The sequence below is a fragment of the Pseudomonas umsongensis genome, from assembly GCF_012647205.1.
Taxonomy (GTDB): Bacteria; Pseudomonadota; Gammaproteobacteria; order Pseudomonadales; family Pseudomonadaceae; genus Aquipseudomonas; species Aquipseudomonas umsongensis.
Genome location: NZ_CP051487.1, coordinates 1361543 through 2284288, shown reverse-complemented (window position 1 = coordinate 2284288; position 922746 = coordinate 1361543). Strand labels below are relative to the sequence as shown.

General features: G+C 59.4%; 831 protein-coding genes, 4 tRNA genes, 1 other RNA gene, 10 pseudogenes and 2 riboswitches (2 of these 848 only partly in view). Of the genes and pseudogenes, 359 read left to right on the top strand and 487 right to left on the bottom strand.

Annotation, left to right across the window (positions count from 1 at the left end; all coding sequences use genetic code 11):
- The 7 genes from arsH to HGP31_RS10185 form a co-directional block, all read right to left on the bottom strand.
- Positions 1 to 561, bottom strand: partial view of an arsenical resistance protein ArsH gene (gene arsH, locus HGP31_RS10215; RefSeq protein WP_020799268.1) — the 5' portion only. 156 nt of this gene lie to the left of the window's left edge; the window shows 561 of its 717 coding nt (coding positions 1-561); its start codon is at positions 559 to 561; its stop codon lies off the left edge, out of view.
- Entirely contained in the window at positions 554 to 1627 is a 1074-nt protein-coding gene (arsB, locus tag HGP31_RS10210; RefSeq protein WP_168757617.1) for an ACR3 family arsenite efflux transporter, read from the bottom strand. The genes arsH and arsB overlap by 8 nt, the downstream gene beginning before the upstream one ends.
- Positions 1628 to 1799: 172 nt before the next feature.
- Positions 1800 to 2171 carry a metalloregulator ArsR/SmtB family transcription factor gene (locus tag HGP31_RS10205; RefSeq protein ID WP_010455862.1) on the bottom strand — a complete coding sequence of 124 codons (372 nt, stop codon included), beginning with the start codon at positions 2169 to 2171 and terminating at the stop codon, positions 1800 to 1802.
- Positions 2172 to 2179: 8 nt separating this feature from the next.
- Positions 2180 to 2593 carry an arsenate reductase ArsC gene (locus HGP31_RS10200; RefSeq protein ID WP_168757616.1) on the bottom strand — a complete coding sequence of 138 codons (414 nt, stop codon included), beginning with the start codon at positions 2591 to 2593 and terminating at the stop codon, positions 2180 to 2182.
- A gap of 321 nt (positions 2594 to 2914) precedes the next feature.
- Entirely contained in the window at positions 2915 to 4270 is a 1356-nt protein-coding gene (locus HGP31_RS10195) for an NAD(P)-binding domain-containing protein (RefSeq protein ID WP_168757615.1), read from the bottom strand.
- A gap of 14 nt (positions 4271 to 4284) precedes the next feature.
- The gene (locus HGP31_RS10190; protein WP_168757614.1) at positions 4285 to 4788 is read right to left on the bottom strand and encodes an arsinothricin resistance N-acetyltransferase ArsN1 family A; all 504 of its coding nucleotides are present in this window, start codon (positions 4786 to 4788) and stop codon (positions 4285 to 4287) included.
- 64 nt (positions 4789 to 4852) lie between these two features.
- Positions 4853 to 5350 carry a MarR family winged helix-turn-helix transcriptional regulator gene (locus HGP31_RS10185; protein ID WP_168757613.1) on the bottom strand — a complete coding sequence of 166 codons (498 nt, stop codon included), beginning with the start codon at positions 5348 to 5350 and terminating at the stop codon, positions 4853 to 4855.
- Positions 5351 to 5473: 123 nt separating this feature from the next.
- Between HGP31_RS10185 and HGP31_RS10180 the strand changes: the two genes are divergently transcribed.
- Positions 5474 to 6691: an MFS transporter gene (locus HGP31_RS10180; protein ID WP_168757612.1), complete on the top strand. Its 1218-nt coding sequence runs from the start codon at positions 5474 to 5476 to the stop codon at positions 6689 to 6691.
- Positions 6692 to 6743: 52 nt separating this feature from the next.
- Here the strand turns inward: HGP31_RS10180 and HGP31_RS10175 are convergent, their stop codons facing one another.
- The 8 genes from HGP31_RS10175 to HGP31_RS10140 all read right to left on the bottom strand — a co-directional run bounded on the left by HGP31_RS10175 (position 6744) and on the right by HGP31_RS10140 (position 27242).
- Positions 6744 to 7814: a flavin-containing monooxygenase gene (locus HGP31_RS10175; protein ID WP_168757611.1), complete on the bottom strand. Its 1071-nt coding sequence runs from the start codon at positions 7812 to 7814 to the stop codon at positions 6744 to 6746.
- Between the two features lie 38 nt (positions 7815 to 7852).
- Positions 7853 to 8203: an ArsR/SmtB family transcription factor gene (locus HGP31_RS10170; protein WP_168757610.1), complete on the bottom strand. Its 351-nt coding sequence runs from the start codon at positions 8201 to 8203 to the stop codon at positions 7853 to 7855.
- Positions 8204 to 8435: 232 nt separating this feature from the next.
- Positions 8436 to 8984 carry a cytochrome b gene (locus HGP31_RS10165; RefSeq protein WP_168757609.1) on the bottom strand — a complete coding sequence of 183 codons (549 nt, stop codon included), beginning with the start codon at positions 8982 to 8984 and terminating at the stop codon, positions 8436 to 8438.
- A gap of 532 nt (positions 8985 to 9516) precedes the next feature.
- A complete protein-coding gene (locus HGP31_RS10160) occupies positions 9517 to 11013 on the bottom strand; it encodes a DUF1254 domain-containing protein (RefSeq protein WP_168757608.1) in 1497 nt (498 codons plus the stop codon).
- Between the two features lie 334 nt (positions 11014 to 11347).
- Entirely contained in the window at positions 11348 to 12556 is a 1209-nt protein-coding gene (locus tag HGP31_RS10155; RefSeq protein WP_168757607.1) for an MFS transporter, read from the bottom strand.
- An 88-nt stretch (positions 12557 to 12644) separates the two neighbouring features.
- Positions 12645 to 12767, bottom strand: a complete 123-nt coding sequence (locus HGP31_RS30710; protein WP_277352212.1) for a hypothetical protein — start codon at positions 12765 to 12767, stop codon at positions 12645 to 12647.
- A 24-nt stretch (positions 12768 to 12791) separates the two neighbouring features.
- Complete coding sequence (locus tag HGP31_RS10145; protein ID WP_168757606.1) at positions 12792 to 15599, bottom strand: multicopper oxidase domain-containing protein; 2808 nt, start codon at positions 15597 to 15599, stop codon at positions 12792 to 12794.
- 747 nt (positions 15600 to 16346) lie between these two features.
- Entirely contained in the window at positions 16347 to 27242 is a 10896-nt protein-coding gene (locus tag HGP31_RS10140) for a peroxidase family protein (protein WP_168757605.1), read from the bottom strand.
- Between the two features lie 682 nt (positions 27243 to 27924).
- Here HGP31_RS10140 and HGP31_RS10135 point away from each other — a divergent pair.
- Genes HGP31_RS10135 through HGP31_RS10125 form a run of 3 tightly spaced genes read left to right on the top strand, consistent with a single transcriptional unit; the run spans position 27925 to position 32338 of the window.
- Positions 27925 to 29661: a type I secretion system permease/ATPase gene (locus HGP31_RS10135; RefSeq protein ID WP_151141366.1), complete on the top strand. Its 1737-nt coding sequence runs from the start codon at positions 27925 to 27927 to the stop codon at positions 29659 to 29661.
- A gap of 6 nt (positions 29662 to 29667) precedes the next feature.
- Positions 29668 to 31008 carry an HlyD family type I secretion periplasmic adaptor subunit gene (locus tag HGP31_RS10130; protein ID WP_168757604.1) on the top strand — a complete coding sequence of 447 codons (1341 nt, stop codon included), beginning with the start codon at positions 29668 to 29670 and terminating at the stop codon, positions 31006 to 31008.
- A gap of 1 nt (position 31009) precedes the next feature.
- Positions 31010 to 32338: a TolC family outer membrane protein gene (locus HGP31_RS10125; protein WP_033042802.1), complete on the top strand. Its 1329-nt coding sequence runs from the start codon at positions 31010 to 31012 to the stop codon at positions 32336 to 32338.
- Positions 32339 to 32570: 232 nt separating this feature from the next.
- Here HGP31_RS10125 and HGP31_RS10120 read toward each other — a convergent pair whose 3' ends face one another.
- Positions 32571 to 33470, bottom strand: a complete 900-nt coding sequence (locus HGP31_RS10120) for a LysR substrate-binding domain-containing protein (RefSeq protein ID WP_168759151.1) — start codon at positions 33468 to 33470, stop codon at positions 32571 to 32573.
- Between the two features lie 125 nt (positions 33471 to 33595).
- Here HGP31_RS10120 and HGP31_RS10115 point away from each other — a divergent pair, with 125 nt between their 5' ends.
- Complete coding sequence (locus HGP31_RS10115) at positions 33596 to 34540, top strand: DMT family transporter (protein WP_168757603.1); 945 nt, start codon at positions 33596 to 33598, stop codon at positions 34538 to 34540.
- Positions 34541 to 34611: 71 nt separating this feature from the next.
- Here the strand turns inward: HGP31_RS10115 and phnX (HGP31_RS10110) are convergent, their stop codons facing one another.
- The 4 genes from phnX (HGP31_RS10110) to psrA form a co-directional block, all read right to left on the bottom strand.
- Positions 34612 to 35439, bottom strand: a complete 828-nt coding sequence (gene phnX / locus HGP31_RS10110) for a phosphonoacetaldehyde hydrolase (RefSeq protein WP_168757602.1) — start codon at positions 35437 to 35439, stop codon at positions 34612 to 34614.
- Positions 35440 to 35525: 86 nt separating this feature from the next.
- The gene (locus HGP31_RS10105; protein ID WP_020800152.1) at positions 35526 to 36398 is read right to left on the bottom strand and encodes a LysR substrate-binding domain-containing protein; all 873 of its coding nucleotides are present in this window, start codon (positions 36396 to 36398) and stop codon (positions 35526 to 35528) included.
- Positions 36399 to 36452: 54 nt separating this feature from the next.
- Positions 36453 to 37748 (bottom strand): MFS transporter, encoded by a 1296-nt coding sequence (locus tag HGP31_RS10100; protein ID WP_033044693.1) that lies wholly within the window; start codon positions 37746 to 37748, stop codon positions 36453 to 36455.
- Between the two features lie 184 nt (positions 37749 to 37932).
- Complete coding sequence (gene psrA, locus HGP31_RS10095; protein WP_168757601.1) at positions 37933 to 39024, bottom strand: iron-containing alcohol dehydrogenase PsrA; 1092 nt, start codon at positions 39022 to 39024, stop codon at positions 37933 to 37935.
- Between the two features lie 299 nt (positions 39025 to 39323).
- On the opposite strand from psrA, the gene HGP31_RS10090 reads away from it, so the two are divergent.
- Genes HGP31_RS10090 through HGP31_RS10065 form a run of 6 tightly spaced genes read left to right on the top strand, consistent with a single transcriptional unit; the run spans position 39324 to position 44288 of the window.
- Entirely contained in the window at positions 39324 to 39746 is a 423-nt protein-coding gene (locus HGP31_RS10090; RefSeq protein WP_168757600.1) for a nuclear transport factor 2 family protein, read from the top strand.
- Positions 39743 to 40504, top strand: a complete 762-nt coding sequence (locus HGP31_RS10085; protein ID WP_168757599.1) for an SDR family NAD(P)-dependent oxidoreductase — start codon at positions 39743 to 39745, stop codon at positions 40502 to 40504. Before HGP31_RS10090 ends, HGP31_RS10085 begins: the two co-directional genes overlap by 4 nt.
- The gene (locus HGP31_RS10080) at positions 40501 to 41748 is read left to right on the top strand and encodes an NAD(P)/FAD-dependent oxidoreductase (RefSeq protein ID WP_033042016.1); all 1248 of its coding nucleotides are present in this window, start codon (positions 40501 to 40503) and stop codon (positions 41746 to 41748) included. The genes HGP31_RS10085 and HGP31_RS10080 overlap by 4 nt, the downstream gene beginning before the upstream one ends.
- Positions 41745 to 42536, top strand: coding sequence for a DUF1365 domain-containing protein (locus HGP31_RS10075; RefSeq protein WP_168757598.1), 792 nt, complete (start codon positions 41745 to 41747; stop codon positions 42534 to 42536). Before HGP31_RS10080 ends, HGP31_RS10075 begins: the two co-directional genes overlap by 4 nt.
- Entirely contained in the window at positions 42523 to 43788 is a 1266-nt protein-coding gene (locus HGP31_RS10070) for an SAM-dependent methyltransferase (RefSeq protein WP_151141352.1), read from the top strand. Before HGP31_RS10075 ends, HGP31_RS10070 begins: the two co-directional genes overlap by 14 nt.
- A gap of 2 nt (positions 43789 to 43790) precedes the next feature.
- The gene (locus HGP31_RS10065) at positions 43791 to 44288 is read left to right on the top strand and encodes a DUF2878 domain-containing protein (RefSeq protein ID WP_151141350.1); all 498 of its coding nucleotides are present in this window, start codon (positions 43791 to 43793) and stop codon (positions 44286 to 44288) included.
- A gap of 1 nt (position 44289) precedes the next feature.
- Here HGP31_RS10065 and HGP31_RS10060 read toward each other — a convergent pair whose 3' ends face one another.
- The 3 genes from HGP31_RS10060 to HGP31_RS10050 form a co-directional block, all read right to left on the bottom strand.
- Complete coding sequence (locus HGP31_RS10060; RefSeq protein WP_168757597.1) at positions 44290 to 44814, bottom strand: DUF3833 domain-containing protein; 525 nt, start codon at positions 44812 to 44814, stop codon at positions 44290 to 44292.
- Positions 44815 to 44833: 19 nt separating this feature from the next.
- A complete protein-coding gene (locus HGP31_RS10055; protein ID WP_168757596.1) occupies positions 44834 to 45379 on the bottom strand; it encodes a chalcone isomerase family protein in 546 nt (181 codons plus the stop codon).
- Between the two features lie 132 nt (positions 45380 to 45511).
- Positions 45512 to 46387: a LysR substrate-binding domain-containing protein gene (locus HGP31_RS10050; protein WP_020800141.1), complete on the bottom strand. Its 876-nt coding sequence runs from the start codon at positions 46385 to 46387 to the stop codon at positions 45512 to 45514.
- 133 nt (positions 46388 to 46520) lie between these two features.
- On the opposite strand from HGP31_RS10050, the gene HGP31_RS10045 reads away from it, so the two are divergent.
- The 13 genes and pseudogenes from HGP31_RS10045 to HGP31_RS09990 all read left to right on the top strand — a co-directional run bounded on the left by HGP31_RS10045 (position 46521) and on the right by HGP31_RS09990 (position 59805).
- Positions 46521 to 46871 carry a RidA family protein gene (locus tag HGP31_RS10045; RefSeq protein ID WP_020800140.1) on the top strand — a complete coding sequence of 117 codons (351 nt, stop codon included), beginning with the start codon at positions 46521 to 46523 and terminating at the stop codon, positions 46869 to 46871.
- A gap of 46 nt (positions 46872 to 46917) precedes the next feature.
- A complete protein-coding gene (locus HGP31_RS10040; RefSeq protein ID WP_168757595.1) occupies positions 46918 to 48309 on the top strand; it encodes an FAD-dependent oxidoreductase in 1392 nt (463 codons plus the stop codon).
- A gap of 261 nt (positions 48310 to 48570) precedes the next feature.
- Positions 48571 to 49737, top strand: coding sequence for a 2-aminoethylphosphonate--pyruvate transaminase (locus HGP31_RS10035; RefSeq protein WP_168757594.1), 1167 nt, complete (start codon positions 48571 to 48573; stop codon positions 49735 to 49737).
- 270 nt (positions 49738 to 50007) lie between these two features.
- Complete coding sequence (locus tag HGP31_RS10030; protein ID WP_168757593.1) at positions 50008 to 51351, top strand: MFS transporter; 1344 nt, start codon at positions 50008 to 50010, stop codon at positions 51349 to 51351.
- A gap of 39 nt (positions 51352 to 51390) precedes the next feature.
- Entirely contained in the window at positions 51391 to 52218 is an 828-nt protein-coding gene (gene phnX, locus HGP31_RS10025) for a phosphonoacetaldehyde hydrolase (RefSeq protein ID WP_151141343.1), read from the top strand.
- Between the two features lie 74 nt (positions 52219 to 52292).
- Entirely contained in the window at positions 52293 to 53813 is a 1521-nt protein-coding gene (gene exaC / locus HGP31_RS10020) for an acetaldehyde dehydrogenase ExaC (RefSeq protein ID WP_083348609.1), read from the top strand.
- Positions 53814 to 53984: 171 nt separating this feature from the next.
- Positions 53985 to 55010 (top strand): annotated as a pseudogene (locus HGP31_RS30945) (HAMP domain-containing protein); the annotation flags it as partial.
- 144 nt (positions 55011 to 55154) lie between these two features.
- On the top strand, positions 55155 to 55868 hold the full coding sequence (locus tag HGP31_RS30940) for a methyl-accepting chemotaxis protein (protein ID WP_420850695.1): 714 nt from the start codon (positions 55155 to 55157) through the stop codon (positions 55866 to 55868).
- 58 nt (positions 55869 to 55926) lie between these two features.
- Complete coding sequence (gene acs / locus HGP31_RS10010; protein ID WP_168757591.1) at positions 55927 to 57882, top strand: acetate--CoA ligase; 1956 nt, start codon at positions 55927 to 55929, stop codon at positions 57880 to 57882.
- Positions 57883 to 57992: 110 nt separating this feature from the next.
- Positions 57993 to 58268 (top strand): metal/formaldehyde-sensitive transcriptional repressor, encoded by a 276-nt coding sequence (locus tag HGP31_RS10005; RefSeq protein WP_168757590.1) that lies wholly within the window; start codon positions 57993 to 57995, stop codon positions 58266 to 58268.
- Positions 58269 to 58287: 19 nt separating this feature from the next.
- Positions 58288 to 59217, top strand: a complete 930-nt coding sequence (gene dmeF, locus HGP31_RS10000; RefSeq protein WP_168759150.1) for a CDF family Co(II)/Ni(II) efflux transporter DmeF — start codon at positions 58288 to 58290, stop codon at positions 59215 to 59217.
- Positions 59218 to 59263: 46 nt separating this feature from the next.
- A complete protein-coding gene (locus HGP31_RS09995; protein WP_168757589.1) occupies positions 59264 to 59623 on the top strand; it encodes a hypothetical protein in 360 nt (119 codons plus the stop codon).
- A 2-nt stretch (positions 59624 to 59625) separates the two neighbouring features.
- A complete protein-coding gene (locus HGP31_RS09990) occupies positions 59626 to 59805 on the top strand; it encodes a DUF1289 domain-containing protein (protein ID WP_168757588.1) in 180 nt (59 codons plus the stop codon).
- Positions 59806 to 59868: 63 nt separating this feature from the next.
- Here HGP31_RS09990 and HGP31_RS09985 read toward each other — a convergent pair whose 3' ends face one another.
- Positions 59869 to 61995 carry a TonB-dependent siderophore receptor gene (locus HGP31_RS09985; RefSeq protein WP_168757587.1) on the bottom strand — a complete coding sequence of 709 codons (2127 nt, stop codon included), beginning with the start codon at positions 61993 to 61995 and terminating at the stop codon, positions 59869 to 59871.
- A gap of 393 nt (positions 61996 to 62388) precedes the next feature.
- Between HGP31_RS09985 and HGP31_RS09980 the strand changes: the two genes are divergently transcribed.
- The 5 genes from HGP31_RS09980 (at position 62389) to HGP31_RS09960 (ending at position 67071) form a co-directional block, all read left to right on the top strand.
- The gene (locus HGP31_RS09980) at positions 62389 to 62844 is read left to right on the top strand and encodes an eCIS core domain-containing protein (RefSeq protein WP_168757586.1); all 456 of its coding nucleotides are present in this window, start codon (positions 62389 to 62391) and stop codon (positions 62842 to 62844) included.
- 124 nt (positions 62845 to 62968) lie between these two features.
- The gene (locus HGP31_RS09975) at positions 62969 to 63250 is read left to right on the top strand and encodes a hypothetical protein (RefSeq protein WP_020795360.1); all 282 of its coding nucleotides are present in this window, start codon (positions 62969 to 62971) and stop codon (positions 63248 to 63250) included.
- Positions 63251 to 63618: 368 nt separating this feature from the next.
- The gene (locus HGP31_RS09970) at positions 63619 to 64953 is read left to right on the top strand and encodes an MFS transporter (RefSeq protein ID WP_168757585.1); all 1335 of its coding nucleotides are present in this window, start codon (positions 63619 to 63621) and stop codon (positions 64951 to 64953) included.
- A gap of 69 nt (positions 64954 to 65022) precedes the next feature.
- Positions 65023 to 66273 carry an OprD family porin gene (locus HGP31_RS09965; RefSeq protein WP_093935840.1) on the top strand — a complete coding sequence of 417 codons (1251 nt, stop codon included), beginning with the start codon at positions 65023 to 65025 and terminating at the stop codon, positions 66271 to 66273.
- Between the two features lie 84 nt (positions 66274 to 66357).
- A complete protein-coding gene (locus tag HGP31_RS09960; protein WP_008063900.1) occupies positions 66358 to 67071 on the top strand; it encodes a GntR family transcriptional regulator in 714 nt (237 codons plus the stop codon).
- Positions 67072 to 67080: 9 nt separating this feature from the next.
- Here HGP31_RS09960 and HGP31_RS09955 read toward each other — a convergent pair whose 3' ends face one another.
- Positions 67081 to 68031, bottom strand: coding sequence for a PDR/VanB family oxidoreductase (locus tag HGP31_RS09955; RefSeq protein ID WP_020795363.1), 951 nt, complete (start codon positions 68029 to 68031; stop codon positions 67081 to 67083).
- An 88-nt stretch (positions 68032 to 68119) separates the two neighbouring features.
- Complete coding sequence (locus HGP31_RS09950) at positions 68120 to 69178, bottom strand: aromatic ring-hydroxylating dioxygenase subunit alpha (protein WP_083348605.1); 1059 nt, start codon at positions 69176 to 69178, stop codon at positions 68120 to 68122.
- A gap of 245 nt (positions 69179 to 69423) precedes the next feature.
- Between HGP31_RS09950 and HGP31_RS09945 the strand changes: the two genes are divergently transcribed.
- The 5 genes from HGP31_RS09945 (at position 69424) to HGP31_RS09925 (ending at position 75750) form a co-directional block, all read left to right on the top strand.
- Positions 69424 to 70761, top strand: a complete 1338-nt coding sequence (locus HGP31_RS09945; RefSeq protein ID WP_110754627.1) for an MFS transporter — start codon at positions 69424 to 69426, stop codon at positions 70759 to 70761.
- Positions 70762 to 71313: 552 nt separating this feature from the next.
- Positions 71314 to 72243, top strand: coding sequence for a pca operon transcription factor PcaQ (gene pcaQ / locus HGP31_RS09940; RefSeq protein ID WP_020801258.1), 930 nt, complete (start codon positions 71314 to 71316; stop codon positions 72241 to 72243).
- 122 nt (positions 72244 to 72365) lie between these two features.
- Entirely contained in the window at positions 72366 to 73085 is a 720-nt protein-coding gene (gene pcaH, locus HGP31_RS09935; protein ID WP_168757584.1) for a protocatechuate 3,4-dioxygenase subunit beta, read from the top strand.
- Between the two features lie 12 nt (positions 73086 to 73097).
- Positions 73098 to 73700 carry a protocatechuate 3,4-dioxygenase subunit alpha gene (gene pcaG / locus HGP31_RS09930; protein ID WP_033043919.1) on the top strand — a complete coding sequence of 201 codons (603 nt, stop codon included), beginning with the start codon at positions 73098 to 73100 and terminating at the stop codon, positions 73698 to 73700.
- Between the two features lie 256 nt (positions 73701 to 73956).
- Positions 73957 to 75750, top strand: a complete 1794-nt coding sequence (locus HGP31_RS09925) for an alpha/beta fold hydrolase (protein WP_168757583.1) — start codon at positions 73957 to 73959, stop codon at positions 75748 to 75750.
- Positions 75751 to 77610: 1860 nt separating this feature from the next.
- On the opposite strand, the gene HGP31_RS09920 is transcribed toward HGP31_RS09925, so the two are convergent.
- On the bottom strand, positions 77611 to 78309 hold the full coding sequence (locus tag HGP31_RS09920) for a two pore domain potassium channel family protein (protein ID WP_168757582.1): 699 nt from the start codon (positions 78307 to 78309) through the stop codon (positions 77611 to 77613).
- A gap of 247 nt (positions 78310 to 78556) precedes the next feature.
- On the opposite strand from HGP31_RS09920, the gene HGP31_RS09915 reads away from it, so the two are divergent.
- The 5 genes from HGP31_RS09915 to HGP31_RS09895 all read left to right on the top strand — a co-directional run bounded on the left by HGP31_RS09915 (position 78557) and on the right by HGP31_RS09895 (position 84929).
- On the top strand, positions 78557 to 79690 hold the full coding sequence (locus tag HGP31_RS09915; RefSeq protein ID WP_168757581.1) for an aminotransferase class V-fold PLP-dependent enzyme: 1134 nt from the start codon (positions 78557 to 78559) through the stop codon (positions 79688 to 79690).
- A gap of 409 nt (positions 79691 to 80099) precedes the next feature.
- Entirely contained in the window at positions 80100 to 81008 is a 909-nt protein-coding gene (locus HGP31_RS09910; protein WP_168757580.1) for a peptidyl-prolyl cis-trans isomerase, read from the top strand.
- A complete protein-coding gene (locus HGP31_RS09905) occupies positions 81008 to 82006 on the top strand; it encodes a HupE/UreJ family protein (protein WP_168757579.1) in 999 nt (332 codons plus the stop codon). Before HGP31_RS09910 ends, HGP31_RS09905 begins: the two co-directional genes overlap by 1 nt.
- Before the next feature lie 39 nt (positions 82007 to 82045).
- A complete protein-coding gene (locus tag HGP31_RS09900) occupies positions 82046 to 84262 on the top strand; it encodes a DUF3604 domain-containing protein (RefSeq protein WP_020800301.1) in 2217 nt (738 codons plus the stop codon).
- Positions 84263 to 84383: 121 nt separating this feature from the next.
- Positions 84384 to 84929: a cytochrome b gene (locus tag HGP31_RS09895; protein ID WP_020800302.1), complete on the top strand. Its 546-nt coding sequence runs from the start codon at positions 84384 to 84386 to the stop codon at positions 84927 to 84929.
- 1 nt (position 84930) lies between these two features.
- Here the strand turns inward: HGP31_RS09895 and HGP31_RS09890 are convergent, their stop codons facing one another.
- A complete protein-coding gene (locus HGP31_RS09890) occupies positions 84931 to 87213 on the bottom strand; it encodes a heavy metal translocating P-type ATPase (RefSeq protein WP_033040251.1) in 2283 nt (760 codons plus the stop codon).
- 350 nt (positions 87214 to 87563) lie between these two features.
- On the opposite strand from HGP31_RS09890, the gene HGP31_RS09885 reads away from it, so the two are divergent.
- Both HGP31_RS09885 and HGP31_RS09880 read left to right on the top strand, forming a co-directional pair.
- On the top strand, positions 87564 to 88106 hold the full coding sequence (locus HGP31_RS09885) for an Hsp20/alpha crystallin family protein (protein ID WP_020800305.1): 543 nt from the start codon (positions 87564 to 87566) through the stop codon (positions 88104 to 88106).
- Positions 88107 to 88320: 214 nt separating this feature from the next.
- Positions 88321 to 89286, top strand: coding sequence for a ribose-phosphate diphosphokinase (locus tag HGP31_RS09880; RefSeq protein WP_110754568.1), 966 nt, complete (start codon positions 88321 to 88323; stop codon positions 89284 to 89286).
- 43 nt (positions 89287 to 89329) lie between these two features.
- Here the strand turns inward: HGP31_RS09880 and HGP31_RS09875 are convergent, their stop codons facing one another.
- The 3 genes from HGP31_RS09875 to HGP31_RS09865 all read right to left on the bottom strand — a co-directional run bounded on the left by HGP31_RS09875 (position 89330) and on the right by HGP31_RS09865 (position 92603).
- Positions 89330 to 90217, bottom strand: coding sequence for a universal stress protein (locus tag HGP31_RS09875; RefSeq protein WP_168757578.1), 888 nt, complete (start codon positions 90215 to 90217; stop codon positions 89330 to 89332).
- Positions 90214 to 91587, bottom strand: a complete 1374-nt coding sequence (locus HGP31_RS09870) for an MBL fold metallo-hydrolase RNA specificity domain-containing protein (RefSeq protein WP_168757577.1) — start codon at positions 91585 to 91587, stop codon at positions 90214 to 90216. Before HGP31_RS09870 ends, HGP31_RS09875 begins: the two co-directional genes overlap by 4 nt.
- Before the next feature lie 95 nt (positions 91588 to 91682).
- Entirely contained in the window at positions 91683 to 92603 is a 921-nt protein-coding gene (locus tag HGP31_RS09865; RefSeq protein ID WP_168757576.1) for a universal stress protein, read from the bottom strand.
- Between the two features lie 230 nt (positions 92604 to 92833).
- Between HGP31_RS09865 and ftsH the strand changes: the two genes are divergently transcribed.
- Both ftsH and HGP31_RS09855 read left to right on the top strand, forming a co-directional pair.
- Complete coding sequence (gene ftsH, locus HGP31_RS09860; protein WP_168757575.1) at positions 92834 to 94654, top strand: ATP-dependent zinc metalloprotease FtsH; 1821 nt, start codon at positions 92834 to 92836, stop codon at positions 94652 to 94654.
- A 26-nt stretch (positions 94655 to 94680) separates the two neighbouring features.
- Positions 94681 to 95106, top strand: a complete 426-nt coding sequence (locus HGP31_RS09855) for a potassium channel family protein (protein WP_020800311.1) — start codon at positions 94681 to 94683, stop codon at positions 95104 to 95106.
- 22 nt (positions 95107 to 95128) lie between these two features.
- Here the strand turns inward: HGP31_RS09855 and HGP31_RS09850 are convergent, their stop codons facing one another.
- Positions 95129 to 97504: a phosphoketolase family protein gene (locus tag HGP31_RS09850; protein WP_168757574.1), complete on the bottom strand. Its 2376-nt coding sequence runs from the start codon at positions 97502 to 97504 to the stop codon at positions 95129 to 95131.
- A 224-nt stretch (positions 97505 to 97728) separates the two neighbouring features.
- Here HGP31_RS09850 and fnr (HGP31_RS09845) point away from each other — a divergent pair, with 224 nt between their 5' ends.
- Together fnr (HGP31_RS09845) and HGP31_RS09840 are read left to right on the top strand one after the other, a co-directional pair.
- Positions 97729 to 98472 carry a fumarate/nitrate reduction transcriptional regulator Fnr gene (gene fnr / locus HGP31_RS09845; protein ID WP_168757573.1) on the top strand — a complete coding sequence of 248 codons (744 nt, stop codon included), beginning with the start codon at positions 97729 to 97731 and terminating at the stop codon, positions 98470 to 98472.
- Between the two features lie 23 nt (positions 98473 to 98495).
- Complete coding sequence (locus HGP31_RS09840) at positions 98496 to 99479, top strand: zinc-dependent alcohol dehydrogenase family protein (RefSeq protein WP_033044944.1); 984 nt, start codon at positions 98496 to 98498, stop codon at positions 99477 to 99479.
- Here the strand turns inward: HGP31_RS09840 and HGP31_RS09835 are convergent.
- Positions 99469 to 100380 carry a universal stress protein gene (locus HGP31_RS09835; protein ID WP_020800315.1) on the bottom strand — a complete coding sequence of 304 codons (912 nt, stop codon included), beginning with the start codon at positions 100378 to 100380 and terminating at the stop codon, positions 99469 to 99471. The two genes, HGP31_RS09840 and HGP31_RS09835, sit on opposite strands and share 11 nt — an antisense overlap.
- 223 nt (positions 100381 to 100603) lie before the next feature.
- Between HGP31_RS09835 and HGP31_RS09830 the strand changes: the two genes are divergently transcribed.
- Positions 100604 to 101167 (top strand): GNAT family N-acetyltransferase, encoded by a 564-nt coding sequence (locus HGP31_RS09830; RefSeq protein WP_151141291.1) that lies wholly within the window; start codon positions 100604 to 100606, stop codon positions 101165 to 101167.
- 54 nt (positions 101168 to 101221) lie between these two features.
- On the opposite strand, the gene HGP31_RS09825 is transcribed toward HGP31_RS09830, so the two are convergent.
- From HGP31_RS09825 to HGP31_RS09815, 3 genes are all read right to left on the bottom strand, one after another.
- Positions 101222 to 102145, bottom strand: coding sequence for a universal stress protein (locus HGP31_RS09825; RefSeq protein WP_083348580.1), 924 nt, complete (start codon positions 102143 to 102145; stop codon positions 101222 to 101224).
- A 104-nt stretch (positions 102146 to 102249) separates the two neighbouring features.
- On the bottom strand, positions 102250 to 103488 hold the full coding sequence (locus tag HGP31_RS09820) for an MgtC/SapB family protein (RefSeq protein WP_168757572.1): 1239 nt from the start codon (positions 103486 to 103488) through the stop codon (positions 102250 to 102252).
- A gap of 51 nt (positions 103489 to 103539) precedes the next feature.
- Positions 103540 to 103749 carry a hypothetical protein gene (locus HGP31_RS09815; protein ID WP_083348578.1) on the bottom strand — a complete coding sequence of 70 codons (210 nt, stop codon included), beginning with the start codon at positions 103747 to 103749 and terminating at the stop codon, positions 103540 to 103542.
- 312 nt (positions 103750 to 104061) lie between these two features.
- On the opposite strand from HGP31_RS09815, the gene HGP31_RS09810 reads away from it, so the two are divergent.
- Both HGP31_RS09810 and HGP31_RS09805 read left to right on the top strand, forming a co-directional pair.
- Positions 104062 to 104982: a universal stress protein gene (locus HGP31_RS09810; protein ID WP_083348577.1), complete on the top strand. Its 921-nt coding sequence runs from the start codon at positions 104062 to 104064 to the stop codon at positions 104980 to 104982.
- A 49-nt stretch (positions 104983 to 105031) separates the two neighbouring features.
- A complete protein-coding gene (locus HGP31_RS09805) occupies positions 105032 to 105937 on the top strand; it encodes an amino acid ABC transporter substrate-binding protein (RefSeq protein WP_168757571.1) in 906 nt (301 codons plus the stop codon).
- Positions 105938 to 106054: 117 nt separating this feature from the next.
- On the opposite strand, the gene HGP31_RS09800 is transcribed toward HGP31_RS09805, so the two are convergent.
- On the bottom strand, positions 106055 to 108088 hold the full coding sequence (locus HGP31_RS09800; protein ID WP_168757570.1) for an alkyl/aryl-sulfatase: 2034 nt from the start codon (positions 108086 to 108088) through the stop codon (positions 106055 to 106057).
- A 144-nt stretch (positions 108089 to 108232) separates the two neighbouring features.
- Between HGP31_RS09800 and HGP31_RS09795 the strand changes: the two genes are divergently transcribed.
- The 5 genes from HGP31_RS09795 to copD all read left to right on the top strand — a co-directional run bounded on the left by HGP31_RS09795 (position 108233) and on the right by copD (position 113567).
- A complete protein-coding gene (locus HGP31_RS09795) occupies positions 108233 to 109189 on the top strand; it encodes a LysR family transcriptional regulator (protein WP_168757569.1) in 957 nt (318 codons plus the stop codon).
- Positions 109190 to 109498: 309 nt separating this feature from the next.
- On the top strand, positions 109499 to 111268 hold the full coding sequence (locus HGP31_RS09790) for a copper resistance system multicopper oxidase (RefSeq protein WP_033044952.1): 1770 nt from the start codon (positions 109499 to 109501) through the stop codon (positions 111266 to 111268).
- A 10-nt stretch (positions 111269 to 111278) separates the two neighbouring features.
- Positions 111279 to 112190 carry a copper resistance protein B gene (locus tag HGP31_RS09785; RefSeq protein ID WP_020800325.1) on the top strand — a complete coding sequence of 304 codons (912 nt, stop codon included), beginning with the start codon at positions 111279 to 111281 and terminating at the stop codon, positions 112188 to 112190.
- Between the two features lie 54 nt (positions 112191 to 112244).
- Positions 112245 to 112628: a copper homeostasis periplasmic binding protein CopC gene (gene copC / locus HGP31_RS09780; RefSeq protein ID WP_033044954.1), complete on the top strand. Its 384-nt coding sequence runs from the start codon at positions 112245 to 112247 to the stop codon at positions 112626 to 112628.
- Between the two features lie 3 nt (positions 112629 to 112631).
- Entirely contained in the window at positions 112632 to 113567 is a 936-nt protein-coding gene (gene copD / locus HGP31_RS09775) for a copper homeostasis membrane protein CopD (RefSeq protein ID WP_168757568.1), read from the top strand.
- Positions 113568 to 113875: 308 nt separating this feature from the next.
- On the opposite strand, the gene HGP31_RS09770 is transcribed toward copD, so the two are convergent.
- Together HGP31_RS09770 and HGP31_RS09765 are read right to left on the bottom strand one after the other, a co-directional pair.
- Entirely contained in the window at positions 113876 to 114457 is a 582-nt protein-coding gene (locus tag HGP31_RS09770) for a hypothetical protein (RefSeq protein WP_168757567.1), read from the bottom strand.
- Between the two features lie 76 nt (positions 114458 to 114533).
- Entirely contained in the window at positions 114534 to 115274 is a 741-nt protein-coding gene (locus HGP31_RS09765) for a Mut7-C RNAse domain-containing protein (RefSeq protein ID WP_020798134.1), read from the bottom strand.
- Positions 115275 to 115914: 640 nt separating this feature from the next.
- Here HGP31_RS09765 and HGP31_RS09760 point away from each other — a divergent pair.
- A complete protein-coding gene (locus HGP31_RS09760) occupies positions 115915 to 116847 on the top strand; it encodes a universal stress protein (protein WP_020798135.1) in 933 nt (310 codons plus the stop codon).
- A gap of 24 nt (positions 116848 to 116871) precedes the next feature.
- Here the strand turns inward: HGP31_RS09760 and HGP31_RS09755 are convergent, their stop codons facing one another.
- Complete coding sequence (locus tag HGP31_RS09755) at positions 116872 to 118272, bottom strand: amino acid permease (RefSeq protein ID WP_033043536.1); 1401 nt, start codon at positions 118270 to 118272, stop codon at positions 116872 to 116874.
- A gap of 394 nt (positions 118273 to 118666) precedes the next feature.
- On the opposite strand from HGP31_RS09755, the gene HGP31_RS09750 reads away from it, so the two are divergent.
- The 3 genes from HGP31_RS09750 (at position 118667) to ampC (ending at position 129354) form a co-directional block, all read left to right on the top strand.
- On the top strand, positions 118667 to 127339 hold the full coding sequence (locus tag HGP31_RS09750; RefSeq protein WP_168757566.1) for a glycoside hydrolase family 94 protein: 8673 nt from the start codon (positions 118667 to 118669) through the stop codon (positions 127337 to 127339).
- 114 nt (positions 127340 to 127453) lie between these two features.
- Positions 127454 to 128191 carry a Crp/Fnr family transcriptional regulator gene (locus HGP31_RS09745; RefSeq protein ID WP_168757565.1) on the top strand — a complete coding sequence of 246 codons (738 nt, stop codon included), beginning with the start codon at positions 127454 to 127456 and terminating at the stop codon, positions 128189 to 128191.
- Between the two features lie 38 nt (positions 128192 to 128229).
- Positions 128230 to 129354: a class C beta-lactamase gene (gene ampC, locus HGP31_RS09740; RefSeq protein WP_168759149.1), complete on the top strand. Its 1125-nt coding sequence runs from the start codon at positions 128230 to 128232 to the stop codon at positions 129352 to 129354.
- A 224-nt stretch (positions 129355 to 129578) separates the two neighbouring features.
- Here ampC and HGP31_RS09735 read toward each other — a convergent pair whose 3' ends face one another.
- Positions 129579 to 130142, bottom strand: a complete 564-nt coding sequence (locus tag HGP31_RS09735; RefSeq protein WP_020798141.1) for a DUF4174 domain-containing protein — start codon at positions 130140 to 130142, stop codon at positions 129579 to 129581.
- Positions 130143 to 130311: 169 nt separating this feature from the next.
- Between HGP31_RS09735 and HGP31_RS09730 the strand changes: the two genes are divergently transcribed.
- Positions 130312 to 130680 (top strand): VOC family protein, encoded by a 369-nt coding sequence (locus tag HGP31_RS09730; RefSeq protein WP_168757564.1) that lies wholly within the window; start codon positions 130312 to 130314, stop codon positions 130678 to 130680.
- A 21-nt stretch (positions 130681 to 130701) separates the two neighbouring features.
- Here HGP31_RS09730 and HGP31_RS09725 read toward each other — a convergent pair whose 3' ends face one another.
- Positions 130702 to 131451: a tetratricopeptide repeat protein gene (locus HGP31_RS09725; protein ID WP_168757563.1), complete on the bottom strand. Its 750-nt coding sequence runs from the start codon at positions 131449 to 131451 to the stop codon at positions 130702 to 130704.
- Positions 131452 to 131729: 278 nt separating this feature from the next.
- On the opposite strand from HGP31_RS09725, the gene speF reads away from it, so the two are divergent.
- From speF to HGP31_RS09710, 3 genes are read left to right on the top strand one after another with little or no spacing between them, the layout of a single operon-like run.
- Positions 131730 to 133916: an ornithine decarboxylase SpeF gene (gene speF / locus HGP31_RS09720; RefSeq protein ID WP_168757562.1), complete on the top strand. Its 2187-nt coding sequence runs from the start codon at positions 131730 to 131732 to the stop codon at positions 133914 to 133916.
- Positions 133917 to 133949: 33 nt separating this feature from the next.
- Positions 133950 to 135290: a putrescine-ornithine antiporter gene (gene potE / locus HGP31_RS09715; RefSeq protein ID WP_168757561.1), complete on the top strand. Its 1341-nt coding sequence runs from the start codon at positions 133950 to 133952 to the stop codon at positions 135288 to 135290.
- Positions 135291 to 135338: 48 nt separating this feature from the next.
- Complete coding sequence (locus tag HGP31_RS09710; protein WP_168757560.1) at positions 135339 to 136244, top strand: amino acid ABC transporter substrate-binding protein; 906 nt, start codon at positions 135339 to 135341, stop codon at positions 136242 to 136244.
- Positions 136245 to 136370: 126 nt separating this feature from the next.
- Here the strand turns inward: HGP31_RS09710 and HGP31_RS09705 are convergent, their stop codons facing one another.
- Together HGP31_RS09705 and HGP31_RS09700 are read right to left on the bottom strand one after the other, a co-directional pair.
- Positions 136371 to 137156, bottom strand: a complete 786-nt coding sequence (locus HGP31_RS09705) for a sulfite exporter TauE/SafE family protein (protein ID WP_033041934.1) — start codon at positions 137154 to 137156, stop codon at positions 136371 to 136373.
- Between the two features lie 241 nt (positions 137157 to 137397).
- Positions 137398 to 138138, bottom strand: coding sequence for a hypothetical protein (locus HGP31_RS09700; protein ID WP_168757559.1), 741 nt, complete (start codon positions 138136 to 138138; stop codon positions 137398 to 137400).
- 310 nt (positions 138139 to 138448) lie between these two features.
- On the opposite strand from HGP31_RS09700, the gene HGP31_RS09695 reads away from it, so the two are divergent.
- Together HGP31_RS09695 and HGP31_RS09690 are read left to right on the top strand one after the other, a co-directional pair.
- Entirely contained in the window at positions 138449 to 139270 is an 822-nt protein-coding gene (locus tag HGP31_RS09695) for an aldo/keto reductase (protein ID WP_168757558.1), read from the top strand.
- 27 nt (positions 139271 to 139297) lie between these two features.
- A complete protein-coding gene (locus tag HGP31_RS09690) occupies positions 139298 to 139768 on the top strand; it encodes a DUF1810 domain-containing protein (RefSeq protein WP_151141253.1) in 471 nt (156 codons plus the stop codon).
- On the opposite strand, the gene HGP31_RS09685 is transcribed toward HGP31_RS09690, so the two are convergent.
- Entirely contained in the window at positions 139733 to 142093 is a 2361-nt protein-coding gene (locus HGP31_RS09685; protein ID WP_168757557.1) for a DNA polymerase II, read from the bottom strand. The genes HGP31_RS09690 and HGP31_RS09685 overlap by 36 nt on opposite strands.
- A 275-nt stretch (positions 142094 to 142368) precedes the next feature.
- Here HGP31_RS09685 and HGP31_RS09680 point away from each other — a divergent pair, with 275 nt between their 5' ends.
- Positions 142369 to 142809, top strand: a complete 441-nt coding sequence (locus tag HGP31_RS09680) for a CBS domain-containing protein (protein WP_007944798.1) — start codon at positions 142369 to 142371, stop codon at positions 142807 to 142809.
- A gap of 44 nt (positions 142810 to 142853) precedes the next feature.
- On the opposite strand, the gene HGP31_RS09675 is transcribed toward HGP31_RS09680, so the two are convergent.
- Positions 142854 to 143477 carry a glutathione S-transferase N-terminal domain-containing protein gene (locus tag HGP31_RS09675; RefSeq protein ID WP_033042476.1) on the bottom strand — a complete coding sequence of 208 codons (624 nt, stop codon included), beginning with the start codon at positions 143475 to 143477 and terminating at the stop codon, positions 142854 to 142856.
- 225 nt (positions 143478 to 143702) lie between these two features.
- On the opposite strand from HGP31_RS09675, the gene HGP31_RS09670 reads away from it, so the two are divergent.
- Positions 143703 to 144143, top strand: a complete 441-nt coding sequence (locus HGP31_RS09670; protein ID WP_168757556.1) for a hypothetical protein — start codon at positions 143703 to 143705, stop codon at positions 144141 to 144143.
- 107 nt (positions 144144 to 144250) lie between these two features.
- Here the strand turns inward: HGP31_RS09670 and HGP31_RS09665 are convergent, their stop codons facing one another.
- Positions 144251 to 145342: a DUF1615 domain-containing protein gene (locus HGP31_RS09665; RefSeq protein WP_020799598.1), complete on the bottom strand. Its 1092-nt coding sequence runs from the start codon at positions 145340 to 145342 to the stop codon at positions 144251 to 144253.
- A 43-nt stretch (positions 145343 to 145385) separates the two neighbouring features.
- Between HGP31_RS09665 and HGP31_RS09660 the strand changes: the two genes are divergently transcribed.
- Complete coding sequence (locus HGP31_RS09660; protein ID WP_338106381.1) at positions 145386 to 147041, top strand: FAD-dependent oxidoreductase; 1656 nt, start codon at positions 145386 to 145388, stop codon at positions 147039 to 147041.
- Positions 147042 to 147820: 779 nt separating this feature from the next.
- On the opposite strand, the gene hemB is transcribed toward HGP31_RS09660, so the two are convergent.
- From hemB to HGP31_RS09645, 3 genes are all read right to left on the bottom strand, one after another.
- A complete protein-coding gene (gene hemB, locus HGP31_RS09655) occupies positions 147821 to 148795 on the bottom strand; it encodes a porphobilinogen synthase (RefSeq protein WP_020799433.1) in 975 nt (324 codons plus the stop codon).
- 143 nt (positions 148796 to 148938) lie between these two features.
- Positions 148939 to 149781 carry a PhzF family phenazine biosynthesis protein gene (locus tag HGP31_RS09650; protein WP_168757554.1) on the bottom strand — a complete coding sequence of 281 codons (843 nt, stop codon included), beginning with the start codon at positions 149779 to 149781 and terminating at the stop codon, positions 148939 to 148941.
- Between the two features lie 18 nt (positions 149782 to 149799).
- Positions 149800 to 150513: a glutathione binding-like protein gene (locus HGP31_RS09645; protein ID WP_020799435.1), complete on the bottom strand. Its 714-nt coding sequence runs from the start codon at positions 150511 to 150513 to the stop codon at positions 149800 to 149802.
- Between the two features lie 364 nt (positions 150514 to 150877).
- On the opposite strand from HGP31_RS09645, the gene HGP31_RS09640 reads away from it, so the two are divergent.
- Positions 150878 to 151552 (top strand): histidine phosphatase family protein, encoded by a 675-nt coding sequence (locus HGP31_RS09640; RefSeq protein ID WP_168757553.1) that lies wholly within the window; start codon positions 150878 to 150880, stop codon positions 151550 to 151552.
- 136 nt (positions 151553 to 151688) lie between these two features.
- Here HGP31_RS09640 and mnmH read toward each other — a convergent pair whose 3' ends face one another.
- Positions 151689 to 152792 (bottom strand): tRNA 2-selenouridine(34) synthase MnmH, encoded by a 1104-nt coding sequence (gene mnmH, locus HGP31_RS09635; protein ID WP_033045188.1) that lies wholly within the window; start codon positions 152790 to 152792, stop codon positions 151689 to 151691.
- Positions 152792 to 153826, bottom strand: coding sequence for a selenide, water dikinase SelD (gene selD, locus HGP31_RS09630; protein ID WP_083348558.1), 1035 nt, complete (start codon positions 153824 to 153826; stop codon positions 152792 to 152794). Before selD ends, mnmH begins: the two co-directional genes overlap by 1 nt.
- A gap of 167 nt (positions 153827 to 153993) precedes the next feature.
- Between selD and HGP31_RS09625 the strand changes: the two genes are divergently transcribed.
- On the top strand, positions 153994 to 154221 hold the full coding sequence (locus tag HGP31_RS09625) for a DUF6555 family protein (protein WP_168757552.1): 228 nt from the start codon (positions 153994 to 153996) through the stop codon (positions 154219 to 154221).
- 32 nt (positions 154222 to 154253) lie between these two features.
- The gene (locus HGP31_RS09620) at positions 154254 to 154532 is read left to right on the top strand and encodes a hypothetical protein (protein WP_020799441.1); all 279 of its coding nucleotides are present in this window, start codon (positions 154254 to 154256) and stop codon (positions 154530 to 154532) included.
- A 24-nt stretch (positions 154533 to 154556) separates the two neighbouring features.
- Here HGP31_RS09620 and HGP31_RS09615 read toward each other — a convergent pair whose 3' ends face one another.
- The 3 genes from HGP31_RS09615 to HGP31_RS09605 all read right to left on the bottom strand — a co-directional run bounded on the left by HGP31_RS09615 (position 154557) and on the right by HGP31_RS09605 (position 155767).
- On the bottom strand, positions 154557 to 154718 hold the full coding sequence (locus HGP31_RS09615) for a Prokaryotic metallothionein (RefSeq protein ID WP_020799442.1): 162 nt from the start codon (positions 154716 to 154718) through the stop codon (positions 154557 to 154559).
- A gap of 96 nt (positions 154719 to 154814) precedes the next feature.
- Positions 154815 to 155273, bottom strand: coding sequence for a DMT family transporter (locus HGP31_RS09610; protein ID WP_020799443.1), 459 nt, complete (start codon positions 155271 to 155273; stop codon positions 154815 to 154817).
- Entirely contained in the window at positions 155273 to 155767 is a 495-nt protein-coding gene (locus HGP31_RS09605) for a DMT family transporter (protein WP_020799444.1), read from the bottom strand. The genes HGP31_RS09610 and HGP31_RS09605 overlap by 1 nt, the downstream gene beginning before the upstream one ends.
- A 111-nt stretch (positions 155768 to 155878) precedes the next feature.
- Between HGP31_RS09605 and HGP31_RS09600 the strand changes: the two genes are divergently transcribed.
- Entirely contained in the window at positions 155879 to 156811 is a 933-nt protein-coding gene (locus HGP31_RS09600; RefSeq protein WP_020799445.1) for a LysR family transcriptional regulator, read from the top strand.
- Positions 156812 to 156843: 32 nt separating this feature from the next.
- On the opposite strand, the gene HGP31_RS09595 is transcribed toward HGP31_RS09600, so the two are convergent.
- Positions 156844 to 158160, bottom strand: coding sequence for a Na+/H+ antiporter family protein (locus HGP31_RS09595; protein ID WP_168757551.1), 1317 nt, complete (start codon positions 158158 to 158160; stop codon positions 156844 to 156846).
- A gap of 324 nt (positions 158161 to 158484) precedes the next feature.
- Between HGP31_RS09595 and HGP31_RS30935 the strand changes: the two are divergent.
- The 3 genes and pseudogenes from HGP31_RS30935 to tal all read left to right on the top strand — a co-directional run.
- Positions 158485 to 159774, top strand: a pseudogene (locus tag HGP31_RS30935) (methyl-accepting chemotaxis protein); the annotation flags it as partial.
- Positions 159775 to 159876: 102 nt separating this feature from the next.
- A complete protein-coding gene (locus tag HGP31_RS30930; RefSeq protein WP_404821803.1) occupies positions 159877 to 160632 on the top strand; it encodes a methyl-accepting chemotaxis protein in 756 nt (251 codons plus the stop codon).
- 306 nt (positions 160633 to 160938) lie between these two features.
- Entirely contained in the window at positions 160939 to 161865 is a 927-nt protein-coding gene (tal, locus tag HGP31_RS09585) for a transaldolase (RefSeq protein WP_020798472.1), read from the top strand.
- 188 nt (positions 161866 to 162053) lie between these two features.
- Here tal and rssC read toward each other — a convergent pair whose 3' ends face one another.
- The 3 genes from rssC to HGP31_RS09570 form a co-directional block, all read right to left on the bottom strand.
- The gene (gene rssC, locus HGP31_RS09580) at positions 162054 to 162536 is read right to left on the bottom strand and encodes an anti-sigma factor antagonist RssC (RefSeq protein WP_020798473.1); all 483 of its coding nucleotides are present in this window, start codon (positions 162534 to 162536) and stop codon (positions 162054 to 162056) included.
- Positions 162536 to 163717: a two-component system response regulator RssB gene (gene rssB / locus HGP31_RS09575; RefSeq protein WP_020798474.1), complete on the bottom strand. Its 1182-nt coding sequence runs from the start codon at positions 163715 to 163717 to the stop codon at positions 162536 to 162538. Before rssB ends, rssC begins: the two co-directional genes overlap by 1 nt.
- A gap of 329 nt (positions 163718 to 164046) precedes the next feature.
- Positions 164047 to 164736 (bottom strand): MlaA family lipoprotein, encoded by a 690-nt coding sequence (locus tag HGP31_RS09570; RefSeq protein WP_168757550.1) that lies wholly within the window; start codon positions 164734 to 164736, stop codon positions 164047 to 164049.
- Positions 164737 to 164934: 198 nt separating this feature from the next.
- Here HGP31_RS09570 and HGP31_RS09565 point away from each other — a divergent pair, with 198 nt between their 5' ends.
- Positions 164935 to 165555: an HAD superfamily inactivated hydrolase PcrP gene (locus HGP31_RS09565; protein WP_020798476.1), complete on the top strand. Its 621-nt coding sequence runs from the start codon at positions 164935 to 164937 to the stop codon at positions 165553 to 165555.
- A gap of 109 nt (positions 165556 to 165664) precedes the next feature.
- Positions 165665 to 165928, top strand: coding sequence for a DUF4404 family protein (locus HGP31_RS09560; RefSeq protein ID WP_020798477.1), 264 nt, complete (start codon positions 165665 to 165667; stop codon positions 165926 to 165928).
- Positions 165929 to 166057: 129 nt separating this feature from the next.
- Here the strand turns inward: HGP31_RS09560 and queF are convergent, their stop codons facing one another.
- Together queF and copI are read right to left on the bottom strand one after the other, a co-directional pair.
- Complete coding sequence (queF, locus tag HGP31_RS09555) at positions 166058 to 166888, bottom strand: NADPH-dependent 7-cyano-7-deazaguanine reductase QueF (protein ID WP_020798478.1); 831 nt, start codon at positions 166886 to 166888, stop codon at positions 166058 to 166060.
- A gap of 61 nt (positions 166889 to 166949) precedes the next feature.
- Positions 166950 to 167495, bottom strand: a complete 546-nt coding sequence (copI, locus tag HGP31_RS09550) for a copper-resistant cuproprotein CopI (protein WP_168757549.1) — start codon at positions 167493 to 167495, stop codon at positions 166950 to 166952.
- 156 nt (positions 167496 to 167651) lie between these two features.
- Between copI and HGP31_RS09545 the strand changes: the two genes are divergently transcribed.
- Both HGP31_RS09545 and HGP31_RS09540 read left to right on the top strand, forming a co-directional pair.
- Positions 167652 to 168332, top strand: coding sequence for a heavy metal response regulator transcription factor (locus tag HGP31_RS09545; protein WP_168757548.1), 681 nt, complete (start codon positions 167652 to 167654; stop codon positions 168330 to 168332).
- Entirely contained in the window at positions 168332 to 169681 is a 1350-nt protein-coding gene (locus HGP31_RS09540) for a heavy metal sensor histidine kinase (RefSeq protein WP_151141224.1), read from the top strand. The genes HGP31_RS09545 and HGP31_RS09540 overlap by 1 nt, the downstream gene beginning before the upstream one ends.
- Positions 169682 to 169767: 86 nt before the next feature.
- Here the strand turns inward: HGP31_RS09540 and HGP31_RS09535 are convergent, their stop codons facing one another.
- From HGP31_RS09535 to HGP31_RS09525, 3 genes are all read right to left on the bottom strand, one after another.
- Positions 169768 to 171012, bottom strand: coding sequence for a lipoprotein-releasing ABC transporter permease subunit (locus HGP31_RS09535; RefSeq protein ID WP_033039795.1), 1245 nt, complete (start codon positions 171010 to 171012; stop codon positions 169768 to 169770).
- A 66-nt stretch (positions 171013 to 171078) separates the two neighbouring features.
- On the bottom strand, positions 171079 to 171762 hold the full coding sequence (gene lolD, locus HGP31_RS09530) for a lipoprotein-releasing ABC transporter ATP-binding protein LolD (RefSeq protein ID WP_168757547.1): 684 nt from the start codon (positions 171760 to 171762) through the stop codon (positions 171079 to 171081).
- 7 nt (positions 171763 to 171769) lie between these two features.
- Positions 171770 to 173020, bottom strand: coding sequence for a lipoprotein-releasing ABC transporter permease subunit (locus tag HGP31_RS09525; RefSeq protein ID WP_168757546.1), 1251 nt, complete (start codon positions 173018 to 173020; stop codon positions 171770 to 171772).
- A 94-nt stretch (positions 173021 to 173114) separates the two neighbouring features.
- Between HGP31_RS09525 and HGP31_RS09520 the strand changes: the two genes are divergently transcribed.
- Together HGP31_RS09520 and HGP31_RS09515 are read left to right on the top strand one after the other, a co-directional pair.
- Positions 173115 to 173696 (top strand): PilZ domain-containing protein, encoded by a 582-nt coding sequence (locus HGP31_RS09520; protein ID WP_168757545.1) that lies wholly within the window; start codon positions 173115 to 173117, stop codon positions 173694 to 173696.
- A 14-nt stretch (positions 173697 to 173710) separates the two neighbouring features.
- Positions 173711 to 174433 (top strand): glycerophosphodiester phosphodiesterase, encoded by a 723-nt coding sequence (locus tag HGP31_RS09515; protein ID WP_020798486.1) that lies wholly within the window; start codon positions 173711 to 173713, stop codon positions 174431 to 174433.
- 42 nt (positions 174434 to 174475) lie between these two features.
- Here HGP31_RS09515 and sthA read toward each other — a convergent pair whose 3' ends face one another.
- The 11 genes from sthA to HGP31_RS09465 form a co-directional block, all read right to left on the bottom strand.
- On the bottom strand, positions 174476 to 175870 hold the full coding sequence (sthA, locus tag HGP31_RS09510) for a Si-specific NAD(P)(+) transhydrogenase (RefSeq protein ID WP_020798487.1): 1395 nt from the start codon (positions 175868 to 175870) through the stop codon (positions 174476 to 174478).
- 207 nt (positions 175871 to 176077) lie between these two features.
- Complete coding sequence (locus tag HGP31_RS09505) at positions 176078 to 177094, bottom strand: FAD:protein FMN transferase (RefSeq protein WP_168757544.1); 1017 nt, start codon at positions 177092 to 177094, stop codon at positions 176078 to 176080.
- A 178-nt stretch (positions 177095 to 177272) separates the two neighbouring features.
- A complete protein-coding gene (locus HGP31_RS09500) occupies positions 177273 to 178712 on the bottom strand; it encodes an efflux transporter outer membrane subunit (RefSeq protein WP_020798489.1) in 1440 nt (479 codons plus the stop codon).
- Between the two features lie 9 nt (positions 178713 to 178721).
- Positions 178722 to 180872, bottom strand: a complete 2151-nt coding sequence (locus HGP31_RS09495) for a glycosyltransferase family 2 protein (protein ID WP_168757543.1) — start codon at positions 180870 to 180872, stop codon at positions 178722 to 178724.
- A 1-nt stretch (position 180873) separates the two neighbouring features.
- Positions 180874 to 182118 carry a hypothetical protein gene (locus HGP31_RS09490; RefSeq protein WP_168757542.1) on the bottom strand — a complete coding sequence of 415 codons (1245 nt, stop codon included), beginning with the start codon at positions 182116 to 182118 and terminating at the stop codon, positions 180874 to 180876.
- Positions 182115 to 183320, bottom strand: coding sequence for an HlyD family secretion protein (locus tag HGP31_RS09485; RefSeq protein WP_033040050.1), 1206 nt, complete (start codon positions 183318 to 183320; stop codon positions 182115 to 182117). Before HGP31_RS09485 ends, HGP31_RS09490 begins: the two co-directional genes overlap by 4 nt.
- 1201 nt (positions 183321 to 184521) lie before the next feature.
- Positions 184522 to 184899, bottom strand: coding sequence for a hypothetical protein (locus HGP31_RS09480; RefSeq protein ID WP_033040761.1), 378 nt, complete (start codon positions 184897 to 184899; stop codon positions 184522 to 184524).
- Entirely contained in the window at positions 184896 to 186308 is a 1413-nt protein-coding gene (locus tag HGP31_RS09475) for a PAAR domain-containing protein (protein ID WP_168757541.1), read from the bottom strand. Before HGP31_RS09475 ends, HGP31_RS09480 begins: the two co-directional genes overlap by 4 nt.
- Before the next feature lie 128 nt (positions 186309 to 186436).
- The gene (locus tag HGP31_RS30460) at positions 186437 to 186655 is read right to left on the bottom strand and encodes a hypothetical protein (RefSeq protein ID WP_240963528.1); all 219 of its coding nucleotides are present in this window, start codon (positions 186653 to 186655) and stop codon (positions 186437 to 186439) included.
- A 24-nt stretch (positions 186656 to 186679) separates the two neighbouring features.
- Complete coding sequence (locus HGP31_RS30455) at positions 186680 to 186922, bottom strand: hypothetical protein (RefSeq protein WP_240963510.1); 243 nt, start codon at positions 186920 to 186922, stop codon at positions 186680 to 186682.
- A 232-nt stretch (positions 186923 to 187154) separates the two neighbouring features.
- Positions 187155 to 188618, bottom strand: a complete 1464-nt coding sequence (locus HGP31_RS09465; RefSeq protein WP_168757540.1) for a glyceraldehyde-3-phosphate dehydrogenase — start codon at positions 188616 to 188618, stop codon at positions 187155 to 187157.
- 362 nt (positions 188619 to 188980) lie between these two features.
- Between HGP31_RS09465 and mfd the strand changes: the two genes are divergently transcribed.
- Genes mfd through HGP31_RS09450 form a run of 3 tightly spaced genes read left to right on the top strand, consistent with a single transcriptional unit; the run spans position 188981 to position 195712 of the window.
- A complete protein-coding gene (gene mfd / locus HGP31_RS09460; RefSeq protein WP_083348552.1) occupies positions 188981 to 192430 on the top strand; it encodes a transcription-repair coupling factor in 3450 nt (1149 codons plus the stop codon).
- 10 nt (positions 192431 to 192440) lie between these two features.
- A complete protein-coding gene (locus HGP31_RS09455) occupies positions 192441 to 193007 on the top strand; it encodes a CsiV family protein (protein WP_083348551.1) in 567 nt (188 codons plus the stop codon).
- Positions 193008 to 193018: 11 nt separating this feature from the next.
- The gene (locus HGP31_RS09450) at positions 193019 to 195712 is read left to right on the top strand and encodes a DEAD/DEAH box helicase (protein ID WP_168757539.1); all 2694 of its coding nucleotides are present in this window, start codon (positions 193019 to 193021) and stop codon (positions 195710 to 195712) included.
- Between the two features lie 110 nt (positions 195713 to 195822).
- Here the strand turns inward: HGP31_RS09450 and HGP31_RS09445 are convergent, their stop codons facing one another.
- The 3 genes from HGP31_RS09445 to HGP31_RS09435 form a co-directional block, all read right to left on the bottom strand.
- Positions 195823 to 196563 (bottom strand): S-methyl-5'-thioinosine phosphorylase, encoded by a 741-nt coding sequence (locus HGP31_RS09445; protein WP_168757538.1) that lies wholly within the window; start codon positions 196561 to 196563, stop codon positions 195823 to 195825.
- A 12-nt stretch (positions 196564 to 196575) separates the two neighbouring features.
- Positions 196576 to 197586: a beta-N-acetylhexosaminidase gene (gene nagZ / locus HGP31_RS09440; RefSeq protein ID WP_020798500.1), complete on the bottom strand. Its 1011-nt coding sequence runs from the start codon at positions 197584 to 197586 to the stop codon at positions 196576 to 196578.
- A 158-nt stretch (positions 197587 to 197744) separates the two neighbouring features.
- Positions 197745 to 198452, bottom strand: a complete 708-nt coding sequence (locus HGP31_RS09435) for a TetR/AcrR family transcriptional regulator (RefSeq protein ID WP_020798502.1) — start codon at positions 198450 to 198452, stop codon at positions 197745 to 197747.
- Between the two features lie 229 nt (positions 198453 to 198681).
- Here HGP31_RS09435 and lexA point away from each other — a divergent pair, with 229 nt between their 5' ends.
- Together lexA and sulA are read left to right on the top strand one after the other, a co-directional pair.
- Positions 198682 to 199290, top strand: coding sequence for a transcriptional repressor LexA (lexA, locus tag HGP31_RS09430; RefSeq protein ID WP_008064450.1), 609 nt, complete (start codon positions 198682 to 198684; stop codon positions 199288 to 199290).
- A 10-nt stretch (positions 199291 to 199300) separates the two neighbouring features.
- Entirely contained in the window at positions 199301 to 199774 is a 474-nt protein-coding gene (sulA, locus tag HGP31_RS09425) for an SOS-induced cell division inhibitor SulA (RefSeq protein ID WP_020798503.1), read from the top strand.
- Between the two features lie 82 nt (positions 199775 to 199856).
- Here the strand turns inward: sulA and HGP31_RS09420 are convergent, their stop codons facing one another.
- The 7 genes from HGP31_RS09420 to HGP31_RS09390 form a co-directional block, all read right to left on the bottom strand.
- On the bottom strand, positions 199857 to 200090 hold the full coding sequence (locus tag HGP31_RS09420; protein ID WP_008064452.1) for a hypothetical protein: 234 nt from the start codon (positions 200088 to 200090) through the stop codon (positions 199857 to 199859).
- A gap of 142 nt (positions 200091 to 200232) precedes the next feature.
- The gene (locus HGP31_RS09415; RefSeq protein WP_020798505.1) at positions 200233 to 200757 is read right to left on the bottom strand and encodes a DUF6586 family protein; all 525 of its coding nucleotides are present in this window, start codon (positions 200755 to 200757) and stop codon (positions 200233 to 200235) included.
- A gap of 1186 nt (positions 200758 to 201943) precedes the next feature.
- The gene (topA, locus tag HGP31_RS09410; protein ID WP_020800560.1) at positions 201944 to 204571 is read right to left on the bottom strand and encodes a type I DNA topoisomerase; all 2628 of its coding nucleotides are present in this window, start codon (positions 204569 to 204571) and stop codon (positions 201944 to 201946) included.
- 114 nt (positions 204572 to 204685) lie between these two features.
- On the bottom strand, positions 204686 to 204922 hold the full coding sequence (locus tag HGP31_RS09405; RefSeq protein WP_020800559.1) for a DUF1653 domain-containing protein: 237 nt from the start codon (positions 204920 to 204922) through the stop codon (positions 204686 to 204688).
- Between the two features lie 98 nt (positions 204923 to 205020).
- The gene (gene fadA, locus HGP31_RS09400; protein ID WP_033045454.1) at positions 205021 to 206196 is read right to left on the bottom strand and encodes an acetyl-CoA C-acyltransferase FadA; all 1176 of its coding nucleotides are present in this window, start codon (positions 206194 to 206196) and stop codon (positions 205021 to 205023) included.
- 32 nt (positions 206197 to 206228) lie between these two features.
- On the bottom strand, positions 206229 to 208376 hold the full coding sequence (gene fadB, locus HGP31_RS09395) for a fatty acid oxidation complex subunit alpha FadB (RefSeq protein ID WP_033045453.1): 2148 nt from the start codon (positions 208374 to 208376) through the stop codon (positions 206229 to 206231).
- Between the two features lie 613 nt (positions 208377 to 208989).
- Complete coding sequence (locus HGP31_RS09390) at positions 208990 to 209427, bottom strand: hypothetical protein (protein ID WP_168757537.1); 438 nt, start codon at positions 209425 to 209427, stop codon at positions 208990 to 208992.
- A gap of 104 nt (positions 209428 to 209531) precedes the next feature.
- Here HGP31_RS09390 and HGP31_RS09385 point away from each other — a divergent pair, with 104 nt between their 5' ends.
- Positions 209532 to 209972: a universal stress protein gene (locus tag HGP31_RS09385; RefSeq protein ID WP_020800555.1), complete on the top strand. Its 441-nt coding sequence runs from the start codon at positions 209532 to 209534 to the stop codon at positions 209970 to 209972.
- 217 nt (positions 209973 to 210189) lie between these two features.
- Here HGP31_RS09385 and HGP31_RS09380 read toward each other — a convergent pair whose 3' ends face one another.
- Positions 210190 to 212109: an ATP-binding cassette domain-containing protein gene (locus HGP31_RS09380; protein WP_033039847.1), complete on the bottom strand. Its 1920-nt coding sequence runs from the start codon at positions 212107 to 212109 to the stop codon at positions 210190 to 210192.
- Between the two features lie 212 nt (positions 212110 to 212321).
- On the opposite strand from HGP31_RS09380, the gene HGP31_RS09375 reads away from it, so the two are divergent.
- Positions 212322 to 214250, top strand: coding sequence for a transglycosylase SLT domain-containing protein (locus tag HGP31_RS09375; RefSeq protein ID WP_083348546.1), 1929 nt, complete (start codon positions 212322 to 212324; stop codon positions 214248 to 214250).
- 108 nt (positions 214251 to 214358) lie between these two features.
- On the opposite strand, the gene HGP31_RS09370 is transcribed toward HGP31_RS09375, so the two are convergent.
- The gene (locus HGP31_RS09370) at positions 214359 to 214817 is read right to left on the bottom strand and encodes an REP-associated tyrosine transposase (RefSeq protein WP_168757536.1); all 459 of its coding nucleotides are present in this window, start codon (positions 214815 to 214817) and stop codon (positions 214359 to 214361) included.
- Positions 214818 to 214961: 144 nt separating this feature from the next.
- The gene (locus tag HGP31_RS09365; protein WP_420850690.1) at positions 214962 to 216728 is read right to left on the bottom strand and encodes an ABC transporter transmembrane domain-containing protein; all 1767 of its coding nucleotides are present in this window, start codon (positions 216726 to 216728) and stop codon (positions 214962 to 214964) included.
- A 259-nt stretch (positions 216729 to 216987) separates the two neighbouring features.
- Between HGP31_RS09365 and HGP31_RS09360 the strand changes: the two genes are divergently transcribed.
- Entirely contained in the window at positions 216988 to 217167 is a 180-nt protein-coding gene (locus tag HGP31_RS09360; RefSeq protein ID WP_083348543.1) for a PA1571 family protein, read from the top strand.
- A 178-nt stretch (positions 217168 to 217345) separates the two neighbouring features.
- Here the strand turns inward: HGP31_RS09360 and pdxB are convergent, their stop codons facing one another.
- Positions 217346 to 218488 carry a 4-phosphoerythronate dehydrogenase PdxB gene (gene pdxB / locus HGP31_RS09355; RefSeq protein WP_168757535.1) on the bottom strand — a complete coding sequence of 381 codons (1143 nt, stop codon included), beginning with the start codon at positions 218486 to 218488 and terminating at the stop codon, positions 217346 to 217348.
- 332 nt (positions 218489 to 218820) lie between these two features.
- On the opposite strand from pdxB, the gene HGP31_RS09350 reads away from it, so the two are divergent.
- Positions 218821 to 220215, top strand: a complete 1395-nt coding sequence (locus HGP31_RS09350; protein ID WP_168757534.1) for an MATE family efflux transporter — start codon at positions 218821 to 218823, stop codon at positions 220213 to 220215.
- A 122-nt stretch (positions 220216 to 220337) separates the two neighbouring features.
- Here the strand turns inward: HGP31_RS09350 and tusA are convergent, their stop codons facing one another.
- Entirely contained in the window at positions 220338 to 220589 is a 252-nt protein-coding gene (gene tusA / locus HGP31_RS09345; RefSeq protein WP_168757533.1) for a sulfurtransferase TusA, read from the bottom strand.
- A gap of 137 nt (positions 220590 to 220726) precedes the next feature.
- Complete coding sequence (rlmM, locus tag HGP31_RS09340) at positions 220727 to 221800, bottom strand: 23S rRNA (cytidine(2498)-2'-O)-methyltransferase RlmM (RefSeq protein ID WP_020801362.1); 1074 nt, start codon at positions 221798 to 221800, stop codon at positions 220727 to 220729.
- 222 nt (positions 221801 to 222022) lie between these two features.
- Between rlmM and acnA the strand changes: the two genes are divergently transcribed.
- The 3 genes from acnA (at position 222023) to HGP31_RS09325 (ending at position 228086) form a co-directional block, all read left to right on the top strand.
- Positions 222023 to 224764 carry an aconitate hydratase AcnA gene (gene acnA / locus HGP31_RS09335; RefSeq protein ID WP_168757532.1) on the top strand — a complete coding sequence of 914 codons (2742 nt, stop codon included), beginning with the start codon at positions 222023 to 222025 and terminating at the stop codon, positions 224762 to 224764.
- Between the two features lie 1602 nt (positions 224765 to 226366).
- A complete protein-coding gene (locus tag HGP31_RS09330) occupies positions 226367 to 226630 on the top strand; it encodes a hypothetical protein (protein ID WP_020801156.1) in 264 nt (87 codons plus the stop codon).
- A gap of 664 nt (positions 226631 to 227294) precedes the next feature.
- A complete protein-coding gene (locus tag HGP31_RS09325; protein ID WP_168757531.1) occupies positions 227295 to 228086 on the top strand; it encodes a CPBP family intramembrane glutamic endopeptidase in 792 nt (263 codons plus the stop codon).
- A gap of 43 nt (positions 228087 to 228129) precedes the next feature.
- Here the strand turns inward: HGP31_RS09325 and HGP31_RS09320 are convergent, their stop codons facing one another.
- On the bottom strand, positions 228130 to 229065 hold the full coding sequence (locus HGP31_RS09320) for a KpsF/GutQ family sugar-phosphate isomerase (protein WP_151141177.1): 936 nt from the start codon (positions 229063 to 229065) through the stop codon (positions 228130 to 228132).
- A 652-nt stretch (positions 229066 to 229717) separates the two neighbouring features.
- On the opposite strand from HGP31_RS09320, the gene HGP31_RS09315 reads away from it, so the two are divergent.
- Entirely contained in the window at positions 229718 to 231283 is a 1566-nt protein-coding gene (locus HGP31_RS09315) for a methyl-accepting chemotaxis protein (RefSeq protein WP_020798776.1), read from the top strand.
- A 432-nt stretch (positions 231284 to 231715) separates the two neighbouring features.
- On the opposite strand, the gene HGP31_RS09310 is transcribed toward HGP31_RS09315, so the two are convergent.
- A complete protein-coding gene (locus HGP31_RS09310; RefSeq protein WP_020800676.1) occupies positions 231716 to 232249 on the bottom strand; it encodes an REP-associated tyrosine transposase in 534 nt (177 codons plus the stop codon).
- A 385-nt stretch (positions 232250 to 232634) separates the two neighbouring features.
- Here HGP31_RS09310 and HGP31_RS09305 point away from each other — a divergent pair, with 385 nt between their 5' ends.
- On the top strand, positions 232635 to 233093 hold the full coding sequence (locus HGP31_RS09305; RefSeq protein WP_168757530.1) for a hypothetical protein: 459 nt from the start codon (positions 232635 to 232637) through the stop codon (positions 233091 to 233093).
- 66 nt (positions 233094 to 233159) lie between these two features.
- Here HGP31_RS09305 and HGP31_RS09300 read toward each other — a convergent pair whose 3' ends face one another.
- A complete protein-coding gene (locus HGP31_RS09300; RefSeq protein ID WP_020800674.1) occupies positions 233160 to 233846 on the bottom strand; it encodes an alpha/beta family hydrolase in 687 nt (228 codons plus the stop codon).
- 86 nt (positions 233847 to 233932) lie between these two features.
- Here HGP31_RS09300 and ccoN (HGP31_RS09295) point away from each other — a divergent pair, with 86 nt between their 5' ends.
- The 17 genes from ccoN (HGP31_RS09295) (at position 233933) to HGP31_RS09215 (ending at position 250021) form a co-directional block, all read left to right on the top strand.
- Positions 233933 to 235357 (top strand): cytochrome-c oxidase, cbb3-type subunit I, encoded by a 1425-nt coding sequence (gene ccoN / locus HGP31_RS09295; RefSeq protein ID WP_020800673.1) that lies wholly within the window; start codon positions 233933 to 233935, stop codon positions 235355 to 235357.
- Between the two features lie 10 nt (positions 235358 to 235367).
- On the top strand, positions 235368 to 235976 hold the full coding sequence (ccoO, locus tag HGP31_RS09290; RefSeq protein WP_033042279.1) for a cytochrome-c oxidase, cbb3-type subunit II: 609 nt from the start codon (positions 235368 to 235370) through the stop codon (positions 235974 to 235976).
- 3 nt (positions 235977 to 235979) lie between these two features.
- Entirely contained in the window at positions 235980 to 236177 is a 198-nt protein-coding gene (locus HGP31_RS09285; RefSeq protein WP_083348514.1) for a cbb3-type cytochrome oxidase subunit 3, read from the top strand.
- Positions 236174 to 237130 (top strand): cytochrome-c oxidase, cbb3-type subunit III, encoded by a 957-nt coding sequence (gene ccoP / locus HGP31_RS09280; protein ID WP_020800670.1) that lies wholly within the window; start codon positions 236174 to 236176, stop codon positions 237128 to 237130. The genes HGP31_RS09285 and ccoP (HGP31_RS09280) overlap by 4 nt, the downstream gene beginning before the upstream one ends.
- A gap of 487 nt (positions 237131 to 237617) precedes the next feature.
- Entirely contained in the window at positions 237618 to 239060 is a 1443-nt protein-coding gene (gene ccoN / locus HGP31_RS09275; protein WP_020800668.1) for a cytochrome-c oxidase, cbb3-type subunit I, read from the top strand.
- Entirely contained in the window at positions 239060 to 239668 is a 609-nt protein-coding gene (ccoO, locus tag HGP31_RS09270) for a cytochrome-c oxidase, cbb3-type subunit II (RefSeq protein ID WP_008057891.1), read from the top strand. The genes ccoN (HGP31_RS09275) and ccoO (HGP31_RS09270) overlap by 1 nt, the downstream gene beginning before the upstream one ends.
- A gap of 5 nt (positions 239669 to 239673) precedes the next feature.
- Positions 239674 to 239859, top strand: a complete 186-nt coding sequence (locus HGP31_RS09265; RefSeq protein ID WP_003175465.1) for a CcoQ/FixQ family Cbb3-type cytochrome c oxidase assembly chaperone — start codon at positions 239674 to 239676, stop codon at positions 239857 to 239859.
- Positions 239856 to 240839 (top strand): cytochrome-c oxidase, cbb3-type subunit III, encoded by a 984-nt coding sequence (ccoP, locus tag HGP31_RS09260; protein WP_083348513.1) that lies wholly within the window; start codon positions 239856 to 239858, stop codon positions 240837 to 240839. Before HGP31_RS09265 ends, ccoP (HGP31_RS09260) begins: the two co-directional genes overlap by 4 nt.
- A gap of 206 nt (positions 240840 to 241045) precedes the next feature.
- Positions 241046 to 241249, top strand: a complete 204-nt coding sequence (locus HGP31_RS09255; protein WP_020800666.1) for a hypothetical protein — start codon at positions 241046 to 241048, stop codon at positions 241247 to 241249.
- A gap of 272 nt (positions 241250 to 241521) precedes the next feature.
- Entirely contained in the window at positions 241522 to 242937 is a 1416-nt protein-coding gene (ccoG, locus tag HGP31_RS09250; RefSeq protein ID WP_033041223.1) for a cytochrome c oxidase accessory protein CcoG, read from the top strand.
- 11 nt (positions 242938 to 242948) lie between these two features.
- The gene (locus HGP31_RS09245; protein WP_033041221.1) at positions 242949 to 243488 is read left to right on the top strand and encodes a FixH family protein; all 540 of its coding nucleotides are present in this window, start codon (positions 242949 to 242951) and stop codon (positions 243486 to 243488) included.
- Positions 243489 to 243622: 134 nt separating this feature from the next.
- Entirely contained in the window at positions 243623 to 246076 is a 2454-nt protein-coding gene (locus tag HGP31_RS09240) for a heavy metal translocating P-type ATPase (protein ID WP_168757529.1), read from the top strand.
- Positions 246077 to 246098: 22 nt separating this feature from the next.
- A complete protein-coding gene (ccoS, locus tag HGP31_RS09235; protein WP_008057874.1) occupies positions 246099 to 246317 on the top strand; it encodes a cbb3-type cytochrome oxidase assembly protein CcoS in 219 nt (72 codons plus the stop codon).
- Positions 246310 to 246993, top strand: a complete 684-nt coding sequence (locus HGP31_RS09230; protein ID WP_020800662.1) for a sulfite exporter TauE/SafE family protein — start codon at positions 246310 to 246312, stop codon at positions 246991 to 246993. Before ccoS ends, HGP31_RS09230 begins: the two co-directional genes overlap by 8 nt.
- A gap of 192 nt (positions 246994 to 247185) precedes the next feature.
- Entirely contained in the window at positions 247186 to 248568 is a 1383-nt protein-coding gene (gene hemN / locus HGP31_RS09225) for an oxygen-independent coproporphyrinogen III oxidase (RefSeq protein WP_042955847.1), read from the top strand.
- A gap of 92 nt (positions 248569 to 248660) precedes the next feature.
- Entirely contained in the window at positions 248661 to 249395 is a 735-nt protein-coding gene (fnr, locus tag HGP31_RS09220; RefSeq protein ID WP_020800660.1) for a fumarate/nitrate reduction transcriptional regulator Fnr, read from the top strand.
- 77 nt (positions 249396 to 249472) lie between these two features.
- Entirely contained in the window at positions 249473 to 250021 is a 549-nt protein-coding gene (locus HGP31_RS09215; protein ID WP_008057870.1) for an adenine phosphoribosyltransferase, read from the top strand.
- A gap of 128 nt (positions 250022 to 250149) precedes the next feature.
- Here HGP31_RS09215 and HGP31_RS09210 read toward each other — a convergent pair whose 3' ends face one another.
- The 5 genes from HGP31_RS09210 to dnaX all read right to left on the bottom strand — a co-directional run bounded on the left by HGP31_RS09210 (position 250150) and on the right by dnaX (position 255958).
- Positions 250150 to 251298: an acyl-CoA dehydrogenase family protein gene (locus HGP31_RS09210; protein WP_168757528.1), complete on the bottom strand. Its 1149-nt coding sequence runs from the start codon at positions 251296 to 251298 to the stop codon at positions 250150 to 250152.
- Positions 251299 to 251478: 180 nt separating this feature from the next.
- Complete coding sequence (gene recR / locus HGP31_RS09205) at positions 251479 to 252081, bottom strand: recombination mediator RecR (RefSeq protein ID WP_020800658.1); 603 nt, start codon at positions 252079 to 252081, stop codon at positions 251479 to 251481.
- 75 nt (positions 252082 to 252156) lie between these two features.
- Entirely contained in the window at positions 252157 to 253194 is a 1038-nt protein-coding gene (locus HGP31_RS09200) for an NADP-dependent oxidoreductase (RefSeq protein ID WP_168757527.1), read from the bottom strand.
- 274 nt (positions 253195 to 253468) lie between these two features.
- Positions 253469 to 253807: a YbaB/EbfC family nucleoid-associated protein gene (locus HGP31_RS09195; protein ID WP_007933349.1), complete on the bottom strand. Its 339-nt coding sequence runs from the start codon at positions 253805 to 253807 to the stop codon at positions 253469 to 253471.
- A gap of 66 nt (positions 253808 to 253873) precedes the next feature.
- Positions 253874 to 255958, bottom strand: a complete 2085-nt coding sequence (gene dnaX / locus HGP31_RS09190) for a DNA polymerase III subunit gamma/tau (protein ID WP_168757526.1) — start codon at positions 255956 to 255958, stop codon at positions 253874 to 253876.
- A 135-nt stretch (positions 255959 to 256093) separates the two neighbouring features.
- Between dnaX and HGP31_RS09185 the strand changes: the two genes are divergently transcribed.
- On the top strand, positions 256094 to 256846 hold the full coding sequence (locus tag HGP31_RS09185) for a substrate-binding periplasmic protein (RefSeq protein WP_033043482.1): 753 nt from the start codon (positions 256094 to 256096) through the stop codon (positions 256844 to 256846).
- Here HGP31_RS09185 and HGP31_RS09180 read toward each other — a convergent pair.
- Complete coding sequence (locus tag HGP31_RS09180; RefSeq protein ID WP_168757525.1) at positions 256813 to 258549, bottom strand: putative bifunctional diguanylate cyclase/phosphodiesterase; 1737 nt, start codon at positions 258547 to 258549, stop codon at positions 256813 to 256815. The genes HGP31_RS09185 and HGP31_RS09180 overlap by 34 nt on opposite strands.
- Before the next feature lie 281 nt (positions 258550 to 258830).
- Between HGP31_RS09180 and HGP31_RS09175 the strand changes: the two genes are divergently transcribed.
- Positions 258831 to 259145, top strand: a complete 315-nt coding sequence (locus tag HGP31_RS09175; RefSeq protein ID WP_020800653.1) for a helix-turn-helix domain-containing protein — start codon at positions 258831 to 258833, stop codon at positions 259143 to 259145.
- A gap of 172 nt (positions 259146 to 259317) precedes the next feature.
- On the opposite strand, the gene ffs is transcribed toward HGP31_RS09175, so the two are convergent.
- The 7 genes and pseudogenes from ffs to HGP31_RS09155 form a co-directional block, all read right to left on the bottom strand.
- Positions 259318 to 259414: signal recognition particle sRNA small type (gene ffs, locus HGP31_RS09170), an RNA gene on the bottom strand.
- Between the two features lie 205 nt (positions 259415 to 259619).
- Positions 259620 to 259706, bottom strand: a pseudogene (locus HGP31_RS30765) (outer membrane lipoprotein carrier protein LolA); the annotation flags it as partial.
- Positions 259707 to 259874: 168 nt separating this feature from the next.
- Entirely contained in the window at positions 259875 to 260444 is a 570-nt protein-coding gene (locus tag HGP31_RS30450) for an IS3 family transposase (RefSeq protein WP_240963527.1), read from the bottom strand.
- A 37-nt stretch (positions 260445 to 260481) separates the two neighbouring features.
- Positions 260482 to 260535: pseudogene (locus HGP31_RS30445) on the bottom strand (hypothetical protein); the annotation flags it as partial.
- A 163-nt stretch (positions 260536 to 260698) separates the two neighbouring features.
- Positions 260699 to 261004 carry a transposase gene (locus HGP31_RS30440; RefSeq protein WP_225441856.1) on the bottom strand — a complete coding sequence of 102 codons (306 nt, stop codon included), beginning with the start codon at positions 261002 to 261004 and terminating at the stop codon, positions 260699 to 260701.
- A gap of 126 nt (positions 261005 to 261130) precedes the next feature.
- A complete protein-coding gene (locus tag HGP31_RS09160; protein ID WP_168757524.1) occupies positions 261131 to 261982 on the bottom strand; it encodes an urea carboxylase-associated family protein in 852 nt (283 codons plus the stop codon).
- A gap of 15 nt (positions 261983 to 261997) precedes the next feature.
- The gene (locus HGP31_RS09155; RefSeq protein WP_083348494.1) at positions 261998 to 262651 is read right to left on the bottom strand and encodes a GntR family transcriptional regulator; all 654 of its coding nucleotides are present in this window, start codon (positions 262649 to 262651) and stop codon (positions 261998 to 262000) included.
- A 173-nt stretch (positions 262652 to 262824) separates the two neighbouring features.
- On the opposite strand from HGP31_RS09155, the gene HGP31_RS09150 reads away from it, so the two are divergent.
- The gene (locus HGP31_RS09150) at positions 262825 to 263382 is read left to right on the top strand and encodes a TetR/AcrR family transcriptional regulator (RefSeq protein ID WP_033045097.1); all 558 of its coding nucleotides are present in this window, start codon (positions 262825 to 262827) and stop codon (positions 263380 to 263382) included.
- On the opposite strand, the gene fabF is transcribed toward HGP31_RS09150, so the two are convergent.
- The 19 genes from fabF to HGP31_RS09055 all read right to left on the bottom strand — a co-directional run bounded on the left by fabF (position 263379) and on the right by HGP31_RS09055 (position 288466).
- A complete protein-coding gene (gene fabF / locus HGP31_RS09145; protein ID WP_020800648.1) occupies positions 263379 to 264653 on the bottom strand; it encodes a beta-ketoacyl-ACP synthase II in 1275 nt (424 codons plus the stop codon). The two genes, HGP31_RS09150 and fabF, sit on opposite strands and share 4 nt — an antisense overlap.
- Before the next feature lie 31 nt (positions 264654 to 264684).
- Positions 264685 to 265479 carry an SDR family NAD(P)-dependent oxidoreductase gene (locus HGP31_RS09140; protein WP_168757523.1) on the bottom strand — a complete coding sequence of 265 codons (795 nt, stop codon included), beginning with the start codon at positions 265477 to 265479 and terminating at the stop codon, positions 264685 to 264687.
- 210 nt (positions 265480 to 265689) lie between these two features.
- A complete protein-coding gene (locus HGP31_RS09135) occupies positions 265690 to 266025 on the bottom strand; it encodes a ComEA family DNA-binding protein (RefSeq protein WP_168757522.1) in 336 nt (111 codons plus the stop codon).
- Between the two features lie 121 nt (positions 266026 to 266146).
- Positions 266147 to 267274, bottom strand: coding sequence for a glycosyltransferase family 4 protein (locus HGP31_RS09130; RefSeq protein ID WP_168757521.1), 1128 nt, complete (start codon positions 267272 to 267274; stop codon positions 266147 to 266149).
- Positions 267274 to 268416 carry a glycosyltransferase family 4 protein gene (locus HGP31_RS09125; RefSeq protein ID WP_168757520.1) on the bottom strand — a complete coding sequence of 381 codons (1143 nt, stop codon included), beginning with the start codon at positions 268414 to 268416 and terminating at the stop codon, positions 267274 to 267276. The genes HGP31_RS09130 and HGP31_RS09125 overlap by 1 nt, the downstream gene beginning before the upstream one ends.
- Before the next feature lie 50 nt (positions 268417 to 268466).
- Complete coding sequence (gene gmd / locus HGP31_RS09120) at positions 268467 to 269501, bottom strand: GDP-mannose 4,6-dehydratase (RefSeq protein WP_168757519.1); 1035 nt, start codon at positions 269499 to 269501, stop codon at positions 268467 to 268469.
- Between the two features lie 31 nt (positions 269502 to 269532).
- Positions 269533 to 270699, bottom strand: a complete 1167-nt coding sequence (locus tag HGP31_RS09115; protein WP_168757518.1) for an acyltransferase family protein — start codon at positions 270697 to 270699, stop codon at positions 269533 to 269535.
- A 10-nt stretch (positions 270700 to 270709) separates the two neighbouring features.
- Positions 270710 to 271606: an NAD-dependent epimerase/dehydratase family protein gene (locus HGP31_RS09110; RefSeq protein WP_168757517.1), complete on the bottom strand. Its 897-nt coding sequence runs from the start codon at positions 271604 to 271606 to the stop codon at positions 270710 to 270712.
- A 2-nt stretch (positions 271607 to 271608) separates the two neighbouring features.
- Positions 271609 to 274605, bottom strand: a complete 2997-nt coding sequence (locus HGP31_RS09105) for a glycosyltransferase (protein WP_168757516.1) — start codon at positions 274603 to 274605, stop codon at positions 271609 to 271611.
- Positions 274606 to 274727: 122 nt separating this feature from the next.
- Entirely contained in the window at positions 274728 to 276440 is a 1713-nt protein-coding gene (locus HGP31_RS09100) for a hypothetical protein (protein ID WP_168757515.1), read from the bottom strand.
- Complete coding sequence (locus HGP31_RS09095) at positions 276433 to 277683, bottom strand: ABC transporter ATP-binding protein (protein WP_168757514.1); 1251 nt, start codon at positions 277681 to 277683, stop codon at positions 276433 to 276435. Before HGP31_RS09095 ends, HGP31_RS09100 begins: the two co-directional genes overlap by 8 nt.
- Positions 277680 to 278477 (bottom strand): ABC transporter permease, encoded by a 798-nt coding sequence (locus tag HGP31_RS09090; protein WP_168757513.1) that lies wholly within the window; start codon positions 278475 to 278477, stop codon positions 277680 to 277682. Before HGP31_RS09090 ends, HGP31_RS09095 begins: the two co-directional genes overlap by 4 nt.
- A 93-nt stretch (positions 278478 to 278570) precedes the next feature.
- Complete coding sequence (locus tag HGP31_RS09085; protein WP_168757512.1) at positions 278571 to 279935, bottom strand: FAD/NAD(P)-binding protein; 1365 nt, start codon at positions 279933 to 279935, stop codon at positions 278571 to 278573.
- Entirely contained in the window at positions 279932 to 280525 is a 594-nt protein-coding gene (gene cysC, locus HGP31_RS09080; protein WP_168757511.1) for an adenylyl-sulfate kinase, read from the bottom strand. The genes HGP31_RS09085 and cysC overlap by 4 nt, the downstream gene beginning before the upstream one ends.
- 182 nt (positions 280526 to 280707) lie before the next feature.
- A complete protein-coding gene (locus HGP31_RS09075; RefSeq protein WP_168757510.1) occupies positions 280708 to 282069 on the bottom strand; it encodes a phosphohexomutase domain-containing protein in 1362 nt (453 codons plus the stop codon).
- Positions 282070 to 282194: 125 nt separating this feature from the next.
- Positions 282195 to 283637 carry a mannose-1-phosphate guanylyltransferase/mannose-6-phosphate isomerase gene (locus tag HGP31_RS09070; protein ID WP_168757509.1) on the bottom strand — a complete coding sequence of 481 codons (1443 nt, stop codon included), beginning with the start codon at positions 283635 to 283637 and terminating at the stop codon, positions 282195 to 282197.
- A gap of 350 nt (positions 283638 to 283987) precedes the next feature.
- Positions 283988 to 285385: a TolC family outer membrane protein gene (locus tag HGP31_RS09065; protein WP_168757508.1), complete on the bottom strand. Its 1398-nt coding sequence runs from the start codon at positions 285383 to 285385 to the stop codon at positions 283988 to 283990.
- The gene (locus tag HGP31_RS09060) at positions 285382 to 286710 is read right to left on the bottom strand and encodes an HlyD family type I secretion periplasmic adaptor subunit (protein ID WP_168757507.1); all 1329 of its coding nucleotides are present in this window, start codon (positions 286708 to 286710) and stop codon (positions 285382 to 285384) included. Before HGP31_RS09060 ends, HGP31_RS09065 begins: the two co-directional genes overlap by 4 nt.
- A gap of 13 nt (positions 286711 to 286723) precedes the next feature.
- Positions 286724 to 288466 (bottom strand): type I secretion system permease/ATPase, encoded by a 1743-nt coding sequence (locus tag HGP31_RS09055; protein ID WP_168757506.1) that lies wholly within the window; start codon positions 288464 to 288466, stop codon positions 286724 to 286726.
- Positions 288467 to 289354: 888 nt separating this feature from the next.
- Between HGP31_RS09055 and HGP31_RS09050 the strand changes: the two genes are divergently transcribed.
- The 7 genes from HGP31_RS09050 (at position 289355) to HGP31_RS09020 (ending at position 302630) form a co-directional block, all read left to right on the top strand.
- Complete coding sequence (locus HGP31_RS09050; protein WP_168759147.1) at positions 289355 to 290176, top strand: hypothetical protein; 822 nt, start codon at positions 289355 to 289357, stop codon at positions 290174 to 290176.
- A 17-nt stretch (positions 290177 to 290193) separates the two neighbouring features.
- On the top strand, positions 290194 to 291597 hold the full coding sequence (locus tag HGP31_RS09045; protein WP_168757505.1) for a DUF4214 domain-containing protein: 1404 nt from the start codon (positions 290194 to 290196) through the stop codon (positions 291595 to 291597).
- Positions 291598 to 291746: 149 nt separating this feature from the next.
- The gene (locus HGP31_RS09040) at positions 291747 to 294236 is read left to right on the top strand and encodes a glycosyltransferase (protein ID WP_168757504.1); all 2490 of its coding nucleotides are present in this window, start codon (positions 291747 to 291749) and stop codon (positions 294234 to 294236) included.
- Positions 294233 to 296668, top strand: coding sequence for a glycosyltransferase family 2 protein (locus tag HGP31_RS09035; RefSeq protein ID WP_240963526.1), 2436 nt, complete (start codon positions 294233 to 294235; stop codon positions 296666 to 296668). Before HGP31_RS09040 ends, HGP31_RS09035 begins: the two co-directional genes overlap by 4 nt.
- The gene (locus tag HGP31_RS09030; protein WP_168757503.1) at positions 296668 to 298092 is read left to right on the top strand and encodes a hypothetical protein; all 1425 of its coding nucleotides are present in this window, start codon (positions 296668 to 296670) and stop codon (positions 298090 to 298092) included. The genes HGP31_RS09035 and HGP31_RS09030 overlap by 1 nt, the downstream gene beginning before the upstream one ends.
- A 42-nt stretch (positions 298093 to 298134) precedes the next feature.
- Entirely contained in the window at positions 298135 to 301107 is a 2973-nt protein-coding gene (locus HGP31_RS09025; protein WP_168757502.1) for a glycosyltransferase, read from the top strand.
- A gap of 323 nt (positions 301108 to 301430) precedes the next feature.
- A complete protein-coding gene (locus tag HGP31_RS09020) occupies positions 301431 to 302630 on the top strand; it encodes an alginate O-acetyltransferase AlgX-related protein (protein WP_168757501.1) in 1200 nt (399 codons plus the stop codon).
- 484 nt (positions 302631 to 303114) lie between these two features.
- On the opposite strand, the gene HGP31_RS09015 is transcribed toward HGP31_RS09020, so the two are convergent.
- Complete coding sequence (locus tag HGP31_RS09015) at positions 303115 to 303714, bottom strand: acyltransferase (RefSeq protein ID WP_168757500.1); 600 nt, start codon at positions 303712 to 303714, stop codon at positions 303115 to 303117.
- A gap of 902 nt (positions 303715 to 304616) precedes the next feature.
- On the opposite strand from HGP31_RS09015, the gene rfbB (HGP31_RS09010) reads away from it, so the two are divergent.
- The 4 genes from rfbB (HGP31_RS09010) to rfbC are packed head-to-tail and all read left to right on the top strand — an operon-like array spanning position 304617 to position 308051.
- Entirely contained in the window at positions 304617 to 305717 is a 1101-nt protein-coding gene (gene rfbB / locus HGP31_RS09010; RefSeq protein ID WP_168757499.1) for a dTDP-glucose 4,6-dehydratase, read from the top strand.
- A complete protein-coding gene (gene rfbD / locus HGP31_RS09005; protein WP_168757498.1) occupies positions 305714 to 306616 on the top strand; it encodes a dTDP-4-dehydrorhamnose reductase in 903 nt (300 codons plus the stop codon). Before rfbB (HGP31_RS09010) ends, rfbD (HGP31_RS09005) begins: the two co-directional genes overlap by 4 nt.
- Before the next feature lie 8 nt (positions 306617 to 306624).
- A complete protein-coding gene (rfbA, locus tag HGP31_RS09000; protein ID WP_168757497.1) occupies positions 306625 to 307506 on the top strand; it encodes a glucose-1-phosphate thymidylyltransferase RfbA in 882 nt (293 codons plus the stop codon).
- Positions 307506 to 308051, top strand: a complete 546-nt coding sequence (rfbC, locus tag HGP31_RS08995; protein ID WP_168757496.1) for a dTDP-4-dehydrorhamnose 3,5-epimerase — start codon at positions 307506 to 307508, stop codon at positions 308049 to 308051. Before rfbA (HGP31_RS09000) ends, rfbC begins: the two co-directional genes overlap by 1 nt.
- A gap of 656 nt (positions 308052 to 308707) precedes the next feature.
- Here the strand turns inward: rfbC and HGP31_RS08990 are convergent.
- The 23 genes from HGP31_RS08990 to mtnA form a co-directional block, all read right to left on the bottom strand.
- Positions 308708 to 308917, bottom strand: coding sequence for a hypothetical protein (locus HGP31_RS08990; protein ID WP_168757495.1), 210 nt, complete (start codon positions 308915 to 308917; stop codon positions 308708 to 308710).
- A 628-nt stretch (positions 308918 to 309545) separates the two neighbouring features.
- Positions 309546 to 309893, bottom strand: a complete 348-nt coding sequence (locus HGP31_RS08985) for a YceK/YidQ family lipoprotein (RefSeq protein WP_240963525.1) — start codon at positions 309891 to 309893, stop codon at positions 309546 to 309548.
- 215 nt (positions 309894 to 310108) lie between these two features.
- The gene (locus HGP31_RS08980; protein ID WP_168759145.1) at positions 310109 to 312103 is read right to left on the bottom strand and encodes a polysaccharide biosynthesis protein; all 1995 of its coding nucleotides are present in this window, start codon (positions 312101 to 312103) and stop codon (positions 310109 to 310111) included.
- Between the two features lie 106 nt (positions 312104 to 312209).
- Positions 312210 to 313226, bottom strand: a complete 1017-nt coding sequence (locus HGP31_RS08975; protein WP_168757494.1) for an MraY family glycosyltransferase — start codon at positions 313224 to 313226, stop codon at positions 312210 to 312212.
- Positions 313226 to 314188, bottom strand: coding sequence for a UDP-glucose 4-epimerase family protein (locus tag HGP31_RS08970; RefSeq protein WP_168757493.1), 963 nt, complete (start codon positions 314186 to 314188; stop codon positions 313226 to 313228). Before HGP31_RS08970 ends, HGP31_RS08975 begins: the two co-directional genes overlap by 1 nt.
- A complete protein-coding gene (locus HGP31_RS08965) occupies positions 314188 to 315438 on the bottom strand; it encodes a glycosyltransferase family 4 protein (RefSeq protein WP_168757492.1) in 1251 nt (416 codons plus the stop codon). Before HGP31_RS08965 ends, HGP31_RS08970 begins: the two co-directional genes overlap by 1 nt.
- 13 nt (positions 315439 to 315451) lie before the next feature.
- Positions 315452 to 316582: a non-hydrolyzing UDP-N-acetylglucosamine 2-epimerase gene (wecB, locus tag HGP31_RS08960; protein ID WP_168757491.1), complete on the bottom strand. Its 1131-nt coding sequence runs from the start codon at positions 316580 to 316582 to the stop codon at positions 315452 to 315454.
- A gap of 97 nt (positions 316583 to 316679) precedes the next feature.
- Entirely contained in the window at positions 316680 to 317798 is a 1119-nt protein-coding gene (gene wbjC / locus HGP31_RS08955) for a UDP-2-acetamido-2,6-beta-L-arabino-hexul-4-ose reductase (protein WP_168757490.1), read from the bottom strand.
- Positions 317799 to 317801: 3 nt separating this feature from the next.
- Positions 317802 to 318836, bottom strand: a complete 1035-nt coding sequence (locus HGP31_RS08950; protein ID WP_168759144.1) for a polysaccharide biosynthesis protein — start codon at positions 318834 to 318836, stop codon at positions 317802 to 317804.
- 2 nt (positions 318837 to 318838) lie between these two features.
- Positions 318839 to 320053: a glycosyltransferase gene (locus HGP31_RS08945; RefSeq protein WP_168757489.1), complete on the bottom strand. Its 1215-nt coding sequence runs from the start codon at positions 320051 to 320053 to the stop codon at positions 318839 to 318841.
- Positions 320054 to 320147: 94 nt separating this feature from the next.
- A complete protein-coding gene (locus HGP31_RS08940) occupies positions 320148 to 321515 on the bottom strand; it encodes a hypothetical protein (protein ID WP_168757488.1) in 1368 nt (455 codons plus the stop codon).
- 108 nt (positions 321516 to 321623) lie between these two features.
- Complete coding sequence (locus HGP31_RS08935) at positions 321624 to 323054, bottom strand: polysaccharide biosynthesis protein (protein ID WP_168757487.1); 1431 nt, start codon at positions 323052 to 323054, stop codon at positions 321624 to 321626.
- 245 nt (positions 323055 to 323299) lie between these two features.
- Complete coding sequence (locus HGP31_RS08930) at positions 323300 to 323539, bottom strand: lipopolysaccharide assembly protein LapA domain-containing protein (protein WP_168757486.1); 240 nt, start codon at positions 323537 to 323539, stop codon at positions 323300 to 323302.
- Positions 323540 to 323566: 27 nt separating this feature from the next.
- Positions 323567 to 323863 (bottom strand): integration host factor subunit beta, encoded by a 297-nt coding sequence (ihfB, locus tag HGP31_RS08925; RefSeq protein WP_003218804.1) that lies wholly within the window; start codon positions 323861 to 323863, stop codon positions 323567 to 323569.
- A gap of 129 nt (positions 323864 to 323992) precedes the next feature.
- Positions 323993 to 324274: a hypothetical protein gene (locus tag HGP31_RS08920; protein ID WP_033041181.1), complete on the bottom strand. Its 282-nt coding sequence runs from the start codon at positions 324272 to 324274 to the stop codon at positions 323993 to 323995.
- A gap of 215 nt (positions 324275 to 324489) precedes the next feature.
- Positions 324490 to 326184: a 30S ribosomal protein S1 gene (gene rpsA, locus HGP31_RS08915; RefSeq protein WP_020800122.1), complete on the bottom strand. Its 1695-nt coding sequence runs from the start codon at positions 326182 to 326184 to the stop codon at positions 324490 to 324492.
- Between the two features lie 119 nt (positions 326185 to 326303).
- On the bottom strand, positions 326304 to 326993 hold the full coding sequence (gene cmk, locus HGP31_RS08910) for a (d)CMP kinase (protein WP_033041268.1): 690 nt from the start codon (positions 326991 to 326993) through the stop codon (positions 326304 to 326306).
- Entirely contained in the window at positions 326990 to 329197 is a 2208-nt protein-coding gene (locus HGP31_RS08905) for a bifunctional prephenate dehydrogenase/3-phosphoshikimate 1-carboxyvinyltransferase (protein WP_033041276.1), read from the bottom strand. Before HGP31_RS08905 ends, cmk begins: the two co-directional genes overlap by 4 nt.
- 28 nt (positions 329198 to 329225) lie before the next feature.
- Entirely contained in the window at positions 329226 to 330338 is a 1113-nt protein-coding gene (gene hisC / locus HGP31_RS08900) for a histidinol-phosphate transaminase (protein ID WP_168757485.1), read from the bottom strand.
- Between the two features lie 13 nt (positions 330339 to 330351).
- Complete coding sequence (gene pheA / locus HGP31_RS08895) at positions 330352 to 331446, bottom strand: prephenate dehydratase (protein ID WP_020800126.1); 1095 nt, start codon at positions 331444 to 331446, stop codon at positions 330352 to 330354.
- Positions 331446 to 332531 (bottom strand): 3-phosphoserine/phosphohydroxythreonine transaminase, encoded by a 1086-nt coding sequence (gene serC / locus HGP31_RS08890; RefSeq protein ID WP_033041273.1) that lies wholly within the window; start codon positions 332529 to 332531, stop codon positions 331446 to 331448. The genes pheA and serC overlap by 1 nt, the downstream gene beginning before the upstream one ends.
- A 250-nt stretch (positions 332532 to 332781) precedes the next feature.
- On the bottom strand, positions 332782 to 335436 hold the full coding sequence (gene gyrA / locus HGP31_RS08885) for a DNA gyrase subunit A (RefSeq protein ID WP_020800128.1): 2655 nt from the start codon (positions 335434 to 335436) through the stop codon (positions 332782 to 332784).
- A 445-nt stretch (positions 335437 to 335881) separates the two neighbouring features.
- Positions 335882 to 336958 carry an S-methyl-5-thioribose-1-phosphate isomerase gene (gene mtnA / locus HGP31_RS08880; RefSeq protein ID WP_033043842.1) on the bottom strand — a complete coding sequence of 359 codons (1077 nt, stop codon included), beginning with the start codon at positions 336956 to 336958 and terminating at the stop codon, positions 335882 to 335884.
- A 108-nt stretch (positions 336959 to 337066) separates the two neighbouring features.
- On the opposite strand from mtnA, the gene HGP31_RS08875 reads away from it, so the two are divergent.
- The 5 genes from HGP31_RS08875 to HGP31_RS08855 all read left to right on the top strand — a co-directional run bounded on the left by HGP31_RS08875 (position 337067) and on the right by HGP31_RS08855 (position 341985).
- Complete coding sequence (locus HGP31_RS08875) at positions 337067 to 338401, top strand: TRZ/ATZ family hydrolase (RefSeq protein WP_168757484.1); 1335 nt, start codon at positions 337067 to 337069, stop codon at positions 338399 to 338401.
- Positions 338402 to 338460: 59 nt separating this feature from the next.
- Positions 338461 to 339159 (top strand): bifunctional 2-polyprenyl-6-hydroxyphenol methylase/3-demethylubiquinol 3-O-methyltransferase UbiG, encoded by a 699-nt coding sequence (ubiG, locus tag HGP31_RS08870; RefSeq protein WP_008065228.1) that lies wholly within the window; start codon positions 338461 to 338463, stop codon positions 339157 to 339159.
- A 4-nt stretch (positions 339160 to 339163) separates the two neighbouring features.
- Positions 339164 to 339835, top strand: a complete 672-nt coding sequence (gene mupP / locus HGP31_RS08865) for an N-acetylmuramic acid 6-phosphate phosphatase MupP (protein WP_020800131.1) — start codon at positions 339164 to 339166, stop codon at positions 339833 to 339835.
- A 121-nt stretch (positions 339836 to 339956) separates the two neighbouring features.
- Positions 339957 to 340697 (top strand): YciK family oxidoreductase, encoded by a 741-nt coding sequence (locus HGP31_RS08860; protein ID WP_020800132.1) that lies wholly within the window; start codon positions 339957 to 339959, stop codon positions 340695 to 340697.
- Between the two features lie 361 nt (positions 340698 to 341058).
- Positions 341059 to 341985, top strand: a complete 927-nt coding sequence (locus tag HGP31_RS08855; protein ID WP_020800133.1) for a GGDEF domain-containing protein — start codon at positions 341059 to 341061, stop codon at positions 341983 to 341985.
- Between the two features lie 1082 nt (positions 341986 to 343067).
- Here the strand turns inward: HGP31_RS08855 and HGP31_RS08850 are convergent.
- The 3 genes from HGP31_RS08850 to HGP31_RS08840 all read right to left on the bottom strand — a co-directional run bounded on the left by HGP31_RS08850 (position 343068) and on the right by HGP31_RS08840 (position 347495).
- On the bottom strand, positions 343068 to 344942 hold the full coding sequence (locus tag HGP31_RS08850) for an MFS transporter (RefSeq protein ID WP_168757483.1): 1875 nt from the start codon (positions 344940 to 344942) through the stop codon (positions 343068 to 343070).
- Positions 344943 to 345047: 105 nt separating this feature from the next.
- The gene (locus HGP31_RS08845; protein WP_020800333.1) at positions 345048 to 346199 is read right to left on the bottom strand and encodes a TDT family transporter; all 1152 of its coding nucleotides are present in this window, start codon (positions 346197 to 346199) and stop codon (positions 345048 to 345050) included.
- A gap of 105 nt (positions 346200 to 346304) precedes the next feature.
- The gene (locus HGP31_RS08840; protein ID WP_168757482.1) at positions 346305 to 347495 is read right to left on the bottom strand and encodes an MFS transporter; all 1191 of its coding nucleotides are present in this window, start codon (positions 347493 to 347495) and stop codon (positions 346305 to 346307) included.
- Between the two features lie 126 nt (positions 347496 to 347621).
- On the opposite strand from HGP31_RS08840, the gene HGP31_RS08835 reads away from it, so the two are divergent.
- Both HGP31_RS08835 and HGP31_RS08830 read left to right on the top strand, forming a co-directional pair.
- Positions 347622 to 348158 carry a TetR/AcrR family transcriptional regulator gene (locus HGP31_RS08835; RefSeq protein WP_110746374.1) on the top strand — a complete coding sequence of 179 codons (537 nt, stop codon included), beginning with the start codon at positions 347622 to 347624 and terminating at the stop codon, positions 348156 to 348158.
- A 236-nt stretch (positions 348159 to 348394) separates the two neighbouring features.
- A complete protein-coding gene (locus HGP31_RS08830) occupies positions 348395 to 351865 on the top strand; it encodes a hybrid sensor histidine kinase/response regulator (protein ID WP_168757481.1) in 3471 nt (1156 codons plus the stop codon).
- Positions 351866 to 352683: 818 nt separating this feature from the next.
- On the opposite strand, the gene HGP31_RS08815 is transcribed toward HGP31_RS08830, so the two are convergent.
- Both HGP31_RS08815 and HGP31_RS08810 read right to left on the bottom strand, forming a co-directional pair.
- Positions 352684 to 354048, bottom strand: a complete 1365-nt coding sequence (locus tag HGP31_RS08815; protein ID WP_168759142.1) for a DNA recombination protein RmuC — start codon at positions 354046 to 354048, stop codon at positions 352684 to 352686.
- A 175-nt stretch (positions 354049 to 354223) separates the two neighbouring features.
- A complete protein-coding gene (locus tag HGP31_RS08810) occupies positions 354224 to 354547 on the bottom strand; it encodes an SEL1-like repeat protein (RefSeq protein WP_080725343.1) in 324 nt (107 codons plus the stop codon).
- A 977-nt stretch (positions 354548 to 355524) separates the two neighbouring features.
- Between HGP31_RS08810 and HGP31_RS08805 the strand changes: the two genes are divergently transcribed.
- The 3 genes from HGP31_RS08805 (at position 355525) to HGP31_RS08795 (ending at position 357908) form a co-directional block, all read left to right on the top strand.
- On the top strand, positions 355525 to 355749 hold the full coding sequence (locus tag HGP31_RS08805; protein WP_007898912.1) for a hypothetical protein: 225 nt from the start codon (positions 355525 to 355527) through the stop codon (positions 355747 to 355749).
- A gap of 261 nt (positions 355750 to 356010) precedes the next feature.
- Positions 356011 to 356493 carry a hypothetical protein gene (locus HGP31_RS08800; protein WP_020800340.1) on the top strand — a complete coding sequence of 161 codons (483 nt, stop codon included), beginning with the start codon at positions 356011 to 356013 and terminating at the stop codon, positions 356491 to 356493.
- A gap of 146 nt (positions 356494 to 356639) precedes the next feature.
- Entirely contained in the window at positions 356640 to 357908 is a 1269-nt protein-coding gene (locus tag HGP31_RS08795; RefSeq protein ID WP_033038448.1) for an OmpP1/FadL family transporter, read from the top strand.
- 108 nt (positions 357909 to 358016) lie between these two features.
- Here HGP31_RS08795 and HGP31_RS08790 read toward each other — a convergent pair whose 3' ends face one another.
- From HGP31_RS08790 to cobO, 14 genes are all read right to left on the bottom strand, one after another.
- Entirely contained in the window at positions 358017 to 358583 is a 567-nt protein-coding gene (locus HGP31_RS08790; protein WP_020800342.1) for a glutathione peroxidase, read from the bottom strand.
- A gap of 86 nt (positions 358584 to 358669) precedes the next feature.
- Positions 358670 to 358792, bottom strand: coding sequence for a hypothetical protein (locus HGP31_RS30705; protein ID WP_020800343.1), 123 nt, complete (start codon positions 358790 to 358792; stop codon positions 358670 to 358672).
- Entirely contained in the window at positions 358789 to 359997 is a 1209-nt protein-coding gene (locus tag HGP31_RS08785) for an MFS transporter (RefSeq protein WP_020800344.1), read from the bottom strand. The genes HGP31_RS30705 and HGP31_RS08785 overlap by 4 nt, the downstream gene beginning before the upstream one ends.
- A 52-nt stretch (positions 359998 to 360049) precedes the next feature.
- Complete coding sequence (locus HGP31_RS08780; protein WP_020800345.1) at positions 360050 to 360454, bottom strand: MarR family winged helix-turn-helix transcriptional regulator; 405 nt, start codon at positions 360452 to 360454, stop codon at positions 360050 to 360052.
- A 157-nt stretch (positions 360455 to 360611) separates the two neighbouring features.
- Positions 360612 to 361346 (bottom strand): adenosylcobinamide-GDP ribazoletransferase, encoded by a 735-nt coding sequence (locus HGP31_RS08775; protein WP_168757479.1) that lies wholly within the window; start codon positions 361344 to 361346, stop codon positions 360612 to 360614.
- A gap of 2 nt (positions 361347 to 361348) precedes the next feature.
- Complete coding sequence (gene cobC, locus HGP31_RS08770) at positions 361349 to 361924, bottom strand: alpha-ribazole phosphatase family protein (protein WP_168757478.1); 576 nt, start codon at positions 361922 to 361924, stop codon at positions 361349 to 361351.
- The gene (gene cobT / locus HGP31_RS08765) at positions 361921 to 362976 is read right to left on the bottom strand and encodes a nicotinate-nucleotide--dimethylbenzimidazole phosphoribosyltransferase (protein ID WP_168757477.1); all 1056 of its coding nucleotides are present in this window, start codon (positions 362974 to 362976) and stop codon (positions 361921 to 361923) included. The genes cobC and cobT overlap by 4 nt, the downstream gene beginning before the upstream one ends.
- Positions 362973 to 363494, bottom strand: a complete 522-nt coding sequence (gene cobU / locus HGP31_RS08760; RefSeq protein WP_168757476.1) for a bifunctional adenosylcobinamide kinase/adenosylcobinamide-phosphate guanylyltransferase — start codon at positions 363492 to 363494, stop codon at positions 362973 to 362975. Before cobU ends, cobT begins: the two co-directional genes overlap by 4 nt.
- Positions 363495 to 363642: 148 nt before the next feature.
- Positions 363643 to 365094, bottom strand: a complete 1452-nt coding sequence (locus tag HGP31_RS08755) for a cobyric acid synthase (RefSeq protein ID WP_168757475.1) — start codon at positions 365092 to 365094, stop codon at positions 363643 to 363645.
- Entirely contained in the window at positions 365091 to 366083 is a 993-nt protein-coding gene (gene cobD, locus HGP31_RS08750) for a threonine-phosphate decarboxylase CobD (RefSeq protein ID WP_020800351.1), read from the bottom strand. Before cobD ends, HGP31_RS08755 begins: the two co-directional genes overlap by 4 nt.
- Complete coding sequence (gene cbiB, locus HGP31_RS08745; RefSeq protein WP_033043975.1) at positions 366076 to 366984, bottom strand: adenosylcobinamide-phosphate synthase CbiB; 909 nt, start codon at positions 366982 to 366984, stop codon at positions 366076 to 366078. The genes cobD and cbiB overlap by 8 nt, the downstream gene beginning before the upstream one ends.
- Positions 366981 to 367631, bottom strand: coding sequence for a 5,6-dimethylbenzimidazole synthase (gene bluB / locus HGP31_RS08740; protein ID WP_033043976.1), 651 nt, complete (start codon positions 367629 to 367631; stop codon positions 366981 to 366983). Before bluB ends, cbiB begins: the two co-directional genes overlap by 4 nt.
- Positions 367624 to 369009 (bottom strand): cobyrinic acid a,c-diamide synthase CobB, encoded by a 1386-nt coding sequence (locus tag HGP31_RS08735; RefSeq protein ID WP_168757474.1) that lies wholly within the window; start codon positions 369007 to 369009, stop codon positions 367624 to 367626. The genes bluB and HGP31_RS08735 overlap by 8 nt, the downstream gene beginning before the upstream one ends.
- Complete coding sequence (gene cobO, locus HGP31_RS08730) at positions 369006 to 369617, bottom strand: cob(I)yrinic acid a,c-diamide adenosyltransferase (RefSeq protein ID WP_168757473.1); 612 nt, start codon at positions 369615 to 369617, stop codon at positions 369006 to 369008. Before cobO ends, HGP31_RS08735 begins: the two co-directional genes overlap by 4 nt.
- Before the next feature lie 83 nt (positions 369618 to 369700).
- Positions 369701 to 369935: riboswitch (cobalamin riboswitch) on the bottom strand.
- A gap of 151 nt (positions 369936 to 370086) precedes the next feature.
- On the opposite strand from cobO, the gene HGP31_RS08725 reads away from it, so the two are divergent.
- Together HGP31_RS08725 and HGP31_RS08720 are read left to right on the top strand one after the other, a co-directional pair.
- Entirely contained in the window at positions 370087 to 370671 is a 585-nt protein-coding gene (locus HGP31_RS08725; RefSeq protein WP_020800356.1) for a hypothetical protein, read from the top strand.
- A 68-nt stretch (positions 370672 to 370739) separates the two neighbouring features.
- On the top strand, positions 370740 to 372053 hold the full coding sequence (locus HGP31_RS08720) for a PQQ-dependent sugar dehydrogenase (protein WP_083348464.1): 1314 nt from the start codon (positions 370740 to 370742) through the stop codon (positions 372051 to 372053).
- Between the two features lie 1060 nt (positions 372054 to 373113).
- Here the strand turns inward: HGP31_RS08720 and HGP31_RS08715 are convergent.
- From HGP31_RS08715 to HGP31_RS08690, 6 genes are all read right to left on the bottom strand, one after another.
- Positions 373114 to 373767: an O-methyltransferase gene (locus tag HGP31_RS08715; protein WP_020799784.1), complete on the bottom strand. Its 654-nt coding sequence runs from the start codon at positions 373765 to 373767 to the stop codon at positions 373114 to 373116.
- Between the two features lie 18 nt (positions 373768 to 373785).
- Positions 373786 to 374322, bottom strand: a complete 537-nt coding sequence (locus tag HGP31_RS08710) for a C40 family peptidase (protein ID WP_168757472.1) — start codon at positions 374320 to 374322, stop codon at positions 373786 to 373788.
- Positions 374323 to 374487: 165 nt separating this feature from the next.
- Complete coding sequence (locus HGP31_RS08705) at positions 374488 to 375135, bottom strand: C40 family peptidase (RefSeq protein WP_042955704.1); 648 nt, start codon at positions 375133 to 375135, stop codon at positions 374488 to 374490.
- A 226-nt stretch (positions 375136 to 375361) separates the two neighbouring features.
- On the bottom strand, positions 375362 to 376066 hold the full coding sequence (gene hda, locus HGP31_RS08700) for a DnaA regulatory inactivator Hda (RefSeq protein WP_008063324.1): 705 nt from the start codon (positions 376064 to 376066) through the stop codon (positions 375362 to 375364).
- A 197-nt stretch (positions 376067 to 376263) separates the two neighbouring features.
- The gene (locus tag HGP31_RS08695) at positions 376264 to 377337 is read right to left on the bottom strand and encodes an AI-2E family transporter (RefSeq protein ID WP_168757471.1); all 1074 of its coding nucleotides are present in this window, start codon (positions 377335 to 377337) and stop codon (positions 376264 to 376266) included.
- Positions 377338 to 377374: 37 nt separating this feature from the next.
- Positions 377375 to 378442, bottom strand: a complete 1068-nt coding sequence (locus HGP31_RS08690; RefSeq protein WP_168757470.1) for a DUF2066 domain-containing protein — start codon at positions 378440 to 378442, stop codon at positions 377375 to 377377.
- A 385-nt stretch (positions 378443 to 378827) separates the two neighbouring features.
- On the opposite strand from HGP31_RS08690, the gene purM reads away from it, so the two are divergent.
- The 5 genes from purM to HGP31_RS08665 all read left to right on the top strand — a co-directional run bounded on the left by purM (position 378828) and on the right by HGP31_RS08665 (position 382724).
- Complete coding sequence (gene purM / locus HGP31_RS08685; protein ID WP_033044269.1) at positions 378828 to 379886, top strand: phosphoribosylformylglycinamidine cyclo-ligase; 1059 nt, start codon at positions 378828 to 378830, stop codon at positions 379884 to 379886.
- Positions 379886 to 380536, top strand: coding sequence for a phosphoribosylglycinamide formyltransferase (purN, locus tag HGP31_RS08680; RefSeq protein WP_033044271.1), 651 nt, complete (start codon positions 379886 to 379888; stop codon positions 380534 to 380536). Before purM ends, purN begins: the two co-directional genes overlap by 1 nt.
- 8 nt (positions 380537 to 380544) lie before the next feature.
- Complete coding sequence (locus HGP31_RS08675; protein ID WP_020799791.1) at positions 380545 to 381258, top strand: DUF3108 domain-containing protein; 714 nt, start codon at positions 380545 to 380547, stop codon at positions 381256 to 381258.
- 126 nt (positions 381259 to 381384) lie between these two features.
- On the top strand, positions 381385 to 381801 hold the full coding sequence (locus HGP31_RS08670; RefSeq protein ID WP_033044272.1) for an OsmC family protein: 417 nt from the start codon (positions 381385 to 381387) through the stop codon (positions 381799 to 381801).
- Between the two features lie 62 nt (positions 381802 to 381863).
- Complete coding sequence (locus tag HGP31_RS08665; protein ID WP_151141012.1) at positions 381864 to 382724, top strand: pirin family protein; 861 nt, start codon at positions 381864 to 381866, stop codon at positions 382722 to 382724.
- A gap of 134 nt (positions 382725 to 382858) precedes the next feature.
- On the opposite strand, the gene HGP31_RS08660 is transcribed toward HGP31_RS08665, so the two are convergent.
- The 4 genes from HGP31_RS08660 to HGP31_RS08645 form a co-directional block, all read right to left on the bottom strand.
- Positions 382859 to 383587 (bottom strand): dienelactone hydrolase family protein, encoded by a 729-nt coding sequence (locus HGP31_RS08660; RefSeq protein ID WP_020799794.1) that lies wholly within the window; start codon positions 383585 to 383587, stop codon positions 382859 to 382861.
- A gap of 68 nt (positions 383588 to 383655) precedes the next feature.
- A complete protein-coding gene (gene htpG / locus HGP31_RS08655; protein ID WP_033044612.1) occupies positions 383656 to 385560 on the bottom strand; it encodes a molecular chaperone HtpG in 1905 nt (634 codons plus the stop codon).
- Positions 385561 to 385641: 81 nt separating this feature from the next.
- A complete protein-coding gene (locus HGP31_RS08650; protein WP_168757469.1) occupies positions 385642 to 386094 on the bottom strand; it encodes a PaaI family thioesterase in 453 nt (150 codons plus the stop codon).
- Positions 386091 to 386567 carry a PaaI family thioesterase gene (locus HGP31_RS08645; protein ID WP_020799797.1) on the bottom strand — a complete coding sequence of 159 codons (477 nt, stop codon included), beginning with the start codon at positions 386565 to 386567 and terminating at the stop codon, positions 386091 to 386093. The genes HGP31_RS08650 and HGP31_RS08645 overlap by 4 nt, the downstream gene beginning before the upstream one ends.
- Positions 386568 to 386725: 158 nt before the next feature.
- Here HGP31_RS08645 and HGP31_RS08640 point away from each other — a divergent pair, with 158 nt between their 5' ends.
- The gene (locus HGP31_RS08640) at positions 386726 to 386962 is read left to right on the top strand and encodes a hypothetical protein (RefSeq protein ID WP_020799798.1); all 237 of its coding nucleotides are present in this window, start codon (positions 386726 to 386728) and stop codon (positions 386960 to 386962) included.
- A gap of 67 nt (positions 386963 to 387029) precedes the next feature.
- On the opposite strand, the gene HGP31_RS08635 is transcribed toward HGP31_RS08640, so the two are convergent.
- The 12 genes from HGP31_RS08635 to sdhC all read right to left on the bottom strand — a co-directional run bounded on the left by HGP31_RS08635 (position 387030) and on the right by sdhC (position 401456).
- Entirely contained in the window at positions 387030 to 387431 is a 402-nt protein-coding gene (locus tag HGP31_RS08635; RefSeq protein ID WP_151141006.1) for an MAPEG family protein, read from the bottom strand.
- A complete protein-coding gene (locus HGP31_RS08630; RefSeq protein WP_020799800.1) occupies positions 387431 to 388168 on the bottom strand; it encodes a DUF599 domain-containing protein in 738 nt (245 codons plus the stop codon). The genes HGP31_RS08635 and HGP31_RS08630 overlap by 1 nt, the downstream gene beginning before the upstream one ends.
- Before the next feature lie 273 nt (positions 388169 to 388441).
- Positions 388442 to 389755: a branched-chain amino acid transport system II carrier protein gene (brnQ, locus tag HGP31_RS08625; RefSeq protein WP_168757468.1), complete on the bottom strand. Its 1314-nt coding sequence runs from the start codon at positions 389753 to 389755 to the stop codon at positions 388442 to 388444.
- A 323-nt stretch (positions 389756 to 390078) separates the two neighbouring features.
- A complete protein-coding gene (gene sucD, locus HGP31_RS08620) occupies positions 390079 to 390960 on the bottom strand; it encodes a succinate--CoA ligase subunit alpha (RefSeq protein ID WP_007919877.1) in 882 nt (293 codons plus the stop codon).
- A complete protein-coding gene (gene sucC / locus HGP31_RS08615) occupies positions 390960 to 392126 on the bottom strand; it encodes an ADP-forming succinate--CoA ligase subunit beta (protein WP_007919879.1) in 1167 nt (388 codons plus the stop codon). Before sucC ends, sucD begins: the two co-directional genes overlap by 1 nt.
- 196 nt (positions 392127 to 392322) lie before the next feature.
- Entirely contained in the window at positions 392323 to 393759 is a 1437-nt protein-coding gene (lpdA, locus tag HGP31_RS08610) for a dihydrolipoyl dehydrogenase (RefSeq protein WP_020799802.1), read from the bottom strand.
- A gap of 98 nt (positions 393760 to 393857) precedes the next feature.
- Positions 393858 to 395078, bottom strand: a complete 1221-nt coding sequence (gene odhB / locus HGP31_RS08605; protein ID WP_020799803.1) for a 2-oxoglutarate dehydrogenase complex dihydrolipoyllysine-residue succinyltransferase — start codon at positions 395076 to 395078, stop codon at positions 393858 to 393860.
- Positions 395079 to 395120: 42 nt separating this feature from the next.
- On the bottom strand, positions 395121 to 397952 hold the full coding sequence (locus HGP31_RS08600; RefSeq protein WP_020799804.1) for a 2-oxoglutarate dehydrogenase E1 component: 2832 nt from the start codon (positions 397950 to 397952) through the stop codon (positions 395121 to 395123).
- A 275-nt stretch (positions 397953 to 398227) separates the two neighbouring features.
- Complete coding sequence (locus HGP31_RS08595) at positions 398228 to 398932, bottom strand: succinate dehydrogenase iron-sulfur subunit (protein WP_083348460.1); 705 nt, start codon at positions 398930 to 398932, stop codon at positions 398228 to 398230.
- A gap of 11 nt (positions 398933 to 398943) precedes the next feature.
- On the bottom strand, positions 398944 to 400716 hold the full coding sequence (gene sdhA / locus HGP31_RS08590; RefSeq protein ID WP_168757467.1) for a succinate dehydrogenase flavoprotein subunit: 1773 nt from the start codon (positions 400714 to 400716) through the stop codon (positions 398944 to 398946).
- A gap of 3 nt (positions 400717 to 400719) precedes the next feature.
- Positions 400720 to 401088, bottom strand: a complete 369-nt coding sequence (gene sdhD, locus HGP31_RS08585; protein WP_083348458.1) for a succinate dehydrogenase, hydrophobic membrane anchor protein — start codon at positions 401086 to 401088, stop codon at positions 400720 to 400722.
- On the bottom strand, positions 401082 to 401456 hold the full coding sequence (sdhC, locus tag HGP31_RS08580; protein ID WP_083348457.1) for a succinate dehydrogenase, cytochrome b556 subunit: 375 nt from the start codon (positions 401454 to 401456) through the stop codon (positions 401082 to 401084). Before sdhC ends, sdhD begins: the two co-directional genes overlap by 7 nt.
- Before the next feature lie 363 nt (positions 401457 to 401819).
- Between sdhC and gltA the strand changes: the two genes are divergently transcribed.
- Positions 401820 to 403109 (top strand): citrate synthase, encoded by a 1290-nt coding sequence (gene gltA / locus HGP31_RS08575; protein WP_007959044.1) that lies wholly within the window; start codon positions 401820 to 401822, stop codon positions 403107 to 403109.
- A 1122-nt stretch (positions 403110 to 404231) separates the two neighbouring features.
- Here gltA and HGP31_RS08570 read toward each other — a convergent pair.
- The 3 genes from HGP31_RS08570 to HGP31_RS08560 all read right to left on the bottom strand — a co-directional run bounded on the left by HGP31_RS08570 (position 404232) and on the right by HGP31_RS08560 (position 407288).
- Positions 404232 to 405890, bottom strand: a complete 1659-nt coding sequence (locus tag HGP31_RS08570) for a cation acetate symporter (protein ID WP_033044527.1) — start codon at positions 405888 to 405890, stop codon at positions 404232 to 404234.
- The gene (locus HGP31_RS08565) at positions 405887 to 406198 is read right to left on the bottom strand and encodes a DUF485 domain-containing protein (RefSeq protein WP_008052644.1); all 312 of its coding nucleotides are present in this window, start codon (positions 406196 to 406198) and stop codon (positions 405887 to 405889) included. Before HGP31_RS08565 ends, HGP31_RS08570 begins: the two co-directional genes overlap by 4 nt.
- 238 nt (positions 406199 to 406436) lie before the next feature.
- Positions 406437 to 407288, bottom strand: a complete 852-nt coding sequence (locus HGP31_RS08560; RefSeq protein ID WP_008061176.1) for a glycine betaine ABC transporter substrate-binding protein — start codon at positions 407286 to 407288, stop codon at positions 406437 to 406439.
- A 288-nt stretch (positions 407289 to 407576) separates the two neighbouring features.
- Between HGP31_RS08560 and HGP31_RS08555 the strand changes: the two genes are divergently transcribed.
- Positions 407577 to 409172 (top strand): glycoside hydrolase family 17 protein, encoded by a 1596-nt coding sequence (locus HGP31_RS08555; RefSeq protein ID WP_168757466.1) that lies wholly within the window; start codon positions 407577 to 407579, stop codon positions 409170 to 409172.
- 121 nt (positions 409173 to 409293) lie between these two features.
- Here the strand turns inward: HGP31_RS08555 and HGP31_RS08550 are convergent, their stop codons facing one another.
- Positions 409294 to 409665 (bottom strand): hypothetical protein, encoded by a 372-nt coding sequence (locus HGP31_RS08550; RefSeq protein WP_020797018.1) that lies wholly within the window; start codon positions 409663 to 409665, stop codon positions 409294 to 409296.
- A 223-nt stretch (positions 409666 to 409888) separates the two neighbouring features.
- Between HGP31_RS08550 and HGP31_RS08545 the strand changes: the two genes are divergently transcribed.
- On the top strand, positions 409889 to 411187 hold the full coding sequence (locus HGP31_RS08545; protein ID WP_020797017.1) for a hypothetical protein: 1299 nt from the start codon (positions 409889 to 409891) through the stop codon (positions 411185 to 411187).
- Positions 411180 to 411968 carry an MlaA family lipoprotein gene (locus HGP31_RS08540; RefSeq protein ID WP_020797016.1) on the top strand — a complete coding sequence of 263 codons (789 nt, stop codon included), beginning with the start codon at positions 411180 to 411182 and terminating at the stop codon, positions 411966 to 411968. Before HGP31_RS08545 ends, HGP31_RS08540 begins: the two co-directional genes overlap by 8 nt.
- A gap of 107 nt (positions 411969 to 412075) precedes the next feature.
- Here HGP31_RS08540 and HGP31_RS08535 read toward each other — a convergent pair whose 3' ends face one another.
- Positions 412076 to 412990, bottom strand: a complete 915-nt coding sequence (locus tag HGP31_RS08535) for a DUF808 domain-containing protein (RefSeq protein ID WP_020797015.1) — start codon at positions 412988 to 412990, stop codon at positions 412076 to 412078.
- Positions 412991 to 413124: 134 nt separating this feature from the next.
- Between HGP31_RS08535 and HGP31_RS08530 the strand changes: the two genes are divergently transcribed.
- The gene (locus HGP31_RS08530) at positions 413125 to 413730 is read left to right on the top strand and encodes a TetR/AcrR family transcriptional regulator (protein ID WP_033043606.1); all 606 of its coding nucleotides are present in this window, start codon (positions 413125 to 413127) and stop codon (positions 413728 to 413730) included.
- Positions 413731 to 413834: 104 nt separating this feature from the next.
- On the opposite strand, the gene HGP31_RS08525 is transcribed toward HGP31_RS08530, so the two are convergent.
- A complete protein-coding gene (locus HGP31_RS08525; RefSeq protein WP_168757465.1) occupies positions 413835 to 414293 on the bottom strand; it encodes an REP-associated tyrosine transposase in 459 nt (152 codons plus the stop codon).
- Between the two features lie 181 nt (positions 414294 to 414474).
- Positions 414475 to 414915 carry a GlcG/HbpS family heme-binding protein gene (locus HGP31_RS08520; RefSeq protein WP_020797011.1) on the bottom strand — a complete coding sequence of 147 codons (441 nt, stop codon included), beginning with the start codon at positions 414913 to 414915 and terminating at the stop codon, positions 414475 to 414477.
- Between the two features lie 268 nt (positions 414916 to 415183).
- Between HGP31_RS08520 and gcl the strand changes: the two genes are divergently transcribed.
- The 8 genes from gcl (at position 415184) to HGP31_RS08480 (ending at position 424816) form a co-directional block, all read left to right on the top strand.
- Positions 415184 to 416959 (top strand): glyoxylate carboligase, encoded by a 1776-nt coding sequence (gcl, locus tag HGP31_RS08515; RefSeq protein WP_020797010.1) that lies wholly within the window; start codon positions 415184 to 415186, stop codon positions 416957 to 416959.
- Between the two features lie 133 nt (positions 416960 to 417092).
- Positions 417093 to 417875, top strand: coding sequence for a hydroxypyruvate isomerase (gene hyi / locus HGP31_RS08510; RefSeq protein WP_020797009.1), 783 nt, complete (start codon positions 417093 to 417095; stop codon positions 417873 to 417875).
- 131 nt (positions 417876 to 418006) lie between these two features.
- Positions 418007 to 418900 carry a 2-hydroxy-3-oxopropionate reductase gene (locus tag HGP31_RS08505; RefSeq protein ID WP_020797007.1) on the top strand — a complete coding sequence of 298 codons (894 nt, stop codon included), beginning with the start codon at positions 418007 to 418009 and terminating at the stop codon, positions 418898 to 418900.
- Between the two features lie 148 nt (positions 418901 to 419048).
- On the top strand, positions 419049 to 420329 hold the full coding sequence (locus HGP31_RS08500) for a glycerate kinase type-2 family protein (RefSeq protein WP_168757464.1): 1281 nt from the start codon (positions 419049 to 419051) through the stop codon (positions 420327 to 420329).
- Positions 420319 to 421734: a pyruvate kinase gene (pyk, locus tag HGP31_RS08495; protein WP_168757463.1), complete on the top strand. Its 1416-nt coding sequence runs from the start codon at positions 420319 to 420321 to the stop codon at positions 421732 to 421734. Before HGP31_RS08500 ends, pyk begins: the two co-directional genes overlap by 11 nt.
- Before the next feature lie 137 nt (positions 421735 to 421871).
- The gene (locus HGP31_RS08490) at positions 421872 to 422786 is read left to right on the top strand and encodes an urea transporter (RefSeq protein WP_168757462.1); all 915 of its coding nucleotides are present in this window, start codon (positions 421872 to 421874) and stop codon (positions 422784 to 422786) included.
- A 21-nt stretch (positions 422787 to 422807) separates the two neighbouring features.
- The gene (locus HGP31_RS08485) at positions 422808 to 423632 is read left to right on the top strand and encodes an ion transporter (RefSeq protein WP_020797002.1); all 825 of its coding nucleotides are present in this window, start codon (positions 422808 to 422810) and stop codon (positions 423630 to 423632) included.
- 188 nt (positions 423633 to 423820) lie between these two features.
- Positions 423821 to 424816, top strand: coding sequence for a sulfate ABC transporter substrate-binding protein (locus HGP31_RS08480; RefSeq protein ID WP_168757461.1), 996 nt, complete (start codon positions 423821 to 423823; stop codon positions 424814 to 424816).
- Positions 424817 to 424935: 119 nt separating this feature from the next.
- Here the strand turns inward: HGP31_RS08480 and HGP31_RS08475 are convergent, their stop codons facing one another.
- The gene (locus HGP31_RS08475) at positions 424936 to 425379 is read right to left on the bottom strand and encodes a hypothetical protein (protein ID WP_020797000.1); all 444 of its coding nucleotides are present in this window, start codon (positions 425377 to 425379) and stop codon (positions 424936 to 424938) included.
- A 224-nt stretch (positions 425380 to 425603) separates the two neighbouring features.
- On the opposite strand from HGP31_RS08475, the gene HGP31_RS08470 reads away from it, so the two are divergent.
- Positions 425604 to 426809, top strand: a complete 1206-nt coding sequence (locus HGP31_RS08470; RefSeq protein ID WP_033044076.1) for an MFS transporter — start codon at positions 425604 to 425606, stop codon at positions 426807 to 426809.
- A gap of 58 nt (positions 426810 to 426867) precedes the next feature.
- Here the strand turns inward: HGP31_RS08470 and HGP31_RS08465 are convergent, their stop codons facing one another.
- The 13 genes from HGP31_RS08465 to ccmA form a co-directional block, all read right to left on the bottom strand.
- Entirely contained in the window at positions 426868 to 427272 is a 405-nt protein-coding gene (locus tag HGP31_RS08465; protein WP_020796998.1) for a type II toxin-antitoxin system HicB family antitoxin, read from the bottom strand.
- The gene (locus HGP31_RS08460) at positions 427272 to 427484 is read right to left on the bottom strand and encodes a type II toxin-antitoxin system HicA family toxin (protein ID WP_033044075.1); all 213 of its coding nucleotides are present in this window, start codon (positions 427482 to 427484) and stop codon (positions 427272 to 427274) included. Before HGP31_RS08460 ends, HGP31_RS08465 begins: the two co-directional genes overlap by 1 nt.
- A 144-nt stretch (positions 427485 to 427628) precedes the next feature.
- Positions 427629 to 428195: a phosphonate metabolism protein/1,5-bisphosphokinase (PRPP-forming) PhnN gene (gene phnN / locus HGP31_RS08455; protein WP_168757460.1), complete on the bottom strand. Its 567-nt coding sequence runs from the start codon at positions 428193 to 428195 to the stop codon at positions 427629 to 427631.
- A gap of 27 nt (positions 428196 to 428222) precedes the next feature.
- Positions 428223 to 428630: a hypothetical protein gene (locus HGP31_RS08450; RefSeq protein WP_168757459.1), complete on the bottom strand. Its 408-nt coding sequence runs from the start codon at positions 428628 to 428630 to the stop codon at positions 428223 to 428225.
- 12 nt (positions 428631 to 428642) lie between these two features.
- Positions 428643 to 429845, bottom strand: a complete 1203-nt coding sequence (ccmI, locus tag HGP31_RS08445) for a c-type cytochrome biogenesis protein CcmI (protein ID WP_083348448.1) — start codon at positions 429843 to 429845, stop codon at positions 428643 to 428645.
- Entirely contained in the window at positions 429842 to 430312 is a 471-nt protein-coding gene (locus HGP31_RS08440; protein ID WP_020796993.1) for a cytochrome c-type biogenesis protein, read from the bottom strand. The genes ccmI and HGP31_RS08440 overlap by 4 nt, the downstream gene beginning before the upstream one ends.
- Positions 430309 to 430845 (bottom strand): DsbE family thiol:disulfide interchange protein, encoded by a 537-nt coding sequence (locus HGP31_RS08435; RefSeq protein WP_020796992.1) that lies wholly within the window; start codon positions 430843 to 430845, stop codon positions 430309 to 430311. The genes HGP31_RS08440 and HGP31_RS08435 overlap by 4 nt, the downstream gene beginning before the upstream one ends.
- Complete coding sequence (locus HGP31_RS08430) at positions 430842 to 432830, bottom strand: heme lyase CcmF/NrfE family subunit (RefSeq protein WP_020796991.1); 1989 nt, start codon at positions 432828 to 432830, stop codon at positions 430842 to 430844. Before HGP31_RS08430 ends, HGP31_RS08435 begins: the two co-directional genes overlap by 4 nt.
- Before the next feature lie 3 nt (positions 432831 to 432833).
- The gene (gene ccmE, locus HGP31_RS08425) at positions 432834 to 433289 is read right to left on the bottom strand and encodes a cytochrome c maturation protein CcmE (protein ID WP_020796990.1); all 456 of its coding nucleotides are present in this window, start codon (positions 433287 to 433289) and stop codon (positions 432834 to 432836) included.
- Positions 433286 to 433462 (bottom strand): heme exporter protein CcmD, encoded by a 177-nt coding sequence (gene ccmD / locus HGP31_RS08420; protein ID WP_008055370.1) that lies wholly within the window; start codon positions 433460 to 433462, stop codon positions 433286 to 433288. Before ccmD ends, ccmE begins: the two co-directional genes overlap by 4 nt.
- A complete protein-coding gene (locus HGP31_RS08415) occupies positions 433459 to 434214 on the bottom strand; it encodes a heme ABC transporter permease (RefSeq protein WP_020796989.1) in 756 nt (251 codons plus the stop codon). Before HGP31_RS08415 ends, ccmD begins: the two co-directional genes overlap by 4 nt.
- An 80-nt stretch (positions 434215 to 434294) precedes the next feature.
- Entirely contained in the window at positions 434295 to 434963 is a 669-nt protein-coding gene (gene ccmB, locus HGP31_RS08410) for a heme exporter protein CcmB (RefSeq protein ID WP_007980754.1), read from the bottom strand.
- Positions 434960 to 435595, bottom strand: a complete 636-nt coding sequence (ccmA, locus tag HGP31_RS08405; protein WP_110746188.1) for a cytochrome c biogenesis heme-transporting ATPase CcmA — start codon at positions 435593 to 435595, stop codon at positions 434960 to 434962. The genes ccmB and ccmA overlap by 4 nt, the downstream gene beginning before the upstream one ends.
- Before the next feature lie 198 nt (positions 435596 to 435793).
- Between ccmA and fliK the strand changes: the two genes are divergently transcribed.
- Positions 435794 to 437362 (top strand): flagellar hook-length control protein FliK, encoded by a 1569-nt coding sequence (gene fliK, locus HGP31_RS08400; protein WP_168757458.1) that lies wholly within the window; start codon positions 435794 to 435796, stop codon positions 437360 to 437362.
- On the top strand, positions 437359 to 437697 hold the full coding sequence (locus HGP31_RS08395; RefSeq protein WP_168757457.1) for an EscU/YscU/HrcU family type III secretion system export apparatus switch protein: 339 nt from the start codon (positions 437359 to 437361) through the stop codon (positions 437695 to 437697). Before fliK ends, HGP31_RS08395 begins: the two co-directional genes overlap by 4 nt.
- 64 nt (positions 437698 to 437761) lie before the next feature.
- Here HGP31_RS08395 and solA read toward each other — a convergent pair whose 3' ends face one another.
- The 4 genes from solA to HGP31_RS08375 are packed head-to-tail and all read right to left on the bottom strand — an operon-like array spanning position 437762 to position 441496.
- A complete protein-coding gene (gene solA, locus HGP31_RS08390; protein WP_168757456.1) occupies positions 437762 to 438922 on the bottom strand; it encodes an N-methyl-L-tryptophan oxidase in 1161 nt (386 codons plus the stop codon).
- Complete coding sequence (locus HGP31_RS08385; protein WP_168757455.1) at positions 438912 to 439829, bottom strand: EamA family transporter; 918 nt, start codon at positions 439827 to 439829, stop codon at positions 438912 to 438914. Before HGP31_RS08385 ends, solA begins: the two co-directional genes overlap by 11 nt.
- Positions 439830 to 439833: 4 nt before the next feature.
- Positions 439834 to 440685 (bottom strand): methyltransferase, encoded by an 852-nt coding sequence (locus tag HGP31_RS08380; protein WP_168757454.1) that lies wholly within the window; start codon positions 440683 to 440685, stop codon positions 439834 to 439836.
- On the bottom strand, positions 440663 to 441496 hold the full coding sequence (locus HGP31_RS08375) for a pyrroline-5-carboxylate reductase family protein (RefSeq protein WP_168757453.1): 834 nt from the start codon (positions 441494 to 441496) through the stop codon (positions 440663 to 440665). The genes HGP31_RS08380 and HGP31_RS08375 overlap by 23 nt, the downstream gene beginning before the upstream one ends.
- Positions 441497 to 441891: 395 nt before the next feature.
- Between HGP31_RS08375 and HGP31_RS08370 the strand changes: the two genes are divergently transcribed.
- Positions 441892 to 442206 (top strand): EscU/YscU/HrcU family type III secretion system export apparatus switch protein, encoded by a 315-nt coding sequence (locus tag HGP31_RS08370; protein WP_168757452.1) that lies wholly within the window; start codon positions 441892 to 441894, stop codon positions 442204 to 442206.
- A 69-nt stretch (positions 442207 to 442275) separates the two neighbouring features.
- On the opposite strand, the gene HGP31_RS08365 is transcribed toward HGP31_RS08370, so the two are convergent.
- From HGP31_RS08365 to HGP31_RS08120, 50 genes are all read right to left on the bottom strand, one after another.
- Entirely contained in the window at positions 442276 to 442539 is a 264-nt protein-coding gene (locus HGP31_RS08365; RefSeq protein WP_168757451.1) for a hypothetical protein, read from the bottom strand.
- Between the two features lie 649 nt (positions 442540 to 443188).
- Entirely contained in the window at positions 443189 to 443581 is a 393-nt protein-coding gene (locus HGP31_RS08360) for a DUF2802 domain-containing protein (RefSeq protein ID WP_020796980.1), read from the bottom strand.
- Positions 443582 to 444067 (bottom strand): chemotaxis protein CheW, encoded by a 486-nt coding sequence (locus tag HGP31_RS08355; RefSeq protein ID WP_007980742.1) that lies wholly within the window; start codon positions 444065 to 444067, stop codon positions 443582 to 443584. It abuts the gene before it with no gap.
- A 42-nt stretch (positions 444068 to 444109) separates the two neighbouring features.
- Complete coding sequence (locus HGP31_RS08350; protein WP_168757450.1) at positions 444110 to 445033, bottom strand: CheW domain-containing protein; 924 nt, start codon at positions 445031 to 445033, stop codon at positions 444110 to 444112.
- A 117-nt stretch (positions 445034 to 445150) separates the two neighbouring features.
- Positions 445151 to 445939, bottom strand: coding sequence for a ParA family protein (locus tag HGP31_RS08345; protein ID WP_168757449.1), 789 nt, complete (start codon positions 445937 to 445939; stop codon positions 445151 to 445153).
- A 42-nt stretch (positions 445940 to 445981) separates the two neighbouring features.
- On the bottom strand, positions 445982 to 446872 hold the full coding sequence (gene motD, locus HGP31_RS08340; protein WP_020796977.1) for a flagellar motor protein MotD: 891 nt from the start codon (positions 446870 to 446872) through the stop codon (positions 445982 to 445984).
- 15 nt (positions 446873 to 446887) lie between these two features.
- Positions 446888 to 447628: a flagellar motor protein gene (locus tag HGP31_RS08335; protein ID WP_020796976.1), complete on the bottom strand. Its 741-nt coding sequence runs from the start codon at positions 447626 to 447628 to the stop codon at positions 446888 to 446890.
- On the bottom strand, positions 447628 to 448770 hold the full coding sequence (locus tag HGP31_RS08330) for a protein-glutamate methylesterase/protein-glutamine glutaminase (RefSeq protein ID WP_020797022.1): 1143 nt from the start codon (positions 448768 to 448770) through the stop codon (positions 447628 to 447630). The genes HGP31_RS08335 and HGP31_RS08330 overlap by 1 nt, the downstream gene beginning before the upstream one ends.
- Before the next feature lie 51 nt (positions 448771 to 448821).
- A complete protein-coding gene (locus HGP31_RS08325) occupies positions 448822 to 451086 on the bottom strand; it encodes a chemotaxis protein CheA (RefSeq protein ID WP_168757448.1) in 2265 nt (754 codons plus the stop codon).
- Positions 451087 to 451131: 45 nt separating this feature from the next.
- A complete protein-coding gene (locus tag HGP31_RS08320) occupies positions 451132 to 451920 on the bottom strand; it encodes a protein phosphatase CheZ (protein WP_020796974.1) in 789 nt (262 codons plus the stop codon).
- A 19-nt stretch (positions 451921 to 451939) separates the two neighbouring features.
- Positions 451940 to 452311, bottom strand: a complete 372-nt coding sequence (locus tag HGP31_RS08315) for a chemotaxis response regulator CheY (protein WP_003183998.1) — start codon at positions 452309 to 452311, stop codon at positions 451940 to 451942.
- Positions 452312 to 452477: 166 nt separating this feature from the next.
- A complete protein-coding gene (gene fliA / locus HGP31_RS08310) occupies positions 452478 to 453218 on the bottom strand; it encodes an RNA polymerase sigma factor FliA (protein ID WP_008001745.1) in 741 nt (246 codons plus the stop codon).
- A complete protein-coding gene (gene fleN, locus HGP31_RS08305) occupies positions 453215 to 454045 on the bottom strand; it encodes a flagellar synthesis regulator FleN (protein WP_007975361.1) in 831 nt (276 codons plus the stop codon). The genes fliA and fleN overlap by 4 nt, the downstream gene beginning before the upstream one ends.
- A 116-nt stretch (positions 454046 to 454161) precedes the next feature.
- Entirely contained in the window at positions 454162 to 455493 is a 1332-nt protein-coding gene (gene flhF / locus HGP31_RS08300; RefSeq protein ID WP_083348439.1) for a flagellar biosynthesis GTPase FlhF, read from the bottom strand.
- Positions 455494 to 455504: 11 nt separating this feature from the next.
- Positions 455505 to 457634, bottom strand: a complete 2130-nt coding sequence (flhA, locus tag HGP31_RS08295; protein ID WP_020796972.1) for a flagellar biosynthesis protein FlhA — start codon at positions 457632 to 457634, stop codon at positions 455505 to 455507.
- Between the two features lie 215 nt (positions 457635 to 457849).
- Entirely contained in the window at positions 457850 to 458989 is a 1140-nt protein-coding gene (gene flhB, locus HGP31_RS08290) for a flagellar biosynthesis protein FlhB (RefSeq protein WP_020796971.1), read from the bottom strand.
- A gap of 3 nt (positions 458990 to 458992) precedes the next feature.
- Complete coding sequence (fliR, locus tag HGP31_RS08285) at positions 458993 to 459778, bottom strand: flagellar biosynthetic protein FliR (protein WP_008058628.1); 786 nt, start codon at positions 459776 to 459778, stop codon at positions 458993 to 458995.
- Between the two features lie 3 nt (positions 459779 to 459781).
- Positions 459782 to 460051, bottom strand: coding sequence for a flagellar biosynthesis protein FliQ (gene fliQ / locus HGP31_RS08280; protein WP_020796969.1), 270 nt, complete (start codon positions 460049 to 460051; stop codon positions 459782 to 459784).
- A complete protein-coding gene (fliP, locus tag HGP31_RS08275) occupies positions 460048 to 460806 on the bottom strand; it encodes a flagellar type III secretion system pore protein FliP (protein WP_020796968.1) in 759 nt (252 codons plus the stop codon). The genes fliQ and fliP overlap by 4 nt, the downstream gene beginning before the upstream one ends.
- Positions 460806 to 461258 (bottom strand): flagellar biosynthetic protein FliO, encoded by a 453-nt coding sequence (fliO, locus tag HGP31_RS08270; protein WP_042955323.1) that lies wholly within the window; start codon positions 461256 to 461258, stop codon positions 460806 to 460808. Before fliO ends, fliP begins: the two co-directional genes overlap by 1 nt.
- Positions 461259 to 461717: a flagellar motor switch protein FliN gene (fliN, locus tag HGP31_RS08265; protein WP_020796966.1), complete on the bottom strand. Its 459-nt coding sequence runs from the start codon at positions 461715 to 461717 to the stop codon at positions 461259 to 461261.
- Between the two features lie 64 nt (positions 461718 to 461781).
- Positions 461782 to 462750 (bottom strand): flagellar motor switch protein FliM, encoded by a 969-nt coding sequence (fliM, locus tag HGP31_RS08260; RefSeq protein WP_020796965.1) that lies wholly within the window; start codon positions 462748 to 462750, stop codon positions 461782 to 461784.
- Between the two features lie 9 nt (positions 462751 to 462759).
- Positions 462760 to 463260 (bottom strand): flagellar basal body-associated protein FliL, encoded by a 501-nt coding sequence (gene fliL, locus HGP31_RS08255; RefSeq protein ID WP_020796964.1) that lies wholly within the window; start codon positions 463258 to 463260, stop codon positions 462760 to 462762.
- 165 nt (positions 463261 to 463425) lie between these two features.
- Entirely contained in the window at positions 463426 to 464706 is a 1281-nt protein-coding gene (locus HGP31_RS08250) for a flagellar hook-length control protein FliK (protein ID WP_168757447.1), read from the bottom strand.
- Between the two features lie 101 nt (positions 464707 to 464807).
- Positions 464808 to 465158, bottom strand: a complete 351-nt coding sequence (locus tag HGP31_RS08245) for an Hpt domain-containing protein (protein WP_020796961.1) — start codon at positions 465156 to 465158, stop codon at positions 464808 to 464810.
- 30 nt (positions 465159 to 465188) lie between these two features.
- A complete protein-coding gene (locus HGP31_RS08240) occupies positions 465189 to 466895 on the bottom strand; it encodes an ATP-binding SpoIIE family protein phosphatase (RefSeq protein ID WP_168759141.1) in 1707 nt (568 codons plus the stop codon).
- Between the two features lie 5 nt (positions 466896 to 466900).
- Positions 466901 to 467200: an STAS domain-containing protein gene (locus tag HGP31_RS08235; RefSeq protein ID WP_083348433.1), complete on the bottom strand. Its 300-nt coding sequence runs from the start codon at positions 467198 to 467200 to the stop codon at positions 466901 to 466903.
- A gap of 168 nt (positions 467201 to 467368) precedes the next feature.
- Positions 467369 to 467818, bottom strand: coding sequence for a flagellar export protein FliJ (gene fliJ / locus HGP31_RS08230; RefSeq protein ID WP_042955322.1), 450 nt, complete (start codon positions 467816 to 467818; stop codon positions 467369 to 467371).
- 6 nt (positions 467819 to 467824) lie between these two features.
- Complete coding sequence (gene fliI / locus HGP31_RS08225) at positions 467825 to 469183, bottom strand: flagellar protein export ATPase FliI (protein ID WP_020796957.1); 1359 nt, start codon at positions 469181 to 469183, stop codon at positions 467825 to 467827.
- Positions 469173 to 469955 carry a flagellar assembly protein FliH gene (gene fliH, locus HGP31_RS08220; RefSeq protein WP_020796956.1) on the bottom strand — a complete coding sequence of 261 codons (783 nt, stop codon included), beginning with the start codon at positions 469953 to 469955 and terminating at the stop codon, positions 469173 to 469175. Before fliH ends, fliI begins: the two co-directional genes overlap by 11 nt.
- Before the next feature lie 4 nt (positions 469956 to 469959).
- Positions 469960 to 470979: a flagellar motor switch protein FliG gene (fliG, locus tag HGP31_RS08215; protein ID WP_020796955.1), complete on the bottom strand. Its 1020-nt coding sequence runs from the start codon at positions 470977 to 470979 to the stop codon at positions 469960 to 469962.
- Positions 470972 to 472759, bottom strand: coding sequence for a flagellar basal-body MS-ring/collar protein FliF (gene fliF / locus HGP31_RS08210; RefSeq protein WP_033044920.1), 1788 nt, complete (start codon positions 472757 to 472759; stop codon positions 470972 to 470974). Before fliF ends, fliG begins: the two co-directional genes overlap by 8 nt.
- A gap of 15 nt (positions 472760 to 472774) precedes the next feature.
- Positions 472775 to 473104: a flagellar hook-basal body complex protein FliE gene (gene fliE / locus HGP31_RS08205; RefSeq protein ID WP_033044919.1), complete on the bottom strand. Its 330-nt coding sequence runs from the start codon at positions 473102 to 473104 to the stop codon at positions 472775 to 472777.
- 303 nt (positions 473105 to 473407) lie between these two features.
- Positions 473408 to 474793, bottom strand: coding sequence for a sigma-54-dependent transcriptional regulator (locus HGP31_RS08200; protein ID WP_168757446.1), 1386 nt, complete (start codon positions 474791 to 474793; stop codon positions 473408 to 473410).
- 5 nt (positions 474794 to 474798) lie between these two features.
- Entirely contained in the window at positions 474799 to 476004 is a 1206-nt protein-coding gene (locus HGP31_RS08195) for a sensor histidine kinase (protein WP_420850694.1), read from the bottom strand.
- Positions 476005 to 476134: 130 nt separating this feature from the next.
- Positions 476135 to 477610, bottom strand: a complete 1476-nt coding sequence (locus HGP31_RS08190; protein ID WP_020796949.1) for a sigma-54 dependent transcriptional regulator — start codon at positions 477608 to 477610, stop codon at positions 476135 to 476137.
- A 173-nt stretch (positions 477611 to 477783) separates the two neighbouring features.
- Positions 477784 to 478080 (bottom strand): flagellar protein FliT, encoded by a 297-nt coding sequence (gene fliT, locus HGP31_RS08185; RefSeq protein ID WP_168757445.1) that lies wholly within the window; start codon positions 478078 to 478080, stop codon positions 477784 to 477786.
- 17 nt (positions 478081 to 478097) lie between these two features.
- Positions 478098 to 478493 carry a flagellar export chaperone FliS gene (gene fliS, locus HGP31_RS08180; RefSeq protein ID WP_168757444.1) on the bottom strand — a complete coding sequence of 132 codons (396 nt, stop codon included), beginning with the start codon at positions 478491 to 478493 and terminating at the stop codon, positions 478098 to 478100.
- A gap of 155 nt (positions 478494 to 478648) precedes the next feature.
- The gene (fliD, locus tag HGP31_RS08175) at positions 478649 to 480031 is read right to left on the bottom strand and encodes a flagellar filament capping protein FliD (RefSeq protein ID WP_168757443.1); all 1383 of its coding nucleotides are present in this window, start codon (positions 480029 to 480031) and stop codon (positions 478649 to 478651) included.
- A gap of 81 nt (positions 480032 to 480112) precedes the next feature.
- Positions 480113 to 480463 carry a flagellar protein FlaG gene (locus HGP31_RS08170; RefSeq protein ID WP_168757442.1) on the bottom strand — a complete coding sequence of 117 codons (351 nt, stop codon included), beginning with the start codon at positions 480461 to 480463 and terminating at the stop codon, positions 480113 to 480115.
- A 73-nt stretch (positions 480464 to 480536) separates the two neighbouring features.
- The gene (locus tag HGP31_RS08165; RefSeq protein WP_168757441.1) at positions 480537 to 482003 is read right to left on the bottom strand and encodes a flagellin N-terminal helical domain-containing protein; all 1467 of its coding nucleotides are present in this window, start codon (positions 482001 to 482003) and stop codon (positions 480537 to 480539) included.
- Between the two features lie 251 nt (positions 482004 to 482254).
- The gene (locus HGP31_RS08160; protein ID WP_168757440.1) at positions 482255 to 483184 is read right to left on the bottom strand and encodes a ketoacyl-ACP synthase III; all 930 of its coding nucleotides are present in this window, start codon (positions 483182 to 483184) and stop codon (positions 482255 to 482257) included.
- Between the two features lie 315 nt (positions 483185 to 483499).
- Positions 483500 to 485092 carry a flagellar hook-associated protein 3 gene (locus HGP31_RS08155; protein WP_168757439.1) on the bottom strand — a complete coding sequence of 531 codons (1593 nt, stop codon included), beginning with the start codon at positions 485090 to 485092 and terminating at the stop codon, positions 483500 to 483502.
- Positions 485093 to 485105: 13 nt separating this feature from the next.
- On the bottom strand, positions 485106 to 487115 hold the full coding sequence (gene flgK, locus HGP31_RS08150; RefSeq protein WP_168757438.1) for a flagellar hook-associated protein FlgK: 2010 nt from the start codon (positions 487113 to 487115) through the stop codon (positions 485106 to 485108).
- A 16-nt stretch (positions 487116 to 487131) separates the two neighbouring features.
- Positions 487132 to 488415: a flagellar assembly peptidoglycan hydrolase FlgJ gene (gene flgJ, locus HGP31_RS08145; RefSeq protein ID WP_168757437.1), complete on the bottom strand. Its 1284-nt coding sequence runs from the start codon at positions 488413 to 488415 to the stop codon at positions 487132 to 487134.
- An 11-nt stretch (positions 488416 to 488426) separates the two neighbouring features.
- The gene (locus tag HGP31_RS08140; protein ID WP_042955327.1) at positions 488427 to 489515 is read right to left on the bottom strand and encodes a flagellar basal body P-ring protein FlgI; all 1089 of its coding nucleotides are present in this window, start codon (positions 489513 to 489515) and stop codon (positions 488427 to 488429) included.
- Between the two features lie 27 nt (positions 489516 to 489542).
- Positions 489543 to 490238 carry a flagellar basal body L-ring protein FlgH gene (gene flgH / locus HGP31_RS08135; RefSeq protein ID WP_020796937.1) on the bottom strand — a complete coding sequence of 232 codons (696 nt, stop codon included), beginning with the start codon at positions 490236 to 490238 and terminating at the stop codon, positions 489543 to 489545.
- 52 nt (positions 490239 to 490290) lie between these two features.
- On the bottom strand, positions 490291 to 491076 hold the full coding sequence (gene flgG, locus HGP31_RS08130) for a flagellar basal-body rod protein FlgG (protein WP_008055493.1): 786 nt from the start codon (positions 491074 to 491076) through the stop codon (positions 490291 to 490293).
- 45 nt (positions 491077 to 491121) lie between these two features.
- Complete coding sequence (locus tag HGP31_RS08125) at positions 491122 to 491862, bottom strand: flagellar basal body rod protein FlgF (protein ID WP_020796936.1); 741 nt, start codon at positions 491860 to 491862, stop codon at positions 491122 to 491124.
- 322 nt (positions 491863 to 492184) lie between these two features.
- On the bottom strand, positions 492185 to 493744 hold the full coding sequence (locus HGP31_RS08120; RefSeq protein ID WP_020796934.1) for a sigma-54-dependent phenylalanine hydroxylase transcriptional regulator PhhR: 1560 nt from the start codon (positions 493742 to 493744) through the stop codon (positions 492185 to 492187).
- Between the two features lie 277 nt (positions 493745 to 494021).
- Between HGP31_RS08120 and phhA the strand changes: the two genes are divergently transcribed.
- The 6 genes from phhA (at position 494022) to HGP31_RS08095 (ending at position 498493) form a co-directional block, all read left to right on the top strand.
- Positions 494022 to 494813 carry a phenylalanine 4-monooxygenase gene (gene phhA, locus HGP31_RS08115; RefSeq protein ID WP_020796932.1) on the top strand — a complete coding sequence of 264 codons (792 nt, stop codon included), beginning with the start codon at positions 494022 to 494024 and terminating at the stop codon, positions 494811 to 494813.
- A gap of 104 nt (positions 494814 to 494917) precedes the next feature.
- A complete protein-coding gene (locus tag HGP31_RS08110; RefSeq protein ID WP_008055502.1) occupies positions 494918 to 495274 on the top strand; it encodes a 4a-hydroxytetrahydrobiopterin dehydratase in 357 nt (118 codons plus the stop codon).
- A complete protein-coding gene (locus HGP31_RS08105; protein ID WP_033043361.1) occupies positions 495274 to 496467 on the top strand; it encodes an amino acid aminotransferase in 1194 nt (397 codons plus the stop codon). Before HGP31_RS08110 ends, HGP31_RS08105 begins: the two co-directional genes overlap by 1 nt.
- 331 nt (positions 496468 to 496798) lie before the next feature.
- Positions 496799 to 496930 carry a hypothetical protein gene (locus HGP31_RS30700; RefSeq protein WP_020796930.1) on the top strand — a complete coding sequence of 44 codons (132 nt, stop codon included), beginning with the start codon at positions 496799 to 496801 and terminating at the stop codon, positions 496928 to 496930.
- A 74-nt stretch (positions 496931 to 497004) separates the two neighbouring features.
- Positions 497005 to 497187 carry a hypothetical protein gene (locus HGP31_RS08100; protein ID WP_020796929.1) on the top strand — a complete coding sequence of 61 codons (183 nt, stop codon included), beginning with the start codon at positions 497005 to 497007 and terminating at the stop codon, positions 497185 to 497187.
- A 106-nt stretch (positions 497188 to 497293) separates the two neighbouring features.
- The gene (locus HGP31_RS08095; RefSeq protein WP_020796928.1) at positions 497294 to 498493 is read left to right on the top strand and encodes an MFS transporter; all 1200 of its coding nucleotides are present in this window, start codon (positions 497294 to 497296) and stop codon (positions 498491 to 498493) included.
- Here the strand turns inward: HGP31_RS08095 and arfB are convergent.
- From arfB to HGP31_RS08060, 7 genes are all read right to left on the bottom strand, one after another.
- Positions 498490 to 498903 (bottom strand): alternative ribosome rescue aminoacyl-tRNA hydrolase ArfB, encoded by a 414-nt coding sequence (arfB, locus tag HGP31_RS08090; protein ID WP_008055510.1) that lies wholly within the window; start codon positions 498901 to 498903, stop codon positions 498490 to 498492. The genes HGP31_RS08095 and arfB overlap by 4 nt on opposite strands.
- Positions 498904 to 499122: 219 nt before the next feature.
- Entirely contained in the window at positions 499123 to 500535 is a 1413-nt protein-coding gene (locus HGP31_RS08085; RefSeq protein ID WP_020796927.1) for an amino acid permease, read from the bottom strand.
- Between the two features lie 851 nt (positions 500536 to 501386).
- Positions 501387 to 502604: a 23S rRNA pseudouridine(2605) synthase RluB gene (rluB, locus tag HGP31_RS08080; RefSeq protein ID WP_151140957.1), complete on the bottom strand. Its 1218-nt coding sequence runs from the start codon at positions 502602 to 502604 to the stop codon at positions 501387 to 501389.
- A gap of 242 nt (positions 502605 to 502846) precedes the next feature.
- A complete protein-coding gene (gene scpB / locus HGP31_RS08075) occupies positions 502847 to 503800 on the bottom strand; it encodes an SMC-Scp complex subunit ScpB (protein ID WP_168757436.1) in 954 nt (317 codons plus the stop codon).
- An 11-nt stretch (positions 503801 to 503811) separates the two neighbouring features.
- Positions 503812 to 504510 (bottom strand): segregation and condensation protein A, encoded by a 699-nt coding sequence (locus HGP31_RS08070; RefSeq protein ID WP_172901685.1) that lies wholly within the window; start codon positions 504508 to 504510, stop codon positions 503812 to 503814.
- Between the two features lie 120 nt (positions 504511 to 504630).
- Positions 504631 to 505260 (bottom strand): L-threonylcarbamoyladenylate synthase, encoded by a 630-nt coding sequence (locus HGP31_RS08065; RefSeq protein ID WP_033041944.1) that lies wholly within the window; start codon positions 505258 to 505260, stop codon positions 504631 to 504633.
- 13 nt (positions 505261 to 505273) lie between these two features.
- Positions 505274 to 506137 carry a PHP domain-containing protein gene (locus HGP31_RS08060; protein ID WP_020795371.1) on the bottom strand — a complete coding sequence of 288 codons (864 nt, stop codon included), beginning with the start codon at positions 506135 to 506137 and terminating at the stop codon, positions 505274 to 505276.
- Positions 506138 to 506224: 87 nt separating this feature from the next.
- Between HGP31_RS08060 and HGP31_RS08055 the strand changes: the two genes are divergently transcribed.
- The 6 genes from HGP31_RS08055 (at position 506225) to HGP31_RS08030 (ending at position 510514) form a co-directional block, all read left to right on the top strand.
- On the top strand, positions 506225 to 506821 hold the full coding sequence (locus tag HGP31_RS08055) for a septation protein A (RefSeq protein ID WP_020795372.1): 597 nt from the start codon (positions 506225 to 506227) through the stop codon (positions 506819 to 506821).
- A gap of 1 nt (position 506822) precedes the next feature.
- On the top strand, positions 506823 to 507122 hold the full coding sequence (locus tag HGP31_RS08050; RefSeq protein WP_008021382.1) for a YciI family protein: 300 nt from the start codon (positions 506823 to 506825) through the stop codon (positions 507120 to 507122).
- 110 nt (positions 507123 to 507232) lie between these two features.
- Positions 507233 to 507646, top strand: a complete 414-nt coding sequence (locus tag HGP31_RS08045; protein WP_020795373.1) for an SH3 domain-containing protein — start codon at positions 507233 to 507235, stop codon at positions 507644 to 507646.
- Positions 507647 to 507653: 7 nt separating this feature from the next.
- Complete coding sequence (locus HGP31_RS08040) at positions 507654 to 508331, top strand: response regulator transcription factor (protein ID WP_008055526.1); 678 nt, start codon at positions 507654 to 507656, stop codon at positions 508329 to 508331.
- Positions 508332 to 508557: 226 nt separating this feature from the next.
- The gene (locus HGP31_RS08035) at positions 508558 to 509016 is read left to right on the top strand and encodes a pilus assembly protein (RefSeq protein WP_020795374.1); all 459 of its coding nucleotides are present in this window, start codon (positions 508558 to 508560) and stop codon (positions 509014 to 509016) included.
- 160 nt (positions 509017 to 509176) lie between these two features.
- Positions 509177 to 510514 carry a sensor histidine kinase gene (locus HGP31_RS08030; RefSeq protein ID WP_020795375.1) on the top strand — a complete coding sequence of 446 codons (1338 nt, stop codon included), beginning with the start codon at positions 509177 to 509179 and terminating at the stop codon, positions 510512 to 510514.
- Between the two features lie 34 nt (positions 510515 to 510548).
- Here HGP31_RS08030 and HGP31_RS08025 read toward each other — a convergent pair whose 3' ends face one another.
- Positions 510549 to 511112: an NAD(P)H nitroreductase gene (locus tag HGP31_RS08025; RefSeq protein ID WP_020795376.1), complete on the bottom strand. Its 564-nt coding sequence runs from the start codon at positions 511110 to 511112 to the stop codon at positions 510549 to 510551.
- Between the two features lie 119 nt (positions 511113 to 511231).
- Between HGP31_RS08025 and HGP31_RS08020 the strand changes: the two genes are divergently transcribed.
- Positions 511232 to 512686, top strand: coding sequence for a TrkH family potassium uptake protein (locus tag HGP31_RS08020; protein WP_020795377.1), 1455 nt, complete (start codon positions 511232 to 511234; stop codon positions 512684 to 512686).
- On the opposite strand, the gene HGP31_RS08015 is transcribed toward HGP31_RS08020, so the two are convergent.
- The gene (locus HGP31_RS08015) at positions 512643 to 513704 is read right to left on the bottom strand and encodes an AraC family transcriptional regulator (protein WP_020795378.1); all 1062 of its coding nucleotides are present in this window, start codon (positions 513702 to 513704) and stop codon (positions 512643 to 512645) included. The two genes, HGP31_RS08020 and HGP31_RS08015, sit on opposite strands and share 44 nt — an antisense overlap.
- Positions 513705 to 513865: 161 nt before the next feature.
- Here HGP31_RS08015 and HGP31_RS08010 point away from each other — a divergent pair, with 161 nt between their 5' ends.
- From HGP31_RS08010 to HGP31_RS08000, 3 genes are all read left to right on the top strand, one after another.
- Positions 513866 to 514177 carry an Mpo1-like protein gene (locus tag HGP31_RS08010; RefSeq protein ID WP_033043007.1) on the top strand — a complete coding sequence of 104 codons (312 nt, stop codon included), beginning with the start codon at positions 513866 to 513868 and terminating at the stop codon, positions 514175 to 514177.
- 18 nt (positions 514178 to 514195) lie between these two features.
- On the top strand, positions 514196 to 514786 hold the full coding sequence (locus tag HGP31_RS08005) for an HD domain-containing protein (protein ID WP_020795380.1): 591 nt from the start codon (positions 514196 to 514198) through the stop codon (positions 514784 to 514786).
- Positions 514787 to 515035: 249 nt separating this feature from the next.
- Positions 515036 to 515983 (top strand): IS110 family RNA-guided transposase, encoded by a 948-nt coding sequence (locus HGP31_RS08000; RefSeq protein WP_168757435.1) that lies wholly within the window; start codon positions 515036 to 515038, stop codon positions 515981 to 515983.
- 117 nt (positions 515984 to 516100) lie between these two features.
- Here the strand turns inward: HGP31_RS08000 and HGP31_RS07995 are convergent, their stop codons facing one another.
- The gene (locus tag HGP31_RS07995) at positions 516101 to 516916 is read right to left on the bottom strand and encodes a UDP-2,3-diacylglucosamine diphosphatase (RefSeq protein WP_020795381.1); all 816 of its coding nucleotides are present in this window, start codon (positions 516914 to 516916) and stop codon (positions 516101 to 516103) included.
- 172 nt (positions 516917 to 517088) lie between these two features.
- Between HGP31_RS07995 and HGP31_RS07990 the strand changes: the two genes are divergently transcribed.
- Positions 517089 to 517847, top strand: coding sequence for a helix-turn-helix transcriptional regulator (locus HGP31_RS07990; RefSeq protein WP_020795382.1), 759 nt, complete (start codon positions 517089 to 517091; stop codon positions 517845 to 517847).
- Between the two features lie 189 nt (positions 517848 to 518036).
- Positions 518037 to 518930: a DMT family transporter gene (locus tag HGP31_RS07985; protein ID WP_168757434.1), complete on the top strand. Its 894-nt coding sequence runs from the start codon at positions 518037 to 518039 to the stop codon at positions 518928 to 518930.
- Here HGP31_RS07985 and HGP31_RS07980 read toward each other — a convergent pair.
- The 4 genes from HGP31_RS07980 to recQ form a co-directional block, all read right to left on the bottom strand.
- Positions 518924 to 519211 carry an Rdx family protein gene (locus tag HGP31_RS07980; RefSeq protein ID WP_110752661.1) on the bottom strand — a complete coding sequence of 96 codons (288 nt, stop codon included), beginning with the start codon at positions 519209 to 519211 and terminating at the stop codon, positions 518924 to 518926. The genes HGP31_RS07985 and HGP31_RS07980 overlap by 7 nt on opposite strands.
- A 128-nt stretch (positions 519212 to 519339) precedes the next feature.
- Positions 519340 to 520512 carry a type IV pilus assembly protein FimV gene (locus tag HGP31_RS07975; protein ID WP_168759139.1) on the bottom strand — a complete coding sequence of 391 codons (1173 nt, stop codon included), beginning with the start codon at positions 520510 to 520512 and terminating at the stop codon, positions 519340 to 519342.
- A 128-nt stretch (positions 520513 to 520640) separates the two neighbouring features.
- Positions 520641 to 521075 carry a MarR family transcriptional regulator gene (locus HGP31_RS07970; RefSeq protein ID WP_020795386.1) on the bottom strand — a complete coding sequence of 145 codons (435 nt, stop codon included), beginning with the start codon at positions 521073 to 521075 and terminating at the stop codon, positions 520641 to 520643.
- Between the two features lie 120 nt (positions 521076 to 521195).
- Positions 521196 to 523322 (bottom strand): DNA helicase RecQ, encoded by a 2127-nt coding sequence (gene recQ / locus HGP31_RS07965; RefSeq protein ID WP_020795387.1) that lies wholly within the window; start codon positions 523320 to 523322, stop codon positions 521196 to 521198.
- A gap of 390 nt (positions 523323 to 523712) precedes the next feature.
- Between recQ and HGP31_RS07960 the strand changes: the two genes are divergently transcribed.
- The 4 genes from HGP31_RS07960 (at position 523713) to lapD (ending at position 527456) form a co-directional block, all read left to right on the top strand.
- On the top strand, positions 523713 to 524300 hold the full coding sequence (locus tag HGP31_RS07960) for a UPF0149 family protein (protein WP_020795388.1): 588 nt from the start codon (positions 523713 to 523715) through the stop codon (positions 524298 to 524300).
- A 10-nt stretch (positions 524301 to 524310) separates the two neighbouring features.
- Positions 524311 to 524706, top strand: coding sequence for a YbaN family protein (locus tag HGP31_RS07955; protein WP_020795389.1), 396 nt, complete (start codon positions 524311 to 524313; stop codon positions 524704 to 524706).
- A 79-nt stretch (positions 524707 to 524785) separates the two neighbouring features.
- Positions 524786 to 525493 (top strand): cysteine protease LapG, encoded by a 708-nt coding sequence (gene lapG / locus HGP31_RS07950; RefSeq protein ID WP_033045175.1) that lies wholly within the window; start codon positions 524786 to 524788, stop codon positions 525491 to 525493.
- A 22-nt stretch (positions 525494 to 525515) separates the two neighbouring features.
- Positions 525516 to 527456 carry a cyclic di-GMP receptor LapD gene (gene lapD, locus HGP31_RS07945; RefSeq protein WP_168757433.1) on the top strand — a complete coding sequence of 647 codons (1941 nt, stop codon included), beginning with the start codon at positions 525516 to 525518 and terminating at the stop codon, positions 527454 to 527456.
- A 213-nt stretch (positions 527457 to 527669) separates the two neighbouring features.
- On the opposite strand, the gene HGP31_RS07940 is transcribed toward lapD, so the two are convergent.
- Complete coding sequence (locus HGP31_RS07940) at positions 527670 to 533324, bottom strand: retention module-containing protein (RefSeq protein WP_168757432.1); 5655 nt, start codon at positions 533322 to 533324, stop codon at positions 527670 to 527672.
- Positions 533325 to 533848: 524 nt separating this feature from the next.
- Here HGP31_RS07940 and HGP31_RS07935 point away from each other — a divergent pair.
- From HGP31_RS07935 to HGP31_RS07925, 3 genes are all read left to right on the top strand, one after another.
- Positions 533849 to 535207 (top strand): TolC family outer membrane protein, encoded by a 1359-nt coding sequence (locus tag HGP31_RS07935; protein WP_083348418.1) that lies wholly within the window; start codon positions 533849 to 533851, stop codon positions 535205 to 535207.
- Between the two features lie 134 nt (positions 535208 to 535341).
- Complete coding sequence (locus HGP31_RS07930; RefSeq protein WP_168757431.1) at positions 535342 to 537501, top strand: type I secretion system permease/ATPase; 2160 nt, start codon at positions 535342 to 535344, stop codon at positions 537499 to 537501.
- Between the two features lie 9 nt (positions 537502 to 537510).
- Entirely contained in the window at positions 537511 to 538875 is a 1365-nt protein-coding gene (locus HGP31_RS07925; RefSeq protein WP_168757430.1) for an HlyD family type I secretion periplasmic adaptor subunit, read from the top strand.
- 34 nt (positions 538876 to 538909) lie between these two features.
- Here HGP31_RS07925 and HGP31_RS07920 read toward each other — a convergent pair whose 3' ends face one another.
- A complete protein-coding gene (locus HGP31_RS07920; protein WP_020795396.1) occupies positions 538910 to 539503 on the bottom strand; it encodes a tRNA-uridine aminocarboxypropyltransferase in 594 nt (197 codons plus the stop codon).
- Between the two features lie 5 nt (positions 539504 to 539508).
- Positions 539509 to 540402 carry a LysR family transcriptional regulator gene (locus HGP31_RS07915; RefSeq protein ID WP_007984914.1) on the bottom strand — a complete coding sequence of 298 codons (894 nt, stop codon included), beginning with the start codon at positions 540400 to 540402 and terminating at the stop codon, positions 539509 to 539511.
- A gap of 335 nt (positions 540403 to 540737) precedes the next feature.
- Here HGP31_RS07915 and speB point away from each other — a divergent pair, with 335 nt between their 5' ends.
- The 6 genes from speB (at position 540738) to HGP31_RS07885 (ending at position 546360) form a co-directional block, all read left to right on the top strand.
- Entirely contained in the window at positions 540738 to 541688 is a 951-nt protein-coding gene (gene speB / locus HGP31_RS07910) for an agmatinase (RefSeq protein ID WP_008060136.1), read from the top strand.
- Between the two features lie 9 nt (positions 541689 to 541697).
- Complete coding sequence (locus HGP31_RS07905) at positions 541698 to 542120, top strand: YybH family protein (protein WP_168757429.1); 423 nt, start codon at positions 541698 to 541700, stop codon at positions 542118 to 542120.
- A gap of 55 nt (positions 542121 to 542175) precedes the next feature.
- Positions 542176 to 543687: a purine-cytosine permease family protein gene (locus tag HGP31_RS07900; RefSeq protein WP_083348416.1), complete on the top strand. Its 1512-nt coding sequence runs from the start codon at positions 542176 to 542178 to the stop codon at positions 543685 to 543687.
- 163 nt (positions 543688 to 543850) lie between these two features.
- Positions 543851 to 545230 (top strand): sodium:solute symporter family protein, encoded by a 1380-nt coding sequence (locus HGP31_RS07895; RefSeq protein ID WP_083348415.1) that lies wholly within the window; start codon positions 543851 to 543853, stop codon positions 545228 to 545230.
- Positions 545231 to 545316: 86 nt separating this feature from the next.
- On the top strand, positions 545317 to 546042 hold the full coding sequence (locus HGP31_RS07890) for an MBL fold metallo-hydrolase (protein ID WP_020795401.1): 726 nt from the start codon (positions 545317 to 545319) through the stop codon (positions 546040 to 546042).
- Between the two features lie 66 nt (positions 546043 to 546108).
- On the top strand, positions 546109 to 546360 hold the full coding sequence (locus tag HGP31_RS07885) for a phosphopantetheine-containing protein (protein WP_033040242.1): 252 nt from the start codon (positions 546109 to 546111) through the stop codon (positions 546358 to 546360).
- Between the two features lie 84 nt (positions 546361 to 546444).
- Here the strand turns inward: HGP31_RS07885 and HGP31_RS30695 are convergent, their stop codons facing one another.
- The 3 genes from HGP31_RS30695 to HGP31_RS07875 form a co-directional block, all read right to left on the bottom strand.
- A complete protein-coding gene (locus HGP31_RS30695; RefSeq protein WP_007914492.1) occupies positions 546445 to 546573 on the bottom strand; it encodes a PA1414 family protein in 129 nt (42 codons plus the stop codon).
- 185 nt (positions 546574 to 546758) lie between these two features.
- Complete coding sequence (locus HGP31_RS07880) at positions 546759 to 547691, bottom strand: DMT family transporter (protein WP_020795404.1); 933 nt, start codon at positions 547689 to 547691, stop codon at positions 546759 to 546761.
- 33 nt (positions 547692 to 547724) lie between these two features.
- The gene (locus tag HGP31_RS07875; protein ID WP_020795405.1) at positions 547725 to 548561 is read right to left on the bottom strand and encodes a CvfB family protein; all 837 of its coding nucleotides are present in this window, start codon (positions 548559 to 548561) and stop codon (positions 547725 to 547727) included.
- A 348-nt stretch (positions 548562 to 548909) separates the two neighbouring features.
- Between HGP31_RS07875 and HGP31_RS07870 the strand changes: the two genes are divergently transcribed.
- The 3 genes from HGP31_RS07870 (at position 548910) to HGP31_RS07860 (ending at position 550960) form a co-directional block, all read left to right on the top strand.
- On the top strand, positions 548910 to 549098 hold the full coding sequence (locus HGP31_RS07870) for a hypothetical protein (protein ID WP_020795406.1): 189 nt from the start codon (positions 548910 to 548912) through the stop codon (positions 549096 to 549098).
- Between the two features lie 202 nt (positions 549099 to 549300).
- A complete protein-coding gene (locus HGP31_RS07865; RefSeq protein WP_020795407.1) occupies positions 549301 to 550023 on the top strand; it encodes a TorF family putative porin in 723 nt (240 codons plus the stop codon).
- Positions 550024 to 550099: 76 nt separating this feature from the next.
- Positions 550100 to 550960: a DUF6279 family lipoprotein gene (locus tag HGP31_RS07860; RefSeq protein ID WP_020795408.1), complete on the top strand. Its 861-nt coding sequence runs from the start codon at positions 550100 to 550102 to the stop codon at positions 550958 to 550960.
- Positions 550961 to 551019: 59 nt separating this feature from the next.
- Here HGP31_RS07860 and HGP31_RS07855 read toward each other — a convergent pair whose 3' ends face one another.
- Positions 551020 to 551409 (bottom strand): transcriptional regulator, encoded by a 390-nt coding sequence (locus HGP31_RS07855; protein WP_168757428.1) that lies wholly within the window; start codon positions 551407 to 551409, stop codon positions 551020 to 551022.
- 179 nt (positions 551410 to 551588) lie between these two features.
- Here HGP31_RS07855 and HGP31_RS07850 point away from each other — a divergent pair, with 179 nt between their 5' ends.
- The 8 genes from HGP31_RS07850 to HGP31_RS07815 all read left to right on the top strand — a co-directional run bounded on the left by HGP31_RS07850 (position 551589) and on the right by HGP31_RS07815 (position 557388).
- Entirely contained in the window at positions 551589 to 552323 is a 735-nt protein-coding gene (locus HGP31_RS07850; protein WP_168757427.1) for a DUF899 domain-containing protein, read from the top strand.
- Positions 552324 to 552392: 69 nt separating this feature from the next.
- Positions 552393 to 552665: a hypothetical protein gene (locus HGP31_RS07845; protein WP_168757426.1), complete on the top strand. Its 273-nt coding sequence runs from the start codon at positions 552393 to 552395 to the stop codon at positions 552663 to 552665.
- A 119-nt stretch (positions 552666 to 552784) separates the two neighbouring features.
- Positions 552785 to 554038, top strand: coding sequence for a tyrosine-type recombinase/integrase (locus HGP31_RS07840; protein ID WP_168757425.1), 1254 nt, complete (start codon positions 552785 to 552787; stop codon positions 554036 to 554038).
- A gap of 218 nt (positions 554039 to 554256) precedes the next feature.
- Entirely contained in the window at positions 554257 to 554580 is a 324-nt protein-coding gene (locus HGP31_RS07835) for a helix-turn-helix transcriptional regulator (RefSeq protein WP_205896195.1), read from the top strand.
- A 339-nt stretch (positions 554581 to 554919) separates the two neighbouring features.
- Positions 554920 to 556230 (top strand): primase-helicase family protein, encoded by a 1311-nt coding sequence (locus tag HGP31_RS07830; RefSeq protein ID WP_168757424.1) that lies wholly within the window; start codon positions 554920 to 554922, stop codon positions 556228 to 556230.
- On the top strand, positions 556223 to 556573 hold the full coding sequence (locus HGP31_RS07825) for a hypothetical protein (protein ID WP_168757423.1): 351 nt from the start codon (positions 556223 to 556225) through the stop codon (positions 556571 to 556573). The genes HGP31_RS07830 and HGP31_RS07825 overlap by 8 nt, the downstream gene beginning before the upstream one ends.
- Positions 556566 to 557063: a hypothetical protein gene (locus HGP31_RS07820; protein ID WP_168757422.1), complete on the top strand. Its 498-nt coding sequence runs from the start codon at positions 556566 to 556568 to the stop codon at positions 557061 to 557063. Before HGP31_RS07825 ends, HGP31_RS07820 begins: the two co-directional genes overlap by 8 nt.
- Positions 557050 to 557388, top strand: a complete 339-nt coding sequence (locus HGP31_RS07815; RefSeq protein WP_168757421.1) for a hypothetical protein — start codon at positions 557050 to 557052, stop codon at positions 557386 to 557388. The genes HGP31_RS07820 and HGP31_RS07815 overlap by 14 nt, the downstream gene beginning before the upstream one ends.
- 52 nt (positions 557389 to 557440) lie before the next feature.
- On the opposite strand, the gene HGP31_RS07810 is transcribed toward HGP31_RS07815, so the two are convergent.
- From HGP31_RS07810 to HGP31_RS07780, 7 genes are all read right to left on the bottom strand, one after another.
- A complete protein-coding gene (locus tag HGP31_RS07810) occupies positions 557441 to 558361 on the bottom strand; it encodes an STM4504/CBY_0614 family protein (RefSeq protein WP_168757420.1) in 921 nt (306 codons plus the stop codon).
- A gap of 273 nt (positions 558362 to 558634) precedes the next feature.
- Entirely contained in the window at positions 558635 to 558886 is a 252-nt protein-coding gene (locus tag HGP31_RS07805; RefSeq protein WP_168757419.1) for a hypothetical protein, read from the bottom strand.
- Between the two features lie 14 nt (positions 558887 to 558900).
- Complete coding sequence (locus HGP31_RS07800) at positions 558901 to 559878, bottom strand: hypothetical protein (RefSeq protein ID WP_168757418.1); 978 nt, start codon at positions 559876 to 559878, stop codon at positions 558901 to 558903.
- Positions 559875 to 560420: a hypothetical protein gene (locus HGP31_RS07795; protein ID WP_168757417.1), complete on the bottom strand. Its 546-nt coding sequence runs from the start codon at positions 560418 to 560420 to the stop codon at positions 559875 to 559877. Before HGP31_RS07795 ends, HGP31_RS07800 begins: the two co-directional genes overlap by 4 nt.
- A complete protein-coding gene (locus tag HGP31_RS07790; RefSeq protein ID WP_168757416.1) occupies positions 560410 to 560652 on the bottom strand; it encodes a hypothetical protein in 243 nt (80 codons plus the stop codon). Before HGP31_RS07790 ends, HGP31_RS07795 begins: the two co-directional genes overlap by 11 nt.
- Positions 560652 to 564155, bottom strand: coding sequence for a hypothetical protein (locus HGP31_RS07785; RefSeq protein WP_168757415.1), 3504 nt, complete (start codon positions 564153 to 564155; stop codon positions 560652 to 560654). Before HGP31_RS07785 ends, HGP31_RS07790 begins: the two co-directional genes overlap by 1 nt.
- Positions 564155 to 564601 (bottom strand): hypothetical protein, encoded by a 447-nt coding sequence (locus HGP31_RS07780; protein WP_168757414.1) that lies wholly within the window; start codon positions 564599 to 564601, stop codon positions 564155 to 564157. The genes HGP31_RS07785 and HGP31_RS07780 overlap by 1 nt, the downstream gene beginning before the upstream one ends.
- An 84-nt stretch (positions 564602 to 564685) precedes the next feature.
- Between HGP31_RS07780 and HGP31_RS07775 the strand changes: the two genes are divergently transcribed.
- Complete coding sequence (locus tag HGP31_RS07775) at positions 564686 to 565147, top strand: hypothetical protein (RefSeq protein ID WP_168757413.1); 462 nt, start codon at positions 564686 to 564688, stop codon at positions 565145 to 565147.
- On the opposite strand, the gene HGP31_RS07770 is transcribed toward HGP31_RS07775, so the two are convergent.
- Together HGP31_RS07770 and HGP31_RS07765 are read right to left on the bottom strand one after the other, a co-directional pair.
- A complete protein-coding gene (locus tag HGP31_RS07770; protein ID WP_168757412.1) occupies positions 565133 to 565369 on the bottom strand; it encodes a hypothetical protein in 237 nt (78 codons plus the stop codon). The two genes, HGP31_RS07775 and HGP31_RS07770, sit on opposite strands and share 15 nt — an antisense overlap.
- A 3-nt stretch (positions 565370 to 565372) precedes the next feature.
- Positions 565373 to 565810 carry a hypothetical protein gene (locus HGP31_RS07765; protein ID WP_168757411.1) on the bottom strand — a complete coding sequence of 146 codons (438 nt, stop codon included), beginning with the start codon at positions 565808 to 565810 and terminating at the stop codon, positions 565373 to 565375.
- Positions 565811 to 566509: 699 nt separating this feature from the next.
- Here HGP31_RS07765 and HGP31_RS07760 point away from each other — a divergent pair.
- A complete protein-coding gene (locus HGP31_RS07760; RefSeq protein ID WP_168757410.1) occupies positions 566510 to 567058 on the top strand; it encodes a tyrosine-type recombinase/integrase in 549 nt (182 codons plus the stop codon).
- Positions 567059 to 567772: 714 nt separating this feature from the next.
- Here the strand turns inward: HGP31_RS07760 and HGP31_RS07755 are convergent.
- Positions 567773 to 569113, bottom strand: a complete 1341-nt coding sequence (locus HGP31_RS07755) for a DEAD/DEAH box helicase (protein ID WP_033043023.1) — start codon at positions 569111 to 569113, stop codon at positions 567773 to 567775.
- A 192-nt stretch (positions 569114 to 569305) separates the two neighbouring features.
- On the opposite strand from HGP31_RS07755, the gene HGP31_RS07750 reads away from it, so the two are divergent.
- Positions 569306 to 570604, top strand: coding sequence for a mechanosensitive ion channel family protein (locus HGP31_RS07750; protein ID WP_033043017.1), 1299 nt, complete (start codon positions 569306 to 569308; stop codon positions 570602 to 570604).
- A gap of 137 nt (positions 570605 to 570741) precedes the next feature.
- Entirely contained in the window at positions 570742 to 571374 is a 633-nt protein-coding gene (ycaC, locus tag HGP31_RS07745; RefSeq protein ID WP_033043018.1) for an isochorismate family cysteine hydrolase YcaC, read from the top strand.
- 150 nt (positions 571375 to 571524) lie between these two features.
- Here the strand turns inward: ycaC and HGP31_RS07740 are convergent, their stop codons facing one another.
- The 4 genes from HGP31_RS07740 to HGP31_RS07725 all read right to left on the bottom strand — a co-directional run bounded on the left by HGP31_RS07740 (position 571525) and on the right by HGP31_RS07725 (position 576591).
- Entirely contained in the window at positions 571525 to 573168 is a 1644-nt protein-coding gene (locus HGP31_RS07740) for an acetolactate synthase large subunit (RefSeq protein ID WP_020795415.1), read from the bottom strand.
- Positions 573169 to 573347: 179 nt separating this feature from the next.
- On the bottom strand, positions 573348 to 574214 hold the full coding sequence (locus HGP31_RS07735) for a carboxylate/amino acid/amine transporter (RefSeq protein ID WP_020795416.1): 867 nt from the start codon (positions 574212 to 574214) through the stop codon (positions 573348 to 573350).
- Between the two features lie 1312 nt (positions 574215 to 575526).
- Positions 575527 to 576126, bottom strand: a complete 600-nt coding sequence (locus HGP31_RS07730; RefSeq protein ID WP_033044030.1) for an FMN-dependent NADH-azoreductase — start codon at positions 576124 to 576126, stop codon at positions 575527 to 575529.
- A gap of 150 nt (positions 576127 to 576276) precedes the next feature.
- The gene (locus HGP31_RS07725) at positions 576277 to 576591 is read right to left on the bottom strand and encodes a 3-phosphoglycerate kinase (RefSeq protein WP_168757409.1); all 315 of its coding nucleotides are present in this window, start codon (positions 576589 to 576591) and stop codon (positions 576277 to 576279) included.
- Between the two features lie 50 nt (positions 576592 to 576641).
- Between HGP31_RS07725 and HGP31_RS07720 the strand changes: the two genes are divergently transcribed.
- The 4 genes and pseudogenes from HGP31_RS07720 to HGP31_RS07705 all read left to right on the top strand — a co-directional run bounded on the left by HGP31_RS07720 (position 576642) and on the right by HGP31_RS07705 (position 580871).
- A complete protein-coding gene (locus HGP31_RS07720) occupies positions 576642 to 577565 on the top strand; it encodes a PA3225 family LysR-type transcriptional regulator (RefSeq protein WP_020801289.1) in 924 nt (307 codons plus the stop codon).
- Positions 577566 to 577579: 14 nt separating this feature from the next.
- Positions 577580 to 578385, top strand: a pseudogene (locus HGP31_RS07715) (alpha/beta fold hydrolase).
- Between the two features lie 3 nt (positions 578386 to 578388).
- Positions 578389 to 578946: a peptidylprolyl isomerase A gene (locus HGP31_RS07710; RefSeq protein WP_020801287.1), complete on the top strand. Its 558-nt coding sequence runs from the start codon at positions 578389 to 578391 to the stop codon at positions 578944 to 578946.
- Positions 578947 to 579038: 92 nt separating this feature from the next.
- Positions 579039 to 580871 carry an ABC transporter ATP-binding protein gene (locus HGP31_RS07705; RefSeq protein WP_020801286.1) on the top strand — a complete coding sequence of 611 codons (1833 nt, stop codon included), beginning with the start codon at positions 579039 to 579041 and terminating at the stop codon, positions 580869 to 580871.
- A gap of 122 nt (positions 580872 to 580993) precedes the next feature.
- Here HGP31_RS07705 and HGP31_RS07700 read toward each other — a convergent pair whose 3' ends face one another.
- Positions 580994 to 582118 (bottom strand): GNAT family N-acetyltransferase, encoded by a 1125-nt coding sequence (locus HGP31_RS07700; protein ID WP_168757408.1) that lies wholly within the window; start codon positions 582116 to 582118, stop codon positions 580994 to 580996.
- Between the two features lie 282 nt (positions 582119 to 582400).
- Between HGP31_RS07700 and HGP31_RS07695 the strand changes: the two genes are divergently transcribed.
- Positions 582401 to 583720, top strand: coding sequence for a putative porin (locus HGP31_RS07695; protein WP_151140929.1), 1320 nt, complete (start codon positions 582401 to 582403; stop codon positions 583718 to 583720).
- Between the two features lie 235 nt (positions 583721 to 583955).
- Here the strand turns inward: HGP31_RS07695 and HGP31_RS07690 are convergent, their stop codons facing one another.
- From HGP31_RS07690 to aceK, 3 genes are all read right to left on the bottom strand, one after another.
- Positions 583956 to 585077, bottom strand: a complete 1122-nt coding sequence (locus HGP31_RS07690) for a beta-ketoacyl-ACP synthase III (RefSeq protein WP_168757407.1) — start codon at positions 585075 to 585077, stop codon at positions 583956 to 583958.
- Between the two features lie 359 nt (positions 585078 to 585436).
- Entirely contained in the window at positions 585437 to 589348 is a 3912-nt protein-coding gene (gene hrpA / locus HGP31_RS07685; RefSeq protein WP_168757406.1) for an ATP-dependent RNA helicase HrpA, read from the bottom strand.
- Positions 589349 to 589542: 194 nt separating this feature from the next.
- Positions 589543 to 591261: a bifunctional isocitrate dehydrogenase kinase/phosphatase gene (aceK, locus tag HGP31_RS07680; protein ID WP_020797856.1), complete on the bottom strand. Its 1719-nt coding sequence runs from the start codon at positions 591259 to 591261 to the stop codon at positions 589543 to 589545.
- A gap of 157 nt (positions 591262 to 591418) precedes the next feature.
- Between aceK and HGP31_RS07675 the strand changes: the two genes are divergently transcribed.
- Complete coding sequence (locus tag HGP31_RS07675; protein ID WP_033044653.1) at positions 591419 to 592306, top strand: DMT family transporter; 888 nt, start codon at positions 591419 to 591421, stop codon at positions 592304 to 592306.
- A 109-nt stretch (positions 592307 to 592415) separates the two neighbouring features.
- Here HGP31_RS07675 and HGP31_RS07670 read toward each other — a convergent pair whose 3' ends face one another.
- From HGP31_RS07670 to HGP31_RS07645, 6 genes are all read right to left on the bottom strand, one after another.
- Complete coding sequence (locus HGP31_RS07670; protein ID WP_168757405.1) at positions 592416 to 593996, bottom strand: aldehyde dehydrogenase (NADP(+)); 1581 nt, start codon at positions 593994 to 593996, stop codon at positions 592416 to 592418.
- A 59-nt stretch (positions 593997 to 594055) separates the two neighbouring features.
- Positions 594056 to 595051, bottom strand: coding sequence for an AraD1 family protein (araD1, locus tag HGP31_RS07665; RefSeq protein ID WP_020797853.1), 996 nt, complete (start codon positions 595049 to 595051; stop codon positions 594056 to 594058).
- A gap of 24 nt (positions 595052 to 595075) precedes the next feature.
- Positions 595076 to 596251, bottom strand: coding sequence for an L-rhamnonate dehydratase (locus HGP31_RS07660; protein WP_168757404.1), 1176 nt, complete (start codon positions 596249 to 596251; stop codon positions 595076 to 595078).
- 292 nt (positions 596252 to 596543) lie between these two features.
- Positions 596544 to 597548 carry a 4-hydroxythreonine-4-phosphate dehydrogenase PdxA gene (locus HGP31_RS07655; RefSeq protein ID WP_020797851.1) on the bottom strand — a complete coding sequence of 335 codons (1005 nt, stop codon included), beginning with the start codon at positions 597546 to 597548 and terminating at the stop codon, positions 596544 to 596546.
- Positions 597545 to 598501 (bottom strand): amidohydrolase family protein, encoded by a 957-nt coding sequence (locus tag HGP31_RS07650; RefSeq protein ID WP_020797850.1) that lies wholly within the window; start codon positions 598499 to 598501, stop codon positions 597545 to 597547. The genes HGP31_RS07655 and HGP31_RS07650 overlap by 4 nt, the downstream gene beginning before the upstream one ends.
- Positions 598494 to 599816 carry an MFS transporter gene (locus tag HGP31_RS07645; protein ID WP_168757403.1) on the bottom strand — a complete coding sequence of 441 codons (1323 nt, stop codon included), beginning with the start codon at positions 599814 to 599816 and terminating at the stop codon, positions 598494 to 598496. The genes HGP31_RS07650 and HGP31_RS07645 overlap by 8 nt, the downstream gene beginning before the upstream one ends.
- A 437-nt stretch (positions 599817 to 600253) precedes the next feature.
- Here HGP31_RS07645 and HGP31_RS07640 point away from each other — a divergent pair, with 437 nt between their 5' ends.
- The 4 genes from HGP31_RS07640 to HGP31_RS07625 all read left to right on the top strand — a co-directional run bounded on the left by HGP31_RS07640 (position 600254) and on the right by HGP31_RS07625 (position 604391).
- Positions 600254 to 601267: a Bug family tripartite tricarboxylate transporter substrate binding protein gene (locus tag HGP31_RS07640; RefSeq protein ID WP_168757402.1), complete on the top strand. Its 1014-nt coding sequence runs from the start codon at positions 600254 to 600256 to the stop codon at positions 601265 to 601267.
- Between the two features lie 53 nt (positions 601268 to 601320).
- Entirely contained in the window at positions 601321 to 601854 is a 534-nt protein-coding gene (locus tag HGP31_RS07635; RefSeq protein WP_020797846.1) for a tripartite tricarboxylate transporter TctB family protein, read from the top strand.
- Positions 601851 to 603380, top strand: a complete 1530-nt coding sequence (locus HGP31_RS07630) for a tripartite tricarboxylate transporter permease (protein ID WP_020797845.1) — start codon at positions 601851 to 601853, stop codon at positions 603378 to 603380. The genes HGP31_RS07635 and HGP31_RS07630 overlap by 4 nt, the downstream gene beginning before the upstream one ends.
- A gap of 69 nt (positions 603381 to 603449) precedes the next feature.
- Positions 603450 to 604391: a LysR family transcriptional regulator gene (locus HGP31_RS07625; RefSeq protein WP_168757401.1), complete on the top strand. Its 942-nt coding sequence runs from the start codon at positions 603450 to 603452 to the stop codon at positions 604389 to 604391.
- A gap of 23 nt (positions 604392 to 604414) precedes the next feature.
- Here the strand turns inward: HGP31_RS07625 and HGP31_RS07620 are convergent, their stop codons facing one another.
- The 6 genes from HGP31_RS07620 to cysK form a co-directional block, all read right to left on the bottom strand.
- Positions 604415 to 605278, bottom strand: coding sequence for a DMT family transporter (locus HGP31_RS07620; RefSeq protein WP_168757400.1), 864 nt, complete (start codon positions 605276 to 605278; stop codon positions 604415 to 604417).
- 383 nt (positions 605279 to 605661) lie between these two features.
- A complete protein-coding gene (rfbA, locus tag HGP31_RS07615; protein WP_020797842.1) occupies positions 605662 to 606540 on the bottom strand; it encodes a glucose-1-phosphate thymidylyltransferase RfbA in 879 nt (292 codons plus the stop codon).
- Between the two features lie 2 nt (positions 606541 to 606542).
- On the bottom strand, positions 606543 to 607439 hold the full coding sequence (gene rfbD, locus HGP31_RS07610; RefSeq protein WP_033043478.1) for a dTDP-4-dehydrorhamnose reductase: 897 nt from the start codon (positions 607437 to 607439) through the stop codon (positions 606543 to 606545).
- Positions 607436 to 608506 (bottom strand): dTDP-glucose 4,6-dehydratase, encoded by a 1071-nt coding sequence (rfbB, locus tag HGP31_RS07605; protein ID WP_168757399.1) that lies wholly within the window; start codon positions 608504 to 608506, stop codon positions 607436 to 607438. Before rfbB (HGP31_RS07605) ends, rfbD (HGP31_RS07610) begins: the two co-directional genes overlap by 4 nt.
- A gap of 323 nt (positions 608507 to 608829) precedes the next feature.
- Complete coding sequence (locus HGP31_RS07600; RefSeq protein WP_033043477.1) at positions 608830 to 609768, bottom strand: aspartyl/asparaginyl beta-hydroxylase domain-containing protein; 939 nt, start codon at positions 609766 to 609768, stop codon at positions 608830 to 608832.
- A gap of 232 nt (positions 609769 to 610000) precedes the next feature.
- On the bottom strand, positions 610001 to 610975 hold the full coding sequence (gene cysK, locus HGP31_RS07595) for a cysteine synthase A (RefSeq protein ID WP_020797838.1): 975 nt from the start codon (positions 610973 to 610975) through the stop codon (positions 610001 to 610003).
- Positions 610976 to 611103: 128 nt separating this feature from the next.
- On the opposite strand from cysK, the gene HGP31_RS07590 reads away from it, so the two are divergent.
- The 3 genes from HGP31_RS07590 to HGP31_RS07580 all read left to right on the top strand — a co-directional run bounded on the left by HGP31_RS07590 (position 611104) and on the right by HGP31_RS07580 (position 614383).
- Complete coding sequence (locus HGP31_RS07590; protein ID WP_033043475.1) at positions 611104 to 612180, top strand: DUF748 domain-containing protein; 1077 nt, start codon at positions 611104 to 611106, stop codon at positions 612178 to 612180.
- A 160-nt stretch (positions 612181 to 612340) separates the two neighbouring features.
- Complete coding sequence (locus HGP31_RS07585) at positions 612341 to 613186, top strand: AAA family ATPase (protein ID WP_008055443.1); 846 nt, start codon at positions 612341 to 612343, stop codon at positions 613184 to 613186.
- An 18-nt stretch (positions 613187 to 613204) separates the two neighbouring features.
- Positions 613205 to 614383, top strand: a complete 1179-nt coding sequence (locus HGP31_RS07580; RefSeq protein WP_008055445.1) for a vWA domain-containing protein — start codon at positions 613205 to 613207, stop codon at positions 614381 to 614383.
- Between the two features lie 117 nt (positions 614384 to 614500).
- On the opposite strand, the gene HGP31_RS07575 is transcribed toward HGP31_RS07580, so the two are convergent.
- The 4 genes from HGP31_RS07575 to HGP31_RS07560 form a co-directional block, all read right to left on the bottom strand.
- Positions 614501 to 615427 (bottom strand): 5-oxoprolinase subunit C family protein, encoded by a 927-nt coding sequence (locus HGP31_RS07575; RefSeq protein ID WP_168757398.1) that lies wholly within the window; start codon positions 615425 to 615427, stop codon positions 614501 to 614503.
- Positions 615424 to 616128 carry a 5-oxoprolinase subunit PxpB gene (pxpB, locus tag HGP31_RS07570; protein WP_168757397.1) on the bottom strand — a complete coding sequence of 235 codons (705 nt, stop codon included), beginning with the start codon at positions 616126 to 616128 and terminating at the stop codon, positions 615424 to 615426. The genes HGP31_RS07575 and pxpB overlap by 4 nt, the downstream gene beginning before the upstream one ends.
- On the bottom strand, positions 616125 to 616877 hold the full coding sequence (locus tag HGP31_RS07565; protein ID WP_168757396.1) for a 5-oxoprolinase subunit PxpA: 753 nt from the start codon (positions 616875 to 616877) through the stop codon (positions 616125 to 616127). The genes pxpB and HGP31_RS07565 overlap by 4 nt, the downstream gene beginning before the upstream one ends.
- Positions 616878 to 616950: 73 nt before the next feature.
- Positions 616951 to 618237: an MFS transporter gene (locus HGP31_RS07560; protein ID WP_020797833.1), complete on the bottom strand. Its 1287-nt coding sequence runs from the start codon at positions 618235 to 618237 to the stop codon at positions 616951 to 616953.
- A gap of 147 nt (positions 618238 to 618384) precedes the next feature.
- Between HGP31_RS07560 and HGP31_RS07555 the strand changes: the two genes are divergently transcribed.
- Entirely contained in the window at positions 618385 to 619299 is a 915-nt protein-coding gene (locus HGP31_RS07555) for a LysR family transcriptional regulator (protein ID WP_020797832.1), read from the top strand.
- 117 nt (positions 619300 to 619416) lie between these two features.
- On the opposite strand, the gene HGP31_RS07550 is transcribed toward HGP31_RS07555, so the two are convergent.
- The 3 genes from HGP31_RS07550 to HGP31_RS07540 are packed head-to-tail and all read right to left on the bottom strand — an operon-like array spanning position 619417 to position 621278.
- Complete coding sequence (locus tag HGP31_RS07550) at positions 619417 to 619959, bottom strand: DUF2937 family protein (RefSeq protein ID WP_083348394.1); 543 nt, start codon at positions 619957 to 619959, stop codon at positions 619417 to 619419.
- A gap of 12 nt (positions 619960 to 619971) precedes the next feature.
- Positions 619972 to 620748 carry a class II glutamine amidotransferase gene (locus HGP31_RS07545; RefSeq protein ID WP_008056134.1) on the bottom strand — a complete coding sequence of 259 codons (777 nt, stop codon included), beginning with the start codon at positions 620746 to 620748 and terminating at the stop codon, positions 619972 to 619974.
- Between the two features lie 32 nt (positions 620749 to 620780).
- On the bottom strand, positions 620781 to 621278 hold the full coding sequence (locus tag HGP31_RS07540; RefSeq protein ID WP_020797830.1) for a hypothetical protein: 498 nt from the start codon (positions 621276 to 621278) through the stop codon (positions 620781 to 620783).
- A gap of 214 nt (positions 621279 to 621492) precedes the next feature.
- Between HGP31_RS07540 and HGP31_RS07535 the strand changes: the two genes are divergently transcribed.
- The gene (locus HGP31_RS07535; protein ID WP_168757395.1) at positions 621493 to 623547 is read left to right on the top strand and encodes a S9 family peptidase; all 2055 of its coding nucleotides are present in this window, start codon (positions 621493 to 621495) and stop codon (positions 623545 to 623547) included.
- Between the two features lie 190 nt (positions 623548 to 623737).
- On the top strand, positions 623738 to 624211 hold the full coding sequence (locus HGP31_RS07530; protein WP_020797828.1) for a cyclic nucleotide-binding domain-containing protein: 474 nt from the start codon (positions 623738 to 623740) through the stop codon (positions 624209 to 624211).
- On the opposite strand, the gene HGP31_RS07525 is transcribed toward HGP31_RS07530, so the two are convergent.
- On the bottom strand, positions 624208 to 624498 hold the full coding sequence (locus tag HGP31_RS07525) for a hypothetical protein (protein ID WP_020797827.1): 291 nt from the start codon (positions 624496 to 624498) through the stop codon (positions 624208 to 624210). The genes HGP31_RS07530 and HGP31_RS07525 overlap by 4 nt on opposite strands.
- 94 nt (positions 624499 to 624592) lie before the next feature.
- On the opposite strand from HGP31_RS07525, the gene HGP31_RS07520 reads away from it, so the two are divergent.
- From HGP31_RS07520 to HGP31_RS07505, 4 genes are all read left to right on the top strand, one after another.
- Positions 624593 to 625279, top strand: coding sequence for a spermidine synthase (locus HGP31_RS07520; protein ID WP_033044494.1), 687 nt, complete (start codon positions 624593 to 624595; stop codon positions 625277 to 625279).
- Between the two features lie 48 nt (positions 625280 to 625327).
- Entirely contained in the window at positions 625328 to 625699 is a 372-nt protein-coding gene (locus tag HGP31_RS07515; RefSeq protein WP_007944009.1) for a YajD family HNH nuclease, read from the top strand.
- Positions 625700 to 625881: 182 nt separating this feature from the next.
- Positions 625882 to 626352 (top strand): RNA methyltransferase, encoded by a 471-nt coding sequence (locus HGP31_RS07510; protein WP_007911337.1) that lies wholly within the window; start codon positions 625882 to 625884, stop codon positions 626350 to 626352.
- 80 nt (positions 626353 to 626432) lie between these two features.
- Positions 626433 to 626804 (top strand): YgaP family membrane protein, encoded by a 372-nt coding sequence (locus HGP31_RS07505; protein WP_020797825.1) that lies wholly within the window; start codon positions 626433 to 626435, stop codon positions 626802 to 626804.
- A gap of 86 nt (positions 626805 to 626890) precedes the next feature.
- Here HGP31_RS07505 and HGP31_RS07500 read toward each other — a convergent pair whose 3' ends face one another.
- A complete protein-coding gene (locus tag HGP31_RS07500) occupies positions 626891 to 628123 on the bottom strand; it encodes a hypothetical protein (RefSeq protein ID WP_168757394.1) in 1233 nt (410 codons plus the stop codon).
- A gap of 20 nt (positions 628124 to 628143) precedes the next feature.
- On the bottom strand, positions 628144 to 628593 hold the full coding sequence (locus HGP31_RS07495; protein ID WP_020797823.1) for a YcgN family cysteine cluster protein: 450 nt from the start codon (positions 628591 to 628593) through the stop codon (positions 628144 to 628146).
- 164 nt (positions 628594 to 628757) lie between these two features.
- On the opposite strand from HGP31_RS07495, the gene HGP31_RS07490 reads away from it, so the two are divergent.
- Positions 628758 to 629351: a nitroreductase family protein gene (locus tag HGP31_RS07490; protein ID WP_168757393.1), complete on the top strand. Its 594-nt coding sequence runs from the start codon at positions 628758 to 628760 to the stop codon at positions 629349 to 629351.
- Positions 629352 to 629474: 123 nt separating this feature from the next.
- Here HGP31_RS07490 and HGP31_RS07485 read toward each other — a convergent pair whose 3' ends face one another.
- The 6 genes from HGP31_RS07485 to HGP31_RS07460 all read right to left on the bottom strand — a co-directional run bounded on the left by HGP31_RS07485 (position 629475) and on the right by HGP31_RS07460 (position 634738).
- Positions 629475 to 630407: a D-2-hydroxyacid dehydrogenase gene (locus HGP31_RS07485; RefSeq protein ID WP_033041872.1), complete on the bottom strand. Its 933-nt coding sequence runs from the start codon at positions 630405 to 630407 to the stop codon at positions 629475 to 629477.
- Between the two features lie 90 nt (positions 630408 to 630497).
- On the bottom strand, positions 630498 to 630791 hold the full coding sequence (locus HGP31_RS07480) for a YcgL domain-containing protein (RefSeq protein ID WP_033041871.1): 294 nt from the start codon (positions 630789 to 630791) through the stop codon (positions 630498 to 630500).
- Positions 630788 to 631921 carry a ribonuclease D gene (gene rnd, locus HGP31_RS07475; protein ID WP_020797819.1) on the bottom strand — a complete coding sequence of 378 codons (1134 nt, stop codon included), beginning with the start codon at positions 631919 to 631921 and terminating at the stop codon, positions 630788 to 630790. The genes HGP31_RS07480 and rnd overlap by 4 nt, the downstream gene beginning before the upstream one ends.
- 123 nt (positions 631922 to 632044) lie before the next feature.
- Complete coding sequence (locus HGP31_RS07470) at positions 632045 to 632707, bottom strand: class I SAM-dependent methyltransferase (RefSeq protein ID WP_168757392.1); 663 nt, start codon at positions 632705 to 632707, stop codon at positions 632045 to 632047.
- Positions 632708 to 632772: 65 nt separating this feature from the next.
- Complete coding sequence (locus tag HGP31_RS07465; protein WP_151140901.1) at positions 632773 to 634422, bottom strand: phosphoethanolamine transferase; 1650 nt, start codon at positions 634420 to 634422, stop codon at positions 632773 to 632775.
- Positions 634423 to 634510: 88 nt separating this feature from the next.
- Complete coding sequence (locus tag HGP31_RS07460) at positions 634511 to 634738, bottom strand: hypothetical protein (RefSeq protein ID WP_020797816.1); 228 nt, start codon at positions 634736 to 634738, stop codon at positions 634511 to 634513.
- A 12-nt stretch (positions 634739 to 634750) separates the two neighbouring features.
- Between HGP31_RS07460 and HGP31_RS07455 the strand changes: the two genes are divergently transcribed.
- Both HGP31_RS07455 and HGP31_RS07450 read left to right on the top strand, forming a co-directional pair.
- Complete coding sequence (locus tag HGP31_RS07455; RefSeq protein WP_151140899.1) at positions 634751 to 635929, top strand: cyanate transporter; 1179 nt, start codon at positions 634751 to 634753, stop codon at positions 635927 to 635929.
- Positions 635930 to 636022: 93 nt separating this feature from the next.
- The gene (locus tag HGP31_RS07450) at positions 636023 to 636949 is read left to right on the top strand and encodes a LysR family transcriptional regulator (RefSeq protein WP_033041867.1); all 927 of its coding nucleotides are present in this window, start codon (positions 636023 to 636025) and stop codon (positions 636947 to 636949) included.
- Positions 636950 to 636992: 43 nt separating this feature from the next.
- Here the strand turns inward: HGP31_RS07450 and HGP31_RS07445 are convergent, their stop codons facing one another.
- From HGP31_RS07445 to HGP31_RS07435, 3 genes are all read right to left on the bottom strand, one after another.
- The gene (locus HGP31_RS07445; protein ID WP_033041866.1) at positions 636993 to 637760 is read right to left on the bottom strand and encodes a class I SAM-dependent methyltransferase; all 768 of its coding nucleotides are present in this window, start codon (positions 637758 to 637760) and stop codon (positions 636993 to 636995) included.
- A gap of 62 nt (positions 637761 to 637822) precedes the next feature.
- Positions 637823 to 638188: a 5-carboxymethyl-2-hydroxymuconate Delta-isomerase gene (locus tag HGP31_RS07440; RefSeq protein WP_020797812.1), complete on the bottom strand. Its 366-nt coding sequence runs from the start codon at positions 638186 to 638188 to the stop codon at positions 637823 to 637825.
- 56 nt (positions 638189 to 638244) lie between these two features.
- Complete coding sequence (locus HGP31_RS07435) at positions 638245 to 639171, bottom strand: LysR family transcriptional regulator (protein ID WP_020797811.1); 927 nt, start codon at positions 639169 to 639171, stop codon at positions 638245 to 638247.
- A gap of 240 nt (positions 639172 to 639411) precedes the next feature.
- On the opposite strand from HGP31_RS07435, the gene HGP31_RS07430 reads away from it, so the two are divergent.
- Positions 639412 to 639618 carry a hypothetical protein gene (locus HGP31_RS07430; RefSeq protein WP_020797810.1) on the top strand — a complete coding sequence of 69 codons (207 nt, stop codon included), beginning with the start codon at positions 639412 to 639414 and terminating at the stop codon, positions 639616 to 639618.
- Positions 639619 to 639754: 136 nt separating this feature from the next.
- Here the strand turns inward: HGP31_RS07430 and HGP31_RS07425 are convergent.
- The 5 genes from HGP31_RS07425 to dapA all read right to left on the bottom strand — a co-directional run bounded on the left by HGP31_RS07425 (position 639755) and on the right by dapA (position 643444).
- A tRNA-Ser gene (locus HGP31_RS07425) sits at positions 639755 to 639844 on the bottom strand.
- A gap of 83 nt (positions 639845 to 639927) precedes the next feature.
- Positions 639928 to 640641, bottom strand: a complete 714-nt coding sequence (gene purC, locus HGP31_RS07420; protein ID WP_020797809.1) for a phosphoribosylaminoimidazolesuccinocarboxamide synthase — start codon at positions 640639 to 640641, stop codon at positions 639928 to 639930.
- Between the two features lie 28 nt (positions 640642 to 640669).
- Entirely contained in the window at positions 640670 to 641428 is a 759-nt protein-coding gene (locus tag HGP31_RS07415) for an MBL fold metallo-hydrolase (protein ID WP_168757391.1), read from the bottom strand.
- Between the two features lie 4 nt (positions 641429 to 641432).
- On the bottom strand, positions 641433 to 642548 hold the full coding sequence (gene bamC, locus HGP31_RS07410) for an outer membrane protein assembly factor BamC (RefSeq protein ID WP_020797807.1): 1116 nt from the start codon (positions 642546 to 642548) through the stop codon (positions 641433 to 641435).
- Positions 642549 to 642565: 17 nt separating this feature from the next.
- Entirely contained in the window at positions 642566 to 643444 is an 879-nt protein-coding gene (gene dapA, locus HGP31_RS07405; RefSeq protein WP_020797806.1) for a 4-hydroxy-tetrahydrodipicolinate synthase, read from the bottom strand.
- Between the two features lie 330 nt (positions 643445 to 643774).
- Here dapA and HGP31_RS07400 point away from each other — a divergent pair, with 330 nt between their 5' ends.
- Positions 643775 to 644335, top strand: coding sequence for a glycine cleavage system transcriptional repressor (locus tag HGP31_RS07400; protein WP_020797805.1), 561 nt, complete (start codon positions 643775 to 643777; stop codon positions 644333 to 644335).
- Positions 644336 to 644344: 9 nt separating this feature from the next.
- Positions 644345 to 644818 (top strand): peroxiredoxin, encoded by a 474-nt coding sequence (locus tag HGP31_RS07395; protein WP_008055978.1) that lies wholly within the window; start codon positions 644345 to 644347, stop codon positions 644816 to 644818.
- 125 nt (positions 644819 to 644943) lie between these two features.
- Here HGP31_RS07395 and HGP31_RS07390 read toward each other — a convergent pair whose 3' ends face one another.
- Positions 644944 to 646014 (bottom strand): AI-2E family transporter, encoded by a 1071-nt coding sequence (locus HGP31_RS07390; RefSeq protein ID WP_020797804.1) that lies wholly within the window; start codon positions 646012 to 646014, stop codon positions 644944 to 644946.
- A 31-nt stretch (positions 646015 to 646045) separates the two neighbouring features.
- The gene (locus tag HGP31_RS07385; protein ID WP_020797803.1) at positions 646046 to 646285 is read right to left on the bottom strand and encodes a sulfurtransferase TusA family protein; all 240 of its coding nucleotides are present in this window, start codon (positions 646283 to 646285) and stop codon (positions 646046 to 646048) included.
- A 98-nt stretch (positions 646286 to 646383) separates the two neighbouring features.
- Here HGP31_RS07385 and HGP31_RS07380 point away from each other — a divergent pair, with 98 nt between their 5' ends.
- Positions 646384 to 647817, top strand: coding sequence for a M48 family metalloprotease (locus HGP31_RS07380; protein WP_020797802.1), 1434 nt, complete (start codon positions 646384 to 646386; stop codon positions 647815 to 647817).
- Positions 647818 to 648012: 195 nt separating this feature from the next.
- On the opposite strand, the gene HGP31_RS07375 is transcribed toward HGP31_RS07380, so the two are convergent.
- The 4 genes from HGP31_RS07375 to rpoE all read right to left on the bottom strand — a co-directional run bounded on the left by HGP31_RS07375 (position 648013) and on the right by rpoE (position 651787).
- Positions 648013 to 649440 carry a DegQ family serine endoprotease gene (locus tag HGP31_RS07375; protein WP_020797801.1) on the bottom strand — a complete coding sequence of 476 codons (1428 nt, stop codon included), beginning with the start codon at positions 649438 to 649440 and terminating at the stop codon, positions 648013 to 648015.
- Between the two features lie 178 nt (positions 649441 to 649618).
- Positions 649619 to 650578 (bottom strand): MucB/RseB C-terminal domain-containing protein, encoded by a 960-nt coding sequence (locus tag HGP31_RS07370; RefSeq protein ID WP_020797800.1) that lies wholly within the window; start codon positions 650576 to 650578, stop codon positions 649619 to 649621.
- A gap of 8 nt (positions 650579 to 650586) precedes the next feature.
- Positions 650587 to 651174: a sigma-E factor negative regulatory protein gene (locus HGP31_RS07365; RefSeq protein ID WP_033044142.1), complete on the bottom strand. Its 588-nt coding sequence runs from the start codon at positions 651172 to 651174 to the stop codon at positions 650587 to 650589.
- A 31-nt stretch (positions 651175 to 651205) separates the two neighbouring features.
- Positions 651206 to 651787 (bottom strand): RNA polymerase sigma factor RpoE/AlgU, encoded by a 582-nt coding sequence (gene rpoE, locus HGP31_RS07360; protein WP_003172477.1) that lies wholly within the window; start codon positions 651785 to 651787, stop codon positions 651206 to 651208.
- Between the two features lie 556 nt (positions 651788 to 652343).
- On the opposite strand from rpoE, the gene nadB reads away from it, so the two are divergent.
- A complete protein-coding gene (gene nadB, locus HGP31_RS07355) occupies positions 652344 to 653951 on the top strand; it encodes an L-aspartate oxidase (RefSeq protein ID WP_168757390.1) in 1608 nt (535 codons plus the stop codon).
- Positions 653952 to 654289: 338 nt separating this feature from the next.
- Here nadB and HGP31_RS07350 read toward each other — a convergent pair whose 3' ends face one another.
- Entirely contained in the window at positions 654290 to 655039 is a 750-nt protein-coding gene (locus HGP31_RS07350; protein WP_168757389.1) for a hypothetical protein, read from the bottom strand.
- Between the two features lie 646 nt (positions 655040 to 655685).
- Here HGP31_RS07350 and HGP31_RS07345 point away from each other — a divergent pair.
- Positions 655686 to 656195 (top strand): hypothetical protein, encoded by a 510-nt coding sequence (locus HGP31_RS07345; RefSeq protein WP_168757388.1) that lies wholly within the window; start codon positions 655686 to 655688, stop codon positions 656193 to 656195.
- 786 nt (positions 656196 to 656981) lie between these two features.
- Here HGP31_RS07345 and HGP31_RS07340 read toward each other — a convergent pair.
- Together HGP31_RS07340 and HGP31_RS07335 are read right to left on the bottom strand one after the other, a co-directional pair.
- Complete coding sequence (locus tag HGP31_RS07340) at positions 656982 to 658070, bottom strand: hypothetical protein (protein ID WP_168757387.1); 1089 nt, start codon at positions 658068 to 658070, stop codon at positions 656982 to 656984.
- 691 nt (positions 658071 to 658761) lie between these two features.
- The gene (locus HGP31_RS07335; protein ID WP_168757386.1) at positions 658762 to 660195 is read right to left on the bottom strand and encodes a tyrosine-type recombinase/integrase; all 1434 of its coding nucleotides are present in this window, start codon (positions 660193 to 660195) and stop codon (positions 658762 to 658764) included.
- A gap of 43 nt (positions 660196 to 660238) precedes the next feature.
- On the opposite strand from HGP31_RS07335, the pseudogene HGP31_RS07330 reads away from it, so the two are divergent.
- Positions 660239 to 660430: pseudogene (locus tag HGP31_RS07330) on the top strand (L-aspartate oxidase); the annotation flags it as partial.
- On the opposite strand, the gene HGP31_RS07325 reads toward HGP31_RS07330, so the two are convergent.
- Positions 660399 to 660851, bottom strand: coding sequence for a protein YgfX (locus HGP31_RS07325; RefSeq protein WP_042955419.1), 453 nt, complete (start codon positions 660849 to 660851; stop codon positions 660399 to 660401). The pseudogene HGP31_RS07330 and the gene HGP31_RS07325 sit on opposite strands and share 32 nt — an antisense overlap.
- On the bottom strand, positions 660835 to 661089 hold the full coding sequence (locus tag HGP31_RS07320; protein ID WP_020797795.1) for an FAD assembly factor SdhE: 255 nt from the start codon (positions 661087 to 661089) through the stop codon (positions 660835 to 660837). The genes HGP31_RS07325 and HGP31_RS07320 overlap by 17 nt, the downstream gene beginning before the upstream one ends.
- Before the next feature lie 149 nt (positions 661090 to 661238).
- On the opposite strand from HGP31_RS07320, the gene ygfZ reads away from it, so the two are divergent.
- Both ygfZ and HGP31_RS07310 read left to right on the top strand, forming a co-directional pair.
- Positions 661239 to 662180 (top strand): CAF17-like 4Fe-4S cluster assembly/insertion protein YgfZ, encoded by a 942-nt coding sequence (gene ygfZ / locus HGP31_RS07315; protein ID WP_168757385.1) that lies wholly within the window; start codon positions 661239 to 661241, stop codon positions 662178 to 662180.
- A gap of 35 nt (positions 662181 to 662215) precedes the next feature.
- Positions 662216 to 663037 (top strand): HDOD domain-containing protein, encoded by an 822-nt coding sequence (locus tag HGP31_RS07310; protein WP_168757384.1) that lies wholly within the window; start codon positions 662216 to 662218, stop codon positions 663035 to 663037.
- A gap of 146 nt (positions 663038 to 663183) precedes the next feature.
- On the opposite strand, the gene HGP31_RS07305 is transcribed toward HGP31_RS07310, so the two are convergent.
- From HGP31_RS07305 to HGP31_RS07275, 8 genes are all read right to left on the bottom strand, one after another.
- A complete protein-coding gene (locus HGP31_RS07305) occupies positions 663184 to 666528 on the bottom strand; it encodes an ImcF-related family protein (RefSeq protein ID WP_168757383.1) in 3345 nt (1114 codons plus the stop codon).
- Positions 666529 to 667653: a hypothetical protein gene (locus tag HGP31_RS07300; RefSeq protein ID WP_050511536.1), complete on the bottom strand. Its 1125-nt coding sequence runs from the start codon at positions 667651 to 667653 to the stop codon at positions 666529 to 666531.
- A gap of 360 nt (positions 667654 to 668013) precedes the next feature.
- Entirely contained in the window at positions 668014 to 668532 is a 519-nt protein-coding gene (locus HGP31_RS07295) for a hypothetical protein (protein WP_168757381.1), read from the bottom strand.
- Positions 668529 to 670616, bottom strand: coding sequence for a pesticin C-terminus-like muramidase (locus tag HGP31_RS07290; protein WP_205896194.1), 2088 nt, complete (start codon positions 670614 to 670616; stop codon positions 668529 to 668531). The genes HGP31_RS07295 and HGP31_RS07290 overlap by 4 nt, the downstream gene beginning before the upstream one ends.
- Positions 670588 to 671121 (bottom strand): hypothetical protein, encoded by a 534-nt coding sequence (locus HGP31_RS30375; RefSeq protein ID WP_205896193.1) that lies wholly within the window; start codon positions 671119 to 671121, stop codon positions 670588 to 670590. The genes HGP31_RS07290 and HGP31_RS30375 overlap by 29 nt, the downstream gene beginning before the upstream one ends.
- A gap of 28 nt (positions 671122 to 671149) precedes the next feature.
- The gene (locus HGP31_RS30370; RefSeq protein WP_205896192.1) at positions 671150 to 671407 is read right to left on the bottom strand and encodes a hypothetical protein; all 258 of its coding nucleotides are present in this window, start codon (positions 671405 to 671407) and stop codon (positions 671150 to 671152) included.
- A 225-nt stretch (positions 671408 to 671632) separates the two neighbouring features.
- Positions 671633 to 673021: a sensor histidine kinase gene (locus HGP31_RS07280; RefSeq protein ID WP_020798421.1), complete on the bottom strand. Its 1389-nt coding sequence runs from the start codon at positions 673019 to 673021 to the stop codon at positions 671633 to 671635.
- Positions 673014 to 673685 (bottom strand): response regulator, encoded by a 672-nt coding sequence (locus HGP31_RS07275; protein WP_008055965.1) that lies wholly within the window; start codon positions 673683 to 673685, stop codon positions 673014 to 673016. Before HGP31_RS07275 ends, HGP31_RS07280 begins: the two co-directional genes overlap by 8 nt.
- A 390-nt stretch (positions 673686 to 674075) precedes the next feature.
- Between HGP31_RS07275 and HGP31_RS07270 the strand changes: the two genes are divergently transcribed.
- Genes HGP31_RS07270 through HGP31_RS07255 form a run of 4 tightly spaced genes read left to right on the top strand, consistent with a single transcriptional unit; the run spans position 674076 to position 678111 of the window.
- Complete coding sequence (locus HGP31_RS07270) at positions 674076 to 675053, top strand: Bug family tripartite tricarboxylate transporter substrate binding protein (RefSeq protein ID WP_110749044.1); 978 nt, start codon at positions 674076 to 674078, stop codon at positions 675051 to 675053.
- Between the two features lie 56 nt (positions 675054 to 675109).
- Positions 675110 to 675568 (top strand): tripartite tricarboxylate transporter TctB family protein, encoded by a 459-nt coding sequence (locus tag HGP31_RS07265; RefSeq protein WP_168757380.1) that lies wholly within the window; start codon positions 675110 to 675112, stop codon positions 675566 to 675568.
- A gap of 1 nt (position 675569) precedes the next feature.
- A complete protein-coding gene (locus HGP31_RS07260; RefSeq protein WP_168757379.1) occupies positions 675570 to 677084 on the top strand; it encodes a tripartite tricarboxylate transporter permease in 1515 nt (504 codons plus the stop codon).
- The gene (locus HGP31_RS07255; RefSeq protein ID WP_168757378.1) at positions 677077 to 678111 is read left to right on the top strand and encodes an AbrB family transcriptional regulator; all 1035 of its coding nucleotides are present in this window, start codon (positions 677077 to 677079) and stop codon (positions 678109 to 678111) included. Before HGP31_RS07260 ends, HGP31_RS07255 begins: the two co-directional genes overlap by 8 nt.
- A 111-nt stretch (positions 678112 to 678222) precedes the next feature.
- On the opposite strand, the gene ung is transcribed toward HGP31_RS07255, so the two are convergent.
- The gene (ung, locus tag HGP31_RS07250; protein ID WP_168757377.1) at positions 678223 to 678921 is read right to left on the bottom strand and encodes a uracil-DNA glycosylase; all 699 of its coding nucleotides are present in this window, start codon (positions 678919 to 678921) and stop codon (positions 678223 to 678225) included.
- Between the two features lie 132 nt (positions 678922 to 679053).
- Here ung and HGP31_RS07245 point away from each other — a divergent pair, with 132 nt between their 5' ends.
- On the top strand, positions 679054 to 680166 hold the full coding sequence (locus HGP31_RS07245) for an enoyl-CoA hydratase/isomerase family protein (RefSeq protein ID WP_168757376.1): 1113 nt from the start codon (positions 679054 to 679056) through the stop codon (positions 680164 to 680166).
- 77 nt (positions 680167 to 680243) lie between these two features.
- Here the strand turns inward: HGP31_RS07245 and HGP31_RS30435 are convergent.
- Positions 680244 to 680485 (bottom strand): annotated as a pseudogene (locus HGP31_RS30435) (group II intron reverse transcriptase/maturase); the annotation flags it as partial.
- A 17-nt stretch (positions 680486 to 680502) separates the two neighbouring features.
- Between HGP31_RS30435 and HGP31_RS07235 the strand changes: the two are divergent.
- Positions 680503 to 681051 (top strand): P-loop NTPase family protein, encoded by a 549-nt coding sequence (locus HGP31_RS07235; RefSeq protein WP_168757375.1) that lies wholly within the window; start codon positions 680503 to 680505, stop codon positions 681049 to 681051.
- 366 nt (positions 681052 to 681417) lie between these two features.
- Here HGP31_RS07235 and HGP31_RS07230 read toward each other — a convergent pair whose 3' ends face one another.
- Both HGP31_RS07230 and HGP31_RS07225 read right to left on the bottom strand, forming a co-directional pair.
- Entirely contained in the window at positions 681418 to 681864 is a 447-nt protein-coding gene (locus tag HGP31_RS07230) for a hypothetical protein (protein WP_168757374.1), read from the bottom strand.
- Positions 681865 to 682032: 168 nt separating this feature from the next.
- Entirely contained in the window at positions 682033 to 682260 is a 228-nt protein-coding gene (locus tag HGP31_RS07225; protein WP_168757373.1) for a hypothetical protein, read from the bottom strand.
- A gap of 277 nt (positions 682261 to 682537) precedes the next feature.
- A riboswitch (guanidine-I (ykkC/yxkD leader) is annotated at positions 682538 to 682638 on the top strand.
- Positions 682639 to 682698: 60 nt separating this feature from the next.
- On the opposite strand from HGP31_RS07225, the gene HGP31_RS07220 reads away from it, so the two are divergent.
- From HGP31_RS07220 to HGP31_RS07155, 14 genes are all read left to right on the top strand, one after another.
- Positions 682699 to 683766, top strand: a complete 1068-nt coding sequence (locus tag HGP31_RS07220; RefSeq protein ID WP_020798411.1) for a putative urea ABC transporter substrate-binding protein — start codon at positions 682699 to 682701, stop codon at positions 683764 to 683766.
- A 15-nt stretch (positions 683767 to 683781) separates the two neighbouring features.
- Complete coding sequence (locus HGP31_RS07215; RefSeq protein ID WP_020798410.1) at positions 683782 to 684597, top strand: ABC transporter permease; 816 nt, start codon at positions 683782 to 683784, stop codon at positions 684595 to 684597.
- Positions 684594 to 685382 (top strand): ABC transporter ATP-binding protein, encoded by a 789-nt coding sequence (locus tag HGP31_RS07210; protein ID WP_168757372.1) that lies wholly within the window; start codon positions 684594 to 684596, stop codon positions 685380 to 685382. Before HGP31_RS07215 ends, HGP31_RS07210 begins: the two co-directional genes overlap by 4 nt.
- Before the next feature lie 13 nt (positions 685383 to 685395).
- Positions 685396 to 686121 (top strand): urea amidolyase associated protein UAAP1, encoded by a 726-nt coding sequence (locus HGP31_RS07205; protein ID WP_020798408.1) that lies wholly within the window; start codon positions 685396 to 685398, stop codon positions 686119 to 686121.
- An 11-nt stretch (positions 686122 to 686132) separates the two neighbouring features.
- On the top strand, positions 686133 to 686786 hold the full coding sequence (locus HGP31_RS07200; RefSeq protein ID WP_020798407.1) for an urea amidolyase associated protein UAAP2: 654 nt from the start codon (positions 686133 to 686135) through the stop codon (positions 686784 to 686786).
- A gap of 278 nt (positions 686787 to 687064) precedes the next feature.
- Positions 687065 to 690700 (top strand): urea carboxylase, encoded by a 3636-nt coding sequence (gene uca, locus HGP31_RS07195; RefSeq protein ID WP_168757371.1) that lies wholly within the window; start codon positions 687065 to 687067, stop codon positions 690698 to 690700.
- A 24-nt stretch (positions 690701 to 690724) separates the two neighbouring features.
- Positions 690725 to 692503 (top strand): allophanate hydrolase, encoded by a 1779-nt coding sequence (gene atzF / locus HGP31_RS07190; protein WP_020798405.1) that lies wholly within the window; start codon positions 690725 to 690727, stop codon positions 692501 to 692503.
- A 215-nt stretch (positions 692504 to 692718) separates the two neighbouring features.
- Positions 692719 to 694212 carry a sensor domain-containing diguanylate cyclase gene (locus HGP31_RS07185; protein WP_020798404.1) on the top strand — a complete coding sequence of 498 codons (1494 nt, stop codon included), beginning with the start codon at positions 692719 to 692721 and terminating at the stop codon, positions 694210 to 694212.
- Positions 694199 to 694417: a cysteine-rich CWC family protein gene (locus HGP31_RS07180; RefSeq protein ID WP_020798403.1), complete on the top strand. Its 219-nt coding sequence runs from the start codon at positions 694199 to 694201 to the stop codon at positions 694415 to 694417. Before HGP31_RS07185 ends, HGP31_RS07180 begins: the two co-directional genes overlap by 14 nt.
- A 34-nt stretch (positions 694418 to 694451) precedes the next feature.
- The gene (locus HGP31_RS07175) at positions 694452 to 695144 is read left to right on the top strand and encodes a pseudouridine synthase (RefSeq protein WP_033045509.1); all 693 of its coding nucleotides are present in this window, start codon (positions 694452 to 694454) and stop codon (positions 695142 to 695144) included.
- Between the two features lie 310 nt (positions 695145 to 695454).
- A complete protein-coding gene (locus HGP31_RS07170) occupies positions 695455 to 696339 on the top strand; it encodes an alpha/beta fold hydrolase (RefSeq protein WP_020798401.1) in 885 nt (294 codons plus the stop codon).
- Positions 696340 to 696504: 165 nt separating this feature from the next.
- Positions 696505 to 696578: transfer RNA gene (locus HGP31_RS07165), tRNA-Gly, on the top strand.
- 453 nt (positions 696579 to 697031) lie between these two features.
- A complete protein-coding gene (locus tag HGP31_RS07160; RefSeq protein ID WP_168757370.1) occupies positions 697032 to 697211 on the top strand; it encodes a type II toxin-antitoxin system HicA family toxin in 180 nt (59 codons plus the stop codon).
- A 35-nt stretch (positions 697212 to 697246) separates the two neighbouring features.
- Positions 697247 to 697654, top strand: coding sequence for a type II toxin-antitoxin system HicB family antitoxin (locus HGP31_RS07155; RefSeq protein ID WP_020798399.1), 408 nt, complete (start codon positions 697247 to 697249; stop codon positions 697652 to 697654).
- A 156-nt stretch (positions 697655 to 697810) separates the two neighbouring features.
- On the opposite strand, the gene tam is transcribed toward HGP31_RS07155, so the two are convergent.
- Entirely contained in the window at positions 697811 to 698581 is a 771-nt protein-coding gene (gene tam, locus HGP31_RS07150) for a trans-aconitate 2-methyltransferase (RefSeq protein ID WP_020798398.1), read from the bottom strand.
- A 258-nt stretch (positions 698582 to 698839) separates the two neighbouring features.
- Between tam and HGP31_RS07145 the strand changes: the two genes are divergently transcribed.
- The gene (locus HGP31_RS07145; protein ID WP_020798397.1) at positions 698840 to 699250 is read left to right on the top strand and encodes a low affinity iron permease family protein; all 411 of its coding nucleotides are present in this window, start codon (positions 698840 to 698842) and stop codon (positions 699248 to 699250) included.
- A 45-nt stretch (positions 699251 to 699295) separates the two neighbouring features.
- On the opposite strand, the gene HGP31_RS07140 is transcribed toward HGP31_RS07145, so the two are convergent.
- The 5 genes from HGP31_RS07140 to HGP31_RS07120 all read right to left on the bottom strand — a co-directional run bounded on the left by HGP31_RS07140 (position 699296) and on the right by HGP31_RS07120 (position 703181).
- Positions 699296 to 699799 carry a DUF4142 domain-containing protein gene (locus tag HGP31_RS07140; RefSeq protein WP_020798396.1) on the bottom strand — a complete coding sequence of 168 codons (504 nt, stop codon included), beginning with the start codon at positions 699797 to 699799 and terminating at the stop codon, positions 699296 to 699298.
- Between the two features lie 74 nt (positions 699800 to 699873).
- On the bottom strand, positions 699874 to 700029 hold the full coding sequence (locus tag HGP31_RS30430) for a stress protein (protein ID WP_080725380.1): 156 nt from the start codon (positions 700027 to 700029) through the stop codon (positions 699874 to 699876).
- A 117-nt stretch (positions 700030 to 700146) separates the two neighbouring features.
- Positions 700147 to 701493, bottom strand: a complete 1347-nt coding sequence (locus HGP31_RS07130) for a sensor domain-containing protein (RefSeq protein ID WP_168759137.1) — start codon at positions 701491 to 701493, stop codon at positions 700147 to 700149.
- A gap of 99 nt (positions 701494 to 701592) precedes the next feature.
- On the bottom strand, positions 701593 to 702231 hold the full coding sequence (locus HGP31_RS07125; protein ID WP_033044291.1) for a LysE family translocator: 639 nt from the start codon (positions 702229 to 702231) through the stop codon (positions 701593 to 701595).
- A complete protein-coding gene (locus tag HGP31_RS07120; RefSeq protein WP_168757369.1) occupies positions 702228 to 703181 on the bottom strand; it encodes a LysR family transcriptional regulator in 954 nt (317 codons plus the stop codon). Before HGP31_RS07120 ends, HGP31_RS07125 begins: the two co-directional genes overlap by 4 nt.
- A gap of 77 nt (positions 703182 to 703258) precedes the next feature.
- Between HGP31_RS07120 and HGP31_RS07115 the strand changes: the two genes are divergently transcribed.
- Both HGP31_RS07115 and HGP31_RS07110 read left to right on the top strand, forming a co-directional pair.
- Positions 703259 to 703747: a DMT family transporter gene (locus HGP31_RS07115; RefSeq protein WP_168757368.1), complete on the top strand. Its 489-nt coding sequence runs from the start codon at positions 703259 to 703261 to the stop codon at positions 703745 to 703747.
- Positions 703748 to 704060: 313 nt separating this feature from the next.
- A complete protein-coding gene (locus HGP31_RS07110) occupies positions 704061 to 705080 on the top strand; it encodes a DUF4917 family protein (protein ID WP_168757367.1) in 1020 nt (339 codons plus the stop codon).
- Between the two features lie 96 nt (positions 705081 to 705176).
- Here the strand turns inward: HGP31_RS07110 and HGP31_RS07105 are convergent, their stop codons facing one another.
- The gene (locus HGP31_RS07105; RefSeq protein ID WP_020798388.1) at positions 705177 to 705719 is read right to left on the bottom strand and encodes a helix-turn-helix domain-containing protein; all 543 of its coding nucleotides are present in this window, start codon (positions 705717 to 705719) and stop codon (positions 705177 to 705179) included.
- A 112-nt stretch (positions 705720 to 705831) separates the two neighbouring features.
- On the opposite strand from HGP31_RS07105, the gene HGP31_RS07100 reads away from it, so the two are divergent.
- Positions 705832 to 706614 carry an aldolase gene (locus HGP31_RS07100; protein WP_020798387.1) on the top strand — a complete coding sequence of 261 codons (783 nt, stop codon included), beginning with the start codon at positions 705832 to 705834 and terminating at the stop codon, positions 706612 to 706614.
- A 31-nt stretch (positions 706615 to 706645) separates the two neighbouring features.
- Positions 706646 to 707533 carry a dihydrodipicolinate synthase family protein gene (locus HGP31_RS07095; RefSeq protein ID WP_020798386.1) on the top strand — a complete coding sequence of 296 codons (888 nt, stop codon included), beginning with the start codon at positions 706646 to 706648 and terminating at the stop codon, positions 707531 to 707533.
- Positions 707534 to 707665: 132 nt separating this feature from the next.
- Here HGP31_RS07095 and HGP31_RS07090 read toward each other — a convergent pair whose 3' ends face one another.
- The 3 genes from HGP31_RS07090 to HGP31_RS07080 form a co-directional block, all read right to left on the bottom strand.
- A complete protein-coding gene (locus tag HGP31_RS07090; protein WP_020798385.1) occupies positions 707666 to 708010 on the bottom strand; it encodes a YegP family protein in 345 nt (114 codons plus the stop codon).
- Positions 708011 to 708150: 140 nt separating this feature from the next.
- On the bottom strand, positions 708151 to 708450 hold the full coding sequence (locus HGP31_RS07085; RefSeq protein ID WP_020798384.1) for a ribbon-helix-helix domain-containing protein: 300 nt from the start codon (positions 708448 to 708450) through the stop codon (positions 708151 to 708153).
- 14 nt (positions 708451 to 708464) lie between these two features.
- Positions 708465 to 709046: a DJ-1/PfpI family protein gene (locus HGP31_RS07080; protein ID WP_020798383.1), complete on the bottom strand. Its 582-nt coding sequence runs from the start codon at positions 709044 to 709046 to the stop codon at positions 708465 to 708467.
- A gap of 291 nt (positions 709047 to 709337) precedes the next feature.
- On the opposite strand from HGP31_RS07080, the gene HGP31_RS07075 reads away from it, so the two are divergent.
- Positions 709338 to 710228, top strand: a complete 891-nt coding sequence (locus HGP31_RS07075; RefSeq protein WP_083348375.1) for a DMT family transporter — start codon at positions 709338 to 709340, stop codon at positions 710226 to 710228.
- Between the two features lie 12 nt (positions 710229 to 710240).
- Here HGP31_RS07075 and HGP31_RS07070 read toward each other — a convergent pair whose 3' ends face one another.
- The 4 genes from HGP31_RS07070 to HGP31_RS07055 form a co-directional block, all read right to left on the bottom strand.
- The gene (locus HGP31_RS07070; protein ID WP_033044469.1) at positions 710241 to 711455 is read right to left on the bottom strand and encodes a class I SAM-dependent methyltransferase; all 1215 of its coding nucleotides are present in this window, start codon (positions 711453 to 711455) and stop codon (positions 710241 to 710243) included.
- A 132-nt stretch (positions 711456 to 711587) separates the two neighbouring features.
- Positions 711588 to 711950 (bottom strand): hypothetical protein, encoded by a 363-nt coding sequence (locus HGP31_RS07065; protein ID WP_020798380.1) that lies wholly within the window; start codon positions 711948 to 711950, stop codon positions 711588 to 711590.
- A 2-nt stretch (positions 711951 to 711952) separates the two neighbouring features.
- Positions 711953 to 712231, bottom strand: a complete 279-nt coding sequence (locus HGP31_RS07060; RefSeq protein WP_080725384.1) for an Ogr/Delta-like zinc finger protein — start codon at positions 712229 to 712231, stop codon at positions 711953 to 711955.
- Positions 712228 to 712461 carry a hypothetical protein gene (locus HGP31_RS07055; RefSeq protein WP_020798379.1) on the bottom strand — a complete coding sequence of 78 codons (234 nt, stop codon included), beginning with the start codon at positions 712459 to 712461 and terminating at the stop codon, positions 712228 to 712230. Before HGP31_RS07055 ends, HGP31_RS07060 begins: the two co-directional genes overlap by 4 nt.
- A 66-nt stretch (positions 712462 to 712527) precedes the next feature.
- On the opposite strand from HGP31_RS07055, the gene HGP31_RS07050 reads away from it, so the two are divergent.
- Positions 712528 to 712956: a helix-turn-helix domain-containing protein gene (locus tag HGP31_RS07050; RefSeq protein WP_168757366.1), complete on the top strand. Its 429-nt coding sequence runs from the start codon at positions 712528 to 712530 to the stop codon at positions 712954 to 712956.
- 78 nt (positions 712957 to 713034) lie between these two features.
- Here the strand turns inward: HGP31_RS07050 and HGP31_RS07045 are convergent, their stop codons facing one another.
- From HGP31_RS07045 to HGP31_RS07025, 5 genes are all read right to left on the bottom strand, one after another.
- The gene (locus HGP31_RS07045) at positions 713035 to 713391 is read right to left on the bottom strand and encodes a putative holin (RefSeq protein WP_020798376.1); all 357 of its coding nucleotides are present in this window, start codon (positions 713389 to 713391) and stop codon (positions 713035 to 713037) included.
- The gene (locus HGP31_RS07040; RefSeq protein ID WP_033044472.1) at positions 713378 to 713680 is read right to left on the bottom strand and encodes a helix-turn-helix domain-containing protein; all 303 of its coding nucleotides are present in this window, start codon (positions 713678 to 713680) and stop codon (positions 713378 to 713380) included. Before HGP31_RS07040 ends, HGP31_RS07045 begins: the two co-directional genes overlap by 14 nt.
- Before the next feature lie 135 nt (positions 713681 to 713815).
- Positions 713816 to 714433, bottom strand: coding sequence for a TPM domain-containing protein (locus HGP31_RS07035; protein ID WP_033044474.1), 618 nt, complete (start codon positions 714431 to 714433; stop codon positions 713816 to 713818).
- 43 nt (positions 714434 to 714476) lie between these two features.
- Positions 714477 to 715229 carry a TPM domain-containing protein gene (locus HGP31_RS07030; protein WP_083348372.1) on the bottom strand — a complete coding sequence of 251 codons (753 nt, stop codon included), beginning with the start codon at positions 715227 to 715229 and terminating at the stop codon, positions 714477 to 714479.
- Between the two features lie 122 nt (positions 715230 to 715351).
- A complete protein-coding gene (locus HGP31_RS07025) occupies positions 715352 to 715957 on the bottom strand; it encodes a LemA family protein (protein WP_020798373.1) in 606 nt (201 codons plus the stop codon).
- A gap of 247 nt (positions 715958 to 716204) precedes the next feature.
- Here HGP31_RS07025 and bglX point away from each other — a divergent pair, with 247 nt between their 5' ends.
- Positions 716205 to 718496 carry a beta-glucosidase BglX gene (gene bglX, locus HGP31_RS07020; protein ID WP_020798372.1) on the top strand — a complete coding sequence of 764 codons (2292 nt, stop codon included), beginning with the start codon at positions 716205 to 716207 and terminating at the stop codon, positions 718494 to 718496.
- Positions 718497 to 718615: 119 nt separating this feature from the next.
- Here the strand turns inward: bglX and HGP31_RS07015 are convergent, their stop codons facing one another.
- The 9 genes from HGP31_RS07015 to HGP31_RS06975 all read right to left on the bottom strand — a co-directional run bounded on the left by HGP31_RS07015 (position 718616) and on the right by HGP31_RS06975 (position 728172).
- Positions 718616 to 719773: a phospholipase D-like domain-containing protein gene (locus tag HGP31_RS07015; protein ID WP_020798371.1), complete on the bottom strand. Its 1158-nt coding sequence runs from the start codon at positions 719771 to 719773 to the stop codon at positions 718616 to 718618.
- Position 719774: 1 nt separating this feature from the next.
- Complete coding sequence (locus tag HGP31_RS07010; RefSeq protein WP_020798370.1) at positions 719775 to 720365, bottom strand: YceI family protein; 591 nt, start codon at positions 720363 to 720365, stop codon at positions 719775 to 719777.
- 177 nt (positions 720366 to 720542) lie between these two features.
- Entirely contained in the window at positions 720543 to 721313 is a 771-nt protein-coding gene (locus HGP31_RS07005) for an IclR family transcriptional regulator (protein ID WP_020798369.1), read from the bottom strand.
- An 87-nt stretch (positions 721314 to 721400) separates the two neighbouring features.
- Positions 721401 to 722843, bottom strand: a complete 1443-nt coding sequence (locus HGP31_RS07000) for an amidase (protein WP_168757365.1) — start codon at positions 722841 to 722843, stop codon at positions 721401 to 721403.
- Between the two features lie 2 nt (positions 722844 to 722845).
- On the bottom strand, positions 722846 to 724156 hold the full coding sequence (locus HGP31_RS06995) for a citrate-proton symporter (protein ID WP_168757364.1): 1311 nt from the start codon (positions 724154 to 724156) through the stop codon (positions 722846 to 722848).
- An 81-nt stretch (positions 724157 to 724237) separates the two neighbouring features.
- On the bottom strand, positions 724238 to 725413 hold the full coding sequence (locus HGP31_RS06990) for a M20 aminoacylase family protein (RefSeq protein ID WP_020798366.1): 1176 nt from the start codon (positions 725411 to 725413) through the stop codon (positions 724238 to 724240).
- Positions 725414 to 725697: 284 nt separating this feature from the next.
- Positions 725698 to 726021, bottom strand: coding sequence for a hypothetical protein (locus HGP31_RS06985; protein WP_020798365.1), 324 nt, complete (start codon positions 726019 to 726021; stop codon positions 725698 to 725700).
- Positions 726018 to 727112: a serine hydrolase domain-containing protein gene (locus tag HGP31_RS06980; RefSeq protein WP_033042957.1), complete on the bottom strand. Its 1095-nt coding sequence runs from the start codon at positions 727110 to 727112 to the stop codon at positions 726018 to 726020. The genes HGP31_RS06985 and HGP31_RS06980 overlap by 4 nt, the downstream gene beginning before the upstream one ends.
- A 172-nt stretch (positions 727113 to 727284) precedes the next feature.
- Positions 727285 to 728172 (bottom strand): acyl-CoA dehydrogenase middle domain-containing protein, encoded by an 888-nt coding sequence (locus HGP31_RS06975; protein WP_168757363.1) that lies wholly within the window; start codon positions 728170 to 728172, stop codon positions 727285 to 727287.
- Positions 728173 to 728327: 155 nt separating this feature from the next.
- Here HGP31_RS06975 and olsB point away from each other — a divergent pair, with 155 nt between their 5' ends.
- Together olsB and HGP31_RS06965 are read left to right on the top strand one after the other, a co-directional pair.
- Positions 728328 to 729083 (top strand): L-ornithine N(alpha)-acyltransferase, encoded by a 756-nt coding sequence (gene olsB, locus HGP31_RS06970; protein WP_020798362.1) that lies wholly within the window; start codon positions 728328 to 728330, stop codon positions 729081 to 729083.
- A complete protein-coding gene (locus HGP31_RS06965; RefSeq protein ID WP_020798361.1) occupies positions 729083 to 729874 on the top strand; it encodes a lysophospholipid acyltransferase family protein in 792 nt (263 codons plus the stop codon). The genes olsB and HGP31_RS06965 overlap by 1 nt, the downstream gene beginning before the upstream one ends.
- Positions 729875 to 729920: 46 nt before the next feature.
- Here HGP31_RS06965 and HGP31_RS06960 read toward each other — a convergent pair whose 3' ends face one another.
- Positions 729921 to 730499 carry an acyl carrier protein phosphodiesterase gene (locus tag HGP31_RS06960; protein WP_020798360.1) on the bottom strand — a complete coding sequence of 193 codons (579 nt, stop codon included), beginning with the start codon at positions 730497 to 730499 and terminating at the stop codon, positions 729921 to 729923.
- 171 nt (positions 730500 to 730670) lie between these two features.
- On the opposite strand from HGP31_RS06960, the gene HGP31_RS06955 reads away from it, so the two are divergent.
- The 4 genes from HGP31_RS06955 to HGP31_RS06940 all read left to right on the top strand — a co-directional run bounded on the left by HGP31_RS06955 (position 730671) and on the right by HGP31_RS06940 (position 734118).
- Positions 730671 to 730973: an ArsR/SmtB family transcription factor gene (locus HGP31_RS06955; protein ID WP_008056907.1), complete on the top strand. Its 303-nt coding sequence runs from the start codon at positions 730671 to 730673 to the stop codon at positions 730971 to 730973.
- A 35-nt stretch (positions 730974 to 731008) separates the two neighbouring features.
- Complete coding sequence (locus HGP31_RS06950; RefSeq protein ID WP_020798359.1) at positions 731009 to 732175, top strand: MFS transporter; 1167 nt, start codon at positions 731009 to 731011, stop codon at positions 732173 to 732175.
- Positions 732176 to 732196: 21 nt separating this feature from the next.
- Positions 732197 to 733246, top strand: coding sequence for an alkene reductase (locus HGP31_RS06945; protein ID WP_168757362.1), 1050 nt, complete (start codon positions 732197 to 732199; stop codon positions 733244 to 733246).
- Between the two features lie 212 nt (positions 733247 to 733458).
- Positions 733459 to 734118, top strand: coding sequence for a hypothetical protein (locus HGP31_RS06940; RefSeq protein WP_020798356.1), 660 nt, complete (start codon positions 733459 to 733461; stop codon positions 734116 to 734118).
- A 224-nt stretch (positions 734119 to 734342) separates the two neighbouring features.
- On the opposite strand, the gene emhR is transcribed toward HGP31_RS06940, so the two are convergent.
- Complete coding sequence (emhR, locus tag HGP31_RS06935) at positions 734343 to 734975, bottom strand: efflux system transcriptional repressor EmhR (RefSeq protein ID WP_020798355.1); 633 nt, start codon at positions 734973 to 734975, stop codon at positions 734343 to 734345.
- Positions 734976 to 735242: 267 nt separating this feature from the next.
- Between emhR and HGP31_RS06930 the strand changes: the two genes are divergently transcribed.
- From HGP31_RS06930 to emhC, 3 genes are read left to right on the top strand one after another with little or no spacing between them, the layout of a single operon-like run.
- Complete coding sequence (locus HGP31_RS06930; protein WP_020798354.1) at positions 735243 to 736400, top strand: efflux RND transporter periplasmic adaptor subunit; 1158 nt, start codon at positions 735243 to 735245, stop codon at positions 736398 to 736400.
- A 3-nt stretch (positions 736401 to 736403) separates the two neighbouring features.
- Positions 736404 to 739565, top strand: coding sequence for an efflux RND transporter permease subunit EmhB (gene emhB, locus HGP31_RS06925; RefSeq protein WP_033040535.1), 3162 nt, complete (start codon positions 736404 to 736406; stop codon positions 739563 to 739565).
- The gene (gene emhC, locus HGP31_RS06920; RefSeq protein ID WP_168757361.1) at positions 739565 to 741025 is read left to right on the top strand and encodes an efflux RND transporter outer membrane subunit EmhC; all 1461 of its coding nucleotides are present in this window, start codon (positions 739565 to 739567) and stop codon (positions 741023 to 741025) included. Before emhB ends, emhC begins: the two co-directional genes overlap by 1 nt.
- A 218-nt stretch (positions 741026 to 741243) precedes the next feature.
- On the opposite strand, the gene HGP31_RS06915 is transcribed toward emhC, so the two are convergent.
- The gene (locus HGP31_RS06915) at positions 741244 to 741717 is read right to left on the bottom strand and encodes a hypothetical protein (RefSeq protein WP_168757360.1); all 474 of its coding nucleotides are present in this window, start codon (positions 741715 to 741717) and stop codon (positions 741244 to 741246) included.
- A 423-nt stretch (positions 741718 to 742140) separates the two neighbouring features.
- Here HGP31_RS06915 and HGP31_RS06910 point away from each other — a divergent pair, with 423 nt between their 5' ends.
- Positions 742141 to 743400: an OprD family porin gene (locus HGP31_RS06910; protein ID WP_020798349.1), complete on the top strand. Its 1260-nt coding sequence runs from the start codon at positions 742141 to 742143 to the stop codon at positions 743398 to 743400.
- A 57-nt stretch (positions 743401 to 743457) separates the two neighbouring features.
- On the opposite strand, the gene HGP31_RS06905 is transcribed toward HGP31_RS06910, so the two are convergent.
- The 12 genes from HGP31_RS06905 to pcaR form a co-directional block, all read right to left on the bottom strand.
- Positions 743458 to 744627: an IS4 family transposase gene (locus tag HGP31_RS06905; RefSeq protein WP_168757130.1), complete on the bottom strand. Its 1170-nt coding sequence runs from the start codon at positions 744625 to 744627 to the stop codon at positions 743458 to 743460.
- Between the two features lie 214 nt (positions 744628 to 744841).
- Positions 744842 to 745234 carry a 4-carboxymuconolactone decarboxylase gene (gene pcaC / locus HGP31_RS06900; protein WP_020798348.1) on the bottom strand — a complete coding sequence of 131 codons (393 nt, stop codon included), beginning with the start codon at positions 745232 to 745234 and terminating at the stop codon, positions 744842 to 744844.
- A 10-nt stretch (positions 745235 to 745244) separates the two neighbouring features.
- Entirely contained in the window at positions 745245 to 746051 is an 807-nt protein-coding gene (gene pcaD / locus HGP31_RS06895) for a 3-oxoadipate enol-lactonase (protein ID WP_168757359.1), read from the bottom strand.
- An 11-nt stretch (positions 746052 to 746062) separates the two neighbouring features.
- Entirely contained in the window at positions 746063 to 747427 is a 1365-nt protein-coding gene (locus HGP31_RS06890) for a 3-carboxy-cis,cis-muconate cycloisomerase (RefSeq protein ID WP_020798346.1), read from the bottom strand.
- A 45-nt stretch (positions 747428 to 747472) separates the two neighbouring features.
- The gene (locus HGP31_RS06885) at positions 747473 to 748780 is read right to left on the bottom strand and encodes an MFS family transporter (RefSeq protein WP_020798345.1); all 1308 of its coding nucleotides are present in this window, start codon (positions 748778 to 748780) and stop codon (positions 747473 to 747475) included.
- Positions 748781 to 748986: 206 nt separating this feature from the next.
- A complete protein-coding gene (gene pcaG / locus HGP31_RS06880; protein ID WP_020798344.1) occupies positions 748987 to 749553 on the bottom strand; it encodes a protocatechuate 3,4-dioxygenase subunit alpha in 567 nt (188 codons plus the stop codon).
- Between the two features lies 1 nt (position 749554).
- Entirely contained in the window at positions 749555 to 750259 is a 705-nt protein-coding gene (gene pcaH, locus HGP31_RS06875) for a protocatechuate 3,4-dioxygenase subunit beta (RefSeq protein WP_033043621.1), read from the bottom strand.
- 38 nt (positions 750260 to 750297) lie between these two features.
- Positions 750298 to 751503, bottom strand: coding sequence for a 3-oxoadipyl-CoA thiolase (gene pcaF, locus HGP31_RS06870; protein ID WP_020798342.1), 1206 nt, complete (start codon positions 751501 to 751503; stop codon positions 750298 to 750300).
- On the bottom strand, positions 751500 to 752279 hold the full coding sequence (locus HGP31_RS06865; protein ID WP_020798341.1) for a CoA-transferase subunit beta: 780 nt from the start codon (positions 752277 to 752279) through the stop codon (positions 751500 to 751502). Before HGP31_RS06865 ends, pcaF begins: the two co-directional genes overlap by 4 nt.
- A complete protein-coding gene (locus tag HGP31_RS06860; protein ID WP_168757358.1) occupies positions 752279 to 753136 on the bottom strand; it encodes a CoA transferase subunit A in 858 nt (285 codons plus the stop codon). The genes HGP31_RS06865 and HGP31_RS06860 overlap by 1 nt, the downstream gene beginning before the upstream one ends.
- Positions 753137 to 753397: 261 nt before the next feature.
- Positions 753398 to 754744, bottom strand: coding sequence for a 4-hydroxybenzoate transporter PcaK (gene pcaK, locus HGP31_RS06855; protein WP_020798339.1), 1347 nt, complete (start codon positions 754742 to 754744; stop codon positions 753398 to 753400).
- 286 nt (positions 754745 to 755030) lie between these two features.
- On the bottom strand, positions 755031 to 755873 hold the full coding sequence (gene pcaR / locus HGP31_RS06850) for a pca regulon transcriptional regulator PcaR (RefSeq protein WP_020798338.1): 843 nt from the start codon (positions 755871 to 755873) through the stop codon (positions 755031 to 755033).
- Between the two features lie 421 nt (positions 755874 to 756294).
- Here pcaR and HGP31_RS06845 point away from each other — a divergent pair, with 421 nt between their 5' ends.
- The 3 genes from HGP31_RS06845 (at position 756295) to HGP31_RS06835 (ending at position 758598) form a co-directional block, all read left to right on the top strand.
- Entirely contained in the window at positions 756295 to 756450 is a 156-nt protein-coding gene (locus HGP31_RS06845; RefSeq protein ID WP_020798337.1) for a hypothetical protein, read from the top strand.
- Between the two features lie 95 nt (positions 756451 to 756545).
- Positions 756546 to 756746 (top strand): hypothetical protein, encoded by a 201-nt coding sequence (locus HGP31_RS06840; RefSeq protein WP_008056863.1) that lies wholly within the window; start codon positions 756546 to 756548, stop codon positions 756744 to 756746.
- A gap of 376 nt (positions 756747 to 757122) precedes the next feature.
- Positions 757123 to 758598 (top strand): inorganic phosphate transporter, encoded by a 1476-nt coding sequence (locus tag HGP31_RS06835; RefSeq protein ID WP_020798335.1) that lies wholly within the window; start codon positions 757123 to 757125, stop codon positions 758596 to 758598.
- A gap of 260 nt (positions 758599 to 758858) precedes the next feature.
- On the opposite strand, the gene ccoM is transcribed toward HGP31_RS06835, so the two are convergent.
- From ccoM to HGP31_RS06825, 3 genes are all read right to left on the bottom strand, one after another.
- Positions 758859 to 758975 carry a cytochrome c oxidase subunit CcoM gene (gene ccoM, locus HGP31_RS30690; protein WP_008056860.1) on the bottom strand — a complete coding sequence of 39 codons (117 nt, stop codon included), beginning with the start codon at positions 758973 to 758975 and terminating at the stop codon, positions 758859 to 758861.
- A gap of 143 nt (positions 758976 to 759118) precedes the next feature.
- Positions 759119 to 759280 carry a hypothetical protein gene (locus tag HGP31_RS06830; protein ID WP_008016476.1) on the bottom strand — a complete coding sequence of 54 codons (162 nt, stop codon included), beginning with the start codon at positions 759278 to 759280 and terminating at the stop codon, positions 759119 to 759121.
- Between the two features lie 99 nt (positions 759281 to 759379).
- Entirely contained in the window at positions 759380 to 759721 is a 342-nt protein-coding gene (locus tag HGP31_RS06825) for an aspartate-semialdehyde dehydrogenase (protein WP_168757357.1), read from the bottom strand.
- Positions 759722 to 759953: 232 nt separating this feature from the next.
- Here HGP31_RS06825 and rapA point away from each other — a divergent pair, with 232 nt between their 5' ends.
- Positions 759954 to 762800 carry an RNA polymerase-associated protein RapA gene (gene rapA / locus HGP31_RS06820; protein ID WP_020798332.1) on the top strand — a complete coding sequence of 949 codons (2847 nt, stop codon included), beginning with the start codon at positions 759954 to 759956 and terminating at the stop codon, positions 762798 to 762800.
- Between the two features lie 175 nt (positions 762801 to 762975).
- Here rapA and HGP31_RS06815 read toward each other — a convergent pair whose 3' ends face one another.
- Positions 762976 to 764325, bottom strand: coding sequence for a spinster family MFS transporter (locus HGP31_RS06815; protein WP_020798331.1), 1350 nt, complete (start codon positions 764323 to 764325; stop codon positions 762976 to 762978).
- 293 nt (positions 764326 to 764618) lie between these two features.
- Here HGP31_RS06815 and HGP31_RS06810 point away from each other — a divergent pair, with 293 nt between their 5' ends.
- Positions 764619 to 766835, top strand: coding sequence for a putative bifunctional diguanylate cyclase/phosphodiesterase (locus HGP31_RS06810; protein WP_168757356.1), 2217 nt, complete (start codon positions 764619 to 764621; stop codon positions 766833 to 766835).
- Here the strand turns inward: HGP31_RS06810 and HGP31_RS06805 are convergent.
- Positions 766792 to 767685 carry an NAD(P)-dependent oxidoreductase gene (locus HGP31_RS06805; RefSeq protein ID WP_168757355.1) on the bottom strand — a complete coding sequence of 298 codons (894 nt, stop codon included), beginning with the start codon at positions 767683 to 767685 and terminating at the stop codon, positions 766792 to 766794. The genes HGP31_RS06810 and HGP31_RS06805 overlap by 44 nt on opposite strands.
- Before the next feature lie 195 nt (positions 767686 to 767880).
- On the opposite strand from HGP31_RS06805, the gene HGP31_RS06800 reads away from it, so the two are divergent.
- Entirely contained in the window at positions 767881 to 770076 is a 2196-nt protein-coding gene (locus HGP31_RS06800) for a hypothetical protein (protein WP_168757354.1), read from the top strand.
- Positions 770077 to 770338: 262 nt separating this feature from the next.
- Here HGP31_RS06800 and HGP31_RS06795 read toward each other — a convergent pair whose 3' ends face one another.
- Positions 770339 to 770644: a DUF2288 domain-containing protein gene (locus HGP31_RS06795; RefSeq protein ID WP_168757353.1), complete on the bottom strand. Its 306-nt coding sequence runs from the start codon at positions 770642 to 770644 to the stop codon at positions 770339 to 770341.
- Between the two features lie 349 nt (positions 770645 to 770993).
- Here HGP31_RS06795 and HGP31_RS06790 point away from each other — a divergent pair, with 349 nt between their 5' ends.
- From HGP31_RS06790 to HGP31_RS06770, 5 genes are all read left to right on the top strand, one after another.
- Positions 770994 to 772121: a branched-chain amino acid ABC transporter substrate-binding protein gene (locus HGP31_RS06790; RefSeq protein WP_020798126.1), complete on the top strand. Its 1128-nt coding sequence runs from the start codon at positions 770994 to 770996 to the stop codon at positions 772119 to 772121.
- A 233-nt stretch (positions 772122 to 772354) separates the two neighbouring features.
- Positions 772355 to 773278: a high-affinity branched-chain amino acid ABC transporter permease LivH gene (gene livH / locus HGP31_RS06785; RefSeq protein ID WP_007947264.1), complete on the top strand. Its 924-nt coding sequence runs from the start codon at positions 772355 to 772357 to the stop codon at positions 773276 to 773278.
- A complete protein-coding gene (locus HGP31_RS06780) occupies positions 773275 to 774531 on the top strand; it encodes a high-affinity branched-chain amino acid ABC transporter permease LivM (protein WP_020798124.1) in 1257 nt (418 codons plus the stop codon). Before livH ends, HGP31_RS06780 begins: the two co-directional genes overlap by 4 nt.
- The gene (livG, locus tag HGP31_RS06775) at positions 774528 to 775295 is read left to right on the top strand and encodes a high-affinity branched-chain amino acid ABC transporter ATP-binding protein LivG (protein WP_020798123.1); all 768 of its coding nucleotides are present in this window, start codon (positions 774528 to 774530) and stop codon (positions 775293 to 775295) included. The genes HGP31_RS06780 and livG overlap by 4 nt, the downstream gene beginning before the upstream one ends.
- The gene (locus HGP31_RS06770; RefSeq protein WP_020798122.1) at positions 775296 to 775997 is read left to right on the top strand and encodes an ABC transporter ATP-binding protein; all 702 of its coding nucleotides are present in this window, start codon (positions 775296 to 775298) and stop codon (positions 775995 to 775997) included.
- A 210-nt stretch (positions 775998 to 776207) separates the two neighbouring features.
- Here HGP31_RS06770 and HGP31_RS06765 read toward each other — a convergent pair whose 3' ends face one another.
- A complete protein-coding gene (locus HGP31_RS06765) occupies positions 776208 to 777116 on the bottom strand; it encodes a LysR family transcriptional regulator (protein ID WP_020798121.1) in 909 nt (302 codons plus the stop codon).
- A 105-nt stretch (positions 777117 to 777221) separates the two neighbouring features.
- On the opposite strand from HGP31_RS06765, the gene HGP31_RS06760 reads away from it, so the two are divergent.
- The 3 genes from HGP31_RS06760 to HGP31_RS06750 all read left to right on the top strand — a co-directional run bounded on the left by HGP31_RS06760 (position 777222) and on the right by HGP31_RS06750 (position 780255).
- Positions 777222 to 777821 (top strand): short chain dehydrogenase, encoded by a 600-nt coding sequence (locus HGP31_RS06760; RefSeq protein WP_020798120.1) that lies wholly within the window; start codon positions 777222 to 777224, stop codon positions 777819 to 777821.
- A 59-nt stretch (positions 777822 to 777880) separates the two neighbouring features.
- Positions 777881 to 778546 (top strand): COG3650 family protein, encoded by a 666-nt coding sequence (locus tag HGP31_RS06755; RefSeq protein WP_020798119.1) that lies wholly within the window; start codon positions 777881 to 777883, stop codon positions 778544 to 778546.
- Between the two features lie 95 nt (positions 778547 to 778641).
- Positions 778642 to 780255 carry an NAD(P)/FAD-dependent oxidoreductase gene (locus HGP31_RS06750; protein ID WP_020798118.1) on the top strand — a complete coding sequence of 538 codons (1614 nt, stop codon included), beginning with the start codon at positions 778642 to 778644 and terminating at the stop codon, positions 780253 to 780255.
- Between the two features lie 123 nt (positions 780256 to 780378).
- On the opposite strand, the gene HGP31_RS06745 is transcribed toward HGP31_RS06750, so the two are convergent.
- A complete protein-coding gene (locus HGP31_RS06745; RefSeq protein ID WP_020798117.1) occupies positions 780379 to 781473 on the bottom strand; it encodes a PLP-dependent cysteine synthase family protein in 1095 nt (364 codons plus the stop codon).
- A 249-nt stretch (positions 781474 to 781722) separates the two neighbouring features.
- On the opposite strand from HGP31_RS06745, the gene nhaA reads away from it, so the two are divergent.
- Both nhaA and HGP31_RS06735 read left to right on the top strand, forming a co-directional pair.
- Complete coding sequence (gene nhaA / locus HGP31_RS06740; RefSeq protein WP_020798116.1) at positions 781723 to 782916, top strand: Na+/H+ antiporter NhaA; 1194 nt, start codon at positions 781723 to 781725, stop codon at positions 782914 to 782916.
- Positions 782917 to 782944: 28 nt separating this feature from the next.
- Positions 782945 to 783640, top strand: a complete 696-nt coding sequence (locus HGP31_RS06735) for a hypothetical protein (protein ID WP_240963522.1) — start codon at positions 782945 to 782947, stop codon at positions 783638 to 783640.
- Between the two features lie 76 nt (positions 783641 to 783716).
- On the opposite strand, the gene HGP31_RS06730 is transcribed toward HGP31_RS06735, so the two are convergent.
- The gene (locus HGP31_RS06730) at positions 783717 to 784181 is read right to left on the bottom strand and encodes an outer membrane lipoprotein (protein ID WP_020798113.1); all 465 of its coding nucleotides are present in this window, start codon (positions 784179 to 784181) and stop codon (positions 783717 to 783719) included.
- Positions 784182 to 784347: 166 nt separating this feature from the next.
- Here HGP31_RS06730 and HGP31_RS06725 point away from each other — a divergent pair, with 166 nt between their 5' ends.
- Positions 784348 to 784584, top strand: a complete 237-nt coding sequence (locus HGP31_RS06725) for a hypothetical protein (protein WP_033043204.1) — start codon at positions 784348 to 784350, stop codon at positions 784582 to 784584.
- Between the two features lie 5 nt (positions 784585 to 784589).
- On the opposite strand, the gene pdxH is transcribed toward HGP31_RS06725, so the two are convergent.
- The 5 genes from pdxH to dinG form a co-directional block, all read right to left on the bottom strand.
- Positions 784590 to 785237: a pyridoxamine 5'-phosphate oxidase gene (pdxH, locus tag HGP31_RS06720; protein ID WP_020798111.1), complete on the bottom strand. Its 648-nt coding sequence runs from the start codon at positions 785235 to 785237 to the stop codon at positions 784590 to 784592.
- Positions 785238 to 785261: 24 nt separating this feature from the next.
- The gene (locus HGP31_RS06715; protein ID WP_033043205.1) at positions 785262 to 786362 is read right to left on the bottom strand and encodes an OmpA family protein; all 1101 of its coding nucleotides are present in this window, start codon (positions 786360 to 786362) and stop codon (positions 785262 to 785264) included.
- A 113-nt stretch (positions 786363 to 786475) separates the two neighbouring features.
- Positions 786476 to 787621 carry a serine hydrolase domain-containing protein gene (locus HGP31_RS06710; RefSeq protein ID WP_020798109.1) on the bottom strand — a complete coding sequence of 382 codons (1146 nt, stop codon included), beginning with the start codon at positions 787619 to 787621 and terminating at the stop codon, positions 786476 to 786478.
- 170 nt (positions 787622 to 787791) lie between these two features.
- On the bottom strand, positions 787792 to 790302 hold the full coding sequence (locus HGP31_RS06705; RefSeq protein WP_168757352.1) for a beta-galactosidase: 2511 nt from the start codon (positions 790300 to 790302) through the stop codon (positions 787792 to 787794).
- Between the two features lie 95 nt (positions 790303 to 790397).
- Entirely contained in the window at positions 790398 to 792542 is a 2145-nt protein-coding gene (dinG, locus tag HGP31_RS06700; protein ID WP_008056816.1) for an ATP-dependent DNA helicase DinG, read from the bottom strand.
- 99 nt (positions 792543 to 792641) lie between these two features.
- On the opposite strand from dinG, the gene HGP31_RS06695 reads away from it, so the two are divergent.
- The gene (locus tag HGP31_RS06695; protein ID WP_033043209.1) at positions 792642 to 793106 is read left to right on the top strand and encodes a CopD family protein; all 465 of its coding nucleotides are present in this window, start codon (positions 792642 to 792644) and stop codon (positions 793104 to 793106) included.
- Between the two features lie 46 nt (positions 793107 to 793152).
- Here HGP31_RS06695 and HGP31_RS06690 read toward each other — a convergent pair whose 3' ends face one another.
- The 4 genes from HGP31_RS06690 to HGP31_RS06675 form a co-directional block, all read right to left on the bottom strand.
- On the bottom strand, positions 793153 to 793911 hold the full coding sequence (locus HGP31_RS06690; protein ID WP_020798104.1) for a collagen-like triple helix repeat-containing protein: 759 nt from the start codon (positions 793909 to 793911) through the stop codon (positions 793153 to 793155).
- Positions 793904 to 794182: a DUF1145 domain-containing protein gene (locus HGP31_RS06685; RefSeq protein WP_020798103.1), complete on the bottom strand. Its 279-nt coding sequence runs from the start codon at positions 794180 to 794182 to the stop codon at positions 793904 to 793906. Before HGP31_RS06685 ends, HGP31_RS06690 begins: the two co-directional genes overlap by 8 nt.
- Positions 794183 to 794329: 147 nt before the next feature.
- Positions 794330 to 795046, bottom strand: coding sequence for a PA1041 family peptidoglycan-binding anchor lipoprotein (locus HGP31_RS06680; protein ID WP_168757351.1), 717 nt, complete (start codon positions 795044 to 795046; stop codon positions 794330 to 794332).
- A gap of 90 nt (positions 795047 to 795136) precedes the next feature.
- A complete protein-coding gene (locus HGP31_RS06675) occupies positions 795137 to 795832 on the bottom strand; it encodes a PA1041 family peptidoglycan-binding anchor lipoprotein (RefSeq protein WP_020798101.1) in 696 nt (231 codons plus the stop codon).
- A gap of 190 nt (positions 795833 to 796022) precedes the next feature.
- On the opposite strand from HGP31_RS06675, the gene HGP31_RS06670 reads away from it, so the two are divergent.
- The 4 genes from HGP31_RS06670 to HGP31_RS06655 all read left to right on the top strand — a co-directional run bounded on the left by HGP31_RS06670 (position 796023) and on the right by HGP31_RS06655 (position 797824).
- Positions 796023 to 796520 (top strand): DUF6231 family protein, encoded by a 498-nt coding sequence (locus tag HGP31_RS06670; RefSeq protein ID WP_020798100.1) that lies wholly within the window; start codon positions 796023 to 796025, stop codon positions 796518 to 796520.
- Between the two features lie 4 nt (positions 796521 to 796524).
- On the top strand, positions 796525 to 797001 hold the full coding sequence (locus HGP31_RS06665) for a YchJ family protein (RefSeq protein ID WP_008056808.1): 477 nt from the start codon (positions 796525 to 796527) through the stop codon (positions 796999 to 797001).
- 125 nt (positions 797002 to 797126) lie between these two features.
- A complete protein-coding gene (locus tag HGP31_RS06660) occupies positions 797127 to 797621 on the top strand; it encodes an LEA/WHy family protein (RefSeq protein WP_168757350.1) in 495 nt (164 codons plus the stop codon).
- On the top strand, positions 797618 to 797824 hold the full coding sequence (locus tag HGP31_RS06655; RefSeq protein ID WP_008056806.1) for an SEC-C metal-binding domain-containing protein: 207 nt from the start codon (positions 797618 to 797620) through the stop codon (positions 797822 to 797824). The genes HGP31_RS06660 and HGP31_RS06655 overlap by 4 nt, the downstream gene beginning before the upstream one ends.
- Positions 797825 to 797930: 106 nt before the next feature.
- On the opposite strand, the gene HGP31_RS06650 is transcribed toward HGP31_RS06655, so the two are convergent.
- Entirely contained in the window at positions 797931 to 798488 is a 558-nt protein-coding gene (locus HGP31_RS06650) for a cysteine hydrolase family protein (RefSeq protein ID WP_168757349.1), read from the bottom strand.
- Positions 798489 to 798797: 309 nt separating this feature from the next.
- Here HGP31_RS06650 and HGP31_RS06645 point away from each other — a divergent pair, with 309 nt between their 5' ends.
- Complete coding sequence (locus tag HGP31_RS06645) at positions 798798 to 799208, top strand: GNAT family N-acetyltransferase (RefSeq protein ID WP_020798096.1); 411 nt, start codon at positions 798798 to 798800, stop codon at positions 799206 to 799208.
- A gap of 3 nt (positions 799209 to 799211) precedes the next feature.
- Here HGP31_RS06645 and def read toward each other — a convergent pair whose 3' ends face one another.
- The 3 genes from def to HGP31_RS06630 form a co-directional block, all read right to left on the bottom strand.
- Entirely contained in the window at positions 799212 to 799751 is a 540-nt protein-coding gene (gene def / locus HGP31_RS06640) for a peptide deformylase (protein WP_168757348.1), read from the bottom strand.
- Positions 799752 to 799753: 2 nt separating this feature from the next.
- Positions 799754 to 800713 (bottom strand): YihY/virulence factor BrkB family protein, encoded by a 960-nt coding sequence (locus tag HGP31_RS06635; protein ID WP_020798094.1) that lies wholly within the window; start codon positions 800711 to 800713, stop codon positions 799754 to 799756.
- Positions 800714 to 800887: 174 nt separating this feature from the next.
- Positions 800888 to 801079 (bottom strand): CsbD family protein, encoded by a 192-nt coding sequence (locus HGP31_RS06630; protein WP_020798093.1) that lies wholly within the window; start codon positions 801077 to 801079, stop codon positions 800888 to 800890.
- A gap of 197 nt (positions 801080 to 801276) precedes the next feature.
- On the opposite strand from HGP31_RS06630, the gene HGP31_RS06625 reads away from it, so the two are divergent.
- Positions 801277 to 801654 (top strand): hypothetical protein, encoded by a 378-nt coding sequence (locus HGP31_RS06625; protein ID WP_008019269.1) that lies wholly within the window; start codon positions 801277 to 801279, stop codon positions 801652 to 801654.
- Positions 801655 to 801744: 90 nt separating this feature from the next.
- Here the strand turns inward: HGP31_RS06625 and fadD1 are convergent, their stop codons facing one another.
- Both fadD1 and fadD2 read right to left on the bottom strand, forming a co-directional pair.
- On the bottom strand, positions 801745 to 803445 hold the full coding sequence (gene fadD1, locus HGP31_RS06620) for a long-chain-fatty-acid--CoA ligase FadD1 (protein WP_020798092.1): 1701 nt from the start codon (positions 803443 to 803445) through the stop codon (positions 801745 to 801747).
- A 355-nt stretch (positions 803446 to 803800) separates the two neighbouring features.
- A complete protein-coding gene (gene fadD2, locus HGP31_RS06615; RefSeq protein ID WP_168757347.1) occupies positions 803801 to 805489 on the bottom strand; it encodes a long-chain-fatty-acid--CoA ligase FadD2 in 1689 nt (562 codons plus the stop codon).
- A 227-nt stretch (positions 805490 to 805716) separates the two neighbouring features.
- On the opposite strand from fadD2, the gene HGP31_RS06610 reads away from it, so the two are divergent.
- Positions 805717 to 806661 (top strand): alpha/beta hydrolase, encoded by a 945-nt coding sequence (locus HGP31_RS06610; protein WP_020797024.1) that lies wholly within the window; start codon positions 805717 to 805719, stop codon positions 806659 to 806661.
- Between the two features lie 41 nt (positions 806662 to 806702).
- Positions 806703 to 807173 (top strand): MaoC family dehydratase, encoded by a 471-nt coding sequence (locus HGP31_RS06605; protein ID WP_008056792.1) that lies wholly within the window; start codon positions 806703 to 806705, stop codon positions 807171 to 807173.
- 119 nt (positions 807174 to 807292) lie between these two features.
- On the opposite strand, the gene HGP31_RS06600 is transcribed toward HGP31_RS06605, so the two are convergent.
- From HGP31_RS06600 to HGP31_RS06585, 4 genes are all read right to left on the bottom strand, one after another.
- Positions 807293 to 808156, bottom strand: a complete 864-nt coding sequence (locus HGP31_RS06600; RefSeq protein WP_168757346.1) for an efflux RND transporter periplasmic adaptor subunit — start codon at positions 808154 to 808156, stop codon at positions 807293 to 807295.
- Between the two features lie 10 nt (positions 808157 to 808166).
- Entirely contained in the window at positions 808167 to 808373 is a 207-nt protein-coding gene (locus HGP31_RS06595) for a DUF1656 domain-containing protein (protein ID WP_020797026.1), read from the bottom strand.
- A complete protein-coding gene (locus HGP31_RS06590; RefSeq protein WP_168757345.1) occupies positions 808360 to 810348 on the bottom strand; it encodes an FUSC family protein in 1989 nt (662 codons plus the stop codon). The genes HGP31_RS06595 and HGP31_RS06590 overlap by 14 nt, the downstream gene beginning before the upstream one ends.
- 160 nt (positions 810349 to 810508) lie before the next feature.
- Positions 810509 to 810976, bottom strand: a complete 468-nt coding sequence (locus HGP31_RS06585) for a ferritin-like domain-containing protein (protein WP_020797028.1) — start codon at positions 810974 to 810976, stop codon at positions 810509 to 810511.
- Positions 810977 to 811180: 204 nt separating this feature from the next.
- Between HGP31_RS06585 and HGP31_RS06580 the strand changes: the two genes are divergently transcribed.
- Both HGP31_RS06580 and HGP31_RS06575 read left to right on the top strand, forming a co-directional pair.
- Positions 811181 to 811417, top strand: a complete 237-nt coding sequence (locus HGP31_RS06580; RefSeq protein ID WP_008056784.1) for a DUF3820 family protein — start codon at positions 811181 to 811183, stop codon at positions 811415 to 811417.
- Positions 811418 to 811441: 24 nt separating this feature from the next.
- Entirely contained in the window at positions 811442 to 812623 is a 1182-nt protein-coding gene (locus HGP31_RS06575; RefSeq protein ID WP_168757344.1) for an aminotransferase class V-fold PLP-dependent enzyme, read from the top strand.
- 209 nt (positions 812624 to 812832) lie between these two features.
- Here HGP31_RS06575 and HGP31_RS06570 read toward each other — a convergent pair whose 3' ends face one another.
- The 3 genes from HGP31_RS06570 to zwf are packed head-to-tail and all read right to left on the bottom strand — an operon-like array spanning position 812833 to position 815685.
- A complete protein-coding gene (locus HGP31_RS06570; RefSeq protein WP_020797030.1) occupies positions 812833 to 813498 on the bottom strand; it encodes a bifunctional 4-hydroxy-2-oxoglutarate aldolase/2-dehydro-3-deoxy-phosphogluconate aldolase in 666 nt (221 codons plus the stop codon).
- Positions 813499 to 813515: 17 nt separating this feature from the next.
- A complete protein-coding gene (pgl, locus tag HGP31_RS06565) occupies positions 813516 to 814229 on the bottom strand; it encodes a 6-phosphogluconolactonase (protein WP_020797031.1) in 714 nt (237 codons plus the stop codon).
- On the bottom strand, positions 814216 to 815685 hold the full coding sequence (zwf, locus tag HGP31_RS06560; RefSeq protein WP_020797032.1) for a glucose-6-phosphate dehydrogenase: 1470 nt from the start codon (positions 815683 to 815685) through the stop codon (positions 814216 to 814218). Before zwf ends, pgl begins: the two co-directional genes overlap by 14 nt.
- 228 nt (positions 815686 to 815913) lie before the next feature.
- On the opposite strand from zwf, the gene HGP31_RS06555 reads away from it, so the two are divergent.
- The gene (locus HGP31_RS06555) at positions 815914 to 816774 is read left to right on the top strand and encodes a MurR/RpiR family transcriptional regulator (protein ID WP_173667176.1); all 861 of its coding nucleotides are present in this window, start codon (positions 815914 to 815916) and stop codon (positions 816772 to 816774) included.
- Positions 816775 to 816919: 145 nt separating this feature from the next.
- Here HGP31_RS06555 and HGP31_RS06550 read toward each other — a convergent pair whose 3' ends face one another.
- The 11 genes from HGP31_RS06550 to edd form a co-directional block, all read right to left on the bottom strand.
- Positions 816920 to 817774: a D-hexose-6-phosphate mutarotase gene (locus tag HGP31_RS06550; RefSeq protein ID WP_168757343.1), complete on the bottom strand. Its 855-nt coding sequence runs from the start codon at positions 817772 to 817774 to the stop codon at positions 816920 to 816922.
- Positions 817775 to 817887: 113 nt separating this feature from the next.
- A complete protein-coding gene (locus tag HGP31_RS06545) occupies positions 817888 to 819234 on the bottom strand; it encodes a carbohydrate porin (RefSeq protein WP_020797035.1) in 1347 nt (448 codons plus the stop codon).
- Between the two features lie 196 nt (positions 819235 to 819430).
- On the bottom strand, positions 819431 to 820591 hold the full coding sequence (locus HGP31_RS06540) for an ABC transporter ATP-binding protein (RefSeq protein ID WP_020797036.1): 1161 nt from the start codon (positions 820589 to 820591) through the stop codon (positions 819431 to 819433).
- Positions 820592 to 820594: 3 nt separating this feature from the next.
- Positions 820595 to 821440, bottom strand: coding sequence for a carbohydrate ABC transporter permease (locus tag HGP31_RS06535; protein ID WP_020797037.1), 846 nt, complete (start codon positions 821438 to 821440; stop codon positions 820595 to 820597).
- On the bottom strand, positions 821433 to 822341 hold the full coding sequence (locus tag HGP31_RS06530; protein WP_033041184.1) for a carbohydrate ABC transporter permease: 909 nt from the start codon (positions 822339 to 822341) through the stop codon (positions 821433 to 821435). Before HGP31_RS06530 ends, HGP31_RS06535 begins: the two co-directional genes overlap by 8 nt.
- A 155-nt stretch (positions 822342 to 822496) precedes the next feature.
- Positions 822497 to 823795 carry an ABC transporter substrate-binding protein gene (locus tag HGP31_RS06525; RefSeq protein ID WP_033043396.1) on the bottom strand — a complete coding sequence of 433 codons (1299 nt, stop codon included), beginning with the start codon at positions 823793 to 823795 and terminating at the stop codon, positions 822497 to 822499.
- 117 nt (positions 823796 to 823912) lie between these two features.
- Positions 823913 to 825172 carry a D-mannose isomerase gene (locus HGP31_RS06520; RefSeq protein ID WP_168757342.1) on the bottom strand — a complete coding sequence of 420 codons (1260 nt, stop codon included), beginning with the start codon at positions 825170 to 825172 and terminating at the stop codon, positions 823913 to 823915.
- A gap of 218 nt (positions 825173 to 825390) precedes the next feature.
- Positions 825391 to 826860, bottom strand: a complete 1470-nt coding sequence (locus HGP31_RS06515; RefSeq protein ID WP_168757341.1) for an ATP-binding protein — start codon at positions 826858 to 826860, stop codon at positions 825391 to 825393.
- Complete coding sequence (locus tag HGP31_RS06510; RefSeq protein WP_020797042.1) at positions 826850 to 827581, bottom strand: response regulator; 732 nt, start codon at positions 827579 to 827581, stop codon at positions 826850 to 826852. Before HGP31_RS06510 ends, HGP31_RS06515 begins: the two co-directional genes overlap by 11 nt.
- A 156-nt stretch (positions 827582 to 827737) precedes the next feature.
- Entirely contained in the window at positions 827738 to 828688 is a 951-nt protein-coding gene (locus HGP31_RS06505) for a glucokinase (RefSeq protein WP_033043399.1), read from the bottom strand.
- Positions 828685 to 830511, bottom strand: a complete 1827-nt coding sequence (gene edd / locus HGP31_RS06500; protein WP_020797044.1) for a phosphogluconate dehydratase — start codon at positions 830509 to 830511, stop codon at positions 828685 to 828687. Before edd ends, HGP31_RS06505 begins: the two co-directional genes overlap by 4 nt.
- Before the next feature lie 220 nt (positions 830512 to 830731).
- Between edd and gap the strand changes: the two genes are divergently transcribed.
- The 11 genes and pseudogenes from gap (at position 830732) to HGP31_RS06450 (ending at position 842136) form a co-directional block, all read left to right on the top strand.
- A complete protein-coding gene (gap, locus tag HGP31_RS06495; protein WP_020797045.1) occupies positions 830732 to 831733 on the top strand; it encodes a type I glyceraldehyde-3-phosphate dehydrogenase in 1002 nt (333 codons plus the stop codon).
- A 155-nt stretch (positions 831734 to 831888) separates the two neighbouring features.
- Positions 831889 to 832353: a methylglyoxal synthase gene (locus HGP31_RS06490; protein ID WP_168757340.1), complete on the top strand. Its 465-nt coding sequence runs from the start codon at positions 831889 to 831891 to the stop codon at positions 832351 to 832353.
- Between the two features lie 77 nt (positions 832354 to 832430).
- Positions 832431 to 832949 carry an RNA polymerase sigma factor gene (locus HGP31_RS06485; RefSeq protein WP_020797048.1) on the top strand — a complete coding sequence of 173 codons (519 nt, stop codon included), beginning with the start codon at positions 832431 to 832433 and terminating at the stop codon, positions 832947 to 832949.
- A 101-nt stretch (positions 832950 to 833050) separates the two neighbouring features.
- Complete coding sequence (locus HGP31_RS06480; RefSeq protein ID WP_033043401.1) at positions 833051 to 834019, top strand: FecR family protein; 969 nt, start codon at positions 833051 to 833053, stop codon at positions 834017 to 834019.
- A 122-nt stretch (positions 834020 to 834141) separates the two neighbouring features.
- Positions 834142 to 836706, top strand: coding sequence for a TonB-dependent receptor (locus HGP31_RS06475; RefSeq protein WP_168757339.1), 2565 nt, complete (start codon positions 834142 to 834144; stop codon positions 836704 to 836706).
- 112 nt (positions 836707 to 836818) lie between these two features.
- Positions 836819 to 837421: a biliverdin-producing heme oxygenase gene (locus HGP31_RS06470; RefSeq protein WP_020797051.1), complete on the top strand. Its 603-nt coding sequence runs from the start codon at positions 836819 to 836821 to the stop codon at positions 837419 to 837421.
- 144 nt (positions 837422 to 837565) lie between these two features.
- Positions 837566 to 837955: a YbaN family protein gene (locus HGP31_RS06465; RefSeq protein ID WP_083348347.1), complete on the top strand. Its 390-nt coding sequence runs from the start codon at positions 837566 to 837568 to the stop codon at positions 837953 to 837955.
- A gap of 135 nt (positions 837956 to 838090) precedes the next feature.
- A pseudogene (locus tag HGP31_RS30925) lies at positions 838091 to 839437 on the top strand (methyl-accepting chemotaxis protein); the annotation flags it as partial.
- Between the two features lie 102 nt (positions 839438 to 839539).
- Positions 839540 to 840295, top strand: coding sequence for a methyl-accepting chemotaxis protein (locus tag HGP31_RS30920; RefSeq protein ID WP_371259762.1), 756 nt, complete (start codon positions 839540 to 839542; stop codon positions 840293 to 840295).
- 46 nt (positions 840296 to 840341) lie between these two features.
- The gene (locus tag HGP31_RS06455; RefSeq protein ID WP_168757338.1) at positions 840342 to 841688 is read left to right on the top strand and encodes a CoA transferase; all 1347 of its coding nucleotides are present in this window, start codon (positions 840342 to 840344) and stop codon (positions 841686 to 841688) included.
- Positions 841689 to 841818: 130 nt separating this feature from the next.
- On the top strand, positions 841819 to 842136 hold the full coding sequence (locus HGP31_RS06450; RefSeq protein ID WP_020797056.1) for a helix-turn-helix domain-containing protein: 318 nt from the start codon (positions 841819 to 841821) through the stop codon (positions 842134 to 842136).
- A 69-nt stretch (positions 842137 to 842205) separates the two neighbouring features.
- Here the strand turns inward: HGP31_RS06450 and HGP31_RS06445 are convergent, their stop codons facing one another.
- A complete protein-coding gene (locus HGP31_RS06445; protein ID WP_042955331.1) occupies positions 842206 to 843264 on the bottom strand; it encodes an MBL fold metallo-hydrolase in 1059 nt (352 codons plus the stop codon).
- 215 nt (positions 843265 to 843479) lie between these two features.
- On the opposite strand from HGP31_RS06445, the gene HGP31_RS06440 reads away from it, so the two are divergent.
- The 6 genes from HGP31_RS06440 (at position 843480) to HGP31_RS06415 (ending at position 849403) form a co-directional block, all read left to right on the top strand.
- Positions 843480 to 844091: a TetR/AcrR family transcriptional regulator gene (locus HGP31_RS06440; RefSeq protein ID WP_168757337.1), complete on the top strand. Its 612-nt coding sequence runs from the start codon at positions 843480 to 843482 to the stop codon at positions 844089 to 844091.
- 124 nt (positions 844092 to 844215) lie between these two features.
- Positions 844216 to 844749, top strand: coding sequence for a DUF1003 domain-containing protein (locus HGP31_RS06435; protein ID WP_020797059.1), 534 nt, complete (start codon positions 844216 to 844218; stop codon positions 844747 to 844749).
- Between the two features lie 209 nt (positions 844750 to 844958).
- On the top strand, positions 844959 to 846086 hold the full coding sequence (locus HGP31_RS06430; RefSeq protein WP_033043407.1) for a glycerophosphodiester phosphodiesterase: 1128 nt from the start codon (positions 844959 to 844961) through the stop codon (positions 846084 to 846086).
- Positions 846087 to 846174: 88 nt separating this feature from the next.
- Positions 846175 to 846483: a PepSY domain-containing protein gene (locus HGP31_RS06425; protein ID WP_168757336.1), complete on the top strand. Its 309-nt coding sequence runs from the start codon at positions 846175 to 846177 to the stop codon at positions 846481 to 846483.
- 160 nt (positions 846484 to 846643) lie between these two features.
- Positions 846644 to 847666, top strand: coding sequence for a transporter (locus tag HGP31_RS06420; RefSeq protein WP_033043412.1), 1023 nt, complete (start codon positions 846644 to 846646; stop codon positions 847664 to 847666).
- 123 nt (positions 847667 to 847789) lie between these two features.
- Positions 847790 to 849403: an inorganic phosphate transporter gene (locus HGP31_RS06415; protein WP_168757335.1), complete on the top strand. Its 1614-nt coding sequence runs from the start codon at positions 847790 to 847792 to the stop codon at positions 849401 to 849403.
- 114 nt (positions 849404 to 849517) lie between these two features.
- On the opposite strand, the gene HGP31_RS06410 is transcribed toward HGP31_RS06415, so the two are convergent.
- On the bottom strand, positions 849518 to 849955 hold the full coding sequence (locus HGP31_RS06410; protein WP_020797064.1) for a multidrug/biocide efflux PACE transporter: 438 nt from the start codon (positions 849953 to 849955) through the stop codon (positions 849518 to 849520).
- An 89-nt stretch (positions 849956 to 850044) separates the two neighbouring features.
- On the opposite strand from HGP31_RS06410, the gene HGP31_RS06405 reads away from it, so the two are divergent.
- Positions 850045 to 850899 (top strand): LysR family transcriptional regulator, encoded by an 855-nt coding sequence (locus tag HGP31_RS06405; protein WP_168757334.1) that lies wholly within the window; start codon positions 850045 to 850047, stop codon positions 850897 to 850899.
- A gap of 112 nt (positions 850900 to 851011) precedes the next feature.
- On the opposite strand, the gene HGP31_RS06400 is transcribed toward HGP31_RS06405, so the two are convergent.
- The 3 genes from HGP31_RS06400 to HGP31_RS06390 all read right to left on the bottom strand — a co-directional run bounded on the left by HGP31_RS06400 (position 851012) and on the right by HGP31_RS06390 (position 853085).
- On the bottom strand, positions 851012 to 852247 hold the full coding sequence (locus HGP31_RS06400; protein WP_168757333.1) for an RNA polymerase sigma factor: 1236 nt from the start codon (positions 852245 to 852247) through the stop codon (positions 851012 to 851014).
- Position 852248: 1 nt separating this feature from the next.
- Positions 852249 to 852593 carry a YciI family protein gene (locus HGP31_RS06395; RefSeq protein WP_151140662.1) on the bottom strand — a complete coding sequence of 115 codons (345 nt, stop codon included), beginning with the start codon at positions 852591 to 852593 and terminating at the stop codon, positions 852249 to 852251.
- 66 nt (positions 852594 to 852659) lie between these two features.
- Positions 852660 to 853085 (bottom strand): YybH family protein, encoded by a 426-nt coding sequence (locus HGP31_RS06390; RefSeq protein ID WP_083348341.1) that lies wholly within the window; start codon positions 853083 to 853085, stop codon positions 852660 to 852662.
- Between the two features lie 141 nt (positions 853086 to 853226).
- On the opposite strand from HGP31_RS06390, the gene HGP31_RS06385 reads away from it, so the two are divergent.
- A complete protein-coding gene (locus HGP31_RS06385) occupies positions 853227 to 853712 on the top strand; it encodes a GNAT family N-acetyltransferase (protein ID WP_083348340.1) in 486 nt (161 codons plus the stop codon).
- Between the two features lie 135 nt (positions 853713 to 853847).
- On the opposite strand, the gene HGP31_RS06380 is transcribed toward HGP31_RS06385, so the two are convergent.
- The 3 genes from HGP31_RS06380 to HGP31_RS06370 all read right to left on the bottom strand — a co-directional run bounded on the left by HGP31_RS06380 (position 853848) and on the right by HGP31_RS06370 (position 855650).
- Positions 853848 to 854336: a GNAT family N-acetyltransferase gene (locus HGP31_RS06380; RefSeq protein ID WP_020797070.1), complete on the bottom strand. Its 489-nt coding sequence runs from the start codon at positions 854334 to 854336 to the stop codon at positions 853848 to 853850.
- A gap of 97 nt (positions 854337 to 854433) precedes the next feature.
- Entirely contained in the window at positions 854434 to 854919 is a 486-nt protein-coding gene (locus HGP31_RS06375; protein WP_168757332.1) for a GyrI-like domain-containing protein, read from the bottom strand.
- Between the two features lie 68 nt (positions 854920 to 854987).
- Positions 854988 to 855650 carry a LysE family translocator gene (locus HGP31_RS06370; RefSeq protein WP_168757331.1) on the bottom strand — a complete coding sequence of 221 codons (663 nt, stop codon included), beginning with the start codon at positions 855648 to 855650 and terminating at the stop codon, positions 854988 to 854990.
- 139 nt (positions 855651 to 855789) lie between these two features.
- Between HGP31_RS06370 and alaC the strand changes: the two genes are divergently transcribed.
- Positions 855790 to 857007, top strand: a complete 1218-nt coding sequence (alaC, locus tag HGP31_RS06365) for an alanine transaminase (protein ID WP_020797073.1) — start codon at positions 855790 to 855792, stop codon at positions 857005 to 857007.
- A gap of 114 nt (positions 857008 to 857121) precedes the next feature.
- Here alaC and HGP31_RS06360 read toward each other — a convergent pair whose 3' ends face one another.
- Positions 857122 to 858474 (bottom strand): GntP family permease, encoded by a 1353-nt coding sequence (locus HGP31_RS06360; protein WP_020797074.1) that lies wholly within the window; start codon positions 858472 to 858474, stop codon positions 857122 to 857124.
- Between the two features lie 83 nt (positions 858475 to 858557).
- Entirely contained in the window at positions 858558 to 859091 is a 534-nt protein-coding gene (locus HGP31_RS06355; protein WP_020797075.1) for a gluconokinase, read from the bottom strand.
- A gap of 214 nt (positions 859092 to 859305) precedes the next feature.
- Between HGP31_RS06355 and gntR the strand changes: the two genes are divergently transcribed.
- The 4 genes from gntR (at position 859306) to HGP31_RS06335 (ending at position 862536) form a co-directional block, all read left to right on the top strand.
- Entirely contained in the window at positions 859306 to 860337 is a 1032-nt protein-coding gene (gntR, locus tag HGP31_RS06350) for an HTH-type transcriptional regulator GntR (RefSeq protein ID WP_020797076.1), read from the top strand.
- Positions 860338 to 860508: 171 nt separating this feature from the next.
- Positions 860509 to 861000, top strand: coding sequence for a hypothetical protein (locus HGP31_RS06345; protein ID WP_168757330.1), 492 nt, complete (start codon positions 860509 to 860511; stop codon positions 860998 to 861000).
- 165 nt (positions 861001 to 861165) lie between these two features.
- The gene (locus HGP31_RS06340; protein WP_020797078.1) at positions 861166 to 861804 is read left to right on the top strand and encodes a glutathione S-transferase family protein; all 639 of its coding nucleotides are present in this window, start codon (positions 861166 to 861168) and stop codon (positions 861802 to 861804) included.
- 171 nt (positions 861805 to 861975) lie between these two features.
- The gene (locus HGP31_RS06335; protein ID WP_020797079.1) at positions 861976 to 862536 is read left to right on the top strand and encodes a hypothetical protein; all 561 of its coding nucleotides are present in this window, start codon (positions 861976 to 861978) and stop codon (positions 862534 to 862536) included.
- 137 nt (positions 862537 to 862673) lie between these two features.
- On the opposite strand, the pseudogene HGP31_RS30915 reads toward HGP31_RS06335, so the two are convergent.
- From HGP31_RS30915 to HGP31_RS06325, 3 genes and pseudogenes are all read right to left on the bottom strand, one after another.
- Positions 862674 to 863090 (bottom strand): annotated as a pseudogene (locus HGP31_RS30915) (methyl-accepting chemotaxis protein); the annotation flags it as partial.
- A 129-nt stretch (positions 863091 to 863219) separates the two neighbouring features.
- Positions 863220 to 863888 (bottom strand): annotated as a pseudogene (locus tag HGP31_RS30910) (PAS domain-containing protein); the annotation flags it as partial.
- A 539-nt stretch (positions 863889 to 864427) separates the two neighbouring features.
- Entirely contained in the window at positions 864428 to 865315 is an 888-nt protein-coding gene (locus HGP31_RS06325) for a peptidase inhibitor family I36 protein (RefSeq protein WP_205896191.1), read from the bottom strand.
- Here HGP31_RS06325 and HGP31_RS06320 point away from each other — a divergent pair.
- From HGP31_RS06320 to HGP31_RS06285, 8 genes are all read left to right on the top strand, one after another.
- Complete coding sequence (locus HGP31_RS06320) at positions 865314 to 867764, top strand: penicillin acylase family protein (RefSeq protein WP_083348335.1); 2451 nt, start codon at positions 865314 to 865316, stop codon at positions 867762 to 867764. The two genes, HGP31_RS06325 and HGP31_RS06320, sit on opposite strands and share 2 nt — an antisense overlap.
- A gap of 187 nt (positions 867765 to 867951) precedes the next feature.
- Positions 867952 to 868983: a ligase-associated DNA damage response exonuclease gene (locus tag HGP31_RS06315; protein ID WP_151140655.1), complete on the top strand. Its 1032-nt coding sequence runs from the start codon at positions 867952 to 867954 to the stop codon at positions 868981 to 868983.
- The gene (locus HGP31_RS06310; protein WP_168757329.1) at positions 868980 to 870665 is read left to right on the top strand and encodes an ATP-dependent DNA ligase; all 1686 of its coding nucleotides are present in this window, start codon (positions 868980 to 868982) and stop codon (positions 870663 to 870665) included. The genes HGP31_RS06315 and HGP31_RS06310 overlap by 4 nt, the downstream gene beginning before the upstream one ends.
- A gap of 216 nt (positions 870666 to 870881) precedes the next feature.
- The gene (locus HGP31_RS06305) at positions 870882 to 871664 is read left to right on the top strand and encodes a transporter substrate-binding domain-containing protein (RefSeq protein ID WP_020797085.1); all 783 of its coding nucleotides are present in this window, start codon (positions 870882 to 870884) and stop codon (positions 871662 to 871664) included.
- Between the two features lie 56 nt (positions 871665 to 871720).
- The gene (locus HGP31_RS06300; RefSeq protein WP_020797086.1) at positions 871721 to 872449 is read left to right on the top strand and encodes an ABC transporter permease; all 729 of its coding nucleotides are present in this window, start codon (positions 871721 to 871723) and stop codon (positions 872447 to 872449) included.
- Positions 872446 to 873156 (top strand): ABC transporter permease, encoded by a 711-nt coding sequence (locus HGP31_RS06295; RefSeq protein WP_020797087.1) that lies wholly within the window; start codon positions 872446 to 872448, stop codon positions 873154 to 873156. The genes HGP31_RS06300 and HGP31_RS06295 overlap by 4 nt, the downstream gene beginning before the upstream one ends.
- Positions 873157 to 873181: 25 nt before the next feature.
- Positions 873182 to 874300, top strand: coding sequence for a succinylglutamate desuccinylase/aspartoacylase family protein (locus HGP31_RS06290; protein WP_033045305.1), 1119 nt, complete (start codon positions 873182 to 873184; stop codon positions 874298 to 874300).
- Between the two features lie 13 nt (positions 874301 to 874313).
- A complete protein-coding gene (locus HGP31_RS06285; RefSeq protein ID WP_020797089.1) occupies positions 874314 to 875078 on the top strand; it encodes an ABC transporter ATP-binding protein in 765 nt (254 codons plus the stop codon).
- Positions 875079 to 875124: 46 nt separating this feature from the next.
- Here HGP31_RS06285 and HGP31_RS06280 read toward each other — a convergent pair whose 3' ends face one another.
- Positions 875125 to 875673, bottom strand: a complete 549-nt coding sequence (locus tag HGP31_RS06280) for a hypothetical protein (RefSeq protein ID WP_168757328.1) — start codon at positions 875671 to 875673, stop codon at positions 875125 to 875127.
- Positions 875674 to 875741: 68 nt separating this feature from the next.
- Between HGP31_RS06280 and HGP31_RS06275 the strand changes: the two genes are divergently transcribed.
- Positions 875742 to 878228, top strand: coding sequence for a ligase-associated DNA damage response DEXH box helicase (locus HGP31_RS06275; protein ID WP_168757327.1), 2487 nt, complete (start codon positions 875742 to 875744; stop codon positions 878226 to 878228).
- A complete protein-coding gene (gene pdeM, locus HGP31_RS06270; RefSeq protein ID WP_020797092.1) occupies positions 878228 to 878887 on the top strand; it encodes a ligase-associated DNA damage response endonuclease PdeM in 660 nt (219 codons plus the stop codon). The genes HGP31_RS06275 and pdeM overlap by 1 nt, the downstream gene beginning before the upstream one ends.
- Positions 878888 to 878998: 111 nt before the next feature.
- Here pdeM and HGP31_RS06265 read toward each other — a convergent pair whose 3' ends face one another.
- Positions 878999 to 879208, bottom strand: coding sequence for a hypothetical protein (locus HGP31_RS06265; protein ID WP_020797093.1), 210 nt, complete (start codon positions 879206 to 879208; stop codon positions 878999 to 879001).
- A 107-nt stretch (positions 879209 to 879315) separates the two neighbouring features.
- On the bottom strand, positions 879316 to 879882 hold the full coding sequence (dcd, locus tag HGP31_RS06260) for a dCTP deaminase (protein ID WP_007940589.1): 567 nt from the start codon (positions 879880 to 879882) through the stop codon (positions 879316 to 879318).
- A gap of 353 nt (positions 879883 to 880235) precedes the next feature.
- Between dcd and HGP31_RS06255 the strand changes: the two genes are divergently transcribed.
- Positions 880236 to 880445, top strand: a complete 210-nt coding sequence (locus HGP31_RS06255; protein WP_002554837.1) for a cold-shock protein — start codon at positions 880236 to 880238, stop codon at positions 880443 to 880445.
- A gap of 156 nt (positions 880446 to 880601) precedes the next feature.
- Here the strand turns inward: HGP31_RS06255 and HGP31_RS06250 are convergent, their stop codons facing one another.
- Positions 880602 to 881609: a DUF481 domain-containing protein gene (locus tag HGP31_RS06250; RefSeq protein ID WP_033045526.1), complete on the bottom strand. Its 1008-nt coding sequence runs from the start codon at positions 881607 to 881609 to the stop codon at positions 880602 to 880604.
- 136 nt (positions 881610 to 881745) lie between these two features.
- On the opposite strand from HGP31_RS06250, the gene HGP31_RS06245 reads away from it, so the two are divergent.
- From HGP31_RS06245 to HGP31_RS06230, 4 genes are all read left to right on the top strand, one after another.
- Positions 881746 to 882126, top strand: a complete 381-nt coding sequence (locus tag HGP31_RS06245) for an MGMT family protein (protein ID WP_218646588.1) — start codon at positions 881746 to 881748, stop codon at positions 882124 to 882126.
- 44 nt (positions 882127 to 882170) lie between these two features.
- Positions 882171 to 883730 (top strand): AmpG family muropeptide MFS transporter, encoded by a 1560-nt coding sequence (locus HGP31_RS06240; protein WP_168757326.1) that lies wholly within the window; start codon positions 882171 to 882173, stop codon positions 883728 to 883730.
- Positions 883731 to 883872: 142 nt separating this feature from the next.
- Positions 883873 to 885588, top strand: coding sequence for a proline--tRNA ligase (locus HGP31_RS06235; protein WP_020797098.1), 1716 nt, complete (start codon positions 883873 to 883875; stop codon positions 885586 to 885588).
- Positions 885589 to 885605: 17 nt separating this feature from the next.
- Positions 885606 to 886559, top strand: a complete 954-nt coding sequence (locus HGP31_RS06230) for a hypothetical protein (protein WP_168757325.1) — start codon at positions 885606 to 885608, stop codon at positions 886557 to 886559.
- Between the two features lie 97 nt (positions 886560 to 886656).
- Here the strand turns inward: HGP31_RS06230 and dinB are convergent, their stop codons facing one another.
- Positions 886657 to 887718, bottom strand: coding sequence for a DNA polymerase IV (gene dinB / locus HGP31_RS06225; RefSeq protein ID WP_168757324.1), 1062 nt, complete (start codon positions 887716 to 887718; stop codon positions 886657 to 886659).
- A gap of 298 nt (positions 887719 to 888016) precedes the next feature.
- Between dinB and HGP31_RS06220 the strand changes: the two genes are divergently transcribed.
- From HGP31_RS06220 to HGP31_RS06205, 4 genes are all read left to right on the top strand, one after another.
- A tRNA-Met gene (locus tag HGP31_RS06220) sits at positions 888017 to 888093 on the top strand.
- 233 nt (positions 888094 to 888326) lie between these two features.
- Positions 888327 to 888403 (top strand) — tRNA-Met (locus HGP31_RS06215).
- Positions 888404 to 888680: 277 nt separating this feature from the next.
- Entirely contained in the window at positions 888681 to 891323 is a 2643-nt protein-coding gene (gene mprF / locus HGP31_RS06210; protein ID WP_168757323.1) for a bifunctional lysylphosphatidylglycerol flippase/synthetase MprF, read from the top strand.
- Positions 891323 to 892618 (top strand): virulence factor family protein, encoded by a 1296-nt coding sequence (locus tag HGP31_RS06205; RefSeq protein WP_020796016.1) that lies wholly within the window; start codon positions 891323 to 891325, stop codon positions 892616 to 892618. The genes mprF and HGP31_RS06205 overlap by 1 nt, the downstream gene beginning before the upstream one ends.
- 176 nt (positions 892619 to 892794) lie before the next feature.
- On the opposite strand, the gene HGP31_RS06200 is transcribed toward HGP31_RS06205, so the two are convergent.
- Positions 892795 to 894696, bottom strand: a complete 1902-nt coding sequence (locus tag HGP31_RS06200) for a potassium transporter Kup (RefSeq protein WP_020796015.1) — start codon at positions 894694 to 894696, stop codon at positions 892795 to 892797.
- 292 nt (positions 894697 to 894988) lie between these two features.
- Here HGP31_RS06200 and rimO point away from each other — a divergent pair, with 292 nt between their 5' ends.
- The 6 genes from rimO (at position 894989) to tsaA (ending at position 900249) form a co-directional block, all read left to right on the top strand.
- Positions 894989 to 896326, top strand: coding sequence for a 30S ribosomal protein S12 methylthiotransferase RimO (gene rimO, locus HGP31_RS06195; protein ID WP_020796014.1), 1338 nt, complete (start codon positions 894989 to 894991; stop codon positions 896324 to 896326).
- A gap of 111 nt (positions 896327 to 896437) precedes the next feature.
- Positions 896438 to 896911, top strand: a complete 474-nt coding sequence (locus HGP31_RS06190; protein ID WP_020796013.1) for a GNAT family N-acetyltransferase — start codon at positions 896438 to 896440, stop codon at positions 896909 to 896911.
- A gap of 193 nt (positions 896912 to 897104) precedes the next feature.
- A complete protein-coding gene (locus HGP31_RS06185; protein ID WP_020796012.1) occupies positions 897105 to 897815 on the top strand; it encodes an rRNA pseudouridine synthase in 711 nt (236 codons plus the stop codon).
- Positions 897816 to 897890: 75 nt separating this feature from the next.
- The gene (locus HGP31_RS06180; protein WP_020796011.1) at positions 897891 to 898361 is read left to right on the top strand and encodes a YehS family protein; all 471 of its coding nucleotides are present in this window, start codon (positions 897891 to 897893) and stop codon (positions 898359 to 898361) included.
- A 229-nt stretch (positions 898362 to 898590) separates the two neighbouring features.
- Positions 898591 to 899361 carry an SDR family oxidoreductase gene (locus HGP31_RS06175; protein WP_020796010.1) on the top strand — a complete coding sequence of 257 codons (771 nt, stop codon included), beginning with the start codon at positions 898591 to 898593 and terminating at the stop codon, positions 899359 to 899361.
- Between the two features lie 186 nt (positions 899362 to 899547).
- The gene (gene tsaA, locus HGP31_RS06170) at positions 899548 to 900249 is read left to right on the top strand and encodes a tRNA (N6-threonylcarbamoyladenosine(37)-N6)-methyltransferase TrmO (RefSeq protein WP_033044229.1); all 702 of its coding nucleotides are present in this window, start codon (positions 899548 to 899550) and stop codon (positions 900247 to 900249) included.
- Between the two features lie 156 nt (positions 900250 to 900405).
- Here tsaA and fpr read toward each other — a convergent pair whose 3' ends face one another.
- Positions 900406 to 901185, bottom strand: coding sequence for a ferredoxin-NADP reductase (fpr, locus tag HGP31_RS06165; protein ID WP_008054100.1), 780 nt, complete (start codon positions 901183 to 901185; stop codon positions 900406 to 900408).
- A 139-nt stretch (positions 901186 to 901324) separates the two neighbouring features.
- On the opposite strand from fpr, the gene HGP31_RS06160 reads away from it, so the two are divergent.
- Complete coding sequence (locus HGP31_RS06160) at positions 901325 to 902251, top strand: LysR family transcriptional regulator (RefSeq protein WP_033045309.1); 927 nt, start codon at positions 901325 to 901327, stop codon at positions 902249 to 902251.
- Here the strand turns inward: HGP31_RS06160 and HGP31_RS06155 are convergent.
- The 3 genes from HGP31_RS06155 to HGP31_RS06145 all read right to left on the bottom strand — a co-directional run bounded on the left by HGP31_RS06155 (position 902248) and on the right by HGP31_RS06145 (position 904298).
- Complete coding sequence (locus tag HGP31_RS06155) at positions 902248 to 902610, bottom strand: diacylglycerol kinase (protein WP_020796007.1); 363 nt, start codon at positions 902608 to 902610, stop codon at positions 902248 to 902250. The two genes, HGP31_RS06160 and HGP31_RS06155, sit on opposite strands and share 4 nt — an antisense overlap.
- A 75-nt stretch (positions 902611 to 902685) precedes the next feature.
- Positions 902686 to 903336, bottom strand: coding sequence for a response regulator transcription factor ErdR (gene erdR, locus HGP31_RS06150; RefSeq protein WP_020796006.1), 651 nt, complete (start codon positions 903334 to 903336; stop codon positions 902686 to 902688).
- Between the two features lie 218 nt (positions 903337 to 903554).
- On the bottom strand, positions 903555 to 904298 hold the full coding sequence (locus HGP31_RS06145) for a tRNA-uridine aminocarboxypropyltransferase (protein WP_020796005.1): 744 nt from the start codon (positions 904296 to 904298) through the stop codon (positions 903555 to 903557).
- A gap of 187 nt (positions 904299 to 904485) precedes the next feature.
- Here HGP31_RS06145 and HGP31_RS06140 point away from each other — a divergent pair, with 187 nt between their 5' ends.
- Positions 904486 to 904908, top strand: a complete 423-nt coding sequence (locus HGP31_RS06140; RefSeq protein ID WP_020796004.1) for a PA3611 family quorum-sensing-regulated virulence factor — start codon at positions 904486 to 904488, stop codon at positions 904906 to 904908.
- A 1-nt stretch (position 904909) separates the two neighbouring features.
- Here the strand turns inward: HGP31_RS06140 and HGP31_RS06135 are convergent, their stop codons facing one another.
- Complete coding sequence (locus HGP31_RS06135) at positions 904910 to 905104, bottom strand: hypothetical protein (protein ID WP_020796003.1); 195 nt, start codon at positions 905102 to 905104, stop codon at positions 904910 to 904912.
- 475 nt (positions 905105 to 905579) lie between these two features.
- Here HGP31_RS06135 and HGP31_RS06130 point away from each other — a divergent pair, with 475 nt between their 5' ends.
- Positions 905580 to 906698 (top strand): LOG family protein, encoded by a 1119-nt coding sequence (locus HGP31_RS06130; RefSeq protein WP_020796002.1) that lies wholly within the window; start codon positions 905580 to 905582, stop codon positions 906696 to 906698.
- A 42-nt stretch (positions 906699 to 906740) separates the two neighbouring features.
- On the opposite strand, the gene recX is transcribed toward HGP31_RS06130, so the two are convergent.
- From recX to HGP31_RS06100, 6 genes are all read right to left on the bottom strand, one after another.
- The gene (gene recX, locus HGP31_RS06125; RefSeq protein WP_020796001.1) at positions 906741 to 907208 is read right to left on the bottom strand and encodes a recombination regulator RecX; all 468 of its coding nucleotides are present in this window, start codon (positions 907206 to 907208) and stop codon (positions 906741 to 906743) included.
- Between the two features lie 8 nt (positions 907209 to 907216).
- The gene (gene recA, locus HGP31_RS06120; protein WP_008060630.1) at positions 907217 to 908275 is read right to left on the bottom strand and encodes a recombinase RecA; all 1059 of its coding nucleotides are present in this window, start codon (positions 908273 to 908275) and stop codon (positions 907217 to 907219) included.
- Positions 908276 to 908358: 83 nt separating this feature from the next.
- Positions 908359 to 908859 carry a CinA family protein gene (locus tag HGP31_RS06115; RefSeq protein WP_020796000.1) on the bottom strand — a complete coding sequence of 167 codons (501 nt, stop codon included), beginning with the start codon at positions 908857 to 908859 and terminating at the stop codon, positions 908359 to 908361.
- A 90-nt stretch (positions 908860 to 908949) separates the two neighbouring features.
- The gene (locus HGP31_RS06110; RefSeq protein WP_020795999.1) at positions 908950 to 909516 is read right to left on the bottom strand and encodes a glycoside hydrolase family 19 protein; all 567 of its coding nucleotides are present in this window, start codon (positions 909514 to 909516) and stop codon (positions 908950 to 908952) included.
- 179 nt (positions 909517 to 909695) lie between these two features.
- Positions 909696 to 910043: a phage holin family protein gene (locus HGP31_RS06105; protein WP_020795998.1), complete on the bottom strand. Its 348-nt coding sequence runs from the start codon at positions 910041 to 910043 to the stop codon at positions 909696 to 909698.
- Between the two features lie 210 nt (positions 910044 to 910253).
- Entirely contained in the window at positions 910254 to 910988 is a 735-nt protein-coding gene (locus HGP31_RS06100; RefSeq protein WP_168759134.1) for a LexA family transcriptional regulator, read from the bottom strand.
- A 202-nt stretch (positions 910989 to 911190) separates the two neighbouring features.
- Between HGP31_RS06100 and mutS the strand changes: the two genes are divergently transcribed.
- The gene (gene mutS, locus HGP31_RS06095) at positions 911191 to 913770 is read left to right on the top strand and encodes a DNA mismatch repair protein MutS (RefSeq protein WP_033045311.1); all 2580 of its coding nucleotides are present in this window, start codon (positions 911191 to 911193) and stop codon (positions 913768 to 913770) included.
- A 142-nt stretch (positions 913771 to 913912) separates the two neighbouring features.
- Positions 913913 to 914236 (top strand): ferredoxin FdxA, encoded by a 324-nt coding sequence (gene fdxA, locus HGP31_RS06090; protein ID WP_083348328.1) that lies wholly within the window; start codon positions 913913 to 913915, stop codon positions 914234 to 914236.
- A gap of 520 nt (positions 914237 to 914756) precedes the next feature.
- Here the strand turns inward: fdxA and rpoS are convergent.
- From rpoS to HGP31_RS06050, 8 genes are all read right to left on the bottom strand, one after another.
- Entirely contained in the window at positions 914757 to 915764 is a 1008-nt protein-coding gene (gene rpoS, locus HGP31_RS06085; protein ID WP_020795994.1) for an RNA polymerase sigma factor RpoS, read from the bottom strand.
- Positions 915765 to 915869: 105 nt separating this feature from the next.
- A complete protein-coding gene (locus tag HGP31_RS06080; protein WP_033040739.1) occupies positions 915870 to 916727 on the bottom strand; it encodes a peptidoglycan DD-metalloendopeptidase family protein in 858 nt (285 codons plus the stop codon).
- Between the two features lie 211 nt (positions 916728 to 916938).
- Positions 916939 to 917574, bottom strand: a complete 636-nt coding sequence (locus HGP31_RS06075) for a protein-L-isoaspartate(D-aspartate) O-methyltransferase (protein WP_173667175.1) — start codon at positions 917572 to 917574, stop codon at positions 916939 to 916941.
- A gap of 38 nt (positions 917575 to 917612) precedes the next feature.
- Positions 917613 to 918365, bottom strand: coding sequence for a 5'/3'-nucleotidase SurE (gene surE, locus HGP31_RS06070; RefSeq protein ID WP_168757322.1), 753 nt, complete (start codon positions 918363 to 918365; stop codon positions 917613 to 917615).
- Complete coding sequence (gene truD / locus HGP31_RS06065; RefSeq protein WP_033040735.1) at positions 918353 to 919411, bottom strand: tRNA pseudouridine(13) synthase TruD; 1059 nt, start codon at positions 919409 to 919411, stop codon at positions 918353 to 918355. The genes surE and truD overlap by 13 nt, the downstream gene beginning before the upstream one ends.
- Positions 919408 to 919881 carry a 2-C-methyl-D-erythritol 2,4-cyclodiphosphate synthase gene (ispF, locus tag HGP31_RS06060; protein WP_020795989.1) on the bottom strand — a complete coding sequence of 158 codons (474 nt, stop codon included), beginning with the start codon at positions 919879 to 919881 and terminating at the stop codon, positions 919408 to 919410. The genes truD and ispF overlap by 4 nt, the downstream gene beginning before the upstream one ends.
- Positions 919882 to 919924: 43 nt before the next feature.
- The gene (fghA, locus tag HGP31_RS06055) at positions 919925 to 920770 is read right to left on the bottom strand and encodes an S-formylglutathione hydrolase (RefSeq protein ID WP_033040732.1); all 846 of its coding nucleotides are present in this window, start codon (positions 920768 to 920770) and stop codon (positions 919925 to 919927) included.
- Positions 920771 to 920778: 8 nt separating this feature from the next.
- A complete protein-coding gene (locus HGP31_RS06050; RefSeq protein ID WP_033040729.1) occupies positions 920779 to 921891 on the bottom strand; it encodes an S-(hydroxymethyl)glutathione dehydrogenase/class III alcohol dehydrogenase in 1113 nt (370 codons plus the stop codon).
- Positions 921892 to 921998: 107 nt separating this feature from the next.
- On the opposite strand from HGP31_RS06050, the gene HGP31_RS06045 reads away from it, so the two are divergent.
- Positions 921999 to 922746 carry the 5' portion of a LysR family transcriptional regulator gene (locus tag HGP31_RS06045; protein WP_020795986.1) on the top strand. Its footprint extends 149 nt past the window's final position, so the window shows 748 of its 897 coding nt (coding positions 1-748); its start codon is at positions 921999 to 922001; its stop codon lies beyond the right edge, outside the window.

Here is a 922746-nt window from a genome sequence, read left to right as displayed (position 1 = left end):
AGGTTTCATCCGGCCGTGATCATCGAACTCCATATAGGCCTTCGGCACAGAGGATTGGTTGGGGATGGTGAACATGCGCATCCAACGTCCCAGCACTCTTAGCTGATTGACCACGTTGAACGACTGCGAGCCACCGCAAACCTGCATGACCGCGAGGGTTTTGCCCTGGGTCGGGCGTACCGCGCCCATGGCCAGTGGCACCCAGTCGATCTGTGCCTTGAACACTGCGCTCATGGAGCCGTGACGTTCAGGAGAGCACCAGACCTGCCCCTCGGACCACAGCATCAGCTCGCGCAGTTCTTTCACACGGGGGTGATCGTCAGGGGCGTCATCTGGCAGCGGCAAACCTGACGGATTGAAGATTCGCGTCTCCGCGCCGAAGTGCTCCAGCAGTCGAGCGGCTTCCTCCACCAACAGACGGCTGAAGGAGCGCTCACGGGTCGACCCGTACAGCAGCAAAATGCGCGGCTTATGGATGGAGGTCTTTTCGATGCCGAGCTTGTCTGTCGAGGGGAGATCAACCAGTTCGGTTTCGAGTTGGGGGATAGGGTCATCAAACATAGTCTTTGTCCTGCGCAATGGCGCTCTTGGAGTCATCGAACCAGCGGCGTTTCAACCAGAGGGCCACACCGACCAGGGAAATCAGCACTGGCACTTCCACCAACGGGCCAATCACCGTGGCGAAGGCGACCGGGGAAGCCAAGCCGAAGGTGGCAATAGCCACGGCAATCGCCAGTTCGAAGTTGTTGCTCGCGGCTGTAAACGCCAGTGCGGTGGTACGTGGGTAATCAGCCTTGAGCAGCCTGCCCATCCAGAAGCTGACGAAAAACATCACCACGAAGTAAATCGTCAGAGGGACCGCGATACGCAATACATCCAGCGGCAATTGCAGCACCACATCACCCTTGAGGCTGAACATGGCCACGATGGTCAACAACAGTGCCACCAGTGTCAGCGGGCTGATCTTTGGAATGAAGCGCTCCTGAAACCAAGCTTCACCTCTACGGGCAATGAGGATCCTGCGGGTCAGGAAGCCTGCCAGGAACGGCACACCCAGGTAGATCAGGACCGACTCGGCAATGCTGACAAAGCTGGTCTCAATCACACTGCCTTCCAACCCAAAAAGCGGCGGCAGCAGACCAAGGAAGACCCAGGCATACACACTGAAAAACAGGATCTGGAAGATGCTGTTGAACGCTACCAGCCCGGCGACGTACTGATTGTTGCCTCCCGCGATCTGATTCCAGACCAGCACCATCGCGATGCAACGAGCCAACCCGATCAGGATCAGGCCCGTCATATATTCCGGTTGGTCTCGAAGGAAGATGATCGCCAGCGCGAACATCAACACCGGGCCGATGACCCAGTTCTGGACCAAAGACAAAACGAGGATGCGCTTGTCCTTGAAGACTTCCGGCAGTTCCTCATAACGAACCTTTGCCAGAGGCGGATACATCATCACCATCAAGCCGATAGCGATGGGGATGTTGGTTGTGCCCACAGAAAGACTGTTAAGCCATTGCGGCCAGCCTTCGAACAGGCTCCCCAAACCGATACCCAAGGCCATGGCGAGAAAAATCCACAGGGTCAGGTATCGGTCCAGGAAGGAAAGGCGGCTTTTACTCATGATCATTGCTCCTGTGGTTACAACGTGCCAATCAGGGCCAGCTCTGCCTTGAGCTGTTCGGCACTCAGTTGGGAAAGCGGTAATGCCAGGAAGGCTTCAATACGGGTTTTAGGCTATTGGCAGTGCAGAGGAACAGGATTTTCATCGAGTGATCTCGTGGTCGAAGGCGGAATCAGGCGATTTTGCTTTCACAGCACACGGCTGCCCGTTCAGGACGGTCACCCATTTCATCAAGGCGTTTGGCATCAGGGCTCAACCAGTGCTTGTTGCTTTCCAGCACGGTGGTCAGTACTTGATGAACCCAATCAGGGAGATTCGGGTGCAGTCGGTAATACACCCATTGGCCTTGCCGACGGTCCGACAACAGGCCGCAAGTACGCAGCTGCGCCAGGTGCCTGGAGATTTTTGGCTGACTCTCGTTCAACGCGCAGGTCAGCTCGCAAACACATAGCTCTCCTTCACGGGTGATGAGCATCATCGTGCGGACCCGAGTGTCGTCGGCCAGGCATTTGAAAACAGTGGTCGGTGTCAGATGGTCAGCCATATCGTTTCTCAGTGTTTGTTTTTGACCAAGACGAACATCTTGATGCGCTCATGAATTTCGTGAAGGGTGTGACGGAAGGCATCGGGCTTGGTGCTGGTGACCGGGTCTTCAAAACTCCAGGCCAATGACTCCCCCGCTCCAGGTAAAGACAGGCATTGCGCTGCGGCTTTATCACACAAGGTGATGACGTAATCGAAACGCTCACCACCGAACTCGTCTATCGACTTGCTACGTAATCCTTCGGTGCTCACACCGATGTGTGAAAGCGCCTCGAAGGTGCGCGGATCTACCTGAGTTGGAGTTGTGCCGGCGCTGAACGCCTCGAAATGCTCCGAATCGGTATGCCTCAGCAACGCTTGGGCCAACTGGGAGCGTGCAGCGTTGGCAGTACAGACGAACAGGACACGGGCTTTACGGGTCATTGTGAAGTCTCAGCTCATATGCGGCTTAACGAATATATGTTTTTCCGCATGCAAGGTAAAGAGCCAATGCCCCATTAATCCATCAAAACGATTAGACTCCGCTAAGCACCTTCAATGAAAGCTGCGTATTACGGCGCTAGCCCGCCATCCGTGCCTCTTCAAATATCTGCGGTAGTGTATATACGGTTTCTGTAATGAATCAGTCACTCACGCAGAAACAGGTCGCTCCTTGGTTCAAGGACTACCCGGACGTGCAAAAGAAAATAAGAAGGTCGCCCTTAACCCGCCCCGGTCATCGAGGGCGGGTTCTGTTGCTGCGCACTAGGCTTTGCAACACCCCGGCGAGGTACGAGGCGCGGCCTCAAGGATTGTCTCTCCGGTGCCACAACAAGACGTCTGATTTGCCGAGGCCTTCAAGCGATCATCGACTTCATCGAAATCCGAGTTGCAAATGCCCGTTTCCGGAAGGATCAGCTCAACCCTTTTGGCCGCATCCCAATCACCCGCCAGCGCCGCGACGACAGAGCGAACTTGCTCATACCCGGTCATCAACAAGAACGTAGGTGCCCGACCATAGCTCTTCATCCCAACGATGAACAAACCTTCCTCAGGATGGGCAAGTTCTATCGCGCCATGAGGCCTGACCGTACCGCAGCTGTGCGCGTTGGGATCGATCATTGGAGCGAGCAACACTGCGCTTTGAGTTGCGGGATCAAGTGCGATACGCAACTCGGCGAGCAGGCTCATGTCAGGTCGGAATCCAGTCGCCACAATGATTTGGTCCACAGGTGGAAGTATCTGGTCTCCGGCCCTCACAACCAACCCTTGACCATTGCCTACAACCTGATCGATAGCGACGTTCTTGAACAGCTCGATCACGCCGTCATTCAGCAATTGGCGAATCTTCAGGCCGAGCTTTCCGCGCTCTTCCAATTGATCATTCGCACCACCACCCAGAATGCGCTCAAGAGAATTACCCCGGATCGCCCAGAGCACTCTGGTTTGCGGTGCCTCCTGAATCAGACGCACCAGATCCTGTAGGGCGTTAAACGCGGAGTGACCACCACCCACCACCAGCACACTTTTGTTGGCATAGCGATTCCGCGCACGACCCAGCACCTCCGGAATGCCGTACGCAATGTGCGCTGCATGCTCGATCTCGCCCAAGGCAGGGATGCCATGGGCGCCCATCCAGTTTGGTGTCAGGTAGGTGCCCGAGGCATCAATGACAGCACTGGTCAGCACATCCTGTTCACCCGTTGGCCCTGCGACACGCAGTAAAAAAGGAGCTGCCGATCTGCCCTGGGTCGTCATCACATCCTGACCAACGCGAGTGGCTGCCAGAACACGGGTATTGAGCTGCAAATGACGCTTGATCTGCTCGAGGCCAGCGAGAGGTCGAACAAACCGGTCCAGCAGTTCGCGCCCCGTTGGATACTCGTTCTGCGGTGGTGGAGTCCAACCATCGGCCAGCAGAAGTTTGGCCGCCTCCTTGTCCACATTGAACTGCCAGGGCGAAAACATCTTCACATGCGCCCATTCTTCGATGCTGGACCCAGCTTCCGGACCAGCTTCCAGAATCAGTGGAGTGATACCTCTGGCCAGGAGGTGAGCGGCTGCGGCGAGGCCCACTGGCCCTGCTCCAATGATGCCGACGGGAAGGTGATTGTTGTCCATGATCGATTCCTTCTTCAGACTGGCTGATTGACCGGAAACAGGCGCTCGACAATCGCGCAGTCGAGCCAGCGTCCTTCCAGGCAGGCGTGTTTTTCATACACCCCCACTTGGCGGAAACCGCAGGCTTTGCACAATGCGAGGCTGGCGTGATTGAAAGTAAAAATGCGTGAAAGGACTTTCCAGAATCCGCGGGCTTTGGCTTCTTCCAACAGTGACTGTAGTAACTGCTTGCCGAGCCCTTGGCCGCGAACACTGCGGTCCAGGTAAATGGAAAAATCCGCAATGCCGTCGTAACAGGTACGAGCGCGATAACGACTGAGTCCTGCCCAGCCAACAACCTGATCTGCCTCGTCGACCATGACCAACACTGGATAGCGCTCCATTGAGTTGATGCGATCAAGCATGTCTGCCGAGCTTCGAGGAGTCGTTTCAAACGTAGAGCTACGTTCCTCGATCCCCTGGTTGTAGATGGCCGCTATTGAAACAGTGTCTTTGGGTTCAGCTAAACGAACTCGCATTGTTGGAGCCCCATTACGTTGTTAGTAACAACATTACTGGCAAAAAAAGGGAAGTTAGCCCCTTTCAATCCTTGCTCTTCACGGCTGGGCAGCACTCACTCACGAGTCCGCAACGGATCTCCGTAGCCCGCGTAATCTGTCTGAGCAAACTGAGCGCTCCCTGCCTGGCTTCAGCCGACAGGTGCTCGATCATTGCTCGCTCCTCAGCAATCAGGTCAGCTTTGATTTTTTCGTATAGCTCACGCCCAGCTTCCGTTGCCTGGATTCGTACTGCACGCCGATCTTCATCATCCTCAACGCGGGACACATACCCTTTACGTTCCAGGGCATCGATCACGCGACTCGCTGTGCTCTTGTCCAAGAACATTTCTTCAGCCAAGACTTGAAGGCGCAACGCGCCCTTCTTGACCAGCGTCTCGACCGCATAGCATTGGGTTACAGATACGTCGTAACAGCAAATCCGATCACGATCACGGAACTGATGGACGCGAACAAGCTGGTTCAACGCCTCATACAAGTCCTCGGAGTCCTGAGTCAGTTGATCGTTTTTACGCTTCGTCATGACCGTCACAAAATAGTTGGTAGTCGCAACAGTAATCCCGATATCCCGAAAGCGTCAACACCGATCTCTCGGTTGACGATAGCTAAAGGAAGGCGCTAGCTTGTTGTCACTGACAACAAAAAGATGAGCACGCCCGTCGTGACACTTCCAGAGCAGATCCATCTCCCGATCGATCGCTCCAGGCTCGTATGGGCCCTGGGGCTCACTCAGATTCTCGCCTGGGGTTCGAGCTACTACTTGCCCGCAGTGCTTGCGTCTCCGATAGCCAAAGAGACGGGGTGGTCCATTACCAGTGTGGTGGGCGGCCTGTCTTGGGGGTTGCTGATAGCGGGAGCCTCCTCGCCGGCCGTTGGTCGTCAGATTGATCGCCATGGTGGACGCTCCATCCTAGCCGCCAGTTCGCTGCTGCTGGCTCTCGGCATGCTACTGATGGGACTCGCGGGCAACATTGCCACCTACTATGCCGCCTGGACCCTGATCGGCGTTGCCATGGCGGCAGGCTTATACGACGCAGCCTTCTCAACCCTGGGACGACTTTTCGGAGAGGAGGCTCGAACGTCAATTACCGGGCTGACCCTGTTGGGTGGCTTCGCCAGCACTGTAGGTTGGCCGGTGATAGCGGGACTGGAGAGCTGGATCGGCTGGAGAAACGCCTGCTTTACCATCGCCGCAGCTCATCTGCTGATCGGATTGCCCATTCATGCGCTGTTGATTCCTGGAAGCACAAAGCAACCGCCCCATCCCGTAATAGTAGAATCACCCAATGTATCCGAGCTTCGCCCTAGGGCCACCAACCAGCTGTTCCTGTTGATTGCCGCCATGCTGACGGTTCTGGCATTGGTCGTATCAGGTATCTCAGTACACCTGCTCAATGTCCTCAAGCAGTTGGGAATCGCGACTGCCGTGGCCTTGGCCATCGGCATGGTGATTGGTCCTTCGCAAGTCCTGGCACGGGTGGCTGAGTTTTCCATAGGCAGGAACCTCCATCCAACGTGGTCCGCACGAGCCGGTGTGTTGCTTTGTTTGGTCGGACTTGGACTGCTGATCTCAGGCCTGCCCTGGCTGGCCTTCGTGGCAATTGCACTTTACGGTGCAGGTAATGGCATCCTCACGATCGCTCGCGGCACGCTTCCATTGGCGCTGTTTGGACCTCAAGGATATGGCGCACGCATGGGACTGCTCGCAAGGCCTGTCCTTGTCGCTCAAGCCTGCGGCCCCATCGCCGCCGCTTACGTTCTGGACAGTTTCGGAGCATCGGTACTGCTTAGCGTGATGTGCGGGTTTCTGTTGCTGTGCTTCATCGCCACTTGGCGTTTGCCAATTACGCAAAAAGGCAGGTAATTACGATGTTCCAGTAATGCAGTGTTGAACAGAAGAAAGTCGATACCTGGCATCAAGCCAACACTGGGTACGATGCATTGTGAATGAAGCGCATCAAGCCAGGGATGATGTGAGAAGCATCTGGCCCAACGCCTCTAAGGGTTGCCGAAGCAAAGTTGCGCTGCTTCGGTAACCCCACAAAATACAAACCCGGTACGTGCTCCGCCTTCCCGTTGCGTTGGGTCAGGCTTTCATTGCCTGCCACGTGCAGACCTGCCAAAAAACCAAGGTTCGGTCGAAACCCGGTCGCGAAAACCAAACTGTCCACGTCAGTGTACTGCCCATCAGCCCAGATCACGCCCGTTGACGTTACCTCCGTGAACATCGGCTTGCGCTCAAAAAGTCCCTGCTTGATGGCTCGACGATAGGTACCATCATCCAGTACGGGGGTACTTTGGTCATTCAGCCAACGAGTCTTCTCCATCCCTGTCCACTTGAGCCAAGCATGAAAATCCACACCGAGGATCTTCTGCGGAAAAAACCGAATCGATTTCCTTGTCGCCAATACGACGCTGCTGACTTGAGCCAACTCATGGGCAATTTGTACAGCTGAGTTGGCAGCACCTATGACCACTACTCGTTGATCGCTGAAGCCGTCGACATTTCGGTAATCAGCACTGTGTAAACGTTGCCCGCGAAAACTCTCCAGCCCCTGAATGTCAGGAATGAACGGCTGATTGAATCCGCCAGTGCAAACGATCAATGCTTTTGAGTAGAAACGCTGACCATCAGATGCCTGAAGCAAAAAGAGGCCATCTTCCCTACTCACGCTCTGGACTCGTATGTTCTGCCGGATGGGTAGCTGGAAAGCGTCCGCGTACTGCTCCAAATAGCGTACGACTTCATCGCGTAGCGGATAGTGCTTAGCTTCAGCTGGAAAAGGCATCCCAGGTAAAGACGAGTAAGCAGCAGGAGAAAATAATCTCAGGTTGTCGTAGTAATTGCGCCAGTTTCCACCTGGCTGGCTCTCAGCATCCAGTATGAGAAAACTGAGATTCTGCTGCCGCAGATGCCAACCGCACGCGAGCCCAGCTTGGCCCGCACCAATAACGATGACATCCTTGGGCTCATTAGTTATGTTCATGCGTGCGCACTCATGCATATATCGAGATAATAAAAAAACTACTCTGGCGCACCAGGGCAGCAAAACGGGGCCAGGCTCTTCATGTGCTGGAGAATGGCTTCGAGCCGTGTCACCACTGCCGGTCCATCCACCTCGTAAAACATCTGCCTGCTGACTTTGGTAGCGCGGACAATGCCAGCCTCTAATAGCACTTGCAGATGACGGGAGACCACTGAACGCTCTTGAGGCAGCCCTTCGGCAATCTCACCGATATCTGCTCGTCCCAGTTGCATGACTCGCTTGAGCACAGCTACCCGCGACGGCTCGCACAGAGCCTTGAAGAAGGCTCCATCGAGAGAGTCGATGGCAGCATCAATTGCACGGGAACGTGTAGAGGTTCGGTTTGTCATGCGGATGACTATATGTGCATGTCCATGCACGCGTCAATTGTCCGAATGAGCGTCAACAACAGTTATCAATAGCGCCTGATCAATGCCTGCAAGCTCCAGAATGATGAATTCGACCGTCAGCTTTGGGTCGTTTTCAGCCGGTCGCGACGGGCAAAAAACGGCCAGAACCAGTCGCTTGAGAGGAGATAAAAATCTGGCCTCTATTCGCTGTGACTCTATTCCCTGGACTCGCTTACGAGTTAGGACCAGGCAGCATGCTTTTCAACACCTCATCTTTTTCAACGAAGTGATGCGTGAGCGCCACGAGGGCGTGTCCTCCCACCAAGGCTCCGCATAGCCAAGCAACATAGGTATGAATCGATTTTGCCAAGTCATAAAGCGATTGGTCAGGACCCACCATAGGCGGTAACTGAAAAAGCCCGGCCACGAGGATGGGTTTATCTGCCACAGAGCTCCAATACCAGCCAGAGAGTGGTAGGCCGATTAGCGCAATTGCGTAAAGCATCAAGTGACCAAAGAAAGCCCCCCGCTTCATTAACGGGCTCATCGCCGCGGGCAATGCCGGCGCGGGGTGAGTAAGCCTCCATGCGATACGCACGACAATCAAAAACAGCAGCGTACTCGCCATCGCTTTGTGCAGGAATGTCAGCTCATGATGCGCATTGAACTCATCACGCCAGTGAGTGGCCAGAATGCCAATGAACCAGGCACCGATCCAGAGCAACGCCATCCCCCAATGCAGCCACTTTGCAGTACTGGTGTAACTCTCTACTTTTGCCATCCCGCTAGCCTTTTCAGTTCAATCGTGGATGGATTATTGCCTCGATAACCTATCGAAAAAAAATAATAATTACTGCTTATAAACATCGAATAGCTCGATACACCCCACACAGAATCCCCCGGCTGCCAAGCTTTCCCACCTTCAAAAGAGAGGGTAAGCAATGGGTCGTTTCTGCCCATGGCGACAGGCAGCAATCGGCCGATTCTGTTGAAAAAGTCGGTCTGCCCAAACTGCCTGATCATTGACTGGTGAAAGCGCCTTTTTTGCACGCGGCTATGTGAAATCCGAGTCCAAAAGCCTCTGCCAAAAGTAAAGATTTCAATCTCGAACGCGTACTATTCTGATGCGCAAACCATGACCGACTTTTTCAACAGAATCGGCCAGGAGCAGACATCCAGACAGCACCAACCATACGCTGTCAGCCACTAACGACCAGCCCGCAAGTCGACGACATCGAAAACCATGATGGCAGCCCCTTGCGATGAAAAAAAAGCCTCTGCGAACGGGATTTCTCCCGCTCGCTGGCGATCTGTCAGCTGGAGGTATCGACTGCACGCTTTTCGATTGCCGGGGGTGTCCAGAGGCCCTTCGTAATTGCATCATCCGGCCAATAAGCTCGCAGGAAGAGGGAGAAGTCCGCCCCTTTCGGTGCCGGTAGCCAATTACTTTCCTTGTCCGCGCCTGGCGACTCGGCCTGTACATAGAATGTCAGCGAGCCGTCAGCATTGGTCTTCAGATCCTGGTTTTTCGTGCCGAGCGAGTAACGGTTGAGCGGGTTGGGCACAAAAAAGTGCGCAGAGTCATACGCAGTGAGCGACCAGAAGCCCTTCACTGGCGGCAGTTGTCCTTTCGCGAAGGTGACCGTGTAAGCACTCGCACCGTTGAGACGCATGCCGGCTGCATCGAGGTCTTGATAGAAGTACCGTGTCTCGTTGGGTGCATTCACCAGGATGTTCGATTTCGCCACGGCGGTGCGTGTGAAATAGTCGGTGCCAAAGTGTGCCCCATTGGTGATGGTGGACCAGTGATGGGGTAGCTCAATGCCCCAGTTGCGGAACTGTAGCAATGGGTCGATCAGTTCCCGATCGGCTTTTTCCGCCTCGTCGATCATCGCCTGCTTCAGTTCCGGATTTTTCTGCGCAGCGGCGATCACGGCCAATACTTGCGCATAACGCGCCGCCTCTCCAGCCACCGCCGGTACCAGGTCCAATACGGCCGGCAACTGATCGAAAAAGACGTCGGGACGCACCCAGCGGGTTTCGCCCCTGGCGTCATCGCGCTTCGGGAAAACAGGCAGCTTTCGCCAGTCCTGGCGTTTCAGGGTGCCGTCGTATTCGGCGACTGGATAGACGTTGATGCCTTGGATGACCTCTTGCACCGCTTGCCTGTCCTGCGGCGTGTCATCTTGAAAAACGCGTGGGCCGACGAAGGCGGCATTGGATTGAGTCCGGATCACTCGGGTAATGCCCTTGGGCACCGTACCCTGCCAGTTCGGCCCCACGACCAGATAAAAACCGGGTTTGGTTCCGTACATTACGCCCAGGCCATTGATGCTTTCAGTGCGTAGATCGGAGAGTTGAATGACCCAGAATCGTTTGCCGAAGTCAGGTATCTGGATGACCACCGGGCTGTCATTGAGCGCCAGGTAACCAGCGCCGTAAACGACGTCCTGGTTGGGACAGGCGATGGAGCGCTGATCCGGCTTGATGTAATCGCTGAGCATGGTCAGGCGATTGTGAGGTGCGATTGGCAGCGTGCCGCCAATGAGCCCTTGCTCGGGGGCTTTGGCGTAAGCCAGGCGCCGATTGTACATGTTGACCATCGGCCAGGCCCAGAACCAGGCATCACGCGCCACCAGGCGAGCGTATGCTTCGGTAATACGGGTATTTTCGGCTGGTCCTGAAGGCAGTACCAGCGCTTGCGAGGGCACGGCTTCTGCCTGGGCGAGCACAACGGGTGCGGCGGTGCCGAGCAGCGCAGCCATTGCGATTGGCAGCATCTGTCCCAGTGCCCTGGAGGTTCCTGACATCTCTCTCTCCTTCGATTATCCAAGCGATCATCGATCGTCTTGTTGCGAATCAGGCTGCGCAATGCACCGACCTCACTCGATTACAACCGCTCAACGAAACGCAAGCCGGGTCGGTCTGTTGCATCACGGGTGCCTTTACCCGCTGTCGATGAGCAAACACTGTGTTCCCTACTCCCTGGTTTCTCCCCCCCCAATTGGAGAGGGTCGTCGATTTCGAAACAAAGGAAACCCGCTGCGGCCTCGGCTCTTTCGAAGTCATCCGACAAGAAAGACAAGGCAGACAAGCCGGCGAAAAAGAAACAGTGACATCCGCTATCCGCCAGGGCGTTACGCCCTAGCTTGCTCGGCCCCTGCTGCGTTCAACAGCAATCAGCAAGAACAGGGCTGTCGCGGCCAACAATGCCCCCGCGAGGAACGTATTGACTGAGCCCATGCCTTGCCATATCGCACCCGCCAGAACGCTGGCGATCAGCATGCATACACCACTGACCAGATTGAAAATACCGAAGGCGGTTCCCTTCAGGTCCAAGGGCGCGGTATCCGCTACCAGCGAGGCAAGAATGCCCTGGCTGAATCCCATATGAAGCCCCCACAACGCGACACCCAGCATCATCGTGATGATCGAACCGGATCCAGCGATCACCAGATCCGCCAGGATGAGTAATCCCATGCCCATGCACAGCAGCTTCGTACGGCTGATGCGATCAGACAGCCAGCCGGCGGGATAAGCGGACAACGCATAAAAAATGGCCATGACTACCATCACCAGCGGAACCCAGGCGACCGATAGGCCTGTCTGCTGCGCCCGTAAAACCAGGAACGCCTCGCTGAAACGGGCGAGTGTAAAGACGCCGCCAATAACGACGACCCACCAATAGCCACGGGAGAAGCCGGGAAGGACTCGCCAATGAATGGGAGATCGGAACGTTCGCTCCCTGGAGACAGGCGTGGGCTCCTTGACCCCCACGAAGATGAGCGCCACCGCCACTATTGCCGGGATCACTGCAAACCACAGCACAAGCTGGATATCGGCAAGCCATAACATCAGCACGATGGCCATGGCAGGGCCAAGAACAGCGCCTACGGTGTCCATCGACTGGCGCAGCCCAAAACAGGCACCACGGATTGGCGGCGGCGACATATCTGCGACCAGGGCATCTCGCGGTGCACCCCGGATGCCTTTGCCGATTCGATCCAGAAAGCGTGCGGTGAAGACCACTTCCACCGAGTGTGCCAGGGGAAACAGGGGCTTGCTCAGAGCCGCTACGCCATACCCAAGCAGTAACAATCCTTTGCGCCGCCCAATGAAGTCGCTGATAGCCCCAGAGAACACCTTGATGAGCATCGCGGTCGACTCGGCAACCCCCTCGATTACCCCGACGGTCAATGCACTGGCCCCCAATGTAGTGACCATGAACACGGGCAGCAGACTGTGTACCATCTCGGACGAAAGATCCATGAACAGGCTGACAAAGCCTAACGCCCAGATCGTGCGGGGAATGCCAGAACGATCATTGCCGGTGCGCGGACTTTCGCTACTCATTTTTTCATCCTGTACTCATGGGTACGAAGGAAAGACTGAGAACGACAGTGTGCCACCGTTAGCCATGACCACCGAACTGACGATTACGCTAACGCAATCCCCAGGGCGTCGCCGACTCTTTCGGCGACAATGCTCCCTCATGGGCCAGCAGGCAGGTGACCAGCAGCAAAATCATGTGGATGCCCAGGGCGCGGGAGCACGGCGCATACATTGTAAGGCCGGGCTCCCTCGCGGTTCATGGCTTGGCCACCGCTTGCGGGCCGTTGCCGTCGCCAGTGCGGAAGGTTGGCAGCGCGGCGGAGTTCACGTAGCGCACACCGTCCCAACTTGGCAGCGGTGTCGGCATCAGCTGGAATTGCCCGGGTTTCTCAACGTCCCAGCGCAACAGCATGGAGTTGTCCTCGTGCTGGGTGTTGTGACAGTGCTCCATGTAGGTCCCGGCGAACTCGCGAAAGCTGATCGCTATTTCTACGTTGTCCAGGCCGTCCTTTTCCGGGCCGATACGGTACACGTCCTTGCGTGCCCATTTTTCCCATTCCGGTGGCGCCTTGCCGCCTCGATTGAGGATGATCCCCTCCTCGAAGTGCACATGCACCGGGTGGCTCCAGCCTTCGCCGCCGAGCTTGATGTTCCAGACTTCCAGGGTGCCGAAACCGGTCGCACCGGCATCGGTGGGGCCACTGGCCAACTGAGCCGAGGCGCTCAAGCGCCGTGGATCCATCTGGAAGCCGAAGCCGCCATCGGTCTTGACCGTCCAGGGTGCTTCATCGGTGCCGTCGGAACGGCCGAAGGTGAAGGTGCGGTGACGGGCCTTGGCCAGCAACGCCTGGTCGGCAAGATTGTCGCGGTGAATCTTCAGCGGGATCATCACCAGGCCTTCAGCCTTGCCCGGTTTGGCCGGCTCATAGGCGGCCGGGTCCATGGCCAGGTCCTGCCCGGTGTAGGCCTTGACGTTAAGTTGCAACACCTTGCCCACCGCCGGATCACCCTCCTCCCACTTCGGTCCCTTGCTGGTTTGCTTGAGGATCGCCCGGTATTTCTCGGACAACACGTCAGCCAGGGAGGCGGGTTCTTCCGGGCCCTTGCCGTCTTCATGCACCTGCAGGTTGACGAAGAACAGCTTGTCGCCCGGTTTGATCCCGTTTTTCGCGAAGTTGACGATGATGTCGAAACGCTCGGCGATGCCCAGGGTGGGCAGGATCGCGTTGTGGTTCTGTTTGTCGCCGTCGGCGTCGAGGTCCATGGTGCCGTCGAACGGCACGCTGTGTTCCATGATATTGCCGTCGTTGGCAATCATGTGGAACGGCACACGGGCATAGGACACTCCTGACCCGACGGGCCCTGGGAACTCACCCGTGGTGCCCTTGATTTCACGCACCAGCGCCAGCTTGAAGTAACGCGACACCGAGCCATTGAGCATGCGCAAGCGATAGCTGCGGGCGCGCACATCCAGGGTCGGTTTCCACTTCCAGTTGACCAGCACCTGGTCACCGAGGAAGCCGGCAGTGTTGAAGGGGTTGAACCACAGTTGACCGTTCTTGTCCCACGCCTTGTCGGCAAACAGCAGGTTCACGTCGTAGTCGCGGTTACCCCAGGGCAAGGCGCTGCCACTGGGCAAACGCAGGTTGACGCCGTCGTTCACCGATTCATTGCCGCGGTCCAGGGCGCTGTAGTAGTTCATCATCGCCGCGTTGCCCTTGTAGACGTTCTGCGCGGTGAAATCGAGCATGTGGTCGTGGAACCAGTGGGTGCTCATGGTTTCGCGCCAGTCGCCGCGGATCTTGATCGTGCCGTTCTCGCAGGTCTTGCGGCCCGGGCTCATGTCATTGGTCCACAGGGTCTCACCCGGCGAGCACGGAAACGCTGCACGCGGATCCTCGGCCTTGGTGTTGATGCTGTCGTAGCCGGCCAACTGGATCGGCCAGCGATAGTCGTAAAACTGCCCCGGGAAGAAAAACGCGTTGGCATAACCGTCGCTTTCCGCTGGCACGTGGCCGTTGTGTTCGTGGGTACTGATGGTGTGCAGGCCAAAGCCCATGTTCGCCGACGGGTCGATCGGCAAGCCGTTGTAATGGCGCATCAACACGGGCTGCCCGTAGCGCACCATCAGCAATTTGGGCGGCAAGGTGCCGTCGAAGGTCCACAGCGAGTTGTGTTTCTGCACTGGCATTTTCGGGTGAAACCGCGGTTCAGCGCCTTTGGAGGTACCCGCGGTCGCCGGCACGCCAGCCACATTGTAATAGAGGCCACCGGGGCCAAACTCGCCCATGGCATAGCGGTGCATCTGCCGACTATCACGCAAACCGGTATTCAACCGTGCACCGGTTTGCACGGTCTTGTAGGCAACCTGCGGGTAGAACTCGTTCCAGCGCTGGTGCGACCAGCCTTTTCCTGGCGGACGGCCTTCAGCCGACGAGCCAATACGGCGGTTGAGGAAAAACTCAATCTGCTTCTGCCAAGGGTTGCGGTCGACCACGTTCGAATACTGGCTGGGGTACGGAGTCAAGCCCGGTTGACGCAAGAACGCATCGAGCGCTGCACTCGGCGGAGCACTGCGTGCCACGCTGGTGGGATCCTGTTGCGGCAGCGGGCCGATGGCGGCGGGTGGAAAAGGCAACAGTGCAGCCGGGGTAGTAGGGTCGAGTTTTTCCAGGCCGAATTCTTCGAACAGTACCAGTGGCTGAGTGAACGGCAGCGCACCGTACAGTGGGCTGGGCTTGCCGTTGGTGGGGTAGTTGAAACTGGTCTGCAGCGTTGGCGGCAGGATGTTTTCCACCCGCGTGGTGTCTTTGCTGCCTTTGACGCCACCGGGCAGATCGAAGGAATCCATGTTGGCATCAGGCATGGTCAAAATGGCGTTCAACGCCGCCGCTTTGTCAGCTGCTTCATCGTGATAGGCAGAGGGGTCCGTTGGCTGCGGCTGTCGCTCATCGTCGATGGGGCTGGCGCGCAAGTTCCCTGTGCTGAGTGTCATCGACAAAGCGATGCTTAATGGCGTCAACAGGCCAGACCATTTGAAGGGATAACGCGCTTTTGTGTCCATCACCAGCCGCCTCGAATGTGTGAAGGGGGTAGTGGGGACAGTGCAAGGAGCCGGCCAAACGCAACGGCCTTATAAAAACATTAACACACTATAAAACAATAACTTACAAACACTAACATGCGATTATCGAAAAAATGACTGGGGATTGACACCCATTCTCGGGGAAAGTTCACACCCAATTCAGGGGGTACCTTTACAACCTCACTCCAGCGGCGATTTACAGTACCCACATTCGGAGCAATTCCACATAAATGGGCAGTATTACCCACACCCGCCATCAACTTTTCAGCTGGAGAAATTGTCCACGCAATCAGGCCGCTTTCGCGCCGGGGTACAGCGGGTTGCCGGAGCTTTGGCATAGAGAATGCTCTGGGTAAACTAACGGCTCCAGGGGCACTCGCAGACGTGCAATCGATGCCTGGATAACACACCTGCGCCGCAGATCAGCCGCCAGCCTGCGAGGGGTCACTACCATGCGGAACGATTCCATAATCCTCACGCTAGCACTCATGGTTTTCATTTTTTCGACAGGGGTCGCCTGGAGTCACATCTTCCTGTTCTGCAGTTAGGAATCAGGGAAAATCCTTCATCACCTTGACCGCCCATGACCCGGGAAGCTGAACTCTTCGAGGCCGGGTGCCCTTTTTTCCTCGCTTGACCAACGACCCGTTTTTTCAAAAGAAAAGGGAGGGCTTCCATGCCCTCCCCTGCGCTTTACACGCGTCTGCGAACGTACTGATCAGGACCTCAAGTGGCGAGAATGAAGTCTGCGGCCGTTATGGTTGTCGCATCGGCCACTCCGACCAGGCGGATGGATTCAGCGCCTGCGGAGCTGATCAAGGTATCCGCACCGACATCGGTGATGATGACGTTGCCGACAAAGGTCACAGCATTGACGCCGAACGAGGAAATATCGAGCCGATCCTGGCCTCCTGCCGCGTCGGCATCGAAGCCGATGATCTGATCGGCCCCGAAGCCCGCTGCGAACACGAAGATATCGTTGCCGCTGCTGGCAACCAGGGTGTCGTTGCCGGCACCACCTGTGACCCTGTTATTGCCAGTACCGCCATCGATAAAGTCATCACCGATCCCTCCCAACAAGGTGTCGTTAGCGTCACCACCGAACAGCGTGTCGTTGCCTGCTCCACCGTTCAAGACATCCACCCCGCTTCCGCCGTTGAGGGTGTCGTTGCCGCCATTACCATTGAGGGTGTCATTACCCACCCCGCCGTTGATGACGTTATCCAGCCCGTTACCGTTGCCGACGAAGTTGCCGACTCCGGTGTAGGTCAGATTCTCGACCTCAGCGCCCAGCGTGTAGCTGGCCAGCGACGTCTGCACGGTGTCCGTACCGCCACCGGCGACCTCGACCACGACGTCTGCGGCTGTATCGACAACGTAGTTATCGTTGCCGGCGCCCCCCACCAACCGGTCGGCACCTGCACCGCCGTTGAGGACGTCGTTACCCACCCCGCCGGTGATGGTGTTGGCCAACGCGTTACCGGTACCGGTGAAGTTACCGGCTCCCGTATAGGTCAGGTTCTCGACGTTGGCGCCAAGCAGGTAGGTGGTCAGGCTGGTTTGCACCAGATCGGTACCAGCACCCAGCGCCTCGGTGACAAGGTCACCGACGTTGTCGACCACAAAGGTGTCGTTGCCGAGGCCGCCGCTCATGGCATCCGCGCCGAGCCCGCCGTTGAGGGTGTCGTTGCCGTCCTCGCCATTGAGGACGTCATTGTCGTCGCCGCCGTTGAGGATGTCGTTGCCAGTGCCGCCCAACAACTGGTCGATACCGGCGAGGCCATTGAGCGTATCGTTCCCGCCCAGGCCAAGCAGCACATCGTTAGCCGCGGTGCCGGTGAGGATGTTTGCCAAGGCATCGCCCTGCAGTACCACGCCTTGTGCCACAACCACCGCCGCCGTCGCCGCAGAAGTCACCGACTCCAGCGTGCCGAAGGCATCGGTGTAGCGCACGATCACCCGCAGTTGCAGATTGGCCTGCGCCGCACCGGGGGTGAAGGTCGCAGCAGTCGCGCCGTTGATGTCGGTGAAGGACGTGCCGACCTCTTGCTGCCACTGGAAGCTGAAGGTGCCCAGCCCGTCCGGATCGGCAATTCCACCCGTCAGCGCGGTCAGCACCTGCCCTTGATCCGGAGTCGTATCGCTGATCAGCAACGCGCCTGTCGGTGCATCGTTGACGTTGGCCACCGGCCCCAGGATGTTGGACGCAACGCTTTCGGCCGCACCGAAGTCATCCACATAACCGATCAACACGCGCACTGCCTGGCCGACCTGAGCCTGGCCAAGCGCGAACGTACTGGCAGTTGCGCCGACAATGTTGACGAAGCCGGTCCCGCTGTTCGCCTGCCATTGGTAGGTGAACTGCGGATTGCTCAGGCCATCGACGTCGATGATGCTCGCCGGATTGGCGGTCAACACCTGGTTCTGCACTGCAAGCCCGGTAACGGTCGGCCCTTGGGTCGGTGCATCGTTGACGTTGTCCACCGGCCCCAGGATGTTCGACGCAACGCTTTCGGCCACTCCGAAGTTATCCACGTAACCGATGACCACGCGAACTTCCTGGCCGACCTGGGCCTGGCCAAGCGCGAACGTGCTGGCGGTAGCACCGGCGATGTTGACGAAGCCGAGCCCGTCATTCGCCTGCCACTGGTAGGTGAACTGCGTCGTGCTCACGCCATCGGCGTCGATGATGCTCGCCGGGTCAGCGGTCAACAGTTGGTTCTGTACTGCAAGCCCGGTTACGGTCGGCCCTTCGGTCGGCGTACTGTTCCCGGACGAATCGACGATCTCCAGCGTGCCCTTGGCATCCTGATACACCGCACGGACACGGATGTTCAGGCCCGCCACATCGTCCGTCACCCGGTAGGTGCTGCCGGTGGCACGCGATGCCTCGCCAGCGGCGATGACGGTGATGTCTTCATAGATGCCTGAACCCGCGATGTTCTCGACCTGCCAGTAGTAAGCCACCGCCCCGGTAATCGCACCGGTCGGGTTGGCCACACTCTGGCTGTCCGCGTCCCGTACCGCCTGACCGCTGACGCGCAGCAACTGGCCGGCAACCGGCGTTTCGTCACGCAGGCCGGTGCCAGCATCGAGGATTGCCAGATGACCCGACGGGTCGCTGTTTTGCGCGGTGCCCACGCCGGACGACTGCGCCCCGTCAGCGAACTGCAGACGCTCGATACCCGTCAAGCGATCGACACCATCACGCCCCGCTACCGAGTCGGTCACAATGACCGTGTCGCCATCGATCTCGATTCCGTATTCCCCCAGGTTACCGGAGAAAAACGCGGTGTCGAAGCTGTCATCACCGCTCAGGATCTCCCGCACGATGACCAACTGGCCCGGGTTGTAAGTACCGTTCAGCATAAACGGCACCAAGGGCTCCATACTGTCGAACGTGGCGATCTCCTCGCCGGTGCCATCGGCATTTTCCCGTACGCTGATGCGCACGTTCAGCCACTTGTCACCATCGATGATGTCGTCACCACCGCGACCTTCGATCAGGTCGCTGCCGCCGCCGCCGAGGATGATGTTGCCGCCGTCGAAGTACGTCGCCCCGTCTACCAGCAAGTCAGCCAGCCCGTTGATCAGGTTGATGTTGGTCAGCACACTGCCGGTTGCACCCGCAGTGGGCAGCGATGTGGCATCTTCGTTATCACCGCGCAGGAAGTCACCGTGCGAGGAACCCGACAAACCTTCCATGATGTCGAAACGCACCAGCGCTGAAGCACCCGAACCCGGCATCGATGGAACATCGAAGAAGCGTTCGGTGTAGTCGATGGTCACGCCTTGGGCGAGCCCCTTGAAGGTCGCCCAGTCATAGCCGGAGCCGCCGATATAGCGGTCACCCATGCCGAGACTGCCGACCATGATGTCGTCACCGCCTTCACCGTTGAACTTATCGTTCTCGTTACCGCCGATGAACACATCGTGACCGATCACCGGATCATTGCCAGCCGGGTCGAAGTTGTCGCCAGGTGCACCGTCCGACGTGCCCTTTTCGATCCAGTCGTCGCCTTCGTTACCCATGTCCTGTTCGTTGGCTTTGCTGCCCAGGATGAAGTCGTTGCCTTGGCCACCAATGGCTTCGGAAGCGTCCTCGCCGGTCACGATGAAGTCATTGCCGAACCCGCCAATGATCAGGTTGACGCCGTTGCCGCCGTGCAACACGTCGTTGCCGTCACCACCCTGGATGTTATCGTCGCCACCGGCGTCAGTGATGATGTCGTCGCCGGCGCCACCGCGCAGTTGGTCGTTGCCGTCACCACCTTCGATGCGGTCGTTGCCGCCGTCACCCCAGACCGTGTCGTCCCCTTCACTCGAGACGAGGATGTCTGCGCTGTTGGTGCCGCCCAGCACGATGTGCTCTGCACCGGTGTACTTGATGTAGTGAGTGTCCGGCCCGTCGGTCAGCGGGTTGTCGCGGAACACCACCTGCTCGCCGTTTTCGCCAAGCGGATCGGCATTGCCCAGGCCATCGTTGTACTGCTTGGTCTTGTCCACTTCCAGATAGAACCCGGGGTCCGAGAACACCAGGCCCGGCAAGTGCGTTGCCGAGGTGTTGGCCATGATCAACTTGGCGAACGAGTTGCTTTCCAGTTCCGCGTTCATCGACAGGCCAGAGGTACGTTCCAGGTAGTAGAAGCGGTCGCCGTCCTGGAGTTTTTCCATCTGGTTCTCGAACACGAAGTTGAAGGTCGAGCCGAGCATGCCGCCGAACGGGGTCCTCGCTTCGGCCAGGCCGCCGATCCACAGGTCGATCGCATCGACGCCCGTGATCGTCACCCCCTTCAGATCGTCAGCGGTACCCAGCACCCCATCCTTGCCGGCGCGCGTCACGTTGGCCCAGGTACCGCTGCTGTTGAGGAAGTCCAGGCGGTCGGACGGCGCATCATCACCCCCCAATACCAGCGCCAAGGCTGCAGCGCGTTTGCCTTCCAGCGTGGTCGCCGCCAGGACGGTGCCATGGGTGCCATAGGCCGCGATGAAGTTGATCAGCGACTCCGGATGCTTGAGGTGCTGCACCAGGTCGACCCAACTGCTGTACGGCTTGAGCTGGGTATCACCGGTCTGGCTGTAGATGTCGCGGCGAATCGCGTTGAGCGAGGGAATCCCCACGTCGCGGCCACGGGCGATGTTGATCGCCGGCAGGTCGAGCGGCAGGCCGAGCAAGTTATTGCGCAGCGCCTCGGTGACGAACTCATCGATTTCGTTACCGGCCTGGCGCGTCACCCCACGCACGATCGCACTGGTCGCATCCTCTGGCGTCACCCCGCTGGCGGCATACGCCAATGGGTTGAGGAACGCCGCGATCAAGCCCAGTTGCTGATCGGGATCAGCGCTGTTCGGATCGCCAATTACATTGAAGTCGACGTCGTATCGATCGACCGTCTCGGTCAGCATCGAGTGGCCGAACCGGTAAACGGTGTGGGCGAACTCGGCGACGATCGAGGCATCGAGGTCGACGTCATAGACCTGGGTCGGCGCGAAGAACAGGTCGACCCTGGGTTGGATGGTCCGCGCAAACTCCTCGAACACCAGGTGCTGATACTGCATCTCGGTGCCGAACTTGGCAGCCTGGAACAGCCGCTCGCCATTCCACACCAGTGCATCGATCTCGGCCTGGCTGGCTGGCAACGCATCCACCGGAGTGAGCAACCACTCGTTGAGGAAGGCCACGTCAGCCGAATCGAGTACGGTGTCCTTGGTCTGCGCCACCAGCCGATTGTGCTCGGCGTGGAAGATCGCATGCACCGCGGTCAGGCCGATGTTCTCGTTGACCCGGCCGTCGCCGGCGATGTAGTGCGCATCCAGCAACTCGTTGTCGTAAGCCAGGTTGGCCCCGGTCTGCGGATTCGACGGCACCGCGTTGCCAATGTCGTCATCGGCATCGGGAACCAGCACACCAGCGCTGAACACCGGCGCTGCATTGTGGGCAATGTCGGCGAGGAACTGGTGGCCGGTGCGCACTGCATTGACCAGGCTGATAGGGGCTAGCGGATTGCCTTCGACGAGGACGTCATCAGCGGTGCCGCCAAGCCCGTCTGCCCCTTTCATCACGACCATCGGGAAGCCGTTCGGCCCCTTGATGAAATTGCCGTAGGCGTCGGTCGCCAACAGCGGGCCGTTCTCGACGTCGGCATCGGTCAGGCGGATACCCAGGACATCGTTGGCCTGCGCCTTGACCACTTTCCAGGTCGCCATGCCACCGATTTCGGTGTCGTCAGCGGTACCGTACTTGCCATCCGCCCCCAGGTCACGGTTGGTGATCAGCCGGCCGGTCGCGATGGGGCCGTCCTCGGTCAGCACATACCCGCGCAGGAACACCTGGTGCGATGGATGCGAGCTGTAGGTCTGGTTCTGGTCCACGAACGGCGTGGTGGTGTTGGTGTGCTCATGGATGTCGTCGGCCGTGCCGAGAACGCCATCCGCCCCTGGCTGGTTGGTCGCGCGGGTCATCACCATGAAATTGGTGTTGCCGCCTGGCACGTACAGCGGATCATCCGGTTGCAGCGGGATGAAGACGGTGCCCGAGCCCCCCTTGGTGACAAGGTCCAGCCCATGATCGAAGAATTGCCCGAAGAAGGTCATCCAGGCATTGAACGGCGCGGACAGCCCCGCATCCGCCGCGGTGTTCTCGAACAGGTATACATCGTGGTCGTCGCCAGTACCGAACTGCCCGTCCATGCCGGGGCTGGCGACAATCCGTACGCCATCCTTGAGTACGTCGTCGTTGCCATCCGCGCCGAAGTTGAGCACGCCGTCGGCACCCGGGTCGTAAGCCGTGGCATAGGCTGCCGGGTTGTTCGATGTCTGGTCGACGATCAGGTTGCTGATGGTGCGCGGCTGCGAGTCAATCACCAAGCCGCTGTTCTGCGCATAAGACGTTCCCGATTGCGCCGGATTGAAGACCGGATCGCTCACACGCGGAAAGGTGTTATCGGCGGCACCAAACTCGGTGTTGTTGATGCCGTTGAGGTTCATCAGGTTATTGTTCGACCCGTCGACCGCACGCAGGCCCAACGGCGCGCGGATGTTCGGGATCAGCGAGAGGATGTCCTGCCCGGACGCGTCAGCCTCGGCAATCTTGATCTGATCAAGGATGAAATTGAGGTCGGAGCGGACCATGTGAAGGCCTTCGCCACCGGCCGTGGCATCGACGACAGGTGCCTGCGCAGTCGGCACAACCGGCGCCCCGGCAACCACCGCGGCAGTCGGCTGCGAGAACACTACTTCAGTCGTGCCATGACCATCCTGGTAGATCGCCTTGACACGCAACGACAACCCGGCAAGGTCAGGCGAAACCTTGAAGGCGGTGCCATCGGCACTCTGGAACGCCACGTCGCCGGCCGGCAACAGGATGATGTCCTCGAACACACCGCTCCCCGGATCCGCCTCGAACTGCCAGAAGTAGGACACCGAGGCGTTGTTGATAAACCCCTGGAGATTGCCCACCGAGACGTTGTTGGCATCGCGCACCCCGGCCATGCTGACACTCAGCGTGTCGCCTACCGTTATCGCGCCGCCGTTGCCATCGCTGAGGGTCGGCCTGCCAACCGGTTGAGCATTGAGCCCTTGCACCAGCACTCGCTGGGTATCGGCAAACTGCAGGCGTTCGATATGCAGCAGCGTATCGGTGCCGTCACGACCGGCTACGGTATCTGCCACCGTCCAGACATCGTCTGCCAGATTGGCTGTGCCGCGGGTGTCCTGGGTCACCACATATTCAGACTGGACCCCGGAAAATATGGCGGTGTCGAAGGCCGACCCGCCCGTCGAGGTACCGGGCAGGATTTCCCGCACGGCCTTGAGCTGCCCCGGGTTATAGGTGCGATCGAGCATGAACGGGATCATATCGACCATGCTGTCGAAGCTGGCGATCTCGGGCCCGGTATGATTGACGTCGTCAGCGCTGTAGACGGCAATCCTGACGTTTATCCATTTGTCGCCATCGATCAGGTCGTCGCCCCCGCGGCCCTCGATCAGGTCACTGCCATTGCCACCGAGGATGATGTTGCCCGTGGCAAAACCGGTGGTTGGCAAACCGGCATCGGCCAGAAACTGCTCCAGTCCGCGGATCAACGCCACATTGGTCAGCGCACTGCCCGTGGTTCCACCGTGGTTGATGATGGTGTCCGCATCCACATCATCGCCCTTGAGCACATCGGCGAACTTCGAACCGGACAAGCCCTCGACCTCGGCAAAACGGTCGAGAATAGAGGCCGGCGAGGCACCGACCGGATTGAACACGCCATTGTTCTGGTTTGGCGCATTGCCGTGTGGCTGCGCCAGCTCGGCCATGGTCAGGTCAACGGTCACGCCCACCTTGTCATCCTTGTAGGTCACCCAGTCGAAACCGGACATGCCGTCCATATTGTCCTGGGCATCGCTGCCGACAAAGATGTCATCGCCACCCTCGCCGATCATTTCGTCGAAGCCACCACCGCCGACAAAGATGTCGTTGCCGATCACATCGTCATTGAGCAGCGGCGAAAAATTATCGCCAGGCGCACCATCCTGGGTGCCCATCTCGATCCAGTCGTCACCTTCGTTGCCGGTAGGTGGCAGATTGGTCTTGGCACCGAGGATGAAATCGTCACCCTGGCCACCGAAGGTGGTGGTGATGTCTTCGGTGGTGACGATGAAGTCCTGGCCGTCGCCCCCCAGGATCAGGTTGCCTCCAGCCAGCATGCTACCGGCGATGATCACGTCGTTACCGGCGTTGCCTTCCAGGCGGTTGTCGCCGAACGAATCGGTGATGATGTCATCGCCCGCGCCGCCGAGTACCGCGTCATTGCCGGCACCGCCTTCGAGGCGATCGTTGCCGCCGTCGCCGTAAAGGGTGTCATCGCCTTCGCCGGAGATGATGATGTCATTGCCGGCGGTGCCACCCAGGACGACATGGTCTTCACCGGTGTACTGCAGATAGTTACTGTCCAGCCCTTCGGTGTCGGGATTGTCGCGGATCACCAGCGGCACGATTTCCACCCCGTTGATCATGATGCCGCCAGTCGGATCGGCTTTGCCGTCCACGCCCAGGTTGGTGAACTGATTGGCCTGATTGACTTCGAGGGTGAACGTCGGCGTCAGGAACACGGTGTTCGACAGGTGGGTGACATCGCTGTTGAGCATGATCAGCTTGGCAAAGGAGTTGTTCTCAAGCTCAGTGCCGAAGTTCAGGCCTGCGACGCGCGACAGGTAGTAGAAGCGGTCGCCGTTCTGCAACGCCTCCATCTGGGTTTCAAAGACGAAGTTGAACGTCGAGCCGAGCATGCCGCCGAACGGCATCTTCTGCTCGGCGAGGCCACCGACCCAGAAGTCGATGTCGTCCACACCGGTGGTGGTGACGCCATTGACCATGGCGTAGATGCCCGTACTGTTAAGGAATGCCAGGCGATCGGCCAGATTGGCGGTAAAGGTACGCTCTTCGGCAGTACCCGCGTTGATCACCGCGCTGCCACCAAACACCAGGGCCGCGGCGACCGCACGCATTTCGACCAGCGTATCCACATCGGCCGCGATCAATGCGCTGTGGGTGCCGAAAGCGGCGATGAAGTTGACCAGGGATTCGGGGTGCTTGAGGTGGTCCGCAAAGTCAGACCAACTGATGTACGGCGTGAGTTGGCTGTCGCCGGTGGCTGCGTACATCTCACGGCGCGCTTCATTCAACGTGGGAATGCCAGTGTCGCGACCGCGCGCCAGGTTAAGGGCCGGCAAATCGAGCGGCAGGCCGAGCAGGTTGTTGCGCAACGCTTCGGTGACGAATTCGTCGATCTCGTTGCCCAACTGGCGGGTCGCACCGCGAATGATCGCCCCTGCCGCTTCGTCCGATGTCGCTCCGCTGCCGGCGAACGCCAGCGGGTTGAGGAAGGCCGCGATCAGCCCCATTTGCGAGTCCGGGTTGTTCGGGTCAGTGAGGAGCGGATTGAACTCAGGGTCGAAGCGATCGACGGTTTCGGTCAGCATCGAGTGACCGAAGCGGTACACCACGTGGGCGAACTCGGCGAGGATGGCCGGGTTGATCGAGGTGTCATAACCGTTGGGGGCAAGAAATTCGTCGACCTGCGGCTGAATGGTCCGCGCGAACTCCTCGAACACCAGGTGCTGATACTGCATCTCGGTACCGAACTTGGCGGCCTGGAACAGGCGTTCGCCGTCCCATACCAACGCTGCGATATCGGCTGGGGTCGTCGGTATCGCGGTCACATCGTCCGCCAGCCACTCATTGAGGAAAGCCAGGTCGCCGGCAGCAAGAATGGTGTCCTTGGATTGCTGGACCAGGCGGTTGTGCTCGGCGTGGAACACATGGTGCACAGCAGTCAGGCCGATGTTTTCGTTCACCCGGCCGTCGCCGGCAATGTAGTGGGCGTCGAGCAGTTCGTTGTCATAGGTCAGGTTGTTGCCGCCGGGGCCAACGTCCTGCGCATTGCCGATAGCGGTGTCGGCATCTGCCTGCAGCACCCCGCCAACAACGACCGGCGCGGCATTGTGGGCGATGTCGTCGAGGAAGGCATGCCCGGTGCTCACGGCATTGGCCAGGCTGATCGGCGCATCCCGATTGCCTTCGACCAGTTGCGTGACGTCATCAGCCGTCCCGCCGATACCGTCGGCACCGTTACTGACGCGCATCACCACCTGCGGCATGCCGCTCGGTCCGCGGATGAAGTTGCCATACGCATCGGTTGCCAGCAGCGGCACGCTGTGCACATCGGCATCGGTCAGGTTGATCCCGAGAATGTCGCGGGCCTGGGCCTTGACCACTGCCCAGGTCGCCATGCCGCCATTTTCGCCATTGCCATCATCGGCCGTGCCGAACTTGCCATCGGCGCCGAGATCACGGTTGGTAATCAAGCGGCCCGTTGCAATAGGGTTGCCTGCCGCGTTGAGGGCGTACTCACGCAGGAACACCTGATGCGAGGGGTGCGAGCTGTAGGTTTGGCTCTGGTCCACGAACGGCGAGGTGGTGTTGGTCTGGCCATCATCGGCAGTGCCGACTATTCCGTCCGCGCCAGCGGAATGCACTGCACGTGACAGCACCATGAAGTTGGTGGGGCTGCCCGGTACGAACAACGGATCGTCCGGCTGCAGCGGAACAAACACGAAGTCGGTACTGCTCTTGGTGACCAGGTCGAGGCCGTGGTCGAAGAACTGGCCAAAGAAGGTCATCCACGAGTTGAAGCCGGCGGTAAGGCCAGCATCAGGTGACACGTTGGGAATGAAAAACACTTCCTTGTCGTCGGCCGTGCCGAACACCCCATCCAGACCGGGGCTGATCACCGGGTCGGCGCCGCCATTCGCCGCCACCGCGGCCGGGTTGTTGGCGGTCTGGTCGACGATCAGGTTACTGATTATCCGTGGCTGCGGGTCGACCACATTCCCTGACGCGGCATAGGCCGCCCGATACTGGGCATCAAGCAGGCGCAGGAAGGAATTGTCCGCGGCGCCAAACTCGCTTTGCCCGGCGACCAGGTTGTTGTAGCTGCCATCGACGGTGCGCAGGCCGAATGGCACTTGGCTGTTGGGCAGCAAATCACTGAGGCTGGTGCCGTCGGCGTGCGCCTCCGCGATGAAGATTTGCTTGAGTATGAATTCCAGGTCCGACTTGTTGAAATTGGCCATTTTTATTGTCCTCGATCTCTCTGGGGGAAAGGCACAGGACGAAACAATCCTCCCACGCCCAGTCAGGTGCTGGCTTGCGAAGTTCGTTGGTTCAGTTGCAGGGCGAGAGCAGGCGTGGGTTAGGCAAAGCCGTCCCCCGGCGCCCGTGAAATGCGCGCCTGGAATTCGCGAAATGGATGGGTCGCCGAGCGATCAGGCAGAGCGATCCCGAGCTGTGGGTGGGCCATGGAATTGGGAAGTCGAAGTGAACTTCCTGAACGATTGTGTCACTGCGCAAAAGATCAAATGGATCGACATGTTTGCTCCCTCGGGAAAATCACCGCCTTGCAATGCCAAAGTTCTGGCTGGCTTCCGGGGGGCGATCTTTGAACATGACTAAAGTTCCATAGCAAAAAACTGTCAATATTACGCCGCAAAAACAGACGACCGGCATTGGATCTGCCAACCTACTGTTATTAAAGGATATATAGAAAATTCTAAGCAATATTAGAGCGAAATGTTATTTAAAACTGTATCGCTAGAGAAACAAACGCCACCTACGCTGCTGCATGTGAATTTCGAAAGAACGACTGCTCAAGCCGACGAGTTACCTGGAGATCTACATCTATCTGATAGTCAATCACATTTACCGGTAGCGGGTGCGCCGCATGGCCAACCTGGCTTTTCGGTGGGGAGGACGCAAATGCACAAGCAGTCGAGCGCTCGCTCAGAACTGTCCGACGCGATATTTCGCCTGCGCCGCAGTTTTTACTCGCTGGCAGCGTTCAGTGGCGTTATCAACGTCATGATGTTGACGCCAGCGGTGTACATGCTGCAGGTCTACGATCGGGCCCTGGTCAGTCGCAATGTCACAACATTGACGATGTTGACCTTGCTGGTGATAGGGCTGTTCCTGCTGATGTCCACACTGGAAATGGTCCGCACCCGTGTACTGATCCGGGTCGGCAACTGCCTCGACATGGACCTCAACCGGCGCATCTTCACCGCTGCTTTCGAGCGCAACCTGAGCCGCGCCGGCGGCAATCCGGCCCAGGCCCTGCAGGATCTCTCGCAAGTTCGCCAGTTTCTCACCGGCAATGGCCTGTTCGCTTTCTTCGATGCGCCATGGACGCCGATCTACCTGCTGGTCGCCTATCTGATCCACCCGCTGCTCGGACTGATCACACTGATCGGCTCGCTGATTTTGGTGGGCCTGGCTTATCTCACCGAGAAGGCGACGCAAAAGCCACTGGCCGAAGCCAACCAGGCCGCCCTCTCCTCCGCCACTTACGCCAACAATAACCTGCGCAATGCCGAAGTCATCGAGGCCATGGGCATGCTGCCGTCGATCAGTAAGCGCTGGTACCAAAGCCATTTGCGCATACTGGAAATGCAGACCCTGGCCTCCGACCGCGCCGCCCTCATCAGCAGCACCGGGCGCTTCGTGCGTATCACGTTGCAGTCGCTGATCCTCGGCGCCGGCGCGCTGCTGGCGATCGAAGGCAAGATCACCCCGGGGATGATGATTGCCTGTTCGATCCTCACCGGCCGCGCACTGGGTCCGGTGGAACAGGTTATCGGGTCATGGAAGCAACTGCTCGGTTGCCGTTCGGCCTGGGGCCGGCTCAACGAGATGCTGCACGACTATCCGCGCCGACCACCGAGCATGCCATTACAGCGTCCGCTGGGCATGCTGGCGGTGGAGAATGTGTATGCCGGTGCCCCCGCCACCAACAACACAATCCTGCGCGGAGTGAGTTTCAGCCTTGCCCACGGCGAAAGCCTTGGCGTGATCGGCCCATCCGCCTCGGGCAAATCCACCCTCGCCCGCTTGCTGGTTGGCGTCTGGCCGGCGCAGGCTGGCAAAGTGCGCCTGGATGGCGCGGACATATTCAGTTGGAACAAGGGGGAACTTGGCCCCTGGCTCGGCTACCTGCCACAGGACGTAGAGCTGTTCGAAGGCACCATCGCCGACAATATTGCGCGCTTTGGCGAAGTGGACAGCGACGCGGTTATTCGCGCTGCCAGGAGCACTGGCGTGCACGAGATGATCCTGCGCTTTGCCCAGGGTTATGACACTCGACTGGGCACCGATGGCAGCCCGCTGTCGGGTGGCCAGAAGCAACGCATCGCGTTGGCCCGCGCGCTGTATGGCGAGCCCAACCTGATCGTGCTGGATGAGCCTAACGCCAACCTCGACGACGTCGGCGAAAAGGCCCTGGTCGATGCCCTGGCCGAACTCAAGGCCCGCGGTGCCACCGTCATTCTGATTTCCCACCGTCCCAACGTACTGTGCGCCGTCGACAAGGTACTGATGCTACGTGACGGCGGCGTGCAGATGCTCGGCACGCGTGACGAAGTATTCGCAGCGCTGCGCAAGGCCAGTGTGATGCCTGCAGGCGCGCCGACCCCGCTGGCCTCCGTCAAAGCACGGGAGTGACCGATCATGCAGATGAGCCAACACACCGAGATGATTCAAGCCGATCCCAGGAGCGTGGTAGACCTGGACGTCGGTAAGCCCGCGCGCTGGGGCGTGTGGCTGGTGCTTGCCGGCTTCGGCGGCTTCCTCCTGTGGTCCTGGCTGGCGCCGCTGGATGCCGGCGTGGTGGCGACTGGCACGGTCAAAGTCACCAGCAACCGCAAAGCCGTGCAGCATTTGAGTGGCGGCACTGTGGAGGCCATTCTCGTTCGCGAAGGCGATGTGGTGACCAAGGGCCAGGAGCTGGTGCGCCTCGACTCGTTACGTGCCGCTGCCGAACAGGGTGCGGTTGGCGCCCAGTACATCGTCAGCAAGACGGTGGAAAACCGGCTGGAAGCGGAACGTGACGCGCGCAATGTGGTGATCTTCGATCCCGAACTGCTCAAACGCTTCGGCAATGACCACCGCCTGGTAGCCGCCATGGACCTGCAACAGCGTCTACTGGACACCCGGCGTGCCGGCCTGGCGGGTGAAATCAGCATCCTGGAGGAAAACCTGGCGGCGTCGCAGGTGCAGCTCAAGGGCCTGCAGCAGGTCTATGGCGCCCGCACCTCGCAAATCAACTTCCTCAACCAGGAACTGCAAGGCACCCGAGTTCTGGCGGCCGAAGGCTATGTGCCGCGCAACCGCTTGCTTGAGCTGGAACGCAGCAACGCCGACCTTTCGGCCGGCCAGGCCGAGAACCTCAACAACATCGCTCGCGTGCGTAGCCAGGCTACCGAAATCAAGTTGCGCATCCTGCAGCGCCAGCACGATTACCTGAAGGAAGTCGAATCACAGCTGACTGAAACCGCCAAGGAAAATACCACCCTGGCCGACCGCTTGCGCGCGCTGGACTATGAAGTGACCCACACGGTGATACGGTCGCCCATCGACGGCATGGTCCAGTCCCTGAGCATTGCCACCGTCGGGGGAGTCATTCAGCCCGGCTTCAAGATCATGGAAATCGTTCCAGTCAACGAACCGCTGCAGGTCGACGCAATGATTCCCGTGCAGGCCATCGACAAGATGGTCCCCGGCCTGCCCGTGGATATTGCCTTCCCGGCCTTCAACCATGCCCAGACGCCAAACATTCCCGGCCGCGTGAAGACCATCTCCGCCGATCGCCTGCTCGACGAGGAAAGCAAGCAACCGTTCTATCTGGCCCAGGTGGAAGTCACTTCCGATGGCATGAGGCTGCTTGGCAGCAATCACATTCGCCCCGGTATGCCCGCCAGCGTCACCATCAAGACCGGCGAGCGCAACTTGATGAGCTATCTGCTCAAACCGATGCTCGAACGCGTGGACAGCTCCTTTAAGGAACAATGAAATGGACCGTCATTGCATAGTCTTCTGCCTGCTGGGGCTGTCCCTGCCGGCCAGCGCCATGGACCTCAAACAAGCCTGGGATCTGTTGCAGTACCAAGGCCCCATCTACCGCGCCGCCGTGCATGAAAAAGCCGCCGGCGAGGAAAACCGCGCCATCGGCAAGGCCGGCCTGCTGCCGCAGGTCAATGCCTCGGCCTACGACAACAAGGTCAATGGCACTCAACGCCAGAACGGCCTCGACAGGGATCTGGACTACGACTCCAAGGGCGCCAACGTGCGCCTGCGCCAGCCGCTGTTCAACAAACAGAAGATGGCCGAGTACCGCCAGGGCAAGCAACGTGCCGACTACAGCGTCGCGGTGTTCGATGCCAAGAGCCAGGACGCCGCCGTGCGCTTGGCCGAGAGCTATTTCGACGTGCTCCTGGCAAGCGAAACCATCCTCCTGGCCAAATCCAAGCTGAACGCCTTCGAAGAGCAACTCGCCTCGGCGAAACGCCGCATGGAGCTGGGTGCCGGCACCATCACCGACATTGACGAGTCGGTCGCTCGCCGCGATCTCGCCGAGGCTGAACTGATTGAAGCGCAGGACAACCTGGTCAATGCGCGCCGCAAGCTGGAAGAATATATAGGTGAACCCCCCGAATCGCTGACCACCCTGCAGCCGAATTTCGCTACACCGCCGCTGCTACCGAGCAATCTGCAGGACTGGCTGGTCAAAGCCCAGGCCGATAGCCCGCTGATCCATGCGCGCCGTCATAGCAGCGCCCTTGCCGAAGAAGAAGTGAAGCGCGCCAAGGCCGGCCACTGGCCCACACTGGATTTCGTCGCCGGATATACCGCAGGCGATAGCCAGTCAATCTCCGAGCTGAATCAACGCAACCGCTACAGTTCAATCGGGCTGGAAGTCAACTTCCCGTTGTACAGCGGTGGAGGAACCAGCGCTCTGGCACGCCAGGCCAGTGCCAATAGCTACAAGGCCATGGACGAGCTCGACGCCACGCGCCAGGAAGTCATCACCGGTACCACCCGCGAGTATCAAGGCGTACAGAGCGGCGCTCAGCGTATCCACGCACTGGAGAAGGCAGTGGCGTCAAACGAACGCTCACTGGCTTCGACGCGCAAGGGCTTCAAGGAAGGAGGCACCAGCACCAACTCGGACGTGCTCAATGCTGAAGAGCTGCTCTTCGTTGCGCGCCACGATCTGTTCGAAGCAAAACTGCGCTACTTGATGTCGCGCCTGCGCCTGGCCTCTTCGGTGGGTAGCCTGGGCGACGACGATATCGACCACATCAACAACTACCTGGGCCCGGAACTGTTAGTCACCAACTGACTTAAGTACTCGGTTGTCGTGCGTACATCACCCGAAGATGGCAGCGCCGATATTTTCTGAGGCGATATTGCGCACGCGACTCGATGAACCACCCGTAGTCATTTTCAGTCGGTTCACGTCGGATGTGGCGATTTTTCCGGCGTGTCCACGTGGGTGTTTATCTTGCGCACCCCATCTCGATATCCTTCGTGCGCTGAAAGAATTCTTCAAGGTGCCTTGAGCCGTACCTTACTCAGTCGCCCAGCGAGCCAAGGAGCCACTGACAAAAAATCTCGGCACAGGCAGAGCGCTTGCGATGCTTGAGCGACACCAGGAATTCGCCATTGCCGGTCACACATTCGAACGGTGTAACCCGCTGCAATTCGCCCTTGGCCAGCGCCTCATCCGCCATGAACGTCCACGCAAGGCCAATACCCATGCCTTGCTGGACGGCACGATAGGCCAATGTCAGCTGGTTGAAGACCGGGGCTTTGTCCCGCGCCACGTAGTCGATGCCAAAGTGGCCGAACCACTGGCGCCAGTCCAGGCATTGCCAGGCGCAGGTGTCGATCTGCACCAGGTTGGCTTGCACCAAGTGTTCCAGCGTCTTGATTCCCGAGACATCCAGTGAAGGATGCGCCACGGCATAGACGATTTCCGGTAGCAGGAAATCGCTGTCCAGCGAGGGCCATTGGCCAGAACCGTAGAGAATGCCCACGTCGAAATCATTGAGGCTGGCCTCGTCGAACTCGTTGATCGCGTGAACGTGCACGGCGATGTCGGGGTACGCCTTGTTGAATTCGATCAACTTGGGGAACAACCAGAACTGGGCCAGGGCATGGGTCGCCAGCACCGAGACGGCGTTGGACTGATGGACATTGCGGATTCGCGTGACGCTCTGGTACATCGTGGCGAGCAGCATGTTGACCGTCATCAGAAGCTCCTCGCCTGCGCCGGTCAACGCGACACCCCGTGGCTTGCGCTCGAACAGCGCCACGCCCATGCCGTCCTCGAGCTGGCGCATCTGTTTGCTCACGGCGCTCTGGGTCAGGAACAGTTCGCCAGCGGCACCCGTGAAACTTTTGTGCCGTCCCACGGCCTCGAATGTGATCAGGGTCTCCAGTGGGGGCAAGGTACGCAGGTAACGGTTGATGAGGATTCTCCTGGCTGGCGACTGCGACCCGACATTCCCCTGCGGAATGGGTGGCCGAATATTTATCGCAGGTGGCGCTTATATACCATGGCTAGAATGCCGCTAAACAGCCTGCCAGAGCCGAGATGATGAACAGTGGGATCGTATTTGCGATATTGGCAGGCGCCATCTGGGGTGGGGTGATTATCGGCCCTTCGTTGCTGCCAGAATTCAATGCCGTGCTGATCAGCAGTGTGCGGTTTTCCCTCTATGGGCTGATCTCGCTTCTGCTGGCTTTGCCGATTGCATCGAGCCTGCTCGCCCGATTGACGCGCAACGATGTGTTTGTGCTGTTGCGTTTGTCATTGACTGGCAACGTCCTGAACTACGCCCTGTTGGGTGCTTCCGTACAACTGAGCGGGGTGACGGCTGCCGCCCTGATCAATGGCATGATGCCGGTTGCCATTACCTTCCTGGGGCGTGGTGATCCTGGGTCCCTGCCCCTGTCTAAGCTCAAGCTGCCTTTGTTGCTGGTATTCCTGGGCATCGTATCGGTCAGCCTGGAACACTCAGGCGCGCCAGCGGCGAGTACTTCGCTGTCTTCCCGTCTACTCGGCCTGGCCTGTGGCTTCAGCGCTGTCGTCTGCTGGTCGTGGTACGCGACCCGCAATGCCCGCTATCTCAAGCAGAGCCATTTCAACAGCAGCGAATGGTCCACGCTGGTGGGCATCGTGACTGGTATCGTGGCGGTCGTGTTCGGCATCGCCGCCTTGATGTTATTCCCGAACCTGGTCCCCACTCAGGTTGAAAGCAGTCGCTGGATGGCTTTGCTGTGGGTGTGCCTGTTCCTGGCACTGTGTGGTTCGTGGCTTGCCAATGGGCTATGGAATGCCTGCTCGCGTCGAATGGCCACGTCATTGAGCGGCCAGATGATCGTGTTCGAAACGCTGTTTGCCTGTGTCTACGGTTTTCTGTTCAGCCAGCGGGTGCCTGGCCTGATGGAAGTGATCTCGATCGTGTTGCTGGTGGTGGGTGTGGTCTGGGCGGCGAAGCGTCACCGCGTGGTCCCGGTGAAACATGCTCAACCGTAGAATCCAACAGTCGTTACCAGCCTGCCCTGATGTGCAAAAACAAGCCGGTAGCGATAAAAACTAAAAAACCATCAGCAGCATTGAGGTACCTCGCCGCGAGCAAGGCGAGCGTTGATGTCTTCAATGACCGCCGGCAAATCGACGATGGTGTCGATCAGGTAGTGCGGGCGCGAACCTTCGAACATCCGGGTAATGCGTGATCGCGCTTCGCTCAGTTCGTCGGCTGACAGGTTTTTGTATTGGTCATAGGTCAGGCCCAATGCATTGCCGGAGCAGGTCAGCGCCACCGTCCACATGCCCGCGCTACGACCTTCGAGAATGCCCGGCCAGGTGTCGTCGACTTTCACGCAGGCAGCGACGTCGCTGACCCCCAGGGCAATGACGTTGGCCAGGGCTTGCGCCGGGTGCGGGCGTCCGTTGGGCACTTCGTCGGTGGCCACCACGTGGTCGGTGACATAGCCGTTCTGGCGCGCCAGCTCCACGACTTTTTCCATGACCACGGCTGGGTAGCCGGAGCAGGAGCCGATTTTCAGGCCCTTGTCGCGCAGGCCGTTGATGGTCTCGAGTGCACCGGGAATCAACGCCGAATGCAGGGCGATTTTCTCGATCTGCAGCGGCATGAAACGCTCGTAGAGGGCGGTGACATCATCGTCGGTTGGCAAGCGGCCGAAGACAGCGTGGTAGCGGTCGGCGATCTGCGGCTCGTTGCACAGCGTGCGGATGTGGTCCCACTTGCCCATGCCCATCGGCCCGCGGGCTTCTTGCAGGGACACCGCGACGCCAAACTCGGCAAAGGCCTCGACGAAAATCTGCGTCGGTGCGAAGGAACCGAAATCCACGACGGTGCCCGCCCAGTCCAGGACCACGGCTTGCAATTGGGAAGGTTGTTGATAATGCATGGTGAGTCTCCATTTTTGGCTAAGGGGTGCCCGTCCCTCCTGTCGCCAGGAGGTAAGGTTATTGAGGCTTGATACGGATCAGGCGATCAGGTGGCCGGGATCGGACTGGAATCGAACAGCTCGGCGATCATCGGCCGGTTTCTGCGAATACCCAGGCAACACAGGTGGTAATCAATGAAAAACGGATGATCGACAAAGGTGATTGGCTTTGTTCCCGGCGTTTCGGCGTATTCGACAGCCGATACGAACCCGATGCCGATTCCCTTGGCGATGGCGTGAACGATGGCTTCGCGGCTGTTCAATTGCATGACGCAGTTCAGGTCGACATCAAGGCGATCGCAACTCTCCTCCACCAGTTGGCGAGTGCGGGAGCTTTTTTCCCGAAGGACCCACTTCTCGTCGCTGATCTGTTCAACGTGCACCGCCTTCTGCGCAGCCCAGGGGTGATCGTCGCGCACGACAGCAATGATGGGATAACGCCGATAAAGCTGCGTATCAAAACGCTGGTCGAATTCGGACAGCGCCAGGATGGCCACGTCGATGTCGAAATTGAACAGGCGGTCCAGGGTCTCTTTTTCCGGCGAGAATGATGTTTCCAACTCAATGTCCGGATGCCGCTGCATCAACTCGTACGTCAGGTTCATTGCAATGGGCGGCGAGACGGCACCCAGGCGCAACATCCCGGTTTTACGTTGCTTGAAACTCTGTAGAAGTTGCACGGCTTCGTCCTCTTGGCCAAAGAGACCCTGGGTGATGGCATACAGCTTGTGTCCCGCCGAGCTCATCTCGACGATGCGCCCGCGTCGATGAAAGAGCTCCACGGAAAACTTCTTTTCCAGCGCCGTGACCTGCTCACTGACTGTCGGTTGCCCAACGCTCAGGTACTCGGCGGCCAGGGTGAAACTGCCGGTCTTGGCCACCGCATGAAAGGAACGCAGCCACTTGTGGTACTGGTACATGAAAAGATCCTGTTCCTGAGCCGCAGCCCTGATTCACACCGGTGTAAACAGCAATCAACGCCTGATGAACAAGGCGACCGCTGCGCTGCACAGGCAGGCAGACGTGACCACGATGAAGATCAACGACGTGTTGCCGGTACTGTCGAGCATACTGCCGATCAGCGGTTCCGCCAGGCCTGCGAAAAGGTATGAGGAGAAATTCATGATGCCGGTCGCGGTGCCCGCGCGCTTGGCGCCGACCAGGTCCGGGCACAGTGCCCAGAAACTCGACGCCGGACCATAGACAAAGAACCCGCAGAGAAACAACGCCACGAGGCCGACGGCACTGTGAGGCGCAAGGCTCCACATCCACAGGCTGGTGCCTGCGCCGAGGAACATGTAGAGCATGATCGCCAGGTAGCGTTTTGAACCGAACAGTTTGTCCGAGATCCAGCCATTGCTGAGCGCACCGATGGCCATGCCCACCGGCAGGGCAACCGTGATCCACTTGGGATCGATCAGGCTGTCGCCGCTTTTCCAGTCGGCGCCCAGAAAATGCACCGGCACCCAGACGATAAGACCGTAGCGAGCGGCATTCTGGAACCCCAGGGAGATTGCAGCGATGATCAAGCGGTAGTTTTTCAGCACGGCTTTGTAGCGCTGCGCCGAGGTTTCGAGTTCGCCGTGGGCGACTTCGTGATTCTTGTCATCGGCATTGGCCACACCGGTATCGGCGAGCGGCTCGAAGCCCATGTCCTGCGGTCGCTCGCGCGCCACCAGGTAAAACACGATGCCCCCTGCCAGCATCAGCAAAACCGGCAGGCGGAAGATCCAGCGCCACTCCAGTTGCAGCACTTCAAGCACAACGATTGAGGTCACGTAGGACAGGACAGAGGCACAACCGGCAGCGAACACGTAAAAACCATAGACTTTGCCCCGCTCGCCGGTACTCCACCAATTGGAGATCAGCCGACTGCCTGGCGCCCAGCCTAATGCCTGAAAGTATCCATTGATGCCCCAGGGTAAAATGAGCGCGACGAAGCTACCGGCGAAGCTGGTGATCCAATTGGCTGCACACGACAACACGGCACCGGCCGTCATGATGCGGCGCCCACCGAACTTGTCGGCAAGATTGCCATTGATTGCCTGGCCGATGGCATACGCCCACAACATGGCAGCCGATGCCCAGCCAAGATGTTCCTTGGTAAAACCGAACTCTGCCTGGATGCCCGGGATGGCGAAACCGAACGTTTGTCGACCGGTGTAGAAAAACAGGTAGCAGAACATCGCCGCCAACAGCATGCGCCATTGCGCGACTCGGAACGAGGACGTGGAGACTGCCAGACTCGGTAAAGCTTGGGCACGATTCATGATCTTTTCCTTATTATTGTTCGTACCCTCCAGGCGAATCGGAGGGCGCACCTTTGTAGGAGCGAGCATGCTCGCGATGAGTCTGAGAGCGCCGCGGGGTGTCAGGTTGCCAGCGTTATCGTTAACGACCATCGTCGGAACGCCGCCCGGAGCATGCTCGCTCCTACAGGGGGGGGGGCACGTGTCAGGCGGCGTGTGCACCGATGAAGTTCTTGCCTCGTGCGCCCTGCAGTGCGAACTCGATCATCTCCCGGGCTTCCTCTTGCGTAACGCCGTAGTCGGCAAACTCGGTCTTTACATCGAGGCTGTGGAGGAAATTGCGCAGCTGTGCCTGCGCTTCGTCGAGGTCTTTGCCGAACACCCGTTTCAAGACCCTGTCGCGCGCTTCGTCACGTCCCCAAGCAAGGCCCAGGACCAGGGGCAAGGTGAAGGAGCAGGCGATGCCATGGGGCAGGCCGTGGCGCAGCGTCATTTCGTAGGAAATCGAGTGGGCCAACGCCGTCTTGGTATTGGAAAAGGCCAGCCCGGCCTTGAGCGCGGCCAGTGCCATGCGTGAACGCAGTTCCTTGCTGCCCAGGTCATGCCGCAACAGCGGCAGGCACTCAAGAATGTCTTCGATCGCGGAGATCGCGAAGGTGTCCGAAACCGGATTGGCGTTGATGTTCCAGATGGACTCCAGCGCATGAGACAACGCGTCCAGACCGGTTGAAACCGTGACACCCGCTGGAACAGTGAGCATCAGACCGGGATCGACGATCGCCACTTTGGGCCAGGTGCAATCCAGGTGCAGCGAGTATTTTTTCTGTCCTTCGGTATCCCAGATTGTCGCCCATGGGGTGACCTCACTGCCGGTGCCTGCCGTGGTGGGAACCGCAATCAGCGCTTTGCTGTGGGCTGGAACAAAGGGCTTGCCCGTTGCCAACAAGGCGACCAGTTCATCGAAGCGACCCGACTGCGTCCCCACGATCAATGCCTTGGCCGTATCGATGGCGCTGCCTCCGCCAACGGCGATGACTGTCTGACAATCGCCCGCTTCCTGCCAGAAGCGCTCATAGGTGCCACGCAATTGAGCGACATCGGGATTGGGCTGGACATCTTCGACGATGTATATCAGCCGCTCGCCGAGCAAATCCTGAATGCGATCGACCAGTCCCAACCCACGCGCTTCGGGAAAGATCACCAGGGCAACTTTTTGGTTTTCGGTGATCGAGGCAAGTTCTACAAGGCTGTTGTAGCCCAGACGAGTGTCAACAGGATTATGGAATCGGGCGATCATGGCGGTCCTCTACTTGTTGTTGTAAGACGTGGCGCCATACTCACGGCCCGAGGTTAACCGCACAAATCGATAATTCGCAGGTGTGCATAGGCTCAGCCGATACCAGCCGATCAACGTTGACAGCGGGTACCTGACGCGCTCATGAACTGATGAAAATCCCTCCCCCTCAGAAAAGTTGTACAAAAAAGTTGACTTGTACAGGCAACGTCCTATTCTTCAAATAACTATACAAACCCAATGCACCTGTACAAGAAAAAGAGGCGGGGAAATTCCATGCCTGCCTGCAATGGAGACACGACGTGGCTGATTTCTTGCGATGTTTTGCCAGCGAATTTGCAGCGCTGGACGGCAGCAATCTGCACAATCTCAAGCATCTGTACAGTCACGACGTACGCTTCAGTGATCCGCTCCATGAGATCCAGGGCCTGACAGCGCTGGAAGAATATTTTACTGAGCTGTATGCCAACGTCAGCGAGCTTGGTTTCACCTTCCACGGCTATGACCAGGTGCAAGACGGCGCCGGTTATCTACGCTGGACCCTGCATTATCGCCATCCCCGCTTGAGACATGGCCAACTCATAGAGGTGGTTGGCTGTTCGCACCTGCTTTGGCACAAGAAGGTGTATCAGCATCGCGACTACTTTGATGCAGGCGCTCTGCTCTATGAGCACTTGCCTCTAATGGGAAGTGCGATTGGCTGGCTAAAGGGGAGATTGGCATGAAACGCATCTGGCTCACTGGAGCCAGTAGCGGCATCGGTGCCGCCCTGGCGGAAATTTTATTGACCCAAGGCCATTTCCTGGCCGTCAGCGCACGCAATGCAACGGCCCTGGAAAAGTTACACAGGGGTCATCCGCAGCAGGTACTTCTGCTGCCGGGCGACCTGACCGATCCACGCCAGGTTCAAGTCATGGGCGAGCGAATCGGGCAAGTCTGGGGCCATCTGGATCAGGTCATCCTCAACGCTGGAACCTGCGAGTATGTGGACGCAGGCGTCTTTGAAGCCGACATGATTGAACGCGTGATGCGGGCCAATCTGTTTTCCGCCGCCTACTGCGTGGAAGCCGCCCTACCACTGTTGCGCAAGGCTCAGCGGCCGCATCTGGTGGCCGTGTGCAGCTCGGTGACCTACCTGCCGTTACCGCGCGCCGAAGCGTATGGCGCCTCAAAGGCGGCAATGCGCTACCTGTTTCAGTCCTTACGCATCGACCTGGCTCACGAAGGTATCGACGTCACGCTCGTCAGCCCGGGCTTCGTCGATACGCCACTCACGCAAAAAAACGATTTCCCGATGCCGATGCGTTGGCCGGTCGGCAAAGCTGCCTCCTACATCGCCACCCGCCTGGAAAAACGTCCCCTGGACATTGCATTTCCCTGGCCATTCATTGCCGCTCTGCGCGCATTAGCGTTATTGCCCCAACGCCTGCAACTGACGCTGGGCAGACGCATGGCGCGTCCGGTCACAGAAGAGTCTTCATGAAAATAGCCATCATCGGCAGCGGTATTTCCGGCCTGACCTGCGCCTACCTGCTCAACCGCAAACACGACATCACTGTGTTCGAAGCCAGTGACTGGATCGGTGGCCATAGCCATACGGTCGACGTTGAAGTAAAGGGCGAACGCCATGCCATCGATACGGGTTTTATCGTCTTCAACGACTGGACCTATCCCAACTTCATCCGCCTGCTGGATCAACTCGGCGTGGCCTCGCAACCCACCGAGATGAGCTTTTCGGTCCAGGACCCGCACACCGGCATTGAATACAACGGCGGCAACCTCAACCAAGTGTTTGCCCAGCGAAGCAATCTGCTTTCACCTGGCTTCTGGGGCATGTTGCGCGAGATCTTGCGTTTCAACCGCCAAGCCCCACGTGATCTGGAAGAACAGCGCATCACTGCCGACACCACGCTGGGCGCCTACCTGCGGGAAAACGGCTACGGCCAGCGTTTTATCGAACATTACATCGTCCCTATGGGGTCGGCGATCTGGTCGATGTCACTGGGCGACATGCAGCGTTTTCCGCTGCAGTTCTTCGTACGCTTTTGTAAAAATCACGGCCTCTTGTCCGTCACCCACCGGCCGCAATGGCGTGTGGTCAGCGGCGGTTCGCGCCGTTACGTAACGGCGTTGAGTGCCGGTTTTGTCGAGCGTATCCACCTTAACTGCCCGGTGTATCGCGTGGAACGTGACCTGGGCGGGGTCACCCTGCACTGTGCGACCGGAAGCAAACGTTTTGACAACGTTGTGTTCGCCTGTCACAGCGATCAGGCGCTACGCCTGTTGGCCGCTCCAAGCCAAGCCGAGCGAGAGATACTCGGTGCACTGCATTACGCCGAAAACGATGTGGTGCTGCACAGCGACACCCGCCTGCTGCCCAACCGTCGCCGAGCATGGGCGAGCTGGAACTACCGCCTCGGCGGCTCAGCCCAGCACCTGGCAGCTGTTACCTACAACATGAATATCCTCCAGGGGCTTTCGAGCGACACCACCTTTTGCGTCAGCCTGAACCAGACCGCAGCCATCGACCCCGGCAAAATCCTCGACCGCTTCCGCTACGCCCATCCGCAATACAGCCAGGCAGGCATGACCGCACAAGCGCGTTGGCAAGAATTACAGGGGCCCCAGTTCAGCTACTACTGCGGCGCCTACTGGGCCAACGGTTTCCACGAGGACGGCGTGGTAAGCGCCTTGCGCGTGGCGAGCGCTTTCGGAGAAAAACTGTGAACAGTGCACTGTACCGCGGCTGGGTCAGCCACCGACGGCTGCTGCCGCGCACCCATGGGTTTCGCTACCGCATGGGTATGCTCTACCTCGATCTGGCGGAACAATCGCAGGTGCTGGCCTTATCCTGGTTCGCCGGACATTCGCGCTGGGCCGCCTTCGCCTTCCGCGAAACTGACTACCTGCCGCTTGCAACGCGCCAGGGTATGAGCCTGAGCGATGCAGTGCGCCAGCGCGTGGAACAGGCCCTTGGTCACGCGCCGCAGGGACGCATCTGTCTGCTCACCCAGCCCCGTAGCTGGGGGCTGTCCTTTAATCCGGTCAGCCTGTTTTACTGCTTCGAATCCGACGGCAGCCTGGCCGCCATTCTCTGCGAAGTCAGCAATACCCCTTGGCGAGAGCGTTACCACTATGTGCTGCCGACCCATGCAACCGGTGAGTCATGCCACCGGGTCGCCAAGAGCTTTCACGTCTCGCCCTTCCTGCCTCGTGACCTGGAGTACCGCATGCGTTTTTCCGCTCCCGGCCAAACGCTGCACGTGAACATGCAGGATTGGCAGGGTGAGCAAAAAATATTTGAAGCCGGCCTGGGTCTGGAGCGCGTCGAACTGACGCGCCAAAGCCTGCATCGCCACCTTCTGGACTTTCCCTGGATGACCGCCAAGACCCTGCTCGGCATTTACTCGCAGGCTCTGCGCCTGCTGCTCAAGCGTCTGCCCCTGGTTTCCCATCAACCCGCCGCCGGTGAATACCGCACCGCAAACCTGGAGTCTCGCCATGACGAATCCTAGCCTGACCCCAATGACGTGTGGCTCTGCTGCCAACGGGATAGGCGCCCGTGTATTGAAAAAAGGCGTCTTGCATCAACTGGCGCACCTGCGCCACGGACATTTGGTCATCATCGTCGACGGTGAGCCACTGAGCTTCGGCCAGCCTGGCGCGGCACCGCATGGCGAGATAGAAGTGCATAATGCGGCGCTCTGGCCAATGGTGGCGGTGAATGGCTCAATTGGCGCCGGCGAGGCCTATATCCACGGTTACTGGAGCAGCCCCGACCTGACGGCCGTGATCCGCGTATTCGTTGCCAACCTCGACGTGCTGGATGGAATGGAGCGCGGCCTGGCACGTCTACGCCGTCCCCTGGCAAAAGCGTTGCACTGGCTCAACCGCAACACACGCCAAGGCTCGCAACGCAACATTTCTGCGCATTACGACCTGGGCAACGCGCTGTTTGAACACCTGCTGGACCCCAGCATGATGTATTCGGCAGCCATGTTCCGGTCCAGCAGCGATAGCCTTGAACAAGCTCAAATGTACAAGCTGGAGCGCATCTGCCAAAAGCTCGATCTCAAACCCAGCGACCACCTGCTGGAAATCGGCACAGGTTGGGGCGGCATGGCCATTTATGCGGCCACCCGATACGGCTGCAAGGTCACCACCACCACGCTGTCGCGTGAGCAGTTTGCCTACACCCAGCGCCTGATCGAAGAGCAGTGCCTGCAAGGCCGCATCACCCTGTTGCTGCAGGACTACCGTGACCTGACGGGTCAATACGACAAGCTGGTGTCGATCGAGATGATCGAGGCCGTCGGCCACCGCTTCCTGCCCACTTACTTCAAACAGTGCGCGCACCTGCTCAAGGAACACGGGCTTATGCTATTGCAGGCCATCACCATTCGAGACCAGCGCTACGAGCAGGCGAAAAAAACCGTCGACTTCATCCAGCGCTACATCTTCCCGGGTGGCGCCTTGCCTTCGGTGAGCACCATGCTGCACACCATCAGTCGCGACACCGACCTGAACCTTCATCACATGGAGGACTTCGGGCTTCACTACGCACGCACCCTTCGCCTGTGGCACGAGAACCTGCGACGCAGCCGGCACAACCTGGAAGCGTTAGGCTATGACGAGGCGTTTTTTCGCCTGTGGGAGTTTTACCTGTGCTACTGCGAGGGCGGCTTCCTGGAACGAAGCATCGGCACCGCGCACCTTTTACTCGCCAAACCCGGGGCACGGCCGCAGCCTTTCGGCCTGGAGGCGTGAACGTGCGAGGCCGGTTGTTGCTCAACGCAGGACTTTTCCAGATCGGCTGGTTCGCCTGTGTGCTGGGTGCGCAACGGCCGTGGCTGTTGCTGCTGGCAATGACCTGCCTGGCGATACACCTGCTATGGATTGCAAACACCCCTGATGAGTGGCGTTATCTGTTGAAGGTGTCAGCCTGCGGCTGGGTCCTGGACAGTGCTCTATTGCATCTCGGGGTATTCCAGTTTCCCGGTGCCACACTCATTTTGCCGCCCTGGCTGGCAATCCTCTGGCTACTTTTCGCCAGTACTTTGCGTCACAGCCTGAGCTGGACAAAGCGCCCTTGGTGGATAGGCAGCCTGCTAGGGGCTATTGGCGGGCCTCTCTCTTACTGGGGAGGTGCCAGGTTGGCTGATGTCGGCCTGCCGCTGGGTACCTGGCCCAGCATTCTGATACTCGCTTTGATTTGGGCGATGTTGATGCCGGCATTGCACTGGCTGGCCGGACAGCCTGCTCGTTGACTCAAGATTGCTTGCGGAAGAACAAGGTGATCTGGCCAACCTCCACGTTGAACTTGGACATGTACGAGCGATTGATCAGGGTGTTCTCGTCCATCAAGTACATCCAGTCGTCCAGATGAACCTCATACTCCTTGCCCTCCACCGGCAACCTCAGCACATATCGCCAGCGTAATGCATTACCTGCCACCTCACCCTGCGCCTCGCCCACCACGTCGCCAGCGGTTCCACGCCATTGGCCAGGTCCGGCCGGGGTGAGCGTCCACACGCGTTTCTGCCGAGTACCGTCGCTGTACGTAAATGACTCGTCGAGGATCAGCTGATTACCTTCAGAGTGGCCATTGATCTCTACGTGGAAGCGTTTGGTGACCTCGCCTGAACGCTTTTGAAAGATTCCCCAGGCTTCAACCCGCCCCTCGAAAAATTCGCGCAAATCAAGCTTGGGGGTTTCCTGACTGTAGGTCTGCACATCCACCCGACTACAACTTGCAAGGCCGATGCACAGCAGCAATAGCCATATCCTCAGCATGCATATCTCCTCGATGTTTTCAGGGTTTGGCGATGCCCAGCAATTGGGCGCGCAGTTGCGGGTCGCGGGTTCGAGGGTCAAGCCAGATGGAAAAGAAGGCTTCGGCGAACGCCTCGTCCTTCACCACATGCCGTAGATTCTCGCCGACGTAAAAACGTGCGCCCTGTGCGGGCACATAGACGCCTGTAATGCGGTCACCGGCGCGCACATCGACAAAGGCCTTGAGCATCTCCCGCTCCCAACGGGCCATCAATTGCGAATTCGGCGGGGTGCGCGACAGGCGGCGGATTTCCTTGATGCTGGCCTCGACCAGATCCTCGCGACTGATCGCGCGACGGTAGGTCAGTTCCAGCGCAAAAGGCACATCCGCGCCTGGCAGATCACCGGCAAGCAGGCGTGGGCTCCACAATTGCGCGCTGTAGATGGAAAAACCGAATATTCGCATCTCGCCGCCCCCTATCCGACGAGCATCGGGCAGGGCTTCGCGCCAATCAGCCAACAGTCCTGGGCTCTGGAGCATCAGAACAAGACAGACAACGTGGCGGATAAAGCGGTCTGTCTGCATAACGTGCAAAGGCCTCGATAAGACTCAAGGGACGCCTTTAAAAGCTATACCAAATTTTTATTTTGTACAGCTAATAACCGCTATGGTCAGCGTTGAAAGGCGGTATCTGACGAGCTCAAGCCCTCACGGAGATCACGCCCCTGCCATCTCCCTGACAATGTCAAAGAACGTCGTCAGGATGCGCCGGGAACTCTGCGCTCGCAGGCAAACCAGGGTCTCGGTGAAGCGTTGCTGGCAATCGACGATCGGCAAGCCGCGAATCCGCGAATCCGCACCGAGTTCGGCCGCCGAAACAACGCCGACGCCCATACCGATGGCGACGGCCTCACGGGCCGCTTCACGCCCCTCCACCTCGATGGCCTTGCGAATGCGCAAGCCCGCGGTTGCCATCTCCTCCTCCAGGGACAGTCGCGTCACCGAGCCCTGCTCGCGCAATACCAGGGGCGTGTTGTCCAGGTCGGCGAGGCAGATGGAAGTTCGTTGTGCCCAGGGATGGTCATGGGCGACGAAGGCGAGCATCGGATCGCTGCGCAGGGGCAGCTTGAGCAGTCGGTCATCTTCGATATTGCGCCCCAGCAGGGCGATGTCTGCCTGGTGGCCGAACAGCCGCTGCAGGACCTCATCGGTATTGGCCGTTTCCACTTTCACATCCACGCCCGGGTATCGAGCACAGAAGCGCGCGACGTAAGGCAGCACATGCACGGGCGCGTCCACGGCCAGGTTCAGGGTCCCTGTCGACAGGGTGCGGTAGTCCATCAACATGTCGTGGGCATCGACACTGATATCGAACAGGCGCTGGGTCAGCCCGAACAAGCGCTCGCCCACTTCCGTCAGTCGCACCAGGCGTTTGTCTCGGAAAAACACCATCACGCCGTAGTACTCCTCAAGCTTGCGCACCTGGTCGGACACCGCCGGCTGGGACAGGCACAGCTGTTCGGCCGCGCGCGTGAAACTGCCATTGATTGCCACGGCGTGGAAAGCCTTGAGCTGGGTATGGGAGATCGTCATGGGGCCTACCTATAGTTTCAACTTATTCATACATACGATAAATCGATTTTATTTATGAACAATGAACTGCAAGGATGGATTTCGCAAATGCCTTGGCCAACGAGCCGCTGCTTGGATCAATCAGGAATGCCTAATGGAAATCGAACGTTTCGCCACGATAAAACGCCGTTCGGACATGGTCCGGCATGACAACGTCCTCTACATCGGGGGCCAGGTTGCCACGGACCTCAGTGGCAATATCGAGGCACAGACCCACGAGGTTCTTTGCGCCATCGAGCAGCTGTTGCTCAGTGTCGGCAGCGACCGTACGCGGGTGCTTTCGGTGCGCATCCTGCTGGCTCACCGCGAGGACTATGAAGGGCTCAACAGGGTCTGGGACGAATTTTTCCCCGAAGGCCATGCCCCCGCACGCGCTTGTACCCTGGCCAACCTGATCGACCCCGGTTGGCGCGTGGAAATGATCGTGGTCGCCGCCTGCGGCTGATTGCGTCCTGAATGCCACCCCGCAACCTTTCGAACGGAGACTCCCCATGCGCCCCTTCTGGCTCGACCAGGCCCTGAAAAGCCAATCCGATACGCCCTGCCCGCCATTGCGCCAAGACACCCACGCCGACGTCTGCATCGTCGGCGGTGGTTACACCGGCCTTTGGACCGCCATCATGCTCAAGGAACAGAACCCCGAACTGGACGTTGTCATCGTCGAAGCGGACATCTGCGGTGCCGGCGCCAGTGGACGCAACGGCGGTTGTGCGCTGTCCTGGTCGGCCAAGTTCTTCACCCTGGAACGCTTGTTCGGGGTCGAAGAGGCTGTGCGCCTGGTCAAGGAATCGGAACAGAGCATCTACGCCATCGGCGCCTTCTGCAAAAAATACGCGGTGGACGCCAACTACCGCCTCGATGGCACGCTCTACACCGCGACCAACCGCGCCCAGGTCGGTTCGACGGACGGGGTGATCGCGGCGCTGGAGCGCAATGGCATCAACTCCTTTACCAAACGCGCACTCCCTGAGGTGCAACGCATGTCGGGTTCAACCCGTCACGTCGAAGGCTGGTTCTCACCGGCGGCGGCCAGTGTGCAACCGGGCAAGCTGGTGCGTGGCCTGCGCCGGGTTGCGCTCGACCTGGGCGTGCGGATCCACGAGGGTTCGCCAATGACCGGCCTCGAACACGGGCTGCCGGCCACCGTCAACACGCCGGGCGGGAAAGTCGTGGCCAAGCGCGTAGTCATGGCCATCAACGCCTGGATGGCCCGTGCCTTTCCAGAGTTTTCGCGCTCGGTGGCCATCGTCTCCAGCGACATGATCATTACCGAACCGCGCCCCGACCTGCTGGAACGAATCGGCCTGACCAGCGGGGTCACCGTACTCGACTCGCGCATCTTCGTGCACTACTACCACAACACCCCAGACGGCCGGATCATGCTCGGCAAAGGTGGCAATACCTTCGCCTACGGCGGTCGCATCTTGCCAGTATTCGACCAGCCTTCGCCCTACAAGGGCTTGTTGCGCAAGACCCTGGCCGAGTTCTTCCCGGACTTTGCCGATGTCGGCATTGCCGCCACGTGGAACGGCCCGTCCGATCGCTCCGTCACCGGGCTGCCGTTCTTCGGCCGAATGGGCGCAAGCGGCAACGTGTTTTATGGCTTCGGCTATTCCGGCAGCGGCGTCGGTCCCTGTCATATGGGTGGGCAAATCCTTTCATCGCTGGTGTTGGGGCAGGACAACCCCTGGACACGCTCGCCGCTGGTGCAAGGACCGCTCGGCCTGTTTCCGCCAGAGCCGATCCGCTACCTGGGCTCGCTGATGGTGCGCAACGCCATTCGCCGCAAAGAGCACGCCGAGGACCGCAACCTGCGCCCCCGTCGACTGGACGTGCGCCTGGCGAAGTTCGCCGCGGCGGCGGGCAAGTCGGACAAGGCATAGCGCAGCGTCAGGTCTGCGATATTTGTTTGGGTGATCAACCCTGCCTGGCGCTTGCCAGGCGGGGTTTCCTGGTTTCAACCGTTCAATTGAGCCGCGAGCGAAGATTTGCGGCGTGCCGATATCGATCAATGCGCCCAGTTTCCACTTATAAGCCCAGCTTGTTTGTGACATGTGATAAATCGATTTCAGTTATTTTTCCGCAGGTGTTTTGATCAGCACATGCATCACTCCCCTACAAGAACAACACCGCCGGAGAAGATCATGACCAAAGCTGAATTCCCGACCACACAGGCGCTGGCTACCCCAGCCTTGGGTGAACCCTACCTGCTGACCCCAGGGCCGTTGACCACGTCCAAGGCCACCAAGGAAGCCATGCTGCGCGACTGGGGCTCATGGGACGTTTCCTTCAATCAAGTCACGGCCGAGGTTCGCCAGAACCTGCTGAGCATGGCCGGCGTCGCGGACGACAGCTTCGCCTGCGTGCCGTTGCAAGGCAGTGGCAGCTACTCGGTGGAAGCCGCCTTGGCCACGGCCATCCCCCGTGACGGTAAAGCGCTGGTGCTGATGAATGGCGCCTACGGCCAACGCGCCACCAAGACCCTGGAGTACCTCGGTCGCGACTTCATCACCCTGGACAAAGGCGACTATTTGCCGCCACAGCCCGAGGAAGTCGACGCCCTGCTCAAGGACAATCCGGACGTCACCAACGTCTTCATCGTCCATTGCGAAACCAGCTCCGGCATTCTCAATCCGCTGCGCGAAATCGCCGATGTGGTGAAGGCCCATGGCAAGAGCCTGATCATCGATGCCATGAGTTCCTTCGGCGCCGTGCCGTTGACGGTCAAGGACATCACGTTCGACGTGGTGGTGTCTTCTGCCAACAAATGCATCGAGGGCATTCCGGGGTTCGGCTTCGTCATCATCCGCCGCTCCGTGCTGGAGGCCGCCAAAGGCCGCGCCAACTCCTTGAGCCTGGATCTGTACGAGCAGTGGGTGTACATGGAGCGCACCGGCCAATGGCGTTTCACCCCTCCGACCCACAGCGTCGTGGCTTTCCATAAAGCCCTGGAGCAACACACTGCCGAAGGCGGCGTGCATGGCCGCCTGGCCCGCTACACTCGCAATCGCGATGTACTGGTCGCCGGCATGCGCAAGCTTGGCTTCAAAACGTTGCTGGAAGACCGTTGGCTGTCGCCGATCATCACCACGTTCTTCAGTCCGGAACATCCGAACTTTGAGTTCAAGCGCTTCTACGATGAACTCAAGGCCCGCCAGTTCATCATCTACCCCGGCAAACTGACCGTCGCCGAGAGTTTCCGCATCGGCTGTATCGGCCAGATCGACGAATACATCGTCCATCAATTGCTGCGCGCCATCGCCGACAGTCTTGTGGCGATGAACGTCGACATGCATCTACCGGCAGGCTGACCGCCCCTTTAAAGGTCTTTGTCAATTCGAGCACGGGTGCAATGGGTAGCACCTTTGGACAGGGATCTTTTTTTAAACATGGATTCGCTGACTGATCGCCAGGCAGAGCCGGGCAGCCGTCAGCGATCGCGTCAATTTAATGCTTAAAGCCTGATGCCATCTCACGGCCATCTGATCGATGCCGTGTGCGTGGACAGTCTTTCTGTACCGAAAACAAAAACAAAACTCATTATTTGCGCTGTCTGGCACCACATACGGGATCAGAACACCATGAACAAGAACGCTACAAGTCCTCTCGCCACTGGCTGGAAATCGCTCCAGCGTTGGCGCATGCAAGTTTTCCTCATCACCTGGGTGGCCTATGCCGCCTTCTACTTCACCCGCAAGGCGTTTTCCGTTGCCAAGCTGGGTATTGGCGAAGACCCGGACTTCATGCTCGAAAAGGCCATGATGGCCAATCTCGACGCCCTCTACCTGACCGCGTATGCCGTGGGGCAGTTTCTGTGGGGCAACTTCTCCGACCGCTTCGGCCCCAGGGTCGTGGTCCTGAGCGGGCTCGTTATTTCGGCGCTGGCCGCGCTGCTGATGGGTACTTACGCGACCCTGCCGATTTTCGCTTCCTGCATGCTGGTCCAGGGCCTCGCCCAGTCCACCGGTTGGTCGGGGCTGTGCAAGAACGTCGGCAGTTTCTTCAGCACCAGCGAGCGCGGCCGCGTGCTGGGTTTCTGGAGCACCTCCTACGCCTTCGGTGGCCTGGTCGCCACGCCGTTTGCCGGCTGGTGGGCCTACAACCACTACCACGACTGGCGCCTCGCGTTTATCAGCAGCGCCGTGGTGGTCCTGGTGGTGGCGGTGTTGTTCTTCTTCCTGCAACGCAACAAGCCGGAAGACGTCGGCCTGCCGCCGGTGGAGATCGAAATCGAGCCCGTCAGCAACGTCGTGGTACCGCGTGAAAGCATGTGGGCCGGCTTGCGCACCGTGATGAAAAATCGGACCGTGCTGGTGCTCGGCCTCGCCTACTTCATGCTCAAGCCAGCGCGCTACGCCATCCTCCTGTGGGGGCCGGTGATCATCTACGAGCGCATGCCCGAGATCGGCAAGGTGGCCTCAGCCATCGTTCCCACCTCGTTTGAACTGGCCGGTTTGATCGGACCGATCCTCATCGGTATCGCCTCGGACAAGTATTTCGGCGCCCGTCGTATTCCCGTCTGTGTCCTAAGCCTGGTGATCCTGACTGCCTGTCTTGCGCTGTTCGTTCCCGCCATGCAAAGCGGCAGCCTCTACATCGTGGTCGGCCTGCTGTTCATGATGGGCCTGTCTCTTTACGGGCCGGACTCGATGCTCAGCGGCTCGGCGGCGATCGACTTCGGCAGCAAGGACGGCGCGGCCTCCGCCGCAGGCTTCGTCAATGGCTGTGGCTCGGTCGGTGCCGTGCTCGGTGGCTTGCTGCCGGGTTACTTCGACACCATCACCGTGTTCCTGGTGTTCACCGGCGCTGCACTCCTGGCCAGCCTGATGCTGGTGCCCTTCTGGAACAGCCGCCCGAAAACAGTGGAAAGCCCGGTGCTGTCCTCGACGCCGGTGCAGCCGGTCGTACTTGGCACCAACTCCTGAACCCGAACCCATCTATCAATTATCACTGGAGCAATCATCATGAATTACCAACAACCTTCTCAGTTGCAAGCCGTGGTTCTGGACTGGGCCGGCACCGTCGTTGATTTCGGTTCTTTCGCACCGACGCAGATTTTCGTCGAGGCCTTTGCCGAGTTCGGCGTCGCGGTGTCCCTGCAAGAAGCTCGCGGGCCGATGGGCATGGGCAAGTGGGACCACATCCGCACGCTGTGCAACGAGCCACAGATTGCCGACCGCTACCACGCCGTGTTCGGCCGCTTGCCAACCGACGATGATGTCACCGCCCTCTACGAGCGCTTCATGCCGCTGCAGATCGAGAAAATCGCCCTGCATTCGGCGCTGATTCCCGGTGCGCTCGAGACCATCAACGGCCTGCGCGACAAGGGCCTGAAAATCGGCTCCTGCTCCGGCTATCCGGCCGTGGTCATGGAGAAGGTCGTGGAACTGGCGCGCAAGAACGGCTATGTCACCGACCACGTGGTGGCGACCGACGAAGTGCCCAATGGACGCCCGCACCCGGCGCAAGCCTTGGCCAACGTCATTGCCCTGGGCATCAGCGACGTCGCCGCTTGCGTGAAGGTCGATGACACCTGGCCGGGCATTCTCGAAGGCCGAAGCGCGGGCATGTGGACGGTGGCGCTGACCTGCTCCGGCAACGCACTGGGCCTGACCTATGACCAATTCAAGGATTTGTCCCTGGAGGCATTGGCCGAGGAACGCGCGCGCATCGTCAAGATGTTCGAAGGCTCGCGCCCTCACTACCTGATCGACACCATCGTTGATTTGCCGGCGGTCATCGAAGACATCAATGCGCGTCTGGCACGTGGGGAAACCCCTCAGGGTTCCTGACCCTGTCGGCTTGCGCAATTGACAGTGGCCGTCCCAAGGACGGCCACATCCAAAAAAAACAAGAGAACGCCACCATGAACTACGCCCACCCTGGCACCCCCGGTGCCATCGTTTCCTTCAAGTCCCGTTACGGCAATTACATCGGCGGCGAGTTCGTCGCACCGGTCAAGGGTCAGTACTTCACCACGACCTCGCCCGTGAATGGCCAACCGATTGCCGAATTCCCGCGCTCCACGGCTGAAGACATCGACAAAGCCCTGGACGCTGCCCACGCGGCCGCCGATGCCTGGGGCAAGACGTCGGTGCAGGACCGCTCTTTAGCGCTGCTGAAAATCGCCGACCGCATCGAACAGAACCTGGAACTGCTGGCCGTCACCGAAACCTGGGACAACGGCAAGGCCGTGCGCGAAACCCTCAACGCCGACATCCCGCTGGCCGTGGACCACTTCCGCTACTACGCCGGTTGCATCCGCGCCCAGGAAGGCAGCTCGGCCGAAATAAACGAACACACCGCGGCGTATCACTTCCATGAACCCCTGGGCGTGGTCGGGCAGATCATCCCGTGGAACTTCCCGATCCTGATGGCCGCCTGGAAACTCGCCCCGGCCCTGGCCGCCGGTAACTGCGTGGTGCTCAAGCCTGCCGAACAAACCCCGCTGGGCATCACCGTGCTGGTCGAGCTGATCGGCGACCTGTTGCCACCCGGCGTGCTGAACATAGTGCAGGGCTTCGGCAAAGAAGCCGGCGAAGCCCTGGCCACCAGCAAGCGCATTGCCAAGATCGCCTTCACTGGCTCGACCCCGGTCGGCTCGCACATCATGAAATGCGCGGCCGAGAACATCATTCCGTCCACCGTGGAGCTGGGTGGCAAGTCGCCGAACATCTTCTTCGAAGACATCATGCAGGCCGAACCGTCCTTCATCGAGAAGGCCGCCGAAGGCCTGGTGCTGGCGTTCTTCAACCAGGGCGAAGTCTGCACCTGCCCTTCCCGCGCCCTGGTGCAGGAATCGATCTACGACGACTTCATGAAAGAGGTGATGAAAAAAGTCCTGTCGATCAAACGCGGCGACCCGCTGGACACCGACACCATGGTCGGCGCCCAGGCGTCCGAGCAGCAATTCGACAAGATCCTGTCCTACCTGGAAATCGCCAAGGGCGAAGGCGCCGAGCTGCTGACCGGCGGCAAGGTGGAAAAACTCGAGGGCAACCTGGCGAGCGGCTATTACATCCAGCCGACGCTGCTCAAGGGCACCAACAAGATGCGCGTGTTCCAGGAAGAAATCTTTGGCCCGGTGGTGAGCATCACCACCTTCAAGGACGAAGCCGAAGCCCTGGCCATCGCCAACGACACCGAGTTCGGCCTGGGTGCCGGCCTGTGGACCCGCGACATCAACCGCGCCTATCGCATGGGCCGGGCGATCAAGGCGGGGCGCGTGTGGACCAACTGCTACCACCTGTACCCGGCGCATGCCGCGTTCGGTGGCTACAAGAAGTCCGGCGTCGGTCGTGAAACCCACAAGATGATGCTCGACCATTATCAGCAGACCAAGAACCTGCTGGTGAGCTACGACATCAATCCGCTGGGCTTCTTCTGATTTCGCACTAACAACACAACCACCTTGTAGGAGCGAGCATGCTCGCGAAAAACCTGAGCACGCCACGGGGTGCCAGACTAATCGCGTCATCGTTGACGACCATCGTCGGAACGCCGCCCGGAGCATGCTCGCTCCTACAAGGATCACGCCGTATCTGCAGGTGAATCCCCGATGAAAATCCGTTACAAGGTGAGCCTTGTGGCTGCTGCTGTGCTGTTGGTGACGACCAGCCTCCTGTCGCTGGTTCAGGTAGGGCAGATACGAACGATTCTGCGTAACCAGGTCGAGGCCAGCATTTTTGAATCGAGCAACGCCGTGGCACGCCAGATCGAAAACTGGCTGAACGGCAAACTTCATCTGATGGACCTGGCCGCCCAGGCGATCGACAGTCAGTACAGCGCGCAAGCGACCCAGAGGATCATCGACTCAGCCATTTTGAAAGACGAATTCAAGCTGGTATTCGGTGCCCTTGAGTCCGACGGCAAACCCATCAAGAACGCTTCACCCTGGAATCCAAAACCCGACTATGACGGTCGCACCCGCCCTTGGTATGCGACGGGTAAAGCAGGCAGCCAAGCGGTCTTGACCGAACCCTACAAGGACTCCACCACCGGCGAAATCCTGATCTCGGCGGTGGCCCGGATCAGCGACGCGGGTCAACCGTTCGGGGTATTCGGTGGTGACATCCGCCTGACCACCGTGGCCGATGCCATCAACACCCTGGATTTCGGCGGCGCCGGGTATGCGTTCCTGCTGAGTAAAAGTGGCAACATCATTTCTCACCCGGACGCCGGGCTGAATGGTCAACCCTACAGCCAGCTTTTCGCCGGTAGCGCCCTGCCGCTGACCGGTCAACTTCAAGAAGCCAGCGGCGGTGGAAAGTCGCTCCTGGTGTCCTTCATTCCGCTCACCGATCTCAAGGGCATGGATTGGTACATCGGTGTGGTGCTGGACCAGGACATCGTCATGGCCGCAGCCCGCATCCTCAGCTGGCGAGCCGTGATCGGTACTGGCCTGGGTGTGCTGCTCAGCCTGTTGGTCCTGGGCTTGCTGGTCCGGCGACTACTCTGGCCGCTGGATCGGCTCAAGGCGTCACTGGCAGACATCAACCGCGGAGACGGTGACCTCACCCACCAATTACCCGTGTCTGGCAATGATGAAATTGCGCAGGTCTCCAGGGAGTTCAACCAGTTCCTGCAAAACCTCAAATCGCTGATTGGCGATGTGAAAAACAGCGCTCGACACGTCCGTGAGAGCACCACCACAACGTCGTCTGAAGCGGACCAGGCCGCCAGTCGCGTGCAAATTCAGCTGCAGGAACTGGATCAACTCGCCACCGCCATGACTGAGATGGCCTCGACCGCCGAGGACGTGGCGCGCAATGCCCAAGCGGCTGCCGAGGCGGCCATCGTTGCCACCGGGCAAACCGCAGACGGTGTCGCCCTGGTGTCCAGGTCAACAGGGGCTATCAAGCGTTTGGCCGAGGAGATGGACGACACCGGCCAGGCCATCAATGAATTGTCCACGCTCAGTCAAGGCATCGAATCGATTGTCGCGGTCATCACCAGCATCGCCGATCAAACCAACCTTCTCGCGCTCAATGCGGCCATCGAGGCGGCACGTGCTGGCGAATCGGGACGCGGGTTCGCCGTGGTTGCCGATGAGGTGCGCTCCCTGGCCTCGCGCACCCAGCAATCCACCCAGGAAATACGCCAGATGATCGACCAACTGCAGATGGGGGTGAAACACGCCCAGGTGCGCATGCAGCAAAGCCGCGACACCGCCAGCAAGACCGCCCTGGATGCCAACGCGGCGAATGAAACCCTTGAGCGCATCCGTGAAGCCATTTACCGCATCAATGACATGAACCTGCAAATCGCCGCGGCGGCTGAAGAACAGAGCGCCACGACCGAGGAGATCAATCGCAATACGTCCAACATCCGCGACATCAGCCTCGAAGTCACCGGCAGTGCCGCCAAGCAGGTCCGCCAATGTTCCGTGATGGGGGAACAGGTAGGCGAGCAGCACAGACTGCTCAGCCGCTTCAGGATTTGAAGTGCACAGCAACACAATTTCAGATCACAAAAACAACTATTCCACCGAGGTAAGAAAGATGAGTGCGGCTTCCCTGTATCCCGTTCGTCCCGAGGTTCTGGCCAACACCCTGACCGACGAGGCGACCTACAAGGCCATGTACCAGCAGTCAGTCGTCAACCCGGACGGCTTCTGGCGCGAGCAAGCCAAGCGCCTCGACTGGATCAAGCCTTTCACCACGGTGAAGCAGACGTCCTTCGACGATCACCATGTCGACATCAAGTGGTTCGCCGACGGCACCCTCAACGTTTCCTACAACTGCCTCGATCGTCACCTGGCCGAACGTGGTGACCAGGTCGCGATCATCTGGGAAGGCGATGACCCTTCCGAAAGCCGCAAAATCACCTACCGCGAACTGCACGAACAAGTCTGCAAGTTCGCCAACGCCCTGCGTGGCCAGGACGTGCACCGCGGCGACGTGGTGACCATCTACATGCCGATGATCCCCGAAGCCGTGGTCGCCATGCTGGCCTGCACCCGGATCGGCGCGATTCACTCGGTGGTGTTCGGCGGTTTCTCGCCGGAGGCCCTGGCCGGTCGCATCATCGACTGCAAATCCAAGGTGGTGATCACCGCCGACGAAGGCATCCGTGCCGGCAAGAAGATCCCGCTCAAGGCCAACGTCGACGACGCCCTGACCAACCCGGAAACCAGCAGCATCCAGAAAGTCATCGTGTGCCAGCGCACCGGTGGCGACATCAAGTGGAACCAGCACCGCGACATCTGGTACGAAGACCTGATGAAAGTGGCGGGCACCGTGTGCGCGCCGAAAGAGATGGGCGCCGAGGAAGCGCTGTTCATCCTCTACACCTCCGGCTCCACCGGCAAGCCCAAGGGCGTGCAGCACACCACCGGCGGCTACCTGTTGTACGCGGCCATGACCCACGAGCGCGTGTTCGACTACCGCCCGGGCGAAATCTACTGGTGCACCGCCGACGTCGGCTGGGTCACCGGCCACACCTACATTGTCTACGGCCCGCTGGCCAACGGCGCGACCACCTTGTTGTTCGAAGGCGTGCCGAACTACCCGGACATCACCCGGGTGGCGAAGATCGTCGACAAGCATAAGGTCAACATCCTCTACACCGCGCCGACCGCGATTCGCGCAATGATGGCGGCGGGCACGGCCGCCGTCGAAGGCGCCGATGGCAGCAGCCTGCGCCTGTTGGGTTCGGTGGGTGAGCCGATCAACCCCGAGGCCTGGGACTGGTATTACAAGAACGTCGGCCAATCCCGTTGCCCGATCGTCGACACCTGGTGGCAGACCGAGACCGGCGCCACCCTGATGAGCCCGCTGCCCGGCGCCCATGCCTTGAAGCCGGGGTCCGCGGCGCGGCCGTTCTTCGGCGTGGTGCCGGCGCTGGTGGACAACCTGGGCAACATCATCGAGGGCGAGGCCGAAGGCAACCTGGTGATTCTCGATTCGTGGCCAGGCCAGGCGCGTACGCTGTATGGCGATCACGACCGTTTCGTCGACACTTACTTCAAGACCTTCCGTGGCATGTACTTCACCGGTGACGGCGCCCGTCGCGATGCCGATGGTTACTACTGGATCACCGGCCGCGTCGACGACGTGCTCAACGTCTCCGGCCACCGCATGGGTACCGCCGAGATCGAAAGCGCGATGGTCGCCCACCCGAAAGTCGCCGAAGCGGCGGTGGTCGGTGTGCCGCACGACATCAAGGGCCAGGGCATTTATGTCTACGTCACCCTGAACGCTGGTGAAGAGACCAGCGAGCAACTGCGCCTGGAGCTGAAGAACTGGGTGCGCAAGGAAATCGGCCCGATTGCCTCGCCGGATGTGATCCAGTGGGCACCGGGGCTGCCGAAGACCCGCTCGGGCAAGATCATGCGGCGCATCCTGCGCAAGATTGCTACCGCTGAGTACGATGGCCTGGGCGATATCTCCACCCTGGCCGATCCGGGGGTGGTGCAGCATTTGATTGATACGCACAAGACCATTACTGCGGCCTGACAGCTGCCCCCCTTTCCTGAAAGCCGGCATTCACTTTCAAGGACGAAAGAGGCTTGTATAGGTATAGGGGGTATACCTATACTCCCCAAACGAAAGTAAGGGGGTATCCCGTGAGTCATATTGCTGCCAACAAAGACGATCTTCTCAAGCGCGTTAAACGCATTGCCGGACAAATCCAGGCCGTTGAGCGTGCGCTGGAATCGGAGCTCGACTGCGCGAAAACATTGCATCTTGTCGCTGCCACACGCGGGGCTATCAATGGCTTGATGGAAGAAATCATCGAGGATCACGCTCGCGAGCATGTCGCGAACCCTGCCCTCAGTGAAGATGAACGCAACAAGGGTGTTGAAGAACTGCTTGAAGCCATTCGCCGCTACGCCAAGTGAACTCAAGGAGTACCGGCTCATGAGCAACACCAACATCAAACATGTACACGACCACGTATTCCTTGGGCCTGCACACGCAGAAAATGCCAAACGCACGCTTTGGGTCGTGGCGCTGACCCTGGTGATGATGGTGGGCGAAATCAGCGTCGGCTATATCACCGGCTCGATGGCGCTGCTTGCCGATGGCTTTCACATGGCAACCCATGCCGGTGCATTGGGCATCGCGGTGGCCGCGTATGGATACGCCAGGCGCCATGCGTCCAGCCGGCGCTACAGCTTCGGTACCGGTAAGGTTGGAGACTTGGGTGGGTTTGCCTCAGCGCTCATTCTCGGCATGGTTGCGCTGGCAATCGGCGTAGAGTCCGTCATGCGGCTGTTGCAGCCGACAACGGTCCAGTTCGGAGCCGCCACGCTGATTGCGATTGTCGGCTTGATCGTCAACATTGTCAGTGCACTGCTGCTTGGCCACGGTCACAGTCATGGCCACGATCACGATCACGATCACGATCATCATGACCACCAACATCACGGCAACGATAATAACCTGCGCTCAGCCTACGCCCACGTCATCGCGGACGCGCTGACGTCCGTCCTGGCCATTGTGGCATTGCTCGCTGGCCGCTACCTCGGATGGGTATGGCTGGATCCTGCAATGGGCATCGTGGGTGCCGTTGTCATCGCGCGATGGGCATGGACCTTGATGGGTGTCACCGCGAGCGTCCTGCTGGATCAAACCGATGAGCACGTTGCAGAGGAAGTTCGCGAGTTGGTTGAACGGCCCGGCGATGCAACCATCACCGACCTGCATGTCTGGCGGATTGGGCCGCAAGCGCATGCAGCGATCGTCAGCGTCATTGGCCAAGCCACTGCAAACACCGAAAGCATTCGTGAACGCCTGAAGCCGGTTCACGAAATCAGCCATCTGACTGTCGAGTTTCGACCTGTCTGATTTACCCGACAGGGAACCCCCACGACTTCTCACAAAGGAGCCCGCCATGCCCTTGGGCAAACGTGAACTTGCGCGAATCGAGCGCCGTTTGATTGCAACACTGACCGACGCCTGCGAAACGGCAAAATCTGAAATCAAAGGCTTTACCTGGCTCACCCACACGGCTGACATGAACGCGTTTGCCCAGACGCTGAAGGTGACCTGGGTGTTCGAAACCCTGTCCGACAGAAAACTCGCCCAGGCTGGCGCGAAAGCGCGGGTATTTGAGTTGACGGCCATCGCGCTGGATGAGGCAGGCATCGATCTGGAGCCTTCGGATCACACTGTCCGATTCGACTCTGAGGAGGAATGCCAACGCGCTCATGATGGCGATTGGCAAAAACGCCTGGCATCGAGGGGCCATTGACGATGGCCAAGGACATCGAAAACCCATGCATTTCCGTATGCCAACTGCGCGGCGATCTGTGCGTGAGCTGCGGGCGTAGTAAGGAAGACATCAGGAAGTGGAAGCGCATGAAGCGGCCTGAAAAAATGGCCGCGGTGCAAAGGGCGACTATACGCTTGAAGGGACTGAAGAAGATCCCGTGACCCATTCACTCACTCGCCCTGCGACGCGGCGGGCGAATGAGTGAACAGCTACATCCCATCGAGCTACAAGGTGTAGGAAATACCGACCTGAACCGTCCTCGGCGCACCCGGGTAGGCATAGACGTTACCAAAGGCGCCTTCTTCATAATCCCGGTCGAACAGGTTCTTCACATCGAGATTGAGCCTGACCTTGTCGTTGACCTTGTAGAAGCCCAGCAGGTCGACGACGGTGTAGCTACCCATCGAAAACGCCGTATTCGCCGTTTGCCCCGCACGCTCATCGACGTACTTGAGCCCGGTGCCCAGCCCCAGCCCCTCGAGCGCGCCCTCCTGGAACTCGTAGACGTTGAGCAGGCTGAAGCTGTTCTTGGGAATGTTCATCAACCGGGTGCCCGACTCGATCACGTTGTCCTGGGTAACCTCGGCGTCGACATAGGCATAGCCGCCAATCACCCGCCATTCAGGGGTGACATTGCCAGCCACGTTCAGGTCAAAGCCACGGCTGCGCACTTCACCCGCCGCCACACTGTAGGTCGAGTCCACGGGGTCGGTGGTCAGGACATTGCGTTTTTCAATCTGGTAGATCGCCGCGTCCACACTCAGCTGGCGATCCAGCGCTTCCCACTTGATGCCCATCTCATAGGACTTGCCCTTCTCCGGGTCAAAACCACCCCCCTCGCGGCTGGCCCCGCTATTGGGCTTGAATGAGCGCGCGGTATTGGCATACACCGCCACGGTGTCGGTCAGGTCATACAGCACGCCGAGACGTGGCGTCACCGCGTTATCGCTCGCTTCCCAGCTCCTGCCACCCGGCACGAAGGTTTCGTAGTCATGCTCGAAGCGCTCGAAACGGGCGCCCGCCAGGACTTTCAAGCGCTCGGTCAACGCCACCTGATCCTGGACGAAGGCGGCGTAGGTCTTGAGGTTTTCCTTGTCGTCGGTCGGCGTACGGGTCAGGGCCGGGCGAGGCTGGCCATACACCGGGTCGAAGATATCGATCGGGTAGGCACTCACTGCACCGCTGGAGCGCTGGATGATCGACTTGTAGTCGTAATCCTCGTATTCGACGCCAGTCAGCAAGGTGTGATCGAAACCGAGCGCGGTGAAATGCCCGGTGAGATTGAGTTGGGTGTCCTTGTCTGTCCACTCAAGCTTGCGGTAGTTGAAGTTGCGCCCCAGGGTGCGTCCATCGGCCGCCACGCCATTGGCTTCAACGGCATTGCCCTGCAAGGTGCCATCGAGCCACTGGAAGCCACCGCCCAATGTCCAGTCGTCATTTAGGAAGTGCTCGAAACGCAACTGGGCCATGTTGTTGTCGTTGTGCAACTTGCCAACGTCTTTTTCACCGAAAAAAGTGTCGCGTGACGCGGTGCCAATCTGATTCGGATAGCGCGTCAGGCCGCGATCCAGCGGGTGATTGTTGCGCATGAAATCGCCTTCGAAGATCACCTTGGTGTCATCGTTGGCCTGCCACGAAATAACCGGCGTCACGCCATAGCGTTCGGTTTCCACGTGATCGCGGAAGGTGTCACCGCCCTCGCCCACCACGTTCAGGCGATAGGCCAGGCGACCCTCTTCGTCGAGCGGGCCCGAGGCATCCAGGGTGCCACGCTTCATTCCCTGATCATCGAGCTGGCTGCCCAGCGTGACGGTGCGTTCGGCCAGCGGTTGCTTGGAGACCACGTTGAACGTACCGCCGGGATCGCCCCGGCCGTAAAGCGTGGTCGCCGGGCCGCGCAATACCTCAAGCCGCTCGATGGTGTTCGCATCCGGCATATTCGGGTAACCACGGTTGATCGGGAAGCCGTTGCGATAGAACTCACCGGTGGTAAAGCCACGCACGGTGAAGGTGGTCAGCCCCTGGCCACCGAAATTGTTGGCCCGTCCCACGCCGCCGGCGTAATCGAGCGCATCCTGCAACCTTGTGGCACTGATGTCCTCGACGACATCCTTGGTCACTACGCTGATGGACTGAGGGGTTTCGTGGATCGCCGTGTCGGTTCGGGTTGCGCTGGCAGAGCGGGTTGCGCGATAGCCATCCACTGGCCCCGTGGCGGTTTCAAGGTCCGCGGTGCCAACGATGTCGGTCGCTTGCAACTCCAGGCCGGTTGCAGCGGTTGTCGCTGGCTCAGCCCAGGTGGAAGTGGAAAACGCCTGGAGCACACAGATAGACAGCAGGGTACGACGCATCTAGGAAGCCTTGAGAGAATAGCCAAATGGGACGGCATACATGCCAATAATTTCGCGGCGCATGGTATACCGTATCAATAGCTTTTGATAGGCGTTCTCATTCGTATTTTTGCGGGCAATGGTACGAAAAAACCGTGGATCAAGGGAATCGAACGCAGTAACAACGGTCGAATTCGTGGCAGGACAGCATGCTCCTGCCCAAATAACTGCCTGCGGGAGTCCCCATTGTCAGCCGTCTTTCTACGTCAAGCCTTGCGCCTGGCGATTCCACTCTTGTGCGTTGGCACTTCGTCTACGGCTCTCGCCTGCCCGCAAGGTCAGTACCAGGTGTGTGTGGTTGCCTGTTTTTGTGCTCCAGGTTCCAGGGAGGACAGCGGGGAGCTCTTCGAAAACATGAACCAGATAGCGGCCGCAGGATTACAGAGCTGGATTGTTCAATCGCGCAACACCGCGGCAACCGGCAATGTTCAAACCATCCCGCTGAATATTCGCGCCCAGCTTGAACCCTACTACGACATACAGGTGCTCGACTCGGCCCGCTACAAGATCGGCGATGACGAAGAGCTCAACGCCGCGAACACCATGCTGCAGAACCCCGATGTCAATGCCGTCACCCTTGTCGACATCATCGTCTTTCGCAGCCAGGACGATGCACTGAACAACGTCGCGTTATGGGCCCATGAGTTGAAGCACGTGCAGCAGTACCAGCAATGGGGCGTCAGCGAGTTTGCCACTCGCTACACCCGTGACTACAGCGCCGTCGAGGCACCTGCCTACGAGATTCAAACCCAAGTCGCCAAGGCGCTGAGAGCCAGCGTAGCCTCGCCAGAGCTTCCTCGAAATCCGTGAGTTAAAGGGGCCGCTACCAAAGGCTGGCAGTGGATGGAGCGATGGAAAATGACAGCTAAGCTTCTTCTACTGTGGGGCGGTCCATTCAGGTCCGGCCCTTCACAACAGCCTCGGAGAGGAGCCAATGAAACGCATCGTCATGCTCATCGCGATCTCTTTGCTTACCACTGCTTGCCAGAGCGATAACGGCGTCACCCGACTCGACAATTGCGTCTGCTATAAAACAGTCGAGGGACAGAAAACCCAGGCATCACCCATGGACTGGCAAGACACCGAAAAGGTGCGGGAACAATTCTCCCATTGCATTTGCCGAGCCTGGGTTGACCTGGAGAAGGCCGATGATCCCAATCAGTTTTTCGGGCCTGAGACGCAAATAAGAACGGAAATGAAGTCGCAGGAGAAATAGCTGTTGTGGCCGGACATGCTCTGCAACCGACAGCTTCGCATCCGCCATCAATGGATCCCTTAATAAAAACCAATGAAGATGACCGATAATCGAACAGTTTATAAATCATATTAACTCATTGATTTTTATGTGATTTATTCAAAAAATAAAAACATCTCGATAAAAATCCAGTCAAACCCACTTTTCAATGGATCCATATCTTGATTGACTGGCACTGCACGGTGTCAGGTACAGCGCCTGCCCGCTCATAAAAATAACAAGGGTGTCGGGATGAATAACTTCTCAATCGGGCTCAAGCTTCGGCTTGCACCCACCAACGCGTGCCTTTCTCGCTTTGCCTTTACCCAGCCTCTTCTCGAGGGGCAGCCATGAGTGTCGATCTCAAGAGTGTGGTAGATGAACGTCCCATGGCGCGCTTCCAATGGTTGGCGGTGGGCATCTGTATTGTCCTGAACATGATCGATGGCTTCGACGTGCTGGTGATGGCCTTCACGGCCTCCTCGGTGTCCGCCGAATGGGGCTTGAACGGCGCGCAGATCGGGCTGCTGTTGAGTGCCGGGCTGTTCGGCATGGCGGCGGGCTCGCTGTTCATTGCACCGTGGGCCGATCGCTACGGTCGCAGGCCATTGATCCTGCTGTGCCTGCTGCTCTCGGGGGCCGGCATGTTGTTGTCGGCCCTGAGCCAGACGCCGCTGCAACTGGCGCTGTTGCGTGGGCTGACCGGCCTGGGTATCGGCGGGATCCTGGCCAGCAGCAACGTGATTGCCAGTGAATACGCCAACAAGCGCTGGCGCGGGCTGGCGGTGAGCCTGCAATCGACCGGGTATGCCTTGGGTGCGACCTTGGGCGGGCTGTTGTCAGTGTGGTTGCTGACGCACTTTGGCTGGCGTTCGGTGTTCCTGTTCGGGGGCGCCGTGACCCTGGCGGTGATTCCCCTGGTGCTGCTGTACTTGCCAGAATCGCTGGACTTCCTGATCGCCCGCCGCCCGGCAAACGCGTTGGTGCGCATCAACCGACTGGCCGCTCGACTCGGCCAGCCCGCATTGCGCGAACTGCCGGCCGCCCACTCTGCGCCGATTTCAGGCAGAGGGCGCCTGGCGCAACTGCTCTCGCCTGATTCACGGCGCACCACCCTGCTGATCTGGCTGTTGTTCTTCCTGGTGATGTTCGGCTTCTATTTCGTGATGAGCTGGACGCCGAAGCTGCTGGTCTCGGCAGGTCTATCGGCACAACAAGGCATCAGCGGCGGCGTGCTGCTGAGTGTCGGCGGCATCTTCGGCGCCGCGCTGATTGGCGGCCTGGCCTCGCGCTGGCGGCTGACCCGGGTGCTGTCGCTGTTCATGCTGATCACCGCAGGGCTGTTGGTGCTGTTCGTCGGCTCCGCTTCATCGGTATCGATGGCACTCGGCCTGGGTCTGTTGATCGGGCTGTTCTCCAACGGTTGCGTGGCAGGTTTGTACGCACTGTCACCGATTGTCTACGACGCTTCGGTGCGAACCACAGGGGTCGGTTGGGGCATCGGTATCGGCCGCATCGGCGCCATCCTTTCGCCGACTGTCGCCGGCCTGTTGCTCGACAGCGGTTGGCAGCCACTGCACCTGTATGGGGTGTTTGCCGTGGTGTTCGTGATGGCCGCCGTCGTGTTGCTGCAACTGCGACCCAAGGTCCAGGCACAACCGGGCAGCGCACTCAGCCAGGCCTGAGCCGATACAAAAAAGAGGTAGCGAGGCCCTGCCCTCGCTGCCGACTACACCTCCAGGAAAACAACAATAATGACTTACCTTTCTCTCCCTCCCCGGGCTCTGCTCGGCGGTGCAATGGCGCTTGCCCTTTTACCTCCGGCACAAGCCGAGAGCGGCGGCTTTTTCGAAGACTCCAAGACCAGCCTGACGCTGCGAAACTACTACTTCAATCGTGACTTCAACGATCCCGGCGCCAGCAAGAGCAAGATCGAAGAATGGGCCCAGGGCGCGATCCTCAAGTTCAGTTCCGGCTACACCCCTGGCGTTATCGGCTTTGGCCTGGACGGTATCGCGATGCTTGGCGTCAAGCTCGACAGCGGCCCTCAGCGCAGCGGTTCGGAGCTGCTGCCGGTGCACGACGATGGTCACTCCGCCGACAACTACGGGCGCGCCGGGGTGGCGGCAAAGATGCGTTTGTCCGAGACGGAGCTGATGCTGGGCGAACTGATGCCCGACGTTCCGCTGCTGCGCTACGATGACGGTCGCCTGCTGCCACAGACCTTCCAAGGCAGCATGCTGGTGTCCCGCGAGCTCCCTGGCCTGAACCTGCAGGCAGGTCGATACACCGCCGTGAGCCTGCGCAATTCGTCGAACATGCAGGACCTTTCGGCCTGGGCGGCGCCTACCGTCATGTCGGACGGTTTTAACTATGCCGGCGCCGAATACCGCTTCAATGAACAACAGACCCTGATCGGCGCCTGGCATTCGCAACTCGAAGACATCTACCAGCAAAGCTATTTGAACCTGCTGCATAAACAGAAGTTCGGCGACTGGACCCTCGGCGCGAACCTGGGCTATTTCGTCGACAAGGATGACGGCAGCGCCCTGATCGGTAACGTGCAAAGCCATACCGCCTACGGGCTGTTCTCGGCCAACCTGGGTGGCCATACCCTGTACCTGGGGCTGCAAAAGGTCAGCGGCGATACCGCCTGGATGTCCGTGTATGGCAGTAGCGGCCGCACCCTGGGCAATGACATGTTCAATGGCAACTTCAGTAACGCCGATGAGCGTTCCTGGCAGGCTCGCTATGACTACAACTTCGCCGCCGTCGGCCTCCCCGGCCTATTGCTCATGACCCGCTACGGCCACGGCGAGAACGCCACCACCAAGGCCGGCAGCAACGGCAAGGAATGGGAACGTGACACCGAGGTCAGCTACACCCTGCAAAGTGGCCCACTGAAAAACCTCAGCGTGCGGGTCAACAACGCCACCAACCGTCGCAGTTTCAACAGCGATTTCGATCAGACCCGCGTGATCGTCAGCTACCCACTGTCCCTCTGACCCTCCCCCCAGGGGCGCTTGTCGCCCCTGCATCCGTCCCCTCCTTGCGTTACTATGGCGAACCAACCTCTGGAAGTCGCCTGCATGAGCAAACCGGGTCAAATGGTGCTGGTCGCACTGCGCAAAATGATCGCTTCGGGCGAACTGGCAGCCGGCGAACGGCTGATGGAGATTCCGACGGCGGAACGTTTCGGCGTCTCGCGGATGCCGGTGCGCATGGCCTTCGTGACCCTTGAACAGGAAGGCTTGCTGGTGCGCCATGGCGGTCGGGGCTATCAGGTACGCTCGGTCAGTGCCGACGATATCGCCGGTGCCGTGGAGGTGCGCGGGGTGCTGGAGGGCCTGGCGGCGCGCCAGAGCGCCGAACGCGGCTTGAGCGAACAGGCGCAGGCGGCGCTGCGTGAATGCCTGGTGCAAGGCGATGCACTGTTCGACAAAGGCTACGTGACAGAAGAAGACCTTGAGGCGTTCCATGACCTCAACATGCGTTTTCACCAGGTCATCGTCGAAAGCAGCGCCAACCCGGCCATTGCCGAAGCCCTGGCGCGCAACGACCATCGCCCCTTCGCTTCAGTGTCGGCGCTGGCGATCGATCGTGAAGACATGGCGCGCGAATACCGGCGCTTCAACTTTGCGCACATGCAACACCACTCGGTGTTCGACGCGCTGGTCAGTCGCCAGGGCGCACGCGCTGAAGCCATCATGCGTGAACACGCCAATGCGACGCTGCGTTACGCCGAGGTCTTCGGCGCAATCAGCCATGGCGAGCGGGTGAAAGTGATCTCGCGCGGCGAATGATCGGCTCGCTTAGAGATCCAGCACCAACAGCGCCGAACGGGCCCTCGAACAGCAGGGCGTGAACTGATCATTGGCCGCCTGCTCTTCCTCGGTCAGGAACAGGTCGCGGTGATCGGGCACCCCTTCGAGCACACGGGTCAGGCAGGTTCCGCAGATGCCCTGCTCACAGGAAAGCGCAATCTCGACACCGTGACTCTCCAGCACCTGGACCACCGTCTTGTCCGCCGGAATGTCAAACACCTGCCCGCTACTGCCCAGCTTGACCTGGAATGCCCCATCGGCAGCGGTGTCCACCGGCGCTGCGGCGAAGTATTCACGGTGCAATTGCCCCTCGCTCCAGCCCTGGCCCCTGGCGCTGTCGAGCACATGCTGCATGAAACCTGAAGGGCCGCACACATACAGGTGCACGTCAGGCCCCGGATTGGCCAGCACCCTGGCGGCGTCCAGGCGCGAATCGGCCTGTTCATCGAAATGCAGGTGCACGCGATCGGCAAAGGAAGCGCCTTTGAGTCGCTCGACAAAAGCCGCACGCTCACTGGAACGCGCACAGTAATGCAACTCGAAATCGGCGCCGCTGTGGGCCAGTTCCTCGGCCATGCACAGAATCGGGGTGATGCCGATGCCACCTGCGAACAACAGGCTGCGCCGCCCCTCGACGACCAGCGGAAACAGGTTGCGCGGTTCACTGATGAGCAGCCGATCGCCACTGTTGATTTGCTCGTGCAGGCTCTGGGAACCACCGCGCGAGCCGGCGTCCTTGAGCACGCCGATCAGGTAGCGATGGCGCTCTTGCGGGTGATTGCACAGTGAGTACTGGCGAATCAATCCGCCGGGCAGGTGCACGTCGATATGGGCCCCGGCACTGAAGCCGGGCAATGCCCCGCCTTGCGCGCAGGCCAACTCGTAGCTGCAGATATCCAGGGCTTCGTTGTTGCGGGATGTCACGACGACTTCAATCATGGCGCACCTTCAAGGCCGGCCACCGCAGTGGCCGCGAACAGGATCTATGGGGGTGGACTGGCGTAGCGCCCAAGGGCGCTGCCCTTGGCTATTTGACCGCGGCAATCAGCTCGGCAGCCGGCGCTCGCTCACGGGCAATGAGGCGTTCCAGAACGCGCCGGGATTGCACGCCACCGGCATCGATATTGAGCTTGAGCAAGTTGCGCTCGGGATTGGCCAGCAGGTTTTTCTGCTGCTGTTCGAGCATGTCGAGGTCTTCGCTGAAAATCTTCCCCTGGCCCTCGCGGATGGTGGCGGTGAGGGCTTCGTCGTGGGGATTGAAATTGCGCGCCATGCCCCAGAAGTACCAGATCGACGTCTCGGTTTCCGGCGTAATGAAGTCGACCACGATGCTCGCGGCCTTGTGTTGCGGCTCGGCGTCGTAACCGCCCTTGCCGGCGTGGGCCACGCCGACCTCGATCAGGACATGACTGGGTGGAGTGAAGCGGCAGATCTGCCAACGGTCTACCGGCACGTCGTCGGCCAGGTTGTTGCCACGCAGGGCCATGCGCCAGAACGGCGGCGCCATGATGTTTTCCATGTGCCGCGCAGTGACCACCTCGTCACCCTGGACGGTGGTGACCGGCGCCGCTTCATCAATCTCTTTCTGGCCGATGCTCGAGGCGTGCACGTAGGTTTCGTGGGTGAGGTCCATCAGGTTGTCGATCATCAGGCGATAGTCGCAATTGATGTGGAACAGCCCACCGCCGTAGGCCCACTCATCGCTGACCGCCCACTCCAGATGATGGATCAACGCAGGATCAGCCTTGTCCTGCTCCCCGGGCCAGACCCAGATGAAACCGTAACGCTCTTGCACCGCGTAAGTCTTGTTGCACGGAAAGCCGCGTACGCGCTGGCCTGGCATTTCGACGGTCTTGCCGTCACAGCCCATCACCAGTCCGTGGTAGCCACAGACCAGGTTGCCATTTTCGACATAACCCAGCGAAAGAGGCGCACCACGATGGGGGCAAAAATCCTCGATGGCAGCAACGCGCCCTTCATGGCCGCGATAGAAGACGATTTTCTCACCGCATATTTGCCGCCCCAGGGGCTTGGAAGCAATCTCGTCGGGGGTGCAGGCGACGTACCAGGTGTTTTTCGGATACATAGGGTTCTCCGGGACAGGCTTGTTTTTATGGATCCATTGAATCGAATAAAACCGACAACAGTCAAGCTTTTTACAGATAAATGCAGATTAATGGATCCATTGAGGCCATGCAGTGATGCCCAACCTTTCGAACACTTGATGCGGGCGAAGTCGGTACTGACTACGTGGATGACACTTTTGAAGTGAACAGCTTTAGCGCCTGCCTCGATAATCGATAGCTTACTGACGAACTGTCGAGGTCAAGCATGACGAGCACAACAACGGAACAAGTCAGCCCGAAAACACTGAGAAGAGTGATCGTGGCTGCCGGCATCGGCAATTTCGTGGAATGGTTCGACTTCGCCGTCTACGGCTTCCTGGCCACGACCATCGCCCAGCAGTTTTTCCCCAGCGGCGATGCCAGTGCCGCGCTGCTCAAGACCTTTGCGGTATTCGCCGTGGCGTTTGCGTTCCGGCCCCTTGGGGGGATTTTCTTCGGCATGCTGGGAGACCGGATCGGGCGCAAGCGCACCCTGGCGATGACGATTCTGCTGATGGCCGGTGCGACGACCTTGATCGGTGTATTGCCCACTTATGCCGCCATCGGGGTTACGGCGCCGATCCTTCTTTCGCTGATCCGTTGTGCCCAGGGTTTCTCCGCCGGCGGGGAATACGCAGGTGCCTGTGCTTACCTGATGGAGCATGCGCCGAGTGATAAACGCGCCTGGTACGGCAGCTTCATTCCAGTGTCGACATTTTCCGCCTTCGCCGCCGCCGCCGTGGTGGCCTACGCGCTCGAGGCATCGTTATCGGCTGAAGCAATGGGCAGTTGGGGCTGGCGCCTGCCGTTCCTGATTGCCGCACCGCTGGGCCTGGTGGGTCTTTACCTGCGCTGGAAGCTCGATGAAACACCGGCATTCCAGGCGGTGACCCAGGAACATGCGGTCGCCCATTCCCCACTCAAGGAAACCTTGCGCAACCATGGCGCGGCCATCTGCTGCCTGGGCGCCTTCGTGTCGCTTACGGCGCTGTCGTTCTATATGTTCACCACCTACTTTGCGACCTACCTGCAGGTCGCGGGGGGCCTGAGTCGCGCAACGGCGTTGCTGGTGTCGTTGATTGCCTTGCTGTTCGCAGCGGCAATCTGCCCGTTGGCCGGACTGTATTCGGACCGGGTCGGGCGCCGGATGACGGTGATGACGGCGTGCGCCTTGTTGATCGTGGCCGTGTATCCATCGTTCCTGATGGCCAGCTCCGGCTCGTTCGCAGCGTCGGTCGCAGGCGTCATGCTCCTCGCCGTTGGCGCGGTGTTGTGTGGCGTGGTCACCGCGGCCTTGCTCTCGGAAACCTTCCCCACCCGAACTCGCTACACCGCCTCGGCCATCACGTACAACATGGCGTATACGATTTTCGGCGGGACGGCCCCGTTGGTGGCGACGTGGTTGATCAGCACCACTGGCAGCAACCTGTCGCCGGCGTTTTACCTGATCGCGATTGCCTTGCTGGCGTTGGCAGGCGGGCTCGCGTTGCCGGAGACGTCACGGATCTCCCTGCATGATGTGCAGGCGGAGGGGAAAGGTGCAGGTGTGCGGGCTGTGGCCTGATCGCAGATTTGCTCCCGATCCAATTGTAGGAGCGAGCCTGCTCGCGATGAACGTCCTGACAACGTGCTCATCCAGACAGGGCGCGTTATCGTTGACGTCCATCGCGAGCAAGCTTCGCTCCTACAGGGGGAATGTGTTCGCTTGAAGTCAGGTCGGCTTTAAGGCCGCCTCGCTTTGGCTTTAGATTTTGGGTGCCCCGTTAACCACGATGGCGAACGCAGGCATTGCGCAGTGGGTAAACCGGCAGGACGCCGGTTTAGCCGCGCTGGGCCAGGGACGGCCCAGCGCGGCGACCTCTGTAGGAGCGAGCATGCTCCGGGCGGCGTTCCGACGAAAAACTTGAGAGCACCACGGGGTGTCAGGCTTCCCGAGTCATCGTTGACCTTCATCGCGAGCATGCTCGCTCCTACAAGGGACTCGCCGTAAGGGCGAAACCATAAGCCGCCGTTACCGCAGCAATGGATATGCCCCCCAAAAAATGGCCGGGACAACCACACAACCACTGCAAATCCAACAATAATAGAGGCCAAACCACCAAGGCAGAGCCCCCTTTTGAACATCGATAACCGAATCAAATTCCGGCATCTGCTGTGTTTTCTCGAGGTGGCACGCCAGGGCAGCCTGGCACGTGCCTGCGACAAATTGGCGATCAGCCAGCCAGCGCTTTCCAAAACCTTGAAGGAACTGGAAACCCTGCTCGATGCCAGGCTGTTTGAACGGGGTAAAAAGGGCTCGACGCTGACCGAAGCCGGCGTGGCCTTCCTGCGATACGCAGGGCCGAGCGTGCAAGCGCTGCGCGACGGGGTCAACAGTTTGCGCTCGGGCGTGCATGAGCCCATTACCGTGCAGCTCGGCGTGCTATCCACGGTCGAAAGCCTGTTGGTACCGGAAGTAGTCTGCCGCCTGCACGACCGTCACCCGGCGTTGGTGGTCAGTGTCGTGACTGGCCCAAGTGCCTATTTGCTGTCCCGACTGCGGGTCGGTGAGCTGGACCTGGTGGTGGGCCGGATGACCGATAGCCCACTGATACAAGGGCTCGCGTTCGAGCACTTGTACAGCGAATCCATGACCCTGGTGGTCCGCAGCGGCCACCCGGTGCTCAACGATCCGTCGGGACAGAAAAACCTCGAAGACTATCCGCTGGTATTGCCGTCGGCGGGGACGACGATCCGCAAATTCGCCGACAGCCTGTTCGTCCAGCACGGAATAACACCATCGCGCCAACGCCTGGAAACCTTGTCGGTGGCCCTGAGTCGGCGCTACGTGCTGTGCAGCCAGGCTATCTGGGTCGCCCCTCTCGACGCTGTCAGGCAGGATTTGCGACAGGGTGAGTTGGTCGAGCTGGACCTTGGAATGCGTGAGCCGGGTGGCTCCGTCGGGCTGTGCACCAATCCCGCGTTACCGGTATCGCCGGCGGCGCAGTGGTGCGTGGAGGCACTGCGCGAGGTCGGTCAGGAGTATCGCGAAGGCCAGTATCCATAACCATCTGGATATGCATAAGGTCGATTTTTTCAATTTTGCGCTGGGACGTACAAGAGGACACTGGGCCACCAGTCGCTGCCAACGCAGTGCCTCCGTCCCACCATAACAATAGGAAAAACGACATGTCTGATGCGCACGACAGCCGTTTCGTCATTCGTGACCGTAATTGGCATCCCAAGGCCCTGACGCCTGACTACAAGACCTCGATCCTGCGCTCCCCTCGCCAGGCATTGGTGAGCATCCCCCAGTCTTTATCCGAAACCAGCGGCCCGGATTTTTCCCATCTGCAAATGGGTCGGCACGATAACGACCTGCTGTTGAATTTCAATCACGGCGGCCTGCCCATCGGCGAACGCATCATCGTCGCGGGCCGGGTTTGCGATCAATACGGCAAGCCGATTCCCCACACCCTGGTGGAGATGTGGCAAGCCAATGCCGGTGGTCGTTACCGGCACAAGAAAGACAGTTACCTGGCCCCCCTCGACCCGAATTTCGGCGGCGTTGGCCGTGCGTTGACCGACCGCGATGGCAACTACAGTTTCCGCACCGTCAAGCCCGGCCCCTACCCATGGCGCAACGGCCCCAACGATTGGCGACCTGCGCATATCCATGTCTCCATCAGTGGCCCCTCGATTGCCACGCGCCTGATTACCCAGCTGTATTTCGAAGGTGATCCGCTCATCCCGATGTGCCCGATCGTCAAGTCGATCGCCAACCCGGAAGCGGTGCAGAGCTTGATCGCCCGCCTGGACATGGGCATGGCCAATCCCATGGATTGCCTGGCTTATCGTTTTGACATCGTCCTGCGCGGCCAGCGCAAGACCCACTTCGAAAACTGCTGAGGAGGCCTGCGAATGCCCGTTCAACTTCTGCCTGAAACCCCGTCGCAAACCGCCGGGCCTTATGTGCATATCGGCCTGGCGCTAGAGGCCGCCGGCAACGCGCCGCGTGAGCAGGAAATCTGGAATGAGATGGCCAGGCCTGGCGCGCCAGGCGAGCATATTCTAGTGGTGGGCCACGTGTATGACGGTAATGGCCACTTGATTCGCGACGCCTTCCTGGAGTGCTGGCAAGCCAACCACGACGGCGTCTACGACAGCGCGTTCGACCTGGAAAAACCCTTCAATTGTTTTGGCCGTACCGCGACCACCGATGCCGGTGAATGGACGATCAAGACCGTCAAGCCCGGCAGGCTGAAAAACGCCTCGGGCGTTACCATGGCGGCGCATATCAACGTGGCGTTGTTTGCCCGGGGCATCAACATTCACCTGCAGACCCGCCTGTATTTCGACGACGAACCCGAAGCGAATGCCGTGGATCCGGTGTTGAACCTGATCGAACAGCCCCATCGGCGCGAATCCCTGGTCGCCAGGCGCTGCACCGTGGATGGCAAGCTGGCGTACCGCTTCGATATTCATCTTCAAGGCGAAGCGGAAACGGTGTTCTTCGACTTCTGACGCGGCGTGGGCAGACACCAAGCTGCCCACACTCCTGAAATGAGTGCCGGCGCGCTTCAAGCGCGCTGGGTCAAACCCGCTTTCAATTCCGCTATGCATGCCTGCAGGCGCTCACGTTCAACTCATCGGCCTGCGCTCCCCGTGTCATGAAATGAAAATTCGCTGTCGTGCAATGCGAGGTGGTCGCCCCCTGCTACACCCTAGAGTCGGAGCAAAATAACAACCGGGCTCAGCACCCGGATAAAAGAGAGCCGACATGAGCAGATCCACCCGAACGAGCGAGTCCGTAACTCCAACCCAGCGCCCCCCAGCAACCGGCCGAAAGCGCCGCGTTCGCAAGGAGGGTGATCCCGCTGGCGACACCCAGCAACAAGAGCTGATCGGCACGGCTTCCAACCAGACCCTGGCGGCCAATCCGCTGGTCAGCGTGCGCGCGGCGGACCTGGCCAGCTCGGCCGGTTACCTGCTCAAGGCCGTGGGCTTGTCGCCGCTCAAGGCTGGCGCCCATCTGGGTGGCTACCTGAAGGAACTGCGCGGCATCGTCGGCGGCAATTCCAGCATCGCGCCAAACCCCAAGGACAAACGCTTTGCCGATCCAGCCTGGCAATCCAACGCCTTCCTGCGCGCGCTGCTGCAGAGCTACCTGGCCGGCCAAAGTGAACTGACCCGCTTCATCGAATCCACCGACCTTGCCCCGCTGGAAAAGAGCCGCGCCCGGTTCGTCGCGGAACTGCTGGCCGATGCCGTGGCACCGAGCAACTCGCCGCTGACCAATCCGGCGGCACTGCGCAAGCTGGTGGACACCGGGGGCATGAGCCTGGCCAGGGGCATCCGCCAGTTCGGCGATGACATGCTGAACAACCGTGGGCTCCCAAAACAGGTCGACAGCACGCCGTTCACGGTTGGCGAAAACATCGCCACGGCCAAGGGCCAAGTGGTGTTTCGCAACGAGATGTTCGAGCTGTTGCAGTTCGCCCCCACCACTGAAAATGTCCATGCCCGGCCCTTGGTGATGTCGCCGCCGCAAATCAACAAGTACTACGCCATCGACCTGTCGCCGGAGAAAAGCCTGATCAAGTGGATCCAGGACAGCGGCGTGACGCTCTTTGTCATCAGCTGGCGCAACCCCACCCGCGAGCACCGCGACTGGGGCTTGGCCGAGTACGCGCTGTGCCTCGACCAGGCGGTGGACGTGGCACGCCAGATCACCGGCAGCCCGGACGTCAACATGTGGGGCTCCTGCTCGGGCGGCATCACCCTGGCGGCTTACCTGGGCTGGCTGGCGGCCCGTGGCGAAGGCCACAAGGTGGCCAATACCAGCTGGGCCGTGTGCGTGCTGGACATGCCTTCGGCACTGGACGACACCACCCTGGGGTTGTTCACCACCCCGTCGGCCCTGCGCGCGGCCAAGGCCAGCTCCCGGCGCAAGGGCGTACTGAGCGGCCAGGGCATGGCCCGCATGTTCGCCTGGATGCGGCCCAACGACTTGATCTGGAATTACTGGGTCAACAACTACCTGCTGGGCAACAAGCCGCCGGCCTTCGACATCCTGGCCTGGAACAACGACACCACGCGACTACCCGCCCAACTGCACGCGGACTACCTCGACCTGGTCCAGCAGAACCCCTACAGCAACCCGGGCTCCCTGGAGATTGCCGGCGAGTCGATCGACATGACCCAAGTGAAGGTCGGCGCCTATGTGATCGGCGGCACCACCGACCACATCACACCCTGGCAGGGCTGCTACGGCACCGCCCGACTGTTTGGCGAGGACGCCACCTACGTACTGTCCAACGCCGGCCACCTGCAAAGCCTGGTGAACCCGCCGGGCAACCCGAAGTCGTTCTACTACGCCGCACCTGCCGCCGCCGAGACCCCGGAAACCTGGCTGCAAAACGCGGGCGAGCGCCAGCAAGGCAGCTGGTGGCCGCATTGGCGCGAATGGATCGGCCAGCGATCAGGCGAAAGCCGGCCGGCGCCGAAGAAACTTGGCTCGCGCAAATACCCGCCCCTCTGCCCCGCACCTGGCACCTATGTCATGGAGCGTTGATGACGCGCGGCGCCTGGATGAACGCGTTGCCCGGAGATTCTTCGCGAGCAGGCTCGCCCACAGGGGATCAGGTACAGCCGTGGAGCAGGTCGGCTTTAAGGCCGCCTCGCTTTGGTTTTTGATCTGAGGCGCCCCGTTAACCACGCTGGCCGAACGCAGGCATTGCGCAGTGGGGAAACCGGCAGGACGCCGGTTTAGCCGCGCTGGGCCAGGGACGGCCCATCGCGGCGACCCACGGAGCAATGCCGGAGAGAGGGCATGCCGAGCCTTAGCGAGGCACCGAGTGGTGGGGCAAAGCCTTTTGCTTCCTTTTTGGTGTTTGAAAAAGGGAGTCGCTGTAAAAGCGAAACCATAAGCCGCCGTTACCGCAGCAATGGATATGTACGCAGGCAACCAATTTCACACAGGGCTTCTTGTGACGCCCCCGCATCACCGTCGCGCACGACTCAATTAATGCGTCGTCGGCGGAACGCAGAGCGTCCCTGGTGGCATTCCCACGCAGAGCGTGGGAACGATCAGCGAGTTCACGTCAAGTCAGGTCGGCTTTAAGGCCGCCTCGCTTTGCTGTTGATCGCAAGCGCCCCGTTAACCACGCTGGCCGAACGCAGGCATTGCGCAGTGGGGAAACCGGCAGGACGCCGGTTTAGCCGCGCTGGGCCAGGGACGGCCCATCGCGGCGACCCACGGAGCAATGCCGGAGAGAGGGCATGCCGAGCCTAAGCGAGGCACCAAGTGGTGGGGCACAGCCTTTTGCTTCCTTTTTGGCGTTTGAAAAAGGGAGTCGCTGTAAAAGCGAAACCATAAGCAGCCGTTACCGCAGCAATGGATATGTACGCAGGCAACCAATTTCACACAGGGCTTCCTGTGACGCCCCGCATCACCGTTGCGCACGGCTCAATTAACGCGTCGTCAGTGGAACGCAGAGCGTCCCTGGCGGCAAAGCGAAACCATAAGCCGCCGTTACCGCAGCAATGGATATGCACTCCGACAACCAATTTCACACAGGGCTTCCTGTGACGCCCCGCATCACCGTCGCGCACGGCTCAATTAACGCGTCGTCAGTGGAACGCAGAGCGTCCCTGGTGGCATTCCCACGCAGAGCGTGGGAACGATCAGCGAGTTCACGTCAAGTCAGGTCGGCTTTAAGGCCGCCTCGCTTTGCTGTTGATCGCAAGCGCCCCGTTAACCACGATGGCCGAACGCAGGCATTGCGCAGTGGGGAAACCGGCAGGACGCCGGTTTAGCCGCGCTGGGCCAGGGACGGCCCATCGCGGCGACCCCCGGAGCAATGCCGGAGTGAGGGCATGCCGAGCCCTAGCGAGGCACCGAGTGGTGGGGCAAAGCCTTTTGCTTCCTTTTTGGCGTTTGAAAAAGGGAGTCGCTGTAAAAGCGAAACCATAGGTCGCCGTTACCGCAGCAATGGATATGTACGCAGGCAACCAATTTCACACAGGGCTTCCTGTGACGCTTCGCATCACCGTTGCGCACGACTCAATTAATGCGTCGTCAGCGGAACGCGGAGCGTCCCTGGCGGCATTCCCACGCAGAGCGTGGGAACGATCAACCATAAGCCGCCGTTACCGCAGCAATGGATATGCACTCCGACAACCAATTTCACACAGGGCTTCCTGTGACGCCCCGCATCACCGTCGCGCACGGCTCAATTAACGCGTCGTCAGTGGAACGCAGAGCGTCCCTGGCGGCATTCCTTTGCTGCGCGTGGGAACGATCAAACCCAATCTGTCGCATCGACCGGTTGAATTCACAATCAGGAGCGGCCCTTCGTGACATGCAAAAATCGGCCTTGGCAGTTGGTCGCAGGTGCTAACTGAATAAAATACGACCCAGGCAACGCGAGAGTCACTGGGTCTGGTTCGTCGGATAGAGACCGGCAAGCCGCGCTATCACCACGCCAACGTAGAAGACCCCTGAAAATTCCTCGACCATCACCAGTGAGCGGGCGTGGTTGGTCAACGGGAGCACATCACCGAAACCTGTGGTCGTGAGCGTCGTGAGGCTGAAATAGATCAGTTTGAAAAAAGTGCCGGGCTGTTCGAAGTCGAGGTGGGCAGGGCCGAATGAGCCAGCGCTGGAGATCTCGACCAGGGCATAGACGAAGGACCAGACGAAGGCCAGCATGATGTAACCCGCCAGCGCGCCATGCAGCTTGTCGGCTGTAATGGGTCCGCGCTTGAGGATATAGCGAAGCACTCCGGTGAACGAGACGGCAAGAGACGCCGCATACACTATCCCGGCAACGAAAAGAATCGCGATACTTCCGGCCCACAACGCGGACCATTGAAGACCAACCCCAAGCAACGCCAGGCCCAGTTTGAGGATGAACCCCCGCCGCGTCTGCCTGGTGGCGAAAGCGCCCACGAGCAGCACGATTGAAAACAGAGTGCCGAGCAAGGTGCGAGCAACTATACCGTCCTCAAGAAAGGGAAACAGGAGGATCAATCCTAGTAGGAGCAGCAATAGATAGGTACAGGGTCCTCGCCCTATCACCATCTGACCTAAATCCTCGTCGGATTCGCCTTTATCTTGCGGATTCGTCATAGATGTTTCCCATAGACCGAAGCAACGCTTGGGGCCTGTCGCTGCACGGTGGAAATCTGACCTGGCGTTAGAAGCGTCGAAAGTGAAATTCTAGTCGCGAATGCCTGTGAGTGGAGTCAGCCTGACAGCTATGGGTTGATGCCTGCGGCTCGACAGGACTCGCCATTCAATCCCCGGCAATCTTGTCATTTGCCAAGGCTTAGGGCAGGGTCGATACCAATGACATCTCTGCCAAAGGAGTCACTTCATGTCAAAGCTATATCCCAGTATCGATCCTGAGGGGCTGGTCGAGTACTCAGTGGTCTACACCGACCGCTCGCTCAACCACATGTCGCAGTCGTTTCAAGGCGTGATGAAGAACATTTCCAAGACCCTGAAACAGGTCTACAACGCCCAGGCTGTTGCGGTGGTCCCGGGCAGCGGCACATTCGGCATGGAGGCGGTGGCGCGACAGTTTGCCACCGACCAGCAGTGCCTGGTGATACGCAATGGCTGGTTCAGTTATCGCTGGAGCCAGATCCTTGAGATGGGCAACATCCCGGCAGCCACCACGGTGCTCAAAGCCCGACCGGTCGAGACGGGTCGCCAGGCTGCCTACGCCCCACCCCCTCTGGACGAAGTGCTGGCAGCCATTGCGGCGCAAAAGCCGCAGATTGTCTTCGCCCCCCACGTTGAAACCTCATCCGGGATTATCCTGCCCGACGAGTACCTGCGGGCCGTCGGCGACGCCGTGCACGCGGTGGGTGGCCTATTCGTGCTGGACTGCATCGCCTCTGGCACGCTTTGGGTCGATATGCACAAATGCGCCGTCGACCTGCTGATCAGCGCACCGCAGAAAGGCTGGAGCGCGTCCCCTTGCTGCGCCCTGGTGATGTTCAGTTCCCTGGCCTTCGAGCGCATCGAGCAAACGCAAAGCAGCAGCTTCGCCTGCGACCTGAAAAAGTGGCTGCAGATCATGCAGGCCTACGAACAGGGTGGACATGCCTACCATGCAACCATGCCCTGCGACTCCCTGGCGCGATTCAACGAAGTGATGAAAGAGACGCAAGCCTACGGTTTCGACAAGGTCCGCGACGAACAACAGGCGCTGGGCGATCGGGTGCGCGCCATGCTGACCGGCAAAGGCATCAAGAGCGTGGCCGCCGCCGGCTTCCAGGCCCCTGGCGTCGTGGTGAGCTACACCGATGATGCCGACATCAAGAGCGGCAGGAAATTTGCCAACCACGGCCTGCAGATCGCCGCCGGAGTGCCGTTGCAATGCGACGAGCCGGCCGACTTCCAGACCTTCCGCATCGGTCTATTCGGACTCGAAAAGCTGAACAATATCGAGCGCACGGTCAACATCCTCGAGCAAGCACTGGACGAAGTGATCGTTAACTAAGCCCTCAACTTGCCTGCAGCATTGACCGATTTTGTGAATGCCAGGCAGTCATCCTGCCCTGGGCCCTGCCGGCCCAGGGCGCTGATTTTCGCCCCATATGACGCTGTGACCCTGGGCAAAAATCGGCGAAAAGCAGTCGTTGAACATCTTGAGTCACTCGACTCTAAAAACCATTACCCTGGCTCCGAACCCTCAGCAGTGCTGGTAAGCCTTAATATTCACTCTTCTGAGTTACACACAACTACTTACCCGTTTGAGCTGCGCAAGTGCATGCCCCCAGGAGAGTTGGTTAATCCGATTGCTACTAAGCCTTAGTACTTATCGTGATTAGCTTCGGTGGAAAGTTCCGATACAACAGCAATACTTCACTCTGCTGAAAAAAACCCAGTCTAGCGTGGGGTAATAAGTCATGAATGCAGGTGACAGCGACGCGAAGGATTCTCGACTTTCGTTATTCACGCGATGCCTTCGCCAGCCATTACTGCACTTTTTAATCGCCGGCTTTGCACTCTTTATGCTGTTCGCAGGGTTACATCGCTCCACCGTCAACCAAGACCCCCAACGCATTGAAATTACCCCGGACGTTGTTCAGCGCATCGCAATCTCGTGGTTGGCACGATGGCAGCGCCCCGCATCGGAGCAACAGTTGCAGGGCCTGATTGATCAATATGTGAAAGAGGAAATCCTCTATCGCGAAGCATTGAAACTTGGCCTGGATAAAGACGACACCATCATTCGCCGTAGATTGGCGCAAAAAATGGATTTCCTCGCCGAGGATGTAGCGTCGATTCGTGAACCGGCACCCGGCGAACTTGAGACTTGGTACAACCAACATCAGGTCCAATATGCCCCGCCGCCATTGGCCACCTTTCATCATTTGTTTTTCGGCTTGGACCAACGCGGCGCAGATGCGCAGACCCAGGCTCAGGCCGCGTTAAGCAGGCTGACTGACAAGAACAGTGGAGAAGGCGATGCGTTCATGTTTAAAAACGCCTACACCGAACAATCCCAGGATCAGGTGGCGCGAGTATTTGGTTCAAAGTTCGCCAATTCATTGTTCAAGCAAACGCCGGGGCGTTGGGTGGGGCCTCTAGAGTCGGGTTTTGGCTGGCATCTGGTATGGATAGATGCGCTGGCCAGACCACCGGCATTGCCCTTCGAAACCGTAGCCCAGCAGGTCACGTCCGATTGGTTGTCCGAACAACGCAGCGAATCGAAACGAGCAAGTTTCGATGCGCTGAAAGCGCGCTATGAGGTCGTGGTGACGATGCCGGCTTCCACGGGTGCGATTGTCGCCACACAAACGGAGCGGCCGTGATGAGGCGCATAGCCTGGCTGCTGTTGCTGCTCTGGTTCACGGGGCTGACGGCCATGGCCCATGAGTCGCGCCCCGCTTACCTGGAACTCAACGAAACGGCCGTCGGGCGCTACGACGTACTGTGGCGTACGCCGGTGCTTTCAGGCATGCGATTGCCCATTGCGCTCCGGTTTGCCGAAGGTATGCGCACCGTCGTTGAACCCATGGAAAGCGAACTGAACGATTCACTGATCGAGCGCCGGGTCATTGATGCCGGCCCTGCAGAACTGGCAGGGCAACGTATTGAATTCATCGGCCTGCAAGCGAGCATCACGGATGTGCTGGTGCGTGTCTCGCGCCTGGACGGCAGCCTGACGACCACCCTCGTCCATCCCTCACAACCCTGGATAGAGATCGCTGCCACGCCGGGAGCGCACTCGGTGGCCGGAGCGTTTTTGGTCCACGGCATCCAACACATACTGGGCGGTTTCGATCACTTGCTGTTCGTCTTCGGCCTTCTACTGTTGGTGAGTAACGGCTGGATGCTCGTGAAAACCATCACCGCGTTTACCCTCGCCCACTCCATCACCCTGGCGCTCGCAGCATTGGGTGCGGTGCGGCTTCCCGGCCCGCCTGTGGAAGCGACCATTGCGCTGAGCATTCTGTTGCTGGCAATGGAAATCGCCCGCAAGAACCGTGGTGAAGTCAGTTTCACCGTTCAATGGCCATGGGTCGTGGCGTTCTGTTTTGGCCTGTTGCATGGCTTCGGTTTCGCCGGTGCGCTGGCGGATATCGGCTTGCCGAAGCACGACCTGCCGCTGGCGCTGTTCACCTTCAACGTCGGCGTCGAGATCGGTCAACTGGTGTTCGTCGCCGTGGTATTGAGCCTTCGCGCACTGTTGTTGCGTTGTCGACTGCCAGCGCCCGCACGGCTGTATGCCCGACCGATAGCCTCTTATGGGCTGGGTACGCTGGCTGCCTTTTGGTTTTTTGAACGAGTCTCAAGCTTCTGGTCCTGAGTTGCCCCCTGCCACTGTCGTATACCGGAGACGTGGAATATGACCCTCCCAACACACTTCACCGCGCAGTCACTGTTTGGTTGCGCCGTACTTGCCGTCAGCACGCTGTCATTGGCAGAGGGCAACCCGGATCGCGAGGTTTACTTTGGCCAGACGCACTCGCACAGTTCCTGGTCGATCGATGCCTACCTGATCGGCAACCATCAGGTCGATCCCGAACAAGCCTACCAATTCTCACTTGGGATGCCGGTCAAGCATCCGATGGGGTTTGAAGTGCAGCTCAAGGGCCGACCGCTGGATTTCCATGGGGTGACCGATCATTCGGAATATGTGGGCGTGATCGCCCTGGCCAACGATCCGAAATCAGACTTCAGCAAACTGCCCATCGCGCAAAAGCTGATTGTCAAAACCCCGGAAGATTTCAACCGGGTGTTCAAATGGATCGCCGGCAGCTTGAGCCATCCGATCAAGGAGCTGATTGATCCGAAGGTGGCGGGCAACATCTGGCAGCAGAACATCGCCATCGCTGACAAGTACAACAAGCCCGGCCAATTCACCACGTTTGTCGCGTATGAATGGACCTCGGCCCCCAACAATCAAAATATGCACCGTAATGTGTTTTTCCGCGACTCGAAGAAGGTGCCGGACCTGCCCTTTACGGCGCTGGACTCGGATAAGCCGGAGGACTTATGGACCTGGATGGACGATCAACGCAAAAAGGGCAACGAGGTACTGGCGATCTCCCACAATGCCAACCTCAGTAACGGCCTGATGTTTCCGGTGGACGTCGATGAGCGTGGTCGCCCCATTGATGCCGCCTGGGCGCAGACGCGGATGCGCAATGAATCCCTCACCGAAATCCACCAGGTAAAAGGTACCTCCGAAACCCACCCCGAGCTGTCGCCGACCGACGAATTCGCCAATTATGAAATCATGAGTTTCCTGCTTGGCATGGACAACAGCACATCGAAAATCAATGGCAGTTACATCCGGCAAGCCTGGCAAAACGGCATGGCCTTAGAGGAAGCCCGCGGCTACAACCCCTATAAAATGGGGGTGGTCGGGGCCAGCGACTCGCACAACGGGGTGATCCCCTATTCGCAGGACAACAACTTCGGCTCCCACGGTTTCACCGACAGCACCCCGCAAGCGCGTATTTCCGGCAAACAGAACTCGGGGATGGTGGCCTTGCAGACCAGCACGTCCGGTTTAGCCGGCGTGTGGGCTGAAGAAAACACCCGTGAATCGATCTTCGATGCCATGAAGCGTAAAGAAGTCTACGGCACCAGCGGCGTGCGCATCCCGGTGCGCCTGTTTGGTGGCTGGGGCTTCGACAGCAGTTTGTGGAACGAAAAAGACTGGGTGCATGCCGCTTACGCCAAGGGCGTTCCCATGGGCGGCGACTTGCCGGCAAAACCGGGCAAACAAGCACCCTCCTTCGTGGTGTGGGCGGTCAAGGATGCCGACGATGGCAACCTCGACCGAATCCAGATCATCAAGGGCTGGACCAAAAACGGCCAGACCTTCGAGAAGATCCATGACGTCGCTTGGTCAGGTGATCGCCAACCGGACCAGGCTACCGGCAAGATCCCGCCGGTGGGCTCCACGGTCGATGTGTCCAAGGCGACTTACACCAACACCATTGGTGCCACCGAGCTGAAGAAAGTCTGGGTCGATCCGGATTTCGATCCGACCCAGCACGCGTTCTACTACGCCCGCGTGCTACAGATCCCGACCCCACGCTGGAGCACCTATGACGCGGCCAAGTTACAAGTGCCGCCGCCGGCCGACGTCTCGGCCACTGTCCAGGAACGCGCGTGGACCTCGCCGATCTGGTACACGCCGACGACTGAGGACAGCAAGGCTATCGCCGGTGGAAAAACCATCGACCAGCTGAAGACCGAAGGTGCCAAGGCACTCACCAACGAGCAGTTGCAAGCCTACGTGGTGGGCAAGACCATCAAGGTGCGCAACACGGTCACTGGCCAGACGTTCGAGATCGTCTATGGCACCGACGGCCAACGCCTGATCACCAGCGTCGATGGTAAGCCGCCAGCGGAAGGGGAATACCTGAACATGCTGCATGACGGCCAGTTTGGCGTGCCGGCCAAGTATGAAATCAAGGACGGGCATCTGGTGACAACACTTGACGGCACACCCTTCGAGGCCACGGTATTCGAGCAAAACGGCAAATATATGGCGGCTCGCAGCAACGAGTTCGGTTATGTGAATTATGAGGTCGATGAGGTCAAGTAGCGGCCGAGGCCCGCACCGATGCTTTGTGTTGAACAGATCGACCCATTGCTTCTTCAGATTGTCTTAAGGCTGGGCAGGCAGGTTACTGGCTCTTTCGAAGCATCCATCTGTCGAGGCCACCATGACACGCCACTCAACGCCACAGCACTACGGACAACTGTCGATCACCCTGCACTGGCTAATGCTGCTGTTGTTTGTCGGTGTATACGCTTGTATCGAAATCAAGGGGTTGATGCCACGCGGTGGCCATTTGAGGAGTTTTTTTCTGGGGCTGCATGGATTGTTCGGCCTGAGCATCTTCGCCCTCGTCTGGGTTCGTCTGCTCGCACGCCGTCTTGCGCCGCGCCCGCCTATCGCACCGGCTTTGCCCGCCTGGCAAACCGGCATGTCACACTTGATGCATACGATGCTGTACATACTGATGATCGCCACACCCCTATTGGCTTGGCTGCTGCTATCGGCAGAAGGCAAACCGATGCCCTATTTCGGTTTTTTCCTGCCCTCGCCGATAGAAGTTGATCCGTCATTGGCCAAGCAGTTCAAGCACTGGCACGAACTGCTTGGGAGCACCGGTTATTGGTTGATCGGACTGCACGCGGCGACCGGGTTGATTCATCATTACTGGGTGGGTGACAACACGTTGATCCGCATCCTGCCCAGACGTTGATTCAGCGCCAATCCAGATAGCGAAACAGCTCCTCTTCCTGATCAAAATGCATTCGCACAAGCGTATCCAGCCGAATCAACTGGTGCTGAATCTCATCTGCCGATGCCGTTTCGGGGGCGGCACAGAAGTCACGGCTCATGCGCGCCAGCAGATGGATCAGGCGAAAGATCTCCCGGTGTGCGTGGCTCATGGCTGACATGGGATCCTCGCCTGGCATGCTTTGCGTCAGTTGCGGATACAGTGTGTTTTCGTCTTCACGTTCATGGCGTGCCAGGGTTGTTTGCAGCTTGTTGACCAGCGCCTGCAAATCCGACTGTGCTTGTGCCAATGGACGCCGGGCAAAATCAATGGCCAGTTGATGCAGGTCGCTGAGTACTGAAGACAATGCCTTGTGCTCGTCCTGCAGGTGATCGATCTGTTGCGCTGCCAGCCTTTGTTGGCGCACTCCGCGCAGTGGCCCCAATGCACGCAAGGCGTTGATGATGATCGCCACATCAATGCCCTCTTGCACAACGGCACCGATAAGCGGCGGCAGATAACCCAGGGCCGCCACCACCATGGCCAGCAACGACATGCCCATGCCGACCAGCACACCCTGGCGGGCGATGTGGCGGGTTTGGCGGGCAATGTCCAATGCCTCCACCAGACGATCGAGACGGTCTACCAGCAGCACCACACCCGCGGCTTGTGCAGAAGCCGTGGCACCACTGGCCCCCATGGCCACGCCGACGTTGGCCGCCGCCAACGCGGGGGCATCATTGATGCCATCGCCGACCATCAAGGTGCTGGCGCGCAAACACCCTTCCTGCACCGCTCGCACTTTGTCCTCGGGAATCAGCCCTGCTCGCAGCTCGTCAATCCCGGCGGACAGCGCAACCATTTCGGCGGTTTCCAGGCGATCGCCAGTGAGCATGACGATCCTCTCTATGCCCCTGGCGCGCAGGCGGCGCAGGGTTTGCGGCGTTTCTCGACGCACGTTGTCCGAAAACACCAGCAGGCCGGCAAGTTCTCCATCCACGTCAATAAAGCTTCCACTGCACGCCAGGTAATCCATATGGCGCAACATGGCTGCACCCCAATCGGATGCAGGTGCGTCGGCATGAGCAAAAGACAACGTGCCGAAACGCACCCGCCTGCCATCGACCACCCCGCAAAGGCCGGCGCCCGGACTCTCATCCACCTGTCGGGGGATGCTCAGAGGCAATTGACGCTGGTGCGCGGCGTCGACAATGGCCTGGCAGATGGGGTGCGTCGAGGCCTGCGCCAGCGAAGCGGCCAGGCCAAGCAAACCCAGGGGGTCGGCAAGTCCATTGACCTCGATTGATTGCAGACGGGCATGGCCGCTGGTCAGTGTTCCGGTCTTGTCGAGAAACACCTGTTTGACACCGGCCAACGCCTCCAGGGTCGCGCCGTCCTTGATCAGTATTCCGCGCCGCGCCGCCCTCGAAATACCTGACATGATCGAAATCGGTACCGCCAGTATCAACGGGCACGGCGTGGCCACCACCAATACCGCCAGCGCTCGCAAGGGATCGCCACTCAGTTGCCAGGCCGCTGCGGCAATCAGCAAGGTCAACGGGATGAAGAACAACGCATAACGGTCGGCCAAGCGCACGAATGGCGCGCGTGAACGTCGCGCCTCCTCGGCCAGCCGAACGATCCCGGCATAGGTGCTCTGTGCGGCCGTTCGCGTGGCGCTCAGCAGGAGGGGTGCACCGACATTGGAAACACCACTGTGCAGTTGCTCGCCTTCTCGACGAGTGACGGGCAACGATTCGCCGCTGAGTGCCGATTCATCCAGTTCGGCGGTGGGGCTCAGCAGGCGCCCGTCGACCGGTACCACCTCCCCCAGGCGCACCAGCAATGTTTGATTGGGCTGGATCTGTTCTACAGGGATCTCGCGCAACCCGCCCGCCTCCTGCAACCAGGCAAAACGTGGCGCCCGGTCGATGAGGGCACGAAGCTCACGTTCGGCGCGTTGGCTGGTAAAAAACTCCAGGGTACGTCCGCTTGCGAGCATCAAGGCAATCACCGCTGCCACCAGTGTCTGCGCAAAGGCCAGGGCGGCGGTGATCGACAGCAACGCGATCATGTCTACACCGGCCTCGCGCCGGGCCAGACGCCTGACGATCTCGACCAACAGTACCAAGGCCATCACCACGCTTCCTGCGGCCCAGCACATCGACGCCCAATCCGGTCTTTGCCAAAGGTGTGCAACACCCCCCGCCAACAGCGTCAGGGCGCTGAGCAGGAGCAGCGCGGGATCCAGCCATTTACTGAACATGGAGGTGATTTCCTCGAAGGGCAATTCACGTTGTCGAAGCAAAAACGCCCGTGGCCCATTGAGGTAAAGCTTAGGTCTCGATTGTCTATCGTGTCCGTTTTGGTTGATGGGCAGAGGCCTTGGCCAGTGACGAGGTGACAGCGGTATCGGAGCAAACCGTTTTTGCCCTCTTTCTGATTTATATCAAGCGAGTTTTGGGCATTCCCATGGACATTAGAGTCAGCGTTCGCACCATCGCATGGGGTGAATGACGCTGGCTTTGCAAGGTCAGCGCCGGGTTGTTTTTTTCAGGGCGGACGGGTGTACGGACTGTTTTGAGCCTGCCCTTTAACCAAGAGGAGTCGTGAAAAATGAGCAATTCCGTGAAAAAAATGCCGATCCAGACCGAAGACAAATCAAGCCAGCATCCAGCGACCTCAGACTTTTGGCGGCCCCTGGAAAAACTGCGGCAACAGGTCGATCACCTGTTCGACGAGTTCAATCGCGGTTCTGGGCTATCGCCCTTCAGCCGTGGGTTGTTTGATGTCGAGCCCTTCTGGCGGCGCGAACTGAGCGGCCATGGCCTGCCTGCCGTGGACATCACCGAGAAAGACAAGAGCTTCGAAATCACTGCCGAACTCCCCGGCATGGATCAAAAGAACATCGAGCTCAAACTGTCCAACGGCAACCTGATCATCAAGGGGGAAAAGAAAGAGGACAAGGAGGAGAAAAGTAAGGGCTATCATCTTAGCGAACGTCACTATGGTTCCTTCGAGCGCACGTTCAGCCTGCCCAAAGGGGTCGATGCCGAGAAGATCGAAGCGAGTTTCAGCAAAGGCGTGCTGAGCATCTCGTTGCCGAAAAAGCCCGAAGCCATGAAGGCGGACAAGGTCGTGCCGATCAAGGCCGATTGACCGCGTAGCTGCCCCCCTGCCGGGAAACCGGCCGGGGGGTTTGTTCTTCGGTCGCTTGACCACGACCCTTGTACGCCAGTGCATCAGGATTGGCGTAAGCTGAGCGTGAATACACCTTCATCCGGCGGTTGCCTCCGAGGTCACGGTACATGCGCTTTCTTTTCGAAGTTTCAGGTAAGGCGCATTTCCTATCCCGCCTCCAAGGAGCCGCTGCATGCTGACCCTGCCCCCGCTTCTTTTTGCCCTCAAAGGCACTGAAATCTACGCCGGCCGCGTCGCTCAACGGCTTGGTTGCCAACTGGCACGCCACGAAGAGCGTGACTACGAAGACGGCGAACATAAATGCCGCCCACTGGATCCGGTTGGCGGTCGTGACGTCGTGGTGTTCCATTCCTTGTATGGGGATGGCCAACAGAGCGCAAACGATAAGCTGTGTCGCTTGCTGTTCTTCTGCGGTGCGCTCAAGGATGCCGACGCTCGTCATGTGCAAGTGGTGACGCCCTACTTGTGCTACGGGCGCAAGGATCGCCGCAACCAGCCTCAGGACCCGACCATAACGCGTTATGTAGCCGCCCTTATTGAAGCCAGTGGCGTGGATCGCCTGATCGCCCTGGACGTGCACAATCCGGCAGCGTTTGACAACGCCTTCCGCATTCCAACCAGGAACCTGCAGTGCACCGAATTGTTCGCCGGGCATTTCGCCGGGCTGGTCGGCGACGCCGAAGTGGTTGCGGTTTCCCCCGACTCAGGGGGTAGCAAGCGCGCCGAGCAGTTTCGTCAAGCCCTGGAACGGCAACTGGGGCGTCCGGTTGGCAGTGCCCTGATGGAAAAGCACCGCGATCACGCCACGCTGACGGGCACTCTGTTGATCGGTGAAGTCTCAGGCAAGACAGCCATTGTTTTCGACGACCTGATCAGCACGGGTGAAACGCTGACGCATGCCGGCCTCGCCTGCCAAACGGCGGGTGCCGCCCGACTGTTCGCAGCCGCTACCCATGGTTTGTTTACCGCAGGCAGTCGGCTGTTCGACCGGCCTCTTTTTGAACACATTGCGATCGCTGACTCCGTGCCGCCGTTTCGCCTGCCGCCTGACTGTGCCACGCGTCACCTGCAGATACTCGACAGCACGGCCCTGACCGCCGCCTTGCTGGCGGAAAATGCTGCTTTTGATCCTGCCTGAGCATTTGCCCGCCCCACCAGGCGAGCGGAACCCCGAGACGACTTCAAACCGCCAGTACGCTGCAGGGCACTTGATACAGGATATGTTCGGTCGTACTGCCCAGAGGGTGCTCCAGGCCTTGGTACTGGGCTCTGCCCATCACAATCACATCCACATGATTCTGGCTGGCGAATTCACTGAGTGCCGTGACGGGGTGACCCAAGACGAAATGCCGGCGGTCGGCGGGCACACCGTATTGCCTGGCGAATGCAAGAAACGACTTTTCCAACGCTTTGCGCACCCCTTTACTCAACGCTGACAACTTCAAGCTGTCGCTCAACTCTTCCAGGTAGTCTTCTGACATTTCATGGGCATAGAGCAGGTGCAATTCGGCATCACACTGGATGGCCAGGCTGGAGGCCTGTTGAATGATGCGGCCATTGAGTTCGCTGTGCCCGGATTCGCCAGCCGACACGTCCACTGCCGCCACCACCTTGCGGGGCAAGGCGTGACCGGCCCCGCCTACCAGATAAACCGGTACTGGACACTGGTGCAGCAGGCGCCAGTCCAGCGAGTTGAAGAGCGCGCGTTTGAGCACGGATTCATGTTGGATTTCCTTGATCAACAGGTCGGGCTGTAATTCTGCGACGTAATCCAGAATGCCTTGCTTCATTTCATCAGCCCAGGCCACCTCGCAGGTCACGTCGATTCCTTTGCCGCGCAGTATTTTTTCCTGATCCTTCAGCCAATCGCGATGGTCCTGCAGGTAACGTTCCCGGGCCTTTTCCCGGTCGCTATCTTCGAGCAGCGACAACAATTTCAACGATGGAACCAGGGCCGCGATATGCAACCTTGCGCCACTGGCCCGGGCCAATGCCGCAGCATGGGTGATGGCCGGAGAATGACCCAAGGCAAGGTGGATGATGAGTAACAACCGTCGATACTGGCTCATGATTCGACTCCGGGTGTGAGGTCGACGCTATCGCGATACTCCGGCACCGACACCGACCACCCAAGTTCCAGGCTGATACGGCGGCGCAGCGCATCCGATGCGTTTGGCTCGCCATGCACCACAAATGTGTGCTTGGGCGGGCGCTTGAAGCCACGCAACCACTGCATGATTTCATCGGCGTCAGCATGCGCCGACAGCGTTTGCATCGGCACCACCTCAGCGTTTATCGGCACCTCCTTGCCATGGATACGCACCGTTCGAGAGCCCGCTACAATTTGTGCCCCCCGAGTGCCACCGGCCTGAAAGCCCGGCATCAACAGCGTGTTAAGCGGATTGGGAGCCAGCGCCTTGAGGTGGTGGACAACGCGCCCGCCGGTCGCCATGCCGCTGGCGGCGATAATGACCGCCGGGGTGCGTTGCTGATCAAGCGCTCTCGAATCCTCGACCGTGCGGACGAATTGCGCCACATGGCACATACCCTCGCAGTCCTCCAGGGATAATCTGTGCTCGCTGCGAAACCGCTGATACAGGCCCGTGACGTCGGTGGCCATCGGGCTGTTCAGGTAGATGGGAATATCAGGAATCGCACGTTGGCGTTTCAATTGATAAAGGTGGTACATCAGCAATTGGGCGCGTCCCACCGCGAAGGATGGCACCAGCGTAATACCCCGGCGCAACGCGGTACGGTTGATGACCTCAGCCAATTGCTGTTGCGGCGATTCGTCTGGATGTCTACGGTCGCCGTAAGTCGACTCCACCAGCAGGTAATCCGCCCGTTCGACGGTTTGCGCAGCGAACATCAAAGGATCGTCAGGTCTGCCCAAATCCCCTGAAAACACCAAGGTCTGGCCATCGGCAATCACTTCCACCGTCGCGGCCCCCAGAATGTGCCCGGCGCCCCGCAGCTCAATGGTCATGTCAGGGACAATCTGGACACTGTGGTTCAGCTCCACCGGCCGTAACAACTTCAGTGCATGCTCAGCATCTTGCTCGGTGTAAAGCGCCAATGCCGGGCTGTGCTTTGAAAAGCCATGCCGGTTGGCGAACTCAGCCTCTTCTTCCTGCAACCGACCACTGTCCAGCAGCAGGATTTTCACCAGCTCACAGGTCGCTGGCGTGGCATAGACCGGGCCGCGATAACCATTGCGCACCAGTACGGGCAGATAGCCGCTGTGGTCAAGATGGGCATGGGTCAACACAATGGCGTCGAGGTCGTTGACCGGAAGCTGGAACGGGTCGCGGTTGTGTAATCGCAGTTGCTTGTAGCCCTGGAACAGACCGCAATCGATCAACACATGTTGGTTACGATGTTCCAGCAAGTACTTGCTGCCCGTGACCGTGCCCGCGGCACCCAGAAATGTGATTCGCATGGCCGTTTCCTTGCGCTTGCAGGGGAGCGCTATTGATCGCGCCTTTTGCACCCAGGCAAGTTGATTTTTATCAACTGTGAGCGACAGTGCCCCTTTCAGTCCGGTGGGGGTGATGGCTTGACGATCATCAAACTGCACGGGGCCCTGTTCAATACACGCTCAGCAGTACTGCCAATGAACGGGTCTTTGCCGTAGTGATAAACGGTGCCCAACACCACCACGTCGAATGCATTCTGTTGCGCGAAAAGCACGATGACCTTGTGGGGGATACCGGTCAGCGAGTGTCGGCACGTTTCTTTTATGCAATAGCGCTCAGCAAGCGCTTCGAAGGCTTCTTGCTGCGCATCTTCGATCGCGTCCCTCAAACTGTCATCAAGACTGTCTATCGGCACACTCAATGGTGCATCGCTTATTACAGACCAATGGCTGACGTTGAGTACGTGCAGCGCGGCACCACAGCTTGCCGCTAAGGTAGACGCCACATCGAGTATTCGGTCATTGAGGCCCTGCGTCAGCTCTTCCAGATGGGACAGATCGATCGCTGCGAGGATTTTCAACGGCTTGGGGTGCGCGGCACTGGTCACCAGGTGCAAGTGCGCAGGACATGCGCGCAGCAAGTGCCAGTCCAAAGGTCGATGAAAGGCCCGGTCGAGTGCCGGCACGTAATGAGTATCCTTGATCACCAGATCCGGATGAAAGTCATTCACGTACTCAAGCACGTGCGTCAGGCTCGATCTGGCCCAGACTACTTCGGTGGTCACCTGCATGCCGATGCATCGTTTGAAGCGGGCTTGCTGCTCCAGCCACTGCCGATGCACTTGCAGATACCCTTCCCGCGCTTGGGCCATCGCATCATGGTCGAGCAGACCCGCCACCGCCAGTGCCGGGACATAATCGAACGCGACAATATGCAAAAAGGCACCGGTCGCACAGGCCAGTGCATACGCACGCTCAAACGCCGGGGTAAGGGTCATTTCGCCGGGGGCTATCAACAGAATGCGTTTGAGTTTGAGCATCACGTGCCTCTCCCTGAAACGTTTACTGCAAATGCAGTGACCCAAGTATCGGGCGGTACACATTGGGAGCACTGATTTTTGTCAAACAAATCGCTGGCCGTACGCCCTTCCCGTGCTCATGGAGAGATTGTTGATTTACCTCAACGATTTTCCTGCGCCCAGGCGTAGAAAAAGACTGACCGGCCATCATCGTTCGTCCCTGGTCGATGCCACGACGCAGAGCCACGTCCATGAAAAAGAATCACCAATGGAACCTGTCTTACTTCGCGATAGCGTTTGTCGTGCTGACCCTGGTTCAAATTGTGTTTTTCGAACGCAATGTCGTGCAAAGCATTCCGTACAGTCAGTTTGTGCAATTGCTCAGCGAGCAGAAGGTCAGCGATCTACGGGTCGAGAAAGATCAGATCAGCGGCAAACTGCAAGAGCCTATCAACGGGCATAACCAGTTTTCCACGGTGCGGGTGGATCCGGCGTTAGCGGCGGAACTGGGTCGTTCGGGCGTCGGATTCACCGGGGTCAACGAAAACACGTTGCTCAATGGCCTGCTGGGCTTGCTGCTGCCTTTTGTCCTGATCATGGTGATCTGGCATTTCCTGTTTCGCGGGCTGGCGGAAAAGCAAGGTGTCGGAGGATTGATGAGCATCGGCAAGTCCCGGGCCAAGGTATTTGTGCAGCGCGAGACCGGCGTGACCTTTGCCGATGTGGCCGGTATCGATGAGGCCAAGGCCGAACTGGTGGAAATCGTCTCTTTCCTCAAGGACAAAGCCAAATACTCACGCCTGGGGGCGCATATCCCCAAAGGCACTTTGTTGGTCGGCCCTCCGGGAACCGGCAAGACCCTGGTGGCCAAAGCCATCGCCGGTGAAGCCGGCGTGCCTTTTTTCTCGATATCGGGGTCCGAGTTTGTCGAAATGTTCGTGGGCGTAGGCGCCGCCCGAGTGCATGACCTGTTCGAACAGGCGCGCCAGGCGGCACCTTGCATCATCTTCATCGACGAACTGGATGCACTGGGCAAAATGCGCGGCGTCGGTGCGTTTGGTGGCAATGACGAAAAAGAGCAGACCCTTAATCAATTACTGTCAGAACTGGACGGGTTCGACCCCCGTGAGGGCGTCGTGCTGCTGGCCGCGACTAACCGGCCAGAGATTCTCGACCCGGCGCTGCTGCGGGCCGGACGGATCGATCGGCAGGTGCTGATCGATCGCCCCGATCGAAAAGGCCGCCAGGCAATCCTCAAGGTCCATCTGCAAAAAATCACTGTGGAACCCGCGATCAATGCCGAACAGATTGCCGACCTCACCACCGGCTTTACCGGTGCCGACCTGGCCAATCTGGTCAACGAGGCCGCCATCGTCGCCACCCGTCGTGGAGCGCAAGCGGTCGGTCTCGACGACTTTACGGCCGCCGTGGAACGCATCGTTGCCGGGATTGAACGCAAGAGCAGTGTGCTGCGCCCCGAGGAACGCCAGGTGGTGGCGTATCATGAGATGGGGCATGCCCTGGCTGCCAGCAGTCTTCCGGCCATGGATCCGGTGCACAAAGTGTCTATCGTGCCTCGCGCGATTGGCTCGCTGGGTTATACCCTACAGCGTCCAACCGAAGATCACTTCCTGATCAGTTGCCAGATGCTCAAGGACCGGATCGTTGTCCTGATGGCCGGGCGCGCTGCCGAATACCTCGCTTATGGCCAGATTTCCACTGGAGCTGCCGATGACCTGGCCCACGCAACAGATATCGCCCGGCAATTGATCACCCGGTTTGGCATGAGCGCCGAGCTCGGACAGTCCGTGCTGGAGCGACAAAACACCACGTACCTGGGTGAACGCATGCCGGCGCAGGGTGATAAAGACTATTCGGAACAGACAGCCAGGGAAGTCGACCTGGGTATTCGCGCCCTGCTCGATGAAGCCTATGGACGAGCCAAGGCGTTGCTCGAAAGTCGTCGAGCCGATCTGGACGCCGGTGCCCATCTGTTGCTTGAAAAGGAAACCTTGTCGCCTGAAGACTTTCCAGCGCTCATACCTGTACAGCGTCCTCCCGATTCATCTTAAATACCCCGTAAAAATGGAGTCTTGCCATGCTGGCAGTCACGCTGATCAATACGCTGGTGGTCATCATCGTTGTAGTGATCCATTACGAATGTCTGTTGCGCTTGAACGATTGGCTGCCTCGGCTCAAGCTGTGGAGCCGCTTCAGAATTGTCGTCGGGGTATTTGGTGCCCTGCTGGCCCATGCGGTAGAGGTCTGGTGCTTCGCGCTGGTTTATTACCTGATGGTGCACTCCGGCCAATGGGGCGGCCTGACGGGCAACTTCGACGGTACGCTGATGGACTGCGTTTACTTTTCCTTCACGACCTACACGACGATCGGCTTCGGCGATATTTCACCGGTGGGCAACCTCAAGTATTTGACCGGCTTGCAGGCCCTGACCGGGTTGGTGCTGATCACGTGGACCGCATCCTTTCTGTTTCTTGAAATGCAGAAGTATTGGAAGCGCAAGTAATGGTTTTGTCGCCGACCTCCAGTCAGTTGGTTACTCTCGGTGTCCATTGCCAGTTGAGGATTTCGGGCATGTCCTGTCCATGCTCAATGAGGTAGAGCTTGTGTTTTTCCAGGATCGACCAATAGCGTGAGCGCGCGTCTTGCAACTGATCGTGCAACCGGGGCACCCGCTCGATGACGTCCAGCGCCAGCCGAAAACGATCCAGGTTGTTGAGCACTGCCATGTCGAACGGCGTCGTGGTCGCGCCCTCCTCAATGAAGCCCCGCACATGAAAATTCTCATGATTGGTGCGCTTGTAAATCAACCGGTGAATCAGCGCGGGATAGCCATGGAAGGCGAAGATGACCGGTTTGTCGACGGTAAACAGTTCGTTGAATGCCGTGTCCGGTAAACCATGGGGATGCTGGAAGGAAGGCTGAAGCACCATCAAGTCGACGACATTGATCACCCTCACCCGCAAATCCGGTACGTACTCGCGCAACAAAGTCACTGCGGCCAGGGTTTCCAGGGTTGGCACGTCGCCGGCGCAGGCCATCACGACGTCCGGGTCGTCGTCCTCGTGGCAGGCCCAGTCCCATCGGCCGATACCCGCCTGGCAATGGCGCAGGGCAGCGTCGATTTCCAGCCACTGCCATTCCGGTTGTTTACCGGCGACGATGACGTTGATGTAGTCGCGGCTTCTGAGACAGTGGTCAGCCACCGAGAGCAGGCAATTGGCGTCGGGCGGCAGGTAGATGCGCACCACGTCCGATTTTTTGTTCGCCACCAGATCGATGAAGCCCGGGTCCTGGTGGGAGAACCCATTATGGTCCTGGCGCCAGACATGGGAGGTCAGCAGAAAATTCAGCGAGGCGATCGGTTTACGCCATGGCACCTCGGCGGCGGTTTTCAACCATTTGGCATGCTGGTTGACCATCGAATCGACGATGTGGATAAAGGCCTCGTAACAGGACAGCAATCCATGGCGTCCCGTCAGCAGATACCCTTCAAGCCAACCCTCGCACACTTGTTCACTGAGAATTTCCATCACACGACCATCGGCCGCCAGATTGAGGTCCTCAAGCTCCAGCGGGTCCATCCACGCCTTGGCGCTGACGTCATAGACCGCATCGAGTCGGTTCGAGGCGGTTTCATCCGGGCCAAACAACCGAAAGTTGCTGGCGCCCAGGTTGTTTTTCATGACGTCGCGCAGGTAGGTGCCCATGACCCGTGTCGCTTCGGCCCGCAGGGTGCCGGGGGCGTCAAACTTCACCGCATAGTCGGTAAAACGCGGCAGGTTCAAGGGTCGCAACAACAGGCCGCCATTGGCATGGGGATTGGCGCTCATGCGCTGCTGTCCGGTGGGCGCCAGGGCGGCCAGTTCGGGGAGCAAGGTGCCGTTGACATCGAACAATTCATCAGGCCGGTAACTGTTGAGCCATTCCTCCAGCTGGCGCAGGTGCAGCGCCTGGCGGAAATCGGCCAGCGGGACCTGATGTGCCCGCCAAGTCCCCTCGACCCGGTGAGCGTCGACAAACTTCGGCCCGGTCCAGCCCTTGGGCGTGCGCAGTACCAGCATCGGCCAGAGTTGGCGCTCCGATGGCTCATCCTGCGGATGCTGGCGCGCAACGCGCTGAATCTCGGCAATCTTGAGCGTAATCGTGTCCAGTGTCCTGGCCAGCGCCTGATGCACCGCCATGGGGTCATCGCCTTCGACAAAATAGGGATCGTAGCCATAGCCATACATCAGCGCCGACAGCTCGTCCTCGCTGATTCTGGAGAGCACCGTGGGGTTGGCGATTTTGTAGCCGTTCAGATGCAGGATTGGCAGCACCGCGCCGTCACGCGCGGGGTTGAGGAACTTGTTGGAGTGCCAACTGGCCGCCAGCGTCCCCGTTTCGGCCTCGCCATCACCGATCACGCAAGCGACGATCAAGTCGGGGTTATCGAACGCCGCACCGTAGGCATGGGCCAGGCTATATCCCAGTTCGCCGCCCTCATGAATCGACCCTGGTATTTGCGCCGATACATGGCTGGAAATGCCGTACGGCCAGGAAAACTGCCGAAACAGACGGACCAGGCCATTACTGTTGCGCTCTACCGAGGGATAGCACTCGGTAAAAGTGCCTTCCAGATAAGTCTGCGCCACCACCGCCGGCCCGCCATGGCCGGGACCGGCGATGAATAAGATGTTCAGGTCGTGCTGCTTGATCAACCGGTTGAGGTGCGTGTAGATCAGGTTCAAGCCCGGCGTCGTGCCCCAATGGCCCAATAACCGTGGCTTGATGTGCGCCAGGGCCAGCGGCTCCTTCAGCAACGGGTTGTCCTTGAGATAAATCTGCCCGACCGCCAGGTAATTGGACGCTCGCCAATAGGCATCCAGCCCTTCCAGTTGCTCGGTACTCAGAAAGTCGCTCATCGCAATTCTCCAGCCGTATCCCGTACACCGATCAATAGGTTGATTCTGTGGGTCTGCAAGCGTTGAAACTTGATTTACCTCAAGTTTCAACGAAGCTCTAATACTTATCTGTAACAAAGCCGGATCAGGATCCATTCGTCTGATCACTCAGTTTCAGGCGTCTTTTTTAAACGTCAAACAGCAATAAACACTATGCTCAATAAGCTGATATGGAGGGCTTCCACGTGACTGAAACTCGATCGTATCGCGATCAACATCTCAAAACGGCGTGCTCCAGTTGCAGCGTGTTGGAACTGTGTCTGCCGTTAGGCTTGACCGGTGTGGAAATCGAGCGCCTGGACACGCTGATCATTCAACGGCTCAAGGTCAAGAAAGGCTCGGCACTCTACCGCGCAGGCGATCCATTGCGTTCGCTGTATGCCGTACGACTGGGTTCATTCAAGACCAGCGTGCTTTCCATCGACGGTCGCGAGCAGGTCACCGGGTTTCAGATTCCAGGTGAAATGCTCGGCCTGGACGCCATCAGCACAGATCAGCATACCTGCGATGCGGTTGCCCTGGAGGACAGCGAGGTCTGCCCCATCCATTTTGCCCACCTGGAAAAACTTGCCCGAGAGTTGCCTTCATTGCAGCACAACCTGAACAAAATCCTCAGCCGGGAAATCGTGCGTGATCACGACATGATGATGATGCTGGGCAACATGAACTCGGACGAACGGTTGGCCGCTTTTTTGCTGAATATGTCGCAACGCTTGAATTCCCGTGGTTATTCGTCGCGCAATTTCGTGCTGAAAATGCGCCGGGAGGAAATCGGTTCTTATCTGGGCCTGCGCCTTGAAACCGTTTGTCGGGGCATCGCTCACCTGCGTGACCAAGGTTTGGTGGAAATAACCGGCCGCGACGTCAACATTCAGAACATGGATGGACTCAAGCAACTGATAGTGGGCTGTCATCGTCACCTGAGTTGAAACCTGCCGCCTGGAGTGTGTTCATGCGTGCCATGGTCCTGCATCGCCCCGGCCAGTCACTGCAATTGCAAGAGCGCCCCATTCCCACGCCCGACTCACAGCAGCTGCTGATCAAGGTCCTGGCGTGCGGCGTGTGCCGCACCGATCTGCACCTGGTGGATGGCGAATTGCCCCAAGCGCGGCTGCCACGCGTGCCGGGGCATGAAATTGTCGGCGAAGTCACGGCCGTCGGTGCCGACGTCGCTGCCGAGTGGATTGGCCGGCGGGTAGGCGTGCCCTGGCTGGGCTGGACCTGCGGGCACTGCGTATTCTGCCGTTCGGGACGAGAAAACCTCTGCGATAAGGCCCGGTTCACCGGCTGCCATCTGGACGGAGGGTATGCCGAGTACACCGTAGCCGACGCACGCTTTTGCTTCCCGATCCCTGAGGCACTTTCCGACACCCAGGCCGCACCGCTGCTGTGCGCCGGGCTGATTGGCTTTCGGGCCCTGCAAATGGCCCGAGGCGCCCACCATCTGGGCCTCTATGGTTTTGGCGCGGCGGCACACCTGGCCATTCAGATCGCCCGTGGACGTAAACAGAAGGTGTACGCCTTCACCCGTCCAGACGACAGCGAAGGCCAGGCTTATGCCCGGTCGCTGGGTGCCGAATGGGCCGGGCCCTCGGATCAGCCTCCGCCGCATCTGCTCGATGCCAGCCTGATTTTCGCCCCGGTTGGTGCCTTGGTGCCACTGGCACTGGCGGTCACCGTCAAGGGAGGCTGCGTGATTTGCGCCGGCATCCATATGAGTGACATTCCCGCCTTTCCCTATCGGCTGTTGTGGGGCGAGCGCAGCGTTCGATCGGTCGCCAACCTGACCCGTGAAGATGGCACAGCGTTTTTCGAGGCACTGCAGCACACGCCCGTTCACTCTGACGTCACCTGTTTTGCCCTGGACGATGCCAATCAAGCGCTGGAACGGTTGCGGAGCGGGCAGTTCAACGGCGCAATCGTACTCATACCCTGACGCGCTGCCTGACCGCCAGGATGCTCCCTGGCACCGAGTACAGCGCCCGCTCGGTATTGCTGCCGATCAGCCGGTCGATCCCAACCCGATGCACAGTGCCCATCACCACCACGTCAGCCAAATACTCCTCGACGAACTCACTGATCACCGGCACAGGCAACCCCATGACGAAATGGCGTCGTTCCGGCGGCACGCCGTAGCGCTCCGCCAATGTCACGAACGCCTGGTGCAAGGACTGACGCAGCTCCTCGATAACGTCCACGCCCCACCCTCCCCCGGCCAGTGGCGCATCGCTGTTGAAGAGGGGTGACAGGTCATAGGCGTACAGCAGGTGTAACGGCGCGTCGCATTGCAAGGCCAGGGCATTGGCGGTCTGGATGATGGTGTCATTCAAGCCGCTGATTTGAGTCGCTGGATCGAAGGGGTCCACGGCTGCCACGATTCGATGCGGCAAGCTGTAGCGGACATGGTTGACCAAGTGCACGGGGACCGGGCACTCACGCAACAGGTGGCAATCGAGTGGCGTGATGAATACTCGCTTGAGCACCGGTTCAAGGCTGACATCCTTGATCAGCAGGTCGGGCTTCAGATCCTCGACCGTTTTCAGTATGTCCAGCAACGGATGGGTGGTGAAGACGGCTTTGACTGTCACATCCAGCCCCATATCGTTGAGCCGATCGAGCTCTTCGGCCTCCCAGCGGCGGTAGCGACGCATATAGCGTTGATGCTCTGTGTCGTCGACTTTCTCGGCCCACAAATGAACCACTGGCACCGGTTCGGCAAACACCCGTACATCCAGGACTGCGCCGGCGGCCTTGGCCAGCGCGACGGCACGCTGTTCGGCGGGAGAGCGTTGCAGGTTTTGATCGACGATCAGCAGCAACCGTTGATATTGACTCATCACACACCTCCATTCGATCCCGGTCATCACTCGCCGGCATGCTTCAACACTGCGCCCTGATCCCTCTCGCGTGCTTGATGTAAATCAACCCGCACGCACTGACGCGCCTGACGCCTGTCTCTGATCCAGATCAAATTCCAACCTGGACAGCAGGGTAAAAAGAACTCGAGCGCGGATTTTTTGCCGCCCGCACGTCCTTGAAACTGCACTGGAGGAATACCCCATGCTCACTGTCAAAGACCACAATGATCGGGCTGCAGCCGCCTATGCCGCCGTCGATGGCCAATACTGGATTGAAGCACTCAGGGACGGCCGCCACGTGTTGATCCGGCCACTGACGGAACAGGACCGCGACCGTGAATATGACTTCATCAAGCGGCTGTCTCCCGAATCCAGGCACATGCGTTTTCTCGCACAGATCAACGAGCCCGGCACGACGATGCTCAACCAATTGATGGACACCGACAACAAACAGCGCGTGGCCTATATCGCCCTGGTCCACGATAACGGGCAACTGATCGAGGTTGGCGTCAGTCGTTATGCGGCCACCGGGGAACATGAATGTGAATGCGCCGTCACGGTCGCCGATCTGTGGACGCACCTGGGCCTGGGCACATTGCTGATGACGCATTTGATCGAGGCCGCCCGCCGCAACGGCTTTCGCCAGATGTATTCCGTGGACGCCGCCAGTAATGCGCCCATGCGCGACCTGGCCAAGGCACTTGGCTTCGAGACGCAGTGTGATCCCGACGACTGCCGCCAGGTCATCCATCGTCTTCACCTGTAGAAAAGTCGCCCCGCGATGTCTCGGCCAACGGCTCACCGCGGGGCGTTCCCCACATCAGGATTGCAGCATTTGTCGCGGCTTGATCGCCAATACACTGCACGGTGCCTGATGCAGCAGGTGCTCGGCCGTGGTGCCCAGCAACTTGCTCAAACCCTTGTGCTGCACCGTGCCCATGACAATGACATCGGTGCGGTGTTCGGCGGCAAACTCACAGATACTGGGCACGGGCGCGCCTTCCCTGAAGAAACGATGCTGCACAGGCACGCCGTGGCGTTCAGCGATGGCCGCAAACGCCTCCTGCTGAGCCGTTCCCAACATTTCATACACCCCGTTAGCCAGTTGCAATGCGCCAAAGCCCATGTCCTGGGCATATACAACCGTCCAGTCATACACATGCAGCAGGTCAAGATCGGCATCGCAGATCGCGGCCAGTTTCGCCGCTGCGTCGATAATGTGGTCGTTGAACACCCGGTCCTGATCCTCATCGCGCATTACATCGATGATGGCCAGCACATGACGCGGCCGCGGATTCAGCGGCGTGGTCACCAGATGCACCGGCACCGGGCAATCACGCAGCAGTTGCCAATCCAGCGGCGTGAAAAACACGCGCTTGAGCGCCGATTCTTCATGGGCGTCCTTGATGATCAGCGTCAGTGGCATCTCGTTGATAAAGTTGAGGATCTCTGCATAAGGATCCTGTACCCACACCACCTCGCTGGTGACCTCGACGCCATGCTTGCTCATCAATCCGGCCTGATCCGCGAGCCATTGCCGATGAGTTTGCAGATAGCCATCCCGGGCCAGGCTGAATTGCTCCGGGGCAAACAACCCGGCTACCGCCAACGCCTGTGAGTAGTCGAACGCCACGATGTGCAACGGCAAATGCATCGCCTGCGCCAACGCCGCGGCCCGGTCGAACGCCGGGGTATGCTTCATGGTTGAAGGGGCGATCAGGAGTAAACGTTGAGTCTGCGACATGGGGCACCTCGGCGCGCGGCCATTTCAATCCGGTAGTAGATGCTCAGATTGATCGATTGTTGTTGCGCCCCCTTGATATTTGTCAGTGATACGCACGATGTCCGTCAGTTCAGGCTCATCCCCGCCCACATTGCCAGTGTCAGCAACACCTGGCCCGGAATCACGTAGGCGGCGAAACGACGTCCGCCGCTGACCCACGCCACCACGCATTTGCTGACTGAGTTGCTGCTGATCGCTATCAACAGGGGCCCGACGATAGCGTCGAACGGTAAACGGCCGGACTTGGCCAACGTGGCAATCGACGCCGTCGAGGAATGTGCATCGGCAAAACCCGAGATCGTGGCGGTGAGCATGACCCCCAGCTGGCCAAAATGGCTAAGCATCATGGATGAAACAAAGGTGATACCGGTCATGGCCAACGTGACGATCAGGGCCAGCTTGAGGTTGAACGCACCTCCGACCTTGATCGGCTGGTTGGCGCCGGCCGTCGGCTTGGGGAGCATCAGGCATAAGCCATATAACGCTGCCGCGACAGCGCCGCCGATCAGGGGCCCCCACATGTGGCGCAGCAGACCGGTGTCGACCGCCCCCAGGATCAGGCCGACCTGGGTAACGCTGGCCATGTTGGACAGGATCGCGGCCGCGCTCAGGAGCTTTATGTCGTCGGGCTGCCGGGCGACGAGATGGCCCATGGCGGCGATCGTCACTGCGCTGGAGGCAAACCCGGAGGCAATGGCGCTGATGGGGTAACCGTAGCGGATACCCAGGGTACGCACTGCAATATGCCCAATCGCCCCCACTGCCATCAGCAACACGGTCAGTGTGCAAATGGTGCGCAAATTGATCGCAGCGTAGGGCCCGATAAAACGATCCGGCGCCAAGGGCAGCACGACCAGCGCAGCGGTCAGCAGGATCAGGCCGTCACCCAGCTCGGCATCGGTCAATTGACTGCGGGCGAAGTAGTGCAATTTCTGTCGATAGGCCAATAATCCCGCAATGGCCACGCCAATGGCAATCGCCAGCGTCGGCCAGGCACCACACAGCCCACCCAGTATCAGGACACTGAGCAGGGCCACTTCACTGGTCACACCGGGATCGTCGCCAACGCTGCGCCAGTACGCTACGGTGAAGAGCACGCCGAGGATGATCGCGACGATGCTTATCAGCAGGTTGCCACCGAGCTGCATCGCCACATAACCCAGCAATGCAGTGATCGCATAGGTGCGCAAACCGGCACACGCACGGTTCTCCTCCTGCCCTTTGTGCCGTTCGCGCTCAAGGCCGATGAGCATGCCAATTCCCAGCGCAGCAGCGGCACCCGCCATCCCGAAGGTTTCATTCATTAGGTTGTCACCTGCACAAGCCCGGCCCCGTGCTGGCCCACGTCCTGCTGACTACACGAGATCGGTGCGAGCCTGCGGTATTCGGCTGGCACGGGCTGCCGAGTCTCGAGCATTCGGCCAGACATGGGGGGCTTCGATACGTGCCTTGAGCTGATCAACGAATGCCTGCGCTTGCGCCAGGCTATTGAAATTCACTTCCAGGGCATCAATGCACACGCCCCAACAATGGCTGGCGGGTTTCTCCGTGATATCAATGAACATAAATACCTCCATCCGACAACGAGAATCACCCCGTGCGCAATCGGGCACAAATTGGCAATGGCGTCCGGCACCAGCACGCAATCCAAAGACTGCACCGCCGTGACAGGAGAAGGATTGATAATGGTCAACTAATTCTTCACTGGACGCGGCTTTGGGCAACCGCACGTCGAGCGATAGCGTCCGTCCCCCTCTCATTTGACAAAGATCAAGTCCACCCTCCCGGCCGCAAGCACCATGATTGCAAGGTTCAACTGCCCAAGGCCTCGGTTATTTGGGGCAAGCCAACGCGCGATTACCGACCGGAGATCCGTCATGTCTGATCAATCACGTTTCATGCTGATCGTTTCACCGTTGATGGAAAACAGCCCTGCCTTCGACCGGGCCGCCGCATTGGCCAAGGCCTCGGACGCGGCACTGCACATCGTAGCGTTCGATTACCTCGAGGGGCTGGCGACGGCTGGAATGGTCAACGAACAGGCGCTGGAACAGATGCGGCTGGGTTATGTCGAGCGCCATCGCCAATGGCTTGAGGACCAGGCTAGACCACTGCGCAAAATTGGCGTTCACGTCACCACGGAAGTGGTCTGGGTGGAGAGGCCCTTGCAGGAAATCCTCATCCACCTCAAGGAACAGCCGATGGCCGTATTGATCAAGGCACTCGAACATGAGTCCCTGCTGTCACGCCTGATGTTTACTCCACTGGATATCCACCTGTTGCGTGAATGCAAGGTGCCGCTGCATTTTGTCAGCCATATGCACCATGCTTTGCCGCGCAAAATCGTCGCTGCAGTCGACCCTTTTCATCGTGATGACCAGTATGCAGATTTCAACGACAGGATTTTGCGCGAGGCGTCAAAACTGGCCGCCATTTGCAACGCCGAGCTCGACGTGGTCTACGCCCACGATCTTTCATCGATCAGCGCAGATGAATTTGGCTTCAGTAATGGTTCGGCATTTTTTTCTTCGAGCAAAGCCAAAACCCTTTTCGATGCGCAAGCTGAAGCGTTCCGCGAGCTTTCTCAGCGCAACGGTATTGGGCCGGAGCGCCAGCACATGATCATGGGCAATCCGGCCAAGGTGCTTTCCAGCTATGTCGGGGCCTATGACACTGATGTCATTGTCATGGGGCGCGTCGGCCACGGCGCCATGGAGCGTTTGGTTGGCAGCACTGTGGAACATCTGCTGTACAAGATGCCCTGCAGCGTGTGGGTGATTTCACCCGAAGACATCTGAAGGATGGATCTTTGCCGATCAGAAGAAACACCTGACGGGAGAAAGAGGAATGAGCGCTCAACCGATTAAAGCCGCCCACCTGCTTCTTGTCTGCCTGCTTTCCCTGGTATCCGCCGTCGCGGGAGCCGACACGCTTGAACGGGTGCGCAACAGTCACTCGGTAGTGCTGGGGTATGTGCCTGACTTCGCACCGTTCAGTACCCAGGACGGTGATAAGGCCAGCGGATATGCGATCGATCTCTGTCAGGGCATCTTCAACGCACTGAAAACCGAGTTGAACCTGCCTTCACTACAAGTTCGTTATCAGCCCGTTGGATTGGGCGAAGAAACCAGCGCCGTCAGCACTGGAAAAGTCGACATTCTCTGCACCCCGACGCCGGCAACACTGGAACGTCGAAAAACAGTCAGCTACTCCATTCCTGTCTACACGGCCGGCCTATCGGCCGTGGTCAACAAAAAGGCGCCTAATGCGCTACTCAAGGTGCTGAAAGGCGACGTGGTCAAAACCGGCCCAACCTGGCGTACAGACGTCAATCGCGCATTGGCCAACATGACTTATGCCACGATTGCTGGCGGCGTCACCGAGCAGTGGATCAATCAACAGATACGATCGTTGGGCGTGGTCGCCACACTCGTCACGGTGCAAGACGCGGCCGCGGGTCTCAAGCGTGTTGCCGATGGCAAGGCAGATGTTTTCTTCGCTGAACGTACAATGCTCAAACATGAGCTCACCGACCAATACGTCAGCGGAAATCTCGTATTGCTTGATCGCATCTTTGAGTACTCAACGACCTCGATGATGCTCGATCGTGATGATGAAAACTTCCGACTGTTAGTTGATAGCGCGCTAAGCGAGATGTATCGCAGTGGTGAGATTGAGCGCCAATATGACAAACACCTGGGAGGCGTCAGTGATACCTCCCGAATGTTTTTCAACCTCTATGCCCTTCCTTGATGACGACAGGGGTCAAGGGGAAGCTCACGGCGGCGGGAGCTTTCCAGCCAGCGGGTGTTTAACAGGCGCGTCCAAGCCACAGACGCGCCAGGTTAACTGTCTACCGCGCCATCGCCATTACGGCTTCGTCCCCGGCAGCAGTTCAAAGTCCGGGGTGAATGGGGTCATTGCGGCCATCAGTTGGGCGAACGGTTTGCGATCGCCTTCAAAGGTTGCCTTGCCGTCCGCGACGAGCTGATCGAAGCTGGTCTGCCTGGCCATCACGCCTTCAAGCGCCGAGCGATCGAGGGTGAGGGTCAGGTCGGGTTTTTTTGCCTGCTGGCCCTTGATGCTGGTCAGCGTTGAACTGCTCAGCTCCACCACGAATTGTTCGCCATTGTCCGGGGTCTTGAGGTTCAGGACGAAATGCAAGTCCGCAACCTTGCTGCCATCCAGGCTAATGCCGAGATATTCGAGCCACAACTCCGTGCTCATGGCGCGGATAAAGTCCGGCCCGCCAGATCTTGGCGCCCGGCCCTTGGGCATGCCGTTGCGCAACTCATAGGCCGCCGCCAGGAAGCTGTTGCGCACGCCGGCACTTTCCTTCTGATAGCCCACCTGCTCATAGACGTCCGCCAGCAGGTCCTTGGCCTGGGTGTTTTGCGGCTCGGCGTACACCAGCTTATTGAGAATCTCATAGGCTTCACGGTATTTGCCTTGATCGTACAAGGCTTTGCCCTTGGTCATGATCTTTGCAGCCCCGCCCATCATTTCAACGTACAGCGGAGCCGAATCCTTCGGTGACAGCGGCATCAGCGTGGCCGGGTTGGCATCCCAATAACCCAGGTAGCGGTTGATTACCGCGCGGCTGTTGTGTTCTTCCGAGCCGTGATAGCTATGCGTCGCCCAAGTGTTCTTGAGGCTCTCGGGCAACTTGTAGACATTGTGGATCTCGTTGATGGTGACGCCCTGGTTCGCCGCATGCAGGACGGCGTTGTTCAGGTTGGCATAGGCGTCGCGTTGCGCGCGCATCACTTCCTGGATTCGTTCATTGCCCCAGCGCGGCCAATTGTGCGCGGCAAGCATCACATCCGCCTGCTGGCCGTAGCGATACAGGGCGTTGTTGATGTTCTTCGACCACACCAGCGGATCGCGCACCAAGGCACCGCGCAGGGTGTAGATGTTGTGAATGGTGCCGGTGACGTTCTCGGCCGCCCAGAACGCCTTGAACTGCGGGAACCAGGTATTCATTTCCGACGGTGCTTCGGTGCCTGGCGTGTTCTGGAACTCCATTTGCACCCCGTCGATTGTCACGCTTTCGAAATCCTTTTCGATGTATCGATTAGGTTCGATCAAGCCGATGTTGCCGGAGGCGGCGTTTTTGCCGATCGCCATGTCGACATGACCGTAGGGACTGCGTGGCAACAGCAGGCCGTATTGAAAGAACGCGCGTCGATTCATGGCATTGCCGGCGTATACGTTTTCAGCGACCGCATGCTCCATGAAGCCCACGGGGGCGATCAGCGCGACCTTGCCGCTGCGCACGTCCGCTTCCTCGACTACGCCACGGACACCGCCAAAGTGGTCCGCATGGGAGTGAGAAATCACCACGGCCACGACCGGGCGCTTGCCCAGTTTTTCATTGATGAAATCCAGCGCCGCCCTGGCGGTTTCCTTCGAGGTCAGGGTGTCGAAAACGATCCAGCCGGTGTCGCCCTTGATGAACGTGATATTGGCCAGGTCAAAGCCGCGGATCTGATAGATCCTGTCTGGAACCACTTCATACAGACCATAGGCCATGTTGAGCACGGCCTGCCGTTGCAACGAGGGATTGACCGTGTCGAAGTCCTTGCCCGCGAGCAGGAAATCATAGCTGCCCATGTTCCAGGCGACGTTCCCCGCATCGGCCATGATCTTGTTGTAGGCCGGCGCTGCGATGAAGCCTTTCTTGGCTTCTTCAAAATCGCGCTTGTCTGCAAAAGGAAGCGTGTTGCGCACACCTTTCTGAAATTCGACGGTGTAGGTCGAGGGCGGTTTGCCCTTGTTGTCGAAATGGTTATCGACATGCTCAATCGCGGCCGGTACGGCAGTTGTCTGAGCAGCAAAAATGCTGGGGTTGAAGCCCGTGGACAGTGCGATGGCCAGCGCGCAACTGAGGGTCTTGTTGTTCATGAAATGTTCCTTCGCCAGAGTATCGATGCCTTGATGGCGCGGGTTTGCTCTTGTTCGTCTTGACCCGCCTGGCAAGGAATAGCATATTCATTTGATTACGAAAAATTCCGTTTTACTTGATATCGATAACATTAAGGTTATGACATGACCCCGCGCCGCCTACGTCAATTCCTGGCACTGATCGAACATGCCCATTTTGGTCAGGCGGCCAAAGCGTTGGGCGTTTCGCAACCTGCGCTGAGCAAAAGTATCCAGCTGCTGGAACAGGAGCTCGGCGTTACGCTGTTCGATCGGCGCACCGACGGTGTGACCCTGACGGCGTTCGGCCAGGTGCTGCAGGGCAAAAGCCAGCGCTTGTTGATGGCTGAAGAGGACCTTCGGCGGGACATCGCCCTGCTGGCAGTGGGCGACATCGGCACACTCAAGGTGGCCTTGGGGCCGTACCCCAGTGTCATCAGCGGCTATCGCGCCATTGCTCGCTTGCACGCCCGCCATCCCAACCTCAAGGTGACGGCCCATGTTGCCGGTTGGCGAGAAGTTGCGCAGCAGGTCGCCAACGGTGTGGTGGATCTGGGGATCGCTGAAATCAGCGCGTTGCAAGGCGAAAAAGAATTCAATTGCGAGCTGTTGGGTGAACATCAGGGGCGCCTGTTTTGCCGACCCGGGCATCCGCTGCTGACGCAACGCACTCTGAAGCGCGCGCAAACACTCGATTACCCTTGGGTGGCATCGCGTATTCCGTCGCGCCTGGCCGGCCTTCTGCCGCGCGCGGCGTTAGGCTGCGCCGGCGCCTATGACACAGTGACTGGCGATTTTGTGCCGGCGATTGAAATTGACGTGCCCATGCAGATCGTCCAAATCGTGGCGAACAGCAACGCGCTGGCAATCGGCACGTTGACGGCCTTTGAGCGCGAGTTGCTGGCGGGTGAAATCGTACCGCTGCCGCTCCACGATCAGGCGTCACAGGCCCATTATGGGTTTATCTCCCTCAAGGAGCGCTCGCTGCCGCCCGCCGTCGAGGCTTACATGCGCGAAGTGCGGGCGGTGGAAAAGGAAGTCACCCGGCGCGAAGGTGAGCTGGCCGAGTTGATGATGAAGTAGCGCAAAATCAGTAACTGAAGTCATGCCCCAAATCTTTTTGCATCCACTCCAGAAAACGCCGAAGCAGTGGTAAATTCGAACAACTCGGTTTTTTTGAACAGACGCTGTCGGCCCTTTCGCGGCCCGACGAGGCGGTGCGACGTATGCAAAGTCTGGCATGACAGGATCCAATTCGAGGTCACGGGTGAAGCTGACAAAACCGTAATCTTCAGCTCAGTCTTCTGAAAGGTCACACCCATTACTCTCTTCATCGAACGTGGCAACATCTCCTGATTGCTCCGTCATCCGACTGACAGGGAACACAGCGTCATGCGACCTGAAACTTCTAGACGAACCTTTGTGAAGGGGCTCGCCGCCACCGGGATTCTCGGCGGCCTCGGGCTATGGCGCACACCTGTCTGGGCGATTACCAGCCCGGGCGAGGCGAATGTCCTGGCCGGTACCGACTTTGACCTGTTCATCGGCGAAACCCCGGTCAACATCACCGGCAACCGGCGCACCGCGATGACCATCAATGGCGGTATTCCCGGCCCCCTGCTGCGCTGGCGCGAAGGCGACACGGTTACGCTGCGGGTGAGGAACAAACTCAATGCCGATACCTCCATTCACTGGCACGGCATCTTGTTGCCGGCCAACATGGACGGCGTACCGGGGCTGAGTTTTCACGGCATCGAACCCGGTGGGATGTATGTCTATCAATTCAAGGTCAGGCAGAACGGCACGTACTGGTATCACAGTCATTCGGGGCTTCAGGAGCAGTCAGGCGTCTACGGCCCGCTGGTGATTGATGCGAAGGAGCCGGAGCCGTTTGAGTACGACCGCGATTATGTGGTGATGCTGACCGACTGGACCGACGAAGACGCGGTCGGCTTGATGAAGACGTTGAAAAAACAGTCGGATTACTACAACTACAACAAGCGCACCGTGGGCGACTTCATCCACGACGTCAGCGAGAAAGGCTGGGGCTCCACCGTCGCAGATCGAAAGATGTGGGCCGAAATGAAGATGAATCCCACAGACCTGGCCGACGTCAGCGGCGCGACTTACACCTATTTGTTGAACGGCCAGGCGCCTGACATGAACTGGACCGGTGTATTCCGTCCCGGAGAGAAACTGCGCCTGCGCTTTATCAACGGCTCCGCCATGACCTACTTCGACGTACGCATTCCCGGCCTGAAAATGACGGTGGTCGCAGCGGACGGCCTGCATGTCAAACCGGTGAGCGTCGACGAGTTTCGCATCGCGGTGGCAGAGACGTTCGATGTGATCGTCGAGCCGACCCAGGATGCCTACACCCTGTTTGCCCAGTCGATGGATCGTACCGGCTACGCCCGCGGCACGCTGGCGGCGAAGGTGGGTTTGTCCGCGCCGATCCCTGCCCTAGACCCGAGACCACTGGTGACCATGGATGACATGGGCATGGGCGGTATGGATCACGGCAGCATGGGCGGCGACATGGCGGGCATGGATCACAGTCAGATGACCGGCATGGACCACAGCTCAATGCAAGGCATGGCCGGCATGGATCACAGCGGCATGACCGGCATGGGCGAAATGCAGTCCCATCCCGCGACCGAAAACAACAATCCGCTGGTGGACATGCAAGCCATGACCACTTCACCCAAACTCGATGACCCTGGCCTCGGCCTGCGTGACAATGGTCGTCGCGTCCTGACCTATTCCGACTTGCGCAGCACCTTCGCAGACCCGGACGGCCGCGACCCCGGCCGCACCGTGGAACTGCACCTCACTGGCCACATGGAAAAGTTCGCCTGGTCGTTCAACGGCGTGAAGTTCTCCGACGCTGAACCGCTGCGCCTCAAGTACGGCGAGCGAATCCGCATCGTATTGGTCAACGACACGATGATGACGCATCCCATTCACCTGCATGGCATGTGGAGCGACCTTGAAGACGCGAACGGCGAGTTCATGGTGCGCAAACACACCATCGACATGCCGCCAGGCTCACGGCGCAGTTATCGGGTGACTGCCGACGCGCTCGGCCGCTGGGCCTATCACTGCCACCTCCTGTACCACATGGAAATGGGCATGTTCCGTGAAGTTCGCGTGGAAGAATGAGGCGCTACCCATGATCAGGATTACTCCGATTTTTCTGGCGCTCGTGACCGCGAGCCTGACACTGTCATCGGCAATGGCCGCCACAAACGATATGCAGGGCATGGATCATAGCCAGATGCAGGGCATGGATCATAGCCAAATGCAGGGCATGGACCACAGCCAGATGCAAAGCATGGACGACGGCCAGATGCAGCCTGCCGCGCCTGCCGAAAGCCGCACGCCGATTCCGGCGTTGACCGATGCCGACCGCGCCGCCGTGTTCGTCAGCCCCCATGGCCATAACGTCCATGACTCCGCACTCAACTATTACTTGCTTGCCGACAAGCTCGAATGGCAGGACGCTGATGATGGCAGCACCCTGGCCTGGGATATCTCGGGTTGGATCGGCGGCGATATCGACCGCCTGTGGCTGCGCTCGGAAGGCGAACGCACCAACGGCAAGACTGAAGATGCGGAGGTCCAGGCACTGTGGGGCCACGCCATCTCCCCGTGGTGGGACGTAGTGGGCGGCGTTCGCCAGGATTTCAAACCCGGCGACCCCCAAACCTGGGCGGCGTTCGGCGTGCAAGGCATGGCCCTGTACAACTTCGAGACCGAAGCCACGGCCTTCATCGGTGAAGGTGGCCAAACCGCCGCGCGCCTGGAAGGCGACTACGACATCCTGCTGACCAACCGACTCATTTTGCAGCCAACCGCCGAACTTAATGTCTACGGCAAAAACGACCCGCAACGAGGCATCGGTTCCGGCCTGTCCAACACTGAAGCGGGCCTGCGCCTGCGTTATGAAATCCGCCGGGAGCTTGCCCCTTACATCGGCGTGACCTGGAACCGCACCTACGGCAAGACAGCCGATTATGCCAGGGAAGAAGGCGAGGATCGCAGTGAGGCACGCCTGGTCCTTGGTGTTCGGCTGTGGTTCTAGTACACGTTAACTACAATCAAAAAAATGACCGCTTGAAGCGGTGAGAGGCCTTGTATGCGATTGATCAAAACCAACGCTGTTGCCATCGCACTTTCCAGCGCGCTGCTGATGAGCACCTTCGCTCAGGCGCACCCGAAATTGCTCTCCTCCACCCCGCAGGAAGGCGCGGTCGGCCCGGCCCCCGCCAAGATCGAGCTGCACTTTTCCGAAAACCTCATGACCCAGTTCTCTGGCGCGAAACTGGTCATGACCGAAATGCCGGGCATGGCCCATGCCCCGATGCCCATGAAGGCCAAAGTCTCTGGCGGCAGCGACCCGAAAACCATGGTTATCACGCCGCTCTCTCCATTGCCCGCTGGTAGCTACCAAGTCGATTGGCGCGCGGTGTCGTCGGACACTCATCCGATCACAGGCAACGTTTCGTTCAAAGTGAAATAACTGATGAGCGACTGGGCCAGCATTGCCCTGCGCTTCGGCTTGTACATGGATTTCATGCTGCTCTTTGGCATGGCACTTTTCGGGTTGTACAGCCTTGAAGGACGAGAGCGAGTGTCGGGGGCCGTGTTGCCGTTTCGGTCCATGCTGGCGGGGACGACGGTGCTGGGTGTACTCATGTCTGTCGCCAGCATGGTACTGATGGCGAGCGCCATGAGCGGGGAGTCTGACTTCGCCGAGCTGCACCCGCATATTGAAATGATGGTATTGGAGACGGACGTAGGCTTTGCCTGGGTCGTGCGCATCATCGCGTTGGTTGTTGGCGGTTCAGTGGTGCTGCTCCACCAACGTGCACCTGTCGTTAGCTTGTCAGTCGCAACTATTGCCGGTGGTATAGCCCTGGCCAGTCTAGCCTGGAGCGGTCATGGGGCGATGGATGAGGGCAGTCGTCGTTATTGGCATTTTGCGATGGACATACTGCACCTGCTGGCGGCAGGCGCCTGGCTGGGTGCATTGGTCGCCTTTGCCAGGATGGCAATGCTCGACACGCTGCAAACAGCAGAAAGCATCAAGTTGCTGGCCCGGGTCGTCAACCGATTCGAATCGGTGGGCGCTTTGATCGTAGTCGTGATCACGGTCACAGGCGTCGTGAACTACCTGTTCATCGTGGGTCCAGAACTCGATGCCGTGCTGCTAAGCACCTACGGGACTTTGCTGCTCATCAAAGTGATGTTGTTTGCCGGGATGTTGGTGCTGGCCGCGTTGAACCGATTTCACCTTGGCCCGCTTTTGCAACGGTCGTTGCGGGAGGGGGAGTATCGAGTGGCGGCTAATGCGTTAAGGCGCAGCGTGTTGGTCGAGTTATCGGCAGCGGTGTTGATTGTGGGGCTGGTGGCCTGGTTGGGAACGTTAAGTCCTGATATGGAGACCGCAGTAACCTGAGCAGGGAGTGAGGCCGGTAAAATGCAGAGGGGCAGGATGTTTTACCCGCCCCTCCCCGGTTGCCTAACCCCGCACGAAAGCAAGCAAATCGGCGTTGATGGTTTCGGGGAACGAATTGGAGATTGCTGAACGGCAGCTGACGGAACTACTCACGGGTTGCGTCCTGCGCATTATCGCAATAGACGGCCTGAGGGCCGACCTGACTTCAAGTGATCACAATGCGCAGCACTGGTTTGTCGATCCGAAGAGCGCACATGCGCACTTGAACCTCAAGCCATGATGCGAGGCTTGCAGCGGGGCTGTGCAGGCTACGTCAGCTCAAAGCGCTCTAACGCGTAATCCTTGCCGGCCAGGGTCAGTTCAAAAATGGTGGAGCCGAACGTCCCCCTTGTGACTTTTTGCTTCACAAGACGTTTGGCCTGGAGTTGCTTCAGACCGGTTTCGACTTCCAGCGTGCTGAGGGAGACAAGCTTGCAGACGGAGTCTAAATTTGCGACTTTTCGAAAGTTCGCATGATAGGCCAAAGCTTCCATCAACAGCGTCTGGTTTTCCGTCAGCCGTGGGAACTGGGGATTGTTCTTTTTGTAAACTTTTCGCTCTATCTCGTGTAGCTCGCCGTCAATGCCATCGGTGATGCGGGCGTAGAAAATCGCGACAGACAGCGTACCGATTAAAATCGCGATAATCATCAGCAGCGACCAATTCGGCATTGGCGTTTCCTGTAAAAGCCAATCCCAAAAAAACAGCAGCCAGCCCGTGGTAACTGTCAGCAACGTCAGGTCGAAGTAAGTGTCGAGCAGCGTCATGGCAACCCCGGCGACCAGGAAAATTCCCGCCGGGTAGGCCATGGCCTTGAACATGAACGGAGAATGCTTGCCTTGTGCTGCCATGCTACTCGTCTCGAGTATGGAAACAGATGTAATCAGCATAGCAGCGCAAAAGTGCTCGTCTGGCTTGCAAGTTCAGTTATCGATCCAGCAAAGGTGCCAGCAGTGCACACATGCCCCGCCAGTGCGAACCCTCCCAGTAAATCCGTTGGCAGCCGTCGCAGCGCAGGAAGTGCGAATAGAGCGCGCCAACCCGTGGCGGCACCTGCAAGCGGGCCAGTTCCGCGCTGATCTCGTGCAGCGGCAGGTTGCAATGAAGGCACAGGCTGAACGGTCGAGCGCTACGCGCCAGGTCCAGGCGTTCGTAGATTTCACGCAGCTGCAACGACGGCTTCAAAGCGTGCACGTAACAGCCGTGGCTGATGATGCGCCGCTTGAGCAGCTCGCGGTCACGGGTCAGCACGATGCGCCCTTGCGTTGCTGCGATCTCGGCGATCTCGCCATCCTCGAAGCCATTGTCGTAGAGCGTGTCGAAGCCGCTCATGCGCAACAGGCTGGCCAGGCCGCCCAGGTGCGCATCTGCGACAAAGCGCAACACCCGTAAAGGCTGCGCACGCACCTTCAGCAGCGGGCTGATGTCCAGCGCTTCGAACTTGGGATACACCGCCAGCCGGTCACCATCGATGATCACCCGATCCAGGCCCACCGACTCACCGTTGAGCAGCACCAACTCGACCTCCGTGTGCGGTATCCCGAGCGCCTCGATCATGTGCTTGACCGTCGCCCCTCGCGCGCACTCGCAGGTGAATGACTGCCGCCGCCGCTCGGCCGGCAGGAAATCGTTGAGCTCCTCGTAGAAGCGGAAGGTTGCGCTGGTCATGCTCAACAGTATGGCAGGACTGCAGGGTGAGCGAGTCCAGTGCGAACATTTGCAATACGGCGCGTTTTCATCAGATCGAATAGGGTTTGCCCGGAGGATCTTTAGGTGAAAATCAACTAACTCAAGCGACGGGCTAACTGAACTTTAAACAATATATCCCGCATACTTAGCAATCGAGTTGAGCGGGCAAGAAAACGCAATAAGGCAACTCGATTTACTTCACCAAGTTTGGAGGTATTCCTCTGCGCGTTACATTGGTGCGGACGGAAAGGCGCAGGCAGGCATGGCATTGAACGTGGCAGATGCTCACGCGCTTCATTGCCGGCAACGCAACCACCAGGAACTAACGCAGGTCATTCAACACGCAGTGTATCGGCCGCGTTACAACTTAATATAGATGCCATGGAAGACAGCGCCAGTGATATGGAGTCAACTTACGCAGTTGCATGAGCGATCAGCAGCCGTTCCAGTAAGTAATGCCAGCGCGATCTAGCGTCAACAATCTGGCTGGCAGGATTCGCAATTAGCTGTCGCGTGCATGAAGTCGGTAAGTGAGCTTCCGGTTGACGGGCGGGTAAGGCCAAGAACGCCCTTGCCGCCGCCCCAATAAAAAACTGTACTCACGCACAGGAAGACTCTCATGCACACCATTCGCAACACCTTGGTGGTGGTGGATTGGCAGCAGTCCAGCGACCTGATCCTGAACCGGGCCAAAATGATTGCCAGCGCTACCCAGTCGCACCTGCACCTGCTGGCTTGCGACAAAGGCAATCAACATTCCTCCTACATGAACGACATGCAAGGCGCCCTGGTAAAGGAGGGTTACAGTGTAAGTACCCAGCAGGCCTGGCAAGGGAGTCCGTACAAGACCATCATCGCCGCCCAGCAAGCGCAAGGCTGCGGCCTGGTGATCAAGCAGCACCTGCCCGACAACCCGCTGATAAAGGCCCTGCTTACCCCCGAGGACTGGAAGCTGCTGCGATACTGCCCCAGCCCGGTGCTTATCGTAAAAACCACAAGGCCCTGGACCGGTGGCGCCATTCTCGCGGCCATCGATGCTGGCAGCAGTGACATGGAACATCGCGTCCTGCATTCCGGCATCGTCAGCCACGGCTATGACATCGCCACACTGGCCGGGGGCACGCTGCACATGTTGAGTGCCCACCCCTACCCCATGCTGTCGGCGGCCGACTCCGTATTCCAGCTCAAGGAAAGTATTCAGGCGCTCTATCGCGAACTGTGCAAGACATTCCAGGCCGAATTCGACGTCAGCGACGAACGCCTGCATATCGAGGAAGGTCCTGCCGAGGTTCTGATCCCGTACATCGCGCACAAGCTCGAAGCGGTGCTCACAGTGATCGGTAGTGTGGCCCGCACCGGACTGTCTGGCGCATTGATCGGCAACACCGCCGAGATGATCCTGGACACCCTGGACAGCGACGTACTGGTGCTCAAACCGGACGACATCATTACCCACCTGGAGGAACTGGCCGCCCCATCACACGGTACATCGGCAGACACTACGACATCCTCCTGGCCGTATCACCACCATAACCATCGGCCACATACTTAAGAGCCCGACAAGCAGTCTAGCCAGCTATCCCACCGACGTCGCCCTTGCAGCCCGCGCCGGTTCACGGGATGTCACCAGGCCGATGAAGGAAATCGCCAACGCCAGGCCGATGGTCGCGCTCACTTCGGTGCGGTGCTCGGGCGTGATCATCATCACCGCCAGCGCCGCACAGATGAACAGGATGACCAACCAGGTCAGCCCTGGGAACAACCACATGCGAAAGGCCAGTTCGACCTTCTGCCGACGCAACATCCGCCGCATGCGCAACTGCGACACGGCAATGGCCAGGTACACCAGCAAGGCGATGGCGCCGGAACTGGCGAGCAGGAACTCGAACAGGCCGGCGGGCATGAAGTAGCTCCAGACAGTGATCGCGGCGCCCAGCACCGTGCTGGCGATGACGGCGGCCCGCGGCACGCCTTCGGAGGAGGTCGCCTTGAGCGCCTTCGGTGCGTCACCACGACGGCCCAGCGAGTACAGCATGCGCGAGGCAATGTAGATCGAGGAGTTCATGCAACTGGCCACGGCGATCAGTACCACCACGTCCACCATGAACTTGGCGTGGGGAATGTTCATCAGCTCAAGCGCGCGCTGGTAGGAACCCACGGAAGCCAACAGCGGATCATTCCAGGGCACCACGGAGATCACCACGAAAATCGACAACAGGTAGAACACCCCGATCCGCCAGATCACCGAGCGAGTGGCCTTGGCAATGTTTTGCGCGGGGTTATTCGATTCGGCAGCGGCGATGGTGACCGCCTCCGTACCGATGAAGCTGAACATGATGGTGATGAAAGCGCCGACCACCGCGGACAAGCCGTTGGGGGCAAAGCCGCCGTGCTGGGCCATCAGGCCGCTCAAGCCGCTGACCTGGCGATCGGGAACCCAGCCCATCAGCACGGCAAAACCCACACCGATGAAACCGATGATCGCCACGACCTTGGCCATGGCGAACCAGAATTCGAACTCCCCGTACTTGGACACACTGAACAGATTGGTCACCACCAGGGCGATGATCGAACCCAGGGCGAACAGCCAGGCATCGACCTGGGGAAACCACTGGTGCAGCACATGGCCGGCCGCCAGGGCTTCGATGGGAATCACCAGGACCCAGAACCACCAATAAAGCCAACCGATGGTAAACCCGGCCCAGCGCCCGATGGCCTGGTCGGCATAGGTAGAGAACGATCCGGTATCGGGATTGGCCACCGCCATTTCCCCGAGCATGCGCATGACCAGCACGACCAGCAGGCCGGAGAACAGATAGGCCAGCAAGACGGCCGGGCCAGCGGCGGCAATGGCATGCCCCGACCCGACGAACAGGCCGGCACCAATGATGCCGGCGATGGAAAGCATGGTGACGTGACGAGGCTTGAAGCCCTGCGCCAATTGGCCGTTCGAATCCTTGAAACTGGGGCTTGTCATTGTGGGCACCGCGGCAAAAGATGCGCCACCTTACCCGGCTTTTCCGCCAAATCAATTACCTGATCACGCCACCTCCGTACCTGATCTCGACACGGGACCCGTGTTCGGTCGCAAACAGAACTGATCAGTCATCAACGGCTGGTCCCTTGTCTTCGGCCACAGTCATCGCCGTCGCAGATACCTGGCCTGCCGATTTTCTCTTGCGCCGACCCTACCGCTGCCTGCCTCCAACACTGCCTATGTTCGCTACCGAACAGACTTCGCGCCGCTGAACACCCCACACTCATCACTGGAATGCTGCGCCCGGCGGCGCAACGCCCGCACACCTGGCCTGGCGTAGAACCGCCTTCATTCCATATGCGATCTGCGCTGCGCGGGTCGTACGAAGGATTTCATGCAAAATATCCTGACTCGCACGCTGTCCAGCCTGTGGCGCTCACCGGCCATCTGGCTCAGGTGGAGTGCCGCGCGACACAAGTTCGAGTACGAGCCCATCCTGCGCTCCGACCTGTTCAACGCGCAGCAGATGGCAGATCACGGCATCGTACTGGCCCGCCAACATGTGCTTGGGCGTCTTTCAAGAAAGGATGCCTTGCTGGGCCGCCTGACTGACAACCAGCTGCTGCTGGAACGTAGCTGCGCGGCGCTCAAGACCGTGCAACTGTCCAGCCGACGTCCTACCCCTGCGGCGGAATGGCTGCTGGACAACTTCTACCTGATCGAAGAAAACATCCGTACCGCCAGGACCCACCTGCCCGATGGCTATAGTCGCGAACTGCCTCGCCTGGCCGAAGGCCCTTCGGCAGGCCTGCCGCGGGTCTACGACATCGCCCTGGAAACCATCGCGCATGGCGATGGGCGGGTCGACGCGCCCAGCCTGGATTGTTTCATCGCCTCTTATCAGACCATCACGCCGTTGGCCCTGGGCGAGCTCTGGGCAATCCCGATCATGCTACGACTGGCGCTGATCGAGAACTTGCGGCGCGTGGCATCCCGGGTAATGGCCAACCGGGAAGACCGCAACCTCGCCGATGACTGGGCCGATCGGTTGATCGAGATTGCCGAGCGCGACGCCAAGAGCGTGGTGTTGACCGTTGCCGACATGGCGCGCTCGGCACCGCCGATGACCCCCTCATTCGTTGCGGAACTGGCCCGCCGCCTGCAAGGGCAAAGCGCCGCGCTGATATTGCCCATGGCATGGATTGAACAAACGCTGAGCGAGTCCGGCTTCACCGTCGAACGCCTGGTGCAGATGGATGCCCAGCAGCAATCCGGTGACCAGGTGTCCATCAGCAACAGCATCGCCAGCCTGCGCTTGCTGGCAGCGACCGATTGGCGCGAGTTCGTCGAGCTGCTCAGTCATGTCGAACAGGTATTGTGCACGGACCCGGCAGGCGTCTACGCGAACATGGACTTCGCCACCCGCGATCGTTACCGCCATGTGGTCGAACGTCTCGCCCGGCATTGCGTGCAGTCAGAAACCATGGTGGCAGACGCGGCCATCGAACTGGCCGCGACCCCACAGTCCACGGGCCGCGTGACCGGGCATGTGGGTTATTACCTGGTGGCTGAAGGGTTGCCCCACCTTGAGCAGGCGCTGCACGCCAGCGTGTCGCTGCTCGAGCGCTGGAAGCGGCTGTTGCAGAGCGCCCCGCTGAAGTTCTACCTGGGCCCTGCACTGCTGCTGACACTGTTGCTGGCCTGGCCATTTCTCAGCAGCGCTTACTACAGCGGCACGCCCATCTGGTGCCTGGTGCTGCTCGCCGTGCCCGCGCTGTTGATGACCAGTCGTCTGGCGATCGGGTTGGTCAACTGGCTGGTGACCCTCACGGTCGCCCCGTCGTTGCTGCCCCGCCTGGATTACAGCAAGGGCATACCGGCCGACGCGCGGACGCTGGTCGTAGTGCCGACGCTGTTTGCCAACGCTGGCGACATCGAGGCCCTCGCGGAAGGCCTCGAAGTGCGGTTTCTGGCCAATCGCGATGCCAATCTGCATTTCGCCCTGCTCAGTGACTTAATGGACGCCCCTGCCCAAGTGATGCCCGAGGACGCCGAGCTGCTTGAACTGGCGCGTCAACTGATCGATGCGCTGAACCACAAGTATGCCGATGGCCAGGACGACCGGTTCTTCCTGCTGCACCGGCCCAGGCAGTGGTGCGCCACCGAGCGGGTATGGATGGGGCATGAACGCAAGCGCGGCAAGCTCGCCGAGCTCAACGCCTTGCTGCGGGGCAAAGGGCAGGAGCGTTTTGCGTTGATCGTCGGGGATATCGCTCCGCTGAGTGCGGTGCGCTTCGTCATCACCCTGGACACCGATACCTTGCTGCCCCGGGATGTCGCGCGTCAGTGCATCGGTACCATGATGCACCCGTTGAACCATCCGGTTTTCGATGAACAAAGCGGCAAGATCGTCAGTGGCTACGCCATCCTCCAACCCCGCGTGGGAATCAGCCTGCCGAGCACGGCACGTTCCACCTATGCCCGCCTGTTTGGCAGCGATGCGGGTATCGACCCCTATACCCGCGCCGTCTCTGATGTTTATCAAGACCTGTTCCGCAACGGTTCCTTCATCGGCAAGGGCATCTATGCCGTCGACGCCTTCGAACAGGCACTCGAAGGCTGCCTGCCCGACAACCGCATCCTCAGCCATGACTTGATCGAAGGCTGCTACGCCCGCTGCGGGCTGCTCAGCGATGTTCAGCTGTATGAGGAGTACCCGTCGCGCTACAGCGCCGATGCCAAACGCCGCCATCGCTGGATTCGCGGAGACTGGCAAGTGCTGTACTGGGCCTTGCCGTGGGCACCGAAACCCCAGGGAGGCTTCGCACCCAACCGCCTGAGCAACCTTGCTCGCTGGAAGATCATTGACAACCTGCGCCGCAGCCTGGAACCAGCCGCCTTCCTGGCCATGTTGGCCTGGGGCTGGTTGGAAACCAACGAAGCCGCCTCCTGGACATTGGCGGTGGTCATCCTGGTCTTTCTCCAACCCTTGCTGCAATCGGTACTGGCGCTGGTACAGAAACCTGCCGATATTCCATTGGGACAACACCTGAGTGCGGCATTGCGGACCTCGGGCCAGCATTTCATGCGTGCGCTGCTATCGATTGTCTGGTTGCCCTCCGATGCATTGTTGAGCCTGGATGCGATTGGCCGCTCACTGTGGCGCATGTTGGTCAGCAAACGCCGCCTGCTGCAATGGCAACCTTCTCGTGAAGTGGAGCGCTCCAGTGGCAATACTCTGCCGGGCATGTATAAAAGCATGTGGATTGCCCCGGCGCTGGCGCTGATCCTGTTCGCTGCCCTGCTCCCCTCCGTCGCCGTACTCGCACTGGCGGCACCCCTGCTGCTGGTGTGGTTGGCGAGCCCGGCAATTGCCTGGTGGATCAGCCTGCCGACTACACCGGTCGGCTTTAATCCGTCAGCACAGGACCTGCGATTCCTGCGCATGCTGTCACGCCAGACCTGGGCGTTCTTCGATCGCTATGTAGGCCCCGAGGACAACTGGTTGCCACCGGACAACGTCCAGGAGATCCCCAAGCCGACCATTGCCCATCGAACCTCACCGACCAACATGGGCATGGCCTTGCTCTCTCACCTGGCGGCCCACGATTTCGGCTATTTGAGTACCGGGCGCTTGCTTGAACGCATCACTGCCATGCTTGAAAGCATGACCGGTCTTGAGCGTCACCAAGGGCATTTCTACAACTGGTACGACACCCAGACACTGCAGCCGCTGGCGCCTCGGTATGTGTCTACCGTAGACAGCGGCAACCTGGTGGGCCTGTTGCTGACCCTGCGACCGGGGCTGCTGGGGTTGGCCGACACGCCTCTGTTCGATCAGCGCACCCTTGGCGGTCTGGCCGACACCCTGGATGTGCTGCAACAGGCGCTACAAGACGCGAACCTCGACGACCGCACCGTGCTTGAACTGCGCGCGAAGGTGGACTCGGCGATTGTCCAGGACACCCCGGACAGCTTCCTGCAAGTACTCGATCAGGCAGATGCCTTGGCCATCGACACTGCGCCCCCCTCTGCTGAAGAAGTCCACTACTGGCTCCAGGCATTACAGGCACAGTGCACTGAGCTGCGGGCAGAACGACTGCGCTTCACGCTGCCGCCGGCACCTGCCCAGGCCAAGGCAGCGAAACCGACACCGACGACATCAACCAGCAGCCTGCGGCAACTGGCCGAGCTCGATTGCACGCTGTGGCCGCCCGCTGATCAGGCGCAAGTGCAGGTGGTACAACGCCTGGCTCGCGCACGCATCATCCACCTTGAACAACTGGCCGAGTTGTCCGCGTCACTGGCCAGCATGGACTTTACGTTCCTCTACGATGCACAACGCGACCTCTTCTCGATAGGCTACAACGCCGACGAACGCCGGCTGGACAACGGCTACTACGACTTGCTCGCGTCAGAGGTGCGCCTGACCAATTTCGTGGTCATCGCCCAGGGCCAGTTGCCGCAACAGGCCTGGTTCACCCTTGGGCGCTTGCTCAGTAACAATCGAGGCGTGCCGGTACTGCTTTCCTGGTCCGGCTCGATGTTCGAGTACCTCATGCCTAACTTGATCATGCCCAGCTATGAAGGGACGCTGCTGGAGCAGACTTGCCGCGCGGCCGTCGCCTTGCAGATCGAACATGGCCACCAGTTGGGCATCCCCTGGGGCGTGTCCGAGTCGGGTTACAACACCCTCGATGCTCACTTCAATTATCAGTATCGGGCGTTCGGTGTTCCAGGCCTTGGCCTCAAGCGCGGGCTGGCCGAGGACACCGTGATTGCGCCGTACGCCAGCGCCCTGGCGCTGATGGTCGAGCCGCAAGCGGCCTGTCGCAACCTGCAACGCCTGGCGGCCCAGGGGTCGGCCGGCCGCTATGGCCTGTACGAGGCGGTGGACTACACCGAGGCACGTTTGCCACGCGGCCAGCGTTATGCGGTCGTGCGCTCGTTCATGGCGCACCATCAAGGCATGAGCCTGCTGGCCCTCACCAGCCTGTTGCTGGACCGGCCCATGCAGCGACGTTTCGAATCGATCCCGGCCTTCCAGGCGACCGTCCTGCTGCTGCAGGAGCGCGTACCGAAAACCGCCGCGCCGTACCTGCATGCGACCCAGGCGCCTGCCAACGGGGAAAACGGCACGCAGGAAACCCGGCTGCGCGTGTTCGCCGATCCCGGGCGCAAGCGCCCCGCCGTCCAGCTACTCTCCAACGGCCGTTACCACGTCATGCTCAGCAGTGCCGGCGGCGGCTACAGCCGCTGCAACGACATCGCCGTGACCCGCTGGCATGAAGATGCGACCCGCGATAACTGGGGCATGTTCTGCTACCTGCGCGATGTCAGCAGCGGCGCATTCTGGTCTTCGGCCCACCAGCCGACCCTGCACCAGCCAGAAAGCCACGAGGCGATTTTCAGCGATGCCCGGGCGGAGTTTCGTGTGCGCGAGCTCGACTTCGATACGCACACCGAGATCGTCGTGTCTCCCGAAGACGATATCGAACTGCGCAGGCTGCACATCACCAACCGCGCCCGCGTAAGACGCAGCGTGGAGATCACCACCTACGCCGAGGTGGTACTGGCACCGGCCATCAGTGATGCCATGCACCCGGTCTTCAGCAATCTGTTCGTGCAGACCGAACTGGTGCCGGCGCTGCAGGCCATCGTGTGTACTCGCAGGCGGCGTTCCAGTGAGGAAGCCGTGCCTTGGATGTGCCACCTGCTGGCCGCCCATGGCGTGGACATCGACGCGATTTCCTACGAGACCGATCGAGCCCGGTTCATTGGTCGCGGACGCAACGTTGCCGCACCGGCGGCGCTCGATGGCAATGTCAAGACGTTGTCCGGCAGCGCAGGCTCGGTGCTTGACCCGATCGTGGCCATCCGCTGCCGTATCACCCTGGAACCCGGGCAAACAGCGACCATCGACCTGGTGACCGGCATCGCGGACAGCCGTGAGGGCTGTCTGTACCTGATCAATAAATACCGCGACCGGCACCTCGCCGATCGTGTTTTCGACCTGGCATGGACCCACAGCCAGGTGTTGCTGCGCCAACTCAATGTATCGCAGGAAGACGCCCGCCTGTTTGAACAGATGGCCGCGTCAATCCTTTACGCCAATGCCGCGTTGCGCGCGGAAAACAGCGTATTGATGGCCAATCGACGTAATCAGTCGAGCCTCTGGGGACAGGCGATCTCCGGGGACCTGCCCATCGTCCTGCTGCAGATCGCCACCGTCGAGAACATCGAGCTCGTCCACCAGTTGGTCAAGGCCCATGCCTACTGGCGGCAAAAGGGGCTGATAGTGGATCTGGTGATCTGGAACGAAGACCAGGCCGGCTATCGCCAGCAACTCCAGGACCTGATCATGGGCGTGGTGACATCCGGCAGCGAAGCCTCGCTGATCGACCATCCCGGGGGCATTTTCGTGCGTCCGGCCCAGCAGTTGTCCAATGAGGATCGCACGCTGATCCTGTCGGTGGCGCGCCTGGTGCTGAGCGAAGACAAAGGCGGCATTGCCGAACAGATTCAGCGGCGTCATGCCAGCCCGGTATACCCGGCGCTGGTCCCCCTCCTCAAGCGCCAGGCAAAGCCGGCCGCTGCCCTGCCCGTTGTCGAAGGTTTGCTTCTGGGCAATGCCTATGGCGGCTTCAGTGCCGATGGCAACGAATACGTCATGACTTTGCAGCCTGGCAGGCCGACACCGGCGCCATGGGCCAACGTGCTGGCCAACCCGCACTTCGGCACGGTCATTTCCGAAAGTGGTGGCGCTTACACCTGGATGGAAAACGCTCACGAATTTCGCCTGAGCCCCTGGCACAACGACCCGCTCACCGACGCCAGCGGCGAGGCGATCTATGTGCGTGATGAAGAAACCGGGCATTTCTGGTCCGTGACGCCACAGCCTTGTCCCGGCACTGGCGCGTACCGCACTCGACATGGCTTCGGCTACAGCGTCTTCGAGCACGATGAAGACGGTATCCACACCGAGTTGTGGGTGTATGTGGCGCTGGACGCATCGATCAAGTTCTCGCACTTGCAGGTTCGCAATCGCTCGGGCCGCGCCCGACGCCTGTCGACGACGTGTTATGTCGAGTGGGTGCTGGGCGACTTGCGCAGCAAATCGGCGATGCATTTGGTGACGGAAGCCGACCCCACAAGCGGCGCCTTATTCGCCAGGAACGCCTATTCGATCGAGTTTTGCGAACGGGTGGCGTTCCTTGATACCGACTCGACCGACACCACCATCAGCGGCGATCGCACCGAGTTCATCGGCCGCAACGGCAGCCTCAAGGCCCCTGCAGGACTGCAGCAGGCACGCTTGTCGGGCCGTACCGGTGGCGGCTTCGACCCTTGCGCGGCGATACAGGTTGCCGTGGACCTGGACAACGGTGACGACCAGGACGTGGTCTTCCGGCTCGGTGCAGCCAGGGACACGGCGTCAGCCTTGCGCCAGGTTCAACAGTACCGCGGCCTGGGAGCGGCAACCGCGCAACTCGAGGCGGTTCGCGAGCATTGGCGTTCGCAGCTGGGCGTGATCCAGGTCCAGACCCCCGACCCGAGCATCAACGTCATGGTCAATGGCTGGCTGATGTACCAGGTGATCGCCTGCCGCTTCCAGGCCCGCAGTGGCTACTATCAGTCCGGCGGGGCCATCGGCTTTCGCGATCAACTGCAAGACAGCATGGCGATGATCCATGCCGATCCCGCCAGCGTGCGCGGCCATTTGTTGCTGTGTGCAGCCCATCAATATGCCGAAGGCGACGTGCAACACTGGTGGCACCCGCCGCTCGATCGGGGCGTGCGCAGCGGCTGTTCGGACGACTATCTGTGGCTGGCGCTGGCGACCAGCCACTATGTCAGCGTCACTGCCGACCTCAGCGTGCTGGCTGAACCGGTGGGTTACCTTGAAGGCCGCCCGCTCAATGCCGGGGAGGAGTCCTATTACGACCTGCCGGGCAAGTCGCACCTCGAAGAAAGCCTTTACCAGCATTGTGTACGCGCCATCGAACACAGCCTGCAGCGCGGCAGCCACGGCCTGCCCTTGATTGGCACGGGCGACTGGAACGACGGGATGAACCGGGTCGGCCATCTGGGCCGTGGGGAAAGCGTGTGGCTGGGCTTCTTCGGCTTCGAGGTGCTGCAACAGTTCGCCATCACCGCCCAACTGCATGGCGACCCTGTTTTCGCACAGCGTTGCACCCAGCAGGCTGCCTTGCTGCAGGCCAGCCTGGAAGAGCATGCCTGGGACGGTTCATGGTATCGGCGCGCCTGGTTTGACGACGGCCAGGTTCTGGGCTCGGCCAACAATGACGAATGCCGCATCGACTCGATCTCGCAAAGCTGGTCGGTACTCTCGGGGGCAGCCTCGCAAACGCGGCGCCGCACGGCCATGGCATCACTGGAGCAGCACTTGGTACGCCCCGACACAGGCGCGGTACTGCTGCTCGATCCGCCCTTCGACGCAGGCGTGCTGGAGCCCGGCTATATCAAGGGCTATGTGCCGGGCGTACGGGAAAATGGTGGCCAGTACACCCACGCCGCAGTCTGGGCCGGCATGGCTTTCGCCGAACTTGGCGACAACACCAGGGCCTGGCGATTGCTCGACATGATCAACCCCGCGGGCCATGAAGTCGCCAAACGGCTGGAAACCTATAAGGTCGAGCCCTATGTCATGGCGGCCGACGTCTACGGCACCCCGCCCCATGCGGGCCGCGGGGGCTGGACCTGGTACACCGGTTCCGCCGGCTGGACATACCGCTTCATCGTCGAGTCATTGCTCGGCCTGCAGCGGGTCGGGACTTCATTGCATATCGAGCCGCTGCTGGCGCCGGGCTGGGCGGGCTACACGCTGCACTACCGCCATGGGGTGACGACTTACCATATTGAAGTGCGACCCGGCACGACCACCACGCTTGCGATCATGCTGGACGGCGAGTTGCTGGGCCAGGACGCGCTGCAATTGTCAGATGACGGCAGGGAGCACCAGGTGCTGGTGACCTGCCCGGTCAAAGCGCATCAGCCGCCATTGCCAGGGTACGACAGAACCGTCGAAGCCGATCTGGAGCGCTGAGGTGCCGCGCGCTTGACCCACCCGGGTTCAGGTATCAACGCCTGGGCCCTGATGGCGCGCGCTTTGGAGTAACCTGCCCCCCTCAGGGAATTCTCCCTCGAAGGGTGGCTGAATATGTCTGTCGTACCCAAGCCACAACAGAACTACCTCCTGGCAGCGCTTCCGGCGTCAGCGCTGGAACGCCTGCTCCCCCACCTGGAGCCTGTCGAACTGTCACTGGGCGAAGTGCTCTATGAGTCCGGTGGCGCCCTTCGGCATGTCTACTTCCCCACTGATGCCATCGTGTCGCTGTTGTACGTGATGGAGAACGGCGCCTCCGCCGAGATTTCGGTGGTCGGCAACGAAGGCCTGATCGGCGTTGCCGTGTTCATGGGCGGCGAAAGCACACCCAGTCGAGCCGTTGTGCAAAGTGCCGGGCAAGCTTTCCGGCTACCCGGCCAGCAACTCAAGGACGAGTTCAACCGCCATGAAGAAATGCTGCTGCTGATGCTGCGCTACACCCAGGCACTGATCACGCAGATGGCCCAGACGGCGGTGTGCAATCGTCACCACGCCATCGACCAGCAGCTGTGCCGCTGGTTGCTGCTGTCGCTCGACCGCCTGCCGGGCAATGAACTGACCATGACCCAGGAACTGATCGCCAACATGCTTGGCGTACGCCGCGAAGGCGTGACCGACTCCGCCGGCAAGCTACAGCGCCTGGGCGTCATCGAATATACTCGGGGACACATCAAGGTCCTGGACAGGGCTCGTCTGGAGGAGCTGAGTTGCGAATGTTACGCCGTGGTCAAGAGAGAAACCGAACGCTTGCTGCCCTACTTTCCGATACGGCGCGACAAACCAAAGGAGTGAAACCCGTGACGGACACCCTCAATCCAGGCAGATTGAAGATGTTAGCGGTTTGTGCCGCGATGCTGGCGGCAGGCCAGTCGCTCGCGCAGGATCACCTAGAATCGATCGTCAGCGACGCCGTGCGCCCCGTCATGCACGCCCAGGGCATTGCCGGCATGGCCGTGGCCGTCACCGTCAACGGCAAACAGCAATATTTCAACTATGGCATAGCGTCAAAAGAGACCGGCAAGCCGGTGACGCAAGACACCCTGTTCGAGATTGGCTCGGTCAGCAAAACCTACACCGCCACCCTCATCGCCTACGCCCAGGCCACCGGCAAACTGGCCTTGACCGATAAGGCCAGCAAGGTGCTGCCGGCTTTGCGCGGCAGCGCGTTCGACCACATCAGTGTGTTGCAGCTAGCCACCTACACCGCCGGCGGGTTGCCCCTGCAATTTCCTGCCGAGGCGGATTCGGCCGATAAGATGCTCGGCTACTACCAGCAATGGAAACCGGTATATCCCGTCGGCAGCCAACGGCTGTATTCGAATCCCAGCATCGGGTTGTCCGGCTACCTCGCCGCCCAGGCCATGGGTCAGCCCTTCGATGACGCCATGGAAAACACCCTGCTGCCCCAACTCGGGCTGAAACACACCTGGACCAAGGTGCCGCAGGAACAGATGACGCGGTATGCCCAGGGCTACGACAAGGCGGACAAACCCGTGCGGGTCGGGCCGGGAGCGCTGGATGCCGAAGCCTACGGGGTGAAAACCAGCGCTGCGGATTTGATTGGTTTTGTTCAGGCCAACCTCAAACCGGCAAGCCTGGACAAACCCTTGCAACAGGCCATCGCCTTGACCCATACCGGTTACTACAGCGTCGGTGATATGACCCAGGGACTGGGGTGGGAGATGTACCGTTACCCGGTCACGCTTGATCGCTTGCTGGCGGGTAATTCGACGGAGATGGCTATGCAGGCGCACCCGGTCCAGTGGCTGAATCCGCCGCAACCGCAGACTGGGAATGTGCTGGTCAACAAGACGGGGTCGACGGGTGGGTTCGGGGCTTACGTTGCGTATGTACCGGCGAAGGGGATGGGGGTTGTGATTCTGGCGAATAAAAATTATCCGAATGCAGAGCGGGTGAAGATTGCTCATCAGATTCTGAGCGCTTTGGCCCTGTAGGAGCTAGCATGTCGAATCGTCGAATCGTCGAATCGTCGCGATGGTCGCGATGGTCGTGAACGATAACGCGTAAAACCAGATGCCCCGCGGCGCCCTCGAGTTTTTCGCGAGCATGCTCGCTCCTACAGAGGATTAGCGCTATTGCGGGGGGGCGATGTTGTCCAGCGCCCGTTTTACCAGTCACTCCCCACCCACTGGAAAACCTGTTTCCAGCGCCACCCAGACTAATCATCCGGCATTTCCGGTGGCTTGGCCGGTTTTGCCGGCTTGGCGTTTTTGGCGGCCTTGGCAGCCCCTTTGGGCGGTGGGGTTTCGGCAACCGGCGGAGGCGTGGGGGCCGCGGCTTCCTTCTCGGTCGCCGGCAAGGCATCGATGGTGGCGAAGATTTTCTTCAGGTCGACCGACTTGGATTCTTCCCCTGAGCTTTCAAGTTTCTTCTCGCCGTCCTTGCCCACCAGGATCACTTTGGGCAAGGCGCCGGCCCCCAGTTTCAGCGCACGGATCAACGCCATGGTGTCCTGTTGGCCGAGGTCCTTGCCGTCCAGTTGGCCGGACATGTTCAGCACGCTGTACACCCTGATGTTGCGGTCAGCGACACCCTGTTTGTTGGCGGGATCTTCCAGCGATTTTTTCAGGTTGACCCAGACGGGGTCGACGGTGCTCGGGGCAATCACGATCAGCGGCCGGGCCCTGCCCTTGTCGATATCCAGAGGTGAATCGCCATCGGCGGCGAACAAGGGGCCGGCAATCGCCAGCAAGGTAGCCAGGGTCAGTGACCTGATGAGCATGCGCATCTCCTTTTGATATCCACGCTCTAATGATTGCGCATCGCGGCGTTCGTTCCGGTGACGCTCGGCAAATGTGTTTCGCCTTGCTCCAAGCTTAGGCGAGGGCGGTCATTGCGCAACAGGCTGGACTAATCTGAAAACATGTCCTGAATCGATGCGAGGGACCGTCATGAGCGCCCGGTTGAACCACACCATTGTCTGGTGCCGCGACAAGCACAGGTCGGCACATTTCCTGGCCGAACTCCTCGGCCTGCCGCCTCCAGAACCTTTCGGGCCGATGCTGATCGTCAGGCTCGACAACCAGGTGTCGCTGGACTTCTACGACAACGATCCACCGATCGCCTCGCAGCATTACGCGTTCCTGCTCGGCGACGACGATTTCGACCGGGCGTTCATTCGCCTGCAGGTAAACGGGCAGCCATGGTGGGCCGATCCAGGCAAGCGGCGGCCAAATGAAATCAATGACCATGGCGGAGGACGGCGGGTGTATTTCGACGACCCGGATGGGCATCTACTGGAGATCTTCACCCGCGAATGAGGCCCCTTCCCTGGCGGCCACTCAACCCTGCATCATGAAGGCGCCTGGCGGAACCCGTTTTCGCAGCTTCTTGCAGCTACCGGCGGGGGGCTGGTGGCCCGGTGGGCGATCAGGAAACCAGATGCGGCATTGACCCGGCGGTGGCCAATGGCCGCGTGGAATTGCGATCTCATCGGACACGGGCCCTGGCTCGGCGGCAGCCACCTGAAATTGTCCTTCTGGCCGTGGCGTGGCAGTCGCCGCAGAGTCGGCCACCCGAGCGAAATTGCCGGCAAGCGGCCCCGTGTTCTCCAAGGCTGGTCCAGCCGCGGCGAGTTCTGCTTCGCGGCGACTTTGCGCCTCCTCCTCGCGTGCCTTCTGCAAGGCGAGCAGGTCCTCCTGGGCCTTGGGTGGGGTCCCCGAAGCCTGGGCCTGCTGCGCCGCCTGGATCAGTTGGAAGTTGCGGTTGCGCAACTGGACATTGCCACCAACCCGCATGTTCGAGCGCATCGCCAGGGTTTCAGCTTGCTGATATTGCCCCTGTTGCAGGCGCAGCACACCGAGGTAATGCAGGGTCGCGGGATTGTTCGGCTGGATATGCAGGGCACGCTCCAGCGTGGCTGCGGCCTGGTCCAACTGGCCATTTTCGTACTGGCGAGAGGCGGTTTCGATCAGGGTGGTGGATGCGCTGTTACTTTGCGCGGGCGCTGTTCGCTCGCCAGCCTGCGAGTAAAGCGACGCGATGGCGCAGCACGCCAGGATGAGGCTCGGCAGAAAACGCTTGGTTGGCATCAGGGGCAGACTCAGCTGATCTCGGACGGCACCGCCATGAAAGCAGGCCACCAGCACTGCTCGGAAACTCCGATACAGGGCCCCTGTTGACCCGATTATCGCCATGAAGTTCCCGAGGCAACGCCCCTTCATGCCGTGTTCGACTCGTCAATCGACCAGTCAAGCCACGGACTTATAAAGATCATTAAAATTTTCAGCTTAAAAAAAATGAACTATACCCAACTGGGCAAGTTTGCCTGCCATGACAGATCGTCAAAACAGACCAGGAGCCACTGGGCATGAATGTTTTGAAAGTTGCTGCAAGCGATGCCGTCCTGAATTGTTTCCATACCTCTCGCCCGATTGTTGCCCTGGATCAGACCGACTTTACCGATGTCGCCGCCGCGGTGCTGACCGTAGACGATGTAATGGGTGGCGCGCTGGATGCCATTCAACGAACAGGCTTCGACATCCCGCTGTTTCTGGTGGTGCCTCGCGGCGGTGCCGGCAATCGGGCACTGGATGTCTACAAGCGCCTGCACGAGGTAATCCTGCTGGTCAACGGTGTGTTCGACCTCTCCAGCTACAACGCCGAGTACTACGGCAACCAACTCGAAACCGCCGCCAAGGCCTACGAAGAAAACTTGTTGCCGCCCTTCTTCGACGCCCTCAAGCACTACACCGAGGCCGCCAATGCGACCTTCGCCTGCCCCGGTCACCAGGGCGGCCAGTTTTTTCGCAAGCACCCCGCCGGCCGCCAGTTCTTCGATTTCTTTGGCGAAACCCTGTTCCGCGCCGACATGTGCAACGCCGACGTCAAGCTCGGCGACCTGCTGATCCACGAAGGCCCGGCCCTGCAGGCGCAGAAGCATGCCGCGACAGTGTTCAACGCGGACAAGACCTACTTCGTGCTCAACGGCACATCGGCGTCGAACAAGGTGGTCACCAACGCCCTGCTGACGCCTGGCGACCTGGTGCTGTTCGATCGCAACAACCATAAATCCAACCACCAGGGCGCATTGATCCAGGCCGGTGCCACGCCGGTCTACCTGGAAACCGCGCGCAACCCCTACGGCTTTATCGGCGGCATCGACGCCCACTGCTTTGAGGAAAACTACCTGCGCGAACTGATCAATGAAGTCGCCCCGGACAAGGCCCGGCTACCGCGACCATTTCGTCTGGCGATCATCCAGTTGGGCACCTATGACGGCACCATCTACAACGCTCGCCAGGTGGTCGACCGCATCGGCAAGTTGTGCGACTACATCCTGTTCGACTCGGCGTGGGTGGGCTACGAACAGTTCATCCCAATGATGAAGGATTGCTCGCCCATGCTGCTCGAACTGGGTGAAGACGACCCGGGTATTTTCGTCACTCAATCGGTGCACAAACAGCAGGCCGGCTTCTCCCAGGCGTCGCAGATCCACAAGAAGGACCGCCACATCAAGGGCCAGCCGCGCTATTGCAATCACGCGCGGTTGAACAACGCGTTCATGGCCCAGGCCTCCACCAGCCCGTTCTACCCGCTGTTCGCCTCGCTGGATGTGAACGCGCGTATCCACGCCGGGCGCAGTGGCTTGCGCCTGTGGGAAGACTGCGTGAAGTTCGGCATCAACGCGCGCAAGTTGATCCTGGAAGCCTGCACCCTGGTGCGCCCGTTCGTGCCGGAAACCATCGACGGGCGCCCATGGCAGGATCACCCCACCGACGCCATCGCCAGCGACCTGCGCTTCTTCGAATTCCATCCCAAGGATCGCTGGCACGCCTTCCCCGGCTATGCCGACAAGCAATACTTCATCGACCCTTGCAAGCTGCTGTTTACCACTCCCGGCATTGACCCGATTGACGGCAGCTACACCGACTTCGGCATTCACGCCGGCATCCTCGCCAACTTCCTGCGCCAGAACGGCATCGTTCCGGAAAAGTGCGACCTCAACTCGATCCTGTTCCTGCTCACGCCCGCCGAAGACTGGGCGAAGATGAGCCATCTGGCCGCGCAACTGGCCCGCTTCGAGCAATTCCTCAGCGATGACGCGCCCATGAGCCGGGTACTGCCGGCCATCTATGCACGCTTTGAAGACCGCTATCGCAACTACACGATTCGCCAGCTCTGCCAGGAAATGCACGATCTCTACCGCAGCCATAACGTGCAGCAATTGCAGAAGGACATGTTCCGCAAGGAGCACTTCCCGAAAAAAGCCATGAACCCGCAACAGGCTCAAATCGAATTCATCCGTGGCAATGTCGAGCTGGTCGCGCTGGCCGATGCCGATGGCCGAGTCGCTGCCGAAGGCGCGCTGCCCTACCCGCCCGGCGTGTTGTGCGTGGTGCCGGGGGAAATCTGGGGGGGTGCGGTCCTGAAGTATTTCCTGGCGCTGGAAGAAGGCATCAACGCTTTGCCCGGGTTCACCCCGGAACTGCAAGGCGTGTATCTGCAAGAGCAAGGTGGCCGTACCCGTGCCTATGGGTATGTGCTCAAGACCTGATCCGCGACACTTGAACAGGGCAAGGAGTGTGCGATGGCTGATTCAAGCAAGAAAATGGGCCTGATGGGGCTCACCACGCTGGTCACGGTCAACATGATGGGTTCAGGCATCATCATGCTTCCCACCAACATGGCCCAACTCGGTGCAGTCTCGCTATTGTCGTGGATTTTCACGGCGATCGGTTCGATGGCCATCGCTTATTGCTTCGCCCAGTGCGGGGTGTTCTGCTCACGTTCCGGCGGGTTGTCCGCCTACACCGAGGAAGCCCATGCGAAGTCGGGGTTCTTCCTCTGCTCGTACCTGTACTTCCTGTCCCTGGCGATTGCCAACGTCGCCGTCGCGATCTCGGCGGTGGGCTACATGAGCGCCTTCCTGCCCTGGCTCAGCGGTGGTGCCATCCCGCTGTTCGTCGGCACGGTCGCGCTGATCTGGATCACCATCATCGCCAACTTCGGCGGCCCGAGCATCACCGGCAAGATCGGTGCTTTCACCGTGTGGGGCGTGATCATTCCGGTGGCGGGCCTGAGTATCATCGGCTGGTTCTGGTTCGACGCCAAACTGTTGGAAGCCGCCTGGAACCCCAACGACCTGGCCATCTCCGAAGCCATCGGCAAGGCCATCCCCCTGACCCTGTGGGCCTTCCTGGGCATGGAGTCGGCAGCCCAGGCCACCGATGCGGTGGAAGACCCCAAGCGCAACGTACCGCTGGCCTGCCTGTTCGGCACCCTGGGCGCCGCCACGGTCTATGTGCTGTCGACCACCGTCATCCAGGGCATCATTCCCAATGCCGAGCTGGCCAATTCCTCGGCACCATTCGCGCTGGTCTACGCCAAGATGTTCAACCCGTTGGTGGGTAACATCGTCATGGCCCTGGCGATCATGGCCTGCGTTGGCTCGCTGCTGGGCTGGCAATTCACCCTGGCACAAACGGCGAAGATGACCGCCGACCAGAACCTGTTCCTGAAGCTGTTCAGCAAGGTCAACGCCAGCAACGCACCGGTGATCGGCATGATCGTCTGCGGCGTGTTGCAGACAGTCATGGCCGTGTCGACCATCTCACCCGATGCCGCTGCGCAGTTCAGCAAACTGGTCAGCCTGGCGGCGGTGACCAACCTGATCCCCTACATAACGGCGCTGACCGGCTTGCTGGTGATCATGCACAAAGCCCAAGTGGGGCCCGCGGTGTACTCGCGCAACCTGGTGGTGCTGCTGGTGGCGGTGGCCTACTCGTTGTACGCCCTGTATGCCTGCGGCAAGGATGCGGTATTTGGCGGCACACTGGTGCTCGCCTTGGGTTACCTGCTCTATGGTTTCCTCGCCAAGCGTTTCGTCGACGTGCCAGCCGCCGTCCAGGCCAGGACCGGCAATGTTTAGGCATCGCAACCAGGATTGCACCGACATTCCTACACGGGGGAACCGGACATGAACGCACCCTTTGCAAAAACCACACGCCTGCTGCTCGCCCTGGTGTTTACCGCGCTGCCCATGGTGGCGGGTGCCAACACCCTGGAGCGCATACGCGCCAGCAACGCCTTTACCCTGGGTTACGTGCCTGATTTGGCGCCCTTCAGCGTTGCGCAGGGCGACAAGGCCAGCGGTTATGCCATCGATCTGTGCCTGAAGATCGCCGACAAGCTCAAGACCGAGCTCAACCTGCCCAACCTGCAAGTACGCTACCAGCCCGTCACCATGGCCGAAGATACCAGCGCGGTGAAACTGGGCAAGGTCGATATCCTCTGTACGCCGACCCCACCGACCCTCGAACGGCGCAAGACCATCAGCTACTCGATTCCGGTCTACACCGCCGGCCTCTCGGTATTGGTGCGCAAGGATGCCGCCGAACCGCTGCTCAACGCGCTCAACGGCAGGGAGGCCAATCCTGGCCCGACCTGGCGAGCGACGATCAACCGTGGCCTGGCCAACCAGACCTACGCCGCCATCGAGGGCGGTGTGACCGAAGACTGGATTCGCGAACGGATGCGCATGCTCGGCGTGATCGCGTCGCTGGTGACCGTGGCCAACATAGAAGAAGGCGCAGGGCTGGTGGCCACACGCAAGGCCGATGCGTTCTTTGCCGAGCGCATGCTTCTGAAAAACCAGGTGGAAAAAGGCGGCGCCAACAAGGACCTGATGGTCCTGGACCGCATCTTCGAGTACGCCCCGGTGGCGATGATCGTCGAACGCGGTGACGAGGACTTCCGCCTGCTGGTGGATATGGCACTGAGCGAGGCCTATCGTTCCGGCGCCATTGAGCAGGCTTACGACAAGTACTTGGGCGGGATCAACGAGACGATGAAAAAGCTGTTCAAGGTGTATGCACTGCCTTGAACTGCATTTTTTTTGTGGGAGCGAGCCTGCTCGCGATGGAGGTCAACGATGACGCGGGAAGCCTGACACCCCACGTTATCGTTGACGTTTTTCGCGAGCATGCTCGCTCCTACATTATTAGAACGATTAGAACGCCAGTTTGTAGCCGATCAGTACCAGCATCGTCGCCAGGCAAGGGCGCAACCATTCATCGGAGATGCGCCCGGTCAGGTGGCTGCCCAGGTAAATCCCCGGCAACGAACCGACCAGCAAGTAACCAAGCACGTGCCAGTCCATATTGCCCATGCTCGCATGGCCAAGGCCGGCGACCAGGGTCAGGGGCACGGCGTGGGCGATTTCCGTGCCGACCAGGCGGCGGGTCGGCAACAACGGATAGAGGATAAACAACGCCACGGTGCCCAGGGCACCCGCGCCGATCGAGGTCAGCGCGACCATGGTGCCCAGCACCAGGCCGGTGATTACGGTCAGGACATTCAGGCGCGAGCCGCTGGGCTTGTAGTTGCCTCCGGCGCGCTTGTGGGCGAAGTCGAGCAGACGCTTCTTGAACAGGATCGCCAGCGCCGTGGCGAACAGGACAAAACCCAAGGCCTGCTTGATGATCGCGTTCATCGCGTCGGGTGCTTCGTTCAGGCTGCTGAGGAACCACAACGTCAACATCACCGCCGGCACGCTGCCGAGGGTCAACCATCCGGTGATCGACCAGTCGATATTGTTGTTCTTCCTGTGGACCAGCACGCCACTGGACTTGGTGATGGCCGCGTACAGCAAATCGGTGCCGACCGCGGTGGCCGGGTTGATGCCGAACCACAGCAGGATGGGCGTCATCAATGAACCGCCACCCACGCCGGTCATGCCGACGATAAAGCCGACCACCAGCCCGGCCACGACCAACCCGATATTCAACAAATCCATTGAGACATCCACAAAAACTGCAGGAAATAACTGGCCCGCAGCATAGCGATATTTCTTATAACCAGTTATATCGATGCGATCTATCTTTATGCCCTGTTGGCATCCCGCCCTGTTTGCATCCTGCATTCCGCCCTGTAGGAGCTGCCGCAGGCTGCGATCTTTTGATCTTCAAAAACAAGATCAAAAGATCGCAGCCTGCGGCAGCTCAGGTGGTCATTCGTCGCGACGCCGAGCGGAACAGTCATTGCACCGGCAGAAAATTCAGGAACAGCAGGCTCTGGGCATAGTTCAAGCCGATCCGCCGATAGCGCTCGTCGAGCATCTGGGTCAAAAGGTCCAGTCGCGCGACGATCTTGCCAAACTCCACGGCGAAACTCAGGTTGCTGCCCTCCTCCGAGATTTCGTTGGAGAACAGCATGGGCTGGCCGTCCTTGGTCTGCCGCTGGCTGAGAATCCAGGTGGCGATTTCAATGTTGCGCGCGGCGTTGCTGACGAACGTCGGGTTGATCGCGTCCGTCATGTAGAACTCCAGGCGATTGCCGTGGGCGGTGACCAGCATGCTGCCAATGGCATAGATGAACGCACCGACGCGATCGCCGAGAAACTCCGGGCTCATGGCAAACCGCAGCGCCGCCAGATCCCTCTTGCCCCCAAGCGTAGGCAACGGCTGCTGCTGCTCAATGGCCATGCGCACCTGTTTGCCCGCGGTCCGGGCATCGAGGAAGCCGGATTTCTTCAACTCCTCGGGGTTGCGCAGGTACAGCTTGCCCATCAGCAGGTAAAGGCTGTCGAGGTTATCGCGCATGGCCAGCGTCGCCATGCGGTCGACACTGGTCTGCAGGAACTCCTGGGGTTTGCCATCGCGTATCTGGGTGAACAGGTCGTTGCCTGGTTGATGACTGCAACCGCTGGCCAGCAACAGCGACAGGCCACCCAGTAGCAGGCCGATTGAGCGAATGATGTGGGGTGAAACTCGAGCCATGGGTGATGAACTTGGCATGGGCCGACGGGGGGATCGCCGTCGGCTGGCAATGGATAGAGCCGCAAGTTGCGCAAAAGTGCGGTGACGAGCGTCGCCAATCGATCACCGGCACCTGTGGGAGCGAGCCTGCTCCGGGCGGCGTTCCGACGATGAACCTGAGAGCGCCGTGGGGGTGTCAGGTTTCCCACGTCATCGTTGACGTCCATCGCGCCGGTGCGACGATTCGACATGCTCGCTCCTACAGCCACCCGGATGGAACCCGAGGGGCTATCCTGATGCCAACAGAAATAATGACCAGAAGGAGCAAAGCATGCGTACCCAGCAATTGGCCGGCACCCGGGTACCGGTCATCGGCCAGGGCACCTGGCAAATGGGCGAGGACCCTGCCCGCCATCAAGAGGAGGTCGCCGCACTGCGCCTGGGCATCGACTTGGGCATGACTCTGATCGACACCGCCGAAATGTATGGCGAAGGCGGTGCCGAACTAGTGGTGGGCGACGCCATCGCCGGCCAGCGCGACCAGGTCTTCCTCGTCAGCAAGGTCTACCCGCACAACGCCAGCCGCCAGGGCATTCCCCAGGCGTGCGAGCGCAGCCTGCGACGGCTGAAGACCGATACCATCGACCTGTACCTGTTGCACTGGCGCGGCCAGTATCCCCTGGAAGAAACGGTAGAAGCCTTCGAACGCCTGCGTGAAGCCGGCAAGATAGGCCGTTGGGGCGTGTCCAACTTTGATCTCGACGACCTGCAAGAGCTCTCGACAGAGGGCTGTGCCACCAATCAAGTGCTCTACAACCTGGAGGAACGTGGCATAGAATTTGATCTATTGCCCTGGTGCAAGGAGCAACGCATGCCGGTCATGGCTTACTGTCCGATCGGCCAGGCAGGGAAAATGCTGGCCAATGCTACGCTCAAACAAGTAGCTGCCCGCCACGACGCCACGCCTGCCCAGGTTTCCCTGGCCTGGCTGCTGCGCCAGGACGGCGTGATCGCCATCCCCAAGGCCGTCCGCCCCGAACACGTGCGGCTCAATGCGCAAGCGGCGCAGTTGAAGCTGGAGGCTGGGGATCTGGAGGCGCTGGACCAAGCGTTTCAGGCGCCCAAACGCAAGCAGCGGTTGGCCATGGTCTAAGCCATCGCGGTGTCAGAGGGCTTCGACATGAGAAGCACCGATCAACCGGACGCCTTTAACCTGCAACGCTTCGTCCAGGCGCAGAACCCGGTGTTCGACCGGGTCCAGGCCGAACTCGAAGCCGGCCACAAGCGCAGTCACTGGATGTGGTTCGTTTTCCCGCAGTTCGCCGGGTTGGGTGACAGCGAAATGTCCCGGCGCTTCGCGATCCGTTCCCGGGAAGAAGCGCAGGCCTACCTTGAACACCCGCTGCTGGGTGTCCGGCTGCGCACGTGTACCCAACAGGTGCTGAACATCCAGCAGCGCTCGGTGGCAGCGATATTCGGCCACCCCGACGACCTGAAATTTCGCTCCTCGATGACCTTGTTCGCCCAGGTCGCGGACGACGACAGTCTCTTTCATCAAGCCTTGAACCAATACTTTCACGGCATTCTGGATGACTGGACCCTGTCGCTGATGGACTCAAAACAAGCCCAGTTGCCCCCCCACCAGGGTTGAGAAATCGTCATCGACAAACGGCAGGATAGCGTCTGCCACCGGTTGCAGTTGCCGGGTGATGTAGTGGTCGTAGTCGATGGGGGCACTGCGGATCTCCAGCGGCTCGGGGCCGGCGACAGTGATGACGTAGCTGATCCAGCCGCCATTCTGGTACTGCCGCGGGCGGCCCTGGCGATCGTTGTAATCGTCGGCAATCCGCGCCGCCCGTACATGGGGCGGGACGTTGCGCTGGTAGTCGTCCAGCGTGCGGCGCAGGCGCTTGCGGTAGATCAGGCGGTCGTCGAACTCACCGGCCAGGGTCTTGCGCACATACTCGCGCACGTAGTCCTGATAGGGTTTGCGGTGGAAGATCAGTGAATACAGCTCCTGCTGGAATTGCCTGGCCAGCAGCGACCAGTCGGTGCGCACGGTTTCCAGGCCCTTGTAGACCATTTCGTCGCTGCCATTGGCGCGCGTGACCAATCCGGCGTATCGCTTCTTGCTGCCCTCCTCCGCGCCGCGAATGGTCGGCATCAGGAAGCGTTTGTAGTGGGTTTCGAATTGCAGCTCCAGCACGCTCTCCAGGCCGTACTCTTCACGCACGTGCTCACGCCACCACTGGTTGACGTGGTCGACCAGCGCGCGGCCGATCTGCGCGGCCTCCTGCTGGCCGTGGGCGCGGCGCAGCCAGACGAAGGTCGAGTCGGTGTCGCCGTAGATCACCGTATGACCCTGGTCTTCGATCAGCTTTCGGGTGCGCAGCATGATCTCGTGGCCACGCAAGGTAATCGATGACGCCAGGCGCGTGTCGAAGAAGCGGCAGCCACTGGAACCGAGCACGCCGTAGAACGCGTTCATGATGATCTTCAGCGCCTGGGACAGCGGCGCATTGTGCTCACGCTTGGCGGTTTCCCGGCCTTCGGCGACCCGGGCGACAATGGCGGGCAGGCAATGCCGGGTGCGGGAAAACCGCGCCCCGCGAAAACCCGGTACCGAGTCCACGTCATCGGGGTGCTTGAGCCCTTCGATCAAGCCCACCGGGTCGATGAGGAAGGTGCGGATGATCGACGGATAGAGGCTCTTGTAGTCGAACACCAGCACCGACTCGTACAACCCCGGTCGCGAGTCCATGACAAATCCGCCAGGGCTCGCTTGTGCCGGCTTGCTGCCCAGGTTTGGCGCAACGAAGCCCTGGCGATGCATCAACGGCATGTAGAGGTGGGTGAACGCCGCCACCGATCCGCCCATGCGATCGGCCGGCAACCCGGTGACACTGGCCCGCTCCAGCAGGAACTTGAGCAGCTCGGTCTTGGCGAAAATCCGCGTGACCAGCTCGCAGTCCTTGAGGTTGTACTTGGCCAGCGCCGGCTTGTCCTCGGCGAACATGCGGTTGATTTCATCCATGCGCTGGTACGGGTTATCAATCGACTTGCCTTCGCCCAGCAGGGTTTGCGCGACGTTTTCCAGGCTGAACGATGGGAAGCTCCAGGTCGCCGAGCGCAGGGACTCGATGCCGTCGATGATCAGCCGGCCGGCGGCGGATGCAAAGTAATGATTGCCGCTGCCGTGTTCGCGCCATTGCATTTCCTCGCCGCCTCGCCCCAGTTTCAGCGGCACGGCCAGGCGTCGGGCGTGTTCATGCAAGACCCGCAGGTCGAACTGCACGACGTTCCAGCCAATGATCGCGTCAGGGTCGTGGCGGGCAAACCATTCATTGAGTTTCTTCAGCAGCAGGGTTCGCGATTCGCAGTATTCGAGCTTGAAATCCACCGCGCCGTGGTCGCCATTGGGCGGGCCGAGCATATACACCTGACGCTCGCCGCAACCTTCAAGAGCAATGGAATACAACTCGGCCTGGGCGGTGGTTTCAATGTCCAGGGACACCAGTTTCAGGCTGGGACGGTAGTCGGGATCGGGTTTCATCTGCGCCTCGAGCAGCAGGCCATCGCCCCCCGGCGTGCCGCCAAAGCGAACTGGCGCGGTGATGAACCGCTCCATCATGTAGCGCTCCGGCGGGCGCACATCGGCCTCGTACACCTCGACGCCCGCCCTGCGCAGTGCGGTTTCCAGGCGCATCAGTTGCCCGTGCTGCTGGCAATACAGGCCGAGCACCGGGCGATGTTCAAAGTCCTGCAGGGCCAGGGGCTTGAGCTCGACGTTTTTTTCGTCGCGCAACAGCGCCTCGGCCTGCTCGCGCTGATCGGCCGGGATAAACGCCACCGACGGCTGATGCGGCAGGCGGATGCGCCGGGGACCGCTATCGGTCGCCAGCCAGAACTCGACTTCGGTGCCCGCCGGCGTGTCGCGCCAATGCCGGGTCAGGACGAAGCCCTGGGGTAAATCCACCACTGCAGACCTCGGGTTTTGTTCAAGCGAGTAATTCTACGCGTCATCCACACCTGTAGGAGCTGCCGCAGGCTGCGATCTTTTGATTTTGATTTACAGGAGCAAGATCAAAAGATCGCAGCCTGCGGCAGCTCCTACAAAGGCTGCGATTTTTTCGGGTTCGGAAAAAATCCGCCGAATGACGTTTTTTGTGTGCTATCTGCCGCTTTTGCCCTTGCCCTGAACGCCTGGGTCTACGATTCTTCAAGGACAACGACAACACCCGGAAAACCGCCATGAAAACCGTCGCGCAACTGCTCAAGTTGAAAGATCAGAAGAACCAGGAAGTGCACCAGATCAAACCTGATCACATGGTGCTCGAAGCGCTGATGAAGATGGCCGAAAAAAACGTCGGTGCCTTGCTGGTGGTGGAGAATGACGAGGTACTGGGCATCATCAGTGAACGCGACTACGCGCGCAAACTGGTGCTGCATGGCCGCTCCTCTGTGGGCACGCCGGTACGCGACATCATGGTATCGCCCGTCATCACCGTGGACACCCATCAAACCGTCGACACCTGCCTGGGCATCATGTCCGACAGACGCTTGCGTCACCTGCCGGTGGTGGAAAACGGCAAGTTGATCGGCCTGCTGTCGATCGGCGACCTGGTCAAGGAAGCCATCGCCGAACAGGCCGAGTTGATTCGCCAGCTGGAGCAGTACATTCGCGGCGAATAGTACGGGTACACTGCAAATCCCCCCACATTATTAATTTGTGGTGATCAGGCAGGCCAATGCCTGGCAAAGACCGGCGCCAATATCGGATGCCGGTCAATGCGTTCCAGCCAGGCGGAAAAGCCCGGCCGGGTTCGGCGCAAATGCTCGCGGCTGCCGCCCCAGCGTGTGACCACGGCCGCCAGCACATCCAGCGCGCCCGGAGCCTCTTCACCCAGGTACAGCTCAGCGGAAAACTGGTCGGCAAACACTTCCCAGCTCCAATGCAAGCGCTGCCGGGTACCGGCCATGAGGTTTTGCCGCGAGGCTTCATCAGCATTGGCCAGCCAGCGTTCCGGGTAATCGATGATGCCGATGGCCGCATAACAATTGCTGACGATGAACGCCAGGCCCCGAATGGCTTGGTCACGCTCGGCAGGGTCAGCCGGCAACAGGTTCGACTCGGGAAATGTCAGCCCGAGATGAATCAGGATCGCCGCGCTCTCCGTGAGGACACTGCCGTCGGGCAGTTGCAGCGTCGGAATCTGCTTGAGCGGATTGAGCTTCTCCAGTGCCTGGGCCGCCTGCGGGGACGTTTCGACATCAATGAAGCGATAGGCGATCTCACACAGCTCCAGGGCGGCCTCGATCGCAGCCGCGCCCGAGTTCTGGTGTCCGTAGAGTTGATACATACATACCTCCTGGTTGGCCGCGATCAGCACCAGCTATCCAGTGTAGAAGGCGCCATCGACCACGACCCGAGCGTCCGACGACTGCACCATCACGCCCACGAACGGTACCGCACCGCCCCTATCAATAGCGTCGATGTTCACCATCACGTCAATGAAGTTCTCTAAAAAAATCCACGGCGTAACATCAGCTCCATACCAAACAACTACACCCCGGAGCACACGATCATGAAACGCCAAACTCTCCTCAGCATTGCTTTCTCGGTTTTCGCAGTTAACGCTTTTGCCGCTACCTCTGTTCAGCCTGTCGTGGCTGAAGGTGGCTCGGATCGTCTGATTGAAAGCCGGGTGGCCGAGGGTGGTTCGGATCGCTTGATCGAGAATCGCGTGGCTGCCGATGGTTCGGATCGCCTGCAAGGCAACACCGTCGCCGCCGATGGCTCCGACCGCCTGCAAGGCAACACCGTCGCCGCCGATGGTTCCGACCGCCTGCAAGGCAACACCGTCGCCGCCGATGGCTCCGACCGCCTGCAAGGCAACACCGTCGCCGCCGATGGCTCCGACCGCCTGCAAGGCAACACCGTCGCCGCCGATGGCTCCGACCGCCTGCAAGGCAACACCGTCGCCGCCGATGGCTCCGACCGTCTGCAAGGCAACACCGTCGCCTGACCCCTTCGCTTCACCGCACCCACAAAAAGCCCGGCCTGATCAGCCGGGCTTTTTCATGCCTGTTAAAACTCGAAAGTCATACAGCGTGTGGACGTTCGCCAATATCTTCAGCCTGCCCGCGCCATGCAGCGCTTGTAACGCTCATCGACGCGCTTGGCAAACCAGGCAGTGGTGAGCTTGCGGGTGATTTTCGGGCTTTGCAGCACGATGCCCGGCAGTACCGCGCGCGGCAGGGAACGACCTTCGGCCTGTTCAGCCAAGGCGAAAACCCGCTGATAGAGCTCGCTGTCCTCGAACGCCAGCGTGTTGCCCTCCTCCAGTTGATCCCTGATCGTCGGATTGCGCATGCCCAACTGCTTGCCCAAGGTGCGCACCGCCAGCTCCGTGGTGCCAGGCATGATCGAACCGTAGCGGACCAGGTCGCCATCCAGCGCGAGCGGGATGCCCGAGGCCCGGCTCACGGCGTTCTGGAAGCCAGCATTGCGACTGGCGTACCAACCGGCATTGAAATCGGCGAAGCGGTACAACGGCTGCTTGTAGCTCGCCGGATAACCGAGCAGATGCGCGATGCCGAAGTACATGCCGCCGCGGCGGGTAAAAACTTCACGCCGTATCGAGCCTTCCACCGGATACGGATAGCTTTTGGCCTGCTGTTCGGCAAAGTCGATGCTGACCTGCATCGGCCCGCCGGTGTGCACCGGGTTGAAGCCTGCGAACAGGGTCTTGCCCATGGGCACCATGCCAATGAAGTCATCGAAAATCGCGCTCAGTTCCTTTTCGCTGCGGGCGGCGTTCAGCCGGTCGCTGTAGGTTTTGCCGTTGGGCGAACTCACCCGAAGTGCACCGCTGACCAACAGTTGCGGGATATGCGCCTTGGCCGCCCGGCGATCGATCTCATCCCGGGCGATCTTGCCCAGCCCCGGCACACCGGGATCCACCTGGAAAGTCGACTCCTGCTCGGTGACCGCCAGCACCGAACAGAGGTTTTGCGTGGTCGGTGCGATGTTCTGCGCAGCAAACGCGGCGTAGATGTCCGTGGCCCACCCTTGGCGATCGACGGTTTTGGCCGGCAGCAAGCGCACGATTTGCGCCTTGACCTCGGCGGGCTTGCGCGCCGCGGTTTCCTGGGGTCGCTGACTGCTGCAACCGGCCACCACCAGTAACGCGGTGATGCTCATGATCAATCGATGGGCTTGCATGTTGCTCCAGGGCGTTCGTTGAACCGGGTTAACCATACGATCAATGCATGGCGCAGGCTATGACCGTGGCGCGAACCCGGCTGTTCCTCAGGTGCCGATGAAAAACGCTGGCCGCTGCGCAAGGCTGGACCATACTTGCAGCACACGGCAAGAGGACGGGGTCATGCAGCGTAGCGATGTGTTGATCATCGGCGCCGGCCCGACGGGGTTGGTGCTGGCGCTATGGCTGAGCAAACTGGGGGTTCGCGTGCGGATCGTCGACAAGACTTCTGCACCGGGCACCACTTCACGGGCACTGGCGGTGCAGGCGCGCACGCTGGAGCTGTATCGCCAGCTGGACCTGGCCGACGCCATCGTACGCGACGGTCATCAGGTCGCGGCCGCCAATTTCTGGGTAAAAGGCCAGCCCGTGGCGCGCCTGCCGTTGAACCGCGTCGGTGAAGGCCTGACGCCCTACGCCTTCCTCGAAATATTCCCGCAGGACGAACACGAACGGCTGCTGATCGATCGCCTGCAAACCTTCGGCATCACGGTGGAACGCAACACCGAGCTCGAAGGTTTCGAGCAAACCGATGACGGCATCAGCGCCACGCTGCGCTTGCCCGACGGCCAACAGGAAACCTGCCAGGCCTGCTACCTGGCCGGTTGCGACGGCGCCCGTTCGATCGTTCGCAAGACCCTGGACACCGGTTTTCCAGGCGGCACCTACCAGCAGGTTTTCTACGTCGCCGACGTGCACGCCAGCGGCCCGGCGTTCAATGGCGAACTGCATGTGGACCTGGATGAGGCGGATTTCCTCGCGGTATTCCCACTGGCTGGCAGCGGCCGGGCACGCTTGATCGGCACCGTGCGCGACGAACGCGCCGAACAGGCGCAAACCCTGCAATTTGACGACGTGAGCAGTCGGGCCATCGAGCATATGCAGGTCAAGGTCGAACAACTGAACTGGTTCTCGACCTACCGCGTGCATCATCGGGTGGCGGATCACTTTCGCAGCGCACGCGCCTACCTGTTGGGCGATGCCGCCCACGTGCACAGCCCCGCGGGAGGCCAGGGCATGAACACCGGGATTGGCGATGCCATCAACCTGGCCTGGAAACTCGCGGCGGTACTGAGCGGCGGCGCCGAGGCGAAATTACTCGACACCTACGAAACCGAACGCATCGCCTTCGCCCGCAAACTGGTGGCCACCACCGACCGGGTGTTCACGTTCGTCACCGCCGAGGGGCCCATGGCGGATGTGTTGCGCACGCGGCTGGCGCCCTTGCTGATTCCGAAAATGGCCTCGTTCGAAACCACCCGCGAATTCCTGTTCCGCACCGTGTCGCAAATCACCCTGAACTATCGCGCCATGCCCTTGAGCACAGGCGTTGCCGGGCAGGTGCATGGTGGCGACCGCCTGCCTTGGGCGCACGACGGTGAAGGTGACAATTTTGAATCGCTCAAATGCCCGACCTGGCAGGTGCATGTGTATGGCGACACCAGCGACGAGATGATCGCCTGGTGCCACGAGCACCATCTGCCGCTGCATGTGTTCAGCTGGCGCCCGGCATTCGAAACGGCCGGCCTTGGGCGCAACGGGTTCTACCTGCTACGGCCGGATACATACGTGGCGATTGCCGAAACCTGTTCGGACCCGAAGGTGATCGAACGGTATTTTCGCGACCGCGGGATCCGACCGTACTTTGGTGCGCCCTGATTTTAGGTTGGGGTATTTGGATTGGGTGTATATCCGTTGCTGCGGTAACGGCCACCTAGGGTTTCGCCCTTACGGCGAGTCACTTGGAAAAACGGAACGCCGCCCGGCCCTAAGTAACCAAGGGCTCTTGCCCCTGGCGTTCGGCCCCTCGCTGGGGCTCGGGGAACCCTCGCTCCGGCCTCTCGATGGGGCAAGAAAATCAAAAGCCAGATCAAGATCAAAAGCCAAAGCGAGGCGGCCTTAAAGCCGACCTGATCGGGAGCCGTGCGCATTGATCGTTCCCACGCTCTGCGTGGGAATGCCGCCAGGGACGCTCCGCGTTCCACTGACGACGCAAGGCTTGAGTCCTGCGCACATGTGACGCGGAGCGTCACAGGATGCATTCCCACGCAGAGCGTGGGAACGATCATTGGCGGTAACCGGAAAAGTCAGGTCTGCTTTAAGGCCGCCTCGCTTTTGATTTTGATCTGGATGCCCCGTTAACCACGCAGGCATTGCGCAGTGGGTAAACCGGCAGGACGCCGGTTTAGCCGCGCTGGGCCAGGGACGGCCCATCGCGGCGACCCACGGAGCAATGCCTTCGTTCTGGCATGGCGAGCCTAAGCGAGGCACCGAGTGGTGGGGCAAAGCCTTTTGCTTACTTTTTGGCGTTTGAAAAAGTGAGTCGCTGTAAGAGCGAAACCATAGGAGGCCGTAACCGCAGCAATGGATATGTACCCCTAGACCGCGTCATCGTTCTTCGCCGGCAAACCTGGCTCCTACAAGGGTTGTGGTTGTTTTCAGATCCCCGCCAGTGCCAGGTCCATCGCAAAATACGTGAAAATCAGATCAGCCCCGGCCCGCTTGATGGCGCCCAGGCTTTCGCGCACCACGCGATCTTCATCGATAGCCCCGGCCTGTGCGGCGAACTTGATCATCGCGTACTCCCCGCTCACCTGATACGCCGACAAGGGCAGGCGCGAGGCTTCGCGAATGTCGCGGATGATGTCGAGGTACGCTCCGGCCGGCTTGACCATCAGCGCATCGGCGCCTTCCTGTTCGTCCAGCAGCGACTCCCTCACCGCCTCACGACGATTCATCGGGTTCATCTGGTAGCTTTTGCGATCGCCCTTGAGCGCGCTGCCGCCAGCTTCGCGGAACGGTCCGTAGAGCGCCGAGGCGAACTTGGTCGAATAGGCCATGATCGCCGTCTGGGTGAACCCGGCGGCATCGAGCGCCCGGCGAATAGCCTGGACCTGCCCGTCCATGGCGGCCGATGGGGCAATCACGTCAGCACCGGCACGGGCAGCAGCCACCGCCTGTTTGCCGAGGTTGAGCAGGGTCTGGTCGTTATCGACCTCAAGGTTGTGCATCACGCCACAATGCCCGTGGTCGGTGTACTCACAAAAACAGGTATCGGACATCACGATCATTTCCGGCACGGCGTCCTTGGCGATGCGCGACATGCGCGACACCAGGCCATTGTCGTTCCAGGTGTCGCTGCCATTGCTGTCCAGGTGATGGGACACGCCAAAGGTCATCACCGACTTGATCCCGGCACGGGCATATCGCTCGATCTCCCCCGCCAGCTTCGATTCCGGAATGCGCATCACACCGGGCATGCTCTTGATCGGCACGAAATCGTCGATTTCTTCTTCGACGAAAATCGGCAGTACCAAGTCGTTCAAGCTGAACTCGGTTTCCTGGAACAGACTGCGCAGGCTTGCATTGCGGCGCAGACGGCGTGGGCGTGCTTCGGGGAACTGACTGGACATGGAGATGCCTCAAAAAACGAAAAACAAGATGAAAGTCGTAGAGGGGGCAAAGCTTATGCCCTGCAAGGTGCAGGGCACAAATCACCCGGGAGAAATTACCCTTACCGCACCCGCAATAATCGCTCCTGCACAGGTCGGGTCAATCAAAGGGCCAGCGTGCCGTCGATACAGGTCACCACCGCCCCGCCGATCCAGATTTCATCCCCCACCTGTTCCACCTGGATGCGCCCCGCGCGGCCCATCGTCAATCCCTGGCTGACCACGTAGCGGGCCGGTGCCAGCCCTTCACCGAGCAGCCATTGGGCAATCCCGGCGTTGAGGCTGCCCGTGACCGGATCCTCGGGCATACCGTCACCGGAGATGAATGCGCGGACTTCAAACTGCGCTTCATCGCCATCGCGTTCCGCATGCCACGGCGCGATGACACCCACGGCGAGGCCGAGCATGTGCGAATGGTCCGGTCGCAAGTCCAGGACTTGCTGGCGATCCGCGAGCAACACCGCCAGCCAGCCCGCACCGTTATCAACCCATTGCGCGCGGACAATCGCCTGCGGCTCCAGCCCCAAACCCAAGCACACACGCGCCATCAGAGTGGCGTCCACCGGCCCGGTCTTGAGCAGTGGCGGAGCGAGAAACGCCAGCTCCGCGCCCTGCCGACGAACCCGCACCAGGCCGACACCGCACTCCTGGATAATCTCTTCGCCCTTGGGCACACCGCCAGCTTCAAGCCAGGCATGGCAAGTGCCCAGGGTCGGATGTCCGGCGAATGGCAACTCCTTGAGGGTGGTGAATATCCGCACCCGATAATCGGCACGGGGATCCTGCGGTTCCAGGATGAACGTGGTTTCGCTGAGATTGGTCCAGGTCGCGAACGCCGCCATGCGTTCATCGCTCAGCTTGTCGGCAGCAAACACCACCGCCAGCGGATTGCCTTTGAGTGGTACGCGACTGAAGACATCGACTTGCTTGAAATTGAATGAATGCATGGCCGTCCCTGGTCCTGATCAGATCGAATCGTTTGGCTTGGGGATTTCCAGCCCGCGCTTGACCGCCGGCCGCGCCAGGAATTTCTCCAGCACCCGCGTGACGTTGGGGAAGTTCTGGATGCCGACCAGGTCGCCGGCTTCATAGAAACCGATCAGGTTGCGCACCCACGGGAAGGTCGCGATATCGGCGATGGTATAGCGTTCGCCCATGATCCAGTCGCGCCCTTGCAAGCGTGCATCGAGGACACTGAGCAGGCGTCGGCTTTCCTCGACATAGCGGTCACGCGGTCGCTTGTCTTCGTAGTCCTTGCCGGCGAATTTATTGAAGAAACCGAGCTGGCCGAACATCGGGCCAATGCCGCCCATCTGAAACATCAGCCACTGAATGGTCTCGTAGCGCGCCGCCGTTTCCTGGGCCAGCAATTGCCCGCTCTTGTCGGCGAGGTAGATCAGGATCGCCCCGGACTCGAACAGCGGCAACGGCTGGTCGTCCGGACCATGGGGATCGAGAATGGCCGGGATCTTGTTGTTCGGGTTCAGCGACAGGAACTCGGGCGACAGCTGGTCGTTGGTGTCGAAGCCGACGCGATGGGGCTCATAGGGCAGGCCGATCTCTTCGAGCATGATCGAAACCTTGACGCCATTGGGGGTCGGCAAGGAATACAGTTGAATCCACTCAGGGTAGCGTGCCGGCCATTTGCGGGTGATGGGGAACGCAGACAAATCGGTCATGGGAGCCTCCACGAGAAATTGAGAATGCCGATCATAAAGGAGATGACCCGGACTGCGGCGCCTGGCGCCATGATTATCGCTGATGGTCAAGATCAAGCGAGATAACTGTGTTTGTCTGACCGCTCGTGTAGGGTGTCCATAATTTCGCAACATCCTGTCGATAACCTTTGCTGCAACCCGCCAAAGGTTATCGGTAGAGTGCTGCGCTCTCGGCCGGAATCGAACCAAACGGGCTTCAGGGGACTCTGAGTAATGTCCCTTTGATACGGAACGGCTCCACGACATGGAAAACACCCGACGCAGGAAAGTCGCGGTGCAAAGGTTTGTCAGCCTTAACCCAATGCGCTGAAGAACCTTTTATTCAATGATCAATCCCTTGAAATTCACCCGACACTTTAAACATCGTGCGTATTTGCTCCTGCCCGCCTTGCTGGCAGCCAGCACGTTGTTTTTGGTGCTGGAGTCCAGCGAAAGCCGCGCCCAGCCGGTGGATGGCACCCAGACCCTGGTGTTCCTGCGCCATGCGGAAAAGCCCGAGGGCGGCCTGGGCCAGCTCAATTGCCAGGGCTTGAACCGCGCCATCGACCTGGCCACCCTGCTGCCAGAAAAATTCGGCAAGGCCGACTACGTGTTCGCCGCCAACCCGACGCGCAATGTCGAGGAAGGCGAACTGGACAACTCCTACAGCTACATCCGCCCCTTGATGACCATCAGCCCCAGCGCGATCAAGCTCGGTTTGCCGGTGAACATCAACTTCTCGGCCAACGACACCAGTGACCTGGCCGATGAACTGCTCCACGACAAGTACCACAACTCGGTCATCTATACGGCCTGGTCCCACGGCTATCTGCCAGAACTGATCAACAAGGTCGCCGGTGAAGCCGTCGGCAATAAACAGAAGATCACCGAGGACTGGGAATCGAGCGACTATGACTCGCTGTACGTGCTGACCCTGACCTGGCACAACGGCAAGGCCAGCTTGCAAAGCCATAGCTACAAGCAGGGGCTGGATAACGGGCAGGAGAGTTGCCCGACCTGATTTTGGGGTGCCTGACAGGACGCCTTCGCGAGCAGGCTCGCTCCCACGGTAAATCTTCGGCGTACACAAATTCGGCGTTTATTGAAGATCTACTGTGGGAGCGAGCCTGCTCGCGAAGGGGCCGGCAAGACCACCCTCACCCGCGCTGAATGCCCCGCTCGCGCAAATACTCCAACACCGCCCCCCGCTCCCCGGCAAACTCGATCCGCGCCCCTTTCTTCTCCCGCTGAAAGGCATACATCGGGTCGTAATACTCAACCAGCAAGCCCTCGATCCAGCCCCGGTGCAAATCCACCGCACCACTGCGCCCTTGCTCGGCCAAAGCCTCTTCCATCAGGATCAGCATGCGCCGGTGCCGCTCGCCGCCCAGTCGCTTTTGCACATTGTCCAGGCTCGCCAGCAAGCGCTCGGAAAACAACGCAAAACCTTCCTCGCCATGCACCGCGATAAACTCTGCACACAGGTCCACCACGTAATCGCGCAGGATTCGCTCGATCCGCCCCTCCAGGCTGTCTTCGAGCCAGACCATCGGGAACTGCTGCATGCCCTGGTACAGCGGCAGTGGCAGTGCACAACTGCCGACCGCGCGGCTTTCGTCTTCCAGCACGAACTGTTCGAAACCGCGGGCGCGCTTTTTCAGCACGTCCACGGCCAGGCGGTTTTCGAAGTCGATGTTCGACGGCTGGGCAGTTACGCGCTTGCCGAAACTGGAACCGCGATGGTTGGCATGTCCCTCAAGGTCCAGGCCGTTGTCCAGTTGCGTGAGCAGCTCGGTTTTACCGGTGCCGGTCATGCCGCCCAACAAGACGAAATCGCATTGGGCCACGGCCTGGTCCAGGGTTTCCAGCAAGAAGGTGCGCATGGCCTTGTAGCCGCCGCCTACCCGCGGATAGTCAATGCCCGCCTCGTCCTTGAGCCATTGCTGGACGATCTGCGAGCGCAGGCCACCACGAAAACAATACAACAGGCCATCAGGATGAGCCCGGGCAAAATCCGCCCAGGCCTGGATGCGCTCGGCCTTGAGGGTGCCGGACACCAACTGATGGCCCAGCTCAACCGCCGCCTGCTGCCCGTGTTGCTTGTAACAGGTACCGATACGCTGCCGTTCTTGATCATTCATCAGCGGCAGGTTGACCACGCCGGGAAACGAGCCCTTGAGAAACTCGACCGGCGCACGAGCGTCCATCATTGGCCGGTCGTTGAGAAAAATGTCGCGGTAATCAGTACAGTCGACGGGCATCACGACACCTCGACCGCGCGGCTCTGTCGCTCGACCAGTTCACCGATTGGCGTCAGGCTCAGCCCCAATTCGGCGGCAACCGCGAGGAAGCCGGCGTTGCCCTCGGGCGTCACGGCAACCAGCAGGCCACCGCTGGTTTGCGGGTCGCACAGCACCCGCTTGTGCAGTTCCTGGAGACGCCCGAGCTTGTCGGCGTAGCTGTCGTAATTGCGCAATGTGCCACCCGGCACACAGCCCTGGTCGATGTAATACTCGACGCCCGGCAAGCGTGGCACCCGTTCATAGTCGATGCGGGCGGTGAGGCCGCTGCCATCGGCCATTTCCACCAGGTGCCCAAGCAGGCCGAAACCGGTGACATCGGTCATTGCGGTAACGCCGTCCAGCTTGCCAAAACGGCTGCCGGGTTTGTTCAGGGTGCACATCCAGTCGCGGGCCAGGCCCACATCGGCGCTGCGCAATTTGCCCTGCTTTTCGGCCGTGGTGAGCACGCCGATGCCCAGGGGCTTGGTCAGGTACAACAGGCAACCGGCCGTGGCCGTGTCATTGCGCTTCATGTGGCGCTTTTGCACCAAACCGGTGACGGCCAGACCGAAGATCGGCTCCGGTGCGTCGATCGAATGCCCGCCCGCCAAGGGAATCCCGGCCTCATCGCACACCGAGCGCCCGCCGCGAATCACTTCCCGGGCAATCTCTGGCGCCAGCACATTGACCGGCCAGCCAAGGATCGCGATCGCCATCAATGGATCGCCACCCATGGCGTAGATATCGCTGATGGCATTGGTGGCGGCAATGCGGCCAAAATCGAAAGGATCATCGACGATCGGCATGAAAAAGTCGGTGGTCGACACCACGCCACGTTCCTCATCGATGGAGTAAACCGCCGCGTCATCACGCGAGGCATTGCCGACCCACAGTTTCGGATCAAGATTCTGCGCCCCGCTGCCGGCCAGAATCACTTCCAGCACCTGGGGGGAAATCTTGCAGCCACAACCAGCACCATGGCTGTATTGGGTCAGGCGGATCGGCTCGCTCATGGGGGCACCTCTTGGGATCAATGGGGCCGATTCTACCAGAGCCGCCACTGCCCAAGTGGGCGCCGCCTGCCGGAATGCGCGGATGACATGCACCGTCGGACAATCCGAATGAATTTTCCCAGCGCCCAACGATCCCTCTATGTACAACAGGGAGGAACAAAGGCTCTATGAACAACGCAAAACTGTTCGTCATTGAATACACTCTTCATGGCGTCCCCAAGTCGTTCATCATCCGTCTGGACAAAATGGACAACGCGGAGGCCTGGCATTGGGCAAGCTGCGACGCGGGGATTGGACGCATCCCTCGCTTTGGCCGTGAAAAAGTGCAAAAGACCAGCAAACCGATGGCAGAAAAATTCGGCGTGGAGAACGTCAAGTGGCGCCCGGCCGGCTAGCCGGGCAGCGATCAGGATTGGGGGGGAAGAAAATGACTTCGACACTCGTCAGCAGCCCTGCACATCTGGACTACGGTCTGGATACGTTGTTCGGCCGCGTCACCCGCAGCACCGAGTGCCGGGTCGGCCTGGAACAGGTCGAAGGTGATCCGACGCGCTTTGCAGTGAGAGTCCCGGCGCCTTTGCCGGAAGATCTGGAGCAGGCCAAGACGGTGGTGGTCAGGGTCGATGGTCGACGCCTGGCGGGCACCGTGCGCCACAGCGAACGGCAGGATGACGACAGCCTGAAACTGGAAGTGGAGCCCGACTAGGCCCCACGTTCCTGCGCACAAGGGTCAGTGCGCACACTTGCAGCCTTGATGGGCGCACTCTTCGCCGTGCTCGTGGTGCTTGGCACAGGCTTCACAGCAGTAATGCTTGCCGTGACGCACGACAGGATGTTCACCGAGCTTGCAGTTGCACTTCGGACAGTCACAGATGCTTTTTTCATCGGTCATGGCGCAGACTCCTTTGGCAGTGGTCGTCGGCGGGCTGGATGAGCAGCCCGTTGTACCAGTGTAGGAGTTGATCAGGAGGCAGGCCGCCTCAAGCGTTCAACCCGTTACCCGACTGCTGCTGCGATACATCAATACCAGGGCCAGGCCCAATAGCACCATCGCCAGCACCCGACTCCCCGACAACTCGATCGCCGGATTGCCCAGCCAGCCGAAATTATCGATCAGCATCCCCATCCCCAGTTGCCCGACGATCACCGCCACCGTCGCCACCGCCGTGCCCACCCGTGGCACCGCCCCCACCATCACCATCATGTAGACCACACCGAACAGCGCCCCGCCGAGCTGCCACTTCGGCACGTCCAGCAGGCTCACGGCGTGAGCCGGTTCGAAAAATACGATCAGTAACCCGGTCAGCACCGTCCCCACCACGAAAGTGAGCAAACTGCTGCGCAACACGCCAACCGTTTCACCCAGGCGCCCGTTGATCGCCGCCTGCACGCTCAGGATCGCACCGGCCGCCACGACCAGCGCCAACAAAATAATCAGACTCATCATCAACCCCGTGCAATCAGGACAAGTGCCGCGACAATCAGCAGCAAGGCCAGCCAGCGCTCAGCGTTGACTTTCTTGCGGGTGGTACCGAACCAGCCGAAATGGTCGATCAGCACACTTTTGCCGACCTGCCCGGACAGGATCGCGATCATCGTCATCGCAATGCCGATGTGCGGTGTGGCCAGCGTCAGCACCACGACATAGACCGGCCCGAGAAAACCGCCGATCAATTGCCAGCGCGGTAATTGGCTCAGCGCCGGGCCCTGTTGCGGGCCGCTGAGCAGCAACAGGAAAAACAGAATCGCCGAGCCGACGCCAAAAATACTCAAGGTCGCCCATAAATGACCGACCTGAATGCCCAACGGCCCCAGCAACCCGGCCTCCACGGACAGGCCCATGCCCGCCAGGATCACCAGGGGCAGCAGCAACAGGCGCAGCCCTGGCCGAGCGGTCGGCGTTGCAACGGCAGCGACGCTGTCGAGAGAAGAAGACTGCACGGTAAAACTCCGTTCAAGGAAACATGGCGCGCATTATCGATTGTCACTTCTGTGCGATAAATGGGAGCATCTGGACAACACTTTTGCGCAACGCGCACAGCAGGACTAACGATGCACGGCCTCAACGAACTGGGTTTCAAGGCACTCCGGCTATTTGTCGCGGTGCTCGACCACGGCAGCTTTTCCGAAGTAGCCCGCCGCGAGGGCGTGGCGCCCTCTTCGATTTCCCGCCAGATCCAGTTGATGGAACAGGCCCTGAACCAGCAATTGCTTTACCGCCACACGCGCGCCGTCACGCCGACCGAGGCCGGACGGCTGCTGGGAGAACACGCGCGATTGGTACTGGTGCAACTGGAAGAAGCCGAACAGGCCCTGCAGGAACAGCAAAGCGAGCCGAGCGGACTGGTGCGGATCAACGCGCCGGTGGTGTTCGGCCAGCGGCATCTGACCCCGTGGCTGGGGCAGTTGTGCGCGCGTTATCCGAAACTGCAACTGGATATCCAGCAGACCGACAGCTACGTCGCCCCCCTGCAGGAAGGCGCCGACCTGCTGTTTCGCATCGGCCCCCTGCACGACTCCAGCATGCAGGGGCGAATACTGGCGCCCCAGCGCTTTCAGGTCGCGGCGAGCCCGGCGTACCTGCAACGCTACGGCACGCCGCGACACCCTGACGATCTCGCCGCCCATCAATGCCTGGCCTACAAAGGGGTGGCAGGCCTGCAACGCTGGTTTTTCCGCAAAGGCCAGCTGCCATGGACCCCCTATGCGGTGAAAGGGCCGATCACCGGCAACCACGCCGACACCCTGACCCAGGCCGCCGTGCAGGGCCTGGGGCTGGTGATGTTTCCGTCATGGTTGATCGGCGAGGCGGTGCGCAACGGCACGCTGGTGCCGGTGCTGGGGGACTACCAGGTCTCCAACAGCCTTGAGCCGCAGCAGATCGCCGTGCTCTGGCCCGGCAGCCGCCGCCTGTCGGTGAAAGTCAGGACGGTGATCGACTTCTTTGTCGAATGCTTTGGCGAAGTCCCCTATTGGGACCTGTAGGAGCCGGCTTGCTGGCGAGGCGATGGGTGAAATCAGAGCACCATCGCCGCTATCCAGCCAAACACCAGCAATGGCAGGTTGTAGTGCAGGAAAGTCGGGACCACGGTGTCCCAGATGTGGTGATGCTGACCGTCGATGTTCAGGCCAGAGGTCGGGCCCAGGGTCGAATCCGACGCTGGTGATCCGGCGTCGCCCAATGCACCTGCGGTCCCGACGATACTAACGATAGCGATCGGGCTGAAGCCCAGCTGCACGCACAAGGGCACGAAAATCACCGCCAGGATCGGCACGGTGGAAAATGACGAACCAATCCCCATGGTCACCAACAACCCGACCAGCAACATCAGCAAGGCGCCGACGGCCTTGCTGTGGCCGATCCACGAGGCCGAGGTCTCGACCAGCGTCTGCAACTGCCCGGTGGCCTTGATCACTTCGCCAAAACCGGAAGCGGCAATCATGATGAAACCGATCATCGCCATCATCTTCATGCCTTCGGTGAACAGGTCATCGGTGTCGCGCCACTTGACGATGCCCGACACCGAAAAAATCAGGAAGCCCACCAACGCGCCAATGATCATCGAATCAAGCAGCAACTGAATGATGAATGCCGCGGCAATCGCCACGCCAGCGACAATCAGGCTCAGGGGGTTGTACTGCACCGCGACCTGCTCGACCTGCTCGATCTTTTCCAGGTCGTAGACGCGCTTCTTGCGGTAACTGACAAACGCGATCAGCAGGCCCACGAACATGCCCAGTGCCGGGATACCCATGGCATGGGTCACGTTGATGCCACTGATATCGACGCCACTGCGGGCGACGTTGGCCAGCAGGATTTCATTGAGGAATATGTTGCCAAAGCCCACCGGCAAGAACATGTACGGGGTGATCAGGCCGAAGGTCATGACGCAGGCGATCAATCGACGATCCAGTTGCAGCCGGGTCAACACATACAGCAGCGGCGGCACCAGCAACGGAATGAACGCGATGTGAATCGGCAGGATGTTCTGGGAAGCGATGGCCACGATCCACAACAGGCCGATCAGCAGCCATTTGACCTGGCCACCGCCACTGGCATGCTGCCGGTCGACCATCGCCAAGGCCCTGTCCGCCAAGGCATGGGCCAGTCCGGATTTGGCAATCGCCACCGCAAACGCGCCGAGCAACGCATAGGACAATGCCACCGTTGCCCCACCGCCCAGGCCGCTGTTGAACGCCTTGAGCGTCGCGTCGATGCCAAGGCCACCGGTCAGCCCCCCAACCAGCGCCCCCACGATCAGAGCGATTACCACATGCACGCGGGACAGGCTGAGTATCAGCATGATGCCGACCGCGGCAATTACTGCATTCATTGTCGTTACCTCTGGGCAAGCGAAAAGAGTCCGGCCGGCAGTCTGCGAGCGCCGTCTACGGATAAAGGAATGGGTTTTATTAGAGGGCGCGCACTTTGCCGGACGGCTGCCGCCTTGTCAAAGCCAACACTGCACCTGTAGGAGCTGCCGAAGGCTGCGATCTTTCGATCTTCAGCGCCTTCAAGGAGGTTGAAAGTCAAAAGATCGCAGCCTTCGGCAGCTCCTACAGGGGATAATTCGATATTTGTGGGGCGGCGTAAAGAAAGGCCGATCGCGGCCGTTACAGAGCAAAGTCGCAGATATTTATCGAATAAGGACGCGTCCATGTCGCTCAGACAACTTTCCATCCAATGGAAAATCACCCTGTTGGCCGGGTTATGCCTGGCGGGCATCGTGACCCTGCTGGTGGGTCTTTCGCTGTATCGCATGGAGCATAGCTCCGCACTGGTGAAAGCCTCGAGCATGGAGATGCTGACCGAAGCCGCCCAGGCCCGGATCGAGTCCCAGGGTGAAAACCAGGCGCTGATGATCCGCCAGCAGTTCATGGACGCTTATCAATATGGCCACGGTTTTTCGCGCCAGGTGCTGTTTCTGCGCGAGCAGGCGGAAAAGCGCTTCCTCGATGCCTTCGACCTGCGCGAAGACCTGACCCGCCAGGTCAAGTCGGCCTTGCAAGCCAACCCCGAGCTGCTGGGCCTATCGCTGGTTTTCGAACCCAACGCACTGGACGGCAAGGACGATCTGTTCAGCGGCCAGGCCGAACTGGGGAGCAACGACAAGGGCCGTTTCGCCCTCTATTGGTCGCAACCGACACCGGGCAAGGTGACGTCCATGGCGCTGCCCGAAAGCGACATCGCCGACACGCGCACCGGCCCCAGCGGCGAACCGGCCAACGCCTGGTTCACCTGCCCGCGCATCCGCCTCGCACCCTGCGTGATCGAGCCGTACTTTTATATGATCGACGGACAGAACGTGCTGATGACCAGCATCGTTTTCCCGCTGATGGTCAATGGCAAGGTCATCGCCTCGCTATCGGTGGACATCAACCTCAACAGCCTGCAGGCGATCAGCCAGAGCGCAAGCCAGAAGCTCTATGACGGCCAGACCAGCGTCAGCATCGTCAGCCCGGCCGGTCTGCTCGCCGGTTACAGCCTGGATGCCAGCAAACTCAGTCAGCGCCTGGAAGCGGTGGACACCACCACCGGCGCCGAACTGATGCACATGCTCACCACCAACAGCAAGACCGCCAGCCTGCACAGCCATCAGCAATTGAAAGTGCTGGCGCCGTTCCAGCCGATTCCCGGCGGCAAAGCCTGGGGCGTGCTGCTCGATGTGCCGGAAAAAGTCCTCGTCGGCCCGGCTGAGGCCCTGAAAAAACAACTGGATGACAGCAACACCGCCGGCACGCTGACCGAACTCGGCCTGGGCATCCTCGCGGCGCTGATCGGCTTGCTGCTGGTTTGGCTGATGGCACGTAGCGTGACCCGGCCAATTCTCGGCGTGGCGCACATGCTCCAGGACATCGCCAGTGGCGAAGGTGACCTGACCCGCCGCCTGGCCTATGACAAGCAGGATGAGCTGGGGCAATTGGCTGGCTGGTTCAACCGTTTCCTCGACAAGCTGCAACCGATCATTGCCGAGGTCAAGCGCTCGGTACAGGACGCCCGCGGCACGGCGGACCAGTCGTCCGCCATTGCCACCCAGACCAGCGCCGGCATGGAGCAGCAATACCGCCAGGTGGACCAGGTGGCGACCGCCTCCCACGAAATGAGTGCCACCGCCCAGGACGTCGCCCGCAGCGCCGCACAAGCGGCACAGGCGGCACGGGATGCCGATCAGGCCACCCGCCAGGGCCTGACCGTGATCGACCGCACCACCACCAGCATCGACAACCTCGCCGCCGACATGAGCGCGGCAATGGTCCAGGTCGAAGGCCTGGCGGCCAACAGCGAGAAAATCGGTTCGGTCCTGGAAGTAATTCGCGCCATTGCCGAACAGACCAACCTGCTGGCCCTCAATGCCGCCATCGAAGCCGCCCGTGCCGGTGAAGCCGGGCGCGGTTTTGCCGTGGTGGCCGACGAAGTGCGCAACCTGGCGCGCCGCACCCAGGAATCGGTCGAAGAAACCCGCCTGGTGATCGAACAACTGCAAAGCGGCACCCAGGACGTGGTCGGCTCGATGGGCAACAGCCACCGCCAGGCCCAGGACAGTGTCGAACAGGTTGGCCAGGCCGTGACGGCGCTGCAGCAGATCGGTGACGCGGTCACCGTGATCAGCGACATGAACCTGCAAATCGCCAGCGCCGCCGAAGAGCAAAGCGCCGTGGCCGAGGAAATCAACCACAACGTGGCGACCATCCGCGACGTCACCGAATCGCTGTCGGGGCAAGCCAATGAGTCGGCGCGGGTAAGCCAGTCGCTCAATCGCCTGGCCAATCAACAGCAGAGCCTGATGGACCAGTTCCGCGTCTAACCACCCCCCCATCAACTGTGGGAGCGAGCCTGCTCGCGAAAGCGGTGTGTCAGCCAACGTATACGTCAGCTGATATAAAGCTTTCGTGAGCAGGCTCGCTCCCACAGGTCTATATGAATCCGCACAACCGGTCAGTTGCCTGGAACCTGCGCGGCGTTTCGGTATCGAATCTACCGATACCGCGCCCCACCATTCAAACAGCCGTTTCGCGGTTGTTGCCACTGGGGCCGTCGATACACCTACATGCCCTTGAGTGGCTGTCAGCGCTCGGGTAATGTCATCAGACCCATAGGACAGAGCACGCCCATGACTTCCAAGCTGGAACAACTCAAACAGATGACCACTGTTGTTGCCGATACCGGCGACTTCGAAGCAATCGCTCGCGTCAAACCCGTGGACGCCACCACCAACCCGTCGCTGCTGCTCAAGGCGGCGTCGATTCCCGCTTATGCCGAATTGCTGAACGCCTGCGTCAGCGACTGCAAGGGCGATGTAGGCCTGGCCAGCGACCGTTTTGGCGTCGCGGTGGGGCAGGAAATCCTCAAGGTGATTCCTGGCCGCATTTCCACCGAAGTGGATGCACGCCTGTCGTTCGACACGGACGCCGTCTTGAAGCGCGCGCATCGTCTGATCGAGCTGTACGAAAACGCCGGCATCGGCCGTGACCGGGTGCTGATCAAGATCGCCTCCACCTGGGAGGGCATCCGCGCTGCCGAGATCCTGGAAAAGGAAGGCATCCAGACCAACCTGACCCTGCTGTTCTCGTTTGCCCAGGCCGCTGCCTGTGCCGACGCCGGGGTATTCCTGATTTCGCCGTTCGTGGGCCGCATCTACGACTGGTACAAGAAAGCCACCGGTAACGACTTCGTCGGCGCGGACGATCCAGGCGTGCAGTCGGTGACCCGCATCTACAACTATTACAAGGCCAATGACTACAAGACAGTGGTCATGGGCGCAAGCTTCCGCAATCTCGGCCAGATCGAGCAACTGGCCGGCTGCGACCGCCTGACCATCAGCCCGGACCTGATCGACAAGCTGGCGGCAGACACCGGCAAGCTGGAGCGCAAACTGGCGCCGGGCAATGCCGGTGAAGCGCGCTTGAACCTCAATGAAGCGCAATTCCGCTGGCTATCCAACGAGGACGCCATGGCGACCGAGAAACTGGCCGAGGGCATTCGCCAGTTCGCCCGTGACCAGGAGAAGCTGGAGGCGTTGTTGCAGGCCAAGCTGTGATCTGAATCGGCGAATTGCAAAAAGGGCGAACCTTGGTGGGTTCGCCCTTTTTTGTGCGTCCTGATTGGATGTGGCGATCTTTCTGACGCCTTCGCGAGCAGGCTCGCTCCCACAATGTCCTTCGTATTACGTAACTCGCTCCCCTGTGGGAGCGAGCCTGCTCGCGAAGGGGCCAGCCCGGCCAACCATCAATGCCGCTCCAGCGCATTCACCAGGTCATGAAAGGCTTCACGATTGGAGTCGTTCAGCCCCATGAGGATCTTGTGCGCTTCCAGCACCTTGATCCGCACCACTTCTTCCGACTGATCCTGATCAGGCAGGTCGTCCAGGCATTCCGGGCATGGCACTGGCTGGTCGACGATGTTGAACACCTGCTCGAACCCCATCGACTGCAACAGACGGGTGATGTCTTCGTGGGTGGTGACCACGGTCGGCAGCAGCCCGACCTTCTGCCGCGACAGGATCGACAATTTGGCCAACAGGCCCAAAGTCGTGCTGTCGATGCTGCGGGTCTCGGTCAGGTCGATCACGATCGCGTTGAAATTCAACGCGGTGAAGATCCGATCAATAGTCGCATCCAACGCCGAACACAGGGTCAGGCGAACTTCACCGACGAATTTCAGGACAAAGGTGCCGTCCTGTTCGGCGAACTGGATTCTACCGGTACTCATCAAAGATTCCTGCTCAACACCAACAAGGCGATATCATCCGGCATCTCCCCTAGCGTGGCCAATCCAAAAACCTGCCGCAGGCCATCCAGGCTGCCGCCCGCCGCCTTGACCCGTTCGGGCAACGCAGCTTCTTTTTCTTTGAGTGTGGGTTCTGGCAAAAGGTCCAGAATGCCATCTGACATCAGCGTCAGGCTGAACGTCGGCGGCAACTCCAGCACGTGATCTTCGTAGGTGGCTTCATTGAAGAGGCCTACCGGCAGACCACGCCCTTGCAGATAACTGACACTGTCGGGTGTGTACAACACAGGCAACGGCAAATGACCACCGATGCTATAGGTCAACAAACCTGTCTCCTCGTCGATGACTCCACCGACCATTGTGACGTGTTTGCCCAGCTTACAACTGATCAGGCCCCGGTTGATATGCCCAAGCACCTCAGACGGCTTGAATTCCGGCAAGGTACCGCTGCGCTTGGACTCGAACAACAGGCGCGTGGTCATGAATTTCAACAGCACAGTGACAAAGGCTGAAGAAGCACCGTGCCCGGAAACATCCGCCAGGTAGAACGCCACGCGGCGCTCGTCGACCCGGAAATAGTCGACAAAATCCCCCGACAGGTACAGCGACGGGATGATCTGGTGGGCAAACTTGAAGTCGTTGATGGCCCAGGGGCTGACCGGCAGCATGTTCATCTGCACCTGGCGACCGGCGTTCTGGTCTTCCTGGAGCAGGTTCAGGCTGGCGGCGAGCTCGCGGTTGGCCTTCTCCAGCTTCTCGCGATAGCGCTGGTTTTCCATCAGCAGGCGCGCACGATCCAGGGCCCGACGCACAGAGTGCTCGAGCACGGCCAGATCTTCGAGAGGCTTGATCAGGTAATCCGCCGCGCCCAGGCGCAAGGCCTCGACCGCATCATTCATTACGCCGGCGCCCGACACCACGATCACCGGTGTTTGCGGCGAAAGCTCGGTGACCTGGCGGATGAGTTCGAGTCCGCCCATCTGTGGCATGCGCAGATCGCAGATGACCAAGTCGGGCTTGTCTTGCTCGAATACCTGAAGACCCTGCTGACCGTTGCTGGCCTGCAGGACGCTGAAACCACTGTCTTCCAAATAGGCCGCGAGGCTCGCGCGCACTACCTCGTCATCATCGATTATCAGCAGCGTGGCACTGGTTTTTGGCATGTGGGCAAACGGCGCCAGAATTAGGTTGGCGTAGCGGCGCGGATTTTGGCCCGGCTCTGACTACTGGATTCGCTTTCTAGCCTCTCTGGCGCACTGTTTTCGAGCATTTACCCGATCCACACGTACACCAGAGGTGCCCTTCTAAGGCGCAGACGGTACTCCCATCCGCGAGGCGTTTCAAGCTCACGCCGATGGTCGCTTGGCGCCGGCACTTTTGAAATCACCGGGAGTTATAAGAACCGTCCTGACCGAAACCCAATGAAAGGTCCTGGCGAACGACAAAAATGCAGAAGGCGGCTCGATGGCCGCCTTCTTTTTACCGCTGTGGATCAGAAATCGTCTTCGACCTGACCATCCTTCACCTTGAATTCGCGGTTCTGCAGATAGGCGTTGCGGATGAACGTGTACTTGTCGCCCGTAATCAACTTCTCGGAGGACAGCAGGTCCGCCCGGGTATCGACGATGTTCAGGCCGAAGATCGAATTACGCACCGGCACGTCGTTGATGTACGGATAAGGACCGGTGTAGCTATCGACGAACTTGGATGGCGCATCACGCACGGTGCTAGGCCCCAGGAGCGGCAGCATCACATAAGGCCCGCTGCCCATGCCCCAGTAACCGAGGGTCTGGCCAAAGTCTTCGTCGTTGCGGTGCAGCCCCATTTGGGTACCCACGTCGAAGAAGCCCAGCACGCCGAAGGTGGTGTTGAAGATCAGTCGCGCGGTGTCGACACCCGCGGCGGTGGGTTTGGCCTGCAGGATATCGTTGGCGAGGTTGGTCACGTCGCCGACGTTGCGGAACATGTTGTGGATGCCATCTTCAAGAAACTGCGGTGTCACGAACTGATAGCCCTGGGCCAAAGGCTTGAGGGCATAGGTGTCGACGAAGTCGTTGAACTTGAAGATCGGACGGTTGATGCCTTCCCAAGGATCATCTTCCGAGGCTGCCTGCGCAGCAAACGGAATCAGCAGCGCACCGGCGCATACACAAAGCCGAGCGAGAGGATTGCTCCAGCGCATAAAAAAACTCCTTGGACTATACCGTCGCCGGACGCTTGGCCCGGCGCAAAGGCTGCCAGTATAAGACGATTCGGCCACTTTAGGCAGCATGGGGCCCGTCCCCGCGCACGATCTTGGCAGAATGCGAGCAATTCACAACAGTGTCACTCAACTGTCACCGTCGCCCTCTAGCCTTGAGACTATTTCAGGGACGTTGATATGCCGCACGCCGAAACCACCCCGCAAAATGCGCCGAACCTGACTGCCGTGCTGTTCGGGCTGAGTGGCTGCCTGGTGGATTTCGGTGCCCGCACGCGCCTTCAGGGCAACCCAGGCACTGATCACGCACAAGCCACCCCCGGCGCCCTGGACAGTCTGATCAGCCTGCAGCGCCAGCAAATCCCCTGCGCCTGGCTCGATGAGCTCTCCCCCGCCATCAGCCAGGCATTGGCCGGCGGCCTGCCGCAATGGATAAGACCTTCGCAATACGCTGAAACAATCAAACCCTGGCCGGCGCCCGATGCGTGTTGGCAAGCGTTGATGGCGCTGGACATCGAAAGACTCGATGGCTGCGTGCTGGTCAGCGGCGAACCACGACTGCTGCAATCGGGACTCAATGCCGGCTTGTGGACCATCGGCCTGGCGTCCTGTGGCTCGCTCTGCGGGCTTTCGCCCGAGCAATGGCAGGCATTGTCCGCGCAGGAGCGCGACATCAAGCGCAGCAAGGCAACGGTGCAGCTGTTCGGCCTGGGCGTGCATTCGGTAATCGATCACCTTGGTGAACTCGACACTTGCCTGGCCGACATCAGCTTGCGTCGGCTCAAGGGCGAAAAGCCCTGATTCAAATCATGCAGGTTACGCGCGGGTGGATTAATCTAAAGGTAAGCCATAGACCTTTGGCGCGCCGTCGCGGTCTATGCCAGTGCCTATCGATAAAAGGAAGAACGCCATGTCTGCCCGCGAACTGCAAGAACAGCTCAATGCCCTGCGCGAGCAATTGGAACAGAATCCTCCGCTGACCGACGCAGAGCGTGACGACCTGCGCGAACTGATGCAGAAGATCGAATTTGAGCTGGAGCTCGAAACCAAGACACAGGACTCGAGCCTCGCCGATAACGTCAACCTGGCTGTCGATCGCTTCGAACTCGAACACCCGACCCTCGCCAGCACGCTGCGCCAGATTGGCACGGCCCTGCACAGCATGGGAATCTGAACCAAACGCAGAAATCCCCTGCAGGAGCGAGCATGCTCGCGATGGAGGTCAACGATAACGCGGGAAACCTGATGCCCCGCGTTGCCCTCTGGTTTTTCGCGAGCATGCTCGCTCCTACACAATGAATCGTTACTGACGGACCAGGCGATGGTTCGGCAGCTGCACCTCTTCGGTACTGCGATACGGATTGATATCCAGCCCACCCCGCCGCACATAACGCGCATACACCGTCAATTTCTCCGGTTTCAGCAACCGCTGCAGATCAAGGAAAATCCGCTCCACGCACTGCTCATGGAAGTCCGAGTGCTGGCGGAAGCTGACGATGTATTCCAGCAGGCTTGCGTGATCCAGCGCCGCGCCACGGTACTCCACCGCCACGCTGCCCCAGTCCGGCTGACTGGTCACCGGGCAATTGGACTTGAGCAAATGGCTGTGCACGCTCTCCTCGACAATGCGCGACTCATCGCAACGCAGCAGTTCCGGGCGCGGGTGCTCGTAGTTGCTGACGCTGATGTCCAGATCGTCAATGCACACGCCGGGCAACGCCACCACGCCTTCGGCCTCGACCTCTTTCAGGCTGCGGATGCGCACGCCCACAGGCTTGCCGGCCGCGGCCGACAGGTCCTTGGCCAGGGTCGCTTCAAGACTCGCGGTGTCGGCGAACGGCGTCTGGTTCAAGGAGTTGAGGTAGAGCTTGAACGACTTCGACTCGATGATGTTCGGCGAATCCGCCGGGATGCTGAACTCGCCGATCGCCACCACCGGCTTGCCCGATGGCAACAACCACGACAGTTCGAAGCAATTCCAGAAATCCACGCCCTTGTACGGCAGTGTCTGAGCCGTCAGGCCGAGCTCGGCCCACTTCGCGGTACGCGGGATCGGGAACAGCAGGGACGGCGTGTAAGTGGCGATGTATTCGCTGGATTTGCCCAGCGGCGAGTGTTCGGCTGCGGGATGCATGGCGGAAACCTGACTGAAGAATCAGCGGATTCTACCAGCCTTTGCCGCAGCCTTTGAGTGCTTACTGACTGACAGTCAACTTGCCGACCATGCCGGCCTGGTAATGACCGGGGATGTTGCAGGCAAATTCCAGGCGAGCGGCCTTGCTGAAGGTCCAGGTCAGCTCGGCGGTCTTGCCAGGCGCCACCAGCACGCTATTGGGGTCGTCGTGCTGCATGGCATGCCCCATTCCGGCCATGGCGCCGTGGTCCATTCCGGCCATGGCGCCGTGGTCCATTGCCTTCATGCCGGTAGGCGTAAGCATGCCGCTCTGTTGCATCTGCAACATTTCCTGTTGGTGCCGGGCATGCATCGCTGCATCGCCGAGGTTGAATTCGTGCAGCAACTGGCCTGTATTCACCAGCACGATACGCACGGTCTCCCCTGCCTTGATCTCGATAGACTTGGGGGTGAATGTCATGTCAGCCATGACCACCTCCACGCTACGGGTCGCCTTGGCTGCCGGGGCCGGTTGACCAAAATCATAGGTAACCTCTGGAGCCGCCCAAACCGGCGAACCCAGTGCCAACAGACAGCTGGCCAGCAACACGGATTTACGCAAAAACATCGAAGTACTCCAACAAGATTAAGGTTCAGCCTGTGGAAAACTCTAAACTGTCACCGCTGCCCTTTACCTGACAGCCAAATTACAACTTTGTCAGCAAGGCCCGCAGCCTCGTCGCCCACGGTATAACGCTGTCGTTCCATTTAGCCCGAGTCGCCCATGAAACTGCTGATCGTCGAAGACCAACCGAAAACCGGCCATTACCTGCGCCAGGGCCTGACCGAGGCCGGGTTCAATACGGAACTGGTGGCCGACGGCAGCACTGGCCAGCAACTGGCCTTGAGTGGCGACTATGCCCTGCTGATTCTCGATGTGATGCTGCCCGGCCGCGACGGCTGGCAGATCCTGCAAGCGGTGCGCAGCGCCGGCCTCGACACGCCGGTGCTGTTCCTGACCGCCCGGGACGCCGTCGAGGACCGGGTTTATGGCCTGGAACTGGGCGCCGACGATTACCTGGTCAAGCCATTCGCCTTCTCCGAATTGCTCGCCCGGGTCCGCAGCCTGTTGCGCCGGGGCAGCAGCGCGCACCAGGAAACCAGCCTGCAACTGGCCGACTTGCGCCTGGACCTGATCCGCCGCCGGGTCGAGCGCGGCGGCCAGCGCATCGACCTGACCGCCAAGGAGTTCGCCCTGCTGGAAATGCTCCTGCGCCGCCAGGGCGAAGTCCTGCCCAAATCGCTGATCGCGTCCCAGGTCTGGGACATGAATTTCGACAGCGACACCAACGTCATCGAAGTCGCGATCCGCCGCTTGCGCCTGAAGATCGACGACGAGTTCCCGAACAAACTGATCCATACCGTGCGCGGCATGGGCTATGTGCTCGAAGAGCGCCAGTGCTGATGCGCCGGCTGTCCTTGAGCGCTCGCCTGGCCCTGTTATTCGCCGCATGCACCGCCGTGGTCTCGCTGTTCGCCGGCCTGCTGTTCAGCCGCGCCAGCGAGGCGCACTTCATCGAGCTCGACCAGCAGTTGCTCGAGGACAAGCTGATTGGCTTGCGACGGGCATTGCCGGACATTCAATCAAGCCAGCGTGACGCCCGGCTGGCCGACGAGTTGAGCCGGCAGGCCGATCTTTCACTGCGCATCAGTGGCAGCGATGGCCGCCGCTGGTATGACAGCTCCTCCAACCTGCCGCAGACCTTGCCGCACCAGCCCGGACTGTCCACGGTGAGCCACGATGGCACCGACTACCGCGTGCTGAACGCACCGCTGTACCCCGACACACCCGATTCGCCGCAATTGAGCTTGCTGCTGGACATCACCCATCACCAGCATTTCCTGCAGCGCATGCAACACCTGATCTGGCTGACCGTCGGCCTGTCCGCCCTGGCCACCGCCCTGCTCGGTGCCTGGGCCGCACGCAGCGGGCTGCGACCGTTACGCCGCATGAGCGCAGTCGCCAGTGGTGTCTCGGCGCAATCGCTCAACGCACGCCTGCCGGAAGAAGACATGCCGCCGGAGCTGGCGGAAATGGCCCACCATTTCAACGCCATGCTCGGGCGTCTCGACGACTCCTTCCAGCGCCTGTCGGCGTTCTCCGCCGACATTGCCCATGAACTTCGCACCCCGCTGTCAAACCTGCTGACCCACACCCAGGTCACCCTCACCCGCCCCCGCCCCCTCGAGGATTACCGCGAAGCGCTGCACAGTAACCTCGAGGAGCTGCAATGGATGGCGCAACTGGTCAACGACATGCTTTACCTGGCCAAGGCCGACCACGGGCTGTTGATGCCCAAGCGCGAACCGTTGGAGCTGGCAGAGGAAGTGGACCTGTTGCTGGAGTTTTTTGCGCCCCTGGCCGAAGACGCGCGAGTGACGTTGAGCCGTGATGGCGATGCCCGCCTGCAAGGCGACCGCAACATGTTGCGCCGGGCGCTGTCCAACTTGCTGGACAATGCGTTGCGCTTTACCCCGGCCGGGGGTGAGGTTCGGGTGCGGATCAACGACCAGGCCAAAAGCTTGAGCCTGTCGGTGGAAAACAGCGGTGAAGGAATTCCGGCAGATCTGCTGCCACGCCTGTTCGATCGCTTCTACCGCGCAGACCCGGCGCGCCATGAAGGCAGCAGCGAGCATGCGGGATTGGGGTTAGCGATTACCCAGTCGATTGTCCGCGCCCATGGTGGGCAGATTCGTTGTGAATCGGAAAATGGGTGGACGCGGTTTGTGATTGAGTTACCAAAGGGAGAATGAGGCCAGCAGTCCTGACCCCCTTCGTCGGAACGCCGCCCGGAGCGAGCTTGCTCCGGGCGGCGTTCCGACGAAGGCGGTGTAACGGCTTACGAATAGCGCAATGCGGTAGCCGGCTCGACCTTCGCCGCCCGCCACGCCGGGTAAACCGTGGCCAAGAAGCTCATGACAAACCCCGCCGTGCAGATCAGGGCCACGTCCGCGCCCTGCAACTCAGAGGGTAGGTTGCTGACGAAATACACGTCGGAACTGAAGATGTGCTGGCCACTGACCCGCTCTACCCAGCCGACCATGGCGCTGACGTTCAACGCCGCAATCACGCCCAACACCCCACCGATCAATGTGCCGACAACCCCGATCACCGTACCCTGCACGATGAAGATCGCCATGATCTGCCGTGGCGTGGCGCCGATAGTGCGCAAAATCGCGATGTCCGCACCCTTGTCGTTCACCACCATGATCAAGGTCGCGATGATGTTGAACGCGGCCACCGCGACAATCATCAGCAGCAACAGGCCAATCATGGTTTTTTCCATCTTCATGGCGCTGAACAGGCTGCCTTGGGTGTGGGTCCAGTCGTCAGCCTTGTAGGCTGCGCCGAGGGCGTTTGCGATGTCGCCCGACACTTGCGGCGCCGCATACATGTCCTTCACCGCCAGGCGCACGCTCTGCACCTGATTCGGCTCCCAGTGCTGCATTTGCGCGGCATCGGCGAGGTGGATCAGCGCCATCGAACCGTCCAGTTCGGCACCGACCTTGAACACGCCGACCACGTTCAGCCGTTGCATGCGCGGGGTGATACCGCCCGGCGCGTTGCTGACTTCCGGCACGATCAGGGTGATCTTGTCGCCCACGTTCAAGCGAAAACGGCGCGCGGTGATTTCGCCGATCACCACACCGAACTCACCCGGTTTCAGGGCATCCAGCCGCCCCTGGACGATGTGCTTGGCGACGATCGACACCTGGCCTTCCAGCGCCGGGTCGACGCCACTGACCTGGATCGGCTGCATGGTGCCCTTGTAGGACAGCATGCCTTCCATCTCGGTGAACGGCACGGCGGCGGTCACTTGCGGATTTTTCATCGCGGCGGCGGCCACCGGCTGCCAATCGTCGATCGGATTAACGCCGACGATGGTCGCATGCGGCACCATGCCGAGGATGCGCGAGCTCATTTCGCGCTGGAAGCCGTTCATCACCGACAGCACCACGATCATCGCCAGCACGCCCAGGGCGAGGCCGATCATCGAGGTCATCGAGATGAAGGAAACGAAGCGATTGCGGCGCTTGGCGCGGGTATAGCGCGTGCCGATAAAGATCGATAACGGTCTGAACATTCGCTGGGGCACCGTATAAAAATAAAAGACCCGACGGACTTTTCAGTGCCGTCGGGTTTCAACCCGTCAGATAGGCGTCAGGCAACCTTCCTGCAAATGCAGGACGCGGTCCATCTGGCGGGCCAGGTTCATGTCGTGGGTTACCACCAGGAACGCCGTGCGCATCGAAGTGCTGAGTTCCAGCATCAAGTCCTGGATACCCTGGGCGGTGTGGGCGTCGAGGTTGCCGGTCGGCTCGTCGAGCATCACCAGGCCGGGGTTGTTCACCAGGGCACGGGCGATGGCCACGCGCTGGCGTTCGCCACCGGACAGCTCGGCAGGCTTGTGCTCCAGGCGATGGCCCAGGCCAACCCGCTCCAGCAACGCCGTGGCACGCTTGCGCGCCTCGGGAATCGCGGTCTTGCCGATCAGCAGCGGCATGCAGACGTTTTCCAGGGCAGTGAATTCCGGCAGCAGGTGGTGAAACTGGTACACGAAGCCCAGGGCACGGTTACGCAGCAGGCCGCGCTTCTTTTCGCTCAGCGCCGACAGTTCTTCACCGTCGAGCCAGACGCTGCCCTTGGTCGGCGTATCGAGGCCGCCCAGCAGGTTGAGCAAGGTACTCTTGCCCGAGCCCGACTTGCCGACGATCGCCACACGCTCGCCCGGGTGCAACTCCAGTTGCAGGCCCGCCAACACTTCCACTGACTCCGGGCCTTCCTCGTAGGATTTGCCCAGGCTGCGGCAGCTCAAGATTGCTTTATCACTCATGCGCGACTCACTCATAACGTAGCGCCTCCGCCGGCTGGGTGCGCGCGGCACGCCAGGCGGGATACAGGGTGGCGAGGAAACTCAGGACCAGCGCCGCACAGCAGACCATGACCACGTCCTGGCTCTGCACTTGCGACGGCAGGTAATCGATGAAATACACGTCGGCATTGAGAAACTTGTGGCCGATCAGGCCTTCAAGCGCCGAGATCGCTGCGCTGACGTTGAGCGCGGCGAAAATCCCGACCACCGCGCCGATGGCCGTGCCGACCACGCCGATGACCGTGCCCTGGACCATGAAGGTGCGCATGATCGTGCCCGGCGTGGCGCCGAGGGTGCGCAGGATCGCGATATCGCCTTTCTTGTCGTTCACCACCATCACCAGCGTGGAAATGATGTTGAACGCGGCGACCGCAACGATCAGCAACAACAACAGGCCGATCATGGCTTTTTCCATGCGGATGGCCTGGTACAGGTTGCCGTGGGTGCGGGTCCAGTCGCGGGCGTAGTAGCGGTCTTCGCCCAGCTCGCGGGCGATGCTCCACGCCTCACGCGGCGCCTGGAACAGATCGTCGAACTTCAGCCGCAGGCCCTGGACCTGGTCCGGTTTCCAGCGATGCAAGCGCGCCAGGTCCTGCAGGTTGGTGATGCCCACGTAACCATCAAGCTCACCGGCGCCGACATGGAAGATGCCGACCACGGTGAAGCGCTTCATGCGCGGGAACATCCCGGCGGGCGTCACAGTGACCTCCGGCGCCACGAACGTCAGCTTGTCGCCCACGGCCGCACCGAGCTTGGCCGCGGCCTTGTCACCGATGACGATGCCGAATTCGCCCGGCGCCAGGTCGTCGAGTTTGCCCTGCAGCATGAAGTTGTCGATGATCGACACCTGGCGTTCCTGCGCCGGGTCGATGGCATTGAGCAGGATCTTGTTGACCTTGCCGTTGTTGGTCAGCAACCCCTGCATTTGCGTGAACGGCGCCACGGCCGCTACCTGCGGGTTCTGCTTGATCTTGGCGGCCAGGCCTTGCCAATCGCTGATCGGCTCGCCGGATTCGATGGTCGCGTGGGGCACCATGCCCAGCACGCGGGTGCGCATCTCATGATCGAAGCCGTTCATGACCGACAGCACCACGATCATCACGACCACGCCAAGGGCGAGTCCGATCATCGAGGTCAGGGAAATGAATGACACAAAATGATTGCGACGCTTTGCACGGGTATAACGCGTGCCGATAAATACGAAGAGAGGTCTGAACATGTCGGGGCTTGTTCGGAGGGAAAAGGAACGTCCTTGTGGCGGGGGTCGATAACCAGCTTTACACTCAGACCACCGCCGCTACCATGGGTTCGCCATGTCGACATTAGATGAAGAAGATCGCCGCGAATACTACCGTATCGAGGACATGATCGCACTGGAAATTCGGCCCCTGTCCGCCCTTGAAGCCGCAGGGCAGGAAGTGTTGCAGGATGCTTCCCCGCTATTCAATCTGCTCAGCGAACTGCACCTGAGCGAATTCGAGTCGCAACACCTGCTGCGCCAGATCAGCGAGCGCGACCGCAACCTCGCGGCGTTCCTCAAATCCCAGAACAAGCGCATCGACCTGCTCAGCCAGGTGATCGCCATCACCGTGCTCGGGCAGATCGGCGTCCCCCAGCCGGTGATCATTTCCGAAGGCGGCATCGACTTCCAGCACCCGACCCCCATCGCCGCCGACGCGCGCCTGTCGATCAAGCTGGTGCTGATGCCCCAGGCCCTGGGCCTGTTGCTGCGCGCACGCGTCACCCACTGCGACCGCAAGGGCGAGGGCTTTGATGTCGGCACCGAATTCGAACACTTGACCGATGCCCAGCGACAACTGTTGGCGCGCTACATTTTGCAAAGGCAGGCCCAGGAACGACGCCTGGCCCGCGAACTGAACGAATCAGGCATTTAAATTAAGGAACGATCGTGACCCTCATCTACGGCCACCGCGGCGCCAAGGGCGAAGCACCGGAAAACACCCTGACCAGCTTCCAGCAATGTCTCAAGCACGGCGTGCGCCGTTGTGAACTGGACCTGCACCTGTCCATGGACGGCGAGCTGATGGTCATCCACGATCCGACGCTCAAGCGCACCACCGACCGACGCGGCAAGGTCGTGGAGCACACGGCGGCAGAGCTGGTGACCTACGACGCGCGCAAGGGTGGACCGGGCTGGATCACGCCGTGCCCGATTCCAACCCTGGAAGAGCTGTTCGAGAAATGCGATTTCGAGCACTGGCAGCTGGAAGTCAAGAGCGCGTCACGCACCCGCGCCGCCACAACGGTGCTGGCGATTCGCGAAATGGCGCAACGACATGGCCTGCTGGACAAGATCACCATCACGTCGAGTTCACGGGAAGTATTGAAGGCGGCGCTGGACCTGGTGCCGGACGTGTCCCGCGGACTGGTGGCCGAATACGCCTGGCTCGACCCGTTGAAGGTTGCGCAAGGCTATGGCTGCGAGATCCTCGCGTTGAACTGGACCCTGTGTACGCCGGAACGCCTGGAGAAGGCGCAGCGCCAGGGGCTGCATGTGTCGGTGTGGACAGTCAACGAACCCGCGCTGATGCGCAGGCTCGCTGATTTCGGCGTTGACAGCCTGATTACAGACTTTCCCGGTTTGGCCACTGCCACGCTCGAGAATTGCTGAAATCGGTCTCCCCGGCCGGCTCAGGCCACCGGCCGGAGCCGCTCAAAAAAGCCGGTTGAGGCCGTCGTACGCGGCAACCCGATAGGCTTCGGCCATGGTCGGGTAGTTGAACGTGGTGTTGACGAAGTACTTCAAGGTGTTGAGCTCGCCGGGCTGGTTCATGATCGCCTGGCCGATGTGCACGATCTCCGACGCCTGGTAACCGAAGCAGTGAACGCCCAGCACTTCCAGGGTTTCACGGTGGAACAGGATCTTGAGCATGCCTTGCGGCTCGCCGGCGATCTGCGCCCGCGCCATGCTCTTGAAGAACGCCTTGCCCACTTCGTACGGCACCTTGGCCTGGGTCAACTCCTGCTCGTTCTTGCCGATCGAACTGATCTCCGGAATGGTATAGATCCCGGTCGGCACGTCATTGACGAAGCGCCAGCTGCCGTTGTCGACAATGCTGCCAGCGGCCGAACGGCCCTGGTCGTGGGCGGCACTGGCCAGGCTCGGCCAGCCGATGACATCGCCCGCGCCATAGATGTTCTGGATGCCGGTGCGGTAGTTCTCGTCGACTTCGATCTGGCCACGACTGTTGACCTTCACGCCGATGTTTTCCAGGCCCAACTGATCGGTGTTGCCCGTGCGGCCGTTGCACCAGAGCAAGGCGTCGGCCTTGATCTTCTTGCCAGACTTGAGGTGCAGGATAACGCCGTTGTCCACGCCTTCGACGCGGTCGTACTCTTCGTTGTGGCGAACGGTGATGTTGTTGTTGCTGAAGTGGTAGCTCAGGGCCTGGGAAATTTCCGAGTCGAGGAAGCTCAGCAACTGACCGCGGTTATCCACCAGCTCGACCAGTACACCCAGGCCACTGAAGATCGATGCGTATTCGCAACCAATCACGCCGGCACCGTAGACGATGAGTTTGCGCGGGGTGTGGCCGAGGCTGAGGATGGTGTCGCTATCGTAGATACGCGGGTGATGGAAATCGATGTCGGCCGGGCGATAAGGGCGCGAACCGGTGGCGATGATGATGTGCTTGGCCACCAGTTTTTCCACCACGCCGTTGGCGCAGACCACTTCGATGGTTTGCTCGTCGGCGAAACTGCCGGTGCCGAAGAACACGTCGACGCGATTACGGGCGTAGTAGCCGGTGCGCGAGGCGACTTGCTTGGAAATCACTTTCTCGGCGCTTTTCAACACGTCCGGGAACGAGAACCAGCGCGGCTCACCAATGGCCCGGAACATCGGGTTGGTGTTGAACTGCATGATCTGCCGGACCGAGTGACGCAGTGCCTTGGACGGGATGGTGCCCAAGTGAGTGCAGTTGCCGCCGACCTGGCGACGGCTATCGACCATCGCCACCTTGCGCCCTGCCTTGGCGGCGTTCATTGCCGCGCCTTCCCCCGCCGGGCCGGAACCCAACACCACCACGTCGTAGTTGTAGACAGCCATGCGTACTCCTCAGAACAGGCCGCGGCACCAGCGGCACCTGCGGCTAAATCACGCCAATCTGTGGCATGAAGGAACAATTTGGGGTCCATGCAGAACCCGGACACAGTCTATAGAAGCGTCAACGCCGCGCACATTAACCCTTGGTCGCGTCGTAGGCTAGTTTTGCCTGCACTACAACGCCAGGTTTCAATGCCCGAATCGCCGCAATCACTCGGTTTTCCTGCCACTCAAACGCTCAAAGGCGTGACTGCTGCGTGTGACGAAACCTGTATCGGCACGCATCACAAAAAATGCGCCGATGTCGTGTTTTTCCGCGTAGTCCCAACCCTGCTCCGGGCCGAGAATCAGCAACAGCGTCGATAAGCCATCGGCCATCAACGCTGAAGGATGAATCACCGTGACAGACGCCAGGTTGTGTGAGACCGGTAAACCTGTGCGCGCATCGAGGGTGTGGGAAAAGCGCTGGCCACCCTGCACGAAATAGTTACGGTAGTCACCCGAAGTCGACAGGCCATAACCGTCGATGGCGATGATGCGCTCGGCCACCTGTTGATCGTCGCGAGGTTCTTCCACAGCGATGCGCCAGGCGGTGCCGTCGAGTTTCCTGCCGGCGGCCTTGAGTTCACCGGTGGCTTCGGCAAGATAGTCGTGGATGCCCATGGCCGTGAGCTTCGCGGCAATCGTGTCCAGCGCATAACCGGCGGCGATACTGTTGAAGTCGACTTCCACGGCGGCGTCCTTGCATAGCTGCTCGCCGTCAATGCGCAGATGATCGTGACCGACATGTTGACGCACCTCGGCCAGCGCCTGTGCAGTGGGGATTTTTTCTTCACGGGCCTGTGGGCCGAACCCCCAGAGATTGAGCAGCGGCTCGACCGTCAAATCGAAAGCGCCTGCACTTTGCATGAACAGCTGCTCGCCGACGCGGACCAATTGCAGGACCGACGCAGGCATTACCCGACAGTGGTTGGCCGGTAATGCGTTGAATTGCGCGATGTCCGAGTCGCTGCGATAGGTCGATAAGTGCCGGTCGACCTCCGCCAGGATCTTCTCGACCTCGACCTGGACGTCTGCCGGGGCAGGAAGACCGGCGTGACGCACGTACTTGACCGAATACGTGCTGCCCATGGTTGGACCGCCGAAGCTTTCCAGGGAATCGCCATTGCCGCAGGCGGACAAGGTGCCGATCAGCACCAAAAGACCATACCGTCGCCAGGTCAACAAATCTCCCCCCAATCATTCCCGGACACAACGCCAGGCTCAGCCATTATGCGATACAAATGTGGGAGCGGGCTTGCTCGCGAAGGCGGTGCACCAGATGACAACAATGCCGTCTGACACACCGCCTTCGCGAGCAAGCCCGCTCCCCCAAGGGATTTGTGGTGTGAGGGTATCGCGCGCCTCAACGATCCGCCATCTTCAACGATTGACTCCACCCTCCCCCCAGCGCCTTGTACAACGTCACCTGGTTGATCTCCCGCGCCAACTCCAGCTGCGCCCACTTCTGCTGCGCATCAAACAATGAGCGCTGGGCATCCATGGTAGAAAAATAGCTGTCCAGCCCCGACTCGAAACGCAGGCGAGACTGGCGGTAGGCTTCCTGATAATCCCCGACCAGTTTTTTCTGGAACTCGACCTGGGTGAGCATTTCCTGCCGGGCGTTCAAGGCATCGGCCGCTTCTCGAAATGCATTCTGCACCGTCGCTTCATAGGCCGCCGCCTGGCCGGCGAAGCGGGCATGACTGGCGTCCACTTGCGCCCGCCGCGCGCCCCCGTCGATCAAGGGCAACGAGCCGGCCAGCGCCACCGACCAGAACTCGGCCGGACCACTGAGCAATTGGGAAAACTCCCCGGTCAGGCTGCCCAGCGCCGACGTCAGGGAAAAAGTCGGGAAGTACGCCGTACGGGCCGCGCCGATATCCGCGTTGGCTGCACGCAACTGCGCCTCGGCCGACATGATGTCGGGCCGTCGCTCAACCAGCGCCGAAGGCAAACCCGCCGGCACGTCCAGGGTCGCCAACTGCTCACCCAGCGCGCCGGTCGGCAGCAACCCCACCGGTACCGGTTGCCCCACCAGCACCCGCAGCGCGTTCATGTCCTGCGCCACTTGCATGCGATAGGTGTTGACCTGCACCGCCGCCGTGTTGGTTTGTGCATCTGCCTGGTGGACATCGATCCGCGCACTGGAACCGAGGTTATAACTTTTGCGCAACAGCTGCCCGTAGCGGTCCTGGGATTGCCAGGTGTTCTGCGCAAGGTCGAGCAAATGCTGATTGGCCTTGAGGCTCAACCAGGTGCTGGCAACTTCGCCGATCAGCGCCAGCCGCGCCGTTTGGTAATCCGCCTCGGACGCTTCGAACCGTGCCCCCGCGGCATTACGCTGGCTGCGGATACGCCCGAACAAGTCCAACTCGTAGGAGGTAAAGCCGGCCGTTGCCTGATAGGTGTTGGCGATGCTGCCCGCCGTATCGCCGCCTCCCGGTGTGCGCACCAATGGCGGTAACTTGCTGCGACCGGCGTAAGTGTCGATGCCGATCGTAGGAAAAAGCCCTGAGCGCGCACTGTCATACCCGGCCCGCGCCTCCTCGACGCTGGCCGCGAACTGTCGCAGGCTGCGGTTGTTGGCCAGGGCCATGTCAATCAACTGGCGCAGGCGCTCGTCGACCACAAAACCGCGCCAATCCTTATCGAACGCCTGCTTGCCGTTACAGCATTCACCGGCCGTGTTCGCCGGCCACTGCTGGTCGATCGGTGCCTCGGGTTTCTCGTAGGTCGGTTCCAGCGAGCAACCGCCAAGCAAAAACAAGGTCATGAAACATGAGGTGGGTAGGCAATGGTTCATGGCGTGCACCTAAAAACGTTGGCCGAGCAAAGCTCGCAAGGGGGAAAGAAGCAACGACCACAGACCCGACCGCTCGACACTGATGTGCGGCACAGCCGGTTTGCGCGAAGGAACACTGATCGGCCGCCACCGAGGCGGCGAGACATGGCTCGGCGTCTTGAGCGGCTTGATGGAACGCGGCGCCAGACTTTTTTCGCCCAGTAGCGAGCGCTGCAGCAAAGTGCCAAAGGCCTGTGCCGGCTCGGCCTTGCTGACGACATTGATGGTCGCGTCGCTGAACAACCGCGCGATCAGGCGCTGGCGCACCCCTTCATCAAGGTCGGCGAAACGCAGGCCCAATTGGTCCTCGCCGTGATTGCGCATGACTTCGACATCGAGCCAACCCAGCTTGTCGATCCAGATCTGACCGCACAGCCCCGGCTTGATCGAGGCAGCGAAGGCGCAATTGAGCGACGCGCCACTAAGGGACATATCCACCAGGCGCCCCGCCAGGACCTTGCCGCCGAAACGAAACCCGGTGGGTTTATCGAATGGAAAGCGCTCTTCGCCATGCAAGCGTGGGCGGTCGACACAGGCCACCAGGGTCGCGAGGTTGTACACCAGCGCAACCACCGTCCAGCAGAGATTGAACAGCATGTTGCCGTCGAACGAGGCTGCCGTGCTGATGGCGATATAGGCGCCAAACTGCGAAAGCAAGGTCAAGGCCAGGAAGAACCCGAACAGCTTCCAATGCACCATGGTTTTCGTCCGGTCGAGGCCCTTGGCGGTGACTTTGAACGGGCGCCCGAACGGTCGGATCATGGCGCTGGCGATGGTGGCAGTGACCGCCAGCGAGGCAACGATCTGCGTGACCTCGGTAAAAATCGGCAAGGTCCGCCGGTCCGTCACCCAGGTCCCATAGCCCCAGAACGCAATCAGCGCCGGCATGCCGAACGCCAGGAAATCCAGCGGATTGGCGTAGAACCCAGCGATGCCGAAGTACCAGTACAGCACCGGCGACACCAGCATCATCAAGATGAAGGGTTTGGAAAACCAGTGCATCAGCCCATGGACATAGTGCAGCCGGTCATTGAGCGTGTAGCCGCTGCCGCGCAACGGCCCCTCCTTGAGCAATGCCACCTGGATCGTGCCCAGGCACCAGCGCCCACGTTGATTGATGTACTCGGTCAAGCCTTCGGCAGACAAACCAATGGACAGACGCTCATTCAACCAGCGGGTGACATAGCCTTTTTGCAACAAACGGTAAGTGGTGTAGATGTCTTCGCACACCGAGCCTGTAGGAAAACCGCCGATTTCGGTAATCAGATCGCGCCGCACTACGAAGGACGTGCCAACACAAAACGCCGCATCCCAGCCATCCTTCGCCGGCTGGAACACATCGAAGAACACCCGTTGCTCATCCACCCAACAGGCCGACGTGCCGAGGTTGTGCTGGATCGGATCGGGGTTGTAGTAGAACTGTGGCGTCTGCACCAGGCCGACCCTGGGGTCGTCGAACAGCCCCAGGGTGCGCAAGAGGATCGGCTGCTGCGGCGCAAAGTCGGCATCGAGCACGAGGATGTACGGCGCATTGCTGAGGGCCGCCGACTGACGCAGACCGTTGTTGAGGTTGCCGGCCTTGGCGTGGGAGTTGTCGGGGCGCCGCGCGTACTGCACGCCCATTTGCGCACAGTAGTCGCGCAGCCAGTCGCGGCGGGTGTCGTCGAGTACCCAGATGGTGAAGTTCGGGTAGTCGATGGCCTGGGCGGCAATAATGGTTTTTTCGAGGATTTCCAGGCCTTCGTTGTAGGTGGCGATGAAGATGTCCACCGCAGGGACCGCGCTGCCTTGCTCTCTGAGCCGGCGTTCACCGGCATCGGCATCTGTGCGGTGATCCGTCCGACAGAGCATCACGACAATGGAAAACAGCGTGTAACCAATCGCCAGCATCTCGAAGAACAGGAAGGTGTAAGCCCACACCGTAGCGAATCCGGAATGCCCATCGGGCAAGGTGTCGCGAATCCGCCAGGCCGCATAATTGATCAGCAGGAAGGCGGTGATGGCACCGAAACCGACCCGCGCGGCCCATTGATCACGGTGGGTCAGGCAGGTGAACAGAATCACCGCTGCCAGCGTCCAGAAATTGATTTGCAGCAGTTGCAGCGAGTCCAGTGCCTGCATGTCAGTCAGCCTCTCGCAAACCGGTAAAGGGATTGACGCCGGTGGCGGCAATCGCCGCCCACGCTGTAGCGCCCAGGTGAGGCAGGTGGTAGTAGAAAAAATCGTTGCTGACCGAGTCCGGGCCTATGGCCAGCCCGGTACTGATGCGTTCTGCCGGTGTTGCGAACAGCCAGCCGTTGCCGGCCTGCTGGGCCAGCAGCACGCGCCACAACGGTTGCGCCTTGTCACTGAGCCCGCTCAAGCGCGCCACGGCGGCGGCCTGGGCGGTGCCCTCGGTCCACAGGCCATCGGGGTCGCGGTTGAAACCGTAACCTTCGCCGGCACGGTGAGCGCGGTCGATGAAGGCGAAAACGCGCCGCCAGTCCTTGGGTGGCTCATGCAGGGCGATCAACGGCCAGATCTGCGCATCCAGCCCCGAGCGCACGCGGTCCGAGGTCTGGCCGTCCGCGCCCGTGCCGATCAGGAAACGCCCTTCCCCGGCGTCCCATTGGCTGGAGACAAACTGCCGGGCAATTTGCGCTTGCTTTGCCGCCTCCTGATTTGGGGCCACCGCGTCGAGTGCCGACCACGCCGCCGCGAGGTCGACATTGTGCTCGGTGGATTTCCAGTTCTGCTGGACCTGCTTGTCAAAGTACCCGTAATAGCCACCACTGAATCCGGCGGGCGCTTGCCCGTCGTAGGTGTTTTGCTGCGACCATTGCAGGGCTTTTCGCGCGGCTTCCAGGTAGGACGCCTCACCGCTCTGGCGAAATGCTTCCAGCAGCGCCAATGCCGCCCAGGCTTGATTGCCGGTGGCGCTGCTGACTTGATAGGCGTCCTGGTTCCAGGCATTGCGCTCGACACTCCAATAGCCCGGCAACTTCATCGACGGCGCCGCCACCGGGCCGGCGGCGTAGGCGTTGCGCAGGCGTCCGTCCCGGTACTCCGGGTCATGGCCTGTGGCGAACGCCAATGCATCGGCGATCCGCCGCGCCGACCCGGCCTTGCCGCAGGCAAACAAGGCAATGCTCGCCAGTGCGTTGTCGTAGGTGAACGCCACGCCGCGCAACGCCAGGATCGGCGCAGGCTGGCCATCCAGCGGCGGATAACTGGCTACCAGCACCGGCCCCGCCGGCTGCGATGTCACGGCCTGATCCAGCGCCGCACAGGTCATTGCCGCCAGTTGCGGTTGGGCTTGTGCAGCCCATCCGCTTGCCGTGCCGATCATCAACATCAGCCCCACCATCGCTCGCAATAAAATGCTCATGGCCGCGACACCTCGGCACTGGCCCACAATCCCGGGTTGCAGGTCATGGCGCGCTGGCTGTCCGTGAGGTCCGCAGCAAAGGTGCCGACCACGTACACGGAATTTTGCTCGGCATAGGGGAACGGCACGCTGTAGGTATTGGCGCGGATGTCCGAGGCGCTGGACAACAACTGCACCACACTGGCCTTGAGGGGCTGGTCGAGGCCGCGGATTTTCACGGTGAGCACGCTGTCGCGGTCGATCTTGCTGGCCATGCGCTCGGGGAACACCGCGATCACATAGCTCTGCGCGCAATCCGTGGCCCGCAGCAAGGTCGAACCGGCCTGCACCAGCGTGCCCTGGGGCGCCAGCAGTTCCTGGACAGTACCGGGCGAATACGCCACGACGTCGTAGCCGGCCATCATCCGGACGCGGTTCTGCTCGGTTTCGATCAGTTGGTTGAGATTGTCGAGTTCCTGTTGATAGGTCACCCGGTTGCGCGCCTGATTCTCCAGGCTGAGTTTCAGCGTGGTCATTTGCGCGCTGAGATCGAACATGCGCAGTTGATCGGGATCGAGGTACACCTGTTTATTGGCGGCACTGACGTCACCATCGGTGATCCGCAACTGCGAACGCACCGACTCGGCCGCGCCTTGCAACGAAGCCAGCTGCGCTTTCGACGAAGCCACCACCGCACCACTGACCGCCCCTTGGACGAACAACTCGAGATTGCGCTCGACCGTTTCCTGGGCATCGATCAACCGCGCGCTGGCGGCACTGTTCTCGGCTTTCAAGGCTTTTTGCGTGTAAAGCTGGCGGGTGTGAAACGCGGCCTGGTAACGCTGGCTGGTTTTCTCCAGCTCCTCGTAATAACGCTGATCGTGCTCGGCCTGACTGGCCGAAGACGACAGCTGTTGCTCCAGGGTCAGGCGCCGGGTTTGCAGGGTCAGCAAGGTTTCCTGGTTCGCCCGCGGGTTTTCCACCACGGCAATCTTCTGGCCCTGGCTAAACGTCACCCCGGGCTTGACCGCCAGGGAACTCACCACGCCATCGATCGGCGTGGTCAACAGAATCACCGGCGCATTCAAAATCGCCCGGGTGGCGGAGGCCGACACCAGCGGCATGAGCAAGGTCGAGAGCAACAGCCAGACGATAAACCCCAGCACACCCAATCCCACCAGGCGCGGTAACAGCGATAACAACTTCGAGCGTTCTTGCGCCATGTTCGACTCTCCCGATAGACCAACCGCATAACAGCCAGGCCATAGCAGGCCTGACTGCGAAAACACTTTTGGCAGGGTGAGCAAACGCAATTGATCGCTGGACGGCAATTAAGCCGACGCTGATTGATATGATTTTATTGTGAGGTGAGCGGGAATGGGATTCCCGTCTTTTTGGAGAGTTGCTGTGGAGCGTGACTTTCGTGTTGCCCGAGGCAGAGCGGGCGGTGTCATTGGCGACACTAGATTCAGTGCCTTGGGGTGTCAAGTAAATGAATGGAGCAATTAAATGGCGTCAAATATGTAGCGGCCCGATGATTGGATCCACATAAGCCGTTTCAGCTAAGTTGATTGCCAAGCTGTTATTTTTACTAGTGATTTTTATTTTTTATTGCGAAATGAACTTTGTATCGATTTCTAGATAATTCTTAAATTTTTAGTGGAGAGATTAAAACGATATAAGTCACCCGTGATCGGCTTGTAGAACAACCTGTATTCAGGCGTTGGTGCGTTTAAGGGAATCAAGTACAAATGAAAACGGCACCTTATGGTGCCGTTCACATTTCTGCGCTTATTGGCTTGGCGAACAGATCTCCCCTGGGACACGCCAGATTTTTACTGAAATTTACCTGGGCCGATTCCAGCATGGGATGGCCAAGCATTAAATTACCTAAGCTCCACTAGTGCAAACGCAATCGCTCCCCAAACCACAATGACGCACGTCAGAATGGCCTTCGCTTTTAGCAGTCGCTTCAAGTTCAAAGGAAAGTTACGGAAATCATCAGGATCAAGATCCCCTGCACGAAGTCTCGGCCCAGGCCACATCACCACAAAGGTGATCTTTGCAACTAACATAATCCGACTCAGCCATCCGCCTCGCATCAATCCTGCAGCGCTAATAACGATATCGCGACTACCGCTCAAGGCCTCAACAAGGCGCTCCAAGTGACAGCGACTCAAGTACAGACTGTAAAAAAAGCTCACGTAACTCAGAAGGATTGGGCCAGCCACAAGCCAAAAAGCTAGCCAAGACGCCCAAAATTCTTCGGAGGTCATGGCCAATTTTTCTCATAGAGTATTTCCCCTGCTAGCTCACCTCCTTTACTGCCAACAGTCGTCCCCCCCAACGCGCCAACCCCAACTATTGCTGCGACACAAACGACACCACCTATACCTGTAGAGACTGGAATATCCACCAAGCTCCTTATATTTTTACCAGTAAGCATGCAACCACCAGCCAAATTGCACCACCAACCAGTATCACCGCATCAACTTGCAGAAGTCGTTTTAGATATGGAGGAAAGTTTTCAATATCGACAGGGTCCAGTTCACCGAGGCGGATTGACGTTTTTGGCATCATTACCACTCCGGTAATTTTGGTCACTAAGAGAAAGCACCCAAACCAACCCTGTTTCCGCAGACCTGGCCCCCAAATATAGATACAACGACTGTTCTTCAAAGCCTCCATCATGGCATCCAGGTGACGTCCCAGGTATAGGGCGTACGCGAAACTCACAAATCCCAGCAGTATTGGCCCGCCATTGAAAATCAGAACCGCCCAGACAGGCCAACTGCTGTTCATGGCTGCATAGCCTCATACAGTGTCTCACCGATGACCTCTCCCCTTTCACCTCCATCGGTCGTACCCACCCAAGCCCCAACACCTATAAGCGTAGCGACGCAGACAACCCCTCCAATACCAGTAGTGACTCCAAGTGCCAGGCAGATTGGACCACTGGCAACCAGGCCTAGCCGTGCGCCCAGAATGCCGCCACCGGTGGACCCTAGAAATTTCCCCCCTTCAGTAAACTTAACCTTCTCGCAAGCAGCGCCAGAATCCCCGACACAAACCGCCTGTATGGCCAACAATGAAGAAACCCCGCCAATTCCTATACCGATGTATCCACCAGTGCTCATGTACTTGGCAGCCCGACTGACCGTATTCACATGAGTCGCATAACCCGGTATCTGCCCAGGCGCCCCGGCCTTGTCCCAGTGGTGCACCAGGCTACGACTGGAAATGCCGAGGGCAGTCTTCAATTTGGGATGATCACCCAATGTGGTCACCCCACGAAGGCGCGTGGAATTCAGTAGATGGGCTTCCAGCTGGGCGAGCAGGCGCTGGCGCTCGGCGAAGAATTGCGGTGATTTAAGATGGCCGTGTTGGCGATAGGTTGCTTGATGCAGACGTTCCATCGCTTGAAGGGTGTCACGCAGTCGGGAAAGGTGTTTTTCCATCACCGCCGAACTGACACCGAGCCAGGTCGAAGTCTCGCCGGTAAAACTGGCGATTTCGGCGCCGTGGCGAAACATGAATTCCGCTTCTGCTGGCGTCAGGGGATCGAGGGCTGCCTTGACCTGTTGAGCGGTTTGCATGAGTTGGGCTTCCTGGTAGGTACAGGAAGTGTTGCTCGGATCGCTCAGCACGATCATTGAACCGGCTTTGAGATCGCTTCGATCAGGGTTGAGCGCCTGGAACTTGCTCATGGTGGCGTGTTGCCGAGAGGGGAAAAGAGCAGCCTCGAGTTGTTCGCGGGTCATGCTGTTGGGGACAACGTAGAATCCGGGTTCCGGTAGGTCTGCTTTGTTGAATGCGGCTGGAGCCGGATGACTTGAAGGGGCGAATCCGGATTGACGTGGCACTGCCGGCTGAGTGCTAGCGACGGGGGCGGTCGGCTCAGCCGATTTTCTGGACACCGGCGGTGCAGCATCCGCTTTCGTGTAAGTTGCCGTGAGCACCGAGGGGATCAGACCGGCTCTACAAGGGCAGTTACTGTAGCTATCCAAGGTGCCAGCCATGGGCCTTCCATGACTGGTCATGTACGAGATGCCACCGACGATCCGATAGGTCTTTCTGTCCTTTCCACAGGTGACTCGATCACCATCGCAGGCGTGGGCAACGCCATACATCATGATCCGGGTGTCACCATCGAGAACTGTGCCGCCACAGGTGGTTCGGTCATTCAAACCGATGAAATGTCCTTCTCTCATTGAACTTCTTCTCCATGACTTCCGGTAGAGCCCAGAAGGTTTACGACGAGGGGTTGCTACCGTCAGCTGCGTCAGCATTCAAGCAACGCCGCACTGAGACGGCCGTGGGCAGCGCCAGACTTGATCGTTCAGTGCGCGATAGCTGGCAGAAAATCTTCGACCATCGAGACACCTTCGCGCGCAATAAATACGTAGCCGCCCTGTGGCGTATTGATGATCTCGTCGCCATTGCTGAGCAAGCTGCCGACCAACGCCACATCATTGTGAACCTGCCCGGCGCCTGTGATGATCTGCGCCGTACTGCCATCGACATACATGACGTAGTCGCCTTTGCGCGCTCCACGCACCGACTGTCCATTTTCCAGCTTGAACTACTGCAGTCCGGTCCCTTGCTGGATCACTCCGCCGTTACGGGTATGGCTGCCCTCGGTGGCAAAGCGGAAGATGGCGATGGCGGGATGAGCGTCAAGGTATGCCTGCTGTTCGCGAACAGTCGCCTGGGTTTCCTCATCGAATCGCGCAATGTGCTGCTCAGTGAAGTGCGGGGTGTCCAGGCTGCGGAGGTATTCTGGGGAAACAGCATTGCCACACAAGAACTGAAAGGGTGCATTCATTTCAAACTCCTTATCCTTGGAAGGGTGTTCAGAAATAATGCAGCGGACGCTAACAGCGTTGCGAGCCTCACGGCAGGGTCAAAAAGACGATTCAGAAGTTTCGCCGAAAGAAACAATCCTTTTCCTACAAGAGTCTTTCTAAAGAGCATTTATTCCGTAAGAAAAAGTCTTCACGCACAAACAAAAACGCCCCGACCAAGGTCGGGGCGTTTTCACGTGCAGCTAAAGGAGCTTAGCGCGGGAAAGCTGGCGGGTTTACACCGGCCATGTCTTCCATCACGCGAACCACCTGGCAGCTGTAACCGAATTCGTTGTCGTACCAGACGTACAGTACAACGCGGTTATCCTGGGTGATGGTCGCTTCAGCGTCCACGACGCCTGCGTGGCGCGAGCCAACGAAGTCGGTGGAAACCACTTCCTGCGAATTGACGTAGTCGATCTGCTTGTGCAGGTCCGAGTGCATGGCCATCTGGCGCAGGTACTCGTTGATCTCTTCGCGGGTGGTGGCCTTTTCCAGGTTCAGGTTCAGGATGGCCATCGACACGTTTGGCGTAGGAACGCGAATCGCGTTGCCGGTCAGCTTGCCCTTGAGCACTGGCAGTGCCTTGGCGGCTGCGGTGGCGGCACCGGTCTCGGTGATTACCATGTTCAGCGGCGCGGCGCGGCCACGACGGCTGCCCTTGTGGAAGTTGTCGATCAGGTTCTGGTCGTTGGTGAACGAGTGAACGGTTTCGACGTGGCCGTTGACGATGCCGAACTTGTCATTCACAGCCTTCAGCACCGGCACGATGGCGTTGGTGGTGCAGGAAGCGGCCGAGATGATCTTGTCGTCAGGGCTGATGTCGCCATGGTTGATGCCGTGCACGATGTTCTTCAGCGCGCCCTTGCCAGGTGCGGTGAGGATCACGCGGCCAGCGCCCGGGCAGGCCAGGTGCTGGCCCAGGCCGTCGGCGTCACGCCATACACCGGTGTTGTCGACGATCAGTGCGTTCTCGATGCCGTACTGGGTGTAGTCGACTTCGGTCGGGCTCTTGGCGTAGATAACCTGGATCAGGTTGCCGTTGGCGGTGATGGTGTTGTTGGCTTCATCGATGGTAATGGTGCCATCGAACGGGCCATGAACCGAGTCGCGACGCAGCAGGCTGGCACGCTTGACCAGGTCGTTCTCGGCGCCCTTGCGCACGACGATTGCGCGCAGGCGCAGGCCGTCGCCGCCACCGGTTTTTTCGATCAGGATGCGCGCCAGCAGACGGCCGATACGACCGAAGCCGTACAGGACAACGTCGGTGCCTTTGCGGGCGGAAGCGTTCTGCTGGCCAACCACGTCGGCCAGTTCTTCACGCACGAACTGCTCGGCAGTACGGCCATTGCCTTCAGCCTTGAACTTGGCTGCCAGCTTGCCCAGGTCTACCGAAGCGGCGCCGAGCTTGAGCTCGCTCATCGCCTTGAGCAGCGGGAATGTTTCGTGGACGGACAGCTCGGTATCGTCGGTTTGACGGTGACGAGCAAAGCGGTGAGCTTTGAGAATCGCAATGACTGAACGATTGATCAGGCTGCGGCCATAGATCGAGCTCACCACATTGTTATTGCGGTAAAGCTGACCGATAAGCGGAATCATCGCTTCTGCGAGTGCTTCACGGTCGATCCATTCACCAAGACACTGGTCGGGCTTCTGAGTCACGGGAACCTTCCACATGTAGGGGCAGAAAAAAGGGGCTACATTATGCCGCCGCGCGCCTCGTGTAGCAATGCGCGCTTGTCGCACCGCCAGTAACAAAATCCCTTTCAAAAAAATCGCGCACCGCTGAAACCCAATGAAACCGGGGCCTCCAGCTTCGTCAATTTTTTGGGGACAGCGCAACCTTATCCGTAACCATCCGTAACACCGGTTGGTTTTGCCACTACATAATCGCTAATTTCCGGTAAAAAACACCGCGATTTTGTCTTTACCACTACATTTTTCCTTACCCGCGTAATAGACACATCTGCGACTGACAGCCGGCACCCGGGACCGCTACAATTACCGACTTTGTCGCAACGCTTGGAGCTCAACCTTCCGTGCCCGTTCTGCGTCTACCGCTTCTCCCTGCCGCGGCAGGTAAACAGCACTGGGGCAACCTGCCCGGTGCCGCCCTGAGCCTGGCCATCGCCGAGGCCGCCAGCGCTGCCAAGCGCTTTACCCTGCTGCTCACAGCCGACAGCCAAAGTGCCGAACGACTGGAACAGGAGCTGGGTTTCTTCGCCCCGGATTTGCCCGTGCTGCATTTCCCCGACTGGGAAACCCTGCCCTACGACCTGTTCTCGCCGCACCAGGACATCATTTCCCAGCGCATTTCGGCGCTTTATCGATTGCCGGAACTGAGTCATGGCGTGCTGGTGGTGCCGATCACCACTGCGCTGCACCGCCTGGCGCCGACCAAATTTTTGCTCGGCAGCAGCCTGGTCCTGGACGTCGGCCAGAAGCTAGACGTCGAGCAAATGCGCACCCGCCTCGAGGCCACAGGCTATCGCTACGTCGATACCGTGTACGAACATGGCGAATTCACCGTGCGCGGCTCCTTGATCGACCTGTTCCCGATGGGCAGCAAGCTGCCTTACCGGATCGACCTGTTCGACGACGAAATCGAAACCCTGCGCACCTTCGACCCGGAAAACCAGCGCTCCATCGACAAGGTCGATTCGGTCAAGCTGCTGCCGGCCAAGGAATTCCCGCTGGAGAAAGAAGCCGTCACCCGCTTCAAGGCACGGTTTCGCGAGCGCTTCGATGTCGACTTCCGGCGCTGCCCGATCTTCCAGGACCTGAACAGCGGGATTACCCCCGCCGGCATCGAGTACTACCTGCCGCTGTTCTTCGAAGAAACCTCGACGCTGTTCGATTACCTGCCTCAGGACACGCAAGTGTTCTCGTTGCCAGGCATCGAGCAGGCCGCGGAAAATTTCTGGAACGACGTGCGCAATCGTTATGAAGAGCGGCGCGTCGATCCTTCGCGTCCTTTATTACCGCCTGCCGAGTTGTTCCTGCCAGTAGAAGACTGCTTCGCCCGCCTGAAAAACTGGCCGCGAGTGGTCGCCAGCCAACAGGATGTGGAGTCCGGCGCTGGCCGCGAGCGCTTCCCCGCAAGGGAATTGCCGAACCTGGCCATCGAAGCCAAGGCCACCCAGCCGCTGGCGGCGCTCTCGGGTTTCCTCGACGAGTTCCCTGGGCGCGTGCTGTTCACTGCCGAATCCGCGGGCCGTCGCGAAGTGCTGCTCGAACTGCTGGAACGCCTGAAGCTGCGACCGAAGACCGTCGACAGCTGGCCGGACTTTGTCGCCAGCAAGGAGCGCCTGGCGATCACCATCGCGCCGCTGGACGAAGGCCTGCTGCTGGATGATCCGGCCCTGGCGCTGGTCGCCGAAAGCCCGTTGTTCGGCCAGCGCGTGATGCAGCGCCGACGCCGTGAGAAGCGCGCCGACGCCAACAACGACGCGGTCATCAAGAACCTCACCGAGCTGCGCGAAGGCGCGCCGGTGGTGCACATCGATCACGGTGTCGGCCGCTACCTGGGGCTGACGATCCTGGAAATCGACAACCAGGCCGCCGAATTCCTCACCCTTGAATACGCGGAAAACGCCAAGCTTTACGTGCCGGTGGCCAACCTGCACCTGATCGCCCGCTACACCGGCAGCGACGACGCCCTCGCCCCGTTGCATCGCCTGGGCTCCGAGACCTGGCAAAAAGCCAAGCGCAAGGCCGCTGAACAGGTGCGCGACGTCGCGGCTGAATTGCTCGATATCTACGCACGCCGCGCCGCGCGTGAAGGGTATGCCTTCGCCGACCCGAAAGCCGATTACGCCACCTTCAGCGCCGGCTTCCCGTTCGAAGAAACGCCAGACCAGCAAACCACCATCGAAGCGGTGCGCGAAGACATGCTCGCGCCCAAGCCGATGGATCGCCTGGTGTGTGGCGACGTCGGCTTCGGCAAGACCGAAGTGGCCATGCGCGCAGCGTTCATTGCGGTGCACGGCGGTCGCCAGGTGGCGATCCTGGTACCGACCACCCTGCTCGCCCAGCAGCACTACAACAGCTTCCGCGACCGCTTCGCCGACTGGCCGGTGAGCGTGGAAGTGATGAGCCGCTTCAAGTCGGCCAAAGAGGTGAACGCGGCGATCGCCGACCTGGCCGAAGGCAAGATCGACATTGTCATCGGCACGCACAAGCTGCTGTCCGACGATGTGAAAATCAAAAACCTGGGCCTGGTGATCATCGACGAAGAACACCGCTTCGGTGTCCGCCAGAAAGAACAGCTCAAGGCGCTGCGCAGCGAAGTCGACATCCTCACCCTGACCGCAACGCCGATTCCGCGCACGCTGAACATGGCCGTGTCGGGCATGCGCGACCTGTCGATCATTGCCACGCCGCCGGCCCGTCGCCTGTCGGTGCGCACCTTCGTCATGGAGCAGAACAAGAGCACGGTTAAAGAGGCCCTGCTACGTGAGCTGCTGCGCGGCGGCCAGGTCTATTATCTGCACAACGACGTCAAGACCATCGAGAAATGCGCCGCCGACCTCGCCGAACTGGTACCGGAAGCGCGGATCGGCATCGGCCACGGGCAGATGCGCGAGCGCGAACTCGAACAGGTGATGAGCGACTTCTACCACAAGCGCTTCAACGTGCTGATCGCCTCGACCATCATCGAGACCGGCATCGACGTACCGAGCGCCAACACCATCATCATCGAGCGCGCTGACAAGTTCGGCCTGGCGCAGCTGCACCAGCTGCGCGGTCGGGTCGGTCGCAGTCACCACCAGGCCTACGCCTACCTGCTGACGCCGCCGCGCCAGCAGATCACCGCGGACGCGGAAAAGCGCCTGGAAGCGATCGCCAACACCCAGGACCTCGGCGCGGGCTTTGTGCTCGCCACCAACGACCTGGAAATCCGCGGCGCCGGCGAATTGCTTGGCGACGGCCAGAGCGGGCAGATCCAGGCGGTCGGTTTCACGCTGTACATGGAAATGCTCGAGCGCGCGGTGAAGTCGATCCGCAAGGGCGAACAGCCCAACCTCGATCAACCGCTGGGCGGTGGTCCGGAAGTCAACCTGCGCGTACCGGCGTTGATTCCCGAAGACTATCTGCCGGACGTCCATGCCCGCCTGATTCTCTACAAGCGCATCGCTTCGGCCACCGACGAGGACGGCCTCAAGGACCTGCAGGTCGAGATGATCGACCGTTTCGGCCTGTTGCCCGAGCCGACCAAGAACCTGATGCGCATCACCGCACTGAAATTGCAGGCCGAATTGCTGGGCATCAAGAAAGTCGACGGCGGCCCGCAGGGTGGTCGAATCGAATTCGCGACACAAACCCCGGTCGACCCCCTGACCCTGATCAAGTTGATCCAGAGCCAGCCCAAGCGCTACAAATTCGAAGGCGCGACGATGTTTAAATTCCAGGTCCCGATGGAGCGCCCGGAAGAACGCTTTAATACTGTAGAGGCGCTGTTTGAGCGTCTTATCCCGAAAACTGCTTGAAGGACGCCGCATGCGCCTGTTTCGCTCACTGACCTTGTTGATAACCCTGGTCGCCCCTTCGGTGTTTGCCGATGACCTGTATCAGATTGAAATGATTCTGGTGCGGCAGAATGCCGTGCCGGCGATTATCAGCCGTGCCGCTCCGGAAGACTGGGCCGCAGGCGCGCAAACCGTCAGCCCCGACAGCCTGCGCACGCCGAGCCTCAACAACGAAGTGGAAAAACTCACCGCCAGCAATGAATACAGCGTGCTGCTGCACAAGGCGTGGCAGCAGACGCTCGGCGAGACACCGGTCAAGGTGGCGGTCAGCGACGGCAAGGAACAGTACGGCCAGTACCCGATCGAAGGCACCCTGAACCTGACGCTGGGACGCTTCACCGATGTAGATGCCGATTTCTGGGTCAACCAGTTCAACGAAGACGGCCTGGTGACCGCCAGCGAACGCCTGAAACAGGAAAGCCATACCAAGAACGGCCAGCTCAATTTCCTCGACAACGGCCACCTGGGCCTGCTGATCAAGATCACCTCATTGACGGCGCCCGCTCCCCGGGAAGCCCCTGAAGTCGTCCCGGACTGATCGAGCCCCCCATGTCCGCGACCCTGAGCAAACCCCTGGCACCTTCCTGGGTCAGCCGATTCAAGGAACAGAGCCTGGAGCGCGGTCGCCGGTATGCCCTGGAGAATCGCGTCAGGATCGTCGAGGTCGGCGACGCGACGATCACCGCGGCGTGCGAAGGCTCTGGCGGTAACGTTTACCGTCAGACCATTCGCCTGCGCGAGTCGGCCAAAGGCACCTTGCTGATGGTCGATGCCACCTGCTCCTGCCCGGTGCACAGCAACTGCAAACATTGCGCGGCGGTGCTCCTGCAAATCCAGGAAACCCTCGACTACCCCGCCGCCGCCAAAGACGCCGAACTCCTGGAAAAACTCCAGGCGGTGCTGGAAAACCGCAGCCCCAAGGCACCACCGCAAGTGCTGGTGGACAACGTGCAACCGGTACCGCGCCTGTGGCTGGCGAGCATTGAGTTCAGCGCCTTCGAACCGCGCAACGGGCGGATGCAGCGTTACATCCAGCATCGCGCGGCGTTGTCTTTCGGTTACCTGGACGAGTACGTTTCAGGCCAGAAGAATGCCGACATCCTGATTCGCCAGGAGACCCAGACACTGCGGATAAAACGCCACCCGGACGTCGAACAGTCCTACCGGGAGCAGCTGCGAATCCTCGGTTTCAAGATCGCCACCCGGCAAAGCAAGGCCCTGCCGGAAAGCGCTGGCGAACTGTTCGAGATGGTCAACGACAGCGCCTGGCTGACCTTCACCCTCAATGAACTGCCAAAGTTGCGCACCCAGGGTTGGGAGCTGCAGATCAACGAAGACTTCGGCTTCGACCTGACGGCCGTGGACGACTGGTACGCCACGGTCGAACAGGTTCCGGAGCGCGACTGGTTCGACCTGGAGCTGGGGATCATCGTCAATGGCGAGCGGTTGAGCCTGTTGCCGATCCTGTTGAACCTGATGCGTTCCCACACCGAACTGCTCAATCCGGAACGCCTCGCTCGCCGGCGCGACGACGAGCTGATCCTGGTCAACATACCCAGCCGGCCGAACGCCGAGCACGGCCCGCTGCAAGTCGCCCTGCCCTTCGGCCGCCTGAAACCGGTATTGGCGACGCTTGGAGAGTTCTACCTTCAAGAACCTGGCGAAACCACGCTGCGCCTGAGCAAGGCCGACGCCACGCGTCTCAACTCGCTGGAAGACCTGCCACTGCTCTGGGAAGGTGGCGAGCAGATCCGCAGCTTTGCCCAACGCCTGCGCGACATCAAGGACTACACCGCCTCGGCGCCGGACGGCCTGAACGCGACACTGCGCCCCTATCAGCTCGAGGGCCTGAGCTGGATGCAGTCGTTACGCCAACTGGAAGTCGGCGGCATCCTCGCGGACGACATGGGCCTGGGCAAAACCCTGCAGACCCTGGCGCACATCCTCAGCGAGAAAAACGCCGGTCGCCTCGATCGCCCCTGCATGGTGGTGATGCCCACCAGCCTGATTCCCAACTGGATCGACGAAGCGGCGCACTTCACTCCGCAACTCAAGGTACTGGCACTGTACGGCGCCAGTCGCAAAAAACATTTCGACAACCTCGCCGATTACGACCTGATCCTGACCACCTATGCCTTGCTGCCCAAAGACGTGGAACGCCTGGCGGCGCAGCCCTTGCACGTGCTGGTACTGGACGAAGCGCAATACATCAAGAACCCCAACAGCAAGGCCGCCCAGGCTGCCCGTGAGCTCAATGCCCGCCAGCGCCTGTGCCTGAGCGGCACGCCACTGGAAAACCACCTGGGCGAACTGTGGTCACTGTTTCACTTCCTGCTGCCGGGCTGGCTCGGCGACGTCAAAAGCTTCAACAGTGATTACCGGGTACCCATCGAAAAGCGCGCCAGCGAAGTCAGGCTTCAACACCTCAACAGCCGGATCAAACCCTTCCTGCTGCGTCGCACCAAGGAACAGGTGGCAACCGAGTTGCCGCCGAAAACCGAGATCATCCACTGGGTCGAACTCAACGAAACCCAGCGCGACCTGTACGAAACCATGCGCCTGGCCATGGACAAGAAAGTCCGCGACGAAATCACCCGCAAGGGCGTGGCGCGCAGTCAGATCATCATCCTCGAGGCGCTGCTCAAGCTGCGCCAGGTGTGTTGCGATCTGCGCCTGGTCAATGAAGCCACCCTTCCGGCGCGGGGCAGCACCTCGGGCAAGCTCGACAGCCTGATGGAAATGCTCGAAGAGCTGTTCGAGGAAGGCCGCAAGATTCTATTGTTCTCGCAGTTCACCTCAATGCTGGCATTGATCGAAGAAGAACTGAACAAGCGCGGCGTGCCCTACGCGCTACTGACCGGACAGACCCGCGACCGTCGCACACCGGTGAAGGAATTCCAGAGCGGCAAGCGTCAGATCTTTCTCATCAGCCTGAAGGCCGGTGGTGTTGGCCTGAACCTGACGGAAGCCGATACCGTGATTCATTACGACCCCTGGTGGAACCCGGCAACGGAAAACCAGGCCACCGACCGCGCCTATCGCATCGGCCAGGAAAAGCCGGTGTTCGTCTACAAACTGATCGCCCGCGGCACGGTGGAAGAGAAGATCCAGCACCTGCAGAAGGAAAAATCCGACCTGGCTGCGGGCGTGCTGGATGGGCGGCAGGCCGGGGACTGGAAGTTGCAGAGCGATGACATCGAGGCGCTGTTTGCGCCGTTGCCGGATAAGCTGGAGAAGCGCTGAAAACTGCGGCGCCGGGTAGATTGCTTTCGCGAGCAGGCTCGCTCCCACAGGAATGTCACCGAACCTGTGGGAGCGAGCCTGCTCGCGAAGGGAGCGACTCGGTATATCGGCTAGTCAGCCCGGAGCACCCGCGCCAACGTAGACCTCACCCTGACCATCCCCTCTCCTAACGCTCGCTCGATCTCTGCCATGCTGATCACCGATGCCGACTTGCCCGCTGCCGGATTCACCACCAGCGCCAGGCAGGCGTAATCCAGCTGCAGCTCGCGGGCCAGGGCCGCTTCGGGCATCCCGGTCATGCCAACGATGTCGCAACCATCGCGCTCCAGGCGCAGGATCTCGGCGGCGGTTTCCAGCCGCGGACCCTGCATGCAGGCATAGACGCCCCGATCGCTGAAACCCGCGCCTTCGGCCACCAGCGCTGCAATCAAGCGCTGGCGTAGCGATTCGCTGTAGGGGTAGGTGAAATCGATATGGGTCACCGGCTCCAGGTCATCGGCAAAGTAGCTGTGCTCGCGACCACTGGTGTAGTCGATCAATTGATGCGGCACGCAGAAATGCCCGGTACCCATCGCCCCGTTGATGCCGCCCACTGCGTTGACTGCCAGGATGGCCTCGGCACCGGCCTGCTTCAGCGCCCAGAGATTGGCGCGATAATTCACCCGGTGCGGCGCAAAACGGTGCGGGTGACCATGACGGGCGAGAAACAGCACGTCGCTGCCGGCATATTCGCCAATCTGCACTTCTGCAGACGGCGCGCCGTAGGGAGTGTCCAGCGCCAATGACTGGCGAATCTGCAGGCCTTCCAGCCGGGTCAGGCCGCTGCCGCCGATAATCGCGTAAACCGTCATGGCGCCCCCTTCTCAATCGATAAGTTGTGCATCCCTGAGCGCACCGACGGCCGCCAACCAGCGCGGGTCCTGGCGGTATTCGGTGCTCGCATGCGCCTGGCCGCGCATCCGTGCAATGCGCGCCGACGGCTTGACCTGCAAACGCTGGGCAGCACTCAAGGCCAGTTCGGCGGCTGCGCGGTCGTTGCACACCAGGCCCATGTCGCAGCCGGCGGTCAACGCCGCTTCGATACGGCTGGCGGCATCGCCCACCACGTGGGCACCGGCCATGGACAGGTCGTCGCTGAAAATTACCCCGTCGAACTGCAGTTCGCCCCGCAGGATGTCCTGCAGCCAGCGCCGCGAGAAGCCCGCCGGCTGGGTATCGACCTGTGGATAAATAACGTGGGCAGGCATGACGGCGGCCAGCTGTTTGCTCAACTTGGCGAAAGGCACCAGGTCATGGGCACGAATCTGCTCGAGGCTGCGCTCGTCATTGGGGATCGCGACGTGGGAATCCGCCTCGGCCCAGCCGTGGCCAGGGAAATGCTTGCCGGTGGCGGCCATGCCCGCGCTGTTCATGCCGCGAATGAACGCACCGGCCAGCAGCGCGGCACGCTGCGGATCCGCTTCGAACGAACGGGTCCCGACCACGGCGCTGCGCTGGTGATCGAGATCCAGCACCGGGGCAAAGCTCAGGTCCAGGCCAACGGCCAGCACCTCGGTAGCCATGATCCAGCCGCACTGTTCGGCCAGGTATTCGGCGTTCGGGTTGTCGGCAATGGCGCGCATCGCCGGCAGTCGCACGAAACCCTGGCGCAGGCGCTGGACCCGCCCACCCTCCTGATCCACCGCCAGCAGCAGGTCGGGACGAATGGCGCGGATCGCCGCGCTCAACTCGCGGACCTGGCGCGGATGTTCGATGTTGCGGGCGAAAATGATCAGGCCGCCCACTTCGGGCTGGCGCAACAATTGGCGATCTTCCGCCGTCAGCCAGGTACCGGCGACGTCCACCATCAACGAGCCTTGCAGGCCAGCAGTCATAACAATTCCTTGATAACGATAAACCCGGCTCGCAACGATACGCCGCCCTGGGCTGCACCCGGGAGGTCGGCGATCATCGGTGGGAACGGGTTCAAAACGAGAGTCGGCATGGGCGGCTAGCTTATCGGATGTCAGCTGCCGCGCCCACCCATGAGCGGCTAAACCTTGGCGGCAACCGGTGTCGATTTGCTACGAGGACGCAGTTGCGCGGTGGCCATGGCCGAGTCGGTGACACCGGATTCGGCACGCATGCCGGCTGCCAGGAACGGCACCATCAGGCGCATGACCTGCTCGATGGAGGTATTGACCCCGAAGTCGGTTTCGGCGATGGCGCGCAAGGCCTTGATACCGGACATACTGAACGCGGCCGCACCCAGCATGAAGTGCACGCGCCAGAACAGTTCGATCGGCGGGATGCGCGGGGCAGCCTCGTTGACCAGCAACATGTAGCGGCGAAACACCTTGCCGTACATATCTTCCAGGTAGCGGCGCAAATGCCCCTGGCTCTGGCTGAAGGCCAGTCCGAGCAATCGCATGAAAATGGACAGGTCGTTGCCGCTGCGTGGCTGCACCACCAGGGCTTGCTCGACGAGGATTTCCAGCAATTCCTCGAGCGAAGGCTTGTTATCTGGCTTGGCCTGGCGCCGCTCCAACTCTTTATCGAGGCTGATGCAGAATGGCCCCAGGAAGCGCGAGAAGACGGCCTGGATCAGCGCCTTCTTGGAACCGAAGTGATAGTTCACCGCCGCCAGGTTCACACCCGCTTTGCTGGTGATCAAACGCAACGAGGTTTCGGCGAAACCTTTTTCCGCGAACAACTGCTCGGCAGCATCGAGAATGCGTTCAACGGTTTCCGACTGGGCCATGGCTACTCCGCCTGACAAACACTTGTTTGAAACATACGTTTCAGCCCGTGCGTTGTCAAGTCTGGCAGTTCGTTTCGGGAATGGTCGGTCATGCATTTAACCACACAACCGCAAAGCTTCCATCAGCCGGTTGAGCGACCGTCTGGCGGCGCACAAAAAAAGGGGCATTGCCAAGACCGTTCCACTGTATATAATCCCAGTCACTGTATAAAAAGACAGAGCGATCAATATGCTAAAGCTGACGCCACGCCAAGCCGAGATTCTGGCCTTTATCAAACGCTGCCTGGAAGACAACGGCTACCCGCCGACCCGCGCGGAAATCGCTCAGGAACTGGGTTTCAAATCGCCTAACGCGGCAGAAGAACACCTCAAGGCGCTGGCCCGCAAGGGCGCGATCGAGATGACTCCGGGAGCTTCGCGCGGTATTCGCATTCCCGGTTTCGAGGCCAAGGCCGACGACTCCAGCCTGCCAATCATTGGCCGCGTCGCGGCTGGCGCGCCGATCCTCGCCCAGCAACACGTTGAAGAGTCCTGCAACATCAACCCTGCGTTCTTCCACCCACGCGCCGATTACCTGCTGCGCGTGCACGGCATGAGCATGAAGGATGTGGGTATCTTCGACGGCGACCTGCTGGCCGTCCACACCACCCGCGAAGCCCGCAACGGCCAGATCGTGGTTGCGCGAATCGGCGACGAAGTCACCGTCAAGCGCTTCAAGCGCGACGGTAGCAAAGTCTGGTTGCTGGCTGAAAACCCCGAGTTTGCCCCTATCGAAGTGAACCTGAAAGATCAGGAACTGGTGATCGAAGGCTTGAGCGTCGGCGTCATTCGCCGCTAAAGGAGGCTTTATGCAGTTCCCCTACACATCACAGCAAGCACAACTGCCGCTTCAGTTCGAGGCATTCATGGCACAGCCAATGGCGCCAATCCTGAAGGAAGTGGAGTCGCCCTGGAGCGCCGAACCCGAAGTGTTCAGTGAACTGTCTTTGCGTGGTGCAGCCGGGAACTGCCTGAACCTTCTGGCGCCGATCCTGCGCGAGCTCAGCCAGGACCAGGATGCTCGCTGGCTGACCCTGATCGCCCCGCCTGCCAGCCTGACCCAGGCCTGGCTGAGGGATGCCGGACTCAATCGCGAACGCATCCTGCTGCTACAACCCCGTGGCGCCCAAAGCGCCCAGCAACTGACTTGCGAAGCCCTTCGCCTTGGTCGCAGCCACACAGTGGTCAGCTGGCTCAACCCGTTGAGCAAAATCTCACGGCAACAACTGATCAGCGCCGCCCGGACCGGGGACGCTCAAAGCCTGAATATTCGACTGGGTTAACGGCACACGCTGAACGCGAGTGGCTTCTGCAAGGATAGAGAAGCCTATTGAAGGCAGTGCCGGAAAAACCGACAGGCGGAGATCAATGAAGGACCCGCGGCCCCTCTTCCTTCTCGAATTCACCTTCAACCATACGTCCCGCCATCTGCACACCGACGCTCAACATCGCCTTGGCGACTTCCACGTGCTGGCCTTGCAGGAACGCCTTGGCATCCTCGGAGAAATCCAAAGTAACCAGAGAACCCTCGTCCTCTGCCCTGCGCAGTTCGATTCGGCCGTCTGGTAACTCGACAATTTCTAGAAAGGACGTTGGCATAAAGGTCTGTTCTCCACGGAAGGCGAGCATTATATAGGCATCAGCCAAGCTTCGCTCGGGATCTTGACCAGATACCCTTGCAAAAATGACTCGGCAGCCGAGCAAACAACCCCAAGGGTCGCCTGCTGCGCTGTTTAGTTGATCAGCACTCGTTCAAGCCTTCGCGAAAACGGATGGCCAGGCTTTTCAGGTTTTGCCGCCAGCTCTCCAGCTCCTCACGACCCAGCTCCTGAGGTGCCTCTTCTTCATCGAGATTTACCGCCACGATCAACGGCTGCGTCACATCACCTTTAGGCTTGCGCGGCGCTCGAGGCGGCTGGAACAACGCAGCATGGGCGGCCAGCAACTTGGCCAGCCAGGTTTCCGGGTTGTTGGCCAGCTCGACCATCTCGGCCATTTCCGGAATGGCGATACTTTCCAGCACTTCGCGGGTCAGCAACGATTCGGCCCGGGAAGCATTAGCCTGGGGCAAACGATAGAAACCGGCGATTTCGTGACACAAGCCCAACAAGGCTCCGTAGAGATGAAACAACGCCGATTCTCGCTCCGCCTGGATCAGCGCCAAGGCATTCATCGCCCGCCCCTGTTCGGCCTTGGCGAGCGCTTCCAGCGACAGGCCGGCGAAATAAATCTTCTGGTTGGTACGGGTATAGAGTTCGTGGGCCATGACGGCAGCCTCCACAACGAAATAATTGCTTCACGCAGGTCAGACAGTGTCGTGGATCAACTCCTTCTCCCGCAAGCATTGTCTGATCCCGAATGACACTCCCACTCAATAAATTGCCACCATCCTTGTGAATGAAACCGCTCCTTGCAGAAAAAGTGCACCACTCCCGATCAGGGCGGCCGACCCCGCGTCAAAGCCTGTGGGAAATGGTTGTCTGAGTACATATCCATTCCTGCGGTAACGGCCACCTAGGGTTTCGCTCTTACAGCGAGTCACTTGGAAGAGCCCCAAGTAACCAAGGGCTCTTGCCCGTGGCGTTCGGCCCCTCGCTAAGGCTCGGCATGCCCTCGCTCCGGTCCTGCTCCGTGGGCCCGCCGCGATGGGCCATCCTTGGCCCAACGCGGCTAAACCGGCATCCATGCCGGTTTACCCACTGCCCAGAACCTCCACTCGGCCTCTCGATGGGGCAAGAAAATCAAAAGCCAGATCAAGATCAACCGCGAAAGCGAGGCGGCCTTAAAGCCGACCTGATTGCAGGGCTGTCCGCGATCCCATTGTGGGAGCCAGCCTGCTGGCGATGGACTACCAGGCAATGCGTTCATCCAGACAGGGCGCGTTATCGTTGACCTCCATCGCCAGCAGGCTGGCTCCCACAAGGAATTAGGTGCAGCCGTAAAAGTCAGGTCGGCTTTAAGGCCGCCTCGCTTTTGTTTTTGATCTGGGTGCCCCGTTAACCACGATGGCCGAACGCAGGCATTGCGCAGTGGGTAAACCGGCAGGACGCCGGTTTAGCCGCGCTGGGCCATGGATGGCCCATCGCGGCGACCCACGGAGCAAAGCCGGAGAGAGGGCATGCCGAGCCCTAGCGAGGCACCAAGTGGTGGGGCAAAGCCTTTTGCTTACTTTTTGGTGTTTCCGGTTTTGAAAAGTGAGTCGCTGTAAGAGCGAAACCCTAGGTGGCCGTTACCGCAGGAATGGATATGTACGCGTCAACAAACAATAGATCGTCTGTCAGGACGCCTTCGCCGGCAAGCCGGGCTCCTACAGTAAATCGGGTATGTCCGCGAGGGATTGGTCGGCTGGCGGGCCGCCTTCGCCGGCAACCCGAAACTCCGCAGACAACGGGCACAAAAAAGCCGCATGAAAACCCGAAGGTTCTCATGCGGCTTTTTCGGTTTGGCGACTTTTACGCCTTCGCAGCCGGCCGCTTGTCCTCGACCTTCCACTTGCCACCGTCGTAGAACGCCTTCCAGCCAGTCGGCTTACCGTCGACTTCGGACTGTACGTATTGCTCCTTGGTCTTGCGGCTGTAACGGATCACGGCAGGCAGGCCATCCGGATCTTTCTTTGGCGCTTCGCACAGGAAGTGGTACTTCGGATCGATCTCATCCTTGTGCGGCACGATCTCGAGCACCAGCGGTGCGCGGGTCTCGCGGTTTTTCGGGAACTGGCTGGCGGCCAGGAACAGGCCCGACGCACCGTCGCGCAGGATGTAGGTGTCGTTGACCTTTTCGCATTTCAGCTCAGGCATTTTCACCGGATCCATCTTCGGCGGCGCCGCATCACCACTTTTCAGCAGTTTGCGGGTGTTCTTGCAGGTCGGGTTGGTGCAACCGAAGAACTTGCCGAAACGGCCGGTCTTGAGCTGCATCTCGCTGCCGCACTTGTCGCATTCCAGGCTCGGACCTTCATAGCCCTTGATGCGATAGGTGCCCTCTTCGATTTCATAACCATCGCAATCCGGGTTGTTACCACAGATGTGCAGCTTGCGCTTCTCGTCCAGCAGGTAGGCGTCCATTGCCGTGCTGCAGATCGGGCAGCGGTGCTTGCCACGCAGCACCAGCGATTCCGACTCACCCTCGTCGTCTGCGGCGATTTCATCGCCCGGCACCAGGTTGACGGTCGCCTTGCAGCGTTCTTTCGGTGGCAGGCTGTAGCCCGAGCAACCGAGGAATACGCCGGTCGACGCGGTACGAATCTGCATCGGACGCCCGCAAGTGGTGCACGGAATATCCGTCATCACTGGCTGGTTGGCGCGCATGCCACCGTCCGGACTCTCGGCTACCTCGAGTTTCTTCTTGAAGTCGCCGTAGAACTCATCGAGCACGTTTTTCCAGTCGCGTTCGCCCTGGGCCACGTCGTCGAGGTGCTCTTCCATGCCGGCGGTGAAGCCGTAGTCCATCAGGTTGGAGAAGCTTTCGGCCAGGCGCTCGGTGACGATGTCGCCCATCTTTTCCGAATAGAAGCGACGGTTGTGCAGCGCCACGTAGCCGCGGTCCTGGATGGTCGAAATGATCGCCGCGTAGGTCGAAGGACGACCGATGCCGCGTTTTTCCATTTCCTTGACCAGGCTGGCTTCCGAGTAACGCGCCGGTGGCTTGGTGAAGTGCTGGGTCGGATCAAGCTTGATCAGCTTCATCGCGTCGCCCTGGGCCATGTCCGGCAGCACGTCGTCGTCGCCCGGCTTGGCGATTTGCGGCATGACGCGGGTGTAGCCGTCGAACTTGAGGATACGGCCCTTGGCACGCAGCTCGAAGTCGCCGGCACCGACGGTGACCGTGGTCGACAGGTATTGCGCCGGCAGCATCTGGCAGGCGAGGAACTGGCGCCAGATCAGCTCGTAGAGGCGCTCTGCATCACGCTCCATGCCCGACAGCTTGCTTGGCTCAGTGTTGGCGTCAGACGGACGAATCGCTTCGTGAGCCTCTTGTGCGCCTTCCTTGCTGCTGTAGACGTTCGGGTTTTCCGGCAGGTACTTCTTGCCGAACTCGCTTTCAATATAGGTACGCGCCATCGCCACGGCATCGGCCGAGAGGTTGGTGGAGTCAGTACGCATGTAGGTGATGTAGCCGGCTTCGTACAGACGCTGGGCCATCATCATGGTTTTCTTCACGCCAAAGCCCAGGCGGTTACTCGCGGCCTGCTGCAAGGTGGACGTGATGAACGGGGCCGACGGCTTGCTGCTGGTCGGCTTGTCTTCGCGCTTGACGATGCTGTAGCTGGAAGACTTGAGCTTCTCCAGCGCCGCCATGGCCTGGGCTTCGTTGAGCGGCTTGAAGGCTTCGCCCTTCTCCCGAGCCACGTCGAAACGCACGGTCGCGCCCTTGGCGGTGCCGAGGTCGGCGTGGACTTCCCAGTACTCTTCCGGGATGAACGCGCGGATTTCACGCTCGCGCTCCACCACCAGCTTCACGGCAACCGACTGCACACGACCGGCGGACAGGCCACGGGCGATCTTGGCCCACAGCAGCGGCGACACCATGTAACCCACCACGCGGTCGAGGAAACGACGCGCCTGCTGGGCGTTGACCCGATCGATGTCCAGCTCGCCTGGCTGGGAGAAGGCTTCCTGGATCGCCTTCTTGGTGATTTCGTTGAACACCACGCGCTTGTAGCGGCTGTCGTCACCACCAATGGCTTCGCGCAGGTGCCAGGCAATGGCTTCCCCCTCGCGATCCAAGTCGGTTGCGAGATAGATGGTGTCAGCATCCTTGGCGAGCCGGCGCAGCTCCTCGATGACCTTTTCCTTGCCCGGAAGGATCTCGTATTTGGCTTTCCAGCCGTGATCGGGATCGACACCCATGCGCGCGACCAGCTGCTTGCGCGCCTTTTCCTTCGGCGACAAGGCCGGCGCTTCGCCCGCGGCAGCCTTGCCGCGCTTGGCGGCTGGCTCTTTGCTGGCGCTAGCCGAACCGCTGGTGGGCAGGTCTCGGATATGGCCGATACTCGACTTCACCACGTATTCGTTGCCCAAATACTTGTTGATGGTCTTGGCCTTAGCCGGGGATTCCACAATGACCAGCGATTTGCCCATGGATCAGAAAATTCCTGAATTCTAGAAGTGAAAGGCGGTTGGCGCCTGACGCGGCACCGCTATATATAGTGGCTGCAAGGTGAGGTCAAGCGCAGGGTTTTGCGCGCACTCAGCTTATGGCTTGTTAAAAAGGCTTGGCTCGGCTTGCACCAAAGCAAACCGCGGCACCTGTTCGCCGTCAACCTCGACCGACTCCAGGAACATGCTCAAGGGGCGTACCCAAAAGCCGTAATCGCCATACAGGGCTTGGTAGAAGACCACTTCTTCCTCGGTTTCCGAATGCCGCGCGACACTGAACACACGGTACTGCGGACCTTTGTAATGTTGGTAGAGCCCAGGTTGTATCGGCATGCTTCGGCCCTCACTCAAATCAGCTTGAAATAAAAAATAAAAAAATCCGCAAAAACAAAAACCGGGGCACTTGGCCCCGGCTTCCGTCAACGCAACGCTTAAACGCGTTCGAAGACGGTGGAGATGCCTTGGCCGAGACCAATGCACATGGTGGCTACCCCAAGGTTGCCGCCATTCTGCTTCATCACGTTCAGCAAAGTGCCGGAAATCCGCGCACCGGAGCAACCGAACGGGTGACCCAGGGCGATCGCGCCGCCGTGCAGGTTAACCTTCTCGTTCATCTTGTCGAGCACTTTCAGATCTTTCAACACTGGCAAGGCCTGTGCGGCGAAAGCTTCGTTGAGCTCGAAGTAGTCGATGTCGGAGATACTCAGACCCGCACGCTTCAATGCTTTGTGCGTGGCCGGTACTGGACCATAGCCCATGATCGCCGGGTCCACACCTGCCACTGCCATCGAGCGGATCACCGCCAGAGGCTGGATGCCCAGGTCCTGCGCACGCTGCGCCGACATCACGATCATGCACGAGGCACCGTCGGTGATCTGCGACGAAGTACCAGCGGTCACGGTGCCACCCTTTGGATTGAAAGCAGGCTTGAGAGCCGCCAGGCTTTCCAGGGTAGTTTCCGGACGAATGGTTTCGTCGTAGTCGAAGGTTTTCAGGAAACCGTTCTCGTCGTAGCCCTGCATCGGGATGATTTCGTCCTTGAACTTGCCTTCCACGGTCGCCTTGTGGGCGAGTTGGTGGGAGCGCAAGCCAAAAGCGTCCTGCTGTTCGCGAGTGATGCCGTGCATCTTGCCCAGCATTTCCGCGGTCAGGCCCATCATGCCCGAAGCTTTTGCCGCGTACAGCGACATGTGCGGGTTCGGATCGACACCGTGCATCATGCTCACGTGACCCATATGCTCGACGCCGCCAACCACGAAAACGTCACCGTTACCGGTCATGATCGCTTGCGCAGCCGTGTGCAGGGCACTCATCGACGAGCCACACAGGCGGCTGACGGTCTGGCCGGCCGAGGTGTGCGGGATCTGGGTCATCAGCGACGCCATGCGCGCGATGTTCCAGCCCTGCTCCAGGGTCTGGTTCACACAGCCCCAGATCACGTCTTCGACTTCAGCTGGGTCGACCTTGACGTTGCGTTCCAGCAGCTTGCTGATCAGGTGCGCCGACATGTCTTCGGCGCGGGTATTGCGGTGCATGCCGCCCTTGGAGCGGCCCATCGGAGTACGACCGAAGTCGACAATCACGACGTCTCTTGGATTCAAGCTCATAAAATTTCACTCTCGCTCAAAAGTTGGGACGCTTAACCGAAGAACCGCTGGCCGGTCTTGGCCATTTCACGCAGTTTTGCGGTCGGGTGGTACAGCGCGCCCAAATCAGCGTACTGGTCAGCCAGGGCAACGAACTCTGCCACACCGATCGAATCGATGTAGCGCAGCGCACCGCCACGGAATGGAGGGAAACCGATACCGTAGACTAGGCCCATGTCGGCTTCGGCGGCGGTTTCGACAATGCCGTCTTCCAGGCAACGCACGGTTTCCAGGCACAGTGGGATCATCATCCAGTTGATGATGTCTTCATCGGTGACTTCGCGCTGTTCAAAGACGATTGGCTTGAGCACTTCCAGAACCGACGGGTCGGCAACTTTCTTTTGCTTGCCCTTCTTGTCGGTTTCGTAGGCGTAGAAGCCCTTGCCGTTCTTCTGGCCCAGGCGCTTGGCTTCGTAGAGCACGTCCACGGCCGAGCGAGTGTCGTCCTTCATGCGGTCCGGGAAGCCTTCAGCCATCACGTCGCGACCGTGGTGGCCGGTGTCGATGCCGACCACGTCCATCAGGTACGCCGGACCCATCGGCCAGCCGAATTTTTCCATGACCTTGTCGATACGGACGAAGTCCACACCGGCGCTGACCAGCTTGGCGAAACCGCCGAAGTACGGGAACAGCACGCGGTTGACCAAAAAGCCCGGGCAATCGTTGACCACGATCGGGTTCTTGCCCATTTTCTTGGCGTAGGCAACGGTAGTGGCCACTGCCAGCTCGCTGGACTTCTCGCCACGGATCACTTCCACCAGCGGCATCATGTGCACCGGGTTGAAGAAGTGCATGCCGACGAAGTTTTCCGGACGCTTGAGGGCCTTGGCCAGCAAGGTGATGGAAATGGTCGAGGTGTTGGACGCGAGGATGGTGTCCTCCTTGACCTTGTCTTCGACTTCGGCCAGAACAGCTTGCTTGACCTTCGGGTTCTCGACGACGGCTTCAACCACCAGGTCCACGTGACCGAAATCACCGTAGGACAGGGTCGGACGAATGCCGTTGAGCACTTCAGCCATTTTCGCGGCGGTCATGCGGCCCTTGTCAACGCGGCCAACCAGCAGTTTGGCGGCTTCGGCCAGCCCCTGCTCGATACCGTGCTCGTTGATGTCTTTCATCAGGATCGGCGTGCCTTTGGACGCCGACTGATAGGCGATGCCGCCACCCATGATACCGGCGCCCAGTACGGCGGCCTGCTTCACGTCCTTGGCGATTTCGTCGTAGGCCTTGGCTTTTTTCTTCAGTTCCTGATCGTTCAGGAACAGGCCGATCAGGCTCTGTGCAGCGGCGGTCTTGGCCAGCTTGACGAAGCCGGCGGCTTCGATTTCCAGGGCCTTGTCACGACCGAAGTTCGCGGCTTTCTGGATGGTCTTGATCGCTTCGACCGGGGCCGGGTAGTTCGGGCCCGCTTGACCGGCCACGAAACCCTTGGCGGTTTCGAACGCCATCATTTGTTCGATTGCGTTCAGCTTGAGCTTTTCAAGCTTCGGCTGGCGCTTGGCCTTGTAGTCGAACTCGCCGGAAATGGCGCGCTTGATCATTTCCAGCGCAGCTTCCTGGAGCTTTTCAGGGGCAACCACGGCATCGACGGCACCGACTTTCAGCGCGTCTTCAGGACGGTTTTCCTTGCCGGCGGCGATCCACTCGATGGCGTTATCGGTACCGATCAGGCGCGGCAGGCGCACGGTACCGCCGAAGCCCGGGTAGATGCCCAGCTTGACTTCCGGCAGGCCGATCTTGGCCTTGGTCGACATGACGCGAAAGTCCGCTGCCAGGCACATTTCCAGACCACCGCCCAACGCGATGCCATTGATCGCGGCGACAGTCGGGACGTTGAGGTCTTCGAAATCGCTGAAAATCTTGTTGGCTTCGAGGTTGCCAGCCACAAGCTCTGCATCCGGCAGCTTGAAGTTGTCGACGAATTCGGTGATGTCGGCGCCGACGATGAACACGTCCTTGCCACTGCTGACGATCACACCCTTGATCGAAGCATCTGCCTTGATGGCGTCCACGGCCTGACGCAGTTCGTTCAGGGTTAGACGGTTGAACTTGTTGACGGACTCACCCTTGAGGTCGAACTTCAGTTCGACGATGCCACTTTCAAGAGCCTTAACCGTGATGGCTTTACCTTCGTAAATCATCAACTGATCTCCACGATATGGAAGCTGAACAGTACACGCCGGACGCAGGCGGATGGCTGGCAGGGACGTCACTCGTCGATGCTACGCCTATCCACCCGGCACACCCGCCAACGCGATAGTCGGGATTCTGTAGGAGCTGTTTGTCGTACAAACGCTCATTTCATACGCCCGTTTGATTTGGGTACGCCACCTTCACGGAAATTCCGACAATTGTCAATCGCCCAAAGTGTGGGTTGAGAGGCGACTTGGCGGTCATTTCTGTAGGACGAAGGCCTGCAACACGAGGTTGCATGAGCAATCATTCATAGAATCAATCTTTAGAAAATTCGCCCTAATTCACTGCAGCCTTTGTTTAACAAGCTACGCTGGCGAAACCTGGGGAAAAAACTGAACGCTTTTGGCGAATGCCCAGCGTAAGATCAGCCCAAACCGAATTACCGGCCTGCCTGGCCAACCCGCCCGATGACGTTGTCGGGCTTTTTATTGCCTGCAAAAACCCACGCGCGCCCTTGTAGGAGCTGCCGCAGGCTGCGATCTTTTGATCTTGCTTTTAAAAAATCGAAAGATCGCAGCCTGCGGCAGCTCCTACAGGGGATGGGGGTGTCTGCGGGGTTTAGGCCAGCGCCTTGAGGGTAGCATCGATATTTTGCAAAACGGCTGCGTCGCCCTTCTCTCCCCAATACAGGGTGATCATCTGCTTGTCAGCCTCGACCTTGTAGACGTTGTCTGGCAATTTTTCGAAATGATTTAGCAGTGCCCGATCCTCGCAGGGTTCCTGCCATTGGTTGACCCACAAACCCGGTGATTTTTGCCAGTAACTCCAGCACGCCGGTTGATTGCCCCGCCGTGGTCGGTGGTACTGCGCACAAGGGTTTGGCGGTTCCTGGGCGAGCCAGTGCGGCCATTCCTGAGGCGCCAGCTGCATGGCCAGGCCAATGCGTCGCGCCTCCATGCGCAGGGCCATGCGACCACTCTGATGGCGCGAGGGTCGCAGCCATGCCAAGGGGCTCAACACCACCAGCAGGATTGACACCACTATCCAGACCGTCATATCTGTACTCCCGATTCTTGATGAGCGCATTGAGTCACTTTGGAAACACTGCGCTTGAAACCAGCCATACTTACCAATATTGCAACCCTCAGGAGGAGCACCTCATGCCCTACAACCACATTCTGGTCGCTGTAGACCTGACCGAAGAGTGCGACCCTGTCATCCACCGTGCTCGCGAGCTGGCGGTGAGCAACGGGGCGAAATTGTCCCTGGTGCATATCGTCGAGCCCATGGCCATGGCCTTTGGTGGCGATGTGCCAATGGACCTGTCACAACTGCAACAACAGCAGTTCGACCAGGCCAAGGAGCGACTCGATCGCCTGATCGTGAAATACCCTGAGCTCTCCAGGGAATACAGCCACCTGACCTACGGCCAGCCACGCCAGGAAATCCACCACCTGGCCAAGGAGCAAGGGTGCGACATGATCGTGGTCGGCAGTCACGGCCGCCATGGCCTGGCACTGCTGCTGGGCTCTACGGCCAACGACGTGCTGCACGGCGCGCCTTGCGATGTGCTTGCAGTGCGCCTGCAAAGCAAAAGCTGACAACACCGCCCCCTGTAGGAGCGAGCATGCTCCGGGCGGCGTTCCGACGATGGTCGTCAACGATGACGCGGGGGAGCCTGACACCCCGTGGCGCTCTCAGGATCATCGTCGGAACGCCGCCCGGAGCATGCTCGCTCCTACAGGGGAGGATTTGCGTTGCATATGAAAAGCCCGGCGTTCACGTGCGTGAAGCCGGGCTTTTTTATTGCCGGATCAATCAGGCATCCAGCTCGGCCCAGCGCTCGACCATGATGTCGAGTTCAGCCTGCAACTGCGCAAGCTGAGCAATCACCGCGGCGGTTTCCGCAGCCGGACGCAGGTAGAAGCCCGCATCGGCCATCTGCCCCTCAACCGCGACGATCTGCTGTTCCATGGCTTCGATCTGCCCAGGCAACGCTTCCAGCTCTCGCTGCACCTTGTAGCTGAGCTTCTTCTTCGCCACTGGCGCCTCGACGGCGGCTGCAACAGGCGCGGGCTCGGCCTTGACCACGGCGGAGTTGAGGTCGGCCTTGCCGGACTTGCTCTCGGTCACGCCCAGCAAGCGCGGTGAACCGCCCTGGCGCAGCCAGTCCTGATAACCGCCAACATACTCGCGAACCTTGCCTTCACCTTCGAAGACCAGGGTGCTGGTAACCACGTTGTCGAGGAATGCCCGGTCGTGGCTGACCATCAACACGGTGCCGTTGAAGGTCAGCAACACTTCTTCGAGCAGTTCGAGGGTTTCAACGTCGAGGTCGTTGGTCGGTTCGTCGAGCACCAGCAGGTTCGCCGGCTTGCTGAACAGCTTGGCCAGTAACAGGCGGGCACGCTCGCCACCGGACAGCGCCTTGACCGGCGTGCGGGCACGCTGCGGGCTGAACAGGAAGTCGCCGAGGTAGCTCAGCACGTGGCGGCTCTGGCCGTCGATATCGATGAAGTCGCGACCTTCGGCGACGTTATCGATCACGGTCTTTTCCAGGTCCAACTGATGGCGCAACTGGTCGAAGTAGGCGACGTCGATCTTGGTGCCTTCTTCCACCTTGCCACTGGTCGGCTGCAGGCCACTGAGCATCAATTTCAGCAGCGTGGTCTTGCCGGTGCCGTTGGCGCCGAGCAGGCCGATACGGTCGCCGCGCTGCAGCACCATGGAGAAGTCCTTGATCAGGAACGGACCGCCCGGGTGAGCGAAGCTCACGTTCTCGAGCACCATCACCTGCTTGCCGGACTTGTCGGCCGTTTCCAGCTGGATGTTGGCCTTGCCGGTGCGCTCACGACGCTCGCTGCGCTCGACGCGCAGGGCTTTCAGCGCGCGTACGCGGCCTTCGTTACGGGTACGACGGGCCTTGATGCCCTGGCGAATCCACACTTCTTCCTGGGCCAGGCGCTTGTCGAACAGCGCGTTGGCGGTGGCTTCGGCGGCCAGCTCGGCTTCCTTGTGCACCAGGAAACTGGCGTAGTCGCCGTTCCAGTCGATCAGGCCACCGCGATCCAGTTCCAGGATGCGGGTCGCCAGGTTCTGCAGGAAGGAACGGTCGTGCGTGATGAACAGCACGGCGCCCTGGAAATCCTTCAGCGCCTCTTCCAGCCAGGCGATTGCACCGATGTCCAGGTGGTTGGTCGGCTCGTCGAGCAACAGCAGGTCTGGCTCGGACACCAGGGCCTGGGCCAGCAGCACGCGACGACGCCAGCCACCGGACAATTCGGCGAGGGTCTTGTCCGCCGGCAACTGCAGGCGACTCAGGGTGCTGTCGACCAGGGTCTGCAATCGCCAGCCGTCGCGGGCCTCGAGGTCGTGCTGGACGTGCATCAGCTTGTCCAGGTCGGCATCGGTGACGATGTTCTGGCTCAGGTGGTGATATTCGGCGAGCAACGCGCCGACACCGTCCAGGCCTTCGGCAACCACGTCGAACACTGTCCGCTCGTCGGCTACCGGCAATTCTTGCGGCAATTCGCCAATCTTGAGGCCGGGTGCGCGCCAAACCGAGCCGTCATCGGGCTTCTGGTCGCCCTTGACGAGCTTCATCATGCTGGACTTGCCAGTGCCGTTGCGGCCGATGATGCACACCCGCTCTCCACGGGCGATCTGCCAGGACACCTTGTCCAACAACGGCATAGCGCCGAAAGCAAGGGACACATCGCTGAATTTGAGCAGGGTCATGAGCTTCTCCAAAAACCGGGCGCGCATTCTACCTGAAACGGGGCTCCAGCAGGCCGGCAATTTCACCTTCGCAGCACTCTGCACAACAAATGTTGCGAACTGATGCAGACCGGTCGGCAAAGCTTTCGCCCGTTGCTGGCAAAAGGCTAAGCTACAGATAATCAGTGCGGGCATTGCCAGCACTTGTCATGTTTTTTCTGTCCGGACGTCTCATGCGCAGTCGCCTTCTCAATTTTTTGTCATGTTTTCTACTTTCTGCCGCTGCCGTTCAATCCGCACAGGCGGTGGACCTGTCTACCCAACGCCAATACTACGATGAAGCCAAGCGCGCCCTGGCGAAGGGCGACACCGGACCGTATTTCCGCTACAGCCAGGCCCTGGCCGACTATCCGCTGGAGCCGTACCTGGCTTACGACGAGCTGACCGCGCGCTTGAAAACCGCGAGCAATGCCGAGATTGAGAAGTTCCTCGCCGAACACGGTGACCTGCCCCAGGCCAACTGGATGAAGCTGCGCTGGTTGCGCTGGCTGGCGGAACGCGGCGACTGGGCGACCTTCGTCAAGTACTACGACCCCAAGATGAATTTCACCGAACTGGACTGCCTCAACGCGCAGTACCAGATCAGCCACAACCAAAAGACCGAAGGTTACGCCAACGCCAACAAGCTCTGGCTGAGCGGTAAAACGCAACCGGCAGCCTGTGATGCCCTGTTCGGCATGTGGGCTGCCGAAGGCCAGTTGACCGAGCAGAAGCGCTGGGAACGCGCCAAGCTCGCCGCCCAGGCACGCAATTACCCACTGGCCAACAGCCTGGTCAATGGCTTGACCACCCTGGCCCCCCGTGGTCGCCTGCTGGTCGATGTGGCCCAGAATCCCGAGCTGCTCAATTCGCCGTCGCGCTTCGCCCCGGCCGACGAACCGATGTCGGACATTGTCAGCCTCGGCCTGCGCCGCTTAGCCCGTCAGGATCCGGACAGGGCCATGGCCCTGCTCGACGGTTACGCCAGCAGCATGCACTTCTCGCGCGACGAAAAAGTGGCCATCGCCCGGGAAATCGGGCTGACCCTGGCGCGACGTTTCGACAGCCGCGCGCTGGACATGATGACCAAATACGACCCGGAACTGCGCGACAACACGGTGTCTGAGTGGCGCATGCGTTTGTTGCTGCGCCTGGCGCGCTGGGACGATGCCTACCAGTTGACTCGCCGCCTGCCCCAGGACCTGGCCACCACCAACCGCTGGCGCTACTGGCAGGCCCGCAGCCTGGAACTGGCGCAGCCGCAAAACCCCGAGGCACTCAATCTCTATAAGAGCCTGGCCCGCGAGCGCGATTTCTACGGCTTCCTCGCCGCCGACCGTTCGCAGTCGCCGTATTCGCTGAACAACAAACCGCTGGTGCTCAGCCAGGCACTGATCAACAAGGTGCGTAACACCCCTGGCATACGCCGCGCCCTGGAGTTTCATGCCCGCGGACAGATCGTCGACGGTCGCCGCGAGTGGTATCACGTCAGCCGCCACTTCAGTCGCGATGAAATGGTTGCCCAGGCGAAACTGGCCTACGACCTGAAATGGTATTTCCCGGCGATTCGCACCATCAGCCAGGCGCAGTACTGGGACGACCTGGACATTCGCTTCCCGATGGCCCACCGCGACACCCTGGTGCGTGAAGCCAAGGTCCGTGGCCTGCATTCCAGCTGGGTATTTGCCATCACCCGCCAGGAAAGCGCCTTCATGGAAGATGCCCGCTCCAGCGTCGGTGCCAGCGGCCTGATGCAATTGATGCCGGGCACCGCCAAGGAAACCGCGCGCAAGTTCAGCATTCCGCTGGCCTCGCCGCAGCAGGTGTTCAACCCGGACAAGAACATCCAGCTGGGCGCGGCTTACCTGAGCCAGGTTCACAGCCAGTTCAACGGCAACCGCGTCCTCGCCTCCGCCGCCTACAACGCCGGCCCCGGCCGCGTGCGCCAATGGCTGCGTGGTGCCGATCACCTGAGCTTCGACGTCTGGGTGGAAAGCATCCCGTTCGACGAAACCCGCCAGTACGTACAGAACGTGCTGTCGTATTCAGTGATCTACGGCCAGAAACTCAACTCGCCGCAACCGCTGGTGGATTGGCATGAGCGGTATTTCGACGATCAGTGAGTTTGATTGAGGCAAGATCAAAAGATCGCAGCCTGCGGCAGCTCCTACGGGGTGTACACCGTCCCACTGTAGGAGCTGCCGCAGGCTGCGATCTTTTGATTCTGATTCTCAAATCCAAATGGCATCCCACAAGGGATATTCGCCAACCCTGGAAACCAACCCGGCCCGCAACGGATTCATGACGATATACCGCGCAGCTCCCTTGATATCCTCATCACGCCGTAACGCGCGATCGTAATACCCCCGCTGCCACAATCGCCCCTGCTCACCGCGCACCAGATTGATCGAACGGCTGCTTCTGGATTTGATGCGGCACATCAACTCCGCCAGGGACCCATTTTTCAATTCAATCAGCCAATGCAGGTGATCCGGCATTACGACCCAGGCCATGGAAGTGACCGACGCGCTTTCATCAGCGCAGCGCAGTTGATCCACCAAAAGACGACCCAAACGCCAATCAGCAAATACCAGCTGGCGCTGATGAGTGACTGCTGTCAGCAGATAGAGGCGACCCTGTTCAGCAAATCTGGACTTGCGCAGGCGACACCCATTTGCGGCGATGGGCATTCCGTTGCCCTCCCTGAATATGCGGATTGCACAAGATTAGCCCACTGAGATGAGACCGCTGATATGCGCAATTTCTGCATATTTCAGAGCGCCGTTACCGGGTGAGTTACTGGGTCGGTTACTGGGTCGCTCAACAACTCCATCTCACGAAACCTCACGCTTATCACTGAACTGCAACGCCGCCAACCGCGCATACAGCGCGTTGCTCGCAATCAACGACTGGTGCGTGCCCACTGCCACCAACTTGCCCTGGTCCATCACCGCAATGCGATCGGCGTTTTTGACGGTGGCCAGGCGGTGGGCGATGACCAGGGTGGTGCGGTTTTTCATCAGGCTCGGCAATGCCTGCTGGATCAGGTGCTCGCTCTGCGCGTCGAGGGCGCTGGTGGCTTCGTCCAGCAGCAGGATGGGCGCATCCACCAGCAACGCGCGGGCGATGGCCAGGCGCTGGCGCTGGCCGCCGGACAAGCCGAGGCCGCCGTCGCCCAGGTGCGTCTGGTAGCCGTTGGGCATGGCTTCGATGAAGTCGTGGGCATAGGCGATTTTTGCGGCCTCGCGGACCTCCTCCGAGGTCGCCGTCGGGTTGCCGTAGCGCAGGTTGTCTTCGATGCTGCCGAAAAACAGCGCCGGGGTTTGCGACACCAGTGCAAAGCAGCGCCGCAGGTCCAGCGGATCGAGTTGGGTCAGGGGCACGCCATCGAGCAGGATGCGCCCTTCGGCGGGGTCGTAAAAGCGCAGCAGCAGGTCATACACCGTCGATTTGCCCGCCCCGGAGGGCCCGACCAACGCCAGGGTCTCCCCGGCCTGGATGGTCAGGCTCAGGCCGTCGACGGCGTAGCTTTCAGGGCGCGATGGATAGCTAAAGCGCACATCCTGCAACACCAGGTCACCCTTCACCCGCTCGGGCAAGGTCACCAGGCCAGTGGACGGCGACTGGATGATGTTCTGCGCCCGCAGCAACTCGGCGATCCGTTCTGCCGCGCCCGCTGCGCGCTGCAACTCGCCGATCACCTCACTCAAGGTGCCGAACGCACTGCCGACGATCAGGCTGTAGAAGACAAACGCCGCCAGCTCACCCGCGGAAATCCGCCCGGCAATCACGTCCATGCCGCCAACCCAGAGCATCACGCCGACGGCGCCCAACACCAGCACGATCACCAGGGTAATCAGCCAGGCGCGCTGGAAAATGCGCTTGCGCGCGGTGTCGAACGCCTCCTCCACGGTGACGGCGAACCGCTGTTCGTCCTGGGCCTGGTGGTTGTAGGCCTGCACGGTCTTGATCTGGCCCAGGGTCTCGGACACGTAGCTGCCGATGTCGGCAATCCGGTCCTGGCTCAGGCGCGACAGGCTGCGCACCCGCCGGCCAAAAATCAGGATCGGCGCGATCACCAACGGCAAGGCGACCACCACGATGCTGGTGAGTTTTGGATTGGTGACAAACAGCAGGACAATCCCGCCAATCACCATCAGCAAGTTGCGCAGGAACAATGACAGGGACGAGCCGATCACCGATTGCAGCAGCGTGGTATCGGCGGTCAGGCGCGACTGGATCTCGGAACTGCGGTTGTCCTCGTAGAAACCCGGGTGCAGGTACACCAGATGGTTGAACACCCGGCGACGGATGTCGGCGACGCAACGCTCGCCGATCCACGACACCAGGTAAAACCTCGCAAAGGTGCCGACCGCCAGACCGATTACCAGCAACATGAACAAAGCGATGGACTGGTTGAGCAAATGCGGCGACTGGGTCATGAAACCCTGGTCCACCAGCAGTCGAATGCCCTGCCCCATGGACAAGGTAATACCCGCCGTGACGACCAGCGCGAACAGGGCGCCCAGTGCCTGCCAGCGGTAAGGTGCGATGAAACGACCGGCCAGGCGGAGCGCACGACGGTGACGAACAGTGAGCATTGGCATCATCCAGAAAGGAGCCATAAACAGGACCAGCGTACACCGACCAACAAGGTGCAATGGCTGAATCAGAATGAGTCAGGTTAATTATGACCATGCAGTCTAGTGCCTAGACAGTATTGGTCTAAAGTTCGGGTAGCCATGTCGGGATATTTCTGGTCGACTGGCGATGCCGTTCAGGAGCGATCGCAGGGAGTTGTCACAGCCTGGTCACCTGACGGTTTTAATCTAGGCACACAACCTGATGAGGAGACAGGCCATGTCCTTGCAACAACGCAGCGATGACAAGATTCAAGTGATCCGCACGCAGCCAGACCAGTCTCTGGGGTGCTCGATAATCGATGAACAGGGCCGCGAAGTACCGATCACTGAAAAGATGATCCAGAAAGCGTGCAAAGAACTGGAGAAGCGATTGGTCAAGCCTGCCGAAGAGAAGTGATGTAACCACCGTCTTCATTGACCCGGCCCTTTGAGGGCCGGGTTTTTTATGGGTTTTTTCTGCAAGATTTGCGGTGTGGCCCTTCGCGAGCAAGCCCGCTCCCACATTGACCGAGTTGTTCAGGCAGGCGCGGTTTAATGTGGGAGCGGGCTTGCTCGCGAAGGGGCCTACTCGGTCTCTAGACAGCCGTCGCGCCCAGCGCCGCCACGATCTGCTGCAACGCTGGCGCATCCCCGTCGATACGCACCTGCAACCCGTCGATCTCCCGTCGTGACGGGTAGTTCTTGCGCAACACATCGAACGCCGCACGCTGCTCGCTCACACGGCCGACCAGGCTGCGGCGAAAATCCGCATCGTCACGGCGCGGGTCGTACACGCCACGGCACAACATCGCCAGGGCCCACGCCGGGTCGGTATCCCCGCTCAAGGTCACCTGCGACAGCCACGGGGCTGGCAGCAAGTCGCCGAGGCTGACCTGGGGCGCTTGCCCGAGGAACTCGCAGTACGCCTGATAGATCTGCGCCGTACCGCGCTGCTTGCCATCGAGGCTGTACCCGGCAATGTGCGGCGTGGCCAGCACGCAGAGTTCGGCCAGGGCCACATCGACTTCGGGCTCGCCCTCCCAGACATCGAGCACCGCCTGCAGGTCTTCGCGCTGCAGCAGCACCTCTCGCAAGGCGGTGTTGTCCACTACCGGGCCACGGCTGGCGTTGATCAGCCAGGTGCCGGGCTTGAGCTGGTTCAGGCGGCGTTGATCGAACAGGTGCCAGGTGGGCTGGGCGCCCTTGCGGGTCAGCGGGGTGTGCAGGCTGATGACATCGCACTGCTCGATGATCTGTTCAAGGCTGACGTAGTCGCCACCCTCGGCGGCCTGGCGTGGCGGATCGCAGACCAGCACCTTCCAGCCCAGCCCCTGCAGGACCTTGACCAGTCGTCCCCCGACCTCACCAGCACCCACCACGCCGTAGGTGCGTTGGGTCAGGTCGGCGCCTTCGATTTCAGCCAGGGTCAGCAGGCTGCCGAGTACGTAGTCGACCACGCCCCGGGCGTTGCATCCCGGCGCGCTGGACCAGGTGATGCCGGTCTGTTGAAAGTACTCCAGGTCCAGGTGATCGGTGCCGATGGTGCAGGTGCCGACAAAACGCACCTTGCTGCCTTCGAGCAATGCACGGTCGACGCGGGTGACCGAACGCACCAGCAGTACATCGGCCTGTTCGACGGTGGCGCGGTCGATGGAACGCCCCGGCACCCGGCGGATTTCACCGAATGTCTGGAAGAAAGCGTCGAGCAGGGGGATATTTTCGTCGGCAACGATCAGCATGTCAGGCTCCTTTGGCGGACCGGCAGTGTAGGCGTAGTTGATGTCTTGCGCCTAGCGCCGATGCCCTCCCCGATCATCGATCACTGATCACCGATCCCTTGTAGGAGCGAGCATGCTCCGGGCGGCGTTCCGACGATGAACCTGAGAGCGCCGCGGGGTGTCAGCTTTCCCACGTCATCGTTGACGTCCATCGTCGGAACGCCGCCCGGAGCATGCTCGCTCCTACAGAGGGAGGGGTGGGATTACAAATCCCCAACACAGTCTTTTCCTGACCGCTGCGTCAACGCGTAGAATGCGCAGCCGCGCATGAACAATCTTTGGACGCTTTGCCCTTGAATTCCGTGACTCCCCACACCGCCAGCCCTTCCCTCTCCCGCCCCGCCCGGGTCCGCCTGGAGCTGAAAAACCTGCTCGGCCTGGCCTTGCCGATCATGATCGCGCAACTGGCCACCACGGCGATGGGCTTTGTCGACGCGGTGATGGCTGGCCGGGTCGGGCCGCGCGACCTGGCGGCAGTGGCGCTAGGCAACTCGATCTGGGTGCCGGTGTTCCTGTTGATGACCGGCACGTTGCTGGCCACCACGCCGAAAGTCGCCCAGCGCTTTGGTGCCGGGACCCACAGCGAGATCGGCCCGATCGTGCGTCAGGCGCTGTGGCTGGCGTTGGTGGTGGGCCTGATCGCGACCGGCCTGCTGCTGGGCGCCGAGCCGGTCCTGCGCGTGATGAAGGTCGATCCCGAGCTGATCGGCCCCTGCATGCAGTACCTGCACGGCATCGCCAGCGGCCTGCCTGCGGTCGCGATCTACCATGTGCTGCGCTGCTTCAGTGACGGCCTGGGCCGCACTCGCCCGGCGATGGTCCTGGGCCTGTGCGGCCTGGCACTGAACATTCCGCTGAACTACGTGTTCATCTATGGCCACTTCGGCGTGCCGGCCATGGGCGGCGTCGGTTGCGGCTGGGCCACGGCGATCGTGATGTGGGTGATGGCCCTGGGCATGGCCGGCTGGGAGCGCTGGGCGCCAGCCTATCAATCGAGCCAGCTGTTCAGCCGTTTCGATTGGCCACAATGGTCGGTGATCAAGCGCCTGCTGGGCATCGGCCTGCCTATCGGCATTGCCGTATTCGCCGAGTCGAGCATCTTCGCCGTAATCGCCCTGTTGATCGGCAGCCTCGGCGCCACCGTGGTCGCCGGTCACCAGATCGCCCTCAACTTCAGCTCGCTGGTGTTCATGATCCCCTACTCCCTGGGCATGGCCGTGACCGTGCGGGTCGGCCAGGCGCTGGGGCGCGAGCAACCCCGTGAAGCGCGTTTCGCCGCAGGCGTCGGCATGGGCACGGCGTTGGCGTACGCCTGCCTGTCGGCGAGCATGATGCTATTGCTGCGTGAGCACATCGCGACGATCTACACGGCGGACCCGACGGTGATCAAGGTGGCGGCGATGTTGATCGTGTATTCGGCGCTGTTCCAGTTTTCCGACGCGATCCAGGTCACGGCGGCTGGCGCGTTGCGCGGCTATCAGGACACCCGGGTGACGATGATCCTGACCCTGTTCGCCTACTGGGGCATCGGCCTGCCGGTGGGCTACGCCCTGGGCTTGACCGACTGGCTGGGCACGCCAAGCGGCCCGAGCGGTCTGTGGCAGGGCCTGATCGTCGGCCTGAGCTGCGCGGCGCTGATGCTGTCGATCCGCCTGACGCGCAGTGCACGCAAGCGGATTCGCCTGTAGGAGCGAGCATGCTCCGGGCGGCGTTCCGACGATGGACGTCAACGATTACGCGGGGAGCCTGACACCCCGCGGCGCCCTCGGGTTTTTCGCGAGCATGCTCGCTCCTACAAGGGCTTTGTGGGTCAGCTGGATTTTTTGCGGATCCAGTAGAGGTAGGTGCCCGCGTATTCATGCTGCCCTACCAGTTCATGGTCGAGGAACACGCAGAACTTGGGGATATCGCGGCGGGTCGACGGATCGGTGGCGATCACCTTGAGCAGGCCGCCAGGCACCAGGTCACGGATGTGCTGGTGCAGCATCATCACCGGCTCCGGGCAGTTGAGGCCGGTGGCGTCGAGGGTGCCGTCTACCGGCTTATCAAGCATTTCACTCATGATTAACTCCTGAAACTTGCCGGCATTGTACACCGCTGACTGATCGTTCCCACGCTCTGCGTCACATCCAAAGGCGGAACGCGGAGCGTCCCTGGCGGCATTCCCACGCAGAGCGTGGGAACGATCGGTACGCAAGGTCAGCGGGATTTCGGTTTCTTCACGTCCAGCCGGCGCAAATGGCAGGTCACTTCCTCACGGTCGTGGTACAGCTGCTTGCAGCCGATCTCCACGCGAATGCCCCGGGCCTTGAAGCCTTCGGCAATACGCTCCAGCAAGCGCTTCACCTCGGCGTAACGCTGCTTCATCGGTAGCTTGAGGTTGACCACCGCCTCGCGGCAATGCCCCTCGCCGATCCACTCCTCGAGCATCGCCGCATTACGCGCCGGCTTCTCGACGATGTCGCAGACCATCCAGTCCACCGGCTGCTTGGGCTTGAAGGTGAAACCGTCGGCCATCAAATGCTGCACCAAGCCGGTGTCCATCAAGCTTTCAGCCATCGGGCCATTGTCGATGGCGGTCACCAGCATGCCTCGGTTGACCAGCTGCCAGGTCCAGCCGCCAGGCGCAGCACCCAGGTCGACCCCGGTCATGTCGCTGTGCAGGCGCTCGTCCCATTGGTCGCGCGGAATGAAGTGATGCCAGGCCTCTTCAAGCTTCAAGGTCGAACGGCTCGGCGCCTCGCGCGGGAATTTCAAACGCGGAATGCCCATCGGCCACATCGCCGAATTGTTCGACTCTGCCAGGCCAACGAACACTTCACGGCCGCTCTTGAACGTCAGCAACAAGCGCGGCTTGTTCGCGTCGTCCACCAGCTTGCCGGCGCCGATCAGCGCCTTGCGCAACGGGCCTTCGAATTTCTTGCAGAAGTTCGACAGCTCCTTGCCATCATTGGTATCGACCACTTCCAGCCACAGGCTGCCGCAGGTCGGAAAATCCGCCAGGTGCGCGAGAATCACGCTGATGCGATCACTCTCCGGCAGGTCGATGAAAATCCCCCGGGCCCACTGGCGCGGGAAGATCAGGTTGGCAAAACGCTGCCCGCGCATCAGGCGCTCGGCGCCGTCTTCTTCGGTGCAGACAAACTCGGCGCAGGCGCTGGCGGCCTTGGCCTTGGCATAACCGGCCACGTTCAGTTGTGCGGCCAGGTCGGAAATCTCGGAACAGACTTCACCTTCGAAGCCCGGCCGGCAATGCATGAAAAGGGTGTTCATTCTTACTCCTGGGCAGAGGGCGAGACATTCAACCCCTGCGCGATGCCCAGACTTGCGCTAACGCAATGTCTGTCACGAAAACCGGCGCATGATAGCCGACTTCGGAACCTCGGACTTGCCCATAGAGTCCAGTTATTAGCCAGCTACGTAAAACAGGGCTAGGTTTAATGCTCTGCCCGTCCCCTCAGTCCGCCGCCGTGCGGACTCAAAGGAGTGATCGTAATGCCGTCCCTCGATAGCCTGAACACCCTTAAAACCCTGCAAGTCGACGACAAGCTCTACCACTATTACAGCCTGCCGGAGGCCGCCAGAAGCCTCGGCGACCTGGACGCGCTGCCCATGTCGCTCAAAGTGCTGCTGGAAAACCTGCTGCGCTGGGAAGACGCCAAGACCGTCACCGGCGCCGACCTCAAGGCCATCGCCGCCTGGCTCAAGGAGCGCCGCTCCGACCGCGAAATCCAGTACCGGCCGGCCCGGGTGCTGATGCAAGACTTCACCGGCGTGCCCGCCGTGGTCGACCTGGCCGCCATGCGCGCGGCGATGGCCAAGGCCGGCGGCGACCCGCAGCGCATCAACCCGCTGTCGCCGGTGGACCTGGTGATCGACCACTCGGTGATGGTCGACAAGTTCGCCACCAGCAGCGCCTTCGAACAGAACGTCGACATCGAAATGCAGCGCAACGGCGAGCGTTACGCCTTCCTGCGCTGGGGCCAGAGCGCCTTCGACAACTTCAGCGTGGTGCCGCCGGGCACCGGCATCTGCCACCAGGTCAACCTCGAATACCTGGGCCGCACCGTCTGGACCAAGGACGAAGACGGCCGCACCTACGCCTTCCCCGACACCTTGGTCGGCACCGACTCCCACACCACCATGATCAACGGCCTCGGCGTACTCGGCTGGGGCGTCGGCGGCATCGAAGCCGAAGCGGCGATGCTCGGCCAACCGGTGTCGATGCTGATTCCCGAAGTGATCGGCTTCAAGCTCACCGGCAAACTCAAGGAAGGCATCACCGCCACCGACCTGGTGCTGACCGTCACCCAGATGCTGCGCAAGAAAGGCGTGGTCGGCAAATTCGTCGAGTTCTACGGCGACGGCCTGGCCGACCTGCCCCTGGCCGACCGCGCGACCATCGCCAACATGGCGCCGGAGTATGGCGCCACCTGCGGCTTCTTCCCGGTGGACGACGTCACCCTGAACTACCTGCGCCTGTCTGGCCGCCCCGAGGCCACGGTGAAACTGGTCGAGGCCTACAGCAGGGTGCAAGGCCTGTGGCGCCTGCCAGGCCAGGAACCACAATTCACCGACAGCCTGGCCTTGGACATGACCAGCGTCGAAGCCAGCCTGGCTGGGCCCAAGCGCCCGCAAGACCGTGTCGCGCTGCCGAATGTGGCGCAAGCCTTCAGCGACTTCGTCGGCCTGCATCTCAAACCCACCAGCAAGGAAGAAGGCCGCCTGGAAAGCGAAGGCGGTGGCGGCGTAGCGGTGGGCAACGCGGACATGGCCGGTGAAGTGGACTACGAGTACGAAGGCCAGACCCTTCGCCTGAAAAACGGCGCGGTGGTGATCGCCGCCATCACCTCCTGCACCAACACCTCCAACCCGAGCGTGATGATGGCGGCGGGGCTGGTGGCGAAAAAAGCCGTGGAAAAAGGCCTGAGCCGCAAACCCTGGGTGAAAAGCTCCCTGGCCCCAGGCTCGAAAGTGGTCACCGATTATTACAAGGCGGCCGGCTTGACGCAGTACCTCGACACCCTGGGCTTTGACCTGGTCGGCTATGGCTGCACCACCTGCATCGGCAACTCCGGACCGCTGGCGGAGCCCATCGAACAAGCCATCCAGAAAGCCGACCTCACCGTGGCCTCGGTGCTGTCGGGCAACCGCAACTTCGAGGGCCGGGTCCATCCGCTGGTGAAAACCAACTGGCTGGCCTCGCCGCCGCTGGTGGTCGCCTACGCCCTGGCCGGCACCGTGCGCATCGACCTCAGCCAAGAGCCCCTGGGCGAAGACCAGAACGGCAAGTTGGTGTACCTGCGCGACATCTGGCCCAGCAGCCAGGAAATCGCCGAAGCGGTCGAACAGGTCAACACCGCCATGTTCCACAAGGAATACGCCGAAGTATTCGCCGGCGACGAACAATGGCAAGCCATCGAAGTACCGCAAGCGGCCACCTACGTCTGGCAGGACGACTCGACCTACATCCAGCATCCGCCGTTCTTCGACGACATCGGCGGTCCGCCACCGGTGGTCAAGGACATCAGCGGCGCACGCATCCTCGCCCTGCTCGGCGACTCGGTGACCACCGACCACATCTCCCCCGCCGGCAACATCAAGGCCGACAGCCCGGCAGGCCACTACCTGCGCGACAAAGGCGTGGAACCGCGCGACTTCAACTCCTACGGCTCACGCCGCGGCAACCACCAGGTGATGATGCGCGGCACCTTCGCCAACATCCGCATCCGTAACGAAATGCTCCACGGCGAGGAAGGCGGCAACACCTACTTCATCCCTACCGGCGAAAAACTGCCGATCTACGACGCCGCCATGCGCTACCAAGCTACCGGCACCCCGCTGGTGGTGATCGCCGGCCAGGAATACGGCACCGGCTCCAGCCGCGACTGGGCCGCCAAGGGCACTAACTTGCTGGGGATCAAGGCGGTCATCGCCGAAAGCTTCGAACGCATCCATCGCTCCAACCTGGTAGGCATGGGCGTATTGCCGTTGCAGTTCAAGCTCGACCAGAACCGTAAGAGCCTGAACCTGACTGGCCGGGAAACCCTGGACATCCTGGGGCTGACGGGCGTTGAGCTGACACCACGGATGAATTTGACCCTGGTCATCACTCGGGAAAACGGTAGCCAGGAAAAAATCGAAGTGCTGTGTCGGATTGATACGCTGAATGAGGTGGAATACTTCAAGTCGGGGGGGATCTTGCATTACGTGTTGCGGCAGTTGATTGCCTCGTAATCGCGTGGCTATAGCTGTTGATGCTTCAGGTGCCGTTCTTCGTTAGCGGCGCCTGACGCCCCCCCTACAACCTGCCCACCATGCGGAGCCAGGCTTGAAACGGCGAAGGAATGATCACAGCCAACCAATCTCCCGGCCCGACCCGAACAACTGTGGGAGCGGGCTTGCTCGCGAAGGCGGCCTGACAGCCAACCCATCTCCCGCAGCCCTCCCCAATCAACTGTGGGAGCGAGCCTGCTCGCGAAGGCGTCCTGACAGTCAACCCATCTCCCGCGGCCATACCCGATCAACTGTGGGAGCGAGCCTGCTCGCGAAGGCGGCCTGACAGCCAACCCATCTCCCGCAGCCCTCCCCGATCAACTGTGGGAGCGGGCTTGCTCGCGAAGGCGGCCTGACAGCCAACCCATCTCCCGCGCCCCTACCCGATCAACTGTGGGAGCGAGCCTGCTCGCGAAGGCGTCCTGACAGCCAACCCATCTCCCGCGGCCATACCCGATCAACTGTGGGAGCGGGCTTGCTTGCGAAGGCGGCCTGACAGCCAACCTGTGGCTTGTTGACCGCGTACATATCCATTCCTGCGGTAACGGCCACTTATGGTTTCGCTTTTACAGCGAGTCACTTGGAAGAGCCCCAAGTAACCAAGGGCTCTTGCCCCTGGCGTTCGGTGCCTCGCTAATGCTCGGCATGCCCTCGCTCCGGTCCTGCTCCGTGGGTCGCCGCGATGGGCCATCCTTGGCCCAGCGCGGCTAAACCGGCATCCTTGCCGGTTTACCCACTGCGCAGAACCTCCACTCGGCCTCTCGAGGGGGCAAGAAAATCAAAAGCCAGATCACAATCAAAAGCGAGGCGGCCGACCGGCCGGCCTGATCGGAAGCCATACACATACCCCCTGTGCCGGTTTGTCAGCGATGACGGCCCGACAGCTAACCCATCACTTCCGAATACACCCAAATCCACTGTAGGAGCTGGCTTGTCGGGCCGCCGCATCGCAGCGATGGCGGCCTAATAGCCAACCTGGATTTTGTTGACCGCGTACATATCCATTCCTGCGGTAACGGCCACTTATGGTTTCGCTTTTACAGCGAGTCACTTGGAAGAGCCCCAAGTAACCAAGGGCTCTTGCCCCTGACGTTCGGTGCCTCGCTAATGCTCGGCATGCCCTCGCTCCGGTCCTGCTCCGTGGGTCGCCGCGATGGGCCATCCTTGGCCCAGCGCGGCTAAACCGGCATCCTTGCCGGTTTAGCCACTGCGCAGAACCTCCACTCGGCCTCTCGACGGGGCAAGAAAATCAAAAGCCAGATCACAATCAAAAGCGAGGCGGCCGACCGGCCGGCCTGATCGGAAGCCATACGCATCCCCCCCGTAGGAGCCAGGCTTGCCGGCGAATGCGTACTCACAACCAATGACCGCCTTACAGGTGACACACGAAAAAAGCACCTGCCTGACTACTTGGAAAGCTTGATAACTGAACCCAAAACAATATTTCGTAGCCCTGCCCCAACCCATAAGCTCAAGAAATGCAAACCCCTGCCGATAAGACGATAATAAGGGCAATACGCTGTGGTAGGGTATTTTAGAAATGTGTCGTTATGGGTTTAGCGTATGAAAGAGATTTATCTATTGATCGAGCACGGCATCGATCAAGGCGAAGTGTATGTTCTTGGTTGGTTCGATGATGAGAAAAGGGCGAAGGAAGTCGCCGAGGAAAAAGAGTGGGAGGCGTATCGCGAAGCCTTGAAAACAGGACACGCCTGGTCGAATCACAAGCCGTTAGCGCCGGATCAAACGGAGTACCGTCGATTCTGGATCAAAGAGGTTTCCAAGTTTGATCGCGTCCCCGTCCCAAGGTCCTCGGCCGTTCATTGAGCCTCGCGCACGTGCTGACGCATCCCAGCAGCATCTGCGATTTGCTTTCCGATAGCCCGCCGTCGCAGCCTGGCCGAGCGGCCACCGGACAACCTGATGTCGAATGCACGCGGCTCCCTGTAGGAGCCAGCGGTGCGGAGATCTGACTTGCCGGCGAAACCTCCCGAAAGTCCAACGCACCGCTCAAGCCCGCCATCGCCGGCGCGACAGCCCTATGTCACCCACACTTTATGCGCTGGCTGTTCAGCCCATACTCTCTGAAGGGAACAGCATTATCCACAAAATGCTGACTTTGTGGGGGACCACATCCCTGTGCTCAATACTCGCGTTATAGAAATGACCGGTACTACGTCAAACCGCAACTAATACTCAGTATCACCTTCGATCTTGAAATGCATGACCCACCCCCTTATCGAAGTAACCAGGGCCATCAGAGGCATCAACATCAACAACGTCACAGCGATCACGGGCCAACTTGTCATATGCTTCCCCTTTTTCCAGCAGGATTCGGCAACGCGCCCTTAAACGAACTTCAGGCACCTTTAAACATAGTCACGCACTCTGTTTTACGCACTAAGACACAGCATCACAATTGCAGAAGCACGGCCATATCTGCCTAAATGCCCCACATTAAAGCGAGCTCACCCGAAACAAGGAAACGTTCATGCTCGTCATGCCCTGGCCATACCTGACACTCCTCTCTGCCGGCTATGTCCTGGCCCTCACCTATGGGCAAATTACCGCCCAGGCGAGCATCGCCATCATCCTGTTGCTGCTCACCGGTTTCGCCGCCCAGCAACAACACGCCCGCTACGTCCGCTATCTTGGTCATGCCGTATTCATCCTCCTGGCCCTCACCCTCGCTCTGCATTGGTGGCCGGGGTTTCAAAACGCCAGGATGATCGATCAGGAGCGCTTCACCGAGAACGCCGTGCCGTTCTCGATGTATCTCAACCTGGATAAACCGCTGATAGGCTTCTGGCTGTTACTCGTGTGCCCATGGATCATCGGCCGCCACTCATTTATGCAAGCGATAAAAGCAGGCGCCCTGACCCTCACCCTAACGGCACTCGTTACGCTCGGGGGAGCATCGCTGCTGGGAATCGTAGAATGGTCGCCGAAATGGCCGCCGCAGGCATGGCTGTGGATAAACAACAACCTGCTACTGGTGACGCTAGTAGAAGAAGCGCTATTTCGCGGCTACATACAAGGTGGCTTGAGCCGGCGCCTCCAACACCTGCACTACGGCGAACACCTTGCCCTGTTAATCGCTTCTCTATTATTCGGGCTGGCGCACTGGGGGGCCGGTTGGGAGTGGGTAATGTTGGCGACCTTGGCAGGCGCTTGTTATGGGCTCGCATATCGATTTGGCGGATTGGCAGCCGCCATGGCTACTCACTTTGGTTTGAATCTACTGCATTTTGTATTGTTCACTTACCCGATGCTGACCAACTGACCGATTACCTGAACGACAAAAGCCAACGCTAATGTCATCCGTTTCAGTCAAAAATCTCGACAATGCCAACCACTTCACCGCTATCGTCATCCATAACCGGCAAAGCCCGAATTTTGTGATCCAACATGTAAGCCTCGGCCTCGGACAATTGTGCAGACGCTTTCACTGTGTGCGGACTTAAGGTTAGGAACGAGTCGACGGTTTCGTTGACAACCCCTGGATTGCCCAGCAACGCACGACGTAGATCGCCATCGGTGACGATGCCGATGAGTTTTTCGTCCTCCATCACCAGGGCGAGCCCCAGGCGGCTTGATGTCATAACGAGCAGGCAGTTGTGGAATGAAGTGTTGCGGGTCACTTTAGGGGTATTGGTGTGCATCACGTCACTGACGCGCGTCAGGAGTTTGCGACCAAGGCTGCCACCAGGGTGGTAGCGAGCGAAGTCCATTGGCTTGAAGTCGAGCGCAGCGATCAGCGCGACAGCAAGCGCATCACCCATGGCCATGGTCGCGAGCGTTGAAGTCGTCGGAGCGAGGTTGTTGGGACACACCTCACGCTCGACGGATATATCTAGCCAGATGTCGGCATGCCGAGCTAGGGTGGATTCGCCGTCACCGGTCATGGCAATAATTTTGTTGCCGAATGACTTCAAGCTCGGGATCAACTTAACGACTTCTTCGGTTTCGCCACTGTAAGAAATCAGGATAAGCACATCGCTCGGCTTGAGCATGCCAAGATCACCATGAAAGGCTTCAGCCGGATGCAGAAAAAGACTTGGCGTACCCGTAGAGGCGAAAGTAGCGACCATTTTCTGACCGATAAGTCCGGATTTACCCATGCCGCAGACTGCCGCGCGGCCCTTGCAATCAAGGATGAGCTCCACTGCACGCTGAAACTGAGTGTCGAGGCGTGTTGCGAGTTGGCTGATGGCTTGCGACTGTGCGTTGAGTGCATCTTTAGCAATTGGAAGGTGATTCATGGGAAAGCCAAGGATCCTTGGTTAGGTGGTAAGCTTAAATAGATGTAAGCGAAGCATCCAACGCCGAGTTCTGTAAAGTGCCCAGCCGAAGTACGACATCGGTCAATTTTGTTTTGACCACCTGGGAAATGCCATACAAATTACTTCTTAGCAGCAAAGCTATCTTCATCGTCGAGTCGACCTGCAATGGGCGCCGCCTTAGGTAAAGGTCGTCGCAATCTCATGTCTTTCCATTGCGTATTTCTCGGGCGTACACTGGAAACCGTCAGACCGCCGGTCAAAAGATAAGCCGCCAGTGCTGCGGGCTGTATTTTCGGTAATCTGATAAAAATGGCATCTCAGACTTTATGAGATATGTATTCACGCTTTTCATGCTGGACCTTTACGCCAAGGTCTCTTGAATGGCGTCCGATGGATGGTGGATTCACTGTTACGGCAAATGGACTACGCACCGCTCCACTAAAGCGCCAGCGCCGGGGGCGCAAAATCATACGCTGAGCGCCCCCCGAGGGAAACCCTTACAAACCGTTACATTGCGACCCGTCGTCGTATTCCCCGCCTTGATCCACGCCTCTCGCTCGGCAAAAAAATAAATTCAATAAAACCGCTGCAGGGCCGACACCCTGTCAAAGCCTTGCGGATTATATAAGCCATGCGTAATAACCAGCCCATTACACAACGCGAACGGACCTTCCCGGCTCAGCAACGGTTGATCTCCACCACGGATGCCAAGGGCATGATCACCTACTGCAACGACGACTTCGTCGAGATCAGCGGGTTTTCGCGTGAGGAATTGATCCGTGCGCCGCACAACCTGGTGCGTCACCCCGACGTTCCCGCGGCAGTCTTCGCGCACATGTGGGGCACACTTAAACAAGGCTTGCCATGGATGGGCATTGTCAAGAATCGCTGCAAGAGCGGTGACCACTACTGGGTTAACGCCTATGTGACGCCGATCTTCGAAGGCAATCAGGTGATCGGTTACGAGTCGGTGCGGGTCAAGCCCACCGCCGAACAGATTCGCCGCGCCGAAGCGCTCTATCAACGCATCAACCAGGGCAAGTCGGCCGTTCCTTCTTCGGATAAATGGATGCCGGTCCTGCAGGACTGGTTGCCGTTCATTCTGGTCAGCCAGTTGAGCTTCATGATCGGTGCGACCTTGAACTCGCAGTGGGGCTTTGCCCTGGCGGCCGCTCTTTCGGTGCCACTGGGCCTTTTGGGCCTGGGCTGGCAGCAACGCGGCATCAAGCGTTTGCTGCGCCTGGCCGAGCAGACCACGTCCGACCCGCTGATCGCGCAGATGTACACCGACAGCCGCGGTGCCCAGGCACGCCTGGAAATGTCGATCCTCAGCCAGGAAGCCCGCCTGAAAACCTGCCTGACCCGACTGCAGGACACCGCCGAGCACCTGACCGACCAGGCGAAGCAATCCGACGCCCTGGCACACAACAGCTCCACCGGCCTGGAACGCCAACGCGTCGAGACCGAACAGGTGGCCACCGCCGTCAACCAGATGGCTGCCACCACCCAGGAAGTCGCCAGCCACGTACAGCGCACCGCCGACGCCACCCAGGAGGCCAACCGCCTGACCGGTCGAGGCCGCGACATCGCCGGGGAAACCCGCGAAGCCATTCAGCGCCTGTCAGTGGTGGTGGGCGAAACCGGCCTGACCGTGACCCAACTGGCCAAGGACAGCAACGAAATCGGCGGCGTGGTCGATGTGATCAAAGGCATCGCCGACCAGACCAACCTGTTGGCACTGAACGCGGCCATCGAAGCGGCGCGCGCCGGCGAGATGGGGCGTGGCTTTGCGGTAGTGGCGGACGAAGTTCGCCAACTGGCCCAACGCACCAGCGAATCCACCGGGCAGATCCACGCCCTGATTGCCAAGCTCCAGCAAACCGCGGGCACCGCGGTGCAGACCATGGAAGCCGGGCATCGCCAGGCCGAAGAAGGTGTGGCACGAGTGTTGGAAGCGGACCAGGCCCTGGTGGGGATCAGCGAAGCGGTGGCCAACATCACCGACATGACCACCCAGATCGCCGCCGCGACCGAAGAGCAAAGCGCCGTGGCCGAAGAAATCAGCCGCAACATCAGCAACATCTCGGCACTGGCGGACCAGACCTCGGAACAGGCGCAGAACTCGGCATTGCTGAGCGAAGAGCTGACCAAGACCGCGAATACCCAGTACTCGTTGGTGGAGCGGTTTAACCGCTGACCTGCCCCTCCCTCCCACGGGCAGCAAAAAGCGGAACGCGGAGCGTCCCGGGCGGCATTCCTTTGCTGTGCGTGGGAACGATCAAGGTGCGTCGTTCCCACGGCAGCAAAAGCGGAACGCGGAGCGTCCCTGGATGCATTCCCACGCAGAGCGTGGGAACGATCGGGGGGCGTTGTTCCCACGGGCAGCAAAAAGCGGAACGCGGAGCGTCCCTGGATGCATTCCCACGCAGAGCGTGGGAACGATCGGGGGCGCGTCGTTCCCTCTGGCCGCAAAGGCGGAACGCGGAGCGCCCCTTGGATGCATTCCTTGCTGCGCGTGGGAATGATCGGGGTGCGAGGCTGTTGATCTTGATCGTTCCCACGCTCTGCGTGGGAATGCAGCCCGGGACGCTCCGCGTCCCAGTCGCGCCGCAGTATGTAGTGGTGCGCGTCAATACCAGCGCTGAATCTCGATCAACCCGTCCAACCCCGCGTAGTTCCTCGCACTCGAGTAACGCCAGTGCTCCGGCAAGTCCACATACCCCCGCTTCACCGGGTTGTTGTGGATGTAATCGAGTTTCTGGCGCATCACCGACTCACTGAAAACCATTTCCGCGTGCGAGCCTTCCTGCCACAACTGGTACACCCGATCCTGCTTGTGCGCCCGCTTGCTGAAGCGCAGTCGCTGTAGGGCTCTATCCGCCCCCTTGCTTTGCAGGTCGTTGATGATCTGTCTCGCGGTATAGGATTTGAACTGGCTCAGGGACTTGCCCAGGTCAGGTGCCTGGGCAACGAAGTGCAGGTGATTTTCGAGGACCACATAACCAAACAGCTGCAGGCTGTGGTGGGTTTGCTGGTAACGCCAGCAGTCCAGCAGGTGGTCGACGATATAGGGGCGGATGAACAGCGGGAGCCATTCCATGAGGGTACAGGTGAGGAAGTGGGGTTTGTCAGGCTCGGTGATGGAGTAACGGCTTCGGCCCATGGGATTCGTGCTTGAATCTTGCGGTGCGGCGGGATGGAACGCGTAGCGTCCCTGGATGCATTCCTTTGCTGCGCGTGGGAACGATCATGATGCGGCCGACGATGCAGACGCGATAGGGGACGAGTCTGCGGTGGCAGTGGGAAATGTCTACGCGAAGGTAAAGCCACCCCTGATGATCGTTCCCACGCGCAGCAAAGGAATGCAGCCCGTGACGCTCTGCGTTACAGCGGTGCCTGGCATTGCGCCGATCTTTCGAATGGCGTCGCTGCGATAACAGGCTTCGCAACTGTCACTTTTGACAGTTACCCACCATTCCAATTGAGCTTAGATTGGCCTTGGAAGGCAACGCCTTCATCAATCAACCTCAAGGAATGGGATATTCACAATGAACAACAAACGCAGACTGCAAACCCTAAAAAAAGTGCGCTCTCTAAAAACCAATGACATCTTCAAGTGGCGCTTCAACGCTGAAGGCGAATTCATTGAGGCAAGTGATACAGGTGCATACCTATGGGAAGGCAGGCCAGGCCAGTTTTACTGGGTATGGGAGGGTTGGACCGGCTCTCATGACACCAACGATATCTTTTTTTATGACTTCTCCATCCCCTATGTAGACACTGAAGTCATAGACCGCCGCTTCATTCTCGGCGTAGATCAACTGACCTTTGATTATGCTTTTTCAACCGGGAATGGACAGCTCGGCGTCGCCCGTGCGCAGTCAGCAACGGTTCATATCAAACTCGACCCGAAAACCGGACAAAGCGAGGGCTATTTCGAAACAGTCTTCCTGGGCATTCATCAATCGCCCGAAGGCAAGTTCTCTTTCGAACGAAAAATCCCCTGACCTGGTGATGAAGGCGTGGCACCCCTGTGCCCGCCTTTCTAAAAACTCATTTCAAACTCACAATCTTCAGCTAACAGCGCGAACAACATCCGCAACGCGCTTTGCAGCCAACGCCAGATGCTGCTCATGGCTAAACCCCGACGCCTTCAACGGCTTCAAATCATGATCCCCCGCCACCAGCCAAAACACCTCGATACTCGGTGACAGCGCGTAGCCCTCGACCGCCTCGCGATTGCCCAACGCATCCCGCTCGCCCTGCACGATCAACGTGCGCGTCTTCAACGCCGCCAGATGCTCCACCCGCGGTTTTTCCGGTTTACCCACGGCATAAAACGGATAACCCAGGCACACCAACGCATCGGCACCCAACTCATCGGCGAGCATGCTGGCGACCCGTCCGCCCATCGACTTGCCGCCAATGGCCAGCGTCCCAGTGACATGGCGTCGCACCTGGTCATACACCTCGCGCCAGCACTCCAGCAGCCTTGGCATCGGATTGGGCGGGCGCTTGCTACCGTCGACACGCCGCTGCGCCATGTACGGAAACTCAAAGCGCAATACGTTGACGCCTTGTGCCACAAGGCGTGCGGTCATGTCGTTCATCCAGTCGCTGTCCATTGGCGCTCCAGCGCCGTGGGCCAGGATCAGGGTTGCCGAGGCCTTGCCCGAAGCCGCATCCCACAACCATCCCTTTTCGCGCACGCACTGCGCCCATTGATCCCCGTCAATACCGGCCATGTGCTGTTTGTCCATGCTTGCCTCGCTTTTAGTCTGCCTATAACTCCAGGCGCAGGGTGCACCGTTTGTGCAGCCAGCGGCTGAACCGTGGATGGGGAACCATGAACACTTCTATCAGTACCGCCTACAACTACAAGGTGGTCCGCCAATTCGCCATTATGACGGTGGTGTGGGGCATCGTCGGCATGGGGCTCGGGGTTTTTCTCGCTGCCCAGTTGGTCTGGCCCGAACTCAACTTCAATTTGCCCTGGACCAGCTTCGGCCGCCTGCGCCCGCTGCACACCAACGCGGTGATCTTCGCGTTCGGTGGCTGCGCCCTGTTCGCCAGTTCGTTCTATTCGGTACAACGCACCTGCCAGACGCAATTATTTGCGCCGAAAATAGCTGCGTTCTGCTTCTGGGGCTGGCAGCTGGTGATTGTCCTGGCGGCCATCAGCCTGCCGTTGGGCTACACCAGTTCCAAGGAATACGCCGAGCTGGAATGGCCGATCGACATCCTGATCACCATCGTCTGGGTCGCCTACGCCGTGGTGTTCTTCGGCACGGTGATGCAGCGCAAGACCAAGCACATCTATGTCGGTAACTGGTTCTTCGGCGGGTTCATCATCACCGTGGCGATCCTGCACATCGTCAACAACATGGAACTGCCCGTCAGCTTCACCAAGTCCTACTCGCTGTACTCCGGCGCCACCGACGCGATGGTGCAATGGTGGTACGGCCACAACGCCGTGGGCTTTTTCCTCACCGCCGGTTTCCTCGGGATGATGTATTACTTCGTGCCCAAACAGGCCGAGCGCCCGGTGTATTCCTATCGCCTGTCGATCGTGCACTTCTGGGCGCTGATCACCCTGTACATCTGGGCCGGCCCCCACCATTTGCACTACACCGCCTTGCCGGACTGGGCGCAGTCGCTGGGCATGGTGATGTCGCTGATCCTCCTGGCGCCCAGCTGGGGCGGCATGATCAACGGCATGATGACGCTCTCCGGTGCCTGGCATAAGTTGCGCAGCGATCCGATCCTGCGCTTCCTCGTGGTATCGCTGGCGTTCTACGGCATGTCGACCTTCGAAGGGCCGATGATGGCGATCAAGACGGTCAACGCCCTCTCCCACTACACCGACTGGACCATCGGCCACGTGCACGCCGGCGCGCTCGGCTGGGTGGCGATGATTTCCATCGGCGCGCTGTACCACATGATCCCCAAAGTCTTCGGACGCGAGCAGATGCACAGCATCGGCCTGATCAACGCGCACTTCTGGCTCGCCACCATCGGCACCGTGCTGTACATCGCCTCGATGTGGGTCAACGGCATCGCCCAGGGCCTGATGTGGCGCGCGGTGAACGAAGACGGCACGCTGACCTACTCCTTCGTCGAAACCCTGGTGGCCAGCCATCCGGGCTTCGTCGTGCGGCTGGTAGGCGGGGCGATCTTCCTGAGTGGCATGTTGCTGATGGCCTACAACACCTGGCGCACCGTGCGGGCCTCGCAGCCTGCCGACGCCGTCGCTGCCGCGCAGATGGCCTGAGGAGTCCGCCATGAAACACGAAACAATCGAGAAAAACGTCGGCCTGCTGATGCTGCTGATGGTGTTGGCCGTGAGCATTGGCGGCCTGACCCAGATCGTCCCGTTGTTCTTCCAGGACGTGACCAACAAACCGGTGGAAGGCATGAAGCCCTACACCGCACTGCAACTGGAAGGCCGCGACATCTATATCCGCGAAGGCTGCGTGGGTTGCCACTCACAGATGATCCGCCCGTTTCGCGCCGAGACCGAACGCTACGGGCACTACTCGGTGGCCGGTGAAAGCGTTTGGGATCACCCGTTCCTCTGGGGCTCGAAACGCACGGGACCGGACCTGGCGAGGGTCGGCGCGCGCTACTCCGATGACTGGCACCGCGCGCATTTGTACAACCCGCGCAACGTGGTACCGGAATCGAAGATGCCGGCGTACCCGTGGCTGGTGGCCAACGCGGTCGACAGCGGCCACACCGAAACCAAGCTCCGCGCCATGCGTACCCTCGGCGTGCCCTACACCGACGAGGACATCGCAGGCAGCGTCGAGTCGCTCAAGGGCAAGTCGGAGATGGATGCGCTGGTCGCCTACCTGCAAGTGCTCGGCACTGCGATCAAGAGCAAGAGGTGAGTCATGGTCGTTGAAATGAGTACTGGAATGATCCGCGGCCTGGGCACCGTCGTGGTGTTCGTGGCCTTCGTCGGCCTGACGCTGTGGGTGTTCAACGCCAAGCGCAGCGCGCAATTCGCCGAAGCGCGCCTGCTGCCGTTCGCCGACGAGCCGCAAGCCCAGCCCCCCGAAGAATCCGCCACAAGGAGCACCCGGCCATGACCACTTTCTGGAGTACGTGGATCTGCGTACTGACCATCGGCAGCCTGATTGGCCTGACCTGGCTGCTGATCGGCACCCGCAAGGGCGAAACCAAGGGCAGCGTCGACCAGACCATGGGCCACAGCTTCGACGGCATCGAGGAGTACGACAACCCGTTACCGCAATGGTGGTTCATGCTGTTCGCCGGCACCCTGGTGTTTGCCGTCGGCTACCTGATCCTCTATCCCGGCCTGGGCAACTGGAAAGGCATCCTGCCCGGCTACGCCAACGGCTGGACCGGCGTGCACGAGTGGGAAAAGGAAATGGACAGGGCCGACGCCCGGTTCGGACCGATCTTCGCCAAATTCGCCGCCATGCCGGTGGAAGAAGTGGCCAAGGACCCGCAAGCGCTGAAAATGGGTGGGCGCCTGTTCGCCTCCAACTGCTCGGTGTGCCACGGCTCGGATGCCAAGGGCGCGTTCGGCTTCCCCAACCTGGCGGACAGTGACTGGCGCTGGGGCGGCGACGCCGACACCATCAAGGCCACCATCCTCGGTGGGCGCATGGCGGCGATGCCCGCCTGGGGGGAAATCCTCGGCGAAGCAGGGGTGAAAAACGTTGCTGCCTATGTACGCCACGAACTGGCCGGGCTGCCATTGCCGGCGGACGACAAGGCCGACCTGCAAGCCGGACAGCAAGCCTTCAGCACCACCTGTACCGCCTGTCACGGGGCAAACGGCCAGGGCACCGCAGCCATGGGCGCGCCGAACCTGACGCACCCGGCCGGGTTCATTTATGGCACCAGCCTGACCCAGCTCGAACAGACCATCCGCCACGGTCGCCAGGGTCACATGCCGGCGCAGAATGAGTTGCTGGGCAACGATAAAGTGCAACTGCTCGCGGCTTATGTGTTCAGCCTTTCGAAAGGGAATGAGCAATTGAGCGGCAAGCTTCAAGCAACAAGCGAAAAGTAAAAACAAGAAGCTGCAAGCGACGAGATCACTCTTGAAGCTTGCAGCTTTACGCTCCAGGCTGCTTCCTTTTGTCACACCCTTCCTGAGTCCTCCTTTCGAATCCCCGCATTCGGGTCTACGCTTGATCGATGCGGACTGGCCCGTGCCGGTTCCAGGTCATCCTTGCGCGATGTGTTCGCCCCCGTCGACTGACTGACAGGCCGCAAACGCTGGTAGATACCGGCTGTCGAGCCAAATACCGTCGGTCGCCGACCAGGCCTTTTCAACACACCTTGTTACAAGCGACCTGAACCCCCTCGCTTTTTCCGTTCACTGCGACATTTTGTCCGAGGCCATTTTTGTCCTTACGCGGCGCATGGAAAGGCCGCAGAATCAGCATTTGAACGCATTGACCCAGGTCATGGCGCGTTGCAATGACCCCCTGCTTTCTCCATACTTGCGGCCGATTTTTAATCCTAATAAAACACCCAAACCGTGGAACCTTAGAATGAGCACAGCAATCAGTCCGACTGCTTATAACTATAAGGTAGTCCGCCAGTTCGCCATCATGACGGTGGTCTGGGGGATCCTTGGCATGGGGCTCGGTGTCTTCATCGCCTCGCAACTGGTCTGGCCGGAGTTGAACTTCGGCCTGCCGTGGACGAGCTTTGGACGCCTGCGCCCGTTGCACACCAACCTGGTGATTTTCGCCTTCGGTGGTTGTGCACTGTTTGCCACTTCCTACTACGTCGTGCAGCGAACCTGCCAAACGCGACTGATTTCCGACAGCCTCGCGGCCTTCACCTTCTGGGGTTGGCAAGCGGTGATCGTCGGCGCCATCGTTACCTTGCCGCTGGGTTACACCACCACCAAGGAATACGCTGAGCTGGAATGGCCTCTGGCTATTCTGCTGGCCATTGTCTGGGTTACCTACGGCCTGGTGTTCTTCGGCACCATCACCAAGCGCAAGACCAAGCACATCTATGTGGGCAACTGGTTCTACGGTGCTTTCATCGTCGTGACCGCGATGCTGCACATCGTCAACCACATGTCGCTGCCGGTCAGCCTGTTCAAGTCCTACTCGGCCTACTCGGGCGCGACCGACGCGATGATCCAGTGGTGGTACGGCCACAACGCCGTAGGCTTCTTCCTGACCACCGGTTTCCTGGGGATGATGTACTACTTCGTGCCGAAACAGGCCGAGCGTCCGATCTACTCCTATCGCCTGTCCATCGTGCACTTCTGGGCGCTGATCACCCTGTACATCTGGGCCGGTCCGCACCACCTGCACTACACCGCACTGCCGGACTGGGCCCAATCGCTGGGCATGGCCATGTCGATCATCCTGCTGGCGCCAAGCTGGGGCGGCATGATCAACGGCATGATGACCCTGTCGGGCGCCTGGCATAAGCTGCGTACCGACCCGATCCTGCGCTTTTTGGTGGTGTCCCTGGCGTTCTACGGCATGTCGACCTTCGAAGGCCCGATGATGGCCATCAAGACCGTCAACTCGCTGTCGCACTACACCGACTGGACCATCGGCCACGTACACGCCGGCGCACTCGGCTGGGTAGCAATGATCTCGATCGGCGCGATCTACCACATGATCCCGAAACTGTTCGGTCGCGCGCAGATGCACAGCATCGGCCTGATCAACACGCACTTCTGGCTCGCGACCATCGGTACCGTGCTGTACATCGCTTCGATGTGGGTCAACGGCATCACCCAGGGCCTGATGTGGCGTGCAATCAACGACGACGGCACCCTCACCTACTCGTTCGTCGAAGCGCTGCAAGCCAGCCACCCTGGCTTCATCGTTCGCGCCCTGGGCGGTGCGTTCTTCGCCACTGGCATGCTGTTCATGGCCTACAACGTATGGCGTACCGTACGTGCCTCGCACCCGGCAGAGGCTAAAGCTGCCGAACAGATCGTTGTAGTTGGAGCTCACTGATGAAGCATGAAGCAGTCGAGAAGAATATTGGCCTGCTGGCCTTCTTCATGGTTATCGCCGTCAGTGTCGGCGGCCTGACCCAGATCGTTCCGCTGTTTTTCCAGGATGTCACCAACAAGCCGGTCGAGGGCATGAAGCCCCGCCCTGCCCTTGAACTGGAAGGCCGGGATGTCTACATCGCCAACGGTTGTGTCAGCTGCCACTCGCAGATGATCCGCCCGTTCCGTGCTGAAACCGAACGTTACGGCCACTACTCGGTCGCCGGCGAGAGCGTGTGGGACCACCCGTTCCTGTGGGGTTCCAAGCGTACCGGTCCGGACCTGGCCCGTGTCGGCGGTCGTTACTCCGATGACTGGCAGCGTGCGCACTTGTACAACCCGCGCAACGTGGTGCCTGAGTCGAAAATGCCGGCCTACCCGTTCCTCGTGGAAAACAAGCTCGACGGCAAGGACACCGCCAAGAAAATGGAAGTCTTGCGCGCGCTCGGCGTCCCTTACACCGACGAAGACATCGCCGGTGCCAAGGATGCCGTGAAGGGCAAAACCGAAATGGACGCGCTGGTGGCCTATCTGCAAGGCCTGGGCACCATCATCAAAAGCAAACGGTGATCTAAATGGATATCGGGATGATTCGTGGCCTGGGCACCGTTGTCGTGATGGTGGCCTTCATCGGTCTGGCGTTGTGGGTGTTCAGTCCCAAGCGCAAGTCGGAGTTCGAAGACGCGACCTTGCTGCCTTTTGCGGATGATCCCGAAGCCATCAAGCACGTCGAGCAAGCTTCTAGGAGTAACAAAGAATGACTACATTCTGGAGTCTGTATGTCACAGTCCTCAGTCTCGGTACGATCTTTTCCCTGACCTGGCTGCTGCTGTCGACCCGTAAGGGCCAGCGCACCGAGTCGACCGAAGAGACGGTTGGCCACTCCTTCGACGGTATCGAGGAGTACGACAACCCCCTGCCGAAATGGTGGTTCATGCTGTTCGTGGGCACCATCATTTTCGCCCTGGGTTACCTGGTGCTGTACCCGGGCCTGGGCAACTGGAAAGGCCTGCTGCCAGGCTACAACTACCTCGATAACGAAAAGCAGACCGCGTTCGCCAACGGCCAGACCGGCTGGACCGGCGTTCACGAGTGGGAAAAGGAAATGGCTCGCTCGGACGCCAAGTTCGGTCCGATCTTCGCCAAGTTCGCGTCCATGCCGATCGAAGAAGTCGCCAAGGACCCTCAAGCGCTGAAAATGGGCGGCCGCCTGTTTGCCTCCAACTGCTCGGTCTGCCACGGCTCCGACGCCAAGGGTGCCTACGGCTTCCCTAACCTCACCGACGCCGACTGGCGCTGGGGCGGCGAAGCGGAAACCATCAAGACCACCATCATGGGCGGTCGCCACGCGGTGATGCCGGCGTGGGCTGATGTGATCGGCGAGCAAGGCGTTGCGGACGTTGCCGCTTTCGTCCTGACCAACCTCGATGGCCGCAAGCTGCCGGAAGGCGCCAAGGCTGACCCGGTTGCCGGGCAGAAACTGTTCGCGGCCAACTGCGTGGCTTGCCACGGTCCGGAAGGTAAAGGTACCCCAGCGATGGGCGCACCTAACCTGACCCACCCGGGCGCGTTCATCTACGGTTCGAGCTTCGCGCAACTGCAGCAGACCATCCGTTACGGACGCCAGGGCCAGATGCCTGCCCAGGAACAGCTGCAAGGTAACGACAAGGTTCACCTGCTGGCCGCTTACGTCTACAGCCTGTCGCATGGCGAGAAGGCTCCAGTGGCAGACGCCCAGTAAGGCATACGCCTGATGCAGTAACGAACGGCCCCGCCAATGAGAATTGGCGGGGCCGTTTTGTCATGGGCGCTGGTTTCATAATCTGAAACCTATATTCGATGGGATTGCGGGCCGGTCAGGGGTAACGTCGACTGACCTGGCAACCAGCATGAAGCGGGTTGGCCAGGACAAGGAAGTTAATCGTCATTACACAAGGAATGCATACCATGTCTGATCAAGAACACATCGTTGACGACTGTAGGGGGCCAGTATTGCCTGAGCCTGCAAAGGAAGTAATCGTTCCGGCAGTCGAGCGCCTCATCACCGAGTGCGAAATACCCGAAGAACCTGAACCTGAGGAAACTGCGCCGCGTCGTGCCAACTTTTCCGGCAGCGGGCTCGACGGCCTGGGCGGGGGAAATATCCTTTAAGCGGTGATTCATGAGCGCAGCGGACATCCGCTGCGCTCTAAAGCCACGCCCCCGACAGTTCGGTCGTGCTCTACCGTTGAGCTATAGTCAATTGACCTGCATCATGTTTTGTTACATTCGCTACACCATTCGGGTTTTTTCCCCAACGCGACCAAAGGTCGCACCCTTGAGCTAGAGCGACAGGCGTATCATTGCGCTACTGCAACACCTCTTTTTGACCGCGGTCGGCACGTACTGACCGAGGCATTTTTCCACTGCCGTGGGATGCAATGATGAGCAACCAGATTCCGGTACACGACGTCACCCCGCCCACCAAGAACGCAAACAACAGCGTCGACCTTTACGCCTCCAGGGAAAAAATCTACACCCGCGCCTTCACCGGCCTGTTTCGCAACTTGCGCATGGCGGGTGGCGCTTTCCTGTTCCTGCTGTATTTCGGCACGGTGTGGCTCAACTGGGGCGGGCACCAGGCGGTCTGGTGGAATCTGCCGGAGCGCAAGTTCTTCATCTTCGGTGCCACCTTCTGGCCTCAGGATTTCATCCTGCTGTCCGGCATGCTGATCATTGCCGCCTTCGGCCTGTTCTTCATCACCGTGTACGCCGGTCGGGTCTGGTGCGGCTACACCTGCCCGCAGAGCGTCTGGACCTGGATCTTCATGTGGTGCGAGAAGATCACCGAAGGCGATCGTAACCAGCGCATCAAACTCGACAAGGCGCCGATGAGCGCCAACAAGTTCCTGCGCAAATTCAGCAAGCACAGCCTGTGGCTGTTGATAGGTTTCGTCACCGGCATGACCTTCGTCGGCTACTTCACGCCGATTCGCGAGCTGGTGATCGAGTTCTTCACCGGTGAAGCCGATGGCTGGTCGTATTTCTGGGTCGGTTTCTTCACGCTCGCCACCTATGGCAACGCCGGCTGGCTGCGTGAGCAAGTGTGCATCTACATGTGCCCGTACGCACGCTTCCAGAGCGTGATGTTCGACAAGGACACGCTGATCGTTTCCTACGACCCGCGCCGTGGCGAAAGCCGTGGCCCGCGCAAGAAAGGCATCGACTACAAGGCCCAGGGCCTGGGTGACTGCATCGATTGCACCATGTGCGTCCAGGTCTGTCCGACCGGTATCGACATCCGCGACGGCCTGCAGATCGAGTGCATCGGCTGCGCGGCGTGCATCGATGCCTGCGACGCCATCATGGACAAGATGGAATACCCGCGCGGCCTGATCAGCTACACCACCGAGCACAACCTGTCCGGGCAGAAAACCCATAAACTGCGCCCGCGCCTGATTGGCTATGCCGTGGTACTGCTGGCAATGATCGGGGTGCTGGTGACCGCGTTCTTCATGCGCTCGCTGGTCGGTTTCGACGTCAGCAAGGACCGCGTGCTGTACCGTGAGAACGCCGAAGGCCGGATCGAGAACGTCTACAGCCTGAAGGTGATGAACAAGGACCAGCGCGACCATACCTATCTGCTCGAGGCCGCCGGCCTGCCGGACCTCAAGCTGCAGGGCCGGCGCGAGATCAAGGTTGCGGCCGGCGATATCGTCAGCCAGCCGGTCGAACTGTCCGTGGCCCCGGAACAATTGCCATCGAGCACCAACGAGGTGAAATTCATCCTCAGGGACGCCGATGACGCCAGCATTCACGTTGAAGCCAAGAGCCGATTCATCGGCCCACAAAATCGTTGAGAGAAGTGATCATGCCCGCAGCAACTGCCGCAAGTCCCTGGTACAAGCACCTTTGGCCGTGGATCATCATCGGGATCCTGGCCTGCTCGGTGACCCTGACCTTGTCCATGGTGACCATCGCGGTGAAGAACCCGGACAACCTGGTCAACGACAACTACTACGAGGCCGGCAAGGGCATCAACCGCTCCCTGGACCGTGAACTGTTGGCGCAGACCCTGCTGATGCGCGCCAGCATTCATCTGGATGACGTGACCGGTGAAGTCGACCTGCGCCTGAGCGGCAATAGCCAGCCTGCCACGCTTGAGCTGAATCTGATCTCGCCGACGCAACCGGAGAAGGATCGCAAGATCACCCTCACCCGCAGCGACACCGAACAGGGCCGCTATATCGGCCAACTGAGCGACAAGATCGAAGGCCGCCGCTTTATCGAACTGCTCGGCACCCAGGATGACCACATCTGGCGCATGTTCGAGGAAGAGCTGGTCAACCATGACAAGGAATTGCTGCTCGGTGATGAACCGTTGCAAGGCGCGGAAGACCTGAAAAAATAAGCCTTACCTGATCGCCCCCGCGCTCTGCGTGGGGACGCAGCCAGGAACGCTCCGCGTTCCAGCCGAAGCGGACGCGGAGCGTCCGGGGAGGCATTCCCACGCGGAGCGTGGGAACGATCATCGGACAACACCTCATGACCACCACCCCGACCCCCTGCTACCACTGCGCCCTGCCCGTCCCCAGCGGCAGCCGCTTCACCGCCGTCGTACTCGGGGAGCCGCGGGAATTCTGCTGCCCGGGATGCCAAGCCGTGGCCGAGGCCATTGTCGCAGGTGGCTTGCAAAGCTATTACCAGCATCGTAGCGAAGCCTCGGCCAACCCCGAGGCGCTGCCGGTGCAACTGGTCGATGAATTGGCGCTGTACGACCGCGCCGACGTACAGCAACCCTTCGTTCGCCACGAAGGCGATTTGGCCGAAACCACGCTCCTGATGGAAGGCATCAGTTGCGCCGCCTGCGGCTGGCTGATCGAGAAACACCTGCGCACCTTGCCGGCCGTTGCCGAAGCGCGCCTGAACCTGTCCAACCATCGCTTGCACGTGCGCTGGGCCGACGGGCAATTGCCCCTGAGCCGGGTGCTCGCCGAATTGCGCCACATCGGTTACGCCGCCCACCCTTATCAAGCCGATCGTGCCAGCGAACAACTGGCCAGCGAAAATCGCCTGGCCCTGCGCCAGCTTGGCGTGGCCGGGCTGTTGTGGTTCCAGGCGATGATGGCAACCATGGCGACATGGCCGGAATTCAACATCGACCTCAGCCCCGAGCTGCACGCCATCCTGCGCTGGGTCGCGCTGTTCCTCACCACACCGATCGTGTTCTACAGCTGTGCGCCGTTCTTCAAGGGCGCCATGCGCGACCTGCGCACACGGCACCTGACCATGGACGTATCGGTGTCGTTGGCCATTGGCAGTGCCTACATCGCCGGGATCTGGACCTCGATCACCGGGGTCGGCGAGCTCTATTTCGATGCCGTGGGCATGTTCGCCCTGTTTCTGCTGGCCGGGCGCTACCTGGAGCGGCGAGCCCGGGAGCGCACCGCCGCCGCAACCGCGCAACTGGTCAATTTGCTCCCCGCTTCCTGCCTGCGCCTGAGCGTCGACGGCCAGAGCGAGCGCATCCTGCTCAGTGAACTGCGGGTGGGCGATCACGTGCTGGTGCATCCGGGTTCGATTTTGCCGGCCGACGGCAAGATCCTCGAAGGCCAGTCGAGCATCGACGAGTCGCTGCTGACCGGCGAATACCTGCCGCAGCCACGCACCCCGGGCGACGCCGTCACCGCTGGCACGCTGAATGTGGAAGGCCCGTTGACTGTCGAAGTCCTGGCCCTCGGTCATGACACCCGCCTCTCGGCCATCGTGCGCCTGCTCGACCGCGCCCAGGCCGAAAAACCACGGCTGGCGGAAATCGCCGACCGTGCCGCGCAATGGTTCCTGTTGCTGACACTGATCGCCTGCGCCTGTATCGGACTGTTGTGGTGGGAGCTGGACCCGTCTCGCGCCTTCTGGATCGTGCTGGCGATGCTGGTCGCGACCTGCCCGTGCGCCCTGTCCCTGGCCACGCCGACCGCGTTGACCGCCGCCACCGGCACCTTGCACAAGCTGGGTTTGTTGCTGACCCGCGGTCACGTGCTCGAAGGCCTGAACCAGATCGACACGGTGATCTTCGATAAGACCGGCACCCTCACCGAAGGCCGCCTGGCGCTACGTTCGATCCGCCCCCTCGGCGCGCTTGCCAGCGATCAATGCCTGAGTCTCGCCGCCGCACTGGAGAACCGCTCAGAACACCCGATTGCCCGCGCTTTTGGTCGCGCGCCGGTGGCCGCCGAAGAGGTTCACAGCACGCCGGGGCTGGGCCTCGAAGGACTGGTGGGCGAGCAACGCCTGCGCATCGGTCAACCCGGTTTTGTCTGTGCACTCAGCGGCGCCACGGTGCCCTCCATACCGGAGGAAGCCGGGCAATGGCTGCTGTTAGGCGATAGCCAGGGCCCGCTGGCGTGGCTGGTTCTCGACGACCGTTTGCGCGCCGATGCCCCTGATCTACTGGCGGCCTGCAAGGCCCGTGGCTGGCGCACCCTGTTGCTGTCGGGCGACAGCTCGCCGATGGTCGCCAGTGTCGCGGCTGAATTGGGCATCGATGAAGCCCGTGGAGGCTTGCGTCCGGACGACAAGCTGCAAGTCCTGCAACAACTGCACAAGGAAGGTCGCAAGGTGTTGATGCTCGGAGACGGGGTCAACGATGTGCCGGTACTGGCCGCCGCCGACATCAGCGTGGCCATGGGCTCGGCCACTGACCTGGCGAAAACCAGCGCCGACGCGGTACTCCTGTCCAACCGCCTCGATGCCCTGGTGCAAGCGTTCAACCTGGCGCGCCGCACCCGCCGGGTGATCATCGAGAATTTGCTGTGGGCCGCGCTGTACAATGGACTCATGTTGCCGTTCGCCGCCCTTGGCTGGATCACACCGGTGTGGGCAGCCGTCGGCATGTCGCTCAGTTCGTTGACCGTGGTGCTCAACGCCCTGCGCCTGACTCGCCTGCCGAGCGCGCCGGCTGCACGCACCACGCCAGAAACCCGCCCGCTGCCGGCCTGAGCCGCGCGGGCATGGAGTCCAGATGCCAGCTCTCTACGTGATGATTCCGGCCGCGCTGTTGATCGTGGCCATTGCTGTCTACATCTTCTTCTGGGCCGTCGACAGCGGTCAGTACGACGACCTCGACGGCCCGGCCCACAGCATCCTGTTCGACGATCAGGACCCGAACCACACCGCGGCGGTCGACGAGGCCAGCGGCCATCCGCCCAAACCCGACGACAAGGCGCCGCCCCATGCTTGATTTGGCGCCGCTGCTGGTGTCGGCGGTCATCCTCGGTCTGCTCGGTGGCGGTCATTGCCTGGGCATGTGCGGCGGCTTGATGGGCGCATTGACGCTGGCCATTCCCAAGGAACAACGCAGTCGCCGCTTTCGCCTGCTGCTGGCCTACAACCTGGGGCGCATCCTCAGCTATGCCACCGCCGGCCTGTTGATCGGCCTGGCCGGCTGGGCGGTGGCCAACAGCCCGGCGGCGATGTTCATGCGCGTGCTCGCGGGCCTGCTGCTGATCGCCATGGGCCTGTACCTGGCCGGCTGGTGGAGCGGGCTGACCCGCATCGAAAGCCTCGGTCGCGGCCTGTGGCGGCATATCCAGCCGGTCGCCAACCGACTGCTGCCGGTGTCGAGCCTGCCCCGGGCGTTGTTGTTGGGCGGACTTTGGGGCTGGCTGCCTTGCGGGCTGGTCTACAGCACCCTGCTGTGGTCGGCCAGTCAGGGCAATGCGCTGGACAGCGCATTGTTGATGCTGGCGTTCGGACTGGGCACCTGGCCGGTGCTGCTCGCTACGGGGCTGGCAGCCGAACGGGTGACGGCGTTGTTGCGCAAACGCAGCGTGCGCATGGCGGGCGGATTGCTGGTGATGTTGTTCGGCATCTGGACCTTGCCGGGGCCGCATCAGCATTGGCTCATGGGGCATTAGATCGCGGCGCGCCCTTCGCGAGCAGGCTCGCTCCCACATTGAAAGCATTCCTACCTGTGGGAGCGAGCCTGCTCGCGAAGAGGCCCGAACCGACAACACAACTCTGCACCCTTGACGCAAATCAAGATCCCCAAACGCCCCACCCCCTAGACTCGCCAACACTGCCAGCCTATCCGGGGAATTGCCCGCATGATGCTCGACGCCATTCGTTGGGACACCGATCTGATCCGCCGTTATGACCTGGCGGGACCGCGCTATACCTCCTACCCGACCGCGGTGCAATTCCACAGCCAGATCAGCCCGTTCGACCTACTGCATGCCCTGCGCGACAGCCGCAAGGCCGTGCGCCCGTTGTCGCTGTATGTGCACGTGCCATTTTGCGCGAACATTTGCTATTACTGCGCCTGCAACAAGGTGATCACCAAGGATCGCGGCCGGGCGCTGCCTTACCTGCAGCGCCTGGAACAGGAAATCCAGCTGATCGCCTGCCACCTCGACCCCGCACAGAAAGTCGAGCAACTGCATTTTGGCGGCGGCACGCCGACCTTTCTCAGCCACGACGAACTGCGCCAGCTGATGGCGCACCTGCGCAAACATTTCAATCTGCTCGATGACGATAGCGGTGACTACGGCATCGAAATCGACCCTCGCGAAGCCGACTGGTCGACCATGGGCCTGCTGCGCGAACTGGGTTTCAATCGGGTCAGCATCGGCCTGCAAGACCTTGACCCGGCCGTACAGCGCGCGGTCAATCGCCTGCAGAGCCTGGAGGAAACCCGTGCGGTCATCGACGCCGCCCGGACACTGCAGTTTCGTTCGATCAACATCGACCTGATCTACGGACTGCCCAAGCAGACCCCGGAAAACTTCGCCCGCACCGTCGACGAAGTCATCAACCTGCAACCCGACCGGCTCTCGGTGTTCAACTATGCGCACCTGCCGGAACGCTTCATGCCACAACGGCGGATCAACAGTAACGAGTTACCGACGCCAGCACAAAAGCTGGAGATGCTGCAGCGCACCATCGAACAGCTGACCAACGCTGGCTACCGCTACATCGGCATGGACCACTTCGCGCTGCCCGATGACGAGCTGGCGATCGCCCAGGAGGAATCGACCCTGCAGCGCAACTTCCAGGGCTACACCACCCACGGCCATTGCGACTTGATCGGCCTTGGCGTGTCGGCAATCAGCCAGATCGGCGACCTGTACTGCCAGAACAACAGCGACCTCAACCAGTATCAGAACGCCTTGGCGTCGGCGCAGCTGGCCACCAGCCGCGGCCTGCTGTGCAATGCCGATGACCGCGTGCGGCGGGCGGTGATCCAGCAGTTGATCTGCAATTTGAGCCTTGAGTTCGTCCAGATCGAACGAGCCTTCAACATAGATTTTCAAGGCTATTTCGGCGAACTTTGGCCGCAACTGCAGGGCATGGCCAAAGATGGCCTGATTGAGCTGGACAGCGAACGCATCACTGTACTGCCGGCAGGTCGCTTGCTGGTTCGCTCGGTGTGCATGGTATTTGACGCTTACCTGGAACAACACAATCGCCAACGGTTCTCCCGAGTGATCTAGACCCTGCGACAAATCCGCCGTGCGCTGGCTTCAATGTCCTGCAGTGGGTTACCCTTACGTCTTATGTGTGTTTTCCCACAAGGATTGAAGAAATGTCCGAGCCAGTAAAACTGCGCGCTCACACTCAAGCCCACTGCAAGGATTGCAGCCTGGCCCCACTGTGTTTGCCACTTTCTCTGAATCTGGAAGATATGGATGCGCTGGACGAAATCGTCAAACGAGGCCGCCCGCTGAAAAAGGGTGAGTTTCTGTTTCGCCAGGGCGACCAGTTCGACTCGGTTTACGCCGTACGCTCCGGCGCCCTGAAAACCTTCAACCTGAGCGATGCCGGCGAAGAACAGCTCACTGGCTTCCATTTGCCGAGCGAACTGGTCGGGCTGTCGGGCATGGACACCGAAAAACACCCGGTGTCGGCGCAAGCGCTGGAAACCACCTCGGTGTGTGAAATCCCTTTCGAACGTCTCGACGAACTGGCCCTGCAACTGCCGCAGTTGCGCCGTCAGCTGATGCGTGTGATGAGCCGCGAGATCCGTGACGACCAGCAAATGATGTTGCTGCTGTCGAAAAAGACCGCCGACGAGCGCATCGCCACCTTCCTCGTCAATCTGTCGGCACGCTTCCGTGCCCGCGGCTTCTCGGCCAATCAGTTCCGCTTGAGCATGTCGCGCAACGAAATCGGCAATTACCTGGGCCTGGCGGTGGAAACCGTGTCGCGGGTGTTCACGCGCTTCCAGCAGAACGAACTGATCGCCGCCGAGGGCAAGGAAATCCGCATCCTCGACCCGATCCAGCTCTGCGCCCTGGCCGGTGGCTCCCTCGAAGGCTGATTCGGTGGATCGCGGCTGAGCGAAACGGTTCAGCCGCCGTTATACTGTGTCGTTTGCAGCCTGCCAGGACTCCTTCGATGGTCTTCGATTCCTTCGACATCAAATCCCTCATCCGCCCCGTGATCGACTTTCCGAAGCCCGGTGTGATCTTTCGCGACATCACCCCGCTCTTCCAGTCGCCCACGGCACTGCGCCTGGTGATGGACAGCTTCGCCCACCGTTATGTCGAGGCGGACTTCACCCACATTGGCGCCATGGATGCCCGGGGTTTCCTGATTGGCTCAGTGCTGGCTTATCAGTTGAACAAGCCGCTGGTGCTGTTTCGCAAGCAAGGCAAGTTGCCGGCCGACGTCCTGGCAGAAGGCTACGCGACCGAATACGGCGAAGCGTTTCTTGAAGTGCACGCCGACAGTCTGTGCGAAGGCGATTCTGTGGTGATGTTCGATGACCTGATCGCTACAGGCGGTACCCTGATTGCGGCGGCGAACCTGATTCGCCGCATGGGCGCGCGGGTGCATGAAGCGGCGGCGATCATCGATTTGCCGGAGCTGGGTGGGTCGCAACGCTTGGAAGATATGGGGATTCCGACGTTTTGCCTGACGCAGTTTGCCCTTTCCGATAAATAAGCGGCGACTTCACCGATGCCTTCGCGAGCAGGCTCGCTCCCACAGTGGTGCACAAAATATGTGTACAGCGAAAATCCCCTGTGGGAGCGAGCCTGCTCGCGAAAGCGTCAATCGCTACACCGCAAGTCTCAAAGCCCCATCTGCTTGCTGATGATCTCGTTCATCACTTCCCGCGTCCCGCCGCCAATCGACAGAATCCGGTTATCCCGGTACAACCGCTCCACCAGGCTCTCGCGCATGTAACCCAGGCCGCCCAGTATCTGCACGGCATCGTGGGTAATCCGGTCCGCCGTGTCCGTGGCAAAGTTCTTGGCCATGGAAATCTCCTTGATCACGCTCTTGCCCGCCGCCATTTTTGCCGCCTGCCGATAGGTGAACTCCCGTGAGACTTCGAGGGCCGTGGCCATCTCCGCCAGGCGATGCTTGATCACCTGGAACTTGCCGATCGGCTTGCCAAAGGCTTCACGCTCACGCGCCCACTGAAGGCTCTCCTCCAGGGCAAGCTGCGCGGTCATGTTGGCCATCAAGGCCAGGGCCAGGCGTTCGTTCTGGAAATTGCCCATGATGCAGGCGAAACCCATGTTTTCGCCGCCGATCAGATTGCCTACAGGCACTGGGCAATCATCGAAGAACAATTCGGCCGTGTCCGACGCCCACCAGCCCATTTTCTTCAATTGCCGCCCCACGGTGAAACCCGGGGTGCCCTTCTCGATCAACAACAGGCTGATGCCGGCGAAACCCGGCTCACCGGTGCGCACCGCGACGGTGTAGTAATCCGCGCGTACGCCGCTGGTGATGAACGTTTTACTGCCGCTGACCCGGTAGAAGTCGCCTTCACGCACGGCGCGGGTTTGCAGGTTGGCGACGTCGGAACCGCCGCCGGGCTCGGTGACGGCCAGGGCGCTGATTTTCTCGCCGGACAATACCTGTGGCACCACCCGATCCCGTACGCAAGGCCTGGCCCACTTGACTATCGGCGGCAGGCCAATGTCCAGGGAGCCCAGCCCCGCCACCAGGCCGCCCGAGCCACAGCGCATCAGCTCTTCGCTGGCGGCGATCTTGGCGAATACATCCCCTTCGTGACTGCCGCCCAGGCTTTGCGGGTAGCCAATGCCGAGAATCCCCGCCGCACCGGCCTTGAGGTAGAGCGCGCGGGGAAAGCTTTCGGCTTCCTCCCATTGATCAATGTCCGGAAGAATCTCGCGCTGGACGAAACGCCTGACGCTGTCGCGGACCATTTGGTGGTTGGGGTCGAAGTATTCCTCAAAGGCAGGCATGGGCGAGCTCCACTGAAGGGTTCAGCGAAGTTAACCGAGCGCTTGCTTGGTTTTCAACAGGAATGAGTGAATCAGTTGGACCAAGTCGCCTGGATCGCCAGCAAGCCGGCTCCTACAGGCTCAGCGCAGCCCCTGTGGGAGCGGGCTTGCTCGCGAAGACGTCAGCCCAAACAACACAAATTACAAACTTATCGGCTTACGCCCTGCAAACGAATGCGCCAGCGTCCCGCCATCCACCAACTCCAGCTCGCCGCCCAGCGGTACCCCATGGGCGATACGCGAAGCGATCAGGCCTTTGCTGCTGAGTAACTGGGCGATGTAGTGCGCAGTCGCCTCGCCTTCCACGGTCGGGTTGGTGGCGAGGATGACTTCGGTAAAGGTGCCCGCCTCTTCGATCCGCGCCATCAATTGCGGGATGCCGATTGCCTCCGGCCCCAGCCCGTCAAGCGGCGAAAGATGCCCCTTGAGCACAAAGTAGCGGCCACGGTAACCGGTCTGCTCCACGGCATAGACATCCATCGGCCCTTCCACTACGCACAGCAAGGTGTCGTCGCGGCGGGTATCGGCGCATTGCGGACAGAGGTCGTCTTCGGTCAGCGTGCGGCACTGACGGCAGTGACCGACCCCATCCATGGCCTGGTTCAGGGCCAGTGCCAGGCGCGAGCCGCCACTGCGATCACGCTCGAGCAACTGCAACGCCATGCGCTGGGCGGTTTTCTGACCCACACCTGGCAAAACTCGCAGGGCGTCGATCAGTTGGCGAATCAAAGGGCTGAAGCTCATGGGGAAAAGTCCGACGAAAACAACGAGACGCGGTTTATACCCGCGCCTCTGTTGAGCGTCAATTCACAGCGTCATTTAGTCGTTGGGCGCGACCCGCACCACCAGCTTGCCAAAGTTGCGCCCCTCCAGCAGCCCGATGAACGCCTCGGGCGCCTGCTCCAGGCCATCGACCACGTCTTCGCGAAACTTCACCTTGCCATCACGTACCCACGGCGCCATCGCGCTGATGAACTCCGGCTGACGGTCACCGTAATCGTCTAACACGATAAAGCCCTGGATTCGCACACGCTTGGTCAACAGCGTGCGCTGCAATAGCGGCAGGCGATCCGGGCCGCTCGGCGCTTCGCTCGCGTTGTAGGAAGCAATCAGGCCACAGAGCGGAATCCGCGCCTTGGGGTTGAGCAACGGCAACACGGCGTCGAACACCTTGCCACCGACATTCTCATAATAGATATCGATACCCTTGGGGCACGCCTTGGCAAGCTCGTCGACGAAATCCGGGCTTTTGTGGTCGATGCAGGCATCGAAGCCCAGCTCCTCAGTGACATAACGACATTTTTCCGCCCCGCCCGCCACACCGACCACGCGCAGGCCCTTGATCTTCGCCACCTGGCCCACCACCGAACCGACGGCGCCAGAGGCCGCCGCGACCACCAGGGTCTCGCCTTCCTTGGGCTGGCCGATGTCCATCAAGCCCATGTAGGCGGTCATGCCCGGCATGCCCAGCACACCCAGGGCCATGGAGGGACTGGGCAGGCCCGAGGGCACTGGAATGATGCTGCGACCGTCATTGATGCTATGGCTTTGCCATCCCGTGGCGCCGACCACCAGGTCGCCTTCGTGGAACTTGGGATGCAACGAACGCTCAACCCGGCTGACAGCACCACCGGTCATCACTTCGCCGATTTCCACCGGCGCGGCATAAGACGGCGCGTCACTCATGCGCCCGCGCATGTAGGGGTCCAGCGACAGATAGAGGGTCTTGAGCAGCACCTGACCCTCGGCCAGGTCGGGTAGCGCGACCCGCTCCATCCGGAAATTCTCCGGCGTCGGTGCGCCGACAGGGCGCGAGGCCAGGACGATACGTTGGTTGAGGGTCATGGGGTCGGACATGTCAGCGTCTCCTGTGATCGATGAATTCGGGGGTATAGGGAGCAGACCTTGGTGGCGGTACGGCGTTCGATGTTTATTCCTGGCACATGATCGTTCCCACGCTCTGCGTGGGAATGCAGCCCGGGACGCTCCGCGTCCCTTTCTGAAGCTGGAACGCGGAGCGTCCATTAGGCATTCCTTTGCTGCGCATGGGAACGATCAGTGTGACTAGAAACAAAAATGCCAGGCGCGATGCCTGGCATTTTTTGTAGCTCATCCAACGCCCGAAGGCGAATCAGAATGGCAGTTTCATGCCCGGTGGCAGTTGCATGCCAGCGGTCATGCTGCCCATTTTGTCCTGGCTGTTGGCTTCGATCTTGCGCACGGCGTCGTTGACAGCCGCGGCGAACACCGCTTCGAGCATTTCCTTGTCATCTTCGCTCAGGCCTTCGACCAGGCTTGGGTCGATGGTCACGCGCTTGACGTCGTGACGACCGGTCATCACCACGGTGACCATGTCGCCACCGGCTTTACCGGTGACTTCGGCGTTGGCCAGCTCTTCCTGCATCTTGGCCATTTTTTCCTGCATCTGCTGCGCCTGCTTCATCAGGCCGGCCATGCCACCTTTCATCATGGGAATCACCTCAAAAGTACTTGGATTAAACGACGCCCAACCCGTACGGGCGAGCGCCTTCAGTTATTAGCCCTGACTGGCCAGGGCCTCGACAGGTTCAATAGTATCGTTACGGATCACCGCACCGAACTGCTGCATCATTTGCTGGATGAACGGATCACCGTGGATCGACTCCTCGGCCTCGCGCTGACGGTCGGCACGCCGACGGGACGCCGCCTGGGCCGGGGTTTCCTGCTCGGGCTTGATCAGCTCCATGGTCAGGGTCAGGGTCCGCCCGTGATACTGGTTCAACGCTTCATTGAGACGACGTTGTTGAGTGGCGTTGAACAAGGCGCTGTGGGCCGGGTCCAGGTGCAACAACCAATTGTCGCCATCGACCGCGATCAGCGTGCAGTTGGCGGCGATGCTGCCAGTCATGCCGGAAATCGGCAGGTTCGGGAACAGCTCCAGCCATTGCAGGGCCAGGCCCGTGGCCGGCGCTGCGGCGGGCTCAGGCTCGGGCTCCGCGGCAGGCTCGGCGGTGTGTTCGCTGGCCAATTCGTCGAGGTAGCTGTAGGCCGAGTCCATGTCTGGCTCGATATAGTCTTCGTCCAGCGGCGGCTCGTCATCCAGGTCCATGCCTGGGGTAGCGGCATCGACTTGCGCCACCGTCGGTTCCGGAATGGGTGCGGCGGCCCACTCCGGCGCGTCCGGTACCACGCTGTCCGGGGTCGGCAACGGCATGGGCGGCAACTCAGGCTGCTCGCTGGCGGTTTCCAGCACCGGCTCGACAGCTGGCTGTTGAACGGCTTCTGGCTCGACCGGGTCGTTCCATGGCAGGTCGACCACTTCCTCGACCACGACCGCCTCGACCACCGGCTCAGGTACAGGTACAGGTACAGGTACAGGTTCAGGTACAGGTTCAGCGACAACCGGCGCGGGTGCCGGAGCCACCGCCGCGACAGGTGCAACCGGTGCAGCGACGACCTTTGCAACGACCGGCGTGGCAGCCACTGATTTGGCGGAATCAACCGTGGCCTGGCTGATCCCCACTGGCTTTAGCGGTTGCCTCGGCGCGTCCGCGGTGTCCGCGGGCCGGAATGCCAGCATGCGTAACAGCACCATTTCAAAGCCGCCACGGGGATCCGGCGCCAGCGGCAAGTCGCGGCGGCCGATCAGGCCCATCTGGTAATAGAACTGCACGTCTTCGGCCGGCAACGCCTGGGCCAGGGCCAGCACCCGGTCTCGGTCGCCATGACCGTTGTCGACGCCTTCCGGCAAGGCCTGGGCAATGGCAACCCGGTGCAGCACATTGAGGATCTCCGAGAGCACGCCATTCCAGTCCGGGCCTTGTTCGGCCAGGTGGCGGACCGCTTCGAGCAGGGCCTTGGCATCGCCTTCGATCAGCGCATGCAGGACGTCATAGACCTGGCCGTGATCAAGGGTGCCAAGCATCGCCCGAACGTCCGCGGCCATGACCTTGCCTTCACCGAAGGCAATCGCCTGGTCGGTGAGGCTCATGGCATCGCGCATCGAACCGTCGGCGGCGCGACCGAGCAACCACAGCGCGTCGTCTTCGAACGGCACGTTCTCGACACTCAGCACATGGCTCAAATGCTCAACGACCCGTTCCGGGGTCATGTTCTTCAAGGAGAACTGCAGGCAACGCGAAAGAATCGTTGCAGGAAGTTTCTGCGGATCAGTGGTGGCCAGGATGAACTTGACGTAGGGTGGCGGCTCTTCGAGGGTTTTCAACAGCGCATTGAAAGAATGGCTGGAGAGCATGTGCACTTCGTCGATCAGGTAGACCTTGAAACGCCCGCGGCTGGGGGCGTACTGCACGTTGTCGAGCAACTCGCGGGTGTCTTCGACCTTGGTGCGGCTGGCGGCGTCGATCTCGATCAGGTCGACGAAGCGGCCTTCATCGATCTCGCGGCACACCGAACACTCGCCACAGGGCGTTGAAGTGATACCTGTTTCACAGTTCAGGCATTTGGCTATGATCCGCGCGATAGTGGTCTTGCCGACCCCGCGCGTACCGGTAAACAGGTAGGCGTGGTGCAGCCGCTGGCTGTCCAAGGCATTGATCAGAGCCTTGAGCACATGGGTCTGGCCGACCATTTCGCGGAACGAGCGCGGACGCCATTTACGTGCAAGAACCTGATAACTCATCGAAAACCGTCGCAGCGAAGGAAGCAGAAGCGGCTAATGCTAGCGGAGCAAGGCACAAATTGCATCCGGTGCGCTCGTCTAATCTGGCTAAGCTGCATTTTGCGGGCTTTTTGCGTCAAAGTTAGCGGAGCGTTTATGCGGTTAGCCTGGGGGGCACTGCTGTTGTTAAGCCTGGACGGAACGGCCGCTGATGCGCCGTTGCGCTTCGTGGTGCCTGACAGTTGGGCGATGCCGATGGTGCAACTTGAACGTGGCCGGCCGACCCAGGGCATCCTGTATGACGTGATGCTCAGCCTCGCGACCCAGGTCGGCGTGCCGGCGCAGTTCCACGTATTGCCCCGCGGCCGGGTGCAAAACGCCATGGAACAGGGCGAGGTCGACATACGCTGCTACGCCGCGCAGTCCTGGACGCCGAACCAGTCCGGCGACTATATCTGGAGCATTCCGCTCTGGACTCAACCCGACCTGCTGGTCAGCCGTCCCGATGCGAACACCTCCGTCACGCCAACACACTTGCCCCATCAATCGATCGGGACGGTCCTGGGCTACAGTTACCCAACCCTGCAACCCCTGTTCGACGCCAACCGGCTGTATCGCGACGATGCCCGCAACCAGGAACAGGTGCTGGAGAAGCTGCATGCCGGGCGCAACCGCTATGCGGTCAGCAACCAATGGACCCTTGACTGGTTCAACCAGCGCTTGTTGCCGCAGCAGCAACTGCAAAGCGTGGCGCTCCTGCAGGAGCAACGCGTCGGCTGCTACGTGCGCAACGACCCCAAGGTGCCGGTGCAGCGCATCCTGCGCACCCTGCTGCGCATGAAGATGTCCGGGGAGATCGACGACATCATTGCCCTTTATGTCGGAGGCAAGACTGAACCCAGGCCATGACCTTGTGCGGTGGCATCTGCCGCCCGCCATTGCGCCGGCACGACAAAACCCGCGACCCAGCCGGGCACATCGTCAGCAGGCATCGGCTGCGCAATGAAATTGCCCTGGGCCACCTCGCACCCCAGGCGCAACAGCAACTCACCGTGCTCGATACTTTCCAGCCCCTCGGCGATCACCTGGCGGCCAAATGCCCGGGCAAGGCCGATCACGGCCGTGGTCAATGCCAAGTCATCGCCATCATGAAGAATGCCGCGCACAAAGGACTTGTCGATCTTGATGGCCTGGGTGCGCAGGCGCTTGAGGTAACTCAGGGATGAGTAGCCGGTGCCGAAATCCCCCAGGGAAAACTGCACCCCCAGCGCCTGGCAAGCCTGCAAACAGGCACTGACATGCTGGATGTTCTCGACCGCGACCGACTCGACGATTTCCAGGTCAAGCCGCTGCGGGGCGACTCGCTCGTGCCGCGCCAACAGGTTTTTGAGGCGCTCGACGAAATCCGCCCGCTGAAAATGCCGCGCCGCGATATTGATGCTCACCGGCCAGTCATGCCCGGCCTGGCGCCATTGATCCAGCTGCGCCAACACCCGGTCCAGCACCCACTCACCGATATCGATGATCAGGTCCGTCTCCTCCACCTGAGGCAAAAAATCCCGGGCAGGCATCAAGCCGATTTGCGGGTGCTCCCAGCGCAGCACCGCCGCAAAGCCAACGACTTGGCCACGGCGCATGTTGACCTTGGGCTGGAACTGCAGGCGCAGCTCTCCGGCATCCAGCGCCTGACGCACCCGTTCGACCGTCTCGTGAGTGGCCTTGACCTCGCGATCGCGGCTCACGTCGAACAAGTGAAAGCGCTTGCGACCGCTCTGCTTGGCCACGTACATGGCCTGATCGGCATGACGCAGCAAGGTCCCGGCATCTTCGTTGTCGTGAGGAAAGAGCGTGACGCCAATACTGGCAAACACATTGATGTCCTTGCCGTGCAGTGAGTACGGTGCCGATATCGCCCCCAGTATCCGGTTCAGCGCGGCCCGCAATTTCGGCAGGTCATGGACGTAGCGCAACACCAGGACGAACTCGTCGCCGGCCAGCCGCGCGACCACATCCTCGCCACGCACGACGTTGCGCAGGCGCTTGGCCACCTCCACCAGCAACAGATCGCCGGTGGCATGCCCGTAGCCGTCATTGATCGCCTTGAAGCCGTCGAGATCGAGCATGCACACTGCCAGCGGAATGCTCTCCTGCCGGGAGAACTCCAACGCCTGATCAAGCAGATCCGAAAGAAATGCACGATTGGGCAGCCCGGTCAGCACGTCATGACCGACCCGCCATTGCAGGGAATGCAGGAGCTGGCGTTTTTCGCTGATGTCAAAGCGAATCGACAGATACCGCTCTACCCGCCCCGTGGCAGTCTCGATCACCGGCACCATCGTGCTTTCGACCCAATACAGGCTGCCATCCTTGGCACGATTGCAGATCTCACCCTTCCAGATATGACCCCGGGAGATGGTGCGCCACATGTCGACGAAGAAGTCCGTGGCGTGCATACCGGAATTGAGCATGCGATGGTTTTGCCCAAGCAACTCTTCACGGCTGTACCCGGACACTGCGCAAAACTGTTCATTGACGTGGGTGATCCGGCCGCCCAGGTCGGTCTCGGAAAAAATCGCGGCGGCATCCACCGCCCTGCGGTATTTCTCATCCATGAGTCAGGCTCGTTGTCGCCGGCGGTGGAACCCGTTCAAGGCAGCAACACCGATGCTGGTAATATTCTGCAAGACTGCAAGTGGCTTTCGCCGCCTTGCGTAACTACGCAATAGTGGCTTTTTCATATTATTCCATAATCTGAAACAAGCTCACTCAATGTCGCTTTTGGACGGCAATTCTACGAAATGCATCACATTTTGCAAAGCAAGGTGATGGTTAATGCAGTTGCCTATTACTACATCAATCGTTAAGTTCTTGATTCTAAATGGGAATTAAAGCGATGCACATTTCAAGTTTGGGTCCAGCCATCCGGCGGTACCGCAAGGTCGCGGGGCTTACTCAGGCTGAACTTGGCGAAAGAACCGGTTTTGACCCCAAAACCATCAGCCGCTTCGAAACCGGTACCTATACCCCCAGCGTGGACGCACTGTTCATGTTTGCCAATGTGCTGGGGGTGAAGCTGAAAGCCTTTTTCGCCGACCCTGGCGATGAGGACGAACAACGGGCGTACCTGTTCGATGTCATACATAAAGCCCCCCCAAAGGATCTGGGAAAGCTGATTGCAGCGGTTGACCAGGCCTTGTCCAAGCCTTAGAGCCAGCAAGAACGATGATCGACGTGTCGCGTCCGACAGGTCGAGCTCCTTTTTTATGTCGCCACCAAATCGCAGACGACAAAAAGCCGCGATGGGCAGGCGCCATGGCGGTACAGGAAACTGGTTTGATTGATTACGCGAGAGAGGGTCTCGCGGTTCGTTAAGGTGGTAACCCCACCAGCCACACCCCGGCACACAATGTCACCGCTGCGGCTGCTCCCTTCCAGGCCTGACCGGGTTCACGGCTGATCGTTGCGGGGGGACCGATGGGGTCACCATAACGACGCTCACCTGACGGCGAGCCGCGCCATTGTACCTATCTGGGACGAAGTTACAACCGTTCGAGTGGATTAAAAAAAATGAGCGGGTTCAAGGACATGCGATGGGCTTGAAAAGCTTGACGGCGTAGATATCCATTCCCGCGGTAACGGCCCCCTATGGTTTCGCCCTTACGGCGAGTCACTTGGAAGAGCCTGTAGGAGCGAGCCTGCTCGCGATGAACCTGAGAGCACCGAGGGGTGTCAGGTGCCCAGCGTCATCGTTGACGACCATCGCGAGCATGCTCGCTCCTACAGGGCCCGCCGCGATGGGAGGGGGGCAAGAAAATCAAAAGCCAAATCAAAGCTTATGCGAGGCGGCTTACCGGCCGGCCTGATCGGGAGCCGTATGCAATCCCCTGTAGGAGCGAGCCTGAACTGGTCAAGTAATCCCGGACACCGGTTACGGTGTTTATGCCGCTTTTTGCTCCATGGCTATTGGCGACAGGTAGTTGTTGTAGCTATGGAGCCTGGTGCGGTTGTAGTACATGAAGAAGCGCACCATATCGGTTTTAGCTTCTTCAATCAGGCTGTAGCCGCCACGCGGCACCCACTCTGACTTCAGCGTGCCGAAAAAACGCTCTGTTGGAGCATTGTCCCAGCACTGCCCGCGATGGCTCATGCTTTGCAAAATGCCGTGGCGCTTCAGTTCCTCTTGAAACTTGCGACTGGTGTACTGACAGCCCTGGTCTGAGTGAAACATCAGCCCAGGAGGACACGTGCGTACCTCTGTCGCCATGCGTAGTGCCTTGCTGACCAAGTTGGCGTCATTGACCAGAGAAAAGGCCCAACCAATGACCCGACGAGCATATAAATCAATCACGATGGCCAGATGAACCCAGCGCTTGCCCACCATCAAGCTCGTCACGTCGCCACACCAAACCTGATCGACTGCAGTCGGTTTGAAGTTGCGTTTTGGCCGCGACAAATGCTTCCACTCCTTTGGATCTGAATGGGTGAGGCTGGCGTTGTTTACTGACAATATTGGCCTCCCTCATCAGCGCTCTGACAAGGCTGCGTCCAACGGGAATGTTTTGGGACTTCAACCCCTTGCTAATCATTCTGGAACCCATGGCTTCACGGCTTTCGCCATGCAGTTCAACCACTTTGAGCTTGAGTTCTTCGCGTCTGATCCGTGGTTGGGCTCGCCGCTGAATCCACTCATAAAAGCTGCTGCGCTTCCACCAAAAACACGACATACCACGGCCGTCGGGAATAACTCTCTTAGCTCCGCGATCATCGAAAACGATCGGGATCCGACATCAAGAGAGCGGTAGCCTTTTTTAAGATCTCGGCTTCCATCTCCATGCGCTTGATTTTGGCTTTCAGTTCCTGGATCTGGCGCTGATCTTCGGTAATCGCCTTGGTGCCCTTGACTGGCTGGCCTTCGCGCTCCTTGCGGACTTGATCGACCCAGCGCCGTAAAGCCGTAGGCCCGATATCCAGCGATGCACAAACATCTGGAATTGAGCAGTTATCATCAAGCACCATGCTGGCAGCATGCAGCTTGAACTCGCGGGTATAGACCTTTCTTTCGTTCATGGAACCTCCAAGTTGGCGAAATCATATCGCCCTTAAGAGGTGTCCGGAATTATTAGGCCAGTTCAGCCTGCTCGCGATGGTCGCCAACGATAACGCGTGGCAGCTGATTCACCGGCAAGCCACCGCCTACTTTTCCCAATCGGCCTTAGCAATGTGCAACCCATGCAACCCCTGGTACGCCGCACGCTCCGGCTGGCTCCAACCCTCAAGCAACGCATCATCCAATCGATAAACCTCCACCCCCAGCGGCCGGCACACGCTCAGCGGATCCTGCGCATCCGGCCCCCACATGGCCAGCGACAAATCGCCTCCCGGGCAGGTCGACAGTGCGCAGAGCAAATCGATTTCGGCGAAGAACTCCAGGTAATCGCCCTTCTGCGCCGGACAGGCCTTCATGAAGTACATGTCGTCGTGGTTCAGCCCCGTGCACTGGAAAATGTTCAGCACGTCATGCACATCGAATTCGGTCAGGCCGTGAGGCAGCACCGCACGGGTCAGGTTGGAATGACAGTGATGGTGAAAGTCCTCGCCGGTGAGCATCTTGTTCACGTACGGATCGCAGCGGGTACCGAGCAAGTCGTGCAGGCGCCCGCCATGTTCGTCGATACCGTACGCGGCGAGGCTGTCATCGGTGATGGTTACCAGCGGCCGCAAGAATGGCAGGTTCGACCAGAGCCGATCGTGGATGCTGACGTGCGCCCCCTGCAACTGCCGGGTCCGCGCCGCCCACAAGCGTTCGCGCGGATCGTTGGCGTTCCAGACATTGAAATCCCCCACCTGCGGCCCGACCGGCGTGGTCACGCGAAACACGTGCCCGGCCGGCACTTTCCAGGCACGACCAGTACGGATCGGCACTTCGAATGACTCGATCAGGGTACGCCCGTCCTTCGCGTCGCGAACCCGCTCGTAGAAAGCCTTGTCCACCTGCAAGGCCGAACCTTTGCTGACTTGATAAGCCGCCGGATAGTCTTTGTACATGGCACACACCCTCGATCAGTGATGGGAAGCAGTGGCAAACAATTGCGACAGCAGATGTTCGGAATCATCGAGATACAGGCACATGGCGTCTTCGGCGCCGCGCTTGTCGCCCTCGGCAAGCAGCTCATGGATTTGCCGATCGCGAGCCAGCCAGGGCGCCTGGAAACGCGCTTCATCGGGAGCGCTGCAGAACACCAGGCGCAATTGCGCGACGACGTTGGTGAAGAACGCGTCGAACAAAGGACTGCGCAACAACCCGACAATGTGTTGGTGAAAGGCCAGGCCATGGGTGCCGACGGCGCGCCAATCCTCGCGCTCCCGGGCCAGCTCGGCGGCTTCCAGGGCTTCGAGCATGCGGTCGGACTCATACTCGCGCAGAGGCCGGCTGGCGCTGATGGCCTGCAATTCGAGCGTGCGTCGAACCCGGAACAGGTCCCGCACATCCTCAATCCCCAGCCGGCGCACCATGACTCCCTTGTTGCGCACATAGCGGGTCAAACCCTCCTGCCCCAAGCGGTGCAAGGCCTCCCGAATGGTATTGCGCGACGCGTTATAGGCGGCCACCAAATCGCTTTCCACCAGGGACATGCCCGGCAGCAATCGCCCACCAATGATGTCGCCACGTAACTCCAGTGTGATCTGATCGGCCAATGACAGCCCGCTGTTCATACTCATTACCCCGGATTGTTCAACAATCGTTGGTGAATGAGTAATCACTATTCGTGCCATATTTCATTGGGGTTCGATCAAGTTCGACGCATCTGCATGCTTTTTAGAAATAGAAGTACAGTCACCATCCAATTTTCATTGGTTAATATGGCGCATTGATGCGGAGATATCAGATGCGTTACTCGCAGGACCATAAAGCCCAGACCCACCAACGCATCATCAAGGAAGCTTCCGTGCGATTTCGCCGTGACGGCATCGGCGCGACCGGCCTGCAACCGCTGATGAAAGCGCTGGGCTTGACCCACGGGGGCTTTTATTCACACTTCAAGTCCAAGGACGAGTTGGTGGAAAAAGCGCTGCAGGCCGCCGGGGATCAAGTGGACGTCACCTGCGCCGAGCTATTTTCCCAAGACCGCCCGCTGGAGGCATTCATCAACGCCTACCTGTCCGAATGGCACCAGACCTCGCCCCACGAAGGCTGCCCACTGCCGACCATGTCCTCGGAACTCGGCATGCGCGGCCAGCCAAGCCCTACATCAGACGCGGTGCTCCATGCACGACTTCGCCAGATCCAGGGCACCCTCGAGGGCGAAAACATCGAGCGACGCAGCATCGTCATCATGTCCACACTGATTGGCGCGCTGCTGTTATCGCGCAGCGTCGAGAACCCCGAGCTGGCTGCCGAGATCCTCGAGGTGACACGCACCCACCTTAATCAGCCTGACAACTAGCCAACCCAGCGCTTGAATAGCACGCTGGCATTCACCCCGCCAAACCCGAACCCGTTGGACAGCGCGTACTCGATCGCCATGGGTCGTGCCTGGCCGCGGACAATGTCCACACCCTCGCTGGCCGGGTCCGGATTATCGAGATTAAGGGTCGCCGGCACGATCTGATCCCGGATCGCCAGCAAAGTGAAAATGGCTTCGATCCCGCCAGCAGCACCGAGCAAGTGCCCGGTGGCCGATTTGGTCGAGGTCACTGCAATGCCGTTTTGCGAACCGAACAGCGCCTTGATGGCTGCCAACTCCCCCAGGTCGCCCACTGGTGTCGAAGTGGCGTGCGCATTCAAATGCTGGACCTGCTCCGGCAAAATCCCCGCCTGAGCCAATGCCAATGACATGGCCCGGCGTGCGCCGCTGCCATCCTCAGGGCCCGCGGTCAGGTGATAGGCGTCGGCGCTGGTGCCATAACCGACCACCTCTGCCAGGGGTTGAGCACCACGGGCCAAGGCATGTTCCAGGGATTCGACCACCAGCAGGCCAGCCCCTTCACCCATGACAAAGCCATCGCGGTCGCGATCGAACGGACGCGAAGCGCGCTCCGGGGTGTCGTTGAAAGCGCTGGACAACGCACGCGCCGCCGCAAAGCCAGCAAGGCTGACCCGATCGATCGCCGCCTCTGCGCCCCCACACACCGCAACATCCGCCTCGCCGCAACGAATTAATCGCACCGCATCGCCAATCGCCTGGACGCCAGCCGCACAGGCCGTGACCGGCGCGCCCAGCGGGCCCTTGAAGCCATGCTCGATCGACACATGCCCCGCGGCCAGATTGACCAGGAAGGAAGGGATGGTGAACGGCGACAACCGTCGCGGCCCACGACTGTCCGTGGTACGCACCGCATCGGCAATCGCCCCGAAACCACCGACGCCGGACCCAATGATGGTTGCCGTACGCTCCTGGGCTTGCGCTGTTTGTGCCTGCCACCCCGCCTGCTCGATCGCCTGACGCGCCGCCTCCATGGCAAACAGGATGAACCGATCCATCTTCTTCTGTTCTTTGGGCGCCGTGGCCCGATCCGGATCAAAACCTGCCTCCGGGTCCTGCGCAACGGTTTGCACCGCCCCGCCGACCTTGGCCGGCAGATCCGCCACCACCTCATCCGGCAAATTGCGCAACCCGGAACGCCCCGCCAACAAGCGCGCCCAGACCGCCTCCACGCCGCTACCCAGCGGAGACACCAGCCCCATGCCTGTCACTACCACTCGACGATCACTCATACCGCCACCACCTCACACCGGTTCGCCCGCGTCATTTGTAACGCGCAGCCGCCTTGCTTTTGGAAAGATTAGGCGCCATGACCAGACGCGCCGCCACAAATGCATCCCAGTCGCCAGCATCCGGCAATGAAGGAATGGTCACCAACTCACCCTGATCCAGTCCCGCCAGCGCCGCATCGACCATCTCCCCCGCCTCCATCACCATATCCTCCGGAATCTGCGAAGCATCGATACCCGAACGCTCCCAGATCTCCGTGCGTGTTACCCCTGGCAACACAGCCTGGACCTTGACACCGGTGCCGTCGAGTTCGGCGTTCAACGACTGAGTCAAACTCAGCACATAAGCCTTGCTCGCGCTGTACGTCGCATTAAACCGCTCGGGAAACAACGCCACCACCGATGCAATATTGATAATTGTGCCCCGACCCGCCTTGGCAAAACTCGCCGCCGCCGCCGACGCCAAACGCGTAACCGCCGTGATATTCAGCTGAATCATGCGCTCCAGCTGGTCCAGATCGGCATTGGCCAACAACCCATCCGCCGCTATCCCCGCATTGTTCAGCAACAGACTGATACTCGAATCACTGCGAAGACGCTGCTCAAGCTTCAGCACGTCATCTTTCTGCGTCAAATCCGCCTTCAACACCTCAACCTGAACACCATGGGCATCACGCAACGCACTCGCCGCCGCTTCAAGCCGCTCTTGATCACGGGCGACCAACAACAAATCAAAACCACGCGCAGCCAAACGCTGTGCGTAGACAGCACCGATGCCGGAGGAAGCGCCGGTGACGAGGGCTGTGCCTTGGGACTGGATGGAAGTCATGATGATTGCTCCTGGGAGATGCCAGAGGGAAGGATACGCGCCAAGGTTGTCAGCGCGCCGACATGGAAATCGTATTTATTATAGCCATAATTTAAGCATCATATGATAGTCGTAATTTTATGGCCGGCGACGAAAGGCAAAACCGCTCACCCTACGCCAGATGGCAAAAAGGCCGGTCAATGACCGGCCTTCCAAGGCAGATTTACAAGCTTAGTTCACCTGAAGCTTCTCGCGATTCTTATCCAGGAGCGCCTTGCCGAACCCCTTCACCTCGAGCAACTCCTCAGGGGAGGCAAACGGCCCATTAGCTTCACGATACGCAACAATCGCCTTAGCCTTGGCCTCCCCCACACCGGACAACTCACGCTGCAAGGTCGGCGCATCAGCCTTATTGAGATTCACCTTGCCTGATTGCACACCCGCCGAAGCCTCCATAGCCACCGGAGCCTTGGATGCCTCCGGCTTGCCCGCAGGCGCTGCATTGGCGGTGATAGAAGCACTGGTGAGCAGGGCAAAAACCAGGGAGTAGAAATAGCCTATACGCATAAATGACGCTCCATGACATCGGTTGAGAAAGCAGCTTTTCCGCAGCTGCTTCCTCAACGTTAGGTGATAGATGGAGCATGTCAAAATTGTGTTCGTTACCGGTTATGAACTAATAACGCAATTATTGGCGTGGTGAACCACTCAACAATTCCTGATACAAGTTGGCGTAAGACTCAGCCATGACATTTGCGGAAAATACCTCTTCGTAGCGTTCCTTTGCACGCAAACCCATTTCGGCAGCACGCCTGGGATTCTGCCACAACGCCTCCATCGCGCGAGCCAACGCTGTTGCGTCCCGAGGCGGCACGACCAATCCCGTTTCATCGGCAATATTGATGAATGTGGTCCCCGAGCCCATCTCACAGGAGATCATCGGCTTGCCATACATCGCGCTTTCCAACAATGAGATGCCAAACGACTCAGAACGCAAGTGTGATGGAAAGACGAATGCATAGCACAACTGCAGCAAGGTGACTTTGTCTTCGTTCGGCAAAACCCCAAGAAAGCGCACATTGGTAAGGCCCATATGGATCGCTTGGGCCTTCAACTCATCCTCCAGATGCCCACCACCAACAATGACCACAGGCAACTGAGTATGCTTGGCCGCTTCCAGCAAGTAATCCAAGCCTTTGTAATAACGCAGCGCACCTACGAATAAAAAGAAGCGCTCTCCCAAGAGACTATGCCAGTGTTTCCGCATCGCAGTCGAAGGGATTGGGTAAGTGCCCCTATCCAGACCGTACGGAATGATCCGCACCTTCTCCTCGAAGCGTCTAAGCACCGGGCTGCTTTGCGCGTATTTTGGTGAGGACGCCACGATGCAATCAACACTGGAAAGAAAGCGATTCATCAAAGGCTGATACAACTTCAACAGGTACTTCTGCTTAACAACGTCAGAGTGATAACTCGCTACAGTTGGTTTGTTCAAGCGAGTGGCGAAGTGCACAAGGTCCATGTAGGGCCATGGAAAATGGTAGTGAATGATGTCAGCCTGCTCGGCCAACTCGGCAAAGTCCTTGAACGCCGAAAGCGAAAATCCCGTCGAGGCAACATGCAGATCAAGTTTCGCGCGATGGGTCACATGATGGCCCACCCGCTCGTTACGCGCAGCACCTCTATCACTGAGATAGAGTACCTCGGCGTCAAAGCCATGAATCGCACAGCCTTCTGCAATCTGAAAGATAACCTGCTCGATCCCCCCCATAGTTTCGGGATAGTAGGTCTTGAAAAAGTGAAGGACTTTGCTCATTAGCCTTGTAATACCTTTCTATAGACCTGAATCGTTTCGTGAGCACAACGTTCCCATGTGAACTTTGCCGCATGCAGCAAGCCTCGCTCTATTGCTTGGTTGCGCCAAGACTCATCTTCAAGACCTTGCAACAAGTGGGCCGTCAACGCATCAACGTCCATTGGCTCGCACATCAGTGCAGCATCGCCGGCAACTTCCGGAAGTGACGAACTGTTAGAACACACCACGGGAACACCGGAGCTCATGGCTTCGAGCACGGGCAGGCCAAATCCTTCATAAAGAGAAGGAAAGGTAAACAGACGAGCACCAGCAAACAATAGCGGCAGGTCTTCACTTGGAACAAAACCCAAGTAATGCGCCCAGCCTTCACGGCGTGCTGTCTCCAGACGGGCATTGATCGCATCGTTCTGCCAGCCGTGGTAGCCCGTCAGGATCAATGGCCAGCGAGAGCGGACCGCCTCGGGCAATCGACTGTAGGCGTCAAGCAAGGTTTCAATGTTTTTGCGGGGCTCGATAGTGCCAACGAAAAGGCTGTAACCGCCCACTTTCAGCCCGTGGCGCACCAATGTGTCACGCAAGACTTCCGGGATACGCGGATGAAATTCTCCGGAACTGGCCAGGGGAACGGTATAAATACGCTCGATGGGCCAGGCGAAATAATCTGCCAGCTCCTTGCGAGTGTATTCGGAATCAGTGATCAGCGCGTCGGCTCGCACCAATGTAGCTTTAAGTTCTTTCTGCAAATAGCGAACGAGCTTGGGTGCGTGACAATGAGCCATGGTGAACGGCGACAAGTCATGAAAAGTCGCAACGCTGCGACCAGTAAATGGCGGAAGGTAATAGTTAGGGCTGTGGTAGAGGTACTCTTTTGAGTCACGCAGACTACGTTGACGAAGATAAGGCATCACTAACCGATAGCCTTCCAGCACCAACGCGCTTTTCTGCATTGCGCGTTTAATTCCATGAATCTTGTTCGATTCGCCAACTGCTGACGGTAGCGCCGGGAGAAAACGGCTTCCGGAAAAAAACTTCAGGTCATCAACCTGATCGGACAGACGCAATTCCTTTGCCAGTTCGTAGGTGTAACGTCCAATGCCCGTCAATGGAAACCGTACAGGTTCAACCGACAATATGATTTTCATGAGCGCTTACTTCAAAAAGCGCACCCCTGGATCAGAGGTGCGCGAGTACATCAGAACGAAAAGCCGATTTCATTGCGACGCAAATCCGCCTCCACCATCATTCGGCAAAGTTCTTCAAGTTGGGTCGTTGGTTCCCAGCCCAAGACCTTTTTAGCATAAGCAGGATCGCCAATGAGCAGATCGACCTCGGTAGGGCGATAGAACTTAGGATTGATCCGAACGATCACTTTGCCGGAATCCGCATCCAGGCCGAATTCGTTCTCACCTTGACCCTCGAAACGAACGGTAATGCCAGCGGCCTTAAAGGCCATGCTCACAAAGTCGCGAACCGTTTCGGTGCGATTGGTAGCAAGAACAAAAGTATCAGGCTCGTCAGCCTGCAGCATGCGCCACATGCCTTCAACGTATTCCTTGGCGAAGCCCCAGTCACGCTTCGCATCCAGATTACCCAACTCGAGGACGTCCAATTTGCCAAGTTTGATTTTCGCAACCGAGTCCGTGATTTTACGGGTCACAAACTCACGACCACGAAGAGGCGACTCGTGGTTGAACAGAATCCCGCTGCTAGCGAAGATCCCGTAACTTTCACGATAGTTGATCGTGATCCAGTGAGCGTAAAGCTTCGCCACGCCATAAGGGCTGCGGGGGTAAAAAGGCGTATCCTCTTTCTGAGGAATGCTCTGGACCTTACCAAACATCTCAGAAGTAGAGGCTTGGTAGAAACGAATGGACGGATTGACAATGCGAATGGCTTCGAGCAGGTTGACCACGCCAACGCCGGTAATTTCCGCCGTGGTGATGGGTTGATCAAAAGAGACACCCACGAAACTTTGCGCCGCCAGATTGTAGACTTCAACAGGCTTGGTGGTTTGCAACATCCGAATGCTGGCAGACAAATCGGTCAAATCGTATTCGATCAGGTGCAAATTAGGGTGATTATTGATACCCAGCTCTTCAATTCGCCAAAAATTCACAGAACTGGTGCGGCGGAACGTACCATAAACGGTATAGCCCTTTTCCAGCAGAAGCTCTGCCAAATAGGCGCCGTCCTGACCGGTAATACCTGTAATAATTGCTGTTTTCATGGTAACTAACATCCCTCCTGACAAAACTTAATCAAATCGTGTTGTGTGTGCTTTTTTTGAGAAACGGCTCTTCTACATACCGGTAGGTGAATGAAGCGAGAGTCAACCCAACGATCATCATTACCATGCAGCTAACTACAAAACAAGTGAGCGATTGGGAGTCCTCAAAAAACTTGGCCACCCAACGCACCACATAGTAATTAACCCCTAGGTGCCAAAGGTAAAACGAGTAACTAATTTTACCCATTAACTGCATACCTTTAGACCCGAGGCGATCGGGGAAATGCTTGCTCGCTACAAAGTAGAAAAAGATAGGGAACACCAGAAAAATCAATACCGGCACACGAACATTTTTCTGCGACAATTCGCCGCCAAATAGGTAGGCGCCCGTTGCAAGAATACCAAGCAATAACAGGCAACTGCTAACCTTGCGGGAGAACAGGATTGCAAGCTTGGTTGCTCTGAAATCCTCCAGGGATCGACTCATCCCACCCAACCAGAATGCCAAGACAAATACTGCGTCTGTGGAACCTTGCAGAATCTGGAATGGATCCATGAACAACAGAATGATCGCTATGGCAAAAGCAGTGACCTTTGGGAAGCTGCCCAGTGCTGCCAAAAGCGGCATGCAAAGGTAGAACAACCACTCCCACCGCAAAGTCCAGATATTGTTGATTCTGAGATACATGTCTTTGGTGAAGACATCGTTCACATCACCTACGCTATTAACTACCTTACCAAAAGCAAATCCAAAATTTCGAAACCCGGCAAGCACCTGGGAAGCCGAGGGAACGACAAATCCTGCCTTGATCCAATCAAGTAGCGTGAATGTAGCAATCACCACCAACATGATGGGAAAAAGTCTTCTAATTCGCTTAATGAAAAACGTGTTGCCATCGAACTTCCCGGCTTTGATCTGGCCCCAGAAGAGATGCCCCGTCAACATGAAAAACAACAGAACTCCAATCTCCCCCATTGAAGCGGCTGCCACCTGTTTAGGAGCAAACCCAAAATACATGCTTGAGTGCGCACCAAATACCAGGAAAGCAGCAACGCCCCGGAGCGCCTCCAATGAACCGGAAAAACCGACCAAGTGAGTTTGCTCAATACCAACCTTTCGACTAATTAAAAGCAGGTAACAGCACCCCAGGGGAAATAACGCACCCAACAACACGTAATAAAATAGTTCAGCCGCCACAAAGCATCCCTTACTTCATAGACTTATACATAGACTCAAGAATTTTACTTAAATCCGGTAATTGTGGGTCGGTGCCGAGAAGTTGATGTAGCCGCTCAGGACTGCCAACCAGTCTCCATACTTCATTCTTCCGGACAAATTGATCAGCCACCTCAATATCAGGTCGATACCCACTGATGTCAGTCAGGCAATCCAGCACGTCGTAGCCTGTCCAACCCCTACCCGCACAGAGATTCACAGTGAACGGCGAATCATGCTGCTTGGACATTAGCTCCGCCACCATCCAAGCGCACCGATGGACCTCTACATAATCGCGAACAGAGCTGATGTTGCCCAACTTCAGCACAGGCGCGCGATCGTAGAAATGCCTGACTATTTTCGGAATAAGGAACGACTCAGACTGCCCCGAGCCTATGATATTGAACGGGCGGACAACATGCACCTTGATATCGTCTTGGTACTGCCGGGCAAGCATTTCCATGACCATCTTGCTGTAGGAATAATGATTCGCCGGCTTGTACTCGAGTCCTTCGTGCAAGAACTCACTTTGTTGATTGCCGTATACCCCGGCTGTACTAGCCAACAGCATCGTAGGCCGTGGAATCTGAGCGTCAATTACAGCATTAAAGAGATTCTCCGTACCCAGTACGTTAACGCCATAAATCTGCTGGACATCACCGTGAGTAACCAGCGCGATGGCAGCCAGATGCACGATCCAATCGGGAGCAAACTCTTCGATGATACTAGTCAGTTTGGCCTTATCGGTAAGTGATACCGCCACCAACCCTTCTGTAGCTTGTCCAATACAGGTACCTAAAACCGTAGCGCCCCGGGCCTTCAGCTCTTCAATTAAATATCGACCGATAAAGCCGCTGCCGCCAGTAACTAATACACGAGTACCGTTCATGCTCAATGCCCTTTGGATTCTTTAACAATAGCGCTCAGAGATTCCACCAACCCCTCGGCGCACTTCTGCCAAGTGATTGTTGCCCACTCATCGCGGATTTTGGCCTCACGTAAAGCCAGTGCCTCAGGGTGAGACGAATAAAACTTGATTTTGTCTGCCCATCCGGAAACATCCCAAGGATGAATATAATCAACGAGATCTCGCCCAGTCTCCCGCAGCGGATCGACGTCTGAGGTGAGACAGAATTTCCCATAACCCAAACTTTCCGGCAGCGTTAAACTCCAGCCCTCGTAAAGGCTCGAAAGCAAGGTGAACTGGCAATGGCGATACAGCACGTCCAACTGTGGATCAGTTGTACGCAGGATCAAAATCTTGCCAACAACACGTTTATCTCGGGTAATGATGTCAAATAGATCTTGAGCTTTCCAACCCGCGCCGCCCACAAACACCATTTGAGGCAAATCAGGGCAACCTTCTTCGAGCAGCTTCAAATATGCCTTATAAAGAGTCTCATGGTTCTTCCGAACCTCAAGGGTCCCCACTGAAAGCATGAACGGTCCCGTGACCCCCATCTCCAACAGCATTTGTTCATCCATGCTGTGATCGGTCTGAGGGGCGATATCAGAGCCAAACTTGATCGGCAACCCCGGTGTCGCAGGCCAGTGATGTTCGCGTTGCCATTTCTGGCCGTCGCGCATGGCTGTTTCACCGCCGTAGATGATTTTGTCACTGGCCAAACCTGCAAGATAAAAGAAGCGCTGGTACCAGTTATAGGCTTCCTTGGCATGAAGATGCGGAGTGATCAAGGGCGTCATATCGTAAATGATCTGCGCAACATGGAACGATGAGTTGCGCTTGGCCTTGATAAGTTCTAGTAACGGTTGTTGATCCCAGTTGATTCCCGCAGAAAAAACCATGTCGTTCATGCCAAATGGAAGATCCTGCGCAATACCCTTGAGTGGCTCTTCAAAAATGGCCGGGACATTATCTTCGTTCAAATGAGGCACAAAATCGCCACTCGAGACGACTCCCGCGCTGGAGAGCCGCCCTACCACTCCACTACGCACCGCCAGGCTTATCAGCATTTTTTGCAGCTGGGTCGGGAGCGCACTCAGGACATAGCCTGCCGAGTTCCTGATTTTCTCTTTTTTCGACAATGTATTAGGTGCTACAGACGCCAGCAGTGGAATCTGAGCAGGAGCAGCCGGGGACGACGGCTGCGAAAATACGTGCGTAGGGACTCGATGACCCAAGCCACGCATTTCAGCATCTGCCCAGAAACGCTGAAACTCGGCGTACTGCTTATTCACATCAGTCGAAGCGAACAACCACTCCAGACGATCACGAGGCACTTCAAAGAACTTGCCTTCATGGAAACCGAAAAACCTGACACCTGGAACGAGCTTCTCCAGGTAGTGAGCCAAAATCAACTCACTACGGATAATACCCGTTACACCACCGCGCCAAACGGCGTAAGACAGCGTCAGATCGACCCAAAGACTGAGTCCGTCAGTCGCAGGGAGCTCGCGGCCCGCGAAATCTCGTATTGAATCGAGCACATCCTGCCCGCACTTATCCCAAGTAGTGCCACGCCAGTTGTTCTTGATATTGTTTTCTTTAGCCTCAAGAGCTTCATCGTTATTGCAGTAATACTCGATTTTGTTCGCCCACCCCATAACGTCGAGCGGGTGGATATATTCAGGGAACTCTTGGCCGATCTCGCGTAGCGGCGCCACGTCAGAAGCCAGACACAGCTTTCCATAGCTGAGTCCTTCAGGCATTGGAAGGCTCCAGCCTTCATAAAAGCTCGGCAACAGCGTGAAGCGGCAATTCCGGTAGAGTGCAGTCAATTCCCCATCTGTCGGGGTCAACAACAGCAGTTTCCCTGCAACCCGTGGGTCTCGACGGATGGTGTCAATCAAATCAGCGGTGCGCCAGCCAGGCTTGCCCGCGAAGACCAGCTGCGGAATATTTTCTGACTTACCCTCGATCAATGACACGTACGCTTTGTACAAGGTGTCGTGATTTTTTCGAACTTCGATTGTTCCAACAGTAAGGATAAACGGGCCAGTAATACCCAGGCCTTTTAAAATTCGGGCGTCATCAGCAGTGGATTCTTCTTTTGAAAGATCCGTGCCCCCGAAAGGAACCGAAAGGCTTGGTGGAGTGCGCCACCCCATTTTCTCCTGATACGCAATGCCATCCTCCTGCGGATTATTGCCCGCATACAAGATGTAGTCGCACGTCTCGGAGATCCAATGAAAATACGAACGAAAGCTATCCTCCTCTTGCGGACGATACAAATGATGAGTGCTCTCACCAACGAGGATGGTGTCGTAGACCATATAGACCAGCTGGATGCTTGGGTCACGCGCCTTAAGACGGGTATAAAACGCTTCTTTACCGCTGTCCAGCCAACCCATGGCAACCACCATATCGCCCTTCTGATATGGATAAGACAGGACTGGAGATACCGCTTGGGGACTATATGAAGCGGCCCTGGGTATCGTCTGTGCCGGAAACAAGGATCTCAATCGAACTGCGGCGCCCAACAGTTTGCGAGGCAGCCAAGTCAAATACATCCCAAGTTTTTGATGGCGCGCAGGCAACGAACTAACTGCCAATAGCATGCCGTGCTGAAGGCGACGCGAGCGGCTCGGAATTTCCGAGGCCAGCTTATCGAGGTAGACATCGACCTTCGATCGATTGCCTTCGCTGACCTGTGGAGCGCTTGTAGCAGCGCTTCTGCCCGCCAGATAAGCTTCCGCGACGCTCACCTCACCACGCAACCAAGGCAACGAACCTTTATCCACCTCAACAAAGTGTCCATTGTCGAACTTACTGAAGCGAATATCAGGATAGTGCTTATTCAACGAAGCAGCGATTTCCAACTCTGCGCGAACGATACCAACCACTCCACCCGTCCATTGCTGAGACGTAGTAATATCTATCCAGATTGTTCGATTATTCACTTCTTCCGTCCGTTCAAATCCATACATTATACTTAACCGCAAAAAATTACTTATTACAGCCAATTTCAAGGGGCGAAACTTAGCATTGTTTCAACCTTGACACCACTACCAGTCGACCGGGCAAAGGCGTGGCTACCAGGTGACGACTTTCAACCGCCGCCTCTCGCATCAATAAGCAGAGACTCCAGCTCTTCAACGTAGCCCACTGCTTTGCGTAAAATCGCTTCAGATTTTCCGATTTTCGCCCCCAAGTCAGCCACCTCCACAGGTTCACGCGAGGTTTCAAGCCCGGCAAGCTGAAGTTCCAAACCGCGCAAATACGCGACAGCTGACACCAAAGCCTCATCATAGCGAGACCGCTGCGCCTCTACTTGAGAGACATACTGCGTAGTCTTGGTCAATGCTAAATCGTACTCGTCGCGCTGCGCCTCTACTACGGCGACGTACTTCGTCGTCTTGGTCAATGCCAGGTCGTACTCGTCGCGCTGCGCTTCCAACCGCGCCTGATATTCCGCTTTTTCCGCGAGAACTGCATCCAACCGAGCAATATGCGCCTCTATTTGTTCAATGTGTTTGTCCTTTGTATCCAGGGCATCCTGCAAGCTCTGCTGATAAGCCTCACTCTTGCCAAGATGCGCCTCTATTTGCTCTATGTGCCTGTCCTTTATATCGAGGGCATCCCGCAGGGTCTGCTGATAAGCTTCACTCTTGCCAATATGCTCCTTTTGAATAGCCAATGCCTCGAATTGACTCGTACACAGCTGATCAATCTCAAGCATACGAGAATGAAGACTTTCATTTTCCGACTGAGCAATTGACGAGCTTTCAGCAGCATTATCCATTAAGCGCCTAGCTATCCGTCGAGCCTGTTCGGCACCCGCATGACTGCCCTCACTGGTTCCGCTATAGACTGAAAATGAACGCTGCAGTCTTTTTCGCATCGAAGACACAATGTCTGCGGGGTAAAAATCCAGGAAGAGATTAATCACGTCTTCTTCTACGACTTCATACTCGCCAAGCTCGCCACCGCCAATAGCAACATGCGGCACTTTGCAATCGGCAACATCAATACCCTCCACCCCTTTCGCAAGGCATTCTCGAGAGAAAGACTCTCTTGCCTGAGGGCTCAGGCTCAACTCATCGATGCACACTGAAATATCGGCTTCGTCCTCGAGATGAATATTGGAGTAAACCCATAACGCAAAAAATACAAAATAACTTTCAGTCGCGCCCAGCGGATGACGCTCGGCGTAGATACGCGCATCATGAAGGGAATGAAAGCGATCAAGGGCGGGAGCAATCAATCCTGAACGTCGAGCCGCTTCAACCAGGACCGCGGGCAGCCGGTCAGCACTGAAGATCAACTGCGTAGCCGCGTCAAAGTAATTGTTGATCTTGAACGACCACCATTGGCTGCGCGGTTCGCGCCACAAATGCAGGTGCGTCCCGGAAAAAGAGTCCTTGAGCGCACGAGCCCGCCCGAAGCTACGACAGAACTGCAGCAATGGACGGCCACGCGCATGTTCAACAAGCGCCTTGAAGTACACATACTGATCGGTATTTAGTTCATCGAGGAAAATATCTCGAAAACAAAACTCTTTGCGAAACAGGCCTTTCAGCGCTTCACCAACTTGAACAAACTCCCAAAAATAAGGGTTACCTATATCTGGGTGATTTGCTTTCTTGGTGTCACCACCACCCACCAAAAGTAGCTCTTCAGGTCTTTCATCCAGCGCCAGAAGCCATTCATTCTCTGGCTCCTGATAACACCAATAAGCATCGCCAGCGCGGCGAAAGACGTTGAACAAGTAAGTACTGCCAGAACGATAAAGGGAATGGATGAAAATCGGCGACTTATTCATGGCCAACACCAATACTCAATGTCGTATGCAGATCGACGAATCCGACCAGTGCAGTGGTCTTGTGATTGCTGGTAACCCTGAAAATAGCCGCATCCACACGTCGATGGATGAAATCCACACCCTCACCTTCAGCATCACGGATCCCGCAATTGACGTAGTATATGCCAGGAACCAATGCTGCATTGAAGGAAAACTCGACATCCACGGTCTGCCCCGGCTCGACCTTCCCCACGCGCTCTTTCAAAAACATCGAATCAGTACCCGAAACGGCGATCCCCTCGCGCGTTTTGACAAGGCAGGTAAAAACGGGGTTGTTAACCGCCTGGAAAAATTTGACGCTATAATGAATCTTCATTATCTCGTTATTTTTCAATACGTTGGCTGGATTTCCATCCTGATCCTTCAACGTAATGGCCTGAATGAACGCACGCCCGTCACCGTAGGTGACTTCGCAATCCGTTTGCAGAGCGAGATCAATGGCGACATGTTCGACCTCATCACCACCATCCACTACCGGCTTGCTGAACAGTGTGCGCTCGTAGTTGTCGCACACTGATTTGGCATCGCCAAACTCGACTAAACCGCCATTATTGATATGTAGCGCTTTACTGCATATCTTTTTAACACTCTCGATATCGTGACTTACGAATAACAGCGTGGTTCCGAGTTCGATCATGTCTTCCAATCGACGGAAACACTTTCTCTGGAAGGCGGCGTCCCCAACAGCCAAAGACTCATCAACGATCAGGATGTCAGCATGGAACGCAGTGGCTACAGCAAAGGAGACACGTGACTGCATACCACTCGAGTATGTGCGTACGGCTTGATCAAAGTATTCACCAATATCGCTGAAGGCTTCAATATCTGGGAGTGCCTGATCGATCTGATCTCGCGAGAAGCCCATCAACCCCGCTGAATGCATGACATTTTGACGGCCAGTCAATTCAGGATTAAATCCCATGCCCAACTCAAGAATCGCGGAAATTCGACCATTCAGGGCAACTCTCCCCTCGCTTGGCTGTAGCGTCCCAGTGATCATCTTCAACAGGGTGCTTTTGCCTGCACCATTTTTCCCCAACACACCAATGGATTGACCTGGGTCGATTGAAAAGCTGATGTTACGCAATACCCAATGTTCTGTATGCGGCTTGACACTCACGCCAAACCAACGCGCAAAGCGCTGCCATTCCGAGCGATAAGTGCGGTACGACTTTCCCAGGTTCTCAACAAGCAAAAGGCTCATAATGAATCCACCATTTCTGGCGCGGCACGACGAAAAATAAACAACCCCAAAATCAGCAAGCCCAAGGAACAGGCAAACAACGTCAACATCGAACAGTCAAAATCCGGTGCCCTATGATAAACCAGAACATTGTGAAAGCTGGTAATGATTGGGTAGAGCGGATTCATCATCACGACCTGTTGCAACTCCTCCGGGATGACCTTGATTGGATAAACGATAGGTGTAAACCAAAACAATAACTGCAGAAAAATAGGAACAACCTGGCCGACATCCCGCACAAAAACGTTAAGCACTCCAAAAATAAGACCCACACCGACCGCGAGTGAGACTAAAAGCGCATACAGTGGGACAAGCCATAGAATCGTGTCGCCTGGAAAATTACCAAGAAAAGCGAGAACGAGCATGACTGCAGCAAATAAGAAAAGATTATTGACCAAACTGGAACCCACGGCAATCGCGGGCAGCGTAATACGAGGAAATATCATTTTTTTCATGAGATTTCCTTGATCGGTAAACAGCGTGAGACACTTGCTGACGATTTCTGTAAATAGACTCCAGCCCAGCATCCCGGCCACCAGATAAATGGCATAGGCGTACTTATTATCAATGCCTGGCAGCTTGGCCGACAACACATTCGAAAGGATCAAAGCATAGATCGCAACCTGTGTTAGTGGATGAATCACCATCCACAATCCACCTAACTTACTGCGAGCGAAACGCACTGAAAACTCGTTAGCTATAGAAGAAGCCACAAAACCTCTATAGCGCCACAGATTTTTAAACATTCCGAACATTTGCCACCCTAAGCCCACTTTAATCAGTCATTGCTAATTATTTACAGCATTGCCTATCAAAAACAACACACACCGTAAACTTGAAGTCCTGCTCTAGCCTATACGATCAAAAATTATATTTGCGACATTAAACGCGTGCTGGCGCAACTCCGGAACTGCGGTAGCCTCCCAATATTCAGCCCTTAACAATGGCCCGATGTAACTCACTTGATCCAACCCTGAGGCCACCCGATACATGCCATCCACTCGAATGCCCATTCCGTTCAAGACGTCTTGCAAAACACCCTCTGAAACCAGCTGCTCAACAAGTACATCCCCCGCGCGCGCAACATCGGTTCCTGGCCCGGTGCAGTTGATGACCCTGGCTACATGACACTGAAACTCACCCCGGTCACCTCGCAGCCGTATAAAAACCCTGACACCGTCGCCATCGCGCAAAACCTTAACAATAGCTCCTGCTACTGGCTTTATGATTCCGAGGCCCCTGAGATGCTGCAGCTCATCAGAAACACACGGAGCGATACGATGACGATGAACATCCCAGAACACCTGGAGATGGCGCCGGAATCGCAATTTCTCTTCGCGATTCAAACGCTGCCAAAGCTGAGGCGTTATTGGCCGAAGCGCGGCAATTACATCCCTCCAATCCCAACCCTCTACCCTACCCTTGCCGATGTAGCGCCGGACTAGCCGCAGGTATTCAGAAACGGAAGGAGTACTGACGAGGAGGCTGCCCAGGAATTCCTCATGATGCTGGCGCAATGGCAACGCATCTCGATGAGCGTTAGGCATGAGGCCGCGCCGGGACACCATGAAAATGGTTCCTCGGTGGCCGCAAGCGCGTAGTTGCCGCACAACGTCCAGGCTTGTCAACCCGCTTCCTACCAGCAACACGTCTCGACTACGTTGAGCCAATTTGTCCAGGTTCCCCGTCCAAGGGTCGCTAACATAATGAACATGACTCAACACCTGCAAAGCTTGCGAAGGTGTATTGGGCACCAAATGCCCTGTCGCCAGCACTACGTGGTCGACTTGAATGCGCTCGCCATTTGCGAGTGTAAGCACACCTGTTGCACCCGAAAGATCCATGCCGACAACACGAGCAGTTAACCGTGTGAGCGTGCCCCCGCAAGTATTGCGCTCACTAGCATCGCCCAACAGATACGTCAGGTACCTCGCGTACAATGCCCTAGGAACAAATGTCCCACCCTCGACATCCTGCAGACTGCGTCGACAATATTCGACAAACGAATCCGGATCCTGAGGCAAGGCGGACATATTGCCGGCGGGGACATTCAAGAGGTGCGTTTGATGGGATGTACGGTACGCAACTCCGCCCGACGTCGCCGCCGAATCAATCAGGATTACGCTGGCAGCGCTGTGCAGTTGCCCAAGCAGTTGAATAGCAACCGCGGAACCACTGAAGCCTGCCCCCACAATCGCAACGACCTTTTTCAACGGGAAAACTTTTCGTCGAGATAATGGATAATTCTACCAATTGACTCGTGCAGGCTCTCATCAACGGTATTAATCGTGATGTCAGGGTTAACGGGCGCTTCGTAAATCGCATCAATACCGGTGAAATTTTTGATCAGACCCTCTCGAGCCTTGCGATAAAGCCCTTTGGGATCCCGGCGCTCACATTCACTAAGTGGCGTCGCAATGTACACTTCAACAAATGCACTCTCTCCGATGATTTCTCTGGCCATAGCCCGGTCACGCAGAGAGGGGGATATGAACGCGGTAATGACAATCAGGCCCGACTCGACAAACAGTCGGGACACCTCGGAAATTCTGCGGATATTCTCCTGCCGATCCTCCTCACTAAAACCCAAGTCGCCGCACAGGCGCGTACGGACGTTATCGCCATCGAGCAAGTATGTGTGGCGCTGGCGGGCATGCAGTTCGACCTCAAGCGCATTGGCTATGGTCGATTTGCCAGCGCCGCTGAGACCTGTCAGCCATAGCACTATCGGCTTTTGGTCCTTGAGATCACAGCGCTGTTGCGCCGATACGGATTCTGGGTGCAGCGTCAAATTGTTCTTCATGGTTACCCAGCGAGCAGCTCTACAAATTAGCCTGTGTAAACGATGCTCTATTTCAGAAAAGTCGAGCGGGAGGGCTATCTTGCCCTCCCGTTTCAGGCCCCTTGACCAAGGGTCGCCCCAATTTGGTGTCAACCCGGTGACAGCTCAATCGCCGCCTGCCGTGCGCACCGTGCAATATGCCATCAGCGGCGGATCAACGTCTCAATTTCTTCTACGTACCTGGACACCAAATCTCTACTTCCCCGGCTTTCTACGTTCAAGCGCAGGAGTGGCTCCGTATTGGACCCCCTCAGATTGAAACGCCAGTCCTGGAAGGCCAGGCTGATTCCGTCCGTCTCATCCAGCACTGGGTTCAGAGGCTGGAAATGGGCCAGAATCCTGGAAAGCGTTGCCTTGACATCGTCGACTTTGTAATTGATTTCACCGCTACACGGGAACGCCTCGATCCGCTCATCAACCAGTTGCGCAAGCGTCTTCCCGGTTTCAGACATCAACGCTGCAACCAGCAACCAAGGAATCATCCCGCTGTCACAGTAGGCAAAATCGCGGAAGTAATGGTGGGCGCTCATTTCGCCACCATATACCGCATCCTCGGCACGCATGCGCTCCTTAATAAAGGCATGGCCAGTCTTGCTTTGGATGGCAATACCGCCAGCTTGCTCAACTTGCTCGATAGTGTTCCAGGTCAGTCGCGGGTCATGGATGATCTTGCTACCGGGATGCAGCTTGAGCAGCATTTCGGCCAGCAGTCCGACCAGATAGTAGCCTTCGATGAATCGACCGTCAGCATCGAAGAAGAAACAGCGATCGAAGTCGCCATCCCAGGCCAGCCCCAGATCGCACCCGTTATCCAACAGTGCCTTGCGCGTCAACTCGCGGTTTTCCGGCAGCAGTGGATTTGGTACGCCGTTAGGGAAGATACCATCGGGCTCGGCGTTGATCAGAACCCACTGCAACGGCAAGCGACTTTGCAGCGCCTCGATGACAGGGCCTGCGGCACCATTCCCCGGATCCGCCAAAAACTTGAGGGGCTTGAGCGACTTGACGTCGACATAACCGAGCAGATGCTCTAGATAGGCAGCCTTGTCGAAAGCTTCTCTTACCTGGCCTGCAGACATCGCCAGCTCACCCAGGTCCCCTCTATCCACACGATCGCGAATGGCATCGAGACCTGTATCCCCGCTGATCGGGCGCGACTCTGCCCTGACCAGCTTCATGCCATTGTAACCCTTGGGGTTGTGGCTGGCGGTAATCATGACACCACCATCGACCTTGTAGTGGCTGGTAGCGAAATAAACCTCTTCAGTACCACAAAGGCCGATATCGATGACGTCGGCACCGGCCTCAGTGATACCGCGAATTAGCGCATTTGCAAGTAGCGGGCTTTCCAGGCGCATATCGCGACCCACTACGAACGACTTACCGTTCAGTTCAGCCACCAATGCCCTGCCGATCCGGTAGGCGATGTCATCATTGAGTTGCGCAGGCACTTGGCCGCGAATGTCGTAGGCCTTGAAGCAATGGGTCTGAATTGGTAGGTACATTCTGCTCACTTACTGAATAAACACAGCGGCTAGAAGGCCGCTGCGGCAAATGGATTCGCCAAGGCATGACACCCTGGCGCGCGCACCCTGTTAGGGCGAGGAAATCGCATCTAGTTCAGTACTGACTACTTATCAACGCGACCGTAGTTATCTTCGAAGCGCACGATGTCATCTTCACCAAGATAATCACCGCTCTGCACTTCGATGAGCACCAGATCGATGACCCCTGGGTTCTTGAGGCGATGCTTGTGGCCTGCACGAATGAAGGTGGATTCATTGGTGTCGAGCATCAACTCCTTATCATCGTTGAAGACTACAGCCATGCCACTTACGACGATCCAGTGCTCACTTCGGTGGTGGTGCATTTGCAACGAAAGGGAGGCGCCCGGCTTGACCACGATGCGCTTGATTTTGAAACGCTCGCCGTTTTCCAGTGTGGTGTAGGTACCCCATGGACGGTGCACGGTACGGTGCAACAGGTGCAGATGATGCCCCTTCGACTTCAACTGCCCAACAATATGCTTGACATCCTGGGCGTGATCCTTATGAGCGATCAAAACAGCGTCCGGAGTATCAACTACCAGCAGATCCTCCACACCAACCAATGCGGTAAGGCGATCTTCACTATTCACGTAGTTGTTCCGCGATCCGTGGGAGATCACCTCACCCTCGAAGCGGTTGCCATCACTGTCTGGCCCGGTCAGATCGCTGACAGCATTCCACGACCCGATGTCGCTCCAGCCGATATCGCACGGAATGGTCGCGACCTTGGAAGAACGCTCCATCAAGGCGTAGTCAATGGAGATGTCCGGGACGTTGGCGAAAGTCTCGGCGTGCAACGCCAGGCAGCTATAGCCGGTGGCGGTAGTGCGTCGAGATTGCTCCAAGGTTTTGGTAACGGCTGTGACGACGTCTGGAGCGTGCTTTTCCAGCTCCTCGATCACGGTGCCGACGCGGAAGCAGAACATGCCCGAATTCCAGTAGTAGTTACCGGCGGCGATGTAGGATTCAGCGGTGTTCAGGTCTGGTTTTTCAACGAAACGCTCCACCTTCAGCCCACCATCCAGGGATGCGCCTTTGGCGGTCTCGATATAACCGAAACCGGTTTCCGGGTACTGCGGTTGAATACCGAAGGTCACCAGCCAGCCCTGCGAGGCCAGTTTGACCGCTTTGGCGACGGCTGCAGCGAACGCGCCTTCGTCTTGAATAAGGTGATCAGCGGCCAGCACCAGCATTTGGGCATCTGCGCCGTGAACTTCCTTCAACTGCAGCGCAGCAGCGGTAACGGCCGCAGCGGTATTGCGGCCGAACGGCTCGAGGATATAGCCCTGCGCCAGCCCGGCGCTATTGATGGCTTGGTATTCATCTTCGGTTTTGAACAGCAGCTCACGATTGGTGACGGTGAGCACTTCTACCACGCTTTCAAGCTTGGAGGCTCGCAGGAAGGTCTTCTGGATCAGATTCTGCCCGTCAGGCAAAGTCATGAACGGCTTTGGATGTGCTTCACGAGAAACAGGCCACAAACGGCTTCCCACACCACCGGACAGAATTACCGGGATCAATTCCATATATTGGATCCTATACCGCCACTCGAATAATTAAATCCAAGCTGGCCAAGTCATTATTTCCAATAGCCAGGCAGCCAAAAGCTACCAATCTACTGAATGAATTTTTTGAGCCCTGCGTCATTGCCGCTTAATGGCCTCAAGGCCAATGCGGGCAGGGCTGCAAGAATATCAGAGAACCTCGGTCAAGGCTGCAACCCAATGAAAACACGCACATGCCAGCCCCTCCTCCCCTCAGCAGATACAGGTGCGCACCAAATCAACGCCGTGTCTTTTGCGCAGCAATGAAGCGAACGTCTCAAGGCAAGTGCTCGACTGCTCGCAGAAGGAAAACGTATTCAGCCATCAGCACATTAGCGACTGACCTGCTTGGGATTAGGCGCATCAGGGCGAATGACATTGATATCGCCCGCACTCAGCCACGCATTGACACTGGCCACGCTACCCTCCGAGAGCTTTCCAGCCCAACGGTTGAGCGCAAACAGGCTTATGACAAAATCGTATTGGGCCTTGAGCAGATCGCGGCGCGCCTTGAATTCGTTCTGCACACTGGCCAATACATCCACAGCGTTCACCACGCCATAGGTGAACGCCTTCTGCGCGGCAATGCTGGACTGGCTGGCCGAAGACAGCGCATTTCGGCTCGCACGGATCTTCTCGACACTGGATTGGGCGGTCAGGTAAGCATTAGTGGTTTCTTTAACCACTTGGCGCCTTACGCCTTCCATCTGCTCCTCTGCCACTTGTTGATCGTCATACAAGCCACGAACACGCGCCGAGGTGGAGCCACCGCTGTATAACGGCACTTTCACACCCAGGGTGGCGACGTAGCTGTCGCTGCGCGGGGTTTGTGTATTGTCATACCCCACATCGCTCTGCTGGCCGCTCAGACTGAAAGTCAGGGACGGATAATGCCCCCCCTTGCCTTCACGCACCGCTGCTTCGGCCGCCTCGACACCGCTCTGGCTAGCCTTCAGGGCCGGGTTACCGCTCTCTGCCAACTGCAACCAGTTATCCAGGCTTTCCATAGGCGCCTGGAACTCCACATCACTGCGCACGCGACTCAAGCGCTCGTTGATGGGTCGCCCAACCAGCTCGGCCAGTGCCGCGCGACTGAGGCGCACCTGGTTACGCGACTCGACTTCCTGGGCCGCCAGGCTATCGACCCGTGCCTGCAGGTCCAATTGATCGGTGATCTTGGCCATGTGCCGGGCATACAACGCATTAACCTGGTCGAGATTCTTTTGCGTCGCCCGGCGCTCGGCCATGACCAACTCCAGGTCGTCATCGGCCGCCAAGGCAACGAAATAGCGTTTGGCCAGATCCACCGTAGCCTCAGCCTGAGCCTCATCGGCTTCGGAGACCTTTTGCCGACTGACGCTTTTGGACTTCTGCCAGCTTTCCCAAGCCTGCTTGTTATAGATGTACTGGGTCAGGCTCAAGCCATAGTTGGAGTTGTCATAGATTTCCCGCGAGGCGTCGTCCTTGCGCAAGATGCGGTTATACCCGCCGTTGGCCGAGACCTGCGGGAGCAAACCACCCAGCGCGGCGCGCTGCTGCTCGGACGCGGAACGAGCCTTGGCGTAGGCCGAGATGATGCGCGGGTCTTCCAACCGTGACTCGTGATACAGCGCCAGCAGGTCAACCGAATAATCATTGGCACTGACACCGGTCTTTTCCTGCATAGGTGCCGCTTGAACCTGAAAAACCGATAAACCGAGGAGCACAACGGGTAACAAACGCACAATCATTCCTCGATCATCGACTTGGCGAACATGTTGCGAGCCGGTTTCAGGAGGTACTGCAGCATGGTTCGATCACCCGCATTGATCAGTACTTCAGCCGGCATACCTGGCAACAACTTGCGTTCGCCAAGCTTTTTCGCACCCTCGTCGGTGAGTGTCACTCGCACCAGGTAATAGCTGTCACCGGAACGCTCATCGGTCAAGCGGTCCGCGGAGATTCGACTGACCTCGCCCTGGATCACCGGCGTGGTCGCATAATTGAATGCGGTGAAGCGAATGTCTGCCGTCTTGCCCAAGGAAATTCGATCAATATCATTGGTGCCGACGCGCGCTTCAACCACCAACTGAGAGGCTTCAGGCACGATGTCCATCAAGGGTGTTGCCGGACTGATCACACCACCAACGGTATGCACTTTCATATCCAGCACCATGCCACCCTCTGGGGCCCGGATGACAATCCGCGAGAGCCTGTCCTTGAGTGCACTGACTTTCTCCTGGAGATCAAAGACCTGGCTCTGCACATCGGCAAGGTCTTTCACCACATCGGAGTTGAAGTTCTTGGTGAGCTGAACAATCTCCAGTTGCGTCTCGTTAATCTGCAAACGGGTGGTCAGGATATTCGATTTATGGTCGGCCACCTCCGACCTGAGCATGTCCAGCTTGCGCTCCTGCTCCAACAACCTTTGTTTGTCGACGAACCCCTGGGCCAACAACTCCTGGAGCTCGGTGATCTCACCGCTGTAGGACTGCTCCAACCCCACCTTGGTACGGACCATCGCCTCCAGGCCGGTGATCTGCTGACTGAGCTGAGCGATACGCTCTTTCTTGACCGCTACTTCCCCAAGACGCGAACCACGCCGAGCATTGAACACATGCGTTTCGCCCTCCAATGCCTCCTGCGCGCGCTGCGAATCAGGGCCATCAATCGACACCCTCGGCAACGCCGGCAAGTCATCGCGCTCGGCTCGCAAGCGGGCCTCCCTGGTTTTGGCGGCAATCAGCTGGCTACGGGTAGACTCGTACTCGGCACTGATCTGCGACTCATCCAGCACAATCAGCGGATCGCCCTGGCGCACCAGATCACCATCATGCACGAGCAGCTCCTTGACGATGCCACCCTCCAGATGCTGAACCGTCTTGCGATAGCTTTGTACTGTGACCTGCCCACTGCCAAATACAGCGTTATCCAACGGAGCGAAGGCGGCCCAGCCGCCAAACAGACCAAAGGTTAGAAGCACGATTCCCAGGCCGAGCCGGCGTATATTTCGGTCAGAAGTAGGCACCTCATCGAGATCATCATCGTTGAGGGTTATCAGGGTAGTACGGGTCATCAATGGATTCCTTTCACGCGCCGGCCGAAGCCGCATCTGAAGCGGCCGCCTGGGCGACCCTCTGCTGAGTCTTGGCTTGCTGGGCCGCCAACTCGGCAATAACTTGCTCACGCGCCCCATAAAGACTGATGGTGCCGGCACTCAGCACCATCACACGATCAAGCCGGGCAAGAATATTGGGGCGGTGGGAGACGATGAAAACCGTGGCACCAGTTTCCTTGATTTTCTGCAAGGCGACACCCAAGGCACGCTCACCGACATCATCAAGATTGGAGTTGGGCTCATCCAGGACAATCAGTCGCGGGCTACCGTAGAGTGCCCGAGCCAAGCCAATACGCTGGCGCTGACCGCCAGACAGGTTGACACCGTCACTGCCGATGACCGTGTCGTAACCGTCGGGGAGCATCAGGATCATCTCATGCACGCCAGCGACCTTAGCGGCATGCACGGTTTTCTCGGCATCAATGGCTTCAAAACGGGCAATGTTTTCGCTGATACTGCCCTCGAACAACTCGATGTCCTGTGGCAGGTAACCCACGTGCGGACCCAGTTCATGTTTGTCCCAGGCACTGATATCCGCACCATCCAGGCGTACCACGCCATGCTGTGGCGCCCATACCCCCATCAACGTCCGAACGAGTGTCGACTTGCCCGCCGCGCTCGGCCCGACAATGCCCACCACGGTACCGGCTGGGGCGACGAAGCTGATATTACGAATCACCGGAGTTTTCGCACCCGGCGGGGTCACGATCAGGTTTTCGACTTGAATATGCCCTTGCGGCGCAGGCAGCTTCATGCGCTCAGGTTCTGCACTGAGTTTTTCCAGCGTTTCGTTCAGACGGTTGTACTGCACCCGCGCACCGACAAAACCCTTCCAGCTGCCGATCATCTGATCTATAGGGGACAAGGCGCGTCCGAGCAACAGCGAGCCAGCCATCAACAAGCCTGGTGTTATCTCGTGGGTGATCACCAGATACGCACCTAGCGCCAGCATCATGGACTGAGTCCACTGACGAAACGTCTTGGACACGGACGTAATGATGCCGCTCTTGTCGCTGGCATACGACTGCAGCCTCAATACCTTGCGCTGGCGCTGAGCCCAGCGACTCATCAGGGTGCGAAGCATCCCCATTGATTCGATGACCTCGGCATTGCGCAGGGTTTTGGTGGTGTGCAGCGAGGCTGCAACGTTTTCCTTGTTGGCCTCCACCAACGCCTTGCCAGTAAAGCGCTGGTTCAACACCGCCAGACAGATCAGTACGATTGCGCAACCAACAGTGACCCAGCCATATACAGGGTGAAACATGAACATGACCGCGACATAAATCGGCAACCATGGCGCATCGAAGAATGCGAACAGACCATTCCCGCTCAGAAACTGGCGCAGGGACGTGAGGTCATTGAGCGATTGGGCCGAAGCATCCATTCCGCCGCTGTTCAAAGCCCTGCGGAAGCTGGCTCGATACACGTCATGACTCAACAGGGCATCAAGCCGGTTGCTGATACGCACCATGATCCGGGAGCGCACCCACTCCAGTGAACCCAGGGTCAACATCAATACCGTCAGGATGAGCGTCAGCATCACCAGCGTGGAGACGCTGCTGCTGGGCACTACGCGACCGGAAACCTGGATCATGAAGAACGTCGGCACCAACATCAGCGCGTTAACGAACAGACTGAAGAAACCGACGGAAATAAAGCTGCTCTTGCAAACCCTCAAGGCGGCTTGCAAGTTGTTTTCGGGTAGGCGACTCATAGCATCCATACTGAGTGGGAAGGCGTAAAGCGCGGAAGTGTACCATCCACCTCCAGCACCGGCAGCCAGAAAAATACCCCTTAACGGAAGTTTAATGATGGAAGCAACGGATGATGTCAGTCCGAATTAATGCCTCGCCTTACCCCCCGCCACCACCGACACAGCCCTCAACGAGATTGATCAAGTGTAACAATCTACCCCTACACTAGCTGGTCTACAGCATTGAAACACTTGGCAGCACATCCATTTTCTTCAGATCGCACAAAAAACAAACTTTTAACAAAGCAAATACCGTTTCGACTACCGGTGAAGACGTTTGTTTTTTTTGCCTTTACCATAGCGGCCAATTTACATGCCCCCCCAAAAAAACGCATGACCTGCCTCCCCCCCCTAAAACGATGAACACACTGCTTGTCAATCAACATTTTTTCGGCCTACCCCTACCTGTCGCGCAAGATTTTGCTCAGCCAAACACCACACCCAGGCTACGAAAGCGCAAAGCAAATTATCGTCCGCTGCACCCTGACAGATGGGCGATTGCGTCGATCAGCGAGGGGACGGATGCCGCAATTCACGGGGTCCAGACAAGGTTTGTGACGCGACTCAAACATCGGCTCGAGCCGAAAAACTGACCGCATCCCTGGCTGTGAAAAAATTGTTTCGAGACAGGATTGTTTAAAAAACCCAGATAGCTTAATCTCCCTGCCGTCAAGGAAGCCACCAATCCGCCACTAGCCTTTAATGATATAGGCTACATGCGTTCAACAGATATCTGTCGAACCCTGTATGGATTATCCAGTTCAAGGATTGAAGGAGTTTTACCGCGTGTCTTCGCAAAGCACTGATGGACTTAAGATCACTTCCCGGGTCACTCTTCTTGAGCCAGGGATGTATATCTTTCGTTATGCCTCACAAACCAGTACAGACAAAACTGTTTGCATAGCGCTTCAACAAGCACCCCTTGGCAAAGGTCTTATTGATTTTTTCCCAGCCGAGGGTGTTAGCAAAAACATGCTAACCAAACTGGGTGACTGCATCATCGGTCGCGTCAAAAACGGCGTAACTACCGTACTCATTACCGAATACCACTTGGCCAATGTCCAGGTTGATCCTGTTGATCTGCGTATCGACCGAATCGACACTTCCGCCGCCATTATGCGCAACTTCGCGCCACCCGCCCCCGCCAAAGAAACCAGCAGCGCGTTACATCCTGCGGTTGCGCCAGGGACATTAAAATTGATCGGCCATATTCAGTCCCGCGGCGATGTCACTGCCACCCAAGAGTGGCTCGGTGAGCGCCAGGGCACGACCGGCATTGAAGGCTTCCTGGTTGACTGGGCAGACCGTCCCGATGGCGTTGACCTGGTGTACACCAGTACTGTCGCCGGCTCAGGCCCCAGCCCCAAAATTCTTTCCGGTCACTATTGCGGTACCCGTGGCAAGGCCACGCCCCTGATCGCTGTTGGCTTCAGCCTGACCGGCCCCAATAGCAGTCATTATCGACTGGCTGGCGAGGTCGCCTTCGCAGGCGCCGAACCGCAACCCATTGTTGTTGACCAGATGTTTTTCGGCCCCAGCGGCCAGGAACCCCTGGTTGGTATCAAGCTTTCCATCTTCGCCCATCCTGAGATCAACGCTCCCCGCTATAAGTCTCCCTGGGAAAACCTTGCGACTACGCAACCATATAGCCATGAGGGCCAATTGGCCTGATCTACAGGAATTGAAGCATGCAATACGATAACCCGTTCTTGGCCGGCGACGTTAAAGACGCCCTGACCGCAAACACCAGCATCTCCGCCACCACCGCCGACGCCATCTCGCAAATCCTCAACCTGGATAACGCAGAGACCGTCGCTATCGGTTCGTGGGATGGTGTGGGCAGCGTCGTTGCCCCAACCGGTTCCAACGCCCAGGCGATCTTCGCTGACATCGCTGGCGCTACCGGTACTGACGTCACTGTTGACCTGACAACCGAAGGCCTGGCGGACGCCAAGGCATTTGTCTTCGCCAGCGACGCCAACCTGACCCTGGACTTCACCGCATCTCCAGTCGTCAACCTGCTCACCGCTGATCTCCCAGCCGATGACATCGATCGCGTAATCGTCAGCGGCAACGGTAACGACCACATCACCGTTGGCGACGGCAACACTACTGTCGACACTGGCACCGGCAACGATACCGTGACCTTGGGCAACGGTGACAACGTGGTTATTGCCAACAGCGGCGACAACCTGATCAACACTGGCTCTGGCCGCGACACCATCTATACCGGCACTGGCAACGACACCGTCGATGCTGGCGAAGGCTTCGACGTGGCGCATGTTGCAGGCTCGCGTGCCGACTTCACAGCTTCCGTATCGGGCAATTCGCTGAACCTGAACGGTGGTGATCACGCACTCAGCACTTCGAATGTCGAATTCATCAGCTTCGACAACAACGAGTCGATCGTTGTTGCTACTACCGATGAAGAAGCATCTGCTCTGCGCCTCTACAACGGCCTGCTGGGTCGTGACGCTGAACAAGATGGCGCCGAGACCTGGAGCAATGCTGCTACCGGCACTGCACTGACTGAAATCGCGCAAGGCTTCCTGGGCTCCAGCGAGTTCCAGAACAACATGAACAGCGACTTCATTGATAGCGTGTACTCGACCCTGCTGGGTCGCACTGCGGACGCTGATGGCGAGAGCACCTGGCTGAACCTGCTGGCTCAGGGTGCAAGCCGTGCCGACGTCATTGCTGGTATCACCGGCTCCAATGAAGGCCAGGGTGCAGCTCCAATTGCTGATAACACCGATTACGTCAAGGCGCTGTACACCAGCGTACTGGGTCGTGACGCTGATGACGCAGGCCTGGACACCTGGGTGTCTGCACTGACTGCCGGTGCTGACCGTGCTTCCATTGCACAAGGCTTCACCAACTCGGCAGAGTCCACTGCCAAGTCGGCATCGGACTTCATCGATGAGCTATACAACAACGCGCTGGGTCGCTCTGCAGAAGCAGAAGGCAAGGCTGCATGGACCGCCGCTCTGGAGAACGGCTATACCCAGGCTGAAGTGGCCATCGGTATCGTCGGTTCCGACGAAGGTGTTGCGCACAACGACAACGTGGTTGTAGTACACGGCGTCGCGTAACGCTGCTCCTTGCAACAAGCCTGAATATCTCCAGCCGAAAGGCTGGGGGTCTTTGAAAAGGGGCTCCTTCTCGGGGCCCTCTTTTTTGTTTTCACAGCGAAACCCAGATAATCATGTCAAGACATATAGACCATAAGCCGGGATCGCTTATGGATCACTTCCATCGCGACCGCCAAGCCGGTCTCCATGACAGTGCCGAGGTCCACCTCGAACGTGCCTTGCATACCCCCGAATATCGTTCCGAGGCCCTGATCTGGAAAGGGATCGAGGCCTTGCAACATAAAGACCCGCAACGCGCCTTCGTCTACCTGAGTGGCGCAGCCCATCAGCTGCCTCAGCGTACCGACGTTCGCGCACTGCTCGCACGCAGCCTTCTGGCGCAAAATAACGCCAATGCGGCGACCCGGTTGCTCAGCGCCGCGTGGCGCGACCAACCCCACGACCCAACGTTGCGCATGGCACTCTGGCAAGCGCGTAGCCAGTCCGAACAGCCGGCAAAACTCTGCCAACTGATCCTGGCCCACCTGCCCGAAATCAACGACGGCAACGAACTGAAACTCGTGCTTGGCCTGCTGGCCGGGTTACCCCATGCCCCCAAAAACGTGGGTGTGGTGCGCTACGATGCCGAGTGCGGGGAGATCCGAGGCTGGGCACTGAACGTGCGCTCACCGCAAACGCCCCTTCGCCTGCAACTGCAAGCCAACGGACGCACGACACAGGTTGCGGCCGACTCCATTCACCCCCTGCTGCAGCAGGCAGGGATCAGTGCGAACCATGGCGGCATACAGTTCCAGGTCTCGCAGCCGACCCCGGAACTGCAAATCCGATTCAAGGATGGCGCCGCTCTTTTAGGCAGCCCACTGTCGGTACTTCCCCCCTTCATTGCGCCAACGCCAGTGGCCGGGAACGTTGCCCGGCAACAACCCGTTGATGTGCTGGTCCCCGTGTACGAAGGCCTTGCCGAAACCCTGGAGTGCATTGACAGCGTGCTGCGCAACCGCAGCCTCAACCAGACCGAACATCGGCTGGTAGTGCTGGACGATGCCAGCCCGAATCGGGCCCTGAGCCAAGCTCTCAAGAATCTGGCCGCCAGCGGCCAGATCCATTACGTGCGCCACCCGACCAACCTGGGCTTTATTCGCAACACCAACCGCGGCATGGCCCTGAGCCCGGAGCGAGACGTGGTCTGGTTGAACGCCGACACCCGCGTCAACGGAAACTGGTTAGACCGCCTCCGCGCAGTGGCATACGAAGCAGAAGACATCGCCTCGGTCACGCCCTTTACCAATAACGGCGAACTGATGAGCTTCCCGCTCAGCCGCGTCAGCCAGGCCATGCCCAGCGCCGAGCAACAGGCACAACTGGACCACTTGGCCAGCCAGACCGACAGCGTCGCCGTCGAGATCGAAACAGGCTGCGGGTTCTGCCTGTATATAAAGCGCAGCGCGCTGGATGAAGTGGGCTACCTGGATGAGGTTCATCTGTCGCGCGGCTACGGCGAGGAAACCGACTGGTGCCTGCGTGCCCGCAACTTCGGCTGGCGACATATGGGTGCCCCTCGGGTATTCGTCGCACACCAGGGTGGCATCTCTTTTGGCGATGAGAAGATCCTGCGGGTGGCACATAACAACGCCATTCTAAGGCGGCGATACCCCGATGCCGAATCGCGTTACACCGCCTTTTGCCTGCGCGATCCATTGCAGCCCGCTCGCCAGGCACTTCAGCGAGCCCGGTTGGAGCAGTTGCGCAGCTGGATGTCTTGCGAGAAAGGGCTCTCGGGTACACGAGACCTTTTTATCGGGAGTGAGCACCCCTCGATCGCACCCCTGGCTTTGAAATACCTAAATCGCGGTCAATACTCTGAGGTGACGCTACTTGCAGCGCTACCCGGCCTGCCCCTGTCGCTGGAATACCGGCTGCCAAATGACGCAACGCAACTGCTAGCCGATCTGCAATCACTGCCACTCCAGCAACTGACCTATCAGCAACTCGACGGCTGCCCCTTAGAACTGTGTGCTTTAACGGCCCAGCTGCAACGGCCTTACCGGATTAACTGCCGCGACGACCGCTTGCTTGCCGAGCAGGGTGACCTGTACTGGCGGGGCTTCGCCAATCGGGCGCAGAGCGTTCAAATGGCTTGGCCAGCACTGCATGCACGGTATAGCGCCGCGTTTCCCCAAGCGAAAGTACAGAGTTTTGCCCCACCAGCCCCCCGCCCTATGAAAACCCGCACTTTACTCGGCACGCTCTTGATCGCCGACCGGCTGAACAACGCCGATGTGGCACAGCGTTGGCTCAAGCTTGGCCAAAGCATCAAGCGCGAACAACACCCGTGCCTGCTATTGGTGGTCGGCGAAAGTCCCTGGCTGAGCACTCTGCTGTCGATCGGTGCAGTTCAGGCATTGGCTCAACTTCCGGGCCTGAACATTACCGAAACCCTTGCTTTGGCGGGGTGCACCGCAGCACTCAGCCTGGACCCAGCCCCTGGATCTGATTGGACCGCAGCAGCCCTGGCTAACGAATATGGCTTGGCCCTATACGCCGAGCCTGGTGATGTCGCTCTGGAAGCCGGTGCCTTGCCAGTGGCTCAACTGTCCATTTTCTCGACCCCAGCCCCCGCGCCAGTGGATGCCCTATGAATAGCATGACCCTCACTCCGCACTCCGAATACCAAGGCGAGATCACCGGGCTGTACGGCGACGTGCTACAAGGTTGGGCTCTGGACACAGCCCAACCTGATGCACGCCTGGTGATCGAGGTACTGGTAGACGGCGCAGCCGTGGCCCTGATTCGGGCCGATCAGTTCCAACCCGACGCAACCTTGGGAGATCAGTTCCACGGCTTTGCCGTACAACTGAAAGGCGCCTGGTTGAACAACGCGAGCCGGATCAACATAAAGGTCGCCAACCAAATCGATCTGCTCGGAGGGAGCTTGCAGCTGCCCGGCCAACCCGCCAACGAGCCAGCTGCCATCGCCTCCCAGGTCTGGTACAACGGTGGATTGCGCCTCAGCGGCTGGAGCTGGGATCCGCAAGCACCCCATCGGCACATGCAGATCATTGTGCGTGAAGAAAGCCAGGTCCATGCTCGTGTGACTTGCGACCAGCGCCATGCAGCCTTGGCCAATCGCAGCAGCGCTGACCATGGCTTCACTATCGAGCTCCCTTGGTTGCTGGCCGACGGTGAGCCCCATGTTTTGCACATCGAAAACGATCTGGGCCAGGCAGTCTCCGGAAGCCCAGTCACGCTGTGCTGCTGGCCCCAGGGCCTGGAAGGACTTCTGCACGATCACGCAAAGTCGCCCAATCCCAACACCTTGAAACTGATCACTCAGTTGGCCGGCGAACAAAACCGCTGGGCACCCAAAAGTGCCGGCTTCCACCATTACGCGCAGTGGTTCGAGTGCTTTCAGCACGCCGAGCCTATGCCGGCCCAATTGCCGCCGGGCAAGGTCGGTGGGTTGTTGATCAGTACCGGTAACCAGTCCGATGATGCCGTCACTCTAGCCAGTCTCCACCAGCAACGCATGGCCGTCAGTGAAGTCGCCGAAGGCCGCATTGAGAACATCCTGCCGGCACTGCTCACGCTGCTGAGCACTGGCTGCACTACCATTATCCCGGTCCAGGGTGGCGATCACTTGCCCCGTCACGCGATCGACCATTTGCATGCGGCCTTGAGTGGCGGCAGTGCCTGGGCTTTTGCCGATTGTGATCGCGACGGGCCTTCAAGGGAGCGCAGCCTGCCCTGGTTGAAACCGGTGTGGGATGTCGATCTGTTTATCGGCGCAGACCTGTTCAGCCCTGGTGCGGCTTTCAGTGCAGACATAATCCAGCACGCACTGGTGTTACTCACCCCGGACCATGGCCTGCAGGTACTGGATTGGCATCACTTCCTTGCAGCTGTTGCCCTGGCCAGCGAGCGGCGCAAGGCAAGGGTGGTGCACCTGCCAAAGGTACTTTACCACCGTCATTGCCATTCACCGGCAAGTCCCGCCGACGCACCCGCCTCGCCGGATCGCCGCGACGCGATGGAATGGCTGAGCCAAGGGCTGGCGCGGGGTGCCCGCGTACAATCATTACCGAACTACCCTGGCCTATTGCGCACCCATTGGCCACTGCCGCGGACACTGCCAAAAGTCAGCCTGATCGTACCTACACGCGATCAGGTCGGCCTCTTGCGCACCTGCATAGAAGGCCTGCTGAGCAATACCGATTACCCTGACCTTGAAATCATCGTGGTGGATAACCAGTCCAGCGACCCGGCCGCGCTCGAGTACCTCGCCACATTACCGGCGCTTGGCGTGAAGGTATTGGCACACCCCTACCCGTTCAACTACTCCACTATCAACAACCGCGCAGTACAACTTGCAAACGGCGAATTGATTGGCCTTGTCAACAATGACATCGAGATCATCGAGCCTGATTGGTTGAAAGAAATGGTCAGCCAAGCGATTCGACCTGGCGTCGGCGCCGTCGGTGCAAAACTCCTATGGCCCAATGGCATGGTGCAGCACGGTGGAGTTGTAGTCGGTATCAACGGCCTGGCTGCGCACACCGGTAATAACCTCCATCAGGAGGATCCAGGTTACCTGGGCATGAACCAACTGGCACGGCAACAAAGCGCGATCACCGCCGCCTGCCTCCTGCTACATAAACCACTGTACCTGGCACTGGGCGGACTGGATGAGCGCGCCTTCCCCGTGGCCTTTAACGACGTCGACTTGTGCCTGAAAATCCAGCAAAGCGGATTGCACCTGATATGGACTCCTTTTGCACAACTCATACATGCCGAGTCTGCCAGTCGTGGCAAAGACCAAACCCGGGAAAAACTAGCCCGCGCCCAGCGCGAGCAACAAGGGTTTATTGAGCGCTGGTCTTTGGCAGGCCAGCATGACCCGCACTACCATCCGGCATTAAGCCTGGATTATCAGAGTGGACCGTATGGAGGCTTGGCGATACCACCAAGGACGTACTTGGCTCGGGAAAGCGCTCCTCGACTAATTCGTCCAAAAGTACTTCAGATGGAACAGCAATTTTTTAACTCCTTGCACATTCATAAGGAAATGGCGTGATGAAAATCGCGGGCGCAGCTACTGGTGACGTTAGTCAATCGGACTCAAAAGTCCTTCTCTCCGAACAAACAGCACAAGAAATAGCTCTTGAAATCAGCACATCATCAAACAAATTCTTTGAACCTCAAGAGCAAATTAAACAAAAAAACAATGGAAACGGCGCTAAATTCGCTGCACCTGAAAAAGCGATATGTGAGACAACTCTCGAAAACGACCTATTACTGAACAAAATCTTTGAACTGCAAGAAAAGCTAGAGAACTTAGAAACAAATAACAATTCATCTAGCACTGAATCCCGCACTATCGCACACGATAAAATTCTGGTTAAAGAATTCGAAGCCGAAAACGAACTTTTGACCACGCAACTGTTAAACACTCAAGAAATTCTTGAAGCGACCCTGTCGAACAAAGAACTTCTTAAGGAAAAACACAGACTACAAACCGTACGACTTCAAAAGCTAACAGCCAAACTTTCCAGTTTCTGGGAAGCGGAAAGCTTTGAGACTAAGGACACTAGCGGCACAGAAACTGCAAAAACAATAGAGTGGAGATTTCGTAATCTATACCTTGGAGAGCGATTTTTTCCACAGCTGAATTTTACGACCGAACTGATAGAAACTCATGTAAACCTCCGAATTGAGCGCTCGGTTCGTGGCAGCAATCACCCCTGCCCTCTGCTACGCTGGCCAGAGTCATTTGCTCTTGACGACACGCTTCCTTGTATGCCGATAGCGGGAACAAGTAACCAGGGGACAAACGCAGCAATATCTGAACTGGGCGCATCCGACTGGGTTTTCCTCCTGGACCTTGTTAAAAAGCTAATGGATTTTGCTCAAAACCCATCTGAAAGCGCGCCTGAAATTATCAAGCACTCGTTCTTCCTGAGCGGTCTGAAAAAATTATATAACACGCTTAAATCTTGGCCTTTACAACTGCGGTATGACCACGTCAGCATTAAAGAAATAGACGGGCGCGCCAACTATACAGGATTGAATTTCAATCTAACAGGTTTAAGCTTCGGAGAAAAACACTGGCCATCACTAAACTACATACTATCTACAGTCGATGACCTTAGTATGACATTCGGGACCAACCCCAGATTAGAGTTCCCAGCCACCAGTTCGAAAAATGTTTTGTCCAGTTGGTACGCAGAACAAAAAGATGAAAACGGCGAGCGATTTGAATTGCGATTTGCGCAGCCCAACATAATGGACATGCGAGTCTGGAACTCACTGGAAAGCCCCGATCAACTTCTGATTACAGCACTAATAAGCCGTATGCCTCGCATGCTATCACAGCACAAGAATAAAAAGACAAGTGATGAGAATCCACTTATAGACTGGATTGTACTGGCGGAATCGCTCAGAACCAATCTTGCCTATAATACGATTCCACGCATGCGCCGCAACAAAAAAACGGCTTAAACCATAATCAAAGACTGCTCTACATAAAGAATCAGGACCCTCATGAATAGTGAAACCAAGCTAAGTTTATTGGCATTAGCCAACGCGGCAATGAGAGAAAAAAACTACTCTACAGCTATATCACTGTATAAATCCGCGATTAAAGAAAATGCCTCACTCAGTGAACAGGTTAACTTTAATATTGCCTTGGCTGAAAATCGATTAAAAAGGCAATCCCAGCCACTTTTATCTTCCGTATTGAAGTCGGAAAATGAATCACCTGTGCCAGTGCAGGCCACAGTGACGATAGAAAAAAAATCTCCTGCATTTGCGCGAACTGCCGGGCCTGAAGTAAAAGAACATCCTGTGCCCGTGCAGGCCACAGCGAAAGTAGAAAAAAAATCCCCTACATTTGCGCAAGCTGCCGCGCCTGAAGTAAAAGTTCACACTGCCCCCTCGCAGGCGGAAGCAACAGTGGAGAACGCCCCCCCTCCCCCACCACCAACAAATGTTCAATTCTCGCTAATCGAAACAAGCACAACAATTAAACCTGGTCTGAGGGGACATATCGACGTAGTGGACCAGAATTTCGTTCACGGGTGGATTTACGACCAAAACACCCTGGATGAATGTGTACAACTGGACCTTTATGCCGACAACATAAAGCTAGCAACGACGAAAGCAGAGATGATCCGAACTGACGTCGAAAACGCCGGAGGCAAAGCCAAGTGCGGATTTAAGCTAGAGCACGGTAAACATACCAATCTGGTCGGATTTGCAGAGTTACGTATTTACGTATCAGGCACAACAGATTTGGCCTTCTCCCAAATCATCGAAGTAAACCTGCTGTCAGCACAAGTAGCTGGCATTTCAAAGCTGGCTAAAATCATAAAAAGGGAATTGGCCACACACTCAGACCCATCAATGCTTTGGCTGTCTTCGACCCTCATCCCGAAACTTATGGAAAAAACGCGAAAAGGGGAAGTAGAGAAATCACCATCAAAATCCAGGAACCACAATTACTTAAAACAGCCTAAATCTGATATTGTTAGCGTAATAATTCCCGTGTATGAAGGATATGAGGAAACACTAAATTGCATTAATAGCGTTTTATCTTCAAAGAATGAGCACGCCTACAAACTGACCGTAATCAACGACTGTAGCCCCAACGAAAAACTCACCCAAAAGTTGAGACGTCACTCACAACACCACAAGTATGAGCTAGTAGAAAACAAAAACAATCTAGGATTCGTCGGCACCGTTAATCGAGGCATGCGCCTTGCCGATAAGAATGATGTCATTCTACTAAACTCAGACACGTTAGTACCTGACAGGTGGTTAGACCAACTGGTATCTGCTGCATATTCAGATCCTATCATCGGTACAGTCACGCCATTCTCGAATAACGCAACCATTTGCAGTTACCCGAACTTTTGCCAGGACAACACGTTACCGATCGGCCATGATGTAAATTCGCTAAACTCCGTATTCCATGGCTTGAACAACGGAAAGGTCTTAGACCTGCCCACAGCTCATGGTTTCTGCATGTTCATTAAACGCTCCGTCATCAACGAGGTGGGGGTTTTTGATGAACATAAATGGGGGAAAGGGTACGCAGAAGAGAATGACTTCTCGCTCCGAGCGGAGCAACACGGATGGAGGAACGTACTCGCTGTTGACACATTTGTTCAGCACTTGGGTTCGGTATCTTTCTCTTCAAACACCGAGGAGTTCGTTCGTAAAAACCTGAAAATATTGAATGGAATTTACCCGGATTACGCTGCCAGGGTATCTCAGTTTATCGAAAACGACCCAGTACGAAAATATAGAAATACTGTATCCAGGGATATTCTTTTCCATAAAATAAATAGATTAAAAATCAACTCAAAAACCCCTGGAAACTTTGTGCTTTTTGTTTCACTTACTATAGGTGGCGGCACCCAGGTAGCAACTGACGAGCTTTCAAAACATTTGACAAAAGAGGGTGCCCCAACTCTTATGCTGACCTCGCCCGGAGCAGATATCTGGCGGCTGTCGCATACCAAGTGGGATATATACTTAGATTACAAGAACCCATACGAAAACGCAGAACTGATCAATGACCTGAAAGCGCTGGGTGTATGGCACATCAACTACCACAACACAATTGAATTTAGCAAAAATGTTTGGGACCTGCCTCACCAATTAGGCTGCGAGTATGACGTCACGGTTCACGACTATCTTTCAATTTGCCCACGGGTAAATCTCATAGACAATACCCGAGCATACTGTGGAGAGCCGACTACTGTCGATTGCAATGCGTGCATCAATAGAAATGGCGCTCACGAAAGTTCTCTCCTGCAGATCTCTGATTTCAATTCTGACATTAATCAATGGCGGAAGTTTTATGAGCAACAGTTCAGTAGTGCTCGAAAAATTTTTGTGCCAAGCAACGACGTTGGTAAACGCCTTAACAAGTACTTTAAAGACTTAGAAATCACGGTTCGACCACACCCCGAACCTGTAAAAAATGTACTGATAAAAGGTGCATCCAGAGCAGAGCCAATAAATGTAGCTTTTCTTGGAGCCATTGGAATTCACAAAGGCTATGATTATCTATTGGGATGTGCAAACTATGCTGCTGAAAAAAACCTCCCCATTAAATTCCACGTTATTGGATACACGAAAGACGACGAAGAAGTTTGCAAGCTACCGAATGTAGTTTTGCATGGGCAGTATACGAGATCTGAACTCCCCCATTTGCTAAAAAAATCAGGGTGTCGCATAGCAGCAATCTTGAGCGTATGGCCGGAAACTTTTAGCTATACATTCAGCGAAGCCTTAGAGTGCGGCTTAAAAATTATAACTTTCAACATGGGTGCACCAGCGGAGCGATTGCCAGCCGGCTGCGGCAGTGTTGTAGAGCTAGGGGATGATTATAAGGAAATTTGTTTGAAAATAGTTGAATTATCGTCCCTACCTGAAGTTAAGATAACCACTGGCAAAACATACCAAAGCTATCTATCAGAATACTATAAATTTGACAACATCTATTAAAGTTGATAATTGCGACAAACAGCACATTTTGTATTAATACGATTTAACCTAGCGGTGCTAGGGCACATTGAGAACGGTGCGAAAAAGACATGGACGCCAAATCCCAGCAACTGGAAACACGTGTATAAGCGTCCATGTCTGAGATAGGAGCCGTATGTAATAGTTCTCAGGTATGGAGTGCGCTGATTGGCAGATAACCGCCTCCCAAAGGCTCGACCTTTGAGAGTCACCATTGTCAATATTGTATTTTACAGCTAAAAGTGCCATATTGGGTTAGGCACGCAAATTTTATGCTTTTTATAAGTTGATTGCTTAGGTGAATTATGAGTGGTGTGACATTCAGTATTGAGAAAAATAAAGACTTTGATCTGCGATGGTTTTTAGATTCGATCAAATTCGATACTGACAAATTACAGCAAGGTGAAACAATAATTGAGGGTTGGGTTATTGGGGACGAAAGCCACACGGCCGATTCAATAATTATTGAGAAAAAAAACCAAACATTAGAATTCCCTTTAAATGTATCGCGACCAGATGTAATTAATAAATTCTACCCGATCGATAATGAAACTGGCGGCTATAGACCGCATCTGAAATGTGGATTTAGAGTCAGCATTGATTTTAGCCAGGAAACTTTCAAGCTTGGCGTAAAAATAAATCACAAAACGTATTGGGCCGCCAATATCAAACCCAAAAAGCCAGATACTTTGATTGGTGCAACGGGATGGATTTTTCTCGACAACGATACAAATGAGAGTGTTCCTCAGTTCCTTGGAGAGAAAAAGGTTACGGAAAACTGGATCTGCGATTGGAATTACTACTTTACATCTACTTCAGAATACCTGAATGGATTTTGTAAATACACTTTTCTTCTCGCCCCCTCTAAAGAGGAAGTTCTCCAAGAAGAATACCCATATATCAGAACTAAAGAAACTTTGACTGAAAAATTGACACTGAATTTTGGTGACCACATCACATGGCCTGCTGCAAAGCTGAAAGATCAGAAGTATCTTTGTTACGATATGGCAGAAACACACTGGACCGACCATGGCGCCAACATAGCATTATCCAGCTGCTTGGCAGACATGGACGAAAACTATCTAAGTGATATAAACGCAACATACATTGTAGTTTCTACCAGAGGAGACCTAGGGGATAAAGTCACTCCTGCAGTTCGGTCAGTTCGACTTAAAACAGTCATGTCTAACTCTGCGGCATTAATTTCAGATAATAAAATTGTGAATCATGGAAACATAAAGTTTTTTAAGAATAGCGCCCCCAATTCGTATAAAAAACTTTTGATTTTTGGCGGCAGCTCGGCTAATTTCATGCTACCCCATGCTGCCAATCTATTTGGAGAGGTCATGTTTGTGCACTCGACGGGCTCCATTGACAAGAGCATCATTGAGAAGTTTTCACCGGACTTGGTTATACTTCAAACCAACCAACGATTTATTGCTACGCCTCCAAAACCTTTTATTAACAATGAAACATTTATAAAAAAAGTCAAGACACCTATTTAGCAGGACCTATGAATACATACTATTTATAACCCCCTAACTAAATAAAATCTTATAATTCGGTCTATTGTATAGCTTAAACGGAAACGTCAGGGACTTGCCCAATGTCAAGATTGATAGTGAATTGAGTGGAACTTATTTATCTTTTTGAACGCACATCTTGTGCGTCCAATCTCATGAAGAGGTTATGCGCAGGGCCCGTCCGATTTCCAGCACCGCCTGCTCTCCCGACCCTGAGAGGTTGGCTGTTAGCGATCCACAAACTCTACATTCAAAAAATTGCTTCTGGCTGCCGCCCATTCCCCGGAACTAAAAACTCATATCGTGCCCTTTCGCCAACCAATTGTGATGCTGAAAATATTCTTCAGTGCTTGTTCTTATTATTATGGGAAATTTTGCTTCTAAGCCTTGCTGCGAGTGTTTGGCAAATATAGTTTTTACCGCACGGCGAAAATGACGGGATAGAGATCCCGTCTGTTTTTCAAATTTAAATAAGATCAGGTCTCCAGTTTGTCCCTGTTCTAACGACTCGTGCGGGTGACCCCACCGCAACGCAATTGTTAGGTATTGCAGTTGTAACGATAGATCCCGCCCCGATCACCGAATCCTGCCCAATGGTTACTCCCTTCATAACATTTACCCCAGCAGCTAGCCAAACGTGGTTTCCTATCTTGATATCGCCGGCTTGGTTAATTCGCTCTCCAGTCTCTATATCATAAATCGTGTGCATGTCACTTGCCATCATTAGCACATTGTTAGCGATCAGACACTTTTCGCCAATGGTGATTGATGCAGGCTCATGTGCATAAATTTTAGATTGAAAGGTACATGAAACTCCTTCACCAATCTTAATCTGTGCTGAATCTACGCAGTAAATATCGACCTTGTTCATACTGCAATTCTTGGAAATTGTTATACTGCAGTTGTTACCAACTCTTATTGATGCCTCCTTGAATACACAACCACTATCTATCATTACAACATTGTCGTTACCACTGACAGAAATTCTAGCATTCGATTTAGCATTCGAATCACTGTCAATGGATATTTTATTGTTTAGTCCTGAGTCAATTACAGTAATAGGCATGTAAGATCCCGTTGAAAAATTTAACCAAGCTCGGTGTCGACTAGTTTTCTCGATTAGAGCGGGTGGGCACTGCCGAATAAACTGTCCATTTTAACTTTCGATCCATCCAATGCTTACAGGCCATTACGTTCAATAGCTTGAGCAGGATTGGATCACCTGGAGGTTGCAGGGCCTCGAAGCATGCCTAGGATTATACCGACTCAGACCCTCGTAGCGTCAAACCTAATCCGTTCGATTGGGTGCCTGTAGTGAAAGGTCGCAAAAAATTTAGAGAATCCACTATGGGATGATGTAGAGCCTACAAATTTTGCGCCAAGCACTATTATGAAGGCGCACTTCGGAGTCAATTCGAGAGGACAGTATCGAGGTTGCAGATTACAGCGCTCAATTGAGGAAGTATGAAAACACCAGAATACAATTTGACGTCTAAGCATTATAAAATTCTATCAACCGCCCACCACAAAGAGGATCACAGAGCGCATAGCAACTTTAAAGAATGATGCTTTTTATCTCCAGTGTAGCCCCCACCTACTTTTAACGAGAAAACTACCCCCCCCAACTAATCATGACGCAAATAAAGATTCGCACTAACTCTAGAAAAGTTACATCACTCGGATATCAGCAAAATCTTCATATCATTACTTAACTCCACTGCCCGATAGCTAGCCCTGCATTACTACGCCCTCATTGGAACGGCGTGCATCAACACAACTTCCGATAACAATGCCTAGCAACAGAATTCATCCAGCTCCTCTTCAATAGACGCCTTAAGCTAAACCTTAAAAAGGTAATCTTAATCTCATGGCTCGCAACCTACATCCGTATGTTTTTTTTACAAATCACATCTTAATCTGCAATAATAAGCAGGCATTTCAGACTTTAACCGCCAAGAGATATTACGGATGATCTTAATCACAGGCGGAGCCGGGTTTATCGGCTCCAATTTCGCTCAGCAATGGTGTGCACATAGCAGCGAGCCTATTCTGAACCTGGATGCACTGACCTATGCAGGGAATTTGGCGAACCTACAGTCGTTAGAAAATTCGCCACAGCATACTTTCGTGCATGGCAATATCCTGGACGCCGAGCTCCTCGCACGCTTGTTCTCCGAGTACACCCCCCGCGCAGTGGTTCATTTTGCAGCAGAGTCCCACGTGGACCGCTCCATTCACGGCCCGGAGGCATTCGTCGAAACCAACGTGAACGGTACGTTCCGCTTGCTGGAGGCCGCACGGGCCTATTGGTCGGGCCTCGACGCTGAAGCCAAAAGCGCCTTCCGCTTTCTTCACGTCTCCACCGATGAGGTCTACGGAACACTAGGTGCGGATGATCCCGCATTTAGCGAAACAACCCCGTATGCCCCTAACAGCCCCTACTCTGCCAGCAAGGCCGCAAGCGACCACCTGGTGCGGTCTTATCACCACACCTACGGCATGCCAGTGCTGACCACCAATTGCTCCAACAACTACGGTCCTTTCCACTTTCCGGAAAAGTTGATCCCGTTGATGATTGTCAACGCACTCGCCGGCAAGTCGCTGCCTGTTTACGGTGACGGGCAACAGATCCGTGACTGGCTCTTTGTTGAAGACCATTGTGCAGCCATTCGCCGAGTTCTTGAAGCAGGGACTCCAGGTGAGGTTTACAACGTCGGCGGCTGGAACGAGAAGGCCAACATCGACATCGTGCACACCGTTTGCAACTTGCTGGACGAGTTGGCCCCGGCAGCAGGGCGGGGTGTTCGCCATGCGTTGACCGATGCCCCTGTTGAACTTTATCAAGAATTGATCACCCACGTCACTGATCGCCCCGGCCATGACCGTCGCTATGCCATTGACGCGCGCAAGATCGAGCGTGAGCTGGGCTGGTTGCCCGCCGAGACATTCGAGACGGGTATCCGCAAAACAGTGCATTGGTACTTGGCGAATCAGCCCTGGGTGAACGGCGTGCTCGACGGCAGTTACCGGGAATGGGAAAAACTGCAATACAAGACCGAACACGCATGAAGATCCTATTACTAGGCAAAAATGGTCAAGTCGGCTGGGAACTCCAACGTGCACTCGCCCCTTTGGGCGAGGTGATTGCGCTCGATCGCCAGGGTCAGGATGGATTGTGCGGTGACTTGGCAGACCTCAATGGGCTTGCCGCCACTGTTCGACGAGTATCGCCCCAAGTCATCGTCAACGCAGCGGCTTACACCACCGTAGACAAGGCCGAAAGCGAGCCCGAGATCGCCTTTCGTATCAACGCTGAGGCTCCAGGCCTCCTCGCGAGAGAGGCTGCGGCTCTTGGTGCCTGGCTGGTTCATTACTCTACTGACTATGTATTTGATGGCAGCGGTGACCAGCCCAAAGATGAAACCACCAATGTAGGCCCATTGTCCGTCTACGGCAGCAGCAAGCATGCGGGTGAAGCAGCTATTCTCGACTCGGGTGCCAAAAGCGTTGTGTTCAGGACCAGTTGGGTCTACGCGGAGCGCGGTAACAACTTTGCAAAGACCATGCTTCGTCTGGCGCAGGAACGCGAACAATTGAACGTCGTCAACGATCAAATCGGCGCGCCGACCGGCGCAGACTTGATTGCTGATGTGACAGCACATGCCATTCGCTCACTGATGTCAAACGACAGCCACGCCCTTGCAGGGATTTATCACCTGACGGCCAAGGGCGAAACCTCATGGTGCGGCTTCGCACGCCATGTGCTGGAGCATGCTGAAAAGGCCGGCATCCCTCTCAAGGTCGGCGCCGCACAAGTCGGCGCAATCGTGACCGAGGCATACCCACTGCCAGCACAACGACCACGAAATTCACGCCTTGATTGCAAACGGCTGGAGTCGACTTTTGACTTGAGACTGCCACATTGGCAAATCGGCGTCACGCGCATGCTGAATGAAATAATCAACTAGGAGGCAACATGGCACGTAAAGGAATAATTTTGGCTGGTGGATCGGGCACTCGACTGCACCCCGCGACGTTATCGATTTCCAAGCAACTTTTGCCGGTTTACGACAAACCGATGATTTACTACCCGCTCAGTACATTAATGCTGTCAGGCATCCGCGATATTTTGATTATTTCTACTCCCCAGGATACCCCTCGCTTTGAACAGCTCTTGGGCGACGGTAGCCAATGGGGCATTAATCTTTCCTATGCCGTGCAGGCGAGTCCGGATGGTTTGGCACAGGCTTTCGTAATCGGCGCCGATTTTATTGGCAACGATCCATCGGCACTGGTTCTTGGCGACAATATTTTCTACGGTCATGATTTCCAACCGCTTCTCAACAGTGCCATGCAACGCAATACGGGCGCGACGGTGTTCGCTTACCATGTGCACGACCCCGAGCGTTATGGTGTTGCTGAGTTTGATTCGGCTGGCCGTGTATTGTCTCTGGAAGAAAAACCCCTCGTGCCGAAATCCAGCTATGCGGTGACCGGCCTTTATTTCTACGACAATCAAGTGGTTGATCTGGCTAGAGAGCTGCGACCTTCACCTCGTGGAGAGCTGGAAATCACAGACCTAAACTCCTTGTATCTTGACCAACAGAATCTGCATGTCGAAATCATGGGCCGCGGCTACGCATGGCTTGACACCGGCACCCATGACAGCTTGCTTGAGGCCAGCCAGTACATTGCAACCCTTGAAAGGCGCCAAGGACTCAAAGTGGCTTGCCCTGAAGAAATCAGTTTCCGATCTGGCTGGATTGACGCGGAACATTTACTGCGCCTGGCGCAACCACTGGCTAAAAATGGTTATGGCAAGTACCTGCAAAACCTCCTGAAGGACAAGGTGTACTGATGCAAGGCGTTCAACTGGCGATTCCAGAAGTCGTATTGATTACTCCCAAGGTGTTTGGGGATGAGCGCGGATTCTTCTATGAGAGCTTTAGCGCGGGTGCCTTTTATGAGGCTACGGATGTCAAGCCCAGCTTTGTTCAGGACAATCATTCCAGGTCGGTAAAGGGTGTTCTGCGCGGACTGCACTACCAACTCCCCCCTCACGCACAAGGCAAGCTGGTACGAGTTGTTCAAGGCGAAGTCTTTGATGTGGCGGTGGATATCCGCCGTACATCCCCTACATTTGGCCAATGGGTAGGTGAGATTCTTTCTGCCGACAACAAACGGCAGCTATGGATTCCAACTGGATTCGCCCACGGGTTTATCACCTTGAGTGATACGGCTGAATTCCTCTACAAAACAACCGATGTCTACACGCCATCTTGCGAGAGGTGCATAATGTGGAACGACCCTGCAATTGGCATCGATTGGGGATATGACGGCGAGCCTATCTTGTCTGGAAAGGACCAGCTTGGTGTCTTACTCGCCAACGCCGAAGTCTTTTGAAGATTTGAGCTGAAACAACAGCAAGTAATGCAAAAGCCCCACCGCGCAAAATAGCAGGTGGGGCTTACAACATGGTGCAATCAAAAAGGTTGAAGGGCTCAGCTACACTGCCAAGCCATCGGCCTACGACTTGAACCGGCTCAGATCGGTGGCGATTAGCGCAATTCCCTGCAGGCAAACACCTTCCTCGTATTCTCGCCACGACACATCGTCCACGCCCACCGCTACATCGCGGTGCAGTACATAGAAGCTCTGTGTAAGGCCCCTCTCCGGCCTCATCAGTTTGAGCCGACATTCGCTACTCGCTATGTCGAGCGTTCAATGACGATGGTTGCAAGTACCCTGAAATCTCTCTGATAGCTGAGTTGGCTACTGATTCGCTGTCAGCGAATCCGCCACTTGTATCAAGAGCCCCGTCTGCAATAAGGCCTTTTGCACGCAGTAGTATTTCGTTCTTGTCGTGCCGAGCGGCCTTAAGAAGTGCTGCAATTACAAGTTCCAACGCAATTTCACGATCAGTCGACATTTTCACTCCTTCATCCGGCCCCTATGGCAGTCACCATTCATTACCCCATCCACCTGAAAATTGCCACCTTGTCGCATCCGATCACAGAAAGTGGGCCGGCATACGAAAGCAGGCCAGAGCCTCCATGAAATCAAGAATCCAGACCAAACTCCTTGGCTTTAAGAAAAGCAGCTTCAATAGCCTCTTGCTCCGACGCATATCTACCGGTCTTGACCGAGGCAGGTGCAATTGCGGAAATGCTGACCGTCTGAATCTCCCATCCAGATTGCAGTACCGCACCTTCACTCGTGTTGGAAACAACCACCGTCACGCGCCCTCTCTGTTCTTTGCGTAATTTCATCATATTGCTCGTCAAAATTCGACGGGACACAAATACTTCATCTTGCAATAATTTGCCACCCTCACACGAAGGATCGCGCCTGACTGTCCAGGTACTCAACTGGATGCTCGAGGGTTTCGATCACTGGTTGAACCGCACTCACCAAGATTTGACGCCACGATTCGAGACCTGATTCGATGCAATCCTAAGCATGATCTCGATTCCCAAAGACCAGGCGTCACAGTGTACGCAGACCAATGCCTGACGACCTGACGCGCATCGAAATCATCCACGACCCTCCTTAAAACGAACAGACTTGAGCCTGGGTGTTCCGCAAACATCTTGCGATTGCGTGCCTCAAGCAGTATTTTCTCGAGTAAAACGCGGTCATAAGGAAGGTCGTCGGCCAGAGAGATCATGCCCCGAGTAATGTGGGGAAATCTGGCAAGGAAGGTTGCACCCACGGATCAAAACGGCCCAGCAAGACCATCGTTGGCTCTTCGGAAGTCCACGGTCTTGGCGTAGAGATAGACTTTTCGACTTTGGCGTCGGTTCGTATCATGAGGTACTGGCTCCGAAACGAAATTGCGAACACAGCACGAGGATAAGTTGGATACTGATAAACGTGGGAATCGCAGAGCGCTTACAATCAGTATTGCTTTCGGCGAACTTTGATATCACCTTTCTGATACTGCAGATAACCGGTGTATGGGATGAGAATTGTGTCTGCAATACCGGAAATCGCCATGTCGAGAGCAATCGACGGTACATCCCAGTGCGGACCGGACCTAGGAGGTCCATCCAAATTGCAGAATTGATAGACGGCGCCACTGTAAGCGCGGGGAATTGAGTGGCAATTTGACTTCCACTTCGCCAGGTTATCGGCAGCACCTTCCTCGTCGGTCAGCGTTTTGAAGGTGCCACAACCTGAAATTGCTACAACGACAAAACCTGCAATCCATTGCCTCATACGTCTCACCCATTCGTGTTGATGCATGAATCATAACCTGAAGTTGGACCATCTCGCCATTAGCGGGCTTCTTTTAGTCAGGGGAGCCGCTGCGATGCGCTATCTTTATCAAATATACGGATTCGGACAGAATAAAGCAGAATCTAGCCGGCCACGACCATGTAAGGTTATAACACGATTTTCACCGGTATTGACAGGAAGTCCGAATTGCTCTGGGACTTAAGCGACTCGTCATTAAATAATCAGGGTTCTAAACGACGTTGTTGATAGATCCAGTCGACAATTTCACCCTCGGGGTTGTAGCCGCTGACCGTCTCTCGTAAAAGATGGCGAACTTGCGAGTAATCATCGCGTTCGACAGCTGCCAGTAGCTCGCCAAGCTTTAGTTTAAGCACGTCCCAACTGAGATAGTCCTCAGTGGCAGTCATGATCATGGGGTGTGGTGTAGCTGCCACGTTATCGCCAATCAGCAGCTCTTCGTAAAGTTTTTCCCCTGGTCGCAGCCCGGTGAACTGTATGGAAATATCACCATGCGGGTTCTTCTCCGAGCGCACGCTTAGCCCGGAAAGATGAATCATTTTCTCGGCAAGATCGACAATTTTGACCGGCTCTCCCATATCCAGCACAAATACATCCCCTCCTTGTCCCATTGAGCCCGCCTGGATCACCAACTGAGCAGCTTCAGGAATCGTCATAAAGTAGCGCGTGATTTTTGGATGGGTAACGGTCAATGGCCCACCGGACTTGATCTGTTCATGAAACAGTGGAATGACTGAACCGGAGGAACCGAGTACGTTTCCAAAGCGCACCATGGTAAAACGGGTTTTATTAACCCGGGAAACGTTGGTCTTGTCTCCAAACATCACCGGGGCCACCTCCCGACTCAATGCTTGAAGCGTCAGCTCAGCCAGGCGCTTGGTACTGCCCATGATATTTGTGGGTCGAACAGCTTTATCCGTTGAGATCAGCACAAAGTTCGAAACACCCGCCTGCAGAGCGGCCTGCGCGGTATTCAACGTGCCGATCACATTATTCCACACGCCTTCGGCAATATTGTGTTCGACCATCGGAACATGCTTGTAAGCCGCGGCGTGGTACACTGTGTCTACATGCCAGGTTTTCATAACGGCCAGTAATTTTTCCTCGTTACGTACCGAACCTAGGATGGCTATCAAGCGTACCGACAGTGACTCTCGTGCAACGCGACTCTCCAGTTCCGACAGGATGCTGTAAAGATTGAATTCGCTGTGCTCGTACAACAAAAGCGTAGTTGGTTTCAAAATCAGGATCTGGCGACAAAGTTCGGAGCCGATGGAGCCACCTGCGCCCGTAACCATAACCGATTGGTCTTTAATGCAATGCTCCAGTAGATCTTCCTGCGCCGGTACCGCATCCCGCCCCAAAAGATCTGCAATGTCGACTTCCTGAATGTCATCAACCTTGACTCGCCCGCTGGCAAGATCCATGAAACCAGGGACGCTACGGACATGCAGTGGAAATCTCTCCAGGAAGCCCAGAATCTCACGGCGGCGCCCCCGATTCACGGATGGCACCGCGAGCAGTATCTCCTGCGCACCCGTTACGTCGATCATGCGTTGAATATGCTTGGGCTTATAAACCTGCAAACCGGAAATCACTCGATCGACAATGTTTTTATCATCATCAATGAATGCAACGGGACGCATGGCGCGGCCCATGCGCAGTGCTGCGACCAGCTGGTTGCCGGCGGCACCTGCCCCATAAATGGCGACGCGAGGCAGTCCATCGTCTCGACTGGTGAAGGGGACATGCTGAACTGCTGCAAACCAGTCACCCAAGAAATACTGACGCATGGCGAGACGTAAGCCGCCGACCATGATCAGACTGAGCCACCAGTAGTTGAAAATGATTGAACGAGGCACTACATACTGGTGATTACTATACCAATATACGACCATTCCCAAAATCAGTGCGGAGAGACTGACAGCCTTGATGATGGCAATCAGGGCATCGTTTCCAAAGTAACGCATAACGGCCCGGTACATGCCGAAGCGGATAAAAAGCGGAATCGCGACGATCGGAGCAGCCACAAATAACCAAAGGTGCTGGGTAAGCGGATTGATCATTTCGTCAATGCCTAAGCGAACGATAAATGACATCCACAAGGCTACCCAGACGAGCACGCAGTCAGTGATGACTTGCAAGAAACGTTTGTGTCGACGCGGTAGGCTTAACAAATATGCCCGTACATTATCCATAAACCTGTTCGCACTCCTGAAGCTGCTGATACCGATAGCTGATGTCAGATCACCAGACATTTAAAACACCGCGAAAACTGTCATAACCAAGGAAAAATGCATTCCATTATGCCTTTTCCAGATCGCCGGCGTTATATCTGATAGCGAGCAAAATGAGAGGAATATAAGCGACGATCAAGCCGAACAGACCATCAAGGCCCAACACGACCACGCACAACGCAACGGGTAGCAACCAGACTAGATTAATCACCAGTACGCCAAGCGTAACAGGCAGATGACGGCCTGATTTGCGGGAAGCGAACTGATAGGCATGACTACGATGCGCCTCGTAGACCTTGTCACCACGCAAAAGACGCCGAATCAGAGTGAACGTCGCATCGACGATGAAAACTCCCAGCAAGATCAGCCAAGCCCAGAGCAACTGAGAGGACACCCAGGCGGCCTGAATCGAGATGACACCTAATACCACCCCTAAAAACCCGCTTCCCGCGTCACCCATGAATATGCGTGCAGGAGGAAAATTCCAAAACAGAAATCCTCCCACGGCCATGGCCAATAGAGCCGGCACCCAAATCAGACTTTCGAATCCGCCCAACCAATAAAGCAGACAAGCGCCCAAGCAGGCCGAGATCGCTTCAACACTGGCAATGCCATCAATGCCATCCATGAAGTTGTAAAGATTGAGCATCCAGACTAGATAGAACGCGGCCAGGATGCAGCCCATCCAGCCGAGGTCCAGGCTGATACCAAATACCGTAACCGACGGTAGTCCCCCCAACCAGAACAAGGACCATGCTGCAGCGGTAAAATGCCCGAGTAAGCGCCAGCGAGCAGCAATATGACCATGGTCGTCCATAAACCCGATCACCGCTACCAATATACCCGCGCCACCGATTGCAACCAATGCCGACGCGGGTACCAGCTGAGCCAAGCCGAGAACTGGAAGCGCCAGTAAAAACGCCACGACAATAGCTACGCCGCCCCCGCGCGGAGTGGGAATGGAATGAGAGCTTCGAGCGTTAGGAATATCAATGATGCTGCGGGCCATAGCGTAGCGGCGCAAAGCAGCAGTCAATACCAACGAGATACCAGCCACCACCGGAATCAGCCACCAATAGATCATTATTTTTTACTATCCCGAAAATTTTGTGCCGTTGCTTTCAATGCATCGTCCACAGAGACCGGTGGCGACCACCCAAGCAATGAGCGTGTCTTGCTCATGTCTACCTGCAATGAGCCACACAATCGGTTTGATAAAGACTTTCTACCCAGCAATGCAGCCGTACCACTTATTAGCCGGGAAGGTATCGGTAAAAGACGCGCTGGCCGACCAAGTGCCGATGCCATTTTTCGCAGCAGTTGGGTTGTAGAAAGATCTTCGCCATCGCTGATCAGAAAAGTCTGGTTGGCTGCGGCTGGATGGTCAATACAGGTGACGATCAGATCGACCAGATTGTCCAGAGCGACAAGACTGCGTTTGTTGTGAATCGCCCCAAAAGGTAAAGGGATACCTTTGTCCAGCCAGTTCATCATATTCCGAAAGTTTGCTTTTACGCCGGGGCCGTAAACCAGCACTGGCCGAATGATCACGACTTCCATCGTGGTTTCTACAGCAAGCTTTCTCAGCCCCTCCTCGGCTTCCAGCTTTGAAATCCCATAGGGGTCCACAGGCGCTGGTACGTCTTCTGGCGTATAGGCGGAACTCGGAGAAGTACCTTCGCCATTCACCTTTATGGAACTGATAAAAATGAAGCGCCGAACACCTGCCTCGGCCGCGCTTCGTGCAAGGTTCAATGTGCCCTCTACGTTCACCCTTCGAAAGGCTGCCAGAGGATCGGCCTCAGTATCGTTCATCACGTGAACACGAGCCGCGGCGTGAATGACGGCATCTACACCACAAAGACTTTCCTTCCAGGCTGTATCACCATCAAAACGGTCCACAAGAACGATTTTGACATCTTCATCGAATAATCTGGGCACATTACGCAAGGCAGCAATAACGGAGCAGTCTTCGGCAATCAGCCGCTTTAAAGTCGCTCCACCCACAAAACCGGTTGCCCCAGTCAGAAATACAGAGCGCGACATTACTTGGCACCCTTGCGTAAAGTTGCATTGCGAAAAAGCTTTTCGAGCCGAGTCATAAGCGCCGGCTTCGAAAAATGGTTCAAATAGTAGGACCGACCAGCCTGGCCCATTATATCTCGTTGACCGACGTCGGTGGTTGCCAACTTCAGGGTAACTCGTGCAAGCCCCTTGGCATCCCCTGAAGAGCAACTGAAGCCCGCTCCCGACTCTTCGATAATTCGCGCAGCTTCTCCATTGATCATGCCCAAAATAGGCCTGCCCGATGCCAGATAAGCCTGCACTTTCCCGGGAATGGTTTTTTCGAAGACATCGTTGGTTTTTAACGAAACCAAAAGTGCGTCAGCACAAGCAAACAGGCCAGGCATGGCACTCAACGGGTGCCGCCCCAAAAGCAGTACATTACTCAAGCCCCTGGCTACGACCTGCTCGCTTAGCCACTTGCTCATGCGCCCGTCTCCCACGATCACCCAACGCACAGGCACTTTCTCCCTCAATGATTCTGCGGCATCCAGTACGGCGGGAAAGTCCTGCGCCTCACCCAGATTTCCGGCAAAAACAATGGTAAACACGGTACTATCACGAACGAGCAAATCTGAAGTTGTCGAGGAAAACGAAAAATCATCTTCAGCCCAACTTGGAAAATAGACGAGTCGCTCTGGACAAATGTCTTTCGTGCAGTACTGTTTTACATTCTCGCCAAAACCCTTCGATTGTAATAACAAATAATCCGCGCGATTATAGATCCACGAAACCATCCGCCCAACCAGGGCCAATAAAGATGGATTCCGAACAACCCCAACCGCCCTCAGGGTTTCAGGCCAAAGATCGAGCACCCAGATGAAAACCGGTACTTTTTTCATCCGCCCTATTATCACTGCCGGTATCGCAGCCATAATAGGAGATACGGCATAAACGAAAATAGCATCAAACTTCTGATTACGTAGCTTCGTCGCCCCCAATATTGATGCACTAAAGAAAAAAGAAAGATAGTTTAAAATCAGACTAAGATTGCGCGTACCCCTAGGCACAAGAGGAACCCGTACCACACGGGCACCGCAATACTCCTTGAAAGCAGCAGGATTACTCTTGTAATCAGGAAAAATGCTGCCTTCGGGATAATTGGGCAACCCGGTAAGCACAGTCACTTCATGGCCAGACTCGGCGAAATCACGAACTAAATCATTAATCCGCATATTTTCCGGCCAGAAGTATTGAGTAACCACCAAGATCCTCAATTTATTCTCAGTCATCCTCAAACTCGACTCAATATTTTTTCCAAACGACGCGATTTACATAATCACGATAGCTATGGACAATCCTGACCACTTTTTCAGCTACGTTCGGCATGCTGTAGTCCCCCACCAGTCGCAAGCTGCGCTCCTGGTCCCGCCCTTGCCCTTCCAGTATCTGCAAGCCCTGCATGGCACGCTCTACCTCGAGGCCGACCATCATGACAGAGGCCTCCTCCATACCTTCCGGCCGCTCATGTGCTTCCCGAATATTCAATGCAGGGAAGTTTAGAATGGAAGACTCTTCATTGATGGTGCCGCTATCCGACAGCACTGCCTTGGATTCAAGCTGAAGCTTGTTGTAATCCTTGAAACCCAATGGCTTGAGTAACCTTACATTTTTGTGGAACGTCACCCCCATCGCATCGACACGTTTCTGTGTACGAGGATGAGTTGAAACAATGACAGGGTAGTCATAATGTTCCGCAACGGTATTCAGCACCTCCACCAACTTTCCGAAATTGGTGTCCGAGTCGATGTTCTCTTCACGGTGCGCACTGACAACAAAAAACTTGCCCTTCTCCAGCCCTTGACGATCCAGCACATCCGACGCATCTATACCTTCACGATAGTGATTGAGCACTTCGAACATTGGGCTGCCAGTCTTGATTACCATATCCGGTGACAGCCCTTCACGAAGAAGGTAATCCCGGGCAATCGTGCTGTAAGTCAGATTGACGTCGGCAGTGTGATCGACAATGCGACGATTGATCTCCTCAGGCACACGCATATCGAAACAGCGGTTGCCCGCTTCCATATGGAAGGTTGGAATCTTGCGACGCTTGGCAGGGATCACCGCCATGCAACTATTTGTATCACCTAATACCAGCAGCGCCTCGGGCTGGACTGTAGCCAACACCTTGTCCACCGCGATGATGACGTTACCTATGGTCTCAGCACCCGTAGCGCCCGCGGCATTCAGGAAGTGATCAGGTTTGCGAATACCCAGGTCCTGGAAGAAAATCTCGTTCAGCTCATAGTCGTAGTTCTGACCCGTATGAACCAGCACGTGATCACAATACTGATCGAGCTTAGCCATCACCCGTGACAAACGGATAATTTCAGGACGGGTACCTACAACCGTGACAACTTTCAATTTTTTCATTGCAAACTCTACTTAATCCATGAAACCGGAGATCTGGATGCTTCACACTTTTTAAGTCTAGCGCCCAGCCATAATCTACTCGCCTAAATCACGAGTTTTACGCCTGAATGCCTACAGGGCGTGCATAGGTATCCGGCCGCAAGCGATCGAACACTTCGTTAGCCCAAAGCATAACGATCATTTCCTCGTCACCGATATTGGTGATGTCGTGCGTCCAGCCCGTTACGGTCTCGACGATTTCCGGTTCGTCCCCGGTAGTGAACAACTCATAGTACTCGCCAGACAGGATGTGCCTGAAGCGGAAGCAGGCTTTTCCCCTGATAACCAGAAATTTCTCGGTTTTCGAATGGTGGTAATGCCCCCCGCGAGTCACGCCAGGGTGCGCAGTAAAATAGGAGAACTGGCCACTGTCCCGGGTCTTGAGCATCTCTACGAAGGTACCGCGGGGATCAGCATACTTTGGCACACCATAAGTAAAACTTGCTGGTGGCAGGTAGCTGACATAAGTAGCGTAAAGAGCACGAACCAATCCCGCACCAACGGGCTCGGTGATCAGACTGGAGCGACTGTTGCGAAAGGCTCGTAACTGTTCAGCCAGGGCACCTACAGTGATCCGATATTGCGGCTCGACGTTGACAAATAGTTCATTGGACAGCGGGCCATCCATAGTAGCGACAAATTGAGCAATGACATCATCAATATACACAAGATTGATGAGCGCCTCAGGATCATTGATTTGTATTGGCAAGTCATGAATAATATTATGACAAAACGTTGCGACCGCAGAGTTGTAGTTCGGGCGAGACCACTTCCCAAATACATTGGGCAAGCGAAACAAATAAACTGGAGAGTTGTGTTGTTCTTTCAACGCGAGCAGAGCACTTTCAGCACCGCGTTTACTACTCCCATATGGATTATCCAGCTCCGCTTGGCTGGACGATGTATAAAGAACGGGTGTCAATTTACCACTAGCGACTATGGCATCACATAAGGCCTGAGTCAGATCGGTATTTCCGGTTATAAATTCTTCCGGAGTTTGAGGTCGATTCACACCGGCGAGATGAAACACGAAATCCGCATCGCGCACCAGCTCTTGAAGGCGCGAAACGCTATCTTCCCGAGTAAAGGGAATAACCTCGATGTCCGCCCGCTCAGCGAGGTGGGCTATTAAATTTTTTCCTACAAAACCGTTTGAACCCGTGATCAATACTTTCATCGATCATTCCTCCGGTGTTGCATGCTCGCCACGCTGAATCGCACGCATGAAATCCAGCTTCAACAACAGCTGTTTCATTCCTTCGACATCCAAGCGTACTGTATTATGAGAGTTGTAATCTTCAGTCCGCGAAATCTTTTCTTCACCTTGCTCAACGAATTTTGCGTAGTTCAAATCGCGCAAATCCGGCGGCACGCGGTAGTAATCTCCGCGATCTTCGGCACACGCCATTTCTTCACGACTAAGCAGCGCCTCGAATAGCTTCTCGCCATGGCGGGTACCGATCACCTGAATTGGATGATCAGGCTTCTTGAGCATTTGCGTCAGGGCCTTGGCCAGGACATCAACCGTGGCAGCAGGCGCCTTTTGCACGAACAGATCGCCATTGTTGCCATGTTCAAAGGCATACAGAACAAGATCAACTGCGTCGGACAGCGTCATCATGAAACGGGTCATGTTCGGATCGGTCAACGTCAATGGTTTACCGTCGCGAATTTGCTGGATTAGCAGGGGGATAACAGAACCCCGTGAAGCCATCACGTTACCGTAGCGAGTTCCACAGATGACGGTTTTATCATCATCGGCATTACGCGACTTTGCGACCATGACTTTTTCCATCATCGCTTTGGATATACCCATGGCGTTGATTGGGTAAACCGCTTTGTCGGTGCTAAGGCAGACAACCCGTTTGACTTCGTTCTGAATCGCAGCCTCAAGCAGATTTTCAGTACCAATCACGTTGGTTTTGACTGCCTCCATGGGGTGGAACTCGCAGGATGGAACCTGCTTGAGAGCCGCCGCATGAAAAATATAATCAACGCCTCGGGTAGCATTCAAAACGCTTTGATAGTCGCGTACATCGCCGATATAGAATTTTAGCTTGGAACTGGCGTAATGTTTACGCATGTCGTCCTGCTTTTTCTCATCGCGACTGAAAATCCGGATTTCAGCAATATCAGATGCGAGGAAACGCTTCAGCACCGCATTACCAAAAGAACCGGTGCCGCCAGTAATCAACAATTTCTTATTACTAAAAATAGTCAACTAAATTTCTCCATAAAACCTACGATTTTTCGACCGACGGCGGTGCTGGATTTATTTTCCAAAGCCCATATTTTACCACATGCCGCCTTCTGCAACAAAAGCTGCTGATCTGCAGCATCAATGGCCTTCAAGGCAGCACTGATTCCTGAAATCGAAAAATCCTCGATGACATTGAAAAAATCAAAATACTCGTCAGGTATACCGCCCAGGCGGGTGGTCAAGACCGGAACACCACTGACAATATACTCTAGTAACTTAGAGGGAAAAGAGTAACGCGTATACGCTTCCTGAGGATCACGAGTTAATACCAGTAATGCAGAGCGAGACTGAATAGCTGCAACTTCATCCGGTGTGATATTCCCCAGATACTTGACGGCGGGATACTGCTTAGAAGTGGCGACCAGAAATTCCTCCAGATCTCCACGACCGCACAGCCAAAGCTCATAATCCAGGTTTGACTCGATAAAACCATGGACAAGCTCGGCAATGCCATACGCACGATTTAACCCCCCTCCGTAAAAAATAATCTTCTTGGCAGCGACTACAGAAGCGGAAACCTGCTTGAGCTCACTATCAATGGGTGCCCTACCAGCGATGCCTTCAAGCACAAAGTAAGGCTTCTTGTACCACGAGGCATGATCCTCGACCATATATTTACTAATCACAAAGAATCCTGACGCCCCCCCCATGAGGCGATCAATGATACCTGCATCCACTCTCTTCAAAAACTTCAAGAGTGCCGACCTCTTCATCCCCATGTCCATATAAGAAGGAAGATCAGGCACGTACACAAAAAATGGGACTTTAAAAAACTTATTCAGTAGATAAGCCGCGAGCAAATTTGGCGTATGAGCAGCGTAGACGCACACCGCATCGAGACCTTTGCGGCGGAAGCGATCAAGCGAGAAGAAAGCCCCCAGGAATCGAAAAAGCAACTTAAGGATCGGCAAGTTCAACAGCGGGATTACAACCCCCCTACCGATATCATCGATAAAACTTGACCCCGGAAAATAAAGCTTCTTATTTCGTGGATAAGTAGAAATAGCGAGACTGGCGACAGATTCGACACTGGCACCACCTACTTTTAGCGCCTCGCGAAAACGGCCTTCCAACTTAAAAGCCGCCACCTGTGGAAAAGGGTCGTTTTTCGAGTATCGCTCAAAGTACCGAGCCCCTACATAGAACCCTAACAATGCGACATTTTTACTCATTCCTTCTCCCGTAGTGCCCCCTTGAAAACAATTCTAATCCCGAAGCCCTATTTTAGCGCGCCAAATAACACACGGCTCGCAGAGCAACATCAGGTCACAAATTTTGTTTTTTCGAACCTGCAAAGTCACCCCGAAACAGACCAAGCAGATAACGATAAATGACAAAAACGAACAACATAAGAAAAACCCAAAGTAATCCGTGATCGTAAATAATTGGACCCTCAATGGGCAACTGGGAATAATGATACCCCGAAATAGCTCCCGTTATTGCCAGAGCCCCCGTCACTGAATTCAACTCCAGCGGAAGACAGGTGAACAAACCCAGCACTAAAGAAGCAAAAACAAGAAAACCAACCGCAATCGGCCATCCCCCCAATGCATATCCGGAAATATGAACAGCGGCAGGTGCGGTGCCACGCCCATTGAAACCATCATTGAACATCCTAGTGTAGATCAAGGTACTTGGACGGCAAACAGGCCCTACTTTCGCCTGAGCTAGAATCCCTCCGCAAACAGCGCCTTCTCGAGTGAAGACCTGATAGTAGTAGGGATAAATAATAGCCATACGGTTAACGGCTGCAAATACCAGCATTGGTGCATTTTTTGTTGCTGCGTTACCTACATCGAGTATTTTGGTTCGCGAAACATAGGGCGTAAGGGGCGCCTCTACTACAGACACATCAGTAGACTGAACCATCTTGGCAGGATCGATCGTTGCCAGACGAAACACGAATGCGGAAATCAGGAAGTAAACGGTTATCAGTAAAACCCCACCCAACGCAGTCTTCAAGTATGCATGTCGTTTCGCATAGACGAAAATGGCCAGTACCAAACCGGCATAAAAAATGAGGATCGGCCACTTCATGTTCAACATTATCAAAAATGCGGACATGACCACGCCATTAAAAATGCTTAACCCCAGCCAAAACCAATTTCTTTCTCTCATCCATCGCACCAGCGAATAGATAGACAAAAAATGCAAAGGAGACATCAAAATCATTAATGAAAAGAAGCCTACCTGGCTTCTAATTTTGAACCGCGCCAGGACAGATGCGACTGCATCAGCGCCATTCAAGAATAATGAAAATGCGTCTGCGCGCACCAAAGCGAACAACACAACGCCATAACAAGCAGCCAATATGAAAATGTATTCGGCTCTGGAAAACTCAGCTACACAATTCGACAGCGCAAGGACGGCCCTCCCCAGCCCCTTCCTCACCAACACGACAACAAGCGGAGTTATCAGGAACGGCAGAAAAAGCAGCAACCAATATCCGGGACTAAAAAGCGTATCAAAGCTCAGGATATCCGCAGTATATGCACTTCTTAACAAACCTTCCCTCCCAAAAGGCAAGCTATAAAGCACATTACCCAGCACTACAGTAAAAAGATATGCCAGAAGAAATATAACCGGCGCCAAATTTCTAGACACCCAACTTCTAAAATCATCTAACAAAGTCATATTTACCGCCCGCCTAATGTTACTAGCTATCGAACCCCGACTGCCCACTCAATCAGACAATCAACTACAACGCCCAAGATAAAACCAAATCATTTACACAAGCGATCATTACAAAACCCCTCTGGTAAATTCATTCCACCTTACCCCCTTCCACAACGCTAGAAGGCCGATCACAGAAAAACCCGCGAGCCACATCATTGACTTTATTCGCCAATCATCCACTCCGAGCCATTCGCCCAACGCGTAATAATACACAGCGCCTATTAGCGCGGTCAAAAGAGAAACGATTAGCGGTATTGCCATGCAGCGATAAAGACTTATTTTTTTGCGGGTGCTATAAATAACCAGAAAAAAATAAAAACTCTGGGCAACCATTAAGCCGACCGAAACACCGTAAAGCCCCCAAAATTTCCCGCCCACATATGAAAAAACTATAGAAACCAGCGCAGAAACAATGGATAGGACCGCCAACAATCTCATCCTGCGATGCACTTCCAATCGCTTCTGCACATACACGGAGGAAGAATTCAGAAACACACTCACAAATGCAAAAAACACCACCCACAACGATAAATCGATAGCTTTACCGGTCAAACGTTCAAACAAATCAAATCCAACGAATTGCAAAGCACACCACAAAAGCGAGAAAGCGACTATAAGAAAAGCAAAAGAACTCTCTATGACACTAGAAGCAAAACGCTTTTCTTTAAACCGCCTGATGACCAACGGGTGCACTACCATCAACAGCGGCATACTTAATAGACCAGCGCCCCCTGCAAATAGATCCTTTAGAGACAGATAGGTGTCGCCGTATTCAATCTCATAGTATCCAATTGCAAATCGATCTGCAGAGGCCATGACCAACATACCAAGGATCCAAGGTGACAAAGCAGCTCCATACTGATACAACGAGCTCACTATCAGCCTGAATTTATCTCGAAAGATTATCGGATTGGAAAACCCAAACTTCCTGACAACACTGAATAAAATAAGCATGCAAGCAGAAATATAACCAACCGATAGAGCTACCAATGCATAACGAAAATCGACACCCAAACCATCAAACAAAGTGAAAACCAATACCCCCTGTACGACGGCTTGAAGAACAGCAGCTCTCAACTGTTGCCAAACTAAAAAATCTGCCTGACAAACAGACGACAGAAAAAAAAATAATATATAGCTAACGCACAAAACCCATACATTTAAAAAAACAAAATCATCATCAACGAAAAACATACCTATTGAAGCCGCCAATAGCCCCGCAATTGGCGCTATCAACAATATCACCGCCAATGAGCTAGAGAAAAATACCCTCTTATCCTCACTGCTAGAAAAATGATAAACAAATGAATTACCAACCCACCCAGCAAAAAGCTGCGCAGTAATCAACGCACACGTCACACAAACAGAATAGCTAACGTACTGCCCTTGAGGAAAAAACTTATAAAGAAAAAATACAAAAAATATTCCCATAAATGCGGGAATTAACTTCACTGGAACATACAAAAAAAACTTGGATAAAAATGAATTATTATTCATTACACAATGACATCAGCATTTCACACATCATTAAACCTCCAACAAGTTCGCATCTCGAAGAATTGCTTGAGAACATCACCACAATAGAACACGGCATTATCCCAGCTGCGCGGCTTCGAAAGAATAAGGGAATCACAGAAGAACCAGACAGCAACATTGCAAGCCGATAAACTTCTGGATATGCCCCCCCCTCAATTCTTGCACCAACACCCCTCCCCCCCTTGAATACGACAAACCAAGGCGGATTAAACCAGAGGCTTGCGACGCACTCGCGATGCTCGACCCAACAGCCAACCAACACAAGGACCGATCACCATTCCTGTCAGCAACGCAATTACGATAGTCGCCGACACTGGCAATTGAGGGCTCGCCCAACCCAAAAACAGCAGGGATATCGATTGCTGATTCTCGAGAATGAACGCCAATACCGCCAAAACCAAAAGCACAATCAACACAGCAAGCAATATGCCCTTGAGATTACGCATACCCAGCCCCTTCAATGGCGGTAACTATCAAACCCCCTCCTCCTCATCCTCGTTCACTCGATCCCGCAGCTCCTTCCCCGGCTTGAAATGAGGAACAAACTTACCATCCAGGCTAACCGACTGGCCGGTCTTCGGATTACGCCCTACCCTAGGCGCACGGTAATGCAATGAAAAGCTACCAAACCCACGGATCTCGATGCGATCTCCAGTGGCCAGGCATTGGGACATTTGCTCAAGCATGGTCTTGATGGCCAGCTCCACATCCTTTGATGAGAGCAGCCCTTGATGGGTGACAATTCGTTCGATCAACTCCGACTTCGTCATAATTTTCCCTTCTTTTTCAAGCAGCTAGATCAGCGCTTCAAAGGTTTTAGCATGCCCTGACAAATTTGAACAGCCCCATCCTGCACCCTGCTTTTTCTCCCCCGAGACTCTGATGCCCTACCCGCCCACTCACCTGCAGATAACCAGCATCGTCCGAGTGCTAAAGCCCGCGGGGTTGAAACCGAAGAGAAATTCTTGCTCTTCCTTGGCGTCGTCGGACCTGGCCACGACCTTGTAGCCCGCGCCTTTGCATTCTTTACCTGCACGCTTCTGGCACCTCTCCCATCCCGAACCCAGCCCTGAGCAATCGATCTCGATACCACTGACCCCACGCACGGCATGCGTTCTTGCATTAGTTGTACAACCCACCACCAATGCCAGCACTGCCATCACGACAACGAGCCTCTTCATTTGATTCCTTATGCCAGGCAGAACGCCCGGCTGTCGCTTACCCCACGCTAAGACTAGCTGCAAATAAGCGATTGATCCTGCTAAGGAAAGAGACAGTTTTGGCGAGGGAATGTTTCGTGGTTAGCGCGCAGAAGATCGCATCCACGACGGAGAGCCGAATTCCAGGCACAAAAAAGGGCGACCGAAGTCGCCCTTTTTTTACAGAAAGTCAGAACTTAGTTCTGTTTTTCCGCTTGTGCAGCACGCAGCAGGTCACCCAGGGTGGTGGCTACTGGAGCGTCACCAGCTACTGGCTTGTCGCGCAGGCTCTGGATAGCTTCTTTCTCGTCTTCAACGTCTTTCGACTTGATCGAGAGCTGGATTACGCGGCTCTTGCGATCAACGCTGATGATCTTGGCTTCTACTTCTTCGCCTTCTTTCAGAACGTTGCGCGCGTCTTCAACGCGGTCACGGCTGATTTCGGAGGCTTTCAGAGTCGCTTCGATATCGTCGGCCAGGGTGATGATGGCGCCTTTAGCGTCAACTTCTTTCACGATGCCCTTAACGATTGCGCCTTTGTCGTTCTCTTGAACGTACTCGGAGAACGGATCGCTTTCCAGTTGCTTGATACCCAGGGAGATGCGCTCGCGCTCTGGGTCAACCGACAGGATAACGGTGTCCAGCTCGTCGCCCTTCTTGAAGCGACGAACAGCTTCTTCGCCCACTTCGTTCCAGGAGATGTCGGACAGGTGAACCAGGCCGTCGATGCCGCCGTCCAGACCAATGAAGATACCGAAATCGGTGATCGACTTGATGGTGCCGGAGATTTTATCGCCCTTGTTGAACTGGCCAGAGAAATCTTCCCATGGGTTAGATTTGCACTGCTTGATGCCCAGGGAGATACGACGACGCTCTTCGTCGATGTCCAGAACCATAACTTCCACTTCGTCGCCGACTTGTACGACTTTCGAAGGGTGGATGTTCTTGTTGGTCCAGTCCATTTCGGAAACGTGTACCAGGCCTTCAACGCCTTCTTCCAGCTCAGCGAAGCAGCCGTAGTCGGTCAGGTTGGTTACACGAGCGGTAACGCGAGTGCCTTCTGGGTAACGGGCTTTGATAGCAACCCATGGATCTTCGCCCAGTTGCTTCAGGCCCAGGGAAACACGGTTGCGTTCGCGATCGTATTTCAGAACCTTAACGTCGATTTCGTCACCAACGTTGACGATTTCGGAAGGATGCTTGATGCGCTTCCAGGCCATGTCGGTGATGTGCAGCAGGCCGTCCACGCCACCCAGATCGACGAATGCGCCGTAATCGGTGAGGTTCTTGACGATACCTTTGACTTGCTGGCCTTCCTGCAGGGATTCCAGCAGAGCTTCGCGCTCGGCGGAGTTCTCGGCTTCCAGGACGCTACGACGGGAAACGACAACGTTGTTGCGCTTCTGGTCCAGCTTGATGACCTTGAATTCCAGCTCTTTGCCTTCCAGGTGCGTGGTGTCGCGCACTGGACGGACGTCAACCAGAGAACCTGGCAGGAACGCACGGATGCCGTTAACGTCGACAGTGAAGCCGCCTTTAACCTTACCGTTGATAACGCCCTTGACCACTTCTTCGGCTGCGAAGGCTGCTTCCAGAACAATCCAGCATTCAGCGCGCTTGGCTTTTTCACGGGACAGCTTGGTTTCGCCAAAGCCGTCTTCAACCGAGTCCAGCGCAACGTGAACTTCGTCACCGACGTTGATAGTCAGGTCGCCAGCGTCGTTGTAGAACTGCTCAAGCGGGATGAGTGCTTCAGACTTCAGGCCAGCGTGAACGGTTACCCAGCGAGCTTGGTAATCGATATCAACGATAACACCGGTGATGATGGAGCCTGCCTGAAGGTTCAGGGTTTTTAGGCTTTCTTCAAAGAGTTCCGCAAAGCTTTCGCTCATTTTAATTCCTGTGAATGAGGGCGAAGGATACGCCCATCTCCACACCCCAGACGGTGTGGGTTAGTTTCATTTAAAAGAAGCGCCACAGGACTATGACTGGTCCCCTGCGGCCTTCTTGGTCACCCGGCGATATCGCGAATGGCGATCTCGCTCATGATGCGTTCCAGCACCTGGTCGATGGACAACTCCGTGGAATCCAGCTGTATGGCGTCAGCCGCCGGTTTAAGCGGGGCTACCGCTCGCTGGGTGTCACGCTCATCGCGTGCACGGATCTCATCTAGCAGACTCGACAGACTAACATCCTCGTCCTTGCCCTTCAACTGCAAATATCGACGACGCGCCCTTTCCTCGGCACTGGCGGTCAGGAAAATCTTCAGCGGCGCATCCGGAAACACCACAGTGCCCATGTCGCGACCATCGGCCACCAGGCCCGGCGCTTCCTGGAAGGCGCGCTGGCGCTGCAGCAGCGCCTCGCGCACCGCGGGCAATGCCGCCACCTGGGAGGCACCCGAGCCGACGCTTTCGGTACGGATCACGTCGCTGACCTCGTCACCTTCCAGGATGATGCGCTGCAGCTGACCTTCGGTCGCCGCGATAAATTGCACATCCAGATGAGCGGCGAGTTTCTTCAGCAGCTCTTCATTGGTCAGGTCGACGCCGTGGTTGTGCGCGGCGAAGGCCAGCAGACGGTACAGCGCACCGGAATCCAGCAGGTTCCAGCCCAGGCGCCGAGCCAGGATTCCGGCGATGGTGCCTTTGCCCGAGCCGCTTGGCCCATCAATGGTGATGACCGGTGCAATGCGCTTCACGACTGAGCCTCTTGGGCAACGCGGATACCGACCTGCGCGCACAGCGCGAGGAAGTTGGGGAACGAGGTCGCGACGTTGGCGCAGTCATGGATGCGGATCGGTGCAGTGGCGCGCAGCGAGGCGACGCTGAAAGCCATGGCAATCCGGTGGTCGCCGTGGCCGTGCACTTCACCGCCGCCGATCTGGCCGCCGTCGATAATGATGCCGTCCGGCGTCGGCTGGCATTTGACACCCAGTGCCAGCAGGCCATCGGCCATGACCTGGATACGGTCCGACTCCTTGACCCGCAGTTCTTCGGCGCCGGTCAGCACGGTGCGCCCTTCGGCACAGGCGGCAGCCACGAACAGCACCGGGAATTCGTCGATGGCCAGCGGAACCAGCGCTTCGGGAATCTCGATACCTTTGAGTTTAGCTGCCCGCACACGCAGGTCAGCCACTGGCTCACCACCTACTTCACGCTGGTTTTCCAGGGTGATGTCAGCGCCCATCAGGCGCAGGATGTCGATGACGCCGGTACGGGTCGGGTTGATGCCGACATGCTCGAGCACCAGCTCCGAACCTTCGGCGATCGATGCGGCCACCAGGAAGAACGCCGACGACGAGATGTCGCCCGGCACTTCGATATGGGTCGCGGTCAGCTTGCCACCCGACTCGACCGAGGCCGTTGCACCGTCAACGCTCACCGGGTAGCCGAAGCCACGCAGCATGCGCTCGGTGTGGTCGCGGGTTGGCGCAGGTTCGGTGACGGTGGTCTTGCCTTCAGCGTACAGACCCGCCAGCAGCAGGCAGGATTTAACCTGGGCACTGGCCATCGGCATGGTGTAGGTCAGGCCCTTGAGCTTGTTGCCGCCACGGATGGTCATCGGCGGACGACCTTCGGCAGCGGTTTCAATGACGGCGCCCATCTCGCGCAGCGGGTTGGCCACGCGATTCATCGGGCGCTTGGACAGCGAAGCGTCGCCGGTCAGGGTGCTGTCGAAGTCTTGCGCGGCCAGCAGGCCGGACAACAGGCGCATCGAGGTGCCGGAGTTACCCAGGTAGATCGGGCCCGGTGCTGGCTTGAGGCCATGCAGGCCGACGCCGTGGATGGTCACACGACCATGGTGCGGGCCTTCGATGACCACGCCCATGTCACGGAACGCCTGCAGGGTCGCCAGGGCGTCTTCGCCCTCGAGGAAACCTTCGACTTCGGTGACGCCTTCGGCCAGGGAGCCCAGCATGATCGAACGGTGGGAAATCGACTTGTCACCTGGTACGCGAATCCGACCGGACAGGCGGCCACCAGGTTGAGCCAGGAAAATCAGATCGTTGGAATTCATAGCGTCCACATAGGCCCGACGGGCCAGGATTTTACTGAAATGCTCGCGGGCAACCCGGGCGCGCGTGAAAACGCCCAACAATTGGTGCCCATCCCCTGCATCGACCGCGTCGCGCAAGGCGTCGAGGTCGCTGCGAAATGTATCGAGTGTGCGCAGGACAGCCTCGCGGTTAGCGAGGAAGATGTCATGCCACATGACCGGGTCGCTCCCGGCGATTCTTGTGAAATCGCGGAAGCCGCCCGCAGCGTAACGGAAGATCTCAAGATTTTCATTGCGCTTGGCCAGCGAGTCGACCAGGCCGAATGCCAGCAAGTGCGGCAGATGACTGGTGGCCGCCAGCACTTCGTCGTGCCGTTCGACCTGCATGTGCTCGACATCGGCGCCCAGTTCGCGCCACAGGCGATCGACCACGGCCAAGGCTTGCGGATCGGTCTGATCCAGCGGCGTGAGGATCACTTTGTGGCGACGGAACAGGTCGGCATTGGAGGCTTCCACCCCACTCTGCTCGGAACCGGCGATCGGATGGCCCGGCACGAAACGCGCCGGCATACCGCCAAAGGCTTCGCTCGCCGCACGCACGACGTTGCCCTTGGCACTGCCAACGTCAGTCAGGATCGCCTGCCCCAGGTCCATGCCGGCCAATCGGCCGAGCATTTTTTCCATCGCGAGGATCGGCACAGCCAGCTGGATCACGTCGGCACCCTGGCAAGCCACCGCCAGGTCTTCTTCGCAACGATCCACCACGCCCAATTCAACGGCCAGCTTGCGCGACTGCGGGTCGAGGTCGACCCCGACCACTTCGCGGCACAGGCCACTTTCGCGCAAACCCTTGGCAAACGAACCGCCGATCAACCCCAGGCCGACCACCACCAGGCGCCCGATCAACGGCTCAGCAGATTGCGGCACAGTGACATCAACCACGAGCCATAACCTTGGCCAGCGCCTCAAGGAAGCGGCTGTTTTCCGCCGGCAGACCGATGGTAACGCGCAAGTGGTTCGGCATGCCGTAGTTGGCCACCGGACGCACGATCACGCCTTCGCGCAGCAAGCCCTGGAACACCGGGGCCGCTTCGCGATTTAGATCAACGCAGATGAAGTTGCCCTTGGAAGGAATCCAGCTCAGGCCCAACTCACGGAAACCCGCTTCCAGTTGCTGCATGCCCGACTCGTTCAAGCGACGACTTTCCGCCAGGTACTCGGCGTCTTGCAGCGCAGCGCACGCAGCGGCCAAGGCCAGGCTGTTGACGTTGAACGGTTGGCGCACGCGGTTCAGCACATCGGCGACCACGGCGGTGGACAAGCCATAACCGACGCGCAATGCCGCCAGGCCGTAGGCCTTGGAGAACGTGCGCGACACCAGCAGGTTCGGGTAAGCCGCCAGGAAGTCCAGGCCGTCCGGCAAGTCGCTGCCTTCGGCGTATTCGATGTAGGCCTCGTCCAGCACCACCAACACGTGCTCCGGCACGTCCTGGAGGAATTCATCCAGCGCCTCGGTATCGAACCAGGTCCCGGTTGGGTTGTTCGGGTTGGCGATGAAGACTACGCGGGTATTGGCGTCGATGGCCGCCAGCATGGCCGGCAGGTCATGCCCCCAGTCCTTGGCCGGAATAACCTTGGCCTGGGCGCCGACGGCCTGGGTCACGATCGGGTAGACCGCAAACGCATGCTCGCTGAACACCGCATTCAGGCCCGGCGCCAGGTAGGCGCGTGCGACCAGCTCAAGGATGTCATTGGAGCCGTTGCCCAATGTCACCTGGTTCAGCTCGACGCGGCACTGTCCGGCCAGCAGGGTCTTGAGCGCAAAACCATTGCCGTCTGGATAACGGGTCAGTTCGACCAGGGCATCACGGATGGCGGCCAGGGCCTTGGGGCTCGCGCCCAACGGGTTTTCGTTGCTGGCCAGCTTGACGATGCTGGCCGGATCGAGATCCAGCTCACGCGCCAGTTCGTCCACGGGTTTGCCCGGAACGTAAGGCGAAAGTTGTTGCACGCCCGGCTGTGCCAGAGCGAGGAAATTGCCACTCATTTGCTACCGCCCCTTAGAGAACTGCTTTCGGGTAGGAACCCAGCACTTTGAGTGCTACTGCTTCCTGACTGATCTTTTCCAGCACACCTTTTACCAGCGGGTCGCGGTGGTGGCCGACGAAGTCGATGAAGAACACGTAGGTCCATTTGCCGCTGCGCGACGGACGGGTCTCGATTCGCGTCAGGTCGATGCCATTGTCGTGGAACGGCACCAGCAATTCGTGCAGCGCGCCCGGCTTGTTGCTCATCGAGACGATGATCGAGGTCTTGTCGTCGCCAGTCGGCGGCACTTCCTGGTTACCGATCATGAGGAAGCGCGTGGAGTTGTCCGGACGGTCCTCGATTTTCTCGGCCAATCGGGTCAGCCCGTAGAGACCGGCCGCCATGTCGCCGGCAATCGCCGCCGAGTTCCACTCGCCCTTGACCCGCTTGGCCGCTTCGGCGTTGCTGGACACCGCCACGCGCTCGACATTCGGGTAGTGGGCGTCCAGCCACTTGCGGCACTGGGCCAGGGACTGGGCGTGGGAGTAGATGCGGCTGATGCTGTCGGTCTTGGTGTTTTCACCGACCAACAGGTGGTGGTGAATCCGCAACTCGACTTCACCACAGATCACCATGTCGTGCTCGAGGAAGCTGTCGAGGGTGTGGTTGACCGCGCCTTCGGTGGAGTTTTCCACCGGGACAACGCCGAAATTCACCGCACCGGCCGCCACTTCGCGGAACACTTCGTCGATGGCCGCCATCGGCTTGCTGATCACCGCGTGGCCGAAGTGTTTCAGGGCCGCCGCCTGGGTGAAGGTACCTTCAGGGCCCAGGTACGCGACTTTCAACGGTTGCTCGAGGGCCAGGCACGAGGACATGATTTCGCGGAACAGCCGCGCCATCTCCTCGTTGCCCAGCGGCCCCTGGTTGCGCTCCATGACACGCTTGAGCACCTGAGCTTCGCGCTCGGGACGATAGAACACCGGCACTTCGCCTTCGGCCAGCGAAGCCATCTTTACTCGCGCAACTTCCTGGGCGCAGCGTGCGCGCTCACTGATCAGCTCCAGGACTTTTTCGTCCAGGGCATCGATGCGCAGGCGCAGTGCCTTGAGTTCTTGCTCAGACATTAGCCGTGTTCCTTCTCGAACTCTGCCATGTACGCCACCAGCGCGTTGATCGCGTTGATGTCGACGGCGTTATAGATGGAGGCGCGCATGCCGCCCACGGAGCGGTGGCCCTTGAGGTTCAGCAGGCCACGCTCGTCGGCGCCAGCCAGGAACGGCTTGTCCAGACGGTCATCGGCCAGGCGGAACGGTACGTTCATCCACGAGCGGTCCGACTTGTTGATCGGGTTGCTGTAGAGGCCGCTGGCATCGATGAAGTCGTACAGCGTGCGCTGCTTGACGTCATTGAGCTTGCCGATGGCCTCGACACCGCCCTGCTCTTTCAGCCACTCGAACACCAGGCCGGACAGGTACCAGGCCAGGGTTGGCGGGGTGTTGTACATGGAGCCGTTGTCGGCCGCGACCTTGTAGTCGAGCATGGTCGGGCAAATGGAACGGGCGCGACCGAGCAGGTCTTCGCGAACGATGTTCACGACGATACCGCTCGGGCCGATGTTCTTCTGGGCGCCGGCGTAGATCATGCCGAAGCGCGAGACATCGATCGGGCGTGAGAGGATGTCCGAAGACATGTCGGCCACCAATGGCACGTCACCGGTCTCGGGAACCCACTGGAATTCCAGGCCGCCGATGGTTTCGTTCGGCGCGTAGTGAACGTAGGCCGCGTCCTTGGACAGCTGCCATTCATTCTGGCCAGGAATGGCGAAATAGTCGTAGGGCTTGGCGGTGGCGGCAACATTGACGTTACCGAAGCGCGACGCTTCCTCGATGGCTTTCTGCGACCAGATACCGGTGTCGATATAGTCGGCGGTGCCGCTTTCAGGCAGCAGGTTCAGCGGAATCTGGGCAAATTGCTGGCTGGCGCCGCCTTGCAGGAACAGCACTTTATAGTTCGAGGGGATATTCAGCAGATCACGCAGATCCTGCTCGGCCTTGGTGGCAATGGACACGAACTCATCGCTGCGATGGCTCATTTCCATGACCGACAGGCCCTTGCCGTGCCAGTCGAGGAGTTCACCCTGGGCGCGCTGCAGGACAGCTTCGGGAAGCGCCGCAGGACCGGCGCAGAAGTTATAGGCTCTCTTGCTCACATCCAATCTCGCTCTGATTTGGTGGTATCACGCAATAAATCACATTATCAATCGACACAGGGGCCCTGCTGAAGCAGGCACCTGTGGGAGCGAGCCTGCTCGCGAATGCATCACCGCGGTGTTTCAGAGATACCGCGGCGCCTGCTTCGCGAGCAGGCTCGCTCCCACAGGGGATATCCATGGGTGTCGACATTTTCCTCTCGGACAAACAACAAGGGGGCGAATTTTCATCCGCCCCCTGTTTACCCGCTTATTCCTGTGGTTCTTCGTCAGCGGCGGCGTCGAGTTGCTGGTCTTCGACGATGTCGTCGATCACTGCAGTGCCTTCGAACACAGCACCTTCTTCGCCTTCCAGCTCTTCACCCTCGACTTCCGAAGGCTCCTGGACGCGCTCCAGGCCAACCAGCGTTTCATCGTTGGCCAGCTTGATCAGGGTCACGCCCTGGGTATTACGCCCCAGGCTCGACACTTCGTCGACACGGGTGCGCACCAGGGTGCCCTGGTCGGAAATCAGCATGATTTCCTCGCCGTCGAGCACCTGGACCGCACCGACCAGACGGCCGTTGCGCTCGTTGCTGACCATGGCGATCACGCCCTGGCCGCCACGCTTATACTCAGGGAACTCGGTGATCGCCGTACGCTTGCCATAACCACGCGCCGAAGCGGTGAGGATCTGGCTGCCTTCTTCCGGGATCAGCATGGAAATCAGCTTCTGACCTTCTGGCAGGCGCATGCCGCGCACACCACGAGCGGTACGGCCCATGGCACGAACGTCGGATTCCTTGAAGCGCGTTACCTTGCCGCCGTCGGAGAACAGCATGACTTCGCGCTCGCCATCGGTAATGGCCGCGGAAATCAGCACGTCGCCTTCGTCCAGCTCCAGCGCGATCAGGCCGACGCTGCGTTGACGGCTGAAGGATTCCAGCGGGGTCTTCTTCACGGTGCCGTTGGCGGTGGCCATGAAGATGAAGTGACCTTCGGTGTATTCCTCGACCGGCAGCATGGTGGTGATGTATTCACCGTCATCCAGCGGCAGCAGGTTGACCAGCGGACGACCACGGGCAGCACGGGAGGCTTCAGGGATTTCGTAGGTTTTCAGCCAGTACACCTTGCCCTTGCTGGAGAACAGCAGCAGCGTGGTGTGGCTGTTGGCAACCAGCAGGTGAGCGATGTAGTCCTCATCCTTGACACCGGTCGCCGACTTGCCTTTACCGCCACGACGCTGGGCCTGGTACGCCGCCAGTGGCTGGGTCTTGGCATAGCCACCGTGGGAAATGGTCACCACGCGATCTTCTTCCGGGATCATGTCGCCCAGGGTCAGGTCTAGACGCGCATCGAGGATTTCGGTACGGCGCACGTCGCCGTATTCGGCACGGATCACTTCCAGCTCTTCGCGGATCACTTCCATCAGGCGCGTGGCGCTGTTGAGGATGCGGATCAGCTCGCCGATCTGGTTGAGGATCTCTTGATACTCGGCCAGCAGCTTTTCGTGTTCCAGGCCGGTCAGGCGGTGCAGACGCAGTTCCAGGATGGCTTGCGCCTGCTCTGGCGACAGGAAGTACTTGCCGTCGCGCAGGCCGTACTGCGGGTCGAGGTTTTCCGGACGGCACGAATCGGCGCCGGCACGTTCAACCATCGCCACTACCGCCGAGGACTCCCAAGGGGTGCTGACCAGCGCTTCCTTGGCTTCCGACGGGGTCGGCGAAGCCTTGATCAGGGCGATGACCGGGTCGATGTTCGACAGGGCAACCGCTTGACCTTCGAGGATGTGCCCACGCTCGCGCGCCTTGCGCAGTTCGAACACGGTACGACGAGTGACGACTTCGCGACGGTGACGCACGAAGGCTTCCAGCAGGTCCTTGAGGTTCAGGATGCGTGGACGGCCGTCGATCAGCGCGACGATGTTGATGCCGAATACCGCTTGCAGCTGGGTCTGGGCGTAGAGGTTGTTGAGGATCACCTCAGGCACTTCGCCGCGACGCAGCTCGATCACGACGCGCATACCATCCTTGTCGGACTCGTCGCGCAGCTCGGTGATACCTTCGAGCTTCTTCTCCTTGACCAACTCGGCGATCTTCTCGATCAGACGGGCTTTGTTCAGCTGGTAAGGGAGTTCGGTGATGACGATCTGCTGGCGGCCACCGACCTTGTCGATGTCTTCGATCATCGAGCGGGCGCGCATGTAGATGCGCCCGCGACCGGTACGGTAAGCCTCGATGATGCCGGCGCGACCGTTGATGATCGCGGCGGTCGGGAAGTCCGGACCGGGGATGTACTGCATCAGCTCGTCGACGGTCAGCTCGGGGTTGTCGATGAGCGCCAGGCAACCATCGATGACTTCACCGAGGTTGTGCGGCGGAATGTTGGTCGCCATGCCCACGGCGATACCGCTGGAGCCGTTGACCAGCAGGTTGGGAATACGGGTCGGCATGACCGCCGGGATCATTTCGGTGCCGTCGTAGTTCGGCACCCAGTCCACGGTTTCTTTGTGCAGGTCAGCCAGCAGCTCGTGCGCCAGCTTGGTCATGCGCACTTCGGTGTATCGCATGGCCGCGGCGTTGTCGCCGTCCACCGAACCGAAGTTGCCCTGGCCGTCTACCAGCAGGTAGCGCAGGGAAAATGGCTGCGCCATCCGAACGATGGTGTCGTACACCGCGGTGTCACCGTGCGGGTGATACTTACCGATCACGTCACCGACAACACGGGCAGATTTCTTGTACGGCTTGTTGAAGTCGTTGCCCAGCTCGCTCATCGCGAACAGCACGCGCCGGTGCACGGGCTTCAAGCCATCGCGCGCATCCGGCAGTGCCCGCCCGACAATTACGCTCATCGCGTAGTCGAGGTAGGACTGCTTCAGCTCGTCTTCGATATTGACCGGGAGGATTTCTTTGGCCAGTTCGCCCATGAGAAGCCTGATTCCTTTTTCTGGTGAAACTTCGTCTCATCCATATGGGACGAACGAAGCTCGCCGCTGCAGGCTGAGTGCCATGCACCGACTTACGACAAATCAACGAGTTATGCCATGGATCTGCGCAGTAAAGGTCACCCCGCGGGGCAACCTTGGAAACCGCCGGATGTTATCACAAGAGCCGCCACGCACCTATCCCCCTGATGCGCATGGAGCATAGTTAGTTGACCGATGACAGGCTTGAAGGGGATCAGAGGGGCTTAGAGCAGTGCTGAATGGAGAACCAGGGGCAGATTCACGCTGTTTTAATGCTTTCAGGCCCCCTTCGCGAGCAGGCTCGCTCCCACAATGATTCGTCATTGCGCCGCCCATTGCGGCCACACCGCGAATATTGTGGGAGCGAGCCTGCTCGCGAAGGCAATTTATCAGGCACCAGAGATCATCAATGCAGGCGCTTGCGACACATCAACTGCGCCATCTTCGCCGTGTCCGGGCGCTCGACGATGCCTTTTTCGGTGACGATCACGTCGATCAGGTCTGCCGGGGTCACGTCGAACACCGGGTTGAACGCATCGATATCGGCCCCGAGCCGCTGGCCACCCACCTCCAGTAGTTCGCGCTCATCGCGCTCCTCGAGCACAATGTCGTCGCCGCTGGCCAAGTCCATGTCGATGGTCGAGCTCGGCGCCACCACCATGAAGCGCACCCCGTGGTGCATGGCATTGACGGCCAATTGGTAGGTGCCGATCTTGTTGGCCACGTCGCCATTGGCGGTAATGCGGTCTGCCCCGACGATGACCCAGGTGACGCCCTTGGTCTTCATGATGTGCGCAGCGGCGGAATCGGCACTGAGGGTCACCGGGATGCCTTCGTTGGCCAGCTCCCAGGCGGTCAGTCGCGAGCCTTGCAGCCATGGCCGGGTTTCGCCGGCATACACACGTTCGACCATCCCCTCGATGAAGGCGCCGCGAATCACCCCCAGCGCCGTGCCGAAGCCACCGGTGGCCAGTGCGCCGGTGTTGCAGTGGGTCAGGATCGCCTGGGCATTGCCCTGGTGCTTGCGGATCAGGTCGACGCCCAGTTGCGCCATGGTCAGGTTGGCTTCGCGGTCGCTCTCATGGATGGCCAGGGCCTCGGCCTCCAGCACGGACAAAGGGTCGGCGTGCTTTTTCAGCCGAGCCAGGCGCTCGCGCATGCGACCGAGTGCCCAGGACAGGTTGACGGCGGTCGGACGGGTGGCGGCCAACTGCGCGAAATCCTCTTCCAGCGCTTCCTGCCAATGGCCACCCTCGGCAAATCGGGCCCGCGCCGCCAGCACCACGCCATAGGCCGCACTGATGCCGATGGCTGGCGCGCCGCGCACCACCATCGAGCGAATGGCTTCCGCCACGCCCGCCGCACTGGTGCAGGCGATCCAGGTTTGCTCGAACGGCAAAACACGCTGATCCAGCAGGTACAGGGTGCCATCACGCCAATCGATGGCCTTAACCTTCTCAGCAGCCAACAGTCGATCGCGCATCCCACACCCCGCAGTCAGAAACAAAAGCCGCCGATTATAGCGATCCCCCGGCGAAGACGCTCGGGTATACTTCGCCATCCTTTACAAAAGCCCTGGAACCGATCCTCGATGCCGAACACTGCCATTGCGCTCGATCTGTTGTTGCTGCCAACCTGGCTGGTACCCGTCGAACCCGCTGGCGTCGTGCTCAAGGATCATGGCCTGGGCATCCGCGACGGGCGCATCGTTTTCATCGGTCCGCGCCGCAACGCCCTGCAGCTTAACGCAATCGAAGTGCGTGAACTGCCGGACATCCTGCTCAGCCCCGGCCTGATCAATGCCCACGGGCATGCGGCAATGACCCTGTTTCGCGGCCTGGCCGACGATCTGCCGCTGATGACGTGGCTGGAAAACCACATCTGGCCGGCCGAGGCCAAGTGGGTCGACGAGGATTTCGTCCGCGACGGCACGGACCTGGCCATCGCAGAGCAACTCAAGGGCGGCATCACCTGCTTCTCTGACATGTATTTCTTCCCGAAGGTTGCCAGCGAGTGCGTGCACAACAGCGGCATTCGCGCGCAAATTGCGATTCCGATCCTCGATTTCCCGATCCCGGGCGCCAGCACGGCGGACGAGGCGATTCGCCAGGGTGTCGAGCTGTTCGGCGATCTCAAGCATCACGAACGCATTAAAATCACCTTCGCCCCCCATGCCCCCTACACCGTGGGCGATGAAAACCTGGAAAAGATCCGGGTGATCGCCGAAGAGCTGGATGCGTCGATCCACATGCATGTGCATGAAACCGCCTTCGAGGTGCGGCAAGCCGTCGAACAGCAGGGTGAACGGCCGCTGGCCCGCCTGGCGCGCCTGGGCTTGCTGGGGCCGCGCTTCCAGGCGGTGCACATGACCCAGGTCAGCGACGAAGACCTGGCGTTGCTGGTAGAAAGCAACACCCATGTCATTCACTGCCCGGAGTCGAACCTGAAGCTGGCCAGCGGCTTCTGCCCGGTGGAGCGCTTGTGGCAGGCCGGGGTCAACGTGGCCCTCGGCACCGACGGCGCCGCCAGCAACAATGACCTGGACTTGCTGGGTGAAACCCGCACCGCCGCCCTGCTGGCCAAGGCCGTCGCGGGTTCGGCCACCGCACTGGACGCCCACAGCGCCCTGCGCATGGCCACCCTCAACGGCGCACGCGCACTGGGGATCGAAGCCGAGGTGGGCTCGCTGGAAATCGGCAAGGCCGCCGACATTGTGGCGTTCGACCTCTCGGGCCTGGCCCAGCAACCGGTCTATGACCCGGTATCGCAGCTTATATATGCGTCAGGCCGCGATTGCGTGAAACACCTTTGGGTCGCGGGCAAGCAACTGCTCGACGACCGCCGCCTGACACGCATGGATGAACAACAACTCGTCGCCATCGCCAAGGCCTGGGGCCAGCGCATCAGCGGCCGCAAAGAATCGTAAGCCTCCCCGGACTCAGTACCGGGGCTACAGGATTTTTCAAGTTTTAGAGGACTTAAACCATGAGCAACGTCGACTACGCCGAAATCGCCAAATTCGAAGCCCTGGCCCATCGCTGGTGGGACCGCGAGAGCGAATTCAAACCGCTTCATGACATCAATCCGTTGCGCGTGAACTGGATTGACGAACGCGTCAACCTGGCCGGCAAGAAGGTCCTCGACGTCGGTTGCGGCGGCGGCATCCTCAGCGAAGCCATGGCCCAGCGCGGCGCGACCGTGACCGGTATCGACATGGGCGAAGCGCCACTGGCGGTGGCACAACTGCATCAGCTGGAATCGGGCGTGAACGTCGAATACCGGCAGATCACCGCCGAGGCCCTTGCCGAGGAAATGCCTGAACAGTTCGACGTGGTGACCTGCCTGGAAATGCTCGAGCACGTACCGGACCCGTCCTCGGTGATTCGCGCCTGTTTCCGCATGGTCAAGCCGGGCGGCCAGGTGTTCTTCTCCACCATCAACCGCAACCCGAAGGCGTACCTGTTCGCCATCGTCGGCGCCGAATACATCATGAAGCTGTTGCCACGCGGCACCCACGACTTCAAGAAATTCATCCGTCCTTCCGAGCTCGGTGCCTGGAGCCGCATGGCCGGCCTGACCGTCAAGGACATCATTGGCCTGACCTACAACCCGCTGACCAAGCATTACAAACTGGCGTCCGACGTGGACGTCAACTACATGATCCAGACCCTGCGCGAGGAGTAAGCCGATGCGTATCAGAGCAGTTCTTTTCGACATGGACGGCACCCTGCTCGACACCGCGCCGGACTTCATTGCGATTTGCCAGGCGATGCGTGCCGACCGCGGCTTGCCGCCGATCAACGACAAGCACATCCGCGATGAAATCTCCGGCGGTGCCAAGGCGATGGTCGCAGTGACCTTCTCCATGGACCCGGAGTCCCCGGGTTTCGAGGCATTGCGCCTGGAGTTCCTCGAGCGTTACCTAGTGGGTTGCGCGGTTCACAGCAAACTGTTTGACGGCATGGGCGAACTGCTGGCCGATATCGAGAAGGCCAACCTGATCTGGGGCGTGGTCACCAACAAGCCGCTGCGTTTCGCCGAGCCGATCATGCAGCAACTGGGGCTCGCCGAGCGTTCGGCCCTGCTGATTTGCCCGGATCACGTGAAGAACAGCAAGCCGGACCCGGAGCCGTTGATCCTCGCCTGCAAGATGCTCGACCTCGATCCGGCCAGCGTGCTGTTCGTGGGCGATGACCTGCGCGATATCGAATCCGGGCGTGATGCCGGCACCCGGACGGCCGCCGTCACTTTCGGCTACATCCACCCGGACGATAATCCGCGGCATTGGGGAGCGGACGTGGTGGTCGATCATCCGCTGGAGTTGCGCAAGGTGCTTGATAGCGCCCTATGTGGCTGCTGATTAACGTCAAAAGATCGCAGCCTTCGGCAGCTCCTACAGGGGATCGATGTGCATCCTGTAGGAGCTGCCGCAGGCTGCGATCTTTTCAGCTCTATTGATGGATTATGTAGAGGGTTTTTTCATGTTTGATTATTCCGCCCGCCCCGATCTGCTCAAAGGCCGGGTCATCCTGGTCACCGGTGCCGGTCGCGGTATTGGCGCTGCCGCCGCCAAAACCTATGCCGCCCATGGCGCCACCGTCCTGTTGCTGGGCAAGACCGAAGCCAACCTGACCCAGGTCTACGACGAGATCGAAGCCGCCGGCCATCCGCAACCGGCCGTGATCCCGTTCAACCTCGAGACCGCCCTGCCCCATCAATACGATGAGCTGGCGGCGATGATCGAGAGCGAATTCGGCCATCTGGATGGCTTGCTGCACAACGCATCGATCATCGGCCCGCGCACCCCGATCGAACAGCTGTCCGGGGAAAATTTCATGCGCGTCATGCAGGTCAATGTCAACGCCATGTTCATGTTGACCAGTACCCTGTTGCCACTGCTCAAGCTGTCCCAGGACGCCTCGGTGGTGTTCACCTCCAGCAGCGTCGGGCGCAAGGGTCGCGCGTATTGGGGCGCCTACGGTGTCTCGAAATTCGCCACCGAAGGCCTGATGCAAACGCTGGCCGACGAAGTCGACGGCGTGGCGCCGGTCCGCTCCAACAGCATCAACCCAGGGGCCACTCGCACCAGCATGCGCGCCCAGGCGTATCCGGGCGAAAACCCGCTGAACAACCCAACGCCTGAGGAGATCATGCCGGTCTACCTCTACCTGATGGGCCCGGACAGCACCGGAATCAACGGCCAGGCATTCAACGCCCAGTAATACCGTCTGTCGCTTTTGTGCCGCGTCGGCTTCCCGACGCGGCATGCCCGTTAGAACATGCTTTCAGTCAAACAACCGTCGCGCAGTTCCCTTCGCCACCTTTATCGCTTATCAACCTATTGATTGGTAACGGTATTTAATACAATTCAGCCTATTGGCACGACTTTCGCTGAGCATTTGCCTGAACAGGCCGTGGGAAAGCAGAGTGCGCAAGACCAAATTGCCGATTACTAATCTGCGATAAAGCAGATTAAGCTTGTACGAAATGTCCTAAGGGACTGACGGACCAGTATGAGGCGTAGCCAAGAAGCGCTCGCACCCAGCTTGTAAGACAGCCTTACTGCTCAAGGGCGAACGCCATATGAAATCACCTTCCCAGACCAACGCAATTGACTTTGACAGCGCCAAATTGCAACGCCTGGGCTTTGGTCAGCAGCCACCGATTCTGGAGAGGCCCGTCAGCCTTGCGCAACTGCGCCAGCAATTGAACCTGCAGCTGCAAACCAGCCTTGAGCCGCAACGCATACTCGGGCTGTTCTACCGCGAAATCCAGCGACTGGTCCCCCTTGATGCCTTGATCTACCAGCACAAGAGCAGTGACTTGCGCCTGGAATTCGGCCAGCGGGGCCACCACTCGATCAGCTACAGCCTGAGCCACGAAGGCGAGCACCTGGGCGAACTGATCTTTCGCCGCAACCAGCGCTTCAGCGAACAGGAACAGGCCAACCTCGAGTCTCTGCTGGCCGCGTTGCTCTACCCTATGCGCAATACCCTGCTGTACCGCGCCGCCACCCAAAGTGCATTGCGTGACCCACTGACCGACACCGGCAATCGCATCGCCATGGACCAGACGCTGCAGCGGGAAATCGAGCTGGCGCGACGTCATATGCAGCCCCTATCGCTGTTGATGCTGGACATCGATCACTTCAAGCGGGTCAACGACACCCATGGCCACAGCGCCGGTGATGACGTGCTCAAGGCGGTGGCCGCCTCGATCAAGAATCAGCTGCGCAACGTCGACATGGTGTTTCGCTACGGTGGCGAAGAGTTCCTGATCTTGTTATCCAACACCAGCCGGGAAGCGGCAGCCCTGGTCGGCGAACGCCTGCGGTGCGCAGCGCAGGCCGAGGATTATCCAGCCGATGGCCGCACGGTGGAGCTGACCGTCAGCCTCGGCTGCTCGACCCTGCTGCCCGGCGAATCCGCCGAGAGCCTGTTGCGCAGGGCCGACAGCGCACTGTACGTCGCCAAGCGCGAGGGGCGTAATCGGCTGACAATGGCGGGGTGAGATCCCGAATTCGATGCAGGATTCAAAGCTGCCTTCGTCGGCAAGTCGGGTCGCCGCACGGCTGGCTTTTGATTTTCTTGCCCCCTCACGCCCTGAGCCTGTCCGGCAACCTGTGACTACCTCCATTGGCGCCTTTACCAACGTTGATCCATGCCGCGTCAAAGCCTGTGGGGCTTGTTGACTGAGTACATATCCATTGCTGCGGTAACGGCCGCTTATGGTTTCGCCCTTACGGCGACTCACTTTTTCAAACGCCAAAAAGTAAGCAAAAGGCTTTGCCCCACCACTCGGTGCCTCGCTTGGGCTCGGCATGCCCTCTCTCCGGCATTGCTCCGTGGGTCGCCGCGATGGGCCGTCCCTGGCCCAGCGCGGCTAAACCGGCGTCCTGCCGGTTTCCCCACTACGCAATGCCTGCGTTCGGCCATCGTGGTTTAACGGGGCGCCCAGATCTAAAGCCAAAGCGAGGCGGCCTGACAGCCGACCTGATCTTTGCAGATACCCCCGATCCCCTGTGGAAGCCAGCCTGCTGGCGATGGACGTCAACGATAACGCGCCCTGTCTGGATGAACGCGTTGTCTGGAAGTCCATCGCGAGCAGGCTCGCTCCTACAGGGGAATTAGTACATCCGCGAAATCAGGTCGGCTGTCAGGCCGCCTCGCGCGCTTTTGATCTGCTTTGGCTTTTGATTTTCTTGCCCCATCGAGAGGCCGAGTGGAGGTTCTGCGCAGTGGGTAAACCGGCATGGATGCCGGTTTAGCCGCGCTGGGCCAAGGATGGCCCATCGCGGCGGGCCCACGGAGCAGGACCGGAGCGAGGGTATGCCGAGCCACAGCGAGGCACCGAACGCCAGGGGCAAGAGCCCTTGGTTACTTGGGGCTTTTCCAAGTGACTCGCCGTAAGGGCGAAACCCTAGGTGGCCGTTACCGCAGGAATGGATATGTACGCTGTCAGGCCGCTATCGCGAGCAGGCTCACTCCTACAGTAGATCGGGTACAGCTGCGAACGACTGGTCGGCTTTAATGCCGCCATCGTTGCGACGCGGCGACTCGACAAGCCACCTCCCTCAGGATTTTCTCTCGGACCTACCGCACCGCACCCCGCAACTCACCCACCATTGCCTGCAACCGGGCCGGCTGCGCCGCCTCAACAGCCACCATCGGCCCCGCCACCAGCGTCACCCGTGACCACAAGCGGCGAAACAGCCCCTTGCCCGGATCGCGGCTGAAGAAACTGCCCCACAACCCCTGCAATGCCAGGGGAATGACCGGCACCGGAGTTTCTTCGAGAATGCGCGTGAGCCCACCCTTGAACTCGTTGATCTCGCCATCGGTGGTCAATTTGCCCTCGGGAAAGATGCACACCAACTCTCCGTCCTTCAGGTATTTCGCAATGCGAGTGAAGGCTTTTTCGTAGATCTGGATGTCTTCATGACGACCCGCGATCGGAATCGTCCCCGCGGTGCGAAAGATGAAATTGAGCACCGGCAAGTTATAGATCTTGTAGTACATCACGAAGCGGATCGGTCGACGCACCGCACCGCCAATCAGCAAGGCATCGACGAACGACACGTGATTGCACACCAGCAACGCCGCCCCCTCATCGGGAATCATGTCGAGGTTGCGATGCTCTACGCGGTACATGGAATGGCTGAGCAGCCAGATCAAAAAACGCATGGTGAACTCGGGGACGATCCTGAAGATGTAGGCGTTGACGCCGATGTTGAGCAACGACACCACCAGGAACAACTGCGGAATCGACAGCTTGACCAGGCTCAGCAGGATGATCGAGACGATCGCCGACACCACCATGAACAGCGCGTTGAGAATATTGTTGGCGGCGATCACCCGGGCCCGTTCGTTCTCGGCGGTGCGCGACTGGATCAAGGCATACAGCGGCACGATGTAGAAACCGCCGAACACGCCCAGGCCGAGGATGTCGAGCAATACCAGCCAGGCGTGGCCGAAACCAAGGATCTCGAGCCAGCCATGGCCCACGTCGCTGTCGGGAATCCCGCCGGAATGCCACCACAGCAACAAGCCAAACACCGTCAACCCGAATGAGCCGAACGGCACCAGGCCGATTTCGATTTTGCGCCCGGAGAGTTTTTCGCAAAGCATCGAGCCCACGGCAATGCCGACCGAGAACACCGTCAGGATCAAGGTCACGACGGTTTCGTCACCGTGCATCCATTCCTTGGCATAGGCCGGGATCTGCGTCAGGTAGATCGCCCCGACAAACCAGAACCATGAGTTGCCGACGATCGAACGCGATACCGCCGGCGTCTGCCCCAGGCCCAGCTTCAGGGTGGCCCAGGACTGACTGAAGATGTTCCAGTTCAGGCGCATTTCCGGCGAGGCCGCCGCGGCCCTCGGAATGCCGCGACTGGCCAGGTAGCCGAGCACGGCGATAGCGATGATCGCGGTGGAAACCACCGGCGCGTAATGACTGGACGACATCATGATGCCGGCGCCGATGGTCCCGGCGAGAATGGCCAGGAAGGTGCCCATTTCCACCAGGCCGTTGCCACCCACCAGTTCGTCTTCATGCAGGGCCTGGGGCAGGATCGAGTACTTCACCGGCCCGAACAGCGCCGAGTGGGTGCCCATGGCGAACAGGGCCAGCAACATCAACGACAGGTGATCGAACAGGAAGCCCACCGCCCCCACCGCCATGATGACGATTTCCCCCAGCTTGATCAGGCGGATCAGCGCATCCTTGGCGAACTTCTCGCCGAACTGCCCGGCCAGCGCCGAAAACAGGAAAAACGGCAGGATGAACAGCAGCGCACACAGGTTGACCCAGATCGAACGGTCGCCTTCGATCGACAACTTGTACAAGATGGCGAGGATCAACGACTGCTTGAAGATGTTGTCGTTGAACGCCCCGAGGGACTGGGTCACGAAGAACGGCAGGAAACGCCGGGTGCGCAGCAAGGTGAACTGTGAAGGGTGACTCATCTTCCATGTGTCCCTGAAGCTTGTGAGTGGGTAACGAATGGCGTGGATACCGTCATTGGAATGTCGCACGTCGATCCAGGCCACACATTACCTAATCTTTGCCGGTTATTTCTTTAATCCTGCAATGCACGGCGAGACAAACAATTCGCCGCGCCAGGCGCCTTGCACCGTACGCTTGGCGACGATCAGCCACATCACGATCAGCAGGCTCACCAGCACACAACCAAAGACACTGAAAAACACCAGGTGCAGCGTGCTGGCCAGTTTCAACGTTGCCAGAGAATAGACGCCCAACGGAAAGGTGAAACCCCACCAGCCGAGATTGAAAGGAATGCCGGCGCGCAGATAACGCAAGGTAATCAGCACCGCCATCAGCATCCACCACAGGCCAAATCCCCACAGGGTGACCCCGGCGACCAGGCCCAGCCCCGCGGCAATTTCACCGACACCCGATAAACCGTTGGCGGCAAAAATTGCCGGCGCATCGGCGCCCAATAGCAACATGCCCAGTGCACCGGTACCGATCGGCCCGAGCGCCAGCCAACTCGAAGCCGCCATGTTTTCGTGGGGCAGTTTATGCAGCGCCATGCGCAGCAGCAAAATCGTCAGGATGCTGAACGCCACCGGCAGGGAAAATGCCCAGAGCACGTAGCTGGTCACCAGCATCACCAGTTGCCCATGCGCATCGGCCAGGTGTGGCGCCAGCAAGCCACCGCTGGCGGCCGCGACTTCCGCTGCCACGACCGGCAGCAGCCATACAGCGGTCATCTGATCGATGCTGTGCTCCTGGCGAGTGAACATCAGGAAGGGAATCAGCACCCCGCACGCCACGGACATCGCCACGTCCAGCCACCACAAGGCCTCTGCCAGGTGAATCACACCCTCGCCCCAGCGCGGCAAGCCGAAGACTACAAAGCCATTGATGATGGTCGCCAGGCCCATGGGGATCGTGCCGAAAAACATCGAAACCGTGGAGTGGCCGAAAATCCGCCGCGCCTCATCGAAAAACAGCACCCAGCGTGCCGCGTACAGCAGCGTAAACAACAGGAACAGAAAGATATTGAACAGCCAAAGTCCTTCGGCAATGGCGTGCAGCACTGGACTGGCAACGGGCAATTGCATCAACGCCAAGGCCAGCACCCCGGTGCCCATGGTGGCGGCGAACCAGTTAGGGGTGAACTGGCGGATGACTTCGCGCGGGTGCTGCAAATGGCTGAACGGTTTGATTCCGGGATTGAGGGTATTGGGGCATGTCATGGCGAACTCCTGTCCTCTCGTGAGGTGGAGTCCATCTTAGATCCAGATAGAATATCTATATAACGGGTAATATCTCTAACTGTTATCTATTTTGCAGATATAAAATCATTCGCCCGCAACACACGCCCGGGCTGTGCGCTGCCGCCACAACATCAGCAAGGCGCCGACAGCGAGAATAATTAGCCCCGCCCCATAGCCATCGGCAGTCGCCACCAGGCCGAACGTATGCGTCAGGTTTCCGGCCAGGAACGACGGCAGGCAGAACGCCAGGTAACTGAGCACGTAATACGCCGACATCAATCCCGCCCGCTCATGGGGCAAGGCCAAGGGCACCAGACTGCGTACAGCACCCAGGAAACCGGCGCCGAAGCCACAGCCGGCCACCAGGGTGCCAAGGAAAAACAGTGGCAGACTCGCGCTGTGCACGCCCAACAGGATCAGCACGATACCCGCCGGCAGTAAACTTGTGCCCAGCTGCAGCGCTTTGCCCGCGGGTTGGTTGCGCAGGGTGAAAATCATCGCGGCACCGGTCAATGTCAACGCTGCGACCGTTGCTCCGCCGATCAGGTTCGAGGTCGAACCGGTGGCCGTACGCACCAGCGACGGCGCCAATGATGCGTAAAAACCGCCAAGCGCCCAAGTCGCCACATTGAGCGGCAATACCCGCCACAGGGTCGAGCGTGCTTGTACGGGCACATGCAGGGTCGGGCGCAACGATGCCCAGGCCCCGGCCTGTGGCGATACGCTTTCCGGCAAACGCCAGACATACACCGCCTGCAGCGCAAACAGGGCGAGCAGCAGCCAGTAAGTCAATTGCAGGGGCGCGGGGGCGAACTCCGCCAGCAGGCCACAGCCCATGCCGCCCATGGCCATGCCGAGCAAGGGCGCAACGCTATTGATCAGCGGCCCTTGCTGGCGATCGACATCCAGCAAGGTGGCACTGAGCACGGCGGTCGCCATGCCGGTGGCAAAACCTTGCAGCACCCGGGCACCGATCAGCCAGGCAACGCTATCGGCGTAGATAAACAGCAGCATCGCCACGCCATTGAGCACGACAGCAGTGAAAATCACTGGCTTGCGCCCCAGGTAGTCCGAGAGCGAACCCACCGTCAGCAACGCAGCCAACAGGCTGAGGGCATACACGCCGAAAATCAGGGTGAGCATGGCAGCGGAAAACTGCAGCTGCTCCTGATACAAGTGATACACCGGCGTCGGCGCCGTGGAAGCCGCCAGGAAACTGAGCAAGGTGATAGCCAGGAACCACAGGCTGGCACGGTTCGGATGGGAATTGGGCATGGACACGCTCCGCAAAAGCTAATTTTTTGCTTTTGCGGAGTGTGCTACCGGCTGGCGCTTAAAGCAAATTCTTTGTGTTAAGGTCCGGCATGGCCCTACAGAGCCCCGTAAAACAGGACATTTGCAATGACAGCGCCCACTCTACGCCCCGGCGGCCGCAGCGCCCGGGTTCAGGAATCGATCCACACCGCCGTGCGCGAACTGCTTGAAGAGCAAGACCGCGCCAGCGTCACCGTGCCGCAAATTGCCGCGCGCGCGGGGGTCACGCCTTCGACCATTTATCGGCGCTGGGGAGACCTGTCGGCGCTGCTGGCGGACGTCGCCCTGGCCCGCATGCAGCCGGAGACCGAGTCGGCCAATACCGGCAGCCTGCTGGGTGATGTGCGAGCCTGGGCGGATCAGTACCTGGACGAGATGAGCTCCGCGCCCGGTCGTAACATGCTGCGCGACGTGCAATCGAGCCTGAAACCGAGCTATTGCGCGACGATCATTGGCGGGCAATTGCAGGTGATTCTGGATCGCTACCCGGATCAGCCCAAGCCTGGCGTCGACCGGCTGATCAATATGGTGGCGGCACCCATTGTGTTTCGTATCCTGTTCTCCGAGGCGCCGCTGGAGAGTGAGGAGTTGCATCGGTTGATCGAGATTGCGTTGGGGCAGTGAGGCCGCCTTCGCGAGCAAGCCCGCTCCCACATTGGATCTGCGTCGTACACGGATTAAATGTGGGAGCGGGCTTGCTCGCGAATGAGGACCGCACAGACACCAAAGATCTGACAGCGCACAACCCTGCGACACCCCGCCACGCCACGACCTTGGTCGACACTGACTAACCCCGGCCATCGTGCGAGACTGTCTGTCCGGGCGGGAGGTCCGGGTGTCTTTGGTTGCCTGGAGTTCCCATGTCGCTGTCCAGCGGGCTGATTGCCGTCGTCGCCCTGGCCTATATGGCCATCATGTTCGCCATCGCCTTCTACGGCGACCGTCGCAGCGCGCCCTTGCCGCCGCGGATGCGGGCCTGGGTGTACAGCCTGTCGCTGGCGGTCTACTGCACCAGCTGGACCTTCTTCGGTGCGGTGGGCCAGGCGGCCGAGCAGCTCTGGTCCTTCCTGCCGATCTACCTCGGGCCGATCCTGTTGTTGCTCGGTGCGCCGTGGGTCCTGCAAAAAATGGTGATGATCAGCAAGCAGGAGAACATCACCTCGATTGCCGACTTCATTGCCGCCCGCTACGGCAAATCGCAGTCCCTGGCGGTGGTGGTGGCGCTGATCTGCCTGGTCGGAGTGCTGCCCTACATCGCACTGCAGCTCAAGGGCATCGTGCTCGGTGTGAACCTGCTGATCGGTGCCGGCGCCGATGCCATGGGGGTTCGCGCGCAAGACACTGCGCTGGTGGTGTCCCTCGTACTGGCGCTGTTCACCATTGTCTTCGGCACGCGCAACCTCGACGCCACGGAACACCACCGCGGCATGGTGTTGGCGATTGCGTTCGAGTCGCTGGTCAAGCTGTTCGCTTTCCTGGCGGTGGGCGCCTACGTGACCTTCGGCCTCTACGACGGTTTCGATGACCTGTTCGACCAGGCCATGCTCGCCCCGCGCCTGGAGGAATACTGGAAGGAGACCATCAACTGGCCATCGATGGTGGTGCAGACCGGCGTGGCGATGATGGCGATCATCTGCCTGCCGCGGCAGTTTCACGTGACCGTGGTCGAGAACATCGACCCGCAGGATCTGCGCCTGGCCAAATGGGTGTTCCCGGCCTACCTGGCCCTGGCGGCCTTGTTTGTCGTGCCGATCGCGCTGGCGGGCCAGATGCTGCTGCCCAGCTCCGTGCTGCCGGACTCCTTTGTCATCAGCCTGCCGCTGGCCCAGGCTCATCCTGCCCTGGCGCTGCTGGCCTTTATCGGCGGCGCATCGGCGGCCACGGGCATGGTGATCGTGGCCAGCGTGGCGCTGTCGACCATGGTCTCCAACGACATGCTGCTGCCCTGGCTGCTGCGCCGCAACAATGCCGAGCGCCCATTCGAGGTTTTTCGCCAGTGGATGCTGTCGGTGCGCCGCGTGACCATCGTGGTCATCCTGCTGCTGGCCTACGTCAGTTATCGCCTGCTGGGATCGACCGCCAGCCTGGCAACCATCGGCCAGATCGCCTTCGCCGCCGTGACGCAACTGGCACCGGCGATGCTCGGCGCGCTGTACTGGAAACAGGCGAACCGCCGCGGCGTATTTGCCGGACTCGCCGCCGGTACATTCCTGTGGTTCTACACACTGGTCCTGCCGATTGCCGCCCATAGCCTGGGTTTATCCCTGAACAGTTTTCCGGGCCTGGCCTGGCTGCACAGCAATCCGCTGAACCTGCCGATCACCCCGCTGACCCAAGGCGTGGTGCTGTCGCTGGCGGGCAACTTCACACTGTTCGCCTGGGTCTCGGTGCTGTCGCGCACCCGCGTGTCGGAGCACTGGCAGGCCGGGCGCTTCATCGGCCAGGAAATCAGTGCCAGACCCAGCGCCCGCTCGATGCTCGCGGTACAGATCGACGATCTGCTGCAACTGGCCGCGCGCTTCGTCGGTGAAGAACGCGCGCGGCAGAGCTTCATTCGTTTTGCCTACCGCCAGGGCAAGGGCTTCAATCCGAACCAGAACGCCGATGGTGAGTGGATCGCCCACACCGAACGATTGCTCGCGGGTGTGCTGGGCGCTTCATCGACGCGTGCGGTGGTAAAAGCCGCCATTGAAGGCCGTGAAATGCAACTCGAAGACGTCGTGCGCATCGCCGACGAGGCTTCCGAAGTCCTGCAATTCAACCGCGCGCTGCTGCAAGGCGCGATCGAGAACATCACCCAGGGCATCAGCGTGGTCGACCAGTCGCTGAAGCTGGTGGCCTGGAACCGCCGCTACCTGGAGCTGTTCAACTACCCGGATGGCCTGATCAGCGTCGGCCGGCCGATTGCCGACATCATCCGCTACAACGCCGAGCGCGGCTTGTGCGGCCCCGGTGAAGCGGAAGTGCACGTCGCGCGTCGCCTGCACTGGATGCGCCAAGGTCGGGCGCACACGTCCGAACGGCTGTTCCCCAATGGCCGGGTGATCGAACTGATCGGCAACCCGATGCCCGGCGGCGGCTTCGTCATGAGTTTCACCGACATCACGGCGTTCCGCGAAGCCGAGCAGGCGTTGACCGAGGCCAATGAGGGCCTGGAACAGCGTGTCGCGGAGCGCACGCACGAGCTGTCGCAACTCAACGTAGCCCTGACCGAAGCCAAGGGCACCGCCGAGGCCGCGAATCAGTCGAAGACCCGATTCCTGGCGGCGGTCAGCCATGACCTAATGCAACCGTTGAACGCCGCGCGCCTGTTTTCCGCCGCCCTGACTCACCAGGACGACGGCTTGTCCGCCGAGGCGCAAAAACTGGTCCAGCACCTGGACAGCTCGCTGCGATCGGCCGAAGACCTGATCAGCGATTTGCTGGACATTTCCCGCCTGGAAAACGGCAAGATCAACCCGGATGCCAAGCCGTTCGCGCTCAATGAGTTGTTCGACACCCTGGGTGCCGAGTTCAAGGCGCTGGCGCGGGACCAGGGCCTGGAATTTCGCGTCAGGCGCAGTTCGCTGCGCATCAACAGCGACATAAAGCTGTTGCGCCGCATCCTGCAGAATTTCCTCACCAACGCTTTCCGCTATGCCAAGGGGCCGGTGCTGCTGGGCGTGCGCCGTCGCCAGGGTGAGGTGTGCCTTGAAGTGTGGGACCGTGGGCCAGGCATTCCGGAAGACAAGCAACAGGTGATATTCGAAGAATTCAAACGCCTCGACAGCCATCAGACCCGCGCCGAGAAAGGGCTTGGCCTGGGGCTGGCGATCGCCGACGGATTATGTCGCGTGCTGGGGCACAAGCTACGCGTGCGCTCGTGGCCGGGACGCGGCAGCGTGTTCAGCGTCAGCGTCCCCCTGGCCCGCGCGCAAGCCGCGCTGCCGGCCCAGCCCGCCGAACTCAATGGCAAACTGCCCAGCGGCGCCCAGGTACTGTGCATCGACAATGAAGACAGCATCCTGATCGGCATGAACAGCCTGCTCACCCGCTGGGGCTGCCAAGTCTGGACCGCGCGTAACCGCGAGGAATGCATGGCTCTGCTCAGCGATGGCCTGCGCCCGCAATTGGCACTGGTGGATTACCACCTGGACGATGGCGAAACCGGGACCGAACTGATGGCCTGGCTGCGCACCCGACTGGGCGAGCCGGTACCCGGCGTGGTCATCAGCGCCGACGGGCGCCCCGAGACCGTGGCCCAGGTGCATGCTGCGGGGTTGGATTATTTGGCCAAGCCAGTGAAACCGGCGGCATTGCGGGCGTTGTTGAGTCGGCATTTGCCGCTATAACGCTTTCGCTTTAGCCCGCGGGCCCTGCGCACCGATCGCTCCCATGCTCCGCGTTCCGCTTTCGACGCAAGGCTTGAGTCGGATGCAACGGTGACGCGGAGCGTCACGGGATGCATTCCCACGCAGAGCGTGGGAACGATCAATCGGCGGCGTTGCGGTCCCTGCGCACCGATCGTTCCCATGCTCCGCGTGGGAATGCCGCCGGGGACGCTCCGCGTTCCGCTTTCGACGCAAGGCTTGAGTCGGGTGCAAGGGTGACGCGGAGCGTCACGGGATGCATTCCCACGCAGAGTGTGGGAACGATCAATCGGCGGCGTTGCGGTCCCTGCGCACCGATCGCTCCCATGCTCCGCGTGGGAATGCCGCCGGGGACGCTCCGCGTTCCGCTATCGACGCAAGGCTTGAGTCGGGTGCAAGAATGACGCGGAGCGTCACGGGATGCATTCCCACGCAGGAGCGTGGGAACGATCAACCGGCGGCGTTGCGGGCCCTGCGCACCGATCGTTCCCATGCTCCGCGTGGGAATGCCGCCGGGGACGCTCCGCGTTCCGCTTTTGACGCAAGGCTTGAGTCGGGTGCAAGGTGACGCGGAGCGTCACGGGATGCATTCCCACGCAGAGCGTGGTAACGATCAATCGGCGGCGTTGCGGTCCCTGCGCACCGATCGTTCCCATGCTCCGCGTGCGAATGCCGCCGGGGACGCTCCGCGTTCCGCTATCGACGCAAGGCTTGAGTCGGGTGCAAGGTGACGCGGAGCGTCACGGGATGCATTCCCACGCAGGAGCGTGGGAACGATCAACAATCGCGGGCAGGCTCGCCTATTCCGGCAATTCGACCAACCCGTCAACATCGGTCATCGCCCGCTCCAGCAAGTCCGCTGGCAGGCTCTTGCTCGCCCGCGCGCCCAGCAGCTTGAGCTGCTCACTGCGGCTGACCAGGTTGCCGCGGCCTTCTGTCAGCTTGTTGCGCGCCGAGCTGTAGGCCTTGTCCAGTTGCTGCAAGCGATTGCCGACTTCGTCCAGATCCTGGATGAACAACACGAACTTGTCGTACAGCCATCCTGCCCGCTCGGCGATTTCCCGGGCGTTCTGGCTTTGCCGCTCCTGCTTCCACAGGCTGTCGATGACACGCAGGGTCGCCAGCAGCGTGGTCGGGCTGACGATCACGATGTTGCGGTCGAAGGCTTCCTGGAACAGTGTGGGCTCCGCCTGCAACGCGGCAGAGAACGCCGCTTCGATCGGTACGAACAACAGGACGAAGTCCAGGCTGTGCAAGCCGTCCAGGCGTTTGTAGTCCTTGCCGGCCAAGCCCTTGACGTGGTTGCGCAGCGACACCACATGTTGCTTGATGGCGATCTGGCCGATGGCTTCGTCTTCGGCCGCCACGTACTGCTGATAGGCCGTCAGGCTGACCTTGGAGTCGACGACCACCTGCTTGTCGCCGGGCAGGTAAATGATCACGTCCGGCTGGAAACGCTCGCCGTCCGGGCCCTTGAGATTGACCTGGGTCTGGTACTCGCGCCCCTTCTCCAGCCCCGCATGCTCAAGCACGCGTTCCAGAATCAACTCGCCCCAGTTGCCCTGGGTTTTCTGTCCTTTCAAGGCGCGGGTCAGGTTGGTGGCTTCGTCGCTCAGGCGCAGGTTGAGCTGTTGCAGGCGCTCCAGTTCCTTGGCCAGGGAAAAGCGCTCTCGGGCTTCAGCCTGATAACTTTCCTCGACGCGCTTTTCAAAAGACTGGATTCGCTCTTTCAACGGATCGAGCAATTGCCCCAGGCGCTGCTGGCTGGTTTCGGCAAAACGCTGCTCGCGCTCGTCGAAGATTTTCCCGGCCAGTTCGGCGAACTGCGCACGCAGCTCGTCCCGTGAGCCCTGCAGGTCGTTGAGGCGCTGCTGATGGCTTTCCTGTTGCTCGCGCAGCTCGGCCTTGAGAGAAGCGGCCAGGGCGTCGAGGCGGCGCAGTTCGACTTCTTTGCCAGCGCGTTCGATATTCCAGGCGTGAGCAGCATCGCGGGCATCGTCACGCTCGATTTGCAGCAGCTCGACCTCACGGCGCACCGCGGCGAGGTCCGCTTGCTTGGCTGCGTTGGCTTGACCGAGATCGGCGATTTCATCGCGACAGGCCTCAAGTTGCGCATTCACCCCATCCTGCGCCAGATTCGCCGTGGCCAGGCGCTCTTCCAGCAACGATGCCTGGGCCTGGGCGGTGCTCGCCCGGCGCTGCAGTTGCCAGGCCAACACCAGAAATGGCAACGCCGCGCCCGCAAGCCCCAGCAATGCGCTGGTCAAGTCCATAGCCATAGCCACTCCTGCCATTGAAATAAAGCCTGAAGGTTAACCAAGGCGTCAGGTCTTGGACAGCTCAGTCTTCGATCAGGCCCAGTTCCTGTTGCGCACGCAGGTCCCCTGCCCGCGCGGCCTGACGCAAGAGATCCTGGCCAATCCGGCGATCCCGGGCATTGCCGCACTCACGGCACATCAGTTGCCCCAACCGGCTTTGCGCGGCGACGACGCCTTCACGGGCCGGTTGCTTGAGTAAACGTCCGGCGATGTGTTTGACGTTGGAGTTTTCGCCCAGGCGCGGGCTGTCCAGCAACCACTCGGCCACCCGCATCGAAAAGCGCTTGGGTGAGGCTACCGTGGACGATTTGGCGGAAGAGGAAGGAGGTGGTGTACGAAACTTCATAAAGCACTGTGGGCAGATCGGAAGGCGCGCCACTCTACTCTCTTTTTCTTACAGGTAAAGCCGAAAAAAACCCGGCACGCCCGTCCTAGAGCAAGCGCTCGGGACAATCCACAGAAGCTGTGGATAACTCAGTGGACAACCGCCATTGAACTCGCGCAAAGGCTTATGGAATGGGGCCTGCAGTCAAACTGACGATTTTTTCACCAGTTAAAAAAGACGATATTTTTCATTGACTTAAATTTTGGTTACAGGCACCCACTGCGTTTGAAGGCTGGATGACAGCAGGGTGACAGTCTGCGCAACTAATGTGCACAACTACCTTCTGGATGGTTATATCACCGGTTTTTTTCGGCGCAATTTTCTTGCTCGTTGGGGATAACCCCCCGTAAAACCCGCGCTCCAGGCAGCTCCCAGCGATGACCGCCGGTCGGATTACGCTCGATGATCGAACAATTTCCAAGGCTCGTCGAAGCGTAGGCGAAGGATGACGCCAAGCGAACATCCAGGAATTTTTTGCCAGCACACTTCCCTTTGCCTTTTCAATCCGTTACTATCCGCGGCGTTAGTACCAAGCTGAAAGTCAATTCTGGTCGAACAAATCCCCCCGGCGCAGCCTTCCCACAGGAAGCCGCTACCGAAAAAGCGGGATCGACCACCTCGATGGTTTCCAGGTAAATCTTGCGCCAATACAGCCTTTGAATAAACGAAGGGTGTTGCCAAGCTCATTTACGCTGACCGAACCAGCCTGCAAATTGATCAGGATCTTCACCCCGGGCCCAGAACCTTTGCCCTTGATGTGTTGCCTGCCCTCCTAAGTACCTACCTGCCAGCCCAAGCGCGCCAATTTATCAGCGCTTCAAACTGGCTGCTTTGTTCCAGTCAGGGTTCTTCGTTCGACCAACGGTGGTCGTCGTTACTGGAACGTTTTAATTTTGCACGGCTCTTATCCGTGTCGCTTGTAGGAACACCCAATGACTATGTCTACTCAAATCCACACCCAGGATGCCATCCGCACCCTAACCAACGCTTTTGCACCAATGAACTGCCTGATCATGGCCGCTCGCAAAGGCTGTTTCAGCTTCACCCTGGTCAACGAACACGGCATCGCCCGTCACAGCGAACGCCTGTACCCCGACCAGTATTCCAGCGCCGAACCGCTGCAGGCGGTCATCGAGCGTACGCGTCAGGCCTTGGTCGCCTGATACGCCAGCAAGCCTGAAACACCAGAAGCCCCGCCCGAAAAGCGGGGCTTTTTGTTGCGCAAGGTTTCACGATGACTAAGCACGGATAGATATAACGTTTATAACTCGCCGGCAGAAATATTTTAAAAACAGTCCTTTACGCGGTGAATATGACACTAGACTTCAACTCAAGCGGCTTGATCCGCTTCCGACGAGCCTGAGTCGATTCACCGCTGCCAAAGCCTTTCAGGTTCGTCGCCAATTTGATGCATCGAGGGTTTTATGGGTATCGCTGCCAGCGAACTGTGCCGTTATGTAATCCGTCCGACCTTGATCTACCTTGGACGCCATAGCGCAACCGCCGAATCCCTGCTGCTAGGCATCGCCGCCAGCCAGTCAGCCCTTGGTTCCGCCCTGCATGACCGCCGTGGACACGGCCTGTATCGAATCGCCGAACCCCGCCACCAGGCACTTTGGGACCATTACCTGGCACTCGATCCGGAACGCGCCAGCCTGGTGCGTGGCCTGGCCAGCCAACATGCATTCCTCAGCGGCCCGCACCTGGAATTGACCGTCAACCTGCGTTACGCCACCGCCATCGCCTGGCTGCTGGTCGAAGAACAGAATACCCCCCTCCCCGAACCAGACGACTTGCTGGGCATGGCCCGAATCTGGCGCCAGACCTTCCAGCCCCAGGGACGCCTGAGAGATTTCACCTGCGCCTGGCAAACCTGTGTTGCACCGCTGAATCAGGTCGCCTGCTGACTGCCCCGAATTCAAAGATCGCTCAACTGGCAGCGAATTTGGTCGGATTGTCCTACAAAACCGCTCTAAATCAAGCATTACAGCCTATGGCGCTGGGACGAAAATGTTGGTAATTTTCGCCCCGGTGATCACCAGGAGTTCTAATAATGAAAAAAGTAATGCTCAAAACCACCATTAGCCTCGCCGTTGCCTTGGCATCCACCCAGATCTTCGCGAGTGGTTTCGCCCTCAACGAACAAAGCATCAGCGGGATGGGGACAGGTTTTGCCGGGCGATCTTCCGCTGCCGACGACGCATCCACCGTATTTGGCAACCCTGCTGGCATGTCGCGCCTCAAGCGCGAACAAGTGACTGGCGGTGTTGCATTCATCGACGCGCACGCTGATATCAGCGATGCCAGCTCCCGTCCCAATGGCGGCACCAACAAAGGTGACATGGTCCCTTTCATGGGCGTGCCGATGGGCTACTACGTCAAGCCACTCGATGACCAGTGGGCAGTCGGTTTCGGCGTCTACGCGCCATTCGGCCTGGTGACCGACTACGAGAACGGCTTTGCCGGCCGTTACTTCGGCAGCAAGAGTGAAGTCACCATCGTGACGCTGCAGCCAACCGTCAGCTACGCCTTTAACGACAAGGTGTCGATCGGCTTCGGTCCTACCATTAACCGCATCGACGGCAAGCTGGAATCGAACCTTTCGCTGAACCCGGCGGCTCCGGACGGCGAAGTTAAGATCAAGGGTGACGACACCGCTCTGGGCTACAACATCGGTATCCTGGTGCAAGCCACCGACAGCACTCGCGTCGGCCTGACCTACCACTCGAAAGTGAAGTACAAGCTCGAGGGTGACACCAAGGTCAACTACGGCTTCCTCACGAACCTGCGTCAGAACCCGAACCAGAAGTACGACGCTTCACTGGACATCACCACGCCTGAGTCGGTCGACTTCTCGGTCACCCATCAACTGGACGACCAGTGGACCCTCTACGCAGGCAGCACCTGGACTCGCTGGAGCCGCCTGAAAGAAATCACCGTCGAGAACAGTGGCGTGCCTGCTGCTTTGAACCCAGCGTTTGGCACCATCACCGAAGAGCAGAACTGGCACGACACCTGGGCTCACGCCATCGGTGCCTCCTACCAGTTGAACAAGCAGTGGGTACTGCGTACCGGTCTGTCGGTTGACCAGGCGCCAACCAACAACGAAAACCGCTCTCCACGCATCCCCACCGGCGATCGCAAGATTTTCAGCCTGGGTGCCGGCTGGAGCCCGACCGACGACCTGACCATCGACGTTGCGTATTCGTACCTGCATGAAGAGTCGGTCAAGGTCAACGATAACAACGGCCGCCAAGCCTACAGCTCTAAGTATGAAAACTGGGCGAACGGTTTCGGTGTCGGTGCGACCTACCGCTTCTGATGACCGTCAGGGAGTTTGAAAGGCTCGCCGCCTGAATCAAAAAAAGCCCCGCGCTCTTACACAGAGGCGGGGCTTTTTTGTGGGAGCGAGCCTGCTCGCTCCCACAGATCAAGGAGTGGAGGCCAATGGTGGCGAAGCCAGGGCTTTTTCCACGGCCTCAATGAACTCGGGATCATCGGGCTTGGTCAGGCTGGAAAAGCTGGCAATCACCTTGCCCTGGCGATCGACCACGTACTTGTAGAAATTCCACTTCGGCGCGCCGCTTTGTTTGGCGAGGACCTGGAACAGGTGCGTGGCATCGTCACCACGAACTTTCTGCGGTTCGGTCATGGTGAAGGTCACCCCGTAGTTCACGTAACAGACCTTGGCGGTCTCGGCGCCGTCCTTGGACTCTTGCTTGAAGTCATTGGACGGCACACCGATCACCTCCAGCCCCTGTTCCTTGTAGCGCTGATTGAGCGCCTCGAGGCTTTTGAACTGCGGCGCAAAACCACAGAAGCTGGCGGTATTGACCACCACCAGCGGCTTGCCGGCGAAACGCTGGCACAGATCGATGGATTCCTTGGCGCGCAGCTTGGGCAACGAGCCTTCGAGCAGCGCCGGGCACTCTGCCGCCTGGGCCAATCCGGTAAACGCTACCAGTAACACGGGAACCGCCAGCCAGCGCATCAGCATATCGGTGCTTCCTTGAGAGTTCTTGTGAGATTGAAGTTACTCGCCCTCACTTGCTGCTAGCAAGCGTCCTTGAAGAATGCCGCCCTCTAGCACGCCCCCATGCCCAGTTGCATCAACGCCAGGCCGCCCTGATGCCAGCCCCACCAGGCCACGGCCAGCAGCAAGCCGCACACAGCGGCGATCACGATCCGCGACCAGAGGCTGTTCATGTCGCACTCAGCTGGCTTTGCAGACGCGCCACGGGCCGCTCACGCACGGGCCAGTTAAGCGCGGCCGCCATCAGGCTCAAGAGGATCGCCACCTGCCAGATCAAGTCGTAGCTCCCGGTCCGGTCGTACACCACCCCGCCCAGCCAGCCACCGAGAAATGACCCGAGCTGGTGAAACAGGAAAACAATCCCACCGAGCATGGACAGGTTTCGTACGCCGAACAAGGTGGCCACGGTGCCGTTGGTCAAGGGAACGGTCGACAACCATAGGAACCCCATGGCCATCCCGAACAGGTAGGCGCTGGTCGTCGTCACTGGCGCCCACAGGAACAACCCGATCACCACGGCGCGCAGCAGGTACAGGCCAGTCAACAGACGCGGTTTGGACATGCGCCCGCCGAGCCAGCCGGCGGTATAGGTGCCGAAGATGTTGAACAGGCCGATCAAGGCCAGCACCGTGGTACCCACCGTCGCCGGCAGATGTTGATCCACCAGGTACGCTGGCAGGTGCACGCCAATGAACACCACCTGGAAGCCACAGACAAAAAAGCCGAATGCCAGCAGCCAGAACCCCGAATGGGAGCACGCCTCGCGCAACGCTTCAGAAAGGGTCTGTTCGTGGCCGAGCAGCGGCAGCGGCTTGTCCTTGAGCATGCTCACCAGCGGCACGATCAGTGCCACCAGCACACCCAGCGCCAGCAATGCCGCCGACCAGCCGAGCCAGCCGATCAAACCGAGCGTGCCCGGCAGCATGGCGAACTGGCCGAACGAACCGGCGGCACTGGCGATACCCATGCCCATGCTGCGTTTTTCTGGCGGCACCGCACGCCCGACCACGCCGAGGATCACTGAGAAGGAGGTGCCGGACAGGCCGATCCCGATCAGCAGGCCGGCGCTCAGGGACAAGGTCACCGCCGAGTCGGAAAGCCCCATGCAGACCAACCCCGCCGCGTACAGGACGCCGCCGACCAGCACCACTTTGGCCGCGCCAAAGCGGTCGGCCAGGGCGCCGGTGAAGGGTTGCGCCAGGCCCCAGATCAGGTTCTGCAGGGCGATGGCGAAGGCGAAGACTTCACGCCCCCAGCCGAACTCGGCACTCATCGGCGCCAGGAATAGCCCGAAACCGTGTCGCACCCCGAGGGACAACGCCAGGATCAGCGCACTTCCCAGTAAAACCCAACCGCACGTACGCCACATCGAGGTCATTCTTGTTCTCCATTTACGGGTATATACCCGCTTAAAATCGAAAAAACTGACCTCAAGCCAGTTCGTCCAGCAACTTCAATAACGTTTCACGCTTTTCCGCGCCCAAGCGATCGACCAAGCGCTGTTGCGCCGCCTCCCAGGCGGGCAAGGCGGCTTTGAGGCGCTCGGCGCCCGCTTCGGTGAGCAGGACGATGCGATTGCGCATGTCCTCGCCCTCGACCAGCGTCACCAGGCCATCACCCTCCAGCACACGCAAGTTGCGCCCCAGGGTACTGCGATCCAGGCCCATGGCTTCGGCGAGGGTGGAGATACTCGGTTGATCCAGGCGCTGCAGGTTGCACAGCAAAGAATACTGCGCAACGTTGATCCCGAAGCCATCGAGAGCGCCGTCGTAATGCCTGCTGACGCCACGGGCGGCGCGACGCAGGTTGATGCATAAACATTGGGATTCGAGCATGGTGCGTGTATATACCCGTGGTTGAATGAAAGCAAATTTATGTTACACCAAACCCCTCTACCTGTAGGAGCGAGCATGCTCGCGATGGACGTCAACGATGACGCTGACTGCCTGACACCCCTCGGTGCTTGTACCTCCATCGCGAGCATGCTCGCTCCTACAGGATTAGCGCCACGCCCACCAGCACGGCTACTTCCAATAGCTCCAGCAACGCCCCTGCCGTGTCACCTGTCGTGCCACCCAATCGGCGCAGCATCACCTGCCTCAGCCAGGCAAACATCAGCGCCGCCAGCAGCAGCGCCCAAACGCCGTTGAACCCAGCGATCAGCACACACAACAAGGCACTGACCGCCAACACCTGCTTGCCCGCCAACCGCGGAAGATGATCGGCCAGCGCCTGGCCCAATCCACCGGGACGCACGTAGGGCGTGGTGAGGAACAACCCCAGTAACGCGCTGCGGCTAATCAGTGGGACGATGATCAATAGCACACTGTGCTGCTGCTCAATCAACGCTAGCAACGCGGCAAACTTGAGCAGCAACACCAGCACCAGCGTGACCACGGCGATCGGCCCGCTGCGCGGATCCTTCATGATCGTCAGCGTGCGCTCGCGGTCGCCGAATCCGCCCAGCCATGCATCGGCGCTGTCGGCCAGGCCATCCAGGTGCAGCGCGCCACTGAGCAGCACCCACGCCGTCAATAGCAGTGCGGCATGGAGCAGCAGTGGCGTGCCCAGCAACAGCCCGTTCAGCGCCCACAGAATCACGCCGAACAGCACACCCACCAGCGGATAAAACAGCAGCGAGCGCCCCAGTTCCTCAGGCGTTGGCATGCCCGGTAGACGAATCGGCAGGCTGCTGAGAAATTGCAGGGCGATCCAGAATGGCAACATGTTCAGCGCACTTCCCTCAAGACACCACCGGGCTCGACCAAGAGGGAGAACAGCGCGCCGTGCGCCACTTCGACATTGAGCAGTTGCTCGCGGGGCAAGCCCCGGGCGTGGGCCAGCAATAAACGCATGACCCCGCCATGACTGACCAGCAGCACACGCTCTCCGGCGTACGCCCCATGCAGGCGTGCGACCGCCGCGAGTACTCGCGCTGAAAACTCCGCGACCGGTTCACCCTCTGGCGGGGTAAACGAATACGGATCAGCCCAGAACAAACCCAGGGCCTGGGCGTCGGTTTCCATCAGTGCCACGGCACTCTGTCCCTCCCAGGCACCGAAGTGCAGTTCCTGCAGGTCTTTGTTCAGCTCGATCGGCAGTCCTGCCTGCATCGCCAGTTCTTCGGCGAAACGCGCACAGCGCTGCAAAGGCGAGCTGACCAGGCGATCCCAGGGCCCCTCCCCCGCCACCGCCTGGCGCATCTGCGCCCAGCCCTTGTCGGTCAGCGCATCGTCGAGGCTGCCGCGCAAGCCGCCACCGAGTTCTGTTTCACCGTGACGCAACAAGTCCAGATGCAAGATCATGCCGGACGGTCCGCCACCGCCGCTTCGGCGAACGTCGCCATCTGCCCGTGCAGCTCGCAGGCCAGACGCAGCAATGGCACGGCCAGCGCGGCACCACTGCCCTCGCCCAGGCGCAAGCCGAGGTCCAGCAAGGGTTCGGCCTTCAGGGTTTCCAGCACATGACGATGGCCCGGCTCGGCTCCGCGATGACCGAACAACAGCCATTGGCGGCACGACGGATTCAACCGCACCGCGACCAAGGCCGCGACACTGCAGATGAACCCGTCCACCAGCACTGCAATGCCTTGCTGGGCGCACGCCAGGTAGGAGCCCACCAGTGCCGCGATTTCAAAACCGCCCAGATTGAACAAGGTCTGCAGCGCATCGCCACGTTGAGCGCCGTGCAGCACCAGCGCGCGCTCGATCACTTGCGCTTTACGACTGACACCCGCCGCATCCAGCCCCGTACCCGGCCCGGCCAGATGCACCACCGGGCAATCGAGCAAGGCACAGGCCAGGGCGCTGGCCGCCGTGGTGTTGCCGATGCCCATTTCGCCACCGATGAACAGTTGCGCACCCATCGCAACGGCGCGCTCAACGCTGTCGCGACCGGCCTGCAACGCGCGTTCGCCTTGCGCCGCGGTCATCGCTGGCCCCTGGGCAAAATTCGCCGTGCCGGGCCCGATGTTCAGGTGTCGCACACCCGCCAGGTTCAACGACGGTGTGATGGTGCCCAGGTCGACCACTTCCAGGGAGGCGCCCAACTGCCGCGCCAACACACTGATCGCTGCACCGCCGCTGACGAAGTTGAGCAGCATCTGCCCGGTGACTTCCTGGGGATAGGCCGACACTCCCTCGGCCACCACACCATGGTCACCGGCAAAAATCGCGATCCACAACCGCTCCAGACTCGGCTTCACCTGCCCCTGCAGTCCGGCCAGTTGCACCGCCACCGACTCAAGCTGACCGAGTGAGCCGGCCGGCTTGGTCAGTTGCTGTTGACGGGCTTGCGCCTGCTCGACCGCCTGGGCGTCGATCGGTTGGCAGGGGTTCAGCCACCAGGTTGGGCTCATAAAGCAGTTCCTTTCAAAGTCAGGGGCAGGCCGGCAACGGTCAGGACGACACGCTGGCAACGCTCGGCCAGGGCTTGATGCAGCCAACCGGCTTCATCGACATAGCGGCGAGTCAATTCGCCCAGCGGCACGACGCCCATTCCGGTCTCGTTGCTGACAAAAATGATTTCACCCGGCAACGACGCCAGGCATTCGAGCAAGGCTTCGCGCTCGGCCACCAGACGCTCGGTGTCATCGAGCATCAGCAGGTTGGTCATCCACAACGTCAGGCAGTCCACCAGCAGGCAGCGCTCGCTGCTGGCGGTTTCGCGCAGGATGCGGGCCAGTTCCACAGGCTCTTCGATCAACGCCCATTCGGCCGGACGGCGGGCGCGGTGATGGGCGACACGCTCGTTCATTTCACCGTCCAGGGGTTGACTGGTGGCGATGTAGGTCACTTGAAGGCCGCTGTCGCTGGCGAGTTTTTCCGCCAGGCGACTTTTCCCAGAGCGGGCACCGCCGAGGATCAGTTGGAGCATGGTTTATTCCATAAAATGTGCAGTGTCATGACGGGCCCCTTCGCGGGCAAGCCCGCTCCCACAGTTGTTTGGGTTGGTCACAAAACTTAAGTACACCCGGTAACCCTGTGGGAGCGGGCTTGCCCGCGATGGGGCCAGCACGGCCAACTTAAAAACCACAGAGCTCGCGCAACAGCCCGGTATCCAGATGCTTTTCAACCAGATCCGCCAAGCGCTCGATATCCCGCTCGCGCAAGCCGTGGTAATCCACCTCCTGCACATTCTGCAAACCCGCCCATCGCAACAGCGCACTGCACGCCGCCGGGGATTCAAACAGGCCATGCAAATAGGTGCCGAAAATTTGCCCATCGACACTCTGCGCGCCATCGCAACGACCATCGTCCAACTGCACGGCGGCATTTTCCAGGGCAGGTCCGGTGGTAACGCCAGCGTGAATCTCATAGCCGCAGACCTCGGCATTCTCCAGTGCAAGACGCCCGCGCACGTTGCGTAGCTGCTTGTGTTCTTCGAGCTGCGTGGTGAATGCCAGCAGGCCCAGGCCATCACTGGACCCCGGCGCGCCTTCAAGTCCCAGCGGGTCATGCACCTGCTCGCCGAGCATCTGCAGGCCACCGCAAATACCCAGGACTTTGCCGCCATAGCGCAGGTGTCGCGAGATCGCGGCGTCCCAGCCATTGGCGCGCAGATAGGCCAGATCGCTACGCACGCTTTTCGAGCCTGGCAGAATGATCAGGTCGGCCGCTGGAATCGCCTGGCCGGGGCCAATGAATTGCAGGTCCACTTGCGGGTGCAGGCGCAGTGGATCGAAATCGGTGTGGTTGCTGATGCGCGGCAGCACCGGCACCACTACCTTCAACAGCTGCCCGGCCTTGTCGGCCTGGCGCTGGTCGATGCCGTCCTCGGCCTCCAGGTGCAGGTCCATCACGTACGGCAGTACGCCGATCACCGGTTTGCCAGTGCGCGTTTCCAGCCAGTCGAGACCGGGTTGCAGCAGGGCGATGTCACCGCGAAAACGGTTGATGACGAAACCTTTGACCCGCGCCTGCTCGGAGGGCGACAGCAGTTCCAGGGTGCCCACCAGGTGAGCGAAAACCCCGCCCCGATTGATGTCGGCGATCAGCACCACCGGGCAATCGACCGCTTCGGCGAAGCCCATGTTGGCGATGTCGCCAGCGCGCAGGTTGATCTCGGCCGGTGAGCCCGCCCCCTCGACCATCACCACTGGATACGCTGAGCTCAAGCGTTCGTGGGACGCCAGCACCGCTTGCATCGCAATGGATTTGTAGTCGTGATAGGCCACGGCATTCATCGTGGTGACTGCACGCCCATGGATGATCACCTGGGCGCCGGTATCGCTGTTGGGCTTGAGCAGCACCGGGTTCATGTCGGTGTGGGGCTCAAGAAAAGCAGCCTGGGCTTGCACGGCTTGCGCGCGACCAATCTCGCCACCGTCGGCAGTCACCGCGCTATTGAGCGCCATGTTCTGCGGCTTGAACGGCACCACGCTGACACCCTGGCGCGTAACCCAGCGGCACAGTGCCGTCACCAGCGTGCTTTTACCGGCGTCGGATGTGGTGCCCTGCACCATTAGCGTGGTCATTGGCTTTCCCTGGTGAAGGCGTCGAACGCGCAGTCGAGGCGGGCCCAGTCGGCTTCATCGCCAGGCAGGCCGAAACGCAGGCTGCTGTTGTGGGTGAACAGGCGCAATAGAATGCCGCGCCGGGCCATGAACTCGTGCAGTACTTCGGCGCGCTCGGTGATTAGCCATTGGAACAAGGCGCACCCGCCTTGGGGTTGGAAGCCGTGCCGGGTCAACAGGGTGGCCAGCCGCGCACTGGCCTCATCGGCGCGCTCGCGCTGCCGAACGTGCCCTTCGGTGTCGCGCAGGCACGCCTGGCCCAGCACTCGGGTCGGCCCGCTGACCGCCCACGGCCCTACTTGCTCGGCGAGCAACTTGAGCAACTTGCGCTCAGCCAGGACAAAACCCAGGCGCACGCCGGCCAGGCCGAAAAACTTGCCAAAGGAGCGCAGCACGATCAAGCCTACCTGATGGGCAAACGGCGCCACACTCAGGTGCGGCGTGTTGTCCATGAAGGCCTCGTCCACCACCAGCCAGCCACCGCGCGGGGCCAGGCGCGAATGCCAGTCGAGCAGCCGGGCGGGCGTCAGGTTCAGCCCGGTTGGATTATTCGGGTTGACCACCACCAGCACGTCGAGGCTATCGACGAAGAAGTCGACCTCCTGCTCCAGCACTTCGCGCACGATGTAGCCATTGCGCCGCCACGCCTCGGCATGTTCGGCATAACAGGGTGACAGTACGCCGACCTTGCCCGCCCGCCGCAAACGCGGCAGCAACTGGATGGCCATCTGCGAACCGGCGACCGGCAACGCTTGCAAGGTGCCGTAGTAGTCGCAGGCCGCCTGCTCCAGACCGTCATTGGTTTCCGGCAATCGCGCCCAGGCCCGTTGCGGGATGTCCGGCACTGGAAACGGCCAGGGGGCCAGGCCGCTGGACAGGTCAAGCCAATCGGCTTCATCGATGCCGTAATCGTGCGCCGCCTTGCGCAGTCGTCCGCCGTGCTCAAGCATAAAATTCAGACCCCACGCACAGAATCAGCAGCCACAACCATACCCCACGCTGCACCAGTTGCCAGCCGCGGTCGATGGCGTCGGCATCCGCCGGCACGCCCTCGCCCAGCGTCGGGCGCTGATGCAGTTCACCGTGATAAATCGCCGGCCCGCCCAGCTCGACGCCCAACGCACCGGCACCCGCCGCCATCACCGGACCGGCATTCGGGCTGTCCCAGGTTGGCCCCTGGGTACGCCAGCATTTCAACGCCAGTCGGGTCTTGCCCAACAGTGCATAGGTCAGCGCCACCAGGCGCGCCGGAATGTAATTGAGCACGTCGTCGATCTTGGCCGCCGCCCAGCCGAAACGCTCGAAGCGTTCGTTGCGATAGCCCCACATCGCGTCCAGGGTGTTGCTCAAACGGTAGAGCACCACGCCGGGCGCACCGGCCACGGCAAACCAGAACAGCGCGGCGAACACCGCGTCGCTGCCGTTTTCCAGCACCGATTCGGTGGCGGCACGGGCCACGGCGGTTTCATCCAGATCACTGGTTTTGCGGCTGACCAGATAACTCACGCGTTGGCGCGCTTCTTCAAGGTCACCGCTGCGCAAGGCCTTGGCCACCGGCGTGACGTGCTCGCCGAGGCTGCGCATGCCCAGGGCGCAATAGAGCGCGAGAATCTCGACGATCCAGCCGACGTACGGCGCCCATGAGAGCGCCGTGGCCAACAGGGTCAGCGGCACTACGGCGATCACCCACGCGGTGACCCCATGGCTGCGCCAGCCGCGACCGCCACCATTGAAACGTTGCTCGATGCGCTCGGCGAAACGGCCAAACGCCACCAGCGGATGCCAGCGCTTGGGCTCACCCAGCAGCGCATCCAGCGCTACCGCGGCGACACTCAACAACGCCACACTCATTGACTCACTCCCCAATAATTTTCGTACAGCAGCTCACTCAACGGACGCGCCTGCGCCCAGCCTTCGAGCACCAGCATTGGCGCCGGATAGAAGGCCTTGACCGGTCCCAGGCAGAGAATGGCCAGGGGCTTGGCACCAGGCGGCAGGCCCAGCAGGTCCGCCAAGGCTTGCGGTTCGAACAGCGAGACCCAGCCCATGCCCAGCCCTTCGGCGCGGGACGCCAGCCAGAGGTTCTGGATGGCGCAAGACAACGAGGCCAGGTCCATTTCCGGCAGGGTGCGACGACCGAAGATGTGCCGTTCGCGATCGTCCATCAACGCGGCGACCAGCACTTCGGCGCAATCGTTGATGCCCTCGACCTTGAGGTGCATGAATTCGTCGGTGCGCTCACCCAGGGCCTCGGCGGTGCGGATACGTTCTTGCTCCACCAGCTGTTGGATCTGGCCACGCAAGGCTCGATCGCTGATGCGGATGAACCGCCAGGGCTGCATCAGGCCGACACTTGGGGCCTGATGCGCGGCTTCGAGCAGGCGTCGCAGCAGCTCGGGCTCGACCGTGCCGCCGGCGAAGTGACGCATGTCGCGGCGTTCACCGATGGCGCGGTAGACCGCGTCGCGTTCGGCCTGGCTGAAGGCGTTGTCAGTCATGGCTCTTCGCGAGCAGGCTCGCTCCCACATTTGATATGCGTTCCCCTGTGGGAGCGAGCCTGCTCGCGAAGGCGTCCGTCCAGTCAGGCGCAAACAAAGCGGCAATCGCTGATGGATTGGACGGGAAATAAAAGTGCACGTAAGAGGCCGTCATCCGCCCCTCACGATAAACCGCTTCGGCCCCACGCCCGCCGTTAGGACTCAGGCCACGGGCAATCGGAACAAGCTCGGTCGTGGTCAACGAATGGTGATAGGTATGCCCGCGCAAAGAACCTTCCGGCAGCTCAACCGCTTGCAGAGCCAATGCAGCAAGGCGCTTTTGCATCACCGCGTCGCCCTTCAACAAGCCGACCAGCTCGGCACGAGTGCCCTCGACATCGGTCAGCGAATCGAGCAAATAAAGCATGCCGCCGCATTCGGCCAGCAAGGGTTTGCCTGCCGCGTGGTGGGCGCGGATGGCGCTGAGCATGGCAGTGTTCTGCGCCAATGCCACGTGGTGCAATTCCGGATAGCCACCCGGCAGGTACAGGCTGTCGGCCTCTGGCAAACCTGCATCACGGATCGGCGAGAAAAACCGCAGCTCGGCGCCCATCGCCCGCAGCACATCGAGACTGGCGCCATAGGTAAAGGCAAACGCTTCGTCACGGGCCACGGCGATGCGCACGCCAGCCAGCAAGGGCTCGACTGTCACCACATCGGGCGCGGCGAATTCCACCGCCGGCGGCAGTTCGACTTCGCAACTGCCGGCCAGGGCCTCGGCCGCCGCATCGAGGCGCACATCCAGGTCATTCAACTCGCTGGCCTGCACCAGGCCAAGGTGTCGACTCGGCAATTCGATCCCGGTCTCCCGTGACAAGGCGCCATACCAGCGCAGGCCTTCGGTCAGGCTGCCTTCGAGCAGTTGCGCGTGGCGCAGGGTGCCCACGCGGTTGGCCAGCACGCCGGCAAACGGCAAGTCCGGCTGATAACGCGCCAGGCCCAGGGCCAGTGCGCCGAAGGTCTGGGCCATGGCGGTGCCGTCGATCACAGCGAGCACCGGCACGCCGAAATGCCGCGCCAGGTCAGCGCTGGACGGCGTACCGTCGAACAGCCCCATGACGCCTTCGATCAGGATCAGGTCAGCGTCGCCAGCGGCCTCCCACAACAGGCGGCGACTGTCCAGCTCGCCGACCATCCACATGTCCAGTTGATACACCGGCGCACCGCTGGCGCGTTCGAGGATCATCGGATCGAGAAAGTCCGGGCCGCACTTGAACACGCGAACCTTACGGCCCTGGTTACGATGCAACCGGGCCAGCGCAGCGGTCACGGTGGTCTTGCCCTGGCCGGACGCCGGCGCAGCAATCAGCACCGCCGGGCAACGTCGAGGCTGGTTCACAGCTCCACGCCTTTTTGCGCCTTGATACCGGCCTGGAAGGCGTGCTTGATCATGCCCATTTCAGTGACGGTATCCGCCAGTTCAACCATCTGCGGCTTGGCGCCGCGACCAGTAACCACCACGTGCTGCATAGGCGGACGCGCCTGCAAATCGCTGAGCACCTGATCGAGATCGAGGTAGCCGTGCTTGAGGGCGATGTTCAGTTCGTCCAGCACCACCAGGCCGATGGACGGGTCGCGCAGCAGTTGCTGCGACACCGCCCAGGCCGCTTCGGCAGCCGCGATGTCGCGCTGGCGATCCTGTGTTTCCCAGGTGAAGCCCTCGCCCATCACATGAAAACGCACCTGCTCGGGAAAGCGCCGGAAGAACAGCTCTTCACCGGTGCTGTTACGCCCCTTGATGAACTGCACCACGCCGCACTGCATGCCATGCCCCATGGCACGCGCCAGCATGCCGAACGCCGAACTGCTCTTGCCTTTGCCATTGCCGGTCAGCACCAGCAGCAGGCCACATTCGTTTGGGGAATTGGCGATGCGTTCGTCGATCACGGCCTTTTTGCGCAGCATGCGCGCCAGGTGACGTTCGTCACGATCAGGATTGTCAGACATGGGGGAGCTCTCCGTTGAGGCAGGATTAACGGCGGGCAGGCACAAGAATAGACGGCAAGAAGCCTGGCATCGCCCACCGTGATGCCGCTTGGATGGATCAGGCCGGTCTCCGGGCTCATGAGCGGCGTGACGCCTCGCTGCGCGCCTTCCCGCATCGATGGATCGACGCAGTGGCTTCAAGCGCAGTTTTCACTCATTTACCGTTGCGGGGGCAGCGCCGGGATCGCAGGGCTTCATCGACTGAAGCGCTCACTCACCGGCTTCCCTGTTTCACTCTGTCGACCCAAGCCACAGAGCACCTGAAACAAGCGGCGAAGGTTAGAGGGTTGGGGGTGGAGCGTCAATTGAAGACAGGGTGCCGGAACGAATAACTGCCAACCATTCATAAAATGACGTCAATCTTGTGTCACACTCACTTCAGCGATATCAATTTGCCACAATCTCACAACACAATAATAAGGTGAGCCCTATGCAAGGCATGATCATCAGTAATCCGAAGCTGGAATTCCTGCGTCCGGTGCTGGAGCGCTGGTTCGACTGTATCGATCGTTATAACGCCGTTCGCGGCGACAACGAGACACCCTACTGGCTCGATGAAAAAGCCAACCTCGGCCTGCTTTCTGCCGCGGCTTGGATGGCTGAGATGGTCACACTGCAACAATCGCCCACGCGCAAACAGACCGAAGAAGGCGAACGCAACGGCCGCGCCGACCTGTTTATCGCCACCACCGAAGATCGCGCCTGGCTGCAGGCCACGCAGCGCTGGCCACGCGTTAACAGCCTGAACCTGACCCAGGCCTTGCTGGACATCACCAGTGACGCGAAAAAAATCAGCTACGCCAGCGACCTGAGAATCGGCTGCCTGTTCGTCGCTCCCCACAAGAGCCAGCAAGGCGCCACCCCGGAGGAACTCCAGGACATGGTCGATGACCTGCAAAAGGAGCATTGCTGCGCCGTGGCCTGGTATTTCCCCTATGCCTATCGCAAATTGCGCAATGAAGCCGGTCACTATCACCCAGGCATTGCCGTGTTGCTCAAGGAAGCTCGCGGCTAAAGGTTGAACCATCGGGCTTTGCCGCTTCTCTATGATTTAAGTCACTGCATTCATAGGGAAGGTCAGCAATGCGCACATCCGAGCTGGTTTTCGTCATCGCATTAGCGGGAGGGCTCGTCGCCTGTGGCGAAACCGCCCGCTTGCAAGTCACCGACGGCATCGGGCCGTCCCCCAAGCTACCGGAACCGAACAAGACGCTGTTCCCGACAATGAACATCGCCCCGGCCATTGGCTGGGCGGACGGCGCAAAACCCGTCGCGGCCAGCGGTACTCATGTCGGCGCATTTGCCGAGAACCTCGATCATCCACGCTGGCTTTATGTGCTGCCCAATGGCGACGTGCTGGTTGCCGAAACCAATGCCCCGCCCAAACCCGATGACAACAAAGGCATCAAGGGCTGGATCACCAAGAAAGTCATGGGGCGCGCCGGTGCCGGCGTGCCGAGCCCGAACCGCATCACCCTGCTGCGAGATGGCAACCACGATGGCGTTGCCGAAACCCGCACGGTATTCCTGGAAAACCTCAACTCGCCCTTCGGCATGACCCTGGTCGGCAATGACCTGTACGTGGCCGACACCGACCGGCTGTTGCGCTTCCATTATGAGAACGGCGACACGGCAATCCAGAACAAACCGATCAAGGTCGTCGACTTGCCAGGGGGCACCCTGAACCACCACTGGACCAAAAACGTCATCGCCAGCAAGGACGGCAGCAAGCTGTATGTCACGGTGGGCTCCAACAGCAACGTCGGCGAAAACGGCATGGACCAGGAGCAAGGGCGCGCGGCGATCTGGGAAGTGGATCGCGCCACCGGCAACCACCGGATCTTCGCTTCAGGCCTGCGCAACCCCAACGGCATGGCCTGGGAGCCGCAAAGCGGTGCGCTGTGGACGGCCGTGAATGAGCGGGACGAAATCGGCAGCGACCTGGTGCCGGACTACATCACCTCGGTGAAAGACGGCGCCTTCTATGGCTGGCCATTCAGTTATTACGGCCAGCATGTCGACGAGCGTGTCGACCCGCAAAACCCGGACCTGGTGGCCAAGGCGATCGCCCCGGACTATGCGGTGGGGCCTCACACCGCTTCACTTGGCCTGACGTTTGCCGAAGGCAACAGGTTGCCGGCGCAGTTCAAGGAAGGCGCGTTCATCGGCCAGCATGGCTCCTGGAACCGCAAGCCGCACAGCGGTTACAAAGTGATTTTCGTGCCCTTCAGCGGTGGCAAGCCAAGCGGGCAACCGGTGGATGTGCTCACCGGGTTCCTCAATGATGAGGAAAAAGCCATGGGTCGGCCGGTGGGCGTGGTGATCGATCAGCAAGGCGCCTTGCTGGTGGCCGATGATGTGGGGAATAAGGTGTGGCGGGTGTCGGCCGCTCATTAACCTGCACTTGAAAAACAGGCCGACCGGTCGGCTTTTGCTTTGGCTTTGGCTTTTGCTTGGCTTTAGATCTTGATTTTCTTGCCCCCTCACACCCTGAGTCTGTCCGTCAACCTGTGACGACGTCCATCGGGGCCTCTACCAACGTTGATCCATGCCGCATCGAAGCTTGTTGTGGGAGATTGTTTTCTGAGTACATATCCGTTGCTGCGGTAACGGCTACTTATGGTTTCGCCCTTACGGCGACTCACTTTTTCAAACGCCAAAAAGTAAGCAAAAGGCTTTGCCCCACCACTTGGTGCCTCGCTAGGGCTCGGCATGCCCTCTCTCCGGCATTGCTCCGTGGGTCGCCGCGATGGGCCATCCCTGGCCCAGCGCGGCTAAACCGGCGTCCTGCCGGTTTCCCCACTGCGCAATGCCTGCGTTCGGCCATCGTGGTTAACGGGGCACTCAGATCAAAAGCCAAAGCGAGGCGGCCTTAAAGCCGACCTGGCTTGTGCAGATACCCCCAATCCCCTGTAGGAGCCAGGCTTGCCGGCGAAGAACGATAACACGGTACAACAGACACACCGCAGCGCCTGGTTCGCCGGCAAGCCTGGCTCCTACAAGGGAATGCGTACGGCTCCCGATCAGGTCGGCTGTCAGGCCGCCTCGCTTTTGCGTTTGATCTTGATCTGGCTTTTGATTTTCTTGCCACATCGAGAGGCCGAGTGGAGGTTCTGCGCAGTGGGTAAACCGGCATGGATGCCGGTTTAGCCGCGCTGGGCCAAGGATGGCCCATCGCGGCGACCCCTGTAGGAGCGAGCATGCTCGCGAAAAACGCCAGAACAACACGGGCATTCAGATAGCCCTCGTCATCGTTGACGACCATCGTCGGAACGCCGCCCGGAGCATGCTCGCTCCTACAGGCTCTTCCAAGTGACTCGCCGTAAGGGCGAAACCCTAGGTGGCCGTTACCGCAGGAATGGATATGTACACAGTCAACAAAACATAGGCCGGCTGTCAGACCGCCATCGCCGGCAAGCCAGCTCCTACAGTTTGGATCGGGTACAAACGCGAGAGATCAGCGCTTACGGCAAAGGGTAAGCCCATCCCCCAGCGGCAACAGCGACAGATCCACCCGCGCGTCATCCTTCAGGGCGCGATTCAGCGCCTGGATGGCGCGGGTATCGGCGCTCTCGGGGTTGTCCTCAAGCACCCGGCCACTCCACAGGGTGTTATCGAACACCGCCAGTCCACCGTTGCGCAACAGACGAAGCGCCTGCTCCAGGTACGCCGGATAGTTGGCCTTGTCGGCATCGATGAAAATCAAATCAAACTGGCCTGGCTGATCCAGCGCGCCCAGGGTTTCCAGCGCAGGCGCCAGCCGCAGATCGATTCGCCCGGACAGGCCGGCCTCCTGCCAATAGCGGTGCGCGATGGCGTTGTAATCCCCGGGAATGTCACAGCAAATCAGCGAACCGTCAGTCGGCAATGCCGCTGCCATGCACAGGGCGCTGTAACCGGTGAACGTGCCGACTTCCAGCACACGCCTCGCACCGGTGAGCTTCACCAGCAACGCAAGAAACTGCCCCTGTTCCGGCGCCACCTGCCAGCGCGCCATGGGCAGCGCCTGGGTTTCATCGCGCAAGCGCTTGAGCAGCGGGGTTTCGCGCAGGGAGACGTCGAGCAGGTACTGATAGAGCGAATCGTCGAGATTGAGCGTGCGGGCAGTCATGACAACACCCTCTGGCGGTTACGGGTTGCGCGCCAAATGCTCGGGTTGCAGGACGCGCTTGGCACTCAGGTAGGCTCTTTGCCAATAAGCCTTGGACAAGCTGTCGAGCTTGACCGTGCCACCGGTAGCCGGCGCATGCACGAAACGGCCCTCGCCAACGTAGATGCCGGCATGGCTGACCTGGGAACCACCGTTGGTGGCGAAGAAAATCAGGTCACCGGTTTGCAGGCCTTCCTTGCCGACATTGGCCGCTTGCATGGAGATCATTTCGCGGGTGGTACGGGGCAGGGAAATACCGGCCATGTCACGGTAGACGTAGCCAATCAGGCCACTGCAATCAAATCCGGAGTCCGGCGTGTTACCGCCCCAGCGATAAGGCGTGCCGACCAGCCCCAACGCGCGAAACAGCACGTCTTGCGCTTCAGGCGAAAAGTCCTGGGAGGAATTGAACACGATGGGCGCGAGAACCACCGGCGCAGGCGGCGGTGTACGGCTTGCACAGGCACTGAGCAGCGCTGCGAACAACATGATTGCGAGGCGGGCCGACATCGTCATAAGCAGAGCATCCTGATCAGGCTGCGGCTAATTTCTGCGGGAGCGCAGAAAAGAAAACCGCCTGCGGATCACGCAGGCGGTTTGCCATCATTCATGAATCAGAATTTTAGCGCTTATCAGGCAAACTTCAAGTAAGACTTTAAGTTCGCCTTACGAAATGTGCGCTTACTTGCGGGCAGTGACGATTGGCGCCGCTGCAGGAGCCATGGCGAGTGCTCGCTTGGCTTCGATGAAGGTCTTGCTCCAGTAGCTATCACCGAGGTTGTCGATGCGCACACCACCGCTTTTGCGGCTGCTGGAGTGAATGAACTGATTGTCACCCAGGTAGATCCCGGCATGACTGACGCGACCGCGACGACCGTTGGTGGCGAAGAACAGCAGGTCACCTGGCTCAAGTTTACTGCGCGATACCAGCGGCGCATCAACGTTGATCATTTCGCGAGTGGAGCGTGGCAGGTTCATGCCCGCTTCTTCACGGAACAGATAACCGATAAAACCGCTGCAATCGAAACCGGCTTCGGAGGTACCGCCGAAACGGTAACGGGTACCGATCAGGGACATGCCGCGTTCGAGGATGCTGTCGGCCAGAACCGGAAGCTGGTACGACTTACCATCGGCGAAGCTGGCCAGTTCTTTTTCAGTAGCCGCTTCTTCGAGTTCAAACGCTTGCTTATAGAGAGCGGAAGACTGGGCGGAACCGGAATGTTGAACCTGCTGTTGTTGCGCTTGCTCGGACACTGGCGTGTGGGCAGCGCAACCGAACAACAGGGTAACGAGTGCGAGGGGCACGAGGGGTGCAAAGCGATTTAGCATGGGCACGACCGTGGCTGAATGGTTTTCAAGAGCCGAGACTATGCCTTCTATCATCCTCATTTGCAAATTCAATCGAACTTTTTGTGACTTCTTGGTTTCCCGATTACATCTAAGCGCTAAAGCCCATTCCAGACACTTGCGCAGCCTGCCCCCATCAGGAAAGCGGATTTTCTGACGCCTTGAATCTGTCGAAATTCGCTGCAAGCCTTGAATTTACGGGACCTGGCTACCAGCCCAGGGTTTCTTTCAGGAACGGGATGGTCAGCTTGCGCTGCGCTTGAAGAGAGGCCTGGTCGAGTTGCTCAAGCAGTTCGAACAACGCACTCATGCTGCGGGTACCGCGGGTCAGGATGAAGTGCCCGACCTCGTCGGTGAGGTGCAGGCCGCGGCGAGATGCACGCAACTGCAGGGCGCGCAACTTGTCTTCGTCGGAGAGTGGGCGCATCTGGAATATCAGCGCCAGGGTCAGGCGCGACTTGAGGTCCGCCAGCTTTACCGGCAGCTCGCGTGGCGAAGTCGACGCGGCAATCAACAGGCGCCGACCACTGTCACGCAGGCGGTTGAACAGGTGGAACAACGCTTCTTCCCAGTCAGCCTTGCCCGCCACCGCCTGCAAGTCATCCAGGCAGACCAGCTCGTATTGCTCGAGGTTGTCGAGAATCTCGATGCCGCGATCCATCAGCTCGGCCAGCGGCAGGTACACCGCTGGTTCACCCATCTGTTCGAAGCGCAGGCACGCGGCCTGCAACAGATGCGTACGCCCTACCCCATGCTTGCCCCACAGGTAGATCAGGCTTTCGGTCCAGCCGGCGTCGGCTTCGCACAGCCGCTCGACATAGCCGAGTGCAGCGGCATTGGCGCCTGGGTAGTAGTTGATGAAGGTGGCGTCGTCACGCAGACGCACACCTAGGGGCAGCTGAATCGGTTTCATGCTGACTGAACAGTTCCAAAGGAACCGTTAGTGGCCTCTGTGTAAAGTTTGCGAAGTTTATACCCGTGAAGCCGACCGCACAATGCGACAGACCACAAGCAAAATCAAAGGTTTGCGTTAGCGCACCGGTTTTATGACAGATTCTCTGGCGCCATGGGCAGCCACCGGGCGTCAATCCGGGCTGCCCGCGACCCCTTCTACTGCTGTGGTTCGTCCACACCACTGTACATACCAGAATCCTTATACAAATCATGCACATGGCGCAACAGCACCATGATCACCGCCGCCACGGGCAGCGCCAGCAACACACCGGTGAAACCAAACAGTTCGCCCCCGGCCAGAATGGCGAAGATCACTGCCACCGGGTGCAGGCCGATGCGGTCCCCCACCAACAAGGGCGTGAGCACCATGCCCTCGAGCGCCTGACCGACCATGAACACCGCGACAATACCCATCATGGGGTACAGATCGCCGCCAAACTGGAACAGCCCGGCAATCAGCGCCGCACCAATGCCAATGATAAAGCCCATGTACGGCACAATCGCCGCCAGACCGGCAATCATCCCGATCAACAAGCCCAACTCCAGGCCCACCAGCATTAGACCCGCGGCGTAGATCACACCCAACGCGACCATCACCAGCAATTGCCCGCGGACGAAGGCACCAAGCACTTCATGGCACTCCGCGGCCAGCGCCACTGCGCGCTCTTCGCGATCGCGCGGCAGCAGGCTGCGGATCTTGGCCATCATCAGGTCCCAGTCCCGCAGCAAGTAGAAACTCACCACCGGAATCAACACCAGGTTCGCCAGCCAGCCGATCAACGCCAAACCAGATGCCGTCGCCTGGCTCAACACCACGCCAACGATGTCGGTCGTCTGCCCCATGTGCTCGCTGATCGCGGCCTTGAGTTTGTCGAACTTCCAGAAGCCCTCCGACAGGCCGAACTTCGATTGCGCCCAGGGCAATGCAGTGTGCTGCAGCCAATCGAGCATCTGCGGCGCCAGTTCATACAAGCGAAACAACTGCTTGGCGAGCATCGGCACCAACACCAGCAACAGCGTGGTGAAGATCAGGGTGAACAACGCAAATACCGCAATCACGCCCCAGGTCCGGGACAGTCCGGCGTTTTCCAGCCGATCCACCAGGGGGTCAAACAGATAGGCCAACAACAACGCCACCAGGAACGGCGTGAGGATCGGGTGCAACAGCCAGACAAACGCGCAGAGCAAGAGCACTCCACCCAACCAGAACCAACGCCGCGTATCGGCCATGAACCACTCCATTGCTTCTATATAAAGAAAGAAAATCCTACCAGCGGAAACGCAATTGCGGCGTCGGTGCCGGTGCGGGCGCTACCGCGGGAACCGAACCACCGGCGACAGGCTGGACCGGCGCCGCGGGCACCGGCGCCGGCTCCCCCGCAACCTCCTGCAACCTGGCCAGCGATAATTGCGCTCGCAGTTGATCGGTACTGCCATTGACCCGATAAAGAATCCGGTCGCCGTCGACACTTTGCGGACGACCGCCGAAAGGCTCCAACAGGCGCCCCAGGGTCGCATACCGCTCCAGATTCATGCCCTGGACCTCCAGCAACTGCGCGGCCGAGGCCCCAGGCTTTACGACAAATCGAGGCGCGAGCCGCTGGTTGACCGCTAGCATTACCGCGTCCGCCAATGCGGCTTGATCGGCGCCTTGGGCGATGCCGGCCTCTTTCTGGTCGCCCAGCCACAATTGCCACTTGGCTTGCCATTGGCCGCCCTCTTCACGGGCATGGACCGCCAGCAAGGCGTCGGCATTGTAACGCTGTGACGCGCTGCGCAGTGCCGACGGATCGGCACTTTCCAGATTCGGCCCGGTGCCGACGATTTGTTCGTTCAAGTCCGCCAGCGGCAGACGCAGGGGCAAACCACGGTGCTGCGCGGCGCGACGCAGGGGTGTCGCACCGGCCTGACCATCGCCCACCAGGCTCGAACCCTCGGTGTAATCGTTCAACCACCAGCCCAGTATCGACGGCCGATTGGCGCCCCACATCGCCAACCCGGCCCGACGCAGGGCCTGATCGGTGGTGCCCGGGTCGAAATCGACTTTCAACACTTCCGGCGGGCCTGCCTCAAAGCCGTATTGGCTGATGATTTGCTGCGGGTCTTTGCGAATCGCCGCCAACCCGGGATTCTGCGGCGCCTTGGGATCGCCGGTCAGGCGCAAGACCAGCGTATCGAGCGCTCGCTGCGTGGCTTGCTCACGCTCCTCTGGCGACTGGCCGTTGACCGGTTCGCGCACTTGATAGAGGCCTTTGACGGTTTCAGCATGGCCTACCAGGCTGGTCAGGCTAACCAGTGACAAACAGCCCACAAACAAGAATTTACAAAAACCCATGGAATATTCCTGAAGACAAAGGCGGCTGGAACAGACCGCATGAAGGCGATCGGGCAAGGCTGTGACCATTGCCGAACGCAAAACATTCACACGCCCTGGGTAAGTTTTCGCACTGTGCTAACGATAGACGGTTAATGACGACACCCCGTACAGGCGAGCAGGATGTCATCCACACCAACTAATGGCAGTTTTTTTCGGCCGATATGCCCCCTGCCGTCGGCGTGAGGATGGCCGCTGCCCTTCAAGCCTGATAAAATCGCGCGCCTTCGCAGACCGGCAACAGCCGGGCACCCTCGAATATCGCGTGAGGCAATCACCTTCGTCGATGTCGGCGGTCCCGCTGGACTCGGTCGTTACCCAGAAATCCCCCCTAAAGGCCTGGATCATGAGCAAGCAACCCTCCCTGAGCTACAAGGACGCCGGTGTAGACATCGACGCCGGTGAAGCATTGGTCGAACGCATCAAGAGCGTCGCCAAGCGCACTGCGCGCCCGGAAGTCATGGGCGGCCTGGGCGGTTTTGGCGCCCTCTGCGAAATCCCGGCCGGCTACAAGCAGCCCGTGCTGGTTTCCGGTACTGACGGCGTCGGCACCAAGCTGCGCCTGGCCTTGAACCTGAACAAGCACGACAGCATCGGCATCGACCTGGTTGCCATGTGCGTCAACGACCTGGTGGTGTGCGGCGCAGAGCCGCTGTTCTTCCTCGACTACTACGCCACCGGCAAGCTCAACGTCGAAACCGCGACCCAGGTCGTGACTGGCATCGGCGCTGGTTGCGAACTGTCCGGTTGCTCCCTGGTGGGCGGCGAAACCGCAGAAATGCCTGGCATGTACGAAGGCGAAGACTACGACCTGGCCGGCTTCTGCGTTGGCGTCGTGGAAAAAGCCGAGATCATCGACGGTTCCAAGGTCGCTGCTGGCGATGCCCTGCTCGCCCTGCCGTCTTCCGGCCCGCACTCCAACGGCTACTCGCTGATCCGCAAGATCATCGAAGTATCCGGTGCCGACATCGAGAACACCCAACTCGACGGCAAGCCGCTGACCGACCTGCTGATGGCCCCGACCCGTATCTACGTGAAGCCGCTGCTCAAGCTGATCAAGGAAACAGGCGCGGTCAAGGCCATGGCCCACATCACCGGTGGCGGCCTGCTGGACAACATCCCGCGCGTCCTGCCAAAAGGCGCACAAGCGGTGGTTGACGTGGCAAGCTGGACTCGCCCTGCGGTGTTCGACTGGCTGCAGGAAAAAGGCAACGTCGACGAAAACGAAATGCACCGCGTGCTGAACTGCGGCGTAGGCATGGTTATCTGCGTCGCTCAAGAGCACGTGGAAACCGCGCTGAACGTGCTGCGTGAAGCCGGCGAGCAGCCTTGGGTCATCGGTCAGATCGCCACCGCTGCCGAAGGCGCAGCCCAGGTTGAACTGAAGAACCTCAAGGCTCATTAATGTCAGCCACCTGTGATGTTGTGGTGCTGCTCTCCGGCACCGGCAGTAACTTGCAGGCCTTGATCGACAGCACGCAGACCGGCGACAGCCCGGTCCGCGTCGCTGCGGTGATCTCCAACCGCGCCGACGCCTATGGCCTGCAACGCGCCAGGGACGCGGGTATCGAAACCCGTACCCTGGATCACAAGGCTTTCGAAGGCCGCGAGGCCTTCGACGCCGCGCTGATCGAACTGATCGACGCCTTCAATCCCAAACTCGTGGTACTGGCCGGATTCATGCGCATTCTCAGCGCTGATTTCGTACGCCACTACGCGGGTCGCCTGCTCAATATCCATCCCTCGCTGCTACCCAAATACAAAGGGTTACACACTCATCAGCGCGCGCTGGAGGCCGGGGACGCCGAACACGGCTGCTCCGTGCACTTCGTCACCGAGGAACTCGATGGCGGACCACTGGTCGTACAAGCAGTAATACCGGTAGAGTTGCACGACTCGCCGCAGAGCCTGGCGCAGCGAGTCCATGTACAGGAACACCTGATCTACCCCATGGCCGTACGCTGGTTTGCCGAAGGCCGGCTATCGCTCAGTGAACAAGGTGCTTTACTGGATGGACAGCTGCTTGCGCCCAGCGGCCACTTGATTCGAACCTAGGAGATTTTATGCGTCGCGCCCTGCTCTTCGCTTGTGCTCTGCTCGCCTTGCCCTTCGCACAGGCCGCAGACCTTCAACCCTTCTCCGCCAGCTACACCGCCGACTGGAAACAGTTGCCCATGAGCGGCACGGCTGAACGCAGCCTGACCAAGCAAGCCAATGGCGTCTGGAAGCTCAACTTCAAGGCGTCGATGATGATCGCCAGCCTGTCCGAAGAAAGCACCCTGACCGTCGACAAGGACACCTTGCTGCCACAGTCCTACCATTTCGAACGCGGAGGCCTGGGCAAAGCCAAGAAGGCCGACCTGGACTTCGACTGGACCGCCAAGAAGGTTACCGGTACCGATCGTGGTGACGCGGTCAATATCCCGCTGAACCGCGGCATGCTCGACAAATCCACCTACCAGCTGGCGCTGCAGCATGACGTGGCCGCCGGCAAGAAAAGCATGAGCTATCAGGTGGTCGATGATGGCGAAGTCGATACCTATGACTTCCGCGTGCTGGGTGCGGAAAAAGTCGACACCAAGGCTGGCCAGATCGATGCGATCAAGGTCGAGCGCGTGCGCGACCCGACACAAAGCAAGCGCATCACCGTCCTGTGGTTCGCCAAGGATTGGGATTACCTGCTGGTCCGCCTGCAACAGGTCGAGACCGACGGCAAGGAGTACAACATCATGCTCCTGGACGGCACGGTCAACGGCAAGCCGGTTAAAGGTAGCTGAGCCCACCGACATGAAAAAGCCTCGCGATTGCGGGGCTTTTTCTTGGAACGCACCATCGGAGCAAGGCTCTATACCTTCAACGCCTTTTTTGATCGAATGACCTTTCCCGTCGCTTGCGAGGTTCCCATGACTGTCACCGTCAACACCGTCTCCGCCGAAGGTTTGCGCCATACCGTACAGATCGATGATCACGAACTCTTTGCCGATGCGCCCGTTACCGCAGGCGGCGAAGGCTCGGCCCCGGAGCCACACGATTACTTCGATGCCGCACTGGGCGCATGCAAGGCCCTGACCTTGAAGATGTATGCGAAGAAAAAGGACATTCCGCTGACGGGGGTTGGCGTCGAGGTCAAACGCGACAACAGTGAAGAGCAGAAAGGCAAATATGCCCTGCATGTGAAACTGACCCTCAAGGGTGTACTCACCGACGCCCAGCGCGAAGAGCTGCACCGCGTGGCCGACCGCTGCCCGGTACACAAGCTGATGACCAGCAGTGAAGTCAGCATCGAAACCCATCTGTCCGAAGGCGCGTTCAGCCAATAGCGGCAACGGCTGCGCAAGCGGGTTATGCTCGACCGCATCACCCGCTCAGCCTGGAACGCACCATGAACACTCCGCTCGTGATCCGCCCCCGCGCCGAAGATGTCGAAGGCCAACCGATTCTTCGCCCTTTGCCGTCAGCCAAATGCCGCAATGTCGGGCCCTTCGTGTTTTTCGACCACATGCTGCAAACCCGCTATGCCGCGGGAGAAGGCATGAACATCCGCCAGCATCCGCACATCGGCCTGTCCACCCTCACCTACCTCTTTGAAGGCCAGCTGCAGCACAAGGACAGCCTTGGCTCGGATCAGGTGGTGAGCGCCGGCGATGTCAGCTGGATGACCGCCGGCAGCGCGATCGCCCATGTCGAGCGCACACCCCAGGCACTGAAAGAAAGCGGCTTTACGATGCACGGCCTGCAGATCTGGCTGGCGTCGCCAAAAGACCGGGAGCAGGGCCCGGGACACTACAGTCATCACCCGGCGAGCACCTTGCCAGTCAGCGAGAACCTTGGGGTGAAGATCCGCATGATCGCAGGCTCGGGCTTTTGCCTGGAATCGCCAGTGCCGGTGCTTTCCCCTACGCTGTATGCCGAACTGCACCTGCAAACGGCGACGACCTTGCTGATTCCCACTGAGCATGAAGAGCGCGCGCTGTATGTGTTGAGCGGTGAAGTGCGATTGGATGGCGAATCGATAGAGCCGCATTCGCTGGTGGTGTTGCCGCCCGGGGAAGAGATGACATTGTTCGCCGAGAGCGACTGTCATGCTGTGGTGTTCGGTGGCGCGCCGCTGGACGGGCCACGGCGGATCAACTGGAATTTCGTGGCAAGCGACCCGGCGGCTATCGATGAAGCGCGGCGGCGCTGGGCGGCCGGGGATTGGCCAACGGTGCCGGGGGAAGTTGAGAGGATTGAACTGCCTTAAATTCTTTTTAGCAGTTACACCGCCTTCGCGAGCAAGCCCGCTCCCACAGTTGACCGCATTCTAATGTGGGAGCGGGCTTTTGCTCGCGAAGAGGCCGGCACTAACACCAACCAGGTGAAGCAAAACTACCGCAATCAGCCCTTGAACACTTCATCCAGCAAGTTGTGCATCGAAGTGAACGCGCGTGCGGCGACCTTCGCGTCGTACATCATCATGCCCGGCACGTTCGCATGCGGATCGGTGAACGAATGGAACGCACCGCCGTAACTCAGCAGTTGCCAATCCACGCCAGCCGCGTTCATTTCATCTTCAAACGCGGGCAGCTGTTCTTTAGGCACCAATGGATCGGAAGCGCCATGCAGTACCAGCACCTTGCCCTTGATGTTTTTCGCATCGGCCGGATTCGGTGTATCCAGCGTGCCGTGGAACGAGACAGCCGCTTTCACCGGCGCACCCGTACGGGCAAACTCCAGCGCGCAGCAGCCACCGAAACAGAAACCGAACGTGGCCAGTTTCGACGTATCGACAGCGGCCTCACCCTGGCTTTGCAACTGTTCGAACGCCACTTGCATGCGCTTGCGCAGCAACGGCCGGTCATTCTTGAGCGGCATCATTGCCGCGCCTGCCTCATCATTGTTCTGCGGGCGCACCGATTGGCCGTAGAGGTCCGCGATCAGCACCACATAGCCCTTGGCCGCCACCGATTTGGCGATTTCCTCGGCACCGGCACCCACGCCCATCCAGTTCGGCGCCATCAACAAACCCGGACGCGGGCCCTTGTGATCAGCGTCGAAGGCCAGGCGGCTTTCGTACGGCTGGCCGTCAATCTGATAAGCAACAGAACGTACAGTGATTTGGCTCATATCTGACTCCTGATTATTTAAACACCAGAATGAAAAAACCCGCCGAAGCGGGTTTTTCTACAACGCCGTTAAGCCGACAGCTCAACCAGCAGCTTGTTCAGACGGCGCACATAGGCCGCCGGGTCTTTCAAGCTGTCGCCGGCCGCCAGGGCCGCTTGATCGAAGAGGATGTGCGACAGATCGCCGAAGCGCTCGTCGCTCTGCTCGCTGTCGAGCTTCTCGATCAGTGGGTGAGCCGGGTTGAATTCGAAGATCGGCTTCGAATCCGGAACCTTCTGCCCGCTGGCTTCGAGGATCTGACGCATCTGCAGGCCCAGGTCCTGCTCGCCGATGGCCAGGATCGCCGGGGAATCGGTCAGGCGATGGGATACCCGTACTTCAGCAACGGATTCGCCCAGTGCAGTCTTCAGACGCTCAACCAGGCCTTCTTTGGACTTGGCGACTTCTTCAGCGGCTTTCTTGTCCTCTTCCGAGTCCAGGTTGCCGAGGTCCAGGTCACCGCGTGCCACGTCGACAAAGCCCTTGCCGTCGAAATCGCTGAGGTAGCTCATCAGCCACTCGTCGATACGGTCGGTCAGCAGCAGCACTTCGATGCCTTTCTTGCGGAAGACTTCCAGGTGCGGGCTGTTCTTGACTTGCGCGTAGGTTTCGCCGGTCAGGTAGTAGATCTTGTCCTGGCCTTCCTTGGCGCGTGCCAGGTACTCAGTCAGGCCGACAACCTGTTCGCCGTCATCACCATTGGTCGAGGCAAAACGCAGCAAGCCAGCGATTTTCTCTTTGTTGGCGAAGTCTTCTGCCGGGCCTTCTTTCATGACCTGGCCGAAGTTTTTCCAGAAGCCCTTGTATTGCTCTGGATCGTTCTTCGCCAGCTTTTCCAGCATGTCCAGCACGCGCTTGGTCAGTGCCGACTTCATGGAGTCGATGATCGGGTCTTTCTGCAGGATTTCCCGCGACACGTTCAGCGACAGGTCGTTGGAGTCGACCACGCCCTTGATGAAGCGCAGGTACAGCGGCAGGAAGGACTCGGCCTGATCCATGACGAACACGCGCTGCACGTACAGCTTCAGGCCTTTCGGCGCTTCACGCTGGTACAGGTCGAATGGAGCACGGGCCGGCACGTACAGCAGCGAGCTGTATTCCAGCTTGCCTTCGACCTTGTTGTGGCTCCAGCTCAGCGGGTTTTCGAAGTCGTGGGCGATGTGCTTGTAGAACTCCTGGTATTCCTCGTCCTTGATTTCGGTACGCGGACGGGTCCACAAGGCGCTGGCGCGGTTGACGGTTTCCCATTCAACGGCAGGCTTCTCTTCACCCTCGACAGCTGCCACTTCTTTGGGCAACTCGATCGGCAAGGCGATGTGGTCGGAATACTTCTTGATGATGTTACGCAGGCGCCAGCCATCGGCGAACTCGTCTTCACCGGATTTCAGGTGCAGGACGATACGGGTACCGCGCTCGGCCTTGTCGATGGTCGCGACTTCGAAATCGCCCTCACCTTTGGACGACCAGTGCACGCCTTCGCTGGCATCGCTGCCCGCACGACGGCTGTACACATCGACTTTGTCGGCGACGATGAAGGCCGAGTAGAAGCCAACACCGAACTGACCGATCAGGTGCGAGTCTTTCTTCTGGTCGCCCGTCAGGTGCTTCATGAAATCGGCGGTGCCGGATTTGGCGATGGTGCCCAAGTGGGTGATCGCGTCTTCGCGGCTCATGCCGATGCCGTTGTCTTCGAGGGTGACGGTCTTGGCGTCCTTGTCGAAGCTCACACGGATTTTCAGCTCAGCGCCGCCTTCGAGCAATTGCGGCTTGGCCAGCGCTTCGAAACGTAATTTGTCTACAGCGTCAGAGGCGTTCGAGATCAGTTCGCGAAGGAAAATTTCCTTGTTGGAATACAGCGAATGGATCATGAGGTGCAGCAGTTGCTTCACCTCGGTCTGGAAGCCCAGGGTTTCCTTTTGAGTTTCCACACTCATGGTCATCAAACTCCAATCAGATGGCATAAGCCGCGACCATGAGGGTCGGCGGCGGGTTGTCATCAGAGTTGGGGGCTCCATTCAGGATTTCAAGGGCTCATCGAGTTTGAAATGCGCCCGCGCCGTGGCGATGGGCTCGGCTTCAGTGCTTTGCCACGCGGTTACCGCCACATTGGCGACCCGGCGTCCCTGGCGACAGACCTGGCAGCGGGCCCAGGTATCGCGAAACTGCCCGGCGCGCAGGTAATCGAGGGAGAAGTCGATGATCTTTGGCACGCAAGGCGAACCGGTGGCCACCAACAGGTGCAGCGCGGCGGACAATTCCATGAACCCGGCGATTACGCCGCCATGGATGGCCGGCAATAAAGGGTTACCTATGTTGTCCTTGTTGGCCGGCAGGCGAAACAACAACTCATCCCCCACCCGCGAACATTCGACACCGATCAAACTGGCGTAGGGAATCAGGCTCAACAACGGGGCGTACTCTCCCCGCTCATGGGCCAGTTGCACTTGCTCCTTGAACGACTCACTCATGCCGCACCTCCGGCGATAGTGCCGCCAAAACCCTTGGTGCCTTTGATGCCCTTGCCCATGCGCATGAAAGTGCCCACGACATGGGCAATGGGCTGTTCGGGATCATCCTGATAGGCAAAGCCGCGGGCAAAGATCACATCAGTGGTCACCCGATAGCATTGCGCGAAACCGTAGACATCCTTGTTCGGTTCGGCTGCGTGCATGTAGTCGATGCGCAAATCGAGGGTGGGGCAAACTTCGAACTCCGGGAGCACGCAGAGGGTAGACATGCCGCAAGCGGTGTCCATCAATGTGGTCAGGACGCCGCCGTGAATCACGCCCGTCAGGGGATTGCCGACGATCTGCGGGCTATAAGGCAGCACCACGGTGAGCCCGTCGGCACTGGCGCTGTGAACTCGTAATCCGAGCACCTGGCAATGCCGCAGCGCCGACAAAAATCGTGTTGCACGCTCAAAAACGGGATTTTCAGCCATTTGATAAAGACTCTTGTTTACAGTGCTTCAGTGAAGTCGGGGCCCAGGTAAAAGTTCCGCGTTAGAACAAACTTATATATCTCTGGGATTTGAGGAACTTAACCCTGTTGGCTGTGCTCTTAAGGCCAGTAGATAATTTCCATAAGGAGAAACACCCCATGCGTAAGACTTTAGCTATTGCCTTGATGTTGACCGCTTCCCTCGGTCTCGCTGCCTGCGATAAAAAATCCGAGGACAAAGCTCAAGATGCCAACCAACATGCTGAGCAAGCCCAGGAAAAAATGAGCGAAGCTCAGGATAAAGTGAACGATGCGGCGAAAGAAAACGCCGAAGCTGCCAAAGCTCAGGCTGAATCGAACGCAGCAGCACAAGAAGAAGCTGCCAAGAAGCAATAAGCCGCTTCTCGCTGCGATAAAAGAAAACCCGCCAAGTGCGGGTTTTCTTTTATCGGCGATTGACTCGTTAGAGCAAAATCGTTCGAAAAGTCGGACTAATCATCAACAACAACGAGCAGATCAAACCCACCAGCCACACCAGACTTCGCTGCCAGGCCAGGTCCTTCCAATAGCACACCAGATAGATAACTCGCGCTACCACAAAGATAATTGCCAGCAAATCGATGAGCCATCCCGCTGTTTGCGTGGTGTGGGCCATCAACACACCCACCGCAAACAATATGAAAGCTTCGAAGCTGTTCTGATGGGCCGCCACCGCGCGCGCGCCCAGGCCTGTAAGTTGCGCCTGCTGTTGGCGCGGCAGGTGGTTGTTGTAACCCCCCTGCTGTTTCATCGCCGTGGTCACGGGCATGCGCGCCACGTAAATCAGCACGGCACTGATAAATACGCACCAGAATGGAATACTCATCAAGCGGCCTCTTTGTTCGCCTCGGGCAACGGTGCCTCTGTAGGGGTATAGACCATGACATCGAGAACGTCGGAGTGAAACTCACGGCGGTACAGCACGAACACGACGCCGGCACTCATCAACATGAACAACCAGGGGCTGACGAACCAGGCCAACATGGTCATGCCGAAATAGTAGGAACGCAGGCCGAAGTTGAACTGGTTGGCGGCCATGGAAATAACCCGGGCAGCACGGTTGGCAAAGGCTTTGCGCTCCAGCTCCGACACATGTCGCTCACCGACCATGGGCGCCGAGCCCACCAGGATGGCCGCGAAGTTGTACTGGCGCATGCACCAGCTGAAGGTAAAGAACGCGTAGACGAACACCAGTGCCAGGCACAACAACTTGATCTCGGACATCCCCTGGGAAGCCTGTTGCACCATCGGGATATCCGCCAGCAACGACACCGCCCTTTCGGACGCCCCAAGTACCGTGAGAATACCGGCCAGGATAATCAGGGTACTGGAGGCAAAGAACGACGCATTGCGTTCCAGGTTGCCGATCACGCTGGCATCGGCGATGCGGTTATCACGCAACAGCATGCGGCGCATCCAGTCTTCGCGATACAGATGCAGCACGCTGGCCAGGCAGGCGGTATCTCGGCCTTTCCAGGTCGCATAGCGGGTGTAGCCGCCCCAGCAGATGACGAACCAGATGGCAGCGAGGATGTGGATCAGGTTGGCTTGGATGAACGACATGCAGGTCCTTGTGATGTGGTGGCGGAACACCGTACCCCTTGTAGGAGCGAGTATGCTCGCGAAGGTCGCGAACTATGGCGCGTGTTTACTGAATACACGCGTTGCTCTCAGGTTTTTCGCGAGCATGCTCGCTCCTACAGGGGATTGCGCAGTCTTTCGACGTTAGCGCAGAAGAAAAGACACCGCATCACCCCATAAAAAAATGCCCCGTATCGATTGATACGGGGCATTTCTGTGTCGTTTACAGGCCCGCTTGTGGCGGGCCGGTAAAGCTTAAGCCAACGCTTCTTCGCGCTTGCCCAGCAGGCGATCGCAAACCACGGCAACCACCAGGGTCATCACCGAAGGCACCAGCCAGGCCAGGCCCTGCTCGCTGAGTGGCAAGTGCGCCAGTTGCGTCGGCATCCAGTCCGCCAGACCCGCGCCCTTAAGCGCGTCGATCAGGCCGAAGATGAACGACACCAGCATCACCGGGCCGACAATGCGCCCTTGTTCATGCCAGAAGTCCTTGCAGAAGCTCAGGGCCACCAAGGCGATGCACGGCGGGTAGATCGCGGTCAGGACAGGGATCGAGAACGCGATCAGCTTGGTCAGGCCCAGGTTGGACACCAGCAGCGAGAACGCCGCGAGGATAATCACCAGCGTCTTGTAGGACAGTGGCAGCACACGGCTGAAGTATTCGGCGCAGGCGCAGGTCAGGCCAACAGCGGTCACCAGGCACGCCAGGGAAATCAGCACCGCAAGGAATCCGCTGCCCAGCGAACCGAAGGTGTGTTGTACGTAGGCGTGCAAGACCGCCGCGCCGTTGGTAGCGCCAGCCGCCACTTCATGGCTGCCCGAGCCCAGGCGAAACAGGCTGATGTAGACAAGCGCCAGGCCCACGCCGGCGATCAAGCCGGCAATGATCGCGTAGCGGGTGATCAGCGCTGGCGACTCGACGCCGCGCGAGCGAATGGCATTGACGATCACGATGCCGAACACCAGCGCACCGAGGGTGTCCATGGTCAGGTAACCATTGATGAACCCCTGGGAAAACGGCGCCGCCACGTACTCAGGCGTAGCATGGCCGATATCACCGGCGGGCAAAGCGAACGCAGCGATGCCGAGCGCGGCCAAAGCGATGATCTTCAGCGGTGCGAGGAAACGCCCGACGGTATCCAGCAGGCGGCCCGGATAGAGCGAAATGAAGAACACCACCAGGAAGTACACCGAGCTGTAGAGGAACAACGCCAGTGGGCTTTCGCCGGTCAGGGGTGCCAGGCCGACTTCAAAGGACACGGTAGCGGTACGCGGCGTGGCGAACAGCGGGCCGACAGCGAGGTAGCACGCTGCTGCCAGCAAGCCACCGGCGATCTTGCCGATCGGGCTGCTCAGCGCATCCATGGCGCCACCGACCTTGGCCAGGGCAACGACAGTGACCACGGGCAGACCCACTGCGGTGATCAGGAAGCCCAGTGCCGCAATCCAGACATGAGGCCCGGACTGCAAACCGACGATAGGCGGGAAGATGATGTTGCCAGCCCCGACGAACAGGGCAAACGTCATAAAACCAAGTGCCAGGATGTCCTGGCCTTTCAACACTTTCATTAAGGAAATACCACACTACTGAATCGGAATTTAGAGAGGGATTTCCCTATGGGTGAGGGAAATGCTGTCGGTCCGTATGGGGCCAACCCTTTAAGCGCGTTGCAGCCTTGTGGGCGCGGACGCAAAAATGGCGCGTAGCCTAACGAATTTGGGCGACAAACGCACTGTTTGAGGGCGAACTATCCGATACACGACGTTTCCATGTCGCGTTTACATACTTAATTTTCCCGCCCCGACCCAGATCGTGGGAACGATCAGCCACAAACGACAAAGGCCACCCGAAGGTGGCCTTTGTTTGGTGAAGCGTCAGCTAAGCGCGAGGCTTACTTGACAGCCCAACCGGTCAGCTCGGCCAGGGCCTTGCCGATGTCTGCCAGCGAACGCACGGTTTTAACGCCTGCGTCTTGCAGAGCAGCGAATTTCTCGTCTGCAGTGCCTTTGCCGCCAGAGATGATTGCGCCAGCATGGCCCATGCGCTTGCCCGGAGGAGCAGTCACACCAGCGATGTAGGAAACAACCGGCTTGGTCACGTGTGCCTTGATGTAGGCAGCCGCTTCTTCTTCAGCCGAACCGCCGATCTCACCGATCATCACGATCGCTTCGGTCTTCGGGTCTTCCTGGAACAGCTTCAGGATGTCGATGAAGTTCGAACCCGGGATCGGGTCACCACCGATGCCGACGCAAGTCGACTGACCGAAACCGGCGTCAGTTGTCTGCTTCACAGCTTCGTAGGTCAGGGTGCCGGAACGGGAAACGATACCGACCTTGCCTGGCAAGTGAATGTGACCTGGCATGATGCCGATCTTGCATTCGCCTGGGGTGATCACGCCTGGGCAGTTAGGGCCGATCAGGACTACGCCCAGCTCGTCGCACTTAACTTTAGCGTCCAGCATGTCCAGGGTAGGAATGCCTTCGGTGATGCACACGATCAGCTTGATGCCGCCGAAAGCAGCTTCCAGGATCGAGTCCTTGCAGAAAGGAGCCGGAACGTAGATCACGCTGGCGGTGGCGCCAGTGGCAGCTACAGCGTCTTTCACGGTGTTGAACACTGGCAGGCCCAGGTGCTCGGTGCCGCCTTTGCCTGGAGTTACACCACCCACCATCTTGGTGCCGTACTCGATGGCTTGCTGGGTGTGGAAACTACCTTGCGAACCGGTAATACCCTGGCAGATAACTTTGGTGTCTTTATTGATCAGGACGCTCATTATTTGCCCTCCGCAGCTTTGACAACTTGTTGAGCAGCGTCGGTCAGGCTGGTAGCAGCGATGATGTTCAAACCGCTTTCTGCCAGTACTTTAGCGCCCAGCTCAGCGTTGTTGCCTTCAAGGCGAACAACAACCGGGATTTTCACGCCGACTTCTTTCACGGCGCCAATGATGCCTTCGGCAATCATGTCGCAACGAACGATGCCGCCGAAGATGTTAACCAGTACTGCAGCGACGTTGGTGTCGGACAGAATGATCTTGAACGCTTCGGTAACGCGTTCTTTGGTAGCACCGCCGCCCACGTCGAGGAAGTTGGCTGGCTTGCCGCCATGCAGGTTGACGATGTCCATGGTACCCATGGCCAGGCCAGCACCGTTGACCATGCAACCGATGTTGCCTTCCAGCGCTACGTAGTTCAGTTCGAACTTGGCAGCGTGCGCTTCGCGCGGATCGTCTTGCGACGGATCGTGGAAAGTCTTCAGCTTAGGCTGACGGTACATGGCGTTGGCGTCGATGTTGATCTTGGCGTCCAGGCAGTGCAGATCGCCGTCAGCCTTGATCACCAGCGGGTTCACTTCCAGCAGGGCCAGGTCGTGATCCTTGAACAGTTTGGCCAGGCCAACGAAGATCTTGGCGAACTGAGCAACCTGCTTGCCTTCCAGACCCAGCTGGAATGCCAGCTCGCGACCCTGGAATGGCTGAGCGCCAACCAGTGGATCGATAGTGGCTTTCAGAATTTTTTCTGGAGTGTCGTGAGCGATTTTCTCGATGTCCACGCCACCTTCGGTGGAAGCCATGAACACGATGCGACGGCTCGAACGGTCAACGACAGCGCCCAGGTACAGCTCTTTAGCGATATCAGTGCACGATTCAACCAGGATCTTGGTGACTGGCTGACCATTGGCGTCAGTCTGGTAAGTCACCAGACGCTTGCCCAGCCACTGCTGTGCGAATGCTTTAGCGTCTTCTTTGCTGCGAACCAGCTTGACGCCGCCCGCTTTACCGCGACCACCGGCGTGGACCTGGGCTTTGACAACCCACTCGCTGCCGCCGATCTTGTCGCAAGCTTCTGCTGCTGCTTCCGGGGTGTCTACCGCGTAACCGGTGGAAACTGGCAGGCCGTACTCAGCGAACAGCTGCTTACCCTGATACTCGTGAAGATTCATGCTTATTACCGTCTTCGTTAGGTACTGCGCATTCGGTGCTGCACTCATTCAAGTGCCGCACCACCTGTGACTGCTGCTTGCATGGCCTTTCCGGACAACCGGTGCAGCCATGCAAGGCTGCGTCCAGCGGATATTCCGCGGTGAGTCTTGCATGCAAGGCTCACGACGGGCCATTCCGCCGTGGTTTCTTATTGTCTTAACGCTTCTTGCGGTTGGCGATGTGGATGGCGCCGCCATTCACTGCCAAAGCAGCTTCGTGCAAGGCTTCAGACAGGGTCGGATGGGAGAAAACCATCATGCCCAGGTCTTCAGCGCTGGTGCCGAATTCCATACCGATCGCACCCTGCTGAACCAGTTCGGCAGCGCTTGGGCCAATCACGTGGACGCCCAATACGCGGTCTGTCTTGGCATCTGCGATGACCTTGACGAAACCACCGGTGTCGTTGGCAGCCATGGCACGGCCGGAGGCTGCGAACGGGAAGGTGCCGACGTTAACTTCAACGCCTTCAGCTTTCAAGGCCTGCTCGGTTTTACCAACCCACGCGATTTCCGGGTGAGTATAAATAACCGAAGGGATCAAATCATAGTTCATCTGGGCCTTGTGGCCCTTGATGCGCTCGACAACCATGATGCCTTCTTCCGACGCCTTGTGCGCCAGCATCATGCCGCGAACCACGTCACCGATGGCGTAGACGCCCGGTACGGTGGTGGCGCAGTGATCGTCGACGTGCACGAAACCGCGCTCGTCCAGGGTCACGCCGCAGTCGGCAGCCAGCAGATCAGTGGTCACTGGACGGCGACCAACGGCTACGATCAGCTTGTCGAAAGTGATGTTCTGTTCGCCGTTGGCATCGGTGTAGTTCACCACGACTTCGTCGCCGTTCACTTTGGAGCCGGTCACGCGAGCGCCCAGCTTGATGTCCAGGCCCTGCTTGGTCAGGGTTTTCAGCGCTTCCTTGGAAACGGCTGCGTCAGCGGCCATCAGGAAAGTGTCCAGGGCTTCCAGGACAGTCACTTCTGCACCCAGACGCGACCAGACCGAACCCAGCTCCAGACCGATCACGCCAGCGCCGATTACGCCCAGGCGTTTTGGTACGGATTGGAATTCCAGGGCGCCGGTGGAATCGACGATCACATTCTGGTCGACCGGAGCCGGTGGAATGTCGATCGGACGCGAACCTGGAGCCAGGATCACGTTCTCGGCTTCGATGACTTCTACCGAACCGTCAGGCTTGGTGACTTCAACTTTCTTGCCGGCCAGCAGCTTGCCGTGACCCTGGATGGAGGTCACACCGTTGGCTTTGAACAGGGTTGCAACACCGGAGGTCAGGCCTTTGACGATGGTGGCTTTACGGCCGACCATTGCTGGCACGTCCATGGTCACGCCAGCGTGGTTGATACCGTGGATCGCGAAGCCTTCTTTGGCTTCCTTGTACTTCCAGGAGCTGTCCAGCAGCGCCTTGGACGGAATGCAGCCGACGTTCAGGCAAGTACCGCCCAGAGCCAGTTTGTCATCCTTGTCGGTGTACTTCTCGATGCAGGCAGTGCTGAGGCCCAACTGAGCGGCCTTGATGGCAGCTACGTAGCCGCCAGGGCCCGCGCCGATCACTACTACGTCAAATTTCTGCGACATTCAAAAAATCCTCTTTAGCGAAAAGCTTGAAGCCGCAAGCGACAAGCCAGGCTGCGGGTTTTCCGACAGCCTGGGCTTGCAGCTCGCGACTGCTTCTATCAGATATCCAGCAACAGACGAGCCGGATCTTCCAGCAGGTTCTTGATGGTCACCAGGAAAGTCACAGCTTCTTTGCCATCGATCAGACGGTGATCGTAGGACAGGGCCAGGTACATCATCGGACGGATAACGACCTGGCCGTTGATGGCCATAGGACGCTGGATGATGTTGTGCATGCCCAGGATGGCTGCTTGTGGCGGGTTGACGATCGGGGTCGACATCATCGAACCGAAGGTACCGCCGTTGGTGATGGTGAAGGTACCACCGGTCATTTCGTCCATCGACAGTTTGCCGTCGCGGGCTTTCTTGCCGAAGGTGGCGATGCCGCCTTCGATTTCAGCCAGGCTCATCAGTTCGGCGTTACGCAGAACCGGAACAACCAGGCCGCGATCGCTGGAAACCGCAACGCCGACGTCAGCGTAGCCGTGGTAAACGATGTCAGCGCCGTCGATCGAGGCGTTGACAGCCGGGAAGCGTTTCAGCGCTTCGGTGGCCGCTTTCACGAAGAAGGACATGAAGCCCAGGCGCACGCCGTTGTGGGACTTCTCGAACAGATCCTTGTACTTCGAACGCAGCGCCATGACTTCGGTCATGTCGACTTCGTTGAACGTGGTCAGCATCGCCATGTTCGACTGGGCTTCGACCAGGCGCTTGGCAACGGTGGCCCGCACGCGGGTCATCGGTACACGCTTCTCGATGCGATCGCCGGCAGCGAACACCGGAGCAGCAGCGGCAGGTGCGGCAGCCTTGGCAGGCGCGGCAGCCGGAGCGGCTTTCTTGGCAGCAACGGCTGCAACCACGTCTTCCTTGGTCACGCGACCGCCTTTGCCAGTGCCGGCAACGGAAGCGATGTTGATGCCGTTTTCTTCAGCCAGCTTGCGCGCAGCCGGTGCAGCAACAGGATCGTCTTCGCCTTCGGCGGCAGGGGCAGCAGCCTGGGCAGCGGCGGCAGGAGCCGCAGCAGCTGGAGCGGCAGCAGCGCCGCCCGCTTCGATGGAGCCCAGGACTTCGTCGGACAGAACGGTGTCGCCTTCGTTCTTGACGATAGCGCCCAGCACGCCATCAGCGGTAGCCAACACTTCGAGTACGACTTTATCGGTTTCGATGTCGACGATCAGTTCGTCGCGCTTGACCGCGTCGCCCGGTTTTTTGTGCCAGGTGGCAACGGTGCCATCGGCAACCGATTCCGGGAAAGTGGGGGCTTTGATCTCGATAGCCATTATCTGTGGTTCCTTAAATTCGGTTTCAGGTGCGCGAAGGCGTTAAACAGTAAAGGCGTCTTGCAGCAGTTGTTCCTGCTGTTCGGCGTGCATCGATGCGTAACCGCATGCCGGTGCAGCAGAAGCCTCGCGGCCCGCGTACTCGAGTACGAGAGACTTGTTGAGGTTGCTGATGCTGCGACGCATGTGGTGTTGGCTGCAGTACCACGCGCCCTGGTTCATCGGCTCTTCCTGGCACCAAACGGCATGCTTGGCGTTGGTGTAGGGAGCCAGGACTTCTTTCAAGTCGTCCTCAGGGAATGGGTACAGCTGCTCGATACGCACGATGGCGATATCGTCACGGCCTTCGGCACGGCGTTTTTCCAGCAGGTCGTAGTAGACCTTGCCGCTACACAGGACAACGCGCTCGACCTTTTTCGGGTCTTGGGCGTCGATTTCCGGGATAACGGTCTGGAAGGAACCTTCGGCCAGATCTTCCAGGGTCGAGATGGCCAGCTTGTGGCGCAGCAGCGACTTCGGAGTCAGGACTACCAGTGGCTTGCGCAGCGGGCGAATCACCTGACGGCGCAGCAAGTGGTAGATCTGTGCCGGCGTCGTTGGCATGCACACCTGGATGTTGTGCTCGGCGCACAGCTGCAGGTAACGCTCCAGACGAGCCGAGGAGTGCTCCGGCCCCTGACCTTCATAACCGTGCGGCAGCAGCATGGTCAGACCGCACAGACGGCCCCACTTGTGCTCGCCACTGGTGATGAACTGGTCGATTACAACCTGGGCGCCGTTGGCGAAGTCGCCGAACTGGGCTTCCCAGATAACCAGCGCGTTCGGCGTGGTGGTCGAGTAACCGTACTCGAACGCCAGTACCGCTTCTTCGGACAGGAACGAGTCGTACAGGTCGAAGCGTGGCTGACCGTCGTACAGGTTCTGCAACGGGATGTAGGTGCCCGCGTCCTTCTGGTTGTGCAACACGGCATGACGGTGCGAGAACGTACCGCGGCCGATGTCCTGGCCGGTCATGCGGATCGGGTGACCTTCGAACGCCAGGGTCGCGTACGCCATGGTTTCGGCGTAACCCCAGTTGATCGGCAGGCCGCCGGCTTGCATCTTCTGACGGTCTTCGTAGATCTTGGCAACCTGGCGCTGAACCACGAAGCCTTCCGGAATTTCCAGCAGCTTGGCGGACAGTTCCTGCAAGGTCTTCAGGTCGAAGCGCGTGTCGTGACGCGCGGTCCAGGCGTGGCCCAGATACGGACGCCAGTCCACGAACAGCTCTTTGTTCGGTTCCTTGACCAGCGATTTCACGACGTGCAGACCGTTGTCCAGCGCGTTGCGGTACTCGTCGACCTTGGCCTGGACACGTTCAGCGTCCAGTACACCGGCCTGGGTCAGGCGATCAGCGTACAGCTCACGGGTAGTGCGCTGCTTGGTGATCTGCTGATACATGATCGGCTGGGTGCCGCTTGGCTCGTCGGCCTCGTTGTGGCCGCGACGACGGTAGCAGACCAGGTCGATCACCACGTCACGCTTGAACTGCATGCGGTAGTCGATGGCCAACTGGGTCACGAACAACACGGCTTCCGGATCATCGCCATTCACATGGAGGATCGGCGCCTGGATCATCTTCGCAACGTCGGTGGCGTACTCGGTGGAACGCGAGTCCAGCGGGTTGCTGATGGTGAAACCGACCTGGTTGTTGATCACGATGTGCACGGTACCGCCGGTCTTGAAACCGCGGGTCTGCGACATCTGGAAGGTTTCCATCACCACGCCTTGACCGGCGAATGCCGCGTCACCGTGGATGGAGATCGGCAGGACTTTCTCACCGGTCAGGTCGTTACGACGATCCTGACGGGCGCGCACCGAACCCTCGACCACCGGGGAAACGATTTCCAGGTGGGACGGGTTGAACGCCATGGCCAGGTGAACTTCACCGCCGGTGGTCATCACGTTGGACGAGAAGCCCTGGTGGTATTTAACGTCACCGGAACCCAGCTCGACCTTCTTCTTGCCTTCGAACTCGTCGAACAGCTCGCGCGGGTTCTTGCCGAAGGTGTTGACCAGTACGTTCAGACGGCCACGGTGGGCCATGCCGATGACGATTTCCTTGGTGCCGTAGGAACCGGAACGCTGGATCAGCTCGTCGAGCATCGGAATCAGGCTTTCGCCGCCTTCCAGGCCGAAACGCTTGGTACCCGGGTATTTGGTGCCCAGGTATTTTTCCAGGCCTTCACCGGCGGTCACGCGCTCGAGCAGGTGGCTCTTGATGTCGGCGGAGTACGTCGGACGGCCACGCACGCTTTCCAGACGCTGCTGGAACCACTGGCGCTGCTCGGAATCGGTGATGTGCGTAAACTCAGCGCCGATGGTGCGGCAATATGTCTGCTGCAACGCTTCGTGAATTTCGCGTAGGCTCGCTTCCTCTTTGCCGATGAACAGGTCGCCGGCACGGAAGGTCGTATCAAGATCGGCATTGGTCAAGCCGTAATGATTGATCGACAGGTCTGCAGGTGCAGGACGCTGCCACAGCCCCAGCGGGTCAAGCTGGGCTGCCTGGTGGCCACGCATACGGTAGGCCTGGATCAATCGCAGCACTTCAACTTGCTTCTTCTCGTGCTCACTGCTCACGCTGCCGGCGGAAACCGGTTGGGCGCGGCGCTGGTTCTTTGCCAGCAAGACGAAATGATCGCGAATTGTGGAGTGCGAAACATCGGTGGCAGGGTTGCCGTCAGCAGGCAACTTCTGGAAGTAGGTGCGCCACTCTTCTGGCACAGCGTTAGGGTCGTGCAGGTAGAGCTCGTAGAGCTCTTCCACATAGGCAGCGTTACTACCGGATAGGTAGGCGCTGTTCCACATGCGCTGCATCACGCTTTCTTGCATGCTTGGTCACCCTCGGTTAGGGGAACACCACCGGTGTCGACACCGAGCAAACTTGCAGAAGTCCAAATGCAGCGACCAAAACAAGCCACTAGGATCACACTGATAGTCCGGGTACCAGCCCGGATGCCCCTGCTTGTCTCATTTCTTCAAAATAAGAGCCGCAGCCTTTTAAGCTGCTGCTCTGGTTATAGCTACGACGCGGGTTGAAGCCCGCGCCTTAGCCTCTACATTTACAGCGGTACTGCATTTACAACAGCTGGGTTACAACAGCTGTTTCACACACCGCTCGAGAGCAGCATGTGACGGATGTGACCGATGGCCTTAGTCGGGTTCAGGCCTTTCGGACATACGTTGACGCAGTTCATGATCCCGCGGCAGCGGAATACGCTGAACGGGTCATCCAGCGCAGCCAGACGTTCGGACGTCTTGGTGTCACGGCTGTCTGCCAGGAAGCGGTACGCTTGCAGCAGGGCAGCTGGACCCAGGAACTTGTCCGGGTTCCACCAGAAGGACGGGCAAGAGGTCGAGCAGCAGGCGCACAGGATGCACTCGTACAGACCGTCGAGCTTTTCACGCTCTTCAGGGGACTGCAGACGCTCGATGGCCGGAGCCGGCGTGTCGTTCTGCAGGAATGGCTTAACCTTCTCGTATTGCTTGTAGAAGATGCTCATATCGACGACCAGGTCACGGATAACCGGCAAGCCTGGCAGAGGACGAACGATCAACTTGTTACCTTTTACGACGGCGGACAGCGGCGTGACACACGCCAGGCCGTTTTTGCCGTTGATGTTCATGCCGTCGGAGCCGCAAACACCTTCACGGCAGGAGCGACGATAGGAGAAACCTTCGTCCTGCTCTTTAATCAGGGCCAGTACGTCCAGCACCATCAGGTCTTTACCACCGGTATCGACCTGGAATTCCTGCATGAACGGCGCAGCGTCCTGATCAGGGTTGTAACGATAAACACTGACTTGCAACATGGCGGCCACCCTTAATAAGTCCGAATCTTAGGTTCAAAAGTCGGAACCGTCTTCGGCGAGAAGTTCACGGCACGCTTGGCAACGCGCTTCTCACCCGGGAAGTACAGGGTGTGGCACAGCCAGTTTTCGTCGTCACGATCTTCGAAGTCTTCACGGGCGTGAGCGCCGCGGGACTCTTTACGCACTTCGGCAGCGATGGCGGTGGCTTCGGCCACTTCCAGCAGGTTCTGCAGTTCCAGAGCTTCGATACGCGCGGTGTTGAACGCCTGCGACTTGTCGTTGATCTTGACGTTGGCGATGCGCTTGCGCAGATCGGCCAGCTGGGCAATACCCTTCTGCATGTATTCGCCGGTACGGAATACACCGAAGTAGTTCTGCATGCAGTTTTGCAGCTCGCGACGCAGGGTTGCCACGTCTTCGCCATCGGTACGCTCGTTCAAGGCGGACAGACGCGACAGGGCCGCCGTGATGTCGGCTTCGGTGGCTTCGTCGTATTCGATACCGTCGGTCAGCGCCTTTTCCAGGTGCAGGCCGGCAGCACGGCCGAAGACCACCAGGTCGAGCAGCGAGTTGCCGCCCAGACGGTTGGCGCCGTGAACCGATACGCAAGCCACTTCGCCTACAGCGAACAGGCCCGGGATGATGGTGTCCACGCCTTCGGCGTCCTGGGTGATCGCCTGGCCGTGGATGTTGGTGGCAACGCCGCCCATCATATAGTGGCAGGTAGGAACAACCGGAACCGGAGCAACAACCGGGTCAACGTGTGCGAAAGTCTTCGACAGTTCGCAGATGCCTGGCAGACGGCTGTGCAGCACTTCCTCGCCCAGGTGGTCGAGCTTGAGCATCACGTGGTCGCCATTCGGACCGCAGCCGTTGCCGGCAATGATCTCTTTAACCATCGAACGGGCCACAACGTCACGACCGGCAAGGTCCTTGGCGTTCGGAGCATAACGCTCCATGAAACGCTCACCGTGCTTGTTGATCAGGTAACCACCTTCACCACGGCAACCTTCGGTTACCAGTACGCCGGCGCCGGCGATGCCGGTCGGGTGGAACTGCCACATTTCGATGTCTTGTACCGGTACGCCAGCACGCAGGGCCATGCCGACACCGTCGCCGGTGTTGATCAGGGCGTTGGTGGTGGACGCGTAGATACGACCTGCACCGCCGGTGGCCAGAACGGTAGCCTTGGCACGGATGTAGGTGGTTTCGCCGGTTTCGATGCAGATGGCGATAACGCCGACGAATTCGCCGGCCTGGTTTTTCACCAGGTCAACAGCGTAGTACTCGTTCAGGAACGTGGTACCGGCTTTCAGGTTGCCCTGATAAAGGGTGTGCAGCAGCGCGTGACCGGTACGGTCGGAAGCGGCGCAGGTACGGGCAGCCTGGCCACCTTTACCGTAGTCCTTGGACTGACCGCCGAACGGACGCTGGTAGATACGGCCGGTTTCGGTACGCGAGAACGGAAGACCCATGTGATCCAGCTCGAAAACGGCGGCCGGGCCTTCCTGACACATGTATTCGATAGCGTCCTGGTCACCGATGTAGTCGGAGCCCTTGACGGTATCGTACATGTGCCAGCGCCAGTCATCGTTCGGGTCGGCGGACGCGATGGCACAGGTGATGCCGCCCTGGGCGGATACGGTGTGCGAACGGGTCGGGAAAACCTTGGTGATTACCGCGGTCTTGTGACCGCCTTGCGCCAGTTGCAGCGCTGCGCGCATGCCGGCACCGCCACCACCAATAATGATGGCGTCGAAAGAAATCGTTGGAATGTTAGCCATGAATCAGATACCCCAGAGAATCTGCACACCCCAGACGAAGTAAGCGAACATCGCAACGCCGCATACTGCCTGGAAAAGGAAACGTACTGCAGTTGCGGACTTGCCCAGCGCCATCGGCGTCAGGTAGTCGGTCGCGATGGTCCACATGCCAACCCAGGCGTGAGCGCCGAGGGCAACAAGGGCCAGCAGACTGAAGATACGCATCCCGTTGTGAGCGAACAGGCCATGCCATTGGTCAAAGCCAATGCCCGGATTCGCTGCGAGGTATCCGATCAGGAAGATGAAATAAGCCGCGAGAACAACCGCAGACACACGTTGTGCCATCCAGTCATAGAGGCCCGAACGCGACAGGTTCGTTACGCTGGTTACCATATCCAAACTCCCGCCAGAATGATCAGCACCGCAGATACGGCGATAATGATTTTCGAGCCCAGCGTGCCGCCTTCCAGCGTCTCACCGATGCCCATGTCCATAATCATGTGGCGCACACCGGCTACCAGGTGATACAGGAGAGCGGATAGGAGGCCCCATGCTACGAACTTGGCCAGAGGGCTGGTCAAGGTTGCCTTCACGTCGGCAAAGCCTTCCTCCGAACCCAGGGATTTGCCCAATGCATAAAGCATGAAGCCCAGGCCCAGGAAGAGGATGATGCCGGAAACACGGTGAAGAAACGACGTAACGCCGGTGATGGGGAGCTTGATGGTCCTTAGGTCTAGGTTTACAGGTCGTTGGCTTTTCACGGCTTTTTTTTCACACTGAAGAGCCCCTAACAATCAGGGCAAAGTTGTTGGGGAGTGCACTGGTCAGGTAATCACCACCCAGGGAGGCGACCCCCAATAACGCAAGCCCAAAAGCCCTTGGCGGTCGGTGGCCGAGTATAGACAGTTAGGCTACTAATGACAACGGACATACCTTCCCAAAACGGCGCATTGCGCAACACGTATAAAAGGCGTAAATGGCGGTCAATTTCGATAAAAAAGTAGGGTTAAAGCCTTCTGGAGCAAGACTTTAGGCAAATTGACATTCAAATTTATCTCACTATAGTGGTGCGGGCCCTGCGTGGGGGGTCTGTCTGATGATTTCAAGCATAAATAGGAGGCCACATGGCTGACAAAAAAGCGCAGTTGATCATCGAGGGCGCAGCCCCCGTCGAGCTGCCCATTTTAACCGGCACCGTTGGTCCCGATGTTATCGATGTTCGGGGCCTGACGGCCACGGGCCGCTTCACTTTCGACCCTGGTTTCATGTCGACCGCTTCCTGCGAGTCGAAGATCACCTATATCGACGGCGACAACGGCATCCTGCTGCACCGCGGCTACCCGATCGAACAACTGGCTGAAAAGTCGGACTACCTGGAAACCTGCTACCTGCTGCTCAACGGCGAACTGCCGACCGCAGAGCAGAAGGCCCAGTTCGTCGGCACCGTGAAGAACCACACCATGGTTCACGAGCAGCTGAAGACCTTCTTCAACGGCTTCCGCCGTGACGCCCACCCGATGGCCGTCATGTGTGGTGTAGTCGGCGCCCTCTCGGCCTTCTACCACGACTCCCTGGACATCAATAACCCGCAGCATCGCGAAATCTCCGCGATCCGCCTGGTTGCCAAGATGCCAACCCTGGCCGCGATGGTTTACAAGTACTCCATGGGCCAACCCATGATGTACCCGCGCAACGACCTGTCGTACGCGGAAAACTTCCTGCACATGATGTTCAACACCCCGTGCGAGATCAAACCGATCAGCCCGGTACTCGCCAAGGCCATGGACCGGATCTTCATCCTCCATGCCGACCACGAGCAGAACGCGTCGACTTCCACCGTGCGCCTGGCGGGCTCCTCGGGTGCCAACCCGTTCGCCTGTATCGCTGCCGGCATCGCCGCACTGTGGGGCCCTGCCCACGGCGGTGCGAACGAAGCCGTATTGACCATGCTCGATGAAATCGGCGATGTCTCGAACATCGACAAGTTCATCGCCAAGGCCAAGGACAAGAACGATCCGTTCAAGCTGATGGGCTTCGGTCACCGCGTTTACAAAAACCGCGACCCTCGCGCCACTGTGATGAAGCAGACCTGCGACGAAGTACTGAAGGAACTGGGCATCCAGAACGATCCGCAGCTCGAACTGGCCATGCGCCTGGAAGAGATCGCCCTGACCGACCCGTACTTCATCGAACGCTCGCTGTACCCGAACGTCGACTTCTACTCGGGGATCATCCTCAAGGCGATCGGCATTCCAACCAGCATGTTCACCGTGATCTTCGCCTTGGCGCGGACCGTGGGCTGGATCTCCCACTGGAAAGAAATGCTCTCCAGCCCGTACAAGATCGGCCGTCCGCGCCAGCTGTACACCGGCTACGAGTCGCGTGACATCACCAAGCTGGAAGACCGCAAGTAAGATTTGTCTTGCTGTAGCGTGTTGAGTTGTACCGGGAACGGCCTCTATATATAGGGGCCGTTTTTGTTTGGCGATGGTGGCTGTTTGGGATTGGGATTGGGATTGGGGTTGGGATTGGGTACATATCCATTCCTGCGGTCACGGCCACTTAGGGTTTCGCCCTTACGGCGAGTCACTTGGAAGAGCCCCAAGTAACCAAGGGCTCTTGCCCCTGACGTTCGGTGCCTCGCCAAGGCTCGGCATGCCCTCGCTCCGGTCCTGCTCCGTGGGCCCGCCGCGATGGGCCATCCATGGCCCAGCGCGGCTAAACCGGCATCCATGCCGGTTTACCCACTGCGCAGAACCTCCACTCGGCCTCTCGATGTGGCAAGAAAATCAAAAGCCAGATCAAGATCAAACGCAAAAGCGAGGCGGCCTGACAGCCGACCTGATTGCAGGTCTGACCACATTCCCCTGTGGGAGCTAGCCTGCTCGCGATGAACATCCAGGCAACGCATTCATCCAGACAGGGTGCGTTATCGTTGACGTCCATCGCCAGCAGGCTGGCTCCCACAGGGAATTGGGGGTATCTGCAAAAATCACGTCGGCCGCAGGCCGCCATCACGGGCAACCCTTTCCCCTACAAAAACACTTTGGCGCACACCCGCCCCTCACCACTCATCAGGCCGAGCGTTAGCTCGCCTTCAGCTTTTGATCTTGATCTACCCGCCCTATATCGGGAGGCTGAGTGGAGGTGTTCATCCGGGGATTGGCGCGCAGCGCCGTTCGACGCAGTCGAACACATCGCATGGAGGTGCCAGCGAAGCCAACCGGAGGGCGATGCCCCCGGATGAATGCCGGAGCGAAGGAACGCCGAGCCCTAGCGAGGGGCCGGACGCTGGGGCGAGCCTTTTTTTGCTTACTTTTTTTTGGCGTTTGAAAAAAAGTGAGTCGCCGTAAGGGCGAAACCATAAGTCGCCGTTACCGCAGGAATGGATATGTACCCGGTTAACAAAAGATAGGTCGGCTGTAAGGCCGCCTTCGCAGACAAATCTCACGTCTAAAATGTCCGATAACCGCCCAAAAAAAATGCCCCAATCTCTCAATCGGGGCATTTCTATTTAAGCCAACAAACTTGAAGCCTTAGTGCGAAACCGCCCCGCTCGCCCCCAAACCAGTCTGCGAACGAACGAACTGCGGGAAGAACAGCGCCCGCTCGTTGTCAGCCGCCGTCGACTTGTCGGTAATCGAGAAGAACCAAATCCCGATAAAGGCAATGATCATCGAGAACAGTGCAGGGTACTCATACGGGAAGATCGCCTTCTCGTGATGCAGGATCTGCACCCAGATGGTCGGGCCAAGCACCATCAAGCCCACAGCGCTCACCAGGCCCATCCAGCCACCAATCATCGCGCCGCGAGTGGTCAGCTTTTTCCAGTACATGGAAAGCAGCAGCACCGGGAAGTTGCAGCTCGCCGCGATAGAGAATGCCAGGCCGACCATGAACGCGATGTTCTGGCTTTCGAAAAGGATGCCGAGGCCGATCGCCAGCACCGCCAGGGCGATGGTGGTGATTTTCGACACGCGGATCTCGTCCTTCTCGTTGGCCTTGCCCTTCTTGATCACGCTGGCGTACAGGTCATGGGACACCGCCGAGGCACCGGCGAGGGTCAGGCCGGCCACCACTGCCAGGATGGTTGCGAACGCTACCGCCGAGATGAAGCCCAGGAAGATACTGCCACCGACCGCATTGGCCAGGTGCACCGCCGCCATGTTGTTACCGCCCAACAGCGCGCCAGCCGCATCCTTGAAGGCCGGGTTGGTGCTGACCAGCAGGATCGCGCCGAAGCCGATGATGAAGGTCAGGATATAGAAGTAGCCGATGAAGCCGGTGGCGTACAACACGCTCTTGCGCGCTTCTTTTGCGTCACTCACGGTGAAGAAGCGCATCAGGATGTGCGGCAGGCCAGCGGTACCGAACATCAGCGCCAACCCCAGGGAGAATGCCGAGATCGGATCTTTCACCAGGCCGCCCGGGCTCATGATCGCTTCACCTTTAGGGTGAACCTTGATCGCCTCGGAGAACAACATGTTGAAGTCGAAGTTGACGTGCTTCATCACCATCAGCGCCATGAAGGAAGCGCCGGACAGCAGCAACACAGCCTTGATGATCTGCACCCAGGTGGTCGCCAGCATGCCGCCGAACAGCACGTACATGCACATCAGGATACCGACCAGGATCACCGCAACGTGGTAGTCGAGACCGAACAGCAGCTGGATCAGCTTGCCGGCACCGACCATTTGCGCGATCAGGTAGAACGCCACCACGACCAGTGAACCGCAAGCGGACAGCGAGCGGATCTGGGTTTGCCCCAGGCGATAGGACGCCACGTCGGCAAAGGTGTATTTGCCCAGGTTGCGCAGGCGCTCGGCGATCAGGAACAGAATGATCGGCCAGCCCACCAGGAAGCCGATCGAGTAGATCAGGCCATCGTAGCCGGAGGTAAACACCAGCGCGGAAATACCCAGGAAGGACGCCGCCGACATGTAGTCACCGGCAATCGCCAGGCCGTTCTGGAAGCCGGTGATCTTGCCGCCCGCCGCGTAGTAATCGGAGGCCGACTTGTTTTTCTTGGACGCCCAGTAGGTGATGCACAGGGTCGCGCCAACGAATGCGACGAACATCAGAATCGCCGACACGTTAAGCGGTTGTTTCTGCACGGCGCCGGTCAGGGCGTCAGCCGCCCAGGCGCCCGGTGCGAAGGCTGCGATGCTCAAGAGAGCCATTAGACGCCGGATCATTGCTGAGCCTCCTTGAGAATCGCATTGTTCAAGTCGTCGAATTCGCCATTGGCGCGTCGTACGTAGATCCCGGTCAGGATGAAGGCTGAAACAATCAGCCCGACACCTATCGGTATGCCCCAGGTAATCGATGACTCAGGGCTGATTTTCGCCCCCAGCACCTGCGGCCCGTAAGCAATCAAAAGGATGAATCCGGAGTAAAGCCCTAGCATGATCGCCGAAAGAATCCAGGCGAATCGTTCCCTCTTGCTAACCAGCTCCTTGAATCGCGGGCTGTTTTGAATCGAGAGGTAAATGCTGTCGTTCATTGTTTTTATCCTCGCAGCACAGATTTAGTTGGAACGGTATCCACTCTATGCGGCTGCGGGGCAGGTTCCAGACGACCTTAGTCTTAGAACCACGTGACGTATTCGCCAAAGTCCAGCAAGAATAAATAAATGTGGGAGCGAGCCTGCTCGCGAAAGCGTCAGATCAGTCGACATCTCGGTCAACTGACAGAACGCATCGCGAGCAGGCTCGCTCCCACAGGGTACGGCGGTGCAGCTATTACTTGATCCAGTCAGCCACGCGCTCCGGGTGCTTGGCTACCCAATCCTTGGCCGCTGCTTCAGGCTTGGCACCCTCCTGGATCGCCAGCATGACTTCGCCGATTTCATCCTTCGAAGCCCACTGGAAGTTCTTCAGGAACTTGGCCACTTCCGGTGCCTTGGTCGCCAGCTCTTTGCTGCCGATGCTGTTCACGGTTTCAGCCGCGCCGTACACGCCTTTCGGGTCTTCCAGGAAACGCAGTTTCCACTTGGCGAACATCCAGTGTGGCACCCAGCCGGTCACAGCGATGGATTCGTTTTTCTTCTCCGCACGGGTCAGCTCGGCAATCATGCCGGCGCCGGAACTGGCCTTGAGTTGATAACCGGTCAGGTCGTAGTCCTTGATCGCCTGCTCGGTCTTGAGCATCACGCCTGAACCGGCGTCGATGCCAACGATGCGTTTTTTGAAGCTGTCATCGGTCTTCAGGTCTTCAAGCGACTTGGCCTTGACGTACTCCGGTACGATCAAGCCGATCTTGGCGTCCTTGAAGTTCGGACCGTAGTCGACGACCTGGTCCTTGTTCTTGGCCCAGTAATCGCCGTGGGTCACTGGCAGCCAGGCCGACAGCATGGCGTCGAGTTTGCCGGTGGCCACGCCCTGCCACATGATCCCGGTGGCGACGGCTTGCAGCTTCACGTCGTAATTCAGCTTCTGCTTGATCACCTCAGCGGCCACGTGAGTGGTAGCAACGCTGTCGGACCAGCCGTCAACGTAGCCGATGCTCAGGGTCTTGTTCTCGGCATTGGCGAATGTGGAGCCCATCGCAAGCACCAGAGCGGCACCTGCGCCTAAAAGTCGTCGCATCTTCATCGTTACTTCCCCGAAAGTGCTGCGCTCGACGGATGCCGAGTCGCGTCAACGTATAGTTATAGTGCACAGCGCCCCCATCACGCCCCACCGCAAACTCGTTCGATCATCAGTGGAGTACTGACAGTTGCGATCATCAACCTGACGCTATCAGCGACCTGCTCTGCCAGCGACCTCAAGGCAGCGAGAAACGACATCAGAACGCCATTAATCCCGCGCCAGACAACCGTTCCGGGCAATCCGCCCGAACTTTGCATGTCAAAATCATGCAGGCCACCAAGCGGGAGATAAATGCAGGTAACATGCGCCGCTTTGCTCCCACACGGCCTGACCATGTCCGCGACATCCCGTTTTCCTTTTTTTGCGTATTTATTTGCTTGCCTGCTGGGGCTGTTTGCTCTCTGCGGCTTCTGGTATGGCCTGGGCAAACCGGTGATCCTGCCGGACGTCGCCAGTGCCTCGCACAAGCTGCAATGCGCTTCCTACACTCCTTTCGACAAGGACCAGTCGCCGTTCGACGTGCCATTCAACCTGCGTCCCGAGCGCATGGATGCGGACCTCGCGCTGCTGGCAACTCGCTTCGAATGCATACGCACGTACTCGATGACGGGGCTCGAGGCGCTACCCGATCTGGCGCGCAAGCATGGGTTGAAAATGATGATCGGCGCCTGGGTCAACAGCAGCCCGGTGGACACCGCCAAGGAAGTAGAGCTGCTGATCGCCGAAGCCAATGCCAACCCGGACGTGGTGACGGCGGTCATCGTCGGCAACGAGGCACTGCTGCGCAAGGAAGTCACCAGCACACAGCTTGTGAAACTGATTGAGCGGGTCAAAAGCCAGGTCAAACAGCCCGTCACCTATGCGGACGTCTGGGAGTTCTGGCAAAAGCACCCGGAAATCGCTCCGGCGGTGGACTTCGTGACCATCCATTTGCTGCCGTACTGGGCTGATTACCCTTGGGACGTCGAGGTCTCGCTGTCGCAACTCGCCATGATTCGCGAATCGTTCGCCAGCATGTTTGCCCCCAAGGATGTGTTCATAGGCGAGACCGGCTGGCCGAGTGAAGGCCGTCAACGCAGGATTGCCCTGCCAAGCCGGGTCGACGAAGCCAGGTTCATTCGTGGTTTTGTCGCCATGGCCGAGCAACATGGTTGGCACTACAACCTCATCGAAGCCTTCGACCAGCCGTGGAAACGTGCCAGCGAGGGCGCAGTCGGCGGTTACTGGGGACTGTTCGATGCGGATCGCCAGGACAAGGGCGTGCTCGCAGGACCGGTGACCAATGTGCCGTACTGGTCGCAGTGGCTGGTGGTGGGTGGGTTCATCTTCCTGGGCACACTGCTTCTCGGTGGACGCGTGCGCAGCACTCGCGCTGCACTGGTCCTGCCACTGCTGGGGGCGCTGGCTGCTTGCTCGATTGGCGCCTGGGGCGACCTGGCACGGATCACCACGCGTTTTGCCAGTGAGTGGCTATGGGTTGCTTTGCTGACCGCGTTGAATGTGCTGGTGCTGGCCCATGCCGCGCTAACCTTGAGTCCCCGCACCGGTTGGCGCGGATGGGCATTCAATGCGCTGGAACGTCGGGCTGGCTGGATACTGGCAGTGGCAGGATTTGCCGTGGCGGTAACGATGCTTGAACTGGTATTTGATCCGCGCTATCGCAGTTTCCCCAGCGTTGCGTTCATCGTGCCGGCACTGGTTTATCTTTGCCGCCCGGTCAGTGTGCCGCGTCGGGAGATCGCCCTGTTGACCTTCATCATTGGCGCCGGTATTGCACCTCAGCTTTATCAGGAAGGTTTGCACAACCAGCAGGCCTGGGGTTGGGCGCTGGTGAGTGGATTGATGGTGGCGGCGTTGTGGCGCAGCTTGCGGGTTCGCAAGGGCTGATTTGGCGCTGCATCCGGCCTCTTCGCGAGCAGGCTCGCTCCCACATTGTGATCATCGCAGTACACAAAATCTGTGTTCATTGAAAATCTACTGTGGGAGCGAGCCTGCTCGCGAAAGCTCACTATCGCGTGCTACGGGAGGCCCTGACCAACCGCAACCCCGCAATCACCACCGCAAACACCGCCATCGTCGTGTTGTACAACGCCAATGCGGGAAACCCGAACACCAGCGCCAGCACCGCCAACCACCACCCTGCCCGCCCTGGCAGCACAAAGCCGATCACGGCGGCAGCCAACGCGCCCCAGCCCAATACCTGGAAGTGAATCATCAGCCCCAGGTTCGAACGCACCTGGCATTCCCAACGGCTTGCCTCATCCACGCAAATACCGACCCACTGCGCATCTTCCATGAAGCCGTAGCGCGCGCCATAACTGGCGATCAGCCAAAGGGGCAGCAGGACAAGCAGCACAATCACGGGCAAACGGCGGGACATGGGGCACTCCAATACGCGAAAACGGCGGCCAGCTTAATCCCCCGGCAGCCCGACGCAAGCAATAACAACTGATAACTGGTCATTCAATCACTGCAAAGTGTATCGTCGCGCTACTATTACTCGGAATTAAGGCCTGTTTGGTGCCGATGCGTGGCACTTTGGCGCGGATCCAGTGGTCATAGCCTGCGAACTTCATTCGGCACCTTCTCTAAGGGATCTAGTCATGCTCCGTTCCTTGCGCTTCGCCGCCCTGTTTGGCGGCCTTATTTTGAGTGCGTCCGCACTGGCGGTCGATATCGACGCTGCCAGTTATGGCTACCCCTTGACCAACCCGTTCGAGGCAACGATTGCCACGACGCCGCCGGATTTGCGCCCCGAGCTGCCGCTGGACGACGACATCGATCAGGCGGATCGCAGCGTCACCTTGCGCCCGGAACGCGCATTCGAACTGCCTGACAACTTCTGGCCAGTGAAGAAGCTCACCTATCGCATTGCCACCCAGGATAAAGCCGCGCCGTTGATTTTCCTGATCGCCGGCACGGGCGCGCGCTATGACAGCAGCCTTAACGAATACCTGAAAAAGCTCTATTACAAGGCCGGGTACCACGTGGTGCAATTGTCGTCGCCCACCAGCTTCGACTTCATGAGCGCCGCCTCACGCTTTGCCACGCCCGGTATCACCAAGGACGACGCCGAAGACATGTATCGCGTGATGCAAGCGGTGCGAGCGCAAAACCCTAAACTGCCGGTCACCGATTACTACCTGACCGGCTACAGCCTGGGCGCGCTGGATGCGGCATTCGTTGCGCACCTGGACGAAACCCGCCGCAGCTTCAACTTCAAGAAAGTGCTTCTGCTTAATCCTCCGGTCAATCTCTACACCTCGATCACCAACCTGGACCGGCTGGTCCAGACCGAGGTCAAGGGCATCACCAACACCACAACGTTCTATGAGCTGGTGCTGAACAAACTGACCCGTTACTTCCAGCAGAAGGGCTACATCGATCTCAACGACGCGCTGCTCTACGACTTCCAGCAGTCCAAGCAGCACCTGAGCAACGAACAGATGGCCATGCTCATCGGTACCTCGTTCCGCTTTTCAGCCGCCGATATCGCCTTTACGTCGGACCTGATCAACCGTCGTGGCCTGATCACTCCACCCAAGACGCCCATCACCGAAGGCACCAGCCTCTCGCCGTACTTCAAGCGAGCACTGCAGTGCGACTTCGACTGCTACATCACCGAACAGGTCATCCCGATGTGGCGCGCCCGCACCGACGGCGGCAGCCTGCTGCAATTGATCGACCAGGTGAGCTTGTATGCACTGAAGGACTACCTGCATGACAGCCCGAAAATCGCCGTGATGCACAATGCCGACGACGTGATTCTCGGCCCTGGAGACCTGGGTTTCCTGCGCAAGACATTTGGCGATCGCCTGACCGTTTACCCGCTGGGAGGCCATTGCGGCAACCTTAACTATCGCGTCAACAGCGACGCCATGCTGGAGTTCTTCCGTGGCTAAATACCTCCTGCTTATCGCCGCGTTACTCAGTGCAGGCATTGCCCATGCAGATAACAGCAAAGCTAACGCCCCTGTCGTCATCGACAGCGACGGCTTCAAGGAACCCCTGAGCAAACTCAAGTTCAACCCGGGCCTGGACCAGCGCGAATTCGAACGCTCGACACTCGGCGCCCTGAATGTCTACGACCCGCTGGAGCAGTGGAACCGCCGTGTCTACCACTTCAACTACCGGTTCGATCAGTGGGTGTTCCTGCCAGTGGTCGACGGCTATCGCTATATCACGCCGAGCTTCTTGCGCACTGGCGTCAGCAATTTCTTCAACAACCTCGGCGACGTACCGAACCTGCTGAACAGCCTGTTGCAGTTCAAGGGCCAGCGTTCGATGGAGATCACCGGTCGACTGCTGCTCAACACCACCATCGGCATCGCCGGCTTGTGGGACCCGGCCACCTCCATGGGCCTGCCGCGCCAGAACGAAGACTTCGGCCAGACCCTGGGCTTCTATGGTGTACCGGGCGGCGCCTATTTCGTACTGCCGATCCTGGGACCGTCCAATCTGCGTGACACGGGCGGGCTGGCAGTCGACTTCAGCGCCGAGAATGCAATCAACTTCCTCAATGTGTCCGAGGTCAGCTCCACCCATCCAGAAGTCTGGATCCTGCGCGGCATCGACAAACGCAACCAGACCAGCTTCCGTTATGGCCAACTGAACTCGCCGTTCGAGTATGAGAAGGTGCGCTACGTGTACACCGAGTCGCGCAAGTTGCAGATCGCCGAGTAATACCATCGGCCACAAACACCCTGTAGGAGCTGGCGTGCCAGCGATAGCGCTCGAAAGGTCTACACAAGACTCAAGGGCCAATCGCCAGCAAGCCGGCTCCTACGGGTTTAACCTTTGACTGCTCGCCAGATTTTGCTGACGGCCAGAACCCCCACCAACACCACCGCCCCCGCCACAATCCCCGCCACCCCATTGAGCAGCGTCGGTACGATAAACCCGGCACCGCCCGCCCCCGCACTGACACTTTCGATCCAGTGATGCACCACCGGAACACCGTGGGTGAGGATGCCGCCACCGACCAGGAACATGGCCGCCGTACCGATCACCGACAGGCTTTTCATCATGTACGGCGCCGCGCGCAGGATGCCGTTGCCGATGCTTTTGGCCATCTGCCCAGGCTTCTGGGTCAGCCACAGGCCCAGGTCATCGAGCTTGACGATGCCGGCCACCAGCCCGTAGACGCCGATAGTCATGACGATGGCGATGCCCGAGAGCACGACGACTTGTTGGGTCAGCGCCGAGTCGGCCACGACGCCGAGGGTGATGGCGATGATTTCCGCCGAAAGGATGAAGTCGGTGCGGATCGCGCCCTTGATCTTGTCCTTTTCGAACGCCACCAGATCGACCGCCGGGTCCGCCACTGCCTCGACCAGTTCGGCATGTTCGGCCTGGTCTTCAGCCTTGCTGTGGAGGAATTTATGGGCGAGCTTTTCGAACCCCTCGAAACACAGGTAAGCGCCACCCAACATCAGTAATGGCGTGACCAGCCATGGGATGAACGCGCTGATGGCCAGTGCCGATGGCACCAGGATCAGCTTGTTGATAAATGAGCCCTTGGCGACCGCCCAGACCACCGGGATTTCCCGATCGGCCCGCACGCCGCTGACCTGCTGGGCATTGAGCGCCAGATCATCGCCCAGCACCCCGGCGGTCTTCTTGGCGGCCATTTTGGTCATCAACGCCACATCGTCCAGTACGGCTGCGATGTCGTCGATCAGCACGAGCAAACTGCTTCCTGCCATGAATCGGCTTTCCTTCTTGAATGAATGCCGTGCAGCATAGCGCGGCCTGACGCCGCACGGAGCATTCTTGAGCCTCGCCGAAGGCCGGTGCTACCATGCGCCACCGCCAGTACAGGCAAGGAACCCCCTGGTTTATGAGCACCATCCGCGAGCGCAACAAACAACTGATCCTGCGTGCCGCCAGCGAAGAATTTGCCGACAAGGGCTTCGCTGCGACCAAAACCAGTGACATCGCAGCCAAGGCGGGATTGCCCAAGCCCAACGTCTACTACTACTTCAAATCCAAGGAAAACCTCTATCGCGAGGTCCTGGAAAGCATCATCGAACCGATTCTGCAGGCCTCGACACCGTTCAATCCCGACGGTGTGCCCAGTGAAGTGCTGAGCGGCTATATCCGCTCGAAAATCCGCATCTCTCGCGACCTGCCCTTTGCCTCCAAGGTGTTCGCCAGCGAAATCATGCATGGCGCGCCGCACCTGAGTTCCGACCTGGTCGAACAGCTCAACGGCCAGGCCAAGCACAACATCGACTGCATCCAGACCTGGATCGATCGTGGCCAGATTGCGCCAATCGACCCCAATCACCTGATGTTCAGCATCTGGGCCGCGACCCAGACCTACGCCGACTTCGACTGGCAGATCACTGCTATCACCGGCAAGGCCAAGCTGGATGAAGAGGATTATGAAGCGGCTGCGCAGACGATTATCCGGCTGGTGCTCAAGGGGTGTGAGCCGGACTGATATACCGCGGCGCGACCATTCGCGAGCAAGCTCCCACACAGAGGACTCCCCCCAATCCATTGTGGGAGCGAGCCTGCTCGCGAAAAAGGCAACTCGGTTCCAGTTCAAACCCAAATCGCATCCCACAGCGGATAGTCGCCAAGCCGCTCGACTAGCCCTGCCCTTAGCGGGTTGGCCACAATGTACCGAGCCATTTTTACCAAGTCTTCATCACGGCGCAGTGCTCGGTCATGAAAGCCTTTTTGCCACAGACTAATCTGACGACCAGTGCACAGATTGATCGCCTTGGTGCTTAAGGATTTGGTCCTTTGCATCAGCTCACTCAACGACCCCCGCCACAGATCAATTAGCCAGTGAAAATGATCCGGCATGACTACCCATGCTAGAGAGTCCACTAGCCCTGAATTTTGTGCTTGGCGAAAATGATGAACAACCAACCTGCCCAAAGTGAAATCGGCAAAAATCGGTTCTCGATCATGTGTGTTACTAGTGAGGAGATAGATTCGATTGGGCTCGGCATAACGCCCGGTTCTCAAGCGATGCGAAGCAGCTAAATCAGGCATTCCTTTGCCTCTCTCATGATGGAATCATGAAAAGCCTAGCCTTGGAAATGCCATATCGTCTTGCAGACTTTTAGCTTGATGTGTCTGGAAAAATGCCTTCGCGAGCAGGCTCGCTCCCACAGTGGATTTACTGTGCAAGTAAATATCCTGCTCGCGAAAGCGGTCGATCAATCATCAAATATCAAGCAGCCACCCCAGCATCCGCCCTCAACCCCAGCGCCTCGATCGCATTGATCGCACACTGCTCATCAACATCCGACAGATCCCCGCTGATCCCCACCGCCCCCAACACATTCCCATCCTGATCGCGGATCAGCACACCGCCCGGTGCCGGCACCACGCTGCCCTGCCCCAGGCTATTCAATGCCGCGATGAAGGCCGGGCGCTGTTGGGCGTCCAGCGCCAGCAGGCGTGAGCCTTTGCCCAGGGCGATGGCGCCCCAGGCCTTGCCGATGGCGACTTGCGGGCGCAGCAGGCTGGCGCCGTCTTCGCGCTGCAAGGCGACCAGGTGCCCGCCGGCATCCAGTACCGCGATGGCCAGGGGCGCGGCGGAGATTGCCCGTGCGGCGGTGATGGCCTCGTTGACCAGGTTGACTGCGACTTTCAAGGTTAAAGCGCTCATGGTGCCGTCCTCATTTTGTTTTTAGGAAAGCCGGTAGCCTGCTTCGTTGTGCCGCAGGCAGATGCAACAAATAGAACACAATGAATTATTTTTTTGTATACAATAATTCTCGAAAAGCGCCGCATGCGACGAAAAGCCACAGTAGAACGGGCTTCCGACGAATGAAACGAGCGCTTGAGAAAATGGATTGACCTGCGCCGTCCGCCGTGAATACACTCTGCGCAAAGCCACTTGTATACAATTACAAAACGTAAAGAGGCACAAAACCATGAGCAAAATGAGAGCAATCGAAGCCGCCGTTCTGGTGATGCGCCGTGAAGGGGTTGATACCGCTTTTGGCATCCCCGGTGCCGCCATCAACCCGCTGTACTCCGCCCTGCAAAAGGTCGGCGGCATCGATCACGTACTCGCTCGCCACGTTGAAGGCGCCTCGCACATGGCCGAGGGCTACACCCGCACCAAGGCCGGCAACATCGGCGTGTGCATCGGCACTTCGGGACCGGCCGGTACCGACATGGTCACCGGGCTCTACAGCGCCTCGGCCGACTCGATTCCAATCCTCTGCATTACCGGCCAGGCACCCCGCGCCCGTATGCACAAGGAAGATTTCCAGGCTGTCGATATCACCAGCATCGTCAAGCCAGTGACCAAGTGGGCAACCACTGTTCTGGAGCCGGGCCAGGTGCCTTATGCGTTCCAGAAAGCTTTCTATGAAATGCGCTCAGGTCGTCCAGGCCCAGTGCTGATCGACCTGCCGTTCGATGTACAGATGGCCGAAATCGAATTCGACATCGATGCCTACCAGCCACTGCCACTGGCCAAGCCGAGCGCTACCCGCGTTCAGGTGGAAAAAGCCCTGGCGCTGCTGGACCAGGCCGAGCGCCCATTGCTGGTGGCCGGTGGTGGCATCATCAATGCCGACGCCAGCGACCTGCTGGTGGAGTTTGCCGAACTGACCGGCATCCCGGTCATCCCGACCCTGATGGGCTGGGGCACCATCCCGGACGATCACCCGTTGATGGTGGGCATGGTCGGCCTGCAGACTTCGCACCGCTACGGCAACGCGACCCTGCTGAAATCGGACGTGGTACTGGGCATCGGTAACCGTTGGGCCAACCGCCACACCGGTTCGGTCGACGTCTACACCGAAGGCCGCAAGTTCATTCACGTCGACATCGAAGGCACGCAGATCGGCCGCGTTTTCACCCCGGACCTGGGCATCGTCTCCGACGCCGCCTCCGCGCTGACCGTGTTCATCGAAGTCGCTCGCGAGTGGCAAGCTGCCGGCAAGCTGAAAAACCGCAGCGCCTGGCTGCAAGACTGCCAGCAGCGTAAAGCCAGCCTGCAGCGCAAGACCCACTTCGACAACGTTCCGGTCAAGCCGCAACGCGTTTATGAAGAGATGAACCAGGTTTTCGGCAAGGACACCTGCTACGTCAGCACCATCGGTCTGTCGCAGATTGCCGGCGCGCAGTTCCTGCACGTCTACAAGCCGCGCCACTGGATCAACTGCGGTCAGGCAGGCCCACTGGGCTGGACCATTCCTGCTGCGCTGGGCGTGGTCAAGGCTGACCCGAACCGCAAAGTCGTGGCCCTGTCGGGGGACTATGACTTCCAGTTCATGATCGAAGAACTGGCGGTGGGTGCGCAGTTCAAGCTGCCGTACATTCATGTGGTGGTGAACAACTCGTACCTGGGCCTGATCCGTCAGGCGCAGCGCGGGTTCGAGATGGACTACTGCGTGCAGCTGTCCTTCGACAACCTGAACGCTCCGGAACTCAACGGTTATGGCGTCGATCACGTCGCGGTAGCCGAAGGCTTGGGCTGCAAGGCGCTGCGTGTGTTCGAACCGGCTGACATCGCCCCTGCCCTGCGCAAGGCCGAACAGATGATCGAAGAGTTCAAGGTTCCGGTGATCGTCGAGATCATCCTGGAGCGCGTGACCAATATTTCCATGGGCACCGAGATCAACGCCGTCAACGAATTCGAAGACCTGGCGCTGGTTGGCAACGACGCCCCAACGGCGATTTCGTTGCTCGATTGATCGTTCCCCTTGTGGGAGCGATCCTGCTCGCGAAGGCGGCTTCAAATCCAGCAACAATGTTGGCTGGCACACTGCTTTCGCGAGCAGGCTCGCTCCCACAGGGGCCGCCCTCACATATTTACGGGAGACCACCATGCCGCGTTTCGCAGCCAACCTGTCCATGCTGTTCACCGAACAGGACTTTCTTGCCCGTTTCGAAGCGGCCGCCAAGGCCGGTTTCAGTGGTGTCGAGTACCTGTTCCCGTACGACTTCAGCTCTGCCGAAATCAAGGCCAAGCTCGATGCCAACGGTCTGACTCAAGTGCTGTTCAACCTGCCGGCCGGCGACTGGGCCAAGGGCGAGCGTGGTATCGCCTGCCTGCCGGATCGAGTTGAAGAGTTCCGCGCCGGTGTCGACCTGGCGATCGCCTACGCACAAGTGCTGGGCAACACCCAAATCAACTGCCTGGCCGGCATCCGCCCACAAGGCGTTGACGATGCCACCGTGGAAAAAACCTTCGTCGCCAACCTCAAGTACGCGGCCGAGAAGCTGCAGGCAGCCGGTATCAAGCTGGTGATGGAAGCGATCAACACCCGCGACATCCCGGGCTTCTACTTGAACAACACGGCGCAAGCCCTGTCGATTCGCGAACAGGTCGGCAGCGCCAACCTGTTCCTGCAATACGACATCTATCACATGCAAATCATGGAGGGCGACCTGGCCCGCACCCTGCAATCGCACCTGGGCGAAATCAACCATGTGCAGTTGGCGGACAACCCGGGGCGCAACGAACCGGGAACTGGTGAAATCAACTACCGCTTCCTGTTCGAACACCTGGACCGCATTGGGTATCAGGGTTGGGTCGGTTGCGAATACAAGCCGCTGACGACCACCGAAGCGGGTTTGGGCTGGCTCAAGACCCATAACGCGATTTAATTGAACATGACATTCCTGTAGGAGCTGCCGAAGGCTGCGATCTTTTGACTTTGTTTTTCAAGATCAAGATCAAAAGATCGCAGCCTTCGGCAGCTCCTACAGGGTGACACACAAAAAGAGAGGATTTTCTCATGGCTAAAATCGGATTCATCGGCACCGGCATCATGGGCCACCCAATGGCGGCGAACCTGCAAAAAGCCGGTCACAGCCTGTTCCTGTCGGCGCACCACGACGCCGCTCCTGCTGACCTGGTTGCCGCCGGCGCCGTCGCCCTGGCGAACCCGAAAGAAGTCGCCCAGGAAGCCGAATTCATCATCGTGATGGTCCCGGATACCCCACAGGTCGATGACGTGCTGTTCCGTGCCGACGGCGTTGCCGCCGGTCTTGGCAAAGGCAAGGTGGTGATCGACATGAGCTCGATCTCGCCGACCGCCACCAAGGCATTTGCGGCCAGGATCAACGAAAAAGGCGCCCAGTACCTCGACGCGCCAGTGTCCGGCGGTGAAGTCGGTGCCAAGGCGGCGACCCTGAGCATCATGGTCGGCGGCGATGCCGATGCCTTCGAACGCGCGCTGCCGCTGTTCCAGGCCATGGGCAAGAACATCACCCTGGTGGGTGGCAACGGTGACGGTCAAACCGCCAAGGTGGCGAACCAGATCATCGTCGCCCTGAACATCCAGGCCGTGGCCGAAGCCCTGCTGTTCGCTGCCAAGAACGGTGCCGATCCAGCCAAGGTGCGTGAAGCACTGATGGGCGGTTTCGCCTCGTCGAAGATCCTCGAAGTACACGGCGAGCGCATGATCAAGGGCACCTTCGATCCAGGCTTCCGCATCAGCCTGCACCAGAAGGACCTGAACCTGGCGCTGCAAGGGGCCAAGGAGCTGAACATCAACCTGCCGAACACCGCCAACGCCCAGCAAGTGTTCAGCACCTGCGCGGCCATCGGTGGCAGCAACTGGGACCACTCGGCACTGATCAAGGGCCTGGAACACATGGCAAATTTCTCGATTCGCGACAAGAACTAAGCCCTGCATAAACCTGTGGGAGCGAGCCTGCTCGCGAAGAATTCACCGCGGTGTCCCTGACAAACCGTGTCGTTTGATTCGCGAGCAGGCTCGCTCCCACAGAGATCCGAGTTGCCCTTTCGAATAACAAGAATTCCGGGAGCCCGCCATGTCGGTCGATCCGCAACAATTGCTGCGTGAGCTGTTCGCCACAGCCATCGACGCGGCCCATCCGCAGCAAGTCCTTGAAGCCCATTTGCCTGCCGACCGCAGCGGTCGGGTGATCGTCATTGGTGCCGGCAAAGCCGCGGCCGCCATGGCCCAGGTGGTCGAGCGCTGCTGGCAGGGCGAAGTGTCCGGCGTGGTGGTGACGCGTTACGGCCACGGCGCCCCCTGCGAAAAAATCGAAGTGGTCGAAGCCGCGCATCCGGTTCCGGACGCCGCCGGCCTGGCCGTTGCCAAACGCGTTCTGGAACTGGTCAGCGACCTCGACGAAACAGACCGCGTGATCTTCCTGCTGTCCGGCGGTGGCTCGGCGCTGCTCGCCCTGCCGGCCGAAGGCATCACCCTGGCCGACAAGCAATCGATCAACAAAGCCCTGCTCAAATCCGGCGCGACCATTGGCGAGATGAATTGCGTACGCAAACACCTCTCGGCGATCAAGGGTGGCCGCCTCGGCAAGGCTTGCTGGCCAGCCACTGTCTATACCTATGCGATTTCCGATGTGCCGGGCGACCTCGCCACGGTCATCGCCTCAGGTCCCACAGTGGCCGACCCGAGCACCTCGGCGGAAGCGCTGGCAATCCTCAAGCGCTACGCCATCGACGTGCCCGCCTCCGTGCGTAACTGGCTGCAAAGCCCGGAATCAGAGACTGTGAAACCTGGCGATCCGAGCCTGGCCCGCAGTCACTTCCAGCTGATCGCGCGCCCGCAGCAATCACTGGAAGCCGCGGCGGTGAAGTGCCGTCAGTCCGGTTACAGTCCGTTGATCCTGGGCGACCTCGAAGGTGAGTCCCGTGAAGTGGCAAAAGTGCATGCCGGTATCGCTCGGCAAATCGTCCAGCACGGCCAGCCACTGGCGGCGCCCTGCGTGATTCTTTCTGGCGGCGAAACCACGGTTACCGTTCGCGGTAACGGCCGTGGTGGGCGCAACGCCGAGTTCCTGCTCAGCCTGACCGACAGCCTCAAGGGCTTGCCCGGCGTCTACGCCCTGGCCGGGGACACCGATGGCATCGACGGCTCCGAAGACAACGCCGGGGCAATCATGACCCCGGACAGTTACGCCAGCGCCGCGGCCCTCGGTTTGAGCGCCAGCGACGAGTTGGACAACAACAATGGCTACGGCTATTTCGAGGCGCTGGACGCACTGATCGTCACCGAGCCGACCCGCACCAACGTCAACGACTTCCGCGCCATCCTGATTCTTGAGAGCCCTAAACATGACGCCTGACAAAAAGGTCAAGATCCTCGCCACCCTGGGCCCCGCTACCGACGGGATCGACGACATTCGTGAACTGGTGCAGGCCGGGGTCAATATCTTTCGCCTGAACTTCAGCCACGGCGATCACGCCGACCACGCCAAGCGCTACCAGTGGATCCGCGAAGTCGAGCGCCAGCTGAATTATCCGCTGGGCATTCTGATGGACCTGCAAGGGCCGAAATTGCGGGTCGGCAAATTTGCCGCAGGCAAAGTCCAGCTGCATCGCGGTCAAGCCCTGCGCCTGGATCTCGATGCCACGCCGGGTGATGAACGCCGGGTCAACCTGCCGCACCCGGAAATCATCGCTGCGCTGGAGCCCGGCATGGACCTGTTGCTGGACGACGGCAAGCTGCGCCTGCGAGTGGTCACCAAGTATGCCGACGCCATCGACACGACCGTGCTCAATGGTGGCGAACTGTCGGACCGCAAAGGCGTGAACGTACCGCAAGCGCTGCTCGAACTGAGCCCGCTGACCGCCAAGGACCGTCGCGATTTGAGCTTCGGCCTTGAACTGGGGGTGGACTGGGTGGCCCTGTCGTTCGTGCAGCGTCCTGAGGACATTCGCGAAGCCCGTGCCCTGATCGGCGACAAGGCGTTCCTGATGGCCAAGATCGAGAAGCCGTCAGCGGTGGCGCAATTGCGCGAAATTGCCGAATTGAGCGACGCGATCATGGTCGCTCGCGGTGACCTGGGCGTGGAGGTGCCGGCCGAAAGCGTGCCGCAGATCCAGAAAAACATCATCAGCACCTGTCGCCAGTTGGGCAAGCCGGTGGTGGTGGCGACGCAGATGCTCGAATCGATGCGCTTCTCCCCGGCGCCCACCCGCGCCGAAGTCACCGATGTCGCCAATGCGGTGGCCGAAGGTGCCGACGCGGTGATGCTGTCGGCGGAAACCGCCTCCGGCGAATACCCGCTGGAAGCTGTACAGATGATGAGCAAGATCATCCGCCAGGTGGAAAACGGCCCGGACTACCAGACCCAGCTGGACGTCAGCCGGCCAAAAGCCGAAGCGACTGTTTCCGATGCGATCAGCTGCGCGATTCGCCGTATCAGCAACGTGTTGCCGGTGGCGGTCTTGGTCAACTACAGCGAATCAGGCACCTCGAGTTTGCGTGCGGCCCGGGAACGGCCGACAGTGCCGATCCTCAACCTGACGCCGAACCGGCAAACCGCTCGACGCCTGACCGTGGCATGGGGGGTGCATTCGGTGGTCAACGATCGCCTGCGTCAGGTGGACGAGGTGTGCTCTACGGCGCTGGAAATTGCCCAGGCCCAAGGCATGGCGCAGCGGGGCGATACGTTATTGATCACTGCAGGTGTGCCGTTTGGGCTGCCGGGGTCGACTAACTCTTTGCGTATCGAAACATTGATTTAACCCCTACATGATCGTTCCCACGCTCTGCGTGGGAATGCAGCCCGGGACGCTCCGCGTCCCAAGAGCAGACGCAGAGCGTCCATTGAGGCATTCCCACGCAGAGCGTGGGAACGATCTGTACTGAAACGACCCTTGCCATGCCTGCCAATCACTTCAACACCCACTGCCCCGACTGGGCCGAAGCCTTGCTCAACGGCTTCAGCCAGATATTCCTCCAACGCCATCCGCTGTTTGGTCTGGCGTGCCTGCTCGCCATTCTGTTTACCGCGCCCGCCTTGCTCGGCGGTGCGTTGCTTGGCGGCGTCGCCGGGCTGCTCACCGCGCAACGTCGAGGCTACGCCAAGGCCGATCGCCAGGCCGGACTCTTCAGTTACAACGGCGTCTTGCTTGGCTTGCTGCTGAGTCTGTATTTCCCCTGGTCGGCGATGTTGCCGCCGCTGATCCTCGCCGCAGGTGGCCTGAGCGCCATGCTCACACAGCAGTGGCTCAAACGCGCCCGCTTCAGCCAGTACCTGCCTGCCTATACCGCGTCCTTCGTGGGTTTGAGCTGGTTGCTGCTGTGCTTCGCCACGCCCTCGACCGAGGCGCATCTGATCGAAGTCAACACGCTGAACATGCTCGCCGCCCCCCTCAAGGGCCTCGGCCAGGTGATGTTCCTCGGTCATCCGCTGGCCGGTGCGATGATTGCCGCCGGTTTGCTGGTGGCTGATCGTCGCGCCTTCTGCTGGGCGTTGTTGGCGTCTGTTGCCGGCATGGGTTGGAGCCTGTTGAACCACGACTTCTACACCGCACTGCTGGGCCTGGGTGGCTACAACGCCGTGCTCGCCGCCCTCGCCTTCAGCGCCCAGCGCCAGCAGCCGTGGCTGCCACTGGTGGGCATTGCCTGCGCGCTGCTGTTGACGCCGATGTTTGCCGCTGTTGGCCTGCCCACGCTGACCGCGCCGTTCATCCTCGCCTGCTGGCTGATTCGTACGGTGGCTCAATTACTCGGCAAGGCGACAGGGGCCACTGCGCCTTGCGCTTCTGGGGAGAATCAACCTAGGCTGCGCTGATTCCCGATTCAGGCGTTTCCCATGGACAGCAGCAAAAACTGGCGTGAAGACCTTTACGTCATGATTTTCCAGAGCGACACCAAGGCGGGTCGGCGCTTCGACGGCATTTTGCTGTTGATCATCCTCGCCAGCCTGGTGATCGTGATGCTCGACAGCATCGATACAGTCCACCGCAACTACGCCGACGTGCTGGCGTACATCGAGTGGGGCTTCACCGTCATCTTCGCCATCGAATATGGCCTGCGCCTGTACTGCTCGCCCAAACCCCTGCGCTACGCCTTCAGCTTCTATGGACTGGTGGACTTGCTGGCGATCGTGCCCGGCATACTGGCGTTGTACTACGCCGATGCGCAGTACCTGTTGATTATCCGGATCATCCGGATGCTGCGGATTTTCCGCGTGCTCAAGCTCAGCCCCTACCTGAAACAAGCCAACTACCTGATGTCCGCGTTGCGCGGCAGCAAGCAGAAAATCGTGGTGTTCCTGGTCAGTGTCTGCACCCTGGTGACGGTGTTCGGCACATTGATGTATGTGATCGAAGGCCCGGAGCACGGTTTTACCAGCATTCCCAAAGGCATCTACTGGGCCATCGTGACGCTGACCACGGTGGGCTTCGGCGACATCGTGCCGAAGACGCCATTGGGCCAGGTGATTTCCTCGCTGGTCATGATCACCGGTTATTCGATCATTGCCGTGCCCACCGGTATTTTCACTGCCGAGCTGGCCAACGCCATGCGTGGCGAACAGTTGCAACATGACTGCCCGGTGTGCAAGAAAAACCACCACGAACACGGCGCCGCGTTCTGCTCTCGCTGCGGCAATGCATTGTTCAAGAAACTGGAATAAGCAAAGAGCTTTTTAATCTTTAAACGACTATGCGGGGCCGGCTATAGTCGCTGGCAAATTAGTATCGCGTTCAATACACATAACCCGTAGGAGCTGCCGCAGGCTGCGATCTTTTGATCTTGCTTTTGAAGATCAAAATCAAAAGATCGCAGCCTGCGGCAGCTCCTACATAGAACAAGGAATTCGCAGTGAAAAAACTCTTTGGCGCCTCACTTCTGGCCGCTGGCCTGGCACTGACCAGCGTGGCCCAGGCCGCACCGACCCTGCTCAACGTTTCCTACGACGTGATGCGCGATTTCTACAAGGACTACAACACTGCGTTCCAGAAACACTGGCAAGCCGAGCACAACGAAAACATCACCTTGCAGATGTCCTTCGGTGGCTCCAGCAAACAGGCGCGCTCGGTCATCGATGGCCTGCCTGCTGACGTGATCACCATGAACATGGCCACCGACATCAACGCCCTGGCCGATCACGGCAAACTGATCCCGGACAACTGGGTCACCCGCCTGCCGAACAACAGCGCCCCGTTCACCTCGGCCACTGTGTTCATCGTCCGCAAAGGCAACCCCAAAGCCCTGAAAGATTGGCCGGACCTGCTCAAGGACGGTGTGCAAGTCATCGTGCCAAACCCGAAGACTTCTGGTAACGGCCGCTACACCTACCTCTCCGCCTGGGGCTACGTGCTGAAAAATGGCGGCGACGAAAACAAGGCGAAGGACTTCGTCGGCAAGCTGTTCAAGCAGGCTCCAGTGCTGGATACCGGTGGCCGCGCCGCAACGACGACCTTCATGACCAACCAGATCGGCGACGTACTGGTGACCTTCGAAAACGAAGCGGAAATGATCGCCCGCGAGTTTGGTCGCGATCAGTTCGAGGTCATCTACCCAAGCGTATCCGCCGAAGCCGAGCCACCGGTGTCGGTGGTCGACAAGACCGTCGACAAGAAAGGCACCCGCGCTGCCGCCGAGGAATACCTGAAGTACCTCTGGTCGCCACAAGGTCAGGAAATCGCCGCCGCCAACTACCTGCGTCCACGTGACCCGGCCGTTCTGGCCAAGTACACCGACCGCTTCCCGAAAGTCGACTTCCTGTCGGTGGAAAAAACTTTCGGCGACTGGCGCACCGTGCAGAAGACCCACTTCAATGATGGCGGGATTTTCGATCAGATTTACGCCCAGTAACCACTGAGCAGACGCGATCCCCTGTAGGAGCTGCCGAAGGCTGCGATCTTTTGATCTTGTTTTTCAAAAGGCAAAATCAAAAGATCGCAGCCTTCGGCAGCTCCTACAGGGGTATGCCGCTAGCTCAGGTTGCCGCAGAAAATCGCCTGGTGACCATCGGCCGGGCTTTCACGCACCACCAACGCATAGCCCCCCGCTCGAAGTGTCTCGACCGGTACGGGTGCGCTTTTCCAGAAATATTGCATGGACGCTTGCGAATAGAACCGCGCATTCGGGCCGTCATTCATGTCATAGGCGGGTTTGGCACCCAGACTTCCACAGCTTCCCGGGTAGATGTAGGCCTGCAAACGACCTGGTAACGCGCTACCCATGGATTCTCCACTGACAGCAAACCAGAACACTGTTGCTTGCCCGTCGGGCATCATGATTGGCCGGGCGATGTTGCCAGCATTGATGGCAGTAGCGTTCATGGGAACGTTGGTGACCTGAGCATCCGGCACTGTCGAGCACCCGAAGATCGACCCAACCGCTACCACCAACGCCAGCGAAGATACGATTTTCATCGTGATACTCCCGCTTTGTAAGGACACGTTGAAGTGATCCCCCTGTAGATTCTAGCTGTCACGGCAAAACGGGCAGTTCTTCGGATGGCCGGTGGTCCCTGCAACACGCCCGCATTCGTCATTCATTGCGCAGAAGAATGATTACTATCATTCCAATTCCACTTCCGCCGTTTCAGCCAGCCGTTTAGCCTGCGCGCATTCACTTATTTCCAGCGAGACACGTTATGACTCCATCGCCCCAGCTGCCCCATGGCACCGCGACAATGACCCGAGGCATGGTGCTGCTGTTCGCCTTCTGCTGTGGCGCGATCGTCGCCAACATCTACTATGCGCAACCGATCATCGGCCTGATCGCACCGGACATCGGCCTGACCAGCACCATGGCCAGCCTGATCGTTTCGCTGACGCAGATCGGTTATGCACTGGGCCTGTTCTTCCTCGTGCCTTTGGGTGATCTGCTGGAAAACCGGCGGCTGATGATCATCACCACCGTGGTCGCCATTGCCAGTCTGCTGGGCGCGGCGTTCACCGATCAGCCGAACGTGTTCTTGCTGATTTCGCTACTGGTGGGCTTCAGCTCGGTGTCGGTGCAGATCCTGATTCCGCTGGCCGCACACCTGGCGCCGGAAGAATCTCGCGGCCGCGTGGTCGGCGGGATCATGGGCGGTTTGTTGTTGGGAATATTGCTGGCGCGACCGGTGTCCAGCGTGGTGGCGGATCATTTTGGCTGGCGGGCAATGTTTGTGATTGCCGCGCTATTGATGGCAGCGATCAGCATCGTATTGGCGCTGACCATCCCCAAGCGCCAGCCTGACCACAGCGCGTCCTATGGCCAATTGCTGGGTTCGCTCTGGACGCTGCTGCGTCAACAACCGGTATTGCGCCAGCGGGCGTTTTATCAAGGCTGCATGTTCGCCACGTTCAGCCTGTTCTGGACCGCCGTGCCGCTGGAACTGGCGCGCAATCATGGCCTGTCGCAAAGCCAGATCGCGATTTTCGCCTTGGTCGGCGCAATCGGCGCCATTGCCGCGCCTATCGCCGGACGCCTGGCCGACGCCGGCCATACCCGCATCGCTTCATTGCTGGCCCTGCTGTGCGCCAGCCTGAGCTTCCTGCCCGCTTTCATCCACCCCGTCTATAGCGTGATCGGCTTGGCCGTGACCGGCGTGGTGCTGGATTTCTGCGTACAAATGAACATGGTCCTCGGTCAACGCGCGGTCTACGCCCTGGACGCCAAAAGCCGCAGCCGTCTGAATGCGTTGTACATGACCAGCATCTTCATCGGCGGTGCGTTCGGCTCATCCGTGGCCAGCGCGGTATATGAGCACGGCGGCTGGCTGTGGATCGTGGTGGTTGGCAGTGCGTTTCCACTGTTGGCGTTGTTGCGCTTCCTGAGTGTTTCGCAGAAGGCTTCATTGGCGACGGCGTAAAGATTCAAGCGCTTGGTGGGCGAGTAGGATCGCCCGCCAAGGCAAGGTTACCAATCCATCAATTGCGCACCAGCTTCTCCATCGCCGCATCCGCCAGGAACGACGACCGGCTTTTTACATTGTGCTCGCGCACATAACGATCAATGCGCTGGATCACATAGCCGGGCAACGTCACGTTGACCTTCTCGGTCTTGCCCAGGTACGGCGAGATGTCCAGCTCCAGCATGCCCCAGCCCATGTCGGCGAACTCGGGATTACTGCGATGCACCGAAGCCGACGTCGGCATCGGAATCGACTCACCATCCGCAGCCAACTCCTGCAGCATGATGTGGGCAACTTCGACCGCTGCGTTGTAGGCCTCTTCAAAGCTATCCCCGGCGGTTACCGCACCTGGGATATCGGGGATCTGGATACCGATGGCGGTGTTCTCATCGCCCCATTCGATACAGATTGGATATTGCATTATGGATCTCCTGCGTAACTGGCTGGCGGGCAGTACAGCCCGGCTCGCCTCCTGATGCTCTTGACCGCCCCGACCGGCAAATCCTTCTTCGGATGGGGGATGGGAATGGTGTACGGGTTGTATCGGTGGGTGAAAATGTGATGACTGCCTGTGACCCGGTCCAGGGTCCATCCCGCCTCCATCAATTCCTTGATCAATAGCCTGCTCTGCACCACCAGCCTCCTTGCTTTGGCCTCAACAAAAATAACCCTAGAGTTATCTTTACTCAAGCACAAAAACTGAAAGCACGACGTTCGGTTGTATTGCGGGGTATGAAGAAAGAAGGTTTTAAATCGACAAAATGGCCGGCACAGCGATCAGGCGCATGCAGCCGGCTCGACGAGGCAGGCCAAGAGTTGTTCAACGGTTTGTTCCAGTGGCCCGGAGTTGTCGAGCACATGCACTGTCGGATCCTCGGCCAGCAGGCGCTCACCGAAACGGGCATTGCGCGCCAGGCGCTGGTCGATCTCGGCCAAGGACTCACGACCACGCGCCAGCAAGCGCTGGCGCAGCACTGCCTGGTCCACGGTCAGCAATATCGCCAACACATTCGGATAACGCTCGCGAGTATCCTGCAAATGCCCGCGCGAGCCGTTCACCAGCACGTCCTGGCCAGCGGCGAGCCAATCGTCGATTTCCCGCGGGATGCCGTAGGACAGGCCATTGGCGTGCCAGCTCAGGGCAAACGCGCCCTGGGCCTGCATCTGGACGAATTGCTGCGGGCTCACGCCCAGTGCTGCCTCGCCCACGGCTTCGGCGGAACGCGTGATGACTCGGCGCACGATAAGGCAGCCTCGCTCGGCCAACCGCGCTCGCGCGGCATCGAGCAGGCTGTCCTTGCCCGAACCCGAAGGCCCGATGAGGTAAATCAACCTGCCTGCCATCCAACCCCCCGAGGGTCGCAATTTGCGTTACTGCCCGAACTGGCGTCCCAACCCACCCGGTACGCCATGGATATCGGTCTCTTCCCAGGGTCCTTTCGGGCTGATTGAACGGCTCCAGCCGTTATCCCAACGGTAGTAGGTGCGCTGGCGATAGAACGTGTTCGGTTGATCGTCGAGCACATACACGCCCAGTTTCGGGTCCCAATGACTGTTGCCACCCGGTGGCGGCGCGAAGCTGGCCGAGGTGCGCGGCAGCGGCTTGGCCGGTTTGGCGGGAGTCGTCGGCTTACTCGGCACCGTCGACGGCGCCGGTTTGGTACTGGGCTGCGACGGCGGGATCGGTGGCGGGCTCGGCTGCTCAGGTGGCCGCTGGACCGCACAAGCGCTCAGCCCCAAAACAACGCTGAGCAGGGTGATACGAGCAATGGCGGTCATGGTGGCTTCCTGTTATTTGTCCGGGCTATCGATGGTCAGTTGTTGCGGCGCGGTGGTGCTGCTGGCCAGGGGCTGGCTGCGACCGATCCACTCGCCTGCCGTCGGTTGACCGGCGCGGGAGATGCGCGCAACCAGTTGGACTTCAGGGAAGTTCGACAGTTTCAACTGCGGCATCATTGCATCGCCATCGCCCAACTCGACGGTGGCTGGCAGATCAGCCACGGTCAGGCGCTTGGCCGCCAACGGCGCGGGTGGGCCAGAGGTGGCGCGGGCGAAGATGAACACGCTGTCACCCGGCTGGACCTTGGCCTTCAGGTCGGCCGCCAGGTCAACCCGGACCTTGAGCAGCGCTGCCGGCTTGGCCGCTGGCGCCTGGGCCACCTTGCCACCGCTGGCCACCAGTTTCTCGCTGGCGCGGGTAATACCGCCCTGCAGCGCAATACGGGACTGGTCGTCCGGCGGCAGTTGCTCCAGCAGGCGATTCCAGTAGTCGATCGCTTCCTGAAAACGCTGGCCTTCGAAGGCGGCGATGCCCAGCAGGCCCAGGCTGGTAACTTCTTTTGGATCGGCCTTGAGCGCTTCGTCAGTCAGGGCCTGGACCTTGTCCGACCACTTCTTGCCATCGGCGAAATACTGCGCCTGGGCCCATTGCCCCAACAGTTCAGGCTGGCGCCCGGCCAGGTTGACGGTGCGCTCGAAGATCTTCGCCGCATCCGCCGGACGATCCTGGGTCATGTAGGTGCGACCGAGGAAGTACAGCGCTTCGGCGGAATCGGGCTGCGCCGCGACCGCGCGCTCCAGGCGCCGGGTCATTTCTTCCATCGACTGTGGCGCCTGGGCGAACTCCCGGGTCAACTCGACTTTGTCGCTGGCACCGAAATGCAGGTACAGCCCCAGGCCCAGCACCGGGACCAGGATGGCTGCCAGCAACGGTGCCGCCTTGCCCAGGCGCGTCACCCGAGGCGCGGCAACGCCTTCGGTGTCCGCGAGCAATTCACGGGCGGCTTCAGCCCGGCCGGCGTCCATTTGCGCGGCATCGAGAACGCCTTCCTGCTGCTGAACCTGCAGCTCAGCCACGCGTTCTTGATACAGCGCCACGTTCAGGGCAGTACGATCCTCTTCGAGCTGGGCGCGACGACTACGCAGGACGGGGATCAGCAGAAAACTCAGGGCCACCAGGAGCAGCAGACCTGCAGCGAGCCAGAAATCAATCATTCTTGGTTTTTATCCAACAGTTGGTCGAGGCGCTCGCGCTCCTCGGCAGAAAGCGAGCCTGGCGTTTCGGCGCGTTGCACGCGACGACGACGCACGATCACCGCGATGATCACCACACCGCCCAACAGCAGGCCAGCGGGGCCGAACCAGAGCAGTGCGGTCTTGGCGTTCAGGGCCGGTTTGTAGCGAACGAAATCACCGTAGCGATCGACCATGAAGTCGATGATCTGCTGGTTGTCCTTACCCTCGCCAAGCATGCGGAAGATCTCTTTGCGCAGGTCGGCGGCAATCGGGGCATTGGAGTCAGCGATGTCCTGGTTCTGGCACTTCGGGCAACGCAGCTCCTTGGTCAACTCGCGAAAACGCTCGCGATCACCTTCCTTGGCGAACTCGTAAGTGTCGATGGCAGCGTGGGCCACGCCGGCCAGGCTCAAGCCCAGGACAACGGCGGCAATCCAGCGCTTCATGGCTTCGCCTCGTCGACCAGCGCCTGGTACTTGGCCGCCAGTTTCTCGCGCCAGACCTGCTCGTCGATCACCCCTACGAATTTGTCGCGGATGATGCCCTTGGCGTCGATGAAGAAGGTTTCCGGGGCGCCGTACACACCGAGGTTCAAGCCCAGGGTGCCGGCGTCGTCGCGAATATCCAGCTGATACGGATTATGGAAATCCGCCAGCCATTTCAAGGCGTCGGCATTGATGTCCTTGTAGTTGATGCCGTGGATCACCACGCCCTTCTCGGCCAGTTTGTTCAACACCGGGTGCTCGATCCGGCAGGAAATGCACCAGGTGCCCCAGACGTTGACCAATGCCGGTTTGCCGAGTATGTCGGCGCGGGTCAGGGTCTTGTCGCCCTGCACCGCTGGCAGGGAAAACTCCGGGAAGGGTTTGCCGATCATCGCCGAGGGCAACTCGGCCGGGTCCAGGTACAGACCGCGATACAGGAAAACAGCCACCACGAGGAAAATCGCCAGTGGCAACAACATCAACCAACGCTTCATGCAGTCGCTCCCGTCATGCCCAGTGCTTCCCGCACACGGCTTTTCACCTTGACCCGATAACGCCGGTCCAGCGCTGCCAGCAACCCGCCCAGACCTGTGAGCAAACCACCGAACCAGATCCAGCGCACGAACGGCTTGACGTGCACACGTACTGCCCAGGCGCCATCCCCCAGGGGCTCGCCGAGTGCGACGTAGAGGTCACGGGTGAAACCGGCGTCGATCCCGGCTTCGGTCATCACCGAATTCTGTACGGTGTAGAGACGTTTTTCCGGGTGCAGGACACTGACTTCCTTGCCGTCCTTGATCACCCGCACGGTACCCTTGTCGGAGGTGAAGTTCGGGCCTTCGAAGTGCTTGGCACCTTCGAAGATGAACTGATAACCGCCCAGGGCCATGGACTCGCCAGGCGCCAGGCGCAGGTCGCGCTCGGCACTGTTCTGGCTCGACAACACCACGCCGAGGGCGCAGACGGCGATGCCCAGGTGTGCAACCTGCATGCCCCAGTAGCTGCGGGTCAGGGTCGGCAGGCCTTTGATCAGGCCTTTGTGGCGAGTCTTGTCGAAAATGTCACGCACACCGGCCAACAACACCCAGGCCGCGAGCATGAAGGTCGCCAGCACCGCCCAGTTGAAATCGCCATAAGCCACGCCCGCCACCACCGCCAGCGCGGCGCTGCCGAGTAGTACCGGGGTGAGCATGCCCAGCAGCCATTTCACCGGGGTGTCTTTCCAGCGCACGATCACGCCGACCGCCATCACCAGCATCAACAAGGCCATCAATGGAATGAACAGCGCATTGAAGTACGGCGGGCCGACCGACAGCTTGGCACCGGTCATGGCATCGAGAATCAACGGATACAAGGTGCCCAGCAGGATCATCGAAGCGGCCACCACCAACACCAGGTTGTTGCCCAGCAACAGGGTTTCCCGGGACCAGAGGTTGAAGCCGACCTGGCTCTTGACCACCGGTGCGCGCAAGGCGAACAGCGTCAGCGAACCACCGACCACGAACAGCAGGAAGATCAGGATGAACACGCCGCGCTCGGGGTCCGAGGCAAAGGCGTGCACCGAGGTCAGTACGCCGGAACGCACGAGGAAAGTGCCCAGCAGGCTCAACGAAAAGGCGGCGATGGCCAGCAACACGGTCCAGCTCTTGAACACACCACGTTTTTCCGTGACGGCCAGCGAGTGAATCAGCGCGGTGCCCACCAGCCAGGGCATGAACGAGGCGTTTTCCACCGGGTCCCAGAACCACCAGCCGCCCCAGCCGAGTTCATAGTAGGCCCACCAGGAACCGAGGGTGATGCCGATACCGAGAAATGCCCAGGCGACGATGGTCCATGGCCGCGACCAACGCGCCCAAGCGGCGTCCAGGCGACCGCCCATCAGCGCGGCGATAGCGAAGGCGAAGGCCACCGAGAAGCCGACGTAGCCCATGTACAGCATCGGCGGGTGCACGATCAGGCCGATATCTTGCAGCAACGGGTTGAGGTCGGCACCGTCGCCAGGCACTTGCGGCAGGATGCGCTTGAACGGGTTCGAGGTGAGGATCAGGAACAGCAGGAAACCGGTGCTGATCATGCCCATCACTGCCAGCACCCGTGCCAGCATGACTTGCGGCAACTGTCGGGAGAACACCGACACGGCGAACGTCCAGCCGCCGAGGATCAACGCCCACAACAGCAACGAACCTTCGTGCGCGCCCCATACGGCGCTGAACTTGTAGTACCAGGGCAAGGCACTGTTGGAATTGTTGGCGACATAAGCGACGGAAAAATCGTCGGCCATGAACGCATAGGTCAAGCAGCCAAAAGCGAACAGCAGGAAGGCGAATTGCCCCCATGCCGCCGGCTGGGCCAGGCTCATCCAGAATCGGTCACCGCGCCAGGCGCCGACCAATGGCACGACGGCCTGAACCAGCGCAAAGCACAGGGCCAGGATCATCGCCAGATGACCCAGTTCGGGAATGAAGATGCCGGAAGTCATGGATCAACCCTCCTTAGCGGGTGTTGGGGCGGATTGACCACTGTCTTTCAAGGCCTTGGTCACTTCCGGCGGCATGTACTTTTCATCGTGCTTGGCCAGCACTTCATCGGCCACCACCACGCCTTCGGCATTGAGCTTGCCCAGGGCGACGATGCCCTGCCCTTCGCGGAACAGGTCCGGAAGGATGCCGCGATAGCTGATGGTCACGGATTTGTTGAAGTCGGTGACGACGAACTTCACGTCCAGCGAATCTCCGGAGCGCTGCAGGGAACCGGCCTCGACCATGCCGCCCGCGCGGATGCGCGTGTCCTGCGGGGCTTCGCCGTTGGCGATCTGGGTCGGTGTGTAAAACAGGTTGATGTTCTGCTGCAGGGCGCTGAGGGCCAGGCCCACGGCGGCGCCGACCCCAACCAGGATCGCCAGAATGATGATAAGACGCTTTTTACGCAGCGGATTCACTTGCCGTTCTCCCGGCGCAGACGGCGCGCCTCTTGTTGCAGATACCGCTTGCGGGCCAGGATTGGCGCCGCCACGTTGAGGGCCAGCACTGCCAGGCAAATGCCATAGGCCGACCAGACATACAGGCCGTGATGGCCCATGGCGAGGAAGTCGCCGAATGAAGCAAAACTCATCGAGCAACCTCCAGGCTGTTTTCAACTTCGGCCTTGACCCAACTGGCCCGGGCTTCGCGCTTGAGCACCTCAAGGCGCATGCGCAGCAGCAATACCGCGCCGAAGAAACAATAGAAACCCAGCGCCGTCAGCAGCAACGGCAGCCACATCTCGGCGGGCATCGCCGGTTTTTCCGTGAGCGTGAAGGTTGCGCCCTGATGCAGGGTGTTCCACCACTCCACCGAGTACTTGATGATCGGGATGTTGATCACGCCGACGATGGCCAGCACCGCACAGGCCTTGGCCGCACTGTCACGATTGCTGATGGCGTTGCCCAGCGCAATAAGACCGAAGTACAGGAACAAAAGAATCAGCATGGACGTCAGTCGTGCATCCCAGACCCACCACGAGCCCCAGGTCGGCTTGCCCCAGATCGCCCCGGTGACCAGCGCCACGGCGGTCATCCAGGCACCGATGGGTGCCGCGCACTGCAGGGCGACGTCGGCCAGCTTCATCTTCCACACCAGCCCGACGACGCCACACACCGCCAGCATCACGTAGATGGACTGTGCCAGCATGGCGGCCGGAACATGGATGTAGATGATGCGAAAGCTATTGCCCTGCTGGTAGTCCGGCGGCGCGAAGGCCAGGCCCCAGACCACGCCAACGCCGATCAGCAGCAACGCCGCAATGCTCAGCCATGGCAGCATTCTGCCGCTGATGCCGTAAAACCATTTGGGCGAGCCGAGCTTATGAAACCACGTCCAGTTCATTGCTGTTTCCATCACGGTTGCTGCTCGCTATCGCGAGACAGCCATAGGGTCTTTACTGGTCAAATTTTGACCAGACCTCATTATTCGCCGACGCTGATCTTCAGGCCAGCGGCTATTGCAAAGGGTGTCAGGGTTATCGCCAGGGCGGTCAGGCTCCCAAGCCACAACAGATAACCGGTCGCCGGCATGCCCTGCAAGGCTGCCTGCAAGGCGCCACTGCCAAGAATCAATACCGGGATGTACAACGGCAGGATCAGCAACGCCAGCAACAGCCCGCCACGCTTCAAACCTACCGTCAACGCCGCGCCCACCGCACCGAGCAGGCTCAGTACCGGTGTACCCAGCAATAAAGAAAGCAGCAACACCGGCAGACAGGCGGCAGGCAAACCGAGCATCAACGCCAGCAAAGGCGCGAGCAAAACCAGTGCCAGGCCGGAAAACGCCCAGTGTGCCAGTACCTTGGCCAAAACCAGAAGAGCCAGGGGGTGCGGCGAAAGGACCCACTGTTCCAGCGATCCGTCCTCGAAATCACTGCGGAAAAGCCCGTCCAGCGAGAGCAGGACCGATAAAAGGGCCGCCACCCAGACCAGTCCCGGAGACAAGGTTTGCAACAATTGAGACTCGGGACCGACCGCGAGGGGGAACAGCGAAACGACGATGGCGAAGAACACCAGCGGGTTGGCCAGTTCAGCCGGACGGCGGAACAACAGACGGGCTTCGCGGGCAACCAACAGGCCAAAAACACTCATACGGCCCAGTTCCCCAGATCAATGTCGCGGTACGCGGCCGGCACGCGGCTCAGCGTGTGGTGAGTGGTCAAGACCACCATGCCACCGCGCTCGCAGTGGCCTGCCAAGTGTTCTTCGAGCTGCGCCACGCCTTGCTTGTCGAGGGCGGTAAAGGGCTCATCGAGTATCCACAACGGTGGGCTGTCCAGATAAAGCCGCGCCAGCGCCACTCGGCGCTGTTGACCCGCGGACAGCGTATGGCAGGGAACATCCTCGAAACCGCGCAGCCCGACTGCGGCCAGGGCCTGCCAGATTGCATCATGGGAAGCCGGTTGATGCAGGGCACACAGCCAGCTCAAGTTCTCTTGCGCCGTCAGCAAATCCTTGATGCCGGCGGCATGGCCGATCCACAAGAGATTGCGTGCAAGTTCTGTGCGTTGCTCGCTCAGCGGCTGACCGTTAAGCAGTACTTGACCGGCGGTCGGGTGCATCAGGCCGGACAACAGGCGCAACAGGCTGGTCTTGCCACTGCCGTTGGGACCGCTGATTTGTACCATTTCGCCACTGGCCATTCTCAAATCGAGATTTTCGAAGAGCAGCCGAAGGTCTCGCTCACAAGCAAGGGCAACGGTTTGCAAGACTGGACTGGTCAAGGGTTCACGGGCCTTATACGGTTCAAGTCGGCGCTGGCGCGGCCGTTAAAGAGATGCAGAATAAAGGTATTGGCGGCCCGGACGAGAGAGCTGCGTCAATTAACTGGGAAATTTTCCGCATTCTGTATACAACGGGGCGGCATTATACATGCCATTTCCTACTCTCAAGCGTGCAATTTCCCAAGGTTGTGACCGCGTATGACAGGCGAAATGAACATCCTCCCCCTACCGCAGGCCACCGCGACGACCCCGCGTGCGCCAGCGGTCAGTGGCGAGTTGCTCAAGCTGCTGACGCCGATGGAGGGCCTGATCAGCGCAGGCCAGACCGCCAAAGCTGAAGTGCTGTCGCTCAAACAGGCGGATCAGGCCTTTCAATTGCTGCTCAAGCTCACTCTCGAGAGCGGCCGGCAGACCACGCTCCAGGCCATCAGCAATCAACCCCTGGCCCAAGGCAGCAGCATCGCGGTTACCCAGCCTTCGGCGGGCAACCTGGCGGTCACCGTGCAGCAAGCTATCGCCGCCAGCGTCGCCACCCTCACCCGTATCGACACTGCGAAAATGCCGGTGGGCACCCTGCTGCAGGGTAAGGTGCTGACCTCCCAGGTGTTGCCGACTGTACCGGGGCAAGCCACGGTGTTTCGCTCGATGGCCAGCCTGCTCAATACAGCGCTGAGCGGCAGCACCCTCAGCATCGACAGCTCGCAACCGTTGCGCATCGGCACGTTGCTCAGCGCACAGGTAGAGGATGGTCAGACCCTCAAGTTCGTGCCCTTGAGCAGCCGCCAGGAGCAACTGGCCGTGACCCAGCAATTGCTCAGCCAACAAAGCCGCCAGGGTTCGCTGGATAGTTTGCTCAAACAGCTGCAAAACCTGCCAGCCTCGACGCAGACTTCAAACGAGCTGCGCACGGCCGTGGACAGATTGCTCGCCGGGCTGCCGGACATCCAGCAATTGAGCAGCGCCAAAGGCCTGGCCCAGGCGCTGGCCAGCAGCGGAGCCTTCCTGGAGTCGAAATTGCTGGGCGGCCAGAACCTGGCGCCTGACATAAAAGGCGACCTGCTCAAACTGATCGGCCAGTTGTCATCCGGGCTGCCGGCCAGCACCCAGCTCAGTGCGATCATCGCCGCCAACACCCTGGCCCAGGCCATGCCGAGTTTCGTGCGCAATGCCCTGGGCATGCTCGGCCAGGTCAGCGCCAAGCCGTCGCCGACTGGTTTTCCGTTGCCTGAGCGGCTGTTGCAAAGCGCCGACGGCGAAGACGACCTGGAGCATCTGTTGCGCCTGGCCGCTGCGGCGGTCTCACGCCTGCAAAGCCACCAACTGTCGAGCCTTGAGCAGTCCGGCGTCACACCGGATGGGCGATTGATGAGTACCTGGCAGTTGGAGATTCCGATGCGCAACCTGCAGGACATCGTGCCGTTGCAGGTCAAGTTCCAGCGCGAGGAGGCCCCCGAAAGAGAACAACCCAAGGAACGCCAGGAGGAACGAGCGCCCAAGCAACAACTGTGGCGCATCGAACTGGCGTTCGACATGGAACCGCTCGGGCCGTTGCAGGTTCAGGCACAACTGATCCAGGGCAGCCTCAGCAGCCAGCTCTGGGCCGAACGCGCCTACACCGCCAGCCTGATTGAAAGCAACCTGGCGGCATTGCGCCAGCGAATGCTGGCCGCCGGGCTGAACGTCGGCGATCTCGACTGCCACCTCGGCAAACCACCCCAAGGTCCGCAAACCCGTCTCGAACAACGCTGGGTCGACGAAAACGCATGAAAAACCCCAACGCTCCCCGCCAGGCCATCGCTCTCAAGTACGACGGCACCCACGCCCCAACCCTCTCGGCCAAGGGCGACGAAGAACTGGCGGAAGAAATCCTGCGCATCGCTCGCGACTGCGAAGTGCCGATCTATGAGAATGCCGAACTGGTGAGCCTGCTGGCGCGGATGGAGTTGGGGGACAGTATTCCGCAGGAGCTTTATCTGACGGTTGCCGAGATCATTGCGTTTGCGTGGAATTTGAAGGGTAAGTTTCCGGTGGGGCAGGGTCCAGTTGCTGAAGTAGCGGAAAAGGATGTAACGGACTGCCGGAGCGTCCAATCAAATAAGTGATTGCCATAGGGTTATCCAATCATAAATACATTTATTATTTTATTGTAATTAATTAGCGAATAAATCAACCTTCGGTAGCAGCGAACCTGCTTATGCTAAATATTGACACCTCTTCTTCAAGCCGCCCATCCAATGCAGCTCTCGCAAGCACCTCTCCCAACCCAGTTGCAAACTTGAACCCATGCCCAGAGCATGCCGAAACATAAAACACACCAGGTAAATCAACTGACTCCCCCAGTATAAAAGAACCATCCGGAGTCATTGTATAAATACATTTTTTTGATGCGTACGGAATTGGATTCAAACTAGGAAATATCCGCATTACACAAGAAGAAATTTGGTCGATAACTCTGCCTTCCACAGGCTGGCCGTGCGACAAACAATCAAATGGTGTTTGCTGGTAATTATGAAATCCAATCTTGACCCCTGGCTCCTCACTACTGATTTCAGGTGTACCATAAAGTAAACGCCCATCTGACATCTGATACAAAAAAGCGGGAAAGTTTTTTAAAAAATCCAAACTTCTCCGCGACTTAGGTTTAAACCAGTAAACAGGCACACTTTGAGAGCGCACCAAACCTGAGAGATCATCAACAAGCATCTTACCTATCGCTGCCCCCGTCGACAAAATCACTCGCGCCGTATGAATAAGTTCGCCGCCACTCAATTGAACAGCTAAACCTTGCGAAGTTTTCAGTATACTTTCCACCGAAGTACCGAACCGAGCCTCAGCACCGTTCCTGACAGCCAAGTTGACCATGTGCAATTTTGAGTCATCTGCTGCAATAGTGTATGCCCCCTTTTCATATACAGCTTCCATGTCTTCCAGAACATGAAAAGCACGAAACGACTCAGCAATTTCAGTCGCAGACAAAAGCGTGTGTTTGATTCCCCCCTGCAGCGCGGTTGCGACACTTTTTGGAACAACTCCCGAGTCCACCGGCCCGACAAATAGCCCCCCAGTAGGAAAAACAAGACGTCTACTACATGACCTGTCTAACTCTTGCCATAGGTTATCTGACTGAGAAAGCAAGGGGAGATATGACGTACCCTCCCAGTAAGCACGCCTAAAAATTCGGGACCCCCCATGTGATGATCCAAATAATTTTATAGGCGCTGCTGAATCAACGCCTAGCACATCGACTTTCGAGCACGAAAGCCTCCAAAGCGATGCACTTCCTACAACACCTAACCCAATCACAACCACACTGTATCTACGCCCCATACTGCCCCCGTTTTCGCGAAAACCTGTTTTTTACAAACGGCTCAAGCACTACCAAAGCCAATCCACTAATGACGACCAATAGCACACATAAAACAGCCGTTGAAAATTCTTGCTTGTAAATTACTGCCGCAACAAAAAACTGCGTGACCGGCAATACAAACTGCAACAACCCCATAGAAGTCATAGTAAGACGCTTAGCTGAAAGCGAAAACAAAGCCAAAGGAACAATTGACACTACACCACAGCTAAACACCAGTATCGTACGCTCCAACCCAAAATCCTCAGGAATCGCCATACTTAAATCTGAGTAAAGTAAAATCAACGTGTAAAAAAAGGCAAGCACAGAAGACTCCAAGAACAAACCGTTAAAAACGTTCAGCGATGTCATTTTTTTCAGGCATGAGTACCCCCCCCAAGACATGCCGATAGTCAAGTAAACCTTCACGACGAGCTCATCATTCAAAACCAATAGCCAAAGCACACTAATTACCATAATCACCACAGCCACCACTTTACATATTGTGACCGGCTCTTTATACAGGACAACACCCGCTGCAATACTTATAATGGGTGCAACTAAGTAACCAAAGCTGCTTTCCAGGACACGACCATGGATAGAGGCCCAGATAAACACTCCCCAATTAACGGCTAATAACAGGGCCGCAAGAGCATGTACAAACAATAGCCTGATGTTAAGCTGAGCAAAAAATCTCCCCACCCCCTTACAAGCGCACAAAATTAGAAAAACCGTCAACAGAGACAAATATACCCTATAAGCAACCAATTCTACTGCGCTCAAAGACCCGATATATTTCCAAAAAACAGAAGAGAACCCCAACAGCACATTTGCAAGAACGCCACTGAGGGATCCGATAAAAAAATACCGCTGCTTGCTTGAGGGCAACATACGGCTATCTCTTCCACAAAGTTAGCTCAACTATTTCATAACACCAGATTATCTGACCATTCTCCTGCCTACTGCAGTACGCGTCGCCCTCCCTTGTCCAGCTCAATATCTCTTCGATCAGATGATCCTGTATCCTCGCCCACTTCTCAGAATACAGTAGCAAAGGAAGGTCATGTCGCTCTAGAAGCCTGCAGTTAATTACATATCTCTCTTCGTGCAAGTCTCGTAGCCTCCTCATAACCTGTCGAATCCCGACCAGTGAGTTAAGGCCTAGCAAGACCTTTCCACCATCAATTAAATGTTTCGGCAACGATTCAAAAAACCTCTCCAAGGTTCTATCCCCATAAAACATAGAATCAATAGCGAGTCCCTCCCCGTTAGATCTATCGAGCACCTCAAGGAACGAATCGGAAGGCGTTCTCCAGCCAGGAGGATTAAACAAAATCAAATCGTATTTCTCTGGAACCTCTGGAAGTCCTTGAAAAAGGTCGCCACAAGCAAACTCAATGGTATTGACGCCAAAGTTGTAAAACTCGTTTTTCTTTGCCGCTGCAACCGCCTCTCTGGATATATCAGACCCAGTAATGGATATAGCACCCATACTTTTTAGCAACAATGAATGCACACCACTCCCGGTTCCAAGATCCAAAAACCTGAACCCCTTACACTCTTCAGTAACATAGCGCGCTATCAGCGACCCAAAGGCTTCTCCCGCGAGACTCACTTTAAAAACTGCGGGATCATCAATAAGCTCAATACAGTGCCCCAATCCAAAATAGACGCTATATAAGTCACCCTTCACCCTGGATTCATTGAGACAATCAAAGTGGACTTTAGTCGACCTGTCTACGCTCATTACGATTCTCCGAAAGAAAATACGCTTCCAATTCTTTTGAACGCTCCGCAGCGGCAGCTAGAGCAGATAACATAACGCCATTGAAGTCATGCTGATCGAACAACTGGACTGCTCGTTCGGTTGTACCGCCTTTGGTTTGCACCTCCTCACACAATTGCATCGGCGTTTTTCTGGTTGATTTCAAAAGCAAGGAGGTTCCGTATAACAACTGCGTAGAAACTTCCCAAGCGACCTTGGAGTCAAACCCTTCGCTCTCTGCGTATAACAGTAACGCATTGGCAAAATACGCGACCAATGCGGGGCCACCTCCTGCGAGCGCTGTACCTGAATCAAGCTGCCACTCATTATCAACTTGCATGCAAATGCCAATCGTGCCGAAAATTTTTTCTGCGACAGTTATCAAATCACTGCCGGCACTTTCTTGGACATAGTAAAAAGTAACGCCTTCCTGCACCTCTGACGGAGTATTTGGAATCGAACGAACTATCCGCGTATGACCTAAGGTACGGCAAAGCGAATTAGTAGTGATGCCAGCCATGACGGAGATGACCGGTCCACGGTGAGAAAGCAATAACTGATTGTCGCGAACCACGCTCTGAAATTGCTGGGGTGGGACAGCTAAAATAACAACATCGTCATCATCAATACTTTCAATTCGCTTACTTACCTCAACGCCGCAGGAAGCCAGATAGGCTGCTCGATCAGCACAGACTTCAATCGGCTTTAAATGGCAATCAATAATGCTCCGTCTTAGCCCGAACAAAATTGCCCGCCCCATTTGACCAACACCTATAATATAAATATTGTTCACGAAACCGTCCTCTTGTACGTTAATTGCGCAACACTCAACCCCTTAAGACTTAATCAAACAATATCCACCTGCAGAACAAACTTAATGACTGACGCTCAAACCTGTCAATGCAAAAGCCACAACCAAACAAAATTCAACACATTCACATCGTTCAAAAACAGGCAAGCCTGTAGGAAACCTCGTACATTACTGTGTAGGACTCAAATTGACCGCAACAGTCTAAATAGATCTTCTTAAGAGTAGGACTTAACTTCCTTAATGAGGATGAAACATGAATCATTCCGTAACACTTACAAAAGCCAAATCCCCCATCCGATTGTCAGGCGACCACTGTCTCAATTACCAACCGCCTCAATGCAAACCCGTCTCGAACAACGCTGGGTCGACGAAAACGCATGAAAAACCCCAACGCTCCCCGCCAGGCCATCGCCCTCAAGTACGACGGCACCCACGCCCCTACCCTCTCGGCCAAGGGCGACGAAGAACTGGCGGAAGAAATCCTGCGCATCGCTCGCGACTGCGAAGTGCCGATCTATGAGAATGCCGAACTGGTGAGCCTGCTGGCGCGGATGGAGTTGGGGGACAGTATTCCGCAGGAGCTTTATCTGACGGTTGCCGAGGTCATTGCGTTTGCGTGGAATTTGAAGGGTAAGTTTCCGGTGGGGCAGGATCCGGATGGAGGGATAGTGGAGCGCGATATAACTGAGTAAAACGACAACGTGTTGGCTGCCACTCATTTGAAGTGACAGCCAACGCGACAACTTTGAGCAATACTTCAGTCAGGCATCGCTAACACTTACTTCCGGCCTAATATCACCCGCAATTTTTCTACCTTGCATTGTGTAGATATTAAAAGAAATACGTGAACCAACAAGTGGCAACAGATATTCCATGCCCATTAAGTCACGCCCGCGCAGTTCACAGAGAGCACCATTAAATGAGGCCCGAACTGTTCCTTTCGCGCCGGCCGTTATGGTCAAACACGGATACTCCAACTCAAAAGTCTCGACGAATCCTGTATGACGAGATAGTTCCTGCTCCATGCTAAACATTCCTTAAAATAGAAATCAATAAATTAGTTATCGAACCAACTACGTAAGTTCGACGACAAAATTAAGGTTCCTGATAAAACAGCGCAACTATCAAAAGTAACGTAATAGCAAATGGCTACGACCGGACATCAAGCCATTGATAAGTCCAGCCACGAGTGCAGACCACGCCACCGCCGTGGTTTCATTGGCTCGCTCGGTATGCATTGCCTCCTGGCAGCCACTGTAGTAACGCCAGGCAAAGAAACACTAATACACAATCAACACCTTGATCGTGCCTCCCAGCACCAACCCCTCCCTTGAGTTCCCCACTGTGATTCGGGTAGAAACGCTTTGCCACCTACCCACCCTGAATTTATGCCGAGCACATACACCGAGAGCGGTATTGCAACGCCTTTGGAGTGATTCAGCGAGGCCAGGGAAATCACCACGAATATCGCTGGCATGATTCGCAATGACTTTTTCGATACCTTATTCTTGAAACAGGCAATGGCATGGAAGACTGTTGAGGGTTGTAGAACGCCATCGTAGGAATACCGCCCGGACCAAGCCCCTGGCGCTGCGCGTCACACCCTGGAAGCGGAACGCGGAGCGTCCCTGGAGGCATTCCCACGCAGAGCGTGGGAACGATCCGGGTGTACGCTCAGTTCTTATGCACCTTGCTCATCAACTCCGCCTCGGCCTGGGTCAGGCCACAAGACTGGGTCAGTTCGTCGACACTGGCACCCATACCGACCAGCTTCGCCGCCTGATCAAACGACAGGCTCTTGGGATCGCGCTGTTCCAGTCGGGTGAGTTTGTCCGGCAATGGCGCGACGAGCGTGCGCAATTCATGCAGCTCTTCGCCCATGCGCACATTGCCATCCTGGTAGTTGTCGACGCGCCTGCCCAGGTCCTTGATGCGCTGGTCACGCTGCGCATCGCCCTGGGCCTGTTGCGCGGCGATCAGCTTTTGCCCACGGATGTAGGACAAGAACATTGCCAGCGTGCCTGCCCAGAACAGGAACAGGACAATCACCGCCACCTCTAGAATCAATCAGATACTCTCCAGTTCCGACCATTCTTCTTCGCTCATCATCTTGTCGAGTTCGACCAGGATCAGCAGTTCGTTGTTCTTGTTGCACACGCCTTGAATGAACTTGGCGGACTCTTCGTTACCGACGTTCGGCGCTGTCTCGATTTCCGACTGACGCAGGTAAACCACTTCGGCCACGCTGTCGACCATGATCCCCACCACTTGCTTGTCGGCTTCGATGATGACGATGCGGGTGTTGTCGCTGATTTCGGCATTCATCAGGCCGAAGCGCTGGCGGGTGTCGATCACGGTGACCACGTTGCCGCGCAGGTTGATGATGCCCAGCACATAGCTCGGAGCGCCCGGTACCGGGGCGATTTCGGTGTAGCGCAGGACTTCCTGGACGCGCATCACGTTGATGCCGTAGGTTTCGTTGTCCAGCTTGAAGGTGACCCATTGCAGGATCGGATCTTCGGAACCCTTTGCCGCCGTCGCCTTGTCATTCATACCCTGATCCCCTCAAGAAACCGCCCTGGCGGTATTGTTCTGTTATGTAGGTTTATGCGGCGGCTTGCTGCCGCCCATGTGCCGGGCTCCGCCGCTGGCAATCAATTCGGCCAGTTCGGAAACATCGAGCAATGCACACATGTGTTCAATCACCGTGCCCGCCAGCCATGGCCGCTGGCCACGGTGACTGCGCCATTTGATTTCGTTCGGGTCCAGGCGCAACGAGCGACTGACCTGATGCACCGCCAGCCCCCACTCATAGCCCTGGACGGAAATCACGTATTGCAGGCCCTGCTTGAAGTCCTCGCGGTAGCGGTCGGGCATGACCCAACGGGCCGTGTCCAGCACCTTCAGGTTGCCTGCCTGGCTCGGCAGGATGCCGAGGAACCACTCCGGCTGGCCGAACAGCGACGTCAGTTCATGACCGGACAGTGGATAGATCGAACCCAGGCACACCAGGGGCACTGCCAGGGTCAACCCAGCGACATCGAACAACAGGCATTCGAAGGGCTCGGCCGCCCAGGCCGGACGACCGTTGGTTTCTGCCGGTGGCGGCGTGTTGGCGGGTGGCAGATGGACTTCGACCACGGGTGGTACCAGCACCTGCTGCACTTCGACAGGGACAGGAACCAAAATTTCTGGTTCGTCCATGGCCGGCGGCGCCAAGGCTTGCAGCAAGGGCGCGATAGTCGAGACCGGTGCCAGAACGGGGGCCGGGCTGTCCACCACGGCGACGGGTGCCTGCGCAATCGGCGCTACCACCTTTGAGGTAGCCACTACGGCATCGCGAGCTTGTTCTTCAAGCACCGCGGCCTGGAATTCATCCAGCGCGGCTTCAACCTCGACCACCTCGGGAGGGGCTTCGAAGGGCGGCGCAAGTTCCTCAGTAATGTCTTGCAGCAGGCTGTCCAGATAAGACTGCAGCGCCAGTTGCGGGCGCGATGTGATCTTCAATGGCCGGTTCATGGGCGCGCACCTGTAGGAGCTGCCGCAGGCTGCGATCTTTTAGCGATTTCAGACGCGCCGCAAAGCCAGATCAAAAGATCGCAGCCTGCGGCAGCTCCTACAGGGATCGGTGTCATTTTATGCCACCTGCGCGACGAGTTGGGCCGCCAGCAGATGCTTGAGCAGCGCGCGGTAGGCAACGACGCCACGGCTCTTGCCGTCGAATTGCGAAGGCGTCAGCCCCGCCCGACTGGCATCGCGCAGGCGTGTGTCGACCGGGATGTAGCCCTGCCAGATCTCTTCTGGAAACTTATCGCGCAACACCCGCAGCGTACCGAGGGACGCCTGGGTGCGGCGATCGAACAGGGTCGGCACGATGGTGAACGGCAAGGCTTGCTTGCGCGAACGATTGATCATCGCCAGGGTGTTGACCATGCGCTCCAGGCCTTTGACCGCCAGGTGTTCGGTCTGCACCGGAATCACCAGTTGCTGGCTCGCCGCCAAGGCATTGACCATCAGCACCCCGAGCAGTGGCGGGCTGTCGATCACGGCGTAATCGAAGTCCTGCCATAACTGCGCCAGGCTCTTGGCGATCACCAGGCCCAGGCCACTCTGGCCCGGCGACTGGCGTTCAAGGGTGGCCAGCGCGGTACTCGATGGCAACAGCGAAATGGACTCGTGACTGGTGGGCAGCAACAACTGACCGGGCAGGCCCTGGGGCACGCTGCCTTTATGCAGGAACAAGTCGTAGTTGCTGTGTTCCAGGGTGTCGGGGTCATAACCGAAATAGCTGGTCATGGAGCCGTGGGGGTCGAGGTCGACCACGACCACGCGCTTGCCCGCCTCGGCCAGTAACCCGGCTAGAGCGATGGAGGAAGTGGTTTTACCGACACCACCCTTTTGATTGGCGACTGCCCAGACTCTCATTCGATTGTTCCTCCCGCCCGAACGGATCGACCGGGAATTAGCTCAACGTGTTAATGCGGGTGACGGAGAATTGACGGCGTTCTCTCGTACCGGCGACATGACCTTGGTCGGTGCAGTTTGTGTGCCAGCACGCTTCAACGCGGCATCCGGTTGTGCATTGGCCGCTCCGGTTGCCGTGAGGCTGCGACGTATGTCCAGGTTGCGTGACACCACCAGCACCACGCGACGGTTGCGCGCGCGGCCCTCGGCCGTGGCGTTATTGGCCACTGGCTGGAACTCGCCATACCCCACCGATGCCAAGCGACCAGGGTTTACCCCTTGCATCGCCAGCATGCGCACGATGCTGGCCGAGCGCGCCGAAGACAGTTCCCAGTTGGTGGGATACTGCGCGGTGCGGATCGGTTGGTCGTCGGTGAAGCCTTCGACGTGGATCGGGTTGTCGAATGGCTTGAGGATCGCCGCTACCTTGTCGATGATGTTGAAGGCAATGTCGCTGGGCATGGCATCGCCGCTGCCGAACAACAGGCTGGAATTGAGTTCGATCTCGACCCACAACTCGTTGCCGCGCACGGTCATTTGATTGGAGCTGATCAGGTCGCCAAAGGCCGCGCTGATGTCATCGGCAATGCTTTTAAGCGGATCGCTGGCACCCGAGACACCGGCATCGACCTGGTCGCTGTCCTTGACCAATGGCTTGGCCGGAGTCACGGTCTTCGGCCGCTCGTCACCGATGGGGATCGGCTTGAGCGCACGATCGCTATCGGTAAAGACGCCCACCAGCGCCTCGGAAATGACCTTGTACTTGCCTTCGTTGATCGACGAAATCGAGTACATCACCACGAAAAACGCGAAGAGCAAGGTGATGAAGTCGGCGTAGGAAACCAGCCAACGTTCATGATTTACATGTTCATCATGTTGACGACGACGAGCCATAGTCCATTACCCCCATCAATCCATGAAGCCCTGGAGCTTCAACTCGATAGAGCGCGGGTTTTCACCTTCGGCGATCGACAGGATTCCTTCCAGCAACATTTCGCGATAACGCGACTGGCGCAACGCGATGGACTTGAGCTTGGCGGCAATCGGCAGCAACACCAGGTTGGCACTGGCCACGCCATAGATGGTGGCGACGAAGGCCACGGCGATGCCATTGCCCAGCTGCGACGGATCGCCCAGGTTGCCCATGACGTGAATCAGGCCCATCACCGCGCCGATGATGCCGATGGTCGGCGCATAACCGCCCATGCTTTCGAAGACCTTGGCGGCTTCGATGTCGCGGCTTTCCTGGGTGTAGAAGTCCACCTCCAGAATGCTGCGGATCGCTTCCGGCTCGGCGCCATCGACCAACAACTGCAGGCCTTTGCGCGAGTAGTTGTCGGGTTCGGCATCGGCCACCCCTTCCAGCCCGAGCAGGCCTTCCTTGCGGGCGGTCAGGCTCCAGTTGACGACGCGATCGATGCCACCGGCCAGGTCGACCCGCGGAGGAAACAGGATCCACGCCAGAATTTGCATGGCCCGCTTGAAGGCGCTCATGGGCGATTGCAACAACGCCGCGCCAATGGTCCCGCCCAGCACGATCAACGCGGCCGGTCCGTTGGCCAGCGCACCGATATGCCCGCCTTCGAGGTAGTTGCCGCCAATGATGGCGACGAACGCCATGATGATGCCGATGAGACTTAAAACGTCCATCAGACGCAGGCCTCGACGATGTGCCGGCCGATGTCGTCCAGCGCATACACTGCGTCGGCCAGTTCGGCCTTGACGATGGCCATGGGCATGCCATAGATCACGCAGCTGGCTTCATCCTGGGCCCAGATCGAACTGCCGCTCTGCTTGAGCAGGCGCGCGCCTTCGCGACCGTCCGCGCCCATGCCGGTCAGTACCACCGCCAGAACTTTGTCGCCATAGGACTTGGCCGCCGAACCGAAGGTGATGTCCACGCACGGCTTGTAGTTCAAGCGCTCGTCGCCCGGGAGGATTTTCACCGCTCCCCGGCCGTCGATCATCATTTGCTTGCCACCAGGCGCCAACAACGCCAGGCCCGGACGCAGGATGTCGCCGTCCTCGGCTTCCTTGACGCTGATCCGGCAAAGCTTGTCCAGGCGTTCAGCGAACGCCTTGGTGAAGGCCGCCGGCATGTGCTGGACCAGCACGATCGGTGCGGGGAAGTTGGCTGGCAGCTGGGTCAATACCCGCTGCAAGGCCACCGGGCCGCCGGTGGACGTGCCGATAGCCAGCAACTTGTAGGCTTTGCGTTTCGGCGCTGGCGACGACGGAGCCTGCGCAGGTGCACGGGCCGGGATCGGTGCGGGAGACGGGCGCACAAGCGCGCTGCTGCCATAACCGATGCTGCTCGATGGCGTTGGAGTTGGCGTTGGCACTGGAGTCGGTGCTACCACCGGCGCCGGCGCACTGTAGCTGCTGACACGACGATTACTGCGCGAGATGCTGAGAATCTTCTCGCACAGCAGTTGCTTGACCTTCTCGGGGTTGCGCGAGATGTCTTCGAAGTTCTTCGGCAGGAAGTCCACCGCGCCGGCATCCAGCGCGTCCAGGGTGACCCGGGCGCCTTCGTGGGTCAGCGACGAAAACATCAGGACCGGGGTCGGGCAGCGCTGCATGATATGCCGTACCGCGGTGATGCCGTCCATCATCGGCATCTCGTAGTCCATGGTGATCACGTCCGGCTTGAGGGCCAACGCCTGATCAATCGCCTCTTTGCCGTTGGTCGCCGTGCCGACGACCTGGATATTCGGATCCGCGGAAAGAATTTCCGAGACGCGGCGGCGGAAAAAACCCGAATCGTCCACCACCAGGACCTTGACTGCCATAAACACTCCATTAGACGCAGCGAGGCGTCAGTCGCCACCGCTGCGCCAGAATCAAATACGCCGTGCGGCGTAACGCTTGAGCATGCTCGGAACATCGAGAATCAGCGCGATGCGGCCGTCACCGGTAATGGTGGCGCCCGACATGCCCGGGGTTCCCTGGAGCATTTTGCCCAATGGCTTGATGACCACTTCTTCCTGGCCCACCAACTGGTCGACGACAAAGCCGATCCGCTGGGTGCCCACCGAAAGGATCACCACATGGCCTTCGCGCTGCTCTTCGTGAGCGGCGGAGCTGACCAGCCAGCGCTTGAGGTAGAACAACGGCAGTGCCTTGTCCCGCACGATCACCACTTCCTGGCCGTCCACCACGTTGGTGCGCGACAGGTCGAGGTGGAAAATTTCGTTGACGTTCACCAGCGGGAAGGCGAACGCCTGGTTGCCGAGCATGACCATGAGGGTCGGCATGATCGCCAGGGTCAGCGGCACCTTGATGACGATCTTCGATCCCTGGCCCTTGGCCGAGTAGATGTTGATCGAACCGTTGAGCTGGGAGATCTTGGTTTTCACCACGTCCATGCCCACGCCACGACCCGACACGTCGGAGATCTCGGTCTTGGTCGAGAAGCCCGGGGCGAAGATCAGGTTGTAGCACTCGGTATCGCTCAGGCGGTCGGCCGCGTCCTTGTCCATCACACCGCGTTTTACCGCGATGGCACGCAGGACGTTGGGGTCCATGCCTTTGCCATCATCGGAAATCGACAACAGGATGTGATCGCCTTCCTGCTCGGCCGCCAGGATCACCTTGCCGCCACGGGCCTTGCCCGACGCTTCGCGCTCTTCCGGCGATTCGATGCCGTGGTCGACCGCGTTGCGCACCAGGTGGACCAGCGGGTCGGCCAGGGCTTCGACCAGGTTCTTGTCGAGGTCGGTGTCTTCGCCGACCAGTTCCAGGTTGATCTCTTTCTTGAGCTGGCGCGCCAGGTCGCGAACCAGGCGCGGGAAGCGTCCGAACACTTTCTTGATCGGCTGCATCCGGGTCTTCATGACCGCCGTCTGCAGGTCGGCCGTGACCACGTCGAGGTTCGACACGGCCTTGGACATGGCTTCGTCGGCACTGTTGGCGCCCAGGCGCACCAGGCGGTTACGCACCAGCACCAACTCGCCGACCATGTTCATGATCTCGTCGAGCCGCGCGGTATCGACCCGCACGGTGGTCTCGGCTTCACTGGCCGGTTTTTCCGCAGGCGGCGCGGCCGGAGCTCGGGCCGCGACTGGTGCTGCGGCTGCCGGCGCTTTGGCTTGCGGTTCGGGCGCCTTGGCAACGGGCTTGGGTGCGACAACCTTGGCGGTCGATGCCGCCACGGAGGCGTTCGAGCTGCTGGCCGTTGTCGCGGTGCCGACTTCGCTGAACTTGCCTTTGCCGTGCAATTCGTCGAGCAGTGCCTCGAATTCATGATCGCTGATCAGATCACTGCCGGCCGCCGCTGCAGTTGGCGCTGCCGGTGCTGGCACAGAGGCAATGGCCGACTCCAGCGCCTCAACGGCAAAGTTGCCTTTGCCATGCAGCTGGTCGAGCAAGGCCTCGAATTCTTCGTCGGTGATGTCGGCGCTATCGCCCGCCTCTTTCGCCGCTGACGCCTCTGGCGGCGCGGCGGGTGCCGGGGCCACTGCATCGACGGCGAACTTGCCCTTGCCGTGCAGTTGATCGAGCAACGACTCGAACTCGGCGTCGGTGATTTCGTCGCTGGCAGGCACTTCGCTGGCGGGTGCGGGAACAACTGCCGGCGCCTCGGCCTGAGCCTTCACGGCGTTCAGCGAGTCCAGCAATTGTTCGAATTCGTTATCGGTGATATCGCCTGAATCGGCGGCAACCACAGGCGCTTCGACCTCTGGAGCAACGGGCGCAGCAGCCACTTCGTCAGCTGATTGCGGCTCGGCCAGACGCGCCAGTGCCGCCAGCAGCTCAGGTGTTGCAGCCGTGACCGGACTACGCTCGCGCACTTCGCTGAACATGCCGTTCACCGCATCCAGCGCTTCGAGGACCACGTCCATCAATTCCGAGTCGACGCGACGTTCGCCCTTGCGCAGGATGTCGAACACGTTCTCGGCGATGTGGCAGCACTCCACCAGCTCGTTGAGCTGGAGGAAGCCGGCGCCCCCTTTTACAGTGTGAAAACCGCGAAAAATTGCATTGAGCAAGTCCGCATCATCCGGACGGCTTTCCAGCTCGACCAGTTGCTCGGACAGTTGCTCTAGAATCTCGCCGGCCTCAACCAGGAAATCCTGAAGGATCTCTTCATCGGCGCCGAAGCTCATTAAGGGGGTGCTCCTACAGGTCTAAAAACCCAAAAAACCTGAATTTTAAAAACCCAGGCTGGATAGCAAATCGTCCACATCGTCCTGACCGGACATAACGTCTTCTCTTTTATCGGCATGAATCTGCGGACCTTCACCCTTGGAGAGATGTTTTTGTGGATCTTTTTCTGCAAGCATTGCCGCACGGTCATGTTCGATGCCCGCAAAGCGGTCCACCTGACTGGCCATCAGCACGAGCTTGAGCAGGTTGCTTTCCACTTCGGTGACCAGTTGGGTCACACGCTTGATCACCTGGCCGGTAAGGTCCTGGTAATCCTGGGCGAGCAGAATGTCGTTGAGGTTGCTGGACACGGCGCGATTGTCTGCGCTGCTGCGCGCCAGGAAACCATCGACGCGCCGGGCCAGTTCACGAAACTCTTCGGCCCCGACTTCGCGCCGCATGAACCGTCCCCAGTCGGCGCTCAAGCCCTGCGCCTCTTCAGCCAGGCCGTTGACCAATGGCGTGGCGTTTTCCACCAGGTCCATGGTGCGGTTGGCGGCGGCTTCCGTCAGTTTGACCACATACCCCAGGCGCTCGGTGGCGTCGGTGATCTGTGACACTTCCTCGGCTTGCGGCATGTGCGGGTCAATCTGGAAATTGACGATCGCGCTATGCAGCTCGCGGGTGAGCTTGCCCACTTCCTGATACAGGCCACGGTCACGGGTCTGGTTGAGCTCATGGATCAATTGCACAGCATCGCCGAACCTGCCCTTTTCAAGGCTCGCGACCAATTCAACGGCGTGTTTTTTCAGGGTCGATTCAAAATCGCCCTGGGATGACTCGTTATGCTCCATAGCTCCCCCGTGGCGCAGTTCAACCGATGCGTTCGAAAATCTTCTCGATTTTTTCTTTCAACGCCTGGGCCGTGAAGGGTTTGACCACGTAGCCATTTACGCCGGCCTGGGCCGCTTCGATGATCTGCTCGCGCTTGGCTTCGGCAGTCACCATCAGCACTGGCAGGTGCTTGAGTTTTTCATCGGCGCGCACATGACGCAGCAGATCGATACCGGTCATGCCAGGCATGTTCCAGTCCGTCACCAGAAAGTCGATGCTCCCGCTGTTGAGTACCGGAATGGCGGTAGTGCCATCGTCGGCCTCGACCGTGTTGGTGAACCCAAGGTCACGCAACAGGTTCTTGATGATCCGCCGCATCGTTGAGAAGTCATCAACGATGAGGATTTTCATGTTCTTGTCCAATTCGACCTCCAAGCAGACTAAAACGCGCCCAGCACCTGGACACGCCATTTCTATCAATCTGGCAAAACACTCGATGACTGTTTGGGATACAACGGATCGAGACCGGCGCGGTTCATTACCCCACCAGCCGCGTCGCAGTGCCCCCACACTGCCTTCAGCGCGCTCGCCACTCTCCCAGACGCCCCCGCAAACGGGCCGCGCACTGGCTGTGTAACTGGCTGACCCGGGATTCGCTGACCCCCAGGACTTCGCCGATTTCCTTGAGATTCAATTCTTCGTCGTAATACAACGCCAACACCAATCGCTCGCGCTCCGGCAAGTTGGCGATCGCGTCCGCCAGCGCCGCTTGGAAGCGTTCATCTTCCAGATCGCGAGACGGTTCCAGATGCGCACTGGCGCCATCCTCGTGCAGCCCTTCGTGTTCGCCGTCCTGCAACAGGTCGTCGAAACTGAACAGCCGACTGCCCAGGGTGTCGTTCAAAATCCCGTAGTAATCGTCAAGACTCAATTGGAGTTCGGCCGCAACTTCGTGATCTTTAGCGTCACGCCCGGTTTTAGCTTCAATCGAGCGAATCGCGTCGCTGACCATCCGCGTATTGCGGTGGACCGAACGAGGCGCCCAGTCGCCCTTGCGCACTTCATCGAGCATGGCGCCGCGGATGCGGATGCCCGCGTAGGTTTCGAAACTCGCGCCTTTGCTGGCGTCGTATTTGGTCGAGACTTCCAGCAGGCCGATCATCCCGGCCTGGATCAGGTCTTCGACCTGGACACTGGCCGGCAGACGCGCCAGCAAGTGATAGGCAATGCGTTTAACCAGCGGCGCGTAACGCTCGATCAGCTCGTACTGCGCGTCACGCGCCGATGCCTTGTAGAGGTTGTAACCGCTTGCGGTCATAGCACGGGTCCTGCCGTCTGTTGCACGAGGCGCTCGACGAAGAATTCCAGGTGCCCGCGCGGGTTGGCGGGCAGTGGCCAGGTATCGACCTTCTGCGCGATCGCCTTGAATGCCAGCGAGCACTTGGAGCGCGGGAAGGCCTCGTAGACGGCGCGCTGCTTCTGCACGGCCTTGCGCACGCTTTCGTCGTACGGCACCGCACCGACATATTGCAAGGCGACGTCGAGGAAGCGGTCGGTGACCTTGGTCAACTTGGCGAACAGGTTGCGCCCTTCCTGGGGGCTCTGCGCCATGTTGGCCAGCACCCGGAAACGGTTCATGCCGTAATCGCGGTTGAGCAACTTGATCAACGCATAGGCGTCAGTGATCGAGGTCGGCTCGTCGCAGACCACCAGCAACACTTCCTGGGCCGCGCGCACGAAGCTGACCACCGACTCGCCAATGCCCGCAGCGGTGTCGATCACCAGCACGTCGAGATTGTCGCCAATGTCGCTGAAGGCCTGGATCAGGCCAGCGTGCTGCGCCGGGCTCAAGTGAACCATGCTCTGGGTGCCGGACGCCGCCGGAACGATGCGGATGCCGCCGGGCCCCTGCAACAGCACGTCGCGCAATTCACAGCGGCCTTCAATCACGTCGGCCAGGGTACGTTTGGGTGTCAGCCCCAACAGAACGTCGACATTCGCCAGCCCAAGGTCAGCGTCCAGCAACATGACGCGCCGGCCAAGCTCAGCCAAAGCCAGGGACAAGTTCACTGACACGTTAGTTTTGCCGACGCCACCTTTGCCGCCGGTCACCGCGATCACCTGTACAGGATGCATGCTGCCCATGTTATTTCTTTACCTTGTTCTGCATAGACGGGGCCACATAACTGGCTGCGCGTTCACAACCGGAACAATGCATGGCAGGCCATCGATGTAGGGTACAAAAACTATTCATTGTTACCTCAGCCAACCTGCTTGGTCGGACTGTGGTAGATATCAGCGAACATGTCAGCCATGGCCTCTTCGCTGGGTTCTTCCTGCATTTGCACGCTGACGGCCCGACTGACCAGTTGATGACGACGCGGCAGATGCAGATCATCTGGAATCCGCGGGCCATCGGTCAGGTAGGCCACCGGCAATTCATGGCTGATCGCCAGACTCAACACTTCGCCCAGACTTGCCGTTTCATCCAGTTTAGTCAGGATGCAGCCAGCGAGCCCGCAACGCTTGTAACTGTGATAAGCAGCGGTTAGAACCTGTTTCTGGCTGGTGGTTGCCAGGACCAGGTAATTTTTTGACTTGATGCCTCGACCGGCCAGGCTTTCGAGCTGCATGCGCAGGGCCGGATCGCTGGCTTGCAGGCCGGCGGTATCGATCAGCACCACGCGCTTGCGCAACAAAGGGTCCAGCGCCTGGACCAATGACTGGTTCGGATCGACGTGGGTCACCGGCACATTGAGGATCCGCCCGAGGGTCTTGAGCTGCTCCTGGGCACCGATGCGAAAGCTGTCCATGCTCACCAGGGCAATGTTCTGCGCGCCGTACTTGAGCACGTAACGGGCCGCCAGCTTGGCCAGGGTGGTGGTCTTGCCCATGCCGGCCGGGCCGACCATGGCAATCACGCCGCCCTCTTCCAGCGGTTCCATTTCCGGCGTGACAATCATCCGCGCCAGGTGCGCCAGCAACATGCGCCAGGCCTGACGGGGTTCTTCAATTTCGCTGACCAGCGCCAGCAGGTCCCGCGACAACGGGCCGGACAAGCCGATGCGCTGCAGGCGACGCCACAGGTTCGCCTGGTCCGGGCGGCTGCCCTGCAGCTGGTTCCAGGCGAGGGAACCGAGTTGTACTTCCATCAGTTCGCGCAGGCTGTTGAGTTCTGAACGCATCGAGTCGAAAACCCGCGTATCGATAGTCGCCGCCGGGGCCGGTGTCGGCGCGGGACGGCGCGGCTCGGCCAGGGTCGGTTCGATCAGCGGCTCGGCAGCCGTCAGCGGCAGGCCGGCAAACAACTGGCGATTAGTGCTCTTGTCGCTATCGCCTTCGCCCTCGCCTCGCAGGCTCAATTCGGCCTGGGCGTTGACGATGCGCGACTGGGTCTTGCGCAGTTCGTCCTCGAGCTCCATGTTCGGAACGCGCGGGGCCAGCGCCGACAGTTGGTAATCCAGGGCAGCCGTAATCTCGACGCCACCGGCGATGCGGCGGTTGCCAATGATCGCGGCATCGGCGCCCAGCTCATCGCGAACCAGCTTCATGGCCTGACGCATATCGGCGGCGAAGAAACGCTTAACTTGCATGAATCACTACCTCAGCCGTTGGGCCCTACTGTCGCAACGATGGTCACTTGCTTGTTGTCAGGAATTTCCTGATAAGCCAACACATGCAAACCCGGGACTGCGAGCCGGCCAAATCGCGAGAGCATCGCGCGAACCGGACCGGCCACCAGCAGAATCACCGGTTGACCTTGCATCTCCTGCCGCTGCGCCGCATCGATCAACGAGCGCTGCAGCTTCTCAGCCATGCTTGGCTCCAGCAGAACACCCTCTTCAGAGCCTTGTCCTGCCTTCTGCAGACTATTGAGCAATATTTGTTCCAACCTGGGTTCCAGCGTGATCACTGGCAGCTCGGAGTCAGTGCCTACAATGCTTTGCACGATTGCGCGGGATACGCCGACACGCACCGCGGCGACCAGCGCGGCGGTATCTTGACTCTTGCTGGCATTGTTCGCGATGGCTTCGGCAATGCTACGAATGTCGCGTACCGGTACCTGCTCGGCCAATAGCGCTTGCAAGACCTTGAGCAATTGCGACAGTGACAGCACGCCCGGCACCAGCTCTTCGGCCAGCTTCGGCGAGTTTTTCGCCAGCAATTGCATGAGTTGCTGGACTTCTTCGTGGCCGATCAGCTCGCTGGAGTGCTTGTACAGGATCTGGTTCAAGTGGGTGGCCACCACTGTACTGGCATCGACTACGGTGTAGCCAAGCGATTGCGCCTGGGCGCGCTGGCTGATTTCGATCCACACCGCCTCCAGGCCAAAAGCCGGATCTTTGGCGGTAATGCCATTGAGCGTGCCGTAGACCTGCCCCGGGTTGATCGCCAGTTCGCGGTCCGGGTAAATCTCCGCCTCGGCCAGGATCACCCCCATCAGGGTAAGGCGATAGGCACTCGGAGCCAGGTCGAGGTTATCGCGGATGTGAACCGTAGGCATAAGGAAGCCCAGGTCCTGGGACAGCTTTTTGCGCACGCCCTTGATCCGCGCCAGCAATTGCCCGCCTTGGTTGCGGTCCACCAACGGAATCAGGCGATAGCCCACTTCCAGGCCGATCATGTCGATCGGCGTCACGTCATCCCAACCCAGCTCCTTGGTTTCCTGGGCGCGGGCCGGCGATGGCAACAGTTCCTGCTGACGCTTGACCTCTTGCAGGGCCTGCACCTTGGCGCTGTTCTGCTTTTTCCAGAACAGGTACGCACCACCTGCAGCCAGCGCGGCCATGGACAGGAAGGAAAAGTGCGGCATACCCGGCACCAGCCCCATCACCGCCATCAAGCCCGCCGACACCGCCAACGCCTTGGGCGAGGCGAACATCTGCCGATTGATCTGCTTGCCCATATCTTCGGAGCCCGAAGCACGGGTCACCATGATCGCCGCCGCTGTAGATAACAACAGTGATGGCAATTGCGCCACCAAACCGTCACCGATGGTCAACAGGGCGTAAACCTTGCCGGCATCGGCGAAGGTCATGTTGTGCTGGAAGATACCGACCGCCATGCCGCCGATCAGGTTGATGAACAGAATCAACAGGCCGGCGATGGCGTCACCGCGCACGAACTTGCTGGCACCGTCCATTGAGCCATAGAACTCGGCCTCCTGCGCCACTTCCGAACGCCGCGCCTTGGCCTGGTTCTGGTCGATCAGGCCGGCGTTGAGGTCGGCGTCGATGGCCATCTGTTTGCCGGGCATCGCATCGAGGGTGAACCGCGCACTCACCTCGGAAATACGCCCGGCGCCTTTGGTCACCACGACGAAGTTGATGATCATCAGGATCGCGAACACCACGATACCGACCACGTAGTTACCGCCGATCACCACCTCGCCGAAGGCCTGGATCACCTTGCCCGCGGCGGCATGACCGTCCTGGCCGTGAAGCATCACTACTCGGGTGGAAGCCACGTTGAGCGCCAGGCGCAAGAGCGTCGCCACCAACAAAATGGTCGGGAACACCGCAAAATCCAGCGGCCGCAAGGCGTAGACGCAGACCAGCAAGACGACAATCGACAACGCGATATTGAACGTGAAAAACACGTCGAGCAGGAACGGCGGCATCGGCAACATCATCATCGCCAACATGACCAGCAGCAACAGCGGCACGCCCAGATTGCCTCGGCTGAGGTCGGCCATGTTCGTGCGGGCACTGTTGATTAACTGAGAGCGATCCACCGGTATTCCCCGTTCCTTTGAAGCAAAACTTTTGACGCCATAAGCTGGCGCAAAGCGGCTATTGCAAGAAGCCTTCCAACTTTCGTGAGGAGTTGAAACAGAGGGATTGGTCGGGAAAAATCAAGTCGCATGGACGGTCGTCTTCGCGAGCAGGCTCGCTCCCACAAGGGGATCGGCCCGGGCAACACTGCTTGTGTACAACACCGATCACGCTGCTAGGAATCCCGGCGCAAATCCGGTGGAATCGGCAAGTCATCCTTGAGTGGGTCCGGGCGCTTGCCCTTGCCTGCGCGGTATTGGCGAATCTGGTAGACGTAGGCCAGTACCTGGGCGACGGCGAGGTACAGGCCGCCGGGGATTTCTTGCTCAAGTTCGGTGGAGTAGTAAATCGACCGCGCCAACGCCGGCGATTCCAGCAGCAGAATTTCATTGGCCGTCGCAATCTCGCGAATCTTCAACGCCAGGAAGTCGCTGCCCTTGGCAATCAGCATCGGCGCCCCACTCTTGTCCGGGTCGTACTTGAGGGCCACGGCATAGTGGGTCGGGTTGGTGATGACCACGTCGGCATCCGGCACCGCCGCCATCATCCGGCGCTGGGACATCTCGCGTTGCAGCTGGCGAATCCGCTGCTTGACCTCCGGTCGCCCCTCCTGGTCCTTGTGCTCATCGCGGATTTCCTGCTTGGTCATCTTGAGCTTCTTGATGCTTTCCCAGATCTGGATCGGCACGTCGACGGCGGCGATGATGATCAGCCCGCAGGCCATCCACAAGGTGCTCCAGCCGACCACTTGCAGGCTGTGGGTGATGGCGCGGTCCAGTGGTTCGTGGGCGATTCGCAGCAGGTCGTCAATGTCCGCCGACAACACCGCCAGGGCCACGAACAGGACGATGAAGAACTTGGCCAGGGCCTTGAGCAGTTCGGTCAGGGCCTTGGCCGAGAACATGCGCTTGAGACCCGCGCCGGGGTTCATGCGGCTGAACTTGGGCGCCATGGTGCCGGCGGAAAACAGCCAGCCACCCAGGGAGATCGGGCCGATCAAGGCGGCCAGCAGCAGGGTGATCATCACCGGCTGGATCGCCAGCAAGGCAATCTGCCCCGAATGCAGGAGGTAGGTGCCCATCGAACGCTGGTCCAGCACCACGTCTCGTGACAGGGAAAAATTCAGACGCATAAGGTCCATCATGTCCTGCGCCAGGGCCCCACCGAAGACCAGCAGCGCACCGGCCCCGGCAAGCATGATCGCCAGGGTATTGAGCTCCTTGGAACGGGCAATCTCACCCTTCTCACGGGCGTCCTTTTTCTTTTTCTCCGTGGGGTCTTCTGTCTTGTCCTGACCGCTTTCGCTCTCAGCCATGCCTCAGCGCGCCTGTGCCAGTTCGCGTAAAAACTGCAAGGCCTCGGAGGCCAGCGGTTGATACTGGTTGAGAATGTCCGCCAGCCCGACCCAGAGGATGAACATCCCGAGCACCAGGGTTAGCGGGAAGCCGATGGAGAAGATGTTCAGTTGCGGCGCGGCGCGGGTCATCACGCCAAACGCGATGTTGACCACCAGCAACGCGGTGATCGCCGGCAGCACCAGCAGCAGCGCCGCGCCGAGCACCCAGCCGAGTTTGCCGGCCAGTTCCCAGTAATGGTTGACCATCAGGCCGCTGCCGACCGGCAAGGTGGTGAAGCTCTCGGTCAGTACCTCGAACACCACCAGATGGCCGTTCATGGAGAGGAACATCAGTGTCACCAGCATGGTGAAGAACTGCCCGATCACCGCCACCGACACGCCGTTGGTGGGATCGACCATCGATGCGAAGCCCATGCCCATCTGGATCGCGACGATCTGTCCCGCCACCACGAAGGCCTGGAAGAACAGTTGCAGGGAGAACCCCAGGATCGCGCCGACGAGGATCTGCTCGGCAATCAGCAGAAGACCGCTCAGGTCCAGCGCATTCACCGGCGGCATCGGCGGCAGGCCCGGCGCGATGACCACAGTGATGGCGAGGGCGAAGTACAGGCGAATGCGCTTGGGTACCAGGGCAGTGCCGAACACTGGCATCACCATCAGCAAGGCGCCGACGCGAAACAGCGGCAACATGAACGTCGCCACCCAGGTACTGATCTGGGTATCGGTCAGCTGCAGCAGCGACGACATGGCTTAGCCGATGACCTGCGGAATACTGCCGTACAGCTGCAGGATGTATTCCATGAACGTCTGCACCAGCCAAGGGCCGGCGACGATCAGCGTTACCAGCATCACCAGCAGGCGCGGCAGGAAGCTCAAGGTCTGTTCGTTGATCTGCGTCGCGGCCTGGAACATCGCCACGACCAGGCCGACCAGCAGACTCGGGATCACCAACACCGCGACCATCAGCGTGGTCAGCCACAAGGCTTCGCGGAAGATATCGACGGCGACTTCCGGCGTCATGGCGACACACCGCCGAAGCTGCTGGCCAAGGTGCCGATGATCAGCGCCCAGCCATCGACCAGCACGAACAGCATGATCTTGAACGGCAGGGAAATGATCAGCGGCGACAGCATCATCATACCCATGGCCATCAACACACTGGCCACGACCAGGTCGATGATCAGGAACGGGATGAAGATCATGAAGCCGATCTGGAACGCGGTCTTGAGCTCCGAAGTCACGAACGCCGGCACCAGGATGGTCAGCGGCGCCTGGTCCGGCGTGGCAATGTCGGTGCGCTTGGACAGGCGCATGAACAACTCCAGGTCACTGGTGCGCGTCTGGGCCAGCATGAAGTCCTTGATCGGTACCTGGGCCTTGGCCACGGCATCCTGAGCGGTCATCTTTTCCGCCAGGTAGGGTTGCAAGGCATCCTGGTTCACCCGGTCGAACACCGGCGCCATGATGAACATCGTCAGGAACAGCGCCATGCCGGTGAGGATCTGGTTCGACGGCGTCTGCTGCAGGCCCAGGGCCTGACGCAGGATCGAGAAGACGATGATGATCCGGGTGAAGCTGGTCATCAGCATGACGAACGCCGGGATGAAACTCAGCGCGGTCATGATCAGCAGAATCTGCAGGCTGACCGAATATTCCTGGGCACCTTCGGCGTTGGTGCCCAAGGTGATGGCCGGGATCGACAATGGATCGGCGGCTAACGCCAGCGGCGCGGCCAGCATCATGGCCAGGGTCAAGATGATGCGCAGCGCGCCCATTACTTCTTATCCTTCTGATCCTTGCCCATCAACTCCATCAGGCGCTGGGCAAACTCGGGGGTAGCTTTTTCAGTGCCGCTCGGCACCTGCACCGGCTCCTTGAGCACATGCAACGCCGTGATGGTCCCCGGGCTCAGGCCGAGCAGGATCTGTTCGTTGCCGACTTGCACGAGCATCAAGCGATCACGGGGCCCCAGTGCGCGAGAACCGATCAGCTCGATCACCTGCCCCTTGCCGGCCGGCCCGGCCTGTTGCACCCGGCGCAAGAGCCAGGCGAGGAAGAAAATCAGCCCCAGCACCAGCAACAAGCCGAATACCAGTTGCGTCAACTGCCCGGCCACGCCGCTGTTGACCGCGGGCGCGGCGGCGGCATTGGCGACAGGCTCGGCGGCCAGCACAAGGCCTGGCAACGCCAGGGCCAGCCCCGAAAACAACCCCAGGAGCCTTTTCACTCAGCGCAGCTTCTTGATGCGTTCGCTTGGGCTGATCACGTCGGTCAGGCGGATGCCGAACTTCTCGTTGACCACAACCACTTCGCCATGGGCGATCAGGGTGCCGTTGACCAGCACGTCCAGCGGCTCACCAGCCAGGCGATCCAGTTCAATGACCGAGCCCTGGTTGAGCTGCAACAGGTTGCGGATGTTGATGTCGGTGCTGCCGACCTCCATGGAGATCGACACCGGGATATCGAGAATCACGTCCAGGTTCGGGCCTTCGAGGCTCACCGGGTCGTTGTTTTTCGGCACGCTGCCGAACTCTTCCATGGGCAGGCGGTTGGACGAAGAACGGCCAGCATCGGCGGCCAGCAATGCGTCGATATCGGCCTGCCCGGCGTCGCCGGTTTCTTCCAGGGCAGCAGCCCACTCATCAGCCAGCGCCTGATCGTCCAGGGTATTCATATTGTCAGCCATCATTTGTCCTCGGCGAACGACTCTTCAATTAGAAGAGTTGATTAATAGGGGTAATTGCGCCGCCTCAACGGCGCTCGATCGGCTCGATCACTTGCAGTGCAAGGTTGCCCTTGTGCGAACCCATCTTGACCTTGAAGGCCGGCACGCCGTTGGCGCGCATGACCAGCTCTTCCTGCATGTCCACGGGAATCACGTCCCCTGGCTGCATGTGCAGGATGTCGCGCAGCTTCAACTGGCGACGGGCAACGGTGGCGTTGATCGGTACATCGACGTCCATCACGTCCTGGCGCAAGGCGTTGACCCAACGCTCGTCCTGGTCGTCCAGGTCGGACTGGAAGCCGGCATCGAGCATTTCGCGCACCGGTTCGATCATCGAGTAAGGCATGGTCACGTGCAGGTCGCCGCCACCGCCATCGAGTTCGATGTGGAAGGTCGACACCACAATGGCTTCGCTCGGGCCAACGATGTTGGCCATGGCCGGGTTCACTTCCGAGTTGATGTACTCGAAGTTCACTTCCATGATCGCCTGCCAGGCTTCCTTCAAATCGACGAATGCCTGCTCCAGGACCATGCGCACCACGCGCAACTCGGTCGGGGTGAACTCACGGCCTTCGATCTTGGCGTGGCGACCGTCGCCGCCGAAGAAGTTGTCCACCAGCTTGAACACCAGCTTGGCGTCGAGGATGAACAGCGCCGTGCCGCGCAGCGGCTTGATCTTGACCAGGTTGAGGCTGGTCGGCACGTACAGCGAGTGTACGTATTCGCCGAACTTCATCACCTGCACACCACCGACCGCCACGTCTGCCGAGCGGCGCAGCATGTTGAACATGCTGATGCGCGTGTAGCGGGCAAAACGCTCGTTGATCATTTCCAGCGTCGGCATGCGTCCACGGACGATGCGATCCTGGCTGGTCAGGTCGTAGCTCTTGACGGTGCCGGGTTCGGCAGCGATATCGGTCTGTACCAGACCATCGTCGACGCCATGCAACAGCGCGTCGATCTCATCCTGGGACAGCAGGTCCTGCACGGCCATGTCGTGTTCCTACTGCAGTACGAAATTAGTGAAAAGCAACTGTTCGATCACCACTTTGCCGAGCTCTTTCTGCGCCACTTCCTGGACGCTGGCGGTGGCCTTCTGGCGCAACATTTCCTGGCCGACCGGCGAGGCGAGGGTCGCGAAATCCTGACTGGAGAACAGCATCACCAGGTTGTTGCGGATCACCGGCATGTGCACCTTGAGCGCGTCCAGATCCGCTTGGTTGCGCGCAAGCATGGTAATGCTCACTTGCATGTAGCGCTGGCGTCCGTTCTGGTTGTAGTTGGCCACGAACGCCGGGGCCATCGGCTCGAAAACGGCAGGCTGCTTGCCCACGGGGGTGGTTTCGGCCACGACGGCAGGCTTGCTCTGGGCACTGTGCATGAAGTACCAGGTCGCCCCCACGGACAAGCCGATCGCCAGCAACAGCGCCACCACGATCAAGATGATCAGCTTGAGTTTGCCTTTGGTTGCGGGGTCTTTTACTGCTGCGTCGCTCTTCGCCATGCCAATAATCCGTCACTATTCGGTTTTTACAGTCGCGCGACTAGGCAAGAGCAAGTGTTATGCCAGAAGCAAAAGATCGCAGCCTGCGGCAGCTCCTACATTGGACTGCGTACATCCTGTAGGAGCTGCCGAAGGCTGCGATCTTTTAGGGGGCGCCGCGAATTATCAGGCGTAATAATCGACTGCGCTGGAGCCAATCACGCTAGTCGGGCTGGCCGCAACTTGGGTAACGCTGGCCGAAAGCTCGTCATCCATCGAATCAAGGCGACCGCCGCCAGCACTGGCGCGTCCACTCTGCGCCTGCTGATGTTGCGCCTGGTCCTGGGATCCCCGGGACTGGTCCGAGACGTTGACGTCAACCTGGCCCATGCCCTGCTGGGTGAACATGTCGCGCAAACGCTGCATCTGCCCGTCCAGCGCTTCACGCACGCCCGGATGCGCGCTCATGAACGTCACCTGGGTCTGCTGATCGGGCACCATGTTCACCCGAATGTCGAGACGGCCGAGTTCGGCCGGCTGCAACTGGATGTCGGCCGCCTTGAGATTGGCGCTGGACAGGTACATGACCCGATTCACCACTTCTTCCGTCCAACCGCTCTGATGCATCGCGATGGGCTGGTTGACCGGCAGGGCGTTGGCGGTTTTTGGCGTCGCTGCCTGGGTCAGTGCCGCCAGGCGGTCGGCGAAATCGTCGACCCGGGTATCGCTGCTGGCAGACTTGAGGTCCTTGAGCCCATCATCGATCAGGCCACTGAAGGCCTGGTCGCCGCCCTGGTCGGTACTGTCCATGTCGGTTTGCACGTCGAGCATGTTCGCCATGCCAGCGGCGAAGGTCTGCGCCGCCGTCCGTTCACCGTCGACCTCGGTCGGAGCTGCCTTGGGTTGTGCCTGGCTTGAGGCCGAGACATGGCCACTCTGCTCCATGGCCATGCGCAGGGCTGGCAGGGCGTCCAGTGGGTCGGCTTCGGGATCGAATCCTGTGTCAGTGGCGGGGACGATTGGCGGGATGACCGCCGCAACGGGCGCTTCGACGGCTGGTTGATCAGCCACAACAGGCGCCGCGATGACAGGCACCTCGACAGGATCAACCGGCGCAGCTTCGACGCCCCCTGCCTGTTCGTCCGTCGCATCGGCGCTGTCCTGCTTGTCGTCGGCTTGCGCCGGCTTGTCGGCGGGCAAGCTTTTGCCGCTATCGGCAACGACAGGCTCCTCGGCGGCAGCGTTATCCTTGACGTCGTCCTTTTTACCGAGGCTGTCGGCAGCCTTGTGAGGTTGTGGTTTCGAAGGTCCGTCAGCAGCCGGGTTCCGGCCTTGTGCGGCGTACACCTGAGAGAAGCTCGACGCCTTGTCCCCGGGCTCGGCGGCGACCTTCGTGGAAGGGGCGGCGGCGGCCTGACTCTTGGCCTGAGCGGCGGCCTGAAGAAGAGAATTTGGGGTAAAGGGCATTTAACGGTCTCCGCTGCACTGGGATCGTAGGTACAGTTGCAAGAGTTAATAGCAAGGGGCGGGCCAGTTTCGCCTGATGGCGACGAAAAGCGTCTTGCGCCTCAGCTTTCCGCCAGGGACCGTTGCCGCTCAGCTTCGTAAAGAGGCCGAACGATCGCGAACTCAAGGTCGATTGCAGTGATCAGCTCCTGGATTTCGGAGGGCGAAAGCTTTTCAGCATTTTTCTCAAGTTCGCCACATAGCGCGACAAGCTTGACGGCGCCCATGTTGCTGCTGCTGCCTTTGAAGCTGTGCGCCACGTCTACGAGCTGCGCAGCTCTCCCTGCCTCGCGCAACGCTTGAAGGCGCTCTTCGGAATCGGCGAGAAAGGTATCCAGCAACTGCGGATACGCGTCCTCCATGACCTCGCGCAACTCGTTCAGCGCGTCGAGGTCCAGATGTTCATCAGCCACTTGTTCGCTCCTTGATCAAGAATTTATGGATTATGCCAGAGCCTTCCAGAGAAACTCCACGCGGGCACTTCGACCATCGTCAGACCAGCTTGCATTATGACCCAACTGACGGATCAGACTGACTCCACGTCCAGACAGACGGACAGGATCGACAGGACGTTCCAGTACCCGCCCGACATCAAATCCCTTGCCGCTGTCCTCGACGCGAATTGCCAGGCATCCACCCTCGCCTTGCGGGGTAACCTGCAAATGCACCCGGACATAACCGTCCTCAAGCTCGTCCAGGCGTGCATTGCGTTGGTGATAATAGCGGGTGAAACCCGACACATCGTGCTTAAGGCTCGAGTCCAGGCCTAGCACTCCATGCTCCAGGGCGTTGGAGTACAACTCGGCCAGAACGCTGTAGAGCGCCCCGCTTTGAGCCCGCAGACCGTGCACTTCCTGCAGCAGTTGCAAGAGATGGGGCAACGGATTGAAGCGCTTGAGCGTCGCAGCGCGAAACTCGAAACTGGCCGACCAGTCCAGAGGGCAGGACTGGCCACTGTCGGAATAGATCGGCAGCGGCGGGCTCGCCTGAGTGGGCGCAGGCAGGCTGACCTCGACCATGCTGACGTCGTCGCGCGCCTCACCACGAAAGTCCCGAAGCGCCTGCTCGATATCCTCGAACAAGGTGTCGGGTTGACGATTGGCGGCAAATACCTGCTGCAACCGCTGCACACCAAACAGCTGGTCATCGGCGTCGCAGGTATCGATCACCCCGTCGGACAACAGGAATATCCGATCACCCGGGGCCATCGGAAACACTTCGGTGCGATCATCGAAGGTGGGCGGGCTCAGCACCCCCAGTGGCAAATGCCGCGCGGTCAGTGGCGTTCGCTCGCCGCTGGCAACGCTGTACAGGTAGCCGTCCGGCATGCCGCCGTTCCAGACCTCCACCGAGTGATTCTGGGCACTCAGGCACAGCATCGTGGCGCAGCAGAACATGTCCACCGGCAGGATGCGCTTGAGCTTGGCATTCATCTCGCGCAGGGTTTCCGCCAGGCCGTAGCCCTTGGCGGTCATGCCGTAGAAGACTTCGGCCAGGGGCATGGCGCCAACGGCGGCGGGCAGGCCATGGCCGGTGAAATCGCCGAGCAGCACATGCATGTCCCCTGCCGGGGTGAAGGCGGCCAACAGCAAGTCGCCGTTGAACAATGCGTAAGGCGATTGCAGGTAGCGGATATTGGGCGCATTCAGGCAGCCGGAATGAGCCACCTTGTCGAACACCGCCTTGGCCACGCGCTGTTCGTTGAGCAAGTATTCATGGTGCCTGGCGATCTGGTCGCGCTGCTGTACAACGGTGGCCTGCAAGCGCCGCAAGCGGTCCATCGCCTTGATTTTGGCGGCAAGAATCACCTGGTTGTACGGTTTTGCCAGAAAATCGTCACCCCCGACTTCCAGGCAACGAGCCAATGCCTGGTTTTCCGACAGCGAGGTGAGGAAGATGATCGGAACCAGGGTTTCCCCGGCCAATGCCTTGATTTGCGCGGCCGCCTCGAAGCCATCCATCACCGGCATCATCGCGTCCATCAACACCAGCTGCGGGCGTTGCTGGCGAAATATTTCCACCGCTTCGGCGCCGTTGGCGGCCGTCAACACTTGATGCCCCTGACGGCGCACGATGCTCGACAACAGCATGCGATCGGCGGCGCTGTCTTCGGCGATCAGGATCGTCAGCGATTCGAGTGCCGGTTGCACAGTGATCAACTGATGTCGAACAGCTTGTCGAAGTTGGAAATGGCGAGGATTTTCCTCACGTCGCAATTGCTGTTGACCACGCGAATATCGGAATCGTCGCCGCCAGCGTGATCTCGCAACAGCAGCAACATGCCCAGGGCGGAACTGTCGAGGTAGGTGGCTTCCCTCAGATCGACGACGACTTCGGCGAGCGCCTTGTCTTCGTAGGATTGACGAAATTCCTGATGCTTGGCGAAATCGAATCGTCCCTTGACCGATATCGTCAGCTTTTGCCCATCCGGGGACACTTCTGAAACGACTGACATGTCATGGCTTCCTTGTCGTTGGTAAACCTTCTTGTACAAGGTTTAGCATTGGGTAGAGGTTGGGGCAAGGCAGGATATTTTTGGAGGCCTTGAGCCCCCACAGGTTGACCGCCTTTCTCCTGTGGGAGCGAGCCTGCTCGCGAAGAACGATAACGCGTTCCATATGACTCAATACGCATCATGGCGCGGCAACCGCTGGGACAGTTCATCCAGCAGCTTTTGCTCGCGCTTGTCCTCCAGCGCCCGCGCTTCGTCCTGGTAGCGCTGGACCAGTTTGCGCAAGCCTTCTACCCGGGCGAACGCCTGCTGCCAGGTGTCGCGCGCCTTGTTCAGGTTGTTCTGGTGCCAGGCCAGGCTTTGCCGCTGTTGATCGATGGCCGTGCCCAACTGCGCGAGAAAGCCCTGGTAGCCCAGCAGCCATTGGCCGGACACGCCACTGCTGCCGCGTACGATCCACTGTTCCTGATAGTCGAGCCGAAAGGCTTCGAGGTCGGCCAGCTTGCTTTCGGCCAGGCGCACTTGCCCCTGGAAGTGTCCCAGGCGCTGGACCGCGGTTTTCTCGGCCTTCTCGGCCATTTCCACCACGGGAGCCAGGCGGCCCGCCCGAGTCTGGGCCATGGCCGGTTAACCGCCCGCCGCGGGCGCGAAGATCGAGGCGAGATACGCCTCGCTTTCGCCCAGGCTGATGCTGTCGTTGAGGCCCTGGCGCAGGTATTTGACCAGTTGCGGCTGCAGGGAAATCGCCAGGTCGGTCTCGCGGTCACCGCCGGCGACGTAGGCGCCGACACTGATCAGGTCGCGGCTCTGCTGGTAGCGCGACCACAACTGCTTGAAGTACTGCGCGCGAGTCATGTGCTCCGGCGAGACTACCGCCGGCATGACCCGGCTGATGGACGCCTCGATATCGATGGCCGGGTAATGGCCTTCCTCGGCCAGGCGCCGCGACAGCACGATGTGCCCGTCGAGCACGCCCCGCGCCGAGTCGGCAATCGGGTCCTGCTGGTCGTCGCCTTCGGACAGCACGGTATAGAACGCGGTGATCGAGCCACCACCCTTCTCGGCATTGCCCGCGCGCTCTACCAGTTTCGGCAACTTGGCGAACACCGAGGGCGGATACCCCTTGGTCGCCGGTGGCTCGCCAATGGCCAGGGCAATTTCCCGCTGGGCCTGGGCGAAACGCGTCAGCGAATCCATCAGCAGCAGCACGTTCTTGCCCTTGTCGCGGAAATACTCGGCGATTCGCGTGCAATACATGGCGGCGCGCAGGCGCATCAGGGGTGCATCGTCGGCGGGCGACGCCACCACCACCGAGCGCTTGAGCCCTTCTTCACCGAGGATGTGCTCGATGAACTCCTTGACCTCTCGACCACGCTCACCGATCAGGCCGACGACGATGATGTCGGCCTCGGTGAAGCGCGTCATCATGCCCAGCAGTACGGATTTACCAACGCCGGTACCGGCGAACAGGCCAAGCCGCTGACCGCGCCCGACCGTCAACATGCCATTGATGCAGCGAATGCCCACATCCAGGGGCTCGCTGATCGGCTCGCGCTTGAGCGGGTTGATGGTCGGGCCGTCCATCGGCACCCAGTCTTCGGCCTTCATTCCGCCCTTGCCATCCAGGGCGCGGCCAGCACCGTCGAGTACGCGCCCGAGCATGCTCATGCCCATCGGCAAGCGACCGCTGTCGGAGAGGGGCACCACCCGGGCACCTGGGGCAATGCCGGCCACGCTGCCCACCGGCATCAAAAACACCTTACTGCCGGAAAAGCCCATGACTTCGGCTTCGACCTGCACGGGATGATAGCTGTCATCGTTGATGACCATGCAGCGGCTGCCCATGGCCGCGCGCAAGCCCTCGGCTTCCAGGGTCAGGCCGACCATGCGCAACAGGCGGCCTTCGAGGATCGGTGCGCCGGCCAGTTCGATCGCCCCGGCGTAACTGCCCAGGCGCTTGGCGAAACTGGTGCGCTTAAGGTGCATCGGGAACCGCCACAGGATTGCTTGCACTGGACAGATCGATGCTCAGATCCGGCGCCGCCGGGTGCAAGGCCTGCTCGTGAAGCTGGTCGAACAGCTTGTCCATCACCTGCCCCACACGGGTTTCGACCGTGGCATCGATGCGGCTGTGTTCGGTTTCGACTCTGCAACCACCGGGCAACAGCGCTTCGTCCTCGACGATGCGCCAGGTTTCCTCATGTCGCTCGCGCAGGGCTTTGACCTGTTCGAAATCCTGCGGATTGATGTACAGCCGCACGTTGTTGACGCCCAACGGCAACAGCTTGAGGGCTTCGCGCATCACGTGTTCGATCTGCGTTGAGTCCATGGCCAGTTCGCGCTGGATCACCTGTTTGGTCATGTGCCGCACCAGTTCGACCAGGGACTTTTCAATCTGCGTGTCTTGTTCGGCGATGGGTTCGAACAGATGCGCCATCAACTTTTCAAGCGCGGCAACTTTGGCCGCCAACGCCGCATCAGCTTCCTGACGAACCTTGAGCGTGGTGCTATGGAACCCTTCTTTTTCGCCCACCGCGAAACCTTCGTTATAGGCTTCCTGGCGAATGCTCTCGAGCTCTTCGAGGGTCAGTGGCTGGACCTCTTCGAGCGGCACCTCCTCCATTTCCGGCGGCTCGGGTTCGGGCTCGGGCTCCGGCTCAGGGGCCGGCGGATCGAAGCTGGGCAGCGCCCAGGTATCGAAACCTCCGACATCCCTGGCGCGGATCAGGTCAGAGGGCAGCTCGTCATTCTTGGCCATGGCGTTAGATCATTTCCTCGCCGCCCTTGCCGCCGAGCACGATTTCGCCCGCTTCGGCCATGCGACGGGCAATGGTGAGGATTTCCTTCTGCGCGGTTTCCACATCGCTGACACGCACCGGGCCCTTGGCCTCGAGATCGTCGCGCAACAGTTCGGCCGCACGCTTGGACATGTTCTTGAAGATCTTCTCCTTGACGCTTTCGTCCGAGCCCTTGAGGGCCAGCACCAGCACGTCGGAGGACACTTCGCGCAGCAACGCCTGGATACCGCGATCGTCGACATCGGCCAGGTTGTTGAACACGAACATGAGGTCTTCGATCTGACCGGACAGGTCCTCATCGACTTCGCGGATCGAGTCCATGAGCTGGCCTTCGATCGAGCTGTCGAGGAAGTTCATGATGTCAGCTGCGCGCTTGATGCCGCCCAGGCTGGTGCGCGAAGCATTGGAGTTGCCGGAGAACTGCTTCTCGAGAATCTGGTTAAGTTCCTTGAGGGCCGCAGGCTGCACGGTGTTGAGCGAGGAAACCCGCAGGATGATGTCCAGGCGCACCTTATGGTCGAAGTTGCCCAGCACTTCACCGGCCTGATCCGGATCGAGGTACGCCACCACGATCGCCTGGATCTGCGGGTGCTCGTAGCGGATCACGTCGGCGACCGCGCGCGGCTCCATCCATTTCAGGCTGTCAAGGCCGCTGGTATTGCCACCCAGCAGGATGCGATCGATCAGGCCGTTGGCCTTGTCCTCGCCCAGGGCCTGGGTGAGCATTTTGCGCACGTAGTCATCGGAACCGACGCCCAGGCTGGTCTGGTCGCCGACGATGTCGACAAACTCGCTCATCACCTGCTCGACCTGCTCACGGTGCACGTTACCCATCTGCGCCATGGCCACGCCGACACGCTGGACCTCTTTGGGCCCCATGTGGCGCAACACCTGGGCAGCGTCGGTTGAGCCCAGCGACAGCAGCAGGATCGCGGCTTTGTCGACCTTGCTCAGTTTGGCGGCAATGGCTCGGTTATCACTCATCTGCGTTAATCCACTCTTTCACGACCTGGGCGACACGGCCCGGGTCTTCTGCCACCAGACTCTTGATTGCGTTCAACTGCGCGTCATAGCCTTCGCTCGGGCTCGGCAACAGGATACTGGTCGGGCCACCGAGGCTGATACGGTCGTTGGCCAGTTCGCCGTCCAGGCCGCCCATGCCGCCGAGCTCGACGTCGCTGCCGATGCCCGCCAACTGCTTGCCTTTGCCGCCACCGGTGATGTTGTTGAGCACCGGACGCAACACACCGAACACCAGCACCAAAATGAACAGGACGCCCAACAGCTGCTTGACGATGTCCCAGAACCACGGCTGGGAGTAGAACGGCACATCGGCAATCACTTCACCGCGCTCGGTGGAGAACGGCATGTTGATCACGCTGACGCTGTCGCCACGACTGGCATCGAAGCCGACCGCGTCCTGCACCAGACGGGTGAAACGGGCCAGCTCATCGGCGCTCCAAGGCGCACGGGCGATCTCACCGTTGGCCGGGTTGATCTTGACCTGGTCATCGACCACCACCGAGACCGACAGGCGATTCAATCGCCCTTGCTGTTGCTTGGTGTGGCTGATGGAGCGGTCGAGCTCGAAGTTCTTGGTCGATTGCTGGCGCTTGTCCGCCGGATACGGTGCGAGCATTGGCTGGCCGGTGGCCGGGTCCATGACCTGCTGGCCGTTGGCATCGAGCAATGGCTGGCCTGGCTGTACCATGCCGGCCGACGCCGTGGCGCCACCGGTGGTTTGCGGCGCCGAGGCTGGCGACGGCGGCTGGTTGCTCAGGGCACCCGGCACACCTTGCGGACCGTTACTGGCGGTGCGCTGTTCGTTCACCGACTGCTCGCTGCGCAATGCCGGCTGGTCGGGGTTGAATTGTTCGGAGGTGGACTCGACGGCGCTGAAGTCGACATCCGCCGAGACTTCGGCCTTGTAGCGGTCGTTGCCCAACACCGGTTGCAGAATGTTGTGCACGCGCTGGGTGAGCATGCTCTCCATGCGGCGGCTGTAATCGAATTGCTTGCCGGCCATGGTCAGTTCGGAGTTTTCCGCCTGATCGGACAGCAGGTTACCTTTCTGGTCGACAACGGTGATCTGCGACTTGCTGAGTTCGGGTACGCTGGTCGCCACCAGATTGATGATGGCCACGACCTGCCCCGGCTCCAGCGAACGCCCGGAATACAGCTCGACCAACACCGAAGCGCTGGGCTTGCGCTCGTCGCGCACGAACACCGAACTTTTCGGGATCGCCAGGTGCACGCGGGCACCCTTGACATTGTTCAGGCTGGAAATGGTGCGCGCCAGTTCGCCTTCAAGGCCGCGACGATAACGGGTCGCCTCCATGAACTGACTGGTGCCCAGGCCCTGTTCCTTGTCGAGGATTTCAAAACCGATGTTGCCATCGCTGGGAGTGACACCAGCGCCCGCGAGCTTGAGACGCGCACGGGACAGGTCTTCGGCCTTGACCAGCAAGGCGCCGGAATTGGGTTCCACGGTATAGGCAATATCGGCGGCAGCCAGGGTGTCCATCACCTGCTTGGCATCCATGCCGGCAAGGCTGCCGTACAACGGACGGTAATCCGGCTGCTGGGACCACAACACCACGGCAAAGCCAATCGCCACGCTCGCGGCCAGGCCGACCAACAGCCCCACCTGGCGCAGCATGGTCATCTCGGAGAGGTTTTCCAGGAAGGACAACCCGAACAGCGGCGGTTTGCCGTCTACGGAGTTGGCCTTGGCCGGAACATTGTCAGCGATAGCATCTGCCATGACTCAATCTCGTCCTTAAACCGGCATCTGCATGATGTCCTGATACGCCTGAACCAGCTTGTTGCGCACCTGGGTCAATGCCTGGAAAGACACGCTGGCCTTCTGCGAGGAAATCATCACGTCCGTCAGGTCGACACCGCTCTTGCCGATCTCGAAGGCGTTGGCCAACGACGTGGAAGCCTGCTGGGTGTCGTTGACCTTGTTGACGGCCTGACCGAGCATGTCGGCAAAGCTGCTGCCATTCAATTCAGGGACGGCGGCAGTCGATTTCGGCGCAGACATGGCGTCCATTTGCATGGCCCGCATATCCAGCATCAATCGATTGAATTCAATACCTTGGCTCATGCTCTACTCTCTCTGGCGGCCCGCAATTTTTTGACGCTCACTCAGCGGGTAACGAGGTGTTAGCAACAAGGGTGCCAGCTCAGCGTCCACCTCAAACAAAACCGGCAGCGCGCCCCCCTCCCGTAGGAGCGAGGCTTGCCCGCGAACCAGACACCACGGTATTTCTGGTAGACCGCGTCATCGTTCTTCGCGGGCAAGCCTCGCTCCTACAGGCGAAGAACGAACGCGGTATTACAGATACACCGCAGCGCCTGGTTCGCCGGCAAGCCTGGCTCCTACGGGAGAACCGGGCGTCACGGTGGGTCAGGTGGCAAACAAATACGCTTCCACGTCCATTCCGGCATCGCGCATCTGCGCCAGCTTGTAGCGCAAGGTGCGCGGGCTGATGCCCAGGCGCTCGGCGGCCTCTTTGCGGCGGCCGCGCTCGGTGCGCAAGGTGTCGATGATCATCTGGAACTCACGGCGCCGCAGGTCGTCGCCCAACCCGCCGCCAGATTCGGCCTCGACCGCCCGCACTGTCGTCGGCGCGGGCGCCAATGCCGGCAACGGTGCGCAGGCGATCGGTCCGTTCAGGCAGAAATCCTGCGGCTCGATCACCCCGCCCTGCTGCAGGATCAACGCACGCTGCAGCGCATTGTCCAGTTCACGCACGTTGCCCGGCCACGGATAAGCGATCAGGCACGCCTGGGCCGCGGGCGACAGCCTGGCCGCGGCATGCTTCATTTTATTGACGTGCCTGGCCAACAGTCGCTCGGCCAGCGGCAGGATATCGGCGGTGCGCTCGCGCAACGGCCGCCAGGCCAGCGGGAACACCGACAGGCGATAGTACAGGTCTTCACGAAAACGCCCCGCCGCCACCTCACCCGCCAAGTCCCGGTTGGTGGTCGCGACCACGCGGATATCCAGGGCTATCGGCTTGCGCGCACCTACTCGCTCAACCTCGCGCTCCTGCAGCACCCGCAGCAACTTGGCCTGCAACCCCAAGGGCATTTCGGAAATTTCATCGAGCAGGATCGTCCCGCCATCGGCCTGTTCGAACTTGCCGGCCTGCGCCGCGATGGCGCCGGTGAACGAGCCCTTTTCGTGCCCGAAGAGCGTGGCCTCCAGCATGTTGTCCGGAATCGCCGCGCAGTTGATCGCAATGAACGGCTGACTGGCCCGATGAGAGTGCTGGTGAATGTAGCGCGCCAGCACTTCCTTGCCGGTGCCGGACTCACCGGAGATCAGCACCGTGGAATCACTGCGCGCCACCCGCGCGGCCAACTCCAGCAACTGTGCACTGGCCGGCTCGAACGCCACGGGCCCTTCGCCATCGGTGGCGCCGACCCTACCCTGGGCGTGCCGTGCGACCAGGTCGAGCAGCGCCTTGGGCTCGAACGGCTTGACCAGGTAATCCGCCGCCCCTTGGCGCATCGCATCCACCGCGCGCTCGACGGCACCGTGCGCCGTCATCAGCAGCACCGGCAGTTGCGGCTGTCGCGCCCGCAGCAAAGCGAGCAACTGATGACCATCCATGCCCGGCATGTTGACGTCGCTGACCACCAGATTGAACGCCTCGCCCGCTGCGGCCTCCAGAGCTTCCTGCGCCGATGCCACGGCCTTGTAATCGTGGCCGGCCAGCAACAGCGTGTCTGCCAGCGCTTCACGCAACGCGCGGTCATCCTCGACCAGTAGAACCTTGATAGCCATGAGCTTCACTCCACTCCCTGGGCACTGTCAAAAAGCGGTAGCAGTACCTGCGCACAAGTGCCGCGACCGATCCGCGAGCGCAAGCGCAACTCGCCCTGGTGCGCCCTCGCGACCGCCTTGACCACGGTCAGGCCGAGACCGGTGCCGGTGGCCTTGGTGGTAAAAAACGGCTCCCCCAGACGCGCCAGCACCGCTTCGTCGATACCGCTGCCGCTATCGCTGACGCACAAGCGCAGGTGATTGCCACAGGTGTAGAGGTGCACCTTCAAGCGCACATCAGAGGCACTGGCCTGAATGGCGTTTTCGATCAGATTGAGGACCGCGCCCACCAGGGTGTCGCGATTGCACAGCAGTTCGCCGGCATGGGCGTCGCATTGCCAGCGAATCGGCAAGTCCTGCACATGCGCCAGTGCCGCCGCCTGCAGCGCCTGCATCAGTTGCACCGGGGTCACGCGGTCGGTCAATGGCAGCTCGCCGCGCGCGAACAACAGCATGTCGCGCACCTGATGTTCCAGCTCATGCAAGCGTTCCTTGAGCCGCCCGGCAAAGCGTTGCTGGGTGGCCACCGGCAGCGTCTGCTCGGTCAAGTGGCTGGCGTAGAGCAAGGCCGCGGACAACGGCGTGCGAATCTGATGCGCCAGCGACGCCACCATGCGCCCCAGGGAAGACAGGCGTTCGTGGCGCGCCAGTTGATCTTGCAGATGACGGGTCTCGGTCAGGTCGTTGAGCAGCACCAGTTGCCCAGGTTCGGCATCCAGTGAACGCGTGGCAATCGACAGGCGCCGACCATCCTTGAGGGAGACTTCATGACCGTCGTCTTCACGGGGCGCAAAGCAACGGGCAATGACCTGTCGCCACAGTTCACCTTCGAGGGGCAGGCCGAGCAGTTCATACGCCGCCGGATTGGCTTCGCGCACGATGCCCTGGGCGTCGATGACGATGATTCCACCAGGCAAAAGGTCGAGCAGATGTTGCAGACGGTTGGCCAGGCGTTCTTTCTCCGCCAGCTCCTGCATGCGCTGGGCGCTGACCACCGCCAACTCACCCTTGAGCTCGGTCACCCGGGCCTCGAGCATGCTGTAGGAGTTGGTCAATTGGCTCGACATCTGGTTGAACAGGGCAAACGCCTGCTCAAGGCCAAGCCGGCTCGCCTGCTCTACCGACGACGATTGCCCCAGGGCATCCCCCAAGGTATCGGGAGCAGGAGACATCTGGGCGGATGGGGGCATGGGGTGCTCTCTCGCTTGGCTGACCGTCAGTGAAACGGTACGTTGCGAGGGCTATAGCAATACCCGTGCCTAAAAAAAACTGCTTGAAAATGAACGACTTGAAAAACAGGCGTCAATCATCCGCCTGTTCATCTCCGTCACGGCGACTCATGCCGTATTTGCGCATTTTTTCCACCAGCGTGGTCCGGCGGATACGCAGGCGTTCAGCGGCGCGCGCCACAATGCCATTGGCATCATCAAGCGCTTGCTGGATCAGGCCTTGCTCCAGGCCACCGAGATAATCCTTCAGGTCCAGGCCTTCAGGTGGCAGCATCGCATGGGTGGTGAAGTCCGGCGTATGGCCGTTAATTGCCACCCGCTCTTCGAGATCGTTGCGCAGAGTGTCGACCAGTTGCTCGTCTTCATCGTCGACGTAACGGAATTTCTTCGGCAACTCGACCACGCCGATCACCCCGTACGGATGCATGATCGCCATGCGCTCCACCAGGTTGGCCAGCTCGCGGACGTTGCCCGGCCAGCCGTGACGGCACAGCGACATGATGGCCGCGGAGTTGAAGCGGATCGAACCGCGCTTCTCGTGCTCCATGCGCGAGATCAATTCGTTCATCAGCAACGGAATGTCTTCTACGCGCTCGCGCAGCGGCGCCATCTCGATCGGGAACACGTTCAGGCGGTAGTACAGGTCTTCGCGGAAGGTGCCGATCTCGATCATGCTTTCGAGATTCTTGTGGGTCGCCGCAATGATGCGCACATCGACGCTCTGGGTCTTGTTGCTGCCCACGCGCTCGAACGTACGCTCCTGCAACACGCGCAGCAGCTTGACCTGCATCGGCAGTGGCATGTCGCCAATTTCGTCAAGGAACAGCGTGCCGCCATTGGCCAGCTCGAAACGCCCGGCACGGCTGGTGATCGCCCCGGTGAAAGCGCCCTTCTCATGGCCGAACAATTCACTTTCCAGCAGCTCGGCCGGAATCGCCCCACAATTGACCGGCACGAACGGTGCCTCGCGGCGCTTGGAGTGGTAGTGCAGGTTGCGCGCGACCACTTCCTTGCCGGTCCCGGACTCACCGAGGATCAGCACGCTGGCATCAGTATCGGCCACTTGCTGCATCATCTGGCGCACATGCTGGATCGCCCGACTGGTGCCGACGAGGCTGCGGAACAGATTGGGTTCGCGATGCCGACCGCGCTCGCGGGCCTGGTCGTACATCTCGCGATAGACCTGGGCACGGTGCAGCGAATCGAGCAACTTGCTGTAGCTGGGTGGCATTTCCAGGGTCGAAAGCACGCGGCGACGCTGGTCATCCGGCAGGTCGATGGAAGAATTATCGCCCATCAGCAAAATCGGAAGGAACTCATCCCATGTCGACAGTGTCTTTAACAAGCCCTGAAGCGAACCCGGAGCATTGACCGTCCCGATAAGGACACAGATCACTTCACGACTAGAAGATAAAGAGACGACAGCCTGCTGCCAGTCGTGGCTACCGCAGGGTAAATTTTCTTCGCCGAGAAAATTTAAAATCACCGCCAAGTCGCGGCGGCGGACGCTATCGTCATCGATTAGCAGAATTTTGGTTTCACGCCACATGCAATCGTAACTTCCCTAGTCGACCCGGTGCCCGAAATGAGTGGGCAAGCTAGACGCTTGCAGACCGTTAATGCCTGTAGACGCCCGAAATCTGGAAACAGCCACTAGTAAAGTCAAAAAACCGTTCACAGTCAAATTTATGGCGCAATAAGCACGGATTAAGCAGAAAATAATTAACCAAACAGATGGTAAACCTTTGCGGCACTCTTCGCCTGGTTGATCTGCGACATCTCATCGACTATCGCCTGACGCTCTCCCATCGTCACCGTCAATAAATCTTTGTACACCGCCAGCAAGCTCTCAAGGTGGGTGCGTAATGCTTCTTCGTCGATCGGCGCCTCGGTGAGCACCTCATCGACGCATTCGCGACACGCCACATCAAGTTCGCCAATCATGTCCCAGTTACGCGCCGCCAGGGCATCGACCAGGGCTTCACGGGTTTCTTCAATTCGCCGCAGTGCTTGACTCATGACGTCATCCTCGGCCGTCAGGCCTGTGGGGTTCCAATCGCATCCCAGCCGCTTTTAAGGGTTTCGAGCAAACCTGCTACTTCGTCGATGATGGCAGCATCGTTTTCGCGATTGGCTTCCATCAGACGCGTCATCATGTAGGCGTACAAATTATCGAGCTGCTGCAGCGAAGCCGGATCATCGGTTTTTTCCGGATTCAGGCCGTCGCGCAGGCCGATGATGATGTCTACCGCCTTGCCCAGCATCAACCCCTTGAGCGCGATGTCGCCACGCTCCATGGCGCCCCTGGCCTGAGCCATGCGATCCAGCCCGCCCTCCATCAGCAACTGTACCAGGCGATGGGGGTTGGCTTCAGAGATCTGGGCATGGGAATTGACCTTCTGATATTGGCGAAGGGCTCTCATGGGGTTCATGGTTCTACCTCGTGACAGACAACAGCTTGAAATTGGGAAGGCTCTGATCTTTATGTCGACTGATCGGCGCAGAACTTTAACGCTGCCACTGCGCCAAAGAAAAAACCCAGGCGCAGCCATGACAGCCTGCCTGGGTTTTTCATATCTGATGCGGATCAGTCCGACTTCGGATTGTTCAGCGCATTGAGCGTGGTCATGATGCTGTCGCTCTGGGCGCGCAGCCTGGCCACCAGCGAGTCCATGGCCGTGTATTTGGCGCTCAGACTGGTTTGCAAGCTGGCCATCCGCGCATCGAGGGAGTCCTGTTGCTTTTTGAGATCATTGAGGCTGTCACTCAAGCTCGACGAGCGCGCTGCAAAAACCCCGGTAGTTTTCTGCGCGAAACTGTCGGTGGCGGACTTCATGCGCGCAAGCAAACCGGTATCGCCGGCAAAGATTCCTTTGATATCAGCGGCATTGGTAAGTGCTGCTGCATCAAAAATCTTATCGTTGATCGACAGCAGACCGGTCTTCTGATCAGTCTCGACACCAAATTGAGCGAGGGACTTCATCTGACCGGTGCCGCCCATGGCGTTCAACTCGGTACGTACCGACGACAGCAGCGAACGCAGGGACGCATCGCCCGTCAGAGCGCCAGTCGTCATCGAACCATCGGCGTTGGTTGTAACCTGGGTTTCGGTGTTGGCCGCCTTGATCAGCGCGTTGTAGGTATCGACAAACCCCTTGACCGCAGACTTCAAGGTCGCCGTATCGGCGGACACCGTGATAGTCGTTGGCGTCGCCGTGCCGCTGGCAGGAACCGGAGAAACGCCTGTCAACTTGAGGGTGATCCCGCTCACAGCATCGGCAATGGTATTGCTCTTGGATTCCATCGCCACGCCGTCCAGTGTGTACTTGGCGTTCTGTGGCGTCGCGAGAACCGAGGCACCGGTTTCCAGACCCGAGTTACCTGCCAGGGTCAGGTTCGAACCGACACCGGTTTTATTGGAAGTCAGCACCATCCGGGAACCGTTGGCATCGGTGAGGATGTTGGCACTCAAGCCCTGGTTCGAATACTGGGAGTTGATCGAGTCGCGGACCTGCTGCAACGTCGCACCCGCAGGAATGCTGACATCAAAGGTGTCGGTACCTTGCTTAATGGTCAGTGTGGATGGCACCGCACCGGCATTGACCACCGCAGAGGCGCCGTCGGTGTAGACCTTGGTCGAAATTTTCGATGCAGTTGCCAGCTGGGTGACCAGCAGCGAGAAGTTGCCTGCCGCCGCACCGTTACCGGTGGTCACGGAGGCGACCTTTTCATCGGAAGAAATACCGCTCAAACCACTGAAGCTGGAGGCGGTTTTCATGTTATCCAATGCGCCACGGAAGGCATCCAGCGCCGCCTGGATTTTGCCGATCGACGACAGCGAGGTGGTTGCTTTCAGTGTTTGATTGTTGATTTGCGTCTGTTTTGGCGCTCTTTCAGAGTCCACCAAAGACTTCACAATCGCCTGGGTATCGATGTTCGAACCAATACCGCTAACCGATGTACCCGCCATCTTCTCTCTCCTTATCCAGTGGCTGCCGTTTTCTTGACCAGGAACGTCTTAAACAGCGACAGCAACAAAAATCATGCCAGCTCAAACTTTTTCGTCAAACAACAAGCTACTGGCGTCCGACAGACTTTGTGCCAGTTTAAGTGCAGCTTCCGATGGGATCTGACGAATCACCAGTCCCGTTTCGGTAGCAATGACCTTGACCACGACCCGACCAGTGGAATCATCAATGGAAAAATCCAGATTGCGCTGGGCAGCCTGGACAAACTCCTGAATATCAGTGACAGCTTTTTCCAGCTCGTCTCGCTTAGGCTCGACGCTCGAGGCCTTTACCGATTCATTCTTGGGCTGCTCTGGCTTTTCAGTGAAACTCGGTGTTACGCCCTGAGGAGCAACAGCGGGATAGGACTGATTCAACTTGACGCTCATGTCCATGCCTGACCTCCCGATCATGAAAAAACAAAAGGGCGCGTAAACGCGCCCTTCCGTTATTTACCACGCGCTGGAATTAACCCAGCAGCTTCAGTACTGCCGATGGCAGCTGGTTGGCTTGCGACAGGATCGCGGTGGAAGCCTGTTGCAGGGTTTGTTGCTTGGTCAGCTGTGCAGTTTCAGCCGCGAAGTCAACGTCCTGGATCACACCACGAGCAGAGGTGGAGTTGTCCGAGATGCTGCGCAGGTTGGCTACGGTGCTGTCGAAACGGTTTTGTACCGCACCGAGGTCGGCACGCTGGGAGTCGATCGCCGAGATCGCCTGGCTGATCACGTCGATGGCGTTCTGAGCGTTGGCAGCAGTAGTAACGTTAGTAGCGGCAACAGTGGTTTTGGCCGAGCTTGCAACAGTACCGGCACCGAACAGACCAGTCACACCAACACCGCTCATCGAGTAACTGTTGGCGGAGTTCAGGGAAACAGCACCAGTCGCTTGAATCACGCCTGCAGCGGCAGACACACCAGCACCGAAAGCACCGGCACCGTCTTTGGCAGCAATTTTGATACCAGCGACTGCACCAGCGTCACCATTGTTCAGAGCGATGTTCTCGCCGGTGTCGGATTTAACCGACAGGGTACCTGCCTTGGCATCGTAGTTAACGCTGATGCCCAGTTTGGCGGCGTTGGATTTCAGTTGGTCCGCCAATTCAGCGGTGGTGGTCACACCCACCATTTTCACGGTGGTACCGCCAACACCAGCCACGCCACCTACGTTGACTTCGAAGTTAGCGTTCGATGGAGCTGCGGTGGCCAGGATGGCAGCAGTGTCAACAGTGAATTTGGCTTCTGTGCTGGCAGTCGCGGTCACACCACCAATAGCTGCTGTGTTGATCTGCGAAGCGATAGTCTTGGCCGAAGAACCTGCACCAACGGTGAAGCCGCCGGATTGACCACCACCAACCAGAGTTACCGCGCCACCAGGAGTCAGACCTGTTGCGCTCGGTGCGATTGCTAAGCTTTTCAGCTGCTGAGAACCGATGTTGTTAGCCGATACGTCGCCCAGAGTCATGTTGATGGTCTGGTTGGAGTTGGCGCCGACCTGGAACTGGGTAGTACCGAAGGAACCGTCCAGCAGGTTACGACCACCGAAAGTAGTGGTGGTAGAGATACGGGTCAGTTCGGCAGTCAGAGCAGCGTATTCAGCGTTGTTCGACTTACGGTCGTCATCGCTTGGCGAGCCGTTCGCGGAAGCCAGAGCCAGGGTACGCATTTTTTGCAGGATGTTAGTGGATTCCTGCATCGCGCCTTCAGCAGTTTGCGCGATGGAGATACCGTCACCGGCGTTCTTGATCGCGGTGCCCAGGCCGTTGATCTGGCTGGTCAGACGGTTGGAAATTTGCAGGCCGGCAGCGTCGTCTTTAGCGCTGTTGATACGCAGGCCGGAGGACAGGCGCTGCATCGAAGTTTGCAGATTGCCGGAAGCTTTGTTCAGGTTGTTCTGAACGGTCAAGGAAGCAAGGTTGGTGTTTACGGTTAAAGCCATGACGAAATCCTCGTTGGATGGATACTTCGGCTTCCGGCCCTGACATCCGTCGGGTTTGGCCTAGAGAACCTACGTAATAGTTATCGTCGTGAACAGGCTTTGCTTGAGGGGTTTTTTGCAAATTTTTAGTGGCAGGGTGCCAGCCCTTTATTTTCAGGGCTTTAGAGCCAGAAAGCTGGCGCCAGGAAAACGCAAAACGCCCGATAATTTGCGTTACCGGGCGTTTTTGTTCACGAGCGCTGAAAAACCGATCAGCCGCGATAGAGAATCGCCGAACCCCACGAGAGGCCCACGCCGAAGCCACTGATGGCCACGCGAGTCCACTTGGAATCGAACACGTGGTTCTGCAGCAGCAGCGGAATACTCGACGACACCGTGTTACCGGTTTCGAGCATGTCCTTGACGAACTTCTCGGGCTCGCCTTCTTCAAAACGACGCGCCACGGCATCGACAATCGCCGCGCTGCCCTGGTGAATGCAGAAGGCGTTGATATCGCTGGCCTGCAAATTCGACTCCTCCAGCAACTCATGCAGATGCGCCGGAACCTTGAGCAAGGCAAAGTTGAAGACCTGGCGGCCATTCATGAAGAACACCCCATCGGTGACCTTCAGATGCGGCGCGCCGGAACCATCAGTACCGAACTTCGACTTGCCCAATTGCCAGACCGCATTTTCGCCCATCCAGGTGGCAGTCGCAGCATCGCCAAACAACATGGTGGTGTTGCGGTCTTCCGGATCGACGATCTTCGAGTAAGGGTCAGCGGTGATCAGCAGGCCGTTCTTCAGCCCTGCCGCCTCCATGAAGCCTTTGATCGCATAGAGGCCGTACACATAACCGGAACAGCCCAGGGAAATATCGAAAGCGGCGACATGGGTCGGCAAGCCCAACTTGTCCTGAACGATCGCAGCGGTGTGCGGCAATCCTTCCTCATCACCGTTCTGGGTGACGACGATCAGGCAGTCGATGGACTCACGTTTCAGTTCGGGACTGGCGGCAAACAGCGCATTGGCTGCTTCGACGCACAGGTCGGAGGTTTCCTGATCGGCAGCCATGCGCGGCAAAAATGCCGAGCCGATCTTGCCAAGGATGAAGGTTTCGTCCTTGTCGAACTTTGCACCCTGGGCGTAGTTATCAACCCCGGCTGTCGGCACGTAACTCGCTATATTTTTTATGCCAATCATTATGGCTTCCCAATAATAAACAGCTGAACATCGCCGCTCGCTGAATCGAGGGCGTCTACAGACAGGGCCTGGCCCCCAGAGGAGGCAACGTCAGGACTCAAGGATTCACCTTGAACAGCCCACCACCTTCACCGCCCGCAGACAGGATACAGTGAAGATGCGCGTTTTGACCGACGGGTCACTCAGAGTTCGATGCTTTATTTGATTTTGTGGTCCGGATCGCGTCCTGCCACGCTTCGTTACATTCAAAAAAGAACCCAAAAAAAAGGCCAGTCGCCTATGACAGGGACCGGCCGCGGAGTGATCAGGGCTGACTCAAAGCTTGTTGAACAGGCTCAGCTGGGAAATCTTGGCGAATGCCAGTTGCGCGGCCTGCAGCATGGTTTGCTGCAAGGTCAGACGCGTCAGCACTTCCGCCGGGTCGGTGTTCTTGATCGAATTTCCGCTCGATTCGTTGATCAGGCCGGTGCTGGTGTTCTGCTCGGTCTGCATGTCCATGACGTTGCCACGGGCACCGATGGCGCCACGGGCAAGGTCGACCTGGTTCTTCGAGTTGTTCAGATTGGCAATGGCCGAAGCCACGGTATCTTCGAGAAAACGTTGTGCGACCGGGTTGCCCTGGGTCGGTGCATCGAGCGCCGAACGCAGCTGGCTGATGGTGTCGAGCACGTTCTGGGTCTGGTGGGTGTTGACCGCAATATCGAACTGATCACCTGCCGCTGGAACCGCCGGCGTGCCGCCGAGGGTAAAGCTGACACCAGCTGCCGTCGCCACGCCAGCGGTCACGGTCCCAGTGGTCACTGGCGTGCTGCCAGCAGTCAACGGACGCGCATACATCTCGAAAGTCCCGGGACCGGTGAACTTCAGCACCGCCCCGCCTTCCGGGAAGAAGCTCTTGTAATCGCTCGCGTTGGTCACTACGGCCTGGGAAATGATCGCAGTCGAAGTGTTGCTCGGCGCGCGGTTGGCGACGAAGCTGTCAGGCTTGGCCGTCAACTGAAAGCTGTGACCAGCGATGACCGCATCGGCACTGGCGGAGTCGGCGGGGGTGTCGCCGGCCTGGAACGTTATGTCCAGCTTGAAGGTCACACCGCGGAAATCGACGTCGGAACCGCCCTTGGCATTCGGATCGAACTTGCCACCGCCACCTGCTTCAGCGGTCACGTCATTACCCGATGCATCGGTGATCTTGTACTGGGTGCTACTGACGAACGACAGGGTATAAGGCTGACCGCTGCGGAAATTCGCATCGAAGGTCGGACCTGAGCTCACCAGGCCGGGCGAAAGCGCTACACGACCGTCATCGACGGCGGGTGCGGTCATTGTGGTCGAACTACGTGCAGCATTGATCGCCTGCTGGAAAACGTCCCACCCAGTATCGTTCAGGCCCAGCGACATCGAATCGCCGATTTTCAGTTCCAACTGGGTCTGGTCGCCCTGGTAGCTGTAGGTGCCATCACCATTGCGTACAAATGGCTGCGTGTTGTTGCTGGCGCCGGAGAAGATGTACTTGCCGTTTGCGTCCTTGCTGTTCATCAGGCTCAGCAATTGCTCTTCGGACTGTTTGAGCTCAGCGGCGATGGATTTGCGGTCATCGTCGTTCAACGATCCGCCACCCGCCCGAATCGCCAACTCGCTGACTTTCTGCAGCACGTTGTTGATAGTGTCGAGCACGCCTTCTTCCTGCGCCTGAGCGGTATTCAAGGCGTTGATGTTGGTGGTGTACTGACCCAGCATGGCTTTTTGCTGTTCGAGTTGCAGCAGCCGCGCCGCGCCGACCGGATCATCTGCCGCGGTCTCGAGCTTCACACCACTGCTGGCCTGCTCCGCCGTCTTCATCACGTTGTTGAGGTTGCGCGAATAGTTGGCAGCCGTCGTGGCGTAATACTGTGCGGTAGAAATACGCATGTTCTACGGCTCCTTAAAGGGCATTGATCAGGGTGCTGAAAATTTCCTGCGCAGTCTTGATGATCTGCGAAGAGGCCGTGTAGTACTGCTGGTACTTGGTCAGGTTACCCGCCTCTTCGTCGAGGTCGACGCCCGACAGCGAGTCCCGCGCGTTGCGTGCACCGGTCACGATGGTGTCGGTGGCCGTGGCATCCAGCTGACCCTGCTTGGTCAGGGAGCCGACGGTCGTCACCAGACCACCATACGCTTCGGTAAAACTCACGCCCGGGCTGGTGGCAGTGGCGCCGATCGTAGCCTTGGATTGCAGCCCCAGCAGCGCCTGAGCATTGCGGTTGTCGGTGCTGCTGGCTCCGGTCATGGCAATGTTGAAACTGTCGCCCGATGCCGGGCTGCCGCTGACCGTCATCGCCACCTTGAAGGTTTTGGCAGCGCCGCCGGCATCGGTGTAGGGCACCGAAATATTCAGGTCGTTGTTCTGGCCAGGCACGATGTTCCCGGTGCCGATGCTGGTGCCCTTGGCGTCGAACACTTCATAGGCGGTGGCGCTAGTCATGAGCATGCGAACCGGCATCGATGCCTTGACCGCCGCCTGCACTTCCAGGCGCTGAACCGGGTCGTAGATGTCCAGGCTTGTGCTCAGGGTCGGCTGGCCGACAGCGCCGGTACCGTTATTTCCCGCAGCCTTGGTGGACGTCAGCGGAGCGGCCGTGGCCAGGGTCTTGGTGTCTGTCATGACCGTGGCCATGTCTGCGGCAGAGCTGCGGGTCGGGGTAATCTTGAAAGTGTCGCCGGCATTCACCGGGCCTGCATTGAGGCTCAGACTGAAGCCGTCGATGACCGGCGTCGGGGTCGCGCCCAAGGTGAAAGTGCCCATGTCGGTGTTATCCGACAGGCGCCGCACGCTGTAGCCCGTGGCGCTGGTGAAGGTCACCTGATAATCGCTGGCTGCCAGCTTGCTGGTGTCCTGAATGGTAACGTTGAGGTTGCCGGACGCCGGGTCGTTGTTGGCATTGGCAATGCTGCGCTGACTGATGGCCGCTGCACTGTTGATGTTATTGAACAACGCTGCGCCGAAATTGCCGTTCTGATCCAGGCCCTGCCCCAATTGCTTGTTGACCTGATCGGCCACGACCATGGCTATACGCCCCAGGCCGTTGACTGCCGGGGTCAATACATCATTGCGATAACGCAACAGCCCGCCCATCTCGCCGCCGCTCATCACGTTGGTGATGTCGATCGACGAACCGTTGCGATCCATGATGACCGAGGAACGGGTCGGGTCGGCTGGGTCGGCCGCCACGCGCAGTTTGTTGACGGTGTCGCCCACCACCAATGGCTGGCCGCTGCCCAGGTAGATATCCATGCGCCCTTCGGTCTCGGTGACCTGGGTGCCCACCAGTTCATTGAGCTGGCGGATGGTTTCGTTACGCTGGTCCAGCAGCTCGTTGGGCGTGCCGCCCGAACTGCTGACTTCACTGATTTTCTTGTTGTACGCCGCAACGGTCGACGCCAGTTTGTTGACCTGGTCAGCCATCGAACCCAGCTGATCGTTGATGTAGGTACCTTGCTGCTTCAATTGCTGGGAAATGGCATTGAAGCGGCCGCTCAAGCCTTGGGCGTTGGTCAGCAAGGCCTGGCGCGCGGCGTTGTCGTTGGAACTGCCGGCCAGGGTTTGCATGGCCGAAAAGAACGATTGCAGGGTCTTGGTCACACCGGTGCCGCTGTCGGACAGCAGTTTGTCCACCTGGGTGGCCTGGCCCAGGTAAGCCTGCGCATCACTGTTGAGCGAGGTCGAGGTCTGCAACTGCGCGTCGAGGTAGCTGTTGTACACCCGACGTACGTCGGCCAGCGTGGTGCCGGTGCCGATGAACACATTGCCGTACTGAATGGAGCTTTTGCTGTTCTGCACGGTTTGTTGGCGCGAGTACCCGACGGTATCGACGTTGGAAATGTTGTTACCGGTAGTCACCAGCGATGCATGGCTAGCGGACAGACCCGACATTCCGATGTTGAGCAAACTCATGGTTCAGACCCTTAGTCTATAAAGGCGTGGTTGAAACGCCCGCCGCAGCGTAGTTCTGATAACTCGTCATCTGCCTGGCTATCTGCGAAATCTTGCTGGCGTAAGCCGGGTCGGTTGCGTAACCGGCCTTTTGCAGTTCGCGCACAAACTGTTCCGGGTTATCGGCCGACTTCACTACATCTTGATAGCGATTATTGGTTTGCAGCAGCGTGACAAGGTCATGGAAGCTGTCCTTGTAGGAGTCGTAGGAACGGAACTCGGCCGTCTCCTTGACCATCTCGCCGTTCCTGAATTCGCTGGTGATCGCCCGCGCCGAATCACCCTGCCAACTGTTGCCGGCCTTGATGCCGAACAGGTTGTGGCTACTGCTGCCGTCCTGGGCACGCATGACCGACTTGCCCCAACCGGTTTCCAGAGCGGCCTGGGCCACCAGGTAACGCGGATCGACACCAATGCGATCGGCCGCTTCCTTGGCCATCGGCAGCATGGTATTGACGAATTCGTCGGCGCTGCCGAAGGCTTTTTTCGCCGGCGCCAAGGGGATTTGCGCAATGGCGCGCCCCTGGATCTGCAGGGACCCGCTCTCTGTTGCCTGGGCATTCGCCAGCCAGTCGCCGTTGTACAAGGGCCCGGAACCGGTGCTGGCGCCGCGCTCGGACAATGGCGCCTTGTTGACCGCGCCAGCGCTGTTCGGCGTGGCGGAAGGCAACAGGCCCGCGAGCAAGCGGTCGGCCAGTTTTGGCGGCAAGGCCAGGCGACGCTGATTGATCAGCGCCATGTCATTGCGATGCGCGCCCTCGCCTGTCGGTGCACTGACCGAACGCGAAGCCCACAATGGACGTTCGCCATTGACCCGCGACAGCGGCCCGTTGAGCGCCGTCGTGCCTGCGGCCACCGGGGTTTGCACGGCGGCTTTCGCTGCCTCCTGCTTGGCCGCCGACAGCGTCGCTGCTTCACCCGGCGCCAGCGGCTTGTTCTTCGACATCTGCCGCATCAGCACGTCCGCCAGGCCGATACCACCGCCCTCGCGGGACATGGAAACCGCCAGTTGCTGGTCGTACATTTCCTGGTACTGCTTGGCCTCCGCGGTGTTCATCGGGTTGTCCTTGCCCAGCGACTCGGTGGCCGAGCGCATCGACTTGAGCATCTCGCCGAGGAACAGCGACTCGAATTCCTGCGCCACCTTGCGCATGTTGGCGTCGCTGTTCTTGTCGCCGACCTTGAGCTGGTTCAGCCGGTTCAGGTCGGAAAACGCACCTGAATCGCTGCTGCTGACCCGACCGCTCTTGTTCATGTCCATGGTCGCCGTCCTCAGATCACGATCAGGTCGGCTTGCAAGGCGCCAGCCTGTTTCAGTGCTTCAAGGATGGCCATCAGGTCGCCCGGTGCCGCGCCGACCTGGTTCACCGCACGCACGATTTCGTCGAGGGTGGTACCCGGGCCGAACTTGAACATCGGCTTGGCTTCCTGCTCGGCATTGACCCGCGAGCGCGGCACGACCGCCGTCTGGCCATTGGACAGGGGACCTGGCTGGCTGACGATAGGGTCTTCGGTAATGGTCACGGTCAAGCTGCCGTGGGTGACGGCGGCCGGCGAAACCTTGACGTTCTGGCCAATCACGATGGTGCCGGTGCGCGAGTTGATGATGACCTTGGCCACCGCCTGCCCCGGATCGATCTCGAGGTTTTCCAGGATCGACAGGTAATCGACACGCTGGCTTGGGTCCAGCGGCGCGGTGACGCGCACCGATCCGCCGTCGATGGCCTGGGCCACGCCAGGGCCGAGCATGTCGTTGATCTTGTCGACGATGCGCTTAGCCGTGGTGAAGTCGGAACGGTTGAGGTTCAGGGTCAGGCTGTTGCCCTGGTTGAAACCGCTCGGCACGGCACGCTCGACCGAGGCACCGCCGGGGATGCGACCGGCCGACGGCACGTTGACCGTGATCTTCGAGCCGTCGCGACCTTCGGCATCGAAACCGCCGACCACCAGGTTGCCCTGGGCCACCGCATAGACGTTGCCGTCGATCCCCTTGAGCGGCGTCAGCAGCAAGGTGCCGCCGCGCAGGCTCTTGGAGTTACCGATGGAGGCCACGGTGATGTCGATCTGCTGACCTGGCTTGGCGAAGGCCGGTAAGTCGGCACTGATCGAGACTGCCGCGACGTTCTTCAACTGCACGTTGCCCGAACCCGGCGGCACTTTGATGCCGAACTGCGAGAGCATGTTGTTGAAGGTCTGCAAGGTGAACGGGGTTTGCGTCGTCTGGTCGCCAGTGCCGTTAAGCCCGACCACCAGGCCGTAACCGATCAATTGGTTGGTGCGCACGCCGGAAATGCTGGCGATGTCCTTCAGGCGCTCGGCTTGAGCGTTGAAGGCCGCAGACATCAACAATGCGGCCACCATGAGGCTTTTGAAATGCAAGGTGACCACCTAGAAAGGGAACAGCGGGCTGAGGAAGAAACGGTCGAACCAGCCTGGCTGACTCGCATCGGCAAAGGAACCGGTGCCCGAGTAGGTGATGCGTGCATCGGCGACGCGGGTCGACGACACGGTGTTGTCGGTGGCAATGTCATCGGCGCGCACCAGGCCGGCAATCCGTACCAGTTCGTCACCGGTGTTGAGGGTCAGCCACTTCTCGCCACGCACGGCGATGATGCCGTTGGGCAAGACATCCGCCACCGTCACGGTGATCGAACCGGTCAGGCTGTTGCCCTGCCCGGCCTTGCTGTCGCCCTTGGTCGCGCGGTCACCTTCATAGCTGGCGCTCAGGCTCAGGTCGCCATCGCCGAACGGGTTGTTGGTGGTTGCGCTGCTACCGAACAGCGAGGTCAGGCCGATGCCGGTCTTGCTGTTCTTGCCAATTTGCGAGTTGGCGTTTTTACTCGCCTGGGTCTTCTCGTTCAGGGTGATGGTGATGATGTCACCGACCCGGAACGCCTTGCGGTCGCTGTACAGGTTCTGCTCGAAACCGGCCTGGTAGATCGAACCGTTGTTGGCGGCAGCCGGCAACGGCGTGCGCGGCAACACCGGGGCGTAGTAAGGGTCATTGGGCTTGGGCGACACGGGCACGCAGCCTGCGAGCGCGGTAATCCCACTCAATGCCAGAACAGAGACGAAGCGTTTCATGACCCTACCTCACGGTGCTGCAGGCGGCCGCACGGCCGCCTCATAGACTTGATTACAGATTCTGCGTTACGAACGAGAGCATCTGGTCGGCGGTGGAGATCACCTTGGAGTTCATCTCGTAGGCGCGTTGGGTGGTGATCATGTTGACCATCTCTTCAACGGTGCTGACGTTGGAAGTTTCCAGGGTGTTCTGCAGCGTGGTGCCGAAACCGGCGAGGCCCGGGGTGCCAACTTGCGGCGCGCCACTGGCGGCGGTTTCCAGGAACAGGTTGTTGCCCACCGCTTGCAAGCCGGCCGGGTTGATGAAGTCGGCGGTCTGCAGGTTGCCGATCACCTGGGAAGCCGGGTTGCCGGCGACGGTGATGGACACGGTGCCGTCCTTGCCCACGGTGAAGGTCTGGGCGTCGTTCGGAATGACGATTGCCGGCTCCAGGGCAAAGCCGCTGGCGTTGACGATCTGGCCGTTGGAGTCCAGGTGGAAAGTACCATCACGGGTGTAGGACGTGGTGCCGTCCGGCTGCAGGATCTGGAAGAAGCCGCGACCGTCGATGGCCATGTCCAGGGGTTGCTCGGTGGTTTGCAGGCTGCCGGCGTTGAAGTTTTTCTGGGTGCCGACAATGCGCACACCGGTACCCAGTTGCAGGCCCGATGGCAGTTCGCTGTCCTGGGTCGACTGGGCCCCTGGCTGACGCTTGATCTGGTACAGCAAGTCCTGGAACTCGGCGCGGTCACGCTTGAAACCCGTGGTCGACACGTTGGCCAGGTTGTTGGAAATGGTGGTCAGGTTGGTGTCCTGGGCGGACAGACCGGTTTTGGCAACCCATAGAGCCGGAAGCATTCGATTCTCCTCGTGCGCCTGTTTTACGGCGCGACGTTCTGGTAATTAGCTGATCTGCAAGACCCGAGCCATGGCCTGGTCGTCTTCTTTGGCGGTGTTCATCATCTTGATGTGCAGCTCGAACTGCTTCGACAGGGCCAGCACCTGGGTCATCTCGTCCACGGCATTGACGTTGCTCGACTCAAGGAAACCGGACACCAGCTTGACGCCAGCATCGGCTTGCGCAGGTGCACCGTCCTTGGTGTGGATCGAACCGTCCAGGCCCTTGGTCATGTTCTTGATGTCCGGGTTGACCAGCTTGATGCGATCGACTTCGGCCATGACGCGCGGGCCTTCGCCCATCGCCCGGATGCTGATGGTGCCGTCCTCGCCGACTTCGATCTGCTGTTCGGGCGGCACGGCAATCGGTCCGCCATTGCCGATCACCGGCATGCCATTGCCAGCGCGCAGTACGCCCAAGGCGTCCACCACCAGGCTGCCGGTACGCACGTAGCTTTCGCCGCCATCGGGGTTCTGCACCGCCAGCCAGCCACTGCCCTGCACGGCGACATCCAGGTCGCGCCCGGTCTGTACCAGGGAGCCAGGGGTAAAGTCGGTAGCCGGGCGCTCGGACAAGGCAAACGCACGCGCCGGAAAGCTGTCGCCGAACACCGGCATCGAGCGGGCCTGCTCCAGGTCTTTCTGGAAGCCGCTGGTAGAGATGTTCGCCAGGTTGTTGGCATGAGCCTTTTGCGCCAGCGCATTCTGGCTGGCGCCGGTCATTGCCACATAAAGGTACTTGTCCACACGCTTTCCTCTGCCTGCCGGACGTTTGCCGCCCGATGCTGTACTGAGGTGGCATAAGCAATTTGCAGACCAAGTTGTTTTGGGCGCCGCGAAGCCCGGCAAATAAAGGACTTGAGGGTAATTAGAGGGAAATCGGGGATTGTGTCAGAGACGAAAAACCGGCGGTGTCGTGCCGGTCGGTGGCAAGGCTTGGCCTTGGGCGATGGCCACCGCCGCCTTCGCGAGCAGGCTCGCTCCCACATTGGATCTGCGGCGCACTGAAGATCCCCTGTGGGAGCGAGCCTGCTCGCGAAGAGGCGTGCGCTATCACCGCAAAAATCAGCTAAGACTCTGTCTTGCCCACCTCATAATCACGCAACTTGTTGGCAATGGTGGTATGCGAAACCCCCAGCCTTTTACCCAGTTGCCGACTGCTCGGATGCTCGGAATACAAACGCTCCAGCACCGCTTTCTCAAAGCGCCCGACAATCTCGTCCAGCCCACCCTCCAGCGAAAAGTCGCCAAGTGGCTGACGCACGCCATAATCCGGCAGACGAATATGCTCGGCCTTGACCGTCCCGCCATCGCACAGGGAGACCGCCTGGAACAGCACGTTTTCCAGTTGCCGTACGTTACCCGGCCAATGGTAATGGCTCAGCCGGTCCATGGCCGCGGGTGCGAGTTTCGGCAGCGGGCAACCGATCTGCCGGCTGGCCTGATCGAGAAAGTGCTCCACCAGCGGCGTCAGGCCGTCGAGGCATTCTCGCAGCGGGGGGATGTGCAACGACAGCACGTTCAAACGGTGATACAGGTCCTGGCGAAACTCGCCGCGGGCACAGAGTTCGGACAGGTCGACCTGGGTCGCGCAAATCACCCGCACATCGAGGTAAACCTCCTCATCGCTGCCGACGCGACGGAAGCAGCCATCCTGTAGGAAACGCAGCAGTTTCACCTGCAACCGCGGGCTCATTTCCCCGACACCATCGAGAAACAACGTACCGCCGGCCGTCAATTCCAACAGGCCGAGCTTACCCTCGGCCCGGGCGCCCTCGAAGGCACCAGGGCCATAGCCGAACAACTCGGTCTCGGCCATGGACTCCGGCAGGCCGGCACAATTGAGCGCCATCAGCGGCGATTGCCCACGCGGGCTGGCCAGGTGGCAGGCGCGTGCCAACAGCTCTTTACCGGTACCGGTTTCGCCTTCTATCAATAGCGGTGCATCAAGCGGTGCCATGCGCCGGGCTTCGCGCACCACCGCCGCCATCACCTTCGAGCTTTGAAAGATGCTGTCGAAGCCGCGCAACTCCTGCTTGCGCACGTTATAGATGCGCTCGCCCACCCGGTCGGCACGGTGCAGGGTCAGCACCGCCCCGGCCATGGCTTCGCTGTCGTCATGTTCCGATTGCAGGGGCGCGATGTCGGCCAGGAACACATCGCCCTTGACCTTGACCCGCAGCCCGTTGATCCGCGATTTGTTGGCGCGCACCAGCTCCGGCAAGTCGAAATCCTCGGCGTAACGCGACAAGGGAATCCCCGGCACTTCATCCACCCGCACGCCCAGCAACTGCGCCGCCGCGCGGTTGGCCGCGACGATCGAACCGCCCATGTCGATCGACAACACCGGAAACTCCAGCGCGCCGAGCAACGCATTGAGCTCCATGTGCCGACGCTCACTGGGCATCAGCCCTACGCGCTTGACACCGAACACCCCGGCAATCGCTTCGAATTTCGGACGCAGCGCCTGGAACTGGATATTGATCAGGTTCGGACAGTGCAGGTAAATGGCATTGCCATGCTCGCCCCCCACTTCGCCCCGAGCGACGTTGATGCCGTACTCGACCAACAGGTTGAGAATGTCGCGCAGGATGCCGATGCGGTTCTGGCAGTGGACTTTGATACGCATATAGAGGCCTGGACAGTGGTGAAGAGGCCCCTCGCAGGATTTTTTCTGCAGGAACGCTCACTTTGTCGTCAAGATTATGTGACAGGTGAAGGGCTTTTCCTACCCGCCAATCTCAACATCTACGCGATGACGCCCAATACGTAACGAAAACTTTACGAATTGACCGTGAATTTCCCGCACAGGACGCGTTCCACCGGCTGCATCGATGCAATTGTTGGGGTATTCCTAGGTCCAAAGCAGTACATAACAAGAACGAATCCCCTAGCAGGAGAGCAGCATGAAGCAGACGCAATACGTGGCTCGTGAGCCCGATGCGCAAGGTTTTATCGACTACACCGCTGAAGAACACGCGGTGTGGAACACGCTGATCACTCGCCAACTGAAAGTGATCGAAGGGCGTGCGTGCCAGGAATACCTGGACGGTATCGAAAAACTCGGCCTGCCCCACGACCGCATTCCGCAACTGGGCGAGATCAACAAGGTCCTCGGTGAAACCACCGGCTGGCAAGTCGCCCGCGTTCCGGCGCTGATTCCCTTCCAGACCTTTTTTGAGTTGCTCGCCAGCAAGCAGTTTCCAGTGGCTACCTTCATTCGAACCCGCGAAGAGCTGGATTACCTGCAAGAGCCGGACATTTTCCACGAGATTTTCGGCCACTGCCCTTTGCTGACCAACCCCTGGTTCGCTGAATTCACCCACACCTACGGCAAACTTGGGCTGCAGGCTTCCAAGGAAGAGCGCGTGTACCTGGCGCGCCTGTACTGGATGACGATCGAATTCGGTCTGCTCGACACCCCGCAAGGCCAGCGCATCTACGGTGGCGGCATCCTTTCTTCGCCCAAGGAAACCGTGTATTGCCTGTCGGATGAGCCTGAGCGCCAGGCATTCGATCCGCTGGAGTGCATGCGCACGCCTTACCGGATCGACATTCTGCAACCGCTGTATTTTGTGCTGCCGAACCTCAAGCGCCTGTTCGACCTGGCCCACGAAGACATCATGGGCATGGTCAAGCAAGCGATGCAGATGGGTCTGCACGCGCCAAAATTTCCGCCAAAACCAAAAGCCGCGTGATCCGCAGCTTTTAGCATCAAGTGAGCCTGTCCGGAACCGACGCTTTGCTTTAGCGTGGTGACATTGACGGCCGAATTCCAATAATACGATTTCAGGAACCCATCATGACCGCATTAACCCAAGCCCACTGCGAAGCCTGCCGCGCCGACGCCCCACAAGTCAGCGACGAAGAACTGCCGATCCTGATCAAGCAGATCCCCGACTGGAACATCGAAGTTCGCGACGGCATCATGCAGCTGGAAAAGGTTTTCCTGTTCAAGAACTTCAAGCACGCCCTGGCGTTCACCAACGCCGTCGGTGAAATCTCCGAGGCCGAAGGCCATCACCCTGGCCTGCTGACCGAGTGGGGCAAAGTCACCGTGACCTGGTGGAGCCACTCGATCAAGGGCCTGCACCGCAACGACTTCATCATGGCGGCGCGCACAGACGAAGTGGCCAAGGACGCCGAGGGCCGCAAATAATGCATTTCGACGCCATCGGCCGGGTGCCCGGCGACCCGATCCTCGGCCTGATGGAGGCCTATGCGCAGGACCCAAACCCGCGCAAATTCGACCTTGGCGTGGGTGTCTATAAAGACGCCCAGGGCCTGACCTCGATTCCCCAGGCCGTGAAACTCGCTGAGGCGCGACTGGTGGATCGCCAGACCACCAAGACCTACATCGGCGGTCATGGCGACCCGGCTTTTGGCAAAGTCATCAACGAGTTGGTGCTCGGCGCCGACTCGAAGTTGATCGCCGAACAGCGCGCCGGCGCCACCCAGACTCCGGGCGGCACCGGGGCGTTGCGCTTGAGCGCGGACTTCATCGCCCAGTGCCTGCCGGGCCGTGGGGTCTGGCTGAGCAATCCGACCTGGCCGATCCACGAAACCATTTTCGCCGCGGCCAAGGTCAAGGTCAGTCATTACCCGTACGTGGGCAGCGACAACCGTCTCGACGTCGATGCCATGCTTGCCGTGCTCAATGAAGCCCCTAAGGGCGACGTGGTACTGCTGCACGCCTGCTGCCACAACCCGACCGGCTTCGATCTGTCCCATGATGACTGGCGTCGGGTGCTGGAGGTGGTGCGTCGGCGCGAGTTGCTGCCGCTGATCGACTTCGCCTACCAGGGCTTTGGCGACGGCCTGGAACAGGACGCGTGGTCGACTCGACTGTTTGCCGCCGAATTGCCGGAAGTCCTGATCACCAGCTCCTGCTCAAAGAACTTCGGGCTGTACCGCGACCGCACCGGCGCACTGATTGTTTGCGCGAAATCTGCGGACAAGCTGACCGACATCCGCAGCCAACTGGCCAACATCGCCCGCAACCTGTGGTCGACGCCGCCCGATCACGGCGCTGCCGTGGTGGCGACCATCCTCGGCGACCCGGAGCTGAAAAACCTTTGGGCCGACGAAGTGGAAACCATGCGCTTGCGCATTGCACAACTGCGCAGCGGTTTGCTCGAAGCGCTGGAGGCCTACGGTTTGCGTGAGCGCTTCGCGCACATTGGCGTGCAGCGCGGGATGTTTTCCTACACCGGGTTGTCACCTGAACAAGTGAAAGACCTGCGGGATAACCACAGCGTGTACATGGTCAGCTCGGGCAGGGCGAACGTGGCGGGGATCGATGCGTCGCGCCTTGACCTGTTGGCCGAAGCCATCGCGAAAGTCTGCAAATAACTCTCCTTCACTGATCATTCCCACACTCCGCGTGGGAATGCAGCCCGGGACGCTCCTTCACTGATCGTTCCCACGCTCCGCGTGGGAATGCAGCCCGGGACGCTCCGCGTCCCATCCAAAGCCGAACGCAGAGCGTCCGTGGAGGCATTCCCACGCAGAGCGTGGGAACGATCGACTGCCACGTTCTTCACTACCTGTCTAGACAATCCCATTCGTCGAAACAAATAGATATAAAAGTCTATTTGTCATTTTTACTCCTGTATCCTGCCAAGGCTTTTTTGAAAGCGCGGATCGACCAGATCTATCAACAGACTTAGCGAGGAGCGCGACCATGCACGAGATTCCTAATCTCCCCTTCCCAAGCCTGCACGTACCTGAGCAGACGACCACGCAACAAGCCGGTGCCCAACAGCCCGAGCCGAAAGAAGCCACTGACTGCCGTCAGGCCGACAGCGAAGACTGAAACACCCGCCGTACAGACTGTGTGGAAAGCGCTAACATGCGCTTTCCACACCGCCTGAACAGTGAGCCCGCGCCATGACCGACGAATTTTCCGAAGCCCAAGCCAGCGTCCTGATCGGCACCGCCGAGAAAATGATCGAGATCTGGAATCGCCTCTCTCCCGAAAAACAAGCCGCGCTGCTCGCCCGCTTTGGCAGCGAAGAAAATGCCCTGGCCGCCCTGGTTACCACGCAATTGGTAGCACCTGCCAAGCCCTGATCGCTCCCGCCCGACAAAATAGTTTTACTTTTTCCACGACCCACGGCCGCTCGCGCCGCTATCATAAGCAGCCTATCTAAACCTGCTTTCCCGTGGACCTTTACCCATGCCTGAACAACAGCGCCCCCTGGCGGTCACGCTGCAAGTCGTTTCCATCGTCCTGTTTACCTTCATCGGCTACCTCAACATCGGCATTCCCTTGGCGGTACTGCCAGGCTATGTCCATAGCGACCTGGGCTTTGGCGCCGTAATCGCCGGGCTGGTGATCAGCGTGCAGTACCTGGCCACCCTGCTCAGCCGCCCCTACGCCGGGAAAATCATCGACAACAAGGGCAGCAAACTGGCGGTCATGTATGGCCTGGCGGGCTGTGGCTTGAGCGGCGTGTTCATGCTGCTATCGGCCTGGACCCAAAGCCTGCCGATGCTCAGCCTGATCAGTTTGCTGATCGGCCGCCTGGTGCTCGGCAGCGCCGAAAGCCTGGTGGGTTCCGGCTCGATTGGCTGGGGCATCGGCCGGGTCGGCGCGGCGAACACCGCCAAGGTCATCTCATGGAACGGCATCGCCAGTTACGGCGCATTGGCGGTGGGCGCGCCCTTGGGCGTGTTGCTGGTCAAGCAGATGGGCTTGTGGAGCATGGGCGTGAGCATTGTGCTGCTGGCAGTACTTGGCCTGCTGCTGGCGTGGCCGAAAACCGCCGCGCCCATCGTTGTCGGTGAACGCTTGCCGTTCATGCACGTGCTCGGTCGGGTCTTGCCCCACGGTTGCGGCCTCGCCCTGGGCTCGATTGGCTTTGGCACCATCGCCACCTTCATCACCCTGTATTACGCCACCCAGCACTGGGACAACGCCGTGTTGTGCCTGAGCCTGTTCGGTGCGAGCTTCATCGGTGCACGCCTGCTGTTTGGCAACCTGATCAATCGCCTTGGCGGTTTTCGCGTGGCGATTGCCTGTCTGTCGGTGGAAACCCTCGGCCTGTTGCTGTTATGGCTGGCACCGGACGCGCATTGGGCGTTGGCGGGCGCGGCATTGAGCGGTTTTGGTTTCTCGCTGGTGTTCCCGGCACTGGGTGTCGAAGCGGTCAACCTGGTGCCGGCCTCCAGTCGTGGTGCGGCGGTCGGCGCCTATTCGCTGTTCATCGACTTGTCGCTGGGGATCACCGGGCCGCTGGCCGGTGCGATTGCGGCGGGATTCGGTTTTGCCTCGATTTTCCTGTTCGCCGCCATTGCCGCGCTAAGCAGTCTGATGCTCTGCATCTACCTGTATCGGCAAGCCCCAAGGCATCGACAAGCGCGAGACGCTGGCTAGAAATCCACCTTGCCGCGCCCGGCCTTGATGTTGCCGCGCTTGCTCTTGGATTCAAGCCGACGAGTTTTCGAGCCGAGGGTCGGCTTGGTCGGCCGGCGTTTCTTCTCGACCTTGGTGGCGCTCTGGATCAACTCGACCAAACGCTCCAGCGCGTCGGCGCGGTTCTGCTCCTGGGTCCGGTATTGCTGGGCCTTGATGATCAGCACGCCTTCGCTGGTGATGCGGCTGTCGCGCAGCGCCAGCAGCCGCTCCTTGTAGAACTCGGGCAAGGACGAGGCCGGAATGTCGAAGCGCAGGTGCACGGCGCTGGAAACCTTGTTGACGTTCTGCCCACCGGCCCCCTGGGCACGAATGGCCGTCAACTCGATCTCGGCATCCGGCAGATGCACGTTGTTGGAAATCACCAGCATGGAAAAGCGTCCGTAATCAGAGGGTGCAGGATACCGCGAATAGGTGGGAGGAATACGGACCTTGTGGGAGCGAGCCTGCTCGCGAAGGGGGCGTGCCAGGCAACAGTGATGTCGACTGACAGGGCCCCTTCGCGAGCAGGCTCGCTCCCACAGGTTTTTGTGTGAATCCTGAAAAAAACAAACCCGGCACATGGCCGGGTTTGTTGTTTCTGTGCAGCGTTACTCCACGGCTGCTTGCAAGGCGCGCTGTGCGTGGCGCTTGTTCTTGATGCCGTAGCAGACCCACATGAACACCAGCCACACCGGAATCGCGTACACCGACGTCTGGATCCCCGGAATCAACAACATCACGCCAAGAATGAACAACACGAACGCCAGGCAGATGTAGTTACCGTACGGATACCAAAAGGCCTTGAACAGCGGCGTCTGTTTGGTCTTGTTCATGTGCTGGCGGAACTTGAAGTGCGAGTAGCTGATCATCGCCCAGTTGATCACCAACGTGGCCACTACCAGCGACATCAGCAACTCAAGCGCGCTGTGCGGGATCAGGTAGTTCAGCAGTACCGCGATCAGGGTCACGGCGGCCGAGGCCAGGATCGAACGCACCGGCACGCCGCGCTTGTCGATCTTCGCCAGTGCTTTCGGCGCATCGCCCTGCTCGGCCATGCCCAGCAGCATGCGGCTGTTGCAGTAGGTGCCGCTGTTGTACACCGACAAGGCCGCGGTCAGGACCACGAAGTTGAGGATGTGCGCAGCGGTGTTGCTGCCCAGCATCGAGAACACTTGCACGAACGGGCTGCCGCTGTAGGAATCACCGGAGGCGTTCAGGGTGGTCAGCAGGCTGTCCCACGGGGTCAACGACAGCAGGATCACCAACGCACCGATGTAGAAAATCAGGATGCGGTAGATCACCTGGTTGATCGCTTTGGGGATCACGGTTTTCGGCTTGTCGGCTTCGGCTGCGGTGAAACCGAGCATTTCCAGGCCGCCGAAGGAAAACATGATGAACGCCATGGCCATCACCAGGCCGGTGACGCCATTTGGGAAGAAGCCGCCGTGGGACCACAGGTTGCTGACCGCCGCTTGCGGGCCGCCATTACCGCTCACCAACAGGTAGCTACCCAAGGCAATCATGCCGACGATCGCCACGACCTTGATGATCGCGAACCAGAACTCGGCCTCGCCAAAGACTTTGACGTTAGCCAGGTTGATGGCGTTGATCAGCACAAAGAAAGCGGCTGCGGAGGCCCAGGTCGGGATGTCCGGCGCCCAGTAGTGGATGTATTTGCCGACCGCCGTCAGCTCCGACATGCCGACCAGGATGTACAGGATCCAGCAGTTCCAGCCCGACAGGAAGCCGGCAAAGCCGCCCCAGTACTTGTGCGCGAAATGGCTGAAGGAGCCGGCCACCGGATCTTCGACGATCATTTCGCCCAGCTGGCGCATGATCATGAAGGCGATGAAGCCGCAGATGGCGTAGCCGAGGATCATCGACGGCCCGGCGGATTTCAGTACCCCGGCCGAGCCGAGGAACAGACCGGTACCGATCGCGCCACCGAGGGCAATCAGTTGAATGTGGCGATTTTTCAGGCCGCGTTTCAGCTCGCCTGAATGCGAGTTTTGTCCACTCATGAAAAGGGTCTCACGCAAGGTTTGATGATATTCAGTTGACGTTGCTACTCAGAAGGACGTTAAGCAGCGTCGATCAAACCCCAGCGCAGGCACCAGGAGTTCAGCGTATTTACAACGGTCATGCGTCACCTGTTTGTTTTTATCTGTGACGAAATCGAACCCGACACGCTTGTGGCGCGGCGGAGTGAACAAGGCGGATAGCCTTGAGGTTTGCGCAGATGCGCAGGAGGTCACAGGTAAAACGCGGCGCATTGTACACCTGTAACCCCCTGCTGCCAGACCCCGCTGGATCAGCGTGTCGGTAGCCGGGATTGCATGTGTCCACCCCGAAGCGATCGGGCGGCGGCAAAAAGGACGTCAGACCTTTGCAGGTCACGGGCGGGGACGGCGTAAAAACCGGCCCCCGATGAGAGCTGGAAACGGATTGCGGCGGTCATTGCGCCTCCTTTTTGTTATGCACCTGCACGACAGGCATGGCGCGCATGACACCTTGCATGGGATCGGGAAACAAGCGGGATAGAGCGGTGGAAGAAGGATCTGAGAGAATGAAGCGTAAGCATTTTCTTACGGGATCAAGAGAAAGGCGATTTCATGGGTTTTACCTGTGGATTTCGTCATGAAATCTTTACAGCATGTAATTTTGGCTTTCCACTTCGGACACCTCGGTGCTGCAACTGGCGCTTTCGCGAGCAGGCTCGCTCCCACAGGAGACTGCGTTGTTTCATGGAAATGTGATCCCTTGTGGGAGCGAGCCTGCTCGCGAAGGCGCCCTCAAAAACACCACCGGGCTAAAGCCAGGCGCAAAAAAACGCCAACCCGAAGGTTGGCGTTTTTCATGAAGCGCTTACCGATTACTCCGGCTTACGACGACCAAACCCCGGACGCTGGCCGGAACCCGCCGGCGCGCCGCGGCGCTTGCCCGACGGCTTGTCACCCTCGACCAGGCTGATGCCTGGACGCTTCGATGCCGGCTTGGCCGGGCGCTTGGTGTCGGCTGGACGATCGGCTACCGGCGTACCACGACCTTCGCCACGCTCGGTACGGCCATTGGCCGGACGTGGTGTGCGTGGACCGCGTTCGCCGTCCTGACGGGCGGCTGGCTTGCGTGCTGGACGCTCGCCTTCGATCTGCGGTTCGCGGTTGGCACGCGGCGAGGCCGGTGCGGCGGCACCAGTGGCTGGACGCAGGGTACGTACGCGCTCGGTCTTGGCCATTGGACGCGACGATTTACGCTGCATCCGGTCAAGCTTGTCTTTGCTCTTGGCGTTCATCTGCGGCATCGCCACCGGCGCCAGGCCAACTTCGGCACTCAGGATGTCGACTTCGTACTGGCTCATTTCACGCCAGCGGCCCATCGGCAGGTCCGAATTGAGGAACACCGGACCAAAACGCACGCGCTTCAGACGGCTGACCACCAGGCCCTGGGACTCCCACAGGCGACGAACTTCGCGGTTGCGACCTTCCATCACCACGCAGTGGTACCAGTGGTTGAAACCTTCGCCGCCCGGCGCTTGCTTGATGTCGGTGAACTTGGCCGGGCCGTCTTCGAGGACCACGCCAGCTTTCAGACGCTCGATCATCTCGTCGTCGACTTCGCCACGCACACGTACCGCGTATTCACGGTCCATTTCGTAGGAAGGGTGCATCAGGCGGTTGGCCAGCTCACCGTCGGTGGTGAACATCAGCAGGCCGGTGGTGTTGATGTCCAGGCGACCGATGTTGATCCAGCGACCTTCTTTCGGACGCGGCATCTTGTCAAACACGGTCGGACGGCCTTCCGGGTCGACGCGGGTGCAGATTTCGCCATCGGGCTTGTTGTACATGATCACGCGGCGGACCGCCTCGGCGGCCTCTTCACGCTTGATCACCTTGCCATCGATGGTGATGGCGTCGTGCATGTCGACGCGCTGGCCAAGGGTGGCGTCTTTGCCGTTGACCTTGATCCGGCCGTGGCTGATCCAGGCTTCCACGTCACGGCGCGAGCCGACGCCGATACGGGCGAGGACTTTCTGCAGTTTTTCGCCTGCTGGGCCGATTTCCTGGTCGTCTTTCTGGTCTTTGATACTCATCTGGGCACCTCCCGGTGTGTTCTGAAAACTGGGTACTAGGGCGAAGGGATCGCCGAAGGGTCGCGAATCATACGCGCATGCGGGCGTTTGCGCATCAGAGAGTAGCTGATGGAACGTGACTTACTGATTTTTCCGCCGACCGGTGACACGCTATTAACATCAAGATCAAAAGATCGCAGCCTGCGGCAGCTCCTACATTTGGAATGCGATTCCTGTAGGAGCTGCCGCAGGCTGCGATCTTTTCAATCTTCAAGCTCGCGGCGTTCGGCTTCGATGGCTTCGGCCAGGGCCAATGCTTCGGCTTCCTCGTCGCTAAGCTCGGGTTTCGGCTGTTCCAGGGCGGCGACGGCGGCCAGCAGTTTTTCACGGGCCTCGGCGACGCCGAGGATGTCGTCTTCCTGCTCGGGCTCAGCTTCAGCCCGCAGATCCACCGGCTCCGGCTCGATGTCGATCGCCTCTGGATCAATCTGCGGCGCATCACCATCACGCAACAAATCATCGAAGTCGGTCTTGATCCCCTCCTCCATGCTGTCCAGTTCCAGCAACAGCGTATGAAAACTGGTCTCTTCCTTGGGTTCTTCCGTTTCGACGCTGGCATCGGCCAGCTCCTGCAGCCCGGCGGGTACTGGCGCGTCGTCGAAATCGAGCACCGGATCAGGCTCCAATTCGCGCACCTCGGCCAGCGGCGGCAGGTCATCGAGGTTTTTCAGGTTGAAGTGATCGAGGAACGCCTTGGTGGTGGCGAACATCGCCGGCTTGCCCGGTACGTCGCGGTAACCGACGATGCGGATCCACTCACGTTCCATCAGGGTCTTGACGATCTGGCTGTTGACCGCCACGCCCCGCACATCCTCGATTTCGCCCCGCGTGATCGGCTGGCGATAGGCAATCAAGGCAATGGTTTCGAGCATGGCCCGCGAGTAACGCTGCGGCCGCTCTTCCCACAAACGCCCGACCCACGGCGAAAACTTCTCACGGATTTGCAGGCGATAGCCGGACGCAACTTCCTTCAACTCGTACGCGCGGCCATCGCACGACTTGCCCAGAATAGTCAGCGCTTTCTTGAATACCGCCGGTTCCGGGCGCTCGGCCTCTTCGAAGAGCTCGAACAGGCGCTCCAACGATTGCGGTTTTCCGGAGGCCAACAGAAAGGCTTCGAGCAGTGGCGCCAGCTCGCGGGGTTCACTCAGGTTCATGATTGGACTCGTTATTCGGCTCGTGCTCGGACGTGGATCGCGGCGAACGGCTCATTCTGCACCAGCTCGACCAAGGATTCCTTGACCAGTTCGAGGATCGCCATGAAGGTCACGACAACCCCCAGGCGCCCTTCCTCGGCGGTGAAAAGCTCGACAAACGGCACAAAACCGCCGCCCTTCAGCCGTTCCAGCACATCGCTCATGCGTTCGCGGGTGGACAGCGCCTCGCGGCTGACCTGATGGCTTTCGAACATGTCGCCCCGGCGCAGCACCTCGGCCATGGACAACAGCAACTCTGACAAACGCACATCCGGCAACAGTTTGCGCGCCCGCGCCTCCGGGGCATCGAGCTTGGGCACGACCACGTCGCGACCGACCCGGCTGAGGCCGTCGATACCTTCGGCGGCGGCCTTGAAACGCTCGTACTCCTGCAAGCGGCGGATCAGTTCGGCGCGCGGGTCTTCTTCCTCGTCTTCGACGGTTTCAGCCCGTGGCAGCAGCATCCGCGACTTGATCTCGGCCAGCATCGCGGCCATCACCAGGTATTCGGCCGCCAGTTCCAGGCGCACCGACTGCATCAACTCGACATATCCCATGTACTGCCGGGTGATTTCCGCCACCGGAATATCGAGGATATTGATGTTCTGTTTGCGGATCAGGTACAGCAGCAGGTCGAGCGGGCCTTCAAAGGCTTCGAGAAAGACTTCCAGCGCATCCGGCGGGATGTAAAGGTCCAGCGGCATTTCCATGACCGCCTGGCCATAGACCATGGCGAAGGGCAGCTCTTGCTGGGCGCCGGCCTGGCTGTCGACGGGTTCCACTGCGGACATCTAGGCCTCGACCATGAACGGCGCAGGGTCACCGCAACCGACACGGATCACTTCCGGTTCGCCATCGGCGAGGTTGATCACGGTGGACGCCTTGATCCCGCCGAAGCCGCCATCGATGATCAGGTCCACCTGATGCTCGAGCAACTGGCGCATTTCGTAGGGATCGGTCATCGGGTCATCATCGCCTGGCATGATCAACGTCACGCTCATCAGCGGTTCGCCCAGCTCTTCCAGCAGCGCCAGGGCAATCGGATGGCTCGGCACCCGCAGGCCGATGGTGCGCTTCTTCGGATGCAACAGCAGTCGCGGGACTTCGCGGGTGGCATTGAGGATGAAGGTGTAGGGTCCCGGAAGATGGGCCTTGAGAATGCGGAAAGTGCCCGTATCGATCTTGGCGAACAGACCCAGTTGCGACAGATCGCTGCAGATCAGCGCAAAGTTGTGCTTTTCATCGAGCTGACGCAGGCGGCGAACGCGCTCCACGGCGACCTTGTCGCCGATCTGGCAACCGATTGCGTAGGAGGAGTCCGTGGGATAAATCACCACCCCGCCCTTGCGGATGATCTCGACAGCCTGCTTGATCAGGCGCGCTTGCGGGTTTTCCGGATGAATCTGGAAAAATTGACTCACATTCTCTACCTGTTCAGACGGCGGCAATAATTGGGTCATGTTTGAATCGACACCACAGTGGTGGCAGATCCTCCGGGAGCGGGCGGTATTCACCGATCTCGGACCAGCCTCCAGGGCCATGAAAATCACTGCCGGCGCTGACCAGCAGACCGAACTCGCGGGCCAGGATCGCGAGGCTGCCCACTTGTTCGGCAGGCTGATAGCCATTGACCACCTCGATTGCGTGGCCCCCTGCTTGAATATAGTCGGCAATCAGGCGGCGACGCTTGCTGCGAGTGAATTCGTAATGCCAGGGATGGGCCAGGCTGACCCAGGCCTTGGCCGCGCGCAGGGTTTCGACGGTTTCGTCCAGGGTCGGCCAATGCTGCTTGACGTCTCCCAGCTTGCCGGCGCCGAGCCATTTGCGGAACGCTTCGGCACGATCCTTGACGAAACCTTCGCGCACCATCCAGTCGGCGAAGTGCGGGCGGGCCGGTGCGTTACCGCTATCTCCCAAGGCCTGCTGGACTTCCCTTGCGCCGTCCAGCGCACCCGGCATGCCCTTGAGCGCCAGTTTGCGGCTGATTTCCTCGGAGCGTAGCCAGCGCCCATCGCGCAACCTGGCAATCGCCTCGACCAACGGCGCGGCATCGACGTCGAAGCCGTAGCCCAGAACGTGAATGGTCGCGCCGCCCCAGGTGCAGGACAACTCGACGCCGTTGACCAGTTGCATCCCCAGCGCATTCGCAGCGTGACGGGCCTCGTCGAGGCCTTCAAGGGTGTCGTGATCGGTCAAGGCCAGGACTCGCACGCCTTTCTCGAATGCACGCGCAACCAGAACCGCAGGCGCCAGGGCGCCATCGGAGGCCGTGCTATGGCAGTGCAAATCAACATTCACAGGGCTTTGTAACCTCAAATCAGCTGGCGCTATCGCGCGCCCATATGTTTGTTATTATGCCGCCACATCCTGCTTCTGGCTGCCACTGTGAAACAATTCATCGATTTCATCCCGCTCCTGCTGTTTTTCATCGTCTTCAAAATCGATCCACGGGTCGTCGACATTGCCGGCCACGAGGTCACTGTAGGCGGTATCTACAGTGCCACCGCGATGCTGATCATCAGCTCCCTGGTGGTCTACGGCACGCTGTTCATCAAGCAGCGCAAGCTGGAGAAGAGCCAGTGGCTGACCCTCATCGCCTGCCTGGTCTTCGGCAGCCTGACCCTGGCCTTCCACAGCGAGACCTTCCTGAAATGGAAAGCCCCGGTGGTCAACTGGCTGTTCGCCCTGGCTTTCATCGGCAGCCACTTCATCGGTGACCAACTGCTGATCAAACGCATCATGGGCCATGCGCTGACCCTGCCTGAGCCGGTCTGGATGCGCCTGAACATCGCCTGGATCGCGTTCTTCCTGTTTTGCGGCGCCGCCAACCTGTTCGTCGCGTTCACCTTCCAGAGCTACTGGGTCGACTTCAAGGTCTTCGGCAGCCTGGGCATGACTTTGCTGTTCCTGGTCGGCCAGGGCATCTACCTGTCCCGCCACCTGCACGACGCCGATACCACAACGCCGAAAACCGAGGACTGACATGCTTTACGCAATCATTGCCACAGACGTCGCCAACTCCCTGGAAGCCCGCCTGGCCGCACGGCCTGCACACCTCGAGCGCCTGCAAGCGCTCAAGGGCGAAGGTCGCATCGTATTGGCCGGCCCGCATCCGGCGGTCGACAGCAATGATCCGGGGGCAGCGGGTTTCACCGGCAGCCTGATCGTCGCCGAATTCGACTCCCTGAGCGCCGCACAGGCCTGGGCCGACGCCGATCCGTACATCGCCGCAGGCGTCTACGCCAACGTTCTGGTCAAACCTTTCAAGCAAGTCCTCCCGTAAGCTCCCTCTGCGCGGTGAACCTTCTCGGTTCATCGCGTTCTCAATCGCTCATTAATCTCGTTTGCCTGCCGACAAACTCCCCAATATCCGTATTGGAATCAGGAGTCGCGATGCGCAAGGGTCCGTTGTGTCTGATGTTGGTCACGTTGTCGATCGTGGCGCCCGCCCACGGTGAAGAAGCCGCCGAGGGCGCGAACTCCACGCCGCTGTCCTTGAGCGCCGGTAGCCAGATCAACGAACTGCAGCAACGCTTGAAGGAAAGCGAGCGGCAACGAGAAGAACTGAGCAAACAATTGAACAATGCCGATGGCGAGCGCGAAAGCGTCCAGCTGGCCCGATTGCGCCAGGAGAATCAGCGACTCAAGCTGCAACTTCGGGAAGTACAGGCCGGCAGTTCGATCCCGCGCTTGTTGACCGATCAGCAACAGTGGTTCGTCATTGGCGCCGGGGTGGCGCTATTCGCCCTGCTCTGCGGTATCTTCGCCAGTGGTGCGAGGCGAAAACGTCGACAATGGCTAAATTGAGTGATCCATGAGCGAGTTGTTATTAATTGATGATGACCAGGAACTGTGCGAGCTCCTGGGCAGCTGGCTGAGCCAGGAAGGGTTTCAGGTGCGCGCCTGTCATGACGGCCAGAGCGCGCGCCGCGCGTTGGCCGAAACGTCCCCGGCGGCCGTGGTACTGGACGTGATGTTGCCGGACGGCAGCGGCCTGGAACTGCTCAAGCAGCTGCGCAGCGATCACCCCGACTTGCCGGTGCTGATGCTTTCAGCCCGCGGCGAACCCCTGGACCGCATCCTCGGCCTGGAACTCGGCGCCGACGACTACCTGGCCAAACCCTGCGACCCGCGGGAACTGACAGCCCGCCTGCGCGCCGTGTTGCGTCGCAGCCATCCGGCGGCAGTGTCCAGCCAGATGGAGCTGGGCGACCTGTGTTTCAGCCCGGTGCGTGGCGTGGTCAGCATCGATGAACAGGAATTCACCCTTACCGTTTCCGAGAGCCGCCTGCTCGAAGCCCTGCTCAAGCAGCCCGGCGAGCCGCTGGATAAGCAGGAACTGGCGCAAATCGCCCTCGGCCGCAAGCTGACCCTGTACGACCGCAGCCTCGACATGCACGTCAGTAATCTGCGCAAGAAGATCGGCCCTCATCCTGATGGCCGCCCGCGCATCGTGGCTTTGCGTAGCCGTGGTTACTACTACAGCCTCTGAATAGAACGCGATCCCTGTAGGAGCTGCCGCAGGCTGCGATCTTTTGATCTTAAAAAGCAAAATCAAAAGATCGCAGCCTGCGGCAGCTCCTACAGGGTTTGTCTTTGTCAGGTCGTCGGAAATCGGTCTTTACCCAAGCTTTACGTATCGCTGACCGCTGCTGACCTTGATCTGCGTAATCTGTACTCATCCGGAACGTACCGGGAATGAGACAAGGAGATTCACCATGCGCAAGACTCTTATCGCTCTGATGTTCGCCGCCGCCCTCCCGACCGTTGCCATGGCCATGCCTGAAGGCGCAGGCCCGATGGGTGGCGAGATGGACGGTTCGCACCACGGCGGGCAGATGCACGGCATGCATGGCATGCACGGCAAAGGCCCGTACAGCCAGCTGGACCTGAGCCGCGAGCAGCGCGAGCAGATCCGCAAGATCATGGGCGAGCAGATGCACGAGCGTAAGCAAGTGGTCGACAAGTACCTGGAAAAACTCTCGCCAGCCGACCAGAAAGCCATGAAAGATGAAATGGCCGCCAACCACAAGAAAGCCGAAGCCGACGTGCGTGCGTTGCTGAAACCGGATCAACAGAAGAAATTCGACGAGATCCAGAAGAAACAGGCTGAACGTCGCGCCGAATGGGCCGAGTTCAAGGCGTGGAAAGCGCAACAGGCACAAAAAGCGCAATAATGCGCTAACCCATAGGCCCAACAGCTGAACTGTGGGAGCGAGCCTGCTCGCGATGGACTTCAACGATAATGCGGGGCATAAGGTAGCCCGTGTTGTCCTTGAGTTTTTCGCGAGCATGCTCGCTCCTACAGGTGATTTTGTGTTTGCTTGAGGAATTTCCGTGCGCTCATTGTTCTGGCGGATCCTGGCCAGCTTCTGGCTGGCCATCGCCCTCGTTGCAGGGCTCTCCATTCTGCTCGGGCACATGCTCAACCAGGATGCGTGGATACTCAGTCGCCACCCAGGTCTCAATACACTGGCTGAGCAATGGACGCAGACTTACGAATCCCAAGGCGAAGACGCGGCGCAGGATCTTCTGCAGAAGCGCAAGCGCCAGTATCACATCGATGTCCAGGTCCTCAACGAAAGCGGCGACCCGGTAGTACGCGGCACCTTCCCGCGACGTGCCGCTGCGTTTGAAGCGCGGCAGAACAACGATGACCGTCGCTTGCCATGGCGTCGCCTGACGGATGAATACACCAGCGACAAAAGCGGTGACACCTATCTGTTCATCTACCGGATTCCACATCCAGAACTCGACGCCTGGCACCGCGAAAGCCTGCTCTGGCCGTTGAGTGCACTGGGGATCGCATTAGTGGTGCTGACCCTGTTCAGCCTGTTGGTCACCTTATCCATCACTCGCCCTCTCAGCCGCTTGCGCGGTGCGGTGCATGACCTGGGACAAACCACCTATCAACAGAACAGCCTGGTCAAACTGGCCAACCGCCGCGATGAATTCGGCGTGTTGGCCAACGACTTCAATCGCATGGGCGCGCGCCTGCAAAGCCTGATCGGCAGTCAACGCCAGCTGCTGCGCGATGTGTCACACGAACTGCGTTCGCCCCTCGCTCGCCTGCGCATTGCGCTGGCTCTGGCCGAGCGAGCCACGCCGCAGGAACGAGAGAAACTCTGGCCGCGCCTGACCCGCGAATGCGACCGCCTCGAAGCGTTGATCAGCGAAATCCTCGTGCTGGCACGGGTTGACGCCGATAACGCCAGTGCCGAAGAGGTGGATCTCAACGCCCTGCTCAATACGTTGCAAAAGGATGCACAACTGGGTTCACCCGATCAGCTCGTGCACCTTGAAGCCGAGTCGCAACTGACCCTCAAGGGTTGGCCGACGATGATTGAGCGAGCCGTGGACAACCTGCTGCGCAACGCCCAGCGCTTCAACCCGGCGGGCGGCCTGCCGATTGAAATGCAGGCGCTGCGGAAAGGAGAACGGATTGTAGTGACCGTGCGTGACCATGGGCCGGGGGCGGACGAGGAACATTTGAGACAGCTGGGTGAGCCGTTCTATCGTGCGCCCGGACAGTCGGCGCCCGGGCATGGCCTGGGCCTGGCGATTGCGCGCCGTGCGGCGGAACGGCATGGCGGAAGCCTGGTGCTGGCCAATCACCCTGAGGGCGGGTTTATAGCCAGCCTGGAATTGCCACTGGTGCCGGGGGCTGTCGCCTAAGTAATCATTCCCACGCTCCGCGTGGGAATGATCTTTATGCGGCTGGCCAGGCGCTGACGAACTTGGCCAGGTCAACCTTCTCCGCTACCCGCGGCTCTTTTTGCGGCGTGCCAAGGTACAGGAAGGCAATCACCTCTTCGCCTTCGGCCAGGCCCAAGCCCTTGGCCACATGCGGCGAATAGGCCAGGTCACCGGTACGCCAGACCGCACCAATGCCTTGCGCATAGGCCGCCAGCAAGATCCCGTGGGCTGCACAACCCGCCGCCAGCCGTTGCTCGGACTTCGGATACTTGACGTGATCCTGCACCCGCGCGATCACGACCACCACCAAGGGTGCCCGCAGTGGTCCGTTACGCGCCTTGTCGATGGCCGCTTCGGTCACTTCAGCGTCCTGCAACTTTGCCGCCTCGGCCAGCAACTCGCCCATTTGCTCGCGCGCCGCACCTTCGACAGTCAGGAAACGCCAAGGCTGCAAATGACCGTGGTCCGGGGCACGCATGGCCGCGGCAAACAGCACTTCACGTTGCGCCTGGGTGGGGGCCGGTTCGATCAGGCGCGGGACGGAAACACGGTTGAGCAAAACGTCGAGAGCCTGCATCGGCCACCTCCAGAAAAAATTGTGCGGCTATTCTAGCTGTAACTACTGAGGCAGTGCGGTTTACATGCCCCGCCCCGCAGGTAGAATGGCGCCTTCCTTACTTCAGCCGAGCGGATTTCATGGCGTTGCCGACCTTACGTCTCATTGGTTTCATCATCGGCATCTTCCTGATAACCCTGGCCATCGCCATGGTCGTACCCATGGGTACGCTGGTGATCTTCGATCGCACCGGCGACCTGCCGTCGTTCCTCTGGGCCAGCATGATCACCTTTGTCGCCGGCCTCGCCCTGGTCATTCCCGGGCGCCCCGAGCATGTTCATCTGCGACCACGGGACATGTACCTGCTAACTGTCAGCAGTTGGCTGGTGGTGTGTATCTTCGCCGCGCTGCCCTTCCTGCTGACCCAGCACATCAGCTACACCGATTCGTTCTTCGAAAGCATGTCCGGGATCACCGCCACCGGTGCGACGGTGCTCAACCACCTGGACGACATGTCCCCCGGGATCCTGATGTGGCGCTCGCTGCTGCACTGGATCGGCGGCATCGGGTTTATCGGCATGGCGGTGGCGATCCTGCCGCTGCTGCGCATCGGTGGCATGCGGCTGTTCCAGACCGAATCCTCGGACCGCTCCGAGAAAGTCATGCCCCGTTCACACATGGTGGCGCGCCTGATCGTCGCAGCCTATGTCGGCATCACCATTTTCGGCAGCCTGGCGTTCTGGTGGGCCGGAATGAGTCCGTTCGACGCGATCAACCATGCGATGTCGGCGATTTCCACGGGCGGTTTTTCCACCTCGGACCAATCCCTGGCCAAGTGGACGCAGCCGGCGGTGCATTGGGTAGCCATCGTCATCATGATTCTCGGCAGCCTGCCGTTCACCCTGTATGTGGCGACCCTGCGCGGTAACCGCCGGGCGCTGATCAAGGATCAACAGGTCCAGGGCTTGCTCGGGATGCTGCTGGTGACCTGGCTGGTGCTCGGCACCTGGTACTGGTGGACTACCCAGCTGCATTGGCTCGAAGCGCTGCGGCATGTGGCGCTGAACGTGACGTCGGTGGTCACCACCACCGGCTTCGCGCTGGGGGACTACAGCCTGTGGGGAAATTTCTCGCTGATGCTGTTCTTCTATCTGGGTTTTGTTGGCGGCTGCTCCGGCTCAACCGCTGGCGGGATCAAGATTTTCCGCTTCCAGGTCGCCTATATCCTGCTCAAGGCCAACCTTAACCAACTGATTCACCCGCGGGCGGTGATCAAGCAGAAGTACAACGGTCACCGCCTCGATGAAGAGATCGTACGTTCGATCCTGACCTTTTCGTTCTTCTTCGCGATCACCATCTGCGTGATCGCGCTACTGCTGTCACTGCTCGGGGTGGACTGGATGACCGCCCTGACCGGTGCCGCCAGCACCGTGTCCGGCGTCGGCCCTGGGCTGGGCGAGACCATCGGTCCGGCCGGCAACTTCGCCTCGCTGCCGGACGCCGCCAAATGGATTCTCTCGTTCGGCATGCTCCTGGGCCGACTGGAGATCATTACGGTGTTTGTGCTGTGTATTCCGGCGTTCTGGCGTCACTGACCGGCAGCGGCGTTCCCGTCAATCGCGCCCGGTACTCGCCGGGCGTGGTGTCAAACCAGCGGCGGAACGCGCGGAAGAAATTGCTCGGATCAGCGAACCCCAGCAGGTAGGCAATTTCCAGCAGGGTCATGGTCGGTTGCGCCAGATACTGTTCGGCCAGCTCACGGCGGGTGTCGTCGAGCAACGTCTGGAAACTCGTGCCCTCCTCCTGCAGACGCCGTTGCAGGGTGCGTTGCGACAGGTGCAACGTCTGCGCGACCGCATCGCGCTTGGGTTCGCCCTGGGGCAGCAATCGGCACAAAACCTGCCGCGCCTTGTGCGTGACTCGACTCTCGGAAAATCGCGCCAGGTATTCGCCGGCGAAGCGGTCATGCAACAACGCCATGGCTTCGTTGGCCGTCGGCAGCGGCGCCTCCATGTCCGCCCGTTCGAAAATCAGCGCATCGTAGGGTGCGTTGAATACCAGTGGCGCGTGGAAGGCTTGTTTGTAGGGTTCGAGATTGAGCGGTTCAGCGCCTTGCACCAGGACCTTGCGCGGATGCAGCGTGCGCCCGGTCAGCCAGCCACACAGCGCCAGGGCGCAAGCCAGCGAGGCTTCGGCGCTTTGCCGGGTAGGCGGCAAATGGTCGCCATGCACCGTCAGAATAAGCGCATAGCCCTCATCCAGCAGGCGAAAACTCAGGTCGGCGCTTTCGGCGATGATCCGCTGGTAGCGCACCAGCCGCTTGAACCCTTCGGCCAGGGTCTGGCTGGACATCAAGGCATAGCCCGTCACATGAAACTGTGCAGGCCGCACCACCTTGCCCATGTTCAGGCCAATCGCCGGGTTACCGGACAGTTCAACCGCCCGTTGCCACAGTCGTGTCATGGAATCTTGCGGGAAGCGTGCATCCGGATCATCGAGTGCCGCGTAGTCGAGCCCCAGCTGCTTGAACAGAACCCGGCAATCCAGGCCGTCCATTTCCAGTGCTTTGACAATCCCCATCGCCCAGCTTGCAGAAGTCGTTCGTTCGCTCATGGCGTTTACTGTCTTGGTGAGCCGTCTGTCGCGGCAAGTTTTCCGAAGGATACTAAAGTGGCGCCTATTGTCACTGGCTGGCGCCAATGATCACTCTAGACTCAAATAAGCTACCCGCCGAACAACTTGCGGCCAGAACAATGACCACAGAGATCGCAGTCGTGGAAAACATCAAGCGTTTCAACAGTTTCGCTGAGTTTTACCCGTATTACCTCAGCGAACACAGCAACAGCACCTGCCGACGATTGCACTTCATCGGCACGACGTTGGTGATTTTCATTCTGGCGCTGACCATCGGTCGTGGCGCCTGGATGCTGTTGTGGGTTTTGCCGCTGGCAGGTTACAGCTTCGCCTGGGTTGGACATTTCTTCTTCGAGAAGAATCGTCCTGCAACCTTCCAGCACCCTTTCTACAGCCTGCTCGGCGATTTCGTCATGTATCGCGACATGATTCTGGGACGTGTGCCGTTCTAGATCACCAGAGGATTGCCGATGAATGCCAATGCCCGTTTTACTCACATGAAGGATGGTACGCAGGAAGACTGGGCGATCATCGCCGCGGACTTCAGCGCCTATGCTCGTCAGTTGCCAATACGGATCGTCGCGCACTTGAAGTTGCTGGAAGGTGACTTCGGCGGTTTCCCCGTGGACCGCCTGACCCACTCGCTGCAAACCGCCACCCGTGCCTGGCGCGATGGACGCGACGAAGAATACGTGGTCTGCGCCCTGCTCCACGATATCGGCGACACCCTGGGTTCCTATAACCACCCGGACATCGCCGCCGCGATCCTCAAGCCTTTCGTCAGCCCTGAAAACCTGTGGATGGTGGAGAAACACGGGATTTTCCAGGGCTACTACTTCTTCCATCACCTGGGCATGGATCGGCACCTGCGCGAGCAATTTTGCGACCATCCGCAGTATCAGGCGACCATCGAGTTCTGTGCCAAGTACGATGCGGCGGCGTTTGATCCAGCGTATGACACGCTGCCGCTGAGTTTCTTCGAGCCTATGATGGAGCGCTTGTTTGCCCAGCCGAAGAATTCGATCTACAAGGCGGCGATGGAGGAGTATTCACCAGCCTGACAGATCTGCAGTGCCCGTGCCGGCCTCTTCGCGAGCAGGCTCGCTTGTATGGTAGGACTTGAAGGGAGGAGGAGGGACAAGGCTCGATTCTGACTGTTGACGCAGTACGGACTGTGGGAGAGTTCGCCCCTCCTCCTTTCACCCAAGCGCCGATAAAGAATGCATCTGGCCTAGACCGACGATAGGAACAAGCCTGCGCCTCTGGGTGAGCCCTTCAAGTGCTTAAAACCTTATCCCGGAGGAAAACCTATGGCAATGCCGGTTTCTGTTTCAAAGCCGATCGTGGGCGTGGATGTCGCCAAGAAAGAATTGGTGATTTATCACGCCGAACTGGACCTGCTTGAAGAGATTCCCAACAATAAAACCAGCATCAACAAGTGGTTAAAGGACTTGCCGGGGAGTGTGGCTATTGCTGTTGAAGCCACCAACATCTACCACCTGGAGTTCGCTGACCTGGCCTTTGAGGCCGGCTGCGTGATTTACATGGTGGGCGGCTATGAGCTCAAACATTACCGAGAAGGTGTGAAGGTCCGTGCCAAAACCGATGCACTGGATGCCAAACTGCTTGCTCGCTATCTGAAGAACGAGCATGAAGAACTTCACCCATGGACGCCGCCGACACCGCTGTATCGCCAACTCCTGAGTCTTTTTCGCCGCCGGGCGGCCTTGGTCCAGGCCAGGGTCGGCCTAGTGCAAAGCTGGTCGAATGAGCCCTTGCTGAAGGCTGCTTTTTCCGAGCAAATAAAGTCCATGCAGCAGCTTGAGACGCTGATCGAAAAGACGATCAACGATCAGCTGAAAGAAGCCGGTTTGCTGGGGCAGTTGAAGCGTTGCTTGAAAGTTGAAGGGGTTGGATTTTTGACTGGCGCGCGCTTGCTCACGGCGTTCCAGCGCGGAGACTTCCGAAACGCAGATGCCTTTATCGCCTTTCTTGGAATGGACTTGCGGGTGTCAAAATCAGGGCAAAAAGATGGTCGCCGGAGTTTGACCAAGCGAGGCGATCCAGAAGCCCGCCGCCTTCTGCACAATGCGGCTATGTCGGCGAGTCGAACCGAAGCCTGGAAAGGGTTTTACCAAGAACAAAGAAATCGGGGTTTCAGCACCACTCAAGCCCTGGTGATGCTGGCTCGCAAGCTCGCTCGTATCGTATTCGCCCTGCTGAAGGGGCAGAGTGAATACCAACCGAAAACCAGTTGAGGGCTTCCCCTCAACCATAGAATCTCCCACAGTTTGATCGCACGTTACTGAAGGAATTCGGTCACCTGTGGGAGCGAGCCTGCTCGCGAAGAGGCCAGTCCAGACGCCAAAACTCTCTTAGGCCAGTTCCGCCACCTTCGCCGCCTTCACCTGCGCCTCCCGCGCCTGCGCATCGGCCAACCGATACAATTCGATCGTGCCATCCCAATGTTCGATCAACGCGGTGCACGACTCCACCCAATCACCACAATTGAGGTAATCCACCTCGCCGACCTTGCGGATCTCGGCATGGTGAATATGCCCGCACACTACCCCATGCAGCTCGCGCTTGACGCACTCATGGGCAATGGCCTCTTCAAAATCACTGATGAAGCTGACCGCGGTCTTGACCTTGTGCTTGAGGTACGCCGACAGCGACCAGTAACCGTAGCCATATCGGGCGCGCCAATGGTTGAGCCAGCGGTTGAGGGTCAGGGTGAATTCGTACGCTGAGTCGCCAAGAAACGCCAGCCAGCGGTGATAGCGAGTGATCACGTCAAACTGATCGCCGTGGATCACCAGCAGGTGCCGGCCATCGGCGGTCACGTGCACCGCTTCGTCCACCAACTGGATATTGCCCAGGATCAGTTTCGAATAACGGCGCAGGAATTCGTCGTGGTTGCCGGTGACGTAGATGACCTCGGTGCCGCGCTTGCTCATGGTCAACAGGCGCCGGATCACATTGGTGTGCGCCTGGGGCCAGTACATGCCGCCGCGCAGTTTCCAGCCGTCGATGATATCGCCGACCAGGTAGATCTTGTCTGCGTGATAGCCCTTGAGAAACTGCGACAGGTGCTCGGCCTGACAATCGCGCGTGCCCAGGTGCACGTCGGAAATCCACAAGGTGCGCACACGTTGCTTACGACTGGGTTTGGCGAGCTCGGCGCTGGTCATGGGCGACCCTCAGGACAAGTTTTGGCAAGCTTGAACCGGTCGGGTTAATGACCCATGACAATGGCAAGTCAGTCCTGTGACAGCGCGCGCAAGCCGTGTCGGTGTAGACTGGGCCCTGACTCATCAACCCTGCAATGAGAGCCTGTAACGAAAGCTTGTAACGAGAACCGCGATGAGACCGATCCTTACCCTGCGCCATTACACCCATGACCTGATCGTCCACAGCCACGAGCACGCGCAATTGGTGTTCGGGCTGTCGGGTGCGCTGGATTTCGAGGTCGACGGGCGTGGCAGCCAGGTGGTCCAGCAAAGCTTCGTGGTGATTCCCTCCGGTTTTCACCATGCCTGCGGCAGCCCCAATGGCAGTCGATGCCTGGTCCTGGACGTGCCCGGCGATCAATGGCTTGGCCAATCCCTGGGCGATCATGCCGATGCCAGTCGGCGCCTGCTCGACAACGCCGGTCGCTTGTCGCTGGATGCGGGACAGAGCCAACTGGTCGAATGGCTGGCCAACAGTCAGGTCGATGACCCGGTGATCGCTCAACAGGGCGCGGTGCTATTACTGGCCAGCCTCAACAACACCAGGCCGGACCCGGTTGGTGGCCGGCGCCTACCCTACGCCGCGTTGAATGCGCACATTGACCAATACGCCGCCTACCCGCTGCAAGTCGCCGACTTGGCCCGCGTAGCCGGTCTTTCCAGCGCGCGTTTGCATGCGCGGTTCGTGGCCGAATGCGGGCAGACGCCGATGGAATACATCCGCAGCCGACGCTTGCACAAGGCCATGAGCTTGCTGCGCCATTCGGCGCTGCCTATTGGCGAGATTGCCTGTCGGGTCGGCTACAGCTCCCAAAGCGCCTTTGCCGCTGCAGTGCTGCGCGAGTTCGGCGCATCGCCCGGTAAGCTGCGGCGCGAGGCTGGCGACAAATAACGCGAGTCTGGCGACAGACACAGCGGACGTTTGCACGTTCAATGTAGGAGCTGCCGCAGGCTGCGATCTTTTGATCTTGATCTTTTCAAGATCTCTAAAAAGCAAGATCAAAAGATCGCAGCCTGCGGCAGCTCCTACAGGTGTCGGCGATGTAGTCGGCCAGATTCGATACCTTTATCAAGGATTGCCATGACTCCCCGTACCGCCCTGGGCGCCCTGCATATCGGCGCATTGATGTTCGGCTTGACCGGCGTGTTCGGCAAACTTGCCGTCGCCTCTGCGTCAATCATCGTCTTCGGCCGGGCGGCGTTCGCGGTGCTGGCGCTGGCGTTCTTTGCACGCTTCGCCAGCCAGACCCGCTGGCAGAAACTCGAAGCCGTGGATGTGCGCCGACTGTTGCTCAGCGGTTTGCTGCTGGCCGGGCACTGGGTGAGCTTCTTCGTTTCGGTGAAGATCGCTGGCGTGGCCATCGCCACCCTGGGCTTTGCCAGCTTCCCGGCCTTTACCGTGATCCTTGAAGGGCTGATTTTCCGCGAGCGCATCCGCGCCAATGAAATCCTGCTGGTGGCACTGGTCAGTGTCGGGCTGGTGCTGGTCACGCCTGAGTTCGACTTGGGCAGTGGCGCCACCACCGGCCTGCTCTGGTCGATCGCCTCGGGCCTGCTGTTTTCCCTGTTGTCGCTGACCAACCGCGCCAGCTCCGCGCGCATCCCGCCGGTGCAGGCGGCGTTGTGCCAGAACGTGGTGGTCGGATTGTGCCTGCTACCGGCAGCGGCCCCCCACCTGAGCGAAGTGCGAGCCATCGACTGGCTGTGGATCGGCCTGCTCGGGGTGTTCTGCACCGGCGTTGCCCATAGCCTGTTTGTCGCCAGCCTGGCAGTGATCAAGGCGCGGACCGCTGCGGTGGTCTTCGCCCTTGAGCCGGTTTACGGGATCACCATGGCCTGGCTGTTATTCAATGAAAACCCGACCCTGCGCATGCTGCTTGGCGGCGCATTGATCATCGTCGCGATCGTGGTGTCCAGCAGGCTTTCCAGCGGATCAGGCAAGAAAGCCGTTGCTGCGGAGGCGGTGTCTCACTGAGTGCGATCGTTGTGCCCCAGGTCGCGGTCTGGATCGATCTGGTCGCGGACTCGCTGCTTGAGCACCTTGGCCTCGGGGAAACCGCCGTCAGCCTTGCGCTCCCAGAGCTGAACCTGGTCACAGAAAATGTGAAAGACCCCGCCCGTGCCGGGCACCAGCGACACCTTGCCCAGGTCATCGCCAAAAGTGCTGAGCAGCTCCTGGGCCAGCCAGGCCGCACGCAAAAGCCACTGGCATTGGGTGCAATAGGTGATGACGATTTCCGGTTTGCTGGTGGTCATGATCGGCGCATTTCCTGAAACGGAGGGGACGACCATGATAACGGTCGTTATTGCCCGCGAAGAACGATAACGCGGTTTGGCAATTACACCGCAGCGCCTGGTTCGCCAGCAAGCCTGGCTCCTACGGGTTATCTGTTGGTTCGAAGGCTTTCGTCAAGGGAAGCGGGCTCGATGGTCCATTCGATTTCAGGTTCGGGTAACGCAGGCGCTTCGCAGGGCTGGATGTTTTCCATCGGGCCCAAATCCCAATTCGTATCCATCGACAAATCATCCAGATTCAACTGGAACTCCTCGGTGGGTGGCGGCTGCGAGGGTGCTGCCGGGGCCAAGACCGTCGATGTAACGAGCGCGACCGGCGCAAGAGTGCGCGATTGAGGAGAATCCACGCGCACTTCCTGAAATGTCGGCCCAGCCTGCATTTCGGGTGGACTAGCCTGGGGGTGATGTGGTGATGGCTCTGGTGAAACCTGATCCTGCTGTCGTTGACGACGTCCCCATGCAAGCAGCAGCGCCACGGCCAACAGCGTCACAAACCCCAACATCCATAGCCAATTCACCCTTGGTTCCTCAACCACGACCGGCGCTGACGCCACGGCAACCGGCGCAGCTGGCTCTGTCGGTGCCTGCTCGACCTCGGCCAATCGGGTTTGCAACTCGGCCACCTGCTTTTTCTCAACGGCGATTTGCTCGTCCTTTGCCTGTAGCTTCCCGTTAAGCTCATCGATGGTTGCCTGCATCTGCTGGTTGTGCAGGACTCTGGCGGCCAGTTGTTCAGCCAGGGGATTCGTTTCCGGGGCGGCGACAGGCGTCGCCGGCTGCACACTCGGAAATGCAGAAGCAGAACGATCCGGCGGCGGTTCATCGTCAATCGGCGCAATGTCCGCGGCGCCCGGAGGATCGATGAGCACGGTGTACTCGCGCAACAAGCGGCCATTGGGCTGGTCGAGCTGAACGAGAAAATCCAGGTAGGGTTCCTTCACCGGTTTGCTGGAGCTGACCCGGATCAGGCTGCGATCGCCTCGCAGGATGGGCGTGAATTTCAGGTCGTTGAGGAAAAACACACGCTCGACCCCGGCGCGGCTGAACTCGTCAGCCGTTGCCAGGCGGACCGACAACTCGCCCTCTTCCAGTCCGGCAGCATCCACCAGGGCGATGTCAGCGCGCAGCGGCTGATTCAAGGCCGAATGAAGGGTGATTTCACCCAGGCCCAACGCCGGCACCCAAGCCGAGTACGTGACGGCGGCACTGGCCAGCAACAGCCTGGCACCATACCGTACAACCAACAGCCGACTCTTGAGCATGAACATCCCTTAGGTAACCAAAAACCAATCTGCACGTGTTCGCGCATCCGGTACGAACACGATATTGCCGAGTAGTTCTTATAGTCTGCCCAATGCGCTCACTAAAAAGTCTGACGGGAAGCTTTGTCTCAGGATTTTTCGAGGTTGGCCAGAATGTGCCCATGAACCCGCATGCAGACCTTTACATCGGCCTCATCGACACCCTCGAAGAGTTCATGTCGCAGTTGGGTGGCAATGGTTTCAATTTGTTCGATCAGGGGAAGCGCCGGGGCACACAACACGATTTTTTTCGCCCGACGGTCTTCTACCACCGCCTGACGTTGCACCAGGCCCTGGCCTTCCAGGCTGTCGAGCAACCGAGCCAGGGTCGGTCCCTCGACACCGACGCTTTGCGCCAGCTCACGCTGGGTCGGGGCCTGTTCGAAGCGCGCCAGGTGCAGCAGCACCAGCCAGCGGGCCTGGGACAACCCCAGGCCGGCAAGACGACGGTCAAGCTCGGCACGCCAGCCACGCGACATCTGGGCCAGTTGCATGCCAAAACGGTGTTGATCGGTCAACGGCATAAAACACTCATGATCAGACTGAAATTAGGGAAATACTAATAATTAGTCAGCTAAGCATGAGCCTTGGCTGGAGGCAAGGCTTGTTCTGTACTGAATCGTTACATCAGCGGGACCGGGCGCTCAAAGTTCAAATTCGGACTGCAGGGCGGCGCGAATACAGTACAAAACCCCTTCCGGCACCCGACCGGCAAACAGCGCGGAAATTTCCGACACAGGTGGCAGTTCGCCCTCACCGTCGAGGAACGCATCCTGGACTTCGCCCATCAAGTCCTCCGGTAGATCCAGCGCCTGTTCCAGTGACAGCTGCTGTTTGCCAATGGCTTCGGCGAGCATGGTGTAGACGTTCTTTTCCGAGCATTGCAGCTGCCCGGCGATCTGCAACGGCGTCATGCCGGCACGCGCCAGGGAGATCAGCTCGTGGCGTAGGTCTGCCACCACTTTCGGTGCTTCGGCCTGGCCACCGAGGACTTCGAGGAAAGCCTCGCCATAACGCTCCAGCTTGCGCGCACCGACGCCACTGACACGGGCCATTTGCGCCAGCGAGGTGGGCTGGCTGCGCAGCATTTCCAGCAAGGTCGAGTCGGGAAAAATGACGTACGGCGGTACGCCATGTTCTTCGGCCAACTTGCGGCGCAGGGCACGCAGGGCTTCCCACTGTTCGCGCTCTTCGCCCCGGACGAGCTGGCTCGCCTGGCTCTTGCTGCTCTTGGCTGTGGTTTGCGCCTTCAGGTCGCGACGCAGCTCCAGGGTCACTTCGCCTTTGAGCAGTGGCCGGCACGTGTCGCTCAGGCGCAGGCCGCCATAGCCTTCCAGATCGATGTCGGCCAGGCCGCGGGCAACCAACTGGCGGAACAACGAACGCCACTCGCCTTCGGCCATCGCCTTGCCGACTCCGTACACCGAGAGGTGCTGATGCCCGAAGTTGCGCACCTTTTCGTTGTCCTTGCCCAGCAAGACATCCACCAGGTGTCCGACACCGTAGCGCTGGCCTGTCCGGTAGATCGCCGACAGCGCCTGGCGGGCGGGCTCTGTGGCGTCCCAGGTTTGCACGCCGTCGACACAGTTGTCGCAATGCCCGCAGGGCTCGGGCATTTCTTCGTCAAAGTAGGCCAGCAATGTCTGGCGACGGCAGCGGGTTTCCTCGCACAGCGACAGCATGGCATCGAGCTTGTGTTGCTCCAGACGCTTGTGGCGTTCGTCGCCTTCGGAGTTCTGCAACATTTGCTTGAGCATCACCACATCTTGCAGGCCGTAGGCCATCCAGGCGTCGGCCGGCAAACCGTCACGGCCGCCGCGTCCGGTTTCCTGGTAATAGGCCTCAAGCGACTTTGGCAAGTCGAGGTGAGCGACAAAGCGCACGTTGGGTTTGTCGATGCCCATGCCAAAGGCCACGGTCGCGACCATGATCAGGCCTTCCTCGTTGAGGAAGCGCTTCTGGTTGTGAGCGCGCAGATCGTTGGGCAGGCCGGCGTGATACGGCAGCGCCGGGAAACCTTGTTCAGTGAGGAACGCGGCCACTTCCTCGACTTTCTTGCGCGACAGGCAATAGACGATGCCGGCATCGCTGCGACGCTCGGCGAGAAACGCCAACAACTGCTTGCGCGGCTGTTCCTTGGGCACGATGCGATAAAAGATGTTCGGCCGGTCGAAGCTCGACAGGAAGCGCTCTGCGTCCTGCAGGTGCAGGCGTGTGACGATCTCTTCGCGGGTCCGCTTGTCGGCGGTGGCGGTCAGGGCGATGCGCGGGACGTCGGGGAACAGTTCCGCCAACTGGCCCAATTGCAGGTATTCCGGTCGAAAGTCATGGCCCCATTGGGACACGCAATGGGCTTCGTCGATGGCGAACAGCGAGATATCCAGCCCTTGCAGGAAGCTCAGCATGCGCGGCTGGACCAGACGCTCGGGTGCGAGGTAGAGCATTTTCACCTCGCCGCGCCGGATCCTTGCCGCCAGGTCACGCTGTTGTTCGGCACTGAGCGTTGAGTTCAATGCCGCAGCGGCCACACCGAGCTCTTCGAGGGTCGCGACCTGATCGTCCATCAGCGCGATCAACGGCGAAACCACGACCGCCAGGCCATCGCGCAACAGCGCCGGCACCTGGAAGCACAGGGATTTACCACCCCCGGTAGGCATCAAGACCAGGGCATCGCCGCCACTGGCCACGCGCTCAATGATTGCACCCTGGCGGCCACGGAAACTGTCGTAGCCGAAGATGTCCTTGAGGACGCGCTGAGCCTGTTCGAGCATAAAAACTCCAAAAATCACCGAAACATCCCTGCAAGGCTGGTACAGGACCCGCAACTTTGCACCGACAAATAGTAAGTACAGATTGCATGACGCTGTGTATTCGAGCCGCGAAGCCAGCAGGGCATCACAAAACGCGCGAGTATACCCGACCCCTGTCCGGCAAAGGGCGCCACTGAGAAGAGGGAATCAACATGAGTTCTATGTGGAGCTGCCGCAGGCTGCGATCTTTTGATTTTGTTTTTTTGCAAGCAAGATCAAAAGATCGCAGCCTGCGGCAGCTCCTACGGGAAATGCGGTGTCCATTAGGGTGCAAATATGCCGTGCGGCTGGCCCAAGCGCTCAAGAAGGCCTAGAATTCCCGCATCGAATATTCCCCAAGGTAGCCCTTTAATGTCCTTCGCTGAGCAACTAACCCGCCTGCAAGTCTTCCTCGACGCCGATGAACTGCATGACGAGGCGCTGGACTACGTGGCCGCCCACGGCTACCTCACCGCGCTGTCGATCTGTTCCGAAGTCGTTCCCGATCGTGAATGGATCGATGCCCTCTTCGCTGAAGAGCCGCATTACAGTAGCGAAGCCCAGCGCGAAGAGATCGAAGCCACGCTGATCGGCCTTAAAGCCCACATCGCCCGTCAACTGGCCTCCGATGAAGAGTTCGAGCTGCCGTGCGACCTGGACCTGGGCGAAGACCCGGACGATTCCGACCTGCGCGGCTGGTGCATCGGTTTCATGGAAGGCGTATTCCTGCGCGAAGAAGCCTGGTTCGAAACCGCCGAAGACGAAGTCAGCGAAATGCTGCTGCCGATCATGGTCGGTTCGGGCCTGTTCGACGAGCAACCGGAATTCTCCGACATTGCCGCGGACGCCAACCTGATGGACGACATGATCGTGCAGATCCCGGAAGCCCTGACCGCGCTGTACCTGCTGTGCAACGCACCGGACGAGAAACCGGCGATCCTCAAGCCACGTCACCACTAAGGTTTTGCCTATGGACAACCCCATAGGCAACCGCTCCCTGATGTTGCGCTACGTGCTGCTGGCTATCGGCTGGCTGAGCGTAGCGCTGGGGGTGCTCGGGATTTTCCTGCCGGTGTTGCCCACCACGCCCTTCCTGTTGCTGGCAGCAGCCTGCTTCGCCCGCAGTTCTCCGCGTTTCTATCATTGGCTGGTGGGGCACCCGCGGCTCGGGCCGTGGATCCGTGACTACCTCGAGGGTAACGGCATTCCGCTCAAGGGCAAGGTCTACGCCATCGGCCTGATGTGGACCAGCATCCTGTTCTCCTGCTACCTGGTGCCAATGCCTTGGGCCCGAGGGTTCATGCTGACCAGTGCGGTGTTGGTGACCCTGTACATCCTTCGGCAGAAAACCCTGCGTAAATCCTGACGGCTACTCCCCCGCCCAAGGGTCGACGCCTACCCAACCACCACCTAGACTTCATCTCTCTGCATTCGAGCAGCCAGGCATGCCACGAAGTCCGGGTGGTCCAGAATGGTCAACATTCCGACTTCGGTTTGGCGCATGGCTGTTGCTGGTCAGTTTTCCTTTGGTTGTACCTGGCAGTGCCTGGCCCCGCTGGGATTTCGCGCAGATCGCGCAAACCGCCGAAAAGCGTTATGCCCGCCTGGGACCGACACAGGGACGTATCCAGTCCTGGAGTGAAATGCTGCAAGGCGAACGCAACCTGCCCGAGCAGGAGCAATTGAAGGCGGTGAATCGCTACTTCAACCAGCAGCTGGATTTCCAGGACGATGCTCGCATCTGGCACCAGAATGATTACTGGGCCACGCCGGTCGAGGCGCTGATCAAGGCCGCCGGCGATTGCGAAGACTACGCCCTGGCGAAATATTTCAGCCTGCGCCAGCTGGGCATTCCCAGCGACAAGCTGCGCATTACCTATGTGAAGGCCCTGACCCAAAACCAGGCGCACATGGTGCTGACTTATTACAGCAGCCCCGGCGCCGAACCGCTGGTGCTCGACAACCTGATCGGCGAAATTCGCCCCGCTTCGCAGCGCAAGGACCTGTTGCCGGTGTATGCGTTCAACGCCGAAGGCCTGTACCTGCCCGGCAAGCCTGGTAACCAGCGCAGCGGCGACTCGAAAAAGTTGTCTCGCTGGCAAGATGTCTTGCAAAAAATGCAAGCCGAAGGATTCGCCGTGGGCGACGGTTAGCCGCCACGCCAAGGAGCGCTTGATGAAACTGCGCAACCAGTTGTTTCTCGCCATCTGCCTGTTCTTGCTGGTGGCCTTCAGCGGCAGTTTTTATGCCAGCCTGGAAAGTTCTCGCGAGCAGACGCTTGGGCAGTTGCGCGCCCACGCCCAAGATGCCGCAACCGCCCTGGGCCTGACCTTGACCACACAAATCGACGACCCGGCCATGATGGAGTTGATGGTCAGTTCGATTTTCGACAGTGGCTATTTCAGCGATATCCGCGTCACCCACCTCGAGAATCGGCAGGTGTTGGTGCAGCGCAGCAACCCTGAACAAATCGATGGCGTGCCTGGCTGGTTCGTCAACCTGGTTAATTTGCGTCCCGAGGGTGGCGATGCACTGATCACCCGGGGCTGGCAACAGGTGGCGCGGGTCGAAGTGTTGAGCAATCCACAATTCGCCCTGGCCAAACTCTGGGACAGCACACTGGGCAGTCTTGTCTGGCTGCTGCTCTGCGGGCTGCTCAGTGCGGTGTTTGGCGGCTGGTTGCTGCGTCGACAATTTCGTCCGCTCGACAGCATGGTCCGCCAGGCCGAAGCCATCAGCAAACGCGAGTTTCTCAGCTTGCCGACGCTACCACGCACACCGGAATTGAAACGTGTAGTGCTGGCGATGAACCAGATGGTCGAGAAACTCAAGACGCTGTTCGCCGAAGAGGCTGCGCGCAGTGAAAAACTGCTCAACGAATCCTATCAGGACAGCCTGACAGGGCTGGCCAACCGGCGATTGCTCGACGAACAACTGGCCGATCAATTACTGGTCACCGAGCAAAATGGCGACGGTCACCTGCTGATGCTACGGCTAAACGACCTGGCCGGCCTCAATCAACGCCTCGGCGGGCAGCGCACCGATGCGTTGATCCGCGCGGTCGGCGAATTGCTCAAGCGCCTGACTCAAGTTCCGCAACGTCGCACCTGGCTGGCAGCACGCAATCGCGGGGGCGAATTCAGCCTGATGGCACCGGACCTCGATACCGAGGATGCAACACGCCTGGCCGCCGAGATCAGCGCCACCCTGGAGAACCTGCGCCTGACCGGTGAAAGTGATTGCATGCCTGTCGCCCATCTGGGCATCGTCGCCTTCCACCCCGGCGATCCGGCAAGCCACGTACTGCATCAACTGGATCAGGCACTGAACGAAGCCCGGCAGCATCCCGAGCGCCCCTGGGCCGTGTTGGGCCGTAGCGACAGTGCGCCAAAGCTGGCACAACAGCACTGGCATGCCTGGCTCGACGACGCCCTGAACGAAGGTAAACTGCAGTTGTATTTCCAACCGGTGGTGCAATGCGCCGACACCCACCAGGTGCTGCATCACAAAGTCCTCGCACGCCTGCTCGATCCACAGGGCGAAGCGATTGCCGCCGGCCAGTTCTTGCCGTGGATCGAGCGTTTTGGCTGGTCGGCGCGATTCGACCTGGCGATGCTTGAAGCCACCCTCGAATACCTCATCATCAACCGTTTGCCCCTGGCGTTGAGCCTGTCCGGCAGCACCTTGCGCGATCAGGCGCAGGTGCAACTGATCCTCGACATGCTCGAATCCCTGCCGGAACTGGCGCCCTTGCTGACCCTGGAAATCGATGAGCGCCAACTGCCGCCGCCGGACCAGTTGCAACGCTTGAGCCACAGCCTGCTCGACACCGGTTACCGTATCGGGTTGCAGCATTTTGGCGGTCATTTCAGCCAGATTGGCAACCTCACTCAACTGGGATTGGCGTACCTTAAAATCGACGGGGCCTATATCCGTGGCATCGATGAGGAGACCGACAAACAGTTGTTCATCGAGGCGATTTGCCGCACGACCCACAGCATCGACTTACCCTTGATAGCCGAGAGAGTGGAAACCCAAGGCGAGCTGGAAACGATCAAGGCACTGGGGGTACATGGCGTGATGGGGCGTTTGATCGGACAGCCGCTGCCGATGTGATTTGCAAAGGTTCGCACACAGAAAAAACCGCAGCCCCTTGCACAGGGACTGTGGTTTTTTGGGCTTATCCCCTGTAGGAGCGAGCATGCTCGCGATGATCTCAAGTGCACCGCGTGCATCCAGGATCCCCGCGTCATCGTTGACGTCCATCGCGAGCATGCTCGCTCCTACAGGGATATCGGCGTTCAACCAGTTTTTCATTGCGGTTTCAGGTCACACGGTATCCACCTTCAGCGAGTGGTCATTGAGCATACCGTTGATGATGGTGGCCGTGTCCGCGCCGCCGATGACCCCGCCCGCCCCCGGCGTCACCCCATAGTGACTGGCCAGGTTGACACCCGCCAGGTCGATGGTCTGGTTCGGCGCCGCGCCAGCCATGGCACTGACGTCGATGCTGGTCACCAGAGAAGCGCCGCTGCCGCTGACGGTGAAGTGCAGGTAGTCATCCAGTGAGGCGGCGGTACTGTTCTCCCCTTGCAGCAGTTGCGACAGGTCGAGCTTGTCGGCCCCCGGCGTAAAGTCGGTGATGACGTCGTGGCCGCTGTTGCCGTTGAGCCACTGGAAGGTATCGGCGCCGCTGCCGCCGGTCAGGGAGTTGTTGCCCAACCCGCCGATCAGGAAGTCGTCGCCACCCTCGCCGTTGAGCACGTCGTTGCCCAGGCCGCCGGTGATGAGGTTGCCGTTGTTGTCTCCCGTGAGGGCATCATTGAAGTTGGAGCCGGTCAGGTTTTCGATGGCGGTCAAGGTGTCAGTGCCGGCACCGAAGGTGTCCTGTGCGCCGGTCTCGCCGAGATTGACCGTGACGCCGGCAGTGGCGTGGGCATAACTGGCGGTGTCGATGCCCGTACCACCATCGAGCAGATCGTTGCCAAGGCCGCTGTACAGCAAGTCATTGCCGTCACCGGCATGGATGATGGCGTCGCCATTGCCGGCTACCAGCGTGTCATCCCCCGCTGTCCCGGTGAGGGTGTGGCCATCCTGGTAGCTGATGTCGCTGCCGCCATGGTTATCGCTGGCGCTGTAGGTGTCATGGTTGTCCGGTGCCATGTCGTGGGCCCCGGAGTAATCGACGGTCATCTTCAACTGGTAGTTTTCAACAGCACTTGCACTTGGGGCCGGACCATCAGGGAGACTGGTGACGTGGATGTGATAGGTCGCATCCGAGGTCGCCGTGATGGTCTGGTCGTCAGCGATGGCGATGTAGGCGCCATCATTGATCGAGTACTCCAGGCTGATGTGCCCGGCTGTGAGGTTGTGATCCAGGTTGAGGGTTTCTCCCTGCTTGAGATTGACGGTGATCAGGTCATGGTCGTGGTTGCCGTTGACGGACCCAAGCGCTCCGCTGACCACCAGCACTGCGGTCATGGCTGCCGTATTGGCGACGAACGCACTGCGGGCAATGGCGGCATTGCTGCCGGTCAGGCTGTAGATCTGTTGGGTCCCGGTAAAGTCCGCGCCTTTGGCTATCAGGTCCTGACCGTCCTGGTTCAGGGTTTTGGCGTAGACGGTCACGTCGCTGTCGCAGGACGGCACGAGGCTGCTGTTGTGCACGTCGATGGTCACGGTGGTGGTGCTTTCGTCACCGTCACCATCGCGCAGGGTGTAGGTGAACACGTCGCTCGCGCCCGGGCCGCTGACCGAGTTCGGGTAGCTGTGGTACAGCGCATTGCCCGCGGCATCCAGCGTCAGGTAGCCGTAGGCGCCGTTGATCTGGCTGTTCAGGCCGCCATGTACCGGGGTCGAAGTGTCGTCGCCGGCACGCACGCCGACCACGCCGCCGCCGGCGAACTGACCATCGGCTCCTACGTGGTCGTTCCACAACACATTGCCGCCGATGTAGCCGCCCTCTCCCACCGAGGTGGCATCGGCGATAGCGGTCGGTACGTCATCGACGATGTTGACCACGATGGTGCTGGTGGCGATGTTGCCCAGGGCGTCGGTGGCCTGGTAGGTAAAACTTTCCTGCAGGGTGTTGGCGCCGTCGTTGGCCGCCGGCGTGGTGCTGGCCGGGCCAGCGAGGGTGTAGGTGTAGCTGCCGTCGGGGTGCAGCAGCAGTTGGCCGTAGGTGCCGATGGCGTTGCTGACCAGGCTGTAGGTGATGGCGCCGCTGCCGCCATGGACCGCACCGACCAGGGTGCCACTGGCGATTTCGCCGGTGTTGCACGGCTGGGCCAGGGCATTTTCGTACACGGTGACGTCCTGATCGCTGGCTGCGACCAGGCAGCTGTTGTGCACGTCGATGATGATGGTGGTGGTGCTTTCGTCACCGTCACCGTCACGCAAGGTGTAGGTGAACACGTCGCTCGCACCCGGGCCGCTCACTGAGTTCGGGTAGCTGTGGTACAGCGCGTTGCCCGCGGCATCCAGGGTCAGGTAGCCGTAGGTGCCGTTGATCTGGCTGTTCAGGCCTCCATGCACCGGGGTCGAGGTGTCCCCGCCTGCACGCACGCCGACCACGCCGCCGCCGGCGAACTGGCCGTCGGCCCCCGCGTTGTCGTTCCACAGCACATTGCCGCCGATGGAGCCGCCCTCTCCCACCGAGGTGTGGTCGATGTTAGCGGTGGGCATGTCATCGACGATGTTGATCACGATGGTGCTGGTGGCGACATTGCCCTGGGCATCTGTGGCCTGGTAGGTGAAGCTTTCGTGCAGGGTGTTGCCGCCGTCGTTGGCCTGCGGCATGGTGCTGGCCGGTGAGGTCAGGGTGTAGGTGTAGCTGCCGTCGGGGTGCAACAACAGCTCGCCGTAGGTACCGATGGCATTGCTGAGCAGGCTGTAGGTGATGGCACCGCTGCCGCCGTGAACCGCGCCGACCAGGGTGCCGCTGGCGGTTTCGACCGGGCTGCTCGGCTGGCTGCCATTCACGTTGCTGGGGGCCAGGTCCTGGCCGTCCTGGTGCAGGTCCAGGGCTTTTTCGTAGACGGTCACGTCGTGGTCGCTGGTCGCCACAAAGCAACTGTTGTGCACGTCGATCGTGATGGTGGTGGTGCTTTCGTCACCGTCGGCATCGCGCAGGGTATAGGTGAACACGTCGCTCGCGCCCGGGCCGCTGACCGAGTTCGGGTAGCTGTGGTACACGGCGTTGCCCGCGGCATCCAGCGTCAGGTAGCCGTAGGTGCCGTTGATCTGGCTGTTCAGGCCGCCATGCACCGGGGTCGAAGTGTCATCGCCGGCACGCACGCCGACCACGCCACCGCCGGCGAACTGACCATCGGCTCCTACGTGGTCGTTCCACAGCACATTGCCGCCGATGTAGCCGCCCTCTCCCACCGAGGCTATATCGGGAGTAGCGATCGGCACGTCATCGACGATATTGATCACGATGGTGCTGGTCGCAACATTGCCCTGGCTGTCGGTGACCTGGTACGTGAAGCTTTCGTGCAGGGTGTTGGCACCATCGTTGACCTGCGGCATGGTGCTGGCCGGTGAGGTCAGGGTGTAGGTGTAGCTGCCGTCGGAGTTCAGCAGCAGTTGGCCGTAGGTGCCGATGGCGTTGCTGAGCAGGCTGTAGGTGATGGCGCCACTGGCACCATGGACCGAGCCGACCAGGGTGCCGCTGGCGGTTTCACCGGCGCTACTCGGCTGGCTGCCATTCACGCTGCCGGGCGCCAGGTCCTGGCCGTCCTGGTGCAGGTCCAGTGCTTTTTCGTACACAGTGACGTCCTGATCGCTGGCCGCGACCAGGCAGCTGTTGTGCACGTCGATGGTCACGGTGGTGGTGCTTTCATCACCGTCGGTGTCGCGCAGGGTGTAGGTGAACACATCGCTCGCGCCCGGGCCGCTCACCGAGTTCGGGTAGCTGTGGTACACGGCGTTGCCTGCGGCATCCAGCGTCAGGTAGCCGTAGGTGCCGTTGATCTGGCTGTTCAGGCCGCCATGCACCGGGGTCGAGGTATCTGCGCCGGCGCGCACGCCGACCACGCCACCGCCGGAGCCATCGGCACCGCCGACGTCATTCCACAGTACGTTGCCGGTGACAGTGCCGCCCTCGACCACCGAGGTCGCATCGGGTTTGGCGGTCGGCAAGTCGTCGACGATCTTGACGTTGATTTCCCCACGCGCCTCGCTGCCATCGGCATCGATGGCGATGACCTCGAAGTTCTCGCTGACGCTGTTGGCGCCGTCGGCGTTGGGGTGGGTCTCGGTGTAGTTCAGGGTGTAGCTGTAGCTCACCACGCCGGTGGCCGGGTCAAAGCCGGTGACGGTCAGGGTGCTGCCCAACCAGGTACTGCCGGAGATCGGCAAGGGCTGCACCACGCCACCGCTGATGATCGAGACGCCGGAAATGCTCAGGCTCTGCAGGCCGTCCGGGGCGATGACGGTGAAGGTCCCGTGCTGGGTCAGCGCCGGGGCATCGGGGTCGCTGCCGTACATGAGGTTTTTTTCGTAGACGGTCAGTTCGCCGCCTGCGACGTCCAGGCCGCCGAGGGTCACCCCGTCATCGTTGTTGTGCACGTTCAGCACCAGGTTGGCAGTACTGGTATCGCCGTCGGCGTCGGTCAGGGTGTAGGTGAAGGTCTCGGTGCCATTGCCGCCCGCGTGCAAGGCCTTGAAGTCGGCATCGCCGGGATAGAGGGTATAGGTGTAGGTGCCATTGGCGTTGAGCACCAGGGTGCCGTAGGTGCCGATGAACGTGCCGGGGGTGATTGGGCCGCTGTTGGGTCCGATCGCTACACGGTCGGCACCTTGCACGTCATTGCCCAGGACGCTGCCTTCGAGGGTGAGTCTGGTTTCCGAGGCGGTGTCGAGGTTGTTGTCATCGTTCGCCTTGGGCATGTCGTCGACGATGGTGACGTCCAGGGAACCGGTGGCGGAGTCGCCATTGCTGTCACCGGCAATCACGGTGAAGTGTTCGCTGAGTTGAGTGCCGTCGCCGCTCGAATGGTTTTCGTTGTCGTTGAGGGTGTAGCTGTAACTCACTACGCCTGTTGTTGGGTTGTACCCGGTGATGGTCAGGGTGCTGCCCAGCGGCGTGATGATCGACTGCGGAAAACCGTTGGCTACGCCAGCGCTGATCACGGCGATCCCACCGATGCTCAGGCTGGTCAGCCCGTCAGGCGCCGTGACGGTGAAGGTGCCGTTCTGGGTCAGTGCGGCGGGATTGCTTGCCGAACCGTCAGGCAGGTTGGCTTCGTTGACGGTCAGTTCACCACTCTCCACTGACAGACCATCGAGGGTGACCGGATGGTTCACCGGTGGCGTGATGACCGGGGGCAAGACTTCAGGTGGCGTGACGACAGGTGGCGTGACATCCGGGGGTATGACGGCTGGCGGCGTGACCTCCGACGATGGGACTTCGGGCAGTGTGACCACTGGCGGTGTAATCAGCGGCGCAGGCTCAGCGTTGTCAGAGTTGTTATCGCCGTCGTGCCGTGCAAGCGGGAACTCTGGAATGCCATTGAACCCGGCGGTGGGGAAGCCAATGGTCGGCTCGACCCGCCCCCCGACTTCCTCGAGCATGACGAAACTGTGGCCCCCACCCTGTGCTCCATCGGCAGGTTCGGTCGAACCCGGGCCGGCCGCCGTCGCTTCGGCGGTCTGGGTTGGGTCGTCACCGGCGGCGATGGCTTTTTGCAATTGCTCGACATCGGTCAACTGTGCCTGGCTCGGAGTCGTCGCTTCAGCCGTCTCCACATGGGGCGACGAATGCGCCAACAACTGGGCGGTCATTTGCAGGCTACTGCCGCGACCCAGCGTCAGTTCCTGGCCATTTTGCAGATGCACCGCCACTGCGCCTTCGGCCCCGGTCACCAGTTGATCGCCGGCAAACAACCGGTCCCCCTCGATCAACACTCGACGGGTGCCGTCACCCGCCACCGCGAAGACCTGACCGATAACCTTGCTGACGATACCGATGAGCGTAGCCATGTGCATTCCCTCCGCTGCCAACGCTTTGTCGGCACCCTGTCTGAATGCGGAGAACATGCCTGTGGGCTCAATTGGATTCCCTGGCGAATTGTGTGCGCTGTCCGCGATCTCGATAAACCCTTTGCAATCAATGGCATTGGGCTAGCCGCCTCTACAACGTCATCCACCAGCGTTGCGTAACAGTCCTGAATCACATTGGCGACAAAAAACCGTCACCCCAGTCTGCGCCGCATCCCTCCCCTCCAGCACCTCTCCGTCCTTTTTCGATAATTGGACTTGAACTTTCCTTAAGCCCTGATGATCGCCATAAGGCACATAAATCAAGGGCTTTCGCAGTGAACAATGTGCTGGATTTGGCAGAGTACATAAGTTTTTTTTGGCATAAGTCTTATGAGAAAAACTTCTTAGGTTCGCCTCAAAATGTTCTTAGCTCTCTTGTTACAAGCATGAAACGGTTTTACCTATAAATGTCGTCAAATAATTGGCGACTCATAAAGCATCATTAGGATTCAGGGAGATGAACCATGCGTCTTTTAAACCCCCTCTGCAGCGCGGTTCTGCTGGCGATTGCCTGCGGTACCCAAGCGCATGCAATGTCACTGACGGAAGCGATCCAGAGCACTATCGCCACCCACCCGGAGCTTGCATCGCGGGTGGATAGCCGTCTGTCGGCTGATGAAGATGTGAAGGTCGCCAAGGGGGGCTTTTATCCATCGGTGGACCTCAATGCCGCATACGGGCGCGGGTACAGCGACAACACCAACACCCGCGCGTTGGGTAATCACCACACAGAAATCCTCAATTACACCCAATCAGAACTGCGCCTTCGTCAAATGCTCTTCGATGGGTTCAACACCGCCAACGAAGTCGAGCGGACCAAGGGCGTCGTCAACTCCCGGGCGTACTACGCCCAAGGCACCGCCCAGGACCTGGCCCTGCGCACCGCCGAGGTTTACCTCGAAGTGCTCAAGCGCCGTGAACTGGTGACCCTGGCCAAGAACAACCTGCAAGCGCACCTGCGAGTCAACGACCAGATCGGCATGCGCACCCAGCGGGGGATCGGCAGCACCGCCGACGCCGACCAATCCACTGCCCGTCGGGCACTGGCGGAAAACAACCTCGACACCGCCGAAGTCGATTTGGCCGATGCCGAGTCGAACTTCGCCGCCGTCGTCGGGCGCCTACCCGATGAACTGGAAGCCCCGCCGTCGATCCGCGGCGAGGTGCCAGCCTCCCTGCCGGATGCCCAGCAAAGCATGGTGGAGAACAACCCCTACCTGAAATCCGCCCAGGCCGACGTGCAATCAGCCGAGAGCCAGTACGAAGTCGCCAAGTCGCCGTTCTACCCGCGCTTCGACGCCGAAGCCGCGGTGGGCGCGAACAACAACATCGCGGGCGAAGAAGGCCATGACAACGAGTGGCGGGTCGGGGTGGTGATGAACTACAACCTGTTCCGCGGCGGCAGTGACAAGGCGCGCCTGCAGTCCGATGCCCACAAGATCAATCAGGCAATGGACATTCGCAACAACGCCCTGCGCCAGCTCAACGAAAACATCCACCTGGCCTGGAACGCGATGGTCAACGCCAAGAAGCAAACCCCGACCGCCCGCGAGTATGCCGAAACCAGCCGACGCGTACGCGTGGCGTATCAGGATCAGTTCGGCCTCGGCCAACGGACCCTGCTCGACCTGCTGGACAGCGAAAACGAGCTTTACAACGCCAATCGCCGCTACACCGAAGTACGCTACACCGAGGAGTTTTCGATGTACCGGGTGCTGGCGAACATGGGTCAGTTGCTGAGCAAGCAACGCGTGGTGCTGCCCGCCGATGCAATCGCCCAGGCCGAAGTGAAAAGCGAAGCTCGCCTGCCTGAACTCAAATGACCCCCTGTAGGAGCTGCCGCAGGCTGCGATCTTTTGATCTTTTCTTTCTTAAAATCAAAGTCAAAAGATCGCAGCCTGCGGCAGCTCCTACGGGCTGATGTGCAGGTATCTATGCAATTACCGGAGCGATCAATGTGACCAGCATGGAAACCGCCAACACCGGTGTCGATCCACGCCTGAGCTTCGATGACCCACTTCTTGACGGTCTGTTGATCCTCTGCAAACTCCACGGCGCGACGGTCAGTCGCGCCAGCCTGAGTGCCGGGCTGCCTATGGCACACCAACGCCTGAGCCTGGACCTGCTGCCCCGCGCAGCGGCCCGGGCCGGATTGCAGGCGCGCCTGTTGCGCCGCGACCTCAAAGATATCTCTGCACTTAACCTGCCAGTGCTGCTGTTGCTCAACAACGGTCGTACCACCGTGCTGCGCCGCTTTGGCGAGGATGGCCGGGTCCTGGTTTTGCCCAGCGAAGCCGATGGCGGCGAACAATGGACCACGACGCAAGAGCTTGCCGGGCATTACAGTGGCCAGGCGCTGTTCGCCCGGCCACGGCATGAACTCGAAGACCTTCGTTCACCGCTGGTGCCACGGGTAGAGGCGTGGTTTCGCGACACCCTGAAGCTGTCGAAATGGTTGTACAGCGATGCGATCCTGGCGAGCTTCCTGATCAACCTGCTGGGGCTGATGGTGCCGCTGTTCGTGATGCAGACCTACGACCGCGTGGTGCCGAACCAGGCCACCTCGACCCTGTGGGTGTTGTCCATCGGCCTGCTGATCGGCACCGGTTTCGAACTGGTGCTACGGGTGGTGCGCGCGCATCTACTGGACACTGCCGGCAAGAAAACCGACGTGATTCTCTCGGCGACCCTGTTCGAACGCATCACCGGCATGGCGATGAAAGCCAAGCCTGCGACCATTGGTGGCTTTGCCCAGAGCATTCACGATTTCCAGGGCCTGCGCGAGTTCCTCACCGCCGTCACCCTCACCAGCCTGATCGACCTGCCCTTCGCACTGCTGATGCTGGTGGTGATCGGCCTGCTGGGTGGCTGGCTGGTGGTGATTCCGCTGCTGGCGTTTCCGATCACGATCATTTTCGCCATGATCATTCAGGCGCGCTTGCGTGACACCGTGCAGAGAAGCCTGGCCCTGGGCGCCGAACGCCAAGCCCTGCTGATCGAAACCCTGGGCGGCCTGGAAACCCTCAAGGCCTGCAGCGCCGAAAGCGAACGCCAGCACAAATGGGAAAGCACCCACGGCGCCCTCACCCGTCTCGACAGCCACGCGCGCAATCTCTCGGCGCTGGCCACCAATGGCACGCTGTTCATCCAACAGTTTTCCGGCATGGCCACCATCGTCGCCGGGGTCTACAGCATCATCGCCGGCAACCTCAGCGTCGGTGCGTTGGTAGCGACCTACATGCTCGGCAGTCGCGTCCTGGCGCCGCTGGGGCAAATCGCTGGCCTGATCACCCGCTACCAGCAAGCGCAACTGACCATGAAAAGCACCGACGCGCTGATGTCCCTGCCCCAGGAGCGCGATGCCAGACAACGGCCTCTGGAACGCACACAACTGCAAGGCGCCTTGGATGTGGTCGGCGTGACCTTCCACTACAACGGCCAGAACGCCCCGGCGCTGGCCAATGTCAGTTTCAGCGTGAAACCCGGCGAACGGATCGGCATCATCGGTCGCAGCGGCTCCGGCAAAAGTACCCTGGGGCGGCTGGTGATGGGGTTTTTCGAACCGGCGCAAGGCCAATTGCTGCTCGATGGCCTGGACCTGCGCCAACTGGACGTCGCCGACCTGCGCCATCAGATCGGTTACGTCGCCCATGACCTGCCGTTGCTGGCCGGCAGCCTGCGTGACAACCTGACCCTGGGCGCACGCTACATCAGTGACGCACGGATGCTCGAAGTGGCCGAACTGACCGGCGTCACCGAACTCGCCCGACAACACCCGCAAGGCTTCGACCGCCCGGTCGGCGAGCGTGGGCAACTGCTGTCCGGTGGTCAACGCCAGGCAGTATTGCTGGCCCGCGCTTTATTGCTCGACCCACCGATCATGCTGCTCGACGAGCCCACCAGTGCCATGGACAACAGCAGCGAAGACGCCTTGCGGCAAAAACTCCACGCCTGGGTCCAGGGCAAGACCCTGCTGCTGGTGACCCATCGCACCTCGATGCTCAGCCTGGTCGATCGCTTGGTGGTACTGGACAACGGGAGGATCGTCGCCGACGGCCCGAAAGAAGCGGTCATCGATGCACTGCGCAAGGGCCGAGTCGGCTCTGCGGCCGTCTAGGAGTCGCCTATGTCTGCTTCATCGAATGCTTCGAAAGCACGTGGCTACTTTGACAGCTTCGGCAAAAGTGCCGAAGCCGAGTACATGCCGGAAACGGCTGGCGCCGCTCTGCAGGACTCCCCACGCTGGTCGCGGATCACCGTATGGCTCGCCGCCGCGTTGCTGATCAGCGCCTTGGCCTGGGCCAAGTTCGCGGTACTGCAGGAAGTCACCATGGGCGAAGGCAAGGCGATTCCGTCGAGCAAGGTCCAGGTGATCCAGAACCTTGAGGGCGGCATCGTCACCGAGATCTTCGTGCGTGAAGGGCAAATGGTGAACAAGGGCGATACCCTGCTACGCCTGGATGACACGCGCTACCTGTCGAACAAGGGCGAAAGCGAGGTCGATCGTTACGCGCTGACCGCTCAGGTCGAACGCCTGTCGGCCGAAGCCGAAGGACGGCCATTCAAGCTGTCGGAAGAGGTGATAGCCAAGGCGCCGCAAGTCGCCGAAGACGAACGCTCGCTGTACGAACAGCGCCAACGCCGACTGGCCAGCGAACAACGCACGTTGACCGAACAACTGCGGCAAAAAACCCAGGAACTGGCGGAGTTTCGTTCCAAAGCCGGGCAGTACGGCTCCAGCCTGGCGTTGGTCAACCAGGAGATGGCGATGTCCGAGCCCCTGGTCAAGACCGGCGCCGTGTCGCCGGTGGAGATCCTGCGGCTCAAGCGCAGCGCGGTGGAAATCCGCGGTTCACTGAACGCCACTACCCTGGCCATTCCCCGGGCGGAATCGGCCATTGCCGAGATCCGCAGCAAGATCGACGAGTCCGAACAGTCGTTCCGCTCGGATGCAGCGAAAGAGCTGAATGAGAAACGCACCGACCTGTCGAAAATCACGGCCTCGAGCATTGCCATCGACGACCGCGTGACCCGCACTACCGTGGCCTCGCCGGTCAAGGGCATTATCAAGCTGTTGAAGGTCAACACCATCGGCGGTGTGGTCCAGCCCGGCAGTGACATGGTGGAAATCGTACCGCTGGAAGACAACCTGCTGATCGAGGCCAAGGTTCGACCACAGGACGTGGCGTTCCTGCATCCGGGCCAGAAAGCCATGGTCAAGTTCAGTGCCTACGACTACACGATCTACGGTGGCCTGAGTGCCAAGCTGGAATTGATCGGTGCCGACACCATCACCGACGACAAGGGCAACAGCTTTTACCTGATCCAGGTGCGCACCGATAAAAACCACCTTGGCGGGGACGCGAAACCATTGCTGATCATTCCGGGGATGGTGGCGACGGTGGATATCATTACCGGGGAAAAGACGGTGCTGGACTACCTGCTTAAACCGGTGCTGAAAGCACGGACCGAGGCGATGCGCGAGCGCTAGCTACCGATCGTTCCCACGCTCTGCGTGGGAACGATCAGTGAGTGTGATTGCGTAGGAAAGTCTCCTCCCCCATCGCCGCAATCTGCCCCTCGATCAGTGCTTCAAACGGCTTGAGCAACGGCGCAAACGAGGTCGGCGCCTCTAGAGTTTCCAGCGCCTGCACTATCGCCTCCACCGTCGACAAAGCCCCGGGCCCTGGCGCCTTGCGCAGTCGATAGCGGGACACGCCACCCTCGGCCAGGGTTACCCTGGGCAGCGCCGCCAGCAACGGGTTCAAGTGCAACATCTTGCGCGCCTTGCGCCAGGTTCCGTCCGGGACCACCAGCAACAGCGGCTCATCGGATGCGGTATACGCCTGCATCGGATGCGCATCCTCGCCGGGAAACAACAACCGCGCCTGATAGCCCGTCTGACTTAATAACCTCGGCAGATCCTCGAACACCTCACCGACGATCAGCTCGGCGTTCTTCAACCCAAGCGCCGCCAACCGCGCGGTGTTCAGCGCATGGTTCACTTCGCTCGGGTGTTGCAGCAGCAACACTCGGGTGCGGCTGTCGAGGCTGGGGATCAGCGGGCACAGGCAATGGCTCTGAGGACGCAGGCAGCGGGGGCATTGAATTCTCGGCATCTTCTTCACGCCTGGTTGAGTTGTGCTTTGAGCAAATCGCGAAAGGTCTGGATCAACGGCTCGCGACTACGCCCCCGGCGCACGATCATCGAGAACGGAGCCTGATAACCGAAGGTCGCCGGCAGCAACACACGCAGGTCACCCTTGTCGGCCCACGCCTGGGCATAGTGTTCCGGCAAGTAACCGATGTAGGCGCCGGACAGCACCAGAATCAGCTGCGCCTCCATACTCTCCACGGTCGCGGCACTGTGCTTGAAGCCGTGACGGGCCAGCTCGGCCTGACTCCAGTAGCCTCGGCCGACCATACGTTGCTGGGTGATGACTTGCTCGGGAATGCGCCGTTCATTGAACAACGGGTGCCGCGTGCTGCAATACAACCAGTGCTGTTCGCGGTACAGCGGCATGTACACCAGACCGCTCATGCGCGTGGAAAACGCGCCGATGGCCAGGTCGAGGCGGTTGTCCTGCACACCCAGTTGCAGTTCATAGGGGCTCATCACCGACAAGTGCAAGTGCACCGCCGGGTGCTCCTGGCTGTAGGCGCCAATGGCTTCGGCGAACGGCAAGGCTTTGTCGCTGACCGTGGAGTCGATCACCCCCAGGTTCAGCGTGCCACGCAACTCGCCCTTGAGCGCGGCGGCGTATTGTTCGAAACCTTCGAGCTCACCTAGCAAACGCAGGGTTTCCTGATGAAACAGCTCACCCTTGCTGGTCAGGCTGAACCCGCCACGGCCGCGATGACACAGCACCAGCCCCAGGGCGGATTCGAGCTGGCTCATGTAGGTGCTGATGGCTGACGTCGAAAGGTTGAGCTCTTGCTGGGCGTTGGCGAAGCCCTGATGGCGGACCACGCTGACGAAAATGCGCAAAAGTTTCAGGTCGGGTAAAGCGTTGGCCATGGGGGCTCCGATTACAAAATAGCGCGTGATGCTCATGGCGATGGAGATCAACTGTGGGAGCGGGCTTGCTCGCGAAGGCGGTGTATCAGGCAACATTGATATCGACTGACACGACGCCTTCGCGAGCAAGCCCGCTCCCACATGGGTTGCGGCGTTCAACCTGTGAAGTCTATCTCTCCCACTTCCATTAGTTTAGAAAAATCTGAACTAAGTATTTGCCCGTAGCGATTCTTCCCGGCCACTACATTTCGCAGAATCGCTGCCACAAGGTTCGCCCGTGCCCTCCGTGAACGGCGAAACCCAATAAATAAAACAACGACGATGAGGCCTTACCCGTGGACAAGATTCTTCACCAACCACTGGGCGGCAACGAAATGCCGCGCTTCGGCGGCATCGCCACCATGATGCGACTCCCCCACGTACCGACCGCTGCAGGTCTGGACGCCGCTTTTGTCGGCGTGCCGCTGGACATCGGTACTTCCCTGCGCCCTGGAACCCGCTTCGGGCCTCGCGAAATTCGCGCTGAATCGGTGATGATTCGCCCGTACAACATGGCCACTGGCGCTGCGCCGTTCGATTCGCTGTCAGTTGCCGATATCGGCGACGTGGCGATCAACACCTTCAACCTGCTGGATGCCGTACGGATCATCGAAGAATCCTACGACAATATCCTCGAACACGATGTGATCCCCCTGACGCTGGGTGGCGACCACACCATCACCTTGCCGATCCTGCGTGCCATCCATAAAAAGCACGGCAAGGTCGGCCTGGTGCATATCGACGCCCACGCCGATGTGAACGATCACATGTTCGGCGAGAAAATCGCCCACGGCACCACGTTCCGTCGCGCCGTCGAAGAAGGCCTTATCGACCCGGACCGTGTGGTCCAGATCGGTCTGCGCGCCCAGGGCTACACCGCTGACGATTTCAACTGGAGCCGTAACCAGGGCTTCCGCGTGGTTCAGGCCGAAGAGTGCTGGCACAAATCCCTGGCCCCCCTGATGGCCGAAGTGCGCGAGAAAGTCGGCGGCGGTCCGGTGTACCTGAGCTTCGACATCGACGGTATCGACCCGGCCTGGGCACCTGGCACCGGCACCCCGGAAATCGGTGGCCTGACGACCATTCAGGCAATCGAGATCGTTCGTGGCTGCCAAGGCCTGGACCTGGTCGGTTGCGATCTGGTAGAAGTCTCGCCCGCTTACGACACCACCGGCAACACCTCGCTGCTGGCCGCCAACCTGCTGTACGAAATGCTCTGCGTACTGCCTGGTGTGGTCCATCGCTGAGTATCGGTCATGAATGAACGCGATCAGGTATTGAAAGCGGCTGCCGATCTGGTATCCGCCTTCGCCCGCAACGATCGCGAAGCCTACTTCGGCGCGTTCAGCGCCGATGCCAGCTTCGTCTTCTACACCCTCAAACAGCCCCTGCTGTCGCGCGATGCCTACCAGGCATTGTGGGACAGCTGGCGCGCCGAGGACGGCTTCGAGGTGCTCTCATGCACCTCGAGCAACGCTTTCGTCAGCCTGCAGGGTGACGCGGCGATTTTCATCCATGACGTGGCCACCGAGCTGCGCATGCAAGGGGAGCAGCACTTTAGCCAGGAGCGCGAGACGATTGTTTTCAGGAAACAAGCGTCTGGCCAAGAACAACAAGGCCTATGGCTGGCCTGCCACGAACATTTGTCCGCGATGCCGGAAGGGCTGCCATCCCCTTAGCCAACACAGGTGACGCTCACGCACGATGAGCGCGCCTTTATGATCGGAGCAGATCATGAATAACAACAACAACGACCAAAGCCTTACGCAAATTGAAACCCACGGGGTCGAACAGATCCCGGACAACGAACGCACCGCAGGCCCGACGGACTTGTTCCGGATGATCTTCGGGGGTTCCAACACCTTTGCCACCGCCGTACTTGGCAGCTTCCCGGTGCTGTTTGGCCTGTCCTTTCAGGCGGGCGTGCTGGCGATTGTGCTGGGCGTGTTGCTGGGTTCGCTGATCCTCGCGCCGATGGGCCTGTTCGGCCCGATCAACGGGACCAACAACGCCGTGTCTTCCGGTGCGCACTTCGGCGTGCACGGGCGGATCGTCGGTTCGTTCCTGTCGCTGTTGACCGCCATCGCCTTCTTCTCGCTGTCGGTGTGGAGTTCGGGTGATGCGCTGATCGGTGGCGCCAAACGCCTGATCGGCCTGCCGGAAACCGACCTGACCCTGGGCCTGGCCTACGGTCTGTTCGCGATCCTGGTGCTGACCGTTTGCATCTATGGTTTCCGTTTCCTGCTGTGGGTCAACAAGATCGCCGTGTGGAGCGCCAGCCTGCTGTTCCTGCTGGGCGTCTTCGCTTTCGCCGGTCCCTTCGATGTGAACTACGCCGGCACCGTGAACATGGGACAACCGGGTTTCTGGGCGGCGTTTATCGGCGCCGCGCTGGTGGCCATGAGCAACCCGATCTCCTTCGGGGCGTTCCTGGGCGACTGGTCGCGCTACATTCCGCGTGAGACCTCCAAGCGCCGGATCATGGCAGCGGTAGTGATTTCGCAGATCGCGACCTTCATCCCGTTCCTGTTCGGCCTGACCACCGCCACCATCGTAGCGATCAAGGCACCGGACTATATCGCGGCCAACAACTATGTCGGCGGCTTGCTGGCGGTATCGCCGAGCTGGTTCTTCCTGCCTGTCTGCCTGATTGCGGTGATCGGCGGCATGTCCACGGGTACGACTTCGCTGTACGGCACTGGCCTGGACATGTCCAGCGTGTTCCCCCGGGTACTGTCGCGGGTCAAGGCCACGCTGCTGATCGGTGTGATGTCGATTGCCTTCATCTTCATCGGTCGCTTCGCGGCGAACCTGGTGCAGAGCGTCTCGACCTTCGCCGTGCTGATCATCACCTGCACCACCCCCTGGATGGTGATCATGATCATCGGCCTGCTGGTGCGTCGCGGCTTCTACTGCCCGGATGACCTGCAAGTGTTTACCCGTGGCGAGAAAGGTGGCCGCTACTGGTTCACCCACGGCTGGAACTGGCGTGGCCTGGGTGCCTGGATCCCGAGCGCGGCTGTCGGCCTGTGCTTCGTGAACCTGCCGGGGCAATTCGTCGGACCACTGGGCGAAATGGCTGGCGGTATCGACATCAGCCTGCCGGTCACCCTGGGCCTGGCCTCGCTGGTGTACCTGGCGCTGCTGAGCCTGTTTCCGGAATCGAGCGCGGTGTTCGGACCCAATGATTCACGCAGCAAGCGCACAAGCATTACGACAAAACCTGATCTGCGTCAGCCGGCCTGACGCAGATCCACCTGTGGGAGCGGGCTTGCTCGCGAAGACGGCGGCACATTCAACCCTGATGTGACTGACAGACCGCTTTCGCGAGCAGGCTCGCTCCCACAGAAAGCATCCCCACAGAAACGCTTTTGTTTCACATAAAAAAGACAATCGGAGACACGCCACAATGGCTTTGGATTTATTCGTCGTACTCATCTACGCCGCCGCGATGCTGATACTCGGCTATTACGGCATGCGCAAGGCCAAGACCAACGAAGACTTTTTGGTCGCCGGTCGTAACCTCGGCCCGAGCCTGTACATGGGCACCATGGCTGCCACCGTCCTGGGCGGCGCGTCCACCGTGGGCACCGTGCGCCTGGGCTACGTGCATGGCATCTCCGGTTTCTGGCTGTGCGCCGCACTGGGTTGCGGGATCGTCGCGCTGAACCTGTTCCTCGCCAAACCGCTGTTGAAACTGAAGATCTACACCGTCACCCAGGTGCTGGAAAAACGCTACAACCCGATGGCGCGCTCCGCGAGCGCGGCAATCATGCTGGCGTACGCGCTGATGATCGGCGTGACCTCGATCCTGGCCATCGGCACCGTGCTGCAAGTGCTGTTCGGCCTGCCGTTCTGGGTCTCGGTCCTGCTCGGCGGTGGCGTCGTGGTGGTCTATTCGGCCATTGGCGGCATGTGGTCGCTGACCCTGACCGACATCGTCCAGTTCGTCATCAAGACCGTGGGCCTGATGTTCATCCTGTTGCCAATCTGCCTGTACCGCGTCGGCGGTTGGGATGAACTGGTGTTGAAACTGCCGGCGGCAAGCTTCAGCTTCACCACCATCGGCTGGGACACCATCATCACCTACTTCATGATCTACTTCTTTGGCATCCTGATCGGCCAGGACATCTGGCAACGGGTGTTCACCGTCAAGACCGCCAAGGTGGCCCAGGTCGCCGGTACGTTCGCCGGTGTCTACTGCATTCTCTATGGTCTGGCCTGCGCCCTGATCGGCATGGCCGCTCACGTCCTGATCCCGGACCTGGACAACGTCAACAACGCTTTCGCCGCCATCGTCAAACTGTCCCTGCCGGACGGTATCCGCGGCCTGGTGATCGCTGCCGCACTGGCTGCCATGATGTCCACCGCCAGCGCCGGCCTGCTCGCCGCCGCTACCACCCTGACCGAAGACCTGCTGCCAAAACTGCGCGGCGGCAAACAGTCGAGCCTGGGCCTGAACCGCCTGGTTACCCTGCTGACCGGTGTCGTGGTGTTGGGTATCGCCTTGGTCGTAAACGACGTGATCAGCGCCCTGACCCTGGCCTACAACCTGTTGGTGGGCGGCATGCTGGTTCCGCTGATTGGCGCTATCTTCTGGAAACGCGCCACCACCGCCGGCGCCATCGCCAGCATGGGCCTGGGATTCGCCACCGCACTGGTGTTCATGTTCAAGGACGGCCTGGACGCCAATACGCCGATCTACTACAGCCTCGCCGTAGGCCTGGTGAGCTTCGTGGTGGTCAGCCTGTTGTCCCCTCGCCCCGCGATGCAGGCAAGCGCCGCCTAAGCTGAAACATAACGACTTGATGCTTTCTTCGACGAGTGTGGCGTCGGTTGCCACACTCGTTTTTTTTCGCTTGAAGGAAACTGCCCATGAAGATCGTCAGCCGCGATCACTGGTTCGAAGTCAAACAGCTCAGTGATGGCATCCGCCTGATTCACGAGCCTTACATTCGCCCCTTCTATCGCTGCAACCTCTGGCACATACAAGGCCGCGACAAAGACCTGCTACTCGACAGCGGCTCGGGGCTGGTCAGCCTGCGCGAACAACTGCCGTGGATTACCGAGCGACCCTTGGTGGCAGTGGCCAGTCACTGCCATTTCGACCACATTGCCGGGCATCACGAATTCGCCGAGCGCCTTGTACACCCGGCCGAAGCGGACATCCTCGCCGCGCCGGACGGCGAAAACGACTTGAGCAAAGCCTTTGTCGGCGATGACATGTTCGAAGCGCACCCCGACTGCCCATTGTGCTACGCCGAGTATCGGGTCAAGGCTGCACCGGCCACCGCCACGATCGACGAAGGCGACGTACTGGACCTGGGTAATCGGGTCTTGCAAGTGCTGCACACCCCCGGCCACTCCCCTGGCGGCATCAGCCTGTACGAAGCGGCCACCGAGACCCTGTTCAGCGGCGACATCATCTACGATGGGCCGTTGATCGAAGACGCCTACCACTCCAACCTCGATGATTACGCACGCAGTTTGCAGCGCTTGCGCGCCCTGCCGATCCGTACGGTACATGGCGGGCACTTCGGCAGTTTTTCCGGGGACCATCTGCGGCACATGATTGACCAGTGGCAGCGCTCACACGCCTGAAGCCTGCTGTACTCAACCTCTGGAACAACCAGCAGGGACAGTCACCACAATCGTAGAAGACCCGCCATGAAGAAAGCTGCCGTGCGTGCCGCTGTACATCACTTCATCAGCCGTCTGCTGGAAGGCCAGGTTGACTTCGACGACAACGCCAGCCTGGCGCAGTTGGGATTGGATAAAGCGGATATCGAAGACTTGATCTTCCATCTCGAAGACGAACTTGGCTTGACGGCTTTCACCGCCGAGGAAGACCAGATGCTCAAGACCGCCAGGACGGCGAACGACTTGAGCCGGTTCTTGATGGAGATCGGTCGGCATTGACCTGGCCGATCTTCCTGCACGCATCACTGCGCATGGAGCAGCGAGCAGCAGCCCTTGGCTGCTGCTGCAAAGACGGCGTCGCGATTACCGGCGACGCTGCTGGCGTCGGCGCTGTTCGTCGTCGGTGCGAATAGGCACAGGTTGCAGAGGCGGTTCGATCAAACCGAGTGCAACACCCAAGTCGTGCAGCCAGTTTTGAATTTTCTCTTTCATGATGCCCCCTTCAGGGTAGTGCCGGGCGACCGGAATTCTGTAGCCGCTTCGCACTGATAATAGTCCGAAGTGTCGAGCAATGCTCGTCGAACATCACAACGATCTGTTACTGAATGGATCACAATCCGACGGCCTGACTTCATCTTGGCGCATCACAGACCGCGGGCGGCCTGCATGCCAGCCGTTCAAGCCTGCCCAAGGACCCTGCGCAACCGGCGACGTACCCACTGTTCAGCGCTGACGAAGGTAATCCCCAGCAACACCAGCACGGCACCGATGACGAAGTTGAGGCTCAGCGCCTCCCCCAGCAGGACAACCCCGAACGTGACGCCAAACAAGGGCGTCATGAATGAAAAAACCGCGAGGTTGGCCGCCAGATAACGGCGCAGCAACCAGAACCAGACCAGATAGCTGAAGAACGACACCACGATGCCCTGGAACAGCACACTGGCCAGCGCGACGCCGGTCAAGCTGACATGGGTAATCTGGCCGCTGAGCAATGCAATCAGCAGCAGGCCGACAAAACCGACGATCAACTGGTAAAACAAAGTCAGGGTCACCGGCGCCTCCGACAGACGCGACGCGCGCACCACCACAGTGGTCGCCCCCCAGCAAGCCCCCGCCAGTACCCCCAACGCATCGCCCAGCAACATGCGGCGATCGAGGTTATCCCAGGACACCCCTGCAGCAAACGCAATGCCGATCCCGACGAAGGCCAGGAAAATGCCCAGCCATTGCACAGGCCGCAGACGCTCACTCGGCAGCAACCAGTGCACGCCCAACGCCGTAAAAATCGGCGCGGTGTAGAGGAACACCGACATGTGCGCCGCCGTGGTCAATTGCAAGCCTTCGGAAATGAACAGGAACTCCAGGCCAAACAAGGCCCCGGCCAACAGCCCGCCACGCCAGGTGGCGCCTACCTGATCCCAGCCGCCCTTCCAGCAGATCAACAACCCCACCAGCAGCGCGGACATACCCGAACGCCCCGCTGCCTGCATGACCGGCGCAATATCGGGCGCCGCCCACTTGATCATCACCTGCTGGATGCCCCAGACCAGGCACAACCCCACCATCACTTGCAGGGCAAATCCATCGGCGCTGCGCCGGGTGGCGCTCACCCTGATACCTCGACATCAAAGCACATGGGCGACTCAGCTCAATTCGATACGATCGGCATGAATCACGATCTGGCCGTTCTTGTACAACGCGCCGATAGCCTTTTTGAAGTTGCCCTTGCTGACGCCGAACATGCTGCTGATCAGGGTCGGATCGCTTTTGTCGCTGACTGCCAGGCTGCCGTTGTTCTCGCGTAACTTGGCGAGGATCTTGGAGTTCAGGCTACTGGCCGCTTCGACGCCTACGGGCTGCAGGCTCAGGCTGATCTTGCCGTCGCTACGAACTTCCTTGATGAAGCCCTTCTCTTCCTTGCCAGCGCGCATGAACTTGAAGATTTCGTTCTTGTGAATCAGGCCCCAGTGCTTGTTGTTAATGATGGCCTTGAAACCCATGTCGGTGGCTTCGGCCACCAGCAAGTCAACTTCCTGGCCTGGGGTGTAGTTGGCGGGCGTCTTGTCCAGGTACCGATCCAGGCGCGCGGTCGCCGTAATGCGACGGGTATGCTTGTCGAGGTAGACATGCACCACGGCGTATTCCCCGGCCGTCATCTGGCGTTTTTCTTCCGAATACGGCAGCAGCAGGTCTTTGGGCAGCCCCCAATCCAGGAATACGCCAATGCTGTTGACTTCCACAACTTTCAAACTGGCGAATTCACCGACTTGAACTTTCGGCTTTTCAGTCGTTGCGATGAGTTTGTCATCGCTGTCCAGATAAACAAAAACGTTTAGCCAGTCTTCATCTTCACTGGGAATATCTTTTGGAATATAACGATTAGGCAACAGGATTTCGCCATCCGCGCCACCGTCCAGATATAAACCGAAGTTAGTGTGTTTAACTACTTGCAAACTGTTGTAACGCCCGACTAAAGCCATGTCCAATACCCTCATTGCGTGGCGGCATTCTACCCGGTTTTAGCGGCCAGGATCGCCAGTCAGCCCGATGGCGCCAGAAATTCCCTGCAAAGCCTTAGTTTTTCCCGGTTTTGCCATTTTCTGGCCGCCGCTCGTCAGACCGGAGCGGCGATTGTCCTTGCCGCCCGCCCAAGGCGAAAACGCTCTATTTTCACCAGGTTCTTAGTTAAAACAGCGGCTTAGGGCGATATTTCAAAATACAACTTACCAATTATGGCCCCCCGCTCAATGTGCCCCAGCGGATATTTGCCAAGCAAATAGGCAGTTAATCCTGTACGATGCCTGGCCAAGTTAATTTTCTACAGGTTAATGGCCGCCATGCGCGTAAAAGCATCCAACAGCAAAGCAAAGCCAGCTCCAGCCGTCGAAACCAGCGAATCGATCAACAACCAGATCGCTGCGTTCCTCAAATCCGGTGGTGAAATCCAGCAAATTGCCAAAGGTGTCAGCGGCCAGTCGTTCGGCCCATCCAAGCAGATCACCCTGGGCAAGAAGTAATAGCCTGCGCTGCACCTGGTCCCTAAGCGCTTTGAGCTTCGAAGCGCTTGGACTGGAACCTGGCAACATCCTCGCCTGACCCTCCTTTCTTGTAAAAATCGACGAACGGCCTACGCGGCTAATTATTCGTCGGTATCCTTGCACGCGTCTAGATCAAGCGTTTCAGCAGGCCTTAGCCTGTCCGCAGTTCATGGAGTGACGCATGCGCACACCTTCTTTTTTATCCTTGCTGCTCGGCGGCCTGCTGGCGAGCCAGGCGGTGCACGGGCAAATCTTTCAACGCGAGTTGGGGGATTTCGACCTCAAGCTCGGGAGCAGTCCCAGCCGCAGCATGGCCCAAGGCCTCGTCAAGCCATCGGCCATCGGCTCGTTCCATGGCGGCCTGGACCTGACCCATGACAGCGGTTTCTACGTCGGCCAATGGTCGCCGAGCATGGGCATCAGCCCGGGAAAAAACCTTGAAATCGACTCTTACGCGGGCTTCAAGCAACCCTTCGACCAGGTCCTCGGCTACGAAGTGGGCATCATCCATTACAGCTACCCCGAAGTTGCGACCCTCGACAGCCAGGAAATCTTCGGTGGCCTGACCCTGCTGGGCAGCCGCTTCGGCGCAGCCTTGAGCAACGATCCAGACAAGCAGAACAGCACGCTGTTTGCCGACCTGCGCGGCAACCAGCCGTTCGGCATCGGCGTCAGCATGAAATACACCACCCATCAGTTGAACACGCCGGTCGCCGTGGACGGTGGGTATGTCGGCAGCTTCACCGATTGGTCGGTAAAACTGTCCCGACCGTTCATGGGCATCGACCTCGATTTAATCTATAGCGATTCCAGCCTCAGCGGCAGCTATTGTTCAGCCTATACCGGGCAAAACAGCCAGTGCGACGCACTCCTCACCCTCAAGGCCGAACACACCTTCTACTGATGGGCTGAACTGCCGGGTTCATTGCGCGTTCAGATGAGAATCAGCGCCAGAAACCAGGCTTCGCAAGGATTCGCCCATGTCACGCTGGATCAAACACATTGCCTTTGTGCTCATGTTCACCCTCGCCCTCGGCGCGTGCAACCGCATGGGCCTGGCTTATCGCAACCTCGACGTGATCATTCCCTGGACGCTCAGCGATTACCTGGACATGAACGGCGAGCAGAAAAGCTGGCTCAATGAACGCCTGAAGGAACACCTGAGCTGGCATTGCACGACACAAATGCCGGGTTATCTCGACTGGCTGGACCGCTTGCAGACCATGATCGCGACCAATCAGGTCACCGATGACGCACTGAAGGCGCGAACGGCGGAGGCCGAAAAAGCGATTGCCGAAACAGCCCGGGAAATCACCCCGTCAGCCATCGAATTGCTGCAAGGCCTGGACGACAATCAGGTCGCGGAAATGAATGAGGCCTTCGCCAAGGACCAGCGCAAGCGCCAGGAGCGATACGTGAAACCACCGCTGGACCAGCAGATAAAACAGCGTGGCGAGCGCATGGTGAAGCGCCTGAATGAATGGCTCGGACCACTCGGCCCCTCGCAACAACAGCGAGTCATGGCCTGGTCGAATGCCTTGGGCGACCAGAACACCGAGTGGATTGCCAACCGCGTCCACTGGCAGAAACAGTTCAGTGCCGCCGTGGCGCAGCGCCAGGCACCACAATTCCCACAGCGAATCGAGACGCTCCTGGTCAACCGCGAAAGCTTATGGACACCCGCCTATCGACAGGCCTTCGCCAACACCGAAGCCCAGGCGCGGGCGCTGTTTGTGGATTTGATGGCGCAAAGTACGCCACAACAACGTGAGCGTTTGTTGACGAAGATCGAGGGCGTGAAGAAGGATTTCAGTGATTTGAAGTGTCTCAGATCAGGTTGAATGCCACGTATACATCGTGGGAGCGAGCCAGCTCGCTCCCACAGGAGCATTAAATACAATCAGGCAATCTGCGCTTTGGAAGCCACTTCATCAAACGTCAATTCGTTTAATGCGTCCTCCTGCTCGTCCAGCACCTGACGCGGATGCTCATCGCCCGGAATACTGCTGTCAATCAGGCTCAACAGCCTCGAACCACGCATCGTTAAAATGTAGTTCGAACCGGTACCGCCCTGCTCTTCGGGCCGCGGCTTGATATAACCGCGCATTAACAGTAACTTTTCATACTCGCCGGCCACCGCCTTAAGGTGGTCCAGGTTTTCAGGCTGCTCACCTTCAGCGGCTTTCTGCGCGGCGTACTGTTCGGCGTAGTGGCGCGGGGTAAAGCTAGCCTCACCGTTCTGCACTTCATGCAGCAAGCGCTCAATCAAATCCCAGTTATAAGTCATCATCCTGAATCAACCTCCGGTAGCCGTGAGTGAGAGGGTCTTCATAGTTGTGACAAAAGAGCACGGCAGCCGTTCAGCCCGAGTTTCCATACCGCTACCGACCGACGGTATGTCGATTTGCCGGTACACCAAACGACTAGGCTGTGTAAGTCGCCTCCCCGCATCACGCAGGAGAAAACCAAATGAATATTCAGAACCACCCCGTTGTGTCGCGGGAAGAATGGCTCGCCGCGCGCAAACAACACCTGGCCCATGAAAAAGCCTTCACCAAGGAGCGGGACAGGCTCAGCGCAGAGCGCCGCGCCTTGCCCTGGGTGAAAATCGACAAGGACTACCACTTCCAGGGGCCTGACGGTGAACTGAAACTCGCCGACCTGTTCGGTGGCCGAAGCCAGTTGGTCATTTACCATTTCATGTTCGCCGACGGCTGGGACGAAGGCTGCCCAGGTTGCTCTTTCCTGTCCGACCACATCGACGGGGCGAACCAGCATCTGGCGCACCACGATGTCTCTGTGGTGGCGGTATCCCACGCACCGTTCGCCCAGTTCCAGGCGTTCAGGCGGCGCATGGGCTGGAAATTCGACTGGGTGTCGTCCGAAGGCTGTGATTTCAATTATGACTTCGGTGTGACGGCCCGCCCCGAAGACGTCGCCGCCGGAAGGGCCACCTACAACTACGAAAAAACCGACGGTTCGGAAGAAGAGCTTCCCGGCCTCAGTGTGTTTTATCGCAACGACACCGGCGAGATTTTCCACACCTACTCCACTTATGCCCGAGGGCTGGACCTGCTGGTAGGGACCTACAACTACCTCGACCTGACGCCCAAGGGACGCAACGAAGATGAAATCATGGATTGGGTGCGACATCATGATCGGTATGAGGATAAAGCACCGACGAGCTGCTGCCATGGGGGATGAGGGTGAACTTTTTCCCTGCTGCAAGCCTCAACCGGTTAACCCGCCTTAACCGGAACCGAGGCCCGACAGATGAAAATCCTGCTGAAACTCACCCTCGCCACTACCCTCGCCTGCGCCCTGCCCGTTTGGGCCTGCACTCCCGAGGAGGCCACCCTCAAGCGCGAGCAGCTGGCCAAGGAAGTCACCAAGCTCACCGAGCAGAACCCGGCCAAGGCCAAGGAGATCAACGACGAGTTGCAGAAGATGGATCTGGGCACTGCTTCCAAGGATTTGCCGGACAAGTGCCAGTTGATCGATCAGCGGCTAAAGGAATTGGACGAAGCCAAAGCAAAGTCTAGCTAATACGCTACCTAGCTTGTCTTTTGTCATACGCTGTCGCCCGTCTGGATTCTTTGCCATCACCGTATAAACCGTATAATTTTCCGTATCTGTTACAGCCTACGGCGAGAAATATACGGTTTATGGCACCCAAGAGAGATGACCTGCCCCCCAAGCCGCTGACCGCAACCTGGGTCAGCCACAAACGGCCAGAGGGGGCGTATGGCGATGGCAAAGGCTTGTTTCTGGTTGTCACTGCGGCAGGCACCAAGTCCTGGCGGCTGCGCTACTGGATCGACAAAAAAGAATTCGTTCACACGCTAGGCCGTTACGAACCGGGCAGTGCTGACCATATGGGGCTGGATGACGCGCGCACAGCCGCCAAGCAGGCAAAAGCCAGTGCTCGACAGGGCGCTCACCCCAAAGATGTGAAGAGAGCCGAGGAAGCTGCCAAGAAGGCCGAGCAGGCGCTCACCTTTGAAGGAGTGGCCGAGGAATATGTGCAGCACATGAAAATCAAGAAAGGCTGGCAGGCCAGCACCGAAGCCGGCTTTCGCATCAGCCTGAACGCCAGCATCAACCCGATCATTGGCCCCCTGCCAGTCGGCAAAGTGGACGTCGACCACATCAAGAAGGTTCTGAACCAGTCGCGACTGGTTGGCAAACGCATCGCACAGACCGTCGCTCTCAGCGTCATCAGACGCGTCCTCAGATACGCCAAGTTGTCGAAGTACATCACCGTGAACAACGCCGACGGACTAGAAGAGCTGCTACCCGAACGCAAAAAGGGAGAGCCACGGTTCAAGCACCATGCCGCTTTCAAAACGCAGGAAGCGCTGCGGGAGTATCTGACCCGATTGGACGCGAACAATGACCGCACCAGTTCGCTCTACGGGTTGAGATTGTTGACGCTTCTCCCGGTGCGGGTCAGCGAGTTGGCAACGATGAAATGGTCGGCCCTTGAGACGAATCCGGGGTTTTGGGTTTACGAAATGCCTAAGGTGCATCGACAGCACATTGTGCCATTGCCGAAGCAGGCCCTCGCCATCCTCGATGAATTGCGGGCACAACGCATGGGGCAGTGCGAATACGTTCTACCGGGGCGGTACGCTGATCGCCCCATCAACCCGGAGAGTTTCCGCCTAGCTCTGCTGAACCAGCTTGGATACGACGTCGGTGCGGTCACACCGCACGGTATGAGAGCAACCTTTCAGACTTTGGCCAGAAAACATCTGCACGTCGACACAGTCGTTCTTGAACTGATGCTGGGGCACGAAACCTCAGCCGCGTTCAACGGTGCCTATGACCGTAATGACTTCCTTGAGGAACGCATCGAGACGGCAAAACGGTGGGCGGACTGGCTGGACACCCTCAGGGGTGCAACGAACGACAAATGAATTTGGGGGGTTGCAAAGCCACGCAGCAGCTGATAGGGTCGCCGCCAGAAAAAGAAGGTGCCTGTCGGATCAGGCAACCGCATCAAAGAAGTCCCCGCCTCAAGGGCCACTACGCCCTCAGGTCGATAGGCGCAAAACGGAACCTGTGAGTTCGCCTACGGGAAGCAAGCCAGAAGCCACCTTGTGCTTAGCTCGCCGTCCCTAGGAGTGCCCGAATCATGACCGCGACCACCCTTTCCACCTCGCCAACCTTCGTCGACGGCCCGCTGTCGTCCAGCCAACCGGTGCCGACCTCTGCACAAAGTTTGCTGATGTCCGCCGCAGAAGTGCTGGCCATAACCGGCTACAAGCGCGTACCCACGCTCTACGATCTCATTCAGCACGGCTTTCCCGCCCCAGTGTGCGTAGGTCCGCGCCGTGCAAATGGGAGCGCCGGTAAGGCCATGTGGGTCCGTTCGGAGGTAATGGCTTTTCTCGAAGCCAAGATCGCCGAGCCGCGACCGCTAGCACGGAAGCGCAGCGTCATCGAACAGCCAGCCTGAGCAAAAGAAAGCCCCGGCAAACTCGAAGACCGCCAGGGCTGATAGGACACTACGATGATGGTTAATAATAGCCTCTCAAGCAGCGCTACGCACAGCACATTCCGGCACTCTGCGCCTTACGGTTCGACGTTCGCCGGTCTCGACGTCGTTGACTTCGGTGCGAACGCGAGCAACTTTGTATCGAGACCGGTTAGTGGCGCACCCCCCTCACCGGGTACGCCGAGGGCATCGCAGAGCGCGAACGCCAATGTGCTGCGCCTTGTACCCCAAGAAGCGCCCGAAGATACCTATCTACGGATATCGCAGCGGTACATCAAATTCACGGGTAGCGGTGCGCCCATGGCTTTCAACATCGAGACTGGCGAGTACATGTCTCGGGAAAGTTTCATTGAGTTTCTTCGCGACTCTCCGGAATACGGCACGGTGGACATAGGCACCGCTGACAAGCCCAAGCGCGTCTCCTGTGGGGAGCCGTGGTGGAACTATCCAATGTCCTGCAAGATCACCGCCGATCGCATCGTCATGGAGCCGACCAGTCTGACCGAGGAAGAAGAGCGGGCCGCGTGGGAAGGCACACCGCTACACGGGACGTACAACCGTTGGCACATTTTGAAGCGTGACCGCGTAGAGCCAAACATGTCGGCCACCTTGGTCGACATCCAGATCCTGACAGACCACTTGCTGTACATCAGTGGATACGAACCGGCAGCGGTTGACCACTTCATGAACTGGCTGGCGCAGCTGTACCAGTTTCCCCAGTACAAACTGCGTACCGCAAATTTCTGGTATTCGCGATGCAACTACGTCGGCAAGTCAATGCTGATCGACCTGCTCAAGCCGGTGTATGGCGGCGAGCCACTGGTGACCGAGTGCGAAGGTTCAGCGGTCGGCGGGCAATTCACAAGCCTACTCAAAGACGGGATTCTGCGACTGTTCAACGAGCTCCCCGCTAGCTTGGACAAGGCTCGGTTCGAGGTGCTCAAAACCTTGGTGTCGGAGAAGAGCCGCAAATCCGAAGACAAGGGCCGGGACGCCCGAATCGTCAAGAACACCGTCAACCTGATTTTGTGCACTAACCACGCTGACGCACTGCCCATGGCAATGGGCGACCCGAGATTCAACGTCTTCCGGTGTGACGAACCACGCAAGACCGACAGCTACTACAAAGAACTGGCTGACTGGATCGCGGGACCAGGTCCAGAGCTGTTGGCTGGCGTGTTAGCACAGTGGAAGTTCCCAACTGACTGGAACTGCACCAGCGGTGGTCGCATGGCACCGCAAACCACTGCAGCAGAGATGGTGCAACGTGAAGCACGCAGCCCGCTGGTCAACTTCATCGAAGAGTTGATCACCGGACAGCAGGCACCGTTTGACAAGGATATAGGACGTAGCAACCAACTCATTGAGCAGTTGGGAACGAGCTACCCAGCCAATACACGGAGCATGAAGATCACCTCGCAGACTTTAGCTGACGCACTGCGGAAATTGGGTGCAGTCAAGATTGGATCAGGCACCGCTGCGAAAGACAACGCATGGTGCTGGCGATACCAGAGCGACTGGCTTGGAGTTCGTCTCAAGGAGTGGAAAGCCTACCTCGACAACAACGCAGGACGTCCCTTCACCGTACCCGAGGTGGTTAGTGATGAGTAAGTCCAACATCTTCGACTTCACCGCCCCGGCAGTGGCGCGTATCAAGAATGCCGCCAGGGCGCACGGAGTGGTCAGACTGCCAGCGGACAGCCCGCTGAGCGCCCCCCTGGATGCTGACGAAGACCTCCTGCTCATGGACGAGCAGTGGTTGTTTTCAGTCATCGAACGGATACCAGAACGCAACCAGATTGCTTTAGTCGAGTTCCTTAAGAACCGCGCTTTCGACATGCATGGCGTCGTTACCGCTGACACCCTGCTCGCAACTGTGTACAGCTTTTTCAAGTACATGGAGTCGGAAGGTCGCCTGCATGAGGTATATCAGGAGGGCACTTACTATGAATAGCCTGAGCGGATCGACCAGCCTGGCAAGACCTGCGTTCCGCATGGAAGTCGTGGGGCGCATGGGTAAAAACTACGACCCAGCCAAGGATCAAGCCGCCGCGCAGCGTGCAACCTTGCGCAGGGTCCGATACGAAACGGAACTGCTCGCGGCGGAGTACGCCAAGATCATGCTGGAACGGCACATCAGCGAGGCGCTGAACCCGAAGACTGACCCCGCCTTGGCGGCGAAGCTGCGCGAGAGCATCATGAATCGCGGGATCGGCAGGGTTCGCGAAGCAGAAGACGACAGCACAACGAAGCAGAAAGGCGCTGGCGTCGTTGAGTTCCTCGAAACTCTGGCAGCACTGTCGCGCAGCAGCGGCGATACCGAGCGCACACTGGCTCCACGTATCGAGCGTGACATCTCGGTAGTCGGCACTGATGAGGACATCGAAAGCTACCTGTCGCGCCTGGCTGACGAAGATGAGGGTGAAGACGATGAACAGCCTTGATAAGCAGAGGATGGAAGCGCTGAGGGATGCCTGGCGCAACCCGAAAAACGATGTGGAAACCCAGCTTAGGAGCTGCGCTGAATGCCTAGATTTGTGCGAGAAGTATGGTGTTGATCTCCGTGAGCTGCTGGCTACCTTCCTCACAGAAATGGTTGAGATCGCAATGACCCGGCAGCGCGAAGCCGTGGCCGCACTGGACACTGGCGAACTCACCAAAGAGAAGCTGGTGAAGGCGTCGGAGGCGGTCACCCTAGCGTCCAAAATACTAGAGACGCTAATGCAAGGTCACACCGCCTTGGACGGTACGTCGACTGGCAATCCTTAAGGTGCGCAGAAAGCGCAAGGGGGCAGATCAATCCCCTACGCATCCTCCATCCTTACAAAGCCGCATGTGCTTCCGCCATGAACAAGATCGTGGTGGCCGTCAGATTGAGGGCGTAGCGAGCCATAAACTCGGGAACAGCTACTGGTGTTGTGCCCTGCCCATGCCCGCCGTGCTTGTTCCTGACGGTCGGCACACCGCTCTCAAGTAATGACTTTATCGCCCCCATTTGAGCGTCCATGTACGAAGGGAAAAGGCCGTTAGCCATACATACCCCGATAAGTCCTCGGGCGGTTTCACCGGGCTTGATCGGCCAACCACGGGCTGTACAAATGGCGATCATGGTGCTTTCAAAAGATTTGAGCGCAGCCACAAGACACTCTTTGTGTCGACCGTGGCGGTAATCCTCATGCGCCTGCAAAAATTCTTCGTTCGCGCCCTCAAACTGCGCTCCACGAAGAACTTCCAGGGTGGGTTTTACAGCCTCAGCGTGCAGGTATTTTGAGTCGACTCGAATAATCTCGCCAGATTCGAATTGATACCCGACACCATGCTCTTTGAACCGTGCATTAAGCTCATCTAGTGCATCATCCGCTTCTATTTTTCTGTCGGTCCCACGCCTGAACTGTTGATTCTCACGTACGTAATTGTCAATAATTTTGAAGCACAGCTCAACTACGTCGAGAGCTTTTTCCGTCACACGCTCATTCAGGAAAAAATTAAATAGGGCTGCCGAATCATTCCCCTCATGCTTCTTCAGTTCGAAGACACCGTATTCTCTGCACAGGGTGTTGCAAAAGAATTCGTACACTTCTTCGGCTGCATTTGAATTGTAGTGATCGGTCCCCACTGCATCCCGGATGATATGTACGATTTGTACCCGTAGCGGGTTTGGCAATTCGTCATACACATACACATCAGGCACCTCGCCCCGCATCCGCTTTTGCCGTTTTGAGTACAGATCGAAAAGCCCCATAGGAAATCCCTGCACGCCTGTGCGCGAAAAATAATCCGCGAAAGCTACTATCTCGCCACCATACTGTCCAGCTAACGAACCGTGCTACGCACATGGTTCCAGAGGCAAAATAAAGGGCGCTCTCCATGGGCGCCCTTGTCGTCTGTGCTGCACATGTTCGGTCATCTGCCGCGCTTCCCGCCCTTGCCCCCACTCTTCGGCGGCTTACGGTCCTTCTGAGGAAAGTAGGTTGGTCCGACGGGCATCGGCTGTTTGTTTACTCCGGGTCTGCGGTCAATCATTACTCGTCACCTCGGTTTGTGGGCACTGCGCCCCTGGTTGTGTGCCGAACAGCTCGGCGTGTAATTCTTCCTCAACCTGGCAGAGCGGCATCCTGTCGCCCATTGCCCAGCAAGCTATGCGCATCCCCCTCAGAATGGTTCGGCGACGGGCCTTCGTGCGCTCATCGCCGATGCGTTCTGTCTGAGCCTGAAGCCGCTGGAGCATCAGCTCGATTTTCAGATCGCGGGTCTGTGCCTGTGCCATGTGCCACCCCTCCTTCACACCGCCGGACGCTGCGTGTCGCGCATCGACTCGAACAGCCGGTTGAACTCATCGTTCGACAGGTTGGCGATGTCCCCAGCTTTGTACGCGCCCCGCTGATCTGGCGCACGACCATTGGCCGACAACGTGGACAAGCTGGTAGGTGCTTTCGGAGGCAGGCGCGTTCCCGGCACACGTTGGCCAGGCACGGCGGAAACCAGCCCCATTTCGATAGCACGGTTGTAGATGTGCTCAGCTGGGTTGATACCTTCGGCTTGGCAGCGACGCACGAACGCCACGTTCACCGTCTGCTCAATCAGAGCCATCTCCTGCGGGCTGGCGTTCGGGTGTTGCTGGCGCATGTTGGCTTGAATGGTCTGATGCACTGCCTCGAAGGCAGCGCGGTAATTCTCCACTCCGACCGACTCTGCAAACGCCTCTTCAGCCTGGGCCACAACCGGTGCCAGCTGTTGCTGCTCCTGCTGTAGTTGCACGACTGCTTGTTGGTATTGCTGCTGGTACTGCACGTTTTGCAGTTGCTCAGTGAACTGCTTTTCCTTAGCTCGGATAAACCCTACAGGGTCGATTTCCGGGTCTATCTCGGGCTCCAGTTGCGCCTGCTGTTGCTGTGTTTGCGCGAGCTGCTGTTGGTATTGCTGGAACTGCGCAAGCTGTTGCTGGTAGATGGCGAGTTGCTGCGCCTGCGCGTCCAGTTGTTGCTGCAACTGCTGACGTTTTGCGCGCTCTTCCCGTAAAGCACCGAGGGGCACCTTGCCACTTCCCTTGCGCGGCTGTTCGTCTTCCTCGACCAGCTCTTCCGGCTCCCGATCTTTCAGCGCCTCGTGCTCGTCGTACGCCTCGACCGCTGAAGCCATCGACTCGTACAAAGGCCCATCAGCTGCGGCGTCGTCGGGCATTCCAACAGTGCCGGTGCATTCAGCGGCCAGGCTGTTGCTGATGTCATCCGACCCGTCGTCTACATATTCGTCGCTCATTTCGCGTTCCTCGATACAGGTTTACGTTTAGGTGCGTTTAACGCCGGAGAGCACAGAGTCGAGTCGGCTGGTTGTTTGACGGACAGGCCGTAGCGCGCCTGGAGGTCATCGTGCGCTGCCTTCACACGAGCATCCTTAGCGGTGGTTTCCAACACTTCGGTAAGCTGTGCTTGCAGCCGTGCTACGTCGGCGTTGTGCTTGATCCGCGCTTTGTATTCGGCGATTTCCTCAGCTTCCAGCGGCCTGCGATTAATCTGGTCGGTACTCCACCCGCAGCGATTACCGAACCGTGCACGTTGACGTTCTGCCCGCTGAATTTTTAGGCACCACTCCAACATCGTTCCTTCGGCAGCCGCGGCACTGCGTACCGGTACGCTTGACGGAACCTCAGTCAAGATCGTGCCCAGGTCGAACAACGGTTTGTCGAGGTGGACCACGTAACCGCCTTCAGCTGACTGCCGCAACTTGGCGCGGGTCAGATCCAAGTGGTAGATCTTGGCTTCGGTACGCAGGTACTGAAGCCGGTCGTTGTCAAAGTTCATGGTGCGGTGCCTCCTGTTGTTGAACTGCATCGATCCGGGCCTGAAGGGTTTCAAGGTCGGTCAGCTGGGGGTTGGTGTTCTTGGTCGAGGCCGCTTCACGCAGCCGTCGTTCCGCATCGGCGAGCTGCTTTTTGGCGCGCGGGATCTGGCCCTTGATAGCGAGCAACTCGTCCAACCGTGTCCGTGCCTCAGTGACCTTGTCGGCAAGGGCAACCAGTTCGCGTTCGTCCATTAATTGCCCCCCTGTTGAATGGCACTGCGTAGTTTGTCGATGGCACGGCGGTCACCGTTCGCCAGGTAAGGAACGAACGCGAAACGCACAGCGGTCCGGGCCTTCCTCATTTGTGCGGACATGCGCGATTTTTTCTGGTCGTCGCCCAGCGCCCGCCAACCCTCGCCCTGCATGGCGCTCCGTATTGTTTTAAGCGCTAGCGCCCCGGACAACTCGGCGAACTCGGCCTGCTGTTTATCGTCGAGTTCGAAACGCCGTTTGTTGAGAGTGAAGTGCGGTTCTGTCTCGCCTGGTGAATAGCCAATACGAGCCGCTTCCAAGAGCGCCGGGTCGGTCTTCTGAGTGGATTTTGCAACAGGGACAGCCATCGACAGCGCGCCGTACTGGTTCATGGCGTTCGGCACAGTTTGGCCCCACGCGTCACGCTTGGCCGGCAACTGCGTGCGCAGTCCGGGTGTGCGGTTCATGATCGAATCCAGCGGGCCATCGCTCTCGCGGGCGTATGGGTCGCTAGTGCTGGCAGCGTTGGACAGCAACGTGAACGGCTGGGCGAAACTGCCTGCCATGCGACTGGCGTACCACTTACCATTGCGGCGGGGGTTGCTCGCGAACTGGGCGAAGTCGGCGATGCCTTTCAGGAACGTCTGGTTGGTAACGTTCTGGCTGAACGACGACAGTCCATCGACCACCATCCCGCTCGCGTCTTTGTTATCAGCCCACGACTCGGCCAGGTCCGCGCTCAACGAGAGGATTATTCCGAGCGGCGAGAAGCGTTGGTAACTGTAGTAATCGCCATCCACCACGATACTGTTCGGCTGCCAGCCCGTGGCCAGTAGGGCTTCTTTTTTCTTTTCGTCAGTCGGCCCATTGCCGGTTAAGAAGCCAGCCTGCGATAGAGCGCCGGCAGTGATCATCACGGTACTGCCCCAAATCACTCTTGCTGCTGCACGCTCGGCCCTAGCGCCGCCCGCCTTAAAGTCGGACCACACGCTAGGCATAGCGGCGGCGAGCGGCGTACGCTTCATCGCCTCTCGCACAACGTTGGTTGGCGTCTGAACGTACGGAGCTATGGCGTGCAGCCACGGTGCCCGAGCCTTGGCAGCCATCACCAACCCCAGGAGCGGACCGCCCTTGGACTGGAACGTTTGCTGGAGTTTATGTTGGTTCGCACGTTCGAGCATGGCCGGCGTAGGAGTGGCCACTAGTTGCTCGATACGCTGGCTAAGTTTCGTGCCAGCCGGCAATGTACCGGCGCGTTTTTCACCTACTGCGATCTGCCGCGCCTGGGCCTCTAGCTCTGCCGCGAAGTTCAGCGTGCTGTAGAACGCATCGGATGTGCCTAAAGCCCTGAATGGAAGATCGAATGCAGCATCGACTTTGCCCTGGCGTGGTCGGGTAAGCGTGCCGTCTTCCAGCTCTACCGGGCGTTGCCCAAACGTACCATCGTAAGCTTCGGCACTGCTGTTGATCGCGTTGGATTGGCCAGTTTTCCACGCCTGCCCAGCGGCACCGACAGCGTTGGTCATGTTCTTGGCATAACCCAACAGCAAAGCCATAGGTTCGCTGAATACGGTTTCGCCTTTCAGGCCGACCGCGCGTTTAAGTCCTCCGATGCCGGACGCGATACCGCGCTCGATCACCTCGTTAGCCAGCATGCCAGTGTTGGAAGTTGCGTTGACCGCATGGGTTCCGGCACCGGTCAACAGTGCGGATCGCCAGTAGGTGCCCAGCCACTTGTGCAGGAAGCCTGGCCCTTTCGCCATGAGTTTCGTAGCGTTGGCTACACCACCCACGCGGACTGCTTCGCCAAGCGCCAGTGCTAGGTCGTCGGCGTTTTGACCTGTTTTGAGGTTGTCGAGGATGGCCTTGGCCTGCGTGATGTCCTGCACCTTGCGGCGTTGCGCAGCGAGGGCGCGACCAGATTCCGCCCTTGCGCCCATGAGTTCGCCGAAGATGCTTTGCAGCTCGGCGTAGCTGTCGACGAAGTTGGCGCGTTCCAAGTCGGTAGCTTGGCCGCTAGCGATATGTTTTTGTTGGGCCAGCACAGATTGCAGTCGGTTGCTCACCAAGTCGGTCGCGGCGATCGTCTGCTCGGCGGACCAGGCCTGGCCGATCTTGCGACTGAATACTTGCGCCTTCGCACCCTCAAGACCGATCAGGCTGGCGAGACGGCGTTGCTCGTCCATCGTCACTACGCCACGTCTACGCGCCTCTGTGTCGGCTTCGGCTGGCTTGAGTAAATCGAGCGATTGGGCTCGCTGTTCGCCTTGCAGGCCGAGGTTATCCAATAACGGCGTGACGTCCTGACTGCCCGCGAATGGAGTTTTGGGTTCGGTGGGTTTGTCGAACAACCACGGCGGGCGACGTTGGTCGCGAAATTCTTTGAGCGCTTGAAGTTTTCGTTCCGCGTCATTTTTGACCGCCGAGAGAACACCATGCGCTGCCGTGGATACCTGCTGCTCGGCAGGATCTATGCCCTCTTGAACAAAGTGCGGCCCCGGCACAGGTTGTGCCTGCTGTTGCTGAGCCGGCATCGACATAGGAGTTTGCTGTGGCGTGGTCATGTTCGGGCGACGGAGACTTGCACCGCCACCCATAGCGCCACCGACGACACCGCCGATAACCATCTGCTTGTCCACGCCTTCCATTGCTGGTCGGTCAGTGGCCAGGTTGGTCAAAACCTGCTGTTGGCCTGACTGACTGAGTTCTTCCAGCGACTCGATACCCGTACCAGTCAAGGCACGTTGGACCAGTCCCTTAGCGACGTCCACGCCATCCGCCCCAGCGACTATTGAATCGATATCGGCAACACCCAGCTTGCGACCTATACGCGCACCAGCGGCGCCGAGCAGACCTGTCAAACCGCCAGACAGCAGCGCAAGACCGCTCTGCTCTGGATTCAGCGTGCCGGTGGCCTGGCGTGTTTGTTCGGCTTGTTGACCGGCACCGACAAGGCCTTCGCCCGCACCCGCGCCAATAACACCAGCCACGCGGGGAGCGACACCCAGCGCCTTGGCCCCGAGAGCGACACCACGGCCAGCCGCTCCACCCAGCAGGAGACTGGGAACGCTTTCTACGATAGCGTGCGGGATGTTGCCGGGGTTATCGCGCAGCGCCTGCAACGTGCCACCGACGCCGCTCGCCTGATCCAGTGCCTGTCGTGAGGCCTGACGCTCGGGCGTATCTTGCGTGTCCATAAATTTACGGACGCCGGTCGAGTCATATCCAAGCGCCTTGGGGATCGCACCACCGGACATCAAGCCCGCCAGCCCCATCACGCTGTCGCCAACTCCGACACCGCCACGCGCAACAGACCGGCCAACATCGCCGACGACACTGCTATCGATGGCGTGTTCGATCCGGTCAATGAACCCCGGCGACTGTTCCGGCTGTGCGTAGTCATCCCAAGGAGACGCATCATCCGGCGTGCCTTGCACAGTTTGGAGCACGGCTTCGACCTGAGCAGGGTCAGCCGCGTAGTCATCCCACGGCATCCCGGTCATCAGATCTTGCTCCACGAAGCCTTATCGGCAGGGTTGCCACCGAGGTACTTGTAGCCCTTGCGAATGGTGCCCACGGCGGGCGCGCCCGGATACTGCGACTGCTGGCTAGTGCCAGGTACTCGCATGGGCTCACGCGCATTTCCTGGCACCGCGCCACCGGCAACGATGGGCGGGACCGGGTTTTGCTGCGGCGCATAGTTAGCGAGCGGAGCCCCACCGGGCAGCGACCCGAGTCCGTCTTCAGCAGGGGTGCCGCCTGTCGCGTGTTGGACGATCGCTTCAAGCGGGTCAGCCTTTACGCTCTTGGCTGACTTGCCGCGACCGGGACTGAACTGCGCGAAGGGCTCGCCATAGGGCTGGTATTCGCCTGTCTGCGGATCTAGCACATGGCGCTGCATCATGCCGTTACCGAGAGGTTGGTCCAGCACCTGGCGCTGTGTCGGCATGCGTGGACCTTGTGCTTGACCGCTACCTTGATGTGCTTGGCGCATGTCGAACTGTTGGGATTGCTGTTGCAGCTGGGCTTGGCGATGCTGCTGCAACTGGTAGCCAGACTGGGCTTTCAATACGTCATCGAGCGGCATCCCGAGGCTGGCAAGCGTCTTGGCAATACCACCGAGACCACTTTGAAAGTTGGGGTCCTGGAGGGCTTGGCGCTGGCGTTGTTGCTCGTCGGCTTTCTGCTGCGCTTGCTGCATTTGGAAGGCGCGCTGCTGCTCTGCTTGCTGGATCTGCGCTTGGCGGTACTGCTGCAACTGCTGGCTGTGGTTGGCCTGCTGGATCTGCTGCATGGCACCGAGGCCGGCTTGGGCGAATCGCTGACCACCGGAAGGGTTGCCGGGCTGCCATCCGCTCTGCTGCATCATCTGAAGACCGAGGACCATCCTCGGATCGCTCATCAGGCGCTGTACATTTTCAGCACTGAAGGCATCTGCAAAACCGGCCATGTCGTTTACTCCCCCCGGCAGGTGCCGGTATCAAATCTGTTTTGATTCATCTCGAGCCTTGGCTATGGCTTCTTGCACCACACGCCAAGCGTCGATAGCCACGAAGGCCGGGGACGTTGCTTCGAGGTGGACCATCCCACCAAACAACGCCAGGTAATCCAGCACTGCGGCAATGCTGGGAGTGGTCTCTACGCCCGCAGCACCGTACGGGCCGTAGCTGCCGGAATTGCGGACGGGGGCTTGGCTCATCATTTCGATCAGGGACATGGCTTATTCCTCGGACGGGCTGCGATTAGGGATTCGTTTGGCACGGCTGTTTTGTAGAGCGGTATGGTTCTTGGCGCGATCGACCCGGTACGCATCAAGCTCTTCAGAACTCAGGCGGCTGAGGTCGGTCGGCGCAACGAAGAAGCTGCCGTCGTCACGATCAACGATCTTTGGTTGGCCTTTCGGACGGCGGTGCTCAGGGGATAGGGCCAAGCACAATCGCGCCTGAATCTCAGACATAAAGCCCGTCCTATTCATGACGAAATCGACGATGTCTTCGATGCGGTAGCACAGCTGAGGTCGGCCAGATTGGCCGGTGTGCATAGGGATTGGCTCGGGTAGCACATCTTTGCAGGCGCTGATCAGGCTCGGGTCGCGGTCAATCAGGGCGGCGATTTGCTGGGCGGTAATGACGCTGGTCGTGGTGCTGGAGGGGTTCATTTCGGTCCCTCCATTTGAGGGTTTCCTGTGTGTACACAGATTATAGAATCCGCCTCTTATGTCAATTGGGTATTGGTAATTATCAATGAATTGTGTTAACCGATGCGAATGTGTTGATAGCTATTTTCTTGCGTGTTTTAGTCGCTAGTTATCAGGATCTATTATCAACAAAGACTCCGGCACAGTGTTTATGCCGGGGCGGTGTTCTAGCGTGGGGCGTTAAATTTAAGCGGCGAAGGCTCTGGCGCAGGGTTTGCAGAAGGGGGCGTGTTTTAGTTGAGAGGGTCTGACACGGATGTGTTTTTAGAATTTTAATTTTCGGGGCGGGGGTCGACGGCGGCTTTGGCACCGGTTTGCGGGCTGCGGGAAATTTTTCGGGGGCGGGGGTCTTCGGATTTCGGAAAATTGTCCTCGGGGATTCACTAGCCTATATACGCACAGAGCGACGATCGAACCCCTTGGTGGCACCGGGGACGGTCGATGTTTCAGCCTCCCAGCCCCCTCTTTTCCTGGCGATCCTGGCTGTGGCCTGGCGTCCCCTTCTCCCGCTGCGACGACGATCAGCTTCTAATTTACACAATGATATTCTGTTAACTAGCCAAGCCACGAATCCCTTGACATGCAGCACAATGGAGCGCAGTCTGAGTGCGTGACAACATTGTGTTAACTAGCCAAGCCAGCAATCTCAAGGGGTGAGTCATGAAACTTGTTGAGGCAGTGAAGACGGTAGAAGACATCGAGCTGGTTCGGCGCAAGCTGGAGTTAAACGCCCGAGGCAATACCTTGTATGCGGACATCTGGATGTTCGGCCTGCAAGTGGCTATGCGCATCAGCGATCTGCTTGATATCACCCTGCAACAGGCGCTGACGGGCCAGTTGGAGATCGTCGAAGGTAAGACCGGCAAGCTCAGGCAGATCAAGCTCAACGAGAAGGCACAGGGGATCGTCAAGACGCGATCAAAGCTTGGGGGCATATACCTGTTCGAGGTGGACAGCAACCGCGCCAAGGGCAAGCCAGTGAGCCGTGTGGCAGTCGCCAAGGCATTTAAGGCGGTAGGTGATGAGGTGGGTATCCGTCTCGGCACACACAGCATGCGCAAGACCCGAGGCTGGGTGATGCACCAAGCGGGCATCCCGATAGAGATGATCTGCAAAGTCCTGAACCACAGCAGTCCAGCCATCACCATGATGTACCTGGGAATCACGCAGGCCGAGATCGACTCTACTTACGAGCAGTTCGTAATATAGTGGCTAAGTAGTGGCACAACCCTGTTTTTAATACCTTTTAATACCTCTCAATGGGATCGAAGGTATTAAATTTCCAGGGCTCTAGCACAGGGGTTTGAGGCCGTTTTAGGGCCAAATTTAATAATTTAATACCTTTGCAAAAGTCAGCTTGGGATTCGGCTTCCGGCACCATGCCGCTGCTGGCTCCTACCCTTACCTACTCTTTTTTATAATTAAGGTATTAAAGGTATTAAAAGCATTAAAGCCGCATGAAACCCTTGTGCTAGAGCCATCGAAATTTAATACCCTATGCCGCCGCGAGGCATTAAATCCACCGTAGGAGGTATTAAGTGTGCCGTCCTCGCCATAACGCCACTGAAGCCAACAACCTGTGCCCTTCCTCGCCAGTGTCGCAGTACCTCGCCCTCACCCAAAATCGTATAAAAAACCGTATAGCGTTCTGCACGCCAAGGCCTTTGACCGCTCTAGAACGGTCGCAAGTCGCAATTCATGCTACTTGCCGGACAAGTGCCAGTTGATCGATCAGCGGCTAAAGGAACTGGGTACCGCAGAGAAGAAAGCGGAAAGCTAAAGATCAATAGATCAAAAAATCAAAAGATCGCAGCCTGCGGCAGCTCCTACCGGTGATTTGGTGTAGGAGCTGCCGCAGGCTGCGATCTTTTGATGTAAAAAACCCGGACACTGTCCGGGTTTTTATTGGGCTAGCCGAGGTGCTTACTCAGCGGCCGGCGCTTCTGGCTTGCGACGCTTGAGCGGGGCCATTCCGTCTTTGCTGACCAGAGAGTCGCTCTTGGGCCGGTTGACGCTCTTGCGCTTGGTTGGAGTCTTGGCGGCGACTTTTTTCTTGTCGCCCTTGGCGTCGGTCTTTTTCTTCTTCACGCCGACAGCCTTGCCGGAGGCCTTGACCTTTTTCGGTCCGCCGTAAGCGCCTTTGACTTCCTTGATGGTGCGACGCTCGAAGCTCTGCTTGAGGTAGCGCTCGATGCTCGACATCAGGTTCCAGTCGCCGTGGCAGATCAGCGAGATGGCCAGGCCATCGTTGCCGGCGCGGCCAGTACGACCGATACGGTGTACGTATTCGTCGCCGCTGCGCGGCATGTCGAAGTTGATCACCAGGTCCAGGCCGTCCACGTCCAGGCCGCGAGCGGCAACGTCGGTAGCCACGAGGATTTTCACCCCACCCTGCTTCAGACGGTCGATCGCCAGTTTGCGATCCTTCTGGTCCTTGTCGCCGTGCAGCACGAACGCCTTGTATTCCTGGGCTACCAGGCGGCCATAGATGCGGTCGGCCATGGCCCGGGTGTTGGTGAAGACGATGGCCTTCTGGTAGGTCTCGTTGGCCAGCAGCCAGTTGACGATCTGTTCTTTGTGCTGGTTGTGGTCAGCGGTGATGATCTGCTGACGGGTGGTCTCGTTCAGCTGGCTGACCGCGTTGAGCTGCAGGTGCTCAGGGTTGTTCAACACCTTGGCGACCATCTCGCGCAAGCCAGAACCACCGGTGGTGGCGGAGAACAACATGGTCTGCTGGCGGTTGGTGCACTCATCCACCAGACGCTGCACGTCTTCGGCGAAACCCATGTCGAGCATGCGGTCGGCTTCGTCGAGCACCAGCACTTCGACTTCTTTCAAATCGAGGTTACCGGCGTTCAGTTGCTCAATCATCCGCCCCGGCGTACCGATCAGGATGTCAGGCACCTTGCGCAGCATGGCAGCCTGGACCTTGAAGTCTTCACCGCCGGTGATCAGGCCGGACTTGATGAAGGTGAACTGCGCGAAGCGTTCAACCTCTTTCAAGGTTTGTTGGGCCAGCTCGCGGGTTGGCAGCAGGATCAGGGTCTTGATGCTGACACGGATCTTGGCCGGGCCGATCAAGCGGTTGAGGATCGGCAAGACAAATGCAGCGGTCTTGCCGCTACCGGTTTGCGCTGTCACCCGCAGGTCACGCCCTTGGAGCGCCAGCGGAATAGCCGCTGCTTGCACTGGCGTTGGCTCGACAAATTTAAGCTCGGCCACGGCTTTGAGCAGGCGTTCGTGCAAGGCGAATTCGGAAAACACGGGTGCTACCTCGAAGAAATACAAAAAAACAGCTGCATAGGTTACCGGTTTCGAGCGCGTAGGCCGAGTTTCTTTGTACAAAAGGCGGTAAACAGTGGTTTTTTTATTGCCCGATTTGTCACCGACGGTCATACAAAACGTCTTAAGTGCTCTAATCGTCCCCCGTGTCCCATTAAAGAATCGTTTTTGCCCATGGATATCAAACAGCTCTGGCTCAATGCCCAAGACCTCTGGGGTGCCCTTGACCAGCACCCGCTCGTGCATACCAGCCTGGCACTGGTGGTGTTGCTGGTCATTGCCCTGGTCCTCGGACGAGTGGCGCGCTACCTGATCCTGCACGCCAGCAAAATCCTCGGCCGCCAGCCGGCGCTGCACTGGATCAACGACTTGCGTCACAACAAGGTGTTCCAACGCTTGGCACAGATCACACCGTCGCTGGTCATCCAGTTCGGCCTGCACCTGGTCCCTGAGCTGAGCAAAACCGCGATGGTCTTCCTCGGCAACGTGGCACTGGCGTTCACCATTCTGTTCCTGCTGCTGTCGATCACGGCCCTGCTCAATGCCCTGCTGGACATCTACGCCCGCACCGAACACGCCCGCACCCGCTCGATCAAGGGCTATGTGCAACTGGCGAAAATGGTGTTGTACGTGTTTGGCGCGATCATCATCGTCGCCACATTGATCGACCGTTCGCCGCTGTTGCTGCTGTCGGGCCTGGGCGCCATGTCGGCGGTAATCCTGTTGGTCTACAAGGACACCCTGCTGTCGTTCGTCGCCAGCGTGCAGCTGACCAGCAACGACATGCTGCGGGTCGGCGACTGGATCGAGATGCCACAGGTCGGTGCCGATGGCGATGTCGTCGACATCACGCTGCATACGGTCAAGGTGCAGAATTTCGACAAGACCATCGTTTCGATCCCGACCTGGCGCCTGATGTCCGAATCATTCAAGAACTGGCGCGGCATGCAACAGTCCGGTGGCCGGCGGATCAAGCGCAGCCTGTTCATCGACGCCAGTGGCGTGCGGTTCATCCGCGATGACGAGGAACTGAGGCTGTCCCAGGTACACCTGCTGACCGACTACATCAGCCGTAAACAGGCCGAACTCAAGGCCTGGAACGAAGCCCAGGGCAATGTCGCGGCGATGTCGGCCAACCGCCGGCGCATGACCAATATCGGCACATTTCGCGCTTATGCGCTGGCGTATCTCAAGAGTCACCCAGAGATTCAGCCGAATATGACCTGCATGGTTCGACAAATGCAGACCACGGCCCAAGGTATTCCGCTGGAAATCTACTGCTTCACCCGCACCACGGCGTGGGCCGATTACGAGCGGATCCAGGGGGATATTTTCGATTACCTGCTGGCGGTGTTGCCGGAGTTTGGCTTGAGCCTTTATCAGCAGCCGAGTGGCGGGGATTTGCGGGCCGGGCTGTTGCCAGCGGTGCTGGGCGCGAGCCACATGCCGGAGGCCGAAAAACACGTTATGTAGCAACGCAAACCCTGTCCAGATTGTCTCTTCCAGGTTGACAGTTAAACGCTTTTCACCGGCTTTTTCTGCCTCATCGCAAACCCTAATCTGTGCTCATGTTGAACGAAGCCACTCACCTACCTCGAAAGGATTTCATCATGAGCAACGCTACCTACAACCGCCTGAACAAAGACGACGCCGTAGTTTTGTTGATTGACCACCAGACTGGCCTGATTTCCCTGGTTCAAGACTTTTCGCCCAACGAGTTCAAGAACAACGTGCTGGCACTGGCCGACGTGGCAAAATTCTTCGAGCTGCCCACCATCCTCACCACCAGCTTTGAACAAGGCCCCAATGGCCCACTGGTACCCGAACTCAAGGAAATGTTCCCGGACGCGCCCTACATAGCCCGACCTGGCCAGATCAACGCCTGGGACAACGAAGACTTCGTCAAGGCCATCAAGGCGACCGGTCGCAAGCAACTGATCATCGCCGGTGTGGTGACTGACGTCTGCGTGACCTTCCCAACGTTGTCTGCCCTCGCAGAAGGGTTTGAAGTGTTCGTAGTCACTGATTCTTCCGGCACCTTCAACTCCACCGTACAACAGGCAGCCTGGAACCGTATGACCCAGGCCGGGGCGCAAATGATGAACTGGTTCTCGGTCGCTTGCGAATTGCAGGGTGACTGGCGCAACGACATTGAAGGCCTGGGCAACCTGTTGTCCCAGCGCATCCCGAACTACCGCAACCTGATGAACAGCTACTCGGCAATGGCAGCGCGCCAGGCTTGATTGGCCATTGAGTTCAGACAACGCATACGCCAAAAGGGCCCTTGAAGGGCCCTTTTGTATTTGCACCTGCCAGGACTTCAATGCTTCAGCCTGCGCCCGCCTATGCTCGCGATCAGGTATACGAGCCCGTCAAAAAATCTTGCTGCGAAATCAAATGGCCGCGCTACGCTGGCGCAACTCCATGTTCAGTATGCGGTCGTTTTCGCTGTAATCGACAGGACAGTCGATCACATGCACACCGGGTGTCTTGACACAGTGTTCCAGCAGCGGCAGGAAACCCTCGGCGCTCTCCACGCGGTGACCATTGGCGCCATAGGCCTCGGCGTATTTAACGAAGTCCGGGTTACCGTAATCCAGGCCGAAATCGGTAAAGCCCATGTTCGCCTGCTTCCAGCGGATCATGCCGTAGCCGTCGTCCCGCAGGATCACCACGGTCAAATTCATGTTCAGGCGAACCGCTGTCTCCAACTCCTGGCTGTTCATCATGAAACCGCCGTCCCCACATACGGAGATCACCGGACGATCCGGGTACACCAAATGCGCGGCCATGGCGGAAGGCAGACCCGCCCCCATGGTCGCCAGCGCGTTGTCCAGCAGCACGGTGTTGGGCTTGTGAGCCTTGTAGTTGCGGGCAAACCAGATCTTGTAGATGCCATTGTCCAGGGCAACGATACCTTCAGAAGGCAACACGCGACGAATGTCGGCAACCAGGCGCTGTGGGTAGACCGGGAACCTGTTGTCGTCCGCCCCTTCGATGATCTGGGCTTCGTTCGCATCACGAATCGCCATCAGCCGTGTGAAATCCCAATGGCTGGTATCGTTCAGCGCTTCGCCGATCTGCCAGACGGCGTTGGCGATATCGCCAATGACTTCAATCTGCGGGAAATACACGGCATCGACTTCAGCAGAGCGGAAGTTGATGTGGATGACTTCGGTGCCGCCACGCACCATGAAGAATGGCGGCTTCTCGATCACATCGTGGCCGATGTTGACAATCAGGTCGGCAGCCTCGACGGCGCGGTGCACGAAGTCTCCCGACGACAACGCGGCATTGCCGAGAAAGCGCGGGTGGCGCTCATCAACCACGCCCTTGCCCATCTGGGTGGTGATAAAGGGAATGCCGGTATCGTCGATCAGTTGCTTCAAAACCTTGGCAGTCATCTTGCGGTTGGCACCTGCGCCAATCACCAGGATTGGACTGCGAGCGTTCTGCAACTTCTCGACGGCGGCCTCGACAGCCTTGTGCTCGGCCAATGGACGGCGATGCAGGCTCCGCGGCATCGGCATGCTATCGGTTTGCTCGGCGGCGATATCTTCCGGCAGTTCCAAGTGGACGGCTCCGGGCTTCTCCTCTTCAGCGAGACGAAACGCTTCACGCATCCGCGCCGGGATATTGTCTGCCGAGGCGAACTGGTGGGTGTACTTGGTGATCGGCGCCATCATGCCGCAGACGTCAATGATCTGAAAACGGCCTTGCTTGGACTTCTTGATCGGCTTCTGACCCGTAATCATCATCATGGGCATGCCGCCCAGGTAGGCGTACGCGCTGGCAGTCACCAAATTCGTTGCACCAGGGCCGAGGGTGGAAAGACTGACGCCAGTCTTACCCGTGAGGCGGCCGTACGTGGCGGCCATGAAGCCGGCGGATTGCTCGTGACGCGTCAGCACAAGCTTGATCGTCGACTTGCGTAGGGATTCAAGCAGGTCAAGGTTTTCCTCGCCGGGAATGCCGAATACATACTCGACGCCTTCACTTTCCAGGCATTGCACAACCACATCGGCAGCTTTGGCCATTTTCTTGTCTCACCTACGCTCGGCGGAAATCCGGTAATTGTTGAGTTTGTGTGCGCTCGACTCCTTGGACGCGCCACATACAGTGCCTTATAAAAAAACATCGACGTTCTATTTTCTCAATCGGTCGATTTAAAGGCGCACGCTAGAATGATAGACGGCCGTTTGCGCAAGCCGACGGATCAGTGCGCGATGGCTGGTTGGCGTACACCCAGCCGGCTGATCCACACCGCCATCAAGATCACCGAACCACCGAGCAATAATCGTCCCAATTCTTCATGCTGATTCCAGATAAGCAGGTTGATCAGCAGCCCCACCGGCACATGCAGGTTGTTCATCACCGCCAGCGTCCCGCCATTCACCAGGCACGCGCCCTTGTTCCACCAGTACAGCCCCAGCGCGGTCGAGACCAGGCCGAGGAACAACAGCACCGCCCATTGCAGCGGTGCTTCAGGCAGGAAGTTCTGTTTGCCGAACAACAGGAACGCCGGCAATGCCACCGCCAATGCCCCCAGGTAGAAATAGCCAAAACGCCGGTAATGTGGCAAGTCGCTGGGGTGACGTGCGACCAGATGTTTGTAGAGCACCTGCCCGGCGGCGTAGGTGAAGTTGGCCAGTTGCAGCAGCAGGAAACCCATGAAGAAGTCCGGGTTGATCCGGTCGAAGCGAATCACCGCGGCCCCCGCCACCGCCACCAGTGCCGCGATCAGGGCCCAGGGGTTGAAGCGACGGTTCAATGCGTCTTCGATCAGGGTCACGTGCAGCGGCGTGAGGATGGTGAACAGTAGCACTTCCGGCACCGTCAGCACGCGAAAGCTCAGGTACAGGCAGACGTACGTCACACCGAATTGCAGTGCGCCGATCAGCAACATGCCGCGCATGAAGGCCGGTTCCACCGAACGCCAGCGGGTCAGCGGGATAAACACCAGCCCCGCCAACAGCACGCGTATCAGCACCGCGAAGTAGCTGTCGACATGACCGGCCAGGTACTCGCCGATCAAACTGAAGGAAAACGCCTGGATCAGCGTGACAAAAAGTAGATAGCCCATGCTCGCCTCATTTCGAATGGCGGCGAAGATAGCGGTTTTTGACGGGGATCGCGAACAGTCAAACGATACAAAAACCCTGTGGGAGCGAGCCTGCTCGCGATAGCGGTGTGAAAGGCAACATCGATGTCGTCTGACACTCAGTCATCGCGAGCAGGCTCCCACAGGGGATCCAGGTACACCCGTAACAGTCAGGTCGGCTTTAAGGCCGCCTCGCTTTTGTTTTTGATCGCAGGCGCCCCGTTAACCACGATGGCCGAACGCAGGCCTTGCGCAGTGGGGAAACCGGCAGGACGCCGGTTTAGCCGCGCTGGGCCAAGGATGGCCCATCGCGGCGACCCACGGAGCAATGCCGGAGAGAGGGCATGCCGAGCCTAAGCGAGGCACCAAGTGGTGGGGCAAAAGCCTTTTGCTTCCTTTTTGCTGGGCCGGCACTCCGGCGTTTGAAAAAGGGAGTCGCTGTAAAAGCGAAACCATAAGCCGCCGTTACCGCAGCAATGGATATGTACTCCGACAACCAATTTCACACAGGGCTTCTTGTGACGTCCCCGCATCACCGTTGCGCACGGCTCAATTAATGCGTCGTCAGCGGAACGCGGAGCGTCCCTGGCGGCATTCCCACGCAGAGCGTGGGAACGATCAAAACACAGGCATCACCAAAAGCAGGTCGGCTTTAAGGCCGCCTCGCTTTGCTTTTGATCGCGGGCGCCCCGTTAACCACGATGGCCGAACGCAGGCCTTGCGCAGTGGGGAAACCGGCAGGACGCCGGTTTAGCCGCGCTGGGCCAAGGATGGCCCATCGCGGCGACCCACGGAGCAATGCCGGAGAGAGGGCATGCCGAGCCTAAGCGAGGCACCAAGTGGTGGGGCAAAAGCCTTTTGCTTCCTTTTTGCTGGGCCGGCACTCCGGCGTTTGAAAAAGGGAGTCGCTGTAAAAGCGAAACCATAAGCCGCCGTTACCGCAGCAATGGATATGTACGCAGGCAACCAATTTCACACAGGGCTTCCTGTGACACCCCGCATCACCGTTGCGCACGGCTCAATTAATGCGTCGTCAGTGGAACGCGGAGCGTCCCTGGCGGCATTCCCACGCAGAGCGTGGGAACGATCAATCGCCAGCAGGCTCGCTCCCACAGTGGTTATGGGTCCGTTCACAAAACCCTGGGCAAAAAAAAGCCCGATCTCGCTAAAGCGTTCAATCGGGCTAGAGCACTCAGGAGCAACAAGTGCAAAGGGAGGTTCGATGCGCGTGCAGGCTTGAAGGGTTACGCGCCAGGTCACTAGACCATCCAGTGATTATCTGGCGATTAACGGCTCAGGCCACCTGGGAAAGCTTGGCGTTCGCCTGGTTCAGGCCTTTCTCCTGGAAGTCGCCGCCCAGGTTCATGCCTTCGGCGTGGATGAACGTCACGTCGTGGATGCCGATGAAGCCCATGACCTGGCGCAGGTAGGGTTCCTGGTGATCCGCGGTGCTGCCGGCGTAGATCCCGCCGCGCGCCGTCAGTACATAAGCGCGCTTGCCACTGAGCAAACCCTGCGGTCCGGTTTCGGTGTACTTGAAGGTGACGCCGGCACGCAGCACATGGTCAAGCCAGGCCTTGAGGGTGCTCGGGATGGCGAAGTTGTACATCGGCGCGGCCATTACCAGCACGTCGGCGGCGAGCAACTCGTCGGTCAGCTGGTTGGAGCGCTCCAGGGAAAGTTGTTCGATGTCGCTGCGTTGCTCGGCGGGCTTCATCCAGCCGCCCAACAAGTTGATGTCCAGATGCGGCACCGGATTGACAGCCAGGTCGCGAACGGTGATCTGGTCGCCGGGGTGCGCGGCTTGCCACTGGCTGATGAAGGTCTGGGTCAGTTGACGGGAAACCGAGTCTTGCTGACGGGCACTGCTTTCGATGATCAGAACGCGGGACATGGTTTGTAGGCTCCATCTGAGAATGCTGTAAGTCGATGGAGTGAAGGTTAAACAGAGTCATATCGATGAAAAAGCGCAAATAACTGCTATAACCAATCGATAATTTCGTTTATAAGCGGAGCATCGGCAATTCGCGTGCTCCGCTGGAGGTCATTTCGGCTTGCAGGTCATGGTGATGTACAGCTTGATGATCTTGCGGTTGAACTTGGCTGAAAGATCCGCGCTTTTACCCGCGTCCAGGTTGATCCTGCGGGTCTTTGGCGATTCAGGACCGTTGCGAAACACCACCGAGCATTCGGCAGCGGTGTCGCCGTAGTTGTTCACGGTGATCGAGCCCATGTCGTAGTCGGAGGCATAGGTGGTGTAGTCGATCTTCAGTCCATTGAGCTCTTTTTGTACGTCGATCGGATAAGCAAACGCAGTCATTGGCAGCATCGCCAGCAACAAAGAACAGATTTTTTTCATTCAGCAGTCTCCAATAAGAACTGCGCAGCTTAGGACAACAGGAGCCCATCATGAAAGCGCCCCGCGTGACCCTTGATCAATGGCGAACGCTTCAAGCCGTGGTCGACCACGGCGGTTTCGCCCAGGCCGCCGAAGCGCTACACCGCTCGCAATCGTCGGTCAGCTACACTGTGGCGCGCATGCAAGACCAGCTCGGCGTGCCGTTGTTGCGCATCGACGGGCGCAAAGCGGTACTCACCGAGGCTGGCGGCGTGTTGCTGCGCCGCTCCCGGCAACTGGTGAAACAGGCCAGTCAGCTCGAAGACCTGGCCCATCACATGGAGCAAGGCTGGGAAGCTGAAGTGCGCCTGGTGGTCGATGCCGCCTACCCGAGCGCCCGCCTGGTCCGCGCGCTGACCGCGTTCATGCCGCAAAGCCGCGGCTGTCGCGTGCGTCTGCGCGAAGAGGTGCTGTCGGGTGTGGAGGAGGTCCTGCTCGAAGGCGTGGCCGACCTGGCCATCAGCAGTTTCAGCATTCCCGGTTACCTGGGCGCGGAATTGAGCGACGTCGAGTTCGTCGCGGTCGCGCATCCGGAACATCCCCTGCACCGCCTCAACCGCGAACTGAATTTCCAGGACCTGGAAAGCCAGCTGCAAGTGGTCATCCGCGACTCCGGGCGCCAGCAACCACGGGACGTCGGCTGGCTCGGTGCCGAACAACGCTGGACCGTCGGCAGCCTGGCCACCGCCGCCACTTTTGTCGGCAGCGGCCTGGGGTTCGCCTGGTTGCCAAGGCACATGATCGAACGCGAACTCAAGGAAGGTACGCTCAAGGTGCTACCGTTGGACCAGGGCGGCAGCCGCAACCCGAGCTTTTACCTGTATTCGAACAAGGAAAAACCGCTCGGCCCGGCGACGCAGATTCTTGTCGAGCTGCTGCGCACATTCGACACTGCACCCCTGGACGCACCGTTCGCCGCCCCAGAACAAGCCTGACACGGAGGTAATGCATGGCCTATTTCGAACACGAAGGTTGCAACCTGCACTACGAGGAATATGGCCACGGCACGCCGTTGCTGCTGGTCCACGGCCTGGGTTCCAGTACCCTCGACTGGGAAGAACAGATCCCGGCGCTCGCCGCCCGCTACCGGGTGATCGTCCCGGATGTGCGCGGTCACGGGCGCTCCGACAAACCCCGCGAGCGCTACAGCATCGCCGGGTTCAGCGCCGACCTGGTGGCGCTGATCGAGCACCTGAACCTGGAGCCCGTTCATTACGTAGGATTGTCGATGGGGGGCATGATCGGCTTTCAGCTGGGCGTGGACCAGCCGCAATTGCTCAAGAGCCTGTGCATCGTCAATAGCGCACCCGAGGTCAAGTTGCGCACCCGCGACGATTATTGGCAGTGGTTCAAGCGCTGGAGCCTGATGCGCGTACTCAGCCTCCACAGCATCGGCAAAGCCCTGGGTGGCAAACTGTTCCCCAAGCCAGGACAGGCTGATTTGCGACAAAAGATGGCCGAGCGCTGGGCAAAAAACGACAAACATGCTTATCTCGCCAGCTTCGATGCCATTGTTGGCTGGGGGGTGCAGGAACGACTTTCGAGGATTTCCTGTCCAACCCTCATCGTCAGCGCCGACCGCGACTACACGCCGGTCGCGCTGAAGGAAAACTACGTCAGGCTGCTGCCGAATGCGCGGCTGGCCGTGATCGCCGATTCGCGTCACGCTACCCCGCTGGACCAGCCCGAACGCTTCAACCAGACGCTGCTCGAATTTCTCACCGCAGTCGACACTTCCACACTCAGGATCACTGACCCATGCTGAAAAAAATCGCCCTCGCCGCTGGCTCCGTACTGTTTGCCGCCAACCTGATGGCGGCAACGCCTGCCAAGGCGCCGCACGTTCTTCTGGAAACCACCAACGGCCAGATCGAAATCGAACTGGACCCGGTCAAGGCCCCGATCAGTACCAAGAACTTCCTTGAGTACGTGGACAGCGGCTTCTACAACAACACGATCTTCCACCGCGTGATCCCGGGTTTCATGGTCCAGGGCGGCGGCTTCACCCAGCAAATGCAGCAAAAGGAAACCAAGGCGCCGATCAAGAACGAGCACAAGAACGGCCTGGTCAACGTTCGTGGCACCTTGTCCATGGCACGTACTTCGGTCCCTGACTCGGCGACCAGCCAGTTCTTCATCAACGTCAAGGACAACGATTTCCTCGACCAGGGTGATGGCTACGCGGTGTTCGGCAAAGTGGTCAAAGGTATGGACGTGGTGGACATCATCGTCAATTCGCCCACTACCGTGCGCAATGGCATGAAGGATGTGCCCGCCGACCCGGTGTTCATCAAGTCGGCCAAGCGCATCGACTAAGACTAAGCTGGACAAGGATGTCCGGGCCGTTGTCGGTGTTGCCGGCAACGCTCAAACCGTTGAAGGAGAGCCCGTTCGCGGGTGAATAACCGATGCTTTATCGCCGTTTCGAAAAACTGATCGACGTCTTCCGCGATGCCCCGACAGCCGCACCGCCGGATCGGGTCCTGCCTTTCTATACTTACTACCTCAAGCAGGTCTGGCCCAGTTTTGCCGCCCTGCTTATCGTCGGCCTGATCGGTGCACTGATCGAAGTAGCGCTGTTCAGCTACCTGAGCCGCATCATCGACCTGGCCCAGGGCACGCCCAACGCGGATTTTTTCAAGCAACACAGCCTCGAACTGACCTGGATGGTGGTGGTAGCACTGGTTTTGCGCCCGGTATTCGTCGGCCTGCATGACCTGCTGGTGCACCAGACCCTCAGCCCCAGCATGACCAGCCTGATTCGCTGGCAGAACCACAGCTACGTGCTCAAGCAGAGCCTGAATTTTTTCCAGAACGACTTCGCCGGGCGCATCGCCCAGCGCATCATGCAAACCGGCAACTCCCTGCGCGATTCCGCGGTGCAGGCGGTGGATGCGCTGTGGCATGTGCTGATCTACGCCATCAGCTCGCTGGTGCTGTTCGCCGAAGCCGACTGGCGCCTGATGATCCCGCTGCTGACCTGGATCATCGCCTTCATCAGCGCGCTCTACTACTTCGTGCCACGGGTCAAGGATCGCTCGGTGGTGGCCTCCGATGCGCGCTCCAAACTCATGGGGCGGATCGTCGACGGCTACACCAACATCACCACCCTGAAGCTGTTTGCCCACACCAACTTCGAGCAACAGTACGCCCGCGAAGCGATCAAGGAGCAAACCGAAAAAGCCCAACTGGCCGGCCGTGTCGTGACCAGCATGGACGTGGTCATCACCAGCATGAACGGCCTGTTGATCGTCAGCACCACCGGCCTGGCCCTGTGGCTGTGGACGCAGTCGCTGATCACCGTGGGCGCCATTGCACTCGCGACCGGGCTGGTGATCCGCATCGTCAACATGTCCGGCTGGATCATGTGGGTGGTTACCGGCATCTTCGAAAACATCGGCATGGTCCAGGATGGCTTGCAGAGCATTTCGCAGCCGGTCAGCGTGACTGACCGCGACCAGGCCAAACCCCTTGCGGTCGCCCGTGGCGAAGTACGTTTCGAAAATGTGGATTTCCACTACGGCAAGCAGAGCGGGATCATCGGCGGGCTCAACCTGACGATCAAACCCGGGGAGAAGATTGGCCTGATCGGTCCGTCCGGTGCGGGCAAGTCGACCCTGGTCAATCTGCTGCTGCGCCTGTATGACGTGGAAGGCGGGCGCATTCTCATCGACGGCCAGAACATCGCCGACGTCAGCCAGGAAAGCCTGCGCGAACGCATCGGCATGATTACCCAGGACACCTCCCTGCTGCATCGCTCGATCCGCGATAATTTGTTGTATGGCAAACCCGACGCCACCGATGCCGAACTCTGGGAAGCGGTGCACAAGGCCCGGGCCGACGGGTTCATCCCGCTGTTGTCCGACGCTGAAGGCCGCAGTGGTTTCGATGCCCATGTGGGGGAACGCGGGGTGAAGCTTTCCGGCGGCCAGCGCCAGCGCATTGCCATCGCCCGCGTCCTGCTCAAGGACGCGCCGATCCTGATCATGGACGAGGCTACCTCGGCCCTGGATTCGGAGGTCGAGGCGGCCATCCAGGAAAGCCTGGAAACCCTGATGCAGGGCAAGACCGTGATCGCCATCGCCCACCGACTCTCGACCATCGCCCGAATGGACCGGCTGGTAGTGCTGGAGAATGGCCGGATTGCCGAAACCGGCACTCACGCTGAACTACTGGCCCACGGCGGTTTGTATGCGCGGTTGTGGCAGCACCAGACGGGTGGGTTCGTCGGGATCGACTGAACCGCTCCGAAACCTTTGTGGGAGCGAGCCCGCTCGCGAAGACGGAGTGTCAGACAACACGTTTGTCGGCTGATAGACCGCCTTCGCGAGCAGGCTCGCTCCCACAGGAAACGGTGCGATGTTCAGGCTTGACGATAGGGTAACGCCGTCCTCGCATCCTCGGCGTAGGCCAGTACGCCTAGGCGCTCCTGGCGCAGGAAATCCTTGACCGCAGCTTTCAATCCGGGATGGCGCAGGTAGTGCCAGGAATGGGTGATCACCGGTTCAAAGCCGCGAATCAACTTGTGTTCGCCCTGGGCGCCGGCATCGAAACGCTGGTAGCCGTTGGCAATCGCGTAGTCCATACCCTGGTAGAAACAGGTCTCGAAATGCAGGCGGTCGAACTCCGCCAGGCAGCCCCAGTAACGACCATAGAAACTGTCGCCACCGACCAGGCTGAAGGCCATCGCCACCGGGCGTGAGCCTTGTTTGGCCAAAACGACTCGTATCGCCTGCGGCATGCGCTCGGCCAGCAGGCTGAAAAATTCCCGCGTCAGGTAAGGTCGTTGCCGGCGAACCGCGTAAGTGTTGGCGTAGCAGGCATAGACAAAATCCCACTGTGCCTCGGTCAGTTGCCGACCTTCGAGCCATTCGAATTCGATCCCCTGCCCGGCCACTTGCTCGCGTTCCTTGCGCATCTGCTTGCGTTTGCGCGAACTCAGGGCGTCGAGAAAATCCTGAAAGTCCCGATAGCCGCGGTTCTGCCAGTGGTACTGACAGCCGATGCGTTGCAGCCAGCCAGATTGTTCGGCCAGTGCGGCGTCGGTGAACGGGTCGGTGAAGTTGATATGGGCACTGGAGAGCTGTTCGATCTCCAGGTAGCCCGGCAGGCTCTTGAGCAATTCGAAACCATCTTCACCCCTGGCCGCCAGCAAGCGCGGGCCGCTGACCGGGCTGAACGGCACGGCGGTCAAAAGCTTGGGGTAGTAATCGATGCCGGCGCGTTCGCAGGCATCGGCCCAGGCGTGGTCGAACACGTACTCGCCGTAGGAATGCCATTTGCGGTAGCTGGGCAACGCAGCGATCAGTCGTTCACCTTCAACGTGCAGCAAATGTTCGGGTTGCCAGCCGGAATGGGGTCCCACACTACCACTGTCTTCCAACGCGCCGAGAAACCCGTGCCGCAGAAATGGCTGGTTCTCGGGTACCAGCGCATCCCAGGTTTTCGGGTCGATTTCCGACAGGTTTTGCAGGCGTTGCAACGGCATCACCGTCCTCACTCTTCATGGCGTGAAAGCTTGGCGAGTATCGCCTATCGCTGTGCATTGCACACGGGCAATTCGACGACAGCGCTCTGGATCAATCGTTTGCAACGACTGGGCACCGTCACAGACATGCCATCACTCTGCCACTGCACTGTCATAAACCATCGCGATACTGGCGCCTGTTTTTAGAGCGCCGGGTTATATCCGGCCACTGTTTTCCGTCCACCCCATGGTCGGTTGTGCCCAGGATGGTCCAGCCATCCACTCTCATCTTCGGAGATTGATATGCGTCTTGCTTCCACGAAAACTGCGGCGGCCTTGTGTGGCGGCCTGTTGCTGGCCATTAGTGTTCCTGCCAGCGCTGCAGTCGACGCCAAACTGCTCGACATGCTCAAGGCTAACGGCTCGATTACCAACGCCCAGTACAGCGAACTGCAAGCCGAGCTGGCACGGGACCAGAAAGACCAGCAAATCGCTCGTCAGGCCCAGCAAGAGACCAACGAGCAGATCGCGGCAACCGCGAAGAAAACCAATGAGCTGAGCACCTTCGACCAGAAACTGGCGTGGGCGGCCAAGACCCAATTCAAGGGCGACGTGCGTTTCCGACAGGAAAACGTCCACAACGATGGCGTTTCCAACAACAAGGACCAGGATCGCCAGCGCATAAGGGCCCGCCTGGGCGCGTTCAGCGAAATCAACCCGCAAGTCGACACCGGCATCCGTATTGCCACCGGCAGCAGCGACGACGCTCGCTCCACCAACCAGGACCTGAACAACTACTTCGACAAGAAGCAGATCTGGCTGGACCTGGGTTATGTCGACTACCACCCCGACGCCATCAAGAACCTGCACGTGATCGGCGGCAAGATGCTGCAGCCGTGGGTGAGCATGGGCGACATCATCTGGGATAGCGACATCAACCCGGAAGGCCTGGCCCTGACTTACAAATACCCGCTGGGCAATACCGAACTGTTCGGCAGCGCCGGTCACTACACTCTCAAGGACAACGTCGACGGCGAAGGGGTGCAGTTCAAGCACGACCTGCGCCTGTACGCTGGTCAATTGGGTGCGCGTTTCGCCATCACCGACAACCTGAAAATGACCGTGGGCGGCAGCCTCTACAACTACGACAACGACGAAGACAGCGCCTGCACCGCCAGCACCTCGCCATGCGCGCTGGCCGTCAACGGTAACACCCCGGGCGAGCAGTTCCGCCTGTGGGAAGGGTTCAGCCAGATCGACATCGGCGGCCTGCCAATGCCGCTGTCGCTGTACGGCCAGTACGTCCACAACGCCGAAGCCAGCAACGACAAGGACACCGGTTGGCTGGCCGGCGTCAAGACCAAGGTCTACGGCTTTGGCCTGGACTACAACTACCGCGACGTGCAGCAAAACGCGGTGGTGGGTGCCTTCACCGACTCTGACTTTGCCAACGGCTTCACCGGTTCGCGCGGCAGCAAGCTGAAAGTCAGCTACGAGCTCGACAAGAACTTCACCCTCGGTGCGACGTATTTCATGGCGAACTCCGACTACACCAACGCCAGCGTCAACCTGAAGGACTCCGACATCAACACCCTGCAACTGGATGCCGAAGCGAAGTTCTGATTTCCCGCTACACGACTCCGGCACGGATGCCTGAGCCACTCTTGCAGCCTGGCGTTGATCTATCGGTCCCCATCATCCTCCGATAGGTCAACGCCGGGCTGTTTCTATTGGCGTAAAAAAAGATCGCAGCCTGCGGCAGCTCCTACGCGAACGGGTTCAACGCAATATCGCGATTGAACATCGATCCATGTAGGAGCTGCCGCAGGCTGCGATCTTTTCAGCTACGGCGAAAAACTCAGCGTTTGCGCAGCAACACGCTACCGATCGAGTAACCAGCGCCGAACGAGCTGAGCACCGCCAGCGAGCCCGCGGCCAGATCATCCTGGTGCTTGTGGAATGCAATCACCGAACCTGCCGAACTGGTATTGGCATAGGTATCGAGAATCACCGGCGCTTCCTGCTCGGTGGCTTCACGGCCCAGCAGCTTCCTGACGATCAGGTGATTCATGCTGAGGTTGGCCTGGTGCAGCCAGAAGCGCTTCACGTCATTGACGTTGAGCTGATTCTCTTCCAGGTGCGCAGCGATCAGCTCGGCGACCATCGGGCAGACTTCCTTGAACACCTTGCGGCCTTCCTGCACGAACAGTTTGTCCTTGGCACCGATGCCCTCTTCCGCGGCGCGGTTGAGGAAGCCGAAGTTATTGCGGATGTTGTTGGAGAACTTGGTCAGCAGCTTGGTGCTGACAATGTCGAACTGGTGACTGGAGGTGGCGAGGTCAGCGCGCTCGATGATCACCGCGGTAGCGGCATCGCCGAAGATGAAGTGGCTGTCGCGATCGCGGAAGTTCAGGTGGCCAGTGCAAACTTCCGGGTTGACCATCAGGATCGCCCGGGCCTGGCCCAGCTGGACGCTATTGGCCGCGGCCTGGATGCCGAAGGTGGCCGAGGAGCAGGCCACGTTCATGTCGAAACCAAAACCCTGGATGCCCAGCGCTTCCTGGACTTCGATGGCGATGGCCGGGTAGGCGCGTTGCAGGTTGGAGCAGGCGACGATCACGCCGTCGATGTCCGCGGCGGTTTTGCCGGCACGTTGCAGGGCTTGTTCAGCTGCGCCGATGGCCATCTGGCAAAGCACCGACCATTCGTCGTTGGAACGCTCCGACAAGCGTGGCGCCATGCGCTGGGGGTCGAGAATGCCTTCCTTGTCCATGACAAAACGGCTTTTGATGCCGGAGGCTTTCTCGATGAACGCTGCGCTGGATTCGGTCAACGCCTCGACTTCGCCGCGGGCGATGGCCTCGGCGTTGTCGGTGTTGAATTGAGCGACATAAGCATTGAAAGACTGCACCAGCTCTTCGTTGGAGATGCTGTTGGCCGGGGTGTACAGGCCGGTGCCGCTGATGACGACGTTATGCATGGTCGTGTCTCTAATCTGTTCAGGCAGAAAGTATTGGCACAGTCGTACCAATACGCAAAGGGTCTATTTCCGTCCCGGGGACGCAAACCTGGCATCGCTTGATCCGTCGCGCGAGCTGGCCGAAGGCTCTAGCCCGTGAAACTGGCGCTTATGGTCGCGAAGTTTGCCATAAACCTTGGATTTTCGCCCCTTTTGCAAATACGGCGGTACGACGCGATACCTGTAGGAGCGAGCATGCTCCGGGCGGCGTTCCGACGATGGACTTGAGGACGCCGCGGGGTATCAGGCACCCAGCGTCATCGTTGACGTCCATCGCGAAGGTGCGACGATTCGACATGCTCGCTCCTACAGAGGCCATGTCAGGGCTCGACCTGGCTCCATTGCTTGTTCAGGCGCTTGTCCGAGATCGGTACTTTGGTCCCCAGTTGCTGGGCGAATAGCGAAACCCGATATTCCTCCAGCCACCAGCGATACAGCTCCAGCTGTGGATCGCGCTTGCCTTCCTGGGCGTGTTTGTTGGCGCGGGTCTGGTATTGCGTCCAGAGGCCGGACAACTCGCCGCTCCAGACCCGATCCCGTTGCACCTGGGCGCCGATTTTTTCGAAACGCTGTTCGATGGCCTTGAGGTAGCGTGGCAGTTCCTTGAGCCACTGCATCGGCGTTTCCCGGACAAATCCCGGATACACCAGGTGGCTGAGCTGCTGCTTGATGTCGTTCAGGGCCACGGCTTGCGCCAGGTCGATCTTGCCCTTGAAGCGCTTTTGCAGGCCGTGCCAGTGCTTGAGGATTTCCAGAGTCAGTTTCGCCACGCGTTCGGCATGTTCGGTCCAGGTACCGCGCTTGCGTTCGGCCAACGACGCCAACCCGGCACCGTCGCGTGGCAGCGGGTCTTCACCGTCGAGGATGCAGCTGTCGAGGCTGGCCAACAGTATGTCTTCGACCAGTGCATCAACACGGCCCATGTCGCGATACAGCAGCCCCAGTTCGGTCAGGCCCGGCAACTTGCCGCGCAGGAACTTCGCCGGTTCCGCCAGTTGTTGCAGCAGCAAGCGCTGCAGGGCGCGGCGATGTTGGAACTCGGCTTCGGCCGGAGTCGAGAACCGTCCTTCCTTGACCGTCCCCGCCTCTTCCACCAGCGCCGGATAGACCGTCATCGACAGGCCGGCGATCTTCTGCTGGGTTTTCTCGGCGACGGCGGCGAACACTTTCGGTTCGACCGGCTGCTGGCTTTTCGCGGTTTGCGGTACCGCCAGGGCAGCCTGGCTGGCTTCGGCGAAACGCGCCGTCAGTTCGGCCAGGTCGCGTCCTTCGCCGAGAAACTTGCCCTGGGCGTCGACGATTTCCAGGTTCATCCGCAGATGGCTTTCGACCTGTTGTGCCGCCTCGCTCCAGGCTTCATCGCTGACCCGGGCGCCGGTCATGCGCAACAACTCGCGACCCAAGGCTTGTGGCAACGAGCCTTCAGCGAAGGTCATGCGCTGCAACGCGGCTTTGACGAAATCCGGCACCGGCACGAAATTCTTGCGCAAGGCCTTGGGCAAGTTACGCACCAGCGCAATGCACTTGGCTTCGATCACGCCCGGCACCAGCCACTCCAGGCGCTCCGGCGGCAGCATCGGCAACAGCGGTGCCGGTACCCGCAGGGTCACGCCATCACGCGGGTGGTTCGGTTCGAAGTGGTAGCTCAGGGCCAGTTCCAGGTCGCCGATGTGCAGCGTGTCCGGATAATGCTGGGCAGTGACTTCACTGGCTTCGCGGGCCAGCACGTCTTCCTCGCGCATGATCAGCAGTTGCGGGTCTTTCTGGCTGTTGATCCGATACCAGCTGTCGAAGGTCGCGGTCTGGTGGATTTCTGCCGGCAGGCGCGCATCGTAGAAGGCGTAGAGGGTTTCTTCGTCAGCCAGGATGTCGCGGCGACGGGCCTTGGCTTCCAGCTCGTCGAGTTGTTCGAGCAATTGCTTGTTAGCGGTCAGGCATTTGGCTTTCGACTGAATCTCGCCGCGCACCAACGCTTCACGGATGAACAGTTCACGGGACACCACGGGATCAACCGGACCGTAATGCACCGGCCGGCGGCCGACCACGATCAGCCCGAACAGGGTGATCTGCTCGAAGGCCACGACCTGGCCACGCTTCTTCTCCCAATGGGGTTCGAAGTGGTTTTTCTTGATCAGGTGCCCGGCCAGCGGCTCGATCCAGTCGGCATCGATCTTGGCCACCATGCGTGCATACAGCTTGGTGGTTTCCACCAGTTCGGCGGTCATCAGCCATTGCGGACGCTTCTTGCCGATACCTGACGAGGGGTGAATCCAGAATCGTCGCTGACGCGCGCCGAGGTAATCGCCGTCTTCGGTTTTCTGGCCGATCTGGCTCAGCAACCCCACCAGCACCGCCTTGTGCAGTTTTGGATAGTCCGCCGGCTCTTTATTGAGGCTCAACTGCATGTCGCGGCAGATCAGGCTCAATTGGCGATGGGAGTCGCGCCATTCACGCAGACGCAGGTAATTCAGGAAATTCTTGCGACACCAGTTGCGCAGCGGGCTCGCCGTCAGCGCCTGGCGCTGCTCTTCGAAACCGCGCCACAGGTTGACCAGCCCGGCGAAGTCCGAGTCGGTATCTTTCCATTGCGCATGGGCCTGATCCGCCGCTTGCTGGCGTTCCGGCGGACGTTCGCGCGGGTCCTGGATCGACATGGCACTGGCGACGATCAGCACTTCCTGCAGGCTGCCGAGCTTCGCCGCTTCGAGCAGCATGCGGCCCATGCGCGGGTCCACCGGCAGCCGCGCCAATTGGCGACCAAGGGGGGTCAACTGGCTGTTGCGGTCTACTGCCGAGAGTTCTTGCAGCAGGTTGAAACCGTCGCTGATCGCCTTGCCATCTGGCGGTTCGATAAACGGGAACGCGGTGATTTCGCCGAGGCGCAGGTGCAGCATCTGCAAAATAACCGCGGCCAGGTTGGTGCGCAGGATTTCCGGATCGGTAAATTCCGGACGCCCGAGGAAATCCTCTTCGCTGTACAGGCGCACACAGATGCCCGGCTCGACCCGTCCGCATCGGCCCTTACGCTGGTTGGCGCTGGCCTGGGAAATGGCTTCGATCGGCAGGCGCTGGACCTTGGCGCGGTAGCTGTAGCGACTGATGCGCGCAGTGCCGCTGTCGATCACGTATCGGATGCCCGGCACGGTCAGCGAGGTTTCCGCGACGTTGGTCGCCAGCACCACGCGACGGCCCGGGTGCGACTGGAAAATCCGCTGCTGCTCGGCCGGCGACAGGCGCGCGTACAACGGCAGGATCTCGGTGTGTTTGAGCTGGGCCTTGCGCAGCATGTCGGCGGCGTCGCGAATCTCGCGCTCGCCGGGCAGGAACACGAGCACGTCACCGGGGCTGCGGCGTTCGCTGCGCTCATAGGCGGCAATTTCATCGAGGGTGGCGAGGATCGCCTGATCCACCGTCAGGTCGTCTTCGACGCGGTTGCCCTCCTCGTCCTGTTCCAGGGTCAGCGGGCGATACCAGGTGTCCACCGGGAAGGTGCGACCGGAGACCTCGACAATCGGCGCATCGTCGAAATGCTTGGAGAAGCGCTCCAGGTCGATGGTCGCCGACGTGATGATGACTTTCAGGTCCGGACGACGCGGCAGCAGGGTTTTCAGGTAACCGAGCAGGAAGTCGATGTTGAGGCTGCGTTCGTGGGCTTCGTCGACGATGATGGTGTCGTAGCGTTCCAGATAACGGTCGTTCTGGGTTTCCGCCAGCAGGATGCCGTCGGTCATCAGCTTGATCAACGTATTGGAATCGCTCTGGTCTTCGAACCGCACCTGATAGCCGACCAGGGCACCCAACGGCGTGCCGAGTTCTTCGGCCACACGGGCGGCCACGCTGCGCGCGGCGATCCGACGCGGTTGGGTGTGGCCGATCAGGCCATGTTGGCCGCGCCCGATTTCCAGGCAGATCTTCGGCAGCTGGGTGGTTTTACCCGACCCGGTTTCGCCGGCAATGATCAGCACCTGATGCTGTTGCAGGGCCTTCTTGATTTCGTCGCGCTTGGCGGCGATCGGCAGGCTGTCGTCGTAACGAATCACCGGCAGGCTGGCACGGCGGGCCAGCACCTGGTCACAGGACGCCTGCATCCGCGCTACCCACTGGGCCAGTTTGGCCTCGTCGGGTTTCTTGCGCAGCTCAAGCAACTGCCGCCGCAGCCGGTGGCGGTCGGCGAGCATGGCGTGATCGAGGTTTTTCAGCAGTTTGTCGATGGAGGGCGATTCGTCGGTCATCAGGTACGCAATTCAGTCGTCTAGTGGCGCAGGGGGCGGATTGTCGCAGATTTGGGCTTCCGTGTGATCGCTGGTTCCCTGATCGTTCCCACGCTCTGCGTGGGAATGCATCAAGTGACGCTCCGCGTCACAGGGACGCGGAGCGTCCTGGGCGGCATTCCCACGCAGAGCGTGGGAACGATCTGTGTGGGGGGTTACTCGTTATCGAGGCCCTTGCGCCGATACGGGAACACATCGATCACCTTGCCGGCACGGATGGCCTCTTGCAGGCTCTTCCAGTAATCGGCGTTATACAGCTCGCCGTGCAGTTGATCGAACAACTTGCGCTGGCCCGAATCGGCAAATAGAAACGGCGGGAATTCCTCAGGAAACACATCCAGCGGCCCGATCGAATACCAAGGCTCGGACGCCATCTCATCTTCCGGCGTACGCGGTTGCGGAATGTGGCGGAAGTTGGCTTCGGTCAGGAAGCAGATCTCGTCATAGTCATAAAACACCACGCGCCCATGCCGCGTGACGCCGAAGTTCTTGAGCAGCATGTCCCCGGGAAAGATGTTCGCCGCCGCCAGTTGCTTGATCGCCAGGCCGTAATCCTCCAGGGCTTCGCGCACCTGCGCCGGGTTGGCGTTCTCCAGGTACAGGTTCAGCGGCGTCATCCGCCGCTCGGTCCAGCAGTGGCGGATCAGCACCGTGTCGCCTTCCACCGACACCGTGGACGGCGCGACATCCAGCAGTTCTTCGAGGCACGCAGGGTCGAACTTGCTCAGCGGGAAACGGAAGTCGGCGAACTCCTGGGTGTCGGCCATGCGCCCGACACGGTCGACGCTTTTCACCAGCCGGTACTTCTCGATCACCGTAGCGCGGTCGACGTTTTTCGACGGTGAGAAACGGTCCTTGATGATTTTGAATACCGTGTTGAAACCCGGCAGGGTGAACACGCTCATGACCATGCCGCGCACGCCCGGCGCCATGATGAACTGGTCGTCGGTGTTGGCCAGGTGGTTGATCAGCGCGCGGTAGAACTCAGACTTGCCATGCTTGTAGAAGCCGATCGAGGTGTACAACTCGGCGACGTGCTTGCCCGGCAGGATGCGCTTGAGGAAACCGATGAACTCCGCCGGCACCGGCACATCCACCATGAAATACGAACGGGTGAAGGAAAAGATGATCGACACGTCCGCCTCGTCGGTGATCAGTGCATCGATCTGGATGCCCCGCCCCTCGAGGTGCAGAAGCGGGATCGCCAATGGCCATTGCTCATCGGCGGTGTAGATGCGCCCCACCAGGTAGGCGCCCTTGTTGCGGTAGAGCACCGAGGAAAACAGTTCGACGCTCAGTTCAGGGTCCTTGCACACCCAATCGGGCAGGTTCTCGCGCAGTTGCGCTTCAAGGCGGCGCAGGTCGCCGGGCAGGTCGGCGTAGTCCTCGCTGAAGCGATAATCGGCGAAGATGCTCGCCAGCATGCCCGCCAGCTGGCCTTGGGGCTTGTAGGTGCGGGTTTGCGCGGCGCGGGCCCGGCGCAGGCTCGGCCGTGTGGTGTGGATGAACATGCAGCCGTCGCTGATCAGGTCATGGCTGAACAGGCCGCAGAAAATCGAGTTGTACCAGGTCTCGGACAATTCATCGTCGAAGCGCAGGTCGATCAAGGTGATGTACGCGCTCTTGACCAGCGGCCAGCAACTGACGTCCAGCGTGTCGGTGTCAAAGGCGGTGTGCAATCGTGCCACTGTCTCACTGACTTTTTCTTCGTAGAGATTGATCCGCGCCGCCGACGCCGACTGCGTCTCCTGCCACCTGGCTTGCTCGAAGCGGGCCCGGGCGCCGTCGGTGATCTGGCGAAAATGCTCGCGGTAATCGTCAAAGCCATCGAGGATCAGGCGGGCGATGTCGGCGGCTGGCCATTGCTGCGGCATGGTGAGACCTCTGCGGGAATTCGTGAGCCCTGAGCTTAGCCAGTGAAGCGGGTGCAGGAGAAGTGTAATTTTGCGCGCGGGTTATTTGCCCGTTTTCCGGTTGCCATGGATCAGCCGCTCGGCAACACTCTCGTCCCGATCAAGGAAGGAGAGCAGCGTGAACCCCGTCGATATAGTCCGTTTACTGTCACTGGCGGCCATCTGGGGTGCGAGCTTTCTGTTCATGCGCATCATCGCCCCGGTGATTGGCACGATCCCTACGGCCTTTTTCCGCGTGTCGATTGCCGCTACCGGCTTGTTGCTGATCCTCGGGCTGATGCGCATCAGCTGGGATTTCAAAGGCAAGCTCAAGACTGTGATGCTGCTCGGGGTGATCAACTCCGGGATTCCAGCAACTCTGTATTCCGTGGCTGCCCAGGTGCTGCCGGCCGGGTACTCGGCGATTTTCAACGCCACCACACCACTGATGGGCGTTTTGATCGGTGGGCTGTTTTTTCATGAGAGACTCACCGCCGCCAAGCTCGGCGGGGTATTGCTTGGATTGCTTGGCGTTGGTGTGCTGACCCGCGCAGGCCCGGTCGCATTCGACCTGCAGTTGCTAATGGGCGCCCTCGCCTGCCTGCTCGCCACCACCTGTTATGGTTTCGCCGGATTCCTCGCCCGCCGCTGGCTGGATCAGGCCGGCGGCCTCGACAGCCGTTTGTCTGCGCTGGGCAGCATGCTCGGCGCCACGCTGTTCCTGTTGCCGTTGTTCGGCTACAGCGTGATCAGCCAACCGCCGGCAAGCTGGGGCGGCTGGAGTGTCTGGTTGTCGCTGCTGGGATTGGGGCTGGTGTGCACCGCGCTTGCGTACATCGTTTACTTCCGCTTGCTCAGTTCAATCGGGCCGGTGAGGTCGATGACCACGACCTTCCTGATCCCGCCGTTCGGCGTATTGTGGGGGGCGCTGTTACTGGATGAGCCATTGTCGATGGCGCATGTCTATGGCGGGGTGTTGATTGCGGCGGCGTTGTGGCTGGTGTTGAAGCCGGCCAGGACCAGGTAAGTTGCTGCGACGATGATTGTAGGAGCTGCCGCAGGCTGCGATCTTTTGATCTTGTTTTTAAAAGCAAAATCGAAAGATCGCAGCCTGCGGCAGCTCCTACAGGGGGAAATCACAACGCCAACGAACTCACCTCCCCATCCACCAACCGCCGAATCCCCAGCGGATTAGCGTTCTGCAACGCCTCGGGCAGCAACGCGTCCGGGTAGTTCTGGAAGCACACCGGGCGCAGGAAGCGGTCGATGGCCAGGGTGCCGACCGAGGTGCCGCGCGAGTCGGACGTCGCCGGATACGGCCCGCCATGCACCATCGCTTCGCACACCTCGACGCCGGTCGGATAGCCATTGAGCAGAATCCGCCCGACCTTTTCCTGCAAAATCTCCGCCAGCCAGCGGTACTGCAGCAACTCGTCAGGCTCGCCGATCAAGGTCGCCGTCAACTGCCCGCGCAGGCCCTGTAGCGCCGCCGCCAACTGCGCGCGGTCCTCGACTTCGATGACGATGGTGGTCGGCCCGAATACTTCTTCCTGAAGCAACTCATCGCCCTTGAGCAACAGGCTGACATCGGCCTTGAACACTTGCGGCTGCGCCTGATTGCCCTGTTGCGGCTTGCCCGCCAGATGAGTCAGCCCCGGATGTTCGTGCAGTTCACCCAAACCTCGGCTGTAGCTGTCCAGCCCTGCGGCATTGAGCATGGTTTGCGCAGGTTGCTGGTTCATGCTCGCGCAAAAAATTTCGAGAAAGCTGCTGAACTGCGGCGAACGCAGGCCGATGACCAGCCCTGGATTGGTACAGAACTGACCACAGCCCAGGGTCACCGAGCCGGCGAGTTGCGCCGCGATCTGCTCGCCGCGCACCGCCAGCGCCTCGGGCAGCAGGAACACCGGGTTGATGCTCGACATCTCGGCGAACACCGGAATCGGCTGTGGCCGGGTTGCGCCCATGTGGCTCAAGGCATTGCCACCTTTGAGAGAACCGGTGAAACCCACGGCCTGGATCGCCGGGTGCTTGACCAGCCACTCACCGACGCCACCGCCATAAATCATGTTGAAAACCCCGGCCGGCATTTGCGTGCGTTCGGCGGCGCGGATGATCGCGTCCGCCACCCATTCGGCGGTTGCCATGTGCCCGCTGTGGGCCTTGAACACCACCGGGCAACCGGCGGCCAGGGCCGAGGCGGTATCGCCACCGGCCGTGGAGAATGCCAACGGAAAGTTGCTCGCGCCGAACACGGCCACCGGCCCCAGGGCGATGCGGTACTGACGCAGATCCGGGCGCGGCAATGGCTGGCGCTCCGGCAGCGCCCGATCGATGCGTGCGCCGTAGAAATCACCGCGACGCAGCACCTTGGCGAACAAGCGCAACTGGCCGCTGGTGCGACCGCGTTCGCCCTGGATACGCCCGGCCGGCAACGCGGTTTCGCGGCAAACGGTGGCAACGAAATCCTCGCCCAGCGCATCGATTTCATCGGCGATGGCGTCGAGGAAGGTCGCGCGTTTTTCCGCGCTCAGGTTGCGGTATATCGGGTACGCCGCCGCGGCGGCTTTGGCGGCGGCATCCACTTCGGCTTCGGACGCCTGAAAGAAGGTGCCGGGCAACGGCTCGCCGGTGGTCGCGTCGAGACTTTGCAGTTGCAAGGTGCCGTTGGCGCTGCGGCGGCCGCCGATGTAGTTGTGGCCAAGAAATTGAGTCATGTGAGTTCCTTGATCAATGGCAGACCTTTAGGAGCCGGCTTGCCGGCTCCTACAGGGGGTCAGAGTGTGCGCACCTGACCAATAGGCAACGGCTGGGCACTTTCGCCGATGCCGTTCACCAGTGGCGCACCGAACTCATCGAGGCTGATCTGGAAGCGATCGCCCGGCTGGGTCTTGATGCTGTCGGCAAACGACAGTGTGGCGGTGCCGAAGTAGTGCACATGAACGTCACCGGGCCGCAAGAATTGTGCGTACTTGAAGTGGTGGAACTCGAGGTTGGCCAGGCTGTGGCACATGTTGTCTTCGCCGCTGAGAAATTCCTTTTCCCAGATCGTTTCGCCATTGCGCTTGATGCGGCTGGTGCCGACCAGGTGCCTGGGCAATTCACCGACGCGCAACTCGGGTCCGTAGGAGCAGCAGCGCAATTTCGAATGGGCGAGGTACAGGTAGTTACGCCGTTCCATGACATGGTCGGAGAACTCATTGCCCAAGGCATAACCGACGCGATACGGCTGGCCGTCGTCGCCGATCACGTAGAGCCCGGTCAGCTCCGGTTCTTCACCGGCGTCTTCGGCGAAGGGCGGCGCCGGGAAGTCCGCACCAGGGCGCACGACGATGCTGCCGTCGCCCTTGTAGAACCATTCCGGCTGCGCACCGACCTGTCCGGCCGCTGGCTTGCCGCCTTCCAGGCCCCATTTGAACATGCGCATGGTGTCGGTCATGCCGGCTTCGACGGCGCCCTCCTGCTGGTGCATTTTGTCCCGCGTCGAGGCGCTGCCCAGGTGGGTCAGGCCGGTGCCGCTGATCAGGCAATGGGCGGGGTCTTCGTGGTCCAGTGGTGGCAGGACCTGGCCTTGGCCCAACAGCTGTGCGTAGTCCGGGCCCGGCGCGGTGCCGCGCAAAGCGACTTCTTCTGCCAGGCTGCGTTTGGCGTGGATCGCCGCGAGTGCCAGTTCGCGGGTGCTGCGGGTGCCTTGGAGCACCTGCACTTGTGCCCCGTCGACCAGCCCGACCTGGCGTTCACCGGCCGTGTTTTCGAATTGAATCAGGCGCATGTCGTCCTCCGGTAGGTCGTGGGGTCACTCGATGATGTTGAAGTCGCTCAGGTACTCATCGGAGATTTCCAGGCCAAGACCCGGCTTGTTGTCGTCGAGCTGGATATAGCCGTTGACCGGTTGCGGCTCGCCCTTGAACACGTAGTAGAAGAGTTCGTTGCCGACCTCGACGTCGAACACCGGGAAGAACTCGGCCATCGGCGAGGCGGTGGTGGACATGGTCAGGTGATAGTTGTGCATCTGCCCGGCGTGCGGGATGACCGGTACTGACCAGGCTTCGGCCATGGCGTTGATCTTGCGCGCTGCGGTGATGCCGCCGACTCGGTTGGTGTCGTACTGGATCACGTCGACGGCGCGACGCTCGAGCAGGTCCTTGAAGCCGTAGGACGTGAATTCGTGCTCACCGCCGGAGATCGGCATGATCCCCATTTTTTTCAGCTCGATGTAGCCTTCGATGTCATCGGCGATCACCGGCTCTTCCAGCCAGCGCGGCTCGAACTCGGCCAGTTTCGGCAACATGCGACGGGCATATTCGAGGGTCCAGCCCATGTAGCATTCGAGCATGATGTCGACGTCGGGACCGGCCAGGTTACGCAAGGCGCGCACTTGTTCGATGTTCTTGCGCATGCCCGCCGGGCCGTCTTTCGGGCCGTAGCCGAAGCGCATTTTCAGCGCGGTGAAGCCTTGGTTCAGATAGCCCTGGGCTTCTTCCAGGAACAGGTCGAGGTTGTCGTTAGCGTAGAGCTTGGAGGCGTAGGTCCAGATCCTTTCCTTGGTGCGGCCGCCGAGCAGCTTGAACACCGGCTTGTTGACCGCCTTGCCCATGATGTCCCAGATGGCGATATCAATCGCCGAGATGGCCGCCATGCCGATGCCTTTGCGGCCCCAGGCGTGGCTCTGGCGGTACATCTTCTGCCAGATGTATTCGTTGTCGAACGGGTCTTCGCCAATCGCGATGGGTGCCAGGTAGGTGTCGATGATTTCCTTGGCCACCCGTGGCGCCAGGGCGCAGTTGCCGATGCCGACAAGACCGGTGTCGGTCTCGACTTCCACCACCAGCCAGCCATGAAAACGGAACGAGCCCATGGCGTCGCCGCGCTCGAACAGGATGTCGCTGGCGTTGGTGCAGAAGTGCGCTTGAGGTGGGACGACTTTGCCTTTCCACTCGAAAACGCGGGTACGGATCGCTTTGATTTTCATGAATACAGATTCCTTGCGCTGCCGGCTTCTTGTCATTGTTGTGTCGTTGCGTAGAGCCGCTGGAGAGCGGTTGTGCGCATTCGATGGAGCGACTTTAGCCAGCGCCAAGGGGCTGCGGATAATCACTTATGCGTATCCGGCGATAACCTGGGGTGATAGGAAAAAGCGGTTATCAGGTAGATCGAGTTATCAGACCAAAAACAAAAAGATCGCAGCCTTCGGCAGCTCCTACAGGATGTATGCCATCCCCTGTAGGAGCTGCCGAAGGCTGCGATCTTTTGATCTTGCCCTTTTAGTAGCTGTTGCCCCCCATCCGGCAAGCAATCTCGAATGCCTGGCGAGTCGCGCCGACATTCGCCTTGCCCTGCCCCGCGATATCGAACGCGGTGCCGTGGGCCGGTGTGGTGATGGGAATGGGCAGGCCACCCTGAACCGTGACGCCACGGGAGAAGCCCATCAACTTGATCGCGATCTGCCCTTGGTCGTGATACATCGTCACGACCGCGTCAAAGGCGCTGGCGTCGCCCTGGACCTTGAGGAAAATCGTGTCGCCCGGGTACGGTCCTTCCGCCGCGATTCCAAGCGCCTGGGCCTTGCGCACCGCTGGGCCGATGATGTCCAGTTCTTCACGGCCGAACGAGCCGTTGTCGCCGTTGTGCGGGTTCAAACCGCAGACGCCGATGCGCGGTTTTTCCAGGCCGTTGCGCTTGAGGGCGGTGTCGATCAACTGAATCGCTTCCACCACCCGCTCCTGGCTGAGCAACCCCGGCACTTCAGCCAACGCGACGTGAGAGGTCACCCGAGAAGTCCAGAGATTGTCGAGCACGTTGAACTCGCAGAATGGCCCGTGGAAATCCAGCAGCTCGGCGAACCAGTGCAGCTCATCGTTGTGGGCCATGCCGGCCATGTGCAGCGAGGTCTTGTTCAACGGCCCGAACAATATTGCGTCGGTGGTCCCGGCCTCGGTCAGGCGCAGCGCTTTTTCCAACGTGTCGAGGCTGTAGCGACCGCCAATGACGCTGGCCTCGCTGCGCGGAAATTCACCGAAGGTGTCGCCGCGAAAATCGAAGAACAACGGCGTGTCATCAACAAAAGACAGCTGCTCCAAAGACTCCACCCGACGATAGGGAAACTCCACGCCGGCGATGCGCATGCCGCGACGCATTTCCGCTTCGTCGGCAATCAGGATCACGTTGGCCTGGCCGCGCACATCGGGCTCAGCGAGCAAGCGTGCGATCAGTTCCGGGCCGATGCCCGCCGGGTCACCCAGGACCATCGCGATGGTTGTCTTGTTCATGCTTCACTCCTCAAGGATTCAGGCAGCGCCCGGTCAATGGCGCAAGGTTCGCAGCGGTAGATGCGCTGCGCGTTGCTGTAGAACAGTCGCTCCTGATCGGCCACTGGCAGATCGGCGACGATGGATTTGAAACCGCTGTAGATGTCGTCGAACGAGCCGCACAGGCTGTCCACCGGAAAATTGCTGGCAAACATCGCTCGTCGGGTGCCGAACATCGCGATGATTTCGCGCACGATCCAGGCGTTGTCGATGGTGCGCCACGCCCGGCCCGCCTGGCCCAGGCCAGAGATCTTGACCTGCACGTTCGGCCACTGCGCCAACCGCGCCATCGCTGCTCGCCATCCCGCCAAGCCTTCGGCGCTGCGATCGTTGGGCAACCCGGCGTGATTGAGAATCAGGGTGATGCCGGGGAAGTCCCGGGCCAGCCGTTCGGCCTCGGGCAGGTTCCACCAGGGCGTCTGCAAATCAAAGTGCAGGCCCAGCCCCTCCAATGCGGCGTAACTGCGCCGCCAGTGCTCGTCGCTCATCAGGCTGCGCACCCGCCCGAACTGTTCGGGTGACATCGGCCCGCCCGGTTTGTGCCGCACGCTGCGTACGCACTTGTAGGTGGCCTGCTCGGCCAGCACCGCAATGGCGTCCGGGTGGTCGAGCCAGGCTTGCGCGACGATCGCATTCGGCACCCCGTAACGGGCGGCCAGTTGTTCGATGAACCGGGTTTCGCCAATCGGGTCCTGGGGGTTCCATTCGGTCTCGACATACACCGTTTGCACCACCCGATGCTCACCGGCATCGGCGAAGTAATCCTCGGGAAAATAGCGGCGCTTGATCGCGCTGTAGTCACCGTAGCGAAACGCAATGTTGGCTTCGGGCGCCAGCCACGGATGGTCGTTGATCGTTGGGTCCCAGAAGTGATGATGGGCATCGATGATCGGTCCATTCCAACGCTCAGCCATAACGCACCTCGTCGAGACTGATGAACAGGGTCGCCAGCACAAACACGGCCGAACACGCGGCAAAGAACCCGAGCACGGGGGCGAAACCACCGCTCATTTGCAGGATCACCCCCACCAGGATCGGCACCGCGATACCGCCGGTGCTGCCGGCCATGTTCATCACGCCACCGATCAAGCCGACCCGCGCCGGTGCTGCCAGCAACGCCGGGAAGCTCCAATAGAGGCTGCCCCACATCAGGAAAAACGCGGTCATGGCCAACAGCGCCACGGCCGCAAAAGGATCGCTCAGGGTCGGCAACAGCAGGAACGCGCCGAGGGCCACCAGGCCGGAAAACGCCAGCAGGCTCTTGACCGCCACGCCGCGCCGCACGCCCTTGCGGATCAAGCCGTCGCAGAGGAAACCACCGGTCAACGAACCCAATGCGCCGCAGACGAAAATCACGAAGGTCGCCGCGCCAATGCCCTTGATATCAAAACCCCGGGCTTGCGCCAGATAGCTCGGCCCCCAGGTCAACAGGCCGAAATACACCATCGCCCAACTGGCACGACCGATCAGCAATCCGCTCAGGGAACGAGCGGCGATGCCCAGGCCCTTGACCGGTGCCCGGGTGGCTTCGGCGGCCGGCGTGGCGCGCCCGGCGTTGATTTTTTCCAGTTCCAGGGCATTGACCTGCGGGTGGCTGTTCGGGTCATCACGCAGATAACGCCGCGCCAGCCAGGCCAGCAACAGGGTCGCCACACCGGCGATCACGAAGGCCAGGCGCCAGGAGTCCAGCGAAGCGATCAGATAGGCAATGATCAACCCGCCGAGCGCCACGCCCAACGGGCTGCCGCTGTCCATCAACACCGCACCGCGGCTGCGCTCGCTGGGCGCCAGCCATGAGCAGATCAGCTTGCCGCCGGACGGAAACAACGGCGCTTCCGAGGCCCCCAGGGCCACACGGGCAAACAACAACGACAAGCCGCCAGTGGCGAACGCCGCCAGCACCTGGAACGTGCCCCACAACCCGGTGGACCAGCTGATGACCCGATGCGGTCCAAAGCGGTCGATCAACCAGCCCCCGGGAATCTGCAACAGCGCGTAGGCCCAGAAGAAGCTGCTGAGGATCAAACCCTGCATGCTTGGCGTGAGGGAAAATTCATGGGCGATGGTCGGCATGGCAATGGACAGCGACACCCGATCAATCAGATTGACCATGGTCAGCGCAAAGATGATCGCGAAGATCCGCCAACGCACATTGCTGGCTTTCGCGGCACCGGCCTGCGGGATCGCATCTGCCGTGGCCAGATGCAGGGAAGCACTGGGACGAGCCATGGTGCGTACCTCGATTTATTATTTTTGTGGATTCAAGCGTGTCGCGTCGTGGCGACCTGTGGGCACTATCGAAGGCCCGGTGATAACCGTCTAATCAAAACTTGAAATCAGGCGATAGCTTCGGGTTATGGCATGCCATGCTTTCAATGGGCTTTCAACGCACGCATGCATTTTTCTGTAGGAGCGAGCCTGCTCGCGATGGTCTTCAACGAAAACGCGTGTTTCCTGAATAAACGTGGCGCTCTTGAGTCCATCGCGAGCAGGCTCGCTCCTACAGAAATCCCCGTTCGTTTGCAGCGCTATAACCCCAGGCTATCGGTGTATGTATTGTTTTGACTAGACGCGGCGACGGCGTCTTCCCACACTCTGGCCAGGCTTGCAGCTTTCGAACGCCAACAAGTCACTCATAACAACTACAAAAACGAGGCTCTTCCATCATGCGAAATGCATTCGTCCGTCGCACATCCCGTCTGTTTCTTGGCTGCACCCTGGTCGCCGCTGGCGCCCTCCCCGCCCTGGCCCACGCCTGGCAACCGGACAAGAACGTCGAAATCGTTGTCGCCGGTGGCCCCGGTGGCGGTACCGACCAACTCGGGCGCCTGATCCAGTCGATCATCACCACGCATGAACTGCTCGACGTTAATACCATCGTCCTCAACAAGGGCGGCGGCAATGGCGCCGAAGCCTTTCTCGACATGAAGATGAACAAGGGCGATGCCGAGAAACTGGTGATCGGCACCAACAACATCTACCTGTTGCCGCTGGTGTCCAAGCTCGGCTATCAATGGCAGGAGCTGACGCCGATTGCCGCCGTGGCCGAGGATGACTTCATTCTCTGGAGCTACAAAGGCGCACCGTGGAAGGATGCGAAAAGCTTCTACGAAGCGGTCAAGGCTGACCCGTCGAACCTGCGCATGGGTGGCAGCCAGTCCAAGGACGTCGACCAGACCCTGACCCTGCTGCTGAACCAGACCAACAACAGCAAACTGGTGTACATCCCGTTCAAGAGCGGCAGCGAAGCCGCCACCCAACTGGCTGGCAAGCACATCGCCGCCAATGTCAACAACCCCAGCGAAAGCATCAGCCAATGGCGTGGCGATCAGGTCGAACCGCTCTGTGTCTTCAGCAAGGAACGCATGAGCTACACCGAGAAAGTCGCCGGAGATAAATCCTGGGCCGATGTGCCGACCTGTCACGAGCAAGGCCTGGGCATCGATCAATACCGCTTCCCGCGCACCGTGTTCATGCCCGGCGACGTTTCCGCCGAGCAACGTGCGTTCTATGTCGAGCTGATGCGTAAAGTCACCGAGACGCCGGAGTTCAAGGCCTACGTCAAGCAGAACGCCCTGGTGCCGACCTTCCTCGAGGGCGAGCCGCTGACTGCCTACATCGAAAAAGACACCGCCCGCGTCACCCCGGTATTCAAAGAAGCCGGCTGGTTGAAAAACTGACGTTGTCGCGGCCGCTCGCCTGCGGGCGGCCGTCATTTGCTGGAGGTGTCTGCATGTCCCATTCTTCGGATTCACCCGCGCTGGTCGGCACCCGTTGGGTCGAACTCGGCCTGACACTCTTCACCGCGCTGATCGGCGTAGTGGTGATGTTCGGCAGCGTCGAACAAGGTATCGGCTGGGGTGATGCCGGCCCCGAGCCGGGTTACTTCCCCTTCTACATCGGCTTGATGCTGAGCGCCGCGAGCGTGGCCAACGGCGTGTTGACCGTGGTGCGCTGGCAAGCGCTGAGCATCGCATTTGTCAGTCGCAGTGCATTCAGGCAAGTGCTGTCGGTATTCATCCCGATTGCGTTGTTCGTCGCTGCCATGCCACTGACCGGCATCTACGTCGCCTCGGCATGCTTCATCGCCTGGTTCATGTGGCGTGACAGGGTCCGCGCCAAGCCTTACGGAAAATGGATGATCGCCACGGTATCCCTCGGCGCGGTCCTGGCCAGCTACCTGATTTTCGCGCTGTGGTTCAAGGTCCCGCTGGATGCAGGCCCATTGGGCGACTGGATTGCCCTGGCCGGGAGAAACTTCAAATGAGCGAATTCGATTCCCTGTTGCAAGGCATGAACCTGATCCTGACCCCGGGCCACATCGGCCTGATGGTGATCGGCGTGCTGCTGGGCATCCTGGTCGGTGTGTTGCCCGGCCTCGGCGCCCCCAACGGCGTGGCACTGTTGCTGCCGCTGACGTTCACCATGTCGCCGGTGTCGGCAATCATCCTGCTGTCGTGCATGTATTGGGGCGCGCTGTTTGGCGGCTCGATCACCTCGATCCTGTTCAACATCCCCGGTGAACCCTCATCGGTGGCGACGACGTTCGACGGCTACCCGATGGCCCGCGAAGGTCGCGCCGCTGAAGCCCTGACCGCCGCGTTCAGCTCGGCGCTGATTGGTGCGCTGGCCGGAGTGTTGTTGCTGACGTTCCTGTCGACCAAAATCGCCGCCTTCGCCATGTCGTTCAGTTCGCCGGAGTTCTTTGCGGTGTACCTGTTGGCGTTCTGCACTTTCATCGGCATGAGCAAGAACCCGCCGCTGAAGACCGTGGTGGCGATGATGATCGGTTTCGCCATGGCGGCGGTCGGCATGGATACTGTGTCCGGCAACCTGCGGTTGACCTTTGACCAACCGATCCTGATGACCGGCATCAGCTTCGAAGTGGCGGTGATCGGCCTGTTCGGCATCGGCGAAATCCTCTGCACAGTGGAAGAAGGCCTGGTGTTCCGCGGCGAACATGCGCGCATTACCCCGATGGTGATCCTGCGCACCTGGGCCAAGCTGCCGCGCTACTGGTGGACCATTGTGCGCAGCACCCTGGTCGGTTGCTGGATGGGCATTACGCCGGGCGGCCCGACCGCCGCATCGTTCATGAGCTATAGCCTGGCGCGTCGTTTTTCGAAAAACCGCGACAACTTTGGCAAGGGTGAACTCGAAGGCGTGATCGCCCCGGAAACCGCCGACCACGCGGCCGGCACCAGTGCCTTGCTGCCGATGCTGACCCTGGGTATTCCCGGTTCAGCCACCGCTGCGGTGATGCTCGGCGGTTTGATGATCTGGGGCCTGCACCCTGGGCCAACGCTATTTGTCGAGCAGCATGACTTCGTTTGGGGCCTGATCGCCAGCATGTACCTGGGCAACGTGGTGAGCCTGATCGTGGTGTTGGCCACCGTGCCGTTGTTCGCCTCGATCCTGCGCATTCCGTTCTCGATCATCGCGCCGATCATCATCATGGTCTGCGCCATCGGTGCCTACTCGGTGCACAACTCGTTCTTCGACGTGGTGCTGATGCTCGGGTTCGGCGCGCTGGGATATCTGTTCAAGAAACTTGGCTACCCGATCGCGCCGCTGGTATTGGCGGCCGTGCTGGGCGATAAGGCTGAAGATGCTTTCCGTCAGTCGATGCTGTTCTCTGACGGGCACCTGGGGATTTTCTGGTCCAACCCATTGGTGGGTAGCCTGACCACGGCGGCGTTGTTGATGCTGTTCTGGCCGTTGATTTCCAAGGCGCTGCAAACCCTGATGGGCCTGCGCAAACCCCAGGTCGCCAAGGCAAAATCGGTGCTGTGACACTGCAATGCTGGCAACGCCTGACATTTGTTGTCAGGCTTGCCACAGTTTTGTTCGCGAGTACGGCCCATGTCCCGAATTCCTGATGCCAATGTAATCCACAGTCGACTGCGTCTGCGCCAGCTGCGGCTGATGCTGGCGCTGGAGGAATTCGGCTCTTTGCGCCGTGCCGCCGACCACATCGGCATGACTCAGCCGGCGGCGACCAAGATGCTGCACGAGGCTGAGGATCTGCTCGGCGTCGAACTCTTTGAACGCCTGCCTCGGGGCATGCGCTCAACCCCGTTCGGGGAAACTGTCATCTACTACGCGCGCATGGTCTTCGCCGAACTCAGCGGCATGCGCGAAGAACTGGTCGCCCTGCAATCTGGCAACCTGGGGCGAGTCGCCGTTGGCGCGATTCCGGCGCTGGCCTCGGGGCTGTTGACCCGCACCATCGCGACCTTGAAGCAAAGCCATCCACGCTTGTCCATGAGCATCCAGGTCGATACCAGCGACGTGCTGGTGCAGGCGCTGCTGCAGGATCAACTGGACATTGTCCTGGGAAGAATTCCGCCCGGAGCACGGGCCGAAGAACTGCTGTTCGACAGCCTGGGTGAAGAAGCCCTGTGTGTGATTGCCGGTGCGCAGAATCCGCTGGCGAAGGAGAAGCAACTGGGTTGGGCAGAACTGCAGAACATGACCTGGGTGCTGCAACAGCAACCCAGCCCGATGCGCGCGATCATCAACCAGGTGTTCCATAATGCGCGGGTCGATATCCCCAGCAGCATCGTCGAAACCACCTCGATCATGACCTTGCTCTCATTGATTCAGCAAACCGATATGCTCGGCGTCACGCCGGTGTCGGTGGTCGAGGATTATCCTGGTCGTGACTTGCTGGCGGTATTACCGATCAAGTTCGAAGCACGCTTGCCGCCGTACGGGCTGATTACCCGTCGCCATCGCATTCAGTCGTCGGCGATGCAGGCGTTCATGAACTCGGTGCGCGCCGAACATGCGCTGAGCAAATGAAAAGGCCCCTACAGGGAAATGGTTTACGCGGCTTTACGGAACACGAACACCAGGCCGACGATAATCAGCACCATGCCGAGGATGCTCAACATCGCCAGTCGATTGCCGAAAATCAGGTAATCCATCACGGCCGTCACGGCGGGTACCAGATAGAACAGACTGGTGACATTCACCAGATTGCCCCGGGCGATCAAGCGGTACAGCAACAAGGTCGCCAGCACCGACACCACCAGGCCCATCCACAACACGGGCACGATGAAACCGCTACCGTGTTCGAAATGAAAGGGCTGGAACGGCACGAAAATCCCGCAAAGCAACAGCCCCGCCAGGTACTGCACCGGCAGCGTGCCGAGGGGATCGTCGGTGATGCGTTTCTGCATGATCGAACCGAAGGTCATGCTCACCAGCGCCAGCAAGCCAAAGAGCATCCCGGCCAGCGACATACCGGCCAGGCCGATGCCCTGATAGACCACCATGATCAAGCCGGTCAAGCCCAGCGACAGGCCGAACATTCGGCTGGCTGAGCGCTGACGCTCCATGAGCACCACCGTGAGAATCGGTTGCACGCCCATGATGGTCGCCATCACACCGGGCGTGACCTTGAGGTCGAGCGCCAGCAGATAAAAAATCTGGTACGCCCCCAGTAACACCATACCGGTGGCCATCGCATAGCGCATCGCCCGGCCGCCCTTGGGCAACTTCAACTTGAGCAACGGCATCAACAACACCAGGCCGCACAAGGCGATGACGAAGCGAATCAACAGAAAGGCAAAGGGTGACGCATGGGCCAACCCCCACTTGGAAAAGATCGCCCCGCTGCTCCACAGCAGAACGAACAGGCTCGTGGAAGCCGCCGCGAGCGCGGATTTTTTCGAAAGGACAAACATGAATACCACCTGTAGTCAGGCAAGAAGCCAACTCAGCCGAAGCTGAAATCCAGTAGTTTTTTTACGGGCGTATTTGCAGGCGGGCAGGGAAACAGCAGAAAACGCTGATCAGCCCGAAATGCCAACACCCGGCGGCGCTACGACTGCGCACACCGACGTGCTACTGACAGGTGGAGGGTAATGACTGATCTGCACAGGCTGCTGGTTCCCGCACGGCACGACGCCAGCGTTGACCGCTGAATCGACTACCGCGTTGATGAGGGATGCAGGCATTGGGCTGATCTTTTTCGAGGGATTAAGAAAGCAGGTCATGAGGACCTGCTTGTGTTGACTATACCCAGAGCTCGACACCCTTGGCAATGCATTGGAAGGCGTGACAGGCATCAACCCGCTTGCAAAAGACGGTTGAGGTACTGGCCGTAACCATTTTTCGCCAAGGGGGCCGCCAGTCTTTGCAACTGATCGGCATCGATCCATTTCTGCCGGAAGGCAATTTCTTCAGGGCACGCGACTTTAAGGCCCTGGCGACGTTCGAGCGTGGCAATGAACAGACTGGCATCGAGCAGTGAGTCGTGAGTCCCGGTATCCAGCCAGGCATAACCGCGCCCCATGATTTCTACCGACAGGTTGCCCTGGTCCAGGTAAAGACTGTTGATATCGGTGATTTCCAGCTCGCCACGCGCCGATGGCTTGATGCTCTTTGCCATCTCGACCACGTCCTGGTCATAGAAATACAAGCCGGTGACCGCAAAGTTCGACTTGGGCTTGAGTGGCTTTTCTTCCAGGCTGATCGCCTTGCCCTGGCCGTCGAACTCGACCACGCCGTAACGCTCCGGGTCATTGACGTGATAGGCAAAGACACTCGCCCCGGACTGGCGCGCCATGGCACTTTGCAGGATGTTGATGAAGTCGTGGCCGTGATAGATGTTGTCACCCAGGACCAGGGCGCTGGGGTCGTTGCCGATAAAGTCTTCGCCGATGATGAATGCCTGCGCCAGGCCATCGGGCGAAGGCTGCACGGCATAGGTAATGTTCAGGCCCCAACGGGCGCCATCCCCCAGCAGCTGCTCGAAACGCGGAGTGTCCTGGGGTGTGGAAATGATCAGGATATCGCGGATACCCGCCAGCATCAGGGTGCTCAGTGGGTAGTAGATCATCGGCTTGTCGTAAACCGGCAGCAGCTGCTTGGAGATGGACAGTGTCGCCGGATGCAGACGTGTACCGGAGCCGCCGGCAAGGATGATGCCTTTACGATTGAGCATATTCATTTCTCCAGTATTTCTGCGAGCATCCGTGTCACGCCGACTTTCCAGTCAGGCAAGCTCAGCGCAAAGGCCTTTTGCAGTTTTCGCGTATCGAGTCGGGAGTTGCCTGGGCGTCGTGCCGGCGTCGGGTACGCCTCGGTGCCGATCGCCTCGACCATTGCCGGGGTTACCTTGAGGTTAATGCCTGCGCGCTCGGCTTGTTCTAGTACAAATCGAGCATAGCGACACCAGGTGGTTTCGCCAGTGGCGGCAAGGTGATAGATCCCGCCCAATTGCGGGTCGGCCAGTACGCTGCGGATGACATGGGCGGTCACATCCGCCAGCAATTCGGCACCGGTTGGTGCGCCGAACTGGTCATCGATCACGGCCAGGCTTTCACGTTCACGGGCCAGGCGCAGCATGGTCGTGGCAAAGTTGTTGCCCCGCGCGGAATACACCCAGCTGGTTCGCAAGATCAGATGCGCACAGCCGCTGGCGGCAATCGCCTGTTCGCCGGCCAGCTTGCTGGCGCCATAGACACTCAATGGCGCTACCGGATCAGTTTCCTGCCAGGGTTGGTCGCCAAGCCCTGCGAACACATAATCGGTGGAGTAATGCACCAGCAGAGCCTTGAGCCGTAGCGCCTCTTGCGCCAGCACTGCCGGCGCATCGGCATTGATCCGATAGGCCAGCTGCGATTCGCTTTCGGCCTTGTCGACCGCAGTGTAGGCCGCGGCGTTAACGATAACGTCCGGCGCGAAGCGTTGCACGGTAGCGGCCAGCCCCGGCAAATCATTCAGGTCACCGCAGTACGCCTGGCTTGAGGAGTCCAGCGCCAACACTTCTCCAAGGGGCGCAAGGCTGCGTTGCAACTCCCACCCCACCTGGCCGTTCTTGCCGAGCAAGAGCAGCTTCATGCGCGGCGCCCGGCATAATTTTTCTCGACCCATTCGCGGTAGGCACCGGACTGGATATTGCGCACCCAATCCTGGTTGTCCAGGTACCACTGGACGGTTTTGCGAATGCCGGTCTCAAAGGTTTCTGCCGGCTTCCAGCCCAGTTCACGTTCGAGTTTGCGGGCATCGATGGCATAACGACGGTCGTGCCCTGGCCGATCGGTCACGTAGCTGATTTGTGCATGGTAGGGTTGCCCGTCCGCGCGCGGACGTAGCTCATCAAGCAGCGCGCAGACGGTGTGCACGATTTCCAGGTTGGTTTTTTCGTTCCAGCCACCGACGTTGTAGACCTCACCCACGCTGCCGGCCTCCAACACGCGGCGGATGGCGCTGCAGTGGTCCTTGACGTACAACCAGTCGCGGATTTGCTGGCCATCGCCATAGACCGGCAATGCCTCACCGGCCAGCGCGTTGACGATCATCAACGGAATCAACTTTTCCGGGAAATGATATGGCCCATAGTTGTTCGAGCAGTTGGTGGTCAGTACGGGCAGGCCATAGGTGTGATGATAGGCGCGCACCAGGTGATCGCTGGCGGCTTTGCTCGCCGAGTAGGGACTGTTGGGTTCATACGCGTGACGTTCGGTGAACGCCGCCTCGTCCTTGGCCAGCGAACCATAGACTTCGTCGGTAGACACATGCAGGAAGCGAAAGGCCTGCAACGAATCGCTCGCCAGCCCTTTTACGTAGGCGCGTACGGCTTCCAGCAAACGAAATGTGCCAACGATGTTGGTGTCGATGAATGCCTGTGGCCCGTGGATGGAGCGGTCGACATGCGACTCGGCGGCAAAATTGAGAATGGCACGGGGCCGGTGCTCTTCGAGCAAGCCTTCGACCAAGGCGCTGTCGCCGATATCGCCTTGCACGAATACATGCTGCGTATTGCCCGTCAGGCTGCTGAGGTTATCCAGGTTGCCGGCATAGGTCAGCTTGTCCAGATTGACTACGGTTTCGTCGGAGTGAGCCAGCCAGTCCAATACGAAGTTTGCCCCAATGAAGCCTGCACCGCCAGTTACCAGGATGGTCATTGATTCAGACCTTTTTCAGTAAGGTTGCGAGGATCGGGCCCAGGTTCTCAAAGACGCATTGCCCCTTCAAAACCGGCAGGCTTGAAAACCGTGCAGCCCGGTTAAAACCCAATGGCGTTACGGCCAAGGCAATTCTGCTGTCGCAAGGGTTGAATTAGGTTTTGAACATTCAGCGCACGCCAGTTCTGCGACCGGCTCCATATACTCTCTGGGCGCCCTGACGGCATTTACGGGCGACATTTGTAATATAGCAAAGCTTCCAAAAATAAAAAAAAGATCGCCTGATGGCGATATTTTTTCCTGTCGTTGTGGCCAGCAGTTGTTCAGCCCAGCAGCCAATGAGCCAGCAAAGCCAGCACGCCGATCGCCAATACCGGCCGCATTACCCGGTACGCCTTGGGATAACGACGTTTCCACTGCTTGATCGCCCCACTGAACCTGTCGCTGAATCGCTTGCTCCAGGCATAGGCCTGGTTAATCCCGCCTACGCGTTCGTCCGCAAGGTTCTGCGGCGCGGTGGCGCGCCCCAGCAGGCCACTGATCCAGCGGTTGATTCCTGTGATCAAACGATTGCTGAGCGGGCGCTCGATGTCGCAGAACAGGATGACTCGGGGCTTGTCGGTTTCGTTCTTGACCCAGTGCACATAGGTTTCGTCGAACATCACGTCTTCACCGTCACGCCAGGCGTAGGCCTGACCGTCGACGTAGATGCGGCAAGCGTCGCTATTGGGCGTCGCCAACCCCAGGTGATAGCGCAGGGAGCCGGCGAATGGATCGCGGTGCGGATTAAGATGACTGCCCCCCGGCAGCAGGGCGAACATGGCCCCCTTGACGTTGGGAATCGCACTGACCAGCGCCACGGTCTTCGGGCACAGCAGTTCGGCCGAAGGCAAGGGTTTGTCGTACCACTTCAGGTAAAAACGCTTCCAGCCCTTCTTGAAAAACGAACCGAACCCGGCGTCGTTGTTTTTTTCCGCGGCGCGAATGTAACCCTCATCAAACAGGTGCATCGCTTCGTCGCGGATAATTTCCCAGTTGTACTTAAGCACATCCAGCTCGGGAAACTTGCTGCGGTCCAGGTAGGGTTTTGAAGGCACGCCGGAGAACAGGTACATCATGGCATTGTAGGGGGCAAACAGGGCCGAGTGGTTGACAAATTGACGCAAGACCGGCAACCGCGCCTTGCCGCGCAAATGCACATAGTAGGTACTGCCCAGAAACAGCAGCAACAACGACGCTTTCGCGGCAATCGAAACGCTCATCAACAACTCCTTGATCGATAGACATCTGCGCAACGCCATTCCTCGACGCGGCCATGGGCATGATAACCACTACCAATCACGGGGAAAACCCGCGGTACCCGAGATACAGTGTCAAGCAATGCGTAACAAAGCATTTCTTAACACAGCGTGCCTGAACGCTTGCTGATCGACGTCATCCACGCTCGATGAAGAAGGGATGCCCCCTCTCCACCGTTTGAAGCTTCGCTGCCCGTTACTGCTGATTCTCCTGCTCGGTGAACAGATCGCTGAACAGCATGCTCGACAAGTAACGTTCACCGGAATCCGGAAGGATCACGACAATGGTCTTGCCCTGCATTTCCGGGGTCTCCGCCAGGCGCACCGCCACTGCCATCGCGGCGCCGCAGGAAATGCCGCACAGAATGCCTTCTTCCTGCATCAAGCGCAGGGCCATGGCCTTGGACTCCTCGTCGGTGACCAGCTCCACCCGGTCGACGATCGACAGGTCGAGGTTTTTCGGCACAAAACCGGCACCGATGCCCTGGATCTTGTGCGGGCTGGGTTTGATTTCTTCACCGGCCAACGCTTGGGAAATCACCGGTGATACAGCGGGCTCCACCGCCACCGAGACGATAGGTTTGCCCTGGGTATTCTTGATATACCGCGAAACGCCGGTAATGGTTCCGCCTGTTCCGACACCCGCCACCAATACATCCACCGCACCGTCGGTATCGTTCCAGATCTCGGGCCCGGTGGTCTTTTCGTGGATGGCGGGGTTGGCCGGGTTGTCGAACTGCGCCGGCATGAAGTATTGGGCCGGATCACTGGCGACTATTTCCCCGGCCTTTTCGATCGCACCTTTCATGCCCTTGGCCGGCTCGGTCAGCACCAGTTCCGCCCCCAGCGCCTTGAGTACCTTACGGCGCTCGATGCTCATGGAGGCCGGCATGGTCAGCATCAATTTATAGCCTCGCGCGGCGGCCACGAAGGCCAGGCCGATGCCGGTGTTGCCGGAAGTCGGCTCGACAATGGTCATGCCCGGCTTGAGCCTGCCTGTGCTTTCGGCATCCCAGATCATGTTGGCACCGATCCGGCACTTGACCGAGTAACCGGGGTTGCGTCCCTCTATCTTGGCCAGGATGGTGACGCCGCGCGGCGCGATACGGTTGATCTGCACCAACGGCGTATTACCGATGGAATGGGCATTGTCAGCGTAGATACGGCTCATGGCTGGGTCCTTAACGACAGCATTGAAATAGGGCACCAAGGTAAGCCTCTTGCCCGTAGGCGTCCAGTCAGGTCGAACGTCCGGAGGTGACTGTAGTCAATGCTTTAGAACGCCAGAGAATTACCACCATGAAACGTCGATACCGCTGGCCATTGTGGAGCTTCACCGGCCTCGTTGTGCTGCTGGTTGCCCTGCACTTCGCCCTGCCCTACCTGGTGCGCGACTACCTCAATGACAGGTTGGCGAACATGGGCGCCTACCGCGGCGAGATCGCCGACGTGGACCTGGCCCTGTGGCGCGGAGCCTACAAGATCAACGGTTTGAAAATCGTCAAGGTCGAGGGCAAGGTGCCGGTGCCCTTCGTCAACGCGCCATTGATCGACCTTTCGGTCAGCTGGCATTCGCTGTGGTATGACCACGCGGTGGTCGCCGAAGTGAAGTTCGTCAAGCCTGAGGTCAACTTCGTCGATGGCGGGGCCAACAAGAAAAACTCGCAAACGGGTGAAGGCACCGACTGGCGCGCCCAACTGGGTAAATTGCTGCCAATAACCCTCAACGAAGTAAAAATCGACGATGGCAAGATCAGCTTTCGCAACTTCAACTCCAAACCACCGGTGAACCTGAATGCCACCAAGGTCGACCTGAACATCTACAACCTCACCAACGTGGTCGACTCCAAAGGCAAGCGCGATGCCCGATTCGATGGCAAGGCGCTGCTGCTGGGGCATGCCCCCCTGGAAACCACCGCCACTTTCGATCCACTGAGTAACTTCGAAGACTTCGAGTTTCGCATGCGAGCCCGGGACATTCAGCTCAAACGCATGAACGACTTCGCTTCAGCCTATGGCAAGTTCGATTTCAATGCCGGCCATGGCGACGTCGTGATCGAAGCCCAAGCCAAAAAAGCCAAATTGACGGGCTATATCAAGCCGCTGCTCAGGGATGTCGACGTGTTCAACTGGCAACAGGACGTGGAAAACAAGGACAAGGGGATTTTTCGTTCCATCTGGGAGGCGCTCGTCGGCGGCACCGAAACCGTACTGAAAAACCAGGGCAAGAACCAGTTTGCGACCCGTGTCGAGCTAAGCGGAAACGTCCATCAAAAAGATATCAGCGCGTTCCAGGCGTTTTTGCAGATTTTACGCAATGGTTTCATTCAGGCATTCAATGCTCGCTACGAACAACCCAAGCCGGACGCCGGTTAACGTTGCCGCCAATACTGAGTCAAGATGTGACGCTCCATTCAGAGACTGAATAGGCCGTCTGCGTTCACAGTCGACCGGGCGTCGCGTTATAGTCGAGGCTGACCATTTATATTCCCGCCCTGCCTCGCTCAGGCCGGCGTTACCGTTCGAGGATTAGCAGATGAAGTTCGAAGGCACCCAGGCCTACGTCGCCACCGATGACCTTAAGCTGGCGGTCAACGCCGCCATCACCCTGGAGCGGCCACTGCTGGTCAAGGGCGAACCAGGCACCGGCAAGACCATGCTCGCCGAGCAACTGGCCGACTCCTTTGGCGCCAAGCTGATCACCTGGCACATCAAATCGACCACCAAGGCGCACCAGGGGCTGTACGAGTACGACGCGGTCAGCCGCCTGCGCGACTCGCAGCTGGGCACGGAAAAGGTCCACGACGTTCGCAACTACCTGAAGAAAGGCAAGCTCTGGGAAGCTTTCGAGTCCGAAGAGCGCGTGATCCTGCTGATCGACGAAATCGACAAGGCCGACATCGAGTTCCCCAACGACCTGTTGCAAGAACTCGACAAGATGGAGTTCTACGTCTACGAGATCGACGAGACCATCAAGGCCAAGAAGCGCCCGATCATCATCATCACCTCCAACAACGAGAAAGAGCTGCCGGACGCCTTCCTGCGCCGCTGCTTCTTCCACTACATCGCGTTCCCTGATCGCACCACGATGCAGCGGATCGTCGACGTGCACTACCCGGACATCAAGAAAGACCTGGTCAGCGAAGCACTGGACGTGTTCTTCGACGTGCGCAAGGTGCCGGGCCTGAAGAAGAAGCCTTCGACCTCCGAGCTGGTGGATTGGCTGAAGCTGCTGATGGCCGACAACATCGGCGAAGCGGTGCTGCGCGAACGCGATCCAACCAAGGCCATCCCGCCGCTGGCAGGTGCCCTGGTGAAGAACGAACAGGACGTGCAATTGCTTGAGCGCCTGGCGTTCATGAGTCGTCGCGGTAGTCGTTGATCATCTGGGGCAAATGCCATGCTGCTCAATCTGTTCAATGAAATGCGCGCAGCCAAGGTACCGGTCTCGGTGCGCGAGCTGCTGGACCTGATCAACGCGCTGAAGCAGCGCGTTACCTTCGCCGACATGGACGAGTTCTATTACCTGTCCCGGGCGATCCTGGTGAAGGACGAAAAGCATTTCGACAAGTTCGACCGGGCCTTCGGGGCCTACTTCAATGGTCTGGAAAAGCTCGATGATCATCTTCAGGCGTTGATCCCGGAAGACTGGCTACGCAAGGAATTCGAACGCTCCCTGACCGACGAGGAACGGGCGGCGATCCAGTCCCTCGGTGGCCTCGACAAGCTGATCGAAGAATTCAAGAAACGCCTGGAAGAACAGAAGGAACGCCATGCCGGTGGCAACAAGTGGATCGGCACCGGTGGTACCAGCCCGTTCGGTTCCGGCGGTTTCAACCCGGAAGGCATTCGGGTCGGCGATGCCGGCAAGCGCCAGGGCAAGGCCGTGAAAGTCTGGGATCAGCGCGAGTACAAGAACCTCGACGATTCAGTCGAGCTGGGCACGCGCAACATCAAGGTCGCCCTGCGTCGCTTGCGCAAGTTTGCCCGCCAGGGTGCAGCCGAAGAACTCGATATCGATGGCACCATCGACCACACCGCGAAAGATGCCGGGTTGCTGAACATCCAGATGCGTCCGGAACGGCGCAACACCGTCAAGCTCTTGCTGCTGTTCGATATCGGCGGTTCGATGGACGCCCACGTGAAGATCTGCGAAGAGCTGTTCTCGGCGTGCAAGACCGAGTTCAAGCACCTGGAGTACTTCTACTTCCACAACTTCATTTATGAATCGGTGTGGAAGAACAACATGCGTCGCACCTCCGAACGCACCTCCACCATGGACTTGCTGCATAAATACGGCGCCGATTACAAAGTGATCTTCATCGGTGACGCCGCCATGGCGCCCTACGAAATCACCCAGGCCGGTGGCAGCGTCGAGCACTGGAACGAAGAAGCCGGCTACGTGTGGATGCAGCGGTTCAAGGAGAAGTACAAGAAACTCATCTGGATCAATCCGTACCCGAAAGATACCTGGGGCTATACCTCGTCGACCAATATCGTCAGGGATTTGATTGAGGACCAGATGTATCCGTTGACGTTGCGGGGGCTTGAGGAAGGGATGCGGTTTCTTTCCAAATAATCTCGGGTGTCTGGTTGGACGCCTTCGCGAGCAGGCTCGCTCCCACAGTTGATCTTTGTAGTACATGAGATCCCTGTGGGAGCGAGCTTGCTCCGGGCGGCGTTCCGACGAAGCTTTTTAATGGTTCAAAAACAGACGCAAATACTCGACCTGCTCATGGTGCGCCACCTCCTGCACCACCGGCCGCAATCGCACCTGTGCCCCCGGCAAACACTGCGCCAATCGCGCCAGCGCCAACGGCGTCAATGCCCCCAACCGCGGATAACCGCCAATGGTCTGCCGATCATTGAGCAGCACGATCGGCTGGCCGTCCGGCGGCACTTGCACAGCCCCCAATGGAATGCCCTCGGAAATCATCGGTTTGCCTTGGTATTGCAACGCCGGTCCCAACAGCCGAATACCCATCCGGTCGGCACGGCTGTCGAGGTTCCACACGCTGTTGAACGCATCGAACAGACTCTGCCCGCTGAACTCACCGATCTGCGCACCGAGCACCAGATCCAACGGCATATCAAGCTTCAAGTCCGGCCGCTGATCGGCGGTCAATTCGCGCAGCAACATCACCGAATTGCCCGAATAGCTCAAGCTCGCGCCCTTGCTCAGCGCATGGCCCATGCCATCCAGTCCGCCAAGCTCCTCACGCACCACCGTCGAGCTGCTGCCCAACACCTTCGGCGCATCAAAACCACCTGGCGCGGCCAGATAGGCCCGGGCGCCGAGCAAGGGCTGGCTGAACTGCAAACGCTGACCTTTGTTCAGCCGGAAACTGCGCCAGGGTGCCAGCGGCTCGTCGTCCACCCGCGCGCCAAGATCCGCCCCGGCCAGCGCGAGCACGCAATCGTCCTCGGCCACTACGGTGAACCCGCCCAGGGTGATTTCGATCACCGGCGCATCCAGCCCGTTACCCAGCAACCAATTGGCCCACGACATCGAACGCCAATCAGCCGCGCCGCCCTGGGTCACGCCCAGATGGCGCACGCCGAAACGGCCTGCGTCCTGCAACAGGCACAGTGGTGTACTCGCTTCAATCGTCAGACGGCTCATGCCTGGGCCTCCAGTGGCGTGTCGTCACCGCCCAGGTTGATGAATTCGGCATGGTCGACCGCTTCGAAACGCACGGTGTCACCCGGCTGCATCAAGCTGTAGCCGTCACGGTTGCGATCGAACAATTTGGCCGGCGTGCGGCCGATCAGGTTCCAGCCGCCGGGCGATACCACTGGATAGGCGGCCGTCTGCCTTTCGGCGATACCGACACTGCCGGCGGCGACCTTCTTGCGTGGCGTGCTCAGGCGCGGTGCGGCGAGTACTTCTTCCACCAGGCCCATGAACGCGAACCCCGGTGCGAATCCCAGGGCGAACACCTGATACTCACGTTCGCTATGACGACGGATCACCTCTTCCACCGCCAACCCACTGCGTTGCGACAACAAGCTCAGCTCCGGACCGACGCTCAAGTCGTACCACACCGGCAGCACGTGACTTTTGCCACGAGTGCGCGCATTGGGCGACAGGTCGATAAGCGCTTCGGCAATCAATTCCCGGGCCTGGGTCGGGCTCAACGCGGTCAGGTCGTAATGCACCATCAAGGTCGTGTAGGACGGCACCAGGTCGATCAGATCCTTGCCGAACGCCGCCCGCAGGCTTTCGCTGGCCGCCAGCATCCATGGCATGTTGGCTTCAGCGATTTCATCGAACAGACGCACCATCAGGCAATCGAGCGCGACCACTTCTACCCGCAGTTTCATGACGCGCCCAGCTGGTTCAAGGCTTCACGAATGCGCCGCACGGCCGCCACCGAACTGGCATTGTCGCCGTGCACGCACAGGGTGTTGGCCTGCAAGTGCAAGGCGCTGCCGTCGCTGGCGGTGAGGTGATCGCCACGGGCGATGATCAACGCCTGCTCGATGATTTTCTCCGGTTCGTGATGCACCGCTCCCGGCAGTTGCCGCGAAACCAGCCTGCCGGCGCTGTCGTAGGCGCGGTCGGCGAAAGCTTCGAACCACAGGGTCACGCCATATTCTTCGCCCAATTGCTGCGCGGCGCTGTTGTCGCGGGTGGCCATCAGCATCAACGGCAGGCTGCGATCGTAGGACGCCACCGCTTGCAGCACGGCGCGCAATTGCGCGGGGTTGGCCATCATGTCGTTGTACATCGCACCGTGGGGTTTGACGTAGCTGACCCGACCGCCCTGGGCTCGGCAGATGCCGTCGAGGGCGCCGATCTGGTAATGCAGGATGTCCTGCAGTTCCTGGGCACCATAGGCCATGGAACGACGGCCAAAACCGACCAGATCCTGGTAAGCCGGATGCGCGCCGATCTGTACACCGTGGCTGAGGGCCAGGCTGACGGTCTTGCGCATGATGCTCGGGTCGCCGGCATGGAAACCACAGGCGATGTTGGCGCAATCGATGAAGGGCATGACTTCCGCGTCCAGACCCATGGTCCAGTTACCGAAACTCTCGCCGATGTCGCAGTTCAATAGCAGGCGGCTCACGCTGAACACTCCTGTAGGCTTTATTCTTTTTAACTGTGGGACATATCCGTATGACACGCCCGCAGATTATCAGTTACTGGGCGTCGAGTTGCTTGCCACGGGTTTCCGGCAAGCTCAGGGCCGCCAGAATCACCACGCCGTAGGACACCGCCGCAAAGGCACCGATGCCAACGCTCAATGGCACCGTCTGGCTGAGCAGGCCGATCAGCAGTGGGAACAATGCCGCCAGCGCGCGGCCGATGTTGTAGCAAAAGCCCTGGCCTGAGCCGCGAATGCGGGTCGGGAACAATTCGGTCAGGAACGCGCCCATGCCGCTGAAAATCCCCGAGGCAAAGAAGCCCAGCGGAAAGCCCAGCCACAGCATCACACCGTTGCTGACCGGCATTTGCGTGTACAGCAGCACAATGGTGAACGAGCCGACGGCGAACAGGATGAAGTTCTTTTTACGACCGAGGATGTCGGTCAAATAGGCGCTGATGACGTAACCGACGTACGAGCCGACGATCACCATCGCCAGGTATCCGCCGGTACCGAGTACGCTCAAACCACGCTCGTTTTTCAGGAACGTCGGCAGCCAGGAAGTAATCGCGTAGTAACCGCCCAGCGCACCGGTGGTCAGCAGCGAAGCGCGAATCGTGGTGAAGAGCATGCCGGGGGCGAAGATCTCGTAGAACTTCGACGGATTGCTCGGCGCCTCCTTGGCTTTGGCTTCGCGGTAGATTTCCGGGTCCTTGACCAGGCGGCGAACGAAGATCACGAAAATCGCCGGCACGATGCCGAGGATAAACAGCGCGCGCCAGGCGTCTTCCGGCGGCATGATCGAGAACAGTAGCGCATACAGGATCGCGGTCAGGCCCCAGCCCAGCGCCCACCCCGATTGCACCATGCCCACGGCCTTGCCGCGGTCCTGGGCGCGGATGACTTCGCCGATCAACACCGCGCCGGCGGTCCACTCGCCGCCAAAACCGAAGCCCATCAAGGTCCGCGCAATCAGCAGCTGTTCGTAACTCTGGGCGAAACCGCAAAGGAAGGTGAAGAAGGCAAACCACAGCACGGTCAGTTGCAGGGTGCGCACGCGACCGATGCGGTCGGAGAGAATGCCCGCCACCCAGCCACCAATGGCCGAAGCGATCAGCGTGCTGGTGTGGATCAGCCCGGCCTGGCCGGTGGTGATGCCCCACATGGCAATCAGGGTCGGCACCACGAAGCTGAGCATCTGGGTGTCCATGCCATCCAGGCCATAACCGATCTTGCAGCTCCAGAAGGTGCGGCGTTCCTGCTGATTGATGTTGCGATACCAGTCGAAAGGTCCCGGGCGAGCCGTGGCTTTCGAAATGACGGTGGTGTCGGGCGCACTCATGGCAAATCTCCGCGCTGGTTTTATTGGTATTGTTCTGAGCCCCGACGACGCCTATCGTGGGAACCGGATGTGTCGATTCTTGGACGCGCCAGCCCTCTGCGTCCAACTAATAAAAACCCGCCCTAGCCATAAGAAAAACTTGATCACATGAACCTGAAGTTTCTCGAAACCTTCGTCTGGGTCGCCCGGCTCAAGAGTTTCCGCCTCACCGCCGACAAGCTCTTCACCACCCAGGCGTCGATTTCCAGCCGCATCGCCGTGCTCGAAGGCGAGCTTGGGGTGAAGCTGTTCCTGCGCGACTCGCGCGGTGTGAGCCTGACACCGGAAGGCTTGAAAGTGCTCGAGTACGCCGAGCAGATGATGGACACCATGCAGGCGCTCAAGCATTCGATCGAGACCCGTTCAAGCAAGGCCGGCCGCGTGCGCATCGGTGTCATGGACACGGTGATCCACACCTGGCTAAGCCCGCTGGTGGCGCAGATGACCGATCACTACCCCCTGGTGGAAATCGAACTGGTGGCCGATACATCGCTCAACCTCTGCGATCAGCTGCAAAAAGGCTTTCTCGATGTGATCCTGCAAACCGACCTGCTGCGCCAGGAAAGCGTGCGCAGCCTGGAACTGGCCAGCCACCCCATGGGCTGGATCGTCGCCAGCAATTCGCTCTACAACCGCGACTACTCAGGCATCGCGGACCTGGCGAACGAGCGGATCATTACCTACTCGAAAAACTCCCACCCCCATCAGGAAGTGCTCGCACTGATGCAGGCCAACGGCGTCATGGCGCCACGGTTGAACTGCGTGAACTCGGTCTCGGCGATCACCCGGTTACTGCGCGACGGTTTTGGCATCGGTGCATTGCCGCCGGTGTTGGTGGCGGAGGAACTGGCACGGGGTGAGTTGACCTTGCTGGACATCGACCAGAGACCACCAGACCTGCAAGTGGTGGTGTCGTGGCGGGTGGGCGTGGAATGGGTCGAGGAGATTGTGACGTTGTGCCAGCAAGTACTTAAGGATTATGCGCGGCGGGTGGGTGAAAACTACATTACCCTGGCTGACTGATGATCGTTTCCACGCTCTGCGTGGGAATGCCTCAACGGACGCTCCGCGTTCGGCTCTGGAGGGGACGCAGAGCGTCCCTGGCTGCATTCCCACGCAGAGCGTGGGAACGATCATCACTTACAACCCGCGCAGATCCCGCTCTTCGATCGGCCGGCTCTGGCGCAGGCGCTTGCCGCCCAACACCACCCAATCGATCAGGCGGAACAGGCACTCGATCCCGAACGACAGCAGCAACGCGCCGCTCATGCCCCAGATCATCGCCTCCGGGGTCAGCAGGATCTGGTAGCTGTAGCCATTCCAGGTTTCCTTGCGAATGTCCGGATCCGCGGCCAACACTACTTGCAGGAAGCGGATATACCACGGCCCTTGCATCGCCTGGAATTGCTTGTCCAACGCCACCTGGCGAGTCAGCAGGTTGCCCAGGCTGTCGGCGTCGCTGCGAAAGATCGGATCTTCACTGGCGCGATAGTGAGCGACCAGGGCCTGCATGTCGCCCTTGAAGAATTGATTGGCGGTGTTCTGAAACCCGCTCAGCCCGGCCTGCGATTCAATCAGGTGCGCTTCGACCCGCTTGGCGTAATCATTGATGAACCCCGGCACCTGGACACCGATCAACAGGCCCGCCGCAAACAACACCAGCCGCAAATAACTGAGCAACATGGGGGATGATCCTTATTCGGTCCGGCCCTGGCTGACGCATTCACCACGTCGCCACAGGCTCCATTGGCCTGGCTCGTAGCGGGTCCAGGTTTCATTTTCGGTCAAGGGCTCGGTGGCGATCACCGTGACCACATCGTTGGGCGTGGTTTCGGCCTGGAAGTCGACGATCACATCGACATCCTTCAGGCGCGCCGGGCCGAACGGGGCGCGACGGGTGATCTGCGCCAGTTTGGTCGAGCAATAACAGAACAGCCAGTCGCCATCGCTGAGCAGGCAGTTGAACACGCCCTTGCTGCGGTATTCGGCGCAGGCGGCGACCAGGTCCGGCAGCAGTTCTTCGACCTCCACGGGCTCGGGAAACGCGGCCCGCACACGGTTGAGCAAGTCACAGAACGCCGCTTCGCTGTCGGTATCGCCAACCGGGCGGTAGAAGCTGGCCGTCGGTTGCAGGTCTGCCAACTGGCCATTATGCGCGAAGCACCAGTTACGCCCCCACAACTCGCGTACGAACGGATGGGTGTTGGAAAGGCAGACCTTGCCGACGTTGGCCTGGCGGATATGCCCGATCACCACTTCGCTCTTGATCGGGTAGCGTTGCACCAGGTTCGCGACTTCCGACTCACAGCTCGCCGCCGGGTCCTGGAACAAGCGCAAACCCCGACCTTCGTAGAAAGCGATGCCCCAACCGTCCCGATGTGGACCGGTACGCCCACCGCGCTGCATCAGCCCGGTGAAGCTGAACACGATATCGGTCGGGACATTGGCGCTCATGCCCAATAACTCACACATGCTCGAACTCTCGCTTTATGGCAGGGGCACGGTTACAGACGGGGTTCGACGCGCATCCGCTGGGGATTGCTCGGCACCGGCGGTCGACCGTAGCGATCATCGCCGGCACCGCCGAAGGGGTGATCCTCTTCCGGCTCGTCGGCACGGATCGCGGCCTGGACGGCGGCGGCCTGTTCCTTGCGGGCCCTGGCACCACGCTCGAGGACGAAACGAATCGCCACGAACACCAGGTAGATGCCGAAAGCGATCATGCCGTACATCAGCAGGTCGGAAATCGCCCGCCACGCGTTGTTGCCGACCTTGAACAACAGGTCGAGCGCCGTGATGGCAATGGCCGGGGCCACTTTTTCCTTCACCGGGTCAATGATGGTCGGGCTGAAAAGCAGCACCGCCACCAGCAAGCGCAGGGGTTCGCGCAGCCAGCGCCACATCCAGCGGGTGATGCGCATCCACACCAGCAGGCAGCCCAAAGCGGCAAAGGCGTAGAGGCCCCAAGCGATCAGATAGTCGTTCTCGGTCATGGTGTCCATGGCAAGGCAGGCAAAGAGGCGCTTATGATAACGGCTTTTCGCATGTCAGGCTGCCGAAATCCAGCCAGCAACGCGCAACCCCTGTGGGAACGGGCTTGCTCGCGAAAGCGGTATGTCAGTCAACAGAGATGTTGAATCCGATGGCCCCTTCGCGAGCAAGCCCGCTCCCACAAGTTGCGAAGCCCTTATTTCGTACATTGATCGAGAACCTTTCATGCCCCTATCCGCCAACGTTTCCGATGCCCCGATTGCCCGCAAGGCCGAAGGATCCGACCCGTATGCCTGGCTGCAGGAGCGCGACAGCGCTGCGGTGCTCGACTACCTGAAGGCCGAAAACCGTTATCAGGAGGCGCAAACCGCTGATCAGGCCGGGTTGCGCGAAACCCTGTTCGAGGAGATCAAGAACCGGATTCTCGAAACCGACCTGTCCCTGCCCTCGCCATGGGGCCCCTACCTGTACTACACGCGCACCACGGCGGGTGACGAATACGCCCGTCACTACCGCTGCCCGCGCCCGGCCGACGACAGCCTGGTCCTCGACGAAAGCCAGGAACAACTGCTGCTGGACCCTAACGAGCTGGCCAAAGGCGGCTTCTTTTCCCTCGGTGCGTTCAGCATCAGCCCCGATCACCAGCGCCTGGCCTACAGCATCGATTCCACGGGCGACGAAATCTACACGCTGTTCGTCAAGGAGTTGTCCGACGGTCGCGTCAGTGAACTGGAGTTCCAGGACTGCGACGGCAGCATGACCTGGGCCAACGACAGCCTGACCCTGTTTTTCGGCGAGCTGGATGACACCCATCGTCCGCACAAGCTGTTGCGCTATCGCCTCGATGGCACGGCGGCCGAAGAGGTGTTCCATGAAACGGACGGCCGCTTCTTCATGCACTGCTACCGTTCGAGCTCCGAACAACAATTGCTGCTGTCGGTGGGCAGCAAGACCACCAGCGAAGTCTGGGTGCTCGACGCCAACCTCCCACAACTGCCCTTTACCTGCGTAGCGCCACGGGTGGAAAACCATGAGTACGACGTTGACCACGGCACGCTCGATGGCCAATGGACCTGGTTCATCCGCACCAACCGCGACGGCATCAACTTTGCCCTGTACACCGCCGTCGATAACGGCGTGGCGCCAGCCGAGGCCGACTGGCGGAACCTGATTCCCCACAGCGACACAGTAATGATCGATGGCATGAGCCTGAATGCCGGCGCCATGACCCTGAGCCTGCGGGTCGGCGGCTTACCGGTTATCGAAGTTCACCCGCAGGACCTGCCGAGCTATCGGGTTCAATTGCCAGACGCGGCCTATAGCCTGCACGTGCAGAACAGCCTGGAATTCGTCAGCGAGCGAATTCGCCTGCGTTACGAAGCGTTGAACCGCCCTGCGCAAATCCGCCAGCTGGAACTGGTCAGCGGCGAGCAGAAAGTGCTCAAGCAAACCCCGGTGCTTGGCACGTTCGACGCCGACGCCTATGTCAGTCAGCGCCTGTGGGCCACGGCGCCCGATGGCACACAAGTGCCGATCAGCCTGGTGGTCAAGCGCGAAGCGCTCGGCAAGCCGGTTCCGCTCTACCTGTACGGCTATGGCGCTTATGGCGAAAGCCTCGACCCGTGGTTCTCCCACGCCCGCCTGAGTTTGCTCGATCGCGGCATGGCGTTCGCCATCGCTCATGTGCGCGGCGGCGGCGAACTGGGTGAAGCCTGGTATCGCGCCGGCAAGCAGGAGCACAAGCAGAACACCTTCAGCGACTTCATCGCCTGCGCCGAACACCTGATCGCCAAAGGCCTGACCACCGCGCCACAACTGGCGATCAGCGGCGGCAGTGCCGGCGGCCTGCTGATCGGGGCGGTGCTCAACCAGCGCCCGGCGCTGTTTGGCGCGGCGATTGCCGAAGTGCCGTTCGTCGATGTGCTCAACACCATGCTCGACCCGGAGCTGCCATTGACCGTCACTGAATACGACGAGTGGGGCAACCCTCAAGAGCCTGACGTTTATGAGCGGATCAAGGCCTACGCGCCTTACGAAAACGTCACCGCGCAAGCCTATCCACCGATGCTGGTGATCGCCGGCTACAACGACAGCCGCGTGCAGTACTGGGAAGCGGCCAAATGGGTGGCGAAATTGCGCGTCACCAAAACCGACAGTAATCCGCTGTTGCTCAAGACCGAACTGGGCGCCGGGCATGGGGGGATGAGCGGTCGATACCAGGGATTGCGTGACGTAGCGCTCGAATACGCATTTTTGTTCAAGGTGCTGGGTGTTGCCTGAGGAACTTGGGCCGATGAACCGGTCTTAATTGCAGGCGCCTCGGGCCGATACAATTCCGATCCCCCTGTAGGAGCTGCCGAAGGCTGCGATCTTTTGACTTTGTTTTTTTAAGATCAAAAGATCGCAGCCTGCGGCAGCTCCTACAGGAATTCGTGGTGACAGAACCAGACAACAATAAAGACCGCACGACATGTCAGAACCCACTTTACTGAACAACGAAATTCGCAACTGGCTGATGGACTGCGGCCTGTTCAACCAGCTGCTACCGGCGGAATTCGCCGCTGCCTCGGGCTATTTCAACCTCAGCACCATTGCCCAGGGAGAGGAAATTTTCCACGAGGGCGATGCCGGCAGCTTCATGTGCATCATCCATACCGGCCAGGTGGCCGTGCAGAAGACCGCCAGCGATGGCCAGCAGGTGACCATTGCGACGCTGCGCAGCGGCCGCTCGTTCGGTGAAATGGCCGTACTCGACGGCGAACGGCGCTCGGCCAGTTGCGTGGCCGCGAGTCACTGCCAGTTGCTCAACCTGGGCAAGGATTCGCTGGAAAAGATGCTCAATGACGCGCCGAAAGTCGCGGCAAAGATCATCCGCGCCCTCGCCGTCTCACTGTCCCGGCGCTTGCGCATGGTCGATGGACAGTTGCTCTCGCAGCAGGTTTAACCGCCGGGTGACTTGACCTTCGGTGGGTTCGGCTCGATCCCCGGCACCGGCTGGTCCTTGATCGGCGGGCTTGGCATCTCGATCGGCACCAACGGTGGGCCGCTACTGCCCGGCCCCACTTTTGGCAGCGGTGCCGGGCTGATCTGCGGGTACGGTGTGGGCGTTGCGGTGCCCGGCGAGCCAGGCATTGGCGCGGGACTGATCGGCGTCGTCTGTAGCTGCTGGCCCTGCACTGCAGTTATCGAGAGCGCGGCCAGGGCAATGGCCGTTAGAATAGTGCGCTTCATCAATGGCTCCGTTGGCCTTGTGGTCACTTGCAGGCTACTCCCAACTGCGTCCGTTTGCCTTCCCTGTGCCGCCATTTTTCCTCAAGTGAGCCCCATGAAACGTTTTGTTCTGCTCGATACCGCCCCTATTCCCGAGAACGGCGGAGCCCTGTGCCTGTTCGAGTACGGCGAAGATTTCGTCATCAAGATCCAGGGTGGCGACGGTGGACAATTGATGAATACGCGCATGCACGGCTCCGAGGATGCCCTGGCCGAAATCCCCTGCCGCAAGGTCGCGGGAAGACCCGACTCACGGGTATTGATCGGGGGCCTGGGCATGGGTTTCACCCTCGCCTCGGCGCTCAAGCACCTGGGCAAGTCCGCTGAAGTGGTGGTCGCCGAACTGGTGCCAGGCGTGGTGGAGTGGAACCGCGGACCGCTGGGCGAAAAAGCCGGAAACCCGCTGCAAGACCCGCGCACGGTGATCCGCCTGGAAGACGTGGCCAAGGTCCTGCAAGCAGAGCCGCAGGGTTTTGACGCAATCATGCTCGACGTCGACAACGGCCCCGAAGGCCTGACCCAGAGGGCCAACAGCTGGCTTTACTCCGCCGGGGGCCTGAGCGCCTGCGCCAAGGCCCTGCGACCCAAGGGCGTGCTGGCGGTCTGGTCGGCCAGCGCAGACCGACAGTTTTCCGACAAACTGAAGAAAGCCGGTTTCAAGGCCGAGGAAGTACAGGTCTTCGCCCACGGCAACAAGGGCACCCGCCACACCATCTGGATTGCCGAGAAGCTCAAGGGCTGAGCTAAACTGCGTTTATACCGTCATTAGTCATTCAACAAAGGTGAACCCATGAGTTCGTCCACCCCGACCAACACCTCGAAGCTGGACCGCATCCTCGCCGACAACCAGCGCGACAAGGAAATGGGCTACCGCGACAAGGCCCTGAAGATGTACCCGCACGTGTGCGGCCGCTGCGCCCGTGAATTCTCCGGCAAGCGCCTGAGCGAACTGACCGTGCACCATCGCGACCACAACCACGACAACAACCCCCAGGACGGTTCGAACTGGGAACTGTTGTGCCTGTACTGCCACGACAACGAACACTCGCGTTATACCGACCAGCAGTATTTCGGCGAGGGCTCGCTGAGCACGCCAAAAATCGCCAAGGCAACGCATAACCCGTTTGCAGCGTTGGCAGGGTTGATGAAGAAAGAAGACTGAAGATCTTCAGCGCCCGAGCCGGCCCCTTCGCGAGCAGGCTCGCTCCCACACTGGATCTCCGATGCAGCGAAAAAACCCTGTGGGAGCGAGCCTGCTCGCGAAGGCGATTGCTCAATCTCCAAACTGCCCGCTGCCGCCCAATCCCCGTATAATCGCGCTTTTTTCCCAAAGGCACCCCGCTCGTGGCAGACAAACGGTACAGCTGCATTGGTTTGTATAACCCCAAGTCACCGGAGAACGTCGGTTCGGTGATGCGCGCCGCAGGCTGTTATGGCGTGGCGTCGGTGTTCTACACCGGCAAGCGCTATGAGCGCGCCGCCGACTTCGTCACCGACACCAAGCGCGTTCATTACGATATCCCGCTGATCGGCATCGACGACCTGAAGAAAATCCTGCCCCTCAACTGCGTACCCGTTGCCGTGGAACTTGTCGAAGGCGCCCGCCCATTGCCGGAGTACACCCATCCGGACCGCGCGTTGTATATCTTCGGCCCGGAAGACGGCTCGCTGGACAAAGAGATCCGTGACTGGTGCGAAGACGTGGTCTATATCCCGACCACCGGCTGCATGAACCTCGCCGCCACGGTCAACGTCGTGCTCTACGACCGCATGGCCAAGGGCCTCAACACCCGTTCGGGGCCGAAATTCCGCTGAATCGCCGTACATCCGATGGAACAAGTGGCCAGTCGAGGCAGTCAGCTTATCTATCCACTACTCAAGCCTGGAGTCAGATCATGAGCGAACTCAAACGCGTAGAGCGCATCGAATCCACCCCGTTCCAGACCTCTTCCGAGCAGAATGTCCAGGGCTGGGAACGCATCGGCTCACTGGCTGGCGGTGTAGTGATGGTCGGCAAGGGCTTGCGTCGTGGCGGCCTGCTTGGCCTGATCCAGGTGGCCATCGGCGGTGTGGCCCTGGCCCGTGGCATCACCGGTCACAGCTCGGCCAAAAGCCTGCTGGAAAAAAGCCGTCAGGACATGAATAACGTGCGGGCGAAGATCGAGCGTGCGGGGGAAGAGTTGAGGACGCTGAAGGCCAATGCCGAAGCGGCGACCAAAACCGCCACCGTGACCGGCAATGATTCTTTGAAGTCGCCGAAACCTTAAAGCAAAAGATCGCAGCCTGCGGCAGCTCCTACAGGGTGTACGCCCCCCCAATGTAGGAGCTGCCGCAGGCTGCGATCTTTTGATCTTTATTGAAGCAACCCTGTATCAAGGACTTTGGAAGACTCTCCAATCACGCTCTCACTAAGCTGCACGAATTCCTTGGTATCCACGCTCCCCAGACTCATCGCCCCGCGCATCACATCATCGAGCGAGCGCTTGTTGCGGGTTTTCAGGCGAATCTCGCGGTCCAGTTCCTGCAGCAACAGCACCGCTTTGGCCAACTGCGCAGCGTTGATCTGCTCGCCGCGCAGACTGGTGACTTTCTGGCTGTCCTTGACCAGCTTCCTGTGCAGCCCCTCATACCGCTCATCACTCATACCGCCGGCCCGGCGCACCAGTTCGATGGCGTAGTATTCGGCAAACCCCTCGCTGATCCAATCGCTGCGCTGCTGATCGTTGATCCGTCCGAACACTTGGGCCAACTCGCGCACCAACGCACTTGTACCGTTTTCACTGACCAGCGGCAGGCGGGCGTTCAGGTAAATTGACTCATGCGCCGAAAGACTGCCACGCCACATCGGGTCATTGGCGCCGACAATCAACAACTTGGTCGGGTGACGAGGAAACACGGCTTGCACCTGTGGCCAGACAAACGTCAGCAGCGTCAGCACGTCCATGCGCCGCATGCCCTGGCCTCGCGGTGAGGTGACGGTGACTTCGGTTTCGCCCAATCGGGTACGCCGGCTACCGAGGTGACCCGCCAGCATCCAGCCCGTGGGCCGGTCGAACAACCGGGAAACATTATCGATGCGAAACTTGTTCTTGCCGATGCGCGGCCAGGCGGTCTCGACGCTTTGCCAGCCATTGGGCAGCTCGAATTCCAGGCGTGACACCAACTCGATACCGTCCTGCTGATCGATTTTGGCGGGTGGCACCAGATCGTCACCGCGCATCAGCGCCCAGGCCGGGGTGATGCGCGTGTCGAAGCTGCCACTCTTGCGGCCATGGCTGATACGAACTCGGTAAGTCAGGCTGGCCTTGTCCCCGGCAGGGAGCCATACACCACGGGTGAGTTTGCCCGGTGTCTGCTGCCATTGGCCATCAGCCTTGAAATCACTGTAGTGGCTGCCGTCGCCGAGGTTGAAATCCAGGCTGCGTACCGCCGAGCCCTGGGCCAGGGTAAGGCGCACTTCAGCCTGGTCGCTTTGCGGCAACAGGCGCACGTGGTAATCCAGATCGACCTTCTTCGTCGCCGCCCACGCGGGAGCGCTCAGAGACAATAACCCAACGGCCAGCGCCCGCTGCCATCCCACAGCCATACACACTCCTTTGTAAAACCTTAACCTGCGCGGAAGATCAGATGGTCTTCCCAATCCTCTTCGGCCACGCTGCCTTCGGCAAGCATGCGCCCGGACTGGGAAATACGTTCGTGGTGCACCGCGTCGCGATCACCGCACACCAGGTGATGCCACAACGGCAGATCCTTGCCCTCGCTGACCAGGCGATAGCCGCAGGTCGGTGGCAGCCATTTGAACTCGTCGGCCTTGCCCGGTGTGAGCTGGATGCAGTCTGGCACCGAGGCGCGACGGTTGGGGTAATCGCTGCACTGGCAGGTTTTCAAGTCCAGCAGTTTGCAGGCGATACGCGTGTAATAGACGCTGTTGTCGTCTTCATCTTCGAGCTTTTGCAGGCAGCACAGGCCACAGCCATCGCACAGCGATTCCCATTCCTGCTGATCGAGTTGATCGAGGGTTTTGCGTATCCAGAACGGTTCTACTTTGGCGGCCATGGTTCGAGCATCGACATCAGGTGGTGAAAAGGCCGCCAGTCTAGTGCCCGCAGCCCCGCGGGCCAAGCATTGGCGACTGTCGGTACAACACGCTTGTCAGTTATTGCGCCGCCAAGTAGGGTTTTGCGTCGCTCCCACTTTCAAACGTAGCAAGGAATCTCTTGATGAGTGCAAATCCACGCATTGCCGATTACGCCATCCATCCGCAGTTTACCGATCGCTGGTCGCCCCGGGCCTTCACGGGCGAAACCATTCCTGAGGAAACCCTGCTGAGCTTCTTTGAAGCGGCACGCTGGGCACCGTCGGCGTACAACTCGCAGCCTTGGCGGTTTCTTTATGCGCGTCGCGATACGCCGAACTGGGAGCGTTACCTGGGCCTGCTGAACGAATTCAACCGCAGCTGGGCGCAACACGCCTCGGCTTTGGTGATCGTGATCTCGAAAACCACCTTCACCGCGCCTGGCGCCACCGAAGAAACCCCGGCGCTGTGGCACACGTTCGACACCGGTTCCGCCTGGGGCCACCTGGCGCTGCAAGCCAGCATCAGTGGCTGGCATACCCACGGCATGGCGGGTTTCGACCAAGAATTGACCCGCAAGGAGCTGAACATTCCTGAAGGCTACGCCCTGCATGCCGCCGTGGCAGTCGGGAAGCTGGGGGATAAAGCGACACTGGCGGAGTACCTGCAAACACGCGAAGAGCCAAGCCCGCGGCGGCCGTTGAACGAACTCGCTGCTGAAGGCGACTTCACCCTCTAAGCCGATCGTTCCCACGCTCTGCGTGGGAATGCAGCCCGGCACGCTCCGCGTCCCAACGGCGTGACGCAGAGCGTCACAAGAGGCATTCCCACGCAGAGCGTGGGAACGATCAGGGTCGGCAGCTCAGTACCCGCGATTGAAATCCACTTCCCCGCGCAACGCCTCACCCGCCTGATACGCCCGCAGGTTTTCGACGAACAGATTCACCATCAGCGACGGCGAAGTCGGTGCCGAGCTATGGCCCGTCAGTAGCAGGCCGAAGGCCGTCCAGAACGGATGGCGTTGCGGCAGCGGCTCCTGGCGACAGACGTCAATCACGGCGCCCACCAGGTGCCCTTCTTTCAAGGCCTCCACCAGATCCGCATCCACCACCGCTACACCGCGCCCGACATTGATGAACAAACCACTTGGCTTGAACTGCTTGAACAGCGCTGCATCGTATATATCGTGGGTGTTCGGGGTATTTGGCAGCAGATTGACCACATAATCCACTTCACCGACCAACCGAGGCAGGTCCGCCAGCGAACCGACTTCGATAAAGGGTGCCTGCTCACGGGCTTCGCTGGCGATGCCATACAGCTGTACACCAAAGGGTACGAGAAATTGCGCCACGGTCTGCCCGATATCACCAGTACCGACGATCAACACCTTGCGCCCCGCCAGGCTCTGGCCGTGACGGCTGTCCCATTTGCGCTCGACCTGGCTGACCAACCGTGCCAGCACTTCACGTTCGTGGCCGAGCATGTAGGTGAGCACGTATTCGGCCATGACCTGACCGAAAATTCCCACCGCGCGAGTCAGGCGATAGTGCCGAGGCAAGCCATCGGCCAGCAGCGGCGTGATCCCGGCCCAGGTCGATTGCAACCATTGAGGCTGATGCCCCTGGCGCAACAGGGTCGCCAGCAAGTCGGGTTGGCCGAGCCAGACCGGGCAATCGGCAGCCAGACGCGCCAATTCAGCGGAATCGCCGCTAGTCAGTACTTCCACCTCGGGCACCGCCTCTTGCAACAATCGGGCGTAGACCGGGTGATCGTGTTCAGCAATCAGGACGCGCATGCTTCAAACCTTTCGAAAAACAGTGCATACGGCCGCCGACAGAGTCCTGCTCCGTCCATGCGGCCCTTGCCAAAATCATTCCAGTGTCGATCACATGGGGTCGTTGCGTCGCAGCAATTCTTCCGGCAAGTGCTCGATGTATTCGTCTTCCGCTGGCGGCATTTGCAGGTGATAGCCCTGCTTTTCGAGGTTTTCCAGCACGACGGTGATGTCCTCGCGCGACAGTTTGCGCTCGGGGCTCAATACCAGGTCAAACGCGTGGATAGCTTTGCCGAAGGCAGCCATCAAGGGCTCTGGCACACGCTCCAGAGCATCGCTCTTGAGCACATAGAGGTACATCTCGTTTCTTTTCGAACTGCGGTAGATGGAGCAAATACGTTTCAAGGCTGTTCTCCGGGGGTGGCCAGGCTGTCGAGCAGCGCCTGGCCCATCAACTCGCGGCGCCAGCCACGCAGCGAATCAGGCAATTGATAGGGACCATTGGGGAAGCCACTCTTGAGCAAGGCTTCCAGGGTTTTCTTGCGCAACATCAGCTCAGGCGCGATGTTCAAGCGTTCGGCTTCGGCCTGGCCGATGGCTTTGAGTCGCTTGAGCAGCGCGGCGGCGTCCACCGGCAACGGCTCAGGCACGGCGGGTGGCCATTGCTCGGGCGACACACTGGCAGAGCGCTTTATCAGATCAAGCAAAAATTCGCCGTCCTGACGCACGGTACGCGGGTGCATGTCTTCGATTTTCGCCAATGCGCCGAGGTTGTCCGGTTGCGTGCGCGCCAGCGGCCACAGCGAATGCTCGCGGATGATGCGGTTGCGCGGCAGGTCACGGGCACGCGCCTCCTGCTCGCGCCAGGCGCAGAGCTCACGCAACACAGCGAGCTGCGCGCGGGACAACTTCCAGGCCAGCTTGGCGTCGCGATAGACCTCGAACGGATCGATTTCGCGACGCAGGTTAGCCACCAGCTCCGCACCGTCCTCCAGGACCCAGGCGTATTTGTCATCGGAGAGTTGCGGGCGCAATTTCACGAAAACTTCCGCCAGGTGCACGGCATCTTCGGCGGCGTAGCTGATCTGGGTCTCGGAAAGCGGGCGTTGCAGCCAGTCGGAACGGGTTTCGCCCTTGGGCAGGTCGATCCCCAATACTTCCTGTACCAGCCGCGAATAACCCATGGAAAAACCCAGGTTCAGGTAAGCGGCGGCCAGCTGCGTATCGAACAGCGGTGCCGGCAGGCTGCCGGTCAGGCGCAGCAGGACTTCGAGGTCTTCGCTACACGCATGGACAACCTTGACCACCGCTGGATTTTCCAGCAAGGCGGCCAGGGGCTGCCAGTTATCGATGGTCAACGGATCGATCAGGTAGGCACGTTCGCCATCGCCGACCTGCAGCAGGCCTGCGATCGGGTAGAAGGTGTCGACCCGCATGAATTCGGTGTCGAGGGCAACGAACGGCAGCTGCTGCCACTCGGTGCAAAACCGACCGAGGCTATCGTTGTCGCGAATCCAGTGAATATCGATGGCCACACGGCTCTCCCTTGAAGAATGGCGCGCAGTATATATCGCCCCCGACGATTTCCGCGCATCCACTGAACAAGAGCTTTAGCGAAAATGCCTGCCTGACTGCAAGAATAGCCTGACAAACCTGGCCTAACCGACCTTACCCAGCACGTAAACCCGCCTCGTTGCGAGGCCGGGCAGAAAATCCTGATGGCTGAGCACGCGCAAACCTGCCAGCTTGAATTGCGTCTCAAGCTCGGTCTTACTGACCAGTGACCCTGCTGCGACCCCCTGCCCGTCGGTGTGCCATCCCTTGAAACGGCCAGCCACACGCGCCGCCACAATCACCGTATCGCGGCTGACCCGGTAAAATTCGCCCAACATCGCCAAACGGAGTTCGGGGCAGGCAATGTGCTGAAACAGCTGCATGCAAAAAATGCTGTCAACGGCATTTTCCGACAAGCCAATGTTGAAGGCGGAGCTTTGAAAAGTCCGGACTCGCTTCATCAGGCTCTGCGGATGGTGGGTACGGGCATGCTCGAGAATAGCCTGGGACTGATCCGTCGCGAGAATCACCCGGTTCGCATGCTCACCCAGCACTGGCCAGAAGCGCCCGACACCGCAAGCCACATCAAGAATCAGGCCCGGTTCGCCGGCGACCTTGAGCGCCCGGCGCACCATTTGCTCGTCACGCCAGAACGCCAGGCGCTCGCCCAGGCCTTGCGCTCGCGGCTGCAGGCAGACGCGGGCGTGCTCCTGGTCATAATGCCGGGCGAACTCGAGCTCGATGGCGGAAGGTGACTGAGCAGGCATTTGCAGGGGTCTCGAGCGTAGATGTGCCGGCCACAGGCCGTCGTATGAAATAGAGAACGCAGCACTCAATCTTTGGCCAGTACGCCATCGATCGCCGCCCTGCGGCACCCGGAAAACATATCCAGGTCCTGGTTATAAACCTTGCTGTTGACCTCCAGCAGCCCCAGCATCGAATGGAACAGGTTGTCCTGGCTCAAGGGCTTTTCACGGCTCATTTGCAGGCAATGGGTGTCCACCGAGAACGACTTCTGATAGCTGTCGGAGAACCAGGCCAGCATCGCCACATGTTTCTGTTGTTCCGGTGCCAGCATGTAAGGCGTGCCATGGAGGAACAAGTTGTATTCGCCCAGGGATTCGCCGTGGTCCGACAGATACAGCATCGCGGTATCAACTTTGTCCTGGTTGCTGCGCAACAGATCGATCAGGGTCGACAGCACATGGTCGGTGTACACCAGCGTATTGTCATAACCATTGATGATGCTTTCGCGACTGCAGTTGTTCAGTGCATTACTTTGACAGACCGGGGTAAAGTGCTCGAATTCCTTCGGATAGCGTTTGTAATACTCCGGACCGTGACTGCCCATCTGGTGCAATACCAGTACTGTGTCTTTGTTCAGGGTATCGATGAAATGTTGCAAACCCTGCAGCAGGATTTCATCGCGGCATTCACTGTTGGCGCACAGCACCGGGTCCTTCAAATTGCTGACGTCGTCGAGGGTGACGCGATCGCAGGTGCCTTTGCAGCCAGACTGGTTGTCACGCCAGATCACATCGAGGCCCGCATGCTTGAGTACATCCAGCAGGCCTTCTTCGTTCTTGGCCTTGCTCGCGTTGTAACCCTTGCGCCCCATATTGGAGAACATGCAAGGCACCGACACCGCCGTTTCAGTACCGCAGGACTTCACGTCGGTAAACGCGATCAGCCCGGCTTCCTTATCCAGTTTCGGCGTGGTGTCGCGGTTATAGCCAAGGATGCCGAAGTTCTCGGCGCGGGCACTCTCACCGACCACCAGAACCGTCAGGGACTTGCGATCATGGTTTTGCAGGGCAGGGTTGCGTTGCGCGTCTTCACCGATCTTGACGAAGGGCTGGCGCGCTGATGCGACCTGCTCGCGCAAGTAACCGGAAAAGGCACCAATGTAGTTGCTGGGTACCACCATCAGGCGAAGCTCATGGTGATTGCGAAACAGTGAAGAAAGCCCCTGATAGTTAATCAGCGCGACACCACCAATGACCGCCGCCGAGGCAAAAGTCACGAGTATCTTGCTCAATAACTCGCGATGCCAGCGGCGATAACTAACCGGCGTCTTCCACAACAACCAGGAGGGCAACACACCGAGAAAAACGATATACGCAAGCAATTTGAATGATAGTAAGTCGCGGACTTCCGTTGCATTGGTTTGAGCGAAGTTGCGCAACATGCCGATGTCGATCAAGACGCCGTATTGGCCCATGAAATATGCGACGCCCGCACTGATCATGAACAGCAGGGTCAGCACGGGCTTGAGCACCGGCCGGAACGCCAGCAGGGTCAGGATAATGTTGAAAGCCGCAAGGATCATCGCACCGAACGCCACACGCATGACGATGCCTTTACCGTCCGCGATGGTGATTTCGAAAAGGTGCTGCCACAATACAAAATTGAAGGCAGTCAATAAAAAGGCGCTGGCAATCAGTGTCACCCACTCCGGGCGCACGGCTTTAATCTTCAACATGGTGATCGACTGTTCCTGAAAAGAAGTGCCTTCGATAAATGTGAAAATTTCATTTATCGCGACAACACTAACTTTAGGCATCCGACTATCAATTTTTCGTGAAAAAGAAGCCAACGATTGGTTGCCAACCTAATGCACGATGAAACTTTCTACTTATTTGAGAATCGTTCAGGTCTTGTTCAGCAAGCTCGAACTTCTGAGCATCTGAAGGCTGCAAGTCATGCTGATGACCGCCGTATTTAATTTCCCGATAATGCGCAAGACTTTCTGATTTGCCGCCTGCCAACCATTCGCGCCTAATCGGCTCCTGATTCATCAAGGTCCGATTATGGAAAACATTCGCGAAACCTCCCGCCCCGCCCTGTGGATAATGTTCAGCATCATTTTGGTCGCCCTCAACCTGCGCCCCTCCATGGCCGCCGTCGGACCTTTACTGTCGGCGATTCGCGGCGATATCCCGCTGAGTTTCAGTCTCGCGTCGCTGCTGACCCTGCTGCCGGTCATGACCATGGGGCTGGCGATGTTCTTTGGACTGGCAGTCAGCCAACGCCTCGGTGAGCACCGCACGGTCGTACTGTCGCTGGTGGTCATCGGCCTGGCCACGGCTGCGCGATTGTTCCTCGATACTGCGTTGGAACTGATCCTCAGCGCCGTGCTCGCCGGCATCGGCATCGCCCTGATCCAGGCACTGATGCCGACGCTGATCAAATCCCGATTCAGCGACAACGTGGCCCTGTGCATGGGGCTCTACGTCACGTCGATCATGGGCGGTGCCGCCATTGCGGCCGCCTTCGCCCCGCTGGTGATGGTCCGTACAGGCAGTTGGCGCATCGGCCTGGCGATCTGGGCGGTGCTGGCCGTGATCGCACTGCTGTTCTGGTGCAGCCATCGAGCGGGGGCGCCGATGCCGGCTTCCACGAGCAACCGCTCGTTCTTCAGCCATCCACGCGCCTGGTTGCTCGCGGCTTTTTTCGGGCTGGGCACCGCGTCCTACACCTGCGTACTGGCTTGGCTGGCACCGTATTACGTAGAAAAAGGCTGGAGTGAAGAAAACGCCGGGTTGCTGTTGGGCTTCCTGACCGCCATGGAGGTGTTGTCCGGCCTGCTGACTCCGGCCATCGCCAACCGTAGCCGTGATCGACGCCTGGTGCTGGTGGTGCTGTTGGCGCTGATCATGGCTGGCTTTTGCGGGTTGATCCTGAGCCCCGAACATCTCGGCCTTCTGTGGCCATGCCTGCTGGGGCTGGGAATAGGCGGACTGTTCCCGATGAGCCTGATCGTCTCGCTGGATCATCTGGACGATCCCCGGCGCGCGGGTGGGCTCACGGCGTTCGTGCAAGGCATCGGCTATCTGATCGCCGGCCTCTCGCCGCTGGTTGCCGGGATGATCCGCGATCAGTTCGGCACTTTCGAATGGGCCTGGTGGTCACTCACCGGGGCCATGGCACTGATGATCATGATGGCGTTGCGCTTCGATCCACGGCATTACGCCAGGCACATGCACTGACTCGCAGCGCGCCTCGCATGCCTGCGAAAGATTCTCCTGCTGCCCTCATTGCTTTAGGATCGTTCGCTCAAGTTTGCGCATGAGCCGGAAAGGATGCTGAACAGTAACGTGCTACGAAAGCTCGACATGCAGGATTTGATGGTATTCGTCGCCGTGTATGAGCAAAACAGCGTCTCCGGCGTTTCCGAGGCGCTGTGCGTCAGCCAGTCCACCGTGAGTTACTGCCTGAAAAAACTGCGCGCCGGGTTTGAAGACGAATTGTTCATCAATACCCGCACCGGGATGCGCCCCACCTATAAGGCCGACAGCATGTACCCCCACGTGCTGAAGATCCTCGACAGCATCAACCTGTGCCATGCCAGTGCGTCAGCGTTCGATCCGTCCATGCAGCCGACGGTTTTCAATCTCTGTGCACCGGAATACTTCGAGCAACTGGTTCTACCCCACCTGTTGAAACGCTTCGCGCGCTTCGAGCATGCAGTGACGGTCAATGTCCACAGGCTCGAAACCGACATCCCGGCCCAGGCACTGCGCGATGGTAGCCTCGATCTGGCAATCGGTTTCGGCCCGGACTTCCATCGAAGGCACGCTGACTTCAATGTGCACACGTTGCTGCAAGATGACTTCGTCTGCGTCTTCGACCGTCGTGCGGCCCCGTCGCAACCACGCCTGGGCCTGCAAACCTTCATCGAGCGCCGGCATGTGTTTCCGACACCCTGGACATCCACCAGCAACATGGTTGACGGCTGGTTGGCCCAGCAAGCCCTGCAACGCCAGATAGTCGCGCGAGCCAACAGCTACGGCGCGGCCCTGAAGATGATCAGCGGCACCGACTTCCTCCTCACCCTGCCCCGACGCATCCAGCAATTGCTGGCCGATGAGAGCGCCTTCGAACGCTGTGAAGCGCCCGATGGCTTGCCCGGATTCACCCTCGACATGCAGTGGCGCCAAGGCACCGATCAGGACAGCGCCAACACCTGGTTACGTGAGCAAGTGATCGCGGCCTGTGCGCAAGCGTAAAAGCACCGGCGCGCCCAGCAACGCTCAAACTGGAGCGTTCTCTCTATAAACGGCGACACAGATAAGCTTGGGTTTGATACGGAAACTCAATAGTTTCATGCCCGCAAAGGGACGGGTGAGTCTGGATCAGCTTCTGCAACTGTGCGGATACTTTCGCCTTTTCGGCAGGTGGAAGAGCGGCGATAAAACTCACCGACAGAATTCGGTCCATGATGACTTCGTTGACGCCACCTGAATGTGTGTACGGGAAACAGGTAAGTTCGGGTTCAGAAAAGTAACGCCCCGTGAATGGCAACTTCCAGTCACCGGTATGAAAGCGTGGAGTATCGCCTTCGTACGGCGTAATGATCTCGGTAATGGCTGCAACCCAGTCCACCGACTCATCACGCACGTTCCAGATCAAGCCCAGCCGACCGTTTGGCTTAAGCACTCGGTGTATCTCGGCAAGGGCCGTTTCATCTGCAAACCAGTGGAAGGCTTGGGCGCATACCAGTGCTTGCGCTGCTCCGGAGTTGAGCGGAATAGATTCGGCTGTTCCTTCCAGGATCGTGATGTGCGGTAGATTCCTGGCAAACTCGGATCGCATCGCTTCTATGGGCTCGACCGCTACGACATCGATGTCCATTGATCCCAACAACTGGGTGAATTTACCGGTGCCGGCGCCTAAATCAACAACCGTCGATCCCGGATGAATCTCAAGTGCCTCTCTAAGCCAGCTAACCAGCTCACCTGGATAGCTCGGGCGCCCCCTGGCATAGGTTCCAGCTTGCGATGAGTAGCCCAGCTGAGCAACTTTCCGAATACCGGCCATGAGTCGTGATCCGCTTTTGGTTTAGAGACACCTGGTCAACCTGACCAATGACGCGATACGGCTCAGTGACCAACAGATGTCTTCGAATATGATTCCCGATCGATATCGAGAATCTCCACGCACAGCTGCACCTCTACCCCTGCCGGCCATTCACACAGATCCCTGACCACTGCCAGCAGACTTTCAGACAGCTGCTTCTTGATCTGCTCCGAGCGACCGCTCAGTATCGCGAGCTTCACATGCACGAACGCCCGCTCGGCCAATGCCGTGCCGACCCTGAACGTCTCGAGCTTCACCGCGCGACTCTTGATGTCGAATTCGGCACCGAACTGCCCGGACCCCACCAGCGTATTGTTCAGGCGCATCAACGCAACATCGGCGTTCAGCTCAGGCAGGTTGGCGGTGTATTCAAGGTGCAGGTGAGGCATGACATCACTCCTATGGGTTGGGGCAAATTCTTACATATAGCACAGCGCCACCTTGTTCACTGGGGCAGCGACAACAGATTGCGCTCGCCCATGAAGGCTTCAAGTCGTGAGCGCAACCAGCGCTCGGCAGGGTCGCTGTCGACGTGGCTGAGCCAGACCATGGACAACTCCAGGGTCGGCGTCTTGAACGGAAACGGCTCCTTGAACAACTGACCGGACGCCGCCATGGCCTCTGCCGTGTAATCCGGCAGGCTGGCCAGCAGATCGGTACCGGCGAGCAAGGCCGGCAATGAACTGTATTGCGGCACCGAGAGCACCACCTGGCGCGAGCGACCGATCGCAGATAACCACTCGTCAGCGAAGCCACTGACGTTGGCAATATGGGACACCAGCACATGAGGGCGCGAACAGTATTCATCGACCGTCAGCGGTGTATCGCTGGCATCGGCTCGTAACACGCTGGGCTGGATATGCCGCAACAATTTGCGCTTGGCGTTGGCTGGAAGACCGCGGGTCTGGCTGACGCCGACCGTTATGTCACCAGACGCCAGCAAGTCGGGAATACGCCAGTAATCGACATTTTGCACCACGAACACCACCTTCGGCGCTTCCTGGCGCAATGCCCGCAGCAACGGCGGCAACAGGCCGTACTCGACATCGTCGGACATCCCGATGCGAAAAGTCATGGTGCTGCTGCTCGGGTCGAAATCATGGGTCAGGCTCAACGCCACCGACAACGAATCCAGCGCCGGCGACAAATGCCGAAAGATCTCCTCAGCCCGCGCCGTGGGCTCCATGCGATGGCCGACACGTATGAACAACGGATCGTTGAACATGGTACGCAAGCGGTTGAGCGCCGAACTGATGGTCGGCTGACCGAGGAACAACTTCTTCGCCACCTTGGTAACGTTGCGTTCCAGCATCAGCGCTTCAAACACCACCATCAGGTTGATGTCAGCCTTGCGTAGCTCGTTGCGATTCATCCATTGACCCCGCTCAAAAACAATCGACAGTTTAGGGAGGTGTAACAAGCGGTGTCTACGCGACTGAACGAATGCCTCAAGCGATTTGCGTTTAATGCCAACAGGCTCACGCGCCGGGTCCTACAGCCCCTTCCTGATTTCATCGCGCCTCTGGCGGGACAGCTACATCCCCCTAAGCTCAGGAGGCTTCGGGCAAAAACGGTCCGGACGACAACCTTCAAACACAAAAGGAGCATTTCAATGGCTAGAGACAAAGCGAAAGACGACAGGTACTTCAACTGCACCGAAACGCATGAAGCCGATTACGTCGTCGGTCTTTATCCTCACGCCAAGGACGAAGTGAGAAATTTCCTGGCATCGGCCTGCAAAGAAAAATCCCTGCACAATTCCACACACAAGGACGTATATGACCTGATCAAAAAAGAACTGGGCCATTCGCAACCGTAAGGCGGGCCGGTTAGAACGAAGCTGCTCTGCTGAGCAGCTTCCTGATAGGAAGGCAGGCTGTGAACCCAATTCAGGACGAGACAACAAAAACAAAAAAGCCCCGCAGCTTTTCAGCTACGGGGCTTTTTCTAAGTAATGGCGGAGAGATAGGGATTCGAACCCTAGGTACCGGTGAAGGTACAACGGATTTCGAATCCGTCCCATTCGGCCACTCTGGCATCTCTCCAACGGCGCGCATCATAACAACACTTTTGCCGAAAGCAAACCCTCTTTCGTAATTTTTTCTGTGCTATCAGATGCTTGCGTCGATTAAAGCGGTACGCCCAGACGGTTGGCGACTTCTTCGTAGGCTTCGATGACGTCACCGAGGCCCTGGCGGAAGCGGTCCTTGTCCATCTTCTTCATGGTGGCCTTATCCCACAGGCGGCAGCCGTCCGGGCTGAATTCGTCGCCCAGGACGATGGAGCCGTCGTGGAACACGCCGAATTCCAGTTTAAAGTCGACCAACAGCAGGCCGGCGTCGTCAAACAGTTTGGTCAGCACTTCGTTGACCTTGAGCGACAGCTCCTTCATGCGCGCCAGTTGCTCGGCAGTGCCCCAACCGAACGCCACGACGTGGGATTCGTTGATGAACGGGTCGCCCTTGGCGTCGTCCTTCAGGAACAGTTCGAAGGTGTAAGGGTTGAGCTTCATGCCCTCTTCAACACCCAGGCGCTTGACCAGGCTGCCGGCGGCGTAGTTACGCACGACGCACTCAACCGGGATCATGTCGAGTTTCTTCACCAGGCATTCGTTGTCGCCCAGCAGCTTGTCGAATTGAGTCGGCACGCCGGCGGCTTCGAGTTTCTGCATGATGAAGGCATTGAACTTGTTGTTCACCATGCCTTTGCGGTCGAGCTGTTCGATGCGCTTGCCGTCGAACGCCGAAGTGTCGTTGCGAAACAGCAGGATCAAGCGGTTAGCGTCGTCGGTCTTGTAAACCGATTTGGCTTTGCCGCGGTACAGTTCTTCACGTTTTTCCATGATGGGCTCCGCTTGCTAAGTAGGTGGGCTAGGCGATGTGTCGCCAGTCGAGCCCTGAATCTTGATCGGCCAGTTGCAGCCAGTCCGGGTCGCACCCGAGGGTGTCGACAAAACATTGCCGGGCCAGCCGCGGCAGGTTGTTCTTGCTGCTCAGATGGGCCAGGACCAGGTGTTGCAGGTCTTTCCAGCCCAACTCGGACACCAGGAATGCCGCCTGATGGTTGTTCAAATGTCCCAGCTCACCGCCCACCCGCTGCTTGAGAAAGTACGGATAATGACCGCGAGCCAGCATGTCCCGGCAATGGTTGGCCTCGATCATCAATGCATCGAGGTCGCGATAGCCGTATAGCACCTTGTCGCAATACGAGCCCAGGTCGGTCAGCAGGCCGAAGCGCCGCTCACCGTCACTGAAAACGTATTGTGTCGGCTCCTGCGCATCGTGGGCCACGGCAATGACCTCGATGCTCAAGTCGCCGATCTGCAGTTGTTCGCCCCCGGCCAGCAAGCCCGCGGGCTCGACCGGCTTGCGCATCCCGCGCAGGGTCCCGCGACTGAGGTAGACAGGCAGATTGTAACGCCGAGACAGCAAACCCACGCCATGCACGTGGTCGGCATGTTCGTGGGTCACGAGTATCGCGCTTAGCTGCGCAGGATCTACACCCAGGCGCAGCAAGCGTTTTTCGGTTTCCCGCAGGGAGAAACCACAATCCACCAGCACATGCGTATCAGCGCTGGCTATCAGCGTGCCATTCCCTTGGCTACCGCTGCCGAGAACGGCAAAACGCATGTGATCAGCCCAGGTTGTCCTGAATGACGCTCAACACTTTGCGCGCCACGTCAGCCGGCGCCACGGTATTGATGTTTTTCTCGACGGTGACCTGGACGCTGTCGCCCACCTTGCTCAGGCGAACCTGGTAGCGCTCGGCACGGGACTCGACTTCTTCCTTGCTCGGCGCACTGCCGAACAGGCCGCTGAAGAACCCGGGCTTGTCGTCCTTCTTCTCGGCTTTTTCAGCGAGGTTGATGTAGTACAGGCCCAGGCTGCGGTTGATGTCTTCAACGCGCCACTCGCCCTGCTCCAGCGCACGACCGACGCTCGACCAGGCACGATCCAGGTCGGTACCGACGTTCAGCACCGGGTTGCCGCTGCCGTCTTCGCTGAGGCTGACGCGACTTGGCGCGTCGGAATCGCGAGAGGCCAGCATGGAGACCGAACCACCCTTCTCGGAAATGCGGCTCATGCTTGCCAGCATGTCGTCGACCAGTGCCGCGTCAAGGCCGGTGTTGACCGAACGGTTGGTGAAGGCGACATCGGCAGTGCTGCCGGCAGGACGCTCGGCGCTGACCACGTAGATTTCACTGGTATTGCGCTGTACGCCCGGCTCGATGCGCACCCGCACGCGGGTTTCGCTGTCGGTGCCGACACCGGCCGCGCTCAGGCGCTTGGCCATGGCAGCCGACAGTTCGTCGGAACGCTGCCAGGTCGTGGTGAATTCACCGGTTTGCGGGCGCTGTTCGTCCAGGCGGAAACCGTTGTCCTGGAAGAACTGTACGGCCACGGGCCAGGCTTCCGCCGGCGGGTTCTGCGCCAGGATCGAGCGCGAATCGCCGCTCTTTTGCAGGGAGTAGGCACTGGCGTCGGCCGCGGCCGACAACGGCTGCGGACGAGGCACGATGTATTCGCCCTTGGCGGTGTCATCGGCGACGTTGCGCGGAATCGGCAGCAGCGGATCCAGACGCTTGGCGGTGGTGACATCCGGCGGCAATTGCATGGGTGCAGTCTGTTGCGCTTCCAGGTAATCGCTACCACGGTCACGGAAATAACCTTCCGGGCCCCAGACCCATCCACAGCCACTGGTGCTGGAGATGATCAGGGCAAGTGCGGAAAGTCCGGCCATTCGCTTCATGCGTTGTACTTCCTCAATTAAACCAGGACGCCGGACTGGCGCATGGCCTGCCGCAGCGGTTCGTGACATTCAGCGCTGAGCCAGGTGAGCGGCAGACGGATTCCGTCCGGCATCAGGCCCATCTCATGCAGCGCCCATTTCACGGGAATTGGATTGGACTCGATAAACAGGGTTTTATTGAGTGGCATCAGCTTTTGGTGAATGGCGCGCGCCTTCTCGGCTTCGCCGTTCAGCGCGGCGATGCACATGTCGGCCATGTCACGCGGGGCGACGTTGGCCGTCACCGAAATGTTGCCCTTGCCGCCCAGCAGGATCAGCTCGACCGCGGTGGCATCGTCACCGGAGAGCACCAGGAAGTTGCTGTCGACGCCATCGATGATGGCCTTGGCGCGCTGCAGGTCGCCGGTGGCTTCCTTGATACCGATGATGTTCTTGACGCTCGACAGGCGAATCACGGTCTCGGCCAGCATGTCGCAGGCGGTGCGGCCTGGCACGTTATAGAGGATCTGCGGGATGTCGACGGCTTCGGCGATCGCCTTGAAGTGCTGGTACAGGCCTTCCTGGGTCGGCTTGTTGTAGTAAGGCGTGACCAGCAGGCAGGCATCGGCGCCCGCGGTCTTTGCATTGGTGGTCAACTCGATCGCCTCGCGGGTCGAGTTGGCGCCGGTGCCGGCGATGACCGGAATGCGACCGTTGACCTGCTTGACTACGCGACGGATCACTTCGATGTGTTCGCTCACATCAAGGGTGGCCGATTCACCTGTGGTGCCGACCGCCACGATGGCGTGGGTGCCGTTTTGCAGGTGAAAGTCCACCAGTTTGCTCAAGCTGTCCCAGTCGAGACGACCTTGTGCATCCATGGGTGTGACCAGTGCCACCATACTGCCCGCAATCATGCAACCGCTCCTGCCGGAAAAAGAGAGCCGTAATGGTACTGGCGCCAAGATGCTTGCACAAGCGAAGTACTGCGCTGCCGCCATTCCCCTTGGCGCTGCTTTTCGCTACCCTTCAGACTTTGATCGATACTGCTAAGCTCGTATTTCGGGTTCGCGCCTCCATTTTCGACATCTCAAGCCCCCGATCCAGCGTTGCCACCCCCGCTCCTGCCACTCTGGAGCCACGTTGTGACCTTGTGCCCGGGGCTTTGATGATTCGCATGCGCAGGCTCGCTCCCGGCAAAACCAGCCGATAGAAGTACCGACCGCTCATCGCTTTAGGAATGCTGCATGTCCACCCCCACAGTTCGCGAACAATTCCTTGTCATCAGTGCCCTCGGCGCCAACCCCATGGAGCTGACTAACGTCCTGTGCCGCGCCAGCCATGAAAATCGCTGCGCCGTGGTCACCTCCCGCCTGACGCGTCATGGCGAGTGCAGTGCGCTGGTCCTCGAAATCTCCGGCACCTGGGACGCCCTGGCTCGCCTGGAGGGCAGCCTGCCGACCTTGGCAAAACGGCACGCCTTTACCGTCAACGTGGTGCGCAGCGCTGCCCTGGAGAACCGTCCCCAGGCCCTGCCCTACGTGGCGTATGTCAGCTCTGCCTACCGCTCGGACATCATCAACGAGCTGTGCCAGTTCTTCATGGACCACAACGTCGAACTGGAAAACCTGACCTGTGACACCTACCAGGCACCCCAGACCGGCGGCACCATGCTCAATGCCACGTTTACCGTGACCTTGCCGGCCGGCGTGCAAATCAGCTGGTTGCGCGACCAGTTCCTGGACTTTGCCGACGCGCTGAACCTCGATGCCCTGATCGAACCGTGGCGCCCACAGAACCCAATGTAAGGAAACATCATGGCCGTTGCACTCGACCAACCGGTTGCCGATTTCGAAGCACCCGCCACCAGCGGGCAAACCGTGCGTCTCGCAGATCTAAAAGGCAAGCAGGTAGTGATCTACTTCTACCCCAAGGACAGCACGCCGGGCTGCACCACCCAAGGCCAGGGCTTTCGCGACCAACTGGACGCCTTCAAGGCCGCCAACACCGAGGTGTTCGGCGTGTCCCGCGATAGCCTCAAGTCCCACGAGAACTTCAAGGCCAAGCAGGCATTCACTTTCGAACTGATCAGCGACAAGGAAGAAGCGCTGTGCCAGCTGTTTGATGTGATCAAGCTGAAAAAGCTTTATGGCAAGGAATACATGGGCGTGGATCGCAGCACGTTCCTGATCGACAAAGATGGTGTGTTGCGCCAGGAATGGCGTGGCGTGAAGGTACCGGGGCATGTGGATGCGGTTCTCGCGGCGGCCCAGGCATTGAACAAGGCCTGATTTCTTCGATGCCTGTCTTGACGCTTTCGCGAGCAGGCTCGCTCCCACAGTTAAGCGGATCAACTGTGGGACCGAGCCTGCTCGGGAAGAGGCCATCAGCCCCACGAAATGATCGGGGATGATCGTTAAAGCAGCGGCGCCACAATCGGCTCCTTGCGCGGCCACGCATCCAATACGGCCTTGAACAGCGTCGCCAGGGGAATCGCGAAGAACACGCCCCAGAACCCCCACAGCCCGCCAAACAACAACACCGCGCAGATGATCGCCACTGGATGCAGGTTTACCGCTTCCGAGAACAACAGTGGCACCAGCACGTTGCCGTCCAGCGTCTGGATAATCCCGTAGACCGCCATCAAATAGATGAACTGATCGCTCCAACCCCACTGGAACAGCGCAATCAGGAACACCGGCACGGTCACCACCACCGCCCCGACGTAGGGCACGACCACCGAGATGCCCACCAACAAGGCCAGCAGGGCCGCGTAGTTGAGTTCGAGGACGACAAAGGCGATGTAGGTCACCCCGCCGCAAATGAAAATCTCGATGACCTTGCCACGAATGTAGTTGGCGATCTGCCGGTTCATCTCGCGGCCGACGCGGGTGATCAGCGCGCGCTCACGGGGCAGGTAGCCGCGCACCCACTGGCCGATCATTTGCCGGTCCTTGAGAAAGAAGAACACCAGGATCGGCACCAGCACCAGGTAGATCATGATGTTGACCAGCAACGGCAGGCTCGACAGCGAAAACGTCAGCGCCCATTGGCCAAACTTGCCGATCTCGCCCCGCGCCGCTTCAATGGCCCGTAGCACCTGCTCATCGGACACCAGATGCGGATAGCGCTCAGGTAGTAGCAGCAACAGGGTTTGCCACTTGGCGAGCATGCCGGGCAATTCGTTGAACAACGTGATCAGTTGATGCCAGAGCAACGGCACCACGACCACGAGGAACACCAGCAGCAATCCCATGAACAGGGCGAAGACCAGCCCCACCGCGACCCCGCCCGGCACGCGCACTCGTTCCAGGCTCACCACCAGGCCCTGCATCAGGTAAGCCAGCACCATCCCCGCCAGCACTGGCGCCAGCATGCCGCCCAGGGTCAGCACGGCGGTAAATGCCAGGAACAACAGGACTGCCAGAACCACGGCTTCTTCGTCTGAGAAATAGCGCTGAATCCAGTCGCGCAACACTTTGAACATCAATAATCCTTAAGATCGAACGCAGCAGGTTTCAGGCTTTTTTCAACCAGTAACGGTAAATGCCCGCTTCATCTTCTTCACGAAGCAGCGTATGACCTGCCAATCGGGCAAAGGTGCGGAAATCACGCTGCGAGCCTGCATCGGTGGCAATGACCTTGAGCACCGCGCCACTGGCCATCCGGTTGAGCTCCATCTTGGCCTTGAGCAACGGCAGCGGGCAATTGAGGCCACTGGCGTCGAGTTCAACGTCATGGGCTACAGCGTCGATCATTGCATCACTCCGGTTCAGGTGGTTGAGCTGCCTAGAATATCTGGTCGCAAGGCTGGTGTCCGGCTACAGTAAGCTCTTTGTCGACTAAGGCCTTGTGCATGACTTTTTTGCGCCCCACCCTGCTGACGCTCGCTTGCCTGCTCGCCTCACCGGGCTTCGCCGACGACCTGCCGTCACTCGGTGACGCCAGTTCTGCCATCGTCTCGCCGCAACAGGAGTATCAGTTGGGCCGCGCCTGGCTTGCCCTGTTGCGCAGCCAGGTAGCACAGCTCAACGACCCGCAGCTCAAGGATTACGTTGAATCCAGCGTCTACCGCCTGGTGGAGACCAGCCAGGTCAATGACCGGCGCCTGGAGTTCATCCTGATCAACAGCCCACAGCTCAACGCGTTCGCGGCCCCAGGCGGGATCGTCGGGGTCAACGGCGGCCTGTTCCTCAATGCGCAGACCGAAGGCGAATATGCCTCGGTACTGGCTCACGAATTGGCTCACTTGTCGCAGCGCCACTTTGCCCGCGGTGTCGAGGCCCAGCAGCGCATGCAGGTACCGATGATGGCCGCGTTGCTGGCCGGCATCGTGATTGCCGCGGCCGGCGCCGGCGATGCCGGTATTGCGGCGATTGCAGGCACGCAGGCGGCGGCCATCCAGGAACAGCGGCGATTCTCTCGCCAGAACGAACAGGAAGCCGACCGCATCGGCATCCTCAACCTGGAAAAGGCCGGCTACGACCCCCGCTCCATGCCAACCATGTTCGAACGCCTGGGGCGCCAATACCGCTTCGACGCCAAGCCACCGGAATTTTTGCTGACTCACCCGGTGACCGAATCGCGAATCGCCGACACCCGTAACCGTGCCGAGCAGGCCCCCCAGGGCGGCATCGAAGACACCCTGCGTTATCAGTTGATTCGTACGCGGGTTCAGTTGATCTACGAAGAAACCCCAGGCCTGGGCGCCAAGCGTTTCCGCGCCCTGCTGGAGGAAAATCCGAAAAACGATGCGGCGCGCTACGGTCTTGCGATTGCGCAGATCAAAGGCGGTCAACTGAACGAAGCACGGGAAAACCTCAAACCGCTGCTGGCCAAGGCGCCGAACGAGATTATCTACAACCTCGCCCAGGTCGATTTGGACATCACCAACAATCGCCTGCCGGATGCACAGTCCAGGGTTGACCGGATGCTGACGCAATACCCCGGCAATTATCCACTGAACCAGGTACGCGTTGACCTGCTGCTGAAACAGAACCGCGCCGCCGATGCCGAGAAAGCACTCGAAGGCCTGCTCAAGTCGCGCCCGGACGATCCGGACGTGTGGTATCAGGTTGCCGAAACCCGCGGACTGTCAGGCAACATCATCGGCCTGCACCAGGCGCGAGCCGAGTATTTCGCGCTGGTGGGCGACTATCGCCAGGCCATCCAGCAACTCGATTTTGCCAAGCGCAAGGCCGGCAACAATTTCCCGCTGGCCTCGCGAATCGATGCCCGCCAGCGAGAGCTGATGGAGCAGGAACGCATGATCAAGGACATGATGGGCTGACGCTTCAACAAAACCCGGATAACACACAACCTGTAGGAGCTGCCGCAGGCTGCGATCTTTTGATTTTAATAAAGCAAGATCAAGAGATCGCAGCCTGCGGCAGCTCCTACAGGGAATGGCGTGAGACAGGTGAAAGCCCCCCCCCAAAAAAAACCGCCTCTTTCGAGGCGGTTTTTCATTTAGCGAACCAGCTGTTTATTCAGCCAGCTTGAAGGTGATGAAGCTCGCACGGTTCTGGCGCAGTACGCGCATTGACACCGAGCGGTTCTTCGGCAACGCCTTGGCGATGTCCGTGAACTCCTTGGCCGAACCGATCGCCTGATTGTTCAGGTGAGTGATGATATCGCCGGGCTGCAGGCCGATCATCGACGCCGGGCCGTCCTGGACTTCCTTGATCACCACACCGCCCTTGAGGTCGTAGGTTTTCTTCTGTTCGTCCGTCAGCTCCGCCACGGAGACGCCCAGGCGGTTGCTGCTGCGCTCGATGCTCGACAGCGGCAGGTCGTCCAGCTCCTTACCTTCTTCCGGGATAGCGCCAACCGTCAGCTCGACATTCTTGCGCTTGCCTTCGCGAATCACTTCCAGATTAGCCTTGGAACCCGCCTTCAAGGCGCCAACCAGGTGCGGGAGATCGGCGGACATGATGATCGGCTGGCCATTCATGCTCAGGATCACATCGCCGACTTGCAGTCCACCCTTGGCAGCCGGGCCGTCATCCTGGATCTGCGCAACCAGCGCACCGGCCGGCTTGTCCAGGCCGAACGATTCGGCCAGGTCCTTGCTCACTTCCTGGATCACCACACCCAACCATCCACGACTGACCTTGCCACCGCTTTTGAGCTGGTTGGAAACGTCCATCGCCACGTCGATAGGGATCGCGAACGATACGCCCATGAAGCCGCCGGAACGGGTATAGATCTGAGAGTTGATGCCGACCACCTCACCGTTGAGGTTGAACAGCGGCCCACCCGAGTTACCCGGGTTGATTGCCACGTCGGTCTGGATGAACGGCACATAGTTTTCATTCGGCAGACTGCGGCCGACGGCACTGACGATGCCCTGGGTCACGGTGTGGTCGAAACCGAATGGCGAGCCGATGGCTACAACCCATTGCCCGGCTTTCAGATCCTGGGATTTGCCCAGCTTCAGGACCGGAAGATCCTTGCCTTCGACTTTTAGCAACGCCACATCGGATCGAGGATCGGTGCCGATGAGCTTGGCCTTCATTTCACTGCGGTCGGACAGACGCACGAGGATTTCGTCGGCATCGGCGATCACATGGTTATTGGTCAAGATGTAGCCGTCAGGCGAAATGATGAAACCTGAACCCAACGATTGCGCTTCGCGCTGACGATCGCCACGGGGGTACCGAGGCTGCGGCGGCATGCCACGCTCGAAAAACTCGCGCAGCATCGGCGGCAAGCCTTCGAGGTCAGGCATCTGCTGGTTCACTTTGCGGTCAGGCAGCTTTTGCGTGGTACTGATATTCACCACCGCAGGCGAAGCCTGTTCGACCAGTTGCGTGAAGTCAGGCAATTCGACCGCTTGAACGGCGACCGCCTGACCGAGCACCAGCACGGTGGCAAAAATGGAGAGGTAAGACTTCAAGCGTGGTATCGACATACGGCTCCCGTTACGACGAGCATGGTTAAGCGATATGGAGCAAGGAACACCGAGAAAGATACGCCGGTATTTTTGTTCCGGGAACAACAAACAAGGCCAGAGCCGAGGGGCTCTGACCTATAAAAAATATTGGAGGGATTTGCAAATTGAAATGCTCACGAAACATTTCGATTTCACGTCACTGCTGGGTTGCAGTAGCGTCGGTGCGCATGGATAACGCAATCCGTTCTGCAGTGCCTATGGGGATCTCGCCCACCACTGTCACAACCATCTCGCCTTGAGGCGTACTCAAACGCCGGGAAACGGCAACGGTTGGCCCCAGTTGAGTGCGTGTATCGGCAGCCCCGGACCCACTCAAAGGCTCAAGGAACACTGAAAACCGCGCCAGACCATCGTCATACATCAAGCTGCTGACCTGAGCCTTGGTCTCGGGATCCTTGCGGACCGTACTGCTGGTCAGCTCAAAACCAGGCGGCAACCAGTCCGAATGCCAGACCCGTGCCTCCTTGACCGCCGAAGCCTTGTCGCTAACGAGCTTCACCGCCTTGCAATCCGCGCCTGGCTGCAGGTCACTGTCGGTCGGGACCGCGACGGGATCGAGTCGAGTAAACTGGAAGCGCTCCAGCAGCCGTCCCTTGTCATCGAGCAACAATGACTTGAGAGGCAGGCCGGTTTGTTGATCAAGATGCAGTTCAAAACCGTAGCGGTGCTGGTCACGCGGCGTCAGCGAAACAATCACTGCCGGGCGACCGGCCACGCGCGACTTGCCGATGACAGCAAGGTCATACCAATTCTTGAGCTTCTGTGGATCGAGTGCACGAGCAGCGGAGCTGGAAGTATCTCCCAGCCCTGCCATCAGGTTGCCGCTGACGCATTGAGTCTTTCCATCAACGCGCACGACTTCCTGGGCGGACCCGTCGAGTTGGACCAAACGCTCGCGGACCTGGCCATCCTGGACACGGTGCCAGATATTGTGGGTAGAGAAACTACCGTTACGCTCGTAGACGAAAGTACCTTGAAAGCTTTGCTTCTGCTCGGCCTGGCCCAGACGGGTCAACCAGTCTTGAGCCTGATCGGCGTGGGCTGGAACAACGAACCAGCCACTGAGCAATAGCGTAAGTAGAGGTATGGCGCGCATGATCCTCCTTATCGGTTTTCCAGGCTTGCTGCACGAGCGTAAGGCAGAGCGCTCTCAGTACCTTTCAGTGCAGCCTGTTGAGCATGTTGGCGCAAGTAGCCTGGCAGACGCTGATCGTTCAAGCCTGGTTGACCTTGCAATACGCCATTGGCCATGGGGCCAGTGGCTTCCGAATTCTCATTGTAGCCTGCCAGAACAGCCGGGCCCTTGACTTGTGGAACAGCCAGGCCAGGTTGAGTGGATTGCTGCGCCAGTTCAACGCCAGCGATCTCGTCCTGATTGTACAGACGAACACCTGCCAGTACCGCCAGTGTCACCGAAGCGGCAACGGCCAGGCGACCCAGGCTGCGCCATGGACCACGAGTGGCTTTTGCCGGTACGGCTTCATCAGCCAATGCAGCAGAAACAGCCGCGGCAATATCCAGGCGTGGCAGCAGGAGATCCTTGTGCATCACCGCCCGAGCGATCTGATAACGAGCCCAGGTTTCACGGGTTTCAACATCGTCGCAGGCATTCAATACCCGACGCAATTCCAATTCGTCCGCTTCGTTATCCATCACTGCGGACAGCGATTCCTGCAGGGCTTCACGACTCATGGCGTTCCTCTCTTGGCTGTCGCCGCTGTCTTTAGTTTTCCTGCAACAACGGCTGCAGGGCTTTATCGATGGCCTCCCGGGCGCGGAAAATCCGGGAGCGCACGGTACCCACCGGACACTGCATGACACTCGCAATGTCCTCGTAACTCAGACCATCGAATTCGCGTAAAGTTAACGCCGTACGCAAATCTTCTGGCAGTTGCTGAATGGTTCGATGGACAGTGCCTTCGATCTCATCCCGCAGCAAAGCCCGTTCTGGCGACTCGAGATCCTTCAGGCCATGATCGCCATCGTAGAACTCTGCATCCTCGGAACTGACATCGCTATCCGGCGGCCGACGGCCGCGTGAAACCAGATAGTTCTTCGCCGTGTTGATGGCGATGCGGTAAAGCCACGTATAAAACGCGCTGTCTCCGCGAAAATTACCAAGTGCGCGATAGGCCTTGATAAAGGCTTCCTGCGCTACATCCTGGGCTTCATGGGTGTCGTGCACGAAACGCACGATCAACCCGAGAATTTTGTGCTGGTATTTCAGCACTAGCAGATCGAATGCGCGCTTGTCGCCGCGTTGAACGCGTTCGACCAGCTGCTGATCCTCTTCCTGGGTTAGCATGAACACTCCTCGATAAGCTCGGAGGAGGCTTGCATTACTAAACGACCGGGCTTGCAAACATAGACTCGGGCTTTTCGCAAAAGTTCTCCCCCTCCAGGCAAGTTTCCTGCGGGCTCTGATTCGGCACGCACGAAAAGCGCAGCGCGAGATTCCCCGGCTGCGCGAATAATCTTGTCATCGGCTTGACCGGCAAGGACCCAACCGCGATCCAGCGATGAAACCGACACTGTCCCTTGATTCAGGCAACCGACTATTGATCTTGGGCCTTTGGCAAAAGTTCAAATATTTATAGCTTGGCAGAACCGACATTGTGCAACCCTGGAGCGAAAAAGAGTGTTAAATCCACGATACAGTTCGCTTGTAGCCGAACCGGTGGAAAAAACATCCGACGAAGCGTCACCAGTTTACCGTCACAGTAGTTTCACAATGCCATATCGGCTCGGCTATTGTGCCGCTCCCCCCCTCTATATACTAGTGGGCTGTGCGGCTGCCGGGCATGCCTGTCAAGATGTCTGGCGCCTACCCCGACCCGGGTCGCTTTGAGCGGAATCCTGAAATGAGCCAACAGTTTCAACACGATGTCCTGGTAATTGGCAGCGGTGCTGCCGGCTTGAGCCTTGCGCTGACCTTGCCGGGTCATTTGCGCATCGCCGTATTGAGCAAAGGCGACCTCGCCAATGGCTCGACGTTCTGGGCCCAGGGAGGGGTCGCCGCCGTCCTGGATGACACCGACACCGTCGAGTCCCACGTCGATGACACCCTTAACGCCGGCGGCGGTTTGTGTCATGAAGACGCCGTGCGCTTCACCGTCGAGCACAGCAAAGAGGCCATTCAATGGCTGATCGACCAGGGCGTACCCTTCACCCGCGACGAACAGTCCGGCACTGAAGACGGTGGATTCGAGTTCCACCTGACCCGTGAAGGCGGTCATAGCCATCGCCGCATCATCCACGCAGCCGACGCCACCGGGGCGGCGATATTCCGAACGCTGCTCACCCAAGCCCAACAAAGGCCCAACATCGAGTTGCTGGAGCAACGGGTCGCGGTCGACCTGATTACCGAAAAGCGCCTGGGCCTGGAAGGTGATCGTTGCCTGGGAGCCTACGTGCTCAATCGCGGCACGGGGGAAGTCGACACCTACGGCGCCCGCTTCGTGATCCTTGCCACCGGCGGCGCAGCCAAGGTCTACCTTTATACCAGCAACCCCGATGGTGCCTGCGGTGATGGCATCGCCATGGCCTGGCGTTCGGGCTGCCGGGTGGCGAACCTGGAATTCAACCAGTTCCACCCTACCTGCCTGTATCACCCGCAAGCCAAGAGTTTCCTGATCACCGAAGCCTTGCGCGGAGAAGGTGCACACCTGAAGCTGCCCAATGGCGAACGCTTCATGCAGCGCTTCGACCCCCGAGCCGAACTGGCGCCGCGGGACATCGTCGCCCGGGCCATCGACCATGAGATGAAGCGACTGGGTATCGACTGCGTGTACCTGGACATCAGCCACAAGTCCGAAGCGTTCATCAAGTCGCACTTCCCGACGATGTACGAACGCTGCCTCGAATTTTCCATCGACATCACCAAACAGCCGATTCCGGTGGTTCCGGCGGCGCACTACACCTGTGGTGGCGTCATGGTCGATCAACACGGCCGCACCGATGTGCCAGGGCTGTACGCGATTGGCGAAACCAGCTTCACCGGCCTGCACGGTGCCAACCGCATGGCCAGCAACTCCTTGCTGGAGTGCTTCGTCTACGCCCGCTCGGCAGCGACTGACATCCTGGAACAGTTGCCGCAGGTGTCGGCTCCCGCTGCCCTGCCTGTCTGGGACGCGAGCCAGGTGACCGATTCCGATGAAGACGTGATCATTGCGCACAACTGGGATGAGTTGCGGCGATTCATGTGGGACTACGTCGGCATCGTGCGCACCAACAAGCGCCTGCAACGGGCCCAGCACCGCGTGCGCTTGCTGCTTGACGAAATCGATGAGTTCTACAGCAACTATAAAGTGAGCAGAGACCTGATTGAGTTGAGGAACCTTGCTCAGGTGGCCGAACTGATGATCCAGTCAGCGATGGAACGCAAGGAATCTCGGGGTCTGCACTACACGCTGGACTATCCAGAGATGCTGCCAGAGGCGAAGGATACGATCCTTACCCCGACCAGATGAGGCACGTTAGGAGCCCTGAGCGTAGCACGGCGAGGATCCGTTTTGTAACAGCTTTGGGCCATCTTTGTCCCGTCGCTGGGGTCCTTATTGCCTGCCCGTGAGGCGGCCTTATCGCGCACCTACGAGGGCCGCACGGGGGGAACCTGAACGGGTTTGTTCTATGAGATGGGGGCTCGGAAATTTTCTGTATTTCTCGTTAAGGTCCCTTGAGGTGCCCACACAGCCACCAGGCCAAATGGACCACCACGCAGACCAGATACGCAGCCTGTAAGGTGTCCATTGGACTCTCCTTGTGGGTGATGGTTAGCGGGAGAGCTCAACTTTTCGGGACTCTTGAATCAGTAGTCCGGCAAGGACGCCTTGAGGTTCTCCTTGAGTCGTACCTTGGTATCTCGCCGGGCTTTGTCCTTACCGGCTTTCACTTCAGCCACCCTAAGGTTGATCTTTTCCGTCTTGCTACGGAGCCAATCCAGACCGCTTGGCTTCACTCGCCAACCTTCACGGTTCCCAAAGTCCGATGAGACCTTCACAAAAGCGCCTGCCTCAAAGCTGGACTTCGGTGGTCGAGGTGAGCCCTCACGAGTTCCAAAGTTGTCCACCGGGTACACAAAGACGCCCACGGAGACCAGAGCCTCAAGGGCAAGGCGTGGTTGTTGGATACCAGCCACACGACAGGCTTCAGTCCATGTCAGACCAGCGCCTCGCGCTTTCAAGTCGAGGGTCGAAGCCTTGGGCATGTTGGCGTCTAAGAGGGCATCCTTAAGGCGAACCTCCCTGACAGCTCTGTTACGCATGGCGACGAAGGCATCTACGACCATCACATAAAAGTCCAATGAACAGGCCATGGCGTAGGCGATAGTTGCCCGTTCCGTCGCGTAGGTGCCCCCACTGTCACCATGAACGGTATGCAAATTTGCACATCGCTCGAAGTAATCACGATCACGACCACGCCATTGAGCAGGTGGCTTTGTCAGGTCAGGTAGAGCCTTGTTGATTTCCGTGAGACTCCACAGGCCCTCACCGTTTGGCTTGAAGGTGTGCCCCTCGATAACGATAGGCAGCAGTTCGGATTGAGTATTGGTAAACATAGGTCGTGTCTCCTTTTGATTGCTCCCTGAGTTCGCTCCCACAGGCCAGCACAGAGGCCCACGACAAGGGCTCTGGCGAATGGCTCAGGGAACAATCAGAAAGACTCTGTTTGGTTGATTGCCCAGCGACGGGCGAAAGGGTTGAAGCGAAGTTGGTGGTTTAGATCTGGACTGCGAAAAGCGTTGCCCCTCCCCACTGTGAGGTTTTGCGAAGTGAGCACCCCAGCCGATCCCACATCGGGTCGGCCTTACGGGGCTCTTTGCGATCAGCTCGGAGTGATGCGAGTAATCATCGGGAACGCCACAGCCTCGGCCTGGAGACCATCAGAAGTCCGCTTCACGCAGACTTTGCCTTTAGTCACGACGTCCACGAAAGTCATGATCTCAACGTCTCAGCACTGGTGGGCATCGTCGCGGGTCGCTTGGATCTTCCATGCGTCACCGTTGCGACCTTCGCGATAGCTCAGCGAGGCGGACACCTTTCACTGCCGCCGAGTAGAACGCACACGAAATCCCCAAAGCCTTCTCCCAGAGATTTTTGTGCGATTAGGTTTATTAGAGGCAATAGAGTCTGAGGGAACTGGGGCAGGCTACCCTGTTATTGGCTATGCCAGACTGAGTAAAATCTTATCGAACGAGGTCTCGAATGACTACTTCCCTTACCGTATATGAGGTCTTTACCAATTCATTACCCGTTATTATCGGCGGCGCATTGGCTATAGTGGGTGGTATATCAGGTCAAGTCGTCGTCCACTTCCTATCTTCACGACGCGAGAGAAATAAACTTTTAGTTGCCAAAGCTGAAGCCATTGTTAAAGCTCTTTATGCACACCCCCAGTGGCTTAGCGATAAGTACGAAGCACTGATCTTTCGTAACGAAGAACATGATGCGCCCTCACCTCTTATTGAAGCTCGCATGCTTCAGAGCCTATATTTTCCCGAGCTTACGGCAGAAGTCCTGGCCATTATGGTGGCCCAACAACCGCTGATTAAATTCATCTTTGACCAGCGAATTGCTCGAATGACAAGCCAAGAAAATTGGCTCAAAACCTTTGACAGAACCCCTTACGATGAAGCGTACAAAACTCACCTCTCAGCCCTGAGTAACGCAGTTCAGAAAAGCGTCACGCTGGCGAAGCGTCATCTTGAAGTCTGAAATTTACGATAGGGAGACCATCAAGTTTAAAGTGATAGCGCACAGACCCTCGTTTGAGGCAACGGAAAGAATGGGATTGTAATATTCGGTAGACCAATCCCTACCTAAAGAGCACTTTAGAAATCTTTTAGATAAGAGCAAAGATCTATTTAAAGAATAATAATTAGAGTTGCTCAATGAGCAGTCTTTAAGGATCTTTAAGTTAAGGCCCCCGTGACCATTGAGCAATACACGGTAGCCCCAATCCCGTGCAAGGCTTCCCAGCGATACCCTTGAGAGGCACCGATTTATGGTCAGCAATATCAATGATCGCTCCTTCCTACTGGAGCCAGACGCTGAGGTCTGCTTACCGGGGACGGTTGAGCGCTTGGCAGACCTCCCGTCAAAGGTGATCGCGCTGGTCGTCTCGGTCGTCTCGGTCGTCTCGGTCGTCTCGGTCGTCTCGGTCGCCCATGATGGTGGACGGTAGGGTGCCTTAGAGATTGCCTCTGTAGCCATAGTGAGGGTTTCTGGCCCAGAAGCGATAACACCTCAACCAGAGCCAGAGTGTATATCGCAATAGTGAGGGTAAATTCAATTCTGTAGATCAAGGCCCATAAGGGCCCCTCCTACACGCCTACCCGCTGAACTGCCTCTTCGCGTAGGTAGCGCCGCACGGACTACCTCAAGGGGCAGCCTCCGAGCTTCCGCGAAGCTGCTGAGGAGCTCGGCATAAGTCTAAGCAGCGTTCAACGAGCACTAAAGCAAGGGCGAACTGCGAGCTAACAAGCTCGCCCGAGCCTAAAATCAAACAGGTTGAACTGCTAACTTAGACTGGCCTAACAGCAGGCGATCTGTCGCAAGATAAGGTCTGAGCTTCCTTAGTCTCCTATAGTACGCCAGCAAAGCTCTCAGCTGATGTAATGGGCCAACCTGCAGCGCACTAAACTGCTCACGATAGTCTTGCCAGTGCATCAGTCTGAAAAAGAAATCTACCAACTCATTTAGTCGTTTGACGACCCCAGGGGTAAGATTTATGGTTTTGCCGTCAGTCTCGTCATCAAACCCGGAAATGTTGTTTTCCTTAAAATATCTGTAAGTGCTTGCATAAAACTCCTCCAGACCTTGAAATGCTACATCATCCGCAATCTGACGTGCCGCCACCTCAATGCGCTTTGCTAACTGGGGTAGCAAATCGAGCTTTATATGCCCTGGCGAGTTGTATCTCATCTCAGTTACCTGCGCTCGATGAATCGATGGTGTAACTTGATTGAGACCGGTGAAGAGATGAACGGCGCTGAAGCCGCCTGTCCAATTGTTCGCAAGGCGGTCCAGAGTAGCCCTGACGGCACTTCTATGCAGGTGCTCTAATCCATAATGGAAGGAGTAGAGTTGCTGATAAGTCCTTGGTATGGAGGCAATGTCATCAATGTACATGTCCCCATCAAGGCCAAGAGCATACTCCTCACACACTTCCTGGGCGAGCCGCTGGGCAGCCACGGTGGAGATCTCAGGGACTAAGTACGAGTCATCATCAGGTAAGTATTCCTCAAGGGCTTGCCAAGTGGTGCGAATAGGTGAGTTCCTCCGGTTCGGCGCAGACCCCGTATGGAATATGACTATCCACCTCGAAGCCTGAAAAACATCCCTGAGTGAAATTGTGCACTCTAAGTATTCCCGCAGGTTTGTTCTCGAGATGGGGATTACGCCCCACCGGTTTTTAGTAGGACTGCAGTCCAGCCAAACGTATAGCAGGTCTTCGTCAAACTCACCTTTATACAAACTCAGCAGTGGGCCGTCGAATTCGATGAGGTCGGCATTCCAAGAATGTTTGGAGAAGAATTTCGACTCTATCTTCGTCCCGTTAACTTTTGGGAGGCTCAAGGAATCGGACATGGGATAGGGCTCATACCTGCAATGTTTTCATGGACTGCGCTGGTTTTATACTGATGAAGATCAAAGTGACCTGATCTATCCGGTGCAGTACAAACTCCATCCGCCTGCGTGACGTATACATTCGCCACGTGATCCCCAAATAACTTGCGAATTTTCTTTATCTTCTTCTCTAAGCCCTTGAATGCCGCAAGGCTTTGCTCATGAGAGAGGTGTAGCGAAAGTGCCCACGAAGCGCAGGCTTTATGCGGGTCCTCGAGTAACCTTGTTGGGTTTCGTACCGCCGGTGGGTCAAAGCATTGACCTGTGAGTGGGTTAGCTACCCACCTCCAGGCAAGTACATCCCGAGGAACAGCGCCAGCGGGAGGGCACTGCACTCCCAGGCTCTGAAATTCGGACAGTTCAGTCATGAACCGGTAGGGTGCAGGCGACATAGAATCCCTTCTTTACATTCAGTCTTTGGGCCAAATAGTCGCAATAATGGCACAGAGACACCACCACCTGATAGATGCTGACGCATACAAAGTCATGCCACTGGTCTGGCCGGATCTTTTAAGCCAGCAGAACGAACCACTTGAACCGCCACGAACAACATCCCATGCTCAGCGTGGCCTACGAGGACATCCAGTTCGATGCCCATGAAATTGCGCTTTTCAAAGCAGGCTTACGTTTTTCAGGTAGACCCTTCATGCCATCAGAGTAAGGCGGTCTTCAACGCCTCAGCCATACGGCCAATCTCCACGGCACTACCAGCGCCATAGAGGTCGTAGCTGATCGACCCCGAAGCGTGCCCCAAGATCGACTCAGCGGTGCCCACAGGAATCTCAGCAGCCTTTAAAGCCCTGGCCAACGAGTGCCGCAACGAATGGAAAGTCTGGGTCCGGTCGGCTTTCAGGCTCAGGACATCCCGAAGGGTCCCATTGATAACCGCAGAGAATTGACCAGCTCCGAGCGTGAAAAGCCGGGAGTTAGCCTTCTCGACAAACTCAAGAAACGCCTGAAGGTCAAACCCATAGGCTCCATCGGTCAGCGGAATGACCCTCAGAGCGTTCTTGGTTTTGGCTGTCTTACCATCGTTCCTGTTGATGTCGATCACCCATACGCCAGCGACCTGCTTTACATCGGCCTTGGTCAACTGCCTGAGTTCCTCGATACGGGTCCCAGCGATGACCCCAAGGGACAATGCCCAGCGCTGCCATGCGTCCACTGGAAACGACTTAGCGTGAGCCATGAGGGCCTTGACCTGATCCTGAGAGAACGCCTTTCGGGAGCTTTCAGCGCCTTTGGTAGGCTTCAGGCCATCCGTGAGCGCCTTGGTGAGATAGTCGTTGTTCACGGCCCACTTCATCACCGTTGATAGCGTGGTCAGGATCTTCTTCACAGTACCTGCCACGCGGCCCTCAAAGAGATTGGCCTTGAGGTTCTTCATGTCCTCCCTCGTGTGGGTCCTCAGGTCCAAGTCACCCAGGATCTCAGCGATGGTCTTACAGGACGACTTCACGTCTCGTATGGTGTTGGCCCCCGCATATTCCTTATGCTCGTCCATGTACAGCGCAGAGAGGGCCTCGAAGGTTAAAGGCTCGGACGGTAATACAGATAGAGACGGAGAAAGGGGGACTGGCGTGCTACAAACTTCAGCCTTCAGACCCTCTACGATTTCGACCAGCTTGCTTGGCCTACCCTTCAGGCGCTCTTGAGACGCCTCAATGATCTCCAATGCCTTGCCCACTGCCCGTTGCTGGTTGACGCTTAATGGCAGCTTGGCGCTGGCCTCACGGAGAGCCTCATGGTGCTCATCGTTGATCATCTCGTAAGCCACCAGCGAGCTATCACCATGGGCCATTGTCAGGCAGGACACAGCGATGTCTAAGAGACGCTCACGGAGTTCGTCCCAAGTGACCTCAGGGTTGTCGAAGTGGTACGCCTTGAGGGTCTTGAGGATGTCGTGGGAGATGGTCATTGCGGTTGCCTTGTCGGTGGTCCTGAGCGATAGCGTGAAGAAGCCCTTAGCGGTCCCTTGAGGGCGAAGGCGAAGGTAATAGCGACCAGACCGGCGATAGTGGTACGGCTTGGCGAGGGCAGTTTGTAACAGGTTTGTCCCAGTTTGGGTGCGCTGGTTGGTGGTCATCGGCTGAAACCCCTGTATCCATTGGGTTTAGCCTCATCGCGTCGAGTTCTACAGCAACTACAAGGTCAGCCGGGACTTGATCGAGTTGCGCAACCTGGCCCAGGTGGCCGAGTTGATGATTCGCTCAGCGATGGAGCGCAAGGAGAGTCGCGGCCTGCATTACACCCTCGATTATCCGAAGATGCTGCCGGTTGCCCTGGACACTATCCTGGTGCCGTCCACCTACGCCGAGTGAACTTGAGCCGCACCCGCAGGCGTCGGTGCACATCCGCCGCCTGCGAATCCCGGGGCACGCAAACAGTCCTGGTGCGCCGCTCACCCCGCAGGCGAAAACGCAGCACCACCGCCAATGGCAATGCCAGGCTGTCCGGGCGCAATTGCACCGACTGCCATCCCCGCGCCTGATTCCATAACTGCCAGCCATCGCCATCGCGCCGCAAACCGCAAAATGCTTGCGGGCGCGTCAACAGGATCTGACGCGGCAATACCCAAAAACCATGCAGCAGGCAGCAAAAAACGCCGGGCAGAGTGGCCCAGAGTGGCATGGCGAGAAGAAACAGCGAACCCAACGCGAACAGCTGGGCCACAAGATACGCCGCCAGCAACTGCCGCGAGGCGTGCCAGCGGCATTCGAACCCGTTACTTGGGCTGGACACGGTCCAGGATCATGCGAACCATGCGCTGAAGCTCAGGATCTTCCGATTCGGCGCGTTCCATGAACCAGCCAAACATGTCCTGATCTTCGCATTCGAGCAGCCTGACGTAGCAGGCGCGATCAACATCGTTGAGGTGCGGATAAACCTCTTTCACAAATGGCACCAGCAGCACGTCAAGCTCAAGCATGCCGCGGCGGCTGTGCCAGTAGAGGCGATTCAGTTCAACATCTTCGACCATGGAGCGCTCCTCAAATAGGCCGCAAGTATACAGCGCCGCGCCTCATCGAACAGTCGGCTTTGGTCGGGCACGGACGATCCTTTGTGAACTACCCATTTCAAGGGCAGCCCCTTATCATGTCCGCCAGACTATTTACCCTGCGATGACCCATGGCCGATTCTGCTTTTTTCTGCACGCTGTCTCATGAAGGTGTCCTGGCGGTCCGCGGCGCGGACGCCGGCAAGTTCCTGCAAGGCCAACTGACCTGCAACCTCAATTACCTGAGCGACACCCGGGCCAGCCTTGGCGCACGTTGCACGCAGAAAGGCCGGATGCAGTCGAGCTTCCGCATCCTGCTTGAAGGTGACGGCGTACTCCTGGCGATGGCCAGCGGATTACTCGAACCGCAATTGGCGGACCTGAAAAAATACGCGGTGTTTTCCAAGTCCAAGTTGACCGATGAAAGCGCGGCCTGGGTTCGCTTCGGCGTCGAGCAAGGCGATGAGGCCTTGAAAAGCCTCGGCCTTGAACTGCCGGAAGACACCGACAGCGTCGTGCGTAATGACCGCTTGATCGCCATTCGCGTCTCGCCCGAACGCGCCGAGCTGTGGGTGGCGGCCGATCAAGCCGATGACATCAAGGGCAAACTGTCCGCCCAACTGAGCGAAGGGGAGCTCAATCAATGGCTTCTGGGCCAGGTTCGGGCCGGGATAGGCCAAGTGATGCCAAGCACCCGTGAGCTGTTCATTCCGCAGATGCTCAATCTGCAAGCCGTCGGCGGCGTGAGTTTCAAGAAAGGCTGCTATACCGGCCAGGAAATCGTCGCGCGCATGCAATACCTGGGCAAACTCAAGCGCCGCCTGTATCGCCTGCAACTGGTTGCCGACGAACTACCGGAGCCCGGCACCCAACTGTTTGCCCCCAGTCACGGCAGCTCGATCGGTGAAGTGGTGCTGGCCGCCAATGCTACCGGTCACATCGAACTGCTGGCCGTGTTGCAAGCGGAAGCAGCCGAAGGCGGCGACATTCATCTGGGCGCCCTCGACGGCCCGGCCCTGCACTTGCTCGACCTGCCGTACGAACTGGACCGCGATCGCGAAATCCAGCGTTAAGCGCAGTACTTTTTTGCAACACCTAGAGAAGCGTAATGAGTGAGCTGGCGGAAAAGGTCCAACAGAATTTGGTTGAGGCCATCGATAACGATGACCTGGTTCTGCCAACGTTACCGGAAGTGGCCATGCAGATTCGCAAGGCCGCCGAAGACCCGCAAATCAGTATCGGTAGCTTGAGCAAAGTGATTGGCCGCGATGCCGCGCTGTCGGCACGCCTGATCAAGGTGGTCAATAGCCCACTGCTGCGCGCGGCGCAGGAAGTCACCGATTTGCACACGGCAATCACCCGCCTGGGCATCAACTACAGCAGCAACCTGGCGATCGGCCTGGTCATGGAACAGATTTTCCATGCCCGCTCCGAGGTAGTGGAACAGAAAATGCGCGATGTCTGGCGCAAAAGCCTGGAAATCGCCGGCGTCAGCTACGCGCTGTGCCGCCACTACACCCAGCTCAAGCCCGACAAGGCGGCCCTTGGCGGGCTGGTGCACCAGATCGGTATCTTGCCGATCCTGACGTATGCCGAAGATCACTATGAACTGCTGTCCGATCCGGTCAGCCTCAATCATGTGATTGACCGCATACATCCATTGCTCGGCGACAAGCTGCTGCGCGTTTGGGAGTTTCCGGAACCACTGGTGCAGGTGCCGCAGCTTTACCTGGACTTCAAGCGACAGTCCGCGCAGATCGATTATGTCGACCTGGTTCAGGTGGCCAGCCTGTACTGCTTCAAAGACACCAAGCATCCGATCTCGCGAATCGACCCCTTCAGCGTACCGGCCTTCGTCAAGCTGGGAATCGATCCGGACGACAAGGCGATGTGCGCCGATCTGGAAGAAACGCGGTTGATGTTTTATTGATCGAACACCGCCCGCTCCTACAGGGTTCTCAAATAACCTTGTAGGAGCAAGCATGCTCCGGGCGGCGTTCCGACGATGGTCGTCAACGATAACGCTGGAAACCTGACACGCCCCCGCCCCCACAAACTATCGCCTACTCTGCAGAATCACAGCTGGGCCTTTTCACCCTTGCCCAAAAAAATCTGCGTCGGCAACTTAAAGCCACGCAACTTCAGCAACGCCATCGGCCCCGCCCCCAGTTCGGTGCGTAAATACCAGGTCAGGCCAATGCCATCGGGCGCCTTGAGCACCACGCGAAAACGGCTGTCGCCGTCGTCCAGCGGCGTGACCTGGGCTTGTTCCAGCAGGCGGATCAGGCCCCAGGTGCCCGCGTAGTCGCCGAACAGCCGTTCGTTGGCCTGCACGCTGGTCCAGGTCAGGCTCGCGCCGGGGTATTGGCTGCGACCGGGCCAGTTGAAGCGCTGCCAGCTTTCCTTCTGGTTGAAGTACTCGTGTTTTTCGCCATTGAGGGTGAAGGTGGTTTGCACCACGTCGCGCACCGGTTTGCCTTGCAGTTCGAAGCTCAGGCCCATGCCGCCGTCGGTAAACAGCACGTCGGCCAGGTGGCTGAGCTGGTTGATCGCCGTGAGAAACTGCGGATTGAAACGCAGGCCCTGGCTGTGCTGGGCGTCGGCCACCCAGCGGCTGCCCTCCTTGCGCAGCAAGCCGCCCAGTTCGCGCTGCAGGAATTGCTCAAGGCGCCCGGAGTCGGCGCGGATCATCTGCCCGAGCATCGGCAGCGAGGCGTCGCTGGCGGTGACCGCGAAGGGGTAGCGCCCGGTGAACGCTTCGTGCCATTCGCTGACGATCGCCCGTTGCCACTGGCGGTTGAGGCTGCTGGCCGAGGGCTGCAGGACCCGCTGCCAGGCCTGCTCCAGTGGCTGCACGAACAGGGTCTGGCCGATACCGCCCCACTCCGCCCCGAGGCTGGCGGCGAGCTGGCTGCCGTAGGCGCGGGTGTCGGTGAGGTCGATGCTTTTGCCCTGGAACACCGTCTGCGCCAGGGTCTGGGTCATGTCCTGCGGGTCGGCGGCGTGGTTCACCTGCTGCAGGGTCAGGCGGGTGCGCGTGACCTGGTTGAGGAAGGCTTGCAGGCTCAGGCGCTCGCTATCGCTCTGGCTTTCGGGGGGCTTGCCGAGCAGGGCCAGCAGCGGGCCGAAGGTGGCGTCCAAGGGGCCTTTGGGCCCCTGCTGCGCCTGCTCGATCAACGGCGCCGGCGCCTGGGCGATCAGCTTCTGCGCCGAGCTGATCAGCGAGTCGGCCAACGCCTGGCTGCGGGTGCCGGCCTGGCCCTGGTAGGCCAGGGTGTTCATCAGCGCGATCAGCGGCGACTGGCGCACGTCGCTCATCAGGGTCAGCTGGTCGATCACCTCGCCGAGGTTGTTGGCCGGCTGCCAGCGCAGGCGGTTGAGGAACTTCAGCCAGGCGCTGGCGTAGTCCTGGAAGTAGCGCCGGGTCAGGCGTTCGCGCAGCATGTCCGGGGTCAACTCGGCGGCGATGTCGCCCGGCCGGTCGCTGAGCACCCAGTCGATTTCCTCACGCCGCGCCTCGGCGACAGCTTCGATGGCCGGGCGCACCTGGCCCTCCCAGGCCTGGCGGGTAAACACGCCGGGCACGCTGGCCGGGCTGACGAACAACGCTCGCGCCTCGGTGTCGCCAACCATCTGCGCCAGATTTAACGCCGGGTAATGATTGGCCGAGGCGTCGAGCACCTGGCGGTACAGACTGGCTTCGGCATTGCGCTGACCCAACTGGCCGAGCAGCAGCTGGCGCACCTGGGCCACCAACTGCGGATCGGCCGGCATCCCCCACTGCGGATGCGCCGCCAACTGCTCGCCATAGAACTGCCAGAGCAGCGGCGACAAGCCGTGCCACAGCCCCGGCGAAACCCCGTCGGCGCTCGGTTCGAGCGAGCCCATCACTTTGACCAGAAAACTCGCATCGGCTTTTTCCGGCCGCGCCAGCATCAGGTAGGCCTTGAGCTGATCGTAGGCCTGGGGCGCGCGCTTGAGGCGTTCGGGACTGTCGGCGGGCAACTTGATCAGGGCAGTGAGTTGTTGTTGCAGGCTGGCCACGGCCGGGTCGCGCAACAGGCGCTGGTTGGCCTCGACGTAGGCGGGCCAGAGCAGTTGCAGGAGTTCTGTGTTCTTGTTCAGGCCGAAGCGCTGGTACCAGGGCGTGCCGTGGGTGGCGCGGTAATCCAGGCGGCCGAGTTCGCGGATCAGCTCGTTGAGGGCGAGGAATTGTTCGTCACGGGTGGATGAGTGTTGCAAGGTCGCCAGGGAGGTTTGCACCTGGGCGATGTGTACGCGGTTGCTGGCGAAGGACAGCAGCAGGCCGGCGCCCCATGCCAGAGTCAGGGCGAGCATCAGGGTTTGCGCGATGCGGGTCGCGGGCCAGCCGAGGCGACGCGGGCGCGATTTTTGATCGCCGAGCACGCCGTGCCACACCGGCGCTACCGACCAGAAATGATCGCGGTCATGGGGATCCGCCGCCACCGCCGGTAATGGCAGACTGAACCACAGCCCGTGCAACGGCACGCCCCCGGCAAACTCACCGAGCAACGGTGCCAGCGCCTGCCGCCAGCGGGGAATGCCCTCGACTTGCAAATCACGGGACAGGCGCAGCAAAAAGTCATGCGGTATCTGTCCGCGCATCTGCTCCAGACCCTCCTGACGCAAGGGCTCGAGCAATTGATTCAGGCGGCTCTCCAACTCCACCGCGGTGAAGTCGGCGGGCAACGCGCAACCCACCGCCTGCGTCTGCCGCATGGACTGGTCCCATTTAGTGTCGCAGACCTGCCACACGTGCAGCGGCAACTGCCAATGCAGCGTCCGCGCCAGATCGCGCAGGCGCCGCACGCTGTCGCCCAGCGTTGCGGCGTCGGTGGATTGTTGCTTGTTCAAGGCCCAGACCACGCCATCGAGAGCACGCCAGCGACTCAAACCCTGCCATTGGTTGAACAGTAATGGCGCCTGCACGCGGCCACCATAGAGCAGCACGGTGTCCTGCCCATGCAGGAACTGTCGGGTGGTCAGTCCGGGGGCGATGGCTTCGATCTGCTCGGGTTCGCCGACGACCAGGAGCAGGCGGACTTTGAAGCGCCAGAAGGGGCCGTAGTATTTATTAAGATACACCTGAGCCACGCTAACTTGATGGGTGCTCGGGGCTTTCGGACTCTCCGAACGCGTTCGCTTGAGCACATCATCCGCAGCCTCTGCGCGATGCACCGAGTATCCCAGACGGCACCACAAAAGGCGGTAGGCTCCCAGGCCTATCAGCGCGATAAAAGTGAGCGCTGGTATCGCCAACAACCAAGTGTTTTGTCGGTCACTGCCAGAACCCATTCCTAGCCACTGAGGAAAATACCAGACCATGAACTCAAGGATCACTCCGGTCAGGACTAACAGGCCGACCAGTACACTCGGCCCCAGAGAGCGTTGAATCTGCATTCAAGATTCCTTCGTCGAAAGCGGTAGGACGGGCGTCAGCACAGTGCTCCAGAGCCCCGCGTCGGCGACGCTGTCACCACTGAAAATGAACTGCGGCCCAGCGCCGCGCTGAATGGTCTGCGTCGCGACTGCGATTGCCAGCCATGGTGAGGCGGTGCCTGGGTGTCCCAACGATGCGTCCAGGTCGATCAATCCCTGGGGGTACTTTACCGGCATCGGCACTTCAGTCAGAACGGTGCTTATTGTCGCATTGCGTTGCCCATCAACTCCCGCCCGCCACGCGTGCTCGATCGACTTGGCATCCATTGGCACCCAATCCAGCGCTTGGCGAGTGGCATACAGCAGTGCATCAGGAGTGTGTGCCCGCCCCTGTTCAGGGCGGTGAAGGTAGGCCATTGGCGGTAAAGTGGTTTGTGTCAAACGGTTGCCCAGTAGTAGCCCAACGGCCGCTTCTGCCTTGCCTTCTGGTTGTAGCGGTGCAAACTGCAATGCCACCACTAGCAGTAGCGCCTGATCATCAATGCGCTGGTCGAGCCACTGATCCACTGCAGACAACCCTTGCCCTTCGACGGGCACCACTGACTGTCGGATGCCGGACGCGTTCCACGCCGTGTGCCATGCTGGACGCCACTGACTTTGCGGCAGACCGCTCTCGACCTCCAGCAACAGTGCCAACGGCTTTTCATCCGGCAGCTGTGCCAGCGTTTGCGCCAGCTCGACCAGAACCTGACTGAAGATATTGAGCAGCACTTTTTCCAGGTCTTCATGCTTTTCACCAGATAAGCGGCTATGACGCACAACGATTTCATCCAGCCGGGTCGGTTGCGCCGTCAGTACCTCCGTCCCGCTCAGCAAGGCATCGAGTTGTGTGGCCCCCTCTTCACCCGGATTTCGCAGGGCAGTGAACAGGTTCGCGCTTAACACCTGCTGAGAACGCCGACCTCGACGCATTTTTCGGCAAAAATCCTCATCGCGGGCTTCGTCCCAGCCATCGGACGCGCCTTGTTGACCGAAGTACAACAGCAGCCGCCCGAACAGCAGCACACACCAAACGAAGAGCGGTACACCCAAAGCACGCTGCCAGCTATCAATGGATTGCGCATTCAGCGGTTCACTGGCGAACAATAAAGTTTCCCCCATGCCCAACAGTAAAAGCAGAGGTAGTAAACATACCCAGAACCAAATACGAGGTGGTGCGGGGCGTGGGGCCGGAGAAGGGATTTGATCCAATCGGACAGGCATGATCAATTTTCTCCCTCTAATAAAGAGGTAAAAAAATCTAATGCGCTATCTGACGAGCAGAAAACAATAGAAACCAGGTTCAATCGCTGCCTTTTATTCCTCACAATAGTCATCCCTATTGAATTTAATCGAGTCTTGCGACGCCCACACTTCAAGAATATGACCCACAGAATAACGAACTCTCACCCAATCATCTTCGCTCTGTATTTCCAGCATTAAATGAGTACATCCACCCCAAAATATTCAGTTAGGCGACATACATTTCAAAACTGAATTTGTTCTTTTTGAAATATCAAACTTTAAACCATCAATATCCGCATGGGCCCCACACAACCCTAGACCTAGCGCCGTAGAATCCATTCCTTTCGACGAAATCTCCAAAAAATTTTCAGTACGCTTTAGAAAAACACTTCCAAACTTAGTCTGATGAACGAGCATCCCATCGACTGCATCCATCTGTAAGGAGAAAAAACACACATGTTGATTCGCTTGCGTACTGTGAAGCCTGACTAAATAACCTGATCCTTCTGGCTTTATTTCGAGACAGTCATTAAATCGTTCAGAACAACCACTTCCATTACCGGGTGATGTGCACAGCTCACTTTTCTTCAAATAGCGACCAGACCATTCACCAGAGGAGTCAAACAAACTCTCAACACCAACACCATTCGGGTCTTCGTTGCTGTGCAATTCCTCCGCCCAAGAACAGAAACCAAAAAGCACCAAAAACATCGATGTGATAGTAGAAAAATAAAATCTCATTCTTTAGCCCTCAGATAACGTGCCCTGTGTCGGCCTTGCTCATACTGTATGAGCTCTTGAGTTTCCTGAATGTAAGTAGCTAGATCTTCGCGATTATTTTTAGAGATGTGGGGCATTTGCCTATTCCAAATGCTGCCCTGCTGATAAGTAAAGTCCACCGCCACATCTCTGACTCGGCGATCCAATTGCTCCCATGTCGCTGCAGACGACAATACAGCTGAGTTATATTGGCGTTGAGCTGCAATTTCATATCGTGGATACACTACATCTTCGAATAGAATTCGCTGCGCTTCCTGTGTTATCGCACCGAACTGTTCTCTATTTGCATTTACGAAATCACGAGCATTTTGACCAGATAGGCCAGCTCCTCGAGAGAAGTTTTCTGCAAGAACAGCTTGAACTCCTGCAGCAATTAAATCTGAAAGCACTGCATTTTGTGTTCTATGCCGCATGTCGTAACCGCGCCCCAATGTCACGCCCGAAGCGCCTCCCGGCCAGTGCAACCGCCTGCTGAAATAGGGGCTGTTCTGTATGTCGTTTCCTTCGGCGTCGAAAGTTACTTGACCTTGGCGTACTATCAAATCGCTCTTCGGCCGGACTACATAAAAACTCCCCACCAACCCAATCGGATGAACGTGATAAGCCTTCCCCCACGACGGCAACCCCACTTTCTCCGCCACCTCTTCCCACCAACTGAGTTCCTTGATCCGCTGCTTCTCCGCCAACCAGTTCAAGTGCGGGGTCGAGCCGCTATGCCCGAGCATTTCATCCAGCGCATCCCAGACATGTGCACGGTGGAACCATTCGCTTTCCTTGCGGATGATCATTTGCGCGATCGCTTGTGCCTGCGCCGGCAGCCTGAGCGCCTTTTGCAGTTCTTCGGACTTCATCTGGCCGAGGCGGTTAGGGTCGATGATGTCGAACAAGCGGCTCCTGATCGGTCCCTGGTCCTCGTCGTCGGCCAAGTGGCGGTAGCGTTCCAGTTGCGCTTCGCTAAAACGACGCATGTTGCTGAGGAATAAAGCCATGGCGTGGATGGGCCGGCCGTAGTCGTGCAAGACCTCGTAGCCATCCCAGTCCCAGGGACTGATCCACGGCGTGTCGCCCACGTCTTCGCGCACCCAGCCGTTGAGCAACTTGCCGTCAGCGTCGTGCAGCAGGCCTTCGAGGCGGTACCAGTTGATCGCCTTTCGGTCGAGGGTAGCAGGCACGGAAATCTTGTCGTCGGCTGACAGGGCCTCAAGCAGGCTTTTCGGGATCAACAGGCCCGCGTCGCTCACCGGGTCGGTCTCGCTCGGCACCGGCCAGCGCGTGGCGCTCGCGCCGTCGCGATGCGTCATTACGGCGGTGCCCTTGGCCAGTTTCAGCCAGGTTCGCTCGCGCGCCGGCAGGCGTTGGGCCCAAGCCCGACTGGCCACGATGAAGACGTCCATGTCTTGTTCGCTGAACGTTTCCAGGTGCAGCTTTTTTTCCGGTCGTTCCGCCCCTTCGCTGTGATAATCGCCGAGGTGGCCGATAAGCGCGCCGGCCTGGATTGCGACGGGGGTATCGAGGACCACGATCCGGTCCGTCGCCAGCGGTTCCAGTACGCTTTGCAGCCCCGCGAACTGTACGTACTGCGGGACCCGTTCCAGTTTGCGAAATTCGCCTTCACCGCTGACGGTGACAATGGTGCCTTTGGGCAACTTGCTGATGTGCTCGTAGTGCAGACTCCCTTCGGGGCGCACTTTGAGTTCGTCTCCATTGGTTTCGATGCGATGTTCGCCACCCACCTGCGACTGCAGATATCGGGAGGCGAGGTAACCGCGCAGCGAACCGTCGTCGTTGCTCAGGCTGGCCGGGCCCAGGCGGTTTTTCAGGCGGCGGTAATCGCCCTGGCCGCTGATGTCCACCTCGGCGCCGTGGGGCAGGAAGTCGGCGACCTTGCCGGACCGGGGGCGGTAGTAAACGTGCAGGCCGCGTTGTTCGGGATCGTCGGGATGCGGATCGTTCGCCGTCGCCTTGACCCGGTGCACTTCGGGCCAGAATCCCGGGCGCGCCAGATTCGAATCCTCGTCATACTTCTCCCAATCCTGCAGGTGCATGTACAGGCTGTAGAAGATCAGGCTCGGTGGCTTGTCCGTGCTGTTGTGGATCGTCGGCGGCTGCAGGCGATGGCGGACCAGTACAAAGTTGCGCGAGAAGGGTTTGTTGGCGGTGATCTTGTGGTCGTAGTAGGTCGTCTTCGGGTGATTCCCGATCGATGCGGTAAGCCACCACTTCGCCGTCGGCCAGGCAGTGCACGCTGGATTGCTGCTTCAGGCCCGCTGCGGTGCCACTGTCGAAATGCACGCCACCGTGCCACAGGCCATTGACACCCAAGGGGTAGTATCCCGAGGTGGCGTTTGCCAGAAGGGTCAGTTGCTGCAACGGGTCCCGCGTGTCCTTGAACGGGTGGCACCAGTTTTTCAGCGGCTGCAAGTCGTCGGTTTTCGAGGCCGCCGTTGGGGTGATGGGCTGGGTGTCGCGCGTTGGCCAGACCGGGGGCATGGTGCTGGGGGTGCTTGAGTCGTAGTGGCGTCCAAAAATCCAGTCGAGCAGCTTTGCCATGGTGTGTCGCTCCAGGTTTGCGAAAGAGTCAGCCAGAGAAATCCGTACGTTCCAGGGACTGGAAAGGGTGTTCGGACAATTGCGGTAGCGGCGGCATTTGCCGGGCCTGCCCGTCAGGTCCCTTGAACTCGTGATGCGCTGCCTTGACCTTGTGGTCGCCCGCCGTGAAGGGTTGGCTGAGGTGTTCTTCGCCTTCGAAGGCGAGGACATCGAACGCGGCGTCGAACCAGCGGATCGCGAATTTGTGACGGGTGTGGTTGAAGAAGATGCGCGGTTGTGTGCTCATGTCAGGCCTTCCTGGTCTGTGGGGGAAACACACAGGAAGGGTTTAGCGTTCACCCGGGTCCTGAGGGGTGAAAGCTTTGGCGAAATGGAAGGAAGCTGGAAATAGGACGTTTCTGAGGATGGTGTAGGGCTTTTCTGTATTGGTATCCCGGGTTAACCGTGTCGGATAACCCTGTAGGAACCTGCTCTGGGCGGCGTTCCGACGATGAGGCCAGACCAGACACCATCATTCCCCAGCCATAAAACTCACCCGCACCTTCAACCCCGCCTTCTCCCCATCATGCAGGCTGATTTGCGCCAGGTGCGCCCGGCAAATTTCACCAACAATCGCCAACCCCAAGCCTGAACCGGCCACTTGCTGATTGCGCCGGTAAAAGCGCTCGAACACCCGATCGCGCTCATCAAGGGGAATGCCCGGCCCGTCGTCCTCGACCTCCAGCACCGCCGGCGCCAGGACCCGCAAAATGACGTTGCCGCCCGGTGGCGTGTGGGCCAGGGCGTTGTCCACCAGATTGCTCAACAGCTCATTCAACAAGGTCGGCTCACCGCGCAACCAGACCGGCTCGTCAGCTTCCAGCGCCAGGGCCACGCCGCGTTTATGGGCCAGCGGCGCCATGGCCATGCCCAGCTCACGGGCCAATTGACTGAGGTCGAGCAACTGCGCGCCGCCCTCAGCAATCGCCCTGGCGCCGTTTTCCACCCGGGCCAGCGAGAGCAATTGATTGGCCAGGTGGGTCAGGCGATCAGTGCCTTGGGCAGCGGTTTCCAGCGTGCTGCGCCAGGTTTGCGGCTCGTTCGAGCGCAAGCCCAATTCCAGCCGGGCCTTGAGCGCTGCCAACGGCGTGCGCAGTTCGTGTGCGGCATCGGCGATGAATTGCGCCTGCTTCTCGAACTGCCCGCGCAGGCGTTCGGTGAAATGGTTGAGCGCACGCACCAGTGGCCACAACTCGCGTTGCACTTCCACCAGGGGTAGCGGCCGCAGGTCATCCGGCTGACGTTCCTCCACTGCGGTGCGCAAACGCTCCAGCGGGCGCAGCGCCGCACTGACCGCAAACCACACGATCATCAGTGCCCCGACCGCCAGCATGCCCAGGCGCAGCAAGGTATCGCCGGCCAGGCTGCGGGCCATGCTGACGCGTGCCTCATCGGTCTCCGCCACGCGGATTTCCGCCATGCCGTTCATGTTCGGCTCGCTGACCGGCTTGAGCAAACTGACCACGCGCACGTTCTGTCCCCGATAAGTCGCGTTGTAAAAACGCGCGAGCGCCGGGTAGTTGTCGGTGCGCGGTGTACCGGGAGGGGGTGGCGGCAGGTTTTCATAACCGGAGATCAGCTTCTGGTTGATATCGTTGACCAGGTAGAAAATCCGCCCCGCGCTGTCGTAGGCGAACGTATCGAGGGCCACGTAAGGCACGTCCAGACTGAGGCTGCCATCACGTTCGGACAGGCCGGCGGCGATGGTCCGCGCCGAGGCCAGCAACGTGCGGTCATAGGCCGTGTCGGCCGCTTCGCGACCGTTCCAGTAAGCGCTCAAGCCGCTGGCCAGCATCAATACCACCAGCAGCAAAGCCAGGTTCCACAGCAACCGCCAACGCAGGCTGCTGGCCTTATGCATCACGGCTTTCCAGCAAATAACCGAGACCGCGGAACGTTACGATCGCCACCGGGTGGCCGTCGAGTTTCTTGCGCAAGCGGTGAACGTAGATTTCGATGGCGTCCGGACTGGCCTCTTCGTCCAGGCCGAAGACCTGTGAAGCCAGTTGCTCCTTGCTCATCACCCGGCCAGGACGGGCGATCAGGGCTTCGAGTACCGCTTGCTCGCGGGAGGTCAGGGTCAGCAGTTCCTCACCAAGGGTGAAGCGCCGGGTCTCCAGGTCGTAGGCCAGCACACCGCAGCGCTGCAGGCGCTCGCCACCCAACACACTGCGGCGCAACAAAGCCTTGACCCGGGCTTCAAGCTCGGTGAGTTCGAAAGGCTTGGCCAGGTAGTCGTCCGCCCCCAGGTTCAGGCCATGGACCCGGTCCTTGACGTCGCTGCGGGCGGTCAGCATCAACACCGGTAGATTCTTGCCCCGGGCACGCAAGCGCGCCAGCACTTCGAAACCGTCCATGCGCGGCAGGCCGACGTCGAGAATCGCCATGGCGTATTCCTCGCTACCCAGCGCCAGGTCGGCCGCCACGCCGTCGTGCAGCACATCCACGGTCAAGCCGGTGCTCTTGAGCGCCTGAGCGACACTTTCAGCGAGCTGCAGATGGTCTTCGACGAGCAGGACACGCATGGATCATTACCTCGTTCAGGGATGGTCGACGCCATTCTTTGGCGCGGAGTTTACAGCGGCATCCGCCGCTGTGAAGCCTGAAAAACCGTGAAAGCCCGATGAAAGGTTAGCGAAAGGTTGGACCGTTAGAGTCGATCTACGGATGGTTTATCTCGCAGCCATCGATCGTGCTTTGAAATGTAGCTCCCGAAAAACGCCTCGATGCGTTTTCGCCAATAAGAACAATAACGAGGTACGTCGCCATGCTGTCCACCCGGCTCCACATTTGTCCGTCCCGCCCCTTTTCTCGCACCCCCTCGTATACGCTTGCCGGCGCCGTCAACGGCTGCGCGAAGCGAAACCGCTGCATCTGAAACATCCCAAAAAACAACAACTCCTGTGGAGACAACAATGAATCGATCACTGCGCCGTTTCGCCCTCGCCGCCAGCGTCATGCTGTTCGCCGGCCCACTGATGGCCGAGCCCAAACGCCCGGAATGCATCGCACCGGCCTCGCCCGGCGGCGGTTTCGACCTGACCTGCAAACTGGCGCAAAGCGCGCTGGTCAACGAAAAGTTGCTGACCAAGCCGATGCGCGTGACCTACATGCCCGGCGGTGTCGGCGCGGTGGCTTATAACGCGGTAGTCGCCCAGCGCCCGGCGGATGCCGGCACGTTGGTGGCCTGGTCCAGTGGTTCGCTGCTCAACCTGGCCCAGGGCAAGTTTGGTCGCTTCGATGAAACCAACGTGCGCTGGCTGGCCGCCGTTGGCACCAGCTACGGCGCCATCGCCGTGAAGAGCGATTCGCCCTACAAGACCCTGGACGATCTGGTCCAGGCGCTGAAGAAAGATCCGAGCAAAGTGGTGATCGGTTCCGGCGGCACCGTCGGCAGCCAGGACTGGATGCAGACCGCCCTGATCGCCAAGGCCGCCGGGATCAACCCGCGCGACCTGCGTTACGTGGCGCTCGAAGGCGGCGGTGAAATCGCCACTGCCTTGCTCGGCGGCCACATCCAGGTCGGCAGCACCGACATCTCCGACTCCATGCCGCACATCCAGAGCGGCGACATGCGTCTGCTCGCGGTGTTCTCCGAGAAACGCCTGGACGAGCCGGAAATGAAAGACATCCCGACCGCCAAGGAACAAGGCTACGACATCGTCTGGCCAGTGGTTCGCGGTTTCTACCTGGGGCCAAAAGTCAGCGATGAAGACTACGCCTGGTGGAAGGACTCCTTCGACAAACTGCTGGCCTCACCCGAGTTCGCCAAGCTGCGCGATCAGCGTGAACTGTTCCCGTTCGCCATGACCGGTCCGGAATTGGACACCTACGTGAAGAAGCAGGTAGCGGACTACAAAGTGCTGGCCAAAGAGTTCGGCCTGATCCAGTGATTGTCTCTGTCTAGCGGTCACGGCGGGCAAGCGCCGCCGTGACCCAGGAGTTCCCCATGCTCTTACAACGCATTTTTGCTTCGGTGCTGTTGCTGGCTTGCCTGAGCCTCGTGGCGATGGCCTGGCCCTACCAGGCACCTTTTTCCTACGAACCGATCGGCCCGCGCGCCTTCCCCCTGCTGATGCTGGGGCTGATGGGCCTGGCGCTGGTGTACATGGTGTATCGCCCCTCGGCCATCAAGCACACCGATGAAGACCCACCGATGGACCGCGAAACCCTGACCAAGATCGGTGTTTGCGTGCTGTTGCTGCTGGTCTTTGCCGGGCTGTTCGAACCCCTGGGCTTTATTCTCAGCAGCATGCTGGTCGGCATTCCCATGGCGCGCCTGTACGGCGGGCGCTGGTTGCCGGGGGCGGTGATCATCAGCCTGATGAGCGTCGGCCTGTACCTGCTGTTCGACAAAGTCATGGACGTGCCACTGCCTCTGGGCATGCTCGACGTTCTGGAGAACTGATATGGATACGCTTGGTTACTTGAGTCACGGCTTCGGCGTCGCACTGACCCCTTACAATCTGGTGACCGCACTCAGCGGTACATTGATCGGCACCGTCGTCGGCCTGCTGCCGGGGCTGGGTCCGATCAACGGCGTGGCGTTGCTGATCCCGATCGCCTTCGCGCTGGGCTTGCCGCCGGAATCGGCGCTGATCCTGCTGGCCGCGGTGTACCTGGGTTGCGAATACGGCGGCCGGATCAGTTCGATCCTGCTGAACATTCCGGGCGAAGCGTCCACCGTGATGACCACCCTCGACGGCTACCCGATGGCCCGTCAGGGCCTGGCCGGTGTTGCCCTGTCGCTGTCGGCGTGGAGTTCGTTCATCGGCGCCTTCATTGCCACCTGCGGGATGGTGGTGTTCGCACCGATGCTGGCGAAATGGGCGATTGCCTTCGGCCCGGCGGAGTACTTCGTGCTGATGGTGTTTGCGATCGTCTGTCTCGGCGGCATGGCCGGCGATCGTCCGCTGAAGACTTTTATCGCTGCGCTGATCGGGCTGTTCCTGTCGACCGTCGGCATCGATGCCAACAGTGGCGTGTACCGTTTCACCGGCGACAACATCCACCTCACCGACGGCATTCAATTCGTGGTGCTGGTGCTGGGCCTGTTCTCCATCAGCGAAATCCTGTTGCTGCTGGAAAAAACTCACCGCGGCCAGGAAGCCTTCCAGGCCACCGGGCGCATGCTGTTCAACTTCAAGGAAGCCGCTTCGGTGTTCTGGGTGAACATGCGTTGCGGCGTGCTCGGCTTCATCATGGGCGTGCTGCCGGGAGCCGGTGCGACGCTGGCCAGTGCCGTGGCCTACATGACCGAAAAACGCATTGCCGGCCCGAACGGTAAATTCGGCCAGGGCGACAAACGCGGCCTGGCGGCCCCGGAAACCGCCATCGGTGCCGAAGCCTGCGGCGCACTGGTGCCGATGCTGACCCTTGGCGTTCCAGGTTCTGGCACCACGGCGGTGATGATCGGCGCGCTGTCGCTGTACAACATCACCCCGGGCCCGCTGCTGTTCCAACAGCAACCGGACATCGTCTGGGGCCTGATCGCGTCGTTGTTCATCGCCAACATCATGCTGGTGATCCTCAACATCCCGATGATCCGCATCTTCACCAAGATCCTCGCCGTGCCGAACTGGGCACTGGTACCGATGATCGCGATCATCACCGCCATCGGCGTCTACGCCGTGCATGCCACCACGTTCGATCTGTTCCTGATGATCGGTATCGGCATCTTCGGCTACATCCTGCGCAAGCTGGACTTCCCGTTGTCGCCGGTGCTGCTGGGCTTCATCCTTGGTGGCTTGATGGAACAGAACCTGCGTCGGGCCCTTTCGATCTCCAACGGTTCGCTGGATATCCTCTGGTCGAGCGGGATCACCGTCGGTGTCTGGGGGTTGATCGTGGTCATGCTGCTGGTGCCGATCCTGCGGATCTGGCGTAAGCGTTCGGCTGCGCAACGCGCCATCGCCGATGTCTGATCGAACACCGTTCAAAGCCTGGTGGGGTACACCGCTGGTCGGCCTGCTGGGCGGTTTCCTCGCCAGCCAGGTCGGCTGGCCGCTACCGTGGATGGTCGGCTCGTTGCTGGCAATCATCCTGGTGCGCTGCCTGACACCCTGGCAACTGGCGGAGATCCCTGGCGGCCGCAAGTGCGGCCAGTGGATCGTCGGCATCGGTATCGGCCTGCACTTCACCCCGGTGGTGATGGAGCAGGTGCTGAGTCATTTCGGGCTGATCTTCTTCGGTGCGCTGGTCACCAGCCTCTCGGCGGTGGTCGGTGTCTGGCTGATGCGTCGCACCGGTGAAGATCGCGCCACTGCATTTTTTTCCAGCATGCCCGGCGGTTCCGGGGAGATGGTCAACCTCGGCGCACGCAATGGCGCGGTGCTCAGCCGGGTGGCGGCGGGCCAGAGTTTGCGGGTGCTTGTGGTGGTGCTTTGCGTTCCGGCAGCGTTCAAATACCTGCTGGGGGACGGCGCACCGATGTCCCACGCCGGCAGCATCGATTGGCGCTGGCTGGCGCTATTGTTTCCGGCGGGAGCGCTGGCGGCCTGGATCTGGGAACGCCTGCGGCAACCCAACCCCTGGCTGTTCGGGCCCTTGCTGGTCAGCGCAGCGGTCAGCGTTGGCTGGGACCTGCATATCGGCTTGCCTAACGGCGGCAGCCAGATCGGCCAATGGCTGATTGGCAGCGGCCTGGGCTGTCATTTCAATCGGCAGTTTTTCCGTCGTGCGCCGTCGTTCATGGGTAGGACGTTGATCGGCACGCTGCTGACCATGCTGATCGCCACAGCGGCTGCACTGGGACTGAGTGCGCTGACCCACCTGGATTTGCGCTCGCTGACCCTGGGCATGATGCCCGGCGGCATTGCCGAGATGAGCCTGACGGCCGAAACCTTGCAACTGTCGGTGCCGCTGGTGACGGCGATGCAGGTGATGCGGTTGCTGTTTGTGTTGTTTCTGGCGGAGCCGTTGTTCAGGTATTGGAACCGCAACCCTGAGTAATTGATCGTTCCCACGCTCTGCGTGGGAATGCCTCAACGGACGCTCCGCGTTCGGCTCTGAATGGGACGCAGAGCGTCCCGGGCTGCATTCCCACGCAGAGCGTGGGAACGATCATTGGACGACCGGCGGCAACCGCCACTCGATCGGCGTCTCGCCATTCTGCTCCAAAAACTTGTTGGTCCGGCTGAAGTGCCCGCACCCGAGGAAGCCACGATAGGCCGACAGCGGTGACGGGTGCACCGAGGTCAGCACCAGGTGCTTGGTGGCATCGATCAACTTCTGTTTGCTCTGGGCATGGGCGCCCCACAGCATGAACACCAGATGCGGCTGCTGCTGGCTGACCACTTCAATGATCCGGTCGGTGAAAAACTGCCAGCCCTTGTCCTTGTGCGCATTGGCGTTGGCACGCTCCACGGTCATGGTGGTATTGAGCATCAACACGCCCTGCTCGGCCCAGCTTTGCAGATAGCCGTGATTGGGGATGTCGATGTTCAGGTCGCGCTTCAACTCTTTATAGATATTGACCAGCGACGGCGGCGCCGGGACGCCCGGCTGCACCGAAAAGCACAGGCCATGGGCCTGGCCGGGGCCGTGATAGGGGTCCTGGCCAAGAATGACCACCTTGACCTTGTCCAGCGGCGTGGAATTGAGCGCGTTGAAGATCATCGGGCCCGGCGGATAGATTTCCTTGCCCGCCGCGCGCTCGTCCTGGAGGAATTTTCGCAACTCTGCCATGTAGGGTTGGTCGAATTCGGCACGCAGTGCCTCCTTCCAGCTCGGTTCGAGTTTGATACGGTCGTCAGCAGTCATGGTTATATCCGGCAAAAGCAATGGGGCGCACCCTAGGAAAGCCCATCACGCTTGTCAATTGATCTGACACCAATCCGGCACTTTCCCACACAGCGATCATACTTAACCCTCAAATTCCCGAGCGAGGTCACGATGAATCTGCACTTCGAAGAACTCACCGGCACTGACGGCGCCCGCATTGGCATTGCCACGCTGGATGCCGAAAAATCGTTGAATGCCCTGTCCCTGCCGATGATCAATGCCATGCGCGACAAGTTGGACGCCTGGGCGAAGGAACCGCAAATCGTTTGCGTCCTGCTGCGCGGCAACGGCATCAAGGCCTTCTGCGCCGGCGGTGAAGTGCGCAGCCTGGTCGAGGCCTGCCGGGCCCATCCGGGTGAAGTGCCGACGCTGGCCGCGCACTTCTTCAACTCCGAATATCGCCTGGACTTCAGCCTGCACACTTATCCCAAACCGTTGATCTGCTGGGGTCACGGCTATGTGCTCGGGGGTGGCATGGGCCTGTTGCAGGGGGCAAGCATTCGTATTGTCACGCCGAGCAGTCGACTGGCGATGCCGGAGATCAGTATCGGCCTGTATCCGGACGTGGGCGCCAGTTGGTTCCTGTCTCGCCTGCCGGGCAAGCTCGGCTTGTTCCTCGGCCTGACCGGCGCCCACATGAACGGTCGCGACGCGATCGATCTGGACCTGGCCGACCGTTTCCTGCTCGACGAGCAGCAGCAGGAACTGATCGAAGGCCTGCTGCAATTGAATTGGCAGGAACAGACGCCGATGCAGCTCAACAGCCTGCTCAAGGCTTTGCAGCAGAAAGCCGTTGCGCAAATGCCCGAGGCCCAGTGGTTGCCGCGCCGCCAACAGATCGATGAATTGCTGGACGTCAGTGATGTGCGTTGTGCCTGGAAAGCCATTGTCACGCTGCTCGATCACACCGACATGCTGCTCAACCGCGCCGCGCGCAACCTGATCGAAGGCTCGCCGCTGACCGCGCATCTGGTGTGGGAGCAGATCAAACGTGCCCGGCATATGTCTCTGGCGCAGGTCTTTGAGATGGAATACACCCTGAGCCTCAACTGCTGTCGCCATCCGGAATTCAGCGAGGGCGTGCGTGCGCGATTGATCGACAAGGATCAGAAACCTCGCTGGCATTGGCCGGACGTCAACAACGTGCCGGAGGCGGTGGTAGAGGCGCATTTCCACAAGGTTTGGGAAGGCCGTCATCCGTTGGCGGATTTGTCGGATTACTGAAAGCCGGATTGTTGGTGGCGGATTTACATCCGCCGTCCTCTCCCACCAACCGAACGTACGGTTCCGTATACGGCGGCTCAGGCTACACGGCTTAGCCGGATTATCGTGTCCAGTATCGAGAGCAGTCCCAGTCGACCCCACAGCTTCTTCTGCAGAGCCTGATTCATATGCGGCGCTCCGGAGTTTCGCCATTGACCTCGACCATTGAACGCGGATGTACAGACGTGTTCTTCGTCGAGCCCCAGCTCAGGTTACGCGCCCTCGTTGAGGGCTGCTTCCATTGACGCCAGATGACACAGCGAAGTTTGTGACGCACCCATGTGTGATAATTGAAAAATGAACACTACAGCTTCGGCATTTACAATAAGGCCCCTTCGAGTATTGATCATGGGAGGGCCGGGTTCCGGCACGTCGACGTTGGCAGCCGCGTTGGCTGAACAACTATTGTGGCGTCATCTTGAAACAGATGACTTTCAATGGTTGGACAAGGCGCCTCCCTTTACACGAAAGGTAGATGAAGCGACGCGTTTGTGGAATATCCTCGATGCCCTGAATCGTGAGCAGAATGTTGTTGTCGCCGGTTCGATTGTCAATTGGGGAGACGCGTTGGAAAACGCTTTCGACCTTATTGTGTTCAGGGTGCTGGATACATCGATACGTTTGCAGCGGTTGATCGAGCGTGAGCGGCGTTTATATACGGATATTGATCTGGCTTTTATTGATTGGGCAGCTCAATACGAGCAGGGTGGCCGGCCAGGACGGTCCCGTGCGTCACATGAAGCCTGGCTGGGCCAGCGCAGAGGCAAGGTGTTAAGGCTGGAGGGAGATCTTGAGGTGGCGCTGCAAGTGTCCTTGGTTGCTGAAGCAGTGGAGGAGCTGAGCTGAGCGGTTCAAGTTACATCGCGCTGGGCGTGGACACCTCTTCCTGCTTATACCTGTTCGGCTCTACATCGCAGCGTTCCGCGGTAAGTACTGGGCTTTAGTAATCATGGCCACCTTACCCCGCTGCGCCGCCTCTATCCGCACCGGTTTGCAGGCCAGCATTTTGCCTCGGACTTTCTTTCAGATTCGCAGTCACCCGCGCCCCGCTTGGCTCTGGCTAACACTTCCCCTTGCTGGGTGTGTAGAGGACTTTCACCTTCAAGTCACCAGAGTGGTCACCACAGCCAAGTTGGTTGCGTTTCGCGCAACGCGCCATGTCTCGCGCACCCATAAAAAGCGGCGCTTGATGCGCCGCTTGGTCATGCGTGATTAACGGTGATTACCCCGGCCGTCGTGATCGCCGCGCCCATTGCGGTCACCTCGACGATCATGATTGTCGTTTCGTCCGCGACGATGATCATTGTCCCAGCCACCCCGGTTGCGACCGTCCCAACCCTGGTTCTGGTGCGCCCTGTAGTCTGGCCGGGACTGATAGTAACGGGGAGCCGGCTGGTAATAGCGCGGCGCCGGTTGATAAACCCGCGGCTGGTGGTAATAGCGCGGCGTTGGTTGGTAATACCGGGCAGGCGGCGCGTAGTACCGGCGCGGTGGCGTGTAGTAACCGCCGCCATTGGAGTAGTAGGAGTTGCCGCCAGCGTAATAGGGCGCCGGCGATGAGTAGACCTCTGAACCGTAGTAACCGCCTCCATCGGAATAAGCTACGCATCCACCCAGTGACAAACCCAACACGGCAATCAGAAGAATTCGTCGATACATTGGCGGCCTCCTGGACCGCGAGTGAGCCACACCAGCGACGCTGGCAGGCGACAGTCAAAGTTTCTGCGACTGTCGATAGATCAGACATCGAATTGAAGATCCCGTGCGCTCCCGCAACACCTTGATACATCTCGCCGATGAAAGGTTTTTCATCCATTCACACGCTGATTAGTGGTGGCCGTGACGATATCCACCGCCGTAATAACGTGGCGCGTGACCACCCCAGTAGTAATAGCGATAGCCGCCATAAAAGCGCGGGCCGCCGTGGTAGTAATAAGGTGAATAACCGGGATAGTAATAAGGTGCGGGATACGCGACGTCGTAACCACCGGAATAGTAATAACAACCGGCAAGGCCCAAGCCGAGTACGCAGCCGAGCAACAATTGACGAAACATGGCGGCCTCCTGAAAGACCCACAGCCGGTACAGGCCGGCTGACACCTGTTTTGACTCATTATCCCCGACCAAGTGCAGCGCCCCGGCAACCTTCGGATCAGCGGCCGGCACGTCCCATTGCGGTGCAGTCGCGCACCATTGCAAGGCAAACGCACACTGTCTTCCTACATCACCAATCGACCAATCCCGCGTGCCAGAGCACTCCGCTCGACTTGGCACGTCTCTCGCTTTAGCAAAGACGTGCAGGAGTCATCACAGGTTCGCGGCACCACAATTTGCAATGGCTGACTAGGGTTCCGGCTCGCAAGCGCGAGTGACTGGTCCGAGAGTTGGCGACCTCCAGTTGAGGTTACACGGCGGGACAAAAGCCCGGGAGACAAGCCACCGTTCGCGGTGCTGCTGCCTTCCTGTCCGCCCTTGATCAACTGGAGAACCACCATGTCCCAGCATCGTTTACCCGCCCTCTTCGCCGCTGCCTTCGCAGCCCTCGTGAGCGTCTCGTCCCACGCCGCCCCAAAAGACCACTTCAGCGTCTGCTGGACGATCTACGCCGGCTGGATGCCTTGGGAATACGCCGGTAGCCAAGGCATCGTCGACAAGTGGGCGAAGAAATACGGCATCCAGATCGATGTGGTGCAGCTTAACGACTACGTCGAATCGATCAACCAGTACACCGCCGGCCAGTTCGATGGCTGCACCATGACCAACATGGATGCGCTGACCATCCCGGCCGCTGGCGGCGTCGACAGCACCGCGCTGATCGTCAGCGACTTCTCCAACGGCAACGACGGCATCGTGCTCAAGGGCGAAGGCAAGAAGGTCGCCGACCTCAAGGGGGCGGACGTCAACCTGGTCGAGCTCTCGGTGTCGCACTACCTGCTGGCCAGGGCCCTGGATTCGGTGGACCTCACCGAGAAAGACCTGAAAGTGGTCAACACCTCGGATGCCGATATCGCCGCCGCCTTCAACACCGATCAGGTCAACGCCGTCACCACCTGGAACCCGATGCTTTCGGACATCAAGGCCAAGCCTGGGGTGACCGAGGTGTTCAATTCCAGCCAGATCCCCGGCGAGATCATGGACATGATGGTGGTCAACTCCCAGACCCTCAAGGACAACCCCGCCCTGGGCAAGGCGCTGACTGGCGCCTGGTTCGAAGTGGTCGAGTTGATGAACGCGAAGAACGCCGCGGGCAAGGCTGCACTGGAGCACATGGCCAAGGCCTCGGGCACCGACCTGGCCGGTTTCCAGGCGCAACTGGACACCACCAAATTGTTCGCCACTCCTCAAGAAGCCCTGGCGTTCAGCACCAGCAAGCAACTGCCGGAAACCATGCGCAAGGTCGCGGAATTCTCCTTCCAGCACGGCTTGCTGGGTGAAGGTGCCAAAGACACCAGCGCAGTCGGCATGGCCTTCGCCAACGGGGTGACCAGCGGCGACAAGGGCAACCTCAAGCTGCGTTTCGACCCCAGCTACGTGCAGATGGCTGCCGACGCCAAGTTGTAACCAGAGGACTTGGCCATGCGCCTGATCAATCGCCACCCGGATCGCCCGAGTCGCCTGCTGCTGGTGATCCTGCCGTTCGCCCTCGTGCTGTTCGCCTACTTCATGGGCTCGGCCGAGCGCCTGGCGGACAACCCCAACGACAAACTGCTGCCCAGCGCCGTGCAAATGAGCGACGCGGTCAAGCGCCTGGCCTTCGTTGCCGACAGCCGCACCGGCGAATACCTGCTGTGGCAGGACAGCGCCGCGAGCCTGCGACGCCTGGCCATCGGCCTGGGCATCAGTGCGCTGGCCGGGCTGTGCCTGGGCATCGCTGCGGGCACCCTGCCATTGTTTGGCGCGCCGTTGTCGCCGTTGCTGACCGTGCTTTCGATGGTGCCGCCGCTGGCGATCCTGCCGATCCTGTTTATTGTCTTCGGCCTGGGGGAATTGTCGAAAGTGATGCTGATCGTGATCGGCATCACCCCGGCCCTGGCCCGCGACCTCGAACAGCGCGCCCGGGAAATCCCCGTTGAGCTGCTGATCAAGGCCCAGACCCTCGGGGCATCGACCTGGACCCTGATGTTGCGGGTGGTCTTGCCGCAGTTGCTGCCGCGCCTGCTGATCTCGCTGCGCCTGATGCTGGGTTCGGCGTGGCTGTTCCTGATTGCCGCCGAAGCCATCGCCTCCACTGACGGTCTCGGCTACCGGATATTCCTGGTGCGCCGCTACCTGGCGATGGACGTGATTTTGCCGTACGTGGTGTGGATCACCCTGCTCGCCTGGCTGATGGATTGGGGGCTCAAACGCCTGACCTTGCGTGCATTCCCTTGGTATGAAGGAGCGCGGGCATGAGTTTCATCACAGTGAAAAATGTCTGGCAGCAATACGCCGGCCAGGTGGTGCTCGAAGGCCTGAACCTGAGCGTCAACGAGGGTGAGTTCTGCACCCTGGTGGGCGCTTCCGGTTGCGGTAAATCGACCTTCCTGCGGTTGTTGCTCGGTCAGGAAAAAGCCAGTCGCGGGGAGATTCTCCTCGACGGTCAACCACTGGCGGGCGAACCGGACGCCAGCCGTGGCGTAGTGTTCCAGCGCTACTCGGTGTTCCCGCACTTGAGCGTGCTGGACAACGTCGCCCTTGGCCTGGAACTGCCGCGTTCAGCGCTGTTGGGCAGGTTGTTCGGCAGTGCCAAAAAAGCTGCCCGCGAACAGGCTTCGGTGCTGCTGCACAAAGTCGGCCTCGGTCATTCCCTGGCCAAGTACCCGGCGCAACTGTCCGGCGGCATGCAGCAACGCCTCGCCATCGCCCAGGCGCTGATCATGAAACCGCGGGTGCTGCTGCTGGACGAACCTTTCGGCGCGCTGGATCCGGGCATCCGCAAGGACATGCACGCCTTGCTGCTGGAGCTGTGGCGCGAGACCCAATTGACGGTCTTCATGGTCACCCATGACCTGTCCGAAGGTTTCAGCCTCGGCACCCGCTTGCTGGTGTTCGACAAGGTCCGCGTCGACCCGCACGCCCCCGGCGCCTATGGCGCACGCATCACTTACGACATCCCTTTGAACAGCGACCGCCGCGCCTGCCGCGCCGCCGTCGATGCCTTGCCAGTACAACTGGCAGGCGCGCTTAGAACCGCTTGAGAGGACTTGCACAATGACTGATTCGACCCGACTGTTCCCGCCCTTCGCCGAAGAAATGCTACCCGGCGGCGGCCATCGCTCCTTCGTGCTCAAACGCGGCCAACTGCTGCGCCTGACCGACCTGCGCGGCGGTGCCAACGTCAGCCTGACGTTGCTCAACGCCAACGAAAAAACCGAACGCCTGAACCTGCCCGACAGCCTCAAATGCCAACACACCGCCAAGCTCACCGCCGGCCATTGCCTGTACTCGGACATGGGCCGCGTACTGGCCGCCATCACCGCCGACACCTGCGGTTGGAGCGACAGCCTCGGCGGCGTGCTCTGCGCTGAAGAAGTGGCCGAAAAATACGGCCAGGGCCGCTATCAGGAACTGCGCAATGGCTTCTTCCGCAACGGCACCGACAACCTGTTGGTGGAGCTGGGCAAGTGGGGGCTGGGCCTGTCCGACCTGCTGATGACCCTCAACCTGTTCAGCCGGGTGAACGTCGACGACGCCGGGCGCTTTCACTTCGTTGAAGGCAATTCCAAAGCTGGCGACTACATCGAGTTGTACGCACCGATGGACACCCTGGTGGTGCTCACCGCCCTGCAACACCCGATGGACCCGGTGCCAGAATATGCCCCCAAACCACTGAAGCTCAGCTGGATGAACGCCGACCCCAGCGTCGCCGAACACTGCCGCACCTCGCGCCCGGAAAACGAGCGCGGCTTCATCAACACCGACCGTCTGTTCGCCTGAGGATCGCTGCCATGTCACTCGCAATCGCCACTGCCGACGTTACTACGAGCAGGCTACCCGAAACCGCGGTCTACCGCGCCACCATCCCCGCCGGCGAACCCTGGTTGATGGAGGTCAAGGCCGGCCAGACCCTGCGCATCCTCGACCTGGAAGGCAACCAGGCCGTCGACACCCTGTTCTACAGCGTCGCCAATCCCAGGGAGCGCTACGACGTGCAACGCACGTTGCGCCGCCAGAACAGCGTGTACCTGAGCACCGGCAGCGTGCTGTATTCCAACCTCGGCAAGCCGATGCTGACGATCATCGCCGACACCTGCGGCCGCCACGACACGCTCGGTGGTGCCTGCGCGCAAGAAAGCAACACCGTGCGCTACGCCCTGGAAAAACGCTACATGCACAGTTGCCGCGACAACTACCTGCGCGCCTGCGTTCACGACGGGCGCCTGGGTAAAGGCGACATCGGGCCTAACATTAATTTCTTCATGAACGTACCGGTGACGGCGGACGGCGGGCTGACCTTCGAGGACGGTATCTCCGCACCGGGCAAATACGTCGACCTGCGCGCCGAGATGGACGTGATCGTGCTGATCTCCAATTGCCCGCAACTGAACAACCCGTGCAACGCCTACAACCCGACTCCTGCGCAGGTGCTGGTATGGAACTGAGCCGTTTGCGCCGATGGTTGTTTGCCCTGTGCCAGGCCCGCTCAGGGCAGTGCCTCAAAAAATAAGCCCGCCACAAATCCAAATGTGGGAGCGGGCTTGCTCGCGAATGCGGTGTGTCAGAAACATCAATGCCAACTGATACACCGCTTTCGCGAGCAAGCCCGCTCCCACAAGGGTTCAGCGGTGTTTTGAAGAAAAAATGATTTTTCCGTCGGGGACGACCCCGGCGCTCATCGAAAAACTGCGGGACGGCCCGCATCCCCTCCAGGGGTTATGCCATGTTCGAAAAAGTCCTGATTGCCAACCGTGGCGCCATTGCCTGCCGCATCCTGCGCACCTTGCGCGAACTGCAGGTTGCAGGCGTTGCCGTATATTCCGAAGCCGATGCCGCGAGCCTGCACATCCTGCAAGCCGACGAGGCCCACAGCCTTGGTGAAGGCGCAGCCGCCGGCACCTACCTGGCAGTGGAAAAAATCCTCGCCGTCGCCAAGGCCACAGGCGCCACCGCGATCCATCCAGGCTATGGTTTTCTCTCGGAAAACGCTGCGTTCGCTGAAGCCTGCGAGGCCGCCGACATTGCCTTTATCGGCCCGACGCCCGAACAACTGCGCGTATTCGGCCTCAAGCACACCGCCCGCGCCCTGGCCAAACAACACGGCGTGCCGATGCTCGAAGGTACCGAACTGCTCGACAGCCTTGACGCGGCACTGATCGCCGGCGCGCAAGTCGGTTATCCGGTCATGCTCAAGAGCACCGCCGGCGGTGGTGGCATCGGCATGCGCGTGTGCCGCAGCGCGGCCGAATTGAGCGAATCCTTCGAAGCGGTCAAGCGCTTGGGCCAGAACAATTTCAGCGACGCCGGGGTGTTCATCGAGAAGTACATCCAGCGCGCCCGACATCTGGAAGTGCAGGTATTCGGTGACGGCCGTGGCGAGGTGATTGCCCTCGGCGTGCGCGACTGCTCGGTGCAGCGGCGCAACCAGAAAGTCCTCGAAGAAACCCCGGCGCCGAACCTGCCCGAAGGCATGGCCGATGAACTGTGCGCGGCGGCGATCAAACTGGCCAAGGCGGTGAATTACCGCAGCGCCGGCACGGTCGAATTCGTGTTCGACAGCGATGCCCAGCGTTTCTATTTCCTTGAAGTGAACACCCGCTTGCAGGTGGAACACGGCGTCACCGAGCAAGTCTGGGGCGTCGACCTGGTGCGCTGGATGGTGCAACTGGCAGCGGGTGACCTGCCGCCGTTGAGCGCGTTGAGCCAGGGTTTGAAAGCGCAGGGTCATGCGATTCAGGCACGGTTGTATGCGGAAGATCCAGGACGCGACTTTCAACCGAGTCCGGGTTTGCTGACGGCGGTGCATTTTCCACCGGCCAACGGCGTAGAACTGCGCATCGACACCTGGGTCGAAGCCGGCTGTGAGATTCCGCCCTACTTCGATCCGATGATCGCCAAGGTCATCAGTTGGGCCCCGACCCGTGAGCAAGCCGCAGCCGATCTGCATCAGGCCTTGGGCGAAAGCCTGCTCTACGGGGTGCAAACCAACCGGGACTACCTGAGGCAGATCCTGCTCGATGCGCCCTTTGCCAGCGGTCAGCCCTGGACCCGTTGCCTGGAAGCCCTGGCGTATCAGGCCAACACTTTCGAAGTGCTCAGCGCTGGCACCCAGACCAGCGTCCAGGACTATCCCGGTCGCCTCGGCTATTGGGCGGTAGGCGTGCCGCCGTCGGGGCCGATGGACAGTCGTGCGCTGCGCCAGGGTAACCTTCTGCTGGGCAACGATGAAGGCGCCGCAGCGCTGGAAATCACCATGTGCGGGCCCTTGCTGCGCTTCAATTGCGACGCGGTCGTTGCCGTCACGGGCGCGGTGATTGCGCTGACGCTGAACGGCGAAAGCGTGCCGATGAACACGGCAATGTTGGTTCCAGCCGGTGCCACGTTGAGCCTCGGCACGATTGCCGGTGCTGGCGCGCGCAGCTATCTGTGCGTGCGCGGCGGCTTGCAGGTTCCGGATTACCTGGGCAGCAAGAGTACCTTCACCCTCGGCCAGTTTGGCGGGCATGGCGGCCGTGCTCTGCGGGCCGGCGACGTGTTGCATGTGCCAGCCTTGAGTGATCGTAATGTCGGTGCGCGGCTGGCCGACGATCAGCTCGGCGAGTTGCCTGCCGTACGCCAGATACGCGTGATCTACGGCCCCCATGGTGCACCGGAATACTTCACTGAAAACTACATCGGCACCTTCTTCGCGACCCAGTGGGAAGTGCATTTCAACTCCAGCCGCACCGGCGTACGGCTGATCGGGCCGAAGCCGGAATGGGTGCGGGCCGATGGCGGTGAGGCCGGCTTGCATCCGTCGAACATCCACGACAATCCCTACGCGATCGGCGCAGTGGACTTCACTGGCGACATGCCGGTGATCCTCGGCCCGGATGGTCCGAGCCTGGGCGGATTTGTCTGCCCGGTGACGGTGATCGAGGCGGATCTTTGGCAGCTGGGGCAACTCAAGGCTGGGGACAAGGTGCAGTTCCAACCGGTCGACCTCAAGACTGCCCGCAACCTCGCCTTGAAATGGAATACCCCCTGTGGGAGCGAGCCTGCTCGCGAAGGGGCCAGATCAGACACCGCATCAACTTCTTCGCGAGCAGGCTCGCTCCCACAGGGGGCTGTGTCGCCTGTGGTGTTGGATATTGGTCAGGAGGATACGCGGCTAGTTGCGCGGCTGTCGGGGGATACACACCTGCTCCTGGAAATCGGCGCCTCCGAACTCGACCTCGTCCTGCGCTTTCGCGCCCACGCCCTCATGCAAGCCCTGGAAAGCAAACACCTGCACGGCGTGATCGACCTGACCCCGGGCATTCGCTCGCTGCAAGTGCACTACCAGCCCGAGCAATTGCCACTTGCCGATTTGCTCGGCATCGTTGCCGGCGAATGGGACGCCGTGTGCGCCGCCAAGGACCTGCAGGTCCCCTCGCGCATCGTCCACCTGCCGCTGTCCTGGGACGACCCGGCCTGTCAGCTGGCCATCGAGAAATACATGACCACCGTGCGCAAGGACGCCCCCTGGTGCCCGAGCAACCTGGAGTTCATCCGCCGCATCAACGACCTGCCGAACCTCGATGAGGTGCAGCGCACGGTGTTCGACGCCAGCTACCTGGTGATGGGCCTGGGCGATGTGTACCTCGGCGCACCGGTCGCCACCCCGCTCGATCCGCGCCATCGCCTGGTGACCACCAAGTACAACCCGGCCCGCACCTGGACCGCGGAAAATTCGGTGGGCATCGGTGGCGCCTACATGTGCGTGTACGGCATGGAAGGCCCCGGCGGTTATCAGTTCGTCGGGCGAACGCTGCAGATGTGGAATCGCTATCGCGAAGTCGCCGCCTTCGATGGCAAGCCATGGCTGCTGCGCTTCTTCGACCAGATCCGTTTCTACCCGGTCAGCGCCGATGAACTGCTGCGCATTCGCCGGGACTTCCCCCTCGGGCGCTTCCCCCTGAACATCGAGCACAGTCAGCTGAACCTCGCCGATTACCAGGCCTTCCTGGCGCAGGAGGCCCAGGGCATCAACGCGTTTCGAGATCAGCAAAAAGGCGCATTCAATGCCGAACGCGAACGCTGGATCGCCAGCGGCCAGGCACATTTCGACAGCGAGGAATTGGCCCCGGAGGTGGCCGAAGACGCGCCTCTGGCCAACGGTCAGCAGAGCATCGACAGCCATATCGCCGGCAACCTCTGGCAGGTTCAGGTGCAGGCTGGCAATCGCGTCGAGGCCGGTGACGTGCTGGTGATCCTGGAGTCGATGAAGATGGAAATCCCGCTGCTCGCGCCGATGGCCGGCGTGGTGCGTGAGATTCGCGTGCAGCCAGGTTCGGCGGTGCGTGCCGGACAACGCGTCGTGGTGCTGGAACTCGACTGAAGCCATTTCGAAAGGACAAATACCATGAACATCAATCTGCAACTCGACGCCCTGCGCAACGCCTACCGCGATGGCAGCACCACGCCCCGGCAACTGCTGCCGGGCCTTCGGGACAAAGCGGCGGCACTGAACCCGGACTATCACCTGTTCATCCACTTGCTCAGCGCCGAAGAACTGGAGCCCTACCTCGCCGCCCTCGACGGCCGCGACATCGACAGCCTGCCGCTGTACGGCGTGCCGTTCGCGATCAAGGACAACATCGACCTGGCGGGCATACCGACCACGGCGGCCTGTCCGGCATTCGCCTACGTACCGCAACGTTCGGCGACCATCGTCGAGCAACTGCTGGCGCTGGGCGCAGTTCCCCTGGGCAAGACCAACCTCGATCAGTTCGCCACCGGCCTCAACGGCACTCGCTCGCCCTATGGCGCATGCTCCAATAGTGTGTTGCCGGAGTATCCGTCGGGTGGTTCCAGCGCCGGTTCTTCACTGGCGGTGGCGCTCGGTGTGGCGAGTTTTTCCCTGGGCACCGACACTGCGGGCTCCGGGCGCGTGCCGGCGGCGTTGAACAATCTGGTCGGGATGAAAGCCACCAAGGGCCTGATTTCCACCGCCGGCGTGGTGCCGGCCTGTCGCACCCTCGATTGCGTGACGACGTTCACCGCAACCGCCCGGGAGGCCAGTCAGTTGCTTGCATTGACCGCCAAACTCGACCCACGGGACGAGTACAGCCGCAGCAATCCGTCGTGGAATGACGGCTCGGCGTTCGGTGCCATGCGTGCCTTCCGTTTCGGCGTGCCCCGGGCGCAAGACCTGGAGTTTTTCGGCTGCGCTGAAGGCCCGTTATTGTTCGCCGACGCCGTCGAGCAACTCAAAGCCATGGGCGGTTACGCCGTGGAGCTCGATCTGTCGCCGTTCCTCGAAGCGGCACGTCTGCTCTACGAAGGCCCTTGGGTAGCCGAGCGCTACAGCGTGGCCGGCGAGCTGATGGAAGAAAATCCGCAAGCCGTGTTGCCGGTGATTCGCGCCGTATTGGCCAAGGCGCCGGCGGTCAACGGCGTGCAAACCTTCCGCGCGCAGTATCGCCTGCAAGCGCTGAAAGCCTTGTGCGACAAAGCACTCGATGGCCTCGATTGCGTAGTCACGCCGACCATTGGCCGCCCGGTCACACTGGCGGAACTCCACGCCGAACCGGTCCAGCGCAATAGCGAACTGGGCTACTACACCAACTTCATGAACCTGCTCGACTACGCCGCCATCGCCGTGCCCAGCGGGTTCATGGACAACGGTTTGCCCTGGGGCGTGACCCTGTTCGGACGGGCGTTCACCGATCAATACCTGTTGAGTCTGGCCGATGGCTTGCAGCGCCAGCAAGGATTGGCGGCACCGGCACCGACGGTTGTTGCGCGCAATGACCGGGCGCGGCTGGTGGTCTGTGGCGCGCACCTGGATGGCCTGGCGTTGAACTGGCAGCTCAAGCAGCGCGGCGCGCGCCTGGTGGAAAGTACGTTCAGCTCACCCGACTATCAACTGTATGCCTTGGCCGGTGGCCCGCCGTTTCGTCCGGGCATGGTTCGGGTCAAGGACGGCGGTGTGGCGATTGCCGTGGAAGTCTGGGAACTGCCGAGTAGCGAACTGGGTTCGTTCCTGACCGGCATACCGGCACCGTTGGGTTTGGGCAAGGTGCAACTGGCGGATGGTCGCTGGGAAAGCGGGTTCATCTGTGAGGCCTATGGGTTGGAGGGGGCGGTGGATATCAGCCACCTGGGCGGCTGGAGGGCCTACCTACACCTCCTGACGTGAGATCGTTCCCACGCTCTGCGTGGGAATGCAGCCCGGGACGCTCCGCGTCCCCTCCAGAGCCGAACGCGGAGCGTCCGTTGAGGCATTCCCACGCAGAGCGTGGGAACGATCTGTGTCAAAACACAGGAACGACCATTCGCGACGTACATGGAGCAGCTATTTCCCCCGACAGTCCTTAGAATGCTCGCCACCGGATAGCTGACAATGGAACTGCCATGCCGCTTCGCTCGCCGCTGTATTCCCAACGGTCGTTGGTCCTCACGCTGGTCGCGTTGCTGGGTGCAGGCTTCCTGGCCACCTCCTTTCTCAGTTACTACGCCTCGCGCGCGTCGATCCGCGACAACATCGTCAATACCGAACTGCCGCTGACCTCGGACACCGTCTACTCGGAAATCCAGAAAGACCTGGTCAGGCCAATCCTGATTTCCTCAATGATGTCCCGCGACACCTTCATGCGCGACTGGGTGGTCAATGGCGAGCGCGACACCGGCCAGATGACCCGCTACCTCAACGAGGTCATGACCCACTACGGCGCCTACACGGCGTTTTTCGTCTCCGACACCAGCCTGACCTACTACCACGCCAAGGGCGTGCTCAAGCAGGTCAAGACCACCGAACCCCGCGATGCCTGGTACTTTCGTGTCCGTGACATGAAAGACCCCTACGAGATCAACGTCGATCCGGACCTCGCCAACAAAGACAACCTGACCGTCTTCATCAACTACAAGGTCTACGACTATCACAACCGCTTCATCGGCGCCGCGGGTGTCGGGCTGACGGTCGACGCGGTGATCAAGCTGATCGACAAATACCAGCAGCGCTACCAGCGCAGCGTGTACTTCGTCGACACCTTCGGCCGCCTGGTGCTCACCGGGGCCGAGGGCGGACCGCAAGGTGCCCTGGCCGGGCAGACCCTGGCCGAACTCGACAGCATGAAAAACCTGCTCAATCAGTTGCCCAAGCCCCACAGCGGCAGCTACGAATACTCGGGCCAAGGCCAGGGGCATTTCCTCAACGTGCGGTTCATCCCGGAGCTGAACTGGTACCTGTTCGTCGATAAGCGCGAAGATGGCGACCTCAACGACATCCGTCGCTCGTTGTACCTCAACTTGCTGATTTGCCTAGTGGTCACATTGACCGTGCTGGCCCTGCTCAACCGCGTGATCAATCGCTACCAAAGTCAGATCCAGACCCAGGCGACACTCGACAGCCTGACCGAGCTGCCAAACCGTCGCGGCTTCGACCTGCTGGCCGCGCAAGCGATGCAAGAAGCCCAGCGCGAACCCAGGCCGCTGACGGCGTTGCTGCTGGACCTGGACCATTTCAAGGCCTTGAACGACACCTACGGCCACCTGGCCGGCGATCAGGTGCTGATCGGCTTCGCCCGTGACCTGGAAAGCTGCCTGCGCCACTCCGACATCGTCAGTCGCTGGGGCGGCGAGGAATTCATCGTGCTGCTCAAGGACACCGACGCAGAGACGGGTCAAGTGATCGCCGAGAAAATACGCCGGCATGTGGAACACCAGCCATATGCGTACAATGGCAACCGCTTGCAACTGACCGTCAGCATCGGCCTGACCTCCCTGCAACCCGATGACACCTTGCACACCCTGCTGTCGCGGGCCGATCATGCGATGTATCGGGCCAAACAATCGGGCCGCAACCGAACCTGCGTGGAGCTCCCACACCCTGTCTATGACCAAGCCTGACCTCTGCCCCGCTTGCGGCGCACCCAACGATTGCACCCTGGCCGACCCGCGAACCGCGGACAGGGCGTGCTGGTGCTACGGCGTCAGCATCGATCCGGCGGTGCTCCAGGCGCTGCCTGCAGAGCTGCGCAACGCAGCCTGCCTGTGCCCGCGTTGCGCCGAGGTCGAGGCGCAGTTGCAAGCAACGGCCCGGCCGATCACGTAAGATACGCCGCCCTTTACTCACCGATCTTCAAGTCATGCGCGTCGACCGTTTTCTCAGCAACCTGCCCTGCTTCAACCGAAAGCAGGTGCGCCTGTTGCTGGTGGAAAAACGCGTCAGGATCGACGGCCAGACCGTCAGCGATCCCCACGCCGACGTCCGCGAATTCAGCCGCGTCGAAGTCGACGACGAAGTGCTGCAAGCCGGCAAGGCGCTGCGTCACTTCATGCTGCATAAACCCGTCGGATGCGTCAGCGCCACTCGCGACCCCCAACACCGCACCGTACTGGACCTGATCACGGAGCCAGACAAGGATGACCTGCACATCGCCGGCCGCCTGGACTTCAACACCACCGGCCTGATGCTGATCACCAATGACGGCAGTTGGTCGCGACGCCTGACCCAGCCACAGACCAAACTGGCGAAGGTCTACTACGTTGAAACCGAGCAGGACATCGGCCCCGAATACGCGGTCAAATTCCGCGAGGGGCTGTATTTCGCCTTCGAAGACCTCACCACCCAACCCGCCGGGCTAGAGCTTCTGGGCCCCAAAAGCGCGCGCCTGAGCATCGTCGAAGGCCGGTATCACCAGGTCAAGCGCATGTTCGGTCACTTCAACAACAAAGTAACGCGCCTGCACCGCGAACGCATGGGCCCGCTGACGCTCGACAACGCGCTGAAACCCGGCGAATACCGCCCTTTGAGCGACCATGAGATCGAATTGATCTAAGCAATCTACCGCTCAGCAGAAGTTGTCGAACAATTTACCAAAGACACTTGCGCGATGACGTGACGCCTGCTTGAATCAGGACGTCGGCCGAAATGTGACCGATGAGTCACAGATTACATCCAAGAAACTTTTTGCCGGTAGGAACCCTTGGGTTCCGGCCTCACCCGGCAGACTGCCCGCCAATAACAATACCCGTCGACCGGGCTGCATGGATCGACATGGGCTAACAATTTCAAGGCGTATGCCTACCTGTCACAAAGCTCGTGCAATCTCATTTGCGCGCATACCCGCTTGCCAGGAGTCTTATGACATGAGGCCAGAAATCGCTGTGTTGGATATACAGGGTCAGTATCGGGTTTACACGGAGTTCTATCGCGCAGACGCCGCAGAAAAGACCATTATTCTGGTCAACGGCTCGCTTGCCACGACTGCGTCGTTTGCACAAACCGTTAAAAACCTCCACCCGCAGTTCAATGTCGTCTGCTACGACCAGCCCTACGCGGGCAAATCCAAAGCCCACAACCTGCATGAGAAATTGCTGACCAAGGAAGTCGAAGGGCAGATCCTCCTGGAACTGATCGACCACTTCGCCGCCGAGCACGTGTTGTCGTTTTCCTGGGGTGGCGCCGCGACGCTGGTCGCATTGGCCCAACAACCTCGGCGCATCGAAAAAGCCGTGATCAGCTCGTTCTCCCCGGAGATCAATGCGCACATGCTCGACTACCTCGAGCGCGGAGTCGACTACCTCGGTAGCCGCGATGGCGACCGGGTCGGCAACCTGGTCAACAGCACCATCGGCAAACACTTGCCGACGCTGTTCAAGCGCTTCAACTACCGCCACGTCAGCAGCCTGGCCGATCACGAATACGGGCAGATGCATTTCCACATCAACGACTTGCTGCACAGCGATCGCCAGTGCTTCTTCAAGGCGGCGCAGAAAATCAACGTACCGGTGCTGTTCATGAACGGCGAATGGGACGAATACACCGCCGCCGAGGGCGCACGGTTGTTCGCCGACCACGTGCAACACGCCACCTTCACGACCCTGGATGCAACTGGCCATTTTCTCGACATGGAGCACAAAGCCGCCTGCCGAGACAGCCGCAATGCACTGCTGGGGTTCCTGAAGCCAGCACAGCACGAAAGCCGACCGCGTTTCCACCACGTTCAGGACCGCCATGCATTGTCCCTGTGAAGTAGCGTCATCGCGAGCAAGCCCCACCCTTCCCTGTAGGAGCGAGGCTTGCCCGCGAATGACCGTCTCACGGTCTGTGGACGTCATTCACCCGAGCTAAAGCCATCAAACGCAAAGAAAAACTTCATTTCCACGCGCACATCTGGTACAAAGTCACCGCTCTGAGCGGGTGTCGTATAATGGCATTACTCCAGCTTCCCAAGCTGATAACGAGGGTTCGATTCCCTTCACCCGCTCCAATCGAATTTTTTGTCTCACGTTGTTTTTTGACGGGGGATGCAGATATAGAAAAAAACCGGCCTTCAGAGCCGGTTTTTTTGTGTCTGGAATTTGATGAGATTCCAGCTTGTCATTTCCGCTGGTCGCCACTGCAGTGCCCCAGCCGCTCTGCTTACATTAGCGTTTTCGCATAGGATCGACGCTCCGTTAGCGTTTTTCTTGCCTCAGTGAAGAATTTCGTTAAAGCAAGTCGGTTTCAAGACCTTCCAGAGAGCACAGGAGCATCTGCTGGAAAGACTAAAGGAAAACCTTCGCAATACATCCATTCGGGTTGTCCAAGGCTTTTTCGCATCGCCCTCCTAGACTCGATTCCTATCGCTGCCCCACCGAGCCAGGAAGACTTTGGTGGTTATAGTGTTGATTAAAAAAATTCAGTGGGTATAGTAACCACAAGCACACCACAGGGAGGTGTTGTGAATAGCCGATTTTTGATTAGCCAACTCGTTGCGGACGGCTGGTATCTGGTACGTATAAGAGGCAGCCACCATCACTTCAAGCATCCGACCAAACCGGGGCTGGTGACCGTCCCTCACCCGAAGAAAGATCTTCTCAAGAAAACGGCCATTAGAATTTTGCAACAGGCGCTGCTCTGATTAATGCTGCGCTGAGTCCTCGGAGGACAATGACAATGCTTTACCCGATTGCGATTTCAATGGGAGATGAGGAGCACGCCTGGGGCGTTGAAGTCCCTGACATTCCCGGCTGTTTTTCCGCCGGGGAAGATCTGGATGATGCGATGGCGATGGCCCGAGAAGCCATTGAAGGCCATTTCGAGATTCTGGCCGAAGGCGGTTCACCCATTCCTCCTGCGAACAAAGTGACATTGCACGCAGCCAATCCCAAGTACACGGGGTGCGCATGGGCACTAGTGGACATCGACGTTACCAAGTATCTAGGCAAGGCCCAGAAGCTGAACATCACGCTGCCTGGTTACCTGCTCAACCGTATTGATGAGTATGTGCTGCACCACCCGGAAGAGAAAAGCCGTTCGGGCTTCCTGGCTTCGGCAGCACTCAAGGTGTTGCAACAACGTTGATAAGCTGATTGCAGCGATCTATCAACCGGCCCGCGCGGCCGGTTTTTTCGTCAACGAATGGGGCCCCTCAGATGCCGAGGCCGTCGCGCAACCGACACTGACCCAAAAGCGGGATCGCCTGATGATGTTGGTAAGTGTTCAGCGCTGATTGATAAATCAGCGCGTCGCCACCAGAAACAATCGCGGGAATGGCAGCAGCACCGAACCATCGGCCAATGCCGGATAGGCTTGTGCAATTGCAGCCTGATACTGCTGCAGAAACTGCGTGCGTTCGGTCTCATCCAGCGGTTCGAGGAAGGGCCGCAGTCCGCTGCCCTTGAACCACTCCACCACCCCCGACGCGCCGCCCGCCAACGGATGATGGTACGTGGTGCGCCAGACATCGACGCGGGTGCAACAGGCTTTCAGCATCGAGTAATAAGCGCTGGCATCGGCCATTTCCGTGCGTTGTCCGGCGACTTCAGCAAGTTTGCCTGCCCAGGGACCTTCCGCCGCGACTTCGCGCATCAAGCGGTGTGAGGGTTGATTGAGGTTGTCGGGCATCTGGATTGCCAGGCTGCCACCAGGTGCGAGCTTGCTCACCAGCGCCGGCAGCAACGTTGCGTGATCGGGCACCCACTGCAGTACCGCGTTGGCAAAAATCACATCGAATGGGCCAGTGTCATTCCAGGTGTCGATGTCAGCGACATCGAAGCGCACCTGTGGCAAGCGCTTGCGCGCGGCCTCGATCATGTCGGTCGAACTGTCCAGCCCCCGCACTGTGGCATCAGCGAAGCGCTCCACCAGCAACTCGGTCGAGTTACCGGGACCGCAACCGATGTCGATGGCCGAGCGCACTGCACCGGAGGGGATGGCGGCCAGCAGGTCGCGGGCGGGACGGGTCCGTTCATCTTCGAAAGTGACGTATTGTTTGGCGGACCAACTCATGGCGTTCTCCTGTCGGTGCATTTGTTTTTTCGGCACGGGCAAAAATTTCAATCGTAACCATACATCGCCAGCAACCCAATGCGAGCCTTTCAATGGGCAAAACTTCAAGATCAAAAGATCGCAGCCTGCGGCAGCTCCTACATCGGATCAACCCGTAGGAGCTGCCGCAGGCTGCGATCTTTTGATCTGAAATAAGCCGAATTTTCACCCCGCCGCCACTGTCTGAAATTCAGGCGCCCACTTATAAGGAAAACGGCCATGAAATTCGCAAAAATCGCACAGAAACTTGCTTTGTGGACCGGCAGCCCTTCGACATTCCTCGGGGCGATCATCCTGATTTTGCTGTGGGGATTCAGTGGGCCGATCTTCGGTTTCAACGATACATGGCAGTTGGTCATCAACACCTCGACTACCATCATCACCTTCCTGATGGTGTTCCTGATCCAGAACACGCAGAACCGCGACACGGACATTCTGCACCTGAAGGTCGATGAGTTGCTGCGAGTGACGAAAGAAGCACAGAACGCGATGCTCGGGCTCGAGGCCCTGGACCTCAAGGAACTGGAAGCACTGAGAAAGCACTACCGCAGCCTTGGCGAAGGCCAGACCATTTCCATTGATGGCACCGTGGTCCAGGAGAAAGGCAAGCAGGATCTGAATAAATGCTGATCGACAGTGCGTGGGTGACCGCAAGTCACCCACGCACGCGAAGCGTTAGCGACTGGCTTGCAAGGCCCTGGCCATTTGCAGGTGATTCTGCAGCTTTGGCAGGGTCTCTTCTGCGAACGCCTTGATTTGCGGCACGTCAGTGGTCTGGGCCGTTTGCTCCAGCTGCTCGATGGCTTCCTGGGTGGTCTTGACCTGACTGGCCGCGTAGGCTTGGTCGAAGGTCTCGCCTTCCATGACCTGCGGCATCAGCGCCTTGGCTTTTTCCATCACTTCTTCACGCGGTGCCACCGGCAGATCCAGTTGCTTGGCGATTTTCGCCAGGTGCTGGTTGGCGGTCGTGCGATCGTTGATCACGACGATGGTGTAGTCCTTGACCTCCTTGGATTCGGACTTCTGGTGCGCCAGTCGGCTGGCTTCGATGTCAGCGATGCCTTTGGCCGACGCATCGTTGATGAATTCGGTGGGCGTCTGGGCGAAGGCACTGTTGGCACACAGGCCCAGTAACGCGGCTAGACCGCAGTTGCGTAATCGGGTGGCCATAGGGTTCATGGTCGCGCCCTCCTCAGTAAAAATTCAAACGGGAGCTTTCGCTCCCGCTTCTCAATCAGAACCATCTGCATCCATTACTTGGATTTCTGGCCGGGTTTGCGGCCCATCTCGGACTTCGTGGAGTCTTTATCAACAGTCGTGGTCGTGGTTTTCCCACCTTTACGACCGGCTTCAGACGTCTTCGTTCGATCGTTGGCGTGTCCCGAGCTCGAGTTTCTTGAGTTAGGCATGATTCTCTACCTCTTGATGATGATCTCGGCGAGCCATTGCCCGCATAGAATCTGAATTTGCATCCATCAAAAGGTTTAGAAAAGCTGGAATCGCCACGACGAACGGTGGCGATAATGTCAAACGAGCCGCAGGTGTTGCTCGCGCTTGGCGCTGTACATCGCCTCGTCGGCGTGCCTGAACAGCTGCGTTTCTTCAGTGCCGTGTTCGGGGTATTGGGCGACGCCGATGCTTGGCTGGATATGCAAGCTGTGTCCGTCCAGGCGCATGGGCGCAGACAGTACCTGGCGAATTTTCCCGGCCACACAGTCGGCATCCCCCGAGGCGTGGATGCTGTGCAGCAACACCACGAATTCGTCACCGCCAATACGCGCCACCGTGTCGGTTTCGCGCACGCAGCCCTTGAGCCGATTGGCCACGGTTTGCAGCAACATGTCGCCGACCGCGTGACCGTGGGTGTCGTTGACTTGTTTGAAGCGGTCAAGATCGACGTACAACAGGGCCATACGTCCACGCTCCTCCAGCGCCGACGCCAAGGCCAGCTTCAGTCGGTCCCGTAGCAGTTCCCGGTTGGGCAGCTGGGTCAACTGGTCGTACTGGGCCATGTGCTGCAGGCGCGTGTGCAATTGCTTGCGCTCGATCGCCGTCGCGACTTGTGCGCAAACGTATTGCAGCAACTCCTTGTCCTGTTCGGTGTAACGCTCATCGCCCGGCTTGCTTTTGACGATCAGGGCACCAATCGTGCCGTTTTGCGAGTTCAGCGGTACACCCAGCCAGCACGGCGAATGCTGCCCGCTCACCAGCGACTCGAACTCCAAGGGCAGGTCGCTCTGGTCCGGCGTCAGCAGGATCGGCAGGCCGCTTTGGACGACCTCCGCGCAAAGGCGTGCGGTGATGGTTCCGGGCTGTTCGGGATGCGGTTCGTGGTCGTCGACGTGATAGGGAAAATTCAGCTGCGCACACTGCTCGTCATACAGCGCCACGGAAAAATTCAACGCCGGTAGCCATTCGCCGATGATCAGATGGATACGCTTGAACAACGCCAGCAAGTCTTCCGCGGCATGTGCCGCTTCGGAAATCGCATACAACGCCGCTTGTCGGGATTCGGCCAGCTTACGCTCGGTAATGTCGCGGGCCACGGCGATGCGCAGCTGGTCGACCTCCGACCAACGCGCCGACCACAGGATATTGACCACCCGGCCGTCCTTGCGCAGGTAGCGGTTTTCGAAATTCAGCTTGGGTTCGCCGCCCATGATTTCCCGCGCGGCGTCGAGGGTGCGCTGGCGATCGGCCGGGTGCACCAGATCGATCATTGGCTGGCCGATCAGTTCGTCGGGGGTATAGCCGAAAATGCGCTCGCACGCCGCGCTGACAAATACGAAGCGGCCTTGTTTGTCGACCGCGCAAACGGCGTCCAGCAGGAGGTCAATGTAGCTCGCCAACGGCGCGGAGTTTGTGCTGGTCATGGTGCCGTGATTTTGTCCGGACATTGCAGCCATTGGAAACTCTCCCTGACCGGTCAGGCGCCTGAGCGCCGACGGTACAACCGACGCATCCCTTCAATCTCACGCCTTGTTCGTCACCAGCCCCGGCAGTGCATGCGCCAGGGCGTTGATGGCGAAACCGATGAACATCAGCCCGCATAACCGGGTGATAGCCAGTTCATGGCGTTGATACAAGGTGCGCACGCGCCGCGCGCCAACGATGCCGATGAGGATAGCGTAGGCCAGCAGGCCGCCGACGAAGCTCAAGACGATCAGCCACGGCAACATCGACCAGCTCAGCAACTCTGCCCGGCTGGACAATAGCGCAGTGAAGGTGGCCACCGCCACCGGGTAAGCTTTCGGATTGGTCAGGCCGAACAGAATGCCGTGCCAGAATGGCTGCCGCGCAGGCCCCTGCGGCGCCTCGCCCACCCGCTGGCGCGCGCGCACCGCACGCCAGCCGAGCCAGAACAGGTAGAGCCCGCTGAGCACGCCCAGTACATCGAAGGCCGTGCTGCCGATTTCCCGCGCACCGACAATCGCTATCAATGCGGTACTGCACCAGACCACGTCGCCCAACAAATGCCCGCAGAGAAACCCCGCCCCCGCCCGCCTTCCGTGGGCGGCGCCGATGCCGAACACCGCCAATACCCCAGGCCCTGGCGTGATGCCATAGATGAAGCCCGAGGCGAGAACAGCCATTAGCAGGGAGGGAGTCATGGGAAGTCCTTTTGCGCTGTTTGGGTGAATGGGCGCCAGTTTATATCAGCTGAGGCTCGCTCAATTTGCGCATTCAACCAATTCAACGCCTGGTCGCTGCCCCGGCGTTTGTGCCAGGCCAGGACAAAGGTGAACGACGGGATATCAAACGGCGGCGGCACGATAATCAATGACTGCTCGTCGATATCGCGCAAGGCACGAGAGGCGACGGTGAGGATCAGGTCGGTGCCGCTGATCAACTGCGGGGCGACGCTCCAGTGCGGCAGGCTGACGGCGACTCGACGACGCTCGCGCAGGCGGGTCAAGGCGCGCTCGATTTCCGGGGTACCGCTGCCACGCATTTCCAACAAGACGTGGGGGCGGCTCAAATAGGTGCGAAGCTCGAGCACGCTCGCGTCAGCCAGGCTGTTGCGGTCCAGCAGGCAGACATAGTGCTCTTCGAACAACGGCGTGCTGCGCAACTCGTTGGGCATTTCCGGAAACACCCCGGCGGCAGCATCGATATCACCGTTGAGCACCCCTTCGAGCATGCCTTCACGGCTGGCGTGGCTGATCTGCAGGTCGATGCCGGGCGCTTCACGACGCAGCGTGCGAATCAATTCCGGCAGGACGATGGCGGCGCCATAGTCAGACATCGCCAGGCGAAAAGTGCGTTTGGCCGTGGCCGGATCAAAGGCATTCGGTGCCAGCAGCGATTGCACCTGGGCCAACACTTCACCCAGCGGAGCCATCACCTCCAGCGCTCGTGGAGTCGGCACCAGGCTTGCGCCAGCGCGCACCAGCAACGGATCACCGAGCAGATCGCGCAAGCGTGCCAGGGCATGGCTGACAGCAGGCTGGCTCAGGTGCAGGCGCTCGGCCGCACGGGTCACGTGTTGCTCGCTGAGCAAGGCGTCGAGGATCACCAGCAGGTTGAGATCAATGCGCCGCAGATCATTCATCTGATGCATGTTCTGGATAGCAAAACGGAATTTAAATCTGCGCGACGAATGCTCTAGAGTCCAGCAAAACCTGTTGGAGAATGAATATGAGTACGTTGCATTGGGCGGGTCTGTTGTTGCTTGCTGCATTCGCCGGAGCGGTGGTGCCGTTCCAGAGCGCGATCAATGCCAATCTGGGACGCGGCCTGGGTCATCCATTGTGGGCGACCCTCGCTTCATTGGTGGTGAGCATCCTGGTGCTGTTGCCGATCATGCTGGCGATGCGTTTGCCATTGCCGTCGATGGCGTTCATCGGCAAGGCGCCGCTGTGGATGTGGGCCGGTGGTGCGTTTGGGGTGTGTTTTATTTCACTGGCGCTGGTATTGCTGCCCAAGCTTGGCGCTTCGGGATTCATGGCGTTGGCGTTGGCGGGGCAAGTGGTGGCCTCGCTGGTGCTGGACCACTTTGGGTGGTTTGGGTTGGAGGAGCGGCCAATCACCTTGCCGCGATTGGCTGGGGCAATGTTGTTGATCGGCGGTGTGGTGTTGATTCAGTTTGGGGCCATGCCGGCCAAGTCTTTGGCGGCTGCGGGTTGAAGCTGTTACCGAGCGTTCAATGTTGATTGCCAGTCAGTCTTCGCGAGCAGGCTCCCACAGGGGAATGCATTGCTATCTGCAGGCGCTGCAGGATTCAGTAACCGTCAGAACTTGTCGAGCGTGCGCAGCTTCTGCGGCAAGTCCACAACAGCGCCGGTCGGCGGTGCTTATGCGATGACGCTGAGCGGATTCGTCCATCAACTGACGGCTGCCGCGATTGGCGCGATGATCTGAGTGATGCAGACCAGGCTCAGTGCTCGACCATGATAAAGTCGCCGCCCATCAGACCTTTTGCTTCGAGATGAACACCGCAATGACCGATTTCCAGGATGTCGACGCCCAACTTGAAGACTGGAACGTCTTGCGCAGCGGCGCTGCGTTCGACGGTTTGCTGGTGGGTAATGGGGCCAGCCGTGCGGTGTGGGATGACTTCGGTTACGACTCGCTGTTCGAAAACGCCCGCACCGTCGAAGAAAAACCTCTCAGCCCATCCGAGTTGAGTGTGTTCGATGCGCTGCAGACACGCAGCTTCGAGCAGGTACTCAGCGCTTTGAAAACCACCAGCCGGGTCAACAAGGCCCTGGCCGTCAGCTCTGCCGCACCGCGTAATCGTTACTACGCGATCAAGGAAGCGCTGATCAACACCGTGCACGCCGTCCACATCCCGTGGCGGTTGGTCGAAGCCTCGAGCCTGGCGACCATCGGTGAGGAACTGGGCCGTTATCGTACAGTGTTCACCACTAACTACGACTTGCTCAATTACTGGGCGATCCAGCAGCAACCCGAGGCGATCACCGATCTGTTCCAGGGGTCAGAACCTGTCTTCGACCTGAGCGTTACCGCCACCGACAAGACCCGTTTGCTGTACTTGCACGGCGGTTTGCACCTGGTGCGCAACCAGGACGGCACCGCGCGCAAATTGATGTCGACCGAAGGCACGTTGCTGGGCAATTTCGCCATCAACAACACGATCAAGACCCTCGACGATGTACCGTTGTTCATCAATGAAGGGCCGAGCGCAGACAAGCTCAAGACCATCCGCAGTTCCGATTACCTGTCGTTCTGCTACGAGCAGTTACTCGGCCATGGCGGCGGGTTGTGTATTTTCGGGCATGCATTGGGCGAGCAGGACAGTCACATCGTGCACGCCTTGCGCCTGGCGAAACCGAAGAAGGTGGCCATCTCGATTTACCCGCGCAGCAAGGCGTTCATCCAGCACCAGAAGCGGCATTACGCGAAGCTGTTCGAGGGGACTGGGGTTGAGTTGCAGTTTTTTGATTCCAAGACCCATGCGCTGGGTAGCCCGAAGCTAGCGGTTCCAGTGGAAGTTTAGTTGTTTGAGCTGATGCCTTCGCGAGCAGGCTCGCTCCCACAATGGAATGCATTCCTCCTGTGGGAGCGAGCCTGCTCGCGAAGCTTTGAAGTCAACTCATTCCTCGCGGCTATGCACCACCACCAGCAACTGCGCCTGCACCTCGCCTACCGAGCGGATCCGGTGCGGTTTCTGCGAGTTGAAGTGCAGCGCATCGCCACGACCGAGCAGCACTCGCTCGTTCACAAAATCCACCTCCACCTGCCCTTCGTGGACAAACAGGAACTCTTCCCCAAGGTGCTCCTTGAAGGTTCTGTCGGTGAACTCGGTCGGCGGGTAAATGATGAACGGCAACAAGCTGCGTTCGCTGACCTGACGGGCCAGTACCGCGTAGCCTGGATTGTCGTCGCTGGCACCCAGTGACTGACGCTCATGGCTGCGTACCAGGCTGTAGCTGTCAAGGCTCACCTTATCTTCGGAAAACAGCTCCTCGACCTTTACGTTCAGTGCCTTGGCCAGCTTCAATGCGGCCGCAATCGACGGCGTGTTCAGGCCGCGTTCGACTTTCGACAGATAACTCTTGGTCATGCCGGATTTTTCCGCCAGCGCCTCAAGGGTTACGCCAAGTTTTTTTCTCAATAATTTCAAACGGATAGACATGTAGAACGATTAATCCATCGAGGATGGTGACGAATTGTCCTTGCTCATGACACAAAGTGTCATATAGCATCTTTAGTGTCATATGCATGACCCAGCCAACGAGGACACCGACATGGCCGAGACTTTAGCACTGCCCAAAGATCAGTTGGTCAAGCAAGCGCTGAACCAGATGCAAAACACCCTTGTGGATAATACGTGGACCGATCGGCAAAAGCTGGCCCTGACCTGCCGCATTCTGTTCGAGAATGGCCACGACTCTGGCCTGGCTGGGCAAATCACCGCCCGCGGCCCGCAGCCTGGCACCTATTACACTCAACAACTGGGCCTGGGTTTCGACGAAATCACTGCGGGTAACCTGTTGCTGGTCAACGAAGACCTGCAAGTGCTCGAAGGCCACGGCATGCCGAACCCGGCCAACCGCTTCCACAGCTGGGTGTACCGCGCCCGGCCAGATGTGAACTGCATCATTCACACCCACCCGACTCACGTCGCAGCGTTGTCGATGCTGGAAGTGCCGCTGCAGATCTCCCACATGGACCTCTGCCCGCTCTATGACGACTGCGCGTTTCTCGAAGGCTGGCCTGGCGTACCGGTGGGCAATGAAGAAGGCGAATTGATTGCCGGCGCCTTGGGCGACAAGCGCGCGATCCTGCTTTCCCACCACGGCCAGTTGTCCACCGGCACCACCATCGAGGAGGCCTGTGTGATTGCCCAACTGATCGAACGCGCCGCCAGGTTGCAGCTGCTGGCGATGAGCGCCGGAACCATCAAGCCGATCATCCCCGAACTGGGCCGTGAAGCCCATGACTGGATTGCCCGGCCCAAGCGCCATGCCGCCGCCTTTAACTACTACGCCCGGCAGAACCTGCGTCGACACGCCGATTGCCTGAACTGAACCCCAGAGCTCATTTGAACGGAGAGACACCATGCCCAGCGCAAACATTCACGGCATCATTGGCTACACCATCACCCCCTTCACCGCCAACGGCGAGGGCGTAGACCTGGAGGCGCTCGGACGCTCCATCGACCGCTTGATCGACGGCGGTGTGCATTCGATCGCACCGCTGGGCAGCACCGGCGAAGGCGCTTACCTGAGTGACGCCGAATGGGACCAGGTCGCCGAGTTCAGCATCAAGCATGTGGCCAAGCGTGTGCCGACCATCGTCAGCGTGTCTGACCTGACCACCGCCAAAGCGGTGCGTCGCGCCCGCTTCGCCGAAGCCCATGGCGCCGACGTGGTGATGGTGCTGCCGACGTCCTACTGGAAACTCAGCGAAGCGCAAATCCTCGCGCATTACCGCGCCATCGGCGACAGCATCGGCGTGCCGATCATGCTCTATAACAACCCGGCCACCAGCGGCACCGACATGTCGGTGGAGCTGATCCTGCGTATCGTCAAGGGCGTGGAAAACGTGACAATGGTCAAGGAGAGCACCGGTGACATCCAGCGCATGCATCAACTGTATCGCTTGGGCGAAGGCCAGGTACCCTTCTACAACGGTTGCAACCCCCTGGCGCTGGAAGCCTTCGCAGCCGGGGCAAAAGGCTGGTGTACAGCAGCGCCGAACCTGATCCCGCAACTCAATCTCGACCTGTACGACGCCGTGCTGGCCAACGACCTGAACAAGGCTCGTGAACTGTTCTATCGCCAGTTGCCGTTGCTGGACTTCATTCTCAAGGGTGGTTTGCCGGCGACGATCAAGGCCGGCTTACGGGCTACCGGACTGGAGGTGGGTGATCCGCGGTTGCCGGTGTTTCCGTTGGACGGAGCAGGTCTGAGCCAGTTGCAAGGCCTGCTAAAAGCCCTGCGCTGATCGCTCAGCCATACGCATAACCCCATGTGGGAGCGAGCCTGCTCGCGATGGCGGCGTGTCAGTCAACATCTTGCTGACTGTTAAACCGCATTCGCGAGCAGGCTCGCTCCCACAGGGGATTTGTGTTGAGTTTTAGAGCACCGGCAAGGTCTTGTCCTTGATCACCTTGGTCGGGCCGTTCGCCTTTACACTGGCGATGCCTTTGTCCAGCGCGGATGCAGAGGAATAGGCTTCGCTGCTGCCAATAATCTCGTGGTTGCCCGCCTTGAGGTTGAAATAAGGATGGCCATCCTTGGTAGTTTTCTTCTCGTAGCGCTCATCCAGCGGACTGTTGGCCTGGACTGACGCGATGCCTTTGTCGGCCGCGGCGCGGGTGGTGTACAACTCGCTGGTCAGAATGGTTTCGGCGTTCGCCGCCTTCAAGACGAACCTGAACTGACCGCTGCTGCTCTTGCTCACTTCGTACCATCCGGACATGTTCTTTTCTCCTTGGCGATTGAGAGGTTGCGCGCTTCAGAGTAAAGACCACCGGAACAACAAGATCAAAAGATCGCAGCCTTCGGCAGCTCCTACATCGATCCCTGTAGGAGCTGCCGAAGGCTGCGATCTTTTGATTTTCACGCCGTTCGCACCACACTCATCTGAGGAGGAGCAATCCGCCGCTGACTCAAATACCGCGTACAACTCACCCGCAGGAACGAGGCGAAATTGACCACCTCGCCACGGTAGTCCATGACCTCCTCATACAGCTTGGCAATCAGCTGATTGGTGGTCATACCGTCGCTCTCGGCGATTTCGCTGAGGATGTCCCAGAACTGATTCTCCAGCCGCAAGGTGGTGACCACCCCGCAAATGCGCAGCGAGCGGGAGCGCGATTCGTAGAGAATCGGATCGGCCTTGACGTAGAGCTCGCACATGGACGGGTCCTTTGTTACAGCGTGATTTTAGTGCCCAGCAAGCCGAGAAAACCGGCGAGCCAGCTCGGGTGGGCAGGCCAGGCCGGTGCCGTCGCCAGATTGCCTTGAACATGGCCGTCCGTCACCGGGATATCGATAAACGTACCGCCCGCCAGGCGCACTTCTGGCGCACAGGCCGGGTAAGCGCTGCACTCACGCCCCTCAAGAATCCCGGCGGCGGCCAACAATTGCGCACCGTGGCACACGGCGGCGATCGGCTTGCCGGCCTTGTCGAAATCGCGCACCAGCTCCAACACTTTTTCATTCAGGCGCAAGTACTCTGGTGCACGACCACCGGGTATCAGCACGGCGTCGTAATCCGCCGCATTGACCTTGGCGAAATCGAAGTTCAGGGCAAACAGGTGACCGGGTTTTTCGCTGTAGGTCTGGTCGCCTTCGAAGTCATGGATAGCGGTGCGCACGGTCTGGCCGGCGCTCTTGTCCGGGCAAACGGCATGCACCGTGTGACCGACCATCAGCAGGGCCTGGAACGGCACCATCACTTCATAGTCTTCGACGTAATCGCCGACCAGCATCAGAATTTTTTTCGCGGCCATGGGGAGGACTCCTCTGGGAAATGCTTGGCATGCAGGAGTATTCAAGGTAGTCCTTATCCGCAGGGGTGGGTAATAACCTGCTACTACGCCGATCACTTGGTAGGAGCTGGCGCAGGCTGCGATCTTTTGATCTTGATCTTAAAAACAAGATCAAAAGATCGCAGCCTGCGGCAGCTCCTACGTTGGGAGCTTCGCGCCCAACTGTACGGATAACTCTGCGCCCAGCTGTAACAGCGCGCTACCTTGGGTTTATGGCTAGATAACAGCATCTATTAAATTCTGGTTGCCATCATGTCCACCCGCGAAAACACCGGCATGGCCCTGGGCCTGCTCGGCGTTGTGATCTTCAGCCTTACCCTGCCCTTCACGCGCATCGTCGTGCAAGAGATGCATCCACTGCTCAATGGCCTGGGCCGGGCACTGTTTGCGGCTGTTCCCGCGGCGTTGCTGTTGTTGTGGCGGCGTGAGAAATGGCCAACCTGGAAGCAAGTCAAAGGCCTGACGCTGGTGATTGCCGGGGTGATCCTCGGTTTTCCGGTCCTATCGGCCTGGGCCATGCAAACCTTGCCGGCGTCCCATGGCGCACTGGTCAATGGCTTGCAGCCACTGTGTGTGGCGCTGTACGCCGCGTGGTTGTCCCACGAACGCCCGTCGAAAGCCTTCTGGGCCTGCGCCGCGCTGGGCAGTGCACTGGTGCTCGGTTATGCGCTGATCAGCGGGGCCGGCAGCATTCAGGCGGGCGACCTGTTGATGCTCGGCGCGATTGCGGTGGGTGGCCTGGGGTACGCCGAGGGTGGCCGATTGGCCAAGGAAATGGGCGGCTGGCAAGTGATCTGCTGGGCACTGGTGCTGTCGACCCCGCTGTTGATCGGGCCGGTGCTGTACCTTGGGTTGCAACATCAGGGCGAGATTTCGGCCAAGGCCTGGTGGGCTTTCGGCTACGTCTCGCTGTTTTCGCAATTCATCGGATTCTTTGCCTGGTATGCCGGGCTGGCCATCGGTGGCATTGCCCGGGTCAGCCAGATCCAGCTGCTGCAGATTTTCTTCACCATTGGCTTTTCCGCGCTGTTTTTTGGCGAGCACGTCGAACCGATTACGTGGCTGTTTGCTGGCGGGGTGATCCTGACCGTCGTGCTGGGACGCAAGACGGCGGTCAAGCCCGCACGCATTGTGACGGCGTAAATCGAACGGCTTTCAGAGGTAACCGTCAGCCCGCAACAGGGTTTCCAGGCAATGCTCGGTGATGTGGTAGAACGCCTTGAGTTCCTGGATCTTCGCCAACAGCTGGGCCGGATCACCCGGTTCGGCACGTTTGACCGCCAGGATCATCTTGTTCTTGTTGGTGTGGTCCAGCGAGATGAACTCGAACACCTTGGTCTCGTAACCGCAGGCTTCGAGGAACAGCGCACGCAAGCTGTCGGTGACCATTTCCGCCTGCTGTCCCAGGTGCAAGCCGTACTGCAGCATCGGCTTGAGCAATGCCGGGCTCTGGATTTGCAGGCGAATCTGTTTGTGACAGCACGGCGAACACATGATGATCGAGGCACCGGAACGAATGCCGGTGTGAATCGCATAATCCGTGGCGATGTCGCAGGCATGCAACGCGATCATCACATCCAGCTCGCTCGGTGCCACGCTGCGTACATCACCGCACTTGAAGACCAGCCCCGGGTGCTCGAGCTTTGCCGCTGCGGCGTTGCACAGGGTGACCATGTCTTCACGCAACTCGACGCCAGTCACTTGCGCCTCGGCCTTCAGGGTGTTGCGCAGATAGTCATGGATCGCAAACGTCAGGTAACCCTTGCCGGAGCCGAAGTCTGCCACGCGAACCGGGCTATCCAGGGCCAGTGGCGACGAGGTCAGCGCATGGCTGAAAACCTCGATGAACTTGTTGATCTGCTTCCACTTGCGCGACATCGCAGGGATTAATTCATGCTGCTTGTTGGTGACGCCCAGGTCGGCGAGAAACGGGCGGTTCAAATCGAGAAAGCGGTTTTTCTCACGGTTGTGCCCGGCGGATGGCACTTCACGCAATTGCTGGGGTTTGCTCTTGAACAGCGAAGACTTGCCCTTTTTGCTGTATTCGAGCTGGGCTTCATCAGTCAACGACAACAAATGCGCATTTTTGAACGATGCCGGCAACAAGTCTTTGATGAGGGCTACACCTTCGGCCAATGGCAGGTTCTTGGTGATGTCGCGGGTCTTGTATCGATAGACGAAGGACAGGCAAGCCTGCGCCTTGACCGTCACCGGCTTGATGATGATGCGCTGCAAGTCCGCTTCATCGCCAGCGTACTTGGCCAACACCAACTTGATGAAGGCGTTCTGCTCCAGGCTCGATTGCAGCAGGTCGATGAATTGGGCGTGATGGTCCGGCGCGAGGCTGGCGGGGGTGGCGGTGACGGACATGGAAAAAACGGCCTCGGGCAGAGCAAATCGGAGAATGCCCGGTATTTTAGGGGGGATGCGGGTTTTGGGCACGGGGTTATTTTTCGCAGGCCCGGTCATCCCCCCCAGACCTGCAGTGTAATGGCCGATACCTCAGGGCTCCACCAGCCGAAGTTTGCGATTGCTCGGTGAATTGATCACATGCCTGACGATCAATCCCACCGGTACGGCCCATGTCATGCCGTTGGCCGGATCAGTGATGACAGCGACGGTTTCGGAGCTGGCACCGATGTCCAGGCGTCGTCGATCGTTGCAGGACTTGAGTTCCCCATAGGCGTGGCTGACCAGCCGCTCCGCCAGGTGCATCGGCACATCAATCCCTTGCAAGTGCTTCACGGCACGACAGAACAGCACCTGGTCATCAACGACCGCATCGCTTTCATGGCGGGCCAAAAACCCCTGGGCAATGGTCAACAATTGCTCGTTCAGATCCTCGTCTTCAACGATTGCGCCCATGTTCATGACTCCACAGGCGCCGACGTCGTCGGCTCAATTGGCGCAACAGGCCGGGCGGCGTGCCGCAAATCGGGTCCGGCGAAAGGCAGGCGTACGGCAGGATTGGGCATGCCACTGGGAGAGAGCTCGTGAGTCATTTCGAACTCGGCCCGAACCGACCAGCCGCAGGCTTCCGACGTGCATTGCAAGTAGGCCACCCGCAGGAAAATATGTCGGCCCTCGCTGGTGCGGATTCGCATGCGGCTCAAGCAATGCGGGCACACCATTTTGTAAGTACTCATGCTTGGGTCCCGCTGTTCATCGGGTGGTAATCAACATAATCAAACGCAATACTGCTGCGAGCGAGGATCGCTGCAACCTGGCGCTGCAAATAACGCTTACCTGATAAAAGAAAGTGCAACGGAAAACGGTGCAATGGGCAAGAACCAAACATGTAGGAAATCACCCTGCTACCATTAGGAATTTTCGACATCACATTTATCTGACTCATAGTTGAAAATTGATTACTCATTTTAGAATACTCATTGCGCATACATTAAGCACTCAAAAAGCATGTGTCAAAAGGTAGAGGCTCAAATTGCGTAGCAAAAAATCTCAGACTGTTTTAGCCCGCCTAAAACAAATTACTGGCACAAAAAGTGATGCCTCCCTGTCTTCTGCGCTGAAAGTCAGTCCGCAAACCCTCAGCAGCTGGAAAGGTCGAGACAGTACACCGTACTCATTATGCGTAGAAATTGCCCAGACTCGCGGTATTTCACTTGACTGGTTGTTGCTTGGCGAAGGACCGATCTTGCGGCTAAGCACTGCTGGCAATGCCTTGGAACAAACCCAGGAAACAATCACACGGGAAAATACAATTCTCGCGATGTGGCGATTGCTCAATGAAGAAGATCGCAACGCCATACAACATGCCCTGGAGGAAAAACGCCGCCTGCGTGAAATGGAACTCAAACTTTCAGAGATGGCGTCTATCCTGTCGACACTTCAACAGCTGCGCGAAACATAATGTTATACGCGCTTTACTTGAAGACGCGTAAGACGGGCAATATTGCCAGGACACTTGACCATGCAGTATTAACATCCATCAGCGTCGCCCTTTAAAGCGCTCAATAATTTCGCCCAGGCCAGCACCATCGACCCACTGCATGACCTTGATGCTGATAGGAATAATGATCAGCGCGCACAGAAATGCCGTTACCCCCGCAGTCAGGAAAGGCGCCAGCGGCAGCGCAACGGGGGTAAATAGATAACCGACGCCGGCCGATAGCACCCAGGAACCGATACGCTGCCAGGCCTTGAAGTCAACGCGAGTGGAAGTGACCAGCCACGCCCCAAGCGAAGCACCAAATAGCGCTTCGCCATCAATCGCGGGCAGCGTCGCGATGCCCAACCCCAACAGGAGCCCACTGATGCTGTTGTAAGCCGAATCAGTCCAGTTCATGGAGACCTCGCTCATCGACGTCGTCGATGACAATAACTCCCGACTCTATGGCTTTGAGCAAGGCGGCATGACGGGACCTGACAGCAAACTTTCGGCGAATGTTGAAAAAGTGAAAATTTATCGTGGTGGGTGAGCAATTCTGGATCCTGGCAATCTCCCAGGAAGTCTTGCCCTTGTAACACCATATTAAGGCTTGTATTTCTTTCGCTGTCAGATGGACCGGCGATACATCTCTCCCGCCTTTGGGGGCGGCACCGGCAAAAGAGTCGAGCGGTAGATACGTTGACATAAACACTCCCTCTGCGTCAGAACACCCATCACAGGGCGTTCGCTATTGGAGGGAGATGTTGAAGACTGAACAGTAGCCAAACAACTTGCCGCAGTTGTACCGGCAAGCATTACAAAAGTGTTCGCATAACCAGCCCTAGCCGAGCACGACCAGTCGATTTGGCAGCTCGTTACGCTCATGCGTCACCGGAACATGCACCCTGAGCAACTCGCCGCATGCCTCGACGCAGGTGACAAAGCCCTGCAACGTCTGGCCCTGGCGCACCTGCCGGGTAAACGCCGCGACAATCGCATCCCAATGGCTGTTGTCCAGCCGACTGGAAATACCTTCATCCACCAGGATTTCCACATAGCGCTCGGCTTCAGAGACAAAAATCAGGATTCCGGTACTGCCCGCCGTGTGGTGCAGGTTCTGTTCCAGGAATTGCCGGCGCGCCAGGTTCGAGGCGCGCCAGTGACGCACCGAACGTGGAACCAGGTACGTGGTGATTTTCGGTATGCGCAATACCAGGCACAGCACGATGAAGGTGATCCATTGCACCAGCAGCAGGCTGTGCAAGGTCAGCCAACCGGTCAGGTAATGCACGATCCCCGGCAGCACCAGTGCCAGCAGGCTGGCCCAGAGCAGCGGGATGTACACATAATCGTCGGCGCGGGCCGCGAGTACGGTGACCAGTTCGGCGTCGGTATCGCGCTCGACCCGGGCAATCGCCTCGGCGACCTTGCGTTGTTCGTGTTCAGTCAGTAATGCCATGTCGTTGAATGCCTGCTCGCTATTGTTTTTTTTTGCTGTGTCATCACCAGCCGCCCGACGAACCGCCGCCACCGAAACTGCCCCCTCCACCACTGAAGCCTCCACCGCCACCGCCGCCGAAACCGCCGCCACCAAAACCGCCACCGGAACCACCGGAGCCGCCGCGACCGGCCGGAAGGATACCGAGCATTTGGAAAACGAATACTGTCAGGATGAACAACAACACCAGGAATACGAACAGCCCCGGATGCCGCGACATGAAATCATCGCCCGGATCGCCGCTGGACTCGTACACAGTCGAGGGTTCGTCCAGGGGATTGCCGCCCAGTACCACCAGCATCGCTGCCACCCCGTCGCTGATGCCTTTGCTGTAATTGCCGGCCTTGAACGCCGGGGTGATGACCTGATGGATGATCACCGAACTCTGGGCGTCCGTCAGGCGATCTTCCAGGCCATAACCGACTTCGATGCGCAGTTTGCGCTCATCACGGGCAACAATCAGCAGTGCGCCGTTGTTCTTGTCTTTCTGGCCGATCCCCCAGTAACGGCCCAGTTGATAGCCGAAGTCGGCGATGTCGGTGCCCTGCAAGTCCGGCAAAGTCACGACCACAAGCTGCTCACCGGTGGCTTTTTCATGGGCCTGAAGCTGTTGCGTCAACTGCTCGCGCACCGAAGGCTCGATCATCTCGGCGTTGTCGACCACCCGCCCGGTCAGCTCCGGGAACTTCAATTGGGCCTGGACCGCCAGGGCAAACACCCATAGCAATAGCACCAGGCCGATCTTCAACGCTCGCATTGGCAACCTCATCGATCCAACCGTAGGAGCTGCCGCAGGCTGCGATCTTTTGATCTTGATCTTTCGAAGCAAAGTCAAAAGATCGCAGCCTGCGGCAGCTCCTACAGGGTTATTCATCCAGATCAGAATTTGACTTCCGGCGGCTTTTCCGACCCCGGCGTGGCCTCGAAGGTCTCGCGTTCCGGCAGACTGCTGTACAGCACGCTGTGCCACAGGCGACCGGGGAACGTGCGGATCTCGGTGTTGTATTTCTGCACCGCCAGGATGAAATCGCGCCGGGCCACGCTGATCCGGTTCTCGGTGCCTTCAAGCTGCGATTGCAAGGCCAGGAAGTTCTGGTTGGCCTTCAGGTCCGGATAGCGCTCGGACACCACCATCAGGCGGCTCAAGGCACCACTGAGTTGATCCTGGGCCTGTTGGTACTGCTTGAGCTTTTCCGGGTTGTCGAGTGTGGAGGCATCGACCTGGATCGAGGTGGCCTTGGCCCTGGCTTCGATCACGGCCGTCAGGGTTTCCTTCTCATGCGCGGCGTAGCCCTTCACGGTTTCCACCAGGTTGGGAATCAGGTCGGCACGGCGCTGATACTGGTTCTGCACCTGGCCCCAGGCCGCCTTGGCCTGTTCATCGAGGGTCGGTATGTTGTTGATGCCGCAGGCGGTCAGCAACGTGGCCAGCATGAGCAAGGTGGCGACCTGCAGCCTCGACCGGTAGGACTGTCGAACATTCATCAGGGTGGTACTCCCTTCATATTTCATGGAAAAAACAACCGGCGACCCTCTCGGCCGGCTCTTGGGGCATAATCGGCCGCGCCACTGGATTGCATCCGGGCAATGGGCTAAAAGATGCCCTGCGCAAAAAACGCATCGGGTATTCGGCTGCCGCTTTTCCAGGCTGCCCCCGAACAACAATAGTCGCTCCCTAAATTTTGGCTGGCCGGCATTTACATCGCCGCTTGGGCCCTTGAGAAAACTATTCATGAAGAAGCTGTGTTTGCTGGGCCTGTTCGTCAGCCTGGCCAGTCATGACGCACTGGCCGCCACGACGCCCGCACCCCTGGAGAACAAGGACGCTTTCGTCAGTAACCTGATGAAGCAGATGACCCTCGATGAAAAAATCGGCCAGTTGCGCCTGATCAGCATCGGCCCGGAAATGCCCCGGGAGCTGATTCGCAAGGAAATCGCGGCAGGCAACATCGGCGGTACGTTCAACTCGATCACCCGCCCGGAAAACCGTCCGATGCAGGACGCGGCCATGCGCAGCCGCCTGAAGATCCCGATGTTCTTCGCCTACGACGTGATCCACGGCCACCGCACCATTTTCCCGATCCCGCTGGCCCTGGCCTCGAGCTGGGACATGGACGCCATCGGCCTGTCCGGGCGCATTGCCGCCAAGGAAGCCGCGGCCGATAGCCTCGACATCACCTTCGCGCCCATGGTCGACATCTCCCGCGACCCGCGCTGGGGCCGCACTTCCGAAGGCTTCGGCGAGGACACTTACCTGGTGTCACGCATTGCCGGGGTGATGGTCAAGGCGTTCCAGGGCACGGGCGCGAACGCTGCCGACAGCATCATGGCCAGCGTCAAGCACTTCGCCCTGTATGGCGCAGTCGAAGGCGGTCGCGACTACAACGTGGTCGACATGAGCCCGGTCAAGATGTACCAGGACTACCTGCCGCCTTACCGCGCCGCGATTGACGCCGGCGCTGGCGGGGTCATGGTCGCGCTGAACTCGGTCAATGGCGTGCCGGCCACCGCCAACACCTGGTTGATGAACGACCTGTTGCGCAAGGAATGGGGCTTCAAGGGCCTGGCGGTCAGCGATCACGGAGCGATTTTCGAGCTGATCAAGCATGGTGTCGCTCGCGATGGTCGTGAGGCGGCGAAGCTGGCGATCAAGGCCGGCATCCACATGAGCATGAACGACACCCTGTACGGCAAGGAACTGCCGGGGCTGCTCAAGGCCGGCGAGATCCAGCAGAGCGACATCGACAACGCCGTGCGTGCGGTGCTGGACGCCAAGTACGACATGGGCCTGTTCAAGGACCCGTACCTGCGCATCGGCAAGGCCGAGGACGATCCGGCCGACACCTACGCCGACAGCCGCCTGCACCGTGCCGAGGCCCGAGATGTGGCCCGTCGCAGCCTGGTGTTGCTGAAGAACCAGAACGAAACCCTGCCGCTGAAGAAAACCGCGAAAATCGCCCTGGTCGGCCCGCTCGCCAAGGCGCCGATCGACATGATGGGCAGTTGGGCCGCCGCCGGTCGCCCTGCGCAATCGGTGACCCTGTTCGACGGCATGACTAACGCCCTGGGTGATAAATCGACACTGATCTACGCCCGTGGCGCCAACATCACCAGCGATCCGAAAATCCTCGGCTACCTGAACTTCCTGAACTTTGACGCGCCGGAAGTGGTGGATGACCCGCGTCCGACCAATGTGCTGATCGACGAAGCGGTGAAAGCCGCCAAGGATGCCGATGTTGTCGTTGCCGCCGTCGGCGAGTCCCGTGGCATGTCCCACGAATCGTCGAGCCGCACCGACCTGAACATCCCGGAAAATCAGCGCGAGCTGATCCGTGCCCTGAAGGCCACCGGCAAACCACTGGTGCTGGTGCTGATGAACGGCCGCCCGCTGTCGATTCTTGAAGAGAAGGAACAGGCTGACGCGATCCTGGAAACCTGGTTCAGCGGCACCGAGGGCGGCAACGCCATCGCCGACGTGTTGTTCGGCGACTACAACCCGTCGGGCAAACTGCCGATCACCATCCCGCGCTCGGTAGGCCAGATTCCGACCTACTACAATCACCTGACCATTGGCCGGCCGTTCACCCCGGGCAAACCGGGCAATTACACCTCGCAATATTTCGATGACACCACCGGGCCCCTTTACCCGTTCGGCTACGGCCTGAGCTACACCGATTTCAGCCTGTCGGATATGGCGCTGTCGTCGACCACCTTGAACAAGACCGGCAAGCTCGACGCCAGCATCACGGTGAAAAACACCGGCAAGCGTGACGGTGAAACCGTGGTGCAGCTGTATATCCAGGACGAGACCGGTTCGATGATCCGCCCGATCAAGGAGCTGAAGAACTTCCAGAAAGTCATGCTCAAGGCCGGTGAACAGAAAGTCGTGCACTTCACCATCACCGAGGATGACCTGAAGTTTTACAACACCCAGCTCAAGTACGCAGCGGAGCCGGGCAAGTTCAACGTGCAGATCGGCCTGGACTCCCAGGACGTGACGCAGCAGAGCTTCGAATTGCTCTAACCCCCGTGTACTGATCGTTCCCACGCTCTGCGTGGGAATGCCTCAAGGGACGCTCCGCGTCCAGTGACGCGGAGCGTCACGGGCTGCATTCCCACGCAGAGCGTGGGAACGATCGGGATCTACCCCCGTCGATCCAGCAGATTCACCACCAGCCGGTCCACCCACCCCCAAGCCCGCTGCTTGATCCGCTTCCACAGCGGTCGGCGTTGCCATGCCTCCAGGCTGACTTCCTGGCTTAGCGAGAAGTCCTTCACAAAGCTCGCCACCACGTCACGGGTCAATCCAGGGTCCAGCGCTTCAAGATTGGCTTCCAGGTTGAAACGCAAATTCCAGTGGTCGAAATTGCACGAGCCGATGCTCACCCAGTCATCGATCAGGACCATTTTCAGATGCAGGAAACACGGCTGGTACTCGAAAATCTTCACCCCGGACTTGAGCAGTCGCGGGTAGTAGCGATGCCCGGCGTACCGCACCGACGGGTGATCGGTGCGTGGCCCGGTCAACAGCAGCCGCACATCGACCCCGCGGGAGGCCGCGCGGCGCAGTGAACGGCGGACTTTCCAGGTCGGCAGGAAATACGGGGTCGCCAGCCAGATCCGCTTCTGCCCGCTGTTCAATGCACGAATCAGCGATTGCAGGATGTCTCGGTGCTGGCGGGCGTCGGCATAGGCGACCCGGCCCATGCCCTCGCCCATGGCCGGCACACGGGGCAAGCGCGGAAGACCGAAATGCGAGGCCGGTCGCCAGGCGCGACGATGGCGGTTGGCGATCCATTGGCGATCGAACAGCAATTGCCAGTCGAGCACCAGCGGGCCGGTTATTTCCACCATCACCTCGTGCCACTCGCTGACGTCCTCGTTTGGCGTCCAGAACTCGTCGGTTACACCGGTACCGCCGACCACGGCCATGCTCTGGTCCACCAGCAGCAGCTTGCGGTGATCGCGGTAGAAATTGCCAACCCAGCGCCGCCAGCTCAAGCGATTGTAGAAGCGCAGTTCGACGCCGGCGGCCATGAGTCGATGGCGCAGGGTCAGGGTAAAGGCGAGGCTGCCGTAATCATCGAACAGGCAGCGCACCCGCACACCGCGTTCGGCGGCCTGGACCAGTGCCTGGACCATGGCTTCGGCGCAAGCGCCCGCCTCCACCAGGTACAGTTCCAGCTCGACCTGTTCTTCGGCGCGGGCAATCGCCACCAGCATGCGTGGGAAGAATTGCGGGCCATCGACCAGCAACTCGAAGCGATTGCCTTCACGCCAGGGAAAGATCGGGCCGGCCATGTCAACGCGCCGTGAAGATCAGTACCGCACCCACCGGCACCGACAGACTGATGGCTGACAGGTCGGCAACCTTGCGCAGCGCTTCCAGGCCCGGCGCCAGATCGAAGTCCTGGGCATTGATCACCACCGGCTCCAGCGTCACCACCTGGAAACGCCGGTCATCGAGCCGGGTAGCCAGCAGTTCGGCGTTGTAGGTGTGTTGCTTGCCGTGCAAGTCAACGGTCAGCGGCAGGCGCAATTCCAGTTGCGCACCGGGCGCGAGATCGTTGATCGGCCGCAGATCGATTTGCGTGGTGATCAGCGCTTCGGCAAAGGTCTGGATTTCGAACAGCTCCTTGCGCATGCGTTCGTCGCGCAGGGGAATGCCGCTGTTGACCGATTCGAGCTCGACTTCTACCTCGGCCTTGCCGTTGGGATCGACTTTGCCGTGTAACACCAAAAAGCGCTGCACTTCGGAAACATTGGCGTTTTTGGTGCTGACGAACGACAGCCGCGAGGATTCGCCGTCCAGATACCAGTTAGCCTGGGCCGACAGCGAAGCGCCGGCCAATAGCAGGCAGGCGAGGGTTTGGGTGACAGACCGCTTGAACATAAAAACTCGTGGGGGCAGATAAACCTGTGCTGAACCTTAACTGCCCACGAGCCAATTGCAAACTTGTAGGAGCGAGCATGCTCGCGATGGACTCAAGAGCACCACGTTTATCCTGCAACCCCGCGTTATCGTTAACGACCATCGCGAGCAGGCTCGCTCCTACAGGTTAGGCGTCAATCAAGCCATCGCCTGCTGCACATCGCCAATCGTGGCCGCCAGGCTATTGAGGTGCAGGCTCAACACCCGCTCCACCGGCGCCTGGTCCATCGGCCAGTGCAACGCCATGCTGCCGACCAGCCGACCATCGGTGTGAATCGGCAAGGCCACCGCACGAATCAGGAAGGGCAGGCGCACCGGGTATTCCCAGTAGCCTTCGGTGCGCTGGCCGAAACCTTGCTGCAATGCCTGTTCGGTGGCGCTGAACAGAGATTCGTCGCTCACCCGTTCACGCTCGGCCAGGCGCTCTACCTCATGACGTTCCAGTTCACCGAGGCAGGCCCGTCCCATGGCCGAATGAAACAGGCTGGCATGCTGGCCGACGATCTGGCAGTTGTTCGGATAGCGTTTGCGCAGCACCGAGGGGATCGCACTTTCCATCACCTCCACCCGTTCGCCATCGAAGCACGACAGGTCCGCCACCAAGCCGGTGCGTTCGCATAACTCCAGCAACAGCGGCGCGGCGCTTTCCACCAGCCGCCGCTTGAAGCGTTGCCGACTGTCACCGAACAGGCGCTTGGCACACAAACGGTAGCGCCGGTCGCTCAAGCCGCGATAGATCCAGCCCTGCTCCTGCAACGTCAGCAACATGCGCGACACCGTGGCCTTGGGCAGGCGGGTCAAATAGTGCAACTCCTCCAGGCCCAATGCCTGATGCTCACCCAGCAACTCGACGATCGCCAAAGCGCGCTCGACGGAACGTACGCTGCCGGTTTCTGCCTTGTTTTCCATGGATTCGATATCCCTAAGCCCGGATCGGATGATCGCTGCTCTCTTTTTATTAAAAAGCACAGCAAGATGCGGGCCTGCCCGAAGGTTCTACGCAGTTTGCAGACAACCGGGTGGCCGACGCGTAACCCATTGCGTTAGCTGCTCATGGGCGTAAGCCAGCTGCAAAACCGCAAGGTCAGCCTGGGCCGGGCCAATGATTTGCAGGCCCATCGGCAGTCCGGCCGGGTTGAATCCCACCGGCACGTTCATGCTTGGCAAACCTGCCAGGGTCGGACCTATCACCACTTCCATCCAGCGGTGATAGGTGTCCATATCTTGCCCGCCGACCACCCGCGGCCAAGGGGTTTGTGCATCAAAAGGGAACACTTGGGCGGTGGGCAGCAGCAGGAAATCGTAACGTTCGAACAATTCGTTCAAGGCGCGATACCACTCGCTGCGGCTGACCGAGGCTTGATAGACATCGGCCGCAGTCAGGCGCAGGCCACCCTCGATTTCCCACTGGGCTTCGGGCTTGAGTTGTTCGCGCTTGCGCGGGTCGGCATACAACGCGCCGAGACTGCCGTGCACCAGCCAGTGACGGTGCACCAACCAAGTCTGCCACAGGCGTTCCATGGAGAAATCCGGCTGACAGGCTTCGACCTTGCAGCCCAGGCTCGCAAAGTCCTGCAGCGCCGACTCGCACAGGCTCATTACGCCAGGCTCCATCGGCAGATAACCGTTGTAGTCGCCCAGCCAACCCACGCGGACCTCGCCGAAGTCTCGCGCAAGCGACTGATGGAAAACCTGCGGGCACTGAGTCAATGACAATGGCACGCGAGGGTCGTACCCGGCCTGGGTCCCGAGCAAACGCGCGACATCGGTGACGGTGCGGCCCATCGGCCCCTCGGTGGCCAGTTGCTGGACAAACACCTCCGGCTGCGGGCCATGCGGCACGCGGCCCTGGGACGGACGCAAACCAAACACGTTATTGAACGCCGCCGGATTGCGCAGCGAGCCCATCATGTCACTGCCGTCGGCTACCGGCAGCATGCGCAACGCCAGCGCCACCGCCGCCCCGCCGCTGCTGCCACCGGCAATCAACGACGGGTCGTAGGCATTGGTGGTGGTGCCGAACACGCTGTTGTAGGTCTGCGAGCCGAGGCCGAATTCCGGCACGTTAGACTTGCCGATGATGATCGCGCCGCAATCACGAACCCGCGCCACACTGATGGCGTCGTGCTGTGGAATGTGTTCGGCGAACAGCGTTGATCCCATGCTCGTGCGCAACCCGGCGGTGGCCGCCAGGTCCTTCACCGCTTGCGGCATACCGTGCATCCAGCCCCGGGACTGGCCCTGGTCCAGTTGTCGGTCGCAGGCGTCGGCCTCTGCCAGCAGCTCCTCGGCAGGTCGCAGCGACACCAGCGCATTGACCTGCGGATTGAAGCGCTCGATCTGCGCCAGATAGGCCTGCATCACTTCACGGCAGGACACCTCGCGAGCGTGGATGGCCTGGGACAATGCATCGGCGTCCATTTCAACAATCGGATTCATGTTCAAGGTTTCACCCCAAGTTCAAGTGCAACGGATCGCTTTGCCCGTGGTGCTTCCTGCATGCAGTAAGTGCCCAACAGCGTCAGCACGCAAGCGAACAACACGTAGAACGAAGGCGCCACCGGTGTCGCCAACACTTTGCTCAGCCAGGTGACGATCAGCGGAGCAAAACCGCCGAACACCATGACCGCAACGTTATAGGCCACCGACACGCCAGTGGAGCGCACTTCAATCGGAAACTGCTCGGCCAGCGCCGTCGGTGCCGGACCAAAGAAGCCGCCAATCGAACTGCACAACAACAGTTGCATCACCAGCAAGCGCTCCACCGAGGGCGCCGCCGCGACCCACACGTACAGCGGATACACCATCAGGAAAAATGCCAGGGTGAAAGCCATCAACACCGGACGGCGACCAAGACGGTCCGACAATGCGCCAGACAGCGGAATCACCACGGTCATCACCGCCACCGCGAGCATTTGCACCAGCAGCACCTGATCCAGCGGCAAGCCGAGGTTTTTGTGGGCGAAGGTCGGCATGTTCACCAGCACCACGTAGAACGACACCGTCGCGCCGCACGCCAGGCCCATCGACACCAGGATGGCGCGACGATGTTCGCGGATCACTTGCAGCAAACCCGGGCTCGCGCCTTTGGCTTGTTTGCGTGCCTCGAGGAATTCTTCCGGTTCCTCCATGTGCTTGCGAATCCACAGGCCGACCGGCCCGATCAACAGGCCGATCATGAACGGAATCCTCCAGCCCCAGCTGTCCAGGGCTTCGGGGGTCAGCAGATGGGTGAACAACGCCACCATCCCTGCCCCGGAAAACACCGCCAGGCATTGCCCCACCAACTGCCACGAACCGTACAACCCCTTGCGGTGCGCTGGCGCGCTTTCCACCAGGAACGCCGTGGCACTGGCGTATTCGCCGCCGGTGGCAAAACCCTGGAGCATCCGCGCCACTACGATCAACAACGGGGCGCCCATGCCGATAGCGGCGTAGTTCGGCGCGAAGGCGATCAGCGCGATCGACACGGTCATCAAGCGGATAATCATCTGCATCGCCGCCTTGCGGCCTTTGCGGTCCGAATACATGCCTAGCAGGATGCCGCCCACGGGGCGCATGAAAAACCCGACGCCGAACGTCGCCAGGGCCATCAGTAACGACGCATATTCGTCTTCGGACGGAAAAAACTGTCGGGCAATGATGCTCGCCAGAAAGCCGTAAACAATGAAGTCATACCATTCCAGCGCGTTGCCGATCACGGCAGCGACCACCTGCCGGGTGCGCGAAACACCTGTGCTCGAAGTGTGCATGGGGAACTCTCCAATAACCTGTTGGGTGATGCCGGGCGCGACTCGACGCGCCCGGTCCAGCGGCAGTAGAAAGTGAAAGGGTCAGGCCGGCTTGAGCCAGCTCTCGGTCAGCGCGCCCCAATACGCAGCCCCGGTCAGCAGGATGTCGTCGTTGAAGTCGTAGGCGGGGTTGTGCACCATCGGCCGCGACACGCCGTTGCCGATGAACAGGTAGGCGCCGGGGCAGCGTTGCAGCATCCAGGCGAAGTCCTCGCTGCCCATCAGTTTTGGGGTGTTGCCATCGACGGCATCGGTACCGACCAGCTCGACGCCGACTTGCCGGGCGAATTCGGTTTCGGCGGCGTGGTTGACCAGTACCGGGTAAGCCGGACGGTGTTCGATTTTCGAACTGCAACCGAAGCTTTGCGCCTGGGATTGGATGATCGCGCGCACTCGGTCGAGGGTCTGCTCACGCACCTGGGCGTTCAGCGCGCGCAGGCTCAGGCGCAGGATCGCCTGCTGGGGGATGACGTTGGCCGCCTCCCCGGCTTGCAATGCACCGACCGTCACCACCGCCGCCTGCTGCGCATCGATGTTGCGCGCGACCACGGTTTGCAGGGCCATGACCACGCTGGCCGCCGCCACCAATGGGTCGACCGCCAGATGCGGCATTGAGCCGTGCCCGCCGACGCCTTCGAGGGTCACGGTGAGCAAATCCTGCGAAGCCATCATCGGCCCTTCGCGAAACCCCAGGTGCCCCGCTGGCAAGCCCGGCATGTTGTGCATGCCGAACAGTGCGTCGCAAGGGAAACGTTCGAGCAGGCCATCGGCGAGCATCGCTTCGGCGCCGCCCTGGCCTTCTTCGGCTGGCTGGAATATCAGGGTCAGCGTGCCATCGAACTGGCGAGTCGCCGCCAGATAGCGCGCCGCGCCCAACAACATCGCGGTGTGTCCATCGTGTCCACAGGCATGCATGCAGCCCTGATGCCGGCTGCTGTAGGCCGCCCCGGTGTTCTCGATGATCGGCAGTGCATCCATGTCGGCCCGTATCCCCAACTTGCGCGGGCTGCTGCCGTTGCGCAGGACGCCGACTACGCCGGTCTTGCCGATACCTGTGTGAACCTCGTAGCCCCATTCTTCGAGAGACCTGGCGACCAGCGCCGAGGTGCGACTTTCCTCGAAACCGAGTTCCGGATGGGCGTGGATATCCTGTCGGGTGGCATGCAGGTCGCTGGCGACGTCGTTGAGCCAGGCAAGGATGTGCTGATGTCGGGTCATGTCGAATGTCCTCGGGCCGGGTGTATTCCCGTTCTTTTTGTTCGCTGTGATTGCGCGACGTATCAACGGCAGGTCGCGTTCGCCACCAGATAACCGCGAGTCGCGCGCGAGGACAATCGAATGTGGTTCCACTGGATGGAACCTGGGTGGCCGATCAATTGAAATTCGCCCAATACCCTGTGGGAGCGAGCCTGCTCGCGAATGCTCTACCAGTCCCACTGCTTGCGTTGAGTCTGCCGACGCTTTCGCGAGCAGGCTCGCTCCCACGGGTGTTGTGTGTGGCGTCAGGGGTTCAAGCGGCAGCCCTGGCGTTCACCGATCCAGGCTGCACGATTAGTGCGCCCCATGCCGCTGACGGTGATGCGCTTGTTGGGGGCGTCATCGTAAAAACCGCTGGTGGGCAACCACTGCTTTACATAGCTGAGGCAATACTCGGTGTCGTTACCCATCACGTAGCGGCATGAGCAATATTCTTTCGCAGTGTATGCACTGATGATGTCGGGGAACGCCATCAGCGCCACTCGCTCATGCCAGACCCAGCCTACCAAGGCGAGCAACAGGACCAGCAGCAGCGCACTGAAAGGACGGCGACGAATGAAGCTGCTCATGGCTGCTCACTCCCGGCAAACGCCTCAAGCGCAAGCCTGAGCAATTCATTGTGCCGATAGCTGCCGTCGCGATCATCGCCGTAGCGGACGATCACCAGGTTCGCGCCAGGAATCACGTACATCGCCTGCCCCCAGTGGCCCAGCGCAGCGAAGGTGTCGGCAGGTGCATCGGGCCAGGGTCGGGCGCCACCGCCTGTTGCACGATTGAGCCACCAGTGGCCGCCGGGAACCGCCTCATCCTGATTGGCGCGATAGCCAATGAAGGGCTCGCGATTGAAAACAACCCAGTCTTTGGGTAGCAGTTGTTTATCGCCCCAGCGACCGTCTCGCGCCATCAACAGACCGATGCGAGCCAGATCCCGAGCGGTGAGGTAGGCATAGGACGAGGCGACGAACGTTCCCGTAGCGTCGGTTTCCCAAACCGCGCTACGAATGCCCAATGGCTCGAACAACGCACTCCACGGATAGTTCGGGTAGCGCTCTGCACCAACGATGTTTTTCAGCGCGGCGGACAGTAGATTGGTGTCGCCACTGGAATAGCGAAACGCCTGCCCCGCTGCTGCGTACGAGTGGTGATCGGCCGTGAAGGCAGCCATGTCCGAGTGACCACGGGTGTAGAGCATGGCCACCACCGACGACTTCAACGGTGCGTATTCGTAGTCTTCCTGCCAGTCGATGCCGGAGGCCCAGTGCAGCAGGTCGGCCATGGTCAGGTCCGGGTGTTTTTCCAGTGGCGGGTAAAATTTGGCCACCGGGTCCTCGAGCCTGAACCGGCCATCGCCATAAGCTACGCCGAGGACCGTGGCCATCAGGCTTTTGCTGATGGACCAGGTGAGATGCGGCGTCTGGGCATTGGTCGGGCCGGCGTAGCGTTCGTAGATCAACTGGCCGTCGCGGATGACGAGCAAGGCGTCGCTGCGAATGCCTCGGCGGGTGGTGTCGTCGCGGGGTGGGAAGGCATATGCCTCTAGTGCTTGAAGCGCCGGACCGGTGATGGCTGGCCCTGTGGGCCATTGCTCAGTGGGCCAGTCTTCAGCGTGGGCCGGGAGACTGAGCAACAGCATGAAAAACAGGAACAGGCCTTTGGGCATGGCGGGGGCTCGTGGCGATGAACCTGCTGAGCCTAGTCGAGGTTGATGACAGTTCCGGGATTTGTGTTGTTACTGCGACCGCCTTCGCGAGCAAGCCCGCTCCCACATTTAACCGGGTTCCCAGAATGATTGCGATCAAATGTGGGAGCGGGCTTGCTCGCGAAGGCGTCAGTCAATTCAGCGAAGATCCGGATAGTGCCTTGGCCAACCGCTTGCCCCTGGCCCCGGCCGCCAGATCCAGTACCGCCTGATCGCGCTGCCACATCGCCGCCCACTGTGGCGGGCCCTCGGCCAGCGCTGCGTTGATCTCACCCTTGAGCCCCTCGAACTGCGCAAACAGACCACCGAGCAACACATGCCCCGCCGGACTGACGGGGGGATGTCGACTGACCTCCGCACACCCGGCCAGCAGCGCCAGCAAGCGCAACTGCAAGGCTTGCGGCCAGTCACTGTCCTGGCCAACGCCGTACAGCCAGGCGGTCATGGCACTCAAGACATAGATGTCTTCCAGGGTCCGGAATGGCTTGACGTACGCATCCCAGCCATCCCCCGCGAGCAATTCGCACAATGCATTGTCGAGAAATAGCCGGCCATGGCTGATGTCCGGCATCAACGGAATCGGCGGCAGTTTTTCCACCCGCACGCCCGGTTCATCGGGGTAGACCACCGCCAGGCTCAGGCGCGGAGCTTCGCCTTGCTGTTCGCTGCAGGCGGCAATCAGCAGCCAGTCGGCGGCATCGCCTGCAGTGACGAAATCCTTGCGTCCGCTCAAGCGCAAATCGTGCAGACGGGTTTGCATGTCAGCCACCCGCAGGCTGCGTTGCTCGGTCGCGCACAGTGCGCCAAGGCTCAACGGCGCGCTTGGCCACAGCATGCGCAACGCCGCCTGATAGCCCACCAGGAATGCCAGCCCCGGCGTCGCCATCAAGCGTGCACCGACCACGGCCAGTTCAAACGGGGCGACGTTACCCAGCTGCTGCAACAACGTTGCGAACCCCTCGCCCAGATCCGGATTGGCGGGCAAGCGAGCGTGGCGGTTCAACAGGGTTTGCCAGGGCATAAGAGGCTCCTTGTGGGCTGTCATACAAGCATCACCAAAGCTTAACGGCGATGACACCGGGGCTACATAGCCTAACTTTGCACAACACGGCTGGATAAAGAAAGTCGATTCGCTGTAACCCCAAGACGGGTGAGCAGCCCGCACGGAGATTCGCCATGACTCAGATCGCACGCATCAGCGACACCGGCAACGAACGCCGCCTGCAAGCCGAACGCCTGGTCGGCGCCGAGGCTTTGCAGGAAGCCCAGGCCCTGCGCTTCAACGTGTTCAGCGGCGAGTTCAACGCCAAGCTCAAGGGCGCGGAATTGGGTCTGGACATGGACGACTATGATGTTCACTGCGTTCACATCGGCGTGCGTGACCTGAACACCGGGCGCCTGGTGGCGACCACCCGGCTGCTCGACCATACCGCCGCCAGCAGCCTGGGCAAATTCTACAGCGAAGAAGAATTCAGCCTGCACGGGCTCGTTCACCTCAAAGGCCCGATCCTGGAAATCGGTCGCACCTGCGTCGACCCGGCCTACCGCAATGGCGGTACCATCGCCGTGCTCTGGGGCGAACTGGCCGAAGTCCTGAACCAGGGCGGATACAGTTACTTGATGGGTTGCGCAAGCATTCCGATGCAGGACGGCGGGATCCAGGCCCACGCAATCATGCAGCGCCTGCGTGAACGCTACCTGTGCACCGAACACTTGCGGGCGGAACCGAAAAAGCCGCTGCCCACCCTGGACATTCCCTCGAACGTGATCGCCGAAATGCCGCCACTGCTCAAGGCCTACATGCGCCTGGGCGCGAAGATCTGCGGCGAGCCGTGCTGGGACGAAGATTTCCAGGTGGCCGATGTGTTCATCCTGCTCAAGCGCGACGAACTCTGCCCGCGTTACGCCAAACACTTCAAGGCGGCTGTCTGATGAGTCGCTTGCGCGTGTACGCGCGAATCGCCCGGGTGCTTCTGGTGGTCGCGCTCGGCCTGAGCATGGCCAGCGTATTCGGTATGTTCGAACGCCTGGGGCTGGCTCACTCGATGGAACGCCGCCAGCGCTGGTCGCGGTTTTTCATGGCACGCCTGAGCAACTCCTTGCCCTTCGACGTGACCCTGCACGGTGAGTTGCCCAAGACGCCAATGCTCTGGGTCAGCAACCACGTGTCCTGGACCGACATCCCGCTGTTGGGAATGCTCACGCCGCTGTCGTTCCTGTCCAAGGCCGAAGTGCGCACCTGGCCGGTGGCGGGCTGGTTGGCGGCCAAGGCCGGCAGCCTGTTTATCCGTCGCGGTTCGGGTGACAGCCAGTTGATCCGCAAACAGATGACGCGCCACCTGCAACAGGCACATCCGCTGCTGATGTTCCCGGAAGGCACGACTACCGATGGCCGTTCGCTGCGCACCTTTCACGGTCGCCTTCTGTCGGCGGCGATCGACTCCGAGGTGAAACTGCAACCGGTGGCGATTCGTTATGTGCGCAACGGTGAACCCGACACACTGGCACCGTTCATTGGCGATGATGATTTGCTGTCGCACCTGATGCGCTTGTTTGCCAACGACCGCGGCGCGGTGGAGATTCATCTGCTCAAGCCGATCCCATGCGAAGGCCGCGAACGTGCTGCGCTGGCGTTCGAAGCGCAGCAGGCGGTGCAGAAGGCATTGTTTGGGGCCATTCCGGAACCCCGGCAAGCCCCGATGCGACCCGCTATCGCGGCATAAACATAGATCTCCTGTGGGAGCGGGCTTGCTCGCTCCCACAATAGCTTTATGGTGTTGGCTGGTTTTGGGCAAAATCCTGCAGCTGCGGATAGAACAACCGGAAATCCTCGCTCAACGGCTCATACAACACGCGCAACTCCTGCATCGCCGCCGCCAGTTCCTCCGGTCGGGTCAAGCGTCGAGAAATCCCCCGCAATACCTGCTCCAGCACTTCGAATTCCCGATAAGACCCCAACCAGTCATGGGCCACCATGTGCGGCGCGATTGTCGCCAGGCGATCCGGCAGTTCAGGTTGGGCGGACAACACCCGGTACACGTCCGAGGTGAACAGTTCCAGCGGCTGATCCGCGTACAGCGTCCAGTCCCGGGCCAGGCAATGATCAAAAAATACATCAAGCACGATTCCGGCATAACGCCGGCGCGTCAGGGAAAACCTCGACAACGCGACATCCACCAGCGGATGGCGATCGGTAAATACGTCGATGCTGCGATGCAGCTGGATGGCCGTTTCGATTTCCGGATCGAACTGCCCCTGCAGCCGTCCCTTGACGAAATCGCCATAGAGACTGCCGAGCAATTGACCGGGACGATGGCCACCGAGGTGAAGATGTGCGAGATAGTTCATGGGCGCAGCTTAGCACTGTGCCCTTGACCCTATACAATCCTCGTATCGTTATAACCCGATATATCGATTTACTCGGTCATCAGATCGAAATCATATTGGTATATCGCGAAATACCGATTTAAAGTTCGCTTCATCGCGATATAGCGTTTTACTAATCACGAGCCCCCGACCATGAACCTTGACCTCGACGAAATAATAAAAGCCCTGGCGCACCCAGTACGGCGAGACATCCTGCACTGGCTCAAAGACCCGACCGTCGAATTCCCCGACCAGTCCCACAGTAACGAGCACGGCGTTTGCGCCGGGCAGATCGATCAACGTTGCGGCCTGTCGCAGTCCACGGTGTCGGCACACCTGGCGACCCTGCAACGCGCCGGCCTGATCAGCAGCCGCAAGGTCGGCCAGTGGCACTTTTTCAAACGTAACGAGGAAACCATCCAGGAGTTCCTCAAAGTCTTCAGCAAAGAGCTCTGACCCTTTACGTCAGCCAGCCGACAAGGAATCCACCCATGCCCCTCTCGCTACTCATATTGGCGTTAAGCGCCTTCGCCATCGGCACCACCGAGTTCGTCATCATGGGCTTGCTGCCCGATGTGGCGGCCGACCTCGGTGTGTCGATCCCCGGTGCCGGCTGGCTGGTAACCGGTTACGCCTTGGGCGTGGCCATTGGTGCGCCATTCATGGCACTGGCCACCGCCCGGCTGCCGCGCAAGGCCGCCCTGGTAGCGTTGATGGGCATTTTCATTGTCGGTAACCTGCTTTGCGCGGTAGCCAGTGACTACAACGTGCTGATGTTTGCCCGAGTGGTGACCGCCCTGTGCCATGGTGCGTTCTTCGGCATCGGTTCGGTGGTGGCGGCAGGCCTGGTGCCCGCCAACAAGCGCGCCTCGGCCGTGGCCTTGATGTTCACCGGCCTGACCCTGGCCAACGTCCTCGGCGTACCGCTGGGCACCGCGCTCGGCCAACAGGCCGGCTGGCGCTCGACTTTCTGGGCGGTGACCGTGATCGGCGTAATCGCATTGATCGGCCTGATCCGCTTCCTGCCGGCCAACCGCGATGAAGAAAAACTCGACATGCGCGCCGAATTGCGCGCCCTCAAAGGCGCCGGTATCTGGTTGTCCCTGAGCATGACGGCACTGTTCGCCGCCTCTGTATTCACCCTGTTCACTTACGTAGCGCCACTGCTGGGCGAAGTCACCGGTGTCTCGCCCCGTGGCGTGACCTGGACCTTGATGCTCATCGGCCTGGGTTTGACCGTCGGCAACATCATCGGTGGCAAGCTGGCGGACAAAGGCCTGGCGGCAACCCTGATCGGCGTCTTCATCGCCATGGCCGTGGTCTCCACCGTACTGACCTGGACCAGCGTCGCGCTGATCCCGACCGAAATCACCCTGTTCCTCTGGGCCACCGCGTGTTTCGCCGCCGTGCCTGCCCTGCAAGTCAACGTGGTGACCTACGGCAAGGCGGCACCGAACCTGGTCTCGACCCTGAACATCGGCGCCTTCAACGTCGGCAACGCATTGGGCGCCTGGGTCGGTGGCAGCGTCATCGCCCACGGTTTCGGCCTGACCAGCGTGCCTCTCGCGGCAGCGGCCCTCGCGGTACTCGCCCTGCTGGCGACCCTGATCACTTTCCGTCAGAGCGGTGACCCCGAACTGGCCCCCGTTACCAACTGATCTTCACAAGAGAGCTATTTCATGACGACTATTTTCGATCCGATCAAACTGGGCGACCTCGAGCTGGCCAACCGCATCATCATGGCCCCGCTGACCCGCTGCCGCGCCGACGAAGGCCGTGTGCCCAGCGCGTTGATGGCCGAATATTACGTACAACGCGCTTCGGCTGGCCTGATCCTCAGCGAAGCCACTTCGGTCACCCCGATGGGCGTCGGCTACCCGGACACCCCGGGCATCTGGTCCAACGACCAGGTGCGCGGCTGGACCAACGTCACCAAGGCGATCCACGGCGCGGGCGGCAAGATCTTCCTGCAACTGTGGCACGTCGGCCGGGTGTCCCACGAGTCGTACCTGAATGGCGAAAAACCGGTCGCCCCAAGCGCCATCCAGCCTAAAGGCCACGTCAGCCTGGTGCGTCCGCTGGCCGATTACCCAACGCCCCGCGCGCTGGAAACCGCTGAAATCGCCGACATCGTCGACGCTTACCGCGTGGGTGCCGAAAACGCCAAGGCCGCCGGTTTTGATGGCGTGGAAATCCACGGCGCCAACGGCTACCTGCTCGACCAGTTCCTGCAAAGCAGCACCAACCAGCGCACCGACCAATACGGCGGTTCCGTGAAAAACCGTGCCCGGCTGTTGCTGGAAGTGACCGATGCCGCGATCGAGGTCTGGGGCGCCGGCCGTGTCGGTGTGCACCTGGCACCTCGCGCCGACTCCCATGACATGGGTGACGACAACCTGGCCGAAACCTTCACCTACGTCGCTCGCGAACTGGGCAAACGCGGCATCGCCTTCATCTGCTCGCGCGAAAAAGAAGGCGCCGACAGCCTGGGACCGCAAATCAAGGAAGCCTTCGGTGGCCCGTACATCATCAACGAACGCTTTACCAAGGACAGCGCCAATGCCTGGCTGGCGAGCGGCAAGGCTGATGCAGTCGCCTTCGGTGTGCCATTCATTGCCAACCCGGACTTGCCGGCGCGCCTGAAAGCGGATACGCCGCTCAACGAGGCTCGTCCGGAGCTGTTCTACGCCAAGGGCCCGGTGGGATACATCGACTACCCGACGCTGTAAGTTTCATAGCTTGAAACGCAAAAGCCCCGACTCGAAAGCGCCGGGGCTTTTTTATTAAAATAACTTTCGAGCACACTAAAAAAGCATTCAACACACATCCAGACATCATCCACCTCTTCCGGCACGCACCACCAATACAGATAATAAATTTTCCACAGACAGCTGTACTCCTCATAACTAAGACAAAACTCACTTTATCGAAAGGAATCGACATGAACACCAGTGAAGACACTGACAACGAAGTTAACCAACCCTACGACCAATTGTTCGCGTTCTTTAAAGCTACCTCTATCGGTATTCTTTACCAGCTTTCGCCGCACCTGCTCAGCGAGGAATACCAGGCCATGCTGGACGATCTGGTAGGCAAGGCCAAGGTGGAGCTGATTGATTTGCTGGAAGAAGCGGAATATACGAACGCGCTGAATCAAAAAATCGAACAATGGCGAAATCAGAAAAGGGGTCCAAAACATACGCGTGTGATTGTCAAAATCATCAATAATACGTCTCATACATTCGGTATTGCCCAGACCAGCTTACCCATGAGCAAGGCAGAGCGCGAATCGTTCCAGACGCCCACCCAAGGACAAACTGCATTTAAATGCGACTTTGACTATAGCTATGCCTACCCCTGGCCTAAAAACAAAATCATGTTCAATCAGTTTATAGACTTCGTCGATAATCATATCGGAGTCCGCTTCGATCTGGGCATGATCATGAATACGTCATTTGGCGTTCATACGCCAACGCTCAGGCCAAGTGTAAAAAACACCGTCACGTCGATTGGCTCATCCAGTATCAAGTGCTCGACCACAACCACTCGAATGGGTGATGAGGCGCCCTTCGACTTCGAGGTAGAAATCATCCTGGGCTGATGGTGGCCAATCCGCCGGTTCGACAAGCGTGGTCAGCCAGGGCATTTGTCACGCGAGTGTTCACCTCTGCGTCTGAGCCTGCCTTACTACCCGCGACACAAATTCCCTACAAAATATGAAACTCGCTACCTTTCAACCTGGCACGCGTACGTATATAAAAGCATGCCATCGCGAACAGACGAGCGCTGAAGGATCAGCGCTCGCCTCCAATTCTACATATTGTTTCATTTGCGCAGACTGGGGCTCAAGCGCAGCATGTCCAACCCGGTTTCAACCCAACGCTCTGCGTCAAGGTGCAGTTGAAAACTGTCGGGCGCCAGCAGCCACTGGTACAGGATGCCATCGATATAGGCATGCAGGCTGATGGCCGCGCGAGCCGTGTCGAGGTTTTCCGGCAATTGCCCGCGATTCACGGCGTTACTCAAGGCCAGGTCGATCTGTACATTGCAGTCCAGGCTGGCCGCCACACGCTGAAGGCGCAGGTCGCACATTTCATCGGTGAACTCGCACTTATGAAACAGAATTTCGTTGATGCGTCGGGTTTTCGGGTCCAAAGCAACTTGATGAAACAAATGAATCAACAGCTTGCGCATGCAGCCCAAGGGGTCGAGTTCGTCCGCGTCTACGCTGGCCTTGGCCATTTCATCCAGAGGCTCGTGCAGGGTGTCGAGCATGGCCTGCACCAGATCCGCCTTGTTGCTGAAATGCCAGTAGATAGCCCCACGAGTGACGCCGGCCAGGGTCGCGATATCCGCCAGTGTCGTGCGCGCCACGCCCCTTTCAAAAAAGGCTTTTTCTGCCGCCTCAATTATCTGGCTGCGGGTTTCTTGAGCTTCCTCTTTGGTACGACGGACCATGGCAGTACAACCTCAATCAGGATGCTTCAGCGATGTCTGGATATCAGCTGAATAAAAGCGGGGCGAGTGCTCTTGGGTATCGTCCCCGGGCCTACAATTCGAACCTTGCGACGGCGTTTGTAACGGATTGGGTACGTGACCAAGGTATTTACAAACAGCCATGAACGTAAGTATATTCCTTAGCATGCTACTTATCCACTCGGCCCCCACTTTTTAACCTTCAATTTTTTCTTGTGCGTTTGTTTCGCGCCTGACCCGAGGATTTTCATGCAATTCAAGCCAGCTGTTACCGCTCTGGTCGCCGCCGTCGCCCTGGCATCGCTGCTCAGCGGATGTAAAAAAGAAGAGGCCCCTCCGGCCGCACCACCGCCTCAGGTCGGCGTCGTCACTCTGCAGACGCAAACGTTTACGTTGACGTCCGATCTGCCGGGTCGCACCAGTGCATTCCGCATTGCCGAAGTGCGCCCACAGGTCAACGGCATCATTCTCAAGCGTCTTTTCAAGGAAGGCGGCGACGTCAAGGCCGGTCAGCAGCTGTATCAGATCGATCCATCGGTTTATGACGCTACGCTCAAAAGCGCCGAAGCCAACTTGCGTTCGACCAAGTCGATCTCTGACCGCTACAAGCAACTGGTCGACGAACAGGCCGTGAGCCGCCAGGAATACGACACCGCCGTGGCCAATCGCCTGCAATCGGAAGCCGCACTGCAAACGGCCCAGATCAACGTGCGCTACACCAAGGTCTATGCGCCGTTGACCGGTCGGATCGGTCGCTCGTCGGTCACCGAAGGTGCACTGGTCAGCAACGGCCAGGCCGAAGCGATGGCGGTGATCCAACAGCTGGACCCGATCTACGTCGACGTCACCCAGTCTTCGGTCGAGCTGCTTACGCTGCGCCGCGAACTGGAAAGCGGTCGTCTGCAAAAAGCCGGCGACAACGCCGCGAAAGTCAAACTGACCCTCGAGGATGGCAGCCAGTACAAGCTCGACGGCAAGCTGGAGTTCTCCGAGGTCTCGGTTGACCAGACCACCGGCTCTGTGACCCTGCGCGCCGTGTTCCCGAACCCTGACCACACCCTTCTGCCGGGCATGTTCGTGCACGCCCAGTTGCAGGCAGGCGTGAACAGCGCCGCGATCCTGGCGCCGCAACAAGGCGTCACCCGCGACCTCAAAGGCATGCCGACCGCGCTGGTCGTAGGTCCCGACAACAAGGTCGAACTGCGTCAGCTCAAGGCTAACCGCACCGTCGGCAACCAATGGCTGATCGAAGACGGCCTGAAGGCCGGCGATCGCCTGATCACCGAAGGCCTGCAATTCGTCAAGCCGGGCATCGAAGTCAAGCCCACTGACGCCACCAACGTCGGCACAAAAAACCCGGCCCCCGCCAAGCCAGCTGAGCAGGCTTCCAGCGGCCAAGGGGAGTAATCCATGTCCAGATTCTTCATCGACCGTCCGATCTTCGCCTGGGTAATCGCCCTGGTGATCATGCTGGTCGGGGCTCTATCGATCCTCAAGTTGCCGATCAACCAATACCCGAGCATTGCGCCTCCAGCCATCGCCATTTCCGTGACCTACCCGGGCGCTTCTGCGCAAACCGTGCAGGACACCGTGGTCCAGGTGATCGAGCAGCAGCTAAACGGTATCGACAATTTGCGTTATGTGTCTTCGGAAAGTAACTCCGATGGCACCATGACCATTACCGCGACCTTCGAGCAAGGCACCAACTCCGATACCGCGCAGGTCCAGGTCCAGAACAAGCTGAACCTGGCCACCCCGCTGTTGCCGCAGGAAGTGCAGCAACAAGGTATCCGCGTGACCAAGGCAGTGAAGAACTTCCTGCTGGTCATCGGCGTGGTGTCGCGTGACGGCAGCATGACCAAGGACGACCTGTCCAACTACATCGTGTCCAACATGCAGGACCCGATCTCGCGGACCGCCGGCGTCGGCGACTTCCAGGTATTCGGCTCCCAGTACGCCATGCGCATCTGGCTCGACCCGGCAAAGTTGAACAACTTCAACCTGACCCCGATCGATGTCAAAACCGCCATCGCCGCACAGAACGTCCAGGTCTCGTCCGGCCAGCTCGGCGGCCTGCCCGCCCTGCCCGGCACGCAGCTGAACGCGACGATCATCGGCAAGACCCGCCTGCAGACCGCCGAGCAATTCGAAAAGATCCTGCTCAAGGTCAACAAGGACGGCTCCCAGGTTCGCCTCAGGGATGTCGCCAGCGTCGGCCTGGGTGGTGAGAACTACAGCATCAACGCCCAGTTCAACGGCGCCCCGGCGTCCGGCCTGGCCGTGAAACTGGCCACTGGCGCCAACGCCCTGGATACCGCCAAGGCCCTGCGCACGACCATCGACAACCTCAAGCCGTTCTTCCCCGAAGGGATGGAAGTGGTGTTCCCGTACGACACCACGCCGGTGGTGACCGAATCGATCAAGGGCGTGGTTCACACCCTGGTCGAAGCGGTCGGGCTGGTGTTCCTGGTGATGTTCCTGTTCCTGCAGAACTTCCGCGCCACCATCATCACCACGATGACGGTACCGGTGGTATTGCTCGGTACATTCGGGATCCTCGCGGCAGCCGGTTTCAGCATCAATACCCTGACCATGTTCGGTATGGTGCTGGCCATCGGCTTGCTGGTGGACGATGCCATCGTCGTGGTGGAAAACGTCGAACGGGTGATGAGCGAAGAAGGCCTGTCGCCCAAGGAAGCAACCAAGAAATCCATGGGGCAGATCCAGGGAGCACTGGTCGGTATCGCCCTGGTGCTGTCGGCGGTGCTGTTGCCAATGGCCTTCTTCAGCGGCTCCACCGGTGTGATCTACAAGCAATTCTCGATCACCATCGTCTCGGCCATGGCCCTGTCGGTACTGGTTGCCCTGATCTTCACGCCGGCGCTCTGCGCCACCATGCTCAAGGCGATTCCGAAGGGCGAGCACCACACCCCGAAACGCGGTTTCTTCGGCTGGTTCAACCGCAACTTCGACCGTGGTGTCAAAAGCTACGAGCGTGGCGTCGGCAGCATGCTGACGCACAAGGCGCCGTACCTGCTGGCCTATATCATCATCGTCGTTGGCATGATCTGGCTGTTCACCCGCATTCCAACCGCGTTCCTGCCGGAAGAAGACCAGGGCGTATTGTTCGCCCAGGTACAGACCCCCGCCGGATCGACGTCCCAGCGTACCCAGGTGGTCGTGGACGAAATGCGTGAATTCCTGCTGCGTCCGGGCAAGGATGGCGGTGAAGGCGACGCGGTGAACTCGGTGTTTACCGTGACCGGCTTCAACTTCGCCGGCCGTGGCCAAAGCTCGGGCATGGCGTTCATCATGCTGCGCCCATGGGAAGACCGTAACGCCGACAATAGCGTGTTCAAGGTCGCAGCCCGTGCCCAGCAGCACTTCTTCACCTTCCGTGACGCCATGGTGTTTGCCTTCGCGCCACCGGCGGTACTGGAATTGGGTAACGCCACCGGTTTCGACGTGTTCCTGCAGGACCGCGCCGGTATCGGTCACGACAAGCTGATGGAAGCCCGTAACCAGTTCCTCGGCATGGCGGCGCAAAGCAAGATCCTGACTCAAGTGCGTCCGAACGGCTTGAACGATGAGCCGCAATACCAGCTGGAAATCGACGACGAGAAGGCCAGTGCCCTGGGCATTACCATCGCCGACATCAACAACACCCTGTCGATCGCCCTGGGCAGTAGCTACGTCAACGACTTCATCGACCGCGGTCGGGTGAAGAAGGTTTACGTGCAAGGCCAGCCCGGTGCGCGGATGAGCCCTGAGGACTTGCAGAAGTGGTACGTGCGCAACAGCGTCGGCACCATGGTTCCGTTCTCGGCGTTCGCCAAGGGTGAGTGGATCTACGGATCGCCGAAACTGGCCCGTTACAACGGCGTGGAAGCGGTGGAAGTCCTCGGCGCCCCGGCACCGGGTTACTCCACCGGTGAAGCCATGGCCGAAGTCGAGGCCATCGCCAAGAAACTGCCGGCCGGCGTCGGTATTTCCTGGACCGGCCTGTCCTACGAGGAACGTCTGTCGGGTTCGCAAGCGCCTGCGCTGTACGCCTTGTCGTTGCTGATGGTGTTCCTGTGCCTGGCGGCCCTCTATGAAAGCTGGTCGATTCCGATCGCGGTCATGCTGGTGGTACCGCTGGGGATCATCGGTGCGCTGATGGCCACCAGCCTGCGCGGCCTGTCCAACGACGTGTACTTCCAGGTGGGCTTGTTGACGACCATCGGCCTGGCGGCGAAAAACGCCATCCTGATTGTCGAATTCGCCAAGGAACTGCACGAACAAGGGCGCAGCCTGCGCGAGGCGGCCATCGAAGCCTGCCGCATGCGTCTGCGACCCATCATCATGACCTCGCTCGCGTTCGTGCTCGGCGTGGTGCCCCTGGCGATATCCACGGGTGCAGGTTCCGGTAGCCAGCATGCCATCGGTACCGGCGTGATTGGCGGTATGATCACCGCAACCGTTCTGGCGATCTTCTGGGTCCCACTGTTCTTCGTCACCGTGTCGGCCCTGGGTCAGCGTAAAAACGTCGACCAGCAAGACGCCATTGAAACTTCTAAAGAGGCTGGCTAATGAGCAAGTCGCTACTCTCCCTGGCCGTCGCCGCATTCGTGCTTGGTGGCTGCTCGCTGATACCTGACTATCAGCGTCCGGACGCTCCGGTGGCAGATCAATACCCGCAGAGCCAGGCGTATTCGCCAGCCCAGGCACCGGCGCAGGCCGCTGCCGAGCAGGGCTGGAAGCAGTTTTTCCATGACCCGGCGCTGCAGCAACTGATTCAGCTGTCCCTGGAAAACAACCGCGACCTGCGTGTCGCGGCCTTGAACATCGACGCCTTTGCGGCTCAATACCGCATCTCGCGCGCCGATCTGTTCCCGGCCGTTTCGGCCAACGGTACCGGCAGCCGCCAGCGCTTGCCGGCTGACGCTTCGCAGACCGGCGAGGCCGGTATCACCAGTTCCTACTCGGCCACGGTTGGCATCAGCGCCTATGAACTGGATATGTTCGGTCGGATTCGCAGCCTGAACGAAGAAGCCCTGCAGAAGTACTTCGCCACCGAAGAAGGCCGGCGCAGCACCCAGATCAGCCTGGTGGCCAGCGTGGCCAATGCCTACCTGACCTGGCAGGCCGACAAGGAACTGCTCAAGCTGACCCAGGACACCCTCGCCGCGTTCGAGGAGAGCTACAAGCTCACCGCGCGCAGCAACGAAGTGGGCGTCGCTTCGGCCCTGGACCTGGCACAATCGCGCACCTCGGTGGAAAACGCCCGTGCGCAACTGGCCAAGTACACCCGTCAGGTCGCCCAGGATGAAAACAGCCTGGTGCTGCTGCTTGGCACCGGCATCCCGGCCAACCTGCAAGCGGCTAAACCGCTGAACGACGACCTGCTGGCCGAAGTGCCGCCTGGCCTGCCGTCGGACTTGCTGCAGCGTCGCCCGGACATCCTGCAAGCCGAGTACAACCTCAAGGCCGCCAACGCCAACATTGGCGCGGCGCGGGCAGCGTTCTTCCCGAGCATCAGCCTGACGGCCAACGCCGGGACCCTCAGCCCGGACCTGTCCGGCCTGTTCAAGGGTGGCTCGGGCACCTGGCTGTTCCAGCCGCAGATCAACCTGCCGATCTTCAACGCCGGCAGCCTGCGTGCCAGCCTGGATTACTCGAAAATCCAGAAAGACATTGGCGTGGCGAACTACGAGAAGTCCATCCAGACCGCCTTCCAGGAAGTCGCCGACGGCCTGGCCGCGCGCCAGACCTACGTCCAGCAGTTGCAGGCGCAGCAGGACTTCGTCAACGCCAACCAGGACTACTACCGCCTGGCCGAGCGTCGTTACCGCATCGGTGTCGACAGCAACCTGACCTTCCTCGATGCCCAGCGTCAGCTGTTCAGTGCCCAACAGGCATTGATCACCGACCGTCTGGCGCAACTGGTCAGCCAGGTCAACCTGTACAAGGCCCTGGGCGGTGGCTGGAATGAACAGACGGCGAAGAACGAGCCGCTAAAAGAAGAAGCGCCGAAGTTGAAATTATTCTGATAGTAGTAAAACCAATAAGCCCACCGATGGTGGGCTTATTGGTATGGCGGCCAAAGATCATATACATCGCCGGCATCTGAGCCTGATAACTTGCCGAATGACATACAGCTGCCGGTAAACCCCTCAAATTCACATTCCACATCCACGCTATCTAGTAATTAAACCATACAGCCCACCTAGAACGCGCCGGCGAAGCCTTTTACGTTAAGGACTTATCGTTACACTTTGGAACTCACAACGAACCCAGGGCAGTTCACATGTATGATTTCTGCTGGATCTTGGGCATTTATAATATCAAAATCAAACTTACCGGCTACGTTTACTACACCTTCAACTTTAGTCAAGGTCGTGAAAGTGATTTTTCCTGACGTGGAATATGGAAAACCCATAAACTCTTCAATTTCACAATATGCCTCTACTAAATCCAAACCTGAACCGATTACGTATTCTGTATTCTCTATAAGATCCAGATTCGATTCAAACTCTATATTAGCTTTACCACCCGTTACTGGGTTTGAGGCATTCAGCAAAAAATTACGAGGCGTCCAGGAAAGATAATCAATTTCACCAAAATTGATCCGACGCACTATATCGCCTTTTGTAATGGTTGTTCTAATTCCTCCGACTCCCGGCCCATGATCTTTCGCCCCACTAATGGCTGCATTGCCTTGTTCTTCTTTTTCGGCACCCATGATCACACCCTCTATTGGATTATCGTTAAAAATACACAACTACAAGGCGAGCGTATTTCTTGATCAGGATCAAAACAACTGTCATAAGTGACAGCGCGACAAACTTAAAAGTTATAAAAACCTGATATCCATGGCGAAAACTAGTCCAATAACACCACCGCCCTTCTCCCTACCTGCCTGAAATTACGCCATTCATTTTCGTTCGATAATCGCCCAAAATTCATCCCTCACAATTGAACTATCTAGTTAATTCACCGCACCATTCCATCTCAGACCAATAACAATCAGGATCCACACCGTGCCCCAGCGCCCTGCCCTTCCCGGCTGATCCCGTTCCGCTATCACCCGATCCGAATCTTCAAATGCAGCCTCAGGTTGCGGCACATCCTGTTGCATCCACAACAATTAGAGAGACCCGAGCCCATGACGCCTTCCACCGCGCATTATTTCCTCCCAAGCTTGATCGCCGTCGCCTTGACCGCAACCGCAACTACCGTGACCGCCGAAGAGCCGGGTTTTGTCGAGGGCGCCAAGGTCAACCTGAACCTGCGCAACTTCTACATCAACCGCAATTTCACCAACCCGACCAAGGCCCAAGGCAAGGCCGAAGAGTGGACGCAAAGCTTCATCCTCGATGCCAAGTCCGGCTTTACCCAAGGCACCGTCGGTTTCGGCATGGATGTGCTGGGCCTGTACTCGGTGAAACTCGATGGCGGCAAAGGTACTGGCGGTACCCAACTGCTGCCGCTGGACAGTGACGGCCGCCCGGCCGACAACTTCGGTCGCACCAACGTGGCGTTCAAGGCCAAGCTGTCGCAGACCGAAGCGAAAGTGGGCGAATGGATGCCGGTGCTGCCGATCCTGCGTTCGGACGACGGTCGTTCCCTGCCGCAAACCTTCCGCGGCGGCCAACTCACCTCGAAGGAAATCGACGGCCTGACGCTGTACGGCGGTCAGTTCCGCCAGAACAGCCCGCGCGACGACAGCAGCATGGGCGACATGTCGATGACCGGCAAAGCCGCGTTCACCTCCGACCGTTTCAACTTCCAGGGCGGCGAGTACCTGTTCAACGATAAACGCACCCAGATCGGTGTGTGGAACGCCGAACTGAAGGACATCTACAGCCAGCAATTCATCAGCCTGACCCACAGCCAACCCATCGGCGCCTGGACCCTCGGCGCCAACCTCGGTTACTTCTACGGCAAGGATGACGGCAGCGCCCGAGCCGGCGAGCTGGACAACAAAACCATGTACGGCCTGTTCTCGGCCAAGTACGGCGGCAACACCTTTTACGTCGGCCTGCAGAAACTTACCGGCGACAGCCCGTGGATGCGGGTCAACGGCACCAGCGGCGGCACCCTGGCCAACGACAGCTACAACTCCAGCTACGACAACGCCCGGGAAAAATCCTGGCAAGTGCGCCACGACTACAACTTCGTTGCCCTCGGCGTGCCGGGCCTGACCCTGATGAACCGCTACATCAGCGGCGATAACGTGCACACCGGCACGATCACCGATGGCAAGGAATGGGGGCGTGAAAGTGAACTGGGCTACACCGTGCAGAGTGGTGCGCTGAAAGACCTGAATGTGAAGTGGCGCAACTCGACGATGCGCCGCGACTACAGCAACAACGAGTTTGATGAGAACCGCGTGATCATCAGCTATCCGATCAGCCTGCTCTAAACCTCTGCTGCCTGATCGTTCCCACGCTCTGCGTCACTAGTGTCCGGTAAACATGTTTCATAGCTGAAGGCTGCCTTGGGCAGCCTTCAGCTTTTCTCGCTCCTGCCTTCGTCGATCCCTCAGTTCTGGAGTAGCGGGCCGTTCGTGCAGGACGTGAGATATGCGAACCGTCAGCTCGAACAACGAACCGGTAAATCCTGAACGACGATGGAAAAGGTGCAGTAACAAGTAGCTGATCAAGGCACTGTAAATCTGCAGGCGCACGGCGTTTTCAGAGAAGGCATAGAAGCGTTTGAGTTTCAGATGTTGCTTGATCCACTTGAAAAACAGCTCGATCTTCCAGCGATCTTTGTACAAGCCCGCGACTTCTTCAGCTGTTCTTGCGAAGTCGTTGGTCACTAGGATTAATGGCGTGGCATGTCCCTCGCGCTCAACCACCACGCGTCTTACCGGCGTTTCTCGGTAGTCATTCAGACGCTTACCGCCCAGATGCTTTTTGCCGAACAGAATGACTTCATCGGTCATGACCGGGCTTTGCTCGGCTACGGTCGAGTGCTTGTGCAGCACTTTGATATTGGCGTTTTTCTTCAGGCGGGTGACGAAAAAAGCGCCTTTGGTCTGCAACTGGTGCCACCAGTTGTAATCGCAATAGCCCTTGTCAAAGACATACGTCATGCCGGCCTGAATCGGCATTTCCAGTGCATCGCTCAGGTCGTTGACGTTGGCAGGAGTGATGTTGACGTACACCGGGGCCAACTGTGCCAAATCTAGCCCGACATGTACTTTCAAGCCCTGCGTAATGCGGGTTTTCGTGGCGGCTGTCCAGCCATCGAAGTGAGGTCCGCGCAAAGTGATCGACGTGGAATCAAGCAGGCTAACCATGGCACCGACTTCTTTGCGCTGCTGGCGGCTGATGCCGCGCAACAGCAACTCGCAAAGGTCCTGGAATGGCCGGTAGTCACGCTTGTTCAAGGCATCCGACAGGGTCGAGCGGGCGACGGGACCCGCTTTAAGATGGTAGCTATGCGGGCTTAGAGTTTCGGAGAAAGTCGCCAAGGACCGCAGGCTTAAGGCTTGGGTTACATGACCGCTGACCAGTGTCACCAGCAATTGCCAGGACGTGCAGCGTTTGACGTAGCGATCAGCCTGGTGCCTTTCGGTGGATTGCCGAAAGAACTGGCGCGGGATCGCACTGAGCAGGTGGGCTAAACGGGTGCTGGTAAACATGAGCCAAAATCGAGTCTGAAAAATCCGATTATGACTGACGGCCGCCAACAGCAAGGGGGAGCAAGCTCCCCCTTCGGTTTTTACCGGACACTAGTGACGCTCTGCGTGGGAATGCAGCCCGGGACGCTCCGCGTCCCTTCCCTTCCAAAGCCGAACGCAGAGCGTCCGTTGAGGCATTCCCACGCAGAGCGTGGGAACGATCAATCGCGGGGGATCACTCCCGCGATTCAACCCCCAACTCATCCCACACCGACTCAGCCAGGTGGAACGTCGCATTGGCTGCCGGAATCCCGCAGTAGATCGCGCTCTGCATGATCACTTCCTTGATCTCGCTACGGCTCACGCCATTGTTGGCGGCGGCGCGCAGGTGCAGTTTGAGTTCGCCCTCGCGGTTCATGCCGATCAGCATGGCGATGGTGATCAGGCTGCGGGTGTGACGCGGCAGGCCCGGACGGGTCCAGATGTCGCCCCAGGCGTGGCGGGTGATCATTTCCTGGAACTCCGAGTTGAACTCGGTCAGGGTGGTCAGGCTGCGATCGACATGGGCATCGCCCAGAACAGCGCGACGGACCTTCATGCCCTCGTCGTAACGTTGTTTCTCGTCCACGGAATTCCCCTCAACGAGCCGTCAGGAAGGCCAGTACGCGGTCGCTGAAATCAGCGCCGGCCTGGACGTTGGACAAGTGCGCGGCATAGAACTCGGCGTACTCGGCACCCGGCACGTGCTCCTGGATGAAGTGCCCGCCGGACGGCGGCGTGACCGCATCCTGGGTGCCGGCGATCACCAGCAGCGGCGCCTTGATCGAGGACAACTGGTCGCGGAAATCGGCATCGCGCACCGCCGCACAGTTGGCCGCATAGCCTTCAGGCGATGTCGCCGCCAGCATGTCGGTAATCTGCTTGGCCGCCGCCGGGTTGGCTTCGGAGAAATCCGGAGTAAACCAGCGTGCAATCGATGCATCGCGCAAGGCGACCATCGCTGCCTGACCGTCACGCAACACCGTTTCGATACGCGGGTTCCAGATCGACGGATCGCCGATTTTCGCCGCCGTGTTGCACACGATCAGCTTATTCAGACGTTCGCCGGCGTTGATCCCCAGCCACTGGCCGATCAGGCCGCCCATGGACAGGCCGCAGAAATGTGCGCGTTCGATGTGCAAGGCATCCAGCAGTGCCAATACGTCACGGCCCAGTTGTTCGATGCTGTAAGGGCCCGGTGTCACCAACGATTGGCCGTGGCCGCGGGTGTCGAAACGCAGCACACGAAAGTGCTCCGTGAACGCCGGAATCTGCGCGTCCCACATGTGCAGGTCGGTGCCCAGCGAGTTGGACAGCACCAGCACCGGCGCATCGACCGGCCCATCAAGTTGCGGCCCTTGAATTTGGTAGTGCAGTTCGCCATCGGCGAGTTGTACGAAAGCCACAGCAGTCTCCTTCAGGCAGTCATTGCAGAGTGTTCAGCCACCGCTCGCTCGACCCAGGTACGGGCCTGACCGAGATAATGGGCGGGGTCCAGCAGATGATCGAGTTCAGTGGCCGACAGCTCGGCAGTCACTTGCGGTTCGTCACCAAGTACGGCACGCAGATGGCGTTGTTCGGCGACGGCGCGTTTGCAGCATTGTTCCAGCAGGTGATGCGCGGTGTCGCGGCCGACCCGTTGTGCGAGGACGATGCTCACCGCTTCAGCAAGCACCAGGCCCTGGGTCAGGTCGAGATTGCGGGCCATGCGTTCGGCGTCCACTTCCAGGCCGCCTGTGACCAGCAGCGCCTGCTTGAGACTGCCGGACACCAGGCAGCAAATTTCCGGCAGGGTTTCCCACTCGGCATGCCACAGCCCCAGGCTGCGCTCGTGCTCCTGCGGCATGGCGCTGAACAGTGTCGACAGCAGGCCTGGCACGCGAGTCGCCGCGCCAATCAGCACCGCCGCGCCGACTGGATTGCGTTTATGCGGCATGGTCGAAGAGCCACCCTTGCCCGGCGCCGAAGGCTCGAACACCTCGGCGGCTTCGGTTTGCATCAGCAAGCTGATATCGCGACCGAGCTTGCCGAGACTACCGGCGATCAATCCGAGCACCGAGCCAAACTCCACCAGGCGATCGCGCTGAGTGTGCCAGGGTTGGTCGGGCAAGCTCAGTTGCAGCTCTTCGGCCAACGCCTGGGCAATCGGCATCGCCTGTTCACCGAGGGCCGCGAGGGTTCCGGAGGCGCCACCGAATTGCAGCACCAGCAGGCGCGGCCTGAGCTCTTGCAGACGTTGACGGCTGCGGGTGACGGCGCCCAGCCAACCGGCGATTTTCATGCCGAGGGTCACCGGCGTCGCATGTTGCAACCAGGTGCGCCCGGCCAGTGGCGTGGCGACATGACGTTGGGCCTGGGTGGCGAGGGTGTCGCCCAGTTGCGCCAGATCGCTGTCGATCAATTCCAGCGCCCGGCGCAATTGCAACACCAGGCCGCTATCCATTACATCCTGGCTGGTGGCGCCCAGATGCACGTAGCGTTCGGCTTGCGCATCGCTCGCGGCGATTTGCTTGCCCAGCGCCTTGACCAACGGGATCGCCGAATTACCCGCCGTGGCAATTGCCTCGCCGAGGGCGGCAAAATCGTAATGCCCGGCCTGGCACGCCGCTTCAATCGGTGCCACCGCGGTAGGCGGAATCACGCCGACCCGCGCTTCGGCCCGGGCCAGCGCCGCTTCGAAATCGAGCATGGCCTGGACCCGGCCCTGATCGCAGAACACTTCGCGCATATCGCTGGCAGTGAAATAGGCATCGAACAATTGATTGCCCGGTCGCTCGTTCATAAACAGTCCCTGGAGGCGCGGGCCGCTCAGGCCCGCGGATGTGGATCAAAGGTCGTTTTCTAGATACTTCGCATGCTTGGGCAGACGCAGGCTGAACAGGAACGCTATCGCCATCATCAACGTCACGTACCAGTAGAAGGAGTTTTCCATGCCGACTGCCTTGAGGCTCAGGGCAACATATTCCGCCGAACCGCCGAAGATTGCATTCGCCACCGCGTAAGCCAGGCCAACACCCAGTGCACGCACCTCAGGCGGGAACATTTCGGCTTTTACCAGACCGCTGATCGAGGTGTAGAAACTGACGATCGCCAGCGCCAGGGTAATCAGCACGAAGGCCAGGAATGGACTGGTGACGCTTTTCAGGCTGAGCAGGATCGGCACGGTGCACAGCGTGCCGAGTGCGCCAAACCACAGCATCGAGTTCCGGCGGCCGATCTTGTCCGAGAGCATGCCGAAGATCGGCTGCATGCACATATAAAGGAACAGTGCGCCGGTCATGATGTAGCTGGCGGTCTTGGCGTGCATGCCGGCGGTGTTCACCAGGTATTTCTGCATGTACGTGGTGAAGGTGTAGAAAATCAGCGAGCCGCCGGCGGTGTAACCGAGCACGGTGATGAACGCGGCTTTATGGTCGCGGAACAACGCGCGAATGCTGCCGGCGTCCTTGTTTTCGCGCATTTCCTTGCTGGTGGTTTCTTTCAGCGAACGACGCAGGTACAGCGAAACCAAGGCCGCCATGGCACCGACCACGAACGGAATCCGCCAGCCGTAGGCACGCAAGTCATCCTCGGTGAGGAACTGTTGCAGGACCACCACCAACGACACCGCCAGCAACTGCCCGCCGATCAGGGTCACGTACTGGAACGAGGCGAAGAAACCGCGCTGGCCCTTGAGGGCGACTTCGCTCATGTAGGTAGCGGTGGTGCCGTATTCGCCGCCCACCGACAGGCCCTGGAGCAAACGGGCGAACAGCAACATGATCGGGGCCCAGACCCCGATGTCCTTGTAGGTGGGCAGGCAGGCGATGAGCAACGAACCGAAGCACATCATCAGAATCGATATCAGCATCGAATTCTTGCGCCCGTGCTTGTCTGCGAGACGGCCGAAAATCCAGCCGCCAATCGGACGCATCAGGAACCCGGCGGCAAAGACGCCCGCTGTGTTGACCAACTGCACCGTGGGGTTGTCGGACGGGAAAAAGGCTGGCGCGAAATAGATCGCGCAGAAGGCGTAGACGTAGAAGTCGAACCATTCGACGAGGTTGCCCGACGATGCGCCGACGATGGCGAAGATCCGCTTGCTGCGTTCTTCGCCTGTGTAGAGCGCTGCAGGAGCTGTAGTTGGGGTTGTCATTGTTTTGTTCACTCAATGGGGACAGTGAGAGTCTAGACACACTTTGTAACAGTCCCGTTCCGCAGATGGATCACCAACACGATTCCCTTGTAGGAGCGAGCCTGCTCGCGATGGGCGCCAACGATAACGCGGGGAATCTGAATGCCCGCGTTGGCGAGACGTTTTTCGCGAGCATGCTCGCTCCTACAGGGTTTTGTGGTGTTCGATCAATAATCGAAGAACACCGTCTCGGCATCAGTGCCCTGCAGAATCACATTCCACTGATAAACACCGCTGGCATCCTGCTTGGCCAGCAAGGTGCTGCGGCGCTCGGCCGGAACGCATTCGAGCAACGGGTCGTCCACGTTGGCCGGTTCGCCATCGAAGTAGATCCGCGTCAGCAAGTGCTTTACCAAACCACGGGCAAACACCAGCACCACCAGGTGCGGCGCCTGGGTCGTGCCCTTGAGGCCTTCAACCGTGCCCGGCTTGATGGTGGTAAAGCGGAAACGCCCTTCGGCGTCCACCGGCACCCGGCCAAAGCCTTCGAAGTTCGGGTCCAGGGGTTTGTCCTGATCGTCTTCAGGGTGGTCGTACTTGCCGGCGGCGTTGGCCTGCCAGACTTCCAGCATCGCGTCGTTGACGACATCACCGTTGCCATCGACCACTTGCCCGGTGATCGCCACGCGCTCGCCCAGGGTTTGTTCGACGGTCAGGTTTTCGCGATTAAGCCAGGTCAGGCCGATATGGTAGTAAGGCCCTACGGTGTGGGACGTGGTCGCAGTCAGCGTCATCTTATTTCTCCATCGGCGTGGCGTCGCGGCCACGCAATACGATGTCCCAGCGATAACCGAGGGCGTAGGAAGGGATGGTTTTTTCCAGATCGAAACTGGCGATCAAACGCTCCTTGGCACTGGTATCGGGCACGCAGTTGTAGATCGGGTCGTACGCCAGCAGCGGGTCCCCGGGGAAATACATCTGCGTGACCAGGCGCGTCAGGATGCTCGGCCCGAACAGCGAGAAATGGATGTGCGCCGGACGCCAGGCGTTGTGGTGGTTACCCCATGGATACGCGCCGGGCTTGATGGTCTGGAACTGGTACCAGCCATCGGCATCGGTCACGGTACGGCCGGTGCCGGTGAAGTTCGGGTCCAGCGGTGCATCGTGCAGGTCCCGGGGATGGTTGTAGCGTCCGGCGGCGTTGGCTTGCCAGATCTCCACCAGGATCCCCGGCACCGGCAGGCCGTTTTCATCCAGCACACGGCCGTGGATGATGATGCGCTCACCCTGAGGCTGCCCTTCGTGCTGGGCGGTCAGGTCGTTGTCCTTCTCGTTGATGCGCTCGGCACCAACGGTAGGACCGGTGATTTCCGACAACGAGTGCGGCAAGAACACTAGCGGCTTGGACGGCGAGCGCAGGTTGGTGGATTGATAGGTCGGGTGCAGGTAGGCAGGCTGGGTGCCTTCCTGCGGGCGACGGTAACCAGGCTTGTCAGTCATGAAACATTCCTCAGTTCTTATAAGTCTTTTCGAGCGCGTCAGACGCGCTCGATCGCCAGGGCCAGACCCTGGCCGACACCGACGCACATGGTCGCCAGACCTTTCTTGCCACCGTTTTTTTCCAGCTGATGCAGGGCTGTCAAAACCAGTCGTGCACCGCTCATGCCCAACGGATGCCCCAAGGCAATGGCACCACCGTTCGGGTTGACTTGAGGTGCGTCGTCCGCCAGCCCCAGTTCACGCAGTACCGCCAGGCCTTGGCTGGCGAACGCTTCGTTGAGTTCGATGACGTCGAAATCGCTGACCGCCACACCCAGGCGTTCGGTCAACTTGCGCACCGCTGGCACCGGGCCAATACCCATCACCCGAGGTGCAACACCGGCGCTGGCCATGCCCAATACTTTGGCGCGAGCGGTCAGACCGTGCTTTTTCACCGCTTCGGCCGAGGCCAGGATCAAGGCCGCCGCGCCGTCGTTCACACCGGAAGCGTTGCCGGCGGTGACGGTTTTGTCCGGGCCGTTGACCGGTTTGAGTTTGGCCAGGGTTTCCAGGGACGTGTCGGCGCGCGGATGCTCATCCTGGCTGACCACTGTTTCACCCTTCTTGTGGGCAATGCGCACTTCGACGATTTCTTCGGCGAAAAAGCCCGCGGCTTGCGCGGCAGCGGTGCGTTGCTGGCTGCGCAGGGCGAAAGCGTCCTGATCTTCACGGGACACTTGATAATCGTCGGCGACGTTGTCGGCGGTCTGCGGCATCGCATCCACACCGTACTGGGCCTTCATCAACGGGTTGATGAAGCGCCAGCCAATGGTAGTGTCTTCCAGCTTCATGTTGCGCGAGAACGCGGCGTCCGCCTTGCCCATCACGAACGGCGCGCGGGACATCGATTCGACGCCACCCGCAATCGCCAGCTCCATTTCGCCACTGGCGATGGCGCGGAACGCGGTACCGATGGCATCCATGCCCGAAGCGCACAGGCGATTAAGGGTCACGCCGGGAATGGTTTCCGGCAGACCCGCCAACAGCAGCGCCATGCGCGCCACGTTGCGGTTGTCTTCACCGGCCTGGTTGGCACAGCCGAGGAACACCTCGTCCACTGCATTCCAGTCCACCGACGGGTTGCGCTCCATCAAGGCCTTGATCGGCACGGCGGCCAGGTCGTCGGCGCGAACCGCCGACAAGCCTCCGCCGAAACGGCCGATGGGGGTACGAATCGCGTCGCAGATATAAACTTCACGCATCATGCTTCTCCTGGGGTTTGGCCGTGGGCGGCTGCGGTGCGGGCTTCCAGATCACGCAGCGCGGTCAGCTCGACTTCGGTCGGCTCGGCAGTGGTGTCGACGCTATCGGCAAAGCGGATCGGCCAACCGGTCGCCGCGACCACTTGCTCGCGGGTCACGCCCGGGTGCAGTGCGGTGACCACGAACTCGTGGGTGTCGGCTTCCGGCTCCATGATGCACAGGTCGGTAATGATTCCCACTGGACCGGCGCCCGGCAGGCCCAGACGCTTGCGTGAATCACCACCCTCGCCATGGCCGACCGAAGTGATGAAATCGAGTTTGTCGACGAACGAACGCGACGACTGCTTGAGAATGATCAGCACGCTCTTGGCGGAACCGGCAATCTCCGGCGCGCCACCGGCACCCGGCAGACGCACTTTCGGTGCATGGTAATCACCGACCACGGTGGTGTTGATGTTGCCGAAACGGTCGACTTGCGCAGCGCCGAGGAAACCGACGTCGATACGCCCGCCCTGCAGCCAGTAGCGGAAAATCTCACCGGTCGGGACCACGGTATCAGCGGTTTCCGCCAGTTCACCATCACCGATCGACAGTGGCAGTACGCTCGGCTTGGCGCCGATTGGGCCCGATTCGTAGATCAGGACCACGTCCGGCGAGGACGTCAGGCGCGCCAGGTTGGCCGCTTTCGACGGCAGGCCGATACCCACGAAGCACACAGAACCGTTCTTCAGCCTGCGGGCGGCAGCCACGGTCATCATTTCATTGGTGGTGTAAGTCATTACTTCGCCTCCGAAGCGGCGGCCAGTTTGGCCTGGAACTCGCTGAAGTCAGCGCTGCCATGGATGTACTCGTTGATCCATGCAGTGAAGGTTTCACGGTCGCGGGCAATCGGGTCCCAGGCCTGGTAGAAACGGTTGTCCCGCTCGTTGTAACCATGGGCGTAGGACGGATGCGCGCCACCAGGGACGTGGCAAACCGCGCTCAGGGCCCAGGTGGGCAGGACACAGGAGTTCATCGGTGCGTTCAGGTCGTCGACGATTTCCTCAACGGTGACGATGCAGCGCTTGGCAGCCAGCGCGGCTTCTTTCTGCACGCCGAGAATGCCCCACAACAGCACGTTGCCCTTGCGGTCGGCTTTTTGCGCGTGAATCACGGTGATATCCGGGCGTACCGAAGGCACGGCGGCGAGCACTTCACCGGTGAACGGGCAGGTGACGGACTTGATCAGTGGGTTGACTTTCGGCAGGTCGGAACCGGCGTAGGCACGCAGCACCGCGAACGGCAGCCCGGAAGCGCCGGCAACATAGGCGTTAGCCAGGTCGGCGTGACTGTGTTCTTCAATTTCCAGGGCGTGGGGCCACTGCTTCTCGACGGCGTCACGCAGACGATGCAACGAACCGACACCCGGGTTGCCGCCCCAGGAGAAAATCAGCTTGCGCGCACAACCGGCACCGATCAACTGGTCGTAGATCAGGTCGGGGGTCATCCGCACCAGGGTCAGGTCTTTCTTGCCCTGGCGAATGAGTTCGTGACCCGCCGCTGTCGGGATCAGATGGGTAAAGCCTTCGAGTGCGACCGTATCGCCGTCGTTCACGAATTGCTTTACCGCGTCGTGCAGCGAAAGAATTTCAGCCATCGGGGCAGGCTCCCGTTTGTTATTAACCAACTGATAAAAAGGCGCCGATGCGCAGCGCCGGAGTGGTTAAAGATTAAGCGCGTGCCCCACACCAAACAATCCGATAATCGACTGAGTGTTCGTTTATCGAACACATTGTTGTCAGGCTACCGTTTTGTCTTGCCTATGATCGTTCCCACGCTCTGCGTGGGAATGCAGCCCGGGACGCTCCGCGTCCCTGCCGAAGCGGACGCAGAGCGCAGGAACGATCAAGGTAAAATGTCAGGTCGCATCCGCATGACTGACCACACCCTTGATCACCACTGCCGCAGTCGCCAAAGCCGCCGGAATCACCAGTGCCGTCAGCACTTGCTCGAAATTCCAGCCCAGTCCCAGCAGTGTCGCGCCCATCCATGCACCGAGGATCGCGCCGAAGCGGCCAATCCCGAGCATCCATGACACCCCGGTGGCACGCCCTTGAGTCGGATAAAACCGCGCCGCCAGCGAAGGCATCGCCGATTGCGCACCGTTGACACACATGCCCGCCACCAACACCAGGGTCGCCAGTAAGGTGATATTGCCCAGGCTCTGCCCTACCGCGTAGGCAAACACCCCGGCCAACAGATAGAAAGTACCGATGACCTTGTGCGGATTGAAGCGATCCATGGCCCAGCCAACGCCCACCGCGCTCAACACCCCGCCGAACTGGAACAGCGCGCCTATGAACGCGGCCTGCTCCATGCTCGCACCGCTGTCGCGCATCAGGGTCGGCAGCCAGCTGGTCAGCAGGTAAACGATCACCAGGCCCATGAAGTAGGTCAGCCATAGCAGCAAGGTGCCGACGCTGTAGGTGCCGGAGAAGATCACGGCAAACACGTTGCGCGCCTTCACGGTTTTCTGTTCCGGCACGCTGAAGCTCGATGCCTGGGCCACCACCTTCGGGTCGATGGGTGCCAGCGTCTTGCGTACTTTGTCGGTGCCGCGATTACGCACGACCAGAAAACGCGCCGATTCCGGTAGCCAGATCAGCAACACGACGCCGAGGATCAACGGCAGGATCCCGCCGATCAACAGCAAGCTATGCCAGCCGAACGCGGGGATCAGCTTGGCCGAAATGAATCCGCCACCGGCCATGCCCAAGTTGAAGCCGCAGAACATGCTGGTCACCAGCAGGGATTTCTTGCGCTCCGGGGTGTACTCCGACAACAGGGTCGTGGCGTTGGGCATGCCCGCGCCCAAGCCGAGGCCGGTCAGGAAGCGCAATACCAGCAACTGGTCGACGTTGGTGCTGTAGGCCGAAGCCAGGCTGAAGGCACCGAACAGCAGCACAGCCCCGACCAGAACGACCTTTCGCCCAAACCGGTCAGCCAGCGGCCCGGAGCCCAACGCCCCGAAGACCATGCCGATCAGCGCCGCACTCATCACCGGGCCAAGGCTGGCGCGATCGATACCCCAATCCTGGGACAGGGCGGGCGCGATGAAGCCCATCGCCGCTGTATCGAGACCATCGAGGAAGACAATCAGGAAACACAGGATCACCACTCGCCACTGATAACGCGAAATGGGTTGGGCATTGATGAAGGACTGCACGTCGAGGCAGTTACCTACAGCAGACTGGGGCTGGTTCATTATTTTTTTTCCACGCAAAGAACGCAGTCGAACAGATATCAACCTCTAACGAGGCTGTCACGAGAAAGGGGGAGCCGGGATCAGGTGATCGAGCTCCGGCAAAATAACCGGGGAGAACGGCGACAGTCAGGGAATGTGCGCATGGGTGCCTCTTCTCATTATTATGGGGTCGTCGTCCGGAGCCGGATCGAGATCGCCAGCGCCGGGTGGCGCTGGCGCGACATTAATGAGGCAAGGGAAAGAGCGTCAATTCGTCAAACGCGAGTCTGTGCGATTATCGAACAGCTTAGGAAAACAGCTGGGTACTGAGGTCACGACTGGCACTCAGCAGGCCGGGCAGGAAACGCTGCTCGAGCTCGCTGCGGCTAACCCGACCGGCGTGGGTACTGACGTTGAGAGCCGCGACCACCTGGCCGGAAGCGTCGTATACCGGGACGGCGATCGAACGTAGCCCCTGCTCGAGCTCTTGATCGACGATGCACCAACCCTGCTGACGTACTTCCTGCAGGCATTCGAGCAAGGCTTGGGGGGTATGAATGGTTCGACTGGTCTTGGCTTGCAGGTCGGCGTGGTCGAGATACTCGCGCAATGAACTGTCATCGAGGGCGGCGAGCAGGATCCTGCCCATCGACGTGCAATAGGCCGGCAGGCGCCCGCCCACCGAAAGGTCGACCGAAATCAGGCGCTGGGTGGTCGCCGAACGCGCGATATATAAAATGTCATCGCCTTCCAGGGTAGCCATGTTGCAGGCCTCGTGGAGTTGCTCGCTCATGCGGTCCAGGTAGGGTTGCGCAGAAACCGCCAGCGGCGTCGAGGACACATAGGCATGGCCCAGGGTCAGGACTTTGGGCAACAACGAATACGTTCGGCCATCGGTCGTGGCATAACCGAGTTTGATCAGCGTGTGCAGGCAACGTCGCACGGCGGCGCGGGGAATTTCCGTACGATGGCTGATCTGCGCAATGGTCAAGTGCCGCTTGCGCTCCTGGAAGGCTTGCACCACGGCCAGTCCACGCGCCAGCGAGGTCATGAAATCCGGATCACCGGTCAGGGCCTGGATGCGCTTGGCGGGTGAAGCGACGATCGGCGGTGCCACCGAAGCGAAGGAGTTGCGCAGTTGATCGTTCATACAAGGTCCTTTTCCCGGACGGATCGGCGAGCTATTACAGGGCACTGGGTGCAGGGTATACAAGCCCGACTCGGTATCATCGGGCGATTATCGAACCATTGCGCGATAATCGCAACCGATGCTGCTCACGACGCAATCGCCCATGCAGCCATCGATACAAGTTTTTTTGTGCAAGCGCTGCAGACTTCATGACGCAATGTAACTGTCTTAAGTTGTGCGACTTAATGACGTCAGAAAGACATCACCGTAGTGTGGCATCCTCCTATGCCCTAGTTGCCAGTTACGGTTATGGGTAAAAAACAATCACACATCAAGATCCACTTTTAACTCTCTCGTGATAGTGTTCTGTAAATCGCTCGCTATAATGTAGTTCAGTAGCCATTCGGATTTTTATTGGCCGATACCGCTACCCGGTGGCGCGATGTTCCATCGCCGCTCTCCACAGCAAGCACCTGACGCCGACTGCATCCGCATCGCGCCAACGCGCTCGCTGAAACAGGATCTGATGCTACGTCAGCTGTTTATCTCTGGTGCCGTGGCCGCCTGCAACATGGAAGTAATGATCGCCCTGTCGTAATGCCTGCAAAGGCTTTTTGCATTCGATGCGTGCGGTCAATACATCAGGTGCAGTGCGTTTCACCAGAACTCATCTCATCTCAATCAGGTAGCACCGTGACAAAAGACGAACTGCGCGCGGAACTTGAGCGCCAGGAACAACGTTACAAGGAAGTTTACGGCGGGGAAGTCACCACCTACGCCGCCCAGCCAGAACCGGAACGCAAGCCATGGCGCAAACGCGCCACCGTTCAGGATCAGGTTTTCAAGCAAGAACTGGAAAAAATGGAAAAGGAACTCAAAGCCGAGGAGCCATGAAGGCCTGGGCTTGAATGCCTGCCGGGGTCTGCGTTGCATCCGTTAAAAGCGGAATGTATAGATATTGCCTTTTGCGCCCGCTACGAGCGGGCAGCGGCCGCCTTGCCCACCGGACGAGGTCGAAGGCTCGAATCTGACCCTTTTTTCAGAAATTTCATACAAGCATGCTCACCCCCCCTTCAGGTGAGGCAAACCCCTGTGCCTGCGGGCTTCTCAAAGAAATTCAATCACTTGCAAAACCCTGTAATTCACGGGGGTTATCGGCACCGTTGCAAAATAATTCGTTGAAGAATGTTACCGATGAGCAGCAAGTGCATCGATTTCCAGTCTTTTCTGGCATAATCGCGCCCCCTTATGACCGGGTCAGAAAACCTTCATGATCGATTTATTCAGCGGACTGGATGCTTGGGTGCTTGTGAGCCTCTTGCTCGCCCTGGCTTTTGTCCTCGCCTTCGAGTTCATCAATGGATTTCATGACACCGCTAACGCGGTAGCCACTGTTATCTACACCAAAGCCATGCCCCCACATCTGGCGGTGTTCTTTTCCGGTGTGTTCAATTTCCTCGGCGTATTGCTCGGTGGCGTGGGCGTGGCGTATGCCATTGTTCACCTGCTACCGGTTGAACTGCTGATCAACGTGAACACCGGCCACGGCCTGGCAATGGTTTTCTCGCTGCTCGCGGCGGCCATCACCTGGAACCTGGGCACTTGGTACTTCGGTATCCCGGCCTCCAGCTCCCACACGCTGATCGGTTCGATCCTCGGCGTAGGCCTGGCCAATGCCTTGATCAACGATATTGCGTTGGCCGACGGGGTGAACTGGCAGAAGGCGATCGATATCGCCATGTCGCTGGTGTTCTCGCCGATGGCAGGCTTCCTGATTGCCGCGCTGATTTTGATCGGCCTTAAATGGTGGCGTCCGCTGTCGAAGATGCACAAGACGCCGGAACAGCGCCGCAAGATCGACGACAAGAAACACCCGCCGTTCTGGAACCGCCTGGTGCTGGTGATCTCCGCCATGGCCGTGAGCTTCGTGCACGGCTCTAACGATGGCCAGAAAGGTATCGGCCTGATCATGCTGGTGCTGATCGGTATCGTACCGGCGCAATTCGTGCTCGACCTGAACAGCACCACCTACCAGATCGAACGCACCCGCGATGCCACCTTGCACTTGAGCCAGTTCTACAAGCGCAATGCCGACTCCCTGGGCGAGTTCCTGGCACTGGGCAAAAGTGTCGAAGGCGATCTGCCGGAGAAATTCCGCTGCAACCCGCAGCAGACCGAACCGACCATCGACGCTCTGCTTGGCACCCTCAAAGGTGTCTCTGACTACCACTCGCTGTCGTCGGAAAGCCGCATCGAAGTACGCCGTTACCTGCTGTGCCTGGACGACACGGCGAAGAAAGTCAGCAAGTTGCCAATCCTGGGCGCCCGTGAAAAGGCTGACCTCGACAAGCTGCGCAAGGACCTGACCACCACCACCGAATACGCTCCGTTCTGGGTCATTCTGGCGGTCGCCCTGGCCTTGGGCCTGGGTACCATGGTTGGCTGGAAACGCGTTGTGCTGACCATCGGCGAGAAGATCGGCAAGCAAGGCATGACCTATTCCCAAGGCATGTCGGCGCAGATCACCACGGCGAGCCTGATCGGCATGGCCAACATCTTCAGCCTGCCAGTGTCCACCACCCACGTCCTGTCCTCGGGCGTGGCCGGCACCATGGTCGCCAACAAAAGCGGCCTGCAAGGCGGCACCGTCAAGACCATCCTGCTGGCCTGGGTATTGACCCTGCCAGCCACGGTCGCCCTGTCGGCCGGCCTGTTCTGGCTGGCGTCGAAGGCACTGGGTAGCTGATACGCAGTCGTACGAAAAAAGGCGCGCTCCGTGAGGACCGCGCCTTTTTTTTACCTGTTTGAATGTGCACGCTCGATCGTTCCCATGCTCTGCGTGGGAATGAATCCCGTGACGCTCCGCGTCACAGGTGGACGCAGAGCGTCCATGGCGGCATTCCCACGCAGAGCGTGGGAACGATCCACTTCCAGGAATCGCAGACAAAAAAAAGGGCAACCGAAGTTGCCCAAAATGCCTTGCGTGCTCATTGCATCCAGAAAGACCTACGGCTTTTTGCGCTTGTGCGAGTCTTTCCAGATAAAGAATCCGAACCCTGCAAAAAACACCAACATGAGGCTGACGGTCAGCACTCCGGCGATCACCACGTTGTCGAAAAACATGACGCGTCTCCTGCAGTTGCCCTGTTGCGATGGAGCCAAGGTAACCATTTGGGCAGGAGAGAATATTGACCGGGATCAATGTTGCCCGGGACCGGGCATAGAAGGAGGGAAAAACTGACCTGCATCAATCGATGCAGGGGGATTCAACGCTTTTTCGGTTTGTTCTTCGGCTTTTTCTTCGCCTTGCCCAACGGCATGGCCTGCTCGAACGCCTGGCGCACTTCATTCAGGCGCTTGTCGTTGAGATCGTGGACACGCTTGGCGCGTTCGGCATTAAGGTCGATCAGCTTGTCATCTTGGCTCATGGCGTCAGTGCATCGCTTGAAATGAAATTCAATTGCCGCAGGTATCGGCGGGATTGTGCCAATAATGCGGTCTGGCGACGGCGCTGACCAGCCACCGGCTCAAATCTCGATATCGACCCACAGTCCCTGGCGAGGCTGGCCTTCCATCAACGGGGCCACCGGCACGGTGTTGTCGGCATTGAGTTCGTTACCCGGGATCGCCAGGTGCGCCTCAGGGTCTTCATCGGCCTCACGGCGGCGCCTTTGCTGCTCTTGCTTGCGCCGCTGCTCCTCGCGCAGCAGCAGGGCGGCCTCTTCTGGATCACGATGTTGCAGGTCGATGTTGCTGTCGCTGGCGCTTTCCTGCATCGGCACGACGGGCGCGATGTCCGGGCGCGGGCGGACCGGGTCGTGCTGGGAAGTGATCGGCACGGCACTCAAGGGGAGCATCGGTGGCAGCATATTTTTTCGGTCTCCTGTCTGCAGGCTGTCGGCCGCGGCGACGGCGACTTGAGCCATCGGTCGCAAACTGTGTGTCTATCGGCACGACAAGAACTGCCACAGGCTACGATTTCTTCAGCCTGGCAAGATCAAAGGATCGTAGCCCAAGGCAGTTCCCGCACAGGTATTCCTTTGGTCTGGAGACCTGATTCCGTTAAGATAGCCCGCTTTTTCAAGGTGGGAGTCAGGCAGCATGGCGCAGCAGTATCAACCGGGGCAACGCTGGATCAGTGACAGCGAAGCGGAGCTGGGTTTGGGCACCGTTCTGGCACAGGACGGCCGCTTGCTGACCGTGCTCTACCCGGCCACTGGCGACACTCGCCAGTACGCGCTACGGAATGCGCCCCTCACACGTGTACGGTTTTCGCCGGGTGACACCATCACTCACTTCGAAGGCTGGAAACTGACCGTTCGCGAAGTCGACGACATCGATGGCCTGCTGGTCTATCACGGCCTCAACGCGCAGAACGAAGTAGTCACCCTGCCGGAAACCCAACTGTCGAACTTCATCCAGTTCCGTCTCGCCAGCGACCGTCTGTTCGCCGGGCAGATCGACCCCCTGGCCTGGTTCGCCCTGCGCTATCACACTCTGGAACACACCAGCCGCCAACTGCAGTCGTCGCTGTGGGGCCTGGGTGGCGTGCGTGCGCAACCGATCGCGCACCAGCTGCACATCGCCCGCGAAGTGGCCGACCGGATTGCGCCACGGGTGTTGCTGGCAGACGAAGTAGGCCTGGGCAAAACCATTGAAGCCGGCCTGGTGATCCATCGCCAATTGCTCTCGGGCCGCGCCAATCGCGTGCTGATCCTGGTACCGGAAAACCTCCAGCACCAGTGGCTGGTAGAGATGCGCCGTCGCTTCAACCTGCAGGTCGCGCTGTTCGACGAAGAACGCTTCATCGAAAGCGATGCCTCCAACCCGTTCGAGGACACCCAGCTCGCCCTGGTGGCCCTGGAGTGGTTGGTCGACGACGAGAAAGCCCAGGACGCGCTGTTCGCAGCCGGTTGGGACTTGCTGGTGGTCGACGAAGCACATCACCTGGTGTGGCACGAAGATCAGGTCAGCCCTGAATACTCTCTGGTCGAGCAACTTGCTGAAACGATCCCGGGCGTCTTGCTGTTGACCGCAACCCCGGAACAGTTGGGCCAGGACAGTCACTTCGCGCGTTTGCGCCTGCTCGATCCGAACCGCTTCCACGACCTGGCCGCCTTCCGCGCCGAGAGCGAAAACTATCGCCCGGTGGCCGAGGCCGTTCAGGAACTGCTGGAAAAAGGTCGCCTGTCGCCGAAAGCCCATGAAACAATTCACGGCTTCCTCGGTAACGAAGGCGAAGCCCTGCTGACCGCCGTCAACGATGGCGACACCGAAGCCAGCGCCCGCCTGGTGCGCGAACTGCTGGACCGCCACGGCACCGGCCGCGTGCTGTTCCGTAATACCCGAGCGGCGGTCCAGGGTTTCCCGGAGCGCAAACTGCATCCTTACCCGCTGCCGTGCCCGGACGAATACCTTGAACTGCCACTGGGCGATCACGCCGAGCTGTACCCGGAAGTCAGCTTCCAGGCCCAGCCGGACGCTAGCGAAGAAGAGCGCTGGTGGAAATTCGACCCGCGTGTCGAGTGGCTGATCGACCAGTTGAAAATGCTCAAGCGCACCAAGGTGCTGGTGATCTGCGCCCATGCCGAAACCGCCATGGACCTGGAAGACGCGTTGCGCGTGCGTTCCGGCATCCCGGCCACGGTGTTCCACGAGGGCATGAACATCCTCGAGCGGGACCGCGCCGCCGCCTACTTCGCCGACGAAGAGTTTGGCGCGCAAGTGCTGATCTGCTCGGAAATCGGCAGTGAAGGCCGCAACTTCCAGTTCTCCCATCACCTGGTGCTGTTCGATCTGCCATCGCACCCGGACCTGCTTGAACAACGTATCGGCCGTCTGGACCGGATCGGCCAGAAGCACACGATCGAACTGCACGTGCCGTACCTGGAAACCAGCCCGCAAGAGCGCCTGTTCCAGTGGTACCACGAAGCCCTGAACGCGTTCCTCAATACCTGCCCGACCGGCAACGCCCTGCAGCATCAGTTTGGCCCGCGCCTGCTGCCGCTGCTCGAAGAAGCCGACGATGGCGAGTGGCAAGCGCTGATCGACGAAGCCCGTGCCGAGCGCGAACGCCTGGAAGCCGAACTGCACACCGGCCGTGACCGCTTGCTGGAACTCAATTCCGGTGGCGCTGGCGAAGGCGATGCGCTGGTCGAAGCGATTCTTGAGCAAGACGATCAGTTCGCCCTGCCGATCTACATGGAAACCCTGTTCGATGCATTTGGCATCGACAGCGAAGACCATTCGGAAAACGCCCTGATCCTCAAACCGAGCGAAAAAATGCTCGACGCCAGTTTCCCGCTGGGCGACGACGAAGGCGTGACCATCACCTACGACCGCAACCAGGCGCTGTCTCGCGAAGACATGCAGTTCATCACCTGGGAGCACCCGATGGTCCAGGGCGGCATGGACCTGGTGCTGTCCGGCTCCATGGGCAACACCGCCGTGGCGCTGATCAAGAACAAGGCGCTGAAACCTGGCACCGTGTTGCTGGAACTGCTCTACGTCAGTGAAGTGGTTGCCCCGCGCTCACTGCAACTGGGCCGCTACCTGCCGCCGGCCGCCCTGCGCTGCCTGCTCGATGCCAATGGCAACGACCTGTCGGCCCGGGTGTCGTTCGAGACCTTGAACGATCAACTGGAAAGCGTGCCGCGCGCCAGCGCCAACAAGTTCATCCAGGCCCAGCGCGATCAGTTGACGCCACGGATCAACGCTGGCGAGGACAAGATCTACCCACGTCACGCCGAACGTGTGGCAGAGGCGCAACGCCGCCTGGCCGCCGATACCGAAGAAGAACTGGCACGCCTGACCGCGCTGCAAGCGGTCAACCCGACCGTTCGTGACAGCGAACTGGTTGCCTTGCGCAAGCAACGCGAACAAGGCCTGGCGATGCTCGACAAGGCTGCGCTGCGACTGGAAGCGATCCGGGTGTTGGTGGCGGGTTAAGCCCCCCCTGCTCCACCGCTTGAACGATCAGGCCCGCAGCGATGCGGGCCTGATCGTTCCCACGCTCTGCGTGGGAATACCTCAAGGGACGCTCCGCGTTCCAGCTCTCGAAAGGGACGCGAAGCGTCCCGGGCTGCATTCCTTTGCTGCGCGTGGGAGCGATCAACGCAAGTGGCTACGCAGTCGCCGCAGAACCCACCGGCTCAACCACCGCCACCAACCCGTCCTTCATCCGCTTGGCATCTTTCACAAAACACCGCGACGCCAACACCAGAAACACCATGGTGAAAAACAGCGCCACCGGAATCAGGTACATCGCGTCATGCAGGCCGACCGCCTTGAACGCCTCGGTCATCTGCCCGGCACCGGCCGAGAGCATCGCCGTGTGGGCAAAGTGATCGGACAACGCGCCCACCACGACCGGTCCAAGACCACCACCCAGCAAGTACAACCCGGCAAAGAACAGCGCCATGGCCGTCGCCCGCAACCGCGGCTCGACCACGTCCTGAATCGCCGTGTAGACGCAGGTATAAAAGTTATAGGCAAACAACCAACCCAGGCTGAACACCGCCACGAATACGCCGATCTCTATTCGCCCAGAATGCAGCGCCCACGCCGTGCACAGCGTTGAAATGATCAGGCTGAACGCGGCGAACAGCAGGCGACCGTTGGCGACGCGCTGGTGGATCTTGTCCGCCACCCAACCGCCCAGTGTCAGTCCGAACAACCCTGTCACGCCGACGATCACCCCGGTCGCCACCGCAGCCTCCTGCAACGGCATCAGGAAATAACGCTGCAGCATTGGGACAAGGAACGAGTTACAGGCATAGGTGGCGAAGTTGAAACAAAGTCCAGCCATTACCAGCCACAGGAATGTCGGCACCGCCAGCACCCGGCGAATCGGTCGATCAATCTTCTCCTGCGACACCTGCACGCTTTCAGCCGCGCCGCGTTTCGGTTCCTTGATGAAAAACATGAAGATCGCCAGGATCAGTCCCGGTACTGCGGCAATAAAGAATGGAGCACGCCAGCTGTCGAAAGCCTTGACCATCGCGCCGATGGTGAAGAACGCCAGCAACAAGCCCAACGGCAGTCCGAGCATGAATATACCCATGGCCCGCGCCCGGCGATGCGCCGGGAACAAGTCGCCGATCAGCGAGTTGGCGGCCGGTGCGTAACTGGCTTCACCGATGCCGATGCCCATGCGCACGATCAGGAAACTCCAGAAGCTGCCGACCATGCCGTTGACGGCGGTCAGGCCGCTCCAAGCCGCCAGGCCCCACCCCATTAACTTGCTGCGCGAGCCGGTATCGGCCATTCGTCCCAGTGGCAGGCCGGCGATCGCGTAGACAATAGTGAAGGCAGTACCGATGATCCCCAGTTGAAAGTCGCTGAGCTGCCACTCCATGCGGATCGGCTCAATGATGATGGCTGGGATCGTGCGGTCGAAGAAGTTGAACAGGTTGGCCAGGAACAGCAGGAACAGAATGCGCCAGGCATTCGCCGCTTGGGTCGAGTTCTGCATGGGTCCGTCTCTTTTATTGTTATGGGGGCTTCACTGCCAGTGCATCCGAGCCCGGAACCTGCAATCTAGTCAGGCAGGCCGGGACTGTCTGTAATTATTCGTAAAGCTGATACCCGCCCATGGGGACAGACGCGGCCCAGGCAACATTTTATTTCCAAACGAACTAAGGTCCATTCCAAAATCATTGGTAGACAATGTGCCACCATCGCTTGCGTTCAATCCATGGCCTCTATACTCCAAGACATTCGCCAGCGTTGATAACGTCGGCAGGGAGACAAACACGGGGCATGCTAATGGAGTGGCTTGGTCTGCATTTCACTACAGAGCTAGCAGAAAGCGGACAGGTCATACTCCAATGTGTACATGACCCTTTTCTGGTGCTGCTGGCGTATCTGGTCGCCTGCGCCAGCTGTTTTGCCACGCTGGATATGGCCGAACGGATCAATCATGCGCAAAAACCAGCGTCCCAACGCCTCTGGCGCTGGATCGGCGCCGGATGCCTGGCCGGCGGAATCTGGGCCATGCACTTCATTGGCATGTTGGCGTTCCAGGCGCCGATCGACGTTCATTATCATTTGCCCATCACACTCTTGTCGCTACTGATCGCCCTGTGTGCGTCGTGGCTGGCGATGCACACCCTCAGCTTGCCTACCCTGAGTTTTCGACAATGCTGCAAGGCGTCGATCATCATTGGCCTGGGCATCGCCACCATGCACTACGTGGGCATGGCCGCCATGCGCTCGCAAGCCACGGCCTACTACCATCCGGGGCTGTTCATCCTTTCGATCATGATCGCCATCGGAGCCAGTCTGGCGGCACTGCTGCTGGCGAGCTACCTGCGTAATGGCTTGGGTATTTTTCACCAACTGCGCAAATGCGCCGCCAGCCTGGTACTGGGCGCAGGCATCATGAGCCTGCATTTCACCGGCATGGTCGCCTTCGACCTGGCCCTGCCAACTGGCAGCCAGTTAACCCAGCCAGGCGAAAATAACCATCTGCAATTGGGCCTGACGGTAGCCGTCATGACTCTACTGATAATAGGCAGCTGCATCAGTGCGGCATTGGCTGACAAGAAGCTGCAGCACAAGGATCGCGATCTGCTGCGGGTGAATTCGCTACTCACCCAACTGGACCAGGCGCGCATGTCCCTGCAACAGGTGGCGCACTATGATGCCCTGACCAACCTGCTCAACCGTCGCGGGTTCAACCAGCTCTTCGCCGAAAAGCTCCTGGAGCGCACTCACGCAGGCGGCATGCTCGCCGTCCTGTTCCTCGACATCGACCATTTCAAGCGTATCAACGACAGCCTCGGCCACGATGCCGGCGATGAATTGCTCAAGGTGCTCGCCCGGCACATCAAAAGTTCAGTGCGCAGTCATGACGATGTGGTAGCACGTTTTGGCGGCGACGAATTCTGCATTCTCATCGACCTGCATGACCGTGATGAGGCGCGACAGATGGCCCAGCGCATCATGCTGAAAATGAAGGAACCCATCGAGCTGTCCGGGCGGCGCATGGTCATGACCACCAGCATCGGCATCAGCGTATTTCCCGAAGACGGCAAGACCTGTGAAGAACTGCTGAAAAACGCCGACCTGGCGCTCTATCAATCCAAGGACGGTGGCCGTAATGGCCTGAATTTCTTCAGTGCCAACCTCAAGGCACGCGCCATGCTCGAACTGCAAATGGAGGAAGAGTTGCGCCACGCCCTGCGCGAAGACACCGGCCTGATGCTCTATTACCAACCGATCCTTGACCTCAAGACCGACCAGGTCAGCAAGCTTGAAGCGTTGATCCGCTGGCAACACCCCGTCCACGGATTCCTCACGCCGGACCGCTTCATTGGCATAGCGGAGGCCAATGGGCTGATTACCGAGCTGGACAATTGGGTGCTGCGCAAGGCTTGTGCCGACCTGGGCGAGCTGGCGCGCCAGGGCTGCGGGCACTTGAAGATTGCGATCAATTGCTCACCCCTGACCCTGGCACGCGAAGAATTGAGCGACGAAATCTCACTGGCATTGCGCAGCGCCGGGGTGGAGCCCCATCGACTGGAGCTGGAGGTCACCGAAAGCGCTCTGATGGGCAACATTGCCGAGACGCTGGTGCTGCTGCAGCAGATACGCGCCCTCGGCGTTTCGTTGTCGATCGATGACTTCGGCACCGGTTATTCATCCCTGGCTTACCTCAAGCGCTTACCACTGAACACGCTGAAGATCGACCGTTCATTCATCCAGGACATTCCGAAATCCACCCAGGACATGGAGATCGTCCAGGCCATTATCGTCATGGCCCACACCCTGCATCTGGAGGTGGTTACCGAAGGCGTAGAAACCTTCGAGCAGTACCAGTTTCTCGAATGCCACGGCTGCGATTTCGTCCAGGGCTACCTGCTCAGCCGCCCGATACCTTTGACCGAACTGCAACCGGTGCTGAACGAAATCAACCAGCGCAAGCATTCGTACAGCGTCAGGCGCTTGGGTCTGGCTCACGGTACATCTGCACTAACGTAGACGGGTCCTTCTCCAGGAAACCCTGCCCCCCGTGCAGGCGCATCAATTGCGCGGCCAAGCCACTGATCGGCGTCGCCGAACCCTGTTCGCGGGAAAATTTCACCGCACCGTCCAGATCCTTGAGCAAGGTCCGCACGTGCCATTTGACCGGTTCGAAACGGCTCTCGGCCATTTGCGGAGCCAGGAACTGCAACGGCCTGGAATCGGCAAACCCGCCGGCCAGTGCTTCGGCGATCCGACTGGCGTCGACCCCGGAGCGCTCCGCCAAAGCCACCACTTCGGCGATGACCAGTGCGTTGCAGGCAACGATCATCTGGTTGCAGGCCTTGGTCACCTGCCCTGCGCCCACGGCGCCCATGTGCGTCACACGCTGGCCGAGACTCAACAAGACCGGTTTGACCCGCTCAAGGTGTGCCACGGTGCCGCCGACCATGATCGCCAGGCTACCCGCTTCGGCACCCACCACACCACCGGACACCGGCGCATCCAGCCAGCCCATGCCTGTTTTGCCGAGCTCTGTCGCCATCTCGCGGGTCGCCGTGGGCTCCAGGCTGGAAAAATCCACCAGCAATTGATCCTTTGTCGCCCCTTCGACAATGCCCGACTTGCCGAAAACCACCTCACGAACCACCGCGGTATCCGCCAGGCACAACATGACCACCTCGGCGTGCTGGCACAACTCGGCAGGCGTGGCGACCTGGCGTGCCCCGGCTTCAACCAGCGGCGCGCACTTGGCCGGATTGCGGTTCCACACCGCCAGCGGATACCCCGCGGCGAGCAAACGTCGGCACATCGGCAGGCCCATCAGGCCGATTCCGGCAAATCCCAGGGCCGGTAGCGTTGACATCATTTTGCCTCCTTTGGATTAAAGAACACTGAATATTGGCCGATTCTTCAAGACGCAGGAAAGGATTCCGCCGAGCGACGCGCAAGCTGACTGCGCCGCCCGGGACTAATACGCGCTGATAAAAGACGCGAGTTCTCATTCCGTGATGGTCGACGACAGTATGCCGCCCGACCAACCAGCCCAGGTACATGGCGAACAATGACTTCCAAAAACAACCCGGCCCCTGCGCTTTCCGACCTGACGCTGAGCCCGGCGGCGAACAGCCCCGCACCGTCGAAGCCATTGACACCGTCGCGCCCGCTCGCGACCCAGCAATACCTGTACTTCACCGAAACCAATACCGATCGCATCCTCGACAACCTCGACGGCCTGCGCGACATGGTATTCCCCCGCCCACCGCATCTGGAAGGCGATAACGAACAACACAACGACCAGCAATTCCCGTCGGTGTGCCTTATTGGCCTGGGCCGCTGCGGTTCGAACATCGCGCTGGATGTCGCAGAACTGGTCTACAACGCCCGCAAGTTCTACCTCAACGAATTCAACAACGAAGATCGCCTCTCGCCAGACAAACGCTATGCGGAAAAAGGCTATAGCCCGGCGCAGTGGATTCGTAACAACTTGCGCCTGGGGTCGAACAAGGCCACCAAGCCGGTGTTCCTGGTAGAACCCCTGGTGATGCTGGGCGACCTGGACAAAGACATTGCTGGGCGTATCCGCTTCTCGCGCAAGGGCGAAAAGAGCGGGTTCCTGCGTGACTACAGCAAGATGAAGATCATGGACCTGTCGGAAGTCCATGCCGGGGGTGCCGGTAACGCACCGATCCTCGGACAGTACCTGGCCAAGATTATCCTGAACAAGGACACCCAGCGCTTCTCCAGCCCGGACTGGAAGATGATTCACTCGTACTTGATCGACAGCTGTGGCATCAAGGCCAACCAGTCGCGGCTGTATTTTTCGATCTTCAGTGCCGGTGGCGGCACCGGTTCGGGCATGGCCTCGGAGTTCGGCCTGGCCCAGCAACACTCGTACATGAACAAGACGTTCGACACCAAGCCGATGGACGAGCACGACAGCAAGAGCGGCCATGCCTTCGTCTTCGAGCCGATCTTTACCAGCGGTATCTGCGTACTGCCGAACATCTCCGATCACCGCAGTGAAATGTCCGAAGCGCTGCACATCAACGCCGGTCGCCTGCTGTGCAAATACCTGTCGGAAGAGTGGGATTTCTCCTACAACTTCGCCAACGAAGACAGCAGCGAAGCCAGTGTCATGGGACGTATCCGCCCATGGAACGCCATGATGCTGATTTCCAATGACATCATGCGTTATGCCGAAGAAAGCGATGACGGCAACATCCAGAACATCGACGTCAACGCCATGGAAAAGCATGCCAACCAGTACATCTCGCAGCAGATCTTCAACATCCTGACCGCGCAGGCGGTCACGACCGATTACGACCAGAACTATTTCCGCCGTGCCGGCATCGACATCGGCGAAACCATTCGCCTGGATGCCAACGACCTGTTCATGAGTCTGGCCGGCCCCGTGGCGATTGCCTACGCCGAGTCCGTGGTGCCTGAAACCCAGGCGCCTACCGGCGACAAGTTCAAGGTGTTCGAAAAAGAGCCACAGCGCCTGAACATCGACGATCTGTTCTTCCGCTCCATCGACCTGCCGCACTTCAACAAGGTCACCCAGGCCATCGAAGGCATCAGCCTGTTGCCGATCGAGTCCAAGCGCTATCGTGCGTCGCTGGAGCAATACAAGAATTCGGGATATGACGCGGCAGCCCTGCACGACCTGCATTTCTTCAAGAACTGTTCGTCGGTGGTGTCGATCGTTTCCCTGCCCAAGGACTACAAGCTGTCCTACATGGACCTGAACCGGCTGAAGACGCACCTCAACAACCTGTTCCCCAACACCACGCTCAAGCGTTATGCGTTGGTGATCGGTGCCTCGGCCAACCTGTCGCTGACCACCCTGATCGCCAAGAGCCCATGCCTGTCGGACGATTTCCTGACCTTGATCGTGGCGTTCATCAAGCGTTGCTTTGCGCGTGCGCCTTACCGCTTCGATGACACCCTGGACAACTCGGTCCTGGACTTCATCATCAACGAACAATTCGATGAAGACCTGATCGACGACCTGCTCAACGAGTTCGAGAACCCGGCGAAAATTCTTGATACCAATTGGTATGCGATCAAACCGATGTACGAGAAGAAGTATCGCGAGCTGATCAACGACAAGGACAAGTTTGTCTCGATCAACGATATCCGCCTGTCACGCGATTGCGTGAAGAAAGCGATCAAGTACCTGCGTGAGATCTATCGTCACCGGATTGGCAAGACCAAGGTGATTTCGTTGAATAACCATACGGGTAGAACCGCTTAATCCGTGGCACGCCCATTCGCGAGCAGGCTCGCTCCCACAGTTGACCGCGTACCTTCTGGGTAAATGCGATCCCTGTGGGAGCGAGCCTGCTCGCGAAGGCAAATCCAGAAACAATTGGGCAGTCGTTTAATTGCCTACCCAACTGTTCCCGTTACGTTTACGTCACCGTGAAGCGTGGCCTTTCTCTACGGCAACGTGCCATCACGCTACTCGGCTACACACTTATCCCCGCCAAGCCATCGCACCAAGACAGTGCAACCATTCAACCCTGCGCCTTTTCCTGAATCATGATCCAGGGCGAAACCACCACCGCCCACAACTCCGGATCCCTTTCAAAAAGATCCAGCGCCCGCGTTTCAGACAGCTTGGCGACCTTGTCGTCAGCCAGCCAGGCGGCCACTTTCTCGCCGTCATCGGTCGCCATGGCTTCGGCGGCAGCGATCAAATCAAGGCCGGGGTCGACCCACAATAGGGCACCCTTGGCAAAGAACGGCTCCAACTCCTTCCAGGTAATAGATGCGGTTTCTCCAAGCAGCTTGGCATAGAGGGTGCTAGGTTCTTCAATCATGGGTCCGGTCCGGAAAAGAAATCGACGCAATGATAACGTCGGTGGTCAGGCAGAAAAACCCAGATGCAATTTGCAGGATCGAATGAAAAGCGCAGGAATGCCAAGGAATGCACGGAATCTGGCTATAAGCCCGTCAAAGCCCCGCCGCAATTCTGACTTTTTCTTTCAAAAAAGCGACACCCCCAAGTTTTGCCCCCCGGCGCCAGCTTCCCAGGCTGACAATCGGCGCTCTACACTGTACCGGTACAGTTGCCGAGGGGCTTTTCCGGGGAATGTCGTAGATACTGACCCGGTTCTGCCGCCGACGGCGCCAGGACTATAAAAATTACAACAGTAAGAGTGGAGCACTATGACTAAGGCTACTAAGCAGATTTCCAAACTGTTTGCCGCTATGGTTCTGGCCGGGGTTGCCAGCCATTCGTTCGCAGCTGACACCATCAAGATCGGCATCGCCGGCCCAAAAACCGGTCCTGTAGCCCAATACGGCGACATGCAGTTCAGCGGCGCCAAAATGGCCATTGAACAGATCAACGCCAAAGGCGGCGTAGACGGCAAGAAGCTCGAAGCCGTTGAATACGATGACGCCTGTGATCCAAAACAAGCGGTAGCGGTCGCGAACAAAGTCGTCAACGACGGCGTGAAATTCGTGGTTGGCCACCTGTGCTCCAGCTCCACTCAACCGGCTTCGGACATCTACGAAGACGAAGGCGTGATCATGATCACCCCGGCAGCCACCAGCCCGGACATCACCAACCGTGGTTACAAAATGGTGTTCCGCACCATCGGCCTCGACAGCGCCCAAGGCCCTGCCGCCGGTAACTACATCGCCGACTTCGTAAAACCGAAAATCGTTGCCGTGCTGCACGACAAACAGCAATACGGTGAAGGTATCGCCTCTGCCGTGAAGAAAACCCTGGAAGGCAAAGGCGTGAAGGTTGCCGTGTTCGAAGGCGTCAACGCCGGCGACAAGGACTTCTCGTCGATGATCGCCAAGCTCAAGCAAGCCAACGTCGACTTCGTCTACTACGGCGGCTACCACCCGGAACTGGGCCTGATCCTGCGTCAATCCCAGGAAAAAGGCCTGAAAGCCAAGTTCATGGGTCCGGAAGGCGTGGGTAACGATTCCATCTCGCAGATTGCCAAGGACGCTTCCGAAGGCCTGCTGGTGACCCTGCCGAAATCCTTCGACCAGGATCCGGCCAACATCGCCCTGGCTGACGCCTTCAAGGCCAAGAAAGAAGATCCAAGCGGTCCGTTCGTGTTCCCGGCCTACTCGGCTGTGGAAGTGATTGCCGAAGGCATCAAGGCGGCCAAGTCCGAAGACTCCGCCAAAGTGGCTGAAGCCATCCACAAAGGCACCTTCAAGACCCCTACCGGCGACTTGAGCTTCGACGAGAAGGGCGACCTGAAAGACTTCAAATTCGTGGTTTACGAGTGGCACTTCGGCAAACCAAAAACTGAAGCCAAGCCTCAGTAAGGCGCTGCCTGACTGACTGCCAACAAAGCCCACGGCGTGCCGTGGGCTTTGTTTTACGAACGTATCTGGGCCGTGCTGGCGTGATCCGCTAGTCTCCCCACCTGAAAATCTCAAAACCGTCATCAGCGGTTCGCTGGCAAATCCCGGATTCGAAGTGGATGCAGATCCACGGGGCCCGGGCGGGAAAATGACTCCACCAGTGAAATGCGTATCAGGTTTTTAGGAGCGCTGTAATGCCTGACATCTATCACTTCTTCCAACAGCTGGTTAATGGTTTGACCATTGGCAGCACGTATGCCCTGATCGCCATCGGCTATACGATGGTCTACGGCATCATTGGAATGATCAACTTCGCCCACGGCGAGGTGTACATGATCGGCTCCTACGTGGCGTTCATCGCCATCGCCGGGCTGGCCATGCTGGGACTCGACAGTGTTCCGCTGTTGATGACCGCCGCTTTCCTGGCGACCATCGTCGTCACCAGTGCCTACGGCTACAGCATCGAACGGATCGCCTACCGCCCCTTGCGCGGCAGCAACCGTTTGATCCCGCTGATTTCCGCCATCGGCATGTCGATCTTCCTGCAGAACACGGTTCTGCTGGCGCAAGACTCCAAGGACAAATCCATCCCCAACCTGATTCCGGGCAACTTTGCCTTCGGACCAGGTGGCGCACATGAAGTGCTGATTTCCTACATGCAAATCGTGGTGTTCGTGGTGACCCTGGTCGCCATGCTCGGCCTGACGCTGTTCATCTCCCGCTCTCGCCTGGGTCGCGCCTGCCGCGCCTGTGCCGAAGACATCAAGATGGCCAACCTGCTGGGTATCAACACCAACAACATCATCGCCCTGACCTTCGTCATCGGTGCCGCGCTGGCGGCCATCGCGGCCGTGCTGCTGAGCATGCAGTACGGCGTGATCAACCCGAACGCCGGTTTCCTGGTCGGCCTCAAGGCCTTCACCGCCGCGGTACTGGGCGGTATCGGCAGCATTCCAGGCGCCATGCTTGGCGGACTGGTGCTGGGCGTTGCGGAAGCCTTTGGTGCCGATATCTTCGGCGACCAATACAAGGACGTCGTGGCGTTCGGCCTCCTGGTTTTGGTGTTGTTGTTCCGGCCAACTGGCCTGTTGGGCCGTCCGGAGGTTGAGAAGGTATGACTAGGAATCTTAAACAGGCGCTGTTCAGCGCTTTGCTGGTGTGGGCCGTGGCCTACCCGGTACTCGGTCTGAAGCTGACCATCGTCGGCATCAACCTCGAAGTTCATGGCACCAGCGACGCCACCCTGATCACCATCGCGGTGTGCTCGGTACTGATGTTCCTGCGTGTGCTGTTCGACCAGCAGATCAGCTCGGCCTGGCGTTCTTCGCCGAGCATGCCGCTGATCCCAGCCAAGGCCAGCAACTTCCTGACCCTGCCTACCACTCAGCGCTGGATCATCATCGCGCTGATCGCCGGCGCCCTGGTCTGGCCGTTCTTCGGCTCTCGCGGTGCAGTCGATATCGCGACGCTGGTGCTGATCTACGTAATGTTGGGCCTGGGCCTGAACATCGTGGTCGGCCTGGCCGGCCTGCTCGACCTCGGTTACGTCGGTTTCTACGCCGTTGGCGCCTACAGCTACGCGCTGCTGTCGCACTACTACGGCCTGAGCTTCTGGATCTGCCTACCGATCGCCGGCCTGATGGCGGCCACCTTCGGCTTCCTGCTCGGCTTCCCGGTGCTGCGTCTGCGCGGTGACTACCTGGCGATCGTGACCCTGGGCTTTGGTGAGATCATCCGTCTGTTCCTGCGTAACCTGACCGGCCTCACGGGCGGTCCGAACGGCATCAGCAACATCGAGAAACCAACGTTCTTCGGCCTGACCTTTGAACGTAAGGCCGCTGAAGGGATGCAGACGTTCCACGAGTATTTCGGCATCGCCTACAACTCGATCAACAAGGTGATTTTCCTGTACCTGGTTGCGTTGTTGCTGGCGCTCGGCGCGCTGTTCGTCATCAATCGCCTGCTGCGCATGCCCCTGGGCCGCGCGTGGGAAGCGTTACGTGAAGACGAGATTGCCTGCCGTGCACTGGGCCTGAACCCTACCGTGATCAAATTGTCGGCGTTCACCCTGGGTGCCAGCTTCGCCGGTTTCGCCGGTAGCTTCTTCGCTGCCCGTCAGGGCCTGGTGACGCCGGAATCCTTCACTTTCATCGAGTCGGCGATCATCCTCGCCATCGTGGTACTGGGTGGCATGGGCTCGCAGCTGGGTGTGATCCTGGCCGCCGTGGTAATGATCCTGCTGCCGGAAATGATGCGTGAGTTCAGTGAGTACCGCATGTTGATGTTCGGTGCCTTGATGGTACTGATGATGATCTGGCGCCCTCAGGGTCTGCTGCCCATGCAACGTCCTCACATGGAGCTGCGCAAATGAGCCGCGAGATCCTTAAAGTAGAAAACCTGAGCATGCGCTTCGGCGGCTTGCTGGCGGTCAACGGCGTTGCCTTGAGCGTGAAAGAGAAACAAGTGGTTGCCTTGATCGGCCCCAACGGCGCCGGCAAGACCACCGTGTTCAACTGCCTCACCGGCTTTTACAAGCCAAGCGGCGGCAGCATCCTGCTCGATGGCGAGCCGATCGAAGGCCTGCCGGGCCACAAGATCGCCCTCAAGGGCGTGGTGCGCACCTTCCAGAACGTGCGGTTGTTCAAGGACATGACCGCGGTCGAGAACCTCTTGATCGCCCAGCATCGCCACCTGAACACCAACTTCCTGTCCGGCCTGTTCAAGACCCCAGGGTTCCGCAAGAGCGAACGCGAGGCCATGGAATTCGCCGAGTACTGGCTCGAAAAGGTCAACCTCAAGGAGTTCGCCAACCGTCCGGCCGGCACCCTGGCCTACGGTCAGCAACGGCGCCTGGAAATTGCCCGCTGCATGATGACCCGTCCGCGGATCCTCATGCTCGACGAACCGGCCGCCGGCCTGAACCCGAAGGAAACCGAGGACCTCAAGGCGCTGATCAGCGTGTTGCGTCAAGAGCACAACGTCACCGTGCTGCTGATCGAACACGACATGAAACTGGTCATGAGCATTTCCGACCACATCGTCGTGATCAACCAGGGCACGCCCCTGGCCAACGGTACGCCGGAACAGATCCGTGACAATCCTGAAGTGATCAAAGCCTACCTGGGGGAAGCGTAAATGCTGCAGTTCGAAAACGTTTCCACCTTCTACGGCAAGATCCAGGCCCTGCACAGCGTCAACGTCGAAGTCCGCCAGGGCGAGATCGTGACCCTGATCGGCGCCAACGGTGCCGGCAAGTCCACGCTGCTGATGACCCTGTGCGGTTCGCCGCGGGCCCACAGCGGCAGCATCCGCTACATGGGTGAGGAGCTGGTCGGGCAGGACTCTTCGCAGATCATGCGCAAGAGCATTGCCGTGGTGCCGGAAGGTCGTCGGGTGTTTTCCCGCCTGACCGTCGAAGAAAACCTCTCCATGGGTGGTTTCTTCACCGCCAAAGGCGACTATCAGGAACAGATGGACAAGGTCCTCGGACTTTTCCCACGCTTGAAAGAGCGCTTCAGCCAGCGTGGCGGCACCATGTCCGGCGGCGAACAGCAAATGCTCGCCATCGGCCGTGCGCTGATGAGCAAACCCAAGCTGTTGCTGCTCGACGAGCCTTCACTGGGCCTGGCCCCGATCATCATCCAGCAGATCTTCGATATCATCGAACAGCTGCGCAAGGACGGTGTAACGGTGTTCCTGGTCGAGCAGAACGCCAACCAGGCGCTGAAAATCGCTGACCGCGCCTACGTGCTGGAAAACGGCCGGGTGGTGATGACAGGCACCGGTGAAGCGCTGTTGACCGATCCGAAAGTGCGCGATGCGTACCTCGGTGGCTAAGCCTTTGCGGTAAACAAAAAGACGGCCTTTGCGGGCCGTTTTTTTATGCCCACCAAACTTCAACAACATCGCCCCCCCCTTTAGGAGCGAGCATGTTCGCGAAGAACCTGAGGCCACCGCGGGGCATCAGGCTTCCCGCTTTATCGTTAACGACCATCGCGACGGTGCGACGATTCGACATGCTCGCTCCTACAGGGGGGGCGTGATGGTTTAGAGCCTGTCCAGCGCCTCGCCGCTGCGCTTGAACCAGCCCATCAAATAATCCGCCAGCACCTGCGTACGCCTGGGCAGCCCACCCTGATACGGATGCACCAGATACATCGGCATGCTGCGTGTCTGATAATCACGCAGCAGCCAGCGCAAACGCCCGTCAGCCAATTCCGCCGGCAATGCATAGGACGGCAAGCGGGCAATGCCGGCGCCAGCCAGTGCGGCTTTTTTCAACAGGTTGTAATGATTACTGGCGAACGGTCCCGAAACCCGCACCCGCAACAACTCGTGTTGTTGGTGATACAACCACTCCTCCCGACCGCTGTAGTGGCTGTTGAGCAGGCAGCGATGCCCGGCCAGCGCCTGAGGGGACTGCGGCTCACCGTATTGCTCCAGATAGGCCGGGCTGGCACAGGTCAACTCCCGCCACGCCAGTAGCGGGCGCGCCACCAGGCGCTGGTCAATCGCCACATCGGAGCGGACCGCCAGATCGAAGCCGTCACGGGACAAATCGCGGTAGTTGTTGTTGAGCTCCAGTTCGATCTGCACCTCGGGATACTGGGCCGAGAACTCCAGCAACAAGCCATCGAAGAACGTTTCCCCAAGCGACACAGGTACGGTCATCCGCACAGGGCCCGCCATGTCATCCTTCAACCGTGCCAGGGCCTGGCGCGCGCGCTCGACTTGCACCACCAGCGCCTGGGCTTGGGGCAACAACGCAGCGCCTGCCGCCGTCAGGCTCAAGCGTCGCGTGGTGCGTTGTAGCAGGACCACGGAAAACTGCGCTTCCAACTGACTGATGCGCTTGGACAACTGGCCCTTGCTGCAACCCAATTGCTGCGCCGCCAAGGTAAAGCTGCCTGCTTCGACCAACACGGCGAATGCCGCCAGGTCATCCATCTCGCTCATGGATTGTTTCCATTTGAAAACCAAAGGTTGCCTATTAGCGCGCTTATCCGTGGAAAAAACCACTCTAAACTGAGGCCTCACTTATCGATACGAGGATCAGCCAGCATGAAAATTCTTTTGATCGGCGCAGGTGGCACCATTGGTTCGGCCGTCGACAAGGAACTGTCCCCGCGCCACGAGATCGTGCGCATCGGCCGCAAAAGCGGTGATTTCCAAGTGGACATCAGTGACAGCGCCTCGATTCGAAAACTGTTTGAGCAAACGGGCAAGTTCGATGCGTTGGTCTGCGCCGCCGGCAACGTGACCTTCGCGCCACTGGATGAAATGACCGAAGAGAGTTTTACCCTGGGCCTTAAAGACAAGTTGATGGGCCAGGTCAACTTGCTGCTGGTCGGTCGCGAGTTCGCGAATGACGGCGCGTCGTTCACCTTCACCACCGGCGTGCTCAGCCACGATCCGATCCGCAGCGGCGCGTCCGCCGCGTTGGTCAACGGAGCCCTGGACAGTTTTGTCCGTGCCGCCGCGATCGAATTGCCGCGTGGCCTGCGGGTCAACTCGATCAGCCCGAACGTGCTGGTCGAAGCCATGGGCAAATACGCACCTTACTTCCGCGGCTTCAAACCGGTTCTGGCGGCCGATGTGGCATTGGCCTACGCAAAGAGTGTCGAAGGCTTGCAGACAGGTCAGACCTTTCACGTGGGCTAAAGCCTTGTGATGAACGGTCAGGCTGAGTAACGTGACGGCACTTGTCAGGAGACCCCAAGATGCGTGCTGCCCGTTCCTTAGTCCTCGTTGCCCTTCTTCCACTGTTCGCCGCATGCCAGTTGTTCGATGGCTCGAGGGAAAGCGCTTCCCACGTCGGCCAGGCCCGTATGCAGGGCCAATTGAGCGCAGCCGACGGCAAGCTGTTGTTCCAGCCGTGCGGCGAGCAGAAACGTTATGCGGTCAACGACACGGGCGGTACCAGCGTCCTGCAACAGGCCGCGAGCCTGGCCGATGCCCAAGGCAAACTGTTTGCCGATGTGCGCGGGCGGATCGTTTCCGGCTCCGGCGACGGGCAACTGGACCTCGAACAGCTGTATCGCATCGAGCGTTCGGGCAATGCCTGTGCCGATCCCGACTTCAAGAAGCTGATCCTGCGCGCCGCCGGCCATGCCCCTGAGTGGAGCGTGAGAGTCACCGGCAAAGGCATGGTCCTTGAACGCGCCGGCCAGGCGCCGTTGGCCGTGCCCTATGTCGAGGAGCAATTGGGCGAAGGCCGCTTCAACCTCAGCACCGAAGCCAACCAGCAGCACATCGAACTGTGGGTCGCACCGCAACGCTGCGTCGACAACAGCACCGGCAGCATCCAGCACATGAGTGCTGAACTGCGGATCAACGGCCAGGTGCAACGGGGTTGTGGGTATTTCGGCGGATCGCGCGACGACTGATCGTTTAAGCCTCACGGGCCTGAGCCTTTGAGGCTTATAATCGCCGGTTTCAAACGCCCTGGCGCAGTTGTGCGCCCCGCGAACCGGATCCTGCCATGTTACGAATCACCGAACTCAAGCTGCCAATCGACCATCCCGATGAAGACCTGCGCCCTGCCATCCTGCAGCGCCTGGGCATCACCAGCGATGACTTGCTCGATTTCACCTTGTTCAAGCGCAGCTACGATGCGCGCAAAAAGTCCTCCGAGCTGTGCTTCATCTACACCATCGACCTCGATGTTCGCGATGAAGCCTCGGTGCTGCACAAGTTCGCCGATGACCGTAACGTCAACGTGGCACCGGATGTCAGCTACAAAATGGTCGGCCAGGCGCCGGCCGACCTGAGTGTGCGCCCTGTCGTGGTCGGCTTTGGTCCATGCGGGATCTTCGCCGGCTTGCTGCTGGCGCAAATGGGCTTCAAGCCGATCATCCTCGAACGCGGCACCGAAGTGCGCCAGCGCACCAAGGACACCTGGGGCCTGTGGCGTAAAAGCGTGCTCAACCCCGAGTCCAACGTACAGTTCGGCGAGGGCGGCGCGGGGACATTCTCCGATGGCAAGCTCTACAGCCAGATCAAGGATCCGAAGTTCATCGGGCGCAAAGTCCTCAATGAGTTCGTCAAGGCCGGTGCCCCGGAAGAAATCCTCTACGTCAGCAAACCGCACATCGGTACGTTCCGCCTGACAGGCGTGGTGGAAAACATGCGTGAGCAGATTCGCGCCATGGGCGGTGAAGTGCGTTTCCAGCAGCGGGTTACCGACGTGCTTATCGAGGACGGCCAACTGGTTGGCGTCGAACTCGATGGCGGCGAGCAGATCCACTCGAAACACGTGATCCTGGCCCTCGGCCACAGTGCCCGGGACACGTTCCGCATGTTGCACGGCCGTGGCGTGTTCATGGAAGCCAAGCCATTCTCGGTAGGATTCCGCATCGAACACCCGCAGTCGCTGATCGACCGCGCGCGCCTGGGCAAGTACGCAGGCCACCCGAAACTCGGCGCCGCCGACTACAAACTGGTGCACCACGCCAAGAATGGCCGTTCCGTCTACAGCTTCTGCATGTGCCCGGGCGGCACGGTGGTGGCGGCGACGTCCGAGCCAAATCGCGTGGTGACCAATGGCATGAGCCAGTACTCGCGTAACGAGCGCAACGCCAACTCCGGGATCGTTGTCGGGATTACCCCGGAAGTCGATTACCCGGGCGGCCCGTTGGCCGGTATCGAGTTGCAGGAACGCCTGGAATCCCACGCCTTTGTGCTCGGCGGCAGCAACTACGAGGCACCGGCGCAACTGGTCGGCGACTTTATCGCCGGCAAGCCGTCCACCGAGTTGGGCAGCGTTGAACCCTCCTACAAACCGGGCGTTGCCCTGGGTGACCTGGCGCTGGCCTTGCCGGCCTTCGCCATCGAAGCGATTCGCGAAGCCTTGCCGGCATTCGAGAAACAGATTCGCGGTTACTCGCTGCACGATGCCGTGTTGACCGGGATCGAGACCCGCACGTCGTCGCCGTTGCGCATCACCCGCAACGAGTCGATGCAAAGCCTGAACGTCAAGGGCCTGTTCCCGGCGGGTGAAGGCGCAGGTTATGCGGGTGGGATTCTGTCGGCGGGTGTCGATGGCATTCGCATCGCCGAAGCCGTGGCGCGGGACATCCTGGGCTTGCAGGCCTGACGCATATCCCTTGTGGGAGCGAGCCTGCTCGCGCAGGCGGATTAACACTCAACAGAAATGTTGACTGATCTACCGCTTTCGCGAGCAGGCTCGCTCCCACAGTGATTTCTGCGCATGATGAATTCAGATATTGGCGCGCAACACCGTAGCCGGTAGCGCCTCGCCGCGCTCGACCGTCGCCGCCACCGCATCGATCAACCCACCCAGTTCAAACCCCTCGGCCTGAAGCCAGGCCTGATCGTAATACGTCGTGGCATAGCGCTCGCCGCTGTCGCACAGAATCGCCACGATCGACCCCTCCTCCCCCGCTGCAGCCATCTGCTGCGCGGCCATCAAGGCGCCGATCAGGTTGGTCCCGCTCGATCCGCCGACATGACGCCCCAGACGTTTCGCCAGGTAATGCATGGCTGCCAACGACAACGCGTCCGGCACCTTGACCATCGCATCGATGACCTTGGGCAGGAATGACGCCTCCACCCGGGGTCGTCCAATGCCCTCGACCCGCGAACCGTGAGCCAGGCGCAGGCTGGCATCACCGCTCTGGTAGTAATCGAAAAACACCGAGCGTTCGGCATCGGCACACAACACGCGGGTGGCGTGCTGGCGATAGCGTACGTAACGTCCCAGGGTCGCCGTCGTGCCCCCGGTACCGGGGCTGGACACCAGCCAGCTCGGCTCCGGGTGCTTTTCGAAGCGCATCTGCTGGAAGATCGATTCGGCGATGTTGTTGTTCGCCCGCCAGTCGGTCGCGCGCTCGGCGTAGGTGAACTGGTCGATGAAGTGGCCATCGTGTTCGCGCGCCAGGCGTTCGGATTCGGCGTAGATCTGTGTAGGGTCCGTGACCAGATGCGTTTGCCCGCCATAGAAAGCGATTTGCGCAATCTTCTCCTTCGAGGTGCTGGCCGGCACGACCGCAATGAACGGCACCCCCAGCAAACGCGCGAAGTACGCTTCGGAAATTGCCGTCGAACCGCTGGACGCCTCGATGACTGGCGCTCCGGGCTTGAGCCAGCCATTGCACAGCGCGTACAGGAACAGCGAACGCGCCAGACGGTGTTTCAGGCTGCCGGTGGGATGGCTCGACTCATCCTTGAAGTACAACTCGATGCCGGCAAAGCCTGGCAGCGACAAGGGGATCAGATGAGTGTCGGCGCTGCGCTGGAAATCGGCTTCGATGATCCGGATGGCTTCGCGGGACCACTGTCGGATGTCGCTCATGGTAGTTATCTCGATGGATCGGGCAATTGGCGGCCTTTTCACAAGCCTGAGCCTTCAAGCTTAGGAAAAATCCTACATCCAGCACAGATACAGCTGGGTTCCAATGCATCCGGCAACTGCTAGGCTCAAGACCTTGCCGCAGAATCGTGCTGTTACGACATATAACAAAAAAGAATATAACTTTTGTTTTAACAACTAACGGTACGGGTTAGGGTGTGCCACCTTTTGACTAATCGATGGAGAGCGACTGTGCCTCTGCGTAGCACGTTCACGCGTTTCTTTCAGCTGGAAGCTGCCAGCGGTCTGTTATTGATCGCCGCGGCTATCCTCGCGCTGATCATCAATAACTCCCCGCTGTCGTGGCTGTACAACGGCCTCCTGGAAACCCCCGTTGTCGCCCAGATCGGCGCGCTGAAAATCGCCAAGCCCCTGCTCCTATGGATCAATGACGGGCTGATGGCGATGTTCTTCCTTTTGATCGGGCTGGAGGTCAAGCGCGAGGTCCTCGACGGGCAACTGTCCAAGCCGTCGCAGATCGTCCTGCCCGGCGCAGCCGCCATTGGCGGCATGGTCGTGCCAGCGTTGATCTACTGGTTCCTCAACCGCGACAACCCGCCGGCCCTGAACGGCTGGGCGATCCCGACAGCCACCGACATCGCTTTCGCGCTGGGTGTACTGGCGTTGCTGGGCAAACGCGTTCCGGTCTCGCTGAAGTTGTTCCTGATGACCCTGGCGATCATCGACGACCTCGGCGCCATCATCATCATCGCGATTTTTTACTCCGGCGAGCTGTCGACCCTGTCCCTGGCACTGGCTGCAGCCTGCATCGCGGCGCTGATCGGAATGAACCGGCTCGGCGTGGTAAAGCTCGGACCGTACATGATCATCGGCCTGATCCTCTGGGTCTGCGTACTCAAGAGCGGTGTGCATGCCACGCTGGCGGGCGTGACCCTGGCCTTCTGCATACCGTTGCGCACGAAAAACGCCGAACCGTCGCCCCTGCTGACACTGGAACACGCGCTGCACCCTTGGGTGGCCTACGGCATCCTGCCGTTGTTCGCCTTCGCCAACGCCGGCCTGTCGCTGAGTGGCGTTACCGCCGAGAGCTTCACCCATAACGTGCCAATGGGCATCGCGATTGGCCTGCTTCTGGGCAAGGCAATCGGCGTCTACGGCCTGACCTGGCTGGCGGTGAAAACCGGCATCGCCGCCCTGCCCCAGGGTGCCAATTGGGGCCAGGTGCTGGGTGTCGCGATTCTTTGCGGCATAGGCTTCACCATGAGCCTGTTTGTCGGTTCGCTGGCCTTTGAGCCAGGCGTGAGTGACTACGCGGGGATGGATCGGATGGGGATTCTCACCGGTTCGATTCTGGCGGCCTTGATTGGCTATGCCGTCACGGCTGCGGCGAGTCGCAAGCCTGCACTGCAAACGGCGCACCTGTAGGACCAAGCTGGCTCCAGGCGGCGTTCCGATGGACGTCAACGATGATGCGGGAAATCTGAAACCCAACGGTGTTTTCAGGTTTTTCGCGAGCAAGCTCGCTCCTACAAAAAACCGTACAGAACTTCGGATTCTTCCTACGAGCTTTACGGAAGCTGCCTGCATAAATCCCCAAGCCTTTCTCGTTAACGTTGCGATTTGTGACCGTGCCTTTTGCTTTATGCAGACATGGTCAAATTCAGCAATTTTGGAGAGGGTTATGGCGCTACGTCAGGAACTGATGCCCCCGCACCTTTGCGAAACCAAGGTTGCTCGCCTTGCAAACCTTGCTGCGCAAATTGATGGCGCAGATCAGGATCAGACCAGGGATCAGCTGGCTCAATTCAATCGAGAGGCTATGACGGATCTGACCTCTCTCGATTTTCCAGGTATTGACGAAGCCCAGGATCATGACACTTGGGTTCGCCAGATCCTGATGGGGCCTTATGAGCGCCGCCTGAAGGATATCTCCCAACCTGAAATGATCGAAATGGCTCGAAGAGTCATGGATGCGGATATCCCGGAACACGCCACCTGCTTTTGGCTGCAAATGTTGGCCCTCAATATTCCAGATGCTCGTATTTCCGATCTTTTTATCTGGCCCGGCGAATATTTTGGTGATGGGGACGACGCTCGAGAATTAATACCCGAGCAAGTCATTGAAACAGCCCTAAAGAACGATTTTTAGCCCGATGCCGGAAACCGGCGCAAAAAAAACCCGACCAGTCACCCTGGTCGGGGTTTTCTCTTACCCGTATTACCGCTTAGTGAGAAACGCGACTGGTGCCATCAACCGTGGCAATACGCACGCGCTCGCCGACGCGGAACACTTCGTTTTCCTGAACCTGCTGCACGTAGGCACGCATGCTGCCGTCGTCTTCACGCACGGTGATCTCCACGCCCTGGGTGCGGGTCAGGCCTTCTTCGGTAGCCGAGCCCAGCAGCCCGCCGGCCACTGCGCCGATGACCGCTGCGACGATACTGCCTCGGCCGCCGCCGATGGCACTGCCGCCAACTCCGCCGACCACTGCACCCGCAGCGCCGCCGATCGGGGTCTTGGTACCTTCGATTTTCACCGGCCGCAGGGCTTCGATGGTGCCCATGCGAATCGTCTGCACGCGACGCGCTTCGTCACGGGAATAGGAGTCACCGGTCAAGCTCGATTGGCAGCCAGTGAGCAACATCGCCATGGTGGAAAAGGAAGCAACCAGCAGAACAGACTTACGCATAGCATCAACTCCAAAGGACAAGTAACCATTAAACTCCGCAGCTGAACGCCTGTCACGGCCTTGCCTGGAGAAAATTGCTTCGATTCAGGCTCTGTACAGGCCCCTTGACGAGCTCACCACACAGTTGTGGCTATTTGCAAAACTGCGCCACTGACCAGGGATCTATATGGATTACTTTATCATTGTCGTCACAACCGTCGCTGGACTGTACTTCCATGGGTGGCTATATGTGCGCATCAGACGCTGGATGGACCGTGACCTGGCATTAGCGCTGGCTGGCAAGGACGAGCAGAAAAAAGCCTTCATGCTCGAACAGTTGGCAAGCGCTCATGCGCAGAAAATCAAGCGTCGAGACCTGCCGCGGTGGCTCGAGGCCGCAGCGGCAAGCTATTCCGAGCGGTAGACTGCTTAAGGCGCCAGACGTTCAAGAATCCAGTTGGCGCCCTGCAGACGATAGTTGAGCCGGTCGTGCAGACGGCTTGGACGACCCTGCCAGAACTCGATGCGCTCTGGCAGCAAACGATACCCACCCCAATGTTCAGGGCAATGTGGCTGGGTATCGCTGAAACGCTGCTCGGTATCCTTGAGCAGCGACTCCAGTTCGCTACGATCGGCTATCACCCGGCTCTGCGGCGAAGCCCAGGCACCGAGGCGGCTGCCCAGCGGGCGCACCTGATAATACGCATCGGACTCCTCGGGCGTGACCTTCACCACCCGACCTTCAATCCGTACCTGACGCTCCAGCGTCGGCCAGAAAAACGTCATGGCCGCGAATGGATTCGCCTCCAGCTGCTGGCCTTTGGCGCTGTCGTAGTTGGTGAAAAAGGTGAAGCCCTGCGCATCCAGTCCCTTGAGCAGCAGAATCCGGCAATGCGGCCGCCCGTCCTGGTCGACAGTGGCCAAGGTCATGGCATTAGCCTCCACCGGTGCCTGCTCGGTTTTCACCGCATCGGCAAACCATTGGTGGAACAGCGCAAACGGCTCGGCCGGGGCTTGTGCCTCAGTCAGGCCATCACGGGTGTAGTCGCGGCGCATATCAGCCAGGGCCTTGGTCATGGCGCAATCCTTATGGTTAACGAATCACTTCTTTGTGGTATCGGCGGCGACTTTGGTCGCGTCGGCAGCGGCTTTGGCCGGTGCGGTCTTTTTCGCTGGCGTTGCGGTTTTAGCCGGTGCCTTCTTGGCTGGAGCCTTGGCGGCTTTCTTGGCCGGCGCTTTTTTCGCCACCGGTGCAGCCGCTTTCTTCGCTTCGCTTGGTGCTGGAGTCACAGGCTTGGCCACCGGCTTGATGTCCTGGGTTGCAACCACGCGCACAGGCGCCGGGGCCGGCATATTGTACTTGCTCAGCAACGCGACCATGGTGTTTTGCGGCGTTACCAACAGCTCCACTCGACGGTTCAAGGCGCGGCCCTCAACGCTGTCGTTGGCGGCACGCGGAGCTTCGCCGCCCATGCCACGCAGCATCAGGCGATCACGCTGCAGACCACTGAGGCGGAAGATCGCCGCCACGGACTGCGCACGCTCCTGACTCAGCTTCACATTGGCGGGCGCTGCGCCCGAGGTATCGCTGTGGCCGAGTACCAGCACGGCGGTCTTCGGGTCAGCTTCAAGGATTTTCGCAACGCGAGTGAACGGGCCGAGCGTCACCGGCAAGAGCATGGCCGGGCGGTCCGGGTTGAACGAGCCCTCTACGGGCGCGGTCACCACCAATACGTTTTCACGGCGTTCGAGTTGCAGGTTGCTGTCCTTGATCGCTGTGCGCAGACGCGGTTCGTAGTCGTCCAGCCAAGCCTGGGTGACTTTCGGATCGGGCATCGGCACGGCTTTGGCTGTGCTCTGCTCTTTGCCACCAAACGGCCACCACCACTTGCCATCTGCATCAGCCTCAGCCTTGGCCTTGGCCACTTCGACCGGCTTGGCTGCAGGTTTTACTTCTGGTTTTTTATCGAGCGCTTCCTCGGAACCGAACGGCCAGTACCAAGGGCTGGAACCTTCAGCCTTGGCAACCGGTGCGGCAACGGGTTTCAGCGCTGCCGGGGCTGGCGCTGGCTCCTTGGCCGCGACTTTGTCGGAAGACCCGAACGGCCACCAGCTGCCGCCGTCTACATCACTTTTAGGAGTCTGTGCGCAACCTGTAATAGCGAAGCACAGTGCCAAGGCGAGGGTGGGTTTGGTTGACATTGGATATCCACAAAAATGAAGTAGTTAAAATCAGGCCGGATCGGCCCGCATAAACAGACGGTTGGAAACTGAAAAGGCCATCGGGTTCCAGCTCCGGAACCGTTGAGCGTGATTTACAGACAAGTGGCCAGTACCCGCACAAGCTTTTGCGCGCGCGGATCCATCAAGACGTACGGCCCCAGGGTATTTGTCACAAAACCGAACGCCACATCATGCTCGGGGTCAGCGAAACCAACGGAGCCGCCAGCACCCGGATGCCCGAACGCTCTCGCGCCCAGTCCGAAGGTGGCATTGGGCACATCCGGTTGATCGAGCATGCAGCCCAGGCCAAAGCGCGTTCGAGTCAATAAGGTCTTGTCCTCGCCGAGGCTGTGCTCGCGGGTCAGTTCATCGAGCAACTCGCCTTCGAGCAGGCTGCCATCGAGCAACCCGGTGTAAAACCCGGCCAGGCTACGGGCATTGCCGTGGCCATTGGCCGCCGGCTGCTGCATGCGTCGCCACTCCGGCTTGTTGGTACTGGTCAGAACCGACGGCGGATTGGTGAAAGCGCGGGTGGTCATGGCCGCTGGCTCACGCATGGTCACTTGCAGCAGGCGCTGGGCCGCCGCATCGCCGACATTGCCCTTGCCGCGGGCAATGTGCGCCACGCGATAGAACTCTTCATCGGCCAGACCGACGTGAAAATCCAGGCCCAAAGGCTTGGCAACCCGCGCCACGATGGACTCACCGGGACCACGACCATCCGCACGGCGCAACAGTTCTCCGACCAGCCAGCCATAAGTGATGGCCGCATAACCGTGACCTTCGCCTGGCGTCCACCAGGGCGTTTCGGCGGCCAGCGCCTCGACCATGGTTGGCCAGTCGTACAGCGCTTCGGGAGCAAGCAGCTCGCGCAACGCCGGCAGCCCGGCCTGATGGCAAAGCAGCTGGCGCAAGGTGACCGATTCTTTGCCTGCGGCGGCGAATTCCGGCCAGTAGCGAGCCACCGGGGCATCCAGTTGCAGCTTGCCTTCAGCCACCAGCTGCAGGGCGGTGACGGCGGTGAAGGTCTTGGTGCAGGAGAACAGGTTGGCAATAGTGTCGCTGTGCCAGGCTTCGGCCCCGTCCTTGTCGGCGGTGCCGGACCACAGGTCGACGACGGTTTCGCCGCCGATCTGGATGCACAACGCGGCGCCACGTTCCTGAGGATCGTCGAACAACGCCGCGAACGCTTCGCGCACTGCCTCGAACTTAAGCTCGTAATGACCCTGAATCTGCACCCGCGACTCCCCGAAGAACGTTCTGTAAAAGTGGCCCGCATTGTTCCAGCCCTTGAGGGTTTTGGGAACAGGTGCGGGCTGGGCGGTCAATCACTCGCAAAAATGACTGGACATTTGGAGTGTCTGTTCAGGCGCCTTCGCGAGCAGGCTCGCTCCCACAGGGATCGGACTCAATGACCTTTGCCGGAATGCCCACCAGCGCCCTTCCCCGGGCCTTTCCCGGCTTCGGCCTTGCGCCCGCCCTCGGCGTCGTGGCTGGCTTTGTCGACCTCAGCTGCAGCCTTCCGGGCCTCTTTGCCCAACTGATCAAGCGCCGACAGGTTGCTCTTGCGCACACTGTCGACAAAGCCCTGGAATGGCAGATCGGTAACGCCTACCAAGCCAAAGTGACCATTTTCGCCATCCAGCAGGCGCCCGGTCACGGGTTGGTCAAGGTATTGAAACCAGTGCAACCCCACAATCGACGGTTCGTTCAGCGCCTGTTTCAGGAAATTCGCGTAGGCCGGGCCACGGTCTTCTTCCTTCGCCAATTGCGTCACGCCGCCCCAGAACGGGCCGCGATCGGTTGAGCCAAAGTTGAATTCGGTGATCAACACCGGCTTGTCGAGGCTGCGCAGTTGAGCGAAGTCGTAACCATCCTGCGGTTGCAAGGTGTACATGTTGAAGCTCAGGACGTCGCAATACTGCGCACAGGACTCCACGGCTTCCGGGGTGCTGATGGCGAACCGGCCACCGAGCAGCAACTGGTTGGGCGCGTGCCACTTGAGGGAATCGGAAATGGTCTTGAAGTAGGTGTCGGCGAAAACCTTCTGGAAATATTTGAAGTCAGCCTCGATTTCCGGGTGCTCGGCGCTTGGCAACGGCGGTACGAAGCCTGGGTCTTCCATCAGTTCCCAGGCCGGCAGATCGATACCCCAGGCTTTCGACAAGCCCGCCTGGTTGCGGTATTTGTCGCGCAACTGCTTGAGGAACGCGCGCTTGGCCGGCACGTCGGTGGTCATTTTCAAGGTGGCGTACGCCAGCGCGTAACGGGCTTTCGGGTCGTCGCCGGGACCGGCCCAGGCCAGTTCGTTATCGGCGAAGTAACCGATCAGCCATGGATCGTCACGGTGATCGCGGGCGGCAATGGCCACGGCGCGCTCGGTCGCCATGGCGAAACGCGGGTCGAACGGGTCGGGCATCCCGCCCCACCAGTCGCTGCCGGTGCTGATGCTGGCGTAATCGCCGACGATCGACAGCGGCAAGGTGTAGGGAACGCGTTCCGCGTCACCCAGGCTCGAGGCGCTCCAGTTGCCGAGGGTGTTGAAGCCCCAGGCTTGCAGGCGATCGAGGGTGTGAGCGGTCCAGCGTCGTTCATCAAACGTCGCCTTGCACGGCTCGACAGGTGTCGGCTCCGCGGCTTTCGCCACCGTCGCATCGACGGCGCCGGCCTTGGCGGCTTCGGCGACACCGGATTCGGCGGTTGATGGCGCGACGGTGGGCTCGGCAGCCTTCTCGGCCGTTGCCTCTACCGCGTCAGCCTTGGCCGCCTCAGCGACTCCGGCTTTGTTATTGCTACCCAATGCACAGGGGTCGCCATACAGACGCTGCAGATTGGCGCCGTAGAAGTCGTACCACTGGCCAAAATTGAAGCCGCGGCCCTGATCCACACCATTACCACCGCGGTTATCACCTTCACCGTAGTGACTGGCCAGCGGCTCGTCAGCCTTGGGCAGGGATTCGAACATCCATTCACGACCGGCGACGTAGGTCTGGTTGACGTCCGCCGTAACGGCATTGACCCCCAGCGAGTAGAACGGGTGACCTTGTGGCGTCACCAGGTACCAGCGGCCGTCGCGTTTTTCTGTGCGAAAAAAGCCGCTGGCCTTGAACGTCGGCCCGTTGGTCCACCCGCCGAACTTGTCCAGGGAAGACTTTTCGCGCTCAGCCAGCCAGGTTTTCAGCTGCTGTTGCTCCTTGGCGGCGACGCTTTTCAGTTGTTCGTCGCTGCTGATTTTTTCTGGCCATTTGGCCCGGGTCGATTGGCCATAAGTGTCCACCAACGCGCCATAGACCGTTTGGGTCACCCCTTCGCCGTCCTGCACCCCAAAACGCTCCAGCAGGATGCTTTGGGCAACTTTCGGCTGATCCATGGACAGGCTGACCGACACTACCTGGCTACGGTCCAGTTCACCGGCACTGCTGGCCAGCAGGACGCGCTGGCCGTCGACCGTCATCGGCATCGGTGGCCCCGCCTTCATGCCTTGGCTGAGCGGCGAAGTCGGCTGCAATGGCACCAGCAGGGTCTGCGCTGGGCCGGCTGGAAGATCGACGCGACTGACCAAAGTCTTGCCGTCGTTGCTCTGGATGGTCACGTAGAGGGTCACGGCCCAGTTCATCGCGCTCTGGATCCGCAAGCTCATCACGCCCGACTGCGACCAGTCCCATGCCCCACTCTGCGGAGACAGGCGCAGGGTCGGCCGGGCTACCGGGTTGAACGTCACCCGACGCAGCACTTCACCCTCGGCGGTTTGTTCGGCGTTGGATTGCGGCAGGCTGGCGTCCTGGGTCGCCACCTGGACTACATCGGCGGGGCGCACAAAGTTGAACAGCGTCTGTTGGCCTGCGGGTGCGGCCAACAAGGGCGTTGCGAACAGGGCAAGAACGGCAGGTAGCGAGCGACGCACATAACGGCGAATCATGAGAACGATATTCTCCCTAGCGACCCGGATGGGCCAATGGAAAAGCGATGGTAGAGAGATAGACAGCGCGGTGGGCAAAACTGCCCACCGGTTTATCAGGAAATTTCACGTCGGAAGGGAGGTAACGCATTGAGGATCGCCTTGCCATAGCGCTGGGTGACCAGGCGCCGATCGAGCAAGGTGATGGTGCCGCGGTCCTCTTCGGTGCGCAGCAGGCGGCCGCAGGCCTGGACCAGTTTCAGCGAGGCATCGGGAACCGAGATTTCCATGAATGGATTGCCACCACGGGCCTCGATCCATTCGGCCAATGCCGCTTCCACCGGGTCATCCGGTACCGAGAATGGAATCTTCGCGATCACCACGTGCTCGCAGTACGCGCCCGGCAAGTCGACCCCTTCGGCGAAACTCGCCAGGCCGAACAACACGCTCGAATCCCCGCCATCGACCCGCGCCTTGTGCTTGTTCAGGGTTTCCTGCTTCGACAGGTTGCCTTGAATGAACACTTGCTTGCGCCAGTCGCGATCCAGGCCATCGAACACGTCCTGCATCTGCTTGCGCGAGGAAAACAGTACCAGCGTGCCCCTTGAGCCTTCGACCAGTTCCGGCAGATCGCGGATGATCGCCGCGGTATGGGCCGCTGCATCCCGCGGATCGGCGTTCAGGTTCGGCACCCGCAACACGCCGGCGTCGGCGTGATGGAACGGGCTCGGCACCACGGCGGTCACGGCCTTTTTCGGCAGGCCGGCGCGCATGCGAAAGCGGTCGAAGGTGCCCAGGGCAGTCAAGGTCGCGGAGGTTACGAGCGCACCATAGGCCACGTTCCACAGGTTGCGCCGGAGCATTTCCGCCGCCAGGATGGGACTGGCGTTGACCTCGATATCGAACAGCGAGCCGCTTTCCGACAAGGTCAGCCAGCGCGCCATGGGCGGGTTGTCTTCGGGGTCTTCAGCGGTGAACGCGACCCACAACTCCCAGTTGCCCGAAGAACGGGACAACAGGCTGCCGAACAGCGGATACCACTCCTCGGCCTGGTTACTGGCGATGCCGATATTGACCTCGCCGTCCATGCCTTCCTTGAGCAATTCAGTGAGGCGGGTGAACAAATCAGTCAGGCGCGCAAAGCCTTTCTTCAGTTCGATGCCCATTTCGCGCATGTGCTCGGGAATCACCCCGCCGACGAAACGGTGACGCGGGCGTTCGCGGCCTTCGACGTCTTCGCCGGGCTTGAAATCGGCAGCCTGTTCGCAGGCGGTGAACATGAACTGCTGCTGCGTCTTGATCTCCCGCGCCAGCTCTGGCACTTGCTCGATCAGTTTGCCCAGGTCACCCGGCAAGGGATGCTGGGCCAGCAGCTTGGTGAGGTTCTTGGCGGTGGTTTCCAGCCAATCGGCGGTGGAGCGCAGGCGCGTGTAGTGGGCGAAATGACCGATGGCCTTGTCCGGCAGGTGATGGCCTTCGTCGAACACATAGATGGTGTCGCGTGGATCGGGCAGCACGGCACCGCCACCGAGTGCCAGGTCTGCCAGGACCATGTCGTGGTTGGTGACAATCACATCGACCTTGCCCATGCCTTCGCGGGCCTTGTAGAAGGCGCACTGGCCGAAGTTCGGGCAATGGCGGTTGGTGCACTGGCTGTGATCGGTGGTCAGGCGCGCCCAGTCGGCGTCCTCCAGGGCAGTGGACCAGCTGTCGCGGTCACCGTCCCACTTATTGCCGGCGAGTTTCTCGATCATGCTGGTAAACAGCTTCTGACTGGCCTCATCGACCTCGATCTTGAAACCTTCTTCCTCGAACAACTGGGCAGTGGCGGTTTGTGCGTGACCTTCCTGGAGCAACATGTCGAGCTTGGACAGGCACATGTAGCGCCCACGCCCCTTGGCCAGCGCAAAACTGAAATTCAACCCGCTGTTGCGCATCAGGTCGGGCAGATCCTTGTAGACGATCTGCTCTTGCAAGGCGACGGTGGCCGTGGCAATCACCAGGCGCTTTCCGGCCGCCTTGGCCGTGGGGATGGCCGCCAGGCTGTAGGCCACGGTCTTGCCGGTACCGGTGCCGGCTTCCACCGCGACAATCGCGGGGTCGCCACTGCGCCGGCCTTCGTCGTCGGTGTCGATGTCACCGAGGACCTTGGCGATTTCGGCGATCATCAGGCGTTGGCCGTAACGCGGCTTGAGGCTCTTCGCTTCGAGAAAACGCGAATAGGCGCCCTGGATCGTGGTTTTGAGTTCAGTGCTGATCATGAATTGTCGGGCGCAAAAAACGCTGGATAAATTTTCAGTAGTTCGGTTCGGCCGCTATCATACCCCGCTAATGAATCCCGCGCAGAACGGAGTAACCCGATGACACCTTTTAGCCTCATATATAGCCTGCATGTACTGGCGGCCCTGGTCTGGGTCGGCGGCATGTTTTTCGCCTGGATGGTCTTGCGCCCCGCGGCCTTGAAGGCGTTGGAGGGCCCTGCCCGGTTGAAGCTGTGGCTAGAAGTGTTTCAGGGTTTTTTCCGCTGGGTCTGGGTCGCGGTACTGTTGTTGCCGATCAGCGGCGTGGGCATGATTCATCTGCAATACACAGGATTTGAAGCCGCGCCGCGTTACGTGCAGGTGATGATGGGGTTGTATGTGGTGATGACCGCGCTGTTCATACGGATCCAGGCGTTGATGTTGCCGGAGTTGCGCGCCGCGGTGACAACCCAGGATTGGCCGGCGGGAGCTGCGGTGCTGGGGAGGATTCGCCGGTTGGTGGGGATCAATCTGATTGTAGGTCTGGTGTTGGTGGCGATTGCGGCGGTTCGGCCGACGTTGTGATCGGTCCCACGCTCTGCGTGGGAACGATCGGTCTGGGGGATGGGGGTTACAACCGCTGCACCGTCACCGAACCTGCAGCCCCCTCCTCTCCCGGTTGCCCGTCCAGGCCAGGCTTGCCACTCTTGCCGCCATCGGCCTTGTAGACCAGGCAACCCTTGGCTTTACCGCCCGCCCCCGGCTTACCACCTGGCCCGGCCACGCCACCGGCACCGCCGGCCACTTGAACCTTGATCTTGTCTGCGGGGTAATCGCGAGGCACCGCCAGCCTGACCGCCGCGCCAGGCGCACCGGCCTGGCCATTGCTGCCATCGCTGCCGTCGGCACCGCGACCCGCCTGGCCCCAGGCGCAACCTGGTGCCTGGCCGTTGGCCCCGTCGAGGCCGACGAATCCTGGTGCGCCCGCGCCACCGCGACCATCCACCAGCAGTTGCGGTGCCGTCAGTGCCTTGATCTGCAAGTTCAGGTTGCGCCCGGAGCGGGCAGCCTTCTGGTAAGTCCCCGGTGCGCCGCGCGCGGTGATCTGGCTGCCCTCGGACAGCTCGGCTCGGTTGACCTTCAACTCCAGCGCCTGCTCACCAGGGACAATGGTAATCCGCGCGTCACGGCCCAGGCGCAGTTCACCGACGCTGACTTCGGTCACGTTCGAGGGAATCAGCAAGGTGCCGTAGTCGGCCACTTCCAGGCGTTCCAGTTGCAAGGTGCTGGCAGTGTTGGGCAGGCGCATCAGCGAGTTGGTTTCGACACTCACCACCTGGGCGCAAGCCAATGGGCTGATGAGGGCGGCGAGCAGACAGAATTTACGCATGGGAAGCCTTAGACGGGATGGGAGCCGGGATGGTTTGCAGGTGGAAAACGCCGAAAAAGAGCACTTTCAAGCGATCGAGCCAAGGGTGGGCGCGGCCCCTGAGGCTGCGGTAGCAGAACAGCGCCTCCAGCAGATGAAGCCCCGCCAGCAGGCAGCCGGCCAGGTTGACCAACGGGTGCAGCGGATAGATGAACGGCGTGAGCAGATTGAGCAGCACCACCAGCCAGAACACCAGGGTCAACAGCTTCCCCAGCCCCCATATCACGTTCATACGCACCCCCGATCAGAATTATTATTTGCTCGCACAGTAACGGCTACCACGCGGGATAAGCCAGAGGGCAAGCGAAAATTCCGGACGAAGATGGCAAATGGCCGACGGAACGACGTAAATCATCGCCCGACGGCTCTATTGCGCGGTTCAGCGATTGAGGTGCAACTCCACGCGGCGGTTTTGCGCGCGTCCTTCTTCGGTATCATTATCGGCAACGGGCTCGCTCTCGCCCTTGCCTTCGCTGGTGACTTTATTGGGCGCAACGTGCTGGCTGAGCAGATACTCGGCGACGCTGCTGGCACGTTTTTGCGACAGTTCCTGGTTGTATTCATCCGACCCAACGCTGTCGGTATGCCCGACCACCTTGATGCTCGCGACGCTGGGGTCCTGCAGTTTACCCATCACCGAATCCAGCTTGCTTTGCATGCTGGGGGTCAAGTCAGCGCTATTGAAGGCAAACAGCACATCGTCGGCATCGCTCAGGGTAATGACTTCGGCTTGCATAGGTTCAGCCTTCACGCTGGCCGGGTATTGCGGCAGCGGGCAGCCATGATGTTCCACAGGGGTATTGGCGGGCGTGTCGGGGCAGCGATCGCGACGGTCGAATACGCCATCATCGTCTTCGTCGCCATCCTGGGCATAACAGATCAAACCACCGCTCAAGATCCCGAGCGCCGCTCCACCGGCCGCCCAACCGCTACTTTGGATAGCGCCCAGACCTCCACCGACGAGTCCGCCGATGAGGCTGCAGATCGGCCAGGTACGTTGATTGAGGGGGGCGGTGCCATCGCTGTGAGTAGCGCAACCGGTCAACAGGCTGCCAAGCAGCAGAACCGGCAAGACGGTCCTTGTGAAATTGCTCATTTTTGAAAGCTCCTGTGCCACCGGCCGATGCCGGTTACACAGGAGTAAAGACCCGCATCCACGACTGCACAAGCCGTGGATGCGAGGGCTCTAGCGGTTGATTTTGATTTCCGTGCGACGGTTCATCGCGCGACCGTCAGCAGTTTTGTTGTCGGCAACCGGCTGGCTTTCCCCGGCCCCGGAGACCGATACGAAGCTACTGCGAGGCACACCACTTTCGATCAGGTATTCCACCACCGAATGCGCGCGGCGGTCCGACAGTTTCTGGTTGTAGGCATCGCTGCCCACGCTGTCGGTGTGACCGGTCACGGTCAGTTGGGCGCTGGCTGCTTCCTGTTTCAGGCGAGTGGCGATGGTGTTGAGCTTCTCTTTATCGGCGGCTGTCAGCTTGGCCGAGTCGAACTGGAAGTTGACATCGCGGATGACGATGGTTTCTTCCTTGACGACCACGACCTCTTCAACCACTGGAGCAGGCGCTGGTGGTGGGCAACCATCGGCATCGACCTTCACGCCCCGTGGCGTGCCCGGGCACTTGTCGCGGCTATCGAGCACACCATCGCCATCTTCGTCACCATCACCGTGAACCCAGCAATAGGCTGCCGCCGTAGCACCGACTACCAACGCGCCATAACCGGCCCATGATGAACTCTCGGTCGCGCCGAGACCCGCACCTACGACACCACCGACCGCGGCACAGGTCGGCCAGTCGGTTTTCTGCAAACCTGCGCAACCAGTCAACACACTGGTTAGCAGAACCAGGGGTAATGCTGTCCGAACTATGCTCATCTAGTTTTCTCCTGAAGGATCGGCTTAGAACCGATTCAGGGAGTAAAGACCGGAGTTTTAATCTCCGCCAGCAATAGGCCATGGCAGTTTTATCTCGTGTTCACAGGGGATCGTGACTTTTCACGCAAAGCCGCTCTAGGATCGAACAAGCGGGCAGGCTAGTCTTGGCAAATCTGATTGAGGATCTTCAATGAATGCAGGTATTTCTTCACGCACGCCGCAGCAGGCGCTGGCTGCTTTGCTGGACCGTTATGCCCCTGCGCGCCTGTTGTTGATTGGCGCCAGCGAATTCCCCGCGCTTGAGGCCTTCAAGCTTGCGCATCCGGACAGCAGCGTGGCGCATACGGCGCCCGGACCGCTGCCTGCCGAGCTGGCGGCGCGCCGCTTTGACCTCGCGCTGGTGGTCGACTGCCTCGAACACCTGCCCAAGCGAGATGGGCTGAACCTGCTCGGTGGCATTCGCAACCTCAATGCCAGCCGCATCGCGGTGCTGGCCGACTTGCCCGCGAGCGGCTGGCAGGAAACCGATTTTTTCTCCCTGGCACTGCAAGCCAGCGAACGCTTCCAGCGTGACGAGCAGGTGCTGACGCTGTTCACTTATGATCTGCTTGACTACAAACAAGTACCCGACTGGCTCAACTCGCGGTTCTGGGCCAATCCGGAAAACTTTGGGAAATACTGGTGGTAACGCAATGAGTACATCCATTTGCCCTTGCGGCAGCGGCACCCTGCTAGACGCCTGCTGCGGCCATTACCATGCCGGACATCCGGCACCCTGCGCCGAAGCCCTGATGCGCTCGCGCTACAGCGCCTACGTGCTGGGCCTGATCGATTACCTGGTGGCCACCACCCTGCCCGCCCAGCAAAGCGGGCTCGATCGCCAATCGATTACTGACTGGAGTGCCCAGAGCACCTGGCTGGGCCTTGAAGTCGAAAGCTCCGAAGTGCTCGGCGGCCAGCCGGAGCATGCCTTCGTCACGTTCACCGCACGCTGGCACGACGGCAGCGGCGAGCACAGCCATCGTGAACGCTCATCGTTTGTACAGAATGCCGGACGCTGGTACTTCATCGACCCTACCGTGCAACTGGACATCGGGCGCAACGACGCCTGCCCTTGCGCGAGCGGGCACAAGTTCAAGAAGTGCTGTTCGGGGTATTTCGGTAGCTGATACAAGGTCAAAAGATCGCAGCCTGCGGCAGCTCCTACGTCGAATTGACGTACACCCTGTAGGAGCTGCCGAAGGCTGCGATCTTTTAGCGGCTAGACTGGGGTTCTAGGGAGAGAAAAACGACCATGATCACCCAGCAACTCGCACGCATTCTGCTCATACTGGCTCTTTGCCTGGGGCTCGGCGGCTGCGCGTCCTGGTTCAGTAACGATGAGCCAGCCCCCGAGGTGCATCTGGTCAGGGTCGAAGTCGTGCGGGCCAAGCTGTTGGAGCAGCGGTTCGTCCTGCATTTTCGCATCGACAACCGCAATGACAGCGAGCTGACCGTGCGCGGCCTGGAGTACCGCATCCACTTGGGCGACATCCTGCTGGCCGAGGGCGAGCACGAGCACTGGATCACCGTAAACCCCAAGAGCAGTCGTTTTTACAAGGTGCCGATCCGCACCAACCTGTGGCCTAAGGTCAGGGACCTGGTCAAACAACTGAAAAACTCCGAGCAGGCCATTCCCTATCGTCTTGAAGGTGAGATGGAAACCGGTTTATTCATCGCTCACTACGTGCACCTGGCGCGTAATGGCGTGATAATCCCCGCCGATCTAATTCCGGAGCAACCTCGATGACCCAGCAACCCCATGTTCATGGCCCAGACTGCAACCACGATCATGACCATCACCAGCATGATCACGACCATGGCCATGTTCACGGCCCGAACTGCGGCCACGCCCACCAGGAACCGGTGCGCAACGCCTTGAAAGACGTCGGCCGCAACGATCCTTGCCCATGCGGCAACGGCAAGAAGTTCAAGAAGTGCCACGGCGCTTGATCGGCTGATCTGTAGGGCTGGCTTGTCGGGTCGACGCTTTGCAGAAAGCGGCAGGCTGACACACCGCGCTGCCTGGTTCGCCGGCAAGCCTGGCTCCTACGTAGAATCAGTCGTTGTTCAGGATATGTGCGGTGCTGGTGACGGTGGCGTACTCGCCGTGCAAGTTCCCCAGCGACATCGCATGAACCTCTTCGGCTGAATGGGCATTGCCGAAAAAATCGGCCTTGTCGAAGGTAAAGCAGCCATCCTCCACGACCCAGGTCTCAAACCCCAGATTGCCTGCCGTGCGCGCCGTGGACTCCACCGAGTTGTGAGTCGCCACGCCAACGATAACCAGTTGCTCGATCCCCGCCTCGCGCAAAACGGCTTCCAGCCCCGTCGAACAAAACGCGTCCGGTACCTGTTTTTGAACGTGTCGTTCGCCAGGAGCAGGCAGAAACCGCGTCTGAAACTCCACCCCGGTCTGCCCAGGCCAGAACACTGAATCCTCTGAACGGGACAAATGTTGCACGTGAATCACCGGCCGAGCGCTACGGCGCCAATGGCCGAGCAGTTGCAGCATGCGCTCCTCGGCCTGGGGATTGTTCCGCCGACCGAGTTTGGGATGCAGGATGCCTTTCTGTTGGTCGATGATGATCAGCGTCGCGTTGGTCTTGAGCTCCATGCAGACTTCTCTCAGACGATTCAAAGGGGCAATTTTTGCAGATTTTTTCATAAGGACCGCTCCCATGTTGCATGGGAGCGGCCATCAACGCCGGCTCAGTGACCGAACACGCCTACCTTCTTGGCTTTCTTTTCGGTGCGCTTTTCGATGGCGGTTTTCAGCGGTTTTTTCTTCGCTGCTTTCTTCGAATCCATACCTTTGGACATGATGCGTACTCCACTGACTGGGGATGTGAGATCAGGTATACACCTATCTTCGGCGGCGTGTTCTTTTATAATCATCCGCTTTGCGCACCGACAGTCCCAGACCATGCCCGACACCCAGTACACCCGTCTCGACGAGCCGTCATGGCCGCTGATGAACAAGTTTTATCGCGCCCACCAATCGTCGATGAAGGCGGTCCGCGACGCACAATTGTGGGTTGCGCGGCGCGACGGGATCGTCGCGGCGCTGTGTTTGCGGCCGGTGTCCGGCGGGCATTGGTTGACCGGGCTGTTTGTCGACCCGGCCTGTCGCGGACAGGGTGTCGCCGCGGCATTGATCGCCGCCGCCACCCAAAACATTGAAAGCCCGGTATGGCTGTTCTGTCATCCGGACTTGCGTGATTTTTACCAACGTCGTGGCTTTGCCTTCGATCCGCCAATGCCCTACGCCATGGTCGAGCGCCTGAGTCGCTACGCGCGCAGCAAGCCGATGATTGCCATGGGCCTGGAGCCGTAACAGTCAGTCGTCTGCGTTGGGATCAAGGTCCGGGAACATCACCTCGGTAAACCCGAACTTGCTGAAATCGCTGATGCGCGACGGGTACAACCGACCGATCAGGTGATCGCACTCATGCTGCACCACCCGCGCGTGAAACCCTGAAGCGATACGCACGATCGGCTCGCCCTTGGGGTCGAACCCTTCGTAGCGGATGTATTGATATCGATCCACCGCGCCGCGCAGGCCAGGCACCGACAGGCACCCTTCGAAACCTTCTTCCATCGTCGGGCTCAGCGGCGTGATCAGCGGATTGATCAGAATGGTCTGCGGCACCGCTTCGGCGTCCGGGTAACGTTCGCTGTGCTCAAACCCGAAGATCACCAGCTGCAGGTCGACTCCGATCTGCGGTGCGGCCAGGCCTACCCCGCCGACGCTTTCCATGGTCTGGAACATGTCGTCGATCAGTTGCCACAATTCGGGGCTGTCGAACATCTCGGCCGGCACTTGCGGGGCGATGCGCAGCAGGCGTTCATCGCCCATTTTCAGGATTTCACGGATCATGGTCAGGTTTCGTCAATGGTCGGTTTGGGTTTTGAATGATCCCGGCCCAGTCCCGACACGTGGTGTTTTTCCTCATGGACGGGTCCATGCTCGCCGGGAACCTTCTCGCCAGGGTCTTTGCCCTCTCGCGACATGTGCTCGATCACCGCATTCATTTCCGCTCCCAGCAGCAACACTGCGGCGGAAATGTAGAAGTACAGCAACAGCACGATGATCGCACCGATACTGCCATACATGGCGTTGTAGTTGGCGAATTCCTTGACGTACAAACCAAAGCCCAGGGACGCGATGATCCAAACCACCACTGACAGCACCGAACCTGGCGTGATGAAGCGGAACTCCTGTTTGACGTCGGGCATGACGTAGTAGATCAAAGCGACGGCAACCATCAACAAAATCACGATCATCGGCCAGCGCACGATGCTCCACAGCGTGACAATGAAGTACTCAAGACCAACTTGCGATGCGATCCAGCTCATCACCTGCGGCCCTAGCACCATCAGGGCGGCAGCGATAAGCAGCATACCGGCGATGCCGACGGTGTAGATGATCGACAGCGGAAAGCGCTTCCACGCCGGCCGGCCTTCAACCACATCGTAGGCGGCATTCATCGCGCTCATCATCAAGCGCACGCCGGCCGACGCGGTCCACAGGGCAATCACGATACCCACCGACAGCAGTCCCCCCTTGGATTGCTGGAGCTGGTCGATCACCGGGTTCACTTGCTCGAGCGCCTGGGGTGGCAACACCAGCTCCGATTGCAGGCGCAACCAGGAAAAAAAGTCTGGCAGATGCAGGAAGCCGATCAGGGCAATCAGGAACAGGATGAAAGGAAACAACGAAAACAGCATCTGATAGGCCAGCGCCGAGGCATAGGTCGACATCTCGTCATCGACGAACTCGGTGACCGTGCGCATCATCACACGGTGGATAGGCAGGCCTCTCATGTCTGGAAAAATCATTAGCGTCTCCATTCGCCGCAATCAAGATAGGGTTGAAGTCGTGGCGACTCAGGGGCTGTTTTCTACATCAAAGCAGTTTACTTGGCGACTTTGAAACGATTTCCGTGCTCAAGTTCAGGCTGACACAAAAACGGCCATCCGTGGATGGCCGTCGCGTTTGCCAATCAGGCCGAATCAGGCCTTGTCGACGCCTTTTTTGACAGCGTCCTTGGCTTTGCCCACGGCTTGCTGAGCTTCGCCTTTCTTTTCCTGCACAACGCCTTCGGCGCGCATCTTGTCGTTGCCGGTAGCCTTGCCAACGCCTTGCTTGACGTTACCAGCGGCTTCATTGGCCATGCCTTTAACTTTATCGCCTGTGCTGCTCATGGTATTTCTCCCGAACATATTGATGAATAAAGTGGTTACAGAAGGTTGACCGGAGGCGTTTGCACGGAGTTTCATTTATTTTTATCGCGACATTTCATCGATCCGAGCAGGTTGGGCTTTATGTTTACCGGCCAACCCCCGAGAATGCGCAACGTATTCAGGCCCTGGCGCTGAAGATCCAATTTTGTAGGAATGTTATGAAACTCGATAAAAAGCAGGCCATTGCCCGCAGAAATCAGGAACTCGGCGGTGCTGTGCTTGGCGTCAACAATTGCCACTTCACCGAACTGAACCGCAACCGCAACATCTGGTGGTTCGACATTCCGGTGTCGCGCCTGGCTGTTGGCCAGTACGAGTGGATTCACCTGCTGATGCACACGCCAGACACCGACGAACTGCTGCACCTGAAAGTGCCGACGGTGTTCCTGCGCGAAAAACTCGAAGGCCTGGTGGTACGCAACGAAGGCAAGCGCAAGGCGGCCCTGAGCCTGGAACTGAGCGCCGACAAGGACTCGTTCCTGCAGGACATGCGCCCGGCGGGCACCAACGTTAATTTCGCGCCGTTCCGCCAATAACGCCCCTCTTGCTTGATCGTTCCCACGCTCTGCGTGGGAACGATCAGAATACAAACAAAAAGCCCCGCATCTGCGGGGCTTTTTGTTTGATTACGCGGCGGTTTTCTTCGCGTTGATCTTCTTCAACTCTTCATCACGCAGTTCACGACGCAGGATCTTGCCGACGTTGGTGGTCGGCAGCGCATCGCGGAACTCCACCGCTTTTGGAACCTTGTAGCCGGTGACGTTGGCGCGCATGTGCTCCATCACCTGCTCCTTGGTCAGGGTCACGCCCGGCTTGGCGACGATGAATATCTTGATCGCCTCGCCCGATTTCTCGTCCGGTACACCGATGGCCGCGCATTGCAGCACGCCCGGCAGGGTCGCCAGCACGTCTTCGAGCTCGTTCGGGTACACGTTGAAGCCGGACACCAGGATCATGTCTTTCTTGCGATCGACAATGCGCATGTAGCCATCCGCCTGGATCAGCGCGATGTCGCCGGTTTTCAACCAGCCTTCGCTGTCGAGGATTTCATCGGTGGCTTCCTGGCGCTGCCAGTAGCCCTTCATGACTTGCGGGCCTTTCACGCACAACTCACCGATTTCGCCCAATGGCTGTTCGACACCGGCATCATTGACGATTTTGCACAGGGTCGACGGCACCGGAATGCCGATGGTGCCGATCTGGATGTTCTGGATCGGGTTGACCGTGGCCACAGGGCTGGTTTCGGTCATGCCGTAACCTTCGCAGATGGCGCAACCGGTGACTGCTTTCCAGCGCTCGGCCGCCGCCAGTTGCAGGGCCATGCCGCCGGACAGAGTGACTTTCAGCGCCGAAAAATCCAGCTTGCGGAAGCCTTCGTTGTTGCACAGGGCCACGAACAAGGTGTTGAGGCCGACGAAACCGCTGAACTTCCACTTCGACAGTTCCTTGACCATCGCCGGCAGGTCGCGCGGGTTGCTGATCAGGATGTTGTGGTTGCCGATCAGCATCATCGCCATGCAATGAAAGGTGAAGGCATAGATGTGGTACAGCGGCAGCGGCGTGATCAGGATCTCGCAGCCTTCATTAAGGTTGGAGCCCATCAACGCCTTGCACTGCAGCATGTTCGCCACCAGGTTGCGGTGGGTCAGCATCGCGCCCTTGGCGACGCCAGTGGTGCCGCCGGTGTATTGCAGCACCGCGACATCGCTGCTGGCCGGGCTGGCTTCGGTCACGGGCTGGCCATGGCCCTTGCTCAGCACATCGTTGAACTTGACGGCTTTGGGCAAGTGATAGGCCGGCACCATCTTCTTCACATACTTGATCACGCTGTTGATCAGCAGGCGCTTGAGCGGTGGCAGCAGGTCCGCCACTTCTGTGACGATTACATGCTTGACCCCGGTTTTCGGCACGACGGTTTCAGCCAGGTGCGCCATGTTGGCCAGGCAAACCAGGGCTTTGGCACCGGAGTCGTTGAACTGGTGCTCCATCTCCCGCGCGGTGTACAGCGGGTTGGTGTTGACCACGATCAAGCCGGCTCGGATGGCGCCGAAGACGGCAACCGGGTACTGCAACACGTTAGGCAGTTGCACGGCGATTCGATCGCCCGGCTGTAAATCGGTATGCTGTTGCAGGTAAGCGGCAAAGGCACCGGACAATTCGTACAGCTCACCGTAGGTGATTGTCCTGCCCAGGTTGCTGAATGCCGGTTTGTTGGCGAAGCGTTGGCAGGACTGCTTCAACACTGCCTGAATATTCGGGTACTCGTCTGGATTGATGTTGGCAGCAATTCCAGCTGGGTACTTATCCTTCCAAAAGTCTTCGATCATGGAAGCCCACTCCTCAGCAACGCGAATTCAACACCGCATTTGATGCGATTATTATTGGTGTTTGTCTATAGGTGAGTCTGGCTTTTACTAGGCCGAGAAGTCACAAAGCGCGCCGAGAGTAGCAGCTTTAAAAAGGGTCGACTAGAGCCAAAATCGGCCTCTACGGTCACAATCGTGACTCAAGATTGCTAATCGGTCATTTTAGAGCAAAAAACCTATATGTCGCTGAAAGCCCCGTAAATCGGGGTATCAAAGCAAAAGATCGCAGCCTTCGGCAGCTCCTACAGGGATCGCGTTCCATTGTAGGAGCTGCCGAAGGCTGCGATCTTTTGGGATCGCCTCAATTTATTGGCGGTTATGCGATATCCCGCAACTCCCGCCGCAGAATCTTGCCGACCGGCGTCATCGGCAGCGATTCACGCAAGACGATGTGCTTGGGCACTTTGTATGCCGTGAAGTTTTCCTTGCAGTAGGCCTTCAGCTCTTCAAGGCTGACCCCTGCCTCACGAGCCACCACGAACAACTTCACCGCCTCGCCCGAACGCTCGTCCGGCACACCGATCACCGCGCAGTTGGCGACTTTCGGGTGAGCCATGACCACGTCTTCGATTTCGTTCGGGTACACGTTGAAACCCGAGACGATGATCATGTCCTTCTTGCGATCGACGATGCGCACAAAGCCGTCCGGGTCGATCACCGCAATGTCACCCGACTTGAACCAGCCCTCGGCATCCAGCACTTCGTTGGTCGCTTCGGGTTTCTGCCAGTAGCCCTTCATGATCTGCGGGCCCTTGATGCACAACTCGCCCCGCTCGCCCAATGGCTGCTCGACCCCATCGTCGTTGATCACCTTCAACGTGGTGCCCGGCACGGGCAGGCCGACCGTGCCGATGCGCGACTGGTCGCCGTACGGGTTGGTGCAGGCCACCGGCGAGGTTTCGGTCAGGCCGTAACCTTCGGTGATGCGGCAACCGGTCAACTGCTCCCAGCGCTCGGCCGTGGCCTTGACCAGTGCGGTGCCGCCGGAGTTGGTGAGTTTCAGGCTGGAGAAGTCGAGGGTCTTGAAATCCGGGTGGTCCATCAGCGCGACGAACAGCGTGTTGAGCCCCAGCAATGCCGAGAACCGCCAGTTTTTCAGCTCCTTGATGAAGCCGCCAATGTCCCGCGGATTGGTGATCAGCACGTTGTGGTTGCCGGTCACCATCATGCACATGCAATTGGCCGTGAAGGCATAGATGTGGTACAGCGGCAGCGGTGCAATCATCACCTCCTGGCCTTCGCGCAGCAGCGCCTGGCCGTCGGCCGCGAACTGGCTAAGGCAGGCCCGCGCCTGCTGCATGTTCGCCACCAGGTTACCGTGGGTCAGCATCGCCCCCTTGGCCAGGCCGGTGGTACCGCCGGTGTATTGCAGCACGGCAATATCCTTGAGGCCGGCGTTCAGCGGCTTGATGCTCTTCCCTTTGCCCTGATGCAAGGCGCTTTTGAAGGAAATGGCCTGGGGCAAGGAATAGGCCGGGACCATTTTTTTCACCTTGCTCACCAGCGTATTGACCAACCAGCCCTTGGCGGTGGGCATCAGGTCGCCCATCTTCGCTTCGATCAGGTACTGGATGTCGGTGTCCGGGAGCACTTCCTGGACCTTGGCCCCGAACATGTTCAGGTACACCAGTGCCCGGGCACCGGAGTCCTTGAACTGATGGCGCATCTCCCGCGCGGTGTACAGCGGGTTGGTGTTGACCACGATCAGCCCGGCGCGCAAGGCGCCGAATACGGCGATCGGGTATTGCAGGACGTTGGGCATCTGCACCGCGATGCGATCCCCCGGCATCAGGTCGGTGTGGGCTTGCAGGTAACCGGCGAACGCTGCGCTGTAGCGTTCCAGTTCGGCGTAGGTCAGGGTGACACCCATGTTGCTGAATGCCGGGCGATCCGCGAACTTCTTGCAGGAACGTTCGAACACCTCGATGACCGACTTGTATTCAGCGACATCAATGTCCAGGGGTACGCCGGCTGGGCGTTTGTCATTCCAGAAATCAGGTTGCATTGTTCTTGTCCTCTTTACCTGAACCTATCCGGGGCCGCAGCCCTGTCTTTTCGCAACAACAGAACGCGGAGCTTCACGGACACTAGCAGCTATGGTGAATCAGGCAAATATGGGCCAAGGCGTCATTGATCGTGTGAATCTTCCCGCCGTGGCGTGGGCTGATGCCAGCGGCTTTATGCGCTATACAATGCAACCACCTCGCGCACCCTGCATGGAAAGGAATCGCCATGATCCACGACACGTTCTGGCTGACCACCAGTGACCGCAACCGCCTCTTCGCCAACCAGTGGCTACCTGCTGGCGAGCTCAAGGCCGTGATTTTGCTGGCTCACGGCATGGCAGAACACAGCGGCCGCTACGCGCGCCTGGCGGAAAAATTCTGCGAGCAGGGTTACGGTGTCTACGCGCCGGACCTGCGCGGACATGGCAAAACTGCCGAAAACGGGACGCTCGGCCATTTCGCCGACAGTGACGGCTGGGCCAAAGTGGTGGGTGACCTGGCGTGCCTCAACCAGCACATCGGCCAGCAACACCCCGGGGTGCCTATCGTGCTGCTTGGGCACAGCATGGGCAGCTACATCGCCCAGGCCTATCTGTTGCATCACAGTGCCAGCCTGCACGGGGCCATTCTCAGCGGTTCGAACTTCCAGCCGGTGGCGCTTTATCGTGCAGCCCGGCAAATCGCCCGTGTCGAACGCCTGCGCCAGGGCCCCAAGGGCCGCAGCGCCCTGATCGAATGGCTGTCGTTTGGCTCGTTCAACAAAAAATTCAAACCGGCGCGCACCCGCTTCGACTGGCTCAGCCGTGACCCGGTGGAAGTCGACCTGTACGCCAACGATCCGCTGTGCGGCTTTCGTTGTACCAACCAGCTTTGGATCGACTTGCTCGGCGGGTTGCAGCAAATCAGCAAAGCGTCCAATCTCGCCCAGATCGATCCGGGCCTGCCGCTGCTGGTGATTGGCGGCGAATGTGATCCGGTGAGTGAGGGCAAGCGTCTGAAGGATCTGGCCAACGCGCTGCGCAAGGCTGGCAGCCAGAACTTGCAACTGACCGTTTACCCGCAGGCGCGGCACGAACTGTTCAATGACATCAACCGTGATGAAGTGACGAGCGACGTGTTGGCCTGGATCAACCAGGCGTTGAGCAGTCCACGACCACACCGAACCGAATAGTTTTTTGTGAATTTTTTAATTCGTCACAGGAATCGAGAGACATGACCCAGGTTACCAACACCCCTTACGAAGACCTCGAAGTCGGCCAGACCGCCAGCTTCAGCAAAACCGTTGAAGAGCGCGATATCCAGCTGTTCGCCGCGATGTCCGGCGACCACAACCCGGTGCACCTGGACGCCGAATACGCCGCCAGTACCATGTTCAAGGAGCGAATCGCCCACGGCATGTTCAGCGGTGCACTGATCAGTGCCGCGGTGGCCTGCGAGCTGCCTGGGCCGGGCACTATCTACATCGGCCAGCAGATGAGCTTTCAGAAGCCGGTGAAGATTGGCGACACCCTGACGGTGCGCCTGGAAATCCTCGAGAAACTGCCGAAGTTTCGCGTGCGCATTGCCACTCGCGTGTTCAACCAGCGCGATGAGCTGGTGGTGGACGGCGAGGCGCAGATCCTCGCACCGCGCAAGCAACAGTCGGTGACCTTGACCGAGTTGCCGCCGATCAGCATTGGCTGACGTGTCGTTATGATCGTTCCCACGCTCCGCGTGGGAATGCCTCAACGGACGCTCCGCGTTCGGCTTTTTGGGACGCAGAGCGTCCCGGGCTGCATTCCCACGCGGAGCGTGGGGAACGATCAGTGTGAACCCTCCTGCACCTGCACGCTCGCCGTCATCCCCGCACTCAAGTTGAGCCCCTCAGGCACGTTCTCCAACTTGATGCGCACCGGTATCCGTTGCGCCAGCCGAACCCAGTTGAATGTCGGCTCCACCTCTGCCAACAACTGGCCATCCGGCGTGGTATTTCGGTCGGCAATCCCCCGACTGATGCTTTCCACCCGCCCCTGCAAGGCATCCCCGGCGCTCATCAACCAGACTTTCACCGGGTCGCCGACATGGATGCGCGGCAGTTTGGTTTCTTCGAAATACGCCTGCACATAAAAGGTCGAGTCATCGATAAGGGCCATCACCGATTGCCCGGCATTCACATAGTTGCCTTGGGCCAGGCGCAGATTGGTGATGTGCCCGTTGCGCGGGGCGTGGACCTGGCTTCGGTCCAGATTGATTTGCGCAGCCTTGGCTTCGGCCTGGGCTTCGCGCAGTTCGCCACGGGCGATGCCGGCGTTGATCTGCGCGTTTTCCCGCAGCTCCGCACTGATCGCCTGCGGCCCAAGACTGGCGCGCCGGCTGGCTTCGCGCTCGCGTAGATTGAGTTGTTGCTGGCGGGTCTGCACCACGGCTTCAGCCTTTTCCAACGCGGCTTCGAAACGGTCGCGGTCAATGCTCAGCAACAGGTCGCCGGCCTTGACCTGCTGGTTGTCGTAGGCCTTGAGCTCGCGCACCCAACCTGACACATCCGGGGAAATCACCACCACGTCGGCACGGATGCGCGCGTCGCGGGTCCAGGGTGTCAGCATGTAGTACTGCCACAAATGAAAGCCGGCAAAAATTGCCACCGCCACCAGGCACAGGGTGACCGCGACACGTACGGAAGTACGCATATTCAACTCCTTACAAGGGTCCGAGGACGACGGTGATCACGGTCAATACGCAGACGTACAAGGCGCAATCAAATAACGCTTCATGCCATATCCAGCGGCTCACCGGCGTCAGGCGCAACAGCAGGCGCAAGGCGCCGGTCACCAGCAGCGCCAACACCACATAAATCAGGAACGGGCTGAGCAGCACGCCGCCCACTGACCACTCACGCAAGCCCATCAATGTCCTCCTGCTGGCGGCACCAGGCGCGCCAGCTGTTTTGCAATTGCAGCACCGCACCCTGGGCCAGTTTCACCGCATCGCCGGGTGGCAAGGCGTACAAGGTTTGCAGCAACGCTGCACTCGGTTCGGCCAATGCCTCGGCGCGACTGCCAGCGGGACCTTGGCGCAGGACATTTTCCAGGTCATCGAGATAACGCCGTTGCGGCTCTGTGACCGGCACCTGCGCCACCGCCAGGCTCAAGCGCAGGTGCAACAATTCATCGCCGATGTCCAGGCCGAGCAAGCCATCGTCCCAACGACTGCGCGCTGGCTCCGGCAGTTCCGGATAGTGCCGCGCCAATTGCAGCAAGCGGTCGGCCATGCGCCCACCGAACCAGCTTTCAGCGCCCGCCAGGTTACGCCGTGTCAGGCGTACCAGATCGTCCAGGGTTGCCGCCAGCAGGCGTCGGCCATGCCAGGCCGGGTTGCGCAGGATCAGCAAGTGAAACGCCAGCACCGCCGCACCGACACCAATCACCATGGCCTGCACGCTGTTGAAGAACGTTGCGACGTCGAACTGCATCTGGTTCAACGGGGCGACCAATACGATGAAATGCAGGCAAAACGAGGTGGCAGTAGCGCCGATCTGCGCCTTGGCCATGCCCAAGGCACCAAAAAACAGCGGTACACCCATGCCCAGGCAAAGCATCGCGAAACTGCTCCATTGCGGCAGTAGAATTTGCCCGACGATAAACGCCGCCGGAATAGCCAGAAAAATGCCGCGCATGAAACTCATGCCGATCTGCGCACCGTTCTCGCGACTGGCAAACAGGCTGCAGACCACACAGGTCAATACCAGTGCACCGGCTGCGGCGGGCCAGGCGGTCGCCAGCCAAAAGCACGACACCACCAGGAAGGCCAGTGCGCTGCGGGCGCCGAAGACCAGGGCCAGAGACAGATCGCGATGTGGTGTCAGGGTTCTCGGTGGGTCGAGTGATTGGCCGCCCTGCTCCACCACTTTCAACGCTGCGTTTGCCGCCATGGCGGTATCTATCAACAAGGTGAAACGGACCAGGCAGTAACTCTGCGCAGAACTGATGCCCGGATCATGGGAAGCATCGAGCAAGCGCGGGCGCAATGCTTGCAGGGTCGCGGTATCGGCGTTGTTCAGCGCCTCCTGAACCTCGTTCATCCAGGGCAACAACAGCTCGGACTCTGGCGGCGCCAACTGCTTCCACTGCCTGCGCACCGAACGGGCAATACGCAGCAGCATCAACAGCTTCTGGCTCAAGCCGCTGATGGCCCGCGCACGTTGCCGACCACGGCTGCCTTCGAACCAGGCATGTTCGCGCTGGGCGTCCACCGCGACGATTCGTCCGAGGATTTCCAGCAGCCCCTTGCGCGCCTGGGCATCACCGGCCAGGGTCGCCTGCGCCGCATTGAAACCGCTTTGCCAGGCAGCCCGGGCCTGATCGGCTAATTGCCGTTCGACCCGCAGCGGCCAGAGCAAGGCACTGCTGGCCGTTGCGCAGATAATCCCCAGGCAGATTTCCGTACAGCGCGCCACCGCCTGATCGAACACCGTCAGCGGATGGTTGATAGCGGGCAAGGCAATGATCGCCACCGTGTAGCCGGCCAACACAAATGAATAGGACCAGGCGCTGCGCAACAGCGTTGAACTGGCGGTACACAGCCCTAGCCACAACGCCAGGGCCAGCAGGAACAACCAGGGCGTCTGGGCGAAGACACCCATGAACACGACTGACATTATTGTCCCGACCAGGGTCCCCAGCAGCCGCGCCAGGCCCTTTTGCAGCACCATACCGGACAACGGCTGGGCCACGATGAAGGCCGTCATCAACGCCCAGGCCGGTTGCTCAAGCCCCAAGCGCAACGCCAGCCACAACGCCACGCCCCCGCCGATCAAGGTCTTGATCGCGAATTGCACGGCGCGGCGGTCGGGCAGGAACAAGGCCTGCAAAGTGATAGGCACGGAATGGACTCTTGGGAGCACGATTTAACGAACGATAGTCGGCCTGAGCCGTGTAACTTGAAAACAAATTATTAGCTAGCTATCTATATCGCGTCCAGCAGTAAATCCATAACACAAAAAAACGCCAGACTGGCTGGCGTTTTTGACAGCTAACGGACGCTTACGAGCGTGCGCGAGCCTGGTTGCGCAGGGCTTTCACCTGATCGTGATTGCGTTGTACGCCATGGTACTGACGCTCTACGAGGTCGCGAATGCCCACCAGGTTGTGCTTGTTGATTTTTTCCATGGCGTCCCTGTAGGCCTTCAGTGCATGGTCTTCACCACGCTCGGCTTCATTGAGCACGGCCTCTTCGTCCTTGCCGGTGAACATCGACTTCACGTCGACCCAGCGACGGTGCAGATCACCGCTGACACTGGTGGAAGTTTCCGGATCGCCACCCATGGAGCGCACGGCGCTTTGCAGTTCTGCAGCCGCCGCGGCACAGTCGGCCGAACGTTGCACGAACAGGGTTTTGAGCTCAGGGTGCTTGATGTCTTCAGCGCAAGTCTTGAACCCTTCCTGACCGTCCTTGCTGGTTTCAATCAGGTCGTTGAGTACAGAAATCGCTTCTTTATTCATGTCGGTCATTTTTCAATTCCTTGCGGGTTGATGAAAGATGCAATAGGTATTGCACTGGTCATGCCAGCCTGGAACCGATCGTTAATTTGTTAATTTTCAATAAGTTAGAATAGAACAGAAAATCTGTACCCGTTTTATTTGCATGATCTGTCATTTGGCCTGCATGCAGAATGCCTGTATTTTCGAGACTGATTGATTCAAGGCGACCGATTGATGAACCCTGAAAAGCTCGAATTGCTGATTACTCGCCAAATGCCCTTTGGCAAATACAAGGGGCGAATCATCGCCGACCTGCCCGGCCCCTACCTCAACTGGTTCGCCCGGGAAGGTTTCCCCCATGGCGAACTGGGTGGCTTGCTGGCCCTGATGCAGGAAATCGATCACAACGGCTTGTCCGAGTTGCTCGAACCCTTGCGCGCCAAACATGGCAAACCCGCGCCCCGTCATTGAAATCGCCCACTCATCGAGTAATCCATGCCCGACAACACCCTCCGTGCCCGTGATGAAGCTTTCTGGCGAACCTTTGCCGACCGCTACGAAGTCCAACCTGGCCCGATCAATCTGGAAAACGGTTACTTCGGGCGAATGTCGCGCACGGTGGTCGAGGAATACCAACGCAACATCGAGCTGATCAACCGCAGCAACTCGGTTTATGTGCGCCAGCGTTTCGAACAAGGCGAGAGCCAGAAGATCAGTTCGCAGGTGGCCGGTTTGATTGGCGTTGCCGCAGAAAGCGTCGCCCTCACCCGCAATGCGACGGACGGGCTGCAAGCGTTGATCCGCAACTACAACCGCTTGCAGCCGGGCGACCAGGTTCTTTTCAGCGACCTCGAGTACGACACGGTCAAGGGCGCCATGCGCTGGCTGGCGCGCAATCGAGGCGTCGAAGTGATCGAGATCGAGCACCCGCATCCCGCCAGTTTCGACAGCCTGCTGAACACCTATCGCGAAGCCTTCACGCGTTACCCGCGACTCAAGCTGATGGCCCTGACCCACGGCACCCACCGCACCGGCCTGGTGATGCCCGTCCAGGCGATTGCAGCCGCCGCCAGGGAACATGGCATCGACGTGATTCTCGACGGCGCCCACGCGTTGGGCCAGTTCGAATTCGATCTCAATGAGCTGGGTATCGACTTCGCCGCCTACAACCTGCACAAGTGGATCGGAGCGCCTCTGACCCTGGGTTTCATCTTCATCGCCCCCGAGCGCCTGGCCGACATCGACCCCGACATGGGCGAGATGCACTTCCCGGTGACCGACATCCGCGCCCGCACGCCCTACAGCACACCGAACATTCCTGCCTTGCTGACCCTGCCGCTGGTCATCGAGGAACATCATGCGATGGGCGGTTCGACAGCCAAGGGGACGCGGCTGAACTATTTGCGCAACCTTTGGGTAAAGCCAGCACGCGAACTGTCGGGCATTGAAGTCATGACGCCGGATGACCCGAGGCTGTATTGCGGCATTACGTCGATGCGCTTTGTCGCGCATGCCGACCAACAGCCGATGGTCGAACGCTTGCTGCGCGACTACAACCTGTTCACCGTGGTTCGCAGCGGTGCGGCCTGTGGTCCGTGTATCCGCATCACGCCGGGACTGACCACCACCGCGGCTGACATGATGCTGTTGACCACGGCACTGACTGAACTGCGATAACGGACCATCTGTAGGAGCAAGGCTTGCCCGCGATGAGGGCATCCCATTCAACATTGATGTCGACTGACAGGACGCCATCGCGGGCAAGCCTTGCTCCTACAGAGAAACGCGCCGATACCAGGTTTTTTTTGCGGGCAAAAAAAAACGGTGCACCGACCAAGCGCACCGTAAAGCCGTAAAACACACAACTACGTGTCAGGTAAAGCTGATCAGTCCAGCAGCGCCAAGGCCTCGGCGGTGCATTCCTGAATGCGGGCCCAGTCGCCGTTCTTGATCCACTCCGGATCGAGCATCCAGCTGCCGCCCACGCACATGACGTTTTTCAGTGCCATGTAGCTCTTGATATTGGCAGGCCCCACGCCGCCGGTCGGGCAGAATTTCACTTCGCCGAACGGACCGCCCAGCGCCTTGATGGCGGCGACGCCACCACTGACTTCTGCCGGGAACAGTTTGAAGCGGCGATAGCCCAGGCCGTAGCCCTCCATGATGCCCGAGGCGTTGCTGATGCCCGGCAACAGCGGAATCGGGCTGGCAACGCTGGCTTCCAGCAAGTCACGGGTGATGCCTGGCGTGACAATGAATTGCGAACCGGCCGCTTCCGCCGCAGCCAGCATGTGCCGATCGAGTACGGTGCCGGCACCGGTTACCAGTTCCGGACGCTGCTCACGCAGGACCTGGATGGCCTTGAGGCCGAACTGCGAACGCAAGGTCACTTCCAGGGCGGTCAGGCCACCGGCTGCGAGGGCGTCGGCCAACGGCAGGATGTCCTGCTCGCGGGCAATGGTAATCACCGGCAGGATCCGCGCCTTGGCGCAGAGGCTGTCGATCAGGGCAACTTTATCCGCCATGGAAACGGTCGGGGATGGGTTTGTCATAGCGGCTGTTCCTTGGCTCATGGGCACCAGTAAATCTCTAACGTGGGTTGCAGAAAGGCGCGCACCGGCATTTCGGCGACATCGTCACCGGCCAGCGCGAAACTCAGGGTGGTCAACTTGGACTGACCGGAAATCGACAGAATCTTGTGTTTGGCCGAGGCCAACAGCGCACGGCTCATGGTCAGGCGTTGATGCGGCACGGTCGGTGCGAGCATCGGCCAGCATCGACGAATGCCATCCGCCTTCAAGGCTTCGTCCAGGTTCGGGCTGTTGGGGAACAGCGAGGCGGTGTGGCCGTCATCGCCCATGCCCAGCACCAGCACGTCGATCACCGGCAGTTCGGACAGCAAACGATCGGCCTGCTCGGCGGCCTGCTCCAGGTTGGCGCTGGCGCTGTACAGGCTCAGGAACTGCGCCTTGGCTGCGGGCCCCTGCAACAGGTATTTTTTCAGCAGGCCGGCATTGCTGTCGGCATGCTCGACCGGCACCCAACGCTCGTCGGCAAGGCTGACCACCACGTTCGACCAGTCCAGCGCCTGCTTGGCCAGGTGCTGGAAGAACGCCACCGGGCTGCGGCCACCGGAGACCACCAGGGTCGCCGTGCCTTGGGCCTCTATGGCATCGCTCAGTTGCTTGGCCACGTTCAGCGCCAGGCTTTCAGCCAATAGCACCGGGCTCTTGAACGCATGTGCGTGGACGCCCTTGGGCAGTTTCAAATCAGATATCGCCATACCACGACCTCCCGTCCCGCGTGATCAGAGCAATGGAACTCATCGGTCCCCAGGACCCGGCCGCGTACGGCTTGGGCGCATCACCGGATTTTTTCCACCCGGCGATCAACTGGTCACACCACTTCCACGCGGCTTCGATTTCATCTTTACGGACAAACAGGTTCTGATTGCCACGCATTACTTCCAGCAACAACCGCTCGTAGGCATCGGGGATCCGTGCGCTGCGCCAGGTGTCGGAAAAATTCAGCTGCAACGGACCGCTACGCAGCTGCATGCCCTTGTCCAGGCCTTGTTCCTTGGTCATCACACGCAAGGAAATGCCTTCGTCCGGTTGCAGGCGGATAATCAGCTTGTTGCTGATCTGCAGGCGCTGCTCGGGAGCGAAAATGTAGTGCGACGGTTCCTTGAAGTGGATGACGATCTGCGACAGCTTCTGCGGCATGCGCTTGCCAGTGCGCAGGTAAAACGGCACGCCGGCCCAGCGCCAGTTGCGAATATCGGCACGCAGGGCGACGAAGGTCTCGGTGTCGCTCTGGGTGTTGGAATTGGGTTCTTCCAGGTAGCCAGGCACCGGTTTGCCTTCGCTGTACCCGGCGATGTACTGGCCACGCACTACCTGGGTGGTCAGGCCTTCCGGGCTGATTGGCGCCAGCGCCTTGAGCACTTTGACTTTCTCGTCACGGATGCTGTCGGCGGACAGGTCGGCCGGCGGGTCCATGGCGATCAGGCAGAGCAGTTGCAGCAGGTGGTTCTGGATCATGTCGCGCAGCTGGCCGGCCTTGTCGAAGTAGCCCCAGCGGCCTTCGATGCCGACCTTCTCGGCCACGGTGATTTCCACGTGGGAGATGTAGTTCTGGTTCCACTGGGTCTCGAACAGGCTGTTGGCGAAACGCAGGGCGATCAGGTTCTGTACGGTTTCCTTGCCCAGGTAGTGGTCGATGCGATAAGTGCGGTTCTCCGGGAAGAACTGCGCCACGGCGTCATTGACCTTGCGCGAGGATTCCAGGTCCGAACCGATGGGCTTTTCCAGTACCACGCGGGTATTTTCAGCCAGGCCAACCTTGGCCAGGTTCTCGCAGATCGCGCCGTAGACCGCCGCTGGCGTGGCGAAATAGGCGATGACCCGTTGCGCACTGCCGGCCACTTCAGCCAGGGCGATGTAATCTTCAGGCTTGAGGAAGTCGACGTGCAGGTAGCTCAGGCGCGCAAGGAAACGCTCGACCACGGCTTCGTCCAGCTCCTTGGCACCGACGTAGCGGCGCAGCTCGGAGGTAATGAACGCCAGGTGCTCCTGCGCGCTACCCGGCTCGCGGGCCAGCGCGATGATGCGCGTGTCCTCGTGCAGGAGGCCTGCGCCATCGAGTTGATAAAGGGCAGGAAACAGCTTGCGCAAGGCCAGATCGCCCAAAGCGCCGAACAAGGCAAAGGTGCACGGTTCAACCGTAATCGAAGGCATGATGTTTGTTCTTTTATCAAGTTAAGCTACAAATACCTTTTTTCAAGGCATCACTCAAGGGAAAATGTAGTAATAACCACAACATTTTCGCAAAATACAGATTCCGAGTGGTGGTCGGTCGGAGCCATCAGTAGGATAGGCCACCGTTACGGGCCTCACCAAAGGCCCTTTTTGCATTAGCCGCGCGCTTATTGGCGCAGGTGAATCAAGGAAACTCATATGGACCGCGTGCGAAATTTACTGGAGCAGATCCAGAATCGCCTTGAAGAGCTGAACAAGGCCGAACGCAAAGTGGCCGAGGTGATCCTGCTCAATCCACAGCAGGCCACCCGATTCAGCATCGCCGCCCTCGCCCAGGCCGCCTCGGTCAGTGAACCGACGGTCAACCGATTCTGCCGTTCGTTCGGCGTCAGCGGTTACCCCGAGCTGAAGTTGCAGCTGGCCCAGAGCCTGGCAAGTGGCGCGGCCTACGTCAGCCGTGCGGTGGAGGCCGACGACAACCCCGAAGCCTATACGCAAAAGATCTTCGGTAGCGCCATCGCGTCCCTGGACAGTGCTTGCCAGGCACTGGACCCGAACCTGATCAGCCGCGCCGTCGACCTGTTGATCCAGGCCCGACAGATTCACTTCTTCGGCCTGGGCGCTTCAGCCCCTGTGGCACTGGATGCACAGCACAAGTTCTTCCGTTTCAACCTGGCTGTGACCGCCCATGCCGACGTGCTGATGCAGCGCATGATTGCTTCGGTTGCGCACACCGGCGAGTTGTTCGTGATCATTTCCTACACCGGCCGCACCCGCGAACTGGTGGAAGTGGCGCGCATCGCCCGGGAGAACGGCGCTTCGGTACTTGGCCTGACCGCCGAGAACTCGCCCCTGGCCAAGGCCAGTACCTTGAGCCTGAATATCCCGCTGCCGGAAGACACTGACATCTACATGCCGATGACTTCGCGGATCATTCAGTTGACGGTGCTCGATGTGCTCGCCACCGGCATGACCTTGCGCCGCGGGGTGGATTTCCAGCCGCATTTGCGCAAGATCAAGGAGAGCTTGAATGCCAGCCGGTATCCGGTGGGTGACGAGTTCAGCTGACGACAGCTTCATTGCCTGGCCCGGCCTCTTCGCGAGCAGGCTCGCTCCCACAGTGGACCTTTGTTCAACACAAATACTGTGTTCACTGAAGATCTACTGTGGGAGCGAGCCTGCTCGCGAAGGGGCCAGCCGCAACACCGCAAAATCATGCCCCAACCCGCGCCTGCAAACTCAAATGCGCCCGCTCCCCAGGCTTCAGGCACAGGCTGTCGGTGCCGCCGCTCGCCGCCTCTACGCAAACGAATTCAGATATCTCATTCCAACTCACCCCCAGCAACGGCCGCGAGCCCGGATGCCAGACCACCGTGTCGGCACTGGCACCCGTATCGATACATAACGCCCGCTGCCAGGCATGGTCGTTGAGCTGCAGTTCACCGTCATGCTGGAACACCCGCTGACAACCTCCATCGACGCGCAACTCGCCTTCCTGCTGGCAAACCTGGCGGTTCAACTGGTCATAACCCTGCACACCTTCCAGCCCAGACAGCGCTATCTCACTGACATCACCAATACGCCAGTAAGCGTGCAAAGCCTGACTCAATTGGCACGGCATGTCGTCCTGATGCTCAGTGCTCAGACGTAAATCCATGCGCTCACCGAGGTGCGCGTGCAGGTCCACCTGCCAGTCGCACAGCTCAAGCTGCCAATGCAGGCGCACGCCATCGTCATCGCTACTGCTGTCGATCAGTTTCCAGTCAAGCAACCGCGCCCAACCATGGGATGGCCAGGCGTTTTCGCTTGGATGCCGGCCATACCATGGCCAGCACACCGGCACGCCACCGCGAATGGCCCCGACCTGCGGCCACTTCGCCGCGCACCACAGCCAGGGCTTCTGGCCCTTGGGCTGAAAGTGCAGCAACTGCGCACCCTGACGACTGAACACCGCCTGACACAGCGGATGATCGATCACCAACACGTCGCGCTTCTGATAGCGCTCCCATGCGAACACCGGCCGTTCACGCAGGGATTTGAAGAAGCGTTGTAGCGGATGCTCAAGCATGTGCCACGGTCCTGAAAATCATCTGTTACCGGGGTGCGCGACCCGCAAAAAAAAGCGGACAGCCATAGCCGTCCGCAAAATGCGCACATGGAGAAGAGCTTATCGCAGTCGCGTTAGAACACCGACTGAATTTTCAGGCCGGCGACCAAAGCGTTATCAACTTCATCGACGCCACCTGGGTGAGTGATGTATTGCAGGTTCGGACGCACGGTCAGCCAGTTGGTCACGTGGAAGCCGTAGTTGAGCTCGTAGTTGTATTCGGTGTCACGCAGCGGTGAGAACAGTGGATCGTTGTAGTCGCTGACGCCATTGGAGGCGTTGACCAGTTCAGCGTTCTTCTTCACGTCATCGTTGACATGGATACGGGCGAAACCGATGCCCAGGTCATCTTTGGGACGCGCATCGAACGGCCCCTTGTACACAAACATCAGCGACTGGTAGTTGTCGACGATGTTGGTGTCCTTGTCGTGGAAAGTGGCGTTGGCGGCAATGTTCAGACCGCGGGTCGAGTCACCGTTATGGCTGGTGAGTTGCTGTTGTGCAACGAACCAGTAGCCGTGCTTGCTGCTGTGGCTGCGATAGGCGTTGCCGCTGGTTGCCGCGTTATTGCCGTTGTCGTCTTCAAGAACGTCATCGGCGCTGGCCGTGCTCTTGTAGTAACCGACACGGTATTCGCCCGGCAGGTTGCCAGGGTTAGGCAACCACACCAGCTCGACCGGCAGGACGGTGCCCTCGGTCCCACTGCCGCTGAGCTTGAAGCCATTGCCGTGTTCCAGTTGCGACGGGTTCTGGTTGTAGGCGCCGATCTGCGCATAGAACTCAGGCGAGATGTTCCACTTCAGGCGGATAGCGGCCTGGCTGACCGGCCAGTTGTACCAGATGTTGGTGGCCCAGTTACCCACCTGGGAGCCGCAGAACGCCAGGTTCTGGAATTCGCACGGGAAGGAGTTGAAGTCTTCACCCTCACCGAAGTAACCGGCCTTGATGTCGAGTTTATTGTCGAGGAACTGGTGCTTGATCCACAGTTGGGTCAGCCGGACCATATGCCCACGACCGTAGACTTCCTGCGAGGAACTCAAGGTGCCGGCACGCGGGTCGCCGATACGGTCATTGGAGATGTTTTCACCGTTACGGTTGGTGAGCTGGATCTTGGCCTGGGTGTTATCCCAGCCGAACAGTTTCTCCAGGTCCAGCGCCGCGCCCAGGCCAAACTGGTCACTGTAGCGTGCAGTCTTGTCATCGTTGAACCCGCCGTGGAGGTTGCCGCCCACTTCACCGACGTAGTCCATCTTGATGTCGATGCCCTGCTCGATCAGCCTGGTCCGCTCGCCCCCCCAATCGCCGGTCATCCATTCGGAATCGGCGCTGAACGCTTCAGCCGCGTGAACGCTGCCGGCCAGCATCATGGCTGCAACGGCCGATAACTGGCAGATAAGCTGAGCGCTGTTGTTCTTCTTCATCCCTACTTCCTCGTCTTATTGTTATTAACTTTTGTTTTTCTAACGCGGTTCCATCGGTTGTGGCAGGCGACAGGCCGCCCATCACGGAGCCCCCATGTGGGAGCGAGCCTGCTCGCGAAGGCGGTGTGTCATTCAACGCAAATGTCGACTGATAGACCGCTTTCGCGAGCAGGCTCGCTCCCACAGTTGTTGATCTCTACCTACCCTTGAACTGGGTCACGTTGGCAGGCCGGTGTTCGGCGTGTGCTTGACCGGCAGCCCCCAGGCGCTCGCCGGTCTTGGCATCGAACAGCAGCACTTTGGCCGGATCGAATTGCAGGGTCAGGGTCTCGCCCACGGCCGGTGCGACGTCAGGCGCCAGGCGACAGCAGACCTTGGTGTCGTTGAGATTGACGAACACCAGGGTGTCGGGACCGGTCGGTTCGGTGACCTGGACTTCAGCGCGAATGGTCGGCAAACCGTTGGCTTCGCCATTAGCCAGGATGATCTGCTCCGGGCGCATGCCGAGGATGACTTCGCGATCTTCGAGACCGGCGTCCTGCATGCCCAGCGGCAACTCGCATCGGGCCTGGCCGCTGTCGAGCAACGCCAGCAGACGCCCATCCTTGCGTTGCAGGCGCAGGGGAATGAAGTTCATCGGCGGCGAGCCGATAAAGCTCGCCACGAACAGGTTGGCCGGGTTGTTATAGATGTCCTTCGGCGTGCCGAACTGCTGGATGATCCCGTCCTTCATCACCGCCACTTTGTCGCCCAGGGTCATGGCTTCGATCTGGTCGTGGGTCACGTACACCGTGGTGGTTTTCAGGCGCTGGTGCATCAGTTTCATTTCGGTGCGCATCTCGACCCGCAGCTTGGCGTCGAGGTTGGACAGCGGCTCGTCGAACAGATAAATCTTCGGCCGCCGCGCCAGGGCGCGCCCCATTGCCACGCGTTGTTGCTGGCCACCGGAGAGTTGGCCGGGCTTGCGGCTGAGCAGGTGCTCGATCTGCAACAGCTTGGAAACCCGGGCGACTTCTTCGTCGATGTCGGCGGTCGGCATTTTGCGAATCTTCAGGCCGAAGGCGATGTTGTCGCGCACGCTCATGGTCGGGTACAGCGCGTAAGACTGGAACACCATGGCGATGTCACGATCTTTCGGGCTCATGCCACTGATGTCGGCGTCGTCCACCAGGATCGCACCGCCGCTGATGGTTTCCAGCCCGGCGATGCAGTTCATCAAGGTGGATTTCCCGCAGCCGGACGGGCCGACCAGGATCAAAAACTCCCCGTCATCGATTTTCAGTTCGATGTTCTTCAGGGTGTCCGGCAAACCGGCGCCGTAGGTCTTGTTGACGTTGCGTAATTCGAGAGTTGCCATGTTCTACCCCTTGACCGCGCCGGACGTCAGCCCACGCAGGAAATACTTGCCAGCGAATATGTAGACCAGCAGTGTCGGCAGCCCGGCGATCATCGCGGCGGCCATATCAACGTTGTATTCCTTGGCCCCGGTGCTGGTGTTGACCAGGTTGTTCAGGGCCACGGTAATCGGCTGGGCATCGCCACTGGCGAAGACCACGCCGAACAGGAAGTCATTCCAGATCTGGGTGAACTGCCAGATCAGGCAGACCATCACGATCGGGATCGACATCGGCAGCAGGATCTTCCAGAAGATCGTGAAGAAGCCCGCGCCGTCGAGCCGCGCGGCCTTGACCAGCGCATCCGGAATGCTCACGTAGTAGTTACGGAAGAACAGCGTGGTGAACGCCAGACCGTAGACCACGTGCACCAGCACCAGCCCCGTCGTGGTGTTCGCCAGGCCGAACTTGCCGAGGGTGAACGACGCCGGCAGCAGCACGGTCTGGAACGGCAGGAAGCAACCGAACAGCAACAGGCCGAAGAACAATTGCGAACCACGGAAGCGCCACATCGACAGCACGTAGCCGTTCATGGCGCCGATGAAGGTCGAGATCAGTACCGCCGGCACGGTGATTTTCACCGAGTTCCAGAAGTAGCCGCCGACCACGTCCCAGGCCTTGATCCAGCCGATACCGTCGATCACGGTCGGCCAGCTCAACAGGTTGCCGGTGCGGATGTCTTCCGGAGTCTTGAAGCTGGTCAGCAGCATCACCACCAGCGGGATCAGGTACACCGCCGCGGCCAGCAAAAGGGTGGCGTAGATGGCGATGCGGCTGAAGCTGATGCCTGGTTTTGCGAGTTGATTAGTCATGTCGCTTGCCTCGCAGCTCGGAGTACAGGTACGGCACCAGGATGGTCAGCACGGCGCCGAGCATCAGCATGGCGCTGGCCGAACCGATGCCCATCTGGCCACGGCTGAAGGTGAAGGAATACATGAACATCGCCGGCAGGTCGGACGAGTATCCGGGGCCACCAGCGGTCATCGCCGCCACCAGGTCGAAGCTCTTGATCGCGATGTGCGCAAGGATCATGAAGGCGCTGAAGAACACCGGACGCAGGCTCGGCAGCACGATCTTCAGGTAGATGGTCGGCAGGCTCGCACCGTCGACTTGCGCGGCACGGATGATCGATTGATCGACACCGCGCAGGCCCGCCAGAAACATCGCCATCACGAAGCCGGAGGCTTGCCACACGGCAGCGATCACCAGGCAGTAGACCACGCGATCCTGATCCACCAGCCAGTCCAGGCGAAAGCCTTCCCAGCCCCAGTCACGCAGCATCTTGTCCAGGCCGAGCCCTGGGTTGAGCAGCCATTTCCACGCGGTACCGGTGACGATCATCGACAGCGCCATCGGGTACAGGTAGACGGTGCGGATGAAGCCTTCCTTGCGGATGCGCTGGTCCAGCAGCACGGCGAGGAACACGCCCAGCACCAGGCTGATGCCGATGAACATGCCGCCGAACAGCGCCAGGTTCTTGCTCGCGACCCACCAGCGGTCGTTGTCCATCAGGCGCATGTATTGCTGCAGGCCGACCCACTTGTAGGTCGGCATGAAGCTGGAGTTGGTAAAGGACAGTATGAATGTCCAGATGATGTAACCGTAGAAGCCAACCAACACGATCAGCATGCTCGGCGCGAGTACCAACTTGGGTAACCAGCGTTGCAGCGCATCGAACGGTGAGGCTTTGCTGAAAACCGCCACAGAGCTCATCGGGATAATCCAGGTTAGAGAAATAATCGACACAGTGATCCCTTGTGGGAGCGAGCCTGCTCGCGAAGGCGGTGTTTCAGTCGACATCATTTCTGAATGTCAGACCGCGTTCGCGAGCAGGCTCGCTCCCACAGAGGGGTGCTCGGTGTCAGGGATTACTGGGCCGCTTTGACCGCGGAAGCCAGTTGGGCGCTGGCCTTGGCCGGGTCGGCGTCCTTGTCGTTCATGAAGTTGGTGACGACGTCGAAGATCGCGCCTTGAACGGCCAGGGAGGTGGCCATGTTGTGCGCCATGCTCGGTTGCAGGCCGCCGTTTTTCTCGTCCGCCAGGAAGTCCTTGGCCGCCGCTTGGGCGCAGGAATCGAAGCCCTGGCCAGCCATGTCGTTCAACATGTCGGTACGCACCGGGATCGAGCCCTTGTTGATGCTGAAAACTTTCTGGAAATCTTTACCCAGGGCGACCTTGGCCAGGTCTTGCTGCGCGGCGATATCGCCCTTGCGATCAGCTTTCAACTTGAACACAGCCATGGAGTCGATGTTGTAGGTGAAGGCTTTTTCCGTGCCCGGGAACGCCACGCACTGGTAGTCCTCGCCCGCGACTTTCTTCGCCGCGGTCCATTCGCTCTTGGCCCAGTCGCCCATCATCTGCATGCCGGCCTTGCCGTTGATCACGTCGGCGGCGGCGATGTTCCAGTCACGACCGGCGCGGTTCGGGTCCATGTAGGTGGTGATTTTTTTCAGCTCGGTGAAGGCCTTGGTCATCTCGGCGCCCGAGAGGGTTTTCTGGTCCAGGTCTACCAGGGCTTTCTTGTAACCGTCGGCGCCCATTACCGAGAGCACCACGTCTTCAAACACGGTGCTGTCCTGCCAAGGCTGGCCACCGTGGGCGAGCGCGATAAAGCCGGCGGCCTTGAGCTTGTCGCCAGCGGCATAGAATTCTTCGAGGGTGGTTGGCGCTTTGTCGATCCCGGCTTTCTTGAATACTTGCGGGTTGATCCACAGCCAGTTGACGCGGTGGATGTTCACCGGCACGGCGACGTAATCGCCTTCGTATTTCACGGTGTCGGAGACTTTCACAGGCAGCAGGCTGTCCCAGTTTTCCGACTTGGCGACGTCTTTCAACGTTTCGGTACTGAGCAGGCCAGTGCTGCCCCACTCCTGGATGTCTGGCCCCTTGATCTGGGCAACGCCCGGCGGGTTACCCGCTACAGCGCGGCTCTTGAGCACGGTCATGGCCGTGGAACCGCCACCACCGGCGACTGCGCCATCCTTCCAGGTGAAGCCATCTTTTTCGACTTGAGCCTTGAGGACATCGACCGCTGCTTTTTCACCACCCGACGTCCACCAGTGAACGACTTCCACGGAACCCTTGGATTCGGCGGCAAGCACACTGAGAGGGAGCGCAGACAGGGAGACGAGAGAAATGACAGTAGCGAGGCGAGAAATCGCATTCATCGATAAGTACCTTTCTTGTTGTTATGCATGCAAGTCTGGTGCTTGCGCTGCAGAGGAGTTTAAACAGGGGAAGTCCCTTCGCAGGTAACGAAGGGACGCGCGAATGTCACCGCATGGTTACATGGAAACGCTCTGGGACAACGCTGCCAGCGCACTGGCCATGCTCGGCGCCAGCGGCAGGCGCGGGATCAGCACCGCTTGCCAGGCATGATAGAGATCGGGTTTGCCCGCCCAGATATCGCCGCTGGGGCGGTTCAATGGGTCGAGTTCGTGGTGCCAGCTGCCGCATTCACGGTCGATGAAATGACACTCACAAAATTCCCAGAACAGTCGGTACCAGCGTTCGTACTGCTCATCGCCCGTGCGCTTGAGCAAGGCACTGGCAGCGGCGCTGGCTTCGCAATGGGTCCAGTGCAGGCGATGGCGAACCACCGCCTTGTTGTCCCAGTCGAGGGTGTAGACCATGCCCGGTGCGCCATCGATCTCCCAGCCGTGCACGCAGTTCTGTTCGAAGAGTTTTTGCGCGTCGGTGAGCAACCATCCCGGCGTGAGCATGCCGGCGTGCACACGCGCGGCTTCCAGATGCAAGAGCAATCGGGCCCATTCGAAACCGTGGCCTGGCGTGGTGCCGTAGGGGCGGAAACCGTCGGCCGGGTTGTCGCGGTTGTACTCGCGCAGGGGCTGCCAGTCGCGGTCGAAATGTTCGATCACCAGAAAGCCGTTGGCGGCGGCGCGGCCATGAATCACCCGCTCGACGATGCGCTGGGCGCGGCACAACCAGCGCTTGTCGTCGCTGACATCGGCCAGGGCGAGGAAGGCTTCGGTGGCGTGCATGTTGCTGTTGGCGCCGCGATAGGCTTCCTCGCAGCTGAAGTCGCGATTGAAGGATTCGCGCATGGCGCCCTCCTCCTCACTCCAGAAGTACGTGTCGATGATGTCGACCGCGTCATCGAGCAAGGCTTGCGCGTCGGGCCGTTGTGCAACCACCGCGGAACTGGCGGCCAGGGCCACGAAGGCATGCAGATAGGCATTTTTGCCGGTGTTGCCGTCGCGGTGTTCGGCAACCGCGAACCAACCGCCGTGCACGGCATCGCGCAACGGCCCGCGCAGGGCCCGGATGCCGTGATCCACCAGCTCGGCAAAACCCGGCAGGCCCTGGATGTGCGCCATGGCGAAGCTGTGGGTCATACGCGCGGTGTTCATGGTTTGTGCTTGCGCGTCGCCCGGCAAGCGGCCCTTTTCATCAAGGTTGCCGAAGCCCTCGGGGAGCTTCGAAGCCTTGGCAAATGCCAGCAGCCGCAAGCCTTCGGCGGCGAGCCATTGCTGGTGGGCGGGGGCATTCAGCCAACTGCTGAAGGCGGGTTGAGAGGAGTCCATGGGGTGCCTTTTTTGTTGTTATGACTGAGGGGCAGTCTAAACAACGGGCGATGGCGGGCTTGTAACGAAGGGGGGGAGTTATGTCACCAAGCTGTGACATTTACCTTGAAGGATGTACTGAATGGCCTGGCGCCTTCGCGAGCAAGCCCGCTCCCACAAAGTCACCACCGATTCCTGTGGGAGCGAGCCTGCTCGCGAAGAACGATGACGCGGTATCCCTAATCAACACTACGAGGCAATTGCAGGGTCACCCGCAAACCGCCCTCGCGCAAATTCTGCAAACTCACTTCACCGCCATGACTATGGGCAATGTTGCGCGCAATCCCCAAGCCCAACCCATACCCCTGCTGCTGCCCAGCCAAGCGAAAGTGCGGCTCGAACACCTGCTCCAGCCGCTGCTCGGGAACCCCCGGTCCTTCATCATCGACATGCAGGACGAAGGCGCTGTCGTCATCGTCGATATGCAGGTGGGCGTTCTGGCCGTACTTCAGGGCGTTGTCGATCAGGTTGCCGATGCAACGCTTGAGCGCCAGCGGTTTGCCCGGATAAGCCGCCAGGGCACGGCCTTGCTGGGTCACGCGACCGTTACCGGTGGGCGACAGGTACGGCTCCACCAGGCACTCGAGCACATGATTGAGGTCCACCTGCTCGATGTTCTCGTGGATGTCGGTGTCTTTCACACACTGCAGTGCGCCCTTGACCAGCAGCTCCAGCTCATCCAGATCGCGACCGAACTTGGCTTGCAGCTTTTCGTCTTCCAACAACTCGACGCGCAATCGCAAGCGGGTGATGGGCGTGCGCAGGTCGTGGGAAATCGCGCTGAACAACTGGCTGCGTTCGGTCAGGTAACGGCTGATGCGTTCACGCATGGTGTTGAAGGCGCGGCCGACCTCGACCACTTCACTGCCGCCACCTTCGGCCACCGGCTCGACGTCGGCACCCAGCGACAGGTCGCGCGCCGCCCGCGCCAGGCGCTTGAGCGGCCGGCTTTGCCAGTGCACCAGCAGGCCGATGAACAACAGCAGGAAACCGCTGGTGAGGACGATGAACCACATTTGCTGCGCCGGCAGCCCCTGCTCTTCGAGGCTGGTGTAGGGTTCGGGCAGCAGCGAGGCGATGTACAGCCATTCCCCCGGCGCCATCTGGATCTGCGTGACCAGCACCGGCGGGTTCACCGGTTCCAGGGTCAATGCGTAGTGCGCCCAGGAACGCGGCAGTTCGTCGAGCTTGAGACCGCCATTGAAGATCCGCAGGTCTTCGGGGCTGACAAAGGTCACCGAGATGTCGGTGTCCTGCCCCAGGGACTGGCGCAGCACTTCGTCCACCGCGTTGATCACCGCCTCCTTGCGCGGGGTGATCGGCAGCACTTCCATGCCCAGGGGTTTGTCATTGAGCGTCACCACGAAACGCGTGCCGCCCATGCTGCGCAACTGGTCGAGCACCAACGGGCGGTACGCCACCGGCAACGAGCGCAGGTAACTGACGCTGGCGTTCATCGAGTGAGCGAGGCTGCGCGCACTGGTGACCAGGCCTTCAAGCTGGGTCGCACGCAGTTGGGAAACCCAGATCACGCTCGACAATGCCTGGGCGAACAACACCGCGAGTAGCGTCAGCAACAACATGCGCCCGAGCAGCGAGCGTGGCACCGGCACGCGGCCGGCCAGCTTGCGCAAGAAATCAGTGACCATTGGAGGCAACCACACTGGCTGCCAACTGATAACCGCTGCCCCGTACGGTGCGAATCAGTCGCGGTGGTTTTTCCGTATCGCGCAGGCGTTGGCGCAAGCGACTGACCGCCATGTCGACGATGCGATCCAGAGGCATCAAGTCGCGGCCACGGGTGGCGTTGCCAATCGTGTCGCGGTCGAGGATTTCCTGCGGATGGTCGAGAAACAGCTTCAACAGGGCGAAATCGGCACCGGACAGAATCACCTCTTCGCCATCGATGTGAAACAGGCGATGGCTGACCATGTCCAGGCGCCAGTCATCGAAGGCCAGCACTTCGCTGCCGGAGCGCTCCTGACCGAACTGCGCCCGGCGCAGCAAAGCCTTGATGCGTGCTTGCAATTCGCGAGGGCTGAAAGGTTTGCCTAGGTAGTCGTCGGCGCCCAGTTCCAGGCCGATGACCCGGTCGGCCTCGTCGGAACTGGCGGTGAGCATGATGATCGGCACCTGCGACTGGCGCGGGTGCTGGCGAATCCAGCGACACAGGCTGAAACCGTCTTCGTCCGGCAGCATCACGTCAAGGATCACCAGGTCGCTGGGGGCCTCGTTGAGGGCCTGGCGAAAGCCCGCTCCATCGGGCGTGGTACGCACCTGGAACCCGGCGCGGGTCAGGTAGGTGTCCAGCAACTCGCGTATCTCTTGATCGTCATCGACCAACAAAATCGACTTGTTGACTGAGCTCACGGGGCGGCGTCCTTGTTGTTTGAATTGGGCGGATTATGCCTGATTGAGCGTAAATCTTTGGTGTCTGTGCGGGCCTCTTCGCGAGCAGGCTCGCTCCCACAAGATTATCGGCGATCCTGTGGGAGCGAGCCTGCTCGCGAATGGCACGACGCGGTCTTATGCCTGCTCCAGCGCCACACCCGCGCCAACCAGCCCCGAATACGGCGCCGTCACCAGCCACACCGGAATTCCCTTGAAGTAATCGCTCATGCACCCCTTGTCGGCAAAGCACCGGGCGAAACCACTTTCGAGGAAGAAATCGGCGAAGCGTGGAATCACCCCGCCAACGATGTACACACCACCGCGCGCACCGGTGGTCAGCACGTTGTTGCCCGCCACGCGACCGAGCCAGCAGCAGAATTGCTCGAGTACTTCCAATGCAATCGGATCACCCGCCAGACCGGCAGCCGTAATCGCTTCTGGCGTGTCGAGCACCGGCTCGTGGCCGTCCACCGCACAGATCGCGCGATAGACTCGGGGCAAGCCGCCGCCGCTCAATGCCGTTTCGGCGCTGACATGTCCGATCTCGTTGAAGATCTGCTGCCACAGTTGAGTCTCGCGCGGACTGCTCAGCGGCAGATCGACGTGACCGCCCTCCCCCGGCAGCGGGGCAAAACGCCCTTCCCCGAGATCTAGCAGGGTGCCGACACCCAAACCCGTGCCCGGGCCAATGACCACCGCCGGGCGCAACGGCTCCGGCGTGCCTTCGCAGACCACGCGGAATTCGCCCGGCTGCAAACGCGTCATGCCCAGGGCCATGGCCGAGAAATCGTTGACCAACAGCAGTTGATCCACCTGCAAGGCCTGGCAAAAACCCTTGCGGCTCAGGCGCCAGTGATTGTTGGTGAACTTGAATTCGTCGCCGCTCACGGGGCCTGCCACCGACAGGCACACCGAACCGATCGCACCCGGCGCCAGGCCCAGCCCGTCCAGGTAGAGGCTGATGGCCTCTTCCGGGCTGGCATGGTCGGCCGTCGCCAGCACCTGGACCGATTCCAGCTGCTGGTTTTTCCACAACGCGAACCGTGCGTTGGTGCCACCGATGTCACCGACCAAAGCCAGTTTCAATTAAGCGTCTCCAGGGCAGAAGTGAAGGCGCTGGCCCCCTGCTCTGCCGAGCTGAAGGCCATGCGCATGAAACCAAACAGTTCGCGACCGGTGCCGATGTTGTTGCCCAACAGGCCCTTGGCCGGCGTGCGCGCTGCGAATTCTTCGGCGTCCACCTTAAGCTCCAGGGTGCCTTTGACGCCATCGACGCGGATGATATCGCCCTCCTGCACCCGCGCCAAAGGTCCACCCACGTAAGCCTCGGGGCTGACGTGGATGGCCGCCGGGATTTTCCCCGACGCGCCGGACATGCGCCCGTCAGTGACCAGGGCAACCTTGAAGCCGCGATCCTGCAGCACGCCGAGGAACGGCGTCATTTTGTGCAATTCCGGCATACCATTGGAACGCGGGCCCTGGAAACGCATCACCGCGACGAAATCCTTCTCCAGCAAACCGGCCTTGAACGCATCAGCCAGGTCTTGCTGATCCTGGAACACCATGGCCGGCGCTTCGACGATCTGGTTTTCCAATGCCACGGCCGACACCTTCATCACGCCGCGACCGAGGTTGCCTTCCATCACACGCAGGCCGCCCTCCGGCGAGAACGCCCGGGCAACCGGACGCAGGATGCTTTCGTCGAGGCTTTCGGTGATGCCTTCGCGCCAGACCAGTTCGCCGTTATCGAGGAACGGTTCCATGGTGTAGCGGCGCAATCCGTGGCCCAGCACGGTGTTGACGTTTTCGTGGAGCAACCCGGCGTCCAGCAGTTCGCGGATCAGGAACGACATGCCGCCCGCAGCCTGGAAGTGGTTGATGTCGGCCTTGCCGTTCGGGTAGACGTGGCTCAGGGTCGGCACGACCTCGGAGAGGTCGGCCATGTCTTGCCAGGTCAACTGGATGCCCGCCGCCATGGCAATCGCCGGCATGTGCAGGGTGTGGTTGGTCGAGCCGCCGGTGGCGTGCAGGGCAACGATGGAGTTGACCAGCGAACGCTCGTCGACGATTTCACCGATCGGCAGGTAGTCGCCGTTCTGTTTGGTAATGCGCGTCACCTGGTGCGCCGCTTCGCGGGTCAGGGCGTCGCGCAGTGGCGTGTTCGGGTTGACGAAGGAAGCGCCCGGCAAATGCAGGCCCATGACTTCCATCAGCAACTGGTTGGTGTTGGCGGTGCCGTAGAAGGTGCAGGTGCCAGGGCTGTGGTAGGAGTTCATTTCCGACTCCAGCAGCTCTTCACGGCTGGCCTTGCCTTCGGCGTAGCGCTGGCGCACGTCGGCTTTCTGCTTGTTGGAAATACCCGACACCATCGGCCCGCCCGGCACGAAGATCATCGGCAGATGGCCGAAGCGCAGCGCGCCCATCATCAGGCCCGGGACGATCTTGTCGCAGATGCCGAGCATCAGCGCGCCATCGAACATGTTGTGCGAGAGCGCCACGGCGGTGGACAGCGCGATCACTTCACGGCTCGGCAGGCTCAGTTCCATGCCCGGCTCGCCCTGGGTCACGCCATCGCACATGGCCGGGGTGCCGCCGGCGAACTGGCCGACGGAACCGATTTCGCGCAGGGCTTTCTTGATCAGCTCCGGGAAGACTTCGTACGGCTGGTGCGCCGAGAGCATGTCGTTATATGACGAAACAATTGCGATGTTGGCGGAGTTCATCATCCGCAGGCTGTTCTTGTCGTCGCTGCCGCAACCGGCCACGCCGTGGGCGAAGTTGGCGCATTGCAGCTTACCGCGCATCGGACCGTCGCTGGCGGCATCACGGATCAGTGCAAGGTAAGCCTCACGCGTGGCGCGGCTGCGGGCGATAAGCCGTTCGGTGACCTCAAGTACGCGGGGATGCATGTGTAGAACTCCAGGCTAACGGATGTGGCGACCTGATTGTCTATGCTGATCAAACACCGGTGTCGATGGGATGACAGACGGCTTTTCTGACCATTCGGACCAGTTGATTCAGGTCACTCGTTGTAGATTGAACAAAATATTGCCATTAAAAAGGCTTGTTTTCTATTTTTTTGCGAATAATCTTGTAATTCCAACAACAAAACGACGGCGGCGCTGACAAATGACTCTACGAATCGCAATCAATGGTTTTGGCCGTATTGGTCGCAACGTCCTCCGAGCACTCTATACCCAAGGCTATCGCCAGGATCTGCAGATCGTCGCCATCAACGACCTGGGTGACAGCGCAATCAATGCGCATTTGCTCAAGTACGACACGGTTCACGGCACGTTCGACGCCGATGTCCAGCATGATCAGGAAAGCCTGACCGTCAACGGCGACCGTATCGCGGTCAGCGCCATTCGCAATCCGGCCGACTTGCCCTGGGCCGCGGAAAAGATTGATGTGGTGTTCGAATGTACCGGTCTGTTCACCGACCGCGCCAAAGCCGCCGCGCATATTACGGCCGGTGCACGCAAAGTGATTATCTCGGCCCCGGCCACGGGTGCCGACGCCACCGTGGTATATGGGGTCAACCACGACATTCTGCGCCAGTCGCACCAGATTATTTCAAACGCCTCGTGCACCACCAACTGCCTGGCCCCGGTGGCCCAGGTGCTGCACCGCGAACTGGGCATCGAAAGTGGCCTGATGACCACCATCCATGCCTACACCAACGACCAGAACCTGACCGACGTCTACCACACCGACCCGTACCGCGCCCGTTCGGCCACGCAGAACATGATCCCGAGCAAGACCGGTGCGGCTGAAGCGGTCGGCCTGGTGCTGCCGGAACTGGCGGGCAAATTGACGGGCATGGCGGTGCGCGTGCCGGTGATCAACGTATCCCTGGTCGACCTGACCGTGCAGCTGAAAAAAGAAGCCAGCGCACAAGAGGTCAATGCACTGCTCAAGCAAGCCAGCCAGCACTCGAAAATTCTCGGCTACAACACCTTGCCGCTGGTCTCCAGCGACTTCAACCATAACCCGCTGTCGTCGATCTTCGACGCCAACCACACCAAGTCCAGCGGCAAGCTGCTCAAGGTGCTGGCCTGGTACGACAACGAATGGGGCTTCTCCAACCGCATGCTCGATAACTGCCTGGCGCTGTGCAACGCCGAATAAGCGACGAATTACGACGACTCGTTCCGCGTTGACGCAATCCTGTAGGAGCTGCCGCAGGCTGCGATCTTTTGATTTTGTTTTTTAGAAACAAGATCAAAAGATCGCAGCCTGCGGCAGCTCCTACACAGGACGCATAAAGCTTTGGAGCTGTACCCATGATCGGCATTACGTTGACCCAAAAAACCATGGCCGCGCGCAAGCGTATCGCCCTGGTCGCCCATGACCACTGCAAAGTGTTTTTGCTGGACTGGGCCGAACGGCAGAAAGACCGGCTCGCGCAACATGAACTGGTCGCCACCGGCACCACCGGTTTGTTATTGCAACAACGTCTCGACCTGCCGGTGGAGAGCATGATCAGCGGCCCATTGGGCGGAGACCAACAGCTCGGCGCGCGAATCGCCGAGCAACGGGTCGACATGCTGGTGTTCTTCTGGGACCCGTTCGAACCTCAGCCACACGACCCCGACATCAAGGCATTGCTACGGGTCGCAGCGGTCTGGAACATTCCGGTGGCGTGCAATGAATGCAGCGCCGACTACCTGCTCAGCAGCCCGCTGATGGATCAGGCACACGGGCATCGGATTCCGGATTACCCCATGTATCTGCAGGGTCGGGCGTAGCCCTTCACAAATCAAGGCTTGACCATTCGAGCGGATGATAAGCATTATCATTCACTCGAAATGGATCAGGTCCTCCCGTGAGTCAATCGCGTTTCAACGACGTCTTCATCTCCCAGCGAATCTCTCTGCTGCGCACGCTGGAGCGGATGGTCAACAATCACAGCACCGCCGAAGACCTCTTGCAGGAGACTTACCTGCGGGTGAGCCGTGCACTCGGCGAGCGGGCCATCGATCACCTGGAACCCTTCGTTTTCCAGACTGCCCGCAACCTGGCACTGGACCATTTGCGCGCGCGGCGCATCCACTCGCGCACCATGGTCGATGACGTGCCACCGGACGTGGTGGACAGCATCGCCGCCCCCGCCAGCAGTGCCGAGGACGCCGCCCATGCCGAACAATTGCTCGAGCGTTTGAATGTGCGCCTCAGTCAACTCAGCTCCCGCCAGCAGCAAATTTTCATCCTCAGCCGCCTGCACGGCCATAGCTATCTGGAGATTGCCGAGAAACTCGGCGTCTCACTCAGTACCGTGCAGAAGGAGCTGAAGTTGATCATGACCATCTGCATCGGCGTCGCCGACCGGTCGAAAGGCCACTGAGCCACCCGCGGCTCGACGACCTTGTTCATCAGGGCTACCCTTGGCCCTCTTTTGCGCTTCACTAAAAAAACAGCCGTGCACAGACACGCCGAGGAAACACCGTGACGGACACCCACCGCGCCCCTTCGCCCTCACCGGCGCAGGCCACAGCCGAGGCGATGGACCAGGCCCTGGACTGGCTGATCGTGTTGGACAGCCCGAGCGAAGAACAGACCCGCCAGTTCCACCAATGGCTCGCGGCAGACCCTGCGCACGCCGAGGCGTTCGCCAGGGCGCAGGCGATATGGAACGGTGCGCAAGTCACGCAATGCGCGCAAAAACTGGCATCGAGCCCAGTCAAAGTCACTGCGCTGTCGCGTCTGCGCCCGCACTGGAGACCCTTGGCCACCGCCGCCGTGCTGATCCTCGGGTTGTTCAGCTTCAGCAATCTGCCGATGCGCCTGCAGGCCGATCACCTGACCGTGGTCGGTGAACGCCAGCGCCTGCAACTGGAGGACGGCTCGAAAGTCCTGCTCAATACCAACTCGGCGTTTTCCAGCACCATCAACGACCAGAAGCGCGTGGCCCGCCTGTATCAGGGCGAGGCGTTTTTCGACGTGCAGCCGCATCGCGGTCTGCCGTTGGAAATTGACGCGGGCCTGGTTACCGCGAGTGTTCGCGATACGGCATTCGCCGTGCGTTACCTTGACGGCGTAACCCAGGTTCGAGTGCAGCGCGGGGATGTCGACTTACGCGCCACCGGCGACGACGATGCGAGGGTGCGCCTGACAGCCGGGGAAAGCATCCGCATCGGCCCCAATGGTTTCGACCAGCCGGCCAAACTGGATGCGGCCACTGACCTGGCCTGGGTCCAGGGTCGCCTGGTGTTTGAAAACTGCCCGCTGAGCCAGGTGCTGGCAGAGCTGCGTCGCTACTATCCGGGCTGGATCATCAACAACAATGAGCAGTTGGCGAATGTTGCCGTGACCGGAAATTATCGTCTCGACCAGCCGCTGGACGTGGTCCGCTCGCTGGCTCACATTGCCTCGGCACAGCTCAAGGAATACCCGGCGCTGGTCATCTTGAACTAAATGAGAATTATTTTTACTCGATAGCTGAACCTCGTACGTCTCGTTATAGCCAATGCAATTGATTCGCATCTCTAAATGCCAATCAGCACCTATAAAGATTCGTGCGACACGGAGCGCTATCGATGTCCTCTCGCCTTACCCGCCCAGTTAGTTCACCTTCTTGCGTACTGTCGCTGCTGACCGCCGCCATTCTGATGGCCGGTGCTGTGCCCGTCATGGCCGCCACGGCCCCTGAACAGTCGGCGCGCAAAATGGGCGATTACGCATTCGCCATTGCGCCACAGTCGCTGGTGTCGGCACTCAATTCGTTCACCGCAGTGACCGGCTGGCAGGTCGGCTTTTCAGCCGAACTGGCGCAAGGGATGGACTCACCGGGCGTGCGCGGATCGCTGCCAGCGGAAAAAGCCCTGGATCGCCTGTTGGTGGGGACCAACCTGAGCTATCGCAAACTCGGCAACAACAACATCGTGCTGGAGCGCCGAAGCAGCGCCGGGACCCTGAATCTGGAACAGGTGACCATCAGCGCCACGCGCCAGGAACAGGACGTGAGCAGCGTGCCCAGCACCGTCACCGTCCACACCCGCGAGGAACTCGACCGCAACAACGTCAACAGCATCAAGGATCTGGTGCGCTACGAACCGGGTGTATCGGTAGGCGGCACCGGGACCCGCGCGGGCCTTTCCGGCTACAACATCCGCGGTATCGACGGTGACCGCGTGCTGACCCAGGTCGACGGAGTCCAGGTGCCCGATGGTTTCTTCAATGGTCCGTACGCCCAGACCAACCGCAACTATGTCGACCCGGAAATCGTCAAGCGCGTGGAAATACTGCGCGGCCCGGCTTCGGTGCTGTACGGCAGCAGCGCCATTGGTGGCGCGGTCAGCTACTACACGCTGGACCCGGACGACATCATCAAGCCAGGCCAGGACGTCGGTGCTCGCCTGAAGACCGGCTACAGCTCGGCCGATGAAAGCTGGCTCACCTCCGGCACCGTGGCCGGTCGCACCGGCGACTTCGACGGCTTGCTGCACCTGAGCCAGCGCAATGGCCACGAAACGCAGTCCCATGGCGAAACCGGTGGAACCGGCCTGGACCGCACCGAAGCCAACCCCGAGGACGTGCGCACCACCAACGTGCTGGCCAAGCTCGACTGGAACTACGCCGACGATGCGCGCTTCGGCTTGACTTACGAGCACTACAAGGACGATCGCGACACCAATCAGCTAAGCGCCGTGGGTGGCCCGTTCAACGCAGGACGCGGCTTCGGCTTCTACAAATCGCGCACCGGCAACGACACCATCACCCGCGAGCGCTTCGGCCTGGATCACCGTTTCGCTGTGGACAGCCTCCTGGCTGACAACATCAAGTGGACGTTGAATTACCAGATTGCCAAGACCGACCAGCGCACCGAAGAAATCTACGCACCGTCACGCACGGTGCTGCGTCACCGCGATACCACCTACAAGGATCGCCAATGGGTATTCGATGCCCAGGCTGACAAGGCGTTTGCCATTGCCGACACCGACCATGCGATCACTTATGGCACCACCATCAAGCAGGACAAAGTCACCGGCCTGCGCACCGGTAGCGGCACCTGCCTGACCGTGGCCGGCGCTTGCCGCGTCATGAATGCTGCGAGCGCTGCCGACACTTTGACCCCGGCCAGTGATTTTCCGGATCCGACCATCAACACCTACAGCCTGTTCGCCCAGGACCAGATCGCCTGGAACAACTGGACCTTCGTGCCCGGCCTGCGCTACGACTACACCCAGCTCAAGCCGCACCTGACCAAAGAGTTCCTGGCCACTGCCGACCAGAGCGGCAACGGTGAGGTGAACGACGACGAAAAAACCTGGCATCGCCTGTCACCGAAATTCGGCACGACCTACCGCTTCGATGACAACTACACCTGGTACGGCCAATACGCTGAAGGCTTCCGCACGCCGACCGCCAAGGCTCTCTATGGTCGCTTCGAAAACCTGGCTGGCGGGTATCAGGTCGCGCCCAATCCCGACCTCGAACCAGAAAAGAGCAAGAGTTATGAAACCGGCCTGCGCGGGCAGTTCGAGGCCGGTACTTTCGATATCGCGGTGTTCTACAACAAATATCGCGACTTCATCGACGAGAACGCCATTACTCCCGGCTACACCGAGACCACTTTCCAGAGCAACAACATCAAGCACGCCACCATCAAGGGCATGGAGTTCAAGGGGCGCTTGAACCTGGATGCCTTCGGCGCGCCAAGCGGCCTCTATACACAGGGCTCGGTGGCCTACCTGTATGGTCGCAACGATGACAGCGGCGAACCTCTTAACAGCATCAACCCGCTGACCGGCGTATTCGGTCTGGGCTATGACCAGGACAAGTACGGCACATTGCTGAGCTGGACCCTGGTCAAACGCAAGACCCGGGTCGACAGCACCAGCTTCAACACCCCGGACGGCACCAGCACGCAGTTCAAGACACCGGGTTACGGCGTGCTCGACCTGGCGGGTTTCTACAAGGTGACCGACGACCTGACCGTGAATGCCGGCCTGTACAACCTGACCGACAAAAAGTACTGGCAGTGGGATGACGTACGCGGCTACGACAGCGTCGGCGAAGCCTCGGTGACACAGCCCGCCAACCTCGATCGCCTGACCCAGCCTGGACGCAATTTCGCGATCAATCTGGTGTGGGATATCTGACCCCGTGCACCTCACCGGGCGCTGTAACAGCCGCCCGATGAGGATTTTTTACTGTCATGCACCTGCTCATTCGTCTCGTTACCAAGCGCCTCTTCTTTCCCAAGGATCTGCCATGACCACCCAGGACACCGCCCAACGCCCCACCCTGCGCTCGCAACGCTTGAACCAGGTCACCAACGAGCCGCACAGCAAGCTCGATGCATTGGTCAAAGCCCATGCCCCCTTTGAAACCCAGGCCAATTTCGCCCGCTTCGTGGTAGCGCAATACCTGTTCCAGTCGGAACTGGTGGCGCTATACAACGATGCCGAACTGACAGCCGTCGTTCCGGACCTGCCAGCCCGTTGCCGTGCCGAGGCGGCGAAGGCGGACCTGGCGGACCTTGACACCGAGGTGCCGGCGCCGGTTGCAGGCGCACTGCAAAACCCGACCAAGGCCCAGGCCATGGGCTGGCTCTTCGTCTCCGAAGGCTCGAAGCTGGGCGCAGCGTTTTTGCTCAAGCGTGCCGTGGGCCTCGGCCTGAGCGAGACCCTCGGTGCCCGTCACCTTGGCGAACCGGCCGGTGGTCGTGCGCAAGGTTGGAAAAACTTCGTCAAGACCCTCGATGAACTGGAGCTCAGCGCCCAGGAAGAAGCCGAGCTGGACAAAGGCGCCATCGATGCCTTCAACCGCTTCACGGTGTTGCTGGAACAGGCTTACGCCCCAGAACTTGCCTGAAGAAACACCCTCCCCTGTGGGAGCGAGCCTGCTCGCGAAGAGGTCAGCACATGCGACGTTTATGTCGAATGACACACCGCATTCGCGAGCAGGCTCGCTCCCACAATGGATCGAGTCAGTCCATAAATTTCGATCAAGCGCCCCATGCCTGCCTCCTCCAAACTCGCCCGCCTCCTCTTCGGCCTGCTGGCCTATGTCAGCCTCGCCATCGGCCTGGTCGCCATCGTCATACCCGGCCTGCCGACCACCGAATTCATCCTGCTGGCCGCCTGGGCTGCCACCCGAAGCTCGCCGCGCTTGAGTGCCTGGCTGGACAATCATCGGCTGTTCGGCCCTATTCTCAGTAACTGGCGCAACGGCAAGATCATCGCGCGCCGGGCCAAGGTCAGCGCCACCGTCAGCATGCTGCTGTGCGCCACGCTGATGCTGGTCATGCTCGATCACGGCTGGCCGATCTATCTGGCAATTACCGGGATGGGCCTGGGCAATTTGTGGATCTGGTCGCGACCGGAGTCACTGGCGCGACAACCTTAGAGGTCGCCGCGACTTTCTCCGTTTTTTATCCACTTTTCGGCATATTTTCCCGCGCAAACGTTTAACCACGACCGTTCGTCGGACGCGCGCTCATGCAATCTGTGCCCCAGGCCGATGTGCATTGAATGGCGCTAAATGGATTTGGCGTGTCGAGCCGCAATGGCTCACAGCCGCCCCCTCATCCATTCGCGAGCTCGCCCTATGTTCGACTCACTGTCCATCCGCCTGAAAATCGTCCTGCTGTCCGGTCTGTGCCTGCTTGGCGTGGTCGCCTCGATAGTGGGCATGAACCTCTACCAGACCAATCAGAACGATGAACTGGTCAGCGCTTCCAGTAGCAGGATGCTCACCGAGAGCGTACAGAACCTGCTGCAAGCCAAGGCCGCCGAGCAAGGGGTGCGGGTGCAGAAGACGTTTGCTGAAACCCAGACCGTGGTGACCGCCCTGGCGGACCAGATCAAGGACATGCGCAACATGGCCGCCAAGCGGTCGCTTGAGCCCGGCGCCCTGCGTGAAGAGTTGAACCAGAGCCTGAAAACCGCCTTCGAACGCAACGGTAAAGTGCTGGGCATCTGGCTGGCATTCGAACCCAATGGCCTGGACGGCAAGGACAGCGATTTCGTCAATGACGCGGCCCGCCAATCCAACGAAGCCGGACGCTTCGCCACTTACTGGAGCCGTGCCGGGGGCGAAGCGCTGAACACGATCATGGTCGAGGAGGACATGACCAAGACCACCCTGAACCTCAGCGGCACGCCCTACAACGTCTGGTACACCTGCCCTCGGGACAGCAAGCGCACCTGCCTGCTCGACCCTTATGCCGATACCGTTGGCGGCAAGGAAGTGTTGATGACCACCATTTCCGTACCGCTGCTGGTGGATGGCAAGTCCATCGGCGTGGTCGGTATCGACATCGCCCTCGACGCGCTGCAAGCAGCGGCGGTCGACTCCCAGCGTGAGTTGTTCAACAACGCCGGCCACATGCTGATCGTTTCCGGCACCGGCGTGGTGGCGGCGTACAGCGTCGATCCGACGAAGGTAGGCAAGAGCATCGGTGACACCCTGGGTGCGGACGGCAAGGACATCTTGCAATTGCTTGCCAGCGGTGCGCCGAAGATTCTCCAACAGGGCGACCTGATTCGGGCGGTGTACCCGGTCAGTCCGATTGCCGACGCCAAGGCGTGGGCCGTGGTGATCGACCTGCCCAGGCAAGTGCTGCTGGCCGATTCGGTAAAACTGCAAGCGGTACTCGATGACGCCCAGCAGAGCGGCACGATCAAAGCGGTGGGCGTGGCGATCATTGCCGGCCTGATTGGCCTGCTGCTGATGTGGCTGACCGCCTCGGGCGTGACCCGGCCGATCAACAGCGTGGCGCAAATGCTCAAGGCGATAGCCAGTGGCGACGGCGACCTGACCCAGCGCCTGAACTACGGCAAGCGGGACGAACTGGGCGAACTGGTCAACTGGTTCAATCGTTTCCTCGACAAGCTGCAGCCGACCATCGCGCAGATCAAGCAGAGCATCACCGATGCCCGCGGCACCGCCGACCAGTCTTCGGAAATCGCGCGCCAGACCAGCGAAGGCATGCAGGTGCAATTTCGCGAAATCGACCAGGTCGCCACTGCGTCCAATGAAATGAGCGCCACCGCCCACGACGTCGCCAACAGCGCGTCGAACGCCGCCAACGCGGCCAAGGGTGCCGATCAGTCGGCCCGCGATGGCATGCAGATCATCGAGCGCAGCACCCGCGACATCAATCAACTGGCCGACGAAGTCAGTAAGGCCGTGACTGAAGTCGAGGCATTGGCGGTCAACAGCGAGCAGATCGGTTCGGTATTGGAAGTCATCCGCAGCATCGCCGAACAGACCAACCTGCTGGCGCTCAACGCGGCGATCGAAGCCGCCCGTGCCGGCGAGAGCGGTCGCGGTTTTGCGGTGGTCGCCGACGAAGTGCGCAACCTGGCCAAGCGCACCCAGGACTCGGTGGAAGAAATTCGCCTGGTGATCGAACGCATCCAGAGCGGCACCCGCGGCGTGGTCGCCACCATGCACTCAAGCCAGACCCAGGCCCACAGCAACGCCGGGCAGATCCAGCAAGCGGTCCAGGCCCTGGGCAAAATCAGCGACGCGGTCACGGTGATCAGCGACATGAACCTGCAGATCGCCAGCGCCGCCGAACAGCAAAGCGCCGTGGCTGAAGAGGTCAACCGCAACGTTTCGGCGATTCGTACCGTCACCGAAACCCTGACCGGACAAGCCACCGAATCGGCGCAGATCAGCAGCCAGCTCAATGCCCTGACCACCCAGCAGATGAAACTGATGGATCAGTTCAGGGTGTAAAGGTTTTTTGATTTATGCTCGGGCTCTCGTTCCGGAGGGCCCGTCGATGACTGATTTACTCACGTCCATTCAAGCCGAACTCGGCATGCCGCACACCCCTGTTGCGTTCACCTCCAGCGGCGCCCTGCCCTCGGTGTTTGCCGTTACCGACCTGGCTTGCGCCAGCATCGCCGCCGCCGGCCAGGCTGTCAGCGAATTGTTGCACCAGCAAACCGGTCGCTTGCCAGGCCTGGAAGTCGACCGGCGCCTGGCGTCATTCTGGTTCTCCAGCTCGATCCGCCCGCTAGGCTGGAACGTACCACCGCTGTGGGACCCGATCGCCGGTGACTACGCCACCAAAGATGGCTGGATCCGCCTGCACACCAATGCGCCCCATCACCGCGCCGCCGCCGAATCGGTGTTGGGCGCCTGCGTCGACCGCAAGGCGATGGCCAGCAAAGTGGCGCAATGGGCCAAGAGTGATCTGGAACAGGCCGTGGTCAAGGCCGGTGGCTGTGCCGCCGAAATGCGCAGCTGGGACCAATGGCAGGTCCATGCGCAAGGACTCGCGGTCAACGCCGAACCGCTGATTCAATTCATCGCCGGCCACAACCGACCCGGCACACCCTGGCAAGGTTCGGTGGCGCGACCACTGGCTGCCATCAAGGTGCTGGACTTGACCCGCGTGCTTGCTGGCCCCGTCGCCAGCCGTTTTCTCGCGGGCCTGGGCGCTGATGTGCTGCGCATCGACCCACCCTCCTGGAACGAGCCGGGCGTAGTGCCGGAAATGACACTGGGCAAACGTTGCGCACGCCTGGATCTGCACGATAAAACCGATCGATTGGTATTCGAAAGCCTGCTCAAGGACGCCGACATCGTGCTCCACGGTTACCGCGCCGATGCCCTGGAGCGTCTGGGCTATGGTGCCGCCGAACGCCAGCAACGGTTCCCTGGCCTGATCGACGTTTGCCTCAACGCCTACGGCTGGAGTGGCCCGTGGCAGAACCGCCGCGGCTTCGACAGCCTGGTGCAGATGAGCAGCGGCATCGCTGACGCGGGGATGCACATCACGCAAGCGGACAAACCGACGCCCTTACCGCTGCAGGCGCTCGATCATGCCACCGGGTATTTGATGGCGGCCAGCGCGATCAAGTTATTGGCAGAACACTTGAACAGCGGACAGGGTGGTTCGGCGCGATTGTCATTGGCGCGTACGGCAAAACTGTTGATCGAAAATGGTCCCGGCAGCAACACGCCATTACGGGCCGAGGATGAGCACGACCAGGGCATGCTGGTCGAGCAAACGCCATGGGGCCCGGCGCATCGCTTGCACGTGCCGCTGAAAATCACCGGGACCCCACTGCAGTGGACGCTTGCGGCATCTGAACTGGGAGCACATCGCGCGCAGTGGTGACCCGGCGACCTTCCGTCTGGCCATGGGCGGGAAATAGCTAAAATCGAAAAATGCGTTTGATCCGGAGCGAAAACAACTGTACAAAAACACAGTACATTTGAATTCAACACTCTCGAGCCCGGAGAACCCCATGGCCTCTCAAGCGATGAAAATCACCCTGGAACGTATCGCCCTCTTCCAGTTCACCCCGGCCCACTGCGCCCAGGCCCGAGCGATGCTGGGCTGGAGCGTGGAAACGTTATCCCGCGAAGCCGGGGTTTCGGTGCAAGCCATTGAGCGCTTCGAGGCGCGGCAGGAGGTGCTGGATGTCACCCGCCTGGCATTGGCGTATCGGCTTGAATCGGAGGGGCTGGTGTTCTTCCCGGGGTTTGCGCCGGGTAGAGGGATGAATGTGCAAGGGTCTACGCCGAATCCGGTGGGGCGGGCGGATTTTGCAATGGTTGAATAAGGTCGCAACTTCAATACTGGAGCTACGACCTGATCCATCCAGGAATGCTCGCCTCTTTTTGTAGATGCTTCACCCGAGGCTTTGTTGGTTCTGGTAGACCTGCTCTTCGACTTCATACCACCACGCAATGCCACGCTTGGCAGCCAGCACATTGAATGCCTCGCCCATCCGTGGCGTGGTGATCGATACATTGCGCTCCCAGGCCAGGGCCAGGATCCGGTCGAAGGGTTCGTACCAGGCATGCATCGACAAATCGAAGGTGCCGTTGTGAATCGGTAGCAGCCAGCGCCCCTTGAGGTCGAGATGGGCTTGGAGGGTCTGCTCAGGCTGCATGTGCACATGGGGCCAGTCGACGTTGTAGGCGCCGGTTTCCATGAGGGTCAGGTCGAAAGGGCCGTATTGTTCGCCGATGCGTTTGAAGCCGTCAAAGTATCCACTGTCGCCACTGAAGAAGATCCGCGTATCGCCATCGATCATCACCCAAGAGGCCCAGAGGGTGCTGTTGCCGTCGAACAGGCCGCGACCGGAAAAGTGCTGCGAGGGGGTGGCAACGAACTGGATACCCTCCACCTCGGTACCCTGCCACCAGTCCAGTTGGCGGATTTTACTGGCGTCGATACCCCATTTGATCAGGGTGTCGCCCACCCCCAACGGAGTGAGGAAGTACTTGGCCTTGTCGGCCAGTTTACGCACTGCGTGATAGTCCAGATGATCGTAGTGATCGTGAGACAGGATCACCGCTTCAATCGGCGGCAATTGGTCGAGGCTGATCGGCGGCTGGTGAAAACGCTTGGGGCCGGCCCATTGCACGGGGGAAGCACGCTCGGCGAACACCGGGTCGGTAATCCAGAATCTGTCCCGCAGCTTGAGCAGTAGAGTGGAATGGCCCAGGCGATAGACGCTGTGGTTGGGCGCCGCCATCAATGCCGCTTGCGTCAGCGGTTGCACTGGAACAGGCGCCGTCGGGCGGGTGTTGCGTGGTTTGTGAAACATCGCATTCCAGAGGATGCGCAGGGTTTTGCCAAGGCTCAAATGCTGTATCGGCCTATGGTTTTGAAACTGCCCTTGAGCCTGTCGGGAAGCTTCAGGCCTGGAGGTGCCGTTCGCCGGGGGAGTTGATTTGGCCATGAGGAAATGACTCCAGAAAAACCGCACGTTTCACGATTTTTCGTGTTGGGACGATAAATGGCCAAGGCACGCACGCATCAGCCGAACACGCTATTTTTACCGGGCAGGATTAACAAAACATTACACTGCACAGTGTAGTTTTAAGGTTGCAGCAAAGCCATCGACAAGTAAACTGCTGAGTGTAATTTTCCTTTTTTTCCTGCCGAAGCGTATTTATGACAGCTCCACAGCGCCTCACCGACCGTAAACGCGAAGCCATCATTCAGGCGGCAATTGTCGAGTTCCGTGCCAATGGTTTCGACATCACCAGCATGGACAAGATTGCCGCCACCGCCGGGGTGTCCAAGCGCACGGTGTACAACCACTTCCCCAGCAAGGAAGAACTGTTCGCCGAAATCCTCAATCAGTTGTGGGTCCGGGTAACGGCGGAACGGGAAGTACCCTACCGCCCCGACCTGCCCTTGCGTGAACAGATGCACCACCTGTTGACGGCAAAACTGCAGATGCTCAGCGATGAAAATCTGCTCGACCTGGCGCGGGTGGCCATAGCCGCCACTATTCATTCTCCCGAGCGCGCGCAAAGCATGGTGACCCGGATGGGTGAGCGCGAAGAAAACCTGACCCTGTGGATTCGCGCTGCCCAGGCCGATGGACGCTTGAAAGCGGTCGACCCGGCGTTTGCCGCGCAACAAGTCTATGGAATGCTCAAGTCCTTTGCCTTTTGGCCGCAGATTTCAATGGGGTTACCGGGCTTGTCGGCCGAGATGCGGAGCACTGTGGTGGAATCGGCGCTGGACATGTTCCTGGCCTGCTACGAGTTGCAATAAATGACAATTCGACGGCGGCGCCGAACGATTGATCGCGGCGTTTTTTACGGGGGTATGTGTTTCAGAATGAAACTCGCGCTGAGGCTATAGTGAATCTCAGTCCTAGCGCCCTGCAGAGAGCATCATGACCTCCTCGAGCAACGAAGCCCCCGCCCCCGTCGATCACCTGCGGTTCCATCGCGCACATGCCCATCTGGCGCCAACCTTTGGCAATGACAAGTTCGCCCTGCGTGCCGAAGCCTTTGCGCGGTTCTTCGGCACACCGACTTTTCTGGGTGCGCAAACACTGATCGTGGTGATCTGGATGTGCCTGAATCTATTTGGCTTCACCCACTTCGACGCCTACCCGTTCATCCTGCTTAACCTGGCTTTCAGCCTGCAAGCGGCCTATGCCGCCCCTTTGATTCTGTTGGCCCAGACCCGCCAGGCCGCACGGGACAAAGCCCAATCCGATGCCGATGCGCAGCACCGCGAAGCGCTGGCGATCGCCAACAGTGAACGACAGGCGGAAGCGGCGAAAAACACCGCACAACTGATGGAACTGCTTGAGCAAAACACCCGCCTCACGCAAATGACCAAAACCCTCAGCGAACGCATCGAGAACCTGACCACAGAATTGCATCAGCATCTGGTGCGCAAGGATGAACCAAAAACGTGATCGGCCCCTACGGCAACTTCAGCTAGCGCTCTGTCAACCTGTGACAGCCTCAAGGTGTGAGGGGGCAAGAAAAGCAAAAGCAGCGACAGTGCACAAAAGCGCAGTAAACATCTGCTTTGAACAGATTTATGTCGGTCTGACGATAGCGCTTGTCCGGTTCACTTGTTAAAAGAGACCTCTTTGAAACCTATCGCGAAAGGATCTCGACCATGCCGGCCACCTCCACCCAAAGCGCCCTGCTCCTGAGCTTGCTGCTATTGCTGGGTCAAGCCCAGGCCGCCAGCGAACCCGGCCCCGCTGCATTGGCGACCCGCGCGGGCATTCCACACCCGGCGGTGATTGCCCACCGTGGCGCGTCTTTCGATGCACCGGAATCCACCGCTGCCGCCTATAAATTGGCCCGCGACCTGGGCGTCGATTATCTGGAACTGGACCTGCAGCGCAGCAAGGATGGCGTGCTGTTCGCCCTGCATGACAATAATCTGCAACGCACCACCGACGTCGCCAGCAAGTTCCCCGAACGCAAGGACAGCCCGGCCAACGCCTTCACCATGGCCGAGCTGAAAACCCTGGACGCCGGCAGTTGGTTCAACACGGCCTATCCAGATCGCGCGCAGCCTGCGTTTGCCGGCCTGAAAATCCTCACCCTCGATGAAATCATCGACATCGCCCAAGGCAATCCACTGCACAAGCCTGGCCTGTATATCGAAACCAAGGAGCCAAAGCAGTTTCCCGGCATCGAACACGATCTCAAGGAAAAACTCCAGGATCGCGGCTGGCTGAGCCCCGCGGGGTCGAAGCTGGCCAAAAGCGCACTGGGCGTTGGCCAGGGCAAAGGCAAGGTGGTGCTGCAAACCTTCGAGAAGAGCAGCCTCGAACTGTTGCAAAAGGAAATGCCGCAGGTGCCGAAGATCCTGTTGTTGTGGGTCGGCGAAGGCAGCATCGAGCCAAAATCGACAGTGAGCTTTGCCGAGTCCGGCGAAAAGGATAAGGCCGCTTACTACGCTAAACAGCAACCGAAAGACCAAGCCGAATTCCAGCGTTGGGTCGACTACGCCAAGTCTCAGGGTGCGATCGGCACAGGCCCGTCCGCTGCACTGACCCACGGGGGCGATCAGAGCTACGCCGACCTGGTGCAGCCGTGGATGAACCAGTACACCCACGATCAGGGCCTGCTGGTGCATGTCTACACCATTGATGAGGCGGCGGACTTCCAGAAAGTCATGGATGCCGGGGTCGACGGTATTTTCACCAACCGCGCCAGCGAATTGCTCAAGTTCTACAAGCGCCCGGCGACGGCAAGTGTGGCGCAGGTGCTGCGCAATAATGGGTATTGATCATTCGGTTCAAGGGAATTTAAGCGTGAATTAAGTTGCCACAATTAATCTGATCCCACTTAAACGGCTCAACCAAGGAATGAACCTCATGAGAACCCTGACCGCACTGTTCACCACTGCCGCCCTGACCTTCACCGCCGGCCTGGCCCAGGCCAAAGACGTGCCCGACGACCAGATCCCTCAGTTGGTCAAGGATGGCAAGATCAAGCCGCTGGAAGAGCTGAACCAGATCGTAATGAAGCTGCACCCGGGTGCCACGATTACTGACAGCGAGCTGGACAACCACTTCAACGGCTATGAGTACGAAGTCGAGTTGCTCGATGCCAACAAAGTTGAATGGGACGTGGACCTGAATGCCGCCACCGGCGAAGTCCTGAAGAACAAAAAAGACGACTGATGCACACCACAAAAAAGCCGCACGATTTCCCCCTCGTGCGGCTTTTTTGCGTTTGAGTGACCGATCCGGCCACGGTCACAAATTCGTCATCCAGCCTTGCGATGATGCGGCTCACGTGAACCTGTAAAACACGCGACAGGCGCCCCCCATGCGAGCCCTCATGAACCACAGCATCGATCACAGTCATCGCGATCCGGATCTGTTCGGCCTGCTTTACGGTTTCAGCTTTCGTCCCGGTGAGCGCGGCCAGGAAATCGATTCGGCCAGGGCCTTGCAGTACCTGCAACATCCGCAAGACACCGAGCAATTTCTCTGGCTGCACCTGAACCTCGCCCATGCCGCGTGCGAACGCTGGATGAAGAGCCATCTGGAACTGCCCGACGAGTTTTTCGAGGCCCTGCATGAGGGCTCACGGTCGACGCGCATCGAACATGTGGATTCGGCATTGCTGGCGGTGGTCAACGACGTGGTGTTCAACCTCAGCAGCATGACGTCCTCGGATGTCTCGACCCTGTGGGTCTGCGCCCGCAGTCGACTGCTCATCAGCGCACGCCTGCAACCGCTGCATTCGGTGGACAAGCTTCGTTCGTCGGTTAAGGCTGGCGAATGCTTCCGCTCGCCGCTGGAGTTACTGGTGCATCTGCTGCGTGACCAGGGGGAAATTCTGACCCAGATCGTGCGCAAGACCAGCCTGAGCGTGGATCAGGTCGAAGATGAGCTGCTGTCCTCGCGCCTGTCGACCAACCGTGCGGAACTGGGGGCCAATCGTCGGGTGCTGGTGCGTCTGCAACGCCTGCTTGCGCTGGAGCCCGGCTCGTTGCTGCGCCTGCTCAATCGCCCGCCCCCCTGGTTGCAGAAGGAAGACGTCAAGGAGTTGCGCAAGTCCACCGAGGAGTTTGCGCTGATCATCAACGACCTCACGGCACTGGGCGAACGGATCAAGCTGCTGCAGGAGGAAATCGCCGCCAACCTCAACGAACAGAGTAACCGCACCCTGTTCACCCTCACGGTGGTGACGGTGCTGGCTCTGCCGATCAACATCATTGCCGGTTTCTTCGGCATGAACGTTGGTGGGGTGCCGCTCTCACAGGACCCGGAGGGGTTCTGGATTCTGGTGGCGCTGGTTGCGACCTTTACCCTGATTGCAGGACGTTGGGCGTTTCGCAAGCGTCAGGATTTGTAGACGCGAGCGATCTTTCGACGGGTGGTCGCCGCAAAAAAACCAAACCCTGATCCAGCGCAGTTCTCCGGTAAAACTTCGCAACGATCATGGGCGACACTCCTACCCTTCCCAGGAATGTCCGGCATGGCCAGCCCCTCCTTTATTGCCGCCCCGGCGCCCGCCCGTAGCGCCCATCCACATTTCGACAAGAAACCCGGTGTATTCACCCTGGTGGTGTTTTTTGCAGTACTGAGTATCGGACTGCTGTTCACCGCGTACAGCCTGATGCGCGACGTGAATGAACTCGGCACGGTGGTGACCACCTGGACGCCATTCCTCCTGCTGGGCGTGGCCTTGCTGATTGCCTTGGGCTTCGAGTTCGTCAACGGTTTCCACGACACCGCCAACGCTGTCGCCACGGTGATCTATACGCACTCGCTGCCACCGAATTTCGCGGTGGTCTGGTCCGGGTTCTTCAACTTCCTCGGAGTGCTGCTGTCCAGTGGCGCGGTGGCGTTCGGCATCATCGCGTTGTTACCGGTGGAGCTTATCCTGCAAGTCGGCTCCTCGGCCGGATTCGCCATGATCTTCGCCCTGCTGATCGCCGCGATCCTGTGGAACCTCGGTACTTGGTGGCTGGGCTTGCCAGCATCGTCGTCGCACACCCTGATCGGCTCGATCATCGGAGTCGGCATGGCCAATGCCCTGATGCACGGGCGTGACGGCACCAGCGGTGTGGACTGGGCGCAGGCGACCAAGGTCGGCTACGCCCTGCTGCTCTCGCCACTGGTCGGCTTCGGCTGCGCCGCACTGCTGCTGTTGGCCTTGAGGGTTTTCGTCAAGAATCGCGCGCTGTACAAGGCGCCCAAGGGCAATACACCGCCACCGTGGTGGATTCGCGGCATGTTGATCCTGACCTGCACCGGCGTGTCCTTCGCCCACGGCTCCAACGACGGCCAGAAAGGCATGGGGCTGATCATGCTGATCCTGGTCGGGACCTTGCCGATGGCGTATGCGCTGAACCGCACCATGCCCGCAGATCAGGCGTTGCAGTTCGCCGCGGTCGCTGAAGTGACCCAACAGGCGCTGGTCAAGAGTGCGCCGTTGCCGGCTCCGGCCGACCCGCGAGCGATCCTCTCCGATTACGTGCGCAGCAAAGATGTCACGCCGCAACTGATCCCCGCCCTCGCGGCGCTGGCCGGCAACATCGGCAACGAAGTGAAGGGGTATGGTTCGCTGTCCAAAGTGCCCGCCGAGGCCATGGGCAACGTGCGCAACGACATGTACCTGACCAGCGAAACCATTCGCCTGATGGACAAGAACAAGGTCGGTAACTTCGACGCCGACACCACCGGCAAACTGCAGCTGTTCAAGCAGCAAATTGACAACGCCACGCGCTTCATCCCGTTGTGGGTAAAGATCGCCGTGGCGATAGCGCTGGGCCTGGGCACCATGGTCGGCTGGAAGCGTATCGTGGTGACCGTGGGCGAGAAAATCGGCAACACCCACCTGACGTACGCGCAAGGTGCCTCGGCGGAGACCGTGGCCATGCTGACCATCGGTGCTGCCGACATGTTCGGCTTGCCGGTCTCGACCACCCATGTGCTGTCTTCGGGGGTGGCCGGGACCATGGTTGCCAATGGCGCAGGCTTGCAGATGAAGACCATCCGCAATCTGCTGATGGCCTGGGTGTTGACCTTGCCGGCGGCGATTGTGTTGTCGGGCAGTCTGTATTGGCTGTTCACCCAGATGTTCTAGCATTTTACCTGTAGGAACGAGCGTGCTCGCGATGGTCGTCAATGATACCGCGGGGAGCCTGACACCCCACGGCGTTCTCGAGTCCATCGCGAGCGTGCTCGCTCCTACAAAAAGTCATGCGTTACAGGATTCGCGCATCAGCACCCGCTCGCGCACCACGTCATACACCCAGTGGTAAACGTAGGTGTACGGCAGGAAAAACAGCAGCACGCCGATATCCAGCAGGAACGCTTGCCACAGGCTGACATTCAGCCACCACGCAATCAACGGTACGCCGAGGGCGACCAGGCCGCCTTCGAACAACAGCGCGTGCACCACGCGGACCCAGGCGTTGTGCGCAATGGCGAAACGCTTGAGCACGCGGTCGAACAGGCCGTTGAAGACCACGTTCCAGGCCAGGGCCAATACGGCAATGACGACGGTGACGACGCCCATTTCCACCATGGGTTTGTCCATGATCCATGCCAGCAAAGGTGTACAAATCAGGATCGCCAGCAGTTCGAAACCAATGGCCTGGAAAATACGTTCGGTAATGGATTTATTGGCGCTCATGGCCTGACTCCTTGAGTGACGACGATTGCCATCATCCAGCTTCAGACCGATACTTCATAACCAATAACCATCGATCAAGGCAATAGTTCATGGCGTCCCAGGAAGTGTTGCAGGCGTTCGTCCAGGCGGCGACCCAAGGCTCGTTTTCCGCGGCAGCGCGCAAGCTGGGCCGCAGTCAGTCGACCATCAGCGCCGCCGTCGCCAGCCTGGAAATCGATCTGAACCTGACGCTGTTCGACCGCAGCAGCCGAAAGCCCAGCCTAACCCCCGCCGGGCACGTGATGCTGCAACGGGCCGAAGAGATCCTGGCCGCCACCAGCCGCCTGGAAATGACTGCCAGCCAACTGTCCCAAGGCGTCGAGGCGAAGCTGACCGTGGCGCTCTCGGACACTTATCAATCCGACCGCTTCGAAGCCTCGCTCAGTGCGTTCGAACAGCGTTATCCGGACCTGGAGCTCGAATGCCTGATCGCCGAATGCGACGATCTGGTGGCCTTGGTGCAGAGTGGCCGGGCGCAGATAGCCTTCGCCGAAATGCAGGACAGTTATCCACCGGACCTGGTCAATTCGACAGTGGACGAACAAACGGAAATCGCCCTGTTCGTGTCACCCCAACATCCTCTGGCGACGCTGGAACACATCGACCAGGACGTACTGCAACAGCATCGCGAACTGCGCCTGGCGACCATCGTCAATCCGTATGAGAGCCGTGCAAAAGGGCGCGTCTGGTCGGCGCCGAGTTATTTGATGCTGCTGGAAATGGCCCAGGGTGGTTTTGGCTGGGCACCGCTGCCACGCTGGCTGGTGGCGCGCTTCGGCCCGGGAACCTTGCAAGAGCTGCAGGTGCGTGGCTGGCCAAAAACGGTGTCGGTGGATGCGCTGTGGTCACGCTTGCATCCGCCGGGGCCGGCTGGGAGTTGGTTGCTGGGCAAGATGCTGGAATAGGGGTGTCGCTACTGGCCTCTTCGCGGGCAAGCCCGCTCCCACAAGGGGTTTGTGGTGCACGTCATTCCCTGTGGGAGCGAGCCTGCTCGCGAAGAGGCCAGCAAAAATCACATCACTCCAACGACCGCAATCGAGCCTCAATAAACCGCCGCTCCGGTGCTTGCTGCGTCAACTCCAGCGCCCGCTCATAGGCCGCCCGCGCCTGCTCCACCCTGCCCAACTGTCGACAGAACTCCGCCCGCGCCGAATGCGCCAAGTGGTAATCGAGCAGCTCACCACGGCCCAGAATCCCCTCGACCAGCGTTAGCCCTGCCAACGGTCCATCGCGCCTGGAGATTGCCGCCGCCCGGTTCAATTCGATCACCGGAGACGGCCACGCCCGCAGCAACACCTCATACAGCCCGACGATCTGCGCCCAGTCGGTTTCCTCGATCGACGGCGCTTCGGCGTGCACCGCCGCAATCGCCGCTTGCAGGCAATACGGACCAAATCGTCTGGAGCCCAATGCCCGCTCCACCAGTGCACAGCCTTCGGTAATCATTTGCGCGTCCCACAGCGCGCGGTCCTGGTCGTCCAGCAAAATCAGGTCGCCGTCCGCGCAGGTCCTGGCCAGGCGCCGAGACTCGTGTAACAACATCAGGGCCAGCAAGCCCATGACCTCCGGTTCCGGCAGCAACTCCATCAACAAACGCCCCAGGCGGATCGCTTCACGGGTCAAGTCTTCGCGGGTCACTTGCGCGCCGACGGACGCCGAATAGCCTTCGTTGAACACCAGGTAAATCACCCGCAGCACGCTGTCGAGGCGCTCGGGCAGTTCCGCAAGGGAGGGCACCTGATAGGGGATTTTCGCATCACGGATTTTCGCCTTGGCGCGCACGATGCGCTGGGCGATGGTGGCCGGCGCCGATAGAAAAGCCCGGGCGATTTCTTCCGTGGTCAGGTCGCAGACTTCGCGCAGCGTCAACGGCACCTGCGCGTCAGGCGCCAATGCCGGGTGGCAACAGGTGAAGATCAGGCGCAGGCGATCGTCTTCCACGTCTTCGTCACTCCAGTCGGCCTGCTCCAGCGCCTCCAGCTGCGCGACCAGCAGCGGTCGGGACGCGGCAAAACGTGCGCGCCGGCGCAGCACATCGATGGCCTTGAAGCGCCCGGTGGAGACCAGCCAGGCTCGCGGATTGTCCGGCACACCGTCCTGCTGCCAGCGTTCGACCGCTACGAAAAACGCCTCATGCAACGCCTCTTCGGCCAGGTCGAAATCGCCGAGCAGGCGAATCAGGGTCGCAAGAATGCGTCGCGACTCCTGGCGATAAACCTGCTCGACCCTGGCCTGTACCGACAGGGCCGGCATCTTAAGGATTCAACTGTCGGACGGGGCGCACTTCGACACTGCCAACCCTCGCCGCCGGGATGTTCCCGGCAATCTGGAGGGCTTCGTTGAGGTCCTTGGCATCGATCAGGTAAAAGCCGGCCAACTGCTCCTTGGTTTCGGCGAACGGGCCGTCGGTGATCGACATCTTGCCGTTGCGCATGCGCACCGTGGTGGCGGTCTGCACCGATTCCAGGGCCTCGGCGGCGATCATCCGGCCGCTGCCCTGGATAGCCTCGGCATAGGCCAGGCACTCCTCGTCCTTGGGGCTCTCGGGCAGCGAATGCAGCAAGTGCTCTTCGCTGTAGACCAGGCATAAATACTTCATCGCACTCTCCTGATTGAACGGATAACTATGGCTGCAGATTGGCAGTTTCGTGCGGTTTCCCGATGATCAGGGCTCCAGATTGAACAAGGTCGTGCCGCTCGTCATGTCGAACGGGGCCGACCAGTGTTCATGGACGATGCGCCATTGCCCGGCTTCGCGCCGATAGCAGGCGGTCACGCGCATCCAGCAGGCCTGGGTTTCACCCTGTTCGTTAGTGCCGCCGCAATGGGCCAGCCAATGGGCGAAGGCGATGTGCTCATCGGCCACGATGTTCATGTGGTCGAAGTCGAATGTGTGCTGGCCCTGGCACATTTCCATGCACTCCAGCCAATGCGCGCGATAGGCGGCCTTGCCGCGAAATTGCAGGGCCTTGACGGCGTCGTAGGAGACGATGTCGTCGGCGTACAGGGCCATGATTTTCTCGACGTCCTTCGAGATGACCGCTTCACGGTAGGTGGCGATCAGGGTCTGGATTTCGTGGGTATCGCTCATGGTGGTTCTCCGTGGTTTTTAGAGTGAAGACACCCTTAGTCGACTGGCGATCCGCCTGATCGACAGTCGAAATAAAAAAAATCCATGAACGCAAACTCGCTAGAATCCAAGACTCATTCCTGTTGGAAAAAGGACACTCCAGTGACAGCCCGACTCGTGCCTTACGAAAGCCTGAATGCGCTGCAGCGCCAGCAAGTCGAGGCCATCGAAGTGCATCCGGAACAAACCAGGTTTTCAGGCGACATTCACGGTGCGTTGCACACCCTGTTGTCCAAGCCCGGCCCCGGCGTCAAGGGATTTGCCCTGCTGGCCGATGCGGTGCCCGTGGCCTTCCTGCTGCTCAAACGCCCACCGGTATTGCCCGCCTGGGCCAACGAACACAGCGCCACACTGCACGCCTTGCAAGTCGATCAGCGCGTTCAAGGCAAAGGTTACGGCAAGGCTTGCCTGCAAGCGCTACCCGAGGTGGCACGCATGGCGTGGCCGGAAATCAGGGGGCTGGAATTGTCGGTGGACGCGGACAATGAGTCTGCGATTGCGTTGTATGCCAAGTATGGATTTGTCGACAGTGGCGAGGCATACAAGGGGCGGATCGGCTATGAGCGGCGGATGGGCCTGGTGTTCTGACTGGCACACACGCCCCCCTGTAGGAGCGAGCATGCTCGCGATGGAGGTCAACGATGACGCGGGAAACCTGACGCCCCGCGGTGCCCTCTGGTTTTTCGCGAGCAGGCTCGCTCCTACAAGGATTCTGCGTCGGGTTTAGAGATTCAGCACCATCTCATGCCACGCCATGCCGCCATGGTCGGACGCCGATGGCTTGATGTAGGCAAAACCAAAGCCCGCATACAAAGGAATATGTCGTTCCTTGCACATCAGGTTGATGCTGACCTTGCCCATCGCACGCATACGTTCGATGAACTCGCCCATCAAGCGCTTCGCCAGGCCCTGCCCCTGGTAATCCGGGTGCACAACCACCGACATGATCACCACGTGTGGGCCCGCCGGGTCGTGGCCGATCAGTTCCTTGAACGCTTCGTCGGACATTTCCACCTGGAACGCCGCTCCGGAATTGATGAAACCGGCTACAACGCCGTCCACTTCGGCGACGATGAAACCCTCGGGCCAGGTGGCGATGCGGGTGGCGATTTTCTCTCGGGTGGCGGCTTCGTCACCTTCGTAGGCAACGGTTTCGATGGCGAAGCAACGGTCCAGATCAGCGGGCGTGACGTGGCGGATGACGGTGTTCATGGCAGCTCGGAATCGGCGGGGAAAGACCGGGAATGATAATTCAGCCTCGGCGCGACATCGAGAGACGAATCGGCTGATCCGCCTCCCGATGCACTGGTCACGCCTTGAGCGGCAGCCAGAGTTCCAGCTTCCCGGTCTTCAGCCTGGGGTTGAAGTCTTCGCTATAGCGCTCGAACTCCGGGGCATTCAACAGTTCGTGCCCGGACTGCGGCAACCACGTGCCATGGATGTACTGGAAAGTTTGCGCCAAGGACGCCAGCGCCCCCTTGTGTTCGAACACCAGATACTGCTGAGGCTGGACCTCGACCCAGCGGTAGGTGTCCGGTAAATCGTCGAGCTTGCTGATCTCGACGCCAGCGATGTAATCAAAGCCGCCCTTGCCATCGAAATTGCAGCAGACGCCGTAGGTCACTTCGCCCTTTTGCCCTGGAACATTGCCAATATGAGGAATGAATTTTTCCCAGAGTTCGGGAATGTCTTTTACGGTTTGCTGGGTGAAGTGTCCGCCAAGCCCTGCGATCAGCAGGAAGTGTCCATGTTCGAAGCGGGGTTCCGTCACTTCGACGTTTGTTTGTTCTTCCATGACTCGACTCCTGGAAGGTAAAAAGTGGGTTCGGCTGGGAGTATAGAAGCCAAACCCGATTCGCCCACTTACAGGGCGTGCAACTGCTCGACGGCACCTGCGCCAACAAATTCGTTGTAACCCGATAGAATCACGTACACCGCGAAATAGCAGAAGATCGCCGCCGATGCCAGGTAGGAATAACGCAGCAGCTTGTCGCCGAGCATCTTGCCGCCGTGGCTCGCTGCGAAACATAGGCCGGCGGACCACAGCAAGCCAGCGCAGAGAAACCCGCCAAGAAAGAGCGCGGAGCTGAGCGTACCGCCGCCACCGGAACGGGCGATCAACGTGCCACCCACCGCGGCGAACCAGAGAATCGCGCTCGGCGACGACATGGCGAGAAAAATCCCACGGAAAAACTCTTTGCGATGGGAGTTATGTCCCACCTCGGCGGTTTCGGCCAGCAGCGCCTCATGGTGGATCGCCGAGTAAATCATCTTCGCCGCGAAGTACACCAGCAGCGCCGAACCGCCGATCCACAGCACCCAGCGCACGGTTTCGTATTGCAGCAAAACCGTCATGCCGGCCAGTGCCAGCACGGCGTAGATCAGGTCACCGACGCAGGTGCCCAAGCCCAGGGCGAAGCCTTGGAAATAGCCGCGCTGCATCGCCAACGTGATCATGGCGATATTGGCCACGCCGATGTCAAGGCACAGCGACAGGCTCAACAAAAAGCCACTGGTAAATTCCATCAGACCCTTTCCTTCGGAAAAATTTGTTTACGTTGAGGCTGGACAGCCTGCCATAGCTGATCGTACATTCCGCCACAGGCCACCGCAGTGGCCAGCGTCGCTCGGACGGTTCCGGGCGCTTACGTTATCCGAGGCAACAATGGCCGAACAAGGTTCGCCGCGCCGCTTTGCGCGCATCGATCGACTCCCCCCTTACGTTTTCAACATCACTGCCGAGCTGAAGATGGCCGCCCGTCGTCGTGGCGAAGACATCATCGACTTGAGCATGGGCAACCCCGATGGCGCAACCCCGCCACACATCGTCGAAAAACTGGTCACTGTCGCCCAGCGCGCAGACACCCATGGCTACTCCACGTCCAAGGGTATTCCGCGCCTGCGCCGAGCCATTTCCAATTGGTACAAGGAGCGCTACGAGGTCGACATCGACCCGGAAAGCGAGGCCATTGTCACCATCGGTTCCAAGGAAGGCCTGGCACACTTGATGTTGGCCACCCTCGACCAGGGCGACACCGTGCTGGTACCCAACCCGAGCTACCCGATCCACATCTACGGTGCCGTTATTGCCGGCGCCCAGGTGCGTTCAGTGCCGCTGGTGCCGGGCGTGGATTTCTTCGCTGAACTGGAACGAGCCATTCGCGGTTCGATCCCGAAACCGAAGATGATGATCCTTGGTTTCCCGTCCAACCCCACCGCCCAGTGCGTGGAGCTGGATTTTTTCGAACGGGTGATCGCTCTCGCCAAGCAGTACGACGTGCTGGTGGTGCATGACCTGGCCTACGCCGACATCGTCTACGACGGCTGGAAAGCCCCGTCGATCATGCAGGTGCCCGGCGCAAAGGATATCGCCGTCGAATTCTTCACTCTGTCCAAGAGCTACAACATGGCGGGCTGGCGTATCGGTTTCATGGTCGGCAACCCGGAACTGGTCAACGCCCTGGCGCGGATCAAGAGCTACCACGACTACGGCACCTTCACCCCGCTGCAAGTGGCGGCCATTGCGGCGCTTGAAGGCGATCAGCAATGTGTGCGCGATATCGCCGAACAGTATCGGCAGCGCCGTAACGTGCTGGTCAAAGGCTTGCATGAATTGGGCTGGATGGTGGAAAACCCGAAAGCGTCGATGTACGTCTGGGCCAAGATTCCCGACGCGTACGCGCACCTGGGCTCGCTGGAGTTCGCCAAGAAACTGCTGGCCGAGGCCAAGGTCTGCGTCTCGCCGGGTGTGGGCTTTGGTGAGTATGGTGACGATCACGTGCGCTTCGCGCTGATCGAAAACCAGGACCGGATTCGTCAGGCCGTACGCGGGATTCGCGGGATGTTCCGGGCGGATGGGCTAGGCACCAAAACCAACGCCTGACACAAAACCCTGTGGGAGCGAGCAAGCCCGCTCCCACACTGGATCTCGTTCTTCCTGAGATCATCACCCACAAAAAAACCGCATCGCTGCGGTTTTTTTTGTCTGGCGAAACGCTTAGACGAACAACGACAACAACAGGATAAAGCCCAACCCCACCACCGACAGGATGGTTTCCATCGCTGTCCAGGTCTTGAACGTCTCTGCCACTGTCATGTTGAAGTACTGCTTCACCAACCAGAAACCGGCGTCGTTCACGTGAGACAGGATCAAGGAACCGGCACCGGTGGCCAGGACCAGCAGCTCACGGTTCACACCCGGAATCATCCCCACCACCGGCACCACGATGCCCGCGCCAGTAATGGTTGCAACGGTCGCCGAACCGGTGGCAATACGAATCACCGCCGCCACCAGCCACGCCAGCAGGATCGGCGAAATCTGCGCGGCCACCGCCATGTGGCCGATCACGTCACCCACGCCGCTGGTCACCAGCATCTGCTTGAAGCCACCACCGGCACCGATGATCAGGATGATCGCGGCAGTCGGTGCGAGGCTCGCGTCCAGCCATTTGAGCATCTGTTGCGAACCGATGCCCTGCTTGTAGCCGAAGGTGTACAGCGACAGAAGCAACGCCAACAGCAGCGCGGAGATCGGGTGACCGATCAGGTCCATGAAAGTGCGGAAGAAGTTGCCGTCCGGCAGCACCACATCGGCAAAGGTTTTCAGCAGCATCAGGAACACTGGCGACAACACGGTGACCAGGGTGATGCCGAAGCTCGGCAGATCGCCTGCATCCGACTCACGCGCCAGTTGGTCCACCAGTTCCTGATTCGGATGACCGGGAATGTGCTTGGCGATGAACGTACCGAAGATCGGGCCGGCAATGATCGCCGTCGGCAGCGCAACGATCAGGCCGTACAGAATGGTTTTACCGATGTCGGCACCGAACACACCGATGGCCAGCAACGGACCCGGGTGCGGCGGCACCAGGCCATGCACCGCGGACAGACCAGCCAGCAGCGGGATACCGATCTTGATGATCGACACGCCAGTGCGGCGGGCAACGATGAACACCAGCGGGATCAACAGTACGAAGCCGATTTCGAAGAACAGCGGGATGCCCACCAGGAAGGCAGCGAACATCATTGCCCACTGCACCTTGTCCTTGCCGAAGGCGCGGATCAGGGTCTGGGCGATCTGGTCCGCCCCGCCCGACTCGGCCATCATTTTTCCGAGCATGGTCCCCAGCGCCAGGATGATCCCGACGAAACCGAGCACGCCACCGAAGCCGTCCTGGAACGCCTTGATGATGGTGCCGATCGGCATGCCTGAGGTCAGCCCGAGGAAAGCGGCGGCGATGATCAGGGCAATGAAAGGGTGGAACTTGAACTTGGTGATCAGGACGATAAGCCCGATAACCGTGACCACTGCGTCAAGCAGCAGAAACGTCTCGTGGGACATGCCAAACATTAGGGGTGTCTCCTGGTTGTTGTTGTTATTAAAGCGGGTAATTCGAAAGCCATAAGGACAGCGCTATCTCTACAAGCAAAAAATTAACTGGCGCGCTTCAAGCCATGCTCGAGCCACCAGAGGTGTGCCTGGACAGCCAGTTCGTCAACGCTGTGGATCGAGGCATTGAGCGCCAATGTCAGTGGCTCGCCCTTGGGAGACTCGAGGGTGGCGAACTGACTTTCGATCAAGGTTGCCGGCATGAAATGGCCTGGCCGATGGGAGACGCGTTCGGCGGCGACTTCCGGGGTCAGCTCCAGGAACACAAAACCCAGGCCTGGCAAGGCACTGCGCAGGCGTTCGCGGTAGATGTGCTTGAGCGCCGAGCAGGTCAACACCGGGCGCTGACCCAGCGCATCGATGCGGCGCAACTCATCGCACAGGCTGTCGAGCCAGCCGGCACGGTCTTCATCGTTCAGGGGAATTCCCGCGCTCATCTTTTCGATATTGGCGGCAGGATGGAAAGAGTCGCCTTCAATGGCAGTGGCGCCGCTCAGTTGGCACAGGGCTTCGCTGACGCACGTCTTGCCGCAACCGGCAACGCCCATGATGACCAGGGCGGTGATGGGATGATTCATGTAACACCTCAGCGCGCAGACAGCGCTACCTTTGCAAGCTATGACACTGGATCAAAAGTAGAAGTTGCCGACGCCTTCTTGTCATTTTTGTGGGTTGCAGCATGTTTGTCCCAATGCCAAAAAGCGAGGATCAGGCGAACCCCCACTTACGCATTTGCAGCTGCATCGAGACAGCGCTACCTTAGTGCCTTGAATTTTGTTTGGCAAGCCGTCGATGACTTCAACTAAAAACGATAAAAATACCCGCACCACTGGCCGCCCAACCCTGAACGAAGTGGCACGCCTGGCCGGTGTCAGTCCGATTACCGCTTCGCGCGCCTTGCGCGGGGTCAGTACGGTGGCCACCGAACTGGTGGAAAAAGTCCAGAAAGCCGCGCTGGAACTCAACTACGTGGTCAACCCCGCGGCCCGTGCCTTGGCTTCGGCGCAGAGCCATTCGGTGGTGGTATTGGTGCCGTCCTTGTCCAACCTGCTGTTCATCGACACCCTGGAAGCCATTCATCAGGTGTTGCGCCCCAAGGGCTTCGAGGTGCTGATCGGCAACTTCCATTACTCGCGCGACGAAGAAGAAAACCTGCTGCGCAACTATATGGCCTATCAACCCCGAGGCTTGCTGCTGACCGGCTTCGACCGCACCGAAAGTTCGCGACGGATGATCGAAGCCAGCAACATCCCGTGCGTGTACATGATGGAGCTCGACAGTGCTGCCGGGCTCAATTGCGTCGGCTTCTCGCAACTGGCTGCCGGCGAAACGGCGGCCGAGCATTTACTCTCGCGTGGGCGCAAGCGCCTGGCCTACATCGGTGCGCAGCTGGACCAACGCACTCTGTTGCGCGGTGAAGGTTTTCGCAAAGCCCTGAAAAAGGCCGGCCTGTATGACCCCGACCTGGAAGTGCTGACCCCGCGCGCCTCGTCCGTCGGCTTGGGCGGCGAGCTGTTTCTGCAACTGCTGGCCAGTCACCCGGACGTCGATGCGATTTTCTTCGGCAACGACGACCTGGCCCAGGGCGCCCTGCTTGAGGCCATGCGCTGCGGGATCAAGATTCCCGAACAGGTGGCGATTCTTGGCTTCAACGATTTGCCGATGTCGGAACACATGGTCCCGCGCCTGAGCAGCATCAACACACCGCGCGAAGCCATCGGCCGTCGTGCGGCGGAGCAGATGCTCACATTGATGGCCGGTAACACCGTGGCCAAACCGGTGCAGGACATGGGGTTTGAGTTGAAGGTGCGCGAGAGTACGTGAGACCGGTGCTTCCCCGCTGTGAAACGATAGCGCCGCGAAACCGGATGCCTCCTGGTGACCACGCCTACGAGGCAGTCCGGCCCCGCAGCGGTATTTCGAAACACATTTTGTCCTGCGCTTCACGGATGGCGGATACAGAATCCGCAAATTCCGTTCCCGGCTGACATTCCTATGCGCAAGACGATCTTCATGACCTCCCTGCTGATGCTCTCGCTCGGACAGGTATCTGAGGCGCAAGTGTCGCAGCCGAGTGATTGGACTCACCTCCTGACAGATCCACACTTCATTCCAGCGATAAAAAACTGTCTGGCCGCTCACCCGAAGGGCGAGGGCCCTGCCGTCGTAATGGATGTCTGGCATTCGAGCATGGAAGATGCAGGCGTCATGACCACTGACCTCACAGGACGTAGAAATGAATGCTACGCCAGCAAGGACACAGGCTTGGTAAGCCGGTCCAAGACCGTGTTCGATCTGCCTGGTCCGCTGTTCGTTTCAGTGGATCAAGCCAAGGTTGCGCCCCAAGGCGAGTGCATCGTATCCACCCCGGTGTTCATCGACCAACAGCTTCAGGGCTGGGTCCTGCGCCAACCCATCCTCAACCAACAGATTCCCAGCGCCTGCTCTTGGCCTATCTGGACCGGTCTATTCCAAGGCGAGAAATAAGGAGCGAAATTCACCCGATCCAACACGCCGTACCGTCAAGCGGTGCGACGCCCATGCCTTGGGATTTCAACTAGTCTTGAATGTGTTTCTCATCCCGCTGAGTGCTCGCTGTGGCTGAAAAACTGTTAATTTCCTGAAGCGCACATACGCTAACGGAGTAGCACAATGGAACACACACTGAAGATTCTGGGAAAAGCCTCGTCGATCAACGTCAGGAAGGTCCTGTGGACCTGTGAGGAGTTGGGCCTTTCCTACGAACGCGAGGATTGGGGCAGCGGTTTCGCCTCGACCCACAGCCCTGAGTTTCTCCGGTACAACCCCAACGCACAGGTACCGGTGATCATCGATGAGGCCGGTGTGCTGTGGGAGTCCAACACCATATGCCGCTACCTCTGCGCCAGGCACCAGCATCACCACACGGAGCTGCTACCCGGCGAACCGGCCGCCCGCGCCCGGGTGGAACAGTGGATGGATTGGCAAGCCACCGATCTCAACTCGTCGTGGAGTTATGCGTTCATGGCGCTGGTGCGCAAGGATCCGGAATACCAGGATGCTCATCGCATCGACATCAGTGTGCGCGGCTGGAACCAGAAAATGGCCATCCTCGAACATCAGCTCGCAACCACCAAGGCGTATGTCGCCGGGGCAAAATTCACCGTGGCCGACATTGTCATCGGCCTCTCGGTCAACCGTTGGCTGATGACGCCCATCGAGCGTCCCGACTATTCGGCCGTCGACGAGTATTTCAAACGCCTGGCGCAACACCCGGGTTTTCTCAAACACTGCTGTAACGGCTTGCCTTGAGCCACTTCCGATAGCGGTCGACCGCTGCCGCCCGGCGGCAAGGCCTGACCGCAAACCCACCTTGCCTACCGGGTTAAATAATTCTAACAATCTGATTTAATTGATATTTTATCTACGGGCATACTATTTGCTGAAGCACTGTACCGCCAATACCTACAAGGTCTGCTTATCATGTTGGTCAGTGCAAAATCAAACCTGGTAACCCCCCTTCCCAAGCGCCCCGGTGAGGATCCGACAGCTGAAGCCGCCGCCGGCCTGCAAAGCGTCATGACGCAGGCCTTGCAGAACAACCTGCAGGCGCAAACCACGCAAACCAGCACCCAGGTCGAGGAATCCGCCACGCAACTGTCCACGCAACAGGTGAATGAAGCCACTCGCATCAGCGATAACGTCGACGAAGCGTTCGCCAAGACCCGCGTTGGCCTGCAGGCAACCTCCGCGCCGCTGCCCGACGACGTCAAGGACAGGATCGGCGATGGTTCAGCGACAGCCGAATTCAAGGACTACATGAGCAAGACCCCGGAACAGCGCATGCGCGATGCGATCCTGCAAGAGATGGGCTTGACCCAGGAGGAGATCGATCAGATGCCACCGGAGAAACAACAAGCCATCGGCGAAGAAATAGCCCAGCGCGTGCGGGAGAAGGCGCAGATGGCTGCAGCCGAGAAAGACCAGCGCAGGGGTGAACACACCAGTATCGAGGGTGTGGACAAGCTCATCGCCTCGCTGTAACGACGCGGTGATGGTTGTTGTAGGAGCGAGCATGCTCGCGATGAACCCGAGAACGACGCGGGGCGCCAGGATCCCCGCGTCATCGTTGACGACCATCGCGAGCAGAGCTCGCTCCTACAGGGAAATCAAGGGGGTGATCAGTTCAACTGCAAGGTCGAGTTGAACTGGCTGATCGCGTCCACCACATGTCGCGATCCCTGCTGGATTTCCAGGATCACCTCCCCCGCCTCGTTCGCCAGCTCCACGCCCAGCCCGGTTCGACTCAGGCTCGACTGCATGCTCGACACCGCACTCAATGACAGGTCGTGGTTCTTGCGCACCACATCGACAATTTCCAGGGTGGCCTGGCTGGTGCGTGCGGCAAGGCTGCGCACTTCATCGGCCACCACGGCAAACCCTCGCCCATGCTCGCCGGCACGGGCCGCTTCGATGGCGGCGTTGAGCGCCAGCAAGTTGGTCTGATCGGCAATCCCGCGGATGGTCTGGACGATGGTGCCGATGATGTCGGACTGTTGGCTCACCGCATCGATGCTCAGCGCCGCCTGGTTCAAGTCCCTGGAGATGTCCTGGATGATCTGCACCGTTTGCTGCACCACCTCGGAGCCCTTGCGCGCGCAGGCGTCGTTTTGCACCGAGGTACTGTGGGCCGAATCCGCGGCGGTTTGCAGGGTCGTCATTTGTTGGGTGATGTCGCTGGCGAACTTGACCACTTTGTACAGGCGGCCCTTGGCGTCGAATAACGGATTATAGGAAGCTTCCAGATATATCGTCTGGCCCTGCTTGTTCTTGCGCTCGAAACGATGCGAGTGATATTCGCCTCGGTTCAGCGAGGCCCAGAAATTCCTGTAGCCCTGGGATTCCGCTTCGGCACGATGACAGAACATGCTGTGATGCTGACCGACGATTTCATGGAGCGAGTACTGGGTGGTTTTCAGGAAGTTTTCGTTTGCGCTGATCACTCGGCCTTCCGGGGTGAATTCGATCACTGCCATGGAGCGACCAATGGCGGCGAGCCGGCTTTCGTTTTCGTGTTCCTTGATGACCCTGGCAGAAATATCGGTGGCCACCTTGATCACGCTGCGCACCTGCCGATCAGGACCCAATACCGGCATGTAGCTGGCTTCGAGCCAGATCTCCTTGCCGCTTTTGTCCAAGCGCAGAAAGGTTCCGCTGATCGGTTCGCCCCGAGCCAGATCGCGCCACAATTTGGCGTACTCCTCGCTGCGGTAAAACGCCTCTTCACAGAACATCCGGTGATGTTTGCCGCGCACTTCGTCGGCGCTGTAACCCATGACCTTGCAAAAATTCTCGTTGGCATCGAGGACAATGCCATCGGGACTGAATTCAATCATCGCCATCGACCGGCTGACGGCAGCCAGCTTGGCGTTGGCCTCAGTCAGCGCGCAGCTGAAACGTTCGATTTCCAGCAGGTCAGCCTTGTGATGCAGGTTAAACATGGTCGTACCACCTATGCGCGTTTATGAAAGTTGCTGGTCTTTCAAATCCACCACTACGTTCAATAGAACAGGTACACGCATCCCTCCAAAAAGGAGGAATGAACAGGTGATAGGTGATGTTCGATCGAAGGAAGTCCTTATCGCGACACTCCCATCAAGACATCCTTCTCTTGATAGCCCGGCGTCGGGCCAGCCCTAACGTGCTCATAAGCGAACTCCATTTCCAGACAGCTTCCTGCAAGTGTGTCGGTGCCTTGAATTGCGCACTCTGGCAGCTTGGCTCGATGATCCAATGCCGGCGATAACGGTCGGCATGGTTAGTTAGACGTCAGCATAGACATCGGTCTTCGGCTTGCAAGGCCACTAGTCGGCCAGTATCGAGGACAAAATCGGTTCAGCGCGCCCAAGGGCTGCTCCGGTGGGAAGCTCGACCTCTAATGGGCAAATAACATGAACATGGGCGCAAACGCGATGCTCATGATCCTATTGTTCTCGGTCAGTCGGCTCTGGGCATTGATCTCCGTCCAGGTACCGACGACGCGGGCATCTTCGGGAACGCTGAACGGACAACAGCCCTTGCCCAGGATCACCTCCCGGATATTGCTCATCACCATGTTGCCCTTCGCGCCCGGCCCATCCACTCCGAAGATCTTTACTGTGCCGGTCTTGTTGTTGTGCTGCCAGGAGAAGACCTGGGCGCTCATGTCATAGTCGGACAGATTGACGGGCCCGTTTTTCGCCGTACTGAGCAATGACAGTTTCCTGCCGGCAAAATCCGACGCGGTCCAGAAACAGACGTAACCGTAATCACAGTTGCGATCGGACTGACCTGCGTCGCCGGGTACCGGGAACGTCACCACAGCGGCACCATTGTCATATACCACTTGAGTGGTACTGATTTGCTTGCCTCCCGATTTTCGACTGAGCTGGCGCTCGATTTGTCGTTGCACCATGACTTTTTGCTCAGTCGTCATGCCGGGCTCGAACAACGCATAGGGGCTGCGCTCGACTGTCGCCTGTTTCGCCGAAAAAAACAGTGCGCCAACTCCGAGGCAGAGTGCCACGAACGCAACCAGCCATTTGCTGTTCATGTAGAGACTCCATTTGCCAGGAACGCTGAACACAGTCAGCGTGAGCAGGAAAACAGCGTCTTCCCGGCACAATGGAATGTCTACTGTCAGAAATAACAGGCTCGACCGATGGCACCGCCCGGCCGATTGTTGAAATAACCCCGCATCCCGCTTGCGCGCCCCCCTCCTGCTCACTAACGTAGCGCCTTTATTGCGCGCCGCCGCCTTTACCCCCCGCAGGAGCTTTGCCATGGCCTCGCCAGCCCTTTCACATTTTCTACCCCGGTTCGGCGTTGCCGCAGCAGTGGCGGGTGTCTTGAGCCTGACCGGTTGTCAGAGCTTCAATGCCCAGGACACCCTCCCGCCCACCTCCGGCGTACAGCCGCTCAAAGGCCTGGCGCAGAACGTTTCGGTTCGGCGCAATGCGATGGGCATGCCGTTGATCGAAAGCAGCACTTTCCACGACGCACTGTTCTCCCTCGGCTATGTGCACGCCAGTGACCGCATCACCCAGATGGTCACCCTGCGTTTGCTCGCCCAGGGTCGATTGGCCGAGATGCAGGGAGCGGACCTGTTGGACGCCGACCGCTATATGCGCGCGGTCAACCTGAAGAAGAGCGCTGGCGAGCTGTACAAGGCCTCCTCACCGCGACTCAAGCGCTTCTTCGAAGTCTATGCCCGCGGGGTCAACGCCTATCTGTTCCGCTACCGCGACAAGCTGCCTGCCGACCTCGCCGCCACCGGGTACAAGCCCGAGTACTGGAAGCCGGAAGACTCGGCGCTGATTTTCTGCCTGCTCAACTTCAGTCAGTCAGCCAACCTGCCCGAGGAAATTGCCTCGCTGGTGCTGGCCCAGAGCGTCACTACCGACAAACTGCCGTGGCTGACCCCTTCGGCCCCGGATGAAAAACTGCCACTGGCCGAAAGTGAAAAGCTGCAAGGCATCAAGCTCAGCGGGCAGGTACCGGGGCTGGCCGAGATCAGCAAGGCCACCGGCCAGCTGTCCGAGCTTAATCTACTGGGCGCCACCTCATCGAACAACTGGGCCATTGCCCCGCAGCGCAGCCGCAGCGGTAAAAGCCTGTTGGCCAGCGACAGCCACGGGCCGATGGGGGTACCGGCGCTGTTTAGCTACGTGCAGATCCGCACATCGAAGTACCAGGCTTCCGGTGTGACCCTCGCCGGGTTGCCGATGATCCTGGGTGGTTTCAATGGCAAAGTGGCCTGGAGCATGACCAGCGTCATGGGCGACAACCAGGACCTGTTCCTGGAAAAAATCAAACGCCAGGGTAATGGGCTGTCCTACGAAACCGCTGGCAAGTGGCAGCCGGCGATCGTGCGCAATGAAACCTACTTCGTCAAAGGCCAGCGGCCGATTCGCGAAGCGATATTCGAAACCCGCCACGGTCCCCTGCTCAACAGTGCCCAGGGCCTGGCGCAGGGCAGCGGTTTCGGCCTGGCCTTGCAAACGCCGAACTTTACCGACGACAAGAGCCTGGACGCCTTCTTTGACCTGTCCCGGGCGCAGAATGTCGAGAAAGCCTCGGACGCCAGCCGCGAGATTCGCGCCATTACCTTGAACCTGATGTTCGCCGATGCCAGCCACATTGGCTGGCAAGTCACCGGCCGCTATCCAAACCGCCGCGAAGGCGAAGGCCTGTTGCCCTCGCCTGGTTGGGAGGGACGTTACGATTGGGACGGTTACGCCGACCCGATGCTGCACCCCTACGATCAGGACCCGGCCCAAGGCTGGCTCGGCACCGCCAACCAGCGGGTCATTCCCCATGGCTATGGCATGCAGCTATCCAACTCCTGGTCGGCACCGGAACGTGGCGAGCGCCTGGCCGAACTGGCCGGCGTGGGCAAGCACGACACCCGTAGCCTGATCGCCATGCAGTACGACCAGACCACCACCTTCGCCGCCAAACTGAAGAAAATGTTCGAAGCACCGGGGATGTCACAGCCGCTCAAGCAGGCCATCGAGGCCTTGCCCGTGGCGGATCGCGGCAAGGCACGCGAGGCCCTGACCCGCTTGATGGCATTTGACGGCAAACTCAGCCCGACCTCCGCCGATGCGGCCATCTACCAGCTGTTCCTGCAGGAAAGCACCCGGCAGATTTTCCTCGATGAATTGGGGCCACAAGGCAGCCCGGCGTGGCAAGCTTTCATCGCCAATGGCAGCTTGTCTTACGCGGCGCAGGCCGATCACTTGCTGGGGCGCGAAGACAGTCCATTCTGGGATGATGTGCACACCGCGCAGAAAGAAGACAAACCGGCGATCCTCGCCCGCAGCCTGGCAGCGGCGATCACCGCTGGCGACAGTCAGTTGGGTGGCGATCATAAAGCCTGGCAGTGGGGCAAACTTCACCGCTATGAGTGGAAGAACGCCAGCGGCCAGACCGTGCGAGGTCCGCAGCCAGCCGGCGGCGACCACACCACCCTCAACACGGCCGCCTATTCCGTGGGCCAAGACTTCAACACCACACGGGTGCCGGCCATGCGCCTGATCGTCGACTTCGGCCAACCCGAACCGCTGATGGGCCAGATCGCCACCGGCCAGTCCGGCAACCCGGCCAGCCCGAACTACCTCAACGGTATCGAGCCATGGCTGAAGGGGCAGTATCAGAGCTTGCCAATGCAGCCGGAGAATTTCGACCGGGTGTATGGAACCAAGCGCCTGACCCTGACACCTGGAAAATAACCACATTCCCTGTAGGAGCTGCCGCAGGCTGCGATCTTTTGATCTTGATCTTTGAAAAAACAAGGTCAAAGATCGCAGCCTGCGGCAGCTCCTACAGGGGGTAGGTTGTTTACCCGGGAATTCCCGATAGAACTTCTTCGCCCGCGCCAGCCTCCTAGCTAACAAGCCCCTGCACTTGGACAGCAACGTGGACCTTGTCATCGCGCGCCCTGAAGGCTTGTACTGCCCCGCCGGCGATTTCTACATCGATCCGTGGCGGCCGGTCGAGCGTTCGGTCATCACCCACGCCCATGGCGACCACGCCCGCACCGGCAACCAGCACTACCTGGCGGCAGCACCCGGTGAAGGGATACTGCGGGCACGACTGGGCCAGGACATCGACCTGCAAACCCTGGCGTATGGCGAGCGGTTGCTGCATCACGGCGTTACCCTGAGTTTCCACCCCGCCGGCCACGTCCTCGGCTCGGCCCAGGTGCGCCTGGAATATGGCGGGGAAGTCTGGGTGGCGTCAGGTGACTACAAGATCGAACCCGACGGCACCTGCGCACCGTTCGAACCGGTGCGCTGTCACACCTTCATCACCGAGTCGACATTCGGCCTGCCGATCTATCGCTGGCAGCCCCAGGCGCAGGTCTTTGCCGAGATCAATCAATGGTGGCAGGCCAATGCCGAGCTAGATAAAGCCAGCGTGCTGTTCTGTTATTCCTTCGGCAAGGCCCAGCGCATTCTCCATGGCATCGATGCCAGCCTCGGGCCGATCCTGACGCATGGCGCGGTGGAGCCGCTGAACCGTGTCTATCGCGAGGCCGGCATAGACCTGCCGCCAACGCTCTACGCTGGCGATTTCCAAAAAAACGATCCGATTCTGCGCAAAGCGCTGGTCATCGCTCCGCCTTCGGCCGGTGGCAGCACCTGGATGCGCCGTTTCGGCGACTACAGCGACGGTTTCGCCAGCGGCTGGATGCGCTTGCGCGGAACGCGTCGGCGACGTGGGGTGGATCGCGGTTTCGTGTTGTCCGATCACGCAGACTGGCCGGGATTGCTGTGGGCCATCGAACAGACTGGCGCTGAGCGGGTAATGGTCACGCACGGTTCCGTCGCGGTATTGGTGCGCCACCTGCGTGAACAAGGCCTCGATGCCCAGGGCTTTCGCACCGAGTACGGTGACGATGAGGAGGCATCGACCGCCGAAGCCGAGAGCGTCGAGGCACTGCCATGAAGGCTTTCGCCCAGCTGTACGCCGAACTCGACGCCACGACATCGAGCAACGCCAAGCTGGCGGCGATGCAAGAGTATTTTGCTCAGGCCGCGCCGGAAGATGCCGCGTGGGCGGTGTACTTTCTGTCCGGAGGACGCCCCAGGCAATTAGTGCCGGTGCGCGTCCTGCGGGAGTTGGCAGTCGCGTATTCCGGGCTTTCGGCGTGGCTGTTCGAAGAAAGCTACCAGGCGGTGGGCGACCTGGCGGAAACGATTTCCCTGGTGTTGCCCGAATCGCCTTATCGCTCCAGCGACGGATTGGCGGTATGGATCGAAGAAAAACTGCTGCCATTGCGCGGCGAATCCCCGCAGGTGCTCGCCGAACGCCTGCCCGCTCTCTGGTCGCAACTGGACCGCCCCAGCCTTATGCTGTGCATCAAGTTGATCACCGGCAGCTTTCGCGTCGGTGTCTCGAAGTTGCTGGTGACCCGAGCGCTGGCCTCCATGACTGGCCTGGACAGCAAGCGCGTGGCCCAACGAATGGTCGGCTACACCGATTTGTCCAACCGCCCCACTGCCGCCAGCTACTTGAAGTTGATCGCCGCGCAATCTCCCGACGAACATGCGCAACGCGGCGGTCAGCCGTATCCGTTTTTCCTCGCCCATGCCCTGGCACAACCGGTCGAACAATTCGAAGCGCTGTTCGGCACCGCCAGCCAGTGGCAGGTCGAATGGAAGTGGGATGGCATCCGCGCCCAGATCGTCAAACGCGAAGGACGCCTATGGATCTGGTCGCGCGGTGAAGAATTGGTCACCGATCGCTTTCCTGAATTTGACAGTATGATCCACTGCTTGCCCGACGGCACCGTGATCGACGGCGAGATCGTCGCCTGGAAAGCCGCTCACACAGGGACCGAAGATGCCTTCGATCCGCCTCCGGATTCCCCTGCCGTACAACCTTTCGCCCTGTTGCAGCAGCGGATCGGCAGGAAAAACCTCACCCGCAAGATTCTCAATGACGTGCCGGTGGTCATCCTCGCGTACGACTTGCTGGAATGGCAAGGCGAGGATTGGCGCAATCAGCCGCAAAACCGGAGGCGCAGTCAACTGGAGAAGGTAATCACCCAGGCCAACAATCCTCTGCTGCTCGCCTCGCCCTTATTGACCGGCGAAGACTGGTTCGACCTCGCCCGCCAGCGGGAAGCATCGCGCCGGCTCGGGGTCGAAGGCATGATGCTCAAGGCTCGGGACGCGCTCTACGGCGTCGGTCGCACCAAGGACATGGGGGTCTGGTGGAAATGGAAAGTCGACCCGTTCAGTGTCGACGCGGTGCTGATTTATGCACAGCGCGGCCATGGCCGCCGCGCCAGTCTCTACAGCGATTACACGTTCGCCGTCTGGGACGCGCCACCCGACGCCAGCGAACGCGCGCTGGTGCCGTTTGCCAAGGCCTATTCAGGGTTGACCGATGAACAAATGCGCCAGGTCGACAACATCGTGCGCAGAACCACGGTAGAAAAATTCGGCCCGGTGATCAGCGTCAAGCCGAGCCTGGTGTTTGAACTGGGTTTCGAAGGCATCGCCTTGTCCAAACGGCACAAAAGCGGGATTGCGGTGCGGTTTCCGCGGATGCTGCGCTGGCGGCAGGACAAATCGGTCGAAGAGGCTGATCACCTGGGTACATTACAGGATCTGCTCGGCTGAACCGCTGTATGCGAGCGCTGTGCAGAACCACAAAAGTGCAGGCTTTTCACGACGCCCATTTTCGTGCACTAATCCCCTCCTGCAATTTCCCGAATACCTTTTAAACGCTTGTTCGGTACTCTGGTTCGGAAATTGCTACTTTCATTAGGGCTTACGCTTACCAGTAACAATAATTCTGCGCCACAAGCGCTCATATTGGTTCTTAGGGATTGAATAATGAAAAAAGCATTGCTGACCCTTTCTGCACTGGCGTTGTGCGTGGCAGCCGGTTCCGCGCTGGCAAAGGAATACAAGGAATTGCGTTTTGGTGTTGACCCTTCCTACGCGCCGTTCGAGTCGAAAGCGGCCGACGGCAGCCTGGTAGGCTTCGACATCGACCTGGGGAACGCGATCTGCGCTGAGCTGAAGGTCAAGTGCAAATGGGTCGAAAGCGACTTCGACGGCATGATTCCTGGCCTCAAGGCCAATAAATTCGACGGCGTGATCTCTTCGATGACCGTCACCCCGGCCCGCGAAAAAGTCATCGACTTCTCCAGCGAACTGTTCTCCGGTCCAACCGCCTACGTGTTCAAGAAAGGTTCCGGCCTGACCGAAGACGTCGCGTCGCTCAAGGGCAAGACCGTCGGCTACGAACAAGGCACCATCCAGGAAGCCTACGCCAAGGCTGTGCTGGATAAGGCCGGCGTGAAGACCCAGGCCTATCAGAACCAGGACCAGGTGTATTCCGACCTGACTTCCGGCCGTCTGGACGCCGCGATCCAGGACATGCTGCAAGCCGAACTGGGCTTCTTGAAGTCGCCAAAAGGTGAAGGCTACGAAGTCAGCAAGCCGGTTGACAGCGAACTGCTGCCCGCCAAGACGGCAATCGGCATTAAGAAAGGTAACACCGAGCTGAAAGCACTTTTGGATAAAGGTATCAAAGCGTTACACGATGATGGCACCTACGCCACTATTCAAAAGAAACACTTCGGCGATCTGAACCTGTACAGCGGCAAGTAATGCCCGGCGCCCATCTCGCGATGGGCGCTTTTTTCATCCGATCAGGTTGCTGATTTATGTTCGAAAACCTCTTAAACACACTGGGGCTCTCCGCCTTCAGCCTCAAGGGCTTTGGCCCGCTGCTGATGGAAGGCACCTGGATGACCATCAAGTTATCGGCGATGTCGCTGCTGGTGGCCGTATTGCTCGGTCTACTCGGCGCCAGTGCCAAGCTGTCGAAAGTCAAACTGCTACGCCTGCTTGCACAGTGCTACACCACGCTGATTCGCGGGGTGCCAGACCTGGTGCTGATGCTGCTGATCTTCTACAGCCTGCAAACCTGGCTGACGTCGCTCACCGATTACATGGAATGGGAATACATCGAGATCAACCCGTTCAGCGCCGGGGTACTGACCCTGGGCTTCATTTACGGCGCCTACTTCACCGAAACCTTCCGCGGCGCGATCCTCGCCGTGCCTCGCGGGCAGGTCGAAGCAGCCACGGCCTACGGACTCAAGCGCGGCCAGCGGTTCCGTATCGTGGTGTTTCCGCAAATGATGCGCTATGCCCTGCCGGGTATCGGCAACAACTGGATGGTCATGCTCAAGGCCACTGCACTGGTGTCGATCATCGGCCTCGCCGACTTGGTCAAGGCGGCCCAGGATGCGGGTAAAAGCAGCTATCAGCTGTTCTACTTCCTGGTGCTCGCCGCCCTGATCTACCTGGCGATCACCAGCGCCTCCAACGTCATTCTGCGCTGGCTCGAACGCCGCTATGCCGCGGGTACCCGGGAGGCTGTGCGATGATCGAACTCCTGCAGGAATACTGGAAAGCCTTCCTCTACACCGACGGTCAGAACATCACCGGCCTGGCCATGACCCTGTGGTTGCTCAGTGCATCGATCTTCATCGGCTTCATCGTCTCGATTCCGTTGTCGATCGCCCGGGTTTCACCGCACTTCTACATTCGCTGGCCGGTGCAGTTCTACACCTACCTGTTTCGCGGCACGCCTTTGTATATCCAGCTGCTGATCTGCTACACCGGGATCTACAGCCTGGCCGCCGTGCGCGCGCAACCGCTGCTCGACAGCTTCTTTCGCGATGCGATGAACTGCACCATCCTGGCGTTCGCCCTGAACACCTGCGCCTACACCACGGAGATTTTCGCCGGGGCGATCCGCAGCATGGCCCACGGCGAAGTCGAAGCCGCCAAGGCCTACGGCCTGACAGGCTGGAAGCTGTATGCCTACGTGATCATGCCTTCGGCGCTGCGTCGCTCGTTGCCGTACTACAGCAACGAAGTGATCCTGATGCTGCACTCGACCACCGTGGCGTTCACTGCGACTATCCCGGACATCCTGAAAGTCGCTCGGGACGCCAACTCGGCGACCTTCCTGACCTTCCAGTCGTTCGGGATCGCCGCGCTGATCTACCTGACCGTCACCTTTGCGCTGGTCGGCCTGTTCCGCCTCGCCGAACGCCGATGGCTGGCCTTCCTCGGGCCGACTCACTAGGACCCCGCTTCGGGAAACACGACAAATGCGCCACCAGATACATGACTTGCTGGCCCCACTGCCGGGGACCGCACGACAGATCCACAGTTTTCACTTCGGGCCGCAACCGGCCAATGGCAAGATCTACATCCAGTCGTCCCTGCACGCCGATGAAATGCCCGGCATGCTGGTGGCGTGGCACCTCAAGCAACGCCTGGCGGAGTTGGAAGCCGCCGGCCGGCTGCGCAGTGAAATCGTCCTGGTGCCCGTGGCCAACCCGCCGGGCCTGGAGCAAGTGTTGATGGATGTACCGCTGGGGCGCTATGAGCTCGAAAGTGGGCAGAACTTCAACCGCTGGTTCATCGATTTGAGCGAAGAGGTGGGCAACGCGATCGAAGGCCAACTCGGCGACGACCCGCAGCGCAACCTCGAACTGATCCGCAACAACCTGCGCCAGGCATTGGCGCGGCAGACCGCCAGCACCCAGCTGCAATCCCAGCGCCTGACCCTGCAACGGCTGGCCTGCGATGCCGACATGGTGCTGGACCTGCATTGTGACTTCGAAGCAGTGGCGCACCTGTACACCACGCCCGAAGCCTGGCCACAGGTCGAGCCGCTGGCTCGCTACATCGGTTCCGAAGCCAGCCTGTTGGCCACCGACTCCGGTGGCCAGTCGTTCGATGAATGCTTCACGCTGCTCTGGTGGCAATTGAAGGAGCGCTTCGGCGAGCACTTCGATATTCCGCCGGGGAGCTTTTCGGTCACCGTCGAGCTGCGCGGCCAGGGCGACGTCAACCACCCGCTGGCCAGCCAGGACAGCCAGGCGCTGATCGACTATCTGATTCATTTCGGCGCGATTGCCGGTGAGTCGGCGCCATTGCCCGACCTGCCCTACCCGGCCACCCCCCTGGCCGGAGTGGAACCCGTGGCGACGCCTGTTGGCGGGCTGCTGGTGTTCAGTGCGCTGCCGGGGCAATACCTGGAAGCCGGGCAACTGATCGCCGAAATCATTGACCCCATCAGCGACCGTGTCACGCCTGTCCATTGCACTGCCGCCGGCCTGATGTACGCCCGCTCGCTGCGCCGCATGGCCACCGCCGGCATGGTGATCGCCCACGTCGCGGGCGCCGAAGCCTATCGCAGCGGCTACCTACTTTCGCCTTGAGGATGCATGCTCCATGTACAAACTGACCATTGAAGGCCTGCATAAAAGCTATGGCGATCATGAGGTGCTCAAGGGCGTTTCGCTCAAGGCCAACACGGGCGATGTCATCAGCCTGATCGGTGCCAGCGGCTCCGGAAAAAGTACCTTCCTGCGCTGCATCAACTTCCTCGAACAGCCCAACGATGGGGCCATGAGCCTCGACGGCCAGGCCATTCGCATGATCAAGGATCGTCATGGCATGCACGTGGCCGATGCCGATGAACTGCAAAGAATCCGCACCCGCCTGGCCATGGTGTTCCAGCATTTCAACTTGTGGAGCCACATGACGGTGCTGGAAAACATCACCATGGCCCCACGCCGGGTGCTGGGCTGCAGCAAGCAGGAAGCCGAAGACCGCGCCCGACGTTACCTCGACAAGGTCGGGCTGGCAGCACGCGTAGCGGATCAATACCCGGCATTCCTTTCCGGTGGCCAGCAACAACGGGTGGCGATTGCTCGCGCGTTGGCCATGGAACCGGAAGTGATGCTGTTTGACGAACCGACCTCGGCGCTCGACCCGGAACTGGTGGGTGAAGTGCTCAAGGTGATCCAGGGCCTGGCCGAAGAAGGCCGGACCATGATCATGGTCACCCATGAAATGAGCTTCGCGCGCAAAGTATCGAGCCAGGTGTTGTTCCTGCACCAGGGCCTGGTGGAGGAAGAAGGCGCGCCGGAGGATGTGCTGGGCAACCCGAAGAGCGAGCGTCTGAAACAGTTCCTCAGCGGCAACTTGAAATAAGCGTTCAACCCTTGAAACGGGAGCCAGGCTGACTGGCTTCCGTCACTCAACTGGCTTCACGCTCAAGCCTGAAGCTGCCGTTTTCCACCTCGATGCCGTCGGCATCCAGGCCGCGGAAACTTCCGGCAAACTGTGCGTCGCCTCCCACCGTCAATTCAAGCGCGCCTCGATACAACTCCGCTTCCGAACTGCCCGTCACATGAATGATCATCGGGGAGCGTTCACTCAATCCCAGATGAAACCTGCCGCTGTCGATACCCTGCGGCAGATAGAGATAAAACGCCTTGTCCAGACCATCGCTCGCGCCAAGGCAGTGCAAGCCTGGCTGTTCGAAATAGTCGAGCGTTGGCGCTGCCCGAAACGCGAGGAGCTTCCCACTCTCCGTGATCAAATCGGCGCGCAAATGCCCTGCACGAACTGACTTCATCTGAATGTTCCTTTTCATATTCATGGTCGACGGGCTCGCTGTCGGCCCTGGCAAGACGCGCAGGACGAACAGCGCAGCGATAAAACCACGGCCCATCGGCCAATAGGTTTCAAAGACAAACACAGTTATTTCCGAATATGAGAACTGCTCGGCGAAGACCGCACGCATCAGTCATTAAACCTTTCGCGTTGCGCCGTGGTCAGTCAAAGAACACTCTCAGAGCGCACGCCGCCGGTATGGGAACCACCACCGACTTCGCCAAACGCTGGTTCACCGCTCGCGGCTGGAAGCCGTTCACCTTTCAGAAACAGGTGTGGGCAGCCGTCAAACAAGGACAATCCGGTCTGCTGCACGCCAGCACCGGCGCCGGCAAAACCTATGCGGTCTGGTTCGGCGCGCTCAATCGCTTCGCACGCTCTGCACCTGCGGTTGAAACACCACGCAAACGAAAACCCGTAGCCGATCCCCTGACCGCTCTCTGGATAACCCCGATGCGCGCCCTGGCTGCCGACACCGCCCGCGCACTGCAGGCGCCGCTGCTCGACTTGCAGATCCCCTGGAACGTCGGCCTGCGCACGGGTGATACCAGCAGCAGCGAACGTGCACGCCAGAGCCGACGCTTGCCTACCGCGCTGATCACCACCCCGGAAAGCCTGACGTTGATGCTCGCCCGAGCGGATGCACACACAGCACTCTCGACCTTGCGCATGGTCGTGGTCGACGAATGGCACGAATTGCTCGGCAACAAGCGCGGCGTGCAACTGCAACTTGCGCTCGCCCGCCTGCGCCGCTGGAACCCGCAATTGATCGTGTGGGGCGTTTCCGCGACGCTGGGCAATCAGGACCACGCCGAGCAGGTATTAATCCCACAGGGCGGCGGTATCAACGTTCAAGGCCAGACGGATAAAAAACTGCAGGTTGATACGCTGCTGCCGCCCGCGATCGAGCGCTTTCCATGGGCCGGACATATCGGCCTGAAAATGTTGCCGCAGGTCGTCGCGCAACTGGATGACAGCGCCAGCAGCCTGGTTTTCACCAATACGCGTGCGCAATCGGAAATCTGGTATCAAGCGTTGCTTGAAGCCCGACCGGACTGGGCGGGGGTGATCGCGTTGCATCACAGTTCGCTGTCCCGTGAAACCCGTGACTGGGTGGAGAGTGCCCTCAAGGAAGGTCACCTCAAAGCCGTGGTCTGCACCTCCAGCCTGGATCTGGGCGTGGATTTCCTGCCAGTGGAACGGGTGCTGCAAATTGGCTCGGCCAAAGGCGTGGCCCGCCTGATGCAGCGCGCCGGGCGTTCCGGGCATGCGCCGGGACGCGTTTCCCGGGTGACGCTGGTGCCGACGCACAGCCTGGAGCTGATCGAAGCCGCAGCGGCACAGGATGCAGTGGCGCAGCGACGGATCGAACCTCGAATATCACCGCATAAACCCTTGGATGTGCTGGTCCAGCATCTGGTCAGCATGGCACTGGGTGGCGGTTTTGTGCCCGATCAGTTGTTTGATGAGGTACGCACCACCTGGGCTTATCGTGATCTCACTGAGGCGGATTGGACCTGGGCGCTGGCTTTCGTACGTCACGGCGGGCTTTCCCTGACAGCCTATCCGGATTACCGCCGGGTCGAGCCGGATGAACAGGGAATCTGGCGTGTACCCGATGCACGATTGGCCCGCCGCCATCGCATGAGCATCGGCACGATTGTCAGCGATGCGAGCATTCAGTTGAAATTCTGGAGCAAGGGCGGCGGCGGCAAACAACTGGGCAGTGTTGAAGAAGGTTTCATCGCGCGACTTAAGCCGGGCGATGGCTTTCTGTTTGCCGGGCGGCTGCTGGAGTTGGTACGCGTGGAAAACATGACCGCCTATGTCAAACGCAGCACCGTAAAGAAAGCCGCGGTGCCGCGGTGGAATGGCGGTCGCATGCCCCTCTCCAATGAGCTGGCGCAAGCGGTGGTCACGCGCTTTAGTGAGGCGGCGCGCGGCGAGTTCAGCGGCCCGCAAATGCAGGCATTGCGCCCGCTGCTGGAGGTACAGCAACGCTGGTCTGGCTTGCCAACGTCGCAATCGTTGCTGGCCGAGGCGTTGAAGTCCCGTGAGGGCTGGCATCTATTCCTGTATCCCTTCGCCGGCCGTCAGGTGCATCTGGGCCTGGGCAGCTTGCTGGCGTGGCGAGTCAGTCAGCAGCAAGCCGTGACGTTTTCCATCGCGGTCAATGATTACGGGCTGGAATTGCTGAGTGCCACCCCGGTGGACTGGGTGCAAGCCCTGAGTCCGGACTTGTTGAGCCCAGACAATCTGCTCAGGGACGTACTCGCCAGCCTGAATGCCGGAGAGCTGGCCTTGCGGCGCTTTCGGGAAATAGCCCGGATCGCCGGACTGGTGTTCGCCGGTTACCCCGGTGCAGCCAAGAGCACACGCCAGGTTCAAGCCTCGAGCGGGTTGTTTTTCGAAGTGTTCAAACAGTACGACGCGGGCAATTTGCTATTGGCCCAGGCCGGAGAAGAAGTCCTGCGCGAGGAACTGGATATTCATCGCCTGGAACAGACGTTGGCGCACATCAGTCAGCTACGTCTCGACCTGCATCAAGTCAAACGTCCTACACCCCTCGGGTTTCCGCTGCTGGTGGAACGTATGAGAGAGAGCATGAGTTCAGAAAAACTCGCCGACCGCATCCGACGCATGGTCAGCGACCTTGAGATAACAGCCGGAACAGGGAAAGCCTGATGAGTACGCCCTACCCCGTGCGACTGGCCGGCGAAGAGCTTTGGCTGCTGCCGGAAAAAGCCCTCTACTGGCCTGCTCAGCAAGCGTTGTTGATCGCTGACGTGCACTTCGGCAAGGCCGCCGCTTACCGAAGCCTTGGCCAACCAGTCCCCCAAGGTACCACCCGCCGCAACATCGCCGTGCTTGACGAACTGCTGGCCACATTGCCCTGCCGACAGCTGATTTTCCTAGGCGATTTTCTTCACGGACCGGGTTCCCATGCCAGCGCCACGCTGCAAGCATTGATTGACTGGCGAACACGCAATGCCAAGCTGGCCATGACGCTGATTCGCGGCAACCATGACAAGCGTGCCGGGGACCCGCCGGCCTCGCTGAACATTCGAGTGGTGCCTGAGCCGTTGCTGCTGGGGCCGTTCGCTTTGCAGCACGAACCCCAGCCGCATGCGGATCGACATGTACTCGCCGGTCACGTGCATCCAGTTTATCGACTCAACGGTCGGGGTCGGCAGAGCCTGCGGCTGCCATGTTTCAGACTGGGCGGGGACATCAGCCTGCTACCGGCCTTCGGGGCGTTTACCGGAGGTTATCTGGTGGAACAGGACGACGACTGTAGGATTTTCGTCATCGGCGACGACGAAATCTGGCCGGTGTCCCTGTAGGAGCGAGCCTGCTCGCGATGGAAGTTAACGTTAATGCGGGCTTTCTGGAAAACTCAGCGCCCTCACGTTCTTCGCGAGCATGCTCGCTCCTACAGAAGAAGGCAGCGGGTCTCAGACAACTGGCGCGGGAGGTGGCTCATCCGGCAGGGTCGGCTCACCGGGTTCGCTCGGTTGTTCATTGGGCGTATCAGGATCAGGTTGGCCGGGGATGCCCCCCGCCATGCTGACGGGCGGATGTGCCAACAAGGACCAGGCCAGGACGCCAACCTGATTGGGCTCAAGCCTTGCCAGTTCGGCACTTATACGCGGATCGATCTTCATAAAGCACTCCTGGGCGATGGCCCGATCCGCCTTACGCGAATCGGAACAGTACATTCCATAGAGTGTACGCTCGCCCAGGAATTCCCAAGGTTCGTCGGACGGCTGACTCAGGTGCGTGGCAGGGTGACGCCACGTTGGCCCTGATACTTGCCGCCACGGTCCTTGTAGGAGACTTCGCACTCTTCGTCAGATTCGAGGAACAGCATCTGCGCGACGCCTTCGTTCGCGTAGATCTTCGCTGGCAGGTTGGTCGTGTTGGAGAACTCCAGGGTCACGTGACCTTCCCACTCAGGCTCGAGCGGCGTGACGTTGACGATGATGCCACAGCGCGCGTAGGTGCTTTTACCCAGGCAAATGGTCAATACATTACGCGGGATGCGGAAGTACTCGACGGTGCTGGCCAAGGCGAAGGAGTTCGGCGGAATAATGCACACGTCGCTATGGATGTCGACGAAGCTGCCGGCATCGAAGTTTTTCGGGTCGACGATCGCCGAATTGATGTTGGTGAACACCTTGAAGTGATTGGTGCAACGCACATCGTAGCCGTAGCTGGACACGCCGTAGGAGATCACGCGGCTGTCATCGCTGCCGCGCATCTGGCGCTCGACGAAAGGCTCGATCATGCCGTGTTCCTGCGCCATGCGGCGAATCCACTTGTCCGATTTGATGCTCATGGCGGGTGTCCTGAATAGCGAGGTCGAAAAAATCTGTCCGGCATCTTACCGGGCGCGCCGCCGGGTTCAAAGTCCGCGCTGCAATTCTCGCCAAACAGCCAGGAATTACCTGCAATGGCGACGAAGCGTCACACCGTCGATCCTTAAAACAGATAAACCTTCGCAAGAAGCATTGGCACGTTCCGGAAAAAGGGTTAAGGTGGCGCCACTGTGCTGCTTGTGTCACTGAGAATCTCTACACGATATGTTGAATTTCGATCCAACCATCTACAAGAATTTTTCCTGCTCTTTGCACTCAGTCTCGGCCAGGGTTCTTCCTGAGTCGCAGTTATCTTTGTTCAAGGAGTTACACCATGTCTAATCGCCAAACCGGTACCGTTAAGTGGTTCAACGATGAAAAAGGCTTCGGCTTCATCACTCCACAATCCGGTGACGACCTGTTCGTTCACTTCAAAGCTATCCAATCCGACGGCTTCAAAAGCCTGAAAGAAGGCCAACAGGTTTCTTTCATCGCTACCCGCGGTCAGAAAGGCATGCAAGCTGAAGAAGTTCAAGTTATCTAACTTGTACTTGCTTTAGTAAAAGGCCCCGCTCTCAAAAGCGGGGCTTTTTTGTGCCTGCAGGTTTTTCGCAGGCCAAAAAAGATCGCAGCCTGCGGCAACTCCTACCGGATGTACATCAATCCTCTGAGCTTCCGCAGGCTGCGATCTTTATGCGTCTTACCAGGTCACGCCAAATCCTGCCGTGTAGCGGGTCTTGTCCAGATCGGCATCGTCAGTTCCGTCGATAATATCTCGCTCGGCCTTGAGGTTTAGCGACGCCCAGTCCGTAACCTTGTAACGCAGGCCCATCTCGGCATCCAGTGCATACTCAGCCACGCCCGACAACGGCTTGCCCACCTCGCCATTGGTGAAGAACTCCACTTTCTTGCCAATCAGGTAACGGTTGTAGTCCCACTTCATCGCGACAGAGTAGAAGTTTTCCTTGCTGCCATCGCTGAATTGGTAATCAGTGCGGTTGATCAGAGAGCCCAGGGAGAATGCCCCCAGCTCGTTATCCCAAAATTGATAACCTGGACCGGTACCGACAGTACGCTGGCGGGAGAGGTCTTCGACCTTGTCACGCTTGTACACCAGGCGACCTTGCCAGAACCATTTTTCCGTCAGGAAACGGTCTAGCGAGTATTCTCCCCGCCAATTGTCCGTAGTCACCACGTCATCCTGGAATTCGCGGTTGTACTCGCCTTCCGCAATATGCCTCCATCGACCATGGCGCGCCGTCGTCTTGAAGTCGATGTCGTAGTCGTCGGTATCCTTGTCTGCCCGCTGATAATCCAGCGCCGCATCGATATTGCCTTTCCACACCAGATCCTCGACCACAGGCTTGGGCTTGAGGATTTGCTGGACGCTCGCCAGCTCAACAGTCTTGGGCGCCTCGCCGTTTTCCAGGGTTACCTTGCCATCTTCCGCCGCGTGCAGCGACTTGGCCTTCTCGCCGGTGTAGGCGTCCTGCTTGACCAGCAGCTCCTGATCGCTTTCCAGGGTCTTGACCTGTTTCCAGTCGATCGGCACGGCACCGGCGTACTCCGTCTGGACCAACAGCTTGCCACCGTCGAACAGGATGATCTTGCCGCTCAGCTTGTCACCGTTCTTCAACCAGACGGTGTCCGCGAGCAAGGGAGTGGAAGCACTGACGACAGCGAGGCATAGCAAGGTTCTGGACAACATAAGCAAATACAGGCTCAGGTTCGCGAAAAAAAGTCGGCATTATCCTCAGGAATAAGACCCTAGCAAGGAGTGACCCAACTTTTTCTATTGAGTTCATTTCTCAACTGGCAATCCAGCATTTACTCTACAGACGGTACTGCGAACGACTTCAGGAACTGCGAACGTGATCGAGCTGACCGAAAAACCCGAGAGTGCCGCGCAAATCCGACGCACGGCGCTGTACCTGACGCTCGCGCAAGTACCCGAAGGCAAGGTCGTGAGTTATGGTCAACTCGCCGAACTGGCGGGACTGGGACGCGCCGCTCGCTGGGTCGGCAGGACATTGAGTCAATTGCCCGGCGACAGCAAATTGCCCTGGCACCGCGTACTCGGTGCCGGCGGGCGCCTGAGCCTGCCCGCAGGAAGCCCATCCGGGGACGAACAGCGCGCGCGACTGCGCATGGAGGGCATCAGTATCCAGAACAATCGTGTTGATATTCAGCGTCATGGGTGGCGCCCGGTAGAGCACAGCGGTTAGAGTGCGCGCTTTGTTTCCGTATTTCTTGAGGCAGACTCCAGCCCATGCCCCGTAAAACCTGGCGCGCCGCGCTTGCTGCCTATGCCAGCCCTTCGACGCTCGTACTGTTATTGCTGGGTTTCGCCGCCGGCTTGCCCTACATGCTGGTGTTCTCGACGCTTTCGGTCTGGTTGCGTGAAGCCGGTGTGGCGCGCGAAACCATCGGTTATGCAAGCTTGATCGGACTGGCATATGCCTTCAAATGGGTCTGGTCCCCCCTGCTCGACCAATGGCGCCTGCCGTTGCTCGGCAAACTCGGCCGACGACGTTCCTGGCTGGTGTTGTCGCAAGCACTGGTCATTCTTGGCCTGGTCGGGATGGGCTTCTGTGACCCGCAAAAGCATTTGTCCTGGCTGATCGCCATCGCAGTGGTCGTCGCCTTCGCCTCGGCGACGCAAGACATTGCAGTGGACGCCTACCGACTGGAAATCGCCGAAGACAGTCGCCAGGCAGCGCTCGCCGCCAGCTATATGTCCGGCTATCGCATAGCAGCACTGCTGGCCACGGCCGGCGCGCTGTTCTTCGCCGAGGGCTTCGGTTCAACCGGCTTCAACTACAAGCATTCGGCATGGGCTGGCACTTACCTGCTGTTCGGCGCCTTGATGGTGCCGGCATTGCTCACTTCGCTGTTCATGCGTGAACCTGCGGTGCCTCTGCGCACGCAATTGCAGGCCGGGCGCTACAGCTTTGTGCATCAACTGGCCTCGGTTTTCGTCCTGATCGTACTGCTGGTGTCCGTGCCGGCCATGTTTACCCAGCTCTATAACACCGACTTTGCCAGCGTGCTGTTCGAAGGCGTGAGCCTGCTCGACCTGCTGCTCGAAGACCGCGCGCTCCTGCGCGCGATCCTCTACACCACACTCACCGCCCTGTGCCTGTCGGCCATGGGCCGTCGCGGCCTGGCTCCCGTACTGACGCCGGTCAACGACTTCATTCTGCGTTATCGCTGGCAAGCGCTGCTGCTGCTGGGGCTGATCGCCACCTACCGGATGTCCGATACGGTGATGGGCGTGATGGCGAACGTGTTCTACATCGACCAGGGTTTCACCAAGGACCAGATCGCCAGCGTCAGCAAGATCTTCGGCCTGATCATGACCTTGGTGGGCGCCGGCATGGGCGGCCTGCTGATCGTGCGCTTTGGCATCTTGCCGATCCTGTTCATTGGTGGTGTCGCGTCGGCGGGCACCAATATATTGTTCCTGTTGCTCGCCGACATGGGCGCCAACCTCAACATGCTGGTCCTCACCATCTCCCTGGACAACTTCAGTTCAGGCCTGGCGACCTCGGCGTTCGTTGCCTACCTGTCGAGCCTGACCAACCTCAAGTTCTCCGCCACCCAATACGCTCTGCTCAGCTCGATCATGCTCTTGCTGCCGCGCCTGATCGGCGGCTATTCAGGCGTCATGGTAGAGAAGTTCGGCTATCACAACTTCTTCCTGATCACCGCCCTGCTCGGGGTTCCGACGCTCCTGCTGATCGCCTTGCACTGGTTCCAGGAGAACCGTCGCGCCGGTCCGACACCGAAATCGGAGCCGGCGCCTACCCAGGTCGCGGAAGAATCGTAGGGAACACGCGCAGAAATCCTACAGAGGACGGGGTCAATCCCGTCCTCCTGCCACCGCACCGACCGCACGCCTGTACGGCAGCGGAACTCGCCCGTACAATGCTCCGTCATTTCTCGTCATCAGCAATCGATAACGGCCAACCATGCGCACCAGTCAATTTTTGCTTGCCACACAGAAAGAAACGCCTTCCGACGCGGTCGTGATCAGCCATCAGCTGATGCTGCGCGCCGGCATGATCCGCAAACTCGCCTCGGGCCTGTATACCTGGCTGCCGATGGGCTTGCGAGTGATGCGCAAGGTCGAAGCCGTCGTTCGCGAAGAAATGAACGCCGCCGGCTCGCTCGAAGTGTTGATGCCGAGCACTCAACCGGCTGAGCTGTGGCAGGAATCCGGGCGCTGGGAAGAGTACGGCCCTGAATTGCTGCGCTTCAAGGATCGCCACGGTCGCGATTTCTGCGCCGGCCCGACTCACGAGGAAGTCATCACCGACCTGATGCGCAACGAGTTGAGCAGCTACAAGCAGCTGCCAATCAACCTGTATCAGATCCAGACCAAATTCCGTGATGAGATCCGTCCGCGCTTCGGCTTGATGCGCGGTCGCGAATTCATCATGAAGGACGCCTACTCGTTCCACGCCGACCAGCCATCGCTGCAGGTCACGTACGACCGCATGCATCAGGCGTATTGCAACGTATTTACCCGCCTGGGCCTGAAGTTCCGCCCGGTTGAGGCCGATAACGGCTCCATCGGCGGCGCCGGCTCCCACGAGTTCCACGTACTGGCCGAGTCCGGCGAAGACGATATCGTCTTCAGCAACGGTTCCGACTACGCGGCGAACATCGAGAAAGCCGAAGCCGTGCCGCGTGAGACTTCCCGTCCGGCACCGGCTGAAGAGCTGCGCCTGGTCGACACGCCAGAGACCAAGACCATTGCCGCGCTGGTGGAAAAATTCAATCTACCGATTGAAAAGACCATCAAGACCCTGGTGGTGCACGCTGAAGAGAAAGGCAAGCTGATTGCCCTGATCATCCGTGGCGACCACGAGCTGAACGAAATCAAGGCCGCCAACCAGCCTGGCGTCGCCAGCCCGCTGGTCATGGCTTCCGAAGCGGAACTGCGCGACGCCATTGGTGCCGGCGCCGGTTCCCTGGGCCCGCTGAACCTGCCGCTGCCAATCATCATCGACCGTTCCGTCGAGCTGATGAGCGACTTCGGCATCGGTGCCAACATCGACGACAAGCACTACTTCGGTGTGAACTGGGAACGCGACCTGCCCGTGCCGACCGTGGCCGACTTGCGTAACGTGGTCAGCGGCGACCCAAGCCCGGACGGCAAGGGCACCCTGGAAATCAAGCGCGGCATCGAAGTCGGGCACATCTTCCAGCTGGGCAACAAGTACAGCAAGGCGATGAAGTGCGAAGTACTGGGGGAAAACGGCAAGCCGGTCACCCTGGAAATGGGCTGCTACGGCATCGGCGTTTCCCGCGTGGTTGCGGCTGCCATCGAGCAGAACAACGATGACAAGGGCATCATCTGGAGCGACACCCTGGCACCCTTCCAGGTTGCCCTGGTACCCCTGCGCTACGAAACCGACCTGGTTCGCGAAGCCACCGACAAGCTGTATGCAGAACTGACTGCGGCAGGCTTTGAAGTGTTGCTGGACGACCGCGACAAGAAAACCAGCCCGGGCATCAAGTTCGCGGACATGGAGCTGATCGGCATTCCTCACCGGATCGTGGTCAGTGACCGCGGCCTTGCCGAAGGCAACCTGGAATACAAGAGCCGTACCGAGGCCGAGCCGCAAGCGCTGCCGGTCGCCGACGTGCTGCCTTTCCTTCAGGCCCGTATCCGCCGCTGAAACCAGATAGAGACGTCATGTTCAAGCGAAACACCTTAGGCCTCGGTGGTGCCGCCCTGTGCGGCACCCTGCTGGTCAGCGGCTGTGCCAATCACATGTCACAACGCAGCGAGCACGAGGAACGCATCGAGCGCAAACTGCTTGATCACAGCCTGCAGATCGATGTGGGTGAGCCCAAGGTGCTTGAGCTGCCTCAACGCCGGGTGAAAATCCACGAGCAGAAGACTTTCGAAGTCACCGAGTTCGAGGTTACCCGCCATTACGATCGCTACACGCCGTACCAACCCTGGCGGGAGGTCTATGAGATCCCGCTGGGCGCGGTCGCGGTGGTGGCCGGGGTCGGCGCCAATATGGCCAACGTGTTTGCCCTGGGCAATCTGCCAGACAGCATGACCAGGGACTGGTTCAGCTACGGCTTCGCCGGGCTCAACCCGTTCATGAACGTGCAGTCCCATGGACGCGCCCAGCAGAACCTGGCGGGCATCGACGAAGTGCAGCTCGACAAGCGCACGGAGTACTCGAGCCTGCCCTGGAGCGAGCGCCCCGTCGAAGTCAAGGCTGGCAAGGAAACCTTCCAGTTGAGCACCGACAAGAATGGCGTATTGCGCCTGAACCTGTTGGACAGCCCGTTCGCCGAACATGACCTCAATCACCTGAGCAAGCTGCAGATCAACGTCCAGGACGCCAAGGACGATGTGCACAGCGATTCGTCGCTGGCACTGAGCAACACCTTGCGCGGCAAGTTGCTCGAAGCCCACGGCTTGATTTACGACGACCTTGAAGATGACGAAGTGAGCCAGTGGGTTCACCGGGTCAAGCGCCTGTCGGAGCTGGGCCTGGAGGAAGAAGCCACCGAGCTTGAACAGAGCCTGATCGAACTGACTCGCAACGACCCGGAGCTGCAGACCGAATTCCTCAAGTCCTTGACCAAGGATGCCGGGCGGCTGGTGGCGGATCCGGGACCGAACTAAGGCCTTTTAAAAGATCGCAGCCTGCGGCAGCTCCTACAGGGGAACGCGCGCTCATGTAGGAGCTGCCGTAGGCTGCGATCTTTTGACTTTAAGGTTGTTAACGCTCAAACAACTCCATTTGCTCAAACCCGCCCCGCAAATCCTCCAGCCTCACCCCTACGCCCAGCAACCGCACCGGCTTACCGCCACGGTTGAACGCCTGCGTCAGCAACAACTGATAACTGCCCAAATCCCGCCCCGCCCCCGCCTGCTCCAGCGTGGTCTGGGTGAAATCATGAAATTTCACTTTGACGAAGGGTTTGCCCGGCCGATAACTGCTGTCGATTCGCGCCATGCGGGATGCAAGGGTATCCAGCAGCTCCGGCAGTTTTTCCAGGCAACTGCGCAGGTCCGGCAAGTCAACGTCGTAGGTGTTTTCGACACTGATGGACTGGCGGCGACTGTCGTTATGGACCAAGCGATCATCGATCCCACGTGCCAGGCTCCAGAGTCGCTCGCCAAAGCTGCCGAATTCGCGCACCAAAGCCAACTTGTCCCACTCGCGTAGCTGTGAGCAGTCGACAATACCGAGCTTGCCCAGCCTTTCGGCAGTGACTTTACCGACCCCGTGCAGCTTGCTCACCGGCAAACCGCTGACAAACGCCTCGACCTGATCCGGGGTGATCACGAATAACCCGTTGGGCTTTTTCCAGTCGCTGGCAATCTTGGCCAGAAACTTGTTGGGGGCCACGCCAGCGGAGACGGTGATATGCAACTGATTGGAGACGCGCCGGCGTATGTCCTGGGCAATTCGCGTCGCACTGCCGCCAAAATGCGCGCTGTCCGACACATCGAGGTAAGCCTCATCCAGAGAAAGCGGCTCAATGATCTCGGTGTAGTCGCGAAAGATCGTGTGAATTTCCCTGGACGCTTCTCTATAGGCGTCCATTCGTGGCTTGACGATCGTCAGGTCCGGACACAGCTTCAATGCGTGCCCCGAAGACATGGCTGAGCGCACGCCATAAGCCCGGGCTTCATAGTTGCAGGTGGCGATCACCCCGCGCCGGTCCGCCGACCCGCCGACCGCCAGGGGCTTTCCAGCCAAGCGCGGGTCGTCCCGCATCTCGATGGCGGCGTAGAAGCAATCACAATCGACGTGGATGATTTTTCGCTGGGTCATTTCAACGCGGTGTTCATGGAGTAGAAATAGCGTCACGCGATGTAGGAAAAAACAGTATCTCACTGACAACTGTATATAGCACCAGTACCTTGACGGTTCTTTTCAGTCGTAGGCGAACCACCATAAATTTATTTTCTCAATCGAAAAGTTACCTCTAATAGAGCCGCAGGCCTTGCCAGGCCTGCCTCTCAGGCCGATCGAGCGTCCCAATTTGCAGCTAAGCGATTGAACAGGAACAGGTTTTATCAAAATTGCAGGTTGACACCCCCGCGCATTTCTATAGAATTGCCAACACAGACGCGGGATGGAGCAGTCTGGTAGCTCGTCGGGCTCATAACCCGAAGGTCGTCGGTTCAAATCCGGCTCCCGCAACCAAACATCAAAAAAGGCTACTCGAAAGAGTGGCCTTTTTTGTGCGCGTCAGTTTTGTCCTAAGGCCCCCTCTCCCCCCTCATGGCCGCCTAGAGCACGTGGACAAGAGAAATCGTTGTGATTCCGAAACTTACGCCCCTGCGCCTGCTGTTTTGCCCTTTCTCACACTTATTTGATTCATTTCTGGATTAACGGTTGACACCCCAGCGATTCTCTATAGAATGCCGCCACACAGACGCGGGATGGAGCAGTCTGGTAGCTCGTCGGGCTCATAACCCGAAGGTCGTCGGTTCAAATCCGGCTCCCGCAACCAAACATCAAAAAAGGCTACTCGAAAGAGTGGCCTTTTTTGTATCTGTAGAAAAAGTCCTTTCGCAACAATGATCTGTCACTGTGTGGTGAGCCTTGCGGGCCACCGATGCGCTGGGTTCCGACTATGCTCAATCGCACATTCCACACCCTACGACTGAAGACGAACTGCCACCGGGGCCCGGTGCCAGGCGTTAATATTCGTGATTATTTTTTTCTACAGGGATTGGTAACTTGGCTGGATACCCCCATCCTGTCGCGCACAATCCAAGAGGTGATTGATGCGCGCCAACTCGTCTGATCCACAAGACACCGTCACAGCTACCCAACCGATCAAGGCGCAGCGGCTGCGTTTGCTTGACTTGATCAGCAAATACCGCCAACCCATCGGCCTGGCGGTCACCCTGCTGCTGTTCACCATTGCGCTGATAGCCTGCCGTCACTTGTTGAGCGAACTCGACCTGGACGCTTTGCACGACTCGATCCTCGAGGTTCCGCAACCGGCACTGCTGGGTGCGCTGGGCGCTACCGTCGCGGGCTTCATCATTCTGCTGGGATACGAATGGTCGGCCAGCCGCTACGCAGGCGTCAATCTCGCACCGCGAACCTTGGCGCTGGGCGGTTTCACCGCCTTTGCGATCGGCAATGCCATCGGTCTTTCGATGCTGTCCGGCGGCTCGGTCCGCTACCGCCTGTATGCGCGCCATGGCCTGGGGGCCACTGAAGTCGCACGCATGACGCTGTTCGCCAGCCTCTCGCTCGGCTGCGCCCTGCCACCGCTCGCCGCGCTGGCGACACTCAGTGACCTGTCCGAAGCCTCCGCCGCCCTAAGGCTTTCGCCGGTTCTGCTGGGCAGCATCGCGACGGCTGTGTTGTTGCTGTTCTCGGTACTGGCCATCGGCATCTACCGTCGCCGCCTGCCGGAACAACCGTACGCCGACAACCTTCTGGTGCAGATCGGCCGCCGCACCTTGCGCCTGCCCGGGCGCCGCCTGACGTTCCTGCAACTGGTCATTACCGCACTCGACGTGGCCGCCGCCGCCACGGTGCTCTATTTGTTGTTGCCCGAGGCGCCGCCGTTCGGCGCGTTTCTCCTGGTTTACCTGCTGGCCCTGGCCGCTGGCGTGCTCAGCCATGTTCCGGGCGGGGTCGGCGTGTTCGAAGCGATCTTGCTCGCGGCCTTCTCCGATAAACTCGGTGCCGCGCCGCTGGCCGCCGCCCTGCTGCTCTACCGCTTGATCTATGTGGTGCTGCCGATGCTGGTGGCCTGCCTGTTTCTGTTGATCAGCGAAGGCCAGCGCCTGTTTCAGACGCGCCAGACCTTGCGCGCTGCCTCAGGCCTGGCCGCGCCGATATTGGCGGTGCTAGTGTTCCTGTCCGGCGTTGTACTGCTGTTCTCCGGCGCGACCCCGGAAATCGACACGCGCCTTGAACATATCGGTTTTCTGATCCCGCACCGCCTGGTCGATGCTTCGCACTTTGGCGCCAGCCTGATCGGCGTGTTGTGCCTGTTGCTGGCCCAGGGCCTGCGTCGTCGACTGTCGGCTGCCTGGATGCTGACCACCATTTTGCTGCTGGTTGGCGCCCTGCTCTCCCTGCTCAAGGGTTTCGACTGGGAGGAAGCCAGCCTGATGGTGCTGACGGCGAGCCTGCTGGGGGTGTTCCGGCGTTCCTTCTATCGCCCCAGTCGCCTGACCGAAGTGCCGTTCTCCCCGTTATACCTGGTGGCCAGCGTGTGCGTACTCGGCGCCTCGATGTGGCTGCTGTTGTTCGCGTACCAGGACGTGCCGTATAGCCATCAACTCTGGTGGCAGTTCACCCTCGATGCCGATGCCCCCCGCGGCTTGCGCTCGCTGCTCGGCGCGGCAGTCCTGCTGGTGGTGGTATCCCTGACCTGGTTGCTACGCACCGCTCGCCCGGTCATCCACCTGCCGACAGCCGATGAACTGGAGCGCGCAAGCAAGATCCTCATGGCATCCTCGCAACCGGATGGCGGCCTGGCCTTGACCGGCGACAAGGCACTGCTGTTCCACCCCAACGACGAGGCGTTCCTGATGTACGCCCGCCGCGGCCGCAGCCTTGTAGCACTGTATGACCCGATCGGTCCCGGCCAGCAACGGGCGGAAATGATCTGGCAGTTCCGCGACCTGTGCGACATCCATCACGCCCGCCCCGTGTTCTATCAAGTGCGTGCGGAGAACCTGCCGTACTACATGGACATCGGCCTGACCGCGATCAAGCTCGGCGAAGAAGCCAGGGTCGACCTCAAGCGCTTTGACCTCGAGGCCAAGGGCAAAGAGATGAAGGACCTGCGCTACACCTGGAACCGTGGCACCCGCGATGGCCTGTCGCTGGAAATCCATGAACCAGGCCAGGCGCCCATGGATGAGCTCAAGGTGATTTCAGATGCCTGGCTGACCGGCAAGAACGTGCGCGAGAAAGGCTTCTCCCTCGGCCGCTTCAGCGACGATTACCTCAAGCACTTTCGCATTGCCGTGATCCGTTTCGAAGGGCGCCCGGTGGCGTTCGCCAACCTGCTCGAGACCTACAGCCATGACCTGGCCAGCCTCGACCTGATGCGCGCGCACCCGGACGCCCCCAAGCTGACCATGGAGTTCATGATGGTCGGCCTGATCCAACATTATAAGAGTCACGGATACGCGCGTTTCAGCCTGGGCATGGTGCCGTTGTCGGGGTTGCAACCCCGTCGGGGTGCACCCTTGACCCAGCGCCTGGGCTCGATGGTCTTCCGCCGTGGTGAGCAGCTCTACAACTTCCAAGGCTTGCGCCGCTTCAAAGACAAGTTCCAGCCTGACTGGGAACCCCGTTATATGGCCGTGCCCGCCGGACTCGATCCGCTGGTGGCCTTGGCCGACACTGCCGCCCTGATCGCGGGCGGCTTGACTGGATTGGTGAAACGCTGATGATTCAACGCTCCCTGCGCTATGTACTGGGCACCCTGGTAGTGGTGGCCCTGATTCTCGGTGGTGGCTACTGGTACCTCAAACGCCCGGCACCGGAACCGACCCTCGAACTGCTGACCCCAACCGATGGCGCGGCGATGACCCGCGTGATCCCCGGCACCACGCCAAAGGCCCAGGTACTGGTGGCGGTCAACGAAGACCAGAAACTCAGCGACAAGCAATTGCTGACCCTGAGCCGCAGCGGCGCTGCGCAGATCGTCCAGGTGATCCTGCCCAAGGACTGCCTGCTGCAAAGCCGTGCCCTACAGTCGGGCTTGCGGGAACTCAACGGCCCGGCGACCCTGGTCAGCGGGATCGGCCCGGGCGCGGTGCTGGCCTGGCGCTGGTTGTCCGAACAGAAGAACGACAAGGCACAAGCCGTGTCGGTTGACCTGGCCCTGGAAAAACCCGGTTGCACCCACCTGCTGCCAAAGAGCGCCGCCCATGGCCACTGGCTGGTGGCGTGGAATGACAACCCGGACGACACCAGCGCCGGCTTCGTGCGCGACCAGCCCAACGCCGAAACCAGCATCAGCGACTACGACATCAACCTGCCGCAAGTGCTGAACAACGAACTGCGCAAACTGCTGGTCGGTGGCGACAAGGACGCCGGTGGCTTGCAGATACCAGTGGTTGAAGTGCCCGCCGGCCAGGCCAAGGACACCGTCACCTTGTTCCTCTCTGGTGACGGCGGCTGGCGTGACCTGGACCGCGACGTCGCCGGTGAAATGGCCAAGATTGGCTACCCGGTGGTCGGCATCGACACCCTGCGCTACTACTGGCAGCACAAGAGCCCCGAGCAAAGCGCCCTGGACCTCGCCGAGCTGATGCAGCACTACCGGCAGAAATGGGGTACCAAGCGCTTCATCCTGACCGGCTACTCGTTCGGCGCCGATGTGCTGCCAGCCATCTACAACCGCCTGGCAGAGTCCGAGCAGCAACGCGTCGACGCCATTATCCTGCTGGCCTTCGCTCGCACCGGCAGCTTTGAAATCGAAGTCGAAGGCTGGCTCGGCAACGCCGGCAAAGAAGCCGCCACCGGCCCGGAAATGGCCAAGCTGCCCGCCGCGAAAGTGGTGTGCATCTACGGCGAAGAAGAAGTCGACGAAAGCGGCTGCACCGACAAGAGCGCGGTGGGCGAAGCCATCAAGCTACCTGGCGGCCACCACTTCGACGAGAACTACCCAGCCCTCGCGCAGCGGTTGGTGGATGTGATCCAGAAGCGGCAAGTGCAGGAAACTGAAGCCCAGGAGTGATCTGAGTCGCACAAAAAAGCCCCCGCAGCCTGAAGGCTCCGGGGGCTTTTTCGTTCCACACCACACCCCCTGTAGGAGCGAGCATGCTCGCGATGATCTCAGATACACCGCGTTTATCCAGGATTCCCGCGTGATCGTTGACGACCATCGCGAGCATGCTCGCTCCTACAGTGGGCCTACATCTCCACTTGCGTCCCCAGCTCAATCACCCGATTCAGCGGCAGGTTGAAGAAGCGCAGGTTGCTGTTGGCGTTTTTCAACATGAAGGCGAACAGCGCCTCCCGCCAGCGGGCCATGCCTTCGAGCTTGGAGGCGATGACTGTCTCGCGGCTGAGGAAGTAGGTCGTGCGCATCGGACTGAAATCCAGGTCCTCCAGATGACACAGCTTCAGCGCTTGCGGCACGTCCGGTTCGTCGACGAAGCCAAAGTGCAGGATCACCCGGAAGAAACCCTCGCCGTAGGAGTCGACCTCAAAGCGTCGCGACGGCGGCACGCGCGGAATATCCTCATACACCACCGTCAACAGCACGACTTGCTCGTGCAGCACCTGGTTATGCAACAGGTTGTGTAACAGGGCGTGAGGCACGGCATCTGGCCGCGCAGTGAGGAATACAGCGGTACCCTGAACGCGATGCGGTGGTTGTACGGCGATACTGCTGATGAAAATCGGCAGCGGCAGTCCACCTTCATCCAGACGCTCCACCAACAGTTGCTTGCCTCGCTTCCAGGTGGTCATCAATACGAACAGCGCAATACCGGCAATCACCGGGAAGGCACCGCCCTGGACGATTTTCGGCACGTTGGCGGCGAAGTACAGACCGTCTACCAGCAGGAAGCCCAACAACACCGGTACCGCCAGAATCGGTGGCCACTTCCACAGCAGCAACATGACCGCCGACACCAGGATAGTGGTCATGAGCATGGTTCCGGTCACCGCCACGCCGTAGGCCGACGCCAGGGCGCCGGAAGACTCGAAGCCCAGGACCAACAGAACCACACCAACCATCAGCGCCCAGTTGACGGCACCAATGTAGATTTGGCCCTGTTCGGCGCTGGACGTGTGCTGGGTATGCATACGCGGGATATAGCCGAGCTGGATGGCCTGGCGGGTCAGGGAGAACGCCCCGGAAATCACCGCTTGCGAAGCGATGACCGTGGCCAGTGTCGACAACCCGACCAGCGGGATCAACGCCCAGCTTGGCGCCAGCAGGTAGAACGGGTTGCGCGCAGCTTCTGGATCACCGAGCAGCAAGGCGCCCTGGCCGAAATAGTTCAGCACCAGCGCTGGCAGCACGAGAATGAACCACGCGCGGGCAATCGGCTTGCGGCCGAAGTGGCCCATGTCGGCATACAGCGCTTCGGCACCGGTCAGTGCAAGCACCACGGCGCCAAGGATCGCTACGCCCATGCCGGGATGCTCCCTGAAGAAACGAACACCCCACATCGGGTTCACCGCTTGCAACACCTCCGGATGCTGGGCAATGCCATACAGGCCCAGAGCCGCCAACACCAGAAACCAGGTGACCATGATCGGCCCGAACAGAATGCCGATCCGCGCCGTACCGTGTCGCTGGATCAGAAACAACCCGACCAGCACCACCAATGACAGCGGCACCACCCAATGGTCGATACCCTCGAATGCAAGCCCCAGGCCTTCAATGGCCGACAGCACCGAAATTGCGGGCGTGATCATGCTGTCGCCATAGAACAGCGCCGCGCCGATCAGCCCGCAGACCACCAGCAGCGTGCGCAATTTCGCATGACCTGCCGCCGCTCGCCGAGCCAGCGCGGTCAAGGCCATGATTCCGCCTTCGCCCTGGTTGTCGGCACGCAGTACAAACATCATGTACTTGATCGACACGACCCAGATCAACGACCAGAAGATCAACGCCAGAATCCCAAGCACCCCATCGTGGTTGACCGCTACGCCATAACCACCGGTAAATACCTCTTTGAGGGTGTACAGCGGGCTTGTGCCGATATCGCCATACACCACCCCGACCGCCGCGACCAACATGCCAATCGGATTCGCCGACGTATGCGCGGCGCCCGCAGTCTGACTACTTGCCTGCCCCATCCACCACTCCTACTACCCAGACCCGGGCTTCTATGAAGAAGCACTATGCTTTGTCATGCAGCATGCGCCGTTTTACTTGTTGTTACAGACGTTTTATTGACTGTAAAAAATCGGTAAAGCCCAACGGCGCGAAGCATAGCGCAGCACTCGTCGTATTTCCCTGCATAAAGCTGGTCAAGTGATCGTCTCATCGCTAGAATTGCGCACTTTTTGATCAGAGGCGCAGTTCAAGCGCCCGTCCGTCGGTTTTGCCCAGTTCGGCAAGCGGCGTCACAAAACACCGAGGTTAGACATGTCCACCACTCCTGCGCCGGCCAATCCCAAGGTTGGCTTCGTATCCCTGGGTTGCCCCAAAGCACTGGTCGACTCCGAGCGCATCCTCACCCAGCTGCGCATGGAAGGCTATGATGTCGTGTCCACCTACCAGGACGCCGATGTCGTGGTGGTCAATACCTGCGGCTTCATCGACTCGGCCAAGGCCGAGTCCCTGGAAGTGATCGGCGAAGCCATCAAGGAAAACGGCAAGGTCATCGTGACCGGCTGCATGGGCGTCGAAGAAGGCAACATCCGCAACGTACACCCGAGCGTGTTGGCCGTCACCGGTCCGCAGCAGTACGAGCAGGTGGTCAACGCCGTGCACGAAGTCGTGCCGCCACGCCAGGACCACAACCCGCTGATCGACCTGGTGCCGCCACAAGGCATCAAGCTGACCCCGCGCCACTACGCCTACCTGAAGATTTCCGAAGGCTGCAACCACAGCTGCAGCTTCTGCATCATCCCGTCGATGCGCGGCAAGCTGGTTAGCCGCCCGGTCGGTGACGTACTCGACGAGGCCCAGCGCCTGGTCAAGTCCGGCGTCAAGGAGCTGCTGGTGATCTCCCAGGACACCAGCGCCTATGGTGTCGACGTCAAGTACCGCACCGGTTTCTGGAACGGCGCGCCGGTGAAAACCCGCATGACCGAACTCTGCGAAGCCCTGAGCACCCTCGGTGTCTGGGTACGCCTGCACTACGTTTACCCGTACCCGCACGTTGACGAGCTGATCCCGCTGATGGCCGCCGGCAAGATCCTGCCGTACCTGGACATCCCGTTCCAGCACGCCAGCCCGAAAGTGCTGAAGGCGATGAAACGCCCGGCGTTCGAAGACAAGACCCTGGCGCGAATCAAGAACTGGCGCGAAATCTGCCCGGACCTGATCATCCGTTCGACTTTCATCGTCGGCTTCCCCGGCGAGACCGAAGAAGACTTCCAGTACCTGCTGAACTGGCTGACCGAAGCCCAGCTCGACCGCGTCGGTTGCTTCCAGTACTCGCCGGTTGAAGGGGCTCCGGCCAATGACCTGGACCTGGAAGTCGTGCCGGACGACGTCAAGCAGGACCGTTGGGAGCGCTTCATGGCGCACCAGCAGGCCATCAGCTCGGCGCGCCTGCAAATGCGCATCGGCCGTGAAATCGAAGTGCTGGTCGATGAAGTCGATGAGCAAGGCGCGGTAGGCCGCTGCTTCTTCGATGCCCCGGAAATCGACGGCAACGTATTCATCGACAATGGCAGCAACTTGAAACCGGGCGACAAAGTCTGGTGCAAAGTGACCGACGCCGACGAATACGACCTGTGGGCTGAACAGATCTAGTCGCAAAAAATATGCAAAGCCCCGCTCTCTTGACGAGATGCGGGGCTTTTTTACGGCTATCGTTTGATGAGGAACGGATTCTCATCTCCAATAACCCAAGGGCAGGCTGGCATGCGCCAACATTCGGTCATTCATACCCCAAAACAAAGCGACTACGAAGAATTGACCAGGGTCTGGGAGGCCTCGGTCCGCGCTACCCACGACTTCCTGCCGGACAGCTACATCGAACTGTTGAAGAACCTGGTGCTGACCCGTTACCTCGACGCCGTGATGCTGATTTGCACCAAAGACCCGCAGCAGCGAATCACCGGATTCGCCGGTGTCGCGGCGGGCAAGATCGAGATGCTCTTCATCGACCCGGCGCATCGAGGCCAGGGCCTGGGCAAGCGGTTACTGCGCTATGCCCTGGAGAACCTCAACGCCGATGAACTGGACGTCAACGAACAGAACCCGCAAGCCCTGGGGTTTTACTTCAAGCAGGGCTTCGAGGTGATCGGTCGTTCGGAAGTCGACGGCATGGGCCAGCCGTATCCGCTGTTACACATGCGTTTGCGCCAGGCTCAACAAAAGACACGCAATGGCTGACACAACATGAAACCACTGTGGGAGCGAGCCTGCTCGCGAAAGCGACCTATCAGTCGACATTCGTGTTGAAGCTGATGACGCTTTCGCGAGCAGGCTCGCTCCCACATTAAAAAAACATATGCGGCAAATGGTTCCGGGATTAACCGGCGCCAGGCAGGTACAATGCCCACCCCTTTTTTGTTACGGCCCTGTCATGACTGACCCGATTCGACTCTCCAAACGCCTCATCGAACTCGTCGGCTGCTCCCGTCGGGAGGCTGAGCTGTTCATCGAGGGCGGCTGGGTCACCGTCGACGGCGAAGTCGTTGACGAGCCGCAGTTCAAGGTCGCCAATCAAAAAGTCGAGCTGGATCCAGAGGCCAAGGCCACGGCACCAGAGCCCGTCACCATCCTGCTCAATGTGCCAGCCGGCATGGACGCGGACACCGCCATGGCGACCATCAGCGCCGAGACCTTGAGTGAAGAGCACCGCTACGGCAAACGTCCGCTCAAGGGCCACTTCCAGCGCCTGACCGCCAGCACTGACTTGCAAGCCAATGCCAGCGGTTTGCTGGTGTTCACCCAGGACTGGAAGATCCTGCGCAAGCTCACTGCCGACTCCAGCAAGATCGAGCAGGAATACGTGGTCGAAGTCGAAGGTGACATGGTTGAACATGGCCTCAATCGCTTGCAACACGGCCTGACCTACAAGGGCAAGGAACTGCCTCCGGTCAAGGCCAGCTGGCAGAACGAAAACCGCCTGCGTTTCGCCATGAAGAACCCGCAACCGGGCGTGATCGCCCTGTTCTGCCAGGCCGTCGGCCTGAAAGTCGTGGGCATCCGCCGCATTCGTATCGGCGGCGTGTCCATCGGCAAGGTGCCCCTGGGGCAATGGCGCTACCTGTCCGGCAAAGAGAAGTTCTGAGGCTTCTCCCGCCGCCACACATTCTGGTGCCGCTGCTTGTGCGGCGCCCACTGCTGAATATCAGGATTGCACACCATGATTCACAATGACGTACTGCGCAGCGTGCGCTACATGCTCGACATCAGCGACAAGAAAGTCATCGAGATCATCAAGCTCGGCGGCATGGACGTGGCCCTGGCCGACCTGGTGAGCTACCTCGACAAGAAAGAGGAAGACGAGGAAGGTTTCGTACGCTGCCCGGACGAAGTCATGGCGCATTTCCTCGACGGCCTGGTGATCTTCAAGCGCGGCAAGGACGAAAGCCGCCCTCCGCAACCAATCGAAGTGCCGGTAACCAACAACATCATCCTGAAAAAGCTGCGCGTAGCCTTCGAGCTGAAAGAAGACGATATGCACGCGATCCTCAAGGCCGCCGAGTTCCCGGTATCCAAGCCTGAGCTGAGCGCTCTGTTCCGCAAATTCGGCCACACCAACTATCGCCCGTGCGGCGACCAGTTGCTGCGCAACTTCCTCAAGGGCCTGACCCTGCGCGTTCGCCCGCAATAACGTGCGACGCGGATCTACCCTGTAGGAGCGAGCATGCTCGCGATGGACGTCAACGATGACGAGGGCTGTCTGAATGCCCGTGTTGTTCTGGAGTTTTTCGTCGGAGCGCCGCCCGGAGCATGCTCGCTCCTACAAGGCCGTATGCCCCCCCATTCCGCGCAAAAATAGTGGCTCCACTGATCGAGCCTGACGACTAGGGTGTAATGACCTATAGCGCTCAGGATTCGCCATGCACCCCTATTTCTCCCTGCAAGGCCGCACCGCACTGGTGACCGGCGGCACCCGTGGTATCGGCAAAATGATCGCCAAGGCCTATGTCGAGGCTGGCGCCACCGTCTACGTCTGTGCCCGCGACGTCGAAGCCTGCCGGCAAACTGCCGATGAGCTCGGTGCATTGGGCCGCTGTCACGCGGTGGCCGCCAACCTGGCCACTGAAGAAGGCGTGCAGCAGTTGGCAACACGCCTGGGTGAGCAGATGACCCATCTCGATATCCTGGTGAACAACGCCGGCACCACTTGGGGGGCGCCATTGGAAAGCTACCCGATCAAGGGTTGGGAAAAGGTCATGCAACTGAATGTGACGTCAGTATTCAACTGCATCCAGCAATTTCTGCCACTGCTGCGCAAAGCCGGTTCCCCCGCGAACCCGGCCCGAATCATCAATATCGGCTCAGTCGCCGGGATTTCTTCCTTTGGCGAACAGGCGTATGCCTACGGGCCGAGCAAAGCCGCCCTGCATCAACTCTCACGGATTCTGGCAAGGGAACTGGTGAGCCAGCACATCAACGTCAATGTGATCGCCCCGGGTCGCTTTCCGAGCAAGATGACCCAACACATCGACAGAGATGCGCAGGCATTGGCGCAGGATACGGCGCTGATTCCGATGAAGCGTTGGGGCCGGGAGGAAGAGATGGCGGCGCTGGCGATCAGCCTGGCGAGTACGGCCGGGGCGTACATGACCGGGAATATCATTCCGCTGGATGGTGGGTTCAGCCTCTGAAATCGGCGGTGCTGCCATCGCGGGCAAGCCACGCTCCCACAGGTTTCTTTGGTGCTCACAAAATCTGTGGCCGGCCGAGCTCCACTGTGGGAGCGGGCTTGCCCGCGAAGGGGCCGGCACAGCCACCACTGAATACAGGTCGATCGGGTTATCATGCCCGCCACCATCCCGACTCGACCCCAAACCATGACCTACAGCGTTTCCCCCATCGGCTTCGTGCGTTCCTGCTTCAAGGAGAAGTTCGCCATCCCTCGGCAGCCGCAATTGGCCCCCGCCGCGCGCGGCGTGCTCGAACTGGTGGCGCCATTCGATCAGGGTGATGCCGTGCAGGGCCTCGAACAGGTCAGCCATGTCTGGCTGTTGTTCCTGTTCCATCAGGCACTGGAAGAAAAGCCGCGCCTGAAAGTTCGTCCGCCGCGCCTGGGCGGCAACAAGTCCATGGGCGTGTTCGCCACGCGCGCGACTCACCGGCCCAATGGCATTGGCCAGTCCGTGGTCAAGCTGGACAAGGTCGAGGCCAATCGCCTGTGGATATCCGGCATCGACCTGCTCGATGGCACGCCGATCCTCGACATCAAACCCTACGTGCCTTACGCAGACATCATCGACACAGCCATCAATAGCATCGCCAGCGCCGCGCCGCAGTTGATTGCCGTGCAATGGACGGATAGCGCCCTGCAACAGGCTCATGGGCACGCTGAACGCCTTGCAGAGCCGTTGGTTGAGTTGATCGAGCAATGCTTGGCGCAGGATCCGCGCCCGGCGTACCAGACGCCTACCCCGGAACGCGAATATGGTGCGCAATTCTGGGACGTGGATGTGCGCTGGCATTATCCAACGCCGCAGATGATCCGCGTGCTTGAGGTCATTCCCGCATCCAACATGTAGGAGCTGCCGCAGGCTGCGATCTTCTGATCTTGAAATCGCGATAGAAGATCAAGATCAAAAGATCGCAGCCTGCGGCAGCTCCTACAGAGAACGCGTCCGGCATAAAAAAGCCCGCATTACCTGTATAGGCAATGCGGGCTTTTTTTGAGGCGGTGCTTATTTCTCTACGAACGCACGCTCGATCAGGTAATCACCCGGCTCGCGCATGCGCGGCGACACTTTCAGGCCGAAGCTGTTCAGCACTTCGCTGGTCTCGTCGAGCATGCTCGGGCTGCCGCACAGCATGGCGCGGTCGTCCTGCGGGTTGATCGGTGGCAGGCCGATGTCGCTGAACAGCTTGCCGCTGCGCATCAGGTCGGTCAGGCGACCTTCGTTTTCGAACGGCTCGCGGGTCACGGTTGGGTAGTAGATCAACTTGTCACGCAATGCATCGCCAAAGAACTCGTTCTGCGGCAGGTGCTCGGTGATGAACTCGCGGTAGGCGACTTCGTTGACGTAACGCACGCCGTGGCACAGGATCACTTTTTCGAAACGCTCGTAGGTTTCCGGGTCCTGGATGACGCTCATGAACGGCGCCAGACCAGTACCGGTGCTGAGCAGGTACAAATGTTTGCCAGGCTTCAAGTCATCCAGCACCAGCGTGCCGGTGGGCTTCTTGCTGATGATGATCTCGTCGCCTTCCTTCAGATGCTGCAACTGGGAAGTCAGCGGACCATCAGGCACCTTGATGCTGAAGAACTCGAGATGCTCTTCCCAGTTCGGGCTGGCAATCGAGTAAGCGCGCATAAGCGGGCGGCCGTTGGGCTGTTGCAGGCCGATCATCACGAACTGACCGTTCTCGAAGCGCAGGCCCGGATCACGGGTGCACTTGAAGCTGAACAGAGTGTCGTTCCAGTGATGAACACTGAGGACACGCTCGTGGTTCATGTTGCTCATGTACGGGGACTCCTGGAGATTGGATCTGCGCTAGCTCTTTCAGGAACAGACCTGCGGTGCGCAATTGCATCGCATTCTAATAGCGACGACAATATCTGTTAACTGGATTATTAAGATAAGGGTTATCGGTTATATCGATATGCGATTTACTCTCCGTCAACTTCAAGTGTTCGTTGCCGTCGCCCAGCAGGAAAGCGTGTCCCGTGCTGCGGGTCTGCTCAACCTCTCACAGTCGGCGGCGAGTACATCGATTACCGAGCTGGAGCGCCAGTGCAGCTGCCAACTGTTCGACCGCGCCGGCAAGCGATTGAGCCTCAACGCCCTGGGTAAACAGTTGCTGCCCCAAGCCGTTGCCTTGCTCGACCAGGCCAAGGAAATCGAAGACCTGCTCAATGGCAAGTCCGGATTCGGCTCATTGGCAGTGGGCGCGACCCTGACCATTGGCAACTATCTTGCGACCCTGCTGATCGGCGGTTTCATGCAGCGCCACCCGGAAAGCCAGGTAAAGCTGCATGTGCAGAACACCGCCAATATTGTGCAACAGGTCGCCCACTACGAAATTGACCTGGGTCTGATCGAAGGCGATTGCAACCACCCTGACATCGAAGTGCAAAGTTGGGTCGAAGATGAGTTGGTGGTCTTCTGTGCGCCACAGCATCCGCTGGCCCAGCGGGGCACAGCGAGCATGGAGGAACTGAGCCAGGAAGCCTGGATCTTGCGTGAACAAGGCTCAGGCACACGCCTGACGTTCGATCAAGCCATGCGCCATCACCGGAGCGCGCTGAACATCCGCCTGGAGCTGGAACACACCGAAGCCATCAAGCGCGCCGTAGAGTCCGGCCTGGGGATCGGCTGTATCTCGCGGCTGGCGCTACGGGACGCGTTCCGTCGCGGCAGCCTGGTAGCAGTGGAGACTCCGGACCTGGACCTGGCGCGACAGTTCTATTTCATCTGGCACAAGCAGAAGTACCAGACCTCGGCGATGCGTGAATTCCTCGAACTGTGCCGCGCATTCACCGCCGGGGTGCAGCGCAGCGACGAGATCGTCCTGCCGGCGATCGCTTAAAGCAGAATCACCGCCCAGACCAGCGCGATCATGGTCAAGGCCACCAATTGCGCGGCACTGCCCATGTCCTTGGCGTTTTTCGACAACGGGTGCAATTCAAGGGAAATGCGGTCGATGGCCGCTTCCACGGCCGAATTGAGCAGCTCGACGATCAGCGCCAACAGGCAGACCGCAATCAACAACGCCTGCTCGACACGATTCACGTTCAGGAAGAACGACAGCGGGATCAGAATGACGTTGAGCAACACCAATTGCCGAAAAGCCGCTTCGCCGGTGAATGCTGCGCGTAGGCCGTCCAGCGAGTAGCCGGAAGCATTGAGGATACGTTTCAGGCCGGTCTGGCCTTTGAAAGGTGACATAGAGTAGGAACTGACCAAAAAAGGAGTGGGAAAGCTAGATTAACCAAAGTCAAAAAAACGTGAAGGCGCCAGCGCTTAATGGCTTGAAATTGACTCGAGTTGTTGCAGCAGCAACGCCGCCTGGGTGCGGGTCCGCACATTCAGTTTACGAAAAATCGCGGTGACGTGGGCCTTGATGGTCGCTTCGGAAACGCTCAGTTCGTAGGCAATCTGCTTGTTCAGCAACCCTTCGCAAACCATCGTCAGCACCCGGAACTGTTGCGGAGTCAAGCTCGCAAGGCCTTCACTGGCCGCCTTGGCCTCATCGGAAACGCTGACGGCTTCGAATGCTTGCGGTGGCCAGAAAACATCGCCATCGAGCACCGCTCGCACGGCTTTCTGGATAACACTCAAATCGCTGGACTTGGGTATGAAACCGCTTGCACCAAATTCACGGGACTTGACCATGATCGTCGCTTCTTCCTGGGCCGAGACCATGACCACAGGAATTTGCGGATACTGGCCGCGCAACAGTACCAACCCGGAAAAACCATACGCGCCCGGCATGTTCAGGTCCAGCAGCACCAGATCCCAGTCGGCCTTTTCGCTCAGGCGTGCCTCCAGCTCGGCAATGCTCGCCACTTCCACCAACCGGACATCCGGGCCCAGGCCCAGGGTCAGCGCTTGATGCAGGGCGGAACGAAAAAGAGGGTGGTCATCGGCAATCAGGATTTCGTATGTGGCCATTTTTCAAATGATCCTGTTTTTCATGGGATGCCCGATGCATTCGGGTATCGCCAAACAACTCGAGGTAACAGCCACGCAGCCGCTCCAACGGGGCACGTTCAACGCAAAAAACGGCGTTTCAAACTCTGGCCGCACCCTAATGGGCGCCAAGCATGCCCAGCCAAACCGGGGTGGTCAAGCGACATGGCCGGTACACTTTATTGCAGCATCGGAGACAATCAGGCCGTCACTGCCACTGCTGGTTGAAGATAGGCCATCAACTCGGTGTGCGCCGGGGTCGAAACATCCATTTCCAGCTGACGCTTGGCATCGAGGTAATGCTGGCTGAACACATCGAAATAAGCGTCGAGCGCCGAGGCCGCCTCTACATCGCCTGCAAGATCGAGACATAACGCCGCGACTTCCGCAGTACACAAGTGTTCGCTACGGGTGGAGCGGCGCAATTGATAGCGTGAAAGCTTCTCGGGCAACAAACTGAGGATCGGAAGCGCGTCGAAATAGGGGCTTTTACGGAAAATCTTCCGGGCTTCGGTCCACGTCGCGTCGAGCAAGATGAACAGCGGCCTCCTGCCTTGATCGACCGCCACGCTATGAGTCACCCGCTCGGGCGCGACATATTCACCCGGGAACACCAGATAAGGCTGCCATTGTGGGTCGGACAGCAAGGCCAGCAACTGCTGATCGACTTCGGTACGCGACCAGATGAAGGCATGGTTGTCACGCACCACATCGGCAATCAACCAACCGGTGTTGCTGGGCTTGAACACTTCCTTGCCTGTCATGATCAGGCATACCCCGGAGCGAGTCTCAACCTGCGGACGCCAGGCGCACAGGCAGTGACTCTCGATCACGCGGCAAGCGCGGCACCTTGTTGCCCGCCATCCACGGGCCTGAATCGGCTTGATACCTTCCTCTTCGCGCTGGTCGCGCAGGCGGGCTACGGCGTTGGGGGCATGGTTCATCGCAGGCCACACCGGCAGACAAAAGAGATCGACACGAAAAGCACTCGGATGGGTGAAAGTGCCGGCAGTTTACCAGACCCGCCGGTGCAAACCTGTACCGTGCAGGCCTGCTCCCCTATAATTCGCCGCCACTGAACGCACAGTCATGTGATGGGTCAAACACCCATCACTGCCCCAGGAGAGTTTCATGCTGCGCCTTATCGTTCCCACCGCTGCCATTCTGCTGGCGTCGACCTTCAACGCCCAGGCGGCGTCCTTGAGTGAGCAGAATCTGAACAGAGAGCTGCGAAACGTCGCCACCCAAAGCAGCGTCGGCACTCCGCGGGCGATCAATGAAGACATTCTCGATCAGGGCTACACGGTCGAAGGCAATGTGCTGATCAACCACCTGAGTGTGCAAAGCAGCCACGCCAACAAGATGCGTGCCGACCCCAAGGCTGTGTACTTCCAGCTTGGCGCCTCGGTATGCAACAACCCGTCCTTCCGCAAGCTGATGGCCAAGGGGGCGGTCATGCGTTATGACTTCACCGAGGTAAAGACCAACCGCGCGGTCGGTTCTGCAAGCTACCAGGAATCGGATTGCCCGAAAGCGACCCAGAAGAAAAAGTAAGTCAGTGGGATTTTGCGCGCCGCTGCTCATCCTCGGCGCGCAGTTCCGCCACCAGCGCCTGCAAATAACGTGAACGCTGATGCGCGTCCATAAGACGCCGGCAGCACTCCTCCTCGAGACTCAAATGATTGATCTCGGCTGATGACTTCAGCAATCGATACAGTTGCGTATCGATCTCCAGAATGACCCTGGCCATGGCTTTCCGGCTCCCTGCACCTCACTCGTGATGAGCGGCAAATCCTTGAACCGCTTGTACCCTGCGCCCTGCCCTTGACGCCAAGTTGTCGTGTAATACCTGTACCTAAGTAAATCAGAGTACTGAACACTCGGGGCGGGTTCAGACGGGCGGTGAAATCACCTTGCAAATCGTCAATAACCGGTTGCCAGGAAAGACTTTGCGGCGCAATGATCAAGGCAACAATCATCGCGACGGTCTAGATTTCAGGTATCTACGTTCATTGTGTCAGGACTGGAAAAGGCGCCGCCCGTTTCGTCTTGCGCTGTGCGAACGTTTCTTTCATCCAAGGGAAAAACAGAGCCGGTATGGTGACCCGACCAGGGTCAAGTGAATCGCCCAGGCATGGGCCTGGGCAAACAGCGACACATGAAGTGTCGTGGCGCCGACGCGTCAATGGTCGAAGCCGACGGCTCTGTCCAGAAGGAGAAGTTGAATGCCTTACCAACCGAATGACCTCCTAAGCCGCCATTTTGAACAAAGCGGCCACGACCTCATCAGCAAGGTCGAAGAGCAACTCAACCTGGTTTCACCCAACAGCCCGAATACCCCGATCTACCGCGACATGATCCTGACCGTGCTGCGCATGGCGCAGGAAGACCACAATCGCTGGAATGCCAAGATAACCCTGCAAACCCTGCGCGAACTGGAGCACGCTTTCCGAGTGCTTGAGCAGTTCAAGGGGCGACGCAAAGTCACAGTCTTCGGCTCCGCGCGCACGCCAGTGGAACATCCCTTATATGGTCTCGCTCGCGAACTCGGCGCCGCCCTGGCTCGCTCCGACATGATGGTCATCACGGGTGCGGGCGGCGGCATCATGGCTGCAGCCCACGAAGGTGCAGGCTTGGAAAACAGCCTGGGATTCAACATCACCCTGCCCTTCGAGCAACATGCCAACCCCACCGTCCAGGGCACTACCAACCTGCTGCCCTTCCATTTTTTCTTCACGCGCAAGCTGTTCTTCGTCAAGGAAGCGGATGCACTGGTGTTGTGCCCAGGCGGTTTCGGCACCCTGGACGAAGCGCTGGAAGTACTGACGCTGATCCAGACGGGCAAAAGCCCATTGGTGCCCGTAGTGCTGCTGGACGCGCCGGGCGGCAAATTCTGGCAGGGCGCACTGGACTTCATTCACCATCAACTGGAGGAGAATCGTTACATCCTGCCTACCGACATGAAGCTGGTGAAACTGGTCTACAGCGCCGAAGAAGCGGTGGAGCAGATCAACCAGTTCTACAGCAATTACCACTCCAGCCGCTGGCTCAAACATCAGTTCGTGATTCGCATGAACCACAAGCTCAGTGACAGGGCACTCGAACACATGCAGGAATCATTCGCAGACTTGTGCCTGAGCGATCAATTTCATCAACATGCCTATAACGGCGAGGAGCAGGACGAAGCACGGTTCAGCCACCTCGCGCGGCTGGCCTTTAACTTTACCGCTCGTGACCACGGCCGGCTTCGCGAGTTGGTGGATTACATCAACCTGGCGGAAAACTGGGCCCAAACCCAGCCACCGGCACAGCAGCGTACGCGAGAGCCATTAAAGGTTACGTGAGACAAAAAAACGGCCCGCTATCGAAATAGTGAGCCGTTTCAGTCAATCGTCCATCCCTCGGCCGCTGAACAAGCGGCTGATCATTTCCATGGAGAATCCCCGATACGCCAGGAACCTGCCTTGTTTGGCGCGCTCCCGGGCATCTATCGGTAATTGCCCGGAAAACTTGCGTCGCCAGGCGTCCTGCAATTGTTCCTGCCAGTCGATGCCGCTCTCGCGCAGGGCGAGTTCGATATCACTGCGCTGCAGGCCACGCTGACTTAACTCTTCACGAATGCGTAAAGGGCCATAGCCGCTACGGGCACGGTAGGAAACGAAGCTTTCAAGGTAGCGGGATTCGGACAACAAACCCTCTTCCGTCAATCGGTCGAGTGCTGTTTCAATCATTTCGGGGAGAGCCCCGCGCTGACGCAGTTTACGCGTCAGCTCGACGCGCCCATGCTCGCGTCGTGCGAGCAGGTCCATTGCGGTTCGCCGCACCGCGACGAGGGTATCGAGTACAGCGGTCATCGGATCAATCAGATATCAGCATCAGCCAGATCGTCTTCGGTCTCTTTGACCGCAGAAGCCTTGGCATCCGCTACCGAAGCCGGAGACAGCAGTTTGTCACGCAGTTGCTTCTCAAGCGTTGCGGCAATATCCGGGTTATCCGCCAGGTACTTGGCCGAGTTGGCCTTACCCTGACCGATCTTGGTGCCGTTATAGGCATACCAGGCGCCGGACTTCTCGACGAAACCGTGCAGAACACCCAGGTCGATCATCTCGCCGTTGAGGTAGATGCCCTTGCCGTAAAGAATCTGGAACTCGGCCTGACGGAACGGCGAAGCCACCTTGTTCTTTACAACCTTGACGCGGGTCTCGCTACCGACGACTTCATCACCTTCTTTCACCGCACCCGTGCGGCGGATATCCAGACGAACCGACGCGTAGAACTTCAGAGCGTTACCACCGGTAGTCGTTTCCGGGCTACCGAACATCACGCCGATTTTCATGCGGATCTGGTTGATGAAGATCACCAGGCAGTTGGCGTTCTTGATGTTACCGGTGATTTTACGCAGAGCCTGGGACATCAGACGGGCTTGCAGGCCCACGTGCATGTCACCCATTTCGCCTTCGATTTCAGCTTTCGGCACCAACGCCGCCACGGAGTCGACGATGATCACGTCGACCGCATTGGAACGCACCAGCATGTCGGTGATTTCCAGGGCTTGCTCACCGGTGTCAGGCTGGGACACCAGCAGGTCGTCGACGTTGACGCCCAGCTTGCCGGCGTACTCAGGGTCCAGGGCGTGTTCGGCATCGACGAATGCGCAGGTCGCGCCGGCTTTCTGAGCCTGGGCGATCACGGACAATGTCAGTGTGGTTTTACCGGAAGATTCAGGACCGTAGATTTCAACAATGCGACCTTTTGGCAGACCGCCAATGCCCAAAGCGATGTCCAGACCCAGAGAGCCAGTGGAGATGGCCGGAATCGCCTGACGGTCCTGATCGCCCATACGCATTACGGCACCCTTGCCGAATTGACGTTCGATCTGACCCAGGGCCGCAGCCAAGGCTTTCTTCTTGTTGTCGTCCATTAAAGTCCTCACGTAATCAATAAGGCCTGACGGCCAACACCTGTATAAGTAGCCAGTATTATTCCACAGCGTTTGCGGATCGCCTACCCCTGATTTGAGATTTCTCCCGCAGCATGGCGCAGCAGCCCCTCTAGCGCGGCCTTCACCGTTTGTCGGCGAACCTCGTCACGGTTACCGGCAAAGTGCTGCACCTCGCTGAACACCTGATCGTCGACGCCCCAGGCCAGCCATACGGTGCCCACCGGCTTCTTCGGTGAACCACCGTCCGGCCCCGCCACCCCACTGACCGCCACGGCAAAACGCGCATGGCTTTTTTCCTGCGCACCACGGACCATGGCCTCGACCACTTCCCGACTGACCGCCCCTACCGTTGAAAACAGCTCGGGCGGCACATTCAGCTGGAGCGTCTTCTGTCGGTTGGAATAGGTGACATAACCGGCCTCGAACCACGCCGAGCTACCCGGTATCCGGGTAATCGCCTCGCTGATGCCCCCGCCCGTACAGGATTCGGCGGCGGTGACATGGGCATTGAGAACCTGCAGGCGCCTGCCGAGTTCAGCGGCCAGCTGTGTGATTTCTTTCACGGTCATCTCCTGATCGAACGGAATGAGGCTTAACGTACACGAGCGAATGGTGCTTGCAAGTTACAGGCACGAGCCGCCCGGACACACATCTCACAGGCTTGCAGGCGGGAGCAACACCGTCTTTGCCTGCTTCCAAAGCAGCAAACGTTCCTGCAGCCCGTTCAAACCGCCATTGATACGTCGAGTAATACTGTTGAACTCATCGACGTCGGCCAGTTCATTGAGGCCGTTTCGCTCCCAGAACCAGGCCGCGGATTCAGCGGCCCATTGTGGCAGCTCCAACAGTTCCGGTTGCTGCAACAAACGCTCATCACCAAAAAGTGCCCGACTGCACTGCAGATAATTACTGCGACCGGTGATCTGGATCAGCCCACGCCCCCGATAGCGTTGACCGTCGCCGTCGGCTTCAGGGGAGTTGCCCAGGCGCATGGCCAGGTCCCCGGTATCGTATTTCTCGAGATATTTTTCGCCGCCCAACTCTCGCACATATTGCAGTTGCCCCGACTCGTGGCCGATTTGCGCCAGGAAGGCGGCGATACGCCCGGGGGTACTGATGTTACGACGTGCCATGGCGTTATTGAGGGCGAGAATGAACAGGCCCGATCGAGTGCGGGCACCTGGGAAAATCATGAGTAACTGCTGCTCAGTGAGGCGCATCGCTCGTTCCTTTGATTGATGCATGAAATTCGCAAGATGGCGCCGGGAGAAATACGCCGGCAGCGTATTGAACGCCGCATCCCGAACGCCAGACTACACACCTCTCCCACGCAAGCCCCGCCGGTAATTGTTGCACCGTGTTGTGTTGCCAGCGCAGCGCGCAGAGCGCCAGCCATTCACTATGGGTCGGAGCGAGAATCGCGCGGCGGTGCATCATCGATACCGATACGCCTGGCCACCCAGCGCCCGTACAATCCTACGGCCATGTCAGCCCCGGCTATCGCGGTGAGACAACCGAAGGCGCCGGCGGCCCAGATCGACATCCCGGCGGCGTACAGCAACATCATCGCCGAGACGCCGCACACCATGCAGGCCCCGGAACGCAAAGCCAGGCGTCTCAGCAATGACCAGCCACGGGCGCCCTCCTTGTCGGCGCGCCACATTTCCCCGGACACCCCACTGACCACTGCGAGCGCGACGACGAGCCAGATAGGCAGGTCCAGCAACAGTTGCTGCTCGTTTGTCATGTCGGGCCTCCAGGATGCCTGGCTTGTGATGCTAGCGGTTAAGCGCAAGATTATGCATGTATGCATATACAGTCAATGCATTAATGCATTTATTTGCCGAGTAAAATACTTAGCTTCGTAAGGGCGAACAACGATAACGCCGTATTGTAGAAAAACCGCGGTGTCTGGTTCGCCGGCAAGCCTGGCTCCTGCGAGGCGGCAAACCAAAGGTCAACGCGCGTACATGCCCCACCAGAACACATGACCCAGGATCAGGATCTGCTCCTCCTGCATTTCCAGGAAGGTGTAGTCCTCGTCAGGATGCTCTTCGCGGTTAAAGCTACGCAGGCGAATCCCTGTCGGCAGCCGATACAGCTGTTTCACTCGCAACTGGCCGTTATGATTGATGGCATAGAGGTCGCCATCGACGATATCGCCAATCCCACACTTGCCGGCGTTGACGCCCACCGTGGCACCGTCGCGCAACACCGGCAGCATGCTGTTGCCGCGCACCGTCACGCATTTGGCCTGGTCGAACTGCACGCCGTTATGGCGCAAGCTACGCTTGCCGAAGCGCAGGCTGGCGCGCTCGCTCTCTTCGATGACGAATCTTCCTGATCCTGCAGCCAATTCAACCTCGCGAAGAAAGGGTACCGAGACCTCGTCGTCATCAATAGGGGTATCGTCGTCCCACAGACTGATGTCGGTAAGTTGCGAGTGCGCGGCTTCACGCCGGGCACCCAACGCCTGCGCGATAAGCACCCGGCCACGCAATTGATCGGTACTGACGGCGAAGTATTCGGCGATCTTCGAAATGTGCTTATCAGAGGGGTCGACAATCTTCCCGCTGAGGATGCGCGAAAGGGTGGATTGAGGCACGCCGGTGCGACGGTGAAGCTCCGTTGGGGAGATACCGTGCTGATCGAGCAGCGCTCTTAAAACGGTCGAAACATTGCGTTTTTGCATAATGCGCATAATGCTCGAAGTTTTTTGCCACGACAAATGCTTAATTGCATAAACGATGCATGATTGATCAATGAAGACGTCACCCGGCCGTGATGCCTGCGTCAACCAGACTGCCCATGGTAACCTTGCGCCCATCGCGGAAAAGCCGTGCCCATGCTCGCTTTTGCCCCACACCTTTTGAATGAGTTTTCCTGGCAATCCGATGAATAAAGCCCTCTCCGACCTGTCCTCGCACACGCCGATGATGCAGCAATACTGGCGGCTAAAGAACCAGCACCCTGACCAGCTTATGTTCTATCGCATGGGCGACTTCTACGAGATCTTCTATGAAGACGCGAAGAAGGCCGCCAAGCTCCTCGACATCACCCTGACCGCTCGCGGGCAGTCAGCCGGCCAGGCGATTCCGATGTGCGGCATTCCTTACCATGCGGCGGAAGGTTATCTGGCGAAACTGGTAAAGCTCGGCGAGTCGGTGGTGATCTGCGAGCAGGTCGGCGACCCGGCCACCAGCAAAGGCCCGGTGGATCGCCAGGTAGTGCGGATCATCACCCCGGGCACGGTGAGCGACGAAGCACTGCTCGATGAGCGCCGGGACAACCTGATCGCCGCCGTCCTGGGCGACGAGCGCCTGTTCGGCCTGGCGGTGCTGGATATCACCAGTGGCAACTTCAGCGTGCTGGAAATCAAGGGCTGGGAAAACCTGCTGGCGGAACTGGAGCGCGTCAATCCAGTGGAATTGCTGATCCCGGATGACTGGCCCAAGGATCTGCCTGCCGAGAAACGTCGTGGCGTTCGTCGTCGTGCGCCGTGGGATTTCGAACGTGATTCGGCCTTCAAGAGTCTTTGCCAGCAATTCTCGACCCAGGACCTCAAGGGTTTCGGTTGTGAAAACCTGACCCTGGCCATCGGCGCCGCCGGTTGCCTGCTGGCCTACGCGAAAGAAACCCAGCGCACCGCCCTGCCGCACTTGCGCAGCCTGCGCCACGAACGCCTGGACGATACCGTGGTGCTGGATGGGGCGAGTCGCCGCAACCTGGAACTGGACACCAACCTGGCCGGCGGTCGTGACAACACCCTGCAGTCGGTGGTCGATCGTTGCCAGACCGCCATGGGCAGCCGCCTGCTGACTCGCTGGCTGAACCGCCCGCTGCGTGACCTGAACGTGTTGCTGGCGCGGCAGACCTCGATCACCTGCCTGCTGGACGGCTACCGTTTCGAAAAGCTGCAGCCGCAGCTCAAGGAAATCGGCGACATCGAGCGCATTCTCGCCCGGATCGGCCTGCGCAATGCCCGTCCGCGCGACCTCGCGCGCCTGCGCGATGCCCTCGGCGCGCTGCCGCAACTGCAAGCGGCAATGACCGAACTTGAAGCGCCGCACCTCAACCAACTGGCAGACACTACCAGCACCTACCCGGAGCTGGCGGCCTTGCTGGAAAAAGCCATCATCGACAACCCGCCCGCGGTGATCCGTGACGGCGGGGTGTTGAAAACCGGTTACGACAGCGAACTCGATGAACTGCAATCACTCAGCGAAAACGCCGGGCAATTCCTGATCGACCTCGAAGCCCGCGAAAAAGCCCGCACCGGCCTGTCTCACCTGAAAGTCGGCTACAACCGCATCCACGGCTACTTCATCGAACTGCCGAGCAAGCAGGCTGAATCCGCACCCGCCGACTACATTCGCCGCCAGACCCTCAAAGGCGCCGAGCGCTTCATTACGCCGGAACTGAAGGCCTTCGAAGACAAGGCTCTTTCTGCCAAGAGCCGTGCCCTGGCACGTGAGAAGATGCTGTACGAAGCGCTGCTCGAAGACCTGATCGCCCAACTGCCACCCTTGCAGGACACTGCTGCAGCGCTGGCCGAGCTCGACGTACTGAGTAACCTGGCCGAACGGGCGCTGAACCTCGACCTGAACTGCCCGCGTTTTGTCAGCGAGCCGTGCATGCGGATCACCCAGGGTCGTCACCCTGTGGTTGAACAAGTATTGACCACGCCTTTCGTGGCCAACGACCTGAGTCTCGACGACAACACCCGCATGCTGGTGATCACCGGTCCGAACATGGGCGGTAAGTCCACCTACATGCGCCAGACCGCCTTGATTGTACTCCTGGCACACATCGGCAGCTTCGTGCCGGCGGCCAGTTGTGAATTGTCCCTGGTCGACCGCATCTTCACCCGAATCGGCTCCAGCGATGACCTGGCCGGCGGGCGCTCGACCTTCATGGTCGAGATGAGCGAAACCGCCAACATCCTGCACAACGCCACCGAACGCAGCCTGGTGCTGATGGACGAAGTCGGGCGCGGCACCAGCACCTTCGACGGCCTGTCCCTGGCGTGGGCGGCGGCGGAACGCCTGGCACACCTGCGGGCCTACACGTTGTTCGCCACCCACTACTTTGAGCTGACGGTACTGCCGGAAGCCCAGCCATTGGTGGCCAACGTGCACCTCAATGCCACCGAGCACAACGAACGCATCGTGTTCCTGCACCATGTACTGCCAGGGCCGGCCAGCCAGAGCTATGGCCTGGCAGTCGCGCAGTTGGCTGGTGTTCCGAACGAAGTGATCGTACGCGCCCGTGAGCACTTGAGCCGGCTGGAAGACACCGCCCTGCCCCATGAGGCGCCTGCGCCAGCCAAAGGCAAACCGGCCACGCCGCAGCAGAGCGACATGTTCGCGAGCTTGCCACATCCGGTGCTGGATGAACTGGCCAAACTTGATCTGGACAACATGACGCCACGTCGCGCACTCGAAATGCTCTATACACTAAAGACACGGGTCTAACGCACAGGCTTGCAAGCTGTTAGAATCTCGCGCGGTTTGGGATGCTGCGGGCTATTAGCCTGGCTTGCAGACTATCGCTCCCAAACCTTGCGACCCCTACGTGAAGGGGCGCTGCAAGCCGCGCCTGAGGAGAAAATTAGAAATGACCTTCGTCGTCACCGACAACTGCATCAAGTGCAAGTACACCGACTGCGTAGAAGTCTGTCCGGTGGACTGCTTTTACGAAGGCCCGAATTTCCTGGTGATTCACCCGGATGAGTGCATCGACTGCGCACTGTGCGAACCTGAATGCCCTGCCGTGGCCATCTTCTCCGAAGATGAGGTGCCTGCAGGCATGGAAAACTTTATCGAGCTGAACCTCGAATTGGCTGAGATCTGGCCGAACGTTACCGAACGCAAAGATCCGTTGCCCGATGCCGCTGAGTGGGATGGCAAGCCAGGCAAGATCGAACACCTCGAACGCTGATTATCCCCGCGTTCCTGAAAAAGGCCCCACAAGGGCCTTTTTTTTAAGATCAAAAGATCGCAGCCTTCGGCAGCTCCTACAGGTGCAGGCAAAAAAAAGGGGCGGTATGACCCGCCCACATTTTTTCCCTATTCCCTGTGTTCCTTTTCATCATCCTGATGAATCGCTTCCTGCGATGTCCTTTCCCCTCATCCTTGAAGGGCGTGTCTATCCGTTGACACAACACCGATACTAGAGTTTTTACCGCCAAGAGCAATCGTCCGATCAGGCCCTGATGGCTTGTCACATCCCGTTCATGTTAGAAAATCTGCTTGTTTATCAGTCGGATAAAAAAGACCTGCGAAAAATATGGTCGACTGCCAACCTGTAAAAATAGTGAACACTTACGCAAAGAGTAAGCGAAGACTTACACCCTGAAGCTACAAAGCCGCGCTGGCGTCCCCGAGATCAAAACCAGAATTGCAGATAACAAAAAGCCCCGAACCAGTCGGGGCTTCTTGTTATCCAGCAAACGAATGGCTTATTGAAATAGCGACTCGCTCGATAGCCCGTTTTTCTCCAGGATCTCCCGCAGACGCTTCAGGCCTTCTACCTGAATCTGTCTAACCCGCTCCCGGGTCAGGCCAATTTCCAGGCCCACATCTTCAAGGGTGCTGCTCTCGTGACCGCGCAGGCCGAAGCGGCGTACAACCACCTCGCGCTGCTTGTCGGTCAACTCCGAGAGCCATTGGTCGATGCTTTGAGACAGGTCGTCATCCTGCAGTAGCTCGCATGGATCGGTTGGGCGATCGTCGGTAAGGGTGTCCAGCAGGGTCTTATCCGAATCCGGACCCAGCGAGACGTCGACCGAAGAAACCCGCTCGTTGAGGCCCAGCATGCGCTTGACCTCCGCTACCGGTTTTTCCAGCAGGTTGGCGATCTCCTCGGGTGAGGGTTCATGATCGAGTTTTTGCGTCAACTCCCGTGCGGCCCGCAGGTACACGTTGAGCTCCTTGACCACATGGATCGGCAACCGGATGGTCCGGGTCTGATTCATGATTGCGCGCTCGATGGTCTGACGAATCCACCAGGTTGCGTAGGTTGAGAAGCGGAAGCCGCGCTCAGGGTCGAATTTCTCCACCGCCCTGATCAATCCGAGGTTGCCCTCTTCGATCAGATCGAGCAGCGAAAGGCCCCGATTGACGTAACGTCGGGCGATTTTCACCACCAGGCGCAGGTTACTTTCGATCATGCGTTTGCGCCCGGCCGGATCACCACTTTGCGACAGGCGCGCAAAATGCACTTCTTCTTCGGGGGACAGTAGAGGGGAAAAGCCGATTTCATTGAGGTACAGCTGCGTGGCATCGAGTGCCCGCGTGTAATCGATGTACTTGTGTTGCTTCAATGTCGCGGAGTGTTTGGATTTGGCACGAACGGAAGGTGGAGCCGCCCCTTCATCATTCGACATCGAATCCGTGCCGACGTCGGCCTCCATCAGGAGAACCTCATCGTCGATGTCAAACTCCGGCACTTCTTTACTGAGAGCCATTGTTATAGTCCTTTGGTGAGTTCGACCTCAAGCTCAAGCGGCGCCTTTATCCCTGGCAACGCTGGAGCCTGTCCCCTCTACGTGACGGAACAGGCTGGAAAGCGATCAACGACGCGGCAGGAATTGCAGCGGATCTACAGGTTTACCTTGGCGGCGAATCTCAAAATGCAGTTTCACCCGGTCTGTACCCGTTGACCCCATTTCGGCAATTGTCTGTCCGACCTTGACCTGCTGCCCCTCCCGAACCAACAGCCTGCGGTTATGTCCGTAGGCACTGACGTAGGTTTCACTGTGCTTGATGATGACTAATTCGCCGTAGCCCCTTAAGCCACTCCCGGCGTATACCACCGTCCCATCAGACGCAGCTAAAACAGGCTGTCCCAAATCCCCTGCGATATCAATTCCTTTATTCAAACTACCGTTTGAGGAGAATTTGCCGATTAAAATGCCATTAGATGGCCACCCCCAGCCGGTCGGGGCTGGACCCGGTGGAGGCAGTGGAGTGGGTGCCGGCTTGTTCGCGACGGACGGTACAACCACCGGTGTCGTCGTGGTCGTACCGTCTGCAGAGCGACGGATGACCGTGGTCTTACTTGACGATGAAGGCGAAGAACTGGAGGAGCTGACCACCGTTGTCGGCGTTGAACCGCTGCGTCCATCGAAGCGAATCGTCTGACCCGGATGGATGGTGTACGGCGGCGCTATGTTATTGCGCGCCGCCAGTGCCTTGTAATCCCAGCCGTAGCGAAAGGCGATGGAAAACAGCGTGTCCTTGGGGCGAACGACGTATTGCCCGGTGGTCACGGCCGGACGCTGGGCGGCGGCATTGTTGCGGTCGACAACGCGTACGTCGCTGGATTTGTTACTGGAGCAACCGACCAGCAGGGTGCTCATGACAAGGCCAGTCACCAGGCGCTGAAAGCTCGTTGTACCCATACGCTGCGCTATGACTGTGAGACTCACCCGCCGCTCCCTTTGTGGTGGCTGAAAATGTAATTTGCCGTGTTCCGGCACGAAGTGTCGCAAGTATAACGGGCCGTGCCGGCTTTACCCTTAATGAAGCGAACTCGCTTGGCGCACACGTTTGCTGTCCGCCGAAACAACCCGTTTAACCAATCGACCCCGCTGTAAGACAGAGGCAATCGAAGAGAATTCAGCGCGTTTAAATAAATGCTCAGGCCAGTGGACCATTGAGTAACGGGACGAAGCGCACCGACCCCAGGACACGCCTGGAAAAGCCATGTTCTTCCCGGATGATCAGCATCAATTGTTGCACCTCACCGGAGCCCACCGGGATCACCAGGCGCCCACCCGGGGCCAGTTGATCGAGCAGCGCCTGAGGAACGTCTGTTGCCACCGCCGTAACGATAATGCCGTTGTAGGGCGCCAGTGCTGGCCAGCCCTCCCAGCCATCGCCCCAGCGAAATACCACGTTACGCAAGTTCAGCTCGACCAGGCGTTCCTTGGCCCGGTCTTGCAGCACCTTGATACGTTCCACGGAAAAGACCCGTTCGACCAGTTGCGACAGCACCGCCGTCTGATACCCCGACCCCGTACCAATTTCCATGACCTTGTCCAATGGCCCGGCTTCGAGCAGTAACTCGCTCATGCGAGCCACCATGTAGGGCTGGGAGATGGTCTGGTTATGGCCGATGGGTAGCGCCGTGTCTTCGTAGGCTCGGTGCGCCAATGCCTCGTCGACGAACAGATGACGCGGAGTACGCCGAATGACTTCCAACACCTTGGCGTTGCAAATCCCCTCCTCATACAGGCGCTGGATCAGGCGCTCGCGGGTCCGTTGCGAGGTCATGCCGATGCCGCGACGCATCATGTCGTCTTGTCCACGCGTCATGGTCGCAGGCCCTCCAACCATCCGTCGAGGCTCCTGAAGGCATCATTGAAGGTGCGATCAAGCTGCAAAGGGGTGATGGAAACATAGCCTTGCATTACGGCATGGAAATCGGTGCCAGGACCGCCATCCTCAGCGTCCCCCGCCGCAGCGATCCAGTACCCGGACTTGCCTCGCGGGTCGACCACCTTCATCGGCGCTGCCGCGCGGGCGCGATGCCCGAGGCGGGTCAACTGGATACCGCGGATGTGCTCCAGCGGCAAATTGGGAATGTTCACGTTCAGTACCGTACGCGGTGGCAGCTCGAGATCCGCATGGGCCTCGACCAGTTTGCGCGCAAAGTGGGCCGCCGTGGCCAGGTTGTCGACCTGTCGCGAGACCAGCGAAAAGGCAAACGCAGGCCGCGTCAGGAATCGACCTTCGAGCGCCGCCGCAACCGTACCCGAGTAGAGCACGTCGTCCCCCAGGTTGGCGCCCAGGTTGATGCCGGACACCACCATGTCCGCTTCACGCTCCAACAAGCCGTTGAGGCCCAGGTGCACACAATCGGTCGGCGTGCCATTGACGCTGATAAAGCCGTTGGCAAGCGTGTGTGGATGTAACGGACGGTCCAGCGTGAGCGAACTGCTCGCGCCGCTTTTGTCCTGGTCCGGGGCAACCACCACGCACTCGGTGTAATACGCCAGCGCAGCATAAAGCGCGGCGAGTCCGGGTGCGGTTACCCCGTCGTCGTTAGAAATCAGAATACGCATGGGCTGTCCGTCTGCCCCACCGGCACCAGATCGACAAGCTCGCGCACCAATACGGTGGCGAAGCATCCGGCCGGCAGGACGAATTCCAGTTGCAGAATGTCAGGCGAGGGATAATGCCACGTCAACCCGGCAATGGGCAGCCGCAGGATGCGACGTTCATGGCTCATTCCGGCGTTGACCAACCAATCGCGAAGTTCCACTTCGCGCGCGGCTATCGCCTGCTCCAGTTCATGGACAGCGCCCAGGGCCGGCGAGTCACCTTCGCCCCACTGTGGACCGGTCGGGTGCAGATCGAGAATCGCCAGTCGCGGGTCACTGCATTCAGCTTCGCCGGCCGCAAAGAAGCTGCGGCTGTCAGTGAATGCCAACAGATCGCCGACCTGCGCTTGCTGCCAGGTGCCGTCGGCGACACGCGCCGCCAACACCTGGTTGAACAGAAAACTGCGAGCTGTGGAAAGCAGGCGCGAACGCACGTTGCGCTGCTCCGGCAAGGCCTTGCGCGCAGCCCAGGCGCGGGCGTCGACCACGTTGCCGCCGTCATGCCCAAAGCGCTGGGCACCGAAATAATTGGGGATGCCTTGCTTGGCAATCAGCTGCAGCCGCTCTTCGATGGCAGCCTTGTCACCCGCGAACTGTGTCAGGCGCAAGGTGAAGCCGTTGGCCGAGTGGGCACCGCGTTGCAGCTTGCGTTTATGCCGGCTGGTCTTGAGGATTCTAAGCGTGTCGTTTTCTGCCGCGGACAGATCCGGATCGGCCTTGCCCGGCAGTTGCACGCTGAACCACTGGCGTGTCAGCGCCTGGCGATCCTTGAGTCCGGCGTAGCTGACGGTGCGCAATGACACCCCGGCTGCCTTGGCGATTCGACGTGCCGCCTCTTCAGTATTCAGGCCGCGTTTTTCCACCCAGATCCACAGGTGTTCGCCATCACCGCTCAAGGGAATATCAAGGACTTCATCGACCTGGAAATCTTCCGCGATGGCTTTCAGTACGGCGCTGCCGAGCGGTTCCCCATAGGCCCGCGGGCCGAGCAATTGCAGTTCGTTCATGCGCGCAGCAACAAGGCAACGGAATGCACGGCAATGCCCTCTTCGCGACCGACAAAGCCGAGCTTCTCGGTGGTGGTAGCTTTCACGTTCACTTGATCCAACTCAACTTGAAGATCCGCGGCAATCAGCGCGCGCATCGATTCGATATGTGGGGCCATTTTTGGCGCCTGGGCAACGATGGTGTTATCGACGTTACCGACCTTCCAGCCTTTGGCGTGGATCAATGCGACGACATGACGCAACAGCGCTCGGCTGTCGGCGCCCTTGAATTGCGGGTCGGTGTCCGGGAAATGCTTGCCGATGTCACCCAGCGCAGCCGCGCCGAGCAAGGCATCGCTCAAGGCGTGCAGCAGGACGTCACCGTCGGAGTGAGCGAGCAGCCCGAAGCCGTGTGCAATGCGCACGCCGCCCAGAGTGATGAAATCGCCTTCAGCGAAACGGTGCACATCATAGCCGTGGCCAATACGCATAAAAAAACGCCCCGAATTTTGTCAGGGCGTGATTCTACCTGCATTAGGCACCTAGAGCATGCGCGTGATGCCGCAAGTGTTCATCGATGAAACTGGCGATGAAGAAATAGCTGTGGTCATAGCCCGGTTGCAGGCGCAACGTCAGCGGGTGACCAGCCAGTTTGGTCGCCTGTTGCAAGGCTTCAGGCTTCAGCTGATTAGCGAGGAAATCGTCGCGATCGCCTTGGTCAACCAACAGCGGCAGCTTTTCATCGGCCTCGGCGATTAATGCACAGGCATCCCATTCACGCCATTTCGAACGGTCTTCTCCCAGATAGCGGGAAAAGGCTTTCTGCCCCCACGGGCAATCCATCGGATTGTTGATCGGCGAGAACGCCGATACCGACAGATAACGCCCCGGATTGCGTAAGGCACAGACCAGCGCACCGTGGCCACCCATGGAGTGACCGCTGATGCCGCGTTTGTCCGACGCCGGGAAATGCGCCTCGACCAACGCCGGCAGTTCCTGCACGACATAGTCATGCATGCGATAGTGGCGCGACCAGGGTTCCTGGGTGGCGTTCAGATAAAACCCGGCGCCGAGGCCGAAGTCCCAGGCACCGTCCGGATCGCCCGGCACGTCGGGACCGCGAGGGCTGGTGTCCGGTGCGACGATGATCAGTCCCAATTCGGCGGCCATGCGCATGGCGCCGGCCTTTTGCATGAAGTTCTCGTCTGTGCAGGTCAGGCCGGACAACCAGTACAGCACTGGCAACTTGCCGCCCTGCTCGGCTTGCGGCGGCAGGTACACGGCAAACACCATGTCGCAACCGAGCGTTTCCGAGCGATGGCGATAACGCTTGTGCCAACCACCGAAGCTTTTCTGGCAGGAGATATTTTCCAGGCTCATGACTGACCTCAGAAATGAATGACGGAACGGATGCTCTTGCCTTCATGCATCAGGTCAAACGCCTTGTTGATATCTTCCAGGCCCATGGTGTGGGTAATGAAGGTATCCAGCGGGATTTCACCGGCCTCGGCCATTTCCACATAGCTTGGCAATTCGGTACGACCGCGCACGCCGCCGAACGCCGAACCGCGCCAGACGCGACCGGTGACCAGTTGGAACGGACGGGTGGAAATTTCCTGGCCAGCACCGGCTACACCGATGATTACCGACTCGCCCCAACCCTTGTGGCAGCACTCGAGGGCAGCACGCATCAGTTGCACATTGCCGATGCACTCAAAGGAAAAGTCGACGCCGCCGTCGGTCATGTCGACAATGACTTCCTGGATCGGACGGTCGAAGTCTTTCGGGTTTACACAATCGGTTGCACCCAGCTGCTTGGCGATCTCGAATTTGGCCGGGTTGATGTCGATGGCGATGATCCGTGCCGCCTTGGCTTTAACTGCGCCGATGATGGCCGACAGACCAATACCGCCGAGGCCGAAAATGGCCACGGTATCACCCGGTTTCACCTTGGCCGTGTTCAACACGGCGCCGATGCCGGTGGTGACACCACAACCCAACAGGCAGACTTTTTCCAGCGGCGCTTCCTTGGCGATCTTGGCCACGGAAATTTCCGGCAGCACGGTGTACTCGGAGAAAGTCGAAGTCCCCATGTAGTGGAAAATCGGCTGGCCCTTGTAGGAAAAACGAGTTGTGCCGTCCGGCATCAGGCCTTTGCCCTGGGTTGCGCGAATCGCCTGGCAGAGGTTGGTTTTGCCCGACAGGCAGAATTTGCACTGACGGCATTCCGGGGTGTACAGCGGGATCACATGATCGCCAACCGCCACCGAGGTCACGCCTTCGCCGATCGCTTCGACGATAGCCCCGCCTTCGTGACCGAGGATGGACGGGAAAATGCCTTCCGGGTCAGCGCCCGAGAGGGTGTAGGCATCGGTATGGCAGACACCGGAAGCCACCACGCGCAGCAATACTTCACCGGCCTTGGGCATGGCGACATCGACTTCAACGATCTCCAGAGGTTTCTTGGCCTCGAAGGCAACGGCGGCGCGCGACTTGATCATGGTGATTCTCCAGTGAATAAAAACGAGACAGGGAGTGTAATACATGCCTCAACGATGAATAATCGAGGCAAATGCAAAATATTATTGCTGTACAGGGATAATCCTCCATGTCTGAAAATCGCTGGGAAGGGATCGACGAATTCGTTGCCGTCGCCGAGTGCAGCCAGTTCACCGCTGCCGCTGAACGCCTTGGGGTTTCGTCCTCGCATATCAGTAGACAAATCGTACGCCTGGAAGAGCGCCTGCAAACCCGCCTGCTCTATCGCAGTACTCGCCGGGTCACGCTGACCGAGGCCGGGCAAACCTTCCTGCAACATTGCCAGCGCTTGCAGGATGGCCGCGAAGAGGCCCTGCGGGCGGTCGGCGACTTGACCAGCGAACCCAAGGGCATGCTGCGCATGACCTGTGCCGTGGCGTACGGCGAACGTTTCATAGTACCCCTGGTGACTCGCTTCATGGGGCTTTATCCACAACTTCGAATCGACATCGAACTGAGCAATCGACAACTCGACCTGGTGCATGAAGGCCTGGACCTGGCGATCCGCCTGGGGCGCTTGCAGGACTCACGACTGGTCGCCACGCGCCTCGCTCCTCGGCGCATGTTCCTCTGTGCCTCTCCGTCCTACCTGGAACGCTATGGTCGACCTCACAGCTTGTCGGAACTGAGCCGGCACAATTGTCTTGTTGGCAGTTCGGACCTCTGGCAACTGGAACAGAACGGGCGGGAATTTTCCCAGCGGGTCCAGGGAAACTGGCGGTGCAACAGTGGGCAAGCGGTGCTGGACGCGGCGCTACAGGGTGTGGGGTTGTGTCAGCTGCCGGACTATTACGTGCTGGAGCACCTGAAAAGCGGCG

Excerpts from the sequence above, each read along its gene's own strand:
- HGP31_RS06680 (WP_168757351.1), bottom strand. The coding sequence starts at position 795,046 with ATGAGCAATTTCACAAGGACCGTCTTGCCGGTTCTGCTGCTTGGCAGC.
- HGP31_RS07470 (WP_168757392.1), bottom strand. The coding sequence starts at position 632,707 with ATGCCTGCTCAGTCACCTTCCGCCATCGAGCTCGAGTTCGCCCGGCAT.
- HGP31_RS08525 (WP_168757465.1), bottom strand. The coding sequence starts at position 414,293 with ATGCCTGATTTAGCTGCTTCGCATCGCTTGAGAACCGGGCGTTATGCC.
- ccoN (WP_020800673.1), top strand. The coding sequence starts at position 233,933 with ATGAACACTTCTATCAGTACCGCCTACAACTACAAGGTGGTCCGCCAA.
- HGP31_RS07380 (WP_020797802.1), top strand. The coding sequence starts at position 646,384 with ATGACTTTTTTGCGCCCCACCCTGCTGACGCTCGCTTGCCTGCTCGCC.
- HGP31_RS06430 (WP_033043407.1), top strand. The coding sequence starts at position 844,959 with ATGCCGGCCACCTCCACCCAAAGCGCCCTGCTCCTGAGCTTGCTGCTA.
- HGP31_RS07365 (WP_033044142.1), bottom strand. The coding sequence starts at position 651,174 with ATGAGTCGTGAAGCCCTGCAGGAATCGCTGTCCGCAGTGATGGATAAC.
- HGP31_RS07940 (WP_168757432.1), bottom strand. The coding sequence starts at position 533,324 with ATGGCTACGCTCATCGGTATCGTCAGCAAGGTTATCGGTCAGGTCTTC.
- HGP31_RS09315 (WP_020798776.1), top strand. The coding sequence starts at position 229,718 with ATGCGTAATAACCAGCCCATTACACAACGCGAACGGACCTTCCCGGCT.
- HGP31_RS09540 (WP_151141224.1), top strand. The coding sequence starts at position 168,332 with ATGCGCCGGCTGTCCTTGAGCGCTCGCCTGGCCCTGTTATTCGCCGCA.
- HGP31_RS09095 (WP_168757514.1), bottom strand. The coding sequence starts at position 277,683 with ATGAGCCTTTTGCTTGTTGAGAACCTGGGAAAGTCGTACCGCACTTAT.
- HGP31_RS06295 (WP_020797087.1), top strand. The coding sequence starts at position 872,446 with ATGATCGAACTCCTGCAGGAATACTGGAAAGCCTTCCTCTACACCGAC.
- HGP31_RS06985 (WP_020798365.1), bottom strand. The coding sequence starts at position 726,021 with ATGAGCAGCTTCATTCGTCGCCGTCCTTTCAGTGCGCTGCTGCTGGTC.
- HGP31_RS07070 (WP_033044469.1), bottom strand. The coding sequence starts at position 711,455 with ATGTCCGTCACCGCCACCCCCGCCAGCCTCGCGCCGGACCATCACGCC.
- HGP31_RS09385 (WP_020800555.1), top strand. The coding sequence starts at position 209,532 with ATGCCCTACAACCACATTCTGGTCGCTGTAGACCTGACCGAAGAGTGC.
- fliJ (WP_042955322.1), bottom strand. The coding sequence starts at position 467,818 with ATGGCCCAGACTCGGGCGGGCCGCCTGGCTCCCGTGGTGGAAATGGCC.
- hda (WP_008063324.1), bottom strand. The coding sequence starts at position 376,066 with ATGAAACCGATTCAGCTGCCCCTAGGTGTGCGTCTGCGTGACGACGCC.
- HGP31_RS06130 (WP_020796002.1), top strand. The coding sequence starts at position 905,580 with ATGCCTTACCAACCGAATGACCTCCTAAGCCGCCATTTTGAACAAAGC.
- gltA (WP_007959044.1), top strand. The coding sequence starts at position 401,820 with ATGGCTGACAAAAAAGCGCAGTTGATCATCGAGGGCGCAGCCCCCGTC.
- HGP31_RS09955 (WP_020795363.1), bottom strand. The coding sequence starts at position 68,031 with ATGATTGAAGTCGTCGTGACATCCCGCAACAACGAAGCCCTGGATATC.
- pcaK (WP_020798339.1), bottom strand. The coding sequence starts at position 754,744 with ATGAACCAGCCCCAGTCTGCTGTAGGTAACTGCCTCGACGTGCAGTCC.
- HGP31_RS07025 (WP_020798373.1), bottom strand. The coding sequence starts at position 715,957 with ATGAATGTTCGACAGTCCTACCGGTCGAGGCTGCAGGTCGCCACCTTG.
- HGP31_RS09980 (WP_168757586.1), top strand. The coding sequence starts at position 62,389 with ATGAACCAGATAGCGGCCGCAGGATTACAGAGCTGGATTGTTCAATCG.
- HGP31_RS06280 (WP_168757328.1), bottom strand. The coding sequence starts at position 875,673 with ATGCGTGCGGTCTTCGCCGAGCAGTTCTCATATTCGGAAATAACTGTG.
- HGP31_RS07465 (WP_151140901.1), bottom strand. The coding sequence starts at position 634,422 with ATGTTGAAGATTAAAGCCGTGCGCCCGGAGTGGGTGACACTGATTGCC.
- HGP31_RS06790 (WP_020798126.1), top strand. The coding sequence starts at position 770,994 with ATGACTAAGGCTACTAAGCAGATTTCCAAACTGTTTGCCGCTATGGTT.
- HGP31_RS08035 (WP_020795374.1), top strand. The coding sequence starts at position 508,558 with ATGCGCAAGACTCTTATCGCTCTGATGTTCGCCGCCGCCCTCCCGACC.
- HGP31_RS07270 (WP_110749044.1), top strand. The coding sequence starts at position 674,076 with ATGAATCGATCACTGCGCCGTTTCGCCCTCGCCGCCAGCGTCATGCTG.
- HGP31_RS07005 (WP_020798369.1), bottom strand. The coding sequence starts at position 721,313 with ATGGAAAACAAGGCAGAAACCGGCAGCGTACGTTCCGTCGAGCGCGCT.
- fliH (WP_020796956.1), bottom strand. The coding sequence starts at position 469,955 with ATGGCCAAGAATGACGAGCTGCCCTCTGACCTGATCCGCGCCAGGGAT.
- HGP31_RS07700 (WP_168757408.1), bottom strand. The coding sequence starts at position 582,118 with ATGCCGTTGCAACGCCTGCAAAACCTGTCGGAAATCGACCCGAAAACC.
- HGP31_RS07975 (WP_168759139.1), bottom strand. The coding sequence starts at position 520,512 with ATGCTCAAGAGTCGGCTGTTGGTTGTACGGTATGGTGCCAGGCTGTTG.
- HGP31_RS06940 (WP_020798356.1), top strand. The coding sequence starts at position 733,459 with ATGAACACCAGTGAAGACACTGACAACGAAGTTAACCAACCCTACGAC.
- HGP31_RS07100 (WP_020798387.1), top strand. The coding sequence starts at position 705,832 with ATGGCCGAGACTTTAGCACTGCCCAAAGATCAGTTGGTCAAGCAAGCG.
- HGP31_RS09230 (WP_020800662.1), top strand. The coding sequence starts at position 246,310 with ATGCTTGATTTGGCGCCGCTGCTGGTGTCGGCGGTCATCCTCGGTCTG.
- HGP31_RS07840 (WP_168757425.1), top strand. The coding sequence starts at position 552,785 with ATGGCACCCAAGAGAGATGACCTGCCCCCCAAGCCGCTGACCGCAACC.
- HGP31_RS08630 (WP_020799800.1), bottom strand. The coding sequence starts at position 388,168 with ATGTCGTTCATCCAAGCCAACCTGATCCACATCCTCGCTGCCATCTGG.
- HGP31_RS08970 (WP_168757493.1), bottom strand. The coding sequence starts at position 314,188 with ATGTCGCGCTCTGTATTTCTGACTGGGGCAACCGGTTTTGTGGGTGGA.
- HGP31_RS07885 (WP_033040242.1), top strand. The coding sequence starts at position 546,109 with ATGAAGAAAGCTGCCGTGCGTGCCGCTGTACATCACTTCATCAGCCGT.
- HGP31_RS07180 (WP_020798403.1), top strand. The coding sequence starts at position 694,199 with ATGACCAAGCCTGACCTCTGCCCCGCTTGCGGCGCACCCAACGATTGC.
- HGP31_RS08155 (WP_168757439.1), bottom strand. The coding sequence starts at position 485,092 with ATGCGTATTTCTACCGCACAGTATTACGCCACGACGGCTGCCAACTAT.
- HGP31_RS08980 (WP_168759145.1), bottom strand. The coding sequence starts at position 312,103 with ATGGATAATGTACGGGCATATTTGTTAAGCCTACCGCGTCGACACAAA.
- HGP31_RS09870 (WP_168757577.1), bottom strand. The coding sequence starts at position 91,587 with ATGCGAATCACATTTCTGGGTGCCGCGGGCACGGTCACGGGCAGCAAG.
- HGP31_RS07265 (WP_168757380.1), top strand. The coding sequence starts at position 675,110 with ATGCTCTTACAACGCATTTTTGCTTCGGTGCTGTTGCTGGCTTGCCTG.
- HGP31_RS09500 (WP_020798489.1), bottom strand. The coding sequence starts at position 178,712 with ATGAACCATTGCCTACCCACCTCATGTTTCATGACCTTGTTTTTGCTT.
- HGP31_RS06265 (WP_020797093.1), bottom strand. The coding sequence starts at position 879,208 with ATGAAGATCGATCCGCGTATAAGTGCCGAACTGGCAAGGCTTGAGCCC.
- wecB (WP_168757491.1), bottom strand. The coding sequence starts at position 316,582 with ATGAAAAAATTGAAAGTTGTCACGGTTGTAGGTACCCGTCCTGAAATT.
- HGP31_RS09895 (WP_020800302.1), top strand. The coding sequence starts at position 84,384 with ATGACACGCCACTCAACGCCACAGCACTACGGACAACTGTCGATCACC.
- ycaC (WP_033043018.1), top strand. The coding sequence starts at position 570,742 with ATGAGCAACGCTACCTACAACCGCCTGAACAAAGACGACGCCGTAGTT.
- HGP31_RS09995 (WP_168757589.1), top strand. The coding sequence starts at position 59,264 with ATGCCCTTGGGCAAACGTGAACTTGCGCGAATCGAGCGCCGTTTGATT.
- HGP31_RS07310 (WP_168757384.1), top strand. The coding sequence starts at position 662,216 with ATGAGTGAGCTGGCGGAAAAGGTCCAACAGAATTTGGTTGAGGCCATC.
- rfbA (WP_168757497.1), top strand. The coding sequence starts at position 306,625 with ATGGCACGTAAAGGAATAATTTTGGCTGGTGGATCGGGCACTCGACTG.
- HGP31_RS06185 (WP_020796012.1), top strand. The coding sequence starts at position 897,105 with ATGACTGACCCGATTCGACTCTCCAAACGCCTCATCGAACTCGTCGGC.
- HGP31_RS09130 (WP_168757521.1), bottom strand. The coding sequence starts at position 267,274 with ATGAGCAAAGTCCTTCACTTTTTCAAGACCTACTATCCCGAAACTATG.
- HGP31_RS06665 (WP_008056808.1), top strand. The coding sequence starts at position 796,525 with ATGAGTACATCCATTTGCCCTTGCGGCAGCGGCACCCTGCTAGACGCC.
- cysK (WP_020797838.1), bottom strand. The coding sequence starts at position 610,975 with ATGAGCCGTATCTACGCTGACAATGCCCATTCCATCGGTAATACGCCG.
- lolD (WP_168757547.1), bottom strand. The coding sequence starts at position 171,762 with ATGAGTGATAAAGCAATCTTGAGCTGCCGCAGCCTGGGCAAATCCTAC.
- HGP31_RS09370 (WP_168757536.1), bottom strand. The coding sequence starts at position 214,817 with ATGCCCATCGCCGCAAATGGGTGTCGCCTGCGCAAGTCCAGATTTGCT.
- HGP31_RS06405 (WP_168757334.1), top strand. The coding sequence starts at position 850,045 with ATGGCGTCCCAGGAAGTGTTGCAGGCGTTCGTCCAGGCGGCGACCCAA.
- HGP31_RS30440 (WP_225441856.1), bottom strand. The coding sequence starts at position 261,004 with ATGAACGAAAGAAAGGTCTATACCCGCGAGTTCAAGCTGCATGCTGCC.
- fliM (WP_020796965.1), bottom strand. The coding sequence starts at position 462,750 with ATGGCCGTGCAGGACCTGCTGTCCCAGGATGAGATCGACGCGCTGTTG.
- HGP31_RS09185 (WP_033043482.1), top strand. The coding sequence starts at position 256,094 with ATGCGGTTAGCCTGGGGGGCACTGCTGTTGTTAAGCCTGGACGGAACG.
- HGP31_RS10125 (WP_033042802.1), top strand. The coding sequence starts at position 31,010 with ATGGACCGTCATTGCATAGTCTTCTGCCTGCTGGGGCTGTCCCTGCCG.
- HGP31_RS06860 (WP_168757358.1), bottom strand. The coding sequence starts at position 753,136 with ATGGCTGAAATTCTTTCGCTGCACGACGCGGTAAAGCAATTCGTGAAC.
- fliQ (WP_020796969.1), bottom strand. The coding sequence starts at position 460,051 with ATGACGCCGGAAGTCGCCGTCGATATCTTCCGCGAAGCCTTGTGGCTG.
- HGP31_RS09770 (WP_168757567.1), bottom strand. The coding sequence starts at position 114,457 with ATGGCAGCACAAGGCAAGCATTCTCCGTTCATGTTCAAGGCCATGGCC.
- hemN (WP_042955847.1), top strand. The coding sequence starts at position 247,186 with ATGCTCGACGCCATTCGTTGGGACACCGATCTGATCCGCCGTTATGAC.
- HGP31_RS07175 (WP_033045509.1), top strand. The coding sequence starts at position 694,452 with ATGCGCGTCGACCGTTTTCTCAGCAACCTGCCCTGCTTCAACCGAAAG.
- HGP31_RS08775 (WP_168757479.1), bottom strand. The coding sequence starts at position 361,346 with ATGTTGCCATTCTGGATCGCCCTGCAATTTCTCAGCAGCCTGCCGATT.
- HGP31_RS08020 (WP_020795377.1), top strand. The coding sequence starts at position 511,232 with ATGGCGTTGCCGACCTTACGTCTCATTGGTTTCATCATCGGCATCTTC.
- HGP31_RS07815 (WP_168757421.1), top strand. The coding sequence starts at position 557,050 with ATGAACAGCCTTGATAAGCAGAGGATGGAAGCGCTGAGGGATGCCTGG.
- HGP31_RS07740 (WP_020795415.1), bottom strand. The coding sequence starts at position 573,168 with ATGGCCAAAGCTGCCGATGTGGTTGTGCAATGCCTGGAAAGTGAAGGC.
- fliP (WP_020796968.1), bottom strand. The coding sequence starts at position 460,806 with ATGGGCGCGCTGCGCATCATCTTGACCCTGGCCATGATGCTGGCCGCG.
- nadB (WP_168757390.1), top strand. The coding sequence starts at position 652,344 with ATGAGCCAACAGTTTCAACACGATGTCCTGGTAATTGGCAGCGGTGCT.
- HGP31_RS10140 (WP_168757605.1), bottom strand. The coding sequence starts at position 27,242 with ATGGCCAATTTCAACAAGTCGGACCTGGAATTCATACTCAAGCAAATC.
- recA (WP_008060630.1), bottom strand. The coding sequence starts at position 908,275 with ATGGACGACAACAAGAAGAAAGCCTTGGCTGCGGCCCTGGGTCAGATC.
- HGP31_RS09815 (WP_083348578.1), bottom strand. The coding sequence starts at position 103,749 with ATGTTCATTGATATCACGGAGAAACCCGCCAGCCATTGTTGGGGCGTG.
- HGP31_RS06715 (WP_033043205.1), bottom strand. The coding sequence starts at position 786,362 with ATGTCAACCAAACCCACCCTCGCCTTGGCACTGTGCTTCGCTATTACA.
- HGP31_RS08095 (WP_020796928.1), top strand. The coding sequence starts at position 497,294 with ATGCCTGAACAACAGCGCCCCCTGGCGGTCACGCTGCAAGTCGTTTCC.
- HGP31_RS08600 (WP_020799804.1), bottom strand. The coding sequence starts at position 397,952 with ATGCAAGAAAGCGTGATGCAGCGCATGTGGAACAGCGCCTACCTATCC.
- HGP31_RS06585 (WP_020797028.1), bottom strand. The coding sequence starts at position 810,976 with ATGACCGACATGAATAAAGAAGCGATTTCTGTACTCAACGACCTGATT.
- HGP31_RS09705 (WP_033041934.1), bottom strand. The coding sequence starts at position 137,156 with ATGGATTTGTTGAATATCGGGTTGGTCGTGGCCGGGCTGGTGGTCGGC.
- olsB (WP_020798362.1), top strand. The coding sequence starts at position 728,328 with ATGACTCAGATCGCACGCATCAGCGACACCGGCAACGAACGCCGCCTG.
- HGP31_RS08005 (WP_020795380.1), top strand. The coding sequence starts at position 514,196 with ATGAATGCCAATGCCCGTTTTACTCACATGAAGGATGGTACGCAGGAA.
- HGP31_RS06370 (WP_168757331.1), bottom strand. The coding sequence starts at position 855,650 with ATGGAATTTACCAGTGGCTTTTTGTTGAGCCTGTCGCTGTGCCTTGAC.
- HGP31_RS06835 (WP_020798335.1), top strand. The coding sequence starts at position 757,123 with ATGATCGATTTATTCAGCGGACTGGATGCTTGGGTGCTTGTGAGCCTC.
- HGP31_RS07600 (WP_033043477.1), bottom strand. The coding sequence starts at position 609,768 with ATGAGCGTTTCGATTGCCGCGAAAGCGTCGTTGTTGCTGCTGTTTCTG.
- HGP31_RS06600 (WP_168757346.1), bottom strand. The coding sequence starts at position 808,156 with ATGCGTACTTCCGTACGTGTCGCGGTCACCCTGTGCCTGGTGGCGGTG.
- HGP31_RS07775 (WP_168757413.1), top strand. The coding sequence starts at position 564,686 with ATGCTGCTGCAACTGGTAGCCAGACTGGGCTTTCAATACGTCATCGAG.
- HGP31_RS06285 (WP_020797089.1), top strand. The coding sequence starts at position 874,314 with ATGTACAAACTGACCATTGAAGGCCTGCATAAAAGCTATGGCGATCAT.
- HGP31_RS09790 (WP_033044952.1), top strand. The coding sequence starts at position 109,499 with ATGCGACCTGAAACTTCTAGACGAACCTTTGTGAAGGGGCTCGCCGCC.
- HGP31_RS07295 (WP_168757381.1), bottom strand. The coding sequence starts at position 668,532 with ATGAGATTTTATTTTTCTACTATCACATCGATGTTTTTGGTGCTTTTT.
- lapD (WP_168757433.1), top strand. The coding sequence starts at position 525,516 with ATGAAACTGCGCAACCAGTTGTTTCTCGCCATCTGCCTGTTCTTGCTG.
- hrpA (WP_168757406.1), bottom strand. The coding sequence starts at position 589,348 with ATGACCGACGAATCGCCCTCCATCGACAAACTGCTGAAAAACCTCGAT.
- HGP31_RS06905 (WP_168757130.1), bottom strand. The coding sequence starts at position 744,627 with ATGTTTACCAGCACCCGTTTAGCCCACCTGCTCAGTGCGATCCCGCGC.
- HGP31_RS08190 (WP_020796949.1), bottom strand. The coding sequence starts at position 477,610 with ATGTGGCGTGAAACCAAAATTCTGCTAATCGATGACGATAGCGTCCGC.
- HGP31_RS07765 (WP_168757411.1), bottom strand. The coding sequence starts at position 565,810 with ATGAACCCCTCCAGCACCACGACCAGCGTCATTACCGCCCAGCAAATC.
- rluB (WP_151140957.1), bottom strand. The coding sequence starts at position 502,604 with ATGAGTATCAAAGACCAGAAAGACGACCAGGAAATCGGCCCAGCAGGC.
- HGP31_RS07960 (WP_020795388.1), top strand. The coding sequence starts at position 523,713 with ATGTCCTTCGCTGAGCAACTAACCCGCCTGCAAGTCTTCCTCGACGCC.
- HGP31_RS10085 (WP_168757599.1), top strand. The coding sequence starts at position 39,743 with ATGAAACGCATCTGGCTCACTGGAGCCAGTAGCGGCATCGGTGCCGCC.
- HGP31_RS07350 (WP_168757389.1), bottom strand. The coding sequence starts at position 655,039 with ATGTTTACCAATACTCAATCCGAACTGCTGCCTATCGTTATCGAGGGG.
- HGP31_RS07400 (WP_020797805.1), top strand. The coding sequence starts at position 643,775 with ATGTCCACCCCCACAGTTCGCGAACAATTCCTTGTCATCAGTGCCCTC.
- HGP31_RS10055 (WP_168757596.1), bottom strand. The coding sequence starts at position 45,379 with ATGCAGACAGACCGCTTTATCCGCCACGTTGTCTGTCTTGTTCTGATG.
- HGP31_RS09210 (WP_168757528.1), bottom strand. The coding sequence starts at position 251,298 with ATGCCTGCCTTTGAGGAATACTTCGACCCCAACCACCAAATGGTCCGC.
- HGP31_RS08945 (WP_168757489.1), bottom strand. The coding sequence starts at position 320,053 with ATGAGTAAAAATGTCGCATTGTTAGGGTTCTATGTAGGGGCTCGGTAC.
- copI (WP_168757549.1), bottom strand. The coding sequence starts at position 167,495 with ATGTTTTTGCGTAAATCCGTGTTGCTGGCCAGCTGTCTGTTGGCACTG.
- HGP31_RS07900 (WP_083348416.1), top strand. The coding sequence starts at position 542,176 with ATGAATAACAACAACAACGACCAAAGCCTTACGCAAATTGAAACCCAC.
- gntR (WP_020797076.1), top strand. The coding sequence starts at position 859,306 with ATGACTTCAACTAAAAACGATAAAAATACCCGCACCACTGGCCGCCCA.
- HGP31_RS06475 (WP_168757339.1), top strand. The coding sequence starts at position 834,142 with ATGTCCTCTCGCCTTACCCGCCCAGTTAGTTCACCTTCTTGCGTACTG.
- HGP31_RS07555 (WP_020797832.1), top strand. The coding sequence starts at position 618,385 with ATGAACCTGAAGTTTCTCGAAACCTTCGTCTGGGTCGCCCGGCTCAAG.
- HGP31_RS08965 (WP_168757492.1), bottom strand. The coding sequence starts at position 315,438 with ATGACTGAGAATAAATTGAGGATCTTGGTGGTTACTCAATACTTCTGG.
- HGP31_RS07640 (WP_168757402.1), top strand. The coding sequence starts at position 600,254 with ATGCGAAATGCATTCGTCCGTCGCACATCCCGTCTGTTTCTTGGCTGC.
- HGP31_RS07530 (WP_020797828.1), top strand. The coding sequence starts at position 623,738 with ATGTCAGAACCCACTTTACTGAACAACGAAATTCGCAACTGGCTGATG.
- HGP31_RS09905 (WP_168757579.1), top strand. The coding sequence starts at position 81,008 with ATGAGGCGCATAGCCTGGCTGCTGTTGCTGCTCTGGTTCACGGGGCTG.
- HGP31_RS07370 (WP_020797800.1), bottom strand. The coding sequence starts at position 650,578 with ATGCGCGCCATACCTCTACTTACGCTATTGCTCAGTGGCTGGTTCGTT.
- HGP31_RS06360 (WP_020797074.1), bottom strand. The coding sequence starts at position 858,474 with ATGTTTGGCATGTCCCACGAGACGTTTCTGCTGCTTGACGCAGTGGTC.
- HGP31_RS07075 (WP_083348375.1), top strand. The coding sequence starts at position 709,338 with ATGTCCACCCGCGAAAACACCGGCATGGCCCTGGGCCTGCTCGGCGTT.
- HGP31_RS09795 (WP_168757569.1), top strand. The coding sequence starts at position 108,233 with ATGACCCCGCGCCGCCTACGTCAATTCCTGGCACTGATCGAACATGCC.
- sdhA (WP_168757467.1), bottom strand. The coding sequence starts at position 400,716 with ATGGCTAACATTCCAACGATTTCTTTCGACGCCATCATTATTGGTGGT.
- HGP31_RS06830 (WP_008016476.1), bottom strand. The coding sequence starts at position 759,280 with ATGAGCCAAGATGACAAGCTGATCGACCTTAATGCCGAACGCGCCAAG.
- HGP31_RS06440 (WP_168757337.1), top strand. The coding sequence starts at position 843,480 with ATGACAGCTCCACAGCGCCTCACCGACCGTAAACGCGAAGCCATCATT.
- rfbB (WP_168757499.1), top strand. The coding sequence starts at position 304,617 with ATGATCTTAATCACAGGCGGAGCCGGGTTTATCGGCTCCAATTTCGCT.
- HGP31_RS06290 (WP_033045305.1), top strand. The coding sequence starts at position 873,182 with ATGCGCCACCAGATACATGACTTGCTGGCCCCACTGCCGGGGACCGCA.
- HGP31_RS09800 (WP_168757570.1), bottom strand. The coding sequence starts at position 108,088 with ATGAACAACAAGACCCTCAGTTGCGCGCTGGCCATCGCACTGTCCACG.
- HGP31_RS08560 (WP_008061176.1), bottom strand. The coding sequence starts at position 407,288 with ATGAAGATGCGACGACTTTTAGGCGCAGGTGCCGCTCTGGTGCTTGCG.
- HGP31_RS09380 (WP_033039847.1), bottom strand. The coding sequence starts at position 212,109 with ATGACCCTGCTCAAATTCAGCGATGTGTCCCTTGCTTTCGGCGCTATG.
- HGP31_RS09840 (WP_033044944.1), top strand. The coding sequence starts at position 98,496 with ATGCGTGCCATGGTCCTGCATCGCCCCGGCCAGTCACTGCAATTGCAA.
- HGP31_RS07705 (WP_020801286.1), top strand. The coding sequence starts at position 579,039 with ATGCTTTATCGCCGTTTCGAAAAACTGATCGACGTCTTCCGCGATGCC.
- HGP31_RS09375 (WP_083348546.1), top strand. The coding sequence starts at position 212,322 with ATGCGCAGTCGCCTTCTCAATTTTTTGTCATGTTTTCTACTTTCTGCC.
- ampC (WP_168759149.1), top strand. The coding sequence starts at position 128,230 with ATGTTAGCGGTTTGTGCCGCGATGCTGGCGGCAGGCCAGTCGCTCGCG.
- fabF (WP_020800648.1), bottom strand. The coding sequence starts at position 264,653 with ATGAGTGATCGTCGAGTGGTAGTGACAGGCATGGGGCTGGTGTCTCCG.
- HGP31_RS06455 (WP_168757338.1), top strand. The coding sequence starts at position 840,342 with ATGACTGATTTACTCACGTCCATTCAAGCCGAACTCGGCATGCCGCAC.
- HGP31_RS09090 (WP_168757513.1), bottom strand. The coding sequence starts at position 278,477 with ATGTTCGGAATGTTTAAAAATCTGTGGCGCTATAGAGGTTTTGTGGCT.
- HGP31_RS06205 (WP_020796016.1), top strand. The coding sequence starts at position 891,323 with ATGATTCAACGCTCCCTGCGCTATGTACTGGGCACCCTGGTAGTGGTG.
- alaC (WP_020797073.1), top strand. The coding sequence starts at position 855,790 with ATGGCCGAACAAGGTTCGCCGCGCCGCTTTGCGCGCATCGATCGACTC.
- HGP31_RS08725 (WP_020800356.1), top strand. The coding sequence starts at position 370,087 with ATGCAAGGCATGATCATCAGTAATCCGAAGCTGGAATTCCTGCGTCCG.
- HGP31_RS07060 (WP_080725384.1), bottom strand. The coding sequence starts at position 712,231 with ATGAGTACTTACAAAATGGTGTGCCCGCATTGCTTGAGCCGCATGCGA.
- HGP31_RS07035 (WP_033044474.1), bottom strand. The coding sequence starts at position 714,433 with ATGGCATTACTGACTGAACACGAACAACGCAAGGTCGCCGAGGCGATT.
- mtnA (WP_033043842.1), bottom strand. The coding sequence starts at position 336,958 with ATGCGCGATCGACTGTTGGCTGCTGAGAAGGTTAAGGCCATCGATTGG.
- HGP31_RS07115 (WP_168757368.1), top strand. The coding sequence starts at position 703,259 with ATGAGTACGTTGCATTGGGCGGGTCTGTTGTTGCTTGCTGCATTCGCC.
- HGP31_RS06380 (WP_020797070.1), bottom strand. The coding sequence starts at position 854,336 with ATGAACACCGTCATCCGCCACGTCACGCCCGCTGATCTGGACCGTTGC.
- HGP31_RS07890 (WP_020795401.1), top strand. The coding sequence starts at position 545,317 with ATGAAGATCGTCAGCCGCGATCACTGGTTCGAAGTCAAACAGCTCAGT.
- HGP31_RS08120 (WP_020796934.1), bottom strand. The coding sequence starts at position 493,744 with ATGCGTATCAAAGTCCACTGCCAGAACCGCATCGGCATCCTGCGCGAC.
- HGP31_RS08535 (WP_020797015.1), bottom strand. The coding sequence starts at position 412,990 with ATGGCAGGAAGCAGTTTGCTCGTGCTGATCGACGACATCGCAGCCGTA.
- HGP31_RS09625 (WP_168757552.1), top strand. The coding sequence starts at position 153,994 with ATGAACAACGCAAAACTGTTCGTCATTGAATACACTCTTCATGGCGTC.
- HGP31_RS07780 (WP_168757414.1), bottom strand. The coding sequence starts at position 564,601 with ATGCCGACACAGCGCCAGGTGCTGGACCAACCTCTCGGTAACGGCATG.
- HGP31_RS09075 (WP_168757510.1), bottom strand. The coding sequence starts at position 282,069 with ATGTACCTACCAATTCAGACCCATTGCTTCAAGGCCTACGACATTCGC.
- flgK (WP_168757438.1), bottom strand. The coding sequence starts at position 487,115 with ATGAGTTTGCTCAACATCGGAATGTCGGGTCTGTCCGCTAGCCATGCA.
- HGP31_RS09450 (WP_168757539.1), top strand. The coding sequence starts at position 193,019 with ATGTCCGCGACCCTGAGCAAACCCCTGGCACCTTCCTGGGTCAGCCGA.
- hyi (WP_020797009.1), top strand. The coding sequence starts at position 417,093 with ATGCCGCGTTTCGCAGCCAACCTGTCCATGCTGTTCACCGAACAGGAC.
- HGP31_RS09565 (WP_020798476.1), top strand. The coding sequence starts at position 164,935 with ATGCCGCACGCCGAAACCACCCCGCAAAATGCGCCGAACCTGACTGCC.
- HGP31_RS08040 (WP_008055526.1), top strand. The coding sequence starts at position 507,654 with ATGAGCGAGTTGTTATTAATTGATGATGACCAGGAACTGTGCGAGCTC.
- HGP31_RS10030 (WP_168757593.1), top strand. The coding sequence starts at position 50,008 with ATGAACAAGAACGCTACAAGTCCTCTCGCCACTGGCTGGAAATCGCTC.
- tal (WP_020798472.1), top strand. The coding sequence starts at position 160,939 with ATGACTTCCAAGCTGGAACAACTCAAACAGATGACCACTGTTGTTGCC.
- HGP31_RS08835 (WP_110746374.1), top strand. The coding sequence starts at position 347,622 with ATGACAGCGCCCACTCTACGCCCCGGCGGCCGCAGCGCCCGGGTTCAG.
- HGP31_RS06695 (WP_033043209.1), top strand. The coding sequence starts at position 792,642 with ATGACACCTTTTAGCCTCATATATAGCCTGCATGTACTGGCGGCCCTG.
- HGP31_RS09215 (WP_008057870.1), top strand. The coding sequence starts at position 249,473 with ATGGTCTTCGATTCCTTCGACATCAAATCCCTCATCCGCCCCGTGATC.
- tam (WP_020798398.1), bottom strand. The coding sequence starts at position 698,581 with ATGAGTTGGTCCGCCAAACAATACGTCACTTTCGAAGATGAACGGACC.
- HGP31_RS09200 (WP_168757527.1), bottom strand. The coding sequence starts at position 253,194 with ATGTCCGACCCCATGACCCTCAACCAACGTATCGTCCTGGCCTCGCGC.
- HGP31_RS07440 (WP_020797812.1), bottom strand. The coding sequence starts at position 638,188 with ATGCCTCACCTGCACCTTGAATACACCGCCAACCTGCCTGAGCTGAAC.
- HGP31_RS09760 (WP_020798135.1), top strand. The coding sequence starts at position 115,915 with ATGCACACCATTCGCAACACCTTGGTGGTGGTGGATTGGCAGCAGTCC.
- HGP31_RS07130 (WP_168759137.1), bottom strand. The coding sequence starts at position 701,493 with ATGACCAGCACAAACTCCGCGCCGTTGGCGAGCTACATTGACCTCCTG.
- HGP31_RS06240 (WP_168757326.1), top strand. The coding sequence starts at position 882,171 with ATGCCCCGTAAAACCTGGCGCGCCGCGCTTGCTGCCTATGCCAGCCCT.
- HGP31_RS09990 (WP_168757588.1), top strand. The coding sequence starts at position 59,626 with ATGGCCAAGGACATCGAAAACCCATGCATTTCCGTATGCCAACTGCGC.
- HGP31_RS08335 (WP_020796976.1), bottom strand. The coding sequence starts at position 447,628 with ATGGACGTTTTAAGTCTCATCGGCATCATCATGGCGTTCGTCGCCATC.
- HGP31_RS06690 (WP_020798104.1), bottom strand. The coding sequence starts at position 793,911 with ATGCGTAAATTCTGTCTGCTCGCCGCCCTCATCAGCCCATTGGCTTGC.
- HGP31_RS09405 (WP_020800559.1), bottom strand. The coding sequence starts at position 204,922 with ATGCCGATACAACCTGGGCTCTACCAACATTACAAAGGTCCGCAGTAC.
- HGP31_RS09320 (WP_151141177.1), bottom strand. The coding sequence starts at position 229,065 with ATGAATCACCTTCCAATTGCTAAAGATGCACTCAACGCACAGTCGCAA.
- HGP31_RS08160 (WP_168757440.1), bottom strand. The coding sequence starts at position 483,184 with ATGATTGGCATAAAAAATATAGCGAGTTACGTGCCGACAGCCGGGGTT.
- HGP31_RS06725 (WP_033043204.1), top strand. The coding sequence starts at position 784,348 with ATGGATTACTTTATCATTGTCGTCACAACCGTCGCTGGACTGTACTTC.
- HGP31_RS09965 (WP_093935840.1), top strand. The coding sequence starts at position 65,023 with ATGACTTACCTTTCTCTCCCTCCCCGGGCTCTGCTCGGCGGTGCAATG.
- bamC (WP_020797807.1), bottom strand. The coding sequence starts at position 642,548 with ATGAAGCGAATGGCCGGACTTTCCGCACTTGCCCTGATCATCTCCAGC.
- HGP31_RS06630 (WP_020798093.1), bottom strand. The coding sequence starts at position 801,079 with ATGAGCAGCACAGGCGATAAAGTTAAAGGCATGGCCAATGAAGCCGCT.
- pcaH (WP_033043621.1), bottom strand. The coding sequence starts at position 750,259 with ATGACTGACAAGCCTGGTTACCGTCGCCCGCAGGAAGGCACCCAGCCT.
- dapA (WP_020797806.1), bottom strand. The coding sequence starts at position 643,444 with ATGATTGCGGGCAGTATGGTGGCACTGGTCACACCCATGGATGCACAA.
- HGP31_RS07145 (WP_020798397.1), top strand. The coding sequence starts at position 698,840 with ATGAAATTCGCAAAAATCGCACAGAAACTTGCTTTGTGGACCGGCAGC.
- HGP31_RS10050 (WP_020800141.1), bottom strand. The coding sequence starts at position 46,387 with ATGACGATCTCCCATACCCAGCTCAAGGCTTTCCACGCCGTGGCAATC.
- HGP31_RS08345 (WP_168757449.1), bottom strand. The coding sequence starts at position 445,939 with ATGAGAGTCTGGGCAGTCGCCAATCAAAAGGGTGGTGTCGGTAAAACC.
- HGP31_RS09945 (WP_110754627.1), top strand. The coding sequence starts at position 69,424 with ATGACGAGCACAACAACGGAACAAGTCAGCCCGAAAACACTGAGAAGA.
- dcd (WP_007940589.1), bottom strand. The coding sequence starts at position 879,882 with ATGAGCATCAAATCGGACAAGTGGATTCGCCGCATGGCGCAGGAACAC.
- HGP31_RS10100 (WP_033044693.1), bottom strand. The coding sequence starts at position 37,748 with ATGAATCGTGCCCAAGCTTTACCGAGTCTGGCAGTCTCCACGTCCTCG.
- HGP31_RS06800 (WP_168757354.1), top strand. The coding sequence starts at position 767,881 with ATGACTTCCAAAAACAACCCGGCCCCTGCGCTTTCCGACCTGACGCTG.
- HGP31_RS07385 (WP_020797803.1), bottom strand. The coding sequence starts at position 646,285 with ATGATCGACGCTGTAGCCCATGACGTTGAACTCGACGCCAGTGGCCTC.
- HGP31_RS08795 (WP_033038448.1), top strand. The coding sequence starts at position 356,640 with ATGAAAAAAGTAATGCTCAAAACCACCATTAGCCTCGCCGTTGCCTTG.
- acnA (WP_168757532.1), top strand. The coding sequence starts at position 222,023 with ATGCCGTCCCTCGATAGCCTGAACACCCTTAAAACCCTGCAAGTCGAC.
- HGP31_RS07785 (WP_168757415.1), bottom strand. The coding sequence starts at position 564,155 with ATGACCGGGATGCCGTGGGATGACTACGCGGCTGACCCTGCTCAGGTC.
- HGP31_RS08860 (WP_020800132.1), top strand. The coding sequence starts at position 339,957 with ATGTTTGATTATTCCGCCCGCCCCGATCTGCTCAAAGGCCGGGTCATC.
- HGP31_RS09660 (WP_338106381.1), top strand. The coding sequence starts at position 145,386 with ATGCATGGCGCAGGCTATGACCGTGGCGCGAACCCGGCTGTTCCTCAG.
- HGP31_RS08565 (WP_008052644.1), bottom strand. The coding sequence starts at position 406,198 with ATGAACGACAGCATTTACCTCTCGATTCAAAACAGCCCGCGATTCAAG.
- HGP31_RS08500 (WP_168757464.1), top strand. The coding sequence starts at position 419,049 with ATGTCGGTCGATCCGCAACAATTGCTGCGTGAGCTGTTCGCCACAGCC.
- HGP31_RS10060 (WP_168757597.1), bottom strand. The coding sequence starts at position 44,814 with ATGCTGAGGATATGGCTATTGCTGCTGTGCATCGGCCTTGCAAGTTGT.
- HGP31_RS30710 (WP_277352212.1), bottom strand. The coding sequence starts at position 12,767 with ATGTATGCGCCGTGCTCCCGCGCCCTGGGCATCCACATGATTTTGCTG.
- HGP31_RS07375 (WP_020797801.1), bottom strand. The coding sequence starts at position 649,440 with ATGTCGATACCACGCTTGAAGTCTTACCTCTCCATTTTTGCCACCGTG.
- HGP31_RS07045 (WP_020798376.1), bottom strand. The coding sequence starts at position 713,391 with ATGAACTGGACTGATTCGGCTTACAACAGCATCAGTGGGCTCCTGTTG.
- HGP31_RS08785 (WP_020800344.1), bottom strand. The coding sequence starts at position 359,997 with ATGACCTCGATGTGGCGTACGTGCGGTTGGGTTTTACTGGGAAGTGCG.
- HGP31_RS09695 (WP_168757558.1), top strand. The coding sequence starts at position 138,449 with ATGCGTACCCAGCAATTGGCCGGCACCCGGGTACCGGTCATCGGCCAG.
- phnX (WP_151141343.1), top strand. The coding sequence starts at position 51,391 with ATGAATTACCAACAACCTTCTCAGTTGCAAGCCGTGGTTCTGGACTGG.
- HGP31_RS07725 (WP_168757409.1), bottom strand. The coding sequence starts at position 576,591 with ATGAAAAAAATCTGTTCTTTGTTGCTGGCGATGCTGCCAATGACTGCG.
- HGP31_RS09825 (WP_083348580.1), bottom strand. The coding sequence starts at position 102,145 with ATGTCGCAGACTCAACGTTTACTCCTGATCGCCCCTTCAACCATGAAG.
- HGP31_RS08315 (WP_003183998.1), bottom strand. The coding sequence starts at position 452,311 with ATGAAAATCCTCATCGTTGATGACTTCTCAACGATGCGGCGGATCATC.
- HGP31_RS07340 (WP_168757387.1), bottom strand. The coding sequence starts at position 658,070 with ATGTCCGATTCCTTGAGCCTCCCAAAAGTTAACGGGACGAAGATAGAG.
- HGP31_RS07055 (WP_020798379.1), bottom strand. The coding sequence starts at position 712,461 with ATGAGTAATCAATTTTCAACTATGAGTCAGATAAATGTGATGTCGAAA.
- HGP31_RS06865 (WP_020798341.1), bottom strand. The coding sequence starts at position 752,279 with ATGACTTACACCACCAATGAAATGATGACCGTGGCTGCCGCCCGCAGG.
- HGP31_RS07290 (WP_205896194.1), bottom strand. The coding sequence starts at position 670,616 with ATGCACCTGCAGGATTGGGAGAAGTATGACGAGGATTCGAATCTGGCG.
- fghA (WP_033040732.1), bottom strand. The coding sequence starts at position 920,770 with ATGAGCCTGGAAAATATCTCCTGCCAGAAAAGCTTCGGTGGTTGGCAC.
- HGP31_RS07090 (WP_020798385.1), bottom strand. The coding sequence starts at position 708,010 with ATGTCCGGATGGTACGAAGTGAGCAAGAGCAGCAGCGGTCAGTTCAGG.
- HGP31_RS06465 (WP_083348347.1), top strand. The coding sequence starts at position 837,566 with ATGCCTGCCTCCTCCAAACTCGCCCGCCTCCTCTTCGGCCTGCTGGCC.
- fadB (WP_033045453.1), bottom strand. The coding sequence starts at position 208,376 with ATGATTTACGAAGGTAAAGCCATCACGGTTAAGGCTCTTGAAAGTGGC.
- HGP31_RS09175 (WP_020800653.1), top strand. The coding sequence starts at position 258,831 with ATGCACATTTCAAGTTTGGGTCCAGCCATCCGGCGGTACCGCAAGGTC.
- HGP31_RS08000 (WP_168757435.1), top strand. The coding sequence starts at position 515,036 with ATGGCAATGCCGGTTTCTGTTTCAAAGCCGATCGTGGGCGTGGATGTC.
- HGP31_RS08675 (WP_020799791.1), top strand. The coding sequence starts at position 380,545 with ATGCGTCGCGCCCTGCTCTTCGCTTGTGCTCTGCTCGCCTTGCCCTTC.
- HGP31_RS06345 (WP_168757330.1), top strand. The coding sequence starts at position 860,509 with ATGCGCAAGACGATCTTCATGACCTCCCTGCTGATGCTCTCGCTCGGA.
- HGP31_RS06625 (WP_008019269.1), top strand. The coding sequence starts at position 801,277 with ATGAAACTCGATAAAAAGCAGGCCATTGCCCGCAGAAATCAGGAACTC.
- HGP31_RS09240 (WP_168757529.1), top strand. The coding sequence starts at position 243,623 with ATGACCACCACCCCGACCCCCTGCTACCACTGCGCCCTGCCCGTCCCC.
- HGP31_RS08435 (WP_020796992.1), bottom strand. The coding sequence starts at position 430,845 with ATGAAGCGTTGGTTGATGTTGTTGCCACTGGCGATTTTCCTCGTGGTG.
- dinB (WP_168757324.1), bottom strand. The coding sequence starts at position 887,718 with ATGACCCAGCGAAAAATCATCCACGTCGATTGTGATTGCTTCTACGCC.
- HGP31_RS07505 (WP_020797825.1), top strand. The coding sequence starts at position 626,433 with ATGAGCGAACTCAAACGCGTAGAGCGCATCGAATCCACCCCGTTCCAG.
- edd (WP_020797044.1), bottom strand. The coding sequence starts at position 830,511 with ATGCATCCCCGCGTACTTGAGGTCACCGAACGGCTTATCGCCCGCAGC.
- flgH (WP_020796937.1), bottom strand. The coding sequence starts at position 490,238 with ATGAAACGCTTCGTCTCTGTTCTGGCATTGAGTGGGATTACCGCGCTC.
- HGP31_RS07230 (WP_168757374.1), bottom strand. The coding sequence starts at position 681,864 with ATGTATCGACGAATTCTTCTGATTGCCGTGTTGGGTTTGTCACTGGGT.
- HGP31_RS09805 (WP_168757571.1), top strand. The coding sequence starts at position 105,032 with ATGAGCGCTCAACCGATTAAAGCCGCCCACCTGCTTCTTGTCTGCCTG.
- pcaR (WP_020798338.1), bottom strand. The coding sequence starts at position 755,873 with ATGAACGATCAACTGCGCAACTCCTTCGCTTCGGTGGCACCGCCGATC.
- HGP31_RS07225 (WP_168757373.1), bottom strand. The coding sequence starts at position 682,260 with ATGTTTCGTCAATTGTTGCTCGGCTGCGTACTCGGCTTGGGCCTTGCC.
- HGP31_RS09875 (WP_168757578.1), bottom strand. The coding sequence starts at position 90,217 with ATGAGCCAGTATCGACGGTTGTTACTCATCATCCACCTTGCCTTGGGT.
- tusA (WP_168757533.1), bottom strand. The coding sequence starts at position 220,589 with ATGAGTGAAATGCTTGATAAGCCGGTAGACGGCACCCTCGACGCCACC.
- HGP31_RS07845 (WP_168757426.1), top strand. The coding sequence starts at position 552,393 with ATGAAAATCCTGCTGAAACTCACCCTCGCCACTACCCTCGCCTGCGCC.
- HGP31_RS07415 (WP_168757391.1), bottom strand. The coding sequence starts at position 641,428 with ATGCGTTTTGCCGTTCTCGGCAGCGGTAGCCAAGGGAATGGCACGCTG.
- dnaX (WP_168757526.1), bottom strand. The coding sequence starts at position 255,958 with ATGAGTTATCAGGTTCTTGCACGTAAATGGCGTCCGCGCTCGTTCCGC.
- HGP31_RS09025 (WP_168757502.1), top strand. The coding sequence starts at position 298,135 with ATGAATAGTGAAACCAAGCTAAGTTTATTGGCATTAGCCAACGCGGCA.
- HGP31_RS06810 (WP_168757356.1), top strand. The coding sequence starts at position 764,619 with ATGGAGTGGCTTGGTCTGCATTTCACTACAGAGCTAGCAGAAAGCGGA.
- HGP31_RS06450 (WP_020797056.1), top strand. The coding sequence starts at position 841,819 with ATGGCCTCTCAAGCGATGAAAATCACCCTGGAACGTATCGCCCTCTTC.
- HGP31_RS09915 (WP_168757581.1), top strand. The coding sequence starts at position 78,557 with ATGTCAAAGCTATATCCCAGTATCGATCCTGAGGGGCTGGTCGAGTAC.
- HGP31_RS07500 (WP_168757394.1), bottom strand. The coding sequence starts at position 628,123 with ATGGCTGTGGGATGGCAGCGGGCGCTGGCCGTTGGGTTATTGTCTCTG.
- HGP31_RS06570 (WP_020797030.1), bottom strand. The coding sequence starts at position 813,498 with ATGACAAACCCATCCCCGACCGTTTCCATGGCGGATAAAGTTGCCCTG.
- HGP31_RS07455 (WP_151140899.1), top strand. The coding sequence starts at position 634,751 with ATGGAAAACATTCGCGAAACCTCCCGCCCCGCCCTGTGGATAATGTTC.
- HGP31_RS06930 (WP_020798354.1), top strand. The coding sequence starts at position 735,243 with ATGCAATTCAAGCCAGCTGTTACCGCTCTGGTCGCCGCCGTCGCCCTG.
- dmeF (WP_168759150.1), top strand. The coding sequence starts at position 58,288 with ATGAGCAACACCAACATCAAACATGTACACGACCACGTATTCCTTGGG.
- HGP31_RS09305 (WP_168757530.1), top strand. The coding sequence starts at position 232,635 with ATGAACAACAAACGCAGACTGCAAACCCTAAAAAAAGTGCGCTCTCTA.
- HGP31_RS07915 (WP_007984914.1), bottom strand. The coding sequence starts at position 540,402 with ATGGCCAACGCTTTACCCGACCTGAAACTTTTGCGCATTTTCGTCAGC.
- ispF (WP_020795989.1), bottom strand. The coding sequence starts at position 919,881 with ATGCGTATTGGCCACGGCTATGATGTGCACCGTTTCGCTGAAGGCGAT.
- HGP31_RS08110 (WP_008055502.1), top strand. The coding sequence starts at position 494,918 with ATGACCGCATTAACCCAAGCCCACTGCGAAGCCTGCCGCGCCGACGCC.
- HGP31_RS07750 (WP_033043017.1), top strand. The coding sequence starts at position 569,306 with ATGGATATCAAACAGCTCTGGCTCAATGCCCAAGACCTCTGGGGTGCC.
- HGP31_RS07345 (WP_168757388.1), top strand. The coding sequence starts at position 655,686 with ATGACTACTTCCCTTACCGTATATGAGGTCTTTACCAATTCATTACCC.
- pdxB (WP_168757535.1), bottom strand. The coding sequence starts at position 218,488 with ATGCTGATCGTTGCCGACGAAAATATCCCCCTGCTCGACGCTTTCTTC.
- HGP31_RS07040 (WP_033044472.1), bottom strand. The coding sequence starts at position 713,680 with ATGTCAACGTATCTACCGCTCGACTCTTTTGCCGGTGCCGCCCCCAAA.
- HGP31_RS07735 (WP_020795416.1), bottom strand. The coding sequence starts at position 574,214 with ATGGGCTATCTACTTTTTGTCACGCTGATCCAGGCGTTTTCCTTCAGT.
- HGP31_RS06155 (WP_020796007.1), bottom strand. The coding sequence starts at position 902,610 with ATGTCACCTTTCAAAGGCCAGACCGGCCTGAAACGTATCCTCAATGCT.
- lexA (WP_008064450.1), top strand. The coding sequence starts at position 198,682 with ATGCTAAAGCTGACGCCACGCCAAGCCGAGATTCTGGCCTTTATCAAA.
- HGP31_RS07540 (WP_020797830.1), bottom strand. The coding sequence starts at position 621,278 with ATGGACACCATGACCGAGAACGACTATCTGATCGCTTGGGGCCTCTAC.
- HGP31_RS07985 (WP_168757434.1), top strand. The coding sequence starts at position 518,037 with ATGACTCCCCGTACCGCCCTGGGCGCCCTGCATATCGGCGCATTGATG.
- HGP31_RS08505 (WP_020797007.1), top strand. The coding sequence starts at position 418,007 with ATGGCTAAAATCGGATTCATCGGCACCGGCATCATGGGCCACCCAATG.
- HGP31_RS08085 (WP_020796927.1), bottom strand. The coding sequence starts at position 500,535 with ATGAGTGGACAAAACTCGCATTCAGGCGAGCTGAAACGCGGCCTGAAA.
- HGP31_RS07485 (WP_033041872.1), bottom strand. The coding sequence starts at position 630,407 with ATGCGCGTCCTGATTGCTGAACACGATCACCCGGTCTACGCCCGATTG.
- emhC (WP_168757361.1), top strand. The coding sequence starts at position 739,565 with ATGAGCAAGTCGCTACTCTCCCTGGCCGTCGCCGCATTCGTGCTTGGT.
- rimO (WP_020796014.1), top strand. The coding sequence starts at position 894,989 with ATGTCCACCACTCCTGCGCCGGCCAATCCCAAGGTTGGCTTCGTATCC.
- HGP31_RS06755 (WP_020798119.1), top strand. The coding sequence starts at position 777,881 with ATGCGTGCTGCCCGTTCCTTAGTCCTCGTTGCCCTTCTTCCACTGTTC.
- psrA (WP_168757601.1), bottom strand. The coding sequence starts at position 39,024 with ATGATCGCCCGATTCCATAATCCTGTTGACACTCGTCTGGGCTACAAC.
- HGP31_RS06490 (WP_168757340.1), top strand. The coding sequence starts at position 831,889 with ATGATCGGCATTACGTTGACCCAAAAAACCATGGCCGCGCGCAAGCGT.
- HGP31_RS07720 (WP_020801289.1), top strand. The coding sequence starts at position 576,642 with ATGAAAGCGCCCCGCGTGACCCTTGATCAATGGCGAACGCTTCAAGCC.
- HGP31_RS08720 (WP_083348464.1), top strand. The coding sequence starts at position 370,740 with ATGCGCACATCCGAGCTGGTTTTCGTCATCGCATTAGCGGGAGGGCTC.
- HGP31_RS07820 (WP_168757422.1), top strand. The coding sequence starts at position 556,566 with ATGAATAGCCTGAGCGGATCGACCAGCCTGGCAAGACCTGCGTTCCGC.
- HGP31_RS06445 (WP_042955331.1), bottom strand. The coding sequence starts at position 843,264 with ATGGCCAAATCAACTCCCCCGGCGAACGGCACCTCCAGGCCTGAAGCT.
- ccoG (WP_033041223.1), top strand. The coding sequence starts at position 241,522 with ATGAGCAACCAGATTCCGGTACACGACGTCACCCCGCCCACCAAGAAC.
- HGP31_RS08780 (WP_020800345.1), bottom strand. The coding sequence starts at position 360,454 with ATGCTCGAATCCCAATGTTTATGCATCAACCTGCGTCGCGCCGCCCGT.
- cysC (WP_168757511.1), bottom strand. The coding sequence starts at position 280,525 with ATGAAGAACAATTTGACGCTGCACCCAGAATCCGTATCGGCGCAACAG.
- HGP31_RS09265 (WP_003175465.1), top strand. The coding sequence starts at position 239,674 with ATGGATATCGGGATGATTCGTGGCCTGGGCACCGTTGTCGTGATGGTG.
- HGP31_RS07085 (WP_020798384.1), bottom strand. The coding sequence starts at position 708,450 with ATGTGCGAGCTCTACGTCAAGGCCGATCCGATTCTCTACGAATCGCGC.
- rssC (WP_020798473.1), bottom strand. The coding sequence starts at position 162,536 with ATGAGTACCGGTAGAATCCAGTTCGCCGAACAGGACGGCACCTTTGTC.
- HGP31_RS09070 (WP_168757509.1), bottom strand. The coding sequence starts at position 283,637 with ATGGAATTGATCCCGGTAATTCTGTCCGGTGGTGTGGGAAGCCGTTTG.
- HGP31_RS07110 (WP_168757367.1), top strand. The coding sequence starts at position 704,061 with ATGACCGATTTCCAGGATGTCGACGCCCAACTTGAAGACTGGAACGTC.
- HGP31_RS10180 (WP_168757612.1), top strand. The coding sequence starts at position 5,474 with ATGAGCACGCCCGTCGTGACACTTCCAGAGCAGATCCATCTCCCGATC.
- HGP31_RS09155 (WP_083348494.1), bottom strand. The coding sequence starts at position 262,651 with ATGAACAGCGGGCTGTCATTGGCCGATCAGATCACACTGGAGTTACGT.
- HGP31_RS06770 (WP_020798122.1), top strand. The coding sequence starts at position 775,296 with ATGCTGCAGTTCGAAAACGTTTCCACCTTCTACGGCAAGATCCAGGCC.
- fliN (WP_020796966.1), bottom strand. The coding sequence starts at position 461,717 with ATGGCTGACAATATGAATACCCTGGACGATCAGGCGCTGGCTGATGAG.
- arsB (WP_168757617.1), bottom strand. The coding sequence starts at position 1,627 with ATGAGTAAAAGCCGCCTTTCCTTCCTGGACCGATACCTGACCCTGTGG.
- HGP31_RS10165 (WP_168757609.1), bottom strand. The coding sequence starts at position 8,984 with ATGGCAAAAGTAGAGAGTTACACCAGTACTGCAAAGTGGCTGCATTGG.
- HGP31_RS07585 (WP_008055443.1), top strand. The coding sequence starts at position 612,341 with ATGAAGTTCGAAGGCACCCAGGCCTACGTCGCCACCGATGACCTTAAG.
- livG (WP_020798123.1), top strand. The coding sequence starts at position 774,528 with ATGAGCCGCGAGATCCTTAAAGTAGAAAACCTGAGCATGCGCTTCGGC.
- selD (WP_083348558.1), bottom strand. The coding sequence starts at position 153,826 with ATGAGCGAGCCGATCCGCCTGACCCAATACAGCCATGGTGCTGGTTGT.
- HGP31_RS07260 (WP_168757379.1), top strand. The coding sequence starts at position 675,570 with ATGGATACGCTTGGTTACTTGAGTCACGGCTTCGGCGTCGCACTGACC.
- HGP31_RS07080 (WP_020798383.1), bottom strand. The coding sequence starts at position 709,046 with ATGGCCGCGAAAAAAATTCTGATGCTGGTCGGCGATTACGTCGAAGAC.
- HGP31_RS06110 (WP_020795999.1), bottom strand. The coding sequence starts at position 909,516 with ATGCGCCTCACTGAGCAGCAGTTACTCATGATTTTCCCAGGTGCCCGC.
- HGP31_RS10185 (WP_168757613.1), bottom strand. The coding sequence starts at position 5,350 with ATGACGAAGCGTAAAAACGATCAACTGACTCAGGACTCCGAGGACTTG.
- HGP31_RS06235 (WP_020797098.1), top strand. The coding sequence starts at position 883,873 with ATGCGCACCAGTCAATTTTTGCTTGCCACACAGAAAGAAACGCCTTCC.
- HGP31_RS08365 (WP_168757451.1), bottom strand. The coding sequence starts at position 442,539 with ATGGAGCAGGAACTATCTCGTCATACAGGATTCGTCGAGACTTTTGAG.
- bluB (WP_033043976.1), bottom strand. The coding sequence starts at position 367,631 with ATGACTGACAACGCCTTCAGCCAGGCCGAACGCGACGCGGTCTACCGC.
- HGP31_RS06420 (WP_033043412.1), top strand. The coding sequence starts at position 846,644 with ATGAACCACAGCATCGATCACAGTCATCGCGATCCGGATCTGTTCGGC.
- HGP31_RS07620 (WP_168757400.1), bottom strand. The coding sequence starts at position 605,278 with ATGTTTGTCCTTTCGAAAAAATCCGCGCTCGCGGCGGCTTCCACGAGC.
- acs (WP_168757591.1), top strand. The coding sequence starts at position 55,927 with ATGAGTGCGGCTTCCCTGTATCCCGTTCGTCCCGAGGTTCTGGCCAAC.
- HGP31_RS07630 (WP_020797845.1), top strand. The coding sequence starts at position 601,851 with ATGAGCGAATTCGATTCCCTGTTGCAAGGCATGAACCTGATCCTGACC.
- HGP31_RS07770 (WP_168757412.1), bottom strand. The coding sequence starts at position 565,369 with ATGTCCCTGATCGAAATGATGAGCCAAGCCCCCGTCCGCAATTCCGGC.
- HGP31_RS06675 (WP_020798101.1), bottom strand. The coding sequence starts at position 795,832 with ATGAGCATAGTTCGGACAGCATTACCCCTGGTTCTGCTAACCAGTGTG.
- HGP31_RS09830 (WP_151141291.1), top strand. The coding sequence starts at position 100,604 with ATGCTCACTGTCAAAGACCACAATGATCGGGCTGCAGCCGCCTATGCC.
- HGP31_RS30940 (WP_420850695.1), top strand. The coding sequence starts at position 55,155 with ATGACTGAGATGGCCTCGACCGCCGAGGACGTGGCGCGCAATGCCCAA.
- HGP31_RS09475 (WP_168757541.1), bottom strand. The coding sequence starts at position 186,308 with ATGAGAGAAGGACATTTCATCGGTTTGAATGACCGAACCACCTGTGGC.
- HGP31_RS08025 (WP_020795376.1), bottom strand. The coding sequence starts at position 511,112 with ATGCAGGCTCTCGACGTTTTGCTCAACCGTGTTTCCGTCCCGCGCCTG.
- HGP31_RS09730 (WP_168757564.1), top strand. The coding sequence starts at position 130,312 with ATGAGCGCCCGGTTGAACCACACCATTGTCTGGTGCCGCGACAAGCAC.
- HGP31_RS06950 (WP_020798359.1), top strand. The coding sequence starts at position 731,009 with ATGCCCCTCTCGCTACTCATATTGGCGTTAAGCGCCTTCGCCATCGGC.
- HGP31_RS09645 (WP_020799435.1), bottom strand. The coding sequence starts at position 150,513 with ATGACCGATTTGTCTGCGTTCCCCATCACCCGCAAATGGCCGGCACGC.
- pcaF (WP_020798342.1), bottom strand. The coding sequence starts at position 751,503 with ATGATGCGTGAAGTTTATATCTGCGACGCGATTCGTACCCCCATCGGC.
- HGP31_RS09620 (WP_020799441.1), top strand. The coding sequence starts at position 154,254 with ATGACTTCGACACTCGTCAGCAGCCCTGCACATCTGGACTACGGTCTG.
- recQ (WP_020795387.1), bottom strand. The coding sequence starts at position 523,322 with ATGCTCGAACAGGCTCAGCGCGTCCTCAAGGACATCTTCGGCTACGAC.
- hemB (WP_020799433.1), bottom strand. The coding sequence starts at position 148,795 with ATGTCCAGTCAGTTCCCCGAAGCACGCCCACGCCGTCTGCGCCGCAAT.
- HGP31_RS09665 (WP_020799598.1), bottom strand. The coding sequence starts at position 145,342 with ATGCAAGCCCATCGATTGATCATGAGCATCACCGCGTTACTGGTGGTG.
- HGP31_RS06890 (WP_020798346.1), bottom strand. The coding sequence starts at position 747,427 with ATGAACGAGCGACCGGGCAATCAATTGTTCGATGCCTATTTCACTGCC.
- HGP31_RS06960 (WP_020798360.1), bottom strand. The coding sequence starts at position 730,499 with ATGAACTATCTCGCACATCTTCACCTCGGTGGCCATCGTCCCGGTCAA.
- HGP31_RS07205 (WP_020798408.1), top strand. The coding sequence starts at position 685,396 with ATGACTGATTCGACCCGACTGTTCCCGCCCTTCGCCGAAGAAATGCTA.
- recR (WP_020800658.1), bottom strand. The coding sequence starts at position 252,081 with ATGAGCTTCAGCCCTTTGATTCGCCAACTGATCGACGCCCTGCGAGTT.
- fliT (WP_168757445.1), bottom strand. The coding sequence starts at position 478,080 with ATGAGTCAAGCACTGCGGCGAATTGAAGAAACCCGTGAAGCCCTGGTC.
- HGP31_RS09885 (WP_020800305.1), top strand. The coding sequence starts at position 87,564 with ATGAGCAATTCCGTGAAAAAAATGCCGATCCAGACCGAAGACAAATCA.
- HGP31_RS07235 (WP_168757375.1), top strand. The coding sequence starts at position 680,503 with ATGAACACTACAGCTTCGGCATTTACAATAAGGCCCCTTCGAGTATTG.
- HGP31_RS08015 (WP_020795378.1), bottom strand. The coding sequence starts at position 513,704 with ATGAGCGAACGAACGACTTCTGCAAGCTGGGCGATGGGGATTGTCAAA.
- rssB (WP_020798474.1), bottom strand. The coding sequence starts at position 163,717 with ATGCCAAAAACCAGTGCCACGCTGCTGATAATCGATGATGACGAGGTA.
- HGP31_RS07105 (WP_020798388.1), bottom strand. The coding sequence starts at position 705,719 with ATGTCTATCCGTTTGAAATTATTGAGAAAAAAACTTGGCGTAACCCTT.
- bglX (WP_020798372.1), top strand. The coding sequence starts at position 716,205 with ATGAAGAAGCTGTGTTTGCTGGGCCTGTTCGTCAGCCTGGCCAGTCAT.
- HGP31_RS06275 (WP_168757327.1), top strand. The coding sequence starts at position 875,742 with ATGGGAACCACCACCGACTTCGCCAAACGCTGGTTCACCGCTCGCGGC.
- mutS (WP_033045311.1), top strand. The coding sequence starts at position 911,191 with ATGAATAAAGCCCTCTCCGACCTGTCCTCGCACACGCCGATGATGCAG.
- HGP31_RS08670 (WP_033044272.1), top strand. The coding sequence starts at position 381,385 with ATGACTGTCACCGTCAACACCGTCTCCGCCGAAGGTTTGCGCCATACC.
- HGP31_RS09950 (WP_083348605.1), bottom strand. The coding sequence starts at position 69,178 with ATGTATCCGAAAAACACCTGGTACGTCGCCTGCACCCCCGACGAGATT.
- HGP31_RS09675 (WP_033042476.1), bottom strand. The coding sequence starts at position 143,477 with ATGTATCAACTCTACGGACACCAGAACTCGGGCGCGGCTGCGATCGAG.
- HGP31_RS08490 (WP_168757462.1), top strand. The coding sequence starts at position 421,872 with ATGCCTGCCAATCACTTCAACACCCACTGCCCCGACTGGGCCGAAGCC.
- HGP31_RS09030 (WP_168757503.1), top strand. The coding sequence starts at position 296,668 with ATGAAAATCGCGGGCGCAGCTACTGGTGACGTTAGTCAATCGGACTCA.
- HGP31_RS08660 (WP_020799794.1), bottom strand. The coding sequence starts at position 383,587 with ATGAGCCAAATCACTGTACGTTCTGTTGCTTATCAGATTGACGGCCAG.
- HGP31_RS06650 (WP_168757349.1), bottom strand. The coding sequence starts at position 798,488 with ATGGAGCTCAAGACCAACGCGACGCTGATCATCATCGACCAACAGAAA.
- HGP31_RS07320 (WP_020797795.1), bottom strand. The coding sequence starts at position 661,089 with ATGGTCGAAGATGTTGAACTGAATCGCCTCTACTGGCACAGCCGCCGC.
- cobC (WP_168757478.1), bottom strand. The coding sequence starts at position 361,924 with ATGATCTTGCATCTGGACTTGTTGCGTCACGGTGAAACAGAACTCGGT.
- fliR (WP_008058628.1), bottom strand. The coding sequence starts at position 459,778 with ATGTCGTCGCTGCTGCAGCTGACCGATACCCAGATCAGTACCTGGGTG.
- HGP31_RS09325 (WP_168757531.1), top strand. The coding sequence starts at position 227,295 with ATGCTCGTCATGCCCTGGCCATACCTGACACTCCTCTCTGCCGGCTAT.
- ccmB (WP_007980754.1), bottom strand. The coding sequence starts at position 434,963 with ATGAGTGTTTTTGGCCTGTTGGTTGCCCGCGAAGCCCGTCTGTTGTTC.
- HGP31_RS08105 (WP_033043361.1), top strand. The coding sequence starts at position 495,274 with ATGCATTTCGACGCCATCGGCCGGGTGCCCGGCGACCCGATCCTCGGC.
- HGP31_RS06375 (WP_168757332.1), bottom strand. The coding sequence starts at position 854,919 with ATGGAAGAACAAACAAACGTCGAAGTGACGGAACCCCGCTTCGAACAT.
- HGP31_RS06400 (WP_168757333.1), bottom strand. The coding sequence starts at position 852,247 with ATGCCGGCCCTGTCGGTACAGGCCAGGGTCGAGCAGGTTTATCGCCAG.
- erdR (WP_020796006.1), bottom strand. The coding sequence starts at position 903,336 with ATGGCCACATACGAAATCCTGATTGCCGATGACCACCCTCTTTTTCGT.
- HGP31_RS07170 (WP_020798401.1), top strand. The coding sequence starts at position 695,455 with ATGAGGCCAGAAATCGCTGTGTTGGATATACAGGGTCAGTATCGGGTT.
- HGP31_RS09670 (WP_168757556.1), top strand. The coding sequence starts at position 143,703 with ATGAAACGCCAAACTCTCCTCAGCATTGCTTTCTCGGTTTTCGCAGTT.
- HGP31_RS10115 (WP_168757603.1), top strand. The coding sequence starts at position 33,596 with ATGATGAACAGTGGGATCGTATTTGCGATATTGGCAGGCGCCATCTGG.
- rfbA (WP_020797842.1), bottom strand. The coding sequence starts at position 606,540 with ATGCTCAATCGTAAAGGCATCATCCTTGCCGGCGGCTCCGGTACACGT.
- HGP31_RS09490 (WP_168757542.1), bottom strand. The coding sequence starts at position 182,118 with ATGAGCATTTTATTGCGAGCGATGGTGGGGCTGATGTTGATGATCGGC.
- HGP31_RS10135 (WP_151141366.1), top strand. The coding sequence starts at position 27,925 with ATGCACAAGCAGTCGAGCGCTCGCTCAGAACTGTCCGACGCGATATTT.
- HGP31_RS07690 (WP_168757407.1), bottom strand. The coding sequence starts at position 585,077 with ATGCATAACGTCGTCATCAGCGGCACCGGCCTGTACACCCCGGCCAAC.
- sulA (WP_020798503.1), top strand. The coding sequence starts at position 199,301 with ATGCAGTTCCCCTACACATCACAGCAAGCACAACTGCCGCTTCAGTTC.
- HGP31_RS08545 (WP_020797017.1), top strand. The coding sequence starts at position 409,889 with ATGCTCCGTTCCTTGCGCTTCGCCGCCCTGTTTGGCGGCCTTATTTTG.
- HGP31_RS10080 (WP_033042016.1), top strand. The coding sequence starts at position 40,501 with ATGAAAATAGCCATCATCGGCAGCGGTATTTCCGGCCTGACCTGCGCC.
- HGP31_RS10200 (WP_168757616.1), bottom strand. The coding sequence starts at position 2,593 with ATGACCCGTAAAGCCCGTGTCCTGTTCGTCTGTACTGCCAACGCTGCA.
- HGP31_RS07430 (WP_020797810.1), top strand. The coding sequence starts at position 639,412 with ATGGCTAGAGACAAAGCGAAAGACGACAGGTACTTCAACTGCACCGAA.
- pdxH (WP_020798111.1), bottom strand. The coding sequence starts at position 785,237 with ATGACCAAGGCCCTGGCTGATATGCGCCGCGACTACACCCGTGATGGC.
- dinG (WP_008056816.1), bottom strand. The coding sequence starts at position 792,542 with ATGATCAGCACTGAACTCAAAACCACGATCCAGGGCGCCTATTCGCGT.
- HGP31_RS10195 (WP_168757615.1), bottom strand. The coding sequence starts at position 4,270 with ATGGACAACAATCACCTTCCCGTCGGCATCATTGGAGCAGGGCCAGTG.
- HGP31_RS30920 (WP_371259762.1), top strand. The coding sequence starts at position 839,540 with ATGCAGGTGCAATTTCGCGAAATCGACCAGGTCGCCACTGCGTCCAAT.
- HGP31_RS10035 (WP_168757594.1), top strand. The coding sequence starts at position 48,571 with ATGACCAAAGCTGAATTCCCGACCACACAGGCGCTGGCTACCCCAGCC.
- HGP31_RS07560 (WP_020797833.1), bottom strand. The coding sequence starts at position 618,237 with ATGAGTGCGCCCGACACCACCGTCATTTCGAAAGCCACGGCTCGCCCG.
- rfbD (WP_168757498.1), top strand. The coding sequence starts at position 305,714 with ATGAAGATCCTATTACTAGGCAAAAATGGTCAAGTCGGCTGGGAACTC.
- HGP31_RS09765 (WP_020798134.1), bottom strand. The coding sequence starts at position 115,274 with ATGACCAGCGCAACCTTCCGCTTCTACGAGGAGCTCAACGATTTCCTG.
- HGP31_RS08695 (WP_168757471.1), bottom strand. The coding sequence starts at position 377,337 with ATGGCCGATACGCGGCGTTGGTTCTGGTTGGGTGGAGTGCTCTTGCTC.
- HGP31_RS07015 (WP_020798371.1), bottom strand. The coding sequence starts at position 719,773 with ATGGCCGGCCCGATCTTTCCCTGGCGTGAAGGCAATCGCTTCGAGTTG.
- HGP31_RS09700 (WP_168757559.1), bottom strand. The coding sequence starts at position 138,138 with ATGGCTCGAGTTTCACCCCACATCATTCGCTCAATCGGCCTGCTACTG.
- HGP31_RS10070 (WP_151141352.1), top strand. The coding sequence starts at position 42,523 with ATGACGAATCCTAGCCTGACCCCAATGACGTGTGGCTCTGCTGCCAAC.
- HGP31_RS06750 (WP_020798118.1), top strand. The coding sequence starts at position 778,642 with ATGTTACGAATCACCGAACTCAAGCTGCCAATCGACCATCCCGATGAA.
- HGP31_RS07280 (WP_020798421.1), bottom strand. The coding sequence starts at position 673,021 with ATGCATAAGGCCAGCAGCCTGCGTTGGCGGTTGCTGTGGAACCTGGCT.
- HGP31_RS06135 (WP_020796003.1), bottom strand. The coding sequence starts at position 905,104 with ATGGCCAGGGTCATTCTGGAGATCGATACGCAACTGTATCGATTGCTG.
- HGP31_RS09890 (WP_033040251.1), bottom strand. The coding sequence starts at position 87,213 with ATGTTCAGTAAATGGCTGGATCCCGCGCTGCTCCTGCTCAGCGCCCTG.
- HGP31_RS06310 (WP_168757329.1), top strand. The coding sequence starts at position 868,980 with ATGAAGGCTTTCGCCCAGCTGTACGCCGAACTCGACGCCACGACATCG.
- fliD (WP_168757443.1), bottom strand. The coding sequence starts at position 480,031 with ATGGCGGGTACATCGGTTAGCGGTATTGGTTCGAACATCGATACCCAG.
- motD (WP_020796977.1), bottom strand. The coding sequence starts at position 446,872 with ATGGCTCGTCGTCGTCAACATGATGAACATGTAAATCATGAACGTTGG.
- HGP31_RS06595 (WP_020797026.1), bottom strand. The coding sequence starts at position 808,373 with ATGGGCTTGCGTGAGTGGTCAGTGGGCGGCGTGCTGCTCAGCCCGTTC.
- HGP31_RS06355 (WP_020797075.1), bottom strand. The coding sequence starts at position 859,091 with ATGAATCATCCCATCACCGCCCTGGTCATCATGGGCGTTGCCGGTTGC.
- HGP31_RS10155 (WP_168757607.1), bottom strand. The coding sequence starts at position 12,556 with ATGAGTAGCGAAAGTCCGCGCACCGGCAATGATCGTTCTGGCATTCCC.
- HGP31_RS09055 (WP_168757506.1), bottom strand. The coding sequence starts at position 288,466 with ATGAGTCGCCTACCCGAAAACAACTTGCAAGCCGCCTTGAGGGTTTGC.
- HGP31_RS09465 (WP_168757540.1), bottom strand. The coding sequence starts at position 188,618 with ATGTGGAAGGTTCCCGTGACTCAGAAGCCCGACCAGTGTCTTGGTGAA.
- HGP31_RS06575 (WP_168757344.1), top strand. The coding sequence starts at position 811,442 with ATGCCCGACAACACCCTCCGTGCCCGTGATGAAGCTTTCTGGCGAACC.
- fnr (WP_020800660.1), top strand. The coding sequence starts at position 248,661 with ATGTCCGAGCCAGTAAAACTGCGCGCTCACACTCAAGCCCACTGCAAG.
- cobO (WP_168757473.1), bottom strand. The coding sequence starts at position 369,617 with ATGTCTGACAATCCTGATCGTGACGAACGTCACCTGGCGCGCATGCTG.
- uca (WP_168757371.1), top strand. The coding sequence starts at position 687,065 with ATGTTCGAAAAAGTCCTGATTGCCAACCGTGGCGCCATTGCCTGCCGC.
- ygfZ (WP_168757385.1), top strand. The coding sequence starts at position 661,239 with ATGGCCGATTCTGCTTTTTTCTGCACGCTGTCTCATGAAGGTGTCCTG.
- fadA (WP_033045454.1), bottom strand. The coding sequence starts at position 206,196 with ATGAGCTTGAATCCAAGAGACGTCGTGATTGTCGACTTCGGTCGTACT.
- HGP31_RS07825 (WP_168757423.1), top strand. The coding sequence starts at position 556,223 with ATGAGTAAGTCCAACATCTTCGACTTCACCGCCCCGGCAGTGGCGCGT.
- queF (WP_020798478.1), bottom strand. The coding sequence starts at position 166,888 with ATGCATCCCGCAGCCGAACACTCGCCGCTGGGCAAATCCAGCGAATAC.
- HGP31_RS08200 (WP_168757446.1), bottom strand. The coding sequence starts at position 474,793 with ATGGCTATCAAGGTTCTACTGGTCGAGGATGACCGCGCGTTGCGTGAA.
- HGP31_RS06435 (WP_020797059.1), top strand. The coding sequence starts at position 844,216 with ATGACCTCCTCGAGCAACGAAGCCCCCGCCCCCGTCGATCACCTGCGG.
- truD (WP_033040735.1), bottom strand. The coding sequence starts at position 919,411 with ATGAACGAACTGCAATTGCTCGGCCCGCGGGCCTATGGGGAACCGCTC.
- HGP31_RS08320 (WP_020796974.1), bottom strand. The coding sequence starts at position 451,920 with ATGGAGCATAACGAGTCATCCCAGGGCGATTTTGAATCGACCCTGAAA.
- purN (WP_033044271.1), top strand. The coding sequence starts at position 379,886 with ATGTCAGCCACCTGTGATGTTGTGGTGCTGCTCTCCGGCACCGGCAGT.
- HGP31_RS06425 (WP_168757336.1), top strand. The coding sequence starts at position 846,175 with ATGAGAACCCTGACCGCACTGTTCACCACTGCCGCCCTGACCTTCACC.
- HGP31_RS09520 (WP_168757545.1), top strand. The coding sequence starts at position 173,115 with ATGTCGACATTAGATGAAGAAGATCGCCGCGAATACTACCGTATCGAG.
- HGP31_RS06945 (WP_168757362.1), top strand. The coding sequence starts at position 732,197 with ATGACGACTATTTTCGATCCGATCAAACTGGGCGACCTCGAGCTGGCC.
- HGP31_RS06340 (WP_020797078.1), top strand. The coding sequence starts at position 861,166 with ATGGAACACACACTGAAGATTCTGGGAAAAGCCTCGTCGATCAACGTC.
- HGP31_RS07200 (WP_020798407.1), top strand. The coding sequence starts at position 686,133 with ATGTCACTCGCAATCGCCACTGCCGACGTTACTACGAGCAGGCTACCC.
- pcaH (WP_168757584.1), top strand. The coding sequence starts at position 72,366 with ATGTCTGATGCGCACGACAGCCGTTTCGTCATTCGTGACCGTAATTGG.
- HGP31_RS30375 (WP_205896193.1), bottom strand. The coding sequence starts at position 671,121 with ATGGCAAAGCTGCTCGACTGGATTTTTGGACGCCACTACGACTCAAGC.
- HGP31_RS09640 (WP_168757553.1), top strand. The coding sequence starts at position 150,878 with ATGATCAATCCCTTGAAATTCACCCGACACTTTAAACATCGTGCGTAT.
- HGP31_RS08470 (WP_033044076.1), top strand. The coding sequence starts at position 425,604 with ATGACTCCATCGCCCCAGCTGCCCCATGGCACCGCGACAATGACCCGA.
- HGP31_RS07695 (WP_151140929.1), top strand. The coding sequence starts at position 582,401 with ATGCGTCTTGCTTCCACGAAAACTGCGGCGGCCTTGTGTGGCGGCCTG.
- HGP31_RS09125 (WP_168757520.1), bottom strand. The coding sequence starts at position 268,416 with ATGAAAATCATATTGTCGGTTGAACCTGTACGGTTTCCATTGACGGGC.
- emhR (WP_020798355.1), bottom strand. The coding sequence starts at position 734,975 with ATGGTCCGTCGTACCAAAGAGGAAGCTCAAGAAACCCGCAGCCAGATA.
- HGP31_RS06395 (WP_151140662.1), bottom strand. The coding sequence starts at position 852,593 with ATGAAGTATTTATGCCTGGTCTACAGCGAAGAGCACTTGCTGCATTCG.
- HGP31_RS08450 (WP_168757459.1), bottom strand. The coding sequence starts at position 428,630 with ATGACCGCCATTGCTCGTATCACCCTGCTCAGCGTTGTTTTGGGGCTG.
- HGP31_RS06530 (WP_033041184.1), bottom strand. The coding sequence starts at position 822,341 with ATGAGCTCTGTGGCGGTTTTCAGCAAAGCCTCACCGTTCGATGCGCTG.
- HGP31_RS08800 (WP_020800340.1), top strand. The coding sequence starts at position 356,011 with ATGGGTATCGCTGCCAGCGAACTGTGCCGTTATGTAATCCGTCCGACC.
- HGP31_RS07395 (WP_008055978.1), top strand. The coding sequence starts at position 644,345 with ATGGCCGTTGCACTCGACCAACCGGTTGCCGATTTCGAAGCACCCGCC.
- HGP31_RS06140 (WP_020796004.1), top strand. The coding sequence starts at position 904,486 with ATGCTGCGCCTTATCGTTCCCACCGCTGCCATTCTGCTGGCGTCGACC.
- nagZ (WP_020798500.1), bottom strand. The coding sequence starts at position 197,586 with ATGACTGCTGGCCTGCAAGGCTCGTTGATGGTGGACGTCGCCGGTACC.
- def (WP_168757348.1), bottom strand. The coding sequence starts at position 799,751 with ATGATCCGTGAAATCCTGAAAATGGGCGATGAACGCCTGCTGCGCATC.
- HGP31_RS08840 (WP_168757482.1), bottom strand. The coding sequence starts at position 347,495 with ATGCCCAATTCCCATCCGAACCGTGCCAGCCTGTGGTTCCTGGCTATC.
- flhF (WP_083348439.1), bottom strand. The coding sequence starts at position 455,493 with ATGCAAGTTAAGCGTTTCTTCGCCGCCGATATGCGTCAGGCCATGAAG.
- HGP31_RS06255 (WP_002554837.1), top strand. The coding sequence starts at position 880,236 with ATGTCTAATCGCCAAACCGGTACCGTTAAGTGGTTCAACGATGAAAAA.
- HGP31_RS08555 (WP_168757466.1), top strand. The coding sequence starts at position 407,577 with ATGCAGGTAACATGCGCCGCTTTGCTCCCACACGGCCTGACCATGTCC.
- HGP31_RS08790 (WP_020800342.1), bottom strand. The coding sequence starts at position 358,583 with ATGCTGATGCGCTGGCTGGCGGTTCCCGTGTTACTGGTAGCGTTTACC.
- HGP31_RS09690 (WP_151141253.1), top strand. The coding sequence starts at position 139,298 with ATGAGAAGCACCGATCAACCGGACGCCTTTAACCTGCAACGCTTCGTC.
- HGP31_RS08430 (WP_020796991.1), bottom strand. The coding sequence starts at position 432,830 with ATGACTTCCGGCATCTTCATTCCCGAACTGGGTCATCTGGCGATGATC.
- HGP31_RS07635 (WP_020797846.1), top strand. The coding sequence starts at position 601,321 with ATGTCCCATTCTTCGGATTCACCCGCGCTGGTCGGCACCCGTTGGGTC.
- HGP31_RS30700 (WP_020796930.1), top strand. The coding sequence starts at position 496,799 with ATGCACGAGATTCCTAATCTCCCCTTCCCAAGCCTGCACGTACCTGAG.
- HGP31_RS09455 (WP_083348551.1), top strand. The coding sequence starts at position 192,441 with ATGCGCCTGTTTCGCTCACTGACCTTGTTGATAACCCTGGTCGCCCCT.
- emhB (WP_033040535.1), top strand. The coding sequence starts at position 736,404 with ATGTCCAGATTCTTCATCGACCGTCCGATCTTCGCCTGGGTAATCGCC.
- ccoP (WP_083348513.1), top strand. The coding sequence starts at position 239,856 with ATGACTACATTCTGGAGTCTGTATGTCACAGTCCTCAGTCTCGGTACG.
- ccoO (WP_033042279.1), top strand. The coding sequence starts at position 235,368 with ATGAAACACGAAACAATCGAGAAAAACGTCGGCCTGCTGATGCTGCTG.
- HGP31_RS07925 (WP_168757430.1), top strand. The coding sequence starts at position 537,511 with ATGTCTGCTTCATCGAATGCTTCGAAAGCACGTGGCTACTTTGACAGC.
- HGP31_RS08520 (WP_020797011.1), bottom strand. The coding sequence starts at position 414,915 with ATGAGCGCTTTAACCTTGAAAGTCGCAGTCAACCTGGTCAACGAGGCC.
- HGP31_RS08850 (WP_168757483.1), bottom strand. The coding sequence starts at position 344,942 with ATGAGTCACCCTTCACAGTTCACCTTGCTGCGCACCCGGCGTTTCCTG.
- HGP31_RS07645 (WP_168757403.1), bottom strand. The coding sequence starts at position 599,816 with ATGGCTCGTCCCAGTGCTTCCCTGCATCTGGCCACGGCAGATGCGATC.
- HGP31_RS08690 (WP_168757470.1), bottom strand. The coding sequence starts at position 378,442 with ATGGGTTTTTGTAAATTCTTGTTTGTGGGCTGTTTGTCACTGGTTAGC.
- HGP31_RS08440 (WP_020796993.1), bottom strand. The coding sequence starts at position 430,312 with ATGAAGCGCTGGATTGCCGCCGTTGTCCTGGGCTTGAGCCTGGCCGGC.
- purM (WP_033044269.1), top strand. The coding sequence starts at position 378,828 with ATGAGCAAGCAACCCTCCCTGAGCTACAAGGACGCCGGTGTAGACATC.
- HGP31_RS07905 (WP_168757429.1), top strand. The coding sequence starts at position 541,698 with ATGAATGAACGCGATCAGGTATTGAAAGCGGCTGCCGATCTGGTATCC.
- HGP31_RS07445 (WP_033041866.1), bottom strand. The coding sequence starts at position 637,760 with ATGGCCGGTATTCGGAAAGTTGCTCAGCTGGGCTACTCATCGCAAGCT.
- sthA (WP_020798487.1), bottom strand. The coding sequence starts at position 175,870 with ATGGCTGTCTACAACTACGACGTGGTGGTGTTGGGTTCCGGCCCGGCG.
- HGP31_RS06145 (WP_020796005.1), bottom strand. The coding sequence starts at position 904,298 with ATGAACCATGCCCCCAACGCCGTAGCCCGCCTGCGCGACCAGCGCGAA.
- potE (WP_168757561.1), top strand. The coding sequence starts at position 133,950 with ATGGCTGATTCAAGCAAGAAAATGGGCCTGATGGGGCTCACCACGCTG.
- HGP31_RS06610 (WP_020797024.1), top strand. The coding sequence starts at position 805,717 with ATGATCCACGACACGTTCTGGCTGACCACCAGTGACCGCAACCGCCTC.
- HGP31_RS09545 (WP_168757548.1), top strand. The coding sequence starts at position 167,652 with ATGAAACTGCTGATCGTCGAAGACCAACCGAAAACCGGCCATTACCTG.
- fliE (WP_033044919.1), bottom strand. The coding sequence starts at position 473,104 with ATGAGCCAAGGTATTGAATTCAATCGATTGATGCTGGATATGCGGGCC.
- HGP31_RS09160 (WP_168757524.1), bottom strand. The coding sequence starts at position 261,982 with ATGTACAAAGACTATCCGGCGGCTTATCAAGTCAGCAAAGGTTCGGCC.
- HGP31_RS07830 (WP_168757424.1), top strand. The coding sequence starts at position 554,920 with ATGGCTTTCAACATCGAGACTGGCGAGTACATGTCTCGGGAAAGTTTC.
- HGP31_RS09650 (WP_168757554.1), bottom strand. The coding sequence starts at position 149,781 with ATGCATTCATTCAATTTCAAGCAAGTCGATGTCTTCAGTCGCGTACCA.
- HGP31_RS06685 (WP_020798103.1), bottom strand. The coding sequence starts at position 794,182 with ATGAACGTGATATGGGGGCTGGGGAAGCTGTTGACCCTGGTGTTCTGG.
- HGP31_RS08415 (WP_020796989.1), bottom strand. The coding sequence starts at position 434,214 with ATGAACTGGACGTGGTTTCATAAGCTCGGCTCGCCCAAATGGTTTTAC.
- HGP31_RS07185 (WP_020798404.1), top strand. The coding sequence starts at position 692,719 with ATGCCGCTTCGCTCGCCGCTGTATTCCCAACGGTCGTTGGTCCTCACG.
- HGP31_RS06320 (WP_083348335.1), top strand. The coding sequence starts at position 865,314 with ATGGCCTCGCCAGCCCTTTCACATTTTCTACCCCGGTTCGGCGTTGCC.
- HGP31_RS09900 (WP_020800301.1), top strand. The coding sequence starts at position 82,046 with ATGACCCTCCCAACACACTTCACCGCGCAGTCACTGTTTGGTTGCGCC.
- HGP31_RS09245 (WP_033041221.1), top strand. The coding sequence starts at position 242,949 with ATGCCCGCAGCAACTGCCGCAAGTCCCTGGTACAAGCACCTTTGGCCG.
- HGP31_RS09445 (WP_168757538.1), bottom strand. The coding sequence starts at position 196,563 with ATGACGGTTTACGCGATTATCGGCGGCAGCGGCCTGACCCGGCTGGAA.
- flgJ (WP_168757437.1), bottom strand. The coding sequence starts at position 488,415 with ATGGACATGAACAAGAGCGGTCGGGTCAGCAGCAGCGATTCAGGTGCG.
- rlmM (WP_020801362.1), bottom strand. The coding sequence starts at position 221,800 with ATGAACACCCTTTTCATGCATTGCCGGCCGGGCTTCGAAGGTGAAGTC.
- scpB (WP_168757436.1), bottom strand. The coding sequence starts at position 503,800 with ATGAACCTGAGTGAACCCCGCGAGCTGGCGCCACTGCTCGAAGCCTTT.
- pxpB (WP_168757397.1), bottom strand. The coding sequence starts at position 616,128 with ATGAAACTGCGGGTAGAAGTGGTCGCGCTCGATTGCCTGATGGTGCGT.
- HGP31_RS09050 (WP_168759147.1), top strand. The coding sequence starts at position 289,355 with ATGTATATCTTTCGTTATGCCTCACAAACCAGTACAGACAAAACTGTT.
- HGP31_RS09785 (WP_020800325.1), top strand. The coding sequence starts at position 111,279 with ATGATCAGGATTACTCCGATTTTTCTGGCGCTCGTGACCGCGAGCCTG.
- flhB (WP_020796971.1), bottom strand. The coding sequence starts at position 458,989 with ATGGCTGAGAGCGAAAGCGGTCAGGACAAGACAGAAGACCCCACGGAG.
- HGP31_RS09390 (WP_168757537.1), bottom strand. The coding sequence starts at position 209,427 with ATGACGGTCTGGATAGTGGTGTCAATCCTGCTGGTGGTGTTGAGCCCC.
- hisC (WP_168757485.1), bottom strand. The coding sequence starts at position 330,338 with ATGAGTGGCAATTTCCTCGCTCTGGCACAGCCGGGCGTGCAACAACTT.
- HGP31_RS09925 (WP_168757583.1), top strand. The coding sequence starts at position 73,957 with ATGAGCAGATCCACCCGAACGAGCGAGTCCGTAACTCCAACCCAGCGC.
- copC (WP_033044954.1), top strand. The coding sequence starts at position 112,245 with ATGCGATTGATCAAAACCAACGCTGTTGCCATCGCACTTTCCAGCGCG.
- HGP31_RS10040 (WP_168757595.1), top strand. The coding sequence starts at position 46,918 with ATGCGCCCCTTCTGGCTCGACCAGGCCCTGAAAAGCCAATCCGATACG.
- HGP31_RS06765 (WP_020798121.1), bottom strand. The coding sequence starts at position 777,116 with ATGAGCGAGATGGATGACCTGGCGGCATTCGCCGTGTTGGTCGAAGCA.
- fliI (WP_020796957.1), bottom strand. The coding sequence starts at position 469,183 with ATGCACCTTAAGCGCACCAGTTTCGCCAAGCGCCTGGGCAGTTACGCC.
- HGP31_RS09725 (WP_168757563.1), bottom strand. The coding sequence starts at position 131,451 with ATGCCAACCAAGCGTTTTCTGCCGAGCCTCATCCTGGCGTGCTGCGCC.
- HGP31_RS06535 (WP_020797037.1), bottom strand. The coding sequence starts at position 821,440 with ATGACTAATCAACTCGCAAAACCAGGCATCAGCTTCAGCCGCATCGCC.
- brnQ (WP_168757468.1), bottom strand. The coding sequence starts at position 389,755 with ATGAAAGTGTTGAAAGGCCAGGACATCCTGGCACTTGGTTTTATGACG.
- HGP31_RS30370 (WP_205896192.1), bottom strand. The coding sequence starts at position 671,407 with ATGAGCACACAACCGCGCATCTTCTTCAACCACACCCGTCACAAATTC.
- HGP31_RS07990 (WP_020795382.1), top strand. The coding sequence starts at position 517,089 with ATGAGACCGATCCTTACCCTGCGCCATTACACCCATGACCTGATCGTC.
- HGP31_RS08640 (WP_020799798.1), top strand. The coding sequence starts at position 386,726 with ATGCGTAAGACTTTAGCTATTGCCTTGATGTTGACCGCTTCCCTCGGT.
- HGP31_RS09865 (WP_168757576.1), bottom strand. The coding sequence starts at position 92,603 with ATGCTCAAACTCAAACGCATTCTGTTGATAGCCCCCGGCGAAATGACC.
- HGP31_RS08935 (WP_168757487.1), bottom strand. The coding sequence starts at position 323,054 with ATGAATAATAATTCATTTTTATCCAAGTTTTTTTTGTATGTTCCAGTG.
- araD1 (WP_020797853.1), bottom strand. The coding sequence starts at position 595,051 with ATGCGCCTGATTCAATTCGAAAACACGGCCGGTGAACGCCAGGTCGGG.
- HGP31_RS30930 (WP_404821803.1), top strand. The coding sequence starts at position 159,877 with ATGGAGCAGCAATACCGCCAGGTGGACCAGGTGGCGACCGCCTCCCAC.
- HGP31_RS09360 (WP_083348543.1), top strand. The coding sequence starts at position 216,988 with ATGTCCTTGCAACAACGCAGCGATGACAAGATTCAAGTGATCCGCACG.
- HGP31_RS07850 (WP_168757427.1), top strand. The coding sequence starts at position 551,589 with ATGAATATTCAGAACCACCCCGTTGTGTCGCGGGAAGAATGGCTCGCC.
- ihfB (WP_003218804.1), bottom strand. The coding sequence starts at position 323,863 with ATGACGAAGTCGGAGTTGATCGAACGAATTGTCACCCATCAAGGGCTG.
- HGP31_RS07650 (WP_020797850.1), bottom strand. The coding sequence starts at position 598,501 with ATGGCTGAGCGTTGGAATGGACCGATCATCGATGCCCATCATCACTTC.
- HGP31_RS08845 (WP_020800333.1), bottom strand. The coding sequence starts at position 346,199 with ATGACATGCCCCAATACCCTCAATCCCGGAATCAAACCGTTCAGCCAT.
- HGP31_RS06990 (WP_020798366.1), bottom strand. The coding sequence starts at position 725,413 with ATGACCCGACATCAGCACATCCTTGCCTGGCTCAACGACGTCGCCAGC.
- HGP31_RS07255 (WP_168757378.1), top strand. The coding sequence starts at position 677,077 with ATGTCTGATCGAACACCGTTCAAAGCCTGGTGGGGTACACCGCTGGTC.
- sucD (WP_007919877.1), bottom strand. The coding sequence starts at position 390,960 with ATGAGCGTCCTGATCAATAAAGACACCAAAGTTATCTGCCAGGGTATT.
- phhA (WP_020796932.1), top strand. The coding sequence starts at position 494,022 with ATGAAGCAGACGCAATACGTGGCTCGTGAGCCCGATGCGCAAGGTTTT.
- HGP31_RS08530 (WP_033043606.1), top strand. The coding sequence starts at position 413,125 with ATGAGCACCATCCGCGAGCGCAACAAACAACTGATCCTGCGTGCCGCC.
- HGP31_RS09560 (WP_020798477.1), top strand. The coding sequence starts at position 165,665 with ATGTCTGCCCGCGAACTGCAAGAACAGCTCAATGCCCTGCGCGAGCAA.
- odhB (WP_020799803.1), bottom strand. The coding sequence starts at position 395,078 with ATGGCTATCGAGATCAAAGCCCCCACTTTCCCGGAATCGGTTGCCGAT.
- HGP31_RS09285 (WP_083348514.1), top strand. The coding sequence starts at position 235,980 with ATGGTCGTTGAAATGAGTACTGGAATGATCCGCGGCCTGGGCACCGTC.
- HGP31_RS10145 (WP_168757606.1), bottom strand. The coding sequence starts at position 15,599 with ATGGACACAAAAGCGCGTTATCCCTTCAAATGGTCTGGCCTGTTGACG.
- HGP31_RS10175 (WP_168757611.1), bottom strand. The coding sequence starts at position 7,814 with ATGAACATAACTAATGAGCCCAAGGATGTCATCGTTATTGGTGCGGGC.
- gcl (WP_020797010.1), top strand. The coding sequence starts at position 415,184 with ATGAGCAAAATGAGAGCAATCGAAGCCGCCGTTCTGGTGATGCGCCGT.
- HGP31_RS06705 (WP_168757352.1), bottom strand. The coding sequence starts at position 790,302 with ATGATTCGCCGTTATGTGCGTCGCTCGCTACCTGCCGTTCTTGCCCTG.
- HGP31_RS08395 (WP_168757457.1), top strand. The coding sequence starts at position 437,359 with ATGAAAAACCCCAACGCTCCCCGCCAGGCCATCGCTCTCAAGTACGAC.
- HGP31_RS06545 (WP_020797035.1), bottom strand. The coding sequence starts at position 819,234 with ATGAAGAAGAACAACAGCGCTCAGCTTATCTGCCAGTTATCGGCCGTT.
- HGP31_RS08165 (WP_168757441.1), bottom strand. The coding sequence starts at position 482,003 with ATGGCTTTAACCGTAAACACCAACCTTGCTTCCTTGACCGTTCAGAAC.
- HGP31_RS07545 (WP_008056134.1), bottom strand. The coding sequence starts at position 620,748 with ATGTGTGAGTTATTGGGCATGAGCGCCAATGTCCCGACCGATATCGTG.
- HGP31_RS09135 (WP_168757522.1), bottom strand. The coding sequence starts at position 266,025 with ATGCGTATAGGCTATTTCTACTCCCTGGTTTTTGCCCTGCTCACCAGT.
- HGP31_RS09970 (WP_168757585.1), top strand. The coding sequence starts at position 63,619 with ATGAGTGTCGATCTCAAGAGTGTGGTAGATGAACGTCCCATGGCGCGC.
- rapA (WP_020798332.1), top strand. The coding sequence starts at position 759,954 with ATGGCGCAGCAGTATCAACCGGGGCAACGCTGGATCAGTGACAGCGAA.
- HGP31_RS09420 (WP_008064452.1), bottom strand. The coding sequence starts at position 200,090 with ATGCCAACGTCCTTTCTAGAAATTGTCGAGTTACCAGACGGCCGAATC.
- HGP31_RS08235 (WP_083348433.1), bottom strand. The coding sequence starts at position 467,200 with ATGTCAGTCGTTTCAGAAGTGTCCCCGGATGGGCAAAAGCTGACGATA.
- HGP31_RS10190 (WP_168757614.1), bottom strand. The coding sequence starts at position 4,788 with ATGCGAGTTCGTTTAGCTGAACCCAAAGACACTGTTTCAATAGCGGCC.
- HGP31_RS09255 (WP_020800666.1), top strand. The coding sequence starts at position 241,046 with ATGTCTGATCAAGAACACATCGTTGACGACTGTAGGGGGCCAGTATTG.
- HGP31_RS07855 (WP_168757428.1), bottom strand. The coding sequence starts at position 551,409 with ATGATGACTTATAACTGGGATTTGATTGAGCGCTTGCTGCATGAAGTG.
- HGP31_RS08930 (WP_168757486.1), bottom strand. The coding sequence starts at position 323,539 with ATGCGTAATCTCAAGGGCATATTGCTTGCTGTGTTGATTGTGCTTTTG.
- HGP31_RS06050 (WP_033040729.1), bottom strand. The coding sequence starts at position 921,891 with ATGATCAAGTCGCGCGCCGCCGTTGCCTTCGAGGCCAAGAAACCTCTG.
- HGP31_RS09195 (WP_007933349.1), bottom strand. The coding sequence starts at position 253,807 with ATGATGAAAGGTGGCATGGCCGGCCTGATGAAGCAGGCGCAGCAGATG.
- purC (WP_020797809.1), bottom strand. The coding sequence starts at position 640,641 with ATGGAAAAACGTGAAGAACTGTACCGCGGCAAAGCCAAATCGGTTTAC.
- HGP31_RS09105 (WP_168757516.1), bottom strand. The coding sequence starts at position 274,605 with ATGTATGGATTTGAACGGACGGAAGAAGTGAATAATCGAACAATCTGG.
- HGP31_RS09060 (WP_168757507.1), bottom strand. The coding sequence starts at position 286,710 with ATGACCCGTACTACCCTGATAACCCTCAACGATGATGATCTCGATGAG.
- exaC (WP_083348609.1), top strand. The coding sequence starts at position 52,293 with ATGAACTACGCCCACCCTGGCACCCCCGGTGCCATCGTTTCCTTCAAG.
- HGP31_RS06965 (WP_020798361.1), top strand. The coding sequence starts at position 729,083 with ATGAGTCGCTTGCGCGTGTACGCGCGAATCGCCCGGGTGCTTCTGGTG.
- lapG (WP_033045175.1), top strand. The coding sequence starts at position 524,786 with ATGCCACGAAGTCCGGGTGGTCCAGAATGGTCAACATTCCGACTTCGG.
- HGP31_RS06915 (WP_168757360.1), bottom strand. The coding sequence starts at position 741,717 with ATGGGTGCCGAAAAAGAAGAACAAGGCAATGCAGCCATTAGTGGGGCG.
- HGP31_RS07875 (WP_020795405.1), bottom strand. The coding sequence starts at position 548,561 with ATGGCTTTAGTCGGGCGTTACAACAGTTTGCAAGTAGTTAAACACACT.
- rpsA (WP_020800122.1), bottom strand. The coding sequence starts at position 326,184 with ATGAGCGAAAGCTTTGCGGAACTCTTTGAAGAAAGCCTAAAAACCCTG.
- HGP31_RS09040 (WP_168757504.1), top strand. The coding sequence starts at position 291,747 with ATGGATCACTTCCATCGCGACCGCCAAGCCGGTCTCCATGACAGTGCC.
- HGP31_RS09920 (WP_168757582.1), bottom strand. The coding sequence starts at position 78,309 with ATGACGAATCCGCAAGATAAAGGCGAATCCGACGAGGATTTAGGTCAG.
- HGP31_RS07865 (WP_020795407.1), top strand. The coding sequence starts at position 549,301 with ATGCGCACACCTTCTTTTTTATCCTTGCTGCTCGGCGGCCTGCTGGCG.
- HGP31_RS09745 (WP_168757565.1), top strand. The coding sequence starts at position 127,454 with ATGTCTGTCGTACCCAAGCCACAACAGAACTACCTCCTGGCAGCGCTT.
- HGP31_RS07535 (WP_168757395.1), top strand. The coding sequence starts at position 621,493 with ATGCCCCTATCCGCCAACGTTTCCGATGCCCCGATTGCCCGCAAGGCC.
- HGP31_RS08715 (WP_020799784.1), bottom strand. The coding sequence starts at position 373,767 with ATGACTGCCCGCACGCTCAATCTCGACGATTCGCTCTATCAGTACCTG.
- rpoS (WP_020795994.1), bottom strand. The coding sequence starts at position 915,764 with ATGGCTCTCAGTAAAGAAGTGCCGGAGTTTGACATCGACGATGAGGTT.
- HGP31_RS07275 (WP_008055965.1), bottom strand. The coding sequence starts at position 673,685 with ATGCGTGTCCTGCTCGTCGAAGACCATCTGCAGCTCGCTGAAAGTGTC.
- HGP31_RS09570 (WP_168757550.1), bottom strand. The coding sequence starts at position 164,736 with ATGCGCTGGAGCAATCCTCTCGCTCGGCTTTGTGTATGCGCCGGTGCG.
- HGP31_RS08050 (WP_008021382.1), top strand. The coding sequence starts at position 506,823 with ATGCTTTACGCAATCATTGCCACAGACGTCGCCAACTCCCTGGAAGCC.
- HGP31_RS07215 (WP_020798410.1), top strand. The coding sequence starts at position 683,782 with ATGCGCCTGATCAATCGCCACCCGGATCGCCCGAGTCGCCTGCTGCTG.
- sdhD (WP_083348458.1), bottom strand. The coding sequence starts at position 401,088 with ATGGTAACCAGCGTAACGAACCTGTCGCGTTCGGGCCTCTATGACTGG.
- HGP31_RS30430 (WP_080725380.1), bottom strand. The coding sequence starts at position 700,029 with ATGCCTAACTCAAGAAACTCGAGCTCGGGACACGCCAACGATCGAACG.
- fliA (WP_008001745.1), bottom strand. The coding sequence starts at position 453,218 with ATGACCGCAAGCGGTTACAACCTCTACAAGGCATCGGCGCGTGACGCG.
- HGP31_RS08385 (WP_168757455.1), bottom strand. The coding sequence starts at position 439,829 with ATGTTGCCCTCAAGCAAGCAGCGGTATTTTTTTATCGGATCCCTCAGT.
- HGP31_RS06580 (WP_008056784.1), top strand. The coding sequence starts at position 811,181 with ATGAACCCTGAAAAGCTCGAATTGCTGATTACTCGCCAAATGCCCTTT.
- HGP31_RS07550 (WP_083348394.1), bottom strand. The coding sequence starts at position 619,959 with ATGTTGCTCAGTTATTTGCGGCTGGTGTTGTTTGCGGCGGGCCTGTTG.
- HGP31_RS09600 (WP_020799445.1), top strand. The coding sequence starts at position 155,879 with ATGCACGGCCTCAACGAACTGGGTTTCAAGGCACTCCGGCTATTTGTC.
- HGP31_RS06730 (WP_020798113.1), bottom strand. The coding sequence starts at position 784,181 with ATGCGTAAGTCTGTTCTGCTGGTTGCTTCCTTTTCCACCATGGCGATG.
- cbiB (WP_033043975.1), bottom strand. The coding sequence starts at position 366,984 with ATGAGTGTGGCGTTGTTGAGTGTCGCCGCGGTAGCGCTGGATGCGCTG.
- HGP31_RS08650 (WP_168757469.1), bottom strand. The coding sequence starts at position 386,094 with ATGAGTGAGTCGTTCAAGGAGCAAGTGCAACTGGCCCATGAGCGGGGA.
- HGP31_RS06605 (WP_008056792.1), top strand. The coding sequence starts at position 806,703 with ATGACCCAGGTTACCAACACCCCTTACGAAGACCTCGAAGTCGGCCAG.
- ccmI (WP_083348448.1), bottom strand. The coding sequence starts at position 429,845 with ATGATTGATTTCTGGCTCGCTGCAGGTCTGCTGCTCCTGGTGGCCCTG.
- HGP31_RS06160 (WP_033045309.1), top strand. The coding sequence starts at position 901,325 with ATGCGATTTACTCTCCGTCAACTTCAAGTGTTCGTTGCCGTCGCCCAG.
- fliK (WP_168757458.1), top strand. The coding sequence starts at position 435,794 with ATGACAGGCGAAATGAACATCCTCCCCCTACCGCAGGCCACCGCGACG.
- HGP31_RS08810 (WP_080725343.1), bottom strand. The coding sequence starts at position 354,547 with ATGAAGTTTCGTACACCACCTCCTTCCTCTTCCGCCAAATCGTCCACG.
- HGP31_RS09300 (WP_020800674.1), bottom strand. The coding sequence starts at position 233,846 with ATGGACAAACAGCACATGGCCGGTATTGACGGGGATCAATGGGCGCAG.
- HGP31_RS09310 (WP_020800676.1), bottom strand. The coding sequence starts at position 232,249 with ATGGGCCGAAGCCGTTACTCCATCACCGAGCCTGACAAACCCCACTTC.
- HGP31_RS09855 (WP_020800311.1), top strand. The coding sequence starts at position 94,681 with ATGCTGGCAGTCACGCTGATCAATACGCTGGTGGTCATCATCGTTGTA.
- HGP31_RS07730 (WP_033044030.1), bottom strand. The coding sequence starts at position 576,126 with ATGTCCCGCGTTCTGATCATCGAAAGCAGTGCCCGTCAGCAAGACTCG.
- HGP31_RS06980 (WP_033042957.1), bottom strand. The coding sequence starts at position 727,112 with ATGCCCAAAGGCCTGTTCCTGTTTTTCATGCTGTTGCTCAGTCTCCCG.
- HGP31_RS09755 (WP_033043536.1), bottom strand. The coding sequence starts at position 118,272 with ATGACAAGCCCCAGTTTCAAGGATTCGAACGGCCAATTGGCGCAGGGC.
- HGP31_RS08990 (WP_168757495.1), bottom strand. The coding sequence starts at position 308,917 with ATGAAATTACGCAAAGAACAGAGAGGGCGCGTGACGGTGGTTGTTTCC.
- mprF (WP_168757323.1), top strand. The coding sequence starts at position 888,681 with ATGCGCGCCAACTCGTCTGATCCACAAGACACCGTCACAGCTACCCAA.
- HGP31_RS09100 (WP_168757515.1), bottom strand. The coding sequence starts at position 276,440 with ATGAATAAGTCGCCGATTTTCATCCATTCCCTTTATCGTTCTGGCAGT.
- HGP31_RS09960 (WP_008063900.1), top strand. The coding sequence starts at position 66,358 with ATGAGCAAACCGGGTCAAATGGTGCTGGTCGCACTGCGCAAAATGATC.
- HGP31_RS07495 (WP_020797823.1), bottom strand. The coding sequence starts at position 628,593 with ATGGCCGCCAAAGTAGAACCGTTCTGGATACGCAAAACCCTCGATCAA.
- HGP31_RS06845 (WP_020798337.1), top strand. The coding sequence starts at position 756,295 with ATGTTCCATCGCCGCTCTCCACAGCAAGCACCTGACGCCGACTGCATC.
- copD (WP_168757568.1), top strand. The coding sequence starts at position 112,632 with ATGAGCGACTGGGCCAGCATTGCCCTGCGCTTCGGCTTGTACATGGAT.
- HGP31_RS08975 (WP_168757494.1), bottom strand. The coding sequence starts at position 313,226 with ATGATCTATTGGTGGCTGATTCCGGTGGTGGCTGGTATCTCGTTGGTA.
- recX (WP_020796001.1), bottom strand. The coding sequence starts at position 907,208 with ATGACCGCTGTACTCGATACCCTCGTCGCGGTGCGGCGAACCGCAATG.
- rfbB (WP_168757399.1), bottom strand. The coding sequence starts at position 608,506 with ATGACCATCCTGGTAACTGGCGGTGCAGGCTTCATTGGGGCAAACTTC.
- HGP31_RS09710 (WP_168757560.1), top strand. The coding sequence starts at position 135,339 with ATGAACGCACCCTTTGCAAAAACCACACGCCTGCTGCTCGCCCTGGTG.
- HGP31_RS07210 (WP_168757372.1), top strand. The coding sequence starts at position 684,594 with ATGAGTTTCATCACAGTGAAAAATGTCTGGCAGCAATACGCCGGCCAG.
- HGP31_RS09835 (WP_020800315.1), bottom strand. The coding sequence starts at position 100,380 with ATGAGTCAATATCAACGGTTGCTGCTGATCGTCGATCAAAACCTGCAA.
- HGP31_RS06175 (WP_020796010.1), top strand. The coding sequence starts at position 898,591 with ATGCACCCCTATTTCTCCCTGCAAGGCCGCACCGCACTGGTGACCGGC.
- HGP31_RS07000 (WP_168757365.1), bottom strand. The coding sequence starts at position 722,843 with ATGAATCCGATTGTTGAAATGGACGCCGATGCATTGTCCCAGGCCATC.
- htpG (WP_033044612.1), bottom strand. The coding sequence starts at position 385,560 with ATGAGTGTGGAAACTCAAAAGGAAACCCTGGGCTTCCAGACCGAGGTG.
- HGP31_RS08635 (WP_151141006.1), bottom strand. The coding sequence starts at position 387,431 with ATGAGTATTCCATTCTGGTGCGTATTTATCAGTGCCGTGCTGATTTAC.
- HGP31_RS07590 (WP_033043475.1), top strand. The coding sequence starts at position 611,104 with ATGAAACGTCGATACCGCTGGCCATTGTGGAGCTTCACCGGCCTCGTT.
- fdxA (WP_083348328.1), top strand. The coding sequence starts at position 913,913 with ATGACCTTCGTCGTCACCGACAACTGCATCAAGTGCAAGTACACCGAC.
- pgl (WP_020797031.1), bottom strand. The coding sequence starts at position 814,229 with ATGGCGATATCTGATTTGAAACTGCCCAAGGGCGTCCACGCACATGCG.
- HGP31_RS09110 (WP_168757517.1), bottom strand. The coding sequence starts at position 271,606 with ATGAACGGTACTCGTGTATTAGTTACTGGCGGCAGCGGCTTTATCGGT.
- HGP31_RS06105 (WP_020795998.1), bottom strand. The coding sequence starts at position 910,043 with ATGACAAACGAGCAGCAACTGTTGCTGGACCTGCCTATCTGGCTCGTC.
- HGP31_RS07860 (WP_020795408.1), top strand. The coding sequence starts at position 550,100 with ATGTCACGCTGGATCAAACACATTGCCTTTGTGCTCATGTTCACCCTC.
- HGP31_RS09735 (WP_020798141.1), bottom strand. The coding sequence starts at position 130,142 with ATGCTCATCAGGTCACTGACCCTGGCTACCTTGCTGGCGATTGCCGGC.
- HGP31_RS08830 (WP_168757481.1), top strand. The coding sequence starts at position 348,395 with ATGTCGCTGTCCAGCGGGCTGATTGCCGTCGTCGCCCTGGCCTATATG.
- HGP31_RS09985 (WP_168757587.1), bottom strand. The coding sequence starts at position 61,995 with ATGCGTCGTACCCTGCTGTCTATCTGTGTGCTCCAGGCGTTTTCCACT.
- aceK (WP_020797856.1), bottom strand. The coding sequence starts at position 591,261 with ATGCCGCAGCAATGGCCAGCCGCCGACATCGCCCGCCTGATCCTCGAT.
- HGP31_RS07920 (WP_020795396.1), bottom strand. The coding sequence starts at position 539,503 with ATGCCGAGAATTCAATGCCCCCGCTGCCTGCGTCCTCAGAGCCATTGC.
- HGP31_RS07460 (WP_020797816.1), bottom strand. The coding sequence starts at position 634,738 with ATGAATCAGGAGCCGATTAGGCGCGAATGGTTGGCAGGCGGCAAATCA.
- HGP31_RS06655 (WP_008056806.1), top strand. The coding sequence starts at position 797,618 with ATGACCCAGCAACCCCATGTTCATGGCCCAGACTGCAACCACGATCAT.
- HGP31_RS07140 (WP_020798396.1), bottom strand. The coding sequence starts at position 699,799 with ATGAACCCTATGGCCACCCGATTACGCAACTGCGGTCTAGCCGCGTTA.
- HGP31_RS07760 (WP_168757410.1), top strand. The coding sequence starts at position 566,510 with ATGAAACTTGTTGAGGCAGTGAAGACGGTAGAAGACATCGAGCTGGTT.
- HGP31_RS06470 (WP_020797051.1), top strand. The coding sequence starts at position 836,819 with ATGACCACCCAGGACACCGCCCAACGCCCCACCCTGCGCTCGCAACGC.
- topA (WP_020800560.1), bottom strand. The coding sequence starts at position 204,571 with ATGGGCAAATCGCTGGTCATTGTGGAATCCCCGGCTAAGGCCAAGACC.
- HGP31_RS07065 (WP_020798380.1), bottom strand. The coding sequence starts at position 711,950 with ATGGGCGCAATCGTTGAAGACGAGGATCTGAACGAGCAATTGTTGACC.
- HGP31_RS07220 (WP_020798411.1), top strand. The coding sequence starts at position 682,699 with ATGTCCCAGCATCGTTTACCCGCCCTCTTCGCCGCTGCCTTCGCAGCC.
- ubiG (WP_008065228.1), top strand. The coding sequence starts at position 338,461 with ATGAGCAACGTCGACTACGCCGAAATCGCCAAATTCGAAGCCCTGGCC.
- HGP31_RS10045 (WP_020800140.1), top strand. The coding sequence starts at position 46,521 with ATGGAAATCGAACGTTTCGCCACGATAAAACGCCGTTCGGACATGGTC.
- HGP31_RS08250 (WP_168757447.1), bottom strand. The coding sequence starts at position 464,706 with ATGCCCTTTACCCCAAATTCTCTTCTTCAGGCCGCCGCTCAGGCCAAG.
- HGP31_RS08140 (WP_042955327.1), bottom strand. The coding sequence starts at position 489,515 with ATGGTGGCCGCATTGTTGATGTCTGCGGCCTTCAACGCTCAAGCCGAG.
- ccoS (WP_008057874.1), top strand. The coding sequence starts at position 246,099 with ATGCCAGCTCTCTACGTGATGATTCCGGCCGCGCTGTTGATCGTGGCC.
- pdeM (WP_020797092.1), top strand. The coding sequence starts at position 878,228 with ATGAGTACGCCCTACCCCGTGCGACTGGCCGGCGAAGAGCTTTGGCTG.
- HGP31_RS30695 (WP_007914492.1), bottom strand. The coding sequence starts at position 546,573 with ATGAAAGAGAAAATTCAAAACTGGCTGCACGACTTGGGTGTTGCACTC.
- HGP31_RS07980 (WP_110752661.1), bottom strand. The coding sequence starts at position 519,211 with ATGACCACCAGCAAACCGGAAATCGTCATCACCTATTGCACCCAATGC.
- HGP31_RS09045 (WP_168757505.1), top strand. The coding sequence starts at position 290,194 with ATGCAATACGATAACCCGTTCTTGGCCGGCGACGTTAAAGACGCCCTG.
- HGP31_RS07660 (WP_168757404.1), bottom strand. The coding sequence starts at position 596,251 with ATGAAAATCAAAGCGATCCGTACCCGCGTTTTCGAGTGGAAAGGCAAA.
- HGP31_RS08350 (WP_168757450.1), bottom strand. The coding sequence starts at position 445,033 with ATGAACCGGCCATTGAAGATCACATCGCGCCCGCAACTGGCGCTGCAG.
- solA (WP_168757456.1), bottom strand. The coding sequence starts at position 438,922 with ATGGGGCGTAGATACAGTGTGGTTGTGATTGGGTTAGGTGTTGTAGGA.
- HGP31_RS08550 (WP_020797018.1), bottom strand. The coding sequence starts at position 409,665 with ATGTCCCGCCGTTTGCCCGTGATTGTGCTGCTTGTCCTGCTGCCCCTT.
- cobU (WP_168757476.1), bottom strand. The coding sequence starts at position 363,494 with ATGCTCCAACTGATCCTCGGCGGTGCCCGCTCTGGGAAAAGTCGCCTG.
- fadD2 (WP_168757347.1), bottom strand. The coding sequence starts at position 805,489 with ATGCAACCTGATTTCTGGAATGACAAACGCCCAGCCGGCGTACCCCTG.
- HGP31_RS06745 (WP_020798117.1), bottom strand. The coding sequence starts at position 781,473 with ATGAGCGACATCCGACAGTGGTCCCGCGAAGCCATCCGGATCATCGAA.
- HGP31_RS06645 (WP_020798096.1), top strand. The coding sequence starts at position 798,798 with ATGCCCGACACCCAGTACACCCGTCTCGACGAGCCGTCATGGCCGCTG.
- rfbC (WP_168757496.1), top strand. The coding sequence starts at position 307,506 with ATGCAAGGCGTTCAACTGGCGATTCCAGAAGTCGTATTGATTACTCCC.
- atzF (WP_020798405.1), top strand. The coding sequence starts at position 690,725 with ATGAACATCAATCTGCAACTCGACGCCCTGCGCAACGCCTACCGCGAT.
- HGP31_RS09330 (WP_020801156.1), top strand. The coding sequence starts at position 226,367 with ATGAAAGAGATTTATCTATTGATCGAGCACGGCATCGATCAAGGCGAA.
- HGP31_RS09495 (WP_168757543.1), bottom strand. The coding sequence starts at position 180,872 with ATGCAGGCACTGGACTCGCTGCAACTGCTGCAAATCAATTTCTGGACG.
- HGP31_RS07120 (WP_168757369.1), bottom strand. The coding sequence starts at position 703,181 with ATGCATCAGATGAATGATCTGCGGCGCATTGATCTCAACCTGCTGGTG.
- HGP31_RS06995 (WP_168757364.1), bottom strand. The coding sequence starts at position 724,156 with ATGCACACTTCGAGCACAGGTGTTTCGCGCACCCGGCAGGTGGTCGCT.
- HGP31_RS06825 (WP_168757357.1), bottom strand. The coding sequence starts at position 759,721 with ATGCTGCCACCGATGCTCCCCTTGAGTGCCGTGCCGATCACTTCCCAG.
- HGP31_RS07995 (WP_020795381.1), bottom strand. The coding sequence starts at position 516,916 with ATGACCAGCGCCGAGCTCGCCAAACCCAGTCGTAAGCAACGTGTGCGC.
- HGP31_RS07095 (WP_020798386.1), top strand. The coding sequence starts at position 706,646 with ATGCCCAGCGCAAACATTCACGGCATCATTGGCTACACCATCACCCCC.
- HGP31_RS09595 (WP_168757551.1), bottom strand. The coding sequence starts at position 158,160 with ATGAATGCAGTAATTGCCGCGGTCGGCATCATGCTGATACTCAGCCTG.
- rpoE (WP_003172477.1), bottom strand. The coding sequence starts at position 651,787 with ATGCTAACCCAGGAAGAGGATCAGCAGCTGGTCGAACGCGTTCAACGC.
- HGP31_RS08465 (WP_020796998.1), bottom strand. The coding sequence starts at position 427,272 with ATGCAATATCCAATCTGTATCGAATGGGGCGATGAGAACACCGCCATC.
- HGP31_RS09880 (WP_110754568.1), top strand. The coding sequence starts at position 88,321 with ATGCTGACCCTGCCCCCGCTTCTTTTTGCCCTCAAAGGCACTGAAATC.
- HGP31_RS07435 (WP_020797811.1), bottom strand. The coding sequence starts at position 639,171 with ATGAATCGCAACGAGCTACGCAAGGCTGACATCAACCTGATGGTGGTG.
- HGP31_RS07010 (WP_020798370.1), bottom strand. The coding sequence starts at position 720,365 with ATGTTCAAGCGGTCTGTCACCCAAACCCTCGCCTGCCTGCTATTGGCC.
- HGP31_RS07810 (WP_168757420.1), bottom strand. The coding sequence starts at position 558,361 with ATGGGGCTTTTCGATCTGTACTCAAAACGGCAAAAGCGGATGCGGGGC.
- HGP31_RS06550 (WP_168757343.1), bottom strand. The coding sequence starts at position 817,774 with ATGCTTGAGCATCCGCTACAACGCTTCTTCAAATCCCTGCGTGAACGG.
- HGP31_RS06515 (WP_168757341.1), bottom strand. The coding sequence starts at position 826,860 with ATGGTCACTGATTTCTTGCGCAAGCTGGCCGGCCGCGTGCCGGTGCCA.
- HGP31_RS06805 (WP_168757355.1), bottom strand. The coding sequence starts at position 767,685 with ATGATGTCAACGCTACCGGCCCTGGGATTTGCCGGAATCGGCCTGATG.
- HGP31_RS09485 (WP_033040050.1), bottom strand. The coding sequence starts at position 183,320 with ATGGCGCAAGAACGCTCGAAGTTGTTATCGCTGTTACCGCGCCTGGTG.
- ftsH (WP_168757575.1), top strand. The coding sequence starts at position 92,834 with ATGAAAAAGAATCACCAATGGAACCTGTCTTACTTCGCGATAGCGTTT.
- HGP31_RS06190 (WP_020796013.1), top strand. The coding sequence starts at position 896,438 with ATGCGCCAACATTCGGTCATTCATACCCCAAAACAAAGCGACTACGAA.
- HGP31_RS07525 (WP_020797827.1), bottom strand. The coding sequence starts at position 624,498 with ATGAAGCGCACTATTCTAACGGCCATTGCCCTGGCCGCGCTCTCGATA.
- gyrA (WP_020800128.1), bottom strand. The coding sequence starts at position 335,436 with ATGGGCGAACTGGCCAAAGAAATCCTCCCGGTCAATATCGAAGACGAG.
- HGP31_RS07575 (WP_168757398.1), bottom strand. The coding sequence starts at position 615,427 with ATGAGCCGTCTGACGATTGAAGCGAGTACACCACTGTGCCTGTTGCAG.
- HGP31_RS09910 (WP_168757580.1), top strand. The coding sequence starts at position 80,100 with ATGAATGCAGGTGACAGCGACGCGAAGGATTCTCGACTTTCGTTATTC.
- speF (WP_168757562.1), top strand. The coding sequence starts at position 131,730 with ATGAATGTTTTGAAAGTTGCTGCAAGCGATGCCGTCCTGAATTGTTTC.
- HGP31_RS08595 (WP_083348460.1), bottom strand. The coding sequence starts at position 398,932 with ATGTTGCAAGTCAGTGTTTATCGTTACAACCCTGATCAGGACGCTGCG.
- HGP31_RS06520 (WP_168757342.1), bottom strand. The coding sequence starts at position 825,172 with ATGGACTCCTCTCAACCCGCCTTCAGCAGTTGGCTGAATGCCCCCGCC.
- HGP31_RS08855 (WP_020800133.1), top strand. The coding sequence starts at position 341,059 with ATGAAATCACCTTCCCAGACCAACGCAATTGACTTTGACAGCGCCAAA.
- HGP31_RS10105 (WP_020800152.1), bottom strand. The coding sequence starts at position 36,398 with ATGTACCAGTACCACAAGTGGCTGCGTTCCTTTCATGCGGTGGCCAAG.
- HGP31_RS07580 (WP_008055445.1), top strand. The coding sequence starts at position 613,205 with ATGCTGCTCAATCTGTTCAATGAAATGCGCGCAGCCAAGGTACCGGTC.
- HGP31_RS06885 (WP_020798345.1), bottom strand. The coding sequence starts at position 748,780 with ATGACAACCCCAACTACAGCTCCTGCAGCGCTCTACACAGGCGAAGAA.
- HGP31_RS06300 (WP_020797086.1), top strand. The coding sequence starts at position 871,721 with ATGTTCGAAAACCTCTTAAACACACTGGGGCTCTCCGCCTTCAGCCTC.
- HGP31_RS09680 (WP_007944798.1), top strand. The coding sequence starts at position 142,369 with ATGAAAACCGTCGCGCAACTGCTCAAGTTGAAAGATCAGAAGAACCAG.
- HGP31_RS07335 (WP_168757386.1), bottom strand. The coding sequence starts at position 660,195 with ATGACCACCAACCAGCGCACCCAAACTGGGACAAACCTGTTACAAACT.
- HGP31_RS09810 (WP_083348577.1), top strand. The coding sequence starts at position 104,062 with ATGTCTGATCAATCACGTTTCATGCTGATCGTTTCACCGTTGATGGAA.
- pcaG (WP_033043919.1), top strand. The coding sequence starts at position 73,098 with ATGCCCGTTCAACTTCTGCCTGAAACCCCGTCGCAAACCGCCGGGCCT.
- ccoM (WP_008056860.1), bottom strand. The coding sequence starts at position 758,975 with ATGTTTTTCGACAACGTGGTGATCGCCGGAGTGCTGACCGTCAGCCTC.
- HGP31_RS08475 (WP_020797000.1), bottom strand. The coding sequence starts at position 425,379 with ATGAAAATCGTATCTTCGCTGGCGTTGGTGGTAGCGGTTGGGTCGATC.
- HGP31_RS07125 (WP_033044291.1), bottom strand. The coding sequence starts at position 702,231 with ATGACTCCCTCCCTGCTAATGGCTGTTCTCGCCTCGGGCTTCATCTAT.
- ung (WP_168757377.1), bottom strand. The coding sequence starts at position 678,921 with ATGACTGCTGACGACCGTATCAAACTCGAACCGAGCTGGAAGGAGGCA.
- HGP31_RS06795 (WP_168757353.1), bottom strand. The coding sequence starts at position 770,644 with ATGATTGAAGAACCTAGCACCCTCTATGCCAAGCTGCTTGGAGAAACC.
- fliG (WP_020796955.1), bottom strand. The coding sequence starts at position 470,979 with ATGAGTGATAACCGAGCCATTGCCGCCAAACTGAGCAAGGTCGACAAA.
- HGP31_RS08045 (WP_020795373.1), top strand. The coding sequence starts at position 507,233 with ATGCGCAAGGGTCCGTTGTGTCTGATGTTGGTCACGTTGTCGATCGTG.
- HGP31_RS09035 (WP_240963526.1), top strand. The coding sequence starts at position 294,233 with ATGAATAGCATGACCCTCACTCCGCACTCCGAATACCAAGGCGAGATC.
- HGP31_RS06540 (WP_020797036.1), bottom strand. The coding sequence starts at position 820,591 with ATGGCAACTCTCGAATTACGCAACGTCAACAAGACCTACGGCGCCGGT.
- HGP31_RS06075 (WP_173667175.1), bottom strand. The coding sequence starts at position 917,574 with ATGACCTCGCAACGGACCCGCGAGCGCCTGATCCAGCGCCTGTATGAG.
- mnmH (WP_033045188.1), bottom strand. The coding sequence starts at position 152,792 with ATGCCCGTCGACTGTACTGATTACCGCGACATTTTTCTCAACGACCGG.
- HGP31_RS08710 (WP_168757472.1), bottom strand. The coding sequence starts at position 374,322 with ATGACGATGTCGGCCCGCCTCGCAATCATGTTGTTCGCAGCGCTGCTC.
- HGP31_RS06180 (WP_020796011.1), top strand. The coding sequence starts at position 897,891 with ATGATTCACAATGACGTACTGCGCAGCGTGCGCTACATGCTCGACATC.
- pyk (WP_168757463.1), top strand. The coding sequence starts at position 420,319 with ATGACGCCTGACAAAAAGGTCAAGATCCTCGCCACCCTGGGCCCCGCT.
- fpr (WP_008054100.1), bottom strand. The coding sequence starts at position 901,185 with ATGAGCAACATGAACCACGAGCGTGTCCTCAGTGTTCATCACTGGAAC.
- HGP31_RS07935 (WP_083348418.1), top strand. The coding sequence starts at position 533,849 with ATGCGTCTTTTAAACCCCCTCTGCAGCGCGGTTCTGCTGGCGATTGCC.
- HGP31_RS10130 (WP_168757604.1), top strand. The coding sequence starts at position 29,668 with ATGCAGATGAGCCAACACACCGAGATGATTCAAGCCGATCCCAGGAGC.
- HGP31_RS08325 (WP_168757448.1), bottom strand. The coding sequence starts at position 451,086 with ATGAGCTTCGGCGCCGATGAAGAGATCCTTCAGGATTTCCTGGTTGAG.
- HGP31_RS06660 (WP_168757350.1), top strand. The coding sequence starts at position 797,127 with ATGATCACCCAGCAACTCGCACGCATTCTGCTCATACTGGCTCTTTGC.
- HGP31_RS08940 (WP_168757488.1), bottom strand. The coding sequence starts at position 321,515 with ATGACTTTGTTAGATGATTTTAGAAGTTGGGTGTCTAGAAATTTGGCG.
- HGP31_RS06335 (WP_020797079.1), top strand. The coding sequence starts at position 861,976 with ATGTTGGTCAGTGCAAAATCAAACCTGGTAACCCCCCTTCCCAAGCGC.
- phnN (WP_168757460.1), bottom strand. The coding sequence starts at position 428,195 with ATGGCAGGCAGGTTGATTTACCTCATCGGGCCTTCGGGTTCGGGCAAG.
- HGP31_RS06325 (WP_205896191.1), bottom strand. The coding sequence starts at position 865,315 with ATGGCAAAGCTCCTGCGGGGGGTAAAGGCGGCGGCGCGCAATAAAGGC.
- phnX (WP_168757602.1), bottom strand. The coding sequence starts at position 35,439 with ATGCATTATCAACAACCTTCCCAATTGCAAGCCGTGGTCCTGGACTGG.
- HGP31_RS09610 (WP_020799443.1), bottom strand. The coding sequence starts at position 155,273 with ATGATGAGTCTGATTATTTTGTTGGCGCTGGTCGTGGCGGCCGGTGCG.
- HGP31_RS07955 (WP_020795389.1), top strand. The coding sequence starts at position 524,311 with ATGGACAACCCCATAGGCAACCGCTCCCTGATGTTGCGCTACGTGCTG.
- sucC (WP_007919879.1), bottom strand. The coding sequence starts at position 392,126 with ATGAATCTTCACGAGTATCAGGGTAAGCAGCTGTTCGCTGAGTACGGC.
- HGP31_RS07490 (WP_168757393.1), top strand. The coding sequence starts at position 628,758 with ATGAGTGCAAATCCACGCATTGCCGATTACGCCATCCATCCGCAGTTT.
- HGP31_RS07710 (WP_020801287.1), top strand. The coding sequence starts at position 578,389 with ATGCTGAAAAAAATCGCCCTCGCCGCTGGCTCCGTACTGTTTGCCGCC.
- fliF (WP_033044920.1), bottom strand. The coding sequence starts at position 472,759 with ATGGCAGATGCTATCGCTGACAATGTTCCGGCCAAGGCCAACTCCGTA.
- HGP31_RS09525 (WP_168757546.1), bottom strand. The coding sequence starts at position 173,020 with ATGTTCAGACCTCTCTTCGTATTTATCGGCACGCGTTATACCCGTGCA.
- HGP31_RS08755 (WP_168757475.1), bottom strand. The coding sequence starts at position 365,094 with ATGACCACGCTAATGGTGCAGGGCACCACATCCGACGCCGGTAAAAGC.
- HGP31_RS08705 (WP_042955704.1), bottom strand. The coding sequence starts at position 375,135 with ATGCTAAATCGCTTTGCACCCCTCGTGCCCCTCGCACTCGTTACCCTG.
- HGP31_RS08370 (WP_168757452.1), top strand. The coding sequence starts at position 441,892 with ATGAAAAACCCCAACGCTCCCCGCCAGGCCATCGCCCTCAAGTACGAC.
- HGP31_RS10160 (WP_168757608.1), bottom strand. The coding sequence starts at position 11,013 with ATGTCAGGAACCTCCAGGGCACTGGGACAGATGCTGCCAATCGCAATG.
- HGP31_RS06735 (WP_240963522.1), top strand. The coding sequence starts at position 782,945 with ATGGACGTCAACGATGATGCGGGAAATCTGAAACCCAACGGTGTTTTC.
- HGP31_RS08380 (WP_168757454.1), bottom strand. The coding sequence starts at position 440,685 with ATGAGCGTAGACAGGTCGACTAAAGTCCACTTTGATTGTCTCAATGAA.
- HGP31_RS08920 (WP_033041181.1), bottom strand. The coding sequence starts at position 324,274 with ATGAAGAGGCTCGTTGTCGTGATGGCAGTGCTGGCATTGGTGGTGGGT.
- HGP31_RS06305 (WP_020797085.1), top strand. The coding sequence starts at position 870,882 with ATGAAAAAAGCATTGCTGACCCTTTCTGCACTGGCGTTGTGCGTGGCA.
- HGP31_RS08100 (WP_020796929.1), top strand. The coding sequence starts at position 497,005 with ATGACCGACGAATTTTCCGAAGCCCAAGCCAGCGTCCTGATCGGCACC.
- rfbD (WP_033043478.1), bottom strand. The coding sequence starts at position 607,439 with ATGAAGCTGCTCTTGCTCGGCAAGAACGGCCAGGTGGGGTGGGAGTTG.
- HGP31_RS07390 (WP_020797804.1), bottom strand. The coding sequence starts at position 646,014 with ATGTTCAAAGTGTTGCGCGACTGGATTCAGCGCTATTTCTCAGACGAA.
- gap (WP_020797045.1), top strand. The coding sequence starts at position 830,732 with ATGACTCTACGAATCGCAATCAATGGTTTTGGCCGTATTGGTCGCAAC.
- HGP31_RS08355 (WP_007980742.1), bottom strand. The coding sequence starts at position 444,067 with ATGAATGACAAGGCGACGGCGGCAAAGGGTTCCGAAGATCCGATCCTG.
- surE (WP_168757322.1), bottom strand. The coding sequence starts at position 918,365 with ATGCGTATTCTGATTTCTAACGACGACGGGGTAACCGCACCCGGACTC.
- HGP31_RS09065 (WP_168757508.1), bottom strand. The coding sequence starts at position 285,385 with ATGATTGTGCGTTTGTTACCCGTTGTGCTCCTCGGTTTATCGGTTTTT.
- HGP31_RS09480 (WP_033040761.1), bottom strand. The coding sequence starts at position 184,899 with ATGAACAGCAGTTGGCCTGTCTGGGCGGTTCTGATTTTCAATGGCGGG.
- HGP31_RS07790 (WP_168757416.1), bottom strand. The coding sequence starts at position 560,652 with ATGGACGAACGCGAACTGGTTGCCCTTGCCGACAAGGTCACTGAGGCA.
- HGP31_RS07520 (WP_033044494.1), top strand. The coding sequence starts at position 624,593 with ATGAAACGTTTTGTTCTGCTCGATACCGCCCCTATTCCCGAGAACGGC.
- flgG (WP_008055493.1), bottom strand. The coding sequence starts at position 491,076 with ATGCTTCCGGCTCTATGGGTTGCCAAAACCGGTCTGTCCGCCCAGGAC.
- HGP31_RS06410 (WP_020797064.1), bottom strand. The coding sequence starts at position 849,955 with ATGAGCGCCAATAAATCCATTACCGAACGTATTTTCCAGGCCATTGGT.
- HGP31_RS06760 (WP_020798120.1), top strand. The coding sequence starts at position 777,222 with ATGAAAATTCTTTTGATCGGCGCAGGTGGCACCATTGGTTCGGCCGTC.
- gmd (WP_168757519.1), bottom strand. The coding sequence starts at position 269,501 with ATGAAAACAGCAATTATTACAGGTATTACCGGTCAGGACGGCGCCTAT.
- HGP31_RS06525 (WP_033043396.1), bottom strand. The coding sequence starts at position 823,795 with ATGAATGCGATTTCTCGCCTCGCTACTGTCATTTCTCTCGTCTCCCTG.
- cobT (WP_168757477.1), bottom strand. The coding sequence starts at position 362,976 with ATGAGCCCAACCTGGTGGCTGAACCCCTGCCAACCGATCGACGCCCAG.
- HGP31_RS07895 (WP_083348415.1), top strand. The coding sequence starts at position 543,851 with ATGGCTTTGGATTTATTCGTCGTACTCATCTACGCCGCCGCGATGCTG.
- HGP31_RS09975 (WP_020795360.1), top strand. The coding sequence starts at position 62,969 with ATGAAACGCATCGTCATGCTCATCGCGATCTCTTTGCTTACCACTGCT.
- HGP31_RS07245 (WP_168757376.1), top strand. The coding sequence starts at position 679,054 with ATGAATCTGCACTTCGAAGAACTCACCGGCACTGACGGCGCCCGCATT.
- HGP31_RS08875 (WP_168757484.1), top strand. The coding sequence starts at position 337,067 with ATGCCGAACACTGCCATTGCGCTCGATCTGTTGTTGCTGCCAACCTGG.
- arfB (WP_008055510.1), bottom strand. The coding sequence starts at position 498,903 with ATGCTGGTGATTTCCAACAACGTGCATCTGCCGGATGCCGAGATCGAG.
- HGP31_RS09850 (WP_168757574.1), bottom strand. The coding sequence starts at position 97,504 with ATGAGCGACTTTCTGAGTACCGAGCAACTGGAAGGGCTGGATGCCTAT.
- ccmD (WP_008055370.1), bottom strand. The coding sequence starts at position 433,462 with ATGAGTTTTGCTTCATTCGGCGACTTCCTCGCCATGGGCCATCACGGC.
- HGP31_RS07670 (WP_168757405.1), bottom strand. The coding sequence starts at position 593,996 with ATGACTCAATTTCTTGGCCACAACTACATCGGCGGCCGCCGCAGCGCC.
- HGP31_RS06100 (WP_168759134.1), bottom strand. The coding sequence starts at position 910,988 with ATGCAAAAACGCAATGTTTCGACCGTTTTAAGAGCGCTGCTCGATCAG.
- ccoO (WP_008057891.1), top strand. The coding sequence starts at position 239,060 with ATGAAGCATGAAGCAGTCGAGAAGAATATTGGCCTGCTGGCCTTCTTC.
- HGP31_RS07515 (WP_007944009.1), top strand. The coding sequence starts at position 625,328 with ATGAGTTCGTCCACCCCGACCAACACCTCGAAGCTGGACCGCATCCTC.
- HGP31_RS09365 (WP_420850690.1), bottom strand. The coding sequence starts at position 216,728 with ATGCTCACTGTTCGTCACCGTCGTGCGCTCCGCCTGGCCGGTCGTTTC.
- HGP31_RS10205 (WP_010455862.1), bottom strand. The coding sequence starts at position 2,171 with ATGGCTGACCATCTGACACCGACCACTGTTTTCAAATGCCTGGCCGAC.
- HGP31_RS06780 (WP_020798124.1), top strand. The coding sequence starts at position 773,275 with ATGACTAGGAATCTTAAACAGGCGCTGTTCAGCGCTTTGCTGGTGTGG.
- HGP31_RS06635 (WP_020798094.1), bottom strand. The coding sequence starts at position 800,713 with ATGATTTTTCCAGACATGAGAGGCCTGCCTATCCACCGTGTGATGATG.
- HGP31_RS07155 (WP_020798399.1), top strand. The coding sequence starts at position 697,247 with ATGCTTTACCCGATTGCGATTTCAATGGGAGATGAGGAGCACGCCTGG.
- HGP31_RS30705 (WP_020800343.1), bottom strand. The coding sequence starts at position 358,792 with ATGAACAGCCTCTGGTCGCGGATCGTGATCGCCGCTGTGTGCGGCTTG.
- HGP31_RS07800 (WP_168757418.1), bottom strand. The coding sequence starts at position 559,878 with ATGAGCGACGAATATGTAGACGACGGGTCGGATGACATCAGCAACAGC.
- HGP31_RS08570 (WP_033044527.1), bottom strand. The coding sequence starts at position 405,890 with ATGATCCGGCGTCTAATGGCTCTCTTGAGCATCGCAGCCTTCGCACCG.
- HGP31_RS09140 (WP_168757523.1), bottom strand. The coding sequence starts at position 265,479 with ATGACTTCCATCCAGTCCCAAGGCACAGCCCTCGTCACCGGCGCTTCC.
- HGP31_RS08330 (WP_020797022.1), bottom strand. The coding sequence starts at position 448,770 with ATGGCAGTCAAGGTCCTGGTGGTGGACGATTCGGGTTTTTTCCGCCGC.
- HGP31_RS09020 (WP_168757501.1), top strand. The coding sequence starts at position 301,431 with ATGAGTGGTGTGACATTCAGTATTGAGAAAAATAAAGACTTTGATCTG.
- HGP31_RS06670 (WP_020798100.1), top strand. The coding sequence starts at position 796,023 with ATGAATGCAGGTATTTCTTCACGCACGCCGCAGCAGGCGCTGGCTGCT.
- fadD1 (WP_020798092.1), bottom strand. The coding sequence starts at position 803,445 with ATGATCGAAGACTTTTGGAAGGATAAGTACCCAGCTGGAATTGCTGCC.
- pheA (WP_020800126.1), bottom strand. The coding sequence starts at position 331,446 with ATGTCTGAGCAAGAACTCAAGGCACTGCGCCTGCGCATCGATGCCCTG.
- HGP31_RS07870 (WP_020795406.1), top strand. The coding sequence starts at position 548,910 with ATGGCCGCCATGCGCGTAAAAGCATCCAACAGCAAAGCAAAGCCAGCT.
- HGP31_RS30455 (WP_240963510.1), bottom strand. The coding sequence starts at position 186,922 with ATGAATGCACCCTTTCAGTTCTTGTGTGGCAATGCTGTTTCCCCAGAA.
- cobD (WP_020800351.1), bottom strand. The coding sequence starts at position 366,083 with ATGCTTGAGCACGGCGGACGACTGCGCAAGGCGGCGCACGATTACGGC.
- HGP31_RS08985 (WP_240963525.1), bottom strand. The coding sequence starts at position 309,893 with ATGCATCAACACGAATGGGTGAGACGTATGAGGCAATGGATTGCAGGT.
- HGP31_RS07805 (WP_168757419.1), bottom strand. The coding sequence starts at position 558,886 with ATGGCACAGGCACAGACCCGCGATCTGAAAATCGAGCTGATGCTCCAG.
- HGP31_RS09615 (WP_020799442.1), bottom strand. The coding sequence starts at position 154,718 with ATGACCGATGAAAAAAGCATCTGTGACTGTCCGAAGTGCAACTGCAAG.
- HGP31_RS06390 (WP_083348341.1), bottom strand. The coding sequence starts at position 853,085 with ATGAGCGATACCCACGAAATCCAGACCCTGATCGCCACCTACCGTGAA.
- HGP31_RS09015 (WP_168757500.1), bottom strand. The coding sequence starts at position 303,714 with ATGCCTATTACTGTAATTGACTCAGGACTAAACAATAAAATATCCATT.
- HGP31_RS07970 (WP_020795386.1), bottom strand. The coding sequence starts at position 521,075 with ATGCCGTTGACCGATCAACACCGTTTTGGCATGCAACTGGCCCAGATG.
- HGP31_RS07835 (WP_205896195.1), top strand. The coding sequence starts at position 554,257 with ATGACCGCGACCACCCTTTCCACCTCGCCAACCTTCGTCGACGGCCCG.
- HGP31_RS06975 (WP_168757363.1), bottom strand. The coding sequence starts at position 728,172 with ATGCCCTGGCAAACCCTGTTGAACCGCCACGCTCGCTTGCCCGCCAAT.
- HGP31_RS09150 (WP_033045097.1), top strand. The coding sequence starts at position 262,825 with ATGCGTTACTCGCAGGACCATAAAGCCCAGACCCACCAACGCATCATC.
- fliS (WP_168757444.1), bottom strand. The coding sequence starts at position 478,493 with ATGAACCCCATGAGAGCCCTTCGCCAATATCAGAAGGTCAATTCCCAT.
- HGP31_RS09180 (WP_168757525.1), bottom strand. The coding sequence starts at position 258,549 with ATGGATGAGAAATACCGCAGGGCGGTGGATGCCGCCGCGATTTTTTCC.
- HGP31_RS08170 (WP_168757442.1), bottom strand. The coding sequence starts at position 480,463 with ATGGACATGAGCGTCAAGTTGAATCAGTCCTATCCCGCTGTTGCTCCT.
- HGP31_RS07030 (WP_083348372.1), bottom strand. The coding sequence starts at position 715,229 with ATGCGAGCGTTGAAGATCGGCCTGGTGCTATTGCTATGGGTGTTTGCC.
- HGP31_RS09435 (WP_020798502.1), bottom strand. The coding sequence starts at position 198,452 with ATGGCCCAGTCGGAAACCGTTGAACGCATTCTCGATGCTGCCGAGCAG.
- HGP31_RS09750 (WP_168757566.1), top strand. The coding sequence starts at position 118,667 with ATGCAAAATATCCTGACTCGCACGCTGTCCAGCCTGTGGCGCTCACCG.
- HGP31_RS07655 (WP_020797851.1), bottom strand. The coding sequence starts at position 597,548 with ATGAACAAGACAACCATCGCGATGGTCCTGGGTGACCCGGCGGGCATC.
- tsaA (WP_033044229.1), top strand. The coding sequence starts at position 899,548 with ATGACCTACAGCGTTTCCCCCATCGGCTTCGTGCGTTCCTGCTTCAAG.
- HGP31_RS08195 (WP_420850694.1), bottom strand. The coding sequence starts at position 476,004 with ATGTCTCCTGCTCCCGATACCTTGGGGGATGCCCTGGGGCAATCGTCG.
- HGP31_RS06415 (WP_168757335.1), top strand. The coding sequence starts at position 847,790 with ATGGCCAGCCCCTCCTTTATTGCCGCCCCGGCGCCCGCCCGTAGCGCC.
- livH (WP_007947264.1), top strand. The coding sequence starts at position 772,355 with ATGCCTGACATCTATCACTTCTTCCAACAGCTGGTTAATGGTTTGACC.
- HGP31_RS10170 (WP_168757610.1), bottom strand. The coding sequence starts at position 8,203 with ATGACAAACCGAACCTCTACACGTTCCCGTGCAATTGATGCTGCCATC.
- fliL (WP_020796964.1), bottom strand. The coding sequence starts at position 463,260 with ATGGCGAAGAGCGACGCAGCAGTAAAAGACCCCGCAACCAAAGGCAAA.
- HGP31_RS07450 (WP_033041867.1), top strand. The coding sequence starts at position 636,023 with ATGCTGAACAGTAACGTGCTACGAAAGCTCGACATGCAGGATTTGATG.
- HGP31_RS07795 (WP_168757417.1), bottom strand. The coding sequence starts at position 560,420 with ATGAACTTTGACAACGACCGGCTTCAGTACCTGCGTACCGAAGCCAAG.
- fleN (WP_007975361.1), bottom strand. The coding sequence starts at position 454,045 with ATGGGCAGCATGCATCCTGTACAGGTGATCGCGGTGACCGGCGGCAAA.
- HGP31_RS08665 (WP_151141012.1), top strand. The coding sequence starts at position 381,864 with ATGAACACTCCGCTCGTGATCCGCCCCCGCGCCGAAGATGTCGAAGGC.
- HGP31_RS06230 (WP_168757325.1), top strand. The coding sequence starts at position 885,606 with ATGTTCAAGCGAAACACCTTAGGCCTCGGTGGTGCCGCCCTGTGCGGC.
- lpdA (WP_020799802.1), bottom strand. The coding sequence starts at position 393,759 with ATGTCGCAGAAATTTGACGTAGTAGTGATCGGCGCGGGCCCTGGCGGC.
- HGP31_RS06250 (WP_033045526.1), bottom strand. The coding sequence starts at position 881,609 with ATGTTGTCCAGAACCTTGCTATGCCTCGCTGTCGTCAGTGCTTCCACT.
- HGP31_RS09415 (WP_020798505.1), bottom strand. The coding sequence starts at position 200,757 with ATGGCCCACGAACTCTATACCCGTACCAACCAGAAGATTTATTTCGCC.
- HGP31_RS07625 (WP_168757401.1), top strand. The coding sequence starts at position 603,450 with ATGTCCCGAATTCCTGATGCCAATGTAATCCACAGTCGACTGCGTCTG.
- HGP31_RS07305 (WP_168757383.1), bottom strand. The coding sequence starts at position 666,528 with ATGCAGATTCAACGCTCTCTGGGGCCGAGTGTACTGGTCGGCCTGTTA.
- ccoN (WP_020800668.1), top strand. The coding sequence starts at position 237,618 with ATGAGCACAGCAATCAGTCCGACTGCTTATAACTATAAGGTAGTCCGC.
- HGP31_RS06200 (WP_020796015.1), bottom strand. The coding sequence starts at position 894,696 with ATGGGGCAGGCAAGTAGTCAGACTGCGGGCGCCGCGCATACGTCGGCG.
- ccoP (WP_020800670.1), top strand. The coding sequence starts at position 236,174 with ATGACCACTTTCTGGAGTACGTGGATCTGCGTACTGACCATCGGCAGC.
- HGP31_RS08805 (WP_007898912.1), top strand. The coding sequence starts at position 355,525 with ATGTCTACTCAAATCCACACCCAGGATGCCATCCGCACCCTAACCAAC.
- wbjC (WP_168757490.1), bottom strand. The coding sequence starts at position 317,798 with ATGAAAGTATTGATCACGGGTTCAAACGGTTTTGTAGGAAAAAATTTA.
- HGP31_RS08485 (WP_020797002.1), top strand. The coding sequence starts at position 422,808 with ATGGACAGCAGCAAAAACTGGCGTGAAGACCTTTACGTCATGATTTTC.
- HGP31_RS09820 (WP_168757572.1), bottom strand. The coding sequence starts at position 103,488 with ATGAATGAAACCTTCGGGATGGCGGGTGCCGCTGCTGCGCTGGGAATT.
- pcaG (WP_020798344.1), bottom strand. The coding sequence starts at position 749,553 with ATGACGCTGACTGCGACCACGTCCCACACCGTAGGGCCTTACTACCAT.
- HGP31_RS06955 (WP_008056907.1), top strand. The coding sequence starts at position 730,671 with ATGAACCTTGACCTCGACGAAATAATAAAAGCCCTGGCGCACCCAGTA.
- HGP31_RS06815 (WP_020798331.1), bottom strand. The coding sequence starts at position 764,325 with ATGCAGAACTCGACCCAAGCGGCGAATGCCTGGCGCATTCTGTTCCTG.
- HGP31_RS06910 (WP_020798349.1), top strand. The coding sequence starts at position 742,141 with ATGACGCCTTCCACCGCGCATTATTTCCTCCCAAGCTTGATCGCCGTC.
- HGP31_RS08645 (WP_020799797.1), bottom strand. The coding sequence starts at position 386,567 with ATGGCTGAAAATCCCGTTTTTGAGCGTGCAACACGATTTTTGTCGGCG.
- HGP31_RS09535 (WP_033039795.1), bottom strand. The coding sequence starts at position 171,012 with ATGTTCAGACCGTTATCGATCTTTATCGGCACGCGCTATACCCGCGCC.
- mupP (WP_020800131.1), top strand. The coding sequence starts at position 339,164 with ATGCGTATCAGAGCAGTTCTTTTCGACATGGACGGCACCCTGCTCGAC.
- zwf (WP_020797032.1), bottom strand. The coding sequence starts at position 815,685 with ATGCCTTCGATTACGGTTGAACCGTGCACCTTTGCCTTGTTCGGCGCT.